The sequence below is a fragment of the Aquabacterium humicola genome, from assembly GCF_030167915.1.
GTDB lineage: Bacteria > Pseudomonadota > Gammaproteobacteria > Burkholderiales > Burkholderiaceae_C > Pseudaquabacterium > Pseudaquabacterium humicola.
In genome coordinates this window covers 1,183,449-2,080,056 of sequence record NZ_JARGNB010000001.1, presented here as the reverse complement: position 1 = coordinate 2,080,056, position 896,608 = coordinate 1,183,449, and the positions used below count along the sequence as shown (strand labels likewise).

The window sequence follows — 896,608 nt, the reverse complement described above, 5'->3', positions numbered from 1 at the left end:
AGGCGGGCTGATCGCGATGCTGGCGCTGGCCACCACCGCGGTGCGGGAGAAGCCGGCGTTGCGCCGCACGCTGATGACGGTGGGCCTGTTCGGCACCGCGATCTTCTACGGCGACGGCGTCATCACGCCGGCGATCTCGGTGCTGTCGGCGGTCGAGGGCCTGGGCGTCGCGGCGCCGCAGCTGCACGACGTCGTGATCCCGCTGACGCTGGTCGTGCTGACCGCGCTGTTCGCGGTGCAGCGCTTCGGCACCGGCGGCATCGGCCGCGCCTTCGGGCCGATCACGCTGGTGTGGTTCGTCGCGCTGACCTTGCTCGGCCTGCCGCACATCCTGGCCAACCCCGGCGTGCTGGTGGCGCTGAACCCCGGCTACGCGATCGGCTTCTTCGTGCACCACCCGCTGGTGGCCTTCATCGGCCTCGGCGCGGTCGTGCTGTGCGTGACCGGCGGCGAAGCGCTCTACGCCGACATGGGCCACTTCGGCCGCAAGCCGATCCGCATCGCGTGGTACGCGATCGTGATGCCGGCGCTGGTGGTCAACTACTTCGGCCAGGGCGCAATGCTGCTGCAGCGGCCCGAGGCGATCACGAACCCGTTCTACCTGATGGCGCCGGGGTGGGCCCAGCTGCCGCTGGTGTTCCTGGCCACCGCGGCGACGGTGATCGCCTCGCAGGCGCTGATCACCGCGGCCTTCTCGGTGACCAAGCAGGCCATCCAGCTCGGCATCCTGCCGCGCATGCGCATCCTGCACACCTCCGTGCGCGATACCGGCCAGATCTACGTGCCCTTCGTGAACTGGGGCCTGTTCGTCTTCATCGTGCTGGCGGTGGTGTTGTTCCGCACCTCGTCGAACCTGGCCACCGCCTACGGCATCGCGGTGACGCTGGACATGACGATCACCACGGTGATGACCTTCTTCGTCATCCGCTACGGCTGGAAGTACCCGCTCGCGCTGTGCCTGGCGGCCACCGGTTTCTTCTTCGTCATCGACGTCGCCTTCTTCGCGTCGAACATGCTGAAGCTGTTCACCGGCGGCTGGTTCCCGATCCTGATCGGCATCGGCATGTTCACGCTGATGGCCACCTGGGCGCAGGGCCGCAAGCAGCTCGCCGAGCGCCTGCACGACGACTCGATCGAGCTGCAGGGTTTCCTCGACGCGGTGTTCATCAGCCCGCCGACGCGCGTCGCGGGCACCGCGGTGTTCCTGTCGGCCGAGCCCGGCCTGACGCCGAACGCGCTGATGCACAACCTGAAGCACAACAAGGTGCTGCACGAGCACAACCTGTTCGTCTCGGTGAAGCACCACGAGGTGCCGTGGATCGGCTTCGACAAGCGCATCCAGATGGAGTCGCTCGGCCACGACTGCTGGATGGTGGTGCTGCACTTCGGGTTCAAGAACGATCCCGACGTGCCCGAGGCGCTGCAGCTGCTGGCCGACCGCGGCATCCCGCTGCCGGAGATGGACACCAGCTATTTCCTGAGCCGCGACATCGTGATACCGACCTTCGGGCGCGGCATGGCGATGTGGCGCGAGAAGCTCTTCGCCAGCATGCACCGCAACGCGGCGGCGGCGGCGGATTTCCTGAACCTGCCGTCCAACCGCATCGTCGAGCTCGGCGCGAAGGTCGAGATCTAGCGCCGGCTAGGCGTTCAATGACGCGGCCATCGGCGGCCGCCGCAGGTGCAGGTGCAGCGACGGCTGCGGCAGCGCGGCCTCGAAGCCGAAGCGCTGCACCCAGCTGCAGGCGGGGCTGTCGGGCTCGACGTGCAGGTCGATGGCCTGGCCCCGGCGGTCGGCGTCGGCGGTCAGCCCGCGCATCACCTGGCTGCCGACGCCGCAGCCGCGCCAGGGGCGCACGAGCGACAGCTCGATCAGCGTCGCCTGCCGCGGCGCGGCCTGCCAGCTCAGCCGGCCGATCGGCGAGCCCTGCACCAGCAGCAGCAGGCACAGTGCGTCGGCATGACGCCGCCTGTGCTGGCGCTGCAGCTCGTCGAACTGCTGGTCGAGGAAGTTGCGGCAGCGCGAGGCCGGCCAGCCGGTGGCGCGCATCGCCGGTTCGCGGGTGTCGGCATAGAGCGCGCGCAGGAAGGCCTCGTCGCTCGCGGCGACCGGACGCGCTTCGAGCGCATGGGCGCCGTTCTCGGGCGCCTCGCGCGCCCATCCCAGCCACGCGCCGAGCGCGGCCGATCGTCCTGCCACCATGTCCCAACCAGCCCTCTTGTGATGAGGGGCATGCTAGGCAGGGCGGCCGGTGCCGGGGTGCGTGGAAGTGGACAGCCGGGCAGTGAACTAGTGCACTTCATTCCGGGCGCGGGCGGCCGATAACGCTCACGCGCTGACGGTGGCCCCCAGGCGCGACAGCCGCACCCAGCTGTTCGGCGGCACCGGGTGCCACTGGCCGGTGTGCGTGTTCACCGGCTCGGACGCGATGATGCTGCCGCGCTCGCCTTCGTTGACGTACAGCGTCGGCGGCTTGCCGTCGCTGGCGAAACGGAAGGCATGGATCTGGTCGCCATCGGCCAGCGCGGCGGCGAAGCGCAGCGGCTCGTCGACGCCGGCGGCGCGCATCAGCGCCAGCGTGTCGTCCAGCACCGTCGGCATCGCCTGCTCGGCGGTTTCGCCGGCCTCGATGCGCGCCAGCGTCAGCAGGAACAGCAGCTCGGAATCGGTGGCGCCGCGGCGCGCGGCGAACAGGTGGTCCGGCAGCCGCGCCTCCAGCGCGCGGCGCACGCGGGCGTAGCCGCCGATCTGGCCGTTGTGCATGAAGAGCCAGCGGCCCTGGCGGAACGGGTGGCAGTTCTCGCGCGACGTCGACGTGCCGGTGGCGGCGCGCACGTGGGCGAAGAACAGGCGCGAGCGCAGCGTGCGGCACAGCGACTGCAGGTTCTCGTCGCCCCAGGCCGGCATCGCCTCGCGGTAGACGCCGGGTTCGTCACGGTCGCCGTACCAGCCGATGCCGACGCCGTCGCCGTTGGTCGCCGTCTTGGCCTGCGTCGCCAGGCGCGACTGCGCGACCAGCGAGTGCTGCGCCGAGCACACCAGCTCGTCGAGGTACAGGGGGTCACCCAGGTAGGCGAGCAGGCGGCACATGGTCGATGTTCTGGTGGACAGCGGGGGAGATGGCTGTTTATCGGCGCCGGGTCGCGGTGGCTTGAATGCGCGCCGCCCGGCAGCCCGGCATCGCGGGGGCCGATATGCTGCCGCGCCATGAAGAATGTCCTGGCCGACCTGTCTCTGACCGCCGTGGTCGCCGGCTTCGTCGCGGTGCTCGTCGGCTACACCAGCGCGGTGGCCATCGTCTTCCAGGCGACGCAGGCCCTCGGCGCCACGCCGGCGCAGACCGCGTCGTGGATGTGGGCGCTCGGGCTGGCGATGGGGCTGTCGAGCATCGCGCTGTCATGGCGGACGAAGCAGCCGGTGCTCACCGCGTGGAGCACGCCCGGCGCCGCGCTGCTCGCAGCGACGCAGGGCATCCCGATGGCCGAGGCCATCGGCGCCTTCGTGATCTGCGCGCTGCTGATCATCACCGCGGGCCTCACGCGGCTGTTCGAGCGGGTGATGGACAAGGTGCCGATGGCCATCGCCGCGGCGCTGCTGGCCGGCGTGCTGGCGCGCTTCGGGCTCGACGCGGTCGGCGCGGTGCGCAGCGCGCCGGGCATGGTCATCGGCATGGCGCTGGTTTTCCTGGCCGGGCGAAGAGGGTGGCCGCGCTACGCGGTGCCGGGCACGCTGCTCGGCGGCGTGCTGATCGCCGCGCTGCAGGGCCGCCTCGGCCTGCCTGCATTGCAGGCGGTGGACTGGGGCTGGACGCGGCCGGAGGCGGTGATGCCGGCCTTCAGCATCGCCGCGCTGGTCGGCGTCGCGCTGCCGCTGTTCATCGTCACGATGGCCTCGCAGAACCTGCCCGGCGTCGCCGCGCAGCGGGCGGCGGGCTACCGGGTTCCGGTGTCGCCGGTGATCACCGCGACCGGCGTCGCGACCCTGGTGTTCGCGCCCTTCGGCGCCTTCGGCATCAACCTCGCGGCGATCACCGCGGCGATCTGCATGAGCCGCGAGGCGCACGAGGACCCGGCGAAGCGCTACTGGGCCGCGATCGCCGCCGGCGTGTTCTACGTGCTGCTGGGCCTGGCGGGCGGCGCGGTGGCCGGGCTGCTGGCGGCGTTCCCGCGCGAGCTGGTCGCCGCCGTGGCCGGGCTGGCGCTGATCGGGACCATCGCCGGTGGCCTGGCCACCGCGCTGAAGGACGAGACGCACCGCGACGCCGCTGCCATCACTTTCCTCGTCACGCTGTCCGGGGTGTCAATGGCCGGCATCGGCTCGGCCTTTTGGGGCGTGGTCGCGGGCAGCGTCGCGTTGGCCGTGCAACACTGGCGCCCCGTTCGCTGAGCCCCGGGCCGCCCATGAAACTGCTCTTCGTTGCCGACCCGCTGGAGGTCTTCAAGACCACCAAGGACACCACCTTCGCGATGATGCGCGAGGCCGCGCGGCGCGGCCACCAGCTGTGGGCCTGCGAGCCGGCCGACCTGGTGTGGGTGAAGGGCGCGCGGGTCGTCGCGCGCGCGGCGCGCGCGATCGCGCTGACCGGCGACCAGAAGGCCTGGTTCACCGTGCTGAGCCAGGGCGAGCTGGCGCTGGCCGACACCGATGCGGTGATCATGCGCAAAGACCCGCCGTTCGACAGCGAGTACTTCTACGCGACGCACCTGCTCGGCCAGGCCGAGCGCGAGGGCGCGAAGGTGTTCAACAAGCCGGCGGCCCTGCGCGACCATCCCGAGAAGCTGGCGATCCTGGAGTTCCCGGAGCACATCGCGCCGACGCTGGTCACGCGCTCGGCCTCCGCGGTGCGCGCCTTCCATGCCGAGCACCGCGACATCATCCTGAAGCCGCTCGACGGCATGGGCGGCATGGGCATCTTCCGCGTCGGCCCCGACGGGCTGAACCTGGGCTCGATCGTCGAGACGCTGAACCGCGACGGCGCGCAGACCCTGATGGTGCAGAAGTACCTGCCGGAGATCGTGCACGGCGACAAGCGCGTGCTGGTCATCGCCGGCGAGCCGGTGCCGTATTCGCTGGCGCGCATCCCGCAGGGCAGCGAGATCCGCGGCAACCTGGCGGCCGGCGGCAAGGGCGTCGCGCAGCCGCTCACCTCGCAGGATAGGAAGATCGCCGAGGCGCTGGGCCCGGTGCTCGCCGCGCGCGGGCTGCTGCTGGTCGGCCTGGACATCATCGGCGACTGCCTGACCGAGATCAACGTCACCAGCCCGACCTGCTTCCAGGAAATCACGCAGCAGACCGGCTTCGACGTGCCGAAGATGTTCGTCGACGCGCTGGAGGCGGCGGTCCGCGAAGGAGAAGACGCATGAAGACCAAGGCCGCGGTTGCCTGGAAGGCAGGCGCCCCGCTGATCATCGAGGACGTCGACCTGGCCGGCCCGCGCGACGGCGAGGTGCTGGTCGAGGTCAAGGCCACCGGCATCTGCCACACCGACTGGTACACGCTGTCGGGCGCCGATCCGGAAGGCCTGTTCCCGGCGATCCTCGGCCACGAGGGCGCGGGCGTGGTGCTGGAGGTCGGCGCGGGCGTGCCGTGGCTGAAACCCGGCGACCACGTGATCCCGCTGTACACGCCCGAATGCCGGCAGTGCAAGTTCTGCCTGTCGCGCAAGACCAACCTCTGCCAGGCGATCCGCGCCACACAGGGCAAGGGGCTGATGCCGGACGGCAGCAGTCGCTTCTCGCTGGACGGGAAACCCCTGCTGCACTACATGGGGACCTCGACATTCTCGAACCACATCGTCGTGCCCGGCATCGCGCTGGCGAAGATCCGCCCCGACGCGCCCTTCGACAAGGTCTGCTACATCGGCTGCGGCGTGACGACCGGCGTCGGCGCGGTGCTGTTCACCGCGAAGGTCGAGGCGGGTGCCAACGTCGTCGTCTTCGGCTTGGGCGGCATCGGCCTGAACGTGATCCAGGGCGCCAAGATGGTCGGTGCCGACAAGATCATCGGCATCGACATCAACCCGGCCCGCGAGTTGATGGCGCGCCGCTTCGGCATGACGCACTTCATCAATCCGAAAGACGTGCCGAACGTCGTCGACGCGATCGTGCAGCTCACCGACGGCGGCGCCGACTACAGCTTCGAATGCATCGGCAACACCCAGGTGATGCGCCAGGCGCTGGAGTGCACGCACAAGGGCTGGGGCCGCAGCATCATCATCGGCGTGGCCGAGGCCGGCGCGGAGATCAGCACGCGGCCGTTCCAGCTGGTCACCGGCCGCAAGTGGGAAGGCTCGGCCTTCGGCGGCGCGCGCGGCCGCACCGACGTGCCGAAGATCGTCGACTGGTACATGGACGGCAAGCTGAAGATCGACGAGCTGATCACGCACAAGCTGCCGCTGGAGCGCATCAACGAAGGCTTCGAGCTGATGAAGCGCGGCGAGTCGATCCGCTCGGTGGTCGAGTTCTGAGCGGCGGCGCATGAACGGCGTCGAGACGCTGTCGGCGCACCGTGCGTTCGGCGGCACGCAGGCCTTCCACCGCCATGCCTCGCGCGAGATCGGGCTGCCGATGCGCTTCGGGCTGTACCTGCCGCCGCAGGCCGAGGCCCGACGCGTGCCGCTGCTGGTCTACCTCGCCGGCCTGACCTGCACCGAAGAAACCTTCGCGATCAAGGCCGGCGCGCAGCGCCTGGCGGTCGAACTCGGTCTTGCGCTGCTGACGCCGGACACCAGCCCACGCGGCGCCGGCGTGCCCGGTGAGGACGCGGCCTGGGACTTCGGCATCGGCGCCGGCTTCTACCTCGATGCCACGCAGGCGCCGTGGTCGCGCCACTGGCGCATGGAGAGCTGGCTGATGGCCGAGCTGCTGCCGCTGGTGGCGGCCGAAGCCCCGGTCGATCGCGAGCGCATCGGCCTCGTCGGCCATTCGATGGGCGGCCATGGCGCGCTGACCCTGGCGCTGCGCCACCCGGGGCGCTTTCGCAGCCTGTCGGCGCTGGCGCCGATCTGCGCGCCGATGTCGTGCCCGTGGGGTGTCAAGGCTTTCACGGGTTATCTCGGCGACGACCGCGCGGCCTGGACGGCGCACGATGCGTCGGAACTGATGCGTTCACAACCCAGCGCACCGTACCCCGGCGGCCTGCTGATCGACCAGGGCCTCGCCGACCAGTTCCTGGCGACCCAGCTGCACCCCGAAGCTTTCGAGGCCGCCTGCGCCGCGGCCGGCCAGCCGCTGCAGCTGCGCCGCCATGCCGGCTACGACCACGGCTACTACTTCATCGCCAGCGTGATCGACGACCACCTGCGCCACCACGCGCAGCGGCTGGGCGATTGATCCCGACTCGCGGCGGTATTACATTCTCGATCAAGTCATACCTGCCCGCGATCATGCCGAATACGCTCACCTCGAAAGCCCAGGTCACGCTGCCGAAGGCGATTCGCGATCATCTTCGCGTCGCCCCCGGGGATGCCGTGGAATTTCGCATCGTGGCCGATGGCAGCGTGCGTGTCGAACCGGCGGCACCGGTGGCCGATTCGCCTCGCGCATTGGCCGCCGCGCGCGCGAAGTTCGGCAAGCTGCGTGGCTGCGGCGGACGCAGCGGCGAAGCCGGCACGGATGCCTTGATGCGACTGCTGCGCGGTTATGACGACGATGCCGCCGATCCGGGGCTCGAGCCGGTCGCGACGCGGCGTCGCGCATGATCCTCGTCGACACCTGCGTCCTGGTCGATGTCACCGCGGACGATCCTGCCTGGCGCGACTGGTCCGTCGATCAGCTCGCCCGCTGGAGTTTGCGAGGCCCGCTGCTGACCAACCCGATCGTCTTCGCCGAATGGTGCAGCGACTTCGACACCTTCGAAGCGGCAAGTGCGGCGCTGCAGGACTTCGGCCTGCAGTGGGAGGATCTGCCGCGCGAGGCCTTGTTCCTCGCTGCGCAGGCGCATCGTCTCTACCGCCGCCGCGGAGGCACGCGCCCGATGGTGCTGCCGGATTTCCTCATCGGTGCCCACGCGGCCGTTCGCCGGGTGCCGCTGCTGACGCGTGACAGGCGTCGCTTCGACGCCCACTTCCGGGGACTGGAAATCGTCACGCCCTGAAAGGGCAGCGCGCTCACGCCGCCGCCAGCGCCCGCCCGTCGGCGTCGAACAGCGGCCGCAGCGGACAATGCAGGGCATGGCCCTGATCACCGTCACCAACGCCCAGCTCGCCTACGGCCACTGGCCCCTGCTGGACCATGCCGACTTCACGCTCGAAGCCGGCGAACGCATCGCGCTGATCGGACGCAACGGCACCGGCAAGTCCTCGCTGCTGAAGGTGCTGGCCGGCATCGACCGGCTCGACGACGGCACGCTGCAGCTGCAGCAGGGGCTGCGCCGGACCTACGTGCCGCAGGAGCCGCTGTTCGCGTCCGGCGCGACGGTCTTCGAGGCGGTCAGCGAGGGCCTCGCCGAAGTGAAGGCGCTGCGCGCGCGCTTCGAACAACATGCGAGCCTTCATGGCGAGCCTGACGGCCCGCGTGGCGACGACCTCGACGCGCTGCAGACGCGCATCGAGGCGCTCGACGGCTGGACCTGGGAGCAGCGGGTCGACGAGGCGCTGCAGCGCCTGCACCTCGACCGCGATGCGGCCATCGATGCGCTGTCCGGCGGCACGAAGAAGCGTGTCGCGCTGGCGCAGGCGCTGGTCACGCGGCCCGACGTGCTGCTGCTCGACGAGCCGACCAACCACCTCGACCTCGACGCAATCGACTGGCTGCAGGCCTTGCTGACCGACTGGGGCGGCGCGCTGGTCGTCGTGTCGCACGACCGCGCGTTCATCGATGCCGTCGCCACCCGCATCGTCGAGCTCGACCGCGGCCAGCTGCGCAGCTACCCCGGCAACTTCAGCCGTTATGAAACGGTGAAGGAGGACGAGCTGTCGGCCGAAGCGCTGGCCAATGCGCGCGCCGACAAGCTGCTGGCGCAGGAGGAGGTGTGGGTGCGCAAGGGCGTCGAGGCGCGGCGCACGCGCAGCGTCGGCCGCGTCGCGCGGCTGAAGGCCCTGCGCGAGCAGCGCAGTGCGCGGCGCGAGCAGCTCGGCCAGGTGCGGCTCGAGCTGGCGACCGGCTTGCCCAGCGGCAAGATCGTCGCGGAGCTGCAGGACGTGACGCTGCGATACCCGGCGAGCGCCGAGGGCGGCGCGGGCGACAAGCTGATCGTTGACCGCTTCTCGGCCACCGTGCTGCGCGGCGACAAGATCGGCCTGATCGGCCCGAACGGCGCCGGCAAGACGAGCCTGCTGCGCCTGATCCTCGGCGAGCAGGCGCCCACGTCGGGCACGGTGCGCCGCGGCACGCAGCTGCAGGTGGCCTACTTCGACCAGATGCGCGCCGGGCTGGACCTCGACGCAACGCTCGCGCACACCATCAGCCCGGGCAGCGACTGGATCGAGATCGGCGAGGGCTCGAAGGCCGTGCGCAAGCACGTGATGAGCTACCTCGGCGACTTCCTCTTCGCACCCGAGCGCGCGAACTCGCCGGTGCGCACGCTCTCGGGCGGCGAGCGCAACCGGCTGCTGCTGGCGCGGCTGTTCGCGCTGCCGGCCAATGTGCTCGTGCTCGACGAACCGACCAACGACCTCGACATCGACACGCTGGAGCTGCTGGAAGAGCTGCTGCAGTCCTATCCCGGCACGGTGTTCCTCGTCAGCCACGACCGGCGTTTCCTCGACAACGTGGTGACCAGCCTGATCGCCTGGGAAGGCGACCTGAAGCCGGGGCTGTGGAAGGAGTACGAAGGCGGCATCGACGACTGGCGCGCGGCGCGCGGGCGGGCCGCGGCCGCCGCTGCGGCCGCGGCACCGAAGGCGCCCACCACGCCAGCCCCGTCCGCCACGCCGGCGCCCGCCGCCGCGGCGCGCGACACCGCGGCGAAGCCGAAGACCAAGCTGAGCTACAAGGAACAGCGCGAGCTCGACGAGCTGCCCGCGCGCATCGAGGCGCTCGAAGCCGAGCAGCAGGCGATCGGCGCGCGCCTGGCCGGCACCGAGCTGTACCAGCAGGAGCCGCAGCGTGTCGCCGAGCTGCAGGCGCGCTATGAAGCCATCGAGGACGAGCTGATGGCGGCGCTCGAGCGCTGGGAATATTTGGCGGCGCCGCAACGATGAAGGGGTGGGTTAACCGCAGGTTGTAGCGGAGGTGACAACGGCGGCGTGCCGTGCGGCCCTACCTTGGCGCGCCGCACGCACCACCACCGACCCAACGAGGGAGTCCCCGCGATGACGAACCTGCTGCCCCGCCGCACCTGCCTGGCCGCCCTGGCCGGCGCCGCCGCCAGTCCGCTGGCCTTCGCGCAATCGACGCCCGCTGCCGGCAGCGCCGCCGGCGGCGACATCGTCATCGGCCAGAGCGCTCACTTGAGCGGCCCGCTCGCCGGCACCTTCAAGGCCGTGGTGCGCGGCCAGGAGCTGGCGCTGGAGGAGTTCAACCGCCGCGGCGGCGTCGGCGGCCGCAAGGCCAGGCTGGTGACGCTGGACGATGCCTACGACCCGAAGCGCTGCGTCGAGAACGTCACCCAGCTGATCGACCGCGAGAAGGCCGTCGTGCTGTACGGCCTCGCGAGCACGGCCAACGTCGGCGCGGTGCTGCCGCTGCTGGCCGAGAAGAAGGTGCCGCTGGTCGGCGTCTACACCGGCGCGCCGGCGCTGCGCGCGAAGCAGCACCCGTACTTCTTCACCGCGATGGCCAGCTACCGCGACGAGGTGGTGCAGATGGTGCGCAACCTCGCCACCGTCGGGCGCACGAAGATCGGCGTGGCCTACCACGCCAGCCCCTTCGGCCAGCTGATGCTGCCGGTGGTCGAGGAGGTCTGCAAGGAGCTCGGCTCGACGCTGGTGGCCAAGGCTGCGCTCGACATCCCCGGCAACGACTCCGCCGCCGTCGCGCTGGCGCTGGCCGCCGCGCAGCCGCAGGCGGTGCTGTTCATCGCCTTCGGCCCGGCGCTGGTGCCCTTCGTGAAGGCGGCGCGGGCGCAGATCGGCGTGCCGGTGTACGCGCTGTCGATCGCCAGCTCGAAGCCGCTGCTCGACGCGCTGGGCGACGAAGCACGTGGCCTCGCCTTCACCCAGACGCTGCCCTACGCGATGCGCGCGACCAGCACGCTGACGCGCGACTACGCCGCGGCGATGGAGCGTGCCAGGCTGCCGGTCGACTTCGACCACTTCTTCGGCTACATGAACCTGCGCGTGCTGCTGGAACTGCTGAAGCGCGCCGGCAAGGGCGTCACCTCGCAAAGCCTGGTGCAGACCATCGAAGGCCTCGGCAAGCTCGACCTCGGCGGCTACACGCTGAACTTCGGACCGCAGAACCACCACGGCTCGAGCTTCGTCGACCTGCTGATCGTCGGGCCGGGCGGCCGCTTCATACGCTAGCCCGGCCGCACGTCCCGCAGGACGTCAGCGATATCCAGACCAGCCTTCGTTGGTGGCCGCCGGATGCGTGCGGCTGACGATCAGGCCGGCCTGCAGGTAGATGCCGTTGAGCAGGCGCTGCGCGCGGCCGCGGTCCATGCCGGGCCATTCGCAGATCTCGCGCAGGTTGCAGGTCTGGCGCCGCAGGCGGCTGATGCAGCGGGCCGCGGCGGCCGGCAGGTCCAGCCCGTCGAAGCTGACGCCGGGCGCCACGCGGTAGGCAGCCTGGCCGGCGATCTCGGGCAGCAGCGCCTCGCGCGCACCGCGCATCGCCAGGCTCCACAGCAGCGGTGCGAGCGGGTGGTAGCGCTTGGGGTCGCCGACGAGCGCTCGTTCGGAGTCGCCGGGTGCGCGCAGCGTCGCGCGTTCGACCTGCAGCACCTGCAGCTCGTCGAGCCGGCCGGCCAGCACCTGCTGCATCGGCACCGCGCAGTGCGCGAGCTTCTGCGCCGGGAAGATCGTCAGCGTCAGCACCTGCTGCTCCCACTGCAGATGCACGGCCAGCGGCTGCGCGTGGCGCACGCCCGCGGCCAGCACCTCGAGCAGCTCGGTGTGCTGGCCGCGCTGCTCAAAGCGTTGCAAGTCTTGCATCAGCGACGGGCTGAGCGACGTCAGCCGCGAATTCGCGGCATCGGTGCCATGCAGCCGGTCGAGATCGTCGAGGTAGCGACGAAACTCGCTGACGCGCATCAGGTCGGGGGCGCCCTGCGGTAGGGTCGAGCGAAACATTAGGGGGATGCTACGCCCGAGGCTTGACACAAGTGGTGACGTTACGTTTCGGCGCTACCCCGCGATCGAGTGGTGGACCCTTGCAGCAGCGCGCGTCGTGCGGCCACGAAGCTGTGCCAGAAGGCCGCTTCCTGCGAGCTGGCGAAGTTCACGCGCATCAGCGTGCTGGGCGCGCGCCGCGCGTGGAACAGGCTGCCCGGGGCCACCAGCCAGCCCTGCTCGGCGAGGCGGATCGCGAGCTGGTCGGTGTCGACGCCTGTGTCGAGCCAGCCGAAGAGGCCCTGCGGCGGCGTCACGAAGGTGCAGCCGGCTTCGGTCGCCAGCCGCAGCACGCGTTGTCGCGCGCCGTCCAGGCGCTGCACGACGCGTTCGGCATGGCGGCGCAGCAGGCCCTGGTCCAGGCACCAGGCGACCGCGCGTTCCAGCAGCGCCGGCGAGGTCAAGGTCATCAGCAGCTTGGTGTCGATGAAGCGCTCGGCCAGGGCCGGCGCGGCGGCGACGTAGCCCACGCGCCAGTTGGGCGCCAGGATCTTCGAGAAGCCCGAGACGTAGATCGTGCGCTGCAGGCCGTCCAGCGCCGCCAGCCGCGGCGCATGCGGTGGCGCGAGCCAGGCATAGGTGTCGTCCTCGACGATCAGCAGGTCGTGCGCGTCGGCGAGCTTCAGCACCTGGTGCGCGGTGGCGAGCGACAGCGATTGCCCGGTCGGGTTGTGCAGGACCGACACCGTCGCATACAGCCGCGGTCGATGTTCGGTGACCAGGGCCTGCATCACCGCGAGGTCCGGCCCGTTGGGCCCGCGCGGCACCGGTAGCAGGCGCATGCCCAGCCGCGTCAGCCGCGCGAACTCCACCGCCCAGCCGGGCTCGTCGACCAGCACCGCATCGCCCGGCTGCAGCAGGGTGCGCGCGACGATGTCCAGCGCATGCGTCGCGCCGAGCGTGGTGACGATCTGGCCGGTATCGGCGGCGATGCCGAGCTCGCCGTCGAGCCGGCGCGACAGCGCCTGGCGCAGCGACGGGTCGCCGGCCGGGTCGCCATAACGCAGCGCGTCAGCGGCATGTGGCAGGGTGCGGCGCAGCGCGCGCTCGATCAGCGCCTTGTCGAGCCACGGTTCGGGCAGCGTGCCGAGGCCGGGACCCACGTGGCCTTGCCGGCCCTGGAACATGCCGCGGATCAGCGCGGTCGCGTCGACCGGTGCCGGCAGCGCGTTCACCGACAGCGCGGCGGTCGGCGCCCGCGCCGGCGTCGCGCTGCGGGCCACCGGCAGCTCGCGCACGAAGAAGCCGCGCTGACGCTGCGCCTCCACCAGGCCCTGCGCCTGCAGCTGGTCGTAGGCGGCCACGACGGTGCTCGGGCTGACGCCGTGCAGCCGCGCGCACTCGCGCACCGACGGCAGCCGCGCCCCCGGCTGCAGCCCGCGCTGCTGGATGCGGTCGGCGAAGCGCGCGGCGAGCTGTTCGCCCAGCGTCGCGGCGCTGTCGCGTTTCAGTGAACGGTCGATCCCGCGTTGTTCGAGGGCGCGGGCGGGCAGGTCGTGCGCGTTCATCGGGTGAATCCGGACGGATGTACCGCCGGCGCCGGCAGTACAGATGAAGTGGCTGTATCGGCAAGTGTACTGATGCTGTGCTGGTCGCGGGCCTAGACTGCGCCGATGTCGAGTTCCACCACGTTGAAGACCGCCTCCGGCCTGTCGCCGGCGACGCGCGGCTGGCTGCTCGGCGCTCTGGGCGTCGGCATCTTCGCGCTGTCGATCCCGATGACGCGGCTGGCCTCGGGCAGCGCGGCCGATCCGCAGCTGCCGGCGCTGTTCGTCGCGATCGGGCGCGCCGCGCTGGCCGGGCTGCTGGCCGCCGGCTGGCTGCTGCTGACCGGCGCGCCGCGGCCCAGCGCCGCGCAATGGCGCCTGCTGGCGCTCACCGCCGCTGGCGTCGTCTTCGGCTGGCCGTTGTTCCTCGGCTTCGCGGTGCTGCATGTCGACGCGGTGCATGCGTCGGTGGTCACCGGCGTGCTGCCGATCGCCACCGCCGCCATCGGCGCGCTGCTGCTGCACCAGCGGCCGAGCCGCGCCTTCTGGATCTGTGCGCTGCTGGGTGCCGTGCTGGTGCTGGGCTTCGCCTGGTGGAAGGGCGGCGCGGCGCTGCAGCCGGCGGACGGGCTGCTGCTGGCCGCGGTGGTCTGTGCGTCCTACGGTTACGTGCAGGGCGCGCGGCTGTCGTCGACGGCGTCGTCGGCGCTGGGCACGCCGCTGAGCCCGGAGCAGGTGATCTGCTGGGTGCTGGTGCTGAGCCTGCCGCTGACCCTGCCCATCACGCTGATGGCCTGGCCCACCGCGCCGGTGCGCGCCAGCGCCTGGGGCGGCTTCCTCTACGTCTCTCTGTTCTCGATGTGGCTCGGCTTCTTCGCCTGGTACCGCGGGCTGGCGCTCGGCGGCACCTTGCGCGTCAGCCAGGTGCAGCTGCTGCAGCCCTTCCTGTCGATGTGGTTCGCGGTGCCGCTGCTGGGCGAATCGCTGGACGCGGCGACGGTGCTGTTCTCGCTGGCGGTGATGGCCACCGTGTTTGTCTCGAAGCGGCTGCCGGTGCAGGGGGTGGCCAGATGAACCCCGGCTTCACGATCTCCGACGATCCGGCGCGGCTCGACATCGCGCTGATCCATCGCTTCCTCAGCGAGGACTCGCACTGGGCGCGCGGCATCCCGCGCGCGACGGTCGAGCGCGCGATCGCGCATTCGCTGAACTTCGGCGCCTTCGACGACGCAACCGGCGCGCAGCTCGGATATGCCCGCGTGGTCAGCGACCGCGCCACCTTCGCCTGGCTGGCCGACGTGTTCGTGCTGCCCGCCGCGCGCGGCCGCGGCATCGGTGCGGCGCTGGTGCGCGCCGTCGACGCCCACCCGGACCTGCAGGGCCTGCGCCGCCGCGTGCTCGCCACGCGCACCGCCGCGCCGCTGTACGCTCGCCACGGCTGGGTGCCGCTGGCCGCCCCCGAGATCTACATGGAACGCAGCGACCCCCAGGTCTATCAGCGCGCCGCATCCCCCCTTTCCAACGGAGACACCCCATGAGTTTGTGGACCCAGGCCCGCCGCAGCGCGCGCATGAACCCGTCGATCATCCGCGAGATCCTGAAGGTCACCGAGAAACCCGGCATCCTGTCGATGGCCGGCGGCCTGCCGTCGGCCGACACCTTCCCGGCCGAGGCGATGCGCGAGGCCTGCGACATCGTGCTGCGCAACTCGGCGCGCGAGGCGCTGCAGTACGCCGCCAGCGAAGGCTTCGGCCCGCTGCGCGAGTGGGTGGCGGCCAAGCTGACGGCGATGGGCCACAAGGTCGGCGCGGACCAGGTGCTGATCACGACCGGCTCGCAGCAGGGCCTGGACCTCGTCGGCAAGATCATGATCGACGCCGGCGCGCCGGTGGCGGTCGAGACGCCGACCTACCTCGGCGCGCTGCAGGCCTTCAACCCCTACGAGCCGATCTACACGAGCCTGGCCAGCGACAACGACGGCCCGCTGCCCGAGGCCTTGGCGGCGCTGAAGCACGATGCGCCGGGCACGCGCTTCGCGTACCTGCTGCCGAACTTCCAGAACCCCACCGGCCGCGTGATGCCGGAAGCGCGCCGCAACGCGCTGGTGGCCGCCGCGCAGGGCGCCGGCGTGCCGCTGGTGGAAGACAACCCCTACGGCGACCTGTGGTTCGACGAGGAGCCGCCGGCGCCGATCGCATCGCGCTGGCCCGAAGGCACGATCTACCTCGGCTCCTTCTCGAAGGTGCTGGCGCCGGGCTTCCGCCTGGGCTACGTGGTCGCGCCCAGCGAGCTCTACCCGAAGCTGCTGCAGGCCAAGCAGGCCGCCGACCTGCACACGCCAGGCTTCAACCAGCGCGTGGTCTACGAGGTGATCCGCCACGGCTTCCTCGACCAGCACGTGCCGGCGATCCGCGCGCGCTACAAGCGCCAGCGCGACGCGATGGCCGCGGGCCTGCGCCAGCACCTGCCCGAGGGCAGCGAGTGGCACGAGCCGAAGGGCGGCATGTTCTTCTGGGTGCGCCTGCCCGAAGGCTGCGATGCGATGGCGCTGCTGCCGAAGGCGGTCGAGGCCGGCATCGCCTTCGTGCCGGGCGCCGCGTTCTACGCGCACGCCCCCGATCCGCGCACGCTGCGCCTGTCCTTCGTGACGCTGGCGCCCGAGGACATCGTCGACGGCGTCGCGGTGCTCGGCCGCGTGCTGCGCGAGCACCTGGAAATCGAAGCCGAAGTGACGCCCTGAACCGATCGAACCGGACCGACGATGGACGCGCCTTTCCTGAGTCATGACGAGCTGCAGTCCGCCGCGCGCCTGGTGCACGCGGTGCTGCCGCCGACGCCGCAGTACCGCTGGCCGCTGCTGGAAGCCTTGATCGCGCCGCGCCCCGACGACGGCACTGAGCTGTGGGTCAAGCACGAGAACCACACGCCGGTCGGCGCCTTCAAGATCCGCGGCGGGCTGGTGTACTTCGAGCGGCTGCTGGCGTCAGGTGCGAAGCCCGCGGGCGTCGTCAGCGCGACGCGTGGCAACCACGGCCAGTCGATCGGCTTCGCGGCGCGCCGCCACGGTATCCCGGCGCTGATCGTCGTGCCGCGCGGCAACAGCCGCGAGAAGAACGCGGCGATGCGTGCGCTCGGCGTCGAGCTGATCGAGCACGGCGACGACTTCCAGGCCGCGCGCGAACATGCGCAGGGCCTGGCCGCCGAACGCGGCTGGCTGATGGTGCCGTCGTTCCACCGCGACCTCGTCGCCGGCGTCGCGAGCTACGCGCTCGAGCTCTTCGGCGGCGCGCCGGCGCTGGACACGGTCTACGTGCCGATCGGCCTCGGCTCCGGCGCCAGCGGCCTGATCGCCGCGCGCGACGCGCTCGGCCTGTCCACCGAGATCGTCGGCGTGGTCTCCGACGGCGCACCGGCCTATGCGCTGTCGCTGGCGCGCGGCGAGCCGGTGTCGCATGCGGTGACGACGACCTTGGCCGACGGCATGGCCTGCCGCACGCCGGAGCCCGAGGCGCTGGCGATCCTGCAGAAGGGGCTCGCGCGGGTCGTGCTGGTCAGCGATGCGCAGGTGGCGGAGGCGATGCGCCGGCTCTACGAATGCACGCACCAGGTCGCCGAAGGCGCCGGAGCGGCCGCGCTGGCCGCGGCGCTGGTCGAGCGCGCGCAGCTCGCCGGCCGCCGCACGGCCATCGTGCTGAGCGGCGGCAACATCGACCGCGAGGTCTACGCCGACGTGCTGGCCGGCGCCTGAGCCGTTTCCCCCGTTCACTCACCGGAGCCCGCATGCCCCGTTTCCGCTTCTCGCAGGTCGACGTCTTCACCACGCTGCCGATGCGCGGCAACGCGCTCGCGGTGGTGCACGACCCGACCGGCCTCACCGACGCGCAGATGCAGGACTTCGCGCGCTGGACCAACCTGTCCGAGACAACCTTCCTGCTGCCGCCGACCGACGAGGCGGCCGACTACCGCCTGCGCATCTTCACGCCCGGCGGCGAGCTGCCGTTCGCCGGCCACCCGACGCTCGGCAGCTGCCACGCGTGGCTGGCCGCCGGCGGCCGCCCGCGCGGCGAGGGCCAGGTCGTGCAGCAGTGCGGCGCCGGCCTCGTGCGCATCCGCCAGGACGGTGCGCGGCTCGCGTTCGCCGCGCCGCCGTTGAAGCGCAGCGGACCGGGCGATGCCGAGCTGACGGCGCGCATCGCGCGCTCGCTGCGGCTGCCGGTCGACGCGCTGTTGCGTGTCGAATGGGTGGTCAACGGCCCGCAGTGGATCGCCGTGCTGCTGAAGGACGCGGCCAGCGTGCTGGCGCTGCGCCCCGACTTCGTCGCGATGCAGGGCCTGGACGTCGGCGTCGTCGGCCCGCACCCGGCCGGCAGCGAGTGCCAGTTCGAGGTGCGCGCCTTCGTGCCCGAGCTCGGCGTGCCGGAGGACCCGGTCACCGGCAGCCTGAATGCCGGCATTGCGCAGTGGCTGATCGGCGAAGGCCTGGCGCCGCCGCGCTACGTCGCCGCGCAGGGCACGGCGATCGGCCGCGCCGGGCGGGTGCATGTCGAGCAGCGCGGCGACGACATCTGGATCGGTGGCGACGTGACGCCGGTGATCGCCGGCCACGTGGACCTGTGAGCGCCGCGCGGCCGTTCCGGAGGCGCTCGCGCCCCCTTGGGGGGCCGGCCCGCAGGGCCTGGGGGGCCACATGACCGAGGTCGACCACCTCGTCGTCGCCTGCGACTCGCTGGCGCAGGGCGTCGCCTGGTGCGAGGACGTGCTGGGCGTGACGCCCGGCCCCGGCGGCCGCCATGCGCTGATGAGCACGCACAACCGGCTGCTGAAGCTGGGCGGCGACTTCCCCGGCGCCTACTTCGAGCTGATCGCCATCGATCCCGACGCGCCGCCGCCGGGCCGGCCGCGCTGGTTCGGCCTCGACCGGACGGCGCTGCAGGCCGCGCTGCGGGATTCGCCGCGGCTGGTGCAGCTGGTTGCGCGCACCAACAACGCCGAGATGCTGCGCTGGGGGCTGATCAACCGCGGCATCGACCCGGGCCGGCCGCTGGCCGCCGAACGCGAGACGCCGGCCGGCCTGCTGCGCTGGCGCATCGTCGTTCGCGACGACGGCGTGAATGCCTGCGACGGCCTGCTGCCGACCTTGATCGAGTGGCAGGGCGCGCACGCGACCGAGGCGATGCCGGATTCGGCGCTGCGCCTCGCCGGCGTGCGCCTGGGCGGACTGCCGGCCGCGGCCGTCGACCTGCTGCGCCTGAAGCGGGTCGAGCTTGGCGCACGCGCGGGCCTGTCGGCGCAGTTCGACACGCCGCGCGGCCGCATCGACCTGGAGCAATGGCGCGATGACTGAAGAACTGTTCCGCGAAGACGCCCGCCTGGTGCGCTGCGATGCCCGCATCGTCGCCATCGACGAGCGCGGTGTGCAGCTCGACCGCACGGTGTTCTATCCGCAGGGTGGCGGCCAGGCGGGCGACCGCGGCCTGCTGCGCCACGCCGACGGCCGCACGCTGGCGATCGCCGATACGCGCAAGGGCACGGCGCCGGGCGAGATCCTGCACGTGCCGGCGCCCGAGCAGTCGCTCGACGGCTGGGCGGTGGGCGAGGCGGTCGAGGCGGAGATCGACTGGCAGCGCCGGCACCGCCACATGCGCTTCCACACCGCGACGCACCTGCTGTGCGCGCTGGTGCCGCACCCGGTCGACGGCTGCTCGATCACCGCCGATTACGCGCGGCTCGACTTCCACATGACCGATGCGCTCGACAAGCAGCAGCTCACCGAGGGCATCGCGCGTTATGTCGCCGGCGCCCATGGTGTCAGCCACCGCTGGATCAGCGAGGACGAGCTCGACGCCAATCCGCAGCTGGTGCGCAGCATGAGCGTGCAGCCGCCGCGCGGCCAGGGCCGTGTGCGGGTGATGGAGATCGACGGCGTCGACCTGCAGCCCTGCGGCGGCACGCACGTCGCGAACACCGCGGAGATCGGCGCGGTGATCGTGACGAAGATCGAGAAAAAATCAGCCAAGACCCGCCGGGTCGTGCTCGGCTTCGCCGAGCCGGCCTGAGCGGGCCGCGAACGCTCAGTTCGAATACTTCTCCGCCCGATAGTCGTCGTGGCAGGCCTTGCACGAGCCGCCCACCGCGCCGACCGCGGCCTTCACCGCATCCAGGCTGCCGCTGCGGGCGGCCGCGTCGAGCTTGGCGACCTCGGCCTGCATCTTGCCGGCCAGGTCGTTGAACTTGGCCTGCTCCTTCCAGATCTCCGGTTTCGCACGGTTCGGCAGGCCCTTGTCGGTGCCGTCGCCAAAGCCGGCGTACGGCAGCTTCGACATCGTCACCACGATGGCCGTGTTGTCGGCGGCCACCTTGGCGTCGAAAGGCACCCGGCCCTGGGCCATCGCGGCGACGCGGCCGAAGTGGTTCGCCATCACCGTGAAGGCGCTCTGGCGGTACTTGATCGCGTCCTCGGGCTTTTGGAACTGCGCGGCGGCGGGCAGGCTGGCCGCGGCGACGGCGAGGGCCAGGAGCGGACGTTTCATGCGGATCCTCCAGAAGGAATGACGACGAGCGCGGGCCCCGTGCCCGGCTCGGACCAGTGTACGGGCCGACCGCCTCGGCTATTCCACGGGTCGGCCCTGTCAACGCTGCGTCGGCTTTCGGCTATCGTGCCGGGCCATCGGCATCACGCAGCCTCAGGCACAGGGCAGGGCATGAACGAACCGTCGTCGTCGTCCGAACTTCGTCCGGTGCGGGTCTGGGACCTGCCGACGCGGCTGTTCCACTGGACGCTCGCGCTGGCCATCGTCGGGCTGCTGATCACCAGCAAGATCGCCGGCAATGCGCTGGTCTGGCACATGCGCCTGGGGCTGCTGGTGCTGGCGCTGCTGGTATTCCGGCTGCTGTGGGGCGTGGTCGGCGGGCACTGGTCGCGCTTCGCACGCTTTGCCTACGCGCCGTCGACGACGCTGCGCTACCTGCGCGGCGAGCACCGCGCCGGCGACCATTTCGACGTCGGCCACAACCCGCTGGGCGCGTTCTCGGTGTTCGCGATGCTCGGCATCCTCGTCGTGCAGGTGGCGACCGGGCTCTTCGCGAACGACGAGATCGCCACCACCGGGCCGCTGAACCGTTTCGTCTCGGAGTCGACGGGCATTGCACTGACCAGCTGGCACAAGGGCCCGGGCCAGTGGACCATCATCGTGCTGGTGGTGCTGCACATCGGCGCCATCGTCTTCTACCGGCTGCGCGGCACCGGCCTCGTGGCGCCGATGTGGGCCGGCGACAAGCTGCTGCCGGCCACGGTGCCGCCGACGCTCGATGGCGTGCGCCAGCGGGTGCTGGCGCTGGTGCTGTTCGCCGCCTGCGCGGCGCTGTCCGTCTACATCGAGCGGCTCGGGGCGTAGACTCGTCGGCCCAGGGATTCTTCGCCTCGATGCCGTCGCCCGATCTACGCCTGCAGACGCCGGACACGCCGGCCATGCTGGATGCCGCGCGCGAGATCTTCCGCGAGTACGCGCAGGGTCTCGGCTTCGACCTGCAGTTCCAGGATTTCGAAGGCGAGCTCGCCGGCCTGCCCGGCGACTACGCCGCGCCGCGCGGCGGCCTGCTGCTGGCCCTCGTCGACGACGAGCTCGCCGGCTGCGGCGCCTTCCGCGCACTGCCCGAGGTCGACTACCCGAACGCCTGCGAGATGAAGCGCCTGTACGTGCGGCCCGCGTTCCGCCGCTTCGGCCTCGGCCGCCGGCTGGCGCAGGCCCTGATGGACCTGGCGATCGAGGCCGGCTATTCGACGATGCTGCTCGATACGATGGACGACATGGAGGCGGCACGCGAGCTCTACGGCTCGCTCGGCTTCGACGAGATCCCGCCGTACTACTTCAACCCGATCCCGGGCGCCCACTACCTCAAGGCCGACCTGGCCTGAAACCTCGGGGACCCACGCGATGAATACCTTTCGCGCGCTGATGCGCTCGGCCGGCGGCCAGCCGCCGCTGGGCGCCTGGGTGATGTCGGCGAGCCCCATCATCGCCGAGGCCATCGGCCTGGCCGGCTTCGACTGGGGCGTCGTCGACATGGAGCACACGCCGCTGGAGATGATGGGCGTGACCCACCTGCTGCAGGCGCTGGGCAATACCCGCATGGCCACCGTCGTGCGCGTGCCCTGGAACGAGCCGGTGACGGTCAAGCGCGTGCTCGATGCCGGCGCGACGACGGTGATGTTTCCCTTCGTGCAGAACGCCGACGAGGCGCGCCAGGCGGTGGCGGCGACGCGCTTCCCGCCGGAAGGCGTGCGCGGCATGGTCGGCATGAGCCGGGCGTCGCGCTTCGGCACCGCGCCGAACTACCTGCAGACCGCGAACCGCCAGATCGGCGTGATCGTGCAGATCGAGAGCGCGCAGGCCGTCGTGCAGATCGAGGCGATCGCCGCGGTGCCGGGGGTCGACGCGCTCTTCGTCGGCCCGGCCGACCTCTCCGGCAGCCTCGGCCTGCCCGGGCAGACGCTGCATGCCGACGTGCTGGCACTGATGGCCGATGCGGTGCGGCGCGCGAAGGCCGCCGGCGTGCCGATCGGCACGCTGGCCTTCAGCGCCGATGCGGCGACCCGTTATCGGGCGATGGCCTTCGACTTCCTGGCCGTCGCCTCGGACCTCAACCTGCTGATGCAAGGTGCGGCTGCGACACTGCGCGCGTTGCGCACGCAGGACGGCGCGGCCCGCGTACACACCCTGAACGACGGCACGCAGCCGGAGCCGGGCGCGTGATCCACGCGCCTTCCCCCTCTCTTCCCGACACCACTCGATGACCCTGCCTTCTTCCGCTCCGGCGCTCGAACTGACCTCCGGCGAGCTGCGGCTCGCGTTGTTGCCGGCCATCGGCGGCGCCGTCGCCGGCTTCTGGCGCGGCGACGTGCCGGTGCTGCGCAGCCCCGATCCGGCGACCATCGCCACCGCGCGCGACGGCGCCAGCTTCGCGCTGGCGCCGTTCAGCAACCGGCTCGGCTTCTGCCGGTTCCGCTGGCACGGCCGCGACCACCGCATCGTCGCCAACGTGCCCGGGACACCGCATGCGCTGCACGGCGTCGCGTGGATGCGCGCGTGGCAGGTGCTCGAATCGGGCGCCGACAGCGCCGCGCTGCGCTACGTGCACCAGGCGGACGAATACTGGCCGTTCGATTTCACGCTCGAGCAGCAGCTGGTGCTGACGCCCACCGCGCTGGAGCACCGCCTGCGTTTCACCAACACCGCGGCCGAGCCGCAGCCGGTGGGCCTGGGCTTCCACCCGTACTTCGCGAAGCGGCCGCGCAGCCGGATGCACGTCGAATGCGCCGAGCGCTGGGAGACCGATCCGACGCAGCTGCCGACGCGCAAGGTCGCGCAGGCCGGCATCGATGGCGACGTCGCGCACCTCGGCTTCGACCACTGCTTCGAAGGCTGGCGCGGTGCGGCGCGCATCCGCGACGAGAAGCTGTCGCTGAAGCTGACCTCGTCGCTGCCCTACCTGATGGTCTACACGCCGGACCCGGCGAACTACTTCTGCGTCGAGCCGGTCAGCCATGTGCCCAATGCGATCCACATGGCCGAGCCGGCCGCGCATGGACTGCTGAGCCTGGGCGCCGGTGAATCGACCGAGGCCTGGATGAAGCTCGAGGTGGCGCCCGCATGACGGAGGCGTTCGAGCCGCTGCCGGTGCCGCCGTCGCAGCTCGGCGAATCGCCGTTCTGGCATCCGCAGGAGCGGCGGCTGTACTGGATCGACATCCCGGGCCGGGCGCTGAACCGCTTCGATCCGCAAACGCAGCAGCATGACCAGTGGCCGCTCGCATCGGAGCCGGGCTCCTGCGCACCGCTGCTCGGCGGCGGCCTGCTGGTCGCCATGCGCGACGGGCTGTGGCGCTTCGACCCGGCCACCGGCACGCGGCAGGCGGTCGCCCCGCCGCCGTACGATCCGGCGAAGCAGCGCTTCAACGACGGCAAGGCCGATCCGCAAGGCCGCTTCTGGGTCGGCACGATCGACGACCAGCGCGCGCCGGCCGCGGCGCTGTACCGGTACGCCCAGGGTCGGCTCGACCGCATGGCCGAAGGCATCACCACCAGCAATGGCCTCGGCTTCAGCCCGGACGGCCGCACGCTGTTCTGGTCGGACACCAAGGCCCACACCATCTACGCCTTCGATTTCGACGGCAACGAGGGTGCGCTCAGCGGACGCCGCGTCTTTCGCGCGTTTGCACCGCGTGCCGACGGCGCGCCGCTGGAAGGGTATGGTGGCCGCCCCGACGGCGCGGCGGTCGACAGCGAGGGCGCGTACTGGGTCGCGATGTACGAGGGCCAGCGCCTGCTGCGGCTGTCGCCCGGCGGCCAGACGCTGGCCGAAGTGGCATTGCCGGTGCGCTGCCCGACGATGCCCTGCTTCGGCGGCGACGACCTGAAGACGCTGTACCTCACCACTGCGCGCGACAAGCGCCCGGCCGACGAACTGGCGCAGCAGCCCTGGGCCGGCTGCGTGTTGTCGATGCGGGTCGAGGTGCCCGGGCTGCCGGTCGGCTTCGCGCGGCTGTAGCCCGCGAGCACCGCGGCTGACTCTGGTGCATCCCGCTCGCGGGAGGGGACACCTGCGAAGGCGCGGCGCACCCCTTAGGTGATTTCGCCGAACGGGCAGCGCCGGACCGGCAGGGGTTTCCACGTATACTCCCGCGGTTTGCCGAAACCGAGCGTAACCCGATGTCCGACCGGCCCATGCGCAATCCGCGCCAGCCGCGAGGATGGCGAGATGCAGAAGATGAGGCGGCAGACGCGCCCTTCAAGAGCCTGACCCGCGAGCAAGCGGCGGCCCTGAGGGCGAAGGAGCCGCCGGTGTCTCCCTGGCGGGTTGTCGCGGTGCAAGCCGCAGTCGGTGTGCTGACAGCCCTGATCGGCTGGCTGTTCACCGGCAGGAGCGAAGTGGCATGGTCCGCGCTTTACGGCGCGGCCGTGGTGGTGGTGCCGGGCAGCCTGATGGCGCGTGGCATGACCAGTCGGTTCTCCAGCATGTCTGCCGGCACGTCCGCCGTCAGCTTCATGTTGTGGGAGCTTGTGAAGATCGGCGTTTCGGTCGTGATGCTCGTCGTCGCGAACCGGATCGTGCAGAACCTGGTGTGGCCGGCGCTGCTGGTCGGCCTGGTGCTCTGCATCAAGGTGTATTGGGTGGCGCTGCTGTGGCGCCGCCGGAAGTAACGACAAGACGGGAAGAGTCCAACACATGGCTGCCGAAGGTCACGCCCCGACCGCGGGTGAATACATCGTTCACCACCTCACGCACCTGCAGAACAAGAAGCAGACGGCTATCGTCGACTTCTCGGTGTTCAACCTCGATTCGATCTTCTTCGCCGTGCTGCTCGGCGTGATCGGCAGCTTCATCTTCTGGCGTGTCGCGAAGACCGCCACCTCCGGCGTGCCGGGCCGCTTCCAGGCCGCGATCGAGATCCTCGTCGAGATCGTCGAGGGCCAGGCCAAGGGCATCGTGCACAACGCCAAGAGCCGCAAGCTCGTCGCCCCGCTGGCGCTGACCGTCTTCGTCTGGATCTTCCTGATGAACGCGATGGACCTGCTGCCGGTCGATCTGCTGCCGCTGCTGGGCGAGAAGACCGGCGTGCACTACCTGCGCGTGGTGCCGACCGCCGACCTGTCGGTGACGATGGGCCTGTCGCTGTCGGTGCTGATCGTCTGCCTGGTCTACAACGTCAAGATCAAGGGCTGGGGCGGCTGGATCCACGAGCTGTTCGCCGCGCCCTTCGGCGACAAGGTGATCCTGTACCCCTTCAACTTCCTGATGCAGATGATCGAGTTCATCGCCAAGACCGTCTCGCACGGCATGCGACTGTTCGGCAACATGTACGCCGGCGAACTGATCTTCCTGCTGATCGCGCTGATGGGCGGTGCCTGGTCGCTGTCGGCCACCGGCATCGGCCTGATGATCGGCCACATCATCGCCGGCACGGCGTGGGCCATCTTCCACATCCTGATCATCACGCTGCAGGCCTTCGTGTTCATGATGCTGGCCCTCGTCTATATCGGCCAGGCCCACGACGCGCACTGATCGCGGCCTGCTGTCGACGCGTCCCGTTTTCCTTTCCCCTTTTCTTCCTCACCGCTAACTAGGAGTCATCCATGGAAGTCATCAGCTTTGTCGCTCTCGCCGCCGGTCTGATCATCGGTCTGGGCGCCGTCGGTGCGTGTATCGGCATCGGCATCATGGGCAGCAAGTACCTCGAATCGGCCGCGCGCCAGCCCGAGCTGATGGGCGAACTGCAGACCAAGATGTTCCTGCTGGCCGGCCTGATCGACGCGGCGTTCATCATCGGCACCGGTATCGCGCTGTGGTTCGCCACCGCCAACCCGTTCCTGGGCCAGATCGCTGCGGCCGTTGCTGCCGCCGGTGGCGCCAAGTAAGTCCTTCCGACTTCCTGGTTCCTGGAGGCCGACTGCCGTCCTGCGCAGCTTCGGCCACCACTTTCGTCACCGTGATTGAGGCATCAAAGTGAGCATCAACGGTACCCTCATCGCCCAGATGATCGTGTTCCTGATCCTGGTCTGGTTCACGATGAAGTTCGTCTGGCCGCCGATCATCGCCGCGCTCGACGAGCGCGCGAAGAAGATCGCCGACGGCCTGTCGGCTGCCGACAAGGCCAAGGCCGATTCGGCCGCCGCCGAGAAGAAGATCCAGGCCGCGCTGTCGTCCGCGAAGGACGACGCCGCCAAGCGCCTGGCCGATGCCGAGCGTCTGGCGCAGTCCATGGTCGAGGAAGCGAAGTCGCGCGCCGCCGAAGAGGGCGCGAAGATCATCGCCGCCGCCAAGGCCGAAGCCGCGCAGGAAAGCATCAAGGCGCGCGAAGCGCTGCGCGAACAGGTTGCCGGCCTCGCGATCAAGGGCGCCGAACAGATCCTGCGGCGCGAAGTCAACGCCGGCGTGCATGCCGAGCTGCTGGGCCGTCTGAAGACGGAGCTCTGAGCATGGCCGAGATCGCCACCATCGCGCGCCCCTACGCCGAGGCGCTGTTCAAGGCGGCCGGCCCGCAGACGGTCGGACTGGCCGAGCAGCTCGATGCGCTCGCGCAGTTCGCTTCGAACGCCGACCTGCGCCAGCTCGCCGACGACCCGAAGGTCAGCGCCGCGCAGGTCTTCGAGGTGCTCGGTGCCGTCGCCGCGCGCGCCGGCCTGACGCTCGACTCGAAGGTCAGCAACCTCGTGCAGGCGGTCCTCGACAACGGCCGCCTCGCCGCGCTGACCGAGATCGCCGCGCAGTTCAAGGCGCTGGTCAACGCGCAGTCGGGCAGCTCCGACGCGCTGATCCAGAGTGCCTTCCCGATCGAGCCGGCCGCGCTGGCCGACACGGTCGCAGCGCTCGAGAAGCGCTTCGGCCGCAAGCTCAACGCCCGGGTCGAGCTCGACCCCGGCCTGATCGGCGGCATCCGCGTGGTGGTCGGCGACGAGGTGCTGGACACCTCGGTCAAGGCCCGCCTCGAACAAATGAAGGTCGCCCTGACGGCGTGACGCCGCGGCGAAGCACTGCCGCTCATCCGTCGTCTTAGGAGAAACGTATGCAACTGAATCCCGCTGAGATTTCCGAGCTGATCAAGAGCCGCATCGAAGGCCTTGGCGCCTCGGCCGACATCAAGAACCAGGGCACGGTCGTGTCCGTCACCGACGGCATCGTGCGTGTGCACGGCCTGTCGGACGCGATGGCCGGCGAAATGCTGGAGTTCCCGCCCACGCCCGGCGGCCAGCCCACCTTCGGCCTGGCGCTGAACCTCGAGCGCGACTCGGTCGGCGCGGTGATCCTGGGTGAGTACGAGCACATCTCCGAAGGCGACACCGTCAAGTGCACGGGCCGCATCCTGGAAGTGCCGGTCGGCCCGGAACTGATCGGCCGCGTCGTCAACGCGCTCGGCCAGCCGATCGACGGCAAGGGCCCGATCAACGCCAAGATGACGGACGTGATCGAGAAGGTCGCGCCGGGCGTGATCGCGCGCCAGTCGGTGTCGCAGCCGGTGCAGACGGGCCTGAAGTCGATCGACTCGATGGTGCCGATCGGCCGCGGCCAGCGCGAGCTGATCATCGGCGACCGCCAGACCGGCAAGACCGCGGTGGCGATCGACGCGATCATCAACCAGAAGGGTCAGAACATGACCTGCGTCTACGTCGCGATCGGCCAGAAGGCGTCGTCGATCAAGAACGTGGTGCGCGCGCTCGAAGCCAACGGCGCGATGGACTACACCATCGTCGTCGCCGCGTCGGCCTCCGAATCGGCGGCGATGCAGTACGTGTCGGCCTACTCCGGCTGCACGATGGGCGAGTACTTCCGCGATCGCGGCCAGGATGCGCTGATCATCTATGACGACCTGTCCAAGCAGGCCGTCGCGTACCGCCAGGTCTCGCTGCTGCTGCGCCGCCCGCCGGGCCGCGAAGCCTTCCCCGGCGACGTGTTCTATCTGCACAGCCGCCTGCTCGAGCGTGCCGCGCGCGTGAACGCCGACTACGTCGAGAAGTTCACCAACGGCGAGGTCAAGGGCAAGACCGGTTCGCTGACCGCGCTGCCGATCATCGAGACCCAGGCCGGCGACGTGTCCGCCTTCGTGCCGACCAACGTGATCTCGATCACCGACGGCCAGATCTTCCTGGAGACCGCGCTGTTCAACGCCGGCATCCGTCCCGCGATCAACGCCGGTATCTCGGTGTCCCGCGTCGGCGGCGCCGCGCAGACCAAGCTGATCAAGGGCCTGTCGGGCGGCATCCGTACCGACCTGGCGCAGTACCGCGAGCTGGCGGCCTTCGCGCAGTTCGCGTCGGACCTCGACGACGCCACCCGCAAGCAGCTGGACCGCGGTGCCCGCGTGACCGAACTGCTGAAACAGGCGCAGTACTCGCCGCTGCCGATCAGCCTGATGGGCGCGACGCTGTTCGCCGTCAACAAGGGCTTCATGGACGACGTCGACGTCAAGAAGATCCTGTCGTTCGAGCACGGCCTGCACCAGCACCTGAAGTCGAGCCACGCCGCGCTGCTGGCCAAGCTCGAGAACGACAAGGCGATGGACAAGGCCGCCGAAGAGGAACTCACCGCCGCGATCGGCGCGTTCAAGAAGTCGTTCGCCTGATTCCGCACGCCTAGACAAGGAGCACCGTCATGGCGGTCGGAAAAGAGATACGCGGCAAGATCAAGAGCTTCGAGAACACGAAGAAGATCACCAAGGCCATGGAGATGGTCGCGGCGTCGAAGATGCGCAAGGCGCAGGACCGCATGCGTGCGGCCCGCCCTTATGCCGACAAGATCCGCAACATCGCCGCCAACCTGTCGCAGGCCAACCCCGAGTACAAGTCGGCGTACCTGCGCAAGACGGCCGAAGGCCAGGGCGCGAAGGCGGTCGGCTTCATCGTGGTCACGACGGACAAGGGCCTCTGCGGCGGCCTGAACACCAACGTGCTGCGCGCGGTGACGACCAAGATGCGCGAGCTGCAGGCGGCCGGCGTTTCGGCGCACGCGGTGGCGATCGGCAACAAGGGCAACGGCTTCCTGAACCGCATCGGCGTCAAGGTGCTGAGCCACGTCACGCAGCTCGGCGACAAGCCGCAGCTCGACAAGCTGATCGGCCCGGTCAAGGTGATGCTGGACGCGTTCACCGAAGGCAAGCTCGACGCGGTCTACGTCTGCTACACCAAGTTCATCAACACGATGAACCAGGAGCCGGTGGTCGAGCAGCTGCTGCCACTGGCGCCCGCGCGCCTGGAGCAGTCGGCCGCCGAGAAGGCGCAGTACGGCTGGGACTACCTGTACGAGCCGGACGCCGCGACCGTCATCGAGGACCTGCTGACGCGCTACATCGAGGCGCTGGTCTACCAGGCGGTGGCCGAGAACATGGCCTCGGAGCAGTCGGCGCGCATGGTCGCGATGAAGGCTGCGACGGACAACGCCGGCAACCTGATCGCCGAGCTGAAGCTGGTCTACAACAAGACCCGCCAGGCGGCCATCACGAAGGAACTGTCCGAGATCGTCGGCGGCGCGGCCGCCATCAGTGGCTAACGCTCAGGCGACGCGGCCGCACGCAACGAATACTGTTTGAAGGATCAAGACAATGGCTAACACGCAGCAAGCACAGGGCAAGATCGTTCAGTGCATCGGCGCCGTCGTGGACGTCGAATTCCCGCGCGACAGCATGCCGCGCGTGTACGACGCGCTCAAGCTCGAAGGCTCGGCGCTGACGCTCGAGGTGCAGCAGCAGCTCGGCGACGGCATCGTGCGCACGATCGCGCTGGGCTCGTCCGACGGCCTGCGCCGCGGGCTGATGGTCAGCAACACCGGCGCCAACATCACCGTGCCGGTCGGCAAGGCGACGCTCGGCCGCATCATGGACGTGCTGGGCAATCCGATCGACGAGCGCGGCCCGGTCGACCAGACCCTGACCGCCCCGATCCACCGCAAGGCGCCCGCCTACGACGAGCTGTCGCCGTCGCAGGAGCTGCTCGAGACCGGCATCAAGGTGATCGACCTGATCTGCCCGTTCGCCAAGGGCGGCAAGGTGGGCCTGTTCGGCGGCGCCGGCGTCGGCAAGACCGTCAACATGATGGAGCTCATCAACAACATCGCGAAGGCGCACTCGGGCCTGTCGGTGTTCGCCGGCGTCGGCGAGCGCACCCGCGAGGGCAACGACTTCTACCACGAGATGTCGGACTCGAAGGTCGTCGTCCAGGAGGACCTGAGCCAGTCGAAGGTCGCGATGGTCTACGGCCAGATGAACGAGCCCCCGGGCAACCGCCTGCGCGTGGCGCTGACCGGCCTGACGATCGCCGAGTCGTTCCGCGACGAGGGCCGCGACGTGCTGTTCTTCGTCGACAACATCTACCGCTACACGCTGGCCGGCACCGAAGTGTCCGCGCTGCTGGGCCGCATGCCGTCCGCGGTGGGCTACCAGCCGACGCTGGCCGAGGAAATGGGCCGCCTGCAGGAGCGCATCACGTCGACCAAGGTCGGCTCGATCACCTCGATCCAGGCCGTGTACGTGCCGGCGGACGACCTGACCGACCCGTCGCCCGCGACGACCTTCGCCCACCTGGACTCGACCGTCGTGCTGTCGCGTGACATCGCCGCGCTGGGCATCTACCCGGCGGTCGACCCGCTCGACTCGACCTCGCGCCAGATCGACCCGAACGTCGTCGGCGAAGAGCACTACTCGACGACGCGCGCCGTGCAGGGCACGCTGCAGCGTTACCGCGAGCTGCGCGACATCATCGCGATCCTGGGCATGGACGAGCTGTCGCCGGAAGACAAGCTGGCCGTGGCCCGCGCGCGCAAGATCCAGCGCTTCCTGTCGCAGCCCTTCCACGTCGCCGAGGTGTTCACCGGCACGCCGGGCAAGTACGTGCCGCTGAAGGAAACCATCCGCGGCTTCAAGATGATCGTCGCCGGCGAATGCGACCACCTGCCCGAGCAGGCGTTCTACATGGTCGGCACCATCGACGAGGCGTTCGAGAAGGCGAAGAAGATTCAATAACCGCCCCGGTTCCTGAACGCCTTCACCTGAGGAATAACCGATGGCAACCATTCACGTCGACGTGGTCAGCGCGGAAGAGCAGATCTTCTCGGGCGAGGCCAAGTTCGTCGCGCTGCCGGGCGAGAACGGCGAGCTCGGCATCCTGCCGCGCCACACGCCGCTGATCACCCGCATCAAGCCGGGCGCGGTGCGCATCGAGCGGGCCGACAACGGCGAGGAAGAGTTCGTCTTCGTCGCCGGCGGCATCCTCGAGGTGCAGCCGGGCACGGTGACCGTGCTGGCCGACACCGCGATCCGCGGCCATGACCTCGACGAGGCCAAGGCCAACGAGGCGAAGAAGCTGGCCGAGGAAGCGATGAAGAACGCCAAGAGCGACATCGACTTCGCCCGTGCGCAGAGCGAGTTCGCGATGATGGCCGCGCAGATCGCGGCGATCGCCAAGCTGCGCAAGAAGTGAACCGCGATCTGCGCCCCGCGGCGCAGTGACCGTGTCGACGCCCGCCCTGCGCGGGCGTCGTGCTTTTTGAACGCGCCGCATCGCGTGCAGCGCCTGGCGCGGCGCCGGCATCCGGCGCCCAGGGCGGCGCCCCGGCGCGTTTGTCCCGAGAGGGACAGTCCTCTACCACCAGCGGGCGGGCGTGCCTACAGTGCAGGCCTGCCGCCGCCGCGCATGCCGCGCGGCGCGCCTTCCCCGGGAGACTCCCCATGACCCGCGTCGTCATCACCGGCACCGGCCTGTACCGCCCGCCGCACGTCATCAGCAACGCCGAGCTCGTCGAGGCCTTCAATGCCTACGCCGCGTTGCAGAACCAGAAGAACGCGGCGCGCATCGCCGCCGGCGAGGTCGAGGCGATGGTCGGCTCGAGCGTCGAGTTCATCGAGAAGGCCTCGGGCATCAAGCAGCGCTACGTGATCGACAAGTCCGGCGTGCTCGACCCCACGCGCATGAAGCCGCGCATCGCGCCGCGCGCCGACGAGGACCTGTCGCTGATGGCCGAGATCGCCGTCGATGCCGCGAAGCAGGCGCTGGCGCAGGCGGGCCGCAGCGGCGCGGACGTCGACGCGGTGTTCTGCGCCGCGGCCAACATGCAGCGCGCCTACCCGGCGATGGCGGTGGAGATCCAGCAGGCGCTCGGCGCGCAGGGCTACGGCTTCGACATGAACGTCGCCTGCTCCTCGGCGACCTTCGCGATCGAGCAGGCGGTCAATGCGGTGCGTGCCGGCACTGCCCGGTGCGCGCTGATCGTCAACCCGGAGATCACCTCGGCGCACCTCGAGTGGCGCGACCGCGACTGCCACTTCATCTTCGGCGACGTCTGCACCGCGATCGTCATCGAGCGCGACGACGACGCGGTGGCGAGCGAACGCTGGGAGGTGCTCGGCACCAAGCTCGCGACGCAGTTCTCGAACCACATCCGCAACAACGCCGGCTTCCTGAACCGCTGCGAGGACACCGATCCCGACGCGCGCGACAAGACCTTCCGCCAGGAGGGCCGCAAGGTGTTCAAGGAAGTCGTGCCGCTGGCCTCCGCGCACATCGAGGGCCACCTCGGCGGGCTGGGGATCGAGACGACGCAGGTGCGCCGCTACTGGCTGCACCAGGCCAACCTCGGCATGAACCTGCTGGTGATGAAGAGGCTGGTCGGCACCGAGGCCGGGCCGGATGTCGCGCCGCTGATCCTCGACGAGTACGCGAACACCGCGTCGGCCGGCTCGATCATCGCGTTCCACCAGCACCGCTCGGACCTCAAGGCGGGTGATCTCGGCCTGATCTGCTCCTTCGGCGCCGGCTACTCGGTGGGCAGCGTGGTCGTGCGCAAGTGCGCGTGAGCGCAGGCCCGTCGCCCGCGGGCGCCGTGCGCCACCGTGCTGGATGTCCTGGCTGATCCATGCGCTGCGCAGCGGCGCCGCGGAGCCGGTACGCCCGGCTGCGCGTGAAGGCCTGCTGATCGCCGGAGCAGGCGGGCCGCTCGGCTCGGCGATCCTGGAGCGCGCGCTGGGGCTGGCGCACTGGGCGCCGGTGACGGCACTGGTGACGCGACCGATCGACGTCACGCTGCAGGGCCTGCGGGTGCTGGGCGTGGACGAGGCGCTCGATGCGCTGCCGCCGATCGCCTCCCCGGTGCCGTCGACGGCACTGATCGTCTTCGACCGCGACGCCTCCGCGCATGGCCGCGAGGCCGCCTTCCTGCGGCCTCCACCGTCGCTGCTGCCGCGCCTGGCCGGCTGGCTGCGCGATGCAGGCGTGCGGCGGCTGCTGGTCGTGCTGCCGCATGCACCGGCGCTGCTGCCGGAGGCGCTGAAGCGCGGCCTCGCGTCGCTGGACGAGCAGGCGGTCGCCGCGCTGGGCTTCGACCAGCTGCTGATCGTGCGGCCGACACGCGCCGGTACAGCCGGCGATGACGCTCACTTCAGCCGCTTGCAGCGCCTGGGCCGGGCGCTGCTCGCGCAGCTGCACTGGATGGTGCCGCAGCGCGAGCAGCCGCTGCGGGCCGCCAAGGTCGCGCAGTTCGTGATCGAGCTCGCACGGCTGCTGCCGGGCGCGCCGGACGGCACGCGGGTCGTGCCGCCGGAACTGCTGTGGGACTGGGCGCAGCCCGAAGGCGGCGAGCCGCTGCTGCAGGGCTGGCTGCGCCACGAGCCCCTGCCCGACGCAGCGGTGCCCGTGCAGCGCTGGTGACCCGGGCGGCTCAGGCGTCCAGCGCGCCGACCACCGTGCGCCGCCGCGCCGGCCGGCGCTGCTCGCGCAGCTCCTGCAGCAGCACGAGGTAGTAGTCGAGCGATGGCGTCTGCTTGCCCGGCGTCTTCGCCGCATCGTCCCAGCGCCGCAGCAGCAGCGCCTGGGGCGCGAAGTCCTCGTCCTCGAAGCGCTGGCGCTCCTCGGCCGTCATCGGCCCGCCCTGCAGCGACAGCGACAACTGCGACGCCGGCGACAGCTTCGCCGCGTAGTCGGCGTCGGTGGCCACCAGGTAGCGCTTGGCGGCCACGTGCAGCCGGATCGGCTCCAGCACCTCGGGACCGAAACCGTCGCCGAGCACCTCCTGCGCGCGCAGCTCGTGGCGGTTGTCGTCGGTGTCGCTGGTCGGCGTGATGAAGTCGCCGATGTCGTGCAGCAGCGCGGCGGCGACCAGCGAAGGCTCGGCGCCGGCCCATTCGGCCAGCTGCGCACATTGCAACGCGTGCTCCAGTGCCGTCACCGATTCGCGCCGGCCGCCGTCGTAGGGCCGACTGCCATGCTCGCGGTAGAGCGCCGCGATGCGCTCGATCACATCGCCGTCCTCGGGTTCGCTGGCGCTCGCGTCCATGGCTGAAGTCCTCGGTGAAGGTGGATGGTGCGCGGGCACCTTATCACGCAGGCGTTGCACCGTCGCGGTGCTGCCCGTCCATCGGACGTGGGGGTCTGTCGGCCGATAATCCACCGATGCCCGCGCCGCTCCAGAACGACACCTTCCTGCGCGCCTGCCTGCGCCAGCCGACCGACTACACCCCGCTGTGGCTGATGCGCCAGGCCGGGCGCTACCTGCCGGAGTACAACGCGACCCGCGCCCGCGCCGGCAGCTTCATGGGGCTGGCGACCAACCCCGACTTCGCCACCGAGGTCACGCTGCAGCCGCTGGAGCGCTTTCCGCTCGACGCGGCGATCCTGTTCTCCGACATCCTCACCGTGCCCGATGCGATGGGTCTGGGCCTGAGCTTCGCGGCGGGGGAAGGCCCGCGCTTCGCGCACCCGGTGCGCGACGAAGCCGCGGTGGCATCGCTGGCGGTGCCGCCACTGGAGAAGCTGCGTTACGTCTTTGACGCGGTGTCGTCGATCCGTCGCGCGCTCGACGGCCGCGTGCCGCTGATCGGCTTTGCCGGCAGCCCGTGGACGCTGGCCTGCTACATGGTCGAAGGCGCCGGCTCGGACGACTACCGCCAGGTCAAGACCCTGCTCTATGCGCGGCCGGACCTGATGCACCGCATGCTGGCGATCACCGCCGACGCGGTGGCCGCGTACCTCAACGCCCAGATCGACGCCGGTGCGCAGGCGGTGATGGTCTTCGACTCATGGGGCGGCGTGCTCGAGCACCGGGCCTTCCAGCAGTTCAGCCTCGCCTACACCCGGCGCGTGGTCGCGCAACTCAAGCGCGAGCACGACGGCCAGCGCGTGCCGGCGATTGTCTTCACCAAGGGCGGCGGCCTGTGGCTGGAGGCCATCGCGCAGTGCGGCGCCGACGTCGTTGGCCTCGACTGGACCTGCGACCTGGGCGCCGCGCGGCGCCGCGTCGACGATGCCGTCGCGCTGCAGGGCAACCTCGATCCGATGGTGCTGTTCTCGACGCCGGACGCGGTGGCCGCCGAGGCGCGCGCGGTGCTCGACAGCTTCGGCGCGCCGCGGCGCGCGGACGGCCGCTGGGGCGGCCATGTGTTCAACCTGGGCCACGGCATCAACCAGCACACGCCACCCGAGCATGTCGCCGCGCTCGTCGAGGCCGTGCATGCCCATTCGCGAACGCTGCGGCAACCGGGTTGACCCGCATATGAATTCGCTGTCCGGCGATGGGTAAGTAAGCACTCAGGGCTTGACTTATCCCCATCAACCGGCTTCCGAGGCCCGCCGTGCGGCGTCGCCGCAACGCACCATGAAGAATTGCGCAAGTACGTGGCAAGTGCTTGATTCATAAGAAGTTTTGCAGGCTGCCCCGAAATTGGGCAAAGCGAGGCGAAGCCCGCTGGATCAAGCACTTAGCGCGTCCGCTGCCAGCTTTCCCACAAAGTTATCCACAGAACGCGGGGACAGTTGGAAAACTCGTTTCCAATCATGTACTTAGGTTCTGTTCTTGATGTTGATCCTCGGTGCGTACCGAGGTGTGGTGAGGGCGGGGCTTGACAAGCGCCCAGCGCCTTGCCGTCGTCGTCGAGACGCCGCAGCACAGCGGCCTCGGCGCGGCGCTCGACTACCTCAGTGAGCACCCGCTCGCGCCGGGCAGCCTGGTGCGCGTGCCGCTGGGCCGGCGCGAGGTGCTGGGCATCGTCTGGAACCGGGGCCACAACGCCGACGCCGAGCTGATCGACGTCGCTGCCTTGCGCGCGATCGGCGCGGCCTTCGACGGCCTGCCGCCACTGCCGCCGGCGTGGCTGGCGCTCGCCGAATTTGCCTCCGCTTACTACCAGCGCGGGATCGGTGAATTGGCGCTGTCGGTGCTGCCGCCCGAGCTGCGCAAGCTGGATGCGCCCGGGCTTGCGAAGCGGCAGGCGCGCCTCGTGAAGCGCTGGGCCCGCGAACAGACGAAGGACGCGGCCGCGCAGCAACCGGACGTGCCGCCGCCGGTCGAGCGGCCGGCGCTGGCTGACGAGCAGCAGGCCGCGCTGGCGGTCTTCGATGCGCTGCGCGCCGAGCCGCAGCCGGCGCCGATGCTGCTGCACGGCGTCACCGGCAGCGGCAAGACCGAGGTCTACCTGCGCGCGGCCGAGCGCGTGCTGGCCGACGGCCGGCAGGCGCTGGTGCTGGTGCCGGAGATCAACCTGACGCCGCAGCTCGAGGCGCGCTTCGCGGCCCGCTTCCCGGGCCGGCGCCTGGTCGCGATGCACAGCGCGCTGACGCCGGCGCAGCGCCTGTCGCACTGGCTTGCCGCGCTGCTGGGCGAAGCGGACATCGTGCTGGGCACGCGGCTCGCCGTCTTCGCGCCGCTGCCGCGGCTGGGGCTGATCGTCGTCGACGAGGAACACGACCCGTCCTACAAGCAGCAGGAGGGCGCGCGCTACTCGGCGCGCGACCTCGCGGTCTACCGCGGCCACCTCGAGCGGTTGCCGGTGATCCTGGGCTCGGCGACGCCCTCGCTCGAGACCTGGCAGCGCGCTCTGCAGGGCCGCTACCGCTCGGTGCCGCTGGCGCTGCGCATCGGCGGCGGCGCGCTGCCGCGGGTGCGGCTGTTCGACATGGGCGTGCTGCCACGGCCCTCCGGCAAGGTCGACGAGGCGCCGATCGTGCTGGCGCCGCTGGTGCTGCAGTCGCTGCGCGAGCGGCTCGAGCGCGGCGAGCAGAGCCTCGTCTTCCTGAACCGCCGCGGCTACGCACCCGTGCTGCACTGCGCCGATTGCGGCTGGAAGAGCGGCTGCCCGCACTGCAGCGCGTGGCGTGTCTTCCACAAGCGCGAACGCACGCTGCGCTGCCACCACTGCGGCTTCAGCGAACGCGTGCCGCGCGCCTGTCCAGACTGCGGCAACCTCGACATCGCACCGATCGGCCGCGGCACCGAGAAGCTCGAGGAGCAGCTGGCCGAGGCGCTGCCCGGCGCGCGCATCGCACGCATCGATGCCGATTCGGCGCGTGGCAAGGGGCAGCTCGAAAGCCGGCTCGCCGAGGTGCATGCCGGCGAGGTCGACGTGCTGGTCGGCACGCAGATGGTCACCAAGGGCCACGACTTCCGGCGCATCACGCTGGTGGTGGCGGTCAGCCCCGATGCGGCGCTCTTCGCCAGCGACTTCCGCGCGCCGGAGCGCCTGTTCGCGCTGCTGATGCAGGCCGCCGGCCGCGCCGGCCGCGATGCCGAGGCGGCCGCGCGCAGCGAGGTCTGGGTGCAGACCTGGCATCCCCAACACCCGTTGTACGCGGCCCTGAAGCGCCACGACTTCGCGGCCTTCGCCGCCAGCCAGCTCGCCGAGCGCGAGGCCGCCGGCCTGCCGCCGTTCAGCCACCTCGCGCTGCTGCGCGCCGAGGCGCGCGATGCCGCGATCGCGACCGCGTTCCTGCAGGCCGCCGCCGCGGCTGCCGGCGAGCTCGATGCCGCCGGCGCCGTCACCGTCTACCCGCCGGTGCCGGCGAGCGTCGCGAAGGTGGCCGGCATCGAGCGTGTGCAGATGCTCGTCGAGTCCGCATCGCGCGCGCGGCTGCAGCGCCTGCTCGCCGACTGGCTGCCGCGCCTGCACGCGCTGCGCGCCGCGCACAAGGGCCTGGCGCGCTGGGCGATCGACGTCGATCCGTTGGCAATATGACGGCCCCGATCAACGACCGACGAGCAGCCAGGCCAGCCCCGAGAAGCTGACGAAGGCCAGCGCGGTGGAGCTCATGATGATGCGCGCGATGCGGCCGTTGTCGGCGCCGTAGCGCTCGGCCAGCAGCGATACGTTGCTGGCGCTGGGCAGCGCGGCGGCCAGGGTCAGCACCAGCAGCTGGAAGCTCGACAGAGGGGCGCCGAGCTGGCGCGCGGCGCTGCCGGCGGCCAGCACCAGCAGCGGATGCACGAAGAGCTTGATCAGCGCCACCGGCAGGAAGCGCGCCACCGGCGTGCGGCTGTGGTCATGCTGCTCGGCGCGGTGCAGCACCGCGCCGATCGTGAACAGCGCGACCGGGCTCGCCGCGTCGGCCAGCATGCGCACGACGACGTCGACGGGGCCGCTCAGGCGGATGCTGAAGACCGAGAACAGCGCGCCGAGCGCGATCGACCACGGCAGCGGGTTCGACAGCGCGCCCTTCAAGGCCCGCGCCAGCGCGGCGCGCGCGTTGCGCGGCTCGCCGGCGTGCGTCGCACCGTGCGCCTGCGCGAGCGCGATGCACAGCGAACTGGTGACGAACAGGTCCGCCAGCACGGTGCAGATCACCGGGCCCGCCGCCGCATCGCCCAGCAGCGCCACCAGCAGCGGCACGCCCATGAAACCGGTGTTCGGGAATGCCGCGACCAACGCGCCGAAGGCCGCATCCTTCAGCCCGACCGGCTCGTGCCAGGTGACCGCGATCGTGAAGAACACGATCACCAGCGCACACGCGACATAGACGCCCAGGACGAAGGGGTTCAGCAGCTGCAGCACCGGCGTGTTCATGCCGAAGCGGAACAACATGCAGGGCAGCGCGAAATAGAGCACGAAGGCGTTGAGCCCCGGGATCGCCGACTCCGGCAGCACATGCCGGCGCGCGGCCAGGTAGCCGGCCAGCACCAGCGCGAAGAAGGGGATCGTGACCGCAAGGATGGCCTGCATGCCGCTCTTTTTGATGGTTATGCGCGCTGCGGACCGGGCCGACCGGCCTCGACCGCGAAGCGGGCCTGCACGCCGACCGGGCTGGCGGGATCGTCGGGCCGCTCGACCGCCATCAGCCGCGCGTCGAGCCGGCGCGCATCGAGCGTGAAATGAATGTAGCCGCGCTGGTCGGCGCGGCCGTGGTGCAGGTGCGGGTTCAGCGCCAGCACCGCATCGACCTGGCGCTGCTGCCAGCCGTGGCTGCTGATCGAGGTGCCGCAGAACTCGCTGGCGACCACCGGGGCGCGGGCATCGTCGAAGTCGGCCTTCAGGTCGGCGACGTAGTGCGCATGCACGTCGCCGCCGAGCACCACCGCGTTGGGCAGCCGGCGCGCGGCGATGCCCTCCAGCAGCCGCGTGCGCGCGGCGGCGTAGCCGTCCCAGCCGTCGTTCCAGTAGCGGCCGGGCGGCTGCGGTGTCTCGGCCGGCACGTCGCGCCACGGGCGGGTGCTGCAGCGGGCCATCAGCGTCGGCTGCGCGAGCAGGTTCCACGGCCGCTGCGCATCCCAGCCGTCGGCGAGCCAGCGCTCCTGTGCGAAGCCGAGCAGGCTGCGCTGCGGGTCGCGCAAGGCCGCGCAGGCCGCCGCGTCGACCGTCGCCGAACCGCCGCTGCGCCCCGCCGGCAGGCAGGCCTGCGGGTCGCGGTGCTGGCGGCCGTCGACCACCTGGAAACGCGCGAGGCGGCCCCAGTCCCAGCGGCCGTGCAGGCGCATCGCCGCGCCCTGCGGCCGCCAGGCCTTCGGCAGCGGCTGGTGTTCCCAGGCGGCCTGGTAGGCGGCGGCGCGCAGCTGCAGCAGCGCCTCGCCCTGCAGGCTGGAGCCGCGCTCGCCGGCGTAGTCGTTCTCGACCTCGTGGTCGTCGAAGCTCACCAGCCACGGGCAGGCGGCATGGGCGGCCTGCAGCGCGGGATCACGCTTGTACTGCGCGTAGCGCGCGCGGTAGTCGGCCAGCGTGCGCAGCACGCCGCCCTCGTGCGTGCGCAGCAGGCCGCCGTCATGCGGACGGATGGCCTGCCGCGGCGACGCGTATTCGTAGATGTAGTCGCCGAGGAACAGCACCAGCTCCGGCGGATCGGCCGCCAGGTGCCGCCATGCGGCGTAGTGGCCGTGGTCCCAGCGCTGGCAGCTGGCGATCGCGAAGCGCAGCGTCGCCGGCGCGTCCGGTGCCGGCGCGGTGCACGTCCGGCCGACCGCGCTGCGCTGGCCGAGCGCGGTGAAGCGGTAGAAGTAGTGCCGGCCTGGCGCCAGGCCGGCGGGCTCGGCATGCACGCTGTGCGCCCACTGGCCTTCAGCGGTCTCGCGGCCGCGCGCGGCGATGCGGGTGAAGGTCTCGTCGTCGGCGAGCTCCCAGTCGACGTCGACCTGCGCCGGCAGCGTATCGCCGGTGAGCCGCGTCCACAGCACCATCCGGTCCGGCAGCGGGCAACCGGAGGCGATGCCGAGCGCGAAGCGTGGCTCGTCGGCCGCGCGCGCATGGCGCACGAAGACCGGCGCGGCCGCCAGCGCGATCAGGCGCCGGCGGTCGATCGTGAAGGATGACCGCATGGGCGCAGTGTGCCTGCTTCAGCCGGCGGTCCTGGCCGCCGAAGAAGCCGGTACGCGCTGCGTTTTTGCGCGTGTCGTTTCAGCCAAAGGAGCCCGCCATGCAACGCATTGCCCAGCACCTCGAACCCGTCGATCCCGGCCTGTGGAAGAACGCGGGGGCGCTGAAGACCCGCCTGACCGCGGTGATCGTCGTGCTGGCCTGCATGGTCGGCGTGATCGCCGCGGCCTGAGCGCCCGGGCTCCGGGCTCAGGGCGCTGAAGGCGGCGGCCCGGGCCGAGGCGAAGGGCGCCGAAACGGCGTCTTTCGTGCAGTCGTCGCGGCGTGCGCGCGGCGGCGGGTGTCTATCATCGCTGGCTTCGCCTTCTGACGTTCGCCTCCTGACGGGGACGGATGCGCCCGCAGTCCCCGATGGCCGATGCCCCCGCCACGCTGAATCCCGCGCAGCTCGAAGCCGTGCACCACCTGGCCGGGCCCTGCCTGGTGCTGGCCGGTGCCGGCTCGGGCAAGACCCGCGTCATCACGCACAAGATCGCGCGCCTGCTGCAGGCCGGCCTCGCGCCCAAGCGCATCGCGGCGATCACCTTCACGAACAAGGCCTCGCAGGAGATGCGCGAGCGCGCCAAAGGCCTGGTCGGCCCGCGCGCGGCGAAGGACCTCGTCATCTCCACCTTCCACTCGCTGGGCGTGCGCATGCTGCGCGAGGACGGCGAGCGGCTCGGCCTCAAAGCCCAGTTCTCGATCCTCGACAGCGACGACGTGCTGGGCGTGCTGCGCGATGCCGGTGGCTGCAGCGACAACGCGCTGGCCAGGCGCTGGCAGTGGACCATCAGCCTGTGGAAGAACCAGGGGCTGGACAGCGATGCCGCGGCGCTGGCCGCGAAGGATGCCGACGAGCAGGTCGCCGCGCGGGTGATGAAGCTCTACGAGGAGCGCCTCGCGGCCTACCAGGCGGTCGACTTCGACGACCTGATCGGCCTGCCGCTGAAGTTGCTGCGCAAGGACGCCGAGGCGCGCGCGAAATGGCAGGACGCCTTCGGCCACGTGCTGGTCGACGAGTACCAGGACACCAACGCGGTGCAGTACGAGCTGCTGAAGGCGCTGGTCAGCCATGAGGACGAGCGCAAGCGCGGCCGCTTCACCGCGGTGGGCGACGACGACCAGAGCATCTACGGCTGGCGCGGCGCGACGATCGAGAACCTGAAGAAGCTGCCCACCGACTGGCCGGACCTGAAGGTCATCCCGCTGGAGCAGAACTACCGCTCGACCGGCAGCATCCTGCGCGCGGCGAACCACGTGATCGCCGGCAACCCGAAGCTGTTCCCGAAGAAGCTGTGGAGCGAGTTCGGCGACGGCGAGCCGGTGCGGCTGGTGGCCTGCGACGGCGAGGAGCACGAGGCGGAGCGCGCGGTGGCGTTCATTCAATCGATTCGCGCGAACGGGGTAGCCGTCGCTGACGCTCGGGGGGGCAGCGCGGCGGTCGTCAAGTGGAGCGACTTCGCGATCCTCTACCGCGCCAACCACCAGGCCCGCATCTTCGAGCAGAAGCTGCGTGCCGCGCAGATACCGTACAAGGTGAGCGGCGGTCAGAGCTTCTTCGACCGCGCCGAGATCAAGGACCTGTGCGCCTGGCTGCGCCTGCTGGTCAACCAGGACGACGATCCCGCCTTCCTGCGCGCGGTGACGACGCCGAAGCGCGGCATCGGCCACACCACGCTGGGCAAGCTCGGCGAGTTCTCCGGCAAGTGGAAGGTCAGCCTGTTCGAGGCGCTCTTCGCCGAGAGCCTGCCGGGCATGCTGGGCGCGAAGGCCGTCGGCTCGCTGCACGAGTTCGGCCGCTACATCAACGAGCTCGAGCACAAGGCGCGCCACACCTCGGGCAGCGAGGACGCCAAGGCGCTGCTGCTGGAATGGCTGCAGGACATCGGCTACGAGCAGCACCTGTACGACGGCGAGGACAGCGAGAAGCTCGCGGCGTCGCGCTGGTCGAACGTGATGGACTTCGTCGACTGGATCGCGCGGCGCTGCGGCGGCGAGATCACGCAGGATGGCGGTGCTACCTTGGAAAGTGAGCGTCAGACGGTGCTGCAGGTGGCGCAGACGATCAGCGTGATCATCAGCCTGGCAGAGCGCGGCGACGAGCAGGAGGTGGTCACCTTGTCGACGCTGCATGCGTCCAAGGGCCTGGAGTGGCCGCATGTGGTGCTGGCCGGCGTCAACGAGGGCCTGCTGCCGTTCAAGAGCGACGCCGAGGACATGACCCCCGAGCGGCTGGAAGAGGAGCGCCGGCTGATGTACGTCGGCATCACGCGCGCGCGCACCACGCTGGCGGTGTCGACCTTGAAGCGGCGCAAGAAGGGCCGCGACACGGTGGCCGGCATCCCGAGCCGCTTCATCGCCGAGATGAAGCTCGACGAGGCGCCGAACAAGGAAGACCCGCGCGAGCGGCTGAAGCGGCTGCGCGCGGAACTGGCGGCGAAGGTGGCTGCCTCGTGAACGCCGTGATCTTCCCGCTCTTCGTGCTCAGTGCCGCGCTGGCGACGCTGGCCGCGCCGTGGGCGCTGGCGCTGCCGTGGCTGGCCTGGGTGTTCAAGCCGCTGGCGACGATCCTGGTCATCGTTCATGCGGCGCAGCGCGGCGAGGCGGGCAGCCTGGAGCGGCGCGCGCTGGTGGCCGGCCTCGTGTTCTCGCTGGTCGGCGATGTCGCGCTGCTGTGGCCGCAGCAGGGCTTCGTGCCGGGACTGGTCGCCTTCCTGATCGCGCACCTGGCCTACCTCGTCGCGCTCACGCGGCGGGTGCCGCTGGCCGGCTGGTGGCCGGCCTTCGCCGGCTACGCGGTGGTGGCCGGCGGCATCCTCGCGCTGCTGTGGCCGGGCGTGCCGGCCGCGCTGCGTGTACCGGTCGGCGTCTATGTCGTGTGCCTGGCGTCGATGGCGGCGCAGGTGGCGGTGGTCTGGTGGCGGCACCGCGGCACGGCGTTTGCCCATCGCGCCGGCTGGGCGGCAGTCGGCGGCGCACTGTTCGTGTTTTCCGACGCGATGATCGCCGTCGACCGCTTTGCCCAGCCCTTGCCGGCGGCGAGCCTGTTCATCCTGCCGGCGTACTGGGTGGCGCAATGGCTGATCGCCGGCTGGCTCGCGCCCCGACACACGCCGTAACCCGGGGTAGGAGAAAGCCCACAAGCGCGCGCGCCCAGAACCTATCCCTGGCGCACCCGGCGCCCATCACAGTGCCGGGCATGGAACACACACCTCACCCCCTCGACCTCGAACTGCCCGGCGCCAAGGCGTCGCCCACGCTGCAACCGGCTCCGGTCACGCCGATCGGCGAGATGCGCACCCCGACCTGGAATCCGGTCGGGGGTCCGGGCAAGCGCTCGTACGCGCCGCTGGCCGGCGTTGCGGCGCTGGTGCTCGGCGTCGCCGCCGCGGTCGGCCTGTACGTCCGCCACGAAGCGCCGCCGAAGACCGACGTCGCGATGGCGCCGCAGGCCGGCGAACCGGTGACGCTGCCGCTGCCGGCGCAGAACCCGACGCCGCCGGTCACCGACCTGCCGGCCGTACCGCCCGCACCGGCCGCCGCCGATGCGAAGCCCGCCGAGACCGCGGCGGCCGAACGCAGCGCCGCTGCCGCCGCCAAGCGCGACGTGGCGCCGAATCCGACGACGCGCGCGCCGACGCGCGCCGAACGCAGCTCGAACGCGACGGCACCGGCCGCCGGCTCGACGAAGATTGCCGAAGCGGCGCTGAAGCCGCAGCCGGTCGAACCGTCGATCACGCCGGCACCGATGCCGGCCCCGGCCCCGGCACCGTCGGCCGAACCGCCGGCCCCGGCCAGCCCCAGCACGCCGAGCACGCCGAGCACGCCGCCCAGCGAATGACGCCGCGCCGGCCGGCCGCCGCTACATGCCCTTGAACAGGTGCGTGTAGCTGCGGCTGACCTCCAGCTTCTCCGGGTGGCCCTTGATGGCCACGATCTGGCGGCCGCGGAAGTCGCGGCTGATGCCGGCGATGCACTTGACGTTGACGAGCGTCGAGCGGTGGATCTGCCAGAACAGCTGCGGGTCGAGTTCGTCGACCAGCTCCTTGATCGGCTTGCGGATCAGCGCCTCGATGCTCGGCGTCTGCACGCGCGTGTACTTCTCGTCGCTGATGAAGAACAGCACGTCGGCCACCGGGATCATCTGGATCGACTGGCCGACGGTGGCCTGGATCCATTCCAGGTACCGCGGTGCGCCGGAGGGGTTCAGCTGCGCCGCCAGCTTGTGCAGCAGCTGCTGCACCGGCGGCGCGCCCTCGGCTTCGGGCGTGCCGCGGCGTGCCAGCCGCGCCTTGATGCGTGAGACGGTCAGCTGCAGCCGGTCGCGTTCGGCCGGCTTGAGCACGTAGTCGCACACGCCCTGCTCGAAGGCCTCGACCGCATACTGGTCGTAGGCGGTGATGAAGACCACCTCGGGCAGCGATTCGTCATCGGCGATGTCCATCTGCGCGATCTGGCGCGCGGCATCGACGCCGGTGAGCCCGGGCATGCGGATGTCGAGGAAGACGAGCTCGGGCCGGTGCTGCTCGACCAGTTCCACCGCCTCGAGCCCGTTCTTCGCTTCGCCGACGATCTGCAGCTCCGGCCAGACCTCGGCGAGGCGGGCGCGCAGCTGTTCGCGCATCAGGCGTTCGTCGTCGGCGATGACGGCGCGCACGGCCGCCGTGCCGCCGGCCTCGGCGGAGGGGGAAGCTTCGGTGTTCATCGGGCGATCGTAGCGGAGGGCCGCGATCGCGCCGCCTTCTTCAGCATCCACACGAACATCAGCGCCAGCAGCAGCACCGGCGACGCGATGCACAGCAGCACCGCGGCCACCACCAGCATCGGCAGCCCGAGCCCCAGCATCAGCGCGAAGGCGACCACCGCCAGCACGAACAGCACCAGCATCGGCAGCAGCAGCGCCAGCGCCAGCCCGACTGCCAGCAGCACGAGCACCGCCATCAGCTTCTCGCCGCCGGACAGCGTGCCGAGCCGCAGCCCGTCGAAGATCTCCTCGCCGTCGACGATCAGCCGCAGCGGCGTATCGCCGACCGCTTCCAGGCCGCGGTCGAGCCCGATGTACAGCGCCACCGCGGACAGCAGCAGCAGGATCAGCAGAACCGGGAACAGGCTGCGGCCCGAGGTTCTGCCAACCCGGTAGACGGTGATCATGCGTGGGCTCCTTCGATCGGGCGGTAGGGCACGGTGATCGTCGCCCGCGTGCCGCCGCCCTCGTTCTCGGCGATCGTCAGGCCGGCCTTGGGGCCGTACAGCAGCTGCAGGCGCTCGCGGATGTTGGCCAGGCCGACGCCGGTGCCGGCGGTGGCCGCGCGGCCGAAGCCGAGCCCGGTGTCGGACACGGTGACCGCCAGCTTGCCGTGCACGATCTCGGCCTTCAGCGTCAGCTTGCCGCCCTCGGGCTTGGGCTCCAGCCCGTGCTTGATCGCGTTCTCGACCAGCGTCTGCACCATCATCGGCGGGAACTCGGCCGACACCAGGCCCTCGGGCACGTCGATGTGGGTCTCCAGGCGCTCTTCCATGCGCACCTTCAGGATCTCGAGGTAGGGCCGGATCACCGCCAGCTCGCGCCCGAGGTCGCGCACGCCACCGTCGGCCGTCTCGCGCATCGTCGGCATGCTGGCGCGCAGCAGCGCGATCAGGTTCTTCTGCATCTGGCTGGCGCGCTTGGGGTCGACCTCGATCAGGTGGTCGATCGAGGCCAGCGTGTTGAACAGGAAGTGCGGCTCGACCTGCGCTTGCATCGCGGCCATGCGGGCCTCGACGACCTGGCGCTTCAGAGCCTCGGCCTCGGCGGTTTCGACGGCCTGGGCGGCCTGCGCCTCGGCCTGGATCTGGCGCTTGTAGGTGATCTTGATGATCGCCGAGGCCAGGATCCACAGCAGCGCGAGGTTGGGCAGGAACTCGCCGTACTCGATGATGCGCACGCGCTCGTGCGGCTCGACGACGACGCGGGTGTGCTGGCCGTTGCGCTCGGCTTCGGCCTCGATCTCGGCGCGCGCTTCCTCGGCGGCGTCGCGAGCGGCATCGGCGGCCTCGCGGGCGGCGTCGCGCGCTTCGCGACGCGCCTGCTCGATCGATTCGCGGATCGCGCGGCGGGCTTCCTTCACCGCCTCTTTCACCGCGTCGCTCTGGCTGCCGGCGGGCAGCGTGATCTCGACCGGTTCGGTCTTCGCGGCGGCTTCCTCGGCCGCATGGGCCGCGGAGGCCGCCTGGGCGGCGGAGGCGGCAGCGGCCGACGCGGCGGCTTCAGCCGCCTTGCGCCGCGGCGTGATGCGCACGCCGCGTTCGTCGATCGAGATGTCGACCGCGCGGGAATCGCCGTCGCCCTTCTCGATCTTGACGATCGGCTCGCGGCCTTCGCGCGGCGCCGGGGCCTTCGGCGCGGTCGGCACCGGCGGCGGCGGCACGCGCACCACGCGCGGCGTCGACACCGTCTCGGTGTACTTCCAGCGGAACGGCGGCAGCTCCTTCAGGATCGCCGTCGTCACCAGCAGGAGGATCGACAGCACCGCGAAGCGCCGCCACGAGATGCCGACCAGCCAGTTGGCATAGCGGTGGAAGGCCCGCACGGTCGTGGCGGCGAAGACCTGCCAGCGGTCGGTCCAGTCGGGCTTGGAGGGGGGCGTCATGGAGTCGGTCGGCAGTACGGCATCTCGATGGAGCCGCACTGTACGCATGCGCCCCGGCCCCCCGCACCGGGCATGTGACGCGCTGCCGGGCCGGACCGACAGGCTGCATCGCGGCCCGATCAGCCGGCGAGGCTGACGCCGAGCCAGCCGCCCGCCAGCATCGCCAGCGCCAGCAGCGCGACCAGCGCCGCGGTGACGGCCGCCGGCAGCGCGTGGGGCGCGGACGGGTCCGGCGCCGCGGGGGCGTCGGGCGGCAGGTCGTCGAACGGCGTGGTGATCATGGAATCCTCCGGGGTCTTCATCGCGGTGGCCCGGCGCCGTGCATGCGGCGCCGATCGTGGTTCGACGGTTGTAGGCCGGCGGGCGTTACCGTGCCGTTAAGCGCTCGGCCGGGGCCGTCCGGTGCACGATCGCGCGCGGGTCGCGGGAACTTTTCGACGTCCTCGCGCCAATAGGCTTCACAACCCTGCATGCCGATGACGCCTTTCGTGCCCTGGACCCCCCCGCCCGCGACCGCGACCGGCACCGCCGCCTGGCTGCGTGCGCTGGCCCAGGGCGAGCGCCACGCGCTCGACGCGCTGTACCGGCAGGAGGCACCGGCGGTCTACCGCTACGTGCTGGCGCTGGCCGGCGATGCCGCGGCGGCGGCCGACGCGACGCAGGACGCCTTCGTCGCGCTGGCCGAACGCCCGGGCGGTTTCGACGCCGGCCTCGGCTCGCTGGGCGCCTACCTCGCGGGCATCGCCCGCCATGCGCTGCTGGCGCAGTGGCGGCGCCGCGGGCGCGAGGCGCCATGGAACGAGGGGGATGACGAGGCCGACGACCCGCGCGATGCCGACGCCGACGCCGCCAGCTGCCCCGAACGCCGACTCGTGCAGCAGCAGACGCTGCAGCAGGTCTGGGCCGCGCTGCGTGCGCTGCCCTGGCCGCAGCGCGAGGCGGTGGTGCTGGTCGACCTGCAGGGCCGGGCGTATGCCGAGGCCGCGCGCATCGCCGGCTGCGAGCTGAACACCTTGCGCACGCGCGTGCTGCGCGGGCGCCACCGGTTGGCCGACCTGCTCGGCGCCGGCACGGGAGAGACGTCATGACATCCTCGGACCGCATCGAACCCGCGGTGCCGCTGCAGCGCCTGCTCGACGGCCTCGGCGACGACCTGGCGCGCATCGCGCCGCCGCCGCTGTCGCCGCGGGTCGCGAAGGCCTTCCGGCGCGTGCACAAGCCGGCCTGGCACCGGGTGGCCTGGGGCTTCTCGGGTGCGGTGCTGTGCGGGCTGGCGCTGATCGGCTCGCTGGTGCTGGTGCTGCAGGACGACGGCGTGGCGCGCGGCGACCGGCCGGGCCTGCCGCTGGACCAGGCCAGCGTGCCCGAGCCGGCCGACAGCGGCTTCGTGCGCGTGGCCAGCGCCGAGCGCTGGCAGCACCTGATGCACGGCGATGCCGCGGCCGCCGCGTGGGTGGTGCCGTCGGAGCTGCCGCGCGAACGCCTGGCCGCGCTGGGCCTGCCCTTCGACCCCTCGCGCGCCGGCGAATCGGTGCGCGCCGAACTGCTGCTGCATCCGTCGGGCGAACTGCTCGCGGTGCGTGTCCTTCACTGATCGGAGATCCTTGCGATGAACCCGTCGATGACCCCTTTCAAGGCCCTGACGGCCCTGGCGGCCGCCGTCGCCTGCGTGCTCGCACCGCTGTCGGCCGCCGCGTTCGAGACCGAGCCCGGCCGGCTCGTTGCCGACGCCCTGCGCATCGCGCAGGCCGAGCTCGGCGATGCGCAGGCCTTCGTCGCCGCCGAGCTCGAGGCGGAGCGCCCGGTGAAGGGCGCGCCCTACTGCGCCGACGCGGTGCACGAGACCGTGCAGCTGCTGCCCGACGCCAGCGGCGCGATCACCAACCGCATCGTGCGCCGGCAGCAGACCCGCTTGTGCCGCGACGGCGAGGGCCGCACGCGGCAGGAGGTCGACCACCACGGCCAGCGCCGCATCTACCTGCGCGACCCGGTGGCGCGCGAAAGCTGGGTGCTCGATCCGCAACGCAAGACCGCGCGCCGCATCGGCCGCGGCGCATCGCCGGGGCACGAGGGCGCGGCGCTGGTCGACCATTCGGCCTGGCAGGAATTCAACGAGCGCATGCGCGAGTGGGCCAAGGGCGTGGCCGAGCGTTCGCGCGCCGCCGCCGGCCGCGGCGAGATGCATCCGACCCCGCCGGTGCCCCCCGCGCCTCCGACCCCGCCGGGCGCGTCGGCCGCACCGATGCCGATGGCCGTCGCGACGCCGGTGGTCATCGCGCCCGGCGACGGCGTGCAGGTGCGCGTGCTGCGCGCCGGCGATGCGCCGGGCCTGCCCGAGCCGCCGCTGCCGATGGCCTGGCGCGCCTCGTGGCTGGCACCGCGCGGACCGGCGGCGGTCACCGCGCTCGGCAGCAAGGACATCGACGGGCTGCGTGCCGGCGGCGAGCGCAGCACGTGGACCATCGAAGCCGGCAAGCTCGGCAACGAGAAGCCGATCGTCATCTCGCGCGAGGTCTGGCGTTCACCGGACCTGCTGCTGACCTTGTCGGCCACCGACTTCGATCCGCGCAGCGGCGAGACGCGCTACCGCCTGAACAACCTCAAGCGCGGCGAACCGGACGCGTCGCTGATGCAGGTGCCGGCCGACTACACCCGGCGCGGCAACAGCGCACCGCCGGCGCCCCCGGGCGCCTCCGCACCGCGCGGCCGCGGCTGAGGGGCTCAGCCGATCGCCAGCTGCAGCGCCGCGCCGAGCAGCGCGACCGCCAGGCCCGCAGCGGCGATCAGCCGCAGCGCGGCCATCATCACGCGGTCCTCGTGTTGCAGGGCGGTCAGCGGCTCGTCGTCCGCACGGGGGGGCCGCGCCCACAGCGCGGCGTCGAAAGGCTTGTCCATGCCGCAGTTCTAGGCGGCGGGGCGTTACGCGGGCGTTATCGCCCATTCGACGCGCCGGCGCGCCGGCGACCGGCGCGAGGCGACCGTCAGGACTGGATCTTCAGCAGGTGGATCACCACCCGAGCGCTCATCTGTTCATCGTCGACGAAGCGGCGCAGCGGCGCGCCGTACAGCGGGGCGGCGCGCCAGTTGTGGCGATCGAGCTGGGCCTTCCAGTCGTTCGATCCGGCCATCTGCTGCAGCAGGGTGGTCCACGACGCGATCGCCGTCGGATTCAGCCCCGGGGGCGCGAACAGCCCGCGCCAGTTGCCGAGCTCGGTGTTGATGCCCTGCTCGCGCAGCGAGGGCACGCCGAACAGCCCGCGCGGCGCCGACACCGCCAGCGCGCGCAGCGAGCCGTCGGCGAGGCCGTCCTTCAGTTCGCTGTAGCCGGCGATGCCGGCACTGAGCGCGCCCTTCTTCAGCGCGGCGGCGAAGTCGGTGCCGGCGCTGGACGCGACGTACTTCAGCGCGGTGAGGTCGGCGCCGACCGCGCGGCCGACCATGCCCATCAGCATGTGGTCGACACCGCCCGCGCTGCCACCACCGAAGCTCAAGGACTGCGGCCGCTGGCGCATCGCCTCGGCGAGGGCCTTGCCGTTGGCGATCGGCGATTCGCGCGGCACCGCGATCACCAGGTAGTCGGTCGTCAGCTTGGCCACCGGCTGCACCTGCGCCAGATCGACCGCCGGCCGGTGCAGGGCGATCGCGCCGCACATCACGAGGCCGCCGACCATCAGCGCGTCGGGATCGCCGGCGTACTGCTCGACGAAGTGCGCGAGGCCCGGCACGCCGCCCTTGCCGGGCTTGTGCTCGATGTCGATGCGCTCGACCAGCTTCGTCGCCTGCAAGGTCGCGGCGACGGCCTTCGCAGTCTGGTCCCAGCCGCCGCCGGGGTTGGCCGGCACCAGCAGCTTCAGCCGTGCCCGCGGTGTCGCGGGCTGTGCGCGCAGCGGCGGCGCCGCAGCGAGCGCGGCGACCGCCAGACCCCCTTGCAACCACTGGCGACGATCGATCATCGAAGGCTCCTGCTGCGCGTGAACGATGCGTGCAGGCTAGGCAGCGGCGCTGTCAATCGGCTGTCAGGCCGGGCAGTACAAGCCCTCGGTGCAGCGGCGCGCGCGTGATCTGCGGCACGCGCGGCACGTGCGGCCGCAGGATTTCAGGCGGCCGCGCGGCTGCGTGACGGCTGGCGCAGCCGCGCCAGCGCGTCGTGCATCGGATGCCTGTACAGGAAGCTGTCGCGCAGCGGCTCGGGCACGTGGTGGGCGGCGGTGTGGCCGATCCACGCGCTCGCTTCGTCGGCGAGCGCGGCGGCAAAAGCGAGGTCGCCGCGGGCGCGTGCCGCCAGGGCCGGGCCGAGCCAGCGTTCGGCGCGGTAGAGCTGGTTCGGTTCGAGCCCGGGATGGGCCTGCATCAGCGCCTGCGCCGAGCGGGTGGCCGACTGCACCGCGCCGGCCAGCGCGGCGGGCAGCGGCGCATCGCCGGACCCCAGCGCCGCGGCACGCAGCCAGGCGGCGAGCGCGACCCCGCGCAGCCCGAGGGCACGCGCTTCGGTGGCGATGGCCGCCAGCGCGCGCGCTGCGTCGCCCGGTTCGCCGAGCGCCGCGTGGTCGATCGCGATCGTCAGCCGCTGCTCGGGCCAGCCGGTGGTCGGTGCCGCGGCCAGCGCCTGCTCGAGGTCGGGCCGTGGGTCCTGCGCCAGCGCGCGCTTCAGGCGCGCGCGCAGCCAGGCGTGGCGGGCGCGCAGGCGCGGCGGATCGTCGTCGTCGAGCGCCGCGGCCTGCAGCGCCTGCTGGGCGCGGGCGGCCTGCGCGAGGTCGAGCCAGATCTGCGCGCGGTGCATCTGCACCACCGGCAGCCAGCCCGAGCGCGCGCGCAGCAGCTGGGCTTCGGCCTCGTCGCAATGCGCCAGCGCGTCGCGGTAGTGGCCGAGCGCCCTTGCGGCTTGTGCCTGGAGAGCGGCGACGAAGCCGGCACTCGCGCCCTGCAGGCCGGCGCCATCGATCAGCTGCCGCGCCTGCGCCAGTTGTTCCAGCGCGCCACCGACGTCCCCGGCGTTCAGCCGGCTGACGGCCAGGTTCGCCCGCGCGGTGGCCTCGAAGCTGCGGTCGCCGAGCGCCAGCGTCGCGCGGATCACGCGCTGGTGGTGCGGTGCGGCGTCGAGCGGCCGGCCCAGGTTGTCGAGCACCGCGGCGAGGTTGCCGTGGAACTCGGCCGCCGCGTCGCTGCGCTGGTTGGCCTCGACCCAGGGCTCGGCCGCGCGCAGCTGCGGCAGGGCGTCGCCGAAGCGGCCGGCCATCGCCAGCGCGGTGCCCAGGCGCTGGCGGATCGAGGCCTGCAGCGCGGGCTCGGCAAGCCCTTCGGCCAGCGCGAGCGCACGCTGGCCGTCTTCGATCGCGCCGGCGTTGTCGCCCAGGTTGCCGCGGTACCAGGCGCGCTGGCCGAGCGCATCAGCCCGCTGCGCCGGCGTGCGCGCGAGGCGGTCGAGCCGGTCCAGCAGCGGCAGGCCGCCGGCATCGCGCAGCGTATTCATGTGCGCCTCGAGCGCCTGCGTGATGAGCGTGAACGCGGCGTCCGGCTGCGCATGCGTTTCGGCGATGTCGGCCGCGCGCAGCAGGAAGCCGACGCGCTCGGGCTCGCGCAAGGCGGCATGCGCGCGCTCCGCGGCCGCGGCCAGCGCCGGCAGCGCGTGCTGCGGCTCGCCGGCGTCCTGCCAGTGCGCGGCGATGCGCGCGGGCTCGCCGCCGTGCGCCTGCAGCCACAACGCGACGCTGCGATGCACGTGCTGCGCCAGCACCTGCGGCAGGCCGGCGAGCACGCCGTCGTGCATCAGGTCGTGGGTGAAGCTGCAGCCGCGCAGCACCTGACGGGCTTCGAGCTCGGCCCAGGCCTCGGCCAGCTGCAGCGCATCGCGGCCGAGCACGGCCTCGGCCAGCGGCACGCAGAAGTCGATGCCGGCGATCGCCGCGCAGCGCGCGAGCTGCAGCGCCGGCGCCGACAGCGCGGCCAGCGAGGCATCGATCAGCTGGCCGACGCTGCGCGGGCTGGGCAGCGTGCCGGCCTGCAGCGCGCGGCCGTCGCTCCACGCCAGCTTCAATGTCTCGAGCGCGAACAGCGGGTTGCCGCCGCTGCGCGCACGCAGCACGGGCGCGAGGGTCGCCGCGTCGGCCAGCGGCAGCGCCAGCGATTCGACCAGCGCCACGAGCGCGCCGTCGTCGAGCGGCTGCAGCGCCAGGCGTTCGAGTGGCGCCGCGGCCGACAGCGCATCGATCAGCCGCTGCGGCGCGGAGTCCGGCGCCGGCGGCCGCAGCGACAGCAGCCAGGCACCACCGCCGGCGAGCAGCTCCGGCAGCAGCTGCAGCGAGGCCTCGTCGGCGAAATGCAGGTCGTCGAGCATCACGCCGGCGAACACGCTGCGCGACGCGCCGAGCACGGCCTGCAGCGCGGCAACGAACTGGTCGGGACGTGGCGCGCACGAGGGACCGGCGGCCCGCTCGGGCAGCAGCGGCGACAGGTGCGCGGGCTGTGCCGCGGCATCGAGCAGCGCGGGCTGCGCTGCTTGCAGCGCGCGCAGCAGGCGCGCCAGCGTGGCATAGGGCACCAGGGCGTCGCCCGGTCGGGCGGCGACGCACAGCAGGGCCTCGTTGCATTCGCCGAGGGCCTGCAGCAGCCGCGACTTGCCGAGCCCGGCCTCGCCGAGCAGCAGCAGCCGGCCTTGGCGCTGCAGCACCGACTGCAGCTGCGCGAGCTCGGCATCGCGGCCGATCAGCTGCGGCGGCTTCAGCAGCGCGGCCGGCAGCGGCCGGTGCGGCTCGGCGAGGCCGGCGGCCATCGGCGCGGCGGCCTCGATGGTCGCCAGCAGCGCCAGCGTCTCCGGCGACGGCCGCGTGCCGAGCTCGTGCTTCAGCAGCTGTTCGCAGCGGTCGAAGGCGCTCAGCGCGGCGGCGCGGTCGCCGGCCAGGTAGTGCAGGCGCACGAGGCCGCGGTGGGCGTCTTCGCGCAGCGGGTCGAGCGCCACCAGCGCCTCGGCCAGCGGCAGCGCGGCGGCGGGCGCGCCGTCCTGTTCGTGCGCGGCGATGCGCTCGAGCAGGCGCTGGCGCTCGGCTTCGCGGCGGCGCTGGCGTTCGGCCTGCAGCCAGTCGGCGAGCGCGCCGTCGGCATCGACCGCCAGCGTGCCGAGCAGCGTCGGCGCGTCCTGCAGGTCATGGGTGACGCCGGGGCCCAGCGCCAGCACGCGGCTGCCGTCCACCGCCTCGGTTCCCAGTGCCTGGCGCAGCCGGAACAGGCGCTGGCGCAGCGCGTTGCGTGCGGCATCGCTGCTGCTGGCCGGCCACAGCAGGCCGGTGAGGCGCTCGCGCGGCGTCGGCCCTTCGACCGCGAGCCAGGCGAACAGCAGTGCATCCACCGCCGCCAGCGGCTGCGGCGCGGCGGCGCCGAGCCGCGCCTGCGGCGCAGCGGCGAGCGACAGCATCAAGGAGGGCGGGGGGCGGACGTCGGGCATGGTGGCCGGCGAACCTTAGCGCCCCCCTGAGCGCCGTGCGTCCACCGTCGGACGGACGCCGGGGCTGGCGGCAGTGGCAAATCGTCAGCGGCCGTAAAGCAGCTGCGGCAGCCACAGCCCGATCTGCGGCCAAGCATAGAGCAGGAAGATCGCGACCACCTGGATGCCCATGAACGGAATCATGCCGGCGAAGATCTGGTTCAGCGTGACGTGGCGCGGCGCCACGCCCTTCAGGTAGAAGGCCGCCATCGCGACCGGCGGGCTGAGGAAGGCCGTCTGCAGGTTCAGCGCGACCAGCAGGCCGAAGAACAGCGGGTCGACGCCGAAGTTGTCGAGCAGCGGAATGAAGATGGGCATGAAGATCACGATGATCTCGGTCCACTCCAGCGGCCAGCCGAGCACGAAGATGATCACCTGCGACAGCAGCAGGAACTGCGTCTTCGTCAGGTTCAGGCCGAGCACCCACTGCTCGACCAGTTCCTGCCCGCCCAGCAGCGCGAAGGCCGCCGAGAAGATCGACGAGCCGACGAACAGCCAGCAGACCATCGCCGAGGTCTTGGCGGTCAGGTAGACCGATTCCTTCACCATGCCGAGGTTGAGCTGCCGGTAGGCCGCGGCGAGCAGGAAGCCGCCGAAGGCGCCGACGGCCGCCGCTTCGGTCGGCGTCGCCAGGCCGAAGACGATCGAGCCCAGCACCGCCAGGATCATGATCAGCAGCGGGAAGAACGAGCTGAGCAGCATCTTGAAGATCTCGAGCCGCGTGAAGCTCAGCAGCGCGTAGTACGCCGCCATCACCAGCGCGCCCAGCCCCAGGCCGATCCAGTAGCCCGTGGCAGCCGGACGGCGCGCGGTGTCGGCCGGCGCGGCGCCGGGGGCCGCGGCACTGGCGGCGGGGTCGGGTGTGGCTTCGTCCACCGCGCCCGGCGGGGGCTGCACGCCGCCGGCGCCCGGCGGATCCTGCACACCGCCGGCGCCGGGCGGCTCCTGGACCCCACTGCTCGGCGGCTCCTGCAGGCCACCGGCCGACGGCGGTTCCTGCAGGCCGCCGCGTTCGGCGGCGGGCTCGGACCGCGTGGTTTCGCCGATCTGCTGCATGCCGCCGCTGTCGTCGGCCGGCGGCGGCGCCGTCGCGGTGCGCCAGCTCATCAGCGCGACCGCCGCGAACAGCAGCAGGGGCAGCAGCGTCACGAAGAGCTGCCGCAGCAGGTAGCCCATCGGCACCGTCCGGTTGCGGCGGCCCTTCAGCGCGCCGAGCAGGAACGGCAGGGCCCGCCGTTCCGCCGTCGCCCCGAGGTCGAGCAGCCGCTGCGGCAGCGGCACCCGGCGTTCCTCCGCCGCCAGCGGGGGCGCGATGCCGGGCCGCAGCTTGGCCAGCACGATCACGTAGACGATGTACAGCCCGGCGAGCATCAGCCCGGGGAAGAAGGCGCCCGCGTACAGCTGCACCACCGACACGCCGGCGGTGGCGCCGTAGACGATCAGCAGCACCGACGGCGGGATCAGGATGCCGAGGCAGCCGCCGGCGGTGATCGCGCCGGCCGACAGCTGCGTGCTGTAGCCCGCGCGCAGCATCTGCGGCAAGGCCAGCAGCCCCATCAGCGTGACCACCGCGCCGACGATGCCGGTGGCGGTGGCGAACACCGCGCAGGTGACCAGCGTGGCGACCGCCAGTGCGCCGGGCACGCGGGCGAGCGACAGGTGCAGGCTCTTGAACAGTTTCTCGATCAGGTTCGCGCGCTCGACCAGGTAGCCCATGAAGACGAACAGCGGGATCGAGATCAGCACGTCGTTGGCCATCACCTTGTAGGCCGCCTGCACCATCAGGTCGAGCGTGCGGTGCCAGTCGCGCTCATAGGCCAGCCAGGTGAAGAGCATGCCCATGCCCATCAGCGTGAAGGCGGTGGGGAAGCCCAGCATGATCGCGACGACGACCAGGCTCAGCATCAGCAGCCCGATGTGGCCGTTGGTGATCACCGGCGCGGTCAGCAGCATGGTGGCCGCCCCGGCGATCAGCAGCGCCATCAGGCCGAAGCCGAACCACAACTCGCGGCGGATGACGGGCATCAGGCGCCCTCCTGGCGTTGCGCCGGCGGCAGCGGCCGCTCGAGGTCGGCGAGGTCCTCGTCCTTCACGTGCACCATCTCCTTGAGCTTGTCGACGTCGACTTCCTCGACGTCCTCTTCGCGCGAGGGCCACGCGCCGTCGCGCAGGCAGATCGCGCAGCGCACGATCTCGACCACGCCCTGCAGCAGCAGCACCGCGCCGGCGACCGGGATCACGAACTTGAACGGATAGATCGGCAGCGGGTCGGCGTTGAAGGTCTGCTCGCGGATCGCCAGCGCCTCGTTCGCGAAGGTCCAGCCGGCCCAGGTCATCGCGACCACGCCGGGCAGGAAGAACGCGATGTACAGCACGAGGTCGATGGTCGCCTGCGTGCGCGGGCGGAAGAAGCCGTACAGCACGTCGCCCCGCACATGCCCGTTCTTCGACAGCGTGTACGCGCCGGCCATCATGAAGAGGGTGCCGTACAGCATGATCTGCGCGTCGAGCACCCAGCCGTGCGGCTTGTTCAGCACGTAGCGCGAGAAGACCTCCCAGGTGATCAGCAGCGTCAGCAGCACCACCGTCCACGCGGCGGCCTTGCCGACGAAGGTGGAGAAGCGGTCCACCGCGAGCAGCGTTCTCTGCATGCATTCCCCTCGGAAGAAGAGCCCCACGCTCACTTCGTTCGCTAGCCCCTCGAGGGGCGCCGGCTGGGCGCCCGCGCGGACGCCCCGGACCGTGGTGCGACGGGCCGTGGTGCGACGGCCGTGCGCCGGGCCGTCAGGTCTTCTTCGCGGGCGCCGGTTTGCGGGCGAAGTAGTGGTTGTAGGCCATCTTGAAGTCGACCATGTAGTCCATCTGCCACTGGCCGGCCTTCTGGGCGAACTCGCGCTGCGAGTCGAGCACCTTCTTGAACAGCGCGTTCTCGGCGCCCTTCTTCTCGATGATGTTGTCCCAGGCGGCGAGCTGCGCACGCAGCACGGTATCGGGCGTCTTGTAGAACTTGACGCCGGCCTTCTTCAGCTCGTCGTAGTCCTTGGTATTGCGGTCGATCGCCTTCCAGCTCATGTCGGCGCTGGAGGCCTGCACCGCGTAGTCGATGATCGACTTCAGCTCCTGCGGCAGGGCATTGAACTTGGACTTGTTGAACAGGATCTCGAACTGCTCGCCGCTCTGGTGGAAGCTCTGCAGCATGCAGTTCTTGACCACATCGGGGAAGCCGAGCACGCGGTCGCTGGAGGCGTTGTTGAACTCGGCTGCATCGATCAGCCCGCGGTCCAGCGCCGGCACGATCTCGCCGCCCGGCAGCGGGTTCACGGCCGCGCCCATCGCGTTGAAGATGTCGACCGACAGGCCGACGGTGCGGAACTTCAGCCCCTTGATGTCCTCGGGGCGGGCGACCGGTTTCTTGAACCAGCCGAGCGGCTGCGTCGGCATCGGGCCGTAGAGGTACGACACGACGTCCATGTTGATGGCCTTGTAGATCTCCTCCAGCAGGGCCTTGCCGCCGCCGTAGTAGTGCCACGACAGCACCATGTTCGGATCCATGCCGAAGGCCGGGCCGGAGCCCCACAGCGCGAGCGCGGTGTTCTTTCCGTAGTGGTAGGCAACGACGCCGTGGCCGCCATCGAGCGTGCCCTTGTTGACCGCCTCCAGCAGTTGGAAGGCCGGCACCACCGCGCCGGAGGGCAGCACCTCGATCTTCAGGCGCCCGCCCGCCATGTCGTTGACCTTCTTGGCGAAGTCGTTGGCGTACTCGTGGAAGATGTCCTTTGCCGGCCAGGTCGACTGGAAGCGCAGGCTGGTGGTCTGCGCGCGCGAGACCATCGGCGCGGCGAGGCCGCCCGCGGCGACGCCGCCGGCGGCGGCGTTCTTCAGGAAACGACGTCGAGGCGCACCGGGCGCGCCCGTTCTGTTCTGCTCGGACATGCTTGTCTCCAGGGGTTGTGCGGGAGCACGGCCTGCAGGCAGTCACGAGGCCGGCGCGGACCACTATTGGCCGGCGTCAAGGCCCTGGCAATGGGGCGATCCCTGCCGCCGGGCGGCGATGCATGCCGATGCGACCTGCAAAAACGCGAAAGACCGGGGCGGCGCGGGCGGGGCCCGGCGCGCGCCGCGTCACTGCGCGATCGCCTCCACCTGCACCAGCAGCTTCACCGTGTCGGCGACGAAGGGCAGGCTGTGGGTGATGCCGAAGCTGCTGCGCACCAGCGTCGCCTCGAAGTCGCCGCCGCAGACCTCGCGCCGGATCAGCGGGCTGGTGTAGCAGCGAAAGCGCGTGGCCTTCAGCTCCAGCGGCTGGCTCGAGCCGCGCAGCGTGAACTCGCCGCGCACCGACGTGACCTTGCCCTGCGCGTCGATGTCGAAGCGCTCGGCGACGAAGAAGGCCTGGGGATGCGCCTCGACCGAGAGGAAGTCCGGCTCGCGCAGCCGGGCGTCGAGCACCGGCAGGCCGGTGCTGACCTTGGCGGTGTCGATCACCACCTGCACGCGGCCGCGGCGCGCGGCGCGGTCGAACTCGAGGCTGCCCTCGAGCGGGCCGAAGCGGCCGCGCAGGGTGGACGCGCCGAAGTGCACGACCTCGAAGTGCACGAAGCTGTGCGTCGGGTCGAGGCGGAAGTCGGTGCCGGGGGCCGCGGCCTGGCCGAAGCATGCCGTCGCCGCGAGCGTGAGGGCCAGCGCGGCAACGGACTTCATGGCGGGGGAGCTTACTGCTGCTTGATGGCTTCGACCTGCACGACCAGACGCACGTTGTCGGGGAAGCCCATCTTCAGGCCCCAGTCCATGCCGAACTGGCTGCGCTGGATGGTCGTCTCGAAGTCGCCGCCGCAGACCTCGCGCTTGAGCATCGGGTTGTCGTAGCAGTTGAAGTTGGTGGCCTTCAGCGTCACCGGCGCGGTCTTGCCCAGCAGCGTCAGCTGGCCCGGCACTTCGGTGACCTTGTCGCCCGAGAAGGTCAGCTTGTCGGCGACGAACTTCGCGGTCGGGTGCTCGGCGACGTTGAAGAAGTCCTTGCTCTGCAGGTGCTTGTCGAAGGGGGTCACGCCGGTATTGATCGACGTGGTGTCGATCGTCACCTCGAGCTTGCCGGCCTTGGCCGCGCGGTCGAACTGCGCCGAGCCGGCCTTCTTGTCGAAGCGGCCGCGGTTGGTCGACGTGCCGAAGTGGCCGATCTCGAAGGTGACGAAGGTGTGCGTCGGATCGAGCGCGTAGGTGGCGCCGCTGGCGTGGGCGCCGAGCGCGGTGGTGGCCAGCGCGGCGGCGGCGACGAGGGTGCGGATCATGCGGTTCTCCAGAACGAGGGGGTGGGTTGGAAAGGGAGGGCGCACCGCCGGTGCGGCGCGGGAGGGGTTACAGCGGCGCCAGCCCGTTGAGGGCCAGCTTGAACTTCACCTGCACGTCGTTGGCGACCATCGAGGTATCGGCCCATTCGCCTTCGCCGATCTTGAAATCCAGCCGCTTGATCGTGAAGCTGCCGGTCGCGGTGCTGGTGGCGCCTGTCTGCGTCACCGCCACCGGCACGACCACGTCGCGCACGCTGCCCTTGATGGTCAGCTTGCCGGTCACTTCGAACTTGCCCGCGCCGGCGGCCTTGATCGCGGTGGACTGGAAGCTCGCCTGCGGGAATTTCGCGACGTTGAACCAGGTGGCCTTCGGCACCTCGGCATCGGTTTCCGCGGCGCCGAAGCTCGCCGAACCGGTCTCGATCACCAGGTTCACGTTCCCGGCCTCGGGCTTCTTCGGATCGAGCGTCAGCTGCGCGCTGAACTTCTTGAACTTGCCCTCGACGGGCACGCCCATCTGCTTGCTGACGAAGCCGATCTCGCTCTGCGCGGGCACGACGGTCTGGGCAGAGGCGCCGGAAGCGCCGGCAGCGCTGGCGAGGACAAAGGCGGTGAGGGCGAGGAAGCGTTGCATGGTGGGTTCGAGCGCAAGAGGGGGGTGCGCGCACCTACGGAGGTCGTCACCCCGCGGACGCAGCGGATGTGTATCGGAGGGCTAACCGCGACCGGGCATCATGCGCAGCAGCAGGCCGTCGCGGTCGACGAAGTGGTGCTTCAGCGCCGCGGCCACGTGAAGCACGACGACGACGGCCAGCCCGTAGGCGAGGCGGCCATGCCAGGGCTTGATGGCCTCGGCCAGCGCCTTGTCGGGGCTGACGAAGTCCGGCAGCGGCAGCACGCCGAACCAGACGATCGGGAACCCGGCGGCCGAGCTGTAGGCCCAGCCGACCAGCGGCACGGCGAAGAACAGCACGTACAGCAGCCCGTGCGCCGCGCCGGCGGCCTGGGCCTGCCAGGCCGGCATCGGCGGCTCGGCAGGCGGCCGGTGCGTCAGGCGCCACAGCAGCCGCGCGGCGCTGAGCACGAGGATGGTCACGCCGGCCCACTTGTGCCAGTTGTAGAGCTTCAGCCGCGCCGGCGACATCGACAGCCCGGTCATGTAGAAGCCCACGCCCAGCGACCCCAGGATCATCAGCGCCAGCAGCCAGTGCAGCACGATGGCCGGCGTGCTGTAGCGGGCGGTGGTGGTAGTGACGGTCGGCGGCGGCATGACGGGCAGTGTGCCGATCCGATCGCGGCGCCGCGTTCAGCGCACTTGAGGCGCTACTTCAGATTCCCTGAACGAAAAAGTTCCCCGATCGTCAATGCGCCAGCATGGTCGGGCCGATGCGCAAGCCGGCGATGGCCGTCTCGAGCGCCTCCAGCGCCGCCGCAGGCAGCAGCCGGTGGCGCAGCGCGAAGTCCAGGGTCACCAGGCCGGCATCGACGGTCATCGCGTCGGTCGCGGCCAGTGCCAGCGCCTCGGCGATCGGCAGCAACATCAGCTCGCCGACCTCGCCGTCCTGGTTCTGCGGCGTCAGGCCGACCGGCAGCGCGAGGTCGAAGACGCTCAGGTGCTCGCGCTGGAAACCTTCGGGGATGTCGCGGCCGAGGCGCAGCACGTAGCCGGGCTGGAGGTCCAGCATCTGCCGCGGTGCCAGGCCGGCTTCCTCCCAGCCCTCGCGCAGCACCGCCTCGAGCGGGCTCTGGTCGGCGGGCACGCCGCCGCCGATCAGGTTGTCCAGCAGGCCGGGGTCGGTGGGCTTGCTCCACGCCCGCCGGGCGATCCACAGCGCCTCGGGCCGCCCATCGGCGCCGGCGACGTAGCCGTTGCAGTGCGCGCCGTAGGTCAGCGTGCCCCAGAAGCGCGACGCGGTGCGCTCGAACCGCGCGAGGCGGCGTCGATCGGCCAGCGCGTCGACGGGGTAGGTCTCGCTGCGCCAGCCGACCAGCAGGCCTTCGCGGTGCAGCCAGGTGTTCGCCTCGGCGAAGAAGGCGTCGCGCGCGCCGGCGGGCACCCGCAGCGTGACGCCGGCGGCATCGATGCGCAGTTCGGCTGGCCAGCGCGCCAGCGCGGCGAGGTGCGCGCGCGCCACCGAGCCGGCTTCCAGCACCTCGTCGCCATCGAGAACGAGGAACGGCACGCGGGCCGCGGCGTCGTGGGCCGTCGCGGCGGCGATCGCGTGCCAGCGGGCCGGCATCGGCGCGACGCGGGTCAGGCGGCCCGGCTGCCGGCGCCGGCACCGGCGCCCTGGCGCCAGCGTGCCATCAGGCCGTCCCACTTCGCGCGGGCGGCGGCGAGGTGGCGCTCCTTCACGTGGCCATAGCCGCGGATCTCCTCGGGAATGCGCGCGATCTCGGCCGCCGAAGCGAGGTTGTCCGCGTTCAGGCCCTTCAGCAGCTCGTCGATGCAGTTGCGGTAGTCGACGATCAGCTGGCGCTCCGTGCGGCGTTCTTCGGTCTTGCCAAAGACATCCAGCGCGCCACCGCGCAGGCCCTTCAGCTTCGCCATCACGCCGAACGCGGTGCGCATCCACGGGCCGAACGGCTTCTTGACCAACTCACCCTTCTCGTTGCGCTTGGCGGTCAGCGGCGGCGCGAGGTGGTGCACCAGCTTGTAGTCGCCTTCGAACATCGCGTCGATCTTCGCCAGGAAGGCCGGGTCGGTGTGCAGGCGCGCGACCTCGTACTCGTCCTTGTAGGCCATCAGCTTGAAGAGGTACCGCGCTACGGCTTCGCTGAAGGCCGTGCCCTTGCCCAGCCCGCTCTCGGCCGCCCGCACCTTGTCGACGAAGGCCTTGTAGACCTGCGCGTAGGCGGCGTCCTGGTAGCCGGTGAGGAACTCGATGCGCTTGTTCACCACCTCGTCGAGCGACGGCTTCCTGACGAACTCGATCACCTGTGCAGCCTTGAACATCGCCTGCACCGAGGCCAGGTCGTGCGCGCAGCGGCGGCCCCATTCGAAGGCAGCCTTGTTGTTGTCTACCTGCACGCCGTTGAGCTCGATCGCGCGCATCAGCGCGGCATGCGACAGCGGGATGCGGCCGGCCTGCCACGCGTAGCCCAGCATCAGCGGGTTGGTGTAGATGCTGTCGCCCAGCATCTGCACGGCGACCTGTTCGGCATCGAACGAGCGCAGGTGGTCCTGTCCGACCGCCCGCACCAGCGCGGCTTCGCAGCTGCCGGCGGGGAACTGCCAGTTGGGATTGACGACGAAGGCCGCGCTCGGCGTGCCGTGGTTGTTCATCGCGACGAAGGTGCGGCCCTGCTGCATCACCTGCATCGTGTACTTCTGCGCGCCGACGATCGCGTCGCAGGCGATCACGAGATCCGCCTTCGCGGTGTCGACCTTGGTGGTGTGGATCGCCTCCGGGCGGTTGGCGATCTGGATGTGGCTCCAGGTCGAGCCGCCCTTCTGCGCCAGGCCGCCGGCGTCCTGCGTGACGATGCCCTTGCCTTCGAGGTGGGCGGCCATGCCCAGCAGCTGGCCGATGGTGATCACGCCGGTGCCGCCGACGCCGGCGACGACGATGCCCCACGCGGTTTCGGCCAGCGGCAGCGCCGGCTCCGGCAGCGGCGGCAGCGACGACAGGTCGCCCTTCGTGGCCTTCTTCGGCTTCTTCAGCGTGCCGCCCTCGACGGTGACGAAGCTCGGGCAGAAGCCCTTCACGCAGGAGAAGTCCTTGTTGCAGGTGTTCTGGTTGATGCGGCGCTTGCGGCCGAACTCGGTCTCCACCGGCTCGACCGACAGGCAGTTCGACTGCACCGAGCAGTCGCCGCAGCCTTCGCAGACCGCTTCGTTGATCACGACGCGCTTGTCGCTCTCGGCCATCGTGCCCCGCTTGCGGCGGCGGCGCTTCTCGGTGGCGCAGGTCTGGTCGTAGATGATCGCGGTGACGCCTTCGAGCTCGCGCAGCTGGCGCTGGATCGCATCGAGCTCGTCGCGGTGGTGCACCGTGACGCCCGGGGCCAGTGCGACGCCGTCGTACTTCTCGGGTTGGTCGGTGACGATCACCAGCTTCTTCACGCCCTCGGAGATCAGGCTGTTCATGATCTGCAGCACCGAGTGGCCCTCGGGCCGCTCGCCGACGCGCTGGCCGCCGGTCATCGCGACGGCGTCGTTGTAGAGCACCTTGTAGGTGATGTTGACGCCGGCGGCGATCGACTGCCGGATCGCCAGCGAGCCGCTGTGGAAGTAGGTGCCGTCGCCGAGGTTGGCGAAGATGTGCTTCGTGCTCGTGAACGGCGCCTGGCCGACCCAGGGCACGCCTTCGCCGCCCATCTGCGTGAAGGTGCTGGTGCTGCGGTCCATCCACACCGTCATGTAGTGGCAGCCGATGCCGGCCACCGCGCGCGAGCCCTCGGGCACGCGCGTCGAGGTGTTGTGCGGGCAGCCGGAGCAGAACCACGGCGCGCGCTCGCCGGTGGAGGTGTCCATCAGCGCCAGCGCGGCTTCCTTGGCCTCGATCACCGCGATGCGCTCGTCCATGCGGCGCGTGGTGTCGGCATCGACGCCCAGCTTCTTCAGCCGCTTGGCGATCGCCTTGGCGATGATCGCCGGCGTCAGGTCGGCCTTCGCGCGCAGCAGCCAGTTCTGGCTCGGGTTCGGCATCGACCATTCGCCGCCGGCGCTGTCCTCGGGCTCGTCGAACTTGCCGAGCACGTTCGGCCGCACGTCGGGACGCCAGTTGTAGAGCTGTTCCTTCAGCTGGTACTCGATGACCTGGCGCTTCTCCTCGACGACGAGGATCTCCTGCAGCCCCTGCGCGAAATCGCGCGTGATCGTCGCCTCCAGCGGCCACACCACGTTGACCTTGTGCAGCCGGATGCCCAGCCGCGCGCAGGCGGCGTCGTCCAGGCCCAGGTCCGCCAGCGCCTGGCGCGTGTCGTTGTAGGCCTTGCCGGTGGCGATGATGCCGAAGCGGTCGTTCGGGCCGGCGATGACGTTGTGGTTGAGCTTGTTCGCGCGCACGTAGGCCAGCGCCGCGTACCACTTGTAGTCCATCAGCCGCGCTTCCTGCTCCAGCGGCGGATCGGGCCAGCGGATGTGCAGGCCGCCCGGCGGCATCTGGAAGTCCTCGGGCAGGATGATCTTCACGCGGTCGGCATCGACGATCACCGACGACGACGACTCGACCACCTCCTGGATCGTCTTCATGCCGGTCCACACGCCGGAGAAGCGGCTCATCGCGAAGGCGTGCAGCCCCATGTCGAGGATGTCCTGCACGTTCGACGGGAAGAACACCGGCAGGCCGCAGGCCTTGAAGATGTGGTCGCTCTGGTGCGCGGCGGTCGAGCTCTTGCTGACGTGGTCGTCGCCGGCGATGGCGATCACGCCGCCATGCTTCGAGGTGCCGGCCATGTTGGCGTGCTTGAAGACGTCGGAGCAGCGGTCGACGCCCGGGCCCTTGCCGTACCAGATGCCGAAGACGCCGTCGTGCTTCTTCTCCTTCGGATAGAGGTCCAGCTGCTGCGTGCCCCACACCGCGGTGGCGCCGAGCTCTTCGTTGACGCCGGGCTGGAAGACGATGTTGTTCTCCGCCAGGTGCTTCTTCGCCGCCCACAGCGCCTGGTCGTAGCCGCCCAGCGGCGAGCCGCGGTAGCCGCTGATGAAGCCGCCGGTGTTCAGGCCGGCCAGCGCATCGCGCTGGCGCTGCAGCATCGGCAGGCGCACCAGCGCCTGCACCCCGCTCATGAAGGCGCGGCCGTGGTCGAGCGCGTACTTGTCTTCGAGCGACACGGTCTCGAGGGCCTTGCGGATCGACTCGGGCAGGGGGGCGTTCATGGGCGGCGGCTCCACGCGTGGCAAAGTCGGTCAGTGTAGGAAAACGGGCTTGCGAAGTCTTTTCTTTCTTTGCCGCTCGGACCATACTCCCGGCAACATTCTTGCGCTGACCATGCCATCCAGAGAAAGAAAGGTGCTCAAGAAGCCCGGTCCAGGGAAAACGCTGAGCACCGCGGCCGCGCCTGGCGAAAGCCCTCCGGGCGACCCCGCGATGCCCGCGCCGGACCAGGGGCTCGACCGCTACGACGTCGCGATCCTGGCCGAGCTGCAGCAGGATGCGCGGCTGTCGAATGCCGAGCTCGCCGCGCGCATCGGCCTGTCGGCCGCGCCGACCTGGCGCCGCGTCAAGTGGCTGGAGGCGCAGGGCTACATCACCGGCTACCGCGCCGAGCTCGACCGCCGCCGCATCGGCCTGGGCGTGCTGGCCTTCGTGCGCGTCGATGCCGAGCGCAACAACGCCGCCGCGACGCGCGCGCTCGAAGACGCGATCCGCGCGCTGCCCGAGGTCACCGCCTGCCACTACATCAGCGGTGCCGGCACCTTCGAGCTGCATGTCGTGACGACCGACCTCGACGCCTACTCGCGCTGGTCGATGGACACGCTGTTCAAGCTGCCGAACGTGAAGGACATCCACACCAGTTTCTCGCTCGGCGAAGTGAAGTCGGGCGCGGCGCTGCCGCTGGCGCACCTGCGGCCCACGCCCCAACGATGACCGCACGATGACCGCCACGCTGCCGCTGGGCCACGCGCTGCTGGCGCTGGCCGTCGTCGCCGTCTGGGGCACCAACTTCGCGATCATCCGCATCGCGTTGGACGAGATGCCGCCGCTGACGCTGGCGACCCTGCGCTTCGTCTTCGCGCTGCTGCCGGCGGCGCTGATCCTGCCCCGGCCGGCGGTGCCGTGGCGGGATCTCGCGGCCTATGGTGTGCTGATCGGCGCCGGCCAGTTCGGGCTGCTGTTCGTCGCGATGCGCGGGCACATCTCGCCGGGGCTGGCGTCGCTGGTGGTGCAGACGCAGGTCTTCTTCACGATCGGGCTGGCGATGCTGGCCACGCGCGGCACCGCGCATCCCGAGCGGCCGCGCGCCTTCCAGCTGGTCGCGCTGGTGCTGGCCGCCGCCGGGCTGCTGACGATCGCGCTGAACCTCGACACGCGGGCGATCACCCACCCGACGACGCCGCTGGGGGTGCTGATGGTGCTGGCTGCCGCGTTCTGCTGGGCCGCCGGCAACCTGGTCAGCCGGCGCGCCGGCCGCGTCAACATGCTGGCCTACGTCGTCTGGGCGAGCCTCTTCTCGGTGCCGCCACTGCTCGGGCTTGCTCTGCTGCTCGAAGGCCCGGAGCGCATGCTGCACGGCATCACGCACGCCGGCTGGCCGACCTGGGCGGCCGTGTTGTGGCAGTCGGTCGGCAATACGCTGTTCGGCTACGCTGCCTGGGGCTGGCTGCTGCTGCGCCACCCGGCGCCGACGGTGGTGCCCTGGGCGCTGCTGGTGCCGGTGTTCGGACTGGTCACCTCGGCGCTGTGGCTCGGCGAGCCGCTGCCGGGGTGGAAGATCGGCGCGACGGCGCTGGTCGTCGGCGGGCTGGCGCTGAACCTGTGGTGGCCGGCGCTGCGTGGATGGCTGCGGCGCTGAAGGCATCACGCAGCGACGCGCCCGCGCCGCGCGGCGGGGCGTAAGCTCGCGCGATGGCCCTGCGGCATCGTTTCCCCACCGCCGTCGTCGGCGCGCTGCTCGTCGCCGCGGCAGCCGCGGCAGCCGCGGCACCGCGGCCGGGCCCGGATCGCGAGGACCTGGCGCGGGCCCTGCTGCCCGACGTGCCGCTGCGGCTCGCACTGCGCTGCACCGCGACCGGCGCGTCGAACGCGGCGCCGGGCAGCGTGGTGGTCGGCACCGCGGTCGAGCCCGATGCGGGCGCGGGCGGACGCACGTGGCGCTCGTCGCCGGTCGGGGCGGGCGCGGCGGGCGCGCCGCTGATGGAGATCACGGTGGCCAACGGCGAGCTCGGCAGCCTGCGCTGGAAGGACGAGCGGCCGGCTTCGCGCGAGTACGAACTGGTCGGTGCGTGGCTGCCCGCGGGCATGGCGTCGGCGCCGCGGGGCGGAGCTTCCGCACGGGGCCTGGGCGCGCAGCTGCAGCCGGTGCCCGCCTCCGACGGCCTGCGCGAGCTGCAGGTCGAGCCGCGCTGGCTGGGCGGCGGCGAGCCGGTGCGGGTGACGCTGGCGACGCGGCAGGACGGCGCCGCCCGGCCGGGCTGGTCGGTGCAGACGGTGCTGCAGACGCCGCTCGACCGCTGGACAACGGTCGCGCGCGCCGTCGACGGCGGCGGCACGACGGGATGCCTGCTGCAGCTGCGGGTCTCGCGCCCGCCGCGTTAGCGCGGCCTCGGCGGCTCAGTCGCCGCGGCCCTTCGGCCACAGCGCCCACAGCCGCAGCGGCTGCTTCATGCGTCCGGCCTGCTGCTCTGCGACCTCGCCGGTGCCCCAGAAGTAGTCGATGCGCACCGCGCCGGTGATCGCGCCGCCGGTGTCCTGGGCCATCACCAGCCGCCGCAGCGGCGCGCTCGACAGCGGCTCGGTGGTGTCCAGCCACAGCGGCGTGCCGTAGGGCACGGCGCTCGGGTCGACGGCGACCGAGCGGCCCGGCGTCAGCGGCACGCCCTGGGCGCCTTTCGGGCCGTTGCCCGAACCGTTGCTCGAATGGCCGTTCACTTCTGGCGCTATCGCCTCTTCGCGGAAGAACACCACGCGCGGATTGCTCCACAACATCTCGTTCAGTCGCTGCGGCGACGCGCGCTGGCCCCAATCGCGGATCGCCGGCCACGACGCGCCGTCGGCGCGCAGCTCGCCCTGGTCGATCAGCCAGCGGCCGACCGAGCGGTAGGGCTGGTCGTTGTGCGCGGCGAAGGCCACGCGCACGGTGCGCTCGCTGCCGTCCGGCTCGGTGATGCGCAGGCGGCCGGAGCCCTGGATCTGGAGCACAAGAAGGTCGAGCGGGCTGGCGACGTAGGCGATCTCCTGGCCGCGCAGCTTCTCGCGCGCGGCCGGCAGCGTATCGAGCTGCTGGCGTGTCCAGTACGGCTTGCGCTCGCCGAGGTCCGGCGGCGGCCGGTGCAGCGGCACGGTGAAGCCGGGTCTCGGCCGGCGGCTCGCGGTGACCAGCGGCTCGAAGTAGCCGGTGGCCAGGCCTTGCGTGCTGCCGTCGCGCGCCTCGATGCGGTAGGGCTGCAGTTCCTGCTGCAGGAACTCGCGGGCGAAGCCGTCGTCGGCCGGTGTGAAGCGGGCGGCGCGCTGGCAGAGCTCCGCCCAGGCCGGCGCGGGTTTCGCGCAGCCCGCGCGCAGCGCCGGCCAGAGCTCGGCGCTGCGGTCGGTGGTCCATCCGGGCAGGTCGGCCCAACCCACCGCGACCCAGCGCGCGCCGGGCCGTTCGATGACCGGCCCGGCGGACGAGGGCGGCGTGGCGGGCGCGCGGTCGACCACCGGCGGCGCTGGGCGCGCGTCGCCGACCGGCGCCGGCCGGTCACTCGGCAGCACGCCGCAGCCGGCGAGCACGATGCCTAGAATCGCCGCCGCTGCGCTGCGGGGTCCTGATCTCATGTGGTTGATTCTGTTGGAGGCCCTCGGAGCCTTGTTGCTGCTGGTGTTCATCGTCTGGTGGACGATGTTCAGCGGTAGAAACCGCGGCGAGCGCCGCGAGGATGACGAGTAGCGCGTCTGGTTACACCGTACACCGCCGTGCCGGCCGCTACTCGGGCAGCAGGAAGCTGCGCGCGCGTTCGCGAACCCGGCGCCGCAACGCGGTGTAGAGCCTTCGTTCATCGCTCAACGTGATGCCGCGCGAGCGCAGCGCCACGCGCAGCGCGAGCCAGAAGCTGACGCTCAGGTTCAGCGCGCCGATGAAGGGCACCGAGGCCACGCACCACCAGAACGCCGGCAGCTGCAGCGTCGACCAGCCGAGCGTGCTGGCCGCCGCCGCGATCTGGCCGGTCGACAGGGTCACGTGGCGCACGTCGATCGGCAGGCCGACGAAGGCGAAGAGGATCGGCACCAGGCCCAGCATCAGGCCCAGCGACGCGTTGGCCGCCAGCCCCGAGATGTTCTTCCGCCACCAGTGCGACCAGCGTGCCGCACGCGCCGCGCCGAGGCGCGCGACGATGGCCGGGTGGTGCGCCAGCGCGCTGTCGAGGCGGTGGTAGACGAACCAGTTTTCGACCCAGCCGGCGATGAAGCTGCTGCCGAAGAGCAGCAGGCCGGTGAAGGCGGCGTACCAGAGCGTCGGGCCGTACAGCGGCAGCGCATGCAGCACGTGCTGCGCATCGGCCTCGCCGACCAGCGGCCGGCCGAACACGCCCCAGGCCAGCCACTGGATGGCCAGCACCACGGGCACCACCATCACCAGGTTGCCGACGATGCCGGCGATCTGCGAACGCACCAGGTGCGCGACCTCGTCGACGAAACCTTCGACCGCCGCATCGTCGTGCACGTTCGCCAGCTTCTCGGCCATCGCCGGCGCGGTCATCGCGGGCTGCTTGGTCGCCACCGTCCAGTGCAGCAGATGGATCGCGACGAAGCACAGCGCGTAGTTGATGCCCGCGGAGAAGCCGCTCCAGAACGGCGCTAGGCCGAGCGCGAGCAGCCCGAACTTCAGGAACACGGTCAGCCCGATCAGTGCGCCACCGCCGCAGGCCCGCGCCAGCATCGAGCGGTACTCGGCGCGGGTGCGGGTGATGTAGTGCTCGCCGGTCTCCGCATGGCGTTCGGCCACCTTGCGCGCCAGCAGCGAGTACTGTCGCGCGACCAGCGAGCGCAGGCTCAGGCGGTCGCGCGACAAGGCGACCAGCTCCGCGATCAGCTGCTGCAGTTCGCGCTGCGGCACGTCGGACAGCAGCACGCCCAGCACCTCCTCCAGGCGGCGGATGCGCGCGTCGAGCTGCTCGCGCTCGAAGACGATGTGCACCGAGACGCCGTACTCCTCGAGGTGCGCGGTGACGCTGTCCGCCGCGCGGTGGCAGCGTTCGAGCAGCGCCCGCAGGAAGGTGGCATGGCGGCGCAGCGCGGCGTCGTCGCCCGCCTGCATCGCCTCGGCGAGGTGTTCGCCGGCGCGCACCAGCTGCTCGAAGGGCCGGCCGGCGAGCAGCTCGGGGCTCATGCGCCGGCGCAGCGGCGGCGCGAGGCCGGCGGCGTGGATCGCACTGACCAGCCAGGTCATCGCCTGCAGCAGCGGCGTGCGCCAGTCGGCGCGGTTGCCGTTCGTGGCGGTCGCGGACGCGGCGGAGGTCGTGTCGGCGCGCGCCACCGCGAACAGCGCCGCCAGCCGTGCCAGGGTTTCCTCGTCGATCGCGCGCAGCCAGGCGGCATCGGCATCGTCGGTGAACAGGAGGTGGAACAGCACGCCGGGGTCGTCGGTGTCCGGTGTCGCCGGCAGGAAGCGCAGCCGCAGCCGCTCGGCGATCTCGCCCCAGACGTCGCGCCGCGCGGTGAAGCCGAAGTCGGCGAAGAGGGCGGCGAGGTCGGTTTCGCGCCAGACGCGGCCGAGCAGCGCGACGATGCGCTGGCGCGGCTCGTCGTGGCGCTCGAGCACGTTCAGCAGATGTCTCAGCCGCAGCACCGGCCGGGGCGTCTCGTCGGGTGCGCGTTCGCTGTCGCCATGGCGCAGCCATTCGACCAGCCGCACCAGCCAGGTGTGGCGTTCCGGGCGCGACGCTTTCGGATCGGCGGCGTTCAGCAGCGCCGTCAGGTCCCAGGCCAACCGAGTCCTCAGTGAAGCGCGGCGGCGTCGGCCAGCGCGAACTCGGCAACCGGCGTCTCGAACCAGTGCGCGTCGTCGGTGATGCAGTAGTAGGTGCCCTGCATCGAGCCCTGCGGCGTGGCGATCTGGGCCCAGCTGGTGTATTCGAACTGCTCGCCCGGCTTCAGCAGCGGCTGATGGCCCACGACGCCCAGTCCGCGCACCTGCTGCTCGTGGCCGCGGTGGTCGGTGATGCGCCAGTGCCGCCCGATCAACTGCGCGGCCACGTCGCCGGTATTGCGGATCGTCACCGTGTAGGCGTAGCCGTAGAGCTCGTGTGCCGGATCGGTCTGCTCGGGCAGCGGACGCACGACGACCGTGCAGGTGAATTGAGGGCGGGCCATGCGGGCATTCTAGAAAGGCTGGGACAATCGCCGGCGCTTCTGCCCGTATCTGCGTCCTGGCAACCCCTATGTCACGTCAATTCCGCATTGCCCCCAGCATCCTTTCGGCTGACTTCGCCCGCCTGGGCGACGAGGTGCGCAACGTCGTGGCCGCCGGCGCCGACTGGATTCACTTCGACGTGATGGACAACCACTACGTGCCGAACCTGACCTTCGGTCCGATGGTCTGCGAGGCGCTGCGCAAGCATGCGGTGACCGCCGACGGCGCGCGCGTGCCGATCGACGTGCACCTGATGGTGCAGCCGGTCGACGCGCTGGCGCAGGCCTTCGCGAAGGCCGGGGCCGACTGCATCAGCTTCCACCCCGATGCCAGCGCGCACGTCGACCGGTCGCTGCAGGTGATCCAGTCGGCGGGCTGCAAGGCCGGGCTGGTCTTCAACCCGGCGAGCCCGATCGACGCGCTGGAGTGGGTGATCGACAAGGTCGACCTCGTGCTGGTGATGAGCGTGAACCCCGGTTTCGGCGGCCAGAGCTTCATCGACAGCGCGCTGCGCAAGATCGAGCGGCTGCGCAAGCTCATCGATGCCAGCGGCCGCGACATCCGGCTGGAGGTCGACGGCGGCATCAAGGTCGACAACATCCGCCGCGTCGCCGATGCGGGCGCCGACACTTTCGTCGCCGGCAGTGCGATCTTCGGCCAGGCCGACTACCGCCGCGTGATCGACCAGATGCGCGCGGCGCTGGCCGCGTGAGCGGCATCCAGGCCGCGATCGTCGACCTCGACGGCACGCTGGTCGACACCGTCGGCGACTTCGACCTGGCACTGAACCGCATGCTGGCCGACCTGGGCCAGCGCGGGGTGGACCGGAGGTTCATCGAGCGCACGGTCGGTCGAGGCTCGGAGCACCTGATCCGCTCGACGCTGGCCGAAGTGCAGGCCGACCCGGCCTTGTACGAGCGGGCATGGGCCGCCTACCAGGCGCACTACCTGGCCATCAACGGCCAGGCGTCGCGGGTCTACCCGGGCGCGGTCGAGGGATTGCAGCGGCTGGTGCAGACCGGGCTCAAGCTGGCCTGCCTGACCAACAAGCCCGGCGCGTTCGCGCGGCCGCTGCTGGCGGCGAAAGGCCTGGACCGCTTCTTCGCGCAGGTCTTCGGCGGCGACGCCTTCGAGCGCAAGAAGCCCGACCCGCTGCCGGTGCTCGGCGCCTGCGCGGCGCTCGGCAGTGCGCCGGCAAGCACGCTGGTGATCGGCGATTCGCGCAACGACGCGCAGGCCGCGCGTGCCGCCGGCTGCCCGGTGGTGCTGGTGAGCTATGGCTACAACCACGGCGAGCCGGTGGCGGCTGCCGGTGCGGATGCGGTGATCCACCGCATCGACGCACTGGACCTGGCGCGGCTCGGCCACTAGAGGCGCAGCCCGCGCGCCGGTCGGTTCCCGCCGGGCTGCGGGACTCAGTTTTCGGTGGTGCGGGCCTGGGGCTTGTGGCCCAGCAGCAGGTCCTTCAGGTTCGAATCCGCCGGCGACTTGCCGAGCCAGATGCGCATCAGGCCGGTGAAGAACTCCGGCTCCTTGATCGGATCGCCCATCGGCTTGCCGTTGAGCAGCACCGTGGTGCCGGTGTTGGGCACGAACTCGACGCTGAAGTTCTCGCCCGCGGCCAGCTTCTTGCGGGTCGAGAAGATCTCGCCCATGCGGATCGTGCCGGGGATCGACTTGGCGAACTCGTCGCGCGTCGAGTTGTCCTGGATGCCCTTGGTGAAGAGCTTGCCGAGCTCGTTGCCGTCGATCTCGCGCAGCATCACGATGTGGATGCGCTTCGGGCCCGGCGCGGCCAACGCCGCTTCGGGCGTGCTGGCCTTGTCCTTCAGGTACAGGCCGGCGGTGTAGACCTTGAACACCGCCTTGTAGCGGATGCCGGCGCCGTTGAGCTGCAGCGTTTCGCCGGCGACGCGGGCGGTGTTGTCGTACTTGACGCCGCCGACGTCGGTGGTCTGGGCATGGGCGGACGAGACGGCCAGCAGGCCGGCGAGGCTCAGGCCGGCCGTCGCGGCCAGCAGGGTTCGGCGCAAATTCACGAAGGTACTTCCTTGTCTTGGGGCGCCCCCGAAGTCACGGGGTGGCGCGGAACGCGAAAGTATGCGGATGTTTCAACCGGTGCGCCATCGATGAAGTCACGGACAACGCGTCTGCGTCGCGGCCCCGCTGCTACACTCGCCGGCCTATGTTCATCACGCGCAAGCAGACCAAAGGTTCGGGAGACCGGGGAGCCTGGCCCTGGCGACCCTGCCCCATCGCCGTCTGACTTGGCCGCACAGCCCGACCGGCACCGATCGCTGACCGAAGCGATCCGCGTGACCGGCTCGAGGCCACGGCACATCGCCCGAGGCGGCCGCCGTGATCCACATTCCCCACGGTAGCTGCCGATCCGTCGATTCCGACGCTTGTTCCGATGGCCGCATCGCGTCCGTCGGGCGGTAGGCGTCGGGCACCCCGAAGGTCCGATCCGTGATCACCGAACTCGAATTCAAGAGCCTGGCAAGCCAGGGCTACAACCGCATCCCGCTGCTCACCGAGGCGCTGGCCGACCTCGAGACGCCGCTGTCGCTGTACCTCAAGCTGGCCGGCGGCCAGAAGCACAGCTTCCTGCTGGAGTCCGTCGTCGGCGGCGAGCGCTTCGGCCGCTACTCGTTCATCGGCCTGCCCGCCCGCACGCTGCTGCGGGCGACCGGCTTCGTCACCGAGGTCGTCACCGACGACCAGGTGGTCGAGACGCACGAAGGCAACCCGCTCGACGTGATCGCCGCCTACCAGGGGCGCTTCAAGGTCGCGCTGCGGCCCGGGCTGCCGCGCTTCTGCGGCGGACTGGCCGGCTACTTCGGCTACGACGCGGTGCGCTACATGGAGCCCAAGCTCGCGAAGACGCACAAGCCCGGCGGCCTCGACACCCCGGACATCCTGCTGCTGCACTGCGAGGAGCTGGCCGTCATCGACAACCTGTCGGGCCGGCTCTACCTGATCGTCTACGCCGACCCGGCGCAGCCCGAGGCCTACTTCAAGGCCAAGCGGCGGCTGGCCGAGCTGGGCGACCGGCTGCGGTTCTCGGTCACCGCGCCGCCGGTCAAGCGCGGGCCGTCGTACGCGGTCGAACGCGAGTTCTCGAAGACGGCCTACCTCGAGGCAGTCGCCAGGAGCAAGGAGTACATCGCGGCCGGCGACATGATGCAGGTGCAGATCGGCCAGCGGCTGAAGAAGCGCTACACGGAGTCGCCGCTGAGCCTGTACCGCGCGCTGCGCTCGCTGAACCCGAGCCCGTACATGTACTTCTACGACTTCGGCGGCTTCCAGGTGGTCGGCGCGTCGCCGGAGATCCTGGTGCGCCACGAGCACGTGGTGACCGACGACGGGAAGGCCGGCGACAAGATCACGATCCGCCCGCTCGCGGGCACGCGGCCGCGCGGCACGTCGCCCGAATCGGACAAGGCGATCGAAGCCGAGCTGCTGGCGGACCCGAAGGAGCGCGCCGAGCACCTGATGCTGATCGACCTGGCGCGCAACGACATCGGCCGCATCGCGCTGACCGGCAGCGTGAAGGTCACCGAGGCCTTCGTCGTCGAGCGCTACTCGCACGTGATGCACATCGTCAGCAACGTCGAGGGCCTGCTGAAGCCCGGCATGAGCAACATGGACGTGCTGAAGGCCACCTTCCCGGCCGGCACGCTGACCGGCGCGCCGAAGATCCGCGCGATGGAGATCATCGACGAGCTCGAGCCGGTCAAGCGCGGCATCTACGGCGGCGCCTGCGGCTACCTGAGCTATGCCGGCGACATGGACGTGGCGATCGCCATCCGCACCGGCATCGTGCAGAACAACACGCTGTACGTGCAGGCGGCCGCGGGTGTCGTCGCCGACTCCGTGCCCGAGCTCGAGTGGAAGGAGACCGAGCACAAGGCGCGGGCGCTGATCCGCGCCGCCGAGCTGGTCGAAGAAGGCTTCTGAGGAGAACGACGATGCTGTTGATGATCGACAACTACGACTCGTTCACCTTCAACCTGGTGCAGTACTTCGGCGAGCTGGGCCAGGAGGTCGCCGTGCACCGCAACGACGAGATCACGCTCGAGGGCATCGCCGGGCTGAAGCCCGAGTACCTGGTGCTCTCGCCCGGGCCCTGCTCGCCGGCGGAGGCGGGCATCTGCGTGCCGGCGATCCGCGAGTTCATCGGCAAGCTGCCGATCCTCGGCGTCTGCCTCGGCCACCAGAGCATCGGCGCGGCGCTGGGCGGCAACATCATCCGCGCGAAGCAGCAGATGCACGGCAAGGCCAGCACGCTGAGCACCGACGGCCACGGCGTCTACACCGGGCTGCCGGAGCAGTTCAGCGTCATCCGCTACCACTCGCTGGTGATCGAGCGCGAGAGCTGCCCGGCCGAGCTGGTGGTCACCTCCACCTCGGAAGACGGCGAGATCATGGGCGTGCGCCACCGCGCGCTCGCCGGCACGGCGAACCCGCTCGAAGGCGTGCAGTTCCACCCCGAGTCCATCCTGTCCGAACACGGCCATGCGATGCTGCGAAACTTCCTCCAGCGCAAGGCCTGAGTCATGAGCAGTACCCTGAAGACCATCGACCTGCGCAGCGACACCGTCACGCAGCCGACCGACGCGATGCGCGCCGCGATGATGGCCGCGCCGCTCGGCGACGACGTGTTCGGCGACGACCCGAGCGTCAACGCGCTGCAGGACCATGTCGCGGCGCTGCTGGGCAAGGAAGCGGCGCTCTACCTGCCGACCGGCACGCAGAGCAACCTGTGCGCGCTGATGGCGCATTGCGCGCGCGGCGACGAATACATCGTCGGCCAGATGCAGCACACCTACCGCTGGGAGGCCGGCGGCGCCGCGGTGCTCGGCAGCATCCAGCCGCAGCCGCTGAACAACCAGTCCGACGGCACCTTGGCGCTGGCCGACATCGAAGCGGCGATCAAGCCCGACGATCCGCACTTCGCGCGCTCGCGCCTGCTGTGCCTGGAGAACACGATCGGCGGCAAGGTGCTGGCCATGGACTACCAGCGCGCCGCGACCGCGCTGGCGCGCAGCCGCGGGCTCTCGGCGCACCTCGACGGCGCGCGGCTGTTCAACGCCGCGGTGGCGATGGGCGGCGACCCGATGGTCAATGCGCGCCAGATCGCCGACCTGTACGACAGCGTATCGGTGTGCTTCAGCAAGGGGCTGGGCGCGCCGGTGGGCTCGGCGCTGGTCGGCTCGGCCGAGCTGATCGCGCGCGCGCGGCGCATCCGCAAGATGGCCGGCGGGGCGATGCGCCAGGCCGGCCTGCTGGCGGCGGCGGCCAGGCATGCCCTCGACCACCACGTGGCGCGTCTCGCCGAAGACCATGCGAACGCCCGCCTGCTGGCCGAAGGCCTGTCCGGCCTGCCGGGCGTGACGGTCGTTCCGCCGGACACCAACATCGTCTTCGTCGACATCGACAAGGGCCGCGACCCGCAGGCGCTGGTGAACGCCGCCGCCGCACGCGGCGTGCGCTTCACCGGGCTCTATCGCCTGCGCTTCGTTACCCACCTCGACGTGAACCGCGCCGACATCGAGCGCGCGGTGCATGTGCTGCGCGACATCCTATCCACCTCGAAGGCCTGATCACCATGGCGATCACCAACACCGAAGCGCTGACCCGCGTCATCGAGCACCGCGAGATCTTCCACGACGAGATGCTGGCGCTGATGCGCCGGATCATGAGCGGCGAGATGTCGCCGGTGATGATCGCCGCGCTGTCGATCGGCCTGCGGGTCAAGAAGGAGACCATCGGCGAGATCGCCGCGGCGGCGCAGGTGATGCGCGAGTTCGCGACGCCGGTGGTCGTGGCCGACCGCACGCACCTGGTCGACATCGTCGGCACCGGCGGCGACAGCTCGCACACCTTCAATATCTCCACCGCGTCGACCTTCGTCGCCGCCGCGGCCGGGGCGCGCGTTGCGAAGCATGGTGGCCGCAGCGTGTCGTCGACCTCGGGCTCGGCCGACGTGCTGGAGGCGCTGGGCGCCAACATCAACCTGTCGCCCGAGCTGGTCGCCACCTGCCTCGCCGAGACCGGCATCGGCTTCATGTTCGCGCCGAACCACCATGCCTCGATGAAGCATGCCGCGCCGGTGCGCAAGGAACTCGGCGTGCGCACGATCTTCAACATCCTGGGCCCGCTGACCAACCCGGCCAGCGCGCCCAACCAGCTGATGGGCGTGTTCCACCCGGACCTGGTCGGCATCCAGGTGCGGGTGCTGCAGCGCCTGGGCTCGGAACACGTGCTGGTCGTCTATGGCATGAACGGCATGGACGAGGTGTCGCTGTCCGGAGAGACGCTGGTCGGCGAGCTGAAGAACGGCGAGGTGCGCGAGTACGTCGTGCATCCGAGCGACTTCGGGCTGCCGGTCTACGACTCGCGCGTGCTGCGCGTGGCGAACAAGGACGAGTCGGTGCAGTGCATCCAGCGGGCGCTGGCCAACGAGGACGGGCCGGTGCGCGACATCGTGCTGCTCAACGCCGGCACCGCGCTGTACGCCGCCGGCGTGGCGGGCACGGTGGTCGAGGGCGTCAAGCGCGCGCGCGAGGCGGTGGCCTCCGGCGCCGCCGCGGCCAAGCTGAGCCAGTTCGTCGCGGTGACGAACCGGCTCAAGCCGGCGGCCTGAGGACGGGTGCGATGTCCGACATCCTGCAGCGCATCGTCACCGTCAAGCACGAGGAAATCGCCGCGGCCCGCGCGCAGCGCGACCTCGCGTCGCTGCGCGCCGAGGCCGAGAGCCATCGCGACACGCGCGGCTTCGCCAACGCGCTGCGCGCCAAGCGTGCCGCCGGGCTGCCGGCGGTGATCGCCGAGGTCAAGAAGGCCAGCCCGAGCAAGGGCGTGATCCGCGAGCACTTCGTGCCGGCCGAGATCGCCGCGAGTTACGCGCGCCACGGCGCCGCGTGCATCAGCGTGCTCACCGACCGTGCCTTCTTCCAGGGCAGCCCCGCGCACCTGGGCGAAGCCCGTGCCGCCTGCGTGCTGCCGGTGATCCGCAAGGATTTCATCGTCGACCCCTACCAGGTCTACGAGGCGCGGGTGATGGGCGCCGACTGCATCCTGCTGATCGTCGCCTGCCTCGACGATGCGCGTCTGGCCGAGCTCGAGGACTGCGCGCAGCGGCTCGGCATGGACGTGCTGGTCGAGGTGCACGACGGCGACGAGCTCGAGCGGGCGCTGCGTCTGAAGACGCCGCTGGTCGGCATCAACAACCGCAACCTGCGCACGTTCGAGGTGTCGCTGGACACGACGCTGGCACTGAAGGCGCGGGTGCCGGCGGACCGGTTGCTGGTCACCGAATCGGGGATCCTGGCGCCGGCGGACGTCCAGCGCATGCGGGCCGCCGACGTGCATGCCTTCCTGGTCGGCGAGGCGTTCATGCGCGCCGCCGACCCCGGCGCGGCGCTGGCGGCGCTGTTCGGATGATCGTCGACAACCGGCTGGCCGAGCCGTTGCCCGCGGTGCTCGACCGGGTGCCGTCGGACTGGAAGCCGGTGGTCGACGCGTGGCGGTCGAGCGCTGCCGGGGAGGCGCTGATCCGCTTCGTCGAAGCGCGGCGCGCCGCCGGCGCCGTCATCTACCCGGCACGGGTGCTCGCCGCGCTGGAGCGCACGCCGCGGGCGGCGGTGCGGGCGGTGATCCTCGGCCAGGATCCGTACCACGGACCCGGTCAGGCCGAAGGGCTGGCGTTTTCGGTCCCGGCCGGCGTCACGGTCCCGCCCAGCCTGCGCAACATGCTCGCCGAACTGGCGCGCGACCTGGGCATCCAGCGCGCGGCCGGCGGCCACCTCGGCGGCTGGGCCGAGCAGGGCGTGCTGCTGCTGAACACGGTGCTGACGGTCGAGGACGGCCGGCCGGCCTCGCATGCGAAGCGCGGTTGGGAAGCGCTGACCGATGCACTGATCCGCTCGACCGCGGCCGACCCGGCGGGCAAGATCTTCCTGCTGTGGGGCGCCCATGCGCAGGCGAAAGCGCCCCTGATCGACGCGGTCGGCGGCGGTCGGCACAAGGTCCTGATGGCGAACCATCCGTCGCCGCTGTCGGCGCGACGGCCGCCGGTGCCCTTCCTGGGCTGCGGCCATTTCGGCGCCACCGGCGAATTCCTCGCGGGGCAGCCGGGCGGCGTGCCGATCGACTGGTCGCGCTGAGCGCCTGCAGGTACGACGCGCGCGGCACCAGGGCCACCGTTGCCGGCGCGGCCGGATCTGCTATAGTCGCGGGCTCGCTGCGGAGGGGTGCCCGAGTGGCTAAAGGGGGCAGACTGTAAATCTGTTGGCTTACGCCTACGCTGGTTCGAATCCAGCCTCCTCCACCAGCGAAAAGTTTCGGAAGGTTTGTTGCGCGGCCGGCGGGCCTCGCAGCCGGCCTGGCAAGGCGGGAGTAGTTCAATGGTAGAACCTTAGCCTTCCAAGCTAATGACGCGGGTTCGATTCCCGTCTCCCGCTCCAGCATCCGTCGATACGGGTCTGGGTTCGTTTCAGAAGAGCCCAGACCTGTGTCGATGCCCATGTGGCTCAGTGGTAGAGCACTCCCTTGGTAAGGGAGAGGTCACGCGTTCGATCCGCGTCATGGGCACCACCCTCTCATAGCAAGTTTTTCCTGGAGCGCACAACATGGCAAAGGGCAAGTTCGAACGGACCAAGCCGCACGTGAACGTGGGCACGATCGGTCACGTGGACCATGGCAAGACGACGCTGACGGCGGCGATCACGTCGGTGCTGGCGTCGAAGTTCGGCGGCGAGGCGAAGGCGTACGACCAGATCGACGCGGCGCCGGAAGAGAAGGCGCGCGGGATCACGATCAACACGGCGCACGTGGAGTACGAGACGGCGAACCGTCACTACGCGCACGTGGACTGCCCGGGGCACGCGGACTATGTGAAGAACATGATCACGGGCGCGGCGCAGATGGACGGCGCGATCCTGGTGTGCTCGGCCGCTGACGGCCCGATGCCGCAGACGCGCGAGCACATCCTGCTGGCCCGCCAGGTGGGCGTGCCGTACATCATCGTGTTCCTGAACAAGTGCGACATGGTCGACGACGCCGAGCTGCTGGAGCTCGTCGAGATGGAAGTGCGCGAGCTGCTGTCGAAGTACGACTTCCCCGGCGACGACACCCCGATCGTGCACGGCAGCGCGAAGCTGGCGATGGAAGGCGACAAGGGTCCGCTGGGCGAGCAGGCGATCATGAAGCTCGCCGATGCGCTGGACAGCTACATCCCGACGCCCGAGCGCGCGATCGACGGCGCGTTCCTGATGCCGGTGGAAGACGTGTTCTCGATCTCGGGTCGTGGCACGGTGGTCACGGGTCGCGTGGAGCGCGGCGTGATCAAGGTCGGCGAAGAAATCGAGATCGTGGGCATCAAGGCCACGCAGAAGACGACCTGCACGGGCGTGGAGATGTTCCGCAAGCTGCTGGACCAGGGCCAGGCGGGCGACAACGTGGGCATCCTGCTGCGCGGCACGAAGCGCGAGGAAGTCGAGCGCGGTCAGGTCCTGTGCAAGCCGGGCTCGATCAAGCCGCACACGCACTTCACGGCCGAGGTGTACGTGCTGAGCAAGGAAGAAGGCGGCCGTCACACGCCGTTCTTCAACAACTACCGCCCGCAGTTCTACTTCCGCACGACGGACGTGACCGGCGCGGTGGAGCTGCCGAAGGACAAGGAAATGGTGATGCCTGGCGACAACGTCAGCATCACGGTGAAGCTGATCGCGCCGATCGCGATGGAAGAAGGTCTGCGCTTCGCGATCCGCGAAGGCGGCCGTACCGTCGGCGCCGGCGTCGTGGCCAAGATCATCGAGTAACGAAGCACGAACCGCAGGGGTATAGCTCAATTGGCAGAGCGTCGGTCTCCAAAACCGAAGGTTGGGGGTTCGATTCCCTCTGCCCCTGCCACCGAACGGTTCTGAAAGCGGTCACGACAGTCCTCTTTCGATCCTGAACGGCACGGCCCGCAGGCTCTCAACAGCCTTTGCGGGCCTTGGCTCTTGATGGGCGCTCCCGAAAGAGCGCATCGCACCCGAACATGGCCACCAACACGCAAGTCGAAACCGTCTCCTCCGGCGCGGACAAGGCCAAGCTCGCCGCCGCCGGCGTGCTGGTGATCGCCGGCGTCGCGGCGTTCTATCTGCTGGGCAAGCAGGATCTGTGGCTGCGCGTGCTCGCGCTGCTGGCGGTGCTGGCGCTGGCCGTGGTCACCTTCTTCACCTCCGAGTCCGGCAAGCAGTTGATCGCCTTCGGCCGCGACTCGGTGCGCGAAGTCAAGAAGGTCGTGTGGCCGACGCGCAAGGAATCGATACAGATGACGGGCTACGTGTTCGCCTTCGTCGTCGTGATGGCGCTGTTCCTGTTCCTGACGGACAAGACGCTGGAATGGTTGATCTTCGACCTGATCCTGGGCTGGCGGCGCTAAGAGGTCTGCAACATGAGCGAACAGCAACAACCCGCCACCCCCGACGCTGACACCGGTGCCGCGCCGTCGAACCCGATGCGCTGGTACGTCGTGCACGCGTATTCGGGCATGGAGAAGGCCGTCGAGCGCAACCTGCGCGAGCGCATCGACCGCGCCGGCATGCAGGGCAAGTTCGGCCGCATCCTGGTGCCGACCGAAGAAGTCATCGAGCTGAAGAACGGCAAGAAGTCGGTCACCGAGCGCCGCTTCTTTCCCGGCTACGTGCTGGTCGAGATGCTGATGGACGACGAGTCCTGGCACCTGGTCAAGCACACCAGCAAGGTCACCGGTTTCGTCGGCGGCGCGAAGAACCGTCCGGCGCCGATCTCGGAAGCCGAGGTCATGAAGATCGTCAACCAGATGCAGGAAGGTCTGGAAAAGCCGCGGCCCAAGGTCGAGTGGCAGGTCGGCGAGCTGGTGCGGGTCAAGGAAGGCCCGTTCACCGACTTCAACGGCGCGGTCGAGGAAGTCAACTACGAGAAGTCCAAGGTCCGCGTGTCGGTCACGATCTTCGGTCGTGCCACGCCGGTCGAGCTGGACTTCGCGCAGGTCGAGAAGGTCTGAATTTCACGGCAGCAGGCGCGGCGCGACCCGGCGCTTGCCTGCTGATATCGAACAGGGTCGCAAACGGACGAGGAGCTCCGGCCCGGGTGTGAATCCGGCGGGGCGCTTGAACTCGAGGAGCCTTTCATGGCAAAGAAAATCGTCGGCTTCATCAAGCTGCAAATTCCGGCGGGCAAGGCCAACCCCTCGCCGCCGGTGGGTCCTGCGCTGGGTCAGCGCGGCCTGAACATCATGGAGTTCTGCAAGGCGTTCAACGCCCAGACGCAGAGCTACGAGCCGGGCCTGAAGCTGCCGGTGGTCATCACCGCGTACGCCGACAAGTCCTTCACCTTCGTGCTGAAGTCGCCGCCGGCGACCGTGCTGCTGAAGAAGGCCGCCAAGATCGAGAAGGGCTCGGGTCGCGCGCACCTCGAAAAGGTGGGCAAGGTCACGCGGGCGCAGCTCGAGGAAATCGCCAAGGTCAAGATCAAGGATCTGACCGCGTCCGACATGGATGCCGCGGTCAAGACGATCGCCGGTTCGGCCCGCTCGATGGGCCTCGTGGTGGAGGGTGTCTGACATGGCCAAGCTCACGAAGAAGCAGAAGGCGCAAGTCGGCAAGATCGACTCGATCAAGCTGTACGGCATCAATGACGCGCTGGCGCTGGTGAAGACCCACGCCACCGCGAAGTTCGACGAATCGATCGACGTCTCGGTGCAACTCGGCATCGACGCCAAGAAGTCCGACCAGGTCGTTCGCGGCGCGGTCGTGATGCCCAACGGCACCGGCAAGACCAAGCGCGTCGCGGTGTTCGCCCAGGGCGCGAAGGCCGAGGAAGCCAAGGCTGCCGGCGCCGACCTCGTCGGCATGGACGACCTGGCCGCCGAGATCAAGGCCGGCAACATCAACTTCGACGTCGTGATCGCGTCGCCGGACACGATGCGCATCGTCGGTACGCTGGGCCAGATCCTCGGCCCGCGCGGCCTGATGCCGAACCCGAAGGTCGGCACCGTGACGCCGGACGTCGCGACCGCGGTGAAGAACGCGAAGGCGGGCCAGGTGCAGTTCCGCGTCGACAAGGCCGGCATCATCCACGGCACGATCGGCCGGCGTTCGTTCGACGACGACAAGCTCAAGGGCAACCTGGCGGCGCTGCTGGAAGCGCTGACGAAGGCCAAGCCGGCTTCGAGCAAGGGCATCTACCTGCGCAAGCTGGCCGTGTCCTCGACCATGGGCGTCGGCGTGCGCGTCGACATGGCGTCGCTGTCGGCCTGATGTGAACAACACGGTCGTGCGCCCGGTCTTGCGCGCGACCGTACAGATTGGTGGCCGTCGCCGGCCTTGGTCGGCGGCGGGTCATCCAAGACCGCTGGCGACGCCAGCCCGTTCCGACGGGCGGGCGCCTTAATCGAGGTCATCTGACCTCGGCCAGCGCAGATGGCGGTCCCACCTGAAGGACAGTGATTCGGCGGCCTCGACCTCGTGTCGCGGCCGGTGATTCGGTGGACTGGAAGGTTTGGTCGCTGCAACCCGGGTGCGCCGGGTGCCCTGGAGACGGGGCTTCCGGCGCGTATTTGTGAGGAGCAGACCTTGAGTCTCAATCGCAACGAGAAAGCAGCCGTGATCTCGGACGTCGCCGCGCAGGTGGCCCGTTCGCAGACGCTCGCGCTGGCCGAGTACCGTGGCCTCACCGTCGAACACCTGAACAAGCTGCGCCGCGATGCGCGCGACAAGGGCGTCTATCTTCACGTGCTGAAGAACACGCTCGCTCGTCGCGCTGTCGCGGGTACGCCGTTCGAGGTGGCCGCGGAGAGCATGGCCGGCCCGCTGATCTACGGCTTTTCCGAAGACGCGGTCGCTGCCGCGAAAGTCATCGCTGACTTCGCCAAGGGCAACGACAAGCTGGTCGTCAAGGGCGGCGCCTACGCCGGCCGTGCGCTGGATGCCAATGGGGTCAAGGCCCTGGCAGCCATCCCGAGCCGCGAAGTGCTGATCGCCCAGGTCGCCGGCCTGCTGAAGTCGCCGATCCAGCGACTGGCCAGCGTGCTGGCTGCCGTGGCCGAGCAGAAGGGCGGCGGCGCAGAAGCCGCAGCCCCGGCCGAGGCCGCTGCTGCCGCCTGAGGCCGCGCCGCAACCAATCAACCGAATCAACTGAATCGAGGAATCTCAAATGGCATTCGACAAAGACGCCTTCCTGGCTGCGATGGACAGCATGTCCGTGATGGAACTCAATGACCTGGTGAAGGCCATTGAAGAGAAGTTCGGCGTGTCCGCCGCCGCGATGGCCGCCCCGGCCGCCGGTGGCGGTGGCGCCGCGGCTCCCGCCGCGGAAGAGAAGACCGAGTTCAACGTGATGCTGCTCGAAGCCGGCGCCAACAAGGTCTCCGTCATCAAGGCCGTGCGCGAACTGACGGGCCTCGGCCTGAAGGAAGCGAAGGACCTGGTGGACGGCGCGCCGAAGCCCGTCAAGGAAGCGATCCCCAAGGCCGACGCCGAAGCCGCGGTCAAGAAGCTGGTGGAAGCCGGCGCCAAGGCCGAGCTCAAGTAATCGCTCGTCCTGCGTGGGGCTGGCGGCCGGATTTCGGCTGCCAGCCTTTTGCGCTTCAGGGCTAAGCCCTGGAGGGCACTTGAAAAAGTCAATGAGGGTATCCTCGAGGGCTTTTCCAAGTGTTCTCTGAACCGACTGCAGAGAACCGGTTTGGTCGGGCTCCGGTGCAACGCCGGGGTTGTCCGCCAGCGGCTGGTAGTGGCCAGCCACCAAGCTTCGAGGCGCAAGGCTTCGAGTGCCAGTCGCCGACGCGAGACGTGCACCCACCGGCCGGGGGCATCGATCGACACGGAGTTTTCATGGCGCAAACCACCCCCTACAGCTACACCGAGCGCAAGCGCATCCGCAAGAGCTTCGGCAAGCGCGCGAGCGTGCTGAACGTCCCCTATCTGCTGACGATGCAACGCGAGGCTTATGTCGCGTTCCTGCAGAACGACGCGGCACCGCAGAAGCGCAAACCCGAAGGCCTTCAGGCCGCGTTCCTCTCGGCGTTCCCGATCGTGTCGCACAACGGCATGGTCGAAATGAAGTTCATCGAATACAACATCGCCAAGCCGCCGTTCGACGTGCGCGAGTGCCAGCAGCGGGGCCTGACCTACGCTGCCGCCGTGCGCGCGCGGCTGCAGATGATCATCTACGACCGCGAGTCGGCGCCGGCGAAGGTGGTCAAGGAGATCAAGGAGCAGGAGGTCTACATGGGCGAAGTGCCCCTGATGACCGATTACGGCTCCTTCATCGTCAACGGCACCGAGCGCGTGATCGTCTCGCAGCTGCACCGTTCGCCGGGCGTGTTCTTCGAGCACGACAAGGGCAAGACGCACAGCTCAGGCAAGCTGCTGTTCTCGGCCCGCATCATTCCGTACCGCGGCTCGTGGCTGGACTTCGAGTTCGACCCGAAGGACGTGCTGTACTTCCGCGTCGACCGCCGCCGCAAGATGCCGGTGACGATCCTGCTGAAGGCCATCGGCCTGAATCCCGAGCAGATCCTCGCCCACTTCTTCGTCTTCGACAATTTCCGCCTGATGGACTCGGGCGCGCAGCTCGAATTCGTCGCCGACCGCCTGCGCGGTGAAGTCGCCCGCTTCGACATCACCGACAAGGAAGGCAAGGTCATCGTCGAGAAGGACAAGCGCATTACCGCGCGCCACGTCCGCCAGCTCGAGCAGACCGAGACGCGCTTCATCTCGGTGCCCGAGGACTTCCTGATCGGCCGCATCGTCGCCCGCAACATGGTCGACCCGGACACCGGCGAGATCGTTGCCAAGGCCAACGACGAGCTGACCGAATCGCTGCTGAAGAAGCTGCGCGCCGCCGGCATCAAGGACATCCAGGTCCTGTTCACGAACGAACTCGACCAGGGGGCTTACATCAGCCAGACGCTGGCCGGTGACGAGACCGACAGCGAGCTCGCCGCGCGCGTAGCCATCTATCGCATGATGCGCCCCGGCGAGCCCCCGACGGAAGACGCCGTGCAGGCCCTGTTCGGCCGCCTGTTCTACAACGAGGACACTTACGACCTGTCCCGCGTCGGGCGTATGAAATTCAACGCCCGCGTCGGCCGCGATGCGCCCGAAGGCCCGATGACGCTGACCAACGAGGACATCCTCGACGTGGTCAAGATCCTCGTCGAGCTGCGCAACGGCCGCGGTGATGTCGACGACATCGACCACCTGGGCAACCGCCGCGTGCGCTGCGTGGGCGAACTGGCCGAGAACCAGTACCGCTCGGGCCTCGCCCGCATCGAGAAGGCCGTCAAGGAGCGCCTCGGCCAGGCCGAGACCGATGCGCTGATGCCGCACGACCTGATCAACTCCAAGCCGATCTCCGCGGCGCTGAAGGAGTTCTTTGGGGCGAGCCAGCTGTCGCAGTTCATGGACCAGACCAACCCGTTGTCCGAGATCACGCACAAGCGTCGCGTCTCGGCACTGGGCCCGGGCGGCCTGACGCGCGAGCGCGCCGGCTTCGAAGTGCGCGACGTGCACCCGACGCACTACGGCCGCGTCTGCCCGATCGAGACCCCGGAAGGTCCGAACATCGGCCTGATCAACTCGCTCGCGCTGTACGCACGGCTGAACGAGTACGGCTTCCTCGAGACGCCGTACCGCCGCGTGGTCGACAGCAAGGTCACCGACCAGATCGACTATCTGTCGGCGATCGAAGAAGGCAAGTACGTGATCGCGCAGGCGAACGCGTCGCTCGACGCCGCCGGTACGCTGACCGACGAGCTGGTCTCCGCCCGCGAGCACGGCGAATCGGTGCTGACCTCGCCCGAGCGCATCCAGTACATGGACGTCGCGCCGGCGCAGATCGTGTCGGTGGCCGCGTCGCTGGTGCCCTTCCTCGAGCACGACGATGCGAACCGCGCGCTGATGGGCGCCAACATGCAGCGTCAGGCCGTGCCGGTGCTGCGTCCGGAAAAGGCCTTCGTCGGCACCGGTGTCGAGCGCGTTGCGGCGATCGACTCGGGCACGGTCGTCACGGCCCGCCGCGGCGGCGTCGTGGACTACGTCGACACCAACCGCATCGTCATCCGCGTCAACGACGACGAGACGGTGGCCGGTGAAGTCGGCGTCGACATCTACAACCTGATCAAGTACCAGCGTTCGAACCAGAACACGAACATCCATCAGCGTGCGATCGTGCGCCGCGGCGACCAGGTCGCCTCCGGCGACGTCGTCGCCGACGGTGCGTCGACCGACCTGGGCGAGCTCGCGCTCGGCCAGAACATGCTGGTCGCGTTCATGCCCTGGAACGGCTACAACTTCGAAGACTCGATCCTGATCAGCGAGCGCGTCGTCGCAGAAGACCGCTACACCTCGATCCACATCGAGGAGCTGGTGGTGATGGCCCGCGACACCAAGCTGGGCCCCGAGGAAATCACGCGCGACATCCCGAACCTGTCCGAGCAGCAACTCGCTCGCCTGGACGAGTCGGGCATCGTCTACATCGGCGCCGAGGTCAGCCCCGGCGACGTGCTGGTGGGCAAGGTCACGCCGAAGGGCGAGACCACGCTGACGCCGGAAGAGAAGCTGCTGCGCGCGATCTTCGGCGAGAAGGCGTCCGACGTGAAGGACACGTCGCTGCGCGTCGACCAGGGGACGATGGGCACGGTCATCGACGTGCAGGTCTTCACCCGTGAAGGCATCCAGCGCGACAAGCGCGCCCAGCAGATCATCGACGACGAGCTGAAGCGCTTCCGCCTCGACCTGAACGACCAGCTGCGCATCGTCGAGGCCGACGCGTTCGACCGGATCGAGAAGCTGCTGATCGGCAAGATCGCCAACGGCGGCCCGCAGCGCATCGCCAAGGGCACCGCGATCGACAAGGCCTACCTGGCCTCGGTCGAGAAGTACCACTGGTTCGACATCCGCCCGGCCGAGGACGAGATCGCCAACCAGCTCGAGTCGATCAAGAACTCGCTCGAGCAGACGCGTCACAGCTTCGACCTCGCCTTCGAAGAGAAGCGCAAGAAGCTGACGCAGGGCGACGAGCTGCCGGCGGGCGTGCTGAAGATGGTCAAGGTCTACCTGGCCGTCAAGCGCCGCCTGCAGCCCGGCGACAAGATGGCAGGCCGCCACGGCAACAAGGGCGTCGTGTCGAAGATCGTGCCGGTCGAGGACATGCCGTACATGGCCGACGGCACGCCGTGCGACATCGTGCTGAACCCGCTCGGCGTGCCGTCGCGGATGAACGTCGGCCAGGTGCTCGAGGTCCACCTCGGCTGGGCCGGCAAGGGCATCGGCCAGCGCATCGGCGACATGCTGCAGCAACAGGCCAAGGTGGCCGAGCTGCGCAAGTTCTTCGACGAGCTGTACAACAAGTCCGGCGGCAAGAGTGAATCGATCGAGGACTTGAGCGACGACAACGTGCTCGAGATGGCCGAGAACCTCGCCAAGGGCGTGCCCTTCGCGACCCCGGTCTTCGACGGCGCGGCCGAAGCCGAGATCCGCGCGATGCTCAAGCTCGCGTACCCGGACGACATCGCGGCGAAGAAGGGTCTGACCGCCACCCGCACCCAGGCCACGCTGCACGACGGCCGCACCGGCGACGCCTTCGAGCGTCCGGTCACCGTCGGCTACATGCACGTGCTGAAGCTGCACCACCTGGTCGACGACAAGATGCACGCCCGCTCCACCGGCCCGTACTCGCTCGTCACCCAGCAGCCGCTGGGCGGCAAGGCGCAGTTCGGCGGCCAGCGCTTCGGCGAAATGGAAGTGTGGGCACTCGAGGCCTACGGCGCGTCCTACGTGCTGCAGGAGATGCTGACCGTGAAGTCCGACGATGTGAACGGCCGTACCAAGGTGTACGAGAACATCGTCAAGGGCGAACACGCGATCGACGCCGGCATGCCGGAGTCGTTCAACGTGCTCGTCAAGGAAATCCGGTCGCTCGGCATCGACATGGAACTCGAGCGCAACTGATCACCAGGAACAGGAGAGATACATGAAGGGTTTGTTGGACCTGTTCAAGCAGTTCACCCCGGATGAACACTTCGACGCGATCAAGATCGGCATTGCTTCGCCGGAAAAGATCCGCTCGTGGTCGTTCGGCGAGGTGAAGAAGCCCGAGACCATCAACTACCGGACCTTCAAGCCGGAACGTGATGGCCTGTTCTGCGCCAAGATCTTCGGCCCGATCAAGGACTACGAGTGCCTGTGCGGCAAGTACAAGCGCCTGAAGCACCGCGGCGTGATCTGCGAGAAGTGCGGCGTCGAAGTGACCCAGACCAAGGTCCGCCGCGACCGCATGGGCCACATCGACCTGGCCGCGCCGTGCGCGCACATCTGGTTCCTGAAGTCGCTGCCGTCGCGCCTGGGCCTGGTGCTCGACATGACGCTGCGCGACATCGAGCGCGTGCTGTATTTCGAGGCGTATGTCGTGGTCGACCCCGGCATGACCCCGCTGAAGAAGTTCTCCATCATGACCGAGGAGGACTACGACGCGAAGCGCACCGAGTACGGTGACGAGTTCATCGCGCTGATGGGCGCCGAGGGCGTGCAGAAGCTGCTCGCCGAGATGGACCTGGACGTTGAGATCGACAAGATCCGCAACGACATGACCGGCTCGGAGCTGAAGATCAAGAAGAACTCCAAGCGCCTGAAGGTGCTGGAGGCCTTCAAGAAGAGCGGCATGAAGCCCGAGTGGATGGTGATGACGGTGCTGCCGGTGCTGCCGCCGGACCTGCGTCCGCTCGTTCCCCTGGACGGCGGCCGCTTCGCCACCTCGGACCTCAACGACCTCTATCGCCGCGTCATCAACCGCAACAACCGCCTGGCGCGGCTGCTCGAGCTGAAGGCGCCAGAGATCATCGTGCGCAACGAGAAGCGCATGCTGCAGGAGGCGGTCGACTCGCTGCTCGACAACGGCCGCCGCGGCAAGGCGATGACCGGCGCGAACAAGCGCGCGCTGAAGTCGCTGGCCGACATGATCAAGGGCAAGGGCGGCCGCTTCCGGCAGAACCTGCTCGGCAAGCGTGTCGACTACTCGGGCCGTTCGGTCATCACCGTGGGCCCGACGCTCAAGCTGCACCAGTGCGGCCTGCCGAAGCTGATGGCGCTGGAGCTGTTCAAGCCCTTCATCTTCAGCCGCCTCGAGGCGATGGGCATCGCGACCACCATCAAGGCCGCGAAGAAGGAAGTCGAGTCCGGCACGCCGGTGGTCTGGGACATCCTCGAGGAAGTCATCAAGGAGCATCCGGTCCTGCTGAACCGCGCGCCGACGCTGCACCGCCTCGGCATCCAGGCTTTCGAGCCGGTGCTGATCGAGGGCAAGGCGATCCAGCTGCACCCGCTCGTCTGCTCGGCCTTCAACGCCGACTTCGACGGCGACCAGATGGCCGTGCACGTGCCGTTGTCGATCGAGGCGCAGATGGAAGCGCGCGCGCTGATGCTGTCGTCGAACAACGTGCTCTTCCCGGCCTCGGGCGAGCCGTCGATCGTGCCGTCGCAGGACGTGGTGCTGGGCCTGTACTACGCCACGCGCGAACGCACGAACGGCAAGGGCGAGGGCATGGTGTTCTCCGACCTCGCCGAAGTGCAGCGCGCACTGGACAACGCCCAGGTCGAGGTCACCGCGAAGATCGCCGTGCGCATGACCGAGTGGGTCAAGGGCAAGGACGGCGATTTCACGCCGGAGACCAAGCTCGTCGAGACCACCGTCGGCCGTGCGCTGCTGTCCGAGATCCTGCCCAAGGGCCTGCCGTTCTCGAACATCAACAAGGCGCTGAAGAAGAAGGAGATCTCGCGCCTGATCAACGTCTCGTTCCGCAAGTGTGGACTGAAGGAGACCGTCGTCCTGGCCGACAAGCTGCTGCAGAGCGGCTTCCGCCTCGCCACGCGCGCCGGCATCTCGATCGCCATCGACGACATGCTGGTGCCGAAGGAGAAGCACGGCCTGATCGAGCGCGCCGAGAAGGAAGTCAAGGAGATCGAGCAGCAGTACGTCTCGGGTCTGGTGACCGCCGGCGAGCGCTACAACAAGGTCGTCGACATCTGGGGCAAGACCGGTGACGAAGTGGGCAAGGTCATGATGGCCCAGCTTGCCAAGCAGAAGGTCCTGGACCGCCACGGCAAGGAAGTCGACCAGGAGTCGTTCAACTCGATCTACATGATGGCCGACTCCGGCGCCCGCGGTTCCGCGGCGCAGATTCGCCAGCTGGCCGGCATGCGCGGCCTGATGGCGAAGCCGGACGGCTCGATCATCGAGACGCCGATCACGGCGAACTTCCGTGAAGGCCTGAACGTGCTGCAGTACTTCATCTCGACCCACGGCGCCCGCAAGGGCCTCGCGGACACCGCGCTGAAGACAGCAAACTCTGGCTACCTGACGCGTCGTCTCGTCGACGTGACCCAGGACCTGATGGTCACCGAGGAGGACTGCGGCACCGAACACGGCTTCGCGACGCGCGCACTGGTCGAAGGCGGTGAAGTGATCGAATCGCTGCGCGACCGCATCCTGGGTCGTGTCTCCGCGGTCGAGGTGCTGCACCCCGAGACGCAGGCGACGATCATCGGCTCGGGCCAGATGCTCGACGAGGAAGCGCTCGATGCGATCGAGGCCGCCGGCGTCGACGAGGTCAAGGTCCGCACGCCGCTGACCTGTTCCACGCGCTTCGGCATCTGCGCACGCTGCTATGGCCGTGACCTCGGCCGCGGCGGCCTGGTCAACACCGGCGAAGCGGTGGGCGTGATCGCCGCACAGTCGATCGGCGAGCCGGGCACGCAGCTGACGATGCGCACGTTCCACATCGGCGGTGCGGCATCGCGCGCGGCGGTGGCGAACAGCGTCGAGGCGAAGTCCGAAGGCATCATCGCGTTCAACACGACGATGCGCTACGTGACCAACGGCAAGGGCGAACTGGTCGTGATCTCGCGTTCCGGCGAGATCATCATCACCGACCCGCACGGCCGCGAGCGCGAGCGCCACAAGGTGCCGTACGGCGCGCTGCTGAACGTCAAGGCCGACCAGCCGATCAAGGCCGGCACGGTGCTGGCGAACTGGGACCCGCTGACCCGCCCGATCATCACGGAATTCGCCGGTCGCGCGAAGTTCGAGAACGTCGAGGAAGGCGTCACCGTCGCCAAGCAGGTCGACGAGGTCACCGGCCTGTCGACGCTGGTGGTGATCGATCCGAAGCGCCGCGGTGCCGCCAAGGTGGTGCGTCCGCTGGTCAAGCTGCTCGACGCGTCGGGCAGCGAGGTCAAGATCCCCGGCACCGACCACTCGGTGGCGATCGCCTTCCCGGTGGGCTCGCTGATCCAGGTGCGCGACGGCCAGGACCTGGCGCCCGGCGAGGTGCTGGCGCGCATTCCGGTCGAAGGCCAGAAGACGCGCGACATCACCGGCGGTCTGCCGCGAGTGGCGGAGCTCTTCGAAGCCCGTTCGCCGAAGGACGTCGGCATCCTGGCCGAGCAGACCGGCACGGTGTCGTTCGGCAAGGAGACCAAGGGCAAGATCCGCCTGCAGATCACCGATCCGGACGGCAAGGTGCACGAGGAGCTGGTGCCCAAGGAAAAGAACATCCTGGTGCACGAAGGCCAGGTGGTCAACAAGGGCGAGCTGATCGTCGACGGCGCGGCAGACCCGCAGGACATCCTGCGCCTGCTGGGCGTCGAGGAACTCGCGCGCTACATCGTCGACGAAGTGCAGGACGTCTACCGTCTGCAGGGCGTGAAGATCAACGACAAGCACATCGAGGTGATCGTCCGCCAGATGCTGCGACGAGTGCAGATCGTCGCCCCGGGCGACAGCGAGTACATCGCTGGTGAGCAGGTCGAGCGTTCCGAGCTCTTCGACACCAACGACCGCCTGCGTGGCGAAGGCAAGGTGCCGGCGACCTACGCGGACGTGCTGCTGGGTATCACGAAGGCCTCGTTGTCGACGGACTCGTTCCTGTCCGCCGCGTCGTTCCAGGAGACGACGCGCGTGCTGACCGAAGCCGCGATCATGGGCAAGCGCGACGAGCTGCGCGGCCTCAAGGAGAACGTCATCGTCGGCCGCCTGATCCCCGCAGGCACCGGCATGGCGTACCACCTCGCGCGCAAGGCCAAGGAAGAGATGGACGAGACCGAGCGCCGCGCGATCGCGATGCAGGAAGCCGAGGAGCTGGCGGCCGTGCAGCTGGCGGCCGTCGACGCCGCCACGCCGAGCGGCCCCGAGGGTTCCGGCACCATCGATTGATCCGGACCTCACCGGCAATCCCGAAAGGGCGGCTTCGGCCGCCCTTTTTTCTGGGTGACCGCAAGGCCGGCGGCGCTGCAACCTCCATAACGTCCCCTAACGTCTGAATGGAACGGCCCTGGCTAGCATCGACCGAACCACGATTGCTTCAGCGAGGTCCTCCATGAACCAGATCCTCCGGCCCGCCCGGGTCGCGTTGCTGCTGGCCGCCGCGTCGGTCGCCCAGGCCGAAGGCCTCTACGGCGGCGCGTCCCTCGGCCAGTCCGACTGGAAGACCGAGCAGTTGCCGAACTTTGGCGTCGACCGGCGCGACACGGCGGGCAAGGTCTTCGGCGGCTGGCGTTTCGGCCCGAACTTCGCGGCTGAACTGGGCTACGCGCGCCTGGGTCGCGCGCGATACACCGGCGGCGTCATTCCGGGCACGGTGACCCTGCGTGGTCACGGGCTGTACCTCGATGCGGTCGGCACCGTGCCGCTGGGAGCGAACTTCTCCGTGCTGGCGCGCGCGGGCGTCTTCACCGGTCGTGCCAGGCTCGACGCGCCCGTCGCCGGCAGCGACGCCGACCACGGCACCCGCTGGAAGGCGGGCCTCGGCGCCGAGTACGCGTTCAACCCGCAGTGGGCGGCGCGCATCGAGTGGGAGCGCTACCGCTTCGACGTCTTCGGCGACAAGGGGGATGTCGACCTCCTGTCTGCCGGCGTGCGCGTCAACTTCTAGCAGCGGCCAACTCGCGCCAGGCTTCCGGCGGGCACACGACGATCCCGTGCGGCCGCGCCCTGCGCGCCAGGGCCAGCAGCGCCCGGTCGCGGCTGAACAACCAAGGTGTCGGACGGGCGAGCGCCAGGTCGATGAACTTCTGGTCGTCCGCGTCGGTGCAGATGAGCGTGGGACGACCCGGTGCGACCGGAGGGACCACCCGGCACCACCGGGCGGCAGCCTCGGTCAGCGTGTCCGGCGCCGGCAGGCGCCCCTGCAACTGCGGCTTGCGCTGCACGTGCTTCAGCTCGTCGAGCATCGCCGCGCTGGCGATCCACTGCAGCCGGCCCGCCTCGATCGCGGCGACCAGCGGCGCCACCCGCGGGTCCCGGAAGACCAGCCAGTCCAGCAGCACATTGGTATCGATGACGGATTCGACGACGCTCTCCACGGGCCTTCCCAACGGCGGCTTGCGGGCGAAAAGAACCCACGAATATAATCGCGGGCTTTTCGGCAATTTCCGCTGCCTTCATCGAAGGGCGGCCCTGACCGGACATCGGCGTCGAACCCTCGGGAATCCTGGGGATCGGCGCCATTTGCGCTTCCAGCGCGCCGGGCGGGTCGACGCACACCAAGTGCGTCGGGCGGCAGGCGCCGACAAGCGAGTGACTTCAAACGGGAACAAGTTACCACTATGCCAACCATCAACCAGCTCGTGCGCCACGGCCGTCAGGTCGAGGCCACCAAGAGCAAGTCGCCGGCGATGCAGGACTGTCCGCAGCGCCGCGGCGTCTGCACCCGCGTCTACACCACGACGCCCAAGAAGCCGAACTCGGCGCTGCGCAAGGTCGCCAAGGTGCGCCTGACCAACGGTTTCGAGGTGATCTCGTACATCGGCGGCGAAGGCCACAACCTGCAGGAGCACAGCGTGGTGCTCGTGCGCGGCGGCCGGGTCAAGGATCTGCCGGGCGTGCGTTACCACATCGTCCGCGGTTCGCTCGACCTGCAGGGCGTCAAGGACCGCAAGCAGTCGCGTTCGAAGTACGGCGCGAAGCGTCCCAAGAAGGCCTGAGGCCAGCGGGTCCGATTCCGGGCCTGACAAGCGGAAGACACGTTCATCGGCGATGCTGGTGACGTGATTGTTGCGGTGAGCTCACACAGTCGAAGAGCCGCCGAGTAAGCGAGAGATTCGTTGCGTGATCTCTCCGGTGCGGGCTCAGAAGCCCGGACACCAGCTGAAGCTAGAAAAGGAAGAGTCCCATGCCACGTCGTCGCGAAGTACCGAAGCGCGAGATCCTGCCCGACCCGAAGTTCGGCTCGGTCGATCTGTCCAAGTTCATGAACGTCATCATGGAGTCCGGCAAGAAGGCCGTGGCCGAGCGCATCATCTATGGCGCGCTCGACCAGGTCGAGAAGAAGGCCGGCAAGGACCCGCTCGAGATCTTCATGATCGCGATCAACAACGTGAAGCCGATGGTCGAGGTCAAGTCCCGCCGCGTCGGCGGTGCGAACTACCAAGTTCCCGTGGAAGTTCGCCCCGTTCGCCGGCTGGCCCTGGCCATGCGCTGGCTGAAGGAAAGCGCGCGCAAGCGCGGCGAGAAGTCGATGGCCGCCCGCCTGGCCAACGAACTGCTCGAGGCCAGCGAAGGCCGCGGCGGCGCGATGAAGAAGCGCGATGAAGTCCACCGCATGGCCGAGGCCAACAAGGCGTTCTCGCACTTCCGCTTCTAAACAGCGCGCTCAGGGCTCGGCGCATCGAGCCCGCCCACCGCCTCCGGCCGCCCCACAGGGTTAGTACCAACCCGAGGGCGGCCCCTGTATTTGGAGTCAATCATGTCCCGCAAGACCCCCATCGAGCGCTACCGCAACATCGGTATCTCTGCGCACATCGATGCCGGCAAGACCACCACGACCGAGCGCATCCTGTACTACACCGGCGTGAACCACAAGATCGGTGAGGTGCACGACGGCGCCGCCACGATGGACTGGATGGAGCAGGAGCAGGAGCGGGGCATCACCATCACGTCCGCCGCGACGACCTGCTTCTGGAAGGGCATGGACCTGTCCTTCCCCGAGCACCGCATCAACATCATCGACACCCCGGGCCACGTCGACTTCACGATCGAGGTCGAGCGCTCGATGCGCGTGCTCGACGGTGCGTGCATGGTCTATTGCGCCGTGGGTGGCGTGCAGCCGCAGTCGGAAACCGTCTGGCGCCAGGCCAACAAGTACAAGGTGCCGCGCCTGGCGTTCGTCAACAAGATGGACCGCACCGGCGCGAACTTCTTCAAGGTCTTCGAGCAGATGAAGACCCGTCTGAAGGCCAACCCCGTGCCCATCGTCGTGCCGATCGGCGCCGAAGAGAACTTCAAGGGCGTCGTCGACCTGCTGAAGATGAAGGCCATCATCTGGGACGAGGCCTCGCAGGGCATGAAGTTCAACTACGAGGACATCCCCGCGGAGCTCGAGGCCGAGTGCGCCAAGTGGCGCGAGGGCATGGTCGAGGCCGCCGCTGAAGCCAGCGAAGAGCTGATGAACAAGTACCTCGAGACCGGCGAGCTGACCGAGGCCGAGATCAAGCAGGGCCTGCGCACGCGCACGATCGCCGGCGAGATCCAGCCGATGCTGTGCGGCACCGCGTTCAAGAACAAGGGCGTGCAGCGCATGCTGGACGCCGTGATCGAGTTCATGCCCTCGCCGATCGACATCCCGCCGGTGCCGGGCACCGACGAGGACGAGAAGGAGGTCGTGCGCAAGGCCGATGACAACGAGAAGTTCGCCGCGCTGGCGTTCAAGCTGATGACCGACCCGTACGTCGGCCAGCTGACCTTCGTGCGCGTCTACTCGGGCGTGCTGAAGTCGGGCGACTCGGTCTACAACCCGATCCGCGGCAAGAAGGAACGCATCGGCCGGATCCTGCAGATGCACGCCAACCAGCGTGAAGAAATCAAGGAGATCCTGGCCGGCGACATCGCCGCCTGCGTGGGCCTGAAGGACGTGACCACCGGCGAGACGCTGTGCGACCCGGATCACATCATCACGCTCGAGAAGATGGTCTTCCCGGAGCCGGTGATCTCGCAGGCCGTCGAGCCGAAGACCAAGGCCGACCAGGAGAAGATGGGCATCGCGCTGGGTCGCCTGGCCGCCGAGGATCCGTCGTTCCGCCTGCGTACCGACGAAGAGAGCGGCCAGACCATCATCTCCGGCATGGGCGAGCTGCACCTCGAGATCATCGTCGACCGCATGAAGCGCGAGTTCGGTGTCGAGGCGAACGTCGGCAAGCCGCAGGTGGCGTACCGCGAGACCATCCGCAAGGCGGTCGAGGACGTCGAAGGCAAGTTCGTTCGCCAGTCCGGCGGCAAGGGTCAGTACGGTCACGTCGTGTTGAAGATCGAGCCGCAGGAGCCGGGCAAGGGCTTCGAGTTCGTCGACGCGATCAAGGGCGGCGTGGTGCCGCGCGAGTTCATCCCCGCGGTCGAGAAGGGCCTCGTGGATTCGCTGCCGGCTGGCGTGCTGGCCGGCTACCCCGTGGTCGACGTGAAGGTCACGCTGACCTTCGGTTCGTACCACGAAGTCGACTCGAACGAAAACGCGTTCAAGATGGCCGCGTCCATCGGCTTCAAGGACGGCTGCCGCAAGGCCAGCCCGGTGATCCTGGAGCCGATGATGGCCGTCGAGGTCGAGACGCCGGAAGACTACGCCGGTTCGGTGATGGGCGACCTGTCGTCCCGTCGCGGCATGGTGCAGGGCATGGACGACATGCCTGGCGGCGGCAAGATCATCAAGGCCGAGGTGCCGCTGTCGGAGATGTTCGGCTACTCGACGACGCTGCGCTCGATGTCGCAGGGACGCGCGACGTACACGATGGAGTTCAAGCACTACGCCGAAGCTCCGAAGAACGTCGCCGACGCGATCATCACGTCGCGCGCGAAGTAACAAGCCGCCGGAGCGGCCAGGCGCCGCTCCGGCGTTTCAATCGGTCTTCATCCCTCGTCGTCCGTTGCCCGTGGCGGACATCGGATGGAGACCTTAAACAGACACGGTGCGATGCTCTTTTCTGGAGAAAGAAATGGCAAAGGGTAAGTTCGAACGGACCAAGCCGCACGTGAACGTGGGCACGATCGGTCACGTGGACCATGGCAAGACGACGCTGACGGCGGCGATCACGTCGGTGCTGGCGTCGAAGTTCGGCGGCGAGGCGAAGGCGTACGACCAGATCGACGCGGCGCCGGAAGAGAAGGCGCGCGGGATCACGATCAACACGGCGCACGTGGAGTACGAGACGGCGAACCGTCACTACGCGCACGTGGACTGCCCGGGGCACGCGGACTATGTGAAGAACATGATCACGGGCGCGGCGCAGATGGACGGCGCGATCCTGGTGTGCTCGGCCGCTGACGGCCCGATGCCGCAGACGCGCGAGCACATCCTGCTGGCCCGCCAGGTGGGCGTGCCGTACATCATCGTGTTCCTGAACAAGTGCGACATGGTCGACGACGCCGAGCTGCTGGAGCTCGTCGAGATGGAAGTGCGCGAGCTGCTGTCGAAGTACGACTTCCCCGGCGACGACACCCCGATCGTGCACGGCAGCGCGAAGCTGGCGATGGAAGGCGACAAGGGTCCGCTGGGCGAGCAGGCGATCATGAAGCTCGCCGATGCGCTGGACAGCTACATCCCGACGCCCGAGCGCGCGATCGACGGCGCGTTCCTGATGCCGGTGGAAGACGTGTTCTCGATCTCGGGTCGTGGCACGGTGGTCACGGGTCGCGTGGAGCGCGGCGTGATCAAGGTCGGCGAAGAAATCGAGATCGTGGGCATCAAGGCCACGCAGAAGACGACCTGCACGGGCGTGGAGATGTTCCGCAAGCTGCTGGACCAGGGCCAGGCGGGCGACAACGTGGGCATCCTGCTGCGCGGCACGAAGCGCGAGGAAGTCGAGCGCGGTCAGGTCCTGTGCAAGCCGGGCTCGATCAAGCCGCACACGCACTTCACGGCCGAGGTGTACGTGCTGAGCAAGGAAGAAGGCGGCCGTCACACGCCGTTCTTCAACAACTACCGCCCGCAGTTCTACTTCCGCACGACGGACGTGACCGGCGCGGTGGAGCTGCCGAAGGACAAGGAAATGGTGATGCCTGGCGACAACGTCAGCATCACGGTGAAGCTGATCGCGCCGATCGCGATGGAAGAAGGCCTGCGCTTCGCGATCCGCGAAGGCGGCCGTACCGTCGGCGCCGGCGTCGTGGCCAAGATCATCGAGTAAGGCGGACCCCATGCAAAAGCAAAAGATCCGCATCCGCCTGAAGGCCTTCGACTACAAGCTGATCGACCAGTCGGCGCTCGAGATCGTCGAGACCGCCAAGCGCACCGGCGCGATCGTCAAGGGTCCGGTGCCCCTGCCGACGCGCATGCAGCGTTTCGACATCCTGCGTTCGCCGCACGTCAACAAGACGAGCCGCGACCAGTTCGAGATCCGCACGCACCAGCGCCTGATGGACATCGTCGACCCGACGGACAAGACGGTCGACGCGCTGATGAAGCTGGATCTGCCGGCCGGCGTGGACGTCGAGATCAAGCTTCAGTAAGGGATTCGAGCGAGCCTTCTTGTGGGGCAACCTGCAAGAAGGCTATACTCGCAAGCTTTTCGCGGCGGCCCTCGATGGCTGCCCGATCCGTTTTGAGGCCTCGAGTCATCGGGGCCGCAAGGCGACCAACCGCTCCCGGCCAATCGATGTCGGGTGTTTGAAACAAAGGCGCTGCGCGTGCGGGTGATCCCGTGCAACCGGTGCTGGAGAAAAGCCATGACGACAGCTGCACACAGCTATCGCCTCGGTTTGCTGGGCCGCAAGGTCGGCATGATGCGCATCTTCACGGACGAGGGCGACGCCGTCCCCGTGACGGTGCTCGACGTGTCGAACAACCGCATCACCCAGGTCAAGACCGAGCAGACCGACGGCTACAACGCCCTGCAAGTGGCGTTCGGTTCGCGCAAGGCCTCGCGCGTGACCAAGCCGGAAGCCGGCCACCTCGCGAAGGCGGGCGTGGAAGCCGGTGAGATCCTCCAGGAATTCCGCGTTCCCGCCGACGTCGTCGGCCAGTACGCCGCGGGTGCTCAAGTCCCTGTGACGTTGTTTGCCGTCGGCCAGAAGGTCGACGTGCAGGGCACGTCGATCGGCAAGGGCTTCACGGGCACGATCAAGCGCCACAACTTCAGTTCGCAGCGCGCTTCCCACGGCAACAGCCGTTCGCACAACGTGCCGGGCTCGATCTCGATGGCGCAGGATCCGGGGCGCGTGTTCCCGGGCAAGCGCATGTCGGGTCACCTCGGCGACGAAACCGTCACGACGCAGAACCTCGACATCGTGCGCATCGACGAGACCCGCCAGCTGCTGCTGGTCCGTGGCGCGGTGCCGGGTGCCAAGAGCGGCTTCGTGACCGTCCGCCCAGCCGTCAAGGTCAAGGCGAAGAAGGGAGCCTGAACATGCAACTCGAGCTCCTGAACGAACAAGGCCAGGCTTCGGCCAAGGTCGACGCGCCGGACACCGTGTTCGGCCGCGACTACAACGAAGCGCTCGTCCACCAGGTCGTCGTCGCCTACCAGGCCAACGCACGCCAGGGCACGCGCGCCCAGAAGAACCGCGAGTCGGTCAAGCACAGCACGAAGAAGCCGTGGCGCCAGAAGGGCACCGGCCGCGCGCGCGCGGGCATGACGTCGTCGCCGATCTGGCGTGGAGGCGGTCGCGCCTTCCCGAACCTGCCGGACGAGAATTTCTCGCACAAGGTCAACAAGAAGATGTACCGCGCCGGCATGGCGTCGATCTTCTCGCAGCTGGCCCGCGACGGCCGCCTGGCGGTGGTGGACTCCATCAGCGTCGACGCGCCGAAGACCAAGCTGCTGGCCGCCAAGTTCAAGGCCATGGGCCTCGATTCCGTGCTGGTGATCGCCGACTCGGTCGACGAGAACCTGGCGCTGGCCTCGCGCAACCTCGCCAACGTGCTGGTGGTCGAGCCGCGCTACGCCGATCCGCTGTCGCTGGTCTTCTACAAGAAGGTGCTGGTGACCAAGGGCGCGATCGAGCAGCTCAAGGAGATGTTCGCATGAGCACCCCGAAGTTCGATGAGGGTCGCCTGGCCCAGGTGCTGATCGCGCCGATCGTGTCCGAGAAGGCCACGAGCGTCGCCGAGAAGCACAACCAGGTGCTGTTCAAGGTGCTGCGCGATGCCACCAAGCCCGAGATCAAGGCAGCGGTCGAGCTGCTGTTCAAGGTCGAGGTGAAGGACGTGCAGGTCGCCAACCAGAAGGGCAAGGTCAAGCGCTTCGGCGGCCGTACCGGCCGTCGCGACCACGCGAAGAAGGCGTACGTGTCGCTGAAGCCCGGCCAGGAGCTCAACTTCTCCGGGGAGGCTGCGTAAATCATGGCCGTCGTCAAAGTCAAACCAACCTCGCCTGGCCGCCGCGCCGTCGTGAAGGTCGTGCACAAGCATCTGCACAAGGGCGCGCCCGAGGCGTCGCTGCTGGAGCCGCAGAAGCAGAACTCCGGCCGCAACAACAACGGCCACATCACGATGCGGCACAAGGGTGGTGGTCACAAGCACCACTACCGCGTCGTCGATTTCGTCCGCAACAAGGACGGCATCCCGGCGAAGGTCGAGCGCATCGAGTACGACCCGAACCGCACCGCCCACATCGCGCTGGTCTGCTACGCCGATGGCGAGCGCCGCTACATCATCGCCCCGCGCGGCCTGGAAGTCGGCGCGACGCTGATGTCCGGCGCCGAGGCGCCGATCAAGGCCGGCAATACGCTGCCGATCCGCAACATCCCGGTGGGTGCGACGATCCACTGCGTCGAGATGCTGCCGGGCAAGGGCGCGCAGATCGCGCGTTCGGCGGGTGCCGCGGTCACGCTGATGGCCCGCGAAGGCATCTACGCGCAGGTCCGCCTGCGCTCGGGTGAAGTGCGCAAGATCCACATCGACTGCCGCGCCACGATCGGCGAGGTGTCGAACGAAGAGCACAACCTGCGTCAGTACGGCAAGGCAGGCGTCAAGCGCTGGATGGGCATCCGCCCGACCGTGCGCGGCGTCGCGATGAACCCGGTGGACCACCCGCACGGCGGCGGCGAAGGCCGCACCGGCGAGGCGCGCGCACCGGTGTCGCCGTGGAACACGCTGACCAAGGGCTACCGCACCCGCAACAACAAGCGCACGCAGAACATGATCGTGTCGCGTCGCAAGAAGTAAGGGTCCACCATGGCACGCTCACTCAAGAAGGGTCCCTTCGTGGACCACCACCTGATGGCCAAGGTCGACAAGGCCGTGTCCATCAAGGACAAGAAGCCGATCAAGACCTGGTCGCGCCGCTCGACGATCCTGCCCGATTTCATCGGCCTGACGATCGCGGTGCACAACGGCAAGCAACACGTCCCCGTGTACGTGACCGACCAGATGGTCGGCCACAAGCTCGGCGAGTTCGCCATGACCCGCACGTTCAAGGGTCACCCGGCGGACAAGAAGGCGAAGAAGTAAGGGGCCGACGATGGAAACCAAAGCAATCGTCCGCGGTGTGCGCCTGTCTGTCGACAAGGGCCGCCTCGTTGCGGACCTGATCCGCGGCAAGAAGGTCGACCAGGCGCTGAACATCCTCGCCTTCACGCAGAAGAAGGCCGCCGGCATCGTCAAGAAGGCGCTGGAGTCGGCGATCGCGAACGCCGAGCACAACGACGGCGCCGACATCGACGAACTGAAGGTCAAGTCGATCTACGTCGAGCAGGGTGCGACGCTGAAGCGTTTCTCCGCTCGTGCGAAGGGTCGAGGCAACCGCATTAGCAAGCCGACCTGCCACATCTTCGTCACCGTCGGCAACTGACAGGCAAGGAAGACCATGGGACAGAAAATCCATCCGACCGGCTTCCGCCTGGCCGTCACGCGTGCGTGGGCTTCGCGCTGGTACGCGTCGAACCGCAACTTCGCCGGCATGCTGGCCGAAGACCTGCAGGTGCGCGAGTTCCTGAAGAAGCGCCTGAAGAATGCCGCGGTCTCGCGCATCCTCATCGAGCGCCCCGCCAAGAACGCCCGCATCACGATCTTCTCGGCCCGTCCGGGCGTCGTGATCGGCAAGAAGGGCGAGGACATCGAGAACCTGAAGGCCGAGCTGGCGCGCCGCCTGGGCGTGCCGGTCGCGGTGAACATCGAGGAAGTGCGCAAGCCCGAGATCGATGCCCAGCTGATCGCCGACTCGATCACCCAGCAGCTCGAGAAGCGCATCATGTTCCGCCGCGCGATGAAGCGCGCAATGCAGAACGCGATGCGCCTGGGCGCGCAGGGCATCAAGATCATGTCCGCCGGCCGCCTGAACGGCATCGAGATTGCCCGCACCGAGTGGTACCGCGAAGGCCGCGTGCCGCTGCACACGCTGCGCGCCGACATCGACTACGGCTTCTCGGAAGCCAAGACCACGTACGGCGTCATCGGCGTCAAGTGCTGGGTCTACCGTGGCGACAACCTCGGCCGCGGTGACGCGCCGGGCGCGAAGCCCGAGGGTCAGGAAGAAGAGCGCCGTCCGCGCCGTGGTCCGCGTCCTGGCGGGCCGGGTGCGCCCGACCGCCGTGGCCCGCGCCCCGGTGGCGACCGTGATCGCGGCGCGCGCGCCGACATGCCGCGCACCGACGTCGTCTCGCCCGTGTCGCCCGACAGCAAGCCGGGCGACGCCCCGGCAGGCGACCGCCCGGCCGTCAAGCGCGTGCGCAAGGCGCCCACGCCCGGCACCGGCGCCGCGTAAGGAGAACAGAACATGCTGCAACCAGCACGTCGCAAGTTCCGCAAGGAACAGAAGGGCCGCAACACCGGCATCGCCACGCGCGGTGCCGCCGTGTCGTTCGGCGACTTCGGCCTCAAGGCCACCGAGCGCGGCCGCATCACCGCGCGCCAGATCGAGGCGGCTCGCCGCGCGATCTCGCGTCACATCAAGCGGGGCGGCCGCATCTTCATCCGCATCTTCCCGGACAAGCCGATCTCGCAGAAGCCGGCCGAAGTGCGGATGGGTAACGGCAAGGGCAACCCCGAGTACTACGTCGCCGAAATCCAGCCGGGCAAGGTGCTGTACGAACTGAACGGCGTGCCCGAGGAACTGGCGCGCGAAGCGTTCACGCTGGCCGCTGCCAAGCTGCCGCTGCGCTGCACCTTCGTCACGCGCCAGGTCGGCGCCTGACCCGGAGACACACCATGAGCAAAGCAACTGATCTGCGCGCCAAGGACGTCGCGGGCCTCGAGAAGGAGGTCACCGACCTGCTCAAGGCCCACTTCGGACTGCGCATGCAGAAGGGCACGCAGCAGCTGGGCAATACTGCCACGCTGAAGTCGACCCGCCGTGACATCGCCCGCGCCAAGACCATCCTGGCCGAGAAGAAGAAGGGAGCCGCGAAGTGAGCGAAGCCCAAGTCCAGACGCCGGTGAAGAACACCCGCACGCTGATCGGCCGCGTCGTCAGCGACAAGCGTGCCAAGACGGTGACCGTGCTCGTCGAGCGCCGCGTCACGCACGAGCTGTACGGCAAGATCGTCGGCCGTTCGCGCAAGTACCACGCGCATGACGAGAAGGGCGAGTACCACCTGGGCGACCTGGTCGAGATCGCCGAAGGCCGTCCGATCAGCAAGACCAAGTCGTGGGTCGTCACGAAGCTGCTCCAGAAGGCGCAGATCGTCTAAGCCTACGCGCGAGACGGGGCATCCGCCCCGTCCGCCTGGAACGGCCGGAACGCTGGAATACTCGGCGCCCGGCCGTTTCACATTCCTGATTCCCAAGACGAGGAGAACCGCATGATCAAGGTTGGCGACAAGCTGCCCGCAGGCACGCTCAACGAGTTCATCGAGGTCGAGGGCAACGGTTGCTCGGTCGGACCGAACAGCTTCGACATCCAGAAGGAGAGCGCCGGCAAGACTGTCGCGATCTTCGGTCTGCCCGGCGCGTTCACGCCGACCTGCTCCGCCAAGCACGTGCCGGGTTACGTCGCCAAGGTCGACGAGCTGAAGGCCGCCGGCGTCGACGAGATCTGGTGCGTATCCGTCAACGACGCGTTCGTGATGGGCGCCTGGGGCCGCGACCAGCATGCGGGCGGCAAGGTGCGCATGATGGCCGACGGCAGCGCCGACTTCGCGAAGGCCACCGGCCTCACGCTGGACCTGACGGCCAAGGGCATGGGCCTGCGCTCGGCGCGCTACTCGATGCTCGTGAAGGACGGGGTCGTCAAGAGCCTCAACGTCGAGGGGCCCGGCAAGTTCGAGGTCAGCGACGCCGACACGATGCTCGCGCAGGCGAAGGCCCTTCGCGCCTGACGCTTGACGCGCGGGCGAGAAAGCCCGCATAATCCGCAGCTTCGCCGTCGACCGGCCTCGTACGTTCGTTCGAGACGGTCGATGGATCCGCCCAAGCAGTGTCTCCGTCAGGAGGTGCTGACGGGCCCAAGACTGACCGATGCATCGCCCATGGGCTGTGCGACGGGACAAGTTGGGGACATCTAATGATCCAAATGCAATCGCGGCTCGACGTGGCCGACAACACGGGCGCGAAGTCCGTCATGTGCATCAAGGTGCTGGGCGGCTCCAAGCGCCGTTATGCCGGCATCGGCGACATCATCAAGGTGTCGATCAAGGAAGCTGCGCCGCGCGGGCGCGTCAAGAAGGGCGAGATCTACTCGGCCGTCGTCGTGCGCACCGCCAAGGGCGTGCGCCGCCAGGATGGCTCGCTCGTCAAGTTCGACGGCAACGCCGCCGTGCTGCTCAACGCCAAGCTCGAGCCGATCGGCACCCGCATCTTCGGCCCGGTCACGCGCGAACTGCGTACCGAGCGCTTCATGAAGATCGTGTCGCTGGCGCCGGAAGTGCTGTAAGCGCCCAGATCGAAGGACAGGCCATGAACAAGATTCGCAAGGGCGACCAGGTCATCGTGTTGACCGGCCGCGACAAGGGCAAGCGCGGCACGGTGTCGCTGCGCGTCGACGAGGACCATGTCGTCGTCGAAGGCATCAACGTGGTGAAGAAGCACGTCAAGCCGAACCCGATGAAGGGCACGACCGGCGGCGTGGTCGACAAGACGATGCCGATCAACCAATCCAACGTCGCGATCTTCAATGCCGCCACCGGCAAGGCCGATCGCGTGGGTGTCAAGACCCTGGCTGACGGCAAGCGTGTGCGCGTCTACAAGTCCAGCGGCGAAGAGATCAAGGCGTAAGAGGTCGACATGGCTCGTCTGCAAGAGATTTACCGCGAGAAGATCGTGCCGGACCTCGTCAAGAAGTTCGGCTACCAGTCGGTGATGCAAGTGCCTCGCCTGACGAAGATCACGCTCAACATGGGTGTCAGCGAAGCTGTCGCCGACAAGAAGGTGATGGATCACGCCGTCGGCGACCTGACGAAGATCGCTGGCCAGAAGCCCGTGATCACCAAGTCGCGCAAGGCGATCGCCGGCTTCAAGATCCGCGAGAACCTGCCGATCGGCTGCATGGTCACGCTGCGCGGCGTCCAGATGTACGAATTCCTGGACCGCTTCGTGACGATCGCGCTGCCGCGCGTGCGCGACTTCCGCGGCATCTCGGGCCGTTCGTTCGACGGCCGCGGCAACTACAACGTCGGCGTCAAGGAACAGATCATCTTCCCCGAGATCGAGTACGACAAGATCGACGCGATCCGCGGTCTGAACATCAGCTTCACGACCACCGCGAAGACCGACGACGAGTGCAAGGCGCTGCTCGCTGCCTTCCGCTTCCCGTTCAAGAACTAAAGGCGCAACCATGGCCAAACTGTCCCTGAAGCAGCGCGAAGCCAAGCGCGAGAAGCTGGTCGCCAAGTTCTCGAAGAAGCACGCCGAGCTGAAGGCCGTCGCCAACGACGCGTCGAAGTCCGACGAAGAGCGCTACCTGGCCCGCCTGGAGCTGCAGAAGCTGCCGCGCAATTCCAACCCGACCCGTCTGCGCAATCGTTGCGAGCTGACCGGTCGTCCGCGCGGCACGTTCCGCAAGTTCGGCCTCGGCCGCAGCAAGATCCGCGAGCTCGCCTTCAAGGGCGACATCCCGGGCGTGGTCAAGGCCAGCTGGTAATCAGCGGCGGCCCGAAGGAGATACACAATGAGCATGAGTGATCCCATCGCCGACATGCTGACGCGCATCCGCAACGCGCAGATGATCGAGAAGGCGGTCGTCGTGATGCCGTCGTCGAAGCTGAAGGTGGCGATTGCCCAGGTCCTGAAGGACGAGGGCTACATCGACGGTTTCGCCGTCAAGACCGAGGGCGCCAAGAGCGAGCTCGAGATCGCGCTGAAGTACTACGCCGGTCGCCCGGTGATCGAGCGCATCGAGCGTGTCAGCCGCCCCGGCCTGCGCATCTACAAGGGACGCGACGCGATCCCGCAAGTGATGAACGGCCTCGGCGTCGCCATCGTCACGACCCCCAAGGGCGTGATGACGGATCGCAAGGCGCGCCAGACCGGTGTCGGCGGCGAAGTGCTTTGCTACGTGGCCTGACGAGGAGAGACGACAATGTCCCGCGTAGGAAAGATGCCGATCAACGTCCCGCAAGGCGTGGACGTCCAGGTCACGGCCGACCAGATCACCGTCAAGGGTGCTAACGGCACGCTGACGCGTGCGACCAACCCCCTGGTCACGGTGCAGAAGGATGGCGCGGTGCTGAAGATGGCTCCGGCCAACGACAGCGTCGAAGCCAACGCGATGAGCGGCACGATGCGTGCGCTCGTCAACAACATGGTCAACGGCGTCAGCAAGGGCTTCGAGAAGAAGCTGAACCTGGTCGGCGTGGGCTTCCGGGCCCAGGCGCAAGGCACCAAGCTGAACCTGCAGATCGGGTTCTCGCACCCGGTGGCCAAGGAGATGCCCGCCGGCATCAAGGTCGAGTGCCCGACGCAGACCGAGATCCTGATCAAGGGTGCAGACCGCCAGGCCGTCGGCCAGGTGGCTGCCGAAGTGCGCGCGATCCGTCCGCCCGAGCCCTACAAGGGCAAGGGCATCCGCTACGCCGACGAGCGCGTGGTGCTGAAGGAAACGAAGAAGAAGTAAGGAGCCGAACATGCTGACGAAGAAAGAACAGCGCCTGCGTCGCTCCCGCCAGACCCGTGCCCGGATCGCGATCCAGGGTGCGGTTCGCCTGACGGTCTTCCGTTCCAACCTGCACATCTACGCCAGCGTCGTCTCCGACGACGGCCAGCGCATCCTGGCCTCGGCGTCGACCGCCGAGAAGGAAGTGCGCGAGCAGATCGGCAAGGACAAGGGTGGCAACACGGCCGCCGCCGCGCTGGTCGGCAAGCGCATCGCCGAGAAGGCCAAGGCCGCCGGCGTCGAGAAGGTCGCGTTCGACCGTTCGGGCTTTGCCTACCACGGCCGCGTCAAGGCGCTGGCCGAGGCCGCTCGCGAAGCCGGCCTGCAGTTCTAAGGACTTAAGCAAATGGCAAAGTTTCAACCTCGCGCCCAGACCGAAGGCAACGACGACGGCCTGAAGGAAAAGATGATCGCGGTCAACCGCGTCACCAAGGTCGTCAAGGGTGGTCGCACGCTGAGCTTCGCGGCGCTGACCGTCGTCGGTGACGGCGACGGCCGCATCGGCATGGGCAAGGGCAAGGCCAAGGAAGTGCCGGTGTCGGTGCAGAAGGCCATGGAAGGCGCACGCCGCAACATGTTCAAGGTGCAGCTGCGCAACGGCACCGTGCACCACAACGTGCGCGGCGAGCACGGTGCGGCCAAGGTCCTGCTGGCGCCCGCGCCGGCCGGTACCGGCATCATTGCCGGCGGCCCGATGCGCGCAGTGTTCGAGGTGATGGGTGTCACGGACATCGTCGCCAAGAGCCTCGGCTCGAGCAACCCGTACAACATGGTTCGGGCCACGCTGGACGCGCTGAAGCGCTCGACCACCGCCGCTGAAGTGGCGGCCAAGCGCGGCAAGACGGTTGAAGAGATCTTCAACTGATCGACGCAGCGACGGAGCATTCCCATGTCGGACAAGAAAACCCTCACGGTCAAGCTGGTTCGCAGCCCCATCGGCTGCAAGCAGTCGCACCGCGACACCGTTCGCGGCCTCGGCCTGCGCCAGCTCAACAGCCAGCGCGTGCTCGAAGACACGCCGGCGGTGCGCGGCATGATCAACAAGGTCGCTTACCTGGTGCAGGTGCTGTAAGCACGGCGCACCGAGGACAGTCAACCATGCAACTCAACACCATCAAGCCCGCCACGGGCGCCAAGCATGCCAAGCGCCGCGTCGGTCGTGGCATGGGCTCGGGCCTGGGCAAGACCGCGGGCCGCGGCCACAACGGTCAGCACTCGCGCGCCGGTGGCTACCACAAGGTCGGCTTCGAAGGCGGCCAGATGCCGCTGCAGCGTCGCCTGCCCAAGCGCGGCTTCAAGTCGCGCCAGCTGAAGTTCAACGGCGAGATCACCCTCGCCGATCTGCAGCGCCTGGACAAGGACGACGTGGACCTGCTGACGCTGAAGGCTGCCGGCCTGGTCGGCGAGCTGATCCGTCACGTCAAGGTCATCAAGTCGGGCGAGCTGTCGCGCAAGGTCAGCCTCAAGGGCCTCGGCGCGACCGCCGGTGCCAAGGCGGCGATCGAAGCCGCCGGCGGCAGCCTGGCCTGATCGCGGCCCCTCGAGCGTAGGCATTCACGTTGGCAACTTCGGCAAACCAGCTGGCCAAGAGCGGCAAGTTCGGCGACCTGCGTCGCCGGCTTGTCTTCTTGCTGCTCGCGTTGGTGGTTTACCGCGTCGGGGCGCACATCCCGGTGCCGGGCATCGACCCCAACCAGATGCAGCAGCTGTTCAACAGCCAGCAGGGCGGCATCCTGAACCTGTTCAACATGTTCTCCGGCGGGGCGCTGTCGCGCTTCACGGTGTTCGCGTTGGGCATCATGCCGTACATCTCCGCGTCGATCATCATGCAGTTGATGACCTACGTGATCCCGACGCTGGAAGCGCTGAAGAAGGAAGGCGAGTCCGGGCGTCGCAAGATCACGCAGTACACGCGGTACGGCACGCTGGGTCTGGCGATCTTCCAGTCGCTGGGCATCGCACTGGCGCTCGAAGGTTCGCAGGGCCTGGTGATCTCGCCGGGGTTCGGCTTCCGCATCACGTCGGTGGTGAGCCTGACGGCCGGCACGATGTTCCTGATGTGGCTGGGCGAGCAGATCACCGAGCGCGGCCTCGGCAACGGCATCTCGATCCTGATCTTCGGCGGTATCGCGGCGGGTCTGCCGGGCGCCATCGGCGGGCTGTTCGAGCTGGTGCGTACCGGCGCGATGGGTCCGATCGCCGCACTGTTCATCGTCACGCTGGTCGTGCTGGTGACCTTCGCGGTGGTGTTCGTCGAGCGCGGCCAACGCAAGATCCTGGTGAACTACGCCAAGCGCCAGGTCGGCAACAAGGTCTACGGGGGCCAGTCGTCGCACCTGCCGCTGAAGCTGAACATGTCGGGCGTGATCCCGCCGATCTTCGCGTCGTCGATCATCCTGCTGCCCGCGACCATCGTCGGGTGGTTCGCGACCGGCGACGGCCTGCGCTGGCTGAAGGACATCTCGGCAGCACTGTCGCCAGGGCAGCCGATCTACGTGCTCCTGTACGCGGCGATGATCGTGTTCTTCTGCTTCTTCTACACGGCGCTCGTCTTCAACAGCCGCGAGACCGCGGACAACCTGAAGAAGAGCGGCGCGTTCATCCCGGGCATCCGCCCGGGAGAACAGACGGCTCGTCATATCGACAAGATCCTGTCCCGGCTGACGCTGGCCGGCGCGATCTACATCACCGGCGTGTGCCTGCTGCCGGAGTTCCTGGTGCTGAAGTACAACGTGCCGTTCTACTTCGGCGGCACCTCCCTGTTGATCATCGTGGTCGTCACGATGGACTTCTGGGCGCAGGTGCAGTCGTACGTGATGAGCCAGCAGTACGAGTCGCTTTTGAAGAAAGCCAATTTCAAGGCAAGCTGAGAGATGTCCAAGGACGACGTCATCCAGATGCAGGGTGAGATTCTCGAGAATCTTCCCAATGCCACCTTTCGCGTGAAGCTGGAGAACGGGCACGTGGTGCTCGGTCACATCTCGGGAAAGATGCGCATGCATTACATCCGCATCCTGCCGGGCGACAAGGTGACGGTCGAACTGACGCCCTACGATTTGAGTCGCGCTCGCATCGTGTTCCGCGCGAAGTGAGTGCTTGAAGGAGAAGACGATGAAAGTCTCTGCATCGGTCAAGAAGATGTGCCGCAACTGCAAGATCATCCGCCGCAAGGGTGTGGTGCGTGTGATCTGCACTGATCCGCGCCACAAGCAGCGTCAAGGTTGAGATAAGAGGTTCAGAACATGGCACGCATTGCTGGCATCAACATTCCGCCGCACAAGCACGCTGAGATCGGCCTGACTTCGATCTACGGCATCGGCCGGACGACCGCGCAGAAGATCTGCGAGACGGTGGGCATCGCCTACTCCAAGAAGATCAAGGATCTCACCGACTCCGACCTCGAGCGCATCCGCGAAGAGGTGGGCAAGCTGACGATCGAAGGCGACCTGCGCCGCGAACTGTCGATGAACATCAAGCGCTTGATGGACCTCGGCTGCTACCGCGGCCTGCGGCATCGCCGTGGCCTGCCGCTGCGCGGCCAGCGCACCCGCACCAATGCCCGCACCCGCAAGGGTCCGCGCAAGGGTGCCGCCGCGCTGAAGAAGTAAGCCACCCAGGATTGATCGAGAAACGACATGGCCAAAGCACCTGCCAATACCGCGGCGCGCCGCGTGAGCAAGAAGATCCGCAAGAACGTTGCGGACGGCATCGCTCACGTGCACGCCTCGTTCAACAACACCATCATCACGATCACCGATCGCCAGGGCAGCTCGCTCGCCTGGGCCTCGTCGGGCGGCCAGGGCTTCAAGGGCTCGCGCAAGTCGACGCCGTTCGCGGCGCAGGTGGCGGCCGAAGTGGCTGGCCGCGCCGCGCAGGAACAGGGCATCAAGAACCTCGACGTCAAGATCAAGGGCCCCGGCCCGGGTCGCGAGTCGTCGGTGCGTGCGCTCGCCGCGCTGGGTATCCGCATCAACTCGATCAGCGACGTGACGCCGGTGCCGCACAACGGTTGCCGCCCCCAGAAGCGCCGCCGCATCTAAGCGGGGCTCGATTCGAGCGGCAGCGATGCCGCTATAATGAGCAGTTTTCCGTTCGCCGGCGGTGCCGAAAGCACCCGCCGGCAATTTCGTTGAGGGTTTCCGCTGTCGGCCCGCCGGCGCCGGCCACCCTCCACAAGCCCACCGTCTGAGCGTTCATCACAACACCCGCCAGACTCGCGCGACACCGCCTCGCGTCAGAAACACCTAAGGAAGCAACGTGGCACGTTACCTCGGACCCAAGGCCAAGCTGGCCCGCCGTGAAGGCACCGACCTCTACCTGAAGAGCGCCCGCCGCGCCATCAGCGACAAGGCCAAGTTCGACACCAAGCCCGGCCAGCACGGCCGCACCTCCGGTGCCCGCACCTCCGACTTCGGCCTGCAGCTGCGCGAGAAGCAGAAGGTCAAGCGCATGTACGGCGTGCTCGAGCGCCAGTTCCGCCGCTACTTTGCCGAGGCCGAGCGCCGCCGGGGCAACACCGGCGCGAACCTGCTGTTCATCCTCGAGTCGCGCCTGGACAACGTCGTCTACCGCATGGGCTTCGGCTCGACGCGCGCCGAAGCGCGGCAGCTGGTGTCGCACCAGGCCATCATGGTCAACGGCAAGGTCGTCAACATCCCGTCGTACCTGGTCAAGGCCGGCGACGTCATCGCGCTGCGCGAGAAGGCCAAGAAGCAGCTGCGCGTCACCGACGCCGTCAAGCTGGCCGAGTCGATCGGCATGCCGGGCTGGGTCCAGGTCGACGGCAGCAAGCTCGAAGGCGTCTTCAAGAAGGTGCCGGACCGCGACGAGTTCGGTTCGGACATCAACGAATCGCTGATCGTCGAGTTGTACTCGCGCTAATCCGAACGAGGAGCGGGTGCGGGCCAGACGACCTGTCGGCCCGGCCCGGCCAGGGCGTTGCGCGTGCCGGACACGCAACGCCGACAACCAAGCCCGGCAGGTCCGCCAGCCTTATCGGTGTAACGAGCCGAGGGTATTGAGAGGAACTGAGACCAGATGCAAACCAACCTGCTGAAACCCAAAGCCATCCAGGTGGAGCCGCTCGGCGGCCACCGCGCCAAGGTCACGCTCGAGCCGTTCGAGCGCGGCTACGGCCACACGCTTGGCAACGCGCTGCGTCGCGTGCTGCTGTCGTCGATGGTGGGTTACGCGCCGACGGAAGTCACCATCGCCGGCGTTCTGCACGAGTACTCGACGGTCGACGGCGTGGCCGAAGACGTCGTGCACATCATGCTGAACCTCAAGGGCGTCGTCTTCCGTCTGCACAACCGCGACGAAGTGACCCTGGTGCTGCGCAAGGAAGGTGAAGGCGCGGTCACCGCGGCCGACATCCAGACGCCGCACGACGTCGAGATCATCAACCCCGATCACGTCATCGCCCACCTGGCGCAGGGCGGCAAGCTCGACATGCAGATCAAGGTCGAGAAGGGCCGCGGCTACGTGCCGGGCAACCTGCGCCGCTATGGCGACGAACCGACCAAGTCGATCGGCCGCATCGTGCTGGACGCCTCGTTCTCGCCGGTGCGCCGCGTGTCGTACGCCGTCGAGAATGCCCGCGTCGAGCAGCGCACCGACCTCGACAAGCTGGTGATGGAGATCGAGACCAACGGCGCGATCTCGCCCGAGGAAGCGATCCGCGCGTCGGCCAAGATCCTGGTGGACCAGCTGGTGGTCTTCACCGGCCTGGAAGGCACCGAGCCGCTGAGCTTCGCCAGCGAACAGCCGCGCAAGGACAACTTCGATCCGATCCTGCTGCGCCCGGTCGACGAGCTCGAGCTGACGGTTCGTTCGGCCAACTGCCTGAAGGCCGAGAACATCTACTACATCGGCGACCTGATCCAGCGCACCGAGACCGAGCTGCTGAAGACGCCGAACCTCGGCCGCAAGTCGCTCAATGAAATCAAGGAAGTGCTCGCCTCGCGTGGCCTCACGCTCGGCGCGCGCCTCGAGAACTGGCCCCCGCAGGGCCTGGACAAGCGCTGAACCACTCAGCGCACGCGTGCACCCGCCAGTACCTGACACGGCTGGCGGTCTCATAAGGAAAGGAAAGCACCATGCGTCACGGACACGGACTCCGCAAACTCAACCGCACCAGCGAGCATCGCCAGGCGATGCTGCGCAACATGTGCGTCTCGCTGCTGCAGCACGAAGCGATCAAGACCACGGTCCCGAAGGCCAAGGAGCTGCGTCGCGTCGTCGAGCCGCTGATCACGCTGGCGAAGACGCCGACGCTGGCCAACCGCCGCCTCGCCTTCAACCGCCTGCGCGACCGCGACATCGTGACCAAGCTCTTCAACGAGCTGGGCCCGCGCTACCAGACCCGTCCGGGCGGCTACACCCGCATCCTGAAGATGGGCTTCCGCGTCGGCGACAACGCTCCGCTGGCCTTCGTCGAGCTGGTCGATCGGCCGGAGCCGGTGGCTGCCGACGCCGCCGAGGCGAGCGCCGAGTAAGTTCGGCGCGCCGACAAGCGACACAGAAAGGGCCAGCGTTCACGCCGGCCCTTTTTTCGTTCTGTCCCCGCGCAAGCTCCGGGCGGATCACCGCGCGACAATCCACCCATGATTCACCTCCGTCACCTGACCCGGGCGCTGGCCGTGCTGGCGCTGGCGGCCTGGCTGATCCTGGCGGGCGGAATGGCGCGTGCGGCGGACGATTTCCTCGAACCCGAGAAGGCCTTCCGCTTCTCGGCGCGCGCGGTCAGCGCGACCGAAGCCGAGGTCAGCTTCGTCGTCGCGCCGGGCTACTACCTTTACCGCGATCGATTCCTCTTCGCGGCCGACGGTGCAAGCCTCGGCACGCCGGCCATCCCCGCCGGCAAGGTCAAGTACGACGAGAACTTCCAGAAGAACGTCGAGACCCTGCGCGGCGACCTGCGCATCGTCGTGCCGATCGGCGCCTCGGCCCCGTACACGCTCAAGGTGACGTCGCAAGGCTGCGCCGATGCCGGCCTGTGCTATCCGCCGATGACCAGCGTCGCTCGCCTCGACCCGGCGCAGATCGTCTCGACCGCGGCCCGCCCGACGGCAGGCTCGGCCGCCGGAGGCTCGATGGTCGAGGCCGCGCTGGCGTCCGGTCACTTCTGGCGCATCGCCGGGGTCTTCCTCGGCGTCGGCCTGCTGCTGTCGCTGACGCCTTGCGTGCTGCCGATGCTGCCGATCCTGTCGTCGATCATCGTCGGCACCCACCATCAGCCTCGCCGCGGTCGCGGGCTCGCCCTGGCCGCGAGCTACTCGCTCGGCATGGCGCTGGTCTACACCGCGCTCGGCGTCGCTGCCGGCCTGGCCGGGGAAGGCTTCGCGGCCGCCCTGCAGACGCCGTGGGCGATCGGCACCTTCGCCGTGCTGCTGGCCGTGCTGTCGCTGTCGATGTTCGACGTCTACCAGTTGCGACTGCCGTCGCGCTTCACCTCGCACGTCTCGCAGCACTGCAACCGCATGCGCGCCGGCCAGCTGTTCGGCGTTTTCATGATGGGCGGGCTGTCGGCGCTCATCGTCAGCCCCTGCGTTAGCGCCCCCTTGGCCGCGGCGCTGCTGTTCATCAGCCAGAGCCGCGACGTGGTGCTCGGCGGCGGCGCCTTGTTCGCGATGGCGATCGGCATGAGCGTGCCCCTGCTCGTGCTCGGCGGCTCCTCCGGCCGCTGGCTGCCGAAGTCGGGTCCATGGATGTTCGGCATCAAGCGCCTGTTCGGCGTGCTGATGCTGGCGGTGGCGATCTGGATCGCGCAACCGGTGCTGCCGGCGGCTGCGGTGCTTGCGCTGTGGGGTGTGCTGCTGCTGGTGGTCGCCGGCCTGCTGCTGAAGGCGGCGATCGCCCGTCGCACCACGGCGACGCCGGCCGGAAGGGCCGGGCTTCAGCGCGCCGCGGGTGTCGTGGCGTTGGGCATCGGCCTGCTGCAGCTGGTGGCCGCCGCGACCGGCGGCCGCGACCCGCTGCAGCCGTGGGCACATTGGGCCGAGGGCACGGCGACATCGGCAAACGCCCTGCGCTTCCAGCGCGTGCGCACGGTCGCCGAGTTGGAGGCCATGCTGGCGGGTGCAGGCCGGCCGGTGATGCTCGACGTCTACGCCGACTGGTGCGTCGCCTGCAAGGAGATGGAGCGCTTCACGTTCCGCCACGCCCAGGTTGCGCCGCGGCTGGGCAACGCGCTGCTGCTGAAGGTCGACGTCACCGGCAATACCGCCGACGACCGCGCGCTGCTGCGGCGCTTCGGCCTCTTCGGCCCGCCCGGCACGCTGTTCTTCGACACCGCCGGGCGCGAGATCGGCGCCGCGCGCGTGGTGGGCTTCCAGAGCGCGAGCCGCTTCCAGCGTTCGCTCGGCGACGCGGGGCTTTGAAGGCGCGGCCCGGCGGCCATGCCGGCCGCCGAGCATGCTTCCGGCGAGCCGGACATCGAGCACGGCGCGCGGCCCTGCCGGGCGATCGGCGCTCCACCGGATTACCTAAGTCACGCCGACCCTGAGCGGCCGCTGCTTATCCTTGCCCAAGGATGACCGGCCCCCAAGCTCGCCTCGTTCGCCATCCCCTGCCGGGGACGCGTCAGTGCCTTCGGGCGGCCGGCGGCACTGACAGGAGCGTGCATTGAACTCAGGTGTTCTCGCGGGTCGGGCCCGCAGCGTACCCGCGTGGGCCGGGGCGCTCGCCCTGGCGACGGCGGCCGGTGTGATGCTCGGTCTGGGCGGCTGTTCCAGTCCACCGAAGCCGCCACCGCCGACCACGGTCGACGGCGCGATCCAGGCCTCGCCCCAACTGAACCTCAGCGTGAACCAGCGGCCCTCGCCGCTGCTGGTGCGGGTCTATGAGCTGAAGTCCCCGTCCGCCTTCAACAGTGCCGACTTCATGTCGCTGTACCAGGGCGACCAGGCCGCGCTGGCCGCCGACCTGGTCGCACGCGAAGAGATCATGCTGCAGCCGGGCGAGAGCCGACCGATCAAGAAGACGCTGGGTGCGGACACGCGGTTCATCGGTGTCTTCGGCGCCTACCGCAACCTCGAGAAGGCCACGTGGCGCGCCGTCGTGCCGGTGCAGCCGAACAAGGCCCAGCAGTTGTCGATCCGCGCCGGCGACCTGGCGCTGGCCGTCGAAGTCAAGCCGTGATCGCCACGTCATGAGCTCACGCAACCGGGTGGTCTGGTCGCAGGGCATGTTCCTGCAGCCCCACCACTTCCAGCAGGAATCGCGCTTCGTCGAGCAGCTGGTCGACAGCCGCACGCGCGCCGCCCATCCGTATGCGTGGGGCTTCGCCGAGCTGGTGCTCGACGAAGCGCAGCTCGCGCTCGGCCGCCTCGGCCTGGTCCGCGGCAGCGGCATCCTGCCCGACGGCACGCCGTTCTCGTTTCCCGACGTCGACGCGGTGCCGGTGCCCTGCGACGTCGCCGACGACATGAAGGGCGAGCTCGTCTGCCTGGCCGCGCCGCTCGCGCGTGCCGGCGTCACGGAAGTCGACTTCGGCGATGGCCATGGCGACGAGCTCTGCCGCCTGCGCGCGGTGGACACCGAACTGCGCGACCACACGAATGCCGGCGACGACCCGGAGCCCATCCAGACCGGCGCGTTGAACCTGCGCCTGATGCGTGCGCGCGATGCGAGCGATGCCTATGCCGTGCTCGGCGTCGCGCGGGTCATCGAGAAACGCAGCGACGGCCAGCTGGTGCTCGACCGCGGCTACTACGCGCCGCAGACGCGCATCGAGGCCAGCGGCCAGTTGTCGGCACTCGCCGGCCTGCTGCACGGGCTGGTCCAACAGCGTGCGCGCCTGCTCGCCGCGCGCATGGGCCAGATGGGCAAGGGCGTCTCGGAGGTCGCCGACTTCCTGATGCTGCTGTCGCTGAACCGCGCGGAGCCGGTGTTCCGCCAGTTCGCCGGGGCGCCGAGCGTGCATCCCTGGGATTTCTACCTTGGCTGCGTCGAGCTCGCCGGCGACCTGTCGACCTTCCAGGCGCCGCGGCGCCATCCGCCCGACTACCCGGTCTACAAGCACGACGACCTGCAGCACGTCTTCGGCCCGGTGATCGAGCACCTGCGCGAGCTACTGTCGGTGGAACTGCAGCGCCATGCGGTGCAGATCGAGCTGATCGACCGCAGCCATGGTGTGCGCACCGCGGTCATCGCCGATGGCGAACTGCTGCGTTCGGCCGGCTTCGTGCTGGCGGTCAACGCGCAGTTGCCCGCCGAACAGCTGCGCCAGCGCTTCCCGGCGCAGTCGAAGCTCGGACCGGTCGATCGCATTCGCGACCTCGTGAACCTGCAGCTGCCCGGCATCGTGCTGAACAGCCTGCCGGTCGCGCCACGGCAACTGCCGTACCACGCCGGCTTCCACTACTTCGAGGTCGAGCGCCAGGGCGAGCTGTGGAAGCAGCTCGAACGCAGCGGCAGCCTCGCGCTGCACGTCGCCGGCGATTTCCCAGGCCTCGAGCTCGAGCTCTGGGCCATCCGCCAGGTCTGACCCACCACCCGTCGATGCACGACGATCCACCGAAGTCCTGACACATGGATCCGTCCAACGATCCCTTCGCGCAGCTCGACGGCCAGCGCACTTTCATCAAGCCGACACCCGGTGGCTTCACCGGCTCGCGGCCGGTCGAGGGCGCCACCGTCGTCGGTGATGCGCAGGCGGCCGAAGGCGCGCTCGCCGAGCACGGGTTGAACCCGCTGCTCGCCGTGGCCAACAAGCTCCTGATGACCGTGCCGCAGATCCGCAAGACGCGCCAGGTCGCCGACCCGGCCGCGCTGCGCGCGGCGCTGGCGCAGAGCGTGCGCGACTTCGAAGCGGCGGCCCACCAGCGCGGCATCCCGCCGGAGCGCGTGATGGCCGCGCGCTATGTCCTGTGCACGATGCTCGACGAGGCGGCCGGCGACACGCCCTGGGGCGGTTCCGGCGTCTGGGGTCGCAACAGCTTGCTGGCGAGCTTCCACAACGAGGTCTTCGGCGGCGAGAAGGTCTTCCAGCTGATGGCCCGCCTGGCGGAGAAGCCGGACCAGAACCGCGACCTGCTCGAGCTGATCTATGCCGCGGTGGCGCTCGGCTTCGAAGGCCGCTACCGCGTCATCGACAACGGCCGCGCGCAGCTCGAGGCGGTGCGCGACAAGCTGGCGCAGATCATCCGCCAGCAGCGCGGCCCCTACGCCCCGGCGCTGGCGCAGCACTGGCAGGGCCAGCCGATGCAGCGCCGCCGCGCGCTGAGCTGGCTGCCGCTGGCGGTCACCGCGGCGCTCGCGCTGCTGCTGCTGGTGGGCATCTACACGGTGTTCGTCTTCCGGCTCGGCAGCATCACCGACCCGGTCTACGGCCAGATCCAGAGCCTGCGGCTGGCGCCGCCGGTAGCGCCCGTCGCCCAGCCGGCACCGGTGCCGCGGCTCGCGCAATTCCTGCAGGCGGACATCAAGGCCAGCCTCGTGGCCGTGCGCGACGAGGTCGACCGCAGCGTCGTCACCGTGCGCGGCGACGGGCTGTTCCCGTCCGGCAGCGCGACGCTGGTGCCCGAGCGCGAGGTGCTGATGGGCCGCATCGCCGATGCCCTCGCGAAGGTCGGCGGCGCGGTGCTGGTCACCGGCCACACCGACAACCAGCCGCTGCGCACTGCGCGCTTCCCGTCGAACTGGCACCTGTCCGAGGAGCGTGCGCGTGAGGTGCGCGACCTGCTGATCGCGCGCGGCGTGCAGGCCGACCGCGTGAAGGCCGAGGGCCGCGCCGACGGCGAACCCGTCGCGCCCAACGACACACCCGCCAACCGCTCCTTGAACCGCCGCGTCGAAATCACGTTATTGACCACGCGCACCGACAACTTCGCGCCGCGCCCGGCTGCCGGTGGCGCGCCGGCGGCCCCGGCCAGCGGAGCCAAGAAATGAAGAAGGTGCTCGGCTGGATCTTCAACCGCTTCGTGCTCGGCGCGGTGCTGCTGCTCGCGCTGGCTTTCATCATCTGGTTCATCGGCCCGATCATCGCGATCGGCGAGGCGCGCCCGCTGGACAGCGAGCGCGCCCGCTGGATCACGATCGGCGTGCTGGTGCTGCTGTTCGTGATCTGGGCGACGCTGTCGGTGCTGCGCAAGCGTCGCGGCAACAACCAGGTCGTCGACCAACTGATCGCGCAGCCCGCCACCCCCGGCGCACCGGCGGCGCAGGAGAGCGCGGACCTGGTCGCCGTGCGCCAGCGCTTCGAGCAGGCGCTGGGCACGCTGCGCAAGGCGCGCTTCGGCGGCGGCAAGGGCGGGCTCGCGGCGCGCTTCGGCGGCAAGTACCTCTACGAGCTGCCCTGGTACATGATCATCGGCGCGCCCGGCTCGGGCAAGACGACCGCGCTGCGCAACTCGGGCCTGCAGTTCCCGCTCGCCGACGCGGTGGGCGACCACGCGGTGCGCGGCGTCGGCGGCACCCGCAACTGCGACTGGTGGTTCACCGACCAGGCGGTGCTGATCGACACGGCCGGCCGCTTCACGACGCAGGACAGCGACCAGGCCACCGACAGCGCCACGTGGTCCGGCTTCCTCGGCATGCTCAAGCGCTCGCGCCCGCGCCAGCCGCTCAACGGCGTGCTGGTCACCGTGTCGGTAGCCGACCTGATCGCCAAGTCCGGCGCCGAACGCGCGCGCCACGCGGCCACCGTGCGTCAGCGCGTGCAGGAACTGCACGAGAAGCTCAACATCCGCTTCCCGATCTACCTGCTGGTCACCAAGTGCGACCTGCTGGCCGGCTTCATGGAGATGTTCGGCTCGATCGACAAGGCCCAGCGTGCCGAGCCCTGGGGCTTCACCTTCGCGCTCGACAAGACCGGCCTGCCGAAGCAGCCGCCGACCAGCGAGCTGGGGCCCGAGTTCGACCAGCTGCTGCAGCGCCTGTCCGACGGCCTGATCGACCGCCTGCAGTCCGAGCCCGATCCGCAGCGCCGGTCGCGCATCTACGGTTTCCCGGGCCAGTTCGCGAACCTGCGCGGCGTGCTGCAGGAATTCGTCGAGTCGGTGTTCTCGCCGTCGCCGTATGAAGCGCAGCCGCTGCTGCGCGGCGTCTACTTCGTCAGCGGCACGCAGGAGGGCACGCCGATCGATCGCATGCTCGGTTCGATCGCGCGCCAGTACCAGCTCGAACGCGCGGTGCTCGCGCCGCAGCAGGCCAGCGGCCGCAGCTACTTCCTGTCGCGGCTGCTGACCGAAGTCGTCTTCGCCGAGCAGGGCCTGGCCGGCACCAACATCGGCTGGGAGCGCAAGCGACAGGCGATGGTCATCGCCGCGTACGCCGGCATCGGCGTGCTGTCGATCGGCACCCTCGTCGCGTGGAGCATCAGCTACGGCAACAACAAGCGCTACGTCGAGCAGGTGTCGGCGCGGGTCGACCAGGTCAAGCGCCAGGTGCAGGAGACGCCGAACCGCGCGTCGTCGAACCTGAGCCCGATCGTCAACGCGCTCGAAGCGACGCGCGGCCTTGCCGTGGCGGGTACCGGGCTCGGCGAGGGCGACGTGCCATGGTCCTGGGGCTTCGGCCTCTACCAGGGCAAGCGCCTGGACAGCGCCGCGCGCGCGGTCTACGACCGCATGCTGATCGACGCGATGCTGCCGCGGCTGGCGATCCGCGTCGAGGAGCAGCTGCGCTCCGGCGCATCGCAGCAGGAGTCGCAGTACGAGGCCCTGAAGGCCTACCTGATGATGTACGACCCAGACCACTTCGACGCCAAGGCCCTGAAGGCCCACGTCGAGTCGGACTGGGATGCGCGCCTGGGCCGCGAGCTGTCGACCGAGCAGCGCGAGCAGCTGTCGCGCCACCTCGACGCGCTGCTGGTGCAGGGCGCCGCGGTATCGCCGCTGCCGCAGGACAAGGGGCTGATCGATACGACGCGATTGCAGCTGGCCTCCGTCTCGCTGCCGCAGCGTGTCTACAACCGGCTGCGCACGCAAGGCCTGGGCGCCGAGTTCCCTGAGTTCACCGTCGTCAAGGCCGGCGGCGGCAACGCGCCGCTGGTGTTCACCCGCGTCAGCGGCCAGCCGCTGACCAAGGGGGTGCCGGGCCTGTTCAGCTACAACGGCTACCACAAGGGCTTCCAGTCGGTGGTCGGCGACGTCGCCAAGCAGCTCGACGACGAGCAGGAGTGGGTGCTGGCGATCAAGAACCCGACGCCGAAGTCCGCCGGCGCGCTGCTGTCGGACAAGCTGGTCGACGACGTGCGCCGCATCTACCTCAACGAGTACGCGTCCACCTGGACCGACTTCATCGCCGACGTGCGCCTGGTGCCGGTGACCAGCATCTCGCAGTCGGTGCAGACCACGCGCCTGCTCGCCGCACCCGACAGCCCGATGATCCCGCTGCTCAAGGCGATGTCGCGGGAGACCACGCTGCTCACCGGCTTCGGCTCGCTGGAATCGGCGGCGGACAGCGCGCGCGCCAGCGTGACGAGCAAGATCCTCAGCAAGATCGGCGCGCGGCCTTCGACCACCGGCGCGCCGGAAGCGCGCATCGAGAGCATCGTCGACGACCGCTTCGTGGGCCTGCGCCGCCTCGTCACCGCGCCGGAAGGCGGCAAGGCGCCCATCGAAGGGGTCGTCGCGCGCCTGGGCGAACTTCAGGTGCTGCTGACCTCGGTGGAGGCCGCGCTCAAGGGCGGCGCAGCGCCACCGGCGTCGCCGCTGCCGAACCAGCTGAAGGCCGAGGCCGCGAACGCGCCGGAGCCGGTGCGCTCGATGCTCGAGAACCTGGGCTCGGCGAGCTCGAAGGTGGCGCTGATCCAGCTGCGCGAGTCGCTGGCGCGCGACGTGCGCTCGCAGATCGGCGAGTTCTGCCAGCAGGCCGTCGCCGGCCGCTACCCGTTCGACCCCGGCTCGACGCGCGACGTCACGCAGGCCGACTTCGCGACGCTGTTCGGCCCCGGCGGCAAGTTCGACCTGCTGCTGCAGCAGAAGCTCGCGCCCTATGTCGACACCAGCACGCGGCCTTGGAGCTTCCGCCCGGTCGACGGCACGCCGCTGGGCACCGACCATGGCCAGCTGCCGCAGTTCCAGCGCGCCGCGGCGATCAAGGAGACCTTCTTCGGCCCCGGTGGCCAGGCCGCGACCCTGCGCCTGGAGTTCAAGCCGGTCGAGATGGACCCCGCGATGACGCAGTTCGTGCTCGACGTGGACGGTCAGGTCGTGCGTTATGCGCACGGCCCGCAGATCCCCACCGTCGTGCAGTGGCCGGGCCCGCGCGGCTCGGGCCAGGTGCGGGTGATGGGCACGCCGTCGGGCGGCATGGTCAACGACGGCCCGTGGGCGCTGCTGCGCCTGTTCGACCGCGTGACGATCCAGCCCGGCTCGGCGCCGGAGAAGTTCCGCGCGACCTTCGACCTCGATGGCCGCAAGGCGGTCTTCGACGTCACGACCAGCAGCGTGCGCAACCCCTTCCGCATGCCGGACCTGCGGCAGTTCGGTTGTCCCACCGGGCTGTGACGCAAGGCGTTCGAGGGCAGCGATGAACGGCCTCCCGCACGAGCCACCCGGCTGGTGGGGCAAGCTGTCCTCGCTGGGCGACTTCGCGTCGCGCCGCGTGCCGCCCGACTTCGTGCGCGCCTGCGACAACTGGCTGGCGCGGTCCATCGCCGCCAGCCAGCAGGTGCTGGGCGCCCGCTGGCTCGAGGTCTACCTCGGCGCGCCGGTCTGGCGCTTCGCGTGGGCGCCCGGCGTGATCGACCGCGACTGGTGGTTCGGCGTGCTGATGCCCAGCTGCGACAACGTCGGCCGCTACTACCCGCTGCTCGTCGTGCAGCGGCGCGACCGCCCGCCGATCGACCGCATCGGCTTCGACCACCTCGACCTGTGGTGGATGCACGTCGCGCGCGCGGCGATGTCCACGCTCGGCGAGCCGTCGACGCTCGACGCGTTCGAGGCCGCGCTCGCGCAGGCACCGCCGTGGCCGAGCAACGGCCCGCTGATGGTGCCGCAGCAGCGCGGTGCCACGCCGGGCCGCGAGCGCTTCGCGGTGGCCGCCGGCGCCTCGCTCGGCCAGCTGCTGCACGGCCTCGCCGTCAGCGAGCTGCACGGGCGCAATACCGGCCACAGCTTCTGGTGGCCGGTCGGCGACGGTGGCCGCGAAGGCAGCTTCAGCCTGGGGCCCGGCCTGCCGGACCCGGCGAGCTTCTCGGAGCTGCTGACCGGGGCCTGGTGAAGAAGGCCTCGGAACGCCGGGCCTGAACCTCAGCGCCGGAACCGCGGCACCGTGTCGTCCGGGCGATAACGCGTGACGTCGGTGGGGTCGCCGACCCACACCGCGACGGCGCTGAAGTTGTCCTGCTTGGGGTTGGCGTGCGCGACGATGCGCTGCTCCATCAGCGTCAGCCATTCCTGGGGCGTGCGCGAGTGGCCCAGCGTGTCGGCGAGCTGAAGCGCGTCGAGCGGGTCCCACCAGCCGTCGGTGCACAGCAGGAAGGCGTCGCCGTCCTGCAGCTCGACCGGGCGCACGACGGTGTGCGGCTGCACGTCGCCGTCGATGCCCAGGGCGGAGAGCAGCTGGTTCTTCTGCGGGTGGGTGCTGGCCTGCGCGGCGGTGATCAGCCCGGCCTGCACCATGCGCTGCACGACGCTGTCGTCGGCGGTGACGAGGTCGGTGACGCCGCGGCGGATGCGGTAGAGCCTCGAATCGCCGACATGCGACCACAGCGCATGGCTGGTCTGCCCGTCGATCCACAGCGCGACCACCGTGCAGTGCATGCGGGCGCTGAGGTCGTTCGAGTCCTGGTGGCTCTGGACCACCGCATGCGCGGCACGCACCACCTGCGTCATCGCGGCCGGCGAGAAGGCGAGCATGGGGTCGCACAGGGCCGCTTCGACGCTGGTGACCGCCCGCTGCGCCGCTTCGGCGCCGCGGCGGTGGCCGCCCGCGCCATCGGCGACGACGGCGTACCAGCCGCTACCGGCCGTACCCCACCGCAGGTCGTCTTCGTTGCCCTGACGTGCGCCGCGGTCGGTCTTGCTGGCGATGCGGATCTGCAGCACGTTCAGCCGCCGCCGTTGTTGCGCTTCAACCGCTCGAGCTGCTGTTCGTAGGCGGCCAGGAAGGCCTTGCCGAACAGGTTGTGGAAGTCCTCCTGCGCCTCGTCGCGGATCGTCTCGAAGTGCTGCAGGTACAGCTCCCACAGCTTGGCCTTGCGGTTCATCGGCAGCACGCTGTCGAGCAGCGAGCTGCCGACGAGCTTGGATTCGAGCTGCTGCGGCGCGAAGCGTCCGAGCATGCCGTCGAGCGCGGCGCGCATGCCGGCGACGGTGCCGATCGAATGGCCGACGAGGTCGTTCATCGCATCGGTCATCGCCGCCGGGCCCGACAGGAAGCCGCGCATCGTCGGCTTGAGCAGCTGCTCGATGCCGGTGGCGGCATCGGGCGAGAACTTCAGCGGGTTGTTGCCACGCGCCTGGATCACGGTGACCGCGGCGCGCAGCTCGTGCTTGGTGGTCGCGCGCACGGCGATCAGCTGCAGCGTGCCTTCGATCGCGGCGCGCATCACGCCGCCGACGTCGCGCATCATCGCCGGCGTCAGGCCGGGCAGCATCTCGGGCGGGATGGCCGCGCCCTCGCAGAACGCGCGCCACAGCGCTTCGATGTCGGCCGAACTCGGCGACGGGCCGGCCGGTGGGCTGGCTGCCGTGGTCGGCGCGGCGGCGATCGCCGGCGCGGCAGCCGGCGATGCGAACTGCGTCGGCACGTAGGCCGCTGCCGGCGCGACCGGCGCCATCGCGGGCACCGGTGCCGCTGCCGACGCGGGCGGCGTGCCGAAGTCGAAGTCCAGCGCCGAGGCCGGTGCGCTTGACTGCGGCGCTGCGGCCGGCGGCAGTTCCACGCGCGCGGCCGGCGTCGTGATCGGCGGCGGCGGCGGACTCATCTGCCAGTCGAAACGCGTCGGCAGCACCGGGTTGGCCACTTCCGGCGTGGACGGCACCGGCTTCGGCGTCAGGGGTCGCGGCGGCGAGACCTGCTGCGGCGGCACGAAGCCGGCCATCAGGTCGGGCGTGTGGTTGGCGACGGAGGGCGCGCTCGCCGGCGCCGCCGGCGGGCTGCTGCCGAACAGCGCCAAGGGATCGACCGACAGGCCGCCCGCACCGGCCGGCACGGGGGCACCGGCGCCGGCACCGCCCGGCGGCAGGCCGGCCATGAAGTTCGCCAGCGGATCGGCCGCCGCGCCCGGATTGGCCGGCGGCGCACGCAGCCCGAACATGCTGTCCAGCGACGACGGCGGGGCGCTCGGAATCAGGTCGTCGAAGGCGCCGCCGCCCCGGGACGCGGGCGGCGCGGCGAAGGGGTCGGGCCGCTGCGGCGGCGGGGCACCGAAGGGATCGAAGTCGTCGGGCAGCCGCCCGGCCGGCGCGGCTGCCGGAGCGCCGAAGGCCTGCGAACCGCGCGGGATGCCCGAGGGCGGTGGCATCAGGTCGGCGAAGGTGTCCCCCGTCGACGGCTTGGGTCGCGCGAAGCCCGCGGGGCCGGCGACCGCAGGTGCGGCGGGGGCGCCGCCGATCAGGTCGGCGAAGGGATTGCTGCTGGACAGCGGCGCCATGTCGGCGAGGCCGCCGATCGCCGGTGCCGACACCGGCCGCGGCGTGCTGATCGGGGGCGGCGTCGATGCTTCGCGGGGCCAGGCGTTGCTGCGCAGCGCGGTCGGTTCGGCGGCGGCGATCGCGGCGCGGCCGCGGGTGATGTCGCCGCTGTCCTCGGCGTCGACCACCACCTGCAGCAGGTAGCCGCCGATGCGCACCTGGTCGCTGTTGCCGAGCATCGTGCTCTCGCCCTGCACCAGCGTGCGGTTGCCCACGGTGATCGGGTTCGCGGCGCCGACGTTCTTGATCAGGTACTGCGCACCGGTGCCGATGATCTCGGCCTGCAGCCGCGAGATGTGCCGCTCGGGGTCGGGCAGCGCCATCGTGTTGTGATCGGCGCGGCCGATGGTGCCGCCGCTGGCGTCGAAGCAGGCCGTGATCGGCTGGGACAGCGGCTGCTCGTTGAGCGATACCGCGAGCAGGGTGAGGGTCATGGCCGGTGGGGGTGGGCTGTCCGGCAGTGGATACCGCCTTCTTTCGGGGGCAGGCCATCCTCGGCTGTGACTCCGGCAAGAGCAATGTCCGAAAGTCATCCCCGCAGCGATGGATTCCACGGACGCTCGCTTGCGATGTTGCGCGACGGTGTTTCCAGCTGTTGCCGTGCACTGCGCGGCTTGTTGAGGGCTGCAACGCTGGCCGATAATTCATTTCAATGGGTTGCGCGCCAAATCAGCGGCGCGGCGCGCCGCCCCTCGTTGTGGGGCGGGCCGCCCGGCTTGCCTGCGACACTCGACCGTACAGGTGAGCAATCGAAGATGACTTCCCCCGGTGACCTGCGTCGGCTGACGGCCCTGCTCGTGGCGGTTGGCCTGGTGGCCGGCTGCGCCCAACCGCCGGGTGCGACCAGCGCGCCGCCGGCACCGCGCCCTGCGGCACCAACGCCGGCCGGGCCGGCCGCGGCGCCCGGCACGGCGCCCGCCCCCGAGGCGCCGCCGCCGTTGCCGCCGTTGCCGCCGCAGCAGGTGTCGCGGACCGTCGCCGCCGCGATCGAGATGCTCGAGGCCGGCCATGAGGACCAGGCGTCGATCGAACTGCAGCGCGTGCTGCAGACCGAGCCCGGCCACAAGCTCGCGCAGAGCCTGCTGCGCCAGATCAAGGACGATCCGGTCGCGATGCTCGGCCGCGAGTCCTTCGCCTATCGGGTGCAGCCGGGCGAATCGCTGTCGCGCATCGCGCAGCGTTTCCTCAACGACGTGCACCTGTTCTACGCGCTGGCGCGCTACAACGACATCAAGGTGCCGCGCCAGCTCGCCGGCGGCCAGCTGATCCGCGTGCCCGGCAAGTCGCCGCCGCCCTCGGCGCTGACGCCGCCCGCGCCGGCGCCGGTGCAGGCGCCCGCGCCGCGTCCGGCAGCGGCGCCCGCCCCGACGCCGGCAGCGGCGCCTTCACCGGCCCCTTCACCGGCGGCGTCGGCGACCGATGCGACGTCCGACGCCGACAAGGCGGCCCGCGGCCGCAACGAAGCCATCACGCGCCACACGCGGGCGGCGCGCGCCGCCTTCGCGAAGCAGGACCTCAATGGCGCGATCCGCGCGTGGGACGCGGTGCTGGAGATCGATCCGAACAACCGCACCGCGCAGCTCGAACGCCAGAAGGCGATCGACCTGAAGGAAAAGCTCACGAAGGTGAAGTGAGGGCCCGGCGGCGGTCGGCCCCCTGCAGCCCTCCGGGTTGGTCCCCCCGCGGGGGTGAGTCCGGACGTCGATCGTCCAGCGGACGATCGGCGCCTGGCGAACGGCCGGTCTTCAGGGGCTCGCCCGTTCGGCCGCCTTGGGGCGGCCCGGCGGCGGCCCCGTGACCGCTGGCGCGGGCAGCGTGCCGCCCTCGCGCAGCACCTGCAGCCGCGCACGTGCAGCGGCCAGCGACGGATCCAGCTGCAGGCTGCGCTCGAGCGCGGCGATGGCGCCGGCGCGGTCGGTGGCCGCGATGCGCTCGGCCTTCTGCACCAGCAGTTCCGCCAGCAGCTTGCGCGCGGCCGGCGTGTCGGCGCGCTGCGCGGACGCCGGCGTCTGCAGCAGCGCGATCGCGTCGTCGAGCTCGCCCTGCGCGGCCAGCATCGCCGCGTGTTCGACGGCATTGCGGTCGGCATCGGCGCGCTGCGCGGCGGGCGGTTTCGCCGCTGCCGATGGCCGCGCCGATATCTCGCTAGGCGCCGGACGGCGGGCCGCCGCCTCCCGCGCGAAGCGTGCACCCGGTGGATGCCGCTTGTTGCGCTCGCGCTCGATCTGCCGCAGCGCGTCGGCAGCGCCTTCGTGCAGCGGATCGAGCGCCAGCGCGCTGAGGTAGAGCTGCGTCGCGCCGTCGAGGTCGCCCCGCCGGGCGGCCGCCTCGGCCTTCGGCAGGCGTTCGGCGAGCGTGTTCTGCACCAGCGCGCGGGTCGCGGCCAGGCGCTCGCGGTAGTCGCGCTGCTCGGGGCGCAGCGCCACCAGCGATTCCCATGCGAGCACCGCGTCGCCCAGCCGGCCCTGGCGCGCGGCCTGCTCGGCCTTCGCACGCTGGCGGCGCTCGAAGGCGTCGATGCCGGCCGCGGGCGGGGTCGGCGCCGGTGCGGCCGCCGGTGCCGGCGCGGGGCCGGGCGGCGGCGCCGGGGGGGTGCTGCCGCAGGCGGCCAGCAGGGCCGTCAGCGCCGCCAGCGCGCAGGCCCGGGCGGACGGTCGGCCGGTCATGGCACCGTGACGCTGCGGCTCGTCTGCAGCTTGGACTTGAAGCCTTCGAGGTCGAGGTCGCCGAAGACCATCGTGCGCCTGAGCAGCGTCGGCTGCGCGAAGAACGCATTGCCGCCGGCCTGCACGGTGACGCCGAGCTGGTAGCGCTGCCGGGTCATCGTCTCGAGCACCACGTCGTTGGCGTCGCCGAACGGGTAGGCGAACTGCTGCACCTTGACCTTCGCCGACGCCAGCCGCTTTTCCAGCAGCTCGCGCGGCGCGCGCAGCTCGGTGTCGATCGCCGCGCGGTAGCGCTCGTCGGTCTCGCCGGCGGCGCGGTCGGTCAGGTTGCGGTGGGTCTTCGAGTGCGCCTGGATGTCGATGACGCCCGACGCGGCCATCTCCTGCAGCTGCGCCCAGCTCAGGCCGTCGGCGGCGCCGATGAAGTCGGTGTAGACGAACAACGTCGCCGGGAAGCCGTGTTTCTTCAGCAGCGGATACGCATGGCGGTACACCGACTCGTAGCCGTCGTCGATGGTGATGACCACCGACTTGCGCGGCAGCGCCTCGCGCCCGGCGAGGAAGCCCGCCACCTGCGACAGCTTCAGCACCTGGTAGTCATTGCGCGCCAGCCAGTCGAGCTGCGCGGCGAAGTTCGACGGCGACACCACCATCTTCGCGCCGCCGGCGCCGAAGCGGTGGTAGCAGAGGATCGGGATGGTCTGCAGTTCGCCGTTGCGCACGCCGGCCGGGTTCAGCGGCTGCAGCGGCACGATCAGCGGCTGGCCGGCCTCGACACGGCTGACGCCGTTGGCCTCGGCGATGGTCCAGTGCTTGTCTGCGTCGCCGAGGAAGCGCTCGGCGATCGCCGGCAGTTGGTCGCCTTCGCGCGGCAGGTAGATCAGCAGCCGCTCGCCGCGTCCGATCACTTCGCCGGCGGCGCGCACATGCGGCGCGGCCGCCGCGGCGACTTCGGCCGCGCGGGCGGCCGGCGGCGGCGGCCCCTCGGTCACGGCCGGCGGTGCGGCGCCACGGCCGGCACAGCCGGCCAGCAGAAGGGCCAGCAGCAGGGCCGGCAGCAGGGACGGCACGGGGGCCGGTTCAAGCAGGCTGCCGCACGCCGCGGCGCGGAGGGCACGGACCATCGCGCGGCCCGCGTCAGCTCGGCGACGAAGGCCGTTCGCGGCCGCCGCCCGCCTGGCCGCGACCGATCGAGGTCGGCGGCAGCGGCGTGTCGATGCCCGCGGCATTGCGGTCCTGCAGCGCCTGCGCCATCTGGTCGAACGCGACGTAGAGCTCGCCGAACTCGTCCTTGCGCTGCTCGTTGATGCGGTGGTCGAAGCGGCCCTTGCCGATCTCGGCCATCGAGTCGGCGACCAGGCGGATCGGCTTGGCGAACCAGTTGGCGACGAAGTACATCGCGATCGCCACCGCCGCGACGGTGACCACCGCCAGCACCACCATCAGCGAGATCGACAGCCGCGCCACCTGCGTCAGCGGCTCCTCCGGGATGCCGAGCGCGACGCGGCCGACCTGCTTGTCCTGGAAGGTGATCGGCGCGTCGAAGCCGAGGACCGGCGCGCCCTTCACCTGGTAGCGCGACGCGGCGATCGCGCCGTGCTTGCCGATGGCTTCGCTGCCCTCGGGCTTGTAGGGCTGGCCGACCAGCCCGGGCAGGCTGGACACGCGCACGATGCCGCCGAGATCGATGACGGTCACGCGCTCGAAGTTGCGCGTCTTCATCATCTCCTGCACCGCGACGTCGACCGCCTCCCAGTCGTCGCCGAGCACCGAGGCGGCGTTCTGCTGCGCGATCATGCGCGCCAGCGATGCGCCGTAGTCGCTCACCTGGCCCATCATCGCGGTGTACTGCCGCTGCGTGATCAGCGCCGCGGTGAAGCCCATCACGACGGCGACGATCGCCGCCATCATGGCCGCCCACTTCAGGCGCAAGGGCACGATGCGCGGGCGGTTGCGCTCGCGCGCGACCTCGTCGAGCTCGGCCAGCACCTTGGCCAGCGCGTCGGACAGCTCGCGGCCGGTCTGGAAACGGTTCGCCGGCTGTTTCGCCAGGCAGCGGTCGACCACCCGGCGCAGCGACGCCGGCACCTCGGGCCGCAGCTTGGTGATCGGCGGGTGTTCCTCGTTGGCGATGCGCGTGGCCACGGCCACCAGGCTGTCGCCGCGGAACGGCCGCTTGCCGGTCAGCATCTGGTACAGCACGATGCCGGTGGAGAACAGGTCCGAACGGCCGTCGAGCTTCTCGCCGTTGGTCTGCTCGGGCGACATGTACTGCGGCGTGCCCAGCACGTCGCCGACGCGGGTGTGCTGGCCGTCGCCCAACTCGTCCATGTGGGCGATGCCGAAGTCGGTGACCTTGATGGTCTGGCTGCCGGCCAGCCGCATGATGTTGCCGGGCTTGATGTCCCGGTGCACGATGCCGCGGCCGTGCGCGTAGTCGAGCGCGCGCGCCAGCTGCATGCCCATCACGACGACGTCGCGGATCGGCATCACCTTGTGCTTCTCGATCTCGTCGGCGAGCGACACGCCGTCGATCAGCTCCATCGCCATGTAGGGCCGGCCGTCGATCTCGCCGACGTCGTGCACGACGACGATGTTCGGGTGCGACAGGCCGCCCGCGGCGCGCGCCTCGCGCAGGAAGCGCGAGCGGTACTCGTCATCGGCGCACAGCGAGGCGTGCAGGAACTTGATCGCGACGTCGCGGTTGATCGTCGGGTCGTGGGCCTTGAAGACCGTGGCCATGCCGCCGCGGCCCAGGCGCTCGCGGACCAGGTAGCGTCCGATCTCCTGCACCGTGCCTTCGCCGCGGCCGCTGAAGCCGGGCAAGGTTGGCGCGCGCTTGCCGTCGCCGGTCAGCAGGGTCGCGGGCGAGGGCCGCTGGTCGGTGCGCAACACCATGGTCGGCTCGTAGCCGGCGGCGGCCAGCGTCGGCGGCGCGACCGTGACGACGCGCGTGGCTTCGGCGTCGTCGTCGTCCGACGGCGGGGGCAGCGGTTCGGCGCCCTGCGCGGGCAGGGCCGGAGAGTCTTTCGAGTTCATGGAAGGCAAGCCGGCGCAGTATGCGCTCGCTGATTGTCGCTGGCGAGCGTGCTACTGGATGCCGGCCTGCAACGCGCGCTGAAGCTCGCGCAGAAATGTTTCTCGAACCTGGGCCTGGTTGCGGCCGTTCAGGCGGCCGGCGAATTCGACGAAGGCGCCCGGCCGCAGACTGCCGTCGGCGCCGATGATCACGCAGCCGGCGTTGCCGTTGCGGTTGCAGTCGCCGACCGCGCGCTCCTCGGCCCAGGCGCCGGTGCGCTCGTTGCTGCCGAAGCCGAGCGTGATCGCGCCGTTGCGCTCGCCCACCGCCATCGCGCTCTTCCAGCGCAGCTGGCGGAACGCGCGGTTCAGCTGCGCGAGGCGGTCGAGGTCGGCCGGCTCGCGCACGTTCAGCAGCAGCTCGAACGCGCTGCCGACGTTGAGCCGGGACTCGTTCGCGCGCAACTGCGCGATCGCGTCGGTCCATTCATTCGTCGCCGGCCGGGCCGCCGGGGCGGGGGCAGGCGGTTGCGCCGGAGTTGCGGCCGGCCGCGTCGGCTCCGGGGTGGCCACGGCGGCCGGGTCCTTCGCCCGCTGCTCGGCCAGCGCACGGTCGAGCGCGCGCATGAAGCGCGTGCGCACGATGCCGACGTTCTGCGCGCCGAGCGCGCGCGCGGCCTCGATCAGCGCATCGCGGCGCAGCTCGCCGTTCATCACGATCGCCGCGCAGCCGCCGCTGGCGCCGGCCTGCTCGCGGCAGCGGCGCAGCGCGCCGTCCTGCGCGGCGGCCGGCGTCGGCCGCGCGACCTGCCAGTTGAAGCGCAGGTGGCCGTCGCTGCCGACGCCGAGCGCCATCGCGCTGTTCGCCGGGCGCGACTTCAGCATCGCATCGAGCTCGCTGCCGATGCGGCGGTCGTCGTTGCTGTTCGCATCGAGCAGCAGCGCCAGGGCGGCCGACGGCGCAAGCGGCGTGCGCTGCGCTTCGAGCCGGGCGATGCGGGTGCGCCATTCGGCCGTGAAGTCGGCGGCGGCCGGGGCCGGGACCGACGGGGTCGCCGGCGCAGCGGCGATCGGCGGCGGCGCGGCGATCACCGCGGGTGCGGGCGCCGGGGCCACGGGTGCGGCGGCCACCGGTGCTGGCGTCGGGGCGGTCACGGGGGGTGGCGCTTCGGCCTGCACCGGGCCGGGTGTCGGGGCGGGTAGCGGGGAGGGTGCGGGCGCGGGCGGCGCGATGGCGACCGGCGCCGGGGCCGGCGTCGGGCCGGCGCTCGGTGCCGGCGAGGGTTCGGGTGCCGAACCCGAGCGCGACCACCAGAGGCCGGCGAAGGCCAGCACCGCGATCAGCGATGCGGCGCCGATGAACATGGGGGTCTTCGAGCGGGCCGCCGCCGCAGGCTTCGCGGCGGCCGGCGTCGGCACCGAGGCAGGCGACGGCGCGCGCCAGGCCGGTGCAGGGGACTTGCCGGTCGCTGCCGGCGGCGGCGCGGGCGGCACCGGGGCCGAGGCACGCGCGGTCGGCACGGCGATGGTCGCGGCGTCGTCGCCGCTGCTCGGCGCCTTGGCGGGAGCCGGTCGGGCGAAGGCCGACGCCGCGGCGGCGGCGGCCGCGGCGGCGGCCGTGCCGGCCGCGGCCGCGGTGCCGGCGTGGGTGGCGGTGCTCAGCCCCATGGTCATCGACGCCGCCGACGACGGGGGTGGCGCGATGCCCGGGGGCAGCGTCGGCGTCATCGGCGTCATCGGCGGTGGCTTGGCGCCGGGCGGGACGGTGGGATCGCCGATCAACAGGTCGATGCCGTCGCCGTTCCCCGCGGCGGCCCGGGCCGTGGCGGGCGCGGGTGCCGGTCCGGCGGGCGTCGGGCTGCCCGACGGCACGGGCGGCATCGGCAGCGGTGGCAGCGGTGCCGGGGGCGGCGCGCCGGCGGCGCCGCCGCTGGCGAAGCTGGGCATGCCGGTCACCGTGCCGGCGGTGCCGATGATGCCGAGGCCGCCGCCGCCGAAGCTGCCGCCGGTGCCGGCGGTGCCCATCGTGCCGCTGCCCGAGCCGGGCTTGGCGATCGGCAGCACCACGGTGGCCTCGTCGCCCTTGACGGCGGCGGCGGCGCGGATCGCGTCGGCCAGCGCCGAGGCGCTCTGGTAGCGCTCGGCCGGCTTCTTGGCCATGGCCTTGCGCAGCACCGTGTCCCAGGCCGGGCTCAGCGCGGCGTTCAGCTGCGTCGCCGGCGCCGGCTCGTCGTGCAGCACGCGCTGCATCACCGAGGTCACACTGCCGGTGAAGGGCTTCTCGCCGGTGAGGAACTGGTACAGCACGACGCCGCACGAGAACAGGTCGGACCGGCCGTCGACCGGCAGGCCGAGGATCTGCTCCGGCGACATGTACATCGGCGTGCCGATCATCGTGCCGGCCTGCGTCAATTGCGAGTTATCGAGCCGGGCGACGCCGAAGTCGGCGACCTTGATGCTGCCGTTGCGCAGCAGGATCACGTTGCTCGGCTTGATGTCGCGGTGCGTCACGCCGCGCTCGTGCGCATGCTGCAGCGCCGACAGCACCTCGCCCATGATGCGGGCCACGTCGGCCGGCGGGAAGCGGTGCTTGTTGTCGAAGTAGTGCTTGAGCTCCTTGCCGTCGATCAGCTCCATCGCGATGAAGGCCACCGGCGCCCCGCCGAGGGTGGCGTCCTCGCCGTAGTCGTAGATCGCGACGATGCCCGGGTGGTTGAGCCGGCCGACGGCCTGCGCCTCGCGCTTCAGGCGCGCCATCAGCTCGGCCGACTGCGGCCCGAGCTGGTCGGGGCGGATGACCTTGACGGCCACCGAGCGCTCGATCAGCGGGTCGAAGCCTTCGTAGACGACGCCCATCGAGCCCTTGCCGATCTCGCGGCGGATCTCGTATTTGCCAACGCGGGTCGGAATGGGCATGGGTCAACGGTCGGGCGGACGACGGGCGGCAGTGGTTCGTTCGCGATCATGGCCGAGGCGATGCATCCGTGGCAATCGACGGAAGGGGACGAAGCGCACACCCGGGGCCATTTCAGGCGCGGACATGACTTTCGGCCGTCCGTCCCGCCCCGATCAGCGCAGGTTGGCCTTGAGCGCCCGCAGGAAGGCCGCGCGCACCTCGGCCTGCGCCCGGGCGTCGAAGCGCACGGCCAGCTCGGCCAGCGCGCCGGGCCGCAGCTCGCCGTTGACGAGCACGATGACACAGCCGGACGAGCGCGCCTTGCACTGGCCCAGCGCGGCCTGCTCGGCCCAGTCCGCGCGCGACTCGGGCTGCGGCGGCCAGTAGTAGCTCAGATAGCCGTTGCGCTCGCCCATCGCCAGCGCCGTGCTCCAGCGCAGCCGCAGCACCGTGGCCTGCAGCAGCTCGAGCTGCGCCAGGTCCTCGGCCGCGTCGGCCTGCAGCAGCGCCTGCAAGGCCTTCGCGAGACCCGCCGACGCCGGCAGCGCGCGCAGGCGGGCGATCGAACGCTCCCAGGCCGGTCGCGTCGACGACGCGGCGGCCGGCGGTGTGCTGGCCGCGGGCCGTGCGGCCGGCCCCGGCGCATTGACCGCCGGTCGCGTCGCGGGGCCCGTCGCGGGTCCCGTCGCTGGTGGCGCGGGCGGCGATTTCGCCGCCGCCGATGCCGCGCCGGCCTTCGCGGCGGCCGCGGCACTGGCGGCATTGGCGATGGCGACGTCGTCGCGACGCATCGCCTGCGTGGTGGCGCTCAGGTAGTACAGCAGGCTGTTGCGCACGTCGGCGATCGGCTGGTGGAACTCGGCGAAGGTGGCGGCCAGCGTGTCGCGGCGCAGCTCGCCGTCGACGAACACCGGCCGGCAGTGCACCGCGTGGCGGGTGAAGCAGCGCCGGCGCGCCGCGTCGACCGCCTCATCGGCGCTGCTGGCATTGGCCTGCCACGAGAAGACGGCGGCGCCGTCCTTGGCGCCCATCACCAGCGCGGTGTGCGGCGGCCGGCGCAGCAAGGCCGCGTCGAACTCGGCCAGCGCGCTGCGGTCCGGCCCGTTCAGCGGCTCCAGCAGCAGCGTCAGCGCGGCACGCATCGTCGTGGCCTCGCGCGATCGTTGCAGCTGCGCCGCGCGCCGCGCCCATTCGGTGGCCGCCGCGGTGGAGGCCGAGGGCGGCGTCGGCGCCGCGGCCACCGGTGCGGTCCTGGCCACGGGTGGCGCGGCGGCGCGGGACGCTGCGGTCGCGCTGCGCGAAGCCGCCGGCGCCGGCGCCGGCTTCGACGGCGCTGCCGAGGCCGGCGCCGGCGATGAGGCTGCCGAAGCGGCTGCGGCCGCGGGGACCGCCGACGCCGCCGCCGCTGCGACGGCCTCCGCCGGCAGCGGCACTGCGGTCGCGGAAGCGGGGGCCGCCGCGACGACCGTGGCGCTCGCGGCCGGTGCCGGCGGGCTCGCCGCCAGGCCTCGATCGTCCGGCCGGGTCGCGACGTAGACGCCGGCGATCGCGGCGCCCACCAGCGCCAGGCCGGCGCCGGCGATCCAGGCGCCGCGCCGCCGGTGCACGGCCCCGGCGGCGGCGGGGGCCCGGTCGGCCGGCCGCACCACCGTCGCGTCGCCGCTCTGGGCCGCCAGCGCCGCGCGCAGCGCGTCGGCCATCGCCCGCGCATTCTGGAAGCGCGCCTCGGGCTTCTTCGCCAGCGCGCGGTCGAGCACCGCGTCCCACGCCGGGCTGAGCGCCGGGTTGGCCTGCGACGGCGGCGCCGGCTGCTCGTTGAGCACCTTCTGGATCACCGTCGTCATGCTGCCGGCGAAGGGCTTGCGGCCGGTCAGCATCTCGTACAGCAGTACGCCGCAGGAGAACAGGTCCGAGCGGCCGTCGACCGGCAACCCCAGCAGCTGCTCGGGCGACATGTAGCTCGGCGTGCCGATGAGGGTGCCGGCCTGCGTCAGGTCCGAGCTCTCGATGCGCGCGACGCCGAAGTCGGCCAGCTTGACGCTGCCGTCGTGCATCAGGATCACGTTCGCCGGCTTGATGTCGCGGTGCGTGACGCCGCGTTCGTGCGCATGCTGCAGCGCGGCCAGCATCTCGCCGACGATGCGCACCGCGTCGTCGGGGCCGAAGCGCTGGCCGTCGTCGAGCAGCTCGCGCAGCTCGCGGCCGTCGATCAGCTCCATCGCGATGTAGGCGACCGGGCCGCCGCCCTGCGTCGCGTCCTCGCCGAAGTCGTAGATCGCGACGATGCCGGCGTGGCTGAGCCGGCCGGCCGCCTGGGCCTCGCGCCGCAAGCGCGTCAGCAGCTCGCCGCCGTCCTGGCTGTCGCCGCCCGCGGCCAGGTCGAGCGCGTCGCGCCGGATCACCTTGATCGCCACGCGGCGGTCGATCACCGGGTCCCAGGCCTCGTAGACCACGCCCATCGCGCCCTTGCCGAGCTCGCGGCGGATCTCATACTTGCCGAGGCGGGTCGGTGCGCTCATCGGGGCCTCAGTGGATCGGCGGCGGCGAGCACACCGGCCGGCCGGCGAGCGCGGCCCGGGCGCCGATGTCCCAGCGCGCTTGCAGGTCGAAGGGCAGCAGCGCATCGGGCGGCAGCGGGCCGTCGACGCGCACGCCATTGCACCAGCGCGGGCTGGCGATCCACTCGGCGCCGCGTTCGGACACCAGCGTGCGCGCCTTGTCGGCATCGGGCAGCCAGACCAGCGGGGCCATCTCGCGCTCGAACGCGTCGGCCTGCTCGGGCACCGGCAGCGGGCGGCGCTCGCCGCGCACGTCGATGCCGGTGATGCGGGTGAAGGCCTCGCCCGAGGCCGCGGCCAGCGCCACGTCGTCTTCACCCATCCAGCGCACCAGCGCATTCAGCGCCGACGGGTGGCCGAAGCGCGACAGCAGCGTGCAGCGTGCCTGCGCATCGTCCAGGCGCAGCGCCGCGCGCTGCACCGTGGCGACGTCCTCGATGCCGCCGAGCACCGCGAGCCAGTGCAGCGCCACCGCATCGTCGCCGGCGGCGACATGGCGCAGCAGCGGAAGCGCCTGCGCCTGGCCGGTCCACGCGGCAGCGGCCCACGCGGCATAGCGCACCGCAGCTGACGCGTGCCCCAGCGCGTGCTGGTAGGGGCGCTTGTGCGCCGGTGCGCCGGCTCGCGCGTCGGCATGCAGCGCGGCCAGCCAGGCCGCACGGCAGACCGCGGCGTCCTCGTCGAGCAGCAGGTCCTGCAGCCGCGGCAACGCCCCGTCGAGCTGCCGGTGGTTGGCCAGCACGACCGCCGCGGCGGCGGCGACCGGCGCTGCAGCACGCTCGGCCAGCGCCAGTAGCGCGGGCTGGTGCGCGCCGAGCGGCGCGAGGCTGAAGGCGTCGCGCAGCCCCAGCAGCGCCGCGCCGCTGGCCTGGCCGAAGCCGGCCAGTACGGCCTGCTGCGTCGACGGCGCTTCGCGACGCAGCAGCGCATAGGCGGCGGCGAAGGCCTCGTCGCGGTCGTCGCCGTGCAGCTGCGGTTCCAGCCGCGCCAGCAGCGTCTGCGCCGGGGCGACCAGCAGGCCCTGCACATGCGCCTCGATGCGTTCGTTGAGCTCGCCGAACTCGCGCAGCGTGTGGCGCGGCGACTGCAGCGCGTCGCGGCGCTGGCCGGCGAGGAAGGCCAGGTCCTCGGCGTGCCGGTCGAGCAGTTCGGGGATGTAGCGCCACCGCGCCATCGTGCCGGCCTGCCGCTCAGTTGATCGCCACCGTGCCGGCGCGGATGCGCTGCGTGCCCTTCGCGCGCACCAGCACGTCGTCGCCGCGGATCATCAGCTTGCCGTCGGCGCGCAGGTCGACCTGGCTGTCGCCGCACTGCAGCGTCAGCGTCTCGGCGGCGCGGATCGTCACGTGCTCCGGCGCCGCGGTGTAGGCGACGATGCGGCCGAGCACGACGGCCCGCGCATCGCCGCCCAGCGGCTGCACCAGCACGGCGTCGTCCGGCGCCAGCGGCGTGCCGACGGTCGCGGGGCCGGCGAGCCAGTCGCATTCCTGGCGGCGGCCCTGCGCATCCTCGACCAGCAGCGTGCCGTCGCCGCTGACTGCGACCAGCCGGGCGCGGAACGGGAAGCGCTCGTCGGCGACGGCCGCCGGCGTGGGGTTGGCCGGCGGCAGCGCGACGACGCGGGCGATCGGTTTCTTGGCAGCCATCGTCGATCCCTCCTTCAGTCGACCGTCAACCCGACCACTCGCCGGGACCGTAGAACACGAAGCCGGGGATGCCGGCCACCTCGATCGCCTGCTTGACGCGCTCGTGCACGACGATCGCGCTGACGTTCTCGGCCATGCGGAACAGCAGCGCACCGCCGGTCTTCGATTCGTCGATCACCAGCGCCGCGTAGTCGGTGTCGCCCATGCGCGCGGGCGATGTGCCCATCAGCTGCGACGCGGGGTCGGCGCACGCCACCAGGCCGACGATGTTGAAGGCCTTGTAGTCGCGGTACTCGGCGCCGCTGGCCGGGTCCTTCAGCACGGCATCGAAGTACTGGATGTTGTCGACGCCGGCGCCGGACAACGCGGCGATCACGTCGTCGCGCATCACCGGGATCGCCTTCTCGCCGTACATCGCCTTCGGCTTGCCGCCGTAGTCGGGGTCCAGCGTGTAGACCAGCGGCTGCGGCACGGCGTCGGTGATCGCCCGGCCGAGGTACCAGTTGCCCTTGAGGTTCTCGGGGCCGGAGGCGATCGGCATCACCGGGTGCTTGCCCTCGCCGACCATCACGAAATAAGCCATCGTCGGGATTCCTAGTTCATCAAATGGGCGTCACGCCGACCAGGCCGGCATTGTTGTAGGCGGCCATGAAGGCCGCGCTCGGCTTGCCGCCGTCGAAGGCGTCGTCGCGCCACCGGTCGGAGGTGAACCAGGGCCGCTTCCAGGCCATCGGCCCGGAGGTGACCTGCGTCTTCAGGAAGCCCGACAGCGCGTACAGCCGGGCCTTGACCTCGAACGGCGGGTTGATGTCCGGCGCCTTGCACTTGTCGCACTCATGGTCCACCAGCACCGCGGCCCACTTGTTCAGCACCGTCTCGACGGCCGCGCTGTACTTGGTATGCGCATCGTGGATCTGGCCGCCGGCGGCCATCGACACTGCGGCCACGTAGTTGCGGCACCACGGGTTGTCGCCGAGGTCCGACCAGCTCTGCCCGCTGACCGGCGAGGTATTGCCGCGGATGTAGTAGTTGCCTGGCAGCCAGACGCCGTTGTGCGCGCCGTTGACGTTGTAGCCGATGTGCTTGCGGATCTTCTTGTTCTTCTTCGCGCCGCCGGTGACGGTGACCTCGACCGTCTCGTCCTTGGTCATCAGGGCCTTGAGGTTGCTGGGCTTCAGGGCCGCGTCGCCGGGGATCAGGTGGTGGGCGGCGACGGTGAAGCCGTAGACACCCTCGGCGATGTCGCTGGTCCCGGGCACGCGCACCTTGCGGCCGCTGCGCGCGGTGTCCAGGCGCGGATCGGCCTTCATCGTCGGCGGTGGCACGGGGCCGCCGACGGTGCCGTCCTTGCCGGGCGAGCCGCTGATCATGTTCCTGCCCAGCACGCCGCCGTCGTTCTCCTGCGTGGCGGTGGCGGCGGGCAGGTCGTCCTTGGGGATGTCCTCGGCTTCGAGCGTGTCGACGCCCGCCGCCGCGTCGGCGAACGGGCAGTCGGCGGCTGCTTCCTCGGCGGTGATGCCGATGGCGATCGGTTCGGCGAGTTCGGTCATCGTGCGGGCTCCGGTCGGTGTCGCGGCCTCAGCCGCAGATGTTCTTCTTGTTGTGCCACAGCGGGTCGCCCATGCGGCAGACGTTCTTGCCTTCGAGCATCACGTTGAACGAGTACATCAGGTACTCGCACTCGCTCTTGAAGACGCCGCTGATGATGCCGCCGATGCTGCCCGGCTCGTCGCCGGTGCTCATCATGTACTTCGCGCCCTTCACCATGATCATGTTGCCGTCGGCCTCGACCTTGGTGGTGCCCTGGCTGGTATCGGCCGACTTGCCGAGGTTCGGATAGGGGATCGGGATCGGCGGCGCCGGTGGCGCGGGCGTCTTGCAGACGTCCGGGAAGACCAGGCTCATGCCGCTGCTGCCCTTGTGCGCGAAGCCGGTGATGTTGTGGACGGTGCAAGGCATGGTCGTGTCTTTCGGGTGTCATTCGCAGCGGCCGAGCAGCGCGGCGCCGCGCTCGCCGCGGTCGGACGACGCGTAGACCAGGCTGGGGTCGGCGCGCCAGCCGTGGTGCACGCTGTGCGCGGCCAGCGCCGCCAGCGCCGGGCCGCAGGCCGCGCCGAGATCGCCGAAACATTCGGCCGGGTGCTCCATGGTCTGCGTGGGCGCGAAGGCGGCCGACTGCCGCGTGCGCGCCACGCCGAACTCGCGCGCCCAGTAGCGTTCGCCGTTGAAGCTGCACCACACGGTGCCGATCGGTTGCGGCGGCGGGCTCTCGGCCAGCAGCTGCGCGAAGGCCGCGGCGAGGCCTTCGCCGAGGTAGGGCTCGTCCGAGTACAGGTGGCCGGCTTCGAGGCCCTGGCCGGTGCCCAGCAAGGTCGCGAGCGGCGTGACGCCGCGTGCGTGCGCGGTCTCGGCGGTGGTCAGCAGCAGAAAGGCGGCGCCTTCGGACGGGCTGAAGCCGTCGCTCGTGACGCCGTTGCGGATGCGGCCGGCATCGTCGAACAGCCCCAGCACGTAGAGGTCGACCAGGCTGTCGACACCGCCGACGACGATCCACGGGCTGCCGCCCTCGGCGAGTTTTTCCGCTGCGCGCCGCAGCGCCAGCAGGCCGGCGGCACGGCCGCGCGGTGCCGCGGCGCTGGCGCCGGTGTCGATCGCGCCGGGCGCCTGCTGCGCCAGCCGCAGCAGGAAGCGGCCGGCGTCGATCGGCTGCAGCGTATGGTGCTCGGGCAAGGCGAGCAGCAGCGGCAGCGCGCCGCCCCGACCGCCGAGCGGCGCCAGGGCTTCCTCGAGCGCCGCGTGCGCCAGCTGCAGCAGGCGGGCCTCGCGCCGCGACAGTCCCTGCGCCGCCAGCGCCGGCGCCAGCGGCGGCAGGCCCTCGTCGGGCACGGTGCCGGCGACGAAGGGCTCGAAGCGGCGGTCGCGCCACTCGATCTCGCGCAGCCGCGCGACGCGCGCGCGCGCCGACGCGGCGGTCTCCGCGAGGCTCAGGCCGATCGGCGTGATCACGCCGGCGCCTGCGATGACGATGCGTGGCGTGGCCATCGTCTTCGCGCGTCAGCGCGCCTCCGCATAGGCCGGTGGCAGCGACTGCAGCGACGCCAGCGGCGGCGGCGGGCGGCCATCGGACCCGTGTTCGGCGCAGCGCACGCGCACCTCGGCCAGCCGCAGCAGCTTCTTGTCGACCGGCAGCGCCGCGCGCCACAACATCTGGAAGCGGCCCTGGTCGGGCTCGAACAGCACGGTTTCGAGCAGCGGCGGCCGCGGCTGCCAGCGGCCGTCGAAATGGAAGTCGGTGTCCAGCGTCAGCTGCGGCAGTGTGAAGCGCAGCGGCCCGCCGAGCGTGAAACCGTCGAGCTCCACCGGCTCGCCGCCCTGCAGGTGGCCCGGCGCCACGAGGCCGGCGGGGGCGAGCTGGAAATAGCGCGGGTCGAAGTCCAGCGGCAGGTAGGGCGCGCGCTCGCGCTGCCATGCGGCGTCGTAGGTGCCGGCATAGGCGCGGCGCGGCATCCAGCTCGGCGCGACCGGCGCGAAGCCGGCGGGACGCGGCCGGTCCTGCGGCGAGGCGATGGGCGCGGCGGGGTCCTCGAGGTTCGGCAGCAGCTGGCCGGCCAGCGCCATCGGATCGGGGCCGGCGACCCCGCGGCCGACCGGGTTGTGCGGCTCATGCTCGCGCTGCGACGGATCCTGCCCGGGAGCCGCGGCGGCGATGCCGCCGAAGGCGTATTCCCAGCGCAGCGGCACGCGTTCCCACGGTTGCGGCGCGGAGGGCACCAGCGTCTGGCCCGAGCGCTCCCAGCGCCGGTCGCCGAACACGCGAACCACCTTCGCGACCGGGCCGACACGCAGCCGCACGTCGGCCACGCGGGTGCCCGGCGTCTGGGCGATGGCCCGGCCGACCAGCAGCACGTCGGTCGCCGGTTTCGACGGCGCGAAGTCGCCGCCCGCGCGCAGGCTGGTCGACTGCGGGTCGCCCCAGAACACGTCCGCGGCGAGCAGGGGAATCTGCTTCTCGGCCAGCTTTGGCCCGCGCGAAGCGAACTGGAACGTCGCCTTCAGCACCAGGTACGCGGTCTCGACCCCACGCACGTCGGGGAACACCGACAGCGCGGCGCCGAAGGGGGTCTGGTTGTCGACCTGGAGCATCAGTTTTCAGCGATCTTGGAGCCCTTGATCACGACGTCGCTGGAGGCCTTGATGGCGATCTTGCCGCTGCCCTGGACCGTGATGTCCTTGCCCTTGATCGTGATCGTGCCGTCCTTCTTCATCGTGATGCTGGCATCGCCGGTCTTCAGCGTGATCTCGTCGCCGGCCTCGAGGAAGAACTTCTTGCCGACCTGCAGCTTGTCGTCCTTGGCGACGTTGCTCTGGCGGTTCTCGCCGACCTGCAGCTTGAGGTTCTTGCCGATGGTCTCGGTCTGGTCGGTGCCGATCGAGATCGTCTCGTTCTTGCCGACCGAGTGATTGCGGTCCTTGCCGACGGTCAGCGACTCGTTCTCGCCGATGTCGTGCGTGCGGTTCTTGCCGACCGACACGGTCTCGCTGGCGCCGACGCTCTCGGTGCGGTTGTTGCCGATCGAGATCGACTCGTTGTTGCCGACGCTCTCGGTGCGGTTGACGCCGATCGTGATCTTCTCGTTGTTGTCGACGGTCTCGGTGCGGTCATGCTTGACGTGCACCTTCTCGTCGTTGTCGATCGTCTTCGTGCGGTCGTGCTTGACGTGTTCGGTCTCGTCGTGGTCGATGGTCTTCGTGCGGTCGTGGCCGACCCAGTGCGTCTCGTCGTTCTCGACCTCGATGTCCTGGTTCTTCTCGGCATGCAGCCAGACCTGCTCGGCGCCCTTCTTGTCCTCGAAGCGCAGCGCGTTGGCATTGCCGTACGCGCCGCCCTTGCTCGAGCGCGACAGCACGCCCGACTGCGTGGCGTTGGCCGGCAGCTCCCACGGCGGCATCTGCTCGGCGTTGTAGACGCGGCCGGTGATGATCGGCTGGTCGGGGTCGCCCTCGAGGAAGTCGACGATGACCTCCTGGCCGATGCGCGGGATCTGCACGAAGCCGAAGCTCTTGCCGGCCCACGGCGAGGACACACGCATCCAGCACGAGCTGCTCTCGTTCTTCTTGCCCTCGCGGTCCCAGTGGAACTGCACCTTCACCCGGCCGTACTTGTCGGTGAAGATCTCCTCGCCGGCGGGGCCGACGACGACAGCGGTCTGCGGGCCCTGGACGAAGGGCTTGGGCGTGCGCCGCGGCGGGCGGAACTGCTGGCTCGACGGGATCGCGGCGAAGCTGCACTGCCATTCGCCGCCGTTCTGGCCGCCGTTCGGGCCGGCGGCATTGCCCGCCTCCAGCCCGTTGATCTGTGCCTGCACCTGCGCCTGCACGCACAGGTACTCGGCGTTCTGGTCGGCGCGCGGATGGCGCGTCAGCGTGAAGAGGTGACCGCTGGCCAGCCCGTAGGCGTTGCTCAGGCCCGAGCGCTGCTCGTGGCGCGTCTGCAGCTCGTCGATGCGCATGTCGGCCAGGTGCTGGCCGTCGGGCTTCTTCAGGTAGTCGCCCTGCCAGTCGAACTGCTCGTGCGTGGCCTGGTCATGCGCGCGGCCGACGCTCTGCTGCACTTCCAGGCTGGTCGACGGCGTCTCGAAGTTGTAGCTGCGCAGCACGACCTTGCCGGTGCGCACGCCGCGGCTGAAGTTCCAGTTCGAGACGAAGTCGACGTCGGGCGAGAGCTGGCCGGTATTGCCGTAGAAGGGCAGCTTCTCGTAGCCGGGCACCGCGGCGTGCGCGCTGGTGGCGTCGACGATGATCAGCTTGTGCTCGCCGGCCGTGTGCTCGAAGAACCAGTAGATGCCTTCCTCCTCCATCAGCCGGCTGACGAAGTTGAAGTCGGTCTCGCGGTACTGCACGCAGTACTCGCGCTTGCGGTAGCTGCCCGCGAGCTTGAACTCGAAGCTGGCGATGGCCGCGTGGTCGCCGAAGACCTTCTCGACGATCTCCGGCACCGACATCTGCTGGAAGATGCGGCAGTCGGCACTGCGCGTCAGGAACCACAGCCAGGGCACGACCTCGGCGCGGTAGCCGTAGTAGCGGCCCTGGTGACGGCCCATGCCGAAGCGGGCGACGTAGCCGCAGATGTGACGCAGCTCGCCTTCGCGCAGCTCGACCTCGAGATCGATCTGCTGGCCCAGCAGCTTGTCGGGCTCGATGTCGGCCTTCTCGCTCAGCAGGTTCAGGTGCAGCTCGTCGAGCACGCTCAGGCCCGACGTGTAGCTCATCGAGTCGAAGCGCAGGTCCGCCGCCGGCAGCGGGCTCGTCAGCGAGATCGGCAGCGTCGTGGTCGCCATGCGGGGATCGTGGGGGATCGCCCGCGGCGCGCACAGCGCCGAAAGTCACCCTGCCCGGCCCGCAAGGGCCCGGCCGGTGAACTACGGCGCCAGCAGCAGCACCAGCGTCTGGCTCGGCACGATGCGCGCACCGGGGCAGTTGGTGCTGTTCTGCAGGCTCATGCTGGTCAGGCGGGTCGCCGGCGCGCCGTTGATCAGCACCGTGAAGGCGGCGGTCAGGTGGCGCGACGGACCCATCACCGTGCCCGAGGCGACGCCCAGGTTGACGCCGGCGTTGTCGCCGTTGGTCATCGGGATCGTCGTTGCCATGTTGTGGGCCGGGCCCATCATGAACAGCACGGTGGGGTTGTTCGGCACCGCCGTCGGCCCCATCGCGATGTTCGGGTAGGGGATCGGCGTGGGCACCGGCGTCGGCGTCAGGCAGACATCGGGGAAGCCCATGTCCATGCCCATCAGCTGGCAGTTGGCGAACATCGTGGCGCTCCCGGCGGTCAGCCCATGTGGATCTGGGCGGCGCGCGACTTGATCAGCCGCTCGCCCTGCACGATGACGTGCTCGCCGTGCACGCTGGCCAGCTGGTTGGCCTGCAGCTCCAGCACGTCGGCATGCACGGCGTCGATGCCTGTCGTCACGCGGCGGTGCTGCTGCGCGGTGTGCGTCACGCGGTCGAACACCGAGCGCAGCGTCTGGCCGGTCAGCTGCACCGCGCCGAGCACCGCCTCCCACGCGCCGCCGATCACGCTGGCCTGTTCGGTCAGCAGCGACAGGCGGCCGCTACGCACCTGCAGCTCGTCGGCCTGCAGCGCGAGGCGGCCGTCGGCGCTGGCGAGGGTCGCATCGGCCGGCAGCTGCACCCGCGCGCCGGCGGTTTCGGCGCGTTCGAGCACCAGCGTGATCCAGTAGCGGGCGGCCTGGCCAGCGTCGGCGGCGGCCGGGGCCGCGTCGCACACCACGCCGCAGCACCACACGGTGTCGCCCACCTGCGGCTGCAGCAGGCAGGACGCGGCCAGCCGGGCGCGGAACGAGCCGGTGTCGGCGTTCACCACCCAGGCGCCGTCGGCCTCGGCGCAGACCACGCCGGGGCCCTGCCATGGCGTGGGCGTGTGTGCGGGCAGCAGCGCCGCGGGCTGCGCCGGCGGCAGCGGGGCGGGGCGGGTGGTGGCCGCGGATGCGAGGGAGGGGGTGGTCATCGAGGCACTCCTGAAAACGATGAAGGTCAGCCGTTGGGCCAGAGCTCGGCCTTGGCCTGCACGGGGTCGGTGCCGAGCGAACCATGGCCCGCCGGCAGCTCGGTGCCGGCCAGCTCGGCACGGTGGAACTTCGCGCGTTCGAGCCGGCTGCCCTGCAGCTGGCACTGCGGCAGGCGGGCGCGCGAAAAATCGGCATAGGTCAGCTCGCAGTCGCGCAGGCTGCATTGCTGCAGCGTGGCGTCCGCGAAGTAACCTTGATAGAGATCGGCCCCGTCGAACACGCAGCGGTCGAGCTGGGCCTCGGCGAAGAGCGCGTGGCGCAGCCGCGCGCCGCCGAAGCGGGCGCCTTGCGCGCGGGCCTTGACGAAGATCGCCATCGCCGCGTCGGCCCGGGTGAAGTTCGCGGCGCCCAGCGGCACCGCCTGGAAGTTGCTCTGCGTCAGCGTCGCGCCTTCGAAGTCGGCGTTCTGCAGCGAGCTGCCGGGGAACTGGCAGCCGGTCAGGCGAAGGCCGGCGAAGCTGCGGCCGTCGAGGTTCACCTCGTGGAAGACGACTCCGGCAAAGCTCGAACCCGCCCAGTCGGCGCCTTCCAGGTCGACGCCGGACAGCGTGACCTGGTGGAAGGCGACCTGCCGCAGCACCGCCTGCGGGAAGGCGCAGCCGACGAAGGTGCTGCGGTCGATCAGCGCGCCGCCGAGCTGCGCGCGCGACAGGCGGCAGCGGTGGAACGCGGCCAGGTTCAGATCGGCGCCGGTGAGCACCGTGTCCTGCAGGCCGGTGTCGACGAACTTCGCCGCGTGCATCTTCGCGCCGGCGGCCTGCACCTGCTGGAAGCGGCAGCGGTTGAAGACCGCCGCGCGCAGCTGCGCGCCGCTGAAATTGGCGCCGGTGAAGTCGCACTGGTCGAAGACCGCCTCGCGCAGGTCGGCGCCGCTGAAGTCGGCTTCCTGGAAATTGACGCGGCTGAACACCGCGCCCGGCAGCGGCGCGCGCGCGAGCTGGATGCCCTGCAGCTGGTGGCCGACGATGGGCTCGCCGTGGGTCGCCAGCAGCGTGAGGTCGACGATGGTCAGGCTGGGCGTGCTCACGGGACTGCCCTCCGCACTGAGTGCTTCGGGATGAGCCCTTCGGAACGGCTGGTCGTGCTCATGTCCCGGTCACCGTCGGTGCGCGGCGGCGCGGGTGGATCTTCATGCGGTCGTTCAGCGCGCCGGCCAGCTGCGTGTGCTCGTCGATCAGCACCTGCGAGACATCGGCGCCGTAGAGGTTGGCGCCGCGCAGGTCGGTGCCGCGCAGGTCGGCCTTCTGGGCGATGGCATTCATCCAGTTGCTCTGCGCGGCGCGCGCGCGTTCGAAGCGGGTGCGGATCAGCAGCCCGCCGGCGAAGGACGCGCCTTCGAGCTGCGCCTCGGTGAGATCGGCTTCGGAGAAGTCGGCGCCCGCGGCGTCGGCCTGCGTGAAACGCGCGCCGGCCAGCCTGGCGCCGCGCAGGTTGGCGCCCGGCAACCGGGCCTGCGCGAAGTCGGCCCGCTGCAGGTCGCAGCCCTGCGCGAAGATGCATTGCGGCAGCTGCGCGCCGGTGAAGACCGCACCGGACAGGTTGCAGGTGATGAAGTTGGCCGACGCGAGCCGCGCCTGCACGAAGCGCGTGCCGGCCAGCGAACACTCGATGAAGTTGGCCTGCGAGAAGTCGGCACCGTCGGCGACCAGGCCGTCGAGCGTGTGCTTCAGCAGCATCACGCTGGCGGCATTGGCGCCGCGCCAGTCGCAGCGGCCGAATTGGCAGTCGAGCCACTGCGTCTGCATCAGGACCGCGCGCACGAAGGACACCTCGTCGAGCACGCAGGTGCCGAAGTTCGCGTGGCTGCAATCGGCCTCGTCGAACACCGCGCCGGCGAGCGCGGCGCCACCCAGGTTGGCGCGCTGCAGCTGCGCGCCGCGCAGGTCGGCGCCCTGCAGCTGCGCATGGGCGAGCACGGCCTCGGCGAGCTTCGCGCCCGCCAGCTTCGCGCCGCGCAGGTTCGCGCTCTCGAGGTGCGCGCCGGTCAGGTCGGCGCCGGTGAAATCGATGCCCGACAGGTCGACGCCGGTCAGACCGGTCAGCGCCAGGCTCTTGCCTTGCTTCAGCAGCGCGATCACCTGCGCGCGCCGCGGATCGGAGTCCTCCGGCGGCAGCGCATCGGCCGGCTCCTGGAGGTGCGCACCGAGCCGGTAGGCCAGGCGCTGCGCGCCTTCGGCCTCGGCCAGCTTGGGCGCGACGGCCAGCAGCTTGGCCGCACCGGCCTGCGGATCGGGGTGGTGCTTCAGCTGCGTCGCCAGCATCGCCAGCTCGCGCGCGGCCTTGAACTGCGGCGGTCCCTTGACCTTCATCTTCGCGAGATCGACGCCATGCTGCTCTGCCTTGCGCTTGGCCTCGACGATGTCCTTGGCTGCGGCGATCGCCGCGCGGGCGGTTTCCTGCAGACCCTCGCGCATGGTCTTCTCGACCAGCGCCGGCAGCTCGGACAGCGTCGGCGGCCGCTGCCGCACCAGCGGCTTGACGCCGAGCGCATCGGGGTCCAGCCCCTTGGCGATCAGGTCCTTGCGCACCATGTCGAGCTTGACCTCGGCGCCGCGGAACTGCGCCTCGCCGACGAAGCCCTGCACCTGGTAGTCGGCCTCGGCGGCGGCCATCTCGGGGTCCACCAGGTCGAGGTCGGTGGGCGCGAGGTCGGACTCGATCAGCGCGAACAGCGCGCCGAGCTTCGGGTCCTCGCGCCGCTGCAGCACATCGAGGTAGTGCTCCTCGGGGCGATGCTGGCCGATGCGCTCGACCGCGCACATCAGCGTCTGCACGTCGGCCGCGTCGTCCTCGGCGCAGTTGGCGAGGCCGTGGAACACCATCACGCCGCACTCGGCATGCGGGAAGAACCACAGCGTCGACAGCGCCAGCGGCACGTGGCGCAGCTTGCCCTGAAGCGGCCCCGAGCCGTAGCGGATGAAGGCGCGGCAGGCCAGCGGCGGCAGGCGGCCCTCGACCTTGCGCTTGCCCGGGTGCAGGTTGTCGAAGGAGAACGCCTCGTCGCCGCGCAGCGGCTGCGGCAGCCACTGGTCGGGCGGCGCGAGGTTGAAGTGGCGCCAGTCGAGGTCGGGCGGGAAGCCCGGCGCATGGTTCGGCAGCCACTGCTCGTCGTAGGTGCCGCGGTGCTGCGCGCGCTGCGTCCACATCGGATCGATGCGGCCGAAGCCCGCCGGCGGCAGCGGCTTGTCCGGATGCGTGGTCGGCGCGTTGGGGTACTCGATGTTCGGCAGCCAGTGCGTGCCGTCCTCGGCGGGCGCGTGGCCGCGGCCGACCGGGTTGGCGGCGAACGCCGGGCCACCGTAGGACCGGGTCCAGTCCAGCGGCAGTTGCGCGAACGGCTCGGCCTCGCTGGGCTGGCGGCCGACCCAGCGCCGGTCGCCATGCACGACCAGCGTCTTCTGCACGCTGCCCACCGTCGCGCGCACCGCGCAGGCGGGCGCCGGGCCGTCCGGCGGGCAGGCGATGCCGTGCACCAGGAACTCCGGCTGCGTCTTGATGACGCCTTCGTCGACGATCGGCTCGGCCATCTCCTTGGCAAGGAAGCGCCACATCGACGCTTCGGCCCACAGGCCGAAGGGCTCGGCCGAACGGAACGGAAAGTACAGCGTCGCGGAGATGCTCAGTCCGAGCTTGCCGCGGTGCTGGACGACGCGGCTGCCGAGGCCGACACAGGCAGGCTTGTGGACCTGCATGGGATCAGTGGCCGGCGCCCGCGCCGCCGGGCGCCGGCGGATTCGCCGAAGCGTCCATCGCCTTCTGCGCCGCGGCCTGGTCGGCCGCCGCCTGCGCTTCCGCCTGCTTCTTCATCTCGGCCTGCTTTTCCTTCATCTTGGCGTCGGACTGTTCCGGATGCGCGTCTTCGTAGACGTTGGTGCCGGCGCTGAAGATCGTCGCCACCATCGAGGTCAGGGTCGGGCCGTCGAGCATGCTGCGCGCCTCACCGTAGTTCGGCGCCTTCTTGACGTCCTCGAGGAACTTGGCGATGTCCTCGTAGGCGGCCATCGCGTTGCCGATGGCGGCGCCCACGCTCAGGCCGACGCCCGCACCGACGGCCGCCGCCGCCGCGGCCCCACCGCCGCCACCGCCGCCGCCCGCGCCGCCGCCGCCGGTGATCACCTTCAGCGCGCTCTGCGCGACGTCGATCGACTTCTGCTCCAGGCCCAGCGGACCCATCACCAGCTCGGGGCCGGCCATCATCTCGATGGTCGCCGACAACCCGGCGTTGAGCGCCGCGGAGATCGAGGTGTTGATCGACGCACCGATGGTGCAGGTGGTCGCCAGCGACAGCTCGAGCGAGTTCTTCAGGCCGACGAAGGTCTCGCGCACGCCGGCGACGAGGGTGTTGGCCACCGCGCCCATGTAGGTGCCGGTGTTGGGGCCGAGGAAGACGTCGTTGGCCTGGTTCACCGTGCGGTTGAACTGGTTGCCGAAGTACTCGAGGTTGCCCGGCGTCGTCCACTTGAAGCTGGGGCCGACGTACTCGACCGCGCCGCCGGCGGTCATGTTGACCGTGCCGGTGGCCGAGCACACGATGTTGCCGGTGACGCCGACCTTGAAGTCGCCGTTGTGGATGTCGGTGGTCTTGCCGTTGACGACGCGGAGCACGTCGCCCGTGACGCCCAGCGACTCCGGCCCGGTGATCTTCGTGATGCGGCCGTTGAGGATGGTGTTCTGGTCGAGCCCGCCCTTGACGTTGTACTTGCGCCCGCCGGTGACGTTGACTTCCTCGCCGCCCGCGGCCACGGTGACGAAGCGGCCGGCCTTGTTGACGATCAGCGTGTCCTTGCGGTCGACGGTCACCCGCCGGTCGCGCATGATCTGCTCGGTGCGGTCGCGGCCTATGCTGGAGGACTGGTCGTTCTCGACGACGGTGGACATGTCCTTCTCGGCATGCAGGTCCAGCATCTCGCTGCCCTTCTTGTCCTCGAAGCGCAGCATGTTGGCGTTGCCGTAGGCGCCGCCCTTGGTCGAGCGGGTCAGGATGCCGCTCTGCGTCGCGGCGCCGGGCAGCTGCCACGGCGGGGTCTGGTCGGCGTTGTAGACGCGGCCGGTCACCAGCGGCTGGTCCGGGTCGCCTTCGAGGAAGTCGACGATGACCTCCTGGCCGACGCGCGGGATGTGGATCATGCCGAAGCTCTTGCCGGCCCACGGGTGCGACACGCGCATCCAGCAGGAGCTGTGCTCGTTCTTCTGGCCGTAGCGGTCCCAGTGGAACTGCACCTTCACCCGGCCCTGCGCGTCGGTGAAGATCTCGTCGCCCGAGCCGCCGACGACGACCGCCGACTGCGGCCCCTGCACGAAGGGCTTGGGCGTGCGCCGCGCCGGGCGGAACTGCTGCGACGAGCGCAGCGCGTTGAAGGTGCAGCTGTATTCGCCGTCGTTGCCGATGCCGCCGCCACCGCCGCCGGCGGCTTCGCTGCCGGTCATCGAGGCGCGGATCTGCGTCTGCACGACGAGGAACTCGGCGTTCTGGTCGCCGCGCGGATGGCGCGTCAGCGAGAACAGGTGGCCGGTGGCGAGCCCCTGCGCATTGGTCGTCGCGCTGACCTGCTCGAAGCGCGCCTGCAGCTCGTCCATGCGGTTCTCGGCCAGCTGCTGGCCGTCGGAGACTTCCTGGTAGTCGCCCTGGAAGTCGAACATCTCGTAGGCCGACAGCTCGTACTGCCGCTGCACCGCCTGCGCGACCTTCAGCGCGCTCTTGGGGTACTCGAAGTTGTAGCTGGTCATCGCCACGCCGCCGCTGGCGACGCCGCGCGAGAAGTTCCAGTTGGTGACGAAGTCGACGTCGGGCGACAGCTGCCCGGTGTTGGCGTAGAACGGCAACGCCTCGAAGCCCGGCACCGCGGCATGCGCCGAGGCCATGTCGACGAGGATCAGCTTGTGATGCCCTTCGGTGTGCTCGAAGTACCAGTAGATGCCCTCGTCCTCGAGCAGGCGCGCGACGAAGTTGAAGTCGGTCTCGCGGTACTGCACGCAGTACGTGCGCTTGCGGTACAGGCGCGTCAGCTTGAACTCGTAGCTGGCGATCGCCGCGTGCTTCTCGAAGACCTTCTCGACGATTTCCTGGACGTCCATGTCCTGGAAGATGCGGCAGTCGGCGCGCCGCGTCAGGAACCACAGCCAGGGCACCACCTCGGCCTGGTAGCCGTAGTAGCGGCCCTGGTGGCGGCCGAAGGCGAAGCGGGCGACGTAGCCGTGAAAGTGGCGCTTGGCGCCGTCGCGCAGCTCGATCGCCACGTCGACCGGGTGCCCCAGCAGCTGCTCGGGCACGAGGTCGGCCTTTTCGCTCAGCAGCTGCAGCCGCGTTTCCTCGAGCGTCGACAGCCCGGCGGAATGGGTCAGCGCCTCGAAGCGCAGGTCGGCAGGCGGCAGCGGCGTGGTCAGCGTGATGGCGATCGGCATGGGACGGACTTCGGATGCGCTCGTGCGGTGCCCCGATGGTCGGGGGACCGGCGCGGCCGGGCCAGCGCCGAAGGTCACACCGGCTGTTTCAGGCGTGTTGCAGCTTGCGCGCGCGCACCAGCCAGCCGCCGACCGGCTTGCCGCCTTCGGTGCGCAGCGTCTCGGCGGTGATGGCGTCGGGCGCCAGGCCGGCGGCGGCAAGCGCCTGCTCGACATGGCTGCGCCGGTGCGCATAACGGCCGTGCGGCTGCAGCTGCAGCGGCGCCGGGTCGTTCTCGGCCAAGGCTTCGACGGTGAAGATCAGCCAGCCGCCGGCGCGCAGCGCGGTGTGCGCGTCGTGCATCACCGCGTGCAGGTCGCCGAAATAGATCAGCGTGTCGGCGGACACCAGCACGTCGAAATCATCGGGCTGCGTGCGCAGGTAGTGGCCGAGCTCGGCCTTGTGCAGCTGGTCGTAGGCGCGGCGGGCCTGGGCCTGGCGCAGCATGCCCACCGACAGGTCGCAGCCGGCCAGCCGCGCCGCGAAGGGTCGCAGCAGCGGGCCGCACAGGCCGGTGCCGCAGCCGAGGTCGGCGATCTGCAGGTCGCCGGCCGGCTCGCCGACGGCCTCGCGCAGCGCCTGCGCGACCAGCGACGGCGCGCGGTAATTCAACGACTCGAGCTTGGCGTCGAAGGACGCGGCGAAGCTGTCGAAGACCTGCTCGACGTAGGCATCGCTGGCGCGCTCCGGCGTCGACTCGCCGGAGCTGGCGGCGAGCAGGTGCTGCACGACGGGATTGTCGGGCTCCTCGTCCAGCCATTCGCGGTACAGCGCCGCCGCGCGCTGCCGTTCGCCCAGCAGCACCAGCGCGCGCAGCACGTCGCTGCGCGCCTGCTGGTGGCGCGGCCACAAGGCGACCGCGCGGCTGTTGGCGAGCAGGCCCTCGCGCACCTGGCCCTGGTCGAGCAGCGACTGCGACAGCCGGTACCAGGCATCCCCATCGTCCGGGTTCAGCTCGATCGCGCGCCGCGCGACCCGCTCGGCCGCGGCCGCCTGCCCCTGCCGGCGGTACAGCACCGCCAGGTTGTCGAGCGCGCGCGAGGCTTCCGGCGTGCCCTGCGCCGCGTCCACGCTGGCCTCGTAGGCCTCGGCCGCCTCGTCGAAGCGCTGCGCCAGCAGCAGGATGTTGCCCAGGTTGTTCCACGCACCGACGTTGCCCGGCGCCACCGCCAGCGACTGCCGCACCAGCGTCACCGCGTCGTCGGCGCGCCCTTGCGCGTGGCGCAGCACGCCGAGGTAATGCAGCGCGTCCGGTTGCTGCGGCCAGCAGGCCAGCAGCGCGTCGAGCGCGGCTTCCGCCTCCGGCAGCCGTTCGCTGCGCAGCAGCTCGATGGCGGCCGCGAGCGCGGCGGCGAGGTCGGCACCGACCGGCGCGTCGGAAGCGCTCATGCGTGGCGCGCGCGGCGCATCGCCGCGCTCAGACCACCGGAGCGCGCATCTGCAGCGCGATCGAGGCCTTCTTCGGCAGGTTCATGGTCTTCGGCTTCGGCACGAAGAGCGTGTTCTGGAAGTTCTCGCACAGGTACTCGTAGCTGTCGGCATTGAACACCGCGAGGTCCGGCTTCTCGGTGGCCAGCCGCTTGCACAGGTCGGGGCCGTAGGTGTCCTCGCCCTTGTAGTTGACGTCGTCGGTGCCGCAGATCGAATGGCTCAGCTCGTGGATGATCACGCCGGCGATCGAGTCGTTGGCGTACATGCCCGACTTGAAGAAGGCCTTGCCGAGGAAGATGTAGGTGAACTTGCGGTCGAGCTCCGGCGGCAGGTCCTTCGGCTTCCACGCGGCGCCGAAGAAGTTCTCGCCGGCGATGTCGCCCCCCTCTGCGGGGCAGTCGGTCGGCCCCTGGGCGTTCTTGCCGCGGTAGTACAGCACCACCGGTTTCAGGTGCAGCGCGTCGTGCAGTTCCTTGACCGTGTTGAACACCGTCGCGAAGCGGGTCTGCGACCAGGTGCCGAACCATGTCTCGTAGATCGCGCGCTGCGGCGTGGTGGCCAGGCGGGCCTGCGTGATGCCCTGGAAGGCGCGCGAGATCAGCGCCTGCGCGCGCTTGAAGGCCTGCGGCACGTCGACGCGTTCCTTCGAGTTCGCATGCTCGAAGCTCTGGCCCAGGTGCACGCTGCCCGCCGCCGGGTTCAGCGGCAGCGGCGGCGCGACCCACGCCGGCGTGCCGCCGACCCGATAGGGCTTCAGCGCCTCGTCGAGCTCCTCGACGATCTGGTCCTTGGTATTGCGGATGCTCAGCTTCCACTGGTCGCCGGTGCCCTTGCTCTTCTTCCACTTCTCGAGCTCGTCGCGCAGCAGCTTCTTGTTGTCGACCGACTTGTTGCCGTCGTAGCGCTTGAGCGCCTTGTCGACGTCCTTCAGCTCGTCGCTGCGCGTCTGCAGCAGGCCGCGCTTGGTGCGCTTCATCCACTCGTCGTAGCTGGGGATCGTGGCCATGGACCTTTCTCCGGGTTTTCGTGGCGGGATGGGATGGGGCTGGCGTGCGTCCGGCGCGACGCTCAGCCGAAGTCGTAGGCGAAGTCCGAGTCGCTCACCTTGACGCGCACCTGGGTGATCGGCTGGCCTTCCATCATGCGCTGCAGGAACTCGCGGCTGACCGCCGGCAGCATCGTGTTGGTGAGGATCGCGTCGATCATGCGGCCGCCCGATTCGCTCTCGGTGCAGCGCGAGACGACCAGCTTGATCACCTCGTCGTCGACCTCGAACGGGATCTTGTAGCGCTGCTCGACCCGCTTCTTGATGCGTCCGAGCTGCAGCTTGACGATGCGGCCGAGCATGTCGTCGGACAGCGGGTAGTACGGGATCGTCACCAGCCGCCCGAGCAGCGCCGGCGGGAAGATCTTCAGCAGCGGCTCGCGCAGCGCCTTGGCCATGCCCTCCGGATCGGGCATCAGCTCGGGGTCCTTGCAGAGGCTGGCGATCATCTCGGTGCCGGCGTTGGTCGTCAGCAGGATCAGCGTGTTCTTGAAGTCGATGAAGCGGCCCTCGCCGTCCTCCATGAAGCCCTTGTCGAAGACCTGGAAGAAGATCTCGTGCACGTCCGGGTGGGCCTTCTCGACCTCGTCGAGCAGCACCACCGAGTAGGGCTTGCGCCGCACCGCCTCGGTCATCACGCCGCCTTCGCCGTAGCCGACGTACCCGGGGGGCGCGCCCTTGAGCGACGAGACGGTGTGCGCCTCCTGGTACTCGCTCATGTTGATCGTTATCAGGTTCTGCTCGCCGCCGTACAGCGCCTCGGCCAGCGCGAGCGCGGTTTCGGTCTTGCCGACGCCGGAGGTGCCGGCGAGCATGAACACGCCGATCGGCTTGTTCGGGTTGTCGAGGCCGGCGCGCGAGGTCTGGATGCGCTTGGCGATCATCTCCATCGCGTGGTCCTGGCCGATCACGCGTTCTCCCAGCGTCTTCGGCAGCTTGAGGATGGTGTCGATCTCGTTGGCCTGCATGCGGCCCACGGGGATGCCGGTCCAGTCGCCGACGACCGAGGCCACCGCCTGGTAGTCCACCGTCGGCAGGATCAGCGGCGTCTCGCCCTGCAGCTCCTGCAGCTCCTTCTGCACCGCATGCAGCTCGGCGAGCGCGGCTTCGCGCTCCTCGGCCGACAGCGCGGGCTTGGCCAGCGCGTCCGGCGCCGCCTTGACCTCCTGCGCGTCGCTGGCGACGCTGGCCTCGAGCTTGCTGCCGGTGCCCTCGACCGGCTCGGTGCTGCCACGCAGCTTCGAGCGCAGGTCCAGCAGCTTCTCGACCAGCACCTTCTCGGCCTGCCAGCGCGTCGTCAGCTTGTCCAGGCGGGCACGTTCCTCGGTCAGCTGCTCCTCGACCAGCTTGGAGCGCTCGGCCACGTCGATGCCGATCGCGCCTTCGCGGGCGATGATGCCCTGCTCGACTTCCAGCGCCTCGATGCGCTTGCTGCAGTCGTCGACCTCGGCCGGCGTCGCGTGCAGGCTGACGGCCACGCGCGCGCAGGCGGTGTCGATCAGGCTCACCGACTTGTCCGGCAGCTGGCGCGCCGGGATGTAGCGGTGGCTCAGCTTGACCGCGGCCTCCAGCGCCTCGTCGAGGATCTGCACCTTGTGGTGCTTCTCCATCGTCGACGCGACGCCGCGCATCATCAGCACCGCGCGCGGCTCGGTCGGCTCGTCGACCTGGATCGACTGGAAACGCCGCGTCAGCGCGGGGTCCTTCTCGATGTGCTTCTTGTACTCGGCGAAGGTGGTCGCGCCGATGGTGCGCAGCTGGCCGCGCGCGAGCGCGGGTTTGAGCAGGTTCGCCGCGTCGCCGGTGCCGGCTGCGCCGCCGGCGCCGACCAGCGTGTGCGTCTCGTCGATGAACAGGATGATCGGCTTCGGCGAGGCCTGCACCTCGTCGATCACCGAGCGCAGGCGCTGCTCGAACTCGCCCTTCATGCTGGCGCCGGCCTGCAGCAGGCCAACGTCCAAAGTGAGCAGCGTCACTTCCTTCAGCGCCGGCGGCACGTCGCCGCGCGCGATGCGCTGCGCGAAGCCCTCGACGACGGCGGTCTTGCCGACGCCGGCCTCGCCGACCAGGATCGGGTTGTTCTGGCGCCGCCGCATCAGGATGTCGACGACCTGGCGGATCTCGTCGTCGCGGCCGACGATCGGGTCCATCTTGCCGCTGCGGGCCTGCTCGGTCAGGTCGGTGGTGAAGCGCTTGAGCGCTTCCTGCTTGCCCATCGCCGCCGGCGCGATCGCATCGCTCGCTTCACCGGGCGCACCGCCGGAGTCGCTGGCCGTCATCACGTACTCGGGCGACGAGGCGAGCAGCGTATTGAACTTGGCCGTCAGGTCGTCGAGCGGCACCTTCTCGAACTGCTTCGAGATTGCCAGCAGCGCACCGCGCAGCGACGCGGTCTTCAGCATGCCGACCAGCAGGTGGCCGGTGCGCACCTGGTTCTCGCCGAACATCAGCGAGCCGTAGACCCAGCCGCGTTCGACCGCGTTGGTGATGAACTCCGACAGGTCGCTGATCGACGAGGCGCCCCGCGGCAGCCGGTCGAGCGCCTTCGTCAGGTCGGCGGCGAGCGCCGCGGTGTCGAGCTCGTAGTGGCGAATGATGCGGTGCAGGTCGCTGTCCGGTGCATTGAGGATCTGCGCCAGCCAGTGCTGCAGCTCGACGTACGGGTTGCCGCGCATCTTGCAGAACACGGTCGCGCCCTCGATGGCCTTGTAGGCCAGCGGATTGAGCTTGCCGAACAGTGCGGTGCGGGAGATTTCAGCCATCGTGAGCTCCTTGGAGGAATCGTGTTGTGATCGTCAGACGCGCGCGCCCAGGCGTCGCAGCAGGAATGCATTGCCTGGCCGCAGCTTCAGCTCGTCGCGGTCGGTGGCCGGCGGCTGGCGGCCGCGGCGGCCGAGCCAGCTGGTCAGGCCCAGGCGCATGCGGCGGTCCAGGTGCGGCTTCGGCACCTCGGCCTGCTTCAGCACCAGTTGCACGTCCCAGCCCAGGTCCAGGCCGGCGAGCAGGCGCACCCAGTCGGCCAGCGGCTGCCAGGCGCGGCCACCGGGCAGGAAGTCCTCGTACTGCTTCAGGCTCAGCGGCCCCAGGCGCAGGCGGAACTTGTACTGGCGGTCCCAGACCTTGTGGCCGGCATTGGCCGACAGGCCCAGCTCGGCATGCGGCACCTGCGATCGTTCGGGCCGGTTGCGCGCGAAGCCCAGGCGCGAGCGGTCCTCGCCGGCGATGGCCAGCCACTGGCCGACGTTCGCTTCCAGCGCCACCGGCACGCCGAAGTACTGGCGCAGCACCTTGGTCAGCGCTTCGGGATGGCGGCTGCGGCTGGCGATCATGCCGGCCTGGTAGAGCTTGGCGCTGTCGGGGATCGCGTCGCGGCCGCTGCCCAGGCGGTTCAGGCCGAAGGTCGCGCCCAGCCACGCGCCGTAGCGGTCGGTCAGCGGCCGGTCCTGCTGCACCACCGGCTGGGACTGCGCCCAGGCCCGGTAGAACAGGCTGATCATGCGGTGGTGGAAGATGTCGAGGAAGCGCGACGAGGTCGGGTCGGCGCGCTGGTGCAGGCGCTCGCGCACGTACTCCGTCAGGTGCAGCGGCATCGGACCGTGCGGCCCCAGCAGCCCGAAGAAGCGCACGCCGACGTGGGGCACGCTGCGGCCGTGGTGGTCGAAGCGCGAGATCGCGGCCGGCGCGAAGTCGAGCTCCGGCACCTGGCCCAGGCGCACCGCCTCCTGCGACGGCCGCTGGCCCAGGCCCAGCGGCGGATGCTCGGGCCGCAGCGCGTCGATGCGCCGCATCAGCGCATAGAAGTCGAAGGCCCATGGTTGGGCCTCGACGTCGGCAAACAGCTGCTGCAGCGCGCGGCTATCCATGGTGCATGGGTCTGGCTCGCTGGCGGTGCCGCCCGGGCGTCACAGGGTGGCCCGATCGCCCAGGTGAGGCGCCCAGGTCTTCACCAGGCCGCGCTGCTGGCTGCGCAGCGTCAGCTGGGTGAAGCTGTTGATCGCCGCATGGCGGGCGAAGAACTGCTCGAGCACCGACGCCAGCAGGAAGGCGCTGGAACCCTGGAAGCGCAGCTCGTCGACTTCCATCGTCAGGTCGATGCCGCTGCCGAAGGACAGCGGGCCCTTGAACGGCAGGCGCCGCACCACCGGCTGCGCGCGCAGGCTCAGGATGCCGTCGACCTGGTGGCTCCATGCCAGGTCGGCCGGCGGGCCGTAGAGCTTCAGCGTGTCGCGCAGCGCGGACGCCACCTGCTCCGGGCTGCCGGCCAGCGACAGGTGGTTCTGCGTCAGCTGGCTGATCAGGCTCCAGCCGATGTCGCCGGTGGGCCGGCGCGAGACCGGCCGGGTGGGGCCGCGCACGCAGGTGACGGTGGACACCGGGCCGGGGGCGTCGAGCTTCCACGCGTCCGCGCCGCTGGCGCCGGCCTGCGGCAGCAGCGCCGGCAGGTCGCGGTTGCTGCACCAGGCGATCACCGACAGCTGGCGCAGGTGCTCGCGATAGGCGCCATGGTGAGCGTCCACCAGCGACAGGAAGATCTCCTCGCCGATGTACGACGAGCGCAGCCCCTGCTGGCGCTGGCGCTGCGACATCAGCCGCGGCTCGCGCCGCACGGTGAAGTAGCCGTGGCCCTCCAGCGGGGCCTCGTGGTGCGTCGTGAACAGCGGCTTGAACTCGCGCTGCGGCTCGCGGCCGGTGCCGTGGCCGACCACCGACTCGACGCTGTGCACCTCGAGGTCCATCGGCCGCGTGCGGTCGGGCACCAGGTGGTACTCCCAGGCGCCGGGGCCGAGTTGCACGCGATCGACCCGCTTCTGGAACAGGTTGATCGCGGGCGTGCAGAAAAGCGCGAGGGTCCCGCCGTCCACCAGCGTTTCGAGTGCAGGATCCCCGCGTGAAAAAAGGATGACCAGCTCGGCCGTGTCGCCCGTCACCTGGGCCAGACGCGGTGCGAGCTCGGTGAGGTCGAAGAACATCAGCCGCTGCGGCAGCGCGGCCAGCTCCTGCAGCAGGCGGTGGCCGGAGAACGCGCGCAGCGTCTCGGGCAGCAGCGACTCGTCGGCGGCCAGTCCGACCGGCTGCACGCTGGCCGGGCCGCGCCACTGGCGTGCCAGCTCGGCGCTGGAGCCGCCCGCGGCGGCGCCGGGCGTGCCGGGCACCACCAGCGTGCCCAGCGGCGTGCCCAGCACCAGCTCGTGCACGCGGAAGGCGATGTCGTCGGGCGCGGCGATGTAGAAGCCGAGGCGGTCGAGCTTGAGCTGGTCGAAACGCAGGCCGCCGCCGGCGCGCAGCTTGATGCGCAGGCCGCCCTTGGCCGGCTTGGCCTGCGGCAGCCGCGCAAGCGACAGGTCCGGCGCGTGGGTGAAGTACTGCACGCCGACCAGCTCGATCGGCCACAGCGTCACCGACATCGCGGTGCGGAACTCGCAGTAGGTTTCCTGCCCGCGCGGCTGCAGCGACTGCAGCGTCGCCCCGCGCGGCACGTTGTAGCCGCGCGCGAGGTTCGGATCGGCCGGATCGGCGCCGAGCCGGGCCACCATCATCGAGGGCACCGGCGCCAGGAAGTTCGGGTAGATCGACTCCAGCAAGTGCGCGATCAGCCGCGGCTGCTCGGCCTCGAGCTTGAGCTGCACGCGGGCGGCGAGGAAGGCGAAGCCTTCGAGCAGGCGCTCGACATAGGGGTCGGCGACCTCCATGCCTTCGAGGCCGAGGCGCGAGGCGATCTTCGGGAACTCGGCGGCGAACTCGCCGCCGACCTCGCGCAGGTGGGTCAGCTCGTCCTGGTACAGGCGAACCAGTCGGGGGTCCATGGCCGCTGCCTTTGCGCGTCAGCGACCGGCGGCCGCGGCGCGCGAGGGCACGGCGCTGGTGGCGTCGCGCACCTCGACCTGGCCGGCCTCGAGGTCGAGCTTGGTGCGCAGCAGCACCTCCAGCGGCACCGGCTGCGCCCACAGATGGCCGCGGATCTCGAACTCGATCATGTTGTGGGTGTCGAGCACGTGCGTGGCCTCGAGCGCGATCACCTTCAGCGATTCGGGCAGCAGCCGCGGCTCGAAGCGCAGGATGGCCTGGCGGATCGTGCGTTCGAGCTGGTTGACGTCGACCTTGCTGACGAGCTGGCCCGACAGCGCCGGCAGCCCGTAGTTCAGCACGCTCTCGGCGATCATCGGATGCTGTTCCTGCTGCGACGGCGGCAGGGGTTGCGTCGCGTTGAACAGCCAGCTCAGGTCGCGCAGCACCGCCTGGCGCAGCGCCGCCTTCGACATCACCCGGCGATCCGAGGATTCCTGGCGTTCGTGCGGGGCGTCGTCGGTCAGGCGGTCCAGCAGCGCGGGCTGCAGGCGGTCGCGGATTTCGGTGCTGGTGGCCATCGGTCGGCGGTGCGGTCGATCTGCGGCGTGCGAGCGTCAGCCGCCGCCGTCGCTGGGGCCGGCGGCCGCGTCGTCGGCCGCCGCGGGCGCTTCGGGTTCGGCCGGCACGCTGGTCTGCAGCGTCAGCTCGCGCACCTCGAGCAGTCCGAGCTCGGCGCTGCTGGTGGCGATCACGCGCTGGCCGAGGCCGCGGTACTGGCCCTCGGCCAGCTCGAGCCATTCGGTCTTGCGCGACATCAGCAGCGCGCCGTCGGCATCGGCGGTCGCGGTGCCGGCGTAACGCGTCGGGATCAGCGCCACCGATTCGCCGCCGTTGGCGAAGGTGATCTGCGCCGGCGTCCACACCAGGTCGCGCAGGTCGGCCGGCGCCTCGACGACGATCTTCTGCAGGTGCGCGAACGGCACCCAGCCGTAGCGGCCGTTGATGACGATCTCGAGCACCGGCCCAAGCCGCGAATCGGCGTCGGCGATCCAGTCGAAGGCTTCGCCGTTCATCGCGCCGGCGGTCGGTTCGGCCTGTTCGAAGGCCGATTCGCGCAGCTTCGCGGCCTGCGCATGTTCGCCCGTGGCATCGGCCTGCAGCGCCTGCGCGAGCAGCGCGACCCAGGCGGTCGGCGGACCGAACACGTGCGGCAGCGTCTTGCCGCTCATCACCGCCTCGCGCACGGCTTCGCATTGCAGCCCGGGGCGGTAGGTGTTGACCATCGCCAGCGCGGCGGCATCGAGCTCGCCGCAGACATGCAGCTGGTCCATCGCACGCTGCCACTGGCCCAGCACCGACAGCAGCTGGAACAGGAAGATGCGCAGCTTGGCGTCGGCGGCCTTGCCGCGCACCTGCGACTGCAGCGCGGCGAGCGCGCCTTTCGGATCGCCGGCGGCGAGCAGTTCCTGAGGGGTTTGCGTCATCAGGCGGACTCCACCAGTTCGTCGGTGAAGGTCATGCTGCCACCCTTGATGCCGGTGGACTTCTGCGGCTTGTATTCGACTTCGACCTTGGTGAAGACGATGGCCACGATCTCGGCGGTCTCGCCGTCGCTGCCGGTGCTGTGCGTGACACCGCTGATGCGGGCACCCTTCAGCGTGATCACGAAGTAGTCGTTCTGCTCGCCGCCGGCCTTGCGCATCGTCAGCTTGGCTTCCTTGACCTCGTCGTTGGTCGCCAGCGCCGACATCAGCGCGGTGGTGGCCGAGTCGATGCGCTTGTGCACCGTCAGCGCGGAATACGAGCGGCGCGAGGTGGCCTGGGTATTGCCGATCGCCGAGCTGGCCGTCAGGCCCCACTGCCAGCGTTCGACGATGATGTCTTCCTCGTGGCCGAGCGAGGTCGATTCGCCCTTGATCTTGCCGGCGCGCTTGGTCTGCACGCGCAGGAAGACGTCGCTGCCGGATTGACCGCGCACCGGGACGTTGAGTTCATTGAGCATCACGGCCATGAAGGCACTCCTGCGGTGGCGAACCGGCAGACGGCCCCGCCGGGGCGGGGCCGCCAGTGGGCATCAGCGCGTCTCGGTGGTGGCGATGTTCCAGCCGAACTTGACTTCGCCGCCCAGGCCGCCCTTGTCGTCTTGCGGCTTGTACGAGTACTCGATGTCCTTGGCGGTCATCGAGACCGACTCGACGATCTCGCCGCCGCTGGAGCCGGCGGGCTGCACGCTGGTGATGAAGACTTCCTTCATCGTGACCTTGAAGAAGTCCTTCTGGCCTTCGCCGGACTTGCGCGCGGTCATGACGACTTCCTTGAAGTGCTTGCCCGAGGCGCAGTTCTTCGCCAGCACCGGGGAGGCCTTGTCGTACTTGTGCATGAAGTTGAAGTCGCTGGCGGTGCCCTTGCCCTGGGCCGAGCCGCCGCCGGCGAAGCCGCTGGCGTTCGAGACGCCCCAGCTCCACGAGAGCACTTCGATCTCGTTCTTGTGGTCCTTGTGGGTGGCTTCGCCTTCAACGCCGTCGAACTTGATATGGCAATCGATGGTCATGATGAGTTTCCTGAATGTGAGTGAGTGAGTGAGGTGGGGTGGTGAATTGCTGGAAGCGGACGCGTTAACGAACAGTGGTTATTGCTGCTTCTGCGACGGCAGCTTGGATACGAGACGCAGCGACACCGTCAGCCCTTCGAGCTGGTAGTGCGGCCGGAGGAAGAACTTCGAGCTGTAGTAGCCGGGGTTGCCGGGGATCTCCTCGACGAGAACCTCGGCGGCAGCCAGCGGCTTCTGGGCCTTGGTGGTCTGGGACGAATTCGCCGGGTCGCCGTCGACGTAATTCATGATCCATTGGTTGAGCCACTTCTCCATGTCGGAGCGTTCCTTGAACGAGCCGACCTTGTCGCGCACGATGCACTTCAGGTAGTGCGCGAAGCGGCAGCAGGCGAACAGGTACGGCAGCCGCGCGGAGAGGTTCGCGTTGGCGGTGGCGTCGGGATCGTCGTACTCCTGCGGCTTCTGCAGCGATTGCGCGCCGATGAAGGCCGCGAAGTCGCTGTTCTTGCGGTGCACCAGCGGCATGAAGCCGTTCTTCGCGAGCTCCGCCTCGCGGCGGTCGCTGATGGCGATCTCGGTCGGGCACTTCATGTCGACGCCGCCGTCGTCGGTCGGGAAGGTGTGCGTCGGCAGACCCTCGACCGCGCCGCCGGACTCGATGCCGCGGATGCAGGTGCCCCAGCCGTAGAGCTTGTACGAGCGGTTGATGTTCACGGCCATCGCGTAGGCCGCGTTGGTCCAGGTGTAGCGGCTGTGGTCGCCGCCGCCGGTCTCTTCCTCGAAGTTGAAGGCTTCGACCGGGTTGGTCTTGGCGCCGTACGGCAGGCGCGACAGGAAGCGCGGCATCGCCAGGCCGAGGTAGCGCGAGTCGTCGGATTCGCGCAGCGAGCGCCAGCCGGCGTACTCGGGCGTCGAGAAGATCTTCGTCAGGTCGCGCGGGTTGGCCAGTTCCTGCCACGAATTCATCTGCATCAGCGTCGGGCTGGCCGCGGCGATGAAGGGCGCGTGCGCGGCGGCGCAGACCTTGCTCATCTCGCCGAGCATCTCGACGTCGGGCGGGCTCTGGTCGAAGTAGTAGTCGCCGACCAGGCAGCCGAAGGGCTCGCCGCCGAACTGGCCGTACTCCTCTTCGTAGACCTTCTTGAACAGCGGGCTCTGGTCCCACGCCGTGCCCTTGAAGCGCTTGAGCGTCTTGGCCACGTCGTTCTTCGAGATGTTCATCACGCGGATCTTCAGCATCTCGTCGGTCTCGGTGTTGTTGACGAGGTAGTGAAGGCCGCGCCAGGCGCTCTCGAGCTTCTGGAAGTCCTCGTGGTGCAGGATCGCGTTGACCTGCTCGGAGAGCTTCTTGTCGATCTCGGCGATCATGGCCTCGATCGAGACCAGCACGTCGCTGCCGATGACCTTGGTCTGCGACAGCGCCTGCTGCGCCAGCGTCAGCACCGCGGATTCGACCGCGGACTTGGCCTCTTCGCTCTTCGGCTTGAATTCCTTGTTCAGCAGCGAGGCGAACTCGCCGCCTTCGAAGGTCAGGCCCTGCAGGGCGGAGGCGCCGGATTGGGTGGATGCGTCAGCCATGGTGAATGTGCTCCGGATGGATTGAGGTGCGTCGACGTGGGCGGGCTTATTCGGCCGGCTTGTCGGCTTCCGGAGCGGCGGCCTTCGCGGCGGCCAGCGACTTCAACAGGGCTTCGTCCTTGATCACCTTGGCGATCAGTTCCTCGGCGCCGGTCTTGCCGTCCATGTAGGTGATGAGGTTGGCCAGCTGCTGGCGCGCCTCGAGCATCTGCTTCAGGCCGTCGACCTTCGCGGCCACGGCGGCCGGCGAGAAGTCGTCCATGCTCTCGAAGGTGATGTCGACGGCGATGTTGCCCTCGCCGGTCAGCGTATTGGGCACCTGGAACGCGACGCGCGGCTTCATCGACTTCATGCGCGAGTCGAAGTTGTCGACGTCGATCTCGAGGAACTTGCGCTCTGCCACCGGCGGCAGCGCCTCGGTGGGCTTGCCCGAGAGGTCCGACAGCACGCCCATCACGAAGGGCAGCTGGACCTTCTTCTCGGCGCCGTAGAGCTCGACGTCGTATTCGATCTGGACCCGCGGTGCGCGATTGCGGGCGATGAACTTTTGACTGCTGGTGGCCATGACGTGCTCCTGTCAGTGCGTGCGGTGGATGAAAGGGTCTAGTTCTCGTTCTCGGAACCGGCCAGGCGTTCGATCTGGCTCAGGCCGTCGGGCGCGAGATCACGGATGATCTCGATGAAACTCTTGCTCATCAAGCGCTGCGCGCGTCGGATCAGCAGGGGAGCAGGGTGACTCGGTTCGTGGCGGTCGAACCAGTCGCAGACGCGCTCGAGCATGCGGGCGGCGTCCTCGCGGCTGGAGATGGTGCCGGGCGCCGAGATGCTGCGCGGCGCGCCTGCGACGCCGACGCTGCCCGCCGCGGCGGTGGCGTCGTCGTCGGCGGCCGCCTCCGAGGCGACGCCCTGCGCCGCGTTCGTGGCCTCGTCCAGCATCTGCAGCAGCTTCTGCAGCGGGCGGAACTCCGGCGCCGCGGTGCCGACCTTGTCGTCGAGCAGCTTGGCCGCCTCGCGCATCGCCCGGGTGCCGGCGGTGATGGCCTCGCCGAGCGCGGGCTGGTGCTGCAGCGCAGCGGACAGCGCTTGGCGCACGCCGCTTTCGCTGGGCACCGACTCGCCGTCGCGCGGCTCGTCCTTGCCGAGGCCGAGCTCGAGGTCGCGCAGCGTGATGCCGCCGCGGTCGCCGGCCAGCGGGGCGGCGCGCAGGTCGGCAATCAGCGCGTCGATCGCGACCATCGGCGCCAGCGCGTTCATGCGCATGGTGGGATCGTCGTGGTCGCTGGCGTCGAGCTGCGGGTGCACGGTGGTCCACTGCTCGCTGAGCAGCCGCTGCACCAGCTGCAGGCCCTGCATCGCGCCCTGCAGGCCGTTCAGGCGGGCTTCGCTGCGCGCCAGCCACACGGCCACGCGCAGGTCGCGGGTGCGGGCGGCGAGATCCTTCGCATGCTCCTGCACGGTGCGCCAGTCGGGGCCCTCGGCCGCGACGATGTGGTCGCCGTACTGCTGCTCGGGCTTGCCCGCGCCGGCCAGTTCCAGCTGCAGGAAAACCGGGTCGTACTCCAGGTCGGCCCCGCTGGGGGCGTCTTCCGCGATCGGGCTGGCGAGCGACTCGATGTCGAGCATGGTGTCCTGGGGGGTTCGACCAGCCTGTGACAGCCGGTCCCGTTTGCATTGGGAGCGACTCTAGGAGGCCCGCCCCCCGCGCACAGTGGTCGAAAGTCATCTGCCCCGGCCGGGGTGGCGGAGGCCCCCCACGAAGCGAGAAGCTTTTCTCGGTCGGCACTGCACCCGCGCCCGCCGGCGCCGCGTAGCTGCCCTGGTTTCGGCAGCGCAGCCTCGGCGAGGGTGCGCGTCAGCGCCAGGCGCCGCCTCAGTTCAAGGTGCTTCGCAAGGCCTCGAACAGCCGCCGCGGCTGCACCGGCTTGAACAGCACCGGATGCCCGCTGGTCGTGATGCGCTGGATCTCGTCGTGCGCGGTGTCGCCGGTGACGAGGATCGCCGGCACCTCCTGGCCGCACAGCCTGCGGACCGCGGCGATGGCCTCCAGCCCGTCGGGGCCGTCGCCCAGGTGCAGGTCGGACAGCACGAGGTCGACGTGGCCCTCGAGCGCCTGCGTCGCGTGCTCGGCCTGCTGCGCATCGGCCGCTGTCATGGCCTGATAGCCCCACTCCTCGAGCAGCAGGCGCAGGCCTTCGCGGATGGGTTCCTCGTCGTCGATCACCAGCACCATCTGCGGGGCCGAGGCGACCATCGGCAGCGTATCGGCCGGCGCGATGTCCTCCTGGATGCCTGGCAGCTGGCCGATCGGGATGCCGATGCGGAACATCGTGCCCTTGCCGGGGCGCGACGCGACCACCAGCCGATGGTTCAGCAGCTGCGCCAGGCGCTTGACGATCGACAGCCCCATGCCCAGGCCATGCGTGCGGTCGCGCTCGCCGCGACCCACCTGGTAGAACTCCTCGAAGATGCGCGGCAGCAGTTCGGGGGCGATGCCGACCCCGGTGTCCCAGATCTCGACGTTGACGAAGCGGCTGGTCGAGCGCGCGACGACAACGATGCCGCCGTGCTCGCTGTACTTGATCGCGTTCTGGATCAGGTTGCCGACGATGCGCTCGAGCAGCTGCGGGTCGCTGGTCACCGACTTGCCGCCCGGCGAGAAGCGCAGCCCCAGCCCGGCCAGCTCGGCCTGGCCGGCGTAGTGCATGTGCAGGCGGCGGAACATGTCGCGCAGCGGGAAGGTCTGCAGCCGCGGGCTCATCACGCCGGCGTCGAGCCGCGAGATGTCGAGCATCGCATTGAACGAGCGCTCCAGCCCGTCGATCGAGCGCATCAGGTTGCGCGCCAGCGGTTCGTCGGGGCTGTGCTGCAGGCGCTTGTGCAGGGTGGCGGCGAACAGGCCCAGCGCATGCACCGGCTGGCGCAGGTCGTGGCTGGCGATGGCCAGGAAGCGGCTCTTGTCCTGGTCGGCCGCCCACGCGGCGTCGCGTTCGCCCTCGAGCCCGCGCAGCCGCGCGCCCTGCTCGATCAGCGCGCGCGTGTTCTGGCGCCAGTTGCGCTGGCGCAGCCGCAGCACGGCCGCGGCCACCAGGCAGGCCGCGACGCCGCCGAACAGCGGTGCGATGCGCGCCGGGCCGGTGAGCTGCGTCGCCGCCGCCAGCGCCGGCGACAGCGGCAGCAGCGCCAGGGCCTGCGAGATGCGCGGCAGCGGCGACAGGCTGGCGGCGCCGGCGAAGGCGAAGACGGTGCTCGCGAGCGTCAGCAGGCCGAAACCGGCCTCGCCGAGGCCGCCGAGTGCGGCGCCGAGCCAGGGCAGGGCGCCGACGGCGAGGCCCGCGCTGCTCACCAGCGCGGCGATGCGGTGGCCGGTGGGACTCGGTTCGCCGGGTTTCGCGACGCGGTGGCGCGTCTGCCGCGGCAGCCACCACAGCAGGGTCGCGATGCCCAGCAGCAGCGTACCGGCGGCCAGCGCGAGCGCCGGCGAGCGCCACCACAGCGCCAGCACGATCGGTGGCGTGCTGGCGGCCAGGCACAGGCCCCAGGTCGGCAGCGCCGCGAGCGCCGCGCGCAGCGCCGCGTCGCGCAGGCGCTCGTCGATCTGCCGGCGCTCGGCGATCCGGCGTTCGGTGGCGGCCGCCGCGTCGGCCACCGGCTGGTCGGCCTCGACGGCGATGAAGACCAGCGGCGGCGCGGGGGCGTCGGCGGGCGCGTCAACGGGCGCGTTAACGGGCGCGATGGCGGGCGCGATGGCGGGCGAGCCCCCCGGCGTCATGGCTGGCGCGCTGGTCGCCGCCGCGGCGGCGGGGTCGGCCGGCAGGGCCGGCTCGGGAGAACCGGCCGTGGCCACGTCAGCGGAACAGGCTGATCAGGTGCGAGCGCGAGCGCACGTCCAGCGCCAGCAGCAGCGAGGACACGTAGTTCTTCACCGTGCCCAGCGACAGGTTGGTCGAGTTGCTGATCTCCTGGTTCGTGCAGCCGGACAGCACCAGTTCCAGGATCTCGAGGTGGCGCGGCCCGAGCTCGGCGACGCGGTCGTACATCGCCGACGACGGGAAGCGCGGGAACAGCGCGCTGGTCGGTGCCGCCGGGCCGCGCGATTCCGGCGCGCCGTTCGGGAACAGCAGCGCGACCAGCGTGTCGCGCATCTGGGTCATCATCGTGCCCTTGCCGACATAGGCCGCGGCGCCCAGCGCGCGCGCCTGGCGGATCACGAACTCGTCCTGCGTGCCGCTGAACACCGCGACGCGGGCCTTCGGGTGCGCCTGCAGGAACTGGCGCAGGCCCTGCAGGCCCTTGCAGTCGGCGAGGTTCAGGTCGAGCAGCACCGCGTCGACCGCGCCGTGCGAGGTGTAGCTGTCGATCGCTTCCTGCAGCGTGCCGGCTTCGAGCCATTCGACGGGCACGCCGAGCAGCTCGGCGTACATCGTCTTGACGCCGAAGCGCACCAGTTCATGGTCGTCGACCAGCAGGACGGTTTTCTTGTCGCTCATCGCTTCACACAGTGGAGGCTCCGGCACCCGGAGTAACAACGCGCACGTTACGCTACGCCGGCCGGCGTCACAACGTTCTGCATCCTACGCGCGCGCCACGGCCATCGTCGCGCTGGTCGGGCTCGATGTCGAGGTCATCGGAATGGTGCTATAGTCCGATCCTTCCAGACGCGGGGTGGAGCAGCCTGGTAGCTCGTTGGGCTCATAACCCAAAGGTCGCAAGTTCAAATCTTGCCCCCGCAACCAAGATTCCGGCGTCGCCAGACGCCCTGCGAAGCCCGCCGATCGGCCTGATCCGCGGGCTTCGTGCTTTGCGGGCCTAGCGGCCTGCCGGAGCGGCCACGCACGCTGCGCGAGGCGCCCCGTCAGTCGAGGAAGAAGCGCACGATCTGCGCCGACGCATCGGGGCCCGCCGCATCGGTGTACGAGCCCGCCGGGCTGCCGCCGAACCACGCGTGCGCGCCACCATGCACGACCCAGCTCTCCACCGCGGTGCGCCCTGCCGCATCGACGTAGCGGTGCGTCGTGCAGCGGCGGCCGTCGGACCCGGTGTCGACATCCACGCGGCGCAGCGGCCGGCCGGCCCGTTCGAAGGCCGCCACGCTGCGGTCGACGATCGCCGTGCCGTTGGCCGGCGTGACCGTCGCATCGCGATCGCCGTGGAAGACGATGGTAGGCCGCGCGCCGCGGTGCGCGATGCCCGGCACGGGACCGGCGGTGCGTCCGTGCATCGCCGCGAAGGCCGATGGCACGTCGTGCGCCGCACCCATCGGCAGCCCGGAGTGCGCCGCCACGGCCGCGAAGACCTCCGGGTACAGCTCGCCGAGGATCACCGCCATCGCTGCGCCGGCGGACAAGCCGGCCACGTACACCCGCCCCGGCGCCACCGCGTGGCTGCGGCCGATCTCGGCCACGATGCCGGCGATCAGCGCCGGTTCCGCGCCGTCGCGCGACTGATGCGCGCGCTCGAACCAGTTCCAGCAGTTCGAGCCGTTCGCGCGCACCTCCTGCGCCGGGTAGGCGACCAGGAAGCCGTGCTGCTCGGCCAGCCGGTTCATGCGCGTGCCGGCGGCAAAGTCGTCCGGGTTCTGCTTGCAGCCATGCAGCATCACGATCAGCGGCAACGGCGTGCCGTCGAAGGCCGCCGGCACGTAGAGCTTGTAGCCGAGGCTGCCGTGCCGGCTGGTGTGGCGCCGGCTCAGGAACTGCCCGACGTCGTCTCTGACGTCGCTGACGTCGCTGACGTCGATGACATCGTCTTCGCGGCGAACCGGTCGCGTGCGCACCGGTGCACCCGCCGGCGCGGCGTCGTGGACGGTGTCGGCGCGCGGCGGTGTCGCGGTCCGCGCGATCAGACCGGCCGCCGCCAGCGCGCGGTCGATGGTCGCGCGCACACCCTGCCCGCGCGCCTGGGCGCGGCCGAGGCCGGCGGCGTCGAGCGCGCGGTCGATGGTGTCGACGAGGGATTCGAGCGCCATGGGCGTCTCCAAAAATGCTGCACTGCAGCAATCATGCGCCTGATTTGATCCGCGGGGGCATCGCAGTGGCATTCATCGGCCGCGAGGACGGGCCGGGCCCCGCGCTTGCCAATTGAAGTGCCATCGACCGCCCGACACCGCCGAACCTGACGTGAAGACCCTTTCGTGGATCTGGATTGCCCTCGGCAGTTGCCTGCTCACGCTCGCCGTGGTGCTGGTGGTCATCAACTTCAGCAGCGGCGAGAAGAAGGTCAGCCAGCGCGTCGAGCACCTGTACGGGACCGACGACGCGCAGTTCCGTCGTGTCATGGGCGTGCTGCTCGGGCCGCAGATGCTCGACGGTAACCGCGCCGAAGTGCTGCTCAACGGCGACGCGATCTTTCCGGCGATGCTGGCCGCGATCCGCGGCGCGCGCCGCACGATCACCTTCGAAACCTACATCTACTGGTCCGAGTCGATCGGGCGCGAGTTCGCCGATGCGCTGATCGAGCGGGCGCGCGGCGGCGTGCGCGTGCACGTGCTGCTCGACTGGCTCGGCAGCGTGAAGATGGAGTCGCGCTACCTCGAGCAGATGCAGGCCGCCGGCATCGAGATCGAACGTTTCCACGAGCCGCACTGGTGGAACCTGCCGCGCATGAACAACCGCACGCACCGCAAGCTGCTGGTGATCGACGGCACGACGGGCTTCACCGGCGGCGTCGGCATCGCCGACAAGTGGCGCGGCCGGGCGCAGGATCCCGACCACTGGCGCGACACGCACTTCCGCGTCGAGGGACCGGTCGTGGCGCAGATGCAGGCGGTGTTCGTCGACAACTGGACCAAGGCGACCGGCCGCGTGCTGCACGGCGAGGCGTACTTTCCCGCGCTGTCGCCGCGCGGGGAGTCCGCGGCGCAGATGTTCAGCAGCTCGCCCAGCGGCGGCAGCGAGAGCATGCACCTGATGTACCTGCTCGCGGTGACCGCCGCGACGCGCAGCATCCACCTGTCGAGCTCGTACTTCGTGCCCGACGACCTGATGACGCAGGCGCTGGCCGCGGCCGCGCGGCGCGGCGTGCAGGTGCGCATCATCGTGCCCGGCCCGGACATCGACACCGACATCGTGCGCCGCGCATCGCGTGCGCGCTGGGGGCCGCTGCTCGAAGCCGGCGCGACCATCGCCGAATACCAGCCGACGATGTTCCACTGCAAGGTGCTGGTGGTCGACGCCTTGATGGTGTCGGTGGGCTCGACGAACTTCGACAACCGCTCGTTCCGCCTCAACGACGAGGCCAACCTCAACCTCATCGACGCGGCCTTCGCCCGACGGCAGATCGAGGTCTTCGAGCAGGACTTCCGGCAGTCCCGGCCCGTCACGCTGCAGGCCTGGCGGCACCGGCCGCTGAAGGAGAAGGCGCTGGAGCACGTGGCCTCGTGGTTCGGCGCGCAGCTGTAGCGTGCGCGCACGCGGCGGTGGCCGCGCCGCCGGTTCAGGCCACCTGCAGCGCGCGCAAGGCGGGCAGTTCCTTCTGCTCGAAGCGCTGCGCCAGCTGCCCCATCTCGGCCAGGTTCTCCTCCGGCGTCTGCAGCCCGTGGCCATCCTTGAGCAGGCGCTGGTTTTGCTGCGCCAGCAGGTTCCACGCATAGCGCGCCCAGTCCTGCGGGCGCTCGCCGCCTTGCGAACGCGCCAGCAGGAACAGCTGCGGGAAGCGGCCGACCGGCACGCCGCCGCCGATCAGCGGGCTGGCCAGGTGGCCGACCTCGCCGTCGGCGCGGCTGCGCAGCATGAGCTGCCGGTTCAGCCGCTCGCAGCGGCCGCGTGCCGCGGCCGCCGCGGCCTCGTCCTGCACCGGAAACACATGGCTCGAGCCGCACAGCAGCGTCAGGCACTGCACGAGCTTGCCGAAAGGCAGCTTCGCGGCGGCCTCGATCTCGGCGATGCTGCGTGGCGCATGGTCGGCCAGCAGGTCGAGGATCGGCGCGGTGGCTTCTTCGTTCATCTGCGCCTCGCCCAGCACGCCGGTCACCTTCAGCAGCACGTCGGGACGGTGCGAGACCAGTGCCAGGCGCTGCGCGCGCAACGCCTCGGTGCGCTCCAGCGCATTCAGGCGCCGCGCGCCCTTGACCCAGTAGTCGCGACGGAACTGCTGGTTGGTGATGAAGTCGCGCACCGATTCGCGAAAGCCCGCGTCGGGAATCGCCTTCAGGAAGTCCTGCTGCTCGGGCGTCAGGTTCAGGTTGTCGACATGGTCGAGCAGATGCGCGGGGCAGGCGAAGCCGAGCTTGGCCGGCGCCAGCCACTCGGCCATCGTCGCGAAGTGCATCGGATGCCAGTCGCGATTGAAGTACTCGTGCGCGACGTAGTGGCGGTCCTGCGCCTTCACCTGCTTCAGGCGCTCGGGCACCATCGGGTTGGCGCGCACGTAGTTCGGGTTCTGCGCCAGCAGCTGGTCGGCGAAGGCCAGGGCGTCGTCCACCTGGCTGACGATGCCGCGGCCGTCGGTGCCCATCACCTCGGCGTGCCGCGCCAGCAGGTGGCGCATCGGCGCGAACGGCGCCCAGCCCGGCAGCGTGTTGTAGCTGGTGTAGAGCACGCCGCCCACCTTCAGCTTGCGGCGCACGAAATCGACGATGCGGTGGCGGTTGTCGTCGTTGATCCAGCTCCAGATGCCGTGCAGCGCGATGAAGTCGAAGTCGGGCAGGTCGGTTCGGGCGGTGAATTCGGCGAAGGACTCGTCGAGCAGGCGGGCACCGCTGCCGGACGCCGCCGCGAGCTGCTGCGCGAACGCCGCCTGTGCCGGATTGAAGTCGGTGCCGCACCAGTGCGTCGCGCTCGCGGCCGCGTGCAGGTTGGTGCCCAGTCCCTGGCCGAAGCCGAGCTCGCAGGCGGTGCCGACCTCGGGCGGCATCAACCCGGCGCGCAGGAACGCGAGCTTCATGCGCAGCGGGTTCATCTCGGCGTAGTAGCCGTAGGTGTAGCCGATGTCGGCAACGTAGCCGGCGGTCCAGTCGGTCATGGGCATCCTCGGTGCTGCGGTGCGCGCGCTGCGCCGGCCGCAGGCGGGTCGTCTCGGGCGGGCCAGTTTAGAGGCCCCGCGATGTGACCCGCACCCGCCCGCCGCTAACGCGTCAGCTGAGCGTTCAACGCCACGGTCGCCTTCGGGATGTAGTGACGCGGCGCCGGCGGCTCCGGGCTGCAGCCCGCGGCCGGCAGCGCCAGCGCGCCGGGCGCGACGGGCGCGGGGTTCATGGTGGACGCTCCCCTGGTGGGCTACTTCACGACGTAGCCGCGTGCTTCCATGCAGGCGGCGAAGGCGCGCTCGTAGAGGCCGCGCTGCTGCGCGCGGGCCGATTGCTGTTGCTGCTGCTGCAGGGCCAGCTGCTGTTGCTGCGCGGCCTGTTGTCCCGCCAGCGCCTGCTGTTGCTGGGCGCGCTGGCGCAGGCCGGCGCCGAACACGCCGACCGCGGCACCCTTGCCGGCATCGCGTTCGGCGATCTCGGCCAGCGCGGCACCACCGGCCGCGCCCTGCGCGATGCCGGCAAGCGACGCGGTCGCGCCGGTGTCGCCGGTCGCTGCGGGCAGGGCCGGCGTGGCGGCGGTCGGCGAGGGCTGCATCGGGTCGAAACCCGACTGCTGGCGCGCCCAGTCATGGCAGGCGTAGCGGTCCTGGTCGACCTGGTGGGCGCTCTGGCCCCTGGCCGGATAGACCACCTGGCCGGTGGCGCCGCGGGCGCCGGCCGGCGCCTGCGCCTGGACCGGCAGGGCAACGAGCGCCGGCAGCAGCACCAGCAGGCCATTGACGCGTGTCATCGATCGGCTCCCTCAGCGCACGCCGTTGACCGGCACGTGAGCGATCAACTGCGCGACCACCGCGTCGATCGCCGGTCCGGGCTGCGCCGCGGTCTTCGCATCGATGCGGCCTTCGGCGACGCCGCGCCACATCAGCAGGTTGCGGCGCGCATCGACGAGGTCGATCGCCAGCGTGCCGTCGCGCACGTCGACGGTCTCGAGCTGACCGCCGTTCCAGCCGCGGTAGCCGAAGCGCGCGGCCGGGGTCGTGCGCAGCTCCTGGCGGTCGAGCACCTGCAGCAGGTAGTTCACGCGCAGGTCGGGATCCCGTTCGTCGTAGCGCACGCTGATGCGCTCGAGCTGCTCGCGCGTCGCCTGGCGCAGGCGCTGTTCCAGCAGGCTGGTGTAGTGCAGCGAGGCGGGTTCATAGAACGCGAAGGTCCGGTAGGCCTTCAGGTCGAAGCCGGCGTCCTGGTCATGCCGCACGTCGGGCTTCGTCGCGCAGCCGGCAGCAGCGCCGAGCAGCGCCAGCAGGGTCAGGCCGGCGGCGCGGCGGGTGAGGTTGGTCGGGGTCATGCGTACTTTCGGTGGGGGGGACGGTTGGGGGCTCCTGCAGGGCGGTGATCGATCGCCATCGCCGGGGTCCATTGAGCCCGCCCGGCGTTGCGCGGCGGTTTCGGCGCGCGCGCCGTCGATTACCGTTGTAGGCCCAGCGCCGCCGCGAGCGCGCGCGCGATGTCCGCATGCGCCAGCGGCTTGGCCAGCAGCGTCTGCACGCCGATGGCGCGGGCGCGCTGCTGCAGCGCCGGCGTGACGTAGCCGCTGCACATCACGATCGGCAGGTCGGGCCGCAGTGCGCGCGCACGCCGCGCCAGCTCGGTGCCGGTGAGCCCGGGCATCGCTTCGTCGCTCAGCAGCAGGTCGAAGCGCTGCGGTGCGGCCTGCAACGCTTCGAGCGCCGCGCGCGCGTCGGTGAAGCCGGTCGGCACATAGCCGAGCCTGGTGAGCAACTCCTCGGCCAGCCGCACCAGCGGCTCCTCGTCGTCGACCAGCAGCACGCGCTGGCCCTGGCCGCGCGGTGTCTCCGCGGGCGCGGCCGCACGACTCCGATCGGCGACCGCCGCACGCACCGGCAGCCAGACCTCGAAGCGGCTGCCTTCGCCGACGCGGCTGGTGACGCGCAGGCCACCCCCGAGCTCGCCGACGATGCGGTGCACCAGCGACAGCCCGAGCCCGGTGCCGACACCGACCGCCTTGGTGGTGAAGAAGGGATCGAAGATGCGCTCGATCAGCGCGGGCGGCATGCCGGTGCCGGTGTCGGCGACGGTCAGCTGCAGGGCGTCGCCGGCCGGCAGCGTGCCGCCGGCCAGCGCCAGCGGTGCGTCGAGCTGCCGGCGCTGCAAGCGCACGTCCAGGCGGCCCGCGTCCTTCATCGCCTGCACGGCGTTCGTGCAGAGGTTCATCACCAGCTGGTGCACCTGTGTCGGGTCGCCGACGACGCCGGCGTCGCCGCCGCTCAGTTCACGCGTCAGCACGACGCCGGCCGGCAGCGAGGCGGCGATCGCGTCGAGCGCCTCGTTCACCACCGCCTGCACCTGCACAGGCCGCTGCTCGGCGATGCCGCCGCGCGCGAACGCGAGGATGCGTTCGACCAGCGACTTCGCGCGCCTGCCGGCGGCCAGCGACGCGTCGATGTGGCGGCGCTGCGCCGAGCCCTCGGCCGCCTGCGCACGTGCGAGCTCGCCGTAGCCGAGGATCGCCGACAGCATGTTGTTGAAGTCGTGCGCGATGCCGCCGGCGAGCGTGCCGATGGCCTCCAGCTTCTGCGCCTGGCGCAGCTGGCGCTCGGCTTCCACCGTCGCGCTGACGTCGCGGATGTTCAGCACGATGCCGCGCACCGCGGCGTGGGCCCGCGCGTCGCTGGCCACCGCCTCCAGCACGCGCCAGCCGCCGGCGGCATCGCGCGCGCGGAACTGCAGCGGCCGGCCGTCGGGCGCCTGCAGCCGGTCGCGCACAGTGTCGGCATCGTCGTCGTGCACCAGCGCCAGCAGCGAGCGGCCGACCAGCGCCGCGGGCGCCAGCCCCAGCATGCGCTCGACCGGCGGCGTCACGTCGCGCAGCAGCAGCGGGGTATCGACCACCGCGATGGCATCGGAGGCCTTGTCGGTCATCGCGCGCCAGCGCGCGTCGGTCAGCTGCAGCGCCGTCAGCGCGGCCTCGATCTGCTGCTTGTCCTGGCGCAGCGCGGCATCGCGCGCGGCCACCTGCGCGGCCATGTGGTTGAAGGCCGACGCGAGGCGGCCGAGCTCGTCGGCGCGGCCCGCCGGCGCGCGCACCCAGAGGTCGCCGCCGGCCACCGCCTCGGCGGCGGCGGTCAGCGCGCCGAGCGGCGCGGCGACATGGCGGCGCAGGATCCAGGCCAGCAGCGCCAGCAGCACCAGCAGCACCGCGCCGTGCGCGGCCAGCGCGCCGGCGGCCGCGCGCAGTGCCTCGGCGCGCACCGCGGCGCCGGGCAGTGTCGTCGCGACGAACCAGTCCGGGCCGTCGATGCGGGCGCTGGCGAAGTACAGGTCGCTGGCGGCGTCGAAGCCGGTGCGCGGCGTGCCGTCGGCCGCCGCGGTGCTGGCCAGCAGCGCGCCGGCGAGCGCCTCGCCGAGCTCGGCGAGCCGCGTCTCGCGCCGGCTCGGCGCGCCGGGATCGGCCTTGAGCGTGTCGGCGATCAGGCGGCCGTCGGCGCGGAACAGCAGCTGGCGCTGGTCGCTCGCCGCGGGCAGCGCGCGGGCGAGGAAGTCCTTCAGCAGCAAGGTCGTCGCCACCGTCGCGACATGGCGCTCGCCGAGGTGCATCGGCGTCAGGATCTGGAACATCGGCCCGTGCTGCGGCCCGACGTCGTCGACCATCGGCGTCGCATAACGCGAGCGTTCGCCGGGCCGCGCCGGGCGGTAGGCGAGGCGGCCCCATTCGTAGTCCAGCTGGCTGAAGCCGGCGGGGATGTCGAAGACCCAGTTCGGAAACAGCGTCGGGTCGTAGCCGAGGTTGCTTTCCTCGGGCACGCTCATGAAGAACAGGTTGTCGTGGCGCACCGCGGCGCCGGGGCCGAATTGGCTCGACAGGTCCCAGAACAGCACCAGCAGGCGCTTCAACTCGTCGGAGAGCGCCGTCTTCGGCGGCACCCAGCCGGTGGGATGCACCCGGCCATCGGCCAGCTCGCGCCGGTTGCGCCAGGCGCCGTCGGGGTAGCGCGCGAGCAGCGTCGGCAGACGCGCCGGCGTCGCGGCGTCCTGGTACGCCGGCCAGCGCTCGGCGAACGCGCGGCGCACCGCGTCATGCGTCTCGACGGTGTGGCCGAGCACGCGCTCGGCCACCCGCGCGCGCACCGCGGCCGCGGCCGACAGCCGCTGCTGTGCCGCGGCTTCGGCCTGGCGGTACTGCAGCGTCGCGTTGAGCGCCGCCGCGGCCAGCAGCATCAGGCCGCCCGCGGCCGCCAGCCGCAGCAGCGTGCGCCCGGTCAGCGTGCGCAGGAAGGAGATGGCGGGGGCCATTGGGCGCACTGTCGGCAGCACCGGTTGCGGCGCCGTTGCGCTTCGGCCGTCGCTGCATTGCAGTTGAAATCGGGATCGCGCTACAAAGCGCCATGGACACGTTTCTGCGCGCTCTGCGCGCCGACATCACGACATTGGCCGTCGATGCCATCGTCAACGCGGCCAACTCGTCGCTGCTGGGCGGCGGCGGAGTCGACGGCGCGATCCACCGCGCTGCCGGGCCCGGACTGCTGGCCGACTGCCGGCTGCTCGGCGGCTGCCCCACCGGCGACGCGAAGATCACCCGCGGCCACCGCCTGCCCGCCGCCTGGGTGATCCACACCGTCGGGCCGGTGTGGCAGGGCGGCGGTCACGGCGAATCCGGGTTGCTCGCCTCCTGCTACCGCCGCTCGCTGCAGATCGCGGTCGAGCGGGGCCTGCAAACCATCGCCTTCCCGTCGATCAGCACCGGCGTCTACGGCTACCCCGCCGACGAGGCCGCGGCGGTCGCGTTGCACACGGTACGCGCGCTCGTCGCCACGCCGGGCCCGCTGCGGGAGGTGATCTTCTGCTGCTTCTCCGAAGACGACCGCGCGCGCTACGAGCGGCTGCTGGCGGGCGGCTAGCGGCGGCGCCGGACCTTCGGGCGCCGCGCTTCAGCGGCCGCCGTCGCGCCGGTGGCGCGTGCTGGCCAGCGCCGCGTCGATGGCGTCGATCAGCTCGTCCTGCGCCACCGGCTTGGTCAGGTAGCGGAAGAAGCCGGCGGCCAGGCCCTCGGCCACCGCCTTGGGCATCGCATTGGCGGTCAGCGCGATGATCGGGATGTGCGAGGTCGCCGGGTCCTGATGCAGCAGCGCCTGCGCCTCGCGGCCGCTCATGCGCGGCATGTTGTTGTCCATCAGGATCACGTCCGGCTGGTAGATGCGCGCCATCTCGACGCCCAGCAGCCCGTCCTGCGCGCTGATCAGCTGCAGATCCTCGCGGCCGGCGAAGAGCTCCTCCACCAGCCGCAGGTTGGTCGGGTTGTCCTCGACGCACAGCACCGTCGCGCGCGTGTTGCCGCCGGCCGGGCTGACGACCGGGCCGTTGGCCCCGCTCTGCAGCTGCGTGGCGGCCGGCGCCGTGTCGACGGCCGGCGCGCTGCCGTCGAGGTCGATCCAGAACATGCTGCCGGTGCCGACGGTGGAGCTGACGCCGATCGAGCCCCCCATCTGCTCGATCAGCCGCTTCGTGACGACCAGCCCGATGCCGGTGCCTTCCTGCGTGCCGCCTTCCTGGCCGAGGCGGTTGAAGGGCTGGAACAGCGCCTCGAGCTGGTCGGCGCGCAGCCCGTGGCCGGTGTCCTGCACCGAGATGCGCACGCGTCGTTCGCCGACCATCGTGCAATCGACGACCACCGCGCCGTTGTCGCGGTTGTACTTGATGGCGTTCGACAGCAGGTTCAGCAGCACCTGCTTCAGCCGCGTCGGGTCGGCGACCGCGGTCAGCGGCGTGTTCTCCGGGAACAGCATGCGGATGCCGCGCCGCCCGCCCATCGGCTCGGTCATGGTGCGGCATTCGGCCAGCAGCGGCGCCAGCGGCACGTTCTCCAGCGTCAGCTGCAGCTTGCCGGCCTCGATCTGCGCGAGGTTCAGGATGTCGTTGATCAGGGTCAGCAGGTGCTTGCCAGCGCGCACCATGTGGCCGACGAACTCGGCTCGGCGCTCGGGCGTCAGGCGCGACGAATCGCCCTGCAGCAGCTGGCCGAAGCCGATGATGGCCGACAGCGGCGTGCGCAGCTCGTGGCTCATGCTCGACAGGAACTCGCTCTTGGCGCGGTTGGCGCGCTCGGCCGCCTCGGTGGCCAGTGCGAGCTCCTGGTTCGAGGTCTCCAGCTGCAGCGTGCGCTCGCTGACGCGGCGCTCGAGCTGCTCGTTCAGGCGTTCGACCTCGCGCTGCGCGATGCGCCGCTCCTCGACCTCGGCCGCTCGGTCGTGGTTCGACGCTTCCAGCGCCAGCGTGCGCTGCTCGATCTCCTGCATCATCTCGTTGAAGGCATCGGCCAGCGCGCCGAGTTCGTCGTCGTCGCCCTTGGCGGCGCGCCGCGAGTAGTCGCGCTGCTGCACGACATGGCGCGCGACGTCGGCGATGGCCGTCAGCGGGCGGGTGACGATGCGCTCGAGCCGGAACGACACCAGCAGGGCCAGAAGCATGGCCGCCGCCGCGACCACCAGCGCGATGCCGACGTAGTCGAGCAGGCGCTCGTACAGCGCGTAGTGCACGCGCAGGTACACCGTGCCGAGGATCTGCTGGTTGTCGACGACGCGGCGGAAGATCACCAGGTCGCCGTCGCTGCGGTTGAATCCGTCGACGCCGGGCAGGGTCGGCAGCGGCAGGTCGGCCGCGTCCTTCGAGCGGTAGCTGGCGAAGACGCCGCCGTGCACGCCGTAGATCGCCGCGACGCGCAGCTTCGGCTGCAGGCGCAGCAGCCCGAGCGTCTCGGTGGCGGTGCGCGCGTCGTCGAAGGCCAGCGCCGGCGCCGTCGTGCGCGCGATCATCTCGGCCTGCGCCTCGAGGTCGCTCGTCGTGCGGTCGTGGTAGTCGCGCAGGTCGTAGGTGGCCAGCGCGGCCAGCGCGAAGATCAGCGCGGCCAGCGTGGTCAGCAGCATCGCGCCGAGCAGGCGCCGACGCAGGGAACTGCGCGGGGCGTTCATGAGGGCCTCGTCGCGACCTTACGCGCGACGCCGAGCAGCCGCGCGCTGATCTTCAGATTGCCTTGATCGGCCAGGGGGAGGGCGATGTCGAAGCGCACCTTGTCGTCGACCAGCACGAAATTGATGATGCTGGCCACCGTGGCGGCGTTGTCGGTCTCGGTGACGGTGAGCGTCGGCTGGCCGCGCGCGCCGGCCAGCAGTTCGGGCTGACGCGCGGCGTGGGAGCGCGCGATGAACAGGATGTGCACGCCCGCCGGGCCGTCGTTGCGCGCAAGGCGCCGCACCGTCATCGGCCGGCCCTGGACCTGCAGGCCGCTCGCGGCCCGGACCACTTCCTGCACCACCTCGTCGTCGCCCAGCACGCCGATGACGAAGGGCCCGTCGGGCCGGTCGGCCGCCGCCGGCCATTCGACATAACCCGCGAACTTGCAGAGGAAGGCCGCCTTGACCTGGTATTCCGAGGCCTGCAGGCCGGCCTGCGCGAGCGCGGCGGTGGGCCCGGCCGGCACTGCCAGTGCCGCGGCCAGCAACGCACCCGCGAGCAGCCGGCGGCGCGCCGCCGTTCGTCGGCGCGGGGCCCGGAGCGAAGCGTGCGGCACCTAGCGCCTCGCCCCGGTCGGGCGAGCCGCACCCTGCAGCGGATCTCGCGGACAGTTCACGCACCGCGGCCATGGCCACAGACGCGGGTTGATCATGCGCTCCCCTCGTGGCCTATCCGCCCGCACGTACTGCCGCTGTTGCGCGCGGGAGATCAGGCCGGAGCGGCTAGTCTAATCGTCAGACCTTCTCGGGCAGCACCCCCCGGCGCATCTGGTCGAGCTCGATGCTTTCGAACAGGGCCTTGAAGTTGCCCTCGCCGAAGCCTTCGTTGCCCTTGCGCTGGATGAACTCGAAGAAGATCGGCCCGAGCTGGTTCTCGGTGAAGATCTGCAGCAGCAGGTCACCCGGCTTGCCGTCGAGCAGGATCTGGCGCCGCTGCAGCGCGGCGACGTCCTCGCCGTGACCGGGGATGCGCTTGTCGACCAGCTCGTAGTAGGTGTCCGGCGTGCTCAGCAGCCGCACGCCGTTGGCGCGCATGCCGTCGACGGTGGCAGGCAGGTCGGCCGAGTGCAGCGCGATGTGCTGGATGCCCTCGCCGCGGTACAGGTCCAGGTACTCCTGGATCTGGCCCTTGGTCTCGTTGCCTTCTTCGTTGATCGGGATGCGGATCTTGCCGCAGGGGCTGGTCATCGCCTTGCTCTTGACGCCGGTGACCTGGCCCTCGATGTCGAAGTAGCGCACCTCGCGGAAATTGAACAGGCGCTCGTAGAACTCGGCCCATTCGTTCATGCGGCCCTTGTGCACGTTGTGCGTCAGGTGGTCGATCACCTGCAGGCCGTGGCCGGGCGGGTCGAGGCGGGCGCCGGGCAGCGGCTCGAAGTCGACGTCGAAGAAGCCGATGTTGCCGATGTCGCCCGGCTGCGCGCCGTTCTTGCCGCGCCAGCGGTCGACGAAGTAGATGATCGAGTCGCCGATGCCCTTGATCGCCGGGATGTTCAGCTCGCCCGGGCCGGCGGTGCCCGCATAGCCCCAGGCGCCGAGCGAGATCGCCCGCTCGTAGGCGTACTTGGCGTCCTGCACGCGGAACGCGATGGCGCAGATGCTGGGGCCGTGCAGCCGCGCGAAGCGCTGGGCGAACGAGTCGGGCTCGGCATTGACGATGAAGTTGATGTCGCCCTGGCGGTACAGCGTGACGTCCTTGTGGCGGTGGCGCGCGATCGCCTGGAAGCCCATGCGCTCGAACAGCGCGCCCATCGCCGCGGGGTCCGGCGCCGCGTACTCGATGAATTCGAAGCCGTCGGTGCCCATCGGGTTGTGCGGCGCGATCGTGGAAGCCTGGCTCATGTGATCCTCGGTTTGGTGCGCAGAAGGCGCGCGAGGCGGTCATTCTTGAGCGTTCAGGCTGCATCGTGTACGCATCTGATGTGCGATATCGGTTTGATCGCGCACGAACCGTGCATAGAATTGCGGCGATGGACGACCTGCTGCTGGACCCGCTGGACATCGAGTTGCTGGTGCAGCTGCAGCGCGATTGCCATGCCACCAACCAGGTCGTCGGGGAGCGCCTCGGGCTGTCGGCGTCGCAGATCAGCCGCCGCATCCAGCGCCTGGAGTCGCTGGGCGTGATCCGCGCGTATGTCGCGCTGCTCGACCCGGCGATCCTGTCGCTGGCGGTGCGCTCGTTCACCCATGTGACGCTGGCGCGGCACGGCGGCGAGGAGGGTGCAGTCTTCGAGCGCGACATCGCCGCCTTCCCAGAGGTGCTCGACTGCTATTCCATCGCCGGCGAGGCCGACTACCTGCTGCAGATCGTCGCGGCCTCGCTGCACGAGCTGTCCGAATCGGTGCTGCGCCGGCTGACGCGCCTGCCGGGCGTGGTCAACGTGCGTTCGAGCATCGTGCTGAACCGCATCAAGGCCAGCACCGAGCTGCCGCTGGCGCACATCGGGCGGCCCGAAGGCCGCGAGCGGCGGGTGCGGCTGGTGCAGCGGCCGACTTGAGCAGGCGCAAGGAAGCTCCGCAACATTTGTATCCAGGTGCTAACCCAGCCGGGTCGGCGCTCAAGCCGGCGCCCGCGGGGCCGACCTTTCTAAGGTCGACCCCGGCGTTTGGGGTCCACCAGATCCCAGGGTTGTTCCATGAAGCGTTCGCTGCGCACGGTTTTCAGGCGGTTCCTCCACCAGTGCGCGCGCTCGGCGCTGGCCTTGCTGCCGAAGGAGGCCCGCCATGCGCTGTACCGTTCGTTCGTCGACTGCGATCCGGCGCCCGGCCCGGCGCTGGAGCTGAAGATCGCCGATACGCAGGACGAGCTGGAGGCCTGCTTCGCGCTGCTGCACGATGCCTACGTCGCGTCCGGCTTCATGCAGCCGGACGCGTCCGGGCTGCGCGTCACCGCCTACCACGCGCTGCCGACCACGACGACGCTGTGCGCCAAGATCCACGGCCGCGTCGTCGGCACGCTGTCGCTGGTGCGCGAAGGCGTGTTCGGCTTCCCGATGCAGTCGGCGTTCGACCTGAGCGCCGTGCGCGCGAAGCAGGGCCGAATCGCCGAGGTCTCGGCGCTGGCGATCCACCCCGACTACCGGGCCACCGGCGGGCGCATCCTGTTCCCGCTGATGAAGTTCATGTACGAGTACTGCACCGCGTACTTCGACGTGCGGCACCTGGTGATCGCGGTCAACCCGAACAAGATCGAGCTCTACGAGTCGCTGCTGTTCTTCGAGCGCCTGCAGGCCGCGCCGGTGGCGCGCTACGACTTCGCCAACGGCGCGCCGGCGGTCGGCGCGACGCTGGACCTGGCGGCCGCGCGTGAGCGCTTCAAGGCGGTCTACGGCGGCCGGCCGGAGCGCCGCAACCTGCACCGGTACTTCGTCGAGAACCGGCTCGCCAACATCCGGCTGCCGGCGCGCCGGTACCACACGACCAACGACCCGGTGATGACCGAAGCGCTGATCGAGCACTTCTTCATGCGCCGCACGAGCGCCTTCGCGGCGCTGGATGCCCGCAAGCAGCTGCTGCTGCGCAGCCTCTACGAGCTCGATGCGCTGACCGGCGCCGCGGTGCCGGCGTCGACCGAAGGCAGTGCCGCGCTGCGGCGCCATCCCCGCTACTCGATCAACTGCCCGGCCCGGCTCGAGCGCACGGCGTCCGAGGGCGGCGGCACGTTCCGGCTGAAGGTGATCGAGTTGTCGCTGTCGGGCTTCCAGGCCGAGTGCCCGGCGCCGATGGCGCCCGGCGCCACCGGCCGGCTGACGATCGAGCTCGGCACCGGGCTGCGCTCGGTCGTGCAGGCCACGGCCGTGCGGCGCGTGGCCGGGCCGCATGGCACGGCCCTCGGCTTCCGCATCGACACGCCGGATGCCGCCTGGGCCGCCTGCGTGCACGCGCTGCAAACCGGCAGCACGCATGCCGATCTGCAGCCGGCGCCGGCCGAAGCTGCGCAGCGCGGTTTGGCAGAATCGTTCGTGTGCGCTTGCTGACCCGCCGTCGCGTCCTCCCGCCCCTGCTGCTCCTGCTGCCGTTCCTGGCCGGCATCGCGCCGGCGCAGGCCGAGATCGAAGCCGTCATCGCCGCCAGCAAGCCCTCGGTCCTGGCCGTCGGCACCTTCAACGCGCTGAACAACCCCGGCTTCCGTTTCCGCGGCACCGGCTTCGTCGTCGACGACGGCACGCACGCGGTCACTAATGCGCATGTGCTGCCGATGACCGGCGACGCCGATGCCGGCGACCGGCTGATCGTCGTGCTGTCGGGCAGCGATGGCCGGCAGGGCCGCGGTGCCAAGGTGATCGCGAGCGACCCGGTCTACGACCTGGCGCTGCTGAAGTTCGAGGGCGCGCCCTTGCCGGCGCTGAAGTTCGCGCCGGACGCGGCGGTGCCCGACGGACGCGCCGTCGTGCTGGTCGGCTATCCGATCGGCGTCGTCTTCGGCTTCGTGCCGGTCAGCCATCGCGGCATCGTCGCCGCGACGGTGCCGGTGGCGCAGCCGCTGCCGAACGCGCGCCTGCTTGACCAGCGCACCGTCTACCGCATGCGGCAGGGTAGCTTCGACATCCTGCAGCTCGACGCGACCGCCTATCCCGGCAACAGCGGCAGCCCGCTGCTCGATGCCGACAGCGGCCTGGTGCTGGGCGTCATCAACAGCGTGCACGTCAAGGCCACGCGCGAATCGGCGCTGAGCCATCCCACCGGCATCAGTTATGCCATCCCGGCCCGCCACGCGTCGGCGCTGCTGCAGCAGCGGCGCTGAGGCGGGCGACGTGCTTCGGGTACCATCGCGCCCGCCTCGGGCAAGTCCGGCTTGACAGTTGTCGGGCGGCGGGCGGTCTGTGATTCGTGCGGTAATCCGGCGCGTTCGCGGACCATTCATCCCGAAAGTCCGTGACATCGGTCGCGTGTCCCCCTCAAGACCGGGGTTGCGAGGGCCGATTTGCGCTGCTTACAGTCCTTCCGGACTCGTGGGGTCCGGTGGCTTGTCACGCCGTCGGCTTCGAACCGGGGCACAACAACGAACCAGAGTCAGGCCAGCGGCAGGCTCGAGGGCCGCAGCGGCGCACCGATCGAAGTGCATGCCGCCAGATCAGCGGTCAGGGATGCGGCGAACTGGCGGGAGAAAGAATGATCCGGGTCTTCAACCATTACTTTCACGTCTGGACGCTGCGCCGCATCCTGTTCGACGTCGGCCTCGCGCTGTTCGCGCTGGCCGCGGTCATGATCGTGCAGGGCGGCCAGATCGGCGGGGCGACGCTGGCCGGCACCCAGGTGCTGTCGCTGGCCGCCGGCATGTTCGTCATCAACATCATCGCCGGGCTTTACCAGCGTTCCGGTCAGCGCTCCATCGGCGAGTCGTGCCTGCGCGCCGGCGTGGCGCTGGTGCTCGCGCTGACGCTGACCTATCAGGTGTTCGCGCTGCTGCCGACCGACCTCGCCAACAGCGCCGCGGTGCGCGTCTCGGCGATGCTGGTGATCTCGATGGTCATCGTGCGCCGGGTCTTCGTCGGCCACTGGACCGGCCAGGCGCGCACCGGCAACCGGGTGCTGATCTTCGGCGCCGGCCCGGCCGCGCAGATGGTCGGGGCGACGCTGAAGAATGCCGATCCGCTGGCGAAGATCGTCGGCTATTTCCCCGGCCCGAACGAGAAGCAGTCGACCGTCTCCGAAGCCGAGCGCCTGTCCGCCGAGCGCTCGCTGACCGAAACCGCGCGCGCGCACGGCGTCGACGAGATCGTCGTCGCGCTGACCGAACGCCGCTCCGGCAGCATGCCGATGCGTGAGCTGCTCGACTGCAAGCTCGCCGGCGTGCGCGTCTTCGACATCACGACCTACTTCGAGCGCATGCTCGGCCAGATCCGCATCGACTACGTCAACGCCGGCTGGCTGATCTTCGGCGACGGCTTCAACCAGGGCTTCTACCGCACCGCGGTCAAGCGCATCTTCGACATCCTCTGCTCGCTGGTGCTGATCATCGTGTCGGCGCCGGTGATGCTGCTGACCGCGATCGCCATCAAGCTCGAGAGCCGCGGCCCGGTCTTCTACCGCCAGGAGCGTGTCGGCGCCAACAGCCGCGTCTTCAAGGTCACCAAGTTCCGCAGCATGTGCACCGACGCGGAGAAGGACGGCAAGCCGGTGTGGGCGACCAAGCAGGACAGCCGCGTCACGCGTATCGGCAACATCATCCGCAAGACCCGCATCGACGAGCTGCCGCAGCTGTTCAACGTGCTCAAGGGCGAGATGAGCCTGGTCGGCCCGCGCCCCGAGCGGCCGTACTTCGTCGAGCAGCTGACGCAGGAGATTCCGTACTATGCTGTCCGCCACAGCATCAAGCCAGGTGTCACCGGTTGGGCGCAGGTCAAATATCAATACGGATCGACCGTCGAGGACTCGGCGGAAAAGCTGCAGTACGACCTGTACTACGTCAAGAACCATTCGCTGTTCCTCGACTTCGTGATCCTGTTCGAGACCGTCGGCGTCGTGCTGACGGGCAAGGGCGCGCGCTGAGCGCCGCCATGCCGCACCGGCCGCCGCGCTCGCGGCGTCCGGTCGCGAGCGTTCCGGCGCCGGCCGCGTCGCGCTGACCCGGGCATGGACTTCGCGCCGTTCGGCTACGGCGTCGCCGCGGCGCTGAACGCGGCCTTTGCGGTCTACCTGCTGCGCTCGGGCCACCTGGGCAGCCTGCGCGATCGTCCCGCTGCCGCCTTCCTCGGCGCCGTCGCCGCGACGTCCGCCTGGGGCGTGGCCGCGACGGTGGACCACTATTCCGACTGGCGCATCACCGCCGACGTGCTGTCGGGCTTCGACCTGCTGCGCTCCGCTACGTGGCTGGTCTTCCTGCTGGCGCTGGTTCGGCCGGCGGCAGTCGCTGTGCCGGTGGAGCGCCTGGGCCGAGGTGCGCTGCTGCCGATCACTGCGGGGCTCGTCGGCGTGACCGCAGCCTGCCGGCTGGCCATCGTGCTCGGGCACTCCGAGTTCGAGCGCGCAGCGCTCGCGCTGTCGCTGGCGATCGGCGTGCTCGGGCTGGTGCTGCTCGAGCAGCTGTTCCGCAACCAGACCGAAGAGACGCGCTGGAATGCAAAACCCGTCTGCCTGGCCCTGGGGTTCAGCTTCGCGTACGACGTCTACATCCACTCCGAGGCGGTCATGTTCGGCCGCTTCGACCCCGATGCGCTGAGCGTGCGCGGCGCCGTCTATGCGCTGGCGACGCCGCTGCTGTTCGTCGCGTCGCGGCGCCAGGCCTCCTGGATCAGCAACCTGAAGGTCTCGCGCACGGCGGCCTTCTATTCGGCCACGCTGCTGCTGATCGGCGCCTACCTGCTGCTGATCGCTGCGGTCGGCTACTACGTGCGCTATTTCGGCGGCCAGTGGGGCCGCGCGCTGCAGATCGCGCTGCTGTTCGCGGCGCTGCTGATGCTCGCCGTGCTGGTGCTGTCGGGCGCGCAGCGCGCGCGCCTGCGCGTCTTCCTCAGCAAGAACTTCTTCAGCTACCGCTACGACTACCGGCAGGAATGGCTGCGCTTCACCGCGATGCTGTCGACGAAGAGCTCGCCGCAGGAAGTCGGCATGCTGGTCGTGCACGGCCTGGCCGACATGGTGGAGTGCCCCGCCGGCAGCCTGTGGTCGCGCGGCCTCGACGGCGACCGCTTCGTGCAGACCGCGCGCTGGAACACGCCGGCCAGCAGCGACAGCGAGCCCGTCGACTCGCCGTTCTGCGGCTTCATGCGCGAGAAGGAGTGGATCGTCGACATCGACGAGTTCCGCGCCCAGCCGCGCCGCTACGGCGACCTGACCGTGCCGCTGTGGCTGTCGACCAGCGCGACCGCGTGGCTGGTGGTGCCGCTGCTGGTGGCCGACCAGCTGATCGGGTTCGTCGTGCTGTCGCGGCCGCGCACGGCGATCGAGCCGAACTGGGAGGTGCGCGACCTGCTGAAGATCGCGGCGCGCCAGGCGGCCGGCTTCCTCGCGCAGATGCAGGCCACCGAGGCCTTGCTGGAGGCGCGCAAGTTCGATGCCTTCAACCGCATGTCCGCCTTCGTCGTGCACGACCTGAAGAACATCATCACCCAGCTGTCGCTGATGCTCAAGAACGCGCAGCGCCTGCAGCACAACCCGGAGTTCCAGCAGGACATGCTGCTGACCGTCGAGAGCTCGCTGGAGAAGATGCGCCAGATGATGATGCAACTGCGCGAAGGCGCGAAGCCCGTCGGCGGCAGCTCCGGCGTCGAGCTCGCGCCGATGGCGCGTCGCATCGAAGCCACGGTGCAGGGCCGCGGCCGCCAGCTGGAGCTGCAACTGGTGGACGAGGTGTCGACGCGCGGACACGAGGAGCGGCTCGAACGCGTGATCGGGCACCTCGTGCAGAATGCCCTTGATGCCACACCCGCCTCGGGTAAGGTGTGGCTGCGGCTGCAGCAGTCGTCGGGGCGTGCCATGGTCGTCGTCGGCGATACCGGTGCCGGCATGTCGCGCGAATTCGTGCAGACGCGACTGTTCCGGCCCTTCAGCACGACCAAGGACAGTGGCATGGGCATCGGTGCCTACGAAAGCTTTCAATACATCAAGGAGCTCGGCGGCTCGGTCGACGTGCAGAGCGAGGTCGGCAGCGGCTCGGTCGTCACGGTGCTGCTGCCGCTGTTCGATGCACGCAAGGCGGCCGACCTGCAGATGATCACCGATCGATGAGTGCCTCCAATTCCTCGCCGCTGCTGATCGTCGAAGACGATCTCGCGCTGCAGAAGCAGATCAAGTGGTCGCTCGACCGCTTCGATTCGGTCACCGCGTCGGACCGCGAGAGCGCGCTGGTGCAGGTTCGGCGCCACCAGCCCGCCGTCGTGACGATGGACCTGGGCCTGCCGCCCGACCCCGACTCGACCTCCGAGGGGTTCGCGCTGCTGCAGCAGTTGCTGGAGATCGATCCGAACGTCAAGGTCATCGTGCTGACCGGCCAGAACGACCAGGCCAACGCATTGCGCGCGGTCGCGCTCGGCGCCTACGACTTCTTCGCCAAGCCCTTCGAGCCCGAGTTGCTGGGGCTGACGATCGATCGCGCCTACCGCCTGGCCGAGCTGCAGGGCGAGAACCGGCGCCTGCAGGCGCTGCAGCAGCCCGACGCCTTGTCCGGCCTCGTGACCCGCGATCCGGAGATGCTCAAGGTCTGCCGCCTGATCGACCGCGTCGCCAGCAGCGACGTGACGGTCCTGCTGCTGGGCGAGAGCGGCACCGGCAAGGAAGTGCTGGCGCAGGGACTGCACCAGGCCTCGAAGCGCCAGGGCCGCTTCGTGGCGATCAACTGCGCGGCGATTCCCGAGACGCTGCTCGAGAGCGAGCTCTTCGGCTACGAGCGCGGCGCTTTCACCGGCGCGAACAAGACCACGCCCGGCAAGATCGAGACGGCCCACGGCGGCACGCTGATGCTCGACGAGATCGGCGACCTGCCGCAGTCGCTGCAGGCCAAGCTGCTGCGCTTCCTGCAGGAACGCAAGATCGAGCGCCTGGGCGGCCGGCAGGAGATCGCGGTCGACGTGCGCGTGGTCTGCGCGACGCACCAGGACCTGAAGGCCCTGATCGCCGAAGGCCGCTTCCGCGAGGACCTGTACTACCGGCTGGCCGAGATCACCGTCGACATCCCGCCGCTGCGCCAGCGCCAGGGCGACGCGGTGCTGCTGGCGCACGCCTTCCTGCGGCGCTTCTCGCAGGAACAGCGGCGCGGCCAGCTGGCCTTCACCGACGACGCGCTGCGGGCCATCGAGCAGCACGCCTGGTCCGGCAACGTGCGGCAGCTGCAGAACGCGGTCAAGCGCGCAGTGATCATGGCCGACGGCGGCCGCATCACGGCCACCGACCTCGGGCTCGGCGCGCCCAAGGACGACGACGGCGACGACACCCTCGACCTGCGCCGCGTCCGCGAAGCCGCGGAGCGCAAGGCAGTGATCGCGGCACTCGGGCGCTCGAACGGCAACATCGTGCGCGCATCGGAGTTGCTCGGCGTGAGCCGGCCGACGCTGTACGACCTGATGAACCGGCTCGGCCTGAAGCAGCAGATCAGCAGCTGAGCGGATGGCTCGGGAGGTGACCGTGGGAACACAATCGTCAAGGCGGCCGGGATGCCCGGTGAACATCGTCCGATGCGCTGCGGGTTCATGAACCGGCCGTCGATCAAGAAAGCATCCGTCCCCGGAATTGCGAGGGTGAGTTGAAACCAGTTCAATTGCTGCTGGCCGGCGCCAGCCTGGCCATCGCGGCGCAACTTGGCGGCTGCAGCCGCGAGCGGTCGGCGAGCGAGTCCATCGCCTCGGCCAAAGCCTTCATCGAGAAGCACGACTTCAAGGCCGCCGGCATCGAGCTGAAGAACGCGCTGCAGAGCAACCCGCAATCGGGCGAAGCGCGCTACCTGCTTGGCCGCGCACTTTACGAGTTGGGCGAGCCGGCGATGGCCAGTGTCGAGCTCGGCAAGGCGCTCGAGCTCCAGTACTCGGAATCGCTGGTGCTGCCGCTGCTGGCCCGCTCGCTGGTTCAGGTGGGGCAGCTCAAGCGTGTCGTCGACAGTTATGCCGGCAAGCAGCTCGATCGGCCCGAAGCCACGGCCGACCTGAAGATCGCGGTGGCGATGGCGCTGAACGGGCTGCGCCGCAAGGCCGAGGCCGAGGCCATGCTCGCCGAGGCGCTGCAGATTGCGCCGAAGTACGCCGAGGCCCAGGTCTTCCAGGCGCGCATGAAGGCCGATGGCGGCGACTTCGCCGGTGCGCTGCAGCTGCTCGATGCGGTGACGACCCAGGATCCGAAGCATGCGGAGGCCTGGCGCGTGCGCGGCGACATCCTCTACGCGGCCAAGGGTGATGCCAAGGCCGCGATGACGAGCTACGAACAGGCGCTCGCGGCCAAGCCGGACGACCTGCTGGCGCACAACGCGGTGATTTCGCTGCACTTCCAGGCGCGTGACCTGAAGGCCGCGCAGGAACAGTTCAAGCGCATGCAGAAGCTGTTCCCCGGCAACGTGCAGACGCGCTTCTACGATGCCCAGCTGGCCTTCGCGCAGGGTGAACACCTGCGCGCCCGCGAGGTGCTGCTGCAGCTGGTCAAGGCGATGCCCAACAGCCTGCGCGTACTGCAGCTGGCCGGCGCCAACGAGATGGCGCTGAACGCCCTGGTGCAGGCCGAAGCCCACCTCAGCAAGGCCGTGCAATTACATCCCGAGGTGATGAACGCGCGCGTGCTGCTCGCGCGCGTTCACATGCGCAGCGGCCAGCCCGCCAAGGCGATCGGCACGCTGTCGACGCTGCTCGAGCAGCCGTCGCCGCCGGCCGAGGCGCTCTCGCTGGCCGCCGAGGCCTACCTCGAGTCGGGCGATGCACAGCGGGCGGAAGTGCTTTTCGGCCGTGCGGCGAAAGCGCGGCCGGACGACGCCAAGCTGCAGACCGGGCGTGCGCGCGCGATGCTGGCCAAGGGCCAGACCGAGGCGGCGTTCGCCGAGCTGACGCGCATCGCCGCGGTCGATCGGGGCATGGAGGCCGATCTGGCGCTGATCAGCGCAATGGTCCGACGCAACGAGCTGCCCGCGGCGCTGAAGGCGGTCGGCGAGCTCGAGCGCAAGCAGCCCGACAGTGCGTTCGTCGCCAACATCCGGGGCGACATCCTCATGCGCCAGGGCGACAACGCCGGCGCGCGCGCCGGTTTCGAGCGGGCCTTGAAGATCGACGCGGTCTACTTTCCGTCAGTCGCGGGTCTGGCGGCGCTCGACCAGCTCGAGGGCAAGACCGACGCCGCGCGCAAGCGCTTCGAAGCCGTGCTGGCGACGAATGCCAAGCATGTGCCGGCGCTGCTGGCGCTGGCCAAGCTGAGCGCCACCGCCGGCGGCAACAAGGACGAGATCGTCAAGTTGCTGCAGCAGGCACAGCAGGCCAGTCCGGCGGACATGAAGGCCCGCGCCGCGCTGATCGACTTCCACCTGGTGAGCGGCGAACCGAAGCAGGCGCTCGCTGCGGCGCGCGAGGCGGACGCGCTGGCACCGAACAACCCCGAGATCCTCGATCTGCTCGGGCGCGCGCAGGCGCTCGCGGGTGAGCCGGCTCAGGCGGTCGCCAGCTTCAACAAGTGGGCCACGATCGAGCCGCGCTCGGCGCAGCCGCACCTGCGGCTGGCGGAGCTGCATGCCGGTCGCCGCGACTGGGCTGCCGCGCAGGCCAGCTACAAGCGCGCCGCCCAGATCAACCCGGAGTCACTCGCGGTGCCGGTGGGTCTCGTGCGGCTCGAAGTCGCCAATCGCCGCTTCGACGAGGCGCGCACGATCGCGCGCACGCTGCAGGCGAAGCGCCCTGGCGCGGCGCTCGGCTATTCGCTCGAGGGCGATGTCGAGGCGACGCGCAAGCGCTGGGAGCCGGCGGCGTCGGCTTATCGCACGGCGGTGTCGAAGAGCGATGCAACGACCGACGTCGCGGACAAGCTCTACGTGACGCTGATCGCCGCCGGCAAGCCCGACGCAGCCGAGGCGGCCGCCGCGGACTGGCTGAAGGCCCACGCAGGCGACGTGCGTTTCCTGTTCAACCTCGGCCGCATGGCCCTGACGCGCAACGAGCTCGCGAAGGCCGAAGCGCGTTTCAACGAGGTCCTGAAGCATCGGCCCGATTACGCGCCCGCGCTCAACAACATCGCGTGGATCATGGTTCAGCAGGGCCGGCCGGGCGCGGTCCCGCTGGCCGAACGCGCCGTCGGGCTGATGCCTGCCGTTCCGCACATGCTGGACACCCTGGCGATGGCGCTGGCCGCTGAAGGAAAGCTTGACCGGGCCATCAGCGTTCAGAAGGATGCGGTCGCGAAGGCTGGTACGGCCGGGGCGGCTTTCACGCTCGGTCTGGCCCGGCTGTACGTCAAGGCGGGTCGGAACGACGAGGCTACGGCCGAGCTGAAGAAGCTCGCGGCGCTGGGCGACAAGTTCCCTCAGCAGGCTGAAGTCTCCAAGCTCCTGCAGTCGGCTGCGTCGCGCTGACTGGACAGTAGACCAGGCCCGCGGACCATGCCCGCCGGCCAAGCCTGCAGCCCTGGCCGGCGGCGGCAGGCCGTGAAGCCGTGGCAAGGCACCAGGTTCTGCCGCCACCGCCATGCAGCAATCGCTTCCGGTCTGACGCGTTGATCGGCAGCGAACAGGCAAGAAAAAAGCCGCAGCAAGCTGCGGCTTCTTCATTCCCCGCCCGTCGACTGAGTCAACGGGCAGTGCGGGCGAGGCCTCAGGCCTTGCGGCGGCGAACGGCGCCGATGCCCAGCAGGGCGATACCGGCCAGGGCCAGCGTGCCGGGTTCCGGAACGGTGGTGAACACCGTGTCCATCGAGCCGTTGATCACTTGCGTGCCGGACACGTCGAAGTTGTTCAGCTGGCCCGACTCGAACGACACGTTGTAGAACGGCACCGGGCTGGTGAAGAAGCCCGCGCCGGCGGCCGTCAGGTTGAACGAGGTGCTCTGGCCGAAGCTGCCGCAGTTGATGCCGGGGTCGCAGGTCGGCAGGCTCGGATCCAGGTTGCCTTCGCCGCTGATCGCCGTGCCGGTGGCCAGCAGGACGTCATCACCGCTGAGGCCGGTCGTCCAGGCGCCGCTGCCGCTGCCCGGTTGCACGAAAGTGGTGTTCTGGTCGTCGTCCAGGTACACCGACAGCGAACCGCCGGTCAGCGTGAAGGTGGTGACACCGCCCGCCGAAGCGAACGTGCCCGTGCCCTGGAAGAAGGCGTACAGGCCGTAGCCGAACAGGCTGCCGAGGCCGGTGGTGGCGCCGCTCAGCGCGGTGACGCCGTCATCGGCGACGAACTGGCCGGCGTTCCAGCGCAGCGAGACGTCGAACGTGCCGGGACCGGTGAAGGTGACCACTTCGACGTAGTTGCCGGTGATCTTGTCGGCAGTGAACGGGCTGTAGAAGCCGCTGCCGTAGGCGCCGGGGGTGACGCCGAAGTCCGGGAAGGTAGCCGCATTCGCCGCGCCAACGGCGAAGATCGAGGCCGCCCCGAGGACTGCTGAGACGATCTTGTTCAATTTCATGGGTGCTCCTTAGTCTGGATAGTGACCTAGAGGACGGTCGCACTCAAGTTAGCAAAGCCTGTGCCAAACAAAAAAACCCCGTGAAATCAAGCGGATGGCTGCGGCGACCGGTGTCGGTGGCGACGGACTGTAAAAGCATTCGACAGGCAGTCCGCCGCGGGAACGGGCTGATTGTGGGCAGAATGCAACCCTCCGAGAAGATCGTTCCGCGACCTCGAGACTCCACCTCGAACGACAAGAGGACACGCAGCATGGACCGAACGCCGACGGGCAGTGGCAAGACGCGGGACGAGATCGCCGAAGCCTACAAGTCCGAGCCCTGGTGGTACGACGTTCGCGGCTTCTTCATCCTCACCTTCGCCTACAACAGCACCCTGGGCAAGCAGCTTCGGCTGTTCGGTCCGAACTTCGGTCCCCGGCATCTGGAAGTCGCCTGCGGTACCGGCACGCTGCTGGAGCTCGTGCTGCGGTGGCGGCGCTGGAAGAAGCTGCCCGACGTCGACATCACCGGCATCGACTACGCCGAGTCGATGCTGCGCGGCGCGATGCACCGCTTTCGCGGCAAGCCGAACCTGCACTTCCAGCACGCCGATGCGGCGGCGCTGCCGTTTGACACCGGCCATTTCGACACGGCCAACATCGCGAACTCCATCCACTGCTTTCCGGCCGTGGACGCCGCCTTGCGCGACATTCAGCGCGTACTGAAGCCCGGCGGCACGCTCGCCGCCAACGTGTTGCTCTATCCGCGCGGCATCCAGCCGCTGCGCGCGATCGCGCAGCGCATCAATGACTGGGGCATGCGCAAAGGTATTCTCTATACGCCGTACGAACGCGAGGACATCCGGCGCCGCATCGTCGCCGCGGGATTCGAGATCGCCCGCGAAGAGGTGTCTGGCAACTGCTACAACGTGCTGGCGCGAAAGCCGGCCGCCTGAAGGAGGGTTCATGAACCAGCCGCCACGCTGCGGCCGCCGTGACGTGCTGGGTCTGCTGGCCGCGGCCGTCGGGGGCGCGCTCGCGACGCCCGCGCACGCCGATGAAGGCCTGCGGCTCGCGACCCTGCTGCACGACCGCCCGAGCGGCCGCGACGCGACCGCCGCGACGCGCATGGAACTCGTCGACAAGAGCGGTTCGCGGCGCGTGCGCGAACTCGTGTCCTACCGGCTCGAGCGCGGCAAGGGCGACTTCGCGAACATGATCCGTTTCCTGAATCCGCCGGACATCGCCGGCGTCGGGCTGCTCAGCCTCGACAAGCCCGACGGCAGCAACGAGCAGTGGCTGTACCTGCCGGAGCTCGACCGCGTGCGCCGCGTGGCCGGCGAGCGCAAGGGGGGCCGCTTCGTCGGCTCGGACATCTATTTCGAGGATCTGCAGACGCGCAAGCCCTCGGCGGACCAGCACCGCGTGCTGCGCCAGGAATCCCAAGGCGGCGTCGCCTGCCAGGTGCTGGAGAGCGTGCCGACAGAGCCCGGCAATTCGACCTATCGGAAGCGGCTGGTCTGGGTCGACGTGGCCAATGCGATGGCCATGCGGGTGGACTACTTCGAGAAGAGCGACAGCGAGCCGAGCAAGCGCTGGCTCCTGCTGGCGCGCAAGGAAATTCAGGGCATCCTGACGGTGACCGACAGCAAGACGGTGGACCTTGCCACCGGCCACGAAACGCGCCTGCTGGTCGAGTCGGTCAAGTACGATCGCCGGCTGCCCGCGCGGCTGTTCTCATCGCAGATGCTGGCCGACGACAGCCTGGAATCGAGGTACCGCCCGTGACGACAAGAACCCGAGCGTTGCTCGCGACCCTGCTGATCGCCCTGGCCACCGCCGATGGCGCGGCATTCGCGCAAACCGCCACCCCCGCCGAAGACGAGGACGATCCGCCGGCAGCCCCGCGCAAGCCGCGGGAGGCGCGCGGCACCGCGAAGCTGCGCTTCGGCGTCGACGCGGTGCGGCTGGAGGCCGGGCACTGGCCGTCGGCGCCCGAAGCGGAGCGGGGCGCGACGCTGCGCGCGCAACCCTTCCTGCAATGGCAACCCGACCGCCGCTGGGAGCTGCGCCTGGGCGCGCGCCTCGATGCCGACTGGCAGGATGGCGGCCCCCGGACCTTCGATCGTGCGACGGCCGACTGGGGCGACAGCTACCTGCGCCTGCGGCACGAGGACACGCGCGTCACCGTCGGCGCGCAGACGATCGTGTGGGGCCGCGTCGACGCGGTGCCGGTGATCGATCGTGTCAGCCGCGTCGACCTGCGGCGCTTCGCGCTCGATGAACTGTCCGAGCGCCGGCTGCCCCAGTGGGCCGTGCGATGGGAGCAGACGCTCGGCGAGGTCAAGCTCGACGCCGTCTGGCTGCCCCGTTTCCAGGCGGCCGCCTTTCCCGTCGACGGCAGCGTCTGGCATCCGGTGAACCGGGCCCGCGCGCAGGTGATCGGCGTCGAGCCGGCGCCGGCACTGGCGCCGTTCTTCCGCGGCGCGCGCATCGAGCAGCAGGAGGACGGCAGTGGTGGTGTCGCGCTGCGTGCCACCCGCGCCGGTGACTCGCTGGACCTGGGCCTCACGGTCGCCCACACCCGGCAGCCCCTGCCGTATTTCCGCCTCGAGCCGGCGCAGGGGCGGCTGGTGTCGCTGCATCCCTACACGCGTTTCGCGGCCATCGACGGGGAGATGGCCGTCGGCGGCGCCACCTTTCGCATGGAACTGGGCTACACGCTCGATCAGCCGCTCACCGCGCGTGACGGCCGCATGCTGCGAGCGCACGCGCTCGACTGGATCGGTGCGGTGGAATTCTTTCCCGGCGGCAAGGACACGCGGGTGAACCTGCAGCTGGTGGCGCACGAGGCGCGTGTCGACGAGCCGGTGCTCGAGGTCAAGCGCTTCGTCGGTGCCAACGGCGAGGTGGAAACGCGGTTCGGGCAGGACCGCTGGAAGGCGTCGATGCGCTTTGCGGTCGGCTTCAACGTGCGCGACACCTATGTCGCGCCGCGGCTGGCCTTCATCGGCTGGGAGCCGCACGAGTTCTACGTCGCCGCCCACCTGTTCAGCGGCGAGGACCGCGCATTGGCCGGCTTCCACCGTCAGCACGACGCCCTGGTGATCGGCGTCAAGACCAAGTTCTGACGGCGTGTTCGGCCTGCTGTTCACCCCGCATCGCCGGCATGCCCGGCCGATGCAGCACCGGGTGCTGTCGTGGCCGCTGGCGCTGCTGATCGTCGTGTTGATCCACGTCGTCGGCGGCTGGTTCGTCATCGACCTGCGGTTCAACAATTCGCCCGAGGTCTACTACGCGGCCGGCTCGCCGGCGGTGCAGGTGCACGACGAGCTGCGCCGCTCGTTCCCGAACGACGAGCTGCTCACGGTCGTCTTCCAGGGCCCCGATCTCTACACCATCGACTTCCTGAAGCGGCTCGATCGCTTCGTGACCGACCTGGAGGGGCATGCGCTGATCGATCGCGTCGCGGCCGTCACCTCGGTGGAGAAGATTTCCGGCACCTCGGACGGCTTCGCGGTCGGCAAGCTGATCGACGTCAAGACGCTCAAGCGCGAGACGCCCGCCGAGTTGCAGCGCCGCGTCGCGCGCGACCGCTTCGCGCTCGGCACCGTGGCCTCCCGCGATCCGCAGTACCTGGCCGTCGTCGTGCGGCCGAAAGTGCTGACCGAAAGCAGCGAACGCCTGGCGCTGAAGCTGGCGGTGACCGCAAAGATCATCAGCCACGACCTGCGCAGCTACTACGCGGGCGACGCCGGTCCGATCACGATGGATGTCGTGCAGCTGCAGTCGATCTTCGACGACTCGGCGATCTTCGTGCCGCTGACCTTCGCGCTGGCGCTGGGGCTGATGTGGTGGCTCGTCGGTCGCTGGCGGCCGGTGGTGATCGGCGCGGTGGCGATGTCCACGGTGATCGTGCCGACGATCGCGGCGATCGTCATCGCCGGGCAGCCCTATACGATGGCCACCGCCATCCTGCCCTCGCTGCTCGCGGCCTACACGTCGGCGACGCTGCTGCACTTCTACGCGGCCGTGCAGCAGGGCCATGCAGCCGGCCTGTCGCGCGGACGCAGCGTCGACCAGGCGCTGGACGACACGCTCAAGCCCGGCCTGTTCAACGTGCTGACGACCAGCGCCGGCCAGCTGAGCCTGATCTTCGTGCCGATCCCGCCGATCCAGGTCTTCGGCATCGCCGGTGCGCTCGGCACGATCTTCGTCTTCATCACCGTCTTCTTCCTGGTGCCGCCGTTCCTTCGGCACTGGGACAACCGGCGCTGGCCGGACCGCGCCTCGGGACTCGGCCGCTTCGGCACGCTCGCGCGGCGGCTGGCGCTGTTCAGCATGCGGCATCCGAAAGGGGTGATCGGCGGCTCGATCGTGGTGCTGCTGGTGTGCGCGCCGATGCTGCTGCGGCTGGAGGTCGAGTCGGACCTGCTGGCCTTCTTCCGGCCCGAGCACCCGGTCAGCCGCCACACCCAGCTGATCGAGTCGAAATTCACCGGCGTCACCAGCGTCGAGGTCCTGCTCGTCGGCGACCGGTCCGACAGCCTGCAGAACCTGGCGACGCTGCGCTCGATCCGCCGTTTCCAGCAGTGGCTGGAGCAACTGCCCACGGTCGACCGCGCGCGGTCGATGGTCGACCTGGTCGAGGAGATGCACTGGGCCATGAGCGGCGAGAAGCCCGGCGCGAAAGGCATGCTGCCGCCGACCGACCGCCTGCTGCGGCAGTACCTGCTGGTCTATGACGGCCGTGACCTGTCGGAGCTGGTCGACCGCGACTTCCAGCGCGCGCGCATCCTGCTGAGCCTGAACGTGCACGGCGCGCGCGGCATCTCGGCGAGCATCCAGCAGATCCGGGACTACGTGAAGCAGAACCCGCTGCCCGGCCTGCGGGTGGAGATCGGCGGTTATGGCCGGCTCTTCGCCGACCAGTCCGACCTGCTGATCTCGGGGCAGATCAACAGCTTCGCCAGTGCGTTCCTGCAGATCTTCATCATGATGCTGGTGCTGTGGCGCTCGGTCAGCGCGGCCGGCATCTGCATGGTGCCCAATCTCGCGCCGCTGTACTTCGTCTTCGTCGTGATGGGGGCGCTGCATGTCTACATCGACACCGCGACGGTGATGATCGCCAGCCTCGTGCTCGGCATCACCGTCGACGACACGATCCACATCTACCACCACTACCGCAACCGGCTGCGCGAAGGGGCGGCACCGGTCTGGGCGATCGCCCGCAGCTTCGCGTCGACCGGGCGTGCGGTGCTGGCGATCGCCGTGCTGCTGGTGAGCCAGTTCGCGCTGCTCGCCTGCTCCAAGTTCATCCCGACCTCGAACTTCGGCCTGATGACGGCTGTCGGCCTGCTCGCGGGTCAGGTCTTCGAACTGCTGCTGCTGCCGGCGTTGCTGCTGCTGAAGGACGGGCGCAAGGCGCCGCAGGCCCTGGCCAGCCCGGAGACCGAGGTGCCGTCGACGCGGCTCTGATCCGGTCTTCAGCGCACCCGCGCGGCCTCCTCGGCGCGCATGCGCGCCAACTGGCGGCGGCCGATCATCATCGCCAGCCGTTGCAGCGGGTGCCGGTTGCCGCCCGGGCGCCAAGTGTGGGAGACGCGGTTGCGGTAGGCGTCGAACTGCACGCCGTGCGGCGCGGCGATCACCCGCGCGCGGGCGCCGCCGCTGCGGCCGGCGCCGAGCAGGATCTTCAGCGTCTCGGTGCCGGCGACGCCGGCGCACAGCTGGCAGCCCATGATCGTCGACGGGGTGCGCCGCTCGGCGAGGCTGACGACCGACGGGTCGACGAGGTAGCCCTGGTGCAGCCGCGCGGGCGCAAGCCCGACCAGGAAGCGCAGCGCCTTCTCGTCGTCTGGCTGGTCGCCCCACTGGAAATAGTCCTCGAAGGACATCTGCCCGGGCAGGAAGTTGAGCAGCCCGGCCCCCATGCCCAGCGGTGCGACCGTGACGGCCGGCACCTTCAGCCGGTCGCAGGCCGCGAAGGTGAGCTGGCGCGCCGAGAAGGCGAAGAAGTCGAGGCCGTCGACGTAGGCATCGGCGCCGCCGATGAAGCGCTCGACGTTGTCGGCGGACACGCCGGCCGGAAAGCGCTCGATCTCCAGTTCGGGATTGATGTCCAGCGCCATCTCGGCGAGCACGTCGACCTTCGGCCGCCCGAGTGCCGAGATGGTGGCGCCGGCCTGCCGGTTGAAGTTGGCGATGTCGAAGGTGTCGAAGTCGGCGATGCGGAAGCGCCCGATGCCCAGCCGCGCCAGCGTCAGCAGGTGCACGCCGCCGACCCCGCCCATGCCGGCGATCGCGACGCAGGACCGGCGCAGGCGCTCCTGCTCGGGCTTCGTCACCCAGCCGATGTTGCGCGAAAACGCGTCGGCATAGGCAAAGGACGTGGGCATCGTCGGGCTTCCATTGGTTTTGGGGGGGTATCCAAAGTTTGCCGCATGGCATCGACCCAAGCGTGACTTTTGTGCCGTGCGCCATCTGCAGCGCCCACAGGCATCTATGCCATCATTGCGGCCCGCGCCTCGGGAGGGCGCCGTGTCGTATTGCTTGTGCCGAGCTGTCTTCGAGGCGGGCCGCGAAAGGCGGTCAGGCCGGTTCCGGGCCTCGGTCTTTTCACAATGGGGAGTCGCGCGTGAAGTCGATCGCAGGTGTGTTCGGTAGGGCTGGTCGTTGGCTGCTTCTCGGGGTCGCCGTGGGTTTGCTGGCCGCATGCGCCGGCACCGGATCGCATCCGCCGGCGCCCGCGCAGGCCGACACGCAGAACTACAACTACCTGATCGGCCCCGGCGACACCCTGCAGATCACCGTCTGGCGCAACGCCGACCTGTCGATGACGGTGCCGGTGCGCCCGGACGGCAAGATCGCCACGCCGCTGATCGACGAGCTGATGGCGCAGGGCAAGACCTCGACGGACCTGGCGCGCGACATCGAGAAAAGCCTGTCGAAGTACGTGCGTGATCCGGTCGTGACCGTGATCGTCACCGGCTTCGTCGGCCCCTACAGCGAGCAGATCCGCGTCGTCGGCGAAGCCGCCAAGCCGCAGTTCCTGCCCTACAAGCAGAAGATGACGCTGCTCGACGTGATGATCGCCGTCGGCGGCCTGACTGATTTCGCCGACGGCAACGGCGCCACGATCCTGCGCAGCGCCGAGGGCAACAAGCAGTACTCGGTGCGCCTGAAGGACCTGATCAAGCGCGGCGACGTGTCGGCCAATGTCGAGATGAAGCCGGGCGACATCCTGATCATCCCGCAGGGCCTGTTCTGACCGCGCGGTCCCGCGACGCGTCCCCGAACCTGAAGCCGGCTCAACCAGAAGTGCCATGGAAGACCTGATCAACCAACTCACGACGATCCTCCGCCGGATGTGGAAATTCCGCTGGCCGGCGCTGATCTCCGCGTGGGTCGTCGGCATCGCCGGCGCCGTCGTCGTCTTCTACGTGCCGGACAAGTACGAGGCCACCGCGCGCATCTTCGTCGACACGCAGTCGATCCTGAAGCCGCTGATGTCGGGCCTGACCGTGCAGCCGAACGTCGAGCAGCAGGTCGTGATGCTCAGCCGCACGCTGATCAGCCGGCCGAACGTCGAGAAGCTGATCCGCATGGCCGACCTCGACCTGAAGAACGAGTCGAAGGCCCAGCAGGAAGCGCTGATCGAGAACCTGACCAAGTCGCTCGAGATCCGCGGTACCAATCGCGACAACCTCTATTCGCTGAGCTACCGCGACGCCGACAAGGAGAAGGCCAAGCGCGTGATCCAGTCGCTGGTCTCGATCTTCGTCGAGTCCAGCCTCGGCGCGAGCCGCAAGGACACCGACTCGGCCAAGGTCTTCCTGAACGAGCAGATCAAGACCTACGAGGCCAAGCTCGAGGAGGCCGAGACGCGGCTGAAGGAATTCCGGCTGCGCAACATCGACATGCAGACGGCGGACGGCCGCGACTCCGCGTCACGCCTGGGCGAGATCAGCAAGCAGCTGGAGCAGGCGCGGCTCGAACTGCGCGAAGCCGAGAACGCGCGCGAGGCCGCGAAGCAGCAGCTCACCGCCGAGCGGCAGGCCAATACCAGCGTCTCGCAGAGCCTGCTGCAGGAATCTGCGGTCAGTGTCGCGACGCCCGAGCTGGACGCCCGCATCGCCGAACAGAAGCGCATCCTCGACGCGCTGCTGCAGCGCTACACCGAGCAGCATCCCGACATCATCAGCACGCGCCGCCTGCTGAAGGACCTCGAGGAGCAGAAGAAGAAGGAAGTCGCCGAGCAGCGCAAGCTCGCGCTGTCGCAGCCCGCCAGCGGCGGCACGCAGCAGGCCGGCCTGGCCGCGCAGGAGCTGGGCCGCCTGCTCGCCACCTCGGAAGTCCAGGTCGCCGCGCTGCGCGCGCGCGTTGCCGAGTACTCGAACCGCTACGCGCAGGCCAAGGCGGCGCTGAAGACCTCGCCGCAGATCGAGGCCGAGGCCGCGCAATTGAACCGCGACTACGCGATCATCAAGAAGAACTACGAGGACCTCGTCGCCCGTCGCCAGGCCGCGGTGATGTCCGGCGACCTCGACGTCGCTTCCGGCGTGGCCGACTTCCGCCTGATCGACCCGCCGCGCGTGTCCTCGCGTCCGGTGTCGCCGAACCGCTTCCTGCTCTACCCGCTCGCGCTCGCCGCGGCGCTCGGCGTGGGCCTGTTCGTGGCTTTCGCCGCCAGCCAGCTGCGCCCGGTCTACGACGCAGCCTACGAGCTGCGCGCGAAGACCGGCCTGCCGGTGCTCGGGGTGGTGTCGCTGGTGCTCAGCGACGACGATACCCGCAAGTCGCGGGTCGACCTGCTGCGCTTCCTGGCCGGATCGGGCAGCCTGGTCGGTGTCTACGTGATCGGGCTGATCGCGCTGACGATCGTCGTCAGCAGGCAGGTGGGTTGAACGATGAGCAGCTTGATCGAACAGGCCGCGCGGCGTCTCGCGCAGATCCGCGAATCCGGCATCGAGATCCCCGGCGAGGCGCCGGCGGCCGACACCGTGACGCCGACGGCCACCGCGCCCGGCGACCTCATGTCGCCGCGCTACGCCGCGACGCCGGTCGCGCCGCCGCTGGTCACGCCGCCGGCGCCGTCGGGCCTTGTCGCCCGGCCGGCCGAGGAGCCGGCCGTCACGTCGCGCCGCGTCGAGCTCGACCTCGACCAGCTGGCGGCGATCGGCATCGTCACGCCCAACGCGCCGCGCTCGAACGTCGCCGACCAGTACCGCGTCATCAAGCGCCCGCTGATCCTCAATGCGATCGGCAAGGGGGCGGTGCCGCTGAACCACGGCAACCTGATCATGGTGACCAGCGCCTTGTCCGGCGAGGGCAAGAGCTTCACGTCGATCAACCTCGCGATGAGCATCGCCGCCGAGCTCGACCACACGGTGATGCTGGTCGACGCCGACGTCGCGCGGCCGTCGGTGCTGCGCATGCTCGGCCTGCCGCCGGGCCCCGGCCTGCTCGACCTGCTGGAGGGCCGCGCCGAGATGTCGCAGGTGCTGATGCGCACCAACATCGACAAGCTGACGCTGCTGCCGAGCGGTTCACCGCACCCGCGCGCCACCGAGCTGCTGGCCAGCGACTCGATGCGCCAGCTGCTCGACGACATCGCGACGCGCTACCACGACCGGATCGTGATCTTCGATTCTCCGCCGCTGCTGCTGACCACCGAATCGCGCGTGCTGGCCTCGCACATGGGCCAGATCGTCGTCGTCGTGCATGCCGGCAAGACGCTGCAGGCGGACGTGCAGCACGCGCTGTCCACGATCGAATCCTGCCCGGTGCGGCTGATGCTGCTGAACAAGGCGCAGAGCAACGCCCACGGGGCCTACGGTTATTCGTACGGCTACGGCAGCTACGGCGACCCCGAACAGATGCCCGGCTGAAGCCGGCGTGCCCTGACCTGATGATGCATCCAGCCACTGGAGACTGCGATCGTGCCTGTCTGCCGCGCCGGCGCCTGTGGCCGCTGGCGTTGCTGCTGGCCGCGTCCGGCGTCGGGGCGCAGCAGGCCCAGCAGGTGCAACCGACGCGGCAGGCCGCCGAACAGGGGGCGACGGGCCAGCGCGGTCGTGCGCTGACGGTCGACATGAGCGCATCGGTCACGGAGACGCTGACCGACAACGCGATGCTGCGCGACAGCGAGAAGCGGTCCGACGCGATCACCCAGCTGTCGGCCGGCATCAACGCCGCGCTGCGTTCCGATCGCGTCAACGGCGTGCTCGACTACCAGCTCACCGGCACCGTGCACGCGCGCGAGTCGAAGTCCGACAAGGTCGGGCAGGCCCTGCGCAGCGCGGTGAACGCGGTGCTGATCGAGAACCTGTTCTACCTCGACGGGGCCGCATCGATATCGCGCCAGGCGATCTCCGCCTTCGGCATCCAGGACGTCGGCCGTTCGCTCGACAACCCGAACACCACCGAGGTGCGCAACCTGTCGCTCACGCCCTCGCTGCGCGGGCGCATCGGCAGCAGCGCCGTCTTCGACGCGCGCGTCAACTTCGCCCACCAGTCGACCGAGGGCAGTTCGCGCGGCGACCTGAGCACCCGCACCGAATCCTTGTCGATCGGCGCCCGGCCCGGCGTGCGCCTGGGCTGGAATGCCAGCCTCGTGCGCAGCAACTACAAGTTCAAGAACGGCCGCACGACGCAGGACACGCGCGCGCTGGCCGGACTGGTCTTCCAGCCCGACCCGAGCCTGCGCTTCAACGCGAGCCTCGGCCGCGAAGAGAACGACATCACGACGCTGGGCGCGAAGAACAACAACACCTGGGGCGTCGGCGTGGTCTGGGTGCCGAGTCCGCGCACCTCGCTGTCGGCGACGCGAGACCACCGCTTCTTCGGCGACGCGCACAGCGTCAGCTTCGTGCACCGCGAAGCCCGCACGACCTGGCGCTTCACCAGTTCCCGCGACCTGCAGAACGCCCAGCCCAACCAGGCCACGACGGTGCTGCAGGATGCGTTCCAGTTGCTGGACGACCTGCTCGCCAGCCAGGTGCCCGATCCGGTCCAACGACGCGACATCGTCCTGAAGTACATGGAGCAGAGGGGCATCCCGGCCTCGGCCGTGGTCAACGCGTCCTTCCTGAACTCGGCCGTCACGTTGGTGAGCCGCCAGGAGCTCGGTTTCGGCTGGCAGGGCGTGCGCAGCAACGCGCTGTTCACCGCGTACCGCAGCGACTCCCGCCGCGTCGACGGCGTGTCCAGCGTCTTCGACGACCTGACCACCGACCCGGCGGTCCGCCAGCAGGGCGCGGCACTGACACTCGGCCATCGCCTGACCCCGGTCGCCGGCATCAGCATGACGCTGACCTGGCAGCGCAGCCGCGGCGCCAGCGAGACCCGCAACAACGAGCTGACGTCGGCCACGCTGAACTGGACCACGCGTCTCGGCCCGTCGAGCAACTTCTCGCTCGGCGCGCGCCACGTCGAGTTCGACACCCAGCAGAACCCCTACAACGAGAACGCGGTCTTCGCCACGTTCGGCGTGCGGTTCTGAACAGCGCACCGCCATGTACGAAGCGTTCTACGGGCTCAGCAACAAGCCCTTCCAGCTCAACCCGGACCCGAGCTTCTACTTCGGCAGCAAGCAGCACCGGCGCGCGAAGGCCTACCTCGACTACGGCGTCTCGCGCAACGAGGGCTTCATCGTCATCACCGGCGAGATCGGCGCCGGCAAGACCACGCTGCTGCGCGCGCTGATCGACGGCCTGCACGGCTCGAACGTCATCGTCGGCCACCTGGTGACGACCCAGCTCGGCGCCGAGGACACCTTGCGCATGGTCGGCGCCGCCTTCGGCTTCCGGGTCAAGGACGTGCCGAAGTCCGAGCTGCTGATCACCCTCGAGGCCTTCCTGATCAGCCAGACCAGCAAGGGCAAGCGCTGCCTGCTGATCGTCGACGAGGCGCAGAACCTGACGCCGCGGGCGGTCGAGGAGCTGCGCATGCTGTCGAACTTCCAGTTCGGCAACCAGGCGCTGATGCAGAGTTTCCTGGTCGGCCAGCCCGAGTTCCGCGAGATCCTGCAGCGGCCCGAGATGGAGCAGTTCCGCCAGCGTGTCGCGGCCACCTGCCACATCGGCCCGCTCGACGCCGAGGAGACGCAGCACTACATCGAGCACCGCCTGAAGTGCGCCGGCTCCACCGGCAAGCCCAGCTTCGAGGCCGACGCCTTCACCGCGATCCACCAGGCCAGCGGCGGCATCCCGCGCCGCATCAATTCGGTCTGCGATCGCCTGCTGCTGCTGGGCTTCCTGGCCGGCAAGTCGCACCTGGCCAAGGCCGACGTCGACGAAGTGATGCGCGACATCGCGCAGGAATCGGCGCTGCCCGCCGCGCCCGCGGTGCCGGCGGTGCGCACGACGGCGGGCGCCGTCGGCGGCAGCAGCGACGTGATGGAGCTCGATGTCGACCTCACGCAGCTGAAGCTCGATCCCGAGGCGGCCGGCGCGATGTCGCGCCAGCTCGCCAGCCTCACCGCCGAACAGCGCGGCGACCAGCTGCAGCGCCTGGAGCGCGGCTTGCTGCGCCTGGAGCGCACCAACCTGCAGATCCTGGCGATGCTGCAGCAGCTCGTTGGCGCGCTCGCCAAGCCCGGCAGCGACCCCAAGAAACCATGACCTCCACTTCCGCCTCCTCACCCGCTGCGATCGGCCCGGTGATCTGCGTCGTCGGCGCACGTCCCAACTTCATGAAGATGGCGCCGATCCTGCGCGCGCTGGCCGCGCACGAGCCGCCGATCCCGGCGCTGCTGGTGCACACCGGCCAGCACTACGACCACGGCATGAGCCACCAGCTCTTCGTCGACCTGAAGCTGCCGCAGCCGGACATCAACCTCGAGGTCGGCTCGGGCAGCCATGCGGTGCAGACGGCCGAGGTGATGCGCCGCTTCGAGCCGGTGATCGACGAGCACAAGCCGAGCTGCGTGCTGGTGGTCGGCGACGTCAACTCCACGCTCGCCTGCACGCTGGTGGCGGTCAAGCGCAGCGTGCCGGTCGCCCACGTCGAGGCCGGCCTGCGCAGCTACGACCGCAAGATGCCGGAGGAGATCAACCGGGTGCTGACCGACCAGGTCGCCGACCGGCTCTACACCACCGAGCGCAGCGCCGCCGACAACCTGCTGCGCGAGGGCGTGGCGTCCGAGCGCATCGTCTTCAGCGGCAACGTGATGATCGATTCGCTGCTCGACAGCCGCGAGCGTGCGCGCAGCGCCGCCGACACGCTGCGCCAGCACGGGCTCGATCCGGCGCTGCTCGTGCACCCGAAGGGCTACGGCGTCGTCACGATGCACCGGCCGTCGAACGTCGACGATGCCAACACGCTGCGTGCGCTGCTCGAGACGCTGCAGCAGGTGTCGCAGCAGCTGCCGCTGGTGTTCGCGATGCATCCGCGCACCCGCTCCAACATCGAGCGCTTCGGCCTGAACGGCCTGCTCGACCCGGCGCGCGTGGCGGTGCTGCCGCCCCAGGGCTACCTCGAGATGGTCGGCCTGATGGGCGGCGCCACGCTGGTGCTGACCGACTCCGGCGGCCTGCAGGAAGAGACCACCGCGCTGGGCGTGCCGTGCCTGACGATGCGCGAGAACACCGAGCGCCCGATCACCGTCGAGCAGGGCACGAACACCATGGTCGGCCGCGACCGTGCAGCAATTCTCGCCGGCGTCACCGACATTCTCGAAGGGCGTGGCAAACGCGGCCGAGTGCCGGAATACTGGGACGGTCATGCGGCCGAGCGCATCGCGGCCGATCTGTGGCCCTGGCTGCAAGCTGGCGGCCACTAGCCGATCGCCCTGTGGCCGGACAATCACGGCCGGATCCGACATGAACGACCCGCAACTCACCACGTTCGCGGCGCCCGACGGGCGCGCAGCCGCACTCGCCAAGCGCCCCGCGCCGGCGTGCGCGCCGGGCATCGTCAACGCGCTGACGATCGACGTCGAGGACTATTTCCAGGTTTCCGCGTTCGCGCCCTACATCGCGCGCACCGACTGGGACGCGCGCGAGTGCCGCGTCGAGCGCAACGTGACGCGCATCCTCGACCTGCTCGACGAGCGCGAGGCCCGGGCCACCTTCTTCACGCTGGGCTGGATCGCCGAGCGCTATCCGCAGCTGGTGCGCGAGATCGTCGCGCGCGGCCACGAGCTGGCGAGCCACGGCTACGGCCACGAGCGCGCGAGCGACCTGACCGAGACCGCCTTCCTCGACGACATCCAGCGCGCCAAGGTGATCCTCGAGGACCTCGGCGGCGTCGAGGTCAAGGGATACCGCGCGCCGAGCTTCTCGATCGGCACCGGCAACCTGTGGGCCTTCGACTGCCTGGCGCGCGCGGGCTACCGCTACAGCTCCAGCATCTACCCGATCGCGCACGACCACTACGGCATGCCCGACTCGCCGCGCTTCGCCTACCGCGTCAACGAGCGCCTGCTCGAGATCCCGGTGACCACGCTGCGGCTGCTGGGCCGCAACTTCCCGTCGTCCGGCGGCGGCTACTTCCGGCTGCTGCCCTACGCGCTGTCGCGCTGGATGCTGCAGCAGGTCAATGCGAACGACCAGGAGGCGGCGATCTTCTACTTCCATCCGTGGGAGATCGACGCCGGCCAGCCGCGCATCGAGGGCATCGACCTGAAGACGCGCTTCCGGCACTACGTGAACATTCCCCGCATGGAGGCCCGGCTGCGCACGCTGCTGGCCGACTTCCGCTGGGGCCGGATGGATGACATCTTCCTCGGCCGCACGACGGCCCCGGCGGCGCTGCCGCAGGGGGCTGCCGCGCCGGTCGTTCTCTAGCCCTCACGCCGGCCATGCCGACGATCCACCGCCTCGAGGCGCGCGACAGCGCGACCGCCCAACGCTGGGACCAGTTCGTCCGCGACTGCCCGGACGCCACCTTCTTCCATCGCGCCGGCTGGCAGCGCGTGCTCGAGCGCACGATGCGTCACCGCACGCACTACCTGTTCACCGAAGAGGGCGGCCAGATCACCGGCGTGCTGCCGCTGGCGCATGTGAAGAGCTGGCTCTTCGGCAGCGCGCTGACCTCGCTGCCCTTCGCCGTCTACGGTGGCGCCGCGGCGCGCGATCCGGCCGCCGTGGCGGCGCTCGAGGCCGAGGCGCAGAAGCTCGCCCGCGAGCTGCGCGTGCCGCACCTCGAGATGCGCAACGTGCAGCGCCGCCACGAGGACTGGCCGCTGCAGGACCTGTACGTCACGTTCCGCAAGGAGATCCTGCCGGAGGAGGAGGCCAACATGCTGGCCATCCCGCGCAAGCAGCGCGCGATGGTCCGCAAGGGCATCAAGAACGGGCTGACCAGCACGGTCGATGCCGGCGTCGAGCGCTTCTTCGCGCTGTACGCCGACAACGTGCACCGCCACGGCACGCCGGCGCTGCCCAAGCGCTACTTCCAGGCGTTGCGCGAGGAATTCGGCGACGACTGCGAGGTGATGACCGTCAGCGCGCCCGACGGCAAGCCGATCTCCAGCGTGCTGAGCTTCTACTTCCGCGACGAGGTGCTGCCGTACTACGCCGGCGACGACACCGCCGCGCGCGATCTGGCCGGCAACGACTTCAAGTACTGGGAGCTGATGCGGCGCTCCTGCGCGAAGGGCCTGAAGGTCTTCGACTACGGCCGCAGCAAGCAGGGCACGGGCTCGTACTCGTTCAAGAAGAACTGGGGCTTCGAGCCGACGCCGCTGCACTACGAGTACTGCCTGTACCAGCGCGACAGCGTGCCCCAGAACAACCCGAACAACGCGAAGTTCAAGCTGCTGATCGAGACCTGGCGCCGCATGCCGCTGTCGTTCGCCAACTGGCTCGGCCCCTTCATCGTGCGTTCGCTGGGATGAACACGCTCGCGCTGCCCTCGCCCGCAGGACCCTGGCGCAGCGCGCTGCCGGCGCTCGGCCTGCTGTGGCTGGTGCTGGGCCTGGTCTACGCCGGCCCGATCGCCGCGATGGTCGGCATCTGGTCGCGCTCCGACACCTTCGCGCATGCCTTCGTCGTGCCGCCGATCGCGCTGTGGCTGGCCTGGCGCAAGCGGGCCGAGCTGGCGCTGCACGTACCGAAGCCCTCGCCGTGGTGGCTGGTGCCGCTGGCGGCGATGGCGCTGCTGTGGCTGCTCGGCGATCTCGTCGCCGTCAACGCGGCGACGCAGTTCGCCGCCACCGCGTCGCTGGTGATCGCGGTGCCGCTGGTGCTGGGCACGCATGTGGCGGCGGTGATCCTCTTCCCGCTCGCCTACGTGTTCTTCGCGGTGCCGATCGGCGAGTTCCTGCTGCCGGTGCTGATGCAGTGGACGGCCGACTTCACTGTCGCCGCCGTGCGGCTGTCGGGCGTGCCGGTGTACCGCGAAGGCCTGCACTTCATCATCCCGAGCGGCAGCTGGTCGGTGGTCGAGGCCTGCAGCGGCGTGCGCTACCTGATGGCCTCGTTCATGGTCGGCAGCCTGTTCGCCTACCTGAACTACCGCTCGGCGCGCCGCCGCTGGACCTTCGCGCTCGTCTCGCTGCTGGTGCCCATCGTCGCCAACTGGCTGCGCGCCTACATGATCGTGATGCTCGGCCACCTGTCGGGCAACAAGATCGCGGTCGGTGCCGACCACCTGATCTACGGCTGGGTGTTCTTCGGCTTCGTCATCACGCTGCTGTTCGTGATCGGCGCGCGCTGGTCCGAAGCGCCGGCCGATGCCGTCGTGCCGCCGCCGGCGATCGCCGGTGAACACGCCGGCGCCGCCTGGCACCCATGGGCGACGGTGGCCGCCGCGGTCGCGCTGGCACTGCTGCCGCACGGCGCGCTCAAGCGGCTGCAGTCCGGCGACGGCGGCGGCCCGATCCAGCTGACGTACGCCGACGCACCGGCGGGCGACTGGCAGCGTGCCGCGCCGGCAGACGACCTCGGCTGGCGACCGGCCTTCCGGCTGCCGTCGGCCGAAGAGCGCCTGCGTTTCCGCAGCGAGGGCACCGGCACCGTCGACGTGTACCTGGCCTACTACCGCGGCCAGGACGAGCAGCGCAAGCTCGTCGGTTCGAGCAACCAGCTGGTGTCGTCGAACGACAAGGCCTGGAACGTCGTCGAGACGCGGCTGAAGACGGTGGCGCACGGCGCGCGCCAGGTCGAGCTGCGCGAGAGCGTGCTCTACCCGGCGATGAATACGCGCGACCAGTCGCGCATCGTGGTCTGGCAGCTGTACTGGATCAACGGCGAGCTGACCGCGCGCGACGTGCCGGCCAAGCTCATCAGCGCCTGGCAGCGCCTGCGCGGCCAGCCCGACGAGTCGGCCGCCATCATCGTCTACGCGGCCGACAAGGCCGGCCAGCCGGCGCAGGCCGCGCTGAGCCGTTTCGTCGCCGGCAACCTGGCACGCATCGAGCAGTCGCTCGCGGCCGCGCGCGACCGGCCCTGACGCACAGCGCCGACAATCGCGCACTTCACGAACATCGCTTCACCAAACAAGAGGGATCGGAAATGAACACTTTGGCAGTCATCGGCCTCGGCTACGTGGGCCTGCCGCTGGTCGTGGCCTTCGGCAAGCAGATGCGCACGATCGGCTTCGACATCGCCACGGCGAAGGTCGAGTCCTGCCAGCGCGGTGTCGATCCTTCGCGCGAGCTGCCCGACGAGGAGCTGGCCGCGGCGAAGCATGCCGTCTACACCTCCGATCCGACGATGCTGGGCGAAGCCGACGTGATCATCGTCGCCGTGCCGACCCCGGTCGACGAGGCCCACATCCCCGACTTCAAGCCGCTGATCGGCTCGTCGACCAGCGTCGGCCGCCACATGAAGAAGGGCGCGATCGTCGTCTACGAATCCACCGTCTATCCCGGCGCGACCGAGGAGGTCTGCATCCCCGTGCTCGAGCGCGAATCGGGCCTGAAGTGGAAGCAGGACTTCTTCGTCGGCTACTCGCCCGAGCGCATCAACCCGGGCGACAAGGAACACACGCTGACCAAGATCCTGAAGATCGTCTCCGGCGACACGCCCGAGACGCTGGAGAAGGTGGCCGCGGTCTACGAGAAGATCATCGAGCCGGGCGTGCACCGCGCCTCGTCGATCAAGGCCGCCGAGGCCGCCAAGGTCATCGAGAACACCCAGCGCGACCTCAACATCGCGCTGATGAACGAGCTGGCGATCATCTTCGACAAGATCGGCATCGACACCACCGAGGTGTTGACCGCCGCCGGCACGAAGTGGAACTTCCTGAAGTTCAAGCCGGGCCTGGTGGGCGGCCACTGCATCGGCGTCGACCCGTACTACCTGACGCACAAGGCCGACATGCTCGGCTATCACCCGCAGGTGATCCTCGCCGGCCGCCGCATCAACGACTCGATGGGCAAGTTCATCGCCGAGCAGACCATCAAGCACATGATCGCGTCGGGCTCGTACATCAAGGGCGCCAAGGTCAACGTGTTGGGCCTGACCTTCAAGGAGAACTGCGGCGACCTGCGCAACTCGAAGGTCATCGACATCATCCACGAGCTGAAGTCCTACGGCGTCGAGGTCTTCGTGACCGACCCGCAGGCCACCAGCGAAGAGGCCGTGCACGAGTACGGCGTGCCGCTGGTTGCCTGGGACGACCTGCCGCGCGCCGATGCCATCGTCGCGGCGGTGGCGCACCGCGAGTTCGCCGGGCTCGGCATGGAGGACTTCGGCAAGAAGCTGGTCAAGGGCGGCGCGTTCATCGACGTCAAGGCGGCGTTCGACCAGGACGCGCTGATGGCCGCGGGCTACCGGGTCTGGCGGCTGTAAGCCGCCGCCGGCCGCAGGGACGAACGGTGCTTGCTCCGGCCCGGCACGGCAGTGCCGACCGCCGCCCGCTGGTCGCCCACGTCGTCTTCCGGTTCGACACCGGCGGGCTCGAGAACGGCCTCGTCAACCTGATCAACCACATGCCGGCCGATGCGTACCGGCATGCGGTGATCGCGCTGACCGACGTCACCGACTTCCGCCGGCGCGTGCAGCGCGACGACGTGCAGTTCATCGCGCTGAACAAGCCGCCCGGCCATGCGCTGAAGCTTTATCCGCGGCTGACGCGCCTGTTTCGCGAGCTCAAACCCGCGATCGTGCACACCCGCAACCTGGCCGCGCTGGAATGCGTGCTGCCGGCCTGGATGGCCGGCGTGCCGGTGCGGGTGCATGGCGAGCACGGGCGTGACGTCGAGGACCTCGACGGATCGAGCCGCAAGTACCAGTGGCTGCGCCGTGCCTACAAGCCGTGGGTCACGCATTACGTGGCCCTGTCGAACGACCTCGCGGGCTACCTGTCGGACAAGGTGCATGTCGCGGCCAGCGCGCTGAGCCAGGTCTACAACGGCGTCGACACCGCGCGATTCATGCCCGCCGAAGGCGCGCCGCCGGCCATCGAGGGCTGCCCGTTCGATCCGGCGCGGCACTGGCTGGTCGGCACCGTCGGCCGCATGCAGCGTGTCAAGGCACAGCCGGCGCTCGCGCAGGCCTTCGTCGACGTGCTGCAGCGCCGGCCGGCGCTGCGCGAGCGGCTGCGGCTGGTGATGATCGGCGGCGGGCCGCTGCGCGACGAGGTGCAGCGCATCGTCGATGCGGCCGGCGTGGCCGAGCTGTGCTGGCTGCCCGGCGAGCGCAGCGATGTGCCGCTGCTGATGCGCTCGCTGCAGTGCTTCGTGCTGCCCTCGCTGGCCGAAGGCATCTCCAACACCATCCTGGAGGGGATGGCCAGCGGCCTGCCGGTCATCGCCACCGATGTCGGTGGCAATGCCGAGCTCGTCGACGACGGCGGCACCGGACTGATCGTGCCGCCGGGCGATGCGAGCGCGCTCGCCGGGGCGCTCGAAGCCCTGGCCTGCGACCCGCCGCGTGCGGCCGCGATGGGCCGGGCCGGCCGCCAGCGCGCTGTCTCACAATTCAGCCTGCAGGCGATGGTGGCGCGCTACCAGGACCTCTACGACCAGCAGCTGCGCAACAAGCGCGCCGGCCAGCCTCACCGACAAGACCGATGACCGCGCCGACCCCTGCGACGCCGATGAACGTGCACCTCACCTTCGACATCGAGGTCTGGTGCAACGGCTGGGACGACCTCGACGGCCGCTTCCCCGCGAGCTTCGAGCGCTACTGCTACGGCTCGTCGCAGCATGGCCGCTACGCGCTGCCGAAGACGCTGGAGATCATGAACCGCCACGGCATCACGGGCGTGTTCTTCGTCGAGCCGCTGTTCTCGGCGCGCTTCGGTCCGCAGTACCTCGACACCATCACGAAGCTGATCGCCGACGCCGGCCAGGACATCCAGCTGCACCTGCATCCGGAATGGACCGATGAACTGCCGTCGCCGCCGATCGCCGACGCGACGCGCAAGCGGCAGCACCTGACGTTCTACACGCAGGACGAGCAGGCGGCGCTGATCGGCCTCGGCCGCCGGCTGCTCGAGGCCTCGACCGGCCGACCGGTGACCGCATTCCGCGCCGGCAGCTTCGCGGCCAACCGCGACACCTATGCCGCGCTGCGGCGCCAGGGCATCCTGGTGGACAGCAGCCTCAATGCGATGGCCGACTTCACCGGCGGCAGCATCGACGCGCTGCAGGCCCCCGGCGAGCAACGCACGATCGACGGCGTCACCGTCTATCCGATCACCGTGTTCCGGGACGGCTTCGGCCGCGCCCGGCCGGCGCAGGTGGGCGCCAGCAGCATCGACGAGCTGACGCAGGCGATGCTCGCCGCGCGGGCCGCAGGCTGCCGCCACTTCGTCATCGTGTCGCACAACTTCGAGATGCTCAAGCCCGGCGGCAGCGATCCCGACTGGATCGTCGTGCGCCGCTTCGAGCGCCTGTGCGCCTACCTCGGCCAGCATCGAGACCTGTTCCAGGTCGGGCCGCTGCCCCTGCCGCAGCAGGTGCGGCCGGTCTCTCCCATCGCGCAGCGCGTCACCGTCTCGCCGTGGAGCACGGCCGTGCGCCACGTCGAACAGCTGCGGCGCCGTCTCGGCTGACATGGACCCCCACGCTCACTTCGTTCGCTGCCCCCCGAGGGGGCGCGCGGCACCTTCGGAACGGCCGGGCGGTGCCGCGTGATGAGCCGCAGTTTCTCGACCTACCTCGACCTGGTGCGCTTCATCGCCGCCTTCCTGGTCTACCTGTATCACTCGAACATGCGGCTGCTGGTCGAGGACATCCTGCCCGCCAGCAACTACGGCCACAGCGCGGTGACGGTGTTCTTCGTGCTGTCGGGCCTGGTGATCGCCTACGCCACCGATACCAAGGAAAAGACGTGGCCCGACTACACCTCGAGCCGGCTGTCGCGGGTGTACTCGGTCGTGCTGCCGGCCATCCTGCTGACGCCGCTGCTCGATGCGGTGGGCCGCGCCTTGTACCCCGCGCTGTACGGCTACCCGTGGGACCGCTTCGCACTGCGCATCGCCGGCTGCACGCTGATGCTCAACGAGGTGTGGACCGTCTCGATCACCTACTTCTCGAACGTGCCGTACTGGTCGATCGCGTTCGAGTTCTGGTATTACGTGCTGTTCGGCCTGTCGATGTTCCTGCCGCGACCGATGCGCCTGCCGGCCGTGCTGGTCTGCGGGCTGCTGATCGGGCCGAAGTTGCTGCTGCTGCTGCCGGTGTGGTGGTCGGGCGTCGTGCTGTACCGCTGGCGCTGGCTGCAGCAGCGCTCGCTCGGCTTCGCCTGGTGCCTGGTGCTGGTTTCGACGGTGGGCATCGTCGGCATGCACTGGCTCGACCTGTATGCCGCGTGGCCCGGGGCACTGGAAGACACGATCGGCACGAAGTGGTTCACCAACCTGACCTTCGCGCGCTTCTTCCTCGCCGACTACCTGCTCGGCTTCCTGGTGTTCTGCAACTTCGCCGGCATGCGCATCGTCGCGCCGACGCTGGAGCCGCTGCTCAAACCCCTGGACAAGCCGGTCAAGGCGGTCGCCGGCTACACCTTCACGCTGTACCTGCTGCACCAGCCGCTGTTCCTGTTCTGGACCGCGGTGGTGCGCGGCGACCCGAAGGGCCACGGCTTCTGGATGCTGGTCACCGTGTTGACCGGCCTGTCGGTGTGGGCCATCGGCCATGTCACCGAGCAGAAGCGCCAGCCGCTGCGCCGCTGGCTCAAGGCCCGGTTCCAGCGCCTGTCCGACAGCCTGCAGCGACCGGCCCCCGGCACTGCAGGCGTCTGACGCGCTAGTCGGCGAAGAGCCGCCGCACCAGCGGCAGCAGCACCTCGACGGCCGACGCCGAGCGCACCGGCACCAGCGATGTGGTCTGGTCGGTCGGCAGCCGCGGCAGGCGCTCGCAGACGATCTGCACCCGGCGCAGCGACTTGCCCAGGTCCGCGGCCAGCACCTCGGCGGCCGCCTTGGCCATCGTGTACTCGGTCATGCCCTTCGGACGGTCGTCGATGAACACCGTCGACGGCACGAAGACGCGCACGCGCCGCTCGCCCGCGTGCCGTTCGAGCAGCGTGCACAGCGCCTCGAAGCGGTGGGCGTAGAAGGCCATGAATTCGTCGAACAGGGCCGCATCGAAGACGCCGGCCTTCTTGCGATAGATGCGCGGGGTCGCGAAGTAGAAGACGACGTCCGGCGGCGCAGCAGCCGCGATCCAGGCGGCCAGGTCGGCGTTCAGCAGGTCGAGCCGGCGCGCCGCGGCCGCGCCACGGCCCGTGGCATTGATCTCGTCGGCGACCCGCCTCGCGTCGTCGGCGCCGGACGCGTGCGTCAGCGTGACGCTGCCGCCGCCGCTGGCCACCAGCTTGGCGGCCAGCTCGCCGAGCCCGCGCGAGCCGCCGATGACCCAGGCGTGGCGGCCGGCGAAGTCCCCGGCGCCGAGCGCGGGCGCCAACTCGGCCATCGTCGGCTGCGGTTGCGCCGGCGGACGCTGGAAGGCCTTCAGCTGGCCGCGGATGCAGCCGTCGAAGGCGACCACGAAGAGCCGGAAGCGCGGGTCGTACTTCAGCACCTCGAAGCGCAGCGCGTCGGCAGCGCCGTCGCCGGGTTCGAGCAGCACCGACGAGAACACCGAGTGCAGGCCCGGGCAGACCATGCCGACGTAGGCCGACAGCAGGCCGATGGCCGCAACGCGCCGTTCGCCGAGCTGCGCGCTGGTGCGCGGGAACGCGGCGGCGAAGTCGGCCGCCGGCAGCGGCAGCACCTGGATCTGGCCGACCCACGATTCGGGCGCACGTTCGATCGGCTGGGCCGGCACCGCGACGATGTCCGGCGCGGCCTCACGCGGCCGGGGCAGCGCGCCGGCGGGGCCGTCGAGCGTGATGCGCGTGCACTCGAGGCCGGACACCGACGCCCGCAGCGCCACGCCTTCGCCATCGTGTTCAGCGCGACAGAACTCGACCGGATCGTCGACGCACACCGGGTTGACGAACTCGCAATCGATGCGCCGCAGTACCGCGCCGTCTTCGGCCGGCAGGCGCTCCAGGGCCGCCAGCAGGGTATGGATGCCGTGCACCACGGGCCGGCCGGTGATCAGCCGGCGCGCCGCGATGGCATCCATGTGCATCGGGTTGACGTCGGCGCTGAGCGCGGCGAAGCGTCGCTGGTCGTCGGCGCTGAAAGCGTGGACGCCGAGAGGCTGGGGCAGGGTCATGGGCGTTTGGCGTGCGCGCCGGGCGGCTGGAGCGCCGATTGTGGCTGCCGTTGCGAGGGCGCCGTCCGTGACAAATTGGACGGCTGCCACGGCGCCGCACACCCGGCCGTGGGGGCCGGGCCGACATGGTCGGGATGGATAATCGCCGGCTTGCTCACGCTCGAGGCCGGACCTCATGGCCACTGCAATGGCAGACATCGATCGCCTGCTGACTCTCGAAAACCGCGCCGCGGTGCGCCACCAGCTCGGCCAGTTGCGCGCGCCGCTGACGCTGCCGCAAGCCCAGGCCCTGCGCGAGCGCCTCGTCGCCATCGAGCCGGCGCCGAAGCCGCTGCGCCTGGCCGTCGTGCACACCTACACCAGCGACCTGCTGCAGCCCTGGCTCGATCTGAACGCCGCCCTCTCCGGATTCGCCCTCGAGACCTACCACGCGCCCTACGGCCTCGCGCTGCAGGAAGCCCGCCCCGGCTCGCCGCTGGTGGCGCATCGGCCCGACGTGACGCTGCTGATGCTGCGCCGCGAAGACCTGCATCCGGATCTGTCGCGGCCGATCGTCGGCCTTCCGGCCGACCGGCGCGATGCGCTGCGCGCGGCCTGCCTGGCCCAGCTGCGCGAGTGGCTGTCGGCGTTTCGGGCGCAGCCGGTCGGGCAGCTGTTGCTGACGCTGCTGCCGCCGGTCGCGCAGCCCAGCCTCGGGCTCTATGACGCGTCGGCCGAGACGTCCGAAGCCGCGTGGTGGTCGGCGCTGAAGGCCGACATCGGCGCCTGGATGCGCGCCGAGTGCCCGGCCTCGCTGCTGCTCGACCTCGACGAGGCGATGCTGCAGGTCGGCCGCGCGAACTTCTTCGACCGCCGGTACTGGTACTCGTCGCGCTACCCGTTCACCGCCGCCGCGGCGATGGAGTTCACCCAGCGCGTGATGGCCGTCGCCGAGGTCAAGGCGGCGCGCCAGGCCAAGGTGCTGGTGCTCGATGCCGACAACACGCTGTGGGGCGGCATCGTCGGCGAAGACGGCTTCGACGGCATCGCGCTCGGCCCCGACTATCCGGGCAATGCGTACGTCGAGTTCCAGCGCCGCATCCTCGACTTCCAGCAGCGTGGATTCATCCTCGCGATGTGCAGCAAGAACAACCCGGCGGACGTCGAGCAGGTGCTGCGCGACCACCCGCACCAGGTGCTGCGCGCCGAGCATTTCGCGGCACGCCGCGTCAACTGGGAGCCCAAGGCCGACAACCTCGTGTCGCTGGCCAAGGAGCTCAACCTCGGCCTCGAGTCCTTCATCTTCGTCGACGACAGCGACCACGAGTGCGCCGCGGTGCGGCACCGGCTGCCCGAGGTCGAGGTGGTGCAGGTGCCTTCCCGCGCCGTCGACGTGCCGGGCTGCCTGGACCGCGTCGCGCGGCTGGAGGTGCTCTCGCTGACCGCCGAGGATCTGGCCAAGACCGAGATGTACGCGCAGGAACAGCGCCGCCGGGAGCTGGCCGAGGAGCTCGGTGGCAGCGCAGGCGGTGCCGACTACCTGGCGCGGCTGCAGATGAAGATGCAGGTCGGCCTCGACGAGCGCGGCCACCTCGCGCGCCTGGCGCAGCTGACGCGCAAGACCAACCAGTTCAACCTGACGACGCGCCGCTACGACGACGAGCAGATGCGCGCGGCGCTCGAGTCCGACCAGTGGCTGGTGTTCGACTTCTCGCTCGCCGACGTGTTCGGCGACAGCGGCATCGTCGGCCTCGCGATGTGGCGCCTGGTCGGGCCGGCCAGCGCGGAGCTCGACACCTTCCTGATGTCCTGCCGCGTCATCGGGCGCCAGGCCGAAGCCGCCTTCCTGCATGCGCAGATGCGGCTGCTGGCCGAGCGCGGCGTGCATCAGCTCGTCGCCGACTACCTGCCCACCGCGAAGAACGACCTGGTCAGGCACTTCCTGCCGGAGCAGGGCTTCGAGCCGGGTGCCGATGGGCGTTACCGCCGCGACCTGCAGACGCAGCCCGCGAGCGATGCCGCGGCCTTCCCGATCGACGTGCGTTTCGCCGATTCCGCCATTCCTTCCACCGAACCGCGCCTGACCGGAGTTCCCGCATGAGCAGCCTCTTCGGCCGTCTGCAGTCCACCATCGCCACCACCCTGAAAGTCCCGCCCGCGAAGATCACGGAGACCACGTCGACGGAGGACCTGCCGGCCTGGGATTCGCTGGGGCAGGTCAACCTGATGATGGCGCTCGAGCAGACCTTCGACCTGTACATCGAGGTCGAGGACTTCGAGGGCCTGAAGTCGGTGCCGGCCATCCTGTCGTACCTGCAACGCAGCGGCGTGCAGTGAACGAGCCGCGTGCATCGAGCGTTCGACGGTGAGCCCGCTCGAATTCGCATCCGGCCTCGCCAAGCGCTACCTGACCGATCAGCGCGTCGAGAGTCTGCGCAACACCTACCTCGCGGCGCGCCAGCGGGCGGCGCCGCTGCTGCGCCTGGTGCACGGCACCTTCGACTGCGCGGCGCTGCGCGCGCATCTCGAGCAGCGCATCGGCCGCGACTTCGAGGTGCTGATGGTGCACAGCTCGGTGAACCACATGAAGCCCATGTTCACCGACACGCCGCTGGACCTGGTGCGCATGCTGATCGACTACTGCGGGCCCGAGCGCACGCTGGCGATGCCGGCGTTCTACTTCGGCGAGCCGGGCGACGGCGGGGCCTATGCGACGTTCCAGCGCAATCCGCGCTTCGACCTGCGCCGCACGCCGTCGCAGATGGGCCTGGCCACCGAGCTGTTCCGCCGCATGCCCGGCGTGCGCCAGAGCCGGCATCCGGTCTACCGCATCAGCGCGCTCGGCCCGCTCGCCGAGGAGCTGACCCGCGGCCATGAACACGCATCGAGCCCGGCGGGCCGCGGCAGTCCGTTCGAGACGATGGCCCGGCTCGACACCTGCATCATCGGCATCGGCAAGCCGATCCAGGTGCTGACGCAGGCGCACCACGTCGAGGAGCTGATGGGCGACGAGTTCCCCGTGCCTTCGCGCGCCGGCGTGCCGCTGCCGATGACCCTGGTCGACCGCGACGGCGAGATCCCGTTCGAGCTGCGTGCGCGCGGTGTCGACGGTCGCTTCGACATCTGGAAGCTGCGCCAGATCGTCACGCCCGAGGCGTTGCCGGAGTGGCAGTTCCATCACGTGCCATTGTTCGCGACCCGCGCCGGCGAGCTGACGCGCCAGCTGGTCGAGGCGGCACGGCGCGGCGTCACACTATACGATCCGCTCCCCGCGCCGCGCTGACGCGTGGTGCATCACCCAAGCCGACGAGAACTAGCCATGTGCGGAATCACCGGCCTCTACGACACCCGCGCCCAGCGCACGCCCGATCGCGCCGTGCTGCAGCGGATGAACGACTCGCAGCACCACCGCGGCCCCGACGAGGGCAGCCTGCACATCGAGCCCGGGCTCGGGCTGGGCCACCGCCGGCTGTCGATCATCGACATCGCGACCGGCCAGCAGCCGCTGTTCAACGCCGACAGGTCGGTCGCCATCGTCTTCAACGGCGAGATCTACAACTACCAGTCGCTGATGGCCGAGCTGCAGGCCATGGGCTACCAGTTCCACACCAAGAGCGACACCGAGTGCATCGTGCACGCCTGGGAAGCCTGGGGCGAGCGCTGCGTCGACAAGCTGCGCGGCATGTTCGCCTTCGGCCTGTGGGACAAGAACAAGCAGTGCTTCTTCCTCGCGCGCGACCGCATGGGCGTCAAGCCGATGTACTACGCGCTGCTCGACGACGGCTGGATGGCCTTCGGCTCGGAGCTGAAATCGGTGCTCGCGCACGGCGGGCTCGACCGCACGCTCGACCCGCTGGCGGTGGAGGAGTACTTCGCGCTCGGCTACGTTGCCGAACCGCGCACGGTGTTCAAGCAGGCGCTGAAGCTGCCACCCGGACACGCCTTCGTATGGCGCCGCGGCGAACCGATGCCCGAGCCGAAGCCGTACTGGGACGTGCGCTTCACGCTCGACAACAACATCAGCGCCGAGGACGCCTGCGAGGAGCTGCGGCATCGGCTCGACGAGTCGGTCAAGCTGCGCATGATCGCCGAGGTGCCGCTGGGGGCCTTCCTGTCCGGGGGCGTCGATTCCAGCGCGGTCGTCGCGTCGATGGCCGGCGTCAGCGACGAGCCGGTCAACACCTGCTCGATCGCCTTCGACGACCCGCAGTTCAACGAGTCCGCCTTCGCGCAGACCGTCGCCGACCGGTACAAGACGCGGCACCACGTCGAGACCGTCAAGAGCGACGACTTCGACCTGATCGACACGCTCGCCCGCCTGTATGACGAACCCTACGCGGACAGCTCGGCGATCCCCACCTACCGCGTCTGCCAGCTCGCGCGCAAGCGCGTGACGGTGGCGCTGTCGGGCGACGGCGGCGACGAGACCTTCGGCGGCTACCGCCGCTACCGGCTGCACCTGATGGAAGAGCGCATGCGCGCCGCGCTGCCCGCAACGCTGCGCCGGCCGCTGTTCGGCCTGCTCGGGCGCGTCTATCCCAAGGCCGACTGGGCGCCGCGCGTCTTCCGCGCGAAGACCACCTTCGAGGGCATGGCGCGCAGCTCGGTCGAGGCCTATTTCCATTCGGTGTCGATCCTGCGCGGGCCGATGCGCGACGAGCTCTTCAGCCCGCGCTTCAAGGCCGCGCTGGGCGGCTACGACGCACTGGAGGTCTTCAATGCGCATGCCGCGCGGGCCGGCACCGACGATCCGCTGGCACTGATCCAGTACCTCGACTACAAGACCTACCTCGTCGGCGACATCAACACCAAGGTCGACCGCGCCAGCATGGCGCATTCGCTCGAGGTGCGCGAGCCGCTGATGGACCATCCGCTGATCGAGTGGCTGGCCACGCTGCCGACGTCGCTGAAGATCCGCGGCCAGGAGGGCAAGTTCCTGCTGAAGAAGGCGATGGAGCCGCGGCTGTCGGACGACATCCTGTACCGGCCGAAGATGGGCTTCGCAGTGCCGCTGGCGCGCTGGTTCCGCGGGCCGCTCAAAGCACGCGTGCGCGACGCGGTGCTCGGCGACCGCCTGGCGCAGACCGGCTGGTTCAACCGCGACTACCTCAGGCGCCTGGTCGACGACCACCAGAGCGGCGCGCGCGACTACAGCGCGCCGCTGTGGACGCTGCTGATGTTCGAGGCCTTCCTGCGCAACGTCGTCGATGCCGGCGTCGAGCGGCCGGAACCGCGCATCGCCGAGGCGACGGTCTGATGTCGGTGAAGATCCTCCATGTGCTGGACCACTCGGCGCCGCTGCACAGCGGCTACGCGTTCCGCACGCTGTCGATCCTGACGCAGCAGCGTGCGCTGGGCTGGCACACCGAGCACCTCACGTCGCCGAAGCAGGGGCCCGGCACGTCGCTGAAGGACGAGGTCGACGGCTGGACCTTCCACCGCACGCCGAGTGCCGACAACACCGGCCTCGTCGCGCAGATGAAGCTCACCGCGCGCCGGCTCGACCAGCTGATCGGCGAGCTCAGGCCCGACCTGATCCACGCCCACTCGCCCGTGCTCAACGCGCTGCCCAGCCTGTGGGTCGCTCGCAAGCACGGCCTTCCGGTGGTCTACGAGATGCGCGCCTCGTGGGAGGACGCGGCGGTCGACCACGGCACCACCACCGAAGGCAGCCTGCGCTACCGCGTCTCGCGCGGGCTCGAGTCGCTGGCGCTGCACTGGGCCGACCAGGTGACGACGATCTGCGAGGGGCTGCGCGGCGACATCCGTGCGCGTGGCATCGCCGACGGCAAGATCACCGTGATCCCCAACGCCGTCGACGTCGGCACCTTCCAGTTCGGCGCGCCGGCCGACGAATCGCTGCGCACGCGGCTCGGGCTCGACGGCGCGGTGGTGCTCGGCTTCGCCGGCTCGTTCTACGGCTACGAGGGCCTGCACCTGCTGGTCGATGCGGTGCAGCGCCTGCTGCCGGCACATCCGAACCTGCGCGTGCTGATGGTCGGCGGCGGACCGCAGGACGCGGCGCTGAAGGCGCAGGTGCAGGCCGCGGGCCTGTCCGGCAGGGTGATCTTCACCGGCCGCGTGCCGCATGCCGAGGTGCAGCGCTACTACGAGCTGATCGACGTGCTGGCCTACCCGCGGCTGCCGATCCGGTTGACCGAGCTGGTGACGCCGCTGAAGCCGCTGGAGGCGATGGCCCAGGGCCGCATGTTCGTGGCCAGCGACGTCGGCGGTCACCGCGAGCTGATCCGCGACGGCGAGACCGGCTTCCTGTTCAAGGCCGGCGATGCGCAGGCGCTGGCCGATTCGATCGCCGGCGTGCTGCAGCGCCGCGCCGACTGGCCGCGCATCCGCATGCAGGCGCGCCGATTCGTCGAGGTCGAGCGCACCTGGGCCACCAGCGTCGCGCGCTACCGCGACGTCTACGGCCGCGCGCTGTCGGCCAAGGGCCGCCGCGTGCCCGCATTGACCTGAGTCGCCAAGAAAGTAACTCTCAACATGTGCGGCATCCACGGCATCTACCAGCTCGACGGCCGGCCCGTCGAATCGGCCCACCTGACGGCGATGGGCGACGTCACCGCGCACCGCGGACCCGACGACGAAGGCCAGCACATCGACGGCCACTGCGGCATCGCGATGCGACGCCTCTCGATCATCGACCTCGCCGGCGGCCACCAGCCGATCAGCAATGCCGACGGCACGCTGGTGCTGGTGTGCAACGGCGAGATCTACAACTTCCGCGAGCTGCGCGCCGAACTGCAGGCCAAGGGCTACCGCTTCAAGACCGGCTCGGATTCCGAGGTGCTGCTGCACCTGTACGACGCCGAGGGCGACGCCTGCGTGCAGCGCCTGAACGGCATGTTCGACTTCGCGCTGTGGGATGCACGGCGCCGGCGCCTGCTGATCGGGCGCGACCGGCTCGGCGTCAAGCCGCTGTACGTGATGCAGGACGGCCAGCGCCTGGCCTTCGCCACAGAGGCGAAGGCGCTGCTGAAGCTGCCCGGCGCGCGGGTCGCGCTGAACCGCGAGGCGATCCCCGGCTACCTGCACCTGGGCTACGTCGCCGCGCCGCAGACCATCTTCGAAGGCATCCGCAAGCTACCGCCGGCGACGCTGCTGTCGGTCGAGAACGGCCAGGTGCGCGAGTGGCGCTACTGGCGGCTGCCGTCGCGCATCGAGCGCGGCTGGTCCAAGGACGAGTGGATCGCGCGCACCCGCGCGCAGCTCGACCGGTCGGTCGAGATGCAGATGGTGTCGGACGTGCCGATCGGTGCCTTCCTGTCCGGCGGCGTCGATTCGAGCGCCGTCGTCGGCTACATGGCCAAGCACTCCGACCGGCCGATCCGCACCTACGCGATCGGCTTCGAGGGCGGCGAGGCCGAACAGCTCTACAACGAGCTGCCCTACGCGCGCCAGGTGTCGAAGCTCTTCGGCACCGAGCACCACGAGATCGTCGTCAAGCCCGACGTCGTCGGCCTGCTGCCGAAGCTGCTGTGGCACATGGACGAGCCGGTGTCGGACACCGCGTTCATCACCACCTACCTGGTCAGCGAGTTCGCGCGCCAGGACGTCAAGGTGATCCTCTCCGGCGTCGGCGGGGACGAGCTTTTCGGGGGCTATCGGCGCTACCTCGGCGGCCACTACGCGCGCAAGTTCGGCCGCCTGCCCTCGCCGCTGCGCAAGCTCGCCGGCATGGCTGCCGCGCGCCTGCCGGCGGACCGGCACTCCGGCCTGCTGAACACGCTGCGCCTGGCGAAAGGTTTCGTCGCCAGCGCCGAGATGGACCCGGACGCGCGTTATCGCAGTTATCTGCAGGTGCTGTCGCACGAGACCGTCGCGCAGCTGCTGCATGCACCGAAGGGCGCCTTGTCCGACGATGCGCTGGCGCACGCCTTCGCGGCCGCCGGCCACGACGACGAGCTGAACCGCATGTTCGCGGTCGATGCCGAGACGCAGCTGCCCGACGACCTGCTGATGCTGACCGACAAGATGAGCATGGCGGTGTCGCTCGAGTGCCGCGTGCCGCTGCTCGACCACGAACTGGTGGAGCTGGCCGCGGCGATGCCCTCGGACATCAAGATCGAGGGCGGCGAGCTGAAGCACCTGCTGAAGACGGCGCTCGGCGACCTGCTGCCGCAGGACATCCTGCACCGCAAGAAGCGCGGCTTCGGCACGCCGATGGGCGCGTGGCTCAAAGCATCGCTCGCGCCGGTGCTGCGCGGGCTGCTGGCGCCCGAGGTGCTGCAGCGGCGCGGCCTCTTCGATGCCGACGTCGTCACCCGCCTGGTTGCCGACCACGAGGCCAACCGCATCGACGGCACCGATGCGCTGATCGGCCTGCTGAACCTCGAGGTGTGGAGCCGCCTGTACCTCGACGGCCGCGAGCACGCCGACGTGGCCGACGAACTGCATCGGCTGGCCAACGGCGCCGCCGTCCCGGCAGTCACCGTCTGAAGGCGCGAGGGACGCCGCTTCGATGAACATCCTCTACCTCTGCCACCGCTTCCCGTACCCGCCCAAGCGCGGCGGCAAGATCCGGCCGTTCAACATGATCCGGCACCTGACGGCCTCGGGCCACCAGGTGACGGTCTGCTCGCTGACGCGCTCCGAAGCCGAAGCCGAGGAGGGCCGGGGCATCGCGCCGCACTGCCGGGCCTTCGAGATGGGTGCGGTCAGCGAACCGGTGCAGTTCGCGCGCATGATCGTCCGGCTGCCGGTGGCCACGCCGTCGTCGATGGGCTACTTCTACAGCGCGAAGCTGGCGGCGCGTGTCAGGCAGCTGCTCGCCGAGCAGCGCTGGGACCTGATCTTCGTGCACTGCTCGTCGGTCGCGCAGTACGTCGAGCATGTCACCGACATCCCGAAGATCCTGGACTTCGGCGACATGGATTCGCAGAAGTGGCTGGAGTACGCGAACTACAAGCCCTGGCCGCTGTCCTGGGGCTACACCTATGAGGGCCTGAAGATGCTGCGCGCCGAGAAGCGGCTCGCGAAGCGCTTCGACCTGTGCACCGCGACGACACGCGCCGAGCGCGAGACGCTGGACGGCTACGGCACCGGCGCGAAGACCGACTGGTTCGCCAATGGCGTCGATGCGAAGTTCTTCTGCCCGGACGGCGAGGGCTACGAGCCGGAGACGATCAGCTTCATCGGCCGCATGGACTACTACCCGAACCAGGAGTGCATGCAGCGCTTCTGCGACGAGGTGTGGCCGCTGCTGAAGTCCGAACGGCCGCAACTGAAGTTGCTGATCGTCGGCGCGGACCCGTCGCCGGAGATGCGCAAGCTCGGCGAGCGCCCCGGCGTCACGGTCACCGGCTCGGTGCCCGACGTGCGGCCCTTCGTGCGGCGCTCGGCCGTGATGGTCGCGCCGCTGGCGATCGCGCGTGGCACGCAGAACAAGATCCTCGAGGCGATGGCGATGGGCGTGCCGGTGGTGACCAGCACGATCGCCGCCGGCGGCGTCGACGCCGTCCCGGGCGAGCACCTGCTGGTGGCGGACACGCCGCAGCAGACCGCGCAGGCCGTGCTGCGGCTCGTCGGCGATGCGGCCGAGCGGGCACGCTTCTCCGAGGCGGGACGCGCCCGTGTGCTGAGCCATCACGATTGGAATCAGTCGATGCAGCGGCTCGATGCGATCATTGCGCGCTGCCTCCAGGCTGCGCCGGCCGCGTCGGCGCGGCTCACCACCGCTTCCTGAAGACCCACCGTGCTGGCGATTTCCTTTTCCTTGCGATCGATGACGATGGCGCTGGGCGCCGCTGGCGCCCTGGCCTGTGCCGGTGTCGCGGTTGCCGCGCCCAAGGCACCGGCGGCCGCGCCCGTGACCGGCGGGCCGGTCGGCCCCGGCGTCTGCGGCGGTTTTCCGAAGGCCGACAATGGGCCGCACGACTACCGCACGGTGCGCGACAAGCGCCTGGCGATCGTCGAGGCCTACCACTTCACGCCAGGCGTCGAGACGCTCACGCGCGGCAGCAGCAGCGCCGACATCGGCGGCGACCTCAGCTTCACGCTGCGCGCCTTTCCGAACCACCACCGCGCGCTGATGTCCATGGTGCGCCTGTCCGACCGCAGCCGCAGCGAGCAGCCGCGCGGCTCGACGCTGATCGTCGAATGCTGGCTCGAGCGCGCCGTGCGCTTCGCACCGGACGATGCCGTCGCGCGCATGATCTACGCGAACTACCTCGTCAAGCGCAACCGCAGCGACGACGCGCTCGTGCAGATGGACAAGGTGGCCGAGGTCGCCGGCGACAGCGCCTTCACCCACTACAACGCCGGGCTGATCCTGGTCGAGATGAAGCAGTACCAGCGCGCGCTGGATCACGCGCACAAGGCGCAGGCGCTGGGGCTGCAGCGCACCGAGCTGCGCGAGAAGCTGCAGAGCGTCGGCCAGTGGAAGGATGCCCCCGAGGCGGCCGCGCCCGCGGGCGCCGCCGCATCTGCCGCGGCCGCGTCGGGACCGGCCGCGTCGGCACCGGCCGTGGCGGCACCCGCCGCGGCGGCGTCGGCGCCCTGATGTCGCGCGACTGGACGGACGCGATGGGCCAGCCGCTCGTGAACACCCAGCGGCGACGCCGCCTGATGATCGCCTGGGGCTTCGCGACGGCACTGACGACGAGCAGTTGCGGCGGTGGTGGTGGTGCAGGGGCCGCGCCGGCGCCGGGGCCGACGCCGCCGGCGCCCCAACCGCCCTCGCCACCGCCGCCGTCACCTCCACCTGCGCCTCCCCCGCCGCCGCCACCACCACCACCCCCTCCACCGCCGCCACCGCCGCCCTGGGTGCCGGCGGCCGGCCGCTGGGCCGTGATCGACGCGGCGAACGGCTGGAACGACATCGATCCCTGCCCGGCCAACAATTGCGGCTACCGCATCGGCAGCGGGCCCGAGTGGAACAAGGTGATCGACGACTTCTCGGGCGGTGTCTACAACCCGCACTGGGGCCCGCTGGGCGCGTTGATCCTGCATGGCGGCGGGCACTCGGCGACCAACGACAACTCGGTCGCGGTGATCGATTTCAACGACCTGCGCTTCAAGCGCATCGCTGATCCCAGCCTCGCTGCCACCGGCCTCAGACCCGCCGACGGCCCGGCCTTCCCAGGCTACGACCGCGAGTTCGGCGAGTACGTGGTCGACCGCAAGCCCGGCGCGGCGCACACCTATGACGCGCTGGCGGTGATTCCGCCGGAGCTGGCCGGTGCGCCGTTCGGCGGCCTCGTGCGGCCGTTCTCGACCGCGGTGCACGCGACGCTGTCACAGCAATCGTTCTGGGCCCACATGCTGGCCATGCAGACGCGCGACGTCGCCAGCGCCGAAGACCGGGCCCGCAACACGTGGTCGCGCTGGAGCCTGAACGTCGGCCACAACTACGGGGGCGCCGGCGGCTCCTGCGCCTACGACTCGCGCCGCAAGCGCATCTGGTGGACCGGCGTGCCGTCGTCGCGCCCGCAGCGCATCTCGTACCTCGACTGCGTGACGCGCGAGCAGCTCAGCGTGCGCCACAACGGCGGCAACGCGATGCACGACGTCAGCTTCCCCGTGATGCGCTACCTCGCCGCGGCGGACCTGCTGGTATCGATCGGCCCGCGGCCGGATCGCACGGTCATCGATGCCTTCTACATGCGTGCCGGCGCGCCGACCGAAGGCTGGTTCCCGATCACCTTCGATCCGCCGCTGCCGGCCAGCCCGGTGGCCACACCGTGGGACTACGTGCCGGAGCTCAACCGCCTGGTGCTGTTCAGCCGCGGCGACCCGACGGCGATGTACGAGGTGATCGTGCCGGCCGACCCGGCGGCGCCGTGGACGACAGTGCGCCGGCCCTTCGAGCCTCCGACGAGCCTGAGCGAGTCGGTCAGCGTCGTCGGCAAGCGCTTCTCGTGGGCCCCGGCGCTGCGCTGCATCGTCTACAAGCCCCGCGCGACGGTGCCCTCGCTGTCGCAGTTCGTCGTCTACCGCCCGCACGGCACCTGAGCGCACCGCGTGGCCGAAAACAAAAGGGGGGCTTGTCGCCCCCCTTCGTTCACTGGTACGTGATCACCAGCTTCGGCCGCAATTCCGGCGTCGTGGTGATTTCGCTGGAGTGGAACTGCTTGAGCGCGCCGATCGAACCGGACAGCGGCATCACGCGCCAGCCATAGTTCGCGGGAACCGGTGCCGAGCTCATCTGCTGCACCCCGGCCGTGATGTCGAAGGTCATCAAGCCCGGGTTCCAGTCGATCGTGGCAGTCGCGTCGACCACCGACGAGATGTCGCTGCCGACGCCGTTGGCGCCGCCGCTGGACCACGGCACGCCTGCCATGCGGTTGTTCCAGGTGGCACCGCCTTCGGTCCAGTCGGTCAGCACGCGCTGCAGACCGTAGGTCATGTTGTAGGCGGAGAACTTGTACAGCGACAGCTGGGCGGACGTGATCTGGGCACCGTTCGGCACCGGCCCGCCCTCCGACTGGAAGATCGCGAAACGGATCAGCATCGGATAGAACGCGTACTGGTCCTGCACCCGCGCGTAGCCACCGTAGTTGTTGGTCTTGTTGTAGCTCGACAGGTAGGTGTCCCAGACGCCGGCATTCGGCGCGACGCCGCGCTGCAGGGTCACCGTGACGCTGCTGCCCGGTGCGATCACGCTGACGGTGCGTGACGCCGATGTCGTCGTGAGCCCGAGGTTGTCGGTTGCCACGGCCACCAGCGTGCTCTGGCCGAGCGGCGCATTGGGCCACGAGACCACGTAGGGCGCGGCCGTCGCGACGCCGATGCTGGCGCCGTTGGCGAAGAACTCGACCTGGGCCACCGAGCCGTCGTCGCCGGCGCTCGCTTCCACGGAGATCGGCGTGCCCTGCACCACCTGCGCGTTGTTCGCCGGCTGGGTCAGCGCGACAGTGGGCGGCTGGTTCTGCGGCGGCCCGTTGACGGTGATCGTCACCGCGGCCGAGGTGCGGGTCGCGCCCAGGTCGTCGGTCGCCACCGCGGTCAGCACGCGGCTGCCCGTGGCCGCGCCGGACCAGACGATGCTCCACGGCGCCGACGTGCGCTCGCCGATCTCGACGCCATCGGCGAAGAATTCCACCTTCGCGACGCTGCCGCCCGGATCGCTGGCGTCGGCGCTGATCGTGATGTCGGTCGGCTGCGTGAACTGTGCGCCCGTCACGGGCGAGGTGATGGCCACGGTCGGCGCGGTGTTGCCGCCGCCGCCCGGATTGACCCAGCCCGGCGGCTTGTAGACCCAGATGTTGCCCTTGACCGCGTCCGAGAGCCCCATGAAGACATCGAGGTTCGACACGTACTTCCACTTGCCGAGAATGCCCGTGCCGATGCTGTCGGCGGGCACGGCACCCGGGGGCGTCGCGTTCTTCGTCAGCGTCCAGCCCGAGGCCGACGGCGCCCCCGGCGGCTGCGTGATCGTCCAGACGCGGCCGTCGCCGCACCACAGCTTGTAGTCGTTGCGCAGCGGATCGAACTCCAGCGCGCACTTGCCCAGGTTGATCGCGCCACTGGCCAGCAACGACATGAATTCGCCACTGGGCTCGCTGGGCACCACCAGGGTGTCGCCGTTGTCGAAGGCCGGCGTGGCCAGGTTCCAGAAGATCAGCGGCTTGGTCTTGCTGTGCGTCGACAGGAAGATCTTGCGCGCCTGGTCGTAGGCGCAGGTGCTCTGGCCGCCGGAGCCGCCGTAGTAGTAGCGGCCGACACGGGTCCACTTGTCGGCGGCCGGGTTGGCGAGGTCGGTGATCTCGTAGCGGTACAGCTTGCTGGCGGAGCGCAGGTAGACCACGTCGCGGCCGTTCTCGACCGCATAGCCGGTGCAGCCGTTCGACAGCACTTCGGTGGGCGGCGTCGAGTTGGCGTTCGCGTTGAGCCAGGCCTCGCGGTTGGACCACATGTCGCCGCCGACGATCTGCGGATACGGTGCGACGCGCTGCACGTGCGAGCCGGTGGACCCGCCGACCTTGTCGGGATGCGCGCGCGACGGGTCGAACAGGTAGGGGCCGGTATTGCGTGCCAGCCCGTCAGCGCCCTGGGTCAGGAAGTGGCCGCCGTTCTTGTCGGCGGCACCGCCCGGGACCAGCATGCGATCGAGGATGGGCAGGAAGATCGTGTTGTCGTACGTGTGGGCCGAGGCCGGCGCGTGGGCGACGCCGTCGATCGCGTTGACGTGACCGAGCGCGTTCTCGATCATCTCGCTCGGCAGCGCCGCACGCTCCCACAGGCGGGTGCTGGCGCGCCACATGTAGACGTCGTTGCCGCGGTAGTTGGCGTGTCCGCCGCCGTACAGGATCAGTGCGGCGCGGTTGGGATCCCAGGCGAAGCTGCTCCACGCCAGGATGATGCGCGACGGATCCGGATTGCTCTGGAGGTACAGCGGGCGCAGGGCCGCCGGTGCCCAGACCGACGAGTAGTCGTTGAGGTTCAGCTTGGCCCACGAGTTCTCGGGCATCGCGGCGATCACGCCGAGCACGTCCGACAGGTCGCCGGTGGACGTCGGATTCGCCGGCGCGACGGACAGCGCACGCCGCTTCTCGCCGGCGGCGCTGGGCTCCATGCCAGGCGCCTCGGACGGTTTGCCGGCCGACACGTCCACCAGCACCGTCAGCGGCTGGCGGGCGCTCTGCCCACGCGCATCGGCCACGCGCACCGAGAACGCATAGTCGCCGGCCTGCGTCGGCCGGCCGGTGATGCGGCCGCTCGCCGCGTCGAGGGCCAGGCCCGGTGGCAGCTGGCCTTCGTCGACCGAGTAGCTGAACGGCGGCCGGCCGCCACGCACCTCGACCGTCCCGATGTACGGCTCGCCCTTGAGCGCGATCGGCAGCTTGTCGGTGGCCAGCGCCAGGATCGGCGCGGCGTTGCCGAGGTAGACCAGCCGCACCGCGTCGACGTACACCGGCGCGCCGCCGGGGCTTCTGAACTCGATGGTCGAGGCCTGGCCGGCGTTGAACGGGAACGTGCCGATCGACTGCCACTGGCCGCCGCCCAGGCGCTGGTCCACCGAGCTCGCCATCGTGCGGCCGCCGGTGAAGCCGACGGTGATGTCGACCGGGCCGGCGTCCTCCAGGCCCTGGGGCCACCAGACGAACACCTCGTAGTGCCCGGCGCGCGGCAGCTTGGGCTCGAAGCGCGCTCCGCCACCGGTGCTGCGCAGCACGAAACTGCCCTTGGCCAGGTAGCCGCGGCGCTGCTCGGCCTTGGCGCCGTCGGCCACGATCGCCGACGCCGCGTCGAGCACCAGCTCGTCCTGGTTGGCGACGGCCGCCAGCGCGCTGCGCTTCGTCTCCTGCGCCTGCATGTCGGTCGACCCGCCGCCGCCGCAGGCCGCCAGCACCAGCGCTGACATCAGCAGCGCGGGCCACCGGTGGATTCGGGCCGCTGCGTCAGCGGCGACGGCGGCAAGGCGGCGAGTCTTCATCGGAGGAGCCGATCGTTAGCAAATGTAGGGACGATGCAGGTTCCATACCAGTCCGTTGCCGGTACAGCCTGACAAGGACTTAGCCCGCGACCTTGGGCCTGCCGCGGCAAGCCTGTCAATCCCGTCGACAGCCTCGAAGGGGTTGCGACGCGCAGGGCGGGGCCGGGAGGCCGCTCAGGATTCGAAGCGGTGCTGCGGCGCGTGCCGCTGCAGCCATTGCTCCAGGATCGACAGGATCCAGACCATCTCGCCGTAGTAGCCCGGGTGCGCCGGCAGCAGTTCGCTCACCAGTCGACGGATGAAGGCCGGCTGCACGATGCCGCGGTCGGCCAGGCTCATCAGCGTGTCGGTGGCCAGCTTGCGCAGCGGCTCGTGGCGCGTGACCCAGACGCCGAACGGCAGGCCGAAGCCCTGCTTGCGCTTGGTGATGATCTCGTCCGGCAGGAAGCCGCGCAGCGCCTCCTTGAAGAACCAGCGCAGCTTCAGGCCCTTGAGCTTGTATTCGGACGGCAGCCGCAGCGAGAAGTCGAGCAGCGCCTGATCGAGCAGCGGGAAGCCGACGCCGACATGGGCCAGGTGGGTGCTGCCGCGCACCTTCGGCAGGTCGCTTTCGGCGAGCGTGTAGCGCCAGTCGAAGGCCAGCATGCGGTTGATCTCGCGGTCGGTGCGGGCCTGGGCCCAGACTTCGCGCTGCTGCCGGGCCGGGGCCTCCTGGTCGATGCGCGCGAGGAATCCCGGGGTCAGCACCTCGTCCATGCCGAGCCGGCGCAGCAGGTTGTACATCTGCAGCCGGTCCGGCATCGGCACGCGGGCCTGCTCGACGTAGCTGGCCCCCTTCTTCACCAGCGGCAGCTTCGCCGCCACCGCGGTGCCCAGCAGCGGCTCCATCAGCCCGCTGCGCAACGGTCCCGGCACCGCACCGTACCAGCCGAAGATGCGCTGCTTCGCATAGCGGCTGTTGCCGCCGAACAGCTCGTCGCCGCCGTCGCCGGCCAGCAGCTTGGTGACGCCGTCGTCCTTCGCCACCTTCGCGCAGTAGTAGGCCGGCAGCGCCGACGAGTTGCCGAAGGGCTGGTCGTGGGACTGGGCGATCAGCGGCAGGCTGGCGGTGACGTCCGCCGGCGTCACGTAGTACTCGTGGTGATGGCTGCCGAAGCGCTTCGCGGCGATGCGCGCATAGGCCATCTCGTCGTAGCCCTCGGCCTCGAAGCCGATCGAGTAGCAGTGCGCCGGCTGCCCGGCGGCCTGGCCGATCATGCCGGCGACGGTGGAGCTGTCGGTGCCGCCGCTGAGGAAGCAGGCCGGCTTGCTGCCGTCGAGCTCGGCGGCGACCGACTGTTCGAGCAGTTGCAGGAACTCGCGCTTGAGCGGCTCGAACGAGGCCGAGCGCGGCTCGCTGAATTCCGGCACCCAGTACGGCGTCACGGTCAGCCGGCCATGCTCGAACACCGCGCAGTGGCCGGCCGGCAGCCGCAGCACGCCGCTGAAGATCGTGCGCGGCGACGGGATCATGTGGAAGTACAGGTAGTCGAACACCGCCTGGGCGTCGATCGGCGTCGCGCCGTCGGCCAGCGCGTCGGCGCGTTCGGCGAAGCGCAGGCCGCCGTCGACGATCCGATAACACAACGTCTGAGCGGCAAAGCGGTCGACCGCCAGCACGATGCGGCCCGAGGGCTCGCGCAGCGCTACCGCGAAGTCGCCCGATACCTGCGCGAGTGCATGCGCGGGCGACGATGCTGCGGCGAAGGCGCGGGTCCAGGCGCCGGCGCGGTCGCCGGCATCGGCCAGGGCCTGCAGCGCGGCATCGGCGAAGCGCGGCCGTCCGAGCAGCAGCGGTTGAGTGGTGGTGTTGTTCTGATCCATGCCCCTGGTCGATGCGGTGTTCACCACCACATGCCCTCGAAATACACGAAGCCGAGCCACAGCCCGGCGGCGATCCATGCGGCGATGCTCGCCGCGCGCAGCGGTGTCGCGGCACGCGGCAGCCAGCGCCGCAGCGCGAGGAACAGCAGCTCCTGCGCGAACCACGCGATGGCGATCCACTGCGTCCAGCGCCAGCGGAAGTGCACCCGTTCGACGAAGCGCGGCGTGCTGCGTTCGGCCTCGGCCAGCGCCGACAGCACGGCCTGGCGCGCCGCACCGGGGGCGGCGGCCGCGGCCAGCGGCAGCGGCGCGGCATCGCCGATCGCCAGCTGACCGCCGTCGCGCCGCAGCTGCAGCGGTCCGGCCGGGCCGTCGAGCGCCAGCGTCCAGTGGTCGGCGTCGGTCCACTGCTGCATGCGGGCCGCCAGCACCGCGGCCGACTCCGACGCCCCCAGCGCGAACGCGGCCAGCGCCCAGGCCGGCTGCGACGGCTGGCGCACGACCAGGCTGGGCGCGGCGACCGGCTCGCGGTCGTCGACGACCCAGCCGCCGAAGGGCTCGCGGCTGCCGCGCAGCAGCTCGATCCGCAGGCTGTCCGGGCCGGCGATGGCCACGGTGAGCGCGCGCTGCGTCGCGCGGTCGACGAGCCGGTAGTGGCGTTCGTCGACGCGGCCGGCGACGAGGTCGGGCGCGAAGGTCCAGTGCGTCGCCGTCGCGCCCGGGGCGCCCGTGGTGTGGTCGAGCACCAGCCACAGGTCCCGGCCCGGCAGGCGCAGGATCTGGCGCCGGACCTGGAAGCTGCCCGGCCCGTCGCGCAGCAGATCGACGAACGACAGCTGCTCGCCGTGCAGCGATGCCAGCAGGCGCGATTCGCGCTTGGACACCGCGGGCTCGCCGGCGCCGTGCGGCGCGTTCGAGCCGGGCCAGGAGGTGGCCTGCTTGCGGCCCCACGCCCCCCACGGCCAGTAGCCCACGTTGGTGATCCACGGCCGGCCGTCCGACCAGGTGACGAGGCTCAGGTCGTCGGCGAGCTTGTGGCCGAGGCCGGGGAAGTAGGACCAGGTGACCGCGGTCTGGCTCTGTGCGCCGGCGGCACCGGCGCGGTCCCACCACAGCGCGTGGCCCGACAGCGGATAGAGGTCGAACGAGGGACGCGGCGCCGCCCAGTCGCTGCGCACCTGCAGCGGCTGCGCGTCCTCGCGCGGGCCGCGCGCGGTGAGCGCCGGGCCGTGGCCTTCGCTCACGCTGCGGGTGTCGCCGAACATCGGCAGCGTGCCGTCGGGTCGGCGCAGCTTGCCGTAGAGGTCGACGGCCTTCTCGTAGCGTGGCCACCAGTCCGCGCGGATCGGCACGCCGGCCAGCGTGGTCAGGCGCAGCGCCATGCCGAAGAACTCCAGCCCGGTGCCGTGGTAGCCGGCCGAGTGCAGCAGCGTGACGCCTTCGGTGCTGATGTAGTAGCCCAGGTGCTGGGTGAAGCGGCGCTGGCCATGCGCGAAGAAGCGGCGCTCCGGGTCGAGCATCGGGAAGGCCAGCGAGACCTGCATCGCCGCGAGGTCGGAAATGATGCCGTGGCCGGTGCGGAACGCGTAGTGGCTGTCGCGCGTCAGCAGCACGGCGCTGCGCTGGACCAGCGCCAGCACGCGCCGCGCCACGGCCGGATCGAAGTCGGCGCGGCCGCGGTAGTGGCGCCAGAACTTCACCAGCACCGGGATGCGGGCGGCGATCGCATGGTCGTTCCACAGGAAGCCGCTGTTCAGCCAGCGCGCCGCCTCGACGTCGGCGAAGCGCACGAGGTCGTCGCGCGCCTGCGCGAAGTAGCGCTCGTCGCGCGAGAGCGCGTAGGCGTCGAGCAGGGTGTCGGTCGCCACCAGGCTGGCCAGCAGCAGCTGCCAGGTGGGGGGGCCCTTGACGAGGTCGGCCTCGGCGAACGGGCGCTCGATCGTCGTCGGCGCATAACCGGCGAAAGCCGCGGTGCCGCGCAGCACCTGGTCGGCGCGCAGCATCGTCGCGCGCGGATCGCCGTCGGGGCGCGCGGCGACCAGCGCCATGCGGGCGATCTCGTCGAGCCGGCCGTCGTCGGGACCGCGGCGCGCGGCCTCGATCGCCGCGTCGTCGATGCGCGGGCTCGGCACGTACCAGTGCACCAGCTCCGGCACCCAGATCACCGCCAGCACCGCGAGCGCAAGCAACGTGCCGATCAGCAGGCCGCGGCGCGCGCTCAGCGGTGCGCTGCGGCGCGCGGCCGCGGTCGGGGCGCCGGCGGCGGCCAGCACGTCGGATGGGGTGTCGATCGTCATGCGGGTTGCACGCGGTCCGCGGCGCGCCGCACGTGATCGCCGGTCACGAAGCGCGGATCGAACATGCAGTCGCGCGGGTTCGCGTTCACCAGCTGCTCCAGGTAGAGGGCCAATTGTGCGGCCCACAGGTAGCGGTCCGAGCCGGTGGCCGCCAGGATCGCGAGCTGCAGCGCGAGCCTCGGACTGCGCCACGATGTGCTGCGCAGCGCGTCGCGGCCGAACGCGCGCAGGCCGGCGGTGTTGCGGTAGGGGCGTTTCTCGGCATACGGGATGTCGGCCCACTGCGGGTAGGCGCGCGCGATGGCATCGTGGTGCAGCTGGTGATCCCAGGTGAACTCGGGCGGGATGCGGCTCAGGAACTCGAACAGCGCCGGGTCCATGTAGGGCGTCAGCACGCGCCTGGCGCCGACCGGCGCGACCGCGATGTAGCGCATCGTGCGGTTCCAGAACAGGAAGCTCGCGAGCGGGTTCACCGCATCGCGGTGGCGATCCATCTCGGCGCGCAGCAGCGCATGGGCGGCCGCCGGATCGAACAGTCCGGGCAGCACGCGGTCGACCGCGTTGGCGCTGAGAAAGCCCGCGGCGTAGCGGTCGGGCTCGTTCACGAAGCGCTCGACCAGTTCGCGCGACTGCAGCAGGCCCGCCGACAACACGTCGCCGGCGATGCCGTCGTAGACGGTCATCTGCGCGATGTGCTCGCGCAACGGCACCATCCAGGCGTGCTCGATGGCCGAGAACGCGGTCAGCTCGTTCTTGCGCCGTTCCCAGTCGGCCAGGCGCCCGTGCGGGCGCAGCACCACATGCTGCACGCCGGCGCGTTCGCACAGCCGCGCGGCGATCTCGGCGTCGTTGTTCGCCGGCAGGTCCACAGAGATCGCCAGCCGCGGCTTGCGGCCGCTGGTCACCAGCTCGAGGAAGATGTGCCGCGAGTCGCGGCCGCCCGACAGCAGCACGACCTCCGGCGGCAGGGCGGCCATCGCGGCGCGGAACAGCTCGATGTAGCCGTCGATGATCGCGTCCCGGGACAGCCCGAGCGGGCGGTCGAAGATCAGCGGCTGGTTGCGGATGCGGTGCTCGCGGAACGCGGTGCGTTCGCCGACGAAGTGGCCGGCGCGCATGCGCAGCGACAGGGCTTCGAGGTCGAAATGGTCTTGCAGGAAGGAGCGCATGCCGGCGTTCTCGCGGGTTAGCGCCGCCGCAGCGCGAGGATCTCGCGCAGCACGCCGCGGTTCAGCAGCAGCGACAGCAGCAGGTAGCTGGCGGCCCCGGCGGCCACCAGCACGCCCAGGCGCAGCGCGACCGACTCGATCGGCGCCGCCAGCCGCAGCAGGTGCATCGCGCCGGCCATCAGCGCGGCACAGCCGGCCGGCGGCGCCATCGCGCGCAGCAGCGCCGGCAGCCCCATGCCCAGCACGCCGAGCGACGAGCGCATGTTGATCAGGAACACCAGCGGCGAGGCCAGCACCCACGCCAGGCAGAGCCCGTACAGCCCCGACTGGCTGCCGACGATGAACGCCGGCAGCATCACGGCGTTGGACACCAGCAGGTTCTTCAGGCCGACGTCGGCCCGGCCGATGCCGTCGGTGGCCGACGGCACGAAGTTGCCGACCATGCGCAGCGGCATCATCAGCGCCAGCACCTGCAGCGGCAGCACCGCCGCGGTCCACTTGGTGCCCAGCACGACGGCGATCAGCTCGGGTGCGGCCGCCGACAGACCCCACAGCACCGGGAAGGAGAAGAAGCTCAGCAGCCGCACGGCCTTCAGCAGGTAGCCGGCGGCGACTCCGGCGCCTTCTTCGTTGGCGCGCGCGAAGGCCGGGAAGGCCACCTGGTTGGCGAGCGCGGAGATCTTCTGCACCGGCAGCGACGCGAGGTGCATGGCGACCGAATACACGCCCAGCGGCTCCTTGCCCAGCAGCTTGCCGGCGATGAACATGTCGGCCTGCGAGTAGACGAACCACAGCAGCCGGGCGGCCGTCATCTGCCCGCCGAAGAGGATCAGCCCGCGCACGCCTTCGAGCGACAACCGCGGCCACTGCAGGTAGGGCTTGACGACGTTGCACGCGATCGCGCGGCAGGCGTGGGAGACGAGCATGCCGCCGACCAGCGCCCAGACGCCGAAGTCCAGCAGCGCCATCGTCAGCGTCGTCAGCGAGCCGAGGATCGCCGAGCCGAATTCGATCAGCGACTGGCGCTTGAAGTCGAGCTCGCGCGACATCAGCGCGGTCGGCACCGAGGTGAAGATCGCCAGCAGGAAGGTGGCCCCCAGGGCGCGCAGGATCGTCGCCAGGCGCGGTTCGCCGTAGAAGTCGGCGATGGCCGGTGCGGCCGCGTACTGCAGCGTGAACAGCAGGCAGTCGACGACGATGATGGCGCCGAACACCTGCCGCACACGCTGCTCGTCGAGCCGGTCGACCTGCACCAGCGCCTGTCCGAGCCCGATGTCGGCCATCAGCGTCAGGAAGGCGACGAAGACCGTGGCCATCGCCAGCAGGCCGTAGTCGGCCGGCTGCAGCACGCGCATCACCACCAGCGTGACGCCCCAGGTGAACAGCTGCCCGAGCAGGCGCACGCCGCCGCTCCAGGCGAGGGCAGAGAGAACCTTGGATCGCAGCGTCGTCATCTTGTCGTTGTCATGCGAACGGCGCCGCGCACGCGCGGCCGGGCGGGTGGGTCACGCGGCGGGCGAGGCCCCCAGCGCGGCGACGGTGCGGCCACGCTCGCGCAGGTTCATCGCCAGGCGCAGGCGGAAACGCTGGCGGGTCTTGTCCCACGGCGTGAAACGCGGCAGCTGGAAGCGGTCGGCGTGACGGTCGGCCGAGCCGGCGGCGGTGGTGACGGCGGCGTCGAAGCCGCTGTCGCGCAGCATCGCGACATGCTCGGGGCCGAAGTCGCGCCCGGGCACGCCGTTCGGGTAGGCGAACAGGGTCACCGGCTGCTGCAGCAGCGCCTCGACCTGCGCCTTGCCGTCGAGGATCTCCGCCCGGGCCTGCGCCGGCGGGATGCGCGCGAGGATCGGGTGCGTCACCGTGTGGCCGCCGATCTGCATGCCGCCGTCGCGCAGCGCGCGAAGCTGCGCGGTCGTCATCATCAGGTCGCGCGGCAGCGGCTCGCCGGCATGGTGCGCCAGCGCATCGACCGCCTGCTGCCGCTGCGCCTGCGGCAGGTACTTCGTGGCGCGCTGCAGCGCCTGGATCGCCGCGCGGCGATCGTCGAGGGTCGCCAGCGCGTGCACGCCGAGCCCGAGCTCGGTGAGGTCGAGCCGGTCCTGCCGGCAGCGGCGGATCGTCTCCGAGATGGTGTCGTTCCACATCCGCCCGCCGTCGAGGTAGCCGGTGCTGATGAAGAAGGTCGACGTCAGGCCGCGGCGTTGCAGGATGGGCATCGCCTGCGTCAGGTTGTCGGCGTAGCCGTCGTCGAAGGTGATGGCCGCGGCGCGGTGCGGCAGGCCGCCTTCGTTCATCCGGCGCACCGCGACATCCAGCGGCAGCACGTTGAAGGTGTCGGCCACCCACTGCATCTGGCGGTCGAAGGCGGCCGCGTCCGGCAGGTCCGGCTGCAGCTCGTCGGGCCGCGCGAGCACGCGGTGGTAGATCAGGATCGTCAGGCGGGCGTTCCTGCCGCCCGGCGACAGCAGGCGCATCGCGGCATTCGTCGCTGCGTTGATCGTGGCGTCGATCATGGCGTCCCCATGCGCGAGCTCGCCCCTGCGCCGAGTGCCGGCGACTGCACCAGCGGCGATGCGCTCTTCTCCGCCTGCAGCTGCTTCGCGACCGCGACGTCGGTCAGGATGGCCAGCGCGACGACGTAGTACGGCAGGTCGAAGTTGACCAGGTTGACGAAGGCGCCGCCGACCGCGAAGCCGGCGATCGACACCTGGACCATGCGCGCCAGGTTGGCGGCCCAAAGCGTCGACTCGGTCGTGCAGCTCTTGATGATCTTGCCGCAGCGACGCCAGCACGAGATGCCGATGCCCAGGTACAGCGCCAGGCCGACGAAGCCGTGTTCCGCGAGGGCCTGGAAGTAGATGCTGTGCGGCGAATAGGCCTTGGCCCAGTCGGTCACCGCGTAGCGGTACCACGTGGCCGGGTTCTCGGTGACCTGGAAGCCGCCGCCGGTGACCGGGTGGTGCATGGCCAGGTTCCAGATCATCTTCCACGTGTACAGCCGGCTCTGCGCCGAGTGGTCCTCGTGCGTGGTGATCGTGCCCATCTTGTCGGCCCACTGGTCCGACATGATCGCGAACATGCCCATCGCCAGCGTCGCGATGATCGCCAGCATCAGCCAGCGGCGCTTGCTCTTCAACGCCAGCATCACCGCCATCACCAGGCTGCCGACGAGCGCGCCGCGCGAGGTGGTGCCCAGCACCGACAGCGCCGTCAACGCCATGACCACGTACAGGCCGATGCGCACCCAGCGATGGGTCAGCTGCGTGGCGAGGTAGTAGCCCAGCGGAATGATCATCAGCATCGCTAGCGCGAGGTGGTTGGTCACCTCGATGAAGCTGCCCGGCGGGCCCATCACCATCGAACGCCCGCCGTGGGCGATCGTGAACAGGCCGCCCTTGAAGCCGTAGAAGCCGAGCGACAGCACCATCACCCACACCAGCAGGTCGATCTGCTTCTTGCCGTGCAGCAGCATCAGCGTGGCGAACAGCACGAGCTGGATCTTCGTGACCTTGATCCACGCTTCCCAGACGTATTCCGGGTTGTTGAACGACGCGATCGAGGTGATGCACTCCCAGACGTAGAAGGCGACCAGCAGCAGCGCGGTCGACGACTTCGGGAAGGGCTGGCGGTCCCGCGACACGAACAGCATCGCGAGGATCAGGAACGCCGTGATCTGGGCGAACGGCAGGCTGTAGGCGAAGCCGTAGGTCAGCCGGTGCGGGCTCATCAGCCCGAGCCAGGCCCACAGCAGCGGCGCGACGTAGTGGTACCTGAAGCACAGCAGCAGCAGGCCGGTGAAGAGCAGCGTGAACAGGACGTCGCGCATGCCTCATCCTCTCCGGGCGCGCCGGCGGCGCATCAGCAGCTGGCCCAGCAGCAACGCGGCCAGCGCAATCCCGCCGGCGAAGGCCGCCAGCAGCTTGGTCTTCAGGCTGGCCATGCGCTCGCGCATCGGCCCGTTGGTGTCCGATTCGACCGCATGGATGCGCGGGTGCACACCCAGCACGATCGCGCCGAGCTGCTCGAGCGAGCGCGACAGCCGGCCCAGCTGCTGCACCGCGAACGAGTCGTCGTAGCGCTGCACCGCGTTGCCCCACCACAGGTACCACTGGTCGGCGCCGTTCTTGTAGTACTCGTACAGGTCGAGCTCGTTGCGGAATCCCAGCCGGCCGGGGGCGGGCTTGACGATCGCGATCTGGCGGCCGTCGCCGCGCAGCACGGCGCGCCATTCGGCTGCCGACAGCGGCTCGCGGCTGCCGGCGTCGACCACGTAGAAGTTGTTGAACGGGTCGATGAAGCGCCAGCGCTTCGCCTGGCGGTCGTAGAGCTCGACAAACGCGTGGCCGTGGCCGCCGTAGCCGTCGAACGAGAACGCCCATTCGCGCACGAACATGCCGGCGGCACGCGCGATGGCGATGAAGGTGGTGGTGTAGTCCGCGCAGTAGCCGCTGCCCTGCAGGATCTTGCGGTAGGTGCCGGCCAGGTCGTCCTGCGCCGCGTCGCCCTTGCGCGGGTTGTCCAGCAGGTGCCGGCTGATGGCCACGGCCCGGTCCCAGTCGGTCGGCAGCGCCGCCAGCTTCAGCTCGGCGGCCACGCGGTCGAAGGCCGGGTTCGGTGCGGCCGCGGCATCGACGAGGTAGTCGGCCGGCGGGTTGGCCGGCGTCCAGTCGATCGCGGCCATCGGTGTCGTCGCCGACCACAGCAGCGCATTGCGCAGCCGCACCGCCTCGGTCGACGGGCGCGCGTGCTGCGCGACGTAGACCAGCAGCAGGAACAGCGCGGCGAGCGTCGCGAGGATCGCGGGGACGGAGGACAGGGCGCGTTTCATCGTTCGAAAGGGGCGTCAGCGCAGCGCCGGCGCGACGCGGCTGACGACATAGCGGAACTTGCCCGAGGCTTCGGACGGGATCTGGGCGACGCGCTCGATTTTCACCCGCACGGCGCTGCCGAGCCGGGCGCGGAAGTCGTGCGCGATGCGCTGCTCGGCCGCTTCGTCGAAGTCCGGCCCGGGCACCACCTGCACGACGGTCTCGTCGAGCGACAGCTGCTCGATGCGGAAGCGCTCGACGCCGGGCAGGTCGCGCAGCGTGTAGATCAGCGCCAGGCCATGCATCACCGTGCCGTCCTGCGCGACGACGAAATCGGTGGTGCGGCCCTGCACCTCGGCCAGCACCGGCAGGCCGCGGCCGCAGGCGCAGGCCCCCTGGCCGACACCGCCGAGCAGGCCGACGTCGCCGGTGCGGTAGCGCACGAACGGGAAGTCCCGCGTCGCCAGGTGGGTGATCACGATCTCGCCGGCCTCGCCCGCATCGCAGGGGCTGCCGTCGGGGCGCACGGTCTCGACGACGATGTCCTCGGCGCAGATGTGCAGCTGGCCCGACGGGCATTCGTGGGCGATGAAGCCGGCGTCGCGCGCGCCGTAGCCGTTGGCCACCGGCGCGCCGTAGGCCCGCATGATGGCCTGGCGCTGTTCGGGGTAGAGCCGCTCGGAGGTGACGAAGACGACCCGGATGCCGAGGTCGTCGAGCCGCAGCCCCTTGTTCGCCGCATGCGTGCCGATCAGTGACAGGCTCGACGGGTAGCCGAACAGCATCGCCGGCTTCACGCGGCGGATCTCGGCGACGAAGCGGTCGAGGTTGGCCGGCGACATCTCGAAGGCCGGCAGCAGCTCGCTGCGCATCAGCGCGTCACGGATCTGCTTGATGCGGTCCTGCGCGCCGAGCTCGATCGGCGAGCCCCAGACGACGAGCTCCTTGTCGCCGATGTCGACGCCCCACCAGCGCGTCGCGCGCCACTTCGCGCCGACGTCGTGGCTCTTGCGCGCCTTGCCCATGTAGAAGATCAGCGGCTCGCCCGACGAGCCGCCGGTGTTGTAGCGCGTCAGCGGGCCGTGGTCGTCCGCCTTCAGCCGGTCGGCCTGCGCGCGCATCTCGGGCTTGCCGTGCAGCGGCAGTGCGCGCAGCGCGTCGATCGACGTGACCGCGCGCGGATCGAAGCCGCGGGCCTTGAACAGCTCGACGAAGTACGGCACGTGCGTGCCGATGTCGGTGAGGAAAGCGCGCAGCCGTTCGACGCGGTCGGCCTCGATGCGCTCGGCGCTCCACCACTGGCTCGCTTCGAGCCGCTTGCGCACGGCCACGGATGCGTGGCCCTTCAGGCGCTCGTGCAGCGGGAAGAGCACGTGCGAGCAAAACGCGGTGTAGGGCTTCATGCGACGACCCTCTCCCGCCCGCGCAGGCCTGCCGCGCGGCGGTAGGCATCGAGCCACTGTTCGCGCACGCGCGGCCAGGCATAGCGCTGCGCGGTGTGCAGGCCTGCCTGGCGCAGCCGTTCGGCCAGGGCGGCGTCCTGCAGCACGTTCAGCGCGGCGTTGGCCATCGCCTCGGCATCGCCGATGGGCACCAGCAGGCCGTCGACGCCGTGCGTCAGCAGGTCGGGGATGCCGCCGGCGTCGGTGCTCACGGTCGGCACGCCGCTGGCGAAGGCCTCGAGGATCGAGATCGGCATGTTGTCGACGGTGCTCGGGTTCAGCACGCAGTCGGCCGACGCATACAGCGCGCCGATCTGCGCGTTGTCGATGCGGCCGCTGAAGCGCACCGCGCCGGCGATGCCGAGCGACGCCGCTTGGCGCCGCAGCGCCGCCAGGTCAGGACCGCTGCCGGCGACGGTCAGCGTCGCGTTGCGCAGCGTGCGGCGCACGATCGCGAACGCCCGCAGCGCGGTGCCGATGTCGTAGATCGGCTCCAGGTTGCGGGTGACGATCAGGTGCGGCGCATCACCGGGATCGCGCCGCGGCGCCGGCGCAAAACGCGTCAGGTCGATGATGTTCGGGATCACCTCGGCGTCGAGTCCGTGCTCGCCGAAGACACGCAGCAGGAAGGCCGACGGCGTGACCCGCAGCTGCGCGCTGGCCAGCGTGCGCAGCACATGGCGCGGGCCGTGGCTGAAGAACTGGTCGGCGTGGCCGCCCCGGTAGTTGACGATCACCGCGCAGCCGCGCAGCCGGGCGATCACCACCGCCGGCCAGGCGAACAGGTGCCAGGCCCAGCCGGAGTTGGCGAGCACGTGCATCACGTCGGACCGGCCGGCGGCCGTCCACAGCTGCCACAGGTAGGGCAGCAGGCGGAAGCCCGCGCGCAGCACCGGCACGCGGCCGATCCAGGCCGGCGCGTAGGGCGCGTTGTTGCGCACCAGCGTGACGGCCAGGCCCTCCTGCCGCCACAGGCGCAGCAGCTGCTCGCACTGGTTGGCCATGCCGCCGGACGGCGGCGGCAGCGGGCCGACCAGGCACAGCCGGGGCGCGGTCACGGTCATGGGGCACCCCTGGCGCTGCGCGCAGCCTGACCCGCGGAGGGGTCAGGCCTTCGCCAGGCAGGGACCGTCCGCAGGGACGGTCCCTGTCCGGGCTCAGTCCCGCCGAGCGGGGGCTGAGCCCCTTCGGGCGGCCGGGCGGCGCTCACGTCACCAGCACAGGCCGGCGACCCGGGCGCCGCGCGCCTCGATCGCGTCGCGGTTCGGCAGCTTGACCAGGTCGATCAGCTGCTGCTCGGGACGGCAGTGCGCCGCCAGCGCGTCGAACACGCGCGCGTCGTTGAGGCCGACCACCAGCACGTCCGACTCGGCGATCACCGCCGCGAGGTCGGCCTTCAGCAGCTGGCCGATGTGCGGCAGGTGCGTCTCGACATAACGCCGGTTCGCACCCAGCAGCTGCGCCAGGTGCACCTCGGGGTCGTAGACCGACAGCTGCAGGCCCTTGCCGATCAGCTGCTCGGCCAGGGTCACCAGCGGGCTCTCGCGCAGGTCGTCGGTGCCGGTCTTGAACGACAGGCCGACGAAGCCGATCCGGCGCTTGCCCGACGCCATCACCGCATCGAAGGCCAGGCCGAGATGCGCCTCGTTCGAATCGAGGATCGCCGCCAGCATCGGCACCTCGACGTCGCGCTGCTTGGCCAGGTAGGCGGTCGCGCGCAGGTCCTTCGGCAGGCAGGAGCCGCCGAAGGCGAAACCGGGCTTCAGGTAGGCCTTCGAGATGTTCAGCTGAGTGTCCTGGCACACCAGGTCCATCACCTCGAAGGGATCGACGCCGAGCGCAGCGCACAGGCGCGCGGTCTCGTTGGCGAAGGTGATCTTCAGCGCATGGAAGTTGTTGCAGCAGTACTTCATCATCTCGGCCGAACGCACCGAGGTCTCGAGGAACTTGCAGGGCAGGTGGCCGAACAGCGCCTTCAGCTTCTCGGCCGGGAACGCATGGTTCGCGCCGACGACGGTGAACGGCGGCTTGTCGTAGTCGCGGATCGACGACCCTTCGCGCAGGAACTCGGGCTGGAAGCAGAGGTGGAAATCGACGCCGTCCTTCTTGCCGGAGAGCTTCTCGATGATCGGGCGCAGCACGTCCTCGACGGTGCCGGGCACCAGCGTCGAGCGGAAGACGACGACGTGCGGCTCGGCCTTGGCCCCCTTTGCCCCGATAGCGCGGCCGATGCTTTCGGCCAGCTTCAGGATCGCGCCCTGGTCCTGGCTGCCGTTGGCCGCCGACGGCGTGCCGACGCAGACCAGCGAGATCTCGGTCTCGGCGACCGCCTGCTCGGCATCGGTCGTCACGCGCACGCGGCCGCTGGCGGCCACCTGCTGCATCAGCTCGACCATGCCTTCTTCGACCACCGGCGTCTTGCCGGCCATGATCAGCTCGAGCTTGCTGCGATCGATGTCGACACCCACGACCTCGTGGCCGTCGCGCGAGAGGCAGGCCAGCGACACCGCGCCGACGTAGCCGAGTCCGAAGATGCTGATTTTCATGGAGTTCCCTGGATGAGGACGACGGGCAGCGCGCCCGCCGTGGACGGCGGACGCACGGGCCCGCAGGCCGGGCGCACCCCCCCGAAGGGCAGACATGCGAGCCCGGAAGGCGGGCATACCAGCCCGGCCGGAGTATGGAAGCGCCGCGGGGGCGTCACAAGGAATTGGATCACGGCGGTCCGAGGCGAAGTTGCGGCCGCTGGCCGTCGTGCCAGGACAGGTGCACGAAGGGCGCCTGGCCGAGGAATGCCAGCTGCACCGGCCCCAGCACGAGGAAGCTGGCCGTGGCGCAGGTCTCGGTGCCCAGCCGCGCATGCGCCGCCAGCGAAGCGGGGTTGAAGGTCGCGATGCGGCTGAGGGTCCAGGCGATGCCCTGCGCAGCGAGATGGTCGTCCACCGCCTGCCACAGGCGCGCCATCGTGCGGCCCAGGCGGTAGCGCGGTTCGACGTAGACGTCGTAGTCCCAGACGCAGGTGCCGGGTGATGCCAGCACGAAGCTGCAGCGCACTTCGTCTTCCTCGTAGCGCTCGTGCTGCCACCAGATGTAGCCGGCAAAGTCGCCCTTGACGACCGCGCTCATGCAGTGGCCGCCGCTGTCGAAGCGCCGCTGGATCACCGGGGCCGGGCGCGGGAAGTGGCGCAGCAGCGGGCTGTCGGGCGCGGCCAGCGCCAGTTCGGTCGACGGGTCGGGGCGCAGCCGCGGTGCGCCGGCGCGGCCGATCGGCTGCGCGACGATGCGGTAGCGCACCAGCCAGGCGCGGCCGCCGCTGGCCGCGCGCAGCGCCCGGTCGACGAGGTACAGCACGGCGTCGGTCGTGCCGAGCTTGGCGCGCAGCGCACGCAGCCGTGCCGCCCAGCCGGCGGACTGGTCGCTGTCGGCGGGGCTGCTCATAGCGTGTCCAGCCACCCGGCCAGCTGCCGCGCGCGGCCCTCGCGGGAAGCCGCGCTCACCGCGGCGGCCGTCGGCAGCAGCGTATTGCGGCCGCCGTCGAGGCAGTGTTCGAGCAACGCGGCGATCTCCGGCGCCGAGTCGAGCCGGGCCAGCTGCGCGATGCCGGCCTCGCGCATCACGCCGGCGGTGTCGCCGGCCGGGTCGGTGAGGCCGAGGATCGGGCGGCCGGCGCGCAGGTACTCGTAGAGCTTGGCCGGCACCTGCTCGTTGCAGCTCGACGCCTGCAGGACGAGCAGGCCGTCCACGCGCATCATCTCGGCCAGCGCGTCGCCATAGCCGACCGGCGGGGCGATCTCGATGTAGGGCTCGACCCCGTGTTGCCGCGCCATGTCGCGCAGCAGGTCGTCGTGCACCGCGGCACGGAAGCGCACGACCAGCGTGCCGGGCCGGATCCGGCCGCTGTCGTGCAGCAGCCGCAGCGCGGCGATCAGCTGGGAGGGGTCCCTGTCGCCCGGATAGACGATGCCGCTGTGAAGCAGCACCCGCGGCGAGCCGTTCGCGGCCGCCGGCTCGGGCCGGCGCGCCGCGGCGGCGAACGCTTCTTCGTCGTAGCCGTTCTCCAGCAGGTGGATGCGCGCGGCGGCCTGCGGGTACAGGGCCTGGTAGCTGCGCACCGCGCTGGGCGTCGTGAACGTGCACATAGAGGCGTTGCCGAGCGCCATGTCCTCGATCCGCTTGTACGCCTGCCAGGTCTTCGGGTCGCTCGGGTAGCCCTCCTGCGCCATCGGATCGCGGAAGTCGGCGATCCAGGGCAGGCCGGTCTTGCGATGCAGCGCCGCGCCGATGAGGTGCGCGGTGGCGATCGGGTGGGTGCTCCAGATCGCGTCCGGCCGATGCGCCCGGATCATCTCCAGCCCGACGCGCACGGCATCGAAGCGCCAGCTGACCCAGCGGTCGGGCCGCGCCATCGCGCCGATGTAGCGGCCGCCGATGGACAGGTGGCGCGCGGTGTCGAGCGCCCACGCGCGGCGCACGACGGTGTCCGGCGGCACCTCGCGCAGCAGGTCGTCGGCCGTGCGTTCGTAGGCGCGGGGATGCGCGCTCAGCACCAGCGGCTGCCAGCCGTGGCGCGGCAGGTGCTGCACGAAGCGCAGCGTGCGCTGGATGCCGCTGGAGCCCGCCAGCGGCGGGAAGTGGAAGGCGACCATCAGCAGCTTCTTCATGCCGTCGTCGCCTCCCGGGCGGGCTTGCCGTTGCGTGCACGGTCCAGCGCATGCAGCCAGTCGGAGGTCAGTCGTTCCACCGCGCGCTGGGCCGCGGGGTCGGAGAAGGTGTGGTCGGCGCCGTCCAGCGTGTGGCGCTCGAGCCCGGCGCGTTCGAACGCGCCGCGCCATGCGGCGTCGCTGCGCGTGGCCTCGACGAATTCCTTCGCGGTGTAGTCGTCGCCGCTGAGGATCAGCAGCAGCGGCTTCGACGTGTCGCGCCAGGCTGCGGCCATGCGCTGCTGGTACGGCAGCTGCGCGGCCGCGGCCGCGGGCGCGCCGCCGCCGCGCGCCGCGCGCAGGTTCGCCAAGAGGCCGCTGACCGCGCCCCAGGCGACGCCGCCGCGCAGCAGCTTGCGCCAGAAGCCCGGCTGCATCAGCCGCTGCAGGTAGTAGTGCTTCACCTGGGTGCGCGCGAGCGTCTGCGCCGATCGCACCCAGGGGTTCAGCAGGCACAGCGCCGCGACCCGCGCATCGCGCCGGTCGTGGCAGTACATCAGCGCCGCCGACGCACCATCGCACAGGCCCCACAGCGCGACCCGCTTCAGGCCCGGCAGTGTGGCGAACAGGAAGTCGATCGCCGCGCCGATGTCGTCGCCGATGGCCTCGAAGTTGCGCAGGTCGCCGCCGGCGTCGCCCATGCCGCGCACGTCGAAGCGCAGCACCGGGTGGCCGTCCGCGGCGACGCGGCGCGCGAGCTGCACGAACTGGCGGTGGCTGCCGACGCGGTACTGCGGTCCGCCGACGATCACCAGCAGCGCGGTCTCGGCCGGCTTGCCGGCGAGCGTCGCGGGGGCGCTCAGCACGCCGACGAGCGGCTCGCCGGCGCAGTGGAAGACGTGGGCGCTGTCCATCGTCGCGCGGCTCAGGCGGCGAGCGCCGCGGCGCTCGCGCACAGCAGCTCGGTGGTGGCCTCCAGCAGGGCCGGCGCCTCTTCGATCTCGGTGGTCTGCCAGAACGCCGGACCGGCGACGATGCGGCTGTCGACCTGGTGGCCGGCGGCGCGGCAGTCGTCGAGGAATCGTTCGGCGGCCGGCGCCAGCGTCGGCTCGGCGCGGCTGGACACGTCGAGCCAGACGATGTGCGCCGGCTTCGGCGGCACGGTCAGCTTCGCCGCGTCGAGGCCTTTCGCCACCGCGGCGGGCAGGCCGTAGCCGGCGACGTCGACCGTGCCGCCGCCGTCGAGCGTGCGCTTCATGTCGGCGAGACCGCCGGCCGCCGCGGCCTGGCCGCCGTCCATCAGCGCCCCGGCGAGCTTGATGCGCAGGAACTGCTGCAGATGCGGCCGCCCGCTCGCGACCGGCGCCCAGCACAGCAGGTTGGCGGCGATGTCGAGCCGATCGGCGAGCGCCGTCGCCAGCAGGCAGCCGGCGCGGGCGCCCCACAGCCACAGCGGCGTGTCCGGGTGGCGTTCGCGCAGCCAGTGGGCGGCGGCGGCGGCGTCGTCGAGCCAGCCGGACCAGCTCGCGTCGTCGAACTCACCGTCGCTGTCGCCGCAGCCGCGCAGGTCGGGCTGCAGCACCGCGAAGCCGGCCGTGGCCAGCGCACGCGCCTGCAGCGCCGCCATGCGGCGCACCTTGTTCATCTCTTCCGCGAACGGATGCAGGTACAGCACCGCGCCGCGCAGGGCGGCCGGTGCCGGGGACCGTGCCGGATGGTGCAGCGCGAACAGCGGCGGGCTCGACGCTCCGGTCAGGTACAGCGCCTCCACGGCGCCCTCAGCAGCCGCCGGGCCGCCCCAAGGCGGCTGAGCCTTGCAGGCCGCGCTGGTCCTTGCGGACCAGTCGTTCGCCAGGCGAGAACAGGCCACCGGACTGTCCTCGTCCGGGCTCACCCCCCTCGGGGGGCAGGAGCGAAGCGACGTGGGGGTTCACTCAGGCCGCGAGCTTGCCGCGCACGAACTCCGTCAGCGAACCGAGCGTGGCGAATACGCTGCCGTCGATGTCATCGTCGTTGACGACCATGTCGAAGCGCTCTTCCAGCGCGGTGATCAGCGAGACCACGGCCATCGAGTCGAGCTCCGGAATCGCGCCCAGCAGCGGCGTGGCGGCGGTGAAGCCGGCGGCGCGGCCGTCCAGGCTCAGCACCTCGTCGAGTACGCCGACGAGTTCCTTCTCGATGTTCATAACCTCTTGTCCCTGCAGATCCGATTGGGGCGCGATTCTAGGTGGCGCGGTTGACAGCATCGATACGACGGCCGTGCGCCGGGCGTGCGCAAGTTCTCGCCCGGCGGCGGCTTGTGGTTTCACGTCCGTGCCGCACGCCCTGCCGCGCAGAGGGCCTATGACATACTTTTTGGTCGCCCTCCAGACGCAAAGCCCGTCCAGTCCATGGCCCATCCCGATTCTTCGCTGCTGCATGAACTGGCGCTGCGCGCCGCCGACCGCGATGCCGCCGCGCCCGCGCTGACCTACGGCGCCGAGACGCTCGACTACGGCACGCTGGCCGCGCGCATCGAGGCCTTCGCGTCCGGCATCGTCGGGCTGGGCCTCGAGCGCGGCGAACGGGTGGCCATCTACCTCGAGAAGCGCTTCGAGACGGTGATCGCCAGCTTCGGGACGCCCGCCGCCGGCTGCGTCTTCGTGCCGGTGAATCCGCTGCTCAAGCCCGAGCAGGTGGCCTTCATCCTGCGCGACTGCGACGTGCGGCTGCTGGTCACTTCGCCCGACCGGCTGATGCTGCTGAACGAACACCTGGCGCACTGCCCGGCGCTGCAGCACGTGGTGACCACGGAGGCCCCGGCGGGTCCCGCCTCGCGTCCCGCGACGCTGTGGGCCGACCTGCTGGCCGCGCCGCGGCAGGCGCTGCACCGCGTGATCGACAGCGACATCACGTCGATCCTCTACACCTCCGGCTCGACCGGCAAGCCCAAGGGCGTCGTGCTGTCGCACCGGAACATGGTGATCGGCGCGAAGAGCGTCGCCACCTACCTCGAGAACCGCGCCGCCGACACGCTGCTGGCCGCGCTGCCGCTGTCCTTCGACGCCGGCTTCAGCCAGCTGACCACCGGCTTCCATGCCGGCGCGCGCATCGTGCTGCTGAACTACCTGATGCCGCGCGACGTGCTGAAGGCGATGGAACGCGAGCGGGTCACCGGCCTCACCGCGGTGCCGCCGCTGTACATCCAGCTGACGCAGCTGGAGTGGCCGGCGGCGATCGATGCGCACCTGCGCTACTTCGCGAACACCGGCGGCCGCATGCCGCGCGAGACGCTCGACAAGCTGCGCGCGCGCGCACCGAGCGCCAAGCCCTTCCTGATGTACGGCCTGACCGAGGCGTTCCGCTCGACCTACCTGCCGCCCGAGGAGGTCGACCGCCGGCCGGATTCGATCGGCAAGGCGATCCCGAATGCCGAGATCCTGGTGCTGCGCGAGGACGGCAGCCCGTGCGCGCCCAACGAGCCGGGCGAGCTGGTGCACCGCGGCGCGCTGGTCGGCCAGGGCTACTGGAACGACCCCGAGAAGACGGCCGAGCGCTACAAGCTGCTGCCGCCGGGCACTGCGGGCCGGCTGTCGGGCCTGCAGCTGCCGGAATACGCGGTGTTCTCCGGTGACAACGTGCGCCAGGATGCCGAAGGTTTCCTGTACTTCATCGGCCGGCGCGACGAGATGATGAAGACCTCTGGCTACCGCGTGAGCCCGACCGAGGTCGAGGAAATCCTCTACGCCAGCCAGCGGGTCGGTGAATGCGCGGCCTTCGGCGTCGACCACCCGGTGCTGGGCCAGGCGATCCAGGTCATCGCGACGCCGCCGGCCGGCGCCGAGGCGATCGACGTCGATGCGCTGCTGGCCGACTGCCGCGCCCGCATGCCCGCCTACATGGTGCCCTCGGGCATCGAGGTCGTCGCCGGGCCGCTGCCGCGCAACCCCAACGGCAAGATCGACCGCAAGCTGCTGTCCACCGAGTGGGTCGCCCGCCAGCAGTCCACCTGATTCCACGTTCGAGGATTCCACGATGAACACGCCGCCGGTGCATGCACCGATGGACCAGTTTCCGCGCGCCGCCGACGGCCAGCTGATCGTCGGCGGCGTGCCGCTGTCGCAGCTGGCCGAACGCGTCGGCCAGACGCCCTTCTATGCCTTCGACCGCGGCTTGCTGCGCCAGCGCGCCGCCCAGCTGCGCGCGGTGTTGCCGGCCTCGGTGAAGCTGCACTACGCGATGAAGGCCAATCCGATGCCGGCGCTGGTCGGCCTGATGGCCACGCTGGTCGACGGCATCGACGTCGCCTCGGCCGGCGAGCTGAAGGTGGCGCTCGACGCCGGCGCCGACCCGCACGAGATCAGCTTCGCCGGTCCCGGCAAGCGCGAGGTCGAGCTGCGTCAGGCGCTGGCGGCCGGCGTGCTGGTCAACGTCGAATCGCCGCGCGAGGTCGAGCTGCTGGCCAAGCTGTCGGCCGAGCTCGGCCTGCCGGCGCGCATCGCGCTGCGCGTCAACCCGGACTTCGAGCTCAAGGGCTCGGGCATGAAGATGGGCGGCGGGCCGAAGCAGTTCGGCATCGATGCCGAGGCGCTGCCGGCGTTGATGGCGCGCATCGACGAACTGGGCCTGGGCTTCGAGGGCTTCCACCTCTTCGCCGGCTCGCAGAACCTGCGCGCCGAGGCCATCTGCGACGCGCAGCGCAAGAGCTACGAGCTGGCGCTGCGCCTGGCGCAGCACACGCGCCAGCCGGTGCGCTTCCTGAATCTGGGCGGCGGCTTCGGCATTCCGTACTTCCCCGGCGAGCAGCGCCTGGACCTGGCGCCCATCGCCGAGAACCTCGCCGCGCTCGCCGAGCGCGCGCGACAGGAGATGCCGCAGGCCTCGATCGTCATCGAGCTGGGGCGTTACTTCGTCGGCGAGGCGGGCGTATACGTCACCCGCGTGGTCGACCGCAAGGTCTCGCGCGGGCAGGTGTTCCTGGTCACCGACGGGGGCCTGAACCACCACCTGGCGGCGTCCGGAAACTTCGGTCAGGTGATTCGCAAGAACTATCCGGTGACGATTGGTAATCGCCGTCCGGACGCGCCGAGCGAGTCGACGATGGTCGTCGGCCCGCTGTGCACGCCGATGGACCTGCTGGCCGAGCGCATGTCGCTGCCCTGTGCCGAGGTCGGCGACCTGGTGGTGATCTTCCAGTCCGGTGCCTATGGCGCCAGCGCGAGCCCTCAGGGTTTCCTCGGCCATCCGGGGGTGGTCGAGGTGCTGGTCTAGGCATCTTCGCGACAACCCGCCCCCCTCAGGTGGGTGGCGGGCGCGATGCGGCAGGCGACGCGGCGGAGGCCGCTCGGCAGAATACACGGCGTTACCGCTCGGCGTCCCGGGCGGCTCCTGCCCCTGGTGCCGAATCGCCCATGCGCCGCTGTCTCCACGCGCTGTCCGCTGCTGTCTCGATGCTGGGTTGCGTGGCCGCGCTGGCGGGGCCGGTGACGCGCGAGGAGGCCGAGGACGGCAGCAGCGCAGCGGGCCTGGTCGCCACCAGTGGCAGCGCGTGGTGGCTGCAGGCGAGCGGGCGCCTCGATGCCCCGACCGACGAGGGTCAAGAGATGACCCTGTCCGACGATGCCGCCGGCCTGGTGCTGGCCCTGCTGCGCGGCGCGCGTGCGCACGAAGCCGCGAAGTCGGCCATCAGCGACAGCCCGGTCCAGTCGCCCGAGGCGGCGGCGTCGGGCGTGGCCCGCTCGCCGCTGCACGAGCCGCCGGCCGCGCCCTTGCTCGATGGTGGCCTTGTCGGCCTGCTGACCGAGCGCCAGATCGCGTTCGTCTCCGAGGCGCGCGAGTGGTACCAGTTGATGGGCGAGCGCGCCGTCGACGGGCAGGCCGCGCAGTCGCCTGCCGAAGCGGGCCCCGGACTGGCCGAACGTTCGCGGTCCGAACGGCCGGCGCGGGAGCACCTGATTCCGGCCTGGGTCATCGAATTCCTGCGCGACAACCGGTTGAACCTGTTCTACGCCTGCGTCGCGGGCCTCGTGCTGATCCTCAGCTTCGACGTGGCTCGGCGTCGTGCCGCGCGCGGCAGCGTGCACAGCCACCAGAAGCGCGCCAAGCCGGAGCGGCGCGAAGCATCCGACCGGCGCTCGGGCGAGGCGTCGGCGCCGTCCGAACGGCGCAGCGGCAAGCCGCGGCGGACGCTGCCCGAGCGTCGCGGCCCGGAGCCGGTCGCGCGCTGAGCGCCACAATCGTGCGCATGAGCGCGCACGGCCCGATTCCCGCTGCCCAGACCCTGGCCCGCCTGCGTGGCGCGGTCGCCGCGCTCTGTGCGCTGCTGGCGACGGCGGCCTCGGCCAGCGATGCCCCGAGCTTCCAGCTCAGCGACGACGCGGCCGGCCCCAGCTGCCTGTTCTTCACGACCATGGGCCAGCTGCGCTGGCAACGCCGCGGCGGCGACTGGGCGGACGCGAAGGGCACGCTCGGCGGTCCGGTGCCCTACGCCAGCCAGGTCGTGCGGCCGGGGCAGGGACGGCCTTTCGTCGAATGGGACGTCACCGCGCTGGCGCGCGAATGGATCGAGGGCAAGCAGCCGAACAGTGGCGTCTTTCTCCGCCTGCGTGAAGCGCCGGGCAGCGGCACCGTGATCTTCCACAGCCGCGAATCCCCGGACGCCTCGGCGCGCCCGAGCCTCAAGCTGAAATGGGCCGATGGCAGCACCGACCGCCTGGCCCCCAGCGCCGACACCTACCTCGACTGCTCCACCGTCTACAGCCTCGGCCAGCGACCCGAACTGCGCGTCGGCGCGCAGTACGGCGCCATCCTGCGCTTCGAGCTGCCCAAGGCGGCGCGTGCGCTGAGCAGCGCGACGCTGTACCTGACGTCCGACCGGCAGCAGGGCGGCCTCTCGACGCTGGATGTCTTTCGCGCGTCGCCGCCGTTCGTCACCAGCACCGCCGGTCCATCGCACCCCCAGGGCCTGGCCGCGAACCACCCGGCCGATGAAGGCATTGCCGACGAACCCGATGTGCTGTTCGCCGAGGGTTTCGACAGCTGGCTGTGGCCTTTGCGCTGGCGCGATCTGCCGATGCGCGGCGGTGCCGCTGCGATCGGCGATGACCCCGCGAACGGTTTCGTGCCGCTGGCCGGCCGCGCGCTGCGCGTGCGCATCGCCAAGGGCAGCCATCTCGGCCTGGACCTGCGTTACTACTTCAGCCGCCACTTCACGTCCGAGCCGGAAGAGATCTTCCTGCGCTACTACATCCGCTTCGCGAACGACTGGAACCCGTGGTTGCAGGGCGGCAAGCTGCCGGGGATCGCCGGGACCTACGGACGCGGCGGCTGGGGCATGCGGCCGACGGACGGGCACAACGGGTGGTCGGCGCGGACCGGCTTCGCGCGGCGTCCCGCCGAATCGCAGGCCGTCGCCGGCCTCACCGCGCTGGCCAGCTATGTCTATCACGCGGGCCTGTCCGGCATTGCCGGCGGCGACCTGTGGGACTGGAACCTGGCGCCCTCGAGCCTGCTCGCCAACAACCGCTGGTACTGCATCGAACAGCACCTGAAGCTCAACCAGCCGGGCCGCTCCGACGGCCTCTACGAAGCCTGGATCGACGGTGCCCTGGCCGTCCGGCGAACCGATGTCGCGTTTCGCCGGAGTCCCGACCTCAAGATCGAGACGATCTGGTTCAACGTCTACCACGGCGGGCAGCAGCCCGCGCCGCAGGACATGACGCTGTACGTCGACCAGGTGGTCGTCGCCCGGCGCTACATCGGGCCGATGGCCGGCGGCGGCAGCCCGAACCCGCCCTGAGCCGGGCGCCGACACTGCGCTGAAACAAAGCCCAGCCAACTCCTCCACGATTCGCGGGGTGGCGCCCCTCAGATCGGGGGGCGAGGCGTCCCGTCTCGCCGGGACGCGCCACCTAGAATCTCTCGCGAGGGAACATCCGGCAAAGAAAGGTCACAACATGCTTGGCGACAACGAGCGCGACGCGGCAGCGCCGCAGCAGCCGGCCGAGCCGCCGCTGCAGAATCCGTCGCGGCGCCGCTGGGCGCGCGCCGGCATGGCCGCGCCGGTGGTGCTGGGTTCGCTGGCCAGCCAGCCGGTGCTCGGCACGACCACCCGCTACTGGTGCACGATCTCCGGCAAGCTGTCGGGCAACGTGTCCAACCACGAGAACACGCTGAACTGCAAGACGCTCGGCAAGTCGCCGGGTTACTGGAAGAACAAGAGCTGGCCCGCCGGCTTCACGAAGGGCACGCTGCCGAGCAATTCCTGCAGCTTCTCCGGCGGCACCGCGGGCACGGCCTTCAACGGCTACATGTCCGGCGGCAAGACGCTCGCCAGCGCCTTCAAGATGAAGCCGACGACCGACATGTGCCGCATCGTCGACGCGACCGAGTCCGGCTACGGCAGCCTGACGTTGAACGCGACGATGCTGCAGGTGCTCAACACCGGCGGCGGCCTCAACGACACCGTGATCGCCTCGCTCGGCCGCGCCACGGTCGCTTCCCTGCTGAACGCGGTGGCCTTCGGCGGCAACGGTCCGGATGACTATCCGCTGACGCAGGCCAAGATCATCGAGATGTTCAATGCGGTCTACCTCGGCGGCAGCTACCAGGTGAACCCCAGCGTCTCGTGGAACCGCGACCAGGTGCGCAACTACTTCGAGAGCCTCTACGGCGCATGACGCCGCGGCCGCGGCCGCAGCCGACGACGGGCGCTGACACAGCGCCCGTTTGTTTTTGACCGCGGTGCCGCCCGCACTTCGGCCCGCACCTCGGCCCCGCACCTCGGCCCGCATCACGCACACTTCGCCCCCATGCAGCAGCTCTGGCGCCTCGATGCCACCGCCGACCTCGCGTGGCGGCACTGGGACGGCGAGTTCGTCGTCCACCATGCCCTGTCGAACGACACGCATCGGCTGTCGGACCTGGCCGGCGAACTGCTGCTGCTGCTGACGCGGGGCACCCGCAGCATCGCCGCGCTGGCCGCCGAGCTCGATGCCGACGAGCCGCTGGTCGACGACACGCTCGCGGCGCTCGCCGGGCTGGGCCTCGTCGAACGATGCTGACGCTGGGCGCGCTCGGTCCGGACGAATGCCGCGAGCGTCTCGCCCGCGGCGTCACGCTGGCCACCGGCCCGTTCCGCTACCGGGTGCAGACGCCGCTCGCCAGCGTCGCGCAGAACCTGGCCACGCTGTATGCCGACTTTCCGGTGGGCGACGACGCGGGCCTGCGCGATTTCCACGTCCGCGTCGATCGTGTCGACGGCGCGCGCCGCTGGTGGCGGCCACAGGTCAACTTCTGGTTCGACGGCTGGACACCGTTCAAGCCCCTGCAGGACGACCACGCGTTCGCGATGCTCGAGTGGGGCATGAACTGGTGCGTCGCCGCGCACGCCCACCACTACCTGCTGCTGCACGCCGCGGTGCTGGAGCGCCATGGCCGTTGCGTGATCCTGCCCGGCGACCCCGGGGCCGGCAAGAGCACGCTGACCGCGGCGCTGATGCTGTCGGGCTGGCGCCTGCTGTCCGACGAGCTGACTGTGATCGACCGCGACGACGGCGCGCTGTGGCCGCTGGCGCGGCCGGTGAGCCTGAAGAACCGCTCGATCGAGGTCATCCGCGCCTTCGATGCCGGCGCCGTCTTCGGCACGGTGGCCGACGAGACGCACAAGGGCACCGTGTGCCACCTGCGCCCGAGCGCCGACAGCGTCGCGCGCATCGCCGAGCGCGGGCAGCCCGCGCACATCGTGTTCCCGCGCTGGCAGGCCGGCGCGCCCACCGTGCTGACGCCGCGCTCCAAGGCCGACGCCTTCATGCATGTCGCGACGCATGCCTTCAACTACAGCCTGCTCGGCCGCCTGGGCTTCGACCTGACGGCCGCGCTGGTCGACCGCTGCGATTGCTGGGACTTCGGCTACTCGCAACTGCCCGAAGCCTTGCGCACGTTCGAAGGGCTGGTCTCGTGAACGCGGCCTTCGCCCGGCTGCTGCAGGCGCTGCGCGAACCGCGCACGATGGGTGCGTTTGCCGAGTCCGACTGGGACCGCGTGCTGCGCCAGGCCGATGCCGCGGGCCTGATGGGGCGCCTGGGCGCCCTCGCGCGGTCGGTCGGCCTGCTCGAAACGCTGCCGCCGCCGGTGCGCCGGCGCATGCTGGCGCACCTGACGATCGCCACGCAGCAGCAGCGCGCGGTGCGCTGGGAGCTGACGCTGCTGTCGCGCACGCTGGCCGAGATCCCCGGCCCGATCGTCGTGCTCAAGGGCGCGGCCTATGCGGCGGCCGACCTGGCGCCGGCGGCCGGGCGCCTGTTCTCGGACATCGACCTGATGGTGCCGCGCGCGCAGATCGACGCGGCCGAAGCCGCGCTGATGCTGGGCGGCTGGATCTCGTCGCACCATGACGCGTACGACCAGCGTTATTACCGGGACTGGATGCACGAGCTGCCGCCGATGACGCACGTGCGGCGCGGCACGGTGCTCGACCTGCACCACAGCATCCTGCCGCGCACTGCGCGGCTGCAGACGCCGCCCGAGCCGCTGTTCGCCGCGGCGCGGCCGATGCCCGGCTTCCCGCGCTTCCACCTGCTGGAGCCCGCGGACCTGGTGCTGCACAGCGCGACGCACCTGTTCCACGAGGGGGAGTGGCAGCACGGGATGCGCGACCTCGTCGATCTCGATGCGCTGCTGCGCAGCGGCGCGGCGGCCGATGCCGGCTTCTGGCCGCACCTGGCCGGGCGGGCGCGGCTGCTGAACCTCTCGAAGCCGCTGGGCTACGCGCTGGGCTTGTGCGGCGAGCTGCTCGGCACGCCGCAGCCGCCGGACCTGCCGCTGGCCGATGCGGCCACCGGCGTGCGCGGCGCGGCGATGCACGCGCTGTTCCGCCGCGCGCTGTCGCGCGCGCATCCGCCGTCGCAGCAGCCCGGCGCGGCCTTCGCCGAGTGGCTGCTCTACCTGCGCAGCCACTGGCTGCGCATGCCGTTCAGCCTGCTGCTGCCGCACCTGATCCGCAAGGCCTGGGTGCGCCGCTTCGCGAACGACGGCACGACGGCCCGCGACGAACCGGCCGACATCGCCGCCGCGGTCGGCGATGACGCCCCGGCGACCGATCGCTGAGGTCCGGCCCGCTACCATTGGCCGACGTCCACCGCCGGCCCGTGGCCCTCTCGAGCGATGTCCTCCCTCCGCCTGAACGTCAACGGCCGCGCGATCAGCGTCGATGCGGCTCCCGAAACCCTGCTGATCGAGCTGCTGCGGGGCCCGCTCGGCCTGACCGGCACGCACGCCGGCTGCGACACCGCGCAGTGCGGGGCCTGCACCGTCGCGCTCGACGGCCAGGCGGTCAAGAGCTGCAACGTGCTGGCGGTGCAATGTGCCGGCCGCGACGTGACCACCGTCGAGGGCCTGGCGACACCCGACCCGGCCGGCGACCGCCTGCACCCGGTGCAGCAGGCCTTCATGGACTGCCACGGCCTGCAGTGCGGCTTCTGCACGCCCGGCATGATGGTCAGCGCGGCCTGCCTGCTGCGCGAGAACCCGACGCCCACCGACGCCGAGATCCAGCACGCGCTGGAAGGCAACCTGTGCCGGTGCACCGGCTACGTCAACATCGTCGCCGCCGTCCGCCAGGCGGCGCAGGCTTCGGGACAGACGCGATGAGCGCCGGCTTCGACGATGCCGTCGGCCGCTTCGGCAGCGGTCGCGCGATCAACCGCGTCGAGGACGCCGCGCTGGTCGCCGGCCGCGGCCGCTTCACCGACGACCTCGACTACCCGGGCCAGCTGCACCTGGTCTTCCTGCGCTCGACCTACGCGCACGGCGTGATCCGCGGCATCGACACCGAGTCGGCGCGCGCGATGCCGGGCGTGGTCGCGATCTACACCGGCGCCGAGCTCGTCGCCGCCGGGGTCAAGCCGATGCCGGTGCCCGGCTTCAAGCGCGGCGACGGCTCGCCCACCGCCAGCGCGCCGCGGCGCGCGCTGGCGCACGAGCGGGTGCGCTACGTCGGCGAGCCGATGGTCGCGGTGGTGGCGCGCACGCCGGCCGAAGCCCGCGCCGCGGCCGACGCGGTGTGGGTCGACATCGACGAGCTGCCGGCGGTGACCAACCCCTTCGACGCGATGGCCCCGGGCGCGCCGGTGCTGTGCGACGAGGCGCCCGACAACATCGCCGCCGAGATGCGGCATGGCGACGCCGCGGCCACCGACGCGGCCTTCGCGGCCGCCGCGCACGTCGTGACGGTCGACGTGCACAACCAGCGCCTGGCGCCGACGCCGATCGAGCCGCGCTGCATCATCGCGCGCACCCATGCCGACGACGGCGGCCGGCTCTACGTCGACCTGTCGAGCCAGATGCCGACGGCGGTGCGCGGCGGACTGGTCGACTCGATCCCCGGGCTGACCACCGAGCAGGTGCGGGTGCAGGTCGGCGACGTCGGCGGCGGCTTCGGCATGAAGACCGGCGCCTACCCGGAGGACATCGCGGTCGCGTGGGCGGCCCTGCAACTGAAGCAGCCGGTGAAGTGGCGCGCCGAGCGCATCGAGGAATTCCTGTCCGCGGCGCATGGCCGCGACGTCACCAGCCGCGCCGAACTGGCGCTGGGCCCGGACGGCCGGGCGCTGGCGCTGCGCGTGCGGGGCGTCGCCAACGTCGGTGCGTATGCCAGCGGCGCCGGCATCGCGATCCAGATCCTGATCGGCCCGTGGGTCTCGACCAGCATCTACGACATCCCGGCGGTCGACCTGCAGTACCGCGCGGTGATGACCAATACCGCGACCACCGGCGCTTACCGTGGCGCCGGCCGGCCCGAGGCGATCTACCTGATCGAGCGGCTGATGGATGCGGCCGCGCGCAGGCTGAAGCTCGACCCGTCGGAGCTGCGCCGCCGCAACATGATCCGCCCCGAGCAGATGCCCTACCGCAGCGCGATGGCGCAGGTCTACGACTCCGGCCGCTTCGAGCAGATCCTCGACCAGGGGCTGCAGCTCGCCGACTGGAGCGGCTTCGCCGCGCGGCGCGCCGAATCGCGGGCGCGCGGCCGGCTGCGCGGCCGCGGCCTGGCCACCTTCCTCGAATGGACCGGCGGCAACGTGCTGGACGAGCGGGTGACGATCAACGTCAGCGGCGACGGCTTCATCGAGATCGGCTCGGCGACGCAGGCGATGGGCCAGGGCATCGTCACCAGCTACGCGCAGCTGGCGGTCGACGTCTTCGGCGTGCCGATCGAACGCATCCGCGTGCTGCAGGGCGACACCGACCGGCTCAACGGCTTCGGCTCGGCCGGCTCGCGCTCGCTGTTCACCGGCGGCTCGGCGGTGGACGTCGCCGCGCGAAAGACGGTCGATGATGCGAAGGCGCTGGCCGCCGATGCGCTCGAAGCGCCGGCCGGCGACATCGAGTACCGCGCGGGTCGTTTCGAGGTGGCCGGCACCGACCTCGGCATCGGCCTCTTCGAGCTCGCTGCGCGCCAGCCGGGCGCGGCCATCCGCGTCGATGCCAGCACCAAGGCCGGCGGGCCGACCTGGCCCAACGGCTGCCATGTCTGCGAGGTCGAGATCGACCGCGCGACCGGGGCGGTGCAGATCGTCGCCTATGCGTCGGTCAACGACATCGGCCGCGTGATCAGCCCGACCATCGTGCGCGGCCAGATCGAGGGCGGCGCGGTGCAGGGCATCGGCCAGGCGCTGTGCGAGGTGGTGAGCTACGACGCCGAAACCGGCCAGCTGAAGAGCGCCAGCCTGATGGACTACGCGCTGCCGCATGCCGACGGCTTCATCGGCTTCAAGACGGTCTTCGATACCTCGATCCCGTGCACGACCAACCCGCTGGGCGTCAAGGGCGTCGGCGAGCTCGGCACCATCGGCGCGACGCCGGCGGTGGTGCTGGCGGTGATCGACGCGCTGGACCACGCGGGCCTGGGCGACCGCGCCGAAGGGCTGCAGATGCCGCTGACGGCCGAGCGGGTGTGGCGCGCGCTGAACCTGGCCGACATCGAGCCGTCGCCCTTCCGCGGCTGAGCCGGACAAGGCGCGGCTCGCCGCGCCCCGAGGCCTGGTCCTCGCTGGGCATCTTGAAACGCGCCGGCCCGGCCCAAAATGCGGCCCCGCATGGGCGCCGGCCTCCGAGGCCGGCGCCGTCCGCCACTGAAGCAGAACGCCAGCCTCCATCCACCCATGAGCAAGCACACCCACGCCTTCCAGGCCGAGGTCAAGCAGATCCTGCACCTCGTCACCCACTCGCTGTACTCGAACAAGGAAATCTTCCTGCGCGAGTTGATCTCCAACGCCTCCGACGCCTGCGACAAGCTGCGCTTCGAGGCCCTGGACGATGCCGCGCTGTACGAGGACCAGCCGAACCTCGAAGTGCGCGTCTTCTTCGACGCCGAGGCGAAGACGCTGACCATCCGCGACAACGGCATCGGCATGAGCGCCGACGAAGCCGCGTCGCACCTGGGCACCATCGCCAAGAGCGGCACGCGCGAGTTCATGGCGAAGCTGAAGGACGACGAGCAGGCCGGCAAGGCGAAGGCCGATGCCAACCTGATCGGCCAGTTCGGCGTCGGCTTCTACTCGGGCTTCATCGTCGCCGACCGCATCACCGTCGAGACCCGCCGTGCCGGCTGGCCGAAGGACAAGGGCGTGCGCTGGTCCAGCGAAGGCACCGGCGAGTTCGAGCTCGAGGACATCACACGCGAGGCCCGCGGCACCGACGTCATCCTGCACCTGCGCGACGAGGAAGCCGACGAGTTCCTGAAGACCTGGCGCCTGAAGTCGATCATCGGCAAGTACTCCGACCACATCTCGCTGCCGATCCTGATGCGCAAGGAGGAGTGGGACTCCGAAAAGCAGCAGCAGGTCACGAAGGACGAGTGGGAGACGGTCAACAAGGCCGCCGCGCTGTGGGCGCGCGCCAAGAGCGACGTCACCGACGCCGAGTACCAGGCCTTCTACCAGCAGATCAGCTACGACACAGAGCCGCCGCTGGCCTACACGCACAACCGCGTCGAGGGCCGCAGCGAGTACACGCAGCTGCTGTACGTGCCGGCGAAGGCGCCGTTCGACCTGTGGAACCGCGACAAGCGCGGCGGCGTGAAGCTGTACGTCAAGCGCGTCTTCATCATGGACGACGCCGAGGCGCTGATGCCGGTGTACCTGCGCTTCGTCAAGGGCGTGATCGACTCGTCCGATCTGCCGCTGAACGTCAGCCGCGAGCTGCTGCAGGAAAGCCGCGACGTCAAGGCGATCCGCGAGGGCTCGACCAAGCGCGTGCTCGGCATGCTGGAGGCGCTGGCCGACAGTGAGTCGGCCGAGGACAAGGCCAAGTACCAGAAGTTCTGGAACGAGTTCGGCGCCGTGCTGAAGGAAGGCATCGGCGAGGACCACCAGAACCGCGAGCGCCTCGCGAAGCTGTACCGCTTCGCATCGACCCATGCCGACGAGGGCGTCTCCTTCGCCGACTACGTGTCGCGCATGAAGGAAGGCCAGGAGGCGATCTACGTCATCACCGCCGACTCGCTCACCGCCGCGAAGTCCAGCCCGCAGCTCGAGATCTTCAAGAAGAAGGGCATCGAGGTGCTGCTGCTCGTCGACCGCGTCGACGAATGGATGCTGAGCCACCTCTACGAGTTCGAGGGCAAGCCGCTGCAGAGCGTGGCCAAGGGCGCGGTCGACCTCGGCAAGCTGCAGGACGAAGAAGAGAAGAAGCAGGCCGAAGCCGCGGCCGAGACCTTCAAGCCGACGCTGGAGAAGCTGAAGACGGCGCTGAAGGACCGCGCGAAGGACGTGCGCGTGACGACGCGCCTGGTCGACTCGCCGGCCTGCGTCGTCGTCGAGGAAGGCGACATGAGCGCGCACCTCGCCCGCATGCTGAAGCAGGCCGGGCAGGACGCGCCGAAGGCGCAGCCGATCCTCGAGGTGAACCCGGAGCACGCGCTGGTCAAGCGCCTGGCCGGCGACGACGCGCGCTTCGACGACCTGGCGCACATCCTGTTCGACCAGGCGCTGCTCGCCGAGGGCGGCCAGCTCGAGGACCCGGCGGCCTACGTGTCGCGTGTCACGCGGCTGCTGGCGGCCTGACGTTCGATGTGAGCGGCCTCGCCGTGCGCGCGGCGGGGCCCAGGCCGAACCAGACGCGCAGCGGGCCGAGGCGCCGCGCGATCAGGTAGCCGCCGATACAGCCGGCGGCGGTCGCGGCGATCAGCAGCGGCGCTTCCAGCGCCGGGTGCAGCTGCAGCGGCCGCAGCCACCAGGCGGCGAGCAGGATCAGCGTCTGGTGCAGCAGGTAGACCGGGAACACCGCCTCGACGACGGTTTCGCGCCAGCAGTGGTCGCGGTTCCAGTGGCGGTGCGCGAAGCCGAGCGCGGCGACGATCGCCAGCCATTGCAGGGCGCCGTAGCCGGCGCGCTGCAGCTGGCGCATCCATTCCGGTGGCGGCACGGCGTTCGAGTAGGTCGCGAAGTACGCGGCCAGCAAGGTCCACAGGCCGAGCGCGACGCCCAGCGCGATCCAGCGCGGCCGCTCGAAGCGGGCCCAGTCTGCCATGCGCGCCAGCACCGCACCGAGCCCGAAGACGCTGAAGTACAGCGCGTGGCTGTAGACGTCGTCGACCAGCGCGTGGGTGGTCGGGAATCGCGCGGCGAGCAGGCAGCGCCACAGCGCCAGCAGCGCGGCCGGCCACAGCAGCAGGCCCCAGCCCCGCAGATGCGGCCCGGCCAGCGCCGTCAGTCGATCCAGCGCTGCCGGCCAGGCCTTCAGCAGCGCCCACAGCGCGACGCAGTAGACCCACAGGTAGGCGACGAACCACAGGTGGTTCCAGGTCGGCAGGATCAGGCAGTCCTGGCCGCGGCAGAAGCCGCCGTAGCCGCTGAGGTACAGCCGCATGAAGTCGCCATAGCTGCCGCCGTAGGCCACCTTGTGCATCACCTCGAGGTAGGCCTGCGGCGGCACGATCACCAGCATGCCGAGCAGCAAGGGCAGCAGCAGGCGTTTCGAGCGTTCGCGCAGGAAGCTTGCCGGACGGCGCTGCAGGAGCAGCGACATCGCGGCGCCGGAGATCAGGAACAGCAGCGCGAGCCGCCACGGCGAGCTCAAGCGCATCAGCGGCTCGATCGCCGGGCCGGCGTGCGGGCTCTTGAGGTGCCAGTCCCAGCTGACGTAGTACATGCCGACGTGGTACAGGATCAGCAGGCCGAAGGCGGCGGCGCGCAGCCAGTCGAGGAAGTACAGGCGCGGTGGCGCGGTGGGGAGGGCGGTGTCGTTCATGCCCGCAGGCTAGGCAGCGCCCGCGCCCGGCGCCATGCCTGCGGGACGAGCCGGGGGCGGCGCGGGGCGAGCCGGGACCCGCCGGGTGCAGCGCGCCGGCTCAGTCGCGTGCGGCGAGCCGCTCCAGCAGCACCGGTCGGTAGGCGCGGCTGCAGGCGACCTCGGCGCCCGAGCGCAGCACGATCCGCGCGTCGCCCTTGTCGTTCGGGCGCACCAGCGCGACCTGGTCGAGCGCCACCGCGGCGCCGCGATGCACCCGCACGAAGTCGTCGCCCAGGTCGGCGAGCAGGCCGCCGAGGGTTCGGCGCAGCAGGTGTTCACGCCCGCCGGCATGCAGCGTCACGTAGTTGTCGGCGGCTTCGAGCCAGTGGATCTCGGCGCACGGCAGCACGGCGACGCCGCCCTGCCGCGTCGGCACCAGCAACTGGCGCGTCGGCACGGTCGCACGCGGCGCGGCCCGGCGACGGGCGCGTTCGATGGCACGCGCGAGCCGGTCCGCGGCCACCGGCTTGAGCAGGTAGTCCAGCGCCTGCGCGTCGAAGGCCTGCAGTGCGTAGACATCGTGTGCGGTGACGAAGACCACCGCCGGCCCGTCGTCGGGCAGCGACGCGGCGACCGCGAGGCCGTCGAGCTCGGGCATCTGAACGTCGAGCAGCATCAGGTCCGGCCGCAGGCGCTCGGCCAGCGCCAGCGCCGCTTCGCCATCGGCCGCTTCGCCAACCACGTCGATGCCGTCGATCGGCGCCAGCAGTTGTTGAAGGCGGCGTCGCGCCGGCGCCTCGTCATCGACGATCAGCACGCGCATGGCATCTCCAGCGTTGCGCGCACGCCGCCGGCCGGCGCATTCGAACGAAGGGCGAGGGTCGCCGCGCCGCCATGCAGCACCCGCAGGCGGCGCTCGAGATTGCCGAGGCCGACGCCGAAGACCGGCGCGCCGGCCAGCCCGCCGCCGTCGTCGCTGACCGCCAGCCGCAGCCGGCCGCCATCGCGGTGGGCCTCGACCACGATGGTCGTCGCGGCGCGTCGGCGCTCGACGGCGTGCTTGAACGCGTTCTCCAGCAGCACCTGCAGCGCCAGCGTCGGCACGCGGCAGGCGAGCGTCGCATCGTCGACGCGCCACTCGATGCGGGCGCGCGCGCCGAAGCGCTCGAGCATGATGTCGGCGTAGCCGCGCAACAGCGCGAGCTCGTCGGCCAGGGGCTGTTCGGGCCGCTGTGCGACGTCGGAGGCCGCGCGCAGCAGCGCGGCCAGGCGCTGCAGCAGTGCATCGGCGCGCTGCGGATCGTCGTGGATCAACGAGGCGATCGTATTCAGCGCGTTGAACAGGAAATGCGGCTGCAGCTGCTGCGTCAGCTGCGCGAGCTGCGCCTCGTGCGTCAGCGCCTGCAGCCGCTCGGCGCGCAGCCGTTCGGCGAGCCAGGCGCGGTACGAGCGCAGCCCGAAATGCACGCCGCTGAAGAGGGCGTAGAAGATCGCGAACTTCGGGATCTCGTGGCGCATCAGCACCGGCCACGGATCGAAGCGCACCGGTTCGCCGGCCAGCACCAGCACCAGCGCGCGCAGCCCGTAGATCGCGCCGACGAACAGCGGCGCCACCAGCGGCAGCACGCCCAGCACGCGGCCGAACCACTGCCACGGCCGTTGCAGGAACCGGTCCAGGCGCACGCCCCACTGCCACTGGACGATCCCCACGGCCGTGGCGACGAGCATCGACGTCGTCTCGTCGAGCACGCGATGCCAGGGTTGGGTGCCGCCGCTGCGCAGGTGCTCCTGCACGCCGACCAGCGTCATCAGCGCCCAGAAGACGAGCCAGGCGATGGCGAACCCGGCGAGCAGGCGGCGGCGCTGCGGCGTCGCCAGCCGCGGCAGCAGCACATCGGCCGGCGCAACGCGCATCGCGTGGGTCAGTCGAAGTCGATCGGCCCGAGCTCCAGCGGCGGCTCGGCCATCGCCTCGACCTGCTCGTGCAGCTGCGTGGTCTGCTGGCCCCAGTAGCCGGGGCCGCCGAACCACGGGAACGCGGCGGGGAAGGCCGGATCGTTCCAGCGCTCGGCGATCCACGCGCTGTGGTGGATCATGCGCAGCGTGCGCAACGGCTCGATCAGCGCGAGCTCGCGGGTGTCGAAGCGGCGGAACTGGCGATAACCCGCCAGGACAGCGGCCAGCTGCGAACGCATCGACGCGGGGTTGCCGGACAGCAGCATCCACAGGTCCTGGATCGCCGGGCCGTTGCAGGCATCGTCCAGGTCGACGATGTGCGGCCCTTCTTCGCGCCACAGGATGTTGCCGGGGTGGCAGTCGCCGTGCAGGCGAATGATCGAGAGCGGCTGGACCGCGGCGAAGGCGGCATCGATCGCTTCCAGTGCGGCATCGCACGCACGGCGCCAGCCATCGAGCTGCGCCGGCGGGATCAGGTCGAGCGCCAGGATGCGGTCCCGCGCTGCATGGCCGAAGGTCTGCGGATCGAGTCGGCGCCGCGTCGCGAACGGCCGTTCAGCGCCGACCGCATGCAGCCGGCCGATGAACCGCCCCAGCCAGCGCAGCGTCTCGAGGTCTTCCAGCTCCGGCCCGCGGCCGGCGCGGCGCGGGTAGGCAGCGAAGCGGAAAGGCTGGCCGTCGAGGGTCGTGTGCACCAGCGTGGCGCCGCCGTCCAGCACCAGCGGTGCGACCACCGGCACCTCGGCCGCGGCGAGTTCCAGCGCGAAGGCGTGCTCCTCGAGGATCTGCGCGTCGCTCCAGCGGCCGGGCCTGTAGAACTTGGCCACGATCGCGCTGCCGTCCTCGAGGAAGACCTGGAAGACGCGGTTCTCGTAGCTGTTGAGCTGCAGCAGCCGGCCGTCGCCATGCAGCCCCGCGCCGTCGAGCGCGTCGAGCACGGCTTGCGGCGTCAGGCGGTCGTACGGATGCTCGTGCGGCGGGGCCTGGTCAGGCGAAGAATCGGAGGTCAATGGCGCAGCGGCGGTGGGCGATGCGGCCGATCATCGCCCGTTTCGTCCGGCGGCAGCGTCGGCGGGCCTTCGTTCGGCAGCTCGCCGGCGCGGCTGGACGGGCCCAGCGCGCCCATCTCGCTGTTCGGCGCGTCGCGGCCTTCGGGCGAGAAGAAGGAGTCGTGGAAGAAGCCGGAGTCCTGCCACAGGGTCGTGCGCTCTCGGCGGCGCGACGCAACGGCCGTGGCCAGCGAGTCGCGCGCGCGGTAGACCGCCGGTGCCGGCTGCGGGCCGCGCGACGCGGCCGCGCTCTGCGGCACCAGCAGCTGCAGTTCGGGAATCGACGGCAGGTGGTCGACCGGGCAGCGCAGGTAGCGCACGCGGCAGGCCCCCAGCACCGCCTGCTTGATCTGCATCGAGCGTGTCTGGTTCGCGCGGTCGCTGGCGAGGTCGATGGCTGCCAGCACGCGGCCGTTGGCGCTGCAGATCGCGAAGGTGACGTGGATCGAGCCCAGCAGCTCGTACCAGTAGCGCACCTGCTGCGGATCGTTCGGCTGACAGAAGCGCACGAGCGGCAGCTTCGACAGCACGATGTGATGCGGCAGCGCCTCGCGCAGCTGGCGATAGACGCGGCGCTCGTCGGTGCTGAACACCGGTCGTGCGGTCAGCGCCCATTCCTGCGGCAGCGGCTTGGGTTTGGCGGGCTTGCGCGGCCTCAACCAGAACCACACCACGGCGGGCGCCAGGACTGCGACGGCGACCAGGGCGATGATCCAGGGAAGGGTCTGCTGCATGGGCCTCGGACTACTTGCGACGGCCAGATCAGCCGCGCGGCACGGCACACAGCAGTGAGGGAAGCACGAGGAACTGGCGGTCGGATGATATTACCGTCGCCCCTGCGGGCCCGGCCCCCTCGGGCTCGGGGGCGCCGCGCCGCCGCGTGCTCAATTCGGGGGAAAAGGCGTCCCCGGATCGCGGGGGCCAGCGGCCTGCCGCAACGGCAGGTCAGCCCCCCGCCGGACCGCTCTTGCCGACGCCGGAGCGCACCTCGACCAGCGCGTCGATGAAGTTTTCGACCGCGCGCGCCTGCTGCTTCAGCTGGTAGTCGATCGCCGCCGCGCTCTCGCCGACCAGCTGCTCGACCTGCGAGGCCAGCGTCTCCGGCGGCAAGGTCAGCGTTGCATCCGACTCGCCGCCGCTGCGCTGCACCGTGGCGCCGGCCTTGCGCGCGATGCGCAGCATCGCGGTGTTCTCGCTCAGCGCGTGGATGAAGAGCTTGTCGATGCCGCGGTTGCGGGCATGCAGCATCGCGTGTTCGAACAGGCGCGCACCGAAGCCGCGGCCCCGCAGATGCTCGGCGACCGAGCCGCCGAACTCGGCCGGCGTGTCGGCCGGGTAGCCGTCGCCCGCATAGGCCAGGTGCGCCAGCGCGATCACCTTCAGCTTGCGGTTGAAGACACCGAACACCTCGTCGCGATCGAAGTCCAGCCCGTCGACGTAGCGTTCGATCTGTGCATCGGTGGCGGGAAAGCCGAAGCGCAGGTAGCGATCGTGCTCGGACAGCGAGAGCAGGTGCTCGAGGATGCGCGGCCGGTGGGCCGGCCCCAGCGAGCGGATCGGAATCCAGCTGCGCTCGGGCGGTTTCTTGGCCGGCGCGTCCGGTGGCAGCGCGGCGCCGAGCGCCTGGTTGCGGTCCGCGTGCTGCGGGTCCGAGGGGCCGTGGGCGTCTATCGAAGCGGTCATCGAAGACCTCCGACTAAGTGATTACCCGGATACTAGCGGGCTGGCGGCGCCGGCCGTAGTCAAGTCTCCCGGTCGCCGACTCCGGCCATGCCCGGTGGGGCGGCGCTTGTGGCTATAATCCGCGGCTTCCCCAAAACGGCGGGGTGGAGTGTGGGCGCCAAGATTGCAGCGATGCGATCGGCGCCGCGGGCCCTGAGAGGCTGCCTTGATAAGCAGTTCCGAAGGCCACCCGGGCTCCGAACAGCCGTCTTCCGGTGATTCTGCGCCGGCCACCTGATCTTATCGATGACAGGCGGCCGAGCAGGGTGACCTTGATCCCAGAGAGACCCTCATGAAGACCTTCAGCGCCAAGCCGGCCGAAGTGAAGCACGAGTGGTTTGTGCTCGATGCCACCGACAAGGTGCTCGGACGTGTCGCCAGCGAAGTGGCACTCCGACTGCGCGGCAAGCACAAGGCCATTTACACGCCTCACGTCGATACCGGTGATTTCATCATCATCGTCAACGCCGACAAGATCCGCGTCACCGGCAACAAGGCCGAAGACAAGGTGTACTACCGCCACTCGGGCCACCCGGGCGGCATCTACGCCACCAAGTTCAAGGACATGCAGGCGCGTCATCCCGGCCGTGCGATCGAGAAGGCCGTCAAGGGCATGCTGCCCAAGGGCCCGCTCGGCTACGCGATGATCAAGAAGCTGAAGGTGTACGCCGGTGGTTCGCACCCGCACACCGCCCAGCAGCCGAAGGCGCTGGAAATCTAAGGAGCGGTGATGATCGGCAATTGGAACTATGGCACCGGCCGCCGCAAGTCTTCGGTGGCCCGCGTGTTCATCAAGCGTGGCGAAGGCCAGATCGTGGTCAACGGCAAGCCCGTCGACCAGTACTTCGGCCGCCAGACCTCGATCATGATCTGCAAGCAGCCGCTGCTGCTGACGAACAACGAGGCCACCTTCGACATCAAGGTGAACGTGTCCGGCGGTGGTGAATCCGGCCAGGCCGGCGCGGTCCGTCACGGCATCACCCGCGCGCTGATCGACTACGACGCGACGCTGAAGCCCGACCTGAGCCGTGCCGGCTTCGTGACGCGCGACGCGCGTGAAGTCGAGCGCAAGAAGGTCGGCCTGCACGGCGCCCGCCGCCGCAAGCAGTTCAGCAAGCGCTGACCGAGGTTTCGCGTTCCGCGAAGCATCCCGACGAGGGCCGCCCCAGTGCGGCCCTTGTCGTTTCTCGGCCCTTGTCGTCCCTGGAGCCCGTCCACGTCGACCCATGCGCTGGAAGCTGCTGCGCCGCCGCCTGTCGATCAGTGCCCCGCGCGTCATCGTGCGGCGGCACCTGCCGTGGCCGTTGCGCTGGGCTTTCGTTGCGCTGGTGCTGGGCTTCTCGGGCGCGATCGCGCTGTGGGCCTTCGAGCTCGGCAAGGACATCGCGGGCCTCGACCGCCAGGCCAAGGCCGAGCTGGCGCAGCTGCGCGACGAGGTCGGACGGCTGCGCCAGCAGCGCGATGCGGCCCAGTCGCTCGCCCATGCGGCCGACAGCCTGCTTAAAAGCGAACGCGCGGCCCAGGACAAGCTGGCGCAGCAGCTGCGCCAGCTCGAGGCGGCCAACATGGCGCTGCAGGCCGACCTGGGTTTCTTCGAGAAATTGCTGCCGGCAGGGCCGGCCGACCAGGGCGTGGCCGTGCGCAGCCTGCAGGTCGAGCCGCAGATGCCGGGCCGGCTGCGCTACCAGTTGCTGCTGATGCAGAGCGGCAAGGCGGCGCCGGAGTTTGCCGGCCACGTCGAGCTGACGCTGGCCGGCACGCTCGACGGCCGGCCATGGATGCTGGCTGCACCGGACGGCCCGCGCGCGCTGAAGCTGAAGCAGTACGCCCGCCTCGAAGGTGTGCTCGAGCACCCGCCGGGGGCCGTGGTAAAAACCGTGCAGGTCAAGGTGACCGATGCAGGCGGCGCCGTGCGCGCCACGCAGACCACCCGGCTCTAGCCCGATCCAGGGCACCGGGTCCAGCCCAACCGAGGAGGCTTCCACGATGTGGTCCGGCAAGAAGGCGCAACCGCCGATCCGTTCGCTCGTCGGCGAGGGCACGCGCATCAGCGGCGAGCTGCGTTTCCAGGACGGCCTGCGCATCGACGGCGAGGTGCAGGGCGACGTGATCGCGTCGGGCGAAGCGCGCAGCATCCTCGTGATCAGCGAGAAAGCCCGGGTACAGGGCAAGGTGAAGGCCGACCATGTGATCATCAACGGTGAAGTCACCGGCCCGGTCGAGTCGAACGAGTTGCTTGAATTGCAGCCGAAAGCCCGCATCGTGGGAGATGTGCGCTACGAGCTGCTCGAGATGCACCCCGGTGCGCTGATCGAGGGCGAGTTGCGCCCGCTCAAGGCCGGCGAGCGGCCGGCACTGAAACTGGCGGCCTCGAACGATGCCTGATCACGACGCCTGAACCGTTCCGAGTATCCTTGTTGTCTGTCTGTTGGAGTCCTCAAAGCCATGACCGCCGTCGCTGAAACCCTGGCCCCTGAATCGAATGCAATGCCTGCGCCGCTGGTCTTCACCGACAGCGCCGCGAGCAAGGTGGCCGACCTGGTCGCCGAAGAAGGCAACCCCGACCTGAAGCTGCGCGTCTTCGTGCAGGGTGGCGGCTGCTCCGGCTTCCAGTACGGCTTCACCTTCGACGAGGTGGTCAACGACGACGACACGCAGATGAACAAGAACGGTGTCACGCTGCTGATCGACGCGATGAGCCTGCAGTACCTGGTCGGCGCCGAGATCGACTACAAGGAAGACCTGCAGGGCGCGCAGTTCGTGATCAAGAACCCGAACGCGCAGACGACCTGCGGCTGCGGATCGAGCTTCTCGGTCTGACGCGCACCCGATCCCCTTCAGAAGCCGCCTGCGGGCGGCTTTTTGCTGCGCGAACGGTTGGGCAGAGCGGCGTGACGCCGTTCAGCACGCCGGATGCAGCACGCCCAGCACGCGCGGGCCGCGCGCGCCGGTGACCTCCGGCCGGTTGCCCGGCCGCCGCTCGACGAAGGCCTGCGCGAGCCAGGCGAAAGCCGCCGCTTCGACCTGCAGCGGCGGCAGGCCGGCCTCCGCCGTCGAGCCGACGACGATGCCCGGCAGCAGCGCGGTGAGCCGCCGCATCAGGTGGCCGTTCAGCGCCCCGCCGCCGCAGACCAGCAGGCGGCTCGTTGACGGGGCATGGCGTTGCAGCGCCTGCGCCGCGCTGCGCGCGGTGAGCTCGGCGAGCGTCGCCTGCACGTCGGCCGCCTGAAGGCCCGGCTGCGCCGCCAGGCCGGCAGCCAGCCAGGCCGGATCGAAGAGATCGCGGCCGGTGCTCTTCGGCGGCGCGCGCTGGAAGAAGGGCTCGGCCAGCCATTGCGCCAGCAGCGCTTCGCGCACCGCGCCGCTGGCCGCCCAACGGCCGTCGTCGTCGAACGCGGCGCCGTGGTGGCGCTCGCACCAGTGGTCCATCAGCGTATTGCCGGGCCCGGTATCGAATCCACCGACCGAGCCGTCGGCATGCAGCAGGCTCAGGTTGGCGATGCCGCCGATGTTCAGCACCGCCAGCGCCTCGCCCGGGCGGCCGAAGCGCGCGGCGTGGAAGGCGGGCACCAGCGGGGCACCCTGTCCGCCGGCCGCGACGTCGCGGCTGCGGAAGTCGCAGACCACGTCGATCCCGCAGCGCTCCGCCAGCAGTGCGCCGTTGAGCAACTGGACGGTGTAGCCGGTGCCGTCGAACTCGGCCGGCCGGTGGCGCACGGTCTGGCCATGGGCGCCGAGCGCGCGGATGTCTGCGGTAGCGGCACCGGCTTCGGCGAGCAGCATGTGCACCGCGGCGGCGTACAGCTCGGCGACGGCATTGGCCGCCAGCGCGGCGCGATGGACCTCGTCGTCGCCGCGGCGGTTCAGCGCCAGCAGCTCGGCGCGTAGCGCGTCGGGCATCGGCCGGTGCGCATGCGCGCGCACCTGCATCGGCGCGTTCGCGGGAAAGCGGGCGAGCACGGCATCGACGCCATCGAGCGAGGTGCCCGACATCAGGCCGATGAACCAAGGGGTCACGGGACTACCCTCCGCACGGCTGAGCCCTTCGGAACGGCCGGCGGGGTCACGACGGTGAGGTTTACTCGCCGTCTCCGCGGCGGCCGATCAGCGATTCGGCGGCATCGAGCTGCGCACTGGCGGCCGCCGCCGTCTGCAGGAAGCGCGGACGGGCGGTGGCGTCGATCACCACCGTCTCGGCGGCGCGTGCGATCTTCAGCGGGTCCTGGAACTGGCCGCCGACGCGGAATTCGAAGTGCAGGTGCGGGCCGGTGGCCCAGCCGGTCGCGCCAACGAGACCGACGCGCTGGCCCTGCTCGACCCGCTGACCCTTGCGGACCTCGAGCTTGCTCAGGTGCGCGTAGACGGTGGTCTTGTCGCCGCCGTGCTTGACCTGCACGACGTTGCCGTAGCCGTTCTGCCAGCCGGCGAAATCGACGACGCCGTCGCCGACCGTGCGCACCGGCGTGCCGCTCGGCGCGCCATAGTCGACGCCGTTGTGCGCCCGCCAGGTCTGCATGATCGGATGCAGGCGCATCGCGAAGCCGGAAGTGATGCGCGAGAACTCCATCGGGCTGGCGAGGAACGCGCGCTTCTTGCTCTGGCCGTCCGGGCTGAAGTAGGCGCCGCGACCGTGGCCGTCCTTGAACCAGACCGCCTGCGCGGTCTTGCCGTTGTTCGTGAACTCGGCGGCCAGGATGCGCCCGGTGCCTTCGTTCCAGGTGATCGGCTGGTCGTCGGCCGTCAGCGCCTCGAAGACGACGCTGAACGTGTCGCCCTTGCGCAGCTGGCGGTGGAAGTCGATCTCGGTCGAGAAGATGTCGACCATCTGCGTGGCGATGCTGTCGGGCAGCTTCGCCTCGTCGGTGGCGGCGAACAGCGACGAGCGGATCGTGCCGCTGCCCAGGCGCACCTGGCCGATAAGGGGCGCAGTTTCCAGCCGCGTCAGCCAGCGACCGGCGACGCGGCTGATCGTCAGGCGGCTGAAGTGGGTGGCGGTCTGCGCGCTGTCCAGCGCCGGGAAGCGCGCGACCAGTTCCTTCAGCGCGCCGCCGTCGTCTGTGGTCACCTGGACCATCTTGCCGGCACGCCCTTCCAGCAGGCGGCGCGCGTCGCGGTCGCTGCGGATGAAGGCGGCGGCCGAGGCATCGGCGACGCCGAGGCGGCGCAGCAGGCTGTCAGCGGTGTCGCTGGCGCGCGTCAGGTCGCTGCGCGACAGCTCCAGCGCATGCTGGGCGAGCGCTTCGAGCTGCTGGTCGATGCCGGTAAGCGTCAGCTCTTCAGTGACAAGGCGTTGCGGCAGTTCGGCGGCATCGGGCGCCATCGGCGCGATACCGAAGGCCGTGACCGCGAAGCCGGCGAGCACGGTGCACACGCCCGCCGCGACCCGGCGCGGATGCCGGTGGGCCGCATCGTTCAGGCGCTGCAGCAGCGACAGCGATGTTTGCTTGATCGAATTCAACAAAAAAGTCCCTACCCAGGCTTCGACCGGCCAGGCCGAGCGATGAACAGGAGGCTGCGGGGAGCGTCCCCTAGAATCGAGGGCCGCTCGGGGGCGGGACCTGGCCGACCGCCAGGGCACCCAGTGTCCTGAACCCCGCAAACGAGGCGGCAGTATAACAACCGGGTCCTTCGGGTCGCTTCGTAGAACCCCGTAAACCCGCAAATCCAGCACCGATGTCAAGCCCCCAATCCAGCAGTGTGGCGGCGGCGCCGCAATTCCCGGTCACCGATCGCGCCCGCGAAGCGCTGGCGATCACCCAGCGCGGCTGCGAGGAGCTGCTGCCGGCCGACGAGTGGCTGCGCAAGCTGGCGCGCTCGGAAGCCACCGGCCAACCGCTGCGCATCAAGTTCGGCCTGGACCCGACCGCGCCCGACCTGCACCTGGGCCACACGGTGGTGTTCCAGAAGATGCGCCAGCTGCAGGACATGGGCCACACGGTGATCCCGCTGATCGGCGACTTCACGTCGATGATCGGCGACCCCTCCGGCCGCAACTCGACCCGCCCGCCGCTGACGCGCGAGCAGATCGAGGACAACGCCAAGACCTACTTCGATCAGCTGGCGCTGGTGCTGGACATCGAGCGCGCCGAGGTCCGACGCAACAGCGAATGGAGCGACCCGCTCGGCGCGCGCGGGATGATCCAGCTGGCGGCGCGCTACACGGTGGCGCGCATGATGGAGCGCGACGACTTCCACAGGCGCTTCCACGCCAGCACGCCGATCAGCGTGCACGAGTTCCTGTACCCGCTGATGCAGGGCTACGACTCGGTGGCGCTGAAGTCCGACCTCGAGCTCGGCGGCACCGACCAGAAGTTCAACCTGCTGATGGGCCGGCACCTGCAGCAGGAGTACGGCCAGGAGCCGCAGTGCATCCTGACGATGCCGCTGCTCGAAGGCACGGACGGCGTCGAGAAGATGTCCAAGAGCAAGGGCAACTACATCGGCATCACGGAAGCACCGAACACGATGTTCGCGAAGCTGCTGTCGATCAGCGACACGCTGATGTGGCGCTACTTCACGCTGCTGAGCGCGCTGCCGGCCGAACGCATCGCGGCGCTGAAGACCGAGGTCGAAGGCGGTCGCAATCCGAAGGACGCCAAGGTGATGCTCGCGCGCGAGATCGTCACCCGCTTCCACGGTGCGTCGGCGGCCGACGGCGCCGAGCGCGACTTCGAGCTGCGCGCCCGCGGCGGCATCCCGGACCAGATCGACGAGGTGCAACTGGGCGGCGCGCCGCTGGCGATCGGCGCGCTGCTGAAGCAGGCGGGCCTGGCGCCGTCGACCAGCGAGGCGCTGCGCCTGATCGACCAGGGCGGCGTGCGCATCGACGGGGCAGTGATCAGCGACCGCGGGCTGAAGGTCGACGCCGGCACCTGCGTCGTGCAGGTGGGCAAGCGCAAGTTCGCGCGGGTGACGCTGACGGCCTGAGCGCCATCGCCCGCAATGCCGGCGCCGGTTTCGGACCGGATCGCCGGCAATGACCGGGAAACCCCGGGCTTTCGCGTCGATCCGGCCGCTGCCGGCTCCTTCACAATGACCGTCATGTTGACGTCGACCGGCCGCCGCGGCTTCTGCTGCCTGCTCGGGGCCCTGATTTCCGGCCTCGCCGGCGCCGCACAGGCCGGTCCTCCGGCCGCCGAGATGGCGCGCATCGAGCGCCTGATCGTGATGGTCGGCACGCGCAAGGACATGCGCCTCGTGCGCAACGGCAAGGAACACGACACCGACACCGCGGTGCAGTTCCTGCGCGGCAAGCTCCGGTACTACTCGGACGACATCAAGACCGCCGAGGACTTCATCACCCTCTGCGGCACGCGCTCGACGACCACCGGCCAGCTCTACTGGGTGCGCCTGACCGACGGGCGCGAGATGCCGGCCGGCGACTTCCTGCGCGTGGAGCTGGCGCGGCTGGACAAGGCCGCCGCCGCGAGCGGTCGCTAGCGGCTTCGTGCTGGCGCTGGTGCAGCGGGTCAGCGAGGCCCGCGTCGAGGTCGACGGCCAGGTCGTGGGCGCGATCGGCGCCGGGCTGCTGGTGCTGGTCTGCGCTGAACCCGGCGACACCGACCTGCAGGCCGGCAAGCTGGTCGACAAGCTGCTGAAGCTGCGCATCTTCAGCGATCACGCCGGCAAGATGAACCGCAGCGTCGTCGACATCGGCGGCGGGCTGCTGATCGTCAGCCAGTTCACGCTGGCGGCCGACGTGTCGGGCGGCAATCGCCCGAGCTTCACCGGTGCGGCCGGTCCCGAGCTGGGCCGGCGGCTCTACGAGAAAGTGCTCGAACTGGCCCGCGCACGCCACCCACAGGTGGCGGCGGGGCAGTTCGGGGCCGACATGAAGGTCAGCCTGACCAACGACGGTCCTGTGACGATTCCGCTCCAGATCGCCTGACCGGCGCCCTGCGCCGGCCCGGGCTTCAGGCTCGGTCGACGATCAATCGGCGTACTGGCCGGCAGCCTTGATGGCCGGGCCCCACTTGTTGATCTCGGCCTCGACGAACTTCTTGTGCTCGGCACCGTTGACGCGGCCATCGGTCACCACGACGGCGCCGAGCGCTTCTTCGCGCTTGATGAAGTCGGCATCCTTCAGCGCGGCCTTCAGCGCGGTGTTGATCTTGTCGAGCGCGGCCTTCGGCGTGCCCTTGGGCGCGTAGAGGCCGTGCCAGATCGACACGTTGAAGCCCTTCAGGCCGGACTCGTCGAGCGTGGGCAGCTTGGCCAGCGCCGGCGTCGTCAGGCGCTTGGCCGTGGTCACCGCGTAGGCCTTGATCTTGCCGGACTCGATCTGGCCGGTGGTATTGGTCGTCTGGTCGCACATGATGTCGACCTGGCCGCCGAGCAGGTCGTTCATCGCCGGCGCGGTGCCCTTGTACGGCACCGTGGTCATGTCGATCTTCAGGCTCTGCTGGAACAGCAGGCCGCACAGGTGCGACGCGGCGCCCAGGCCGGCATTGGCGAGGTTGATCTTGCCCTTGTTCTGCTCGAGCCACTTCAGCAGCTCGGCCATGTTGTTGGCCGGCAGGGTGGGCCGGCCGACGACGGTCATCGGCACCTCGTTGATCATGCCGAGGTACTCGAAGTCCTCGAGCGTCTTGTAGGGCAGGTTGCGGTACAGCGCCGGCGAGGTGGCCATGCCGATGTGATGCAGCAGCAGCGTGTAGCCGTCCGGCGCCGCCTTCGACACCTTCGACGCACCCAGCGTGCCGCCGGCGCCGCCGACGTTCTCGATCACGATGACTTGGCCGATCTTCGTGCGCAGCGCCTCGCCGAGGTCGCGGGCGACCTTGTCGGTCGGGCCACCGGCCGCGAAGGGCACGACGATGGTGATGGGCTTCTCGGGGTACTCGGCGGCAGCGGTGCCGGCGATGGCGGCCAACGTGGTGGCGAGCAGCAGCTTCTTCATCTCGGTCTCCTGGTCTTTCGGGGACGGTAGGGAAGCCGGATGCTAAGAGCGGGTCGATCCCGCCGACTGTCGGGAACTACCTAGTCAACGGCCCGCATCGTGGCGCGTTGCGCTGGATCAGTTTCCGGCCTGCCGGACTCAGCTGTAGCTGCGTGCGTCCTCGATCACCTTGCCGTCGTTGGGCAGGCCGCCCGGCGGCGTGAACTCCACCTCGCCGCGCAGCTTGGTGATGTCGCGGATGCTGGTGGCGATGGCCGCGGCGAGGCCATCGGGCGCATTCGCCACTTCCGCGCGCAGGGTCATGCGGTCGTTGGCCATCTCGCCGGAGACCACCAGGCGCGCGCGCACCACCTCGGGATGACGGCGGACGATTTCGGCGACCTGGCTCGGGTGCACGAACATGCCGCGTACCTTGGCCGTCTGGTCGGCGCGGCCCAGCCAGCCGCGGATGCGCGCGTTCGTGCGGCCGGTCGGGCAGGGCCCCGGCAGCACCGCCGACAGGTCGCCGGTGCCGAAGCGGATCAGCGGGTAGTCGGGATTCAGCACGGTGACGACGACCTCGCCGACCTCGCCGTCGTTCACCGGATCGCCGGTGCCCGGGCGCACGATCTCGAGGATCACCGCCTCGTCGAGCACCAGGCCTTCGCGGGCGGTGGTCTCGTAGGCGATCAGGCCGGCGTCGGCGGTGGCGTAGCTCTGGTAGCCCTCGATGCCGCGCTCGCGCAGCCAGTCGCGCAGCGACGGCGGGAAAGCCTCGCCGCCGACCATCGCCTTGGTGATGGAGCCGATGCGAGCGCCGGTTTCGGCGGCCTTCTCGACCAGGATCTTCAGGAAGCTCGGCGTGCCGATGTAGCCGTGCGGCCTGAGATCGGCCACCGCCTGTAGCTGCAGCTCGGTATTGCCGATGCCGCCGGCGAAGGTGGTGCAGCCGATGGCGTGCGCACCCGCTTCCATCATCGCGCCGGCCGGCGTCAGGTGGTAGCTGAAGCTGCAGTGCACCAGCTCGTTCTCGCGAAAGCCCGCGGCGTAGATCGCGCGGGCCATGCGCCAGTAGTCGCCTGCGATGCCTTCGGGTTCGTAGATCGGCCCGGGCGACTGGAACACGCGCTTCGCGCCGCGGCCGCCGGCGACACCCTTCCAGCCGATCGCCGAATAACCACCGAAAGGATCGTCCGCGCGCTGCGCCTTCTGCCGCTCCAGCAGCTCGTGCTTGCGCAGCACCGGCAGCGTTGCCAGCGCGGCGCGGCTCGTCACCGCTCGTGCATCGATGCCGTCGAGCAGCTCGGCCATCGCCGGGCTGGCCTGCTGCGCACGGGCGACCTGGCCCGGCAGCGCGGCCAGCAGCGCCGCTTCGCGCGCGGCGGGATCGCGCGTCTCCTGCGCGTCAAAGAAATCGCTCATCGATCCTCCTCGGTCCAGCGCGCGAGCCGGCGTTTGACTTCGTCGGTGAACTTGCGCACGTCCGGGCTGCCTGCAAGCACGAAACGGTCCCACTCCGGCGTGCCGCCGCGCATCGGGCGCTTCGCGAGGCGCGCGTCGATCTGCTTGTCGCCGGCGTCGAGCTCGATCATGCGCGAGCCCTTCAGCTCGTAGGCGTTGCCGCGTTCGGTCAGCGTGCGCAGGTCGCGCAACGTGCGCTTCAGCTGCACCAGGGCTTCCGCAGGTCTGAAAGGGGGAAGTGCAAAGAAGTCATCACTCATCGAAGAAGCTCCGCGCGCGCATGCCGGGCTCATTCAAGCGGCCACCGCGGAACCGGCTCTGCCGGGCCGCTGGTGGCGCCCCCTGGGGGGAGGCGGCCGCCAGGCCGCTACGGGGGGGTCTCATCACGCCAGCCACCGCTTGCGGCGCTTGTACGACTTCACGTCCCGGAAGCTCTTGCGGTCGCCGCCGCCCATGCCGAGGTAGAACTCCTTGACGTCCTCGTTCTCGCGCAGGTCTTTCGCGGCGCCGTCCATCACGATGCGGCCGTTCTCGAGGATGTAGCCGTAGTCGGAATAGCGCAGCGCGATGTTGGTGTTCTGCTCGGCGAGCAGGAAGGTCACGCGCTCCTTGGTGTTCAGGTCCTTCACGATCTCGAACACCTCCTCGACGATCTGCGGCGCGAGGCCCATCGACGGCTCGTCGAGCAGCACCATCTTCGGATTGGCCATCAGCGCGCGGCCGATCGCGCACATCTGCTGCTCGCCGCCGGAGGTGTAGGCGGCCTGCGAGCCGCGGCGCGTCTTCAGACGCGGGAAGTAGTTGTAGACCTTCTCCAGCGTCTGCTGCACGGCCGCCTTGCCGTCCTTGCGCGTATAGGCGCCGGTCAGCAGGTTCTCCTCGATGGTGAGGTGCGCGAAGCAGTGCCGGCCCTCCATCACCTGCACCACGCCGCGGTCGACCATCTCGGCGGTGGACAGCGCCTCGATGCGCTCGCCGCGCAGCTCGATCGAGCCCTTGGTGACTTCGCCTCGCTCGCCCGACAGCAGGTTGCTGACCGCGCGCAGCGTCGTCGTCTTGCCGGCGCCGTTGCCGCCGAGCAGCGCGACCACCTTGCCTTCGGGCACCTGCAGTGAGACGCCCTTGAGCACCAGGATCACGTGGTTGTAGATGACCTCGATGCCGTTGACGTTCAGGAGGGTGGTGTTCATGCAGCGTCTTCCTTGACTCGTTCAAGCACAGCCCGCTGCGCTTGAACGAGGGCCCGGCCCGGGCCCTCGGGATCAGCTCGACTCGAGATCAGCTCTGGCAGTCTTCCGGGGCACGCCGGGTGAGCTTCTTCTCGCCGGCGTACTTGTCGGCGGCCTGCTTGACCATCGGCTTGAGGATCTGCTCGTCGGCCTGGTACCAGTCGGAGGTGAACTGCCAGGCGTTGCCGCTCCAGGTCTGCACGCGCGCCCAGGCGGCGCCCATGTGGTCGTTGCAGCTGGTGGAGACCGGGCGCATCACGCCGGCGAAGCCCAGGCCCTCGAGCTTCTTCTGGTCGAGCGCGAGGTTCTCCAGGCCCCAGCGGGTCTGCTCGCCGCTCATCACCTTGCCCTTGCCGAAGCGCTCCTGCGCGCGGCGCACGCCTTCGACCGCCAGCATCGCGCTCATCAGGCCGCGCGTGTACAGCACGGTGCCGACTTCTTCCTTCGGGCCGGTGCCCTGGCCGGCGTCGTGCACCATCTTCAGCACGTCGGTGTGCACCTTGCCCTTGCCGGCGCCGTGCTGCAGCGCGAGGCCGTTGTAGCCCTTCGCGCCGTCGCCGACGTCCTTGACGTCGGGCTCGGCGGCCGCCCACCACACGCCGTACATCTTCTCGCGCGGATAGCCGGTGGCCACGGCTTCCTTCACCGCGGTGGAGTTCATCACGCCCCAGCCCCACAGGAAGACGTAGTCGGGCCGGCTCTGGCGGATCTGCAGCCAGGTGGCCTTCTGCTCGACACCCGGGTGGGCCACCGGCAGCAGGCTCAGGTCGAAGCCGTGCATCTTGCTGCGCTCGGTGAGCAGCGCGATCGGCTCCTTGCCGTAGGGGCTGTCGTGGTAGACGAGGGCGATCTTCTTGCCCTTGAGCTTGTCGAAGCCGCCTTCCTTCTTCGCGATGTGCTGCACCAGCACGTCGGCGGCCACCCAGTAGGTGCCTACCAGCGGGAAGTTCCACTTGAAGACCCCGCCGTCGGCCGATTCGCTGCGGCCGTAGCCGGCGGTGATCAGCGGGATCTTGTCGGTCGGTGCCTTCTCGGTCAGCGCGAAGGTGATGCCGGTGGACAGCGGCTGGAACACCGTGGCGCCGCCGTTCTTGCCCTTCAGGCGCTCATAGCACTCGACGCCCTTGTCGGTGGCGTAGCCGGTCTCGCACTCCTCGAAGCTGAGCTTGACGCCGTTGATGCCGCCCTGGGCATTCACCAGCTTCAGGTAGTCGACGTAGCCGTTGGCGAAGGGCACGCCGTTGGGCGCGTAGGCGCCGGTCCGGTACACGAGCACCGGGAAGAACTGCTCCTTGGCCTGCGCGAACGCCGGCGCCGAGAGCAGGGTGCTGCAAGCCGCCGCAACGACGCCGGCTGTCAACGCAAGGGACTTCATGTTCATGTCTGCCTCCAGAGGTGGGTACTGCTTTACTGCACTCGTCAGTGCTCTTGTGAGTCCCGAAGACTCAATGCGGGAACGGCCACAGCCGCAACTTTTCCTTGGCCGTAGACCACAGCCGCGCGATGCCGTGCGGCTCGACGATCAGGAAGAACACGATCAGCGCGCCGAAGATCATGAAGGTCAGGTGCGAGGCCAGGGCCGTGTCGATCGGAATGCCGAACCAGTACGGCAGGTTGTCCAGCACGATCGGCAGCACGACGATGAACGCGGCGCCGAAGAAGCTGCCCATGATCGAGCCCAGGCCGCCGATGATCACCATGAACAGCAGCTGGAACGAGCGGTCGATCGAGAAGGCCGCCGGCTCCCACGAGCCCAGGTGCACGAAGCCCCACAGCGCGCCGGCGACGCCGACGAAGAACGAGCTGACGGCGAACGCGGTGAGCTTCGCGTGCATCGGCCGGATGCCGATCACCGCGGCCGCGACGTCCATGTCGCGCATCGCCATCCAGGCGCGGCCCATGTGGCCGCGCACCAGATTCTTCGCGATCAGCCCGAACACCAGCACGAAGGCGAGGCAGAACAGGTACTTCTCGGCCGGCGTGTCGATCTTCCAGCCCAGGATGGACAGGTCGCCGACGGACACCGAGCCCGACGACGAGTCGTTGGTGAACCACTTGATTCGCAGGAAGGCCCAGTCGGTGAAGAACTGCGCCGCCAGGGTCGCGACCGCCAGGTACAGGCCCTTGATGCGCAGCGACGGAATGCCGAACACCACGCCCACCACCGTCGCACAGACGCCGCCCATCAGGATCGCCAGCACCAGCGGCATGCCGTCGATGCGGATCAAGAAGTTGTAGGCCGCGTAGGCGCCCACCGCCATGAAGCCGCCGGTGCCCAGCGAGATCTGGCCGCAGTAGCCGACCAGGATGTTCAGCCCCAGCGCGGCGAGCGAGAGGATCAGGAAGGGGATCAGGATCGCGCGGAACAGGTATTCCGGCGCGACCAGCGGCACGGCGACGGCCGCCAGCACCAGCAGCGACAGCATCACGACCTTGTCCTGCAGGATCGGGAAGATCTGCTGGTCGGCACGGTAGGAGGTCTTGAACTGGCCGTTCTCGCGGTAGAGCATGATCGGTCTCCGGTGTGTTTGTGCGTTAGACGCGATCGATGATCTTCTCGCCGAACAGCCCCTGCGGCCGCACCAGCAGCACCAGCAGCACGACGACGTAGCCGAACCAGATCTCGATGCCGCCGCCGACCAGCGGGCCGACGAAGACCTCGGACAGCTTCTCGCCCACACCGAGGATCAGCCCGCCGATGATCGCGCCGGGCACCGAGGTCAGCCCGCCCAGGATCACCACCGGCAGCGCCTTCAGCGCCAGCACCGACAGCGAGAACTGCACGCCGAGCTTGCTGCCCCAGATGATCCCGGCAACCAGCGCGACGAAGCCGGCGACCGACCAGACGATGACCCAGATGCGCTTCAGCGGAATGCCGATCGACTGCGCGGCCTGGTGGTCGTCGGCCACCGCACGCAGCGCGCGGCCGGTGCCGGTGTACTGGAAGAACAGGCTCAGCACGATCACCAGCGCGGCGGCGATCACCGCGGCGTAGAGGTCTTCCTTGTTCACCAGGATGCCGCCCTGGAACAGGGTGTCCATCAGGAACAGCGGGTCCTTCGGCAGGCCGACGTCGATCTTGTAGATGTCGCTGCCGAAGATGGTCTGGCCGAAGCCGTCGAGGAAGTAGGTGATGCCCAGCGTGGCCATCAGCAGGGTCACGCCCTCCTGGTTGACCAGCTTGCCGAGCACCAGCCGCTCGATCAGCCAGGCGACGGCGATCATCACCAGCATCGCCGCGACGAAGGCCAGCAGGTTGGCGAGGACCTTGTTGTCCAGGCCCATCAGTTTCGGGATCCAGTCGGAGAAGCGCGCCATCGCCAGCGCGGCGAACAGCACCATCGCGCCCTGCGCGAAGTTGAAGACGCCGGAGGCCTTGAAGATCAGCACGAAGCCGAGCGCCACCAGGCCGTAGAGCATGCCGCTCATCAGGCCGCCGATGAAGGTTTCGAGGAAGAAGCCCATGGTCGTTTCTGCCTGCTCAGTGCGAGGTGCCGAGGTACGCCGAGATGACGTCCTCGTTGCGGCGCACCTCGTCGGGCGTGCCGTCGCCGATCTTCTTGCCGTAGTCGAGCACGACGACGCGGTCGCTGATGTCCATCACCACGCCCATGTCGTGCTCGATCAGAACGATGGTCGAGCCGAACTCCTCGTTGACGTCGAGCACGAAGCGGCACATGTCCTGCTTCTCCTCGACGTTCATGCCGGCCATCGGCTCGTCGAGCAGCAGCACCTGCGGCTCCATCGCCAGCGCCCGGCCGAGGTCGACGCGCTTCTGCAGGCCGTAGGGCAGCCGGCCGACCGGTGTCTTGCGCCAGGCCTGGATCTCGAGGAAGTCGATGATGTGCTCGACGAACTCGCGGTGCTGCATCTCCTCGCGTTCGGCGGCGCCGAGGCGCCAGGCCTGCTGGAAGATGTTCGACTTCATCTTCAGGTTGCGGCCGGTCATGATGTTGTCGATCACGCTCATGCCCTTGAACAGCGCCAGGTTCTGGAAGGTGCGCGCGATGCCCATCTCGGCGACCTGGCGCGAGTTCATGTGGCTGAAGGTCTTGCCGCGGAAGGTGATCGAGCCCTGCTGCGGCGTGTAGACACCGTTGATGCAGTTGAGCATCGAGCTCTTGCCGGCGCCGTTCGGGCCGATGATGGCGCGGATCTCGTGCTCGCGGACGTCGAACGAGATGTCGGTCAGCGCCTTGACGCCGCCGAAGGCGAGCGAGATGTTGCGCACGTCCAGCACCACTGGGCCGGCGACGCGGGCCGCGGGCGCGGCGGCATCGTTGGCGGCTTGACCGGTGCCATGGTTGTCGGCCGTTAGCGTCGCGTAGGCGGTGGTGGCGGTCATGCGGCTCTCCGGACAGCGGGGAAGGTCTTCACGTCGACGATCTTCAAGGTGGCCGACACGGCGCCAGAGCGCCCGTCCTCGAACTTCACCGCCGTCTCGATGAACTGCTCGGTCTTGCCGCCGTACAGGGCGTCGACCAGCACCTGGTACTTGTCGCCGATGTGGCCGCGACGGACCTTGCGGGTGCGGGTCAACTCGCCGTCGTCGGCATCGAGCTCCTTGTGCAGGATCAGGAAGCGGCTGATCTGGCTGCCGGCGAGCTTCTCGTCGGCGGCGAGGTCGGCGTTGACCTTCTCGACGCAGTCGCGGATCAGCTCGTAGACCTCGGCCTTCTGCGCCAGGTCGGTGTAGCCGGCATAGGGCAGGTTGCGCTTCTCGGCCCAGTTGCCGACGGCCTCGAAGTCGATGTTGATGAAGGCGCAGACCCGTTCGCGCTTGTCGCCGAAGGCCACCGCTTCCTTGATGTGCGGGAAGAACTTCAGCTTGTTCTCGACGTACTTCGGGGCGAACATCGCGCCGTCGTTCGGGCCGCCGATCAGCCGCCCGACATCCTTCGCGCGGTCGATGATCTTCAGGTGCCCGCCGGCGTCGAGGAAGCCGGCATCGCCGGTGTGGTACCAGCCGTCGGCGGTCAGCACCTCGGCGGTGGCGGCCGGGTTCTTGTAGTACTCCTTCAGCAGGCCCGGCGACTTCACCAGGATCTCGCCCGAGTCGGCCAGCTTGATCTCGACGCCGGCGATCGGCACCCCGACCGTGTCGGCCTTGGCCTCGTTGTCCGGCTGCAGGCAGACGAACACGGCCGTCTCGGTCGAGCCGTAGAGCTGCTTCAGGTTGATGCCGATCGAGCGGTAGAAGGTGAACAGGTCCGGCCCGATCGCCTCGCCGGCGGTGTAGGCCACGCGCACCCGCGAGAAGCCCAGCGTATTGCGCAGCGGGCCGAAGATCGCCAGGTCACCGAGCTTCCACTTGAGCTTGTCGAGCCCGCTGACCGGCTTGCCGTCCATCAGCGCCGGGCCGACGCGGCGCGCGACCGCCATGCAGCGGTGGAACAGCCAGCGCTTGAACGCACCAGCGTCCTCCATGCGGATCATCACGCTCGTCAGCAGGCCTTCGAAGATGCGCGGCGGCGCGAAGTAGTAGGTCGGGCCGACTTCCTTGAGGTCGATCGTCACGGTGGCCGCCGACTCGGGACAGTTGACGACATAGCCGCAAGCCAGCCACTGGGCGTAGCTGAAGATGTTCTGGCCGATCCACGCCGGCGGCATGTAGGCCAGCACTTCCTCGTCGGCGGTCAGCTTGTCGAAGACCTTGCCGGCGTTGGCGCGGTCGAGCAGCGTGAAGTGCGTGTGCACCACGCCCTTCGGGTTGCCGGTGGTGCCGGAGGTGAAGAACATCGCCGCGACGTCGTGCGGCTGGCCGGCGTTGACCTGCGCGTCGTAGAGCCCCGGGTCGCGCTGGTCGCGCTGTGCACCCTCGGATGCCAGCGCATCGAGCGAAGCCAGCCCCGGCTCGTCGTACTTGCGCAGGCCGCGGTCGTCGTCGTACCAGATGCGCGCCAGATGCATGCACTGCGGACGGATCTCGAGCAGCTTGTCGACCTGCTCCTGGTCCTCGACCACCGCGTAGCGCACCTCGGCGTTGTTCAGCGGGAAGACGAACTCGGCCGAAGCCGCGTCCTGGTACAGCGGCACCGGGATCGCGCCCAGCGACTGCGCTGCCAGCATCGATGCGTACAGCCGCGGCCGGTTGTCGCCGATCACGACGACGTGCTCGCCGCGCTTCACGCCGGCCTCGACGAAGCCGCAGGCGATGCGGCGCACCAGCACCGCCAGCTCGCCCCAGGTGACGGTCTGCCAGATGCCGTACAGCTTCTCGCGCAACGCCGCGGCATGCGGCCGCTGGCGGGCGTGGTCGAGCATCAAGCGGGGGAAGGTCGTTTGCACCTGCGGCTCCTTCGGGCGAGGCGGACCGGTCGAGTGACCGGGACCTCGTTGGACGCGGATGCTAGGGACAAGTTTGACGTCATGATGTCGGTCCAACGACAATCCTAGGGTCCGACCCGAGCGGACTTTCCCGTGGTAGGAGATTGAGCATGGTCATGTCGGCCGCGTCGTCGCTGCGCGAGCGTGCGCGCTCGCCCTCGTCGGCGGAACTGCAGAGCATCCCGTGGCTGCGGGTGCTGGATGCCGACGACCGGCAGCGCATGGCGCGCATCTTGGTCGTCGCGCATGCCGAACCCGGCGACCGCATCTGCCGCGTCGGGCGTGCGCCGACCTACTGGTTCGGCGTCGTCGACGGCCTGCTGAAGATGAGCAACGACAGCAAGGGCGGCGCGCAGATCACCTTCACCGGCATCCCGCCCGGCGCGTGGTTCGGCGAAGGCACGCTGCTCAAGCGCGAGGTCTACCGCTACAACATCGAAGCCCTGCGCCGCAGCACGGTGGCCGGACTGCCGATCGACGAGTTCCATGCGCTGCTCGACCGCAGCATCCCGTTCAACCGCTTCGTGATGAACCAGCTCAACGAGCGGCTCGGGCAGTTCATCGCCGCGCGCGAGATCGACCGCCAGAACCACCCAGACGCGCGGGTCGCGCGCAGCCTCGCGGCGCTGTTCCACCCCATCCTTTACCCCGGCGTCGGCGAGCTGCTGCGCATCACGCAGCAGGAGCTCGCCTACCTCGTCGGCCTGTCGCGCCAGCGGGTGAACCAGGCGCTGCGCGCGCTGCAGGACCAGAACGTGATCCGCATCGAGTACGGCGGGCTTCGTGTGCTGGACCTCGCGGGGCTGCGCGAGTATTCGTTCGACAACCCGGTGTCGAAACCCTGAGGGCATAACGCCAGATCGGCGCGTCCTGCGGAGTCGCCGGTGGACGGCTTCGCCGGCGTTCAGCGCAGGTTGGCGACGCCGGCCGCGACATGCCCCGCGGGCACGTGTGGCGCCGCACCGTCGACATGGCGCGTCTGGTCGTCGAAGAAGAAGTCGGGCTCGAACTCGCGCAGGAACTCGCCCTTCGGCAGGCCGCCGAGGAACATCGCCTCGTCGATCTCGATGTGCCAGTCCATCAGCGTGCGGATCGCTCGTTCGTGGGCCGGTGCGCTGCGGGCGGTGACCAGCGCGGTGCGGATGCGCATGCCGGCGGAATCGGCGTCATCGAGCTTCTGCAGCTTGTGCAGCGCGGCCAGCAGCGGCTTGAACGGTCCGGGCGCCAGCGGCGTTGTCGCCTGCGTGCGCTCGTGCAGTTGGAAGGCGTCGAGCCCGTCGCGCTGGTAGACGCGCTCCGCCTCGTCGGAGAACAGCACCGCGTCGCCGTCGAAGGCAATGCGCACCTCGTGGGGGTGGCGCTCGCTGGCCCGCGCGCTGTGCGGCAGCACGCGCGCGGCCGGCACGCCGGCATCGAGCGCCGAGCGCACGTCGGCCTCGTTGGTCGACAGGAAGAGCTGCGCGGCCAGCGGCTTCAGGTAGCGCCACGGCGCCGCGCCGCGGGTGAAGACGCCGCGCTCGATGGGCAGCTCGTAGTGGCGGCAGGAGCGGAAGACGCGCATGCCCGACACCGGGTCGTTGCGCGACAGGATCACCACCTCGACCTGCGGTGTGCCCGCCGCATTGAACGCCAGCAGCTTGCGAACCAGCGAGAACGCGACACCCGGCCGCGCCGGCTCGTCCAGGCGCGCCAGCTGCAGCGCCATGTAGGCGCGGTCGTCGTGCGCCTCGAAGATGCGGTTCTCGTCCTCGAAGTCGAACAGCGCGCGCGACGACAGCGCGACGACGAGACGATTGGCCAGGCGGTTCGCGAGGCGGTCGGCGGCAGGAGGGCCCATGGTCGGCGCATCTTAGGCGCCGCCGGGCCCGGCCCGGCCCGGATCGCGGCCGGGCGGCTACTGCATGAAGCCGATGGGGCTGCGCTTGCCGTGCGGATCGGGCAGGTCCTTCAGCTCGATCGCATCGCGGCCGTCGAGCCGCGCATTGCCGAAGGCCGTCATCCAGGCGCGCCGCATCTCGCGCGGCGCGAGCCCGGCCATCTGCTCGAGCACGCTTTCAGCCGGCTCCGGCGCGAAGCGCTGGCCCCAGTGGTGGTGGCCGCGGATGCCGGCGTACAGCCGCAGCGCGATGATGCGCGCGGCGTCGCGGTCGGGCATCTGCACCTCGTAGACATTGACGCGGTTGAGGATCGGCTCGGGGATCGCGCGCTCGTCGTTGGCGGTGGCCACCCAGATCACCTGGCTGGCGTCGACCGCGACCTCGGCGAACTCGTCGATGAAACTCTCGGCGGTGTCGTGCTCCAGCAGGCTGTACAGCGCGCCCAGCGGGTCGTAGGCATGTTCGCCGCGCGCCTTGTCGATCTCGTCGACCACCATTACCGGGTTCGCGTACTGGCCGTCGACCAGCGTCTCGAACACCTTGCCCGGCCGCGCGCCCTTCCATTGCGACGACGCCCCCGACAGCACCCAGCCGGCGGTCAGCGAGCTCATCGAGACGAAGCCCATGCCGGTGCCCAGCAGCTGGGCGACCTCGCGCGCGAAGTGCGTCTTGCCGACGCCCGGGGGGCCCAGCAGCAGCATCGGCGTGATTTCCAGCGCGTCGCGGCTGTCCTGGCACAGCGCAAGCTGACGCCGGATGTCGTCGAGCGCTTCGTGGAAGTTCGGCAGCTCCTCGTACAGGTGGTCCATCGCCGGCAGGCCCGAGGGCTTGACCTGGAAGCGCTCCGCCCCTTTTTCGAGCATGCGCTCATAGGTGCTGCGCAGCGATTCGTGCTCCTTCGGCGGCAGCTTGGTCAGCCGGCGCTCGACCTCCTCGCAGCGGTAGACGCGCCGCATGTTGGCGATCGGAATGCCGCCGCGATGCGGTGCGTGGCGAACCGGCACCAGATCGGTCGACGTCGATTCGGAGGGCAGGTGAGACATGGCGTGCTCCCGAAGTCAGCGATTGCATTGCAGCAGACGGCGGCCGGGGTGAGCAACTGAAAAGGATCACGTTCCGGGCGCAGTTGACCTTGTGCACCTAGCAAGGCTCGCGCCCGTCGCCGGCCAAAACCTTCCGCGGCCCTCCTGCAACGCAACAAACGAAACCCGCGTCGACCGCCGGCGAAGGCCGCCTGAAACGGGCGCTGCCGACACTGCCGTCACCCCGAACACAGAACCGCCGTCCCAGGAGCCCGCCATGACCGCCACCGCCACGATGCCCGCCGCCGCCTTCACCGCCGCGCCGATGCTCGACGCGGACGAGGCCGGCCTGCCGACCTGGCTGTACCGCAGCGAAGCCTTCGCCGAGGACCTGCTGGGCGGCGACGACGCCATGGCTGCCCCGTCCGCCGTGAGTCGCCCGGTGCCGGCGCTGCTGTACGGCGCGACGCTCGCCGCCGCGCTGATCGCGCTGTGGCCGGCCGCCGGCCTGGTCGCCTGAGGCGACAACGCTGAACGACAGCGCTGAAACAATTGAATCATGGCGCGGCTTGAATCGAAGCCGCGCTGAAACCCGCCCCTCACAGGATCGCCGCCACCACCATGCTTGCCATGCCTACCACCGCCGATCGTTCCGCACGGCCCGCCATGGCTTCCGTCGCGGCCCCGGTTGCGGCCCCGGGAGTGACCGCGATGACTTCAACTGAACCCGATCCCGTTCCGCGCCTGCTGGTGGTGGATGACGAGGGCGAGCTGCGTTCGCTGCTCGCCGAATATTTCGGCCGCCACGGCTTCGAGGTGCGCACCGCCCAGGACGCCGCCGTCGCGCGCCAGCTGTTCGCCGATTCGTTGCCCGACGTCGCGATCCTCGACGTCAACATGCCGGGCGAGAACGGCCTGTCGCTCGCGCGCTGGCTGCGCGACACGCACCCGCGCGTCGGCCTGGTGATGCTGACCACGGCCGGCGAAGCGGTCGACCGCATCGTCGGCCTCGAGCTCGGCGCCGACGACTACCTGCCCAAGCCCTTCGAGACGCGCGAGCTGCTGGCCCGTGTGCGTGCGCTGCTGCGCCGCATCGGCAGCACCGCCGAGGCGCCGGCCGCCGCGGCGAACGCGCCGGCGGCCGTCGTGCCGGTGGCCCCGCCCGGCCAGCGCATCGCCTTCGGCGCCTGCCAGCTCGACCTCGACGAGCGCCGCCTCTTCGGTGCCGACGGCGCCGAGATCCCGATCACCGCCGCCGAGTTCGACCTGCTGGCGCTGTTCGCCCGCCATCCGAACCGGCCGCTGAACCGCGACCAGATCATGGAACAGGCGCACAACCGCGGCTGGGACGTGTTCGACCGCTCGATCGACCTGCGCGTGATGCGGCTGCGCCGCAAGATCGAGCGCAACCCGGACAAGCCGGAGGTCATCAAGACCGTGCGCAACGTCGGCTACGTGTTCGTGCCGAACGCGCAGTGATGGCGCAGTGATGGACCACCGGGTCGACCGATCCGGCGACGACCTGGCCGACACGCCCGCCACGCGGGCGGCTCAGGTCAACCTGGACGACACCGGGCGCTACCGCCTGTCGCCGGACGTGTCGGCCGTCGCGCTCGAGCGCCGCTACGGCCGCCAGCTGTGGCTGAGCGCGCTGCCGCTGTTCGGCCTGCTGCTGGTGCTGGCGCTGTGGCAGGCCTGGCAGTCGCGCATCGCCGTGCTCGCCGAGCTCGAGCGCCAGGCCACGCAGCAGCATGCCGCGCTGCAGGTGCTGGCGCGCGTCGCGGCCGACCATGTCGCCGATCTGCGCCTCGTCGCCGAACGTGAGCTGGTGCTGACCTCGCCCCAGCCCGCGGACCGCGCGCTGCGCGATGCGCTCAAGCGCCGCGGCGACGAGGCTGTGCCGGACGGCTACGCGCTCGACGAGCTGCCGCCGCTGCTGCACGGCGGCAGCGCACAGCTGCTGTGGCCGCACGCCGGCGCCCCGCCGCCGGAGGCGACATTGGCGCTGCTGCAGTCGCTGTCGCGCACCACCGAGATCGCCCACAGCCGCCATGCCGACCTGGCGGCTTCGCTGTTTCTGGGCTGGCCCGAGAAGCTGCTGGTGCACTACCCCTGGCTGCCGAGCCAGGCCCTGCTCGACGCGGGCGGCGTGCCGACGATCCCGGCGCTGGTCGAGCAGGCCTATGCCTCGCCGGTGTTCGCCAACGGCCGGCCCGAGCGCAACCCCGAGCAGCGCGGCTACTGGGCGCCGGTGCAGCGCAGCGGCACCGCGGCGCCGCGCCTGCTGCACGCGCAGCCAGTCTATGTCGGCGAGGATTTCCGCGGCGTCGTGGGCACCGAGGTGCGGCTGGCGAGCATCGCCCGCGTCGCGGCGGCGCGGCCGGTCGGCACGCTGAAGCAGGTCTACTGGTGGGTGCTCGATGCCCATGGCGAAGTGCTGGCCGAACGCATGGCGTCCGACGACGGCCCCAGCACCACGCCGCGCGCGCTGCCGGCCGGCTTCGATGCCGCGGCGCTGGCCGAGGCGCAGCGCTCCGGCGGGCGCGCGCTGGCCCTGGCCGGCCACCGCGTCGTCGCGCTCGATGTCGCCGACGCGCCGTGGACGCTGGTGCTCGCGCTCGGCGACGGCGCGCTGCTGGCGCAGGTGCTGCCGGGGCTGGCGCCGTTCACGCTGATCGGCCTGGCGCTGCTGGGCCTCTTCCTGCGTGCCCAGGTGATGCTGCGCCGGCGCGTGATCCAGCCGGCGCTCGGCGTGATGGGCTACCTGCACGCGAAGTCGCTCGACGTCAACGCCCCCGAGCCCGAGCTGCCGCAGCGCTGGCGCAGCTGGGCGCATGTGATCACCCGCACCTTCGACGAGCAGCGCGCCGCGCGCGCGGCCGAGCGCCGCAGCGAGGCCTTCAAGTCGGCGATCGTCGACCACGCGCTGGCGGCCCTCGTGGCCACCGACAAGCAGGGCCGCATCGTCGAGTTCAATCCCGCGGCCGAGGCGATGTTCGGCCTGCCGCGCGCGCAGGCCGTCGGCCGGCCGGTGAGCCAGATCGTCATCCCGCCGCGTTTCCGCGCCGCGCACGAGGGCGCGATGCGGCGCATCGCCGACGGTGCGCCGGCCAGGCTGCTCGGCAAGCGCATCGAGATGCAGGCGCAACGCGCCGACGGCAGCGAGTTCCCGGTCGAGATGCTGCTGTGGCGTGCCGACGTCGAGGGCCAGGCGGTGTTCACCGCGTCGATGGTCGACCTGTCCGAGCGCCGCCGCCAGGCGCTGGAGATCGAACGCCAGCGCGACGCGCTGCGCCAGAGCGAGAAGCTGTCGGCGATGGGCAGCCTGCTGGCCGGCGTCGCGCACGAGCTGAACAACCCGCTGGCCATCGTGCTCGGCCGCGCCAGCCTGCTCGAGGAGAAGTGCAGCCACGCGCCGGAGCTGGCGGCCGATGCCCAGCGCATCCGCGAAGCCGCCGAACGCTGCGGCCGCATCGTGCGCACCTTCCTGAACATGGCGCGCAGCAAGCCCACGCAGCGCGAGCCGGTGGCCTTCAACGAGCTGGTGCAGGCAGCCACCGAGATGCTGGCGTACACGTGGCGCAGCCATGGCATCCAGTTGGATCTGCAACTGGCGGATCGGCTGCCCGCCGTGAATGCCGACGGCGACCAGATCGGCCAGATCGTGCTGAACCTGCTCGTCAACGCGCAGCAGGCGCTGAGCCACGTGCAGAACGGCCCGCGCCGCGTGCAGGTGTCCACCGGCGTCGAGGTGCCGCGCCCGGGCCGCGAGCCGCGTGTCTGGCTGCGCGTGGCCGACAGCGGTCCCGGCATCGCGCCGGAGCTGGCCGAGCAGATCTTCGAGCCCTTCTTCACCACCAAGGCCGACGGCATCGGTACCGGGCTGGGCCTGGCGGTGTCGCGCTCGCTGGCCAAGGACCACGGCGGCCACCTGGTGCTGGAGTCGGTCGCGCCGCTGGGCGGTGCCTGTTTCCGGCTGAGCCTGCCGCTGTCCGGCGAGGCGGGGCCGGAGAGCGCCACCACGCCGCTCGACGACGCGACGACGCACGAGCGGTCGCGGGTGCTGGTCGTCGACGACGAGAACGAGGTCGCCGAGCTGATCCGCGACATGCTGGAGTCCGCCGGCCACGATGTCGCGGTGGCCGAGTCCGGCGCCGTCGCGCTGGAGCTGCTGGACACCGCGCGCTTCGATGCCGTCGTCAGCGACCTGCGCATGCCCGACATGGACGGCGCCGCGCTGCGCGCCGAGATCGTGCGCGGCCACCCGGCGCTGGCGCGGCGCATGCTGTTCATCACCGGCGACACGCTGTCGCCCGGCGCCCGCGAGTTCCTCGACGGCACCGGCTGCCCGAAGCTCGACAAGCCGTTCTCCAAGGCCGACCTGCTCGCGGGCGTCGCCGGTCTGCTGTCGTGACCGCCACGCCGGGGCCGGCGCCGTCGGCAGCGATGTCGATGCCCGACCAGCGCGTGCTCGCGGCGCCGCGCCGCCTGGTCTGGCTGCTCGGCCTGCCGCTGCTGGTGCTGCTGGCCGTGCTGAGCGCCGTGCAGTACCGCCAGCGCATCGGTGCGGCCGAACAGGCGCTGCTGCTGCGGCTGCAGCAGCGGGCGCAGGAACTGGAGCAGCTGGCGCGGCCGGCGGTCGACCATGTGCACGACCTGCGCGCGATGCTGCAGGCGCAGTGGCATGCGCCGCCCGATGCCGGGCCGGCGCTGCGCCAGGCGCTGTCGCCGCGCAGCTTCGCCGGACGGCCGGACGGCTGGTCGCTCGACGCGGCGCCAGCGGCCGCGCGGGAGCGTTTCGGCCAGGTCTGGTGGGCCGAGCCCGATGGCCGGCCGATGCCCGAGTCGTGGGTCCAGCGCGCCGCCGCCTTCGTGCAGCAGGCACGCATCGCGCACCAGCGGGCGCCCGGCTTCGAGGCCACCTGGTTCGCCGGCGTCGACGTCAACACCTCCTTCGGTTATCCCTACCTGCCGGCCGAACGCATCGTGCAGGCGCTGGGCAGCGACGGGCTGACCGGCATCGCGCCGATCCGCGTCAAGGCGTCGGCCTCCAGCCGCGACTGGCTGCGCCGCCACGCGCCGCGCACGACCTGGTGGGGGGCGCCCGACGTCAGCCAGCTGCACGGCCAGCTGGTGGTCTCGCACGGCGCGATGCTGATCGTCGCCGGCGACTACGTCGGCGAGGTCTCGGTCGACTTCCGGCTCGACGCACTGCAGCAGCGCGTGGCCGACTGGTCGCGCGCCGACGGCGCGCGGCACTGGATCGTCAGCGCGATGCAGCGCGACGGCGGCGCCGCTGGTAGTGGCGGTGTGGGCGAGGTGATGGCCGATTCCGCGGCGCCGCTGCAGCCGCCGGGCCAACCCTGGGCGCCCGGTGCCGACCGGCCGAAGCTCGCGGTGGCGCTGGCCGAGCACCTGCCGGCGGGGCTGCCGGTCACCGCCGCCCGGAACGCGCTGCACGAGCCCGGCCGGGTGCAGCGCGACGGCGGCTGGCTGTTCGCCGGCGCGGCGCGCGACGGCGCGCCCTGGGCCACGCTGGTCGCGCTGCCCGAGGCGACGCTGCGCGCCCAGGTGCTGGCCAGCCTGGCGCCCAACGCGCTGCTCGCCGCGGCGCTGCTGCTGACCTTCGTCGCCGGCCAGTGGCTGCTGTCGCGCCGCATGATCGCGCCGGCGCTCGACGTGCTGGCCTACCTGCGGGCGCTGTCGGTCGACGCCGGCGCGCGGCCGCCGGCGCTGCCGGCGCGCTGGCGCGGCTGGGTCGATGCGGTGACCTTGACCTTCCGTGCGCAGCGTGCGTCCCACCAGCGCGAGGCCTTCAACTCGGCGATCGTCGACCATGCGCTGGCGGCCATCGTCGCCACCGACGCCGCGGGCCGCATCCTCGAGTTCAACCCGGCCGCCTCGGCGATGTTCGGCCTGCCGCGCGAGCAGGCGCTCGGCCGCCGCGTCACGACGCTGTTTCCCGAGCGCTTCCGGGCCGAGCATGAAGCCGGCCTGCTGCAGCTGGTCGCCGGCCGGCGCGCCGACTTCATCGGCCGCCGCGTCGAGATCGTCGCGCTGCATGGCGACGGCCGCGAGTTCCCGGTCGAGATGCTGTTGTGGCGCACCGAGCTCGACGGCGAGGTGCACTTCACCGCGTCGATGGTCGACCTGACCGAGCGCCGCGCCGCGCAGCACGAGATCGAGCGCCAGCGCGAGGCGCTGCGGCAGAGCGAGAAGCTCGGCGCGATGGGCGGCTTGCTGGCGGGCGTCGCGCACGAGCTGAACAACCCGCTGGCGGTGGTGATGGGCCGCGCCGGGCTGCTGGAGGAGAAGCTCGGCGATGCGGCCGCTGGCGACGATCCGGCCTCGCGCGATGCGCTGCGCGACGACGCCGCCCGCATCCGCGAGGCGGCCGAACGCTGCGGCCGCATCGTGCGCACCTTCCTGAACATGGCCCGCAGCAGGCCGGCGCAGCGCGGCGCGGTGAACCTCAACGAGCTCGCGCGCGCCGCCGCCGAGATGCTGGCCTACACCTGGCGCAGCCACGACATCGAGCTGCAGCTGGACCTTCACCCGGCGCTGCCGCGGGTGCAGGCCGATGCCGACCAGATCGGCCAGGTGGTGCTGAACCTGCTGATCAACGCCCAGCAGGCGATCGCGGCGCAAGCGCTGCCGCGCCGCGTGATCGTCTCGAGCGGCGTCGAGGCACCGCGCGCGGACCGCAGCCCGCACGCCTGGCTGCGCGTGGTCGACAACGGCCCCGGCGTGCCGGAGGCGGCGCAGGCGCAGATCTTCGAGCCCTTCTTCACCACCAAGGCCGAAGGCATCGGCACCGGGCTCGGGCTGGCGGTGTCGCGGTCGCTGGCGCGTGCGCACGGCGGCGAGCTGCGGCTGGAGCGGACGACCGGCGGCGCCTGCTTCCGCCTCAGCCTGCCGCTGGACGCCGCGCCGGCGGCCGAGGCCGCCGCGCCGCCGGTGGCCACCGACGCAGCGGCCGATGCGCCGGCGCTCGCGCGCATCCTGGTCGTCGACGACGAGGCCGACATTGCCGGCCTGATGCGCGACATGCTGGAGTCGGCCGGCTACGAGGTGACCACCGCCGAATCGGGCGCGGTGGCGCTGGAGATGCTGTCGATGGCGGCTTTCGACGCGGTGATCAGCGACCTGCGCATGCCCGACATGGACGGCTCGGCGCTGTGGCGCGCGCTGCGCGAGCAGCACCCGGCGCTGGCCCGGCGGGTGCTCTTCGTCACCGGCGACACGCTGTCGACCGGCGCGCGGCGCTTCCTCGACGAGACCGGCTGCGCCGGGCTCGACAAGCCCTTCGCCAAGGCCGACCTGCTGCGCGCGGTGGCCGCGCTGCTCGACGCCGGTGACGCGTCAATTCAGGGTTAGCGTCGCGTCCTGCAGCATCTCCTGGCGCACCACCGCCAGCAGCCGGGTCCAGGCCGCGTGCAGCTCGTGCGTGAAGCCGGGGCCGAGCGCCTCGGCCAGCGTGTCGAGCAGCGCGCTGCCGACGCTGTCGTAGTGCGCCGGCTGCACGCCGTAGCCGGCGTGGCGCGCACCCAGCGAATGCAGCACCGGGAACAGCGTCTCCGGCCGGCCGAGCAGGCCGACCGCCGCGCCCAGCATCTGCAGCAGGCGTTCGCCCTGCTGGTGCATGTCGCCGCGGAAGAGCTGGCGCAGCGCCGGATCGATCTCGAACAGCCGGCGGTAGAAGTGCGCGGCGAGGTCGGCGGAGCCGGTCTTCGCGCGGGCGAAGCTCGCCTGCACGAGGCGGATCTGGTCGGGCGTCATGTCGGAGGGTTCCCTGGCTTTGGTCTCGATGGCCGCGCAGTGTGCGCGGGGATCGATGCACCCCGGTGTCGCGCCGGCCGCCAAATGGTTTCCTTTGTTATCCGTCCGGGGCTCGGCAACAAACGAAACCTGGGCTAGCCTGGACTGAAGCGTCGCTGATGCACGCGCTTCCCACACTGCCCGGCGAGCCAGACGCTGCCAGGAGATTCGCGATGACCCCGCCCGCCGCCGTTGCCACCGCCCGTGCCGCCACCAGCCGCCCGGTCCTGCCGGCCAGTGCCGCCCAGCTCGGCCGCGAGGCGCAGGCCCAGCTGGCGCTGACCGAGTTGTTTCCGCACCTGCGCACCGACGCCGACCTGGCGCTGCGCGACCTCTTCGTCAGCCTGCGCCTGCCCCCGGCCGCCCGACGCTGACGATCGACCCCTGTACGCCGGTGGCCCGGACCCTCGAGGGGATCAGGCCGCTGGCAGCGGCCCGGCCGGGCCTGTGAGGAGACCGCGATGGCCGACACCCCCGAGATGACGCAGCCGGGCGAGCTGCCGCTGCGCCTGTTCCCGTCGCGCATCGCGAGCCTGGGTTTTGCGGTTCGCCTGCCGCCCGACTGGATCGGGCACCCGCTGCCCGACGAGGTGCCCGACTTCGGCGATCCGAGCCGCCTGGTGCCGCTGGCGGCGGTGACCGCGCCGCATGCGGCGATCGTCTGGGCCGTCGCCGCGCGTCCCGCCTACAGCGACGGCTGCGTCGGCGACTGGGCGCGCTACCTGCTGTCCCACCATGGCCTCGAGGTCCGCGAGATCGCCGAAGGCCGGCTCGGCGCGCTGCCGGCGCTGATCGGCGAGGCGGTGCAGCCCAGCGAGGTCGGCCCGCTGACGGTGCGCTTCGCGTTCGCCGAGGACGGTGGCCGGCTGATCAACATGACGCTGACCGCGCCGGCGCTGCTGGCCGACGCGCTGGCCCGCATCTGGATCGCGAGCGTCGAGACCTTCGCGCTCGAGCAGTCGGCCGGTGCGACCGTGCCGCTGAGTCCGGCCGAGGCAGCCGAACCGTCCGCACCGGCCGACCTGTCCGAGGGCATCACCGTGGCCGAGGTCGCCGAGGCGATGCCCGAGCAGGCCAGCCCCTGGGCTGCGCATGCGCGCGCCGAAGGCGCGGCCGCGCTCGATCCCGAGCAGCCGATCAATGCACGGCTGCGCGATGCCGGCGTCGGCCTCGTGCCGCGGGTCCTCGCGATCGACGAGCCGCAGCACTGCGCGACCCTCGGCTGCGGCGCGGTCAGCGCGCAGCTGACGGTGCCGCTGGGCTGGCATGCGATCGACGACGGCCGCCGGGTGCTGGTCTTCGAGCCGGAGGGCGCGGTCCAGGTGCACCTGGACCTGCTGGCGCTGGACGAGGGCGACGTCGACGGCCTGCTGGACCGCCTGGAAGCGCAGGCCCGCCGCGACTACCCGGCGCCCGAGTGCCTGCGGGTGCGGCAGGGACGCATCGAGGCCCTGGCGCTGCGCAACATCTTCGACGGCGACCAGCCGCTCGAGCAGTTCCATATGCTGATCGATGGTCCGGACGCCGACCGCGTGCTGCGCGCGCGGGTCACCGCGCTGCCCGAAGGTGCGGTGCGGGCCGCGAACATGGCCGAGCTGATCCTTCAGTCGGCGGTCTTCGGCAGCTTCGTCGTCGCCACCGGCCGCAGCGACAGCGGGCCCGACTGGTGGCTGGCCGCGCAGCTGCTCGAACGCGCCGACCGCCTCGCCGAAGCCGAGCAGTGCATCACCGACGCGGTCGACCACCTGGGCGCGTCGCTGCAGGTGGCCGAGCTGTACCGCCAGCGCATGCTGCGCCTGCACGCCGAGGGCCGGCCCGATGGCGCCGCCGCCGCCCGCGAGGCGGCCGTGCGCTGGGCCCACCACTACGCGGCCGGCGCGACCAGCGGCGGCGAGGGCGCGGCGCTGTCCCGCGAGCGCGACGCGTTCCTGGCCCGCCTGTAGGGCCGGCTGGACCGGGGGCGCGGGGACATGTCGAGATTGCGAGCGCCGTTGGCCTCTGGCAATGACGGTTGCAGTTGCTCACCCATGAAGCGCGTCCTTTTGCTCAGGTGACGCCTGCATCCACCCATACACTTCCTGCATCGCTTCTCCCAGGAGCGATTTATTCTTCTCGGTGCCACACCAGCAGGGCGCCGAGCCGCCGACCCGGCACCCCTGCGTGCCGTCATCAAGCACAGTCCAGCGTGCGTACGGGCCAGCCCCGGCCTTTCGCCTCTCACTGTGCCGGAAAGAGGTTATGGGAAAGACTCGACGCGAAGTATTGAAGAACGGTGCGCTGCTCGGCGGCGTGCCATTGCTCGGCGCCTGCGGCGGCGGTGAGGGTCTCGACGAGGGGGAGACGAATCAGGAAGCGTTGCGTGTCGTCGGCCGACCCGACGATCCCTCGGCCGCCGAGAATGTTCCGGTCGCCTCGGCCAGCCGAGGCGAGCCGCCGATCAACCCTGTGCCGGTGGCCTCCAGCGCTCGCTACCGCAACGGCCACAAGTATCTTTTCCAGGCCTCGTCCTGGGACATTCAGGAACCGCGCATCCCCGGCGGAACGGCGCGCACGTCCGTCTGGGGTCCCAGCTCGGAGTTCGTCGATCGTTATTGCGGCTGGCCCTGGGACAAGGTCGGCGGCGACTGGCTGGATCGCGCCGGCGTTCGCCACGGCCCGACGCCCTGGGCGAGCGTGGTGACGCTGAAGGCCCCGACCGCGCTGGTCAAGGCGTACACGATCGACGTTTCTGATGTCCTGAAGCGGGTGCAGCAGGACAACCGCTGGTGTGCGTTCCGGCTGGCGACCACGCTGGGGCCGCGAAAGATCGCCGGCTGCTGGAACAAGACCTACCCGAAGCCGACCCTGCAGGTGCACTACACCGACGGCACGCAGGAGGCGCTCAATTGCATCATCACCGCGGTGATGAAGCCGGGCACGCCGAGCTCGATCACGCCGAATGTGTCGACGCCGTGCTTCATCGAGTTCGACCGCCCCAGCAAGGCCGTGCTGTCCGCCAGCATGACGCTGACGGTCGTCGAGCACCCCGGCAACGTCGCCGCCGTGATCCAGGTCTTCCTGCTCGACCCGCCGATGAACACCGATCCGGTGCAGCAGGGCGTGGCGGGCTCGGCCTCGGTCGGCCGGCTCGACGCCGGCCTGACGTCGGCACCCGGCATCATCGGCGCCCACCGCTACGTGGACGGATCGACGGTGGACCAGTTCATCCATCCGGGCGAGCCGATCAACAAGTGGGCGTCGCGCGAATTCGATCCGGCCCTGTGGGGCGGCACGCCGAACACGAGCAAGCTGCCGCACAAGGGCCTGGGCAAGATCATCCGGACCAATGCCGACGGGTTGCCCGAGCTGGTGAAGTCCGACTACGGGCTCGAAGGCTTCAAGCCGCTGGCGGCGGGCATGGGCGCGCTGCGCATGCACATGAAGGCCGATGCGACGAAGGACGGCGATGTCGTCGGCTACGGCGGCACCGGCGCTGCCAGTGGCTCGATCTTCATGCCCGAGCCGCTGTTCGGCCGCCTGCCGCGCATCTTCGTGCGCTACTACCTGCGCCTGGGCACGCCTGAAGGCACGCGCTACCTGCGTGACCCGGTCAAGCGCTACAACGTCTACCACAAGGAAGGCCAGATCGCCCCCAACTGGACCGACTGGGCCGGCAAGTTCGGCTTCACGCCGGACCACACGACCAGCTACGGCGGCGGCAGCGGCTCCTCGGGCGGCGGACGCGGCTGGCAGATGCGGCTGGCGTGGTCCGACTGCGACGCCTACTGTGGCGGTCCGAATGAGGAGGGCATCCGCCCGGGCTTCCACCTGTACGACTTCGGTCCGTTGAACCCGCCGGGCTACAGCTACACCGGCGATACGAACTCGAAGATCTTCTGGGGCAAGCGCGGCGGGCTCGGCGGCATCATCTACGCCAACGAGTGGTACTGCGTCGAGACGGAATTGAAGCTCAACACCGTGATGGACGCGGCACCGGGCTTCCTGCCGGACGGCGAACTGCGGGCGTGGATCGACGGCCGCCTCGTCTTCGAGCGCACCGGCCTCGTATTCCGCTCGAAGCCGTTGTACACCGCGCCCCTGCGCTCGGACCTGATCGCGCCGGTGCGCGACCTCGGCGTACGCGCCTTGTGGCTGAACTGGTACCACGGCGGCGTGACGCAGAACAGCGTGCCGCGCACGATGTTCGTCACCGGCCTGGCCTGGGGCCAGCAGTACATCGGTCCGATGAAGCTGTGATCGGGGCAAGGGCCGCGCGATCGGCCCCGCCCCAGGTCAAGTGGCAGCCGCCGCCGGGCCGCCCCAAGGCGGCTGCGCGCCATGGCCGCAAAGCGGCCGAGCGGCCCCGGGGGGCTGGCGCGTAGCGCCTGGGGCGAGCCCTATTTCACCCAGGTGTTCAGCTGGATGATCGGCTGCAGCACCGCGAGCACGATCGTCATCACGATGCCGCCCATGCCGACGATCAGCAGCGGCTCGAGGATCGTCGCCAGCGCCATCGAGCGGCGCTGCACCTCGATGGACAGCTGGCGCGCGGCGCGTTCGAGCATGCGCGGCAGCTCGCCGGTCTGCTCGCCCAGGCGCGCGAACATTGGCAGCAGGCCCGGGAAGCGCTTCTTCGCGGCCAGCGCGGCGGCCAGCGGCGCGCCTTCGCGTACCTGCACCAGCGCGTCCATCGCATCGGCGCGCAGCGCACGGTTGTTCAGCGTCTCGGCGGCCGCCTGCAGCGCCTTCAGGATCGGCACGCCCGAGGCCGCCAGCATCGCCAGCGTGCCGGTGAAGCGCGCGGCGTTGTAGCCGCGTGCCAGCCGCCCGAGCACCGGCAGGTTCAGCCATCCGGCGTCGAAGCGCAGCCGGAAGGCTTCACTGCGCAGCGCCAGCAGCAGCGCGCCGATGGCGCCGGCGACCGCCAGCGCGAGCAGCCAGCCCCAGTGGCGCATGAAGTCGCTCAGCGCGAGCAGGCCGACCGTCAGGATCGGCAGCGCCTGCTTGCGGGTGGTGAAGACGCCGGCGACCTGCGGCACGACGTAGGTGACGAGGAAGACCACGATCACCAGCGCGATCAGCGAGACGATGGCCGGGTACAGCGCGGCGCCGATCAGCTTGGCGCGCAGCGCCTGGCGTTCCTCGAGGTCGTCGGCCAGCCGCTCCAGCACTTGGCCGAGCGCGCCGCTTTGCTCGCCGGCGGCGATCACCGCGCGGTAGACGTCGTCGAACTCTCGCGGGGCCGAGGCCAGCGCGCGCGCGAACGGCGCGCCGGCATTGACCTCGGCGCGCAGGTGCGCGACGAGCTCCCGCTGACCGGGCGTCTCGGCTTCGTCGGCCAGCGCGGTCAGCGCACGTTCCAGCGGCAGCCCGGCGCCGACCAGGCCGGCGAGCTGGCGCGTCCAGACCGCGAGCGTCGTGCTGCTGAAGGCGCGGCGCCTGAAGCTCACGCTGTCGCCGGCCTGGGCCGCGATGGCCACCGCGTCGACCGCCAGCGGCACCAGCCCCTGGCCGCGCAGCTGGCCGCGCGCGGCGCGCGGGTTCTCGGCCTCGACCAGGCCCTTGCGGGTCTTGCCGTCGGCATCGAGCGCTTCGTACTTGTAGGCGGGCATGACGCGTCTTATGGATGCTAGTCGCGCGTGACGCGCAGCAGCTCCTCGAGCGAGGTGATGCCCTCGGCGACCAGCCGCTCGCCGTCCTCGCGCATCGTGCGGTAGCCGGCGGCCTGCGCGGCGTCGAACAGCGCGCTTTCCGGCGCGCGGTTGTGGATCAGCTCGCGCAGCTTGTCGTCGGCGACCATCAGCTCGTAGACGCCGGTGCGGCCCTTGTAGCCGCTCATGCCGCACTCGGGACAGCCGACCGGATGCCAGTGGCCCTGCGCATCCTCGCGCCGGCAGGTGGTGCACAGCTTGCGCACCAGGCGCTGCGCCTGCACGCCCAGCAGCGACGAGCTCAGCAGGAAGGGCTCGACGCCCATGTCGATCAGTCGCGTCACCGCGCTCGGCGAATCGTTGGTGTGCAGCGTCGCGAGCACGAGGTGGCCGGTCAGCGAGGCCTGGATCGCGATCTGCGCGGTCTCGAAGTCGCGGATCTCGCCGATCATGATGACGTCCGGATCCTGGCGCAGGATCGCGCGCAGCGCCTTCGCGAACGTGAGGTCGATCTTCGGGTTGACCTGCGTCTGGCCGATGCCCGGCAGCTCGTATTCCACCGGGTCCTCGACGGTGAGGATGTTGGTGGTCGAGGTGTCGATGCGGCCGAGCGACGCGTACAGCGTCGTCGTCTTGCCGGAACCGGTCGGGCCGGTGACTAGCACGATGCCGTGCGGCTGGTGCACCAGGCGGTCGAAGGCCGACAGCACCTCGCCGCTCATGCCCAGCGCCTCGAGCGTGAACTTCGATTCGGTCTTGTCCAAGAGGCGCAGCACCGCGCGCTCGCCGTGCGCCGACGGCAGCGTCGACACGCGCACGTCGATCGCCCGCCCGCCGATGCGCAGCGAGATGCGGCCGTCCTGCGGCAGGCGTTTCTCGGCGATGTCGAGCTCGGCCATGATCTTCAGGCGCGAGATCAGCGCCGCGTGCAGCGCGCGGTTGGGCTGCACCACCTCGCGCAGCGTGCCGTCGACGCGGAAACGCACCGACGAGCTGCGCTCGTAAGGCTCGATGTGGATGTCGCTGGCCGCGTCCTTCGCCGCCTGGGTCAGCAGCGCGTTGAGCATGCGGATGATCGGCGCGTCGTCGGCGGCTTCGAGCAGGTCCTCGACCGCCGGCAGGTCCTGCAGCAGCCGCGACAGGTCGACCGCGCTCTCGACCTCGCCGACCACCGCCGCGGCGCTCGATTCACCGCCGGCGTAGACCGCGGAGATGCGCGCGGTCAGCGTCGCCGCCGCTTCGTGCTCGACGTTCGAGATGTCGTACAGCCGCGCGACCTCGCTCAGCGCGCTCGCCGGCGTGCTCTCCGCGGCCCACAGCGTGCGCCGCGCGCCGTCGTCCTCGAGCAGCAGCGTGTGGGCCTTCGCGAAGGCGTAGGGCAGGGGGTGGCGTGAGCCCATGGGCGGCCTCAGGGCGCCTTCGGCGGCGCGGGCTCCGAAGCGGCCGGTGCGGGCATCGGCGCGTCCAGCGGCGCCACCGTCAGCGGCGTGCGCGCGTCCTGCGGCAGCACCGGCGACCTCGGCACCGGCAGCACGATGCTCGGGGTCGGCTGGCTGTTGACCTGGCGGGCGCGGATCTGGTCGTAGCGGTCGAGCGAGAAGCGCGAAGCCGCGTCGGCATCGCGCATCACCACCGGCCGCAGGAACACCATCAGGTTGGTGCGCTTGCGGGTGCGGCTTTCGCTGCGGAACAGCGGACCCAGCAGCGGCAGGTCGCCGAGCAGCGGCACCTTGCTCTTGGTGGTCGTGTAGTTGTCCTCGATGAGGCCGCCGAGCACCAGGATCTGGCCGTCGTCGACCGTCACCGTGCCTTCGATCGAGCGCTTGGTCGTCGACGGGCCGGCATTGCTGGTGCCGGCCGCGGTGTCGGTCTTCACGCTCGACTGCTCCTGGTACAGCTGCATGCGGATCGCGCCGCCTTCGCCGATCTGCGGCTTGATGCGCAGCGTGATGCCGACGTCCTTGCGCTCGATGGTCTGGAACGGATTGGTCGTCGCGGTGCCGGTGTTGGTGAACTGGCCGGTGATGAAGGGCACGTTCTCGCCGACGACGATCTTCGCCTCCTCGTTGTCCAGCGTGATCAGGTTGGGTGTCGAGACCACGTTGGTGGCGGACTGGCTCTGCAGCAGCCGCAGGATCGCCGCCAGCGAGTTGACGCCGTTGATCGTGCGCACCAGGCCGACATTGAGGCCGTCGCCCAGGTTCAGCGAGCCCTGGACCAGACCGGTGTTGATGCCGACGATGCCCGGCGTCGAGCCGGTCGGCAGGTTCTGCACCGCCTGGATCGAACGGTTGCCGTCGCTGCCGAGGATGCCGAGCCACTGGAACCCGAAGTCGGCCGCATCGCCGCCCGAGACCTCGACGATCATGCTCTCGATGTAGACCTGCGCGCGGCGCGAGTCGAGCTGGTCGATCAGCGAGCGCATCTGGCGGTACAGCGGCTCGGCCGCGGTGATGATCAGCGAGTTGGACGCCGGATCGGCCTGGATGAAGCCGCCGGTCGACGGCTGCCCCGCCGAGGCCACCGGCGCGGTCGCCGCGGCCGACTGGGCTGCAGCGTTGGCCGTGGCCTGGGGCGTCATCGACGGCGGCGTCGCGCTGGTCGACGACAGGCTGCTGCCGCCCGAGGTGCCGCCGCTGCCGCCGCCGCCACCAAAGGCCGCGCGCAGCACGGCCGCGAGCCGCGTCGCGTCGGCATTCTTCAGGTGCACGACGTAGAGGCCGCCGGCGGGGCCGTCGCTGCCCGGACGGTCCAGCCGCGCGACCAGCGCGCGGATCGATGCCAGGCGGGCCGGGTTCGCTGCGCGCACGATCAGGGCGTTGCTGCGCGGATCGGCGACGATGCTGGTCGCCTGCGTGGCCCCCGGCACGCCCGGCGCGGCCGTCGCGCTGCCCTCGCCGAGCTTCTGCACCAGCACCGCGATGTCCGCGGCCACCGCGTGCTGCAGCGGGATCACGTCGACCTCGGTCGCCGCCGGCTGGTCGAGCGCGGCAATGATGCGGCCCAGGCGCGCGAGGTTGTCCGCGTAGTCCGTGATCACCAGCGAGCTGGTGCCGGGGTTGGCGTTGATCGTGTTGTTCGGGCTGATCAGCGGCCGCAGCACCGCGACCAGGTTGTTCGGGTTCTCGTGGTTGAGGCGGAACACCTGCGTCAGCACCTGGTCGCCGCGCTGCTCGGCGGCGCCGACGATCACCGTGCCGGTCTGCAGCTTGGCCTCGGCTTCGGGCACGACCTTCAGCAGGCCGTTGCTGTCGACCAGCGCGAAGCCCAGGCCGCGCAGCGAGGCCAGGTAGTTCAGCCACGCGTCGCGCACCGGGATCGGCTGCTCGCTGTAGACGGTGATGGTGCCCTTGACACGCGGGTCGACGAGGATCGGCTGGTCGATCATCGCGGCCATCGCGCGGCTGACGGCTTCGATGTCGGCGTTGACGAAATTCAGCGTCACCGGCGCGTTGGAGCGGAAGCGCGGCTGTGCGCTGCGGGCAGGCCGGCCCGGCTCCTGCGCCGCCACCGGCTCGGCGAGCCCGATCGACGCCAGTGCGAGCGTGCAGGCACAGGCGACGGCCGAGGCGTTGAAAGATCGCACTCGCATGATCATCCAATCGAAATGACGGACAGCGCCCCCTGGCGCTTGCCGATGATGTTGAGCAGGTTGGCCAGCGCGTTCTCCTGGCCGGGCGCGGCGCGCGCGTCGCCGCGGAAGCGCAGGCGGGCGCCGGTCCACTGGCCGCTGCCGGCGAGCTGCAGCGCGCCGTCGAGCGTCTGCAAGGTCAGCGTCGCCGCATCGCCGCCGGCCGCATCGCCGCGCAACTGCAGCCGGTAGCTGCCGAGCGGGTCGACCGGCACCAGCGTCGACGACGCGCCGATCAGCCGCAGCTCCAGCGTGCCGTCCAGGCGGGCGCGGCCTTCGACCATGCGCAGCGTGAAGCCGGTGCTGGCCAGCTGCAGCGTGCCGCCGAGCTGCAGCGTGTTCCAGGGCGTGCCGAGTCCCGCCAGCCAGCGGGCCGGCCAGCGGCCGATGCCCTCGGGCCGCGGCGGCAGCACCAGCGTGAAGCCGCCCCAGGCCGGCCGCAGCTCCAGGCGCAGCGGCTCGTGCAGGCAGCAGGGCTGGCGCGTCTTCAGCAGCAGGCCGCGCCAGTGCGGCCGCAGCCGCCACTGCACGCGGCCGGGCAGGGCCGATGCATCGCGGCTGCCGGGGCCGCCGGCGAGCACCAGCACCGCGTCGCCCGCCCAGACGCTGCCACGCGCATCGGCCAGCAGCAGGCGTTCGCCGCTGGCGCGATGCACGGCCGATGCGAGCCAGCTCGCCGGCGCGAACAGCACCAGGCCGAGCAGCCCGCCCAGCAGCACGCCCCACAGCGCGGCGCGTCGCGTCGCGTGCTGCAGCCGCTGCCAGGCGCGTTCGGCGGCCAGCGCCGCGGCCGGTGCCGCCTTCACGCGGGCGCTCCCAGCACCAGCACCACGGTGCCGGCGTAGCTGCCCTGCGGGGTCCGCTGCAGCTGGCTCTCGATGACGCGGGCGCGTGCGTTGATGCGCACTTCGGCGAGCCAGGCGGCCAGCTGTTCGGCCGGCAGGCCGGTGATCGTCAGGATCGCGCGCTCACCCTGCAGCACGAGCTTCGCGGCGTCGCCGAAACGTTGGGCGCTGCCTTGCAATGCGGCGCGGGCCTGCTCGGGCGGCAGCGGCGGTGTCGCGCGCAGCGCCTGCGCTTCGACCGCCAGGCGCTGCATGCTGTGCCACTGTGCTTCGAGCACGGCCTGCTTCGCCGGCACCGTGCGCAGCGTGCGCCAGGCCGGAACGATCGCCAGCCACAGCAGGTACGCGCCGAGCACGATGCCGGCGACCAGCACCAGGCGGCGCTCGCGCTCGCTGCGCTGGCCCCATGCGGTGGCCAGCTGCTGGCGCCAGTCCGAACGGCTCATGGCTGCGCTCCCGTGCGTGCCGCGGCCGCCTCGGTGCGCACGACAAGACGGCCGCCATCGGACGTCACGCGCACGCCGGCGCCCTCGATGCGGTTGCGGAACTGCTCGACCTGCTGCGGCGTCCAGCCGGCCGCGGCCAGGCTCAGCTGGCCCGGCTGGAACTGCAGTTGCTGCACCGGCGCCTGGCCCTCCGGCCACGCACGGGCGGCAAGCGCCAGCAGCGGCTCGAGGTCGCCTTCGCCCGGCTGGCCGGCGGCGCTGCGCAGCAGTTCGGTCTCGCGCCGCATCTGCAGCGGCGCATCGGCGATCGAACGCACCTGCGGGTGGGTGCTGCGCAGCAGCGCCGTCATCTCCTGCTGGCGCAGCTGCAGCTGGCGCTGCTGCTGCCAGGACGCGAGGTTCAGGCCGACCACCTGCAGCGCGAGCAGCGCCGCCAGGCCCCAGCGCACCGGCCGCCAGGCCGGACCGGCCCACTGCTTGGCGAACTCGCGCACCGCGCGCAGTCCGCGGTGGCGCGGTGCCAGATCGAACTGGCGCAGGTTCCACGGCGACCGGGCGGCGGCGAGCGTCGACTGGCTTTCGGTCTGCACCTGCAGCGGCGCGCCGAGCCAGCGTTCGGCGGCGGCGATCACGGAGGGTTCGGCGGTCCAGCGCAGCGCGGCCGCCTGCCACTGGGGCTGGCGGGCACGCGCCAGGCCGCCGCCCAGCGGCATCGTCAGCACGCCGTCGGCGTCGGCCAGCGTCAGCCAGGGCACCGGATCGGCGCCGTCGATGCGGCCGCCGGGAAAGACGTGGGCGATACCGGGTTCCTGCGGCCAGTGCGCGGGCACGACGCGCTCGAGCGTCAGGCCTGCCGCTTCGATGGCCGCGATCCAGCCGGCGAGCCACGGACGGTGCAGCGCGGCGACCCAGGTCGGCTGCGACGGCTTCGCCTGCGGTGCCAGCGCCAGGTGGACCTGGTCGTCGTCGTCGAGCAGGCCTTCTTCCAGCAGGCCCAGCAGTGCGGCGCGCAGGCGCCCTGCCGGGGCTTTCGGCAGCGGCACGCGGTGCCAGCCGATCTCGGAGGCGGGCACGACGGCGACGAGGCTGTCGGCCTTCGGCAGCTGCGCCAGCGTCGCGTGGCCCTGGACGCCCGGGCTCAGGCCGTCGCCGCTTTGCACATAGGCCAGCGGCAGCGCCGCGGCATCGGGCGCGGCGCCTTCGGCGCGCGCACGGGGCGGCAACTGGATGACGAGCATCGACATAGGCTAGCGGGAGGACGTAAAGACGGATGGCGGGCCGACGTCGATCGCGCGGCGACGGTGCGCCGGCGCGACGGGCGGGGCCGCATTGTGGCAAAGGCCGCGCGCTGTCGAACCGCTCACGAACGCGGCGCCAGCACGAGGTGCTGGCGTTGGCGCTGCAGCAGCAGCACGCCACCGTTCGGATCGCGCCGCAGCAGCGCGGTTTCCTCGAGCACCCGGTCGTCCAGCCGCATGCGGCCGCGCACCTCGAAGTATTGCGACTGCACGCCGATGCGCGCCGCGATCGCTGTCCAGGCCTCGTTGGCGATGTTCAGCTGCGTGCGCACCTCGTCCGCGGAACCGAACGCCTGGCGGTTGCGGGTCTGCACCAGCCCTTCGGCGCGGCCCGGATCGATGCCCAGCACGGCGGCCAGCACGTCGCGCGGGGCGGTGTTCAGGTTGACCGTCGCCCCGGTGCCGCCCCCGGCCTGCGGCGGTTGCAGCCAGACCAGCGGGCGCAACTTCTCGATGCTGGCGCCGTCGATGCCCAGCCACGCCAGGTCGTCCAGGCGCAGCGGCAGCAGCGGCGCGTCCTCGGTGCCCGCGGTCGCGGCGGCGAGGCCGCTGGCCAGCCGTTCCGGCACGTCGGCAGCCAGGCCGGCCTGGGCGCACAGCTGCTTGAGCACTTCGAACTCGGCCGGCAGCACCTTGCGTTCGGCGCTGACGAGGTTGCGCAGGTTGTAGCGCGCCTGCGCGTCGACGATGGTGCCGGCGATGAAGGCGTCGGGGCCGCTGTCGTCGGCGTTGTTGTCCTTGTCGGCGGCGAGGAAGGTCGACAGCCGCGCTTCCTCGAGCGGCTTGGCCCAGGTCTCGTTGAGGTGATCGACCGCCTGGCCCTTCTGCAGGTCGGTGCGCCCGTCCTCGCGCAGGATCAGCCGCGCCCAGTCGATCGCGCCGTTGAGGATCCAGCCCAGCTGCGCGCGGCCGCGCTCGGCGATCTCCACCTGCACCGCGCGCCACTGCTGCCAGACCATGCCGGCGGCCAGCGTGGCCACCAGCGTGAGCAGCACCATCGCCACCAGCAGCGCGGCGCCGCGCTGGCGCGGGCGGAACGTCGCGTGCCGGCTCATGTGGCTTGCGGGCCGAGCGCGATGTCGCGCGTCAGCTTGCCCGCGGGCAGCTCGATGACGATGCGCACACCGGTGGGCAGCAGGGCCCGCGGGGCCTGCGGCGGCGGCTGGCCGCCGTCCGTGGAAGGTGCCGAGGCCGGCGACGCAGCGGTCGGGGCGGCGGCGACGTCGGCGCTCGACTGCGCATTGCTCCAGCCGCCGCGGTAGAAGTAGACCTGCCAGGACGCGACGCCCTCGAGCAGCGTCAGCTGCCCCGGTTCCTGGCCCTGCAGCTGCTGGCTGGCCATCCAGGATTCCTGCAGCGCGCCGGCGCGCGTCGTCACCGGCCCGGCCCAGCGCAGCCAGCGGCCTTCGCGCAGCGCCCAGACGACCACCTGCAGGCCGGCGTCGCTGCGCCGCGTCAGCCGCAGCGCGGCGCCGTCGAAGCTCAGCGCCGGCACGCTGGCGCTTTCCTGAAGCGCCTGCAGGTCCTGCTCGAACTGGCCGACGATCGCCGACATCCTCAGGCTCTGCTCCGACGCGGCCTGCGCGATCTCGCGCGAACGCGCCATGCTGTCGACACCGCGCCAGCCGATCACCGCGATCACCGACATGATCAGCAGCGCGACGAGGACCTCGACGAGCGTGAACCCCGAAGCAGCGCGGCGGTCGTTCATAGCCGGCCGAGGATCGTGGTCAGCGTCACCAGCAGCTGCCCCTGGTCGTCCAGCACGCGGGCCTCGACGCGGCGGAAGTTCGGATTCGGCGTCGGCCGCACCTGCAGCTGGCCGCGGTACTCGCGGCCGAGCTGCTGGCACTCGAAGTCGCTGTCGCCGGTGCCGGGGAACTGGCGCGCGAGGCGCAGGTTGGTCAGCTGGTTGTCGGCGCACCACTGCGCGGCGGTGACGTCGGCCAGCCGCTGTGCGTTGTTGGTCAGCGCACCGGCCGCCTTCAGTCCGGCCGACAGCGTGATGGCCACGATCGCCAGCGCGACCAGCACCTCGACCAGCGTGAACCCGGCGCGGCGGCTCATGGCGTGGCGGCGTCGGTCGATGCGGCCGGCAGCGGCGAGAACGGCGCCAGGCCGTCGGTCGCGATCACCACCTGCTGCTCGCCCAGGCGCAGGGTGATGCGCTGCGGGCCGATCAGCGGCTCGGGTCCAAGCAGCAACGCGCGCGCGCCGCCGATCTCCGCCTGCAGGTCCTCGTTGAGCCAGTGCTGCGGCAGCTTCAGTTGCGGCGGCAGGCCGACGAAGCGGAAGCCCTCGCCGGGCACGTTGCTGCCGAGCTCGAAGCGCACCGGCAGGCCCAGCGCCCGCGCTTCGGCGCGGCCGGCTTCGAGCAGCGCCGACAGCCGCGCGGCTTCCTGTTCGAGGCGCGCCGACGAGGGGTCGCGCAGCGCGAGCGCCACCAGTCCGGCGGCGATGCCGACGAGCACGAGCACGACCAGCAGCTCGACGAGCGTGAAGCCGTGGGCCCGGCGCCGGCGGCTGGCAGCCACCGCGGTCCGGCTACTGCCAGGACCCGATGTCGGCGTTCTTGCCTTCACCGCCGGCCTGACCGTCGGCGCCGAAGCTGAACACATCGATCTCCGCCTTCACGCCCGGATTGACGTACTGGTAGGGCTGGCCCCAGGGGTCCTTTGGCAGCTTCTCGAGGTACGGCCGCCAGTTCGGCGGCGTCGGGCCGCCGGTCGGCTTCTTGACCAGCGCCTCGAGGCCCTGTTCGGCGGTCGGGAAGCGCTGGTTGTCGAGCTTGTAGAGCTTCAGGGCCTGCATCAGGTTGTTGACGTCGGTGCGCGCGGCGGTGGCACGCGCGTCGTCGGTGCGGTCGAGCAGGTTGGGCACGATCAGGCTGGCCAGCACGCCGATGATGACCAGCACCACGAGCAGCTCGATCAGCGTGAAACCCCGCGCGTGGGCCGGGCGGCGGGTCATCGGGCGAAGCGGGGTCGGCATGGCGCTGCAGGGAAGGGCGATCGGCCAAAGCGGTGAATGATAATGCCCGCATGAGTTCGCGCGTGTTCGCGTTTGTCATCTGGGCTGCGGTCGCCGCGAGCGCGCTGTTCTGGGGATTTCGGCTGTTAGCGAAACCGCTGCCGGTGCCGGCGCAGGCCGCGCAGGCCGGCGCCGCGACGCCGCCGGTCGCCGGCGACCTGGCCCGGCTGTTCGGCCCGCCCGCGGAGGCGGCGATCGCCGAGGTCGCGCCGCCGCCGGCCATCGAGAGCCGCTTCAAGCTGGTGGGCGTGGTCGCGCCCGCAGCCGGCCACCGCAACGGGCTGGCGCTGATCGCCGTCGACGGCGGTGCGCCCAAGCCGGTCGCGCTTGGCGGCCGGGTCGATGCGGAGTGGACCGTGGCGGCGATCGGCCACCGCCGGGTCGAGCTGGCGCCGGCCGGCGGCCAGCCGCGCGTGGCGCTCGAGCTGCCGGCCCTGCCCGATGCCGCGCGCGGCGACCTGCCGCGTGCCGGCGCCGCGGCGCCCGGCGCCACGCCGCCACCACCGGCGCCGCTGCCGTACGGCGCCGCCGCGCCGATGCCGGCGCCGCAGCCGATGGGGCGCCCGCGGCCCACGCAGCGCACGGCCGCACCGTTCGGGGTGGTGCCGAATCCCGGTGCCCAGGCGATGCCGCAGGCCAGTCCGCTGCCCTTCGGCGTGACGCCGCCGGCGGCGGCGGTGCAGGCGCCGATGGCGCCCAGCGAGCCGGTGAACGCGACGCGCTGAGGCGTCAGCTGCGCAGCACGGCGCTGTCGTCGAAGCCGCTCGGTTCGCCGCCCATCGCCGAGGGCCGCGACGGCCCCGGGTCCTCGCCGTCGGCGAGTTCCGTCAGCAGCGCGGCGGCGCTGCGCACCAGTGGCCAGGACAGGCAGGCGCCGGTGCCGTCGATGCTGTCGAGGCCGAGCTCGAGCAGCGCGGTGGCGTTGAAGAGGTTCAGCGCCTGGTCCAGCCCGCGGTGGCTGTGGCTGCGGCAGAAGACGCAGTAGTCGGTGACCGACGCGGCGATGCGCGAGGCCACCATCAGTGCCGCGCAGGCCGCCATGCCGTCGACCATGATCAGGTGGCGCTTGCTCGCCGCGACCAGCATCACGCCGACCATCACCGCGGTCTCGAAGCCGCCGAACGCGGCGAGCACCTCGACCGCGTCGGTGACCTCGCGGTGCCGGCTCTGCGCGCCCTGCGCGATCATCATCAGGTGCGCCAGCGCCTCGCTGCTCATCTGCGGTCCGCTGACGAGCAGGTCGCGCACCGGGCTTTGCGTCAGCCGCGCCAGCACCAGCGCGGCGGCCTCGTGCGCGCCGACGCCGATGCCGGCGCAGGCGACGAGGTTGCCGCGCAGCGCGTCGCCGATCTCCATGCCGGCGCGGATCGCGGCATGCGCCTGCTCCAGCGCCATCGCCGGACCGACCCGCGCATTGCGCGTGCCGTGCGCGATCTTGCGCGGCATCAGCCGGTCGTGCGGGCCGATCTCGGCGGCCAGGCCGCAGTCGATCACCGACAGTTCCAGCCCCTGGATGCGCGCGAACACCGACACCGGCAGCTGGCCGGTCAGCAGCTGCAGCACCTGCTCGTGCGACTGCGGCAGCTGCGGCGTCTGGATGCCGTCGACCGCCAGGCCATGGTCGGCGGCGAACAGCACCAGCTGCGGGTCGCGGAAGCGCGGCTTCAGCGTGTTCTGCATCAGCCCGAGGCGCACGGCCACGGGTTCGAGTTCACCGAGGCTGCCGACGACCGTGCCGCGCCGCTCGAGCTTGTCGATCAGCGCCCGCTCGAGCAGCGGGCTCGACGTCGGCGTGATCAGCGAGCGGTTCAGCGACATGCGTGAAGTGTAAGCAGCGGCTGCGGATCGCGGCGTGTGCGCCGTCAGCCCTCAGCGCAGGAACAGGCGGTAGACCGGGTTGTCGGTCTGCTCGACGTAGGGGTAGGCGAGCGCGTCGAGGAAGTCCTTGAAGGCCCGCTGGTCGCCGCGCGGCACCTGGATGCCGACGAGGATGCGGCCGTAGTCGGCGCCCTGGTTGCGGTAGTGGAACAGGCTGATGTTCCACTCCGGGTGCATCGACGACAGGAAGCGCATCAGCGCGCCGGGCTTCTCGGGGAAGACGAAGCGGAAGAGGCGCTCGTGCTCGGCCAGCTCGCTGCGGCCGCCGACCATGTGCCGCACATGCTCCTTGGCCAGCTCGTCGTCGGTCAGGTTCACCGTGGGGAAGCCGTGGCGCTCGAAGCTGCGCGCGATCTTGTCGGCCTCGTCGCGGCGGCTGATCGCGACGCCCACGAAGACATGCGCCTGCTGCGGATCGGAGATGCGGTAGTTGAACTCGGTCACCGCGCGCGGCCCGATCAGCTCGCAGAAGCGGCGGAAGGAGCCGCGCTCCTCGGGGATCGTCACGGCGTACAGCGCCTCGCGCTGCTCGCCGAATTCGGCCCGCTCGGCGACGAAGCGCAGGCGGTCGAAGTTCATGTTCGCGCCGCAGGTGATCGCCACCAGCGTCTGGCCCTTGAGCTTGTGCTGCGCGACGTACTGCTTGATCGCCGCCACGCCGAGCGCGCCGGCGGGCTCGAGGATGCTGCGGGTGTCCTGGAACACGTCCTTGATCGCCGCGCAGACTTCGTCGGTGTCGACGATCACGAAGTCGTCGACCAGCGTGCGCGCGAGGCGGAAGGTCTCCTCGCCGACCAGCTTGACGGCGGTGCCGTCGGAGAAGAGGCCGACGTCAGGCAGCGTCACGCGCTTGCCGGCCTTCACCGAACGCACCATCGCGTCGGAGTCGCGCGTCTGCACGCCGATCACCTTCACCTCCGGCCGCACCGCCTTGATGTACGACGCGACGCCGGAGATCAGGCCGCCGCCGCCGATGGCGACGAACACCGCGTCGAGCGGGCCCTGGTGCTGGCGCAGGATCTCCATGCCGATGGTGCCCTGGCCGGCGATCACGTCGGGGTCGTCGAACGGGTGCACGAAGGTCAGCGCGTCGGCCTGCTGCAGCTCGAGCGCATGCTGGTAGGCGTCGGAATAGCTGTCGCCGTGCAGCACGACCTCGCCGCCGAGCGCAGCGACTGCGTCGATCTTCAGCTTCGGCGTCGTCACCGGCATCACGATGACCGCGCGGCAGCCGAGCCGGCGCGCGCTGAGCGCGACGCCCTGCGCATGGTTGCCGGCCGACGCGCAGATCACGCCGCGGTCGAGCTGTTCCTTCGTCAGGTGCGCCATCTTGTTGTAGGCGCCGCGCAGCTTGAAGCTGAACACCGGCTGCTGGTCCTCGCGCTTGAGCAGCACGTGGTTTCCCAGGCGCCGCGACAGGCTGCGCGCCGGGTCCAGCGGCGATTCGATCGCCACGTCGTAGACGCGGGCGGTGAGGATCTTCTTCAGGTAGTCGGGATGCTGCGCGCGCGCCATGGCCGAGGGCTCGGTTCGGGAATCGATCGGGGCGGGAAGTGGGGAGAAAGGGGCGCGGGATGATAGATCGCGCTCCGACCGACATAGAAAAAGGCCCGGGGCTTGTGGCCCCGGGCCGAATCCACCATTGGGGAGGTGGAGGAGACAATCGGTCGCATCGAGCTCGGGTTCGAGCGATGCAGCGAAGCCAGTCTAACGTCGTGGATGTTGCGCTGCAATATGATGGCTTCGATCTGATCTAGGGTCGGCGCTCCAGGGCCTGGTGCGCAGCGCCCGCGCAGGGTGCGCCGCGCGCACCGTACGAGGTGGTGAAGACATGGAGTGCACGATTCGCTGGGTGCCGGATGCCGGCATGGCGATGGTCGCGGAGACCGGCAGCGGTCACCTGCTGACGATGGACGGCGCGCCGGACGGCGGCGGGCGCAACCTCGCGCCGCGGCCGATGGAAACCCTGCTCGTCGGCGCCGGCGGTTGCACGGCCTACGACGTGGTGCTGATCCTCAAGCGCGGCCGCCATGACGTGACCGACTGCCGCGTGAAGCTCGAGGCCGAGCGCGCGCCGAGCGAGCCGAAGGTCTTCACCCGTATCCACATGCATTTCACCGTCAGCGGCCGCAACCTGCCGGAAGCGGCGGTGGCCCGGGCGATCGAGCTGTCGCACGAGAAGTACTGCTCCGCGACGATCATGCTCGGCAAGACCGCCGAGATCACCACCAGCCACGAGATCGTCGCCGCCTGACCCGACGCACAGCGGGCGTTGCCGCGTCGCCCTGCCTGGACGGGGGCGGTCGAGTCCGGAGGGTCCCGGTCAGAGCACGTGGGCGGTGCGCGTCATCACGCGCGCGGCGGCCCGCATCAGCCAGCGCACCGGCGCCGGCATCGGCGCGGCGCCGGCCTGCTGCGCTTCATCGGCATGGCGGGCCTCGTCGGCCTGCATCACGCTGACGACGGCGCGCGAGCGGTGGTCGGCCGCAGGCAGCCGTTCGAGGTGGCCCGCGAGGTGCTGCTCGACCTGGCGCTCGGTCTCGACGACGAAGCCCAGGCTGTAGCGGTCGCCCGCGCGGCCGGCCACCAGGCCGATCGCGAACGCGCCGGCGTACCACAGCGGATTGAGCAGGCTGGTGCGATCGCCCAGTTCATCGAGCCGGCGTTCGGTCCAGGCCAGGTGATCGGTTTCGTCGCGCGCGGCCGCGCTCATCTGCGCGCGCAGCTCCGGCGTGCGGGCGGTGAGCGCCTGGGCCGCATAAAGCGCCTGCGCGCAGACCTCGCCGACATGGTTCACCCGCATCAGCGCACCGGACAGGCGGCGTTCGGGCTCGGACAGGGTCGCGGGCTCGGCGGCTGGCATCGGCCGCGCCGAGCGGGCGCTGCGGCTGAGGGTGCGCAGCGCCATGTCCGCGCTGCTGATCAGCGCATCGATTCCGGGCATGTGGCGAGCATAGCGCAGGGTGTGCTGGCCTCTGGCCAAGCGCTGCGCCAAGGCCTTTGCAGCCCGTTCCTGCGGCATTCCGTGACCCTGATTTGCCCGTTGTTGTGAGGCAACAAGTGACGGCGTTTTTCGGCCCATTTCTTTGCAACCGGTGCGGCCGTCTGGTGGAATAGCCGCAACTTCCGATGAGGAGGTTGGCCTGACCGGCCCGCGCCGTTCCCGGAGGGCGGGTTCTCTACGGGATCGGGACCTCTTGTTCAACCTAGGAGATAGTCGCAATGAAAAAGTCTCTGCTCGCTCTCGCCGCGCTCGCCTCTTTCGCGGGTGCTGCGTCTGCGCAGTCGTCGGTCACGCTGTTCGGTATCGTTGACGCCGCCTACGCCCACGTTTCGGCCGGTGGCAAGTCCAACAAGGGCATGACGAACTCCGGCCTGAACAGCAGCCGTCTGGGCTTCCGCGGCGTGGAAGACCTCGGTGGCGGCCTGCGCGCGGGCTTCCACATCGAAGGCCAGCTGACCAACGACGACGGCAACGCCGCCGGCCAGACCTGGCAGCGTCGCTCGACCGTCAGCCTGATGGGCAATTTCGGCGAAATCCGCCTGGGCCGCGACTATGTCCCGACCTTCTGGAACACGACCGTCTATGACCCGTTCGGCACCAACGGCGTCGGCCAGGCGCTGACCCCGAACCTGATCGGCGCTGCCGGCACCCCGACGAACTCGGTCCGTGCCAACAACTCGGTCAGCTACTTCCTGCCGAGCAATCTGGGCGGCTTCAGCGGCCAGATCATGTACGCCTTCGGCGAAAGCAACCTGAACGCCACCGGCAAGAAGGCCAACGACTACTTCGGTGGTCGTGTCGGCTACGCTGCCGGCCCGCTGTCGGTGCATGGCGCATACGGCAAGACCAAGGGTGCCACCTCGGGCACCGACACGAAGTACACGAACTTCGGTGCGTCGTACAACTTCGGCGTCATCACCCCGATGGTGCAGTTCGACCAGGAGAAGAACGGCGCGGGCAACACCAAGATCAACGCTTGGTTGGCTGGCGTCGTGGTGCCGCTGGGTCAGGGCGAACTGCGCGCTGCCTACAGCGACTACGACCTGAAGAACAGCAACAACGACTGGAAGAAGCTGGCCATCGGCTACGGCTACAACCTGTCGAAGCGCACGCAGATGTACGCCACGTACGCCCGCGTCGCCAACGACGGCGCGCAGACGAAGACCGTCTCCAACAACGGCCTGGCTGCTCCGTCGCCGAACGGCGGCGGCAACGCCACCGGCTACGAGCTGGGCATTCGCCACTCGTTCTGATCGGTCACCGGGCTTCGGCCCGGTCCGCGAAAACCGCCCTTCGGGGCGGTTTTTCTTTTTGGGGCGCTGCAATTCCGGCGGCCAGATGCCCGTGTGCATGGGAACGGGTGTTTCCCCCTTTGTGCCCGGCATGCGATTTGCGGATCATGGCGCCCTTGTCCGCCAACGCACGAGCGCGGTGCGGGCTTTGCTGTCGGTCGGCCACAAGCCGAACCCACAAGCCCGCGCGATCACAGCCACCCCCGATGCTTGCCTTCATCCTCCGCCGACTGCTCCAGGCCATGGTCGTCATGGTCACCGTGGCGTTCATCGCCTTCACGCTGTTCCAGTATGTCGGCGATCCTGTGACCAACCTGCTCGGCCAGGACGCGACTCCGCAGCAGCGTGAAGACCTGCGCCGCGACCTCGGCCTCGACCAGCCCTTCTTCGTGCAGTTCGCGAAGTTCATCGGCAATGCCGCGCAGGGCGAGTTCGGCCTCAGCCTGCGCCAGGGCCGCAAGGTGTCGACGCTGATCGCCGAACGTTTTCCGGCCACGCTCGAGCTGGCGACTGTCGCGGCCATGCTCGGCCTGTTCCTAGGCATACCGCTCGGCGTGTTCGCCGCGCTCAAGCGAGGCAGCTTCCTGTCGCAGGTGGTGATGACCGGCTCGCTGCTCGGCGTCTCGCTGCCGAACTTCCTGATCGGCATCCTGCTGATCCTGGTTTTCGCGGTCACCTTCAAGTGGTTGCCGAGCTTCGGCCGCGGCGAGGTCGTCGCCTTCGGCAACCTGAGCACCGGCCTGCTGACCGTCGACGGCCTGAAGCACCTGCTGCTGCCTGCCTTCACGCTGTCGTTGTTCCCGATGACGCTGGTGTTGCGGCTGGTGCGCGCCGAGATGCTGGAGGTGCTGCGCACCGACTACATCAAGTTCGCGCGCGCCCGTGGCCTGCCGGACCGCAGCGTCTATTTCCGCCATGCGCTGAAGAACACGCTGGTGCCGGTGATCACGATCGCCGGCCTGCAGCTGGGCGCGATCATCGCGTTCGCGATCGTCACCGAGACGGTCTTCCAGTGGCCCGGCATGGGGCTGCTGTTCATCCAGGCGGTGCAGTTCGCCGACATCCCGGTGATGGCGGCCTACCTCTGCCTGATCGCGCTGATCTTCGTCACCATCAACCTGGTGGTCGACCTGCTGTACTTCGCGGTCGATCCACGACTGCGCATCGAACGCAGCGCCGCGGGGCACTGACCATGAGCAACGACACTTCCTTGGCGCAACCGAGCGTCACGCCGGTTGCTGCGCCGGGCGCGATGGCGCGCTTCCTCGACGGCGACGTCTGGCACAGCTTCAAGAACTCGCCGGTAGCGATCATCGCCGCGGTCATCGCGACGATCTGCATCGTCTGCGCGCTGTTCGCCAACTGGATCGCGCCGCACAACCCGCTCGACCTCGCGTCGCTGGAACTGATGGACGCGCGCCTGCCGCCGGCCTGGGAGGACGAGGGCAAGCCCAAGTACCTGCTCGGCACCGACGATCAGGGCCGCGACATCCTGTCGGCGCTGATGTACGGCTCGCGCATCTCGCTGTTCGTCGGCCTCGCGTCGGTGCTGGTGTCGGTGATCATCGGCGTCAGCCTGGGCCTGCTGTCGGGCTTCGTCGGCGGCCGGGTCGACGCGTTCATCATGCGCGTGTGCGACGTGATGCTGTCGTTCCCGTCGATCCTGATCGCGCTGCTGATCGACGGCGTCGGCCGGGCGATGTTTCCGAACGCGCACGACACGCTCGCGTTCACCGTGCTGATCATTGCGATCTCGCTGACCGGCTGGGTGCAGTACGCCCGCACCGTGCGCGGCTCGACGATGGTCGAGCGCCAGCGCGAATACGTGCAGGCCGCCCGCGTGATCGGCGTGTCGCCGGCGCGCATCATGCGCCGCCACGTGCTGCCCAACGTGATGGGGCCCGTGCTGGTGCTGGCGACGATCCACATCGCCACCGCCATCATCACCGAAGCCACGTTGTCGTTCCTCGGCGTCGGCGTGCCGCCCACGTCGCCGTCGCTCGGCACGCTGATCCGCGTCGGCCAGGACTTCCTGTTCTCCGGCGAGTGGTGGATCACGATCTTCCCGGGCATCGTGCTGATCATGATCGCGCTGTCGGTCAACCTGCTCGGCGACTGGCTGCGCGACGCGCTGAACCCGCGCCTGCGTTGAGAGAAGTCCCATGGCTGCCCCTCTGCTTGAAGTCAAGAACCTGCGCGTCGAGTTCCCGACGCGCCGCGGCACCCTGCGTGCGCTCGACGACATCTCCTTCGACATCGCGCCGGGCGAGATCCTCGGCGTCGTCGGCGAATCCGGTGCCGGCAAGTCGCTGACCGGCGCGGCGATCATCGGCCTGCTCGAGCCGCCCGGCCGCGTGGCCGCGGGCGAGATCCGCCTCGCCGGCCAGCGCATCGACAACCTGCCGCACGACAAGATGCGCGAGATCCGCGGCCGCCAGATCGGCGCGATCTTCCAGGACCCGCTGACCTCGCTGAACCCGCTGGTGACAATCGGCGCGCAGCTGATCGAGACGATCCAGGTGCACCTGCACTTGAGCTACGAGCAGGCCCGCAAGCGTGCCGTGCACCTGCTGCAGGAGACCGGCATCCCGGCCGCCGAGCAGCGCATCGACCAGTACCCGCACCAGTTCTCCGGCGGCATGCGGCAACGCGTAGTGATCGCGCTGGCGCTGGCGGCCGAGCCGAAGCTGATCGTCGCCGACGAGCCGACCACCGCGCTCGACGTGTCGATCCAGGCGCAGATCATCAGCCTGCTGAAGCGGCTGACGAAGGACCACGGCGCCGCGGTGATGCTGGTGACGCACGACATGGGCGTGATCGCCGAATCCTGCGACCGCGTCGCGGTGATGTATGCCGGCCGGGTGGCCGAGATCGGCCCGGTGGCCGACGTGATCCACCGGCCCAAGCATCCGTACACGGCCGGCCTGATGGGCTCGATCCCGTCGATGGACAGCGACCGCGAGCGCCTGATGCAGATCGACGGCGCGATGCCGCGGCTCAACGCCATCCCGAACGGCTGCGCGTTCAACCCGCGCTGCCCCAAGGTCTTCGACCGCTGCCGCGTCGAGCGGCCGGACCTGATGCCCGCCGGTGCGACGCGCGCCGCGTGCTGGCTCAATGCGATGGAACCTGCAGCCGCGCCTGCAGCGATGGTGACGGGAGCGAATGCATGACGGCGCTGGTGGAGGTCCGCGAGCTGGCCAAGGTCTTCGATGTCTCGGCGCCGTGGCTGAACCGCGTGATCGAGCGCAAGCCGCGCCAGTTCGTGCACGCGGTCGACGGTGTCAGCTTCTCGATCGACAAGGGCAAGACGCTCGCGCTGGTCGGCGAGTCGGGCTGCGGCAAGAGCACGGTCGCGCGGCTGCTGGTCGGCCTGTACGGCCCGACGCGAGGGACGGTCCGCTTCGATGGCCAGGACACGCAGACGATGCTGTCGACGCCCGAGGGGCGCACGCTGCACCGGCGCATGCAGATGATCTTCCAGGATCCGTATGCCAGCCTGAATCCGCGCTGGAAGGTGCGTGACATCGTCGCCGAGCCGCTGAAGGAACACGGCCTGGTCACCGACGAGGACGAACTCAAACGCCAGGTCGGCGATCTGCTGAAGTCCGTGGGCCTGGCGGCGGCGGACATGGAGAAGTTCCCGCACCAGTTCTCCGGCGGCCAGCGCCAGCGCATCTCGATCGCCCGCGCCCTCGCGACGCAGCCGGAGTTCCTGGTCTGCGACGAGCCGACGTCGGCACTCGACGTGTCGGTGCAGGCGCAGGTGCTGAACATCATGAAGGACCTGCAGCGGCAGCGGGGCCTCACGTACCTGTTCATCTCGCACAACCTCGCGGTGGTGCGGCACGTCAGCGACTCGGTCGGCGTGATGTACCTGGGCCGCCTGGTCGAGCTGGCCGACAAGGCCGACCTGTTCTCGAATCCGCGCCATCCGTACACGCGCATGCTGCTGGATGCGATCCCGGACATCGGCATGACCGGCCGCGCGCGCACGCCGGTGCAGGGCGAAGTGCCGAATCCGCTGAACCCGCCGAGCGGCTGCGCTTTCCATCCGCGCTGCCCGCATGCGAACCAGCGCTGTTCGACCGAGCGGCCGGAGCTGCAGGCGTTCAAGGGCATCCAGATCGCCTGCCACGCGGTGACCGAAGGGCGGATCTGAGGGACGACGCGGCCGTGACGGGGCCGCAACCCGGAGTACGCGGCCCGAGGGCCGCGTTTTCATTTCAGCGCGCCGGCGGCGGTGCCGACGCTGCCTTCGCGGGCGCCGAGGCGCCAGCAGGCGATGGCAGGTACAGCGGCCCGGGTTGCCCGCAGGCGCCGAGCAGCGCCGCCGCCGCCATCACGGCCGGCAGGGTCAGCGTGCGCGTGACTACACTGGACGTCAGTTTCATCGCCGCATGATATCGACCATGACGTCCGCCGCCACGCCGCTGTCCGACAGCGAATACCACCAGCGCACCGATGCTGTGCTGGCCGGCATCGAAGCGACGATCGACCGCTGGCTGCAGGACGACGTCATCGACATCGACGTGCACCGAACCGGTGGCCTGCTCGAGCTCAGCCTGCCCAACGGCACGAAGATCGTCATCAATACGCAGCCGCCGCTGCACGAGCTGTGGGTGGCCGCGCGCAGCGGCGGCCACCACTACCGCTTCGTTGACGGCCGCTGGGTCGATACGCGCGATCAGAGCGAGTTCTTCGCGTCGCTGTCCACGTTCGCCAGCGAGCAGGCCGGACGGCCGCTCACTTTCGACGCCGCCTGACGCGCCGGCGACCGTCGCGGGATCAGCGGCGGAACAGGTCGAGGATGCTGCGGCGCTCCTCGTCGCTCGGCGCCTGCGGTGCCTTTTCGTCGAGGCCCACGCTGCTGACGCCGGCGCCGGCCGCGTACTCCTCGAAGACCCAGTCGCCGCCGCGCTGCACCAGGCCCTCCGGCACGGCCGCGTCCTGGACCGGCAGGCGCTTCAGCGCGTGCGTCATGTACTCGATCCACACCGGCAGCGACAGGCCGCCGCCGGTTTCGCGGTCGCCGAGTTTGCGTGGGTTGTCGTAGCCGATCCAGACCACGGCCGCCAGGTTCGGCTGGTAGCCGGCGAACCAGGCGTCCATCGAGTCGTTGGTGGTGCCGGTCTTGCCGTGCAGGTCGGGGCGCTTGAAGACCTGGTAGACCTGCGCGGCGGTGCCGGCGCGCGTGACCTCGCCCATCAGCTGGCTCATCACGAACGCGTTGCGCTCGTCGATGACGCGCGTCGACTCGTCGACCGGCTTCGGCGGCGTGTCAAGCAGCAGGCGCCCCTTGCTGTCGGTGACGCGGGTGATCAGTGCCGGATTGACCCGGTGGCCGCCGTTGGCGAACACCGCATAGGCGCTCACCATCTGCATCGGCGTCACCGAGCCGGCGCCCAGCGCCATCGTCAGGTAGGGCGGATGTTTGTCGGCCTCGAAGCCGAAGCGCGTGATCCACTCCTGCGCGTAGTGCACGCCCACGGACTGCAGCACGCGGATCGACACCATGTTCTTCGACTTCGCGAGCGCGGTGCGCAGCGGCATCGGGCCATCGAACTTGCCGTCGTAGTTCTTCGGCTCCCAGGGCTGGCTGCCGGTGGAGCCGGCATCGAAGAACAGCGGTGCGTCGTTGACCACCGTCAGCGGCGTGAAGCCCTTTTCGAGCGCGCTGGAGTAGATGAAGGGCTTGAAGCTCGAGCCCGGCTGTCGCCAGGCCTGCAGCACGTGGTTGAACTTGCTCTTGCCGAAGTCGAAGCCGCCGACCAGCGCGCGGATCGCGCCGGTGTTCGGGTCCATCGAGACGAACGCGCCCTCGACTTCCGGCTGCTGCGTCAACGTCCAGTCGCCCTTGGCGCCCTTGACCGCGCGCACCACCGCGCCGGGGCGGATCTGCGTTTTCGGGCCGGCCTTTTCGGACAGGCCGGAGGTGACCGGCTTCAGCCCCTCCCCCGTCACGGTGATGGCCTCGCCGGACTGCAGCACCGCGACCACCTTGCGCGGTGACGCCTCGAGCACGACCGCCGCCTTCAGCTCGTCATTGTCGGCATGGTCGGCCAGCGCTTCGGCGATCCGGGCGTCGAGCTCCTTCGCGTCCTTGGGCAGATCGACGTAGTCCTCGGGACCGCGGTAGACCTGCCGGCGCTCGTAGTTCAGCAGCCCGCGGCGCAACGCGCGGTAGGCCGCAGCCTGGTCGCCTGAGTCGACGGTCACGTGCACGTTGAGCCCGCGGGTGGTCGTTTCCTCGCCGTACTGCGCCTGCACCAGCTGGCGCACCGTCTCGGCGACGTATTCGGCATGCACGCCGGTGTCCACCGGCGTGCGGTAGCGCAGCACCTGCTTGCGCGCCGCCTCGCCTTCTTCCTCGGTGATGAAGGCGTTCTCGACCATGCGCTGGATGATGTACTGCTGGCGCCGCGTGGCCCGCTGCGGGTTGGCGATCGGGTTGTAGGCCGACGGCGCCTGCGGCAGCCCGGCGAGCATCGCGGCCTCCGCGACGGTCACGTCCTGCAGCGGCTTGCCGAAGTAGATCTCGCTCGCTGCCGCGAAGCCGTAGGCCCGCTGCCCGAGGAAGATCTGGTTCATGTAGACCTCGAGGATCTGCTTCTTCGACAGCTGGCTCTCGATCTTCAGCGCCAGCAGGATCTCGTAGATCTTGCGGGTGAAGGTCTTCTCGGTCGACAGGTAGAAATTGCGCGCGACCTGCATCGTGATCGTCGACGCGCCCTGGCTCTTCGCCTTGTTGAACTGCGCCAGGCCGGCACGGATCACGCCGAGGTAGTCGACGCCACTGTGGCGGTAGAAGCGGGCATCCTCGATCGCCAGCACGGCCTGCTGCATCACCGGCGGAATGCGGTCGATCGGCGTGAACAGCCGGCGTTCCTCGCCGAACTCGCCCAGCAGCACCCCGTCGGCCGAGATCACGCGCAGCGGCAGCTTGGGGCGGTAGTCGGTGAGCCCGCTGATCTCCGGCAGGTTCGGGTAGGCCACCGACAAGGCAACCGCAAGCAACATCAGCACCGCGAGGGCGCCCGCGAACACTCCGCCGGCCAGCCAGGCGAGCGCGCGCAGCACGGGACGAGACCACGCAGGCAGTGCTCGGCGGCGAGCAGAAGTTGGCGCCTCGGCGTCTCGATAGGGTTCACTCATCTTGGCGATCGAGTGTATAGAAGCCGCTCTCCAGGGCGGTTTCAGGCCGCTTTCGAGGTGCGCGGAGAGCCGCAGCGCCTTGTTTCAAATGCGCTCCGAAACGTCGGAGAATCGCAACGAGCTGTTGCTGCCTCCCAGGGAAATTCCTTTGGCGCACAAAGGCTTTACTGCTAGCATTGAAGTAATTTCTTAAGAAATTGCTGTACCTATTCCGCCCCAGTTTGGACAAGTTCCGCCCGTTGGGAGACCGCACGTGAGCTTCATGGACCTGCTGCTGGGCCGCAAGCATGCGCCGATGATCGGGCTGGACATCAGCTCGTCGAGCGCCAAGCTCGTCGAGCTCGGCCAGGCGGCCAACGGCGAATACGTCGTCGAGCGCTTTGCCTCCGAACCCTTCGAGAAGGGCTGGATCACCGACGGCCAGATCGAGAAGTTCGACGAGGTCGCCGAGGCCGTGCGCAAGCTGGTGCAGAAGAGCGGCAGCCGCACCAAGCACGTGGCGATGGCGATGCCGCAGTCGGCGGTCATCACGAAGAAGATCATGCTGCCGGCCGGCCTGCGCGAGGAAGAGCTCGAGTTGCAGGTCGAGTCGGAGGCCAACCAGTACATCCCGTTCTCGCTCGACGAGGTGAGCCTCGACTTCTGCGTGATCGGGCCGAGCCCGACCTCGGGCGGCGATGTCGAGGTGCTGATCGCGGCCTCGCGCAAGGATCGCGTGCAGGATCGACAGGGCCTGGCCGAAGCGGCCGGCCTGAAGCCGATGGTGTTGGACATCGAATCGCATGCGTCGCGCCTGGCGATGACGCGGGTCATCGGTGCGCTGCCGAACGCCGGCAAGGACGCGTTGGTGGCCCTGTTCGAGATCGGCGCCGACACCACCAGCCTCAAGGTGCTGCGCGACGAGGAGATGCTGTACGACCGCGACCAGGCCTTCGGTGGTTCGCAGCTGACGCAGCTGATCTCCCGCCAGTACGGCTTCTCCTTCGAGGAGGCGGAGGCGAAGAAGCTCGCCGGTGACCTGCCCGAGGACTACGAGTCGGTGATCCTGTCCCCCTTCGTCGACAGCCTGTCCCAGGAGATCGGTCGGGCGCTGCAGTACTTCTTCACCAGCACGCCGCACCACAAGGTGCACTACGTGATGCTCGCCGGGGGCACCGCCACGCTGCCGGGCCTCAAGGAGCGGGTCACCGAGCTGACGGGCTTCGCCTCGATGGTGGTCAACCCCTTCGAGAACATGAAGCTGGGCTCGACGGTGCGCGAGGCCAAGGTCCGCCGTGACGCACCCTCGTACCTGACGGCCTGCGGCTTGGCGATGCGGAGGTTCATGCAGTGATCCTGATCAACCTACTGCCCCATCGCGAGGAAAAGCGGCGACAGCGCAAGCGTGCGTTCTTCGTCGGCCTGGGGCTTGCCGGTGTTGCGGGCATCGCGGCGGCCGGCATCTGGATGCTGGTGCTGCAGCACATGACGTCGGTGCAGCAGCAGCGAAACGAGTTCCTGCGCGCCGAGATCACGCGCCTGGATGCGCAGATCAAGGACATCGCCGAACTGCGCCAGGAAATCGAGAGCCTGAAGGCGCGGCAGAAGGCCGTCGAGGACCTGCAGACGAACCGCAACGTGCCGGTCTACCTGCTCGACGAACTGGTGCGCTACACGCCGGAAGGGATCTACTTCACGTCCATCAAGCAGGCGGGCGAGATCGTCACGCTCACCGGCGTCGCCCAGACCAACGAACGCGTGTCCGAGCTGCTGCGCAACACCACGAACCAGTCGCAATGGCTGAAGCGGCCGGAGCTGGTCGAGATCAAGGCGGTCAACCAGCCGACAGGGCCGGGCGCCGCGCGCGACCAGCAGCAGCGCCGCCTGCATGACTTCTCGATCCGCGTGTCGCTGACGCAGCCGGGTGCCGCATCGGCGCCGGCGGCGGCGTCCGCACCGGCATCCGGGCCCACCGGCAAATCCAGCTGAGGACCGATGATGGCCACCACCACTCGACCCGCCAGCCTCGACCTCAACAGCGCATTCAGCAAGGCCAGCTCCCAGTTCCGGGGCCTGAATGCCCGTGAACCGGGTCAATGGCCCATCCTGCCGAAGATCGCCACCTGGTCCGCCGCCGCACTGGTCGTGCTGGGGCTGGGTTGGTTCGCCTTCGTCCAGACCGCCAACGACGAGCTCGAAGCCGAACGCGCCAAGGAGCCGCAGCTCAAGCAGGACTTCCGCAGCAAGTGGGCGCAGGCCGTCAACCTGACCGAACTGCGCAAACAGAAGCAGCAGGTCCAGGAGTACGTGACCCAGCTCGAGAAGCAACTGCCGGGCAAGGCCGAGATGGACGCGCTGCTGTCCGACATCAACACGGCCGGTCTCGGCCGAGGCCTCGAGTTCGAACTCTTCCGGCCGGGCCAGATCGAGCTGAAGGACTACTACGCCGAACTGCCGATCTCCTTGCGCGTCAGCGGCCGGTACCACGACATCGGGTCGTTTGCTGCGGACGTCGCCAACCTGTCGCGCATCGTCACGCTGCACAACCTGACCATCAGCGCGCCGCCGCGCGATGCGTCCGGCAAGCTGACGATGGAGGCGACGGCGCGCACCTACCGCTACCTCGATGTGAACGAGATCGCGGAGATTCGCAAGCAGAAGGCCGAGAAGGCGAAGGGAGCCAAGAAATGAAGCTTCCGGCCCGCAGGTCGCGCTGGCTCGTGCCGGTGCTCGCGACGGTGTTCCTGGCCGCGTGCGCAGGCGAAGAAGAGGACCTGGGCGCGTGGATGGAACAGCAGCGGCGCGACGTCAAGCCGAATGTGCAGGCGTTGACGCCGCCGAAGAAGTTCGACCCCGCGCCCTACAACGGCGCGCAATCGGTCGATCCCTTCAGCAACCAGAAGCTCAGCGTCGCGTTGAAGCAGGAGGCGCGTCAGCCGAACTCGTTGCTGGCGTCGGAGATGAACCGCCGCAAGGAGCCGTTGGAGGCTTATCCGACGGACAGCATGAGCATGGTCGGCAGCGTGACGCGCGGAGGCCAGCAATTCGCGCTGCTGAGGGTGGACAACCTGCTCTATCAGGTCAAGGTGGGCGACTACCTGGGCCAGAACTACGGCAAGGTCACCCGCATCACGGAGACCGAGGTGGCCCTGCGCGAGATCGTGCAAGACGCCGCCGGCGAATGGATCGAGCGCCCCAGCACGCTCCAGTTGCAGGAGAAGGCGCGATGAAAGAACTGCAGGAGAACCGCAACATGCTCAAGACGTGGCGCGCGAGGTTCGTGGCCGGGCTATGGATGCTGGCCGCGCCGCTGGCCGCGTTGGCACAGAACGCGATCCAGTCGATCACCACTTCGCAACAGGCCGGCGCCGAGGTCGTCCGCATCGAGTTGACGACACCGCTGACGGCGATTCCCAACGGCTTCTCGGTGCAGACGCCGCCGCGCATCGCGATCGATCTGCCGGGAGTCGGCAATGCGATGGGACGGTCCAGCGTCGAGGTCAACCAGGGCAATCTGCGCACGGTCAACATCGCCCAGGCCGGCGAGCGCACGCGTCTCGTGCTGAACCTGCGCCAGGCCTCGAACTACCGCGCCGAACTGCAGGGCAAGGCGCTCCTGCTGGTGCTGGAGGCGGGCGGCGCGCCCGCCGTGGCGGCGCCTTCCGAGAGCGTGCATTTCGCATCCCCGCAGAACCGTGAAGCGCTGCCGCTGCGCGACATCGACTTCCGCCGCGGTCCGGATGGTGCAGGGCGGGTCATCGTCTCGCTCGCGAGCACCCAGGTGGGCGTGGACATCAAGCAACAGGGGCAGAGCCTGGTGGTCGAGTTCCTGCGCTCGACCCTGCCGGAGAACCTGCGACGCCGCCTCGACGTGACCGATTTCGGCACGCCGGTGCACAGCGTGGCCACGTTCCAGAGCGGCGAACGCGTGCGCATGGTCGTCGAACCGCGCGGCAGCTGGGAACACAGCGCCTACCAGAGCGACAACCAGTTCGTGCTCGAGGTCCGGCCGCTGAAGGTCGATCCGAACAAGCTCACGCAGGGCCCGGGCTACAGCGGCGAGAAGCTGTCGCTGAACTTCCAGAACATCGAAGTCCGGGCCTTGCTGCAGGTCATCGCCGACTTCACCAATTTCAACGTCGTGACCAGCGACACCGTGACCGGCAACGTCACGCTGCGGCTGAAGGACGTGCCCTGGGACCAGGCCCTCGACATCATCATGCAGAGCAAGGGCCTCGGCGTGCGCAAGACCGGCAACGTGCTGTGGATCGCGCCGAAGGACGAACTGGCGGCGAAGGAACAGGTCGACCTCGAGTCGAAGAAGAAGATCGCCGAGCTCGAACCGCTGCGCACGCAGTCGTTCCAGCTGAACTACACGAAGGCCGAGGAAGTCGCCAAGGGCCTGACCGGCCAGTCGCAGGGCGGCGGCGCCAGTACGGCGACGACACGCATCCTCACCGCGCGCGGCAGCGTGATCTGGGAATCGCGCACGAACCAGCTCTTCGTCAGCGACATTCCGTCGAAGCTCGAGGAGATCCAGGCGCTGATCGCCAAGATCGACATTCCGGTGCGGCAGGTGCTGATCGAAGCGCGCATCGTCGAAGCCGAGGACACCTTCGGTCGCACGCTGGGCGTCAAGCTCGGCGCGGTGGACCTGCGGGGCCTGTCGGGCGGCATCCCCGGCTACAAGGTGGGCGGCGGCAACTACGTGCAGATCGGCAGCAACTACACCACCGCCGGCAAGCAGCTCAACCTGATCGACGAGAAGCTCGACTTCGCGCAGACGCAGATGCTCAACCTGCCGGCCAACGCCAGCGCGCTGGGCACCGCCTCGGCGGCGTCGATCGCGCTGTCCTTGTTCAGCCCGTCCGCCAACCGCTTGCTCAACCTCGAGCTGTCCGCGCTCGAAGCCGACGGCAAGGGCAAGATCGTTTCCAGCCCGCGCGTCATCACGTCGGACCAGACCAAGGCGGTCATCGAGCAGGGCGAAGAGATTCCGTACCAGGTCGCCACCTCGAGCGGCGCAACGTCGATCCAGTTCAAGAAGGCCAGCCTGCGGCTCGAAGTCACGCCGCAGATCACGCCCGAAGGCAGCGTGATCATGAACCTCGACGTCGCCAAGGACAGCCGGGGTGAGCTGACGACGGCCGGCCCGGCGATCAATACCAAGCATGCGCAGACGCAGGTGCTGGTGGAGAACGGCGGCACCGTGGTGATCGGCGGCATCTTCACCCAGAACGATCGAACCGACGTCAACAAGGTGCCCTTCCTCGGCGACGTGCCGATCCTCGGACACCTCTTCCGCAACACCACCAAGATTTCGGACAAGACGGAGCTGCTGATCTTCATCACGCCGAAGATCGTGACCGAGCGGCCCGCCACTCGCTAAAGGTTCCTACCCATGATGATTGCTCAAGCAGGCCGACACCTGACGACCTGGCGGACCTGGTTCGCCGCGATGCTGGCGCTGCTGCTCGTCGCGTGCGGCGGCGGTGGCAGCGGCGGCACGCCGTTCGTCGGCCCGACCAATCCGCAGACCGTCTCCAGTCTGGTGCTGGTGCTGTCTTCGCCGACGATCGCCAACAGCAGCACGGCGACCGTGAACGCCACCGTTACCGCGCTCGACGCGAACAACAACGCCGTCGCGAATGCCGACGTCACCGTCAGCGCCGACAGCAACGCCACCGTGACCGTGCCCGGCGCCAAGACCGGCGCCGATGGCAAGCTGGTCGCCGAGATCGGCATCGGCTCCGACCGCACGCCGCGCACCATCACCATCACGGCCCGCAGCGGCAGCCTGACGAAGACCGCGACGCTGCAGGTCGTCGAGGGCAACAACGGGGCGTCGGATCTGACGCTGTCGCTGTCGTCGTCGCAGCTGAACAACTCGGGCACCCAGGTCGTCAAGGCCACCGTGGTGGCCGTGGACGGCAACCGCAATACGATCGCCGGCATCCCGGTCACGCTGGCCGTCAACAACGGCGCGACGATCAAGGTCAGCGCCGCGGTGACGGATGCGGACGGCAAGGTCAGCGGCGACATCAGCATCGGCGAGGACAAGGGCAATCGGCCGGTCGTCGTCACCGCCAGCAGCGGCACGCTGTCGCGCACCGCCACGCTGCAGATCACCGGTGCGGAGTTGAAGTCGACGCTGCTGCCTGCGGCGATCGCCGTCGGTCAGCCGGGCAAGGTCCAGTACCGTCTGCTCGACGTCAGTGGCAATCCGATCACCCAGCGCTCGATCACCGTGACCGGCCCCGGCGGCGTGCAGACCCCCGGCACGACGAATGCGAACGGGGACTACGAGTACAACTACACCGCGCCGGCGATCACCGGTCCGCTGACGATCCGCGCCTCCGCCGCGGGCGTCGAGACCGTGTCGACGGTCCAGGTGCAGTCCGGCGCGGTGGTGATCGATCCCGTGCAGGTCACCGTGCAGTCGGCGTCGGTCTCGGCGAGCCCGAGCGTGGTTCCGGTCAACACCGCGACGACCAACAACCAGGCGACGGTGCGTGCGCTGTTCCTTGCCGCCAACAACGCGCCGGTGCAGAACATTCGCGTGCGCTTCGACCTGGACGGCGACAAGCAGTCGATCGGCGGCACGTTCACGTCCGGGTCCACGATGGTGTACTCGGACGCCAATGGTGTCGCGACGACCGCCTACGTGCCGGGCTCGCGGCTGAGCCCGACGGATGGCGTCACCGTGCGCGCATGCTGGCACACCGAGGACTTCGCCGCAGGCACCTGCCCGCACGAGGCCAAGACCACGCTGACGGTCATCTCGCAGGCGCTGTCGGTCACCATCGGCACGAACAACCTGATCGAGGAAGACAGCACGAAGCTGAAGTTCGTGAAGCGGTATGTCGTCCAGGTCGTCGACTCGTCCGGCTTGGCCGCGGCCGACGTGCAGGTGAGCGCGACGGTGGACCTGCTCCAGTACATGAAGGGCTTCTGGACCCTGGGCACCGAACGCTGGAACCAGGTGATCAAGAAGACCTGCGACAACGAGGACCTGAACCGCAACGGTGTCGCCGAGGTGTTCAGCAACGGTGTCGTCGAGGATGCCAACAACAGCTTCAACCTCACCAACGGCCGACCGGCACTGGAGCCGCGAAAGGCTGACGTCGCCGTGTCGTTCGAAGGCGCCAGCCGCACCAATACCAGCGGCTCCGTCGTCCTGCGCCTGGAGTACCCGAAGAACGTCGCCTCGTGGGTCCGCTTCAATCTCGTCATCGGCGCCGCGGGCGTAGCGGGCACGGAAGGTCGTGCCAACTTCGTCGGCGACCTGCCCGTGCCGGCCACCGAGGTGAACAACACCAATGCGGCGCCGTCGTTCGTCGAGAGCCCCTACGGCCTCCAGGAGAGCGGCGTCGTGATGGTCCGCCTGCCGGGTAGCACGGGGCCGGAAGCGGCGCTCTGCACGAACCCGAACTGACCGCGTGTCCATCGCGTTGGTCGGCATGCCCGGCTGTGGCAAGTCCACGGTCGGGCGGCAGCTCGCGCGACAGCTCGGGCGGCCGTTCGTCGACAGCGACACCGAGATCGAACACCGGATCGGCATGCCGATCCGGACCTACTTCGACCGGCACGGCGAAGCGGCCTTCCGCGACCAGGAAGAGTCGGTCATCGCCGAACTCTGCGCGCGACCCGAGATCGTGCTGGCCACCGGCGGTGGCGCGGTGCTGCGGGAGACGAACCGGCGCGCGCTGAGCCAGGCCGGCGCGGTGGTCTACCTGCGTTCGACACCGGAAGAGCTGTTCCGGCGCGTGCGGCACGACACGCAGCGCCCCTTGCTGCAGGTGAACGACCCGCTGCGCCGCCTGCGCGACCTGTACCGCGAGCGCGACCCGCTCTACCGCGCCGCGGCCCAGTACGTCATCGAAACCGGCCGGCCGACGGTGCCGACGCTGGTCAACATGATCCTGATGCAGCTCGAGCTCGCCGGACTGATCGATCCCGGCCGCGTGCCGGCGACGATCGGCCGCACGCCGATGCCGCCGCAGTCCTGACGGCGCTTCGGGTCAGCGACCGATGGCGGCGGCGCGCCAGTGCGGGCGGGGCTCCACAGGCGCGGCCTCTACACTCCCGGCATGCAAACGCACAGCGCTCAGACGCAGCAGGTGCCGATCGAGCTCGGCGACCGCAGCTACCAGATCCTGATCGGCCAGGGCCTGCTGGCCGACGACGCCGCCTGGGCCGGCTTGCCCCGTTCGGCCGACGCGCTGATCGTCACCAACACCACCGTCGGCCCGCTCTACGGCGACCGCCTGGCCGCGCGACTGCGGTCGAACCATCGGCGCGTGCTGCGGGTCGAGCTGCCCGACGGGGAGGTGCACAAGGACTGGCAGACGCTGAACCGCATCTTCGACGTGCTGCTCGAAGCGGGCTGCGACCGCAAGACTGTGCTCTACGCCCTCGGCGGCGGCGTGGTCGGCGACATGACCGGTTTTGCCGCGGCCTGCTACATGAGGGGCGTGCCCTTCGTGCAGGTGCCGACGACGCTGCTTGCGCAGGTCGATTCGTCGGTGGGCGGCAAGACCGCGATCAACCATCCGCTCGGCAAGAACATGGTCGGCGCCTTCTACCAGCCGGCGCGCGTGGTCTGCGATCTCGATGTGCTGGCGACACTGCCGCGGCGCGAGCTGTCCGCGGGCCTGGCGGAGATCATCAAGTACGGCCCGATCGCCGACGCCGCCTTCCTGGACTGGCTCGAGACGTCCCTGGATGACCTGCTTGCGCTCGACAGCAACGCGCTGGCCCACGCGGTCAAGCGCTCGTGCGAGATCAAGGCGGGGGTCGTCGGCCAGGACGAACGCGAGGCCGGCCTGCGCGCGATCCTCAACTTCGGCCACACCTTCGGCCATGCGATCGAGGCCGGGCTCGGCTACGGCGAGTGGCTGCACGGCGAAGCGGTGGGTTGCGGCATGGTGCTCGCCGCGGCGCTCTCGATGCGGCTGGGGCGGATCGATCGCCCGCTGTTCGACCGGCTGCGCACGCTGATCGGCCGCGCCGGGCTGCCGGTCGAAGCACCGAGGATGCCCATCGAACGCTGGCTGGCGCTGATGCGCGTCGACAAGAAGGCCGAAGGCGGCGAGATCCGCTTCGTGCTGCTCGATGGCCTGGGCCGCGCGGTGATGCGCGCCGCGCCCGATGCGCTGGTGGCCGAGTCGATCGAGGCGCACACCGCCCGCGGCTGATCGCGATGGCGCTGGCACGCTACGCGAGCCACCCGGCGCAGTCGCGCCGCCGGCGACATGCCGAGGCGCCGGCGCGGCTGCGCGACGACTACCAGCGCGACCGCGATCGCATCGTGCACAGCACCGCGTTCCGGCGCCTGGTCTACAAGACGCAGGTCTTCGTCAACCATGAAGGCGACCTGTTCCGCACGCGGCTCACGCACTCGATCGAGGTCGCGCAGCTCGGCCGCTCGATCGCCCGTGGCCTGGGCCTGAACGAGGACCTCGTCGAAGCGATCGCGCTGGCCCACGACCTCGGCCACACGCCCTTCGGCCATGCCGGACAGGACGCGTTGCACGAGTGCATGCGCGGGCACGGCGGCTTCGAGCACAACCTGCAGAGCCTGCGCGTGGTCGACCTGCTGGAGCAGCGCTACCCCGACTTCGACGGCCTGAACCTCAGCTTCGAGAGCCGCGAGGGCATCCTGAAGCACTGCGCCCGCAGCGACGCCGAGCGCCTCGAAGCGATCGAACCCGGTGGTGTCGCCCGCCGTTTCCTCGACGGCACCCAGCCCAGCCTCGAGGCGCAGCTGACGAACCTGGCCGACGAGATCGCCTACAACGCGCACGACGTCGACGACGGCGTGCGATCGGGGCTGCTGCAGCCCGAACAGCTGCAGGCCGTGCCGCTGCTGCAGCGCCACCATGCAGCGGCGCTGCAGGCGCATCCGCAGCTCGCGGGCCGGCGCCTGCTCTTCGAGGTGATCCGGCGCATGCTGTCCGAGCAGGTGCACGACGTGATCGACAGCAGCGCCGAACGCCTGGCCGAAGCCGCCCCGGCCGATGCGGGGGCCGCACGATCGATGGGGCCCCTGATCCGCTTCAGTCCCGCCTTGCGCAGCGAGATCGTCGAGCTCAAGCGCTTCCTGATGCGCGCGCTCTACCGGCATCCGCAGGTGATGGCCACGACGGGTGCCGCGCGCGACGTGGTGCGCGAGCTGTTTGCGACCTACCTCGAACGTCCGGCGGAGATGCCAGCGGACTTCGCGCGCCGCGAGGACCTCGCTCGCGCGGTGGCCGACTACATCGCCGGCATGACCGATCGCTTCGCGGCCCGCGAGCACCGCCGCCTGACCGGCCGCGAGGCCTTCGGTGCGGCGGGCGCGTAGGCCCGGCGCTCGCGCTTGCGGGCGATGCGGATGAGGCGGTGATGGCCCGGCTGACCCGGCTCGCGCTGGCGGGTCATGTGCACCTGCTGTCGCTGCGGGCGCTCGAGGGCGTGCCACTCTTCGTCGACGAGCCCGACCGGGTGGCCTTCCTGCAGGTGTCGCGCGAGGCCGCCGCCCAGCACCAGGTCGCGCTGCATGCCTACGCCCTGCTGGAGCCGCAGGTCTACCTGCTGGCGACACCGGTGCACACAGACGGGCTGAGCCTGTTCGTCCAGGCGCTCGGCCGGCGGTACGTGAGCGCATACAACCGGCGTCACGGCCGGCGCGGTGGCCTGTGGGACGGCCGCTACCGGGCGACAGTTCTGCAGCCGGGTGCCGCGGTGCTCGATGGCCTGCTGTTCATCGACAGCCAGGCGCCGGCCGACAGCGGCTGGACGAGCGCCCCGCACCATCTCGGATCCCGCCGCGATGCCGTGCTGGCGGACTGCGCCGAGTACTGGCGCCTGGGCAACACCCCGTTCGACCGCGAGCTCGCCTACCGCCGGCGACTGGACGAGGGCCTGTCCGCCCGGCGCAGCGAGCAACTCGCCGCCGCCGTGCACAAGGGCTGGGCGGTGGGCGACGGCGCGTTTCTTGCGCAGTTGGCCGAACACACCGGGCGCCCCATGCAGCCGCGGCCGCGCGGTCGACCGCGGAAGGCAACGACCGCAGCTGAGTGATATGACCCCATTTAATCGCATTGGCATTCTGAAAACAATTAAATAGGGTCAGACCCCAAAATTTCAGCTTGAGCGCTTTGCTGCGCTGCAGTAACCTCCGGCCCGAACGACCTTTCGAAGGAGCGCGCCGTGAGCGATGCCGTCCAGGGACCTGCGTCCCGCACTGAAATCGAAGCGCTCGCGCAGCGCGGCCTGTACGACCCTGCCAACGAGAAAGACGCCTGCGGTGTCGGCTTCGTCGCCCACATCAAGGGCCAGCGCGCGCACGGCATCGTCGAGCAGGGCCTCAAGATCCTCGAGAACCTCGACCACCGCGGCGCCGTCGGCGCCGACAAGCTGATGGGCGACGGCGCCGGCATCCTGATCCAGCTGCCGGACGAGTTCTACCGGGCCGAGATGGCCCGGCAAGGCGTCGAGCTGCCGCCGCCCGGCGAGTACGGCGTCGGCATGATCTTCCTGCCGAAGGAGCATGCCTCGCGGCTGGCCTGCGAGCAGGAGCTCGAGCGCGCGGTGAAGGCCGAAGGCCAGGTGCTGCTCGGTTGGCGCGACGTGCCGGTGGACCGCGAGATGCCGATGAGCCCGGCCGTGCGCGCGAAGGAGCCGGTGATCCGCCAGATCTTCATCGGCCGCGGCGCCGACGTGATCGTGCCGGACTCGCTGGAACGCAAGCTCTACGTGATCCGCAAGACCGCGTCGGCCGCGATCCAGGCGCTCAAGCTCACCCACAGCCGCGAGTACTACGTGCCCAGCATGAGCTGCCGCACGGTGATCTACAAGGGCCTGCTGCTGGCCGACCAGGTCGGCAAGTACTACCTCGACCTGCAGGACGAGCGCGTCACCTCGTCGCTGGCGCTGGTGCACCAGCGCTTCTCGACCAATACCTTCCCCGAGTGGCCGCTCGCGCACCCGTACCGCATGGTGGCGCACAACGGCGAGATCAACACCGTCAAGGGCAACTTCAACTGGATGCGTGCCCGCGAGGGCGTGATGAAGTCGCCGGTGCTCGGCGACGACCTGAAGAAGCTCTACCCGATCAGCTTCGAGGGCCAGAGCGACACCGCCACCTTCGACAACGCGCTCGAGCTGCTGACGATGTCGGGCTACCCGCTCGCGCACGCGGCGATGATGATGATCCCGGAGGCCTGGGAGCAGCACGAACTGATGGACGAACGCCGCCGCGCGTTCTACGAGTACCACGCCGCGATGCTGGAGCCGTGGGACGGCCCGGCGGCGATGGTCTTCACCGACGGCAAGCAGATCGGCGCCACGCTCGACCGCAACGGCCTGCGCCCGGCGCGCTACATCGTCACCGACGACGACCTCGTCGTGATGGCCTCGGAGTCCGGCGTGCTGCCGATCCCCGAGAACAAGATCGTCAAGAAGTGGCGCCTGCAGCCGGGCAAGATGTTCCTGATCGACCTCGAGCAGGGCCGCATCGTCGACGACGAGGAACTGAAGAACCAGTTCGCGTTCGCCAAGCCCTACCGCCAGTGGATCGAGAACGTGCGCATCCGCCTCGACACCATCGAGGTCACCGCCGGCCCCAGCCCGTTCGATGAGAGCCTGCTCGACCGCCAGCAGGCCTTCGGCTACACGCAGGAGGACCTGAAGTTCCTGCTCGCGCCGATGGCCACCGCCGGCGAAGAAGGCATCGGCTCGATGGGCAACGATTCGCCGCTCGCGGTGCTGTCGGACAAGAACAAGCCGCTGTTCAACTATTTCAAGCAGCTGTTCGCGCAGGTCACGAACCCGCCGATCGATCCGATCCGCGAAGCGATCGTGATGAGCCTGAACAGCTTCATCGGCCCGAAGCCGAACCTGCTGGACATCAACGCGGTGAACCCGCCGATGCGCCTCGAGGTGCACCAGCCGGTGCTCGATTTCGACGACATGGCGCGCCTGCGCGCGATCGAGCAGCACACCCACGGCAAGTTCAAGACGCACGAGATCGACATCACCTACCCGCTGTCGTGGGGCCGTGAAGGTGTCGAGGCCAAGCTGGCGTCGCTGTGCGCCGAGGCGGTCGATGCGATCAAGACCGGCCACAACATCCTGGTCATCACCGACCGGCGCATGAGCCGCACGCAGGTCGCGATCCCCGCGCTGCTGGCGCTGTCCGCGATCCACCACCACCTGGTGCGCGAGGGCCTGCGCACCACCGCCGGCCTCGTCGTCGAGACCGGTTCGGCGCGCGAGGTGCACCACTTCGCGGTCCTCGCGGGCTACGGCGCGGAAGCCGTGCATCCCTACCTGGCGCTCGAGACGCTGGTCGACCTGCACCACTCGCTGCCGGGCCAGCTGTCGGCCGAGAAGGCGATCTACAACTACATCAAGGCGATCGGCAAGGGGCTGTCGAAGATCATGTCCAAGATGGGCGTGTCGACCTACATGTCCTACTGCGGCGCGCAGCTCTTCGAGGCCATCGGCCTGGAGCCGAACTTCGTGCAGAAGTACTTCCGCGGCACGGCCAGCCAGGTCGGCGGCATCGGCGTCTTCGAAGTCGCCGAAGAGGCGCTGCGCACGCACATCGCGGCCTTCGGCGACGACCCGGTGCTTCAGTCGATGCTCGACGCCGGCGGCGAATACGCCTGGCGCACGCGCGGCGAGGAGCACATGTGGACGCCGGACGCGATCGCCAAGCTGCAGCACAGCACGCGCTCGGGCAAGTTCGAGACGTACAAGGAGTACGCGCAGCTGATCAACGACCAGAGCAGGCGCCACATGACCTTGCGCGGCCTGTTCGAGTTCAAGATCGACCAGCGCAAGGCGATCCCGGTCGAGGAGGTCGAACCCGCCGCCGAGATCGTCAAGCGCTTCGCGACCGGTGCGATGTCGCTCGGCTCGATCAGCACCGAGGCCCACTCGACGCTGGCGCTGGCGATGAACCGCATCGGCGGCAAGAGCAACACCGGCGAAGGTGGCGAGGATCCGGCGCGTTATCGCAACGAGCTCAAGGGCATCAAGATCACCGACGGCACCAAGGTCTCCGACGTCATCGGCACGAAGGTCATCGCGGCCGACTACGTGATGAAGGACGGCGACAGCCTGCGCTCGAAGATCAAGCAGGTGGCCTCCGGCCGCTTTGGCGTGACGACCGAGTACCTCGTGTCGGCCGACCAGATCCAGATCAAGATGGCGCAGGGCGCGAAGCCCGGCGAGGGCGGCCAGCTGCCCGGCGGCAAGGTCAGCGAGTACATCGGCTTCCTGCGCTACTCGGTGCCGGGCGTCGGCCTGATCAGCCCGCCGCCGCACCACGACATCTACTCGATCGAGGACCTGGCGCAGCTGATCCACGACCTGAAGAACGCCAACCCGCGCGCTTCGGTCAGCGTGAAGCTGGTGTCCGAGGTCGGCGTCGGCACCATCGCCGCCGGCGTCACCAAGTGCAAGGCCGACCATGTCGTGATCGCCGGCCATGACGGCGGCACCGGCGCGTCGCCGTGGTCGTCGATCAAGCACGCGGGCACGCCGTGGGAGCTGGGCCTGGCCGAAACCCAGCAGACGCTGGTGCTGAACCGCCTGCGCAGCCGCGTGCGCGTGCAGGCCGACGGCCAGATGAAGACCGGCCGCGACGTCGTGATCGGCGCGCTGCTGGGCGCCGACGAGTTCGGCTTCGCGACCGCGCCGCTGGTCGTCGAGGGCTGCATCATGATGCGCAAGTGCCACCTGAACACCTGCCCGGTCGGGGTGGCGACGCAGGACCCGGTGCTGCGCGCGAAGTTCACCGGCAAGCCCGAGCACGTCGTCAACTACTTCTTCTTCGTCGCCGAGGAAGCGCGCCAGATCATGGCGCAGCTGGGCATCCGCACCTTCGACGAGCTGATCGGCCGCGCCGACCTGCTCGACACCAGGAAGGGGATCGAGCACTGGAAGGCCAAGGGCCTGGACTTCGCCCGCGTCTTCCACCAGCCGCAGGTGCCCGCCGACGTCGCGCGTTATCACGTCGAGCAGCAGGACCACGGGCTCGGCAAGGCGCTGGACGTCAAGCTGATCGAACGCTGCAAGCCGGCGATCGAGCGCGGCGAGAAGGTGCACTTCATGGAGGAGGCGCGCAACGTCAACCGCTCGGTCGGCGCGATGCTGTCCGGCGAGCTGGTGCGCCACCGGCCCGAGGGCCTGCCGGACCAGACCATCTTCATCCAGATGGAAGGCACCGGCGGCCAGAGCTTCGGCGCGTTCCTGGCCAGCGGCATCACCTTCTACCTGATCGGCGATGCCAACGACTACACCGGCAAGGGCCTGTCGGGCGGCCGCATCACCGTGCGCCCGAGCATCGACTTCCGTGGCGACGCGACGAAGAACATCATCATCGGCAATACCGCGCTGTACGGCGCGACCAGCGGCGAGGCCTTCTTCCGCGGCGTCGCCGGCGAACGATTCGCGGTGCGCCTGTCCGGCGCGACGGCGGTCGTCGAAGGCACCGGCGACCACGGCTGCGAGTACATGACCGGCGGCACCGTGGTCGTGCTCGGCAAGACGGGCCGCAACTTCGCCGCCGGCATGTCGGGCGGCATCGCCTACGTCTACGACGAGGACGGCCAGTTCGCCCGACGCTGCAACACCTCGATGGTCACGCTCGACAAGGTGCTGCCGAAGGCCGAGCAGGTGGCGACGATCGACCGCGCGATCTGGCACAAGGACGAGGCCGACGAGACGCTGCTGAAGTCGCTGGTCGAGCAGCATCACCGCTGGACCGGCTCGCTGCGCGCGCGCGAGATCCTCGACGACTGGGCGAACGCACGCGGCCGCTTCGTCAAGGTGTTCCCGTCCGAATACAAGCGCGCGCTCGGCGAGATCAACGCCGCCCGCGAGTCGGACGCGACGATCGCCAAGGCCAAGGCCACCACCGCCGACAGCGGCAAGGCCGCCAAGGGCGTGCCCGCCAAGTAAGCGTCAGCCCCGGACACGAATCAAGGAATCACGACGATGGGCAAAGTCACCGGCTTCATGGAATACGAGCGCGTGGAGGAGGGCTACGAGCCCGTGCCCCAGCGCGTCAAGAACTACAAAGAGTTCGTCATCGGGCTGAACAACGAGCAGGCCAAGGTCCAGGGCGCGCGCTGCATGGATTGCGGCACGCCGTTCTGCAACTCGGGCTGCCCGGTCAACAACATCATCCCGGACTTCAACGACCTGGTGTACCGCGGCGACTGGCGCAACGCGATCACCGTGCTGCACTCGACCAACAACTTCCCCGAGTTCACCGGCCGCATCTGCCCGGCACCCTGCGAGGCGGCCTGCACGCTGAACGTCAACGACGATCCGGTGGGCATCAAGTCGATCGAACACGCGATCATCGACCGCGCCTGGGCCGAGGGCTGGGTGAAGCCGCAGCCGCCGAAGGCGAAGACGGGCAAGAAGGTGGCGGTGGTCGGCTCGGGCCCGGCCGGCATGGCGGCCGCGCAGCAGCTCGCGCGCGCCGGCCACGACGTGACGGTGTTCGAGAAGAACAGCCGCATCGGCGGCCTGCTGCGCTACGGCATCCCCGACTTCAAGATGGAGAAGTCGCACATCGACCGCCGCATCGCGCAGATGGAGGCCGAAGGCGTCGTGTTCCGCACCGGCGTGCTGGTGGGCCACCTGCCCGAGGGCAGCAAGGTCACCAACGACGCCACGAAGATCGTCTCGGCCGACGAGTTGAAGGCGAGCTTCGACGCCATCGTGCTGACCGGCGGCGCCGAGGCCAGCCGCGACCTGCCGGTGCCGGGTCGCCAGCTCGACGGCGTGCATTTCGCGATGGAGTTCCTGCCGCAGCAGAACAAGGTGATCGCCGGCGACAAGGTCAAGGGCCAGATCATGGCGACGGGCAAGCACGTCATCGTGATCGGCGGCGGCGACACCGGCAGCGACTGCGTCGGCACCAGCAACCGCCATGGCGCGGCCAGCGTCACGCAGTTCGAGCTGATGCCGCAGCCGCCGGAAGAAGAGAACCGGCCGCTGACCTGGCCGTACTGGCCGTACAAGCTGCGCACCAGCTCCAGCCACGAGGAAGGCTGCGAGCGCACCTTCGCCATCGCCACCAAGGAGTTCATCGCCGGCACCGGCAAGGACAAGGGGCGCGTGGTGGGCCTGAAGACGGTGCAGGTCGAGTGGCAGGGCGGCAAGATGATCGAGGTGCCCGGCTCCGAGAAGGAATGGAAGGCCGACCTCGTGCTGCTGGCGATGGGCTTCACGAACCCGGTCGGCACCATCCTCGAGGCCTTCGGCGTCGACAAGGACAACCGCGGCAACGCGCGCGCGACCACCGACGGCACCGCCAGCTACAAGACCAACGTCGACAAGGTGTTCGCCGCCGGCGACATGCGGCGCGGCCAGTCGCTGGTCGTCTGGGCGATCCGCGAAGGCCGCCAGGCTGCGAGGGCGGTCGACGAATTCCTGATGGGCAGCTCGACTTTGCCGCGCTGAGCACGGTCGGACTTCACGCCGGGCCCGTCGCGGCCTTCAAGTCTTCCCGCCGGCGGCCGAAAGTCCGCCGGAGATCACCCAGGGAGGCTTCTTGAATACCGTCTCGCGCATCGCCCGCGCATCCGCTGCGCTCGTCACCCTCGTCACCCCGCTGCTGGCGGCCGGCGCGGACTTGCCCAAGGTCAAGGCCGCGGAGCCGCGTGAGCCGATCGTCGTCGCGGCTCAACCCGGTGCGCCGAGCGTCGTCTTCCGCAAGCTGGTCGTCCGTGCCACCAATGCCAGGATCGGCACGCTGCAGACCGGCTGGTTCTGCGGCACCAGCAACGAAGCGCGCTTCACGCCCACGCTCGGGAGCCTGCTGACGCGCGACGCCGGCCGCATCGTGGCGGCCGAGCTGGTGGCGGCCGGCTATCCGAAGCCGGCCACGCAGGACTCGGTGTTCGCGACGCCGGCGGCGCCGGCGGCGGCCGACTACGAGGTCGGCGTGCTCTTCAAGGACGTGCAGATCGAAGTCTGCGAACGCGACAAGGTGGTCGAAGGGGGTGTCTGGCTCCAGATGGCCTGGGAGCTGTTCTCGCCGCGGCAGCAGAAGACCGTCTTCAGCCTGACCACCGAGGGCTCCATCCAGGTCGGCAGCAACGACAAGTTGTCGCTGGTCACGGCCATCCAGCGCGCGGTGGCCATGGCGGCACGCAACCTGCTGGCGGATCCGGCGTTCTCGGAGCTCGCGCGCAAGCCCATCGATCCGTCGATCGTCGCGGCGGCGCCCGCGGGCCCGCCGCGCCTGCGCATCGCGCACGCAGCCGGAGCAGGCGAGCCCTCGGCGCAGGATCGCATGCCGCAGCTGCAGTCGGCGGTCGTGACGCTGCAAAGCGGCACCGGCACGGGCAGCGGCTTCTACATCCATGCCGACGGCTACCTGCTGACCAACCACCACGTCGTCGGCGATGCCAGGTTCCTGAAGGTCAAGCTCGCGAATGGACGCACGCTGGTCGGCGAGGTCATGCGCAGCGATCGCGCGCGGGACGTCGCGCTCGTCAAGACCGAGCCGGTCACGCTGGCGGCCATCAGCGTGCGTGCCGACGAGGTCCAGGCCGGCGAAGACGTCTACGCGATCGGCTCGCCGCTCGGCGAGTCGTTCGCCACCACCGTGACGCGCGGCGTGCTGAGCGGCACGCGCATGGTCGGGCAGCAGCGCTGGCTGCAGAGCGACGTCAAGATCCTGCCCGGCAGCAGCGGCGGCCCGTTGATCGGCGCACACGGCGCCGCGATCGGGCTGACGTCGCGCGGCATCGGCAGCGGCACGGCAGGCATCAACCTGTTCGTCCCGATACGCGAGGCGCTCGACACGCTGTCCATCGACATCTCGAGCGACTGAGCGGACCGCCGGCGGGCCACGGCCCTCCGGATCGAAGCACGAATGCGATGACGGGCCGCTTGCGCGGCCCGTTGCATTTGGTGCCTTTCCGCGGCGCCGTCACAACGCGTGCCGCCGCTTGATCGGGGCAAATCCTTACGGGAAAACTCGGCGTGCGACAATGATTTCACACATGAAAAGGGCCGGCAGGCCCGCCCGCCGGACCCTTGAACGCCGACCCCGCCCTGATCGAGATCGACCACGTCAGCTTCGGCTACGACGCGAGTCGCACCATCCTGAAGGACGTGAACCTGCGCTTTCCGCGCGGCAAGGTCACGGCCATCCTGGGGGGTTCGGGCTGCGGCAAGACGACCTTGCTGCGGCTGATCGGCGGCGTGCATGCCGCGAGCAGCGGGCGCGTGGTCTTCGACGGCGAGGTGATCAATGCGCGCGACCGGCAGCAGCTGTACCGGCTGCGCAAGCGGCTGGGCATGCTGTTCCAGTTCGGGGCGCTGTTCACCGACCTCACGGTGTTCGAGAACGTCGCCTTCCCGCTGCGGGAGATGACCGACCTGCCCGAATCGCTGATCCGCGACATCGTGCTGATGAAACTCAATGCCGTGGGCCTGCGCGGTGCGGCGCCGCTGCGCATTGCCGAGGTCTCCGGCGGCATGGCGCGGCGTGTCGCGCTGGCGCGCGCGATCGCACTCGATCCCGAGCTGATCATGTACGACGAGCCCTTCGCCGGGCTGGACCTGATCTCGATGGGTGTCGCCGCGCAGCTGATCCGCACGCTCAACGACATCACCGGCGCGACGTCGCTGGTGGTGTCGCATGACGTGCCGGAGTGCATGGCGATCAGCGACTGGGTGGTGCTGATGGCCGCGCCCGGCCGCATCGTCGCCGAGGGCACGCCGAAGGAGCTGATGGACTCGATGGACCCGGAGGTGCGCCAGTTCGTGCGCGGCGAGCCGGATGGGCCGGTCAAGTTCCACTATCCCGCGCCAGAGCTGGCGAAGGACTTCGGCGTGGAGCGCGTGCAATGAGCGCCCACCGGCCGTTGCGGGCATGCTCGCTCCCCTCGGGGGGGGCCGGCCCGGCGGGCTGCAGGAGGCATCCATGAACTGGCTCGCGCCGCTGGGCGCGCGCGCGTTGAAGGTGCTGGGCAACTGGGGCCATGCGGCGCTGTTCCTCGTCGAGCTGATGAAGGCGCTGCCGGCCGCGCTGCGGCGGCCGATGCTGGTGATCACGCAAGTGCATGCCATCGGCAACCGGTCGCTGGTCATCATGCTCTCGTCGGGCCTGGCCGTCGGTTTCGTGCTGGCGCTGCAGATGTACTACGCGCTGGTGCGCTACGGCGCCGCCGAGTCGCTGGGCCTGGTGGTCAACCTGTCGCTGGTGCGCGAGCTCGGTCCGGTCGTTACCGCGCTGCTCTTCGCCGGCCGGGCGGGCACGTCGCTGACCGCCGAGATCGGCCTGATGAAGGCCGGCGAGCAGCTCGCCGCGATGGAGCTGATGGCGATCGATCCGCGTGCGCGCGTGCTCGCGCCGCGTTTCCTCGGCGGCGTCGTCGCGATGCCGATCCTGGCGATCCTGTTCTCGACCATCGGCATCCTCGGCGCCTGGGTCGTCGCGGTTGCGCTGATCGGCATCGACGCCGGCAACTTCTGGTCGATCCAGCAATCGGGGGTCGACGTCTGGCGCGACATCGGCAACGGCCTGGTCAAGAGCGCGGTGTTCGGCGTCATCTGCACCTTCGTCGCCCTGTACCAGGGCTACGAGACGCAGGCCACCCCGGAAGGCGTGGCCTATGCGACGACACGCACGGTGGTGTTCTCGTCGCTCGCGGTGCTGGGCATGGACTTCATCCTCACGGCGTTGATGTTCTCGACGCCGTAGAGCTGCAAGGGAATCAAGATGGGCAAGAGAGGAATCGAGACACTGGTCGGGCTGTTCGTGCTGCTCGGCGTCGTGGCCTTGCTGTTCCTGGCCTTGAAGGCCGCGAACCTCGCGAACTTCGGCCACCGCGACGTCTACCGCGTGAGCGCGCGCTTCGACAACATCGGTGGCCTGAAGGTGCGCGCGCCGGTGCGCAGCGCTGGCGTGTCGGTGGGGCGGGTGGTCCGCATCGGGCTCGACCCGAAGACCTACCAGGGCGTCGTGACGCTGGAGATCGACAGCCAGTACGTCTTCCCGAAGGACAGCTCGGCCAAGATCCTGACGGCCGGCCTGCTCGGCGACCAGTACGTCGGCCTGGAACCCGGCGGCGACGAGAAGAATCTGGCCGGCGGCGATGTGGTCAGCCAGACGCAGTCCGCCGTCGTGCTGGAGAACCTGATCGGCCAGTTCCTGTTCAACAAGGCGGCCGACGCCGGGGCCGCCGGCAACGGCGGCGCGACGGGGAGCCCGAAATGAGCCGCCTGCTCCGACGCGGCATGCTGGGCGTGCTGCTGGCAGCGCTGTTCGTGCTGGGCGGCTGCAGCACGGTGCCGGCGCAAGGCGGCGGATCGGCCGCGCAGGCCGATGCGGCCGCCCCGAGTTCCCCTGCCGACCCGTGGGAGCGCTTCAACCGCCGAGTCTTCGATTTCAACGAGGCGGTCGACACCGCCGTGCTGAAGCCGGTGGCGCAGGCCTACCGCGCCGTGGTGCCGGAGTTCGTTCGCACCGGTGTCGACAACATGTTCGGCAACCTGGGCGATGCCTGGTCGACGGTCAACCTCGTGCTGCAGGCCAAGCCCAAGGCGGCGCTCGAGATGGGCATGCGCGTTGCCACCAACACCGTGTTCGGCTTGTTCGGTTTCCTCGACATCGGCGAGGAGATCGGCCTGTCGAAGCAGTCGGAAGACTTCGGGCAGACGCTCGCGGTCTGGGGCGTCGGCAACGGCCCCTACGTCGTGCTGCCGCTGCTGGGCCCGTCGACCCTGCGTGACACCGCGGCGCTGCCGGTGGACATGAAGGCCTCGCCGGGCAACCTCGTCTTCAAGGAAGTGCGTGACCAGAACGGCGCGACGGTGCTGCAGCTGATCAGCACCCGCAGCCGCCTGCTCAGCGCATCGAAGGTGCTCGACGATGTCGCGCTCGACAAATACATCCTGTTGCGCGACGGTTACCTGGCGCGCCGCCGCAGCCAGGTCTACGACGGCGATCCGCCCGACGACGAAGAAACAAAGCCTGACGAGCCGAAGGCTGCCCAGGCGAAGCCGGCGGAACCCAAGCCGGCGAAGTGAACCGAACGCAGCCTTGCAGCGTTGTGGTGCTCGGGCCGACCCGCCCGCATGAAAGGATGAACTGATGTTGCGACGTACCTGGATTTCTGCACTGGCCCTCACGGCCGCCGCCCTGGCCGTGCCCGCCGCCCGTGCCGAAGCCGTGGCCGCCGATGCTTTCGTCAAGCAGGTGTCGAACGACGTGATCGACGCGGTGAAGGCCGACAAGGCCATCCAGGCGGGCGACGTGTCGCGCATCCGCACGCTGGTCGACCAGAAGGTGATGCCGCATGTGAACTTCCAGCGCATGACCTCGATGGCGGTCGGCCCGCAGTGGCGCAGCGCCACCCCCGAGCAGCAGAAGCGCATGCTCGAGGAGTTCAAGACGCTGATGATCAACACCTACGCCGGCGCGCTGACGCAGGTGAAGGACCAGACCGTGCTCGTCAAGCCGATGCGCGGCAGCGGCGAGGGCGATTCGGTCGTGCGCACCGAGGTGCGCGGCCGCGGCGAGCCGATCCAGCTCGACTATCGTGTCGAGAAGGCCGGCGACGCATGGAGGATCTACGACGTCAACGTCGGCGGCTTCTGGCTGGTCGAGGCCTACAAGGGCCAGTTCGCGAAGGACCTGAGCGCTGGTGGCATGGACGGGCTGATCACGCGCCTGACCGAGAAGAACAAGGCGACCGCCGCGGCGCCGAAGAACTGACCGGCCGATCCGCATGAGCATCGCGCTGCCCGCGGTCCTGACGATCGTCGAAGCCCGCGCCGAGGCCGAACGGCTCGTCGCTGCGCTGGCGGCGGAAGACCAGCCGGTGCTCGACGCGTCGGGGCTGCAGACGCTCGACACCTCGGCGATCGCGGTGCTGCTCGAATGCCGGCGCGCCGCGCAGGCGGCCGGCAAGACGCTGCAGGTGGTCGGCGCGCCGCCGAAGCTGGGCCAGCTGGCGAAGCTGTACGGCGTCGACGGCCTGATCGCCTAGGGTCCGAAAGGCGCGGCCACCGGGGCGGCATCGCCGCCGCTGCCGTCACTCCGGCTGCGTGTAGCGCTTCGCGCGCAGGTTGCGCTTGATCTCCTGCAGCATCGGCCGCAGGTGGCTGCCCAGGCGCAGCGCGACGCCGGTGGTCAGGATGTCGATGATCACCAGGTGCAGCAGGCGCGACACCATCGGGCTGTAGCGGTCGAAATCCTCGGGATGGTCGGCGGCCAGCAGGATGTGGCCGTGCGCCTGCGCGAACTGCGCCAGCGGCGACCCGCTGGCGGTCATCACGATCACCGTCGCGCCCTTGCGGCGCGCGATGTCGGCGGCATCCAGCAGGTCGCGGCTGCGGCCCGAGTTGCTGATGATCACCGCGCAGTCGCCTGGCTGCAGCATCGTCGCGCTCATCACCTGCACATGGCCGTCGCTGCAGGCGATGGTGTTCACGCCGAGGCGGAAGAACTTGTGCTGCGCGTCCTGCGCGACGATGCCCGAGTTGCCGACGCCGTAGAACTCGATGCGCTTGTGCTCGCGGCCGGCATTGGCCAGCGCCTCGATCGCGCGCTCCACCGCATGGCCGGCGGCCGCGTTGCGGTACTTCAGCAGCGCGGCCACCGCGTTGTCGACCACCTTGATGATCAGCTCGGCCGGCTTGTCGTCCTCGTCGACCGCGCGGTGCACGAAGGGCACGCCTTCGTTGACCGTGCCGGCGAGCTTGTGCTTGAAATCGGTCAGGCCGTCGTAGCCGACGCTGCGGCAGAAGCGCACGACGGTGGGCTTGCTGACATGCGAGCGCTCCGCCAGCTCACCGACCGGCAGGCTGGCGAAACTGCGCGGGTCGGCCAGCAGCAGCTTCGCCACCCGTTGTTCGGCCGGCGGCAAGGCCGGCATCGACGCGCGCACGCGCTCCAGCATCGACATCGTTCAGCGCTCCCGGACCGTCGCCGCGGCGGCGACGGTCACTGTTCCTCGTCCCACGTGCAGCCGTCGCGCGCGACCATCGCGCTCGACGCCGGCGGCCCCCAGGTTCCGGCGGCATAGGGCCGCGGGCCGTTCGGGTCCTGCTTCCAGCCGTGCAGGATCGGCTCGACCCAGCGCCAGGCCTGCTCCTGTTCGTCGCTGCGAACGAAGAGGTTCAGCCGGCCGGCGATCGCATCGAGCAGCAGGCGCTCGTAGGCGCCGACGCGCTCGGTCGGGAAGGCCTTGTCGAAGTCGAGGTCCAGCTTCACCGGCGCCAGCAGCTCGCCCTGGCCGCTGCCCTTGGTCGCCAGCAGGTGCAGCTCCAGGCCGTCTTCGGGCTGCAGGTTGATGACCAGCTTGTTCGCGCGCGCCGAGCCCGGGAAGATCGGGTGCGGCACCGGGCGGAAGTTGACGACGATCTGCGCCAGCCGTTCGGCCAGGCGCTTGCCGGTGCGCAGGTAGAAGGGCACGCCGGCCCAGCGCCAGTTCTGCACCTCGGTGCGCAGCGCGACGAAGGTCTCGATCGTGCTGCCGGGAGGCACCTTCTGCTCGTCGAGGTAACCCGGTGCCGGCTTGCCGGCGATCGAGCCGGCGCGGTACTGCCCGCGCACCGCGTCGCGCGCGACGAGCTCCGGCGTGAACGGCCGCAGCGACTTCAGCACCTTGAGCTTCTCGTCGCGGATCGCGTCGGCATCGCTGGTCGACGGCGGTTCCATCGCGATCATCGTCAGCAGCTGCAGCGCATGGTTCTGGATCATGTCGCGCAGCGCACCCGTCTGGTCGTAGAAGTCGCCGCGGGTGCCGACGCCGAGCTCCTCGGCCAGCGTGATCTGGATGTTGGCGATGCTCTCGCGCCGCCACAGCGGCTCGAACAGCGCATTGCCGAAGCGCAGCGCCATCAGGTTCTGCACGCTCGGCTTGCCGAGGTAATGGTCGATGCGGAAGGCCTGCGACTCGGCGAATACCGAGCGCACGACGCGGTTGATCTGCTGCGCGCTCTCCAGGTCGTGGCCGAGCGGCTTCTCGAGCACGACGCGCACGTTCGGGCCATTGAGGCCGGCGGCGCCGAGCTGCTCGCAGATCACCGGGAACAGGTAGGGCGCCGTGGCCAGGTACAGCACGACGGTGTGGGCGTCGCGGTCGTCGATCCACTGCTTGAGCCCGGCGTAGTGCTCGGGCTTCGACAGGTCCATGCGCCGGTAGTGCAGCAGCTGCGCGAAGCGGTCGAACTCCTCGTCGCTCGGGCGCTTGGCGCTCTCGACCTCGACGAAACGCTCCTTGATGAAGGCGCGGTACTCGTCGTCGCTGCGTTCGTCGCGCGCCACGGCGAGGATGCGGCCGCCCGGCGGCAGCTTGCCGTGACGGAAGGCCTGGAACAGCGCGGGCATCAGCTTGCGCCAGGTGAGGTCGCCGGTGCCGCCGAAGAAGACGAGATCGAAGGACATGGGTGGGGGAGGGAGGTGGTGTAACTTTGTTTCCTTTTTCATGATGCATTAGTTTCTTGGACGGGTCAATCGCGGCTTCCGCCGAAGCGGGCGCATCGAGGCGGGGCAGGCGAGGTACCGGCGCTGTAACCGATTGGGAAACCGGGGGCCCTGCCATCGCGGTCTAATCCGGGTTCACCGAAAGACCTCCGCGATGAACCAGCTCGATCAGCTCAAGGCCTTCACCACCGTCGTCGCCGACACCGGCAACTTCAAGCAACTGGCGCAGTTCGCACCGCAGGACGCGACGACCAACCCGTCGCTGATCCTGAAGGCCGTGCAGCAGCCCGACTACGCGCCGCTGCTGGCGCAGACCGTGGCCGGGCACCGCGGCCGCGCGCTCGACGAGATCGTCGACGAGGTGCTGGTGCGCTTCGGCCTCGAGATCCTGAAGCACGTGCCCGGCCGCGTGTCGACCGAGGTCGATGCGCGCCTGTCCTTCGACAGCGCGGCGACGATCGCGCGCGCGCAGCGGCTGATCGGGCTCTACGAACGCGCCGGCATCGGCGCCGAGCGCGTGCTGATCAAGATCGCGTCGACCTGGGAGGGCATCCAGGCCGCCCGCGTGCTCGAGCGCCAGGGCATCCGCTGCAACCTGACGCTGCTGTTCTCCTTCTGCCAGGCGGTGGCCTGCGGCGAGGCCGGCGTGCGGCTGATCTCGCCCTTCGTCGGCCGCATCTACGACTGGTACAGGAAGCAGGCGGGCGCGCAGTGGAACGAAGCGGCCATGGCCGGCGCCAACGACCCCGGCGTGCAGTCGGTCGAGCGCATCTACCGGCACTACAAGCACTTCGGCATCCCGACGCAGGTGATGGGCGCGAGCTTCCGCAACGTCGGCCAGATCCTCGCGCTGGCCGGCTGCGACCTGCTCACCATCAGCCCGGAACTGCTGGCGCAGCTGCAGGCGAGCGACGCACCCATCGAGCGCCGCCTCGATCCCGACGCCGCCCGCGCCGCCGACCTGAGGCCCGCGCGCTTCGACGAAGCCGGCTTCCGCTACGCGCTGAACGAAGATGCGATGGCCACCGAGAAACTCGCTGAAGGCATCCGCGCCTTTGCGGCCGACTCCGCGAAGCTCGACGCGATGATCGAGGCGCAGCGATGATGCGGTGCGACGCCACGGTCGCCTGGACGGCGCTGCAGGGCCACTACGAGGCCCACGGCCGCGATTTCGACCTGCGCGAGGCCTTCGTGCGCGACCCGCAGCGTTTCGGCGCCTTCTCGCTGCAGGCGCCCGAGGTCTTCGCCGACCTGTCGAAGAACCGCTGGGACCTCGCGACGCGCCGGCTGCTGGTCGAGCTGGCGCGCGAGTGCGGCCTGGAAGCGCGGCGCGACGCGATGTTCGCGGGCGAGCCGATCAATACGACCGAGGGCCGCGCGGTGCTGCACACCGCGCTGCGCGCGCCCAAGGGCGCCGCGCCGCACGGCGACGAGGTGCACGAGGTGCTCGACCGCATGCTGGCCTTCGCCGAGCGGGTGCGCGACACGGCGAGCAGCGGCATCACCGACGTCGTCAACATCGGCATCGGCGGCTCGGACCTCGGGCCCCAGATGGTCGTGCCGGCGCTCGAGGCCTACGGCCAGCCGGGGCTGCACTGCCACTTCGTCAGCAACGTCGATGGCCACGACATCGCGCCGGTGCTCAAGCGCCTCGACGCACGGCGCACGCTCTTCATCGTCGCCAGCAAGACCTTCACGACGCAGGAGACGATGGCCAACGCCGGCGTCGCGCGGGCGTGGTTCCTGGCCCAGGGGCAGACCGAAGCCGACATCGCGCGCCACTTCGTCGGCGCGACGACGAACCTCGCCGCCGCGGCCGAGTTCGGCATCCACACCACCTTCGGCTTCTGGGACTGGGTCGGCGGCCGCTATTCGCTGTGGAGCGCGATCGGCCTGCCCATCGCGATCGCCATCGGCGCCGACCACTTCCGCGCGCTGCTCGCGGGTGCGCACGCGATGGACCGGCATTTCGCCGAGACGCCGCTGGAGCACAACCTGCCGGCGCTGCTGGGCCTGCTCGACGTCTGGTACCGCAACTTCCATCGCTTCGGCAGCCGTTCGGTGGCGCCCTACCACCAGGGGCTCAAGCGCCTGCCGGCCTACCTGCAGCAGCTGGAGATGGAATCGAACGGCAAGTGCGTCGACCTCGACGGCCAGCCGTTGCCCTATCACACCAGCCCGGTGGTCTGGGGCGAGCCCGGCACCAACGGCCAGCATGCCTACTTCCAGATGCTGCACCAGGGGACCGAAGTGGTGCCGGTGGAGTTCATCGCGGTGAAGCGGCCGACCCACGAGCACGCCGACCTGCATGCGAAGGCGCTGGCCAACTGCCTCGCGCAGGGCCAGGCGCTGATGCTCGGCAAGTGCGCCGAAGCGGCGCTGGGCGAGAAGGCGCCGACCGCATCGCCCGACCTCGACCGCGAGGTGCTCGCACGCCACCGCAGCTTCCCCGGCAACCGGCCGAGCACGACGCTGGTGCTCGACCAGCTGACGCCGCGTGCGCTCGGCGCGTTGATCGCGATGTACGAGCACCGCGTCTTCACCAGCGGTGCGACCTGGGGCATCAACAGCTTCGACCAGTGGGGCGTCGAGCTCGGCAAGGCGCTGTGCAACAACCTGCTGCCGCGCATCACCAGCGGCGATGCCAGCGGACTCGACGGCTCGACCGCCGGCCTGCTCCACCACCTGACGCGATGAAGCTCGTCTTCGACTTCGGCGGCGTGCTCTTCCAATGGCAGCCGGCCGAGCTGCTCAAGCGCGTGCTGCCCACACGCGCCGTCGACGACACCAGCGCCGCCCATTGGGTGAGCGAGGTGTTCCAAGGCTACGGCGGCGACTGGGGCGACTTCGACAAGGGCCTGCTCGGTGCCGAGGAGCTCGTCGCCAGGCTGGCGCTGCGCACCGACCTGAGCACGGATGAAGCCCAGGCCATCGTCGATGCGGTGCCCGAGGTGCTGCAGCCGATCGACGCCACCGTCGCGCTGCTCGATCGCCTGCGCACCAGTGGCGTGCCGTTGTACTACCTGTCGAACATGCCCGCGCCCTTCGCCGACCACCTGGAGCGCACGCATGCCTTCGTCGGCTGGTTCCAGTCGGGCGTGTTCTCCGGCCGCGTGCGGCAGGCCAAGCCCGATGCGGCGATCTTCGCGCTCGCCGCCGAGCGCTTCGGCGCGGCGCCCGACGAGCTGGTCTTCCTCGACGACCATCCGCCCAACATCCACGCCGCCCGCGCGGCCGGCTGGCGCGCGCTGCACTTCACCGACGCGGCACGCGCCGAGCGCGAGCTGCGCGAGCTGGGCTGGGCCGGCGCCTGAAGCGCGAGGTGCGCCGCGCCGGTGCGCGGCGCCCCCGTCCCGGGCTTATGGGGGTTGATCCGGGGGTCGCGGGGGCCCCGCGGCGTGGCACAAATCTGGCTACGTCCGCCACAATAAGCTGACCAATCGGTCAAGTCCCCGAGTCCCTCCGCGCGTGCTGTCCCGTACGCGCCATCCCCGACGATGAATGCTCCCGACCGGCTGCAAGGCCTGCCTTCCGGTGTCTCTGCGCCGGCCACCGGCGCCGTTCCTGCCGCTGCCGACATCGCCGTCGACGTGCGCCGCGCCAGCGTCGTCTATCCCTCAGCGGACGCGCCGGTGCGCGCGCTGCACGAGGTCGACCTCGCGATCGCCCAGGGCGAGTTCGTGTCGCTGATCGGGCCGTCCGGCTGCGGCAAGACGACGCTGCTGCGCGTGATCGCCGACCTGGAACCCATCACGGCCGGCGAGGTGCTGGTCAATGGCATGACGCCGCGCGAAGCGCGCCTGGCACGCGCCTACGGCTACGTCTTCCAGGCGCCGGCGCTGTTCCCCTGGCGCACGGTGCTGGCCAACGTGATGCTGCCGCTGCAGATCCAGGGCCGCGCGAAGGCCGAGGCCGAAGCCATCGCACGCGAGCAGCTTGCACGGGTCAGCCTGACCGGCTTCGAACGCAAGTACCCGTGGCAGCTGTCGGGCGGCATGCAGCAGCGCGTATCGATCGCGCGCGCGCTGGGCTTCGAGCCGAAGCTGCTGATGATGGACGAGCCCTTCGGCGCGCTCGACGAGATCACGCGCGACCGCCTCAACGAGCAGCTGCAGCAGCTGTGGCAGCGCGAGCGCCGCACCGTGGTCTTCGTGACGCACTCGATCGCCGAGGCCGTCTACCTGTCGACGCGCATCGTCGTGATGTCGCCGCGACCGGGACGCATCCTGAAGGTCATTCCGTCGACGCTGCCGGACGCCCGCACGCTCGACCTGCGCGACTCGCCCGAGTTCATGGCGCTGGCCCATGAAGTGCGCGAGGGCCTGGCAGCAGGCCACGGCGCCGACGATGAAAGCTGACCCGCGCCAGCACGCGTTGCCGATCGCGGCCGTGCTCGCGGCCGTGCTGCTGCTGTGGTACCTCGGCGCGATCGGCCTGAACTCGGCGGGTGCGATTGAGCGCGTGCTGGCGCCGAAGGGCGCCTACACGACGGGCGAACTGATCACGACGACCTGGAATATGCAGCGGCCGGTGCTGCCGTCGCCGCACCAGGTGGTCATCGACCTGTGGCACAGCCTCGTCGACTGGCCGCTGGATTCGCCGCGCAACCTGCTGTACCACGTCGCGGTGACGGCCGAATCGACGCTGGTCGGCTTCGTGCTGGGCACCCTGCTCGGCATCGTGCTGGCGGCGGCCATCGTGCACTCGCGCACGCTCGACCGCGCGCTGCTGCCGTGGATCGTCGCGTCGCAGACCGTGCCGGTGCTGGCGATCGCGCCGATCGTGCTGGTGATCCTCGGCAGCCTGGGTTTCTCGGGCGTGGCGCCGAAGGCGACGATCGCGATGTACCTGTGCTTCTTCCCGGTGACGGTGGCGATGGTGCAGGGCCTGCGTTCGCCGCAGCGCATCGAGACCGAGCTGCTGCACACCTACGCCGCGTCGCGCCACCAGGCCTTCTGGCTGCTGCGGATGCCGTCGGCGCTGCCCTTCCTGTTCCCGTCGCTGCGGGTGGCGATCGCCGCGGGGCTCGTCGGCGCGATGGTCGCCGAGTTGCCCACCGGCGCGCAGGCCGGCCTCGGCGCGCGCCTGCTCACCGGCTCGTACTACGGCAACACGGTGGCGATCTGGTCGGCCCTGGTGATGTCGGCGCTGCTGGGCCTGGGTTTGACGGCGGCGGTGGCCGGCGTCGAGAAGCTGGTGCTGCGGCGGAGGGCCTCGTGATCGGCCGCGCGCTGCTCGCCGTCGTCATCGCCGTGCTGGCGGCGATCGGTCTGTGGTCGGTGGTGCCGGTCGAAGGTGAACCGCGCGCGGCGTGGATGACGCCGGCGCTGCTGGCCGTGTTGGCGCTCGCGCTCTGGAGCGTGCGCCGCGTCGCCGCGCTCGATGGCCGCCGCTTCTACGGCACGCTGACCGCCGCGCTCTTCGGCCTGTGGGTGGCCTCCTTCTGGGAAGTCGGCGTCACGCTCTACGAGGTGCCGCGCGTGCTGCTGCCGGCGCCGTCCTTCGTGCTGCGGATGCTGGTCGACCGCTGGGACGTGCTGGCCGGGGACTTCGTGCAGACCGTGCTCAAGGCGGTGGTGGTCGGCTGGGCCCTGGGCTGCGCGCTCGGCTTCGGCGTCGGCGTGGCGATCGACCGCGCGCCCTTCCTGCAGCGCGGGCTGCTGCCGCTGGCCTCGCTGACCAGCACGGTGCCGCTGGTGGCCGTCGCGCCGATCGCGGTGATGTGGTTCGGCTTCGAATGGCCCAGCAAGGCCGCCGTCGTCGTGCTGATGACCTTCTTCCCGATGCTGGTGTCCACGCTGGCCGGCCTGCAGGCCGCCGGCCGGCTCGAGCGCGAGCTGATGCAGACCTACGCCGCCAGTTACGGCCGCACCCTGCTCGACCTGCGCCTGCCCGCCGCGATGCCCTTCATCTTCGGCGCGCTGAAGGTCAACGCGACCCTGGCGCTGATCGGCGCGATCGTCGCCGAGTTCTTCGGCTCGCCGACCGTCGGCCTGGGCTTCCGCATCAGCACCGAGGCCGCGAAGATGAACATGGCGCTGGTGTGGAGCGCGATCGTCGTCGCCGCGGTCACCGGCTCGATCGCCTACGCGCTGCTGGTGCAGCTCGAGCGCAAGGTGGCGTTCTGGCACCCGTCGGTGCGCGCGACCGCATGACTTGTGCATGATGATTTCCTCGTCCACCGGACCGATCTGGAGCGGGCCGGCATTCACACGCAACCCAAGGAGCACACGATGAAGACACGCTTGATCAAGCTGGCGCTGCTGGCCTCGGCCGCGGCCTGCAGCGTCGGCGCGATGGCCGCCGAGAAGCTGACGGTGCAGATGAAGTGGGTGCCGCAGGCGCAGTTCGCGGGTTATTACGTCGCGCAGGCCAAGGGCTACTACAAGGCCGAGGGCCTGGACGTGACGATCAAGCCGGGCGGCCCGGACGTGTCGCCGGTGCAGGTGATCGCCGGCAACCAGGCCGACGTCGTCGTCAACTGGATGCCCGATGCGCTCGCCGCGCGCGAAGCCGGCGTGCCGCTGGTCAACATCGCGCAGATCTTCGACAAGTCCGGCCTGATGCTGACCTGCAAGAAGGCCAGCGGCGTCGCCAGCCCGAAGGACTTCAAGGGCAAGACGCTGGGCGTCTGGTTCGGCGGCAACGAGTACCCGTTCCTGAACTGGATGGCCAAGCTGGGCTACAAGCCGGACGCCGACGTCAAGGTGCTCAAGCAGGGCTTCAACGTCGACCCGCTGCTGCAGAACCAGGCCGCGTGCATCTCGACGATGATCTACAACGAGTACTGGCAGGTCGTCGATGCCGGCGTCAAGGAGAGCGACCTGATCACCTTCTTCTACGAGAAGGAAGGCGTCGCGTCGCTGGAGGACGGCCTCTACGTGCTCGAGCCGAAGCTGAAGGACCCGGCCTTCGTCGCCCGCATGGCCAAGTTCCTGAAGGCCACTTTCAAGGGCTGGAACGACGCGGTGAAGAACCCCGAGGAAGCCGCGAAGATCGTCGTCGCCGCCGACCCGTCGGGCAGCGCGACCTTGGCCGTACAGACGCGCCAGATGAAGAACATCGCGACGCTGATCAGCACCGCCGGCACGAAGAAGATCGGCTACCTGGAGCCCGCGGCCTACGAGCGCACGGTGAAGGTGCTGCTGACCGGCGGCAGCTCGCCGGTGATCAAGAAGGACCCGGGCAAGGCCGCGATGACGCACGCCGTCTGGGAAGCCGCGCAGAAGTGAGTCCCCCGCCGGACAACGGTGCGGTTGCCAAGGGCCAGATCCGGCAGGCCAACGAGGAGCTGATCCTCGGCGCGGGCGAGCGCGTGTTCGCCCGCGCCGGCTTCAACGGCGCGACGCTCGGGCAGATCGCCGACGAAGCCGGGCTGCCGAAGGCCAACCTGCTGTACTACTTCGGCAGCAAGCAGGACCTCTACCGCGCGGTGCTGGCCCGCACGCTGCACGACTGGCTGGTGCCGATGGACAGCCTCGAGCCCGGCGCCGAGCCGCGCGCGGCGCTGGAAAGCTACATCCGCGCCAAGATGGCGATGTCGGTGCAGCGGCCCGATGCGTCGCGCGTCTTCGCCAACGAGGTGCTGCATGGCGCGCCGGTGCTCGGCGAGCTGCTGCGCGGCGAGCTGCGCACGCTGGTCAAGCGAAAGGCCGCGGTGCTCGACGGCTGGATCGCCGACGGCCGCATGGCCGCCGTCGACACCACGCACCTGTTCTTCACGATCTGGGCCGCGACGCAGACCTATGCCGACTTCGACGAGCAGGTGCGCGCGGTGCTCGGCAAGCAGTCGCTGGGTGCGCGCGACCAGGCCCGCGCGGCCGATCACGTGGTCAGCCTGATCCTGCGCGGCTGCGGGCTTTGAGACACTCCGGGGGGTGATCTCCCTGACCTCCCTGCCGCCTCGATGAACGCCGGCGCCCCGCCGCCGAGCGACGAGCCGTCGCCCACGCCGGCGACGCGGGCGGTGCTGCCCGACGTCGATCTTGGCGCGGCGGCCACCGTCACGGTGGGCAACCGGCTGGCGGCCGGCCAGCGCCTGGACGAGTACGAGATCGGCGGCGTGCTCGGCGAAGGCGGTTTCGGCATCGTCTACCTCGCGTGGGACCACTCGCTGCAGCGCCGCCTGGCGATCAAGGAGTACATGCCGGCGTCGCTGGCCTGGCGGTCGCACGGCATGCAGGTCGAGGTCAAGTCCGAGCGCTACGAAGAGAGCTTCGAGGCCGGGCTGCGCAGCTTCATCAATGAAGCGAAGCTGCTGGCGCGCTTCGACCATCCGGCGCTGATCAAGGTGCACCGCTTCTGGCAGGCCCACGGCACGGCCTACATGGTGATGCCGTACTACGAGGGCATCACGCTGAAGCAGGCGCTGGCCGAGATGAGCGGGCCGCCCGACGAGACTTGGCTGCGCGACCTGCTGGCGCCGCTGCTCGACGCGCTGCAGTACCTGCACGAGGCCTCCTGCTACCACCGCGACATCGCGCCCGACAACATCCTGCTGATCGACGACGGCCGGCCGCTGCTGCTGGACTTCGGCGCCGCGCGCCGGGTGATCGGCGACATGACCAAGGCGGTCACGGTGATCCTGAAGCCTGGCTACGCGCCGATCGAGCAGTACGGCGACATGCCCGGCGTCACGCAGGGCCCGTGGACCGACATCTACGCGCTGGGCGCGGTGCTGCACACCGCGATCACCGGCGTGGTGCCGCGGCCGGCGGTCGCGCGCATGATGCGCGACGACTACGAGCCGCTGGTGCTGCGCGCGCGCGGCCGCTACAGCGACCGGCTGCTGCGCGCCATCGACCGCATGCTGGCGCTGCACCCCGACGAGCGGCCGCAGTCGATCGCCGCGCTGCGCGAGCTGATCGACATCGACCGCGAGCAGGAGACCGCGCCGCTGTCGTTGCCGCCGCGTTCGCCTCGGCCGGTGTTCACCGAGCCGCCGGTGCCGCTGGCGCCCAAGCCCGTGCTGCCACCGGTGCCGATGCCGACGCTGCCGAAGCAGGCGGCGAAGGCGCCGCCGCCGGCACCGCGGCCCGCGCAGCCGCCTGCGGCCGCCGGCACGGCGGTGCGGCGTGCCGCCCCGTCGCCGCGGCTGCTGATCGGTGGCGGCGCTGCGGTCGTCGGCATGCTGGGCCTGCTGTGGTGGCTGGTGGCCCCTGCACCGGCACCGGACGCTGCGCCCCCGCTGCCGCAGGCGCCGGCGTCCGCGGTCGAGCCGGCCGCGCCCGCTCCGCAACCGTCGGCGCCTGTGCCGCAACCGGAGCCGCCGCCCGCGCCGATGCCGGCGCCCGAGCCGGCACTGCAGCCAGCCCCACGACCGGCACCACCACCGCCCGCGCCGATGCCGGCACCGATCCCTGCGCCTGCGCCGGCCCCCGTCCCGGTGACGCCGGTCCCCACGCCCGCACCAGCGCCTGCGCCCCTTCCGACGCCGGTGCCGGCACCCGCTCCCGCCGCCTCGCGCGCGGCGTCCGCGGCGAAGCCGCCCGCGCAACGGCGCACCGAGTCCGTCAAGCCCCCGGCTGCGGCACCCGCGCCGGCACCGGCCGAGCCTAGAATTTCGTCGAATGCCCGCTGTGCGGAAATCATCCAGCGCGTCTCGATCGGCGAGACCTTGACGGCCGCCGACCGGCGCATTCTCAAAGAGGAGTGCGGAAGATGAATCGGCGCCACCCGACCCCGCGACGCAGCCACCGCCACGTCCTGTTCACGGCCGTCACCCTGGCCGCCCTGCTGGCCGCCGGCTGCCAGACCCCGCCGCCGCCACCGGTGCAGCGCGCGAGCGTGCAGGACCTGCCGCTCGACCAGGCGATCGCCGTCGCCACCGATGCGCTGGCCGCGCAGGTCAAGCCCGCGCAGGCCACCGGCCTGGCCGGCGTGATCGCGAAGATCGACAACAAGGCGCCCGCGAAGATGCCGGTGCTGATGGACCCGTCGCTCGATGCCGCGTCGGGCCAGCAGACCGCGCTGACGCGGCAGTTCGACCAGAAGGTCAACGACCGCCTGCGCACGCATGCGCACCTCGACGTGCTGCCTTTCGCGCAGCAGAGCCTCGGGCGGGCGCAGTACCTCGCGGTCGGCACGATCACCCGCATCGATGCCGGCAAGGGCCCGTACCAGATCCACCTGTCGCTGACGGACATGAAGAGCGGCCAGGTGGTCGCGCAGTCGTCGTCGCGCGCCGCCGACGGGGGCTTCGACACCACGCCGACGCCGTACTACCGCGACACGCCGGTGCTGATGCTGAAGGACCACGTCGTCGAAGGCTACATGCGCACCGCGCAGGCTGCGCCGGGCCAGCCGGCCGACAAGGCCTACCTCGAACGCGTCGCGGCCGCGGCGATGATCCAGGAGGCGACGACGCTATACAACAACGAGCGCTACCCGGAGGCGCTGGGCCTGTACCGCAGCGCCCTGACGACGCCGGCCGGCGAGCAGATGCGGTCGCTGAACGGCGTCTACCTGACGAACTGGAAGCTCGGCAACGTCGCCGAGGCCGAGCAGGCCTTCGGCAAGGTCGTCGCGCTGGGCCTCGCGACGCGCACGCTGGGCGTCAAGTTCCTGTTCAACCCCGGCGGCACCGAGTTCTGGTCCGACCAGAAGATCAGCGGGCCGTACACGGTCTGGCTGCGGCAGATCGCCAGGCAGGCCGCCGGCTCGAACGTCTGCATGGAAGTCGTCGGCCATACCAGCCGCACCGGCTCGGAGTCGTTCAACGACCGGCTCTCGGCGCAGCGCGCGGCCTTCATCCAGAAGCGGCTGGAGAGCGAAGCGCCGGCGCTGGCCGGCAAGATGAAGTCCAGCGGCGTCGGCTACCGCGAGAACCTGATCGGCACCGGCACCGACGACGCGAGCGACTCGCTCGACCGGCGTGTCGAGTTCAAGATCAACCAGTGCTGATCCGGCCGCGGGGCTGAGGCCCGCGGCGCACCCCTTTCGCGGCGCACCACGTCGCGGCACATCACTTCGCGGCGACCGCCTCGTCGTCGTCCTCATCGAGCGCGTCGGCCAGGAAGCCGCCGCTCTGGTGCGCCCACAGCCGCGCATAGAGGCCGCCGCGCGCCAGCAGCGTGCGGTGGTCGCCTTCCTCGACGATGCGGCCGCGGTCCATCACCACCAGCCGGTCCATCGCGGCGATGGTCGACAGCCGGTGCGCGATCGCGACGACGGTCTTGCCTTCCATCAGCCGGTAGAGACTGGCCTGGATCGCCGACTCGACCTCGCTGTCGAGCGCGCTGGTGGCCTCGTCCAGCAGCAGGATGGGCGCGTCCTTGAGCATCACGCGGGCGATCGCGATGCGCTGGCGCTGGCCGCCCGACAGCTTCACGCCGCGCTCGCCGACGTGCGCGTCGTAGCCCCGGCGCAGCGCCGGGTCGGTCAGCGTCTCGATGAACTCGTGCGCCTCGGCGCGCTTCGCGGCGGCGACCATCTGCGCATCGCTCGCCCCCGGCCGGCCGTAGAGGATGTTGTCGCGCACCGAGCGGTGCAGCAGCGAGGTGTCCTGCGTGACCATGCCGACCTGCGCGCGCAGGCTGTCCTGCGTGACGTGCGCGACGTCCTGGCCGTCGATCAGCACGCGGCCGGCCTCGACGTCGTAGAAGCGCAGCAGCAGGTTGACGATCGTGCTCTTGCCGGCGCCCGAGCGGCCGACGAGGCCGATCTTCTCGCCGGGCTCGATGCGCAGGTTGAAGTGCTCGATCACCGGCTTCGGCCCGCCGTAGGCGAAGGTGACGTCGTCGAAGCGCACTTCCCCGTGCGTGACCTGCAGCGGCCTGGCGTCCGCCGCGTCGACGACCGCCTGCGGCCGCGCCAAGGTCGTGATGCCGTCCTGCACGGTGCCGATGTCCTCGAACAGCGTGGCCATCTCCCACATGATCCAGTGCGAGATGCCGTTCAGCCGCAGCGCCATCGCGGTGGCCGCGGCGACGGCGCCCAGGCCGACCTGGCCCTGCATCCACAGCGCCAGCGCGACACCGGCGGTGGCCGCGATCAGCACCATGCTCAATGCGTGGATCACGATCTCGAAGCCGGTGACCAGCCGCATCTGCGAGTGCACCGTGCCGAGGAACTCCTGCATCGCGCCGCGCGCATGGCCGGCTTCGCGCTGCGCATGCGCGAACAGCTTGACCGTGGCGATGTTGGTGTAGGCGTCGGTGATGCGGCCGGTCATCAGCGAGCGCGCGTCGGCCTGGGCCTTCGCGACGCGCGCGAGCCGCGGCACGAACCAGCGCAGGGTCACCAGGTACAGCGCCAGCCAGCCCAGCAGTGGTGCCAGCATCCAGGCGTTGAAGCTGCCCACCACCGCGACCAGCGTGACGAAGTAGATGATGATGAAGACCAGGATGTCGCACACCGTCATCCAGGTGTCGCGCACCGCGAGCGCGGTCTGCATCACCTTCGCGGCGACGCGACCGGCGAACTCGTCCTGGTAGAAGCTCATGCTCTGGCCGAGCATCAGCCGGTGGAAGTTCCAGCGCAGCCGCATCGGGAAGTTGCCGGCCAGCGCCTGCTGCTTGAACATCGACTGCAGCGCGACCAGTCCCATGCTGCCGGCCAGCACCGCGGCCAGCGCCAGCAGGCGCGGCTTCTCGTCCTGCCACAGCCGCTGCGCGGGCACCGCGCTGAGCCAGTCGACGATGTTGCCGAGCATGCTGAACAGCAGCGCCTCGAACACGCCGATCGCCGCGGTGAACAGCGTCATCGCGGCGATGTAGCGGCGCAGGCCCTGCGTGCAGGCCCACAGGAAGGGGAAGAACCCCTTCGGCGGCGTGCCGGGCGTGTCGACCGGATACGGGTCGACGAAGCGTTCGAACCAGGTGAACATGAGGCGGGCGAGGGTAGTGCAAGCACCGATGGCCGCGTTGTGACGTGGGACACATCGCGCCCGGTCTTCGACGCGGCTGAAACATGCCGGCACCGGTGCGTTTCATTGGTTGATTTCCCCGCGTCCGGGGTTTGACGAGCGCGTGGGGCTCCCCCTAGGCTGCAGGCCTCCCGACGTTCCGAAGGAGCTTGCGATGTCGTTCTCCCCGCTGCGCCGCTGGCGCAAGACCCTGGCCGTCCTGCTGGCCTCGCTGCCGGTCGGCAGCGCCTTCGCCACCTCGACGCAGCCGCTGCCCGAGCCCGAGAGCTGGGCGCTGATCGGCATCGCCGCGCTGGCCGCGGCGATCGTCACGATCCGCAATCGCCGGAAGTGAGCGGCCATCGGCGATGGCGGACTGGCTGATCGGTCGCGCCGGCACGCTGTACCTGGCCGCCTTCCTCGGCGGCTTCGGCGCGGTGGCGCTGTGGGAGACCTGGCGCCCGCTGCGCCGCGGCGGCGAGTCGCGGCTGGCGGCGCGCTGGTTCACCAACATCGCGCTGTCGTTCATCAACCAGACGGCGATGCACCTGGTGCTGCCGCTGCTGGGCTTCGGTGCCGCGCTGCTGGCGCAGCAGCGCGGCTTCGGGCTGCTGAACCTGGTCGACGCGCCCGCGTGGCTCGCGGTACCGGCCGCGATGCTGGGGCTCGATGCGCTGCGCTGGGCGCTGCACCGCGCGCTGCACCGCTGGCCGCTGCTGTGGCGGCTGCACCGCGTGCACCACAGCGACCTCGACTACGACTGCACGATCGGCCTGCGCTTCCATCCGCTGGAGGCGCTGCTGACGCAAGGGGTGCTGGTGCTCGCGATCGGCCTGCTCGGCCTGCCGCCGATCGCGGTGCTGCTGTCGGATGTGCTGACGATCGCGCACGGCTACTTCGCGCACGGCAACGTCGGGCTGCCCGCCCGATGGGACGGGCTGGTGCGGCGCGTGGTCGTCACGCCGGACCTGCATCGTGTGCACCACTCGGCCCGGCTCGAGGAATCGATGTCGAACTACGGCTCGGTGCTGTGTGTGTGGGACCGCCTCGCCGGCTGCTGCCGCGAGCAGGCCGACGGCGGTGCGACGGGCATGCAGATCGGCCTGGCCGAGGAGCGCGAGCCGCGCCGGCTCGGGCTGGCGCGGCTGCTCGTGATGCCGCTGCGGCGCTGAGCGCGTGCCGAGGCGGCTCGGCGCCGGCCGTCGCCGCCTAGAACTGCTCCAGCGCCAGCAGCTCGGCGATCGTCTGGCGGCGGCGGATCAGGCGCACGTCGTCCCCATCCACCAGCACCTCGGCCGTCAGCGGCCGCGAGTTGTAGTTGCTCGACATCGACGCGCCGTAGGCCCCGGCGTCGTGGAACACCAGCAGGTCGCCGACACGCGCCTCGGGCAGCTCGCGCGACAGCACGATGCCACCTTCGCCCTGCGTGAAGACGTCGCCGGATTCGCACAGCGGCCCGGCGACGACGGTGGGCCGCGTCGCACGCGGCGACTCGTCGGCCGCCAGCAGCTCGATGCCGTGGTGGCTGCCGTACATCGACGGCCGCACCAGCTCGTTGAAGCCGGCATCGACCAGCGCGAAGAAACGCGTGCCCATGGTCTTGGTGGCGCGCACCTCGGCCAGCAGCACGCCGGCCTCGGCGACGAGGAAGCGGCCGGGCTCGATCTCCAGGTGCACCGGCCGGCCGCCCTGCGCGGCCTGGATGCGCTGGCGCGCGGCGTCCCACAGCGCGTGGTAGTGCGCGGTGTCGATGCGCGGCTCGCCGGCGCGGTAGGGGATCGACAGCCCGCCGCCGGCGGAGATCGCGTCGACCGGCTGCCCCAGCCGCGCCACCATGTCGACCATCGCGTCGCACACCTGCTGCAGGTGGTGGTAGTCGACGCCGGAGCCGATGTGCATGTGCAGGCCGATCAGCGTCAGCCCGTGCTGGCGCAGCGCGGCCAGCGCCTGGGGCAGGTCGGTGTGCCAGATGCCGTGCTTGCTGTGCTCGCCGCCGGTATTGGTCTTGTTGCTGTGTCCGTGGCCGAAGCCCGGGTTGATGCGCAGCCACACCGGGTGGCCGGGCGCCGCGGCGCCGAGCTGGTGCAGCATGTCGACCGAGCCGGCGTTGACGGGGATGCGCTCGGCCACCACCTTGGCGAGCGTCGCGCGGTCGATCACGTCGGCGGTGAAGACGATCGGCGAGCGATCGTCGCTGCCAGGCCGGAAGCCGGCGGCCAGCGCCCGCTCGATTTCGCCCAGCGACACCGCGTCGACGAGCACGCCTTCGTCGCGCATCAGCGTCAGCAGCTGCAGGTTGGAATTCGCCTTCTGCGCGTAGCGGATGGTGTCGAAGCGGCGCAGCTCGGCGATGCGCGCGCGGATGGTGGCCGCGTCGTAGACCCACAGCGGCGTGCCGTGGGTGCGGGCGAGGGAGCGGAGCAGGGCGGGAGCGAACGGGTTCATGGTGGCCGCATGATGGCCGGTCCGGGTCATTCAGTCCAATAGCGTATCGTCGCGCATCGATTCAGTTCGGATATGGATGAGCGATGAAGCTGACGCACCGCCATGTCGAGGTGTTCCGCGCGCTGATGCTGTCGGGCAGCGTCACGCGGGCGGCGGAGCTGCTGCATAGCTCGCAGCCGACCGTCAGCCGCGAGCTCGCCCGCCTCGAGCAGGTTCTGCAGATGAACCTCTTCGACCGCGTGCGCGGCCGCCTGCGGCCCACGGTGCGCGCATTGGCGCTGCGCGACGAGGTCGAGCGTTCGTACGTCGGCCTGGAGCGCATCGCGTCGACCGCCGCGTCGCTGCGCCAGTTTGCTGCCGGCCGGCTGGAGATCGCCTGCCTGCCGGCGCTGGCGCATGCGCTGCTGCCGGAAGCGGTGCGGCGCTTCGTCGCCGCGCACGGCCAGGCCAGCGTGGTCATCACGCCGCTGGAGTCGCCGCTGCTGGAGACGCGCCTGACCGAACAGCGCCACGACCTCGGCCTGACCGAACGCCATGAAGCGCCGCCCGGCACGACGCTGCTGCCGCTGCTGCAGGTGGACGAGGTCGCGGTGCTGCCGGCCGGCCATGCGCTGCTGGCCCGCCGGGTGCTGAGGCCCACCGACTTCGCCGGCCAGCCCTTCGTGCACCTGGCGGCCGACGACCCCTACCGCCAGCAGATCGACGCGCTGTTCGAGGCGCAGCGCGTGCAGCGCGCCGGCGCGCTGGAGGCGGGCAGTGCGGTCACCGTCTGTGCGCTGGTGCGGCAGGGCCTCGGGCTGGCGATCGTCAACCCGCTGACCGCGCTGGAGCTGGCCGGCCCGGACCTGCACATCCGGCCGCTGGCGATGCGCGTGCCCTTCCATGTCGGTCTCGCCAGCCCCGAACTGCGGCCGCCGAGCCCGCTGCGCGAGGCCTTCACCGGGGCATTGCGCGATGCGGCGACCGCGGTGAAGCGGCGGCTGAAAGCGGCGCAGGCGGCCTGAACTCAAGCCTGCGCCGCGCGCCGCACGCGCCAGTGCGGCCGCCGCGAGCGCAGCGCGTGGCGTTCGCGCCAGGCCGACATCGTCTGCCCGGTCACGCGCTGGAACAGGCGCCGCATCGAGGCGGTGTCGGCATAGCCGCAGGCCTCGGCGATCGCGTCGATGCTATGCAGCGTGGTCTCCAGCAGCAACTTCGCACGCTCGATGCGCAGCTGGTGCAGATGCTCGAGCGGCGTGCGGCCCGTCGCCAGCCGGAAGTGGCGCAGCAGCGTGCGTTCGCTCGAGGCGGCGGCGATGGCCAGGTCTTTCAGGCGGTAGGGCTGTTCGAGGTGCTGCTCCAGCCACTGCTGCGCCCGCACCACCGGGCTGTCCGAGGTGCGCGCCAGCCAGCGCCGCTGCACCAGCGTTGGCGCGATGCGCTGTCGCTCGGGCTGGTGCAGCAGCACCTGCGCGCAGGCCTGCGCGAGGTCGGGATCGAGCAGCTGGCCCAGCGTGCGCAGCATCAGTTCGCTGACCAGCGCCGGCGCGACGCAGCCGAAGACCGTTGCGCGCTGGAACAGCGCCTCCGTGCTGCCGAAGTCGGCGCGCGGATGGGCCCGCGCCAGCCAGCTCTGGAACGGCCACGGCGCCGCGATGCGTTCGCCGTCGAGCAGGCCCAGCTGCAATGGCAGCACGAGCCCGGTCGAGCACGCCGCGATCCAGCCGCCGTCGGCCGTGTGCTGCTGCAGCAGCTTCAGCGCCGTGCCGCTGCGCGCGACGATCTCGCCGAGATGCGGCGCGTCGTCGACGACGAAGCCCGGCACGACCACCAGGGCCTGCGTCGCGCGCCGCCGGCGCGCCGCGCCGGTGTCGGTCGATCCGAAGGGGTGCGCGATGCCGCGCCCGTTGGCGCCGATCACGCGCCAGCGCAGCGGCGGATCGTCTTGCGGGCGGCGCAGCCGGTGCAGCGTCAGCGCGGTGCGCAGCACGTCGATCGCGGCGAACAGGCTGCCGGGCATCGCGTCGGCCAGCCACAGCAGGCGCACGTCGAGCAGGGGTTCGGGCGCGGCAGGGGCGGTCGTCGACATGTCGTAGCGTGGCGGAATCGGCAAGCCGGTTGGCGATATTGGCATGCCCGCAGCGCGGCGACGCTGCCTAGACTGGCCGCCGTCGCCACTCCTCCCGTCGATTGCCATGAGCGCTTACCGTCCGGTGAGTGCAGGGACGCTCGTTGCCTGCCTCAGCCTGTTTGCTTCCGTCGCCCCGGCCTCGGCCGCATCGAATGCCGCGTTGCAGGCCGCCAGCCGCGCCGCCGAGCCGGCCGTCATCCGCACGCTGGAGGACCTGGTGCAGATCGAGTCCGGCAGCCAGCAGCTCGACGGCTTGAACCGGCTCGCCGACCTTGCACAGCAGCGGCTGCAGTCGCTCGGCGGCCAGGTCGAACGGCTGAAGGGCACGACAGCGCCCAACGGTCCGATCGTCAAGGCCAGCTTCGACGGCAGCGGCCAGCGCCGCATCCTGCTGCTGGCGCACATGGACACCGTCTACCAGCCGGGCATCCTCGCGACGCAGCCGTTGCGCCGCGATGGCAACCGGCTTTACGGTCCCGGCATTGCCGACGACAAGGGCGGCGTCGCAGTGATCCTGCACGCGCTGGCGCTGCTGAAGGACGCCGGCTGGACCGACTACCGCCGCATCACCGTGCTGCTGAATGCCGACGAGGAGATCGGCTCGACCGGTTCGGGCGAGCTGATCGCGGCGCTCGCCGCCGAGCACGACGTCGTGCTGTCCTTCGAGCCGAGCCCGGCCAAGGCGGTGATCAAGGCGGAGGGCCTGTTGCTGGCCGCCAGCGGCACCGCGACCGCTCAGCTCGAGGTCAAGGGCCGTGCATCGCATGCCGGCGCGGCGCCCGACCTCGGGCGCAACGCGCTGATCGAGCTGTCGCACCAGCTGCTGCAGACCCGCGACGTCGCGAAGGAGGTGCCCGGTACGCAGCTGAACTGGACCACCGCGAAGGCCGGCGAAGTCCGCAACCAGATCCCCGAGGCGGCCTCGGCGATCGGCGACGTGCGGGTCACGGTGGCGGATGGCCTGCCGCGCCTGCAGGCGGCGCTGAACGCCAGGATCGCCAACAAGCTGGTGCCCGATACGCAGACCACCGCGACACTGGTGGTCGGCCGGCCGCCCTATGTGGCGACCGAGGGCGGCCACGCGCTCGCGCGCCATGCGCAGACCATCTACAAGGAGCTCGACGGCCGCCCGCTGGCGCTGGTGCCGACCACCGGCGGTGGCACCGATGCCGGCTTCGCGAGCCGTTCGGGCAAGGCGGTGGTGCTGGAGAGCTTCGGCCTCGCCGGCTTCGGCTACCACGCGCGCGACGAGTACATCGAGATCGATTCGATCGCACCCCGGCTGTACCTGGCGACGCGGCTGATGGTCGACATCGGGGCCGGCCGCGTGCCGGGACTCACGCTGCCCCGTCAATAATCCGCGATCGGCGACGGCAGGCCGGAGGCGCCCCCCGGGACGGGGGTTGACGCTGGACAGGGCCCGATTAGGCTTGCGGCACCAACAGTTACACCGCTCCAGGAGAAACGAATGAGCTTCGCCAAGCGCCTGACGGCCGCCGCTGCCGCCCTGCTGCCTTTCGCCGCTTTCGCCGGCACGACGCAACCGGTGCCGGAACCCGAGACCTGGGCGCTGTTCGCGATCGCCGGCGTCGCCGCCGTGATCGTCACGATCCGCAATCGCAAGAAGTAATTCCGCCCGATGGCCGAGGCTTTGCTCGGCCATGCCGGCCCCCTGTACGTCGCCGCGCTGATCGGCGGCTTCACCGCGATGGCGCTGTGGGAAACCGCAGCGCCATTTCGCATTTCGAGCGTGCCGCTCGGCGCGCGCTGGATCAGCAACTTCGGGTTGCTGTTCATCAACCAGCTGTTCGTGCGCGTCGCGCTGCCGCTGGCCGGCCTGGCGGCGGCGGCGCTGGCGGCGTCGCACGGCTGGGGGCTCTTCGCCCTCATCGAGCTGCCGGCGTGGATCGAGGTGCCGCTGCTGGTGGTCGTGCTCGACCTCGTGCGATGGGCCACTCACCGCGCGATGCACTGGCCCGGCCTGTGGCGGCTGCACCGCGTGCACCACAGCGACCTCGACTACGACTGCACGATCGCGCTGCGCTTCCATCCGCTGGAGGCGCTGCTGACGCAGTCGGCGCTGGCCGCGGCCATCGTCAGCCTCGGCGCGCCGCCGCTGGCGGTGCTGCTGTCCGACCTGCTGACGCTGCTGTCCGGCTACTTCACGCACGGCAACGTGCGGCTGCCGGCGGCGTTGGAGCGTGTGCTGCGCCCGGTGCTGGTGACGCCGGACCTGCACCGCGTGCACCACTCGGTGCGGGTCGACGAGTCGATGTCGAACTTCGGCGTGCTGCTGTCGGTGTGGGACCGCTGGTTCGGCAGCTGGCGCGCGGCGCCCGCCGATGGGCAAGCGGCGATGCAGTTCGGTCTGGCCGAATGGCGCGAGCCGCGGCAGCTGAGCCTGCCGCGGCTGCTGGTCTCGCTGCCGCTGCAGCGTTGACCGGCGGACAGCCCGCCGGCCGCTGCGGGGCCCTTAGCCCTCGGCCACCCCCGCCCGCTCCAGCATCGCGTGCAGCAGCACGTTGCCGCCGGCGGTGATGTGCTCGGGCTCGGCGCTCTCGATCTCGTTGTGGCTGATGCCGTCCTTGCAGGGGATGAAGATCATGCCGGCCGGCGCCAGCCGCGCCATGTAGACCGCGTCGTGCCCCGCGCCGGAAACGGCCGGCATGTTGCTGTAGCCCAGCGTCTCGGCCGCCGCCTGCACCGCGTTGATGCAGTCCGGGTGGAACGGCTGCGCCGGGTAGGCCGACACGGGGGTGATCTCAATCGGCAGGCCGGTCTCGGCGCTGAGCTTCGCCGCGACGCCGCGGATGTCCGCGTCCATCGCGTCGCAGATCGCATCGCTGGCATTGCGCAGGTCGATCGAGAACTTCACCCGGCCCGGGATCACGTTGCGGCTGTTCGGGAACACCTGCACCATGCCCACCGTGCCGCGGCCGTGCGGCGGATGGCGGTGCGCGCAGGCCACCACTTCCTGCATCAGCTTCGCGGCGACCTGCATCGCATCCTTGCGCAGTGCCATCGGCGTCGGGCCGGCATGCGCTTCCATGCCGGTGACGACGCAGTCGTACCAGCGGATGCCGAGCACGCCGGTGACAACGCCGATCGTCTTGCCGTTGTCCTCCAGCACCGGCCCCTGCTCGATGTGGGTCTCGAAATAGCAGCCGATCGGGTGCTCGCCGGGCTCTTCGGAGCCGATGTAGCCGATGCGTTCGAGCTCGTCCCTGACGCTCTTGCCCTCCACGTCCTTCGCGGCATAGGCATGCTCCAGCGTGAAGGCCTTGGCGAAGACACCCGAGCCCATCATCACCGGCACGAAGCGCGAGCCTTCTTCGTTGGTCCACCAGGCCACTTCGATCGGTGCCTCGGTCTGGATGCCGTGGTCGTTCAACGTGCGCACCACCTCCAGGCCGGCCAGCACGCCGTAGTTGCCGTCGAACTTGCCGCCGGTGGGCTGGGTGTCGATGTGGCTGCCGGTGACGACCGGCGGCAGGCTGTTGTTGCGGCCGGGCCGGCGCAGGAAGCCGTTGCCGATCTTGTCGATCGTGACCGTCAGGCCGGCCTCCTTCGCCCAGCGGCTGACGAGGTCGCGGCCTTGCTTGTCGAGGTCGGTGAGCGTGAGCCGGCAGACGCCGCCCTTGGGGGTCGCGCCGATCTTCGCCAGCTCCATCAGCGAGTCCCACAGGCGCTCGCCATTGATGCGCAGGCCCTTGACCTTGTCCGGCAGCGGCTTGGTCTTCATGTCCATCGTGGTCTCCTTCAGCGTTCCACCGGCACCGGCGCCTCGCGTTGCGCCTTCTTCGCCAGCGCGTCGAACTGCGGCCCGAAGGCCGGGCGCTTGACGTACTTGCCGGCGCCGCGTTCGGCGCGCAGGTCGCCGTCGGCATACACCAGCTTGCCAGCGGCCACGGTGTGCGTCGCCAGGCCGGTCACGGTGCGGCCCTCGAAGATGTTGAAGTCGCCGAGCGAGCGCTGGGTCTTCGCCGACAGCGTCTTCGTCGACTTCGGGTCCCACAGCATCAGGTCGGCATCGGCGCCTTCGACGACGCAGCCCTTGCGCGGGTAGATGTTGAAGAGCTTCGCCGCATTGGCCGAGGTGACGGCGACGAACTCGGTCGGCGTCAGGCGGCCCTGATTGACGCCTTCGTCCCAGATCACCGCCAGGCGCTCCTCGACGCCGCCGCAGCCGTTCGGGATCTTCGAGAAGTCGTCCTTGCCAGCAGCCTTCTGCTCGGCGCAGAAGGTGCAGTGGTCGGTGGCGGTGGTGTGCAGGTAGCCCGCCTGCAGGCCGCGCCACAACATCTGCGAATGCCCCTTGGCGCGGAACGGCGGGCTCATCACGTGCCCGGCCGCGAACTCGAAGCGCGGGTCGCGGTAGACGCTGTCGTCGAGCACCAGGTGCCCGGCCAGCACCTCGCCGTAGACACGCTGGCCGCGGGCGCGGGCGCGGGCGATCGCGTCGGCGCTCTCGGCGCTGGACACATGCACGATGTAGATCGGCACGTTCAGCACGTCGGCGATGGCGATCGCGCGCTGCGCAGCTTCGGCCTCGACCGCCGGCGGACGCGACAGCGGATGGCCCTCGGGCCCGAGGATGCCCTTGGCCTTCATCTCGGCCTGCAGCAGGAAGACGAGCTCGCCGTTCTCGGCGTGCACCGTCGGCATCGCGCCCAGCTCCAGCGCGCGGCGGAAGCTGTTCACCAGCGTCTCGTCGTCGCACATGATGGCGTTCTTGTAGGCCATGAAGTGCTTGAAGCTGTTGACGCCTTCTTCCTGCACCAGGAGGCCCATGTCGGCGTGCACGGTCTGGTCCCACCAGGTCACCGCGACGTGGAAGCTGTAGTCGGCCGCCGCCTTCTCGGCCCAGCCGCGCCACTTGCGGAACGCCGCCATCAGCGGTTCCTTCGGATCGGGGATCACGAAGTCGATGATCATCGTCGTGCCGCCGGCCAGCGCCGCCGCAGTGCCCGAGTAGAAGTCGTCGCGCGTCACCGTGCCCATGAAGGGCAGCTGCATGTGCGTGTGCGGGTCGATGCCGCCGGGCATCACGTAGCGGCCGCCGGCATCCAGCACTTCGACCCCGGCGGGCGCGGTGATGGATGGTGAGACTTGCACGATGCGCCCTTCGGCGCACAGCACGTCGGCACGGAATTCACGGTCGGCATTGACGACGGTGCCGCCACGGATCAACAGGGGTTTCATCGCCGCTCCTTACGGATGGTCGGAACAGGAAAGCGTGCGCCGGGCGTCGGCCTGCGTCAAGCGGTGGCCGCCGTCTTTCGCATCGGATTGTTGGGATGCGTCGTCCAGTCGGCCACGACGGCGCTGACGGGCTGGCCGGTGCGCGCATCCACCTCACCCGGCGCCAGCGTGCGCAGCGTGATGCACTCGGGCACCGGGCAGACGGTGACGCACAGGTTGCAGCCGACGCACTCGTCTTCCTTGACCTCGAAGTGCCGCCGGCCGTCCAGCGTCGCGGTGATCGCCTGGTGCGAGGTGTCCTCGCAGGCGATGTGGCAGCGACCGCATTGGATGCACTTGTCCTGGTCGATCACCGCCTTGCTGACGGCGTTGAGGTTCAGGTACTGCCAGTCGGTGACGGTGGGCAGCGCGCGGCCGCGGAAGTCCTCGGTGGTCCGGAAACCCATGTCGTCCATGTAGTTCGACAGGCCGTCGGCCATCTCCTGAACGATCTTGAAGCCGAAAGCCATCGCCGCGGTGCAGACCTGCACGTTGCCGGCGCCCAGCGCGATGAAGTCCAGCGCGTCGCGCCACGTGCCGATGCCACCGATGCCCGAGATCGGCAGCCCCGCGGTGTCGGGCGAGCGGCCGATCTCGGCCACCATGTTCAGCGCGATCGGCTTGACCGCCGGGCCACAGTAGCCGCCGTGCGAGCCCCTGCCGCCGGTGGACGGGCTGATGGTCAGGGAGGCCGGATCGACGCCCATGATCGAGTTGATCGTATTGATCAGGCTCACCGCGTCGGCGCCGCCGCGCTTGGCGGCCAGCGCAGGCTTGCGGATGTCGCTGATGTTCGGCGTGAGCTTCACGATCACCGGCAGCTTGCTGTACTGCTTGCACCAGGCCGTGACCATCTCGATGTACTCGGGCACCTGGCCGACCGCCGAGCCCATGCCGCGCTCGCTCATGCCGTGCGGGCAGCCGAAGTTGAGCTCGACGCCGTCGCAGCCGGTGTCCTCGACCATCGGCAGGATCGCCTTCCAGGCCTGCTCGGTGCACGGCACCATCAGCGAGACCACCAGCGCGCGGTCGGGCCAGGCGCGCTTGACCTCGCGGATCTCCTGCAGGTTCAGCTGCAGCGGCCGGTCGGTGATCAGCTCGATGTTGTTGAAGCCGAGCATGCGGCGGTCCGGCGACAGCAGCGCGCCGTAGCGCGGGCCGTTGACGTTGACGATCGGCGGGCCTTCTTCGCCGAGTGTCTTCCAGACCACGCCGCCCCAGCCGGCCTCGAAGGCGCGGTGCACGTTGTAGGCCTTGTCGGTGGGCGGCGCAGAGGCCAGCCAGAACGGGTTCGGGCTCTTGATGCCCGCGAAGTGGTTCGTGAGGTCAGCCATGGTGGACCTTCGACGTCAGTGGCGACCGGAGCCGGTCAGCGTGGCATGGATGCTCTGCGCGGCGCGCTTGCCGTCCTCGACCGCCTCGACGGTCAGGTCGCGGCCGCCGAAGCGGCAGTCGCCACCGACCCACAGCCTGTCGACGCCGGTCAGGCCGTCGTCGTCGGCGACGATGCGACCGGCCTGCAGCGTGAGCCCGAGGCCCTCGAGCAGCCGCGCATCGAGCTTCTGGCCGACGGCGCGGAACACCATGTCGGCGGCGAAGAGCTCATGCGTGCCGTCGGCGACCAGCTGGCCGTCCTGCAAGTGCTGACGCGCAAAGCGCACGGCCATCAGCCGGCCGGCCTCGCCCTCGAAGGCCTCGGGCGCCAGCCAGTGGTGGATCGTCACGCCGTTGGTCTGCGCCCAGTCCTGCTCGGCAGCCGAGGCGCCCATCGTTTCGGGCCCGCGGCGGTAGACCATGTGCACTTCCTCGGCACCCAGCAGCTTCGATTGCACCGCGGCGTCGACGGCGGTCATGCCGCCGCCGATCACGACGATCCGGCGGCCGATCGGCAGCGTGGACTTGTCGGCGGTCTGCAGCAGCTCGGCGATGAAGTCGACGGCGTCGCGCACGCCGGGCAGGTCCTCGCCGGGCAGCTTCAGCGGCTCGGTACGGCCGAGACCGATCGCGAGGTAGACCGCGTCGAACTCGCCGCGCAGCGCCTGCAGCTGGGCGGCCGATTCGAGCCGCCAGTCGCAGCGCAGCGTGATGCCACCGATGCCGAGCAGCCAGTCGAGCTCCCTCTGCGCGAAGCCGCCGGCGGTCTTGTACGACGCGAGGCCGTATTCGTTGAGCCCGCCGCCCTTGTGGCGCGCGTCATGCAGCACGACGTCATGCCCGAGGCGCGCGAGGCCGAACGCGCAGGCCATGCCGGCCGGGCCGGCGCCGATGACCGCGATGCGTTTCCCGGTGGACGCGGCGCGCGTGAACAGCGTGCTGACCGGCTTGTCCATCACCGCATCGGTCGCGTAGCGCTGCAGGCGGCCGATCTCGACCGGCTTGCCTTGCTGCGCGACCCGCACGCAGACCTGCTCGCACAGCAGCTCGGTGGGGCAGACGCGCGCGCAGGTACCGCCGAGCGGATTCGATTCGAGAATCGTCTTCGCTGCGCCGCGCACGTTGTCCTCGGCGATGCGGCGGATGAAGCTGGGCACGTCGATGCCGGTGGGGCAGGCCGTCGCGCAGGGCGCGTCGTGGCAGTACAGGCAGCGCTCGGCTTCGACCAGCGCCTGCGTGCGCGAATAGCGCGGCGCGGCGTCGCCGAAATGGCTCTGGTACTGCGCGGCATCGAGCCGTCCGGCGCGCACTTCGGGCGCCGCGGCCTCCGTGCCGGTGGGGGAGAGGGTGGACACCGCTTCAGGCTCCTGACGCCCGAGCGCGCAGGGTGGCCCGGGATCACCGCGAAGCTGACCGTTTGGTCAGGATTCGACGGATATTACGCAAGGGACGTGCCATGTGACGACCCCGTACAAACCCCCGCCGACCCTCGGCGCGCGGCACGCGCTGGTGCGCCGGCGCACCAGGCGGCGGCGGCTGCGTGCACCCGTTGCGGACAGGCCGCCGTCAGCTCGGTGCGCGCTGCTGGCGCTGGCGCGCGCGCCGCCACTGGCGGTCGGAGCGGAAGCCGGCGAGGTCGACCGCCTGGCTGGTCCGCGCGCCGCGGTCCAGCGCCTGCTGCGCCAGCGTGCTGCGCACATGCTCGACGTAGTCCCGCGGCGTCAGTCCGGTGTGCTGGCGGAAGAGCCGCGCCAGCTGCCGCGGCGTCACATGCGCGATCGCCGACAGCGCCTCGGCCGACCAGTGATCGCCCGGCCGCGCGCAAACCGATTCCTGCACGCGGTGCAGCGCCGGGTGCAGGTGGTCGCGGAACTGCAGCAGCGGCGAACGCTGCGGGTCCAGGCTGCCGCGCCGGCCGGGCGCGACCATCACCTGCGCGACGGTCGCGGCGAGGGCGTCGCCGACGTGCTGCGCGATGCAGTGCAGCGCGAGGTCGATGCCGGCGGTGATGCCGGCGCTGGTCAGGAGCGGCCCGTCCTCGACCCACAGCCGGTTCGCGAGCACCTGGGCCCGCGGCGCCAGCGCGATCAGCGCGTCGAGCAGTTCATGGTGCGTGGTGCAGCGGCGCGTGCCGAGCAGGCCGGCGTCGGCTGCCAGCAAGGCGCCGACGCAGACGGTCAGCAGCCGGTGCGGCGTGCCGGGCGCGTCGAGCAGGGGGGGCAGCACGCGGCCCAGCCAATCGCGCACCGACAGCCACGGTCGTTGCCGGCGCACGACCTGCGCCGCTTCGCCGGGGCGGCCGAGCAGTACGACCCAGGTCGGCGCGTCGAAGGTGTCGGGCAGCGGCTCGATGCCGGCCAGCGACAGGCCGACCGACGAGGGCACTTCGGCCTGGGGCCCCACGTAGCGCAGCCGAAAGGCGGCCGGCCGGCCGCGCCGCTGCAGCACCTGGTTGGCGAGCCGGAAGGCTTCCGCCGGCCCCGCGAGGTCGAGCAGCAGCGTGTCCGGCAGCACGACGAACAGCACGTCGATCGGCGCTGCCGGCGGCAGCGTCAGGCCGGCCGTGCGGTCCATCCGAAGGCCATCCGGCTCAGGCCGCCGCCACTGCACGGGCGAGCGCTTCGTCAACGGTGACGATGCGCGCGAAGCGCCCGGCCAGCACGGTCTCGGTGCGCTCGCGGATCTGCGCGGCGCTCAGCGTGTCGCCGGCGGGCGTCTTCATGTCGAAGGTCAGCGTCGCTTCGGTGATGTAGTCGACCTCCCAGCCTTCGTCGCTGGCATGGCGCGCGGTCGTCTCGCAGCACTGCTCGGTGCGGATGCCGGCGATCATCAGCCGGCGGATGCCGTTCTGGTGCAGCCACACCCCCAGCCCGGTGCCGACCAGCGCGCTGTGGCGGTGCTTCTCGACCGTGACCGCGGCGTCGTAGGGCGCGAGGCCGTCGATCGGGCGGATCAGGCCGCTTTCGGGCGCGAAGGCGTTGGCCGCCTCGCGCGGGCCGTCGGTGTGGAAGATGCGCACGATCGGGATGCCGCGCTCGGCGCAGCCGGCCAGCAGCGCATTGCTGCGCTCGAGGAAGGCCGGTGCGTCGGTTTCGGTCCAATACGGACGGGCGCGGAAGGATTGTTGGGCGTCGATCAGCAGCAGGGCGGTGGACATGCGGGACTCCTCGGGTGAAGGCCTGCATCGTGGCACCGCCGCAGTGTGACCGCAGTGCCGCCGCCGGACAAGCGGCGGTCAGAAACGGACATCGTGATGGATAGGCGCGTTCAACCCGCCTGCCGGGCCGTCAGCGCTGCGCCAGCCCGTCCACCGCCTGGTGCGCCGCCTCGATCGCCTGCTCGACGATGCGCTGCTTCCATTCCGGCGTGTCGGTGTAGAACGCGTCGCGCAGTCGGCGTTTGATGGCGTCCTTCTGCGGCGCGCCGATTTCCGGATGGTTCTCGAGCCACTGGTCGCCGCGCAGCGCGTCCAGCACTTCCTCGATCGGCACGGTGCCGTATTCCATCGCCATGCCGGTGTACTCGGCCTGCGGGCATTCCTCGTACGCGGCCAGCCACATCAGCCCCTGCAGCACGGCCGACGACGACGAGCCGTCGTAGATCGAGGTCACTTCCGGACCCCACCAGGCACGGGCGCGTGCCAGCGCCGCGGCATCGTCGCGGCAGGCGAAGATGCGCTCGCCGTGGCCGCTGGGCCCCAGGCCGGTGTGGAAGTCGATCCAGCCCAGGCGTGCGCAGTGGCGGCCGTGGTCGCGCAGCACATGGCGCAGCGTCTGCTGACTCCAGGTCGGGTTCACGCCGCCGTAGAACAGGCCTTGCGGATGCGCGTACTGCCCACCCGAAATGGCGGCCTGCCAGGCCTTCAGCCCGCGCTCGGCGATGTAGCGCTGCACGTCGGCCTGCAGCTGTTCGGTTGGCGGCCACTGCGGCGGCACCAGCAAGTGCGCGATCTCGTCGTAGGCCGCGTTGTGCGGCAGCGGCTGGTGGAAGTCGTGGAAGTTGCGGTTGAGGTCGACGTTCTCGTGCGTCGTGCGCCGCCACCACGAGAAGCCGTACGGGTTCAGCCCGTGGATGTAGAGCAGCGCGATGCCGCGGTCGTGCGCGCGGCCGCGCAACTCGGCGTCGCCCAGCAGCGCGATCTGCGCGCCCGAGCCGCAGTAGCCCTCGACGCCGTGGCAGGCACTGGTCAGCAGCAGCACGGCTGGCGCATCGGCCGGGCCGTCGCGCACCACGTCCATCGCCAGCGGTTCGCCGTCGCGGCCGAGCATCGGGTGCGGGTGGCTGTGCACGTCCAGCCCCGCGGCATCGACCGCGGCCAGGAACTTGCCGCGCGCCTCGGCATACGTCTGCGCGAAGAAGTCTTCGGCGGCCATCGCGATCATCGCGGCGTGTTCAGCCAGGTCTCGGCCAGGCGCACCCAGGCGGTCGCGCCCAGCGGGATCAGGTCGTCGTTGAAGTCGTAGCTAGGGTTGTGCAGCATGCACGGGCCCATGCCATGGCCGCTGTGGCGGTGCGTGCCGTCGCCGTTGCCGATCATGAAGTAGCAGCCGGGCTTGTGCTGCAGATAGTAGCTGAAGTCCTCCGCACCCATCGTCGGCTCGAACTCGACGACGTTCTCCGCGCCGACCACCTCGCCCAGCACGCGGCGCGCGAACTCGGTCTCGGCCTCGTGGTTGATGGTCGGCGGGTAGTTGCGCACGAACTCGAACTCGCAGCTGCACTCGAAGGCGGCGGCGGTCGACTCGGCCACCTGCTGCATGCGGCGCTCGATCAGGTCCAGCACCTCGCTGGTGAAGGTGCGCACCGTGCCTTCGAGCACGCAGCTCTCGGGAATCACGTTGGTCGCCTCGCCGGTGTGCAGCATGGTCACCGAGATCACGCCGGTGTCGATCGGCCGCAGGTTGCGCGAGACGATGGTCTGGAAGGCCAGCACCATCTGGCAGGCGGCGGGCACCGGGTCCAGCCCCAAGTGCGGCATCGCGCCGTGCGCGCCCTTGCCCTTGATGGTGATCTTGAACTCGTTGCTCGACGCGTAGCAGGGGCCGCTCTTCAAGGCGAACTGCCCGACCTGCAGGCCCGGCCAGTTGTGCGTGCCGAAGACGGCTTCCATGGGGAACTTCTCGAACAGGCCGTCCTTGATCATCTCGCGCGCACCGCCGCCGCCTTCTTCGGCCGGCTGGAAGATCAGGTACACGGTGCCGTCGAAATTCCGATGCTTGGCCAGGTGCTTGGCCGCCGCGAGCAGCATCGCGGTGTGGCCGTCGTGGCCGCAGGCGTGCATCTTGCCGGCGTGCTGGCTGGCATGGGCAAAGGTGTTGCGCTCGGTGATCGGCAGCGCGTCGATGTCGGCGCGCAGGCCGAGCGCGCGCGGCGACGTGCCGTTCTTGATGATGCCCACGACGCCGGTGGTGCCGAGGCCGCGGTGCACCGGGATGCCCCAGCTTTCGAGCGACTTGGCGATCAGGTCGGAGGTGCGCTGCTCCTGGAAGCAGAGCTCGGGATGGGCGTGGATGTCGCGGCGCAGCGTGGCGATGGAGGCCGCGTCGGCGAGGATGGATTCGATCAGGCGCATGACCGGGAGGCTCCTTATGGGGGCGGGGTCGGGGGCGGTGCTTGCCCAGGCAGGAGCGGGCCAGTTTACGCGCGTGCCCCCGCGCCCACGCCCCGCAGGGGTGCTGTGCAATAGTTGCCGCATGAACGTCGCCGCCACCGCCGCCGCCACCGACAGCGCCACCACCGTCCGCACCGTGCGCGGCGCCTGCCCGCACGATTGCCCCGACACCTGCGCGCTGAAGATCACCGTCGAGAACGGCCGGGTGACGCGCGTGCAGGGCGACCCGGACCATCCGCCGACCCACGGCGCGCTGTGCACCAAGGTGTCGCGCTATCCCGAGCGCACCTACCACGAGGAACGCGTGCTGCGGCCGCTGAAGCGCACCGGTCCGAAGGGCAGCGGCCAGTTCGTGCCGGTCAGCTGGGACGAGGCCCTGAACGACATCGCCGCGCGCCTGAAGGCCATCGCCGCGCGCGAGCCGCAGGCCGTTCTGCCCTACAGCTACGCCGGCACGATGGGCATGCTGCAGGGCGAGAGCATCGCCGCGCGCTTCTTCCATCACCTCGGCGCCTCGCTGCTCGATCGCACGATCTGTTCGTCAGCGGGGGGCGACGCCCTGGCCGCGACCTACGGCGGCAAGCTCGGCATGCACCTCGAGCACTTCGTCGACGCGAAGCTGATCCTGATCTGGGGCAGCAACTCGATCACCTCGAACCTGCACTTCTGGACCTTCGCGCAGCAGGCCAAGCGCAACGGCGCGAAGCTGGTCTGCATCGACCCGCGCCGCACCGAGACCGCCGAAAAATGCCACCAGCACATCGCGCTGCTGCCCGGCACCGACGGGGCGCTGGCGCTCGGGCTGATGCACGAACTGATCACCAACGGCTGGCTCGACGAGGACTACATCAACCGCCATGTCGACGGCTTCGAGCCACTGCGCGACAAGGCGCTGGCCTGGACACCGGAGCGCACGGCGGCGGTCTGCGGCCTGGATGCCGACACCGTGCGCGGCCTTGCACGCGACTACGCGACCATCGCGCCGGCCGCGATCCGCCTGAACTACGGCATGCAGCGCGTGCACGGCGGAGGCAATGCGGTGCGCCTGATCGCGCTGCTGCCCTGCCTGACCGGCGCCTGGAAGAAGCGCGGCGGCGGCATGCTGCTGTCGGCGTCGGGCTGGCTGAAGGCGCACAAGAACGCCGCCGCGCTGGAGCGGCCCGACCTGCTCGGCGCGCGCCGCCCGCGCACGATCAACATGAGCACGATCGGCGACGACCTGCTGCGCGAGAGCTCGCCCGCGTTCGGACCGCGCATCGAGGCGCTGGTGGTCTACAACAGCAACCCGGTCGCGGTGGCGCCCGAATCGCCGAAGGTGGTTGCGGGCTTCCAGCGCGAGGATCTCTTCACGGTGGTGCTCGAGCACTTCATGACCGACACCGCCGACCATGCCGACTATGTGCTGCCCGCGACGACGCAGCTGGAGCACCTGGACCTGCACGGCTCCTACGGCCACACCTACGTGCTGATGAACCAGCCGGCGGTCGCGCCGCTCGGCGAGGCGAAGCCGAACACGCAGATCTTCCGCGAGCTCGCCGCGCGCATGGACCTCGACGAGCCGAGCCTGTACGACAGCGACGAGCAGCTCGCCGCGCAGGCGCTGATCGGCATCGACATGGCCGCGCTGCGCGAGCAGGGCTGGGTCAGGCTGCCGGTGCCCGAGCTGCCGTTTGCCGACGGCGGTTTCCCGACGCCTTCGGCCAAGGTCCAGGTGAACGCGCCCGGCCTCGGCGTGCCCGACTTCGTGCCGAACTACGAAGCCGTGCGGTCGGCGCCCGAGCTCGCGCAGCGCTTCCCGCTGGCGATGATCTCGCCGCCGGCGCGCCACTTCCTGAACTCCAGCTTCGTCAACGTGAAGAGCCTGCGCGCGGTCGAAGGCGAGCCGCTGGTCGAGATGCACCCGGCCGATGCCGCGCCGCGCGGCATCGCCGACGGCATGCCGGTGCGGATCTTCAACGACCGCGGCAGCTACCGCTGCAAGGCGGCGCTCAACGCGCGCGCGCGGCCCGGCGTGGTCAACGGCCTGGGCGTCTGGTGGCGCAAGCTCGGCCGCGACGGCACCAACGTCAACGAACTGACCAGCCAGCGCCTGACCGACATCGGCCGCGCACCGACCTTCTACGACTGCCTGGTGGAGGTGGTGGCGGAGTGAGGGCATGAGCCGACGCCGCCTCGGCTGGGCCCTGCTGCTGGTGGCGGTGGCCGGCGCCGGGCTGGCCGGCTGTTCGACGATCGGCTACTACGCGCAGTCGCTCGGCGGCCACCTCGACATCATGCGGCGCGCCCGCCCGGTCGACGACTGGCTGGCCGACGGCGCGACGCCCGCCAAGCTGCGCGAGCGGCTGAAGCTGTCGCAGGAGATCCGCGACTTCGCGGTCAAGGAACTGAAGCTGCCCGACAACCGCAGCTACCGCAGTTATGCCGACCTGCAGCGCAACGCGGTGGTGTGGAACGTGGTCGCGACGCCGGAGCTGTCGCTGGAACTGAAGCGCTGGTGCTTCCCGGTCGTCGGCTGCGTGGGCTACCGCGGCTACTTCGACCGCAAGCCCGCGGACGCGCTCGCCGAGGACCTGAAAGCCGAGAAGTTCGATGTCAACGTCTACGGCGTGCCGGCGTACTCGACGCTCGGCTGGACCAACTGGCTCGGTGGCGATCCGCTGCTGAACACCTTCATCGACTGGCCCGAAGCGCAGCTGGCGCGCCTGATCTTCCACGAGCTCGCGCACCAGGTGGCCTATGCGGCCGGCGACACGACTTTCAACGAGTCCTTCGCCACCGCCGTCGAACGCCTGGGCGGCGAGCGCTGGCGGCAACACCGGGCCTTGAGCGACGTCGACGACGCGGCCTTCGAACGGCGCCGCGCCGACTTCCGCCTGCTGAGCGCGCGCACGCGGGCGTCGCTGGAGGCCCTGTACAAGAGCGACGTCAGCGATGAGCTCAAGCGCCAGCGCAAGGCCGAGATCTTCGCCGGCATGCGCGCCGAGCTCGCGCGCCTGAAGACCGAAGCCTGGGGCGGCTATGCCGGTTACGACGCCTGGGCGCAGCGCGCCAACAACGCGTCGCTGGGCGTGCAGGCCGCCTACGACGAGCTGGTGCCCGCCTTCGAGAAGCTCTTCGAGCGCGAAGGCCGCGACTTCGCCCGGCTGCATGCCGAGGCCAAGCGCCTGGCCGCCTTGCCGCACGACCAGCGGCGCGACACACTCGCGGCGATCAGCCGCTAGCAGAGGACCTCATGCCCGATATCCGCATCCACCGTGATCACCAGCTCGGACTGGAGAAGGCGCGCAAGGTCGCGTGGGATTGGGCGGAGAAGGTCGAAGAGAAGTTCGACATGGAGTGCACGGTGGTCGAGGGCGAGTACAGCGACACCGTGGAGTTCACGCGCTCGGGCGTGAAGGGGCAGCTGATCGTCGCCGCCGACCACTTCGACCTGCAGGCCAAGCTCGGCTTCCTGCTCGGCGCGTTCTCGAAGACGATCGAGGCCGAGATCGAGAAGCAGCTCGATGCGGTGCTGAGCGCCGGAGCCAAGAAGGCCCCGGCGAAGAAGAAACCGAAAGTCTGAGCCCCCTACAGCCCTTCGGGCTGGTCCCCCGAGGGGATCAGTCCGACCGGGAAACCCGGATCGGACTGGACTACTTCAGGGATTCGATCAGGTCGACGTATTCCTGCATCGCCTCGTCGGCCGACTTGCCCTTCAGCTCGTTCCAGGCATCCCACTTGGCGCGGCCGACCATGTCGGTGAAGCCGGGGCGCTTGCCCTCGACGTCGCCGGCGCTGGCCTGCTTGTAGAGCGAGTAGATCTTCAGCAGGGTCATGTTGTCGGGCTTCTCCGGCAGGTTCTTGCTGTCGGCGACGGCTTGTTCGAATTGGGACTTCAGGTCGGCCATGCGCGCTGCTCCTTGCGTGAAAATCGGTCTTGACGGCGGCGATGTTACCCAGCATCGTGGTCCGGGCCCTAGAGAAGCGTACCGAGGAGAAGCGCATGAATGACGTCGCCAGCAGCCGCATGTCGCGGGTGGACACCGCGTGGCTGCGCATGGACAACGACGTCAACCTGATGATGATCGTCGGTGTCTGGATGCTGACGCCCAAGATCGGGCTCGAGGCGCTGCGGGAGCGGGTCGCCGACAAGCTGCTGAAGTACGGCCGCTTCCACCAGCGCGCGGTGGCCGATGCGATGGGCGCGAGCTGGGTCGAGCACGAGGACTTCGACATCACCGAGCACGTGCTGGTGGAGAAGCTGCACCGCGCGCCGGGCCAGAGCGAACGCGCCGCTCTGCAGCAGCGCTGCGGCGAGCTGGCGATGACGGCGCTCGATCCGTCGCGCCCGCTGTGGCAGATGCACCTGATCGAGGACTACGAAGGCGGCAGCGCCCTGATCGCCCGCATCCACCACTGCATCGCCGACGGCATCGCGCTGATCTCGGTGATGCTGTCGATCACCGACGGCGGCAACGACCCGCCGCAGCGCAAGAAGCGCGAGCCGGTCGACGACGCCGAGGCCGACTGGCTGTCCGACGCGGTGCTGAAGCCGCTGTCGGACATGACGATCAAGGCCATCGGCATGTACAGCGGCGGCATGCAGAAGTCGATCGACATGCTGGCCAACCCGCAGCAGCCGCTGCTGGGCTCGATCGACATGGCGCGGTCAGGGCTGCAGGTGGTCAACGACGTCGCGTCGATCGCGATGATGACCGACGATTCGCCGACCGCGCTGAAGGGCCAGCCCGACGGCAAGAAGGTCGTCGCCTGGGGCGAGCCGCTGCCGCTGGACCAGGTCAAGGCCATCGGCAAGGCGCTGGGCTGCTCGATCAACGACGTGCTGCTGTCCTGCGTGGCCGGTGCGATCGGCAGTTATCTGCGCGAGCGGGGCGACGACCCCGACGGCAAGGAGATCCGCGCGATGGTGCCGGTGAACCTGCGGCCGCTGGAGAAGGCCTGGCAGCTCGGCAACCGCTTCGGCCTGGCGCCGCTGGTGCTGCCGATCGGCATCCCGAATCCGGTCGAGCGCGTGTTCGCCGTGCGCGCGCGCATGGCCGATCTCAAGGGCAGTTATCAGCCGCTGCTCGCGTTCGCCGTGCTGTCGATCACCGGCCTGTTCGTCAAGCCGGTGCAGGACGCCGTGCTGAACATGTTCGCGAAGAAGGCCACCGCGGTGATGACCAACGTGCCGGGGCCGGCCAAGCCGCTGCAGTTCCTGGGCTCGACCTTGCGCCAGACGATGTTCTGGGTGCCCTCGTCCGGCAACATCGGTGTCGGCGTCAGCATCCTCAGCTACGGCGGCGGCGTGCAGTTCGGCCTGATCACCGACCACGCGCTGTGCCCCGATCCGCAGGCGATCATCGACGGCTTCGAGCCCGAGTTCGACAAGCTCGTGTGGCTGACGATGATGCTGCCCTGGGCCGGGCAGAACGGCGCGGCCTGATCAGGCCAGCTTGCCGTCGATCGACGGCTGCGGCGCTGCCGGATCGATCGGTTCGGCTGCCACCCCCTCCGCTTCGTGGTCCTGCAGCGGCGCCGGCGAGGTGCTGAGCTCGTCGTGGTGGCGCGGCCGCATGCCGGTGCGCAGGTAGCGGTTGTGATGGTTCACGCGCGGCAGGTAGCGCGCGAGCTCGCTCAGTGCCATCTGGTAGACGTCGCGCTTGAACTCGATCACCAGGTCCAGCGGCACCCAGTACTCGTTCCAGCGCCAGGCATCGAATTCCGGATGGTCCGTCGCGCGCAGGTCGAGGTCGGAGTCGCGGCCGACCAGACGCAGCAGGAACCAGATCTGCTTCTGGCCCTTGTAGTGCCCACGCGCGTCCTTGCGGATGAAGTGCTCGGGCACTTCATAACGCAGCCAGTCGCGGGTGCGCGCCAGGATGCGCACGTGTTCGGGGCGCAAGCCCACTTCCTCGTGCAGCTCGCGGAACATGGCCTGCTCGGGAGACTCGCCGTACTTGATGCCGCCCTGGGGGAACTGCCACGAATGCGTGCGTAGCCGTTTGCCCCAGAAGACCTGGTTGCGCGAGTTCAGCAGGATGATGCCGACGTTGGGCCTGAAGCCTTCACGGTCGAGCATAATCAACCCCAATACTCAGAATTGAAATAATTATTGCACCGGCCCAGTGCGGGCAGCGTCCCTCGCTTACCCGCATGGCTTCCCCGGCATCGGGCCTTCGGTGCAGGCCGCTTCAGGCCAGTCCTCAGTTCCACGCCGCTTCACGCCGCACGCAGAGACTTCACCCCGTCGCCCATGAAAGCCTCCCAGTTCTTCATCGCCACCCTGAAGGAAGCGCCCGCCGATGCCGAGGTGATCAGCCATCAGCTGATGATGCGCGCGGGCATGATCAAGCGCTTGTCGGCGGGCATCTACAACTACATGCCGATGGGCTTGCGCGTGATCCGCAAGGTCGAGGCCATCATCCGCGAGGAGATGGTGCGCGCCGGCGCCGTCGAGCTGCTGATGCCGGTGGTGCAGCCTGCCGAGCTGTGGCAGGAGTCGGGCCGCTTCCAGGCCTATGGCCCCGAGCTGCTGCGCGTGAAGGACCGGCATGAGCGTGACTTCGTCGTGCAGCCGACCTCCGAAGAGGTCATCACCGACATCGCTCGGCAGGAGCTGCGCAGCTACCGCCAGCTGCCGCGGAACTTCTTCCACATCCAGACCAAGTTCCGCGACGAGCGCCGTCCGCGTTTTGGTGTGATGCGCGGGCGCGAGTTCACGATGAAGGATGCGTACTCGTTCGACCGTGACCGCGAGGGCGCGGCGAAGAGCTACGACCTAATGTTCGCGGCGTACAAGCGCATCTTCGATCGATTCGGCCTGCAGTACCGCGCGGTGGCCGCGGACACCGGCGCGATCGGCGGCGACCTGTCGCACGAGTTCCAGGTCATCGCCGACACCGGCGAGGACGCGATCGTCTACTGCCCGACCAGCGACTACGCGGCGAACGTCGAGCTCGCCGAAGGCATCGCGCCCGGTGAGCGGGCCTCGGCGACCGAAGCGATGGCGAAGACGCCGACGCCCGGCAAGAGCACCTGCGCGGATGTCGCGGTGCTGCTGGGCCTGCCGCTGCAGCGCACGGTGAAGTCCCTGGTGCTCGCCACCGACGAGAAGAACGACGCCGGCGACATCGTGAAGTCGACGGTGTGGCTGCTGCTCGTGCGCGGCGACCACGAGCTCAACGAAATCAAGACCGGCAAGGTCGAGGGGCTGAAGGCCGGCTGGCGCTTCGCGACCGTCGCCGAGATCGAGGACCACTTCGGCTGCAAGCCGGGCTACCTCGGCCCCATCGGAACGAAGAAGCCGGTGAAGGTGATCGCCGACCGCATCGTCGCGAAGATGAGCGACTTCGTCTGCGGTGCGAACGACGCCGACTTCCACCTTACCGGCGTCAACTGGGGCCGCGACCTGCCCGAGCCCGACCTGGTCGCGGACATCCGCAACGTCGTCGCCGGCGATCCGTCGCCGGATGGCAAGGGCGTGCTCGCGATCCAGCGCGGCATCGAAGTCGGCCACGTGTTCTACCTCGGCACGAAGTATTCGAAGTCGATGAACGCGACCTACCTCGACGAGAACGGCAAGCCGCAGCTGATGGAGATGGGCTGCTACGGCATCGGCGTCACGCGCATCCTCGGCGCGGCGATCGAGCAGAACCACGATGCGCGCGGCATCGTCTGGCCGGCGGCCATCGCCCCGTTCGCGGTGGTGATCTGCCCGATCGGCTACGACCGCAACGACGACGTGCGCGCGGCCGCGACGCAGCTGCACGATGCGCTCGAGCGCCAGGGCATCGACGTGATGCTCGACGACCGCGGCGAGCGCCCCGGCGCGATGTTCGCGGACTGGGAGCTGATCGGCGTGCCGCTGCGCGTCGTGATCTCCGACCGCGGCCTGAAGGCCGGCACGGTCGAGGTGCAGGGACGACGCGACGACCAGGCGTCGACGGTGGCGCTGGCCGAGGCGGCGGCGCTCGTCAAGGAGCGCCTCTCGGCGTGAGCCCGCGCGGCCGCCCGAAGGGGAACGCCGGCGTTTGCAGCACGGAGGCCGCCGAGTGACCGGGGTCAGCCGTCGCGCGGGGCTCGCGGCGATCGCCGCCGGCGCGTGGTGGCCGGCTGCGCCGGTGCAGGCCGGTGCGCAGGCCGAAGAGCCGCTGATCGACTCGGTGCGCACCGCGCTGTCGGCGGCCATCGCCAGCGCGGCACCGCCGAAGCCGAGCTTCACCGAGATCGAGGATCGCCTCGCCTACCTGCGCTGGCTGGGGGCGATGAGCGAGCGGCTGAAGCGCCGCAAGAGCGAGGCGCGCACGCGCATCGAGTTCCTCGAGACGCTGTGGTACGAGAGCAAGCGCGCGGGCCTGGAGCCGGCGCTGGTGCTCGGGCTGATCCAGGTCGAGAGCGGCTTCCGCAAGTACGCGATCAGCTCGGCGGGCGCCCGGGGCTACATGCAGGTGATGCCGTTCTGGACCAAGCTGATCGGCGACGGCGACCCGGCGCGCCTGTTCCACATGCAGACCAACCTGCGCTTCGGTTGCGTGATCCTGCGTCACTACCTCGACATCGAGCGCGGCGACCTGTTCCTCACATTGGGTCGCTACAACGGCAGTCGCGGGCGGCCGGAGTATCCGAACGCGGTGTTCGCGACGCGCAAGCTGTGGGAGCCGCCGCCGCCGGCCTGAGCGGCGCCGGGTTCAGCGCAGGCCGGCCCAGGCCTTCGGCGTCGCGTGCTGCGCACCGAGCAGCGCGAGCGCATGCTCGACGGTGTCGTTGACCAGTTCCTCGATCGACGCGGGCCGGTGGTAGAAGGCCGGCAGCGGCGGGAAGACGATGCCGCCCATCTCGGTGACGGCGGTCATGTTGCGCAGGTGCGCGAGGTTCAGCGGCGTCTCGCGCACCATCAGCAGCAGCGGCCGGCGTTCCTTCAGCGTGACGTCCGCGGCCCGCGTCAGCAGGTTGTCCGACAGGCCGTGCGCGATCGCTGCGAGCGTGCGCATCGAGCACGGTGCGACGGCCATCGCGGCGGTCGCGAAGCTGCCGCTGGCGATGCAGGCACCGACGTCGGAGACCGCATACGAACGGTCGGCGAGGGCCTCGACCGCGGCGCGATCCAGGCCCATCTCATGGTGCAGGTTGAGCACGCCGGCAGGCGTGACGACGAGGTGGGTCTCGTGGCCCAGTTCGCGGGCGCGCCGCAGCAGCCGCACGCCGTAGGCCGCGCCGGTGGCGCCCGTGATGCCGACGACGAGTCTCGGCACCGGGGCGATGCTCACGCCGGCGCCAGCATCTGCTGCAACTCGCCCGACTGGTACATCTCCATCATGATGTCGGAGCCGCCGACGAACTCGCCGTCGATGTACAGCTGCGGGATCGTCGGCCAGTTGGCGTACTCCTTGATGCCCTGGCGGATGGCCTCGTCCTCGAGCACGTTGACGGTGGTCAGCTCGTTGACGCCGCAGGCCTTGAGCACCTGGATCGCGCGGCCGGAGAAGCCGCACATCGGGAACTGGCTGGTGCCCTTCATGAAGAGCACGACGCGCGAGCCCTTGACGATGTCGTCGATGCGTTGTTGAACGTCGCTCATGGCAATGATCGGAATGGGGTCCGGCAGATGGAAATCGATCCGGCTTTATACGGCAAAGCGCATGCCGCGGCCGGCGACGGCGTCAAGGCCGCATGCCGCGGCGAGGCTTAGAAGCTGTAGCTGACGCCGAAGCGGATCACCGGCTGCACGCGCAGTTGCTTCCAGGCGTCGCCGAAGTCCAGGCCGCCGTTGATCGCCCGGCCGAGCTGGCCGACGGCGCCCGGGTTCTGCGCCGCGAAGCCGACGTCGGCGCTGAAGCCCCAGTCGCCACGCAGTCCGGCGCCCGCGTAGCCGATGCCGAGGTAGGGCTGCGCCGTGCGCGGTTCGTTGCCGATCAGGCCGCTGCGCTGGTTCAGCAGCAGGCCGCCGGTCAGCCGCAGACCGCTGGTCTGGCCGAACTTCAGGGTGTCGAGGTGGTAGTCGCCGAGCAGGCGGGTCATCTGCACCACGCTCGATTGGCCGAGCGGTTGGCCGAGCGGCTGGCCGGCCCAGTGGCCGTAGAGCGGCGTGGTGTCGACTTCGATGCGGGCGCCCCATCGGCTGCTGCCGAACGCGTCGGGCGACGCGGTCAGCCCGTCGCCGGCCGCTTGCGCGGACGCGCCGAACAAGGCGAAAGCCAGGACAAGGGTCGAACGCATGATCCTCTCCTCGAAGTTGGCTGTGCTGTCCATACTACGCCGCCCGACCGCCGCCGTGCGCAATTGAAAGCGGGCGTTCGCGCGTTATTTCGTGGGAAGCGAGGATGCTTCAGACCGCGGCGCGACGGCCGCCGGTGCAGCGGGGCCGGCCGGCCAGATCGGCACGTGTCTGCACGTCGTCGAAGCCGTGGCCGCGCAGCAACGCCTGGACCGCATCCGCCTGGTCCCAGCCGTGCTCGAGCAGCAGCCAGCCGCCCGGCCGCAGGGCCTCCGGCGCGCCGCCGACGATCGCGCGCAGCGCATCGAGGCCATCGCCGCCAGGGGTCAGCGCGAGCAGGGGTTCGTGCCTCAGCGCGGCCAGGTGCGGATCGTCGCCGCGGATGTAGGGCGGGTTCGAGACGGCGAGGTGAAACCGCCGCCCCGGCAGCGCCGACCACCACGCGCCTTCGGCCCATTGCACAGCGAGGCCGAGGCGCTGTGCGTTGTCTTGTGCCACGGCCAGGGCCTTCGGGCTCAGGTCGGTGGCCGTCACGCGCGCGGTGGGATGACGGTGAGCGATCGCCAGCGCGATCGCGCCGCTGCCGGTGCCGAGGTCCACGACCTCCGCCGTCGGCGGCATCGACGGCGCCGCAAGCCGTTCGAGCGCCCAGTCGACCAGCGTCTCGGTGTCCGGCCGCGGGTCCAGCACGTCGCGGGTGACCTGCAGCCGCAGGCCGTGGAACTCGCGCTCGCCGAGCAGGTAGGCCAGCGGCACGCCGTCGGCGCGGCGGGCGATGTCGGCCGCGTAGGGCGAGATCGACGCCGCTGCGACCGGCTGATCGTCGTGCGCGATCAACCACGCGCGTGGCCGGTGCAGGTGGAAGGCCAGCAGCAGCTGGGCGTCGAGGCGATCGACGCCCTGTGCACGCGCCGCGGCCAGCGCCTCGCGCACCGTGGTCGACATGACGCTCAGGCTGCGCCTTCCAGCGCCGCCAGCTGTGCCTGGGCCTGCGCGGCCTTCAGCGCATCGACGACGTCGTCGAGCTCGCCGTCCATGATCGAGCCGAGCTTGTACAGGGTCAGGTTGATGCGGTGGTCGGTGAGCCGGCCCTGCGGGAAGTTGTAGGTGCGGATGCGGTCCGAGCGGTCGCCGGTGCCGACCAGGCTCTTGCGTGTCGCGGCTTCCTTGGCTTCGCGTTCGCCGCGTTCCTTGTCGCGCAGCCGCGCCAGCAGCACGGCCATCGCCTTGGCCTTGTTGCGGTGCTGCGAGCGGTCGTCCTGGCACTCGGCGACGATGCCGGTCGGCAGGTGCGTGATGCGGATCGCCGAGTCGGTCTTGTTGACGTGCTGGCCGCCGGCGCCGGACGCGCGGAAGGTGTCGATGCGCAGTTCGGACGGGTTGATGGTCACCTCGGCCTGCTCGTCGGGCTCGGGCATCACCGCGACCGTGCAGGCGCTGGTGTGGATGCGGCCCTGCGATTCGGTTTCCGGCACGCGCTGCACGCGGTGGCCGCCGGACTCGAACTTCAGCTGGCCGTACACGGCATCACCCTCGACGCGCAGCACCAGCTCCTTGTAGCCGCCGAGGTCCGATGCACTTTCGCTCATCACCTCGATACGCCAGCCGCGGCGCTCGCAGAAGCGCAGGTACATGCGCGCGAGGTCGGCGGCGAACAGCGCCGATTCTTCGCCGCCGGTGCCGGCGCGGATCTCGACGAAGGCGTTGCGGCCGTCGTCGGGGTCGCGCGGCAGCAGCGCGGTCTGCAGCTCGGCCAGCAGGCGCTGCAGATCGGCCTCGGCGGCGTCGATCTCCTCGCGCGCCATCTCGGCCATCTCGGGATCGGCCAGCAGCTCGCGCGCCGCGCGCAGGTCGGCCTCGCGCTGCTCGTAGGCCTGGAAGCGTTCGACGATCGCCGCCGCTTCGGCCTGTTCGCGCGCCACCTGTCGATAACGCTGGATGTCGGCGGTGAGCTGCGGATCAGCCAGGTGGGCGTCCAGCTCGGCGAGCCGCATCTGGAGGCGTTGCAGTTGGTGGCGCAGGGCGTCTTTCATGGGCGGCATGGCCCGCGGCCGGCCGTCGGGAAGCGGGCCCCGTCGGCCGTACGCAGGCAGCGAGGCTAACGGCGGTCGTCGTCCGCCGGGTTGCGCGGCGACTGGCGCAGGAACAGGCGCGCGACCGTGTCGGCCATCTGCGCGCGCTGGGCGCCTTCGCTGGCGTGCAGCTCGGCCAGCGTGCCGTGCAGCATCTTCTGCGTCAGGCCGCGGGACAGGGCTTCGAGCACGCTGTCGACGTCGTTGCCCTTGGCCAGCAGCTTGCGCGCGCGCTGGATCTCGGCGTTGCGCCACTCGTCGGCCTGCGCGTTCAGCGCCTGGATCAGCGGCACGCTGGCGCGCTGGTCGAGCCAGTGGCTGAAGCTCTGCACGCCGGCATCGATGATCGCCTCGGCCTGGGCGACGGCGGCCTGGCGCTTCTCGCCGGCGCTCTGCACCAGGCTCGACAGGTCGTCGACGGTGTAGAGGTAGACGTCTTCCAGCGTCGCCACCTCTTGCTCGATGTCGCGCGGCACCGCGAGGTCGACCATGAACATCGGCCGGTGGCGGCGCGCCTTCAGCGCGCTCTTCACCGCACCCAGGCCGATGATCGGCAGCGTGCTGGCGGTGCAGGAGACGATGGCGTCGAACTCGTGCAGGCGCTGCGGCAGGTCGGCCAGGCGGATCGCCTGCGCGCCGAAGCGGCCGGCGAGCTTCTCGCCGCGCTCGAGCGTGCGGTTGGCGATGGCCATCGCCTTCGGCGCGCGTGCGGCGAAGTGCGTGGCGACCAGTTCGATCATCTCGCCGGCGCCGACGAACAGCACGTTGATGTCGGCGAGGTCCTCGAACAGCTGCGAGGCCAGCCGTACCGCGGCGGCGGCCATGCTGATCGAATGCGCGCCGATCTCGGTCGAGCTGCGCACGTCCTTGGCGACCGAGAACGAGCGCTGGAACAGCTGGTGCAGCGTGGTGCCGAGCGTGCCGGCGGCATCGGCCTCGCGCACGGCCTGCTTCATCTGGCCGAGGATCTGCGGCTCGCCGAGCACCATCGAATCGAGGCCCGACGCGACGCGGAAGGCATGGCGCGCAGCTTCGCGCTGTTCGAGCACGTAGGTGTGCGAGCGCAGCTGGTCGGCCTGCACGCCGCCCTGCGCCGCGAGCCAGTCGACCGCCGGCGTCACCAGCTCGCGCACGGTCGCGGGCGCGGCGGCGACGTAGAGCTCGGTGCGGTTGCAGGTCGACAGCAGCGCGGCTTCCGGCAGCGCCCGGCGCAGGCGCTCCTGAAAGCCGCGAAGCGCGGGGGAGAGTTGTTCCGGCGCGAACGCGAACCGGCCGCGCAGGTCCACCGGCGCGGTCATGTGGTTCAGGCCGAGGGTGAACACACTCATCAGTGCCTGCCCGGCCGCCCGAAAAGCGCTGAGCGCCCATGGCTCCCGCAAGGGGTCCTTCGGATCCCCGGGGCCGCGAACGAAGTGAGCTGGGGGCTCATAGTTCGGCGATTATAGAATTTGATGCATTTGCTACCGCGGTGCGGGGACGACGTGCGCTTGACGCATCTCAAGTCCCGCGCCGGCAGATTTCCCCCCCCGGCGCGATGGACCTTCTCGATGCTGTCTGGCACCTGCTCAACCTCGTCGCGCCCGGAATCGGGCTGGGGCTGATCGCCGGCGGGCTGGCCAAGCTGCTGTGGCGGCGCGAGCTCGCCGGTGTGCGCTGGCAGCGACTTGCGGGCTGGGCCGCCGGGGCCTCGACCTTCGCGCTGCTGGCCGGCCTGGTGATCACCGGCCGCGACGGCCGCATGGGCACGTATGGGGCGATGGTGCTCGCCTGCGCCGCGGCGCTGTGGTGGGCGGGCTTCCGCCGGCGCTGAGGCCGCCGCGGCTGCTTCAGGCCGCCAGCACGTCGTCCTTCGTCAGCACCTCGGCGCGCAGCGAGTGCGGCAGCGCCTGCGTGATGCGCACGTCGATCAGCTGGCCCACCAGCCGGTCACGCAGCGGGCCGCCGTCGAAGTTGACGATGCGGTTGCACTCGGTGCGCCCCATCAGCTCCAGCGCATTCTTGCGGCTCGGGCCTTCGACGAGGATGCGCTGCACCGTGCCGACGCGGCTGGCGCTGATGCGCTGCACGTTCTCTTCAATCAACGCCTGCAGTTCCTGCAGCCGTTCGAGCTTCAGCGCCTGCGGCGTGTCGTCGTGCAGGTTGGCCGCCGGCGTGCCGGGGCGCGGGCTGAAGACGAAGCTGAAGCTCGCGTCGTAGCCGACGTCGCGGATCAGCTGCAGCGACTTCGCGTGGTCCTCGGCGGTCTCGCCGGGGAAACCGACGATGAAGTCGGTGGACAGGCTGATGTCGGGGCGGATCGCGCGCAGCTTGCGGATCGTGCTCTTGTACTGCAGCGTGGTGTAGCCGCGCTTCATCGCCATCAGGATGCGGTCCGAGCCGTGCTGCACCGGGAGGTGCAGGTGGTTCACCAGCTTCGGCAGCCGCCCGTAGGCCTCGACCAGCCGCGGCGTGAACTCGTTCGGATGGCTGGTGGTGTAGCGGATGCGCTCGATGCCCGGGACCTCGTGGATGTAGTCGAGCAGCAGCGCGAAGTCGGCGATCTCGCCGTCGCCTTTCGCCGGGCGGCCCATCGTGCCGCGGTAGGCGTTGACGTTCTGGCCCAGCAGCGTCACTTCCTTGACGCCTTGCGCGGCCAGTCCGGCGATCTCGGCCAGCACGTCCTCGAACGGGCGGCTGACTTCCTCGCCGCGCGTATAGGGCACGACGCAGTACGAGCAGTACTTGGAGCAGCCTTCCATGATGGAGACGAAGGCGGTCGCGCCGTCGACCTTGGCCGGCGGCAGGTGGTCGAACTTCTCGATCTCGGGGAAGCTGATGTCGACCTGCGGCCGGCCTTGCCGTGCGCGCTGCGCGATCAGCGCCGGCAGGCGGTGCAGGGTCTGCGGGCCGAAGACGACGTCGACGTAGGGCGCGCGCTCGATGATCGCCGCGCCTTCCTGGCTGGCGACGCAGCCGCCGACGCCGATCAGCACTCCCTTGCTCTTCAGGTGCTTGACGCGGCCGAGGTCGGAGAACACCTTCTCCTGCGCCTTCTCGCGCACCGAGCAGGTGTTGAAGAGGATGAGGTCGGCCTCTTCGGGATCGTTCGTGGGCTCGTAGCCTTCGGCCGCGCGCATCACGTCGGCCATCTTGTCGGCGTCGTACTCGTTCATCTGGCAGCCGAAGCTGCGGATGAAGACCTTCTTCGCGGGCGTCGTCATGACCGCCTCCTTGTGTTGCTCACGGCTTGGTCCAGTGCTGCGCGCCCCAGTCGAAGGACCAGTGCTGCGCTTCGGCGGGGGTGGTGGGCCAGGGCTTGCGCGCGGCCTCGGCCGGCGTCAGCACCCACACGTCGTGCAGGTTGCCGCTGTCGTCGATGGTGTAGTGCACCAGCAGCTTGTGGCCGACCATCGCGCCGGACATCTGCAGCATGCCGTTGGCACCGCGGATGCGCGCGCCGGGTGCCAGGCGCGCCGGCTTGCCGTTGAGCTGCACGTCCGGCGGCTGCACGACCTGGAAGCTGCCGCGCAGCGCGTTGGCCGGGAACTGGCGCGCCAGTTGAGCGGCCGCCGGCACGGCGACGGTGGCCGCGGCGAGCGCGGTGAGCACACAGCGAAGCATGGTGTAGACCCAGGGGCTGTGGAAAGAAAAACGGCCCGAGCAAGATGCTCGGGCCGGGATCTGGTGGCGCTTCAGGGACTCGAACCCCGGACCTGCGGATTATGATTCCGTCGCTCTAACCGACTGAGCTAAAGCGCCAAGAGCCCGCGATTATAGCGGCACGTTTCGAGGGTTCGCCAAGCGGGCCCGCCACACGGACCTTCATGTTCAGCTTTTTCAAGAAGAAGGCGCCGCCGCCTGCTCCGATCTTCACGATGGGGGATGCACCGGCCACAGCGCCCGCACCCGCGCCCGCAGCTTCACCCGCAACCGCGCCGGCCGCGCTCAAGCCCGCGCCTGCGGTCCCGACATCGCCTTCACCCGCGCCGCCTGCACCCGCCGCGGCCGCACCCGTCGTGCAGCCCGCCGCGCCGGTTCCGCCCGTGCCGCGCGCGCCGGCGGTGCCGATGCCGAACACGATCGCACCGGCACCCGCCGCGACAGGCGAACCGGTCGACATGCGCGGCGGCCTCGCGATGTTCTCGCCGTCACCGCCGTCGCGCGAGCGCTGGGTCGACCGCCTGCGCGGCGGACTGCAGAAGACCGGTGCCAGCATCTCGCAGGTCTTCGTCGGCACCAAGATCGACGACGCGCTGTACGAGGAGCTCGAGGCTGCGCTGCTGATGGCCGATGCCGGCGTCAAGGCCACCGAGCACCTGCTCGAGGACCTGAAGCGCCGCGTCAAGGAGACCCGCGCGACCGATCCCCAGCAGGTCAAGGCGCTGCTCGCCGACGCGATCGCCGACCTGCTGAAGCCGCTCGAGAAGCCGCTCGTCGTCGGCGAATTCACTCCGACGGTGATGATGGTCGTCGGCGTCAACGGTGCCGGCAAGACGACGAGCATCGGCAAGCTGACGCGCCATCTGGCCGATGCCGACCAGAGCGTGCTGCTGGCCGCGGCCGATACCTTCCGTGCTGCAGCGCGCGAGCAGCTGGCGGTCTGGGCCGATCGCAACAAGGTGGAGATCATCAGCCAGGAAGGCGCCGACCCGGCCGCGGTGAGTTTCGATGCGGTGGCCGCCGGCAAGGCGCGCAACCGCGACGTCGTGATCGCCGACACCGCCGGTCGCTTGCCGACGCAGCTGCACCTGATGGAAGAGCTGAAGAAGATCCGCCGCGTGATCGCCAAGGCCGATGCGAGTGCACCGCACGAGGTGCTGCTGGTGGTCGACGGCAACACCGGCCAGAACGCGCTGACGCAGGTGAAGGCCTTCGACGATGCGTTGAAGCTGACCGGCCTGATCGTCACCAAGCTCGATGGCACGGCGAAGGGCGGCGTGCTGGCTGCGATCGCGCGCGAGCGGCCGGTGCCGGTCTACTTCATCGGCGTCGGCGAAAGGCTGGAAGACCTCGAGACCTTCGACGCGCGTGAATTCGCGCAGGCCTTGCTGGGTTGATCAGCGTGCCTGCACGGGCACCGGCTCGAAGTCGTCGAACAGCGCGGACGGCACCGGCTCCATCGACGTGTCGTCGTGGTCCTTGTCGCCTTCGGCGAGGATCTCGGCGACCGGGATCAGCGGCATCGGGCGCGAATTGCTCGACGCCTGCTCGCGTGCCGCCGACGGCGCGGCGAGCATCGGCAGCAGCTGGTGGCGGGCCAGCGCAACGTCCGGCAAGGCCTCGGCCTGCCACGACAGCACCTTGATGCCGGCCTTGCGCAGCAGCGTGGTCATGCGCTCGTGGCGGCGCTTGCTGTTCTCGCTCAGCCGCGCGGGGCGAACGTCGATCACGGCCAGCACGCGCGAGCCGCTGTCGCACAGCAGCAGGTCGGCGCTCAGGCCGGCGATGGCTTGCAGCCACTCCGACTGCTTCGCCGGCACGCCGAGGAAGCGCGACAACGGCACCTGCGCCAGCACCAGGTAACCCGGCATCGCCTGGCGCAGCAGCGTATGGGCCTGGCGTTCGGCGACGGTCAGCACGCGTGCAGCCTGGGGGGTGAACTCGGCAGCGGCGTCCTGCGCTTCCCGTCGGGAACTCGGCCGGGCGACCGGGCGTCGGCGACGGCCGGCAACAAAGGACAGCACCAGCACGAGGATGGCGGCGATCGCGAGTACGGCGGTGGGATCGACGGGCAGCATGGCCGGAATGTTCGGCAGTCCGGCCGTCGGACTGAAGCCCTGAAAGTCACGCAGCGCGTCATTTCGCTGCGACAAGTGTGTCCGACTGCTACGGCACGGCCCGATCGGGGCCGCCCTTCCGGACGCTTCAGCGCATCAGGCCCTTCATGCCGCCCATGCGCTTCATCATCTTCATCAGGCCGCCGCCCTTCATCTTCTTCATCATGCCCTGCATCTGCTCGAACTGGTTGAGCAGGCGGTTGACTTCCTGCACATGCACGCCGGCGCCGGCGGCGATGCGGCGCTTGCGGCTGGCCTTGATCAGTTCGGGTTTGCGGCGCTCGAGCGCGGTCATCGAGTGGATGATGCCTTCCATGCGCCGCACGTCCTTCTCGGCGCGATCCATGTCGACATTGCCGGCCTTGGCCGTGAGCGCGCTGGGCAGCTTGTCCATCAGCCCCGACAGCCCGCCCATCTTCTTCATCTGCGAGATCTGCATCAGGAAGTCGTTGAGGTCGAAGCCGTCGCCGGACTTGACCTTGTCGGCAAGCTTCTGCGCGGCGTCCAGGTCGACGCTCTTCTGCACTTCCTCGACCAGCGCGACGATGTCGCCCATGCCCAGCACACGCCCGGCATGGCGTTCGGCGTCGAAGACTTCGAGCCCGTCGATCTTCTCGGAAACGCCGGCGAACTTGATCGGGGCGCCGGTGATCTGCCGCACCGACAATGCCGCGCCGCCGCGCGAATCGCCGTCGAGCTTGGTCAGCACGATGCCGGTCAGCGGCAGCGCTTCCTTGAAGGCCTTCGCGGTGTTGACCGCGTCCTGGCCCTGCATCGCGTCGACGACGAAAAGCGTCTCGACCGGGTTCAGCAGCGCGTGCAGCTCGCGGATCTCGGCCATCAGCGCTTCGTCGATCGCCAGCCGGCCGGCGGTGTCGACCAGCAGCACGTCGAAGTAGTGGCGCTTCGCGTGGTCCAGCGCGGCCAGCGCGATGTCGCGCGGCTTCTGCTCGCCGCTCGACGGGAACCACTCGGCGCCGGCCTGGCGCGTCACCGTCTTCAGCTGCTCGATCGCGGCGGGCCGGTAGACGTCGGCCGAGACGGTCAGCACCTTCTTCTTGCGGCGCTCGATCAGGTGCTTGGCGAGCTTGGCGGTCGTCGTCGTCTTGCCGGCGCCCTGCAGGCCGGCCATCAACACGATGGCCGGCGGCTGCACGGCGAGGTTCAGGTCGGCCACGCCTTCGCCCATCGTGCGCGCCAGCTCCTTGTGCACGACGCCCACGAGCGCCTGGCCCGGATTGAGCGAGCCGACCACGTCCTGGCCGAGCGCCTTGTCCTTGACGCGGGCGATGAACTCGCGCACCACCGGCAGCGCGACGTCGGCTTCGAGCAGCGCGACGCGCACCTCGCGCAGCATGTCCTGCACGTTGCTCTCGGTGATGCGGGCTTGGCCGCGCATCGTCTTGACGAGGCGCGACAGGCGGTCTGAAAGGGTGGAGGCCATCGGCTTGGGTGGGCAGGCTGCTGCTGTCGACGCCGTCGAGCCCTGCAGGCCGCGAAAGTACACTGTCCTCGATGATTCTATCGTCGGCCCTCTCGTCGGGCTCATCCTCGGGCGCGCTGGTGGCTTCGAGCGCTGCCGGAACCACGCTCGGGCCGGCGCCGCTGGCCCTGGCACTGGCGTCGGTGCTGGCCTATGCGGTGGCCGCCTGGCCGGCGCGCGCCGCTTCGCCCGATGCGGCCGATGCCGCACCGGCGTCGGCGCTGCGCCTGCAGGCGCCTGCGCTGATCGTCGGCTGGCTGCTGCACGCCGCACTGCTGGCGCTGGACATCGGCGGCTGGGGTCGCAGCGACACCGGCGCGCGCCTCGGCTTCGGGCCGGTGCTGTCCCTGACGCTGTGGCTGGTGGTCGCGGTGCACATCGTCGAGAGCCGCTTCGTGCCCTTGCCGTCGGTGCGGCGCGCACTGGCGGTCGGCGGGGCGATCGTCGTCGTGCTCGCCTGGGCCTTTCCAGGGGATGTGCGGGCGGTGGCATCGCCGTGGGCGCCGCTGCATTGGGTGCTCGGCGTCGCGTCGTACGGGCTCTTCGGGGCCGCGGTGCTGCATGGTTGGTTGCTCGACGGCGCCGAGCGGCAGCTGCGTCGCCACAAGACACCCGCGCAGGGGCCACTCGGTTTGCCGCTGCTGCGGCTCGAACGCCTGACCTTCCGTTTCGTCGAAGCCGGCTTCGTGGTGCTGACCTTCGCGCTGGTGCTCGGCTTCGTCACCGCGGCGCGCTGGCGCTGGGATCACAAGACGGTGTTCTCGCTGCTCGGCTGGGCCGTCTTCGCGGCGCTGATCGGCGGCCGCCTGCTGCGCGGCTGGCGCGGCCGCCGCGCGACGCGCTGGCTCTACGCCGGCACGGTGCTGCTGCTGCTGGCCTACGTCGGCTCGCGCTTCGTCTTCGAGGTCGTGCTCGGCCGCAGCTCGACCTGAAGGGCGGCACGATGAAATACCTGCTCCTGCTGCTGGTGATCGGCATCGGCCTGTGGATGGTGGCCAAGCGCTTGCGCGGTCCGGCGCCGCCTGGCGAGCCGCGCGAGGACCGATCGAAGCCCTCATCGACGCCGACGGCCATGGTCGAGTGCGCGCATTGCGGGCTGCACCTGCCGGCCGCCGACGCGGTGCTCGACGGGCGCCATGTCTATTGCGGAGAAGCGCATCGGCGCCTCGGGCCGCGCGGACCGGATGGACGCTGAACGCGCGCCGGCCGCACCGCGGCCGCGTTCGGGCGCTGCCGCGCCGGCGGCGCGCGTCGAGGAACGGCGCCAGGTCGATCGGCGGCAAAACGACCGGCGGCAGACCGACCGGCGGCAGACCGACCGGCGCCGCAGCGATCGGCGCAGCGAACCGCGCGAGCTCGACGAGGACTCGTGGTTCGGCGCGCTGGCCGGCGGCGCGCGCTCGACCTTCCTCGGCGACGCCGACGGCGGGCCCTGGCTCGACGACGATGCCGAGTCGGCGTCGGAGAGCCGCTTCCTCGCCCGCGAGGCCCGCCGCATCGTGTCGAGCGAGGGCAGCGCGCTGCGACGCATCTTCCGCGCCTACCTGACGGCGCGCGCAGTGCTCGGCGCCGCGCTCGTGCTGACGCCCTGGGTCATGACCGCGATGGGCGCACGCCTGTCGTGGCCGATGCTGGCGCTCTGCCTGGCCTACGCAACGCAGGCACTGTCGATGTGGCTGCTGCCCGGCCGCGGACAGGCGGCCGGGGCGATCGGACAGCCGCGCCTGGCACGCCGGCAGTGGACCCTGACGATCGGCGTCGACCTGCTCGCGTTCTCGGCCCTGCACCTGCTCGACCCGGTCGCGCAGCTGAACTTCGCGGCGTTGCTGGCGCTGCCGGTGCTGATGGCCGGCGTGATGACCAAGCGGCTCGCCGCGCTGGCGACCGCGGCCTTCGTGACCCTGGTGCTGCTGGCCGGCGTCTGGCGCAGTGCGGCGGCCGGGCAATTCACGATCGCGCTGATGACGCAGGCCGGGTTGGCGGGCATCGGCGCCTTCGTCATCTCGCTGCTGTCGGGCGAGCTGGCGCAACGACTGGCGCGGGAGGAGCGCGCCGCCCGCGGCAGCCTGGCCCTCGCGCGACAGCAGACACGGCTGAACCGCCTGGTGATCGAGGAGATGGCCGACGGCGTGATGGTGGTCGACCGGCGCCTGCGCGTGCGCACGGCCAACCCCGCCGCGCGCTCGATGCTCGGCGGTGCGGCGAGCGACGCCACCTCGTCGTTCACGCTGCACGACGATCCCGGCTGGTCGGCCCTGCTGTCCGCGGTGGAGCTCGCCTACGGGCTCGGCCACTGGCCCGACGCCTTGCGCGAGATCACCCTGGCCGCCGGTCGAACCGTGCAGGTGCGGGCGCGATTCACCCGCCGCAGCGGCATCGACGACGTGGCGACGCCGCCGCAGGACGTGTGTGTGCTGTTCCTCGAGGACCTGCGCAGCGTGCAGGCGCGCATGCGGCAGGAGAAGCTCGCCGCGATGGGCCGCGTGTCGGCGGGCATCGCGCACGAGATACGCAATCCGCTGGCGGCGATCGCCCAGGCCAATGCGCTGATGCTCGAGGATCCGCTGCCGGGGCCGCAGCAGAAGCTGGCGCGCATCGTCGAGGACAACGTCGAGCGGCTCAAGCGCATCGTCGACGACGTGATGGCGGTGGCGCCGGGCGCGGCGCACCAGCAGCAGGTGATCGACGCGACGGCCGAGGTGTCGCGCATCGTCGCCGAGTGGCAGGCGACGTGCGGGCTCGACCCTGCCGCCGCGGCAACCCGCATCGAGCTGCGGTTGCCCTCGGCGCCGCTGCTGGTGCTGTTCGACGCCGAACACCTGCGCCGCGTGCTGGTGAACCTGCTCGACAACGCGCATCGCCATGCGACCGACGGATCGGGCGCCGTGCGGCTGGAGCTGCTGCCGCGCCGCAAGGACGGCGCGCTGCTGGCCATCGGCAGCGACGGTGCGCCGATCAGCGCCGACGTCGAGCACCACCTGTTCGAACCCTTCTTCTCGACGCGCAGCCGCGGCACCGGCCTCGGTCTGTACATTTGCCGCGAGCTGTGCGAACGTCACCGCGCCAGCATCGAGTACCGCGCCGGTGCGCCGGGCGAGCGGCACCGCAACGTGTTCCGCGTCTCGATGCGCGGTGCGCCGACGAACCCGTAGACCTTCCGCACCGAGATGCCCCCACCCGCCGCCCCGAGCCTGCTGGTCGTCGACGACGAACCCGATCTGCGCACGCTGTACGAGCTGACGCTGGTGCGCGAAGGCTACGACGTCGAGACCGCCGGTTCGGTCGAGGAAGCATGGCAACGGCTGGCCGAACGCAGCTACAGCGTCGTGATCACCGACATGCGGTTGCCCGACGGCAGCGGGCTCGACCTGCTGCGGCGGCTCGAGGCCGCCGATCGCGCCGAGAAGACGATCGTCATCACCGCCTACGGCTCGGCCGAGAATGCGGTCGAGGCACTGAAGGCCGGCGCCTTCGACTACCTCACCAAGCCGGTGGACCTGCGCCAGTTCCGCGGCGTCGTCGCTTCGGCGCTCGGTCGTGCGCCGCAGGCCGGCCCGCTGGTCAAGCCGGCGTCGCTGCCGACGACCGCGGCGCCTGCGCCCACGGCGGTGCCGGCCGCGCGCCCGACGGCGCCGGCGGCGATCGTCGCCGAGGCCGCGCCGGGACTGCATCCCTCGCTGGCGCGCCTGATCGGCGGGTCGTCGGCGATGCAGCAGGTGCGCTCGATGATCGAGCGGGTCGCGCGCGGCATGGCGCCGGTGATGGTGCAGGGCGAGTCGGGCACGGGCAAGGAGCTGGTCGCGCGGGCGATTCACGGCGTCAGCAGCCGCGCGGCGCAGCCCTTCATCGCGGTCAACTGCGGCGCGATTCCCGAGCAGCTGCTGGAAGCCGAGTTCTTCGGCTACCGCAAGGGCGCGTTCACCGGCGCGACCGAGGACCGCGAAGGCTTCTTCCAGGCCGCGCACGGCGGCACGCTCTTCCTCGACGAGATCGGCGACCTGCCGCTGTCGATGCAGAGCAAGCTGCTGCGCGCGATCCAGGAGCGCTCGGTGCGGCCGCTCGGCGCGGTCAGCGAGATGCCGGTCAACGTGCGCATCGTCAGCGCCACGCACAAGGATCTCGCGACCGAGGTGCAGGAAGGACGCTTCCGCCAGGACCTGTACTACCGGCTGAACGTGATCCAGGTCCGCATGCCGCCGCTGCGCGAGCGGACCGACGACCTGGAAGCGATCTGCGGCGCGGTGCTGCAGCGCATCGCCCGCGATGCCGGCGTGAGCCCGGCCCCGCGCTTGTCGGCCGAGGCGCTCGCTCACTTGCGGGCTTATCACTTCCCGGGCAACGTGCGCGAGCTCGAGAACCTGCTGCACCGCGCCGTCACGCTGGCCGGCGGCGACCTGATCGAGCAGCGCGACCTCGGCCTCGCCGACGGTGAGGCGGGCAACGATGCCGACTGGCCGGCACCGGAGGCGCCGGTCGCCGAGACGGCGAGCGCAGCGGCCGTGCCGCGCGCGGCGGCCGAGCCCGCGCCGCTGCCGACCGACCTCGTCGCCTACCTCGACCAGGTCGAGCGCGATGTGCTGATGCGCGCGCTCGAGCGCCACCGCTACAACCGCACCGCCGCCGGCGCCAGCCTCGGCCTGTCGCTGCGGCAGATGCGCTACCGCATGGCGCGGCTGGGCATCAACCTGTCGGACCATGGGGAGTGAGCGGGCCGTCGCTGCGCGCAGCGTGGTCTGACGACGGCTGGTGGCCGTCGGCGCGGCGCATCGAATCGCCCAACGAGGGTCCGCGTCCCGCGGGTGCGGCCGTCGAGCTCGTCGTGCTGCATTCGATCAGCCTGCCGCCGGGCGAGTACGGCGGCGATCAGATCGAGCGCCTCTTCACGAATCGGCTCGACTGGGATGCTCATCCGTACTTCCGGCAGATCCGCGGCGTCGAGGTCTCGGCGCACTTCGTGATCCGGCGCGATGGCGAGCTGCTGCAGTTCGTGTCGACCGATCGGCGCGCGTGGCATGCCGGCCGTTCGCGCTGGCAGGGGCGAGACGACTGCAACTCGTGGTCGGTGGGCATCGAACTGGAGGGCCTCGAAGGGCAGCACTTCGAGCGTGCGCAGTACGACGCCCTCGTGCCGCTGTTGCGCGCCGTGCGCGCGCGCCATCCGATCCGCCATGTCGTCGGCCATGAACATGTCGCGCCGGGCCGCAAGATCGACCCCGGTCCCGGCTTCGACTGGGTCGGTTTGCAGCGCCGGCTGCGCTGGACGGCGCAGCGCTTTCCGCCCGTCGGCTAGCGCCCGCCGAGGCGCCCGTGGCCCGCCTACCACAAGCGCCGTGGGTGCGGGGAAACACCGGCTGGTGTACGCTATAGGTAGTGTCTAGAGTTCCGATCTGGCCCTAGATGTAGTGTCCAACGGTCCACCGGCACTCCACGGCATCTCCACACCTTATCCACACCCGACCGATCCCCGGCCCATCCATGGCAGCTCGGGCGAACAGCGTGTTCGCGGCCCGATCGGTCGACTGCTGCCCAGAAAGAGGAGTACGCATGCAAACAGTCATCAGCAGGACGCTCGAAGCCGGTCTTCCGCCTGCCGCGAGCACCGCGCCCGCCGGCGCGCCGGTGTCGGCCTACGCGGGCTACCAGATCATCCGCCGCAATGGTTCGGTGGTGTCGTTCGAGCCGAACAAGATCGCGGTCGCGCTGATGAAGGCCTTCCTCGCGGTGCACGGCACGCAGGGTGCCGCGTCGGCGAGCGTGCGCGAGACCGTCGATGCGCTGACCGAAGCCGTCGTGCGCGCGCTGCTGCGCTCGCGGCCCGGCGGCGGCACCTTCCACATCGAGGACGTGCAGGACCAGGTCGAGCTCGGCCTGATGCGCAGCGGCCATCATGAGGTGGCGCGCGCCTACGTGCTGTACCGCGAGCGCCGCGCGCAGGAGCGTGCGCGCCAGGTGCAGCCGGCGCAGCCGCAGGAGCCGCAGCTGCATGTGCTCGACAAGGGCCAGCGCGTGCCGCTGGACCTGGCCGGGCTGCGCGCGCTGATCGAGTCGGCCTGCGCCGGACTCGGCGCGGACGTCACGGCCGCGCCGATCCTCGCCGAGACGCGGCGCAACCTCTACGACGGCGTGCCGATCGACGAGGTGCACAAGGCGGCGATCCTCGCCGCGCGCACGCTGATCGAGAAGGAGCCCGCCTACAGCCGCGCCACCGCGCGCCTGCTGCTGCACACGATCCGCAAGGAGATCCTCGGCGAGGAGGTCTCCCAGGCGCAGATGGGCGAGCGCTACGCCGACTACTTCCCGCAATTCATCAAGCGCGGCATCGAGGCCGAACTGCTCGACGCGAAGCTGGGGCAGTTCGACCTCGCGCGGCTGGGCGCCGCGCTGAAGGCCGAACGCGACCAGCAGTTCGACTACCTCGGCCTGCAGACGCTGTACGACCGCTACTTCCTGCACGTGTCCGACGTGCGCATCGAGATGCCGCAGGCCTTCTTCATGCGCGTCGCGATGGGCCTGTCGCTCAACGAGATCGACCGCGAGGCGCGGGCGATCGAGTTCTACGACGTGCTGTCGTCCTTCGACTTCATGTCGTCGACGCCGACGCTGTTCAACTCCGGCACGCAGCGCTCGCAACTGTCGAGCTGCTACCTGACGACGGTCGCCGACGACCTCGACGGCATCTACGAAGCGCTGAAGGAGAACGCGCTGCTGAGCAAGTACGCCGGCGGCCTGGGCAACGACTGGACCCGCGTGCGGGCGCTCGGTTCGTACATCAAGGGCACCAACGGCAAGAGCCAGGGCGTCGTGCCGTTCCTGAAGGTCGTCAACGACACCGCGGTCGCGGTGAACCAGGGCGGCAAGCGCAAGGGCGCGGTCTGCGCGTACCTCGAGACCTGGCACCTCGACATCGAGGAGTTCCTCGAGCTGCGCAAGAACACCGGCGACGACCGCCGCCGCACGCACGACATGAACACCGCGAACTGGATTCCGGACCTGTTCATGCGCCGCGTGCACGAGGGCGGCCAGTGGACGCTGTTCTCGCCGTCGACCTGCCCCGACCTGCACGACAAGTTCGGCGCCGACTTCGAGAAGGCCTACGTCGCCTACGAAGAGAAGGTCGACCGCGGCGAGATCAAGCTCTACAAGCGCATGCCGGCCAAGGACCTGTGGCGCAAGATGCTGTCGATGCTGTTCGAGACCGGGCATCCGTGGATCACGTTCAAGGATGCGGCCAACGTGCGCTCGCCGCAGCAGCATGTCGGCGTCGTGCACTCGTCGAACCTGTGCACCGAGATCACGCTGAACACCAGCGACACCGAGATCGCGGTCTGCAACCTCGGCTCGGTGAACCTCGCGCAGCACCTCGTCGACGGCCAGATCGACCACGCCAAGCTGAAGAAGACGGTGAGCACGGCGATGCGCATGCTCGACAACGTCATCGACATCAACTACTACGCGGTCAAGAAGGCACGCGACTCGAACCTGCGCCACCGCCCGGTGGGCCTGGGCCTGATGGGCTTCCAGGACGCGCTGTACCAGCTGCGCATTCCCTACGGCTCGCAGTCGGCGGTGGAGTTCGCCGACCGCTCGATGGAAGCGATCTGCTACTACGCCTACTGGGCCTCGACCGAGCTCGCCGAGGAGCGCGGCCGCTACTCGAGCTACCGCGGTTCGCTGTGGGATCGGGGCATCCTGCCGCTGGACACGCTGGACCTGCTGCGCGAGCAGCGCGGGGGCGCCGAGGGCACCAGCTACGTCGAGGTCGATCGTTCGCAGACGATGGACTGGAACGCGCTGCGCTCGCGCATCGCGCAGCACGGCATGCGCAACTCCAACAGCATCGGCATCGCACCGACGGCGACGATCTCCAACATCATCGGTGTCGAGGCCTCGATCGAACCCTGCTTCGGCAACCTGTCGGTCAAGAGCAACCTGTCGGGCGAGTTCACCGTCATCAACGAGTACCTCGTGCGCGACCTGAAGAAGCTCGGGCTGTGGGACGACGTGATGGTCATGGACCTCAAGCACTTCGACGGTTCGCTGCAGCGCATCGACCGCGTGCCCGAGGAACTGAAGCAGCTCTATGCGACCGCGTTCGAGATCGAGCCGCTGTGGCTGATCGAAGCCGGCGCGCGCCGCCAGAAGTGGATCGACCAGGCGCAGTCGCTGAACATCTACATCGCCGGTGCGTCGGGCAAGAGGCTCGACGACACCTACAAGCTCGCCTGGCTGCGCGGACTGAAGACCACCTACTACCTGCGCACGCGCGGCGCGACGCATGCCGAGAAGTCGACGATCGCGAGCGGTGCGCTGAACGCGGTGTCGAGCAGCACGACGACGTCGATGGCCGCGAGCGCTGCGCCGGTCGAGGTGATCGACGAAACGCCGGCGAGCGACATCAAGTTCTGTTCGATCGACAACCCCGACTGCGAAGCCTGTCAGTGACTCGAAGCTTGTCAGTGACTCGAGGCCTGTCAGCGATGCAGCGCGCGTGAGCGGGCACGCGCTCGAACGACACCGCATGACGACGATGTGGTGCGGCCGCGATGAGGGCCTCGTGCATGCGTTGCGATCGTTCGCAACGATGCATGAGGACAACAACGAGGCTGCGCAAAAGTCAAGAAGTGCTTGGTGTTTGAACACAACACTCCGATAATTCGCGACCATAGGAAGCACACACATGCTGGTCTGGGAAGACGACGTTCGACTCCCATCGACGACTCAATCGAAGAGCAGCGCGACGCCGATGGCAGGTGACACGCGCGCTCAACAATCGACGCTGATGCAGCAGCCCGCGACGGCGCTGCAAGCCGCGGTGCCTCCGACTTCATCGACCACCGAAACGCTGCCGCGTGCGACGCCCGCACCGGCTGCCGCGAAGAGCACGCGCCGCGTGAACGCGGCCGAGAAGCGCATCATCAACGGCCAGACCGACGTCAACCAGCTGGTCCCGTTCAAGTACAAGTGGGCGTGGGAGAAGTACCTCGCCACCTGCGCGAACCACTGGATGCCGCAAGAGGTCAACATGTCGCGCGACATCGCGACGTGGAAGGATCCGAACGGTCTCAGCGAAGACGAGCGCCGCATCATCAAGCGCAACCTCGGCTTCTTCGTCACCGCCGATTCGCTGGCGGCGAACAACATCGTTCTCGGCACCTACCGGCACATCACCGCGCCCGAAGCCCGCCAGTTCCTGCTGCGCCAGGCCTTCGAGGAAGCCATCCACACGCACGCGTACCAGTACATCGTCGAGTCGCTCGGGCTCGACGAAGGCGAGATCTTCAACGCGTACCACGAGGTCGCGTCGATCCGCGAGAAGGACGAGTTCCTGATCCCGTTCATCGACGCGATCATGGATCCCAACTTCAAGACCGGCACGCTCGAAGCCGACCAGACGCTGCTGCGTTCGATCATCGTCTTCGCCTGCCTGATGGAAGGCCTGTTCTTCTACGTCGGCTTCACGCAGATCCTCGCGCTCGGCCGGCAGAACAAGATGACCGGTGCGGCTGAGCAGTACCAGTACATCCTGCGCGACGAGTCGATGCACTGCAACTTCGGCATCGACCTGATCAACCAGATCAAGCTCGAGAACCCGCAGCTGTGGACGCCGCAGTTCAAGGCCGAGATCAAGGCCCTGTTCCTGAAGGCCGTCGACCTCGAGTACCGCTATGCCGAGGACACCATGCCGCGTGGCGTGCTGGGCCTCAACGCATCGATGTTCAAGGGCTACCTGCGCTACATCGCCAACCGGCGTGCGACGCAGATCGGCCTCGAAGCGCTCTTCCCGAACGAGGAGAACCCGTTCCCGTGGATGAGCGAAATGATCGATTTGAAGAAGGAAAGGAATTTCTTCGAAACCCGCGTCATCGAGTATCAATCCGGTGGCGCATTGAGTTGGGACTGATCGAATCGGCGCGACAGACGCCGGACGGTCACCCCACGCAGATCAAGATCCGCAGTCGCCTGAGCGAAGCCGACAGAAGCTTCGACAGGCGCTGCTCCCCGGTTCACCGGGGCGGATGAACAAGCCGGTCAACCGGCAGGCATCCGATCCGGTGAATGGCCCCGGCGCTCGAGCGGTCGGGGCGTGTTTTGCAACTTGATCAAGGAGATCGTCATGGCAACTGCGAAGAAGGCTCCGGCCAAGAAGGCTGCAGCGAAGAAACCGGCGAGCGTCAAGAAGGCCGCGCCGGCGAAGAAGGCCGCCGCGAAGAAGGCGCCGGCGAAGAAGGCCGCACCGGCCAAGAAGGCGCCGGCGAAGAAGGCGGCACCTGCCAAGAAGGCGGCACCGGCCAAGAAGGCTGCAGCGAAGAAGGCGGCACCGGCCAAGAAGGCTGCCGCGAAGAAGGCGGCACCGGCCAAGAAGGCGGCACCGGCGAAGAAGGCCGCGGCGAAGAAGGCCGCCCCGGCGAAGAAGGCCGCTGCGAAGAAGGCCCCGGCGAAGAAGGCTGCCGCGAAGAAGGCGCCGGCTTCCCCCGCTGCCCCTGCGGCCGCCCCTGCTGCCCCTGCTGCGAAGACCGCGCTGAGCCCGGCCGCTGCGTGGCCGTTCCCGACCGGGAACAAGCCCTGAGCACCGCCGTGCGCTAGCACCTGAAGGACCCGGCCTAGTGCCGGGTCTTTTCTTTCTGGTCGTCGCCGGCCGAGCGCTGATCTAGTAGCTTTAGACGCTGGTCGAGCGCATCTAGCTTCGCTTCGAGCGCTTGCTGTACATCTCGGTGCTTCGCAAGGGCATCCGCGGCGCGCTCTGCGCAGTTCTCAACAAACTTCCGACCCATGCGATCTTCGACCGCCGCTAGTCGTGCGTAAATGTAGGCAAGGTCGTCGGCGTCCTGAGAAACCTCTTCAGCGCGCGTAGCTTCAACCGCATAAGCCTCGACGTGTTCGAAGCAATTCAGTTGAGCTAGACACCACGCGCGCTCGATTGCCAACATGGCTCGATCGCGGGGCGGGAGCCCCTCCGCGTCTACTGCGCTAAGAAGCCGCAGCGCATCGTCGTACTGTCCTTGTATCGCGAGTGTCTGGGCTTGGAGCAATGGTGCCGTTGATAGCATCCACGTCGATAGGCCCACCGCGCGCGCGTAGCTGAAGGCGGAGGATGCCTGCATTGACGCTTGTTTCGCTTCGGCCAGCAGCGGTGTTCCGAAGGCATCTGCGATGCGCACGCGAGCGGCCTGGTACGCCGCCATGTTGTGCATCAATGCATTCATGGTCGCCCCGTCCCCTTCTGCGGCGGCGTGGTGTCGTGCGCGCTTGTACCAGGGCTGCGCCTTCGAGAGTGATGAGCAAAAGTTCAGCGCGTCGGCCAAAGTGAGCGACGCGCGGGCACGACATTGATGGTCATCGACAGCCGCGTCGCACAGCGCCTCATCGAGGAACCTAATCATCGAGTCGAAGTTGCTTTCGTTGAACTCAATGAGTGCAATCCACGCAGCGCAAGCTGGCCGCACAGACTCGGCGTTGAACGCGAATGCGATCCCATAGGCGCCGCGGAATAGGTCGCAAGCAGGCACCCACCTCAGCTGATAGTAGTGCACCAAGCCCTCGGCCAGCATCAGCCAGCAGGCGACCTCGGGGTCGATGCGCTTGCCGAAGTGCTGCTTGACGCTGTCCAGCCACTTCAGCGCCACGTCGGCCTGCCCTTGCCGGGCGTGGTGCGACGCGGCGCGACACATGTCCCGAGCCCAGGACACGCTGTCGGCGCTGGCACGAATTCGCTTGTCGAGTTCGGTCAGAAGTATCGATTCCATCGCTCAGTCCTCCGCCTTCGCCAAGGGCGGCAGGTGCAGCCGGGACTCGAGCTCGATCAACTGACCCTCCAGAGCGGTCTGCACTTCCCGATGTCGGCGCATCGCCGCATTCGCACGGGACAAGCTGTCGTCGACATACCGCCGATCCGTCAGCGCCTCGATTTCGGCAAGCCTCGCGTACACGTAAGCGGCGTCGTCGTCCTCCAGCCGGGCCTGTTCAGGACCGGTGGCCTCCTGGACAAACTGATCGACGTGTTCACGCAGGTCCAGCTTGGCCAGGCATCGCGCGCGTTCGATTGCAATGATCAGGCGCTGCCGTGGTGGCAGCCGCTGCGCGTCGATGGTGGTCAGGATCACCAGCGCATCGTCGAACTTGCCCTGCACGCCTAACAGCTGCGCTCGTATCAGCGGAATGGTCGCGCGGTGGTATGACGCCGAGCCGGTTGCCAGGTCGTAGCTCGCCGCGGACGACGCTTCCATCAAGGCTTGTTGCGTCTCCGCCGGGGACGCCGAGCCGAAGGCATCCGACATGCACACTGATGCGGTCCTGAATGCAGCCATGTTGTGCATCAGCGAGCTCATCGTCGCCCCATCGCCTTCGGCGGTCGCATGCCACCTCGTTCGCTCGTACCAGGATCGCGCCTGCTTGAACGACGACGCATAGTGTTGTGCGCAAGCCATCACCAGGGCGGCCCGCGCGCGTGTCTGGTGGTCGTCCGGCGCAGCGGTAGACCATGCTTCGCCGATGAAGCGAATCATCGAGTCGTAGCGGCCCTCGTTGAACTCGATGTGGGACATCCAGGCCGCGCAGCAGGGTCGTGCGCGGGCGGCGGCGAAGGTCACCGCCGTGCCGTAGGCGCCTCGGAACCGATCATGAGCGTCCTGCCAGCGGAGCTGGAAGTACTGCAGCATCCCCTCCGCCAACATCAACCAGCACGCCACCTCCGGATCGATGCGATTGCCGAAGTGCTGCTTGACGCTGTCCATCCACTTCAGCGCCACGTCGACCTGGCCCTGGCGGGCGAAGTGGGAGGCCGCGCGAAGCACGTCGCGCGCCCACGATACGCTGTCCGGGCTCGTTCGAATGCGTTTGTCGAGCTCGGTCAGCAGTATCGAGTCCATGGGTCCTCCCGGGTCGTGCGCTATGGCGCCAGCATCTGCAGCGCGGTGCGGTAGCGGTCGGCGGTCGCTTGGGCGATCTCTTGCGGCATCGGCGGCGCGGGTGCGCGCTTGGGCCAGGGCTTCCCGTCCACGGTGGCCGACTCTAGCCAGTCGCGCAGGAACTGTTTGTCGAAGCTCGGGGGATTGACGCCTTCGCGGTACGAGTCCAAGGGCCAGAAGCGCGACGAGTCGGGCGTCAGCACCTCGTCCATCAGCGTCAGCTGGCCCTTCTCGTCGAGGCCGAACTCGAACTTGGTGTCGGCGATGATGATGCCGCGGGTCAGCGCGTAGGCGGCCGCTTCGGTGTACAGGCGGATCGCCGTCTCGCGCACCTGCTCAGCCAGCGGCGCGCCGATCAGATCGACGGTGCGCTCGAAGCTGATGTTCTCGTCGTGCTCGCCGGCCTCGGCCTTCGTGGCCGGCGTGAAGATCGGCTGCGGCAGGCGGCTGGCGTTCTGCAGCCCCGGTGGCAGCGGCACGCCGCAGACGCGGCCGTTGTCCTGGTACTCCTTCCAGCCCGATCCGGCGAGGTAGCCGCGCACCACGGCTTCGATCGGCAGCGGCTTCAGGCGCTTGACCAGCATCGAACGGCCGCGCACCTGCTCGACCTCGTCGGCAGCGACGACACTCTCCGGCGTCTCGCCGGTCAGGTGGTTCGGCACCACATGCCCGAGCTTGCCGAACCAGAACAGCGCCATCCTGGTCAGCAGCGCGCCCTTGCCGGGGATCGGCTCGCCCATCACGACATCGAAGGCCGAGATGCGGTCCGACGCGACCATCAGGATGCGGTCGTTGCCGACCGCAAAGTTGTCGCGCACCTTGCCGCGCGCCAGCAGCGGCAGCGAATGCAGTCGGGTCTCATAGACGGTGGGCTCGGAGGTGCTCATGGCGATGCTCGCAACAACAGGGAAGGGGAGGAACTCTGCGCCCGGGATTGTCGCCCGGACAAAAAACAAAGCCCGCCAGTGGCGGGCTCTGCATGCGTCGGTGAAGCGAGGGCGTCAGTTGACCACTTGCGACAGCTGGCCGCTCGCGTACTGCTGCGCGACGGCGGTCAGCGCCAGCGCCTGGATCTTGCCGCCCTGACCTTCGCAGTTGAACTGCTGGTAGCGCTGCTTGCAGATGGCCTTGGCGGCTTCACGCGCGGGCTTCAGGTACTCGCGCGGATCGAACTTGCTCGGGTTCTCGAAGAAGAACTTGCGGATCGCGGCCGTCATCGCGAGGCGGATGTCGGTGTCGATGTTGATCTTGCGCACGCCGTGCTTGATGGCTTCCTGGATCTCCTCGACCGGCACGCCGTAGGTCTCCTTCATGTCGCCGCCGTACTTGCGGATCTCGGCCAGCAGGTCCTGCGGCACGCTGGAACTGCCGTGCATCACCAGGTGCGTGTTCGGGATGCGGCGGTGGATTTCCTTGATGCGCTCGATCGCCAGGATGTCGCCGGTGGGCTTGCGGGTGAACTTGTAGGCGCCGTGGCTGGTGCCGATGGCGATGGCCAGCGCGTCGAGCTGCGTCCGCTTGACGAAGTCGGCCGCCTGCTCGGGGTCGGTCAGCAGCTGCTCGCGCGTCATCGTGGCTTCGGTGCCGTGGCCGTCTTCCTTGTCGCCGCGCATCGTCTCCAGCGAGCCCAGGCAGCCGAGCTCGCCTTCGACGGTGACGCCCAGCGCGTGCGCCATGTCGACGACCTTCTTGGTGACGCCGACGTTGTAGTCGTAGCTGGCGATGGTCTTGCCGTCCGCTTCCAGCGAGCCGTCCATCATCACCGAGGTGAAGCCGAGGTCGATCGCGCCCTTGCAGACGTCCGGGCTCTGGCCGTGGTCCTGGTGCATCACCAGCGGCACCTTCGGATAGGCCTCCAGCGCGGCCTGGATCAGGTGCTTGATGAAGCTTTCGCCGGCGTACTTGCGGGCGCCGGCGCTGGCCTGCAGGATCACCGGGGCATCGACCTCGGCGGCAGCCGACATCACGGCCTGCACCTGCTCCAGGTTGTTGACGTTGAAGGCCGGGATGCCGTAGCCGTTGTCGGCGGCGTGGTCCAGCAGCTGGCGCATCGAGACGAGTGGCATGGTGGATTCCTGCGAAGTGGAGTGAATGCGCTGGCGGGATTTCAGCTGCGTCCAGGGCGCCTGGCAAGCGGCGCGCCGCAGGATGAAACCACGCGGTAACTGGGGCAGGGATTGTACGGGCGCCCCCGGCGCCGGCCCGCCCCCGCCCGCGGGGTCGGACCGTGCCGATCATGCGCCGGGCGCGGCTGAACGACAACGAAATAGGCCGGGGATTGCCCGCTTTTCGAACTGAAGTCGCTGGCCCTGGCGCCGACACTGGAGCCCAGACTCAAGGCGCACCGTCCGCGCCGGAAGGACCGTCGACATGGCCCGCATCACCCTCGCCGACCTCACGCCCTGGATCACCGAAGCCGTGCTCGCCCACCCGCAGGACCTGCCGGCCTACGTCGCCCAGCGCCTGTCGATCAGCCGCACCAGCGCGCGCAACCAGCTCAACAAGCTGGTCGAAGCGCAGTGGCTCCAGCGTGACGGCGTCTCGCGCAAGGCGGTCTACAAGCCCGGCTCGCTGCGCCAGGTGGTGCGCCGCTACAACCTGGACGGCCTGCAGGAGGACCTGCCGTGGTCGCAGGACTTCGCCGGCCGCTTCGAGCTGAAGGCCAACGTCGCGCGCATCGCCCAGCATGTCTTCACCGAGCTGCTGAACAACGCCATCGACCACTCGGGCGGCGCCAGCGTCACCGTGTCGATGCGCCAGACGCCCACGCAGCTGCAGCTGCTGGTTTCCGACGACGGCCGCGGCGTGTTCCAGACCGTCGCCGAGCGCTTCCAGATCACCGACCCGACCGTCGCGATGCTCGAGCTCGCGAAGGGCAAGCTGACCAGCCAGCCGCAGGCGCACACCGGCCGCGGCCTCTTCTTCAGCGCCAAGCTGGCCGACATCTTCGACCTGCACGCCAATGACACCGCGTTCCAGCAGCGCGAGTGGCAACGCGACCAGTGGTGGCAGCGCAGCCGCCCGGCCTGCCGCGTCGGCACCTCGGTCTACGTCGCGATCTGCGTCGACACCGAGCGCACCCTGGACCAGGTGCTGCACCGCTACAGCCTGGACGGCGCCGGCTACGGCTTCGAGCGTACCGTGGTGCCGCTGAAGCTGATCACGCAGGAACAGTCCGGCCTGGAGTCGCGGGCACAGGCGCGCCGCGTGGCGTCGCGGCTGGCGCAGTTCCGCCGCGTCGAGCTGGACTTCGAAGGCCTGGCCGACGTCGGCCATGGCTTCACCGACGAGCTTTTCCGCGTCTTCGGCGCGCAGCATCCCGAGCTGCAGTTGGTGCCGGTGAACATGGCGCCGCGCGTCGCGGCGATGATCGGCTCGGTGCGCGAGACGGTGGCGTTCGCCGCCTGAATCGCGCGCCGCTGAAGCCGGGTCAGTTGACCCGGCAGACCTTCAGCATGTTGGTGCCGCCCGGGTAGCCCATCGGCTCGCCGCAGGTGATTGCGTAGGTGTCGCCCGGCTTCAGCACGCCGCGCTGCACCAGCACGCGCTCGGCATCGGCCAGCGCCTGGTCGCGGTCGGTGTGGTTGGGCATCAGGATCGGCTGCACGTTGCGGTACAGCGCCATGCGGCGCTGCGACGTGTGCTGCGAGGTCATGCCGAAGATCGGCACATGGATGTTGTGCCGGCTCATCCACAGCGCGGTCGAGCCGGACTCGGTCAGCGCGATGATCGCCTTGCAGCCCAGGTGGTGCGCGGTGAAGAGCGCCCCCATCGCGATCGACTGGTCGATGCGGCCGAAGCGCTTGTTGATGAAGTCGGCCTCGAGCTGCACGTCCTCCGCCCGCTCGGCTTCCAGCGCGATCAGCGCCATGTGCTCGACCGTCTCGACCGGGTACTTGCCGGCGGCCGTCTCGGCCGACAGCATCACCGCGTCGGTGCCGTCGAGCACCGCGTTGGCGACGTCGGAGACCTCGGCCCGTGTCGGCACCGGGTTGACGATCATGCTCTCCATCATCTGCGTCGCGGTGATGCACACCTTGTCCATCTCGCGCGCCATGCGGATCATCTTCTTCTGCAGCGCCGGCACCGCCGCGTTGCCGACCTCCACCGCGAGGTCGCCGCGCGCCACCATGATGCCGTCGCTGGCCCTCAGGATCTGCTCGAGCACCGGGATCGCCTCGCTGCGCTCGATCTTGGCGATCATCGCCGGCTTGTGGCGGTACGGCTCGCCGGCGACGTTGGCCAGCTGGCGCGCCATCTCCATGTCGGTCGCGCTCTTCGGGAAGCTCACCGCGAGGTAGTCGCAGCCGAAGGACATGGCCGTCTTGATGTCGTCCATGTCCTTGGCGGTCAGCGCCGGCGCGGTCAGGCCGCCGCCCTGCTTGTTGATGCCCTTGTTGTTCGACAGCTCGCCGCCGATCTTGACGATCGTGTGCACGCGGTCGCCGCGCACGCTGTCGACGGTCAGCACCAGCAGGCCGTCGTTCAGCAGCAGCAGGTCGCCGGGCCGCACGTCGCGCGGCAGCTCCTTGTAGTCGAGGCCGACGATGTCGACGTTGCCCGGGTCGGTGCGCGACGCGTCGAGGATGAAGGGCGCGCCCGGCACCAGCATCACCTTGCCTTCCTCGAACTTGCCGACGCGGATCTTCGGCCCCTGCAGGTCGGCCATCAGCGCCACCGGCTTGCCGACGCGGTCAGCAGTCTCACGCACCAGGCGGGCGCGGTCGATGTGGTCCTGCGCCTTGCCGTGGCTGAAGTTCAGGCGCACGACGTCGACGCCGGCGCGCAGCAGCCGCTCGAGCACCTCGGGATCGCTGGAAGCCGGGCCGAGGGTCGCAACGATCTTGGTGGCGCGTGACATGGGCTGCTCTGTGGGTGGTGTAACTGAGTTCCGGATTATCGGGGTCCTGCTCGTGCGTGGAGTTACCGCGCGGTTTCGGCGTGCACGGCGCGCAACTCCGCGGCGTCGGCCACCGCCAGCGCGGTCATGTTGACCACGCGGCGCATCGTGGCCGACGGTGTCAGGATGTGCGCCGGCGCCGCCGCGCCGAGCAGGATCGGGCCGATCGTCACGCCGTGGCCGCCGACCACCTTCAGCACGTTGAACAGGATGTTCGCGGCGTCGAGGTTCGGCAGCACCAGCAGGTTGGCCGCGCCGGTCAGCGTGCTGTCGGCGAGGAACTTGCCGCGGATCGCCTCCGACAGCGCGGCGTCGCCCTGCAGCTCGCCATCGCATTCGATGTGCGGCGCCTTCTGCACGAAGAGGTCGCGTGCCGCGCGCATGCGCAAGGCCGACGCGCGCTTGGACGAGCCGAACACCGAGTGCGACAGGAAGGCCACCTTGGCCGGCATGCCGAAGCGCTGCACCTCGGCGGCGGCCATCAGGGCGATCTGGGCGAGTTCCTCGGCCGACGGCTCCTCGTTGACGAAGGTGTCGGTGATGAACAGCGTGTGCTGGTCCATCAGCAGCGCGTTCATCGCTGCCAGCGTGCGCTGGCCGGGGCTGTTGCCGATCACCGCGCGCACATGCTCCAGGTGCGCGTCGTAGCGGCCGACCAGGCCGCACAACATCGCGTCGGCTTCGCCGCGCTTGAGCATCAGCGACGAGATCAGCGTGTTCGAGCGCCGCACGGTCGCTTTCGCAGCGTCGATCGAGATGCCCTCGCGGCCCATCAGCTTGTGGTACAGCTCCCAGTAGCTGCGATAACGCGGATCGTCCTCGGGGTCGCAGAGCTCGAAGTCGACGCCGGGCTTCAGCCGCAGCCCCGCGCGTTCGATGCGCATCGCGATCACCGCCGGCCGGCCGACGAGGATCGGGAAGGCCAGGCCTTCGTCGCGCACCACCTGCACCGCGCGCAGCACGCGTTCGTCTTCGCCTTCGGCATAGACCACGCGCATCGGCTGCTTCTCGCTGGCCGCGCGCGCCGCGGCGAACACCGGCCGCATCACCATGCCGGTCTGGTAGACGAAGCGGGTCAGCTGCTGCCGGTAGGCGTCGAGGTCGGCAATCGGGCGCGTCGCGACACCGCTCTCCTCGGCAGCCTTCGCCACCGCCGGCGCGATGCGCAGGATCAGGCGGGCATCGAAGGGCTTCGGGATGATGTAGTCGGGGCCGAACTTCAGCTCCTGGCCCGCATAGGCCGCGGCCACCTCATCGCTGGTCTCGGCCTTGGCCAGCGCGGCGATCTCGCGCACGCAGGCGAGCTTCATCGCCTCGTTGATGCGCGTCGCGCCGCAGTCCAGCGCGCCGCGGAAGATGTACGGGAAGCACAGGACGTTGTTGACCTGGTTCGCGTAGTCCGAGCGGCCGGTGGCGATGATGCAGTCGGGCCGCGCTTCCTTGGCGAGCTCGGGCCGGATCTCGGGTTCGGGGTTGGCCAGCGCCAGGATGATCGGCTGCCGGGCCATGGTCTTGACCATCTCGCCGCTGAGCACGCCCGCGGTAGAGCAGCCGAGGAAGACGTCGGCGCCCTTGACGGCATCGGCCAGCGTGCGGTCGTCGGTCTTCTGGCAATAGCGCAGCTTCGATTCGTCGAGCTTGCCGTCGACGAAGTCGGCGCGGCCTTCGCGGATCACGCCCTTCGAGTCGACCGCCCAGACGTTCTCGCGCTTGACGCCGAGGCCCACCATCAGGTCCAGGCAGGCGATCGCCGCGGCGCCCGCGCCGGAGGCGACGACCTTGACCTCGCCGATCTGCTTGCCGACGAGCTCCAGCCCGTTGATCAGCGCCGCGGCCGAGATGATCGCGGTGCCGTGCTGATCGTCATGGAAGACGGGGATGTTCAGCCGCTCGCGCAGCTTGCGCTCGACGAGGAAACACTCGGGCGCCTTGATGTCCTCGAGGTTGATGCCGCCGAGCGTCGGCTCCAGCGCGGCGACGATCTCCACCAGCTTGTCCGGGTCCTTCTCGGCGAGCTCGATGTCGAAGACGTCGATGCCGGCGAACTTCTTGAACAGGCAGCCCTTGCCTTCCATCACCGGCTTGCCGGCGAGCGGACCGATGTCGCCCAGGCCGAGCACCGCGGTGCCGTTGGTGACCACCCCGACGAGGTTTGCGCGCGACGTGAAGTCCGCCGCCAGCGACGGGTCTTCCTCGATCGCCAGGCAGGCATAGGCGACGCCGGGGGAATACGCGAGCGACAGGTCACGCTGGTTCGACAGCGGCTTGGTCGGCGTCACCGCGATCTTGCCCCGCGTCGGCGCCCGGTGGTACTCCAATGCGGCTTCGCGCAGGGCCAGTTCGGCGTCGGAAAGGGGGGGCTTGTTCATGGCGCGGTCTCCATCGCGTTCATCGGGGTCCCGAGGTTACGCCCGAAGAACAGCGCCGGCCATGTGGCGAACCGAAATCAGATCCACCCGCGGGCGATGCAATCGCCCGCGCGTGCCAGCGCGATCGCTTCAGCCCTGCGCGCGCTTCGCGAGGATCTCGAACGCCGGCAGCGTCTTGCCCTCGAGCACTTCGAGGAACGCCCCGCCGCCGGTCGAGATGTAGCCGACGTCCTTGTCGATGCCGTACTTGGCGATTGCGGCCAGCGTATCGCCGCCGCCGGCAATGCTGAAGGCGTCGCTCGCCGCGATCGCGCGCGCGATGGTCTCGGTGCCCTGCGCGAAGGCATCGAACTCGAAGACGCCGACCGGGCCGTTCCACACGATGGTGCCGGCGGCCTTGAGCTTGTCGGCCAGCAGGGCCGCGGTCTTCGGACCGATGTCGAGGATCAGGTCGTCGTCGGCGACGTCCGCCGCGGCCTTGATCGTCGCCGGCGCGTCGGCGGCGAAAGTCTTCGCGGTGACGACGTCGACCGGGATCGGCACCTCGGCGCCACGCGCCTTCATCGTCGCGATGACCGTCTTCGCGTCGTTCACCAGGTCGGCTTCGGCCAGGCTCTTGCCGATCGGCCGCCCTTCGGCGAGCAGGAAGGTGTTGGCGATGCCGCCGCCGACGATCAGGCCATCGACCTTGGACGCCAGGCTCTGCAGGATCGTCAGCTTGGTGCTGACCTTCGACCCGGCGACGATGGCCACCAGCGGCCGCTTCGGATTGGCCAGCGCCTTGGTGATCGCATCGATCTCGGCGGCCAGCAGCGGGCCGGCGCAGGCCACCGGTGCGAACTGCGCGATGCCGTAGGTGCTGGCCTCGGCGCGGTGCGCGGTGCCGAAGGCGTCGTGCACGAAGATGTCGCACAGCGCCGCCATCTTCTTCGCCAGCGCCTCGTTGTTCTTCTTCTCGCCCTTGTTGAGGCGGCAGTTCTCGAGCAGCACCACCTCACCGGGCTGGACGTCGACGCCGTCGACCCAGTCGGCGCGCAGCGGCACGTCGCGGCCGAGCAGCTCGCCCAGGCGTTTCGCGACGGGAGCCAGCGAGTCCTCGGGCTTGAACTCGCCCTCGGTCGGGCGGCCGAGGTGCGAGGTGACCATCACCGCCGCGCCGGCGTCCAGCGCCATCCGGATGCACGGCACCGAGGCGCGGATGCGCGTGTCCTCGGTGATGTGGCCGGCGTCGTCCTGCGGCACGTTGAGGTCGGCGCGGATGAATACGCGCTTGCCGGCCACCTGGCCGCGGGCAATGAGTTCGTCGAGGCGAAGGATCTTCATGGTGGTGAGCTGGAAAACGACGGCCGCAAGGAGGCCGAAGTTTCGCAGATCACCAGCCCAGGCCGAGCTTGAGTGCCAGCATCACCGCCGTGCCCGACAGGATGGTGCCCAGCATGTCGCGGCGCCAGGCGAACCACGCGGTGGCCGCCGCCGCGCCGAACAGGCGCGGATCCTTCCAGGTGGTGATCAGCGCGCCCTGGCTCATCACCAGCTCGGGCGTGACGATGGCCACCAGCGCGCCGATCGGCGCATAGCGCAGGCCTTCGCGCAGCCAGTCGGGCATCGGCAGCTCGCGGCTGGGCAGCACGAAGAAGCCGCGCGTGAGCAGCGTGATGCCGGCGAGGCCGATGATCGTGACGATGGCTTCCCAGGTCTGCATGCGGACCCCTCGTCAGGCCATCAACCGCTGCCGCAGCGGCCGGCTGTGGTCGATCACCATGCCCATCGCCACCGCGGCGGCGATGGCCACCAGCATGTTCAGCTTCAGCGGCAGCGCGTAGGTCGCCACCGCGGCGCTGCCGGCCAGCACGGCGGGCAGCCAGGTGGCGCGGTCGGCCAGCAGCGAGTAGGTCATGCCCAGCAGCGCCATCGTGCCGGCGAAGCCCAGGCCCCACTCGGTCGGGACGTGGTTGCCGAGCAGGATGCCGGTGATCGACGCGACATGCCACGCACCGGCGTTGACCGTCACGCCACCCCAGAAATACGGCAGCTGTTCCGGCGCCGGCTTGCCCTCGGGGAAGCGGCGCATGAACAGCACGTAGTTGAGGTCGGCGGTGAAGTACGACAGCCGGGCGCGCTGCGCGAGTGGCAGATGCGCGAAGTACGGGCGCCACTGCGCGCTGAAGACGACGAAGCGCAGGTTCAGGCAAAGGGCGGTGGCCCACACGACCCAGATCGGCGCGCCGGCGGCGATCAGCGGCACCGAGGCCAGCTGCGCGGTGCCGGCGAAGACGGTCAGCGACATCATCAGCGCGAGCCACAGGCCCATGCCGCTCTTGACCATCGCCACCCCGGTCACCAGGCCCCAGGCGGCGATGCCCAGCGCGATGCCCACCATCTCTCGGGCGCCGCGGCGGTATTCGGGATGCCGCCACAACGCGGACAGTTCTGACATTCAGGGATTGTCCTATGGCACCGATGCACCTCGCTCGTGCAGGGATGCCCGCGGCGCTTGCGGCGGCGCAAGTTCAGGGCGGCGCCTGGACGCCGCCCGCTTCGTCAGCGCTTGCGCACGCTGCCGTTGCCGGCGACGGTGCTCTTGACCTGCGCATCGCCGCGGTACAGCACGTCGCCCGAGCCGGCGATCGAGACGACCAGCGACTTGTCGGCATGGACCTTCGCGTCGCCCGAGCCGGCGATGCTGATCGACACGTCGTCGGCCTTCATTGACTCGGTCTGCACGTCGCCGCTGCCGGAGACCTTGACCTGCAGCTTGCCCACCTGGCCGCCGCCGACCTTGAAGTCGCCGGAGCCGGCGATCTTGACGGTGAGCTCGTCCGCGGCCAGCGACTCCAGCGCCACGTCGCCCGAGCCGGAAATGGACAGCGTGAGCTGGGGCGTCTTCACCGCGCCGATCGCGACGTCGCTGGAGCCGGCGCTCGACACCGATTGCAGCTTCACCGCGCTGACTTCGACGCTCGGCGACTGGTGCAGGCGCAGATGGCTGCCGCGCTTCCAGCGCACCATCAGCGTCCTGCCTTCGACGACCGTCTCCAGGTACGGCAGCAGGTTCGCGTGCGCCTTGACTTCGGCCGACTGCTGCGCGCCCTGGCGCACGCGCAGGTCGATGCCGCCGGAGACGGCGATGCCGTCGAATTCGGCGCTGATCGCGCGCTGTTCCGAGACCACCGAGCCGCTGGCGCTGATCGTCTCGGCGTGGGCGAGCGTCGGCACCGCGGTCACGACCACGCCGGTCAGCGCGGTGGCCAGCGCCAGGGCGAAGCCGCGGTCGAGCCAGTGGAAAAGTCGGTCAGCGCGGTCCATGGGGTTCTCCGGTGTTCGTGTCTGGACGCGATGATGCCGCGCCGCGGAAACCGGGCAATGCACGGGCGACGAGGTGTCGCGGGGAGGGACTGAACTGCAGGTACCGGCGACGGGCCGGACGGGGCGTGGCGTCAGCCCGGCGGTGCGCGGCGACGGCGCTGCTGCGCGTCGCCCTTCTCGCCAGCCTTGTCGGACGCCTTCTCGGCGGTGGACTTGTCGTCCGCCTTCTCGGCGCCGGCCTTGGCAGCCGGCTTCTCTTCGTCGGGGTCGGCCTTTTCCGCGCCGGCGACCTGCGTCTCCGGCTGGATCTGCGGTGGCACCGCCTGCAGCTTGTTCTCGACCATGTACTCGTTCATCTCGCGCCAGCCGGCGTAGATGGCCGCGCGGTCGGCGCGGCGGTTGAGCACGTAACAATCCTCGATCGCCCTGCCGGCATGGCGGCAGGCACCGCCGATGGCCTTGCCGTCGGCTTCCCGCCGGGCGGCGACGGCGCTCGCCGACTCGATGCCCAGCTGGTCGCAGCCGGCGGCGAGCAGGCTGGCGAGCAACAGGACGGGCGTGAACAAGGCGGGGCGCATGGCGGACTTATCGGCCGGGCACCCCGCCGGCTTGAGCCTGTCCGGCCGGTCAGCTGCGCGCGACGGCCATCTGCAGGAGACGTTCTACACGCTCTTCGGTCGACGGATGGGTGGAGAACAGCCCGCGCAGGCCGCCGGCGGACAGCGGGTTCATGATCATCATCTGCGCCGTCTCGGGGTGGCGCTCGGCGGTTTCCAGCGGGATGCCCTGCGCGTAGCGCTGGATCTTCTGCAGGGCCGAGGCCAGCGACTGCGGGTCGCCGGCGATCTCCGCGCCTTCGCGGTCGGCTTCGAACTCGCGCGCGCGGCTGATCGCCATCTGGATCAGGCCGGCGGCGATCGGCGCCAGGATGGCGACCAGCAGGCCGACCAGCGGGTTGGCCGGGCGGCCTTCGCCGTCGCGGCCGCCAAAGACCATCGCGAAGTTGGCCAGCATGCCGATCGCACCGGCCATCGTCGCGCTGATGGTCGAGATCAGGATGTCGCGGTGCTTCACGTGCGCCAGCTCGTGGGCCATCACGCCGCGCAGCTCGCGCGGGCTCAGCGCGCGCAGGATGCCGGTGGTCGCGGCGACCGCGGCATTCGACGGGTTGCGGCCGGTGGCGAAGGCGTTCGGCGCCTCCTCGTCGATGATGTAGACGCGCGGCATCGGCAGGTTCGCTCTCTGGGCAAGCTCACGCACCATGCCGACGAACTGCGGCGCCGTCTGGTCGTCGACTTCGCGCGCGTTGTACATGCGCAGCACGATCTTGTCGCTGAACCAGTAGCTGAAGAAGTTCATGCCCAGCGCGACCACGAGCGCCAGCATCATGCCGGCCCGCCCGCCCATCCACTGCCCCATCAGCATGAACAGCGCGGTGATGGCAGCCATCAGGATGGCCGTCTTCATCATGTTGAACATCGTGGAGGTCCTCATTCGAGGCCACTGTGGCCTGCCCGGTAGATCGGGCCGGTGCCGCGGAAGTTCAAGCCGCCGGCGTGGCCAGCCGGCGTCCGGCGAGTCCGGGGTTCGACTGCAGCCAGGCCGCTACATCGACGCGGCGGCCGCCGGGCTGCTGCAGTTGCCGCAGCGACAGTGCGCCCGCGCCGCAGGCGATCACGAGGCGGCCGTCGGCGGCCTGCAGCACCTCGCCCGGCTGGCCGCTGGCAGACGAGTCGACCTCGGCCCGCCACACCTTGTGCGTCACGCCGTCGAGCTCGAAGCTGCAGCCGGGGAACGGGTCGAAGGCGCGCACGCGCCGCTCGAGCTCCGCCGCGGGCCGGCGCCAGTCGATCGCCGCTTCGGCCTTCTCGATCTTGTGTGCATAGGTCACGCCGTCGGCGGGCTGCGGCCGGCGCACGAGCGCGGCTGCGGCCAGCGCATCGACGATCAGCCGCGCGCCCAGCGCGGCCAGCTCGTCGTGCAGGCTGGCGCTGGTGGCATCCGGTGCGATCGGGAGGGCGGCTTCGAGCAGCATGTCGCCGGTGTCGAGGCCGGCGTCCATCTGCATGATCGTGATGCCGGTCTCGCGGTCGCCGGCCTCGATCGCGCGCTGGATCGGCGCCGCGCCGCGCCAGCGCGGCAGCAGCGAGCCGTGGATGTTCAGGCAGCCGCGGGGCGGCAGGTCCAGCACCCACTGCGGCAGGATCAGGCCGTAGGCCGCGACCACCAGCAGTTCCGGCGCCGCCTGCTGCAGCGCCTGCCGGGCGGCGCCGGCGTCGTCCGGGTACTTGCCGTCGAGCCGCAGGCTGCGCGGCTGCAGCACTGGCAGGGCATGGTCCAGCGCCAGCATCTTCACCGGCGAGGCCTGCAGCTTCATGCCGCGGCCGGCCGGGCGGTCCGGCTGCGTCAGCACGACGGCGATGTCATGGCCGGCGTCGATCAGCGCCTGCAGCGCCGTCGACGCGAAGACCGGCGTGCCGGCGAAACCGATGCGCATCGGGCCGGACGCGCTCAAGCGCGGACCCGTCCCTGCTCCTCGCGCGTCTTCTTCAGCATCTTGGTCTTGATGCGCTCGCGCTTGAGCGGGCTCAGGTACTCGACGAAGACCTTGCCCAGCAGGTGATCCATCTCGTGCTGCACGCAGACGGCGGTGAGGCCCTCGGCCTCGAACTCGTAGGGCTGGCCATCGCGGCCCAGCGCGCGCACCGTGACGCGGGCATGCCGCTCGACGCGGTCGTAGATCGTCGGCACCGACAGGCAGCCTTCTTCGGCCACGTGCATCTCGGCCGAGCGGGCAATGATCTCGGGGTTGATCAGCACGCGCGGCTGGTCGCGGCCTTCGGAGGTGTCCATCACGATCAGGCGTTCATGCACGTCGACCTGCGTCGCTGCCAGGCCCACGCCGTCGGCCTCGTACATGGTCTCGAGCATGTCGTCGGCCAGCCGCCGGATGCGTTCGTCGACCACCGCGACCGGCGTGGCGACGGTGTGCAGGCGCGGGTCGGGAAAGCGAAGAATGGGTAGCAGGGCCATGGGCATCAGGGTTGCCGATAACTCGTTGGTCACATGCGGCAACAGGTGTGGATCGATTACAACAAATGCAGGTTCGCCGGCGTGTTAGGGGCTTGTGGCGGCATCCGTAATTCGTTGCGGCATCAAGGGTTTATCGGCAAAATCTGCGACGAAGCATGAACATTTGCCAGCCGTTCCGAATGGCCACCTGCTGTAATCGGTCAGGGGCCTTGGCTGAGCGTCATGCCGGCGACGCGGCCGGGGGCCCGTCGGTGGCTCGAGGGGCATGATTGTGGCATCACGCAGGCTGGAGACTGATCAGATGGGTTCTCGGCGCTTCCGCCTGGCCGCCGTGTGCCGGCCGATGCTCGCAGCCGCGGTGCTGCTCGGTGGGGCCCAGGCCGCCCAGGCCGTCGACCTGACGGTCACGCCAGGCCAGCGCGCCACGGCGCAGCAGGTCGCGCAGGCCGGCGTGCCGCTGTCGGAGCTGTCGCCCACCGCGCCCGACTCGCACACCGTGCAGCGTGGCGACACGCTCTGGGACATCTCGAAGCTGTTCCTGAAGAGCCCGTGGCGCTGGCCCGAGCTCTGGGGCATGAACCTCGAGCAGATCCGCAACCCGCACCTGATCTATCCGGGTCAGGTGCTGGTGCTGGTGAAGATCGACGGGCGCGCCACCTTGCGCGTCGCCCAGCCGGTGGACGGTGGCAGCGCGCCGACGAACACCGTCAAGCTCTCGCCCCGGGTGCGCAGCGAGCTGCTCGACAACGGCGCGATCGCATCGATTCCGCTGCACCTGATCGTGCCGTTCCTGAACGAGGCGATCGTGATGGACAGCGACGAGCTCGGCGGCGCGCCGCGCATCGTCGCGGCGCAGGAAGGGCGCGTGATGTTGTCGCGCGGCGAGACGGCCTATGTGCGCGGCGACCTGAAAGGCGCGCGCGACTTCCGCCTGTTCCGCGAGAGCCGGCCGCTGAAGGATCCGGCCACCGACGAGCTGCTCGGCTTCGAAGCCCCCTTCGTCGGCACGGCCGAGTTCACGCGCGCCGCCGAGCTGCGGGCGGTCGAGGGCGGCAAGGCGGCCGTCGAGGTGCCGGCGAGCTTCCGCATCACCAGCGTGCGCCAGGAAGCCGGCATCGGCGACCGGCTGTCGCCGGTGCCGCAGCGCGACTTCAGCGCCTACGCGCCGCACGCGCCGGCGTCGCCCATCAGCGGCCAGATCGTGTCGCTCTACGGCGACGCGCTGACGGCCGGGCAGAACCAGATCGTCGCGCTCAACCGCGGCGCGCGCGACGGCGTCGAGCGCGGCCACGTGCTGGCGCTGTGGCGCAACGGCCCGCTGACGGCCGATCGCACCGACGGCGGCAAGACCGCGATCAAGCTGCCGGACGAACGCATCGGCCTGCTGTTCGTGTTCCGCGTCTTCAACCGGGTGTCCTACGCGCTGATCGTCTCGTCGATCGATCCGGTCGGTCGCGGCGACCGCTTCACGCAGCCCTGATCCCTTCGGCTTGAGCCGGCTGGCGGACGACGAGCTCGACGCCTGGCTGTGGCTGGTGCACCGCACCGGCTTCGGCCGGTCGGCGATGCGTCGCCTGCTGACATCGTTCGGCTCGCCACAGGCCATTACCGTGGCCTCGACGGACGCGCTGGCCGAGGTGATCGGCCCGGCCCGCGCCGAGTCGCTCGCGCAGGCGCCGGACCGGCATGTGGAACGCCTTGCCGCCACCCGGGCGTGGCTGGCCGAAGCGCCCGGCCGGCGCGGCGTGATGACCTTGGCCGATGCCGACTACCCGCCGCAGCTGCTGCAGTCCGCCGACCCGCCGCTGCTGCTGTACCTGGACGGCCGTCGCGAACTGCTGGGCGCCGCGAGCGTCGCCATCGTCGGAAGCCGCAAGCCGACGCCCCAGGGGCTGGAAAACGCCCGGCGCCTGGCCCGCGAGCTCGGCGAGCGTGGCTGGGTGGTGGTGTCGGGGCTGGCCGCCGGCATCGATGGCGCCGCGCATACCGGCGCGCTGCTGGCCGAGGCCGGCACCGTCGCCGTCGTCGGCACGGGCCTGGATCAGGTCTACCCGGCGTCGCACCGGGCGCTGGCCGGCCGCATCGCGGAACGCGGGCTGCTGTGCAGCGAATTCCCGGTCGGCACGCCGCCGCTGCGCGAGCACTTTCCGCAGCGCAATCGCATCATCGCCGGGCTTGCGCGCGGCACGCTGGTGGTCGAGGCCGCGCTGAAATCCGGGTCGCTGATCACCGCGAGGCTGGCGGCCGAGGCCGGCCGCGAGGTGTTCGCGGTCCCGGGCTCGATCCAGTCGCCCCAGGCGCGCGGCTGTCATGCGCTGCTGCGCGACGGCGCCAAGCTGGTCGAGACGGTCGACGACGTGCTCGACGAATTCGGTCCGGGCGCCTCGCCGACCACGCGCGCCGCAGCGGCAGGGCCGGACGCCGACGCTGACTGCGTCGAAGCGCTCGAGGACCCGGTGCTGCGCGCGCTCGGGCACGAACCGACCACGCTCGATGCCCTGATCGCCCGCTGCGGCTGGCCGTCGCCCGAGCTGGGCGCGCGGCTGCTCGAGCTCGAGCTGGACGGCCGCGTGGCGCGCCTGCCGGGTGGGCTTTTCCAGCGCTGCGGCAAGGTCTGAACACGGCATTTCACCTGCCAGCAAGACATCAAACAGCCGGTTGCGGACCGTGCTGCTTTCGGCGCCGTGCCCGGAGGCCGTGGGGTATAGTGGTTTCATGTTTGAGGTGCTGGTCTATCTGTACGAGAACTACTGGCGGCCCGACGCCTGCCCGGACCATGACCAGCTCACGCGCAAGCTCTCGGCGGTGGGTTTCGAGACCGACGAGATCCAGGAAGCCCTGAGCTGGCTCGACGGCCTGGCCGAGACAGCCCAGACCCACGCGGCCGATCAACAGCCGGAAAGCCTGCGCATCTATTCGCCGACCGAGGTCGAGCGCCTGGGCGAAGAATCGATCGGCTTCATCAGCTTCCTCGAATCGGCCGGCGTGCTGCCGCCGACGATGCGCGAGATGGTGATCGATCGCGCGAGCGCGGTGGGCCAGAGCCCGCTGGCGCTGGAGGACCTGAAGGTCATCGTGCTGATGGTCTTCTGGAGCCTGGGCGAAGAGCCCGATGCGCTGATCCTCGACGAGCTCTTCGTCGCCCCCGAAGAGCGCTTGATTCACTGAGGGGTTCCGAGGCGGACACCGCGGAGGCGGGTCTGCCGGTCGCGCGGTCGTCCGTCCGCTGGGACGCGCGGGCGCTCGAGCGGCGCGCTCTAGTGCGTCAGCCGGGCGGGATCCGCGTCGATCTTGGCCAGCGCGCTGCGCGTGGCCTTGACCGTCAGCGATTCGTCCTGGGCCGGCAGCAGCAGCCCGGCCTGCAGGAAGGCGGCCAGGCGCTGCTGCTGGAACAGCACGCAACGCCCGCTGGCCGCGACGAACAGCGACAGCTGCCGCCGCATGCCGTGCCACACCAACTGCACCGGCTCGTTGTGACCCCGGTAGTCCAGCATGTACCAGCTGCCCACCAGCAGCTCGCGCGCCCACGACACCATCGCCGGCGTCGGCATCGAGCCGCCTTCGGCGACGACTTCCAGGTCCGCCGTCTCGTGGCCTGACAAGTCGAGCACCATCGACTCGTCGATCTCGACGTCGGCGGCATCGGGCAGCAGTTCCTCGAGCGTCTCGAGGCGGTCCATGAGTTCGCCGAGGCGGTCGCTCGGGATCACCGCGGCCTTCGCGGTGAAGGCTGCGGCCAGGGAGTTGTTCAAGGCCTGGATGTGCTCGTCCTGGCGCTCGCTGCTCATGTTCGCGGCCTGCATGCCGTCGCGCAGGCGCTTCAGCAGCAGCGGCAGACGGCGGATGACCTCGGCACGCTCTTCGCGCGTGACCTTGGCGCTGGCCGACCAGATCAGGTCCGCGGCCGCGCGCTTCATCGCCTTGGTTTCCTCGGCCTGGCCGCCGTAGCGCACCGCGGACGTGGCGAGCACGTCGGCCCAGACCTGGAACAGGAACTGGCGGATGCCTTCCTGCACCGGAATCTCGTTGAGCATGCGCCGCAGCTCGATCGTGTACTGGATCGCCAGCGTCTCGCGCTGTTCGACCTGCTGCGCCAGCGACACGCCCTTGCGCGTCGCCTCGTTCTCGTTGCGGAAGTAGTGCTCGAGGAACTTCTCGAACTCGACCAGCACGGTCTGGAAGACGCGGCGGCCGGTGTCCGGGTAGGCCTCGACGACCTGCACGACACGCTTGATCTCCTTCTCCAGCGTGTCGCCGACCGCCTGCGCCGAGCTGTCGAAGCCCATCACGCAGGCGCCCATGCGGTCGATCAGCCGGCGCGCCGGGTGGTCGATGGTGGCGAAGAAGTCGGGCTCGGTGACGGCCACGCGCAGCACCGGCATCTGCAGGCGCGCGAACCACACGCGAACGCTGGCCGGAATGCGGTCTTCCGTGAGGATGCTCTGGAACATCATCGCGACGATCTCGATCGTCGCGCGTTCGGCCGGCGTGCTGGCGGCATGCTTGAGCAGCTGCTTGCGCTGCTGCAGGTCGTCCAGCAGCATCGGCGTGGTCATCACCGGCGCGGCCGCCTGGTCGGGCGTCTTGTCGAGGCGGTGCTTCAGGCTGTCCTGCGCCAACTCGATCGCGCGCGACAGCCGCGGCGTCACGGCGACCGGGCCGCGCGTGGTGTCGGCGAAGCCGGGCAGGTGGCGCCCGACCAGCTTGTTGAGCCGGCCCAGCACCGCTTCGGCATGGTCGCTTCCGCGCGCCAGCGGACCGGCGCGCGTCATCATGCGGGTTTCGTCGCCGACGCCGCCGCGGCGTGAGTCCGGCCCGGTGCGCCCGGCGAGACCGCCCACCGCCGACCCGGGATCGGACAGCCGCGCCGCGACGCCGGCCGGCCGGCCGGTCGATGGCACGACAGCGGGACGCGACGCCCCGAGCCCCTGCGCGGTGCTGCTGCCGATGCCGGTGTCCCGCGTGCGGCGGATGAAGGGCCGCAGGTCCACGTCGGGCAGCACATGCTGCTCGACGAGCCAGCGGTTGGTCTCGTGGTAGGCCTCTTCGGTCAGCAGCGCGAACTCATCGTGCAGCCACAGCTGCGCTTCGCGCCAGTCTTCCGGGGTCAGGCCGGCGCTGCGCCAGGAATCGAGTGCGACGCGCGCCAGCACGTGCGCACGCAGCATGTCGTGCGTGTCGAGCTCGTTGCGCTGTTCCAGCATCGCGACACGCGAGCGCAGGTCGGTGAACTCCCACGACGCCTTGTCCATGATGGCCAGCGCCAGGCGGGAGGTCAGGATCTCGCGCTCGATCGTGTCGTCGTCGACCAGCGACAGGCCCTTGGTCGTCGCCGCGCTGCCCGGCCGCGGCAGGTCGGCCGGCTGCGACGCCGATGCGCCGTACTGCAGCACGTGCCGCAAGCCTTCGTTGAGGCCGCCGAGCCAGGCGCGCGCCGACTTCTGCAGGCCCTGCACCAGGTCGCGCCGGCGCTGGGCGGTCTGGTAGTCGGCGGGCTTGTCGAGCGAGTGGCGGGCGCTGTCGAGCAGATGCTGGACCAGCCCCGGCATGCCCTTGACCAGCTCCTCGGTGTACAGCCGACGGGCCTGGGCGGCGAGTTGGCTGGCGTTGGCGCTGGTCGCCATGGGCTGGGAAATCGGCAATCGATCGCGTGAACGAATGCCTACTCTATACCACGGCCCCGGCGTTGGGGTCGTTCGGATCGTGGTCCTTGGTCGTGATTTTGACGAGGTCCTCGCGCTTGACCCCCAGCCACATCGCGATGGCGGCCGCGACGAACACCGACGAATAGATGCCGAACAGGATGCCGATGGTCAGCGCGACGGCGAAGTAGTGCAGCGTCGGGCCGCCGAACAGCAGCATCGACAGCACCATCAGCTGCGTGCTGCCGTGCGTGATGATCGTGCGGCTCATCGTGCTGGTGATCGCGTGGTCGATGACCGCCGGCGTATCGAGCTTGCGCCAGCGCCGGAAGGCCTCGCGGATCCGGTCGAAGATGACCACCGATTCGTTGACCGAGTAGCCCAGCACGGCCAGCACCGCGGCCAGCACCGCCAGCGAGAACTCCCACTGGAAGAAGGCGAAGAAGCCCAGGATGATGATGACGTCGTGCAGGTTGGCGACGATCGCCGCGACGGCGAACTTCCACTCGAACCGGAACGCCAGATAGACCATGATGCCGATGACGACGAAGGCCAGCGCCTTCGCGCCGTCGGCGGCCAGCTCCGAGCCGACCGCCGGACCGACGAATTCGGTGCGCGACAGCTTCACCGGCTCCTTGCCGTCGGCTGTCGTGCACGAGGGCCGCGTCACCTGCTCGCCCTGCGGCGTCGTGTAGGTCTTGTCGGCGACGGTGCCCTTCTCGGCGGTGCACAGCGCGGTGAAGGCGCGCGACGCGATCTCGGCCTGCTTGACGTCGGCACGCACCGGGACACGCACCATCACGTCGCGCGAGGTGCCGAAGGTCTGCACCTGCACCTCGCCGAGGTTCAGCTGCTCGATCGCATGCCGCGTCTTTTCGAGGTCAGCCGACTGCGCGTACTGCACCTCCAGCACCGTGCCGCCGGTGAACTCGATCGACAGGTGAAGCCCGCGCGTGGCCAGGAAGAAGACCGCCGCCGCGAAGGTCACGAAGGAAATGATGTTGAAGATCAGCGCATGCCGCATGAACGGGATGTCGCGCTGGATGCGGAAGAATTCCATCGAGGATCCTTGTCAGGGGCGCCCGGGGCTCAGGCCTTGGCCATCGGCTCGCCGCCGCCGGTGCCGCCATTGGTGCCGCCGCTGCCGTCGGAAGCCTTCGGCTTCCACACCTGGCCGATCGACACCGACTTGAGCTTCTTCTGGCGGCCGTACCACAGGTTCACGAGGCCGCGCGAGAACATCACCGCCGAGAACATCGACGTCAGGATGCCGAGGCAGTGCACCACGGCGAAGCCGCGCACGAAGCCGGAGCCGAAGGCCAGCAGCGCGATGCCGGCGATCAGCGTCGTGATGTTCGAGTCGAGGATGGTGGCGAACGCCCGTTCGTAGCCGGCGGAGATCGCCGCCTGCGGACTCGCCCCGCCGCGCAGTTCCTCGCGCACGCGTTCGTTGATCAGCACGTTGGCGTCGATCGCCATGCCCAGCGTCAGCGCGATGGCCGCGATGCCGGGCAAGGTGAGCGTCGCCTGCAGCATCGACAGCAGCGACACCAGCAGCAGCAGGTTGAAGCCCAGCGCCAGCGTCGAGAAGACGCCGAACAGCAGGTAGTACGCGCACATGAACGCGGCGATCGCCGCGAAGCCCCATGCGACGCTGCGGAAGCCCTTGGCGATGTTGTCGGCGCCGAGCGTCGGGCCGATCGTGCGCTCCTCGATGATCTCCATCGGCGCGGCCAGCGAACCGGCGCGCAGCAGCAGCGCGGTGTCGGTGGCCTCGGTGGTGCTCATGCGGCCGGAGATCTGCACGCGGCCGCCGCCGATCTCGCCGCGGATCACCGGGGCGGTGACGACTTCGCCCTTGCCCTTCTCGAACAGCAGGATCGCCATGCGCTTGCCGACGTTCTCGCGAGTGACGTCGCGGAAGATGCGCGCGCCCTTGGCGTCGAGCGTCAGGTGCACCGCCGGTTCGCTCTGGTTCTGGCCGTCGAAGCCGGCCTGCGCGTCGGTCAGGTTCTCGCCGGTCAGCACGACCTGGCGGAAGACGATGATCGGCGTGCCGTCGCGCTCGAGGTAGCGCTCGCTGCCGAAGGGTACCGGCGCGGCGCCGCGCAGCGCCTCGAGCGCCTCGGTCGAGGTGTTGACCATGCGCACCTCGAGCGTCGCGGTGCGGCCGATGATGTCCTTGGCGCGCGCGGTGTCCTGCACGCCGGGCAGCTGCACGACGACGCGGTCGGCGCCCTGCTGCTGGATCACCGGCTCGCTGGTGCCGAGCTCGTTGACGCGGTTGTGCAGCGTCGTGATGTTCTGCTTCAGCGCCGCGTCCTGCACCTTGCGCGCGGCTTCGGGCTTCAGCGTGCCGGTCAGCTTGAACTCGCTGCCCTCGGCGGCCTCGACCCAGTTCAGGTCCGACAGCTGGTCGGCGAGCAGGTTCTTCGCCTGCAGCATCAGCGGCTGCTCACGGAAGCGCACGACGATGTCGTTGCCCTCGCGGCTGATGCCGGCATGGCGCACGTTCTTGTCGCGCAGCAGCGTGCGCACGTCGCCGGCGAAGGACTCGGCCTTCTTGGTCAGCGCGCCCTTCATGTCGACTTGCATCAGGAAGTGCACGCCGCCGCGCAGGTCGAGGCCGAGGTACATCGGCAGCGCGCGCAGCTTGGTCAACCAGGTCGGCGAGCGGCTCAGCAGGTTCAGCGCGACGATGTAGCTGGCGTCGTCGTTGTTCGGGTTGAGCGCCTTGCTCAGGGCCTCCTTGGCCTTCAGCTGCACGTCGGTGTCGGCGAAGCGGGCCTTGATCGTATTGCCCTCGAACTGCACGAAGTCCGGCTTGATGCCGGCCTGCGCGAGGGCCGCTTCGATGCGGCCGACGAGCGCCGGATCGACCTTGATCGTCGCCTTCGCGCTCGACACCTGGACGGCAGGCGCTTCGCCGTAGAAATTGGGCAGGGTGTAGAGCAGCCCGATCAGCAGCGCGATGCCGAGGATCAGGTATTTCCACCAGGGGTAGCGGTTCATGGAGGCTTCCTCGGCCGCGGGCGGCGCGTCGGCCGGCGAGGGGCCGCGCCGCCGGTTCAGGACTTACTTGCCGTACGTGCCCTTGGGCAGCACCTGGATCACCGCGCTGCGCTGCACCTGCAGCTCGACGCCGTTGGCCACCTCGACGTGCACGAAGCTGTCGCCGAGCTTGGCGATGCGGCCGATCAGGCCGCCGGAGGTGACGACTTCGTCGCCCTTGGCCAGCGCCTCGATCATCGACTTGTGCTCCTTCTGCCGCTTCATCTGCGGACGGATCATGATGAAGTAGAGCACCACGAACATCAGCACCAGCGGCAGCAGGCTCATCAGGCCGCCGGTGTCGCCGCCGGCGGCCGGCGCGGTCTGGGCAAAGGCTTCGGAAATGAACACGATCGTCTTCCTTCGTTGACGTGGGTGCCGCGCGCCGGAAGGCGGCGCGCGCTGGGCAAACAGCGGATTCTAGGGGGCCGGCCGCGCGCGGCCGGATGAGGGCGGGCCGAACCGGACCGGCGTCAGAACAGCGCCATGCTCAGCTTGCGGCGGTACTGGTCGATCAGCGGGTCGCTAGTCGCCGCCGGCGCCTTGCCGGTGACCTCGAGCGTGCTCTTGGCGGCTTCGGCGGCCGGTTTCGGCGCCGGCTTGCTCATCAACTCGAGGATCGCGACGTAGGTCTTGCGCGCCAGCTCGTCGTTCCAGGCCTTGTCGCGCATCACGATTTCGAGCAGCGCGTCCATCGCGTCGGTGAAGCGGCCGGCCGCGAAGTGCCCCTGCGCCAGCTCGAAGCGGGCGTCGAAATCGCGCCGGTTGGCCTCGATCGCCGCGGCCAGCGCCTGGGGCGAGCGGGCGCCGGCGGACTTCTCGCAGGCGTCGAGCCAGTGGCCCAGCGCCGCGATGCGGGTGTCCAGCATCGCCTTGCCGGCCACCGGCTCCCAGGCCTGGCGGGCCTGCGCGATGCGGCCGGCCTCGATCAGGCGCTTGACGTACTCGGTGCGCGCGGCGTCGTTGGCCGGGTCGATGGCCACCGCCTGCTGCAGGCGGGCGAGCGCGGCGTCGGTGTCGCCTTCGGCTTCGAGCTGCTCGGCCGCCTCGGCTTCGGCTTCGGCCTCCATCGCTTCGGCGCTCGGCACGTGGCGGTCGAGGAACTCGCGGATCTGCGCCTCGGGCAGCGCCCCGACGAAGCCGTCGATCGGCTGACCCTTGTCGAACAGCACGCAGAACGGGATCGAGCGCACGCCGAAGGCCTGGCTCAGCTGGCCGGCGATCTCGGGCTGGTCGTCGCTGTTGAGCTTGGCGAGCTTGAAGCGGCCGCCATAGGCTTTTTCCACCTTCTCCAGCAGGGGCCCGAGCGTGCGGCACGGGCCGCACCAGGGCGCCCAGATGTCCAGCAGCACCGGCTGCTGCATCGAGGCCTGGATCAGCTCGGCCTCGAAGTTCTGCAAAGTGATGTCGTTCATGGTGTCGGTGTCGAGAGGTCAGCGCATTCGGCGGCCGACGGCAGGTGGGGGCAGCCGCCTACAATCCAAGGTTTTGCCCATGTTGTCGGAGCCTGCCGTGTCCAGTCATCCATCGTCCGACGGTCGGCCCGACCCCCAGTCAGGCGACATGCCGCTCGTCGGTGTGCTGATGGGTTCGTCGAGCGACTGGGAGACCCTGCAGCAGGCGGCAGCGATTCTCGCCGAGTTTGGCGTGGCGCATGAGTGCCGCGTCGTCTCGGCACACCGCATGCCCGACGACATGTTCGCCTACGCCGCCAGCGCGGCCGGCCGCGGCCTCAAGGCCATCATCGCCGGCGCGGGCGGCGCCGCCCATCTGCCGGGCATGCTGGCGGCGAAGACCACGGTGCCGGTGCTGGGCGTGCCGGTGGCAAGCCGGCATCTGTCCGGCGTCGATTCGCTGCACTCGATCGTGCAGATGCCCAAGGGCATCCCGGTGGCGACCTTCGCGATCGGCCATGCCGGCGCGGCCAACGCGGCGCTCTTCGCCGTCGCGATGCTGGCCAACGAGGACCCGGCGCTGCGCGCCAGGCTCGAAGCTTTCCGCGCCCGCCAGACGGAAGCGGCGCGGGCGATGTCCGCCGAGCTCAAGTGAACGAGCCGCTGCTTCCGGGCGCCACGCTGGGCGTGATGGGCGGCGGCCAGCTGGGCCGCATGTTCGTGCACGCGGCGCAGGCACTCGGCTACGGGACCGTCGTGCTCGACCCCGACGCCGCCGCGCCGGCCGGGGTCGTCGCGCACGACCAGGTGTGCACCGCCTACCTCGATCCCGCGGGCCTGGCCGAGCTGGCGCGACGCTGCGACGCGATCAGCACCGAATTCGAGAACGTGCCGGCCGAGGCCCTGCGCCGCCTCGCCGAGCACCGCCCGGTCGCCCCGGGCGCGGACGCCGTCGCCGTGTGCCAGGACCGCGCCGACGAGAAGGCGCAGTTCGTGCGCTGCGGCGTGCCCTGCGCACCGCATGCCGTGATCGCCGATGCGGCGCAACTCGCCGCGGTGCCCGACACGCTGCTGCCCGGCATCCTGAAGACCGCCCGCATGGGCTACGACGGCAAGGGCCAGGCGACGGTGGTCGACCGGGCCGCGCTGCAGGCGGCGTGGGCGCGCCTGGGGCAAGTCGGCTGCGTGCTCGAGCAGCGCCTGCCGCTGCGCCATGAGCTGAGCGTGATCGTCGCGCGCAATGCCGCCGGCGAGGTGGTCAACCTGCCGGTGCAGCAGAACCTGCACCGCGACGGCATCCTCGCGGTGACGCAGGTGCCGGCACCGGACGTCGATGCGGTCCTGCAGCAACAGGCGATCGCGGCCGCGCGCGCGGTGGCCGCGGCGATGGACTACGTCGGCGTGCTGTGCGTCGAGTTCTTCGTGCTCCAGGACGGCCGGCTGGTGGCCAACGAAATGGCGCCGCGGCCGCACAACTCCGGCCACTACTCGATCGACGCCTGCGACGTCAGCCAATTCGAGCTGCAGGTGCGCACGCTCGCCGGCCTGCCGCTGGTCGAGCCGCGACTGCATTCGGCGGCCGTGATGCTGAACCTGCTGGGCGACCTGTGGTTCGACGCCGGCGACGTGGCCCGCACGCCGCCGTGGGACGCGGTGCTCGCGCTGCCCGGGGTGCACCTGCACCTGTACGGCAAGACCGACGCGCGGCGCGGCCGCAAGATGGGCCACCTGACCGTGACCGCCGCCACGCCCGATGCGGCGCGCGGCGTCGCGCTGCAGGTCGCGGCGCTGCTCGGATTGCCGCCGTTCTGAGGCGGCGGCCCGGCGACCCTGCGTGATGACGATCCTGCGCCCATGACGATTCTTCGCGGGGACGATCCGGCCGCGGTGGCGGCCGCGGCGCGGTGCCTGGCCGACGGCGGGCTGGTCGGCCTGCCGACCGAGACCGTGTACGGCCTCGCCGCCCGCGCCGACGACGATCGCGCGGTGGCCGGCATCTTCGCCGCCAAGGCCCGGCCGGCGGACCATCCGCTGATCGTGCACGTCACCGGCATCGAGGCGGCGCGCCACTTTGCCGCGGGCTGGAACGAATCCGCGCAGCGCCTGGCCGAGGCCTTCTGGCCCGGGCCGGTGACGCTGATCGTGCCGCGCCTGCCCGGTCGCGCCGACGCTGCCGCCGGCGGCCACCTGACGATCGGGCTGCGCTGCCCGGCCCATCCGGTGGCCCATGCGCTGCTGGAAGCCGCCGCCGCGCTTGGCGTGGCCGGCGTCGCGGCGCCGAGCGCCAACCGCTTCGGCCGCGTCAGCCCGACCCGCGCCAGCCATGTCGAGGACGAGTTCGGCACGTCGCTGCTGGTACTCGACGGCGGGCCCTGCGAGGTCGGCATCGAGTCGAGCATCGTCGACTGCTCGCGCGGCGAGCCGGTGCTGCTGCGGCCCGGCCTGCTGATGCGCGAGCGTCTCGAGGCCGCGCTCGGCCGGCCGCTGCGCGAGCGCGATGCCGACGCGCCGCGCTCCTCCGGCGACCTCGCGTCGCACTACGCGCCGGCCGCGCGCGTGCGGCTGGTCGACGCCGCCAGCCTTTACAGCACGGCAACGTTCGCCGATGGCGTGGCGGTATATTCCCGCAGCCGCCCGGCCGGGCTCGACCCGGCCCGCTGGCGGGCCCTGCCGGACGATCCGGCGCGTTGTGCGCAGGACCTGTTCGCCGCACTGCGCGCCTTCGACAGCGCCGGTGCCCGTGAGATCCGGGTCGAGGAACCGCCCGACCTGCCTGCATGGGAAGGGGTGCGCGACCGCCTGCGGCGCGCCGCTGCCTGAGGCGTCGTCCGCTTCGGCCCCTTCCGTCCGCATTCTGAGAGTGAGAGCCTGATGACTTCGTCGACCCCTTCGCGCCGCACCGGCTGGCGCCTCGCGATCACGGCGGCCCTGGCGGCCGCGCTGCTCGCTGCCTGCGGCGGCGGCACGTCGCAGATCGAACCCTTCGCGCCCGGCCGGCTGATCGTGCTCGGCGACGAGCACAGCCTGATCGTCAACGACGGCGCGAACAACGGCCGCAAGTACACCGTCAACGGCGTCACCAGCGACGCGATCCCGATCCGCGACTGCACGTTGAACCCGCTGTGGGTCGAGGCCCTGAGCAACCACTACGGCTTCGTCTTCGCCGAGTGCAACAAGAACAACGCGACGCCGAAGGCCTTCATGCGGGCCAAGGCCGGTGCCAAGGTCGAGGATGCCGCGACCGGCATCGCACGCCAGCTCGGCGAGCAGACCACCAGCGGCGGGAGCCTGCAGTCGAACGACCTGGTCACGGTGATGATGGGATCGAACGACCTCGTCGAGTTGTCCGACCGCGTCATCGCCGGCACCATGAGCGAAGCCGATGCGGTGGGCGAGGCGCGCCGCCGCGCCGGCGTGCTGGCCGCTCAGATCAACGGTTTGCTGGGTGCCGGGGCGAAGGCCATCGTCTCGACCGTGCCGGACATGGGTGTCACGCCCTACGCGATCAACCTGAACAAGACCAAGGCCGGCGCCGCGACGCGGCTGTCGAACCTGAGCTACGAGTTCAACGCGACCTTGCGCACCTCGATCGACCAGACGCGCTTCGACGGGCGCAACTACGCGCTGGTGCTGACCGACGACACCGTGTCGACGATCTCGCGCTTTCCCGGCAACTTCGGCTACACGAACGTGGTCGACGGCGTCTGCGCCGTGGCGCTGCCGAACTGCACCAGCGTGACCGCCGACCTGGTCAGCGGCGGCGTCGTCGCCAGCTACATGTGGGCCGACGATCGCCGGCTGGCACCGTCGATGCACTCGCGCATCGGCTCGGCGGCGCTGACGCGCGCGCTGAACAACCCGTTCTGACCCACCCGTTCCGACCCACCTGTTCGCGGGCTGGAGCGCTGCCCCTAGAAGATTGTCGGGAAAGCCCGCTCCAGACCCGTCCGACCCCCCCCGTATAGTGCCCGGCTGAAAAACGAACGGTCGTTCGTTTCTTTGACGCAGCGGGTCGCCGACGGCCCGATTCGAGGGGAATGCATGAAGACGATCCGGGTTCTGGGGCTGTCGCTGATCACGGCCGCGTTGCTCGCGGCCTGCGGCGGTGGCGATGATCCGTACGTGCCGGGCACCACGCCGACCGCCGGCGCGCCGACGACCAAGGGCAACTTCACCGCGCTGGTCAGCTTCGGCGACAGCCTGAGCGACATCGGCGCCTACGCGCCGGCGACCTCGCTGACCGGCAACGGCCAGGCGCCTTACTTCGGCGGCAAGTTCACGACCAACGGCAGCGGCACCGCGGGCACGGTGTGGGTCGAGAACCTCGCGGCGAAGATGGGCCTGCTGGTGACGCCGGCCGAGGTCGGCTTCGGCACGCAGTCCGTCAAGTGCCCGGCTGCGGCGGCCAACCTCGGCAACACCTGCACCGGCTACGGCCAGGGCGGGGCGCGCATCACCGATCCGAACGGCATCGGCCATGCCGGCGGTGCGCTGACGGTGCCGGTGGTCAAGCAGATCGAGAACCACCTCGCGCGCTTCGGCAGCTTCAAGGACTCGGACCTGATCCTGGTCTACATCGGCAGCAACGACGTCTTCACGCAGTTCGGCGGCTTCACCGCCAAGGCCACGCAGATCCAGACCCAGGCCGCGCAAGGCCAGATCAGCGCCGACGAAGCCAAGCGCCAGCTGTTCCTCGCGCAGACCGACGCGCAGAACGGCATGAAGAAGGCGGCCGGCGAACTCGCAGGTTATGTGCGCAACCAGATCCTCGCCAAGGGCGGCAAGTACGTCGCGGTGATGACACTGTCGGACATCGCGGACACGCCGTTCGGCAAGTCGCTGCCGGCCTCGGTGCAGCCGGTGCTGACCGACCTGTCGGCGATCTTCAACCTGTGGCTGCGCGAGAGCCTGTCGAATGCGCCGGTGCAGATCATCGACACCTATCCGATCCTGAAGGACTCGTACCAGAACCCGGGCAAGTACGGCTTCGTCAACAACACCGTGCCGGCCTGCGACGGCGCGAAGATCTCGGCGATCACCGGCGGCCGCGTCACCGACGGCTCGTCGCTGTTCTGCAACGGCACGCCGGGCGTGCCCTTCAACGGCCTGCGCGCCGGCGCCAGCATCGACACCTGGGCCTTCGCCGACGGCGTGCACCCGACCACCGGCGGCCACCGTGCGCTGTCCGATGCCTTCCACGCCCAGCTCAAGGCCTTCGGCTGGCTCTGACCGTCTACCAGGAGACATGATGAACAACAAGTTCCACGGGATGGCGGTCGCCTGCGGCCTGCTGCTGGCCGCGTCGGCCGTGCAGGCGCAGGAGACGATCATCAAGGTCGGCGTCACCCGCTACCAGACGCATGCGAAGACCACCGGCATCACCGGCATCGGCGTGCCCGCCGGCGCCGATGCCGACGTCGGCTCGGCGACGACGGTGATCTTCGTCGGCGAGCGCCTGATCACGCCGAACATCGGCGTCGAGCTGGTGCTGGGCGTGCCGCCGACGATCAAGTCGCGCGCCGCCGGCAGCGTGTACTTCCTCGGCGAGGTGCTGGAGGCGAAGAACGTCGCCCCGACGCTGCTGCTGAACTACCACTTCGGCCGGGAAGGCGACAGCTGGCGCCCGTACGTCGGGGCGGGCATCAACTACACCCGCTTCACCGGCATCAAGTCGTCGCTGGCCGAACATGTCGAGATGTCCGACTCGGTCGGCCCGACGGTGCAGGCCGGCATCGACTACCTGTTCTCGAAGAACTGGGGTGCCTTCGCCAGCGTCGCGGCGGTCAAGGTCAAGAGCGACCTCGTCGCGCAGGGCAGCACGGTGCTTAAGACGACGATCGACTTCCGTCCGATCGTCTACTCCGCGGGCCTGTCGTACCGCTTCTGAAGCCGCCGCGTGCCGGTGCCTCACCGGCCGGCACGCCAACGGTCAGCGCGAGGGGCCGTCGCGCGGCGCGTCGGCCAGCGCCCACTGCACCAGCGCGTCGAGCGCCGGCCGGGTCTGGCCGGCGTTCGCATGCTGCACGATCGCGACGACGATCCAGCGCCGGCCGTTGGGCCCGAGCGCATAACCCGCGATGCCCGCGACATCGCGCAACGAACCCGTCTTCAGATGCGCGCGGCCGCCGCCCGAGCGGGCGCGCCGCGCCGTGCCGTCGACACCGGCCAGCGGCAGCGAGGCGATCATCTCCGGCATCACCGGGCTGCGCCACGCGGCCTGCAGCAGCAGCGCGAGCTGCTCGGCGCTCATGCGCGTCTCGCGCGACAGGCCCGAGCCGTTGTCGACGACGATGCCTTCGCCGCGCTCGCCCAGGCGCGACAGCAGCCAGTCGCGCAGGACCGCGCGCGAGGCCTCCACGGTGCCGCTGCCGCGCTGGGTCGCGCCCAGGGTCAGGAACAGCTGCTGCGCCATCACGTTGTTGCTGAACTTGTTGATGTCGCGCACCAGCTCGGCGAGCGCCGGTGACGACACCTCGAAGGTCGGCGGCACCGTCGGCGCGCTGCCGTCGCGGACCACGCCGCTCAGGCGGCCGCCGAGCTCGCGCCACGCCGCCTGCAGCAGCCGGGCGTTGAAGCTGCCCGGGTCGGCATAGGCCACCGGCCAGCTGCGTTCGCCGCAGGACAGCGGGTAGGTGCCGGCAAAGCGCATGCGATCGGGGTCGGCCGGGGTGGCTTTCAGCACGGCCCGCCAGTCGTCGCAGGGGCCGGCCGACAACGGCACCTGCGCATCGACCTGCAACCCCTGCAGCGCGGGCTCGACGCCGACCCGCGCGACGCCGTTCGCGGCGTCCGGCGTGAAGGTGTAGACAAGCGCCTTGTGCGACAGCAGCAGCGCATCGGGCTGCACGTTGTAGGCCTTCAGCGGCTCGCCGTCGAAGTCCGCCGGCGTGCCCGCCGGCACGGCGAAGGCACTGCGGTCGAGCACGATGTCGCCGCGGATCTCGCGCACGCCCAGCTGTTGCACGCGCCGCAGCAGCAGCCACAGCCGCTCGGGCACCAGCTTCGGATCGCCGCTGCCCTTGATCACCAGGTCACCCTCGAGCACGCCGTCGCGCAGCCGGCCCTTCAGCCACACCGGCGTGATCCAGGCGTAGCCGGGCCCCAGCAGGTCCAGCGCCGCGTAGGTGGTTGCCAGCTTGAACAGCGAAGCCGGGTTCTGCGGCTGCTGCGCCTGCCAGGACAGCCGCGGCGTTGCGCTGCTGCCGGCTTCCTGCACGACGATGCTGATCGCCTCGAGCGGCACCTGCGCGCGCGCCAGCGCCAGGCGCACTTCCGGCGGCAAGGGCGTCTCGGCCAGCGCAGGCCCGATCGCGCAGCTCGTCAGGAGCGCCAGCACGGCGCGGCGGGCACGGGAGGGGCCAGGCATCGCGCGATGATGGCACGGCTAAACTCTCGCGCCTCGAATGGAACCGTGCCTGCTCGCCCTCGATACGTCGACCGAAACGATGGCGCTGGCCTTGCAGACGCCGGCGGGCCTGCGGCTGCACGAAGAGGCCGGCGGCGCGGCCGCTTCGGCGCGGCTGGTGCCGGCGGCGATGCAGTTGCTGGCCGACGCCGGCATGACGCTGGCGCAGCTCGATGCGATCGCCTTCGGCGCCGGTCCGGGCGCCTTCACCGGCCTGCGCACCGCCTGCGCCGTCGCCCAGGGGCTGGCCTTCGGAGCGGGCAAGCCGGTGCTGGCGGTGGACAGCCTGCTGGTCGTCGTCGACGACGCGTACGCGCAGCAGCCGGCGCAGGCCGCGCCGCCGCCGATCGACGGCCAGGTGCACTGGGCCGCGGTCGATGCGCGCATGGACGAGGTTTATGCCGCGGCCTACCGGCGCGATGCGCGCGGCTGGTCGGTCGTGCATCGGCCGGCGCTGTACACCTTGCCGGCGCTGATCGCGGCGTGGGCCGACGCACCGCCGCAGCACATCGCCGGCAACGCCCTGACGGCCTTCGCCGATCGCCTGGCGCCGGTCGCCGCGGGTGCCATCTGCGTGCCGCTGATGCAATCCCGTGCCGCCGCCCTGGCACGCCTGGCCGAGGCGGCCTGGCGGCGCGGCGAAGCGATCGACGCGGCCGACGCGCTGCCGCTGTACCTGCGCGACAAGGTGGCGCTGACGACCGCCGAGCGCACCGCGCACAAGGCCGTGCCGGAGGGCCGTCGATGAGTGCGCTGCCGCGTCCGGATGCGTCCGAGCAGATCCGCCGCCGCGCGATGACGGTGCAGGACCTCGACGCCGTGCTGGCGGTCGAGGTGCAGTGCTACAGCCACCCGTGGAGCCGCGGCAACTTCATCGATTCGCTCGCCGCCGGCTACCTGGCCGAGCTGCGGCTCGACGCGACGGGCCAGCTGATCGGCTACTACGTCGCGATGCCCGGCGTCGACGAGATGCACCTGCTGAACCTGACGGTGGCGCCGCGCCGGCAGCGCCGCGGCCATGCGCGCGCGATGCTCGGCGAGCTGCGCGAGCGCGCGCTCGAGCGCGGCGACCGCCAGCTGTGGCTGGAGGTGCGCCAGAGCAACGAGGCCGCGCGTGCGCTCTATGCCCGCGCCGGCTTCGTCGAGGCCGGCGTGCGCCGGTCCTACTACCCGTCCGCCGGCGCGCGGCGCGAGGACGCGATCGTGATGAGCCTGCAGCTCGTCGAGGGAGCCGGCGATGCGCTGGACTGACCGCCAGCAGGCGATGCTGCAGGCGATGGGCCTGCGCCTGTGGGCGCCGGAGGGCGGCGCCGACGGCGAACCGCTGGCGCTCACTTCGGACGTTGGCACGGACGATGCCGCCACGGTGCCGGCATCGGTGCCGCCCCTGGTGTCGCGTTCCGCGGCGCCCCAGCCGGCGCCGGCGCCGCTGCCGGCGGCCGGGCCGCCCGCGCTGTCACCGGCCGGTGCGGCCGTCGCGATGCTCGATTGGCCGGCGCTGCGCGCCGCGGTCGCCGATTGCCGTGCCTGCATGCTGTGCGAGACGCGCACGCAGACGGTGTTCGGCGTCGGCCACCCCCGAGCGCACTGGATGGTCGTCGGCGAAGCCCCGGGCGAGCAGGAGGACCTGAAGGGCGAACCCTTCGTCGGCGCCGCCGGGCGGCTGCTCGACCGCATGCTCGCCGCGCTGGGGCTGTCGCGGCAGGTCGGCGACGACCCCGATGCCGCCGACGTTGCGCGCCAGGTCTACATCGCCAATACGCTGAAGTGCCGGCCGCCGCGCAACCGCAATCCCGAGCCGGAGGAACTGCAACGCTGCCAGCCCTTCCTCGAGCGCCAGGTCGAACTCGTGCAGCCGCGCGTGATCCTCGCGATGGGCCGCTTCGCGGTGCAGTCGCTGCTCGACAGCAGCGAGCCGATCGGCCGCCTGCGCGGTCGTGTACACCAATGGCGCGGCCGGCCGCTGGTCGTCACCTACCACCCGGCCTACCTGCTGCGCAGCCCGGCCGACAAGGCCCGCGCCTGGGCCGACCTGTGCCTGGCCGCGCGCGCCGCTGAAACCAAGCCGGCAGGCTGAGCGGCAATCCCGCACAAGCCGCGCCCGGATCGCGGCCCTATGATCGCCGCTTTGCAGTCTGGCGCCCGCTTCAGGAATCGATCGTGCAGCCCGCGGAAGGACCCGCCCGCAGCCTGGCCGCCGCCCCGCAGGGTTGGGATCGCCTGCCGCTGCCCGCGCTCGAGCTGAGCTCCGACGCGCACGCCCTGGAGGCCAACGCCGCGATGGCCGCGCTGGCCGGCATGCCGGCGCCGGCCCTGCTGGGCACGGGCTGGTTCGCGGCGCTGTCGCCCGATCGGCGCGCGGCGCTCTTCGCCGCGCTCTCCGCGCAGCAGGATTTTTCGCTGCCGATCCGCCTGCTGCGCCACGACGGCGTGAAGGCCTGGGTCGACCTCGACGCGCGCTGGCTGCCGCAAAGCGGCAGCTTCCTGTGCCTGCTGCAGGACCGCACCGCGCTGCACCAGGCGGTGCAGGACGCCCAGGCGCTGTCGGCCCGCTTCGAGCTGCTGGCCGACAACCTGCCGGTGCTGATCGCGTACTACGAGAGCGCCGGTTTCACCTGCCTCTACGCCAACCGCCACTACGCGTCGACGTTCGGCCTCGAGCCGCCGGCGGTGATCGGCAAGACCTTCGCCCAGGTGATCGGCGACGACGCGGCGCGCGAGATCCAGCCGCATGTCGACCTGATGCTGAAGGCCCGGCGCACGGTCTCGTACATGCGCCAGATGCCGGCGGCGCAGCCCGGCGGCCGGCCGCGCTGGCTGGAGGTGAGCCTGGTGCCGCACCTGGCGAGCGATGGCCACCCGTTCGGCTCCTTCGTGCTGATCAGCGACATCACGCGCCACCGCGAGGCCGAAGCGGCCGTGCGCGAGAGCGAAGAGCGCATGGCCAAGTTCATGCAGGCCAGCCTCGAGGGCATCGTCTTCCACCACGACGGGCTGATCACCGACCTGAACGAGCCGATGGCCGCGCTGGTCGGCGGCACGCGCGAGGAACTGCTCGGCCGACATGTGCTCGATTTCGTCTCGCCGAACCAGCTGGCGCGCGTGCAGCAGGTGATGACGCAGGGCGCCGAGCTGAGCTACGAGACCGAGATCGTCGACCTGCAGGGCCGCGTGATCCCGGTGGAATTCCTCGTGCGCACGATGCTGCGCGGCGGCACGAAGCTGCGCATGACGGTCGTGCGCGACATCCGCGACCGCCAGGCGCAGCAGGCGCGCATCCGCCAGCTTGCGCACCACGACACCCTGACCGGGCTGCTCAACCGCGGCGCCTTCGTCGAACGGCTCGAGGCCGAGCTCGCGCATCCGCCGGCCGACGGCCGCTCGATGGCGCTGATGTTCATCGACCTCGACCACTTCAAGCGCATCAACGATTCGCTCGGCCACGGCGCTGGCGACGCGCTGCTGCGCGCGGTCGGCCAGCGCATCGCCGATGCCCTGCCGGCCGTCGGCGCGGCCGGCCGCTTCGGCGGCGACGAGTTCGTCGTGCTGCTGCCCGGCATCGCCGACCGGCGTGAAGCCGCGCTGGCCGCCGAGCGCTTGCGCGCCGCCGTGCAGGCGCCGGTGGCGTTTGCCGGCCGCCAGCTGGCGGTGACCCCGACCGTCGGCGTCGCGCTGTTCCCCGAACACGGCCGCGATGCCGACACGCTGCTGCGCCATGCCGATGCCGCGCTGTACGCCGGCAAGGCCGCCGGCCGCGATGCGGTGACGGTGTTCGAGCCGGCGCTCGGTGCGGCGATCGACGAGGGCCTGAAGCTCGAAGCCGAGCTCGCCGCGGCGCTGGAGCGCGGCGAGTTCGCCTTGCGCCTGCAGCCGCGCCTGCGCGTCGCCGACGGCGGCCCGGCACTGGTCGAGGCCCTGCTGTGCTGGAACCATCCGCAGCGCGGGCCGCTCGCGCCGTCCGCCTTTGCCCACCGCGCGCAGCCGCGACTGCTGCAGCCGCTGGCGGCCTGGGCGCTGCGCGAGGCGCTGACGTTGCAGCGCAGCTGGCAGGCCGCCGGCCACGGCGCGCTGCCGGTGCTGCTGTCGCTGGGCAGCCTGCAGCTCGACGGGCCGGCGCTGCTGGCCGCGCTCGGCCACGCGCTGGCGGCGCAGGCCGCGGCGCCCGGCACGCTGATGCTGGCGCTGGACGAACGCCAGTGCGCGGCCGAGGGCGCGCGCCTGCCGCGGCTCTTGGCGGGCCTGCAGCGCCTGGGGGTGGCGGTGACGCTGGAGGGCCTGGGCGCCGGCGGGCTGTCGATCGTGCAGCTGCGCGACCTGCCGTTCGCCGGCTGGAGCCTGGATGCGTCGCTGGTGAATGCGCTGCCGCACGACCGGGCATCGGCCGCGGTGGTGCGCTCGCTGATCGGCCTGGCGCACGAGCTCGGACGCGTCGTCGCGGCCGGCGGTGTCGACCACGCGGCGCAGCGCGACTGGCTCGGCGGCGCCGGCTGCACACAGCTGCAGGGCGAGGCCATCGAGCCCGCGCGGGCGCCGGCGGCGCTGCTGGCCTGGCTGGCCACGCAGCACCCCGCCGCCGCGGCGGCCGCTACTTCTTCGCCTTGACCGGCCGCTGCCAGCCGGCGATCGTCACCTGGCGCGCGCGCGCGACGGTCAGCTGACCGGCCGGCGTGTCCTTGCTGATCGTGCTGCCGCCGCCCACGGTGCTGCCGTCGGCGATGGTGACCGGCGCCACCAGCACGCAGTTCGAGCCGATGTGCACGTCGTTGCCGATCACCGTGCGGTGCTTGTTCGCGCCGTCGTAGTTCGCGGTGATGCTGCCGGCGCCGTAGTTGACGCGTTCGCCGACCGTCGCGTCGCCGAGGTAGGCGAGGTGGTTGGCCTTCGCACCCTTGCCGAGCACCGAGTTCTTCACCTCGACGAAGTTGCCGATGTGCACCTCGGCGCCCAGCTCGGCGCCCGGCCGCAGCCGGGCGTAGGGCCCGATCAGCGCACCGTCGCCGACCCGGGCGCCCTCGATGTGCGTAAACGGATGGATCACCGCGCCGGCGCCGATCGCCGCGTCGCGGATCACGCAGTGCGGGCCGACGCGCGCGCCGTCGCCGAGCGTGACGCGGCCTTCGAAGACGCAGCCGACGTCGATCTCGACGTCCTGGCCGCATTCGAGCGTGCCGCGCAGGTCGAAGCGCGCGGGGTCGGCCAGGCGCACGCCGGCGTCCATCAGCGTCTCGGCCTGGCGGCGCTGGAGCCGGCGCTCCAGGTCGGCCAGCTGCAGCGGGCTGTTGACGCCGAGTACCTCGGTCTCGTCGCGGGCTTGGGTCGCGACCACCGGCACGCCTTCGGCGACCGCCATCGCGACGATGTCGGTCAGGTAGTACTCCTTCTGCGCGTTGTGGTTCGTCAGCGCCATCACCCAGCGCTTGAGCAGCGCGGTGGGCGCGGCCATCATGCCGGTGTAGACCTCGTTGACCGCGCGCTGCTCGGGCGTGGCGTCCTTGTGCTCGACGATGCCGAGCACCCGGCCGGTGCCGTCGGCCGTGCGCAGGATGCGGCCGTACCCGGTCGGGTCGTCGAGCGTGATCGTCAGCAGCGCCAGCTGGCGGCCGCCGCAGGCCTCGGCCAGCGCACGGGCGGTGTCGGCTTCGATCAGCGGCACGTCGCCATTGAGGATCAGCGCGGTGTCGCCGTCGCCGCCGGCCAGGTGCGGCACCACCTGCTGCACGGCGTGGCCGGTGCCGAGCTGCGGCTGCTGGCGCACCGGCAGCGCACCGCGGCCTTCGATCGAGGCTTCGACGTCCGCGGCGCCGTGGCCGGTGATGACGATGGTTCGCGCCTCGCCGAGCTTCGCCGCGGTGTCCAGCACATGTTGCAGCAGCGTTCGGCCTGCCAGCCGGTGCAACACTTTGGGCCACCGCGACTTCATGCGGGTACCCTTGCCGGCAGCCATGATCACGATGTCGAGTGCCATGAGGTCGAGTGTCTTGTCGCGTATCGGGGCCTGGATTATCGCGACGGCGCTGCTGCTGCTGTCGGGCTGCAGTGCGCTGCGTTTCACGTACAACCAGGGTCCGGTGCTGGCCTACTGGTGGCTCGACGGCTACATGGACTTCACCGACGAGCAGTCGCCGCAGGTCAAGCAGGCGCTCGCCGACTGGTTCGCCTGGCACCGCCAGACCCAGCTGCCCGACTACGCGACCTGGCTCGCGAGCGTGCGCGCGCTGGCGTTCGAGAAGGTCAGCGCGGCGCAGATGTGCGCGGTGTCCGACGGCGCGCAGCGCCGCCTCGACGCCGCCTACGCGCAGGCGGTGCCGGCGATGGCGGTGATCACCCGCACGATCACGCCGGCGCAGATCGACCACCTCGAGAAGCGCTATGCGCGCAAGAACCAGGAGGTGGCGCGCGACTTCCTGCAGCCTGATCTCGCTGAACGCGCGGAGGCCTCGCTCAAGCGCACGGTCGATCGCGCCGAGATGATCTACGGCACGCTCGACGATTCACAGCGCAAGCTGCTGGCCGACGGGCTCGCCGTGTCGCCCTTCGATGCGCAACGCTGGATGGTCGAGCGCCGCGCGCGCCAGCAGGAGATCGTGCGCACGCTGCGCCGGCTGATCGCGGAGAAGGCGGACGTGCCGACGGTGGAAGCCGCCGTCCGGCGCTTCGAGGCCGATGCGATGAGCTCGCCACGGCCGGAGTACCGGGCCTACGTGCAGCGGCTGGTGGCCGCGAACTGCGAGCTCGCGGCGCAGCTGCACAACAGCATGAAGCCGGCGCAGCGCCAGCACGCGGCCGACAAGCTCAGGAGCTGGGAAGAGGACTTCCGCGCGCTGGCCGCGGACTGAACCGCGCCAGCGCAGCACCGCCTCAGGACAGCGGCACCGTCACCCGCCGCGGATTGACGACGCCGACCGCCGGAAAATCGAAGAGCGCGGCATCGAACAGCGGCTTCAGCAGCCCTTCGACACCGCCGTAGTTGCCCTCGCTGCTCGCCCGCGCCTCGTACAGCGGCCGGCCGCTACTGCGATCGCGCAGCAGCAGCGCGACCTCGCGGTCGTAGCGTGGGGACTGGTAATACCAGGACGCGCCGACGTGCCAGTGCGGGCCGCGCCACGGGCCGCCGCGCCAGCGGCCGAAGCCGCCGTTCCACCACAGCGGGTCGTCCCAGGGCGAGCGGTCGGTGCGGCTGACGCGCGCGCCCAGCTGCACCAGCACGTCGGGTTCTGCGCCGCCGGCCACCGGCCGGAAGCCGTGCTTCTCCAGGGCCTGCGCGGCCGCGGCCTCGAGCTGCTGCTGCAGTTCGGGCTGCTGCTGTTGCGACGGCAGCCGCTCGAACGCGTAGGTGCCGCCGCGGCGGTTCGCCGGCCAGTCGCCGAAGGTCGATACCTCGGCGGACACCTGGTTCATCGCCGCGCAGCCGCCCAGCCACAGGGTCGGCCCGCCAAGGGCGGCGCCGAGCATCACCGAACGTCGTTGCATGCCGCAGCTCCTCGGAAAGGATGGGGGTCAGCCGCCGTCGAGGTCGAGCCGGATCACTGCCGGCGCCGGGGGCGTCGCGCAGTCCTCGTCCTCGTCGAAGGCCTTGTCGCCGGCGGGGTCGGCGATGCCTGTCGGTCTGATCGTCGTGAACGGGAACAGGTTCCTGTCCATCATGTGGGACAGCGTGATGTTGCCCATCGCGCTGAACATGTTGTCGATGCGCCCGGGGTACTGTTTCTCCCAGTCGCGGATCATCTTCTTCACCTGCACACGCTGCAGGTTGTCCTGGCTGCCGCACAAGGTGCACGGGATGATCGGGAACTGGCGGTGCGCGGCCCAGCGCTCCAGGTCGGTCTCGGCGACGTAGGCCAGCGGGCGGATCACCGTGTGGCGGCCGTCGTCGCTGACCAGCTTCGGCGGCATGCCCTTCATGCGGCTGCCGAAGAACATGTTCATCAGCAGCGTGACCACCATGTCGTCGCGGTGGTGGCCGAGCGCGATCTTCGTCGCGCCGAGTTCCGAGGCCACGCGGTACAGGATGCCGCGCCGCAGCCGCGAGCACAGCGAGCACATCGTCTTGCCTTCCGGCACGAGGCGCTTGACGATGGAGTACGTGTCCTGTTCCTCGATGCGGAAGGGCACGCCGCGGCCCGTCAGGTACTCCGGCAGCACGTGCGCCGGAAAGCCCGGTTGCTTCTGGTCGAGGTTGACCGCGACGATGTCGAAGTGGATCGGCGCGCGTTCACGCAGCGACAGCAGGATGTCGAGCAGCGCGTAGCTGTCCTTGCCGCCGGAGAGGCAGACCATCACCTTGTCGCCGTCCTCGACCATGTTGAAGTCGGTGATGGCCTGGCCGACCTGGCGATGCAGGCGCTTGCTGAGCTTGTTGGCCTCGAAGGCGGCCTTCTTGGCCGCCTTGTCGTCGGCGACGATGCCTGCGTCGACGATGGAATTCATGCGGGGTCCTTCATGCCGAACACTTCACAGCCGACCGCTTCGCAGTCGGGATAAACATCGGGCTTCTCGGTCGAGACGCGCGCCGCGCGCACGCTGGGATGCGCGAGCATCAGCTTCAGCACGTCGTCGGCCAGCGTCTCCTGCAGGTGGATGTGGCCCCGCTGCACACGCTGCGCGATCGAGCGGCGGATGAAGTCGTAGTCGAGCACCTCTTCCAGCTGGTCGTGCGCCGGCGTCGACAGCGCCAGCGGCACGTAGAGGTCGACATTGATCAGCACGCGCTGCTCGCCCTTCTTCTCGAAGTCGTGCACGCCGATGTTGATCCAGACCTCGTAGTCGCGCAGGAACAGCCGGCGGCAGTCCATCAGGCTGGGGTTGGTGAGGAGGGACTGCATGTCAGGCCTCCTGCCGGGCCGCCCCAAGGGAGGCCTGCGCCCCCTGGGGGGGCAGCGAACGAAGTGAGCGTGGGGGCATCAGGTGGTGGACTGGCGGGAAAGGAACATCACGTCGCGCGGCTGCGGCAGCAGGTGCTGGCCGCCATCCACCAGCAGCGTGCTGCCGGTGATGGCCGGCGACTCGAGCAGGAAGCGCACGGCCTGCGCGACATCCTCGGGCGTCGACGAGCGCTCCAGCGGCGTCATGCGGTGAGAGCGGGCGAACTCGTCGGCCGACATCGCGCCCGACAGCATCGTCACGCCGGGTGCGACGCCGCACACGCGCAGCACCGGCGCCAGCGCCTGCGCGAGCAGCGTCGTCGCGGTGTCCAGCGCGGCCTTCGACAGCGTGTACGACAGGTAGTCGGGGTTCGGGTTCACGAGTTTCTGGTCGAGCAGGTTGACCACGCAGCCGTGGGCGCCGTCGCCGCGGGCGACGAGGTGCTCGTGCAGCGCGCGCGCCAGCAGGATCGCCGGCGCGGTGTTCGCGCGCCAGTGGTGGTCCATCGCCGAGACGGTGAAGCTGGCGACGTCGTCGTATTCGAAGAGCGACGCGTTGTTGACCACCGCGTCGAGCCGGCCGCAGCGCAGCAGCACCGCGGGTACCAGGGCCTCGCAGTCGGCGCTGTCGGCGAGGTTGGCCTGGAAGATCTCCGCGCGGGCGCCGGCGGCTTCCGCGTCGGCAGCGGTGGCTTCGGCCTCGGTGCGCGAGCCCCGGCAGTGCAGCGCGATGTCCCAGCCGGCACCGGCCAGCGCGAGCACGATGGCCCGGCCGATGCGACGTGCGCCGCCCGTGACCAGCACCACCGGACGGGGGCGGCCGGCGTCCGGCGAACCGGGGCGCTGCGACGGGGGAATGGGCTTGCTCATGCTTCCTACAATGCCACGGATGGACGCGGCGAGCGAACCCGACAGTGTATCCAGCAGGGTGAGGGCGGTCCTGCGCGAGGCGATCCTGAAAGCCGGGGGCTGGCTGCCCTTCGACCGCTTCATGACGATCGCGCTGTACGAGCCGGGCCTGGGCTACTACGCGCATGGCTCACCGAAGTTCGGCACGATGCCGGCGTCCGGCAGCGACTTCGTCACCGCGCCGGAGCTGTCGCCGTACTTCGGCCGCGCACTTGCCGCGCAGCTGCGCCAGGCCCTGCAGGCCTGCGGTGGCGACACCGTCTTCGAATTCGGCGCCGGCTCCGGCGCACTGGCGGAACAGCTGCTCGACGCGCTCGGCGACGCGGTCCGGCACTACCGCATCGTCGACCTGTCCGGCTCGCTGCGCGCACGCCAGGCGCGGCGCCTCGAACGCTTCGGCGAGCGCGTGCAGTGGCTGGACCGCCTGCCCGACACGATGCACGGCGTCGTGATCGGCAACGAGGTGCTCGATGCGATGCCGGTGCAGCTGCTGCACTGGGACGGCGACGCGTGGTCGGAGCGCGGCGTGGTGATGAACCACGGCGCCTTCGCCTGGGCCGACCGCCCGACCGCGCTGCATCCGCCGCTGGACGGCCCCTTCGTGCCCGGCACGATCACCGAGATCCACCCGCAGGCCGAGGCCTTCGTGCGCAGCATCGCCGATCGCCTGCAGTGCGGCGCGGCCTTCTTCGTCGACTACGGCTTCCCGGAGGCCGAGTACTACCACCCGCAGCGCCATGGCGGCACGCTGATGTGCCACCGCGGCCACCGCGCCGACAGCGATCCGCTGCAGGACCCGGGCCTGAAGGACATCACCGCGCACGTCAACTTCACCGGCATCGCGCTGGCCGGCCAGGACGCCGGCCTCGAGGTGCTGGGCTACACCTCGCAGGCGCGCTTCCTGCTCAATTGCGGGCTGCTGCCGCTGCTCGAAGGTGCGGGCATCGCCGAGCGCGCGATGGCGCAAAAACTGATCACCGAGCATGAGATGGGCGAGCTGTTCAAGGTCATCGGCTTCGCGAAGGGCTGTGCCTTCGACGCCCTCGGGTTCGTCTCCGGCGACCGCAGCCATCGGCTCTAGGCACACGCGATGATCCGCTGGCTGATCGTCTTCCTGCTCGCGTCGCTGGTCTTCAGCGGGCTGCGCAGCTGGCTGCAGAAGATCGGCCTGGGCCGGCTGCCGGGTGACTTCGCGGTGCGCTTCCGCGGCCGCGAGCTTTACCTGCCGATTGCGTCCAGCCTGGTGCTGAGCGTGCTGGCGATGCTGATCGGCGCGCTGTTCTGAATCACTCGGCGCGGCCTCACTCGGCGAGGCCATGCTCGCGCAGCGCCTGCGCGCGGGCCTGCGCGATCGCGGCGCCGACCTGCGGGCCCTTCGAACCACGCTCGGCCGCCGCGCGGGCCACCTCCGCGGTGTCGACTGCCCGCGCGACGGCCAGCGCCGCGTTGAGCCGCGGCCGCGGTTCGTAGGCCTCGTCCTCGCGTCCGCCGCGGCCGCGCGCATCGCACTCGCAGGCCAGCAGCAGCGCATCGAAGCGGTCGGGCCGGCGCCAGGCGTCGCAGCGTTCGAACAGCCGCACCAGAGACGCCGCGTTGAGGTTCGCGCTGCGGTGGATGTTGCCGTGCTCGCGGGCGGCCAGCTCGGCCAGCGCGCGGCAATCGACCGGCACGCGCCAGCGTTCGGACACCTGCCGCGCCAGCTCGACGCTACGCGCTTCGTGCGCGATGTGGCGCGGCAGCTGCGCCGCCGGCGTGCTGCCCTTGCCGAGGTCGTGGCAGAGGCAGGCGTAACGCACCGGCAGCGGCGCGTCGAGCAGCGCCGCGATGCGCAGCACCATCAGCAAGTGCTCGCCGGTATCGACCTCGGGATGGTGGGCCACGGGCTGCGGCACCCCCCACAGGCGATCGACCTCGGGCAGCAGCCTGGCCAGCGCACCGCAGTCGCGCAGCACCGTCAGCAGGCGGTCGGGCCGCGCTTCCATCAGCCCGCGCGACAGCTCCTGCCACACGCGCTCGGCGACCAGCGCGTCGACCTCGCCGGCGTCCACCATGCGGCGGCACAGCGCCAGCGTCTCGGGCGCGACGCTGAAGTCGGTGAAGCGGGCCGCGAGACGCGCCAGCCGCAGCAGCCGCACCGGGTCCTCGGCGAAGGCGTCGGAGACATGGCGCAGCGTGCGCTTGGCGATGTCGCGCTGGCCGCCGTAGGGATCGATCAGCGCGCCGGAGTCGGGGTCCTCGGCGATCGCGTTGATCGTCAGGTCGCGGCGTGCGAGGTCCTGTTCCAGCGTGACGTCGGGCGCGGCCTGGAACTGGAAGCCGTGGTAGCCGCGGCCGGACTTGCGCTCGGTGCGCGCCAGGGCGTATTCCTCGTGCGTCTGCGGATGCAGGAAGACCGGGAAGTCGCGGCCGACCGGTGTGTAGCCGAGCGCCAGCATCTGCTCCGGCGTGCTGCCGACGACCACCCAGTCGCGGTCGTTGACCGGGCGGCCGAGCAGCCGGTCGCGCACCGCGCCGCCGACGATGTAGGCCTTCATCCAGGCGCTCCTAGCGTGCGAAATGCGCGGCCAGGGTGTCGATCCCGGCCGGACGCAGGCCGAGGTCCGCCAGCCCCGGGTGCGCGCCGGTGGCGACGTTGGGCACGCGCATCGACAGCAGGTTGTCGGCCGACATCAGCGGCTCGCCCGGCAGCAGCGCCATCAGCGCGGCCTGCAGGCGGCCCAGAGACTCCGGCAGCGCCAGCACCGGCCGCTGGCAGCCGGCCAGGCGGCCCACCCTTTGCACGATCTGGCGCAGCGTCAGCACCTCGGGGCCGGCGGCTTCGACGATGGGCCGCGCCGGCGGGCGGTCCAGGCTGCCGACGATCGCATTCGCGACGTCGCTGACCCACACCGGCTGGAACAGCGCGTCGGCGCCGGCCAGCGGCAGCACCGGCAGCCAGCGCTGCAGCCGCACGAACAGGTTCGTGAAGCGGTCCTCGGCGCCGAAGATCACCGACGGCCGCACGATTGTCACGTCGAGCCCGCTGTCGCGCCACACCGCTTCGCCGGCGGCCTTGCTGCGCAGGTAGGCCGACGGCGCGTCGGGGGCGACGCCCAGCGCGCTGACATGCACGACGCGCCGCACGCCGGCGGCGCGGCAGGCCGCCGCGAGCTTGCGCGGCAGCTCGACGTGCACACGGTCGAAGTCGGCGGCGCGGCCGTGCAGGATCGCGACCAGGTGGACCAGCGCATCGGCGCCGTCGAACACCGCGGCCAGCTGCTGAGGCTCGTGCACGCTGCAGCGCAGCAGCTCCACCGTCGGCAGCACCTGGATGGCCTGGCCCTGCGGCAGCTGGCGCGTCGGCACGACGATGCGCGTGCCGGCATCCCGCTCGAACAGGCGCTCGCAGACGACGCGGCCGACGAAGCCCGTGCCCCCGGTGACGACGACGCGCCTGGGCATCAGCCGGCGCCGGGCCGTTCGCAAGCCGGTTGCGTCCGGGCGCGCCCCCTCGGGGGCCGCGAGCGAAACGAACCGGGGGCTGACATCAGGGCAGCTCGCCGTTGACCGGCGTGTTGTTGTCCCGGGGACCGATCGGCGGACCGAGGCGGGCTTTCAGGACCGCCGGCTGCTTGTTCAGCAGCGCGGCGTACAGCACGCTGTTGGCGAGCACCTTCTTGACGTAGTCGCGCGTCTCGTTGAACGGCACGTTCTCGGCCCAGGCGGCGGGCTCCAGCAGCGGGCCGTCGCGCCAGCGCCGCGGCCGGCTCGGGCCGGCGTTGTACGCCGCGGCGGCCAGCGGCAACGAGCCGGACAGGTCGTCGAGCACCATCTTCAGGTAGCGCGTGCCGAGCTTCAGGTTGGTCGCCGGCTCGTAGATCTGGTCGCTGCGCGCCGGGTTGAACTCGACGCCGGTCTTCTTGGCCACCCAGCGCGCGGTGGTGGGCATCAGCTGCATCAGCCCGGACGCGCCGGCATGCGAGCGCAGCGTCGCCATGAAGCGCGTTTCCTGGCGGATCAGGCCGAAGACGAAGGCCGGCTCCAGGCCGGCGGCCGCGGCGGCCTGGTGGATCTCGTCGGCGTAGGGTGTCGGGTAGCGCGAGGCGACGTCGAACTCGGTGCGCGTGCGATCGCTGGTATTGATGCACAGCTGCCAGTCGCCGAGCTCGCAGGCCCAGCGTGCGGCGGCCAGCAGCTCGCGGTCGCCCAGGCCCCGCAGCGTGAAGTTCCATTCGCGGCGCGCCTCGTCGCGCAGGCCGAGCGCTGCCAGGTGCATCGCGCGCACGAAGCCGGGCGTGGCGCGCGCCGCGTCGCGTTCGGCCGGCGTCGAGGGCGCGGCGGCCTGCGGCAGGGCGAACGGCCGGCCCAGGTCCTCGAGCGCCAGCTGGCCGTAGAAATGCATCGGGCTGGCCAGCTCCTCGAGCAGCCGCTTCGCGTCCGCGCGCTGCGCCTCGCCGTCGGCGCCGTCGCGGGCACTGGCCTGCAGCGCGCGGGCCTTCCAGTAGGTCCAGGCGGGGTCGGCGAGGGTCGACGGCGCCATCGTGTTGATCGCCTTCAGCACCAGCGGCCAGCGGTCGCGCGCCTGGGATGCCCGCAGGGCGGCACGGGCGCCCCACACCAGCGTCTCTTCGCTCCAGCCAGGCTGCCCCGCGTCGGCGGCCGGCAGCAGCGACCAGGCCTTGCGGTAGTGCTGGACGGCGTCGGTCGACAGCTTGAAGGCGGCCTGCCGGCCGGTGTAGGCCCAGCCCCAGGCAGCCTGCTGCGGCGTGAAGTGAGCGAGGCGCTTGTCGTCGAGCAGGCCGGCGGCGACGTCGGCATCGTTCTGTGCCACGCGCATCAGCGCCAGCAGGCGCAGCTCCTGGCGCTGGCGGTTCGATGCCGCGGGCTTGCGCAGGTAGGGCAGCGGGTTGTCGATCGCCTCGCCGAGCTCGCGCGTGTCGAGCTTGTCGATCAGGCCGGCGGCGGCCTTCGCGGCGGCAGGCCGATTGGCTTCGATCGCCAGGCGGGCCTTGCGCCAGACGTCGTCGGGGGTCAGCTTCTTCGCGTCGAAGAGCGTGCTGGCGAGCGTCTGGCAGCCGTCGTCGAGCTCGCGCTGCGCGAACCACGCGGCGCGTGCGGCGTCGCGCACGTCGCGGCCGGCCTGGTGCTCGGTCAGCAGCCACCAGCAGCTGACCTCGCGGTCGTCGTTCATGCGAAAGCGCGGGTATTCGCGCGCGATGCCCGCCCAGTCGCGGCGGCGGCCGAGCTCCAGCAGCCAGTCGTTGCGAAGGCGGTCCTCGAGGTAGCTGCCGGCCCAGCGACCGAAGAACGCGTCGATCTCCTCGCTGCGCACTTCGTTGAGCCGGTTCAGGATCTCCCAGTACTCCACCCAGCCGGCCAGCGGGTGCTGCGCGGCCTGCACCGCCGCGCGCGCGGCCGCCAGGCGCTGCCGGTCGCGTTTGCGCAGCAGCTCGCGGGCCTCGACCACGGTGTCGTCGGCCGGCGCGCGCGCGCCGGCCGCTGCATTGGCGGGTGGCGTCGACGGGAGCGGGGCGGCATGCGCGGCGCCGAGGGGCAGCACGCTGCAGGCGATCAGCAGCGGGCGCAACAAGGAGGAGAGGGATCGGCGGCCTGGCATCACAGCGGCGAGGCCGGGCGACGGCCTCGCAAAGACACTGTAACGCACGCCCTGCGCAGCGCGCCGACCGATCGCGTCGGGTATTGGCGGCGCGGATCCGCCGCCTTGCGCTGGGTCAGTCGCGGCCGGTGCGGTAGGGCTCCTCGAAGTCGAGGAACTCCTGCTCGGCCAGCGCGTCGCGCACCCACGCGGCCATGCCCGGACTCTGATACATGCGCTCGATGTAGGCGGCGATGGCCGCAGGCACCGGCAGCGCATAACTGCGCAGGCGGGCGCAGACCGGTGCGAAGTAGGCGTCGGCGATGCTGTAGGCGCCGAACAGGAACGGCCCGCCGCTCTGCGCCAGCGCCTCGGTCCACATCGCGACGAGGCGCGCGAGGTCGGCACGCACCGCCGGCTGTTCGTCGAGCACCTTGGCACCGATCGCCGGCAGCGCGGCCTCGATGTTCATCGGGCAGGCGCTGCGCAGTGCGCCGAAGCCCGAATGCATCTCGGCGCACAGGCTGCGTGCGCGGGCGCGCTGCAGGCGGTCCGCCGGCCACAGACCACGCTCGGGGAACGTCTCGGCCAGGTACTCGGCGATCGCCAGCGTGTCCCAGATCGGGAAGCCGTCGTCCACCAGCAGCGGCACGCGGCCGGTCGGCGACAGCTTCAGGATCTGCTGCTTGAAGTGCGAATCCGGCTCGAAGCCATCGAAGCGCAGCAGGCGCTCCTCGAAAGGCAGCTCGAACTGCGTCATCAGCACCCACGGGCGCATCGACCAGGACGAGTAGTTCTTGTTGCCGATGTACAGCTGCATCACGCTGGGCTCTCCACGTTGCGTCGATGCCCTGCGCGAACGACGCGGGGCGGGCCGCCGATCGTAGGCGCTGGCGCGCCGGCGTGCTTTGCAAGTGCGTCATCAATCCGATGCGCGAGGCGCATCCAAGGGGCGGGCCGGCGGCGGCTCGTCGATCGCCGCGCGCGTGCGGGCCGCCTCGTCGCGCACCCAGTCGGCGAACGCGCGCAGCGCCGGGCGCATGCGCGCCTGGGGCAGCAGGATCAGCCAGTAGCAGGTCTCGCCGGGGATTCGGCCGGCCGGGCCGAAGGGCTCGACCAGCTCGCCGCGCTCCAGCAGGTCGTGCACCATCGCCACCCGCGCCAGCGCGACGCCCTGGCCCGCGACCGCGCCCTGCACCTGCTGGTGGGTGTAGTTCAGGTAGATCCAGCGCCGCGGCTCGAGCTGGGCCTGGCCGTGCAACTTCAGCCAGCGCCGCCAGCTCATGAACGCGGCGCTGGGCCGGTGGTCGTCCTCTTCGAGCAGTGCATGCGCCGCGAGGTCGCCGGGCTCGGCCAGCGCCGGTGCGCGGCCGCTGCGCGACTGCTCGAGCAGCCAGGGGCTGGCCATCGGCGACAGCGTCTCGCCGAACATCAGCTCCGCATGCGCCGGCACGTTGCGCTGGAAGTCGTAGCGCAGGCACAGGTCGACCTCCGGATCGTCGAGGTCGATCAGCTTCTCGGTGGCCGACAGCCGGATGTCGATGTCCGGATGCAGCTGCTGGAAGCGCGTCAGCCGCGGCATCAGCCACAGGGTCGCGAAGGACGGGAAGGTCGAGACGTTGACGTGCTCGCGGCCGCGCTGCACGCGCAGCTGGCGCACGGTGCGGTCGATGCGTTCGAGCGAAGGCACCACTGCCTGCTGCAGCGCAATGCCGGCGGCGGTGAGCTCGACGCGCCGCGTGCCGCGGTTGAAGAGGCTGGCGCCCAGCTCTTCCTCCAGCGACTTGATCTGCCGGCTGACGGCCGACTGCGTCAGGAACAGCTCCTCGGCCGCCGCGCTGAACGACAAGCGCCGCGCGACCGCCTCGAAAGCGCGCAGGCCGTCCAGCGACAACGGGCGGCGGATCTGGGCATTCATGTCAGTTGCGCATCAATAGCCGATCGGGATTGCATTGGACCATGAGGGTCGATCTGCCGATCATTCAGGGTAACTACCAAGGAGCACACAATGAGCAAGCTGCATCAATCGACGCGCTGGCAGATGTTGGACCGGACCGCCCGCCGGCTGCGCCTGGACGCCGTGACGCGCTTGCAGGCCCGCCAGGACGGCTGGCTCGCCGTGCACGAAGGGCGGGTCTGGATCACCCGCGACGGCGGCGGACTGGACCATGTGCTGCAGCCGGGTGAACGCTTCTGGCTGCGCGAGGGCGACGCCCTGGTGATCGAGCCGTGGCGCCGCGGCGAGCTGGCCTGCCTGGGCTGGCAGCTGCCGGTGGCGGAAGCCGTTCAGCGCCTGGCGCCGCGGGCCCGCGCGGACGCCGGCTTCAGCGGCGCGGCCTGGGGCGCCGTGGCGCGGGCCTTGCGCGGCGCTGCCGAACGTTTGCTGGCCGCCGCGCGCAGTGCCGACGCGATGGCCAGCCGCGCCCACGGCAGCATCAGGGCGGGCGACTCCATGGCCTCCTGCGGCGCCGCCCAGTAACTCATCACGATGCGTTGGCCGTCGCGCGTCGCGTAGTCGAACGGCGCGCTGCTCGCCGCGCGGAAGGCCTCGCGGGTCTCGTCGTCGGTGCGCAGGTACAGCACGTCGCCGATGAGCAGCGCGACGAAGAGCTCGTCGACATAGAGCCCGTGGCCGCCGAACATGCGTCGGGCCCGAGCGCTGCCGGCCGCGCCGAGCAGTTCGAGGCAGTGGGCGAGGAATTCGGTGTCGACAGGCATCAGGGCAGTGTGCCGGCCGCGGCTGCGCAGCACAATCGAGCCATGGCCCAACCTCCGTCGCCCCTCGGCTTCAGCCTCGAACCACCGCGCGACAAGGCGCGCCTGCGCAAGCAGCTGCAGGCCGAGCGGCAGGCGATGGTCGACCGCCACCAGCGCGCGGTGCATCTGCAGGAAGTGCTGCGCGTGTGGCTGGTGTCGCGGCCCGAGCAGACCATCGGCGCGTACTGGCCGATCAAGGGCGAGTTCGACGCCTTGCCGGCGCTGTTCCGCTGGACCGAGGCCGACACCGCCCGCCGCATCGGCCTGCCGGTGATCAACCGCGAGACGAAGCAGCTGCGCTTCCACGTCTGGTACCCCGGCTGCCCGATGGAGGAAGACGCCTACGGCATTCCGAAGCCCAAGGACACCGAGGCCTTCGAACCGGCGCTGCTGCTGGTGCCGTGCGTCGGTTTCGGGCCGAAAGGTGTCCGGCTGGGCTACGGCGGCGGCTTCTACGACCGCACGCTGGCGGCGCTGCAGCCGCGTCCGCTGACGGTCGGCGTCGGCTACGCGCACGGCTTCATCCCGTGGCTCGAGGCCGAGCCGCACGACGTGCCGCTGGACGCGATGCTGACGGAGGACGGCGTCTTCTGGCAGCGCAGGGACTGACGCTTGCTCAGAAGCGCTTGCCGATCCCGACCGACAGCAACACCGGGTCGACCTTGAACTTGCCGATGTCGCGGCCATCGGAGCGCACGGTGGTGCCGATCGCGACCTTCTTGGCGTCGACATTGATCAGCCAGCCGCCGCCGATCGGCACGTCCGCGCCGGCCTGCACGGCCCAGCCGACGCTGTTGTGCTTGAGCCCGAGCTTCAGCGCCGAGACGTTCGAGTTGAAGTGCACCGACGACAGGTTGGTGTAGTTGATGCCGGCGCCGACGTAGGGCCGCCAGCCGCCGAGGCCGGTGACGTGGTACTGCACCAGCAGCGTCGGCGGCAGGTGCTTGAAGCTGCCGATGTCGGCCCCGACCACCGTCGAGTGCACGGTGTGCTTCTGCGGATAGGTCAGCACGAGCTCGAGCGCGATATTGGGCGACAGGAAGTAGCCGATGTCGACCTCGGGAAAGGTCCGGTCATTGATCGACAGGCCGAAGCCGGTGCTGTCCTTGTCGGCCGACTGCAGGTGCAGTGCGCGCGCGCGCACGACCCAGGTGCCCTGGTCCTGGGCTTGCACGGGAGAGAGGGCCGCAGCGGCGGCCAGCGCGAGGAGGCAGCGAGTGAGGGTCATGGGTTTCATTCCTTGATTCGTTGGGAGTCGAAGCCCCTTTCGGGACGGGTCGATTCCAATCGAACCAGGTAGTAACCCTTAGATCAGGATCAATCCCACGTCGAATTCATGGTTTTTGTTCGATCCTGAGAGGACCCTCGGCCGCCGGGCGTCGGCGGCGCGCCACAGGGTTCAGGCCTCGTCGGCCAGGGGCGACGGCACCGGGTGGTTCTGGCCACCGCGGTGGCTGATCTTCAGCGCACCGACCCGGTTGCCCAGGCGCGCGCAGCGTTCCAGCGTCCAGCCCTTGGCCAGCCCGTAGAGCAGCGCGCCACGGAACGCGTCGCCGCAGCCGGTCGGATCGACGATCTCGCCGGCCGGCACGCCCGGCACGTGCAGGCGCTCGCCGCGCTGCCACAGGTCGCAGCCCTCGGCGCCGAGGGTGACGACGACGCCGTCGATGCCTGGCCGGCGCGACAGGGCTTCCAGCGTCGTGCCCATGCGCTCGCAGAGCATGCGGCCTTCGTAGTCGTTCACCGCGATCCAGCGTGCGCGGTCGACGAAGCGGCCGAGCTCGGCGCCGTCGAACATCGGCAGCTGCTGGCCCGGATCGAAGATGAACGGGATGCCGGCGTCGGCGAACTGCTCGGCGTGGCTGAGCATCGCGTCGCGGCCGTCGGGCGCGATGATGGCCAGCTCGATGTCGCGGCGGCCGGCCGGCAACACCATCTCGTGCGCCTGCTGCATCGCGCCGGGATGGAAGGCGGTGATCTGGTTGTTGTCCAGGTCGGTGATGATGATCGCCTGCGCGGTGTAGGCGTCCTGGGCACGCAGCACCAGCGAGGTGTCCAGCCCCCAGGACTCGAAGCGCTGCAGGTAGTCGGCGGCGTCGCTGCTGCCGAGCGCGGCCATCACCAGCGGCGTGCCGCCGAGCTTGTAGAGCGTGTAGGCGATGTTGCCGGCGCAGCCGCCGAACTCGCGCCGCAGCGTCGGCACCAGGAACGACACGTTCAGGATGTGCACCTGCTCCGGCAGGATCTGCTGCGCGAAGCGGCCGGGGAAGTTGGTGATCGTGTCGAAGGCCAGCGAGCCAGTGATGAGGACGGACATGATGCGGCGGGCCGGGTTGCGGCCGGGTTCGTGGGCGGTGGGCGATCAGGGGTAGAAGAGCTCGACGGTGTAGCCGCTGACACGCTGCTCGCCGGTCGACAGCAGCGCCTGCAGCGGCAGCTCGGCGCCGGCATCGATCACCGGCGGCAGGCCGAGGTCTGCGGCCAGCAGCACCTTGCGCGCGACCAGCTTGCCGCTGCCATCGGTCAGCGACAGGTCGACGGCCGGGGCCGCCAGCGGCACCTCGCCGCGGTTGTGCAGCACGACCGACAGCCGGTACAGCGCGGCGCGCTCGAGCCGCGTCAGGCCGCTGGAGTCGACCGACAGGCGCTCGATGCGCCGCAGCGGCTCGATGCGGCAGCCGGCAAGCGCGCAGGCCGAAGCCAGCAGCGGGCGCGTCGAGGGGACATGGGCCGCCAGCAGGTCGCGGTTGGCCAGCGCGAGCTGGCCGACCAGTGCCACCGCGAGCAGCAGCGCCAGCACCGACAGGCCCACGCGCACCGGCAAGCGGCGCCAGAACGCGGCGCGCTCCGCGGCGCGCACAAAACGCGGGGCTTCGGTGGCGAGGGTGGGGACCGGCGCGGCGATGGCCGCGGCCGTCGCCGCGTCCTCGTCGTCGTCATCCTCGTCCTCGTCCGGCGCGGATTCGCTGCTGAAGGAGACGATGGCGGCAGGCAGGTCGTCCTCGAGCGGTGGTTCCACCGGCGGCGCGGCGGTCGGCGGGAAGGCGCTGTGGCCCGCTTCGGGCGCCTGTGTGCTCGGGAATGCCGAATCGGCGCGGGAGCCGCCGGCGCCCGCCTGCCAGTCGTCGTCGACCTGCTGCGAGGCGCCGACCGGCTCCGGTGCCGGCTCGCCATCGAGCTCGCAGAGGTTCTCCAGCGCGTTGAACACCGCCGAGCAGCGGCCGCAACGCACCCAGCCTTCGGACACCTTCAATTGATCCTGGACGACACGGAACACCGTGCCGCACTCGGTGCAGCGGGTCGCCAGGCTCATGCCGGGAATCATGCCACGCCGCTGGCGTGGTCTTTTCGGGCCGTCATCAGGATCCAGCCGTCTTCGCTGTCGCTCACTTCGAGCGTCAGCCACGGGGCGTACGCGGCCTTCAGCTCGTCGGCCTGGCGCTCGAGGATGCCGGCGAGCACGAGGTCGCCGCCCGGCGCGACATGGCCGGCCAGCAGCGGCGCCAGCAGCTTCAGCGGCGTCGCCAGGATGTTGGCCAGCACCAGCGGGTAGGCGCCGGTGGCGAGCTCGGGACGCCCGGCGTTCAGCGTCACGCCGTTGGCCGCGGCATTGCTCCGTGTCGACTCGACGGCCGCGTCGTCGATGTCCACCGCGTCGATCGCTCGTGCCCCGTGCAGCGCCGCGCCGATGGCCAGGATGCCGGAGCCGCAGCCGTAGTCGAGCACGCGCGGCCAGGGGGCCGCGTGGTTTGCGATCCAGCGCAGGCACATGCGCGTTGTCGGGTGCGTGCCGGTGCCGAAGGCGAGGCCCGGGTCGAGGCGGATCACCTGCTGCGCGGCCTCCGGCGCCTCGTGCCAGCTCGGCACGATCCAGAACGTCGGCGTGATCTCGACCGGCGCGAACTGCGACTGCGTCAGCCGCACCCAGTCCTGCTCGGCGACCTCGCGCAGCGCGGCGACCTTGATGTCGCCGGCCCAGTCCTGCGCCAGCACCAGGGTGGCGGCCTCGGTCGCGGCCTGCTCGGTCTCGAACAGCGCGGTCAGCGTCGAGTGCGCCCAGCCCGGCTTCGGTGCCGGCAGGCCCGGCTCGCCGAACAGCGCCTGCTCGGCCTCGGTGCCGGCGTCCGCGTCCTCGACCGACACCGACAGCGCGTCGAGCTCGTCGGACAGCGCCTCGGTGACCGTCTCGACCAGCGCTTCGGGGACGTGCAGGACCAGTTCGTGCATCACGGTTCCGAGATCATCGCTTGTGGCGCCCGAGCCAGCCTTCCAGGTAGTGGATGCTGGTGCCGCCCTCGATGAACTTGGCATCGGCCATCAGCTCGCGGTGCAGCGGGATGTTGGTCTGGATGCCTTCGACGACGCATTCCGACAGCGCGGTGCGCATGCGCGCCAGCGCCTGCTCGCGGGTATCGCCGTGCACGATGATCTTGCCGATCATCGAGTCGTAGTTCGGCGGCACCAGGTAGTTCGTATAGGCATGCGAGTCGACGCGCACGCCCGGGCCGCCCGGCATGTGCCACATCGCGATGCGGCCCGGCGACGGCGTGAACTTGTACGGGTCCTCGGCGTTGACGCGGCACTCGATCGCGTGGCCGCGCAGCTCGATGTTGCGCTGGGAGAAGGGCAGCTTCTCGCCAGCGGCGATGCGGATCTGCATCTGCACGATGTCGATGCCGGTGACCCACTCGGTGACCGGGTGCTCGACCTGCACCCGCGTGTTCATCTCGATGAAGTAGAACTCGCCGTTCTCGAACAGGAACTCGAAGGTGCCGGCGCCGCGGTAGCCGATCTTCTTGCAGGCGGCGGCGCAGCGTTCGCCGATCTTCTCGATCGTGCGGCGCGGCACGCCCGGCGCCGGCGCTTCCTCGATGATCTTCTGGTGGCGGCGCTGCATCGAGCAGTCGCGCTCGCCCAGCCAGACCGCGTTCTTGTGCTGGTCGGCGAGGATCTGGATCTCGATGTGCCTGGGGTTCTCGAGGAACTTCTCCATGTAGACGGCGGGATTGCCGAAGGCGGCGCCCGCCTCGCTGCGCGTGGTCTGCACCGCGTGCAGCAGGGCCGCCTCGGTGTGCACGACGCGCATGCCGCGGCCGCCGCCGCCACCGGCCGCCTTGATGATGACGGGGTAGCCGACCGCCCGCGCCGTCTGCACGATGACCTTCGGATCGTCCGGCAGCGCGCCTTCGGAGCCCGGCACGCAGGGCACGCCGGACTTGATCATCGCCTGCTTGGCCGACACCTTGTCGCCCATGATGCGGATCGATTCCGGCGTCGGGCCGATGAAGGTGAAGCCGCTTTTCTCGACCCGCTCGGCGAAGTCTGCGTTCTCGGACAGGAAGCCGTAGCCGGGGTGGATGGCCTCGGCGTCGGTCACTTCGGCGGTCGAGATGATCGCCGGCATGTTCAGGTAGCTCTGGCCGGACGGCGGCGGCCCGATGCAGACGGCCTCGTCGGCCAGCTTGACGTACTTGGCCTCGCGATCGGCCTCGGAATAGACGACGACGGACTTGATGCCCATCTCGCGGCAGGCCCGCTGGATCCGCAGGGCGATCTCGCCGCGGTTGGCAATCAGGATCTTCTTGAACATCGGCGGCCGATCACTCGATGATGAACAGCGGCTGGCCGAACTCGACCGCCTGGCCGTTCTCGACCATCACCTTCGTGACGGTGCCGGTCTTGTCGGCCTCGATCTCGTTCATGATCTTCATCGCCTCGATGATGCAGATCGGATCGCCTTCCTTCACCTGCTGGCCCACTTCGGCCAGCGGCTTGGCGCCCGGGCTGGACGCGCGGTAGAAGGTGCCGACCATCGGCGACTTGACCACGTGGCCGGTCTCCACCGGCACCGCAGGCGCGGCGGCCGGGGCGGGCACGCCAGCGGCGGCCGCCGCGGCCTGCGCCGGGGCCTGCATCATCATCGGCGCGGCGGCCTGCATCACGGCCGGCGGGCGGGCGTCGGCCTTGACGATGCGGACCTTGCCATCGGCTTCGGTGATCTCGAGCTCGGAGATGTTCGATTCCGAGACCAGGTCGATCAAGGTCTTCAGCTTGCGCAGGTCCATACGACGCACTCCAGGGATATTTTGGGTTTCTGGCCGCGAAGCAGAAGCGATCTGCGCTCAACGGCGGCGAAAGGCGGGCGATTGTGGCACACGGCTGATGCCGTGCGACAAGCCTGCCTGCCCATCGCGGGAATGCCCTGATCCGGGCGATTTGCTGTCGTTTGGTGGCTTATGCGGCCGAGATCACGCGAGAAGAAATCAGATCTTGCGGGACCAGCTTTGCAGCTCGTCGAAGCTGGTCTCGCCCATCTTGCGCTGCGCGATCTTGCCGTCGGGGCCGATCAGCACGGTGAAGGGCAGACCGCCCTGCAGGTTGCCGAGCTGGTGGACGAGGTCGGTGCCGTCGAGCCCGCCCAGGCCGATCGTGAAGCCGACCTTCACCCGGCGCAGGAATTCGCGCACCGGCGTCGGCCCGTCGATCGCCAGGCCGACCACCTGGCCCTGGCGTTTCGCGAACTCGCGCGCGAAGCGGTCGATCTCCGGCATCTCACGCAGGCAGGGCGCGCACCAGGTCGCCCAGAAGTTGATCAGCAGCGGCTTGCCGCGCAGCGAGGCCATCACCAGCTCGCCGCCTTCGGGACGCTCGAAGCGCATCTGCCACATCGGCCCCAGCGGATCCGGGCCGGCATCGGCCTGGCGGTGCCACCAGGCCACGCCCGCACCGCCGGCCGCGGCCACGCCGGCGACGGCGCCGGTGAGGAGTTGGCGCCGCGTCGTCATGTCGGTTCCTCGGCGGCGAGCAATCGCCGCAGCGCGTCGGCATCGCCGCGCCAGCTGCGGCCCTGCGCGTCGGGCTTCAGCGCACCGCGCAGCGCGTCATGGTCGAGCACGGTCAGGTGCAGCGTCACGTGGTCGTTGAGCGCCTGCGAACGCACCGTGACGATCAACACGGTCGCTTCGCCGCCGCGGCCGTCGGGGCGGCTGGCGCTGTCGTAGCTGATGCCGCGGTTGATCAGCGCGATCTCGGCCGACTTGGCGTCGTCGCAGTAGAGCTCGAGCTGGATCGCCGACAGGCGCGTCGCGGTGCCGCGCCAGACGGCGCCGGCCACATGCGGCCGGAATTCGGCCAGCCGCTCCATCCAGCCCAGCGCCAGCTCGCGCAGCGCGCGCAGCTCGGCCGGCTGGGTGTCCGCGCAGAACAGCGTCAGGTGAGCGCGTACTTCGTCCTCGACGGCTTCGTTGCTGGGCAACTCCGCCGGGCGCACCTGGCCCAACGCACGCGCCGCCTTGCGCTTGGCGGCGCCGTATTCCATGCCTTCCGCCACCACCAGACGGGCGGCGGAGGCGGCGATCTCGGCGGTAAACGGGGCGGCCATGAGCTTCATTCTAGGAAGTGCCGGCCGACCGACGGGGGCGCTACGGCAATTCAACGGCCGGCATGCGGGCGACGATGGTCGCCGCGCGGCCCTGCACATAGCCGGAACCCGGGTTCTTCTCGAAGCGTTTCGGGGCCGGCAGCATCACCGCCAGGCGCGCGGATTCGTAGACACCCAGCTTCGCGGCATCGGTGCGGAAGTAGTGGCGCGCCGCCGCCTGCGCGCCGAACAGGCCTTCGCCCCACTCGACGCTGTTGAGGTAGATCTCGAGGATGCGGCGCTTGGACAGCAGCGTCTCCAACGCGAGCGTCAGCACCAGTTCCTGGGCCTTGCGCGCCAGCGTGCGCTCGCCGGACAGGAACAGGTTCTTCGCCAGCTGCTGGCTGATCGTCGAGCCGCCGATCACCTTCGGCGCTCGCTTGGCGGCTTTCGATTGCGGCGCAGCCGCGGCGATGCGCTCGGCGCGCGCTTCGTTGCGCACGTTCTTTTCCCAGGCCTTCTCGATCGCGTCCCATTCGACGCCCGAGTGTTCGGCGAAGCCGGCGTCCTCGCTGGCGATCACCGCGCGCTTGAGGTTGGCGGCGATCCGGTCGTCGTCGACCCACTGCTGGCTCCACTCGATGCGCTGCTTCTCGAGCAGCAGGCGCCAGGCCTCGCTGCGCTGGAAGGTGGTCGACTGCGGCGCGATCACGTTCATCAGCACGATGCGCAGCCCGAAGTACAGCTGCAGCGCCAGCAGGCACACCAGCAGCAGCGCGAGCGGCCGCCACAGGGCTCGCAGGACCTTGCCAAGGACGGCCGGCGTCTTCATCGCGCCGCCAGCTTCGCCTGCAGCGCCGCCAGCACCGGCGCGGTGTCCGGCCGCACGCCGCGCCAGAGCCAGAAGGCCTCGCCGGCCTGCTCGACCAGCATGCCGAGCCCGTCGCGGCCGCGCGCGCCATGCTCGGCGGCCCAGGCGAGGAACGGCCCGGCGGCGGGCCCGTACATCATGTCCAGCGCCAGCGCACCGGGCGCCAGCGTGTGTGCGCCGACCGGCACCGCGGCGCCGTGCAGGCTGCTGGCGCTGCTGTTGATCAGCACGCCGTAGTGTTCGCCGCAGTGATCGAGGCCGCGCGCCTGCAGCTCGACACCCCGCTGCTCGGCCAGCGCGCGATGGCGCTCGACCAGCGCCTCGGCGCGTTCGAGCGTGCGGTTGGCGACCGTGATCAGCGCCGGCTGCGCGTCGATCAGCGGCCCCAGCGCACCGGAGGCCGCGCCGCCGGCGCCGACCATCAGCACGCGCTGCCCCGCGAGCATCACGCCGGCATGGCGCTCGATGTCGCGCACGAGGCCGATGCCGTCGGTGTTGTCGGCGAACCAGCCGCTGTCCGGGTCCTCCTCGAAGCGCAGCACGTTGGCCGCCTGGGCCAGCGCGGCGCGTTCGGACAGCCGGCGCGCCAGCACCGGGGCCTCGAACTTGAAGGGCACGGTGATGTTGCAGCCGCGCGCGGGCCCGAGGCCGGCGGCCGGATCGGCACTGGCGATGAAGCGGCGTACCGTCGCCTCGAACGCGCCGGGCGGGCATTCGATGCGGCCGTACTCGATCGCCTCGCCGGTCTGGCGCGCGAATTCGGCGTGGATGAAGGGCGACTGGCTGTGGGCCACCGGGTGGCCCAGCACGGCATAACGATCAGGAAGGCTCACTGGACAACCCTTCGCACTGCGTGCTTCGGGATGAGCCCTTCGGAACGGCCGGGCGGGCTCATGGGGGGGAGGTGCCGCCGCCGGTGGGCGACGCGCTCAGGCTGGTCTCGAGGCCGTCCTCGCGGGTGAAGCGGAAGCGCGACGTGACGACGATCTGGTCGGCCTGCTGGCGCATCGCCCTGCTGAACGGGCCGTAGGGCGACGCGCCGTGCACGATGGCCACCGCGCGCTTGTCGAGCACGCGGTTGCCGGAGCCGCGCACGACCTCGGCATCGATCACCCGGCCGCGCGCGTCGACGGTGACGTTCATCGTCAGCTCGCCGTAGAGCTTCCTGCCGCGGTACTCGGGGAAGTCGCGCGTGCCGCGCTCCTCGATGCGGCGGCGCAGCTGGTCGTAGTACAGCGCGTAGACCTCTTCGCGCGTGGCCGGGCTGATGTAGCGCTTCTTCGGCCGCGCGTTCTCCTCGTTGATGCGCTTCTCGATCTCGGCCAGCAGCTTCAGCAGCTGGCGCCGACGCTCTTCCTGGTCGCGCTCCTTCGGCGAGCCGGCGTCGCGCTGCGGATCGGGCGGCGGCAGGGTGGCGACCTCGCGCCGCACCTGGGCCAGCAACTGCTGCTGCTGTTCCTGCAGCGTGTCGACACGCCGGCGCGCGTCTTCGCTGGCATCGCCGATCTCGACCTCGGCGGTGGCCGGCAGCGGCGAGGTCGCGCGCCCCTGGGCCGCTTCGCCGCCGCCGGCCAGCGAAGCCTGCGCGATCGCCGCGGCCCGCGCCGGCACCTCGTCGGATCGCGCATTGACGAGCACGACCTCCAGCGGGGTGTCGCGGAAGATGCGTTCGAAGGCTTCCGGATCGGCGAAGCGCACGCCGATCAGCGCCGCGTGCACCGCGACCGAGAACAGCAGCGCGACCTGCAGCGTCGACAGCCGGGCCCAGAAGCGTCGCAGCGCGGCGGCGGCACCGGACAGGCTCGTCACTCGCAGCCCGCGAAGCTTCATCGCCGCGCCGCCGCCGGATCAGGCCGTGCCGTCGGCCGGCGCGGCCTCGGCATCGGCCCCCGCATCCGCCACGTCGATGGCCAGCGCCAGCGGGGCGGCGGCATCGGCTTCTTCCTCGGCGTCCTCGTCGGCTTCACCCGCCACGGGCAGCGGCTCGTCGAGGCGCGTGACCAGCGTCGCATGCACGTCCAGCGTCAGCAGGTCGATGCCGGTGATGCGCACCCGCACATGCGTGCCGCGTGGCAGGGCGTCGCAGCCGAGGGCCTTGAAGACCAGAGGCAGGCGGTCGGCGCGCACGAGGCCGTCCTTCAGCACCGCGGCATCCAGCTCGGTGACGGCGTTCTGCTCGAGCCAGCGCATCGCCCAGTAGCGCTCGATGCCGTGCTGGAAGTCGTTGTACGCGCTGTAGGCCGCATCGAAGGACGAGATCACCGAGAACAGCGTCGCGTCCTTGGGCTTGAAGGGTGCGGCCAGCGCGGCGGTGCGTCCGTGGCGCGCGCAGGCCACGATCTGCCACTGGTTCACGAGGTCGACATAGCGCCGCAGCGGCGAGGTCGCCCAGGTGTACTGCGGCACGCCCATGCCGGCATGCGGCGCCGGCTTGACACCCATGCGCACCTTGATGCCGGGCGCGAGGCTGGCCTGGCTGCGGTAGATGCCCGGCACGCCGCACTCGGCGAGCAGGCCGCCCCAGTGGCTGTTGGCGAGGATCATGGCCTCCGAGACCATCAGGTCCAGCGGCGCACCGCGGCGGCGCTCGGTGATCTGCACCGTCTCGCTGCCCTCGGGCTCGCCGGTGTTGCCGACGAGGCGGAAGTTGTAGTCGGGCCGGTTGAAGTTCTCGGGCTTGCCGCGCACGACCTCGCGCTGCGCCTTCAGGTGCTTCGCGAGGCGGAAGGTGAACGCCAGTTCGGTTGCGAACGGGTATTCGGCCGGCGCCTCGCCCTGCAGCGAGGCTTCGGTGACCACCGCGTCGAGCCGGTCGTGGCGCAGGTTGGCGGCGATCGGCACGCGCTCGATGCGCGTCTCGGTGGCCTTCACCTCCAGCGTCGCTTCGTCGAACGTGAAGTACACGCTGACCGCCGGGCAGTCGCGGCCCTCGATCAGCGTGTAGGTCTGCACGACCTCGTCGGGCAGCATCGTCAGCTTCCAGCCCGGCATGTAGACGGTGGACAGGCGCTCGCGCGCCAGCTTGTCCAGCGGCGAATCGGGGCCGAACGCCAGCCCCGGCGCGGCGATGTGCACGCCGAAGACCACCGTGCCGGAGCCCAGGCCCTGCACCGACAGCGCGTCGTCGATCTCGGTGGTCGCCGAGTCGTCGATCGAGAAGGCCTGCAGCGCGGCGACGGGCAGGTCGTCCTTGATCGCGGGCGCCGAGAGCGGCGGGAAGCCGGTGCCGCGCGGGAACTGCTCGAACAGGAAGCGCCGCCAGTGGAACTGGTAGGGCGAGCTGATCGCGCCGGCCGCCTTCAGCAGGTCGAGCGGTGCGCGCTGCGAGCGCCGCGAGGCCTCGACGACCGCCTTGTATTCGGGCGCGTTCTTGTCCGGCTTGAAGAGGATGCGGTAGAGCTGCTCCTTGATCGGCTCGGGGCAGCGGCCCTCGGTCAGGTCGACGCCCCAGGCCTCGATCTGCGCGGCGATCTGCTGCTTGCGTTCGATCGCCAGCAGCGCGGCCTTGACGATCTCCTCCGGCGCCTTCTTGAAGCGGCCCTTGCCGGCACGGCGGAAGTAGTGCGGCGCCTCGAACAGCCGGAACAGCGCGGCCGCCTGCTGCTCGGGGCCGGCGCTGGCGTCGAAATAGTCGCGCGCCAGCTCGTCGAAGCCGAACTCGCCCTCGGGCGCGAACTCCCAGGCGAGGTCGAGGTCGATCTCGGCCGCCAGCGCCTGGGCACGGCTGATCAACTCGGCCGGCTGCGGCTTCTCGAAGCGCAGCAGCACGTTGGCGGATTTCACTTTGACGCGCTTGCCCGAATCGAGCTCGATCTGCATCGAGGCATCGGTGTCGGACATCACGCGGCCGGCGAGGAACTTGCCGGCGTCATCGAACAGGGCGTAGCTCACCCGGCGGATTGTCCCATCGCGGCGGTGGCCGACTCGATGGCCATGTCGCCGGGCGCATCCAGCCCCTGCGCGGCGCGCCAGCCGGCATCGAACGCGGTGTCGGCATACCGTTCGCCGGCATCGCAGATCAGCGTGACGATGCTGCCGCGTTCGCCCCGCTCGGCCATCTCGCGCGCCAGGTGCAGCACGCCGGCGAAGTTGGTGCCGGTCGACGGGCCGACGCGGCGGCCGAGCCGCGCCGACAGGTCGAGCGCCGCGGCGAAGCTGAGCGCATCGGGCACGCGCAGCATGCGGTCGATCACCGTGGGCAGGAACGACGGCTCGACGCGCGGCCGGCCGATGCCCTCGATGCGCCCGCGCTGCCCGTGCGCCAGGTCGCCGCGGCCGCCCGCGTAGGCCTCGAAGAACACCGAGTGTTCGGGGTCGACGACCGCCAGCTCGGTGACTGCCAGCGCGTCGCGGCGGTAGCGGATGTAGCGGCCGATCGTCGCCGAGGTGCCGCCGGTGCCGGCGCCGACGACGATCCAGCGCGGCAGCGGGTGCGGCTCGGCGCCGAGCTGCGCGCAGATGCTCTCGGCGATGTTGTTGTTGCCGCGCCAGTCGGTCGCCCGCTCGGCGTTGGTGAACTGGTCCATGTAGTGGCCGCGTCGTTCACGCGCCAGCGCTTCGGCCGCTGCATAGACCTGCGAAGCCTCGACCTCCAGGCACTGGCCGCCGAAGAAGGCGATCTCCTCCAGCTTGCGGCGCGCGGTGCCCTGCGGCACGACGGCGACGAAGGGCAGGCCGAGCAGGCGCGCGAAATAGGCCTCGCTGATGGCGGTCGAGCCCGACGACGCCTCGACGATCGTCGTGTCCGGGCCGATGTGGCCGTTGCACAGGCCGTACAGGAACAGCGAGCGCGCCAGCCGGTGCTTCAGACTGCCCGACGGGTGCGTCGACTCGTCCTTCAGGTACAAGTCGATGCCGGGCGCTTCGGGCAGCATCAGCGGCACCAGGTGGGTGTCGGCGGAGCGGCGGGCATCGGCCTCGATGCGGCGCAGCGCCTCGGCGACCCAGCCGCGGGTGGATGCGCTCATCGAAGGCCCAGGCGTTCGAGCACCCACGGCAGGTGCTCGGCGAAGTCGGACAGCGCGTGGTCGCTGCCTTCGAGCAGGCGGATCGTCGCGCCGGAATACCGGCCGGTCATCTCGCGCCAGTCGAGCAGCTCGTCGCCCTTGGCGATCAGCGCCGAGTAGCGCTCGGGCCGCGTGATGGCCGCGGGCGTCAGTGCGAGCAGCTCATCGACATAGTCCGCGCGGAAGAGGAAGTGCTCCTCGGGCCGGTGGTACTGCGTCTGGTCGCCGATGTACGCAGCCAGGTCGCGCGCCGGGTCGACCGCCGGGTTCAGCAGCAGCGCCCGGCAGCCGGTGGCTTCGGCCAGCACGGTGGCGTAGAAGCCGCCGAGCGAGCTGCCGACGACACGAAGGGCGTCCGGCGGCGTGCCGGACGCTTCTTCGCGGATCAGGGCCCAGGCCGCGGCGGGAGACGGCGGCAGCTGCGGGCAGCCCCACTGCACGTCCGGCCGGTTCGTCTCGAGCCAGTGCTGCAGCATCTTCGCCTTGAACGACGACGGCGACGAGCGGAAGCCATGCAGGTACAGCAGCAGGATGTCGGCCCCTCGCCCGGCGAGTACACCGGTCGATCCCCCGAGGGGATGCGGGCCGGCTTGGGAGCGGCCCGGCGCTCGGCCCGCACTCATTTGTGCAGTGCCGCGAGCAGCTTGCCGTGGATGCCGCCGAAGCCGCCGTTGCTCATCACCAGCACATGGTCGCCCGGCTTCGCGGCGCGCACGATCGCCGCCACCAGCTTGTCGACCGAGTCGGCGACGATGGCCTGCTCGCCCAGCGGCGCGAGCGCGTCGGCCGCGTCCCAGCCGTAGTCGCCCTGCAGGCAGAAGCTCAGGTCCGCTTCCTCCAGCGCCCAGGGCAGCTGCGCCTTCATCGCGCCCAGCTTCATCGTGTTGCTGCGCGGCTCGAAGACCGCCAGGATGCGCGCCGGTCCGGCCTTGCGCCGCAGGCCGTCGAGCGTCGTGCGCATCGCCGTCGGGTGGTGCGCGAAGTCGTCGTAGACCTTGATGCCGCGCACCTCGCCGCGCAGTTCCATGCGGCGGCGCACGTTCTCGAAGCTGGACAGCGCCGCCGCCGCGGCCTCGGCCGCCACGCCGGCATGTTCGGCGGCGCCGATCGCGGCCAGCGCGTTGAGCTGGTTGTGCTCGCCGAGCAAGGTCCAGTCGACGCGTGCGATCTTCAGGCTGCCGCGCAGCACGTCGAAGGCATGCGGCTCGCCGCGGGCGCGCAACGCGCCGGGCTCTTCCTTGCGCGCACCGAAGCGCTGCACTTCGCTCCAGCAGCCGCGCGCCAGCACGCGCGCCAGCGCTTCGTCGCGGATGTTGACCACCAGCCGGCCGCTCGCCGGCACCGTGCGCACGAGGTGGTGGAACTGGGTCTCGATCGCGGCCAGGTCCGGGAAGATGTCGGCGTGGTCGTACTCGAGGTTGTTGAGGATCGCGGTGCGCGGCCGGTAGTGCACGAACTTGCTGCGCTTGTCGAAGAAGGCGGTGTCGTACTCGTCGGCCTCGATGACGAAGCACTTGCCCTGGCCCAGGCGGGCCGAGACGCCGAAGTTCTGCGGCACGCCGCCGACCAGGAAGCCCGGCTGCTGGCCGGCGGCTTCGAGCGTCCACGCGAGCATCGCGGTCGTCGTCGTCTTGCCGTGCGTGCCGGCGACGGCCAGCACGTGGCGGCCGGCCAGCACATGGTCGGCCAGCCATTGCGGCCCGCTGGTGTAGCGCACGCCGGCGTCGAGGAGGGCCTCGATCAGCGGGTTGCCGCGCGTGCCGACATTGCCGATCACGAACAGGTCGGGCTTCAGCGCCAGCTGGTCGGCGGTATAGCCCTCGATCAGGTCGATGCCGAGCGCGCGCAGCTGGTCGCTCATCGGCGGATAGACGTTGGCATCGCAGCCGGTGACCTTGTGACCGGCTTCGCGCGCGATCGCTGCGAGGCCGCCCATGAAGGTGCCGCAGATGCCGAGGATGTGGATGTGCATGGGGAAATTCTAGGAGCCGGGCCGGTCGGACCCGGAGGCCACAATGCCGGCATGTCGTGGATCGTGTCGCATCCGTGGGTCTATCCGCTGCTGGAGGTGCTGCACATCGTCGGCATCGCGCTGCTGGTCGGCAACCTCGTATTGCTGGAGTTGCGGGTGTGGGGATTCGGCCCGGCGCTGCCGATCGAGCCGCTGGCGCGGCTGGCGCTGCTGGTCGCGCTGGCAGGCTTCGGCCTGGTCGCCGCCAGCGGGCTGACGATGTTCGCGGGGCAGCCGGCCGAGCTGATCGCCAACCGCGTGTTCGTGGTGAAGATGGGCCTGGTGATGCTGGGCGGCGCGAATGCGGCCATCTTCCATGCGCGCCGCGGGCTGCAGCGGCTGGACCGCATCGCCAAGGCCCAGACCGCGCTCTCGGTGGGGCTTTGGTTCATCGTCATCATCTTCGGCCGCCTCATCGCCTACCGCTGACTTTCCAGGGGAGTGCCATGCAACGACGCCTCGTGCTCATCGGCAGCGCTGCCTTCGCCGTGCAGCCGGCCTTCGCCCACCACGGCTGGAGCAGCTTCGACCAGTCGAAGCCGATCTATGTCGCCGGCCAGGCCGCCAAGGTGGCTTGGCGCAATCCGCACGTCGAGATCGAGCTCGACGTGGCGGCCGACCTGAAGCTGCCGGCGGACCTGGCGCAGCGCCCGCTGCCGGCGCAGTCGGCGCCGGTCGACGGCCCGCAGCTGCTGAAAGCCGCGGCGGTGCCGAAGCGCAAGGACAAGCGCTGGGAGATCGAGTTCGCGCCGCTGACCCGCATGCAGGCTTGGGGCGTGCCCGAGATCAAGGTCGGCGACCGGCTCGAGGTGCTGGGCTTCAGCTTCCCGAACGAGCAGGGCGAAGCGATCCTGCGCGCCGAGTTCCTGTGGCTCGGCGGCAAGACCTACGCGCTGCGGTCGTCGCCGGCCTGAATGGAGCGGCCGGGCCCGCGCGTACGCGAGCCCACCCGCCGATTGCGGTGCTGGTCGGGTTGCGCGGCCGCCTTGGGGGGGCGGCCCGGCGCCGGTCGCGTGTCGCTGGTCAGGCCTCGAACGCCTGGCGGCCGACCCACTCGCTGCCCGGCGCCAGCTTCACCGGCCGGCCGATGCAGGCCGCCTCGACGCAGAGCATCTGCGTCCAGTCCTCGTCCGGCAGGTCGGCCAACGCCGCGGCCTTCTGAGGGCCCGGGTTCCAGACCACGATGTCGTCGAAGCCTTCCTGCTCGATCGTCATGCGTCCAAAGGCCGTGGCCAGCGACAGCGGCTCGCGCGCGTCGAAGTAGATGCGGTCGATCTCGCCGGAGAAGCCCTGCGGATCGATCTCCTGGCGCTGCTCCTGGCCGCTCAGGCTGTCGATGTAGCGCGTGCCGTACAGGCCCGACAGGCGCGCGCGCCGCACGTCGTCGCAGCGCAGGTAGGTGTGAAGCGCAGCGGTGAAGGCCAGAGGCTCGTCGCCGGTGTTGACGACGGCGAGCTCGACGTCCATGCGCAGGCCCGCCAGGCTGAAGCTCAGCTCGGCCTCGAAGCGATGCGGCCACAGCGCGCGGGTGGCGTCGTCGTCGGTCAGCCGCAGCACGCCGGTGGTGGCGCCGCCGCGCTGGCTGGCCTCGACCCACTGCCAGGCCCTCGTGCGGGCGAAGCCGTGGCGGGGCAACGACCCCCGGCGCTCGAACTGCGGAAAGATCACCGGGATGCCGCCGCGCACGGCCTGGCCCGCGCCGGCCACCGCCTGCGGCGACAGGTAAAGCCGCTCGACGTCACCGGCGGGGACCCATGACACCAGCTGGCCGCCATGCAGCAGCACGGTGGCTTGCGCCCCATCCGCGCCGCGCAGCCGCACGGCCGGCTGCCCCAGCACCTGGACCTGCTCGATCATGCGGCGAGGGCCTCGCGGGCGGCGGCCACGGTCGCGGCGATGTCATCGGCGGTGTGCGCGGCGCTGACGAAGCCGGCTTCGTAGAGCGCCGGCGCCAGGTAGACGCCGCGGTCGAGCATCGCGTGGAAGACGCGGTTGAAGCGTGCCTTGTCGGTGGCCATCACCGCGCTGTAGTGCTGCGGCAGTTCGGCGGCGAAGAAGAAGCCGAACATGCCGCCTTCGCTGTCCACGGCCAGCGGCACCCCCGCATCGCGTGCGGCCGCCGCCAGCCCGTCGACGAGGCTGCGCGTGCGCGCGGCCAGGGCTTCGTAGAAGCCGGGTTGGGCCACCTGCTTCAAGGTGGCCAGGCCGCAGGCGGTGGCCACCGGGTTGCCCGACAGCGTGCCGGCCTGGTAGACCGGCCCCAGCGGTGCCAGGTGCTGCATGATGGCCTTCGAGGTGCCGAAGGCGGCCAGCGGCATGCCGCCGCCGATGACCTTGCCGAAGACGCTGATATCCGGCACGAAGCCGGGGATCGCCTTCGCGTACAGGCTCTGCGCGCCGCCCAGCGCGACGCGGAAGCCGGTCATCACCTCGTCGAACACCAGCAGGGCACCGTGCTGCGTGCACAGCTCGCGCAGCCGCTTCACGAAGGGCACCGCGGCGCGCACGAAGTTCATGTTGCCGGCGATCGGCTCGATCATCACGCAGGCGAGCTGCGCGCCATGCTGCGCGAACGCGGCCTCGAGCTGCTCGAGGTTGTTGTACTCGAGCACCAGCGTGTGCTGCACCACTTCCGGCGGCACGCCGGCGGAGGTCGGGTGGCCGAAGGTCGCGAGGCCTGAGCCGGCCTTGACCAGCAGCGCATCGGCATGGCCGTGGTAGCAGCCCTCGAACTTGATCAGCATCGAGCGGCCGGTGGCGCCGCGCGCGAGGCGGATCGCGCTCATCGCCGCTTCGGTGCCGGAGCTGACCAGCCGCACCTGCTCGATGGCCGGCACGAGGTCGACGATCAGCTCGGCGAGCTCGATCTCGCGCTCGGTCGGCGCGCCGAAGCTCAGGCCCTCGGACGCGGCCTGGCGCACCGCGTCCAATACCGCCGGATGGCCGTGGCCGAGGATCATCGGGCCCCAGGAGCCGATGTAGTCGATGTAGCGCCGGCCCTCGGCGTCCCACATGTACGGGCCCTCGGCGCGGGCGATGAAGCGCGGCGTGCCGCCGACGGCGCGGAAGGCGCGCACCGGCGAATTGACGCCGCCCGGGATCACGCGCTGGGCGCGTTCGAACAGCTCTTCGTTGGTCGTCATGTCGATGTCAATGCACGCGGCGCTGCACGCCCTTGCCCTTGGTCTCCGGCTCCGGCGCGGGTTCCTCTTCGGCCCCGGCGGCTTCCTCGGCCCCTTCTTCGGCCGGCGGCAGCGCCCAGAAGAAGCGGTCCGGTATCACGCTGCCCATGCCGGGGCGGAAGCCGGCGTCGAGCGACTGGTCCATGAAGGCCAGCGCCTCGCCGACGGCGGCCTGCAGCTCGCTGCCGGCGGCCAGCAGCGCGGCCAGCGCGGCCGACAGTGTGTCGCCGGCGCCGACGAAGCTGGTCTCGAACATCTCGAACTTCTCGCCGGTCAGCGCGCCCTGCGGCGACGCGAGCACGTTGTCGATGTACTGCTCGGTGCCCTTGGCGGCCAGCATGATGCCGGTGACCAGCACGTAGCGCGTGCCGCGTTCGCCGGCGGCCACCGCCAGCTCGCGCGCCGAGGCGGGTCGCTCGTTGTCCCAGTCCGGCAGCAGGAAGTCGGTGAGCGTCTTGTGGTTGCCCACCAGCACCTCGGTGGCCGGCAGGATCAGCTCGCGGAAGGCCTCCAGGTAGGGCTGGGCCATGTCGTCCTCGAGCCAGCCGAGGTTGGGCAGGTAGGCCACCGCGGGAATGTCCGGGTAGTCGGACAGGATCTCGGCGACCGCGCTGACGCCCTCGGCGCTGCCGAGGAAGCCGATCTTCCAGCCGGAAACGCTGATGTCCTCGAGCACCGTGCGGGCCTGCTCGACGACGATCTCGGGCTCCAGCGCGTGCTGGTCGAAGATCTCGGCCGAGTCGCGCAGCAGCACGCTGGTGGTGATCGGCAGCGCGTGGGCGCCCATCGCGGCCAGCGTGGCCACGTCGCAGGCCAGGCCGCCGGCGCCCGAGGCGTCGCCGGCGTTGAAGCACATCACGCAGGCGGGCGCCGGCGCATCTTGCGGGACGTCGGTGGCGGAGTCGCCCACCGGCGCGTCTGGCGCTTCTGAAGTCATGGAATGCTTCGTCAGTGATTCCCCGGGGTCCGCCGTGCAGGCTTCACACCGACCTCGAGAATGAATTGAAGAATGTGGCGCATGTGCCTACGAGCCCTTGTCTTTTGCCGAACCCCCGTGGCTACAATGCCCGCTTCATTGTAGTGAACCACCCCTTCACCGTGACCGAATCGCGCACCTGGATGTGCCTCATCTGCGGCTGGATATACGACGAAGCAGCCGGCGATCCCGAACACGGTATTCCTCCTGGCACCGCCTGGGCCGCAGTCCCGATGAACTGGACCTGCCCCGAATGCGGCGCGCGCAAGGAGGATTTCGAGATGGTGCAGATCTGACGGCCGGTGCCGATAACCCGGTGATCATCAACTCCTGTTTGAACCGATAGGAGACCGGAGTGGAGATTCCAGTGCCTGAACTGGCGCCCGCGGGGACCCGGGTGCTGGTCATCGACGACAGCAACACGATCCGCCGTTCGGCCGAGATCTTCCTGCGCCAGGGTGGCCATGAGGTCGTGCTGGCCGAGGACGGTTTCGACGCGCTGGCCAAGGTCAACGACCATGACCCGCAGCTGATCTTCTGCGACATCCTGATGCCTCGGCTCGACGGCTACCAGACCTGCGCGATCATCAAGCGCAACCCGCGCTTCGCGCACGTGCCGGTGATCATGCTGTCGTCCAAGGACGGCCTGTTCGACAAGGCGCGCGGCCGCATGGTCGGTTCCGAGGACTACCTCACCAAGCCTTTCACGAAAGAGCAGCTGCTGCGGGCCGTGCAGCAGTTCAGCCGCCTGGCGGCGGTTGTTGATCATTCACAATCATGAGGGCCCGCGCCGCGTGGCTGACGCGGGGGGAGTACTGACATGCCGGTCCAAAAGATCCTGCTGGTCGACGATTCGAAGACCGAACTTCATTTCCTGTCCGAGCTGCTCACCAAGCGCGGCTACACCGTGCGCACCGCCGAGAGCGGTGAGGAAGCGATGCGCCGCCTCTCCGAGGAAAAGCCGGACCTGATCCTGATGGACGTGGTGATGCCGGGCCAGAACGGCTTCCAGCTCACCCGCACGATCACCCGCGATCCGCGCTTCACGGACGTGCCGGTGATCATGTGCACCAGCAAGAACCAGGAAACCGATCGCGTCTGGGGCATGCGCCAGGGCGCGAAGGACTACGTGGTCAAGCCGGTGGTGGCGGACGAGCTGATCGCCAAGATCAAGCAGTTCGACTGACACCGCGCCGCCTCAGCCCATGGCCAACAAGGAAGCCCTGCGCGAACTGCAAGCCCGCCTGGCCGAGCGCATGCAGGCCGTGCGCACCGAGCAGCCGGGCCAATCATGGCTGGCGGTCGACTGCGCAGGGCAGGGCGTGCTCTTCCCCTTGCGACAGGCGGGTGAGATCTTCGACGTCGGCCAGGTGATGCCGGTGCCGCACACGCAGCGCTGGATGGTCGGCGTCGCCAACCTGCGCGGCGGGCTCTATGCCGTGGTCGACCTTGCGTCCTTCCTGGGCCTGCGCGATGCGCCGCCCGAAGGACCGGCGCGCGAGCAGACGCGCCTGGTCGCGTTGAACGCCGCGCTGGGCATGAATTGCGCGCTGATGGTCGACCGGCTCGAAGGCCTGCGCCACGCCGCCGACATGCGTCGCGACGACGGCAGTGCGGGCGAGCGCCCGGCGTTCGCCGCCACCCGCTGGGCCGATGCCGGCGGCAAGGTTTGGCAGGAAATCGGTCTCGCCGAGCTGGCGGGACAGCAGCAGTTTCTGGGCATCGCCGGCTGATCCACAGCCGGCGCGCCGCTCGACCGATCCCCCAGTGATCGGATTGCGCGGCAAGAACGAAGAGGAAGCGTCATGGGCTTGCTGGACAAACTCAAGGGCATGGGGCGGGGCAAGAACGCAGACCACGCGCCCGGCGATTTCGACGAGATGCAGGCCGATGCCGAGGGCGAAGAGGTCAACCCCTCGACGATGTCCAACGTGCAGGGTCATGTCACGCTCGACATGAACGCGCTGCCCACGGTGGGCGACTCGTCGATCATCTCGGAGGCCACGCCGTCCGAGTTGGCGCCGGACTTCGCCGAATCGCGCATGCACGCCGCGACGCTGGCCGCCGGCGGCGCCGGCGCCGCCGCGCTGCCGCTGATCGGCAACCGCTCCCCCGGCGAGCAGCAGCGCATCCTGGTCGGCTCGATCATCGCGGGCGCGGTGATCCTGGCGCTGTCGGTGGGCTGGGCGCTGCGCAGCGCGAACCAGAACGCCGCGCAGGTGGGTGCCACCGGCCAGGCGCTGATGCAGTCGCAGCGGCTCGCGAAGGCGGTCTCGCAGGCCATGATCGGCAGCGCGCAGGCCTTCCCGGAAGTCAAGGAATCGGCCACCGTGCTGGCCAAGAACCTGCGCGCGCTGAAGAACGGCGATGCCGACCTGCCGGCGGTGCCCGGCGTCGTGCAGGAGTCGGTCGATCCGCTGCTGCCGCTGGTCGACCGCGCCGAGAAGAGCGCCAACCACGTGCTGAGCCAGCAGAAGACGCTGACGCAGGTGGGCGAGGCGCTGCGTGCGATCAACCGCCAGTCGTCCGACCTGCTCGAGACCGCCGAGACGGTGTCGTCGCTGAAGCTGCAGCAGAACGCGTCGCCGGCCGAGCTGTCGGCCGTCGGCCAGCTGGTGATGCTGACGCAGCGCATCGGCAAGAGCGCCAACGAATTCCTGACGATGGAAGGTGTCAGCCCCGAGGCGGTGTTCCTGCTCGGCAAGGACCTGAACTCCTTCCGCGAGATCGCCGACGGCCTGACCAACGGCAACCCCGAGCTGCGCCTGCCGGGCACCAAGGATGCGCAGACCAAGGAACGGCTGCAGCTGCTGATCAAGCAGTACGAGGACACCCGCACGCAGGCCAGCGCCATCCTGGGCAACCTGCAGGGCCTGGTGACCGCGCGGGAAGCGCAGGTCGCGGTGGTGCAGGACAGCGAGCCGCTGCGCAAGGGCCTCGAGGCCGTGCAGGAGCGCCTGGCGAAGGAGGGCGGCTTCACCGCGCTGCACTTCATCGGCATGCTGATCGGCGTGCTGCTGCTGCTGGCCGGCGGCTGGGGCTTCCTGCGCCTGTACGTGCAAGGCAAGGCCCAGCAGACGCTGCAGGCCGAAGCGCAACGACAGGAAGCCGAGCGCCAGGAGCAGGAAGCCAAGCGCGTCAACGATGCGAACCAGGCAGCAATTTTGCGGTTGATGAACGAGCTGCAGGCGGTGGCCGAGGGCGATTTGACCCAGCAGGCCACGGTGACGGAAGACATCACCGGCGCCATCGCCGACTCGGTGAACTACACCGTGGAAGAACTCCGGACGCTCGTTTCGCAGGTGCAAGGCACGGTGGGCCGCGTGACGGAAACGACGCAGCAGGTGGAAGCCACGTCGACCGAACTGCTCGCCGCGTCCGACGAACAGCTGCGCGAGATCCGCGAGACCGGCGAGTCGGTGCTGCAGATGGCGGCGCGAATCAACGACGTGTCGGCCCAGGCGCAGCAGTCGGCGCAGGTGGCCCGGCGCTCGCTGGAAGCGGCCGAGACCGGCCTGACCGCGGTGCAGAACTCGATCGGCGGCATGAACTCGATCCGCGACCAGATCCAGGAGACCTCCAAGCGCATCAAGCGGCTTGGCGAGTCGTCGCAGGAGATCGGCGAAATCACCGAGCTGATTTCGGACATTACCGAGCAGACGAACGTGCTGGCGCTGAACGCCGCCATCCAGGCGGCCTCCGCCGGCGAAGCGGGCCGGGGCTTCTCGGTGGTGGCCGAGGAAGTGCAGCGGCTGGCCGAACGCTCGGCCGACGCGACGCGCCAGATCTCGGCGCTGGTGAAGACCATTCAGACCGATACGCAGGACGCGGTGGCCGCCATGGCGCGCTCGACGCAGGGCGTGGTCGAGGGGGCGCGGCTGTCCGATGCGGCCGGTTCCGCACTGGGCGACATCGACCGCGTGACGCGGCAGCTCGCCGAGCTGATCGAACAGATCTCGGCGCAGGCGTCCAGCGAAGCCGAGTCGGCCAACATCGTCGCCAGCAACATCCAGCACATCTTCGCGGTGACCGAGCAGACCGGCGAGGGCACGCGCTCGACCGCGCAGATGGTGCGCGAGCTGTCCCGCTCGGCTGAAGAACTGAAGCAGTCGGTGGCGCGGTTCAAGATCGCCTGATCCTTCCGACCCCTCCTCCGGCGCAGCGCCCGACCGCACGATGGCCACGACGAACGAACCCGGCATGAACGACGACTTGAGCACCCTGGCCTGGGTGTACGACGAGTTGCGCCGTTCGCTCGACACCGCCCAGAAGGCGCTGTACCGCTACCTGAAGGAAGCCGAGGCGCTCGGCAACTCCGACGTCGACACCGTCGACCCGGCCGTGCTGCGCCAGGCGCGCACGATGTTCCACCAGAGCGTCGGCGCGCTCGAGCTAGTGGGGCTGGGCGTCGCCGCACAGCCGCTGCGTGCGGCCGAGGCCGCGATCCAGCGCCTGGGCGCGAAGCCCAAGCTGATGACGCTGCAGGCGGTGCGCACGATCGAGCAGGGTTCGTTCGCGGTGCTCGACTTCCTGGCCCGGCGCCTCGCCGGCAAGGGCGTGTCGCCGCTGCTGATGTTCCCGCAGTACCGCGCGCTGCAGGAGCTCGCCGGCGCCAGCCGCGTGCACCCGGCGGACCTGTGGGGCCGCGAGTGGGCCTGGCACGACCTGGCCAAGGATCCCGCGACCGAGCCGCGCGCCGCGGATGCCGAGACGATGAACCGCGTCGAGGCCGAGCTGCTGCCGCTGATGCGCGGGCCGAACCCGGCGGCCGCCGGGCGCATGAGCGACCTCTTCGCCGGCCTCGCCGCCGGCGCCACCGAGGCCCATGCGGTCACGCTGTGGCAGCTGGCGGCCGCGTTCTTCGAGGCCCAGGCCGGCGGCCTGCTGCCGACGGATGTGTACGGCAAGCGCGTTGCGTCGCGGCTGCTCGCACAGCTGCGCGCCGGTCCGCAGGCCGATGCCTCCGACCGCCTGGCGCAGGACCTGCTGTTCTTCTGCGCCCAGGCCGCCAGCAGCGGCACGCAGCCGGCGGGTCCGCGCCTGGCCGCGGTGCGCAAGGCCTATGACCTCGGCGACGAGCCGCCGGTCGACTACCAGTCCCCCCGGCTCGGCCGCTTCGATCCGGCGTGGATCGTGCAGGCCCGCAAGCGGGTCGCTGCGGCGAAGGAGTGCTGGTCGGCGGTCGCGGCCGGCGAGCTGGCCCGTCTGTCCGGTCTGGCCGAGCCGTTCTCGCTGGTCGCCGACTCGCTGCAGCGCCTCTACACCGACGGCGAGACGCTGGGTGCTGCGTTGCAGGGCGCGGCGGCGCATGCCGTCCAGTCCGGCGCCGAACCGCCGGCCGAGCTGGCGATGGAAGTCGCCACCGCGCTGCTCTACGTCGACGCGTCGCTCGAGGACGCCGACTTCGATCATCCCGACATGGGCACGCGCGTGCGCCGGCTGGCGCAGCGCATCGACGACGTGCGCGCCGGCCGCGAGCCGGGCGTGCTCGACCGCTGGATGGAGGAGCTGTACCGCCGCGTCAGCGATCGCCAGACCATGGGCAGCGTGGTGCAGGAGCTGCGCGCCTCGCTGTCCGAGGTCGAGAAGCAGATCGACCAGTACTTCCGCAATCCGGTGCAGCGCGAGCTCCTGTTCCCGGTGCCGGCGCAGCTGTCGGCGATGCGCGGCGTGCTGTCCGTGCTGGGCATGGACCAGGCCTCCCAGGCCGTCGTGCGCATGCGCGACGACGTCGACGAGCTGGCCAATACCGAGGTCGACGCGGCGCGCGCCGCGGAGGTCGGCACCTTCGACCGCCTGGCCGACAACCTCGGCGCGCTGAGTTTCCTGATCGACATGCTCAGCGTGCAGCCGCAGCTGGCGAAGTCGCTGTTCCGCTTCGACCCGGCCACCGGCAACCTGAGCGCGGTGATCAGCCGCGCCGAGCGCACGAGCGGCTTCGCCGACCTCGAGGCGGCGGCCGACGACGCACCGGTGCTCGTCGAGCAGGCGCAGTCGCTGGCGCAGGTCGCGGCGCAGCCCGATGCCGATGCCGAGCAGCTGACGCGCGAGCTCGAGCGCCTGTCGCAGCAGGCCCGCGCGGCCGACCAGCCGGCGCTGGCCGAGGTCGCCAGCCGCGCCCATTCGACGCTGGCCCATGCCGCGCAGGAGGCCGACCCGGCCTCGCTGGACGCCGCGCGCCAGCAGGCGATGGCCTCGATCACCGATTTCGTCGCGCAGACGACCATCAGCGCGCCGCTGGAAGTTGAACCGCAGCGCCCGGTGCCGCCGCCGAGCCCGCCGACCGCCCCGGGCGAGACGGGCCTCGAGGAAGACGCCGAGATGCGCGAGATCTTCCTCGAGGAAGCGCGCGAGGTGATCGAGAACGCGCGCGGCGCGCTCGCCGAGCTGAACGACAAGCCCGACGACAACGCCGCGATGACGACGGTGCGGCGCGCGTTCCACACGCTCAAGGGCAGCTCGCGCATGGTGGGCCTGCGCGAATTCGGCGAGGCCGGCTGGGCCTGCGAGCAGCTGTACAACGCGCGCCTGGCCGACAGCGGTGCCGCCGATGCGGACCTGCGCGGCTTCACCGCCGAGGTGCTGGACCATTTCGAGCAGTGGGTCGACGCGATCGAGCAGCGCCGGGATGGCGGCTTCCACCACCAGCCGGTGAGCCACAGCGCCGATGCGTTGCGCCTGGACAACCGCTGGCAGCCGCTGGCCGCGAGCCTGGCGGCGGCCTCCAAGCCGGCCGTTGCCGAGCCGCCGCCGCTGGTCGAGCCGATCGCCGCCGTCGAGGTCATCGAAGTCGCCGAGCCGCAGCCGGTCGAGCCACAACCGGTCGAGCCGCTGCAGGCCGAGGCCGCCGTGTCGACCTTCGCCGCCACCGAGCACGGCCTGATGCCGGTGGACGAGCCGCCCGCGCCGCCGTCGGTCGAGGTCATCGAAACGATCTCGCTCGACCTGCCGCCGCTCGAGAACCCGTTCGACGGACCGGCCACGGCCGAACCGCTGCCGGCGGGCGACATCGAGGCCACGCTGGCGCTGCGCGGCGACGAGCTGTTGACGCTCGACCTGCCGCCGTCGGCCGAGCAGACGCTGCCGTTGACGGCCGAGCACACCTTGCCGCTGGTGGCCGAGGAAGCGCCGACCCTGCCCGCGGAAGAGACCCTGCCGCTCGGCGAACGCACGCTGGACCTCGGGGCCGAACAGACGCTGGCGCTGGAACCCGAGCAGACCCTGCGGCTCGACGCCGAAGAGACGCTGGCACTGCGCAGCGACGTGCTGGCCGCCGAGCTGGCATCGCCCGACACCGAGCCGCCCTGGCCGGCGCTGGATGCCGTGGTGCCGGACCTGCCGGCGGCGGCCGACCTCGACCTCGCGCCACCGCCCGCGCCCGAGGCCCTGCCGCAGGCCGATGCGCTGGAGCCCGATTTCGAGCTGCGCCTGCCCGAGTCGATGTCGCTGTCGCCGGCGGCACCGGCACAGCCGGTCGACGCGCCGCTGATCGACCTGTCGGACGAGCCGGCCTTGCCGGTCGTGGCCGACGAGGCGATCACCGCGGTCGGGGCCGTCGAGGTGATCGATACCGACGCGGCGCTCGACGACCTGCTGGTGCCGGATGCCGCGGTCGAGCCGATCGAAGTGATCGAGTCCGCCGACGTGCCGGCCGAGGCGGTCGCGCCCGAGCTGGCGGTCGCGATGCCGGCGGACGAAGCGCCGGCGCTCGAAGCGGTCGAGTCGATCGAGCCCGAACTGCCCGCCGTCGACGTCGACGCGGGCGAGAGTCCTGACACCATCGAGTCGATCGACCGCCTCGAAGCCGCCGCCGAACCGGCGGTCGAGGCGCTCGAGCCGGCCGCCGAGCCGGCCGCCGAGCCAGCCGCCGAGCCGACCGAAACGGGCGCGCTGCCGGACGCCACGCCGGTGCCGGACGTGCTGGCCGAAGCCGCGCCCGAGGCCGTGGCCGAGGTGCCAGCCGAGCCTGCGCCGACCGAAACCGGCGCGCTCGACGACGAAGCCGAGCAGGTCAAGGTCATCGGGCCGCTGCGCATCGGCATCCCGCTGTTCAACATCTACCTCAACGAGGCCGACGAGCTGTCGCGCCGCCTGACGACCGAGCTGGCCGAGTGGACGCACGAGCAGCAACGTCCGGTCGGCACGACGGCGATCGCGCTGGCGCACTCGCTGGCCGGCAGCTCGGCCACCGTCGGCTACGCCGAGCTGTCGCAGCTCGCCCGGTCGCTCGAACATGCGCTGATGCGCTCGAACGACCGCGGCCAGGGCCGCGGCGCCGAGGCCGAGGTCTTTGCCGCCACCGGCGAGGAGATCCGTCGGCTGCTGCACCAGTTCGCCGCCGGCTTCCTGCGGTCCCCCGAGGCGGACCTGGTCGCCCGCCTGCACGAGATCGAGCACGCCGCACCGGACACGACGCTGGAGCTCGAGCCCGGTGACGCCGCAGCCGCGACGGAGGCCGACACCAGCCTGAGCACGCTGATGGGCGAGCTCGGCCAGCCCGCGCTGATGCCTTTCGCGCCGCTGCCCGAGGTCGCGGCGCGGCCGGCGCCGGTGCGCATCGATGCGCTCGACACCGACGACGACATCGACGAGGTCGATGCGATCGACGCCGAGCTGTTCCCGATCTTCGAGGAAGAGGGTCTCGAGCTGATCCCGCAGCTGCAGTCGCGCCTGCGCGACTGGGGCCGCCGCCCCGGCGAGCCGGCCGCGGCCGCGGCCTGCATGCGCACCCTGCACACGCTCAAGGGCGGGGCCCGCCTGGCCGGCGCGATGCGCCTGGGCGAGATGGCGCACCGCCTCGAGACGGCCATCGAGCACCTGCTGGCCTCGCCGCATGTGCAAGCCGACGACATCGAGCCGCTGTCGCATCGCGCCGATGCGATGGAAGCGCACTTCGAGGCGCTGCGCCGCGGCGGTGGCGTGATGCCCGCCGATGCCGAAGCGCACGTGACGCACGAGTCGGTGCCGCAGGACGCGGTCGACTCCGGCCTCGAGCCGGTGCTCGAGCTCGACGCCGACTCGACGCTCGAGTCGACCCTCGAGACGACACTGGACATGCCGCTGGAGCAGGCGCTCGAAGCGCCGCCGGCGCCGCTGCCGCCGCCCGCTGCGCCGCATCGCGCACCCTCGGCCGCGCCGCGCGCGATCGACTGGACCCGCTTCGAACGCGGCAGCAGCGTCGCCGTCGAAGAGACGCGCAGCGCCGCCAGCGCCCAGACCGCCGCGGTTCGCGTGCGCGCCCCGCTGCTCGACCGCCTGGTGAACCATGCCGGCGAGGTCAGCATCACGCGCGCCCGCATCGAATCCGACGTCTCGCAGATCAAGGGCGCGCTCGGCGACCTGACCGACAACCTGGAGCGCCTGCGCCGCCAGCTGCGCGACATCGAGCTGCAGGCCGAGTCGCAGATCACCACCCGGATGGAAGCCGCCCGCGCGTCGTCGCAGGAGTTCGATCCGCTGGAGATGGACCGCTTCACGCGCTTCCAGGAAGTGACGCGCATGATGGCCGAGTCGGTCAACGACGTGGCCACCGTGCAGCGCGGCCTGCAGCGCACGCTGCAGTCGGCCGAGGACGAGCTCGCCACGCAGGCGCGCCTGACGCGCGACCTGCAGGACGACCTGCTGCGCACGCGCATGGTGGAGTTCGAGGGCCTGTCCGAGCGCCTCTACCGCGTGGTGCGCCAGGCGGCCAAGGAAACCGGCAAGCAGGTGCGGCTGGACATCCTCGGCGGCTCGATCGAAATCGACCGCGGCGTGCTCGACCGGATGACCGGCGCCTTCGAACACCTGCTGCGCAACAGCGTCGCGCACGGCATCGAAGCGCCGGCCGAACGCGAGCAGCGCGGCAAGGAACCGGCGGGCACCATCACCATCTCGGTGACCCAGGAAGGCAACGAGGTCGGCGTCGATTTCCGCGACGACGGCGCCGGTCTGAACCTGCCGCGCATCCACCAGAAGGCGGTCGCGATGGGCCTGTTGGCCGCCGACGCGCAGCCGACCGAGGCCGAGATCGCCGCGACGATCTTCCACCCCGGCTTCTCCACCGCCGAGCAGGTGACCGGCCTTGCCGGCCGCGGCGTCGGCATGGACGTGGTGCGCGCCGACGTCAACGCGATGGGCGGCCGCATCGAGACCGCCACCGCCGCCGGCCAGGGCACCAGCTTCCGCCTCGTGCTGCCGCTGACCACCGCGGTGACGCAGGTGGTGATGCTGCGCTGCGCCGACCTCACGGTCGCGGTCCCGTCGACGCTGATCGAGATCGTGCGCCGCCTGCCGGCCGCCGAGCTGCCCGGCTGTTATCAGTCGGGCCACTACCGCTTCGCCGACCACGACCTGCCGTTCTTCTGGCTCGGCGCGCTGCTGCAGGGCACGCCGCTCGGCCAGGCCACCGGCCGCAGCGTGCCGATCGTCGTGATCCGCAGCGCCGCGCAGCGCATCGCGCTGCACGTCGACGAAGTGCTGGGCAACCAGGAAGTGGTGGTCAAGAACCTCGGGCCGCAGCTGTCGCGCCTGCCGGGCCTGACCGGCATGACGCTGCTGCCGTCCGGTGCGCCGGCGCTGATCTACAACCCGGTGGCGCTGGCCGCGCTGTACGCCGGCAGCGCGCGTGCCGCGACGATTGCCGCACTCGACGCCGTTCGCCGCGGCGCCGAGCAGCAGGTGGTCGCGGAGGCCGAGACCGAGCAGGCGCCGCTGGTGCTGGTGGTCGACGACTCGCTGACGGTGCGCCGCGTGACGCAGCGCCTGCTGCTGCGCGAAGGCTACCGCGTGACGCTGGCCAAGGACGGCCTCGACGGGCTGGAGAAACTGGCCGACGAGCTGCCCAGCGTGGTGCTGACCGACATCGAGATGCCGCGCATGGACGGCTTCGACCTGGTGCGCAACATGCGCGTCGATGCGCGCCTGGCCGGCCTGCCGGTGATCATGATCACCTCGCGCATCGCGCAGAAGCACCGCGACTACGCGGCCGAGCTCGGTGTGAATCATTACCTTGGCAAACCGTTTGCCGAGGATGAGCTGCTGAGCCTGGTGGCAAACTACACGCGCAAGGTCGCCCCTGCCTGAGCTCCGCCGGCAGGCGATCGACAGCGCAGTGACCAGATGTCCAAGGTAGTCGACCACCTCGCCGAGCTGACCGGCTTTCGCGACCGCGATGTGCTGGACACCACGCTTGCCGGTGCGCTGCGCGACCTGCTCGAGCCGCAGCGCGTCGCGATCCACCGCTGTGTCGGCGAGGACTCCGGCCGCCGCTGGCTGACCCGGGCCCGGCTGGCCGCCGACGAAGCCGCCGCCACCGCCGACCCGCTGTGGGTCGAGTTCGACAGCCTGCCGCGCCTGGCCGAGTTTCCGGCGCGCGTCGCGGCGATCGACAGCCACGAGCCGGTCAACGTGCCCGGCACGCCGCACGTCACGATCTTCCCGCTGTTCACCGACCGCGACGTCGCCGGCGTGGTCGAGATCGAATCGGGGGCGCCGCTGGACGGCGACCAGCAACGCTTGGTCGCCAGCATCCTGCGCATCTACCGGAACTTCCAGAGCCTGCTCGACTACTCCGAGCGCGACACGCTGACCGGCCTGCTGAACCGCAAGACCTTCGACGAGGCCTTCTACAAGCTGTCGAGTCAGGCCGCCGACGAGGGCAGTGCGTCGCCGGGCGAACGGCGCACCCGCGGCGGCCCGCAGCTGCACTTCATCGGCGTGCTCGACATCGACCACTTCAAGTCGGTCAACGACAACTTCGGCCACCTGATCGGCGACGAGGTGCTGCTGCTGCTGTCGCGGCTGATGCGTTCGTGCTTCCGCTACCACGACCGCCTGTACCGCTTCGGCGGCGAGGAGTTCGTCGTGATGATGCGTTGCGCCAGCGATGCCGATGCCGGCCGGGCGTTCGAGCGCCTGCGCACCAGCGTCGCGGCCTACCAGTTCCCGCAGGTCGGCAACATCACCGTCTCGGTCGGCTTCACGATGCTCAAGCCCGGCGACACGCCGAGCTCGGCCTTCGAGCGCGCGGACAAGGCGGTGTACTGGGCCAAGACGCACGGGCGCAACCAGGTCTGCAGCCATGCCGACCTGGTGGGCCGCGGCATGCTCGACGACGATTCCAAGGTCGGCGACGTCGAACTTTTCTGAGGCTGCCCGCCTCTGATGGCGATGCTCTGGCGCCGCCTCCTCCCCATCGCCCTCGCCGTGCCGCTCGTCGGCACGTTCTTCTGTCCGGCGCGCGCCGAGGCGCCCGACGTGCTTCCGCCGCCGGCGGTCAGCGCGCGGGTCGAGCCGATCGTGCCGCTGGCGGGCTTCACGACCCGCGACTTCGACTGGACCGACGAGGTGCGACAGCGCGCGGTGCCGGTGCGGCTGTACCTGCCCGATCGCGCGCTGAACGACGCGCCCGTGCCGCTGATCGTGTTCTCGCACGGCATCGGTGGCTCGCGGCTGGGCTACACCTACCTCGGCCGCTATTGGGCCAGCCAGGGTTACGCCAGCCTGCACCTGCAACATGTCGGCAGCGACCGCGGGGTCTGGCAGGGCAACCTGCTCGGTGTCGTCGGCCGCCTGCAGGCGGCGGCCCAGGAGCGCGAAGCGATCGCGCGCGTGCATGACCTGCGCTTCGCGCTCGACCAGCTGCTCGGCGGCGAGCTCGCGGCGAAGATCGACACGACGCGCATCGTCGCGGCCGGCCATTCGTATGGCGCGAACACGACGCTGCTGGCGGTCGGTGCCCGCGTCGAGCGCGAGGGCCGGCCGATGGAGCTGCGCGATCCGCGGCTGAAGGCGGCGATCGTCATCTCGGCGCCGCCGTTCTACGGCGAGTCGTCGGTGCAGCGCATCCTCGGCGGCATCGAGGTGCCGAGCCTGCACGTGACCAGCACCGACGACGTGATCCGGGTGCCCGGCTACTACTCGGCCGCCGAGGACCGGCTCGCGGTCTACGAGGCGACCGGCGGTGGCCGCAAGACCCTGGCCGTCTTCGAAGGCGGCTCGCACAGCATCTTCACCGACCGCACCGGCACCGGCGGCGCGGTGCTCAACCCGCAGATCAAGCGCGCGACGCAGGCGCTGTCGCTGGCCTTCCTGCGCAGCGTCTTCGACGGCGACAGCGCCGGCCTGGCGCAGTGGCCGCAGCAGTTCGGGCCGCTGCTGTCGCGCTATACGAACCCGTCGCGCTGAGCGCGGCGATCAGCCACCGCGGGCCACCGCGAAGCGCGCGAGCGTCTCGCGGCGCGCGTCATCGTGGTCGACCAGCGGCCGCGGATAGTCGCGGCCGAGCACGAGGCCGGCGGCGGCCAGGTCGACCGGGCGCGCGCGCCACGGCGCGTGGATCAGTGCATCGGGCAGCCCCGCCAGCTCGGGCAGGTAGCGGCGGATGAAGCGTCCGTCCGGGTCGAAGCGTTCGCTCTGCGACACCGGGTTGAAGATGCGGAAGTACGGCTGCGCGTCGCAGCCGGTGGACGCGGCCCACTGCCAGCCGCCGTTGTTGGCGGCGAGGTCGAAGTCGTTGAGGTGCACAGCGAAATACGCCTCGCCGCGCCGCCAGTCCAGCCCCAGGTCCTTGACCAGGAAGCTAGCGGCGACCATGCGCAGCCGGTTGTGCATGTACCCGGTCTGGTTGATCTGGCGCATCGCGGCATCCACCAGCGGGTAGCCGGTGCGGCCGGCGCACCACGCGTCGAAATGCGCGTCGGCCGCGGGGCCGTCGGCCCAGCGGATGCGGTCATAGGCGGGCCGGAACGCGTGGCCGACCACGTGGGGGTGGTGGTGCAGCACCTGGTGGTAGAAGTCGCGCCACACCAGTTCCGACAGCCAGACCTCGGCGCCGCGCGAGCCGCCCTGCACGCGTTGCCAGGCCGCGTCGGCCAGGCGCCGGATCGAGACGGTGCCGAAGCGCAGGTGGGTCGACAGGTAGCTGGGCCCCTTGCGCGCCGGGAAGTCGCGCGTCGCGGCGTAGTCGTCGATACGGTCGAGGAAATCGTCGAGCAGGGCCTGTGCGCCGGAAGCGCCCGTCGGCAGCGCCAGCTGATGCAGGTTGGTGGCTTCGAAGCCGAGTGCGCGCAGGCCCGGGAGGCCGGCGAGGTCCGCCGGCCGCGCCGCCAGCGCGCTCGCGTGCTGCTCGACCGGCCAGGCCCGCAGGTGCTGCGGCTGCAGCGCACGCAACCAGGCGTTCTTGTACGGCGTGAAGACGCTGTAGGGTGCGCCGGCCCCCGTCATCAATTCGCGGCGCTCGAAGACCACGTGGTCCTTGAAGCTGTGCAGCGCGATGCCCTTCGCCGCCAGCGCGTCGCGCACCGCCGCATCGCGCGCCAGCGCGGCCGGATCGTCGTCGTGGTTCGTGTAGACGGCCTGCACGTCGAGCCTCGCGGCCAGCGCCGGCAGCTCGTCCGCGGCGCGGCCGTGCCGGACGATCAGCCCGCCGCCTTGCACGCCGTGCGCCGCCGCCTTCTCGCGCAGCGCCGCATCGAGCTCGACGACGCTGTCGTGGATGAACTCGACTCGGCGGTCGGCGCGCGGCAGGGGGTCGAGGATCGCGCGGTCGAAGGCGAAGGCGCACCACACCTGCCGCGCCGACACCAGCGCGTGGTGCAGCGCCGCGTGGTCGTCGACCCTCAGATCACGACGGAACCAGACCAGGGCGCGGGCGTTCGGCTTGTCCATGCAGGCCAGTGTCGCCCACGGCGAGCGGCGGAGCCGCGGCTCTAGAATGCAGCCATGTCGTCCGATCGGATCAACCTGACCAACCAGTTCCTGATCGCCATGCCCGGCATGGCCGACGACACGTTTGCCGGTTCGGTCGTCTACCTGTGCGAGCACACCGAGAAGGGCGCGCTCGGGCTGGTGATCAACAAGCCGATCGACATCAAGCTGAAGAACCTGTTCGAGCGCATCGAGCTGAGCTTGGATTCCCCCGAGCTCGCCGAGCAGCCGGTGTACTTCGGCGGTCCGGTGCAGACCGAACGCGGCTTCGTGCTGCACGAACGCCTGGGCGATGCCGAGCGGCCGTACAACTCGACGCTGTCGATCCCCGGCGGCCTCGAGATGACCACCAGCAAGGACGTGCTGGAAGCACTGTCGCAGGGCGCCGGCCCGAAGAAGCTGCTGGTCACGCTGGGCTACAGCGGCTGGGGCGCCGGCCAGCTCGAGGACGAGATCGGCCGCAACGGCTGGCTCACCGTCGACGCGCAGCGCGAGATCATCTTCGACACGCCGGTCGAACAACGTTACGACCGCGCGTTGTCGCTGCTGGGCATCGATCCGCGCATGCTGAGCCAGGAAGCCGGCCACGCATGAACCAGGGCGCCGCGGTCCAGCGCCCGCAGTCGTTCCTGGCCTTCGATTTCGGCACCCAGCGCATCGGCGTCGCGAGCGGCAACACCGTGCTGGGCCATGCCACCGCGCTGACGACGATCGCCGCGCCGGCTGATGCACGCTTCGAGCACATCGGCCGGCTGATCGCCGAGTGGCGGCCCGATGCGCTGGTGGTCGGCGTGCCTGTGCATCCGGACGGCGCGCCGCACGACAATACGCGCCGCGCGCAGCGCTTCGCCCGCCAGCTGCACGGCCGCTTCCGGCTGCCGGTGCACGAGGTCGACGAGCGCTACTCGACGACCGAAGCGGCGCGCAGCGGCGCGGCGGACGTCGATGCCGCCTCGGCCGCCGTGATCCTCGATCAATACCTGACGAACCTTCCATGACCACCCTGACCCTCGATGCCGAGGCGCTGTACGCCGAGCTGCGCGCCGGCGTGCGCGGCCTGTGGCGGCCCGAGATGGCCCTGCTGGGCATCTGGTCCGGCGGCGCTTGGCTGGCCGAGCGCCTGCAGGCCGACCTGCAGCTGGCCGGCAAGCCCGGCGTGATCTCCAGCACGCTGCACCGCGACGACTTCGGCGAGCGCGGCCTGGCCGGGGGCGTCGATGCCACGAAGATCCCGTTCGCCGTCGACGGCGCGCACATCCTGCTGATCGACGACGTGCTGTTCACCGGCCGCACGATCCGCGCGGTGCTCAACGAGCTGTTCGACTTCGGCCGGCCTGCGAGCGTGACCTTGGCGGTGCTCGTCGACCGCGGCGGCCGCGAGCTGCCGATCCAGCCCGCGTTCGCCGCGGCCAAGGTCGTGCTGGCGCCCGCGCAGCGCCTGTCGCTGGCGCGCGCGGAAGACGGCCGCTTCGCGTTCTCCGTCCGCGAGGACTCCGCCTGATGCTGCACAAACGCAATCCACAGCTCAACGCGAACGGCGAGCTGATCCACCTGCTGTCGATCGAGGGCCTGCCGCGCGAGGTGCTGACGCACATCCTCGACACCGCCGGCACCTTCCTGTCGGTCAACGAGCGCGAGGTCAAGAAGGTGCCGCTGCTGCGCGGCAAGAGCGTCTTCAACCTGTTCTTCGAGAACTCGACGCGCACCCGCACGACCTTCGAGATCGCCGCGAAGCGGCTGAGCGCCGACGTCATCAACCTCGACATCGCGCGCTCGTCGACCGCCAAGGGCGAGAGCCTGCTCGACACCATCGCCAACCTCAGCGCGATGCATGCCGACATGTTCGTCGTGCGCCACGGCGAGAGCGGCGCGCCCTACCTGATCGCCCAGCACTGCGCGCCGCACGTGCACGTGGTCAACGCCGGCGACGGCCGCCATGCGCACCCGACACAGGGGCTGCTGGACATGTACACGATCCGCCACTTCAAGCGCGACTTCACGCAGCTGTCGGTGGCCATCGTCGGCGACATCGTGCATTCGCGCGTCGCGCGCTCCGACATCCACGCGCTGACCACGCTGGGCGTGCCGGACATCCGCGCCGTCGGCCCGAAGACGCTGGTGCCCGGCGACCTTCAAGGCATGGGCGTGCGCGTGTGCCACGACATGGCCGAAGGCGTGCGCGGCGCCGACGTGATCATCATGCTGCGCCTGCAGAACGAGCGCATGAGCGGCGCGATGCTGCCGTCGGCCGGCGAGTTCTTCAAGAACTACGGCCTCACCGATCACAAGCTCGCGCTCGCGAAGTCCGACGCCATCGTCATGCACCCGGGCCCGATCAACCGCGGCGTCGAGATCGACTCGGCGGTCGCCGACGGCTCGCACAGCGTGATCCTGCCGCAGGTCACCTTCGGCATCGCCGTGCGCATGGCGGTGATGTCCATCATCGCCGGCAACGAAGCCTGAACGCACAGATGAAGATCCTGATCAGGAACGGCCGGGTGATCGACCCGGCCTCGGGCCGCGACGAGACGGCCGACATCGCCATCGCCGCCGGCCGCATCGTGACGATCGGCCGCGTCGGCGATGACTTCAACGCCAGCCGGGTGATCGATGCGCGCGGCTGCGTCGTCGTGCCGGGGCTCGTCGACCTCGCCGCGCGCCTGCGCGAGCCGGGCCACGAGCACGAGGGCATGCTCGAGAGCGAGCTCAACGCGGCGGCGGCCGGCGGCGTCACCAGCCTCGTCTGCCCGCCCGACACCGACCCCGCGCTCGACGAGCCCGGCCTCGTCGAGATGCTGAAGTTCCGCGCCCGCAAGCTGAGCCTGTGCCGGCTGTTCCCGCTCGGCGCGCTGACGCGCCGCCTCGAAGGCGAGGTGCTGACCGAGATGGCCGAACTGACCGAGGCCGGCTGCGTCGGCTTCTCGCAGGCCGAGGTCGCGCTGCGCGACAACCTGGTGCTGATGCGCGCGCTGCAGTACGCGGCGACCTTCGGCTACAGCGTCTGGCTGCGGCCGCAGGACGCCTCGCTCGGGCAGGGCGTCGCGGCCAGCGGTGCGGTGGCGACGCGGCTCGGCCTGTCGGGCGTGCCGGTGGCCGCCGAGACCATCGCGCTGCAGACCATCGTCGAGCTGCAGCGCATCACCGGCGCGCGCGTGCACCTGTGCCGGCTGTCCAGCGCGGCCGGCGTCGCGATCGTGCGCGCCGCGAAGGCGGAAGGGTTGCCGCTCACCTCGGACGTCAGCATCAACTCGCTGCACCTGACCGACGTCGACATCGGCTACTTCAACTCGGCGATGCGGCTGACGCCGCCGCTGCGCCAGGGCGCCGACCGCGACGCGCTGCGCGCCGGGCTGGCCGACGGCACGATCGACGCGCTGGTGTCCGACCACACGCCGGTCGACGAGGACGACAAGAATCTGCCCTTCGCCGAGGCCGAACCCGGCGCCACCGGCCTGGAACTGTTGCTGAGCCTGGCGCTGAAATGGGGCGCCGAGTCCGGGCTGCCGCTGCCGCAGACGCTGGCCCGCGTGACCAGCGAGCCGGTGCGCGTGCTCGGCGAAGCGCTCGGTTCGCTGCAGTCGAGCGCCGGCCGGCTGATCGAAGGCGGCATCGCCGACGTCTGCGTCTTCGATCCCGAGCAGACCTGGACTGTCGATGCCGCCGCGTTGCGCAGCCAGGGCCGCCACACGCCGTTCGCCTTCGCGGCCACCGGCATGGCGCTACCGGGCCGCGTGCGTGCGACCCTGGTCGCCGGCACCGTGGCCTACGAGGCCTGAGATCATGGCCCCCTACACGCCTGCGGCGTGGTCCCCCCGGATCCGACAGGATCCCTTGCGCGATCCCGGGGGATCAGGCCCCTTGGGGCGGCCCGGCGGGGCCTGACCTTCGGTGACGAACGCCCGCGTCGGGCGGCTGCACGCCGCATGGCGGCTCGTGCGCGTGCTGCTGCACGTCGCACACGGCATGGCCATCGTCGCGCTGCGCTGGCACGCCCTGGATGCCGCCGGCCGCCACGGGCGCATCGGCTGGTGGGCCGGCAAGCTGCTGCGCCTGCTGGGCATCGAGGTGGTCGTCGATGGCACGGTGCGCAACGGCGCCGTGCTGCTGCTGGCCAACCACGTCTCGTGGCTCGACATCCTGGTGATCCACGCCAGCTGCCCGCGGGCGCGCTTCGTGTCCAAGGCCGACGTGCGTGCGTGGCCGCTGCTGGGCTGGCTGGTCGGCGCCGTCGGCACGCTGTTCATCGAGCGCGAACGCAAGCGCGATGCGCTGCGCGTCGTGCACCAGGTGGCGGCCGCGCTCGACGGCGGCGACGTCGTCGCGGTGTTCCCCGAGGGCACCACCGGCGACGGTCAGACCGTGCTGCCCTTTCACGCCAACCTGCTGCAGGCGGCGATTTCAACGAACGTGCCGGTGCAGGCGCTGGCGTTGCGGTACGCCGATGCGGTGCAGCGCTTCAGCCCGGTCGTCGCCTGGCTCGGGGACACGACGCTCGTCGACAGCGTCTGGACCATCGCCCGCGCGCGCGATCTGCGCGTGCACGTCGTGGTGCTGCCGCCGCAGGGCAGCCGCCATGCCGACCGGCGTGCGCTGGCCGCGCTGGTACGCAGCGCGATCGCCGCCGAACTGCATCGCGATCACAATGCCGCCGAGGAGCCCCGATGAGACCTGCGCTGATCCTGGCCTTCGACGACGAATGGCACCTCGCGCAGGCGCTGGCCGCGTCGCTGGCGCTGCCGCTCGAGCGCATCGAGCGCCATCGATTCCCCGACGGCGAGATCAAGCTCAGGCTGCCGCCGCAGCTGCCGGCCAGCGTGCTGCTGCTGCGCGGCCTGCACCGGCCGAATCACAAGCTGGTCGAGGTGCTGATCACCGCCCCCGCTGCCCGCGAGCTCGGGGTGCGCGAGCTGCTGCTGGTCAGCCCCTACCTCGCCTACATGCGCCAGGACATCGCGTTCACGCCCGGCGAGGCCGTCAGCCAGCGCCACATCGCGGGGCTGCTCGCGAAGGTGATCGACGGGCTGGTGACGGTCGATCCGCACCTGCACCGCATCCACTCGCTCGACGAAGTGATGCCGGGCTGCCGCGCGATCTCGGTCACCGCCGCGCGTGCGCTCGGCGAGTGGGTGCATCGCGAAGTGCCGCAGGCGTTGCTGCTTGGTCCCGACGAGGAGGCGTTGCAGTGGGTGGCCGAGGCCGGACGCGCCTTCGGGCTCGAGTACGCGACCTGCCGCAAGCAGCGCCGCGGCGACCGCGACGTGCGCGTGACGCTGCCGCCGTCGGTGCCGCTGGGCGGCCGCGCCGTCGTGCTGATGGACGACGTCGCCAGCACCGGGCGCACGTTGATCGAGGCCGCCGAAGCCTGCCTGGCCGCCGGTGCGGCGAGCGTGGATGTCGCGGTGACGCATGCCCTGTTCGTCGGCGACGCGTATGCGCAGGTGCGTGCCGCCGGCGTGCGCCACGTCTGGTCCAGCGACGCGGTGCCGCATGAATCGGCCTGCATCCCGGTCGCCCCGCTGCTGGCCGAGGCGGTGCGGCGCTTCGCCTGAGGACGGTCCGCGTCCCCGGGTACGACCCGCTAGGCGGGCACTGACTTCCGATCTAGAGTGCGCTCGCCGTTGGGAAGGTGAAGGAATCCGCCAGGTGGCGACGCAGCAACTGCTCAAGCTCGTATCGGGCCAGTTGAAGGTGGGCGCGGCCCTGCCGTTCGGCATCCGCGACGAACACGGCAAGCTGCTGCTGGCCCGTGGCCAGATGCTCGATTCCGAGCAGCAGCTGGCCTCGCTGATCGCCCGCGGCCTCTACGCCGACCTGGAAGAGGTCAAGGCCTACAAGGAAGGCCGCCAGCCGGTCGAAGCGGCCAACGGGCGCAAGCGCACGCTGTTCGACCTGTGGGAGCAGTCGGCCTGGCACCTGGACCGCCTGCACAAGAGCATCGACGAGCCCGGCTTCGCCGCGCGCTGCGACGAGTTCGCGACCTTGCAGATGGAACTGGTGCAGCGCGACGTCGACATCGCCATCTTCCTGTCGGTGCGGCAGGACCCGCGCCGCCTGCCGCTGTACGGCCTGACGCATGCGCTGCACACCGCCCTGGTGTGCCAGCTGATGGGCCAGCGTGTGGGCTGGGAGCCCGAGCGTGTGCGCAGTCTGGTGAAGGCGGCGCTGACGATGAACCTGACGATCACCGAGCTGCAGGGGCGCGTCGCCGCGATGGGCCGCATCACCGACACGCAGCGCGAGCAGGTGCGGGCCCATCCGCAGGCGACGGCCGAGCGGCTGCGCAGCGCGGGCATCGCCGACGAACGCTGGCTCGACGCCGTGCTGCAGCACCACGAGCGCCGCGGCGGCGGCGGTTATCCGGCCGGCCTGGCCGAGGTGGGCGAGGAGGCCACCGCGCTGCGCATGGCCGATGTCTTCATCGCCAAGATCAGCGCGCGCGCCGACCGCAAGGCCCTGTCGATCCAGGAGGCGGCGCGGCAGATGTTCGCCGAGGCCGCCGGCAACCCGCTGGCTTCGGCCATCATCAAGGAGTACGGCATCTACCCGCCGGGCAATGTCGTGCAGCTGGCCTCGGGCGAGCAGGCGGTGGTGATCCGCCGCGGCCCCACCGCGCTGACGCCGATGGCCGCCGCGATCACCGACAAGTCCGGCATGCCGACCGTCGCGACCACGCGCCGCGACACCGCGCAGCCGGCCTTCGCGATCAAGGCCGCGGCGGCGGACGCGTCGCTGTTGCAGCGCGTGCCGCCGGAGCGGCTCTACGGCCTGGCCGAATAGCGTCCGAAAGGGGCGGCAGCTCGGCCGGGCCCGGTTGCATCGTTGCCTTCAGGCCTTGCCCTGGTTCGCGACGGCCGCGGCGGCCTTGGCGATGGCTTCCGCGTCGCCCAGGTACTCGCGCCTGATCGGCTTCATGTCGGCGTCCAGCTCGTAGACCAGCGGGATGCCGTTGGGGATGTTCAGGCCGACGATGTCGGCATCGCTGATGCCGTCGAGGTACTTCACCAGGGCGCGGATCGAGTTGCCGTGCGCCGACACCAGCAGGCGCTCGCCGCGCTTGATCGCCGGCGCCAGCACCTCGTTCCAGCACGGCAGCACGCGCGCGACGGTGTCCTTCAGGCATTCGGTCAGCGGCACCTGTTCCGGCGCCAGCTTCGCGTAGCGCGGGTCCTGGCGCTGGCCGCGCGGATCGCCCGGCTCGAGCGCCGGCGGCGGCGTGTCGTAGCTGCGGCGCCATTGCAGCACCTGCGCGTCGCCGTACTGGCGCGCCATGTCGGCCTTGTTCAGGCCCTGCAGCGCGCCGTAGTGGCGCTCGTTCAGGCGCCAGTCGTTGACGATCGGCAGCCAGGTGCGGTCGAGCTGGTCGAGCGCGTGCCACAGGGTCCAGATGGCGCGCTTGAGCACCGAGGTGTAGCAGACGTCGAACTCGTAGCCAGCGGCCTTCAGCAGCCGGCCGGCTTCCTGCGCCTGCGCGACTCCGGTGGGCGTCAGCTCCACGTCGGTCCAGCCGGTGAAGCGGTTCTCGAGGTTCCAGGTCGATTCGCCGTGGCGGATCAGCACGAGCTTGTACATGGGGCGTCAGGCTTGGGTGGGGCGGCAAAGGGGCCGAATTCTATAATCCGGCCCCCTTCGAGAGCCCCTTGCGCATCCGCCGTGAAATTCATCGTCGACAACTGGCCGCTGATCCTCCTGGCCGCCACCTCGGGCGGCCTGCTGCTGTGGCAGACGCTGCAGAAGACCCAGGGCGGCACGATCGGCACCGCCGAGGCCGTGCGCCTGATCAACCGCGAGAAGGGCGTGCTGGTCGACGTCAGCGAGCCGGCCGAGTACGCCGCCGGCCATGCGGTCGGCGCACGCCACATCCCCTTCGGCTCGCTCGAGGGCGCGAAGGAGCTGCCGTCGAACAAGGCGCTGCCGGTGATCCTGATGTGCGCCAGCGGCGCGCGTGCGAACCGCGCCGCCGGGCTGCTGCGCAAGGCCGGCTACGAGAAGGCGGTCGCCGTCTCCGGCGGCCTCGCCGCGTGGCGGGACGCGAACCTGCCGACGGAAAAGGCCTGAACGGCCGGCCGCCGAGGCGACCCCGCCGGGCCGGTGCCGCGGCGGCCGGCCGATGACCGAGCGCCAGCAAGGCAATTCACGCGCTTGGACAATTGCGCTCATCTCCACTGCCCGCCGAAGTCGTCGTCGATGAATGCCGTCCGCATGTACACCACGCAGGTCTGCCCGTATTGCATCCGGGCCAAGGCGCTGCTGAAGCAGCGCGGCGTCGAGCAGATCGAGGAAGTGCGGGTGGACCTGAACCCGTCCGAGCGCGAGCGCATGATCGAGCTGACCGGCCGCCGCACGGTGCCGCAGATCTTCATCGGCGACACCCACGTCGGCGGCTGCGACGACCTGATGCTGCTGGACCGCAGCGGCGGTCTCGCGCCGCTGCTCGCCGGCGCCTGACCGGGCCTGCCCGGTCCGGGCCGTCCCCCCGCGGACGCGGGCCCGGCCCGCGGGTGCGCGAGCGATAATGCCCGCCGCAGCCAGCCCGCCCACCTGACGGAGGCGGGCTTTTCACATTCCCACCTGCTTCAAGCACATCCCATGGCCGAGCAAGACGCAACCCCGGTATTCCAGATCCAGCGCATGTACCTGAAGGACCTGTCGCTCGAGCAGCCGAACTCGCCGCAGATCCTGCTCGAGCAGCAGCAGCCGCAGGTCGACATCAACCTGTCGATGGCGGCCAGCGGCGTCGCCGACGGTGTGTTCGAAGTCACGGTCACCGCGACGGTGACCACCAAGGTCGGCGACCGCACGCTGTTCCTGATCGAGGCCAAGCAGGCCGGCATCTTCGAGATCCGCAACGTGCCGCAGGACCAGCTGCAGGGCATCCTCAGCATCGTCTGCCCGCAGATGATCTACCCCTACCTGCGCGCGATCGTCTCGGACGTCTGCACGCGCGCCGGCTTCCCGCCGATCATGCTGACGGAAGTGAACTTCCAGGCCATGTTCGAGGCCCAGCAGGCGCAGGCCCAGAACGGCAACGGCAGCGGCGTGCTGAGCAGCGCGAACTGACGACGCACCCGTCCATGCGCATCAGCGTGCTGGGCGCCGGTGCCTGGGGCACGGCGCTCGCCGTCGCCGCGGCGGCGCGTCACGACGAGGTGATGTTGTGGGCGCGCGATCCGGCGCAGGCCGCCGCGATGCGCGCCGACGCGTGCAATCGGCGTTATCTGCCCGAGGTTCAGCTGCCGGCGTCGCTGGCCGTGGCCGACGACTACGCGCGGGCGCTGGCCCATGCCGGCGACGACGGCCTGCTGGTCATCGCGACGCCGATGGCCGGGCTGCGCGAACAGCTGACGCGGCTGCCGGCGGCCGCCAACGTCGTCTGGCTCTGCAAGGGCTTCGAGACTTCCACCGGCGCGCTCGGCCACGAGATCGCACGCGCGCTGCGGCCGCAGGCGCATGCCGGCGTGCTGTCGGGCCCGAGCTTCGCGCTCGAGGTCGCGCGTGGCCAGCCGACGGCGCTGGTCGCCGCCAGCGCCGACGAGACGCTCACCGCGCTCGCGGTGCAGGCCTTCCACGGCGAGCATCTGCGCGTCTACACGTCCACCGACGCGATCGGCGTCGAAGTCGGCGGCGCGGTCAAGAACGTGATGGCGATCGCCACCGGCATCGCCGACGGTCTGTCGCTCGGACTCAACGCGCGCGCGGCGCTGATCACGCGCGGCCTGGCCGAGATGACGCGGCTCGGGCTCGCGCTGGGTGCCCGGGCGGAGACCTTCATGGGCCTGTCCGGCCTGGGCGACCTGGTGCTGACCGCCACCGGCGACCTGTCGCGCAACCGCAAGGTCGGCCTGCTGCTGGCGGCCGGCGAGCCGCTGCCGCAGATCCTCGCGCGGCTGGGCCATGTCGCCGAGGGTGTGCACACCGCACCGGTGGTGCAGGCGCGCGCGCGCTCGCTGGGCGTCGAGATGCCGATCACCGACGTGGTGGTCGAGGTGCTCGAGGGTCGGCTGGCGCCCGCGCAGGCGCTGCGCCAGCTGATGGCGCGCGAGGCCCGGCCGGAGACCTGATCCAAGGAACGCGCAGCGGCCGGGCGGGCGTCCTGGCGTCCTCGCCGGGCCGGGTGCCGGTCATGCCCCGCCGGCGTAGCCCTGCTGCCGCCAGGCCTCGAACACCACCACCGCGACGGTGTTGCTGAGGTTCAGGCTGCGCTGCCCGGGCCGCATCGGCAGGCGCACGCGCTGTTCCGGCGCGAAGTCGGCCAGCACGGGGGCGGGCAGGCCGGCGGTCTCGCTGCCGAAGACCAGCCAGTCGCCCGGCTGCCAGGCCATGCCCGCGAAGCGGCCGGTGCCCCGCGTGCTGAAGGCGAAGCAGCGGCCGCCGTCCGCCTGCTGCGCGGCACGCAGCGCGGCCCAGTCGGGGTGTCGATGCACGGCCGCGTACTCGTGGTAGTCGAGGCCGGCGCGGCGCAGCAGCTTGTCCTCCATCGCGAAACCCAGCGGCTCGACGAGGTGCAGCGTGCAGCCGGTGTTGGCCGCCAGGCGGATCACGTTGCCAGTGTTCGGCGGGATCTCGGGATGCACGAGCACGATGTGAAACATGCGCGCATTGTCGTCACCCGACCGCGGGTCCTGAGGGTCAGTCGCCGGGATCCGGCGTGCGCGCGATGACCCACAGGTCGACGGCCGCGGCGCCGGCGCGCAGCAGCACCTCGGCGGCCGCGGCCGCGGTGGCGCCGGTGGTCATCACGTCGTCGACCAGCGCGATGCGGCGGCCGGCCAGCGCCGCCGCGCGCGCCGGCTCGATCCACATCGCGTCGCGCAGGTTGGCATCGCGCTCGCGCCGGCTCAGGCCGACCTGGTGCGGCGTGTCGCGCAGCCGGCGAAGCGTCGCCGCATCGGCGGCCACGCCGCGTGCCCGGGCGATGCGACGGGCGATTTCCCAGGCCTGGTGGTGGCCGCGCTCGGCCAGGCGCGCATCGCTCAGCGGCACCGGCAGCACGAGGTCGACCGCCGGGCCCGGAGCGGCGGAGAGGGCGGCCAGAAGCGCGGCGGCGAGGGCCGGCGCGAGCTCGATGCGGCCGCGGAACTTGAAGTCGGCGATCAGCCGGTCCCACGGAAACGCGTAGTCGCCGGCACAGAGGCAGCGTTCGAAGGGCAGCGGCTGGCGCAGGCAGTCGGCGCAGGCCGGCAGCGCCACGCCGAGGCGCCGCGCGCAGCGGCCGCAGCGCGGTGCGGGCGCCGCGAAGCGCTGCAGGCAGTCCGCGCACAGCGGCTGCGCCGTCCAGCCGCGGCACAGCGGGCACTGGCGCGGGAAGCCGAAGCGGCCGGTGGTCCCGGTTCGACGCGGCAGGCGATGGCCGGACAGGCCGTCGATGATCATCGGCTCAATATACTGCCCGGCCCTGTTAAGCCCGGTCCCTCGAACCCGGTCCCATGTCCCCGCCGCCCGAACCCCGCACCGATGCCCGCGCCGTCGCGCGCGTGCTCGATCGGCTCGCGCGGGCCGAGGCCGCGCCCTGGTTGCACCAGGAGGTCGCCCGGCGCATGGCCGAACGGCTGCCGCTGATCAAGCAGCCGCCCGCGCGCTGGCTGGACTGGTGGGGCTTTCTCGGCGGCAGCGCCGACGCCGTGGCGACGGTGTTGCCGGACGCTCGGCGCCAGGTGATCGAACCGACCGCGGCGCTGGCCGAGCGCAGCCAGGCCGCGCTGCGGCCGGCGTGGTGGCGGCGCTGGCTGCCGGCCGGCGAGGTGTCGCCGGTCTGGCGCGAGCACGAGGTGCCGCCGCAGTCGGCGTCGATGCTGTGGGCGAACATGGTGCTGCACTGGTCGCCGCAGCCCGAGGCGCTGCTGGCGCGCTGGCACGCGGCGCTCGCGGCCGACGGCTTCCTGATGTTCTCGACGCTCGGCCCCGACACCTTGCGCGAGCTGCGTGCGCTGTACGAGGAGTTCGGCTGGCCCGCACCCCATCCACCCTTCACCGACATGCACGACATCGGCGACCAGCTGGTGCACGGCGGTTTCGCCGACCCGGTGATGGACCAGGAGACGCTGACCTTGCACTGGTCGTCGCCGGACGCACTGCTGGCCGAGTTGCGCTCGCTCGGCGGCCACCTCGGGCTGCAGCGCACGCCGGGCTTGCGCACGCCGCGATGGCGCGAGCGGCTGAAATCCGCGCTCGCCGAGCGCGCCGACGCGCAGGGCCGCATCGCGCTGCGCTTCGAGCTTGTCTACGGCCATGCCTTCAAGGCCGCGCCCAAGCCGCCGCCCGGTGCGCCGGTGGCGATTCCGCTCGACGAGCTGCGCGCCTCGTTGCGTTCGCGCCGCGCGGGGCCGGGCACATCGTGACGCTTGGTTAGAATCCCGCGGTTCAGCCGTGCCCGGGTCCGTTCCAGGACCAACCGCCATCGAAGGGCACGCCTGTTCCTCGAGCCGCCGCCCAATGACCGCCACCCTTGCCCCCAGCCCCTGGCCCGCGCCGGCGTCGCCCCGTCGCGACGGCGGCTGGCGCTTCGGCCGCCGCGGCACGGGGGCCGACGAGGGCAGCTGGCGCTGGGACCTGCGCCGCAACTGCGCCATTTCGCCACGTCAGCTGCTGTCGGCCTACGGGCTGCTGTGCTCGCTGGTGCTGGTCGTGGCTGTCGGCTTCTGGAGCCAGGGCGTGCCGTCGGTGCTGCTGTTCGCCGGTGTCGAGCTGCTGGCGGTGGGCGCCGCGATGCTGGTGATGGCGCGCCATGCCGGCGACCGCGAACTGATCACGTTGGCCGGCCGCGAGATGGCCGTCGAACAGCGCGTCGGCCCGCAAGTGGAATGCACGCGCTTCAGCGCCGACTGGGTGCGCGTCGAGCCCGCCGCAGGTGCCGGCTCGCTGGTGGAATTGTCGGGCGAGGGACGCAGCGTACGCATCGGCCGCCATGTGCGGCCCGAGCTGCGCGACGAACTGGCCGAGGAGCTGCGCTGCGCGCTGCGCCTGTCGCAGGCAGGGTCTGCGTCGATTGGTGCCGGCGGTGGACCGGATTGGGATCACGAACTTCAAGCATGACGATGAACACGACAAAGACGCTTTGCCATCGCATCGCCGCAGCCGGCCTCGGCATGGCGACCCTGCTGGCCGGCCCGGCCGCGCGGGCCGCGGCCGCGGTGGCTGATCTGCCCGGCGGTCCGAAGACCAACCAGCTCGACCTGCACGAGCCGGTGACGCGCATCGCGTCGGACATCCAGGGGCTGCACTACTTCATGCTGGTGGTGTGCCTGGTGATCTTCGTCGCCGTCTTCGGCGTGATGTTCTATTCGATCTTCAAGCACCGCAAGTCCAAGGGTGCGAAGCCGGCGAACTTCCACGAGAGCGTGGCCGTCGAGATCGCCTGGACCATCGTGCCCTTCGCCATCGTCATCGTGATGGGCATGGCGGCCACGCGCACCGTCGTCGCGATGAAGGACACCAGCAACGCCGACCTCACGATCAAGACCACCGGCTACCAGTGGAAGTGGGGCTACGACTACCTGAAGGGCGAAGGCGAGGGCATCGGCTTCCTGTCGACGCTGGACGTCACGCAGCGCCAGCTGTCCGACGCCGCCAAGCCGGCCGGCGACAACTACCTGTTGAAGGTCGACAACCCGCTGGTGGTGCCGGTCAACAAGAAGATCCGCATCATCACCACCGCCAACGACGTGATCCACGCGTGGATGGTGCCGGCCTTCGCGGTCAAGCAGGACGCGATCCCGGGCTTCGTGCGCGACACCTGGTTCCGCGCCGAAAAGACGGGTGACTTCTACGGCCAGTGTGTCGAACTGTGCGGCAAGGAGCACGCGTACATGCCGATCCACGTCAAGGTCGTGTCACAAGCCGACTACACGAAGTGGGTCGAGGGCAAGAAGAAGGAGATGGCGGCCAAGGCCGACGATCCGAACAAGACCTGGACGCTCGACGAGCTGCTGACGCGCGGCGCGAAGGTGTACGCCGCCAACTGCGCGGTCTGCCACAAGCCCGACGGCTCGGGTGCCGGCCCGATCAAGGCGCTGGACGGTTCGCCGATCGTGAAGGACGCCGACAAGGCCAAGCAGATCGACATCGTGCTGCACGGCAAGGGCGCGATGCCGGCGTGGAAGACGCTGTCCGATACTGAGCTCGCCGCGGTCATCAGCTACACGAAGAACGCCTGGTCGAACAAGACCGGCCAGATCGTGCAGCCGGCCGACCTGGTCGCCGCCCGCAAGTAATTCCGAAGATTTCCAGAGCACCAGACCGCTGAAAGGCCCGCCGATGAGCGCCGTCCTCCCGCAACACGCTGCCCACGATCACCACGACGATCACGCGCACCACGCCCCGCATGGCTGGCGTCGCTGGCTGTTCGCGACGAACCACAAGGACATCGGCACGATGTACCTGTTGTTCTCGTTCACGATGCTGATGATCGGCGGCGTGCTCGCGCTGTGCATCCGCGCCGAGCTGTTCCAGCCCGGCCTGCAGTTCTTCAACCCGGAGCTGTTCAACTCGTTCACCACGATGCACGGGCTGATCATGGTCTTCGGCGCGATCATGCCGGCCTTCGTCGGCTTCGCGAACTGGATGATCCCGCTGCAGATCGGCGCGTCGGACATGGCCTTCGCGCGCATGAACAACCTGAGCTTCTGGCTGCTGATCCCGGCGGCGGTGATGCTCGCGGGCTCGTTCTTCATGCCCGGCGGTGCGCCGGCGGCCGGCTGGACGCTCTATGCGCCGCTGACGCTGCAGATGGGCCCGTCGATGGACGCCGGCATCTTCGCGATGCACATCATGGGCGCGTCGTCGATCATGGGCTCGATCAACATCATCGTGACGATCCTGAACATGCGCGCGCCCGGCATGACGCTGATGAAGATGCCGCTGTTCGCCTGGACCTGGCTGATCACCGCGTACCTGCTGATCGCGGTGATGCCGGTGCTCGCCGGCGCAATCACGATGACGCTGACCGACCGCCATTTCGGCACCAGCTTCTTCACGCCGGCCGGCGGCGGCGACCCGATCATGTACCAGCACATCTTCTGGTTCTTCGGGCACCCCGAGGTCTACATCATGATCCTGCCGGCCTTCGGCATCGTCAGCGCGATCATCCCGGCCTTCGCCCGCAAGCGCCTGTTCGGCTACACGTCGATGGTCTACGCGACGGCGTCGATCGCGATCCTGTCGTTCATCGTCTGGGCCCACCACATGTACGTCACCGGCATGCCGGTGACGGGCCAGCTGTTCTTCATGTACGCGACGATGCTGATCGCGGTGCCCACCGGCGTGAAGATCTTCAACTGGATCGCCACGATGTGGCGCGGCTCGATGACCTTCGAGACGCCGATGCTGTTCTCGGTCGGCTTCCTGTTCGTGTTCACGATGGGCGGCTTCACCGGGCTGATCCTGGCGATGGCGCCGATCGACATCCAGCTGCAGGACACCTACTACGTCGTCGCCCACTTCCACTACGTGCTGGTGGCGGGCTCGCTGTACGCGCTGTTCGCCGGCGTCTACTACTGGGGCCCGAAGTGGACCGGCGTGATGTACAGCGAGACGCGCGGCAAGATCCACTTCTGGGGCTCGTTGATCTTCTTCAACCTGACCTTCTTCCCGATGCACTTCCTCGGCCTGGCCGGCATGCCGCGCCGCTACGCCGACTACCCGCTGCAGTTCACCGACTTCAATGCCATCGCGTCGATCGGCGCCTTCGGCTTCGGCCTGATGCAGGTCTACTTCTTCCTCTTCATCTGCGTGCCGATGATGCGCGGCAAGGGCGAGAAGGCACCGCAGAAGCCGTGGGAAGCCGCCGAAGGCCTTGAATGGGAAGTGCCGTCGCCGGCGCCGTTCCACACCTTCGAGACGCCGCCCAAGCTCGATGCGACGGCGACCAAGGTGATCGGCTGACCATCGCCGCGATGACTGCGATGGCCCGATCCACCGAAGAGCAGCGCAAGGCGAACCGCCGCCTTGCGTGGACGCTCGCATCCGCCGCGCTGGTATTCGGCCTGGGCTTCGTCGCCAAGGTCGTGCTGTTCGGCCGCTGACGCGGCAGGCGCTACACACGCGAAAGACGCGGCACCATGTCGACCACGAAGCCCGGGCTGCTGCATCGCGACAACCGTCGCATGCTGGGCAAGCTGGCGGTCATCGCGCTCGCGATGTTCGGCTTCGCGTACGCGCTGGTGCCGCTGTACTACTCGATCTGCGAGGCGCTCGGCATCAACGTGCTGTCGGTCAGCGAACGGCTGACCTCAGCGGGCCTCGCCGGCACGCGCGAGCGCAAGGGCAGCACGCAGGTCGACTACTCGCGCAAGGTGACGATCGAGTTCGACGCCAACGCGCGCGGCCCGTGGGACTTCAAGCCCGCGCAGCGGTCGATCGAGGTGCATCCGGGCGAGCTCGCCACGGTGATGTACGAGTTCAAGAACGTGCAGGATCGCACGATGGCCGCGCAGGCCATCCCGAGCTACGCGCCGATGCAGGCCAGCCCGCACTTCAACAAGCTGGAGTGCTTCTGCTTCAACGAGTACGTCCTGAAGCCGGGCGAGAGCAAGCAGTGGCCGGTGGTCTTCTACGTCGACCCGAAGCTGCCGAAGGACGTCACGACGATCACGCTCTCGTACACCTTCTTCGAGGTCGGCGGCAAGGTGGCGCCGAAGTCGGCCACGGCGCCGTCGGTGCTGAAGTCGACCGCCGCGCCGTCGGTGCGCGACGCGGAGAAGGCGTCGTGAGCGACGACCGCAACGGCCTGAAGGGCGCGGCGGCCCGCAAGGGTTCGTTCCTGCAGACCATGCGCGCGGTCGGCTGGTCGTTCTTCGGCGTGCGCAAGTCGTCCGAGTATGCGAAGGATGTGGAGAAGCTGAACCCGGTGCACGTGATCGTCGCCGGCATCATCGGCGCCGCCATCTTCATCGGCGTCCTGGTGCTGGTGGTGCGCTGGGTCGTCGGCAGCGGGGTCGCGCGCTGACGCGTGGCCCGCAGACAGGTTTTTTGGTTTCGAGGAGAGCACACAAGATGTCCGCAGCGACTCCAGGGGTGACCCCCTACTACTTCGTCCCGGCGCCGTCGCGGCATCCGGTGATGGCCGCCTTCGGCCTGTTCCTGGTGATCCTCGGCGCCGGCCAGTGGGTCAACGGCCACGGCTGGGGGGCCTATTCGCTGGCCGCCGGCCTGGTTTGGTGGCTGGCCACGCTGTTCTTCTGGTTCCGCGACTCGATCGGCGAGAGCGAGAGCGGACAGTACTCCGAGCGCGTCGACGTGTCGTACCGCTGGAGCATGAGCTGGTTCATCTTCTCCGAGGTGATGTTCTTCGCCGCGTTCTTCGGCGCGCTGTACTGGGCCCGCGTCTACTCGGTGCCGATGCTCGGCGACATCGACCACCGCGAGATCCTGTGGCCGGACTTCCGCGCCGTGTGGCCGAGCGGCGGCACCGGCTCCACCGCGTCGCCGGCGGACACCGTCGAGCCCTTCCGCGTGATGGGCCCGTGGCCGATCCCGACCATCAACACCGCGATCCTGCTGACCTCCGGCGCGACGCTGACGATCGCCCACCACGCGGTGATCGCCGGCCAGCGCTCGAAGGCCATCGCCTGGATGTGGCTGACCGTGCTGCTGGGCATCACCTTCGTCGGCTTCCAGGCCTACGAGTACATCCATGCCTACCGCGACCTGAACCTGAAGCTCACGTCGGGCATCTACGGCTCGACCTTCTTCATGCTCACCGGCTTCCACGGCTTCCACGTGTTCGTCGGCATGCTGATGCTGGTGTTCATCACGCTGCGGCTGATGAAGGGCCACTTCACGCCGGAGCGCCACTTCGGCTTCGAAGGCGCCGCGTGGTACTGGCACTTCGTCGACGTGGTCTGGCTGGGCCTGTACTTCCTCGTCTACTGGCTCTGACCCTCTCGATCTGTCGAAACGAAAACGCCGCCATCGGGCGGCGTTTTTTCTGGTGCCACGACACTAGCGCAGCGGCAGCCCCGACGGCTTGATCCACCCCAGGTGCCACGAGAGCAGGATGAACAGGAACAGCGCGATCGACAGCCCGACCCGCAGCGCGAGCGCTCGCGCCATGCGGGCGTCGCGGTCGTTGCGGTCGGTCTTCCTGCGCAGCATCAGCAGCCCGGCGCTGGCCAGCGCGACGAGCACCAGCACCAGCATCACGACGATCACGGTCTTCATCGGCGCCGATTATCGGCGGGGGTCCCAGGCGTGATCGCGGGCTGGCGCGAGCGCGCGATCTTCCTCGTCGCGACGGTTGCCGCCTGCGCGGGCACCGCGCGGCTCGGCGTCTGGCAACTCGATCGCGCGGCGCAGAAGCAGGCCATCGCCGACGCAATCCGCACGCGCTCGACGCAGCCGCCGCTGCCCCAGGCCGAGCTCGCGCGCGACGCAGCGGCGGCCGTGGGCCAGCACTACCGGCCTGTGGTGGTCAGCGGTCGCTGGCTCGCCGCGCGCACCGTCTTCCTCGACAACCGCCAGATGGATGGCCGGCCCGGCTTCTTCGTGCTGACGCCGCTGGAGCTCGCGCCGGGCGACGCGGTGCTGGTGCAGCGCGGCTGGCTGCCGCGCAACTTCCAGGACCGCACGCAGCTGCCGGCGCTGCCGACGCCCGAGGGCGCGGTGCGCCTGTTCGGGCGCATCGCGCCGCCGCCATCGTCGCTGCTGGGCTTCAGTGAAGGCGAGCGTGGCCCGATCCGGCAGAATCTGGTGCTCGACGACTTCTCTCGCGAGATCGGCATCCGACTGCGGCCGCTGTCGATCCAGCAGCTCGACGAGCCCTCGGCGCCGGCCGAGCCCCTGCAGCGCCGCTGGTCGCAGCCGGTGCTCGACACCGGCAAGCATCACGGCTATGCCTTCCAGTGGTTCGCGCTGTCCGCGCTGATCGCAGGTTTCTATGTCTGGTTCCAAATCCTCCGTCCCCGACGCGGCGGCCGCTGAGCCGCTCGGCCTGACCGTGCACGGTCTGCCGAATCCTGCGCTGCCGGACGACACGCAGCGGCGCAGCGGCCGCATCCGCATGCTGCTGATCCTGCTGGTCTGCGCGATGCCGGTGATCGCCAGCTACTTTCTCTATTACGTGGTCAAGCCCGGTGGCCGCGGCACGAACTACGCCGAGCTGATCCAGCCGACCGTCGCGCTGCCGTCGGTCGACGCCCGCGGGCCGGACGGCCGCCCCGTCGCCTTGCAGAGCCTGAAGGGCCAATGGCTGCTGGTCGTCGTCGGCAGTGGTGCCTGCGATGCGGCGTGCGAAAAACGGCTGTACCTGCAGCGCCAGCTGCGCGAGATGACCGGCCGCGAGCGCGACCGCATCGACAAGCTGTGGCTGGTGGTGGACGACGCGCCGATCGCCGCGCCGCTGCAGGCCGCGATCGAGCAGTCGCCGGCGACGCAGGTGCTGCGTCTGCCGCGGGCCGCGGTTGCCGCCTGGTTGAAGCCCGCGGAAGGACATGCGCTGGACGACCACCTGTACATCGTCGATCCGATGGGCGAGTGGATGATGCGCGCGCCGGCCGACCCCGACCCGGCCAGGCTCAAGCGCGACCTCGAGCGCCTGTTGCGGGCGTCGGCCAGCTGGGACCTGCCCGGACGCTGACCCGATGAACACCTCGCTCGTCAACCTCGCACCGTTGCCGCGCCTGGCCCTGCTGGCGCTGCTGGTCGCCCTGCCGATGCTCGCGTGGTGGTGGTGGCGTGGCCGAACGTCGGGCGCGTCGGCCCGCCTCGCCGCGCTGACCGCGCTGACCCTGTTCCTGACCTTCGACCTGATCGTCTTCGGCGCCTTCACCCGCCTGACCGACTCCGGTCTCGGCTGTCCCGACTGGCCGGGCTGCTACGGCGAAGCCAGCCCCTTCGGCGCGCGCAGCGAGATCGGCGAGGCGCAGGCGGCGCTGCCGAGCGGCCCGGTCACCTGGGGCAAGGCCTGGATCGAGATGATCCACCGCTACCTCGCGATGTCGGTCGGCCTGCTGATCCTCGTCGCGACGATCGGCAGCTGGTGGAAGCGCGCCCAGCTGCCGCATTCGCCCTGGTGGCCGACGCTGACGCTCGTCTGGGTGATCGTGCAGGGCCTGTTCGGCAAGTACACGGTGACGCTGAAGCTGTACCCGGCCATCGTCACGCTGCACCTGATGGGCGGCTTGATCCTGCTGCTGCTGCTGGTGCTGCAGCGCGAGTCGTTCGCCAACCGGCCGATACAGCCGGTGCAGCCGCTGCACGGCCGCCTGCCCCGGTGGGCGATCGGCACGACCCTCGCGATCCTGCTGCTGCAGGCCGCGCTCGGGGGCTGGGTCAGCAGCAACTACGCGGTGCTGGCCTGCCGCGGTTTTCCGGACTGCAACGGTGCCTGGTGGCCGGCGATGGACTTCGAACACGGCTTCACGCTGCTGCGGGAGCTCGGCCGCGCCGGGCATGGCGGCTTTCTGCCGTTCGATGCGTTGGTCGCGATCCACATGGTGCACCGCCTGTTCGCGCTGGTCGCGACGGCCGCGCTGATCGCACTGGTCGTCGGCCTGCTGCGCGACGGCGGGGCGACGCCGCGACGCTTCGCGCTGCTGCTCGCTGGCCTGCTGGTGGTGCAGATCGCCTCCGGACTGTCGAACGTCGTGCTCGACTGGCCGATCGTCGCGGCGCTCGGCCACAGCGCCGGCGCGGCCGCGCTGGTCGGCGTGCTCGGCGCGCTGTGGTCACGCTGGCGGACGGCACCGCAGGCAGCCATGGCCCGCAGTGCGGAATGGCGGCCTGCCTAAAATCCGCCCCTCCCGATGAATCCCTCGCTCGCCACCGCCGCCCGGCCCGCGTCCCGCTGGTCGCAGTACATGGTGCTCACGAAGCCCCGTGTGGTGCAGCTCATCGTCTTCTGCGCGGTGATCGGCATGCTGCTCGCGGTGCCGGGCCTGCCCGACCTGCGTACCGCGCTGGCCGCGACCGCCGGCATCTGGCTGGTGGCCAGCGCCGCGGCGGCCTTCAACTGCCTGGTCGAGCAGCGCATCGACCAGAAGATGGCGCGCACCGCCTGGCGGCCGACCGCCAAGGGCGAGCTCAGCAGCACGCAGGCGCTGGTCTTCTCGCTGCTGCTCGGCGGCGCCGGCAGTGCGCTGCTGTACGTGTGGGTCAATCCGCTGACGATGTGGCTCACCTTTGCCACCTTCGTCGGCTATGCGATCGTCTACACCGTGGTGCTGAAGCCGCTGACGCCGCAGAACATCGTCATCGGCGGCGCGTCCGGCGCGATGCCGCCGGTGCTCGGCTGGGCCGCGATGCGGGGCGAGGTCGGCCCCGAGGCGCTGGTGATGTGCCTGATCATCTTCCTGTGGACGCCGCCGCACTTCTGGGCGCTGGCGCTGTACCGCGTCGAGGACTACCGGCGTTCCGGCCTGCCGATGCTGCCCGTCACCCACGGCAGCGACTTCACGCGCCTGAACGTGCTGCTGTACACGCTGGTGCTGTTCGCCGCGACCTTGCTGCCCTTCGTCATCGGCATGAGCGGCTGGCCCTACCTGGTGGCGGCCACCGTGCTCGGCGGCTGGTTCATCGCCTACGCCTTCCGGCTGTGGCGCCACTACAGCGACCAGTTGGCTCGCCGCACCTTCCGCTTCTCGATCATGCACCTGGCGCTGCTGTTCGCCGCGCTGCTGGTCGACCACTACGTCTGGCCATGGCTCACCTGAATCCGCTGCGCCGCCGCAGTCTGCTGGTGGCGGCGTCTGCAGCGGTGGCTGCGGCCGCCGGCTGCGATGTCGCCAAGCCGCAGTTCAAGTCGATCGACATCACCGGTGCCGACTATGCGCGCACGCTCGCACTGACCGACCAGAACGGGCAGCCGCGCACGCTGGCGGACTTCAAGGGCAAGGTCACCGTCGTCTTCTTCGGCTACACGCAGTGTCCGGACGTCTGCCCCACGACGATGGCCGAGCTCGCCGAGGTCAAGCGCGCGCTGGGTGCGGACGGCGCGAAAGTGCAGGGCATCTTCGTGACGGTGGACCCGGAACGCGACACCCCCGAGCTGCTGAAGGCCTACATGGCGAACTTCGGCGCCGATTTCGTCGCGCTGCGCGGCACGCGCGAGCAGACCAAGGCCGCGGCGAAGGAGTTCAAGGTCTTCTTCGCCAAGGTGCCCGGCAAGACCGAAGGCAGCTACACGATGGACCACACCGCCGGCTCCTACGTGTTCGATACGCAGGGCCGGGTGCGGCTCTTCACCCGCTACGGCAGCGGCAGCAAGGCGCTGGCCGACGACCTGAAGCTGCTGCTGGCCGAGGCCTGAAGGACGCGGCGCTGCCCGCACCAACGAAAACGCCGGCCCTCGGGCCGGCGTTCTTGTTCAGGACGTGACGACGCGCCGTCAGACGTGAGCTTCCATCGCCTTGCGCATCTTCTTCATCGCCGCGACCTCGATCTGGCGGATGCGCTCGGCGCTCACGCCGAACTCCGCCGCCAGCTCATGCAGCGTCTTGCCGCCGCTCGAGTCGTCGTTGACCTGCAGCCAGCGCTCCTCGACGATGCGGCGGCTGCGCGGGTCCAGCGTCGCCAGCGCCTGGGTCAGGCCGTCGGTCGACAGCGCGTCGCGGCGACGCGACTCCAGCACCCGGGTCGGCTCGCCGGTTTCGTCGGCCAGGTAGGCGATCGGCGCGAAGCTTTCTTCGCTGTCGTCCGTCTGCGGTTCCAGCGCGACATCACCACCGGACAGCCGGGTCTCCATCTCGATGACCTCGGACGGCTTGACGTTCAGCTGCTGCGCGATGTGCTCGATCTCGCTCGCCGACAAGGTATGGCGGTGCGCTTGTTCGTCTGTCGCGTCGCTCTTCAGGCTCTGCTTCATCGAGCGCAGGTTGAAGAACAGCTTGCGCTGGGCCTTGGTCGTCGCCAGCTTGACCATGCGCCAGTTGCGCAGGATGTATTCGTGGATCTCGGCCTTGATCCAGTGCAGCGCGTAGCTGACCAGGCGCACGCCCTGTTCCGGATCGAAGCGCTTGACCGCCTTCATCAGGCCGACGTTGCCTTCCTGGATCAGGTCGCCCTGCGGCAGGCCGTAGCCCAGGTACTGCCGCGACACCGACACGACCAGGCGCAGGTGCGACAGCACCAGGCGGCCGGCGGCTTCCAGGTCGCCCTGGTCGCGCAGGCGCCGCGCGAACTGGGTTTCGTCTTCCTGCGTCAGCATCGGCAGGCGGTTCACGGCAGTGATGTACGCGTCCAGGTTGCCCAGCGAAGGCACCAGGGCCCACGGGTCGCGGACGGACAAGGCGGTGGTGGCGGACAGGTTCATGGGTAGATGTGACAAGCCGAAGGCTCGTGGAGTTCCCAGGATATTAGCACTCGCTGGCGAGGAGTGCTAAGGACCTCGAGCGAGGGACTTGTCGCCGCGCAAAGTTCGAAATTCAGTGCTTTCTTTGGTAGCAAGCACTGACTTCTATCCGAACCGCGTATCCGCTTCCTCGAGCAGGCCGTCAACCAGGTGCAGGAAACTCGCCAGATTGAGCGGCTTGGTCAGGTAGTGCACCGCACCGGCCGAGATCGCCTCGTTGACGCGCGAAGGCGTGGCGTCGGCCGAGACGACGACGATCGGCACGCCGCCGGTATGCACGTCGCGCTTCAGGTGTCGCAGCAGCTCCAGCCCGTCGATGTCGGGCAGGTGCATGTCCAGCAGGATCAGATCGGGCGGCTCGGCGCGGATGGCCGCCAGCCCATCCAGCCCCGTCGTCGAGACCTTCATCGTCACCTGCGGGCGCTGCGCCAGGATGCCGCGCATCACCTCGGCGTTGGTCTCGTTGTCCTCGACGTAATGCACGCGGCGTTGCCGGTAGGGCGCTGCCAGCGCATCCAGCGCCTGGTCGCCGGTGTCCTCGTCGACCTCCAGCGCCGCGGTGGGCAGGCTGAGTACGAAGGTCGATCCGAGCCCGAGCCGGCTGCTGGCCCGCAGGCTGCCGCCCATCAGCTCGGCCAGGCGGCGGCTGATCACCAGGCCGATGCCGGTGCCCTCGATGTTGCTGTGCTCGCGGCCCAACCGGTTGAAGGGCTGGAACAGTTCGGCGACCTGCACCTCGCTCAGCCCCTGGCCGGTGTCGGTGACCCGGATCTCGATCAGGCCATCGGCGCCCCGCACCGTCTCGACGTCGACGCGGCCGCGCTCGACGTTGTACTTGATCGCGTTCGACAGCAGGTTGGTGAGCACCTGCTTGAGCCGCGTCGGATCGGCCTGCACGGTGCGTGCGGCCGGATCGACATGCTCGCGCAGCAGGATGCCGCGGCGCCCGGCCGAGGGTTCGACCATCGCCACGCACAGGCGCAGCAGCGGCGCCAGGTCGACCGGCACGGTCTCCAGTCGCAGGGTGCCGGCCTCGATGCGCGACAGGTCCAGCGTGTCGTTGATCATGTCCAGCAGGTGCCAGCCGGCATGCTGGATCTGCGTCGTCCACTCGGTCTGGTGGGCCGACAGCGGCGGCTGGCGGTCGAGCTCGAGCAGCTGCGCGAAGCCGAGCATCGCGTTCAACGGCGTGCGCAGTTCGTGGCTCATGCGCGACAGGAACTCGCTCTTGGCCTGATTGGCCGATTCGGCGAGCTGGCGGCCGCGCTCGGCATCCTGCAGCTTCAGCCGCTCGGTGATGTCCTCGACCACCGCGACCAGGCGCTGCGGCTGGCCGGCGGCGTCGCGCAGCACGCTCAGCGTCATCTGCACCCAGACCAGCGGCCCGTCGCGGTGCAGCAGCCGCTTGCGGCGGGTCGGGGCACCACCGTCCGGGCGGGCATCGGCGCGGATCAGCTGCACCAGCAGCTCCGCATCGTCGGCGCGATCGTCCGGATGGGTGAACTCCGCCAGCGTGCGGCCGGTCAGCGCGTCGGCCTTGTAGCCGAGCATCTCGCGGAACTTGGGGTTGGCCTCCCGCACCCGCCCAGCGAGGTCGGCGTAGACGATGCCGATCGGCGCGTGGTCGAGGATGTTGCGCAGGCGCTGCTCGCTTTCGCGCAGGGCCTGGTCGCTGCGTGCACGTTCGACCATCTCGCGCTGCAGCTCGGCGGTGCGCTGCGTCACCGCATGCTCGATGCGGCGCGTGCGGCCGGTGACCGTCAGCAGCAGCGCGGCCAGCATCGCCGTCGACAGCAGGCCGACGGTCGAGAACAGCCAGGCCGACAGCGGCCCGGCCTCGGCGAATTCACCGGCCACCGCCGACAGGCGCAGGCGCCATTGCCGTCCGCCGATGCTCAGCATCCGCTCCACGCTGTACGGCGCCGCGGCGGCCGACTCGCAGCCGGGAGCACCCGCCAGGCGCACGCGCGGCGCGGCAGGGTCGGCATCGATCAGGCACCAGCGCAGGAAGCCGGGCTGGTCCCGCATCGCCGCGGCCAGCGACTGCTCCATGCGCAGCGTCACGAACACCACCCCGCGCAACGCGGAGGCGCGCTCGCTGGCCGGCGGCTCGCCGCGGTAGAGCGCGCGGTAGATCACGATGCCGGTCTGGTCGCCGATCTCCTGCGTCAGCCGGAAGCCGGCCGAGGCGGCCGCTTCGTCGGTGCCGATGGCCCGCTGCACGGCTTCGCGCACCGCGGGGATCGACAGCGCATTGACGCCCAGCGCGCTGGCATTGCGCTCGAAGGGTTCGACGTAGCGGATCACCAGCGCCTGCGCGTCCTGCGCCGAGATCGGTTCGCCGCCGCGCTCGCGGCGCTCGAAGATGCGCATCGGCCGCCCGTCGGCGGCGGCCGCCTGCTGTTCGAAGCGGGCGAAGTCGGCGCGCGGCACCGACTGGCTGAAGCCGATCGCCTGCAACTGCACCGGCAGCCTGAGCCACGGCCCCGCCGCGCGCTGCATCTCCTCGCGCGACACCTCGCCGGACGCGATGAACAGCCCATGCATCGCCTCGAGCGCGAACAGCGCGTGCTGCAGCTGGTTGCTCGCCGCTTCGGCCGCGGCGCTGGCGGCCCGTTCGAAGGCCGTGCGGTTGCGCAGTTCCTCCAGCCGCGCCACCTGGATCGTCGCCACCGCCAGCAGGCCGGTCGCCGCCAGCAGCGGCAGCGCCAGCGCGATACGGCGTGGCGCCCAGTCGCTGCGCGGCTGGCCGATCAGCGTCAAGGCGATCGGGGCGCCGATCAGCACGCCCAGCGAGTCGCCGGCCCACCAGGTCCACCAGGTATAGGCCCGGTTGTCGGCCGGCACGACGCCGGCGGCGCTGAGCGCGGTGGTGGCGATGGTGGCGTTGACCAGGCAGGCCGCCAGCGCGCCGAACAGGCAGAAGGCCAGCACGTCGCGCGGTTCGGCCAGCGCGCGCGAGCGCACGCGGCTGCGCACCAGCCAGTCACCCAGCGCGGCCTGCGCGCCGGCACCGACGCCGATCACCGCGGCCAGCGCCAGCGCGGTGCCGCCGGGCACGCTGCGCGGTGCGGCGAGCAGCGCGTTGACGATGAAGGAGCCAATCACCACGCCGGGCAGCGCGCGCCAGCCGTAGACCAGCATCGCCGCCAGCGCGATGCCGGCCGACGGGTAGATCGGGGCCGCGTAGCCGGGCGGGATCGCCAGCATCAGCGCCAGCTGACCGGCCGCGGCGTAGGCGGCCGCCGTCAGCACGGCGGGCAGCACGACTCCCAGCAGCGCCCTCATCATCGCGTCTTGTCGGGCGCCGTCGGATCGCGCCCCCTCGCGGGCGAGACTACCATCACCCGCCGATCATCCGCGCACCGGCCGGGTTAGACGTTGAACAGGAAGTTCATCACGTCGCCGTCCTTGACGACGTACTCCTTGCCCTCGGCCCGCATGCGCCCCGCATCCTTGGCGCCCTGTTCGCCGCCGTGCGTCACGAAGTCGTCGTAGGCGATGGTCTGCGCGCGGATGAAGCCGCGCTCGAAGTCGGTGTGGATCACGCCGGCGGCCTGCGGCGCGGTATCGCCGATGTGGATCGTCCAGGCGCGCACTTCCTTGACGCCGGCGGTGAAGTAGGTCTGCAGCCCCAGGAGCGTGAACGCGGCGCGGATCAGCCGGTTCAGGCCCGGCTCGTCCTGGCCCATCTCGGCCAGGAACATCACCTTGTCCTCGTCGGCCATGTCGGCCAGTTCCGCCTCGGTCTTGGCGCAGATCGCCACCACCGGCGCGTTCTGCTTCGCCGCGTATTCGCGCAGGCGGTCCAGGAAAGGGTTGTTCTCGAAGCCGTCCTCGGCGACGTTGCCGACGAACATCGCCGGTTTCGCGGTGATCAGGCACAGCGGCTTCAGCACCACCAGCTCTTCCTTGCTGAAGTCGATGCTGCGCACCGGCTTCGCCTGGTCGAGCGCCACCTGGCATTTCTTCAGCACGTCGACGATGCGCTGCGCTTCCTTGTCGCCGCCGGCCTTGGCCACCTTGGTGTAGCGCAGCAGGCCCTTCTCGACGGTGGTCAGGTCGGCCAGGCAGAGCTCGGTCTGGATGACCTCGATGTCGGCGATCGGATCGACCTTGCCGGCCACGTGGATCACGTTCGGATCCTCGAAGCAGCGCACGACGTTGACGATCGCGTCGGTCTCGCGGATGTGCGACAGGAACTGGTTGCCCAGGCCCTCGCCCTTGCTGGCACCGGCCACCAGGCCCGCGATGTCGACGAACTCGACGATCGCCGGCACGACGCGCTCGGGCTTGACGATCTCGGCCAGCTTGCTCAGCCGCGGGTCCGGCAGCTCGACCACGCCGACATTCGGCTCGATCGTGCAGAACGGGTAGTTCTCGGCAGCGATGCCGGCCTTGGTCAGTGCATTGAAAAGGGTGGACTTGCCGACGTTGGGCAGGCCCACGATGCCGCATTGGAGGCTCATGGAAGGCTTTCGGGGCCGGCGCCGGGCGGGCGGCCAAGAGGGGCGAAAGGCGGCAATTTTAGGACGCCGCCGACGACCGGCAGCCGCTTCCTACAATCCCGCCCATGAATGCGGTCGACGTCAGCATCCTGGGCAGCGGCCCGGTGGCCTTCAGCCTCGGGCTCGCATTGGCCCGCCAGGGCCTGCGCGTGGCGCTGCCGCGCGTGCCGCCGCTGGCCGCGGCGGGCGACCTGCGCGCCTATGCGCTCAACGCCGCCGCGCGCACGCTGCTGAAGTCGCTGAAGGTCTGGGACGCGCTGCCCGCCGACGCGGTGACGCCGGTGTACGACATGCACGTCGAAGGGGATGGCAGCGACCAGACCGGCGGCCGGCTCGATTTCTCGGCCTGGCAGCAGGGCGTCGAGGCGCTGGCCTGGATCGTCGATGCCGCCGAGCTCGACCGCGCGCTGCACACCGCCGCCCGCTTCGCGCCGCACCTGGTGCTCGACAGCGGCGACGTGAAGGCGGCGCTGACCGTGCTGGCCGAAGGCAAGGACTCCGCCGCCCGCGACGCGCTGGGCGTGCGCTTCGAGCGCCACGGCTACGGGCAGGTCGCCGTGGCCGCCCGGCTGCGGGCGGACAAGCCGCATGCCGGCGTCGCGCGCCAGTGGTTCCGCTCGCCCGACGTGCTCGCGCTGCTGCCGCTGGACCGGCCGCAGCCGCAGGCGAGCTACGCGCTGGTGTGGTCGCTGCCGGGCGAGCGTGCGCAGGCCCTGCTGCAGGCCGACGACGCCGCCTTCGAACAGGCGCTGGCCGAGGCCACCGGCGGCGCCGCCGGCCGCCTGGCGCTCGCCAGCGCACGCGCCGGCTGGCCGCTGTCCATCGCCCGTGCCGAACGCCTGTGCGGCGCAGGCTGGGTGCTGGTGGGCGATGCGGCGCACGTGGTGCATCCGCTGGCCGGCCAGGGCCTGAACCTGGGCCTGGCCGACGTCGCCACGCTGGCCCGGGTGATCGCCGGGCGCGAGCCCTGGCGTCGCTTAAGCGACGAGGTGCTGCTGCGCCGCTACGCCCGCGAGCGCGCGCTGCCGACGCAGGCGATGGCCCGCCTGACCGACGGCCTGCTGCACCTGTTCGCCACCGAACAGCCGGCGTTGCGGGAACTTCGCAACCGGGGCATGACTCTGCTCAACCACTTCGCGCCGCTGAAGCGGCTGCTCACCGCGCGGGCGCTCGACGCCTGAAGGATTCCGATGAAGCCCTCCCTCCCGATGCTGCGCGCCGCAGCCTTCGCCGTGGCCACGCTGGCCGCCGTCGCCGCCAGCGCGGACGAAGCGGCGATCCGCAAGACGCTCGCCGAGCGGCTGCCGAACATGCCGAAGATCGACGAGGTCACCAAAACGCCGATCCCCGGGCTCTACGAAGTGCGCATGGGCACCGAGATCGTCTACACCGACGAGAACGGCCACTACGTGGTCCAGGGCGCGCTGATCGACACCAAGACGCGCAGCGACCTGACGCAGGCGCGCATCGACAAGCTCACCGCCTTCGACTTCGCGGCGCTGCCGCTGAAGGACGCCGTGCTGGTCAAGCAGGGCAGCGGTGCGCGCAAGCTGGTGGTCTTCGCCGATCCGAACTGCGGCTACTGCAAGCGCATCGAGCGGGACCTGATGGCGCTGAAGGACGTCTCGATCTACACCTTCCTGTACCCGATCCTCGGCACTGACTCGACCGCCAAGTCCAAGGACATCTGGTGCGCGAAGGACGCCGGCAAGGCCTGGCGCGCGTGGATGCTCGACGGCGTGACACCGCCGAAGTCGGCCGCGGAATGTGATGTCGCCGCGCTCGACCGCAACCTGAAGCTCGGCCAGAAGCACCGCGTGACCGGCACGCCGGCGGTGGTGTTCGAGGACGGCAGCCGCGCGCCCGGCGCGGTGCCGGCGGCGCAGATCGAATCGCGCATGGCGGCGGCCAAGAAAGGCTGACGCGCTGACGCCCCGGCGCCACGGCGGCGAACCGCCCGCTGCGGCGGCCGCCACAATGCGGGGCACCATGTCCGCCGCGTCCACTGCCCTCCCGACTCCCTTGTCGCCCGTCGCGCTGCGCATGGGGCACCTGGGGTTGTTGCCCTTCGTCGTCGGCGCTGCGCTGGTGTGGCTGGTGCATGCGCCCCTGCGCCCACCGGTCGCGCAAGGGTTGGCGGTCTACGCCGCCCTGGTGGTCGCGCTGCTCGGCGGCGTGCACTGGGGCATCGGCTTCGCCGAACCGTCGCCGCCGGTGTCGCTGTTCACCTGGGGCAGCGTGCCGGGTCTGCTGGCCTGGCTGGCCGCCATGATGCCGCCGGAGTCGGGCCTGGTGCTTGCCGGCGTGCTGCTGGTCGCCGGCTACCTCGTCGACCGCCGGGTCTATCCGCGCCACGGTCTCTCGGCCTGGCTCACGCTGCGATTCCGCCTGTCGGCCGTGGCCGCCCTCTGTTGTTTCCTCGGTGCCGCCGGCGCCTGAACCATGATCAGCTACCGCATCGACGTCGACGACCCGCACGGGCACCTGTACCGCGTGACGATGAGCGTCGCGCAGCCGGCCGACGAGCAGCGCCTGTCGCTGCCGGTGTGGATTCCCGGCAGCTACATGGTGCGCGAGTTCGGTCGCCACCTGTCGGGTCTCTCGGCCGCGCAAGGCCGGCGCGAGGTGCCGCTGGAGCAGCTCGACAAGACCACCTGGCTCGCGCGCTGCAGCGGCCGCGCCGCGCTGACGGTGAGCTACCGCGTCTATGCCTTCGACACCTCGGTGCGCACGGCCTTTCTCGACGCGCGCCGCGGCTTCTTCAACGGCACCAGCCTGTGTCTGCGCGCCGAAGGGTTCGAGGACGCGCCGCACCGGCTGGCGCTCGGCAAGCTGCCCGCCGGCTGGGAGATCGCGACGGCGCTGCGCCCGGCCGGCGCGCGGGCCTTCGAGGCCGACGGCTACGACGAGCTGGTCGACCACCCGGTGGAGCTCGGCCGTTTCTGGCGCGGAAGCTTCGAGGCCTGCGGCGTGCCGCACGAGTTCATCGTCGCCGGCGCGTGGCCGGGCTTCGACGGCGACCGGCTGCTGGCCGACACCAAGCGCATCTGCGAGACGCAGATCCGCTTCTGGCATCCCCAGAAGCACCCGAAGGCGCCGTTCGACCGCTACGTCTTCCTGCTCAATGCGGTCGAGGAAGGGTACGGCGGCCTCGAGCACCGCGCCAGCACCGCGCTGATCTGCAACCGGCGCGACCTGCCGCGCCAGCGCATGGAAGGCCTGCCCGACGGCTACGTGACGCTGCTCGGGCTGATCAGCCACGAGTACTTCCACACCTGGAACGTCAAGCGCCTGCGGCCCGCTGAATTTGCGCGTTATGACTACACACGCGAGAACTACACGCGGCTGCTGTGGTTCTTCGAGGGCTTCACCTCCTACTACGACGACCTGCTGCTGCTGCGCGCCGGCCTGATCGACGGCAACCGCTACGTCAAGCTGCTGGCCAAGGCGGCCAACGCGGTCGCCGGCACGCCGGGCCGCCACGTGCAGAGCGTGGCCGATGCGAGCTTCGACGCCTGGGTCAAGTACTACCGGGCCGACGAGAACACCGTCAACGCCACGATCAGCTACTACGTCAAGGGCTCGCTGGTCGCACTGGCGCTGGACCTGACGCTGCGCGAGGCCGGCGGTTCGCTCGACGGCGTGATGCGGCGGCTGTGGAAGGCGTCCGCCGGCGGGCCGATCGACGAAGCGGCGATCGCCGCGGCGCTGGAAGCCGAAGGCGGGCGCAGCTTCGAGAACGAGCTGGCCGCCTGGGTGCACGGCACCGGCGAGCTGCCGCTGGCCGAGTTGCTGCCGGCGGTGGGCATCTCGGTGCGGCGCGAGCGCGCCGGCTTCGGCCCGGCGCTGGGCCTGCGGCTGTCCGAGGGGCCGGTGACCGGTGTCATCGTCAAGTCGGTGCTGGCAGGCAGCCCGGCGGCGGCGGCCGGGCTGTCGGCCGGCGACGAACTGCTGGCGGTCGACGGATGGCGCATCCGGCGCCTCGACGACGCGCTGAACTGGATCGACCGCAGCCGGCCCTTCGAGCTGACGCTGGTGCGCGACCAGCGCCTGCAGACGCTGCGCCTGTCGCCGACCGCCGACGCCGCGTGGACCGAAACCCAGGCCTGGCAGCTCGACGACAAACCCGTGCGCGCGGTGCTCGCCCACCGGCGCGGCTGGTTCGATGGCTGAAGCCGCCCGCCTCGGCGCGCCCGTGCATCCGCTGCTGCAGCGGCGCAGCGGCTGGGGCCTGCTGGTGGTCGTGACGATCGTGCACCTGCTGGCGGCCGACGAGCTGGTCAGCAACCGTTTCGGCGAAGGGGATGCGCCGCGCGACATGCCGCGCATCGAGGTCGCCTTCGTGCGCGAGCTGCAGCAGGCCGCGCCGCCGGAGGCCGCGCCCCCGCCCGCGCCGAAGCGCTCCGAACGCGCCTTGCCGACACTGGCCGAGCGGCCGCAGGCGCCAGCGTCCGCGCCGATCGCTGCGCCGCCGCCGCCCCCGCCCGTCGTCGCGGCGGTGGAATCGCCCGCCGCAGCGACGCCGCCGGCCAGCGAGCCGCCCCGCAGCGTCACGGTGGCCGAGCTGCCACCGGCGGTGAACGCGGCGTCCGATCCGCCGTCACCGCCGACGGCGGCGGCACCGGCCGCGGTCGAAGCCAGCGCCGCCGTCGCCGCGACCGCTGCCAGCGCGCCGGCCGTCCCGGCGGCGAGCTTCGAATGGCCGCCGTCGACGCAGCTGTCCTACATCGTCGACGGCTACTTCCGCGGTCCGCTGCCCGGCGAGGCAGTGGTCGAGTGGCTGCGCTCGGGCTCGCGCTACCAGGTGCACCTGAAGGTCTCGGTCGGCGGCGGCGCGATGAAGCGGCGCGCGTCGAGCGAAGGCGAGCTCACCGATCGCGGCTTGCAGCCCCGTCGCTTCGATGGCGAGCAGGGCGGCCTGTTCATGCGCACGCGGCGCTGGAGCCAGCAGTTCGGCCCCGAGCGCATCGTGCTCGGCGACGGCAGCGAGCTCGACGCCTTGCCCGGCGTGCAGGACGAAGCGAGCCAGTTCGTGCAGCTGACGTGGCTGTTCACGACGCGGCCGGAGCTGCTGCAGACCGGCCGCACGATCGAGATCCCGCTGATGATCAACCGACGGCTCGACCGCTGGACCTACGACATCGTCGAGCGGCAGACGCTGAACCTGCCCTTCGGCGAGGTGCCGGTCTACTACATCAAGCCGCGCCGCGACGCCCGCCCCGGCACGATGGTGGCCGAGGTGTGGATCGCGCCGACCCTGCAGTACCTGCCGGCGCGCATCCGCATCCGCCAGGACGAGTCGTCTTATGCGGACATGACGCTGGAGCGCGCGCCGATGCAGGCCGGGGAACCGGTGCGCCGATAATTCCCGCATGGACACCCAGTACATCCTGATCGACACCCGCGGCGACGGCCCGCGCCGCACCGGCCTGATCACGCTGAACCGGCCGAAGGCGCTGAACGCGCTGAACGACGGCCTGATGGACGAGCTCGGCGCGGCGCTGAGGGCCTTCGACGCCGACGAGACGATCGGCTGCATCGTGCTCACCGGCAGCGAGAAGGCCTTCGCCGCCGGCGCCGACATCGCCGCGATGGCGCAGCTCGACCACATGGACGCCTACAAGGGCGACTACATCTCGCGCAACTGGGAGCACCTGCGCAGCGTGCGCAAGCCGGTGATCGCCGCGGTGGCGGGCTTCGCGCTCGGCGGCGGCTGCGAGGTGGCGATGATGTGCGACATCGTCATCGCCGCCGACACCGCGAAGTTCGGCCAGCCCGAGATCAAGCTCGGCGTGATCCCCGGCGCCGGCGGCACGCAGCGCCTGCCGCGCGCGGTTGGCAAGGCCAAGGCGATGGACATGGTGCTGACCTCGCGCATGATCGACGCGGCCGAGGCCGAGCGCGCCGGGCTGGTGTCGCGCGTGGTCCCGGCCGACAAGCTGCTCGACGAGGCCTTCGCCGTGGCCGACGTGATCAACGCGCTCGGGGGTCCGAGCGTGATGATGGCCAAGGAAGCGGTGAACCGCGCCTTCGAGTCGGGCCTGTCCGACGGCATCAGCTACGAGCGTCGCCTGTTCCAGTCGCTGTTCGGCACCGAGGACCAGCGCGAAGGCATGGACGCCTTCCTCAATAAGCGCAAGCCGCAGTTCAAGCACCGCTGACACCGCTGAACACCGGGGCTGAGGGCGCCCGGGGCGCCTTTCAAGCGGGCGCATTGTTCGCAAAACCGCATTGGTGCATTCGCGCCGGGGCGGTTTTTCTTCGGGCGCGCGATTTCTACAGTGCCAACCATCGACACGAACCTGATGGAGCCTGTATGAAGAAGCTGATGATTGCCGCGCTCGCCGCCACCGCCGTCGGCACCGCGTTCGCCGACGACCCGACGCTGGACACGCTGGCGCACACCGCGTCGCTGAAGTCGCGCGGCCAGGTGATCGCCGAGCTCGCGCGCGCCAAGGCCGACGGTTCGATCAAGGCCTGGGCCAACGTGCCGCAGTTGAACAAGGCGCAGGACATCCGCACGGTGAAGACGCGTGCCGAAGTGAAGGCCGAGGTGCTCGCTGCCCGCGACGCCGGCGCGCTGAACACCGGGGTCGGCGAGGATAGCGGCGCGCTGGCCGCGGCCCAGCGGACCGACGGCCGCGCCGCACCGACGCTGCTGGCCGGCCGCCGCTGAAAGCCTGCCGCTCAGGGCGCGACCCAGCGCGCGCCCTGGGCGTCGATCACCGCGCGGCGGTGCACGCCATGCTCGTGCAGTTCCAGCCAGTCGAGCCGCTCGACGTGGGCGTTCACCAGCGCGAAGTGGCCCACCATGCCCGGCGCCGCCGGCGCATCGAGGGCCTCGCCCGGCGGCGCCGGCGATCGGTAGTCGCCCGTCGCCTGGGCCTCGAGCAGCGATTCCCAGCGCGCCGCGACGTCCGGTCCGGTGGTGCGGACCTCGAAGCGGCAGCGCAGGCGCAGCTGCCATTGCAGCGCGCGCGACCAGACCATCAACGTACCGAGCGGATGCTGCGCCAGCTGCCGCACCTTCGGCGAGCGCGCATCGGTGAAGAACACCAGCACCCGGTCGGCCGGCCGGCACTCGCGCAGCACCACCTGTCGCAGGTCCGCGGCCTCGCCGTCGACGGTGGCCAGCGCCATCAGGCGCCACGGGTGCCCCGGTTCTTCGAGCGCGCGCCACAACTCCGCCCAGCACGCCGCCTCGACGTCGGTCAGCGCCAGGGCGGCCATGTCGCGCGCGGCCGGCCCGGCGTCAGGCTTCGCGGCGCAGGGCCGGGAAGAGGATCACGTCGCGAATGCTCGGGCTGTCGGTCAGCAGCATCACCAGGCGATCGAGGCCGACGCCGCAACCGCCGGTGGGCGGCATGCCGTACTCGAGCGCGCGGATGAAGTCGGCGTCGTAGTACATCGCCTCCTCGTCGCCGGCTTCCTTGTTCGCCACCTGGGCGCGGAAGCGCGCGGCCTGGTCCTCGGCGTCGTTGAGCTCGGAGAAACCGTTGGCGTACTCGCGGCCGGTGATGAAGAGCTCGAAGCGTTCGGTGACCTTCGGGTTGGCGTCCGATGCCCGCGCCAGCGGCGACACCTCGACCGGATAGTCGATGATGAAGGTCGGCTGCCAGAGCTTTTCCTCGACCACCGCCTCGAAGAGGCCGAACTGCAGCTCGGCCAGGCCCCAGTGCGCCGGCGGCTCCTCGCCGAGCGACTTGAGCTTGTCGTGCAGCACGCGCGCATCGGTCGACTCGGCGTCCGTCAGCCCCGCGTGCACCACCAGCGATTCGCGCACCGACAGCCGCGCGAACGGCTTGTCCAGTTCGACCGCCTTGCCGTTGTAGGTGACGCTCGCCGAGCCGGTGGCCATGCGCGCGGCATGGCGCAGCAGCGCCTCGGTGAAGTCCATCAGGTCGTGGTAGTTCCAGTACGCCGCATAGAACTCCATCATCGTGAATTCCGGGTTATGCCGGACCGAGATGCCTTCGTTGCGGAAGCTGCGGTTGATCTCGAACACACGCTCGAAGCCGCCGACGACCAGGCGCTTCAGGTACAGCTCCGGCGCGATGCGCAGGAACATCTCCTGGTCGAGCGCGTTGTGGTGCGTCTTGAAGGGCTTGGCGTTCGCGCCGCCGGGGATCGGGTGCAGCATCGGCGTCTCGACCTCGAGGAAGCCGTGCTCGACCATGAAGCTGCGGATCGAGCTGACCGCCTTGCTGCGCGCGACGAAGCGCGCGCGTGAAGTCTCGTCGGTGATCAGGTCCGCGTAGCGCTGGCGGTACTTCATCTCCTGGTCCGCCATGCCGTGGAACTTGTCCGGCAGCGGGCGCAGGTTCTTCGTCAGCAGCTGGATCGACGTCAGCTTGACCGACAGCTCGCCGGTGCGCGTCTTGAACAGCGTGCCCTCGGCGCCGACGATGTCGCCGAGGTCGAGGTGCTTGAACTGCTCGTAGGCCTCGTCGCCGAGCGCGTCCTTGGCGGCGAAGAGCTGGATGCGGCCGTGCGTCTTGCCGAAGCTGCCGTCCTGCAGGGTCGCGAAGCTGGCCTTGCCCATCACGCGCTTGAGCATCACGCGGCCTGCGACGGCCACCGGGATGCCCTGCGGCTCGAGCTCTTCGTTCGCCAGCTCGCCGTACTTCTGCTGCAGGTCCGCGGCGTGCTGCTTCGGCTTGAAGTGATTCGGGAACGCGACGCCGCGCTGGCGGATCGCGGCCAGTTTCTCGCGACGCTCGGCGATCAGCTTGTTGTCGTCGTCGGGGGGCAGGGCGTCGTGGGTGGTCATGGCGCGGCTCGTTGCGGCTCGGGGCGTCTTGGGGAAACCGCGAATTGTAGGCAGGCGGTTGGCGGCTTCGTTCACAATGACGCTGGAGGTGTCCGTCATGGGTGTTGCGCTGCAGAAACTGACGCTGGCCGACTTCCTGGCTTGGGAGAACGCGCAGCCCGAGAAGCACGAGTTCCATCGTGGCGACGTGTTCGCGATGGTGGGCGGGCGGCGCAGTCATGGCCGGGTCATCTTGAACCTGGCGCGCCAGCTGATGAATCACCTGGATGGTTCGCCGTGCCAGGTGTTCGCCGATTCGATGAAGCTGCAGATCGCCGACGACACCATCCTCTACCCCGACGTCTTCGTCACCTGCGACAAGGCCGACCTCGCCACGGACCAGATCTTCCGCGCGCCCAGCCTGGTGATCGAGGTGCTCTCCCCGAGCACCCAGGCCTACGACCGCAGCCAGAAGTTCGCGCTGTACCGCCGCGTCGCGTCGTTGCAGGAGTACGTGCTGGTCGACCCGGAGACGCGCCGCGTCGAGGCCTTCCGCCGCACCGCCGACAACCAATGGCTCTTCGTCGACATGAGCGGCGACGAGGCGATGCGCGCGGTCAGCATCGACTGCAGCGTGCCGCTCGCCGAGGTCTTCGCCGGCGTCGACCCCGCCGGCAGCGCGTCCGGTTGACGCGGCCCGCTGGCGGATAATCCGCGGCTCGCCGCGCGCCGCCCGCAGATGCATTCGCCCCCGCTTCCCGTCACCGATCGCAAGGTCCGCTTCGCGCTGGCCGGCTGCGGCCGCATCGCCGCCAACCACATGGCCGCGATCGAGCGCCATGCCGAGCGCGCCGAGCTGGTCGCCGTCTGCGACACCGACCCCGGCGCGCTCTTTGCCGCGGCCGAACGCACCGGCGCGAAGCCCTTCGCGAGCTACCCGGCGATGCTGGCCGGCAGCGATGCCGACTGCGTGGTGCTGACCACGCCCAGCGGTCTGCATCCGCAGCAGGCCATCGACGCGGCCGCCGCGCGCCGCCACGTGATGACCGAGAAGCCGATGGCCACGCGCTGGGCCGACGGCCTGGCGATGGTCAAGGCCTGCGACGAGGCGGGGGTGCGCCTGTTCGTCGTCAAGCAGAACCGCCGCAACCGCACGCTGCAGCTGCTGCGCGAGGCGCTGAAGCTCGGGCGCTTCGGCCGCATCTACATGGTCACGGTCAACGTGTTCTGGTCGCGGCCGCAGAGCTACTACGACTCCGCGGCGTGGCGCGGCACCTGGGAATTCGACGGCGGTGCGTTCATGAACCAGGCCAGCCACTACGTCGACCTGCTCGACTGGCTGATCGGACCGGTCGAGAGCGTGATGGCCTACACCGGCACGCTGGCGCGCAACATCGAGGTCGAGGACACCGGCGTCGCGGCGCTGAAGTGGCGCAATGGCGCGATGGGCTCGGTCAACGTGACGATGCTCGCGCACCCGAAGAACTTCGAGGGCTCGATCACCGTGCTCGGCGAACACGGCACAGTGCGCATCGGCGGAGTCGCGGTGAACTCGATCGAGCACTGGGAGTTCGCCGAACCGCACGAGATGGATGCGCACCTGGACGACGCGAGCTACCAGACGACCTCGGTCTACGGCTTCGGTCACCCGCTGTACTACGACAACGTGATCGCCACCTTGCGCGGCGAGGCCGAGCCCGAGACCGATGGCCGCGAGGGCCTGAAGTCGCTGGAGCTGCTGATCGCGATGTACCGCTCGGCACGCGACGGCAAGCGCATCAACCTTCCCCTGGAGTATTGATGCCGTCCAATGTGAGCGTGCATCCCAGCGCGATCGTCGACGACGGCGCGCAGCTCGGCGACGGCTGCCGGGTCTGGCACTTCACGCACATCAGCGCGGGCGCGCGCATCGGCCGCGACTGCTCGTTCGGACAGGGTGTCTACGTCGGCAACGACGTGTCCATCGGCGACAACGTCAAGGTGCAGAACAATGTCTCGGTCTACGACGCGGTGACGCTCGAGGACGACGTGTTCTGCGGCCCGAGCATGGTGTTCACCAACGTCTTCAACCCGCGTTCGGCGGTGCCGCGCAAGAACGAATACCGCCGCACGCTGGTCAGGCGCGGCGCGACGCTGGGCGCCAACTGCACCATCGTCTGCGGCACCACCATCGGCGAACACGCCTTCGTCGGCGCCGGCGCGGTGGTCAGCCGCGACGTGCCGGCTTTCGCGCTGATGGTCGGCGTGCCGGCCAGGCGCATCGGCTGGATGAGCCGCCACGGCGAACGCCTCGACCTGCCGGCTTCCCTGCCGAACGGAGGCTCGGGCGAAGCCGCCTGTCCCGCCACCGGCGAACGCTACCGCCTCGACGGCGACACCCTCACGCCATGCAGTTCATCGACCTGAAATCGCAGTACGCGGCCCTGAAGGCCGGCATCGACGCACGCATCCAGCGTGTGCTCGACCACGGCCAGTACATCATGGGCCCCGAGGTCGCCGAGATGGAGGCGGCGCTCGCCCGGCTCACCGGCGCCAAGCACTGCATCGCGGTGGCCAGCGGCACCGAGGCGCTGCTGATCGCGCTGATGGCGCTGGACATCCGCCCCGGCGACGAGGTGATCACGACGCCGTTCACCTTCGCCGCCACCGCCGAGATGATCGTGCTGGCCGGCGCGAAGCCGGTCTTCGTCGACATCGAGCCCGACACCTGCAACATCGATGCGCGCCTGATCGAGGCGGCGATCACGCCGCGCACGCGGGCGATCATGCCGGTCAGCCTGTACGGCCAGGTGGCCGACATGGCGGAGATCAACGCCGTCGCCGACGCCCATGGCCTGGCCGTGATCGAGGATGCCGCGCAGAGCTTCGGCGCCAGCTACCAGGGCCGCAAGAGCTGCAACCTGTCGACCTTCGGCGCGACCAGCTTCTTCCCGAGCAAGCCGCTCGGCTGCTACGGCGACGGCGGCGCGCTGTTCACCAGCGACGACCGGCTGGCCCAGGTCTGCCGCGAGATCCGCGTGCACGGCCAGAGTGGCCGCTACCACCACACGCGGCTGGGGGTCGGCGGGCGCATGGACACGCTGCAGTGCGCAATCGTGCTGGCCAAGCTCGAGCGCTTCGAGTGGGAGATCCAGCGCCGGCTGGCGCTCGGCGACCGTTATGCGCGGCTCATCGATCAGCGCGGCCTGCCGCTGCAGCGCCTGGCGGTGCGGGCGGACCGCGACTGCGTGTGGGCGCAGTACACGGTGCTGGTCGACGAGCGGCCGCGCGTGCAGCAGGCGCTGCAGGCGGCCGGCATTCCGACCGCCGTGCACTACCCGAAGCCGCTGCACCACCAGCCGGCCTATGCCGCGGGCCAGGACCCGGCATCCTGCCCGCACAGCGTGCGCGCGGCGCAGCGGGTGCTGAGCCTGCCGATGAGCGCGGACCTGAGCGAGGCCGACCAGGACCGCATCGTCGACGCGCTGGCGGCTGCGCTGACCTCTTCTGCCACCGCCTGACCACCCGATGGCTGCGGCCGGCCTGCTGCGTGCGACCCTGACGCTGCTGACCGGCGGCGCGCTCGCGCAGGCGCTGCCGCTGCTGCTGGGGCCGTGGCTCGCACGGCTGTACAGCCCGCAGGAGTTCGGCATCTACCACCTGTTCGCCGCGGTCGCTGCCAACATCGCGGTGGTGGCCTGCGCGCGCTACGAGTTCGCGCTGCCGCTGGCGGCCGATGCGCGCGAAGCCGATGCGCTGCGGCGCCTCGGGCTGGTGCTGCTGGCCGGCGCGACGGTGCTGTGCGCGCTCGGCGCCGCGCTGTGGGCCTGGATGGGTGCGGCGAGCTGGCCGCTGTGGCTGCCGCTGTCGGTGGCGGTGCTGGGCGCGCTGTCGCTGGCGACGCTGTGGGCCACGCGCGGGCAGCGCTTCCGGGCGCTGGCCGGCGCGCGCGTGCTGCAGCATGGCGGCGGCGCGGCGGCGCAGGTCGCCGCGGGTGTCGCGCAGGGTGGCGTGCACGGCCTGATCGCGGCGCCGATCGCCGCCGCACTGGCGGCACTCGCGCTGCTGCGGCTGCCGCTCGGCCGCGGCGCGTCGACCGGTTCGGCCGACGAGCTGAAGGCCGCTGCGCGGCGCCACCGCGAGTTCCCGCTGCTGAATACGCCGCATGCCTTTCTCGGCGCGCTGCAGGACACGCTGACGATGGCGCTGATCACCGCGCAACTGGGCGCCGCCGCCGGGGGGGCCTGGGGCCTGGCGCTGCGTTACCTGAAGGCGCCGGCGACGCTGGTCGGCGGCGCGCTGTCGCAAGCGCTGTACCCGCGGCTCGCTTCGGCGGGGGGCATCACCGCCGAAGCGCGCCACACCGTGCGCCGCGCGATGCTGGCGCTGGCGGCGATCGCCGCGCCGCTGGTGTTGCTGCTGTGGATTTTCGGCCCCGACCTCTTCGCGTGGGCCTTCGGCGAACGCTGGCGCGAGGCCGGCGAGCTGGCGCGCGCGCTGGCGCTGTACATCGGCGTGCACTTCGTCGCCTCGCCGCTGGCGGTGGTCACGATGGCCTGGGGCGCGCAGGCCTGGGCGCTGAAGCTGGCGCTGATCGGGCAGGGCGCCTTCCTCGCGGCGCTGGCGCTGGGGCTGCAGCTCGGCAGCCTGGCCGCCGCGGGCTGGGCGGTTTCGATCGCCACGGCCGCGTACTTCGGCTGGTACTTCTTCAAGCTCGCGACCTGGCCGGTGGCGCCGGTGGCACCGGAGGCGGGCGCATGATGCGCGCGGTCTTCAACCGCCTGCGCCGCCGCCTCGCGCGCTGGTTGTGGCACCGCATGGTCTTCGGCGAGACCTCGCAGGGCCGGGCGCTGCCGAACACCCGCATCGCACCGTCGACCTGCATCGAGCACGAGGACCGGCTGGTGCTGGCCGACCATGTCTACATCGGCCCGTTCAACTTCATCGAGGCCAGCGCCGGCATCGAGATCGGCGAGGGCGTGCAGATCACCCACCATGCCAGCATCGTCACGCACAGCTCGCACCGTGCGCAGCGCCTGCTCGGCCGGCGTTTCGTCGAATGGACCGGCGAGCGGCCGGGCTGGGTGCAGGCGCCGGTGGTCATCGGCGCCTGGTGCTTCATCGGCCCGCACAGCCTGATCGAGGCCGGCACGCGGCTGGGCCGCGGCTGCGTGGTGCGCGCGGGCAGCGTGGTGCGCGGCGAGTTCCCCGAATTCGCGGTCATTGCCGGCAACCCGGCGCAGGTGGTCGGTGATACCCGCGCGGCCGACCGGCGCTGGCTCGAGCGCCATCCCGAGCTGCTGCCGCACTACGAAGCCTGGGCAGGCGAAATGTCCCACCCCCGGAGCGCCTTCGGCGCTTCCCCCTCAAGGGAGCGCCCCCAGCGGCCCGGCAGAGCCGGTTCCGCGGCGGCCGCTTGGTGGCGTCGCCTCTCTCGGCGGTCGGTGCGCAAGTCGTCCGACGGAGAGGGTCAGCCGTGAAGCTCGTCCTCATCGGCGACGGCGAAAGCCCGCACCTCGTCAAGTGGGCGCGTGCGCTCGAACCGCGGCTGGAGCTCTATGCCGCGTCGTCGCGCGGCTTTGCGCCGGCGCTGGCCGAGCTGCTGCCGCCGGAACGGCGCCTCGCGCTGAATACGCGGCCGAACTTCGCCGGTGGCAATACCGCGGTGCTGCGCAGCCTGCCGAAGCTGGGTCGCTGGCTGAAGGAGATCGATCCGGCCTGGCTGCATGCGCACTACCTGACTTCCCACGGCACGCTGGCCGTCGCCGCGAAGCGCGGCTGGGGCCTGCGTGCAAAGATCGCCGGCTCGGCCTGGGGCTCGGACATCCTGGTGACGCCCGAGCGAAGCGTCGTGCTGCGCTGGCTGACCCGGCGTGTCCTGCGCGCGTGCACGCTGTGCACCAGCGACTCGCTGCACATGGCCGAGCGCATGCGTGCGCTCGGCGCGCGCGAGGTGATGAGTTTTCCGTTCGGCCTCGAGACACTGCCGCCGCCGCCCGGCATGAAGCAGGAGCGCCTGTTCTTCGGCAACCGCGGCCTCGAGCCGATCTACGCGCCCGATCGCGTGCTCGCCGCCTTCAGCGCGATCGTGCGCGACTGGCCCGATGCCGAGCTGGTGCTGGCCAACGACGGTTCGCTGCGCCCCGCGCTGGAGCAATGGGTCAAGCACTCGGCCATCGCCGACCGCGTGCGCTTCGTCGGCCGCCTCTCGGCCGACGCGCAGGCGCAGTGGTACACCCAGGCGCGCTGGTACTTCAGCCTGCCGCGCTCCGATTCGGTGTCGGTCTCGGTGCTGGAGGCGCTGGCCCACGGCTGCGTGCCGATCCTGTCGGACCTGCCGGCCAACCGCGAACTGGTCAACGACGGCGAGAACGGCCTGATCCTCGGCGACGGCCGCCTGCCCGATGCGGCCGAGCTGCACGCGATGGCCGTGCGCGCCGACCGCATCGCGCACGACAACCACGGCTGGGTCGCGCGCCAGGCGATGTTCGAGCCGGCGGTCGAGCGCTTCGTCGCGCGCCTGCACGCGCTGCACACGGGCCATGGGCTGCGGCGCCCGCGCGGGTCGGTGGCCTGATGAGGTTATTGCTCATCAACCACTACGCCGGCCATCCGACGCTGGGCATGGAGTACCGGCCGTACTACCTCGCGCGCGAATGGGTACGACAGGGGCATGCGGTGCAGATCGTCGCCGCATCGCACAGCCACGTGCGCTCGCGCCAGCCGGCGCCGGGCGACCAACTGCTCGACGGCATCCACTACCGCTGGCTGCGCACGCCGGCGTACCAGGGCAACGGCCTCGGCCGGGCCTGGAACATCGCCCGCTTCCTGTGGCCGCTGTGGCGCGACGCCCGCGCGATCGTCGACGGGTTCCGGCCCGACGTGGTGATCGCCTCGAGCACCTACCCGATGGACATCTGGGTCGCGCGCCGCATCGCGCGGCTGGCCGGTGCGGTGCTGGTGTTCGAGGTGCACGACCTGTGGCCGCTGTCGCCGATCGAGCTGTCGGGGATGTCGCCGGGCCATCCGTTCATCCGGCTGTGCCATGCCGCGGAGTCAAGCGCCTACCGGAGTGCCGACCGCGTCGTTTCGATGCTGCCGGTGGTGCACGACTACATGGCCTCGCGAGGACTGGACCTGAAGCGCCTGGCGATCGTGCCGAACGGCATCACGCTCGACGAGTGGCAGGGCACGCCGCCGCCGCTGCGCGAGGACGTCGCCGCGGCGATCGCGTTGCAGCGCGCGGCCGGCCGCACCGTGGTGGGTTATGCCGGCTCGATGGGGCTGCCGAACGCGCTGGACGTGCTGCTCGACGCCGCGAAGCTGTTGAAGGGCGAGCCGATCGCCATCGTGATGGTCGGCGACGGCCTCGAGCGCGAGCGCCTCGCGCAGCGCATCGCCGACGAAGGCATCGCCAACGTGCAGTGGCTGCCGCCGATCCCGAAGGCGCAGATTCCCGGCTTCCTGGCGCTGATCGACATCGCCTACATCGGCTGGCAACGCGTGCCGATCTACCGCTTCGGCATCGCGCCGAACAAGCTGATGGACTACATGATGGCCGGATGCGCCGTGCTGCATTCGGTCGAGGCGGGCAACGATCCGGTCGCCGAGAGCGGCTGCGGCCTCACGGTCGCGCCGCAGTCGGCGCAGGCGGTGGCCGACGGCCTGAAGCGCCTGGCGGCCGTGCCGCCCGTCGAGCGCCGCGCGATGGGCGAACGCGGTCGCGCATTCGTGATGGCGCACCACACCTACCCGGTGCTGGCCGAGCGCTTCCTGCAGGCAGTCGCGCGATGACGATGCCGCACGAGGACGAGTCGCGCGCGGTCGCCGAGCGCTACGCGCGCCGCGGCGCGCCCGACCGCTATAGCCTGCTGCAGCCCGACGTCTGGCAGACGGTGCAGGAGCGCCAGCGCGCCATGCTGAAGCTCTTCGCGCGGCTCGGCTGGCACGACCTGCCGCGGCGCCGGGCGATCGAGGTCGGCTGCGGCGCGGGGGGCAATCTGCTGGAGCTGCTGCGCCTGGGCTTCCTGCCCGAGCACCTGGCCGGCATCGAACTGCTGCCCGAACGCTTCGCGATGGCCAGGCGCGTGCTGCCGGCCGCGGTGCCGCTGTGGCAGGGCGATGCCAGCACGCTGGACATCGAACCGTCGAGCCGCGACCTGGTCCTGCAGTCCACCGTCTTCTCGTCGCTGCTCGACGACGGTTTCCAGCAGCGCCTGGCCGAGCGCATGTGGACCTGGGTCGCGCCCGGCGGCGGTGTGCTGTGGTACGACTTCACCGTCGACAATCCGCGCAACCGGGATGTGCGGGGCGTGCCGTTGAAGCGCATCCGTGCGCTGTTCCCGCGTGCGACGCTGTGGCACCAGCGCATCACGCTGGCACCGCCGCTGGCGCGCCTGCTGTGCCGCGTGCACCCGGCCCTGTACCCGATCTTCAACACCCTGCCGCCGCTGCGCACGCACGTGCTGGCTTGGCTTCAGAAACCCGCTCCATGACCGCTGCCGCCCCGCTCCTGCCCTTCCTGCCGTTTGCCGCGCCCGAGATCGGCGACGAGGAGATCGCCGAGGTCGTCGACACACTGAAGACCGGCTGGGTCACGACCGGGCCGAAGGCCAGGCGCTTCGAAGCCGACTTCGCGGCCTTCCTCGGCGAGCCGTCCCTGCACTGCATCGCGGTCAACTCCGCGACGGCCGGTCTGCACCTCGCGCTCGAGGCGCTGGGCATCGGCCCCGGCGACGAAGTGATCACGACGACGCACACCTTCACCGCCACGGCGGAAGTCGTGCGCTACCTCGGCGCCGACGTGAAGCTGGTCGACATCGATCCGGCGACGCTGAACATCGACCCGGCCTTGGTGGAGCGCGCGATCACGCCGGCGACCAAGGCGATCATCCCGGTGCACTACGGCGGCCTGGCGGCCGACATGCCGGCGCTGCTGGCGATCGCGCGGCGGCATGGCCTGAAGGTGGTCGAGGACGCCGCCCATGCGCTGCCGACCACCAGCGCCGGCCGCCTGGTCGGCACGCTGGACAGCGACGCCACGGTCTTCAGCTTCTATGCCAACAAGACCATCACCACCGGCGAGGGCGGCATGCTGGTGACGCGCGATGCCGCGCTGGCGCAGCGCGCCAAGGTGATGCGCCTGCACGGCATGAGCCGCGATGCGTTCGACCGCTTCACCGCCACGGTGCCGAGCTGGTACTACGAGGTCATCGCGCCGGGCTTCAAGTACAACCTGACCGACATCGCCGCGGCGCTGGGCATCCACCAGCTGAAGAAGGCCGAGCGCTTCCAGCAGCGCCGGGCGGCGATTGCCGAGCGTTATGCCGAGGCCTTCGCGGCGCTGCCGTTGACGCCGGCGCCGATGGCACCGGCCGGCGAGCGCCATGCCTGGCACCTGTATCCGGTGCAGCTGGCCGACGACGCCGGCCTCTCGCGCGAGCGCTTCATCGAGAAGCTGTTCGAGCTCGGCATCGGCTGCAGCGTGCACTACATCCCGCTGCACCAGCAACCCTACTGGCGCGACCGCTACGCGCTGAAGGCGGAAGACTTTCCCCACAGCCAGCGCGCGTACGAGCGCATGGCCAGCCTGCCGATCTACTCGCGCATGAGTGACGCCGACGTCGAGCGCGTCATCGCCGGCGTACGCGCCGTGCTCGGCGCCTGAGCCGGAGCGCGACGAACTGCCGTGGCCAAGCGCCTGTTCGACCTGATCGTGTCTCTCGTCGCGCTGCTGCTGCTGTCGCCGCTGCTGCTGCTGGTGGCGCTGGCGATCCGCGTCGACTCCGGCGGCCCGGTGTTCTTCCGCCAGGAGCGCATCGGCCGCCACGGCCGGCCGTTCCGCATCCACAAGTTCCGCACGATGGTGGCCGACGCGCCGGAACGCGGGCCGGCGGTGACGGTCGGCCGCGACGAGCGCATCACGCGCCTCGGTCACCTGCTGCGCCACTACCGCCTCGACGAGCTGCCGCAGCTGATCGACGTGCTGAAGGGCGACATGAGCCTCGTCGGCCCGCGGCCCGAGGTGCCGCGCTACGTTGCGCACTATCCGGAGCCGCTGCGCGCGCAGGTGCTCGCGGTGCGGCCCGGCATCACCGATCCCGCGTCGCTGGAGCACCTGGACGAAGCCGCGCTGCTGGCCGCCGCGGACGACCCGGAGCGCGAGTACGTCGAGGTCATCCTGCCGAACAAGCTGAAGCGCCAGGCCGCGTATGCTGCGCGCGCGACGCTGGCCTCCGACCTGGCCGTGCTGCTGCGCACCGTTCGCCTGCTGATCTCCCGATGACCCGACCGGCCGATCCCGTCGATCCGAACGACGACCGCGACGAGCAGGAATCCGACCTGTCGTTCTGGCTGAAGCTCGACCGCGCGCTGGCCACGCTGCGGCCGCGGCGCGTGCCGCTGTCGATGCTCATCGACGCGCTGGTCGTCGTGCTGGCGTGGAACGTGACCTACCTGTTCCGCCTCGGCTTCGAACGCTGGATCAGCGCGCGGCCGGGTTACGACGGCTGGGTGCTCGCCGGCATCGTGGGCGCCTACCTCGCCGCGTTCGCCGCGCTGCGCGTGCCGCAGGGCATGTGGCGCTTCGCCGGCTTCGGCGACATCCAGCGCCTGGCGCTGGCCTGCGCGATCGCCGGGCTCGGCTCCGCGGTGGTGGTGCTGATGCTGCAGCTAACCGCGGTGCCGCGCGCGGTGCTGGCACTGCATCCGGTGGTCACGCTGATGGGGCTGGCGCTGGCGCGGCTGGCCTACCGCATGCTGTACGAGCATGCGCGCTCGCGCCTCACCGGCAGCGATGCCGAGGTCAAGCGCGCGATCGTGATGGGTGCGGGCGAAGCGGCCAAGCGCCTGATCGCCGGCATCCAGCACCAGGGCTGGCTGGTGCTGGGCCTGCTCGACGACGATCCGAGCAAGCAGGGCGCCCGCATCGCCGGCGTGCCCGTGCTGGGGCCGCTCGAGGCGGTGCAGGACAAGGCGGTGCGCGGTGCGGCCACGCACATCATCGTCGCGATGCCGGCTGCCCGGGGCGCCCAGCGGCGGCGCGCGTTCGAGCTCGCCGCCCCGGCCGGGTTGCCGGTGCTGACCGTGCCGTCGGCTGCCGAGCTGCACACCGGCCGCGCCGGCATCGAGCGCGTGCGCGACATCGAGCCCGAGGACCTGCTCGGCCGCGAGCCGGTGCAGCTGGACGAAGCCGGCATCGCCGAGGTGCTGTCGGGCAAGACGGTGCTGGTCACCGGCGCCGGCGGCTCGATCGGCAGCGAGCTCTGCCGGCAGCTGGCGATGTACGGGCCGGCGAAGCTGGTGCTGGTCGAGCAGGGCGAGTTCAACCTCTACACGATCGAGCAGGCGCTGTCGGCGCAGTTCCCGCAGCTGCCGCTGGTGCGGCTGGTGGCCGACGTCAAGGACTTCGACGCGCTGCGCGCGGTGTTCCTGCAGTGGCGGCCGCAGGTGATCTTCCATGCGGCGGCCTACAAGCACGTGCCGCTGATGGAGGAGCACAACGCCTTCGCCGCGCTGGCCAACAACACCCTGGGCACCTATCACGCCGCCAGAGCGGCCGCCGAGTGCGGCGCCGAGCGCTTCGTGCTGATCTCCACCGACAAGGCGGTCAACCCCACGAACGTGATGGGCGCCAGCAAGCGCGCCGCCGAGCGCGTGGTGTCGGCGCTGGCCAAGCAGGCGGGCCCACATCCCCACACCACGCGCTTCATCGCCGTGCGCTTCGGCAACGTGCTGGGCTCCAGCGGCAGCGTGATCCCGAAGTTCAAGGAACAGATCGCGATGGGCGGCCCGGTGACGGTGACCCACCCGGACATCATTCGCTACTTCATGACCATCCCCGAGGCGGCGCGCCTGGTGCTGCAGGCCGCGGCGATCGGCGAGAGCGGCCAGGTGCTGGTGCTCGACATGGGCGAGCCGGTGAAGATCGTCGACCTGGCGCGCGACATGATCCGCTTGTCCGGCCATGCCGTCGACGAGATCCCGATCGTCTACTCCGGCCTGCGCCCGGGAGAGAAGCTCTACGAGGAGCTGCTCGCCGACGCCGACACCACGCTGCCGACCCCGGTGCCGCGCCTGCGCGTGGCGCAGCTGCACGACGACGATGCCAGCGCGGTGCTCGCCTGGGTGCAGGGCCTGAGTGTGCGCGAGCGGCTGGACGATGCCGCGGTGCGCGCGACCTTGCGCGCGGTCGTGCCGGAGTACCGGCCGGCATGAGCAGGCGGCTGGCTGCCGCGCTGCTCGCACCCGTCGCGATGTGGGCGGCTGCGGCAGCGCAGGCCGCCGACCCGGAACGTGGCCAGCGCCTGTTCATGATCGCGCCGGCGGCCGGCGAGCTGGCCTGCGCCGACTGCCACAGCGACAACCCGGTCGCCAACAACTTCGGCAACATCTGGTCGGGCCGCAATGCGGTGGCCCTGATCCAGCGCGCGGTGACCCTGAACACCGGCGGCATGGGCGTGTTCAACCGCTACTACAGTGCCGCCGACCTGGCCGACATCGCCGCCTTCCTCGGCAACGCGCCGGTGCGGCTGGACTTCCCGTCGACCGCGCTCGGCGCACGCAGCGCCTCGCAACGCGTGACGGTCAGCGCCAGCTCGAAGCTCGGCCTGAACGCGCTGCAGGTGCAGGTCCAGGGCGACTACGTGGTGCTGTCGCCGGCCTGCCCGGCGAGCCTGCCGCCCTTCGGCAGCTGCGAGGTCGACATCGCCTTCGCACCGGGTGCACCGGGGGCACGCGACGGCAGCCTGCTGGTCACGCACGACGGCACGCCGACGCCCGTGCGCGTGCCGCTGCGCGGGGTGGCCCGCGAGCAGCCGCCGGCAGTCGTCGCGCTGAGCGCGTCGGCGCTGGACTTCGGCCGCATCGCGGTCGGCGGCGCCAGCGGCGCCCAGGTGCTGCAGCTGGCCAACCGGTCGGCGCAACCGGCGAAACTGGGGGATGTGTTCCTCGATGCGCCCGACTTCGTGATCGACGGCGGCACTTGCGAAGCCGGCCGTCGTCTCGACGGCGGCCAGGCCTGCGTGCTGCAGCTGCGCTTCGAGCCGTCGGCGGCCGGCGCGCGCAGCGCCAGCCTGGCCATCGCGCACGACGGCGCCGGGGAAGGGTCGATCGCCGCGCTGCGCGGTGACGCGCTGCCCGGCCCGGCGCCGCGGCCGCGGCTGTCGGCGCCGGTGCTGCGCTTCGGCGCCGCCGACACCACGCTGCCGCTGCGGCTGCACAACGCCGGCAGCGGGCCGCTCACCTTGGGCGCCAGGACGATCTCGCAGGGCGGCTTCGGGGTGCGGGACGATGCCTGCGGCGCAGTGCTCGCCGCCGGCGCCGCATGCGCGCTGCAGGTGATCGCGCCGGCGCTGCGTGGCGCCGGCAGCATCGGCGAGCTGCGCATCGACATGGCCGGCCGCGACGCGCCGTTGCGGGTGGTGCTGGATGCCGGCGTCGCGCCGGCGGAGGCCGCGCCGGAGGCGTCGGCCCTGTGGCTGGATGCCGTGGCCGTGCCGCTCGGCGAGCGTGCGGCGCAGGTCATGCTCGCCAACCGCGGCGCGGCCGCGCTGACGCTCGATTCGCTGCGCCTGGTCGGCAGCCGGGCCGCCGCGCTGCACATGGGCGGCACCTGCCAGCCGGGCGTGACGCTGCCGGCGCAGGGCCGGTGCATCGTCGAGCTGCAGCGCATCGGCGCGGACGCCGCCCGCGCGACGCTGGTGGTGCGCGCCGGCGCCGCCGAAGCGCTGGTGACGATCGACGAGCCCTGGCCCGGCGTCGACGCGGCCGCGGCGCCGTTGGCGCCCGCGCAGCCGCGGCTGGCCGCCCATCCGGCGTCCCTCGTGTTCGCCGCGCCAGCGGGCGCGGGTGGCGCGCGGCAGCGTGTCTGGCTCGAGAACCGCGGTGCGGCCCTGTTGCGCCTGCCGACGATCGGGGTGCTCGGCAGCGGCTTCATGCGCCTGCCCGCCGACGACGAGCAAGGCTGCGCCATGACCGACGTCGTGCTGCTGCCCGGCCAGGGCTGCGCGGTCGACATCGCCTGGACCGGCGGTGCCGACGCCCGTTTCGGCGGCGAGCTGGTGGTCGATGCCGAGGCCCCGGCCGCGCCGCGCCGCATCGCGCTGGCGGTGGTCGACGACGGCGCGCCGCGCAACCAGGGCGGTGGCGGCGCGGCCGGCGGCATCGTGCTGCTCGGCCTGGCGCTGGCCTGGGCGCTGCTGCGCGGCCAGCGGTCAGAATGCGCGCGATGAGCTGCTCGCCCGCCCGCCGACACGGCCTGCGCACCGCGCTCGCGCTGGCCGCCATCGCCAGCACGGGTGGCGCCCTCGCCGCCGAGCCGCGCGCGCCGGCGCTGCCGTTGCGCACCGCGGCCGGCGAGCCGATCCTGCCGCCGGACGACGGCGTCGCACCGCGCTGGAAGGTGCTGTACCTCGACTTCTGGGCCTCCTGGTGCGGCCCGTGCCGGCAGTCCTTCCCATGGATGAACGAGCTGCACGAGCGCCACCGCGCCGCGGGCCTGGCGATCGTCGCGATCAACCTCGATGCGCGCCGCGAGGATGCGCAGGACTTCCTCGACCGCCTGCCGCCGCGCTTCGCGATCGCCTTCGATCCGGGCGGCGCCAGCGCGGCGGCCTTCGGCGTCAAGGCGATGCCCAGCTCCTTCCTCGTCGGACCGGACCGGCGCGTGCTGCACGCGCACCGCGGCTTCCGCCCGGCCGATCGTGCCGACCTGGAGCGGCGCATCGCAGCGGCGCTTGCATGAGCCCATCCGGCCGTCTTGAAGCACTCATGCCGGGGCACGCCGTGCAAGGCTGTCCTGTGGCGCGGCCGCGCGCACTGCTGGCCTGCCTGGCATGGCTGCTGCTGGCCGGCGGCTGCACCGCCCGTCTGCCGCAGGCCTGGCAGAAGCAGCACCTCGCGCGCCCCGAGATGGCGATGGATGCCGATGCGCTGGAGCAGCGCAACAACCTGCACGTCCATGGCAGCAAGGAAAACAGCGCCGGCGGGCAGGGTGTCGGCGGCGGCGGCTGTGGCTGCAACTGAGGGCGATGCTGCGCCCGCGGCGCGCCTCGGGGGCGGGCTGCTCGCCGCCGCGCTGGCGCTGCCGGGTTGCAGCGTGCAGGCCGCGGACATGCCGACCGAGACGCAGGTCGCGTTCAAGTGGCTCGGCTACCAGGACTGGCAGCCTGGGCTCAAGCGCGTGCGCGTCGAAGCGCCCTCGCTACGCATCGAGGCCCCGGTCGGCGAGCGCTGGTCGCTGGCGGCCACGGCCACGCAGGACAGCGTGTCCGGCGCCAGCCCGCGCTACCACAGCGCGGTGTCCGGCGCGTCGGTGATGAGCGATCGCCGGCAGGCCGGCGATGTGAAGCTCACGCAGCACGGCGAACGGTCGAGCTGGCGCATCGGCGCCGCGGGCTCCGACGAGCACGACTTCCGTTCACGGGCGCTGTCGCTCGAAGGCAGCTGGTCGAGCGAGGACAACAACCGGCAGTGGCATGCCGGCCTCGGCTTCACCCGCGACCGCATCGGCTCGATGGACGATGCGTCGCTGCACGCCCGGCGGCGCACCGTCGAGCTGAGCGCCGGCCTCACGCAGGTGCTGTCGGCGGTGGACGTCGTGCAGCTGGACCTGACGCTGGCCGACGGGCAGGGCCACTACTCGGACCCGTACAAGCGCATCGACCGGCGCCCGGACGAGCGGCGCCAGCGCATCGTGCTGCTGCGCTGGAACCACCACCTCGAAGGGCTCGGCGCCACGCTGCGCACCAGCTGGCGCTGGTATGGCGACTCGTTCGGCATCCGCTCGCACACCGTCAGCGCCGAGTGGGTCCAGGCGCTGTCGCCGCGCTGGGCGCTGACGCCGTCGCTGCGCGTTTACACCCAGCGTGCTGCGTGGTTCTACTACGACCCCGTCTACTCCTATGCCGGCGCGCCGCTGCCCCCGGGCTACCTCGAGCATGCACCGGCCACCCTGTCGCCCGACGCGCGGCTGGCCGGCTTCGGCGCGCTGACCGCGGGTCTGAAGCTCGCGCTCCGCCTGACCGGGGGCTGGACGGCCGACCTGCGGCTCGACCACTATGCGCAGCGCGGCGGGTGGCGCCTGGACGGCGACGGCTCGCCGGGGCTCGCGCCGCTGCGCGCGCGCTTCGTCCAGGTCGGCGTGGCCCGGCGCTTCTAGCCGGATCACCCATATTGACGAGGCAACGGGCCGGCCGCGGTGGCATCCTGCCGCGCACGGCCGGCGACAGATCGGCCTTCAGACGAATCAGATCCGCGAGAGGAACCCCATGCGAACACCTGCGCGACACGCCGCCGCAGCGGTCTTCAGCCTGGCCGCGCTGCTGGCTGCCTGCGGCGGTGGCAGCGAGACGCCGGCCAGCGCCAGCCCCGAGGCCTCCCGAGGGCAGGTGTCCACCGGCGGGGCTGCCGCCAAGGTCAGCTTCTATGCCGCGTCGCGCTTCGCCGAGCAGGCCACGTTCGGGCCGACGCCGGCGTTGATCGACGAGCTGCGCAGCAAGGGCTTCGAGAAGTGGATCGACGAGCAGCAGGCGATGGCGCCGACGCTGATCGACGTGAAGCCGGCGGAAGACTGGTCCGACCCGACGCCGCAGTCGGTCCACGTCTATCGCGAGCGCGAACTGCTGCGCGTGATGCTGGTCGTGCCGGACCAGCTGCGTACGCGGGTCTCCTGGTCGCTGTCGCAGTTCCTCGTCGTCTCGAACCGCAAGGCCGAGGCTGCCGGCCTGCTGCGCTGGGCCAACCTGCTGCAACAGCAGGCCTTCGGCCGCTACGACCAGCTGCTGTACGAGCTCAGCGTGCACCCGGCGATGGGCAACTACCTGGACAACGTCCAGAACCGGCCCAAGAGCACCGAGTGCCCGCACTGCGCGCCCAACGAGAACTTCGCGCGCGAGCTGATGCAGCTGTTCTCGCTCGGCGTCTACAAGCTGAACCCCGACGGCACCGCGCAGCGCGACCGCCGGGGCCGCTTCATCGAGACCTATACGCAGCGCGACGTCGAGGAAATGGCGCGTGTGCTCACCGGCTGGCAGTACGACCCCGACCCGCCGAACCGGCCGAACAAGAACTGGGGCAACTGGGCCAAGCCGATGGTGCCGTCGACCTGGCCGCCGGAGCGCGATGCGGGCCAGAAGACCGTGCTCGGCAAGACCTTCGCCGCCGGGCGGCCCGCACCCGACGACCTGCGCGACGCGATCGCGCTGCTGATGTCGCACCAGAACATCGCGCCCTTCGTCGCGACGCGCCTGATCCAGCACCTGGTCAAGAGCAACCCGACGCCGGCGTACGTCGGCCGCATCGCGGCGGTCTTTCGCGACAACGGCAAGGGGGTGGCCGGCGACCTGAAGGCGGTGGTCAAGGCCGTGCTGCTGGATGCCGAGGCCCGCGCCGGTGACAACCCGGCCGTGGCGCGCACCGACGACGGCAAGCTGCGCGAGCCGGTATTGCACCGCACCGCGGTGATGCGCATGCTCGGCTGCAAGCGGCCGTTCGAGAACCGCTGGGGCGTCATCCGGCCCGCGCTGCAGAACCCGTACAACGCCGAGAGCGTGTTCAGCTTCTACGCGCCGACCGACCGGGCACCCGGCAGCAACCTGCTGGCGCCGGAACAGAAGCTGCTGAACGCCGACGAGCTCACGCAGCGCATGGGCCACTGGAACTGGGTGCGCTGGAACGACGTGACGCGGACCAACGACCGCACGGTCTTGACCGACGCTGGCTGCGACATCGAGCCGCTGGTCAAGGCCTTCGCGACCTCGCCGCGTGTCTTCGCCGACCACCTGAGCGAGCGCTACTTCCGTGGCGCGATGCCGCCGACGCTGCGCAGCAACCTCGAGCAGCTGATGAAGGACGCGCCCTGGGACGCCCGCAACCCGGACGACGGCGCTCTGTGGCTGCTCGGCTACGCCACCAACACGCCGTACTTTGGAGTCATCAAGTGATGCAGCGACGCGACTTCCTCGGCGCGTTCGGCCTGGCCGGCGCCGCCAGCCTGCTGGGCTCGACCAGCCTGCCCGGCGCCGCGGCCGGTTCCGACTACCGGGCGCTGGTCATCGTCTTCCTGCACGGCGGCAACGATGGCCACAACTGCCTGGTGCCCACCGACGGCGCCTACACCAGCTACCAGAACGCGCGCGCCAATTTGGCGCTGCTGAAGAACAGCCTCGTCACGCTGAAGGGGCAGGCCGCCGGGCACACCTTCGGCGTGCACCCGTCGCTGGCGCCGCTGGCCACGCTGTACAACGACGGCCGGCTGGGCTGGATCGCCAACGTCGGGCCGCTGATGGAGCCGGCGACGGCGCAGCAGGTGATCGACGGCGCGGTCGACGTGCCGCCATTCCTGCTGTCGCATTCCGACCAGGTCGCGATCCAGCAGGGCTGGCTGGTCGAGGACGACATGAGCGGCTGGGCAGGCCGCGGGCTCGAGCTGCTGCCGTCCGTGCTGCGCAACCCGGTGGCGGCGGTCACGATGTCGACCGACCGCACGCTGCTGCTCGGCCGCAACTCCGGCGTCGCCTACCTCGACCGCAACGGTTCGCGCTACTGGGGCTTCTCGGACCTCGCGCAGCCCGGCACCATGGGCACGCAGTCGATCAACCGCATGGCGCGCTGGCAGTTCGCCAATGCCTACGAAGCCGAGTACGCGCGCACCTTCGGCGCGGCGGTGGACGATGCCGCGCGCTTCACGCGTGCGATGGTCAATGCGCCGCTGCCGGCGGCGGACTTCGGCAGCAACTACTTCGCCGAGCAGTTGCGCACCATCGCCACCGCGCTGCCGAGGCTGAAGGAACAGGGGCTGCGCCGCCAGGTCTTCCTCACCAACTACGGCGGCTTCGACACCCATGCGAACCAGCGCGGCAACGGCGAGAACACGCAGGACACGCTGCTGAAGGACGTCGCCAAGGCGGTCGCCGCGTTCGACCAGACCATGCGCACGAACGGCATGAACGACGAGGTGCTGACGCTGATGATGACGGACTTCGGGCGCACGGTGCGTCCGGGCTCCGGCGGCGGCAGCGAACACGCCTGGGGCAACCACTGGTTTGCGCTCGGCGGGCCGGTGCAGGGCGGCACGGTGCACGGCCAGTTCCCGAGCGCCGTGCTCGGCGGTCCCGACGACAGCGACCTCGGCAAGAACGGCCGCCATGTGCCGACGACGTCGACCGACCAGGTCGGCGCGACGGTGATGCGCTGGCTCGGCCTGCCCGACAACCTGCTGCACGAGGTGTTCCCGCACCTCGCGAACTTCAACCAGAAGACGATCCCGCTGCTGCGGGCCTGAGGGCAGTCCATGGCCGACATCAAGCTCACCGCCGGCAACGACACCTACGTCCAGGACCCGACGGCCACAGCGAACTGGAACAACCTCCACGGCGAAGCGGGCAACGACAGCTTCGGGCTCTACAACGGCAGCGCGCTCGGCGGGCCGGGCGACGATCGCATCGAGCGCCTGGTGCACCCGACAGAGTGGTGGAACCAGCCCAATGCCGCGTACTGGACCTCGCCGGCCGCGATCAGGGCCGACCTGAACACCGGCATCGTCGAGGACGGCTGGGGCGGCCGCGACACGCTGGTCAACATCAACAACGTCGCCGGCTCGAACCACAACGACACGATGATCGGCAATGCCGCCGACAACCGCTTCTGGAGCAACGGTGGGGTGGACACCATCGATGGCGGCGCCGGCATCGATACGCTCGACGGCCTCTGGTACGAGAGCGTGCCGGGCCAGCCGTGGCTGCCGGCGACGCTGAGCGACCTGCGCCTCGAGGTCTCGGTCGACGGTCTGAGCGCGACGATCGGGCCGCGCAGCGGTCGTGGCCAGGGTGCGGTCGTCACCAACGTCGAGTACCTGATGGTCTTCACCGGCCTCGACGCCAACGGCAACCACCGCTGGGAACCGTTCCTGATCGCCGATGCGATCGAACCGGCACAGATGGCCCAGCAGGCCGTCGCCAGCGGCGGTGACCTGCGCTGGAACGCCGGCCAGGCCCTGGGCAGCAGCGCCACGCTGAGCTACAGCTTCGTGATGCAGGCGCCGGCGTCGGGGCCCGGCGCCGCGGGCTTTCGCGCCTTCACGGCCGCCGAGCAGCAGGCCGTGCGCACCTTGCTGGCGAGCGTCGAGGCCTTCACCGGCCTGCGTTTCGTCGAAGTGAACGAGGCCGGCGGCACGCCCGGGCAGATGCGCTTCGGCGTCAGCCAGCAGGCCGCGACGCGCGGCGTGTCGTGGCAGCCGAACCAGGCCGGCGCCGGCGAACAGGCCGGCGACATCTGGATGGATGTCGAATCGATGCTGGCGCTGGCGCCGGGCACCGAAGGGTATGCCGCGCTGCTGCACGAGATCGGCCATGCGCTCGGCCTGCGCCACCCGCGGGCGACGGAAAGCGGCGAGCAGTACGCGGCGAACCTGCGTGCGCAGGACGACCGCACCGCGCTGTCGGTGATGTCGCAGACCTCTTCCGCCGACGGCCTGTTCCGCGCCGACTGGGGCCTGCTGGACGTGCAGGCGCTGCGTTATCTCTACGGCAGCCGCGCGGTGCACGCGGGCGACGACGTCTACCGGCTCGGAGCGGCGGCTTCGGGCGCGCAGACCACGCTCGTCGACGACGGCGGCATCGACACCATCGATGCGTCCGAGCTCGCCGCCGGCGTGAGCATCGATCTCGCGGCGGCGCACCTCAGCAGCGTCGGCGTCACCGCGGCGGGCACCAACGCGGTCGAGAACCTCGGGCTGGCGATCGGCACGCAGATCGAGCACGCGGTCGGGTCGCGCTTCGACGACGTGCTGAGCGGCAATGCGCTGGACAACCGGCTGACCGGCCACCTCGGCAACGACTGGATCGACGGCGGCGCCGGCACCGACACGGCCGTCTTCGCGGGCCGGCGCGCCGACTACGAGGTCTCCACCGGCTTCGGCAAGACCTTCGTGCGCGACCGCCTCGGCGACGGCGGCTTCGACACGCTGGTCGGCATCGAGCGGCTGGAGTTTGCCGATCGCACGATCGCGCTGTCCGCCAGCGCACTCGGGGCCGATGCCAGCCTGGCGGTGGACGAGGACGGCGGCCTGACCGCGGCGCTGCCCGACCCGAGCGATGTCGCGCGGACGGCCGTCAGCTACCGCATCGCCGGCGCGGCGGCCCATGGCAGCGCGTCGATCAGCGCGGACGGCCAGCTGCGCTACACGCCGCAGGCCGACTTCCACGGCGTCGACAGCGTGGCCTACGAGATCGTCGCCGCCGGCAGCAGCAACCTGTACCTCGCCTATGTCGACGTGCTGCCGGTCAACGACGCCGGGCCGGTCGGCCGCAACAGCGACTTCCTGGCGATCGCGCAGGTGCTGAAGCAGTCGCAGCTGCCGGCGGCGACCGACATCGATGGTGATGTACTGAGCTACAGCCTCGGCGCCGACGCGGCGCATGGCGAGGTGGTCGTCGGCGAGCAGGGCAGCTTCAGCTACCGGCCGGCCGCGGGCTACGCGGGCAGCGACAGCTTCACCTACGTGATCAGCGACGGCATGGGTGGCAGCGCGACCTACACCGCGCGGCTGACCGTCGCCGCGGTCAGCGGCACGATCGAAGGCACAGCCGGCGACGACACGCTCGCCGCGGGCGCGACCGGGCAGGGCTACAGCGGCGGCGCCGGCAACGATCGCATTACCGGGGGCGGCGACAACGACGTCATCGACGGCGGCGCCGGGCTGGATGTGGCCAGCTTCACCGGCAAGCGCTCGGAATACACGCTGACGTCGCAGCCGGGCCAGTGGACCGTCAAGGACAAGAAGTCGGCCCGCGACGGCGTCGACCTGGTGACCGACGTCGAGCGGCTGCGCTTCTCGGACCTGCACGTGGCGCTGGACCTCGACGGCGCCGCCGGCTCGGCCGCGCAGATCCTGCGCGCCTTGATCGGTCCGCAGTACCTGCAGAACGAGACCTACGCCGGCATCGCGCTGGGGCTGTTCGACGGCGGCATGAGCTACGAGGCGGTGATCGGCGTGGCGCTGTCGGTGGTGCCGCAGTTCGCCGGCGGGTCGTCCAACGAAGCCTTCGTCCAGCACGTCTACCGCAATGTGATCGGGACGGCGCCGGCGCCGGCGACGCTGGCCGAATTCACGGCGGTGCTCGACAGCGGCGCGATGAGCCGGGCGGCGCTGGCCCTGCTGGCCTGCCAGATCGACTACAACACGCAGAGCGCCGACCTCGTCGGGCTGGCGTCGACCGGGCTCGAGTACCTGCCGGGCTGACGCTGCCCGGGCATCAGCCCTTGGCCGGCGCCACCTTGCCGTCGGCGGCCTGCTGAAGCGTGTCCGGCTGGTGCACCACCAGCAGGTTGCCATCGCGGGCCAGCACCTTCAGGCCCTGCAGGAACTGCAGCGTGCGCGTCACGGTCTCGCGGCTGGTATTGACCATGATCGCGATCTCCTGGTGCGTCGGCGGCATCACGATGACCACCTGACCCTCCTTGCCGCGCGTGGCCAGCAGGCTGAGCTGCGCGCAGACGCGCTGGAACGAGCTCGGCAGTGCCAGCAGCGAGCGGTGGCTCGCCGCCCGGCGCATGCGGGCGGCCAGCCGTTCGGCCACCGCCGCGGCGCCGCGCGGGGTCGAGAACATCAATTCGCGCGCGCGGTCGCGGTCGAGGAAGGCGAGCCGCGACGGCGCGACGGCGATGATGTATTCGGGCGCCGGTTGGCCATCGATGACCGAAAGTTCGCCGAAGAAGTCTCCATCTTCGATGAAGTCAATGCCAACTTCGCGACCGTCCAACGTAAAATTGACCGTTTGCAGGCGTCCTTCGATCAGGAATCCGAGGCCCGCGTCGGTCTCGCCGCGCTTGATCACCACTTCGCGGCGCTCGACCCGGCGCTCGTTCATCATGAGCGAGACCTCGGCCAGCTTGTCGGCCGGCAGGCTGTCGAACAGGCGCAGCCCTTGCAGGATCGGGATGAGGATGGGCATCGGGGGACGAACTGTGCATGCGACAAAGCCGATCGGCTTGTGATGCACAACACATCAGGCGGGGCGGGCGCGGTGCAAGATTCATTCTCCCGCCCCTCGCCCCGGCGTTCAGGAGTTCGAGATGATACGTAACCGACTGGTCCAAGCCCTCCGCCCGCAGCTCCTGCGCTCGTCGGTCGTGCTGGCTTGCACAGTTGCCGCGTCCGGTTACGTGCTGGCCAGCGAACAGGCGGTCGGCCAGGTCAGCCTGCTGATCGGCGCGGCGCGCGTGGTGCACATGAACGGCACGTCCGAGCCGCTGAAGCGGGGCGCTTCGATCCTGGTGGGCGACCGGGTCGAGACGTCGGCGAACGGCCACGTGCACGTGCGCTTCATCGACAAGGGCGCGGTCAGCGTGCGGCCGGACAGCATCCTCGAGGTGCAGGCCTACCGCTACGACGTCGACAAGCCGCAGGCCAACGAGCTGCGCCTGCGCATGGAGCAGGGCACCAGCCGCTCGATCTCCGGCGCGGCCACCGATGCCGACAAGAACCGCTTCCGCCTCAATACGCCGATCGCGGCGATCGGCGTGCGGGGCACCGACTTCATCGTGCAGGCCGACGCCAGCGGCGTGCGGGCCACGGTGGCCGATGGCGCGATCGTCGTCGGTGCGCTCGGCAACGGCTGCTCGGCCGCGGCACTCGGGCCCTGCACCGGCGCGGACGCGCGGCTGCTGTCGGCCGACATGGGCCGGCTGATGGCCGAGGTGCGCCCGGGCGAACGCACCACCCACGTGGTCCCGGCCGCCGGCGGCATCGCCGCCGTGGCCGGCGCCGAGGAACGGGTGGCGGCCATGAATGCCGCGGAGTCCGCCGCGCGCGCCGCGAGCCTGGCGGCCGCCGAGGCGAAGGGTTTCGCGCCGCTGCGCGAAAGCGACCGCGCGGCCGCCGACCTGCTGAGCATCGCCTCGGCGAGCGTGGCCGAGCTGAACAGCCCGGCCGACCTGACGGCGCAGCTGGTGTGGGGTCGCTGGCGGGTTTCCGGCGCGGCGGCCAACGACAACGTCAGCGTCCAGTATTCCAAGGTCATCGACGGCCGCCACTGGACCACCGCGAACAACAGGGATGGCGACGTGCTGCTGCGCATGAGCGATCCGTCGAATCCGAACCAGGAGCTGCGCCCGATCAGCGACACGCCGATCGTCGAGATGCGGCTGAGCCGCGCGCAGGCGAGCTTCGAGTACGGCAACAAGCAGACCGAAGCGGCCACCGTCAACGGCGGCTCGCTGACGCTGGACTTCGATCGCCGCACCTTCGCGACGGCCCTGGGCCTGTCCTCGCCGACCGGCGGCAAGACCGAGCTGCGCATGGGCGGCGACATCGCCAGCGACGGCACTTTCGCCGTGCGCAGCAATACGCAGATGGTGTCGGGTGCCTTGTCGCTGGACGGCAAGGAAGCCGGCTACCTGTTCGAACGCGCCGTCGGCAACGGCCTGTTCCGCGGCAAGACCCTCTGGGGTCGCTGAGCGGCGTTCCCGACGCCAACAATCGCGAAGGCGATGTACACCTTCTGGCGCGATCATCCCTGGCGGCTCCGCAGTGCGGTGCTGCTGGTGGTGGCGTTGCTGGTCGGTGGCCTCCAGGCCATCGCCCCGCAGGCGTTCGATGCGCTCGAGCAGACCATCGGCGACTGGACCTGGCGCATCGGCTCCACGGCCCGGCCGGAACGGCGCATGGTCGTCGTCGACATCGACGAGGCCAGCCTCAAGCAGGTCGGGCCCTGGCCATGGTCTCGCGGCACGCTCGCGAAGCTGTCGGAAAAGCTCCAGCAGGCCGGTGTCGTCGTGCAGGTCTACGACATCAACTTCCCCGATCCGCGCGAAGGTGACGGCGCATTGGCCGAGGCCTGGAAGGCCGCGCCGGTGGTTGCCGGCCAGATCTTCTCGCTCGATCCGGCCGTCACCCCGCGCGTGGGCACCGTGGCGGGTGCACTCGCCGCCGGCGGCTGCCCGCCGTTCGCGCCGCGCAGCCACGGCTTCTACGGCCATCCCGCTGAACTGCTGCAGTCCGGCGCCACCATCGGCCACATCACGCCGCGCACCGAACGCGATGGCGTCGTGCGCAAGGTGCCGGCGCTGATCTGCCATGAAGGCCGGGCCTATCCCAGCCTCGCGCTGGCGGCGCTGTGGCGCGCGACGCAGGCCGAAGGCGCCACATCGGCAGGGCCGGACTGGGTGTGGTCCGACGCCCAGGCCACCGGGTTCGGCGGCGGGCCGCTGGCGCCCTTCGCCTGGTTGACCAGCCCGAGCCTGCCCGGTCTGGCCGTTCCGGTCGACGAGCACGGCGACCTGCGCGTGCCGTACCGCCTCGAGCGCCGGGCGTTCGTCTCGGTCTCGGCGCACGACGTGCTCAACGGCACCGTCGACCCGGCCCTGCTGAAGGACACGATCGCGCTCGTCGGCGCCACGGCCTTCGGCATCGGCGACACGATCGCAACGCCCCATGCCACCGTGGCCGCGGGCCTCGAGGTCCATGCGCAGGCGTTGATCGGCCTGCTCGACCACCGCCTGCCCTACACGCCGGCGCGGGCCGGATGGATCCACGGCCTTGCAGTGATCACCATCGCCGGCCTGCTGCTGCTGGTGCTGCGCCGGCGCGCGATCCCGGCCAAGCGCCTGCCGATCGCCGGTGCGCTGCTGGCCGTCGCCTGCTATGGCGCATCGGCAACCCTGCTGCTTCAGGCCGACCTCTGGCTGCCCTGGACCAATGCCGCGCTGTTCGCGCTGCTCGCGTCGGTGGCCCTGGCCACCGCCGAGCATGCGCTCACCCGCGCGCAGCGCGAACGTCTGTCCGCCCATCTGGGCGCCTACCTGCCGGCGCCGGTGGCGCGGCGCCTGATGGCCACCGACCCCTCCGGCCGCGTTCAGGTCGACCAGCGCGAAGTCAGCGTGCTGGTGGCCGACATCCGCAATTTCTCCTCCTTCGCGGCCCACCGTCCGGCCGAAGAAACCGCCGCGATGCTGCATGCGTTCTGTTGCATCGCGGTCGACGTTGTCGAGCAACATGGCGGCGTGGTGGAAAATGTCGTCGGCGACTCGGTGCTGGCCGTCTGGAATGCCTACTCGGACTGCGCCGACCATCCGCAACAGGCCCTGCTTGCCGCGCAGGAACTGCTGCGCGCCACCCGCACGCTCCTAGCGCCCACGCAGCCAACGCATGAAGACAGCCCCGTCCAGCCGCTCGCCCTTGGCGTCGGCATCGAGTCCGGCCGAGCCCTCGTCGGCTCGTTCGGTCCGGCTCGACGCCGCGCCCACGCGGCGCTGGGCGAGCCGGTCAGCGTGGCGTCGCGCCTGCAACAAATGACGCTTGACCTGTCGATGCCGATCCTGATGGGACCCCAGCTGGCCGCCCAGCTGCCCCAGGACAGCACCGAATCGCTGGGTGACTACCTGCTCGAAGGATTGAGCCGGCAGTACACGCTGCACGCCCCCAAGGCGTGGGCCGAGCTCGTGCCGACCGAACCGCTGTGGGTCAAGTCCGCGACCGCGGATGCCCATGGCGGGGATTCCGGCAAGTGGTCGGGATGGGCGGATTCCGGTGCGTCCGCTCCGATGCGAGTACATGCGGCGATCCAGTTGCGCGACGCGTGAAGCGCCGCGACCTTCGCGTCTCGCGTGAGCGAGCTCGCCGCTGGCTGCTTCCAGCGTTGATGCTCGCCGGGGCGGGCGGCTTCGCCACCGCCGCCCGTGCCCAGGCCCCCCAGGTCGTGGCTGCCGAGCTGCCGTCCTCGTCGGTCAGCGACGTCATGCGCCTGGCCGGCTACTGCAACGCGCTGGCCGCAACCGCCTGGCCCAATACGGCGGCGGCTCGGCGCGCGCTGCTGCAGCGACTCGAGGCCTTGCGGCAGCCCTGCATGAGCCACGGGGCTTACCTGGCGATGCTCGGCGCCTTGTGGCTGGAAGAGGGCGAGCCCGCCCAGGCGCTGCTGTGGCTGGAAAGGTCGCTGCTGCTCGATCCCACGGCGCTGGGCACCCAGGCGGATCACGCGCTCGCCCTGGCGGCGCTCGGTGAAACCGCCGCCCGGGATGCGCTGGCGCGCGAGTGGCGCGAACGCACCGACATCCCGCCCGCACTTCGGCAGCGGCTGGCGCTCGGCCCGGAGGCGAATAGTCGCACCAAGGGCAACGGGCCGGCGCCGCCGCCGTCGGCCGTGAGGCCGCCCGACGGCTGGGTCAGCTACCGCGAGGCTTCGCTGGTTGGCGGCTATGAGACCAACCTGGACCACTCGCCGCGGCTGGACGAGATCACGATCACCCCGCCGGGCGGTCCGCAGACGGAGCCCCTGGTCACGCCGCTGCGGCCGCGGCGCGGACCGGCGATGATCGGCGACATGGCCTGGCAGCTCGCCCGCAGTCCGGTCGTCGGCACCGTGTTCCAGACCGGCATCCAGGGCAGCGTGCGCCACGCGCCGGGCAACAGCGGCACCGACTGGCACCACCTGCAGTGGGCGGGTGTCGCCAGCCAGCGCTGGGGCCCCTGGCGGGCGCAGCTGCACGGCCACGCCACCTGGGTCGGCGGTGCGCTCAACGAACCCTACCGGCTGGCGCGGCTGGGCATGTCGATCGACCGCGAGGCCATCGGCTGCAGCCATCGATTGACGTTGGAGGGCGAGGTGCGCCGCTTGCGGACAACCCGCAGCGCGGACGGCCGGACCACCGTCACTGCCTGGAACAGCCTGTGCCCGCTGAACCTGCTCGGCAGCGATTCCGCGATCGGCATCGCCGGCCGCATCGGCATCGACCGCGCCGACGACCCGACCCGCCCCGGCGGCGACCAGCGCCATGCCAGCGTCGGCCTGCGGCTGCTCAGCACGCTCGGCGGCGGCATCCGGCTGGATGCCACGCTGCGTGCAACCCGGGTGCTCGACAGCGAAGGCTACAGTCCGCTGCTGGAAAACGGCGCCACCCGTCGGCTGCACCAGACCCAGCTGACGCTGGAACTGAGCAAGCCGCTGCAGCTGCGCTGGCTTTACGGTGCGGAGGCCCTGGTGCAGTTCCAGGCGGTCCGGCAGTCGAGCAACCTCGTGATCTTCAACTACGAAGGCCTGGCCACCTACGGCGGCCTGCGCTGGCGCTGGTAACCGCTTCGTACCCGCCAGACTGTTGCGATACCGCAACTCAAACCCGGGTTCTCCCTTGCCACAAGGCCGCTTCCACGGCTGGGAAGCGGGGATGCGGGTGCCATAATCGCGCCGCTACCGGGGGTGGAGACCCCTGGTCGTTTTGCTTTCACACCAACAACTTGAAGCCAAGCAAAAACCTGCTGACCCTTGTGATGGTCATCACATGGCCCCTCCAAGCGGCAACGCACACTCCGCGCACATGATTGGCGGACTCCCCTCTCATTCGACTCAGCGCCTTGCGCACCACCTGGTGCCGCAGGACGCTGAGTCGAGTGCGGGTGAGAGCCTGATCACTCGTGCTCGATTTCTTTGCAAAGAAGTCCTTACTTCCTAGACCAACAGGAGTTTCAAGACATGGCATCTTTCAATAGCACTGTCATCGCTCGAGTTGCCGCTGCGCTGTATGACCTGCAGCTGGGCAACGAGACGATGGACTGGGCGCTCGAACAGGCGAACGCCTCCGGTGGCGTGGCCTCGGTCGTGCAGTCCGTCTACAACGCCGACTTCGCGGGCATGACCTATGCGCAAGTCGCGCAGAAGATCGTTGCCAACGTCGGCATCTCCGGCGCGGTTGCCAGCATCGCCGAAGGGGCTGTCGTTGATGTCCTGAACGCTGGCGGCGCCGGCCACGAAGGCCAGTCGATCGTCACGATCCTGAATGCCTTCGCCGGCATGACCGCCCACTCGAACGCCGACGTCGCCGCTGCGGCCCGCGCGTTCAACGCACAGATCTCGGCTGCCGTCGCCTACGCGGCGATCGACGACACCACCGACGTGCCGGTCCACACCACCGCCGGCAAGCTGTTCACGCTGACCGCTGAAACCGCGGCCGGCGCCGACGTCATGCGCCTGACCGGCGACCAGGACGTCCGCATCGACTTCACGAACCCCGCCAACCAGGTCATCGGCCTGGACCTCGACGGCGACGGCGTGATCGAATTCAACGGTGGCGAGCGCAGCATCACCGGTGTCGCGGCGAACTTCGAGATCGTCGACGCCTACGCGCGCAACCCGCTCGACCACACCGACACCGCGAACAACTTCCTCGGTGACATCTACTACGACGGCACCGCCTTCGACGGCGACGGCGTCTCGACCAACGGCAACATCTTCCTGGGTGGTCTGGGTACCGACACCGCGTTCGGCGGCGTCGGCAACGACTTCCTGGCCGGCGGTGGCATCGCCCAAGGCCGCACGGGCCGCGACTACCTGAGCGGCAACCGCAACGCCGACTTCTTCTTCGCCGAGTTCTCGGGCATCGACGCCACCGACGGCAGCACGCTGCTGATCGACGGCGGCATCACGTCGGACGACGAGTCCGCCGGCAACAACCAGAGCGCCGAAGACAACGACTGGCTGCTGTTCGAAGCGTCGGACGACGACGAGCCGGTCCGCATCTGGCTGAACAACGACAACACCACGTCGCTCGACGACCGCGATGGCGCGGACGGCCTGTTCGACGACATGGGTCGTGTGCTGTCGCGTTCGGGCGAAAGCATGCAGCTCGACGACGTCGAGAACGTGGACGCCTCGGGCAACCTGTACGGCTTCCTCGATGACGTGGATGTCGAGATCGGCGGCCGCGCGGTCGACACGCGCGACGAGGCCGGCGCCAGCAACTACGGCATCGGCTCCTCGGCCCAGCTGTGGATCTCGGGCAGCAACGTCTCGAACATCATCATCGCCGGCTACGACAACGACTACGTCGAAGGCCGCGACGGTGCCGACCTGCTGATGGGTGGCAACCTCAACCACCTGAACAACCCCAACCTCACGGGCATCTGGAACAACGGCCGTGACGAGCTGATCGGCGGCGCTGATGCCGACGACATCGTCTTCGAGACCGACGGCGGCATCTACGAAGGTGGCGCGGAGCAGGGCCTGGGCTCGACTGGCTCGAACGCTGGCCCCACTCCGGACGACGACGGTTCGGGTGACACGCTGTGGCTGACGCGCGAAGCCTTCGGCACGCGCACGGTTTCCGATGTCACCAGTGACGGCACGGTCCGCATGGACCTGGCGGTTGGCCTGGTCGGCGGCCTGGCCAACGCCGCCGGCTACGGCGGTGCGGACAAGAACGCCGCAACCGGCAACTACACGTCGGACCAGACCCTGTACAAGGCCGGCTATGCCCGCGCCCAGGTGCAGGACTTCGACAATGTGATCGCCACCGGCCTCGGCTCGGTCGATTACCTGGCCGCCGGCGCCAATGATCCGGAACTGGTCTTTGCCAACCAGCAGAACCACTTCGCCTTCACCGGCAACCTGGACCTGCGTGGCAATGGCAACGACAACACGCTGTACGCCGTCGGCGGCGCCGACGTGCTGGAAGGCCGCATGGGCAACGACGCCCTGTCCGGCGGTGACGGCAACGACGACTTCATCTTCTTCCTGCAGGTCGCGGAAGGCGACGGCGTGGACGTGATCCACCGCCAGACCGATGCCAACGGCGACAACCTGTGGGACACCGACGCCGCGGGCAATGGCCTGTTCGAGCGTGACTTCAACATCGGCGGCAGCAGCACCACCGGCCCGTCGAAGCTGATCGTCGACCTCGGCACGACCGACCTGTCGTCGCCGGACGTCGCGCTGACCTCGTTCACCATCAAGATCGGCGGCGCCACCGGCACCGTGTTCTCGGTGACCGACTCGGCCGCGCTGATCGCCGCGACCAGCGCCGCCGCCGTGGCTGCCCTGGTGAACACCGCCTACCAGGCGATCGACGCCAAGGTGACCGCGGTCGCCATCGGCAACACGATCGTCGTGACCGACACCGGTGGCCGTGACATCTCCGACACCGTGGCCGAAGGTTATGCCGTCGGCGGCGTGGTGTCGAACGGTGCGTTCTCGGCGCTCGCCACGTACCAGGCTCCTGGCACGTCGACCACCAAGGACCGCCTGATCTACAACTCGTACGAAGACCGCCTCGACGCCGAGAGCACCAACGACGACGCGACGATCGGCAGCCAGATCTCGCTGGGCGCTGATGCCTACGCCGAAGACCTGGTGGCCAACTTCGAAGACGAAGACGGCGACGGCGTCGCCACGACCCGTCTGGCCGAAGACCAGGCCTACACGCTGCGCTTCACGAACCTGACGACGGAAGACATCGTCACGATCGCCGTCAACGGCGTGAAGTACACGCTGCAAGTCGGCGTCGACCTCGACGGCAACCCGATCGCGGCGGAAGACGGCGAAGGCGGCGACACGCAAGCCGGCATCCAGACGGCCTTCCTGGCCCGCCTGAACGCCTTCATCAACAGCTTCATGGACGACGACACGTCGGCCGGCGAGGTGGCGTCCGCGTTCAACGGCGTCGACACGCTCACGCTGACGCAGGCCGACTACCAGGGCGAAGAGACCGTCTTCATGGTCACGCCGGTCGTCACGCTGGGCAACCAGTCGGGCGGCGAGCCGGCCAAGGTCACCGTCACGAACGTCTCGCAGCACGAAGTCGAGCTGCTGGACTTCGACGGCCGCAACGGCGAACTGAACGAGACCAACGTCCTGTTCTGGGGTGCCGAGAAGACCAACCGCGCTGAACTGTCGACCGCCAAGGCCGCCGGCGATACGCTGACGGGCTACGAAGCGATCGTCGTCGACGTGGGGGCCAACAACCTGCAGGACGTGATCTTCGGCACGACCACCGCGGTCGTGAACAACACGATCACCAACACCCCGATCGCTGCCATCCCGAATGGCGTCGCGATCCACGGTGACGACTTCCTGATCGGCGGCGCCGGCCTCGACACCATCAGCGGTGGCACCGGCGACGACCGCGTCGAAGGCTCGGTGGGCGGCAACGGCACCTCGACCTGGGACACGCTGGACGGCGGCAAGAACTTCTACGCCGTTCAAGTGCTGGGCGAAGCGCAAGCGCGCGTCTACGTGCTGAACCACTGGGAATCGCAGAACCCGAGCAAGGTTGCCGCGCTGAGCAGCCTGACGATCTCGTCGATCACGCTGATCGACCAGACCGAGTCGGGCAGCGGTGCCGTGAGCGGCCGTTTCGACGACACGCTGCAGTTCACGCAGAAGCTGTTCACCCCGGGCGTCACCCGCTTCACGATCACGCTGGACAACTTCACGTTGACCGGCGGCGTGGTCGAGCTGCGCAATGACGGCGCCGGCACGGTCGGCGTCGACATGGACGGCAACGGCGTCATCGAGTCGTGGACCCGCTTCACGAACTTCGAGAACATCCGCACCGTCTCCGGCACGGGCAATGCCATCGCCAACGACGGCCAGGGCAACGACACGCTGAACGTCTCGGCGCTGTCGTCGGCCACGACCGGCGCGAACGGCGTGATGTACAACCTGACCAACGACGTGGTCAACGGCTTCGCCGCCGGCTCTGTGACCTACAGCGCCAACGCCCACGCCAGCCTGACGAAGCCGGCGATCACCGACTTCGAGTCGCTGGTCATCCGCGTCGACGGCGTCGAAAGCGTGATCGGTGGCACCGGTGACGACCTGCTGGTGATCGACGAAACCGAAGCCGCCAAGAACAACACGTTCACCGGCGACCTCGGCGACGACCGCATCATCTACCAGAACGACCTGGGCACCATCGTCGGCGAGCCGACCATCACGATCGCGGTGGACAACGTCGCGGCCAGCCTCGGCGGCACCGACACCGTCACCAGCACCGCCGGCCGCGTGGGCACCACGCAAGCCGTCGACACGCTGAACGGCGTCGAGTTCATCTCGCTGGAAGCCAACACGGCCGAAAGCGTGCGTGAGAACGACGTGCTGGATGTGTCGGCCATCAACGGCGCGCAAGTCAGCTACGTCGACGGCACCGTGAAGTCGGGTGGCACCACCCACGTCACCATCGACGGCCTGGTTCAGATCGAGCGCGTGAACGGCGGCGGCGGCAACGACACCGTCTTCGTCGCTGACTCGGCGCTGATGGACGACAACGCCCGCGAAGACATCGCCAACGGTACGCCGGACCAGAACATCCTGTTCATGACGTACCTGGACTTCGACGACCTGAACACCAACGCGACGACCCGCAAGTCGTTCGCGGCTCAGGTGGCCGACGACACGGTGACCAACGTCATCAACCAGGGCGAGTTCACGTTCGCGCTGAGCAACAGCGGTGCCGGTACCGAGACGGGTGACCGTGTCGACTACAGCGCCGAAGACGGCCGCATCATCGTTCCGGTGGGTCAGGGCAGCGCCACGGCGCCGCAGTACGTGGTGGTCAGCGGCGACGCCGACACCAGCATCACCGACCAGGGCTCCCGCGTCGACATCCTGCGCAGCGTCGAGGAAATCGTCGCCGCGACGGGTCCGTCGGTGATGGACTTCACCGGCGTCGGCGCCGCTCGCCAGATCACCTTCCAGTACGCCGCGCCCTCGGGCAACCCGGCCGAAAACCAGGTGCTCGAGCAGACGGTCCGCATCGCCGACGCGACGGGCAACACCGTCGCCGGCCTGACCGGCTTCATCGAGAAGTGGACGTACAACAAGACCACGTCTGCCGTGGCCGACGCGACCTGGAACCAGATCGAAGGTGGTGACTCCGCCGAGACGGTGATCTACCAGGGCAGCGAAGACCTGGTGAACCAGTCCGGTCTGGACCACCGCTTCACGACCGACGTGCTGACCCTGCGTGGCGGTGCGAACGAAGTGCGCTACTCGCCGCTCGAGACCTCGGTCTCGGCGGTGATCACGGTGACGGAAGAGAACCTGGCGACGACGAACGTCTCGGAAGGCCTCATCAACGCCGTCGTGACCTTCCAGGACGGCCTGGGCGTCAATGCGCCAAGCGGCACCTTCCTGGGTGGCATGCACACCATCACCTCGCACACCTCGGACAACACGACGGCTTCGGGCAGCCTGAAGATCGAAGGTTCGCAGGACGCGGAAGACGTGGTGCAGTTCGCGGGCCTCGGCTCGAAGACCTTCATCCTCGGCTCGTCGCCGGGCGTGATCACGGTCAACATCGGCACCTCGACCTCGATGACCCTCACCGGCTTCGAGTTCATCCAGGACGCCGCTTCGAACGACCTGTACAACTTCGCCTCGCTGGTGGGCGTGACGGGCCTGACGCTGCTGGACACCGCTGGTGATCACGACGTCATCAAGGTCAACAACGACGCGGCTGCAGCGGCCTTCAACGGCGGCATCGCGGGCAACACGACGATCGACCTGGGCGAACTCAACGAGTTCTTCCTGTACGACTTCGACGTGCTGGACCTCAGCGCCGTCAACCTGGCCACGCTGACCACGATCAACGGCTCGGACGGCACCGAAGTCATCGCTCCGGCGGTGCAGGACGGTGGCGGCGACGACGAACTGGTGATCGGCACGCTGGGCACTGCGGCGACGACGACGGTCAACGACTTCGAAGCCGTGGTCGTCTCGAACGCCACGATCGCCTCGCACGGCACCAGCTTCGTGCTGAACACCAGCGCCAACTCGCTGGTGATCGGCGCCAAGACGCTGCAGTTCAACGGCAACATGAACACGCTGAGCTTCGCCGGCACCGTGTTCGCCACCACCCCGGTCCCGCATGCGACGACTGGCGTGGCGGTGACCATGGTCGGCAACGAAGCCGTGACGATCTGGGGCAGCGATGCCGCGGACACGATCACGACCAACGGCGGCAACGACACCCTGCGTGGTGGCATGGGCAACGACACCCTCAGCGGCGGCTTCCAGGCTGCGGTGGGCCCGTCGTACGTGGCGACCTTCACCGGCGGCGCTTCGGTGCTGACGGCGAACGGCGACAACGTGACGGTGGCCGGCGCGACCATCACGGCCGCGGCGGCTCCGGCAGCGTTCAACCCGGCTGCGGCCTCGAACCAGATCGCCACGGGCGCTGATTCGGACCAGGTCGGTGCGATGTTCGCGTCGCTGAACCTGGCGACGTGGGTCGCTGCGCTGCAGACCGCTGGCGCGACCGCTGCTGAAGCGGGCGCACTGACCGGTGTGACGTACAACGCCGTGTCGAACCAGCTGAGCTTCGCGTTCAACAACTCGGCGAACGCCGCGACGATCCTGATCACCGACTTCCAGACGGGCCAGGATCTGACGGGCGGCACGATCACCGTGACCGAGGCCTTCACGGCCCTGGCCCCGGCGGTCGACAGCGCCGACACGTTCGTGTTCGAAGCCACCGCGGCCCTGAACGGTGCTGACACGCTGAACCAGGTCGACCTGACCGACACCTTCAACTTCAGCGCCTTCCTGGGCGCCGGCAACGGTGGCGGCACGGTCGAGACGTTCACGTACAGCGGCGCGGGCACGTTCTCGCCGGCTGGCGCGACCGACCTGGTCGTCGTTGCGAACAAGGGCGGCCTGGCCGCTTCCGACTTCGCCGCGGCCGCCACGGCTGGCAAGTTCAACATCGCCGACGGCGACATCGCGGTCTTCGCGGTCTCGGCTGACGCGACCGGTGCCGGCGGTACGGCGGGCAACCAGTCCTGGCTGCTGTACTACGTCAGCAATGGCGCGACGGCCGGTGTGGGTGACCTGACGGTCAGCCTGGTCGGCACGGTGAACAGCACGGTCGAACTGACCGCCGCTGACGTCGCCGGCATGCTGTAAGCCAGCGTTCCCAAGGGCCGCGCCAGCGCGGCCCGACGAATCGCCAAGACCGCCCCGGGCAACCGGGGCGGTTTTTTTATTGCCCGAATGACGCGGCACCCCACATTCGGGGGGCGGGATCAGGATGTCCCGTTCGTGGTGACACGCATCACAACCTGATCGTCATGACAACAACACAATCACCACATACCCTCCAGACAACTGCTCCGACACCATGCCCCCGCCGCCCGCCACCGCCGACTACCCGCTCGAACGCCCGATGCAGCACCACGCGTCGCCGGTCGCCAAGGTGATGCCGCGTCAGGTGGAAAGCAGGGCGCGTGTGGTGTCCCGGCGCTCGCTGCCCGGCAAGGACTTTCTGCAGCGCCTGCGCGAAGCCGGTCTCTGAGGGCGCTCGGTCCACCGCGGCACCGGTGAATGCCCGGCACCCGGGCAGCTCGTCCGCTCCACTACAATTTCGCGCTCCCGGCGACACGCCGGCCGCACTCGGTCGTGCCGTCCAGCGACACGACCTCTCCCCGCCAGCCGGGGCCACCTCCTCCTCAGAAGTCAAATTTCCATGGCTAACAAGCAAGTTGTCTTCACCGACCGCATCGTCGGTGTCTCGATCCAGAACGGCCTCGTGCGCATCGAGCTGGCCACCATCGCCGGCCCGGCCAAGACCAAGGAAGGCAAGGACGGCATGCGCATGGACATCACGCACCAGCTGGTGATGCCGATCGACGCGTTCGCTGCCGGCTTCAACATGCAGCAGAAGCTGGTCAACGAGATCGCCAAGCAACAGCAGAAGCGCGCGGCGAAGTCCGGCGCCAAGGCCGAAGGCAAGGACGCGGCCCCGGCGGCCTGACCCGGCGACGCCCACCACACTGCCAGGCCCTGACGGTCCCGACCGTCGGGGCCTTCGACCTTCATGCTCCAGAAGATCAGCCTGCGTTTCGATCCGGTCGAAGACCGGCTGGTGCTGCGCCTGACCGTCAAGACCTCGGCCGGCCCCGTCGATCACTGGCTGCTGCTGACGCGCCGCCTGTGCGTCGGCTGGCGCCGCGACCTGCAGGCGATGGTCGACATGTCCGCAGCACTGCCCGAGCGCATGGACCGCGCGGCCAAGGCGGCCGTCTCTTCGGCCCACCACCAGGCCCTCGCCAGCCAGGTGCCGACGCGCACGGAAGCCGCGGAGCCTGTCGTCGAGCAGCCCGCCGAACGCCCGCCGATGCTGGTCACGAAGATCGAATGCGGGCGCCGCCGCGGCGATGGCCGCTGGGTGCTCAACTTCGAGCTGCGGGACGGCCCGCCGCTGACCATGGTGGTGGCTGATCCGACCTTGCATGCGCTGGTCGATGCCGTCTCGCGTCGCGTCGCCGCCGCCGGCTGGAACTTGCCCCCGATCGCCAGCGAACGCGCCCCCGTGAATCCGCATCCGGCAGCACCTTTGCACTGAATCCGAAGGACACGGCAGAAGTCGATTGACTTCATATAGGACTTGGCTATGATCCGCGTCCTATATGAATTCCGTCGTTCGCCTCGCGCTGAACACCGACGCAGCGCAGGCGCAGCGGCTGGTGGCGCTGCAGCACGCGTTCTCGGCGGTCTGCAACGCACTGGCGCCGCTGGTGCAGCAGACCCGCTGCTGGAACCGGGTCGCGCTGCACCACATGGCGTACAAGCAACTGCGGCAACAGTTTCCGGGGCTCGGCTCGCAGATGGTCTGCAATGCGATCTACTCCGTCTCCCGCTCCAGCCGCATCGTCTACCAGCATCCGCAGAGTCCGTTCAACCTGGCCCGCCTCGGCGACCGACCGCTGCCGCGCCTGCAGTTCCTGCCCCAGTCGCCCGTGTACTTCGATCGCCACACGCTGAGCATCAAGGACGGCCAAGCATCGATGTACACGCTCGACGGCCGCATGCGCTTCCAGCTGAACCTCGGCGCCGGCGACGAACAGCGCTTCCGCCATGACAAGCTGCGCGAGATCGTGCTCGCCTCGAAGGGCAGCACCTTCACGCTGAGCTTCCACTTCGCCGATGCCGACGGCGCGGAAGAGGAAGCCCAGCCGGCCGCAGCGGCCAGTGCCGACCTGCCCGAGTACGTCGTCGTCACGCAGGACGACCCCGCGGCCATGCCGCCCCCCCTTCGAACCGGCGCCCCGCGTCTGAGCCCATGAACCCGCCACGCCAACCTTCCGGCCCGACGTCCCTGCTGCGCGACGCGCTGATGTCGCAGCGCCCGCTGATGATCCAGGCGGCCTGGATCAGCGTCGCGACCGGCCTGCTCGCACTGACGCCCTCGTGGTTCATGTTCGAGGTCTACGGCCGCGTGCTGAACAGCCGCAATGCCACCACGCTCGGGATGCTGGTGCTGATGGTGCTCGGTGTGTACGTCGTGATGGAACTGCTCGACCTCGTGCGCGCCCGCGCGCTGCACCGGATCGGCGAACAGTTCGAGCACAAGGTCCGCGCGCGCCTGTTCGATGTCGCGTTCGACGCCAACCTGCGGCGCGCCCCCGGCGGTTCGCCGCAACCCTTCACCGACCTGAAGACCGTGCGCGACTTCATCAGCACGCCGGCCGTGACCGCGGTGCTCGACACACCGGCGGCAGCCGTCTGCCTGCTGCTGCTGTTCGCGATCAGCCCCTGGCTCGGCGTGCTGGCGCTGATCGGCGCCATGCTGCAGGCCGGCCTCGCGCTGCTCACCGAGAAGCGCACGATGCCGCTGCTGACCGAGGCCATCCAGTCCTCGATCCAGGCCCAGGCCTACGCGAACAGCACGCTGCGCAATACGCAGGTCATCGAGTCGATGGGCATGCTGGGCCAGATCCGCGCGCGCTGGCTGCGCACGCAGCGCCGCTTCCTCGCGAAGCAGGCGATGGCGTCGGACTACGGCGGCATGACGGCCACCACCGCGAAGCTGATCCAGACGATGCAGAGCTCGATGCTGCTCGGCGCCGCCTGCTGGGTGATGCTGCATGACGGCCTGTGGGGCGGCGCCGGCATGCTGATCGTCGCGTCGATCCTCGGCGGCCGGGTGCTGCAGCCGCTCGCCCAGCTGGTCAGCCAGTGGCGGCTGCTGATCGGCGCGCGCGATGCCTATGCCCGCCTCGACCAGCTGCTCGGCAAGGCGCCCGAGAAGACCGACCAGATGCCGCTGCCGGCGCCCACCGGTGTGCTGACGGCCGAGAACTTGGTGGCCGGTGCGCCGGGCGCCGCCGCGCCGATCCTGCGCGGCGTGACCTTCAATGCGCGCCCCGGCGAAGTCGTCGCGGTGATCGGCCCGTCGGCCGCCGGCAAGAGCACGCTCGCCCGCCTGCTGGTCGGCGTGTGGCCCGCGGCCGCCGGCAAGGTGCGCCTCGACGGCGCCGACATCTACGCCTGGAACAAGGCCGAGCTGGGGCCCCACCTGGGCTACCTGCCGCAGTTCGTCGAGCTCTTCGACGGCACTGTCGCCGAGAACATCGCCCGCTTCGGCAAGGTCGACATGGACAAGGTGCGCGAAGCCGCGCAGCTGGTCGGCATGACCGAGACCATCGAGGCGCTGCCGCAGGGCTTCGAGACCCGCATCGGCGACGACGGCGCGGTGCTGTCCGGCGGCCAGCGCCAGCGCATCGGCCTGGCGCGCGCCGCCTACGGCAACCCGACCTTCCTGGTGCTCGACGAACCCAACGCCAGCCTCGACGAAGCGGGCGAGAAGGCCCTGCTGCAGATGCTGCACGCGCTGAAGGCCCGTCGCGCGACGGTGATCGCGATCACCCACCGAACCACCCTGCTGCCCGCCGCGGACAAGCTGCTGGTGCTCAACGAAGGCCAGGTGGCCTCGTTCGGCCCGCGCGACGAAGTGCTGGCGGCCCTGAAGAAGGCCAACGACCAGGCCCGCGCCCAGATGGAAGCCATCGCCCAGAAAGCCGCCGCCCAGCGCGTGCAAGCCCTGCCCGGGAGCGCCGCATGAAGAACGCCGCCTTCTTCGAGCGCAGCGCGCTCGGCCGCACGCTCGCGCGTTTCCGGCGCGAGCTCGCGTGGGTCGCCGTCTTCAGCATGTTCGCGAACCTGCTGATGCTGACGCCGACCATCTACATGATGCAGGTCTACGACCGGGTGATGGTCAGCGGCAGCGAATACACGCTGGCGGCCGTGTCGCTGATCACCGTGATGCTGTTCCTCGTGATGGCGTTCGCCGAGTGGGCCCGCTCGCGGCTGCTGGTGCGCGCCGGCGCGCGTTTCGACGAAGCGCTGAACGGCGAGGTCTTCGACGCCAGCTTCGAGTCCAGCCTGAACGGCGCGAACCGCAGCCCGCTGCAGGCCTTCGGCGACCTGACGAACCTGCGCCAGTTCCTGACCGGCAACGGCACCTTCGCGCTCGTCGACCTGCCGTGGACCCCGGTGTACATCGCGGTGATGTTCCTGATGCACCCGTGGCTCGGCTGGACCTCGATCGCCTTCGCGGTCGTGATGCTGGTGCTGGCGATCGTCGGCAACCGCATCGCGGCGCCGGGCTACAAGAAGGTCAACGACGTGCAGATGGAGTCCACCGGCTACCTGCAGAGCAAGCTGCGCAACGCGGAGACCGCGCACGCGCTGGGCATGCTGGACAACCTGCGCCGCCACTGGCTGGCGATCCAGCAGCGGCTGGTGCAGGTGCAGGGCGAAGCGGCCGAGCGCACGCACCGCATGCAGGCGATCACCAAGTACGTGCAGTACAGCCAGCAGTCGCTGATGCTCGCGCTCGGCGCGCTGCTGGCGATCGACGGCCAGATCTCTGCCGGCGCGATGATCGCCGCGAACGCGCTGATGGGCAATGCGCTGCGCCCGATCAGCCTGGTCGTGCAGACCTGGAAGCAGTTCGTCGACACGCGCCAGTCCTACGCGCGGCTGGAAAAGCTGCTGGAGGACCACCCCGCGCGCGAAGCCACGCACGTCGGCGACGAGGTCCGCGGCCAGCTGACGCTGCGCCAGCTGCAGGCCACGGCGCCGGGCCGGGAACTGCCGATCCTCAAGGGCCTGGACGTCGAGTTCCGCGCCGGCGAGGTGGTCGCGATCCTGGGCCCCTCGGGTGCCGGCAAGTCGACGCTGGCCCGCTGCCTCGTCGGCATATGGCCCGATGTGAGCGGCCAGGTGCTGCTCGACGGCCACCCGCTGCAGGAGTGGTCGCGCGAGGCGCTGGGGCCGCACATCGGCTACCTGCCGCAGGACATCGAGCTCTTCGACGGCACGATCGCCGAGAACATCGCGCGCTTCCAGCCCGACCGCTCCGAGCAGGTCATCGAGGCGGCCAAGCGCACCGGCATCCACGAGATGATCCTGCGCCTGCCCAAGGGCTACGACACGCCGATGGGCGAGGCCGGCGGCATGCTCTCGGGCGGCCAGCGCCAGCGCATCGGCCTGGCGCGCGCGATCCTCGGCGATCCGGAGCTCGTGGTGCTCGACGAGCCCAACGCCAACCTCGACGACGCCGGCGAACAGGCGCTGGTGCGCACCGTGCGCGAACTGAAGAACCGCGGCCGCACGGTCTTCATGATCGTGCACCAGCAGCACCTGCTGGCCGCCGCCGACCGCGCGCTGTTCCTGGAGAACGGCCAGATCACGCGCTTCCTGCCGCTGGTCGCGCAGAACCAGGCCAACCCGGGCGCGCTGGCGCCGGTCCCGAATCCGAATCCGGCCCGCGCCGGCCAGAACAACTGAGTTTGAGCGAGGGGCGCCGGCATGACGGCGCTCCACTGCAAGAGGCAAGACCATGACCACGACCACCAAAACGCTGCAGCTCGGGGATTCCGCCGGCGCTGGCCCGGCGAAGGACATCACCGACCTCGACGACGTCGAGCTGAAGACCGACACCAAGCCGGTCACCCGCCTCGGCTTCTGGGTGCTGATCGTCGGCTTCGGCCTGTTCCTGCTGTGGGCCGCGTTCGCGCCGCTCGACGAGGGCGTCGCGGCCCCGGCCACCGTGTCGATCGAGACGCGGCGCAAGACCATCCAGCACATGCAGGGCGGCGTCATCCAGCGCGTGCTGGTCAAGGAGGGCCAGCAGGTCCAGCAGGGTGACGTGCTGATCTCGCTCGACGACGCGGCGACGCGCGCCGCCTATTCGGCGATCCGGCAGAACTACCTCGCCCAGCGCGCCATGGAAAGCCGGCTGCTGGCCGAAGTGAGCGGCGCCAGCGCGATCAGCTTCCATCCCGACCTGACCGCCGCCAAGGACCCGCAGGCCCTGCAGCACATGCAGGTGCAGCAGCAGCTGTTCTCGTCGCGCCGCGCCGCGCAGTCGAACGAGATCGCCGCCGCGCGCCAGACGATCGCCGGCCTGGAGGGCCAGATCACCGGCATGCAGCGCATGCTGGAGAGCCGCAAGGCGCAGGCGTCGCTGCAGTCCAAGCAGCTGAGCAATGTGCAGGCGCTGGCCGAGGAGGGCTTCGCGCCGCGCAACCAGGCGCTGGCGCTCGAGCAGTCGCAGGCCGAGCTCACCACCTCGCTGTCCGAGCTGATGACCAGCATCCAGCGGCTGCACAGCGGCATCGCCGAGACGCGCCTGCGCATCGCGCAGCGCGAGCAGGAGTTCCTGAAGGAAGTCTCCGGCCAGCTCGCCGAGGTGCGCCGCGAGGTGCAGGCCAACGAAGAGCGCCTGGCGGCCGTCACCGCCGAGCTCGGCCGCACGCAGATCAAGGCGCCGGTGGCCGGCCAGGTCATCGGCATGGGCATCAGCACGGCCGGCGGCGTGGTAACGCCGGGCCAGCGCCTGATGGACATCGTGCCGAAGGGCGAATCGCTGCTGCTCGACGCCAAGGTGCCGCCGCACGCGATCGACCGCGTCAAGGTCGGCGAGAAGACCGAGGTCCGCTTCACGGCCTTCGCCGATTCGCCGCAGCTGGTGGTGCACGGCAAGGTCGTCTCGCTGGCCGGCGACGCGATCAACGAGCAGGTCGGCAACGGCATCGTGTCGTACTACCTGGCGCGCGTCGAGCTGACGCCCGAGGGCATGAAGTCCCTGGGCAACCGCAACCTGCAGCCCGGCATGACGGCCGAAGTGCTCGTCAAGACCGGCGAGCGCTCGCTGCTGACCTACCTGCTGCACCCGCTGATCAAGCGCGTCGCGGCAGCGATGACGGAGGAGTGACCATGCGGCGTCGGACCGACCACCGCCTGAAGCGCGCGGCGATCGCCGTGCTGGCCCTTGCCGGCGCGCTGATCGCCGGCACCTCCCACGCGATGAGCTTCGCCGAAGCCTACGCGGCGGCGCGCAACAGCGACCCGAACTTCCGCTCGGCCGGCTTCGAGCTGGAATCGCAGCGCCAGGCCGTGCCGATCGCGCGTTCGAACCTGCTGCCGCAGGTCAACGTCAACGTCTCGCGCGCCGACGTCTCCGGCAGCCGCTCGTTCTACAACGGCGGCAACCAGGAGGTCCGGACGCAACTGGACTACTCGTCGCCGCAGAGCTCGCTGCAGGCCCGCATGGCGCTGTTCAACCGCGAAGCCTCCAAGCGCTACGAGCAGGCGCAGGCCCAGGTCGACGTCGCCGAGTCGGTGTACCGCTCGCGCGCGCTCGAGCTGATCGACCGCCTCGGCACCGCCTACATGCAGGTGCTGCTGGCCGACGAGAACAAGGGGCTGGCGGATGCACAGCTGGTCGCCGCGCAGGCGCAGCTGACACGCGCCGAGCAGCGCTTCAAGCGCGGCGAGGGCACGCGCACCGAGCAGGCGCTGGCGCAGGCCCAGGCCGACGTCAGCAGGGTGCGGGTGATCGAAGCGGCCGACGCGCGCGAAGTGGCACGCCGCGGGCTCAAGCGCCTGATCGGGCGCGACGTGCCGCCGCTGAACCAGCCCGCGGCGGATTTCATGCCGGGCCCGCTGGAGCCGGGCGGACTGTTCGAGTGGATCGAGATCGCGGTGCGCAACAGCGCCACCGTGCGCGCGCGCGAGCAGAGCGTGATGGTCGCCCGTCTCAACATCGAGCGCCAGTCCGCCGCGCACTATCCGCGCCTCGACCTCGTCGCCAGCATCTCGCGCAACGAGAACGACTCGGTCAACAACCTCGGCCAGACCAACATCCTGAAGAGCCTGGGCATGCAGCTGTCGGTGCCCATCTACAGCGGCGGCGGCATCGATGCCAGCGTCAAGCAGGCGGTGGCCGAACGCCAGCGCGCCGAGGAAGACCTGCGTGCCGAGCGCGAGACGGTCGAGCTGGAGGTGCAGCGCAACTTCCAGAACGTCGTCAATGGCGCCGAGCGTGTGCAGGCCTACAAGCGCGCCGCCGAGTCCAGCGAAGTGGCCTACCGCGGCGCGGTGCGCGCGCAGGAAGCCGGCCTCGGCACCACGGCCGACGTGCTGGACGCGCTGAGCCGCCAGTACCTCGCGCAGCGTGACCTCGCGCAGTCGCGCTACGAGTACCTGCTGTCGCGCCTGCGGCTGCAGTCGCTGTCCGGCCTGCCCATCGACGAGGTGGTGTCCGACTGCGACCGGCTGCTGAACCGCGCGCCCGCGCCCGCGCCCGCGCCCGCCAAACCCTGATGCAACGAGTTCCGACCATGCGAATCCTCTCGACCCTGCTGGCGCTCGGCTGCGCCGGCCTGATGGCCGCCTGCGGCGGTGGCGGTGATGCCGGCGCCAGCGTGTCCAACATGAGCGCCACGCCCAGCACCATCGGCTACGGCAAGATGCTGGTCGTCAATGTGAGCGGCAGCGGGCTGGCCACGTCGACGGCTTCGGTCGAGCCCGGGTGCACGATGACGCCGACCTCGCGGTCCGACACCGCAGCGGCTTTCACCTGCCGCGTGCTCGCGACCGGCGACCTGCGCGTGCGCGTGCGCAACAACGAAGGCAAGGAGCTGGCGTCGCTGCGCATCGACGTGGCGATCCCGCAGGTCTCGATGACCGTCAAGCAGGGCGCGGCGACCGGCACGATGGTGATCGAGCTCGATCCGGCCGCGGCGCCGAAGACGGCCGAGAACTTCATGATCTACGTGAACACCGGCCAGTGCTTCTACCGCGACACGCTGTTCCACCGCGTGATCCCGAACTTCGTCGTGCAGGCCGGCGGCTACTCGAACGGCTTCACGCCGAAGACGGGCCTCGGGCCGCCGATCGTGCTGGAGTCCAACAACGGCCTGAAGAACCTGCGCGGCACCATCGCGATGGCCCGCACCGACGAGCCGAACTCGGCGACCTCGCAGTTCTACTTCAATGTCAAGGACAACCCGGACCTCGACTACAAGAGCGCCGAGAACCCCGGCTACGCGGTGTTCGGCCGCATCCTGCCCGACGTGCAGGACGGCCTGAAGGTGATCGACGCGATCGCGGCGGTCGCGACGCAGGCGACACCGGGCTTCCCGAACGCGCCGGTCGAGAACGTGACCATCAGCGCGTGTTCGCAGCTTCGCTGACGGGAGCCGGTTGCCCTTGCGCTGGATGATCGACCACCTGCCGCTCGCGTGGCCGCTGGCCAAGCGCGACATCCTCGCGCGCTACCGCGGCAGCGCCGGCGGGCTGGCCTGGGCGCTGCTGGCGCCGCTGGCGATGGTGGCGGTCTATGCGCTGGTCTTCCAGGGCGTGTTCCGCGCCCGCTGGACCGGCTCGGCAACGAATGCCGGCGGCCTCGACTATGCGCTGCGCCTCTTCGCCGGCCTGATCGTCTTCACCGCGGTGGCCGACGTCGCCGCGCGCGCGACGCGGCTGATGCAGGACAACGCCAACCTCGTCAAACGCGTCGTCTTCCCGCTCGAGCTGCTGGCCGTCGCGCTGGTGATGCAGGTGGCCGTGCACACCGGCCTGCAGATGGCCGTGCTCGCGATGCTGCTGGTGGTGATCGGCGAAGGCCCGGCCTGGACCTGGTTGTGGCTGCTGGCCGCCTGGCCGTGGATCATCGCGCTGCAGCTGGCGCTGGCGATCGGCCTGGCCGCGCTCGGCTGCTACCTGCGCGACCTGCAGCACATCGTGCCGCTGGTCACCTCGGGCCTGCTGTTCCTGTCGCCGGTGTTCTATTCGACCGCCGCGGCGCCCGAGCCGCTGCGCGTGCTGCTGCAGCTGAACCCGCTGTCGGCGCCGATCGAACTGGTGCGTGCGGCATGGTTCGGCGATGCCTTCGCCTGGGGCCCTGCGCTGTGGCCGCTGGCCGGCGTGCTGCTCGCGCTGCTGGCCGCGCATGCGCTGTTCGTGCGGCTGCGCCCCGGCTTCGCCGACCTGGTCTGAGAGCACCGACGTGGCCGACGACAGCGTCGTGATCGAGCTTGCGCGCGTCAGCAAGCGCTACTCGCTGGAGCAGCGCCCGCTGCGCCGGCTCTGGCAGCAGCTGACGGGCGGCGACGGCAGCGGCGCGCAGCACCATGCGCTGCACGACATCGACCTGCAGGTCCGCCGCGGCGAGGCCATCGGCCTGATCGGCCGCAACGGCGCCGGCAAGTCGACGCTGCTGCAGGTGATCTGCGGCGTGCTGCAACCCAGCAGCGGCGAACGCCGCGTGCGCGGGCGCATCGCCGCGCTGCTGGAGCTGGGCGCCGGCTTCAACCCCGACCTGAGCGGGCGCGAGAACGTGCGGCTGAACGGCCCGCTGCTGGGCATGACGCCAGCGCAGATCGAGGGCCGCATGGACGCGATCATCGACTTCGCCGGCATCGGCGAGTTCATCGACCAGCCGGTGCGCAGCTACTCCAGCGGCATGTTCGTGCGCCTGGCGTTCTCGATGGCCACCAGCGTCGAGCCCGACATCCTGGTGATCGACGAGGCGCTGTCGGTCGGCGACGGCCAGTTCGCGCGCAAGTCCTTCGATCGCATCATGACGATGAAGGACCGCGGCGCGACCATCCTGTTCTGCTCGCACTCCACCTACCACGTCGAGGCGATCTGCTCGCGCGTGCTGTGGCTCGACCAGGGCCGCGTGCGCAAGGTCGGCGACGCCGCCCCGGTGATTGCCGCGTACAACGACTTCATCGGCGGCGAGGCCCACGGCTTCGAGGCCGCGGCTGCACCGGACGCGCCGGTGGCGGTGCCGATGGCCGGCGCCGACGACCCGCAGGCCGCCGCCAGCGCCGATTTCCGGCCCGGCCAGGGCCGGCTGCTGTCGCTGCAGGCGCGCAGTGGCGAGCAGGTCGGCCGCCGGCTCAAGCTGCACACCGCGGCGAACGACCTGCAACTCGACATCGCCTACGAGGTCGACCCGGCGCTGCCGGCGCCGAGCGTGATCATGGCGATCTTCACCCGCGCCGGCACGATGGTTGCCAGCGCCGGCTCGCACAACGACGGCGTCGAGCTGCCGCGCGATGCGCGGGGCGTCGGCCGCACCAGCCTGACCTTGCCGAAGCTGCCGCTGCTCAAGGGCGATTACTTCATCAATGTCTTTCTGGCCTGCGAGCGCGGCCTGCACTACTACAATTCGGCCCTTTACGCGTTCGAGCTCGAAGTGACCCAGGACGGGCTCGAGCAGGGGGTCGTGACCCTCGAACACCACTGGAGTTGATCGTGTTGTCGGCTACTCGCCCGATGCCCGCGGCCGAGGCCGCCGCGGTCGATGCCACCGCTGCCTGGCAGCGGTGCCACGCCCACCTGGTACCGGACGCGCAGCACCTGCGCCTGCCGGCCGCCAGCTATCACGCATGTGACGCGTGCGGCGGCCGCCGCGGTTTCGAGCTCGTCGCGCACGTGCGCTTCGGGCCTCAGACCTGGCTGAACGAGACGCCGCTGCTGCATTGCCCCGACTGCCGCCGGTTCACGCTGACGGCGGCCCGCCATGCGCAGTGCCTCGAACGCGTGCCGGCCATCGCCGGCCACCCGCTGACGGCGGTCGACGCGAGGCTGTGGTCGGCCTCGCCGACCTTCCTGAACATCGAGCCGACGACGCGCTGCAACTTCAACTGCTGGTACTGCGTCGGCCGCCACATGGTGCAGGCGGACATCGAGGTCGACAACTTCGCGAAGATGCTCGACAACTTCCCGTCGCTGAAGGCCATCGCGCTGGTCGGCGAGGGCGAGCCGCTGCTGCACAAGGGCTTCTTCGCGATGGCCGACATGGCGCGCGCGCGCGGCATCCGCGTGCTGATGCTGTCCAACGGCTCGGCCTTCAGCGAGAGCGTGGTGCGCAAGCTGTGCGAGTCGCAGATCGCCTACGTCTCGATCTCGATCGACTCGATCGACCCGAAGACCTTCGCCGAGTCGCGCATCGACGGCGACCTGCAGCGCATCTGGGAAGGCATCGAGCGCCTGCGCCGCTACCGCGACGCCAACGGCTACCAGTACCCGAAGATCGGCCTGAAGGGCACGCTGTTCCGCCACACCGAGGACCAGATGCCGGCGATCGTCGACGAGGCGAAGCGGCGCGGCGTCGAGGTGTTCGAGAGTTTCCAGCCGCTGAACCCGATGGTCACCTACGTGCGCATCTATCCGAAGGACCAGCTGCGCCAGCTCGACGACGTGCCGCGGGTCGCGCAGCGCATCGACGAGGACAGCGCGCGGGCGCGCACGCTGCTGACCGGCGTGATGGACTTCTGCGCCAGCGAAGGCATCCCCGGCTCCAACGTTGGGCGGCCGAACGGCCTGCGCCCCGGATGCGACGAGGAATGGATCTACAGCCTGCTCAGCGGCCACGTCACGCCGTGCTGCCAGGTCAAGGACGTGCTCGATCCGGACTGGAACCTGTTCGAGCACCCGATCGAGGAGATCCTCGCCAACGAGCACTACGAGAACACCCGCTTCAACCTGTGGAACGGCCTGTTCCCGGCCTACTGCGGGGGCTGCTCGAAGACACGCGCGACGGCATGAGCCTGCACGGCCAGGCGGCCGCCGTCGTCAACAGCCAGCCCTACTGGGAGCAGCGCTTCGAGGGCGACTGGGAAGCGGTGCACGGGCGCGAGCAGAGCCGCTTCTTCGGCGAGCTGGCGCTGGCGATGTGGCCCGCATGGCTGGCCGAGCGGATGCGCGGCGACGCGATGAACGTCTGCGACTGGGGCTGCGCGCTCGGCGACGGCAGCGCGGCGCTGGCCGAGGGCTTCGGCGTCGCGGTCACCGGCATCGACTTCTCGCCCGCCGCGGTGGCCAAGGCCGCATGCCGCTATCCGCAGTGCCGTTTCCTGGCCGAAGACTGGCTGGCCGGCAGTCCCGATCCCGAAGGCGGTGCGAACCCGGCCTACGACCTCGTCTTCTCGTCCAATACGCTCGAACATTTCGACGCGCCCTGGTCGGTGTTCGAACGCCTGGCCGCTCATGCGCGACGTTACGTCGTGCTGCTGCTGCCGTTCGAGGAGCCGCTCGACGGCATGCTGCACGAGCACCGCGTGCGCTTCGACCGCTCGACGGTGCCGCTCTGCCCGCATCCGGACTGGGTGCTGTGCGACGCGGCGCTGAGCGACCTCGGCAGCTCGCCGTTCTGGCCCGGCCAGCAGGTGCTGCTGGTCTACGGCCGCTGCAGCGAACTGGCGGCCACCGGTTTCAGCGACCTGCACAGCCGGCGCTCGCGCATCGCCGACGCCGATGCCGCGCAGCGCCAGCGCGAGCGGGACGACGAACTGGCCGAGATCTGCCGCCAGCGCGACCTGGCCTCGCGCAAGCTGGCGGAGATCGCCCAGCAGAACGTGGCCCTCGCGCAGCAGAACGCGGTGCTGGCGCAGCAGAACACGGTGCTCACGCAGTCGCAGCAGCAGCTGCTGCAGAGCCGCTCCTGGCGCTGGACCGCGCCGCTGCGGCGCCTGCAGGCCCGGCTGCGGCCCGGCCCGCGGTGAGCGCCGACACCATGGCTATCGCGCGCGCCATCGAGCTCGACGAGCCCGGCGTGCCGGCCGATGCCTGCGAGGCGCTGGCGCTGGACGGCGACGCGCCGGTCTCGTTGCGCGAGGCGCCCGAGCGCACGCGCGCCTGGCTGCGCCAGCTGGCGGCCGATGTCGGCGTCGCGGCGCCGGCCGTGCAGCTGGCGCCGGTCGACGGCTACGACCCGGTGGCCGGCCTGGATGCCGCGTCGGATGCCACCGCCGTCGCGCTCTTCGCCGAAGTGCAGCTGCAGCCGGGGCCCGACAGCGCCGCCGGCTCGCCCCTGCGCGACCACCTGCTGGCGATCGCCGAACGCTGCGGCTGGCAGCTGGTGCACGAGCACGATGCCAGCGCCGCGCTGCTGCGCCATCGCGAAGCGCTGGTCGCCGCGGTCGATCGCCAGCGGGCCCGCCTCGCGGCCGAGGGCCACGATGTCGCCCGGCTGCTGGAGCGGCTGCGCCGCCGCAACGCCGAGCTGCGCGACGGGCGCCGTCGTGGCGTCGCTTGGGTGCTGCGGCGGCGCGGCGAGGTCGATGCGCTGCGCCTGGCGCCGGCCGGCGCCGGACAGCAGGCCGCGATGCGCGCGCTGTTCGCCGAGACCTTCGGCCATGAGATGAGCGCTGCCCATTGGCAATGGAAGTACGGCCGCGGCCCCGGCCGCGGCATCGTGCTGCTCGATGCCGCCGGCGAGCTGGTCGCGCACTATGCGGGCCTCACGCGCGAGCTGCGCGTATTCGGCGAGCGGCAGCTCGGCTGCCAGGTCTGCGACGTGATCGTCGCGCCGCGCGCGCGCCGCTCGCTGGCGCGCCGCGGGCCGATGTTCCGCCTCGCGTCCACGTTCCTCGAGACGCAGATCGGCTGGGGCCTGCCGCATGCCATCGGCTTCGGTTTCCCGAGCGCGCGGCACCACGGCGCGGCCGACCGCCTCGGCCTGTACGAGGCGGTCGACCGCATGGTGCAGCTGAGCTGGCCGGCGACGGCTTCCGGTGCGCCGCTGCCGTGCCGCAGCGAGCGGGTCGTGCTGGCCGACGGCCGCTTTGCGCCGGACCAGCGCCGCGTGATCGACACCATCTGGCAGGCAATGGCCGAGGCGATGAAGGACGTCGCGCTCGGCGTGCGCGACGCCCGCTGGCTGCAGTGGCGCTTCCTCGAACGCCCGGAGGTCGACTACGAGGTCACGCTGCTGCGCAGCCGCTGGTGGCGCCGTCCGCTGGGCGTGCTGGTCACGCGCCGTCGCGACGATGCGTTGGAGGTGCTCGACCTGGTCGCCCCGCCGGCGCATTTTCCGCTGCTGATCGGATTCGCCCGCCGGCAGGCCGCCGCCGCCGGGCTGCCGCAGCTGCGTTGCTGGATCACCGCTTCGCAGCAGCAGCGCCTGGCCTCGATCGACGCCGCGGCGGTGCGCGTCGAGGACCTGCCGATCGACGTGCCGGCCTGCAAGCACACCGCCGGCCCGGCGCCCGCGCTGCTGAAGGCGCGCTGGTTCCTGCTCGCCGGCGATGCCGATTTCACCTGAGACCCAACGCTTGAAAGACGCGTCCACGCCCGAACCGCTGCCCGAGCATGCGCTGCTGCCGTACGCGCCGCTGCGCGCGCTGGCGATCGATTCGCTGCTGGTGCTGGCACCGCACCCCGACGACGAGGTCTTCGGCTGCGGCGGCCTGCTGGCGCTGGCCGCGATGCAGGGCGTGCGCACGCAGGTGATCGTGGCCTGCGACGGTGCCGCCAACGGCGACGTGGAAGAGCGCGAAGCGGAAGGCCGCGCGGCGGCGCGGGTGCTGGGCTACCTGCGACGGCCCGACGCGTTGCAGTTCTGGCGCCTGCCCGACCGCGGCTTGCGCGCGGACGCCGCGCTGCGCCAGCGCATCGCCGACGCGCTGCGCGACAGCGGCGCGCAGTGGCTGCTGGTGACTTCGCCGTTCGAGATCCATCCGGACCACCGCGCGCTGTGCCTGGCCGCGATCGAGGCCTGCCGCGACATCGATGGCGTGCGGCTCGGTTTCTACGAGGTCGGCCAGCCGCTGCTGCCGAACTGCCTGGTCGACATCACGCCGGTGATGCCGCTGAAGCAGCGGGCGATGCGCTGCTTCGCCTCGCAGCTGGCGACGCAGGACTACGCGTCGCAGGTCGCGGCGCTGAACCACTACCGCGCCTACACGCTCGGCGCTGCCGTGCGCCATGCCGAAGCGCTGTGCTTCGTCGACGCCGCGGACCTGCGCGGCGGCCTCGACGGCGTGCTCGCGGCGACCCAGCGCGTGCTGCGCCGGCGTTTCGACGCCATGGACAATCCGGCGCCATGAGCTCGATCAGTTCCATGCCGCTCGATGCGCGCCGCCCGCTGGTGCTGGCCGCGCACGACGGCGACGCACTGCTCGGGGCCGGCGCGCTGCTGCGCCGCCTCGGCGACGCCGGCGCGGCCGTGCAGCAGCTGGCGCTCGACGGCGAAGCGCCGCTGGCCTACGGCGAACTGCTGGTCGAGCGCGTGCGCACGGCGCTGGCCGCACACCAGGCCGACCTGCTGCTCGCGCCATCGCCGCTGGAGACCGACGCCGACCGACGCGCGCTGGCGATGGCGGCGATCGAGGCGGTGCGCCGCGACGGCGGCGCGCTGCGCATCGCGCTGTACGAGATCGGCAGCCCGGGCCGGCCGACGGCCTGGCTGGCCCTCGGCGACCTGCTCGACTGGAAGCGCGCGCAGGCGATGCCGCGCGGCGACGGGGCGGCTGTCATCGCGCTGAACCTCTTCCGCGGTCGCTCCGCGGTGCCGGCCACCGACGCGGCCGAGGCTTTCGAGCTGCTCGAGGCGTCGGCGCTGGCGGACGATCGCTGGTCGCTGTTCGCCACCGAGCATGCCCGCGTCGCGGTGCGCGGCGAGGCGCTCGACGGCCGCGACCGGCCGCTGGTCAGCGTGCTGATCCGCAGCATGGACCGGCCCAGCCTGGCGGACGCGCTCGACTCGGTGGCCGTGCAGACCTACCCGAACCTCGAGGTCGTGGTAGTCGAGGCCTGCGGCCCGGGCCATCGCCGGCTCGGCGAACGCTGCGGGCGCTTCCCGCTGCGCCAGGTCGGCACCGGCGCGCCGCTGCAGCGCGCGGCGGCGGCGAACGTCGCGATCGAGCACGCCGCCGGCGCGTGGCTGCTGTTCCTCGACGACGACGACTGTCTGTCGGCCGCTCACATTGCACGCTTGCAGGCGGCGCTGGCCGCTTCGCCGCGCCACCGCGTGGCCTACGCCGGCGTGCGCCTGGTCGATGCCGAGGGCCGCTGCACGACGGTGCTCGACGAACCCTTCGACGCCACCCGCCTGTGGTGCGCGAACTTCCTGCCGATCCACGCGGTGATGTTCGCGCGCGCGCTGGTCACGCCCGAGCGCCGCTTCGACGAAACGATGCCGGTCTACGAGGACTGGGACTTCTGGCAGCAGCTCGCGCAGCACGAGCGCTTCCTGCACGTGCCCGGCGTGTCGGCGAGCTACCGGCTGATCGGCGATTCGGGTCTCAGCGCCGAGAAGGATGCGGCGCTCGCGAAGACCTGGCGCGAGGCGTTCTATCGCAAGTGGCTGCCGCGGCTGCCGGTCGAGGGGCTGGAGCGGCTGGGGGCGCATGCCGAGCATGCGCGTGCCGCCGAGCGGCAGCTGCGCACGGTGGCCGAAGCGGCGGAGCAGGCGCTCGCGGCGTCGCGCGCGGAGGCCGCCGGCCTGCACCAGCGCCTGGACACTGCACTGGCCCAGCATGCGCAGCTCGCGCAGCAGCTGGCCGAGCAGAGTGCCTCGGCCGCGCGCGAGCATGCGGCGGCCAAGGCCGAAGAAGCGTCGCTGCGCGCGCAGCTGACATCGACGACCGAGGCCTACGGCCGGCTGGAGCAGGGCTACCACCAGGTCACCGGGTCGATGTCGTGGCGCGTCACGGCGCCGCTGCGCACGGTGCGCGGCGGCGTCGCCCGGCTGGCGCTGCGCGAGCGCGCGGCGGGGTTGCTGCGCACGCTGTCACACATCGTGCCGGCGCCGCTGCGCCATCGCTTGCGGTTGCGGCTGGCGACCAGCGCCGGCGGTGCGCGGGCGCTGCGCTGGCTGGCGCCGCGGCCCGCCGCCGCGGGGGCCTCTGCGGCGGCCGATGCGCCGGTGTTCGACAAGGAAGCGGTGCGCGCGGAGGCCGAAGCGCAGCTCGGGGACTTCCTCGTCGCGGGCGCCCGCCTGCGCTTCGCCGAGTCGGCGGCGCCGCGGGTGTCGGTCATCATCGTGCTCTACAACCAGGCTGGCCTGAGCCTGTTGTGCCTGCAGGCGCTGGCTGCGCTGCAGGCGCCCGAGTTCGAGCTGCTGATCGTCGACAACGCATCGAGCGACCGCATGCCGCAACTGCTCGACCGCATCGATGGCGCGACCATCCTGCGCCAGTCGGACAACCTGGGATTCCTGCGGGCGGTGAACCTGGCCGCCCGGCAGGCCCGCGGCGAGCACCTGCTGCTGCTGAACAACGACGCCGTGGTATTCCCGGACACCTTGGCCAACGCGGTCGCGCGGCTGGACGGCGAGGCCGACGCCGGGGCGGTCGGCGGCCCGATCCTGCTGTGGGACGGGCGCCTGCAGGAGGCCGGCAGCATCGTCTGGCGCGACGGCGCGTGCCTGGGTTACGGCCGCGGCGAATCGCCGGATGCCGGGCCCTATCGATTCCTGCGCGACGTCGACTACTGCTCGGGCGCCTTCCTGATGGTCCGCCGCGCGCTGTTCGAGCAGCTCGGCGGCTTCGACGAACGCTTCGCACCGGCCTACTACGAGGAGAGCGATCTCTGCGTTCGGCTGTGGGAGGCCGGTCATCGCGTGGTGTTCGACCCGCGCGTGCGCGTGCGCCACTTCGAGTTCGCCAGCGACGTGGGCAGCGGCAACGCGATGGCGCTGCAGGCCCGCAACCGCGAGCGCTTCGTCGAGAAACACGCCGCCTTCCTCGCCGGCCAGTGCATGCCGTCGCCGGCGAACCTGCTGCAGGCGCGGCAGCGCCTGCGCGCGGGCACGCCCCGCGTGCTGGTGATCGACGACCGCGTGCCGCTGCCGTCGCTGGGCCGCGGTTATCCGCGTGCCGCGGCGCTGGCCGAGGCGCTGGTCCGCGCCGGCGCCTTCGTCACCCACTATCCGCTGCTTTTCCCGGAAGAAGACTGGGCCGCCGTGCCGCAGGCATTGCCGGAGACGGTCGAGGTGATGCAGGGACTGGGGACGGCGGGACTCGCCGACTTCCTGCACCAGCGTCGCGGCAGCTACGACATCGTGCTGGTCAGCCGCCCGCACAACATGGAGCTGGTGCAGGCCATCCGTCGCCGCAGCGCCGATGCGCTCGGCGGCGCGCGGCTGGTCTACGACGCCGAGGCGCTGTTCTCGCTGCGCGACATCGCGCGTGCCGCCGTGCGCGGATCGCCGCTCGCGCCGCTCGAGCAGCGGCGCCGGATCGCCGAAGAAATGGCGCTGGCCGAGGGCAGCGATGCCATCGTCGCGGTCTCCGATGCCGAGGCCCGGCACTTCCGCGCGGCGGGCCGCGCCGAGGTGCACGTGCTGGGGCACGCGCTGGTCCCGACACCCACCACGACGGCGTTCGAACAACGCCGCGGCTTCCTCTTCGTCGGTGCCACCGAAGGCGACGAATCGCCGAACACCGACAGCCTGCTGTGGTTCGTGCGCGAGGTCTGGCCGCTGGTATGCGCCGAGCTCGGCGATGACGCGCAACTCGACGTCGTCGGCCCGTGCGAGTCGGCCAGCGTGCGCGCATTGCAGGACCAGCGCATCCGCGTGCACGGCCGCGTCGACGCGGTCGAGCCGTTCTACGAGCGTGCGCGGGTCTTCATCGTGCCGACGCGTTTCGCGGCCGGCATCCCGCACAAGGCGCATGAAGCGGCCGCGAACGGCGTGCCGATGGTCGTCTCGCCGTTGATCGCCGATCAGCTCGGCTGGCACGACGCGGCGCTGCCCCGGGCCGCCGATGCGCGCGGTTTCGCCGCCGGCTGCGTCGCGCTGCACCGCGATCGCGAGGCCTGGCTGGCGGCGCGCCGCTACCTGCTGGACGCGGTCGAGCGCGACTGCGCGCCGCAGGTCTTCGAACGCACGGTGCAGGCCCTGCTGGGCGCCGCCGCGCCTGCCCGTCACACGAGCGCCGCCACCGCCGGGGCCGGGCGCTGATGGCCTCCGGCGCCGGCACCTTGCGGTCGATCGCCGCCGGGCTGCGGCTCGGACGCTGGCGTGCGCTGGTGCACGGCGCCTGGCAATTGCTGGTGACGACGAAACGCCGGCACGGCTGGCGCGGCCTGTTCGCGCGCCTTCGTCGCCACGCCTTCCGCTGGCCGGGCATCCTGCGCGCGCTGGCGCACACCGCGCGCGCCGATGCGCCGGCGATCGACCGGGGGGCCGACGCGCGCCACGCGCTGCCGCCGCCCCGGCTGCATCCCGAACTCGGCGGCCCGGCGGAGATCATCGATGCCGCGGTGTCGGTCGTGATCCCGGTGCTCAACGGCGGCATCGAGCTCGAGTTGCTGATCCGGCGGCTGCTCGACCAGCGCGGCGTGCGGTCGATCGAAGTGGTGGTGGTCGACTCCGGGTCCACCGACGGCAGCGTCCAGCGCGCGCGCGAAGCCGGCGCGCGGGTGATCGAGCTGGCGCCGCAGGACTTCAGCCACAGCCACGCCCGCAACCTCGGCGCCGACCATGCGGGCGGCGACCACCTGCTGTTCATGGTGCAGGACGCCTACCCGATCGGCGAGCTGTGGGTCCACGGCCTGCTGCGCTACCTGCTCGACCACCGCGAGCAGGGCGTCGTCGCCGCGTCCTGCGCGGAGTACTGCCGCAGCGACAGCGATGCGATGTACGACTGCATGATCGACACGCACTACCGCTACCTCGGCTGCCGCGACCGCGATCGTGTCGGCGCGCACGTCGGCGACGACCACACCAGCCTGCGCACGATGGGCCAGCTCAGCGACGTCGCGTGCATCCTGCCGCGCGAGCTCTTCCAGCGCTTCCGCTATCGAGGAAAGTACGCGGAGGACATGGACCTCGGCATCCGGCTGATCCAGGCCGGCCACCGCATCGCGATGCTGGCGTCGGTGAAGGTCATCCACTCGCACCGGCGGCCGGCCTGGTACTTCCTCAAGCGGGCATTCGTCGACGTCGTCTTCCTCGTCGACCTGTTCGACGACTTCGACGTGCCGCCATGCACGTCGATCGACGGGCTGGTCACCGGCATGCGGGTCGTCGCCGAGCATGCCGGCCGCTGGTGTGCCGACCTGGCGGCGCTGCCCGACGGTGCGGCGATCGGCGAGGTGCTCGGCGGCTGGATCGCGGCGGCGCACCGCTGGGCGCTCGTGCCGGCCGGCGGCGAGCTGGCCTCGCTCGGCGATCCGCGCGTGCAGGATTTCGTCGAGCAGCTGTGGCGCGCGGCGCCGCCGATGCGCGGCGCCGCCCCATCGGCGCAGCACACCGCCCAGGCGCGGCGCTTCGTCGAGGAATTCATCGGCCGCATCGATCACTTCAACCGCTTCGCGTCGCCGCTGTACGACGGCGCCGATCACCGGCTGCGCGCGGAATTCGCGGCGGCGGTGCGCATCGCCTTCGCGTCGGCGGTCGGTGCCACCCTCGCGCACTGGCACCTCGAGCGGCGTGCCGCGGCTACCGACGATCCCGAACGCCGCTGGTCGCAGCAGGTGTTCGATCAGTTGACGGCGGGGGTCTGATGCGCATCGTCTACGCGACCTGCAGCGGCTCCAGCCGGCTCGACGACGACGCCGGCGACTTCGCGCTCGGGCTGGCGCGCATGGCGCAGCATGCCGGTCACCGCGTCGACCTGCTGGTGCAGGTGCCGGCCGGCGAGGGCGAACGCCTGCGCCGGTCGACCATCGACGGCGTGCCGGTCGTTCTGCTGGCCGCCGACGCCCCGGCCGCGCGGTCGGGCGCGGTCGCCGAGTGGCTGGATGCGCGTCAGGCCGATGTCGTGCACCTGCTCGACAGCCAGGCGGCGTCGTTCGCCAGCCAGGCGGGCGGCGATACGGCACCGGCGCTGGTGGTCAACGTCGATGACCAGCCGGCGTACGGCGGCGATGCGACGCGCGCCGGCGAGGCGCTCCTCCGCCGCGCGGCATGCCGCATCGCGCCCGATCTCGAGACGGCGGCGCGGCTGCGCGGCCGGTGGCCGGAGCTCACCTTCGACGTCGTGATCCCGGGTGTCGATCTGCTGGCGATCGCCGCCGGTCGACGCCTGGACCCCGCGGCCGGGCCGCCGTGCGTCGGCTGGGCGGGTGGTCCCTGGCCGACGCTCGAGCACCTGCTCGAGCAGCTCGGCCTGCGCGCGCGGCCGCTCGATGGCCGGCCGGCCGAACGGCAGGGCACGCTGCATGCGATCGACCTGCTGTGCCTGCGCGCGTGTGCGGCGCGCCGGCTGGACTTCGAAGCGCAGGCGGCGGGCGTGCCGGTGCTGCGCGCAGACGACGACGCGGCGGGGCTGGCCGAGGCGCTAGTCGCCTGGGCGGCCGATGCCGCGCTGCGCGCGCAGTGGCGCCGGGCGGTGCGGCCGCCGCCACGCATCGAGGAGACGGCCTTCCTGTACGAAAGCCTCTACCGTCGCGCGGTAGCGGGTCGCTAACGCCGAATCGGCGCGTCGTCTGCGGCGGGCCCGGCGCCACCGCGGGCCACGGCCCCCGCCACCCCCGCCACCAGCAGCAGCGGCAGCCCGAACTTCGCGTCGCGCAGCACGACATTGAAGATCGCGGTCCAGGCGATCGCCGTCCAGGCCAGCAGCGCGGCCTGGCCGTCCGGACCCGCGCGCCAGGCGCGCACGGCCTGGCCGACCAGCAGCCACAGCAGCAGCGCGATGCCGGCGACGCCGAGCTGCGAGGCGACGAGCAGGTACTCGTCGTGCGGCGTCAGGTGCACCGAGATCAGCAACCCCGGCTGCACGCGCGCGCGCCACTGCTCCAGCCAGGCGCCGACACCGTGGCCCAGCAGCGGCTTCTCGCGCACCATGTCCAGCGTGTGCTCGGCCAGGCGCAGTCGCATGCCCCAGCTGGTGTCGGCGGTGTCGCTCGACTGGTAGTGGCGCAGCTCGTTGAGCCCTTCGTCGATGCGTCCGTGCACCGCCGGCGAGAACTGCCAGGCGGCCAGCGACAGGCCGGCGACGACCGCCACCGACAGCAGCCGTCGCGGCCAGTTGCGTTGCCGGGCCAGGCCCAGCATCGCCAGCAGCACCGGCAGCGCGACCATGCCGGTGCGGCGGTCCTGCAGCGCGAGGCCCAGCACCGCGAAGGCGGCGGCGATCGTCCAGCCGGCCGCGGCGCGCCAGTGCGTCCCGCGATCCGCCTCGGCGCGCGTGGCAGACAGCGCCTGCAGGGCCAGCAGCATCGCCAGCGCGGCGCCGACGGCCAGCATCAGCGAGTTGATGATGCGCTGGTTGCCCTGGGCATCGACGACGAAGCGCCACAACACGCTGTCGGGCAGCAGTCCGATGCGCCACAGCGCGGTGGCCGCGCCGATCACGCCGGCGGCGATCGTGAACTGGCGCAGCACCCGCCAGGCCCATGCCGGCGGGCAGGCCAGCGCGATCGGCGCGACCAGCAGCAGCAGGCCGTAGAGCCACAGCTGCGGCCCGCTGTCGTGCCAGCCGGCCGACGTCCACAGCAGCGACAGCACGGTCAGCCCCCAGAACGCCGCCGCGGCACGGAAGCCCGGATCGCGCGCCAGCTCGCCGAGGCGGTGTTCGCGCTGCAGCCGCACGAGCGCCGCGGCGCCGCAGCCGAGGAAGGCGAGGTACTTGATGCCGATCGGCAGGAAGGCGGCCCAGGCGACGGCCGCGGCGAGCACGGCGCTCATCGCAGGCGGCGTGCGAACAGGCCGGTGAGCGCGCCGCGCAGCAGTGCGGCCAGCTTCGGCCCGCGCTGCGCTTCGGCCATCACGATGCCGACGGCTTCGTAGGCCAGCCGCATCGCACACAGCGCCGCGAAGGCCGGCTCGCGCCACAGGTAGCGCCGGCCCAGCCAGGCGGTGTTGCGGCCGATCAGGTAGCGCCGCTCGGGCGAATGGCCGCCGGCCTGCAGCTCGCGACCGAAGAGTCGGTAGCGCCGGCGCTCGCCGATCGCATGACGGAACTCGTGCCCGCCGTGCAGCCACACCTGCAGCCCGGCGCGGCGTGCACGCAGGCAGAAATCGGTGTCGACGTGGTCGACGCGCAGGCCTTCGTCGAAGGGCCCGATCGTGTCGAGCGCCGCCAGCCGCCACACCGACATCGAATTGATCACGAAGGCGACCGGCTGAAGGCCGTCGAAGCGGCGCGGCAGGTAGTGCAGCCGCCAGCGGCCCAGCTGCATGTGCTTGCCGCGCAGGCCGGTGGCGCGGTCGCAGTAGGCAGGCGCGACGGCGGCGGTGCGCTCGTCGGCCAGCAGCGCCTGCACGGCGGGGTCGGCCAGCAGGGCCTGCAGCACCGTCGCGTCCGAGTCCTCGTCGACCAGCACCACCTGGCGCGGCGGCACGGCGGCGCGGCGCAGCAGCGCGAGCGCGCGGTTGTAGGCGCCGGCCAGGGCGCCGGCATTGGCGTTGTGCAGCAGCCGCACGCCGGCCGGCAGCGGCGTCGCGCCGAGCAGCGGATGGCCGGCGGGGGTGTTGTCCACGACCACCACCTGCCCCAGCGTCGCCGCCAGGCGGGCGATCGCCGCGGCAGGATCGGACGCGGGGCGGAAGAGCACGAGGATCGCGGCCGTCGTTTCGGCCACCGGATTCATCGGCCGAACGCTAGGCGCTGCGGCGCGTGCCGCCAAGCGGGAAACCGCGTCCCGCGCGGCCGGCAGCGCCATGTCGCCGGCCGATTAAAGCCGGTTGATCAGCGCGGCGAGCGTGATCCCGAGGTTGCCGAGCGTGGTCTGGCGGTGGATGCCCGAGCGCTTCAGCCCGAGCAGCCGGGCGCCGATCCAGCGCTTGCGCGCCCGCGTGAATTCGTCGAGCACGCGCTGGCTTTCCGGCGTCATCAGGTGGCGCACACGTTGCAGCGCGACGAGGTTCGCATCGACCCAGCCGCGGAAGCGGCCCTGCAGCAGCAGGCGGGCGCGCCGCAGCTGCGCGAGCGGGTTGATGTTCGAGCCGAACTGGTTGCCGCCGTGCTGGCGGTAGCGCACGGTGGGATAGACGTCGTAGTGGACCTTGCCGCCGCAGCTGCTGACGAGCATGTAGGCCCACCAGTCGTGCGTGACAGCCTCGACGTTCTCGCCGGCGGCGCGCAGCAGCTCGCGCGCCGCGCGGTTGAAGACCATCGTATTGCCGCCGGCGATGCTCTGCACCAGCGCGTTGCGGAAGCTCGGCGGCCGTTCGAACAGCGGCGAATAGCCGATGTGCTGGTTGCGCGCATCGACCAGCAGCGTGCGCGAGCCGTAGAGCGCCGGCACGTCGGCGGGAATCGTCTTCAGCCAGGCGACGGCACGCTCGAGCTTGTCGGCCTCCCAGACGTCATCCTGGTCGGCATAGGCGAAGTAGTCGGCCTCGATGTCGGCGCGGCAGGTCAGCGACAGGAAGTTCGCGGTCGAGCCTTCGGCGGGGCCGGCGTGGATCGAGATGCGATCGTCGCCCCAGTGCGACTGGTAGTACTCGAGGATCGCGTGCGTGTAGTCATTCGAGCCGTCATCGGACGCCCAGATCGCCCATGCGGGATGCGTCTGGGTGGCGATCGAATTGAGCTGCTCGGCCAGGAAATGCTGGGCCTGCATCGTGCAAAGCAGCACCGCGACCTTCGGCACCGAAGGATGCGGGCGGTGCAAGAGGGACTTCAGCGACACCAGCGGAATGACGCGCCGGAACTCCTCCCAGGGGGAAAGAAGCTCTGCGACGGAGGCTCGTCGCTCGTCGGCTGATCGGCTGATGCGCGGGGCTCCCCGCGTTTTTTCTAGTATCCCGGCCATTCAAACGAGTTTAACCGCATCCGTGCGGTGCCTCACGAACTGTGTCCGCAAGTGGTTGATTTACCTAATGAATTGACGATTGGACACGACAGTTGCAGGCGCGCCGGCGATGCCGGCGCGCACTTCGCTCAACAGCCGATGACCTTGAACTCGACGCGCCGGTCGAGCGCGTCGCTGGCATCGTCGCGCCCGTTGCCGATCATCGTCTCGCGCGAGCCGACGCCGTTGGCGACCAGCCGCTTCTGCAGCGCCGGCTGGATGATTTCCATCTGCGCGCGCACGTACTCCGCGCGCAGCATCGACAGGCGCTCGTTGATCGGCTCCGGGCCGGTGGGGCTGGAGTGGCCGACGACTTCGAGGCAGCTCTGGCGGCGCATGGCCTGCGACGACAGTTCGCTCACCCACATCTTGTAAGGCGGTGCGGCCGGGCCGGATTCGGCCGCCAGGCTGGCCGAGCCGGGCCGGAACACGAACTTCACGCCGACCCGCTTGCTGTCGAGCCCCTGGTCGACGAGCTGGCCGAAGGCCTTGGCGGCGGCGTCGCGGCGTCCCAGGCGCCAGTTCGTCAGGTACAGGCCGCTGAAGGTGCGGGCCTGCTTGCCCTCGGGCATGCGCAGCACCGTTTCGTACAGGTTCAGCGCATCCTTGTACTTGCCCGAGCCGTAGGCGTCGATCGCTTCGCTGATGATCGACGCGGCGACGATGCGGTCGAGGTACATCGGGTGGATCGGATCGCCGGGGCGCGTGCCCTGGCAGGTGCGGATGTAGCCGGTGGTCGGACCGTCCTCGGCCCAGGCCGGGTTGTCGCGGAAGGCCGGCAGCGGCGTCGGGTCGACGCCATCGGGCTTCGCGAAGGCCAGGCCCTTGCTGACCAGCTTGCCGGTCTTCAGGTCGGCCAGCGCCAGGCAGATGCGGTAGGCCTCGCGCTGGCCTTCGGTCTTGCGCTCCTTGTTGACGCCGGTGAAGGTGCCGACCAGGACCAGCGGCGACTTCTGCACGTTGGCGCTGTTGAACGGCTGCACTTCGTATTGCTGCGGATAACGTTCGCGGATCAGCGAGACGATGCGCGCGCCCATGGCCTGCGTGGCCTTGGATTGCTGGCCGGTGACGCCGTCGATCAGCGGATCGATGACGACCGTGAACTTCGGGCCCGGAGGCAGCTGGGCCTTGCCGAGCAGGTTGTTCGCCGCGCTGAGCACCGCGTCGTCGAACGGCATGATCGGCGGTGGCGGAGGCGGTGCCGGGGGGGCTGCCGGCGCCGGCGGCGGGGCCACCGGCGGGGACGCCTCGGCGGGGGCCGCCGGTGTCGGCGCCGGAGCAGGCGCCGCCGCGGGCGGCGCTTCGCTGCTCGGCTGCGGGCCCGCGCAGGCGGCGAGCAGCATGATGGACATCCCGCCAACCCATGTGCGGAGGGATGCGGCGGCTTGACGAGCAGATGTCATCGCTTGCACTCCTTCTGGTAGATCTCGAGGTGCTCCGGCGACAGTGGCTCCCCGAGCTGCATCCGTTCCAGCAGTTCGCCGCAGCGCGGGTTGGCGCTGCGCGGTGCCGGCGGTGCACCGACCTGTGTTCTCCGGTCCGGCTTGACTGTACTCCCGGGGTCGGCATTCGCGGGCGCTGGTGTCCGCGAAGATGGGGATGGCGCGACGGCACTCGCCGCGGGCGCCGGATCGCGCACCGGCGTCGGCGACGGTCGAGTGACGCCGGCCGGCTCGGTGGTGGCCGGCGGCGTGACGGCGGGTCCCGGTGCGGGCGCCGCAACGGGTGAAGGCGCTGGCGTCGGCGCGGGGGTGCGACGGCCCTCGAGCGGCGCCGGCGCCGGTGCGGGTGCGGGTGCGGGCGCCGGGACCGTTGCCGTGGGCTTGGACGGCGACGGGCGTTGTTCGATGCTGTCGGGCGGCGTGGGCGTGCTGCCCGGGCGCCACAGCAGCAGCGCCACCGGCAGGCCGGCGGCCGCCGCCAGCCCGGCCATCCAGCGCCAGCTGGGGCGGCGTTGCGCGTAGGGCGACGTCGCGGGCCGGCGAGGCGGGGGCGGTGTGGACGTCGGTGTCGCGCTCGGCATCGGCGCGCGCGGGGGCAGCCAGGTCGCGGCGGGCGAACGGGCCCACTCGAGTGGCGTCGTGCCGGCCGGGAGCGCCGGTGCAGCGGTCGCCAGAGCAGCCGTCGGCACCGGCGCCGGGGATGACGGCAGCGGTGCCGGCTGCACGGTGCGTGGCGAGGCCGGCGCAGCCACCGCGGGCGAGGGCGCGCGTGGTGGCGCCGGCACCGCGGGCACGGTCGAGCCCGTCGCCATCGACGCCGGTACCGGTGCCGGCGACCGGGGCGGCGCGACCGTCGGCAGTGCCGAAGGCGGTGGCGCGCTCGGCAGCGGGTTCGTCACCGGCATCGTCGGCGGCGCGGTCACCATGCCGGCCGTCTGACGCGTGCCGCGCGTGCCGCGCGAGCCGCCGGTCGCCGTGCCGCTCTTCATGTAGACGGTCACGTCGGGGTCCGGGATCGCGCGCGGGCGCACCTGCGGCGGCAGCGTCGACAGCGCGAGCTGCATCTCGTCGGCAAAGGCCCGTGCGCTCTGGAAGCGGTGGTCCGGGTCCTTGGCCAGCGCGCGCATCGCGATGGCGTCGAACAAGGGCGGCACCGAGGGCTCGAGCTCGGAGGGCAGCGCAGGCTCCTCGTGCAGGATCTTGCGCTGCACCACCCATTGCCCGCCACCGGCGAACGGGCGCTGGCGCGTCAGGAACTGGTAGAGGATGACGCCGACCGCGAACAGGTCGGTGCGCGAGCCGACCGCCTGGCCCTGGATCTGCTCCGGCGACATGTAGCTCGGCGTGCCGACCATCGTGCCGGGCAGCGTGCGGTCGGCATTGGTGTCGGCGAGCCGGGCGACGCCGAAATCGGTGAGCTTGACGTGCCCGGCGCGGTCGATCATCACGTTGGCCGGCTTGATGTCGCGGTGCACGATGCCGCGCTCGTGCGCGTAGGCCAGCGCGTCGAGCAGCTCGCAGAGGATGCGCACGGCCTCGTGCAGCGTGAACGGGTGCTGCGCCTCGAACATCTGCGTCAGCTCGCCGCCCTCGATGAACTCCATGACGATGTAGGCGACCTCGTCCTCCTCGCCGAAGTCGAACACCGTGACGATGTGCGGATGGTTCAGGCGCGCCGCCGCCTGCGCCTCGCGCACGAAGCGGCGCGAGTAGTCCTCGGCGACGGCGTCGTCGAGCAGGTGGCTCTTCAGGATGGTCTTGATCGCGACGCGGCGTTCCAGCCGCGGATCGAGCGCCTCGTAGACCATGCCCATCGCGCCGCGCCCGAGCACGTTCTTCAGCTGGTAGCGCCCCAGTTGGGTCAGTGGCCCGGGGTTCATCATGCGCGGCTGGCGGGCGCGGACGGCATCGGCCGCCTCAGGCGTCGTGGGGGGATGCGCGAGAGTATAGGGACCGTCGCCGCGCGCGACGGTCCTTCATCCGATGGAAGTGGTGTCCGTGTCCTACACGCGTTGCGGCTGGCGCGCGCTGTACCACGCGGCGACCACGCCCATGCCGGCGCGGATGTCGTGCGTCGGGGCGTAGCCCAGGCGCTCGCGCGCCTTGCCGATGTCGGCGCGCGAATGGCGCACGTCGCCGGCGCGGAAGTCGCGGTACTGCGGCGGCTCCACGCGCAGGTCCGGGCGCTGCGCGGACAGCTGCTCGCCGAGCATGGCGTGCAGCTCGTTCAGCGTGGTCTGGTCGCCGACCGCCACGTTGTAGACCTGGTCCAGCGCCTGGGGATTGGCGGTCGTCGCGGCCAGCAGGTTGGCCTGCACGGCGTTGGCGACGAAGCAGAAATCGCGGCTGGTCTGGCCGTCGCCGTTGATGAAGACCGGCTCGCTGCGCAGCATCGCGGCCGCCCAGCGCGGCACCACCGCGGCATAGGCGCCCTCGGGGTCCTGGCGCGGACCGAAGACGTTGAAGTAGCGCAGGCCGATCGACGGCAGTCCGTAGCTGCGCGCGAACACCGCGGCGTAGAGCTCGTTGACGTACTTGGTGACCGCGTAGGGCGACAGCGGGTTGCCGATGGCGTGCTCCACCTTGGGCAGGCCGGGATGGTCGCCGTAGGTCGAGCTGCTCGCGGCGTAGACGAAGCGCTGCACCTTCGCGTCGCGCGCGGCGACCAGCATGTTCAGGAAACCGCCGATGTTCACGTCGTTGGTCGTGATCGGGTCGGCCAGCGAACGCGGCACCGACCCCAGCGCCGCCTGGTGCAGCACCAGGTCGACGCCCGCGCAGGCCGTGCGGCAATCCTCGAGCCGCCGGATGTCGCCCTCGACCATCGTGAAGCGCGACCAGGCGGGCGCGCCGACCGCGGCCTGCACGTCGTCGAGGTTGTGGCGGTGGCCGGTGGCGAAATTGTCGAGGCCGACCACGCGTTGGCCGAGCCCGAGCAGCGTCTCCAGCAGGTGGCTGCCGATGAAACCGGCGACGCCGGTGACCAGCCATGTGCGCGGCGTCGCGCGCAGGGCCTGGCAGCAAAGGTCGTAGGGGCTGGAAGCGCTCAAGTTGGGAACCTCGTGGGCGGTAGTCAGGCGAAGACCTCGGCGGCCGCGAAGGCGGGCGCGGCGGCGTCCTTGGCCGCCAGCAGCGGCAGCGGCGGCTGGATGACGCCGGCGGGCCAATCGATCGCCAGCGCCGCGTCGTTCCAGGCGATCGCGCGTTCGCAATCCCGGGCGTAGACGTCAGTGGTCTTGTAGAGGAAACGCGTGCCGTCGACCAGTGCGACGAAGCCGTGCGCGAAGCCCTCGGGGATCCACAGCTGGCGCTTGTTCTCGGCGTTCAGCTCGAGGCCGAACCAACGCCCGAAGTGAGCGGAGCCGCGGCGGATGTCGACCGCGACGTCGAATGCCGCGCCTTCGGTGACGCGCACCAGCTTGCCCTGCGGGTGCGGCGGCAGCTGGTAGTGCAGGCCGCGCAGCACGCCGCGGCGAGAGAACGATTCGTTGTCCTGCACGAAGGGCCGCGGCGCCGGCAGGCCGAGTTCGGCCAGGCCTTCCGCGAACCGGCGCTGGTTGAAACTTTCCATGAACCAGCCGCGGTCATCGCCGAACACCTGCGGTTCGACGATCACCACGCCGGGCAGCGGGGAGGGGATCAGCTTCATGCGGGGGCCGCGAGCGGCAGGTTGAGGGCTTCGGCGAGCATGCGCTCGACGCCCTGCTGCCACGGCGGCAGCGTCACGCCGAAGGCCTCGCGCAGCTTGCGCGTATCGAGGCGCGAGTTCAGCGGCCGGCGCGCCGGCACCGCGTACGCGCTGCTCGGGATCGGCTGCACGGCTTCGGGTGCCACGCGCAGCGCGAGACCGCGCGCCTTCGCCCAGCCGATCACGTGGCGCGCGTAGCCGCACCAGCTGGTCTCGCCGGCGGCGCAGGCGTGGTAGGTGCCGCCGAGCTCGGGCCGGCGCATCGCATCGCGCAAGGTCAGGGCGCCGAGATCGGCGAGCAGCTCGGCACCGGTCGGCGCGCCGACCTGGTCGTCGACGACCTTCAGCTCGTCGCGCTCGGCCGCCAGCCGCAACATCGTGCGGGCGAAGTTGCCGCCGCGCGCGGCATGGACCCAGCTCGTGCGCAGGATCAGGTGGCGGCAGCCGCTCGCGCGGATGGCGTCTTCCCCGGCGAGCTTGCTGCGGCCGTAGGCGCTCAGCGGGCCCGTGGCGTCGTCCTCGCGCCAGGGGCGCTCGCCGCTGCCGTCGAAGACGTAGTCGGTGCTGTAGTGCAGCAGCCAGGCGCCGCTGTCGGCCGCGACGCGCGCCAGCGCGGCCGGCGCGTCGGCGTTGATGGTCTGTGCCAGCGCGGCCTCGCTCTCGGCGCGGTCCACCGCGGTGTAGGCGGCGGCATTGACGATCACCTGCGGCGCCAGTGCGCGTACCGTGGCGGCCAGCCGATCGGGGTCGGCGAGGTCGGCGCCGTCGGCGCGGCCGGCGACCACGAGCGTGCCGAGCGTTGCCAGCGCGCGCCGCAACTCCCAACCCACCTGGCCCTCGGCGCCCAGCAGCAACGTTTTCATCGGGCGGGCATTGTATGTAGGCCTTCTCGGCCGGGCGGGCGGGCGGTAGCGGTCCGTGGCGGATAATCCGTGATTCATGACCGAATCCACCATCACCGCTGCCGAGCCGATCGCCGCCCCGCAGAAATTCGAGACGCTGGCGCTGGACGCCAAGCTGCTGCGGGCCGTTGCCGATTCCGGCTACACCGCGATGACGCCGATCCAGGCCAAGGCGATCCCGATCGTTCTGGCCGGCCGCGACATCATGGGGGCCGCGCAGACCGGCACCGGCAAGACCGCGGCCTTCACGCTGCCGCTGCTGCAGAAGATGCTGCGCCACGAGAACGCATCGATGTCGCCCGCCCGCCACCCGGTGCGCGCGCTGGTGCTGGCGCCGACGCGCGAGCTCGCCGACCAGGTCGCCAACAACGTGCGCACCTACGCCAAGCACACCGACCTGCGCTCGACCGTCGTCTTCGGCGGCATCGACATGAAGCCGCAGACCGCCGAGCTGAAGCGGGGCGTCGAGGTGCTGATCGCGACCCCCGGCCGCCTGCTCGACCACATCGAGGCCAAGAACTGCGTGCTGAACCAGGTCGAGTACGTGGTGCTCGACGAGGCCGACCGCATGCTGGACATCGGCTTCCTGCCCGACCTGCAGCGCATCCTGTCCTACCTGCCGAAGCAGCGCCAGACGCTGCTGTTCTCGGCCACCTTCTCGCCGGAGATCAAGCGCCTTGCGCAGAGCTACCTGCAGGAGCCGCTGACGGTCGAGGTGGCGCGTCCGAACGCCACCGCGTCGACGGTCGAGCAGTGCTTCTACAGCGTCGGCGAGGACGACAAGCGCCGCGCCGTGCGCCAGATGCTGCGCGAGCGCGAGATCGGCCAGGCCATCGTCTTCGTCAACTCGAAGCTCGGCGCCGCGCGGCTGGCGCGCGCCTTCGAGCGCGATGGCCTGAAGACCGCCGCGCTGCACGGCGACAAGTCGCAGGACGAGCGGCTGAAGTCGCTGGCCGCGTTCAAGCGCGGCGAGGTCGACCTGCTGGTGGCCACCGACGTCGCGGCGCGCGGTCTCGACATCGCGGACCTGCCCGCGGTCTTCAACTTCGACGTGCCGTTCAACGCCGAGGACTACGTGCACCGCATCGGCCGCACCGGCCGCGCCGGCGCCTCCGGCCTGGCGGTGACGCTGGTCGACCGCGACGATGGCCGGCTGATCGGCGACATCGAGAGGCTGATCAAGAAGAAGATCGAGATCGAGGCCTTCGAGCTCGAGGACGAGAGGCCGCGCCGGCCGCCGCGCCGCGCCCGCGAGGACGAAGACGAACGGCCGCGCGAGCGCAGCGAGGCCCCGCAGCGCTTCAGCTATGCCGCGCCGCGCACCGCACCGAGCGATCCGTTCTTCGACAAGCCCTACGAGCCGCCGACCGTCGCGGACGATGTCAAACCGGCCTGGGAGGCCAAGACGCCCGCGGCCCCGGCACCGGTTCGCGGGGTATCGCCCAACATCCGCGGCAAGCGCAAAGTCGCCGCGCTGCTGGGCGGCGGCGGCCCGAAGACCTGAGCCGGCCCTTCAGCCGAGCCAGCTGAAGACCGCCGGCAGGCGGTCCGGCAGCACCGGCACCGCGTCGCGCCACGCGCGCACGCTCAGCGTCCGGCACCAGCCACCGGGCAGCGTCAGGCCGCAGGCGATCGACAGGCGCGTTGACGGCTGCAGGTGCTGCAGCAGCGCGGCCAGCAGCGCCGCGTTGCGGTAGGGCGTTTCGATCGCCAGCTGGGTCTGGTTCTGCCGGCGCGACAGCACGTCGAGATCTCGGATGCGCGCGGCGCGTTCGGTCGCCTCGACCGGCAGGTAACCCACGAACGCGAAGCTCTGGCCGTTGAGGCCGCTCGCAGCCAGCGCCAGCAGCAGCGAGCTCGGGCCGGACATCGGCAGCACGACAAGGCCCTGGGCATGGGCGGCCGCGACCAGCGCGGCGCCGGGATCGGCGATCGCGGGCAGGCCCGCTTCGGACAGCAGCCCGATGTCGTGGCCGGCAAGCGCCGGCACCAGCAGCGGTCCGAGGTCCTGCGGCGCCTCGTCGGCCTGGCCCTTGCGCGGCCGCGGCAGCTCGCGGATGTCGATGCCCTGCAGCGGCTGCGCCAGCGGCACGATCCGGTCGACGCGCTTGAGAAAGGCACGTGTGCTCTTCGCGTTCTCGGCGACCCAGTGGCTCAAGCCCGCGGCCTGGGCGATCACCGCCTGCGGCAGCACCTCGTGCAGGTCGACTTGGGCCTCCGTGCCGAGGTCAAGCGTGTTCGGCACCAGCAGCAAGCGGCCCGGGGCGGTCATGCGCGAAGCGGGTCGAGACCGGCCGCGCGCAGCATCGCGCAGGTGCGGATCAGCGGCAGGCCGACCAGCGCCGTCGGATCGTCGGAGTCGATCGCCTCGAGCAGGGCGATGCCCAGCGTCTCGCACTTCGCGCTGCCGGCGCAGTCGTAAGGCTGCTCGGTGCGCAGGTAGTGCTCGATCTCGGCGTCGCCGAGCGCGCGGAATCGCACCGTCACCGGCGCCCGCTGCACCTGCTCGAAACCGGTCGATGGCCGCAGCACCGCGACCGCGGTGTGGAACACGACCGCGCGGCCCCGCATCGACCGCAGCTGCGCGACGGCGCGCTCATGCGTGCCGGGTTTGCCGATCGGCTGGCCGTCGAGCTCGGCGACCTGGTCCGAGCCGATCACCACCGCGCCGGGATGGCGGCTGGCGACCTCGCGCGCCTTGGCCAGCGCGAGGCGCTCGGCCAGCGCCGCCGGGGCTTCGCCGGGGTGCGGCGTTTCGTCGACCTGCGGCGCCACCGACTGGAACGGCAGGCGCAGGCGTTCGAGCAGCTCACGCCGGTAGCGCGACGTCGAGCCGAGAATCAGCGGCAGGGTCATCACGGGATTCTCCCATCGGCCGCTCGTACACTGACTCCATGAAGTCGCGTTCCCAAGACCCGCTGCGCCTCGATGTGGCGGCCTTTGCAGCCGAAGGCGGCGAGCTGGCCGGGCAGTGGCCCGGTTCGTCGCTCGAGCGCCTGGCGGGCTCGCAGTCGCCGCCGCAGGACACGCCGATCGCCGACGTCGAGTGGCGCGCCGCTGGCGAACGTCGTCCCGTCACCGGCGGCGAACCGGAACTGTGGCTGCAGCTGTCGGCCCGCACGCCGGTGTGGCTGACCTGCCAGCGCTGCCTGCAGCCGATGCAGGAGCCGCTGGCGATCGACTGCCGGTTGCGTTTCGTGCGCGGCGAAGCCGAGGCCGAGGCGCTCGATGCCGAGCTCGAGGACGACGTGCTGGCGCTGCCGCGTTGGCTCGACCTGCGCGAGCTGGTCGAGGACGAATTGCTGCTGGCGCTGCCGTTGGTGCCGCGCCATGAACGCTGCCCGACGCCGCTGCAGTTCGACGAGGGGCCGGCCGGAGGCGACGAGGCCGAGATCGAGGAGCGGCCGAATCCGTTCGCCGCGCTCGAGGCGCTGAAGAAGGGGCGATCGACTTCGGGCGGTTGAGTGCGCCTGGGGTAGTGATTTCCCGTGCCATGGTATAGTCGCGGGCTTTTCCCGGCGGGATGGGCTACAGGCGTCGAGTCGCAGCCATCCCCGCAGCAATACCTACCCGCACGCCGATCGATCGAATCGATTCTGGCGTCCGGTTCCGATCAGGAGTTTTCCATGGCCGTCCAGCAGAACAAGAAGTCGCCGTCCAAGCGTGGCATGCACCGCTCGCACAACGCCCTGGTCACCCCGGGTACCGCGATCGAGCCGACCACCGGCGAAGTGCACATGCGCCACCACATCAGCCCGACCGGCTTCTACCGCGGCCGCAAGGTGCTGAAGACCAAGCAGGACGCCTGATCGTCCTGCGGACCCGGCAGGACGCCGCCCGCGTGCTGCCCCGTGGCGCAACGACGCTGCGACCGACAAGTTTCAATGCCGACGATGCCCGGCTCCGCATGACGTGGGGCCGGGCATTTGTCGTTGTCGGTGCCTTCGTCCGGCGATGCATGGCCGGGCCGGCCCGCTTGTCTCCGGCGACCGCTTCGCCTACCGTCGCGCTTCCCTGAATCCGGGCAAGCCTGATTCCAGGCCGGCAAGACCGGCCCGGCAGGGCGCCCCACAATAAGCACCGTGTCCTCGACGTCGTCCCTTCAACCGCTGGAGCGCGTGCGCGTGGCCGTCGACTGCATGGGCGGCGACCATGGCCCCTCCGTCACGCTGCCGGCCTGCCGCAGCTTCCTCGACAGCCATCCCCACGCCGAACTGCTGCTCGTCGGTACCGAAGAAGCGCTGCGACCCGCCGCGGGCTGGGCGCGTTGCACGCTGGTGCACGCCAGCGAAGTGATCGAGATGGACGATGCGGTCGAGGTCGCGTTGCGCCGCAAGCGCGATTCGTCGATGCGCGTGGCCATCGCGCAGCTCAAGGCCGACGACGAAGGCCAGGCGAAAGCCGATGTCTGCGTGTCCGCAGGCAACACCGGCGCGCTGATGGCGGTGGCGCGCTACGTGCTGAAGACCTTCGCCGGCATCGATCGCCCGGCGATCGCCGCGTTGTTGCCGAACGCGCGCGGCGGCTTCACCAAGGTGCTGGACCTCGGCGCGAACGTCGACTGCACCGCCGAACACCTGCTGCAGTTCGCGGTGATGGGCAGCGCGCTGGTCAGTGCACTCGACGGCAAGGACGAACCCAGCGTCGGCCTGCTGAACATCGGCGAAGAAGCCATCAAGGGCAGCGAGATCATCAAGCAGGCCGGCGAGCTGCTGCGCGCGGCCGCCGCCGCCGGGCAGCTGAACTTCCACGGCAACGTCGAGGGCAACGACATCTTCAAGGGCACGACCGACCTCGTCGTCTGCGACGGCTTCGTCGGCAACGTGGCGCTGAAGACCTCCGAAGGCCTGGCCGGCATGCTGACGCAGATGATCAAGCAGGAGTTCTCGCGCACGCCGATGTCCAAGGTCGCGGCGCTGGTGGCGCTGCCGGTGCTCAAGCGCTTCCGGGACCGCGTCGACCACCGGCGCTACAGCGGTGGCGCGCTACTCGGCCTGCGCGGACTGGTCTTCAAGGCGCACGGTTCGTCCGATGCCTTCGCCTTCGGCAAGGCGTTGGAGCGAGCGTATGATGCCGCCCGCAATCGCCTGCTCGACCGCGTGCACGATCGCATCCGCGACACGCCGGCAGTGCTGCCGGCCGCGCCGGACGAACCAGCCGCGGCCCACGCTGCATGACTCCCACATCCCCCGCACCCGCCCGCTACTCCCGCATCACCGGCACCGGCAGCCTGCTGCCGCCGCGCCGCGTCAGCAACGACGACCTGGCCCGCGAGCTGGCTGCCCGCGGGGTCGAGACGTCGGATGAATGGATCGTCGCGCGCACCGGCATCCGTGCGCGCCACTTCGCGGCGGCCGACGTCTCGGCCAGCGACCTCGCCGTCGAGGCGGCCCGCCACGCACTCGAAGCGGCCGGCCGCCAGGCGTCGGAGATCGACCTGATCCTGGTCGCGACCTCGACGCCCGACATGGTGTTTCCGTCGACGGCCTGCATCGTGCAGCGCAAGCTCGGCGTGCATGGCTGCGCCGCGTTCGACGTGCAGGCCGTGTGCTCCGGCTTCGTCTATGCGCTGACCGTCGCCGACTCGATGATCAAGACCGGCGCCGCGAACCGCGCGCTGGTGATCGGCGCCGAGGTCTTCTCGCGCATCCTCGACTTCAACGACCGGGGCACCTGCGTGCTGTTCGGCGACGGTGCCGGCGCCGTGGTGCTCGAGGCCAGTGATCGTCCCGGCATCCTGGCCACCGACCTGCATGCGGATGGCCGCCATGTCGACATCCTCTGCGTGCCGGGCCATGTGTCCGGCGGTCAGGTGCTCGGGGACCCGCTGCTGAAGATGGACGGCCAGGCGGTGTTCAAGCTCGCCGTCGGCGTGCTCGAGTCCGCGGCGCGTGCGGTGCTCGAGAAGGCCGGCCGCAGCGATGCTGACATCGACTGGCTGATTCCGCACCAGGCCAACATCCGCATCATGCAGGGCACGGCCAGGAAGCTGAAGCTGCCGCTGGACAAGCTGATCGTCACGGTCGACGAGCACGGCAACACCTCGGCGGCCTCGATTCCGCTCGCGCTCGACGTCGCGGTGCGCAGCGGCCGCGTGAAGCCCGGCGATACGCTGATGCTCGAAGGCGTCGGCGGCGGCTTCACCTGGGGCGCGGTGCTGCTCGACTTCTGAGTCTCTTCTTCTCAGCCACATCCGATCAACGATGAGTTCGTTCGCTTTCGTCTTTCCTGGCCAGGGCTCGCAGGCCGTCGGCATGCTCGACGCTTGGGGCCACCATCCGGCCGTGCGGGGCACGCTCGACGAAGCATCGACGGCGCTGGGCCAGGACATCGGCGCGCTGATCGCCCACGGCCCGAAGGAACAGCTCGACCTGACGACCAATACGCAGCCGGTGATGCTCACCGCCGGCATCGCCTGTTATCGCGCATGGCTCGCCGAAGGCGGTGCCGCGCCGGCGGCAGTCGCCGGCCACTCGCTCGGCGAGTACGCCGCGCTGGTTGCCGCGGGCGCGCTGAGCCTGGGCGATGCGCTGCCGCTGGTGCGCTTCCGTGCACAGGCGATGCAGGAAGCGGTGCCGGTCGGCGCGGGCGCGATGGCGGCGATCCTCGGTCTCGATGCCTCCGCGGTGATCGAAGGCTGCCAGCGCGCGGCCGCCGAGTCGGGCGAGGTCGTCTCGGCCGCGAACTTCAATGATCCGAAGCAGACGGTCATCGCCGGCACCAAGGCTGGCGTCGACAAGGCCTGCGAGCTGCTGAAGGCCGCCGGCGCCAAGCGCGCGCTGCCGCTGCCGGTGTCGGCACCCTTCCACTGCAGCCTGATGAAGCCGGCGGCCGAGCGCCTGCGCGAGCGTCTGGCGGGCGTGCAGTTCGCCGCGCCATCGCTGCCGGTGATCAACAACATCGATGTCGCGACGCCGAGCGACGCGCAGGCGATCCGCGATGCGCTCTACCGCCAGGCCTTCGGCCCGGTGCGCTGGGTCGAGGTGATGCAGGCGCTGCGCGCGCGCGGCATCACGCACGTGGTCGAGTGCGGGCCCGGCAAGGTGCTGTCCGGCATGGTCAAGCGCATCGACGCCGAGATGGTGTCGGGCGCGCTGTACGACCCCGCGACGCTGCAGGCAAGCAAGGAGCTGCTGGCATGAGCGAACCGAAGCAAGTCGCGCTGGTGACCGGCGCCTCGCGCGGCATCGGCCGGGCCATCGCGTCGACCTTGGCCGCCAGGGGCTACACGGTGATCGGCACGGCGACGACCGACGCCGGCGCCGCGGCGATCAACGAGGCGCTGGCGCCGCACGGCGGCCGCGGCGTGGCGCTGAATGTCAACGACGCGCCCGCGGTCGATGCCGCGATCGACGCGATCGTCAAGGCCGACGGCGGCCTGCAGGTCCTGGTCAACAACGCCGGCATCACGCGCGACACACTGGCCATGCGCATGAAGGACGAGGACTGGGATGCCGTGCTCGACACCAACCTGAAGGCGGTGTTCCGGCTGTCGCGGGCGGTGATGCGCACCATGATGAAGCAGCGCTACGGCCGCATTGTCAACATCACGTCGGTCGTCGGCGCCTCGGGCAATGCGGGCCAGGCCAACTATGCGGCGGCCAAGGCCGGCGTCGCGGGCATGACACGTGCCCTGGCGCGTGAGCTCGGCAGCCGCAACATCACCGTGAACTGCATCGCGCCCGGCTTCATCGCCACCGACATGACCGACGGGCTGCCCGAGGCGCAGAAGGCCGCGCTGCTGCAGCAGATTCCGCTCGGCCGCCTCGGCACGCCCGAGGAGATCGCGCACGCGGTGGCCTTTCTCGCCAGTCCCGAAGCCGGCTACATCACCGGCGCGGAGCTTCATGTCAACGGCGGCATGTTCATGAACTGAGCGCCCAACCGCATCCCTCGCCGGTCCCGCCCGGCCGGTGCGGCGCTGCCTTCGTCGGGCGTCCTAGAGCGGACACCCCAGCGCCATTAGAATCCCGGGCTGGTTTTTGCATTCACTCCTGGAGGAGTCATGAGCGATATCGAATCCCGTGTCAAGAAGATCATCGCCGAGCAACTCGGCGTGCCTGAGACGGATGTCACCAACGAGAAGGCCTTCGTGGCCGATCTGGGCGCCGACTCGCTCGACACGGTGGAACTGGTGATGGCGCTCGAAGACGAGTTCGGCATCGAGATCCCCGACGAGGAAGCCGAGAAGATCACCACGGTGCAGCTGGCGATCGACTACGCGGTCAAGCACCAGAAGACCTGATTCGAGAGCATCGCGCATGAGCCGTCGACGTGTCGTCATCACCGGCCTCGGGCTGATCAGCCCGGTCGGCAACAGCGTGGCCGAAGGCTGGGCGAACCTGGTGGCCGGGCGCTCGGGCATCGACACGATCACGCGCTTCGATGCGTCGCCGTTCGCGTGCCGCTTCGCCGGCGAGGTCAAGGGCTTCAACGTCGAGGACTACATCCCGGCGAAGGAAGCCCGCCACATGGACACCTTCATCCACTTCGGGATGGCGGCGGCGATCCAGGCGGTGACCGACGCGGGACTGCCGACCGGCGACGCGCTGAACGAACAGCAGGCCGAGCGCATCGGCTGCCTGGTCGGCTCCGGCATCGGCGGCCTGCCGATGATCGAAGGCACGCACCAGGAGTACGCCGATCGCGGTCCGCGCCGCATCTCGCCGTTCTTCGTGCCGGCCTCGATCATCAACATGATCTCCGGCCACATCTCGATCAAGTACGGCTTCACCGGCCCGAACCTGGCGATCGTCACCGCCTGCACCACCGGCTTGCACTGCATCGGCGAAGCCGGCCGGCTGATCGAGTACGGCGATGCCGACGTGATGATCGCCGGCGGTGCCGAATCGACCGTCTCGCCGCTGGGCATCGGTGGTTTCGCCGCGGCGCGCGCGCTGTCGACGCGCAACGACGACCCCAAGACCGCGTCGCGTCCGTGGGACAAGGACCGCGACGGCTTCGTGCTCGGCGAGGGTGCCGGCGTGATGGTGCTCGAGGAATACGAGCATGCGAAGGCGCGCGGCGCGAAGATCTACGCCGAGCTCGCGGGCTTCGGCATGGGCGCCGATGCCTTCCACATGACGGCCCCGAATGTCGACGGGCCGAAGCGCTCGATGATGGCCGCGCTGCGCAACGCGCGCGTCAACGCGCAGGACGTGCAGTACCTCAACGCCCACGGCACCTCGACACCCCTGGGCGACGTCAACGAGACCAACGCCATCAAGCTGGCGTTCGGCGACCATGCGAAGAAGATGGTGATCAACTCGACGAAGTCGATGACCGGCCACCTGCTCGGTGGCGCCGGTGGCATCGAGTCGGTGTTCACCGCGCTCGCGCTGCATCACCAGGTGTCACCGCCGACCATCAACATCTTCAACCAGGATCCGGAGTGCGATCTCGACTACTGCGCCAACACGGCGCGCGAGATGCGCATCGACATCGCGGTGAAGAACAACTTTGGCTTCGGCGGCACCAACGGCACGCTGGTTCTGCGCCGGGCCTGACGGGCGACGGCCTCGCATGCGGGCGGCGCCGCCGGCAGTCGACATCGAACTGGGCTGCGGCCGACGCGAACGTGCCGCTGCGGCAGCGCTGTACGGGCTGGCCGGTGCGGTGATCGCCGTCTGGCTGTGCCTGCTCCTCGAGCGCAATCCGGTGCTGCCGGCGTTCGCCGCTGCGCTGGCCGGCCTGGCCGTCGGCGCGAAGATCCTGCGTCCCGTGTGCGGGCACCTGCGGTGGGACGGTGCCGCCTGGACCCTCGCACAGCCCGGGCACACGCCCCTGGCGCTGCGGCGGGTCCGACTGCAGATCGACCTCGGCGGCTGGCTGCTGCTGCGCATCGAGCCGATCGGCCCGGCCCGTCCGGGCTGGTGCGGCATCGCCCAGAAAGACATCGGCGCGGCCTGGCATGGCGTGCGTCTTGCCCTTTACCAAGGGCCGATGGATGCCGACACCCTTGCGCTCGACGACGGAGCGACCCGATGACCGTCGACCAGGCCGACGTGCTGCTGGTCGATCGCGCGAAACGTGGGGATACCCGTGCCTTCGAGATGCTGGTGGTCAAGTACCAGCGCCGCATCGAGCGCCTGATCGCGCGCATGGTCCGCGACGTCGACCTTGTGCAGGACATCGCCCAGGAAACCTTCATCCGCGCCTATCGGGCGCTGCCGCAGTTCCGCGGCGAGAGTGCGTTCTACACCTGGCTCTACCGCATCGCGGTCAACACCGCCAAGAAGGCGCTGGTGGATCTGAAGCGCGACCCGCTCGTGGTGGAATCCGCACTGGCGTCGGTGTCGGATGACGATGACGAAACTTCCCGGGTGGAGCGCGAACTAACCGACGGCGCAACGCCGGAGGCGGTGTTGGCCAGCAAGGAGATCGCCGAGACGGTCAATGCCGCGATCGCAGCCTTGTCGGAGGATCTGCGACAGGCCATCACCCTGCGCGAGATCGAAGGCCTCAGCTACGAAGAGATTGCCGAGATGATGAATTGCCCCATCGGCACGGTGCGTTCGCGCATCTTCCGGGCGCGCGAGGCCATCGCTCAGCGGCTGCGGCCGCTGCTCGATACGCGCGAGGGCGAACGATGGTGATGGTGAGCCTCGGCGCCGGTGCACGGGTCGGCGCCTTCGACGGAGTCGTACGAAGATCATGTTGAACAGCTCGGGTTCTTCCTCGGAGGCGATGCGCCAGTCCCTGTCGGCGCTGATGGACGGCCGCCCGGATGGTGCGGGCCTCGACGGCGCGTGTTCGGCGTGGCGGGCAGAAAGCCAGGCGCGCGAGTGCTGGCACACCTACCACCTGATCGGCGATGTGCTGCGGTCGGATGAGCTGGCCGTTCGGCCGGCGCGCGACGAAGCTTTTCTCGCCGGCCTGCGCGAGCGCCTGGCCAGCGAGCCGGTGCCGCTGGCGCCGTCGCATGAGCGCGGGCGCTGGCGGCAGCGCTTGGTGGCCCCGGTCGCGGTGGCTGCGGGTTTTGTCGCGGTGGCGGGCGTGCTGGTCGTGCTGAGGGTGGTGCAGCCGGAAGCGGCCGACGGCGTACCGATCGCCGCCAGTGCCGGCGCGCAGGTGATGGCCGATGGCCAGCTGGTGCGCGACGCCCGCCTGGACCGTTACCTCGCCGCGCACCGTCGGGTGAGCCATGGCGCGGCGGTGCAGGTGCCTGGTGCGGTGGTGCGCAGCGTCGAGACCGTCGTGCTCGAGCCCAAGTGAGCATGCAGCCGGTGAGCGAGCGCCGCCGATTCGGGCGGGTGGGTGTCGGCGTCGTCCTGCTCTCCTGCGCCACCCTGAGCGTGGCGCAGGCGGTCAGCGACCCCGCTCAATGGCTCTCGCGCATGAGGCAGGCGGCGACCAATCGCACCTACCAGGGCACAATGGCCTTCTTCGCGGGCAGTCAGGTGACCAGCTCGCGCGTCACCCACATCAGCGAAGGCCGTGAGCGCTACGAGCGCATCGAAGCACTCGACGGTCAGATGCGGCAGCAGTTCCGGCACAACGGCGCGGTGCTGACGCTCTGGCCCCAGACCAAGGTGGCCGTGATCGAGCAGATCGAGCCGATCGCCGACTTCCCGGCGCTGCCGGCCTCGAGCCAGCGCGCGCTGGAGAGCTACGAGCTGAAGTCGATGGGCGCGGATCGTGTCGCCGGCCACGAGGCGGAGGTGTTGCTGCTGAAGCCGCGCGATGCGCTGCGATTCGGGCAACGGCTGTGGGCCGAACGGGAAACCGGGCTGCTGCTGCGCACCGAGGTGCTCGGTGCGAAAGGCGAGGTGATCGAGTCCGCCTCGTTCACCGACCTCGCCATCGGCGGCAAGCTGGCGTCGGACAGCGTGCTCAAGCCGATGAAGAAGAAGCTCGACGGCTACCGCATCGTGCGGCCGCAGGCCCAGTCGACGCAGCTGGACACCGAGGGATGGAGCCTCAAGGGCAGCGTGCCCGGCTTCCACTTGCTCAACTGCGTCAAACGCCCGCTCGATGCGACCGGCGGCGAGGGTGTCGCCGACCTGCAGGTGCTGCAGTCGGTCTTCTCGGACGGCTTGACGCATGTGTCGGTGTTCATCGAGCGCTTCGATGCACAGCGCCACAAGCCGATGCGCACGATGCTGGGTGCGACGCACACGCTGATGAACCGGCACGGCGACTGGTGGGTAACGATCGTCGGCGACGTGCCGATGGCCACCGTCCAGCAGTTCGAGTCCCTGCTGCAGCGTCGGCCTTGAACGCGCCGCAAGATCCGGCACTGGCAGACGGGCGCCGCGCATCGATCCGAGGCGCGGCGGCACCCCATTTCAGGAGAAGCATTCCATGTTGATCGCATCGACGGGCCGTCGCGCCCTCGGTCGTGCCCTGCTGGCGCTCGTGCTGGTCGCGCCGGGCGTACCGCTCGTGGCCGCGGCACAGTCCCGCGTCGAGCTGCCTGACTTCAGCGAGCTCGTCGAACGCGTCGGTCCGTCGGTCGTCAACATCCGCACGCTCGAACGCTCGCGCGGCGGTCCCGAGCGCGGCGTCGATCCGAACCTCGAGGAGTTCTTCCGCCGTTTCGGCATTCCGCTGCCGGGCGGCCGCGGCGGCCCGCGCGGGGGTGGACAGCCGGACGAGGAGCCGCAGCAGCGCGGTGTCGGCTCGGGCTTCATCCTCAGCGCCGACGGCTACGTGATGACCAACGCCCATGTCATCGACGGTGCCGACGAGGTGCTGGTGACCTTGACCGACAAGCGCGAGTTCAAGGCCAAGCCGATCGGCTTCGACAAGCGCACCGACGTGGCGGTCGTGAAGATCGAAGCGGCCGGGCTGCCGGCCGTGCGCATCGGCGACGTCAACCGGCTGAAGGTCGGCGAGTGGGTGATGGCCATCGGCTCGCCGTTCGGCCTGGCCAACAGCGTCACCGCCGGCATCGTCAGCGCGAAGGCCCGCGAGACCGGCGACTACCTGCCGTTCATCCAGACCGACGTGGCGATCAATCCGGGCAACTCCGGCGGTCCGCTGATCAACCTGCGCGGCGAGGTCGTCGGCATCAACTCGCAGATCTACAGCCGCTCGGGCGGCTACATGGGCATTGCCTTCGCGATTCCGATCGACGAGGCGATGCGTGTCGCCGACCAGCTGCGCAGCACCGGCCGGGTGATCCGCGGGCGCATCGGCGTGACGATCGCACCGGTCACGAAGGAAGTGGCCGAGTCGATCGGCCTGGGCAAGCCGGTCGGTGCGATGGTGCGGGGTGCGGAGTCCGGCGGGCCGGCCGAGAAGGCCGGCATCGAGGCCGGCGACATCATCACCAAGGTCGACGGCAAACCCATCGAGAGCTCGGCCGACCTGCCGCGTATCGTCGGTGGTATCAAACCAGGCTCGAAGACGACGCTGCAGGTGTTTCGCCGCGGCGGCTACCGCGACCTGACGGTGACCGTCGCCGAGTTCGAGGCCGAACAGACGCCGCGGATCGCGCAGTCCGACAGCGGGCCCGCGGCCTCTGCCAAGACGGCGCTCGGCCTGGCCGTCAGCGAGTTGACGGATGCGCAGCGACGCGAGCTGAAGATCCGGGGCGGGGTGCGTGTGGACGCGGTCGATGGTGCGGCTGCGCGCGCGGGCCTGCGCGAAGGCGATGTGATCCTGACACTGGACAACACGGAGATCACCGACGTCAAGCAGTTCCAGGCGGTCGCCGCGAAGGCCGAGAAGTCGCGCGCCGTCAGCGTGATGGTGCGCCGCGGCGAGTGGGTGAACTACCTCGTGATCCGGCCGGGCCGCTGAGCCGCCGCGACCAGCCAAGCCGACTGCGCCGCCGGGTCTTTCCGTATCGTGGAATGGGCCGGTCGATCATTGCGGCCCCGGTCGGGCAGGACGCTTGCGCGGTTTGCAGTTCTTGCCAGACGCGAAGTTTGTAGGTGCATGCTAACTTTTGAAGCCGAAGAGATTGAGTACGGACTTGGTTAGAATTCGCGCTGTTTGGCCACTGTTTAGCGCAGTCGTCTTCGCGCACTCCGGGTTCACCCGCTTGCATCGCGATGACTCGACAAGCTGTGGATAAGCTGTTGATGATTTGTGTCTGTTGGCGCTCCGCAACGACCAGAAAACACGCAACGGCGCGGCTTCCAGCCGGATCGTTTTGGCTACAATGAAGGCCCAACAAGCAGTTGCCATACGTTTTGTTGGAAGGCGCGTCTCCTCTTTGGACGTGCCTTTTTTTTAGCTTGAACGAGGGCCTCGCGGCCCCTTGCGCCACGCCCGTGGCGCGCGCTCGGCACCCTGGCGCTTCGAACGGCACGAAGCCCGCCAGCCATCCGCCGGGCGACGATCTGCACACTGCATGGACCACATCAGAAACTTCTCGATCATTGCCCACATCGACCACGGCAAGTCGACGTTGGCCGATCGACTGATCCAGCGCTGCGGCGGCCTCTCCGATCGCGAGATGGAAGCGCAGGTGCTCGACTCGATGGACATCGAGCGCGAACGCGGCATCACGATCAAGGCCCAGACCGCGGCGCTGCAGTACACCGCGCGCGACGGCCGCGTCTACAACCTCAACCTGATCGACACCCCCGGCCACGTCGACTTCTCGTACGAGGTCAGCCGTTCGCTGTCTGCCTGCGAAGGCGCGCTGCTGGTCGTCGATGCGAGCCAGGGCGTCGAGGCGCAGACGGTGGCCAACTGCTACACCGCGCTCGACCTGCACGTCGAGGTCGTGCCGGTGCTCAACAAGATGGATCTGCCGCAGGCGGACCCGGACAACGCGAAGGCCGAGATCGAGGAAGTGATCGGCATCGATGCGAGCCATGCGATCCCGTGCTCGGCGAAGACCGGCGAAGGCATCGACGACATCCTCGAGGCGGTGATCACGCGCATGCCCGCGCCGCGCGGCAATCCGGACGGCCCGCCGCGCGCGATGATCATCGACAGCTGGTTCGACAACTACGTCGGCGTCGTCATGCTGGTGCGCGTGGTCGACGGGCGTCTCGCGAAGGGCGACCGCATCCGGCTGATGGCGACCAGCGCGGTCTACCCGCTCGAGCAGCTCGGCGTCTTCACGCCGAAGGCGGAACCGCGCGAGGAACTGCGTGCCGGCGAAGTCGGCTTCCTGATCGCCGGCATCAAGGAGCTGAAGGCCGCCAAGGTCGGCGACACCGTCACGCTCGAGAAGAAGCTGCCGAACAATGCCGGCCCGGCCAGCGAGCCGCTGCCCGGCTTCAAGGAAATCCAGCCGCAGGTCTTCGCCGGTCTCTATCCGACCGAAGCGAGCGAGTACGACGCGCTGCGCGATGCTCTGGAGAAGCTGCAGCTCAACGACAGCTCGCTGCGCTACGAGCCCGAGGTGAGCCAGGCGCTGGGCTTCGGCTTCCGCTGCGGCTTCCTCGGCCTGCTGCACATGGAGATCGTGCAGGAGCGCCTCGAACGCGAGTTCGACCAGGATCTCGTCACCACCGCGCCGAGCGTGGTCTACGAGGTCGAGCTCAACGACGGCACCGTGCTGGAAGTGGAGAACCCCAGCAAGATGCCCGACCAGGGCCGCATCCGAGAGATCCGCGAGCCCATCGTCACGGTGCACCTGTACATGCCGCAGGACTCGGTCGGCCCGGTGATGACGCTGGCCAACCAGAAGCGCGGCGTGCAGATGAACATGGCCTACCACGGCAAGCAGGTCATGCTGACCTATGAGCTGCCGCTGGCCGAGATCGTGCTGGACTTCTTCGACAAGTTGAAGAGCGTGTCGCGCGGCTACGCATCGATGGACTACGAGTTCAAGGAGTACCGCGCCGCCGACGTCGTGAAGGTCGACATCATGATCAACGGCGACCGGGTCGATCCGCTGGCGATGATCGTGCACCGCGGCCAGTCGCAATACCGCGGGCGCGCGGTCGCCGCGAAGATGCGCGAACAGATCCCACGCCAGATGTACGACGTGGCGATCCAGGCGGCCATCGGCGCCAACATCATCGCGCGCGAGAACATCAAGGCGCTGCGCAAGAACGTGCTGGCAAAATGCTACGGGGGCGACATCACGCGCAAGAAGAAGCTGCTCGAGAAGCAGAAGGCTGGCAAGAAGCGCATGAAGCAGATCGGCACCGTGGAGGTCCCGCAGGAGGCCTTCCTCGCCATCCTGCAGGTCGAGGACTAGAAGAGAACCACCGGGATGATGAGTGCACTCACCGTCGCGCTGTTCGGCGCGCTCGCGGTCTACCTCGGCGGTTGGTACGCCGGCTACTGGATCGGCAACTTTTCGCTGCTGCTGTTCGTGATGACGGTAGTGACGCTGGGCTACTGGCTGGCCGAGCGCCTGCGCTTCGCGCCGGCACGGGCCGCGGCTGCCGATACCCTCGCGTCGCAGGACGCGCAGCGGCGCGCGGACCTCGCCCGCATGGGCATCGAGAAGGTCGACGGCGACGTCGAGCTCGCGCGCCAGAAGGTGCTGGAGCAACCCTGGTGGCTGGACTGGACCGCCGGCCTCTTTCCGGTGATCCTGATCGTCTTCCTGCTGCGGTCGTTCCTGTTCGAGCCGTTCAAGATTCCGTCGGGCTCGATGATCCCGACGCTGCTCGTCGGCGACCTGATCCTCGTGAACAAGTTCCACTACGGCATCCGCCTGCCGGTGCTCAATACCAAGATCGTCCCGAACAACGAGCCGAAGCACGGCGACGTGATCGTCTTCCGCTATCCGGTCGACCCGCGCATCGACTACATCAAGCGTGTCGTCGGCCTGCCGGGCGACGAGGTGAGCTATCAGAACCAGCGGCTGTCGATCAACGGCAAGCCGGTCGACCTGAAGGCCCTGGGCGACTATTACGACGAGGACAGCATGCGCTATGCGCCGCGCTTCGCCGAGAAGCTCGGTAGCATCGAACATGACCTGCTGGTGCAGCCCACCGGATCGTCGGCCTTCCGGCCGCTGGAAAGCTTCCAGCGCTTTCGCGACCAGTGCCGCTACAGCGCCGAAGGTGTGACCTGCAAGGTGCCGGCCGGCCACTACTTCGTGATGGGCGACAACCGTGACAACTCGCAGGATTCGCGCTTCTGGGGTTTCGTGCCCGACGAGAACATCGTCGGCCGGGCATTCTTCGTGTGGATGAATTTCGGTAACCTACGGCGTATCGGCAGCTTCCACTGAGCCCTCGGCTCGACACGCCCACCATGACCCGACCCTTCGTTCATCGATCCCAGCGTGGCGTCACGCTGATCGGCCTGCTGATGTGGGCCATCGTGTTCGGGTTCATCGGGTATGTGCTCGTGCGGACCGTGCCGACGGTGATCGAGTACCAGGCGATCCAGAAGGCCGTCACCAACATCGCCGCCAACCCGCCGCCCACGGTGGCCGGCATTCGGGCGGCATTCGACCGGCAGAAGGAAATCGAGTATTCGATCGAGTCGATCACCGGCTCCGACCTCGAGATCACGAAGGAAGAGGGCAAGGTGGTCATCCGCTTCTCGTATCAGAAGGAGGTCGAGCTGATCAAGCCGGTCTTCCTGCTGATCAAGTACGAAGGGCGCTCGCAGTAGGACTGCCGAATGCCCGGCGCCGACATGGACCAACGACTGGATGCCCTGCAGGCCCGCCTCGGCCATCGGTTCGAGGACGCCGGGCTGCTGCAGCGCGCGCTGACGCACCGCAGCTTCGGCGCCGACCACAACGAGCGGCTCGAGTTCCTCGGCGACGCCGTGCTGAACCTCGCCGTGTCGAGCCTGCTGTTTGATCGCTTCGCCGGTTCCGACGAAGGTGATCTCACCCGCGTCCGGGCCCACCTCGTGCGGGAAGACAGCCTGCACCGCGCTGCCTTGCAGCTCGGCCTGCCCGAGGTGCTACGGCTGTCCGAAGGCGAGGCGCGGGGCGGTGGCGCGCAGCGGCCGTCGATCCTCGCCGACGCGGTCGAGGCCGTGGTCGGCGCGGTCTACCTCGATGGGGGCTTCGAGCCGGCACTGCAGCTCGTGCGGCAGCTGTTCGGCGAGCTGATCGCCGGCAGCGACGCCGACAGCTGGAGCAAGGACCCGAAGACCGAACTGCAGGAATGGCTGCAGGCGCGACGGATTCCGGTGCCGAGCTACCGCATCGTCGCGACACGCGGCCAGGCGCATGCGCAGACCTTCGAGGTCGAATGCGCGGCACCGACGCTCGGCGTCTCCGAGCAGGGCGAGGGCCGATCGCGCCGCGCCGCCGAGCAGGAAGCCGCGCGGCGCCTGCTGATCAAGCTGAAGGCCAGCGACCGCCCTGGCGGCCCGCTGCGCTCCTGAACCTTTCCCGCGAGGCCCCAATGAGCGAAACCTCCGCCGGCGCCGCAGCCGCGCAGCGCTGCGGCCTGATTGCCGTTGTCGGCCGGCCCAACGTCGGCAAGTCGACGCTGGTCAACGCGCTGGTCGGCCAGAAGATCAGCATCACGTCGAAGAAGGCGCAGACCACGCGCCACCGCATCACCGGCGTGCGCACCGACGGCGATGCGCAGTTCGTCTTCGTCGACACCCCCGGCTTCCAGACTCGCCACAGCACGGCGCTCAACCGCAGCCTGAACCGCACCGTGCAGGGCGTGCTGGCCGACGTCGATGTCGTGCTTTTCGTCGTCGAGGCCGGCCGCTTCGGGCTGGACGATGCCAAGGTGCTGGCGCTGCTGCCGAAGGACAAGCCGGCGATCCTGGTCGCCAACAAGCTCGATGCGGTGCAGCGCCGCGCCGACCTGCTGCCCTGGCTCAAGAGCATGCAGGAACGACACCCCTTCGCGGAGTTCGTGCCGCTGTCGGCGCGCCAGAAGGCCGACATCGAGCGCCTGCTGAAGATCGTGTCGCCCTACCTGCCCGAGCAGCCGTGGTTCTACGAGGCCGATGCGCTGACCGACCGCAGCGACCGTTTCCTCGCCGCCGAGCTGATCCGCGAGAAGCTCTTCCGCCTGACCGGCGACGAGCTGCCGTACAGCTCGACGGTCGTCATCGACAAGTACGAGGAGGAAGGCAACCTGCGCCGCATCGCCGCGACCATCATCGTCGAGCGCGACGCGCACAAGGGCATGGTCATCGGCGACGGCGGCGAGCGCCTGAAGCGCATCGGCAGCGAAGCGCGCCAGGACCTCGAGCGGCTGATGGATGCCAAGGTTTTCCTCGAGCTGTGGGTCAAGGTGCGATCGGGCTGGGCCGACGACGAGGAGCATCTGCGCTCCTACGGCTACGAATGAAGTCCGGCGCGCAGCCGGCCTTCGTGCTGCACCAGTGGGACTGGAGCGAGACCAGCCTGATCCTCGAGCTCTTCACGCGCGAGCAGGGCCGCGTGGCGGTCGTCGCCAAGGGCGCCAAGCGGCCGTACTCGCAGCTGCGCGCGGTGCTGCTGCCCTTCCAGCGCATCGCGGTCACGCTGAGCCGGCCGAAGGCCGACGAAGGCAGCGACATCCTGACCCTGCGCGCCGCGGAATATGCCGCCGGAGGCGTCGTGCTGCCGGCGCCGCGGCTGTTCGCCGGCTTCTACCTTAACGAGCTGCTGATGAAGCTGCTGGCGCGGCAGGACGCGCATGCGCTGCTGTTCGATGCCTACGCCGAGACGCTGCATGCGCTGGCCCTCGGCGGCGAGGAAGAGGGCCCCCTGCGGGCGTTCGAGCTGCTGCTGCTGCGCGAGACCGGCGTGCTGCCCGACCTCGCCTGCGACACCGCGACGCAGCAGCCGGTGCACCCCGGGCGCGGCTATCAGCTGCGCGCGGAGGCGGGCCTGGTCGCCTTCGCGGACAGCGCACTCGACGGTGGCCAGTGGCTGGCGCTGCAAGCGGCGCTCGATGCCGACGACCTCGAAGGGCTGCGCATCAGCGCCCCGTCGGTGCTGGCCGCGCTGAAGCCGCAGCTGCGCTCGCTGCTTCACTATCATCTCGGCTCGCCGCACCTGCGCACGCGCGCCGCGATGCTCGACGTGCGCCGCCTGCTCGACAAGGACTGAACCCTCGATGAATCCGCTCGTCGCCCCGGAAGCCGGTGCCCGGACGCAGCGCACCGCGCTGTCGGTCAACGTCAACAAGATCGCGCTGCTGCGCAATACGCGGCACCTGGGCATCCCGGACGTCGTGAAACTGTCGCGCATCGCGCTCGAAGCCGGCGCCCAGGGCATCACCGTGCACCCGCGGCCCGATGCGCGCCACATCCGCGCGCAGGACGTGCACGACCTGGCCGCGCTGCTGAAGGCCTGGCCCGAGGCCGAGTTCAACATCGAGGGCAACCCGTTCCACAACCTGATGGACTTCGTGCGCGCGCTGAAGCCGCACCAGGTGACCTTCGTGCCCGATTCGGAAGGCCAGTTCACCTCCGACCACGGCTGGAGCTTCCCGGCGGACCTCGCGCGCCTGCGGCCGCTGGTCGCCGAAGCGCAGGCCCTGGGCGTGCGCGTGAGCCTGTTCATGGACCCGCTGCCCGAGGCGATGGCCGCCGCGCGCTCGACCGGCGCCGAGCGCGTCGAGCTCTACACCGAGACCTACGCCAGCGCGCACGGCACGCCCGAGCAGGCGGGCGTGCTGGCGCGCTTCACCGCTGCGGCCGACGCGGCGCTCGCCGCCGGCCTGCAGCTCAACGCCGGCCACGACCTCAACCGCGCGAACCTCGCCGACTTCCTGCGCGCGGTGCCCGGCGTGCTCGAGGTGTCGATCGGTCATGCGCTGATCGCCGACGCGCTCGAGCTCGGCCTCGCACAAACCGTGCGCGACTACCAGCGCTGCATCCAGAGAGCCTTTGCGCCGGCTCGATGATCTACGGCATCGGCACGGACATCTGCGACCTGCGCCGCATCCGCGCGACGCTGGAGCGCCGCGGCGATCGTTTCGCCGAGAAGGTGCTGGGGCCGCGCGAGCTGCAGGTCTTCCACGCGCGACGCGCGCGCGTCGAAGCGCGCGGCGTCGCCTACCTCGCGACGCGCTTCTCCGCGAAGGAGGCGTTCTCGAAAGCCATCGGCCTGGGCCTTCGCATGCCGATGACCTGGCGTGCCTGCGAGATCCTGAACCTGCCCAGCGGCCAGCCGGTGCTGCGCCTGGACGGCGCGCTGGCCGACTGGTTCGCCGAGCGCCGACTGCGCGGCCACGTCACGGTGACCGACGAGACCGAGTACGCCGCCTCCTTCGTGGTCGTCGAGTCCATCGAGCACCCTCAAGACAAGCCATGACAGCCAAAGACAGCGGCCACGAACGCCAACCGGACGACGGCCGCGACGACGCTTTCAGCGGCCCGCTTGGCGGCCACAGCCCGGTGGTGATCGACATCGCCGGCCACGAGCTGAACCACGACGACCGGCGCCGCCTGCTGCACCCGATGTGCGGCGGCCTCATCTTCTTCACCCGCAACTTCCGTGACCGCGCCCAGCTGACCGCGGTGACTGCCGAGGTCAAGGCCTTGCGGGCCGACCTGCTGGTCACCGTCGATCATGAGGGCGGGCGGGTGCAGCGTTTCCGCCGCGACGGCTTCACCCACCTGCCGCCGATGCGCGTGCTCGGCGAGCTGTGGATGAAGGACGCGATGCGGGCGACCGCGGCGGCCAGCGCGGCTGGCTACGTGCTCGGTGCCGAGCTGCGCGCCTGCGGTGTCGACCTGAGCTACACACCGGTGGTCGACCTCGACCATGGCCACAGCGAAGTCATCGGCGACCGTGCGATGCACCGCGACCCGCGCGTCGTCGCGTTGCTGGCCAAGAGCCTGATGCACGGTCTGCTGCTCGCCGGCATGGCCAATTGCGGCAAGCACTTTCCCGCGCACGGCTACGCGGCGGCCGACAGCCACTTCGAGCTGCCGATGGACAAGCGGTCGCTGAAGGCCATCCTGGCCGAGGACGTACGGCCCTACGACTGGCTGTCGGACACGCTGACCAGCGTGATGCCGGCGCACATCGTGTTCCCGAAGATCGACAGCTGGCCAGCCGGCTTCTCGGCGCGCTGGCTGCGCGAGATCCTGCGCGGGCGCATCGGCTTCCAGGGCGCGATCATCAGCGACGACCTGAGCATGGCCGGCGCCCGGGCCGCCGGCAGTGCGCTCGACGGCGGTATCGCCGCGCTGAACGCCGGCTGCGACATGGTGCTGCTGTGCAACCAGTCGATCGTCGACGGCGGCGCGCCGGTCGATGTGCTGCTCGACGGCCTGCTCGAGGCCGCCGGGCGCGGTGCGTGGCAACCCGACGCGGTGAGCGAGGCGCGGCGGCTGGACCTGCTGCCGCTGACGCCGCCGCTGCCGTGGGACGAGCTGATGCATCACCCGGCCTACCAGCACGCGCTCGAGCGCCTGCCCTGAGTCGCCTTCGAGTCGGCCGCTGACTTCGGGCGACATGGCCCGACGTCATTGCCCGAAGTGCATCTGGTACTTGGCGCCGTCTGAGAACAGGCAGGCTCCGGTGCCGATCGATGCCCCGGTGACGACGTACTCGCACTGCGCGTTGATGCCGTTGGCGCCGTAGGCGTTGGCGATGCCGCGGCGGCCGGTGGTCGGTGTCGCCGACGGGCCCAGCACTTCGCGGTGGATGCGGCCGTAGAAACCGTGGCTGCCGTCGACCCGCGTCGACTCGCCCTGCAGCAGCGCGCCGCGGTAGGCCAGCGTGATGCTGCCGCGGCCGGTGTGGCTGTCGACCACCTGCGCGGTCAGCAGCCCGCCGGTATTGGCTTCCTTGTTCAACGGGTAGAGCCGCGCCTGCAGCGTGGTGGGCGCGGGCGGGGCGATCACCATCGGCGCAGCCGCCGCCGGGGCCGGCGGCACGATGAAGACGGGCGTTTGCGGGCCGTCATAAGACAGCGGCCGGCCGGTGCGGGGATCGACCGGCACGACATAACAGGCCGACAGCAGGGCGCCGGCGAGCGAGCACAGCGCGAGTGCCGGCAGGGCGTGTCGAAGGGCAAGGTTCATGAAGCCATCCGGGGCGCGGCAACATCGCCGCGCCGGCAGCTTCAGGGCTCGCATCGACCGCGCTCAAGCGCGCGCCGACGCGGTCGCGCCGCGCGCGCCGGGCCGGCGCATGCGGCGATACCGCGCGACCGTCAGGCGGCGGTCGTGGTGCCGGCCTCGAAGGGCAGCTTCAGCTGCGACAGGTCCTTGCGCGTCTCGACGAGCACCAGCGGGCCCTCATCGACCAGCGCCACCGGCTTGCGCTCGCGCGGCACATGCACCGGCGCCGGCGTGGCGGCGATGGCTTCCTGAACGGCGCGGATCTTCTCGGGGTCCGAGTTCACCCACTGCAGGCCCGAGCCCTCGGCGATGCGCTGCAGGTCGTCCATCGGCAGCACGAAGGGCTCGGCGCGGGCCAGCGTGGCACGCGTCGAGACCGCTGCCGGCTCGGCGTCGGTGACCAGCGGCAGCGCGCCGGCATCCGCGGCGGGCGCCAGCTCGGCGGCGGGCGTTTCGGTGGCCTGCTCGGCAGCGGCCTCGCCCGTCATCTCCGTGCCGGCCTCGTCCTCGCGGCGTTCGCGGCGGAAGCGATCGCGGCCACGGCCACGGCGACGGCCTTCGCCGGCGGTCTCGTCGGTTCCGGCCGGTGCGGGCTCGGCGATGCTCGCGGTGTCGGCATCGTCGCGCGGGGCGACGGGTTCGGCTCCCTCGGCATGCTCGAGGCCTTCGGCGCCCTCGCCGGTGCCCGGCGCACCGGTCTCGTCACCGCGACCGCCGCGGCCGCCCCGACGGCGGCGCCGGCGGCGCTGTTCGTCGCGCTCACCGCCCTCGGCCGCCTCGCCCGTTGCCAGGGCGTCGACCGGCGCCAGCTCGGCAGCAGCCAGCGTCTCGTCGGTCTCGACCGGCCGGGCTTCGCGTTCGGGACGCGGCCCGCGGCGCGGCGCGTCCGACTCGGCCGGACGTTCACCGCGGCGCTGGTCGCGCGCCTCGCGGCCCTCACGACCCTCGCGACCTTCACGACCTTCACGACCTTCACGACCTTCACGCGGACCGCGACCTTCGGGACGCCCTTCGGCACCGCGGCCCTCGCCGCGCGCTTCGCCCCGGCGCTGTTCGCCGCGCTCGCTGCGGCCTTCAGCGCCACGGCCCTCACCACGGCCCTCACCACGGCCACCGTCGCGCCCGCGTCCACCGCGTTCGCCACGCTCGCCTCCGCGTTCGCCGCGGCCACCGCGTTCGCCGCGACGGCCTTCGCGCTTGTCACCGGCCACCGGCGTTGCGGCAGCGGGCTGCGCGGCCGCGGCCGCGACCACCGGTTCAGGCGCCGGCGCCGGTGGCGGCGCGCCGAAGAGCTTCTTGATCCACGCGAAGAAGCCGCCGCCGGCCGCGGCCGGCGCCGGGCTGGCCCAGCTGGGGGTCGGCGGCGGTGCGCTGATCGGGGCCGGGACGACCGCCGCCGCGGCCACCGGCTCGGGCTTGGTTTCCTTCGGCGGTGCGATCGGTGCCGGCTGGTCGGGCAGCACGCCCTTGATCACCGGCTCCTGCTTCGGCTTCGCGCGTTCGTTGGCGTCGCGTCGGCGCGAGATCGAGACCTCGTCGTCCGGCTCCTCGATCATCGTGTAGCTGGCCTGCAGGTTTTCCAGGCGCGGGTCGTCGTGGCGCAGGCGCTCGAGCTTGTAGTTCGGCGTCTCGAGGTGCTTGTTCGGCACCAGCAGCACGGTGACGCGCTGCTTCAGCTCGATCTTCGTGATCTCGGTGCGCTTCTCGTTCAGCAGGAACGAGGTCACCTCCACCGGCACCTGCACGTGCACGGCGGCGGTGTTGTCCTTCATCGACTCCTCCTGGATGATGCGCAGGATCTGCAGCGCGGAGGACTCGGTGTCGCGGATGTGGCCGGTGCCGTTGCAGCGCGGGCAGGTGATGTGGTTGCCTTCGGACAGCGCCGGGCGCAGCCGCTGGCGGCTGAGCTCCAGCAGGCCGAACTTGCTGATCGACGAGAACTGCACGCGGGCCCGGTCCTGGCGCATCGCGTCGCGCAGGCGCTGCTCGACCTCGCGGCGGTTCTTCGACTCCTCCATGTCGATGAAGTCGACGACGATCAGGCCGCCGAGGTCGCGCAGCCGCATCTGGCGCGCGATCTCGTCGGCGGCTTCCAGGTTGGTGCGGGTCGCGGTTTCCTCGATGTCGCCGCCGCGCGTCGCGCGGGCGGAGTTGACGTCGACCGAGACCAGCGCCTCGGTGTGGTCGATGACGATCGCGCCGCCGGCCGGCAGGTTCACGGTGCGCGAGAACGCGGTCTCGATCTGGTGCTCGATCTGGAAGCGGCTGAACAGCGCCGCGTCGTCGCGGTAGCGCTTCACACGCGAGGCCGAGTCCGGCATCACGTGGTTCATGAACTGCTGCGCCTGATCGTAGATGTCGTCGGTGTCGATCAGGATCTCGCCGATGTCCGACGTGAAGTAGTCGCGGATCGCCCGGATCACCAGCGACGACTCCTGGTAGATCAGGAAGGCGCCCTTGCCGGCCTTGCTCGCCGCGTCGATCGCCGACCACAGCTTGAGCATGTAGTTCAGGTCCCACTGCAGCTCGGCGGCGGAACGGCCGATGCCGGCGGTGCGGGCGATCAGGCTCATGCCCTTCGGGTAGTCGAGCTGCTCGAGGTTCTCCTTCAGCTCCTCGCGGTCCTCGCCCTCGATGCGGCGCGACACGCCGCCGCCGCGCGGGTTGTTGGGCATCAGCACGAGGTAGCGGCCGGCCAGCGAGATGAAGGTGGTCAGCGCCGCGCCCTTGTTGCCGCGCTCTTCCTTCTCCACCTGGACCAGCAGTTCCTGGCCTTCCTTGATCGCGTCCTTGATGGTCGCGTTCTTCAGTTCGATGCCGTCGCGGAAGAACTGTTTCGAGATCTCCTTGAACGGCAGGAAGCCGTGGCGGTCCTCGCCGTAGTCGACGAAACAGGCTTCGAGCGAAGGCTCGACGCGGGTCACGACGGCCTTGTAGATGTTGCCCTTGCGTTGTTCGCGGCCCTCGATCTCGGTCTCGAAGTCGAGCAGCTTCTGCCCGTCGACGATCGCCAGGCGCCGTTCTTCCGGCTGCGTGGCATTGATCAGCATGCGCTTCATGTGCACTCCTCATCGCACGCGCGCCGCTGCTTGGCGGCCGCGCACGTCGGTCCGGTCACCGGCCCGCGGACGGGCTGGCGACTCTTTTTCGATGCACGAGATGCGCGCTGGAAGCCGAGTGAGGAATCGCCCTGGACTGCGGTGAGATCGCCGTCAGGCGATCAAGGGTGCAGCGGGGCCGCATGCGTCGTTGCGGCGGTCGGCGTCGCGACTGCGCCCGGGCTTGCCGCGCGCGCAGGAGCGCGCCGCGCCATGATCGGCGCGGGGTCGGACAAGGGGGTGGGCAGGCATGCGAACCGCGGGCCTCGACGCGGACGACAGACCGGTGCACGACGATTCGATCGTCGGCGCCGCTCTGCCGCCCATGAGCTGGTTTCTTCCCAATGACGGGACGGCTGTTGGCGACGTTTCTCTTCCACCCGGACCATGCTGCCGCGCCGTCGCTACGGCGAGGGCGCCTGCGGCCCGTTCACGGGTGTTGCATCAACGCTTGTCGGCAGGCCCGGTACGGCCCGCCACCACGAGAACACCGGGAATGCCCGGGTAAACTCTGAAAAATCAAGCACTTACGGCGAAAACGTGGTCCGGGGCATTATAAGCAGCAAAGTGTCACCCGACGGTCATGCGGGTGGTGCGGTCGCGACGGTGCGCCGCGTGGTGGTCGACGAAGCCGGTGAAGGCCAGCGGCTGGACAACTTCCTGATCCGTCTGCTCAAGGGGGTGCCGAAGACGCACGTCTACCGCGTGATCCGCTCGGGCGAGGTGCGCGTCAACAAGGGCCGGGCCGCGGCCGACACCCGGCTGGCGATCGGCGACGAGGTGCGCGTGCCGCCCGTGCGCGTGGCCGAACCTGCCGCGGACGCCCGACCTGCGCCGCCGCGCGAATTCCCCGTGCTGTTCGAGGACGAGCACCTGCTGGCGATCGACAAGCCGGCCGGCACCGCGGTGCACGGCGGCTCCGGCGTCAGCTTCGGCGTCATCGAGCAGTTGCGGCGGGCGCGGCCGCAGGCGAAGTTCCTCGAGCTCGTGCACCGGCTCGACAAGGAGACGTCGGGCATCCTGCTGCTGGCCAAGAAGCGCAGCGCGCTCACCACGCTGCAGCAGCAGTTCCGCATCCGCGAGACCGACAAGACCTATTCGGCGCTGGTGATCGGCCACTGGCCGGCGACGCTGAAGGTGATCGATGTCGCGCTGCACAAGACGCTGGACGCCGCCGGCGAGCGCCACGTGCGCGCGGTGGACGCCGACCACGAGGACGGCCGCCGCTCGATCTCGCTGGTGCGCATCGCGCAGCACTTCGAGCACTACACGCTGCTCGACGTGACGATCAAGACTGGCCGCACGCACCAGATCCGCGTGCACCTGGCGCATGCCGGACACCCGATCGTCGGCGACGACAAGTACGGCGACTTCGAGCTCAACAAGCAGTTCGCGCGCGGGGAGGCGTTGGCCGGCGCGCGCTTCGGCCGCATGTTCCTGCATGCGAAGCGGCTGGCCTTCGATCACCCGGCGACGGGCGCGCGCATCGAGCTGCTGGCACCGCTGCCGCCCGAATGCGTCAAACTGATCGGGTCGCTCAGCGCCCCGCACTGATTCCTCCCGATGAGCCTTCGACCCCGCCGCTTCGACCTGATCGCCTTCGACTGGGACGGCACGCTGTTCGATTCCACCGCGCTGATCGTGCGCTGCATCCAGGCTGCCTGCCGCGACATCGGCATCAACCCGCCGAGCGACCAGGACGCCGCCTACGTCATCGGCCTCGGCCTGCAGGACGCGCTGCAGCATGCGGTGCCCGGTCTGTCGCCGGACCGCTACCCCGAGCTCGGCCGGCGCTATCGCCACCACTACTTCGCGCGCCAGCATGAGCTGGTGCTGTTCCCCGGCACGCTGCAGATGCTGCAGGCGCTGAAGGCGCGCAACCACTGGCTCGCGGTGGCCACGGGAAAGAGCCGGCGCGGGCTCGACGAGGCCTTGCAGACGGCGCAGCTGGGCGGCCTCTTCGACGGCAGCCGCACCGCCGACGAGACCGCCAGCAAGCCCAGCCCGCTGATGCTGCAGCAGCTGATGCGCGAGTTCGGCGTCGATGCCGGGCGCACGCTGATGATCGGCGATACCACGCACGACCTGCAGCTGGCGCGCAATGCCGGCACGGCGTCGGTCGGCGTCAGCTTCGGCGCGCACGACCATGCCGCCTTCGCCGAGTTCGAGCCGCTGTTCGTCGCGCACTCGACGTCCGAGCTGCAGGCCTGGCTGGCCGACCATGCCTGAAGCGCCGCCGCCGCGAGGTCCCGCCGACCCGGGCGCGCGCAGCGATGCGCAGCCGCTGTGCGCGGGCGCCGAGCTCGCCGAGCGGGGACGCGCGCTGCTGTTCGACGTCCTGCTGTGGGGTCAGCCGGCACGCGCCTTCGCGCTGCGCTACGAGGGCCGGGTGGTCGCCTACATCAACCGCTGCGCGCACGTGCCGGTCGAGATGGACTGGCAGCCGGGCGAGTTCCTCGACATGGACAAGCGCTGGATCGTCTGCTCGATCCACGGCGCCAGCTACGAGCCGCTGGGCGGCCATTGCGTGGCCGGACCCTGTGGCCGGGGCCGGCTGCTGCCCCTCGAAGTGCAGGAGGCCGGTGGCCGGGTGTATTGGTATCCTTCCCGCGACATCCGGCCCGTCGTCTTCGACGAGCCCGCGGCCCATTCCGGCCCATTCCTCCCCCAGGCCGATCCCGGCCCCGACGGCAGACCATGAGCTCCCCGCACGACGACTCTCTTCCCGACGCCCCGCCGCCGGCCGTTCCCCCTTCGCCTCCACCGGCCGCGTCGGCCGCCCCGCCCGTCACCGCCGCGCCCCCGGTCGCCGCCGTGTCGGCCGGCGTCGAGCAGGCGATCGAGCGCCTCGCGCGCGAACTGCTGCATGAACGCCGCACCGAGCGCCGCTGGCGCGGCTTCTTCCGCCTCTCGTGGCTGCTGCTCGTGGCGGTGGTGCTGTGGATGCTGTTCGTGCAGCGCACCCACCCGAGCGCGCCGAACGGCCCGCACACCGCCCTGGTCGACGTGCGCGGCGAGATCGCGCCGGACACCGAGGCCAATGCCGAACTGCTGGTCGGCGCGCTGAAGCAGGCCTTCGAGGACAGCGGCGCGCAGGCGGTCGTCGTGCGCATCAACAGCCCCGGCGGCAGCCCGGTGCAGGCCGGCATCGTCAACGACGAGATCCGGCGCCTGAAGGCCAAGCACCAGAAGAAGGTCTACGCAGTCGTCGAGGAGATGTGCGCGTCCGGCGCCTACTACATCGCGGTGGCCGCCGACGAGATCTTCGTCGACAAGGCCAGCCTCGTCGGCTCGATCGGCGTGCTGATGGACGGCTTCGGCTTCGCCGGCGCGATGGAGAAGCTGGGCATCGAACGCCGCCTGCTGACCGCGGGCGAGAACAAAGGCATGCTCGACCCGTTTTCGCCGCAGAACGAGCGCCACAAGGCTTACGCGCAGGCGATGATCGACCAGATCCACCGCCAGTTCATCGCCGTCGTGAAGGACGGTCGCGGCAGCCGCCTGAAGGAGGCGCCCGACACCTTCTCCGGCCTGTTCTGGAACGGCGAGGAAGCGGTCAGGCTCGGCCTCGCGGACCGGTTCGGCACGCTCGATTCGGTCGCGCGCGATGTGGTCAAGGCGGAAGAAGTGATCGACTACACCCCTCGAGAGAACGTGGCCGAGCGGCTGGCCAAGCGGTTCGGCGCGGCGCTCGGCGAGGGCGCGGTGCGGGCGCTCGGTTTCGGCGCGCGCCTGCGCTGAGCGGTCGGTCGGGAAGGACGCCGCGGCAGCGGCAGCAGGAGGAACGGGATGAGAGAGCAACGACGGGCCGCCTCGCGCGGCCTGCGGCGCGCCGGCTGGGCGGCGCTGGCGCTGGCGGCGGTGCTCGCCGCGGGCTGCGGCGGCAAGAGCGAAGCGGAGCTGATGAGCTCCGCCAAGGCCTACTTGGACAAGCGCGACGCGAAGGCGGCGACCATCCAGCTGAAGAACCTGCTGGAGAAGAACCCGCAGTCGGCCGAAGCACGCTTCCTGCTGGGCCAGGCGCTGATCGAGAGCGGTGACCCGGTCAGCGCCGAGATCGAGTTCCGGCGCGCCCTCGACTACCGCCATCCGGAGTCCGCGGTCGCCCCCGCGCGGGCGCGGGCGCTGCTGGCGATGGGCCAGCCGCGCAAGGTGATCGACGAGTACGGCCAGACCGACCTGAAGGACCCGCTGGCCGACATCGAGCTGCAGGTGGTGCTGGCGCGGGCGCACGCGACGCTCGGTGCCAACGACGAGGCGCGCGCGACGGTCGACAAGGCGCTGGGCATCTCGGCGGACTACGCGCCCGCCGTGGTGATGGACGCCAAGCTCAAGGCGGTGGCCGGCGACCTGGATGGCGCGATGGCGGCCATCGATCGCCTGCTCGCCCGCGCGCCGGAGAACACCGACGCGCTGCAGTTCAAGGCCGACCTGCTGCTGCACGGCAAGGGTGATCGCGCCGGGGCGCTGGCGATGTACCGCAAGGCGCTGGCGGTGCGCAACGACCTCGTCGAGGTCCACGGCGCGGTGTTCTCGCTGCTGCTGGCCGACCGTGACAACGACGGTGCCGCCAAGCAGCTCGAGGAACTTCGCAAGATCCGGCCCACGCACCCGCACACGCGCTACATGGAGGCCCAGCTCGCGTACGCGAACAAGGACTTCAAGAAGGCGCAGGAACAGCTGCAGGTGCTGCTGCGTCTGGCGCCGGACAGCGTGCGCGTGCTGCAGCTCGCCGGTGCGGTCGAGATGCAGCAGGGCACCTTGCCGCAGGCCGAGACCCTGCTCGCCCGGGCCGTGCAGCATGCGCCGGGCGCCGTCGATGCGCGGCGCCTGCTGGCCGAGGTCTACCTGCGTTCGCGCCAGCCGGCCAAGGCCCTGTCGACGCTGAAGCCGTTGCTGGATCGCCAGCCGACCGCCGAAGTGCTCGCACTGGCCGCGCAGGCGCATCTGCTCGAAGGCGACGCGAAGGCGGCCGAGCAGATGTTCGTGAAGGCGGCCCAGATCAAGCCCGACGACAAGCGCCTGAATGCCGCTGTCGCGCTGTCGCAGCTCGGGCGCGGCAATGCCGACGCCGCGTTCAGCGAGCTGCAGAAGCTGGCCGCCGCCGACGAAGGCCGCGCGGTCGACATGGCGCTGATCAGCGCGCGCATCCAGCGCCGCGAGTACGACAACGCGCTGAAGGCCATCGACCTGCTCGAACGCAAGCAGGCGGACAGCCCGGTGCCCGCGGTGCTGCGCGGCCGCGTGCTGGCCATGAAGAAGGACTTCGCGGCAGCGCGCAAGGCCTTCGAGCTCGCGCTGTCGCGCGATGCGAAGTACCTGCCGGCGGTGGCCGGCCTGGCCGCGCTCGACCTGCAGGACAAGCAGCCGGCGGCGGCGCAGCAGCGCTTCGAGGCGGTGCTGAAGCTCGATCCGAAGAACGTGCAGGCCTTGCTGGCGCTGGCCGAGCTGAAGCAGCGCAGCGGCGTCGGCAGCGCCGACGTGGGCAAGCTGTTCGCCGATGCCGTGCGTGCGAACCCGGGCGATGTCCAGGCGCGCATGGCGCAGATCGACTTCCTGACGCGCGCGCAGGATGCCAAGGGCGCGCTGGCCGCGGCGCAGGCCGCCGCGGCCGCGCTGCCGAACAACATCGAGGTGCTCGATCGCCTCGGCCGCGCGCAGCTGGCGGCCGGCGATCGCGAGCAGGCGAAGAGCAGCTTCGCGAAGATCGTCTCGCTGCGTCCCGACTCGTCGCTGGGCCACCTCGGGTTGGCCTCGACGCTGATCACCGCGAGTGACTTCGATGGCGCCGAACGATCGATCCGCAAGGCGATCGAGAAGGACGCCGACTCGGTGCCTGCCCATCGCATGCTGATCGCGGTCATGCTGCGCCAGAAGCAGCCGCAGAAGGCGGTCGAGGTGGCGCGCCAGCTGCAGAAGCGCCGCCCGGACGAGAGCGTCGGCCACCTGGCAGAAGGCGAGATCGAGGCGTCGCAGAAGCGCTGGGACCAGGCGATCGCCGCCTTCCGCAATGCGGTCGCCAAGCCGGACGGCGCGACCGCGGCGACCCGGCTGCATGCCGCTTACCTTGGTGGTCAGCGCCTGCCCGACGCCCAGCGTTTTGCCGACAGCTGGCTGAAGGACCATCCCAACGACGCCGCCTTCCGTCTCTACCTGGGCGACGCGGCGCTGGCGCTGAACGACCTGCCGTTGGCCGAGTCGCGCTACCAGGAAGTGTTGAAGGCCCAGCCCGACAACCCGATCGCGCTCAACAACGTCGCCTGGCTGCGCATGCGCCAGAAGAAGCCCGGCGCGCTGGAGCTGGCCGAGCGGGCCGTCGCCGCGGCGCCTAACCAGCCGGCGATGATGGACACGCTGGCGATGGTGCTGTCGGCCGAGCGCCAGTTCCCGCGCGCGATCGAGCTGCAGAAGCAGGTGGTCGCGGCGGCGCCGCAGGTGCACGGCTTCCGCCTGAACCTGGCGAAGATCTACTTCGAGGCCGGCGACAAGAAGCAGGCGCGCGCCGAGCTCGAGCCGCTGGTGAAGCTGGGCAAGGATTTCCCGGGCCACGCGGACGTGGCCCAGCTCGTCAAGAAGATCGAGGGCGGTTGACCGATCAAGCGCAGACGTCGGCGACGGCCACCGGCGCGCCTTCGCGCCGGAACGCCACCACGTGGTCGAGCTCCAGCCGGATGCCAATGCGCTCGCCGATCGCGTGGTTGTGGTGCGAGGGCACCAGCGACAGCACGGTGGCGCCGCTGTCCAGGCGCAGCGTGTAGAGGAACTCGGCGCCGCGGAAGGCCTTGGCCAGCACCTGCGCGGTGACCGGGCTCGCGTCATCGTGCACCACGTCGTCCGGGCGCAGCAGCACGTCGACCGCGCAGCCGGCCGGGCAGAGGTCGCCGTGCTCGGTGCAGCGCACCGGCTGCGGGCTGTGGATCAGCCCGAACTCCATCTGCAGGCGCTGCTCGTCGGCCACCACGCCGGGCAGGAACGCGCCCTGGCCGACGAAGTCGGCGACGAAGCGGTTGGCCGGCCGGTGGTAGAGGTTGTAGGCCGAGTCCCACTGCTGGATGCGGCCCTCGCTCATCACGCCGATGTCATCGGCGATCGCGAAAGCCTCGTGCTGGTCGTGCGTGACCATCAGCGCGGTGATGCCGGCGGACTTCAGCAGCTGGCGCAGTTCCAGCCCGAGGCGTTCGCGCAGCTCGATGTCGAGGTTGGCGAAGGGCTCGTCCAGCAGCAGCAGCCGGGGCTCCGGCGCCAGCGCGCGCGCCAGCGCGACGCGCTGCTGCTGCCCGCCCGACAGCTCGTGCGGGAAGCGCCGCGCGGCATGCGCCAGGCCCACCGTCTCCAGCATGCGCAGCGCGCGCTCTGCGGCATCCGGATGGTGCTGCAGGCCGAAGCGCACGTTGTCCAGCACCGTCAGGTGCGGGAACAGCGCATGGTCCTGGAACACCATGCCGACGCGCCGCGATTCCGGTGGCCGCTGCAATTGCGCGCTAGCGACCAGCTCGCCGCCGAGCTCGATGCCGCCGGCCAGCAGCGGCTCGAAGCCGGCGATCGCGCGCAGCACGGTGGTCTTGCCGCAACCCGAGGGCCCGAGCAGGCAGCCGATGGTGCCGGCGGGCAGGGTGAGCGACAGCGCCTCGACGACCGCGCGCCGGCCGTAGCCCACACTGATCCGGTCGACGACGAGCCAGGCGGGCGCGGCGGACATGTCTCGCATCATAGAAGGCCTCCTGCGGCGCAGCCGCACGCGGCGCGCGCACGTCGCGCCGATACACTGCCGCGGTGCCGTCCCCGTCCGTCGCGCTGCAGCCCCGTTTCCCGTTCACGCTGCCCTGGCTGAAGCTGTGCGCGCTGCTGGCGGCGGCGCTGGTCGCCGCGCCGCTGGTATCGGTCGGGCTGAACGTGTTTGCCGCCGGCACCGCGGACACCTGGTCGCACCTGGCGGCCACCGTGCTGCCCGACTACGTGCTGACGACGCTGCTGCTGTGTGCCGGCGTCGGCACCGGTGTCGCGGCGCTCGGCGTCGGTGCCGCGTGGCTGGTGACGCGCCACGACTTCCCCGGCCGTGCGCAGTTCGAATGGGCGCTGGTGCTGCCGCTGGCGATGCCGGCCTACGTGATGGCCTACACCTACACCGACCTGCTGCAGTTCGTCGGCCCGGTGCAGACGGCGCTGCGCGAGGCCTTCGGCTGGCGCCGCGCCGACTACTGGTTCCCCGACGTGCGCTCCACCGGCGGTGCGGTGCTGATGTTCTCGCTGGTGCTGTACCCGTACGTCTACATGCTCGCGCGCACCGCGTTCCTCGAACGCGCCGGCGGACTGGTCGAGGTCGCGCGATCGATGGGGCTGACGCCGTGGCAGGGCTTCGTGCGCGTATCGCTGCCGCTGGCGCGGCCGGCGATCGCCGGCGGCATGGCGCTGGCGCTGATGGAGACGCTGGCCGACTACGGCACGGTCTCGTACTTCGCGGTGCAGACCTTCACCACCGGCATCTACCGCGCCTGGTTCTCGCTCGGCGACCGCGCCGCCGCGGCGCAGCTGGCGCTGGCGCTGCTGGCCTTCGTGGTCGCGGTGCTGGTGCTGGAGCGCCTGTCGCGCGGCCGTTCGCGCTTCCACGAGACGACGCTGCGCCGCACCGGCACGCCGCGGCAGCCCTTGCACGGCGCCAGGGCGGTGCTGGCCTGGCTGGCCTGCGCGCTGCCGCTGGGGCTGGGTTTCCTGCTGCCCGCCGGATTGCTGCTGCGCATGGCGCTGCGCGAGGGCGATGCCCAGTTCGGCACGCGCTTCGCCACGCTGGCCGGCAACAGCGTGCTGCTGTCCGGATCGACGGCGCTGCTGGCCGTCGCGCTGGCGCTCCTGATCGCCTATGCCGCGCGCAGCCACCGTGGCCCGGCGATGCGCTGGTCGCATCGCATCGTCGGACTGGGGTATGCGCTGCCCGGCTCGGTGATCGCGGTCGGCGTGCTGATCCCGGTGACGCGGCTCGACCACCTGATCGCCTCGGCGCTGCGCGGCGCCTTCGGCATCGAGGCCGGCCTGCTGCTGACCGGCACGATCGCCGCGCTGGTCTACGCCTGCCTCGTGCGCTACCTGACCGCCGCGGTGCAGACCATCGATGCCGGCCTCTCGAAGATCACGCCCCACATGGACGACGCGGCACGCAGCCTCGGCCACGGGCCCGCCGCGACCCTGCGCCGGGTGCACCTGCCGCTGCTGCGCGGCAGCGTGCTGACGGCCGCGCTGCTGGTGTTCATCGACGTGATGAAGGAACTGCCCGCGACGCTGGTGATGCGGCCCTTCAACTTCGACACCCTCGCCACGCAGGCCTTCACGCTGGCCTCCGACGAGCGCCTCGCCGAGGCCTCGACCGCGGCGCTGGCGATCGTCGCGGTCGGGCTGCTGCCGATGATGATCCTGTGCCGGCAGATCGCGCGCGGGCAATCGGTCTCGGCACACTGAGGCCACCTCTGATGCCTACTTCCAGCCGGCGCGGTCGAAGACCTTCTGGGCCTGCGTGGTGGTTTTCGCGAGCTCGCCGATCGGCAACTGGTCGGCCTTGAAGCTGCCCAGCGCCGCCAGCTCCTTGTTGGCGACGGTGGCGGTCTTCACCACCGGCCACTCGTTGTTGCCGTTGGCGAAGTAGCCCTGGGCCTCGTCGCTGGCCAGGTACTCGAGGAACTTCACCGCCGCGTCGCGGTTCGGCGCGTGCTTGAGCACGCCGGCGCCCGAGACGTTGACGTGCGTGCCCCAGCTCGACTGGTTCGGCCACACGATGCCGATCGCGTTGACGGTCTGCTGATCCTCGGGCTTGGTCGAGCGCATCATGCGCACGAGGTAGTAGGTGTTGGAGATCGTCACGCCGCACTCGCCGGCGGCCACGGCCTTGATCTGGTCGGTGTCGCCGCCCTTGGGCGCACGCGCGAAGTTGGCGACCAGGCCCTTGGCCCAGGCCTCGGTCTTCGCCTCGCCGTCGTGCGCGATCATCGCGGCGCCCAGCGACAGGTTGTACGGATGCGAGCCGGAACGCACGCAGACCTGGCCCTTCAGCGCGGGCGCCGCGAGGTCGGCGTAGCTCTGCACCTGCTCCCGCTTGAGCGCGACCTTGTTGTAGACGATGACGCGCGCGCGCGTCGAGAAAGCGAACCAGGTCGGCGTGCGCAGCGTCGCCGGCACGCGCGACTCGAGCACCGGCGACTTCACCGGCTGGAACAGCCCCAGGCTGTCGGCCACTTCGAGCCGCGCGGCATCGACGGTGATCAGGATGTCCGCCGGGCTCGCCGTGCCTTCGTTGCGGATGCGCTCGACCAGTTCGTCCTCGCGGCCGTCGAGGCGGTTGATCCTGATGCCGGTGGCCTTCGTGAAGTTGGCGTACAGCGCCTCGTCGGTCTGGTAGTGGCGCGCGGAGTAGATGTTCAGGACCTTGTCCTGGGCCTGCGCCGGCAGCGCCGCGGCGGCGGCCAGCAGGGCGGGGACGAGGGCGAGGATCGGGCGGCGATGCATGGTGGCTGGTCTTGCACGGATGTCGGGGCAAAAATCATAACAAGAATGATTCGCAAGAAGAGCTGCCCACCTTCGCCGGACTTGCGATGCCTCAACCCGCGCCGGCATGGGGCCGGCGCTCGATCGCCCGCAGATCCTCCGGCCGGACCGTCGCTACACCCAGCCCGCCTTGCGGAAGCGCCACCACATCACGCTGCACACGGCGCCGATCACCCCCAGCGCCGCCGGGTAGCCCCAGGGCTGCTTCAGCTCCGGCATGTTCTCGAAGTTCATGCCCCAGATGCCGACGAAGAAAGTGGCCACCGCGAAGATGCCGGCGTAGGCCGCCAGGCGCTTGGTGACCTCGGATTCCTCGATCGTCGTCACCGACAGGTTGACCTGGATCGCGGTGGTGATCGTTTCGCGGATCGCGTCGATCGAGGTCTGCACCCGCAGGAGGTGGTCGTAGATGTCGCGGAAGTAGGCCTCGGTATGCACGCAGACCGAGGGCACGCGGCCGCCGTGCAGCTTGCTCGACGCATCCAGCAGCGGCGCGACGGCGTGGCGCAGCGTCGTGACCTTGTGCTTCAGCTCGTACAGCCGCTCGATGTTCGCGCGCGCCTGGCCACGCTCGAAGATCTGGCCCTCGATCGCCTCGAGCTCGGTCTCCAGCGCCTCGACGATCGGGAAGTAGCGGTCGACCACCGCGTCCATCAGCGCGTAGAGCACGAAGCCTGTGCCCTGGCGCAGCAGGTGCGGCTCGCGCTCGCAGCGCTCGCGCACGCCGAGGAAACCCTGGGTGCTGCGGTTGCGCACCGACAACACGAAGTTGCTGCCGGCGAAGACGTGCACCTCGCCGATGCGCAGCTCGTCCAGCGGCGTGAACTCCACCATGTGCATCACGGTGAACAGCGTCGTCCCGTACTCCTCGATCTTCGGGCGCTGCTGGCCGTGATGCGCGTCCTCGATGGCCAGGTCGTGCAGGCCGAACTCGTCCTGCATCGTCGACAGCTCCTGTTCGCTGGCATCGCGAAGCGCGACCCAGACGAAGCATCCCGGCCGCTGCAGATAGTCGCTGATCGCCTCGACGGGGATGTCGGCGAGCTTGGTCCCTTCCTGGTAGGCGACGCAGTTGATGAGCATGGACAACAGACTCCTGGTGGGCACCCGCTCGGCGGGCCGCCGATCTTGGCATGGCGGGCGTCACCTGCCGGCGCGAGAATGCGCGCCGTCGACCCCCGAGGAGAACAAGCGATGAAAGGTGACGCCAAGGTCCTGGCTTACCTCAATGCCCAGCTGAAGCTGGAGCTCACGGCCATCAACCAGTACTTCCTGCATGCGCGCATGCTGAAGAACTGGGGCTACAACCGCATGGCCAAGCACGAATACGACGAGTCGATCGAGGAGATGAAGCACGCCGACAAGCTGATCGAGCGCGTGCTGATGCTCGATGGCCTGCCGAACCTGCAGGACCTGGGCAAGCTGCTGATCGGCGAGAGCGTGGTCGAGACGATGCAATGCGACCTGAAGGTCGAGCTCGCTTCGCAGGCCCACCTGAAGGAGGCGATCGCGCATTGCGAAAGCGTGCGCGACTACGTCAGCCGCGAGCTGCTCGAGGACATCCTCGAGGACACCGAGGAGCACATCGACCACCTCGAGACGCAGCTGGGTCTCGTCGGCCAGGTCGGCGAGCAGAACTACCTGCAGAGCCAGATGGGCGATGCGTCGAGCTGAGGGCGCCCGCGCAGGCCGGGTCCGCGTGACATATCGCCGCGCTGAAAGCCCCCGTGAGGCGCGGGACGATTGAGAACTATTCGTATTAAGGTGTAGACTGCCGGCACCGTTTGAGTTGTGCCGCCATGATCGTCTGCCTCTGCCGCCGAATCTCCGACCGAGACATCCAGCATGCCGTGCGCGAGGGCATCAACAGCTTCGACGTGCTGCAGGACGAGACGGGCGTGTCCAGCCATTGCGGCGCCTGCCACGATTGCGCGAACGAGGTGTTCCAGGAGGCGTGCGCAGCGCTGCACGGCGGCGGCGCCGAGACCTGCCACGCCAGCCAGAAGGTGATCTCGATCGCCACCGCGTTCGCGACCTGAGCGTCGGTCCGGGACGGACCGGCCCGGCGGCGCGCCGGGGCGCCGCCCGTCAATCGGCCTTCAGCAGGCCCTTGGTCTCGATGAAGGCCACCACCTCGGCCAGCCCCTGGCCGGTGCGCAGGTTGCTCATCACGTGCGGCCGGTTCGGCCGCATGCGGCGGGTATCGGCTTCCATCACCGCGAGGTCGGCGCCGACGTGCGGCGCGAGGTCGGTCTTGTTGATCACGAACAGGTCGCTCTTCGTGATGCCGGGACCGCCCTTGCGCGGGATCTTCTCGCCGGCGGCGACGTCGATCACGTAGATCGTCAGGTCACTCAGCTCGGGGCTGAAGGTCGCGGCGAGGTTGTCGCCGCCGGACTCGATGAACACGATGTCGGCCTGCGGAAACCGTTCCAGCATGCGGTCGACCGCCTCGAGGTTGATCGACGCGTCCTCGCGGATCGCGGTGTGCGGGCAGCCGCCGGTCTCCACGCCCATGATGCGCTCGGGCGCCAGCGCGCCGGCCACCGTCAGCAGGCGCTGGTCTTCCTTCGTGTAGATGTCGTTGGTGATGACGACGAGGTCCCAGCGCTCGCGCATCGCCTTGCACAGCATCTCGACCAGCGTCGTCTTGCCCGAGCCCACCGGCCCGCCGACACCGACGCGCAGCGGCGGCAGCTTCTTGGTGCGACCGGGGATCGTGTGCAGCAGGGTCATCGTGGTGTCCGGTGGAAGAAGGTGTTCATGAGCGGAACAGGCGCGAATACTGGGCCTCGTGCCGGGCCGACAGGATGGCCCAGCGCGGCGCGAAGCTCTGGCGGGCGGCATCGCCCTCCGGCGCCGCGGCCGTCGCCAGCGCCGCGTCGATCACGCCCGGCAGCGCCTCGGCCAGCGCGTCGAGCAGGCGTTGGCCTGCGGCCTGGCCGAGCGGCACCGCCTTCAGCGCCGCCTGCACCATGTTCTCGGCCCAGCCGAAGCCATAGCCCAGCAAGGTGCCCGCGGCATCGAGCCCGCTGCAGTCGGCGGCCAGCGCGAAGGCGATCGGCCAGGCCGGCGCCGGCCGCAGCGCGCGCAGGTGTCCGACACGGGGGTCGTCCGGATGGCGCTGGCGCAGCCAGTCGGTCAGCGAGCGGCCGGTCTGCTCGGTCTGCAGGCGCAGTTCGGCGCTCTCGCGGGTCTGCAGCGCCCAGTCGTTCAGCGCACCGACGCGGGTCCGGTCGTCGGCCTGCCAGGCCCCGTGCGCGGCGGCGACCAGCGGCAGGTCGGCGCGCTGCAGGCCGAGCGCGAGGTGGTCGAGCAGCCAGCGCGCGGCGCCCGCCTCGTCGACCACCAGACCGGCGTCGACCGCCGCTTCCAGCACCTCGGAATAGCTGAATCCCCCGACCGGCAAGGCCGGCGAGGCCAGGCGCAGCAGGCCGAGCAGCGCGCGCCGGTCAGGAAAGGTCGGCGCGGTCAATGGTCGTGGTCGTGACCGTGGGCAGGGTGATGGCCCTGCCCATGATCGTGATCGTGATCGTGCGCATGGTCGTGTCCGTGCGCAGGGCCGTGGCCGTGATGATCGTGGTGCGCATGGCCGTGCCCGCCCGTGCCGTAGGCGCCTCCTTCGGGCTCGAAGGCGGCCTGCTCCTCGGTGACGATCAGGTGCTGCTGGCGCAGCATGGTCGCCAGCACATGGTCGGGTTCCAGCTTGAGGTGGTCGGGCTTGAGCTCCAGCGCGACATGGCGGTTGCCCAGGTGGTAGGCCGCGCGCATCAGGTCGAACGGCGAGCCGTGCACGCTGCAGTGGCGCACGACCAGCACCGGCTGCGGCGCCGCCTGCACGGCGATCAGCGAGCCGTCCTCGGCCACCAGCACGTCGCCGCCGCGCACCTGCGTGCCGCGCGGCAGGAAGACGCCGAGCGCGCGGCCCGTCGAGTCGGTGGCATCGAAGCGGCTCTTCTGCCGCACGTCCCAGTCCAGCGCGACGGTCGCTGCGCGGTTCAGCAGCACCTTCGCGAGGCCGCGGCCCTGGGGAATCAGCTTGTTGATCGTCAGCATCGGCCGATTGTCGCGGCAGGCGAGGGCCGCTGTCAGAACTCGACCATCTCCAGCGGCACACCGCGCGCGGCCAGCGCGGCGCGGGCGTTCTCGGCCTGGCGCGGATGGGTGAACGGCCACCAGGTCACGCGCCAGCCCTCCGGCGTCTGCTGCAGGCCGGTCTCGATCGCCGTCGGGTGCGCGATCCGGCTGGTCTCGGCGCGCAGGCGCTTCAGCACGCCTTCAGCCTCGGCGCGCGAGCGGATCGGGCGCGTGACCAGCGCATAGAAGTGCACGGCGCCCGGCGCGGTCGCGGAGCCGGCGGCGGGGGGTGTCGCCGGCCTCCCGAGCTGCGGCAGGTTCGGATGCTTCTCGCGCTCGGCGCGCGCGGCCTCGGCGAGGTCCGGCTTCAGGCGTGGCACCAGCGGCGCGGAGGCGCGCTGGGCTTCGGCGAGCGGTGGGCTGGGCGGCGTGGTTGGCAGGGTCTGCGCGGGCGGCAGGGGTGGCGCTGGCGCCGGCGAGGTGACCGACGCCGCCGGGGAAGCCACCGACGCCGCCGGCGAGGGTGCCGGCCCCGGCCGCGGCCGGGCGGCAGCGACCGGCGGTGGTGACGCGGAGGCCGCCGGCGAAGGCGCGGCGGCCGGCGATGCCCCGGCCACGGGCGGCGGCGGTGCCGATGGGCGGGCAGGCACGACCACCGCGGCCGAGGCCGGCGCGGCGGCGCTGGCCACCGGCGGCGCCGGAGGCACCGACGCCGCCGCCACCGGGGGGGCCGGTGGCGGCAGGGAGGCGGCCACTGCGGGCGGCGCCGCACGCGGTGCCGGCGTCGATGCCGCACTCGCCGGCGCGCGTGCGGCCGGCGGCACGTCCGCAGCCCGCTGCTGGGTCGCGACCAGCCACAGCGCCGCGGCGCCGACCAGCAGCGACACCATCGCGCCGCCGCCCAGTGCGGCCAGCCGCGGCACGCTCCACAACCTCTGGCCGAGCACCGGCATGCGCCGGCCGTGGCCCAGCACCAAGCGGGGCCGGGCCGGCCCGATGTCGATCGCCGCGGTCACGAGGTAGCGGCTCAGCCGCTCGGGCGGCTCGTCGCCGCGCGGCGCGTCGACCAGGTCGCGGTCCGTCTGCAGCACGCGTTCGGGCAGCTCGGGTGGCCCGGGGCGCTCGACGAAACCATGGCGCAGCGCGAAGGCCGACAGCTTCTTCGGGCCGATCTCCGGCAGCGCATCCTCGCTGAACACCGGCCACGGCTTCAGGTTCACCCGCTTCGGGAACATCAGCGCCAGCAGCCCGCGCTTGGGCGGCACCGCGTGCCACGCCGGCTGCGCTTCACGGGCGAACGGCAGCGCGACGATGCCGACGCTCTGCACGTCCTTGCGGGCGATGCGCCGCGCGAGCGGATGGCGGTTGTGCCAGGCCACCACCTGGGCCGCGACATCGGCGATGAAGCTCGGCGGGTCGGCGCTCACGTGCTCAGCAGGGTCCGGCACTCGGCCCGCGAACGGATCCGGCCTCGAATGGCCCCCGGGTGGTTGTACTTTTGCAATGCGCGAACTGTAACCCGCCCCCTGTCACGGGCCTGCGACGACAATGACGCCACGGGCGCGGCCTGCGGCGCCGGCCCCGGTGACGGTCAAGGAAGATCAACATGCGCGTCGTGGGTCGTCTGCTGTGCAGCCTTGCCATCGTCCTGTCGGCAGCGCCGGCCGCCGCCGCCGATCCGCCCGATTGCTCGCGCACGCTCAGCCTCGCGCTGCACGAACACGGCCTGCTCTACTCCGGCCAGACCGGCGAGGGCATCGACAAGGACATCTCCGACGAGCTGCAGCGGCGCAGCGGCTGCCGCTTCTCGGTCACGGTGATGCCGCGCGCGCGCATCTGGCAGCTGATCGAATCCGGCGCGCTCGACTTCAGCCTGTCGGGCATCACCAACGAGGCGCGCGAGAAGTTCGCCGCGTTCGCGTGGTACTTCTCCAACAAGTACTACCTGCTCGTGCGCAAGGATGCGGGCGTGCGCACGCATGCCGACCTGCTGGACAACCCGAAGCTCAAGCTCGGCGTGATCCGCAGCTTCCGCTACAGCCCGACCGCCAACCGCATGGTCGACCGGCTCGACGGGCAGCAGCGCGTCAGCTACGCCAGCCACCTCGATCCGCTGTTCGAGATCCTGCTCGACAACCGGGTGCAGGCGATGATCGTCGAGCCCTTCGACTATCCCGTCGTCTTCCGCGGCCGGCTGCGCGAAGAGACCGCCATCCTCGAGTTCGACGATCCGCCGGTGCCGCACGGGCTGATCATGTCGAAGAAGGCGCTGTCGCCGGCCCAGCACGCCGCCTGGCGCGGCGTGGTCGACGAGATGCGCCGCGACGGCACGATGCAGCGCATCTTCGAGAAGTACTTCCGGCCCGAGCTGGCGCGGGACATGACCAATTTCTAGGGCGACGAGGACGACGCTCGTGCACCGCCGCCTGCTGACCCTGCTGCTGCCGGCGCTGGTGGGCCTGGCGGCGCTGGCGATCAGCGCGGTGCTGGTGTCGCACGAAGCGGAGATCGAGCGGCGCGCGCTGCGCTCGGCCTTCGACCTGGGCCTGCGCCAGACGGCCAGCCGCATCGAGCAACGCATCGCCAGCTACGAGCTGGTGCTGCGCGGCGCGCAGGGCCTGTTCCACGCCACCGGCGGGCGTGTCACGGCCGCTGACTTCGCGAGCTATGTGCATGCGCAGCTCGGCGGTGCCGACGCCGCCGGCATGCAGGGCATCGCTTACGTCGCGGCGCCCGGCGACGACGGCCGCGCGACGCTGCGGTTCAGCGCCCCCGCGCCCGCGACGCCGGCGCGCCTGCTCGGCTTCGACTTCCTGGCCGAGCCGGTGCGCCGCGATGCGCTGCTGCAGGCGCGCGACTCGGGCGGCGTGGCGGTCAGCCGCAAGCTGCGCCTGGTCCCGGACGGCGAGGGCGCGTCGTCCTCGTCCTTCCTGATGGTGCTGCCGGTGTACGGCCCCGGCGAGCCGCCGGCCGACCTGGCGCAGCGGCGGCAGCGCCATGCCGGCTGGGTGATCGCGGCCTTCCGCATGAACGACCTGATGGCCAGCCTCTACGGCGAGGGCATGCCGGGGCTGGCGCTGCGCGTGCACGACGGCGTGCGGCTCGACGCCGAGGCGTTGATGTACGACTCGGCGAACGCCGCCGCGCCGCCGGCGACGCCGCCGCGGCACGAGGCGCACGAGTACATCGGCTTCGCCGGCCACACCTGGACGCTGACCGTGCATACGCTGCCGGAGTTCGAGGCGCTGCATGCGCCGGACACCCCGCGCATCATCCTCGGCGCCGGCCTCGTCGCCAGCCTGCTGCTGTCGCTGCTGACCTACCAGCTCGTCAGCGGCCGCGAGCGCGCGCATGCGGTCGCGCAGGCGATGACGCGCGAGCTGCGCGAGAGCGAAGAACGCTACCGGCGCATCGTCGAGACCGCCGACGAAGGCATCTGGATGCTCGACGCGCAGGGGCGCACGTCCTTCGTCAATCCGAAGGTGCTGGCGCTGCTGGGCCATCCGCAGCAGGCGCTGCTGAGCCAGCCGCTCGGGCGCTTCCTCGACGAACCGGGCCGCGTGCTCGTCGAGCGTTTCCTCGCGCGCGGCGCTGCCGCCGCCGCCGAGCACCACGAGCTGCGCTTCCGCCGCGCCGACGGCGCCGACCTGTGGGCCTCGCTGACGATGAGCGCGGTGACCGACGCCGCGGGCCGCTACGCCGGCACGCTGGCGATGGTCACCGACATCAGCGCGGCCAAGCAGGCCGAGGCGCGGCGCCAGCTGCTCGAGGCGCAGCTGCGCGAGTCGCAGAAGATGGAGGCGGTCGGCACGCTGGCCGGCGGCATCGCGCACGACTTCAACAACATCGTCGCGGCGATCCTCGGCAATGCCGCGCTGGCGCGCGATGCGCTGCCGGCCGATGCGCCGGCCGCCGCGCACCTGTCGCAGATCCTGCTGGCCGGCGACCATGCGCGCAGCCTGGTGCAGCAGATCGTCGCCTTCAGCCGGCGCCAGCCGCTGGCGCGGGTGGCGCAGCCGCTGGCGCCGCTGGTCGAGGCGGCGGCCAGGCTGCTGCGCGCGACCCTGCCCGCGGGCGTCGAGCTGCGCACCGCGCTGAGCGAACAGCCGGTATGGGCGCAGGTCGACGCCAACCAGCTGCAGCAGGTGCTGATGAACCTCGGCACCAACGCCTGGCATGCGCTCGCCGGTGGCGCGGGCCGCATCGAGCTCGGGCTGACCAGCACGCCGCTCGACGACGACGCGGTGCAGTCGATCGGTGGCCTGCGGCCCGGGCGGCATGCGCACCTGTGGGTGCTGGACAACGGCATCGGCATGGACGAAGCGACGGTCGCGCGCATCTTCGAGCCCTTCTTCACCACCAAGCCGGTCGGCCAGGGCACCGGGCTCGGGCTGTCGGTGGTGCACGGCATCGTCGCCGCTCACCAGGGCGCCATCGTCGTCGCCAGCCGGCCCGGCGAGGGCACGCGCTTCGACCTGTACTTCCCGCTCGCCGAAGGGGATCGCGCGCCGGCGACGCCGCATGCGCCGGCCGATGGCGCAGCGCAGCGCGGACGCGGCGAACGCCTGCTCTACGTCGACGACGACGCGGTGATGGTGATGACGGTCGAGGCGCTGCTCGAACGCGCCGGCTACCGGGTGCGCGCGTTCGTCGATGCCCGTGCGGCGCTCGAGGCGCTGCGCGCCGAGCCCGAGGCCTTCGACCTCGTGATCACCGACTACAACATGCCGGAGCTGTCGGGGCTGGACGTGGTGCGCGCGCTGCGCTTCATCCGCCCGACGCTGCCGGTGATCATCAGCTCGGGCTACCTGAGCGAGGACATCCGCGCCGCCGCCAAAGACGCCGGCGTGCGCCACCTGCTGCAGAAGGAATACAGCACCGAGCGGCTGGTGCCGCTGGTGCAGCAGGTGCTGGAGGAAACCCGGGCGGCCTGAGCGGCGGCCGCGCCGCCCGTGGCGCAATGGCCGCTCAGAACAGGAAGTAGCGCTGGGTCATCGGCAGCGACGACGCGGGCTCGCAGGTCAGCAGCTGGCCGTCGGCGCGCACCTCGTAGGTCTGCGGGTCGATCTCCATCGTCGGCAGGTAGTGGTTGTGCACCATGCCGGCCTTGGTGATCGTGCGGTTGCCCTGGACCACCGCGAGGCGCTTCGCCAGACCGTAGCGCTCGCCGACCCCGCCGTCGAGCGCGGCCCGGCTGACGAAGCTCAGCGAGCCCGCGGCCAGCGCGCCGCCGAAGGCGCCGAACATCGGCCGGTAGTGCACCGGCTGCGGCGTCGGGATGCTGGCGTTCGGATCGCCCATCGCCGCGGCGGCGATGAAGCCGCCCTTGAGCACGACGCTGGGCTTGACGCCGAAGAAGGCCGGCCGCCACAGCACCAGGTCGGCCCACTTGCCGACCTCGATCGAGCCGACCTCGTGCGCGATGCCGTGGGACAGCGCCGGGTTGATCGAGAGCTTCGCGACATAACGCTTGATGCGCCAGTTGTCGTTGCGGGATGGATCGCCAGGCGACCCTCCGGGTCGCGTGTCGCCCGGCAGCGACCCGCGCTGCGTCTTCATCTTGTGCGCCGTCTGCCAGCAGCGGATGATGACCTCGCCGACGCGGCCCATCGCCTGGCTGTCCGACGAGAACATGCTGATCGCGCCCAGGTCGTGCAGCACGTCCTCGGCGGCGATGGTCTCGCGGCGGATGCGGCTCTCGGCGAAGGCCAGGTCCTCGGCCACCGAGGCGTCGAGGTGGTGGCAGACCATCAGCATGTCGAGGTGCTCGTCGACGGTGTTGACGGTGTAGGGCATCGTCGGGTTGGTGGACGAGGGCAGGAAGTTCTTCTCGCCGACCACGCGCATGATGTCCGGCGCATGGCCGCCGCCGGCGCCTTCGGTGTGGAAGGCGCAGAGCGTGCGGCCCTTCGTCGCGGCGATCGTGTCCTCGACGAAGCCGCTCTCGTTGAGCGTGTCGCTGTGGATCGACACCTGCGTGTCGGTGGCCTCGGCGACGTCCAGGCAGTTGTCGATCGCCGCCGGCGTCGTGCCCCAGTCCTCGTGCAGCTTCAGGCCCATCGCGCCGGCGTCGATCTGCTGGCGCAGCGCGTCGGGCTTCGCGGCATTGCCCTTGCCGAGGAAGCCGAGGTTCATCGGGAAGGCATCGGCCGCCTGCAGCATGCGGCGGATGTTCTCGGGGCCCGGCGTGCAGGTGGTCGCGAAGGTGCCGGTGGCCGGCCCGGTGCCGCCGCCGAACATCGTCGTCACGCCCGACATCAGCGCTTCCTCGATCTGCTGCGGGCAGATGAAGTGGATGTGCGTGTCGATCGCGCCGGCGGTGACGATCAGCCCCTCGGCCGACAGGATCTCGGTGCCCGGGCCGATGACGATGTCGACGCCCGGCTGCACGTCCGGGTTGCCGGCCTTGCCGATCGCCGCGATGCGCTGGCCCTTGATGCCGATGTCGGCCTTGACGATGCCCCAGTGGTCGACGATCAGCGCGTTGGTGATCACCAGGTCGCAGGCCTCGTGCGGCCCTGGGCCGTTGATGCGCTGGCCCTGGCCCATGCCGTCGCGGATGGTCTTGCCGCCGCCGAACTTCACTTCCTCGCCGTAGCCGCCGGCGCGCAAGGTCAGGTCGTCCTCGACCTCCAGCACCAGCGCGGTGTCGGCCAGCCGCAGGCGGTCGCCGATGGTCGGGCCGAACATCTCGGCGTAGGCGCGTCTGCCGATCGTTGCCATCACAGCGCTCCCTGCACGAGGCCGCGGAAGCCCCAGGCTTCGCGCGCGCCGGCGTAGTCGACGAGCTCCACCGTGCGCTGCTGGCCCGGCTCGAAGCGCACCGCGGTGCCGCTGGCGATGTTCAGCCGCATGCCGTGCGCGGCGGCGCGGTCGAAGCGCAGCGCGGCATTGGTCTCGGCGAAGTGGTAGTGCGAGCCGACCTGGATCGGCCGGTCGCCGGCGTTCTCGACCACCAGCGTGATCGTGCGGCGGTTCGGGTTCAGCGGCAGCTCGCCGTCATCGGTCAGCAGTTCTCCGGGGATCATCGTCGGCCTCCTCCTCAGGCGATGGGCTGGTGGACGGTCACCAGTTTCGTGCCGTCGGGAAAGGTCGCCTCGACCTGGATCTCCGGGATCATCTCGGCGACGCCGTCCATCACGTCGGACCGCGTCAGCACCGTCTTGCCCTCGCTCATCAGCGCGGCGACGGTCTTGCCGTCGCGCGCGCCTTCCATGATCGCGGCGGTGATCAGCGCGATCGCCTCCGGCACGTTGAGCTTCAACCCGCGCGCCTTGCGGCGCTCGGCCAGCAGCGCGGCGGTGAAGATGAGCAGCTTGTCTTTCTCGCGTGGGGTCAGGTCCATGGGGCGATTCTGGCGGAGCCGTCGGCGGCCCCGCATCGTCGCAAGCCCTGTGCCAGCGTGGTGCGTTCCCTCAGCCGAAGACCACCGATGCCGCACCGCCGACACCGGTCCAGCGGCCGGTGAAGCGCGGCACGCCGTCGCCATCGAGCGCGAACCACGCGAGGTGGTCGCTGCGCTGATTGCAGACGACGAGGCCGCGGCCGCCCGGCAGCAGCGCCAGCGTGCGCGGGTAGCTGCCGCGGCACCAGTGGGTGTCGCGCAGCGTCGGCGTGCCGTCGGGCGCCAGCGAGAAGTGCGCGATGCTGTCGTGCAGACGGTTCAGCGCGTAGAGGTGGTGGCCGTCGGGCGAGCAGCGCAGGTCGGAGGCGTATGCCGTGCCGGCGAACCCCGCCGGCAGGCTGCTGGTCTCGCCGAGCGGCTGCAGCGCGCCGTCGTCGAAGCGCAGCCAGGCGAGCGTCGAGGCTTCTTCGCTCAGCAGGTAGACCCGCGACGGGTTCTGCGGGTGGAAGACGAGGTGGCGCGGGCCGGCGCCGGGCGACGTGGGCATCACCCGTGGTTCCAGCAGCCGGCCGCGGCCGGCGTCGAAGCGGAACACGACGAGCCGGTCGAGGCCGAGGTCGGTGCACAGCACGAAGCGGCCGCCGGGGGCGGGCAGCGCCATGTGCGCATGCGAGGCCTCGTGCCCGCTGCAGGCGAAGCTGCCCGGCGGGGCCTGCTCGGCCTGCGCGGCACCGGGCCGTGCCTGCGGTCCGCAGGCGTCGGCCAGCGCACGCCGGTCCAGCACCGGTCCGAGGCAGCCGTCGTCATCGATCGCCAGCACGCAGACGTCGCCGCTGTCGTAGTGGGCGACGAAGGCATGGCGGCCCTCCGGATGCAGGCCGAGGTGCACCGGCCGCACGCCGCCGGAGCCGGTGCGGCCGAGCAGCCGCGGCCGCCCGCTGCTGAGGTCGTAGCTGCTGAGGCGGCCCTCGCCGCGGCCTTCTGCGTTGCCCGGTGCGCGATGCAGCTCGTGCACCGCGTACAGGTGCGTGCCGGCGGCATTGACCGTCAGCCAGCTCGGGCTGTCGCCGTCGGCGATCCAGGCCTCGCCCGCCAGCAGCGGCGGGCTGCCGGCTTCGATGTGAACGCCATGGATGCCGCCGCCGTTCGGCGCATAACTGCCGATGTACGCGGTCAGCATGCGAGCCGGTCGCCGGGGTCCACCTCGAACAGCGCCGCCGCCGCGCGGTAGAAGGCGATGCGCCGCGCGAGCTTGCGCTGCACGTCGGCGTCGCCCGGCTTGTCGCACTCCAGCGCGCCGTTGATGCTGCGCGTGGTCTCGCCGAAGCCGAAGCCGCCGATGTTCGCCTCGTGCGCCGTCATGCGGCCCGGGCCGGGCTGCGTCATCCAGTACCAGACGGCGGTCTGCCAGGCGATCTTCGGATCGCTGGCGACGAGGTCGGGCTCGGCCCACAGGTCGACGCCGATGGCCTGGCCGGCCGCGCGGTACTGGAAGTTCCACGACAGCTGGATCGGCCCGCGGCCGTAGTACTGGCGGCCCGCTGCGCAGCCGCCGGCCTCGCGCGGGTTGCAGTAGTGGTCCCAGTGTTCCTTCGCATACTCGCGCAGCGCGCGCAACGAATCGGACTCGTGCGCGATCTGCGCCAGGAAGGCGGCCATCTCCCGACGGCGCACGCTGTCGGGGCCGGTCGATGCGAAACCTGGCATCGCACGCACCGCGGCGACGAAGCCGTCGTAGGTGTAGAACGGCAGCCGCCCCGGGAACAGGCGCTCGAACTGCGCGGCCGTCGGCACGAAGGGCGCGGTGGCCGCTGGTTCAGGACGGCCGGCACAGGCCGCCAGCAGCAAGCACCCGAGAACAATCGACGTCATCGACTTCATCAGTCACGCAACTCCATCAGGACATTCGCCGCGTCCGCGCGCCAGAACGCGGTGCGCGTCTCGATCGGCCGGCCGCCGTCGGCATAACGCCACTGGCGCAGCACCAGCAGCGGCGCGCCGAGCGGCAGCTTCAGCAGGCGCCGAAGCGTCGCATGGCCGGCACCGGCGATCACCGCGCTCGCGCGCTGCAGTGTGCGCGCCGCGGGCGGGCCGGGCAGGGTGAGCATCAGGGAGACGATGGCCGGCGCCAGCGTGCGCGAGCCGCCGGGGCTGGGCAGGCTGCGGCTGATCAGGCCCAGTGGCCGTCCGCCGCGTTCCTGCAGCCAGCGCCCGCGCAGCACGACGGCGGCGCGGCCCAGCGACAGCGCGCAGCGCTCGTCGTCGCTGGCGCGCACCAGGCCGCCGTCGTGCCAGCGCGTATGGCCGTCGTCGAGCCAGCCGTCGTCCAGGCCGGGCCAGCCGTCGCGCGCACGCACGGCCGGCTCGAACCAGGTCAGCGCGGCATCCATCGTGCACCCCTACATGCGCAGCCGCACGCCGCGCGCGACCAGCCAGCGCGTGGCCAGCAGCACGCCGGCGGCGTAGAAGAGGGCGATGGCGATGCCCGGCGCGCCTTCGCGCAGCAGCGCGGGCCGCCGCCAGCCGACCAGCGCCGCCGACGCGTCGATCACGAACGGGATCAGGTACGCCAGCAGCGGGTTCGCGGCCACCGGCGCCAGCAGCGCGGCGGCGCGTTCGCTCCAGGCCGGCGCGCGCTGCAGCCAGGCGCGCAATGCGATGAGGACCGGGATGCAGGCCGCCGCGCTGTACAGCGCCCAGCTCGGCGTGGCGTGGATCTTCGAGATCGGAAAGCCCGGCCGCAGTGCGGCGGCCGCGACCGCCAGCACCGCGGCTAAGGCCAGCGCGGCGGTGGTGCGCGGCTGCTGCGCATCGAACAGCAGCCGCGCGGCGACACAGCCGGCGAGCACGATCGCGGTGTGCGATGCATGCCCGCCCTGGCCCAGCACCGGCGCGACCGCGGCGTACCAGCCGACGCACAGCGCGATCGCCGCCAGCAGCGCCGGCATCCGGCCCTGCAGCGCGACATACACCGCGCAGGCCAGCAGGTAGGCCCAGCCGATCAGCCCGAGGATGCCCCACCAGTGCGGCTGCATCGTCGAGCCGCTGGCGTCGCGGTAGACCAGCGCCAGCACGACCAGCAACAGCGCACCGGCGATCCGCCAGCCGCGCGCCAGCGCCGGCCCGCCGAGCAGCGAGCCCCACAGCAGGAAGGCGCCGACGTAGGACGCCAGCGCCCAGCCCGCCATCGGCAGCGGCATGCCCGGGCCGGCCGCCTGCTCGGCGTTGACCATGAACACGCCCAGCACGATCAGCGCGAGCGCGCGCTGCGCCGCATGGCCCAGCATCGCCGCCGGCCCCTGGCCCGCATCGGCGCGCTGCTGCAGCGCGAACGGGATCGACAACCCGACGATGAACAGGAAGGCCGGGAACACCGCGTCGACGACGCTCATCGCGTCGGCATCCGCCGGCATGTGCGCCGCCCACGCCGGCAGCCCCGGCACGCCGGACCAGTCGTTGACGATGACCATCACCAGCACCGTCAGCGCGCGGAACAGGTCGATGGCGGCGTTGCGCCCGGCCGCCAACCTGGGAAGTCCGGGGCCGGACATCAGAAATACCAGGTGCCCCGGATGCCGAACATGCGCGGCGGGTTGTAGCTGTTGTAGGTGTAGCCGCCGGCGTTGCCCTGGCCCATCCAGTTCCTGACGATGTTGTTCGTCAGGTTGTTGCCCCACAGCTCGACGTCCCACTTGCCATCGGCCGGCGCGAGGCGCACCGATGCATTCCAGTTGGTGTACGCGTCCATGTAGTCGCCGATGCGCGGGTTGTCGAGGTTGCGCACGGTGAAGTACATCTTGCTCTGCCAGCGCGCGCTGACCGTGGGCGAGACGACGAGGTCGCCGAGCGCGAAGTCGTGCGTGACCGTCAGGCCCACCGCGACCTTCGGCGCATAGGGCAGCTGGTTGCCGCGCACGTCGCGGATCGCGCGGCCGCGCTTGGCCGGATCCTCGCCCAGGTAGATCGGCGCGCAGGGCTCGGCGCCGAACTGCGCGCGGTAGCCGCACATCCAGTTGTCGTCGTAGGTGGGGTACGACTTCACCTTGGTGTCGAGCAGCGCGAAGAAGCCGGTCACCTTGCCGCCGGTCCACGGCAGCGCCTTGAACTCCAGCTCGATGCCGCGGATGTCGGCATCGCCGATGTTCTCGGTCTTCCAGGCGGTGACGACGTCGCAGGCCGGGTTCCAGTCGGGGCAGGTCTCGCCCTCGCGCAGCTTGCGCTGGCCGACCGCGTTCATGCCGGTCACGTGCATGCCCTGGTACTTCGTGAAGAAGGCGACCGCGCTCAGGTCCAGCTTGTTGTCCAGGTGGCGGCCCTTGTAGCCGAACTCGAGGTTCTTCGTCGTCTCGGGACCGTACTCGAGGAAGCTGTACTTCTGCGTGCTGCCGTCGGTGCAGGTGCCGCCACCGCAGGTGTCGAACTTGTCGCCGAAGCCGCCGGGCCGGTAGCCGGTGGCCAGAGACACGTAGACCATGCGCGTCTTGTCGATGTCGTATTGCAGGCCGCCGCGCCAGGTGGTCTTGCGCCAGTCGGCGCTGTGCGTGTTCTCGGTCGGCGCCGGGTAGACGCCCAGGCCCGCGAACGGGCCCATGCCGAAGGTGAGGTCCGTGCCGTTGTGCGGCGTGCCCAGGCCCGGCGCGACCGGCGGCGTGTACTTGCCGTTGTAGTACCACGGCGTGCTGGCATCCCACAGGCCGGCGCTGATGCCGCCGACGTCGCTGCGGCGGTCGCGCGTATATCGCATGCCCAGCGTGGCGGTCAGGTCCTTCGCCAGCTGCTTGTCGCCCTGGAAGAAGAGGGCCTTCGACTCGACGCGGCGGTCGGGCTGCCCGTAGAACTGGCCCTGCGGCATCGCGTACGGCGCGGCGACCAGGTTGTCCTGCGCGAAGTCGATCGCGTTCTTCTCGTTCATCGTGAACAGGCCCGCGACGTAGCGCCAGTCGCTGCCCTGCTGCTTGAGCTGCAGCTCGTGCACCCAGGAGCGGTAGTTCGAGGCCAGCGTGTAGCTGGCCCAGTCGATCGCGTGCTGGTTGCCCCAGTTGCCCCACTCGTACATCACGCCGACCTCGTCGTCGAGCCAGTTTTGGCCGCCGTCGTCGTCGTGGTGCTGCACGCGGCGCTGCTTCGCGAAGGCCGACTTGTAGGTGAGCTCGGTCATGTCGCTCACTTTCCACGTCAGCGTGTTGCGCCACGTGTCGATCGTCATGTCGAGCTTGCCCGGCACGTTGATGATGGCGTGCCACTGGCCTTCGGGGCCGCAGGCCCAGCGCGTGCCTTCGGCCATCTTGCAGTCCTTCAGGCCGATGTCGCCGGCGCCGTGGTTCTTGTAGTGCTCGAGGCCCGAGGTCCACTCCAGGTTCCTGGCAATCGCCCAGCGGCTGGTCAGGCGCAGGCCGGCCTGGTCCGAGTTGTTGTAGTACTCCGACCGCGACAGCTTGCGGTTCAGGCGCTGGTCGGCGTCGGGCTTGCCGTCGGGCGTGAACACGCCGCTGTCGCCGGGACCCGGCAGCCTGACGCCGCGGTCGCGCAGGTCCTGCTGCTGGTTGAGCCAGCTGTCGCGCTTGTCGACCATCGCGCCCAGGCGCAGCGCGAAGTTGTCGCTGACGCCGAGGTTGTAGGCCGCGCGCAGCTGCTTCGCGTTGTAGTTGCCCAGCTGCAGCGACGCCCAGCCGTGGTTGTTCCTGAACTCCGGCCGGGCCGGGATGATGTTGATGACGCCGGCCGTCGAGTTGCGGCCGAAGAGGGTGCCCTGCGCGCCGCGCAGCACCTCCACCTGCTCGAGGTCGAACATCAGCGCCAGCGAGCCCTGCGGCCGCGGCGAGTAGATGCCGTCGATGTGGATGCCGACGGCGGGGTCGCCGATCTCGGTGAAGTTGGTCGACGTGACGCCGCGGATCGCCGCCAGCACGCCCGAATCGGCGTTCGACAGGCCGAGCTGCAGGTTGGGCACCATCGCGCTCAGGTCCATCAGCGCCTTGACGTTGTCGCGCACCAGGTCGTCCGGGTTCAGCGCGGTCACCGCCACCGGCGTCTTCAGCAGGTTGGTCGTCGTGCGCGTGGCCGTCACGGTGACGGTGGGCAGCTCGTTCGCGGGCGCCTTGTCGGCCTTGTCCGCCGCGGGCGCGGTCTGCGCGTGCAGGCCGGCGCTGCCGCCGAGCAGGCTGCACACGGCCAGGCGCAGAACATGGGGTACCCAGGCCGGTGGCCTGCTGGCCGAGGTGGCGGCGGAACGCTTCATCGAAAAACCCTCCAGTGGTGCAGCCGGCACTATCGGCCGCGCCGCCTCGCGGTTCCTTCAGCGCCGTCTCAAGGTTCCCTCAAGACCCGACGCCGCGTGCGCGACCCCCTCCGGCAGAATTCCCCGGGCTGGAGGATCCGAATGAAGGTGTGCCTGGTCGAGGACGACCTGACGCTCGGCCGCTCGCTGCAGGCGGTGCTGCAGGACGGCGGCCACGAGGCGCTGTGGGTGCGGCGCGTCGCCGACGCGCGCTTCTGGTTCGACGAGCAGCGGCCGGACGCGATGCTGCTCGACCTCGGACTGCCCGATGGCGACGGGCTGGACCTGCTGCGCCACGTGCGCCAGCACGACCGGCAGATGCCGGTCATCGTGATCACCGCGCGCGACGGCATCGAGGACCGGCTGCAGGGCCTGGACAGCGGTGCCGACGACTACCTGGTCAAGCCCTTCGTCGGCGCCGAGCTGCTGGCGCGGCTGCGCGCGGTGGCGCGTCGCGCCGGACTGGGCGGCGAGGCAGACGAGGGGCTGTGGATCGCGCGCGACCTGGTGCTCGACGAGAAGCGCCGCCGCGTCACCCGGGGCGGCACGCCGGTGGCGCTGTCGAAGACCGAGTTCGAGCTGCTGGCGACGCTGCTGAAGTTCACCGACCGCGTGCTGACGCGGCGCGAGCTGGAGGTGCGCGCGCTGCCCGGCAGCGACGGCCATGCGCTGGACGTGCACATGGCCAACCTGCGCAAGAAGATCGGCGAGGGCTACATCCGCACGGTGCGCGGCGTGGGCTACGCCGTGGAGCCCTGACGGCGCGATGAGTCCGGCGCCGACCCGATCGCTGTTCAAGCGCACGCTCGCCGTCTTCGTCGGCGCGGCGCTGGCCGTGTGGCTGGCGCTGATGGTCAACGAGGTCTACTACATCAAGGTCGTGCAGGCGCGCAACGGCCAGGCCTGGAACCGCGTGTGGGCCGAGCACGTGCTGCTGCAGTTCCGCCAGGGCGCCGGCACCGCGCACCTGGCCGAGCTGGAACGGCTGCGCGCGGACGAGTGGCACCAGATGGGCTACGAGCCGCCGACCATCCTGCTGCAGGTGCTGCGCGACGGTGCGCTGGTGCACGAGTTCGCGTCGCCCGACCTCGCCCGCCGCAAGCCGCCCGATCCGGCGCAGACGGCGAGCGATGCCGACTGGCTCTACGTCGAGCTCGCGCTGCCCGAGCAGCGGCTGCGCGTGCGGCGCTGGCAGGAGGTGCCGGGCGACTGGCACTTCGGCCTGCAGGGGCTGACCTACTACAGCCGGCCCTTGTTCCTCAGCCTGCCGGTGCTCGCGCTGACCGCGTGGCTGGTGCTGCGCCTGGGCTTCCGGCCGCTGCGCCGCGTCGGCCAGCAGATCGCCGCGCGCACGCCGGCGAACCTCAAGCCGCTGTCGGCCTCGCCGTACGTCGAGCTGGCGCCGCTGGTCGACGCGGTGAACGCACTGCTGGCGCGGCTGCGCGATCACCAGGACGGACAGCGCGATTTCCTGCTGAATGCGGCGCACGGCTTGAAGACGCCGCTGGCGGTGATCCAGGCCAATGCCGACACGCTGGCCAGCGACGATGCTGGACGCCGTGAGGCCGCACGCCAGCGCCTGGCCGACGGCGTGCGCCAGGCCGGGCACATGGTGCACCAGGTGCTGTCGCTGGCCCGCTCCGAGGCCGATCCGCAGACGCTCGACCGCCGCGACGTCGACCTCGTCGACCTGCTGCGCGACCGCATCGTGCTGGCCGCCGACCTCGCGCAGCGGCGCGGCATCGAGGTCGAGCTGCTGGCGCCCGAAGCCTGCGTGCTGCCGCTGCACCGCGAGACCATGGGCTCGCTGATCGACAACCTGCTGGACAACGCGGTGAAGTATTCGCCCTCGGGCAGCCGGGTGGTCGTCGAGCTGCGCGCCGACGACGACGCGGTGCGCATCGCCGTCACCGACCAGGGCCCGGGCATCCCGGCCGCCCTGCGCGCCAAGGTCTTCGAGCGCTTCTACCGCCCGCCGGACCAGGACGTGCCCGGCAGTGGCCTCGGGCTGACGATCGTCGAGCGCGCGGCCGCGCAGCATGCGGCCGACGTGGTGCTCGGCGACGGTTTCGACGGGCGTGGGCTGCGCGTGGAGCTGCGCCTGTCGCGAACGGGAAAGGCCTGAGGCGCGCGACGCCCTAACGGGGTGCCGAAGCGTCCCGATCGAGTGCCGACGGGGCCGCATCGGTGCGCTGCGCAGCGCCTGGTGCCGGCAGCCGAAGCGACGCCGCACCTGCGGGCACGCGGTGCAGCGCGCCGTTCCAGGCCAGCCACAGCCCACCGGGCGGCGGCCGCAGCCCGGGCGAGATCGTCAGCTGCACGGCATCGCCGTCGCGCTGCAGCCGCCAGCCCAGCGGGCCGTGCGCGGTCGACAGGCCGGCGATGCCGACCGGCCCCTGGTCGAGCCAGGCCGCCGGCACGCCCGCGGCCAGCACCAGCGCCTGGTCGCTGTCGCGCTCGTAGGCGAACAGGTCGAGCACCGAGCGCAGGTAGTCCGACGAGATCCACGCATGCGGCATGTCGCCGATGAAGCGCGGCTCGCGTGCACCGCGTCCGACCACCTCGGCCCACTGGTGCCAGCCGGCCGGGCGCTGGTCGTCGTGGAAGAAGCGCAGCATCGCGTGCGCGCGCTCGGACCGGCCCAGCCGCAGCAGCGCGGACACCGAGCGCAGTTCGTAGGGCGTGTAGTCGGCCCAGTCGCTGCGCTCGCGGCGCGTGGCCACGTCGTCCCAGTAGCGCTGCCAGGTCGCCTCGAGCGCGGCGCGCGGCACCAGGTCCTCGGCGCCGGCGGGGCTGAAGACCAGCGTGCTCGAGCTCGGGTCGAAGTCGCCCAGCTCCGCGGCGCCGGGCAGGTGCGCGATGCGGTGGTGGGCCATCGTCGCCGCCAGCGAGGCCCGCAGGTCGCGGCGGAATTCCGCATGCTGCGCGGCGAGCTCGCGCGCCCGGCCGTCATGGCCGAGCACGTCGGCCACCCGCACCGCATCGCGCCAGCCGGCCAGCGCCCAGAAGTTGTCCCAGTAGCTGTGCATCGGCTTGGCCGAGTAGCCCTCGTGGCTGATCGACGCCGGCATCATCCCGAAGAAGCCCGGCGGCCCCGGCTTGCGCTCGGACTGGCGCAGGGACTCCATGTAGCGCGCCGCCGCATCGACCTTCGGCCACAGCTCGGCCAGCAGCGCGCGGTCGCCGGTGTGGCGCCAGAGCTCGGCCACCGCGAAGATGAACTGGCCGTGGCTGTCGTTCTCGGCCACCGGATCGGCGCCGCGGCGGTCGACGCAGCACGGCACCTTGCCGTTGGCGAACAGGTGGCCGGCGTACCAGCGCACGAAGTCCCGGGCCGCCTCGACCTCGCCCAGGCGCAGCAGGCCGGCCACCATCATCGCGCCGTCGCGCACCCAGCTGCGCGCGTAGCTGCGCGTGCCCGGCTGCAGCGCCGGCCCGTCGCGCGACAGCAGCATGTGCGCGAGCGCGCTGCGCACCGAATCGTGCAGCGGCTTCGCCTGCGGCGGCAACGTGAACCGCACGCGGTTCAGCCGTGTGCGCCAGTGCGCGGCGGCGGCCTCGAAGCGGCGGTCGATGTCGGCGGCCGTCGTCGCCGCGGCGGGCGCGTCGCCGAGCGGCAGCACGAGGTGCACCGTGCGCTTCTCCCCCGGCGCCAGCGTCATCGGCCAGGCCAGGCGCGCGCTGGCGCCGCCGCCGGCATCGGCCAGCGTCGCCAGCGGCGGCGCACTGTCGACCACCGCATCGGCGATGTCGCCGGCCGCGGCGCGCACCTCGGCCGGCGGCTGCACCGTGCGCAGCCACGGGCGGCCGTTCACCGCCAGCAGGCCGCCGCGCCAGGCCAGCTGCCGTACCGGCGCGAAGCCGCCGGCGGTATTGAGGAACTGCTGCGGCGGGTTGACCTGCCACGGCCGCGGGCCGAGCGACAGGGTCAGCGACTGGCGCTCCCAATAGACGTTATGAACCGTGTAGCGCAGCAGCAGCTGCGGCGCGTCGCGCGGTCCGTCGGCGGCGGCGTCGATGCGCATCGCGATGCGCGGATGGCGCCAGTGCACGATGGGCAGCGGCAGGTGCTCGTCGTGCAGCTCGTGCGTGCGCTGCACCTCGGCCCAGCCGATGCGCGTGCCGTCGGCCAGCGTCAGCAGCGGCTCCAGCGACGGCCCGGCGATGCGCGGCTCGATCGCGCCGTCCTCCGAGATCAGCGCCGAGCGCGCCGCGCCGCCGTCCACGCCGACCAGCGTCCAGTAGTTCTGTTCGCCGTGGAAGGCGCGCGGGTAGGCGCTCTTCGGCGCAGCCGCCGCCAGCGTGCGCAGCAGCGCGTTGCGGTCCGGCCAGTCGGCAGGCGAGGGCGCGCGCAGGTCCTCGACGCGCGAGCGCGACAGCACACGCACGAAGCGTGCTTCCTGCTCCGGCAGCCACAGCGCCTGCAGCGCGCGCCGGCTGCCGCGCAGGGCCTGCAGCGTGCGCCAGCGCCGGCCGTCGTCGGAGGCCTGCACGGTGGCGTCGTGCGGCCCGGCACCGGCCCAGCGCCAGGCGACACCGTTGAACTCGGTGGCGCGGCCGAGGTCGAGCCGGGTTTCCCCGGCGGATCGCGTGATCGAGGCTTCGACCGCGGGACCCGGCGGATCGAGCCGATGCATCGCCAGCCGGTCGAAGCACAGCCGGCCGCGGCCGCCGTCGCCGCTGGCCACCACCAGTTCGATGGCCGCCGCGCGCCTGAGCACCTTGTCCTCGGTCGGCCCCCAGGCGAACTGGATCTGGCGCTGGCGGATGCGCAGGTCGGTCGGCTGCGCGGGCGGCTCGAACGACGGCAGGTTGCGCCACCAGACGTTGTCGCCGCTGGCATCCACGAACTTCACCTGGAACGCGTTGCGCGGACCGTCGCCGTGCAGCCGCAGCGTGAATCCGTGGTGCGGCGGCAGGTCCAGCGGCAGCGTGCGGCGCATGACCGCGTAGCCCGAGACGCCGTGGAAGTCGTACTGCAGGCACAGGCCACCGCGCGGGCCGGGCGCGATCGTCGCCTGCACCTGGTCCGACGCCGAGGCCTGCCAGCGCGCGCGATCCCGGAAGTCGTCGAGCAGTTCGGTCGACGCCGCGCACGTGGCGCCGGCCCGGCCCAGCGCCAGGGCCAGCAGCAGCGCCGCGCGCATCACTTCACCGATCCCATCACCAGCCCCTGCATGTAATGCCGCTGCAGCGCGAGGAACAGCACCAGCACCGGCAGCACCGTGACCACCGCGCCGGCCATCATCAGCTCGTTGTCCTGCACATGCTCGCGCGACAGCGAGGCCAGCGCGACCGGCAAGGTGTGCAGGTCGCCGTCGGTCAGCACGATCAGCGGCCACATGAAGTCGTTCCAGCTGCCGAGGAAGCCGAACACCGCCAGCGTCACCACCACCGGCTTCAGCAGCGGCAGCACGATCTGGAAGAAGATGCGGCCTTCGCCGGCGCCGTCGATGCGCGCGGCCTCGATCAGCGCGTCGGGCACGCTGCGCGCGTACTGGCGCACCAGGAAGATGCCGAAGATGCCGGCCATGCCGGGCACGATCACGCCGGCCCAGGTGTTGACCAGCCCCAGGCTCTTGAGCATCAGGAACAGCGGCATCATCGCCACCTGCCCCGGGATCACCAGCGCCGCGAGCAGCGCCTTGAACAGCGGCTCGCGGCCGCGGAAGTGCAGCTTCGCGAAGGCATAACCGGCCATCAGGTTGAACAGCAGCGACAGCGCGGTGATGCCCAGCGCGATCACCAGGCTGTTGGCGAAGTAGCGCGCGAGGCCCACGCTGTCGAAGAGCGCGCGGTAGTGCGCGAGCGTCGGCGCCTTCGGCAGCAGCGGCGGCGGGTAGTGGCTGGCCTCGCCGGCGGCCATGAAGCTCACGCTCAGCATCCACAGCAGCGGCCCGATCGCGAACGCGGCGGCGATCGCCAGCAGGCCGTTGACCAGCCAGGCGACGGGATCGCGCGGGCGCGAGCGCTTCATGCCGCGGCCGCGTCCTCGGCACGGCGCCCCAGCCGCAGCATCAGCTGCGTCACCGCGACCATCAGCACGAACAGCAGGAAGGCGATCGCCGAGGCCTGGCCCAGGTTCCACCAGCGGAAGCCTTCTTCGTACATCAGGTACAGCACCGACACCGTGCTCTGCACCGGGCCGCCCTGCGTCATCACGTAGGGCTCGGCGAAGAGCTGGAAGTAGCCCGCCATCGTCAGCACGCTGACCATCAGCAAGGTGGGGCCGAGCATCGGCAGCGTGACGTGCAGGAACTGCTGCCAGCGTGACGCGCCGTCGATGCGCGCGGCTTCGTACAGCTCGTCGGGAATCGCCTGCAGCGCGGCGACGAGGATGATCATGTTGGCGCCGAAGTTCTTCCACACCGCGAACAGCACGATCGCCGGCATCGCCCAGCGCGGATCGCCGAGCCAGTCGACCGGCGGCAGGCCCAGCGTGCCGAGCCCGGCGTTGACCAGCCCATAGCGCGTGTGCAGCAGATAACGCCAGATCACCGCGACGGCGACCAGCGTCGTCACCACCGGCGCGAACAGCGCGGTGCGGAAGAAGGGCTTGAAGCGCGCCAGCGGCGACTGCAGCAGCACCGCGCAACCCAGCGACAGCCCGATCGACAGCGGCACGCCGAGCACGACGAATTCCAGCGTATTGCGCAGCGCGCGCCAGAACAGCGGCATCGCCAGCACCTGCGCGTAGTTGTCGAGGCCGGCGAAGCGCAGGTTGCGCAGGTCGGCCAGCGCGTAGAGGTCGAAGTCGGTGAGGCTCAGGGCCAGCCCGGCGGCCACCGGCCCCAGGAAGAACAGGCCGATCACCGCCAGCGCCGGCGCGGTGAAGGTCCAGGCGGCGAGCGTGCGCGTCTTCATGTGGTCGTCGCCGGCCGCCGCGCCAGCATCCAGCGGCGCTTCTCGAGGAAGCCGTCGACCCGCGCATCCAGCGCCGCACCGAGCCGTGCGCCGGGCCAGCGCTCGTGCACCGCGCGCTGCGCGAGCTGCTGCATCTCCTGGCCGATGCGCTCCCACTCCGGCACCGCGGGCGTCGGCTTCACGCGCTCCAGCTGCTCGGCGAAGGCGCGGGCGCGGGGTTCGTCGATCAGCGGCACGCCGGCCTCGGCCGGCAGCGTCCAGGTGCTGCGGCGCGGCGGCAGGTTGCCGGTCAGCGCATGGAAGCGCTGCTGCACCTCGGGCCGCGCGAGCCAGGCCAGCACGGCCAGCGCGTCGGCCTGGCGCTTCGAGCGGCGGAAGACCACCAGGCTGGAGCCGCCGGCGGTGGACGCGCCGGGGCCGTTGGGGCCGGGCAGGGGGGCGGTGGACCAGTGATTGCGCCGCTCGATGCCGATGCGGCGATCGAGCTCGCCGATGCTCCAGGGGCCCGAGATGAACGCCACGAACGTGCCGCGCCCGAACTCCTGCCAGAGGTTTGCTATCTGCACATTGGTCACCGCCGACGCGTGGCCGCTGCGATAGCGGTCCAGGAAGAAGTCGGCCGCGCGCACGAAGCCCGCGCTGCGGAAGTGGCCGAAGCGCCCGCCGTCGCGCAGCAGCGGCTCGTCCTGCTGCAGCGCCAGCGCCAGCAGCGGCTCGTACTCGTTCAGCGGCAGCAGCTGCGGATGCGCGATGCCGCTGCGCTGCAGCGCGTCCAGCGCAGCGGTCCACTCGGCCCAGCTGCGCGGCGCGGCGGCCTGCCCGGCGCGCGCGAACAGGTCGCGGCGCCAGAACAGCAGCCGCGTATCGACGTACCACGGCAGCCCGAGCAGCCGGCCGTCGACCACGTTGGTGCGCCAGATGCCGTCGAACCAGTCGCCCGGTGCCAGGCCCGGCTGCGTCACCAGCCAGTGATCCAGCGGCTGCAGCGCGTCGAGCGCGGCGAGCTCGGGCACCCAGCTGTTGCCCAGCTGCGCGAGGTCGGGCGTCGCGTCGCCGGCGAAGGCGGTCAGCAGCTTCTCGTGCGCGGCGGTCCATGGCAGCTGCTCGATGCGCAGATCGATCGCCGGATGCGCGCGGCGGAAGCCCTCGAGCAGTTCGCCGACCACCTCGCCCTCGCGGCCCATGGCCCAGAAGCGCAGCGGCGCGTGGCCGCGGCGCGCGCAGCCGACCAGCGCCGGCGCGGCGATCGCGCTGGCCACCAGCGGCGCGGCACGCGCCGCCATGCTCGCCAGCACCGTGCGCCGCGTGCAACCGGTCCGCCTGTCCATCGGTGATCTCAGCCCTGCGCCAGCCAGCCGCCGCGAAAGCCCGCGCGTTCGAGGCCGCGGCGCACCTGCGCATTGCCGCGCATGATGCGCCACACCTCGTCGCGGCGGGCATTCGCCGCCATCAGCGTGATCGGCCCCTGGTCGATGCCGAGGTGGTCGGTGTCGACCCAGCCGACGCCCGGCACCAGCTGGCCGTGCTTCAGCGCCACGTCGGCATGGTCGAAGCTCGGGTTGAAGGCATCGACGAAACCGTGGCGGTTGTAGATCGCCGCGCCGTAGCGCTCGCGCAGCGCGCGCAGCGCGGGCTTGACGATCTCCGGCGCGAACGGCAGCGAGGCCAGCGCTGCGGTGGGCGCCAGCGTGCCGTCGTCATGCAGGCCGGCGCCGCGGCCGGCGTAGCTGATGAAGCGCCGCGGCGTGCCGCGGAATCGCCTCGTCACGTCGGCAGGGCCGTCGCAGGCGGTGATGCCCCAGATGTCGCCGCCGTAGCCGGCCCAGCCCAGAGGATTGGCCTGCGCATAGGCGCGCTGCGCCAGCGTCGCGCGGCGGCTGTTCTCGAAGTAGTCGAGGTCGTGCTCGCGCATCCACGCATCGCGGATGCCGCGGAAATCGACCCAGCAGTGCGTGTACTGGTGGCCGAACAGCGGCGGGAAGTGCAGGTGCGTCTGGCCGTGGAAGGTGGTCCAGTGGCGGGCGTAGGTGCTGGTCCACGCGCCCCAGGCGTCGCTTGCGACCGCCCGCGCCGGTGCGCCGAGGGCCAGCAGGTAGACCAGCATCGCCTCGCTGTAGCCGGTCCAGTCGTAGGGCAGGAAGCCGTGCTCGGGCCGCCAGCCATGGCAGATCGCCGGGCCGCGCGGCTGCGCCCAGCGCCAGTCGACGCGTTCGCTCAGCGCATCGGCGAGCTGGCGGATCTCGGTCTCGGCCGCGTCATTCGCCTGGTAGAACGACGCCGCGTGCAGCACGCCGGCCAGCAGCAGCGCGGTGTCCACCGTCGACAGCTCGCAGTCGGCCCAGCGCTCGCCGCTGCGCATGTCGAGGAAGTGGTAGTAGAAGCCCTTGTGGCCGCTGGTGCCGCGCGCCTGCGGACCCTGCTTGCTGTCGCGGAAGAAGCGCAGCGTCGCCAGCGTGCGCTCGCTCGCCTGGGCCCGCGTGATCCAGCCCTGCGCGGCGCCGATCGCCCAGGCGCTGAGGCCGAAGCCGACCGCCGCGATGCTGCAGAACGACGGGCTCGGCCAGCGGTCCGGCACCAGGCCGTTGACCGGGTTGGTCGTCTCCCAGAACCAGCGGAAGGTGCGCTGCTCCAGGTCGTCGAGCAGCGCCTCGTCGCCGGCCAGCGGCGAGGCTTCGGGCGCCGCCGCGCAGGCCGTGCCGACCAGCGGCGCGAGGCCGGCGACGAGCACCTCGCGTCGGCTTACGCCATGCGCACCGCCGTCAAGCGGACGCCGCGGATCCGGCTCTGCCGGGCCGCTGGGGTCGCCCCCCTGGGGGGGAAGCGGCCGCCAGGCCGTTCCGGGGGGGATCACCATTTGTAGCTGAGGCCCAGCTTGTAGGTGCGCATCGGCCCGCCGCGGCTGTTCGGCGTGCCGAAGTTCGCGTTGTCACCGCCATAGGCGTTCTGCGGATTGCCCGGGCCGCCGATCCAGTCGTCGTAGCCACCGTAGTTGACGCTGTTGAAGACGTTCAGCACGTCCAGGCGCACGGTGATGCGGCCGAACGGCAGCTTGACGTCCTTCGCGAGGCCCAGGTCCACCTGCTTGAAGTCGTCCTTCTCGCCGGCGCGGTAGATGCAGCCGTTCGGGCCGTCGAAGCCGCGCGAGCAGTCGGTGAGCTGGCGCACGCGGCCCGAGCCGTAGGTCGCCTTGCCCGACAGCATCACGCCCCACGGGATCAGCTTGTCGGTGAACGCGGTGGCGACGACGCGGTGCTTGTCGACGTCGAGCGACGGGTTCCAGCCGCCCTGGCCCGGCTTGCCGTAGGTCCAGTTGAAGATGTCGTTGGTCCACTGGCGGTTGGTGGTCTTCGCGTCGCTGTAGGTGTAGGCGATCGACGCGGCCCAGCCGGAGGCCTCCGTGTAGGGCTTGTCGGCCTTGAAGTAGATCGTGTCGGTCTTGGCCTGCGAGACGAAGTCGCCCAGCACCACCGAGCCGTAGCCGGCGGGGCCGCCCCACAGCGGGTCGATCGGCGGCTTGTTGCCGAAGCCGCCGTTCGGGTCGCGGTTGCCGTGGTACCAGTTGAACTGGTTGCGTGCGTGGCTGCGCGTGGCCGCGACCTCCAGGTTCCACACGCCGGCCGCCTGGCGCACGCCGAGGCTGAACTGGTCGGTGTAGGGCATGTCGTGGTCGTTGCGGATCAGCCAGATCTCGCCGTGGGGCTGCGCGTTCTTCTGCATCTCGTCGAGCGCGTGGTTGGCCATCGCGCGGTCGTAGGCACGGCCGGCGCCGCCGAAGAGCACGGTGCTGCGGTCGCCCTTGACGTCGAAGCTGAAGCCCACGCGCGGCTGCCACGCGCCGGTATAGGCCTTGCGGCTGTTGCCATTGGCGATGAAGTCCTCGATGCGGATGCCGCCCTTGGCGAGCGACTGCGCGTAGGTCTGGCCCGCCGGCGGCGTGATGCCTTCGCGCGTGACGTCGGGCGCGAACAACGCGGCGACGCGATCGGCCGGCGTCACGTAGTTGTCGTTGAGCGCGTTGTCCTCGTAGTCCCAGCGCAGGCCGAGGTTGAGCTCGAGCTGCTTGGTGACGCGCCAGTCGTCCTGGAAGTACAGGCCGAACTGCTTGTTCTTGAAGCTGACGCCGGCCGGTGCGATCGCCGGGTCGACCTTGCACTGGTCAGTCTCGAGGGTGCGCCCGTTGACGGGCGGCTTGGCGTTCGAGCCGATGCAGTTGCCGGTGGCGGGGTTGTAGTAGATGCTGCCGTTGTTGCGGTCGATCACCGTCTGGATCACGTCGAGACCGCGGAAGGTGCCCGAGAGGTCGAACTCCAGCGCCTTGAGCTTCGCACCGCCCTTCATCGTGTGGCCGGCGAGGCCGGTGAAGGTGAGGTCGTCGCTGACGAAGAAGCCCTTCTGCTTGCGCCGCTGCATGTCCGGCGAGCCGCCGCCGATCGCGACGTCGCGCGTATTGTTGAGGTTGGTCGTCGGCGAGCCCTTGTAGCGGATCATCGGCTCGGCGGCGTTGGACAACGGCGCCCAGGTGTAGTCCTCGTAGCCCACGCGCGCCTCGTTCAGGAAGTCGCCGCGCGTCCACTCGTGGCGCAGGGTGGCGCGGTTTTCCTTGTTGGTGCGGTTCTTGTCGTTGCCCGGCAGGCTCAGCAGGTTGTCCTCGGGCACCTTGTCCGATTCGTCGCGGTAGCGGATCGAGAAGTCCAGGCGCTGGTCGGCGTCGATCTGCGCATCGAGCTTCGCGAACAGCAGGTCCTCCTTGAACTTCTGCACCGTGCTGCCCTGCTGCGCCATCAGCTGCGGCACCACGCCGGCATTGGGCAGCACGTCCTGCGCCTGCAGGATCACCTGGCGCGGCTGCTCGATGTCCTTGCCGTCGTAGGCGACGAAGTAGTGCAGCGCATCGGGCTTGATCGCGCCGCCGATCGAGAAGCCGTACTGCTTCTGCGTCGCCTCGGGCCGCTTGACGCCGTTGGCCTCTGCCTTCTTCTCGAACGGGTCCTTCGCGGTCCAGTTGGTGCCGGTACGGTCGATGTAGGCCTCGCCGTGCAGCTCGTTGCTGCCGGACTTGGTGACGGCGGTGATCGCGACGCTGGAGACCTGGTCGAACTCGGCCTTGTAGTTCTGCGAGATCACCTTGTACTCGGCGATCGCCGACTGCGGGAAGGCATTGCCGCGCGTCGAGTCGAGCCCGGCGATGCCGCCGCGCAGGATGTAGTTCTTCTGGCCGACGCCGTCGATGAAGACGTTGACGTTGTCCCGGTTCTGCGCGCCGCCCTGCAGCTTCTGCTGGCCGTTGTTCTCGACGTCGAAGCGCACGCCGGGCGCGAGGTCGGCGAAGGCCAGGAAGTTGCGCGTGACCTGCGGCAGCGACTCGATCTGCCGCGTCGTCACGTTGGTGCCGACCTCGGGCGCGCGCACGCCGGCGCGCTGCGCCGTGCCGATGATCGTCACCTGCTGACCGGCCGCACCGAGCGCGAGGTCGAGCGACGCGGTCTCGCCCACCTGCAGCGTGATGCGCTCGGTCGCCTGGCTGCCGACGCGGATCTCGTAGCTGCCGGGCGACAGGCCGGTCAGCACGTAGCTGCCGTCGCTGCGCGTGGTCGTGCGGTAGCGGTTGCCGTTGGCGGTGTTGATCGCCACCACCTCGAGCCCGGCCTGCGCCGGCGCGGTGCCGCTGGTGACCTGGCCCTGCACGGTGGCGCTGCTCAACTGGGCCTGCGCGGCACCGGACAGCGCGAGCACGACGGCCGCGGCGAGGGCGTGCACATGAAAACCTTTTCGCGATCTCGTCATGGTGTCTCCTGGGCGTTGGGGGGGTCGTTCGGAGAAAAGGGGAAACGGCGCGCGGCGGGCGGGCGGCTCAGCCGGGTCCGCAGGACTGGCGCACCACCAGCTCGGCGCGCAGCGTCTGGTGCTGCGCGGTGCTGCGGCCGGGGTTGTCGATCGCGCCGGCCAGGCGCTCGAGCGCCAGGCCGCCCAGGTCGGCGATGCGCACGCGCACCGTGGTCAGCGGCGGCGTGACATAACGCGCGATCGGAATGTCGTCGAAGCCGGCCAGCGCGATGTCCTGCGGCACCCGCACGCCGGCCTCGGCGAAGGCGGCGAGGCAACCGATGGCCATCATGTCGTTGCCGCAGAAGACCGCGTCGGGCCGCTCGGCCAGCATCGCGATCTCGCTGCCGGCACGCCAGCCCGATTCCTCGGTGAAGTCGCCGTCGAACACCAGCTCGGGCGTGCCGGGCCGCAGCTCGGCCAGCGCGCTGCGGTAGCCGCGCAGGCGCTCCTGGGCCTCGTAGTTGTTGGCCGGCCCGCCGATGAAGGCGATGCGGTGGTGGCCACGCTGCACCAGGTGCCGCGTCATCGCGAACGCGCCGGCGTGGTTGTCGACGGCGAAGGACGAGTACCCCGCATCCGCCAGCCGGGTATTGATCAGCACCACCGGCACGCCCTGCGGCAGGTTGGCGCCGAGCGAGGCGCTGTCCAGGTGCGGCGACATCACCAGCAGGCCGTCGACGCGGCCATGCATCGCGCGCAGCGCCGCGGCGGCCTCATGCACGTCGCCATGCGAGCTCGAGACCAGCAGGTGCAGGCCGCGCGCGCGCGCCTTCAGGTCGATGCCGCGGATCAGCTCGGAGAAGTATTCGCCGTAGAGATCGGGCAGCAGCGCGCCGATGGTCTGGGTGCGGCGCGTGATCAGGCTGCGCGCGGCCGACGACGGCGTGAAGCGCAGCGCGGCGGCCGCGGCGTTGACCCGTTCGCGCGTCTCGGGCGTGACGTTCGATGCGGCGTTGACCACGCGCGAGACGGTGGCCACCGAGACGCCGGCCTGGCGTGCGACGTCGCGGATGGTCGCCGGCGCCGCGGCGGAGTCGGCGCCCGGGCCCGCCGGCGCGAGCGCGGGCTGCGCACGCCGGGTGCTGCGAGCGGGGCTGCGCGGGGCGGGGCGGGCAACGGTGCGGGTGGCCATCGTGTGTCCTACAGCCCCGCGCCGTGGCGCGCGATCGCCTTCGCATACCAGCGCGCGCTGGCCTTCGGCGTGCGCCGTCCGGTCGCGAAGTCGACGTGCACGATGCCGAAGCGCTTCGCGTAGCCGTGCGCCCATTCCAGGTTGTCCAGCAGCGACCAGGCGAAGTAGCCGCGCAGGTCGACGCCGGCGCGGATCGCGTCGGCGACCGCGCCGAGGTGATCGCGCAGGTACTGCAGGCGCAGCGGGTCGGCGATGCCGTCCGGGCCGGCGACCGGCGGGTCGTAGAACGCCGCGCCGTTCTCGGTGACGTACTGCGGGATGTCGCCGTAGCGCTCGCGCACCCACAGCAGCGTCTCGGTCAGCGCGCGCGCATGCACCTCCCAGCCGGTCTCGGTGTAGGTGGCGCCGGGCTGGCGCACGTGGCGCGCCTGCAGCGGCCAGGTGGTCTCGTCGTGCGCCATCACGCCGCGGGTGTAGTAGTTGATGCCGACCCAGTCGATCGGCGTGCGCATCAGCGCGATGTCCTCGTCGCTGCAGGCCGGCCACGCCGGGCCGAACAGCGCGGCCAGCTCGGCTGGCCGTTCGCCGCGCAGCACCGGGTCCAGGTACTGCCGGTTCATGTAGGCGTGCGCGCGTTCGCAGGCGGCGCGGTCGGCCGGGTGATCGCTGGCGGCGCGCTTGGGCTCGATGTTGACCACCAGGCCGATGCGGTGCTGCGGCCCGCTGCATTCGGCGCGCAGCGCCTGCACGCCGCGGCCGTGCGCGCAGAGCAGGCGCTGCGCGACCAGCGCCGCTTCCCAGGCCGAGCGGTGGCCCGGCGCGAGCACGCCGTGCATGAAGCCGCCGTCGGCGATGACCCAGGGTTCGTTGAGCGTCGTCCACAGCGCGACGCGGTCGCCCAGCGCACGGCCCACCAGCGCCGCGTAGTCGGCGAACCAGTCGGCGCTGTCGGGATTCAGCCAGCCGCCGCGGTCGTCCAGTGCGGCCGGCAGGTCCCAGTGGTGAAGCGTCAGCATCGGCGTGATGCCGGCGCCGAGCAGCTGATCGACCAGGCGCTCGTAGAAGCCGAGCCCGGCGGCATTCAAGCGGCCGCGGCCTTCGGGCAGCACGCGCGACCAGGCCACCGAGAAGCGGTACGCGTTCAGCCCCAGCGTGCGCATCAGCGCGACGTCCTCGGGCATGCGGCGGTAGTGGTCGCAGGCGATGTCGCCGGTGTCGCCGCCGGCGATGCGCCCCGGCGTGTGCGCGAAGCGGTGCCAGTTGCTGATGCCCGCGCCATCGGCCAGCGGCGAGCCTTCGACCTGGTAGGCCGAGGTCGCGGCGCCCCACAGGAAGCCGGGCGGGAAGACGGTGTCGGGCATCGGGGCGGGGCGTTGTGAAAACGTTCTCACAACATGATAGGGACCGATGCCGGAAATGTTTCGAGGGTAAATGCGGAGAATCGAGCCCACCTCGAAAGCCCTGGCAGGGTCCGCTTCAAGCGTCGGCTGAAACCGATTACATTCCCGTCGATGAGCGATTCCGTCGACCCCGGCGCCGTGCCCGCACGACCCTGGCTGGCCCGCGCCGGTGGATTCCGGGCCGAGCTGAACGCCCATGGCGGGCTGCACCGGCTGGCCGTCGGCGACGTGAACATCAACCTGTTCGCCGGCACCGAGCTCGAGCCCGGCCCGGCCGGCCTGGTGCTGCGCCGCTTCGCGCCCGACGGCCGCTTCGAGGCGCTGCCGCTGTGCGGCCCGTTGGCGCCGCTGCGCTGGTTCGGCGGCGGCGCGGGCGGTGATCAGGGCGAGGGCGCCGGCGACGCCGGGCGGCGCTGGCGCGAAGGCCGCTGGCAGGGCCTGCGCCTGCGCCTCGAGCTGGTGCCGGCCCGCGCGGCCACCGCCTGGTTCTGGCACCTGGCCATCGACCATCAGGGCGAGAGCCCGTGCAGCCTCGACCTCGTCTACCTGCAGGACGTCGCGCTGGCGCGCTGGCCGGCGGTGCGGCTGAACGAGGCCTACGTCAGCCAGTACATCGACCACCAGCCGATCGCGCACGAGCGCCACGGCTGGCTGGTGGCGTCGCGGCAGAACGCGCCGGTCGACGGCCGCTGCCCGTGGCTGCTGAGCGGCTGCCTCGGCGAGGCCGCGGCCTACGCCACCGATGCGCTGCAGCTCGCCGGCGCCGACCGCCGCCACGGGCTGCCGGCCGACGCGCTGCCGGCCGTGCTGCCGAGCCGCCGCCTGCAGCACGAGCACAGCCTGGTCGCGCTGCAGACCCACCGCTTCACGCTGCAGCCGGGTGAAGCGGCGCGGCACGGCTTCTTCGGCTGGTTCGAGGCCGACCATGCGGCGCCGAGCGGACCGGCCGACCTGGGCCGCGTCGACCAGGTGCTGGCGCTGCCCGAGGCGCAGTGGACGCCGCCCGAGGGCGCACCGGTGGCCGCGCCGGAGCCGCCCAGCCTGCTGCTGAGCGCGCCGCCGCTCGACGCACCCGCCGCCGGCGAGGCGCTGCTGCGCCGCTGCTTCGGCAGCGGCTGGCGCCATGTCGAGCGCGATGCCGGCGGCCGGCTGCTGTCGTTCTTCTGCGGCGAGGCCACGCACGTCGTGCTGCCGGCGAAGGACGCCGCGGTGCTGCGCCCGCATGGCCACCTGCTGCGCAGCGGCCACCACACGGTGCCCGATGAAGCGGCGGTCGCCGGCACGGTGTGGATGGCGGGCGTGTTCCAGAGCAGCTTCACGCAGGGCCATGCCAGCGCCAACCGCCTGCTGTCGACGCAGCGCGGCTACCTCGGCCTGCAGCGCGGATTCGGACTGCGCATGCTGGCCGACTTCGGCGACGGCTGGCGCCGGCTGGAGCTGCCATCGGCCTGGGGCGTGCAGCCGCAGCAGGCGCAGTGGCTGTACCGCCATGGCCGCGGCGTGCTGCGCATCACCACCAGCGCCGACGCGCGGCCGGCCTGCCAGCGGCTGCGCATCGAGGTCGACGGCCCGCTGCGGCCGCGCCTGCTGCTGCTGCACCACATCGCGCTGGGTGACGACGACGGACTGGCGCGCGGCCGCGTGGCATGGCGCGCGCTCGACGATGCCACGCTGCGCGTCGAGGCGCCGCCCGGCAGCACGATGGCTGAACGGTTCCCGGCCGGTGGCCTGGTGATCCGCGCGATCGGCGACTCGCGCTGGTCCGACGTCGGCGGCGACGAACGGCTGTACGGCGATGGCCGCAGCCGCGAGCAGCCGGTGCTGTGCCTGCGCTTCGACGCGGCGCCGGCGATCGTGCTCGACTACGAGGCGGCGCTGATCGATGCGCGGCCGCTGTCGCTGCCGGCCGACGCGGCGCCGCCCGGCGCGGACCTCGTGCTGCGGCCGCCCGGCCGCGGCGCCGCCGCGCAGGCGGTGCGGCAGCTGGCCGACTGGCTGCCCTGGCTCACGCACAACGCGCTGGTGCACTACCTGTCGCCGCGCGGGCTCGAGCAGTTCTCCGGCGGCGGCTGGGGCACGCGCGACGTCTGCCAGGGGCCGGTGGAATGGCTGCGCGCGCTCGGCCGCCACGAGGTGATCGCCGACCTGCTGCGGCGCGTGTTCGCGGCCCAGAACACCGACGGCGACTGGCCGCAGTGGTTCATGTTCTTCGAACGCGATGCCGCCGTGCGGGCCGGTGATTCGCACGGCGACATCGTGTTCTGGCCGCTGCTGGCGCTGGCCCGGCACCTGGCGGCGACCGGCGATGCCGCGCTGCTCGACGTCGTGCTGCCCTTCCACGCGGCCGCCGGCAGCGCCGCCGAGCGGGCGCCGCTGCGCGTGCATGTCGAGCGCGCGTTCGCGGTGATCAACCGCCGCCGCATCGACGGCACCGCGCTGGCCGCCTACGGCCACGGCGACTGGAACGACGCGCTGCAGCCGGCGGACCCGGCGATGCGCGAGCACCTGTGCAGCGCCTGGACGGTGACGCTGCACCACGAGGTGCTGGCGGCCTGGCGCGAGGCCTGGCAGCGCCTGGGCCGGCCCGACGCGGCCGCGGCGATGCAGGCCGAGGCCGACGCGGTGCGCGCGGACTTCCAGCGCCTGCTGATCGCCGACGGCGTGCTGGCCGGCTACGCGTCCTTCGATGACCCCGGCCGCGTGCAATGGCTGCTGCATCCGCGCGACCAGCGCACCGGCATCCGCTACAGCGCGCTGGCGATGGTGCACGCGATCATCGACGAGCTGTTCACGCCCGAGCAGGCCGACGCGCACGCCGCGCTGATAGCGGCCGAGCTGACCGGCCCCGACGGGCTGCGCCTGTTCGATCATCCGCTGACCTACCGCGGCGGCGTGATGCAGCTGTTCCAGCGCGGCGAGAGCGCGAGCTACTTCGGCCGCGAGATCGGGCTGATGTACATGCACGCGCACCTGCGCTGGGCCGAGGCGCTGGCGCAGCTGGGCCGTGGCGACGCCCTGCTGCACGCGCTGCGGCTGGCCAACCCCATCGGGTTGGAGGCGCTGGTGCCCAGCGCCGCGCCACGCCAGCGCAACTGCTACTACTCGAGCAGCGACGCAGCCTTCGCCGACCGCGTCGAGGCGCAGGCGCATTACGCGCGGGTCAGGCAGGGCGGCGTCGCGCTCGAAGGCGGCTGGCGCATCTACAGCAGCGGCGCGGGCATCGCCTGGCGGCTGGTCGTGCAGCGCCTGCTCGGCCTCACGGTGGAAACGCACCGGCTGCACATCGACCCGGTGCTGCCGCCGGCGCTCGACCGGCTGGACGTGCGGCTGCCGCTGGCCGGCATCGCGCTGCAGGTGCGCTACCGCGTCGGGCCGCGCGGCCATGGCCCGCTCGGCGTGGTGCTGAACGGCCGGCCGCTGCCGATCACGCCGGGATCGAACCGCTACCGGGCGCCGGGGGTCGACGTGGCGATGGCCGACTGGCAGGACGCGCTGCGACCGCGCGACAACCGGCTCGAGATCACGCTCGGCTGAAAACGACCGCTGGCGGTGCGCCGATGCGCCGCGATGGTGCCTCGCGCACCACGATGCATCGATTCCGGGGCGCGAACCAGACGCCCAGCTTGGTGCGTTTCTTGATCGCAGCCCTGCCGTGTCCTCGATGCCCCCCGCCACCGCCGCCCCGCAGCGCGTCATCACCTTCCGCCGCGACTACAACAGCTGGGTCGCGCGCGAGACGATGGAGGACTACGCGCTGCGCTTCACGCCGCGCACCTTTCGCAAGTGGAGCGAATGGCGGGTGGCGAACACCGCGTTCGGCGCCGCGTCCTTCCTGATCCTCGAGGCGGTCGGCGCGACCTTGCTGGTGCAGCACGGCTTCAGCAACGCGGCGCTGGCGATCATCGCCACCGGGCTGATCATCTTCCTCGCCGGGCTGCCGATCAGCGTCTATGCCGCGCGCCATGGCGTCGACATGGACCTGCTGACGCGCGGCGCCGGCTTCGGCTACCTGGGCTCGACGATCACCTCGCTGATCTACGCCAGCTTCACCTTCATCTTCTTCGCGCTCGAAGCGGCGGTGATGGCCTATGCGCTGGAGCTGGCCTTCGACATCCCGCCGGCCTGGGGCTACGGCCTCTGCGCGCTGGTGGTGATTCCGCTGGTCACGCACGGCGTCACCGCGATCAGCCGGCTGCAGGTGTGGACGCAGCCGCTGTGGCTGGTGCTGCTGGTGCTGCCCTTCGCCTTCGTGCTGTGGAAGAGCCCGGACGAACTGACCGGGCTGACGAGCTTCGGGGGTGTCTCGGGCCACTTCGCCGGCTTCGACCTGCATGCCTTCGGCGCCGCGCTGACGGTGGGCATCGCGCTGATCACGCAGATGGGCGAGCAGGTCGACTACCTGCGCTTCATGCCCGAGAAGACCAAGGCCAATGCGGCGCGCTGGTGGTTCGGCACGCTGCTCGGCGGGCCGGGCTGGGTGATCGTCGGGGTCGCGAAGATGATGGCCGGCGTGGTGCTGGCCTACCTCGCGCTCAAGCACATGGTGCCGCCGGAGCGCGCGGTCGATCCGAACCAGATGTACCTCGCGGCCTGGGAGTACGTGTTCAGCGACTACGGCTGGGCGGTGGCCGCGACGGCGCTCTTCGTCGTCATCTCGCAGCTGAAGATCAACGTCACCAACGCCTATGCGGGTTCGCTGGCGTGGAGCAACTTCTTCTCGCGGCTGACGCACAGCCACCCGGGGCGCGTGGTGTGGGTGGTGTTCAACACGCTGATCGCGCTGGTGCTGATGGAGATGAACGTCTTCCAGGCGCTGGGCCACGTGCTGGGGCTGTACTCGAACATCGCGATCGCCTGGATGATGGCCGTCGTCGCCGACCTCGTGATCAACAAGCCGCTCGGGCTGTCGCCGCCGGGCATCGAGTTCCGCCGTGCGAACCTCTACGACATCAACCCGGTCGGCGTCGGCGCGATGGGCATCGCGTCGCTGCTGTCGGTGGCCGCGCACCTGGGCGCCTTCGGCCCGACGGCGCAGGCCTTCTCCGCGATGATCGCGCTGGTCACCGCGATGCTCGCGTCGCCGCTGCTGGCGTGGGCGACGCGCGGGCGCTACTACCTCGCGCGGCGCGCCGAGGCACTGCCCGACGACGAGGGCACGCCGCTGAACGCCGCGCTGAACGCGACCCTGCGAGGCCCGCGCCTGGCCCGCTGCTGCATCTGCGAACGCGACTACGAACCCGAGGACATGGCCCGCTGTCCGGCCTACGGCGGCCCGATCTGCTCGCTGTGCTGCACGCTGGATGCGCGCTGCGACGACCTGTGCAAGCCCGACGCGCGGCTGTCCGCGCAATGGCTGCGGCTGTGCAAGCGCCTGCTGCCCCGGCCGATGGCGCCGTACCTGGAAAGTGGCCTCGCGCACTACCTGCTGCTGATGTTCGCCGGCGTGCCGCTGCTGGGCGCGCTGCTGGGCGGTCTGTACCTGCTGGGCCTGCGCACGCTGACCGCCGCCGGCCCCGACGAGGCCGCCATCATCGCGCCGCTGCTGCGCCAGGGTTACGGCCAGGCCTTTCTGGTGTTATTGGTCGTCGCCGGCATGGTCGCCTGGTGGCTGGTGCTCGCGCAGCGCAGCCGCCAGGTGGCGCAGGAGGAATCGCGCCGCCAGACGCGCGCGCTGCAGGACCAGGCCGAAGCGCTGCAGCGCGAGATCCAGTCGCACCAGCGCACCGATGCGCAGCTGCAGCAGGCCAAGGCGGTGGCCGACGCGGCGAACCAGGCCAAGAGCCGCTACATCACCACCATCAGCCACGAGCTGCGCACGCCGCTGAACTCGATCCTCGGCTACGCGCAGCTGCTGGAGGACGACCCCGCGGTGCCGGCGCACCGGCGCGACGCGGTGCAGGTGATCCGCCGCGGTGGCGACCACCTGCTGAGCCTGATCGAAGGCACGCTGGACATCGCGCGCATCGAGAGCGGGCGATTGGCGCTGGAGCCGTCGCCGATGCGCTTCGCCGAGGGCCTCGACGAGATCGCGCGCATGTTCGAGCTGCAGGCCGCGGCGCGAGGCCTCGGCTTCGAGCACCAGCGCAGCGGCACCTTGCCGGCGCTGGTGCGCGCCGACGAGAAGCGGCTGCGGCAGATCCTGATCAACCTGCTCGGCAACGCGGTGAAGTTCACCCGCGCCGGCCGCGTGACCCTGCGCAGCGCCTACGCGGGCGAGATGGCGCGCTTCGAGATCGAGGACACCGGCCCCGGCATGGGCGACGCCGAGCTGCAGCGCGTGTTCGAGCCCTTCGAGCGCGGCACCGCGGCCGGCCTCGCGTCGGCCGGCGGCACCGGCCTGGGCCTGACGATCGCGCGCATGCTGACCGAGCTGATGGGCGGCGAGCTGCGCGTGCGCTCGACGCCGGGCGTCGGCACCTGCTTCTCGATCAAGCTGTACCTGCCCGAGCTCGCCGCCGGCCACGAACACCGGCACCGGCTCGCGCCGCGGCGCGTGACCGGCTTTCACGGCCTGCGCCGCCGCCTGCTCGTCGTCGACAACGAGGAGGCCGACCGCGGGCTGCTGATCGACCGGCTGGCGCCGCTGGGCTTCGAGCTGCTGCAGGCGGCGTCGGGTGAGGAGGCCCTGCAGGCCCTGCGCGGGACCGCGGTCGACGCGGTCTTCCTCGACCTCGCGATGCCCGGCATCGACGGCTGGACCACGCTGCGGCGGCTGCGCGACGAGGGCCTGAGCGACGCGCCGGCGGCGATCGTCTCGGCCAATGCCTACGACAAGGGGCTGGAGAACGACCTCGGCATCACGCCGGCGGATTTCCTCGTCAAGCCGGTGCGCATGGACGAGCTGCTCGGCTGGCTCGAGCGGCGCCTGCAGCTGCAATGGGTGCAGGCGCCGGCCGACGTGCCGGCCGCGGTGCCCACCGCGCAGGCGAGCACCGTGCGGCCGCCCGCCGCCGCGTTGCGCGCGCTCGACGAGCTGGTGCGCCTGGGCTATGTGCGCGGCATCCTGAAGAAGCTCGATGCGCTGGCCGCCGACCATCCCGAGTGCGCGCCGTGGCTCGAACGCCTGCGCACACTGGCGCGCGGCTTCGAGCTGGAGACGATCACCGCGCAGCTGGCGCTCGCGCTGAAGGAGGCCAGCGATGCCTGAACACCACCCCCCGCCGCCGCTGGACCGCGGCGCCGGCGACCTCGTGCTGATCGTCGACGACGTGCCCGACAACCTGTCGCTGCTGCACGACGCGCTCGACGAAGCCGGCCACACGGTGCTGGTCGCCCGCGACGGGCCGAGCGCGATCGCCCGGGCCCAGCAGGCGAAGCCCGACGTCGTGCTGCTCGACGCGATGATGCCGGGCATGGACGGTTTCGAGGTCGCGCGGCGCCTGAAGGCCGACCCCGAGACCGCGGCGATCCCGATCATCTTCATGACCGCCCTGACCGAGACCGAACACGTGCTCGCGGCCTTCGGCGCCGGCGGCGTCGACTACGTGACCAAGCCGCTGGAGCCGCGCCAGGTGCTCGCGCGCATTGCCGCGCACACGCAGACCGCGCGTGCGCAGCACCAGGCCCGCCATGCGCTCGATGCCTTCGGCCATGCGACGCTCGTCGTGCGGCCGGCCGACGGCCGCCTGGTGTGGCAGACCGCGCTCGCGCGCGCGCTGCTGCGCGACTACTTCGGCAGCGCCGGCAGCGCCGCCCCGGTGCCGTTGATCGACTGGCTGCGCGAGCAGGTGGCCGCGGTGACCGGCGCGGGCACGGGCACGGGCACGGCGCCGCAGCCGCTGGTCAGCGCGCGCGGCGGCCGGCGCCTGACGCTGGAACTGCACAGCCTGATCGGTGACGACCCCAGCCCCGGCCCGGACGAGGCCGAGTGGCTGATCGTCGCCACCGAAGCCGACGATGCCGCGGCCTTCGACGCGATGATGCAGGCCTTCGGGCTGACGGTGCGCGAGGCCGAGGTGCTGTACTGGGTGGCCAAGGGCAAGACCAACCGCGACGTCGGCGAGATCCTGGCGATGAGCCCGCGCACCGTCACCAAGCACATGGAGCACATCCTGCAGAAGATGGACGTCGAGACACGCACCGCGGCGGCGGCACGGGTGCTGAAGCTGATCGGCTGACCGGCTGACCGGCTAGCGTTCTTCAGACGCGGCCGGCAACGCCAGCAGCGCGGCGATCGACCGCGCCAGGTTCGCGCGCGCCGCGCGCTCGAAGCGGCGGTGCGCGGCAGCGGTCGCATACAGACGCGGCCGCTCGGCGAACTGCTGCAGCACGCGCAGCCGGCCGGCGCGGAACGCGTGGTCGTCGACCAGCGCGTACTCGGTGCGCACCTGGCGCTCGTACTCGTCGAAGCGCGCGCCGGGCGCGCCGAGGATCGCGAGGTCGATGTCGACCAGCACGCCCGCATCGACGCCGACCGGCTCGACGGCGTGGCGCGTGGCCATCACCAGCGAATGCAGGCGCTGCGCCACCTCGTCGGGCGCGCCGCAAGCCCACGCCGCCGAGCGGGCCCAGTCGGCCGAGCGCTGCTCGTTGTCGTGCCGCGCCGGGTCGTAGATGGCGTCGTGGAACCACAGCGCCAGCGCGATCTCGGCCGGGCGCTCGGCTTGCTGCGACAGGTGCGGCAGCAGCGCGAGGCATTCGCGCAGGTGCTGCAGCGTGTGGTAGCCGCGGTGCGGCTCCTGGTAGCTCGCGAGCAGCACGTCGCGCAGCGTGTCGTCGACCCGCTGCGCGCCGGCCTCGCGCCAGGCGCGTTGCCAGCCGTCGGGGCCGAGCGGGTCCGCGTGCGTCGCCATAGGCGTCGCAGCATACCTGCGCCGCGCCGCGTGGCCGCGCATTGCGCTGCGACGCCGGGGCTCTTAAGCTGCCGTCGGCCGAGCCCGCGGCGCGGTGGCCGCCGGACGACTTCACAACAGGAGACCCGCGATGAGCAACCACGTCTACAAGCTGCTCGAACTCACCGGATCGTCGCCGACCGGCATCGAGGATGCCGTGAACAACGCGATCGCCAAGGCCAACGAGACCGTGCGCAACATCCACTGGTTCGAGGTGATCGAGACCCGCGGCCACGTCGTCGACGGCAAGGTCGCGCACTGGCAGGTGACGATGAAGGTGGGCTTCACGCTGGAGTGAGTGGCGGGCACGCCGGCTCCGTGCGCCGGCGCCACGGCCTGCGGCCCCAGGCGATGAGGCCCAGGCCCAGCGCCGCCAACGGCAGCGACGCGGGTTCCGGCACCTGGAGCAGGTAGCGGAAGTCGAAGCGCGCGCCGAAGTCGTCGACGGCTGTTCCGGCCAGGTACAGCGCGTTCGCGCCGGCACTGAAAGCCGAGAACAGCGACCCGGTTCCGTCCCCGGGTGCCAGCACCAGGTCGGACAGCGTGTGCGAACTGCCGGGCGTGTCGTTGTCGATGTCGAACGTCGAGGACACCATCGCGTAGGTCAGGCTCGACAGCGAGAGGCCCGTGTCGTCGGTGGTGTTGAGGAACTCCCAGTCGTACCCGGCACCCCCTGCGCTCTGACTGACCAGCACGCCGCCGAAGCGGAAGTACTTCTTCAGGTTGCCGGGCGTGCCGAACTTGATCGCGTCACCGTCCTTTGTCCAGTAGTAGCTGAGGTCGAGCGCGACGTTGTTGGAAATCGTGGTGTCGATGTGGATGTCGACCGATTCGCCTGGAAAGGCGGTGAAGCCGGCGAAGCCGGCGTTGTGCGAGTCTTTGGGCGAGACGCCGCCGGTCATGCCGGGGATCAGGCCGGTGGTGGCTGCGGTGAACCGGCCGCCTTCCAGCTCGAGGTGCACGTCGTTGGCGAGTTGATCCGTGCCGTTCTCCAGCGTGATGCGTCCGCTGGCGGTGCCGCCCAGGGCGGGCGAGGCCATCAGGGCGACCGCGGCAACGGCGCTCGCGAGTCGAAGCGCGGTAAGGGTGGGTGATCTGGTCGACATGCCTGTCTCCCTGCGCTTGCGCGCTTGTATGGGAACGCGGTGACGCATATTCCAGGCCCTCGTGCGGATGGTCGAGCCTCGATGACGGAACCGCTGTCGCTCCCGCCGCGCGCGGAGTAGCCTTGCCGGCCTGGACCTGCACGATGCCGGACACCGCAGCCCTTCCCGATGCGCCGTTGCGCGCCGCGCTGCGCGCCTGCCTGCGCGGCGGCGACGACCTGCGCTTCCTTCATCACGTGCAGGCGGTGCTGCTGGTGTCGCAAGGCCTGTCGTGCGCGCGCGTGGCCCGGTGCTTCGGCTGCAGTCGCCGCAGCGTCGAGCGCTGGGTGCGGTGCTATCGCCTGGAGGGCTGCGAGTCGCTGCACGTCACGCACGGCAGGGGCCGCCCCGCACGGCTGACGCGGTCGCAGTTGCTGCAACTGCGCGCCGAGTTCGCGCTGCCGCCCAGCAGCCAGGGCCTGGCGTACGACCACTGGTGCGGCAAGCTCGTCCGCGCCCACGTCGAGCGCCGCTTCGGCGTGCACATCAGCCTGCGCCAGAGCCAGCGCCTGCTGCGCCGCCCGGGTTGATGCGCGTCCGTGCCGCTGCCGGCATCGCGACGCGCGATCTGGCGTTCGGGGCGGGCCGGCACACGGCCCGCGGTGCGCTGACCGGACGCGGGGCGTCCCAACTGTCAAATGGAGCGACAGTCGGCGGCGCGTGTGCTCACGCGTTCCCCTGCGACCCCCGATGCGCCCAGCCGGTGATGCGCTTCTCGAGGTACGAGAAGAGCTCGTACATCAGCATCGCCATCACGCCGACGACGACGAGCCCGGCGAAGGCCAGGCCCATCTGCATCGCCGAGCCGGCGGAAACCAGCAGGTAGCCGATGCCTTCGTTGCTGGCGGTCATCTCGCTGACCGTCGTGCCGACGAAGGCCAGCGTGATCGCGACCTTCAGCGAGCCGAAGAAGTAGGGCATCGAGCGTGGCAGGCCGACCTTCACCAGCACGTCCCAGCGCCGTGCGCCCAGCACGCGCAGCACGTCCTCGAGCTCGGGCTCCAGCGTCGCCAGGCCGGTGGCGATGTTGACGGTGATCGGGAAGAAGGAGATCAGGAACGCGGTGAGCACGGCCGGGCCGACCCCGATGCCGAACCAGACGACGAGGATCGGCACGAAGGCCGCCTTGGGCAGCGCGTTGAAGGCCGTCATCAGCGGGTAGATCGCCGCGTAGGCCAGGCGCGAGCTGCCGATCAGGAACCCCAGCAGCACGCCGATGACGATCGCCAGCCCGAACCCCGCCAGCGTCACCCAGAACGTTCGCCACGCATGCTTGGCGATCTCGCCCTTGAACTCGACGAACTGTTCCCAGATGCGCGCCGGGCTCGGGAAGATGAACTCGCTGACTGAAAAGGCCGAGCAGATCGCCTGCCACAGCAGGATCACCGCCGCCATCAGCACCCAGGGCGCCCAGGCTTCGAGGCGCTTGCTCTGCAGGCTCATGCGGCCGCCTTGGCGAACGTATTGCGCACCGCGCCGATGTGCCCGCGCAGCTCGTGCACGAGGTCGGTGAAGGCGGGCGTGTAGGTGAGCTCGAGATCGCGCGGGCGCGGCAGGTCGATCTCTCGCCGCACGACGAAGCGGCCGGGGCTCTTGCTCATCACGTAGACGGTGTCGGCCAGGAACACGCTCTCGCGCAGGTCATGGGTCACCAGGATCACGTTGAACTTCTGCGCCGCCTGCAGGTCGCGCAGCGTGCACCACAGCTCCTCGCGGGTGAAGGCGTCGAGCGCGCCGAAGGGCTCGTCGAGCAGCAGCATCTTCGGCTCGTGGATCAGCGCGCGGCAGATGCTGGCGCGCTGCTGCATGCCGCCGGACAGCTGCCACGGGAACTTGTCCTCGTAGCCGGCGAGGCCGACGTTTTGCAGCAGCGTGCGCGCCTTGGCCTCGTACTCGGCCTTCTTCTGCTTGAAGCTCGAGCGGTAGGGCTCGACGATCTCCAGCGGCAGCATGACGTTGGCGAGCGTCGTGCGCCAGGGCAGCAGGCTGGGCGCCTGGAAGGCCATGCCGGTGATCTTCAGCGGCCCGTTCACCGGCTGGCCGCCGATCACGATGCTGCCGCGGCTCGGCCGCTTCAGCCCGGTGGCCAGCTTCATGAAGGTGGACTTGCCGCAGCCCGAGGGCCCGACGATGGCGATGAACTCGCCCTCGGTCACCTGCAGCGTGATGTCCTCGACCGCGAACTGGCCCTTCGCGAGCAGCTCGTCGTTGTAGGCGAGCCAGACGCCCTTGAAGTCGACGAAGCTCACTTCTTGCCGCTGCCGGCGAAGATGTTCCGCTCGTCGGCGCTCGGCAGGAAGTTCCCGTTCCAGATCGCATCGGGATCGATGCGGCCCTTGGTGGTGTAGGCGTCGGCCACCTGGCTGGCCATCAGCGCCAGGCGCGGCGGGCTGACGTTGCCGAAGCCTTCGGTGCGCGCGTCCGCGGTGGCGATGGCCGATTGGATCGCCAGGCGCAGGCGCCGTTCCTCGAGCTCGGCATTGATGATGCCGTCGCGTTCCTTGACCACCGCGACGCCGGCCTTCGGGTTGTTGACGATGTCCTTCGCGGCCTTGCTGAAGGCGCGCAGGAAGGCCTTCACCGCGTCCGGCTTCTCCTTCAGGAACTTCTCGGAGACGATGATCGCGTTGCCGTAGAGCTTGACGCCGAACTGCGGGTAGGCCATCACCGACACGTCCTCGGCCTTCACGCCGCGGGCCTCGAGGTTCAGCAGGCTGGTGAAGTAGAAGCCGGTGATCGCGTCGACGTCGCCCTTGGCGAGCATGGTCTCGCGCAGCGGCGGGTCCATGCTGATCCAGTTGACCGCGCCGATCGAGTTGGCCTTCTGGAAGATCGGGAAGCCGCGCCGGCCGGCGTCGAACACCGGCGCGCCGAGCTTCTTGCCGGCCAGGTCCTGCGGCTTGTTGATGCCGGTCTTCTTCAGCGAGAACACCGCCGCCGGCGTGTTGTTGTAGACCATCATCACCGCCACCGGCTTGTTCGGCGCGGTGGGGTTGTTGGCGTGGAACTCCATCAGCGCGGCGAGGTCGGCGAAGCCCATCTCGTAGGCGCCCGACGCGACGCGGTTCACCGCGTTGCCCGAGCCGCTGCCGGCGTCGACCGTGACGTTGAGCTTCTCGTCCTTGAAGTAGCCCTTGGCCACCGGCCACAGGAAGAAGGCCGCGGGGCCTTCGAAGCGCCAGTCGAGCTGGAAGCGGATCGGCGTTTCCTGCGCCTGCGCCGGCAGCGTGGTGGCGGACAGGGCGAGCGCGAGGGCGGCGGCGCCGTGCAGCGCGGTGCGACGGCGGATCGGTGCGGACATGGGTCGGGTCTCCTGGGGTCGGTCGACGGCGCCGCTCGCAAGAAGCATGCGCGCGGCCGCCTGGCATGTTCCCATGCCGCGATGCGGCCTCGACAGCCGGGAATGTCCTAGCCGCGCTTCAGCGGGCGTCGACCAGCGCCGCGCGCACGATCTGCTCGAACTGGGGCGCCGGCTGCGGCCGCGCCAGCAGGAAGCCCTGCAGCACGTTGCAGCCGATGCCGCACAGGAACTCGCGCTGCGGTTCGGTCTCGACGCCCTCGGCGACGACCACGATGCCCAGCGCCCGCGCCAGCTGCACGATCGCGCGCACCAGCACGCGGTCGTCCTCGTCGGCCGGCAGGTCGCGCACGAAGCTGCGGTCGATCTTGATCTTCGAAGGCCGCAGCCGCTTCAGGTAGGCCAGCGACGAGTAGCCGGTGCCGAAGTCGTCGACCACCAGCCGCAGGCCCAGCGCATGCAGCCGCTCGACGATGCGTTGCGTGGTGTCGGTGTCGGTCATCAGCACGCTCTCGGTGAGCTCGATCTCCAGCTCCGCCGGCTGCACGCCGAAGTCGGCCATCGCCTGCGTCAGCGTGTCGACGAGGCGATGGTGGCGGAACTCCAGCGCCGAGACGTTGACCGCGACGGCGCCGACGTTCAAGCCGGCCCGCTTCCACTCGGCGATCTGCGCGCAGGCCGCGCGCACGGTCCAGGTGCCGAGCTCGCTGATCAGCCCGCACTGTTCGGCCGCGCCGATGAACTGGCCCGGCGGCACCAGGCCGCGCAGCGGATGCTGCCAGCGGATCAGCGCCTCGCAACCCAGCACCGCACCGCTGTCCGCGGCCACCAGCGGCTGGTAGTGCAGCACGAACTCGTCGTTGACCAGCGCGTACTGCAGCTCCTTCTCGAGCCGCAGCGTCGCCTGCAGCTGGCTGTTGAACTCGCTGCGGAAGAAGCTGTGGCGCGCGCGGCCCAGGCGCTTGGCCGCGTACATCGCGGTGTCGGCGTGGCGCAGCAGCTCCTCGTGGTCGGCGGCGTCGTCGGGGAACAGCGCGATGCCGATGCTCGCCGAGACGGTGACCTCCTGCTCGCGCACCATCATCGGCGCCTCGATCGACTTCAGCAGCCGGTCGGCGGTGGCCGCGACCTCGTCCCACTGGTGCGCGTCGTGCAGCAGGATCGTGAACTCGTCGCCCGAATGCCGGCACACGACGTCGGATTCGCGCACCGCGGCACGCAGCCGTCCGGCCAGCGCGACCAGCAGCTCGTCGCCGGCGGCATGGCCGAGCTGGTCGTTGACCGACTTGAAGCGGTCGAGGTCCAGGAACAGCAGCGCCAGCCGGCCGCCGTCGCGCCGCGCCGCGGCCACCGCGGCCAGCGCCAGCTCGGCGAACAGCGTGCGGTTGGCGAGCCCGGTCAGCGGGTCGTGCAGCGCCATCGTCTCGAGCGCCGCCTTCTTGGCCTCGATCTCGGTGAACAGGCCGTTGATCTGCGCATGCACTTCGTTGAGGTGCTGGCCCAGCTCGGCCAGTTCGTCGTCGCCGCGCCAGGTCATCGGCGCCACCTCGTCGCGGTGCGCCATCGCGCTGGCCTGGCGCTTCAGCCGCTCGATCGGCAGCAGCAGCCGGCGGTAGAACACGCCCAGCAGCACCGCGGTGGCCAGCAGCACCTGCAACGCGACCAGCTGCAGGGTGGCCGCACGCCGCGCGGCGAGGATGCGGTCGAGCTCGCGGTCGTCGAAGCGCAGCTCCAGGTCGGCCAGCACCTCGCCTTCGCGCACGATCTCGGTGCGCATCGGCCGGCCGGCATCCTCATCGGTGCCCGGGCGCCTGAGCACCAGCGGCGGCGCCAGCGGCCGCCGCTCGGCCAGGCGCACCGCGAGCACCGAGGGCTCGTCCAGCGTGCGCTTCAGCGCCGACTGCACCTGGTTGCTGTCGATGGTCCACAGCGGCTCGACCAGCACGTTCGAGGCCATCACCAGCACCGCCTGCCGGTGCTGCTGGATCAGCGGCTGCTGCACCTCGCGGATCAGGCCCTGGTCGAAGCGCCAGAGTGCCGCGGCCGGGATCAGCACGGCCGCGGCGATCGCCAGCAGCACCGTGGTGCGGATCGACAGCCGGGGCCAGTGCATCGCGTCGACAGGCCCTAGCGCTCGCCGAGCACGCGGTTCAGGCGCTCGATCAGCGCTTCGGGCACCGCCCGGTTGCAGTACAGGTGGCGGTACTGGCCGTCGGGCACGCCGGGCAGCGCGCTCAGCTGCAGTTGCGCGCCGAGGGGGCCCAGCTCGGCCAGCAGGGCGTCGGCCTCCTCCGGCGCGATGATCATCCACGCCGCGCGGCCGGCGAGCACCATGCGCGCCATCTGCGCGCTTTCAGCCGAGGTGCGCCGCACGTTCGCCGCGTGCTGGGTGATCAGGCCGTCGAGCAGCGGGCCGTACGAATACCCGTCCTTCACCAGCAGCGGCAGCGCGGCATCGTTGAGCAGGTCGGCCGGCGTGCGGCTCGCCGGCCAGCTGGCGTTGCGCCGGGTGAGCGCCACGTAGGGGCGGTCCTGGTACAGCGGCAGGCTGAAGCGGCCGAGCTGTTCGCGTTCGGGGTTGCGGAACCAGCCGATGCCGCATTCCATCGACGGGGTGCTCGCCTGGATCAGCACCAGCTGGCGCTGGCTGGGCGTCTTGACCCAGTGGAAGGGCAGTTGCGCGCGCTGGAAGGCACGCACCGTCGGCGCCACGAGCAGCCCCTGGACCTGGCCGTCGGCGGTGGTGTACGAGTAGGGCGGGCGCTCCTGGTAGTGCAGCGTGATCGCGCCGGGTGGGGCCGTTGGCGGCGTTGAGGCCGTTTGCGCCGTTTGCGCCGTTTGCGCCTGCACGGCCGCCCCGAGCAGCAGGCCCGCGGTGGCGACGCCGGTCCGCCCGAGGCTGCACAAAGAAGGGTCCTGCAACGTTCGCATTGTCTGGCGCGGTGGCCCGCGTAGGGGAAGCCCACCGAGTCGGCAACGATAGCATCGTGGTCCCCGCGGCGCGGCCGCGTCGATGTGGCGAAAGGCGCAGCCCGCGCAAAAAAAGGTCTCACCGCGCCGGGTCGCCGCCCGGCTCGGGCGTGGCCGCCAGCGCCGCCGCGGCGCCGGCCATCGCCAGGTGTCGGCGGTGGCGATCGCTCCAGTCCTGCAGGCTGCGGCCGCTGGCCTCCAGGCGTTCGCGCAGCGCGCGGCGCTCGCCATCGTCGGCCACGCTCTGCCACCAGCCCTGCGCCGAGGCCAGCGCGGCGCAGCCGAGGTCGTTCGGGTCGGCGCTCTCGGGCGTGCCCACCTCGACCAGCGCGTCGTGCTCGAGCTGCCAGGCCGACGGCCCGGCGGCGGTCAGCTGCGTCGAGCGGGCGATGGCCAGCGCCGTCGCCAGCTCGGCGAGGCTGCGGCCCTGGTCGCCGAGCACGCGGGCGAGCGCGCGGCAGCTGGCCTGGCGCGAGGGCTCGGTGGCCAGGGCGTCGACGCCGGCGGCGCAGTAGTCGCGCGCCTGGGCCGACGCCACCGGCGACAGGCGCCAGGTGTCGTGCAGGTTGATCGCGATGCTCGATGCCAGCGTGCGCTGCAGGACCGGCACCGGTGGCGCCAGCGCACGCACCACCAGCGCGGGCAGCTGCGCGAGGTGCACCTCGCTGCGCGTGGCCTGCGCGGCGCGTTCCATCGCATCGCGCTCGGCCGCTGCGTCGCCCCGTGCCGCGGCTTCGGCGGCCAGCTCCAGCCAGGGCGGCGCGTTGTCCGGCTCGAGCCGCGCCGCCTGGGCGCGGCCGAGCAGCCCGCAGGCGCTGCCGTCGCGGTCGGCGACCACGCCCTGGCAGGCGCGCAGCGCGAACGCGTAGACCACCGGATCGGGCAGGCCGGCGGCCAGCCAGGCGAGGCGCTCGATGCGCTGGCGGCCGCCCGGGCCGCGGCCGCGCAGGCCGATCAGCAGGCCGGCCGCCTGCACGCGCACGTCGGGGTCGGCGAGCAGCCGCTGCTCGGCGGCGTCGAGCGCGGCCGTGCGCTGCGCCGGCGGAATGCGCTGCAGCGGGAAGGGATCGTCTCCGGGCAGGTCGACGCGGCCCCAGCCGCAGACTTCGACGCCGGGCTGGTTCGTCGTGCGCGGCGTCGCAGGCGTGTGCTGCAGTGGCGGCGACATCGCCGCGGGGGAGACCGCCGTGGCCATGGCCGGGTCCATGGCCGGTCGCGGGCGTGGCGCCGGCGCGCCAGGCGGCGTGCGCGCATCGCGCAGCACCACGGCGCCGGGCGACGGCGGCGCGGCAGGGTGGCCGGCCCAGTACATCAGCACCGCCAGCGCCAGCATCGCCACCGCGCCCCAGCGCAGGCCCGACTCGCCGCGCCAGGGCGGCACGGGGGGCGGGGGTGGCGGGCGGCGGCGGCGCACTTCGACCTCGGCCCGCGCGACGGCGGCGCGGACGGCCCGCATCCTGCGCCGGCGCGCGCCGCTTGACCAGCGGGCGCGGCCTGATCCGCGGCGGCGGCGCGCCTTTTCAGTGGGCTATTCGTCGGCCGGATCCTGGGCCGGATCGCGGACCTGATCGTGGGCCGTGTCCCGGGCCTGAACGCGGGTCTGTTCGCCCGCCAGCACGCGCAGCAGCTGCCGCAGCGCTGGCTCGGCCTTGCCGCGGCGGCAGGTGAGCACGATGTCCTGCGCGTAGCTGAAGAGCGCCGGTTTCACCCGCCGCAGCCGCCGCAGCGGCGCGGACGCGGCGACGAAGTGATCGGGCAGGAAACCGGCATGGCGGCCGCTGGCCACCAGCAGCGCGACCCCTTCGATCGTATCGGCGCGCGTGGCGCCGGCCGGCGGGCGGTGGCGGTGCGGCAGGTCGGTGGAGTACGGATCGACGACGCAGCCCATCGCGTCCAGGTCGGCCGACGAGATCGTGCGGTCGTCCCGCGCGAACCACGGGTGGCCGGGCGCGACGTACAGGCTGTTCGGCTCGGCATACAGGCGCAGCTGCTGCAGCCCGGCGGCCGGCGGGTGCGCCGCCAGCACGCCGGCATCGAGCTCGCCGGTGAGGATGCGGCGCTCGATCTCGATCGGCCGCAGCGTCACCAGCTCGATCGCCAGGTCCGGCAGCGCATCGACGCAGTCCGACAGCGCGCTGCTCAGCGGGTTGCCGGGGGCGGTCAGCAGCGCATCGACGATGCCCATCCTGAGCCGCGCGCCGGGCGGGTGGGCGAGCCGCGCGACATCGTCCCGGAAGGCCTGCAGCGAGTCCAGCAGCTTCAGCGCGCTGCGGTGCAGCAGCTCGCCGGCGGGGGTCAGCACGAAGCCGCCGCGGCCGCGTTCGGCCAGCCGGGTGCCGATGCGCGCCTCGAGCTCCTTGAACTGCCGGCTGACGGTCGACAGGTCCGCCTGCAGCTCGGCGGTGGCCGCCGAGAGCCCGCCGGCGGCGACGACGACGCAGAACAGGCGCAGCTGGCGCAACTCGGCATCGCCGACCGGCGCGAACGCGCGCGCGGCGTCGCCCGCAAACAGGACCTGCGCCTCCAGTGAACTTGTTCGGCTCGTCATTCTTCGGCTCGCGGCATCGGGCTACCCTCGCCCGCATGTTGGCATTCTTGTCCTCCGCAAGCTTCCTGCGCGTGCCCGCCGTCGATGCACACGCCCCCGCGCCCGCCGTCCGGCCCTTCGGCCTCGCCGGCCTCGCCTGGGACGGCTCGACCACCAACCGCCCCGGCGCCCGCTTCGGCCCGCGCGCGATCCGCGACGCGAGCCACATGCTGTGCGACGGCATCCATCCGCTGTTCGACACCACGCCGGTCGAGGCGCTGGACGACCTGGGCGACCTCGCGCTGCCGAACACCGGCCTCGAGCCGATGCGCGCGGCGCTGGCGCTGCAGCTGCCGGCGCTGCTGGCCGCGCGCCACATGGTGTGGCTGGGCGGCGACCACTCGGTGACGCTGCCCATCCTGCGCGCGCTGAAGACGCAACTCGGCCGGCCGCTGGCGGTGATCCACTTCGACGCCCACTGCGACACCTGGACCGACCATTTCGGCGAGCCGAGCGGCCACGGCACCTGGGTCTACGAAGCGATGCAGGAAGGCCTGGTGCTGGATGCCTGCTTCACGCAGCTGGGCATCCGCTCGGCCGGCGAGCGCGCCGCGCGCGACTACGTGCGCGCGCGCGGCGGCCAGATCTTCACCGCGCGCGACCTGCGCGGGCTGGAAAGCCCGGCGCAGCTGCAGCCGGTGCTCGGGGCGATCCGCGAACGGCTGGCCGCGCACGGCAACCCGCCCGTCTACCTGAGCCTGGACATCGACTGCCTCGATCCGGCCTTCGCGCCCGGCACCGGCACGCCCGAGCCCGGCGGCTTGACCAGCGCGCAGGTGCTGACCGTGCTGGAAGAGCTGGCGGACCTGCCCTTCGTCGGCATGGACTGCGTCGAAGTCGCGCCGGCCTACGACCACGCGCAGCTGACCTCGTACGCCGCGGCGAGCTTCGTCTGGACCTACCTCTGCGGCCGGCTGGCGCAGCAGCGCGGTCAGCACGCCGGCCGGTCGAGCACGTAGCGGTACTCGTCGCTCGTGCGGCCCTTGAAGTGGTCGGCGTCCTTCGTGACGCCGGTGCGCACGAAGCCCAGGCGTTCCAGCAGCCGGATCGACGGCGCGTTCAGCGTGTCGCACTCGGCGATCACGCGCTGCACCGCGTAGCCGTGAAACAGCAGCGCCAGCACGCGGCTGCAGGCCTCGGTGGCGTAGCCGCGACCCTGGTGCGCGTGGCCGAGGTCGTAGGCGATCAGCGCGCGCTGGTCCGCCAGCACGGTGGCCTGTGCGGTGCCGATCAGCGGCTCGCCGGCCAGGTCCGTCGCGCGCAGCGCCCAGTTCAGCCAGCGCTGCGTGCCGTCGTCCGACGCACGGCGCTCGAGCCGGGCATAACGCCGTTCCAGCGCGGCCACGTCGGCCGGTGGGTCCTGTGGGATGAATGCGTACAGCCGTGCATCCGACAGCAGCGGGATCAACTCGGCCGCGTGGGCGACCCGGATCGGCTCCAGCCGCAGGCGCTCGGTGAACAGCAGGGCTTCGGGATCGGGGGCGGCGGTCTTGTCCATGTCCCGATCATCGCGCCGCGCGGCCGGGAATCAACCGGCCGCCATGAACGGCCCGGCCTCGGGCCAGGCGCGGTCGGTGATCGGCGGGGCTGCGGCTTCGGTCTCGCCCTGCGCGGCCCGCCAGGCCAGGAAGCGGCTGCAGCGCAACGTGTCCTCCAGCGTGTGGATGTGGGTGATGCGGCCCCAGCGCATGCGCATCTGCTGCATCACGACGTTGCGGTACGGCCCGCCGTCGGCATGCGGCACGCGGAACTCCAGCCGCACGTGGATGCGGGTGTTCCATGGCGGGCCGAGCACGTCGACTGCCTGCACCTCGAACTGCAGCCCTGGGAACAGGCGGTACAGGCGCTGCCACCACGCGGCCATCGTGTCGCGGCTGGAGCGCAGCCCGCCGATCGGCGAATCGCCCTCGAAGCGGTACTCGAAGTCCGGCGCCAGGCCAGCCAACATGGCCTCGAACTCGCCGCGGTTCAGCGCCGCGAAGATGGCGCGCAGCTTGCGTTCGACGATCAGCGCGTACATCATGTCCCCACAAGGCTTGCTTGAAGCAAGTCAATGTAGCGATAAAGCTTGCTTCAAGCAAGCCAACAACGACGACCCCGATGGAACGCCGCTCCTACGCCGATTTCGCCTGCTCGATCGCCCGCACGCTCGACCTCGTCGGCGAGTGGTGGACGCCGCTGATCGTGCGCGATCTCTTCCTCGGCATCGATCGCTTCGACGAGCTGCAGCGCGACCTCGGCCTCGCCAGCAACGTGCTGGCCGCGCGGCTGCGCAGGCTGGCCGATGCCGGCCTCGTCGAGCGCCAGCCGTTGCCCGACGACCGCCGCGCCGCGCGCTACGTGCTGACCGAGCGCGGCCGCGACCTCTGGCCGGTGCTGCTGTCGCTGATGGCCTGGGGCGACAAGTGGCTGGCCGGCGCGGCCGGCGCGCCGCTGCAGGTGGTGCATGCGCGCTGCGGCGCGGTGACCGCGGCGGTGCCGCACTGCTCGGTCTGCGGCGAGCCGCTGGCGCTGCACGCGCTCGAGTTCCGCGCCGGCCCCGGCGGGCGTCACGGCGAGGGCACGGCGGTGCTGGCCGAACGGTTCGCCGCGGCGGCTGCCGCGGCTGCGGGCGTGGCTGCGGCGGGCGATGCCGGGCCGCGGGTGACCGGCGACGACAGCACCGCCAGCCCGGCGCCATCCGGCCGGAAACGCGGCAGCTAGGGACGGCTCAAAGCCAGTCCTCGCCGACCAGCAGCGACAGCAACCCCAGCTTCAACTGCAGGCCGGCGGACGAGTCCGGCTCGTCGCGCAGCACGCGCAGGCCGCCATCGTCCTGCTGCGCGAGCCATTCGATGCGCTGCTCGTCGTCCAGGCGCAGCCGGTAGGCACCGGTCAGCACGTCGGGGCGCGACAGGCGCGCCAGCTCGCGGGCCAGCGCCGGGCTGTCGATGAGCAGGCCGACTTCGGTGTTCAGCCGGCGCGAGCGCGGGTCCAGGTTCAGCGAGCCGATCAGCACCTGGCGGCGGTCGATCACCGCGACCTTCGCATGCAGCCGCGCCAGCGAGCGGCCGAAGCTGCCGAGCGCGGTGGTGCGGGTGGTCAGGGTCGGGCTCAGCTCGCGCAGCTCGATGCCCAGGTCCAGCAGCGCCGGCCGGTAGCGCGCGTAGCCCGCATGCACCAGCGGCTCGTCGGTGGCGCCGAGCGAGTTGGTCAGCAGCTGCACCTTGACGCCGCGCGCGGTGGTCTCGCGCAGCAGCGCCAGGCCGTCGTCGCCGGGCACGAAGTAGGGCGAGACCAGGGCCACCGAGGTCTCGGCGTGGCGCAGCAGGTCCAGCGCCTGGTCGACCGCGCCGGCGGCGCAGTCGGCGGCGTCGCAGCGGGCCTTGTCCGGGGCGTCGGCCAGCACGCGCGCCGGCGCGAAGACCTGGTCCAGCCGGCCGGCGGCCAGCTCGATCGACACCGCGCGGCGGCCCAGCACGTCCTCGGGCGGCGCGGCGGGCGGCGCGTCGCTGCCGGCCAGCGCGTGATCGAGCTGCGCGCGCAGGGCCGCGCCGTCCTGGCCGCGTCCTTCGAGCGCCAGCACCGGCCACGCGCGTTCGCTGTTCCAGAAGCCGTCGAACACGCCGGCCAGATCGCCGACCACCGGGCCGCTGGCGAGCACGTCCATGTCGATGAAGTTGGACTGCGCGCTGCGCATGAAGTATTCGTCGCCCAGGTTGCGGCCGCCGGCCAGCGCCAGCGTGTTGTCGGCGATGAAGAGCTTGTTGTGCATGCGGTGGTTGATGCGCTCCAGCTCGTGCAGCGAGCCGAGCACCCGGCCGGCGAGCGAACCGGCGCGAACCGGCAGCGGGTTGTACAGCCGCACCTCGGCATTCGGCTGCGCCGCCAGGCCGGCCAGCAGCGGCAGCACCGGCGCGGCATGCAGGTCGTCGACCAGCAGCCGCACGCGCACGCCGCGTCGCGAGGCGTCGCGCAGCGCACCCAGCAGCTGGCGGCCGGAGACGTCGTCGGCGATCAGGTAGGCCTGCACGTCCAGCGTCGCTTCGGCGCGCTGGGCCAGCGCCAGCCGCGCATCGAGCGCCTGCGGGCCGCTGGGCAGCAGGCGGAAGCCCGACAGCGCCGCCGCTTCCGGCGGCGTGCTGGCGGCCACCGTGCGCTGCAGCGGCGTCGGCGCCGCGTGCTGCACGATCGACGAGGACGGCTGACGCACCACGTCGGCCGGCAGGCTCGCACAGCCGGCGGCGGCGAGCAGCAGGGCCAGCGGCACCAGCTTGTTCGCCAGGCGCGAGACGGTGTGGAGCAGGGCGTTCATGGTCTTTCGTCGAAGGGGGTTGTTCAGTGGTGTCCAGTGTCTCGATCGCGCCGCTTCGTCACATCGCCCGAACAGGCCAGCGGCCGGGTGCGGGACGGGCCATGCGGCATGGCCCGTTCGGCGTGGCGTGACTCTCGCCCGTGACCGATGTCGCGTCCCGCGGTGTTCGACGGCCTGCGCGCCGGCGTCGCGAAGCGTCGGTGGCGTGGCGCCGCCGGGCCGCCCCAAGGCGGCCGAGCCTTGCAGGCCGCGCCCGCTCGGGGGGGCAGGAGCGAAGCGACGTGGGGGTCCAAGTTGCCGAGCGGGTATCCTCGTCGCTGGTCCGGAGTCGTCTGATGTCTCGTTCGTTTCAATCGCCATCGCTCGCCGTGCTGCTCGCGGCCTGTGCCGCCTGCGCCGCCGTCACGCCGCTGATCGCCGAAGCGGCCAGCACCGCGTCGTCGGCCTCGTCCACCGCATCGACCTCGGTCGGCAGCGTGTCCGACTCCATCCAGGGGTCGAGCCGCGGCTCGTCGAAGGCCACCGGTGTCGCCGCGGGTCCTTACCGCGTGATCGAGGTGGCCGCGCTGCCCGATCGCCCCGGCACGCTGCACGTCGCGCTGCAGCCGCTGGACGACTCGAACGGTGCCGAAGCCTTCGCGCTGCTGCTGCCGCAGGCCGCGGCCGACGAGGCGCGCCTCGCGCAGGGCGACGTGGTGAACGCCCGCACCCGGCCCTACGGCACGGAGTTCGCGCGCCAGGACGACGGTCGTGCGTTCTTCCTGGTGCTGGCCGACCACTGGCACCGCGAGCTGCGGTCCAACGCGGTCGCGCTGTAGTCCCCATGCGCTCGTTGCGCGGGCTGGCGACCATGCTGTGCCTGGCGGGTGCCGCCACGCTGGCGCAGGCCGGCCTGCCGCGCACCTGCGCCGCGCCCGAGGCCTTCAGCGCCACCGAGCAGGACCGGCTGCTGCGCATCGCCGCGCTGGTCAAGGACGAGCTCGATGCCTCGGGTGCGCGCCTGGCGCTGGTCGCCCGCTCGGGGCTGAACCTCGCCCGCTTCGGCGTGCGCTACTCGCATGCCGGCATCAGCCTGAAGGCCAGCCGCAACGCGCCGTGGTCGGTGCGCCAGCTGTATTTCGCCTGCGACGAACAGCGGCCGTCGCTCTACGACCAGGGCCTGCCCGGCTTCCTGATGGGCATCGACGATGCACACGAGGGCTACCTGTCGCTGCTGCTGCTGCCCGACGCCGAAGCCGCCGCGCTGGAGCGCAGCGCGCTCGACGACCGGCGTGCGCTGGCCCTGCTGGCTGCCGACTACAGCGCCAACGCCTACCCGTTCAGCGCGCGCTACCAGAACTGCAACCAGTGGCTGGCCGAGCTGTGGGCCGCCACCTTCGGCGCGCTGCCGGAGGCCGCCGATGTGCCGGCGCGCCGCGTGCAGGCGCAGGCCTGGCTGCGCGGGCAGGGGTATGCGCCGCCGCCGATCGAGGTCGGCGCCTGGATGGCGCTGGCGCCCTTCGTGCCGTGGCTGCACCAGGACGACCATCCGCCCGAGGACCTCGAACGCCGCGTGATGCGCACCAGCCTCCCGTCGGCCATCGAAGCCTTCGTGCAGGCCACCGTGCCCGGCGCGCAGCGCCTCGAGGTCTGCCACGCCGGCGACCGCGTCGTGCTGCGGCGTGGCTGGTTGCCGATCGCCGACGGTTGCCGGCCGGCCGCCGGCGACCGCGTGGTGGCGCTCGATTGAACGCCCGTGCTGGAGCACGCCAGGTGCTGTACCGATACTCGACTTCCCCACCGGAAGCCATGCAAGGGGCGATCCCGATGCTGTTGCGAACCGCCACGCTGCTCACCGCGCTGTCGCTGACGCTCGCCGCCCCGGCCGCGCGGGCCTGGAGCAACCACGCGCTGTGCACCTGGCCCGCGCTGGCCGCGCTGCCCGAGGTGGCCGCGCTGCCGCCGGCGCCGGCCGAGTCGCTCGCGGCCTTCGTCAAGGCGGAAGCGCCGGCGCTGCAGCAGCTGCTGGAAGCCGAGGAGCAGTGGGCCCTGCGCAGCGTGCCGAACTACCCGGCGCGCCCGGCGGCGCTGGCCTTCCGCGCCGACCCCCAGGCCTCGGCCGACGAGCTGCTGAAGCGCTTCGTCGCCGCGCTGCGCATCAACCCGGGCTCGAAACTGTCGCTGTTCCAGCAGCTCCGGCCCGGCCAGGGCGCCGGCCGCGCGCTGTTGAGCCAGGCCGACGTGACGCCGCTGAAGACCCAGGAGTCGAGCAAGTCCGACGCCTTCGTCGCGCTGCGCGAGGGCGAGCCGGTGGCGGTGGTCGACATCCTGGCCACGGCCTCCGACGAGCCCGACTACGGCCTCGACATCGGCCTGTGGTCCGACAACGGCACCGCGCACGGCGCCGCCTACGGCTTCGGCAGGCAGCCCTTCGGCAACCCGGCGGTGGAGTTCGCCAGCCAGGCGCCGATGCACATGAGCTTCTTCCACGAGGCCTCGATCGTCTACAGGGCCGCGCCCTTCCTCGGCCGCACCTTTCCCGAGTACCGCGTGCACCTGTGGCGCTCGCTGGCGGTGCATGCGCTGAAGAGCGGCCATCCGTACTGGGGCTGGCGCTTCGCCGGCTGGGCGCTGCACTACCTGCAGGACCTGACGCAGCCCTACCACGCACGAGTGCTGCCCGGCGTCGGCACCGCGCGCCTGCTGGGCATCAATACGATCGACATGGTCGGCATCAGCGGGCCGAAGGCGCGCGCGATCACCTTCGTCAGCAACCGCCACCTCGCGCTCGAGAACTACCAGCTGCGCTGGCTGCGCGAGGCGCACCTGTCCGGCCGCGACGACAACGCCGCCTTCCGCGCGCTGCGCGACGCCTCGCTCGATGCCGGCGTGGTCTACAACGACGATTCGCCGCGCCAGGCCATCGCGAAGGCCGCGCACGCGGCGGCCGATGCCACCGACGAAGCGGTGGTCGACGCGCTGCCGCCCAAGTACACCAGCGAACCGGGCTACAACTTCGGCGTCACCGAAAGCGGCCTCGACCTGCGGGGTGAACTGGCGAAGGACGCGCCGCAGCAGACCCAGGCGATGGAAGCGGCGATCACGCCGCTGCTGAAGCAGTTCGGCCTGCATACGCGCAGCTTCGTGCGTTCGCTGCTGCCGACCCGCTGATGGCCGGGAGCTCGCGATGACCCGCTTCCAGGGCCGGCACGTCGCGACGATCGCGGCGAAGCCGTTCCCGCGGTGACCAAGGTCATCCCGCGGGCGCCGGCGACCTAACCCCGTTCGTGGACCTCGGCCGTGCAAGGGTGGACAAGCCACCCTTTCACGAGGTCCCCGAATGCCCGCTTCCCACACTCCCGCCCGCCGCACCCTGCTCGCGGCGATGGTCGCCACGACGATCGCCGGTGCTGCGCTGCTCGCCGCCGGCTGTGCCAGCGCCTCCGGCGTGCGGCCGCTGCCCTCTCCGCACCTGGCCGTGCTGGAGGTGTTCGACCGCGACAGCGGCCAGGTCCTGCCGGTCTACGAACAGGCCGGCCGCCGCTTCGTGCCGGGCCGCCCCGGCGCCCGCTACGCGCTGCGGCTGCGCAATGTCACCAGCCAGCGCGTGCTGGTGGTGCTGACGGTCGACGGCATCAACGTGGTCTCCGGCGAGACGGCCGACTGGAACCAGGTCGGCTACGTGCTGGACCCGCACCGCAGCTACGACATCAACGGCTGGCGCAAGAGCGGCACGCAGATCGCGGCCTTCGAGTTCGCGCCGATCGAGCAGTCCTACGCCGCGCGCACCGGCCGGCCGGACAACGTCGGCGTCATCGGCATGGCGGTGTTCCGCGAGCGCGTCTATGCGCCGCCGCCGCCGATCACCGCGCCGCCGGTGTCGCGCTCGGATTCGGGCCGCTTCGAACGCGAGAGCCGCGCCGCTGCCGAACCCGCCGCGCCGCCGGCGCCCGCCGGGGCGGCGCAGCCCGCCATGCCGTCCGCGCGCGATGCGCAGAAGAGCGCCGACGAATCCGTGGCGTCGGCCGGCTCGCGCCTGGGTACCGGCCACGGCCAGCGCGAATGGTCGGTGTCGCAGCGCACGCGCTTCGAACGTGCGTCGAGCACGCCCGAGCAGCTGAGCCAGCTGGAGTACGACAGCCACGAGCGCCTGGTCGCTGCCGGCATCATCCCGTCGCCGCTGGTCTACCACCAGCCCGGGCGGCCGCGGCCCTTCCCGTCGAACCCGGGCTACGTGCCCGACCCGCCGCCCTACCGTTGATGTGCCGCGCGGCCCGAGACACACTCGCGAATGATGTGCCCCAAGCTCACTCCGTTCGCGGCCCCCGAGGGGCGCTCAGTGCCCTTCGGGCGGCCGGGCGTGCACTGATGAAGTACGAGGTCCACCGCGTCGGTCACCGCCTGGAGGCGATCGGGGCGCACAGCGGGTACCGCATCCGCATGTCGACCATCGCCGACGACCGGCTCGAGACCTTTCCGATCAGCGTGCACATCCGCGGCTCGGAGAGCGAGCCCGAGGTCAAGGTCGACACGCCGCAGCACCACTTCCGCAGTGCCGATGACGCCTTCGAGCACGGCTACCGCTGCGCGACGATGTGGATCGACGCCTGGGCGCACCGGAAGGACTGATCAGGCTTCAGCTGCGCAAAGCCAGATACGCCCCCGTGATCGCCAGCGTCGCCAGCGTCACCGGGATGCCGATGCGCGCATGCGTGCGCCAGTCGATCGCCACGCCGCGCTGCGCGGCCGCGTCGACGACGATGATGTTCGCGATGCTGCCGACGATCAGCAGGTTGCCGGCCAGCGTGCTGACCAGCGCCAGCGTCGCGCCGGCCAGCGGATGCTCGGCGCCAGGCAGCAGCAGCATCACCGCCGGCACGTTGGACACCAGGTTCGACAGCACGAAGGTCGCCGCGAACAGCGGCCCCGGCTGCTGCAGGGGCACGCCGGCCGCCGCCATCGCCGCCATCGCCTGCGCCGGCAGCCCGGTCTTCTGCAGCGCATGGTTGACGACGAACAGGCCCATGAACAGCACCAGCAGCTCCCAGTCGATCAGCCCGAGCATCTGGCGCGAGTGCAGCTTGCGGCTCATCAGCAGCACGCCGGCACCGGTCAGCGCCACCACCTCGCGCGGCAGCGAGGTGAACAGGAAGCAGCCGACGATCACCACGGCCACGCCGAGGCCCTTGATCGTCTGCCAGCGATCCAGCGCATCCGCTTCCGGCGCGGCGTCGACGCTGACCACCGGCGGCGCGCCCAGCGCCCCGCGCGATGCGAAGCCGATCAGCGCCCAGGTGCAGAGCAATCCCAGCCCCACCGGCAGCGCCGCGTCGCGCAGGTAGCCGGCGAACGGCAGCTTCAGCGCTTCGCCGATCAGCATGTTCTGCGGGTTGCCGATCAGGGTGGCCGCCGAGCCGATGTTGGCCGCGCAGGCCAGTGCCAGCAGGAAGGGCAGCGGGTTCAGCCCGCGGCGGCGGCAGGCGTCGATCAGCACCGGCGCGACGGCGAGGCAGACGATGTCGTTGCTGAACACCGCCGACAGCGCCGCGACCACGCCGATCAGCGCACCCAGCAGCAGCGGCGGGCTCAGCGGCAGCTCGCCGAGGCGGCGCGTCACCCGGTCGTAGAAGCCGCCCAGGCGCATCTGCGCCGAGACCACCATGAAGGCGAACAGCAGGATCACCGTCGGCAGGTGGATCGCGCGCGCGGCCTCCTCCAGGCTCAAAGCGTCGATGCCGATCAGCGCGATCGCGCCGAGCAGCGCGATGCCGGTGCGGTCGAGCTGCAGGAACGGCAGCCCGCCGAGGATCATGCCGAGGTAGACGATCGCGAAGATCGCGACGATGGCCTCGGTCACGACTTGCGCAGGTCCGACAGCAGCACGCTGAAGTCCATGCCGCCGCGCGCGCGCCGGCGTTCGCCCATCGCGTCGAGCAGTGCATCGAGCTCCGCGTCGGCGCTGCCCTCGGCCACGGCCGCCGCGGCCGGCGCGGCGGTGTTCAGCACCGCGTCGCCACCCCAGGGGCCGGCCAGCGCGCCGCCGGCCAGCGACTGGAAGCCGGCCAGGCGCACCTCCGGCTGGCCCTTGTGTGCCAGCAGCGGCACGACGCCGATGCCCTGCAGCGCGGCGACGTGGCGCTCGGTCAGCAGCCGCTCGGTGCAGGGCACCGCGGTGGCCTCGCCGTCGGCGTCGTAGTGATAGAAGTAGGGCAGGTCGTCGAGCCCGTACTGCGCCAGCGGCGGCTGCTGCGCGCCGTGCTCGGCGACATGCTGCGCCAGCAGCACCGCGGCGGCCAGCGACGGCGGGCCCCACAGCAGCTGGTCGAGGCCGGCGGCCGGGTCGAATTCCTCGAAGTTGAAGCGCGAGACCGGATCGGAGCGCTTGCCGTAGGGCGCGCGCAGCAGCAGCCGCGGCGTGATCAGCGACAGGAAGCGCGCCGCCGGCAGCGCACGCAGCAGGCCGACGGCTTCGGTGATGCGCGGATGAACCGGGCCGGCCTCGACATCGTCGATGCAGCCGCGGCCCACGCCGGCGAAGAACGGCGCGCGCGCCGCGGCGGCGATCTGCGCGACGCGGCCCAGCAGCTCGGCCTGCGGCGGCGTCAGCTCGAATCCATAACAGCCGATCAGCGTGGAGAGCGCGCCCTGGTGCGCATCGAGCGACGGCTGCTCGACCAGCAGCTTGTACAGCGCCGTGTCCTGCAGCTGGTCGGTGCTGGACAGGTCGGCGGCGAGCTCCTCGGCGCTGAGGTCGTAGGCGACGAGCTGCACCGCCTCGTCGGTCTCGATGCGCCGCGCCGCGAAGTCCAGCGTGCGCCACGCGGCCTCCAGGCACTGGAAGTCGGGGTGGTGCAGCACGCGTCGCATCGCCTGCGACAGCGCGCGGTCGACCGCCGCGGTCAGCGCCGGCGCATCGGGCGACGCGGCCTGCTTCAGGTGCGGCGCGACGATGCGCTTGAGCATCTCGTCCAGCGGCCCGGGGGCCGGCGCCGGGGCCGAGGCGCGGCCGAGCAGGCGCGAGAAGTCGCCGAAGGTCGCGTCGACCGCCAGCGCATCGCCGCGCGCGGGCTGGTTCACCTCGGCCGCGGCGGCGGCGGCCAGCTCGGCGGCGGCCACGTCGTCCCACTGGCGCACCTCGGCCGCCGCGGCGGCGAAGGTCGATGGCTGCGCCAGCCGCTGGCGCAGGCTCACGAGGCGGCTGAAGATCGGCAGGCTGTCGTACAGCGCATCCGGGTGGAGGTCGTCGAGCGAGCGCGGCTTCAGCTCCACCACGTCGCCGACGCTGTCCATCGGCAGCCGCAGCACGGCACCGAAGCCGGCGAGCAGGCGGTCGAGCGTATCGACGTCGAGCTTCAGCGGCCTGGCCTGCGCCAGCGCCGCGCCGCGCCGCAGCTCGCCGCGGTGCGCGCGGCCGGAGAAATCGCCCAGCAAGGCGATGCGGAAGCGCCCGCCGCCGCGCCGCTGCGGCGCCGCACCGCTGGCCGAGAAGCGGCCGAAGTTGAAGCTGTGGCTCATCGCAAAGACTCCCCTCGTCGGATCGTGTGATCCTAGCCCTGGCGACGCGGTACAAACCACCCCATGCTGGAAGTCCTCTTCGAGATCTTCGGCGAGCTGCTGCTGCAGGTGATCTTCGAATCGCTCGCACAGGCCGGCGTGCACGCGGTGCGCAACCCGGACAAGCTGCCGAAGGCGCACAGCCTGTGGCTGATCATCCCCGGCTACATCCTGTTCGGCCTGATCGCCGGCGGCATCAGCCTGTGGCTGTTTCCCGACTACCTGATCCGCGGCAAGGCAGCGCAGATCGGCTACCTCGTGCTCGGCCCGGTGGCCGCCGGCGCCGCGGTGGCCGCGATCGGCTACTGGCGCAGCCAGCGCGGCGTGCCCCGCTACGGCATCGATCGCTTCGCCTGCGGTTATGTCTTCGCGCTCAGCTTCGCGCTGCTGCGCTTCGTGGTGGCGGAGTGAGGTGCCGGATCAAGCGCCCAATCAAGTGCCGAATGAAGGAGATGGCAACATGAACCTGATCGACCTGACGGGCCGCCGTGTGCTGATCACGCAGAGCAGCGATTTCATGGGCCCGGCCCTCGGCCGCGTATTCGCTGCGCTCGGCGCGACGGTGATCGCCGACCAGCGCCCGCTCGACGATCCGTCGGCGGCGCAGGCGGCGGTGGCCGCGGCCGGCGACATCGACGTGCTGATCGCCCACCTCGCGTGGCCCGCGCCGACGACGCCGGTGGCAGAAGTGACCGACGACGAATGGCGCCTGGCCTTCGCGCACCTCGTCGACCCGCTGCCGCGGCTGGCGCGCGCGGTGCTGCCGCAGATGCGCGCGAGGAAAGCCGGCCGCATCGTCGTGATCGGCAGCGCCGCGCCGCTGCGCGGCATGAAGCGCACCTCGACCTACAGCGCCGCGCGCGGCGCGCAGCTGGCCTGGGTGCGCGCGGCCGGCACCGAGCTGGCGCGCGAGGGCATCAACTGCAATGCCATCGCGCAGAACTTCGTCGACAACCCGATGTACTTCCCGCCCGAGGTCCAGGCCAACCCGGCGTTCCAGGAACGCCTGAAGCGCGAGGTCCCGCTGGGCCGGCTGGTCAGCGGCGACGAGGACGCGCTGTTCGCCGCCTACCTCGCAAGTGACGCGGCCGCGTGTTTCGTCGGGCAGGTGTTTCCGGTGTGCGGCGGCTGGGTGGCCTGAAGGAGCAGGGCGATGGCAAGCAGCGACGATCTCCAGTGCTGGCTCGTCCGCGTGCGCGGCCGCGTGCAGGGCGTGGGCTATCGCGAGGCCTGCGTGCGCCATGCGCGCTCGCTCGGCATCACCGGCTGGGTGCGCAACCGCATGGACGACTCGGTCGAGGCGACCTTGCAGGGGCCGCGCGCGCAGCTGCAGGCGATGTGCGACTGGATGCGCGAGGACATGCCGGCGGCGCTGGTCGATGACCAGCAGGTGACCGTGGTCGAGCCGCCGTTTCCGCGCTTCGATGACTTCGAGCGCTGGCCGACGCTGTAGGCATCGCGTGTTGTTGCTTGCGAAGAGCGGAGCGACAAAGGCGCGGGCGGGCAGGCGGCGTCGCGCGATTCCGGCGGTCGGCCCCTGGGGGGCCGACTCCCCGGCCTGCGACGGTCCGGAGGGCGCGCCGTCCATTTAGCTCCGCGCTGGCGCGCTGCGCACAGCGCCGGCGAGTCAGTTGTTGAAGCGCGCTTCGCGCGCCGCCCTCCGAACCGCCGCAGGCCGGCGCCTCCAACGCGCGACGCCGCCTGCCCGCCCACGCCTTTGCGAGACACGGTGGCGTGCGGCCGCATGCACCGACATCCCACCAGAGGGCGGCTCGGGGCGCGGGCCCGGCGGGTCGTCGCAGGCGCCGAGGACCGCAGGGCGAGGGGGCAGCGTTCTGACTCGCCGGCGCTGTGCGCAGCGCGAAGCGCGGAGATGACGGCGGCCTCCTCGACCGAGGACCGCAGGGGAGTCGGCCCCCCAGGGTCGACCGCCGGAGCCGTCCCGCCGGGCCCGCGCCCCGAGTCGCCCGACCGCTCCGTCTTCGCAAGCCCGCAAGCCCGCAAACGTCACGGGACACATTTGAAACGGATCAAGCCCCCCGGGAAGCTTCGCTGATACAGCCCCGCCGCAGACTGGTGCCGCCCCGTCCCCGACGTACGCACCAAGATGCCCGCGCTCCATCTCGTCGACCCCTGTGCGGCGTTGCGCGAGCACGTGCTGTGCTACGTCGTGCGCGATGAAGCGGCGGCGAAGCAGACACCGCCCGAGGCGCAGTTCCCCGCGCACACGATCAGCGTGCTCGCGCTGCTGCACGAGGGCCGCATCGAAGCCCCCGACCACGGCCGTGACTTCGCCGAGTGCACGCTGCTCGGCCTGCAGCCGAAACCCTACCGACTGAAATACGTGTCCCTGCCGCAGAGCACCAGCGTGCTGCTGCGCGCCGGGCGGGCCGGCGAGCTGCTGGGCCTGCCGCCCGCAGACATGGCCGGCTGCGTGCTCGACGCCCGCGCCGCGATCCCGTCGCTGGCGCTGCAGGTGCTGATGCACCGCGCCCGCCACGCGAGAAGCGTGCAGGAGCGTGTCGGGGCGCTCGAAGCCTATCTGCTCAATCGGCTGGATCGCCGCACCGCGCTGCCCGCGTGGGCCGACGCGCTGCTCGCGCTCGGCCCCGAGATCGCGCGCCGGCCGGTGGCCGAGCTCGGAGAGCGTTTGCAGCTCAGCACGCGGCAGCTGCAGCGCTGCTTCGGCGAATTGTTCGGCGTGCCGCCGAAGACGTACCAGCGCATCGCCCGCGCGCAGACCGCGCTCAGGGGCCTGCACGCGCCGGGCGGCACGCCGCTGCCGGAGCTGGCCGAAGCCTGCGGCTTTTCGGATCACGCGCATCTGTCGCGCGAATTGCGCGATGCCGCGGGCCATGCGCCCGCGGCACTGCGGCGCGCCTTCGAGCGCCAATGGCCGGCGCTCGCGCCGCTGGCCGCGCTGCTCGCCGCCAATCTGTGACCTGCGTCACCGGCCGCGGTTTGCATTGTTTCATCGCGGCTTCAATCGCACCGTTTGAAGAAATCGGACCGGGCTTTTCTCCCTCGGCACCTACAACTGCGAGGCGGCAACGTCGTCGCGTTCAACCCCGAAAGAGAAAGCACCATGAAGTTCGACACCCTGAAGAACCTGGCCAAGACCAAGGCGCCCACGATCCGTCCGCCGAAGTCGATCTGATCGTGACCTGAAGGCGCCGGCCGCCGTCATCGCGGTTGCGGCCGGCGCCTTCCCTCCCTTCGGAATACCGCCACCGGCATTCCGCCATTCCCTTCATTCGACCCTTTCGAGCCAATCCATGGACGTTCGCATCACGAACCTGTTTGTCGACGAATCCGCGTCATTCGTCTATGCCGCGGACGATCGTGGATTGGTCCGAAAGCTGAGCCTCGGGCTCGAATTGCTGCAGACCTCGCCGGCCCTGAAGCACGGCGCCTGCATCAGCGCGATCGCTGTCGGCGACGGGCGCGTCTTCACCCGCGACATCCTCGGCAACCTGATGCAATGGGATGCCGCGACGCTGCAGCCGCGCGGCATGGTGTCCACCGGCCAGTACACGCTGGAATTCGCCGGCGAGACCGCCGCGCCCAACCCGTCGCAGGCGATGGCGTTCGACGGCGAGCGCATCTGGTGCGCCAACCCCTTCGGCGAACTGCAGGCCTGGCGCGTCGGCACGCTGGCCTTCGAGCGCTCCCTGTGCCCGGAAGACAACGTGATGCTGGACTCGGCCTGCTTCGACCGCAACGGCCGCATCTACGCGGCCGACACGATCGGCGGCATCTGGCAGGCCGGCAGCGAGGACCAGCGGCTGCAGGTGCTGCACGCCGCCGAGACGCCGCTGGGCACCAGCCATTCGCTGGTGCACGACGCGCGCTGGGACCGCCTGTGGTGCAGCACCGACAACCATGGCGGTGTGCTGATCGTCGGCCTCGACGGCGCAGTGCAGCACCGCTTCCAGTTCACCCGCGACGACGTCGAGCAGATCGCCTTCAGCGGCTGCGGCGGCACCGCCTACATCGCCTGCTTCGACCACTACATCTACCGCGTCGACAACCGCGAGGCGACGCCGCGTCTGGCCGGCCGTTTCGGCCCGTTCAAGTTCCAGGTCAACCACGTGCGCGTAGGCCCTGAGCGCACGCTGTACGCGACGCTCGAATCGGGCGAGCTCTACGCCCTCGATGCCGACACCGGCGCGATCAAGGCGCAGGCCTTCGGCACCGACGCGGTGTGGGGCATCGACCCGATGGCCGGGCAGGGCTTCTGCGCCGGCCTGGAGTCCGGCTCGCTGCTGTCGATCGGCGTGCAGCCGGGCCAGCGCGGCGACGTCGCGCTGGCGCTGCACAAGAGTCCGGACCTCGGCTTCGGCCGCGTGCGCCGCGTGCTGACGATGAACGACGGCGCGCTGGTCGGCATCAGCACCTCGGGGGCGGTCTTCCGCAGCGATCGTGATGGCCGCGTCGAATGGACGCAAGCGATCGGCGGCATCCTGCGCGACATCGTGGTCGGCCCCGACGGCGACAGCGTGATCGTCGCCAGCGAGGACGGCCACCTGAGCGAGATCGACCTGCGCCGCGGCGCGCTGCTGCGCCGCCTGGGCTGCGAGCGCCCGGTGTGGTGCCTGGCGCTGGACGCCGACGGCACGCGCCTGGTGATCGGCGAACGTTCGCTCGGCGGCTTGGGCGCGGTGCGCGTGCTCGATGCCGACAGCTGGGCGGAGCTCGGGCGCCTCGAGCTGGAGGGCAATCCGAAGCGGCTGCGCGCGCTGTCGCCCGGCCGCATGCTGATGGTCGGCAACGGCGCCTTCGGCGCGCGCCTGCTCGATACGCGCAGCGTGCAATGGGGCACGCAGTACCGCGAGTGGGTGATGAACACCGTCGAGAACGGCATCACCTTCGGCAGCCGCACCTACCTCGTTACCTACGGCCAGCAGCTGCTGTCCTTCGACACCGAGAGCGCCGAGCTGAAGAGCGTGCAGTTCAGCCCCGATTCGTTCCCGAAGGGCCTCGCGGTGCTGCCCGGCGATGCCCCCGACGAGGCCTTCCTGCTGATGGGCGGCCGCGAGTTCCTGTCGGTCTACCGCATCGGCGACGCCATCGATCCGGCGCTGCTGAAGACGGTCTACCTGGCGCGCGACGCGCAAGGCGCCCTGTGAACGCGGACACCGCATCGGCGCATCGCGGCGCGGCAGGCGGCGCGTTGCCGATGCCCTTCTACGCCTTCCAGTCCGGCATCGTGCTCGGCTACTTCGCGCTGCGCCTGGCGTCCTTCGCCGGCGCGTGGTGGTGCCTGGAAAGCACGCGCGAGCCGCTGCAGCTGGCCGCGATCCTGGCGCTGGCGACCGGCTTCGACCTGCTGATCGGCCCGCTGGCCGCGCCGCTGGGCGACCGCTTCGGCGGCCGCGTCGTGCAGGTCACCTTCCTGCTGCAGATCGCCTGCATCGCGCTGCTGGCGGTGGTGGCGCGCGGGCCCTTCGATGCGGTGCTGCTCGCCGCGCTGCTGATCCCCGCGCAGTTCCTCGACGCGGCGCGGGACCCCGTGGCCGACGCCGCGCTGCCGCGGCTGGTCGGCGACGCCAGCCTCACCGACGGCGTGCGCATCCGCCGTGCGCTGGGCACCGCCTCGCGCATCCTCGGCCCGGCCGTCGGCGGCGGACTCACCGCCTGGCTGGGCGCGAGCGCCACCTGCATGCTCGCGGTGGCGGCGCTGATCGCCGGTGCGCTGCTGTGCGCCGGTGCGACCCTGCCGCAGGCCTCGGCGACGTCGCCCGCCGGCACGCTGTCGTTCGGCGCGTGGTGGCGCGACACGCTCGACGGCCTGCGCAGCCTGTGCCGCATCCGCACCGAGCTGGCCGTCGCGATCGGGTCGGCTTTCCTGACCGCGGCGGTCGCGTGCTTCGTCGCCATCGTCGTGCCGCAGCTCGCGCTGCTGGGGCAGGGCGCCTGGGTCGCCGGTGTCGTCGACGCGGCGCTCGGCGTCGGCGTCGCGGTCGCCGCGCTGTTCGCGGTCAAGCCGCTCAATGCCCGCTTCGGCGCCTGGCGCACCGTGCTTGCCGGCCTGGTGATGCTGCCCGCCGCGTTCGCGCTGATGGCGCTGGCGCCGCTGCAGGTGGCGCTGCTGGTGCCGGCCACCGCGGCCATCGGCTTCGCGCTGGTGCTGGTCGGCACCAACCTGTCGGCGCTGCGCCTGGGCGCCACGCCGGAGGCCTGGCGCACGCGCATCGTCGCCAACGCCGCTTTCGTCTCGTCGCTGCTGGTGCCGGCGGGCAACGTCGGCGCCGGCTGGCTGGCGCAGCGCAGCGAACCGGCGTGGCTGCTGGCCGGCTTCGCCGGCCTGTCGCTGGTGCCCTTGCTCGCAATTCCTGCCGCGCCGCACCTGCGTGCGCTGCTGATGGCCGGCGAAGCGGGCCAGCGCGCCGCCTACCTCGGTCTCTTCCCTGCGGCCTTCCGCCCCGGCCGTCCCTGAGTGCGCCTGATCGAACCCCGAAGGAGCCCACCGTGCAGTCCCCCGACACCCGTCTCCTGATCCTCGCCGGCAGTCCGCGGCCGGCTTCCGAATCGCTGCGCATCGCGCAGGTGATGCAGCGCTTCGTCGACGAGCAGCCCGGCGCGATGTCGCAGCTGCTGGACATCGCCCAGCTCGACCTGCCGAAGTGGGAGGACGACGCGGCCGAGCACGAGACGCAGGCGCTGGGCGCGCTGCGCGAAGCCGCCGAATGGGCCGACGCGCTGGTCATCGTGGTGCCCGAGTGGGGCGGCATGGCGCCGCCGGCGCTGAAGGCCGCGCTGCTCGCGCTGACCAACGGCGAGGTCGCGCACAAGCCGGTGCTGCTGATCGCGGTGTCGGCCGGCATCGGCGGCTCGTACCCGATCGCCGAGCTGCGCGCGTCGTGCACGAAGAACGCGCACCTCGTCTTCATTCCCGACCACCTGATCGTGCGCAACGTGGAACAGCAGTTCCCGGCGTTTCCCGGCGACAAGACCGCCGACCACCAGCGGCTCGAGCTGCGCGTGAAGACCTCGCTCGGCCAGTTGATCACCTATGCGCGCGCGCTGGCCCCGGTGCGGCCGACGCTCGCGCGCGCCCTGAAGGCCTACCCCTATGGTCATTGACCTGCCCTCTCCGGTCCGCGCCGCGCCGGCCATCAAGGCCAGCGCCGAGATCCCGCTCGCCGGCGGCGCCCACGGCCGCTTCTACAGCTTCGACCTGCACGGCGCGCAGGCCGCGCACGGCCACGGCCACGGCAACGGCCCGGCGCCGGACCATGTCGCGGTGCGCTTTCCGGGCCCGTCGGTCGAGCCCGGCGGCGTGCCGCTGGTGCGCATCCACTCCGAATGCCTGACCGGCGACGTCTTCGCGTCGCTGCGCTGCGACTGCGGGCCGCAGCTGCAGGAAAGCGTCGCGATGTTCGGCGAGCAGGGCGGCTACCTGCTGTACCTGCGCCAGGAAGGCCGCGGCATCGGCCTGGTGGCCAAGCTGCGCGCCTACCAGCTGCAGAGCGAGCAGGGCCTGGACACCTTCGAGGCCAACCGGGCGCTCGGCTACCGCGACGACCACCGCGACTACGGCATCGCCGCGCAGATGCTGCAGGCGCTGCAGGTCGAGCGCGTGCGCCTGTTGACCAACAACCCCGACAAGGCCGCGGGGCTGGAGCGCCACGGCATCGAGGTCGACGCCGTGCTGCCGACCCGCCGCCACGAGAACCCGCACAACCACCGCTACCTGCATGCCAAGCGCAAGCAGGGCCATCGCCTGTAAGGAGCGTCCATGAAGACCATCGACACGGCTGCCGCCGGCAGCCTGGAGCACGCTGCCGCAGGCAGCCTGGCCCACTTCGGCCCCATCGCCGGCATCGCCTGCAGCGCGACGCACATCGCCACCGCCGGCTACGACAACCGCGTGATCCTGTGGGACCGCGCGACGCGCCAGGCCGTCGCGATGGGCCTGCACGACCACCTCGTCAACAGCGTCGCCTTCTCGCCCGACGGCCAGCGCCTGGTCAGCGCCAGCAGCGACCACACCGCGCGCATCTGGTCGGTGCCGGCGATGCAGCTGACGGCCGTGATGAGCGGCCATGCCGACGACGTCGACACCGCCGTGTTCTCGCCCGATGGCAAGCGGATCGCCACCTCGTCGCACGACCACACCGTGCGCACCTGGGACGCGATGACCGGCCAGCCGCTGGCGATGATGCTCGGCCACCACGGCGACGTGCTGGCCCTGGCGTGGGACGACGCAGGCCGATCGCTCGTCTCCAGCAGCGACGACGGCACCGTGCGCCGCTGGTGCCCCGACAGCGCGGTCGAGATCGAGCGTGTGCAGCTCGGCGGCGCGCAGAGCGATGCGCTGGCGGTGATGGGCGATGGGCGCCTCGTCTGCGGCGACGACACCGGCACGATCTACCTCGTCGGCGAGAAGGGCGTGCTGCAACGCCAGTGCGCGCACGCCGCCGGCATCAAGTTCCTGAAGGCCGATGCCGAACGCCAGCGGGTGCTGTGCCTGAGCTACGACGGCAGCTTCTCGGTCTGGCAGATCGAGCACGGCCAGCGCCTGGCCGAAGTCGCGCGCATCTGTATTCCCGGCATCGTCTGGCCGCGCAGCTGCGCGCTGGCCGGCGAGCACGAGGCGGTCTTCGGCACCTTCGGCTCGACCTACGCCAGCGTCGACCTGGTCTCGGGCCAGTGGCAGCTCGACCCGATCCGCCGCGACCGCAGCCTCAATGCGGTCTGCGCCGCGGCCGGCAGCATCTGGGACATCGGCGATGCCGGCGTGCTGCGCCGCGACGGCATCGCGGTCGCCGATCTCGGCAGCCTGTGCAACTTCCTCGTTCCGGGCTTCGACACGCTGTATGCCGGCGGCCAGACCGGCATGCTGTTCGACGCGCGCAGCGCACGGCCGCTGCACCGCCACGCGTCGCCGCTGAACTGCGCGGCCGCCTACCGGCAGGACGGCGAAGCGCGGCTGGTCGTCGGCACCTACACCGGCGAGCTGCTGTACTTCGCGCAGCGGGAAGGCATGCTGGTACTGATCGACAACGTCCGCACGCACGAGAACGCCATCAAGGGGGTCGCCGTGGCGCACGGTCGTGTCTTCTCCTGCTGCGCCGACGGCGCGGTCGCCCTGAGCGACGCGGCCGACGGCCGCCTGCAGCAGCGCGTGCCGGCCGGCCACAGCGCCATCGCGAACGGCTGCGTCGCCACCGCCGACGGCTTCGCCAGCGTCGGCCGCGACTTCAAGCTGCGGCTGTGGCGGCGCGACCTGCAGCAGCGCTGCCTGAACACGCCGCACCGGCATTCGATCCGCTGCATCGCGGTGTCGACCTCCGGCCGCACCCTCGCCACCGCCGGCTACCGCGGCCTGGTGGCGCTCTACGACCGCATCGAGGACCGATGGCTGCCGACGCTGCGGCCGTCGACCTTCGGGATCTCGAGCATCGTCGCCGATCCGGAGGGCGAGGGGTTCATCGCCAGCTCGTACGACGGCGCGACGCACCGCATCCCGGCGCCGCGCACGGTGCCGATGCCTCGGCCCGCGGAGACGCTGGCGTGATGCGGGGTCCCACGCTCGACCCGCTGGGGCCGATCGCCGAATACCACGCGGCGCTCGGCGGCGGCTGGCTGCGCGCGGGCGACGCGGTGGACATCGCGCTGGCCAACACCGCCGAGCCGCGGGGCGAAGGCGCGCGGGTCTTCGTGCAGCACGATGCCGACGCCGCGCGCACCCGGGCCGCACAGCTGCAGCAGGGCGGGGGGCGCACGCTGCGCACGCCGCTCGACCGCGTGATCGTCAGCGTGAAGGACAACTTCGACATCGCCGGGCAGGTCACGCGCGCCGGTTCGCCGACGCGAGCCGCCGCGGCGCCGGCCACGCGCGACGCGGTGGCCGTCGAACGCCTGCGCAGCGCCGGCGCGATCCTCGTCGGCCGCACGTCGATGTCCGAGTTCGCGTATTCGGTCACCGGCACGCACCCGGCCTGGCAGCCGCCGCGCAACCCCTGGCGTCGTGCCGAAGCGCGCATCCCGGGCGGTTCGACCTCCGGCGGCGCGGTGTCGGTCAGCGACCGCATGGCGCACGTCGCGCTCGGCACCGACACCGGCGGCTCGCTGCGGGTGCCGGCCGCGCTGTGCGGGCTGGTCGGCTTCCGCCCGTCGCTGGGCCGCGTGCCGAGCGCCGGCCTGTTTCCGCTGTCCCCGGCCAGCGACACCATCGGCAGCCTCGCGCATTGCGTCGACGACTGCTGGCGCGTCGACGGCGTGGTCGCCGGCCGGCCGTTGCGCATCCGGCGCGACCGCGCGCCGCGCACGTTCCGCTTCGCGGTGGCCGAGAGCCTGTTCACCGAGCAGCTCGCGGCGCCGGTGGCCGCGGCCTTCGAGCGTGTGCTGATGTTGCTCGGCCGCGCCGGCGCGTCGGTGCAGCGCCTGCCGCTGCCGGTCTTCGGCGAGCTGGCCGCGCTGTGCGCCGACGGCGGCATCACCGCGGCCGAGGCCTGGCGCGCGCACGGGGCCGCCGGCGGTGCGATCCACTGCGTCGATGCGCTGGTGCGCCAGCGCATCCTGCTGGGCGCACGCACCGACGACCAGCGCCTCGCGCAGCTGAAGCGCCAGCGCGCGGCGATCGTGCGCCGCTTCGCGCGCGAGCTGCGCGGCGTCGACGTGCTGCTGGCGCCGACGGTGCCGATCACCGCGCCGACGATCGCCGAGGCCGACGGCGACGGCCCCGAGGCGCAGCGCATCAACCAGCGCTTGCTGCGCAACACGGTCGCGATCACGCTGGTCGGCGGCTGCGCGATCTCGCTGCCCTGCCAGGCCCGCGAGGAGGCCCCGGTGGGCGTGATGCTGGCCGCGCCCGGCGGCCACGATGCGCGGCTGTTCGAAGCGGCGCTCTTCGTCGAATCGCTGTTGCGGTATGCCCAGGTATAGCCCAGGAGTGCCCCCATGACCGTTGCCATGCCCGCGCCCACCGACCTTCCCGCGCCGACCTCGTCAACCGGCCACGGCCACTTCTTCTGGCCGACCCTGCCGGCCGAACTGCCGCTCACCTTGAGTGAAAGTGAACTGCTCGGCCTGCCGGCCTACCACGTGCCGTCGCGTCTCTCGACGCCGCAGCCGGCGCTGATGCGGCGCCTGCTGCGCGGCGACGAGGCCGACTGGCTGGAGCGCCTGGCCGATGCCGATGCGCCGATCGCCGAGCGCTGGCTCGCCGGCCAGCTGCTGGCGCTGGCGGGTGATCCGCGCCTGAAGCCGCTGGCGCCGCCGATGGTGGACGTCGCCGGCGGCGAGTTCACGCTGGGCCTTGCGCCGGAGCGGGTCGACGCGGTGATGGCCTCGCTGGCCGGACTCGGGCTCGACCGCGCCTGGATCGCCAAGGAGTGCCCCGCCTACCGGGCGCACATCGCCGCCTTCCGCATCGGCCGCTATCCCGTCACCAACCACGAGTACCGCGCCTTCCTGCTGGCCACCGGCCACCCGGTGCTGCCCACCAGCTGGGAGCTCGGCCGCTACCCGCTGGAACGCGCGAACCACCCGGTGCACTCGGTCGACGCCGCCAGCGCCGAGGCCTATTGCGCGTGGCTGTCCGGCGCCACCGGCCGGCGCTTCCGGCTGCCGAGCGAAGCCGAGTGGGAGCTCGCCGCCGGCGGCCCGGCGCAGCGCGAGTACCCGTGGGGCGACCATTTCGATCCGGACCGCTGCAATACCGTCGAATGCGGATTGCTGAGCACCTCGCCGGTTGGCATGTTCCCGCGCGGCGCCGCACGCTGCGGTGCGCAGGACCTGTCCGGCAACGTCGAGGAGCTGGTGGCCACTGACTATGCGCCTTATCCCGGCGGCCAGTTCGTCGACGACCACCTGGTGCAGATCAACGGCCGCTACCGCGTCGCGCGCGGCGGCAGCTTCGCGCGCTTCCGCGACCTGGCCCGCTGCAAGCGCCGGCATGGCATCCACCGCACGACCCGCGTCTACGTCGCCGGCTTCCGGCTGGCGGAGGACCCGATGCCCGCCTGAGCGGCGGCACCCCAGAATGCAGCGTTCCCTGAAGGAGAGGCCATGAGTTCTTCCGAGTCCGGTTACCTGCTCGCCGGCCAGGCGTCCGAGCTGCAGCGGCTGCAGCTGCAGTCGCGCGTCTGGGAGCCCGCCGGCCGCAGCCTGCTGGCCGAGCTGCCCGCGCCCGCGGGGGCGAAGGCACTCGAGGTCGGCTGCGGCGTGATGGGCTGGCTGCGCGTGCTGAGCGAATGGGTCGGTGCCGAGGGCCAGGTGCTGGGCACCGATGTCGACGACAAGATGCTCGCCGGCGCGCGCCAATTCGTGCAGGACGAGGCCCTGGCCAACGTGACGCTGGCGCGCGACGACCTCTTCGCCAGCGCGCTGCCCGAAGCGTCGTTCGACCTCGTGCACGCACGCTTCCAGATCGCGCCGCTCGGCCGCGCCGAGGCGCAGCTGGCGGCCTTCCGCCGCTGGCTGCGGCCGGGCGGCTGGCTGGTGCTGGAAGACCCCGACCTGGCGTCGTGGCGCGTGCATCCGGACGCGCCGGCGGCGATGGCGCTGATCGCGCTGATCGAGCAGGGCTTCCGCGCCTCCGGCGGCGACTTCAATGCCGGCCGTGCGCTGCCGACATGGCTGCGCTCGATCGGCCTGCAGCCGCGCGTGCGCGCGCAGGTGCTCGCGCTGGAGCCGGGGCATCCGTACCTGCGGCTGCCGGTGCAGTTCGCGACCGCGCTGAAGCCGCGGCTGCAGGCGCTGCTGCCGGCGGCCGAGCTCGACGCGCTGATCGCGCGCGCCGAGGACGAGATCGCCCGACCCGATGCCTGGGGCACCACCTTCACGCTGATCCAGGTCGCGGCGAGGGTCTGAAGCGCGGGCCAACGCGCGCGGCTGCGGCTATGCTGGCGGGCCTTGTCCGCTCGCCGAGGCCGCCCATGCTCGAAGCCACCTGGCTGCTCTTCATCGTCGCGTCGCTGGTCCTGATCGTCACGCCAGGCCAGGACATGATCCTCGTGATGTCGCGCTCGGTCGCGCAGGGGCCGGGCGCCGGCGTCGCCACGGCGGCCGGCGTCAGCGTCGGCCTGGTCGGCCACACGGTGCTCGCGACGCTCGGCCTCGGCGCGATCCTGCGCACGTCCGAATGGCTGTTCATCGCGCTGAAGCTGATCGGCGCGGCCTACCTGGTCTGGCTCGGCGTGCAATTGCTGCGCAGCCGCGGGCACGAGCTGGTGGCCGCGGCCGGCGCGCCGCGCTCGCTGCTGCGGCTGTTCGCCGACGGTGCGCTGTCGAACGTCTCGAACCCGAAGATCGCCGTCTTCTACTTCGCCTTCCTGCCGCAGTTCGTCGCGCCCGGCGCGGCGCACCCCACCGCCACCGTCTTCGCGCTCGGCCTCGCCTTCGCGGCGCTGACCTTCCTGGTCAAGGGCCCGGTGGGCCTGGCGGCGGGCCTCTTGTCCGGCTGGCTGCGCGCGCGGCCGCGCGTGCTCACCGGGCTGTACCGCACGAGCGGCGCGGTGCTGCTGGGGCTGGGCGTGAAGCTGGCATTCGAGCGGCGCGACTGAACAACGAACCCGGGAGAACCGCCGATGATCACGCTCTACGACAGCGCCTTCAGCCCGTTCGCGCGCAAGGTGCGCCTGGTGCTGGAGCACAAGGGCCTGGCCTTCGAGGCCCTCGATGGCTTGCTGAAGACCAACCACGCCGCGCTGCAGGCGGTCAACGGCCGCATCGAGGTGCCGACGCTGGTCGACGACGGCGTGGTGGTGGTCAACTCGTCGGACATCGTCGCCTACCTCGACCACCGCTACCCGGCGAACCCGGTGCTGCCGGCGTCGCCCGCGGCGCGCGTGCATGCCCGCGCCTGGGAGCGCACGGCCGACAGCTTCATCGACCCGATCCTGATCAACGTCTCGTACTGGAAGTGGGCCGAGCGCGACGACGCGATGCCGGCCGGGTTGCAGGAAGCCGCCTGCGCGGACCTGAAGCCGGTGTACGACGCGCTGGAGCGCGACCTTGCCGCGCGCGACTTCGTCAGCGGCGACGCGCCGTCGATCGCCGACTTCGCGCTGTTCCCGCACCTGGCCAGCGCACGCGCGATGGACGCCGAATGGAGCGCCGACGCGTATCCGCAGCTCAGTGCCTGGTTCCGCCGCCTGCGCGCGCTGCCGGTGTGCCGCGCCGACCTGCAGCGCGCCCGCGACTTCCTGGCCACGGTCGGCGCGCAGGACGTCGAGCGGCGCAGGATCTTCTGGCGCGGCGACCGCATCGAATGGATGCTGGCACGTGGTTTCCACGACTGGTTCTTCAACGAGATCCGTGAGGATCGGGTGCTGTGGCCGGGGCCGTCGATTCCGGCGCCGATGGCGTCCACCGGCTCCACCCCATGACCCGACCGTCCGCCGCGGCGATCGCCGCCGAAGCGCTCGCCGCCCGCGACGGCGAGCGCCAGATCGCGCCGTTCTCGTCGCGCGGCGACGGCCTGGACCTCGCCACCGCCTACGACGCCGCGGCACAGGTGCGCGCCACCCGCCTCGCGCGCGGCGAACTGCCGGTCGGCCGCAAGATCGGCTTCACCAACCGCACGATCTGGGACGAGTACGGCGTTTACGCGCCGATCTGGGGCACGATGTACGCGTCCACCGTGCACGAGCTCGCCACGCTCGGTGGCCGCTTCGCACTGGAGGGCCTGGCCGAGCCGCGCATCGAGCCGGAGATCGTCTTCGGCCTGGCCCGCGCGCCGGAACCGGGCATGGACGCTGCGGCCGTGCTCGGCTGCATCGACTGGATCGCGCACGGCTTCGAGATCGTGCAGTCGATCTTTCCGGCGTGGAAATTCGCCGCGGCGGACACGGTGGCCGCCTTCGGCCTGCACGGCGCGCTGCTGCTGGGGCCGCGCCGCTCGGTGATCGACGCCGATCGGGCAGGCTGGCTGGCGAGCCTGTCGTCGTTCCAGATCGACCTGCTGCGCAACGGCCAGCCGGCCGACCACGGCCATGCGGCCAACGTGCTCGACGGTCCGCTCTTCGCGCTGCGCCACCTGGTCGAGGTGCTCGCAGCCGACCCGGCGCAGCCGCCGCTCGAAGCCGGGGAGATGGTCACCACCGGCACGCTGACCCGTGCGCTGCCGATCGCGCCGGGCGAGCGCTGGTCGACCGCGCTGCACGGCGTGGCGATCGACGGGATCGAGGTGGTGTTCGCGTGAAGCCGAGCGGCCTCGCGCGGGCGGGCTGGCTGGCGCTCATCGGGCTGCTGCCGGGCTGTGTCGGGCTGATGGTGTCCTCGGCTGATTACGAGCAGATCGACATCAATCTCGAGAGCAAGGCGGATGTGGAGCGCAGCCTCGGTCCGCCGGCGCGGCGCGAGCAGCAGGGTGGCAACGAGACCTGGTTCTACAGCTTCCAGCATGCGGGCCTGGCCGGGTCGCCCGTGCGCTCGACGATGTCCGGCGTCGCGCTCGGCCTGCCGGTTGGGTCGCGCTCGCGCTACGACGATAACGTGCGCATCGAGTTCGAGGGTGAGCAGTTGCGCTCCGTGCATGAGCGATACGAGCGCACGTCGACGACCGGCTGCGGACTCGTCGGCCATGGCGGCCGTGTGGTCTGCTCGTCCGACGCGGATCGGCGACCTCATCGCGTACCGGCCGACGCGTCGGCACTCAGGGTTTCGCTGACCGAGCTGCCGGCAGGCTGCGCGCCGGACGCAGCCACCGCGGTGGGTGCCGCCTGCCTGGCGCGGGCGTTCGTGCTGAGCCGCAGAACGCTGCAGGGCGATGCGACCGTGCAGGTGCTCGACCGCGAGCATGAGCACTGGGTCGTCGCGGCGTCACCGACGGCCGCTCAGTCGATCGGTTACGACGAGATCCGCGTGTCGAAACGGCGCGGCGTGGTTGCCGCGCGGCGCCTGCTCGATCGCTGAGGCGCGTCGTCTACTTCCACAGCTCCGGATCGATCTGCCTGAATGGGGCTGTAGCGCGTTCGAACTCGTCCGCTTCCTGACGGGTCCAGCGCCCCAGCAGCGCCCGCACCTTCGCCACCAGCTCCGCCCCCGAAAACGGCTTCTCCAGCGCCTGGCAGCCGGTCTCGGCGAGCAGGCGGCTGGCGTCCAGGCTCAGCGTGTCGCCGGTGACGAACAGCATGCGCTCGGCCAGCGCGGGCTGGTGCGCCTTCACCGCGCGCCACAGCGCGGCGCCGTCGGTGTCGGGCATGCGCAGGTCGCTGACGATGGCGTCGAAGCGGCCGAGCTGCAGCATCTCGATCGCCACTTCGCCGGACTCGGCGGTGGTGACGTCGAAGCCGGCGGATTCGAGCATCGCGCGCATCACGTCGGCGAGCTCGGGCTCGTCGTCGACCACCAGCACGCGCGCGCCGTCGGGCGCTTCGGCCGCGGGCTGCGGCAGCGGCGCGGCCGTGCGCGGCGGGATCGTCGCCTCGAGCGGCAGCCAGAACAGGAAGGACGCGCCTTGCGCGCTCGGCTCCAGCTCGAGGTCGCCGCCGTGCTCGTGCGCGATCGCGCGCGACACCGCCAGGCCCATGCCGGTGCCCATGCCTTCGCCCTTGGTGGTGAAGAAGGGCATGAAGATGCGCTCGGCCACCTCGGGGGGCACGCCGGGGCCGGTGTCGGCGACGCGCAGCCAGATGCGGCGGCCGGCCTCGCCCGACCCAGCGTCGTGGCCGGTCTCGATGCGCAGCCGGCGTGCGCCGTCGGCGCTGCCGGACATCGCCTGCTGCGCATTGACGAACAGGTTCAGCACCACCTGGCCGAGCTGGTCGCCGTCGCCCCACACCGCGGGCAGGTCCGGCGCCAGCGTCAGCTCGACGCGGATCGCATGCGTGCGCAGCACATAGCCCAGCATCTCGGCGGCGCCCTGCACCACGTCGTTGAGCTGCACCTCGCCGCGCGGGGCGCTGCGCTGGCGCGCCATGTTCAGGAAGGTGCGCACGATGCGGCTGCAGCGCAGCGCGGCCTCGCGCACGCGCTGGGCCTCGACCTGCAGCGGGCCGCCCTGCGGCAGCTGCGCGCACATCTCCTCCAGCAGCGACGCGCGCCCCATCACCACCGCCAGCGGGTTGTTCAGCTCGTGCGCGACGCCGGCCAGCAGGCTGCCCATCGTCGTCAGCTTCTCGCTCTGGCGCAGCTCGTTGCGCTGGCGCTCGATGGTCTCGGCGCTGCGGTGCTGCTCGGTGACGTCGCGCACGCTGGCGGTGTAGTGCACGACACCGTCGACCTCCGCGCGCCACAGCACCGCCTCGACCGGGAACTCGCTGCCGTCGGCGCGCCGCCCGCGCAGCGGCCAGCGCCGCCCGTACAGCGCCTCGGCGGCGTCGCCGCCGTGCTGCAGCTGCGCCAGCAGCGCGCGGCCGCGCGGCCGGTCGCCTTCGGGCAGCAGCAGCTCGCCGGACTGGCCGACGACATGCGCGCGGGGCTGGCCGAACATCGCTTCGGCCGCCGGGTTGAATTCGACGATGCGGCCGTTCGCATCGGCGGTGACGATGGCTTCCATCGCGTGGTCGACCACCGCGGCCTTCAGCGCGTTGGCCGCGCGCAGCCGGCGCTTCAGGCGCTGGCGCCACCACAGCGCGAGGCCGCCGAACAGCAGCACGCTCGCGGCGAGCAGCGCGATCAGCAGCCCGCGGCGCGCTTCCGATTCGGCCTCGCGCGCGCGCAGCAGCGAGTTCTCGTACTCCTTGCGCTCGAGGTCGAAGCGCGTGCGCAGCTCGGTCACCGCGGCGTTGTTGCTGGCGGTGATCATCGCCTTCTCGGCCTCGCGCAGCCGGCCCAGCGCGCGGAAGGCGCTCTCGTAGTCGCCATGGCGCGCGGCGACGGCCGCGTCGATCTCGTGGTAGCGCGCGGCCCAGCGCGGCGAGCTCAGCGCGGCCAGGATCTTGCGGGCCGCGTCCAGCGCCTCGGCGCTCGCGGCGCGCTGGCCCTGGCGCGACAGCGCATCGGCGCGCGCCACCGCCAGCCGGAAACGCAAGGACGCTGGCAAGGGTGCCGGCAGCGCCGCGCCGGTGCGCGGCTGGCTGGCGCGGGCCAGCGCGGCCAGTGCGGCGTCGGGGCGGCCGGCCTTCAGCTCGGCCTCGACCAGCAGCGCCAGCAGGAAGTTCTGGATGTCGCCGTAGTCCAGCCGCTCGGCCATCGCCAGCGCGCGCTCGACGAGGCTGCGCGCCTCGTCCACCTCGGCGGGGCCGCCCTGGCCCATCAGCACCCCGGCCAGGTTGTGCCACATGCGCACGGCGTAGGTGCGGTAGACCTCGGGGTCGATCAGCTCCAGCGCGGCGCGGTAGCGCCCGATCGCCTCGTTGGCCTTGCTCGGCGACAGGCGGTCGACGTGGCTCAGCACGCCGGCGACACCGTTGAGCGCGCGCGACATCGCGTAGCGGTCGCCCTGCGCCTGGGCGATCGAGTAGGCGCGGTTCAGGTGGGCCATCGCGTCGCTGCTGCGGCCCTGCGCCTCGTACCAGCGCGCATGCTGGATCAGCGCGCGTGCGAGGTGGAAGGGCTGCTGCCGCTGCTCGGCCATCGTCACCGCGCGCGCGAAGCGCGTGTCGGTGTTCGCGCCTTCGCCGAGCACGTGCGAGATCATCGCGTCGCCCAGCAGCAGCTCGGAATGCGCGTCGTTGTCCTGCAGCTGCTCGGCCAGCGCCAGCGCCTCGTTGATGAGCGCGCGCGTGCCGGTGGTCTCGTCAATGTCGGCGCGCACCTTCACCAGCCGGCGCAGCGCCAGCAGCGTCGCGCGCTGGTCCTGCTTCGCACGCGCGGCGGCGAGCGCGGCCTGCGCCTCGGTGGCCGTGGCGCGCGGGTCGTGCGAGACGGCGCGTTCGATCTCGTCGGCGATGCCGGCATGGGCGGCGGCCGCGCCCAGCAGCAGCAGCGCGGCGGCGAACAGCACCAGGCCCAGCCGCCGCAGGCGGTGGTGCCCCTCGATGAACAGCGAACCCAGTTGCGGTGGAAAGCTCACGTGCCGGGGCGCCCCGTCGAAGCCGTCGATGCTTTCGACGGCGGGTTTCAGCGCCGCTTCAACGGCACGCGGCGGATTGTCGCAAGTGTTTCAGGCGCATCCGGCCGCGCGGGTCACTCGATGACCTCGCCGATCCACACGCGGTCGAATTGCGCACCGGCCTCGCGCTGGATGCGGCGCATCGTCTCGGCATCCGCGGCCTCGTACTCGCAGACCATGCGCTTGCGGTCGCTGGACAGCAGGCTGCGCTTCCAGGTCGCCTGGTAGGCGGCCAGGCACGGGCGCTCCTGGTCGGCGACGCGCCTCATGTCCTCGTCGGACTGGGGGGTGTCGAAGCTGCGTTCGACGACGATTCGGGGCATGGTGGTCTCCTGCGGGTGGTGCGCGCCGGCGGTGCGGCGACGGCGGTCGAAGCGGAAGCGGCCGCGGCCCGTGCACGGTCGAGCGCGGCGGCGGCACGGGCGGTCGGGGCCTCGTCCTGCGGCAGCTGCGCGCGCCACGCGGCAGCCTGTGCCGCGTCGCCGCTGGCGGCCGCCAGCGTGGCGAGCGCGACGGCCACCTCGGTCGGCCGGCGCACCGCCTGCGCGGCGGCCAGCGCTTCCGCGGCCCGGGCGGCGGCCTGTTCGCGGCGGCCGCCGGCCAGGTCGAGCAGGGCCGCTTCATTCAGCGCATAGGCCAGGTGGGCCTTGTCGTCGAGCGTGCGCAGCGCGCACAGCGCATCGTCCAGCGACGGCGCGGCCGCGGCGTCGCCGCGCTGCAGCCGTGCCAGCGCGGCCAGCGCCTGCGCGAACGGTGCGTCGGTTTCGCCCATGCGCGCGGCGGCGGCGATGATCTGCCCGACGCGGGCCAGCACGGCGTCCTGCGCGCCGGACTCGAGCTCGATCGTCGCCAGCCACACCAGGCACTCGACTTCGCGCCAGTGGATGCCGGTCAGCCGCGCCAGCTCGACCGCGCGCTCCAGCGACGAGCGCGCGTCATCCAGCGCCCCCTGCGCGCGGTGCTCCAGCCCGCGGCCCCAGTGCAGCTCCATCAGCGTCAGGTCGAGCTCGTCGGCCAGCTGGCCGGCTTCGGCCAGCAGCGCGCGGCCGCGCACCGGGTCGGCCTCGATGTCGAGCAGGCAGCGGCCGCTGTTGGCGAGCTGGCGGCACCGGGTCTCGGCATCGGCGCGGCGGGCGCGCTGCTGCGCGGCGAGGCTGGCCTGCTGCGCATGCGCCGGGTCGCTGGCCTGCTGGCGCCAGAAGGCCAGGATCTCCCAGCCGGCGGCCGCCTGGGCATGCAGCCCGAGGGCCTCGGCCGCGGCGATGGCCGATTCGATGCGCGCCGCCAGCGCGGGCAGCCGGCGCCCGCCCGGACCGGCCGCGGCGGCCACGCGCAGGCGCAGCAGCGCGATCTCGAGCTCGACGCGCTCCGGCCCCGGCAGCAGCTCGTCGATGCAGGCGAGACCGCGTTCGGCGACCGTGCCGGCAGGCCCGTTGGCGAAGACACGCAGGCAGTGTTCGCCCGCGGCAATGCTGGCCCGCGCCGCGCCGAGCGCATCGCGCGCCTGCAGCGCATGGCGCACGACTTCGCCGTGCAGCGACGGGTCGCGCTCGGCCGCGGCCGCGAGCACCTGCGCGCACTGGCGGTGCATCGACTGCCGGCGCGGCTGCGACAGCCCGCGCATCACCTGCTGGCGCACGATGTCGTGCACGAAATGGAAGCGCTCGTCGCCGCTGTCGGCCAGCAGGCCGCGTTGCGCCAGCCGGTCCAGCCGCGACAGCAGCTCGGCCACCGGCAGGCCGGCGGCCGCGGCCAGCAGGTCGGGGCGCAGCTCGCCGCCCATCGCGGCGGCCCAGCCCAGCAGCTCGCGCGAGGGCGCGTCCAGCGCCTGCAGGCGTTCGTCGACCAGCGCATCGATGCCGGTGTCGCGGGCATCACGACCCCGGCGGGCCGCCCGCGCCAGCTCCAGCAGGTACAGCGGGTTGCCGCCGGCCAGCTGCAGGGCCTCGCCGGCCTCCAGCGGTGCGGCCTCGATCAGCAAACGCGCCTCGGCGTCGGCCAGCGGGGCCAGCGGCAGCCGGCGCAGCGCCCGGCTGCGCGCCAGCGACTGCACGAGGCCCTTGCACCACGGGTTGTCCTCCAGCTCGCCGGGGCGGGCGGCGGCGGCCAGCAGCACCGGCGTCGCGGCGGCGCGCTCGTCCTGCAGCGAGCGCGCGACGTAGTGCAGCAGCGCCGCCGAGCCTTCGTCGATCCACTGCAGGTCGTCGAACAGCAGGGCCAGCGGCTTCAGCCGTGCGAGCTGCGCGACCAGCGCCGCGGCGGCCCCGAACAGCTGTTCGCGGTTGCCGTCGATCGCGGCGCGGCCGGCCAGCAGCGGCGCGGCCTGCTCGACCGTGGCGGCGTCGAGACCGGCCGTCGGCAGGCTGCGCAGCGCGTCCAGCCACAGGCCGTAGGGCCGCGCCATCTCGGCCTCGAAGCAGCGGCCACGGATCACGCGGCGGCCGGCGGCGAGCGCGGCATCGGCCAGCTGATCGAGCAGGCGGGTCTTGCCGAGGCCGGGTTCGCCGGTGATCAGCAGCAGCGGGCCGGGACGGGGGTCGGCGAGCGCCTCGGCGATCAGCCGGCACTCGTCGGCGCGGCCGATCAGCGCGGCGCGCGGCGGGGCGGCGGCGTCGGCGGCGGCGTCCGCCGCAGCGGCCGCGGCGGCTTCGGCGGTGGGGGGGCACGCCTCGACCGCGGCCGGCGCCGCGCCGGTGGCGGCGGCGGGCTCCGCCGGCGGCGGCGCCACGTCGCGCCGGGCCTGCCGCGCGCGGCGGATGGCCTCGTCCAGCGGGCCGTCGGCCGCCAGCGCGCCTTCGCGCCGGAGCAGCGCACGCGCCCACTCGTGCTGGCGTTCGGCGTCGGGATAGCGCCCGTCGGCGGCCAGCAGCGTCACCAGCGCGGCATGCGCGGCTTCGTCCAGCGGCTCGGCGGCGACCATCGCATGAGCGTGCGGCAGCGCGCGCGCCGGCGTGGCCGCCAGGCGCTCGACCAGCGCCTGCAGCACCGCGCGGCGCTGGCGGCCGTGGCGTTCACGCTCGGCCAGGCACCAGTGGTGGAAGCGGTAGCAGGCGGGCAGGTCCAGGCCGTCGAGGAACTCGCCTTTCAGCAGCGTGGCGGCCTGTTCCAGCGCGGCGAGGTCCGCCGCCGCGAGGCCGCCGGCGAACAACGCGTCGATGCGCACGGTGTCGATGTCGCAGTCCCGGGCCTCGAAGCCGACACGTTCGCGATCGGCCACCAGGCGCTGCAGCGGGCCGTGATCGACCAGCGGGCGCAGCTTGGTCAGGCTCCAGCGCAGCGCGCCGCGCGGGTCTTCGGGGCCGTCCCAGAGCAGGTCGCACAGTGCGCTGCGCGACTGCGGCGTGCCGGTGGCCACCAGGTAGCCTAGCAGCGCGCGCGTGCGGCGCGAGGCCGGCAGCGCCAGCGCCACGTCGCCGCGCCGCAGCTGCAGGTCGCCGAGCAGGCGCACCTGGAGCGGCGCATCACCGCGGCCGGCGGGCAGTGCCGCAGCACCGCCGGCGGCGGGCAGTGCCGGAGCACCGCCGGCGGCGGGCAGTGCCGGAGCACCGCCGGCGGCGGTGGGGGGGGCGTCCTGCGGCGGGCTTACCACGCTCGTTCCCATCCTGGTTCCAACGATCGGAGCGGATCGTTCGTCTCCAGGGATCAGGAGCACTTCCCGCCACCGACCCGAGTTGACCACCCAGGAGACCCACCATGCAATCCCGTCTGACCAGCGCCCTCTTCGCCCTCGTCCTGACCAGCGTCGCCGGCACCGCCGTGCAGGCCCAGACCGCACCCGCGGCCCGCAAGGCGGCGATGCCGACGATCGAGGACACCTACCGCGACATCCAGGCCACGCTCGGCCTGGTGCCCGGCTTCTTCCGCGCCTACCCCGAGCAGGGCCTGCCGGGCGCGTGGCTGGACTTCAAGGGCGTGCAGGTGGCCGAGAACACCCGCATCGACCCGAAGATGAAGCAGCTGATCGGCCTGGCCGTCTCGGCCCAGGTGCCCTGCGGCTACTGCGTCTACTTCCACACGCAGGTCGCCAAGGCGTACGGCGCCACGCCGGAGGAGATCAAGGAGGCGGTGGCGCTCGCCGCGATCTCGCGCCACTGGAGCACCGTGCTCAACGGCATGGCCATCGACATGGCGTCGTTCAAGGGCGAAGTCGATGCCTCGCTGCGCATCGCCGCCGAACGCGCCGCGAAGAAGTGAGCCGCGCCTGAAAGCCCTGCCGCCCCTCCCCCGACGAACACCGGAGCCCACCATGACGATCACCACCGCGATGAACACGATGAACACCGAGACCACGCTGCTCGACGGCCGCCGCTTCGACGGCATCGTGCTCGAACGCGGCAAGACCAGCGGCGATGCCGACACGCTGACCTTCGAGGGCGGGCGCTTCCGCTCCTCGGCCTGCGACCGCTACGGCTACGGCGACGGCCCGTACACCACCACCGCCGTCTACCTCGGCGACGTGGTGTTCGAGGCCGAGACGATGAGCCCGAAGCACGGCCGCCTGCGCTGGCACGGCATCGTGCGCAACGGCCGGCTCGACGGCACGCTGACGATGCTGCGCGATGGCGTCGTGCTCGGCGAGAAGTGGGTCATCGCGGGCGAGGTGTGAGATGAAGGTCGCGATCGTCCAGCAGGCCCCGGTGTTCCTCGACCGCGCCGCCACCCTCGACCGCGCCGCCGGCGCGATCGCCGAAGCCGCCCGCGAAGGCGCCGTGCTGGCCGTCTTCCCCGAGGCCTTCGTGCCGGGCTACCCGGCCTGGTTGTGGCGGCTGCGCCCGGGGCCGGACTTGGGGCAAGCCGAACGCCTGCATGCGCGGCTGCTCGACCAGTCGGTGAACCTGGCCGCCGGCCACCTGGCGCCGCTGCAGGCCGCCGCGCGCCAGCACGGCATGACCATCATCTGCGGCCTCAACGAGCGTGACCCCGCGTTCAGCGGCGACACCCTCTACAACACCGTGGTCACCATCGGCCCCGACGGCACGCTGCTGAACCGCCACCGCAAGACCATGCCGACCAACCCCGAGCGCATGTGCTGGGGCTTCGGCGACGCCAGCGGGCTGAAGGCGGTGGACACGCCGGCCGGCCGCGTCGGCGCGCTGATCTGCTGGGAGAACTACATGCCGCTGGCGCGCTGCGCGATGTACGCGCAGGGCGTGCAGGTGTACGTGGCGCCGACCTACGACAGCGGCGAGCGCTGCACCGCGACGATGCAGCACATCGCCCGCGAAGGCGGCTGCTGGGTGCTGGGCGCCGGCTGCGCCTTCCGCGGCCGCGACATCGCGCCGGCGATGCCGGCCGGGCTGTTCGCCGACGACGAGGCCTGGGTGAACCCGGGCGATTCGGTGATCGTCGCGCCGGGCGGCAAGCTGATCGCCGGGCCGCTGCACGAAGCGCACGGGCTGCTGGTCGCCGACATCGACCTGGACCGGGTTGCCACGGCTCGCCGCAGCCTCGATGTGGTCGGACACTATGCGCGGCCGGACCTGTTCCGGCTGCAGGTCAACACCGCGCCGAGCCGGCCGGTGACGTTCACGCCAGCGGAGTGATCACGATGGACCACCAACCCCCCACCTACCACGGCGGCATGCGCGATCTGCAGGACCGCTTCGACACCCGCCGGCTCGCCGACCGGCTGGACGAGCGCCTGGGCCGCGCCGCGTTCACCGACGAGGACCGCGCGTTCATCGAGAGCCGCCCGATGTTCTTCCTGGCCACCGCCGACGCGCAGGGCCATCCGGACTGCTCGTACAAGGGCGGCGTGCCGGGCTTCGTGCGCGTCACGGCCGACGACGAACTGGCCTTCCCGAGCTACGACGGCAACGGCATGTTCCGCAGCCTCGGCAACGTGATGACCAACCCGGGCGTCGGCCTGCTGTTCATCGACTTCGAATCACCCCGCCGGCTGCGCGTCAACGGCCTCGCGTCCTTCGCGGACGACGACCCGCTGCTGCAGACCATGCCCGGCGCGCAGCTGGTGGTGCGTGTGAAGGCGCGGCGCATCTTCCCGAACTGCCCGCGCTACATCCACCCGAGCACCGCGCCGGAGCTGTCGGTGTACGCGCCGCGCGATGGCCACGAGCCGCCGGAGCCGAAGTGGAAGAGCTTCCCGTTCCTGGCGGAGGTGCTGCCGGGCAAGCGCTGAGGCGTCCGTCCTGAGCACCGCCGCTCCAGGCCGCGCAGGCCGGTGAGCGGCCTGCAGCGCTACATTGTTCCGCCTGGGCGACCAGAAGATTCGGGAGGAACGATGACGAACAGGCGCATGCGGCTGGTGGCAGCCGCGTGGACGATGGCACTCGTGGCTGCCTGCGGCGGCGGGGGAGCGGGCGGTGAATCGCCGACGCCACCACCGCCACCACCGCCGGCCCCGGCGCCGGTTCCGGCCCCCACGCCGCTGCCGGCCCAGATCACGATCGACGGCCCCCGCGACGCGCCGTCGCAGGCCAGCCTGTCTTGGCGAGTCAGGGATCTCGCGGCCGCACCGGACCTGCGCTACGAGTGGACCTTCGGCGATGGTGAACGCAGCGACGTGGCGCAGCCCGCGCATGCATGGTCCGCGGACGGCGTCTACGAGCTGCGGGTGACCGTGCGCAACGGCGCCGGCGCGACGATCGCGGCGACGGCGGACGTGTACATCGGACGTCATGCCGCGGTGGCCGGCGCCGAGTGCCGCGGCAGCGCACCCGGCAGCGGCTGGTGCTGGACGCTGCCGCAGCCGCGGCCGCGGCCGATCGCCGAGGGCGTGCTGGCCGGCGACGTCGGCATCCTCGTCGGCGAAGCCGGCGCGCTGTGGGTCAGCGGCGACGGCGGTGCGAACTGGGCACGGCAACCGGCGCCGGTCGACGGCGATCTGCTGCACGTGGTGCTGGGCGAGGGGCGCGACGCCTGGGCGATCGCGCGCTCGGGCCAGGTGCTCTACAGCGACGACGGCGGACGGCAATGGCAGCGTGTCGGTCAGGTGCCCAGCGGCGTGACGGACCTGAGCCACGGCGGTGCCGGCCGCTTGGCGGCTCAGCTGGCTGGCCAGAACGCCCTCGTCAGCGAGGACGGTGGTCGCTCCTGGCGCGACAGCGGCCTGCGCGGTCTGCTCGCGTTCACGCGGGCCGGCACGATGATCGGCTGGCGCCCGGACGGGCGCAGCATCGCTGTGCTGCGCGACACGGGCCGGGGCAGCGCTGCGACGATCCCATGCGACTCGACGGCCGAGTGGCCGCGCATCTGCGAACCGGTGGCCGTCGGTGGTGACGACGCCACCGAACTCGTCGTGATCACGCGCGAGAAGGGCGAGGACGGCGGGCCGCTGCCACCCTGGACCCGTCACTCGAGTCGGGACGGTGGGCGTCAATGGATTGCAGAGACGATGGCGGCGCCGTTCGTGACCTGGGACGTCGCCAGGCTCGGCGCGGATGGCCAAGGGTGGAACCGGGAATTGCGGCACAACGAATATGTCCAGTTGTGGCGCACGGCGGACGGTGGGCGCACCTGGTCGCAGGCAACCGCAAACTGGCCGGCCACCGACCTGGTGGTGTATTGGCCTGCCGTGGACAGCCGCTCCGCCATCGTTCGCGACAGCCGCGGATTCGTGCTGACCACCGACGGCGGCCGGACCTGGCGGGTCATCCCGCGCCTGCGCGACGTCGACGTCTGGCACAGCGCGGGGGGACGACTGCTCGTGAAGGAGCGAACCACCCAGAACGAGGAACCCTTCGAACGCTGGCTGAGCTCGGCCGATGGCGGGAACAACTGGACCGAGCTGCCGCCGACCCGGCTGCCGCCCACGTCGTCGAGTTGGGCCTTCGGACCGTGGTTCATGCCGGATGGCACACGCGGTTTCGCGGTGCGATGGGATCATGATTGGGATGTGACGGAAGATGGCGGCGTGCACTGGACACGCCGGCGAATCGCGGACAACGCCCGCTTCACCGTGCAGCAGGTCACCGCCGACGGGACGGTCTGGGCCATCGTCCCCGGTGCGATGCCCAGCATTGCCCGCTCGCAGGACATGGGCTTGACCTGGGAACGCATCGACCTGGCCCCGGCATCGGGCGGCCGGGAAACCATCATCGACAAGCTGCTCTTCGTCGACGCACGAGACGGGTGGATCCAGATGCGCGACTGCATGTACGGCCTCTGCTCCTCATCCTTGATGAAGACCCAGGATGGCGGGAGAACGCTCTCGTCGCTAGGGTCCTTCCAACAGGTGTTCTACCGGAATGGAGCCACGGGAATCGCCCGGGACTTGGGCGGGCTGTACCGCACGCAGGACCATGGCGCCACCTGGCAGAAGCTGCCGTTCGATGAGCCATACGTCCGCGCCTTCTTCAGCAGTGCGAGCGAGGGTTGGCTGTACGTTCGCAATGGGATGGTCCGGCGCACCAGCGACGGTGGGACGACGTGGCAGCCCGTGGATGCGCAGGGCGGCAACGACCTCTGGTTCGCCGATGCGATGCACGGCTGGATCGTCGGCGACGGCGGCCGCGTGATGGCGACGACCGACGGCGGCCGTACCTGGACGCGGCAGGAATCGGGCACCGAGCGCGACCTGGAGCGCGTGCGCGGCGCCAGTGCGAACCTGGTCTGGCTGATCGGCCGGGACTTCGTGCTGACCACCGCGACGGGCGGTCGAGAGGGACCCTGAGGATCGCATGTCCGATCTGCACGCGCTGGTCCGCCGCTTCCCGCACGCCGGCCGGCTCGAGGCGATCGTGCTGCGGCCGGCGCGCGACGCCCCGGCCATCGAAGTCGATGCGGTGCAGGCGATCGCAGGCCGCGGCCTCGACGGCGACCGGCGCGCGCTGCGCGCGACCCGGTCGGCAGACGGCGCCAAGCGCGAGGTCACGCTGATCCAGGCCGAGCACCTGCCGCTGATCGCCGCGTGGTCCGGCCTGGCGGTGATCGATCCCCTGCAGCTGCGGCGCAACCTCGTGGTGTCGGGCCTGAACCTGCTGGCCGCGCGCTCGCCGTTCGCGCGTGCCGCCGCCGCACCGCTGGTGCTGCGCATCGGCGATGCGGTGCGGCTGGAACTCACCGGGCCGTGCGACCCGTGCTCGCGCATGGAAGCCGCGCTCGGTCCCGGCGGCTACAACGCGATGCGCGGGCACGGCGGCATGACGGCGCGCATCCTCGCGGGCGGCTGGCTGCGGGTAGGGGACGCGGTGCGCGTCGAGGCCGTGTCGGACGCCGGGCCGGGCACCTGAGCACGGCGCCTGGTCCAGAATGACCGCTCCCTGCCGAGGAGCGCGACGATGCAAGCCGCCTGCTACGAACGAACCGGCGCCGCGCGCGACGTGCTGCGCGTCGTCGAGCTGCCCGAGCCGATCCCCGGGCCCGGCGAGGTGCGCGTGCGCCTGCACTGCTCGGGCGTCAACCCGTCGGACGTCAAGTCGCGCGCCGGCCTGCGCAGCAGCGTGCTGCCGTTCCCGCGCATCGTGCCGCACAGCGACGGCGCCGGCGTGATCGACGCGGTCGGCGAGGGTGTGCCGGCCTCGCGCATCGGCGAGCGCGTGTGGGTGTGGAACGGCGCCTGGGGCCGCGCCGACGGCACGGCGGCCGAATGCATCGCGCTGCCGGCGCGCCAGGCGGTGCCGCTGCCCGAAGGCACGCCGATGGAGGCCGGCGCCTGCTTCGGCATTCCGGCGCTGACGGCCTTGCACGCGGTGCAGGGCTTCGGTGGCGTGGAGGGCCGCTCGGTGCTGGTCGCCGGCGGCGCCGGCGCGGTCGGCCATTACGCGGTGCAGTTCGCGAAGCGGCTCGGCGCGCGCCAGGTGCTGGCCACGGTCAGCAGCGCGCAGAAGGCGGCGATCGTGCGCGACGCCGGCGCCGATGCGGCGATCGACTACCGCAGCGAGAACGTCGCCGAGCGCGTGCGCGCGTTGACCGACGGCGCGGGCGTCGACCGGGTGATCGAGGTCGACGTCGCGGCCAACGGCGCGCTCGATGCCGAGCTGCTGCGCCCGGGTGGGCAACTGGTGGTCTACGGCAGCGGCGCGCGCGAGTTCAGCCTGCCGTTCTTCCCGCTGATCGCGCGCAACCTGAACCTGCACTTCTTCATCGTCTACAACCTGGCCGATGCCGACCGCGCCGCGGCCGAGGCGACGCTGCAGCGGCTGCTGATCGAAGGGCGGCTGAGCCACCGCATCGCGGAGCGGCTGCCGCTGTCACGCATCGCCGAGGCGCACGAGCTGGTCGAGTCCGGCCGCGTGGTCGGCAACGTGGTGCTGACGCTGGCCTGATTCATCCTCGGGAACCCCAATGTCCAAAGTACGCGTCCACACCTTCACGCTGTCGGCCGACGGCTACGGAGCCGGCCCCGATCAGAGCCTGCAGGCGCCGCTGGGCGTCGGCGGCGAACGCCTGCACGGCTGGATGATCGCGACCCGCACCTTCGCGAAGATGTTCGGCCGCGACGACGGCGCCACCGGCCTCGACGACGCCATCACCGCGCGCGGCTTTCAGAACATCGGCGCGTGGATCCTCGGCCGAAACATGTTCGGCCCGGTACGCGGCCCCTGGCCCGACGAGCAGTGGAAGGGCTGGTGGGGCGACGAGCCGCCGTACCACGGGCCGGTGTTCGTGCTGACGCACCATGCGCGCGCGCCGATCGAGATGCAGGGCGGCACGGTCTTCCACTTCGTCACCGACGGCATCGAGGCGGCGCTGTCGCGCGCCAGGGCCGCGGCCGCGGGTCGCGACGTGCGCCTGGGCGGCGGCGTCTCGACGATCCGCCAGTACCTGCAGGCCGGCCTCGTCGATCAGATGCACCTGGCGATCTCGCCGGTGCTGCTGGGCCGCGGCGAATCGCTGCTGGCCGGGCTGGACCTGCCGGCGCTGGGTTACGACATCGCCGAGCAGGCGGTCGGCGAGGGCGGCGCGCAGCACCTCGTGGTCGCGAAGCGCGGCACGCCTGCGCCCGCCTGGCTCAAGCCACCAGCACCTTGACGTCCGGGTAGCCCATCAGCCGCAGCACGTAGTAGGCCATCGCCGCTTCGCCGGGGTTGTCGGCGATGCAGACGATCTCGGCGTAGCGCGGCACGCCGGCCTTGCTGAGCAGCGACCACAGGTCCTTGGCCGCCTTCGGCGTGCCGTCGGCATTCACCAGCTCGCGCGCCGGCAGGTGCACCAGCTTCGCGCCGGCCGGCGCCTGGGCCGGTGCCTGCGCGCCGGCGGCGAGCATCACGCGCGGGTAGGCGTTCCTGGCCGGCGCGGGCAGCTCGCGCAGCACCACGCCGTCGCGCGCTCGCTCGGGGTAGGCGGTCGGCGGGATCGACACGTCCAGCGGCGACTTCTTCGGGCCCACGGCGGTGGGTTCCTTGGTGATCTCGCCGCCGCGCAGTCCCCACTCGTCGACCGAGTCCATCAGGATCGAGGCCTTCTGGCCCAGGCGCTCGAAGGCCAGGAAGGCCAGTGCCGAGTGTTCGTTGAGGCCGCCGTCGGAGACGATCACCGCCTCGTGCGTCGCATCGACGCCGGCGGGGCCGAGCAGCTTCGCCAGCTGGGCGGGCTCGCCGAGGTGGCGCCGGAAGTGCTCGGACGGCACGCTCAGCGAGAAGGGCACGTGGCCCCGGCCGTAGCGCTCGGCCGCGCGCACGTCGACGATGCTCACCTTCGTGGCGGCGTACATGCGCAGCATGCGGCTGCTCCAGCCGGTCAGCCAGCCGGTGTCGCGCTGGAGCATCGGCGCGTCGTAGGTCCAGAACGGCAGGGTGCGTTCGTCCTGCAGCCATTCCAGCTGCGATTCCTTGTACAGCCGCACGTCGGGATAACCGGCGATGTATTTCAGCGCGAAGAAGGGCACGGTCGCCGCGACGCCGCCGCCGCAATGCGCATGCACCTGCTGCTCGCGCTGGATGCCGAAGTAAGCGGCCATGCGCGAGATCTCCTCCGGCGACTTGAAGGTCTTGTCGGCGTTGAAGAAGTCACCGCTGGGCATCATGATCGCGTTCGGCACGTGGCCGGCGCGGTTGAAGAACTTGGCTTCGCCGAAGTGGTAGTTCGGCTCCAGCGCCTCGACCAGCGCGTGGCGCCTGGTATCGCCCGAGGCGTTGAGGAACTCCGGCAGCCGCGAGCGCAGCTCGTCCCTCGGCGTCGCGGTCACGCGGAAGCTGCCGCGGGCCGGCGCGGGCGTCGGCTCCTTGGTCACCGGCTTGCCGGCTTCGGTCCACTTCGCCATGCCGCCGTCGAGCACGAACACGCGCTCGGCCGGGAAGCCCTGGTAGACGAGGTCGAAGAACAGGCGCGTCGCGAGGTAGGCGGCGCCCTGGTCGACCAGCACGATGCGCTTGTCGGTGCCGACACCCCAGGACTGGAAGTGCGCCTCGACCTCGGCCGGCGTGCGCTCGCGGCCGCCGAAGGCGAACACGTCGACGTTCACCGCGCCCGCGATGTGGCGGGCGGCGTGCATCGGCTGCGGCTGCGCGTCGAGCACCAGCACGTCGCCGGCGGCGAGCGCCTGCTCGAGCCAGGCGACGTTGACGAGCGGGCCGGCGACGCGGGGGGCGGCCGCGGCCGCGGTGGTCGTGGCGTGGGTGCCCAGCGGGAGCAGCGCCGCGCCGGCGGCGGCGAGCACGACGGACAGCAGCGATCGGCGAAGGGATGCGGTCATGGGGTTCCTCCTGGTGCCCCCACTGTCTCGCCGCCGACGCCAAGTGGCCACCGGCGGCAGACGACCTGCATAGCCGCGGGGTCCGGGCGCGCACGATGGCGACGAACGACGACCGCGCCAGGTCGGTTACAAATCGGCGATGAACGACGACACCCTTATCGCGCCATCGACGCCCCGGTACGAGATCCGGCGCCTGCCCCGCAGCGACTGGTCCGCGCTGGCACCCTTCATCCATCGGCACAACCGCGTCGACGGCGGCGTGCGCTGCCTGCATGCGGAGCAGGGCGACACGGTCGGGCAGCACGCGCAGGAGCTCGCCGACCTGGCCGCCGGGCCGCAGGACGAAGCGGCCTTCTGGGCCGTGCACGAGGCGGCCAGCGGGGCGGCCGGAGAGGCGGCCGGCGAGGTGGCCGGCGAGGTGGCCGCGATGATCGGCTGCGTGATGGACCCGGCGCTGCGCCGTGCGTGGCTGCGCGGTCCGCTGCTGGCGCAGGCCGGCGACCCGGCGCTCGCGCGGCGGCTCGTCGAGCGCCTGCAGGCCGAGCTGGCACCGGCGATCCACTGCTTCGACGCCTTCCCCGCCGAAGCCGACGAGCCGCTGAACCAGCTCTACCGCGAAGCCGGCTTCCGCCCGATGGGCGTGTACCGCGTGATGCAGGCGGACCTCGCCGAGGGGCCACCGGCGCACGGCGCCGCGGGTGGCGCCCTCGCGCGGGCGGCGACGGTGGCGGACCTGCCGCCGCTGCTGGCCCTGCACCATGCGCTGTTCCGCTCGAGCTACCTGAAGGACAGCGATTTCGAGGCCGCGCTGGCGGCCGAGGATCGCCGCATGCTCGTGGCCGTGGTGGACGGGCGCATCGCCGGCTACCTGCATGCGAAGGACGACCCGGCCGAGGACGAGGTCTACGTCGACTACCTCGGCGTCGACGAGGGCCTGCGCGGCCGCGGCCTCGGTGGTGCGCTGCTGCGCGAGGCGATCGCCTGGGGCCGTGGGCTCGGCCGCCGCAAGGCGTCGTTGACGGTGCGCGAGGACCGTCCGGTCGCGTTGCGGCTGTACGAGCGGGCGGGCTTCCGGCAACTCCGCGCCGGCATGCACTGGCGCAGCGGCGCGGACTGATCGCCGACCCGTCGGCGAAGCCGCCTTTCGGCGGATGCGGGATCGCCCGGAGCGCGGGCGCGGGCGTGGGGCGTCACAATCCCTGGCTAGAAAGCGCTTTCATCGCTGGCGTGGGCGCTGCGTTCCGACACCGATGAACCCGTCGACCTCCCGTGCCGTCACCGCGGTCGCGCTCGCCCTGACCGCCGGTCTCGCGGCCCTGCTGGTGCAGGCGACGCCCGCCGCGGCGCGCACCGACCCCTCCCGCCCGATGTTGATCCACACCACCGCCCGCGACATGCCCGGCCGCTTCGTGCGCAGCGATGCGCCCGCTGCGACGCCGGCTGGCCAGCCGTTCGAGAACGAGGTCGCGGTGATCGTCGACCGCACGCGCCGCCATCAGACGCTGCTGGGCATCGGCGGTGCGATCACCGATGCGTCGGCCGAGGTGTTCGCGACGCTCGCACCGGCGCAGCAGGCCGCGCTGCTGCAGGCCTACTTCGACCCGCAGCACGGCATCGGCTACACGCTGCTGCGCACCACCATCCACAGCTCGGACTTCAGCCCGGCGAGCTACACCTACGTCGCCGACGGCGATGCCAGCCTGCAAAGCTTCGACATCGCGCCCGACCGGCGGCATCGCCTGCCGATGATCCGCGCCGCGATCAAGGCCGCCGGCGGCGCGCTGACCACCTACCTGAGCCCTTGGAGTGCGCCCGCGTGGATGAAGGACAACGGCAGCCTGCTGCAGGGCGGACGCCTGCTGCCCGAGCACGCAGCCACCTGGGCGCGCTACATCGCAAAGACCGTGGCCGCCTACGAAGCCGAAGGCGTGCCGGTGTGGGGCCTGACGGTGCAGAACGAGCCGATGGCGAAGCAGCGCTGGGAGTCGATGCTCTACAGCGCCGAGCAGGAGCGCGACTTCATCAAGCAGCACCTGGGGCCCACGCTGCACGCGGCCGGCTTCGGCGCGAAGAAGCTGATCGCCTGGGACCACAACCGCGACCTGATCGTGCACCGCGCGAACGTGATCCTCTCGGACCCCGAGGCGGCGAAGTACGTCTGGGGCCTCGGCTTCCACTGGTACGAGACCTGGGCCGGCGGCGAGCCGATGCACCGCAACGTGGCCGCGGTGCACGCCGCGTGGCCCGACGTCCAGCTGCTGGGGACCGAAGCGACGGTCGAGCGCTTCGATCCGGCGCAGATCCACTCGTGGGCGAACGCCGAGCGCTACGCGCGGCAGATCATCGAGGACTTCAATGCCGGCGCCGTCGGCTGGACCGACTGGAACATCCTGCTCGACGAGCGCGGCGGCCCGAACCATGTCGGCAACTTCTGCTTCGCGCCGGTGCATGCCGACGGGCGCAGCGGCGAGCTGGTGTTCACGCCGAGCTTCGCGGCGCTGGGCCACTTCTCGAAGTTCGTGCGGCCGGACGCACGGCGGGTCGACGCGACGTCGACGCGCAGCACGCTGCTGACGACCGCCTTCGAGAACGCCGACGGCCGGCTCGCGGTGGTGGTGATGAACGGCGGCGATGCCGCGGTGGACTACCTGCTGCAGGTGGGCCCGCAGCAGCGTGCGCTGCGCATCCCGGCGCGCGCGCTGCAGACGATCACCGAATGAGCCGCCGGGCGGTTCAGGTGCTCTGCCGCACCACCAGCTCGTAGCCCAGGTCGACGCAGGGCGAGGGCACCGCGTCGCCGCGCATCAGCGCGAGCAGCATGCGCGCGGCCTCGATGCCGATCTGCGCGCGCGGCGTGCGCACGGTGGTCAGCGGCGGCAGCATCTGGTCGCTGCCGGTCAGGTCGTTGAAGCCGGCGATGGCGATGCGTTGCGGCACCGGGATGCCCAGCTTCAGGGCGGTGAGCAGCGCGCCGTGCGCGAGGTCGTCGTTGTTGAAGAAGATCGCCTCGATCGGCGGTGTCTGCGCCGCGATCTGCTCGAACATCGTGCCGCCGAGCGCGATCGACGACGGCGCGGGGTTCAACCATTCGAGCGTCGGCGTGTACAGGCCCGCGTCGCGCATCGTGCGCCGCCAGCCTTCCAGGCGCTGCATCGTGCGCGGGTCCAGCTGCGCGGCGGCGAAGGCGATGCGGCGGCGGCCGCGCTCGAGCAGGTGGCGCGTCAGCGCGGCCGCCGCGTCGGACTGCGAGAAGCCGACGCTGTAGACGTCCGGCGCGTCGACGGTCTCCATCAGGTGCACGCAGGGCACGCCGCTGCCGCGGATCAGCGCGCGCGTCGCTTCGTTGCGGTCGACGCCGGTCACCAGCAGCCCGGCGGGCCGGTGCTGCAGCTGTTCACGCAGCAGCTGTTCCTCCTCGGCCGGGTCGTAGTGGGTGACGCCGATCAGCGTCTGGTAGCCCGCCGGCCGCAGCGTGCGCTGCACGCCTTCCATCACGTCGACGAAGAGCGCGTTCGACAGCATCGGCACCAGCAGCGCGACGTGCGTGCCGTGGCGCGAGGCCAGCGCGCGGGCTGCGGGGTCGGGCACGTAGCCCAGGCGCTGCGCGGCGGCCTTCACCCGGTCGACCAGCGCGGGATCGACGGCGCGTTCGCCGCGCAAGGCGCGCGACACGGTGATCGGGCTGACGCCGGCGAGCGCGGCGACGTCGGCCAGCGTGACGCGGCCGGTGGCGCGGGAGCGGGCAGGGCTCGGTGGGCTGGGTGGGGGCATCGCTAGCGTGCAGTATGACGCGCCGGTGACGCGGCTCGTTCGGACAGCGATGTCCGATGCGCTGTCGTGCGTCTCAGAAGCGGCGCTACAGCAGGTTTCCGCAAGTACGGGTTTACCACGACTGCAATCAGGATAGCGCTATCCTAAAGTTCGACGAACGCCGGCAGCCGCAGGCGCCCCCCGCGCAGCATCCGCTCGCCGCCCCCTTCGCTCGAACCCCGCAGGAGATCCCATGACCGTTTCCCGATTCGCGACCACCCGCCGCCGCGCTCTGTTCGGCGCCGCGGCGCTCGGCCTGGCAGCGCTGTCCGCGCCGGCCGCATGGGCCCAGGCCGCCTACCCGAGCAAGCCGGTCACGCTGCTGGTGGGCTTCCCGCCGGGCGGGCAGACCGACTTCGCCGCGCGCGTGCAGCTGGCCTCGCTGCAGACCGCGCTCGGCCAGCCGGTGATCATCGACAACAAGGCCGGCGTGAACGGCAACCTCGCCGCGGTCGACGTGATGAAGGCGCCGGCCGACGGCTACCGGCTGCTGGTCGGCAACGGCTCGATGACCATCGCCGCGCACGTCTACACGACGCTGGGCATCGTCGATCCGCGGCAGCTGACGCCGATCGGCGTGATGCTGCAGTCGGCGCTGGTGCTGGCGGTGCCGGCCACGTCGCCGATCAAGACCTATGCCGAGTTCGCTGCGCTGGTGCGCAACAAGAGCAGCAACGGCAACGGCATCGACTACGGCACCGGCGGCATCGGCGCGCTGCCACACGTGACGATGGAGCTGCTGCGCGAGCGCCTGGGCAATCCGAAGATGAACCACGTGCCGTACAAGGGCAGCAGTCCGGCGATGACCGACCTGATCGCCGGCCGGCTCGACGCGATGTTCGACGCCACGTCGGTGATCGCGCCCTTCATCAAGTCCGGCCAGCTGCGGCCGCTGCTGGTCACCAGCGACAAGCGCGTGCCGGCCTTCCCGGACGTGCCGACCGCCGCCGAAGCCGGGCTGAAGGACTTCAACATCATCTCGTTCATCGGCCTCTATGGCCCGCCGAACCTGCCCGCCGACGTCGTCAAGAAGGCCAACACCGCGCTCAACGCGTCGCTGAAGGACCCGACGGTCGTCAAGGGCATCCTCGACCGCGGCGACGAGCCGGGCGGCGGCACCGCCGAGCACCTGGGCAACCTGACGCGCAGCCAGTTCAAGACCTGGGGCGACGTCGTGAAGGCCAACAGCATCAAGGCAGATTGAGCGCATGGCGCACGCTTACTTCGAGCGTCATCGGCCATGACATCGCTGGTGGTGATGGGCGTCTCCGGCTGCGGCAAGTCGCGCGTCGGCGCGGCGATCGCCCAGCGGTTGGGCCTGCCGTTGGTCGAGGGCGACGAGTTCCATTCGGCGGCCAACCGGCAGCGCATGCGCGAGGGCATCGCGCTGACCGATGCCGATCGCGCCGACTGGCTGGACCGCCTCGGCGCGGAGCTCGCGCGGCGGCCGGGCGGCGCGGTGCTGACCTGCTCGGCGCTGAAGGCGAGCTACCGCGACCGGCTGCGCGCCGCGTCGCCGGACCTGCGCTTCGCGTGGCTGGACCTCGACCGGACAGCGGCCCAAGCGCGCGTCGCGCAGCGCGCCGAACACTTCTTCCCGGCCGGCCTGGTCGCGACGCAGTTCGACGCGCTCGAGCCGCCGGCGGGCGAGCCCGGCGTGCTGCGGCTCGATGCGCTGCTGCCGCCCGACGAGATCGCCGAGCGCGTGACGCGCTGGATCGGCGACTGATCGAGGTCGCCATGCCCTGACGCGGCCGGCAGCGCTGCGGGTTTGTACGCGTGTACAACACATTTGTACAAGCGTTCAATTCGTGTCATGCCCACGCGCCGAGCCGCCGCCACCTCGCCAGAAGCCCGCCCGGATCGCAAGCTCGCGATCCTGCTGGCGGCCGAGCGGCTGTTCGCGCAGCACGGCTACGACGCGGTGACGATCCGCCAGGTGGCCGAAGAAGCCGGCGTGCCGCTGGCGCTGGTCGGCTACTACCACGGCCAGAAGCACGAGCTGTTCGAGGCCGTCTTCGGCCAGTGGCGCGGCACCATCGACGAACGCCTCGCCGGCCTGGCCGAGGCGATGGCCGCGCCGAAGCCCGAGCGCCTCGCGCGCATCGTCGATGCCTTCCTGCTGCCGGTGCTGCGCCTGCGCGCCAGCACCGAAGGCGAGTTCTACGCCCGCATGGTGGCGCGCGAGCTGCTGCACCAGCGCGGCCACACCGACCGCGTGATGCGCGAGATCTTCGATCCGCTGGCCGAGGCCTTCATCGACGCGCTGCATGCCACCTTGCCGCACGCCAGCCGCGGCGAGGTCGCATGGTGCTACCAGTTCATGCTGGGCGCGCTGCTGCACCACATCAGCGACGACCGCGTCGAGCGCCTGTCGCACGGCGAGAACCGCTCGGCCGACCCCGCCGCCGCGCCGCTGCTGATGCGCTTCGTGCTCGGCGGCCTGCAGGCCGCGCTGCCGGCGCCGGCCCCCCGATCCTCTTCCAAGACCAACGCCCGGAGACCCGCATGAAACGTCGAGACCTCCTGACCGCCGCCTCGGCGGCTGCCGCCGCGGCCGCCGCACCCGCCGTGCTCGCGCAGCCGACACCGCGCATCGTCTTCGGCTACACCGCGGTCACCGACTTCGCGTCGGTGTTCGTCGCTGCCGAGGAGGGCCTGTTCAGGAAACGCCAGCTCGATATCGAGCTGAAGTTCATTCCGCTGAACTCGACCATCCCCGCCGCGGTGCAGGCCGATTCGCTGCAGATCGGCGGGCCGACGCCCAGCGTCTTCCTGCAGTCGGTCGACGGCGGGCTCGACCACGTGGTGCTGGGCGGCGGCGGCGTCACGTCGAAGTCGATCACCGGCTTCGGCCTCGTCGCGCGGGCCGGCAGCGGCATCCGCTCGGCGCCCGACTGCCTCGGCAAGAAGATCGGCGTGCCGGGGCTCGGCGCCTTCCTGCACGTCACCTTCCGCGCCTGGCTGAAGTCCCAGGGTGTCGACTACCGCAAGGTCAACTTCGTCGAGGCCGCCTTCCCGCAGCACGGCGACCTGATGCGCGGCGGCACGCTGGACGCCGTGGTCAGCGCGGACCCGTTCATGAGCCGCATCACCGATTCCGGCGTCGGCTACGTCGCGTCCTACTACTCGACCTTCCTGCCCGAAGGCCAGCCGACCATCCTGTACACCGCCAGGCGCGAGTGGGTGGACAAGAACGCCGCCGGCGCGCGCGCCTTCCAGCAGGCGGTGCAGGAGGCCGCGGCCTTCATCACGAAGCCGGCGAACAACGACAAGGTGCGCGCCGCGATCGGCAAGTACATCAAGCTGCCGCCCGAGGTGCTGGCCAAGGCGCAGATCTCGCCGCCGGGGCCGGTCATCACCGAGAAGCAGCTGGCCTACTGGGTCGGGCTGATGAAGGACCAGGAGATGCTGAAGACCACGCCCGATCCGTCGAAGCTGATCTTCAAGTGATGCGCCCGGACGCGGAACGATGAAGCCGATGCTCGCCGCCGTGCCCAGCGGTCCCTCGACGCGGGTCCAGGACCAGCTGCTGGACTTCGACGGCGTCGCGATCCACCTCGGCGGCCGCGAGATCCTGTCGCCGACGAGCCTGGCCGTCGGCCGCGGCGAGTTCGTCTGCATCATCGGCCCCTCGGGCTGCGGCAAGACCACGCTGCTGCGCGCCGCCGCCGGTTTCATGGCGCCCAGCGCCGGCGCGGTGCGGCGCCACGGGCAGGTGGTGGCGGGCCCGTCGCGCGAGGTGGCCTTCGTCTTCCAGGACTACGGCCGCGCGCTGCTGCCCTGGCGCACCGTCGAGGGCAATGTCGCGCTGGCGCTCGAAGCGGCGGGCGTGCCGGCGGCCGAGCGGCCCGCGCGCATCGCCGAGGTGCTGGCGACGGTGAACCTGGCCGCGCACGCGAAGAAGTTTCCGGCGCAGCTGTCCGGCGGCATGCAGCAGCGGGTGCAGATCGCGCGCTGCCTCGCGCAATCGCCCGAGCTGATGATGATGGACGAGCCCTTCGGCGCGCTCGATGCGATGACGCGCGAGGGGCTGCAGGACGAGCTGTCGCGGCTGGTGCGCGCCAGCGGGCTGACGGTGCTGTTCGTCACCCACGACCTCGAGGAGGCGATCTACCTCGGCGACCGCGTGATCGCGCTGCGTTCGAACCCGACGCCCGAGCAGCCGAGCCTCGCCGCGGTGATCGACGTCGGCATCCCGCGGCCGCGCGACCAGCTGTCGACGAAGGAACATCCCGAGTTCCTGCGGCTGCGGCGCGAGCTGTACCGCTTCCTGGGGCACCCCGCATGAAGGTGTTGCGCGCGCTGGCGGTGCCGGCAGTGCTTCTGCTGGCGTTCGAGCTCTACGCGCGCCAGGTCGGCGCGCAGAGCGACGCGATCGCCCCGCCCAGTGCGGCGCTGCGGGCCTTCGGCCGCGCGCTGGCCGATGGCTCCCTGTGGCAGGCCACCGCGTTCACGCTCGGCGCCACGGCGCTGGGGCTGCTGATCGGCGCCGCCGGCGGCGTGCTGCTGGGCATCGTGCTGGGCCTCGTGCCGCGCGCGGCGCGCGCGAGCTTCCTGTCGATCGAGGTGCTGCGGCCGGTGCCTTCGGTCGCGCTGATCCCGCTGGCGATGCTGGTGTTCGGCTTCGGGCTGACGATGGAAGTGAGCGTCATCGCCTTCGCCACCTTCTGGCCGATGCTGGTGCTGGCGCAGGCGGCGGCGCGGCAGATCGAGCCGCGGCTGCTGGAAGTCGCCGCCGCGCTGCAGCTGTCGCCGGTGTCGCGGCTGACGCAGATCGTGATCCCGGCGATGCTGCCGCGGCTGTTCGTCGCGCTGCGGCTCGGCGTGGCGATCGCGCTGGTCGTCGCGGTGACGGTGGAGATCGCCGCCAATCCGCACGGCATGGGCTACGCGATCATGATCGCGCAGCAGAGCCTCGACCCGGCGCTGATGCTGGCCTGGCTGTTCTGGACCGGCGTGGTCGGTTATGCGATCAACGCCGGCGCGCTGGCGCTGCAGCATGCGGCGACACGGCGCATGGGGGCGCTCGCATGAAGCGCGGGCCGTCCCGCCTCGCGGCCGCCGTCGCCCGGTCCACCGAGTCGCTCGCCCTCTTCGCCGCGCTGCTGGCGCTGTGGTGGTTCGCGAGCCATGGCGGCTGGATCAGCCGCGTCTTCCTGCCAACGCCGGAAGCCACCGCCGCGAGCCTGGCTGCCGGGCTCGACCCGGACCGCGGCGGCGAGCTGCTGAACTTCAGCGCGATGACGGTGCAGCGCATGCTGCTCGGCTGGCTGCTGGCCTCGCTGGTCGGCATCGCGCTCGGCGCGCTGATCGGCATGTCGTCGGCGGCGCGGACCTGGCTGCTGCCGACGCTGGAGTTCCTGCGGCCGCTGCCGGCCTCGGCGCTGATGCCGCTGGCGATCTCGCTGTGGGGCCTGAGCGGCGGCATGGTGCTGGCCGTCGTCGCCTTCGGCGCGGCCTGGCCGGTGCTGCTGGCGACGATCCACGGCTTCGCCAGCGTCGAGCCGCGGCTGCGCGAGGTGAGCGCGGCGCTGCAGCTGTCCCGCCTGGCGTTCATCGGCAAGGTCGCGCTGCCGGCCACGCTGCCCGACATCCTGGCCGGCATGCGGCTGTCGATGACGGTGTCGCTGATCGTCGCGGTGGTCGGCGAGATGATCGCCTCGCAGCCCGGCCTCGGCCAGGCCATCCTGCTGGCCGCCCGCGCCTTCCGTGCCAGCGAGCTCTTCGCCGGCATCGTGCTGCTGGGCGTGCTGGGCTTCGCCAGCAATGCGCTGCTGGCGCTGGCCGAACGCCGCCTGCTGCGCTGGCAGCGACCGTGAGGCGAACCGAACGTGCCAACCCCTGAAGTCATCGTCCACCCGCCGAGGAGACCCCCATGCCCCGCCAATTCGTCGACCTGTCGATCTACCTCGAGAACGACGTGCTGTCCGACCCGCCCGCCTTCGCGCCGAAGATCCAGTACTTCACCCACGACAACACCTTCGCGCAGATCGAGCCCTTCTTCCCCGGCCTGCAGCAGCAGGACCTGCCGGACGGCGAGGGCTGGGCGGTGGAGCTGGTGCAGCTGTCGACGCACAACGGCACGCACCTCGATGCGCCCTACCACTTCCACTCGACGATGAACAAGAAGCTCGGCGAGAAGGAGCGGGCGATCGCCATCGACGAGGTGCCGCTGGAGTGGTGCTTCCAGCCCGGCGTGAAGCTGGACTTCCGCCACTTCGGCGATGGCTACGTGGTGACCGCCGAGGATGTCGAGGCGGAGCTCAAGCGCATCGGCCATGCGCTGCAGCCGCTGGAGATCGTCGTCGTCAATACGCGCGCCGGTGCGCGCTACGGCCAGCCAGACTACGTGTCGTCCGGCTGCGGCATGGGCTACGAGGCGACGATGTACCTGCTGGAGCGCGGCGTGCGCCTGACCGGCACCGATGCCTGGAGCTGGGACGCGCCCTTCGTGCACACCGCGAAGAAGTACGGCCAGAGCCACGACGCCTCGCTGATCTGGGAAGGCCACAAGGCCGGCCGCGACATCGGCTACTGCCACCTCGAGAAGTTGCACAACCTGGAGTCGCTGCCGGCCGACGGCTTCTACATCAGCTGCTTTCCGCACAAGATCCGCGGCGCGTCGGCCGGCTGGACGCGCGCGGTGGCGATCTTCGACGACGTGCTGATGGCTTCGCCGCGCTGATCATGACGATCCCGCTCAATGCCACGCACGACCCGGCCGCGCGCAGCTGGGTCGAATCGGCCAACCAAGCCGCCACCGACTTCCCGATCCAGAACCTGCCGCTGGCGATCGTGCGGCGCGCCGAAGGGCACGACGGCCATGCGCGCGGCGCCGCGGCGATCGGCGACCGCGTGCTCGACCTCGCCGCGCTGTCGGCCACCGGGCTGCTGCACGGGCCGGCCGCCAGCGCCTGCGCTGCGGCCGCGCAGCCGGCGCTGAACGACTACTTCGCGCTCGGCCCCGCCGCGTGGCACGCACTGCGCCACAACCTCTTCGCGCTGCTGCGCGACGAGGCGCCCGAGCACGTGCGGCAGCGGGTCGCCGAGTGCCTGCTGCCGATGGACGCGGTGCTGCACGAGCTGCCGGCGCGCATCGGCAACTACACCGACTTCTACACGTCGATCCACCATGCGCTGAACGTCGGGCGGCTGATCGCGCCGCAGAACCCGCTGACACCGAACTTCCAGTGGCTGCCGATCGCCTACCACGGTCGCGCGTCCAGCGTGCGCGTCGGCGCGCCGGGCTTCGGCTTCCATCGGCCGATGGGCCAGGCGATGCCACCGGGCGCCGAGGCGCCGGTCTACGGGGCCTGCGCGCGGCTGGACTTCGAGCTCGAGATGGGCTTCTTCGTCGGCGGCGGCAATGCGCTCGGCCGGCCGATTCCGCTGGCCGAGGCCGAAGCGCACATCGCCGGTCTGGTGCTGCTGAACGACTGGTCGGCGCGCGACCACCAATTCTGGGAAATGGCGCCGCTCGGTCCCTTCCTCGGCAAGAACTTCTGCACGACGATCTCCCCGTGGGTCGTGAGCCTCGAAGCGCTGGCCCCCTACCGCGTGCCCTTCGTGCGCGACGCGGGGGACCCGCAGCCGCTGGCCTACCTCGACGACCCGGGCCAGCGCGCGCACGGCGGGCTCGACATCCAGCTCGACGTGCGCATCGACACCGCACGCCACCGCGAAGGCGGCATCGATCCGAGCACCATCGCGCGCACCAGCTTCCGCCACCAGTACTGGACGCCGGCGCAGATGGTCGCGCAGCACACGGTCGGCGGCTGCAACCTCGAGCCGGGCGACCTGATCGGCACTGGCACCGTCTCCGGCCCGACGCCCGGCGAAGCCGGTGCGATCGTCGAGCTGAGCCTCGGCGGACGCGCCCCGATCACGCTGCCCGGCACCGGCGAGCAGCGGGCCTTCCTCGAGGACGGCGACACGGTGATCCTGCGCGGCTGGTGCGAAGGCGCGGGGCGCGCGCGCATCGGCTTCGGTGAATGCCGGGGCGTTGTGCTGTCGGCGATCGGCCCCGGCGGCGCTGACTGAGCCCGCCGGGCCGCCCGGGCTTTCGCCGCGCTGTTTGAGCTATCTCAAGCACCGGCCATTTGGCGCGCCAGTGGCGCTCCAGTTCACGCCCGCCGCGCCGAAGTCCAAGGCGCCGGCGGCCTGCCGCTTCACCATCTCCACGGGCGCCGGCGCAACCGGAAAGACCGCTCGTGACTGCTGCCGCCCGCCTGACGCCGCCCAACGATCTGCCCCGCCTGCGCCGCGCCGGCGACCTCTACCTGCTGGTTGCCGCCGCGCTAGGCTGCGCCGGCTGCCTGTGGGCCGGCTGGCGCTTCGACCAGATCGGCTTCGGTGCCGCGGTCGGCCTCGGCTCGATGCTGGCGGCCGGGGCCTTCTTCGGCCTGTCCAGGGGCAGCTGGTTCAACTCGGTCGCGCTGCCGCTGCTGCTGGTGGTGCAGGTGGCGTCGCAGATCCAGATCGCCGGCGGCCGCACCGAGTACCACTTCGGGGTCTTCGTCACGCTGGCCTACATGCTGGCCTACCGGCACTGGCTGCCGATCGCCGTCACGGCCGCGTCCTTTGCGATCCATCACCTGGTGTTCGACCGCTTGCAGGCGGCCGGCTTCCCGGTGTTCTGCCTGACCCAGCCCAACCTGCTGACGGTGGCCGAGCACGGCATGTACCTGGCATCGCAGGCGCTGCTGAGCGGCTTGATCGCGCGCCAGATGCGGCAGGCCGCGCACCTGGGCGCCGAGCTCGATGCGATCACCACGGCGCTGTCGCGCACGCCGGGCAAGGTGTGCCTGGACGGCCTGCCCGACGGCGCACGCACGCCCGCCGGCGAACGCCTGCTGAACGTGCTGCGCACCATCCGCCGCGCCACCGGCGTGGCCGGGCGCACGGCCGAGTCGGTCAACATCGCGTCCAGCGAGATCGCCTGCGGCAACCAGGACCTGTCGCAGCGCACCGAGCAGGCGGCCTCCGACCTGCAGCGCACGGCGGCGGCGCTGGAGCAGCTGACGGCCACCGTGCGGCGCTCGTCCGACACCGTGCTGCAGGCGGGCCAGGTGGCGTCGGCCGCGGTGGGTCGCGCGGCCGACGGCGAAGCGGCGATCGAGCAGCTGGCGACCAGCCTGCAGCACATCGCGCAGAGTTCGCAGCGGGTGGCCGACATCACCTCGGTGATCGACGGCATCGCGTTCCAGACCAACCTGCTGGCGGTCAACGCGTCGGTGGAAGCCGCGCGTGCCGGCGAGGCCGGTCGCGGCTTCGCGGTCGTCGCGCAGGAAGTGCGGCTGCTGGCGCGGCGCAGCGCCGATGCCGCCCGCGAGATCAAAGGCCTGATCGCGCGCTCGAACGAGCAGGTCGACGACGGTGTCGCGGTCGGCCGCGAGACGCAGGCCACGCTGGCCGGCATCATCCGCGAGGTGCGGCATGTCAGCGAGATGCTCAACGACGTGTCGACCGCGGCGCGCGAGCAGTCCGCCGGCATCGCCGACGTCAATCGCGCGGTGGCCACGCTGGACGAAGCGACGCAGCAGAACGCCGCGCTGGTGCAGCAGTCGGCCGCCGCCGCCGATGCGCTGAAGGCGCAGGCCGCGCAGCTGGCCGACGCGATGGGCTCGTTCGAGCTGGGCGGCTTGCGCGCGGGCTGAGGGGCCGGCCGATGCGCCGCTGATGCGCCGGGCTGGCCGATGCCCGCGCCGCGCAACACGCGTGCACCGCGGACATCGGCCAGCCCGCCGCAAGAGGCAGCGGTCGGCCGGGGAGAGGAACGGGCCGCCATCGCGGTGAACGATGGCGGCACGATGATGGCGCTCATGGCGCCATCAACCACGCTTGGCCTGGCTGGCGGCCTTCACGGCCGCCGCCTTGGCGGCCGCCGGCTTCACCTGGGCCAACGCCGGCTCGAGCTCGCCCGACGCCGAAGCGAAGAGCAGCACCACGAAGCTGAGGCAGGCCAGGCTGAAGACGGCAGCGAATGCCGCGCCGGCGCAGCGGGCCTTCAGGGACGAGAGAGAGAACGTCGATTGCATGATGATTCCAATGGCGTGAATCGCACGGTGGGTGAATGGATGTCGACAGGCGACACCCGGCCTTCGCCACGCCACCGTGCAACGGTGTGGCGAATGCATGCTGCAAATGAATCGATGCCGCGGGCGCCGGAAATGGACGAGGCCCGGAACCTTGCGGTGTCCGGGCCTCGGTGGAAACCTTGGCGCGAGGGGTGCGACCGTTCTTACGGTGCGCCGGAACCCTCTTCCGGACAATGGGGCTGCAGTGCCATGCCGATTCCCGCTGACAGGCCTGCGTACGGGCGCACGAATGTGCGCGACACGCCGGCAATGCGTGCGTCGATGGGGGTTTGGCGGCAATTCATGTCGAACCTCCTCGGCGTTGCGGTTGGGATCGGGCCTGGGCCCTGCGGGGTCCGCGTCGGTTCGCGGACAGTGGGGCGAAAGTTAATCGAGCGATTGCAGGCCGTCAAGCCGACAAATGCGGGATGTCATTCGAATCGTGGACTCGGCGCGACGGAAATGACGTTCGGCCCACAATGGGCCGCATGAGCGTCCTCCATCACCCCGACTGGGCCACGCCTTTCGAACAGGGCAACGGCAACCAGACCACCACCTGGCACGACTGCATCGGCTTCCACCAGCGCCTCGCAAAGGCCTTCCCGCAATGGCTGCGCTTCGACGAGGCCGGCCATTCGGACGCCGGCGTGCCGATCCATGCCGGCGTGTTCTCCGTCGACGGCGTGTTCGATCCGCTGGCGGTGAAGGCCGCCGGCCGGCCGGTGTTCTTCAACAACAACGGCATCCATCCCGGCGAGCCCGAGGGCATCGACGCCAACATGGCGCTGATCCGCGACCTGTGCCTGGACGAGACGAAGCGCGCCGCGCTGGGCCGCACGGTGCTGCTGTACATCCCGGTCTACAACGTCGACGGTGCGCTCAACCGCAGCGACACGAGCCGCGTCAACCAGGTCGGCCCGGAGGCCTTCGGCTTCCGCGGCAATGCGCGCCACCTCGACCTGAACCGCGACTTCATCAAGGCCGACAGCCTGAACGCGCGTGTCTTCGCGCGCGTGTTCACGCGCTGGGACCCGGACGTGATGGTGGACACGCACACCTCGAACGGTGCCGACTACCAGCATGTGATGACGCTGATCCCGACGCAGCCCGACAAGCTCGGTGGCCGCACCGGCGCCCACCTGCGAGAGCAGATGCTGCCGGCGCTGTATGCCGACATGGCCGCGCGCGGCTTCCCGATGTGCCCGTACGTCAACCCGGTGAAGGAGATCCCGGACGACGGCATCGCCGACTTCCTCGACTCGCCGCGTTTTTCCACCGGCTACGCGGCGCTGCACCACACCATCGGCTTCATGCCCGAGACGCACATGCTGAAGCCCTTCGAGGCCAGGTACCGCAGCATGCGGGCGCTGGTCGACAGCGCGCTGACCTGGACGACGGCGCACGGCGATGCGATCCGCGCGGCACGCGCCGCCGACCGCGCGGCCATCTCGGCCGGTGCGCCGGTGGCGCTGGACTGGGCGCTGGACCTCGCGCACAGCCGACCGTTCCGCTTCAGCGGCTACGAGGCGGTCTACGAACCGAGCCGCCTCGGCGACTATCGGCGCCTGCGCTACGACCGCAGCCGCCCGTGGCAGAAGGACATCCCCTACCACGACAGGTACGCGGCCACCGCGCACGCCGTGCCGCCACAGGCCTACCTGCTGCCGCAGGCCTGGCATGACGTGGCCGAGCGGCTGCAGGCCCACGGCGTGGCCCTGCAGCGCGCGACGCAGGCGCGGCGCGTGGCGGCCGACGCCTGGCGCATCGTGCACTTCGAGAAGCGCCGCAGGCCCTTCGAAGGCCGGCACCTGCACGAGGCCCTCGAGCTGCGCGCGGAGCCGATCGACGCCGACATCGCCGTCGGCGACTGGATCATCCCGCTCGGCGGCCAGCACGACCGCTTCGTGGTCGAGGTGCTGGAGCCGCGCGGCATCGACAGCTTCTTCCGCTGGGCCTTCTTCGACAGCGTGCTCGACAAGAAGGAAGCCTTCAGCGACTACGTCTTCGAGGACGAGGCGGAACGACTGCTGGCGCAGGAGCCTGGCCTGCGTGAATCGTTCGAGGCGTGGAAGGCGGCCCATCCGGCGCTGCAGGGCGATGCCGAGGCGGTGCTCGGCTTCCTGTTCCGCACCGCCGCGCGCTACGCGGAACCGGAATGCGGGCGCTACCCGGTGCTGAGGCTGCGGCAGCGGCCCTGAAAAGCCTGCGCTGGCGGCGAAGGAACGCGGCTTGCCCCGCCGCAGCATCGCGCCCGACGCAAGGGCGCACACTGCCAGGAGCCCCCGATGACCGACCGCACCGACCCGCCCAGCGAACATCACGCCCGCGAAACGCTGTGGAACCTGATCAAGGACATCAGGTTCGGCATGTTCACGACGCACCACGCGAACGGCCACCTGCATTCGCGCCCGATGACGACGCAGAACCGCGGCATCGACGAGGACGACGTGCTGTGGTTCTTCATGTCGCGCTCGACCGAGCCGATGCGGGACCTGTCGGACGATCCGCAGGTCAACGTGGCCTACGCCGACCCGGGAGAGGACCGCTACGTCTCCGTCTCCGGCCGGGCGACGATCGACGACGATCCCGCCACGCGACGCCGCCTGTGGAGCAAGATGAACGAGGCCTGGTTCCCGAAGGGCGTGGACGATCCGGACCTGGCGCTGGTGTGCGTGCGCATCTCGCACGCCCACTACTGGGACGTGAAGTCGAGCAAGCTCGTGCAGCTGTACGCGATGGCCAAGGCGCTGGTGTCCGGCAAGGCGCCGATGAACCTGGGCGAGACCGCCGAAGTGCGCATGCGCTCGTGATGCGCCGTGGTGCGTCGGCGCGGGCTCAGGTCGCCAGCATGCCCGCCAGGCGGTTGCGGATGATGGTTTCCGCCTCGGCCATGATGCGGTCGATCAGGTCCTTCACCGTCGGCACGTCGCGGATCAGCCCGGCCACCATGCCGCAGGACCAGGCGCCCAGGTCCATCGTGCCCTGCTGCATGATGCTCGGGTAGACGCCGGCGACTTCCTCGCGGATGTCGTCGAAGCCGATCGCAGCGCCGAGCCGGCGTTCCTTCTCCAGTAGCCGCTCCACGGCCGCGTTATTTAGCACGCGTTCGGTATTGCGCAGCGGCCGCATCACCAGCCGCGTATCGAGCTCGCTGGCGGCGACGATCGCCTGCTTCACGTTGTCATGCACCGGCGCTTCCTGCGTCGCGATGAAGCGCGTGCCCATGTTCATGCCGTCGGCGCCCAGCGCCAGCGCAGCGACCAGCGAGCGCCCGTCGGCCATGCCGCCCGAGGCGACGAAGGGAATGCGCAGTTCCTCGGCCGCGCGCGGCAGCAGGATGAAATTCGGCACGTCGTCCTCGCCCGGGTGGCCGCCGCACTCGAAGCCGTCGACGCTGACCGCATCGCAGCCGATGGCCTGCGCCTTCAGCGAATGGCGCACCGAGGTGCACTTGTGGATCACCTTGATGCCCGCCTCGTGCAGCATCGGCAGCCATTTCTGCGGGTTGTTGCCGGCGGTCTCGACGATCTTCACGCCGCCGTCGACGATGGCGCGGATGTAGCCCGGGTAGTCCGGCGCGCTGACCGTCGGCAGGAAGGTCAGGTTCACGCCGAAGGGCTTGTCGGTCATCTCGCGGCAGCGCCGGATCTCGTTGGCCAGCAGCTCGGGCGTGCGCTGCGTCAGCCCGGTGATGATGCCCAGCCCGCCGGCGTTGGACACCGCAGAGGCCAGCTCGGCGAAGCCGACGTAGTGCATGCCGCCCTGGATGATCGGGTGCTGGATGCCGAAGAGCTCGGTGATGCGGGTCTTCATGGGCTGTGCCTTTCGTGATGGCGGCCGGGGCGGAAGGACGGTCAGAGGTAGCGCGCGAGCTCCTGCTTCGCGATCGCGTTGCGGTGCACCTCGTCGGGCCCGTCGGCGATGCGCAGGTGGCGCTCGTAGGCGTAGAACGCGGTCAGCGGCGTGTCCTGGCTCAGGCCCATCGCGCCGAAGGCCTGCATCGCCCAGTCCACCACCTTGACGCAGTTGTTCGGCGCGATCACCTTGATCATCGCGATCTCCTGCGCGGCCACCTTGTTGCCCACGGTGTCCATGCGGTGCGCGGCGTGCAGCACCATCCAGCGCGTCTGCTCGATCAGCATGCGCGACTCGGCGATGCGTTCGCGCCAAACGCCCTGTTCGGCCAGCAGCTTGCCGAAGGCCTTGCGCGACGCGAGCCGCCTGCACATCAGCTCGAGCGCGGCTTCGGCCATGCCGATCGCGCGCATGCAGTGGTGGATGCGCCCGGGGCCGAGCCGGCCCTGCGCGATCTCGAAGCCGCGGCCTTCGCCGAGCAGGATGTTCTCGACCGGCACGCGCACGTTCTGAAAGCGCAGCTCGGGGTGGCCGAAGGGCGGGTCGTAGACGCCCAGCAGCGCCATGTCGCGCACGACGGTGATGCCCGGCGTGTCCATCGGTACCAGGATCATCGACTGCTGGCGGTGGCGCTGCGGGTGGTCGGGCGATGTCTTGCCCATCACGATCAGCAGCTTGCAGCGCTCGTTCGCGGCGCCGGTGATGTACCACTTGCGGCCGTTGATCACGTAGTCATCACCGTCGCGCACGATGCTGCATTCGATGTTCGTCGCGTCCGACGACGCAACGTCCGGCTCGGTCATCGCGAAGGCCGAGCGGATCTCGCCGGCCAGCAAGGGGCCGAGCCAGCGCTGCTGCTGTTCGGGCGTGCCGTAGCGCGCCAGCACCTCGGTATTGCCGGTGTCCGGCGCCCCGCAGTTGAAGATCTCGCTCGCCCAGTAGCGCCGGCCCATGATCTCGGCCAGCGGCGCGTATTCCAGGTTCGTCAGGCCCGCCCCGTGTTCGGGCTCGGGCAGGAACAGGTTCCACAGGCCGGCGGCGCGCGCCTTGGCCTTCAACTCTTCGATCACGGGCACAGTGGCGCAGGGCCGGCCGGCGCGCGCATTGGCGGCGAGCTCGTCCTCGCGCCGCTGCTCGTTCGGATAGACGTGCTCGTCCATGAAGGCCTGCAGCTGCGCGCGCAGCGCGGCGACCTTGGGGGAATGCTCGAAGTCCATGGTTCATCTCTCCTGCGATGAGGGGATCGTCCCCGCATTGGGGTGGGGCGGCAGTCCGGTTCGCGACAGGCACTCGTATAGTTCCCGCGACTCGGAGGGAGGAATCAATGATCCATCGCAAGACGCCGCGATTGGCGCGGCTGCTTCGGCATGTGGGCCTTGCCGCGCTGTGCACGGCCCTGTTGGCGGCCTGCGGCGGCGGGCAGGACGGCACTGCGGCCGAACCGATGGCGTCGCCGGTGCAGGCGGTGCTCGCGCCATCCGCCTGCACGCCGCAGGCGGTGGCCGAGGGCGCCGCGCAGCAGATCGACCAGCGCTGCGTGCGCGCCAGTCCGCTGATGCGTGCCCACGCACGGCCGCAGGCGCTGGCCGCGGCCACGCCGGCCGCCGCCGCTACCACGCTGACACCCGACCAGCTGATGGACTGGGCCGAGCGGCAGTACCCGCACTTCTTCGCGCCGTCGGCGCAGCCGACGCAGATCCTCGCGCCCTACACCTACCGCTACTACCCGGCCACCGGCAACTACATCGGCGTGGCCGGCACCGAGGTCTACGTGCTGGGCCCGCTGAGCCAGGGCCAGATCGCGCTGGTCGGCACGCTGGCCGACTTCGCCTGCGTGGCCGCGAACATCGGCTGCGCGGTGCCAGGGGCGCCGACGATCACCGCGATCACGCCCCAGGACGGGGCGGCCTACGTCGAGTTCGCCGCGCCCGCCAGCAGCGGCAGCAGCGCGATCAGCCAATACAGCGTCAGCTGCGCCTCGGGCTTCGATTCGATCCGCACGGCGACCGGGCCGGCGAGCCCGCTGGTCGTCACCGGCCTCGGCAATGGCCGCAAGTACTCGTGCATCCTCACTGCGACGAACCAGCAGGGCACCAGCGCGCCGTCTGCGGCGATGACCGTGACGCCCGTTCTGCCGTCGTCGCAACCCACGACGATCCGGCTGGTCAGCGACAGCGGCGACTACATCGGCGGCGGCCGCACGTACCTGTACAACCGCACCAATACGCAGATCGGCTTCAGCGCCAGCGGCAACCGCATTTCCATCCAGGTCAATGGCGACGAATGGTGGTACGCCGATTTCGTGCTGCCGGCCAGCCAGCCGACCTGGGTGCCCGGCACCTACACCGGGCTGACGCGCTATCCCTTCCACGATGCCGCGAAGGGTGGCCTCGACTGGGGCGGCGAGGGGCGCGGCTGCAATACGCTGAAGGGCTCGATCACCGTGCTCGCGGCCACCTACAACGGCAGCACCGGCGAGCTCGACTCGATCAACTTCAGCTTCGTGCAGTACTGCGAGGGCGGCTCGGCGGCGCTGCGCGGCACGATCGCCTGGGGTGCGAACGACACCACCGGGCCCCCCGGGCCCGTGGTGCCGGTGCCCACGACGCTGTGGAAGCCGACCGCCACGCTGCCCGCGTCCGGCAACTACGCCTACCTGCAGAGCGACAGCGGCGACTACATCGGCCAGGGGCAGACGACGCTGTACACCGGCAGCCAGGCGCCGCAGCTCAACTTCAACGGCTCCAGCCTGACGGCCTACGTCGGCGGCTACGACGGCACCTTCGTCGCGATGCAGGGCACGTCGCCGCTGAAGGTCGGCTACTACCCCGACCTGAGCCGCTACCCGTTCCACAACCCGTTCAAGGGCGGCCTGTCCTGGGGCGGCAACGGCCGCGGCTGCAATACGCTGACCGGCTGGTTCGCGATCGACGAGATCACGATCGTCGACAACCAGCTGCAGCATGTGCTGCTGCGCTTCGAGCAGCATTGCGAAGGGGGCACGGCGGCGTTGCGAGGGCAGATACGGTGGACGAAGCCGTGACCGGCGGCGCGCCCCCGCGCGGGCGAGGGGGCGAGGGGCCGAGGGGAGAGGTGGGCGGCCCGCCCCCGCTTCGTTCAGGCCGCCACGGCCAGGGCGGCGTGCGCTGCGTGGTGCATGGCCTCCGCGATCAGGTCCAGGTCTTGCGCCGTGGCCTGCAGCAGGCCGAAGCGGAAGGCATAGCCCCAACTTGCCCGGCCAGCGGTGAAGGACAGCCGGTCCAGCAGCGGAGCGATCGGCGCCTCGCCGGCATCGTGGTCCCAGGCCACGTCGCGCCGGAAAGGCACGAAGCCTTCGCCCATGTCGAACTGGTAGGCGTCACCGTGCTTCACGGTGCCCAGCGCGGTGAAGGCCTGCAGCCGGTCCTTGCCGCCGAAGTGCACGGTGGGCGAGTAGTAGACGACGCGGTCCCCGGGCCGCAGGCGCCGCAGCGGCGCGCACTTGCCGTGGCACACCTGCATGAGGCCTTCGCGGCGGCCACGGCGCACGTGCTCGGCCGAGGCCACGGCCACCCAGCAGTTGCTGTTGGTGGCCATCTCACTGGCCCTCCGGCGCGAACACGCGCACGCGGTGGCCGTCGGGGTCCTGCACCGTGAAGGTGTAGCCGAAGTCCATCGGCGTGGGCGCCTGCAGCACCGTGCAGCCCAGCGCCTGCCAGCGCGCGTGGCGGGCGTCCACCGCGTCGCGGCCGGCCACGGCAAAGGCCAGTTCGCTGGCCCCCGGCGCGCCGGCGCTGGCCGGCGCCACCGTGTCGCGCTTCCACAGCCCCAGCATGCCGCCGGGGCCCAGCGCAAACATCGCGAAGGTGGGCGAAGCCTCCACGGCGGGCCGATCCAGCAGCCCGGCGTAGAAGCGTGCGCTGGCCTCGGGATCGGCGACGTGGAACAGGGTGAACAGGGTGTCTTGCATGTCAGGCTCCGTGCTGCGTTGTCTTGAAGGCCTCCATGGTGCGTGGACACCCTGTCAATTTCTGGCAGCAGCCGACAACGGCGGCGGCGGTCCCGCAGCGGGCCTCGGCGCCGATTCGGGGGGCGCGCCGCCCGGCGCGTTTCAGGGGGCGCTGATGCCTTCGGCCTCGCGCCACTCGCGCAGCAGCACCTGGCGGCGCCGTGGGTAGCGGTGGCCGGTAGGCTCCAGCGCGGTGATGCGGTCGGTGCGGAAGTGGCGCAGTTCCTGCCGCATCTCGCACCAGGCCACCAGCACCCGCGCGCGGTCGAAGAAGCCCAGCGCGATGGGCCACACGGTGCGCGCCGTCTCGCGGCCCTGGCCGTCGCGGTAGCGCAGCGCCAGCTTCTGCTCGTCGCGGATGGCCAGGCGCAGGGTCGACAGGCCTGCATCGCCGGCAGAAGGCTCGCCGGGCGGCAAGGGGTCCACCGCGGGGCCCACCATCAGCGACGAGCCGTCCAGCAGTTGCCGCGCTTCCGTCGGCAGCACCGCGGCGATCTTGGCCATCGCCTGCCGGGCCGCGCCGCCGAGCCGCGCATCAGCCCGGTCAGCCACCCAGCGCGAACCCAGCACCAGCGCCTCGATCTCGTCCGGCGTGAACATCAGCGGCGGCAGCATGAAGCCCGGCTGAAGCACGTAGCCGAAGCCCGGCGCACCGTCGATGGCCGCACCCTGGGCCTGCAGGCTGGCGATGTCGCGGTACAGCGTGCGCAGGCTGATGCCCAGTTCCTGCGACAGCGCCGCACCGCTCACCGGTCGGCGGTGGCGGCGCAGCAACTGAATGAGGCAGAGCAGGCGTTCGGCGCGGGACATGGCGTGATTGTCCGTGGGCGGCCGCACCCGGGCTGGCGGCGGCTGCCAGGGTCGCAGGGCCTGTGCGCAGCCGCCGGTTCGCGACATCGGATTTGAGCGACAGCCACCGGCCAGTTCCCGTCGCTAACGGCCGGCCGCTTCAGGGCGAGCTGAAGATCATCGCGGCGCTCCTGGAGCGGCCGGTGATCGAGAAGATCCTTACCCACCTTGGGCGTGGACCCGTATGCTTCGATGGCGTTGCTCGCGCGAGGGAATGCGATGGATCTTCGTCCTTCGGATGGACTGAGCGCCCGGCGCGCCGTGTTGGCGCTGCTGGGGTCGGCCGCAGTCTGGACGCCGGCACTGCGCGCCCAGGGCTTGGCCAATCCCTGGCGCATCGCCTTCCTGGCGGCCGGCAGTGCGCCGCAGGCGGGGCAGTTCTCGACCTTCGACGCGGTCACTGCCGGGCTGCGTCAGCGCGGCTACCTGTCGCTGCAGACGCGGGCCTGGTTTGCCGAGGGCCGAGGCGACACCCTCACTGCGCTGGCAAGACAGGTGCTGGACTGGAAGCCCGACCTGATCGTCACCAACCTGACACCGGCCACGCTGGCGGCCCAGCGGGCGACGAAGACCGTTCCGATCGTCATGGCCGGCAGCGGTGACCCGGTGGCCACCGGCCTGGTGCGCAGCCTCTCACGGCCGGGCGGCAACGTCACCGGCGTCGCGGCGCTGGGCCCGGAGCTGGCAGCCAAGAGCATCGAGCTGCTGCGCGAGCTGCGCCCCAACCTGCGCCGCCTGGGCGTGCTGGCCAACGTCAGCGACAGCTTCACGCCGGCGATGCTGGACGCGGTGACGAAGGCCGCGGCGCTGCTGGCGCTGGATCTGCAGGTCGAACGCGTCGCCGCGCCGGCCCAGTACGCGGCCGTGTTCGATGGCTGGCGCCGCGATCGTGTCGATGCGCTGTTCGTGCAGCCCAGCCTGCCCGGCAAGCCGGCAGCCGATCTGGCGCTGCAGTACCACCTGCCGGCGTGCTCGTTCGTCCGCAGCTTCGTCGAGCAGGGTGGCTTGCTGGCCTATGCCAACAACCTGGCCGAGATCGCCCGACGGGTGGTCGACATGGTGGATCGCATCTTGCGTGGCGCTGCGCCGGCCGAGCTGCCGGTGCATCAGAACACGCGCTTCGAACTGATCATCAACCGTCGCACGGTCGCCGCGTTGCGCCTGGAGGTGCCGGCCGGCGTGCTGGCGCGGGCCACCGAGTTGCTGGAATGACGCGGCACGCTGGCCCGGCCATTGCTCGCGCATCGGCTACCGGCGATGATGGACCGGGCTCGACTGCTGGCACTGCACACTGCCGAACAGGTGGAGGTTGCGCGCGCCCGTCATGGGCAAGGGAGGCATAGTCTGTGGGCAGAGGGCTGTCTGCCGCTCAGACTTCATCGTCGACCCGGTGACGCGGGCAGTGCAGCAGATTGATTCCACCCTCGCTGCAGTCGCGATCGATTCCGGCGCGGCCCGAGGCGCCGCGTGGCGCGCCTTCAGGCCAGTCTCACGATCTCCACCCAGTTCGTATTCCTGCGTGCGGCTCGACGACTACCCGGCGGTGCAGGCATGGGTCGAGCGCATCGCGGTGCGGCCAGCGGTCGTAAGGGGGCTACAGGCGATCGCCTGAGTGTGTTGCGCGCCGAAGCCGTGGTCTGACATGGTGGGACGCGATGCGGCGCAACCGGCGCGCCGGCCCTCATGCAGGGACAAGGCCGATTCGTTGCGCCAGCCACTCGGTAGGTGTCTGCCCCAGCCGCTGGGTGAAGGCACGTGTCAGCGCATTGGGGCTGCCGTAGCCCACCTCGTCGGCAATGCTCTTGACCTGCCGGCCTTGCGTCAGCAGCCCTTGCGCGACGCTCAGGCGCCAGCCGGCAAGGTACTCGATGGCGGGTTCGCCGACGACCTCGCCGAAGTGCGCCGCAAAGCGTGCGCGCGACATGCCCGCCAGGTCCGCCAGCCCCTGCAGCGTCCACGGCCGTTCCGGCGCGGCATGCATGGCGTTGAGCGCCTTGGCCAGACGAGCGTCCCCCAGGCCCGCCACCACGCCTGAGCGCAGCAGCCCGTGCTCGATGGCATGGCGCAGCAGGTAGACCAGCACGACTTCGCTGAGCCGGTTCAGCGCGGCGTCGCGGCCGCTGCGCTCGTCGAAGGCCTCGGTGAACAGCGCGTCCAGCACGCCGCGCATGGCCGGGGCCTCGCGCAGCGGCAGCACCAGCAGCGGCGGCATGCCGTGCACCAGCGGGCTGCCGAAGGAGGCGCCGAATTCGACCGAGGCGCAGACGAGGTCGGCGCCATCCGCCTCATCGGCACTGAGCCGGTGGTGGCTGGCGCGCGGGAAGAAGACCAGGCTCGGCTCGTCGAGTTGCCGCACCCGGCCGTCGGGTGCAGTCAACTGCAGCCGGCCGGCCTTCAGCAGGTGCAGGTGGCCGACGCCTTCGACGGCGTCGAAGTTGACGAGGCTGCACAGGTTGCCGGCGTAGAAAACGCGCGACCTGAGTTCGACGCGTTGCAGCAGGGGGGCCAGGCGATCATCCATGGCGTCATCTTGGCGGCTGCCGGCCGAAGGGTGAAGCGCTGGCGCGGACAAGAGACTGTTTCCGAGCCGGCAATGACACGTGCCGCATCAGATGCGCGGCGGCACCCATCGGGCCGCGAGCAGGTGGTCGAGCGTCCAGCGCCCGCCGCCGCGTCCAACCACGTACAGCAGCAAGGTCGCCCAGCTCAGGTGGGTGGACCAGGCCGCTGGGTAGACGAAGAGCTGGATCACCAGCGTCATGCCCAGCAGTGCTGCCGCCGACAGGCGCGTGCCCAGGCCCAGCACCAGCAAGACCGGGAAGGCGTGTTCGGCGTAGGCCGCCAGGTGGGCGGCCACGTCGGGCGGCAGCAGCGGCAAGCGGTACTCGTCTTCGAACAGCGACACGGCCGTGTCGGTGACGCTGAGCAGCCCTTCGACCTTGGTGCGGCCCGACAGGAAGAACACGCCAGCCATTGCAGCGCGCGCGCCGAGTGCCAGCAGATCGTGGCTGATCCAAGCGCTGACGCGGTCGCGCAGCGCCAGCAGGCGACGGACCGGACGGGCAGTGGCAGAGTGCAGAGACGTCGCGTTCATGTCATGAATCCATTGAGTGGGGTGGAGGCTCGACCTCGACAAAGGCGCCTTGCGCGAACAGCGTCGACAGCAACACCTGCAGGTCGGTTTCGGGTGCCACCCGCAGAGCGGCCTCCGCGGCATCGGCCAGGGGCAGGCCTTGCGCACAGGCTTGCAGGAAGGCGCAGCCGGCGGCGTCGATCTCGCAGCACAGCACCTCGTCGCCGGGGCGGGTGATCAGTACCGCCTGGCCGCGCCAGGGCACGGTGGATCGACCGATGTCGGCGGCGCGCGCGATCGACCACAGGTCCCAGACCGGCAGCGTGCTGTCGCCGTGCCAATGGGTGGCCGGGGCCAGGTGCAGCCGTGCCGCCCCCAGGCTTTCGGGATCTTTCGCAGCCCAACGTGCAAAGTCCAGCGGCACGGCGTCGGCCGCCACGTGCGCCTGCGTCCACATCCGGTCCAGCTGTGCCAGATGCTGCAGGCAGGGCCAGTCGCTGTCGGCTTCGCACTCGCGCAGGAACTCGGCGAAGGTCTCGCCGTACAGGATCAGGCGCGCATCGGTGGGCGGGCGCAGTCGCGCAAAGCGGCCGGCCAGCGGGCGGAACCAGGGCTCGCCAAGCCAGCGCGCGACGCTGGGGAAGTTGGCCTCGAGCGCGGCGATGCAGGCCTGCAGGCCTGTGTTGGCATAGACCGCAAAGCCCGGATCGAAGGCCTCGGACAAGGTCTCGTCGGGCAGATTGCCCGATCGCCAAGCCTCGATTGCCGCCAACCAGCGCCCGTGGAAGTGGGGGCGCCCGATCATGAGGCGGTCTCCAGGGTGCCGAGGATTCGCCGCGCGGTGTCGGCTTCGGCGAGCAGCCGTTCGAAGGCTGGCAAGGGCCCGTCCCATTCGATGAGGGTCGGCCGTGGCCCGATGCGCTCCATCAGCCGCCTGTACAGCGCCCAGGTGCCCACGTGCACCGGCGCGTCGTGCGAGTCGATCCACAGGGCATCGCCCAGGCGTGGATCGGCCGAGTGGCCGGCCAGGTGCACCTCGGCCACCGCGTCAGCGGGCAGCCGGTCCAGCCAGGCCTCGGCCGCGAACCCCAGGTTGTGCGCGCTCAGATGGACATTGGCGACATCCACCAGCAACTGGCAGCCGCTGCGCCGCACCAACTCGCACAGGAAGTCCACCTCGTCCCAGGTGTGGCCGGCCAGCGCCAGATAGTGCGACGGGTTCTCGACCGCCAGCGGCCGGCCAATCGCCTCCTGCACGATCTGCACGTGATCGACCACACGCTGCAGCGACTGGGCGTTGCGCACGAAGGGCAGCAGGTCGGGCTCGTAGCGCGCGCCCAGGCGCGACCACGCCAGATGTTCGGACACCCGCACCGGCCGCACCCGACTCACCAGGGCCGCAAAGCGGCGCAGGTGATCCGGGTCCGGCGGTTCGGCGCCGGCCAGTGACATGGACACGCCGTGCAGCGATACCGGGTGCGCCGCGCCCAGGGCCTGCAGCAATCGCGGACGCGGGCCGCCGTCGACCATGTAGTTCTCGGCGTGCACCTCGAACCACAGGCCCGGCTGCCGCGCTGCCAGCGCTTGTTGCAGGTGCGACGGCTTGAAGCCGAGCCCGGCGGCGAGATGGGTCATGGCCTTCCAGCGATGTTGGTGGCGGGGCTGGCTCAGGCCTTCAGGGGCGTCAGCGAGCCGTTGCCCTTGGGGGTCTTGATCGCCACGCAGGTGCCGGCGGGCACCTTCTTCCAGGCATTGCCCTGGTAGTCGACCTTGGAGGTGCCGGCGCAACTGGTGCCGGGGCCGGCAGCGCAGTCGTTCTGGCCGGCCAGCGAGACGCCGTAGCACTTCTCCATGGCGGGCTTGGCCGGCTTGTCGGCGGCCAGTGCGGCGCCTTGGGCCAGCGCGGCCAACGCCATCACACTCAACACGGTGCGGCGGGTGGACATGGTGTTCTCCTCGAGATGGGATGAGGTACGGCGAGGCGGACGGCGCGGGCAGGCTCACACACCTGCCCGGCCACGCTCAGGCCAGCGACTTCGGGGTCTTGCCCTTGATCTGCGGCCAGTTGATGTCGGCCTTCTTGTTGTTGCCGGACACGTCTTCCAGCCACTTCTTCTGCACGTCCTTGTTGACGTTCAGGTAGAGCTTGCCGTCGACGATGCGCCAGGCGTTCGGGTCGCCGTCGAGCTTCCTCTCCAGCGCCACGCCCATCGCGCAGAAGCCGCCGTACTGGGGCGCGTACTTCGCCGGGTCGGCCTTGAAGGCGTCACGGTTGGCGGCGCTGGCGAAGTGGTAGGTCACGCCGGCATGGGCGGCGTTGAATTCGGCCTTGCCGGCCGTGGGCGCACCGGCGGTGAAGTACGCCACCGGGTCGTGGCCCTTCAGGCCGACGCCCTTGGCGTCGATGTTGACGGCGGCGGTGGAGTTCTCGTCGTAGGCGTGGGCCGCCAGCGGCACGAGGGCGGCGCCCAGGGCGATGGCTGTGGTGACGGCCAGCAGGCTGGCGCGCAGGGTCTTGGCATTCATGGTGAGTTCCTTGTGTCGTATCGATTCGAGTGGGAGGGGAAGGACGTCAGCGCCGCATCACGCTTGCGTGTGCGCGCTGACGCGGGGGAAGTCGACGTCGGTGTGGGCCACGTTGTTGACGTAGTTCGTCAGCACGTTCAGCGCCACGTTCAGCACGATCTCGACCGTCTCGGCGTCGCTGAAGCCGGCGGCGCGCAGCGCGGCGATGTCGGCGTCCTGCACGCGGCCACGCTCGCCGGCCACACGCTGGGCAAAGCGCAGCGCGGCGTCGTTGCGGGCGTCTGCGGCGCGGCCGTCGCGGGCCTGGGCGATCTGCTCGTCGCTGAGCTTGACGAGGTTCTTGCCGATGTAGCTGTGCGCGGCCAGGCAGTAGTCGCAGCCGTTGAACTCGGCCACTGCCAGCGCCAGCGACTCGCGCAGCTTGGCGTCGAGCGCGCCCTTGTCGAGCGCACCGCTGAGCGACAGGTAACCTTCGAGCGCGGCCGGCGACTGACCCAGCAGCTTCATCAGGTTGGGGACGACGCCGAGCTTCTTGTGCACGGCGGCGAGCAGAGGTTGGGACGCGGCGGGGGCGTCGGCGACTGCGGGGATGGACAGACGGGACATGATGAGACCTTTCGGGGGGTTGGACGCTGCGACAGGTGCAGCGAGGCGGGGAACAGGGACTTCAGAGCGCAGCGCGCACCCACGACGAGAGTTGCGTCTCGTCGTGAAGACCGACCAGCCGCGAATGGGCTTGGCCGTCCTTGAAGAGGATCAGCGTGGGGATGCCGCGGACGCCGTGGGCGGCGGCGAGCTCGGGCGCGTCGTCGACGTTGAGCTTGCGCACCCGGATCTGGCCCTCGAACTGCCGGGCCAGCTGTTCGAGCCGGGGCGCAAGCGCACGGCAGGGGCCGCACCACGGCGCCCAGAAATCGACGACGACAGCGCCCGGTTCGTTGGCGATGAAGGCAGCGAAAGACGCCGCGTCGAGCGCGGCGGTGTTGGTGGAGGTCGCGGCTTCGGACATGACGGACACCTCTTGCGGTGGTGGGGCCGCGTTGTGTTGCGGCATGTCCGTCACTGTAGGAACCGGCCCCTCAGGCCAGGTGGCCAGGCGTCTCGCAGAAGTGGCTCATCGTCGCGGTCGCCGAACTGCCACCGTTCCACCCTCGCTGCAGTCGCGATCGATCCCGGCGCTGCCCGCGGCGCCGCTTCCAGCGCCTTCAGGCCAGGCCCACGATCTCCACCCAGTTCGGGTTCCGGCCCAGTCGCATCGACGACGACTGCCGCGTCAATCGGCCGCTGGCCGCATCGATGCGGTACACCGACAGCCCATTCGACACCTGCCCCACCGCCAGCAGCCAGCGCCCGGTCGGGTCGACCTGGAAGCCGCGCGGCTGCTTCTCGGTCGGCTCGTGGCCGATCAGGTCCAGCGTGCCGCTGGCTGCATCCACCGACCACATCGCCAGCGTGCTCGACGTGCGCTCGCTGGTGTAGAGGAAGCGGCCATCCGGTGACAGGTGCAGGTCGGCGGCCCAGGGCTTGCCGGTGAAGCCGGGCGGCAGCGTCGACCAGCGCTGGCGCGGCGCCAGCGTGCCCCGGGCCGCGTCGAGGTCCAGCAACTCGACCGCGGCGTCCAGTTCGTTCAGCAGGTAGGCATGGCGACCGTTCGGGTGCAGCACGAGGTGCCGCGGCCCCGCGCCCTTCGTGGTGTCGACGACCGCCGGCGCGTTCGGCGCCAGCAGGCCGGTGGCGGCATCGAAGCGCCATTGCATCACCTGGTCGCTGCCCAGCGTCGGCACGAACAGGAAGCGGTTGCCGGCATCGATGACCACCGCATGCGCGTTCTTGCCCGTCGGCAGCACCTGCGTCGCGGCGCCGGCCAGCCCGTCGGCACCGATCGGGCTGACGCTGACCTTGTTCCCGCCATAGGACGCGGCGAACAGCCAGCGGCCGCTGCGGTCGGTGGCGAGCGCCGGCATGCTGTCGGGCAGCGGCGACTGGCCGATCGACTGCAGGCGGCCGGTCGCGCGGTCGATCGCGAAGCTGACCACCGCGTACGGCTCCGAACGCAGCGCGGCGTACAGGAATCGCCGGTCGGGGCTCAGCGCCAGCGGCATCACGGTGCCGGCCACCGGAACGGTCTGCAGGGCTTGCACCGCGCCGGTCGCCAGGTCCAGCGACAGCACGCTGATCTCGCGGCTGTCGGCGTTGCTGACGTAGGCGACCGCGCGCGTGGGCTCGGGCAGCTTCGGGCTCAGCACGCCGCAGCCCGGGAGCACGAGCGGCAGGCTGCTGGCGCCGGCAAGCGCCAGGATGGCGCGGCGACGGGTGTGCGCTGGCATGGAATCATTCCCTGAGCATGTTGTTTGTTAGGAAGACGCCCCACGCGCGGGTCCTGGATGCGGTTTCTCATGGCGATGAGCGCCGGTCACTCGTGCGCTTCACGCCGCGCCCTGCGCATTCACGTACAGCGCATACAGCGAATGGCTCGCGGCCATGAAGAGACGATTGCGCTTCGCGCCGCCGAAGCAGACATTGGCGCAGCGCTCGGGCAGGTGGATGTGGCCGATCGGGGCGCCGTCGCGATCGAACACGCGAACGCCGTCCAGGTCCTCCGCCTTCGCCTCCGCCGAGCCGTCGCTGCCGAAGCCGGCCCAGATGCGGCCGTCGGTGTCGACCGCGATGCCGTCGAAGGCGCCGGGGCCGCCGGCGTCGAGGTGCAGGCGCTTGTTGATCAGCCGTGCGCCCTCGGCCACGTCGTAGGCCCACACCAGGCGCTGCGGCTTCGCGCGGCTCTCGACGACGTACAGCACCGCGCCGTCGGGTGAGAAGGCCAGGCCGTTCGGCGCGGCGAGGTCGTCGATCACGCAGTCGAGCCGGCCGCTTTGTGCATCCAGCCGGTAGACGGCGTGCGGGCGCTCGGGCTCCGCCGGGTCGCCTTCCCACCAGCCGGTGATGCCGAAGGTGGGGTCGGTGAACCAGATGCTGCCGTCGCGCGCGCTGCAGACGATGTCGTTCGGCGAATTGAGGCGCCGGCCGTCGAAGCGGTCGGCCAGCACGGTGATGCGGCCGTCGATCTCGGTGCGGGTGACGCGGCGGCCGCCGTGCTCGCAGGTCAGCAATCGGCCCTGCGCGTCGCGGGCCAGGCCGTTGGCATGGGCGGCGGGCTGGCGGAACACGCCGACGGCGCCCGAGCACTCGTCCCAGCGCAGGATGCGGTCGTTCGGGATGTCGCTCCACAGCAGGCAGCGCAGGTCGCCGAACCACAGCGGGCCTTCGGCCCAGCGGCAGCCGCTGGCCAGCTGCTCGACGCTGGCGCTGAACAGGCGCACGGGGCGGAAGCGCTCGTCGAGCACCTCGGCCAGCGGATCGGGATAACGTGCGCTCGGCGTGAAGGCAACGTGCGTCATGGCCGCGTTCCTGGCAGGTTACTTCATCAGGCCCGGCAGCCACAGCGAGAACGCCGGCACGTAGGTCACCAGCATCATCGTCGCGATCAGCGCGCTGTAGAACGGCAGGATCGAGCGCATCACCTCGCCGACCGAGATGCCGCCGATGGCGCAGCCGACGAACTGCGTGGTTCCCACCGGCGGCGTGTTCAGCCCGAGCGCGCAGTTGATCAGCATCATGATGCCGAACTGCGTCGGGTCCATGCCGAACTGCTGGCAGATCGGCAGGAAGATCGGCGTGCAGATCAGGATGGTGGCCGCCATGTCCAGGAAGGTGCCCAGCACGAACAGCAGCACGTTGACCATCAGGAAGATCAGCCAGGGCTCGCTGGTCACCAGCTTCATCAGCTCGCCGGTCTTCGCCGGCACCTCGTACAGCGCCATGAAGTAGCCGAAGGCGGCCGAGATGCCGATCAGCAGCAGCACCACGCCGGTGGTCTTGCAGGCCTTGGCGCAGGCCTTCAGGAAGTTCTCCCACGACAGTGTCTTGTAGACGAACACGGTGATCAGCAGCGCCCAGAAGACCGCGGTGGCCGCGGACTCGGTGGCGGTGAAGACGCCCGACAGGATGCCGGCCAGGATGATCACGACGATCAGCAGGCCGGGCAGCGCGGCGATGAAGGCGCCGAACACCACGCTCCAGCCCGGGAACGCGCCATGCGTCGGATAACCGCGCTTGACGGCCACCCAGTACGCCGCGACGAGGTTGGCCACCGTCAGCAGCAGCGCCGGGATGATGCCGGCGAGGATCAGGCTGAAGACGCTGACCGACGCGATGCCGGTGGTGGCCAGCGTGAAGATGATCAGGTTGTGCGAGGTCGGCATCAGCGCGCCGACCAGCGCCGCATGCGTGGTGACGTTCACCGCGTAATCCGCGTGATAGCCCTCCTTCTTCATCAGCGGGATCATCACCGAGCCCATCGCCGACACGTCGGCCAGCGGCGAGCCGGCGATGCCGCCGAACAGCGTGCAGCCGACGACGTTGCTCATGCCCAGCCCGCCGCGCACATGGCCGACCAGGCTGTTGGCGAAGCGCACGATGCGGTCGGCGATGCCGCCGTAGAGCATCAGCTCGCCGGCGAAGACGAAGAACGGAATCGCGAGGAAGCTGAATACCTGCATGCCGCCGACCATCTTCTGGAACACGATGGCCACCGGCAGCCCCGCGGCGAGGATGGTGGCCACCGAGGCCAGCCCGATCGAGAAGGCCACCGGCACGCCGAGCAGCAGCAGCAGCGTGAAGCTCACGCAGAGGACGGTCAATTCCATGAGGGGGATCTCAATGCCACGCGGGCTTGACTTCAATGCCGCGCAGCAAGGCGACGATGTGCTCGATCGAGAACAGCACGATGAGGGCGCCGGCGACCACCAGCGGCAGGTAGTCCATGCCCGCGGGCACCGGCAGCATCGGCTTGCGTTCGGTCCACTTCATCGTGGTCCACATCCAGCCGGACTGCAGCATCAGGGCGCCGAACAGCGCGACCAGCGCGTGGATCAGCAGCTCGAGCTTCAGCCGCCAGCGCTCCGGCAGCAGCGCGACGATCGACTCGAGCCCGATGTGGCCGGCGTCGCGCACGCCCACCGCCACGCCCAGCGCGGTGACGTAGGACACCAGCAGCAGCGCCAGCGCCTCGGCCCAGGTGGGCGTGTCGTTCAGCAGGTAGCGGCCGACCACCTGGTACTGCACGCACAGGATCAGCGCGATCAGCCCGACGATGGCCAGCACCAGCGCGGCCTTCGACAGCGCGGCGCACAGGCGGGTGAAAGCGCCCGCCGGCTCCGCGATGGCCGGTCCGGGCGCCGCGACCGGCGTGCCGATCGCGGCGTCCTGCGCCGCTTCCGCCGAAGAACGAACGTTCACTTGGTGTCCTGGATCGCCTTGACCAGGCGCTTCAGGTCCGGCGTGGTCATGAACTTGTCGTAGACCGGGCCCATCACGCCCTGGAACGAGGCCTTGTCGACCTCGATGATCTCGGCGCCGCCGGCCTTCACGACGGCCAGCGACTTGGCTTCCTGCTCGTCCCACTTCTTGCGCTGGAAGGCCACCGATTCCTTCGCGGCGGCGCGGATCATGTCCTGCTCGGCCTTCGGCAGCTTGTCCCACACCACCTTGCTCATCAGCAGCATCTCGGGCGCCATCGAGTGCTCGGTCTTCGAGTAGTACTTGACCGCCTCGAAGTGCTTGAAGCCGTCGTAGCTCGGGATGTTGTTCTCGGCCGCGTCGATCAGCTTGGTCTTCAGGCCGGTGTACACCTCGCCGATCGGCATCGGCGTGGCATTGGCGCCCATCGCGCTGACCAGCGCGACCCACAGGTCGCTCTGCTGCACGCGGATCTTCATGCCCTTGGCATCGGCCACCGTCTTCACCGGCTTGTTGCCGTAGATCGAGCGCGCGCCGGAATCGTAGAAGGCCAGGCCGATGAAGCCCTGGTCCTCGCAGCTCTTGAGGATCTCCTCGCCGGCCGGGCCGTCGAGCGCGTGGCGCATGTGCTCGACCGAGCGGAACAGGAAGGGCATGGTCGGCACCTGCGTCTTCGCGCAGATCGAGTTCATCGGGCTGATGTTCACGCGCGTCAGGTCGAGCGCGCCGATCTTCACCTGGTCGATGGTCTCCTTCTCGGAGCCGAGCGCGCCCTTGTTGAAGACCTTGATCTTGTGCTTGCCGCCGCTGGCCTTGGCCAGCAGCTCGCTCATGTGCTTGACGGCGGCCACGGTGGGGTAGTCGTCGCTGTTGTGCACGTCGGACGAGCGGAACTCGGTGGCCTGCGCGGCGGCGGCGCAGGCCAGGGCCGCGGCGACGGCCAGGGTGGCATTCACGAGGGGGGACTTCAACATCATGGCTGTCTCCAGGCGGTGTGTTCTGACGGTGGGGAAAGGGGCGGGGAAGGGGCGGGAAAGGGGCGCTCAGTCGTACGGACCGAGCTCGACGAACACGCCGCCGTGGTAGAGGCGGACCGGGTCGTCGGGCGCCATCGCCGGCTGCTTCGCTTCGAGCTCGGCGCGCCAGGGCTCCGAGCTGTCCTGCGGCCGGTAGCCGATGTGCGCGGCGAGGCGGTTGTCCCACCAGCGCGTGACGTTGTCGCTCAGCCCGTAGACGATGCTGTGGCCGGCGTCGGGCGCGGTGAGCGAGGCCACCACCAGGCGCTCGAGGTCGTCGAAGCTCAGCCAGGTGGCGAGCATGCGGCGGTTCTCGGGCGCGGGTGTCGCGCTGCCGATGCGCAGGCAGACGGTCTCGATGCCGTAGCGCTCGAAGTACATGCGCGACAGGTTCTCGCCGAAGGCCTTGCTGACGCCGTACAGCGTGTCGGGCCTCGGCGGCGCCAGCGCATCGATCACCTCGTGCTGGCGGTAGAAGCCGACCACGTGGTTGGAGCTGGCGAAGACGATGCGGCGCGTGCCGGCCAGCCGGGCCGCTTCATACAGGTGATAGACACCGGTGATGTTGGCGGCCTGGATCGGCGCCCAGGCGGCTTCGACCGAGATGCCGCCCAGGTGCACGACCGCGTCCACGCCCTGCAGCAGCGCGCGCATCGCGGCGCGGTCTTCCAGCGCGGCGGGCTGCAGTTCCTCGCCATCGGCGGCCGCGCCCAGGTCGCCGCGATCGGACAGCCGCAGCGTCGTGCACCAGCGCTTCAGGCGCGGCCGCAGCACGCGGCCCAGCGTGCCGGCGGCGCCGGTGAGCAGCAGGCGGCCGATCGGCGGCGTGGCGGGAGCGGGCATCTGGGGCATGGCGAGAAACAGGCGAGTGACTAGTTGTCTGTTGTCGTACAACTTGGCATCTTCGCGGCCGATGCAGGGCCGCTCAACAGCGTTTACCCGAGGAACGGGGCATGCCGCAACGGTTTTCGAATATTATCGAAACGTCGTTCCAGTTCTTCTTCGGGTAATCCATGAATCGGTCGCAGCGGGTCGTCTTGTTCGGTGAATGCATGCTGGAGCTGCAGGGCGAGGCCTTCGGCACGCTGCGTCAGACCTTCGGCGGCGATACGCTGAACACCGCCGTCTATCTGTCGCGCCTGGCGGGGCCCCGTGGGCTGGACGTGCAGTACGCGACGGGCCTGGGCGAGGACTGCCTGAGCGACGGCCTGCTGTCGCGCTGGCATGCCGAAGGCGTGGGCACCGAGCTCGTGCGCCGCATCCCCAGCCGCGTGCCCGGCATGTACATGATCGAGGTCGATGCGCACGGCGAGCGCCGATTCGCCTACTGGCGCGACACCAGCGCCGCGAAGGCCTACTTCGATGGCGTGGCGCCGGGTGCGACCCCGCTCGAAGCCGCGGTGGACACGATCGCCGTGCTCTATGTCAGCGGCATCAGCCTGGCGATCCTGCCGGCCGCGGGTCGCGAGCGGCTGTTCGCGCTGATGGCGGCGCTGCGTGCGCGCGGTGCGGTCGTGGCCTTCGACAACAACTACCGGCCGCGGCTGTGGCCGGTGGTGGCGGCCGCGCGGGATGCGTTCGCGCAGGCGTTCGGGCTGGCGACGATCGCCTTCGTGACGGCAGACGACCACCAGGCACTGCTCGGCCTGCACTCGTTGGACGAGGGTGTCGAAGCCGCGCGCGCGCTGCCGACGCCGGAGCTGGTGATCAAGCGCGGCAGCGCGCCGACGCTGGTGCGCAACGACGGCCGCTGGCACGACGCCGCCACCGTGCCGGTGGCCCGGGTGGTCGACACCACCGCCGCCGGCGATTCGTTCGCGGCCGGCTACCTGAGCCGCCGGCTGCTGGGGGCCTCGGCGGTGGACGCGGCGCGCTTCGGCAACCGCGTCGCCGCGCGCGTGATCCAGCATCCGGGCGCGTTGATCAGGCGCGAGGCGATGACCGACCTGATCGAGGACGCGTCTTTCATCGCCTAGCGCACCGGCAGCGCGCCGGCGGGCTCCTGGTCGATGATGCGGCCGCGGCCCTGCACGGCGTCGCCGATGATGCGGGCGTCGATCGGCGAACGGTCCCAGGGCCGCGCGCCGACGGCAGCCGGCAGCGCCTGCAGCACCCGTTCGGCGGGCAGCGGCAGCAGGCCCGGCGGCAGGTAGGGCACCGCATCGGTGACCAGGCGGGCGCGACGGTGCATCCCCTCGCCGCGGCGCGCCTGCGGCTCGTCGACGCCGGGCGGCAGCGGCGGGCCGCCATCACCGGGCACCGATGCCCGCACCGGCACCGGTGCGCCGGCCGCGTCGAAGGCGAGGTTGTCGGCCAGGAACAGCTCGAGGTCGCCGATGCCTTCCAGCGCGACGAAGGGCACGCCGGGCAGTGTGTCCGGCCCGGCGCGCAGCACGTTGCCCTGCAGCGCCAGCCGGCCGGGCACCGGCGCACGGCCGCTCCATTCGTCCGCCAGCAGGTTGTAGTGCACCGCGCGTGCGCCGGGGTTGACGATCAGGTTGTTGACCATCGCGCCGCGCGCGCCGCCCTTGAACAGCGCGTTGCGCTCGCGGTTCGACACGTAGAGGTTGCCGTACAGCAGGATGCCGCTGGTGTTGTCGTGGATCAGCGAGCCCTTCGAGTGTTCGCCCTTTTCGTGCACCGAGCGGCTCAGGCCCTCGGCGATCAGGTTGTGGCTGTAGGTGATGTTGTGCGAGGTCGCGCGGCGCCAGTGCGCGGGCGTCGGACCGCCGTCGAAGCGGGGGCCGGAGGCCGACAGGTTCTCGTCGGTCGCCCAGGTGAAGCTGCAGTGGTCGACGATCACGTCGTGCGCGCCGCCGGCGGTGGACAGGCCGTCGTGATCGGTCCCCGAGCGCTTGGGCCGGCCGTACTCGCCGGGGCGGAAGGCGAGGTGGCGAACGATCACGTCGTGCGTCGCGACCAGCGTCTCGCCGCGAATGAGCGTGATGCCGGGCGAGGGCGCGGTCTCGCCGGCGATCGTCAGGTGTGGGTGCCGGATCGCCAGCTGGCCGCCGGCCAGGTCGATGGCGCCGGCGACGTCGAAGACGATGGTGCGCGGGCCCTCGGCCTCGACCGCGGCGCGCAGCGAGCCGGGGCCCGAGGCGGCGAGCGTCGTCACGCGCAGAAGGCGGCCACCGTCGCCGCCGCGGGTGCGGGTCCAGCCGACCGGGCCCCACGCGTCGGCCGGTCCGATCGGTCCCATCGGTCCCATCCCGCGCGGGTCGAAGCCGGCCGTCGGCGCGGCCCAGCCGCCGGGCGGCGCCAGGCCCGCCGTGCGCAGGGCCTCGGCCGCCAGCTGCGCCATCGCCAGCGCGCCCTGCGCGCTGAAGTGGGTGTTGTCGCGCACGCCCTGGGGGTAGCGCTCAAGGTCACCGGCCTCGGCATGCACGAACAGGCGCCGCGAGTCGGCGGGTCCGGCGCGTTCGAGCAGCGCGGCGCTCGCGCGCTGCAGGTCCAGCAGCGGCACCCGCTCCTGCGCGGCGACCGCGCGCGCCATCGCCGGATAGTCGCCATGCGTGTCGCGCAGCCGGCCGCCGGCATCGAACTCGCGCCGTGCCAGCGGCGTCGCAAGCCACGGTGTCGCGCCGCGGTCCCGGACCTCGCGCACGAAGCGCCGCAGGTTCTCGCGGTAGGTGGCCGGATCGGCGAAGCGCTTCGCATCGTCGGCCTTCGCATCGTTGTGGCCGAACTGGATCAGCACCGTGTCGCCGGCCTGCAGCTGCGACAGCAGGTGGGCCCAGCGCCCTTCGTCGCGGAAGTTCTTCGTGCTGCGGCCGTTCACCGCATGGTTGACCAGGCGGGCCGGCTCAGCGAGCAGCGTGCGCAGAAGCTGGCCCCAGCCGTGCTCGAGGTTGAGCGGCGACGAGGGTTTGTCGGCCATCGTCGAATCGCCGACGAGGTGCAGCGCCGGATGCACGGTGGCCAGGGGGCCGGCGCGGTGCACCGGCGCGGCTGCTTCAGCGAGGTAGCGCTCCAGCGGCGTGGTGCCGGTGGCCGGATCGATGCGCGCGCCGTCGCGCGCATCCGCGGGGTCGAGGCCGTGCGCCACTTCCCACGCATCGGGCAGGCCGTCGCGGTCGCCGTCCTTCGGCGGCGGCAGCGAATGCAGCGCCGGCCAGCCGCCGACGTCGCGCTGGCTGTCGATGAGCCGGCCGCTGCGCTGGCGCACGTGCTGAACGATGCGCAGGTCGACAAGGTCGCGGACCAGCGACGCGCCGGCCCGTGCGAGCACGAGGTCCGTCGCGACGTCGGCCGAATCGGGGCGCACGGCGCCGTTGTCCGGCGGCTCGGCCAGCCAGTAGCCGGGCGGGAAGCCGTCCGGCAGGTGCTTCGCATGCGCGCGCACCAGGCTGCGCGGATCGGCGGGGATCACGCCGTTCATCGCATTGCGCGCAAAGTACGCGTGGGCCTGTGAACTGCTTTCCTCGAAGGCCAGCGTGCCGGTCGACATCGGGCCGGCGAGGTAGGCGTTGTCGGTGAAGCGGTAGGTCGAGCGGGTGTTCGTCGAATCGACGTTGTAGCCGGCGCGGTCGCGGCCCCAGCCGTAGAAGACGTTGGCGCGGAAGTCGAAGACCGCGCCCTGCGGGTCGACGTCGGGCTTGAGCCAGTTGCCGGGCCGCGGCATGCGGTCCAGGTGCAGCGCCCACAGGTTGTGGTGCATGCTGATGCGCGCGCCGCGGCCGGCCCGCAGCAGCGTGCCGAAGCCGTGCGCCTCGCCCTTCTTGGCGGCGTTGCGGTTGAGCGATTCGGTGATGAAGCTCCATTGCACCGTCACGTCGCCGAAGGAGCGCTCGGGCGCATCGAAGCGCGCCGACAGCGACAGCGCCTCGTCGGTCGACCAGCTCGCCGAGACGTGGTCCAGCATGATGCGCTGCCCCGCGACCACGCCGATCGCATCGCCGTCGACGCCGGACTCGTCGCCGAGCCGCGAGCGGATGAAGCGCACGATCACGTCGTCGGCCGCGATCTCGAAGGGCTGGTCGCGCAGCGTGATGCCGTCGCCGGGCGCGGTCTGGCCGGCGATGGTGAGGCGGCCGTGGCGCACGACCAGCGGCGACTTCAAGGCGATGGTGCCGGAGACCTCGAAGACCACGGTGCGCGCGCCGCCGGCCTCGACCGCGGCGCGCAGCGAGCCCGGGCCGCGGTCGCCCAGGTGGGTGACGTGGAAGACCGCGCCGCCGCGGCCGCCCGCCGCAAAGCGGCCGGCGCCTTCGGCACCGGGGAAGGCGAGCACGGCGGCCGGCGCGGCCGGCGTCGATGAGCGTGGCGGCGGGCTCGCGCACGCCGCCAGCGCCAGCGCCGCGAGCGCGGCCGCGCGCCGCCTCACGGCTGGGGCACCCAGCCGCCCGGCGCCCCGGTGGCCGCGGTGCTCCTGAAGAACACCTCGGCGCGCGTCGCCAGGCCCTGCGTGCTGTCCAGCGGCTTCGCCAGCTGCACGGTGGCCGGCGCGCCATTGACCAGCACCGTCGCCGCGCCGAGCCGGCCGCTCACATCGAGCGGCAGGCCGGCGAGGTCCATGCTGCCCCACTCGCGCCACCCGGCCGCGTCGGTCGCGCCGCCGTTGCCGGCGCCGGACCACGGTGGCGGGTTGCTGCCGCAGCTGCCCTGTGCGGTGCCGGTGCGGCTGGTCCCGGTGCCGACGCACCAGCCCACCGGCAGGATGTGCGGCCCGATGCGGGTGTTGATCAACGCGATGTTGTCGACGTAGGTGCTGCTCGCCGTGCTGCCGCTGCGCGCGAGGTAGGCCTGCGTGACGCCGGCGCCGGCGGTGAGCGTCGAGTCGAGGAAGACGAAGCCCGCGTCGCCCGGTGTCGCACGCGCCTGCAGGATGAAGCCGGGCGAGCTGCTCGACGGATCGAACACCGAGCGGATCTCGCACTGCTCGAACAGCACCGCCATCGGACCGCCCCAGATGAAGTCGACGTTGCCGACGACGAGGGAGCGCCACATCCAGACATAGCCCTTGAGCTGCAGGGTGTCCTGCTCGGACAGGAAGTTCATCTCCTTGGCCACCAAACGCGCCGCGGCCGGCGTCTGGCTGGTATTGAAGTAGATCGCCTCGGCCTGGTTGTCGTACAGCCCGCTGCGCGTGTGCGGGTTCTCCAGCGTGAAGTTCGACAAGGTCAGCAGGTCGGCGTTCTCGACCAGCAGCACCGCGCGGCCGCCGCCCAGCACGCGGTGGCCCGGCACGCGGCCCGACGTGGTGAACGTGGTGCCCGCGCTGGTGGCCGTCGCGCCGCTGCCGGCGTTCAGTGATTCGAAGTTCACCGTGCCCACGCGAACGCCGTCGCGGCTTTCGCCGACGATGTTCAGGTTGTGCACGTTGCGCAGGGTCGCCAGCTCGGGGTAGAGGCCGTTCTTCAGCGTGATGGTCTTCGGCGTCGCGACGGTGTTGCAGCCCCCCGCCGGCGCGCTGCCGGTGGAGCAGTTCAACATCACCCAGTTCAGCGCACCCTGCAGCGTTCGAAAGTCCGCTGCGCTGCCGTCGTCGTCGACCGACACGCTGGTGCGGCTGATGGGCGCGCTGCGGGTCGTGAAGCTCCACTGCGCGCCGGCGAAGGCCGCGCCATGCACCGTGCCGCCGAAGGCCGCGGCATCGATCGTCACGGTGTAGGTCGTGTCGAAGGCCAGGCGGTTGTTGTGCAGTTTGATGACCGCGGCATTGCCGCTGATCGTCACCGGCCGGAACCAGACGAAGCGCGCGCGCTGGGCGTTCTCGGGCATCGCGCCCAGCGCCAGGGCGTCGATCTCGAGGTTGCTGCGCGCGAGGACCGTCTGCGTATCGCCGGCCGATGGGGCGGTCGAGAGGTCGATGCGGTCGGCCACCGTGCCGTCGCTGGCGCGACGGACCGTGACGAAGCCGGTGCTGCCGAGCTTCGGCGCGCCGTCGAAGGCGAGCATCAGCGCGGTGTCGACGTGCACGCCGGCGGCGCCCGCTGCCGGCAGCAGCGTGCCGGGCGTCGCGCCGACATTGCCGCTGCCGCTGATCGTGGTCTTCAGCTTGCCGGCGCCGGCCTTGGCGAGCGCGTTGGCCTTCACCAGCGCCGCCGGGCGCGGCGAGAAGGCGTAGGGCACGCTCCACGCGACGGCGTTCGACACCGGGCAGGCGCCGAGCGCTGCGCCGTTGAGCAGCGAGCCGGCATCGGCGAATGCGCTCGTGGCGCTCGGGTTCAGCGTCTGCAGCACGCTGGCGCAGCCGGGCGCAGCGCCGGCGATGGCGAACATGTTGGCCTGCGAGATCACCTGCGCGCCGGTGCCGATGCCGACGCTGTACGAGTGCCCGTACACCGCCGCTGCTTTCGTGCCGGCGTGAACGTTGTTGAACAGGTGCACCTGGCCGAAGCGTACGCGCGGCGCACGCTGGCCGATGGCATTGAAGACGTTGTTGGCGATCGTCACCTTCAGCCGGCCGATGTCGGCGGTGAAGCTGTCCGAATGGCCGATCAGCATCGTCTTGTCGTGGCGGTCGAGCAGGTTGTACGACACCGTCACGAAGTTGGCGCCGCGCGTGATGTCGATCGCGCCGTCGTGGCACTGCTTCGTCTTGCCGTTCTCGACGGGCAGCTGGTCGTCGGTGACCGGGGCGTCGGTGATCGTGTTGTGGTCGATCCAGACGTGGTCGGCGCCGAGGATGGTGATCGCGTCGTAGGCCGCGTTCCAGTTGCCGGTGGCGCCGTCGTTGGGGTCCCACACCGGCGCGACGTCGCAAGGCGCGACGATGTGCAGGTTGCGCACGATGACGTTCGAGACGCCGATGATCTCGATGCGGCCATGGACGAGCCCGGCCCCCGGGCCGGCGCCGATCAGCGTGGTATTGGGCGGCAGGCGCACCATCGCGCGCTGGTCCTGGTCGGCCTTCGACGTGTAGGGCAGGCCCTCGCTCATGTCGATGGCGCCGACCACCTTGATGATCTTCGGCTTCGCACCGCCGTTGGCGATCGCCGCCAGCAGCTGCGCGCGGTTGGCCACCGTGTAGATCTGGTCGGCCGTCGCCGCCGCGCCGCCGCTGGTGCCGCCGGCCATCGCGGCGAAGCCGTCGGCCGGCGCGACCTCGCGCGCGGGATCGATCTGGGCCGCCGCCGGCAGCGCGACCGCTGCCGCGAGGCCGAGGGCCGCGAGCGAGCGCCGGCGCAGCCCGCTGCCGGCTGCGGCGCCGAGGGCCGCGGCGATCAGCGCGATCGTGGCCGGCTCGGGCACGCTGTTCAGCTGCAGGTTCAGCGGGCCGAAACCGTCGCGCAGCTGCACGTCGCTGAACGTCAGCTTCAGCGTGTGGCCGCCGTCGAGCAGCGTGGCGTCTATGCTGCCGGCGACGAGCATCGCGTGATCGACGCTGACGCTGCCCAGCGGTGCGAGCAGGCCGGCGAAGGCGAGGACCAGCTCGGTGGTGCCGGCCCAGCCGCTGCCGCCGTTGTCGTACAGCTGCACGAGGCCGCTGCTGAACAGGTCGACGGCGATCGCGAAGTCGGCGCTGAGCAGCTCGAGGTCTGTGTCGGTCAGCGTGACGACGTTCGAGCCCGCGACGTCGGCGAAGCCGGTGTCGAGGCCGAGCATCGACGGCTGCCCGTCGCGAAGGGCTGTGACGACGGTGCCCGCGGGCACCGGCGCGGCGACCGCGGACAGCGCCGCGCCGCCGAAGGCCGCCGCGGCGAGCGCGGCGGCGGTGAAGGAAGCCAGGCGATTCATCGGTGTGGCTCCTTCCTGCGTCAGAACTTGTAGCGCAGGCCGAACAGGTATTCGCGCCCGGTCACGTGGTAGACCACCGAGCTGTTGCGCGCCCGGCTGATGAACTGGTCGTTCGGCCGGTCGGTCAGGTTCACGCCTTCGAGCGTGAATTCCAGCGCGTCGCTGTACTTGTACGAGATCGACGCGTCGATGTTGACGCTGGAGTTCTTGCCTTCGACGTCGTTGTTGTTCTGGCCGGGCACGCGCTGCAGGAAGCCCATGCGGTAAGCGCCCGAGACACGCGCGCTCCACTTGCCGTCGTCGTAGTACAGCGTCGCGTTCCACGACTTCGGCGACAGGTTCAGCAGGTCGTCGGTGATCGTCGCGCCGCCGTTCGGCGAGACCAGGTACTCGATCTTCGACTTCACCTGCGTGTAGTTCAGCAGCGTGCCGAAGTTTTTGGCCGCGCCGGGCAGGAAGGTGAAGGGCTGCTGGATGTTGATCTCGAAGCCGTTCAACTTGCCGCCGCGGGTATTGACCGGCGTCGTCACCTGGAACACCTCGTCGCCGGTGAAGTTCGACGGCAAGAGTGTGAGCGGCAGGCCGGTCTCCTTGTAGGGCACGTTGGTGCGCAGGCTCTGGATGTAGGTGTTGATGTTCTTGTGGAACAGGCCCAGGCCGACGAACGCATTGCGCGAGTGGTACCACTCCAGGCTGGTGTCGAAGGTCTTCGCGCGGAAGGGCTTCAGCAGCGGGTTGCCGCTGGTGATCGACAGCGTGCCGGTGGTGCTGATCGTGCCGCCCGGGTTCAGGAAGCCGAGCTGCGGCCGGGCCATCACCTTGGCCGCCGCGAAACGCACGATGAAGTCCTTGCTCAGCGAGGCCGAGAGGTTCAGCGACGGCAGCAGGTCGTCGTAGGTCTGCGCCACCTGCACCTGCGTGCCGCCGGCGGTGGCCTGGTAGCCGGTGGCCACCTGCTCCGTCTTCACGTAGCGCACGCCGAGGTTGCCGCGCAGGGGCACGCCGCCGAGCGCGGTGGAGAAGTCGGCCATGAAGAAGCCGCCGGAATCCTTCTCGCTCACCGCGCGGTTGTTGCCGCGTGCATTGCCATTGGTGATCGACGACAGCGTGAAGTCGCCGGGGCCGCCGACCGGGCCGCTCTTCAGGCAGTTGCAGTAGATGTCGTAGGCGTTCGCAATGGCGTTGAGGTCCGGGATCGCCCACGAGGTCGGCGTGCCCGCCGGCAGGTTCAGGTTCTTGCCGAAGCCCGAGATCATCGTCACCAGGTTCGACAGCGGCACGCCGTTGGCCGGCGCGAAGATGGTGTCGTTCTGGTTGATGCGGCGGAACTCGTAGGTGTCGAAGTCGTATTTCTTGTAGTCGATGCCGGCCTGCAAGGTCAGCTTGTCGGGCACGATCTCCCAGGCGACGTCGGCGTGCAGGATGTCGTTCCGGTTGTTCGAGCCCTGCGGGCGGATGCGGATCTCGCTGCTGGTGGTATTCGCGATCGTCGTCGGCTGCGTGCCGCTGCTCACCTGCGGCACGCCGACCAGGGTCAGGCTGTTCGGACCCACGGTGTTCGGATCGAACGGGTAGCTGATGACCGGCAGCCGCGTGCTGTTGCGGAAGTCGATCGCATAGCCGTTGACGTTCAGCGCATCCAGCGTGGTCGTCGTCTGCACCGGGTTGCGGAACTTCGAATCGGCGCGGCCGAGCTTGGCGTTGACGGTGACGAAGTCGCCGAAGCGCTGCTGCAACGTCAGGCTGGGCTGCGTGAATTCGGTCGACAGCTCGTCGTAGCGTGACTCGGCGCGGATGTCGACGCCGTTGTAGCGGCCGTAGAGCAGCGAGCCATTGGCGTCGTACTGCGCGTCGAGCACGCTGGTCTGCGGCTTGCCACCTTGGCCGGCGGTGCGGCTGAACGAGATCGCTTCCAGGAAGTCCTCCTGGCGCGTGGCCTTCAGCTTCGCGTAGAGCAGGTCCAAGGTCAGCAGCGTCTCGTCGGAGGGCTTCCACTGCACCGAGCCGGTGACGCCGAGTCGGTCCTGGTCGTGCGTCAGCCGGCCGTAGCGCGGCAGGCGCGGGTGGAAGTTGCCGGCCTTCGACGCCTCGTTGTACTCGGCGATGTTCTCCGGCGTGTTCGGCAGCCGCTGCACGCCCTGCGCCGCCGGGCCGCAGGTGGTGGCGGTGGAGTTCGCCGGGTTCGCCGGCGTCACGCCCTGCGGTGCGCACCAGCCGCCGGACGACGGGCCGTTGTCCCAGCGCACGGTCGAGAAGCCTTCTTCGTTCAGCTGGCGCCTGGAGTACGCGGCCGACAGCAGCACGCCGAAGCTCTTGTTTTCGTTGGTGTTCGACACGAGGAACGCGACGCGTGGGTCGGTCTTGCCCGACAGGTCGTTGTAGCGGCCCTTCAGCGACGCGGTGGCCTTGAAGCCGCGCGGGAAGTCCAGCGGGCGCGAGGTCTGCAGGTCCACCGTCGCGCCGAGCGAGCCTTCGTCGACATCGGCCGACGCGCTCTTGCGCACGGTGATGGAGTTGAAGAGCTCGGCCGCGAAGACGTTGAAGTCGAAGCCGCGCGAGCGGTTCGCACCGCCCGACGAATCGGTGCCGCCGGTGGTGGCCAGTGCCTCGATGCCGTTGATGCGCACGCGGGTGAAGTCCAGGCCCAGGCCGCGCACCGTGATGTTGCGGCCTTCGCCGGCGTCGCGGTCGATCACCACGCCGGGGATGCGCTGCAGCGACTCGGCGAGGTTGGTGTCGGGGAACTTCGCGATGTCCTCGGCCTTGATGACGTCGACGATGCCCTTGTCCTCGCGCTTGGCGTTCAGCGCACTTTCCAACGCGGCGCGCAGGCCCGTGACGACGACGGTGTTGCCGGCTTGCGCAGGCTGCTGCGCGGGTGTCGTCTGTGCCGATGCGCCGCCATTCAGCGCGGTCAGCACCGCCAGCGCGACGGCCGTCGGGAAGGTCTGCGGGAGTCGCGTGATGCGCGTGCTCATGTCTTGTCTCCTGTGGCGTTCAATAGGCGCGGCCATGCGCGCAGGCAGCGGTCGGCCGCCGGCGTCGTGCCGGTAGTTCAGGGCGGGGGCGGCGCGCGCAGGGCGCCTTCGATCAGGAGCGCGTGGGCGGCTGCAGTGCCGCGGGCGCCGGTCGATCAGGGCGGCATCAGAGGTAGTCCTCGCGCCGCGGAGAGAACTGGTCGAGCAGGGTGCTGCCCGCCTCGAGCGCGATCACGCCGTGCTCGGTGCCGTGGGCGGCGATGAAGGCATCGCCGGCTCGAAGCACCCGCTTGATGCCGCCGACGGTGGCCTCGAACGAGCCGCTGACCACATAGGCGATCTGGTCGTGCACCTCGTGCGCGTGCGGCGTGCCGATGGCGCCGCGGTCGAACTGCACCAGCACGCTCATCAGCTGCGGCGTGTGGCCGACGATCTTGCGGCGGATGCCGTCGCCGAGCTCGGTCCACGGGTGCTCGTCATTGACGTAATACAGGCTCATCCTCGGTCCTCTTCCCGTCGTCCGGTTCGCCTCGATCACCGCGCCCTGGGCGCCTGCTCTGCGGGCAATCCCGAGGTGCCGCGAGGCTTGCGAAACATCGATTTGCAGGTACTATAGCGCCACGAATTCTTTTTGAAACGTCGGTTCAATCGAAAAGAATAGCGATTCCGGGAAAGTCCCGAGAGAGTCCCGAGAACGTCCCGAGCAGTCCCGAGGAGCCTCCGAATGCAGATCCGCCAACCCATCCACAGCGAACACGCCCGCACGCTCGACACCACGGGGCTGCGCCGCCAGTTCCTCGTTGAGGACCTGTTCCAGCCCGAGCAGGCCACGCTGACCTACAGCCAGATCGACCGCATCATCGTCGGCGGCATCCACCCGGTGCGCGAGGTGGTGCGCTTCGCGCCCGAGCTGGGCAAGCACACCGGCACCGACTTCTTCCTGCAGCGCCGCGAGATCGGCCTGATCAACATCGGCGGCGCCGCGGTGATCGAGGCCGACGGCAAGCGCTACGAGGTGGGCGCGCGCGAGGCGCTGTACATCGGCCAGGGCGCGAAGGACCTGAGCTTCGCCAGCGTCGACCCCGACAAGCCGGCCAAGCTGTACTTCAACTCGGCCCCGGCGCACTGCCACTACCCGAACAAGAAGATCACCTTGGCCGAAGCCTCGCCCGAGACGCTGGGCGATGCGAAGACCAGCAACCGCCGCACGATCCACAAGTTCATCGTGCCCGACGTGCTGCCCACCTGCCAGCTGCTGATGGGCATGACGCAGCTCGAGCCCGGCAGCCTGTGGAACACGATGCCCTGCCACACGCACGACCGCCGCATGGAGGTCTACTTCTACTTCGACATGCCCGCCGACGGGGTGGTCTTCCACATGCTCGGCGAGCCGCAGGAGACGCGTCATCTGGTCGTCAGGAACGAGCAGGCGGTGATCGCGCCGAGCTGGTCCATCCACTCGGGCGTCGGCACGCAGGCCTATACCTTCATCTGGGGCATGGTCGGCGAGAACCAGGTCTTCAAGGACATGGACCACGTGCCGATGTCGGCGTTGAAGTAATGGCCATGGTCCTCGAGCAATTCAGCCTTGGCGGCAAGGTCGCCATCGTCACCGGCTGCAACACCGGGCTCGGCCAGGGCATGGCGGTGGCGTTGGCCGAGGCGGGCGCGGACGTGGTCGGCGTCAACATCAGCGAGCCGGTCGACACCATAGCGCGCATGAAGGCCACCGGCCGGCGTTTCCTCGACCTGCGCGCGGACCTGGGGGACGTCGGCTGCATCGACGGCGTGCTGCGCGAAGCGGTCGGCTGGGGCGGGCACGTCGACATCCTGGTCAACAACGCCGGCATCATCCGCCGCGAGGATGCGATCAAGTTCAGCGAGAAGGACTGGGACGACGTGCTCAACGTGAATCTCAAGTCGGTGTTCTTCTTCTCGCAGGCGGTGGCGCGGCAATACCTGGCGCAGAAGAGCGGCGGCAAGATCATCAACGTCGCGTCGATGCTGAGCTTCCAGGGCGGCGTGCGCGTGCCCTCGTACACCGCCAGCAAGAGCGGCGTGGTCGGCATCACGCGGCTGATGGCGAACGAATGGGCGGGGCACCGCATCAACGTCAATGCCATCGCGCCCGGCTACATGGCGACGAACAACACCGCGCCGCTGCGCGCCGACGCCGACCGCAGCGCGGCCATCCTCGACCGCATCCCCGCCGGCCGCTGGGGCGTGCCGGAGGACCTGGCCGGGCCGGTGGTATTCCTGTCGTCGCCGGCGTCGGACTACGTCAACGGCTACACGGTGGCGGTCGACGGCGGCTGGCTCGCCCGTTGATTCGCTCCTAACCTGCAACAGACGCGTGGCGCCACGCACGCCACGCGCTGGAGACAACCCCGGTGTACGAGAACCGCCGCATCGGCTTTCTCTTCGTGCTGCCCTTCGTGCTGGGCGTGCTCGGCTTCAAGCTCTTCCCCTTCGTGATGAGCTTCGCGCTGAGCTTCACCCAGTACGACGTGTTCTCGCCGCCGCAGTTCGTCGGCATGCAGAACTACGTCGAGCTGGCGACGCAGGACCGCATGTTCCGGCAGTCGCTGGGCGTCACGCTGCTCTTCGTCGTGCTGGCGGTGCCGCTGCGCGTGGGCTTCGCGCTCTTCATCGCGCACGTGCTGAACTTCAAGCTTCGCGGCATCAACTTCTTCCGCTCGGCCTTCTACCTGCCGTCGATCCTCGGCGGCTCGATCGCGGTGGCGGTGCTGTGGCGCTTCATCTTCTCGCAGCAAGGGCTGGTGAACAGCGTGCTCGCGCGCTTGGGGCTGGAGCCGGTGCTGTGGCTGGCCAACGAGCACTACGCGATCTGGACCGTGGTGACGCTCTTCACCTGGCAGTTCGGCTCGTCGATGGTGATCTTCCTGGCCGCGCTGCAGAACGTGCCGCAGAGCCTCTATGAAGCGGCCGAGATCGATGGCGCGACGAAGTGGCAGCAGTTCACCCGCATCACGGTGCCGCTGATCACGCCGGTGATCTTCTTCAACCTGATCATGCAGCTGGTGCACGGCTTCCAGGAATTCAACGGCCCGTACATGGTGACCGAGGGCGGCCCGCTGCACTCCACCTACGTGCTGAGCCTGTACATCTACGAGGAGTGCTTCAAGTACTTCAACCTCGGCTACGGCGCGGCGCTGTCGTGGGTGATGTTCGCGCTGATCGGGGCCTTGAGCGCATTCAGCTTCTGGAGCTCGAAGTACTGGGTCTTCTATTCCGGCGAAAAGGAAGGCAGGACATGAGCGCCGACGTGATGCGCCCGGTGATCACCGCCGACTCGATCGCGGCGGCGACGAGGCGCCGCGAACGCGCAACCATCGTCTTGCGCTACGTCGCGCTGGGCGCCGTCGGCTTCGTGATGCTGTACCCGATCCTGTGGCTGGTCGGCGCCTCCTTCAAGACCAATGCCGAGATCTTCAGCGAGATCGGTTTCTGGCCCTCGCATCTGGACTTCAGCGCCTACGTGAAGGGCTGGAAGACCAGCAGCGAATACACCTTCGCGACCTACTTCCTCAATTCCTTCCTGATCGTCGTGCCGCGCATCATCGTCACGGTGATCTCCTGCGTGCTGGTGGCCTATGCCTTCGCGCGCTGGGAATTCCCGGGCCGGAAGTTCCTGTTCTCGGTGATGGTCACCACCATCATGCTGCCGCACATCATCCTGCGCATTCCGCAGTACCTGATGTTCAAGGAATTCGGCTGGCTCGACAGCTACCTGCCGCTGATCGTGCCCTCGGCCTTCGCCACCGACACCTTTTTCGTCTTCATGCTGGTCCAATTCCTGCGCGGCATTCCTCGCGACATGGAAGAGGCCGCGATCATCGACGGCTGCAATCCGCTGCAGCTGCTGCTGTACGTGATCGTGCCGCTGCTGAAACCCGCGATCGTCTCGGTGATCGTCTTCCAGTTCATCTGGACGATGAACGACTTCATGGGGCCGCTGATCTACCTGTCGTCGGTGGAAAAGTACCCGGTGTCGCTGGCCTTGAAGATGACGATCGGCGCGACGGAAGAGGTCGAGTGGGCGAGTGCGATTGCGATCTCTGTTGTTGCTCTCTTGCCGTCGGTGCTTGTCTTCTTTGCTGCGCAGAAGCACTTCATCGAGGGGGCCACGTCGAGTGGCATCAAGGGGTGATCTGGGTGAGGTCGTCTTGCATGCCAACACCGAGCGGACGCCAAGGCCACGGGGTGGCCCATTCCGCTCATGTCCCCCGGGCCGTGCCGCGCCGAAACCTCTCGGGCCGCGCCCGGCCGGCCCTCCTCCTTGACTTCGCTCCATGGGCCACCCCGCGCCCTTGGCTCGCGTTGCGCACTGGCAGGCCCCTTGGCACGCCCTCGACGCACGCGGCGCATTGCCAGCGTCGCTTGCCAGGGCGGTGGCGGATCAGGAGGGTGGGGTGCTCTGTGGAGCGAAGTCAAGGAGGAGGGCCGGCCGGGCACAGCGCAAGAGCCATCAGCGGAGCCCGGCCCGGGGGACATGAGCGGAACAGAGCACCCCACCCTCCTGATCGTGCTCCGGACTTGCCCACACAACACCCCACCCTCCTGATCGAGTGCAGGAGTACGCAAGCAGGTTACGACCAACTCACATGGCTCAGCTAAGCCTCACCAAGATCGAGAAGATCTACCCCAATGGCTTCAAGGCCGTGCACGGCGTCGACCTCGAAGTGAAGGACGGCGAGTTCATGGTCTTCGTCGGCCCGTCCGGCTGCGCGAAGAGCACGCTGCTGCGCATGGTCGCCGGCCTGGAAAGCATCTCTGCTGGTGAGCTTCGCATAGGCGGAAACCTCGTGAACCAGCTGCCGGCCAAACAGCGCGGCATCGCGATGGTGTTCCAGAACTATGCGTTGTACCCGCACATGACGGTGTTCGACAACCTCGCGTTCGGGCTGAAGCTGGCCGGCACGCCGAAGGCCGAGATCCAGACCCGCGTGCACGAAGCCGCCAGGCTGTTGGAGATGGAGCACCTGCTCGAACGGTATCCGAAGCAACTCTCCGGTGGCCAGGCGCAGCGCGTGGCCGTCGGCCGTGCGATCGTCAAGCGGCCGGGGGTGTTCCTGTTCGACGAGCCGCTCTCGAACCTCGATGCCAAGCTGCGCGCGTCGATGCGCGTGCGGCTGACCGACCTGCACCGCACGCTGCGCGATTCGGGGCGACCCTCGACCGTGATCTACGTGACGCACGACCAGGTCGAGGCGATGACCATGGGCGAGCGCATCTGCGTGCTGAAGGATGGCACGATCCAGCAGGTCGATACGCCGTCGACGCTTTACGAGCGGCCGGCCAATGCCTTCGTCGCCGGCTTCATCGGCTCGCCCGAGATGAACCTGCATGCGGTGCAGGTGGCCGCCGACGGTGCCGCGCTGCATTGGGGCGGCCTGGTGCTGCCGCTGCCGGCGGACCGGCGCGCGCTGCTCGCCTCACGCAGCGCGCAACGGGTCACGCTGGGCCTGCGTCCCGAGCATCTGCATGCCGTGGCGCCCGCTTCGGGAGATGGTGCCGCGCTGCCCGGCACGCTGCGCTTCATGGAGAACATGGGCAGCGAGGTCTTCGTGCATGCCGACATCGGCGGCCTGCCGTTCACCGCGCGCGTGGCGCCTGAGGCGCTCGGCGACCTGGGTACCAAGTCGCGCGGCGATGGCCACGTCTTTCACCTGCAAGCGAAGGCGCTGCACCTGTTCGATGCGGACAGCGGCGTGAACCTGTGCACGCTGCACTGAACCGTCGCCGCGTCCTGCAGGCCGGGGCGGCGCTTGCGGCGCCGGCGATTGTCGGCGCCGCCGAACCCGTCACGCTGCGCTTCCTCTGGTGGGGCGGCGGCGACCGCCACAAGCGCACGCTGGCCGCCATCGCCGCGTTCGAGGCGCGCCATCCCGGCGTGCGCATCAAGGCCGAGTACATGGGCTCGGTCGGGTATCTGGAGAAGCTGACGATGCAGATGGTCGGCGGCACCGAGCCCGACCTGATGCAGATCAACTGGGCCTGGCTGAACATGTTCAGCCGCACCGGCACCGGCTTCCTTGACCTGAACACGCAATCGACCGAACTGGCGCTGGACCAGTTCGCCGACGAAGACCGGCGCATCTGCACCATCGCCGGCAAGCTCAACGGACTGCCGATGTCGTACACCGCGCGGCTGTTCCTGTGGAACACGGCGAGCTTCGCGCGCGCCGGCATCCCTGTGCCGTCGACCTGGGACGAGCTCTTCGCCGCCGGGGAAGTCTTCCGCCGCACGCTCGGCGAGCGCGCCTACCCGATCGACGGCGAGATCTACGACATGCTGCTGCTGGCGCAGGCCTACGTGTTCCAGCTGCACGGCACGCCCTACGTGCATCCCACCGAGCCCCGCGTGGCGATGAGCCCGGCCGCGGTGCTCGACTGGGTGAAGACCTACAAGCGCCTCTTCGCCAGCCGCGCGGCGACGCCGGTGCCCTACCGCGCCAGCCTGGGCGGCGCCGAGAAGCCGCTGGAGCAGCAGCCGGACTGGGTGGTGGGCCGCTGGGGCGGCACCTACACCTGGGACACGGTCGTTCGTTCGCGCCTGTCGACGCTGGATGCGCAGCAGACGCTCGATGTCGGCCCGTTCCTCACGCTGCCAGGCGCGAAGAACTCCGGCATGTTCGGCCGGCCGACCGCGCTGTTCGCGATCAGCAAGCGCACGAAGCATCCGGCGCTCGCCGCGAAGTTCCTCAACTTCCTGCTCACCGACGCCGAGGCTGCGCGCATCCTGGGGCTGACGCGCGGCGTGCCGTCGTCGCGCATCGCCTATCGCGCGCTCGAAGAAGCCAAGCTGCTGCCGGCGCTGGAGTTGAAGGCCTACCGCCAGATCGCCGAGCAGCGGGCCGCGGGCCGCATCGACCTGCCGGCCATGCGCTTCGAGGATGCGCGCTTCCGCCGCTTCCTGCTCGAGATCTTCGAGCTGCTGGGCTATGACCGCATCGGCGAGGCCGATGCCGCACGGCGCCTGGTGGACGACGGCAACGCGCTCCTGGCCCGCATCAAATGACGAGACCTCCGATGACCACCGGCAAGCACACCCTGGCACGCCCGCAGGGCGGGCGCGGCACCCCACAGCGACCGCTTGCGGGCGCGCGCGGAACAGTACGCACGCTCACCTTCGACGTCAGCACCGATCCCGACACCGGCGCGCGTTTGACGCGCCTGACGCCGATCGACGTCACCTGCCATCGCAATTACTTCTACCAGAAGTGCTTCACCAACGACGGCTCGAAGCTGCTGTTCGGCGGCGAGTTCGGCCCGAGCGATCACTGGCACTACCACCTGCTGGACCTGCGCACCGGCGAGGCGCTTCAGCTCACCGACCAGCCCGAGGAGAACACCTTCGGCGGCTTCCTGAGCCCCGACGACCGGCACCTGTACTTCGTGCGCGCCAAACGGCAGTTGGTCCGCCTGGCGCTGGATACGCTGCAGGAGGAGGTGGCCTACGTCGTGCCTGAGGGCTGGGTCGGCTACGGCACCTGGGTGGCCAACAGCGCCTGCACAAAGATGGTCGGCATCGAGATCCGCGCCAGCGACTGGATGCCGCTGACCGACTGGCAGAAGTTCCGCGAGATGTTCTTCCGCAAGCCGCGCTGCCGCCTGATCCGCATCGATCTCGCGAGCGGCGCGCGCGAGACCATCCACGAGGTCGACTGCTGGCTCGGCCATCCGCAGTACCGGCCTTTCGACGACCGCACGGTCGCCTTCTGCCACGAGGGCAACCACGACCTCGTCGACGCGCGCATGTGGTTCATCGACGAGGACGGCAGCAACCTGCGCTGCGGCAAGCGCCACGCCGAGGGCGAGAGCTGCACGCACGAGGTCTGGGTGCCGGACGGTAGGGCGATGGTCTACGTCTCGTACTTCAAGGGCCGGCCCGAGCGCGAGATCCGCTCGCTGGACCCGGTCACGCTGCAGGACCGCGTGCTGACCACGATGCCGCCGTGCTCGCACCTGATGAGCAACCACGACGGCACGCTGATCGTCGGCGACGGCTGCGCGAGCCCGGCCGACGTCGACGACAAGGCCGGCTACACGATCGCCGAGGACCCATACCTGCACCTGTTCGACCTGCGCGGTGCGGCACCGACCACCCGCCGCATCGCGCGCCATGACAGCTCGTGGCAGGTCTACAAGGGCGACCGCCAGGTGACCCATCCGCATCCGTCGTTCACGCCGGACGAACGCCAGGTGCTCTTCAGCTGCGACAAGGCCGGCGAACCCGGACTGTTCCTCGCCGACCTGTGAGTGCAGGCACCGGTTTGGAGCGAGAATCCCATCCTTGAAACGCCATACCGAAACAGTCGAAACGATGGACGACGATAGCTACGACCCGAAGCAGCCGGAGTCGGTCGCGGCGGTGCTGAAGGTGTTCGCGATCCTGCAGGCGCTGGCCGAGCGGGACGAGACCGGCGTGTCGGAGCTGTCGATGCGCCTGGCGATGCCGAAGGCCACCATCTACCGCTTCCTGCAGACGATGAAGAGCCTGGGCTACATCCGCCAGGAGGCCGACAGCGAGCGCTACGGCCTGACGATGAAGATGTTCGAGCTCGGCACCAAGGCGCTGCAGTACCACGACCTCGTCGAGCTGGCGAAGCTGCGCATGCAGCTGCTGGCCGACGAGACCGGCGAGACCGTGCACCTGGGCATGCTGATCGACAGCGAGATCATCTACGTGCACAAGGTCGACTCGCGCCACATGCTGGGCATGTACTCGCGCGTCGGCCGCCGCGCGCCGCTGCACTGCACGGCCATCGGCAAGGTGCTGCTGGCCTGGGAACACCCCGAGCGGCGCGAGCGCATCCTGGCGGGCTGCGACTTCAAGCGCTACCGCGACAAGACCATCACCGAGCCGACCGCCTTCGCCGCCGAGCTCGAGCGTGTGCGCGCCCAGGGCTTCGGCGAGGACCGCGAGGAGTTCGACGACCACATCCGCTGCCTCGGCGTGCCGATCTTCGACCGCCTGAACCAGCCGGTGGCCGGCCTGAGCGTCAGCTTCCCGACCTTCCGCTTCGACGAGGCCAACGCGCCGAAGGTGGTGCAGCTGCTGCAGGACGCGAGCCGGCAGATCTCGGCCGAGCTCGGCTGCACGCAGTTCCCGCTCGACCCGCCGGCGGCAGCCAAGGCGGGCAGGGCCGCGGCGCGGCGTCCCTGATCCGGCCGGGCGCCCTGGCGCAGGCGCCCGCAACGGCGGCGCTGCTGCTGACGTTCGCGGCGGGGTCGATGCCGCTGCGGCGGCCTGGACGGCGGCGGGAATGCGATCATTGCGTTTCGGCCGAAGATCCGTTGTCATACAACAATGAGCGACAGTGCGCTTCATCCTCCCCTGGCTGCCGGCCGGGCGTCCGATGCCGACGCCGGCCGGCGGCGCCGGCCGCGCACGCTGGCGCTGGAACTGGTCGACGCCATCGGCGAGCGCATCCGCGACGGGCGGCTGGCCACCGGCGACAAGCTGCCGACGGAGGCCGCGATCATGGCCGAGTTCGGCGTCAGCCGGACGGTGGTGCGCGAGGCGATCTCCAAGCTGCAGGCCTCGGGTCTGGTCGAGACCCGGCATGGCATCGGCACCTTCGTCACCGGCCTGGGCGATGCGGGCTTCCGCATCGGCGCCGACCAGCTGGCGACCCTGCGCGACGTGATCGCCGTGCTGGAGCTGCGCATCGGCATCGAGACCGAAGCCGCGGCGCTGGCCGCCGCGCGCCGCAGCGACGAGGACCTGCGGCGCATGCGCGGCGCGCTGGCCGCGGTGTCGGCGGCGATCGACGCCGGCCGCGATGCCGTCGAACCCGACTTCCAGTTCCACCTCGAGATCGCCCGCGCGACGCAGAACCCGCACTTCATCGAGCTGATGAACACGCTGGGCGCGCGCATCATCCCGCGCGCGCGGCTGGCCGGCGCGAGCGTGCTCAGCGACGAGCAGCGCCACTACCTGAAGCGCGTCAACGGCGAGCACGAGAGCATCTTCGACGCCATCGCCGCGCGCGATGCCGATGCCGCACGGGCGGCGATGCGCACGCACCTCGCGAACAGCCGCGAGCGCCGCCGCCGGGCGAGCGGCGAGGGCGCGCCCGGCGCCTGAGCGCCGCGAAGCCGGCCGCGAAGGGTGCGCCGCAGAACCGTAGTTCCACGTAAGCCCAATGCCTTGATTTCCTCGAGCCATGTTGTACGATGACTGACAACTGACTTTAATCACCCCGACCCCTTGGAGCCCGCCCCGATGAGCCCGCAAGAGTTGAAGCACGCCATGTCCTCCGGTCTGCTGTCGTTCCCGCTGACCGACTTCGATGCGCAGCTGCGCTTCGAGCCCCGGGGCTACGCGGCGCGGCTGGAATGGCTGAAGCCCTACGGCGCCACCGTGCTGTTCGCCGCCGGCGGCACGGGCGAGTTCTTCTCGCTGGAGCCGGGCGAGTTCTCGCAGGTGATCCAGGTGGCCACCGAAACCTGCCGCAACGAGGTGCCCATCGTCGCCGGCGCCGGCGGCGGCACGACACTCGCGATCCAGTACGCGCAGGAAGCCGAACGCCAGGGCGCGCAGGGCATCCTGCTGCTGCCGCACTACCTGACCGAAGCCTCGCAGGACGGCCTGGCCGCGCATGCCGAAGCGATCTGCAGGAGCGTGAAGATCGGCGTGATCATCTACAACCGCGGCGCCGCGCGCTACGCGCCCGAGACGCTGCAACGCCTGGCCGAACGCTGCCCGAACCTCATCGGCTACAAGGACGGCGTCGGCGACATCGAGCACTTCGTCTCGGTGCGCCGCAAGCTGGGCGACCGCTTCGCCTACCTCGGCGGCCTGCCGACGGCGGAGATATTCGCCGGCGCCTACCAAGCGATGGGCTGCCCGGTGTATTCGTCGGCGGTCTTCAACTTCGTCCCGAAGACGGCGATGCAGTTCTACACAGCGCTGGCCGCCGGCGACACCGCGACCACGAACCGCCTGCTCGACGACTTCTTCCTGCCGTACATCGAGCTGCGCAACAAGGGCCAGGGCTATGCGGTGAGCATCGTGAAGGCCGGCGCGACGATCGTCGGCCATGGCGCCGGCCCGGTGCGTCCGCCGTTGTCGGACCTGAAGCCGGCCGAGGTGGAGACGCTGCGCACATTGATCGCCAAGCTCGGCCCGCAATAACGTCCGAAAAACGCGCGTCCAGCGCACGCTTTCCCGTCTGTGGTGCCGGACGGCCGACGCCCGCCCGGACCTTGCTCCAGGAGACATGACCATGACGTCCATCCTCCGCCGCGCGACCGTTGTCGCGCTCGCCACCGCCGGCCTGGCCGGCGCCTTCCCGGCGCTCGCGGCCTGGCCCGACAAACCCGTGACCCTGCTCGTGCCGTTCCCGCCGGGCGGCTCGACCGACACCATCGCCCGCGCATTGGCGCCCAAGCTGCAGGAAAAGCTCGGCGGCAACTTCATCGTCGACAACAAGCCGGGCGCCACCGGCACCATCGGCGCGGGCATCGTCAAACGCGCGCCGGCCGACGGCTACACGCTGTTCGTCTCGTCGCTCGGTCCCTTCGTGATCGCGCCGCACCTGATCAAGAACGTTCCGTACGACGCGGCCAAGGACTTCGACCTGCTGACCGTCGCGGTGCAGGCGCCCAACGTGCTGGTGGTGCCCGCCGCGTCGCCGCACAAGAGCGTGGCCGACGTGCTGGCGCAGCTGAAGAAGACGCCGGGCGCGATGAGCTTCGCGTCGTCGGGCAACGGATCGTCGGACCACCTGACGGTCGAGCTCTTCTGGCAGCAGACCGGCACGTCCGGCGTGCACGTGCCCTACAAGGGCGGCGCGCCGGCGATCAGCGACCTGCTGGGCGGCCAGGTCGACGGCTCGTTCCAGAACATCAACGCGGTGATCTCGCACATCAACGCCGGCAAGCTGCGCGCACTGGCGGTCACCGGCGACAAGCGCTCGACCCTGCTGCCGCAGGTGCCCACGCTGAGCGAAGCCGGCGTCAAGGGCGCCGACGTCTACTCGTGGCAGGCCGTCGCGGCGCCGAAGGGCCTGCCGGCGGACATCAAGGCGAAGCTGCATGCGGCACTCGTCACTGCGCTGAACGACCCGTCGGTCAAGCCGAAGCTGGTCGAGCAGGGTTTCGAGATCGTCGCCAACACGCCGGAGCAGTTCGCCGCTTTCCAGGCCGCTGAATTTGCGCGTTGGAAGAAGGTCATCGAAGCGGGAAAGATCACGGCAGACTAGATGACCCTCCCCCGGAGCGGCTGCGCCGGGGCCCCCTCGGGCTCCGCCCTCTCCCCCTCAAGGGGGCGGCCCAAGGGGCCCGGCAGAGCCGGTTCCCCGGCGCCCGCTTGAATGCACGTCGATCGAGGCACTGATGACTACGCTTTCGGACACCCCCCGCGTCACCGCGCTGCGTGTGATCCCCGTCGCCGGGCGCGACAGCATGCTGATGAACCTGAGCGGCGCGCACGGCCCGTTCTTCACCCGCAACCTGCTGATCCTGACCGACAGCGCCGGTCGCACCGGCGTCGGCGAGGTGCCCGGCGGCGAGAAGATCCGCGCGACGCTGGAAGACGCGACGTCGCTCGTGATCGGCCAGCCCATCGGCGCACACCTGCAGATCCTGCAGCGCGTGCAGCAGACCTTTGCCGACCGCGATGCCGGCGGCCGCGGCCTGCAGACCTTCGATCTGCGCACCACGATCCATGCGGTCGCGGCGATCGAGTGCGCGCTGCTCGACCTGCTGGGCCAGCACCTGGGCGTGCCGGTCGCGGCGCTGCTCGGCGAAGGCCAGCAGCGCGAGTCGGTCGAGATGCTGGGCTACCTGTTCTTCGTCGGCGACAAGCGCAGCACGAACCTGCCGTATGCCAGCGAGCCCGAGGCCGACAACGCCTGGTTCCGCGTGCGCCACGAAGAGGCCATGACGCCCGCGGCCGTCGTGCGCCTGGCCGAAGCGGCGCAGCAACGCTACGGCTTCAACGACTTCAAGTTGAAGGGCGGCGTGCTGTCCGGGGATGCCGAACGCGAAGCGGTGATCGCGCTGCACGAACGTTTCCCCGACGCCCGCGTCACGCTGGACCCCAACGGCGGCTGGCGGCTGTTGGACGCGATCCGGCTGATGCGCGACATGCGCGGCGTCGTCGCCTATGCCGAGGACCCCTGCGGCGCCGAGGGCGGTTTCTCCGGCCGCGAGGTGATGGCCGAGTTCCGCCGCGCCACCGGGCTGCCGACGGCGACCAACATGGTGGCCACCGACTGGCGCCAGCTGGTGCATGCGCTGTCGCTGCAATCGGTCGACATCCCGCTGGCCGATCCGCATTTCTGGACCATGGCCGGCAGCGTGCGCGTCGCGCAGACCTGCCGCGACTGGGGCCTGACCTGGGGCTCGCATTCGAACAACCACTTCGACGTCTCGCTGGCGATGTTCACCCACGTCGGCGCCGCGGCGCCGGGCAAGGTGACGGCGATCGACACGCACTGGATCTGGCAGGACGGCCAGCGCCTGACCAAGGAGCCGCTGCAGATCGTCGGCGGCCATGTGCAGGTGCCGAAGACGCCCGGCCTCGGCGTCGAGCTCGACATGGCCGAGGTCGAGAAAGCGCACCAGCTCTACCAGCAGCACGGCCTGGGCGCGCGCGACGACGCGGTCGCGATGCAGTGCCTGATCCCCGGCTGGACCTTCGACCCCAAGCGGCCCTGCATGGTGCGCTGAGCAACACCTTCCAAAGCGACGATGAAGACCCATCACCGCCGACTGAACACGTGAGCCGGTCCATGAACGAATGCATCCTCAATGCCGGCAGGCTGCCGCCGTCGCTGCTCGCGCGCCTCGGCGAACGCTTCGAGCTGCTGATGCTGCCCGACGCCGCCGAGCGCGAAGGGTTCCTGGCGATGCACGGTGCGCGCGTGCGCGGCATCGTGACCTCGGCCGCGGTCGGTGTCGAGGCCGCGCTGATCGACCAGCTGTCCGAATTGCAGGTGATCTCCAGCTTCGGCGTCGGTCTCGACAAGCTGCCGCTGCAGCGCGCGCACCAACGCGGCATCGCCGTCGGCTACACGCCCGACGTGCTGAACGACTGCGTCGCCGACCTGGGCTTCGCGCTGCTGCTGGACGTGGCGCGACGCATTGCCGAGGCCGACCGCTTCGTGCGCGCCGGTGCCTGGCCGCGGGCCGCGTTCCCGCTGGCGCGCAAGGTGAGCGGCGCCCGCCTGGGCCTGGTCGGCCTGGGGCGCATCGGCCGCACCATCGCGCAGCGTTCCAGCGGCTTCGAGATGGCGGTGCGCTACCACAGCCGCCGGCCGGTGGCCGACGTCGCCTGGACGCACGAGCCCGACCTGCGCGCGCTGGCCGAATGGGCCGACTACCTCGTGGTCATCACCTCCGGCGGCCCGGAGACCAGGCACCTGATCGACGCCGGCGTGATCGACGCGCTGGGCCCCGACGGTGTGCTGATCAACGTCGCGCGTGGCTCGGTGGTCGACGAGCACGCGCTGGTGCAGGCGCTGCTCGACGGCCGCCTCGGCGGCGCGGGGCTGGATGTCTTCGCCGACGAGCCCAACGTGCCGGAAGCGCTCTTCACCTGCGACCGCGTCGTGCTGACGCCGCACATCGCCAGCGCGACGCGCGAAACTCGCCAGGCGATGGCCGACCGCGTCTTCGACAACCTCGACGCGTGGTTCAGCAGCGGCCGTCTGATCAGCGCCGCGGCGCCTGCGTGAGCATCCGCGTGCCCACCCTCATCCCCTGACTTCGAAAGGACGCGTCATGCACAAGAACCTCATCAACGGCGAGTGGGTCGACGGCGCGCGCACCAGCCGCAACATCAACCCGTCGGACACCACCGACGTGGTCGGCGAATACGCGCAGGCCGATGCCGCCCAGGCCAGGGAAGCGGTCGCCGCCGCGCGCGCGGCATTCGGCGCCTGGTCGCTGTCGACGCCGCAGCAGCGCTTCGACATCCTCGACGCCGCCGGCAGCGAGATCCTGGCCCGCAAGGCCGAGCTCGGCGACCTGCTGGCGCGCGAGGAGGGCAAGACGCTGCCCGAGGCGATCGGCGAGGTCGCGCGCGCCGGCAACATCTTCAAGTTCTTCGCCGGCGAGGCGCTGCGCGTCGGCGGCGAGGTGATCGCCTCGGTGCGGCCGGGCGTCGGCTGCGAAGTGGTGCGCGAGCCGCTGGGCGTGATCGGCCTGATCACGCCGTGGAATTTCCCGATCGCGATCCCGGCGTGGAAGCTGGCGCCGGCGCTGGCCTTCGGCAACACCGTGGTGATGAAGCCCGCGGACCTGGTGCCGGGCTCGGCCTGGGCGCTGGCCGACATCCTGCAGCGCGCCGGGCTGCCGAAAGGTGTGTTCAACCTGGTGATGGGCCGCGGCTCCGAAGTGGGCGCGGTGCTGCTCGACGATGCGCGTGTCGACGGCATCAGCTTCACCGGCAGCGTGGCCACCGGCAAGAAGGTCGCCGCGGCCTGTGTCGCGCGCATGGCGAAGTTCCAGCTCGAGATGGGCGGCAAGAACCCGTTCGTCGTGCTCGACGATGCGGACCTCGAGGTGGCCGTCAACTGCGCGGTGAACTCGGGCTTCTTCTCGACCGGCCAGCGCTGCACCGCGTCGAGCCGCGTGATCGTCACCGAAGGCATCCACGACCGCTTCGTCGCCGCGGTGATCGAACGCATGAAGGTGCTGAAGGTCGACGACGCGCGCAAGGCGGGCACCGACATCGGCCCGGTGGTCGACCAGAGCCAGCTCGCGCAGGACCTGGAGTACATCGCGATCGGCCAGGCCGAAGGTGCGAAGCTCGCCGCCGGCGGACAGGCGATCGAGCGAAACACCGCCGGCGCGCCCGGCTTCTACCTGCAGCCGGCGCTGTTCACCGAGACGACGCCTTCGATGCGCATCAACCGCGAGGAGATCTTCGGCCCGGTGGTCAGCGTGATCCGCGCGAAGGGCTACGACGAGGCGCTGGCGCTGGCCAACGACACGCCGTTCGGGCTGTCCTCGGGCATCGCGACGACGAGCCTGAAGCACGCCACGCACTTCAAGCGCCATGCCCAGGCCGGCATGGTGATGGTCAACCTGCCGACCGCGGGCGTGGACTACCACGTGCCCTTCGGCGGCCGCAAGGGCTCGAGCTACGGCCCACGCGAGCAGGGCCGTTATGCGGCCGAGTTCTACACCACGGTGAAGACGGCCTACTCCCAGGCGTGAGGGCCACCGTGATCCATGCGGCGCGGGCGAACACCTCGCCCGGGCCGCTCACTTTCCGATCAAGATCTTCAGGAGACGCCCGATGATGAACACCAAGCGCACGACCCTCGCCCGGCTGCTGGCCGGCTGCGGCCTGCTGGCCGCGGCCGCATTGCCCGTGCAGGCCGCCGACGCCTGGCCGAACAAGCCGCTGAAGATCATCGTGCCGTACCCGCCGGGCGGCTCGTCGGACATCATCGCGCGCGCGATCAGCCAGCCGCTGTCCGAGGCGCTGAAGACGACGGTGGTGGTCGAGAACAAGCCGGGTGCCAACGGCAACACCGGCACCGACTTCGTCGCCAAGGCCAACGACGGCCACACCCTCCTGCTGTGCGACGTCGGCGCGCTGGCGATCACCGCGTCGGTCTATTCGAAGCTGCCGTTCGAGCCGTCGAAGGACCTGAAGGGCGTGACGATGCTGGCGTACTCGCCGCACCTGCTGGTCGTGCATCCGTCGGTGCCGGCGAACAACCTGAAGGAGCTGGTCGCGCTGTCGAAGAAGGACAAGCTCAACTTCGCAGTCACCGCGATCGGCTCGGCGCCGCACCTGGCCGGGGTCGCGGTCGAGAAGGCCACGCAGGCGAACTGGACCTACATCCCGTACAAGGGCGGCGCGCAGGCCATCGGCGACACGGTCGCCGGCCAGACGCAGGTGATGATGAACGGCATGCTGGCCACCTTGCCGCATGTGCAGTCGGGCAAGCTGAAGGTGCTGGGCGTGTCGAAGGCGACGCGCGTGCCGCTGCTGGCGCAGGTGCCGACGATCGCCGAGCAGGGTGTCAAGGGCTTCGAGTCCGGCACCTGGCAGGGCGTGCTGGTGCCCGCGGGCACGCCGGCGCCGGTGATCGCGAAGCTCAACGCCGAGCTGACGCGCATCATCCGCAGCCCGGAGGTGCGCGAGCGCCTGGTGTCGCAGGGTGCCGAGGTGTACACGATGACGCCGGCCGAGTTCTCCACCTTCTTCGAGCGCGAGCGCAAGAACTGGGCGGGCGTCGTCGCGCAGGGCGGGGTCAGGCCCGAGTGACGTTGCGGCGCTGAATCACGACCATCGATCAACGTCACCGCCCGTGGAGAACGCCATGCGAGAGAACCGATTGCGCAGCCTGTGGCGCGAGGACAAGCCGGTGCTCAACGGCTGGCTTGCGGTGCCCAACGGCTTCAGCGCCGAGGTGATGGCCAATCAGGGCTGGGACAGCCTGACCATCGACCTGCAGCATGGCGTGGTCGACTACCAGGCGATGGTCGGCATGCTGCAGGCGGTGTCGACGACGCAGACGATGCCTGTCGTGCGCGTGCCCTGGCTCGATCCGGCCGCGCTGATGAAGACGCTGGACGCCGGCGCGTACGGTGTCATCTGCCCGATGGTCAATACGCCCGACGATGCCGCGAAGCTCGTTTCGTGGACGCACTACGCGCCCCAGGGCGGCCGCAGCTTCGGGCCGGTGCGCGCATCGATCTACGGCGGGGCCGACTACCCCGAGCGCGCCAACGACACCATCGTGGTCTTCGCGATGATCGAGACCCGGCAGGCGCTGGACAACCTCGACAAGATCCTGGCGGTCGAGGGCCTCGACGGCGTCTACGTCGGCCCATCCGACCTGTCGCTGTCGCTGGGCTGCAAGCCGAGCTTCGACGACGTCGAGCCGCCGGTGGCCGACGCCATCGCCCACATCGTGCAGCGCGCGACCGCGCATGGCCGCATCGCCGGCGTGCACAACGGCCGGGTGGACGTCGCGCGCGCACGCGCCGCGATGGGCTACCGCTTTCTCACCGTGAGCTCGGACGCGCGCATCCTGGCGGCCGGCTCGCAAGCCATCGTCTCGCAATGGAAGGGCAGCGCGTCATGAAACTCGGCTTCATCGGCCTCGGCATCATGGGCACGCCGATGGCGGGCCACCTGCGCGCCGGCGGCCACGAGCTCTACGTGCACACCCGCAGCCAGGTGCCGGCCGCGCTGACCGAGGCCGGCGCGATCGTCTGCCCCAGTGCGGCCGAGGTCGCGCGGCGCGCGGACATCGTCTTCCTGATGCTGCCGGACACGCCGGACGTCGAGCGCGTGCTGTTCGGCGCCAATGGCGTGGCCGAGGGCCTGAAGGGATCTGCGGGTTCGGCGGCGGGCAAGGCGGTGGTCGACATGAGCTCGATCTCGCCGATCGAGACCAAGGCCTTCGCCGAGCGCATCGCGGCGCTCGGCGCCGACTACCTCGACGCGCCGGTGTCCGGTGGCGAGGTCGGCGCCAAGGCCGCGAGCCTGACCATCATGGTCGGCGGCAGCGATGCGGCGTTCAGCCGCGTGCAGCCGCTCCTCGCGCTGATGGGCAAGAACATCACGCACGTCGGCGAGGCCGGCGCGGGCCAGGTCACGAAGGTCGCGAACCAGATCATCGTCGCGCTGAACATCGCCGCGGTGGGTGAGGCGCTGGTCTTCGCCAGCAAGGCCGGCGCCGACCCGGCGAAGGTGCGCCAGGCGCTGATGGGCGGCTTCGCGGCCAGCCGCATCCTCGAGGTGCACGGCGAACGCATGATCAAGCGCACGTTCAACCCGGGCTTTCGCATCGGGCTGCACCAGAAGGATCTGAACCTCGCGCTGCAGGGCGCGAAGGCGCTGGGGGTGGCGCTACCGGGCACCGCCAACGTGGCGCAGCTGATGCAGGCCTGCGCGGCGCAGGGCTGGGGACAGCTGGATCACTCGGCGCTGGTGAAGGCGCTGGAGCTGATGGCGGCGCACGAGGTGGCGGGGGAGCCCTAGCCGAACGGTCGGCCCGTGGCGGACGACCCGGTCATTGCGCCGGCTGCAGCCAGGCGTCGTGCGTGATCGCGAGGGCCTGGCGCGTGTGGCGCTCGTCGACCCAGGCGCGGCCCTGGGCCAGGGCGTAGCGGATCGCGGTGCCGCGATCGTCGAACAGCGGGGTGAAGCGCATCACGCGGTCATGCGTGGCGCTGCCTTCGCCGCTTCGGATGGAGACCGATGCCGCGTAGCGGCTGTCGGACAGGCGGTGCGCCAGACTGCTGACGCGGTACTTGCCGACGTGGATGCTCTTGTTGTCGATGTTTTTGATGAGTAGCTTTCGTTGAGGCGCTCCGGATGAAGCGCGAATGGCCGGCAACGCCTGCGTGGGCGGCCGGCAAACCCGCGGCGGACGCCGCGGGCGGTGGTTCCGGTCGATCAGACCGGACGGATGTTCGAGGCCTGCAGGCCCTTCTTGCCTTGCGTCACTTCGAACTGCACGCGCTGCGCTTCGGCCAGGCTCTTGAAGCCGTCGTTGCGGATCTCGCTGAAGTGGGCGAAGAGGTCCTTGCCGCCGCCGTCCGGCGTGATGAAGCCGAAGCCCTTGCCGTCGTCGAACCATTTCACGGTTCCCGTTTCGATCGTCATGTGAATTTCTCCAGTCAATGATGCTGCGCAGCACATGCTCACGCAGTGCAGAAACACCAAGCAAATCAGTGACGGGGGGAAATTCGTCCGAGACACCCGCAGCGACTGTGCGGGGGGACCAGAGGAGTGACCTGCGAAACGACGGTCTTGTGCGTACCTACGGGGGCGTATGGTACACGTGTTGGCGCCGGCCGTCCTGAAAAGATCGTGTGGCCCCTCACGCCGCGCGTCCGCGGGCGCGATCTGGCTTACGCTTCAGGCCTGTCCTTGACCTTTGCTCATGCCGATGGCCCTTCGCCGCGGGACGCGCTCCCTGATACCCCTGCTCGCCGTGGCGCTGCTCGGTGGCGTGCAGCCCTGCGCCGGTGGCGACGAACCCCAGGGGCCGGCCAGCCTGCTCGATCTGCAGCCCACCGGCTGCCGCACGCTGGCCTATCCCGCCATCGCGATGGCGGCCAGGGCGCAGGGCACGACCGGTGTGGGGTTCTCGATCGGACCCGACGGCAAGGTGAACAAGGCGGTGATCGTCCGGCCGGCCGGTGCGACGCGGGAGCATCGCCTGCTCGACAGGGCCGCGGTCGAACACCTCGCGAGTTGCACGTTCCCGGTTCCGGCCGAGCCGCAGCGCATGGTGCGCATCGACTACGTCTGGAAGCACGGGTTGCCCGACCTGCCGGCGTCCGCGCCCTAGGCAAGCCACGCCGCAGACAGGAGTGCGTTCATGTCGGCCCTCGAACTGACACGCCTGCTAGATGCCCAGCCCCAGCCCGACTGCGCCGCGCTGACCCCGTTCACCATCGACGACGCCAGCTTCGACGATGGCCGCGTGGTGCTGCGCTTCGCGCCGCAGCCCGCGTTCAGGAACCACTTCGGCAACGTGCAGGGCGGCTTCGCGGTGGCGATGATCGACGTGCTGGTCTCGGTCGCCGCCTACGCGAAGACCCGGGCCTGGTTGCCGACGGTCGAGATCAAGAGCAGCTTCGTCGCGCCGGTGAAGCTCGGCGAGTGCCGGGGCGAGGGCGTCGTGCTCAAGGCGGGCAAGCAGCTCGTGTTCCTCGAGGCGCGCTTGTGGGGCGCCGACGGCAAGCTGGCGGTGCATGCGACGGCCACCGCGGTGGTGCCGGCGGCCGGCTAGCATCGGCGCATGCCAAGCGCCTTGCACGTCGAGCTCGTCACCGCATCGCAGCACGAATCGCTGGTCGAGCTGCTGCTCGAGCTGCATGCGTACTACGACGCCGGGCCGCCGATGCCGCGCGAGGCGGTGCGTTCCTACCTCGACGACTGCCTGCTGGCGCCGGATTCGCCGCTGCGGCTCGGGGTGGCGGCGGATCACGATGGCCGCGTCGTCGGGCTGGCCGCCATCATGCTGACCTGGTCGCTCGTCGAACATGCGCCCCACAGGCGCCGGCAATGCTGGCTGAAGGAGCTGTACGTGCTGTCGTCCTGCCGAAGCCAGGGCGTCGGCCGGGCGCTGATGACCTGGGTGGCGCGCCACGCGGTCGACAACGGCTGCGCGCGCATCGACTGGCCGGTGAACGCGTCCAATGCGCGAGGCATCGCGTTCTACGAAAGCCTGGGCGCGCGGCCCGTCGACGAGCGGCGCAGCTACCGGCTGGCCGGACCGGCGATGCGCGCGCTGGCCGGTTCATGACATGGTCCCTCCGCGGCCGACTTCCGCGCTGCTGCGCTTCTCCGGCGCGGCCGACTGCGACCCGCGCATCGACCCCTGGTTCGACGCGCGACCGCCCGCGCTGATGACGCTGGCCTATCCCTGGTTCGAACGCCTGCGCCGCTGCGGGCCCGACGTGCGCGAGCTCTTCCACGACGGCTGCCCGGTGGTCTGCGTCGACGATGCGCCGTTCGGCTACGTCAACGTCTTCAGCGCGCACGTCAACGTCGGCTTCTTCCACGGCGCACAGCTGCCCGATCCGGCGCGCCTGCTGCAAGGCAGCGGCAGGCACATGCGCCACGTGAAGCTGATGCCCGACGCCGTGTTCGATGCGGCCGCGCTGACGGCGCTGATCGAGGCGGCCTACCGCGACATCCAGGCCCGCGTGCACGTCGATGCCGTGCCGCGCCGTGCCTCCTGACGAGACCACCGCCCATGCCCCTGCTCCGCCAGGCAGCGATGCTGCTGAACTTCGACATCGAGCCTTCGGCGATCGCCGAGCACGATCACTGGCACACGCACGAGCACCTGCCCGAGCGGCTGTCGATCCCTGGCTTCCGTCGCGGCACGCGCTGGGTGGCCGTCAGCGGCGCGCCGCGCTACACGGTGCTGTACGAGGTCGACCGCCTGGAGACGCTCGGCTCGGCCGCCTACCTCGCGCGCCTGAACGATCCGACGCCGTGGACGCGGAAGATGATGCCGTACTACCGCGGCATGAGCCGCGGGCTGTGCACGGTGAACGGCTCGTGGGGCCATGGGCTCGGGCACTTCGCGCTGCTGCTGCGCTTCGCTTCGACGGACGAAGCGCGCGCCGGCGTGCATGCTGCGCTGGCCACGCGGCTGCCCGGCCTGCCGTCGCGCCCGGGGTTGGTCAGCGTGCATTGGCTGACCGGCGCCCTCGCCGCGGCGATGACCTCGGAGCAGCGCATCCGCGGCGCCGATGCCGGTGTCGACGGCGCGCTGCTGGTGACGGGCTACGAGCTCGAGGCGGTCGAAGCGCTGCAGGCCGGCGAGCTGTCGCCAGCCGCACTGCAGGCGCACGGCGCCATCGACCTCGTGTCGGGCATCTACCGGTCGGCCTGCACGCTCACCGCCGACGAAGCCCGGCCGTCGACGCCCTGAACGCCATGCAGCTGCCCACCCGCTACGAGGCCTTCTGGGCCATCGCCGTGCAGGCCCACCCGGCGCTGGAGCGCGGCCGTTTCCTGGAGGCGTTCGCCTTCGGCGACAGCGAGGCGCTGGCGAACGAGCTGGCCGCACTGGTGCTCGCCGGCACCAAGCGCGCGACGGCCGCTCTGGTGTGGGGCAACGAGCATGACGGCAAGCCGCAGCCGCGGCCCGGCGACCTGAGCATCGTGACGACGTGGCAGGGCGAGCCGCTGTGCCTCATCGAGACCACCGCCGTCGAGGTCGTGCCTTTCGAGGACGTGTCCGCCGAGTTCGCCCGCACCGAAGGCGAGGGCGACGGTTCGCTCGCGTTCTGGCGCCGCGAACATGCCGCGTACTTTGCGCGGGAATGCGAGCGCATCGGCCGTACGCCGGATGCGCGCATGCCGGTCGTCTGCGAACGCTTCCGGGTGCTTTACCCGCCGCCCGCGGGCGATCGTCCGGGCTGAGGCAGGGGCGGCCGCTGCGGCCGCGCGTTCATGTTGTCGATGTCGGCCGCGATGCGCCACTGGCCGTCGCCGCCGCGGCGCAACACCAGCACGAACTTGCCGACGTCGGGCTGGTTCGCCGCCGGCGCGAAGCCGCCGACGATCGTCGCCAGGTCCTGCGTCTGGTGGAAATCGATCGCCCGCAGCGCCAGCGGCGATCCGGCGGCCTTGCTGTACGCGTCGGTGATCGCGGCCGGGCCCTTGGCCGGCGGGCTGCCGTTGGGCAGCGCCATGCCATCGGCCGTGAACAGCCGGGCCAGCGCGTTCGCATCGTTCGCGGCCCAGGCCCGCTCGTAGGCGCGCAGCACCGATTCGATCTCGGGTGGCACGGCCACCGTCGGCAGCGCGGCGGGCTGGGCGATGACCGGTGCGATGCATGCCAGCAGGAAGCCGTAGAAGAGGGATTTCAGCGACATGGCATCAGCGATCGAGTGGTTCGACGGGTGACGTGCTCACGAGCTCCGTGGCGCGGCGGGCACCGCGCAGTTGGCGGCGGCGCCCAGGCCTTTCAAGTACGCGCGGCGGATCGTGCCGGCGGTGATGGCCGCGCTGACTTCCTTCGAGTAGCGCTCGGCGCCGCTCAGCTTGCGCACCCAGCCGCGGAACGGCACGATGCCCTCGGCCGCGCTGCGCACCGCGCCGACGGCGGCATCACCGACCGCGCTGCTGCCACGCTCGACGAGGCTCGGGTTGCTGTCGGTGGCCGGCGTGTCGAGGTCGGCGCCGAGCGCGGCGTCGAGCGCGCGCACCTGGTCGGCCAGCGCGCCGCAATCGCGCTGCGCGGGCAGCGCATACGGCGCGCGCTGCGCCGCGGCGAGCACCGGCGGGATCTCGGCGCGCACGAGGTTGAAGTCCGACAGCGGCGTGGTCGCGGCCTGGCCGATCTGGGTCGACGGCGGCGGGCCGCCACCCTTGTCCGGCTCGGTGGAGGCGCAAGCCGCCAGGGCGGCGAGCAGCGGCGTCAGCAACAGCAGCGGATTCTTCATCGGCGCAGGATAACGCCGAAGGCAAGCGCCCAGACGGCGCCGCGCTCAGCCGCTTCGTTTCAACGTCGCGATCAATCCCGGCACCGGCTGGCGCTGATCCTCGCGGATCGGGTGTTCGTCGATCGCCAGCACCTCGAAGCCGTGGCCCGCGGCCAGCGCGTGGAGATAGCGCCGCGACTGCGCGTAGCGCGCGCTCGGCCGCAGCAGCCAGTCGTGCGCATCGTCGGCGGCTTCGACCGAGGCGCACAGCACGCCGCCCGGCCGCAGCACGCGGCGTGCGCCGGCGAACACCGCGTCGAGCGCGCCGATGTAGATGAAGACGTCGGCGGCGACCAGCAGGTCGTAGCGGGCCTCGGTCGTTCGCAGGTGCTCGGCGATGTCGGCCTGCACCAGCGAGCGGTAGACGCCGCGCCTGCGGGCGGCCTCCAGCATCGTCGGCGACAGGTCAATGCCGTCCACCGCTTCGACGAGCGGCGCCAGCAGCGGCCCGCACAGCCCGGTGCCGCAGCCCAGGTCCAGCGCGGCGCCGAAGCGCCGGCCGGCGGCCTTGGCCAGCGCGGCGACCTGCTGTGCGATCAGCTGCGGCGCGCGGTAGTGCAGCACGTCGACGAGGTGCCGGTCGAAGCCGTCCGCGTAGCCGTCGAAGAGGCCGCGCACGTAGGCGGCCGGCGACTGCGCCGGCGCCGCGTCGCCGCCGCTCACCGAGGCCAGCAGGTAGCCGTTCAGCGCCGCATCGCCGCCGTGCTCGATCGCGCGGCGGAAGCACTCGGCCGCGTCGGCGAGCGCCCCGCGGTCCTTCAGGATCGCGCCGCGGCGGCTCCAGGCGTCGGCCAGCGCCGGGTCGTGGTCCAGCGCACGTCGATAACTCTCGAAAGCCTCGTCCTCTTGCTGCAGCTCCTGCAGCGTCTGGCCACGGCGCCACCACGCGGCGGCGGCGGCCGGATCGGCCTCGAGCAGCCGGTCGAAGCAGGCCAGCGCGTCGGCCGGCCGCTGCAGGCGGTTCAATGCCAGCCCGCGGTGGAACAGCGCGACCGCGTGGCTCGGATCCTCGTCGCCGACACAGTCGTAGGCGGCCAGCGCCTCGTCGTCGCGGCCCAGGTCGGCCAGCGCATGACCGCGCTGCACCCAGGCCTCGCCGAGCGTCGGCTGCGCGGCCAGCACCGCGGCCAGGTTGTCGAGCGCGTGTTCGGGCCGCCCGAGCTTCAGCTGTGTCATCGCCAGGTTCAGCAGGGTCGAGGTGCGGCCCGGCATCAGCGCGAGCGAGGCCTCGAACTGCCGCAGCGCCTCGTCGTACTGCGCGGCCTCGAAGGCGCGCACGCCGTCGACGAAATGCCGGCGCGCGGCCTCGAAGACGTCGCCGCTCATCGCTGCGAGGTGCTATTGCAGCGCCGCAGCTCGTCGACCGCCGCGGGCGACAGCCACAGCACCGAGCTCAGGTGGCGGTCGATCATGCCGAGGATCGCCTCGCGCGGCCCGCTGCGCCAGCCGGCCGAGCCGTAGAACGCATCCTGGCGCGACTGCAGGTCGGCCAGGTCTTCATAGGCGCGCACCAGCGTGTAGCAGTCGGCCTCGTGGGCCGACGGGCCGAAGGCCACGACGTCGGTCGACCAGTCCTGCAGCATCGGCACCGCCTGCTGCGAGACGGTGGCGTGGAACGCGGCCAGCGTGCCGGGCTTCAGCTTGTACGAACGCACCTCGACCAGCCGCGGCCCGGCGCCGATGCGCTGCGCGGCGAGCAAGGCTTCGAGCCGGTCCAGGTTCTGCTCGTTGGCCGGGGCCGCGTAGGGCGCGACGCGCGCGCATTCGGCCGCGTCGTCGAACAGCTGGTGCCAGTCCACGCGCGTGCGGCCGCCAACGTCTTCGAGCGTCACGGTCAAGGTGAAGCCGTGCATCGGCCCGACGTGGCGCGCGACGAAGCGCGCCGGGCCGGCGAGCTCGGTGAACACCCATTCGTTCGGGTACTCGCTGCCATCGGGGCCGTGCATCGTCAGCCGCCAGCGGCCGCCGGGGCGCGGCTCGAAGACATCGAAGGTGTTGCGGAAGCCGGCCGGGCCGAACCAGCGCCCGAGCGGCTGCGGATCGATGAAGGCGGCGAAGACGCGCTCGCGCGGCGCGTCGATCAGGCGGCTGGTGGCCAGCGTGCGGGCGGAGAGGTCGTTCATGCGGGGGGGCTTCGTCAGGCGTCGAGCAAGTCTGCCAGCGCCTGCACCGTGCGCCAGTTGCGGCCGGTGGCCGGCGCGCCGATGCACTTGTCGATGAAGGCCGGCGTCAGCTTCGAGCCGGCGACGCTCTGCGCGTAGTGGATCCACACGGCGTCGCCGACCGTGCGGACGCGTTCGCCGGCGGCGGCGCGTTCGGCCAGGCGCGCTTCGGCGTCGTCGGCCGGCGCGCGCGCGGCCAGCAGCAGGATCACGCGGTTGGGCTCGGCCTCGGCGGCTTCGGCGAACGGGTTGCCGCCGAGGTACGGCGCCCACTGCGCGGCGCTGCGCACGATGACGTCGCTGTGGAAGCCGAAATGCTCGGTGATCGCGGCTTCCAGCCGCTTGGCCGCGGCGGCCGGCGTGCCGGCGATCGTCGCGACCAGGTTGCCGCTGGCGAGGTGGGTCTTCGCATCGGCGAAGTCGAGCTGCGCGGCGATCTCGCGCAGCGCCGCCATCGGCAGCTGGCGCCGGCCGACGTTGATCGCGCGCAGCAGGAACGCGCAGCGGGTGGAGGTCTTGGCGGCGGGCACCGGGCCATGCTAACCGCGGCACCGCGGGGCGGCCTGTCAAGCCCGCCCCGCATTTCATCTGAAATCGCCGCGTCGCCGGCGCGATACCGCGCGGCAACCGTCGCCGGCCACAGTGGGCCCATCGAACCCCACGGCGACCCTTCACGATGCAAACCCCGGCGATCGAATCCACCCTCGGCTACCGCGGCGCGGTCTACCCCTGGCACTGCGACCACATGGGCCACATGAACGTCATGTGGTACGTGGGCAAGTTCGACGAGGCGCTGTGGAACTACCTGGCGCGTCTCGGCCTGACGCCGGCCTACCTGCGCGAGCAGCGCCGCGGCATGGCGGCGGTGGAGCAGACCATCCGCTACCAGCGCGAACTGCTGGCCGGCGACACGATCGGCGTGCGCGTGCACATCGTCGAGCTGCGCGACAAGGCGCTGGTGGTCGAGCTGACGATGTTCAACGAGGTCGCCGGCCATGCCGCCGCGACGATGCGCCTGACCGCCGTGCACCTGGACACCACGCAGCGCCGCGCGGTGGCGTTCGAGGCGGCGATCGCCGACGCGCTGCGCGCGCAGCTGCAGCCCGCGGTGGAGCCGGCTTGAATCCGGATCCGCGCCTGCGCGACGGCGTGCCGCCCGCGCGGCCGCGGCGCGTGCGGCTGGTCGACGTCGAGCCGGCGCTGTGCGAGCTGCTGCACGAATGGCTGGTCGACGTGGGCACCGAGCCGCTACGATCGGCGCCGGCGCCCGTGCAGGCCGAACAGGCCGAACAGGCCGCCGATCCCGCGCGCTGCGAGCTGGTGATCACCACCGTGCACTACCCCCGCCAGAGCGACGCCCTCGCGCTGCGACAGCTCGCCGCGCGGCACGGCGATGCGCCGGTGCTGGTGCTGTCGCCGACGTTTTTCGCCGGCATCGACTGCCACGGCCCGGTCGCGCAGGCGCTGGGCGTGGCCGGCGTGCTGCCGCAGCCGGTGGCGCGCGACGCGCTGCAGGCGGCGGTGCGGCGGCTGCTGGCGCTGCCGCGGGCCGAGGGGACGGCGTGACCGCCGAACGTGTGCGCTGGCGCGCGCTGCCCTGGCTGGGCGGCCTGTTCATCGCCGCGGTCGTCGCGTTCGCCGCCTACGACATCTGGCGCGACTACCACGCGACCATCGAGGCCACCACGCGCGAGCTCGAGGCGCAGGCACTGGTCATCGGCGAGCAGACCGCGCGCAGCGTGCAGGCCATCGACGTCGTGCTGCGCCACCTCGCGCGGCAGCACCGGGCGCGCGCCTTCGACGGGCTGGACGATGCGCAGCTGCATGCGCTGCTGCGCGAGCAGGCGGTGGCGCTGGGCCAGGTGGCCGATGGCCTCGCGCTGCACGATGGCCGCGGCCGCACGCGCGCGCTGTCGTGGCTGCATCCGGTGCCGGCGGCGCTGGCCAGCGCCGCCGAGCGGCCCGCTTTCCAGCGCATCCGCGACGACCCGACCACCGAGCTGGTGATCGGCGGCACCACTCGCGGGCGGCTCGACGGCGTCAGCTTCTTCCCGATGGCGCGCCGGCTCGTCGGCGCCGACGGCCGCTTCGACGGCACGATCACCGCGCGCGGCCGCGTCGCCTATTTCCAGGACTTCTACCGCGACGTGCAGGTCGGCCCGACCTTGCGCATCGCGCTGCTGCACCACGACGGCACGCTGCTCGCGCGCCACCCGCCGGCGCCCGAGACACTGGGCCAGCGCATCGCGCAGGCCGAAGAGCGCCTGGCCGCCTACCTGGCCGGCCGCAAGCCGCCCTCGCGCATGAAGAGCCCGGTCGACGGCCATGACCGCTTCGGCGCGATGCGGCCGGTGCCGGACTACCCGCTGGTGGTCGTCGTCTCGCGCGATGCCGATGCGGTGCTCGCCGCCTGGCGTGCGCAGGCGCTGGGCTCCGGCGCACGCACGCTGGCGCTGGCAGCGCTGGCGGCGGTGCTGCTGGGCTTCGCGACGCGGCAGCTGCGGCGGCTGGATGCCGCGCGGCGCTCGCTCGAGGCCTCGCGCGAACGTTTTGCGCTGGCGGCCGCCGGCGCCGACGACGGCATCTGGGACTGGGACCTCGTGGCCGGCACCGCCTACGAGTCGGCCCGCGCGCGCGAGCTGCAGGGCCTGCCGCCGGGGCCGGAGACGCAGCCGCTGGCCGAGCTGCAGGGTTCGCTGCAGGTGCATCCCGACGATGCCGAGCGGCGCCGCGCGACGATGCAGGCGCACCTCGACGGCCAGTCGCCGGCGTACGAGGTCGACTACCGCGTGCGCCACCCCGACGGCGCCTACCGCTGGATCCGCGTGCGGGCGCTGTGCATCCGCGATGCGCAGGGCCGGCCGCAGCGCATCGCCGGCTCGGTCAGCGACATCGATGCGCGCCAGCGTGCCGAGATGGCGCTGCGCGAAAGCCAGGAGCGTTTTGCGCTGGCGGTTGCCGGCTCCGACGACGGCATCTGGGACTGGAACTACGCCGCCGGCCATGCCTTCGCGTCGGCGCGCGCGAGGCAGATCCTCGGCATGCCCGATGGTCCGGAGATGCAGTCGATCGACGCGTGGTTCGCGGCGATGCGCGAGCAGCTGCATCCGGACGACCTGGCGCAGCGCGACGCGGCGATCGCCGATCACCTGGCCGGCCGCACGCCCGCCTATGCCGGCGAGTGGCGTGTGCGCCAGCCCGACGGCAGTTACCGCTGGGTCCGCGTGCACGGCGTGTGCATCCGCGACACCGGCGGCCAGCCCTACCGCATGGCCGGCTCGGTCAGCGACATCGATGCCGAGCAGCGCGCCAAGCAGGCGCTGAAGCTGTCGGAGGAACGCTACGCGGTCGCGATGAGCGGCTCGCACGAGGCGCATTGGGTCTGGGACATCGTCGCCGACCAGGTCTTCGTCTCGCCGTACATGCGCGAGCTGTTCCGGCTGCCCGAGGGCATGGCGAACCCGACGATGCGCGCGCTGCTCGACGAGGTGCCGGTGCACGCCGACGACCGCGCGCGTGTCGAGCAGGCGGTGGCCGATCACCTGGCCGGCCGCTCGCCGCAGATCGACGTCGAATACCGGCTCGTGGTGCGCGATGTCGCCGGCACCGCCGCGCCGCGCTGGGTGCACACCCGCGCCAGCTGCTTCCGCGGCCCCGACGGCCGCGCCGAGCGGCTGGCCGGCGCGTCTGTGGAGATCAGCGCGCGCAAGAACGCCGAGATGGCGCGCGACCGGCTCGAGCTGCAGCTGCGCCAGGCGCAGAAGCTCGAGGCCATCGGCACGCTGGCCGGCGGCATCGCGCACGACTTCAACAACATCCTGTCGGCGATCCTCGGCTACGGCGAGATGGCGCAGAAGGACGCGCCCGAGCGCAGCGCGCTGCGCCGGCATGTCGATGCCATCGTCGCCGCGGGCCAGCGCGCGAAGTCGCTGGTCGAGCGCATCCTCGCCTTCAGCCGCAGCGGCATGGGCGAACGCGTGCCGGTGCCGGTGCAGGCGGTGGTCGCCGAGGCGCTGGACGGCGTGGCCGCGACCTTGCCGGCCGGCATCGTGCTCGAACGCCGGCTCGAGGCCGGCGACGCCGCGGTGCTGGGCGATGCGACGCAGATCCACCAGGTGGTGCTGAACCTGTGCGCGAACGCGGTGCAGGCGATGCGTGGCGGTGCCGATCGGCCCTTGGCGGGTGCCGCCGGGCCGGACACGCTGGCCGTGGCCGTCGAACGTGTGCAGCTCGACGCCGACCTGCCGGTGGCCACCAGCGTGCTGCAGCCCGGCCGCTACCTGCTGCTGACCGTGCGCGACACCGGTGCCGGCATCCCGGCGAACCTGCTCGAACGCATCTTCGACCCCTTCTTCACCACCAAGGAAGTCGGCGTCGGCACGGGCCTGGGGCTGTCGCTGGTGCACGGCATCGTCACCGATCTGGGCGGCGGCATCGCGGTCGACAGCGTCCTGGGCGAAGGTGCGACCTTCCGCGTCTACCTGCCCTGGCAGGGCGCGCAGGCCGATGCGCCGGTGCCGGCCGTCGACGAACCCGTCGCCGCGGGCCATGGCGAGACCATCCTGCTGGTCGACGACGAGGCGCCGCTGGTCGCGCTGGGCGAAGAGCTGCTGGCCGAGCTGGGCTACGAGCCGGTCGGCTTCTCGTCGAGCACCGCCGCGCTGCAGGCGCTTCGCGCCGATCCCGATCGCTTCCAGGCCGTGCTCAGCGACGAGGCGATGCCCGGCATGACCGGCTCGGAGCTCGCCGCCGAGATCCACCGGCTGCGGCCACACATCCCGATCGTGCTGATGAGCGGCTTCGTCAACGCCGCGCTGAGCGCCCGCGCCCGCGAGGCCGGCGTCGCCGAGGTGCTGGCCAAGCCGCTGGTCGCGCGCGACATCGCTCGTGCGTTGGCCCAGGCACTGAACCGAGTCACCCTGACCGAAGGCTGAGATCCCCATGCATGCGAGCTTGCACATCGAAAGGACAGCAACGATGCTTCCTGCCATGACGTCCCTGCCGCACGTGCTGGCGCTCGACGACGACCCGCAGGTCCGCGAGCTGCTGGCCGACTACCTCGGTGACAACGAGCTGCGCATCACCACCGTGGCCAGCGGCCGCGAGCTGGTCGACGTGATGGCGCGCGAGACGGTCGACCTGCTGGTGCTCGATGTGCGCCTGCCCGGCGAGGACGGCCTGCAGATCGCGCGCCGGCTGCGCGAGGACTCGGCGATCCCGATCCTGATGTTGACCGGCCGCGCCGAAGAGGCCGACCGCGTGATGGGCCTCGAGCTCGGCGCCGACGACTACCTGACCAAGCCCTTCAGCCCGCGCGAGCTGCTGGCGCGCATCCGCGCGCTGCTGCGCCGCGCGCAGGCGCAGGCCCCGGCGGCCAGGCCGAAGCTGCGCGCCTACCGCTTCGCCGGCTGGGAGCTGAACCTCGGCCTGCGCAAGCTGCGCGACCCCCAGGGCCAGTCGGTCGAGCTGACCAACGGCGAGTTCAGCCTGCTGTCGGCCTTCCTGTCGTCGCCGCAGCGCACGCTGACCCGCGACCAGCTGCTCGACCTCTCGCGCCTTCACAACGCCGAGGTCTACGACCGCTCGATCGACGTGCAGATCCTGCGCCTGCGCCGCAAGATCGAGGTCGACCCGTCGAACCCGGCCTACATCGTCACGCAGCGCGGCGCGGGCTACGTGTTCGACGCGGTCGTGGAGATCGTGCGCTAGAAACCGGCGCGACACGGGTGTCGCGCGCTGGCGCGAATGCAGCCGATGCTGGCGCGCATCGCCCTGGTCCGGCAGGACGCGGCTGCGCAGAATCGGGCGCCATGCACCTCCTCGACGCCATCGGCCACACCTCGCTGATCCAGCTGCGCCGGCTCGTGCCCGACGGCGCGGCGGATGTCTTCGTCAAGCTCGAAGGCGAGAACCCCACCGGCAGCATGAAGGACCGCATGGCACGCGCGGCGATCGAGCGCGCCGAGGCCGACGGCCGGCTGAAGCCGGGCGATACGGTGGTCGAGTACAGCGGCGGCAGCACCGGCGCGTCGCTGGCGCTGGTCTGCGCGGCCAAGGGCTACCGGCTGCGCATCGTCACCTCGGACGCCTTCAGCCAGGAAAAGCGCGACCACATGGCCGCGCTCGGCGCCGAGCTGGTGCTGATTCCCAGCGAGGGCGGGCGCACGACGAAGGCGCTGATCCTGCAGATGATCGACACCGCGCGCCGGCTGGCCGCCGAGCCGCGCACGTGGTGGTTCAACCAGCTGGAGAACGCCGACACGATCGCCGGCTACCACGGGCTCGGCGAAGAGATCTGGCAGCAGACCGGCGGCGCGGTGGACGCCTTCGTGCAGGCGGCCGGCGCATCGGCCTCGTCGCGCGGCGTCGCGACCGTGTTGAAGCGCCACCGGCCCGACGTGCACAACGTCGTCGTCGAGCCGGCGGAGTCGGCGGTGCTGTCCGGCGGTTCGCCGGGCGCGCATCGCATCGAGGGCATCGGCATCGGGCGCGTGCCGCCGCTGTGGGCGCCGGAGCTCGTCGACGAGGTGATCACCGTCTCGACCGATGACGCCGAGGCGATGGCGCGGCGGCTGGCACGGGAGGAGGCGATCTTCGCGGGCACGTCGTCGGGCGCGAACGTGGTGGCGGCGCTGCAGGTCGCGCAACGCCTGGGGGCGGGGCGCTGCGTCGTGACGCTGATGGTGGATTCGGGCCTGAAGTACCTCAGCACCGCGGTGTACCGGCGCGGCTGAGGCCGCGGCCCGGCCGCGCGAGGGGCGTTCCGCTCAGCCCGCGCCGTGTTCCACCACGGTCAGGATCGTCTCCCCGGTCGCCACCAGCCGCTCACCTTGGGCGTCATGGGCAAACAGCTCGCAGGCCGTGAACACCTGCGTGCGCCCGGCGCGCACCACACGCGCGCGGGCGCTGAAGCGCTCGCCCACCGCGGGCCGCAGGCAGTTCACCGCGTAGTGCGAGGCCAGCACGCGCCCGGCGACGGTGGCCGCCGCGAAGCCGCAGGCGGTGTCGATCAGCGCGCCGACGATGCCGGCGTGCAGGAAGCCGGCGTACTGCCCGGCCTGCGGCTGGTACGGCATGCTGATCTCCGCCCGTCCCGGTTCGGCGGTGTCGACCTCGATGCCGCACCAGCGGTTGAAGGCGGCGGTCTGGTTGATCGCGCGCAGTTGTTCGAGCGTGGCGCCGGCCGTCATGATGCTGCTCCCGACAGAGGGTGCGGTGCACTCTAGGCGCGACGGTGAGCGGCGTCTGTCCCGGCCGGGACGCCGGATCTGTCGCGCCGGCGACGCCCGTGAACCGCGGCCCGCGCGCCGCGCTCAGCCCGGCACACCGAACGCCAGCGCCAGCGCCGCGTCGTCGTCGAGGCCGGGGTCCTGCTGCAGCAGCGCCTGCAGCGGGGCGGCCTCGGCATGGCCGGCGAGCGCATCGACGAGCGCGCCACGCAGGCGGCTGAACAGCGGCCCGCGCGTATCGCCGCGGGCCTTCGCGACCGCATCGGCCCAGGCCTGCAGCCGCGCCGCGTCGTGCGCGCGGCCGGCATGCCAGGCGGCCCAGGGCAGCGCGTCGGCCATCCACCACAGCATGCCGTCGGCGCGCAGCAGGCGCACCGCCTCGTGCGCGAGCGCCAGCGTCGCCGCGCCGGCATCGCGCCGCAGGTGCAGCATCGCGGCGATCGCCAGCACCTGCACCTGCTCGCGCTGGCGGCCGGCGGCGCGCACGTCGTCCGCCGTGCGGGCGATCAGCGCACAGGCTTCGTCGAGCCGGCCCTGCAGCGCCAGCGCCTGAGTCAGCGCGTTCTCCACCGCCCACACCTCGGCGCGGCCGCCGGCGGCGCGGCAGGCCGCGGCCATCGCGCGGCTGGTGGATTCGTAGCGTGCGAAGTCGCCGCGGTCGCGCCAGGCGAAGGCCTCGAGCATCTGCAGGTAGCGGCGCGCGAGCGGGCCCCAGTCGGGCTGCTGCAGCTCGCGCATGCGCGCCAGCAGCGGCGCGACCTCGTCCTGCGGCGCCAGCCGCATCAGCAGCATGCGTTCGGCGTACAGCGACAGGTACTCGCGCCGCGTTTCGCCGGCCTGCTGCAGCGCGGGACGGGCCGCCCGCAGCGCCGCCAGCGCATCGGCCGGCGCGCCGAGCTGCGCGAAGGTGACGAACAGGCCGTGGCCGAGGTCCAGCAGCGTGCGCGTCCAGCCCGCGGCGGGCGCCGCGGCGCGGCCGAGCTCGAGCCAGCGCAGCCCTTCGGCGCGCAGGCCGCTGCGGGCCCAGAACATCAGGCTGGCGGCGAGCAGCCGCAGCGCGCCGTCGCGCACCGCCGGGTCCGCGGCCTCGGCGACGAGCCCGAAGCGCAGCGCCGCGCGCAGGTCGTCGACTCGTTCGGCCAGCGGCGGCAGCCATTGCAGCAGCGGCGTGCAGAACTCCACCGCCTCGGACGCCTCGAAGCGCGTGCGCAGCCAGGCGAGGTGGCGCTGGTGGGCGGCCGCTTCATTGAATCCCGCGGCGCCCGCGTTGCCGGCGGCCAGCGCCTGCAGCGCATGCCGGCGCACGCTGTCGAACAGCCGCAACCCGCCGTCGGGCTCGACGACGATCAGCGAACGCTCGCGCAGCGCGTCGACGAGGTCGAGCGCATCGTCCGCGTCCAGCAGCGATTCGGCGGCCTCGACGTCGAAGCGGCCGTGCACCAGCGCCAGCGTCTGCAGCGCGCGCTGCTCGGCGGCATCGAGCAGGCCGCAGGTCCAGTCCAGCGCGGCGGCAAGCGTGCGGTGGCGCGTCGCGGCATCGCGCGGCGCGCGCGTCAGCAGCGTGAAGCGCTGGTCGAGCCGCGCCTGCACGCCGGCCACGCCGAGCAGCGGCACGCGCGCGGCCGCCAGTTCCAGTGCCAGCGGCACGCCGTCCAGCGCGCGGCAGATCGCCGCGATGCCGGCGGCGTCGGCGCGCTGCGGCTGCCAGCCCGGCTGGCGCTCGCGCACGCGCTCGCAGAACAGGCGCGCGGCGGCGTAGCCGGCGGGGTCGGGGGCGGCATCGCCGAAGTCGTCCGGCAGCGCCAGCGCCGCCAGCGGCAGCACGCGCTCGCCGGCCAGGTGCAGCGGCACCTGGCTGGTGACCAGCACCTGCAGCAGCGGCGCGCCGTCGAGCAGCGTGGCGACGAGCGCGGCCACCGCGTCGACCACGTGTTCGGCGTTGTCGAGCACCAGGCGCAGCCGCAGCGGCGCCAGCGCGCGCGCCAGCGCCGCCGCCGATGCCCCGGCGCCCGGCCCCAGCGCCAGGGCCTGCGCAACCGTGCTGGCCAGCGGGTCGCCATCGGCCAGCGACTCCAGCCGCACCAGCGCGACGCCGTCCGGCGGCGGCGCATCGCCGGCCACCGCCAGCGCGAGCCGGGTCTTGCCGATGCCGCCGAGCCCGGTCAGCGTGACCAGGCGGTGCCCCGCGAGCAGGCCGCGCAGCTGCAGCGCCTCCGCCTCGCGGCCGATCAGGCCGGCGGTGCCGGTGCCCTTGCCGGCCGTGTCGGCGGCACCCGGCCAGGCCGCCTGGGCGGATGGCGGTCCGGCTTCGGCCCCCGGCAAGGCGGTCGGGGTCGCGCTGGCGGCCGCCGGCGCTGGCAGCGGCCGCAGCGGCGCGATGAAGCGGTAGCCGCGCCGCGGCACCGTCTCGATGTAGCGCGGCGCCTTGGCATCGTCGCCCAGCGCCGCGCGCAAGGTGTTGACGGCGCCCTTGAGCACCGAGTCGGTCACGTGCCGGTGGCCCCAGACGCCGTCGAGCACCGCGTCCTTGTCGACCAGGCGTCCGGCACGCGCGGCCAGCAGCGCCAGCACTTGCAGCGGGCGTCCGCTCAGGGCCAGCGGCTCGCCGTCGCGCGTCAGGCGCTGCTCGGCGGCGTCGAGCACGAAGGGGCCGAAGGCCACCGCAGCGGCCGGTGTGGTCGGATCCGCGCCGGCGGGCGAGAACGGCGCGGGGTCGGCGGCAGGGGTCGGGGCGGTCACGGCGAGGGGTTGGGAAACGGACGCGGCGCGATTGTGCAGGTCTGACCGCAGGTCAGACCGATGTCTGACCGCGGCCTGACGACACGCGCCGGCCGCACCGCGACACTGCCGGACAACCCCCTGCCACCGCGAGACCGACCATGACGCCCCACGAGATCCGCCTCGTCCGCAAGAGCTTCGAGCTGGTGCGCCCGATCTCGTGCCAGGTCGCCGCGCTGTTCGTCGACAAGCTGGTCGAACGCGACGCCGAGCTCGCCGGTCGTCTTTCCGACGAGCTCGGCGACCAGGGCGACCGGCTGGTCGCGCTGCTCGATCACATCCTGGCCCACCTGGATCGTCCCGCGGAGCTGGCGACCCGGCTGCATGCCAAGGGCTGCCGGATCGGCCCGGGCATCAGCGATGCGCAGCACCGCGTGGTCGGGGCGGTGCTGATCGACACGCTGGCCGCCGCCATCGGCGTGGTGTTCACGCCGGCGGTGCGCGGCGCGTGGGCTTCGCTGGTCCGGGACGTGAGCACGGCGCTGCGCGCCGGTGCGGCCGAAACCCTCGCGATGGCCGAAGCCGCCTGAACGCCGGCCACCGGCCTTGGCCGCGCGCCCTCAGCGCGGCGGCGGCGGACCCGACGCCAGCCCGTGCCGCTCGTGCCACTCGGCCAGCGACATCGACGGGTACACGTTGAAGCGCTCGTCGTCCACGCGGCCTTCGACCTCGACCCAGTTGGCCTTGGAGCCGAGCATCAGGTGCACGTGCGCCGGCGGCACCGGCAGCGGCGTGTCGATCGCGCTGGCATGCGGATGCACCAGCTCGGGCCAGCGTGGGTCGAACAGCCACAGCGCGCTGCCGCAGTGGCCGCAGAAGTGGCGCTGCGCGCTGCTTTCGCGTTCGCCGCCCGGTGCCGCGGGGTCGGCCAGCCGGGCCTTGTAGACACGCAGCTCGGCATGGCCCTGGTGCACCGCCAGCGTCGACGCGTCGGCGCCCAGGTTGATGCCGAAGCCGCCTGAGCCGGCGGTCTTGCGGCAGATCGAGCAGTAGCAGCGCATGAAGGGCACCGGGCTGGGCGCCCAGACGCTGAACTTCACGCGGCCGCAGTGGCACGAGCCGTCGAGTTGCATGATCGGTCCTCCAGTCAGGCCGCCTTGTCCAGCGAGCCGAGCCACTGCTCGAAGCGCCGGATCGCGACCAGGTCGGCCTTCCAGGCAGGGTAGCGCAGGTAGTAGCCCTTGTCCGCCGTCACCGCGCACGGCGACAGCTGCTGCAGCTGGCCCGCCGCCACGGCGCCCGCGGCGGCGTAGTCTGGCAGCAGCGCGATGCCGAGCCCGGCGATGGCGCCGTTCAGCGCCATCGACAGCAGGTCGTACTGCGGGCCGGCCGCCAGCCGGTCGGGCGCGACGGCGTCGGCCAGGCCGGCGGCCTGCAGCCACACCGGCCAGCCGTTCGGCACGCTCGCCACGCGGATCAGCGGCAGCGTGCGCAGCCACTTCTTCAGCGTGCCGTGACGCACCAGCCCCGGCGCCGCGAAGGGCCGCACGACCAGCGGCAGCACCAGCGTGGCCTGCAGGCCCGGCGCGGCGCCGCTGCAGAACTCGATCGCCGCGTCGTGCGGCGAGCCGGCCAGGTCGACCGGGCCGACGTGGGTCGCGAGGTTCAGCGTGATCTCCGGATGCGCCGCGACGAAGCCGGGCAGGCGCGGGATCAGCCAGTAGGCGCCGAAGCTCGAGGCCACCGACAGGTTCAGGCTGCCGCCATGGCCGCCGTGCGTCAGCAGGTCCTGCGTCGCGCGCTCGATCTGCCGCAGCGCCGGCGACACCGCGCTCCAGTAGGCGCTGCCGGCCGCGGTGAGCTGCAGGCCGCTCTTGCGGCGCAGGAACAGCGGCACGCCCAGCTGGGCCTCGAGCCCGAGGATCTGGTGGCTGACCGCGCCCTGGGTCAGGTGCACCTCGTGCGCGGCGCGCGTGAAACTGGCGTGGCGGGCGCTGGCGTCGAAGCAGCGCAGCGCGCGCAGCGAGGGCAGGTTCATGATGAGAAAGTCTAATGCCCATCGCAGAAGCTTTCGATGGTCTGCGCCGGTCATTCGCCCTAGATTCCGCTCCCGTGTCGGGAAGCAGGAGTGCATTGCATGAATGGATTCGATGAATCGATGCGCCACGGCCGGCGGACCTGGCTGCAGCTGGCGGCGGCTGCGGCGGCCGCGCAGGCGCTGCCGCTGCGGGCGGCAGCCGCCTACCCGGCCCGGCCGGTGCGGCTGATCGTGCCGTCGGCCGCGGGCGGCTCGCCGGACGCGGTCTGCCGCATCCTGGCCGAGGAGCTCGGCCGCGCGCTCGGCCAGCCCTTCGTCGTCGACAACAAGCCCGGCGCCAGCGGCACCATCGGCATGGTGGAGCTGGCGCGCGCCGAGCCGGACGGCTACACCATCGGCTACGGCAACGTCGGCACGCTGGCGATCAACCGCTCGCTGTTCGCGAAGCTGCCCTACGACCCCGATGCGCTGGTCGGCATCGCGATCACCGGCACCGTGCACAACGCGCTCGTCGTGCGGCTGTCGCTGGGCGTGAAGACGGTGCGCGAGCTGATCGAGCTGGCGAAGTCGCGGCCCGGCCGGCTGATGATGGGCTCGGCCGGCAACGGCACCACCGGGCACCTCGGCGGCGAGCTGTTCAAGGCGATGACCGGCACCTTCATCGTGCACGTGCCCTACCGCGGCAGCCCGGCGGCGATCCAGGAGCTGATCGGCGGTCAGACCGACCTGATGTTCGACAACCTGTCGTCGATCGGCCCGCACATCCAGGCCGGCCGCGTGCGGGCGCTGGCCGTCAGCGGCCTGCGGCGCAGTGCGCTGTTCCCGGAGCTGCCGACGCTCAACGAGGCGGGCGTCACCGGCTACGAGAGCACCGCCTGGGGCGGCCTCGTCGGCCCGCGCGGGCTGCCGGCGGAGATCGTCGGCCTGCTCAACCGCGAGGTCAACCGGCTGATCATGGTCCCGGCGGTGCGCGAGCGCTTCACGCGGCTGTCCGTCGAAACCATGGCCTCGCCGCCGAATCTGATCCTCACGATGGCCAAGCTCGAGACGCCGCGCTGGCTCGAGGTCATCAAGCGTTCCGGAGCCCGTGTCGAATGAATCCCGCGTCGTCTTCGCTCTTCGTGATCCGCGGTGCCGAGCTGATCGACGGCAGCACCGCACCGCGCCGCGCCGCCGACGTCGCGGTGCGCGACGGGCGCATCGCCGCGGTGCTGCCGCCCGGCGCCGCCGCCGACGGCCCGGTGGTCGACGCCGGCGGCCTCGTGCTGTGCCCCGGTTTCATCGACACGCATTCGCACGACGACGGCCTGCTGCTGCAGGAGACGGTGCCGCATCCCAAGCTGATGCAGGGCGTGGCGACCGTGGTGACGGGCAACTGCGGGCTCAGCCTGGCGCCGCTGACGATGGCCGAGCCGCCGGCGCCGCTGGACGTGCTGGGCCAGCACGACGCGCCGCGCTTCGCCGCCTTCGGCGACTACCTCGCGCGGCTGGACGCCGTGTCGCCGTCGATGAACGTCGTGCCGCTGATCGGCCACACCAACCTGCGCCTGCAGCATGTGGCCGACCTGGTGCGCCCGGCCGATCCGGCCGAGTGCCGGGCGATGCGCGACGACGTCGCCGCCGCGCTCGAGGCCGGCGCCTTCGGCCTGTCGACCGGCGTGTACTACCCGCCGGCGCGGGCCGCGAGCACCGACGAGATGGTCGAGGTCGCGGCGGCGCTGAAGGCTCGCCCGGGCGCGATCCTGGCGATGCACCTGCGCGACGAGGCCGACGCCATCGCGCCGGCGATCGACGAGGCGCTGCTCGTCGGCCGCAGCTGCGGCGCGACGCTGCTGCTGTCGCACCACAAGGTCATCGGCCGCCGCAACCACGGCCGCACGCGGCAGACGCTGCAGGTCATCGACGCCGCGGCGGCGCGGCAGCCGGTGTGCCTCGACTGTTATCCCTACGCGGCCTCGTCGACGATGTTGCGCGCCGACCGCATCGCCGATGCCGACGACGTGCTCGTCACCTGGTCGGGCCCGCACCCGGAGCAGGGCGGGCGCCGGCTGCGCACGATCGCCGCCGAGTGGGGGATGTCGCTGGAGGCAGCGGCGCGGCGGCTGATGCCCGGCGGCGCGGTGTACTTCGCGCTGTCCGAGGGGGACGTCGAACGCGTGCTCGTGCACCCGCTGACGATGATCGGCTCCGACGGCCTGCCGCACGACGCGCATCCGCACCCGCGCCTGTGGGGCAGCTTCCCGCGGGTGCTGGGCCACTACAGCCGCGACCGCGGCCTGCTGCCGCTGGAGACCGCGGTGCACAAGATGACCGGGCTGCCGGCGCAGCGCTTCGGCCTGGCCCACCGCGGCCGCATCGCCGCCGGCTGCGCGGCCGACCTGGTGCTGTTCGACCCGGCGCGCATCCGCGACGGCGCCACCTACGAGCAGCCGACCACCCGGCCCGAGGGCCTGCACGCGCTGTGGATCAACGGCCGGCTGGTGATGCGCGACGGCGAGCTGCAAGAGCTGCACGCGGGCCGGCGGCTGCGGCCGTAGCCGCGCCTTTCGCTCGCTAGCGCTTCGCAGCCAGTGTCGCCAGGTAGGCGATGACGTCGGCGCGCTCGGCCGCGTCACCCAGGCGATAGCCCATGCGCTGGCCGGGGATCACGCTTTCCGGATCGGCGAGCCAGCGCTCCAGCGCCTTCGCATCCCAGCGCAGCGTGGCGGCCTTCAGCGCCGGCGAATAGTCGAAGCCCTCGACGCTGCCGGCGCGTCGGCCGATCAGCCCGGCATGGCGCGGGCCGATGCGGTCGGCCTGCACCGCGTGGCAGCCGCCGCAGCGCGCTTCGTAGAGCCGCGCACCGCGGGCGGCGTCGGGTGCGGCGGCGGCCGGCAGGGCGACGGCGGCCAGCGTCGCAGCGATCATCGTGGCGACCACCGCCGCGACGGGACGCATCGCCGCCACGTCATGCTCCGAAGCTGAGCGCGCCGTTCGGCAGCGCCTGCCCCATCGCGCTCATCAGCGCGGTGTAGTGCATGGTCTCGTCGGCGGCCAGGCGCGCGGCGACCTGGCCGAGCTTGTTGTCCTTGAAGGACGGGATCACGCCGAGGTAGGCGTTGGTCGCGCCGAGCTCGAGCTTCGTGGCCAGCATCAGCACGTCGCCCTGGTTCTTCAGCGATCCGGCGTTGAGCGCCTTGGCGTAGTCGTCGAGCTTCTTCTCGGCCACCGGCGTGCCGCCGAGCGCGCGGATGGTCGCGATCAGCGCGTCGCGGTGCGCCTTGTGGTGCGCCTGGAAGGCGACGGCGACGTCGAGCACGCCCTTCTGCAGCAGGCCGCTCATCGCGCCGAGCTGGTAGGCGTTGATCGCTTCGTGCTCGAGGCCGAGCGCGACGTTGAGGATGCCGACGTCGGCGGCGGTGGCGCCGGACGATTGCGCATGCGCGCTGCCCGTGCCGGCGAGCAGGCCGACGGCGGCGGCGGACAGGGTCATCCGGCTGGTGCGGGACAGGAACAGGCGGCGCGGCGGCGCGATCAGGGGGCTCATGGACATCTCCTCGAAGGGCGGTGGCTGGGGACGGTGTCGACGAAAGGTCGACAGGCAGCCTTACGCGGGCCCGTGTGGATCGGATGCAACCGCACGCATCCAGCCCGCGCTGTAGTCCGGCTCCGACATCACTTCGGGTTCGAGTCGAAGCGGCTGTGGGCGCGGCACTTGCCGGACCGCCCGCACACCTCGCCAAACAGGAGACCCCCATGGCAGACCTCAAGGACACCCGCATGCATCCGGACGCCGATGCCAACCGCGACCCGCTGAGCGGCGCCCCCGGCGCGCACCCGGTGGGCACCGGCATCGGCGCGGCCGTCGGCGGCATGGCCACCGGCGCGGCGATCGGCACCACCGCGGGCCCGGTCGGCACGGCCATCGGCGCTGCGGCCGGCGCCATCGTCGGCGGGCTGGCCGGCAAGGCCATCGCCGAGCAGGTCGACCCGACCCTGGAAGACGGCTACTGGCGCGACAACTACTCGAAGCGCCCGTACGTCGACCAGGGCGCGCCCTACGACGACTACGCGCCGGCGTACCGCCACGGTGTCGATGCCTATACGCGTTATCCCGGCGAGCGCTTCGAGGACATCGAGCCGCGCCTGGCGAGCGAGTGGGACACCGTGCGCGGCAGCTCGACGCTGACCTGGGAGCGCGCGAAGCAGGCCACGCGCGATGCGTGGCAGCGCCTGTCCGACGGCATCGAGCGCGCGATGCCGGGCGATTCGGACCGCGACGGCAAGTGACCGCCTCCGGCCGCCGCGATCAGCGCAGCGGCCGGACCTCGATGCAGCCGAAGCGCGCGGCTGGAATCTGCTGCGCGATGCGGATCGCTTCGTTGAGGTCCTTCGCCTCCAGGATGAAGAAGCCGCCGAACAGCTCGCTGGTCTCGGCGAACGGCCCGTCGGTGATCGACACGCGGCCGCCGCGCACGCGCAGGCAGGTCGCCGTCTCCGGCGGCTGCAGCGAGTGCGCGGCGATGCCGTGGCCCTGGGCCTGCAGCTGCGCGAAGTAGTCGAGCTGCTCGCCCATGCAGGCCTCGAGCTCGGCGGGTGTCTGCGTGTCGAGGCGGCCGTCCTCGCAGTAGACGAAGCACAGGTAGCGCATCGCGGCGTCCTTTCGTGGTCGGCGGCATCCTAGGCGGCGTCGCGGGCCGCGTGCAACGCGGCAATGTCGAACCGGGTCATGCCGAGCATCGCCCGCATCACGCGCTGCGCCCGCGCCGGGTCGGGGTCGGTCATCAGCTGATCGAGCTCGCGCGGCACGACCTGCCACGACACGCCGAAGCGGTCGGTGAGCCAGCCGCAGGGCTGCGTGCTGCCGCCTTCGGACAGGCCCGCCCACAGCCTGTCGATCTCGGCCTGGCTGTCGCAGTGCACGACGAACGAGATCGCCGGCGAGAACTTGACCATCGGGCCGCCGTTGAGCGCGATGAACGCCTGGCCCTCGATCGAGAAGGTGGCGGTCATCACGCTGCCGGCCGGGCCCGGGCCGCCTTCCGGGTAGCGTGTGACCCGGCCGGCGCGGGCGTCCTTGAACAGCCGCGTGTAGAGCGCGACGGCTTCTTCGGCCTGCGTGTCGAACCACAGGAATGGGGTGATCTTCTGCTGCATGACGGAACCTCAGTGGGTTGACGCGGCCGACGGCGGCTCGCCCTCCTGGTCGAACGGCCCGGCGCCGATTCGACATCCGCGCGCAATTCTTTTCAGGCCGGCGGCAGGCCGTCCTTCTGCCGCTGCAGGAAGCGGCGCTCCGGGCCCTGCTGCGCCAGCGCCAGCGCGGCGTCGTAGGCGGCGCGCGCGTCGTCGAAGCGGCCCAGGCGCCGGCACAGCTCGGCGCGCGCCGCCTGCGCGAGGTGGTACTGCGCCAGCGCGCCGCCGGCCAGCAGCGCATCGATGCGGGCCAGGCCCGCGGCCGGGCCGTCGCGCATCGCCAGCGCCGCCGCATGGTTCAGCGCGATCACCGGCGACGGCTCCTCGGCCAGCAGCAGTTCGTAAAGCCGGACGATCTGCGGCCAGTCGGTGGCGGCCGGGGTCGCGGCGTCGGCATGCAGCGCGGCGATCGTCGCCTGCAGCGTGTACGGGCCCGCGCGGCCGGCGCGCAGCGCGCGCTGCACCAGGCCGCGGCCCTCGGCGATCAGCGCGGCGTCCCACAACGAGCGGTCCTGGTCCTCCAGCCGCACCAGGTCGCCCTCGGCGTCGCTGCGCGCGACCCGCCGCGATTCGTGCAGCAGCATCAGCGCGAGCAGGCCCGGCACCTCGGCGCCGGCCGCGGCGGGCGGCAGCAGGTCCATCAGCAGGCGGCCGAGCCGGATCGCCTCGGCCGACAGCGCCTGCCGGGTCAGGTCCGGGCCCGTGGCCGGGGAGTAGCCCTCGTTGAACACCAGGTAGACCACGCGCAGCACCGGCGGCAGCCGCGCGGGCCACTCGCCGTCCTCGGGCACCTGGTACGGGATGCGCGCGTCGCGGATCTTGGTCTTCGCGCGCACGATGCGCTGCGCCAGCGTCGGCGCGCCGGTGAGGAAGGCATGCGCGATGGCCTCGGTCGTCAGCCCGCAGACCTCGCGCAGCGTCAGCGCGATCTGCGCCTCGGGTGCCAGCGCCGGGTGGCAGCAGGTGAAGACCAGGCGCAGCCGGTCGTCCTCGATCGGCTCGGGCGCGGTGTCGTCCAGGCTCGCCGGGTCGGCCGGCTCGGCCTCCTCGGCCAGCGGCTCGAAGCGTGCGCCGCGGCGGATCGCGTCGATCACCTTGAAGCGGCCGGCGGACACCAGCCACGCACGCGGGTTGTCGGGCAGGCCGTCGCGCGGCCAGGTCTCGATCGCGGCGCGGAAGGCCTCGTGCAGCGCTTCCTCGGCGCGGTCGAAGTCGCCGAGCAGCCGCACCAGCGTCGCGAAGATGCGGCGCGATTCGCTGCGGTAGAGCGCATCGATCGTGGCGCGCAGGTCGGTCGGGTCCGCCATGGGCGCCAGTGTGCCGCGGTCGCGATCGGGGGTCTTCTCGCGCGCCCTGCAGCGACTGAAGGCGTGGAACGATCGGCCTTGACGGGCCGGCGTCCGCTCGACGAAGCTTCAGTTGACGAGGCGCACCATGAACACGCCGATTCCGCTGCTGCTGGGGCTCGCCGCCGCGCTGCTGGTGCTGGCGTGGCGCCGCTGCCGGCTGCACGGGCTGCTGCTGATCGCGGCCGCCTGCGTGCTGATCGGCAGTGGCGTCGACGCGCTCCTGCCCGGCGGCTCGCTGCTCGACCTCCGGCCGGCCGAAGGCGCGCTGCTGGCCGCGGCGGTGCTGTTCGCCTGGGGCGCCTGGGAGGTGCTCGGTGCGACGCTGCATCCGGACAGCCGGCGCCTGCTCAACCCGCACAAGCGCTCCGGCGCCAGCGCGCTCGCGCACGTCGGCCTGCGCCTGCTGGTCTGTGCCTTCACCGCGGCCTTCGCGCTGGCGTTCGGCATGCTCGCGCCCGGCCTGCTCGACGCCCTGCCGGTGCTCGAAAGTTACGCCGTCGCCGCGGCGATCGTGCTCGTCGTCTGGGCGCTGTGGCCCGCGACGCGCTACCGCGGCCGCGGCGCGCACATCGGCTCGTCGCCGGGCTGACCGGTCCGCCGCTGGGCTATCCTCGCCTGCTGGAGGTGAGGACATGAAACCGCAATACCAGAAGCCGACCGCCGCGTTCGTCGGCGCCTCGTGGGCCGCGCTGTTCGCCGGCGGCATCACGTACATGGCCGGGCTGTGGAGCGCCGAGATGGCGCTCAACGAGAAGGGCTACTACTTCACGATCCTGTTCTACGGGCTGTTCTCGGCGGTGTCGCTGCAGAAGTCGGTGCGCGACAAGCTCGAAGGCATCCCCGTCACCGGCATCTACTCGGCGCTGTGCTGGTTCTCGCTGATCCTGTCGCTGCTGCTGCTGGCCGTCGGCCTGTGGAACGCCAAGCTCGGCTCGACCGAGAAGGGCTTCTACGCGATGGCCTACGTGCTGAGCCTGTTCGCGGCCGTGGCGGTGCAGAAGAACGTGCGCGACTCGGCGGCGTTCGACGGCGCTGCGGTCCGCGGGCATCGGGACACGGAACCCGGCGGGGCCTGAGTCCGCCGGCCGCGGCGACCGCTCAGCCGGCGGTCGCCAGCTCGTAGAGCACGTCCGGGCAGCGCTCCTCGTTGCCGCTGCCGTCGCTGAACGCCAGCGCCCGAAAGCCGTGGCGTTCGTAGAAGCGCCGCGCGCCGGCATTGGCTTCGAAGGTGTACAGCCGAACGGGCCGCGGCAAGGTGGCCAGTGCCCCCTGCAGCAGCCGCGTGCCGAGTCCCCGACCGACGAGCGCGGGTGCGAGGTACAGCTGCTCGATCCAGCCGACGCCGTCGACGATCGCCGTGGCCAGCACGCCGGCGAGCGTGCCGTCGTCGGCCACCGCGACGGTCACCGCCTGCGTCGGCAGCAGCACGCCGGCGACCCAGCGCTGCACGTCGTGATCGGGATGCGCGATCGGCGCGTAGGGCAGGTGCGTGCGGCGCGATGCGATCAGCAGCGCGGCGATGGCCGGTGCGTCCGCGGCTTGCGCAGCGCGCAACGTGGCCTTCATCGCGATCGGCGGCTGCTCAGCGCTGCTCCGACGGCGGCACCACATGCACGACGCCGAAGGCGCCGTAGGACACCGTCTTGCCGTTGATGGTGGTGTAGGACGCCACGCCCCACGAGCGGTAGTTCGAGGCGAAGGCGGTCAGCGCGCCGACCCCGAGCGCGCCGGCGAGCGGGCTGCGCTCGGCGGTGGCCGCGCGGATCGCCTGCCGGTGCTGCTCGGCCGACGGGTTCAGCACGATGGCCAGCACGAAGGCGGCGGCGGTGAGCACCGCCGAGACCAGCGCGGTCTTCATGCGCGGCTCCCGGCGCGGGGCGGATCGGTGCGGTCGGTGCAGGCAGTGCGGACGGGCATGGCGGTGTCGGGAGCGTCGGTGGCGGGGCACCGACGCTCACTGCAGCGCGTACAGATTCCCGTCGGCGCTGCCAATATAGACCACGCCGTCGACCACCAGCGGCGTCGAGAAGAACGAGCCGACGCTCCACTGGCGCTCGGTGCCGGCGGCCATGCCTTCGCGCCACTGCGAGTGGTAGATCATCGGCGTGTTGAAGCGGCCGTCCGCGCTGAGCACCCAGCCGCGGTTGGCGCGGGCGGCCTCGGTGCGGAACTCCCACAGCAGCGCGCCGCTCGCGCGGTCGCGCGCCTGCAGCGTGCCGTTCAGCACGCCCAGCAGCACCACGTCGCCGGCCAGCACCGGCGACGAGAACACGTAGGCCTGCGTCGGCTGCTGGTGGATGGCCTTGCCCGTGGCCGCGTCGACCACGTGGTAGAGGCTCGAGTCCGAAGTGGCGAAGTGCACGCGCCCGTCGGCCACCGCCGGCGAGGTGTTGACCCAGCTCGCGCCGGTGGAGAAGCGCCAGCGCTCGCGGCCGGTGGCGGCATCGAGCGCATAGACGTTCGAGTCGCGGCTGCCGGTGTAGACGATGCCGCCCACCACCGCGGGCGACGACTGGAAGCCCTGCTGGTTGGCCATCAGCGCATCCACGCCGCCCTGGAAGCGCCACAGCTCGCGCCCGGTGGCGGCGTCCAGCGCGTAGAAGCGGCCGTCCCAGCTGCCGACGAAGAGCCGTCCGTCGGCCAGCGCCGGCGACGCGTGCACGACGTCGCCGGTACGGAACTTCCAGCGTAGCGTGCCGGCCCTCGCATCCAGCGCGTAGACGTGGCCGTCGCCGCTGCCGAAGTAGACGAGGCCGTTGGCCACCACCGGGCTCGACAGGTAGACGTCGAAAGGGTCGGCGAAGGTCTGCGCGCGCGGCTGCAGCCCGTGCAGGCCGCGGGCCTCGAAGCGGCGCTCGCCCTCGCCGGCGAACTTCCACAGCAGCGCGCCGGTGGCCGCGTCCGCGGCATGCAGGCCGCCGCTGTAGCTGACGACGTAGACCCGGCCCTCGGCCACCGCCGGCGTCGACGCCACCGGACCGCCGGTGGCCAGCTGCCAGCGCTGGCGGCCGCTGGCCGCATCGATCGCGTAGAGCTGGCCGTCGTCGCTGCCGACGTAGAGCGTGCCGGCCGACCACACCGGCGACGAGACGATGCGGTCGCCGGTCGGGAAGCGCCACTTCAGCGTCGGCGCCTGGCGCGGCGCGGCACTGGTGGTGACGCCGGCGTGGGTGGCGTCGCCGCGGAACATCGATTGCGCCGCGGCGGGCGCGGCCTGCAGGGCTGCGATCAGCGGCAGCAGGACGGCGAGCGTGCGCTTCATGAGCCGCTCCCGGTCGACATCACGCGCCTGAGCTGCAGCGGCGCATCGAACGGACCCTGGACGAACTGGCCGTCGATCGCGCCGTCGGCCAGGCGGCCCTCGATGCGGATGTCGGCCGCTGTCGAGCGCAGCGTGACGAACGAATCGCTCTGCACGATGTGGTCGATCGGCAGCGTGGTCGTGCGCTTGCCGACGATCACCAGCTCGCCGCGGCCATAGCCGTCGGCCGCGCGCTGCAGCGTCAGCGTCACCTGGCGCGGGTTGCCGCCGAGCTCGTAGCGGCCGCGCCATTGGCCCGGCAGCGCCGCGGTGATGATCGTCGGCGCGACGGGCTTGTCCACCTGGGCGACGCCGGTGCGCGTCAGCACCAGCGGGGCGCGGTGGCCGGCCTGCGTGAACTCGCCGGCCAGCGAGCCGTCGGGCGCGAAGCGCAGCGCCGCGCGGGGGGCTGGTTCGGGCGCGAAGCGCATCGCGGCATCGAGGCCGAAGCGCACGCCGGTGTCGTCGACCTGCAGCGCATTCAGCGCCGCGCCCTTGATACCGCGGCCGGGCACGATCACCGAGCCGATCCAGGTACCGCCGTCGCGCGCCAGGTCGACCACCAGGCGCAGCGGGGCGCCGGGGATCTCGACCGAGCCCTCCCAGCGGCCCGCCGCATCCGGCGCCGCGCTGAGCGTGCAGTGCGCCAGAAGTAGGGCCAGCGGCAGCAGGTGCTGCGCGGCGGTGCGGGTCGCGCCCGTGGTTCGTGCTTGCATCGTCCCCTCCGAATGGCCGGCGCGCCGGTGCCGGCGTCAGGCGCACCAGCTTAGGTCGCGCGCACCGCAGCGCCGCGCGTGCTGCGACGAACGACCGCAATCGGGGTGCGAACGACGGGCGACCGGCCTACCATCGATGAACGATGACGCGCTGCGCGGTCCGTGACAGCGTCGCGGTCGACCCCTGACCCGCAGGACCGATGGAGGACCGCATGCCGAAGAACCTCGTGCTGTTTTCGGACGGCACCGGCAACAGTGCCGGCAAGCTGTTCAAGACCAATGTCTGGCGCCTGTACCAGGCGGTCGACCTCGCCGATCCGCCGACACCCGACGAACCGCGGCAGTTCGCCTTCTACGACGACGGCGTCGGCACCTCGTCGTTCAAGCCGCTGGCGGTGCTGGGCGGCGCCTTCGGCGTCGGCCTGGCGCGCAATGTGATCGACCTCTACGTGTTCCTGTGCCGCATGTACGAGCCGGGCGATCGCATCTATGCCTTCGGCTTCAGCCGCGGTGCGTTCACGATCCGGGTGCTGGTCGGCCTGGTGATGTCGCAGGGCATCCTGCGCTGCAAGGGCAACGAGGCCGACCTGGAGCGCCTGGCCGCCGATGCCTACCGCGCCTACCGCGCGCTGCGGTTCAAGAGTGCGAATCCGCTCGTTGGCTGGCTGCGCACCGGACGCGACCGTGCGATCCGCGGCTGGAACCGGCTCCGGGGCCGCCTCTCCTACGCCGACCCCCGGGTCGAGCGCATCGGCCGGCCCGAGGACGGCCCGGCCGCCGTGCACATCGCCTTCCTCGGCGTCTGAGACACCGTCGATGCCTACGGCCTGCCGGTCGACGAGCTCACGCGCGCGATCGACACCGTCGTCTGGCCGCTGACGATGCGCGACTACAACCTGAACGAACGGGTCGACCGCGCCTGCCACGCGCTGGCGCTCGACGACGAGCGCAATGCCTTCCATCCGCGGCTGTGGAACGAGAAGCCCGACCCGCAGCGCCCGGGCACCGGCGTGTACGGCGGTAACCGCGAGACCACCACGCTCGCGCAGGAGCGCATCTCGCAGGTGTGGTTCGCCGGCGTGCATGCCAACGTCGGCGGCGGCTATGCCGACGATGCGCTGGCCTACGTGTCGCTGCAATGGATGATGCAGCAGGCGCACGCCAAGGGCCTGCGCTTCGAGCCCACCGTGGAGCAGCTGCAGCAGGAGCTGTCCGACGAGAACGGCCGGCTCTACGACTCGCGCCATGGCCTGGCGGGCTACTACCGCTACAACCCGCGCCGCATCGAGCGGCTGGTGAACACGCCGCAGGTCACCGTCGAGCGGACCAAGGTGCACGAAAGCGTGCTGCGGCGCCTGCGGGCCGGTCACGACGGTTATGCGCCGATCACGCTGCCGCCGGGATTCGCGGTCGTGATGATGGACGGCCGCATCGTCGATGGCGATGCCTACCTGCGCAGCCTGCCGCTGAAGCCGACGGACCCCGCGCCGCCGCGCGGCCCGCTGACCGGTCCGGGCTCGAGCTACGAGCGGGACCGGGAGCTCGTCTACAACGGCGTCTGGCGCCGGCGCATCGCGTACTTCGCGACGCTGGGCGTGACGCTGGTGCTGCTGGCGATGCCGCTGTTCGCGCCCGGCACGCAGGCCTGCGCCGGCCGCCTGTGCTTCCTGGCCGCGCCGATCCGCGCGCTGTCGGTGCTGCTGCCGTCGTTCGCGACGACCTGGACCGATTCGTTCGCGTCGCATCCGGGCCTGTTCCTGTCGTTGCTGGCGGCGCTGGTCATCGGCCTGCGCGCGGGCAGCGCGCTCGAGCAGCGGCTGCGCGACCGGATGCGGCGCGTCTGGTATGCGCTGCCGATGCTGCGGCCGACCGCGGTGGCCGGCGTGCCGGCCCCACCGGCGCCGAGCGCCGTGGAGAGCTTGATCCGGGGCCTGCGCAACCATCAGGCCTACCGCGCCTCGTTCCGGGCGCTGACGCATGGCCTGCTGCCGGGCTTCTTCCTCGCCGGGCTCGCCTACGCCACCTGGGCGCTGGGCAGCCAGCTGGTTTTCGCGGCGCGGGCCTCGGCCGGTGCGCTCTGCCCGGACACCGCGGTGCCCGCGGCCAGCGGGCCGGCGCCGAACGGCGCCGCCTGGTTCGACCTGCGCTCGCGCTGCGCGCCGACCGGCGTGCAGGTCGCCAAGGGCGCGACCTACCGCATCCGCATCACGGTGTTCGAGGCGCTGCGCTGGAGCGACAAGACCATTCCGGCCGGCCCGCACGGCTTCGAGTGCCGCCTGCCGCCGGCCCAGGCGCTGACGATGGCGGCGGCCGTGCCGCTGCGCCGCCACTGGACGCAGGGCTGGTTCCAGCCGATGGCGCGCATCGGGGCCACCGGCAATGACAGTTATGCCCTCGAGGGCCGGCCCTCGACGGCGCCGCTGCAGGACCGCTGCAATGGCGCATCGACCGTGCCGGCGCCGCCGGTCGACTGCCCGGCCAAGGCATCGGGCGCGGGCGCCGTGGCCGAGGTCTTCGACAGCGTGCTCATCGCCCGGTCGAGCGGACCGCTGTATGTCTACGTCAACGACGCGATCGGCCTGGACTTCTTCTACCGGAACAACGTCGGCTGCGCCGGCGTCGAGGTGAGCCTGGTGTCGCCGCAGGCACCACTCACCGCACCCTGACCCGCGCCCGGATCCGCGCACCGACCCGCCCGACCCGCACCTGACCCGCGCCCGGCCGGCTGTGCGCGCGGCCGCCCGGCCGGGCCCGCCTGCCGGCGCCGGCACGGGTGCATGCGTGCCCGCGGCGGCGTCGTTTCATCCGTAATCGGTCGGCCTCTTCCTCGCAACCGCGGCGCAACGCCGCGCCGGCGAAATGAGCAGCCTGGTGCAGCGTTGCACCGGTGCCTCAGGAGAGACCCGCGATGAACAAGCCCCCGTCCCACCGTCGCCCCGGCGCGCTGCAGGCGCCGCTGACCGTGGCGGCCGCGCTCGCCGCGGCCGCCTTCCTGGCCGCCACCGGCGATGCCGCCCCGACCCTGGCCCTGCCTTCGATGGAGACCCTCATGACCGCCACGACCACCCTGGCCCTGCAGACCTCCCCGCGGCGCGATGCGATCGCCGGCTGGATCGCCGGCTGGCGCGCCCGGCTGGCGGCGCTGCTGCAGCGCCGCGCCCGCGTCGACAGCCTGCACGGCCTCGATGCCCGCATGCTCGCCGACATCGGCCTGGACGCGAGCGAGATCGGCTCGGTGGAGGCCGAGGCGCGCTGCCGCAGCCCGCTGACGCGCCAGCGCATCGTGCGCGGGAGCTGCCATGCGTGAGACGACGATGCGCCGCGCGGCGCTGTGCGGCGCGGGCTGGCTGCTGCTGGTGCTGGCCGGCGGCTGCGCGATGCCGCAGGCGCTGCCGCACGACACCCCGAGCTTCGCCGGCGCCGCCTTGCCGCAGCCGGCCGCCGGCCTGGCGCTGCAGTTGCAGCCGGGCCTGGCGGTCGATCGCTGGTGGCTGCTGTTCGACGATGCGGCGCTGACGCGGCTGATCGACGACGCGCTGCGCGACAACCACGACCTCGTGGCCGCCGCGGCGCGGGTGCGCGCGGCGCGTGCGCAGCTCGACGAGCGCCGCGGCGCGCAGGGCCCGGCGCTGAACCTGCAGGCGAGCCACGGCCGCGCCCGCGAGGCCGGCCGCGACAAGGTCGGCGGCCAGCACTCGGCCGCGCTGGAAGGGCGTTACGAGCTCGACCTGTGGGGCCGGCTCGGCTCGGCCAGCGAGTCCGCCCGCCAGAGCCTGCTGGCGCAGCAATGGGCCCAGGCCGCGCTGCAATCGAGCCTGGCCGCGCAGGTGGCCGATGCCTGGTTCGCGCTGCGCGCGGTCGATCGGCAGATCGCGCTGAGCGAGGCGCTGAAGGAAACGCGCCGCGCGACCGTGCGGCTGCGCCAGCAGGAGCGCGAGGCCGGCGCCGGCAGCGAGTTCGAGCTGCGCCGCGCCGAAGCCGAACTGGCCGGCGCCGACGCCTCGCTGGTCGCGCTGCGGCGCCAGCGCAGTGCGCTCGAATCGGGCCTCGCGCTGTTGAGCGGCCGCAGCGCGCACCAGATCGCCGGCTTCGCATTGCCGGTCGAGCCGCTGGACCCGGCCCAGCCCTTCATCGCGCGGCTGCCGCAGGGCAGCACGGCGATGCTGCTGGCGCAGCGGCCCGACATCCGCCGCGCCGAGGCCGAGCTGACCGCGGCGCGTGCGAACGTCGATTCGGCCCGCGCGGCGACGATGCCGTCGATCGTGCTGGCCGGCCGGCTCGGCAGCGATGCGCAGACGCTCAGCCAGCTCTTCAACGGGCCGGCCTTCGCCTGGTCGCTGGTCGGCAGCGCTGCGCAGATCCTCTTCGACGGTGGGCAGGCGAAAGCCCGCGTGAGCGGTGCCGAGGCGCGTGGGGACGAGCTGCTGGCGGGTTATCAGAGGGCCGTCACGGCGGCCTTCATCGACCTGCGCGACGCCTACGCCGACCTGCAGCAGGGCGAAGCGGCGCAGCGCGCCGAGCAGCAGCGTGTGGCCGCGCTGATGCGCGCACGCGCTCTGGCGCAGCTGGGCGTGCGCAACGGCGCCTTGAGCGTGCTGGACCTGCTGGATGCCGAGCGCCAGCTCTACCAGGCGCAGCTGGCCGAGGTCGACGCGCTGCGCGACCGGCTGCAGGGCCAGGTCGCGGCGTTCAAGGCGGTCGGCGGCGGCTGGAGCGCGCCGGCGGACGAGCCGCGGTCCTGAGCCACCCGATCCCGAGCTTCGAGACAGATCCAGGAGAACACGATGAGATGGCCCTATTTCCCCCGTTCGAACACCTTGCGCACGGCGCCGCGCCGGCATGTGGCCGCCGCCGCGGCGGCGCTGCTGCTGGGCGTCGGCGCCGCCGGCTGGCTGGTCCAGGCCCACAGCAGCGAGACCCGCGATGCGCGGCGGCCCGCCGCGGCACCCCAGGCGGCGGCGTTGCCGGTGAACCTGGCGGTGCAGGTGGTGAACCCGAGCCGGCGCACGTTGATGCGCGGCATCGCCGCGACCGGCAGCGTCGCCGCGCGCGACGAGCTGATCGTCGGCTCCGACGCGTCCGGCGTGCGCCTGCTCGAGGTGCGCGCCGAGGTCGGCAGCGTCGTGAAGAAAGGCGAGCTGCTGGCGCGCGCGGACGATGCGCAGCTGCTCGCGCAGCTGGCACAGCAGGATGCGCAGATCAAGGCGGCACAGGTCGAGCTGCTCCAGGCGCAGGCCAACCACGAGCGCGCCGAGCGCGTCGAGGAGTCTGGCCTCTACAGCATCGAGGCGTTGCAGACGCGGCGCACGGCGATGCAGGCCGCCGCCGCGAAGCTGGAGCTGGCGAAGGCGCAGCGGCGCGAGCTCGAGGTGAAGCTGGCGCAGACGCGCGTGCTGGCGCCGGCCGACGGCGTGATCGCGAAGCGTGCGGCCACCGTCGGCGCGGTGCTGCAGCCGGGCGCCGAGCTGTTCCGGCTGATCCGCGACCAGCAGCTCGAGTGGCTGGCCGAACTGCCGGGCCATGCGATCGTGCAGGTGAAGCCCGGCGCGACCGTGCAGCTGCAGCTCGATGGCGGGCGCAGCGTGCCGGCCACCGTGCGGCTGGTCGCGCCGACGCTCGATGCCGCCTCGCGCAACGGCCTGGTGCACGTCGCGCTGCCCGCAGGCACGGCGCTGAAGGCCGGCAGCCATGCGCGCGGCGAGATCGTCATCGGCGAGGTGAATGCGCTGACCCTGCCCGAGGGTGTGCTGCTGATGCGCGACGGCCAGCCGCATGTCTTCGAGCTCGACCGCAACGACGTCGCGCGCCTGAAGCGCATCGAGACCGGCGCGCGCCAGCGCGGTCTGGTCGAGGTGCTGGCCGGACTGAAGCCGGACAGCCGCGTGGTCGGCACCGGCGCCGGCTTCGTCAAGGACGGTGAACGGGTGCACGCGGTGCCCTCGGGCGCCGCCCAGGCCCCTGGAGGCTCTTCGACATGATGCAGAACATCTCGGCGCAATCGATCCGCCACCCGATCCCGGCGATCGTCCTGTTCGTCCTGCTGACGCTGGGCGGGCTGCTGGGCTTCCACAAGCTGGGCATCAACCAGTATCCCGACGTCGACATCCCGGTCGTCACCGTCACGGTGGCCGACCCCGGCGCGGCGCCGGCGGAGCTGGAGACGCAGGTCACCCGCATCGTCGAGAACGCGGTGGCCACCGTCGGCGACGTCGCGCACATCATGTCCACGGTCAGCGACGGCTCGTCGTCCACCGCGGTCGAGTTCCACTTCGGCAAGGACGTCGACCGCGCGGTCAGCGACGTGCGCGATGCGGTCACCCGCATCCGCGGCGAGCTGCCGGGCAGCGTCAACGAACCGGTGATCACCCGCACCACGACCTCCGGCGGGCCGATGATGACCTATGTCGTGAAAGGCGCGGCCAACGGTGTTCCGATGGCGCCGGACCAGCTGTCGTGGTTCGTCGACAACGAGCTGTCGAAGAAGCTGCTGACGGTGGCCGGCGTCGGCCAGGTCAAGCGTGTCGGCGGCGTCGACCGCGAGATCGGCATCGTGCTCGATCCGCAGCGGCTCAATGCCTACGGCATCACCGCGGCCGAGGTCAGCCGGCAGCTGAAGGCCACCAGCGTCAACCTGCCGGGCGGCAAGTCGACGGTGGGCGGACGCGAGCAGAGCATCCGCACGCTGGGCGGCGCGCAGTCGGTCGACGCGCTGCGCGGCCTGCAGATCGCCTTGAAGGACGGCCGGACCTTGCGCCTGGCCGACCTGGGCCAGGTGAACGACGGCATCGCCGAAGCGACGCAGGACGCCTTCGTCGACGGCCAGCGCGTGGTCGCCTTCCAGGTGATCCGCGGCATCGGCTCGTCGTCGGTCGACGTCGCGCGCGCGGTGGAGGCCGTGGTGAAGCAGGTCGACGCGGCGCATCCGAACATCGAGCTGAGCCTCTTCAACTCGTCGGTCGAGTTCACGAAGGAAAGCTACCACGCGTCGATCGAGGCGCTGATCCTCGGCGCGCTGCTGGCGGTGATCGTCGTCTTCTGGTTCCTGCGCGACTGGCGCGCGACGCTGATCTCCGCCGTCGCGATGCCGCTGTCGGTGATCCCGACCTTCATCGTGATGTCCTGGCTCGGCTACTCGCTGAACCTGATCACGCTGCTCGGGCTGTCGCTGGTGGTCGGCATCCTGGTCGACGACGCGATCGTGGAGATCGAGAACATCGTGCGTCACATGCGCATGGGCAAGAGCGCGTACCGCGCGGCGATCGACGCCGCCGACGAGATCGGCCTGGCGGTGGTGGCGACCACGCTGGCGATCGTCGCGGTGTTCGTGCCGGTGAGCTTCATGTCCGGCGTGCCGGGGCAGTTCTTCCGCCAGTTCGGCATCTCGGTGGCGGTGGCGGTGGTCTTCTCGCTGCTGGTCGCGCGGCTGCTGACGCCGGTGATGGGCGCCTACTGGCTGAAGTCGCACGACGAGCTGAAAGTCCACGAGGACGGCCCGCTGATGAAGCGCTACCTGCAGCTGGTGCAGTGGGGCCTCGCGCACCGCAAGCTGGCGATGCTGTCGGGCGTGGGGCTGTTCATCGGCTCGATGGCGCTGGCCCCGTTGCTGCCGAGCGGCTTCATCCCGGCGAGCGACCGCTCGCTGTCGTCCATCAGCTTCGAGCTGCCGCCGGGCACGCGCCTGGCCGACACCACGGCCGCCGCCGAGGCCGCGCGCCAGATGATCGCGAAGCATCCGGAAGTGCGCACGGTGCTCGTCACCGTGGGCAACGCCGCGCAGCTCGACGGCCTGGGCACCGCGGGCAGTGCGGAGGCGCGCGCCGGCACGATGACGGTGGCGCTGGTCGCGCCCTCGAAGCGCGACGTGACGCAGCGCCAGTTCGAGAAGCGCATCGAGCGCGAGCTGCGGGCCATCCCCGGCTTGCGCTTCCGATTCGGCGGCGGCGAGGCTGGCGAGATGCTGGAGGTGATCCTCGTCGGCGACAACCCGCGCTCGCTGGAGCAGGCGGCCGAAAGCGTCGAGCGCGAGATGCGCACGGTGCCCGGCGTCGGCAACCCGGCGGCGGCCTCGTCGCTGAAGCGGCCGGAGCTCGTCGTGCGGCCGGACCTCGCACGCGCCGCGGACCTCGGCGTGACGGTCAGCGACATCGCGGCGACGGTGCGCGTGGCGACCATCGGCGACAGCACGACGCAGTTGCCGAAGTTCCACCTCGACGAGCGCAGCCTGCCCATGCGCGCGCAGCTGGTGCTGCCCGCGCGCGACGACCTGGACACGCTGAAGCTGCTGCGCGTGCCGACCCTCGATGGCAGGAGCGTCACGCTCGACACGGTGGCGACGCTGGAGATGGCCTCCGGCTCGGCGCAGATCACCCGCTTCGACCGCCAGCGCAGCGTCAGCATCCGCGCCGACGTCGGTGGCGCGCCGCTGGGCGAGGTCAACGAGGCGATCGGAAAGCTGCCGTCGGTGCGCAACCTGCCGGCCGACGTCAGGCAGGTGGACTACGGCGACTCGGAGCGCATGAACCAGCTCTTCGAGGACTTCGGCGTCGCGATGATCGCCGGCGTGCTGCTGGTGTACTGCGTGCTGGTGCTGCTGTTCCACGACTTCGCGCAGCCGGTGACCATCATGGCGGCGCTGCCGCTGTCGATCGGCGGCGCGCTCGGGCTGATGCTGCTGGCCGGCGAAGCGATGAGCCTGCCGGCGACCATCGGCATCCTGATGCTGATGGGCATCGTGACGAAGAACTCGATCCTGCTGGTGGAGTACGCGCTGGTGGCGCTGAACAACGGCGCGTCGCGCCGCGAGGCGATGCTCGATGCCTGCAGCAAGCGCGCGCAGCCGATCCTGATGACCACCGTCGCGATGGGCGCCGGCATGCTGCCGATCGCGCTGAAGATCGGCGCCGACGCCGACTTCCGCGCACCGATGGCGATCGCCGTGATCGGCGGGTTGATCACGTCGACCGTGCTGTCACTGTTCTACGTGCCGGTGGTCTTCAGCGTCGTCGACGATGCGAAACGGTGGATCAAGGGGCGGTTCGTGCGGAAGGCGGCCCGGCCGGCCCCGCCGCGTGAAGCCGAGCCATCCGCCTGATCCCACCTGCCGATGTGAGCGGCCGCCTGCGGGCTGCCGCTCACGTCCGTTCGACAACGTGCGGCGATGCGCCCGCGGCGCTATGCTCGGCGGCGCGCGGCCAGCGGTCTGGTTGCGTTGCGAGCTCTGGACTGGGTCCCATGAACTGCTTCGTGATCATGCCGTTCGGCCCCGACTTCGACGACGTCTATGCCGCGATCAAGGCATCCGTCGATGGCGTCCGGAGCGATCCGGCGCTTCGCTGCTTTCGCCTCGACGAACACCGGCCGGCGGGGCGCATCACCTCGCGCCTGCTGGACGAGCTGCGCAGCGCGAGCATCTGCATCGCCGATCTGTCGGGCTGCCGCGCCAACGTGATGTGGGAGCTCGGTTTCGTCATGGCGCTGGAGACGCCGACGATCCTGATCACGCAGTCGTCCGCGCAGGATCTGCCTTTCGACGTGCACGACATGCATTGCATTCCCTACGATCGCACGCGGCTGACGGCGACGCTGACCGGCCCCCTGTCGAGGTCGATCGTGGACACCTTGAGCCATCCGGTCGTGCGGGCTTCGGCGGTCGCTGGCAACGGTGCAGCGACGCCGGATGCAGTCGCGCCGCTGGCCCTGCAGATCGAAGAACTGCGCGCGGTGATCAAGGACCTCGTCGCGGCGATGCGGCCGGCATCGTCCGACGCGGCTGCGCCGTTGGAGGAACTTCGCAGCCTGGAAGGGCACTGGGTGAACGTCGAGAACGGCTCCCACGCCTACGCCCGGATCGTCGACGGGCAGCTGGTCGCGCCCTATTGCTACGGCAACAACACGCTGCTGACCGGCCTGTACCACGACTGGCGCCGGGTTGGCGACCACTGGTACGGGCAGTTCCACTGGGTCTCCGGCTCCCATGCCGGCTTCACCTTCCTCAAGCGGCGCGCCGACGGTGCACTGGTGGGCGCGTGGTGGTTCGAGGACGAGGCACCGGATCGCGGCGATGCGCCGCCGGACGCCGGAGGATCGGCATCCACCTGGCTGAAGCAGCCCGACGACGACCCGCCGCGCTGGGCCAGCGATTGCCTGGCCGACATCCGGTCACGGGGCGTCCGGGCCGTCATCGGCCGTTGACGCGCAGCGCCGATTCAGGTCGGTATCGCCTGCGCGTCGTACAGCGCCATCCCGACCGGTTCGGCCGCCAGGCCGGACAAGGCCTTCGCGAAGGCGCGCGACGCCGGCACGCGGAAGTGCTGCTGCAGCGCCGCCATGTCGGCCCACTGCTCGACGAACACCAGCCGGTTCGGCCGCTCGCCGTCGATGTGCACGCCGTGCTGCAGGCAGCCGGGCTCCTGGCGCGAGCGCGCGACATGCTCGTGGCTGAGCGCCAGCGCGGCGTCGAGCTGGTCTTCGCGGACGACGGCGTGGCCGAGGACGATGATCATGGGGCTCCCTGCAGCAGGCGATGGCGAGGTGCAGGGTAGTTCATCGTGATGAGGGCCGGTGTCGCCGACCGGACGGGTCCATTGAAATTGCGATGCGCCGGGCGCAGACTGCGCCGCTGGGGCCGGCCCGCCCGTCGACGAGGGGGAGATGCGTCACGTCGTCTTTCTCAGCTACCCGCGCGACATCCCGATCGTGCGCAAGTTCACCGACGAACTGCACGACGTGCTGTCGTCGCAGCTGATGCTGTTCGACAAGCGCTTCAGCATCGTCTACGACGACCGCATGGAGAGCAAGCGCACCGGCACCGACTGGCGCGAATGGGTCACGCCGCTGCTGGCCGACAGTGCCGTGATGGTCGCGGTCTGCTCGCCGGCCTATTTCAAGAGCCGCGGCTGCCTCGAGGAATTCCATGGCATGAAGCAGCTGGTCGAGCGCCGCCGCAAGCTCACCGGCGAGTCGCCGCCGTACTACATGTTCGCGTTGCAGCTGGTCGACCAGCCGCACCCGCTGCTGGGCGGCGTGCGGGTGTCGCAGGCCTTCGTCGACTACACCTTGCAGCCCGGCCGGCTGGACAGGAAGGCCAAGTACCTGAAGGAGATCGCGCAGATCCGCGATCAGATCCTGCAGTCGTGGAACCACCTCAGCGGCGACGCGCTGAAGGCACAGCTCGAAGCCGATGCCGCCGCGAACCCGTTCAAGCTGCCCGAGGTCGATCTGCCGGCCGCGCCGCCGGTGCCGGCGTATCCGCTCGACGGCATGAGGGGCTGATGCAGCTGCCCGTGACCTCCAACGACGGGCTCGTATTCCGCTTCGAGCTGGAGGACGAGCGCGTGCCCGGCTCGGTGGTGACCTTCTATTCGTACAAGGGCGGCACCGGCCGCACGATGGCGCTGGTCAACATCGCCGGGCTGCTGGCGCCGCGCGTGGCGCGCAAGGGCCGGCGCGTGCTGGCCATCGACATGGACCTGGAGGCGCCCGGCCTGCACCACTACTTCGCGCGCAACACGGCGCTGATGTCCGACGAGCAGCCCGGCATGATCGACTGGCTCGAGCAGCTGCGCGATGCCGCGCTGCAGCGCGTCGAAACCGGCGCCGGCGGCCTGTCGTACGACACCTGCCGCGAGCTGCTGGAGGCCAGCGACTTCGAACGTCATGTCGTCGCGACCGGGGTGAATGGCCTGGACGTGATCAAGGCCGGCCGTTTCGCCGACGGCGACTACGCCACGCGCGTCAACCGCTTCGGCTGGGAGGCGCTGTACCGCAGCGCGCCGCCGCTGTTCGGCGCGATGGCCGAGTGGCTGGGTCGGCGTTATGCCTTCACCTTCATCGATTCGCGCACCGGCGTCACCGATGTCAGCGGCATCTGCACGATGCTGCTGCCCGACACGCTGGCCGTCGTCTTCACGCCCAATGCACAGAGCCTGACCGGCATCGGCAAGCTGGTCGAGCAGGCGGCGGCCTACCGTCGCCAGTCGTCTGCCGACCTGCGGCCGCTGCAGGTCTACCCGCTGGTGTCGCGGGTGGAGGGCCAGCGCGAGGATTTGCGCGGGCTGTGGCGCTTCGGTGGCGAGTCGCCGATGTTCGGTCGTGTCGAAGGCTTCCAGCCGCAGTTCGAAGCGCTGCTGCGCCGCTGCTGCGGTGCCGAGGGCGATCTCTCCGCCTACTTCGGCGCGATCCAGGTGCCGCACAGCCCGGACTATGCGTACGGCGAGCGCACGGTGTTCGACGAGTTCGCGCTGGACGACAGCCTGTCGCTGCGCCAGAACTACGAGGCCTTCCTGCCGTGGATCGCCGCCGGCGTGCCGCCCTGGAAGTCGGCGCATGACGTGCAGAAGCGCCTGCGCTTCCAGCTCGAACTGCAGGCGCTCGCCTCGGTCGGCCCCGGGCGCATCGATCGCGCGGCGGCGACGGCGCTCGGCACGCTGCTCGCGCAGGTGCAGCGCGAGCAGCCGCCGCCGCCCGAAGAACTGGCCGAGGCGCAGGCGTTGATCGCGCTGGGCTGGCTCAACGAGGGCGAGTTCGCGCATGCCAAGGACGCCTTGCAGCGCCTGCTCGAGCTGCCCGAGGACGGCCTGCTGCTCATCGGCGCCCCGGTGCTGCAGGCCCTGGCCGAAGTGCCGCAGCGCTGGCAAGAGGCGGGCGAGACGTTCAAGACGAAGCTGAGCGAGGTCGAGGCGTTCGAGTTGCTGTCCGATGCCGCCAGGGTGCTGGCGCGGGCCGTCGGCGAGGAGGCCCAGGTGCATCGCCAGCTGATCGACGGGCGCCGCGACTGGCTGTCGTCGTCGAAGCCGACGCCGTATGCCGTCACGCCGCCCGACGCCGACCCGCGTTCCTCGCTGGCCGACCCCGCCCGACCCAACCCGGAGATCCCCACGATGCGCGCGTTCATCATCCGCGGCTTCGGCCAGAAGAAGGATTCGTCGGGGGCGGTCGTCGACTTCGACGAGGTCGAGCGGGCGCTGATCCGCCCGGCGATGCAACGCTGCGCGCTCAGCGGCGGCACCACCGGCGAGGTGACCGAGGCCGGCAACATCCGCGCCGACATGTTCGCGCTGATCCTCGAGGCCGACCTCGTCATCTGCGACATCACGGTGCACAACGCGAACGTGTTCTACGAGCTCGGCGTGCGCCATGCGCTGCGCAAGAAGCGCACGCTGCTGATCAAGGGCGCCCCGTCGGCCGACACGACGCCGTTCGACCTCTCGACCGATCGCTACGTCGCGTATGACGTGAAGGATCCGGCGGGCGCGCTCGACCGCTTGTCCGCCGCGATCAACGCCAGCCTGGCGAGCGAGCGCGAGACCGACAGCCCGATCTTCCTGATGATGCCGGGGCTGGCCGAGGCCGATGCCTCGAAGGTCACGGTCGTGCCGCTGACCTTCATCGGCGAGGTGCAGCGCGCCGAGGTCGTGCGCGACCGCGGCTGGCTGCGCCTGCTGGCCACCGACGTGCGGGGCGAACGCTTCCAGTGGGACGGCCTCAAGCTGGTCGGCCGTGCGCAATGGAACGTCAAGGATTACGACGGCGCCCGGGACACCTGGGAGGCCGTGCGCAGGACCTATCCGAACGACCTGCAGGCCAATCTGGCACTGGCCAACGTCTACGAGCGCATCTATCGGCAGACCCGGGCGGCCGATCTGCTCGAGGCGTCGAACCAGGCCATCCGCGCCGTGCTGGATCAGCCCGGCCTCGAACAGAAGGACCAGGCCGAGGCGCTCGCGCTGCAGGGGCGCAACCTGAAGACCTTGTGGCGGCGCGCCTTCGAGGGCTGCGAGAGTGTTGCCGAGCGCCGCGAACGGGCGCTCGACCGCCAGCTGCTGCAATCGTTCGAAGCCTATCGGCGGGCGTTCTTCGTCGACCTGAACGCGTTCTATCCGGGGCTGGCCTGCCTGCAGGCGGGCGTCATCCTGCAGTCGCTGGCGCAGTCCCCGACGGCGTGGCGCAAGCTGGTCGGCACCGACGCGCGCAAGGCCTCGCGCTACGCCGAGGACCTCGAGCACGATCTGGCGATGCTGCGCCAGGTGGTCGGCGCGGCGATCACGCGCGCGAAAGAGCGCGCCCAGGGCGACGAGCTGATGTGGACCGAGATCAGCGGTGCCGACCTCGCGTTCCTCACCGAGCCCGAGGAGCTGCTGGCCAGCGATCCGTCGATCGCCATCGAGACCTACCGATCGGTCATCCCGCCGCACAGCCTGTTCGCCTGGGACGCGGCCCGCGGGCAGTTGCAGCTCTTCGCCGATCTCGGCATCCGCGCCGAAGCTGCCCGGGCGGTGATCCAGGCGTTCGATGCGCAGGACACCGCGTCGGGCGCGGCGAAGGCGGCGCCGTCGCGACCGGTGCACTTGGTGGTCTTCACCGGGCACACGCCCGACCTGCCGGGCTCGGCCACCCGGCGCTTCCCGGCCGCTGCCCAGGGCACCGCGCGCATGCTGATCCGCGACGCGCTGATGGCGCTGAAGAACGACGACGAGGAGCTCGTCGTGCTGGCCTCGGCCGCGCCGGGCGCGGACATCCTGGCCCACGAAGCCTGCCGCGAGGCCGGCATCCCCGTGGTGCTGTGCCTGCCGATGCCGGCGCCGGACATCGCGCGCGACGTGTTTGCGCGTTACGACGACTGGCTGGGCCGCTTCTTCGAGATCGTGCGCCAGCACGAGCGCAAGGCCCTGACGCTGGGCGGCGCCGCGGACGCGCCGCGGTGGATGCCCGGCCGCCCCCTCGATGCCTGGGAACGCGGCAACCGCTGGGTGCTGGAACTCGCGCTCGCCTGGGGCGCCAGCCGGTGCACGCTGCTCGCGCTGTGGGACATGGACGAGTCCGATGCCTCGCGGGCCGGCACCGCGCAGATGGTGCGCCTGGCGCGGGCGACCGGCCGCTTCGACATCCGGCCCATCGACTGCCGTCAGCTCACGACCTGACCGCAGGCCGCGGCGCGTCTTGGCCGGGACCGGGACACGGCGCGCGCGCCCAGGCGCCCGCGTCCGGTCACTGCTTGCGCACCAGGCCGATCACGAACAGCAGGAGGGCCGCGCCGACCACCGACGCGATCCAGCCGGCCGGCTGGCCGACGGCGTACCAGCCCATCGACTGGCCGACGAAGCCGGCGATCAGCGAGCCGGCGATGCCGAGCAGGCAGGTCAGGATCCATCCCATCTTCTGTTCACCCGGCAGCACGAAGCGCGCGATGGCGCCGACGATGAGCCCGACGACGATGGTGCTGATGATGCCCATGCGGTGTTCCTCGTATTGATGTGCCCAGATGGCCGCGCGATCCTAACCGGCTGGCAGGAGCTGGCACGCCACTGGACGGGCGCCGGCGTGCCGCCGTAAGCTTGCCGGCGCGCGCCGCGGCCGTTGCGAAGCGGCGACGGGCTTCCCACCTCCGCACCGGGCGATCGAACATCGCCGTGTGCTTCGCGTGTTATCACGCACCGCGTCCGATCCCCATGACCGACACCCCCGTTCCCACCCTCTACGACTGGCTCGGCGGCATCGATGCGCTGAACCGGCTGACCGAGCGCTTCTACCAGCGCGTGAAGGACGACCCGCTGCTGGCGCCGGTGTTCGCGCACATGAGCGGCGAGCACCCGGCGCATGTCGCGGCCTTCCTCGGCGAAGTGCTCGGCGGGCCTCCGAGCTATTCCGAACAGCACGGCGGACATCTGAGCATGATCCGCCACCACCTGAACAAGCACCTGACGCAGGAACAGCGCCGCCGCTGGATGGCGCTGCTGCTGGACACCGCCGACCAGCTCCAGCTGCCCGACGACCCCGAGTTCCGTTCGGCGCTGGTCGGCTACCTCGAATGGGGCTCGCGGCTGGCGGTGATCAACTCGCAGCCGGGTGCCGACGTGACCGAGGACGCGCCGATGCCGAAGTGGGGCTGGGGCGAGGTCAAGGGGCCCTATGTCGGACAGTGACTCGGACAGTGACTCGGACAGTGACACCGGCGCCTGAGATGGACCCCCTGCAGCACAACCGCCGCGCCTGGAACCGGGCCTCCACCGGTGGCTGCGTCTGGTCGCAGCCGGTCGACGCCGCGACGATCGCCCGCGCACGCGCCGGCAACTGGCAGGTGGTGCTGACGCCGAAGCTGCCCGTGCCGCGCGACTGGTTCGGCGACCTGCGCGGCAAGGACGTGCTGTGCCTCGCGTCGGGCGGCGGGCAGCAGGTGCCGGTGCTCGCCGCGGCCGGCGCGCGGGTCGTCAGCTTCGACCTGTCGGACGAGCAGCTGAAGAAGGACCGCGAGGTCACCGAGCGCGAGGGCCTCGCGGTAACCTGCGTGCAGGGCGACATGACAGACCTCGGCGCCTTGCGAGATTCGTCCTTCGACCTCGTCTTCCATCCGGCGTCGAATGCCTTCGTGCCCGACGTACGGCCGGTCTGGCGCGAATGCCACCGCGTGCTGCGCCCGGGCGGCGAGCTGCTGGCCGGCTTCATGAACCCGCTGGTGTTCCTATTCGACGACGACGACGACGACGACGAGGACGAGGACGAGGACGAGGAGGGCGGTGCGCCGGCTGCCGATGCCAGCCTTGTCGTCAAGTACCGGCTGCCGTATGCCGACGTCGAGCAGCTGAGCGAGGCGCAGCTGCGGGACAAGCTGCAGCGCGAGGACATGCTGGTCTACAGCCACTCGCTGGACGCCCAGATCGGCGGCCAGATCGCCGCAGGCTTCGTGATCACCGGCTTCTACGAGGACCGCTGGTTCGACGACAGCTGGCGCCTGGCGCGCCACACGCCGATTGCGATGGCAACAAGGGCGAGGCGGTCATGAGCCGTGGTCCGGTCGGGTGGCGCGCAGCCGGCGTCACCATGCTGCTGGCCGCCTTCGCCGGCGCCGCTGCGGCGCAGGGCATCGAGCAACTGGCCTGGCTCGCCGGATGCTGGGCGGCCGATAGTGGCGAGCCGGGTTCGGGTGAACAGTGGATGGCACCGGCCGGCGGCACGATGCTCGGCATGTCGCGCACGGTGAAGCGTGGCCGCACCGTCGAGCATGAGTTCGTGCAGATCCGCGCCGGCGCCGATGGCGTGCTGGTCTACATCGCGCAGCCGTCGAACCAGCGCGAGACGAGCTTCACGCTGAAGAGCCAGACCGCGCACGAGGTGGTGTTCGAGAACCCGGCGCACGACTTCCCGCAGCGCGTGATCTATCGACTGCTGCCCGACGGCCGTCTCGCTGCGCGCATCGAAGGCCTGCGCCAGGGCAGCTTGCGCGGCGTCGACTTCCCGATGCGGCGCGCCGCCTGCGAAGCGCCGGTGCGCTGAGCGCGACGCCGATCCGACACACCGATCCCATGGACAAACAAGCCTTCTTCTGGCGCATCATGGCCGGCGAACTGCCGCCGCCGCGTGCGGCCGATACGCTCGGCGCCCGCTTCACGCAGGTCGATGGCGATGCCGGCACCGCCGAGCTGACGTTCGACGGCAAGCCCGGGTTCACGAACCCGGCCGGCCACATCCAGGGCGGCTTTCTCGCCGCAATGCTCGACGACACGATGGGCCCCGCGCTCGCCGCGACGCTGAAGGCCGGCGAATTCGCGCCGACCTTGAACCTCAACCTCTCGTTCCACCGCCCCGCGGTGGTCGGGCCGCTGACGGGCAGAGGACGCGTCGTGCGCCGCGGTCGCGACATCTGCTTCCTCGCCGGCGAGCTCTATCAGAACGGCGAGCTGGTGGCCTCGGCGACCGCGACGGCGATCGTGCGCGCGATGCCGGCGCCGGCGCGGGAAGCCTGAAGCCGACACTTCCGTTGCAGCCCCGGCGTCCGCCGGGCCCCGCCTGACGCCCCGCGCCTACTCCAGCTTCGCGCCGGAGGTCTTCACCATGCGCTGCCACACCGGCCATTCGCGCTTGTAGACCGCGGCGAACTGCTCCGGCGTGCTGGCCCTGACATCGAAGCCCATGGCGACGATGCGGGCCTTCACGTCGGGCTGCTCGCAGGCGGCGCGCAGCTCGTCGGACAGGCGCTGCAGCACCGGCTTCGGCGTGCCGGCGGGCGCGGCGACGGCCAGCCAGCCGGTCAGCCGGTAGGCCTCGTCCTTCAGGCCCTGCTCGACCATCGTCGGCAGGTTGGGCATTGCCGCGATGCGGTTGTCGCCGGTGACGGCCAGCGCCTTCAGCTTGCCGGCCTCGACATGCGCCTTGACCTGCAGCGCGCTGGCGTAGGCGATCTGGATGTTGCCGGCCAGCAGGTCCTGCACCATCGGCGCTTCGCCCTTGTAGGGCACGTGCGACATGTCGGCGTTGGCGACGTCGCTCATGTGCGCGCCGGCCAGGTGCGGATAGGCGCCGATGCCGTACGAGCCGTACGACAGCTTGCCCTTGCTCCTGCCGATGTGCGCCATCAGCTCGTTGGCGTTGTTCGCCGGCACGCTCGGGTGCACGACGAGGATCAGCGGCGCCACCGCGATCTGCGACACCAGCGCGAGGTCGCGCTCGACGTTGTACGGCAGCTTCTCGTACAGGAACTGGTTGGTCAGCAGCGAGTTCGACAGCCCCAGCACGATGGTGTGGCCATCCGGCGGCGCCTTCGCGACCTGGTCGGTGCCGACGATGCCGGCGGCACCGGGCTTGTTCTCGACGATCACTGTCTGGCCCATCTTCGGTCCCATCTTCTCGGCCAGCAACCGCGCCAGGATGTCGGTGGCGCCGCCGGGCGCGAAGGGCACGACGATCTTCACCGGCTTGCTTGGATAACTTTGAGAATGAGCGGCCAAGGGTGTGAGGGCGGCGAGCGCGGCGGCGGCGAGCGACAGCAGGCCGAGGCGGCGTGGGGGCGAGGCGGGCGGGCGAGGGGTCATGCGGGCGTCTCCTGGGGAATCGTTGTCGGGGGCGGCTTCAGGCGCGCACGAGGCGGCTCGGGAAGGGCAGGCGGCCGAGCGCATCGCGCAGCGCGGTTTCCAGCGCGGCGTTCACGCCGGCGCCCAGCGTCACGTCGACGCGCTGGTCGCCGATCGCGGCCACCTGCACGGCGGCGCCGTCGGCAGCGTGCGTGCGCGCGAGGCCGTCGGCCAGCTCGCGCACCACCGCGGCGGCGGCCAGCGCGCGCAGCTCGGGCTTGTAGATCTTGCCGACGTTGGTCTGCGGCATGCGCTCGATCACCAGCACGCGCTTCGGTCGCGCGGGCGCCTCGTCGACGCGCGCGGCGGTGTGCGCGAGCAGCTCGGCCTCGTCCACCGGCGCGGCGCCGGGTACCAGGGTCGCGAAGACCACCGGCAGCTCGCCGGCATACGCATCGGGCGCGCCGACCGCGGCGCACAGCGCCACCGCCGGGTGGCTGCCGAGCGCATCCTCGATCACCTTCGGGTCGATGTTGTGGCCGCTGCGGATGATCAGGTCCTTCGAGCGGCCGGTCAGGTGCAGGCGGCCTTCGCCGTCCAGCCAGCCGAGGTCGCCGGTGGCGAGCCAGCCGTCGGCGGTGAAGGCCTTCGCGTTGTCGGCTTCGTCGATGAAGCCGGAGAAGAGGTTCGGCGCCTTGAACAGCACCATGCCGGTCTCGCCGGCGGGCAGCTCGCGTTCGGTGGCACCGCCCTGCGCATCGAGCGCCGCGATGCGCAGCTGCGCGTAGGGCATGCGCCAGCCGACGCAGCCGGCGGGTGCAGTGACGCCGGGCGGCGTGATCGTCGAGATGCCGGCCATCTCGGTCATGCCCAGGCTCTCGTGCGGATGCAGGCCGGTGAAACGCTCGAAGCGCGCCGACAGCTCCGGCGACAGCGGCGCCGCGCCGGTGCGGCAGTAGCGCAGGGTCGAGATGTCGGCGCCGTCGATCGGCACGTCGGCCAGCGCGGCCAGCACCGTCGGCACCGCCGACAGCACGGTGGCGCGGTGGCGTTCGACGAGGCGCCAGTACTGCTGGAGGACCTCGCGGTTGCGGTACAGCTGCGGCGTCGGGATGACCGTCTGCATGCCGCAGGACAGCGCGGCCAGCGAGCCCGGCAGCACGCCCGCGACGTGGAACAGCGGATAGCCGTTGATGGTGACGTCGTCGGCCCGCGCGCCCTGCATCTGCACGCAGGCCCAGGCGGTGAACACCTGCGCGCCATGGCTGTGGCGCGCGAGCTTGGGCGCGCCGGTGGTGCCGCCGGTGTGGAAGTAGGCGGCGATGTCCCCGGGCGCGATGTCGCGGCCGCTGACGAGGTGGTCGTCGGGTTCGCGGGCCCGCGCGGCGCCGAAGTCCAGCACGCCGTCGGGCAACGCGGTCGGCAGGTCGGCCGGCGGCAGGGGCTGCCCGGGCGGCGCCACGCGCAGCAGCGTGCGCAGCGTCGGCACCTGGCCGCGCAGGCGCAGCGCCTTGGCCCAGTAGCCGGCGTCGCCCTCGGCGCCCCAGGCGAAGAGCACGGTCGCGCGGGCGGCGGTGATCAGCGAAGCCAGCTTGTCGTCGCTGAGCAGCGGGTTCAGCGGCTGCACGATGGCCGCGGCCTCGCCGCCCCACAGCGCGAGGTGGTAGTCCAGGCAGGCGGGCAGCAGCACCGCCACCGCATCGCCCGGCTGCACGCCGAGGCGGTGCAGCAGGTTCGCGGTCTGGTGCACGCCGCGCAGCAGCTCGCGGTACGACCAGCACAGCGGCGGCGTGTCGGCCGACATGTCCGGCAGGAAGGTCAGCGCGGTCCGGTCGCCGAAGGCGTGCGCCGAGTTGCACAGCAGCTCGTAGGTGCTGCGCACCGGCAGCGCCTCGGCCAGCGGCGTGCGCTCGAGCCGGCGCACGTCGTCGAGGCTGCGGATCGGGAACTGCGGCGCGAACGGCGGATGAAACGCGGGCATGCAACGGTCCGGGACGGGCCGTCGATGATGCCACCCGGGCTGGCGCGGCGGTGTTGCCACCGCGACAGCGGTCGGGCTGTTCTCAGGTGCCGCGCGGCGCCAGCAACTGCACCGCCGCCGCGGTGTTCGAGATCGGGATGTGGTACGTGCGATGCAGCTCGTGCACGGCGCCGTCGCCCAGCGTCGCGCGCGCGGCCAGCCAGTTCAGCAACTCGATGCCCTGGGTGCCGACGGCACGCACCAGGTCGTTGATCGACTGCTGCGTGGCCCAGGTCGGGTCATGCACCAGGCTGTCGAGGAAGCGCAGGTCGAAGGCCCGGTTGATGTGGCCCGCGCGTTCCCCCTCGAGCTGGTGCGACAGCCCGCCGCTGCCGACCACCAGCACGCGCGACTCGCCGTCCCAGCGCTGCACCGCGCGGCCGATCGCGCGGCCCAGCTGCCAGCAGCGCGACGCCGACGGCAGCGGGAACAGCACGGTGTTCACGCACACCGGCACCACGCGCACCGGCCAGCGCTCGTCGGGCCACAGCAGCTTCATCGGCAGCGTGAAGGCGTGGTCGACCAGCATCTCCTGGCAGGTGACGAGGTCGAAGGCCTGCGCCACGAGCGACTCGACGAGGTGCCACGACAGGTCCTCGGCACCTTCGAAGGGCGCCACCGGCTTCAGGCCCCAGCCCTCGTCGGCATTGCGGTAGCTCGGCGCGGCGCCGACCGCGAAGGTCGGCATCTTGTCCAGGAAGAAATTCAGGCCGTGGTCGTTGTAGACGGTGACGACGATGTCCGGGCGCGCCTCGGCCAGCCATTCGCGCACCGGCACGAAGGCGTCGAAGAAGGGTTTCCAGTAGGGCTCCTGCTGCAGTCCCTTGGCGATCGCGCCGCCGATGGCCGGCACGTGCGAGCACATGAGGTTGCCGATCACGCGGGCCATGCGCGCGCCCCTATCCCTCGGCCAGATCGCGCTGTGCGACCAGCCGGGCCTGGAACGCGGCCTTGCTGACGCCGGTCTGCTGCGCGCCGATGTCCTGCATGTCCAGCCCGAAGATGCCGGCGAGCTTGGCCAGGTAGTAGGCATTGCCGCCGGCGTTGAGCATCTTCAGCACCTGGCGGCTCTTCACCGCGTCGCGCTGCTCGGGCGTCAGGGCGAAGCGCTCGAGGTAGCCGTCCTCGTCGCGCAGGAAGGCCGCGCGGTTGGCCGCGTCATTGAACGAATAGCACATCCGGTTCAGCGCGTAGCCCTTTCGCGCGAGGCGCGAGTCGAACAGCGGCGTGCCGGGGATGTCGTCGTGGATCTGGCGCGGGTGGTGCATCGGCTCGTGCTCCTGGGGCCTCGATGCGCTGCGGGCGACCGAAGGGGTTGCGGGCAGTCTAGGGAGGCGCCCCCGGCAAGGTCTTGCGCTGGATCAAGCAGGCCCGGATCGTCGTGGACGCCGTGGCATAGTGCGCCGCCCGACCATGGACCTGAAGCTGCTCGAGGATCTTGCCGCGCTGGCGCGCGAGCGCAGCTTCGTGCGCGCCGCCGAGGCGCGCCACGTCACGCATCCGGCCTTCGGCCGCCGCATCCGCGCGCTGGAGGCCTGGGCCGGGGTGCCGCTGGTCGAGCGCGGGCGCGGCGCGGTGAAGCTGACGCCGGCCGGCCAGGCGCTGCTGCAGCAGGGCGAGGCCCTGGTCGACGGGCTGATGCTCACGCGCGATGCGCTGCGCAGCCGCCACGTGCTGGGTGGCGAGGTGCTGCGCATCGCCACCGGCCGCACCTTGGCGCGCACGCTGGTGGCCGACTGGCTGGCCGGCCTGGCGCGACCGCGCCGGCCGCTGCACGGCCAGCGCGTCGAGATGCGCACCGGCACGATGACCGAGATCGTCGGCCTGCTCGAGCGCGGCGAGGTGCACTTCGTCTGCTGCTACGAACACCCGGCGACCTCGGTGCGGCTGTCCAACCAGCGCTTCCGCCACCTGACGCTGGCGCAGGACCGGCTGGTGCCGGTGTCGAAGGCCGATGCCCAGGGCCGCCCGCAACACACGCTGCACGACGGCGCGCTGATCGGCTACGCGGAATCGCTGTCGCTGGGCGCGCTGCTCGCCGAGCACCTGCGCCGCAGCCAGCCCGAGGCGATCGCCCGCACGCGCTTCGTCTGCGACTCCGCCGATGCGGTGCAGGAGCTGGTCGCCAAGGGCCTGGGCCTGGCGTGGCTGCCGTGGTCGATGGTCGCCACCGGCTGCAAGCAGCGCTCGCTGGCGGCGCTGGGCGGCCGCAGCGACGAGGTGCACTTCGACGTGCGGCTGTACCGCGCGCGGGCGCGCCAGTCGCCGCTGGTCGAGGCGGTGTGGGCGGCGACCGATCGGTGACCGGCGGCGCCTGGTAGCGCCGCATCGCGCTGCCGCTGGCCAGGTGCCGAAATGGTTCCTCAGCGTGCCGCTTCGGCACCGTGCGTGCCTCGGCCGCGGCCAACACTGGCGCACCCCGTCACCTCCCGTCACCCCCCGGTCACCCTCTCCAGCGAGACCCCCATGCACCGACGACACCTCTGCGCCCTGGCCCTGGCCGCGCTCGCTGCCGGCGCCGCGCTGCCGGCCGCGGCCCAGGCCGACTATCCGAACCGGCCGATCACGCTGGTGGTGGGCTACCCGCCGGGCGGCAGCGTCGACCTCGTCGCGCGCACCATCGGCCCGGAGTTGTCGCGCCGGCTGGGCCAGCCGGTGGTGGTCGAGAACGTCGGCGGTGCCGGCGGCACGATCGGCGCGCAGAAGGTCGCGCGCGCCGCGGCCGACGGCTATACGCTGCTGGTCGGCTCGAACAACGAGATGGCGATCGGCAAGCTGGTGAACCCGTCGCTGCGCTACGACCCGCAGCGCGACTTCACGCCGATCGGCCTGCTCGCGACGCAGCCGATGGTGCTGGTGGCCGCGCCGCACACCAAGGTGAAGTCGCTCGACGACTTCCTTCGCGTCGTGAAGGCCAGCCCGGGCAGGTACAGCTACGGCAGCTCGGGCATCGGCACCGGGCTGCACCTGGCCGGCGAGATGGTCAAGGAGTCGGGCGGGCTGTTCATGGTGCACATCCCGTACCGTGGCGTCGGGCCGCTGACCAACGACCTGCTCGGCGGCCAGCTGGATTTCGGCGTCTACGTGCTGTCGAGCGGGCTGCCGCACATCCGGGCCGGCAGCGTCGCGGCGGTGGGGGTCACGGAAGCGCGCCGCGCGGCCGCCGCGCCCGAGATCCCGGCGCTCGCCGAACATGCGTCCTTCCGCAAGGTCAACATCGGCATCTGGTTCGGGCTGTTCGCGCCGGCCAGGCTGCCGGCGGCGCTGTCGGCGCGCATCGGCCAGGCCTTCCAGGCCTCGATCGCCTCGCCCGACGTGCGCCGCAAGCTCGAGGAGGCCGGCGCGCGACCGCCGGCCCCCGAGGGCAAACCCGACGAACTGCTGGCGGCCTACCAGAAGATCGAGCTGGAGAAGTACGCGCGTGTCGTCGACTTCGCGAAGATCCGACATGAGTGACGACGTGAATGCGCTGGCGCCGGCCTTCGAGCTGCCGGTGCCCGAGCTCGGGCCCTGGCGTGCAGGCAATACCGGCATCGAGGGCGTGTGGCAGTGGGATTCGGGCCTGCCCGGCCGCGACGTGCTGGTCAGCGCGCTGGTGCACGGCAACGAGCTCTGCGGGGCCTGGGCGCTGTGCGCGGCGCTCGACGCCGGGCTGCGGCCGCGCCGCGGCCGCCTCACGCTGGCCTTCTGCAACCTCGCGGCCTTCGACCGCTTCGATGCGGCGGCGCCCGATGCGTCGCGTTTCGTCGACGAGGACTTCAACCGCGTCTGGGGGCCGGGCTTGCACGACGGATCGGTGCGGTCGGTCGAGCGCGAGCGTGCACGGCAGCTGCGCCCGCTGGTCGAGCGCGCGGACTGGCTGCTGGACCTGCACTCGATGCACGAGCCCGGCGAGCCGCTGCTGCTGACCGGCCTGGCACCGCGCCACCGGGCGCTGGCGCGCGAACTGGGCGCACCGCGCTGCGTGATCGTCGATGCCGGCCATGCCGAGGGCCGGCGCATGCGCGACCACGGTCGCTTCGGCGGCATCGAAGGCGCCGGCGGCGACGACGGCACGCGCTCGCTGCTGCTCGAGTGCGGCTGGCACGGCGCGCTGTCCAGCCGCACGGTCGCGCTCGACATGCTGGCGCGCTTCCTCGCCGCGGCCGGCACGGTCGGCGAGGCCGACCTGCCGGCCGGCTGGCGGCAGGCCCCTCCGCCGGCGCAATGCCTGCTCGACGTGACCGATGCAGTCGTGGCCCGCAGCATGGACGTGCGCTTTGCGCGTCATTGGTCGAACGGCGAAACCGTTCCCCAGGCCGGCACCGTGCTGGGCTGGAACGACGGCCGGCCCTTCGTCACGCCCTACGCCGACTGCACGCTGGTGATGCCCTCGCTGCGCCAGCTGCGGCCGGGTGTCACCGTCATGCGGCTGGCGCGCGCGCTGCCGGCGGGCTGAGCCGCGCAGCTTCGCTCAGGCGTTCGCGCGCTGCAGCAGCTGCGCCACCACCGCGATCGCGATCACCTCGGGCTCCTTGCCCTCGATGCCGGGCACGCCGATCGGGCAGGTCATGCGGCCGAGCACTTCATCCGATATTCCGCGTTCTTCGAAGCGGTGCAGGAAGCGCGCGCGCTTGGTCTTCGAGCCGATCAGCCCGAGGTAGCCGAAGTCCCCGCGCTTCAGGATCGCCTCGGTGATGCGCTGGTCCAGCTCGTGGCTGTGCGTCAGCACGAGGTAGAACGCGCCGGGTGGCGCGACCGCCACTTCCGCCTCGACGGGCTCGACGCACACGCGCTCGATGTGCGCCGCCGTCGGCTCGAGCGGGAATTCGCTCTCGCGCTCGTCGATCCACTGCACCGCGCAGTTCAGGCCTTCGAGCAGCTTGATCATCGCGCGGCCGACGTGGCCGGCGCCGTAGAGCTGCAGCGTGAACAGCGGCCGCTCGTGCGCCCACTCGGCCAGCGATTCGGCGGTGAGCCCCTGCGTGCGCAGCGTCAGCGCGCCGCCGCAGCACTGGCCGAGCGTGGGTCCGAGCGCGATCGCGCGGTCGCGCGGGGACGGGTTGCCCGCGGCGAGCTGCGCGCGGGCATCGGCGATGGCCTGCAGCTCGAGGTGGCCGCCGCCGATGGTGCCGATGACCGCGTCGGCCGCGACCAGCATGCGCGTGCCGGTCTCGCGCGGCACCGAGCCGCGTGCGTCGAGCACCTGCACTTCCATCGCCGGCCGGCGCTCGACGAGCCAGCGGCGCGCGGTCTGCTGCAGGAAGTTCGGCGCCGGCATGGGGTCCTGCCCTCAGGCGACGGCCGCGCGCACCGCGTCGACCGCGTCCAGGATCGCCTCCGGCGTCGCCGGCGCGCGCAGCGGCGGGTTCACGCGGTGTTCGCCGACGGCCGATACAGCATCGCGGATCGCGAGGAACACCGAGAACGGCAGCAGCAGCGGCGGCTCGCCGACCGCCTTGCTGCGGTGGATGGTGTCGGCGGGGTTCTGCGTGTCGTAGAGCGCGACGCGGAAGTCGGCCGGGCAGTCGTTGGCGGTGGGGATCTTGTAGGTCGACGGCGCATGCGTCATCAGCTTGCCGGCGTTCTTCGAACCATCGGCGGGATGCCACCACAGCTCTTCCATCGTCAGCCAGCCCATGCCCTGGATGAACGCGCCTTCGACCTGGCCGATGTCGATCGCCGGGTTCAGCGACTGGCCGACGTCGTGCAGCACGTCGGCACGCGTGAGCTTCCACTCGCCGCTGAGCGTGTCGACCACCACCTCGGAACAGGCCGCGCCGTACGCGAAATAGAAGAACGGGTTGCCCTGCAGCTTCTCGCGGTCCCAGTGCAGCCCGGGCGTCGCGTAGAAGCCGTCGCTCCACAGCTGCACGCGCGCGAAGTAGGCCTGCTGCACCAGCCCGTCGAAAGGCACGCTGAGGCCGTTGACCAGCACGCGGTCGTTGCCGAAGCGCACGTCCTCCGGCCGGCCGCCGTGCTTGCCCGCGGCGAAGGCCGCGAGGCGGTGCTTGATCTGCTGCGCGGCATCCTGCGCGGCCTTGCCGTTCAAGTCCGAGCCGGTCGAGGCCGCGGTGGCCGAGGTGTTGGCGACCTTGTGCGTATCGGTGGCCGTCACGCGAACGCGATCGAGCCGCACGCCGAGCTCGTGCGCGACGACCATCGCCACCTTGGTGTTCAGGCCCTGGCCCATCTCGGTGCCGCCGTGGTTCGCGAGGATGGTGCCGTCGGTGTAGACATGCACCAGCGCGCCGGCCTGGTTGAAGTGCGCGACGTTGAACGAGATGCCGAACTTCACCGGCGTCAGCGCGAGGCCGCGCTTGAGCACCGGGCTGCTCTCGTTGAAGGCCTTGATCTGCTCGCGGCGCGCGCGGTAGTCGCTGGTCTGCTCAAGCCGTGCGACCAGCGCCTCGATGATGTTGTCGCGCACCACCTGGCCATACGGCGTCACGTTGCGTTCGCCGGTGCCGTAGAAGTTCGCGCGGCGCACGTCGAGCGGGTCGCGGCCGAGTGCGCGCGCGACGTCGTCGAGGATCATCTCGATCGCCAGCGCACCCTGCGGGCCGCCGAAGCCGCGGAACGCGGTGTTGCTCTGCGTATTGGTGCGCGCGCAGTAGCCGTGCGCGGCGACGGCCGGCAGCCAGTAGGCGTTGTCGAAATGGCAGAGCGCGCGCGTCATCACCGGCGGCGACAGGTCGGCCGAGAAACCGGCGTTGGCCACCAGGTCGATCTCGACGCCTTCGACGCGACCCTCGGCATCGTGGCCGACGGTCCATGCGAACTCGAAGCCGTGGCGGCGGCCGGTGATCAGCATGTCGTCGTCGCGGTCCGGCCGCAGCTTGACCGGGCGCTTCAGTTTCGCGGCGCCGATCGCGGCGATGCAGGCGAAGAGCGCGCTCTGGCTTTCCTTGCCCCCGAAGCCGCCGCCCATGCGCCGGCACACCACCTGCACGCGGTGCGAGCCGATGTGCAGCGCATGCGCGACCGCGTGCTGCATCTCGCTCGGGTGCTGCGTCGAGCAGTGGATCAGCAGGCCGCCGTCCTCCTGCGGGATCGCGTACGAGACCTGGCCCTCGAGGTAGAACTGCTCCTGGCCGCCGAGCGAGAACGCGCCCTGCGCACGCTGTGCCGAAGCGGCGAGCGCAGCGTTCGCATCGCCGCGCTTCAGGTGCATCGGCGGCACGACGTACTGCTGCTTCGCATGCCCGTCCAGCGCCGTCAGCACCGGCGGCAGCGCTTCATGGCGGATGACCTGCTTCGCCAGCGACGCGGCGCGGCGCGCGGCCAGGCGGTCGGTCGCGATCACCGCGAACACCGGCTGGCCGAGGTAGTGCAGGGTGCCGTCGGCGAGGATCGGGTCGTCGTGCACGATCGGGCCGCAGTCGTTGGTGCCGGGGATGTCGGCCGCGGTGAGCACGGCCACCACGCCCGGCTGCGCGCGCAGCGTGTCGACGTCGATGCCGAGCAGCCTGCCATGCGCGACCGGCGACAGGCCCAGCGCCGCGTGCAAGGTGCCCTGCGTCTCGGCGATGTCGTCGACATACGGCGCGGCGCCGGCGACGTGCAGGTGCGCGGATTCATGCGGGCGGGCGGTGCCGACGACCGCGGCGGTGTCCTGGGGTGCGTTCATACGATGTCGCTCCACACCGAGACGTGCTTGCTGCTCAAGGGCGCCGACGGTCTCGTTTCGAGGAACAGCCGCTGCAGCAGGTTGCGCGCGGCGCGGCGGCGGTAGCCGGCGCTGGCGCGCAGGTCGGACAGCGGCGTGTAGTCGGTGTCCAGCGCGGTCATCGCGCGTCGCAGCGCGGCCTCGGTCCACGGCTGGCCGCGCAGCGCGGCCTCCGCGCCCTTCGCGCGCTTGACGATGGCGGCCATGCCGCCGAAGACCAGGCGCACGTCCTGCACGAGGTCGCCGTCGAGCTTCAACCACAGCCCGGCGGCCAGGCCCGAGATGTCGCTGTCGTAGCGCTTGCTCAGCTTGTAGGCGCGCAGCAGTTCCCCGTCGCGCGGCAGCGGCACCCGCAGCGCCTGCACGAACTCGCCCGGCTGCAGCTGGTTCTTCATGTAGTCGAGGTAGAAGTCCTGCAGCAGCATCGTGCGCTCGGCCTCGCCGCGGCGCAGCACGATGTGCGCGCCCAGCGCGATCAGCACCGGCGCCGAATCGCCGATCGGCGAGCCGTTGGCGATGTTGCCGCCCATCGTGCCGGCGTGGCGGATCGGCGGCGACGCGAAGCGCAGGTGCATCTCGCGCACGGCAGGCCAGCGGCGCTCGAGCGCGGTCCACGCGTCTTCCAGCGACGCGGCGGCGCCGATCTGAAGCTGGCCGTCGACATCGCGGATCGCCTTCAGCTCGGCCACCTCGCCGATGTACAGGATCTCGCCCAGGTCGCGGAACTGCTTGTTGACCCACAGGCCGATGTCGGTGCAGCCGGCGAGCAGGCGGGCCTCGGGCTTCGCGGCGCGCAGCGCGGCGAATTCGGGCAAGGTGCGGGGCGCGAAGAAGCCGGGGCGGGCGAGCGTCGCGTCGGCGCGCAGCGTGCGCAGCGCGGCGGCGATCGGCGCTTCGTCCAGGCGCTGCACCGGCAGCTCGAACATGCGCTGGCCGGCATCGAGGATCGGCCGGTAGCCGGTGCAGCGGCAGAGGTTGCCGGACAGCTCGTCGGCCAGCTGCTGGCGCGTCGGCTGCGTGCCGCAGCCCTGGTGGCGCTCGTAGCAGGCGGTCATCGACATCACGAAGCCCGGCGTGCAGAAGCCGCATTGCGAGCCGTGGCAGTCGACCATCGCCTGCTGCACCGGGTGCAGCTGCTCGCCCTGCTTCAGGTCTTCCACCGTCAGCAGCGCCTTGCCGTCGAGCACCGGCATGAACTGGATGCACGCGTTGACGGTCTGCCAGGCGATGCGATCGTCGCCTTGCAGCTCGCCGACCATCACGGTGCAGGCGCCGCAATCGCCCTCGTTGCAGCCTTCCTTGGTGCCGCTGCAATGCGCGTCTTCGCGCAGCCAGTTCAGCACGGTGCGGGTGGGTTCCACGTCGCCCAGCGAGACGATCTCGCCGCGGTGGAAGAAGCGCACGGGCCGTGCCGCATCGAGGCTCGCGGCGGCCGTCTGGTCGGGAGCGCTCGGGGCGCCGTGTGGTGCTTGGGACATACCCGTAACTTAGCTGCTGATCGCCGGCTGTGTATACGATCGACCTTATAACTCCTATCAAAATGCTCGTATGGCACGCGGCGCTGCGTTCGACAAGATCGAGTTGTCTCTCGTCAGGGTCTTCCACACCGTGATCACCGAACGCAGCGTGTCGCGCGCCGCCTTGAGGCTCGCGACCAGCCAACCGGCCGTGTCGGCCCAACTGAAGCGTTTGCGTTCGCTGACGGGTGACCCCTTGCTGGTGCGCAGCGGCGCCGGCATGGCGCCCACCGCGGTGGCGCTGTCGCTGCTGCCGGCGGCCGCGCAGATCCTGCAGGGCGCGCAGGCCATGTTCGGCGGCCACTCGCCGGCCCAGGGTTTCGCGCCCGAGCAGGCCGAGGTGACCTTCCGCATCGCCGCCAGCGACTACCTCGACCCGCTGTTCCTGCCCGAGCTGGTGTCCCGCGTGAAGATGCAGGCGCCGAACGTGCACCTGGACCTGCTGCCGCTGACGCGCGACTTCGACTACCGCGGCCACCTCGCGCGCGGCGAGGTCGACGTAGTGATCGGCAACTGGCTGCAGCCGCCGGCCGAACTGCACCTGGGGCGGCTGATCAGCGACGAGATCGTCTGCCTCGTCGCGCAGGACCATCCGGCCGTGCGCAGCCCGCGCAGCTGGACTCTGGACCGCTACCTTCAGAGCGAACACATCGCGCCGACGCCGCTGCACGCCGGCGGCCGCGGTGTCGTCGAGGAGCACCTGCAGGCGCAGGGCCTCGAACGCAACATCGCCGTGCGCACGCCCCACTTCGGCCTGGCGCCGGCGATGGTCGCGCGCACCCATCTCGTGCTGACCACCGGCCGCCAGTTCTGTGCGCGCTACCTCGGCTTCCTGCCGGTGCGCATCGTGCGCTGCCCGGTGGACTTCCCGCAGCTCACCTACTACCAGCTGTGGCACGACCTGACGCACGCGTCGCCGGCGATCCGCTGGCTGCGCGAGCAGGTGCGGGATGTCGCGCGCGGGTTGTCGGAAGGGGGGCGCGCGTGATTGCTCTGTTGCGTGCGATCGGCGGCACGACAAAGGCGCAGGCGGCCAGGCCGCATCGCGCGAGTCCGGCGGTCGGCCCTGGGGGGCCGACTCCCCGGCCTGAGTCGGTCCGGGGGTCGCGCCGTCCATTTAGCTCCGCGCTGGCGCGCTGGCGCGCTGCGCACAGCGCCGGCGAGTCAGTTCACGAAGCGTTCGCTGCGCTCACGCCGACCCCCGAACCGCCTCAGGCCGGCGCCTCCCACGCGCGCTGCGGCCTGGCCGCCTGCGCCTTTGCGAAGCACGGTGGTGCGCGAAGAGACGCATGCCAACACCTCGCAGGAGAGCGGCTTGGGCTGCGGGCGCAGCGGGCCGTGGGAGGCGGCGAGGACCGGAGGCTTGGGGGCGGCGAGCGAAGCGAGCTTCAACAACTGACTCGCCGGCGCTGTGCGAAGCGAGCGCAGCGAGCGAAGCTAAATGGACGGCGCGCCCCCAAGCCGAGGACCGCAGCGAAGTCGGCCCCCCCGGGGCCGACCGCCGGACTCGGCCCGATGCGCCCGCGGCCCATGCCGCTCGGGCGCTCAGAACTCACGAAGTCGAAACCCCTAGAGCGGGCTGACACGACGACAACGACAACGACCCCATGACCATGCTCCCGAAGACCGCGATCCGCGCGGACCTGCTCGACTTCACCGCCGACCCCGGCCTGGCTGACATTCACAGCGCCGCCGTGCGTTTTCGTCCCGACCACTGGCTGCTGACCGACGAAAACGGCCGCATCGCCGCCGTGCAGCCGCATGAACCGGGCGAGGATTTCCTGAAGATCGACCGCCGCGGCCAGCTGCTGCTGCCGGGCTTCATCGACACGCATGTGCACTGCCCGCAGATCGACGTGATCGCGTCGTGGGGCGCGCAGCTGCTGGACTGGCTGGAGACCTATACCTTCCCCGCCGAAGCCCGCCATGCCGAGCCCGAGGCCGCCGCTGCCGGCGCGAAGCTCTTCCTCGACGCGCTGCTCGAGCACGGCACGACGTCGGCCGTCGTCTTCCCGACCGTGCACCGCACGGCGACCGAGGCGCTCTTCGATGCCGCGATGAGCCGCGGCATGCGCGTCATCGCCGGCAAGGTGCTGATGGACCGCCACGCACCGGACAACCTGCGCGACGACGTTGTGCACGCCGAAGCCGAATGCCGCGCGCTGATCGACGCCTGGCACGGCCGCGGCCGCATCGCCTATGCGCTGACGCCGCGCTTCGCCGCCACCAGCACGGACGAGCAGCTGGCGATGGCCGGCCGGCTGCTGGCCGAGCACCCCGGCGTCTACATGCAGACGCACGTCGCCGAGAACCCGGCCGAGGTGCGCTGGATCGCCGAGCTGTTCCCGAGCGCGCGCAGCTACCTGGATGTCTATGCAGGCCACGGCTTGCTGAACGAGCGCTCGGTGCTGGCACACGGCATCTGGCTCGATGCAACGGATCGCGCGCTGCTGCACGACAGCGGCGCGCAGATCGCGCACTGCCCTTCGTCGAACCTGTTCCTCGGCAGCGGCCTCTTCGGCTGGCGCGAGGCACGGGAGGCGGGCTTCAACGTCAGCCTGGGCAGCGACGTCGGCGGCGGTACCTCGCTGTCGATGCACCGGACGATGGCCGACGGCTACAAGGTGCAGGCGCTGGCCGGCACCAAGCTGTCGGCGTGGGCGCTGCTGCATGCGGCGACCCGGGCCGCCGCGCAGGCGCTGCGGCTTGGCCACGAGATCGGATCCCTCGAACCCGGCTGCGCGGCCGATTTCTGCGTCTGGGACTGGGCCGTCGGCTCGGTCGCCGAACGCCGGCACGCGGTGGCGCGGGAGTTGCATGAGAAGGTCTTCGCCTGGCTGACGCTGGGCGACGAACGCAATCTGGTGGAGAGCTGGGTGGGCGGAATTCGCCGCTACGAGCGCTAGAGCGAGAACCAGGTTCGCGGGCGCCAAGACCCGAGAAAGCCATTTGCAGGAGACAGTTTTATGCTGCGACTCGAACTCGCGGGCATCACGAAGCAGTACCCCGCGGTGCGGGCGAATGACGACGTGAGCTTGCGCGTCGCTCCCGGCCAGATTCACGCCGTGCTCGGCGAGAACGGCGCAGGCAAATCGACGCTGATGAAGATCATCTACGGCGCGGTGCAGCCGGACGCGGGCGAGGTGCGCTGGAACGGCCAGCCGGTGCGCATCGCCAACCCGCAACAGGCGCGGCACCTGGGCATCGCGATGGTGTTCCAGCACTTCTCGCTGTTCGACACCTTGTCGGCCGCCGAGAACATCTGGCTCGGCCTCGACAAGTCGCTGCCGCTGCCGCAGGTGACCGAGCGCATCCGCGGCGTCTCGAAGGAGTACGGCATCGAGGTCGACCCGCTGCGGCCGGTGCATACGCTGTCGGTGGGCGAGCGGCAGCGCGTCGAGATCGTGCGCGCGCTGCTGACGAACCCGCAGCTCTTGATCCTCGACGAACCGACTTCGGTGCTGACGCCGCAGGCGGTGCAGACGCTGTTCCTCACGCTGCGCCAGCTGGCGCACGAGGGCTGCTCGATCCTCTACATCAGCCACAAGCTCGACGAGATCCGCGAGCTCTGCCACCACTGCACGGTGATGCGCGGCGGCAAGGTGACGGGCGAGGTCGACCCGACGCGCGAGACCAACGCCAGCCTGTCGCGGCTGATGATCGGCGCCGAGCCGCCGCAGCTGCAGCACCGGCCGGCCAATCCCGGTGCGGTGGCGCTGGAGGTCAAGGGCCTGTCGCTCGCCAAGAGCGGCCCCTTCGGACGCACGCTCGACGGCATCGGCTTCCAGGTGCGCGCCGGCGAGATCGTCGGCATCGCTGGTGTCTCCGGCAACGGCCAGCAGGAGCTGATGGCCGCGCTGTCAGGCGAGGACCGCCGTTCGTCGCCCGGCACGATCAGCCTGTTCGGCACCGACATCGCCACCGCGTCGCCGAAGAAGCGGCGCAAGCTGGGCCTGAACTTCGTGCCCGAGGAGCGGCTGGGCCGCGGTGCGGTGCCGACGATGTCGCTGGCCGAGAACACGCTGCTGACGCGCACCGAGGCCATCGGCGCCGGCGGCTGGCTGCGCACCGGCGCGGTGAAGTTGATGGCCGAGGACCTGATCCGGCGCTTCAACGTCAAGGCCGGCGGCCCGGGCGCGGCGGCGAAGAGCCTCTCGGGCGGCAACCTGCAGAAGTTCATCGTCGGCCGCGAGATCGACGCGAAGCCGAAGCTCTTGATCGTCTCGCAGCCGACCTGGGGCGTGGACGTCGGTGCCGCGGCCTTCATCCGCGGCGAGTTGCTGCGGCTGCGCGACGAAGGCTGCGCGCTCTTGATCGTCAGCGAGGAGCTCGACGAGCTGTTCGAGATCAGCGACCGGCTGCTGGTGATCGCGCAGGGAAAGATGTCGCCGAGCATCCCGGTGGCCGAAGCCACGGTCGAGCGCATCGGCCAGTGGATGTCGGGCCTGTGGGACGAGCCGCCGCCCGATCCCGATGCCCACAACGACGCCAACACCAACGTGCATCCGTTCCCCGCCGCGCCGACGTCCGCCAGGAGTGCCCGCCATGCTTAAGCTCGAAGCCCGCCCGCAGCCGTCGAAGGCGATGTCCATTGCCTCGCCGCTGATCGCGCTGGTGATCACCGTGGTGGTCGGCGTGATCCTGTTCACCCTGCTCGGCAAGGACCCGGTGCGCGGCCTGCAGATGTTCTTCGTCGAGCCGGTGAAGAACGCCTACGCGTTGAGCGAGATCGCCATCAAGGCGACGCCGCTGGCGCTGATCGCGCTGGGCCTGGCGGTCTGCTACCGCTCGAACGTCTGGAACATCGGCGCCGAGGGGCAGTTCGTGCTCGGCGCGATCTTCGCGTCGGGTGTCGCGATGCAGGCCGGGCCCGACACCTCGCGCGCGATCGTGTTCCTGGTGCTCGCGGCCGGCGTGCTCGGCGGCATGGTGTGGGCCGGCATCACCGCGCTGCTGCGCGACCGTTTCAACGCCAACGAGATCCTCGTCAGCCTGATGCTGGTGTACGTGGCCGAGCTGCTGCTGTCGTACCTGGTCTACGGGCCGTGGAAGGACCCCAAGGGCTACAACTTCCCGCAGACCATCACCTTCGCCGCGGCGACCAAGATTCCGCGCCTGGTCGACGGCTTCCGCGCGCACATCGGCGTGCTGGTGGCGCTGGGTGCGGTGGCGCTGACGTGGCTGCTGCTGTTCCGCACCTACGCGGGTTTCCAGCTGCAGGTCGGCGGCCTCGCGCCGGCGGCCGCGCGTTATGCCGGCTTCTCGTCACGCAAGGCGCTGTGGCTGGCGCTGCTGCTGTCGGGCGGCCTGGCCGGCCTGGCGGGCGGGCTGGAAGCGGCCGGGCCGCTGGGGCAGCTGACACCGTACGTGCCGGTGGGCTACGGCTTCGCCGCGATCATCGTCGCCTTCGTCGGCCGGCTGCACCCGGTGGGCGTGGTCTTCGCGGCGGTGCTGATGAGCATGTTCTACATCGGCGGCGAGCTGGCGCAGTCGCGCCTGGGGCTGCCGAAGTCGATCACCGGCGTGTTCCAGGGACTGCTGCTGTTCGCGCTGCTGGCCTCCGACACGCTGATCCACTACCGCGTGCGCTGGCAGCCTGCGCGCCGCACGCCGGCCGCAGCGGCCGTGGCCGCGCACTGATCGAACACCCAGGAGAATCACGATGGAATCCTTTGCGCTCCTGGTGGCCGCGACCTTGTCGGCTGGCACCGTGCTGGCGATCGCCGGTCTGGGACTTCTGATCAACGAACGCGCGGGGGTCTTGAACCTCGGCGCCGAGGGCATGATGCTCGTCGCCGCGATCGCCGGCTTCGCCACCGCGGTGACAACCGGTAGCGACCTGATGGCCTTCGCCGCCGGCATGGGCGCCGGTGCCCTGATGGCGCTGGTGTTCGGGCTGCTGGTGATCTGGCTGAACACCAACCAGTACGCCAGCGGCCTGGCGCTGAGCCTCTTCGGCATCGGCTTCTCGGCCTTCGCCGGCATCCGCTTCACGCAGGAGAAGCTGGGCCCGCGCATGAAGTTCGAGATCCCGGGCCTGGCCGACATCCCGTTCATCGGACCGGCGCTGTTCAAGCACCACCCGATGGTCTACCTGGCGGTGATCCTGACGCTCGCGCTGACCTGGTTCCTGTACCGCTCGCGCGCCGGGCTGGTGCTGCGCGCGGTCGGCGAGTCGCCCGACTCCGCTCACGCGCTGGGTTATCCGGTGCGACGCATCCGGCTGCTGGCGGTGGTGGTCGGCGGCGCGCTGTGCGGCCTGGCGGGGGCCTACATCTCGGTGATCTACACGCCGCTGTGGGTCGAAGGCATGGTGGCCGGCAAGGGCTGGATCGCGCTGGCGCTGACCACCTTCGCGACCTGGCGGCCGGTGCGCATCCTGATGGGCGCGTACCTCTTCGGCGGCGTCACGATGCTGCAGTTCCACCTGCAGGGCGAAGGTGTGCAGATCCCGAGCCAGTGGCTGTCGATGTTGCCGTACCTCGCTACCGTCGTCGTGCTGGTGCTGATCTCGCGCAACCCGACGTGGATCCGCATCAACATGCCGGCCTCGCTGGGCAAGCCGTTCACGCCCTGATGCAGCGACCCATAATCGCCGCTCGACCTTTCCACCCCCTCATCACCCCTGGAGAAATCATGACGCCGACCTCGAAGCGCACGCTCCTGAAACTCGCCGGCTGGTCCACGCTGGCCGCCACCGCCGCCCTGGTGGGCTGCGGCAAGAAGCAAGAACCGGCGGCGCCCACGGCCGCCGCGCCGGCCAGCGCCGCTGCATCGGCCGCCGCGCCCAAGCCCGAGCCGCTGAAGATCGCCTTCGCCTACGTCGGCCCGGTCGGCGACGGCGGCTGGACCTTCGCGCACGACAACGGCCGCAAGGCGGTCGAGAAGGAGTTCGGCGACAAGGTGGTCACCAGCTTCGTCGAGAAGGTGCCCGAGGCGGCCGATGCCGAGCGCGTGTTCCGCGACATGGTCGGCCAGGGCAACAAGCTGATCTTCGGCACGACCTTCGGCTACATGGAGCCGATGCTGAAGGTGGCCACCGACACCAAGGACGTCAAGTTCGAGCACGCCACCGGCTACAAGACGGCCGAGAACCTGCGCACCTACGACTCGCGCACCTACGAGGGCGCCTACATGGCCGGTGTGATCGCCGGCGCGATGACGAAGACCAATACGCTGGGCGTCGTCGGCTCGATCCCGATCCCCGAGGTGATCCGCAACATCAACTCGTTCACGCTGGGCGCGCAGAGCGTCAACCCGAAGATCAAGACCAAGGTGGTGTGGGTCAACGAGTGGTTCAACCCGCCGAAGGAAACCGAAGCCGCGACCGCGCTGATCAACGGCGGCGCCGACGTGCTGATGCAGAACACCGATTCGGCCGCGGTGCTGAAGACCGCCGAAGAGAAGGGCAAGCGCGCCTTCGGCTGGGACTCGGACATGACGGCCTACGGCCCGAAGGCGCACCTCGGCTCGGCGGTGATCAACTGGGGCCCGTACTACATCAAGGCCACGCGTGATGCGCTGGAAGGCAAGTGGGTCACCGGCAAGGCCTGGTGGGGCGTCAAAGAAGGCGCGATCGACTTTGTCGGCCTCGCCGCCGACGTGCCGGCCGAGGCGAAGGCCAAGCTCGAGACGGTCAAGGCCGGCCTGAAGGACGGCAGCTTCTCGATCTGGAAGGGCCCGATCACCGACAACACCGGCAAGGTCGTGATCGAGAAGGACAAGGTCGCGGACGACGAGTTCCTGGGCGGGATCAAGTTCTACGTCAAGGGTGTCGACGGGAAGGTTCCGGGGGACAAGTAAGCGATCAAGCTTGCCTCGATCGAGCGAGCCGGGCAGGCAGGGACAGGCCCGGCTCCTCATGCGTCCCTAAATCGTCGCCGGGCCTGTCCCTGCCTGCCCGGCGGGCGACGCTCGTCACGTGCGCAGGAGTTGCGCGAGCGCCATCGCCAGCAGCGCGACATTCAGCGTGAACGTCATCTGCACACCCGGCGCGCGGCCCAGCGTGCTGCGGCGCAGGTAGCCCCACCAGTAGATGAAACGCGCGGCGGCGAACAACACGCAGGCCATCGGCACCAGCCTCAGCGGCGCGGTGCCGGCGGCCAGCGCCAGCACGCACAGCGTGAACCAGACCAGTTGCTCCAGCGTGTTCTGCATGACGCGGCAGTGGATCTTCAGGCGTTCGCTCTCGCTGCCCAGCAGCGGGTTGTGGGCGCCTTCGAGGAAGCGCGCGAGCAGGATGTGCAGGCAGGTCGCGGCATACGGCAGCAGGGCCACCGGCAGCCAGCGCAGCGCGAAGGCCAGGCGTGCCGCCGGCGCGTCGGCCACCGCCAGCGGCGGCAGCATCAGCGTCGCCGCGCCCAGCAGCAGCAAGGTGCCGGGAATCGTTACCCACATCGAGCCGGCAAGCGTGCGCTGGCGTGCGGACTTGTTGCCAGCAGCCTCCGGCGAGGGCTTCAGTTCGTCCATCGTGCGCTTCCTTGGCGGCGTGCAGCCAGCGTAGCATTCGCGCATGCTGCGGATCACGCTCGCGACGCTGATGACCGGTGCGCTGCTGCTGCCGCTGTCGGCGCGCGCCGACAGCGCGTCGCTGATGGCGCAGGCGCAGGCCGCTGATCCCGTGCGTTATGCCTTCGCTGTCTCCAAGCAGGCGGAGATCCGCGCCACCAGCGACAACAAGGCCTTCACGATGTGGTGGCAGCCGCCGGGCAACAAGCCACCGGCCGGCGTGATCGTGCCGCTGAGCGGCCACAACGGCTGGGCGCACGACGGCATCTACCTGTGGCATCCGTATGCCGAGAAGCACGGCTACGCGATCCTGTCGCTGCAGTGGTGGTTCGGCCAGGGCGAGGCGATCGACGACTACTACCGGCCCGAGCAGATGTACCCGCTGATCGCCACGCTGCTGGCGGCCGAGGGCGTGGCGCCGGGCAAGGTGTTCTTCAACGGCTTCTCGCGCGGCTCGGCCAACAGCTACGCGATGGCGGCGCTGGACAACGCGGCCAGCGGCAGCCGCTACTTCGGCCTGGTGCTGTCGAATGCCGGCGGCGTGGCCGCAAACTATCCGCCGAACCAGCAGATCGCCGCCGGCGCCTACGGCGGCCAGCCCTTCAAGGGCATGCAGTGGACGATGTACTGCGGCGAGAAGGACCCGGACCCGGCGATCAACGGCTGCCCGGCGATGCGCGCGGCGCGCGACTGGGTAACAGGCTACGGCGCGACGGTGCTGCAGCTGATCGAGGACCCCAACGGCGACCACGGCGGCTTCATGCTGAATGCGGCGAACGTCGACGCCGTGCTCGCGACCTATGCGTCGGTGCTGGCGAAGGTGTCGAACGTGCTGTCCAACGCCGAGAGCGATTGCCTCTTCAACTGGGGCGAAGACCGCTACCCATCCCTGCTGGCGCCGCGCCGCCCGGCGTCACGCAGCGCGGCGCCGTACTACTACCGGCCGTACCCCGGCACCGGCGCGCACGTCGGCGTGTCGTCCGCCGACAATCACCTGTACTACCTCGATGCCGCCGGCGTGCTGAGCGACCTGGGCCTCGCGTCCACCTGGTCGGCGCAGGCCGGCTGCCGCTGAACTCCTTGCGAAAGACGCTGATGATCCCCTTCGACGCCATCCCCCGCGACCAGTTGCCCGCGCTGCTGCGCACCGCGCCCAAGGCCGAGCTGCACATCCACATCGAAGGCTCGCTGGAGCCCGAACTGATCTTCAAGCTGGCCCAGCGCAACGGCGTGAAGCTGGATTACCCCAGCGTCGAGGCGCTGCGCGCGGCCTACGCGTTCACCGACCTGCAGAGCTTCCTCGACATCTACTACGCCGGCGCCAGCGTGCTGCTGAAGGAGGAAGACTTCTTCGACATGGCCTGGGCCTACTTCGAGCGTGCCGCGGCCGACAACATCGTGCGCGCCGAGCTCTTCTTCGACCCGCAGACGCACACCGCGCGTGGCGTCGACATCGGGGTCGTGATCCGCGGCCTGCACCATGCCTGCCAGCGCGCGCACCAGGAACTGGGCATCAGCGCCGACCTGATCCTGTGCTTCCTGCGCCACCTGAGCGAAGAGGATGCGCTGGCGACGCTGGAGGCCGCGCTGCCGTACCGCCAGTACTTCATCGGTGTCGGGCTGGACAGCAGCGAACGCGATCATCCGCCCGAGAAGTTCGCGCGCGTGTTCGCGAAGTGCCGTGCGCTCGGACTGCGCCTCGTGGCCCATGCCGGCGAGGAGGGCCCACCCGCCTACGTGACCAGCGCGCTCGACGTGCTGAAGGTCGAGCGCATCGACCACGGTGTGCGCAGCCTCGAGGACCCCGAGCTCGTCAAGCGCCTGGCGAAGGAGCGCGTGCCGCTGACGGTGTGCCCGCTGTCCAACGTCAAGCTCTGCGTCTTCAAGGACCTGTCGCAGCACAACCTGCCGGCGCTGCTCGACGCGGGTCTCGCCGCGATGCTGAACAGCGACGACCCCGCGTATTTCGGCGGTTATCTCAACGAGAACCTGGTGCAGACCTTCGAGGCGCTGCCGCAGCTGGGGCCCCGCCAGGCCTACCAGGTGCTGCGCAACAGCTTCGAAGCGAGCTTCGTGCCCGACGAGCGCAAGCAGGCGTGGATCGCGCAGCTGGACCGGGCGTTCGCCGAGGCCGCGGGCTGAGCGTCGTCTGCCGTTCGCCTGCCGGTCCGCCGGCAGGCGCCGTCCGCATCACGGGGACTCGGCCTCCTGCATCCACGCGGGAATGTCTCGCTGCGCATGCAGCACGCGCCAGACGTCGATGTGCTCGTCGCGTTCGATGTAGAAGACCAGGTAGGGGTAGCGCGAGAGTGCCCATGAGCGCAAGCCGGGCAGGTTCAGCTCATGCGCGTAGCGCGGCGAGCCCGTCGCCGGATGGCGCCCGATGTGTCCGAAGGCCCGTGCCAGCGCATCGATGAAGCCCAGCGCGGCCTGTTCCGCGTCTTCGGCCAGGTAGAAGTCGATGGCGTCGGTGACGTCCCGGTTCGCCTGCTCGCGCGGGATGACGGGCTTGGCCTTCACGCCTTGGCGCGACGCTTGGCCGGCTTCTGGACGCGCTTGCGCAAACCCTCGTAGTAGGCCTCGTCGACCCCCGCAGCCGGCGCGGACGCTGCCCCCTGAAGCAAGAGCCCGCGCAACTGCTGACGCTCCTGATCTCGCCGAATCAGCTCGCGCACGTACTCGCTGCTGGTGCCGTAGCCCCGCTCACCGACCTGCTCGTCGACGAAGGCCTTCAGGCTGTCGGGCAGGGAGATGTTCATCGTGCTCATGATGGCGAGCGTAGTCGTCTTGGCAAAATTTGGCAACAACAAGCCGGTGGCGTCGAACACGTCGTGCCATTGCAGGGCCCAGACGCCGGTAGATGGCTTCGATATGGGGATTGCGCGATGGGCGGACCGGACCGTCCAATCGACCCCGGCGACACGCGCGTCGGAGGTCTCGGCGATGCACATCAACCATGCGGTCCTGCCGCTGAAGCTGACACTGGCGGCCATCCAGCCCAAGCCGCTGCCCAAGTGCTGGCACTTCGCCGTCGCGCCGATGGCCGGCTGGAAGCCCTCCGGGCGCCTGGGCATCGTGCTGCTGATCGGCGACAACCCGTCGCCGATGCCGCTGCCCTGGCAGGACCAGCCGGGCGACTACGGCTTCAACCACCTGCCGCGCAGCGTGCTGATGTACGCGTCGATCAACAACCTGTGGGGCCAGGCAGTGCAGGCGATCGCGGTCGGCGGTGTCGCGCAGACGCTCAACGGCGCACTCACCTGGGTCGCGAAGTCCAATCCGCAGATGCTGCAGTTGCCGGTGCTGCCGTTCGTCGCCCACGGCCCGCACAAGCTGTTCGTCGGCGATCCGCCGCCGGCGCCGGTGCCCACCGGCATGAACCCGCCGGCCGGGCGCTTCCTGTACCTCTGCCGCTCGCCGTATGTGGGCGAGACCTTCCCGCCGATGTGGTACCTGCGGCCGGACCTGAGCCTGGAGGACCAGCCCGCCAACCGCGGCTTCGACCGCCTGACGTTCTGGCTGGCGGCCTTCGGTGTGCCGATCCGCATCGGCAAGGGCCTCACGACGCCCGAGGCCCTCGCGCAGCACCTCGGCGGCTCGCCGACCATCAACGTGCCGCAGCTGGGCAGCGCCGCGGCCATCGTCACCGCCTACCACGCGCTGCCGGACCACCATCCCGCGCTGATGTGGACGTCCGGCCGCATCGTCGTGATCAGCGGCTTGCCGACGCCGCCCTACCTCGCGGCGCTGGAGTTCGACGCGGGCGGCTTGCACAAGACCGACCTGCTGGCCTGGCGCAACCAGCAGAGCGCCGCGGTGCAGTGGCACTTCCGGCAGCTGAAGCCGATCGGCGCGATCCCGCTGCAGTGGGGGCCCGGCACCTTGCCGGTGGCGATGCCGCTGCAGTCGGTGGCCTGAGGCCGGGACCTCAGTCCAGCAGCCCCAACTCCCGCATCCGCTCGATCACCCGGTCCGCGCACTGCTCGGGCGTGAAGCCCACGGTCTGCAGCCGCAGCTCCGGCTGCTCGGGCGGTTCGTAGGGTGAATCGATGCCGGTGAAGTTGAGCAGCTCGCCGCGCCGCGCCTTCTTGTACAGGCCCTTGACGTCGCGCGCCTCGGCCACCTCGAGCGGCGTGTCGACGTGCACCTCGAGGAACTCGCCGGCCTCGACCAGCCCGCGCGCCATGCGGCGCTCGGCGCGGAAGGGCGAGATGAACGCGGTGATCACGACCAGCCCGGCGTCGACCATCAGCTTGGCGACCTCGGCGATGCGGCGCACGTTCTCGACGCGGTCGGCTTCGGTGAACCCCAGGTCGCGCGACAGGCCGTGGCGCACGTTGTCGCCGTCGAGCAGGTAGGTGTGCCGGCCCATCGCGTGCAGCCGCTTCTCGACCAGGTTGGCGATCGTCGACTTGCCGGCGCCGGAGAGCCCGGTGAGCCACAGCACCGCGGGCTTCTGGTGCTTGGCGGCGGCGCGCGCGGCCTTGTGCACGTCGACCTGCTGCACCTGGATGTTGTGCGAGCGGCGCAGCGCGAAGTGCAGCATGCCGGCGCCGACCGTGTGGTTGTTCAGCCGGTCGATCAGGATGAAGCCGCCGGTCTCGCGGTTGACCTGGTAGGGGTCGAACGCGATCGGCCGATCGAGCGAGACGTTGACGACGCCGATCTCGTTGAGATCGAGCTTCTTCGCGGCCAGGTGCTCCAGCGTATTGACGTTGAGCTTGTACTTCGGCTCGGTGATCGTCGCGTTGACGGTGCGCGGGCCGATCTTCAGCAGGTACGGCCGCCCGGGCAGCATCGCCTCGTCGGCCATCCACACCAGCGTCGCCTCGAACTGGTCGGCCACCTCGGCAGGCGCGTCGGCCGCGACGATCAGGTCGCCGCGCGAGATGTCGATCTCGTCGGCCAGGGTCAGCGTCACCGACTGGCCGGCGATGGCGTGCGGCAGATCCCCGTCGGCGGTGACGATGCGCGCCACCGTGCTCTCGCGGCCGGAGGGCAGCGCCTTGATGCGGTCGCCCGCGCGCAGCTCGCCGCCGGCGATGGTGCCGCCGAAGCCGCGGAAGTCGAGGTTCGGCCGGTTGACCCACTGCACCGGCAGCCGGAACGCGCCGGCGCGCTGGCGCGATTCGTCCTGCTCGACGGTCTCGAGGTAGCCCATCAGCGTCGGCCCGTGGTACCACGGCAAACGCTCGCTGGGCTGCAGCATGTTGTCGCCGGCCAGCGCCGACAGCGGCATCGCGACGATGTGATCGAGGCCGATCTGCTTCGCGAAGCCGCGGTACTCGTCCTCGATGCGGCGGAAGGTGGCCTCGGCGTAGCCGACGAGGTCCATCTTGTTGACCGCCAGCAGCACCTTGCGGATGCCGATCAGGCTCACCAGGAAGCTGTGGCGCCGCGTCTGCGTCAGCACGCCCTTGCGCGCGTCGATCAGGATCACCGCGACATCGGCGGTCGATGCGCCGGTGACCATGTTGCGCGTGTACTGCTCGTGGCCCGGCGTGTCGGCGACGATGAACTTGCGCCGCTCGGTCGAGAAGAAGCGGTAGGCCACGTCGATCGTGATGCCCTGCTCGCGCTCGGCGGCGAGCCCGTCGACCAGCAGCGCGAAGTCGATCTCGCCGCCCTGCGTGCCCCACTTCTTCGAGTCGGCCTCGACCGCGGCGAGCTGGTCCTCGAACAGCATCTTCGAGTCGTACAGCAGCCGCCCGATCAGCGTGCTCTTGCCGTCGTCGACCGAGCCGCAGGTGATGAAGCGCAGCAGGCTCTTCTTCTCGTGCTGCCGGAGATAACGCTCGATGTCGGTGGCGATGAGGTCGGAGACATGCGCCATCAGAAATACCCTTCCTGCTTCTTCTTCTCCATCGACGCGGCGCTGTCGTGGTCGATCAGGCGGCCTTGGCGCTCGCTGGTGCGCGTCAGCAGCATCTCCTGGATGATGGCGGGCAGCGTGTCGGCGGACGACTCGATGGCCCCGGTCAGCGGATAGCAGCCGAGCGTGCGGAAGCGCACCTTCTTGCTCATCGGCACCTCGCCCGGTTTCAAGGGCAGGCGCTGGTCGTCGACCATGATCAGCATGCCGTCGCGCTCGACCACCGGCCGCTCGGCCGCGAAGTAAAGCGGCACGATCGGGATGTCCTGCAGGTAGATGTATTGCCAGATGTCGAGCTCGGTCCAGTTCGACAGCGGGAAGACGCGGAACGATTCGCCCGGCCGCTTGCGCGCGTTGTACAGGTGCCAGAGCTCGGGCCGCTGGTGCTTCGGGTCCCAGCGGTGCTGGGCCGAGCGGAACGAGAAGATGCGCTCCTTCGCGCGCGACTTTTCCTCGTCGCGCCGCGCGCCGCCGAAGGCCGCGTCGAAGCCGAAGTGGTCCAGCGCCTGCTTCAGCCCCTGCGTCTTCCACAGGTCGGTGTGGATCTGCGAGCCGTGCTCGAAGGGGTTGATGCCCAGGCGTTCGGCTTCCGGGTTGCGCCACACCAGCAGTTCCATGCCGGCCTCGGCCGCCATGCGGTCGCGCAGCGCGTACATGTCGCGGAACTTCCACGTCGTGTCCACGTGCAGCAGCGGGAAGGGCGGCGGCGCCGGGAAGAAGGCCTTCTTCGCCAGGTGCAGCATCGTCGCCGAGTCCTTGCCGATCGAGTACAGCATCACCGGCTTCTCGCACTCGGCGACCACCTCGCGCAGGATGTGGATGCTCTCGGCTTCGAGGCGCTGCAGATGCGTCAGTGACGGCGGATGGAACGTATGGGTCATGGGCGCATCGGATGCTGAGGCAGCCTTGAGGAAGGCGTTTCGATTCTGGCGCACAATCCGCGCCGCCCGCACCCCGGCCGCCCTCGAAAAGGCCCTGAGATCGATGAGCTCCGCCGCCGTCCCGATGCCCTTGAGCGCGCTGCTCGATGCGGTCGCGATCATCGTGCGCCAGGCCGAGTCGATCGTGATGGTGGTCTACGGCAGCGAGTTCGCCGTGCGGGGCAAGGACGACCAGTCGCCGGTGACCGAGGCCGATGAACAGGCCGAGCGGCTGATCACCGAGGCGCTGCGCAGCCTGACGCCGGAGATCCCGGTGGTCGGCGAAGAAGCGGTGGCCGGCGGTGCGCAGCCCGACATCGGCGGCGAACGCTTCTGGCTCGTCGATCCACTCGACGGCACCAAGGAATTCGTCAGCCGCAACGGCGAGTTCACCGTCAACGTCGCGCTGATCGAGCACGGCGAGCCGGTGCTGGGCGTCGTCGGCGCGCCGGCGCAGGGCCGGTTGTGGGGCGGCGCACAAGGGGCCGGCGCGTGGGTCGAGGACGTCGACGGGCAGCGCCGGCCGATCGCCTGCCGCAGCGTGCCGCCGGAAGGGCTGACCGTCGTCTCCAGCCGCTCGCACGGCGATGCGGCGGCGCTGGAGGCCTACCTGGCGGGCCAGCGCATCGCGTCGACCGCCTTCGCGGGGTCGTCGCTGAAGCTGTGCCTCGTCGCCGCGGGGCTGGCCGACGTCTACCCGCGGCTCGGGCCGACGATGGAGTGGGACATCGCCGCCGGCCATGCCGTGCTGGCCGCGGCCGGGGGCAGCGTGATCGCGCTCGACGGCACGCCGCTGCGCTACGGCAAGCCGGGGCTGCGCAACCCGCACTTCGTCGCGCGCGGGCTGCTGCCGGCATGACGCCCGGCGCGCAGCGGTCCCGCGCCCTGGACGTGCTGCGCGGCGCGACCGTCGCGTTGATGATCGGCGTCAACAACCCGGGCAGCTGGAACCACCTGTACCCGCCGCTGGCGCATGCGCAGTGGCATGGTTGCACGCCGACCGACCTGGTCTTCCCGTTTTTCCTGTTCGCGGTCGGCAACGCGATGGCCTTCACGATGCCGGCGCTGTCCGCCGCCGCGCCGGCGGCCTTCTGGGCCAAGGTGCTGCGCCGCACGCTCTTGATCTTCGCGCTCGGGCTGCTGCTGAATGCCGCGCCTTTCGTGCGTTGGCAACCGGATGGTTCACTCGGCTGGCGCGACTGGGAGCAGCTGCGCGTGATGGGCGTGCTGCAGCGCATCGCGCTGGCCTGGTGCGCGGCGACGCTGATCGTGCGCTTCGGCGGTCCGCGGATCGTGCTGCCGGCGGTCGCCGCGCTGCTGCTGGGCTACTGGGCGCTGTGCGTCGCCTTCGGCGCGCCGGGTGACCCGTACAGCCTCGAGGGCTGGTTCGGCACTGCGCTCGATCGCGCGCTGCTGGGCCCGCAGCACCTCTACCGCGGCGAGGGCGTGCCCTTCGACCCCGAGGGGCTGGCCAGCACGCTGCCGGCGATCGCGCAGGTGCTGCTGGGCTACTGGGTCGGTGCGCGCGTGAAGGCGGAACCGCCGTCGCACGGTGCGGTGGCGCGGCTCTTCACGCTGGCCGCCGGGCTGCTGGTGCTGGCCTACCTGTGGCAGCTGGCGATGCCGATCAACAAGAAGATCTGGACCAGCTCCTACGTGCTGCTGACCACCGGCCTGGCCGTCGTGCTGCTGGCGCTGCTGGTGCAGGCGCTGGACCTGCAGCGCCGCGACGGCGCGTGGGTGCGCTTCTGCGAGGTGCACGGCAGGAACGCACTCTTCGTCTACGTGATGAGCGGCCTGATCCCACGGCTGGACGGGCTGCTGCGCTGGGCCAGCGGTGCGGAACAGCCGCGCTGGTGGACGCCGATGAGCTGGACCGCGAAGAACGTCTTCGAGCCGATCGCGCCCGATCCCCGCTTCGGCTCGCTGCTGTTCGCGCTGGCCAACGTCGCGGCCTATGGCGCGCTGGCGTGGTGGCTGGACCGGCGGCGGATCTACATCCGCGTCTGAGCGCGATCCCCCCGCAGGTGCGGGGCCGCCGAGACAGGGGGTGCGGCGCCGCGCGCACGTGCGCACAGGCGAACATCGCGCCCCATGACGTCCCGCCGCTGCCTTGCCCTGCTGAGCCTTGCCGCGCTGCTGCCGTTTGGCGCCGCTGCCGACACCGCGGACCGCGCCGAACTGGCCGCCTTGAGCCACCAGGCGAAGCTGTGGGTCGAGCTCGACCGGCCCGAGCGCGCGCTGGCCAGCTACGCCGCGCTGCTGCAGCGCTCGCCGCAGGATGCGGGCGCCTGGCTCGGGCGCGCGCGTGTGTTCGCGCGCCAGGGTGAGCACGCCGCCGCGGCGGCGGACTTCGAGCGCGCGTTGCAGCTCGATGCGACGGATGCCGAGGCCTGGTACCAGCTGAGCCTGGTGCGCTACGAGCTGGGCGAGCGCGCCGCCGCCATGGCTGCCCTCGAAGCCGCCGTGCAGCGCGACCCTGCGCATGCGGCGGCCTGGGGCCAGCTCGGCGTGCTGCAGCTGCAGGCGAAGCAGCTCGATGCCGCGATCGCCAGCCTGGACACCGCGCTGAAGCTCATGCCGAACGACGGCGACGCGCTGCGCAACCGCGGCAGCGCCTGGCTGCAGAAACGCGACCTCGCGCGCGCGATCGCCGACCTCGACGCCGCGATCCGCCTCAACCCGCGCGACGCCACGGCGCACGGCAACCGGGGCATCGCCTACACGCGTCAGGCGGACTTCGCCCTCGCGGTCGCCGACTTCGATGTCGCGCTGGCCCTGCAGCCGGACAACCCGGTGCTGCACTTCAACCGCGGCGTCGCGCTCGAAGCCCGCGGCGACTGGGCGCCGGCGCTGGCGAGCTACGACGCCGCGCTGAAGCTGCAACCGGGCCTCGCGCCGGCGCAGCAGCGGCGCGACGCGGCGGCGCGGCAGCTTCAGCAGCGCAAGCGCGGCGCCTGAGCCGCTTCCCGCTGCAAATTTGCGCGCCGTCCGCCGCGGACAATGCGGCGATGCCTTCCTCGCCCGAAGCCGCGCGCAGCAGCGAGCTGCAGCTCGCCTACGCGCTGGTCTTCATCACGCCGGCGCTGTGGTGCGTGAACTACCTGGTCGCGCGCTGGGCGCCCGGCGTCATCGCGCCGCATGCGCTGGCGCTGGGCCGCTGGTGCGTTGCCGCGGCGCTGCTGGCCGCGCTGGCCTGGCGCGAGCTGTCCGACAAGCGCCACCTGATCCGTGCCGAAGCCGGCCGCTTCGTCGTGCTGGGCGCGCTGGGCATGTGGGTCTGCGGCGCCTTCGTCTACATCGGCGGGCGCAGCACGTCGGCGATCAACATCGGCCTGCTGTATGCCGCGTCGCCTGTGCTGATTGCGCTGGCCTCGGCGCTGTGGCTGCGCGAGGCCTTCGGGCCGCGGCAGATCGCCGGCGTCGTGCTGTCGCTCGGCGGCGTGCTGCACATCCTGGCCAAGGGCGACTGGTCGGCGCTGGCGGCGCTGCGCATCAACCCGGGTGACGCGTGGATCTTCGTCGCGGTGGTCTGCTGGACCGCCTACTCGCTGCTGCTGCGCGCCTGGCCCTCGGCCTTCGGCGGCACCGCGCGGCTGGCGCTGATCGCCGTCGGCGGCATCGTCGTGCTGATCCCGTTCACCGCGTGGGAGGCGCTGGCCTGGCTGCCGACGCGCTGGTCGTGGCAGGCGGTCGGCCTGGTGCTGGCCGCCGCACTGCTGCCCGGTGCGGCGGCTTATGGGGCCTATGCCTACATGCAGCGCGTGCTCGGCGCGGCGCGCGTCGGCGTGGTGCTCTACCTGGGGCCGCTGTACAGCGCGCTGATCGGCTGGCTGGTGCTGGGCGAGCGCATCGAGCCCTTCCACGGCGTCGGCGCGCTGCTGCTGCTGCCGGGCATCTGGCTCTCGACGCGACGCTGATCTCGCCGATCGGCGCCGCGCCGCGCCGCGGCACTCAGCGGGGGTCCTTCACGATCCGCAGGTAGGGCTTCGGCGCCTTCCAGCCGCCCGGGAACAGCTTCTTGGCATCCTCGTCGGACACCGAGCCGGCGATGATGACGTCGTCGCCCGGCTTCCAGTTCACCGGCGTCGCGACCTTGTGCGAGGCGGTCAGCTGCATCGAGTCGACGACGCGCAGGATCTCGTCGAAGTTGCGGCCGGTGGTCATCGGGTAGGTCAGCATCAGCTTGATGCGCTTGTCCGGCCCGATCACGAAGACCGACCGCACGGTGGCATTGGTGGCGGCGGTGCGGCCCTGCGAGGTGCCGGGCTCGTCGGCCGGCAGCATGTTGTAGAGCTTGGCGACCTGCAGGTCCGGGTCGCCGATCATCGGGTACTTCGGCAGGTAGCCTTGCGTCTCCTCGATGTCCGCGGCCCAGCGCTGGTGGTCGTCGACCGGGTCGACCGACAGGCCGATCAGCTTGGTATTGCGCCGCGTGAACTCGGGTTGCAGGCGCGCCATGTAGCCCAGCTCGGTGGTGCACACCGGCGTGAAGTCCTTCGGGTGCGAGAACAGGATCGCCCAGCTGTCGCCGATCCACTCGTGGAAGCGGATCGGGCCCTGGGTGGTCTGCGCCGTGAAGTCGGGCGCGATGTCGTTGATGCGCAGGGACATGGGCACTCCTCGGTGGGGTTCGGTGCAACCAGCATAGGCGAGCGCCCGGACCGCGCAAGCCTGTCCCCCTAGCCGTGACAAGTGCAACCGCAGGCTGCGAGAGCTTGCCGGCGGTTCACGCTGCGGGGCGCGCCCTTACGTTGCGCTACACCGCACGCCGGCCGCTCCACGACGATGCGGCATGGCCGCCCCGCCTCGCGACTTCGAACAATCGACGCTCTGGCGCATCAGTTCGTTCGAGCGCCTGCGCGCCGGCGACCCGGGCGGCCCGCCGACGCTGCTGCCGACCACCCTGCTGGCCGACCTGGACCAGCTGCGGCGTGACCCGTCCAACGACGACGTGCTCGAAGTCGTGGCCGCCTGCCTGCGCCACCGCGAGGCGGCGCTGCTGTACCTGGCGTGCGGAGCCTATGTCTGGTCGGTCACGCTGTTCCCGCAGCAGTGGCTGCACCACTCGCCGCAGGACGCGCAGACGATGGCCGCGGCCTGCGACCTCATCCACCTGAAGCTGCTGAGCGCCGAGCGCCCCGGCGTGCGCCCGCCCGGGCACTGGATGTTCGAGCGCGTCGCGGCGGTGGAGAACTACCGGCCGCTGCGCCCGCTGCTGTGGGTGCTGGCGATGCAGGGCCCGCGCCGCCACCTGCTCGGCGAGATCGGCGGCCGGGCCGCCTACCGGCTGACCAGCGGCGGCGTCGGCGAACGCCCGGCCACCGGCGGCCCGATCGCCTCGGCGATGCAGCGGCTGCGTCAGGACGCCGCCGCGCTGCGCGACATCGGCAGCTGGCCCGGCATGACCATCGAGCGCGCCTGCCGGCTGCTCAATGCGCTGTACCTGACCGGCGGGCTGATGGTCACGCGCAGCCACCCGGCCGCTCGCGACGAGCCGGTGCAGCCGCGCATGCCGGGCGCGCGGCACTGAGCGCGCCGCGGCCGCCGCGGCCTTCGCCGCGGCACCGCAAGCCGGACCGGCCGCGCGCGGCCGGCCGCTTCACTGGCAACTCAGCGGGTAGGGCAGCGGCGGCGGCTTGCAGCGGTTGCCGCCGCCGTCGGTCACCATGCCGGTGACCGGCGTGCCGCCGAAGTCCGGGGCCGCGAGCACCTGGCCGAAGTCGTTGCTGCGGAAGGTGTTGCGGGCGATGACGAAGTCCGCCGCCACCAGCGCGCGTTCGCCGATGATCGACGAGACGCTTCCGGGCGTGTAGCCGAGCCGGTTGAACAGCGGCATGTACGCGCTGGGGTTCGTGCCGGCGAACGGCTCCTCGAGCCGGTTGCCTTCGAACAGGTTGTCGCGGAACTCGGCCGCGGTGTCCGCCGGCCGCTGGAAGCCGTCCTCGAAGCGCGCCGGCCGCAGGCCGTAGACGCGGGTGAAGCCGAACAGCGTCGGTACCTGGCGCACGCGGTTGTCGCGCATCGTCGAGCTCACCAGGCTGGCCCAGTCCGCACCGCCGATGCCGCACACGCCGGCCTGCGCGATCTGGTTGCGCTGCAGCGTGGCGGTGGCCAGCTTGCCCAGCCACTCGATGCCGCAGCCGTGCACCCGGCTGATCGTGTTGTCCTCGACCGTCGTGCCGCTCTCGTCCTGCAGCATCACGCCGGCATCGGCGCCGTTGACCGTGCCGGGCGTGCCGTCCCAGCGCCCGTCGAGCACATTGGCGAAGATGCGGTTGTTGCCGCCCCAGGTGCTGGTCAGCACGCCGGCGCTCACCGGCGTGCCCGCGCGCGCGCTGATCTGGTTGTCGCGGAAGACGTTGCCGAAGCTGAAGCGCTGGTGGTAGGTGGCATCGGTCAGCGTGTTGTTCGCGAAACGCATGCCGAAGACGTTGCTCGCCTGCACGCTGGCCGGCTGCGCCGCCAGCAGCGGCGCCAGGGTGTTGCCGACGAGGCTGCCGGTCGTCACGTCGGCGAGCTCCAGCGTCGTCGCGCTGAAGCGGCAGTTGCGCACCGAGAAGGTCTGCACGCGGCGCAGCGCGAGCGCGCCGCCACCGTTGACGAGGTCGCCGCGCAGTGCGTGCTGGTTGCAGTCGAGCTGCACGCCGGCGACGTCGCGGATCGTGATGCAGGGCTGCGTGCCGGCGGCGTTGAGGTCGTGCGCCAGCACGTAGCGGCCCGGCGCCGTGATCTCGCGGCAGGCATTGAGCTCCACCGCGGAGGCCGACGCGTCGACGTTGAGGCGCACGGTGCGGCTGGTCACCGAGCCCAGCGTGTTGGCGACCACGACCGAATAAGCCTGGCCGTCGTCCGTCAGCGCCGGGTTGGCGATCGTCAGCGTGGCCGATTCGGCGCCGGGGATCAGCACGCCTTCGCGGTACCACTGGTAGGCCACCAGCTGCGTCGACGCCACCACCGACAGCTGCGCGCTCGTGCCCATCACGACCGAGGTGTCCACCGGCTGCACCGTGATCGTCGGCGCCACGCAGTCCTGCGGGTAGACCAGGCAGCGGAAGTCCGCGCGGGTGCCGACGACCTTCAGCGCGCCGCCGGACAGCGGCCCCATCACCGCGACCGTGTCGCCGGAGACGCCGACGTAGTTGCCGGTCTGCGGGTAGTAGCGGTACTGGTAGGTCGTCCAGGTGCTGGTGCGCTGGTGCAGCGGGAAGAGGTCCGGGTAGGTGCGCTCGGCCCAGTCGAGCAGCGCCTCGGCATCCGGGATGCGCGGCTCCGGCAGGCTGGCCAGCGCGCGTTGCCGGGGGGTCGCGGCGGCCGGGGCGACGGTGCCGTCGGGGGCAGCGCCGCCGCCGCAGGCGGCCAGCGCGGCCGCGACGGCCAGCAGCGCGGTGATGACGCGTGTCTTGCGAGTCAGCCAGGGGCGGGATGCGGGCATGGGGGCGTCCTCCGTGACGCCGATGATGCCAGTCACCACCCGTCGATGAAACGCCGCCCGGCCGGCCGGGGCTTGCCCGATGCCTGCGCGAGACCGCGCGCGATCCAGGCGCGCGTTTCGAGCGGATCGATCACGGCATCGATCTCCAGCGTCGTGGCCATGTTGATCGCCGAGCCGTTGGCGTACTGCTGCGCGACGAGCCGGTCGTACAGGGCGCGGCGCTCCGGTCCGTCGGCGGCGGCCTCGAGCTCCTTGCGGAAGCCCAGCCGCACCGCGCCCTCGAGGCCCATCGCGCCGAACTCGGCCGACGGCCAGGCGATCGTGAACACCGGTGCGTCGAAGCCGCCGAAGGCCATCGCCTGCGCGCCCAGGCCGTAGCCCTTGCGCACGACGACGGTGAAGCAGGGCACCGTCAGCCGGGCCGCGGCGAGGAACATGCGGCAGGCATGGCGCACCTGCGCCTGGCGCTCGATGTCCGGGCCGACCATGAAGCCCGGGGTGTCGCACAGCGACAGGATCGGCAGCCCGCGCGCCTCGCACAGCTGCAGGAAGCGCGCGGCCTTGTCCGCCGCGTCCGGATCGATCGCGCCGCCCAGGTGCTGCGGGTTGTTGGCGAGCACGCCGACCGGCTGGCCGTCGAAGCGGGCGAACGCCGTGATCAGGCCGCGGCCGAAGGCGGCGCGCAGCTCCAGCACCGAGTGTGCATCGGCCAGCGCCGCGAGCAGCGTGCGCATGTCGTAGGCGCGTACGCGGTTTTCCGGCACCGCGTCGCGCAGCGCCGCTTCGTCGCCGGCGGAAGCAGGACCGGTGGCGCCTTGGAAATACGCCAGCAGCCGCTTCGTCGCCGCCACGGCCGCGGCTTCGTCGTCCACCAGCAGGTCGATCACGCCGTTCGCCGCCAGCTCGGCCGCCGGGCCGATCTCCTCGGGCCGGAACACACCCAGCCCCCCGCCTTCGATCATCGCCGGCCCGCCCATGCCGATGTTCGCGGCCCGGGTGGCGATGATCGTGTCGCAGCAGCCCAGCAGCGCCGCGTTGCCGGCGAAGCAGCGGCCGTGCACCACCCCCAGCAGCGGCACCTGGCCCGACAGCGCGGCGAACTGGCTGAAGGTGTGGTTGTTCAGGCCGGCGACGATGGGAAAGTCGACATCGCCCGGCCGGCCGCCGCCGCCCTCGGCGAACAGCACCAGCGGCAGCTTCAGCCCGTGCGCCAGGCCCAGCAGCCGGTCCTTCTTCGCGTGGTTGCGCATGCCCTGGGTGCCGGCGAGCACGGTGTAGTCGTAGGCCATCACCGCGCAGCGCGCGCGCTCCGCGCCGAAGGCCGCGGCGTTGACCGTGCCGATGCCGCTGACCAGGCCGTCGGCCGGCGTCTGGCGCTCCAGCTCGGCGACAGGCCGCCGCCGGGTCTGCGCGGCGATCGCGAAGGCGCCGTACTCGATGAACGAGCCGGCGTCGCAGAGGTCGGCGATGTTCTCGCGCGCGCTGCGGCCGCCGGCCGCATGGCGGCGCGCGATGGCCTCGGGGCGCGCGGCGTCTTCGGTCAATGCGCGGCGGTGGAGCAGGCGCTGCAGGTCGGCGCGCAGGTGCCCGGCGTCGGCACCGTGCACCGGCGCGAGTTGTTCGGTCGCGGCATCGGCCGGCGCGAGGCGCATCAGCAGCTGGCCCTCGTCGACGGCTTCGCCGGCCGCGACCTCGATCGAGACGATGCGCACCGGCGCATCGACCAGGACGCCGTGCTGCATCTTCATCGCCTCGAGCACCAGCGCCTCGGCGCCGGCGCCCAGCAGGTCGCCGGGCGCCACCGCCAGCTGCACGACACGGCCGGCCATCGGCGCGCGCAGCGCCTGCTGGCCGGCCGGCAGCGTCTCGTGCGCCACCGGCGGCAGCGCGGCCGCGGTGGCGCCGCTCGTCGCGGCCAGCAGCGCCGCCTGCTCGTCGAACCAGCGGGTGTGCAGCCGCTGGTGCCGCAGGTCGTCGTGCGCGGCCAGCGTGCGCAGCAGCGGCAGGTTCGTCGCCAGTCCGTCGAGCCGGCACTCGGCCAGCGCCCGCTGCGAGCGCCGCAGCACGTCGTCGAAGCGCGTGCTGGCATGGTGCACGACCAGCTTCGCGAGCAGGCTGTCGTAACGGCCATTCGACGCGTCGCCGGCACGCACCGCGGCGTCGATGCGCACGCCCGGGCCCTGCGCGAACTCGCAGCGATCCAGCCGGCCGGTCGCGGGCTTCGCGCGGCCCTGCGCATCGATCGTCTCGGCATTGATCCGCCACTGGATCGCGAAGCCGCGCGGCTTGGGCGGGCGCTGCGCATCGAGGCCCAGCGCGGCCAGCGTCTCGCCGGCCGCAACCTGCAGCTGCAGCTGCACGAGATCGAGCCCGAGCACCGCCTCGGTCACCGTGTGCTCGACCTGCAGGCGCGGGTTCGCCTCGATGAAGACGAACGGCAGCGCGGCGGCCTCGTCCTCGTCGACCAGGAACTCGACCGTGCCCAGGCTGGCATAGCCGGTTGCGCGGGCCAGCGTCAGCGCTGCGGCGACCAGGCGCTCTCGCAGCGCAGGCGACAGCGTCGGCGCCGGCGCGATCTCGACCAGCTTCTGGAAGCGCCGCTGCAGCGTGCAGTCGCGCTCGCCGAGCGCGATCGCCTGCCGGCCGTCGCCGAGCAGCTGCACCTCGATGTGGCGGGCGCGCGGGATCAGCCGCTCGGCGTAGACCGCGCCGTGGCCGAACGCGGCCTCGGCCTCGGCCGAACAGCGCGCGAAGGCCTGGGGCAGCTGCGCCGGATCGTCGACGATGCGCATGCCGCGCCCGCCGCCGCCGGCCACCGCCTTCAGCAGCAGCGCGCAGCGCGGGTCGGCCGCGCGCTGCGCGGCGAAGAAGGCCTGCAGCGCATCGAGATCCGCGGCACCGGTGCCGGACAGCAGCGGCAGCCCGTGCTCGGCGGCCAGCGCGCGGGCGCGGGCCTTGTCGCCGAAGATCGCCAGCTGCGCCGGCGTCGGGCCGACGAAGGTGATGCCGGCGTCGGCACAGGCCTGCGCGAAGGCCGCCGATTCGCTGAGGAAGCCGTAGCCCGGATGCAGCGCATCGCAGCCCTGCGCGCGCGCCGCGGCGATCAACGCGGCCCCGTCGAGGTAGGCCGCCGGGCCGCTGCCGGCCAGGGCCACCGCCGCGTCGGCCGCGGCGACATGCGCCGCAGCCGCGTCATCCTCGGCGAACACCGCGACGCTTCGCGCGCCGAGGTCGTGCAACGCGCGGCCGATGCGCAGGGCGATCTCTCCGCGGTTGGCGATCAGGACCTTCTGGAACAAGCGACGCTCCTCGTCTGGTGTCTCGGCCGCACTGTGCGTCGGGCGCGCCGGCGATCCTGTCGCGTCGGTGACGGCCGCGGGCTCAGCGCAGCGCCGCCAGGTCGACGTCGGCCAGTTTCTCCAGCGGCCCCTTGCCCGGCCGCGGCGCATCGTCGGGCGACAGGTCCTCGGCGTCGAGATCGCGGCGAAAGCCGGCCGACGCCGCGATCCGATAACGCTCGATCCACGCGGCCAGCGCCTGGGTCTGCGCGGCGGTCGGGGCGCCGGGCAGCCAGTCGATGCGCTGCACCCGCAGGAAGCCGTGGCGCGGCTCGGCGAAGTGCAGCGTGCTGGTCAGCGCCGGTCCGGCCGGTGCGGTGGCGCCGAGGCGATTCAGCGTCCGGGCCGCCTGTTCCGCCGCCGTGTCGCCGGCCAGCGCGTGGGCGGACACGGCCTGCACGCGCAGGCATTCCCCGCGCATCGCCGAGGCCGGCGTCGCCGCATGCTGCAGCAGCTGCGGATCGGGCTGGGCGCAGGCGTCGTGATCGCTCCAGCGCGCGCCGGCGGCGGCGCGGCGGTTAGAGGTCGTCGACAGCAGCGTGCGCAGCCGCGTGCCGTCGAAGCGGCCGAAGACCAGCGTCGTCAGCTCCAGGCCCTGCGGTGCACGTTCGTCGACCGCGGCCAGTGCAATCCATTCGCCGGCCGGCAGCACCACCTGCTTCTTCGAGCCCATCCAGCCGACGGTCAGCACGCCGGGGCCGTGGAAGCGGTCGCCGAGGTTGTAGGCGATCACGCCGCTGCCGCTCGCTTCGGAGAACGGGCGCAGCCCGGTGGCCTCGGTGGCGGGCGAAGTCGCGTGCGCGGGGGTGCAGGCCCAGCCGATGGCCAGCGCGGCGATCGTGAGGCGGGTGGACGTCATCGAGGGCACGGGGTCGTGGGGGAGTGGGGGAGAGGCGATTGTGAGCGCCAGGAGGGCGCGCCGTTGCGGCGCGGTGCCCGACAGCCGCTCTAGGACGATGACTACGCGCAGCGTCGGCGTCGTCCGATGCGTGCGCGGCGGCGGCGGTTTCCATACTGGGTCCACCCGTCGTTGGGAGACCACCATGCATCTGAAGACCACCGCTCTGGCGCTCGTCGCCATCACCTGGGGCGCGCAAGCCGCGGCCCAGGTCACCTTCTACGAACGCGAGGAGTTCCAGGGCCGCGCATTCACCACCTCGAAGTACGTGCCGAACCTGGAGCGGCGCTTCAACGACCGCGCGTCGTCGGCCATCGTCACCGGCAACCGCTGGGAAGTGTGCGACGGTCCGGACTTCCAGGGCCGCTGCGTCGTGCTGCGGCGCGGCAGCTACCCGTCGCTGGCCGCGATGGGCATGAACAACCAGATCACCTCGGTGCGGGCGTTGCGCCAGAACGTGCGCGTCGACGACACGCGCTATGCGCCGATGCCGCTGGTGACGCAGGACTTCCGCCGCCGCGGCGGCGAGCGCCTGTTCGAGGCGCCGGTGACCTCGGTGCGCGCCGTGATGGGCCCGCCGGAGCGGCAGTGCTGGGTCGAACGCCAGCAGGTCACCGAGGACGTGGGCCGCAGCAACGTGCCGGGCGCCATCGCCGGCGCGGTGATCGGCGGCATCCTCGGCCACCAGGTCGGCGGCGGCAGCGGCCGTGACGTGGCCACCGGCGTCGGCGCGGTCGCCGGGGCGGCGATCGGCTCGCGCGTCAACAGCCGTGACGAGCGCGTGAGCTACCGCGACGTGCAGCGCTGCAACGAGACCACCAGCGGCACGCCGCACCACTGGGACGTGACCTACAACTTCCGCGGCCAGGAGCACCGGGTGCAGACCACGCGGCCGCCGGGCTCGACCGTGACGGTCAACCGCCTGGGCGAACCGCGCGCCGCGACCTGACCGGCGGCGGTCCGGGGCCCGTCGACGCCGACGGGCCCTAGTCGAGCTTGGTGCCCGACCGATCGACCGCCTGCTTCCAGCGCGGCAGCTCGGCCGCCAGGTAGCGGCCGAACTGCTCGCTGTCCAGGAAGGCCGGGTCCGCGCCCTGCGCGGTCATCGTCTTCTGCAACTCCGGGTTCGTCAGCACCTGGCGGAAGGCGTCGGCCAATTTCGCGACCACGTCCTTCGGCGTGCCCGCCGGTGCCAGGATGCCGTAGAAGCCGACTACCTCCATGCCCTTGACGCCGACCTCGGCGAAGGTGGGCACCTCGGGCAGCGCGGCATTGCGTTCGCGGCCGGTGATCGCCAGCGCGCGCAGCTTGCCCTGCTTGACGTACTGCGCGGCGAGCGGGATCGACTCGGCCATCATCTGCACCTGGCCGGCGATCAGGTCGGTCATCGCCGGCGCGCTGCCGCGGTAGGGGATGTGCACGATGAAGGTGCCGGTGGCCTGCTTGAACATCTCCGGCACCAGGTGCGAGCTGCCGCCGTTGCCCGCCGATGCGTAGTTCAGCCGGCCCGGGCTCTTCTGCGCCAACGCCACCAGCTCGGGCACCGTCTTCGCCGGCACGCTGGGGTGCACGACCAGCGCCAGCGGTTGCTGCGCGGTGCGTGCGATCGGCACGAAGTCCTTCAGCGTCTGGTAGCCGAGCTTCGGGTAGACGGCTGGATTGATGACCATCACGCCGGTGTTCGCCAGCATCAGCGTGTAGCCGTCGGCGGGCGACTTGGCGACGAACTCGGCGCCGATGGTGCCGCCGGCGCCAGCCTTGTAGTCGATGATCACCGGCTGCCCGAGCGCGGCCTGCAGCTTGTCGGCCAGCAGCCGGCCGTGGGCGTCGAGCGGGCCGCCGGCGGGGAAGCCGATGATGATCTTGACCGGCCGGTCGGGGAACGCGGCGTGGGCGGGCGCCACGAGCGCGGTGGTGACTGTGGCGGCCGCGAGCAGGCGGGTGAGCAGTGTCTTCATGGGGCGATTATTGGCCGGCGCGATCCGGCCCGGGCGCGGCCGCCGCCGGGCTCGTCGCTAACCTGCTTCTGGAGCGTCCTATTTGCTTGCCAGCCGCTCGACGCCGCGCCAGTCGGCCGGCGGCGCCTGCGTTCGGTAGCGCAGGCAGCGCTCGACGAACAGCGGCGGCACCGCGTCGTCGGGATCGGCGCGGCAGGCCGCCTCGAACAGCGACAGCGCGGTGGCGAACTCGCGCGCGCGATAGAGCTCGCCGGCGCGCTCGAGCAGCTCGCGCGTGGCCAGCCGGGCATCGCGGCGGGCCGGCGTCTCGGCGTCGAGCACCTCGTACAGCGCGACCGGCGCATCGCGGCCCTTCACCGCGACGCGGTCGACGCAGCGCAGTGCCCAAGCCTCGGGCCGGGCCAGCGCGGCGCGGGTATCGTCGCTGATCAGGAAACGCGCGCCGTAGGGCTTGGTCAGCTGCTCGATGCGCGAGGCCAGGTTCACGCTGTCGCCGACCACCGAGCACTGCAGCCGCTGATCGCTGCCGACGGTGCCCAGCACCACCGGCCCGGTGTGCAGCCCGACGCCCATGCGCAGCTGCGGCTGCCCGAGCGCCGCCGAACGGCGGTTGAAGGCCTCGAGCGCGCGCCACATGCCGACGCCGGCATGCACCGCGGCATCGCTGGCGAGCTGGTCGAACAGCGCCTTGATCTCGTCCCCTGCAAACGAGTCGATGAAGCCGCCGGCCGCGGCGATCGGTTCGCCCATCGCGTCGAAATAGCCGTTGAGCAGCCCCATCACGTCGCGCGGCGGCAGGCGTTCGGCCAGCGGCGTGAAGCCGCGCAGGTCCGAGAACATCACGCTCATCGTCTTGCCGACGTGTTCGCCGGGGTCGACCATCGCGATGTCCGGGCGGTTCAGGCTCTCGAGGAACTCGCGCGGCACGAAGCGGCGCTGCGCCTTGATCAGCCGCGCCTGCTCGTCGTAGAGCCGCGCGTTCTCGATCGCCACCGCCACCTGCGCGCACAGCGCGCGCACCAGCGCGACACGCGCCGGCCCGAACACGCCGGCGGCGATGCGGTTCTCCATGTACAGCGCGCCCTCGAGCTGGCCCTGGCGCAGCAGCGGCAGGCACAGCAGCGACTGCGGCTGCGCGCTGCGCAGGTAGGCGTCGCGCGCCGCGTGCTCGCTGCGGCGCGCGTCGTGCAGCACCACCGGCTCGCGGGTATTGAGCACCTGGTAGACGAGGCTGACCGGCAGCAGCGCGGCGGCCTGCGGGCCGTCCAGCACGAGCTCGGTCGACGGGGCCGCGGGCGCCTCTCCGGCCAGACCCTCTATCGTCCAATGGGCGTGGCGGCGCACGACGAAGCAGCCGCGCTGGCCGCCGGCGTTCTCCAGCATGATCGCCAGCGTCGTCGACCACAGCTGCTCGGCGACCACCTCGCCGGCGATCGCCTGCGCCGACTTCATCAGCGCGTCGAGGTCCAGCCGCTCGGTGCCGATCCCGGCCGCGCCGGGCGCCGCGCCCGGCGCGCCGCCGGGGTCGGCGAACCAGTCGGGGTGGCGCGCACGCAGCAGGTCCAGCTTGCGGCGGGCCCCCCAGTGCTCGTAGAGCCGCCACGCGGTGCGCAGGTGGCCCTCGGCGGCGGCGCCGCGCCCCAGCGCCAGCAGATGCGCGGCGGCGAGCTCGTGGGCCTGCGCCTCGTCGCGCCGCCAGCCGTGGCGCTCGGCCAGCCGTTGGGCCTGCTCGTAGTGGCGCAGCGCGGCGTCGGCATGGCCGTCCAGCCGCGCGAGCTCGGCGCGCATCAGTGCATGCAGGTGCGCGAAGTTCTCGGGGCAATGCCGCGCCCAGCGCGCCATGCGGCGCAGCCCGGCCTGCAGCTGTACTCGCCACCCAGCCGCTTCGGCCGCCGCGCGGCCCGGCAGCAGCGCCGCTCGCACCAGGAAGGCGACCAGCACAAAGCGAACCAGCTGCGGCAGCGACATCGACGAGGCCAGCAGCTGCTCCTGCGCCAGCACATGCGGCAACGCGGCCTCGGGCGCGTCGTGCAGGCAGGCGACCTCGGCCTTGTAGATGTGGAAGTTCGCGACGCCGGTCATGAAGCGGCGTGCGTGCATGCCGGCGAGGACCTGCTGCTCGTCGAAGCCGTCGTCGGACAGCGACAGCGCATCGCGCGTGCGGCCGAGCAGGCAGCGCTGCATCTGCAGGAACAGCGAGCCCGAGTCGAACGAGTCGCGGTAGCCGGTGTCGCGCACGATGCGCAGGTACTCGGCATGCTCGCGCTCGGCGCGTTCGAGGTCGAGCCGCGGGTCCCAGATGATGCAGTCCTGCGCGTTGTAAGCCAGGTACAGCAGGTCGCCCGACTGGTAGCCCGATTCGATGCCGCGCCGGAACCACGGCGTCAGCGTGCTCCAGTGGTTGCTCCAGTGGTGGATGAACATCGCGTGCACGTACATCACGCGCGACTTCAGCGCGATGTCGTCGAGGCGGTCGTTCATCGCCACCGCGAGGCAGCCGAACTCGTGCCCGAGCGCCGGGTCGTCCAGCGCGCCGCACAGCAGCATGCCGTAGGCCGCGTAGGCGAAGGCCGATTCCGCGCTGTGGCCGTGCGCCAGCGAGATGTTCACCGACTTCAGCACGAGGTAGGGGAACAGGTTGCCGCTGCCGGACAGGAACGCGGCCGGGAAGATCTCCATCAGCAGCCGGATCGCGATGCGCTGCGCCGGATCGGCGAGCGCCGGCGCGTCGATCAGCGCGGCGATGCGGCGTCCGGCGAGGTGACGCTTCACCGCGGCGCGTTCGCGCGCGATCACCGCCGCGCTCGGTGATTCGCTGATCGGGATGCCCAGCAGCGCCAGGCCCTGGATCGCGCTGCGGATCGACGCTTCCATGCGGCCGGTGGTGCTGTACTGGCGCGTGCGCATCGACAGGATGTCGGCGCGCTGCAGATCGCTCTTCGCATGCGCCAGCAGCTGTTCGAGCCAGTGCTCGGCCTCGTCGGTGCGGCCGGTCAGGTAAGTGCACTGCTGCACCTCGGTGGCCAGCGCCATCGCCAGGTCGATCAGCTCGGGCCCGCGCTGCCACGCATCGGCGGGCAGCAGCTCCTGGCCGATGCGCAGGTAGGCCAGCGCCGATTCGTAGGCCGACGAGCGCTGCGCGCGCAGCCCGGCCTCCAGGTTCAGCCGCGCCAGTTCCAGGCGTTCGGCCTCGCTGTCGATCAGCCGCCGGCCCTGGTTCAGGTGGCCGACGATGTCGATCAGGCGCTCGTGCAGCTCGGCCGCAGTGGCATGGCGCTTCATCAGCCGGCCCACCGACAGGTGCACCGCCTGGCGCCGCTGCTCGTCGATCAGCGCGTAGGCGGCCTGCTGCACGCGGTCGTGCTGGAAGCGGTAGCGCGGGTTGATCGCGCCGGCCTCGTCGTCCCCCTGGCCGGCGAGGCGGTAGCCGTCGTCCAGCGGCTGGATGACGTGGCGCTGCAGCGCGGGCATCAGCTCGCGCGCGGTGCGCGAAGGCGGCAGCTCGGCGGTGATGGCCAGCGTGCGCAGGTCGAAGCTGTTGCCGATGCAGGCCGCCAGCTGCAGCATCAGCGGCGTGATCGGCGGCAGCTCGCGCAGGTTCGCCAGCACGAACTCGACGACGCCGGCGCCGGCGTCGCAGCGCCGCACCGCATCGAGGTCCCAGCGCCAGCGGCCGACCTCCGACACGAAGCGGATCGCGCCGGCGCGTTCCAGCGTCGCCAGCAGCTCGCCGAGGAAGAACGGGTTGCCCTGCGCACGTTCCTGCAGCAGCAGGGCGAGCGGCAGGCAGTCGGCCGGTTCGACATGCAGCGTGTCGGCCAGCAACTGCTGCACCGCGTCGACCGGCAGCGGCCCGACCTGCAGCCGGTGCAGGGTGCGCCCGTTCGGCCGAGCCTGCGCGATCTCGTCGAGCGTCAGCTGCAGCGGATGGCCGACGCTGACCTCGTTGCTGCGGAAGGCGCCGATCAGCAGCAGGTGCGGCAGGTCGCGCGCGCCGGCGAGCCAGCGCAGCAGCTGCAGCGTCGAGGTGTCGCCGAACTGCAGGTCGTCGAGGAAGATCAGCACCGGCTGCTCGGCGGCGATCGTGCGCAGGAAGTCGACCAGCGCGATCTGGAAGCGGTTCTGCGCCTCGGTGCGCGGCAGCTCCGGCACCGGAGGCTGCGGGCCGAGCAGCTGGCCGAGCTCGGGCACCAGGTCGACCAGCACCTGGCCGTTCGGCGCGACGGCCTGCTGCAGCCGCTCGCGCCAGCGCGCGCGGTGCGGCGCGTCCTCGACCAGCCATTGCCGCACGCCGTCGCGCAGCGCGGCGGCCAGCGCCGCGTACGGCGTGCCGCGCTGGAACTGGTCGAACTTGCCCTGCAGCAGGTAGCCGTTGCGCGGCAGCAGCTGCCGCGCGGCTTCGCCGACCAGCGCCGACTTGCCGATGCCCGAGCTGCCCTCGACCGTGCACAGCTCCAGCGTGCCCTGCGCGACCTGCTCGATCAGCGCCGACAGCGCGGCCAGCTCCGGCTCGCGGCCGTAGAGCTTCTGCGGCACGTGCAGCCGCGGCGAGACATCCTGGTGGCCCAGCGCGAAGGCCGTGATGCGGCCCTGCTGCTTCAGCTCGCGGCGGCAGCGCTGCAGGTCCTCGATCAGGCCGTAGGCGCTCTGGTAGCGGTCCTCGGCGTTCTTGGCCATCAGCTTGGCGACGATCGCAGCGACCGTGTCGGGGATCGACGGATCGAGCTCCTGCGGCGGGCGCGGCGCCTTGCCGATGTGCGCGTGCACCCAGCCCAGCACCGTGTCGGCCTGCAGCGGCCAGCGGCCGGTCAGCAGCTCGTACAGCAGCACGCCCAGCGCGTAGTGGTCGCTGCGGTAGTCGAGCTCGCGGTTCATGCGCCCGGTCTGCTCGGGCGACATGTACGGCAGCGCGGCGGCGAACTCGCGCCCGAGTGCATCGTCCTGGCGCTCGCGCGACAGCTCGGACGCGAGGCTGAAGTCGATCAGCCGCAGGCTCGGCACCGTGCCCGCGCCACCGCCGTCGATGAGCACGCTGTCGGGGCTCAGGTTCTTGTGCACGATGGCGCCGGCATGCAGCGGCGCCAGCGATTGCGCCAGCACGATGGCCAGGTCCAGCCACTGCGCGAGCGGCACGCGCCGGCCCGGGAACTGGTCCAGCCAGAGCGCCAGCGAGGTGCCGAAGGGCGCCATCACCAGCGCGACATTGCCGTGGCCGTGGTTCACCAGCTCGTGCACGCGCACCACCGGCGCTTCGCCCTGCAGCCGCTGCAGGATCTGGAACTCGCGCTGCAGCGCGGCGACCTGCGTGCGGTTCGGAAAGACCGCGGCCAGCGTCTTGATGATCACCGGCTGGCCGTCGGACTCGCGCACCGCCCGCCAGACGATGCGCGCGGCGCCGCGGTGCACCGGCTCGCCGAGGCGGTAGCCGGGGATCATCGCGGTGCCGCGTCCTTCAGCTTGCAAAGACCTGCGCGAAGCGCTCGCCGAAGGCTTCGCGCGCGCTGTCCTTCAGCGGGCTGCCGTGGCCGGGCAGCACATGGCGGAAGTCGAGCGCCATCAGCCGCTCGAAGTCGCCGCCCTGCGGCTCGTTGAACTGTCGCCACGCCGGGCCGATGTTGGCCGGCGTGAAGAAGCCCATCTGCGTCATCATCGCGCGCGACTCGTCGGAGAAGAACGCATCGGGGGCGAGCCAGTTCTGCAGCGCGTCGCAGGCGACGAGGATGCCGCCCTCGCGGCCGAGGTGCAGGATGGCCTCGGGCAGCTTGGTCTGGC

General features: G+C 70.7%; 809 protein-coding genes, 6 tRNA genes and 2 pseudogenes (2 of these 817 only partly in view). 485 read left to right on the top strand and 332 right to left on the bottom strand.

Annotated elements, in window-relative coordinates:
* Positions 1 to 1,636, top strand: partial view of a potassium transporter Kup gene (locus tag P1K89_RS09320; protein WP_284616096.1) — the 3' portion only. It extends 248 nt beyond the left edge of the window; only the last 1,636 of its 1,884 coding nucleotides appear in the window; its start codon lies beyond the left edge, outside the window; its stop codon occupies positions 1,634 to 1,636.
* Between the two features lie 6 nt (positions 1,637 to 1,642).
* On the opposite strand, the gene P1K89_RS09315 is transcribed toward P1K89_RS09320, so the two are convergent.
* On the bottom strand, positions 1,643 to 2,203 hold the full coding sequence (locus P1K89_RS09315) for a GNAT family N-acetyltransferase (protein WP_284616095.1): 561 nt from the start codon (positions 2,201 to 2,203) through the stop codon (positions 1,643 to 1,645).
* A gap of 126 nt (positions 2,204 to 2,329) precedes the next feature.
* Positions 2,330 to 3,091: a class II glutamine amidotransferase gene (locus P1K89_RS09310; protein WP_284616094.1), complete on the bottom strand. Its 762-nt coding sequence runs from the start codon at positions 3,089 to 3,091 to the stop codon at positions 2,330 to 2,332.
* Between the two features lie 117 nt (positions 3,092 to 3,208).
* Here P1K89_RS09310 and P1K89_RS09305 point away from each other — a divergent pair, with 117 nt between their 5' ends.
* The 8 genes from P1K89_RS09305 to P1K89_RS09270 all read left to right on the top strand — a co-directional run bounded on the left by P1K89_RS09305 (position 3,209) and on the right by P1K89_RS09270 (position 11,405).
* On the top strand, positions 3,209 to 4,387 hold the full coding sequence (locus P1K89_RS09305; RefSeq protein ID WP_284616093.1) for a benzoate/H(+) symporter BenE family transporter: 1,179 nt from the start codon (positions 3,209 to 3,211) through the stop codon (positions 4,385 to 4,387).
* A gap of 14 nt (positions 4,388 to 4,401) precedes the next feature.
* Positions 4,402 to 5,364, top strand: a complete 963-nt coding sequence (gshB, locus tag P1K89_RS09300; RefSeq protein ID WP_284616092.1) for a glutathione synthase — start codon at positions 4,402 to 4,404, stop codon at positions 5,362 to 5,364.
* Complete coding sequence (locus tag P1K89_RS09295; protein WP_284616091.1) at positions 5,361 to 6,467, top strand: S-(hydroxymethyl)glutathione dehydrogenase/class III alcohol dehydrogenase; 1,107 nt, start codon at positions 5,361 to 5,363, stop codon at positions 6,465 to 6,467. The genes gshB and P1K89_RS09295 overlap by 4 nt, the downstream gene beginning before the upstream one ends.
* Before the next feature lie 10 nt (positions 6,468 to 6,477).
* Positions 6,478 to 7,332, top strand: a complete 855-nt coding sequence (gene fghA / locus P1K89_RS09290; protein WP_284616090.1) for an S-formylglutathione hydrolase — start codon at positions 6,478 to 6,480, stop codon at positions 7,330 to 7,332.
* Positions 7,329 to 7,700 carry an AbrB/MazE/SpoVT family DNA-binding domain-containing protein gene (locus P1K89_RS09285; RefSeq protein ID WP_284616089.1) on the top strand — a complete coding sequence of 124 codons (372 nt, stop codon included), beginning with the start codon at positions 7,329 to 7,331 and terminating at the stop codon, positions 7,698 to 7,700. The genes fghA and P1K89_RS09285 overlap by 4 nt, the downstream gene beginning before the upstream one ends.
* The gene (locus tag P1K89_RS09280; RefSeq protein ID WP_284616088.1) at positions 7,697 to 8,095 is read left to right on the top strand and encodes a type II toxin-antitoxin system VapC family toxin; all 399 of its coding nucleotides are present in this window, start codon (positions 7,697 to 7,699) and stop codon (positions 8,093 to 8,095) included. The genes P1K89_RS09285 and P1K89_RS09280 overlap by 4 nt, the downstream gene beginning before the upstream one ends.
* Before the next feature lie 76 nt (positions 8,096 to 8,171).
* Complete coding sequence (locus tag P1K89_RS09275; protein ID WP_284616087.1) at positions 8,172 to 10,142, top strand: ATP-binding cassette domain-containing protein; 1,971 nt, start codon at positions 8,172 to 8,174, stop codon at positions 10,140 to 10,142.
* Between the two features lie 111 nt (positions 10,143 to 10,253).
* Entirely contained in the window at positions 10,254 to 11,405 is a 1,152-nt protein-coding gene (locus P1K89_RS09270) for an ABC transporter substrate-binding protein (protein WP_284616086.1), read from the top strand.
* Between the two features lie 24 nt (positions 11,406 to 11,429).
* Here P1K89_RS09270 and P1K89_RS09265 read toward each other — a convergent pair whose 3' ends face one another.
* Positions 11,430 to 12,173, bottom strand: coding sequence for a hypothetical protein (locus tag P1K89_RS09265; RefSeq protein WP_284616085.1), 744 nt, complete (start codon positions 12,171 to 12,173; stop codon positions 11,430 to 11,432).
* Positions 12,174 to 12,214: 41 nt separating this feature from the next.
* Positions 12,215 to 13,720 carry an aminotransferase-like domain-containing protein gene (locus tag P1K89_RS09260; protein ID WP_284616084.1) on the bottom strand — a complete coding sequence of 502 codons (1,506 nt, stop codon included), beginning with the start codon at positions 13,718 to 13,720 and terminating at the stop codon, positions 12,215 to 12,217.
* 105 nt (positions 13,721 to 13,825) lie between these two features.
* Here P1K89_RS09260 and P1K89_RS09255 point away from each other — a divergent pair, with 105 nt between their 5' ends.
* From P1K89_RS09255 to P1K89_RS09225, 7 genes are all read left to right on the top strand, one after another.
* Positions 13,826 to 14,773: a DMT family transporter gene (locus tag P1K89_RS09255; RefSeq protein WP_284616083.1), complete on the top strand. Its 948-nt coding sequence runs from the start codon at positions 13,826 to 13,828 to the stop codon at positions 14,771 to 14,773.
* Positions 14,770 to 15,237 carry a GNAT family N-acetyltransferase gene (locus tag P1K89_RS09250; protein WP_284616082.1) on the top strand — a complete coding sequence of 156 codons (468 nt, stop codon included), beginning with the start codon at positions 14,770 to 14,772 and terminating at the stop codon, positions 15,235 to 15,237. The genes P1K89_RS09255 and P1K89_RS09250 overlap by 4 nt, the downstream gene beginning before the upstream one ends.
* Positions 15,234 to 16,439, top strand: a complete 1,206-nt coding sequence (locus tag P1K89_RS09245) for an aminotransferase-like domain-containing protein (protein ID WP_284616081.1) — start codon at positions 15,234 to 15,236, stop codon at positions 16,437 to 16,439. Before P1K89_RS09250 ends, P1K89_RS09245 begins: the two co-directional genes overlap by 4 nt.
* A 21-nt stretch (positions 16,440 to 16,460) precedes the next feature.
* Positions 16,461 to 17,447 carry a threonine dehydratase gene (locus P1K89_RS09240; RefSeq protein WP_284616080.1) on the top strand — a complete coding sequence of 329 codons (987 nt, stop codon included), beginning with the start codon at positions 16,461 to 16,463 and terminating at the stop codon, positions 17,445 to 17,447.
* Between the two features lie 32 nt (positions 17,448 to 17,479).
* Positions 17,480 to 18,316: a PhzF family protein gene (locus P1K89_RS09235; protein ID WP_284616079.1), complete on the top strand. Its 837-nt coding sequence runs from the start codon at positions 17,480 to 17,482 to the stop codon at positions 18,314 to 18,316.
* A 70-nt stretch (positions 18,317 to 18,386) separates the two neighbouring features.
* Positions 18,387 to 19,043 carry a VOC family protein gene (locus P1K89_RS09230; RefSeq protein ID WP_284616077.1) on the top strand — a complete coding sequence of 219 codons (657 nt, stop codon included), beginning with the start codon at positions 18,387 to 18,389 and terminating at the stop codon, positions 19,041 to 19,043.
* Positions 19,036 to 19,755 carry an alanyl-tRNA editing protein gene (locus tag P1K89_RS09225; protein ID WP_284616076.1) on the top strand — a complete coding sequence of 240 codons (720 nt, stop codon included), beginning with the start codon at positions 19,036 to 19,038 and terminating at the stop codon, positions 19,753 to 19,755. Before P1K89_RS09230 ends, P1K89_RS09225 begins: the two co-directional genes overlap by 8 nt.
* Before the next feature lie 15 nt (positions 19,756 to 19,770).
* On the opposite strand, the gene P1K89_RS09220 is transcribed toward P1K89_RS09225, so the two are convergent.
* Entirely contained in the window at positions 19,771 to 20,229 is a 459-nt protein-coding gene (locus P1K89_RS09220; protein ID WP_284616075.1) for a c-type cytochrome, read from the bottom strand.
* A 171-nt stretch (positions 20,230 to 20,400) separates the two neighbouring features.
* Between P1K89_RS09220 and P1K89_RS09215 the strand changes: the two genes are divergently transcribed.
* The 16 genes from P1K89_RS09215 to P1K89_RS09140 all read left to right on the top strand — a co-directional run bounded on the left by P1K89_RS09215 (position 20,401) and on the right by P1K89_RS09140 (position 33,887).
* The gene (locus P1K89_RS09215; RefSeq protein ID WP_284616074.1) at positions 20,401 to 21,093 is read left to right on the top strand and encodes a cytochrome b/b6 domain-containing protein; all 693 of its coding nucleotides are present in this window, start codon (positions 20,401 to 20,403) and stop codon (positions 21,091 to 21,093) included.
* A gap of 29 nt (positions 21,094 to 21,122) precedes the next feature.
* Complete coding sequence (locus tag P1K89_RS09210) at positions 21,123 to 21,614, top strand: GNAT family N-acetyltransferase (protein WP_284616073.1); 492 nt, start codon at positions 21,123 to 21,125, stop codon at positions 21,612 to 21,614.
* Between the two features lie 19 nt (positions 21,615 to 21,633).
* Positions 21,634 to 22,452: an HpcH/HpaI aldolase family protein gene (locus P1K89_RS09205; protein ID WP_284616072.1), complete on the top strand. Its 819-nt coding sequence runs from the start codon at positions 21,634 to 21,636 to the stop codon at positions 22,450 to 22,452.
* A 37-nt stretch (positions 22,453 to 22,489) separates the two neighbouring features.
* Positions 22,490 to 23,353, top strand: a complete 864-nt coding sequence (locus P1K89_RS09200; RefSeq protein WP_284616071.1) for an aldose 1-epimerase — start codon at positions 22,490 to 22,492, stop codon at positions 23,351 to 23,353.
* Positions 23,350 to 24,246, top strand: coding sequence for an SMP-30/gluconolactonase/LRE family protein (locus tag P1K89_RS09195; protein WP_284616070.1), 897 nt, complete (start codon positions 23,350 to 23,352; stop codon positions 24,244 to 24,246). Before P1K89_RS09200 ends, P1K89_RS09195 begins: the two co-directional genes overlap by 4 nt.
* A 161-nt stretch (positions 24,247 to 24,407) precedes the next feature.
* Complete coding sequence (locus tag P1K89_RS09190; RefSeq protein ID WP_284616069.1) at positions 24,408 to 24,899, top strand: ATP synthase subunit I; 492 nt, start codon at positions 24,408 to 24,410, stop codon at positions 24,897 to 24,899.
* Positions 24,900 to 24,924: 25 nt separating this feature from the next.
* Positions 24,925 to 25,761: a F0F1 ATP synthase subunit A gene (atpB, locus tag P1K89_RS09185; RefSeq protein ID WP_284616068.1), complete on the top strand. Its 837-nt coding sequence runs from the start codon at positions 24,925 to 24,927 to the stop codon at positions 25,759 to 25,761.
* Positions 25,762 to 25,832: 71 nt separating this feature from the next.
* On the top strand, positions 25,833 to 26,114 hold the full coding sequence (gene atpE, locus P1K89_RS09180) for a F0F1 ATP synthase subunit C (protein ID WP_284616067.1): 282 nt from the start codon (positions 25,833 to 25,835) through the stop codon (positions 26,112 to 26,114).
* 88 nt (positions 26,115 to 26,202) lie between these two features.
* Positions 26,203 to 26,673 carry a F0F1 ATP synthase subunit B gene (locus P1K89_RS09175; RefSeq protein WP_284616066.1) on the top strand — a complete coding sequence of 157 codons (471 nt, stop codon included), beginning with the start codon at positions 26,203 to 26,205 and terminating at the stop codon, positions 26,671 to 26,673.
* 2 nt (positions 26,674 to 26,675) lie between these two features.
* Entirely contained in the window at positions 26,676 to 27,215 is a 540-nt protein-coding gene (locus P1K89_RS09170; RefSeq protein WP_284616065.1) for a F0F1 ATP synthase subunit delta, read from the top strand.
* Positions 27,216 to 27,262: 47 nt separating this feature from the next.
* Positions 27,263 to 28,816, top strand: coding sequence for a F0F1 ATP synthase subunit alpha (atpA, locus tag P1K89_RS09165; RefSeq protein WP_284616064.1), 1,554 nt, complete (start codon positions 27,263 to 27,265; stop codon positions 28,814 to 28,816).
* 29 nt (positions 28,817 to 28,845) lie between these two features.
* Positions 28,846 to 29,739: a F0F1 ATP synthase subunit gamma gene (gene atpG / locus P1K89_RS09160; RefSeq protein ID WP_284616063.1), complete on the top strand. Its 894-nt coding sequence runs from the start codon at positions 28,846 to 28,848 to the stop codon at positions 29,737 to 29,739.
* A gap of 52 nt (positions 29,740 to 29,791) precedes the next feature.
* Positions 29,792 to 31,207, top strand: a complete 1,416-nt coding sequence (gene atpD, locus P1K89_RS09155) for a F0F1 ATP synthase subunit beta (protein WP_284616062.1) — start codon at positions 29,792 to 29,794, stop codon at positions 31,205 to 31,207.
* A gap of 40 nt (positions 31,208 to 31,247) precedes the next feature.
* Entirely contained in the window at positions 31,248 to 31,664 is a 417-nt protein-coding gene (locus P1K89_RS09150; RefSeq protein WP_284616061.1) for a F0F1 ATP synthase subunit epsilon, read from the top strand.
* Between the two features lie 248 nt (positions 31,665 to 31,912).
* Positions 31,913 to 33,037: a beta-ketoacyl-ACP synthase III gene (locus tag P1K89_RS09145; RefSeq protein WP_284616060.1), complete on the top strand. Its 1,125-nt coding sequence runs from the start codon at positions 31,913 to 31,915 to the stop codon at positions 33,035 to 33,037.
* A gap of 43 nt (positions 33,038 to 33,080) precedes the next feature.
* A complete protein-coding gene (locus tag P1K89_RS09140; RefSeq protein ID WP_284616059.1) occupies positions 33,081 to 33,887 on the top strand; it encodes a Rossmann-fold NAD(P)-binding domain-containing protein in 807 nt (268 codons plus the stop codon).
* 10 nt (positions 33,888 to 33,897) lie between these two features.
* Here the strand turns inward: P1K89_RS09140 and P1K89_RS09135 are convergent, their stop codons facing one another.
* Positions 33,898 to 34,512 (bottom strand): HD domain-containing protein, encoded by a 615-nt coding sequence (locus P1K89_RS09135; RefSeq protein WP_284616058.1) that lies wholly within the window; start codon positions 34,510 to 34,512, stop codon positions 33,898 to 33,900.
* A 116-nt stretch (positions 34,513 to 34,628) separates the two neighbouring features.
* Between P1K89_RS09135 and hemE the strand changes: the two genes are divergently transcribed.
* Both hemE and P1K89_RS09125 read left to right on the top strand, forming a co-directional pair.
* Positions 34,629 to 35,720, top strand: a complete 1,092-nt coding sequence (hemE, locus tag P1K89_RS09130) for a uroporphyrinogen decarboxylase (protein ID WP_284616057.1) — start codon at positions 34,629 to 34,631, stop codon at positions 35,718 to 35,720.
* A 353-nt stretch (positions 35,721 to 36,073) separates the two neighbouring features.
* A complete protein-coding gene (locus P1K89_RS09125; protein ID WP_284616056.1) occupies positions 36,074 to 38,182 on the top strand; it encodes a primosomal protein N' in 2,109 nt (702 codons plus the stop codon).
* 9 nt (positions 38,183 to 38,191) lie between these two features.
* On the opposite strand, the gene P1K89_RS09120 is transcribed toward P1K89_RS09125, so the two are convergent.
* Together P1K89_RS09120 and P1K89_RS09115 are read right to left on the bottom strand one after the other, a co-directional pair.
* Complete coding sequence (locus P1K89_RS09120) at positions 38,192 to 39,163, bottom strand: AEC family transporter (protein WP_284616055.1); 972 nt, start codon at positions 39,161 to 39,163, stop codon at positions 38,192 to 38,194.
* A gap of 17 nt (positions 39,164 to 39,180) precedes the next feature.
* Positions 39,181 to 40,746, bottom strand: coding sequence for an alkaline phosphatase D family protein (locus tag P1K89_RS09115; RefSeq protein ID WP_284616054.1), 1,566 nt, complete (start codon positions 40,744 to 40,746; stop codon positions 39,181 to 39,183).
* A gap of 98 nt (positions 40,747 to 40,844) precedes the next feature.
* Between P1K89_RS09115 and P1K89_RS09110 the strand changes: the two genes are divergently transcribed.
* The 4 genes from P1K89_RS09110 (at position 40,845) to P1K89_RS09095 (ending at position 44,624) form a co-directional block, all read left to right on the top strand.
* Positions 40,845 to 40,976, top strand: coding sequence for a hypothetical protein (locus P1K89_RS09110; protein WP_284616053.1), 132 nt, complete (start codon positions 40,845 to 40,847; stop codon positions 40,974 to 40,976).
* Positions 40,977 to 41,155: 179 nt separating this feature from the next.
* On the top strand, positions 41,156 to 43,240 hold the full coding sequence (locus P1K89_RS09105; RefSeq protein ID WP_284616052.1) for an ATP-dependent helicase: 2,085 nt from the start codon (positions 41,156 to 41,158) through the stop codon (positions 43,238 to 43,240).
* Positions 43,237 to 43,902 (top strand): lysoplasmalogenase, encoded by a 666-nt coding sequence (locus P1K89_RS09100; RefSeq protein WP_284616051.1) that lies wholly within the window; start codon positions 43,237 to 43,239, stop codon positions 43,900 to 43,902. Before P1K89_RS09105 ends, P1K89_RS09100 begins: the two co-directional genes overlap by 4 nt.
* A gap of 80 nt (positions 43,903 to 43,982) precedes the next feature.
* Entirely contained in the window at positions 43,983 to 44,624 is a 642-nt protein-coding gene (locus P1K89_RS09095; RefSeq protein WP_284616050.1) for a hypothetical protein, read from the top strand.
* A gap of 21 nt (positions 44,625 to 44,645) precedes the next feature.
* Here P1K89_RS09095 and P1K89_RS09090 read toward each other — a convergent pair whose 3' ends face one another.
* From P1K89_RS09090 to P1K89_RS09075, 4 genes are all read right to left on the bottom strand, one after another.
* Positions 44,646 to 45,488, bottom strand: a complete 843-nt coding sequence (locus P1K89_RS09090; protein ID WP_284616049.1) for a LytR/AlgR family response regulator transcription factor — start codon at positions 45,486 to 45,488, stop codon at positions 44,646 to 44,648.
* On the bottom strand, positions 45,485 to 45,934 hold the full coding sequence (locus tag P1K89_RS09085) for a hypothetical protein (protein WP_284616048.1): 450 nt from the start codon (positions 45,932 to 45,934) through the stop codon (positions 45,485 to 45,487). The genes P1K89_RS09090 and P1K89_RS09085 overlap by 4 nt, the downstream gene beginning before the upstream one ends.
* Positions 45,931 to 47,412, bottom strand: coding sequence for a sensor histidine kinase (locus P1K89_RS09080; protein ID WP_284616047.1), 1,482 nt, complete (start codon positions 47,410 to 47,412; stop codon positions 45,931 to 45,933). Before P1K89_RS09080 ends, P1K89_RS09085 begins: the two co-directional genes overlap by 4 nt.
* A 119-nt stretch (positions 47,413 to 47,531) precedes the next feature.
* A complete protein-coding gene (locus P1K89_RS09075) occupies positions 47,532 to 47,693 on the bottom strand; it encodes a hypothetical protein (protein ID WP_284616046.1) in 162 nt (53 codons plus the stop codon).
* Between the two features lie 195 nt (positions 47,694 to 47,888).
* Here P1K89_RS09075 and P1K89_RS09070 point away from each other — a divergent pair, with 195 nt between their 5' ends.
* The 3 genes from P1K89_RS09070 to P1K89_RS09060 are packed head-to-tail and all read left to right on the top strand — an operon-like array spanning position 47,889 to position 50,128.
* On the top strand, positions 47,889 to 48,500 hold the full coding sequence (locus tag P1K89_RS09070) for an RNA polymerase sigma factor (RefSeq protein WP_284616045.1): 612 nt from the start codon (positions 47,889 to 47,891) through the stop codon (positions 48,498 to 48,500).
* Positions 48,497 to 49,006 carry a hypothetical protein gene (locus tag P1K89_RS09065; RefSeq protein WP_284616044.1) on the top strand — a complete coding sequence of 170 codons (510 nt, stop codon included), beginning with the start codon at positions 48,497 to 48,499 and terminating at the stop codon, positions 49,004 to 49,006. Before P1K89_RS09070 ends, P1K89_RS09065 begins: the two co-directional genes overlap by 4 nt.
* 27 nt (positions 49,007 to 49,033) lie before the next feature.
* Positions 49,034 to 50,128: a hypothetical protein gene (locus P1K89_RS09060; protein WP_284616043.1), complete on the top strand. Its 1,095-nt coding sequence runs from the start codon at positions 49,034 to 49,036 to the stop codon at positions 50,126 to 50,128.
* 5 nt (positions 50,129 to 50,133) lie between these two features.
* On the opposite strand, the gene P1K89_RS09055 is transcribed toward P1K89_RS09060, so the two are convergent.
* The 12 genes from P1K89_RS09055 to P1K89_RS09000 all read right to left on the bottom strand — a co-directional run bounded on the left by P1K89_RS09055 (position 50,134) and on the right by P1K89_RS09000 (position 66,001).
* Positions 50,134 to 50,307 carry a hypothetical protein gene (locus tag P1K89_RS09055; RefSeq protein WP_284616042.1) on the bottom strand — a complete coding sequence of 58 codons (174 nt, stop codon included), beginning with the start codon at positions 50,305 to 50,307 and terminating at the stop codon, positions 50,134 to 50,136.
* A gap of 86 nt (positions 50,308 to 50,393) precedes the next feature.
* Positions 50,394 to 51,365, bottom strand: coding sequence for a tripartite tricarboxylate transporter substrate binding protein (locus P1K89_RS09050; protein ID WP_284616041.1), 972 nt, complete (start codon positions 51,363 to 51,365; stop codon positions 50,394 to 50,396).
* Positions 51,366 to 51,508: 143 nt separating this feature from the next.
* Complete coding sequence (locus P1K89_RS09045; protein WP_284616040.1) at positions 51,509 to 54,850, bottom strand: AAA family ATPase; 3,342 nt, start codon at positions 54,848 to 54,850, stop codon at positions 51,509 to 51,511.
* A gap of 84 nt (positions 54,851 to 54,934) precedes the next feature.
* Positions 54,935 to 56,914, bottom strand: a complete 1,980-nt coding sequence (locus tag P1K89_RS09040) for a TRAP transporter large permease (protein WP_284616039.1) — start codon at positions 56,912 to 56,914, stop codon at positions 54,935 to 54,937.
* Positions 56,914 to 57,540, bottom strand: a complete 627-nt coding sequence (locus tag P1K89_RS09035) for a TRAP transporter small permease subunit (protein WP_284616038.1) — start codon at positions 57,538 to 57,540, stop codon at positions 56,914 to 56,916. The genes P1K89_RS09040 and P1K89_RS09035 overlap by 1 nt, the downstream gene beginning before the upstream one ends.
* A gap of 133 nt (positions 57,541 to 57,673) precedes the next feature.
* A complete protein-coding gene (locus P1K89_RS09030; RefSeq protein ID WP_284616037.1) occupies positions 57,674 to 58,822 on the bottom strand; it encodes a TRAP transporter substrate-binding protein in 1,149 nt (382 codons plus the stop codon).
* 189 nt (positions 58,823 to 59,011) lie between these two features.
* Complete coding sequence (locus tag P1K89_RS09025) at positions 59,012 to 59,590, bottom strand: YceI family protein (RefSeq protein ID WP_284616036.1); 579 nt, start codon at positions 59,588 to 59,590, stop codon at positions 59,012 to 59,014.
* Between the two features lie 11 nt (positions 59,591 to 59,601).
* A complete protein-coding gene (locus P1K89_RS09020; protein ID WP_284616035.1) occupies positions 59,602 to 60,177 on the bottom strand; it encodes a YceI family protein in 576 nt (191 codons plus the stop codon).
* 67 nt (positions 60,178 to 60,244) lie between these two features.
* A complete protein-coding gene (locus P1K89_RS09015) occupies positions 60,245 to 60,811 on the bottom strand; it encodes a YceI family protein (RefSeq protein ID WP_284616034.1) in 567 nt (188 codons plus the stop codon).
* Between the two features lie 81 nt (positions 60,812 to 60,892).
* Entirely contained in the window at positions 60,893 to 61,447 is a 555-nt protein-coding gene (locus P1K89_RS09010) for a cytochrome b (protein WP_284616033.1), read from the bottom strand.
* Between the two features lie 91 nt (positions 61,448 to 61,538).
* On the bottom strand, positions 61,539 to 62,417 hold the full coding sequence (locus P1K89_RS09005) for an NUDIX hydrolase (RefSeq protein ID WP_284616032.1): 879 nt from the start codon (positions 62,415 to 62,417) through the stop codon (positions 61,539 to 61,541).
* Between the two features lie 14 nt (positions 62,418 to 62,431).
* Entirely contained in the window at positions 62,432 to 66,001 is a 3,570-nt protein-coding gene (locus P1K89_RS09000; RefSeq protein ID WP_284616031.1) for an indolepyruvate ferredoxin oxidoreductase family protein, read from the bottom strand.
* A gap of 211 nt (positions 66,002 to 66,212) precedes the next feature.
* Here P1K89_RS09000 and P1K89_RS08995 point away from each other — a divergent pair, with 211 nt between their 5' ends.
* The 3 genes from P1K89_RS08995 to P1K89_RS08985 are packed head-to-tail and all read left to right on the top strand — an operon-like array spanning position 66,213 to position 68,381.
* Positions 66,213 to 66,713, top strand: coding sequence for an Lrp/AsnC family transcriptional regulator (locus tag P1K89_RS08995; RefSeq protein WP_284616030.1), 501 nt, complete (start codon positions 66,213 to 66,215; stop codon positions 66,711 to 66,713).
* Positions 66,714 to 66,732: 19 nt separating this feature from the next.
* Positions 66,733 to 67,638, top strand: a complete 906-nt coding sequence (locus P1K89_RS08990) for an EamA family transporter (protein ID WP_284616345.1) — start codon at positions 66,733 to 66,735, stop codon at positions 67,636 to 67,638.
* A gap of 53 nt (positions 67,639 to 67,691) precedes the next feature.
* On the top strand, positions 67,692 to 68,381 hold the full coding sequence (locus tag P1K89_RS08985; RefSeq protein ID WP_284616029.1) for a hypothetical protein: 690 nt from the start codon (positions 67,692 to 67,694) through the stop codon (positions 68,379 to 68,381).
* Between the two features lie 15 nt (positions 68,382 to 68,396).
* Here the strand turns inward: P1K89_RS08985 and mltA are convergent, their stop codons facing one another.
* From mltA to apaG, 3 genes are all read right to left on the bottom strand, one after another.
* A complete protein-coding gene (gene mltA, locus P1K89_RS08980) occupies positions 68,397 to 69,599 on the bottom strand; it encodes a murein transglycosylase A (RefSeq protein ID WP_284616028.1) in 1,203 nt (400 codons plus the stop codon).
* Positions 69,600 to 69,747: 148 nt separating this feature from the next.
* Positions 69,748 to 71,751: a transporter-like protein TlpB gene (tlpB, locus tag P1K89_RS08975; protein WP_284616027.1), complete on the bottom strand. Its 2,004-nt coding sequence runs from the start codon at positions 71,749 to 71,751 to the stop codon at positions 69,748 to 69,750.
* A gap of 8 nt (positions 71,752 to 71,759) precedes the next feature.
* A complete protein-coding gene (gene apaG, locus P1K89_RS08970; protein WP_284616026.1) occupies positions 71,760 to 72,134 on the bottom strand; it encodes a Co2+/Mg2+ efflux facilitator ApaG/CorD in 375 nt (124 codons plus the stop codon).
* Positions 72,135 to 72,202: 68 nt separating this feature from the next.
* Between apaG and rpe the strand changes: the two genes are divergently transcribed.
* Positions 72,203 to 72,886, top strand: coding sequence for a ribulose-phosphate 3-epimerase (gene rpe, locus P1K89_RS08965; RefSeq protein ID WP_284616025.1), 684 nt, complete (start codon positions 72,203 to 72,205; stop codon positions 72,884 to 72,886).
* Positions 72,883 to 73,545 carry a phosphoglycolate phosphatase gene (gph, locus tag P1K89_RS08960; protein WP_284616024.1) on the top strand — a complete coding sequence of 221 codons (663 nt, stop codon included), beginning with the start codon at positions 72,883 to 72,885 and terminating at the stop codon, positions 73,543 to 73,545. Before rpe ends, gph begins: the two co-directional genes overlap by 4 nt.
* Positions 73,546 to 73,589: 44 nt before the next feature.
* Here gph and P1K89_RS08955 read toward each other — a convergent pair whose 3' ends face one another.
* Positions 73,590 to 74,213: a chalcone isomerase family protein gene (locus tag P1K89_RS08955; protein ID WP_439897960.1), complete on the bottom strand. Its 624-nt coding sequence runs from the start codon at positions 74,211 to 74,213 to the stop codon at positions 73,590 to 73,592.
* A 430-nt stretch (positions 74,214 to 74,643) separates the two neighbouring features.
* Between P1K89_RS08955 and trpE the strand changes: the two genes are divergently transcribed.
* The 20 genes from trpE (at position 74,644) to P1K89_RS08855 (ending at position 95,137) form a co-directional block, all read left to right on the top strand.
* The gene (gene trpE / locus P1K89_RS08950) at positions 74,644 to 76,134 is read left to right on the top strand and encodes an anthranilate synthase component I (protein ID WP_284616023.1); all 1,491 of its coding nucleotides are present in this window, start codon (positions 74,644 to 74,646) and stop codon (positions 76,132 to 76,134) included.
* 11 nt (positions 76,135 to 76,145) lie between these two features.
* Positions 76,146 to 76,730 carry an aminodeoxychorismate/anthranilate synthase component II gene (locus P1K89_RS08945; protein WP_284616022.1) on the top strand — a complete coding sequence of 195 codons (585 nt, stop codon included), beginning with the start codon at positions 76,146 to 76,148 and terminating at the stop codon, positions 76,728 to 76,730.
* Positions 76,731 to 76,733: 3 nt separating this feature from the next.
* Positions 76,734 to 77,780, top strand: a complete 1,047-nt coding sequence (gene ltaE / locus P1K89_RS08940; RefSeq protein ID WP_284616021.1) for a low-specificity L-threonine aldolase — start codon at positions 76,734 to 76,736, stop codon at positions 77,778 to 77,780.
* 5 nt (positions 77,781 to 77,785) lie between these two features.
* Positions 77,786 to 78,823, top strand: coding sequence for an anthranilate phosphoribosyltransferase (trpD, locus tag P1K89_RS08935; protein ID WP_284616020.1), 1,038 nt, complete (start codon positions 77,786 to 77,788; stop codon positions 78,821 to 78,823).
* 11 nt (positions 78,824 to 78,834) lie between these two features.
* Positions 78,835 to 79,623: an indole-3-glycerol phosphate synthase TrpC gene (gene trpC, locus P1K89_RS08930; RefSeq protein WP_284616019.1), complete on the top strand. Its 789-nt coding sequence runs from the start codon at positions 78,835 to 78,837 to the stop codon at positions 79,621 to 79,623.
* Complete coding sequence (locus P1K89_RS08925) at positions 79,620 to 80,345, top strand: uracil-DNA glycosylase (RefSeq protein ID WP_284616018.1); 726 nt, start codon at positions 79,620 to 79,622, stop codon at positions 80,343 to 80,345. The genes trpC and P1K89_RS08925 overlap by 4 nt, the downstream gene beginning before the upstream one ends.
* 81 nt (positions 80,346 to 80,426) lie before the next feature.
* A tRNA-Tyr gene (locus tag P1K89_RS08920) sits at positions 80,427 to 80,512 on the top strand.
* A 59-nt stretch (positions 80,513 to 80,571) separates the two neighbouring features.
* Positions 80,572 to 80,645 (top strand) — tRNA-Gly (locus P1K89_RS08915).
* A 55-nt stretch (positions 80,646 to 80,700) separates the two neighbouring features.
* Positions 80,701 to 80,775 (top strand) — tRNA-Thr (locus tag P1K89_RS08910).
* A 35-nt stretch (positions 80,776 to 80,810) separates the two neighbouring features.
* The gene (gene tuf / locus P1K89_RS08905) at positions 80,811 to 82,001 is read left to right on the top strand and encodes an elongation factor Tu (RefSeq protein ID WP_284616006.1); all 1,191 of its coding nucleotides are present in this window, start codon (positions 80,811 to 80,813) and stop codon (positions 81,999 to 82,001) included.
* 15 nt (positions 82,002 to 82,016) lie between these two features.
* Positions 82,017 to 82,092: transfer RNA gene (locus P1K89_RS08900), tRNA-Trp, on the top strand.
* Between the two features lie 130 nt (positions 82,093 to 82,222).
* The gene (gene secE, locus P1K89_RS08895; protein WP_284616017.1) at positions 82,223 to 82,609 is read left to right on the top strand and encodes a preprotein translocase subunit SecE; all 387 of its coding nucleotides are present in this window, start codon (positions 82,223 to 82,225) and stop codon (positions 82,607 to 82,609) included.
* A gap of 12 nt (positions 82,610 to 82,621) precedes the next feature.
* Positions 82,622 to 83,212 carry a transcription termination/antitermination protein NusG gene (gene nusG, locus P1K89_RS08890; RefSeq protein WP_284616016.1) on the top strand — a complete coding sequence of 197 codons (591 nt, stop codon included), beginning with the start codon at positions 82,622 to 82,624 and terminating at the stop codon, positions 83,210 to 83,212.
* A 126-nt stretch (positions 83,213 to 83,338) separates the two neighbouring features.
* Positions 83,339 to 83,770 carry a 50S ribosomal protein L11 gene (rplK, locus tag P1K89_RS08885; RefSeq protein ID WP_284616015.1) on the top strand — a complete coding sequence of 144 codons (432 nt, stop codon included), beginning with the start codon at positions 83,339 to 83,341 and terminating at the stop codon, positions 83,768 to 83,770.
* A gap of 1 nt (position 83,771) precedes the next feature.
* On the top strand, positions 83,772 to 84,467 hold the full coding sequence (gene rplA / locus P1K89_RS08880; RefSeq protein ID WP_284616014.1) for a 50S ribosomal protein L1: 696 nt from the start codon (positions 83,772 to 83,774) through the stop codon (positions 84,465 to 84,467).
* Between the two features lie 315 nt (positions 84,468 to 84,782).
* On the top strand, positions 84,783 to 85,313 hold the full coding sequence (gene rplJ / locus P1K89_RS08875; protein WP_284616343.1) for a 50S ribosomal protein L10: 531 nt from the start codon (positions 84,783 to 84,785) through the stop codon (positions 85,311 to 85,313).
* Between the two features lie 49 nt (positions 85,314 to 85,362).
* A complete protein-coding gene (gene rplL, locus P1K89_RS08870; RefSeq protein WP_284616013.1) occupies positions 85,363 to 85,740 on the top strand; it encodes a 50S ribosomal protein L7/L12 in 378 nt (125 codons plus the stop codon).
* Between the two features lie 299 nt (positions 85,741 to 86,039).
* Positions 86,040 to 90,161, top strand: coding sequence for a DNA-directed RNA polymerase subunit beta (gene rpoB, locus P1K89_RS08865; protein WP_284616012.1), 4,122 nt, complete (start codon positions 86,040 to 86,042; stop codon positions 90,159 to 90,161).
* Positions 90,162 to 90,183: 22 nt separating this feature from the next.
* Positions 90,184 to 94,419 (top strand): DNA-directed RNA polymerase subunit beta', encoded by a 4,236-nt coding sequence (rpoC, locus tag P1K89_RS08860; protein WP_284616011.1) that lies wholly within the window; start codon positions 90,184 to 90,186, stop codon positions 94,417 to 94,419.
* Between the two features lie 163 nt (positions 94,420 to 94,582).
* On the top strand, positions 94,583 to 95,137 hold the full coding sequence (locus tag P1K89_RS08855; RefSeq protein WP_284616010.1) for an outer membrane beta-barrel protein: 555 nt from the start codon (positions 94,583 to 94,585) through the stop codon (positions 95,135 to 95,137).
* On the opposite strand, the gene P1K89_RS08850 is transcribed toward P1K89_RS08855, so the two are convergent.
* Positions 95,127 to 95,567 carry a putative toxin-antitoxin system toxin component, PIN family gene (locus P1K89_RS08850; protein ID WP_284616009.1) on the bottom strand — a complete coding sequence of 147 codons (441 nt, stop codon included), beginning with the start codon at positions 95,565 to 95,567 and terminating at the stop codon, positions 95,127 to 95,129. The two genes, P1K89_RS08855 and P1K89_RS08850, sit on opposite strands and share 11 nt — an antisense overlap.
* A gap of 243 nt (positions 95,568 to 95,810) precedes the next feature.
* On the opposite strand from P1K89_RS08850, the gene rpsL reads away from it, so the two are divergent.
* The 40 genes from rpsL (at position 95,811) to tagF (ending at position 125,381) form a co-directional block, all read left to right on the top strand.
* Entirely contained in the window at positions 95,811 to 96,188 is a 378-nt protein-coding gene (gene rpsL, locus P1K89_RS08845; protein WP_284616008.1) for a 30S ribosomal protein S12, read from the top strand.
* A gap of 188 nt (positions 96,189 to 96,376) precedes the next feature.
* Positions 96,377 to 96,847: a 30S ribosomal protein S7 gene (rpsG, locus tag P1K89_RS08840; RefSeq protein WP_173121435.1), complete on the top strand. Its 471-nt coding sequence runs from the start codon at positions 96,377 to 96,379 to the stop codon at positions 96,845 to 96,847.
* A gap of 102 nt (positions 96,848 to 96,949) precedes the next feature.
* Positions 96,950 to 99,052, top strand: a complete 2,103-nt coding sequence (gene fusA / locus P1K89_RS08835) for an elongation factor G (RefSeq protein WP_284616007.1) — start codon at positions 96,950 to 96,952, stop codon at positions 99,050 to 99,052.
* A 133-nt stretch (positions 99,053 to 99,185) separates the two neighbouring features.
* Positions 99,186 to 100,376: an elongation factor Tu gene (tuf, locus tag P1K89_RS08830; protein WP_284616006.1), complete on the top strand. Its 1,191-nt coding sequence runs from the start codon at positions 99,186 to 99,188 to the stop codon at positions 100,374 to 100,376.
* 10 nt (positions 100,377 to 100,386) lie between these two features.
* Positions 100,387 to 100,698, top strand: coding sequence for a 30S ribosomal protein S10 (gene rpsJ / locus P1K89_RS08825; protein ID WP_173121442.1), 312 nt, complete (start codon positions 100,387 to 100,389; stop codon positions 100,696 to 100,698).
* Between the two features lie 216 nt (positions 100,699 to 100,914).
* On the top strand, positions 100,915 to 101,592 hold the full coding sequence (rplC, locus tag P1K89_RS08820; RefSeq protein ID WP_284616005.1) for a 50S ribosomal protein L3: 678 nt from the start codon (positions 100,915 to 100,917) through the stop codon (positions 101,590 to 101,592).
* 2 nt (positions 101,593 to 101,594) lie between these two features.
* Positions 101,595 to 102,215: a 50S ribosomal protein L4 gene (gene rplD / locus P1K89_RS08815; protein WP_284616004.1), complete on the top strand. Its 621-nt coding sequence runs from the start codon at positions 101,595 to 101,597 to the stop codon at positions 102,213 to 102,215.
* Complete coding sequence (gene rplW, locus P1K89_RS08810) at positions 102,212 to 102,526, top strand: 50S ribosomal protein L23 (protein WP_284616003.1); 315 nt, start codon at positions 102,212 to 102,214, stop codon at positions 102,524 to 102,526. The genes rplD and rplW overlap by 4 nt, the downstream gene beginning before the upstream one ends.
* A 3-nt stretch (positions 102,527 to 102,529) precedes the next feature.
* Positions 102,530 to 103,354, top strand: coding sequence for a 50S ribosomal protein L2 (rplB, locus tag P1K89_RS08805; RefSeq protein ID WP_284616002.1), 825 nt, complete (start codon positions 102,530 to 102,532; stop codon positions 103,352 to 103,354).
* A gap of 9 nt (positions 103,355 to 103,363) precedes the next feature.
* A complete protein-coding gene (gene rpsS / locus P1K89_RS08800) occupies positions 103,364 to 103,639 on the top strand; it encodes a 30S ribosomal protein S19 (protein WP_284616001.1) in 276 nt (91 codons plus the stop codon).
* A 10-nt stretch (positions 103,640 to 103,649) separates the two neighbouring features.
* On the top strand, positions 103,650 to 103,979 hold the full coding sequence (gene rplV / locus P1K89_RS08795; RefSeq protein ID WP_284616000.1) for a 50S ribosomal protein L22: 330 nt from the start codon (positions 103,650 to 103,652) through the stop codon (positions 103,977 to 103,979).
* Positions 103,980 to 103,994: 15 nt separating this feature from the next.
* Complete coding sequence (gene rpsC, locus P1K89_RS08790) at positions 103,995 to 104,891, top strand: 30S ribosomal protein S3 (protein WP_284615999.1); 897 nt, start codon at positions 103,995 to 103,997, stop codon at positions 104,889 to 104,891.
* Positions 104,892 to 104,903: 12 nt separating this feature from the next.
* On the top strand, positions 104,904 to 105,320 hold the full coding sequence (gene rplP / locus P1K89_RS08785) for a 50S ribosomal protein L16 (protein ID WP_284615998.1): 417 nt from the start codon (positions 104,904 to 104,906) through the stop codon (positions 105,318 to 105,320).
* 14 nt (positions 105,321 to 105,334) lie between these two features.
* Positions 105,335 to 105,538: a 50S ribosomal protein L29 gene (gene rpmC / locus P1K89_RS08780; protein ID WP_284615997.1), complete on the top strand. Its 204-nt coding sequence runs from the start codon at positions 105,335 to 105,337 to the stop codon at positions 105,536 to 105,538.
* Between the two features lie 23 nt (positions 105,539 to 105,561).
* The gene (gene rpsQ / locus P1K89_RS08775) at positions 105,562 to 105,816 is read left to right on the top strand and encodes a 30S ribosomal protein S17 (protein ID WP_284616342.1); all 255 of its coding nucleotides are present in this window, start codon (positions 105,562 to 105,564) and stop codon (positions 105,814 to 105,816) included.
* 111 nt (positions 105,817 to 105,927) lie between these two features.
* A complete protein-coding gene (locus P1K89_RS08770; protein WP_284615996.1) occupies positions 105,928 to 106,443 on the top strand; it encodes a peroxiredoxin in 516 nt (171 codons plus the stop codon).
* Between the two features lie 185 nt (positions 106,444 to 106,628).
* The gene (gene rplN, locus P1K89_RS08765) at positions 106,629 to 106,997 is read left to right on the top strand and encodes a 50S ribosomal protein L14 (protein ID WP_137945232.1); all 369 of its coding nucleotides are present in this window, start codon (positions 106,629 to 106,631) and stop codon (positions 106,995 to 106,997) included.
* A 23-nt stretch (positions 106,998 to 107,020) separates the two neighbouring features.
* Positions 107,021 to 107,338, top strand: coding sequence for a 50S ribosomal protein L24 (gene rplX, locus P1K89_RS08760; protein ID WP_284615995.1), 318 nt, complete (start codon positions 107,021 to 107,023; stop codon positions 107,336 to 107,338).
* Between the two features lie 9 nt (positions 107,339 to 107,347).
* Complete coding sequence (gene rplE, locus P1K89_RS08755) at positions 107,348 to 107,887, top strand: 50S ribosomal protein L5 (RefSeq protein WP_284615994.1); 540 nt, start codon at positions 107,348 to 107,350, stop codon at positions 107,885 to 107,887.
* A 10-nt stretch (positions 107,888 to 107,897) separates the two neighbouring features.
* Entirely contained in the window at positions 107,898 to 108,203 is a 306-nt protein-coding gene (gene rpsN / locus P1K89_RS08750) for a 30S ribosomal protein S14 (RefSeq protein WP_284615993.1), read from the top strand.
* A 27-nt stretch (positions 108,204 to 108,230) separates the two neighbouring features.
* Positions 108,231 to 108,626, top strand: coding sequence for a 30S ribosomal protein S8 (rpsH, locus tag P1K89_RS08745; RefSeq protein WP_284615992.1), 396 nt, complete (start codon positions 108,231 to 108,233; stop codon positions 108,624 to 108,626).
* A 15-nt stretch (positions 108,627 to 108,641) separates the two neighbouring features.
* The gene (gene rplF / locus P1K89_RS08740; RefSeq protein WP_284615991.1) at positions 108,642 to 109,175 is read left to right on the top strand and encodes a 50S ribosomal protein L6; all 534 of its coding nucleotides are present in this window, start codon (positions 108,642 to 108,644) and stop codon (positions 109,173 to 109,175) included.
* Positions 109,176 to 109,185: 10 nt separating this feature from the next.
* Positions 109,186 to 109,548 carry a 50S ribosomal protein L18 gene (gene rplR, locus P1K89_RS08735; RefSeq protein ID WP_284615990.1) on the top strand — a complete coding sequence of 121 codons (363 nt, stop codon included), beginning with the start codon at positions 109,186 to 109,188 and terminating at the stop codon, positions 109,546 to 109,548.
* A gap of 12 nt (positions 109,549 to 109,560) precedes the next feature.
* Positions 109,561 to 110,079 carry a 30S ribosomal protein S5 gene (gene rpsE / locus P1K89_RS08730; RefSeq protein WP_284615989.1) on the top strand — a complete coding sequence of 173 codons (519 nt, stop codon included), beginning with the start codon at positions 109,561 to 109,563 and terminating at the stop codon, positions 110,077 to 110,079.
* Positions 110,080 to 110,103: 24 nt separating this feature from the next.
* Positions 110,104 to 110,286 carry a 50S ribosomal protein L30 gene (gene rpmD / locus P1K89_RS08725; RefSeq protein WP_284615988.1) on the top strand — a complete coding sequence of 61 codons (183 nt, stop codon included), beginning with the start codon at positions 110,104 to 110,106 and terminating at the stop codon, positions 110,284 to 110,286.
* Between the two features lie 26 nt (positions 110,287 to 110,312).
* A complete protein-coding gene (gene rplO / locus P1K89_RS08720) occupies positions 110,313 to 110,744 on the top strand; it encodes a 50S ribosomal protein L15 (protein WP_284615987.1) in 432 nt (143 codons plus the stop codon).
* A 29-nt stretch (positions 110,745 to 110,773) separates the two neighbouring features.
* Positions 110,774 to 112,084, top strand: a complete 1,311-nt coding sequence (gene secY, locus P1K89_RS08715) for a preprotein translocase subunit SecY (protein WP_284615986.1) — start codon at positions 110,774 to 110,776, stop codon at positions 112,082 to 112,084.
* A gap of 3 nt (positions 112,085 to 112,087) precedes the next feature.
* Complete coding sequence (gene infA, locus P1K89_RS08710; protein ID WP_011830996.1) at positions 112,088 to 112,306, top strand: translation initiation factor IF-1; 219 nt, start codon at positions 112,088 to 112,090, stop codon at positions 112,304 to 112,306.
* Between the two features lie 19 nt (positions 112,307 to 112,325).
* A complete protein-coding gene (gene rpmJ / locus P1K89_RS08705; protein ID WP_035036301.1) occupies positions 112,326 to 112,439 on the top strand; it encodes a 50S ribosomal protein L36 in 114 nt (37 codons plus the stop codon).
* 17 nt (positions 112,440 to 112,456) lie between these two features.
* Positions 112,457 to 112,822, top strand: coding sequence for a 30S ribosomal protein S13 (gene rpsM, locus P1K89_RS08700; RefSeq protein WP_284615985.1), 366 nt, complete (start codon positions 112,457 to 112,459; stop codon positions 112,820 to 112,822).
* Between the two features lie 27 nt (positions 112,823 to 112,849).
* The gene (rpsK, locus tag P1K89_RS08695) at positions 112,850 to 113,254 is read left to right on the top strand and encodes a 30S ribosomal protein S11 (protein ID WP_173121489.1); all 405 of its coding nucleotides are present in this window, start codon (positions 112,850 to 112,852) and stop codon (positions 113,252 to 113,254) included.
* Positions 113,255 to 113,471: 217 nt separating this feature from the next.
* Positions 113,472 to 114,095 carry a 30S ribosomal protein S4 gene (rpsD, locus tag P1K89_RS08690; protein WP_284615984.1) on the top strand — a complete coding sequence of 208 codons (624 nt, stop codon included), beginning with the start codon at positions 113,472 to 113,474 and terminating at the stop codon, positions 114,093 to 114,095.
* 156 nt (positions 114,096 to 114,251) lie between these two features.
* Entirely contained in the window at positions 114,252 to 115,238 is a 987-nt protein-coding gene (locus tag P1K89_RS08685) for a DNA-directed RNA polymerase subunit alpha (protein WP_284615983.1), read from the top strand.
* A 71-nt stretch (positions 115,239 to 115,309) separates the two neighbouring features.
* Positions 115,310 to 115,708 (top strand): 50S ribosomal protein L17, encoded by a 399-nt coding sequence (gene rplQ, locus P1K89_RS08680; RefSeq protein WP_284615982.1) that lies wholly within the window; start codon positions 115,310 to 115,312, stop codon positions 115,706 to 115,708.
* A 108-nt stretch (positions 115,709 to 115,816) separates the two neighbouring features.
* Positions 115,817 to 117,592, top strand: coding sequence for a protein-disulfide reductase DsbD (gene dsbD, locus P1K89_RS08675; RefSeq protein WP_284615981.1), 1,776 nt, complete (start codon positions 115,817 to 115,819; stop codon positions 117,590 to 117,592).
* Between the two features lie 244 nt (positions 117,593 to 117,836).
* Positions 117,837 to 118,352: a type VI secretion system lipoprotein TssJ gene (gene tssJ / locus P1K89_RS08670; protein ID WP_284615980.1), complete on the top strand. Its 516-nt coding sequence runs from the start codon at positions 117,837 to 117,839 to the stop codon at positions 118,350 to 118,352.
* A 10-nt stretch (positions 118,353 to 118,362) separates the two neighbouring features.
* Complete coding sequence (tssK, locus tag P1K89_RS08665) at positions 118,363 to 119,700, top strand: type VI secretion system baseplate subunit TssK (RefSeq protein WP_284615979.1); 1,338 nt, start codon at positions 118,363 to 118,365, stop codon at positions 119,698 to 119,700.
* 44 nt (positions 119,701 to 119,744) lie between these two features.
* A complete protein-coding gene (locus tag P1K89_RS08660) occupies positions 119,745 to 121,103 on the top strand; it encodes a DotU family type VI secretion system protein (RefSeq protein WP_284615978.1) in 1,359 nt (452 codons plus the stop codon).
* Complete coding sequence (tssM, locus tag P1K89_RS08655) at positions 121,100 to 124,666, top strand: type VI secretion system membrane subunit TssM (RefSeq protein WP_284615977.1); 3,567 nt, start codon at positions 121,100 to 121,102, stop codon at positions 124,664 to 124,666. The genes P1K89_RS08660 and tssM overlap by 4 nt, the downstream gene beginning before the upstream one ends.
* A gap of 22 nt (positions 124,667 to 124,688) precedes the next feature.
* Positions 124,689 to 125,381: a type VI secretion system-associated protein TagF gene (gene tagF / locus P1K89_RS08650; RefSeq protein WP_284615976.1), complete on the top strand. Its 693-nt coding sequence runs from the start codon at positions 124,689 to 124,691 to the stop codon at positions 125,379 to 125,381.
* Between the two features lie 29 nt (positions 125,382 to 125,410).
* On the opposite strand, the gene P1K89_RS08645 is transcribed toward tagF, so the two are convergent.
* Positions 125,411 to 126,208 (bottom strand): PP2C family protein-serine/threonine phosphatase, encoded by a 798-nt coding sequence (locus P1K89_RS08645; RefSeq protein WP_284615975.1) that lies wholly within the window; start codon positions 126,206 to 126,208, stop codon positions 125,411 to 125,413.
* A gap of 2 nt (positions 126,209 to 126,210) precedes the next feature.
* Positions 126,211 to 128,232 (bottom strand): type VI secretion system-associated FHA domain protein TagH, encoded by a 2,022-nt coding sequence (gene tagH, locus P1K89_RS08640; RefSeq protein WP_284615974.1) that lies wholly within the window; start codon positions 128,230 to 128,232, stop codon positions 126,211 to 126,213.
* Between the two features lie 321 nt (positions 128,233 to 128,553).
* Between tagH and P1K89_RS08635 the strand changes: the two genes are divergently transcribed.
* On the top strand, positions 128,554 to 129,432 hold the full coding sequence (locus P1K89_RS08635) for a LysM peptidoglycan-binding domain-containing protein (RefSeq protein WP_284615973.1): 879 nt from the start codon (positions 128,554 to 128,556) through the stop codon (positions 129,430 to 129,432).
* 111 nt (positions 129,433 to 129,543) lie between these two features.
* On the opposite strand, the gene P1K89_RS08630 is transcribed toward P1K89_RS08635, so the two are convergent.
* The 32 genes from P1K89_RS08630 to P1K89_RS08475 all read right to left on the bottom strand — a co-directional run bounded on the left by P1K89_RS08630 (position 129,544) and on the right by P1K89_RS08475 (position 171,492).
* On the bottom strand, positions 129,544 to 130,464 hold the full coding sequence (locus P1K89_RS08630) for a tetratricopeptide repeat protein (protein WP_284615972.1): 921 nt from the start codon (positions 130,462 to 130,464) through the stop codon (positions 129,544 to 129,546).
* Positions 130,461 to 131,534: a polysaccharide deacetylase family protein gene (locus tag P1K89_RS08625; RefSeq protein WP_284615971.1), complete on the bottom strand. Its 1,074-nt coding sequence runs from the start codon at positions 131,532 to 131,534 to the stop codon at positions 130,461 to 130,463. The genes P1K89_RS08630 and P1K89_RS08625 overlap by 4 nt, the downstream gene beginning before the upstream one ends.
* A 67-nt stretch (positions 131,535 to 131,601) precedes the next feature.
* Positions 131,602 to 133,503, bottom strand: a complete 1,902-nt coding sequence (locus P1K89_RS08620) for a protein kinase domain-containing protein (protein WP_284615970.1) — start codon at positions 133,501 to 133,503, stop codon at positions 131,602 to 131,604.
* Between the two features lie 51 nt (positions 133,504 to 133,554).
* Entirely contained in the window at positions 133,555 to 136,398 is a 2,844-nt protein-coding gene (locus P1K89_RS08615) for a serine/threonine-protein kinase (RefSeq protein WP_284615969.1), read from the bottom strand.
* Between the two features lie 153 nt (positions 136,399 to 136,551).
* Positions 136,552 to 138,897, bottom strand: coding sequence for a serine/threonine-protein kinase (locus P1K89_RS08610; RefSeq protein ID WP_284615968.1), 2,346 nt, complete (start codon positions 138,895 to 138,897; stop codon positions 136,552 to 136,554).
* Between the two features lie 7 nt (positions 138,898 to 138,904).
* Entirely contained in the window at positions 138,905 to 140,110 is a 1,206-nt protein-coding gene (locus P1K89_RS08605; protein WP_284615967.1) for a hypothetical protein, read from the bottom strand.
* A gap of 16 nt (positions 140,111 to 140,126) precedes the next feature.
* Positions 140,127 to 140,582, bottom strand: a complete 456-nt coding sequence (locus P1K89_RS08600; RefSeq protein ID WP_284615966.1) for a hypothetical protein — start codon at positions 140,580 to 140,582, stop codon at positions 140,127 to 140,129.
* 25 nt (positions 140,583 to 140,607) lie between these two features.
* On the bottom strand, positions 140,608 to 141,165 hold the full coding sequence (locus P1K89_RS08595) for a hypothetical protein (RefSeq protein ID WP_284615965.1): 558 nt from the start codon (positions 141,163 to 141,165) through the stop codon (positions 140,608 to 140,610).
* A gap of 19 nt (positions 141,166 to 141,184) precedes the next feature.
* A complete protein-coding gene (locus tag P1K89_RS08590) occupies positions 141,185 to 142,132 on the bottom strand; it encodes an AHH domain-containing protein (RefSeq protein ID WP_284615964.1) in 948 nt (315 codons plus the stop codon).
* A 28-nt stretch (positions 142,133 to 142,160) separates the two neighbouring features.
* Entirely contained in the window at positions 142,161 to 142,541 is a 381-nt protein-coding gene (locus P1K89_RS08585; RefSeq protein WP_284615963.1) for a DUF4150 domain-containing protein, read from the bottom strand.
* 18 nt (positions 142,542 to 142,559) lie between these two features.
* Positions 142,560 to 143,624 carry a beta-ketoacyl synthase N-terminal-like domain-containing protein gene (locus P1K89_RS08580; protein ID WP_284615962.1) on the bottom strand — a complete coding sequence of 355 codons (1,065 nt, stop codon included), beginning with the start codon at positions 143,622 to 143,624 and terminating at the stop codon, positions 142,560 to 142,562.
* Positions 143,625 to 143,636: 12 nt separating this feature from the next.
* Positions 143,637 to 144,725: a DUF2169 family type VI secretion system accessory protein gene (locus tag P1K89_RS08575; protein ID WP_284615961.1), complete on the bottom strand. Its 1,089-nt coding sequence runs from the start codon at positions 144,723 to 144,725 to the stop codon at positions 143,637 to 143,639.
* Positions 144,725 to 146,920 (bottom strand): type VI secretion system Vgr family protein, encoded by a 2,196-nt coding sequence (locus P1K89_RS08570; RefSeq protein ID WP_284615960.1) that lies wholly within the window; start codon positions 146,918 to 146,920, stop codon positions 144,725 to 144,727. The genes P1K89_RS08575 and P1K89_RS08570 overlap by 1 nt, the downstream gene beginning before the upstream one ends.
* An 81-nt stretch (positions 146,921 to 147,001) precedes the next feature.
* Positions 147,002 to 147,394: a DUF4150 domain-containing protein gene (locus P1K89_RS08565; RefSeq protein ID WP_284615959.1), complete on the bottom strand. Its 393-nt coding sequence runs from the start codon at positions 147,392 to 147,394 to the stop codon at positions 147,002 to 147,004.
* A gap of 17 nt (positions 147,395 to 147,411) precedes the next feature.
* Complete coding sequence (locus P1K89_RS08560; RefSeq protein ID WP_284615958.1) at positions 147,412 to 148,110, bottom strand: DUF3540 domain-containing protein; 699 nt, start codon at positions 148,108 to 148,110, stop codon at positions 147,412 to 147,414.
* A gap of 26 nt (positions 148,111 to 148,136) precedes the next feature.
* Positions 148,137 to 149,198 (bottom strand): pentapeptide repeat-containing protein, encoded by a 1,062-nt coding sequence (locus tag P1K89_RS08555; protein ID WP_284615957.1) that lies wholly within the window; start codon positions 149,196 to 149,198, stop codon positions 148,137 to 148,139.
* 58 nt (positions 149,199 to 149,256) lie between these two features.
* Positions 149,257 to 151,863, bottom strand: a complete 2,607-nt coding sequence (locus P1K89_RS08550; RefSeq protein WP_284615956.1) for a DUF2169 family type VI secretion system accessory protein — start codon at positions 151,861 to 151,863, stop codon at positions 149,257 to 149,259.
* 4 nt (positions 151,864 to 151,867) lie between these two features.
* Positions 151,868 to 154,573 carry a type VI secretion system Vgr family protein gene (locus P1K89_RS08545; RefSeq protein WP_284615955.1) on the bottom strand — a complete coding sequence of 902 codons (2,706 nt, stop codon included), beginning with the start codon at positions 154,571 to 154,573 and terminating at the stop codon, positions 151,868 to 151,870.
* Positions 154,574 to 154,661: 88 nt separating this feature from the next.
* Positions 154,662 to 156,002, bottom strand: a complete 1,341-nt coding sequence (locus tag P1K89_RS08540) for a tetratricopeptide repeat protein (RefSeq protein ID WP_284615954.1) — start codon at positions 156,000 to 156,002, stop codon at positions 154,662 to 154,664.
* 28 nt (positions 156,003 to 156,030) lie between these two features.
* Complete coding sequence (locus tag P1K89_RS08535; RefSeq protein WP_284615953.1) at positions 156,031 to 157,050, bottom strand: M35 family metallo-endopeptidase; 1,020 nt, start codon at positions 157,048 to 157,050, stop codon at positions 156,031 to 156,033.
* A gap of 62 nt (positions 157,051 to 157,112) precedes the next feature.
* Positions 157,113 to 159,851, bottom strand: coding sequence for a type VI secretion system ATPase TssH (gene tssH, locus P1K89_RS08530; protein ID WP_284615952.1), 2,739 nt, complete (start codon positions 159,849 to 159,851; stop codon positions 157,113 to 157,115).
* A 33-nt stretch (positions 159,852 to 159,884) separates the two neighbouring features.
* On the bottom strand, positions 159,885 to 160,952 hold the full coding sequence (gene tssG / locus P1K89_RS08525; RefSeq protein WP_284615951.1) for a type VI secretion system baseplate subunit TssG: 1,068 nt from the start codon (positions 160,950 to 160,952) through the stop codon (positions 159,885 to 159,887).
* A 39-nt stretch (positions 160,953 to 160,991) separates the two neighbouring features.
* Positions 160,992 to 162,893 (bottom strand): type VI secretion system baseplate subunit TssF, encoded by a 1,902-nt coding sequence (gene tssF, locus P1K89_RS08520; RefSeq protein ID WP_284615950.1) that lies wholly within the window; start codon positions 162,891 to 162,893, stop codon positions 160,992 to 160,994.
* Between the two features lie 18 nt (positions 162,894 to 162,911).
* A complete protein-coding gene (tssE, locus tag P1K89_RS08515; protein ID WP_284615949.1) occupies positions 162,912 to 163,454 on the bottom strand; it encodes a type VI secretion system baseplate subunit TssE in 543 nt (180 codons plus the stop codon).
* 36 nt (positions 163,455 to 163,490) lie between these two features.
* On the bottom strand, positions 163,491 to 164,360 hold the full coding sequence (locus P1K89_RS08510) for a type VI secretion system accessory protein TagJ (protein WP_284615948.1): 870 nt from the start codon (positions 164,358 to 164,360) through the stop codon (positions 163,491 to 163,493).
* Entirely contained in the window at positions 164,360 to 164,887 is a 528-nt protein-coding gene (locus tag P1K89_RS08505) for an Hcp family type VI secretion system effector (RefSeq protein ID WP_284615947.1), read from the bottom strand. The genes P1K89_RS08510 and P1K89_RS08505 overlap by 1 nt, the downstream gene beginning before the upstream one ends.
* A gap of 63 nt (positions 164,888 to 164,950) precedes the next feature.
* On the bottom strand, positions 164,951 to 165,427 hold the full coding sequence (locus P1K89_RS08500; RefSeq protein WP_284615946.1) for an Hcp family type VI secretion system effector: 477 nt from the start codon (positions 165,425 to 165,427) through the stop codon (positions 164,951 to 164,953).
* A gap of 78 nt (positions 165,428 to 165,505) precedes the next feature.
* Positions 165,506 to 167,005, bottom strand: a complete 1,500-nt coding sequence (gene tssC, locus P1K89_RS08495; RefSeq protein WP_284615945.1) for a type VI secretion system contractile sheath large subunit — start codon at positions 167,003 to 167,005, stop codon at positions 165,506 to 165,508.
* Positions 167,006 to 167,051: 46 nt separating this feature from the next.
* Positions 167,052 to 167,570, bottom strand: coding sequence for a type VI secretion system contractile sheath small subunit (gene tssB / locus P1K89_RS08490; protein ID WP_284615944.1), 519 nt, complete (start codon positions 167,568 to 167,570; stop codon positions 167,052 to 167,054).
* Positions 167,571 to 167,608: 38 nt separating this feature from the next.
* The gene (gene tssA, locus P1K89_RS08485) at positions 167,609 to 168,628 is read right to left on the bottom strand and encodes a type VI secretion system protein TssA (protein WP_284615943.1); all 1,020 of its coding nucleotides are present in this window, start codon (positions 168,626 to 168,628) and stop codon (positions 167,609 to 167,611) included.
* A gap of 247 nt (positions 168,629 to 168,875) precedes the next feature.
* Positions 168,876 to 170,849, bottom strand: a complete 1,974-nt coding sequence (locus P1K89_RS08480) for an ATP-binding response regulator (RefSeq protein WP_284615942.1) — start codon at positions 170,847 to 170,849, stop codon at positions 168,876 to 168,878.
* A gap of 1 nt (position 170,850) precedes the next feature.
* Complete coding sequence (locus P1K89_RS08475; RefSeq protein WP_284615941.1) at positions 170,851 to 171,492, bottom strand: response regulator transcription factor; 642 nt, start codon at positions 171,490 to 171,492, stop codon at positions 170,851 to 170,853.
* 169 nt (positions 171,493 to 171,661) lie between these two features.
* Here P1K89_RS08475 and P1K89_RS08470 point away from each other — a divergent pair.
* A tRNA-Met gene (locus tag P1K89_RS08470) sits at positions 171,662 to 171,738 on the top strand.
* 119 nt (positions 171,739 to 171,857) lie between these two features.
* Here the strand turns inward: P1K89_RS08470 and P1K89_RS08465 are convergent.
* The gene (locus P1K89_RS08465) at positions 171,858 to 172,970 is read right to left on the bottom strand and encodes an extracellular catalytic domain type 1 short-chain-length polyhydroxyalkanoate depolymerase (RefSeq protein ID WP_284615940.1); all 1,113 of its coding nucleotides are present in this window, start codon (positions 172,968 to 172,970) and stop codon (positions 171,858 to 171,860) included.
* Between the two features lie 151 nt (positions 172,971 to 173,121).
* Here P1K89_RS08465 and P1K89_RS08460 point away from each other — a divergent pair, with 151 nt between their 5' ends.
* Entirely contained in the window at positions 173,122 to 174,402 is a 1,281-nt protein-coding gene (locus P1K89_RS08460; protein WP_284615939.1) for a phospholipase D-like domain-containing protein, read from the top strand.
* A gap of 34 nt (positions 174,403 to 174,436) precedes the next feature.
* On the opposite strand, the gene P1K89_RS08455 is transcribed toward P1K89_RS08460, so the two are convergent.
* The 5 genes from P1K89_RS08455 to P1K89_RS08435 all read right to left on the bottom strand — a co-directional run bounded on the left by P1K89_RS08455 (position 174,437) and on the right by P1K89_RS08435 (position 180,278).
* Positions 174,437 to 175,963: a methyltransferase regulatory domain-containing protein gene (locus P1K89_RS08455; RefSeq protein WP_284615938.1), complete on the bottom strand. Its 1,527-nt coding sequence runs from the start codon at positions 175,961 to 175,963 to the stop codon at positions 174,437 to 174,439.
* A 104-nt stretch (positions 175,964 to 176,067) separates the two neighbouring features.
* Positions 176,068 to 176,196, bottom strand: a complete 129-nt coding sequence (locus P1K89_RS08450) for a hypothetical protein (RefSeq protein ID WP_284615937.1) — start codon at positions 176,194 to 176,196, stop codon at positions 176,068 to 176,070.
* A 21-nt stretch (positions 176,197 to 176,217) separates the two neighbouring features.
* Positions 176,218 to 176,757, bottom strand: coding sequence for a glycine zipper family protein (locus P1K89_RS08445; RefSeq protein WP_284615936.1), 540 nt, complete (start codon positions 176,755 to 176,757; stop codon positions 176,218 to 176,220).
* A 12-nt stretch (positions 176,758 to 176,769) separates the two neighbouring features.
* The gene (locus P1K89_RS08440) at positions 176,770 to 177,312 is read right to left on the bottom strand and encodes a DUF4136 domain-containing protein (protein WP_284615935.1); all 543 of its coding nucleotides are present in this window, start codon (positions 177,310 to 177,312) and stop codon (positions 176,770 to 176,772) included.
* 119 nt (positions 177,313 to 177,431) lie between these two features.
* Complete coding sequence (locus P1K89_RS08435; RefSeq protein ID WP_284615934.1) at positions 177,432 to 180,278, bottom strand: hybrid sensor histidine kinase/response regulator; 2,847 nt, start codon at positions 180,276 to 180,278, stop codon at positions 177,432 to 177,434.
* A gap of 92 nt (positions 180,279 to 180,370) precedes the next feature.
* Here P1K89_RS08435 and P1K89_RS08430 point away from each other — a divergent pair, with 92 nt between their 5' ends.
* The gene (locus P1K89_RS08430) at positions 180,371 to 180,883 is read left to right on the top strand and encodes an O-acetyl-ADP-ribose deacetylase (protein ID WP_284615933.1); all 513 of its coding nucleotides are present in this window, start codon (positions 180,371 to 180,373) and stop codon (positions 180,881 to 180,883) included.
* Between the two features lie 30 nt (positions 180,884 to 180,913).
* Here the strand turns inward: P1K89_RS08430 and P1K89_RS08425 are convergent, their stop codons facing one another.
* From P1K89_RS08425 to hppD, 3 genes are all read right to left on the bottom strand, one after another.
* Positions 180,914 to 182,950, bottom strand: coding sequence for a sensor histidine kinase, YfiR-like protein-associated (locus P1K89_RS08425; RefSeq protein ID WP_284615932.1), 2,037 nt, complete (start codon positions 182,948 to 182,950; stop codon positions 180,914 to 180,916).
* Positions 182,947 to 183,480 (bottom strand): TOL_0243 family YfiR-like periplasmic protein, encoded by a 534-nt coding sequence (locus P1K89_RS08420; RefSeq protein ID WP_284615931.1) that lies wholly within the window; start codon positions 183,478 to 183,480, stop codon positions 182,947 to 182,949. Before P1K89_RS08420 ends, P1K89_RS08425 begins: the two co-directional genes overlap by 4 nt.
* A gap of 247 nt (positions 183,481 to 183,727) precedes the next feature.
* Entirely contained in the window at positions 183,728 to 184,834 is a 1,107-nt protein-coding gene (gene hppD / locus P1K89_RS08415; RefSeq protein WP_284615930.1) for a 4-hydroxyphenylpyruvate dioxygenase, read from the bottom strand.
* 128 nt (positions 184,835 to 184,962) lie between these two features.
* Between hppD and P1K89_RS08410 the strand changes: the two genes are divergently transcribed.
* From P1K89_RS08410 to prsT (P1K89_RS08380), 7 genes are all read left to right on the top strand, one after another.
* Complete coding sequence (locus tag P1K89_RS08410; RefSeq protein WP_284615929.1) at positions 184,963 to 185,490, top strand: Lrp/AsnC family transcriptional regulator; 528 nt, start codon at positions 184,963 to 184,965, stop codon at positions 185,488 to 185,490.
* Positions 185,491 to 185,628: 138 nt separating this feature from the next.
* Positions 185,629 to 186,969 (top strand): N-acyl amino acid synthase FeeM domain-containing protein, encoded by a 1,341-nt coding sequence (locus P1K89_RS08405; protein WP_284615928.1) that lies wholly within the window; start codon positions 185,629 to 185,631, stop codon positions 186,967 to 186,969.
* On the top strand, positions 186,957 to 187,736 hold the full coding sequence (locus P1K89_RS08400; protein ID WP_284615927.1) for a S1C family serine protease: 780 nt from the start codon (positions 186,957 to 186,959) through the stop codon (positions 187,734 to 187,736). Before P1K89_RS08405 ends, P1K89_RS08400 begins: the two co-directional genes overlap by 13 nt.
* 368 nt (positions 187,737 to 188,104) lie before the next feature.
* Positions 188,105 to 189,484, top strand: coding sequence for a TIGR03013 family XrtA/PEP-CTERM system glycosyltransferase (locus P1K89_RS08395; protein WP_284615926.1), 1,380 nt, complete (start codon positions 188,105 to 188,107; stop codon positions 189,482 to 189,484).
* An 84-nt stretch (positions 189,485 to 189,568) separates the two neighbouring features.
* Positions 189,569 to 191,662 carry an XrtA/PEP-CTERM system histidine kinase PrsK gene (gene prsK / locus P1K89_RS08390; protein ID WP_284615925.1) on the top strand — a complete coding sequence of 698 codons (2,094 nt, stop codon included), beginning with the start codon at positions 189,569 to 189,571 and terminating at the stop codon, positions 191,660 to 191,662.
* Complete coding sequence (gene prsR, locus P1K89_RS08385; protein WP_284615924.1) at positions 191,659 to 193,032, top strand: PEP-CTERM-box response regulator transcription factor; 1,374 nt, start codon at positions 191,659 to 191,661, stop codon at positions 193,030 to 193,032. The genes prsK and prsR overlap by 4 nt, the downstream gene beginning before the upstream one ends.
* Positions 193,033 to 193,172: 140 nt before the next feature.
* Positions 193,173 to 195,962, top strand: coding sequence for an XrtA/PEP-CTERM system TPR-repeat protein PrsT (prsT, locus tag P1K89_RS08380; protein ID WP_284615923.1), 2,790 nt, complete (start codon positions 193,173 to 193,175; stop codon positions 195,960 to 195,962).
* 238 nt (positions 195,963 to 196,200) lie between these two features.
* Here prsT (P1K89_RS08380) and pepA read toward each other — a convergent pair whose 3' ends face one another.
* Positions 196,201 to 197,001, bottom strand: coding sequence for a flocculation-associated PEP-CTERM protein PepA (gene pepA, locus P1K89_RS08375; RefSeq protein WP_284615922.1), 801 nt, complete (start codon positions 196,999 to 197,001; stop codon positions 196,201 to 196,203).
* 251 nt (positions 197,002 to 197,252) lie between these two features.
* On the opposite strand from pepA, the gene P1K89_RS08370 reads away from it, so the two are divergent.
* From P1K89_RS08370 to P1K89_RS08355, 4 genes are read left to right on the top strand one after another with little or no spacing between them, the layout of a single operon-like run.
* Positions 197,253 to 197,936 (top strand): class I SAM-dependent methyltransferase, encoded by a 684-nt coding sequence (locus P1K89_RS08370; RefSeq protein ID WP_284615921.1) that lies wholly within the window; start codon positions 197,253 to 197,255, stop codon positions 197,934 to 197,936.
* 10 nt (positions 197,937 to 197,946) lie between these two features.
* Entirely contained in the window at positions 197,947 to 198,768 is an 822-nt protein-coding gene (locus P1K89_RS08365; RefSeq protein ID WP_284615920.1) for an outer membrane lipoprotein-sorting protein, read from the top strand.
* A gap of 17 nt (positions 198,769 to 198,785) precedes the next feature.
* A complete protein-coding gene (locus P1K89_RS08360; RefSeq protein WP_284615919.1) occupies positions 198,786 to 200,111 on the top strand; it encodes a DUF1302 family protein in 1,326 nt (441 codons plus the stop codon).
* A 4-nt stretch (positions 200,112 to 200,115) separates the two neighbouring features.
* Positions 200,116 to 202,458 carry an efflux RND transporter permease subunit gene (locus P1K89_RS08355; protein WP_284615918.1) on the top strand — a complete coding sequence of 781 codons (2,343 nt, stop codon included), beginning with the start codon at positions 200,116 to 200,118 and terminating at the stop codon, positions 202,456 to 202,458.
* Positions 202,459 to 202,466: 8 nt separating this feature from the next.
* Here the strand turns inward: P1K89_RS08355 and P1K89_RS08350 are convergent, their stop codons facing one another.
* Positions 202,467 to 203,378, bottom strand: coding sequence for a ThiF family adenylyltransferase (locus P1K89_RS08350; RefSeq protein ID WP_284615917.1), 912 nt, complete (start codon positions 203,376 to 203,378; stop codon positions 202,467 to 202,469).
* Between the two features lie 305 nt (positions 203,379 to 203,683).
* Between P1K89_RS08350 and P1K89_RS08345 the strand changes: the two genes are divergently transcribed.
* The 13 genes from P1K89_RS08345 (at position 203,684) to P1K89_RS08285 (ending at position 219,120) form a co-directional block, all read left to right on the top strand.
* Complete coding sequence (locus P1K89_RS08345; RefSeq protein WP_439897971.1) at positions 203,684 to 204,250, top strand: XrtA/PEP-CTERM system exopolysaccharide export protein; 567 nt, start codon at positions 203,684 to 203,686, stop codon at positions 204,248 to 204,250.
* A gap of 55 nt (positions 204,251 to 204,305) precedes the next feature.
* On the top strand, positions 204,306 to 205,886 hold the full coding sequence (locus P1K89_RS08340; RefSeq protein WP_284615915.1) for an XrtA system polysaccharide chain length determinant: 1,581 nt from the start codon (positions 204,306 to 204,308) through the stop codon (positions 205,884 to 205,886).
* Between the two features lie 3 nt (positions 205,887 to 205,889).
* The gene (locus tag P1K89_RS08335; RefSeq protein ID WP_284615914.1) at positions 205,890 to 206,870 is read left to right on the top strand and encodes an XrtA-associated tyrosine autokinase; all 981 of its coding nucleotides are present in this window, start codon (positions 205,890 to 205,892) and stop codon (positions 206,868 to 206,870) included.
* Positions 206,871 to 206,893: 23 nt separating this feature from the next.
* Positions 206,894 to 208,483, top strand: a complete 1,590-nt coding sequence (locus P1K89_RS08330) for a TIGR03016 family PEP-CTERM system-associated outer membrane protein (protein ID WP_284615913.1) — start codon at positions 206,894 to 206,896, stop codon at positions 208,481 to 208,483.
* Between the two features lie 13 nt (positions 208,484 to 208,496).
* Positions 208,497 to 209,603 carry an XrtA/PEP-CTERM system-associated ATPase gene (locus P1K89_RS08325; RefSeq protein ID WP_284615912.1) on the top strand — a complete coding sequence of 369 codons (1,107 nt, stop codon included), beginning with the start codon at positions 208,497 to 208,499 and terminating at the stop codon, positions 209,601 to 209,603.
* Positions 209,600 to 210,763, top strand: a complete 1,164-nt coding sequence (wecB, locus tag P1K89_RS08320) for a non-hydrolyzing UDP-N-acetylglucosamine 2-epimerase (RefSeq protein WP_284615911.1) — start codon at positions 209,600 to 209,602, stop codon at positions 210,761 to 210,763. The genes P1K89_RS08325 and wecB overlap by 4 nt, the downstream gene beginning before the upstream one ends.
* A 40-nt stretch (positions 210,764 to 210,803) precedes the next feature.
* On the top strand, positions 210,804 to 211,769 hold the full coding sequence (locus P1K89_RS08315; protein ID WP_284615910.1) for an XrtA system polysaccharide deacetylase: 966 nt from the start codon (positions 210,804 to 210,806) through the stop codon (positions 211,767 to 211,769).
* Positions 211,770 to 211,783: 14 nt separating this feature from the next.
* Complete coding sequence (locus P1K89_RS08310) at positions 211,784 to 212,821, top strand: FemAB family XrtA/PEP-CTERM system-associated protein (protein ID WP_284615909.1); 1,038 nt, start codon at positions 211,784 to 211,786, stop codon at positions 212,819 to 212,821.
* Positions 212,818 to 214,377 (top strand): exosortase A, encoded by a 1,560-nt coding sequence (xrtA, locus tag P1K89_RS08305; RefSeq protein WP_284615908.1) that lies wholly within the window; start codon positions 212,818 to 212,820, stop codon positions 214,375 to 214,377. Before P1K89_RS08310 ends, xrtA begins: the two co-directional genes overlap by 4 nt.
* Positions 214,378 to 214,439: 62 nt before the next feature.
* Positions 214,440 to 215,720, top strand: coding sequence for a nucleotide sugar dehydrogenase (locus P1K89_RS08300; RefSeq protein ID WP_284615907.1), 1,281 nt, complete (start codon positions 214,440 to 214,442; stop codon positions 215,718 to 215,720).
* Positions 215,721 to 215,746: 26 nt separating this feature from the next.
* Complete coding sequence (locus P1K89_RS08295) at positions 215,747 to 216,946, top strand: TIGR03088 family PEP-CTERM/XrtA system glycosyltransferase (RefSeq protein ID WP_284615906.1); 1,200 nt, start codon at positions 215,747 to 215,749, stop codon at positions 216,944 to 216,946.
* Positions 216,947 to 216,969: 23 nt separating this feature from the next.
* Positions 216,970 to 217,929 carry a polysaccharide deacetylase family protein gene (locus tag P1K89_RS08290; protein ID WP_284615905.1) on the top strand — a complete coding sequence of 320 codons (960 nt, stop codon included), beginning with the start codon at positions 216,970 to 216,972 and terminating at the stop codon, positions 217,927 to 217,929.
* An 81-nt stretch (positions 217,930 to 218,010) separates the two neighbouring features.
* Complete coding sequence (locus tag P1K89_RS08285) at positions 218,011 to 219,120, top strand: acyltransferase family protein (RefSeq protein ID WP_284615904.1); 1,110 nt, start codon at positions 218,011 to 218,013, stop codon at positions 219,118 to 219,120.
* Between the two features lie 4 nt (positions 219,121 to 219,124).
* On the opposite strand, the gene P1K89_RS08280 is transcribed toward P1K89_RS08285, so the two are convergent.
* Positions 219,125 to 220,543: a MaoC/PaaZ C-terminal domain-containing protein gene (locus P1K89_RS08280; protein WP_284615903.1), complete on the bottom strand. Its 1,419-nt coding sequence runs from the start codon at positions 220,541 to 220,543 to the stop codon at positions 219,125 to 219,127.
* Positions 220,544 to 220,730: 187 nt separating this feature from the next.
* On the opposite strand from P1K89_RS08280, the gene P1K89_RS08275 reads away from it, so the two are divergent.
* Genes P1K89_RS08275 through P1K89_RS08235 form a run of 9 tightly spaced genes read left to right on the top strand, consistent with a single transcriptional unit; the run spans position 220,731 to position 232,489 of the window.
* Entirely contained in the window at positions 220,731 to 222,623 is a 1,893-nt protein-coding gene (locus P1K89_RS08275) for an HAD-IIIC family phosphatase (protein ID WP_284615902.1), read from the top strand.
* Positions 222,620 to 222,859 carry an acyl carrier protein gene (locus P1K89_RS08270; RefSeq protein WP_284615901.1) on the top strand — a complete coding sequence of 80 codons (240 nt, stop codon included), beginning with the start codon at positions 222,620 to 222,622 and terminating at the stop codon, positions 222,857 to 222,859. Before P1K89_RS08275 ends, P1K89_RS08270 begins: the two co-directional genes overlap by 4 nt.
* A gap of 28 nt (positions 222,860 to 222,887) precedes the next feature.
* Positions 222,888 to 223,805, top strand: coding sequence for an AAC(3) family N-acetyltransferase (locus P1K89_RS08265; RefSeq protein ID WP_284615900.1), 918 nt, complete (start codon positions 222,888 to 222,890; stop codon positions 223,803 to 223,805).
* 36 nt (positions 223,806 to 223,841) lie between these two features.
* A complete protein-coding gene (locus P1K89_RS08260; protein WP_284615899.1) occupies positions 223,842 to 225,779 on the top strand; it encodes an XrtA/PEP-CTERM system amidotransferase in 1,938 nt (645 codons plus the stop codon).
* A gap of 5 nt (positions 225,780 to 225,784) precedes the next feature.
* Positions 225,785 to 226,996: a TIGR04063 family PEP-CTERM/XrtA system glycosyltransferase gene (locus P1K89_RS08255; protein WP_284616341.1), complete on the top strand. Its 1,212-nt coding sequence runs from the start codon at positions 225,785 to 225,787 to the stop codon at positions 226,994 to 226,996.
* A gap of 24 nt (positions 226,997 to 227,020) precedes the next feature.
* Positions 227,021 to 228,976, top strand: coding sequence for an asparagine synthase (glutamine-hydrolyzing) (asnB, locus tag P1K89_RS08250; protein WP_284615898.1), 1,956 nt, complete (start codon positions 227,021 to 227,023; stop codon positions 228,974 to 228,976).
* Positions 228,977 to 228,998: 22 nt separating this feature from the next.
* Positions 228,999 to 230,222 (top strand): TIGR03087 family PEP-CTERM/XrtA system glycosyltransferase, encoded by a 1,224-nt coding sequence (locus tag P1K89_RS08245; protein WP_284615897.1) that lies wholly within the window; start codon positions 228,999 to 229,001, stop codon positions 230,220 to 230,222.
* Between the two features lie 9 nt (positions 230,223 to 230,231).
* Positions 230,232 to 231,038 (top strand): tetratricopeptide repeat protein, encoded by an 807-nt coding sequence (locus P1K89_RS08240; protein WP_284615896.1) that lies wholly within the window; start codon positions 230,232 to 230,234, stop codon positions 231,036 to 231,038.
* A gap of 23 nt (positions 231,039 to 231,061) precedes the next feature.
* A complete protein-coding gene (locus P1K89_RS08235; protein WP_284615895.1) occupies positions 231,062 to 232,489 on the top strand; it encodes a hypothetical protein in 1,428 nt (475 codons plus the stop codon).
* A 49-nt stretch (positions 232,490 to 232,538) separates the two neighbouring features.
* Here P1K89_RS08235 and P1K89_RS08230 read toward each other — a convergent pair whose 3' ends face one another.
* From P1K89_RS08230 to P1K89_RS08155, 16 genes are all read right to left on the bottom strand, one after another.
* On the bottom strand, positions 232,539 to 235,913 hold the full coding sequence (locus tag P1K89_RS08230; protein ID WP_284615894.1) for an Ig-like domain-containing protein: 3,375 nt from the start codon (positions 235,911 to 235,913) through the stop codon (positions 232,539 to 232,541).
* A 174-nt stretch (positions 235,914 to 236,087) separates the two neighbouring features.
* Complete coding sequence (locus tag P1K89_RS08225) at positions 236,088 to 237,776, bottom strand: asparagine synthetase B family protein (protein WP_284615893.1); 1,689 nt, start codon at positions 237,774 to 237,776, stop codon at positions 236,088 to 236,090.
* A gap of 20 nt (positions 237,777 to 237,796) precedes the next feature.
* On the bottom strand, positions 237,797 to 240,073 hold the full coding sequence (locus P1K89_RS08220) for a heparinase II/III domain-containing protein (protein ID WP_284615892.1): 2,277 nt from the start codon (positions 240,071 to 240,073) through the stop codon (positions 237,797 to 237,799).
* Positions 240,070 to 241,242, bottom strand: a complete 1,173-nt coding sequence (locus tag P1K89_RS08215) for a hypothetical protein (protein ID WP_284615891.1) — start codon at positions 241,240 to 241,242, stop codon at positions 240,070 to 240,072. Before P1K89_RS08215 ends, P1K89_RS08220 begins: the two co-directional genes overlap by 4 nt.
* A gap of 17 nt (positions 241,243 to 241,259) precedes the next feature.
* Entirely contained in the window at positions 241,260 to 242,696 is a 1,437-nt protein-coding gene (locus tag P1K89_RS08210; RefSeq protein WP_284615890.1) for a lipopolysaccharide biosynthesis protein, read from the bottom strand.
* Between the two features lie 51 nt (positions 242,697 to 242,747).
* Positions 242,748 to 243,755, bottom strand: a complete 1,008-nt coding sequence (locus tag P1K89_RS08205) for a polysaccharide deacetylase family protein (protein WP_284615889.1) — start codon at positions 243,753 to 243,755, stop codon at positions 242,748 to 242,750.
* Positions 243,752 to 245,068 carry a putative O-glycosylation ligase, exosortase A system-associated gene (locus P1K89_RS08200; RefSeq protein ID WP_284615888.1) on the bottom strand — a complete coding sequence of 439 codons (1,317 nt, stop codon included), beginning with the start codon at positions 245,066 to 245,068 and terminating at the stop codon, positions 243,752 to 243,754. The genes P1K89_RS08205 and P1K89_RS08200 overlap by 4 nt, the downstream gene beginning before the upstream one ends.
* A gap of 3 nt (positions 245,069 to 245,071) precedes the next feature.
* A complete protein-coding gene (locus P1K89_RS08195) occupies positions 245,072 to 246,070 on the bottom strand; it encodes a transglutaminase-like domain-containing protein (RefSeq protein ID WP_284615887.1) in 999 nt (332 codons plus the stop codon).
* A gap of 15 nt (positions 246,071 to 246,085) precedes the next feature.
* Positions 246,086 to 247,453, bottom strand: coding sequence for a phenylacetate--CoA ligase family protein (locus P1K89_RS08190; RefSeq protein ID WP_284615886.1), 1,368 nt, complete (start codon positions 247,451 to 247,453; stop codon positions 246,086 to 246,088).
* On the bottom strand, positions 247,450 to 248,556 hold the full coding sequence (locus tag P1K89_RS08185; RefSeq protein ID WP_284615885.1) for a glycosyltransferase family 4 protein: 1,107 nt from the start codon (positions 248,554 to 248,556) through the stop codon (positions 247,450 to 247,452). The genes P1K89_RS08190 and P1K89_RS08185 overlap by 4 nt, the downstream gene beginning before the upstream one ends.
* A 147-nt stretch (positions 248,557 to 248,703) precedes the next feature.
* Positions 248,704 to 250,038 (bottom strand): nucleotide sugar dehydrogenase, encoded by a 1,335-nt coding sequence (locus P1K89_RS08180; RefSeq protein ID WP_284615884.1) that lies wholly within the window; start codon positions 250,036 to 250,038, stop codon positions 248,704 to 248,706.
* A 169-nt stretch (positions 250,039 to 250,207) separates the two neighbouring features.
* Positions 250,208 to 250,930 (bottom strand): GNAT family N-acetyltransferase, encoded by a 723-nt coding sequence (locus P1K89_RS08175; RefSeq protein ID WP_284615883.1) that lies wholly within the window; start codon positions 250,928 to 250,930, stop codon positions 250,208 to 250,210.
* Positions 250,927 to 252,153 (bottom strand): glycosyltransferase, encoded by a 1,227-nt coding sequence (locus tag P1K89_RS08170; RefSeq protein WP_284615882.1) that lies wholly within the window; start codon positions 252,151 to 252,153, stop codon positions 250,927 to 250,929. The genes P1K89_RS08175 and P1K89_RS08170 overlap by 4 nt, the downstream gene beginning before the upstream one ends.
* Positions 252,150 to 253,046, bottom strand: a complete 897-nt coding sequence (locus P1K89_RS08165) for a hydrolase 1, exosortase A system-associated (protein WP_284615881.1) — start codon at positions 253,044 to 253,046, stop codon at positions 252,150 to 252,152. Before P1K89_RS08165 ends, P1K89_RS08170 begins: the two co-directional genes overlap by 4 nt.
* Before the next feature lie 11 nt (positions 253,047 to 253,057).
* On the bottom strand, positions 253,058 to 253,903 hold the full coding sequence (locus P1K89_RS08160) for a hydrolase 2, exosortase A system-associated (protein WP_284615880.1): 846 nt from the start codon (positions 253,901 to 253,903) through the stop codon (positions 253,058 to 253,060).
* 163 nt (positions 253,904 to 254,066) lie between these two features.
* Positions 254,067 to 254,318: an acyl carrier protein gene (locus tag P1K89_RS08155; RefSeq protein WP_284615879.1), complete on the bottom strand. Its 252-nt coding sequence runs from the start codon at positions 254,316 to 254,318 to the stop codon at positions 254,067 to 254,069.
* Positions 254,319 to 254,522: 204 nt separating this feature from the next.
* Between P1K89_RS08155 and P1K89_RS08150 the strand changes: the two genes are divergently transcribed.
* From P1K89_RS08150 to htpG, 11 genes are all read left to right on the top strand, one after another.
* Positions 254,523 to 256,124, top strand: coding sequence for an acyl-CoA ligase (AMP-forming), exosortase A system-associated (locus tag P1K89_RS08150; RefSeq protein WP_284615878.1), 1,602 nt, complete (start codon positions 254,523 to 254,525; stop codon positions 256,122 to 256,124).
* A gap of 22 nt (positions 256,125 to 256,146) precedes the next feature.
* Positions 256,147 to 257,382: a pyridoxal-dependent decarboxylase, exosortase A system-associated gene (locus P1K89_RS08145; protein WP_284615877.1), complete on the top strand. Its 1,236-nt coding sequence runs from the start codon at positions 256,147 to 256,149 to the stop codon at positions 257,380 to 257,382.
* Positions 257,383 to 257,522: 140 nt separating this feature from the next.
* Positions 257,523 to 258,338 carry a hypothetical protein gene (locus tag P1K89_RS08140; protein ID WP_284615876.1) on the top strand — a complete coding sequence of 272 codons (816 nt, stop codon included), beginning with the start codon at positions 257,523 to 257,525 and terminating at the stop codon, positions 258,336 to 258,338.
* A 17-nt stretch (positions 258,339 to 258,355) separates the two neighbouring features.
* Positions 258,356 to 259,909 (top strand): polysaccharide lyase, encoded by a 1,554-nt coding sequence (locus P1K89_RS08135; protein ID WP_284615875.1) that lies wholly within the window; start codon positions 258,356 to 258,358, stop codon positions 259,907 to 259,909.
* Between the two features lie 157 nt (positions 259,910 to 260,066).
* Positions 260,067 to 260,789, top strand: a complete 723-nt coding sequence (locus P1K89_RS08130) for a hypothetical protein (protein WP_284615874.1) — start codon at positions 260,067 to 260,069, stop codon at positions 260,787 to 260,789.
* 132 nt (positions 260,790 to 260,921) lie between these two features.
* Positions 260,922 to 261,173 (top strand): HPr-rel-A system PqqD family peptide chaperone, encoded by a 252-nt coding sequence (locus P1K89_RS08125; protein ID WP_284615873.1) that lies wholly within the window; start codon positions 260,922 to 260,924, stop codon positions 261,171 to 261,173.
* On the top strand, positions 261,167 to 262,072 hold the full coding sequence (locus tag P1K89_RS08120; RefSeq protein ID WP_284615872.1) for an HprK-related kinase A: 906 nt from the start codon (positions 261,167 to 261,169) through the stop codon (positions 262,070 to 262,072). The genes P1K89_RS08125 and P1K89_RS08120 overlap by 7 nt, the downstream gene beginning before the upstream one ends.
* A complete protein-coding gene (locus tag P1K89_RS08115) occupies positions 262,069 to 263,217 on the top strand; it encodes a nucleotidyltransferase domain-containing protein (protein WP_284615871.1) in 1,149 nt (382 codons plus the stop codon). The genes P1K89_RS08120 and P1K89_RS08115 overlap by 4 nt, the downstream gene beginning before the upstream one ends.
* Positions 263,218 to 263,274: 57 nt before the next feature.
* Positions 263,275 to 263,760 carry a (2Fe-2S)-binding protein gene (locus tag P1K89_RS08110; RefSeq protein WP_284615870.1) on the top strand — a complete coding sequence of 162 codons (486 nt, stop codon included), beginning with the start codon at positions 263,275 to 263,277 and terminating at the stop codon, positions 263,758 to 263,760.
* Entirely contained in the window at positions 263,757 to 266,117 is a 2,361-nt protein-coding gene (locus P1K89_RS08105; RefSeq protein WP_284615869.1) for a xanthine dehydrogenase family protein molybdopterin-binding subunit, read from the top strand. Before P1K89_RS08110 ends, P1K89_RS08105 begins: the two co-directional genes overlap by 4 nt.
* Positions 266,118 to 266,273: 156 nt before the next feature.
* Positions 266,274 to 268,175 carry a molecular chaperone HtpG gene (gene htpG / locus P1K89_RS08100; RefSeq protein WP_284615868.1) on the top strand — a complete coding sequence of 634 codons (1,902 nt, stop codon included), beginning with the start codon at positions 266,274 to 266,276 and terminating at the stop codon, positions 268,173 to 268,175.
* On the opposite strand, the gene P1K89_RS08095 is transcribed toward htpG, so the two are convergent.
* The 6 genes from P1K89_RS08095 to P1K89_RS08070 form a co-directional block, all read right to left on the bottom strand.
* Positions 268,153 to 269,361 carry an acyltransferase family protein gene (locus tag P1K89_RS08095; RefSeq protein ID WP_284615867.1) on the bottom strand — a complete coding sequence of 403 codons (1,209 nt, stop codon included), beginning with the start codon at positions 269,359 to 269,361 and terminating at the stop codon, positions 268,153 to 268,155. The two genes, htpG and P1K89_RS08095, sit on opposite strands and share 23 nt — an antisense overlap.
* Before the next feature lie 100 nt (positions 269,362 to 269,461).
* A complete protein-coding gene (locus tag P1K89_RS08090) occupies positions 269,462 to 270,166 on the bottom strand; it encodes a LytR/AlgR family response regulator transcription factor (protein WP_284615866.1) in 705 nt (234 codons plus the stop codon).
* Positions 270,154 to 271,257 (bottom strand): sensor histidine kinase, encoded by a 1,104-nt coding sequence (locus P1K89_RS08085; protein WP_284615865.1) that lies wholly within the window; start codon positions 271,255 to 271,257, stop codon positions 270,154 to 270,156. Before P1K89_RS08085 ends, P1K89_RS08090 begins: the two co-directional genes overlap by 13 nt.
* An 8-nt stretch (positions 271,258 to 271,265) precedes the next feature.
* Positions 271,266 to 272,309, bottom strand: a complete 1,044-nt coding sequence (locus tag P1K89_RS08080) for a serine/threonine protein kinase (protein WP_284615864.1) — start codon at positions 272,307 to 272,309, stop codon at positions 271,266 to 271,268.
* The gene (locus tag P1K89_RS08075) at positions 272,306 to 273,082 is read right to left on the bottom strand and encodes a DUF2726 domain-containing protein (RefSeq protein WP_284615863.1); all 777 of its coding nucleotides are present in this window, start codon (positions 273,080 to 273,082) and stop codon (positions 272,306 to 272,308) included. The genes P1K89_RS08080 and P1K89_RS08075 overlap by 4 nt, the downstream gene beginning before the upstream one ends.
* A gap of 211 nt (positions 273,083 to 273,293) precedes the next feature.
* Positions 273,294 to 274,031, bottom strand: coding sequence for a GNAT family N-acetyltransferase (locus P1K89_RS08070; protein WP_284615862.1), 738 nt, complete (start codon positions 274,029 to 274,031; stop codon positions 273,294 to 273,296).
* A gap of 331 nt (positions 274,032 to 274,362) precedes the next feature.
* Here P1K89_RS08070 and rplM point away from each other — a divergent pair, with 331 nt between their 5' ends.
* From rplM to erpA, 5 genes are all read left to right on the top strand, one after another.
* Entirely contained in the window at positions 274,363 to 274,791 is a 429-nt protein-coding gene (rplM, locus tag P1K89_RS08065) for a 50S ribosomal protein L13 (protein WP_284615861.1), read from the top strand.
* Between the two features lie 9 nt (positions 274,792 to 274,800).
* Positions 274,801 to 275,193: a 30S ribosomal protein S9 gene (rpsI, locus tag P1K89_RS08060; RefSeq protein WP_284615860.1), complete on the top strand. Its 393-nt coding sequence runs from the start codon at positions 274,801 to 274,803 to the stop codon at positions 275,191 to 275,193.
* Between the two features lie 103 nt (positions 275,194 to 275,296).
* Positions 275,297 to 276,010 carry a DUF6776 family protein gene (locus P1K89_RS08055; RefSeq protein ID WP_284615859.1) on the top strand — a complete coding sequence of 238 codons (714 nt, stop codon included), beginning with the start codon at positions 275,297 to 275,299 and terminating at the stop codon, positions 276,008 to 276,010.
* A 46-nt stretch (positions 276,011 to 276,056) separates the two neighbouring features.
* Positions 276,057 to 276,455: a bactofilin family protein gene (locus P1K89_RS08050; RefSeq protein ID WP_284615858.1), complete on the top strand. Its 399-nt coding sequence runs from the start codon at positions 276,057 to 276,059 to the stop codon at positions 276,453 to 276,455.
* Positions 276,456 to 276,515: 60 nt separating this feature from the next.
* A complete protein-coding gene (erpA, locus tag P1K89_RS08045) occupies positions 276,516 to 276,890 on the top strand; it encodes an iron-sulfur cluster insertion protein ErpA (RefSeq protein WP_284615857.1) in 375 nt (124 codons plus the stop codon).
* A gap of 81 nt (positions 276,891 to 276,971) precedes the next feature.
* Here the strand turns inward: erpA and P1K89_RS08040 are convergent, their stop codons facing one another.
* Both P1K89_RS08040 and P1K89_RS08035 read right to left on the bottom strand, forming a co-directional pair.
* On the bottom strand, positions 276,972 to 278,087 hold the full coding sequence (locus tag P1K89_RS08040; protein ID WP_284615856.1) for an anhydro-N-acetylmuramic acid kinase: 1,116 nt from the start codon (positions 278,085 to 278,087) through the stop codon (positions 276,972 to 276,974).
* Between the two features lie 61 nt (positions 278,088 to 278,148).
* Positions 278,149 to 279,531, bottom strand: coding sequence for a M23 family metallopeptidase (locus P1K89_RS08035; protein ID WP_439897959.1), 1,383 nt, complete (start codon positions 279,529 to 279,531; stop codon positions 278,149 to 278,151).
* Between the two features lie 212 nt (positions 279,532 to 279,743).
* Between P1K89_RS08035 and tyrS the strand changes: the two genes are divergently transcribed.
* From tyrS to dtd, 3 genes are all read left to right on the top strand, one after another.
* Positions 279,744 to 280,997 carry a tyrosine--tRNA ligase gene (gene tyrS / locus P1K89_RS08030; protein WP_284615854.1) on the top strand — a complete coding sequence of 418 codons (1,254 nt, stop codon included), beginning with the start codon at positions 279,744 to 279,746 and terminating at the stop codon, positions 280,995 to 280,997.
* Positions 280,998 to 281,111: 114 nt separating this feature from the next.
* Positions 281,112 to 281,510 carry a DUF5329 family protein gene (locus P1K89_RS08025; RefSeq protein WP_284615853.1) on the top strand — a complete coding sequence of 133 codons (399 nt, stop codon included), beginning with the start codon at positions 281,112 to 281,114 and terminating at the stop codon, positions 281,508 to 281,510.
* A gap of 7 nt (positions 281,511 to 281,517) precedes the next feature.
* Positions 281,518 to 281,958, top strand: a complete 441-nt coding sequence (dtd, locus tag P1K89_RS08020) for a D-aminoacyl-tRNA deacylase (protein ID WP_284615852.1) — start codon at positions 281,518 to 281,520, stop codon at positions 281,956 to 281,958.
* 42 nt (positions 281,959 to 282,000) lie between these two features.
* On the opposite strand, the gene P1K89_RS08015 is transcribed toward dtd, so the two are convergent.
* From P1K89_RS08015 to P1K89_RS07975, 9 genes are all read right to left on the bottom strand, one after another.
* Positions 282,001 to 282,969: a tripartite tricarboxylate transporter substrate binding protein BugD gene (locus tag P1K89_RS08015; protein WP_284615851.1), complete on the bottom strand. Its 969-nt coding sequence runs from the start codon at positions 282,967 to 282,969 to the stop codon at positions 282,001 to 282,003.
* 138 nt (positions 282,970 to 283,107) lie between these two features.
* Positions 283,108 to 284,370: a phenylacetate--CoA ligase family protein gene (locus P1K89_RS08010; RefSeq protein ID WP_284615850.1), complete on the bottom strand. Its 1,263-nt coding sequence runs from the start codon at positions 284,368 to 284,370 to the stop codon at positions 283,108 to 283,110.
* On the bottom strand, positions 284,367 to 284,669 hold the full coding sequence (locus P1K89_RS08005) for a hypothetical protein (RefSeq protein WP_284615849.1): 303 nt from the start codon (positions 284,667 to 284,669) through the stop codon (positions 284,367 to 284,369). The genes P1K89_RS08010 and P1K89_RS08005 overlap by 4 nt, the downstream gene beginning before the upstream one ends.
* A 123-nt stretch (positions 284,670 to 284,792) precedes the next feature.
* Positions 284,793 to 285,599, bottom strand: a complete 807-nt coding sequence (locus P1K89_RS08000; RefSeq protein ID WP_284615848.1) for an ABC transporter ATP-binding protein — start codon at positions 285,597 to 285,599, stop codon at positions 284,793 to 284,795.
* An 88-nt stretch (positions 285,600 to 285,687) separates the two neighbouring features.
* Positions 285,688 to 287,019, bottom strand: a complete 1,332-nt coding sequence (locus tag P1K89_RS07995; protein WP_284615847.1) for an ABC transporter substrate-binding protein — start codon at positions 287,017 to 287,019, stop codon at positions 285,688 to 285,690.
* A 64-nt stretch (positions 287,020 to 287,083) separates the two neighbouring features.
* Positions 287,084 to 288,148 carry a branched-chain amino acid ABC transporter permease gene (locus P1K89_RS07990; RefSeq protein WP_284615846.1) on the bottom strand — a complete coding sequence of 355 codons (1,065 nt, stop codon included), beginning with the start codon at positions 288,146 to 288,148 and terminating at the stop codon, positions 287,084 to 287,086.
* A 25-nt stretch (positions 288,149 to 288,173) separates the two neighbouring features.
* Complete coding sequence (locus tag P1K89_RS07985) at positions 288,174 to 289,103, bottom strand: branched-chain amino acid ABC transporter permease (RefSeq protein WP_284615845.1); 930 nt, start codon at positions 289,101 to 289,103, stop codon at positions 288,174 to 288,176.
* Between the two features lie 16 nt (positions 289,104 to 289,119).
* Positions 289,120 to 289,983, bottom strand: a complete 864-nt coding sequence (locus tag P1K89_RS07980; protein WP_284615844.1) for an ABC transporter ATP-binding protein — start codon at positions 289,981 to 289,983, stop codon at positions 289,120 to 289,122.
* Positions 289,980 to 291,926 carry an AMP-dependent synthetase/ligase gene (locus P1K89_RS07975; protein ID WP_284615843.1) on the bottom strand — a complete coding sequence of 649 codons (1,947 nt, stop codon included), beginning with the start codon at positions 291,924 to 291,926 and terminating at the stop codon, positions 289,980 to 289,982. Before P1K89_RS07975 ends, P1K89_RS07980 begins: the two co-directional genes overlap by 4 nt.
* 155 nt (positions 291,927 to 292,081) lie before the next feature.
* Here P1K89_RS07975 and P1K89_RS07970 point away from each other — a divergent pair, with 155 nt between their 5' ends.
* Positions 292,082 to 292,810, top strand: coding sequence for a Crp/Fnr family transcriptional regulator (locus tag P1K89_RS07970; protein ID WP_284616340.1), 729 nt, complete (start codon positions 292,082 to 292,084; stop codon positions 292,808 to 292,810).
* Positions 292,811 to 292,869: 59 nt separating this feature from the next.
* Here the strand turns inward: P1K89_RS07970 and P1K89_RS07965 are convergent, their stop codons facing one another.
* Positions 292,870 to 293,802: a 5'-nucleotidase gene (locus P1K89_RS07965; RefSeq protein ID WP_284615842.1), complete on the bottom strand. Its 933-nt coding sequence runs from the start codon at positions 293,800 to 293,802 to the stop codon at positions 292,870 to 292,872.
* A gap of 57 nt (positions 293,803 to 293,859) precedes the next feature.
* Positions 293,860 to 294,885, bottom strand: coding sequence for an AAA family ATPase (locus P1K89_RS07960; protein WP_284615841.1), 1,026 nt, complete (start codon positions 294,883 to 294,885; stop codon positions 293,860 to 293,862).
* Between the two features lie 256 nt (positions 294,886 to 295,141).
* On the opposite strand from P1K89_RS07960, the gene P1K89_RS07955 reads away from it, so the two are divergent.
* The 4 genes from P1K89_RS07955 (at position 295,142) to P1K89_RS07940 (ending at position 302,241) form a co-directional block, all read left to right on the top strand.
* Entirely contained in the window at positions 295,142 to 295,384 is a 243-nt protein-coding gene (locus P1K89_RS07955) for a hypothetical protein (protein ID WP_284615840.1), read from the top strand.
* A gap of 191 nt (positions 295,385 to 295,575) precedes the next feature.
* The gene (locus P1K89_RS07950) at positions 295,576 to 296,343 is read left to right on the top strand and encodes a response regulator (RefSeq protein WP_284615839.1); all 768 of its coding nucleotides are present in this window, start codon (positions 295,576 to 295,578) and stop codon (positions 296,341 to 296,343) included.
* A 10-nt stretch (positions 296,344 to 296,353) separates the two neighbouring features.
* Positions 296,354 to 299,278, top strand: a complete 2,925-nt coding sequence (locus tag P1K89_RS07945; protein ID WP_284615838.1) for an ATP-binding protein — start codon at positions 296,354 to 296,356, stop codon at positions 299,276 to 299,278.
* A gap of 32 nt (positions 299,279 to 299,310) precedes the next feature.
* Positions 299,311 to 302,241 (top strand): hybrid sensor histidine kinase/response regulator, encoded by a 2,931-nt coding sequence (locus tag P1K89_RS07940; protein ID WP_284615837.1) that lies wholly within the window; start codon positions 299,311 to 299,313, stop codon positions 302,239 to 302,241.
* On the opposite strand, the gene P1K89_RS07935 is transcribed toward P1K89_RS07940, so the two are convergent.
* Entirely contained in the window at positions 302,227 to 302,643 is a 417-nt protein-coding gene (locus P1K89_RS07935; protein WP_284615836.1) for a globin domain-containing protein, read from the bottom strand. The two genes, P1K89_RS07940 and P1K89_RS07935, sit on opposite strands and share 15 nt — an antisense overlap.
* Before the next feature lie 212 nt (positions 302,644 to 302,855).
* On the opposite strand from P1K89_RS07935, the gene P1K89_RS07930 reads away from it, so the two are divergent.
* The 3 genes from P1K89_RS07930 to P1K89_RS07920 all read left to right on the top strand — a co-directional run bounded on the left by P1K89_RS07930 (position 302,856) and on the right by P1K89_RS07920 (position 306,918).
* A complete protein-coding gene (locus tag P1K89_RS07930) occupies positions 302,856 to 303,056 on the top strand; it encodes a hypothetical protein (RefSeq protein ID WP_284615835.1) in 201 nt (66 codons plus the stop codon).
* A gap of 87 nt (positions 303,057 to 303,143) precedes the next feature.
* The gene (locus P1K89_RS07925) at positions 303,144 to 304,625 is read left to right on the top strand and encodes a hypothetical protein (protein ID WP_284615834.1); all 1,482 of its coding nucleotides are present in this window, start codon (positions 303,144 to 303,146) and stop codon (positions 304,623 to 304,625) included.
* Between the two features lie 508 nt (positions 304,626 to 305,133).
* Positions 305,134 to 306,918 (top strand): hypothetical protein, encoded by a 1,785-nt coding sequence (locus P1K89_RS07920; RefSeq protein WP_284615833.1) that lies wholly within the window; start codon positions 305,134 to 305,136, stop codon positions 306,916 to 306,918.
* 140 nt (positions 306,919 to 307,058) lie between these two features.
* On the opposite strand, the gene gspF is transcribed toward P1K89_RS07920, so the two are convergent.
* From gspF to gspG, 11 genes are all read right to left on the bottom strand, one after another.
* Complete coding sequence (gene gspF, locus P1K89_RS07915; RefSeq protein WP_284615832.1) at positions 307,059 to 308,273, bottom strand: type II secretion system inner membrane protein GspF; 1,215 nt, start codon at positions 308,271 to 308,273, stop codon at positions 307,059 to 307,061.
* Positions 308,274 to 308,290: 17 nt separating this feature from the next.
* Positions 308,291 to 309,712, bottom strand: a complete 1,422-nt coding sequence (gspE, locus tag P1K89_RS07910; protein ID WP_284615831.1) for a type II secretion system ATPase GspE — start codon at positions 309,710 to 309,712, stop codon at positions 308,291 to 308,293.
* Positions 309,713 to 309,720: 8 nt separating this feature from the next.
* Positions 309,721 to 311,904 carry a type II secretion system secretin GspD gene (gene gspD / locus P1K89_RS07905; protein WP_284615830.1) on the bottom strand — a complete coding sequence of 728 codons (2,184 nt, stop codon included), beginning with the start codon at positions 311,902 to 311,904 and terminating at the stop codon, positions 309,721 to 309,723.
* Positions 311,905 to 311,906: 2 nt separating this feature from the next.
* Positions 311,907 to 312,749, bottom strand: coding sequence for a type II secretion system protein N (gene gspN / locus P1K89_RS07900; protein WP_284615829.1), 843 nt, complete (start codon positions 312,747 to 312,749; stop codon positions 311,907 to 311,909).
* Positions 312,746 to 313,234: a type II secretion system protein M gene (locus P1K89_RS07895; protein ID WP_284615828.1), complete on the bottom strand. Its 489-nt coding sequence runs from the start codon at positions 313,232 to 313,234 to the stop codon at positions 312,746 to 312,748. The genes gspN and P1K89_RS07895 overlap by 4 nt, the downstream gene beginning before the upstream one ends.
* Complete coding sequence (gspL, locus tag P1K89_RS07890) at positions 313,231 to 314,478, bottom strand: type II secretion system protein GspL (protein WP_284615827.1); 1,248 nt, start codon at positions 314,476 to 314,478, stop codon at positions 313,231 to 313,233. The genes P1K89_RS07895 and gspL overlap by 4 nt, the downstream gene beginning before the upstream one ends.
* 116 nt (positions 314,479 to 314,594) lie before the next feature.
* The gene (gspK, locus tag P1K89_RS07885) at positions 314,595 to 315,587 is read right to left on the bottom strand and encodes a type II secretion system minor pseudopilin GspK (RefSeq protein WP_284615826.1); all 993 of its coding nucleotides are present in this window, start codon (positions 315,585 to 315,587) and stop codon (positions 314,595 to 314,597) included.
* The gene (locus P1K89_RS07880) at positions 315,584 to 316,243 is read right to left on the bottom strand and encodes a prepilin-type N-terminal cleavage/methylation domain-containing protein (protein WP_284615825.1); all 660 of its coding nucleotides are present in this window, start codon (positions 316,241 to 316,243) and stop codon (positions 315,584 to 315,586) included. The genes gspK and P1K89_RS07880 overlap by 4 nt, the downstream gene beginning before the upstream one ends.
* Positions 316,240 to 316,599: a type II secretion system minor pseudopilin GspI gene (gene gspI, locus P1K89_RS07875; protein ID WP_284615824.1), complete on the bottom strand. Its 360-nt coding sequence runs from the start codon at positions 316,597 to 316,599 to the stop codon at positions 316,240 to 316,242. The genes P1K89_RS07880 and gspI overlap by 4 nt, the downstream gene beginning before the upstream one ends.
* Positions 316,596 to 317,066 carry a prepilin-type N-terminal cleavage/methylation domain-containing protein gene (locus tag P1K89_RS07870; RefSeq protein WP_284615823.1) on the bottom strand — a complete coding sequence of 157 codons (471 nt, stop codon included), beginning with the start codon at positions 317,064 to 317,066 and terminating at the stop codon, positions 316,596 to 316,598. Before P1K89_RS07870 ends, gspI begins: the two co-directional genes overlap by 4 nt.
* Before the next feature lie 10 nt (positions 317,067 to 317,076).
* Complete coding sequence (gene gspG, locus P1K89_RS07865; protein WP_284615822.1) at positions 317,077 to 317,502, bottom strand: type II secretion system major pseudopilin GspG; 426 nt, start codon at positions 317,500 to 317,502, stop codon at positions 317,077 to 317,079.
* 71 nt (positions 317,503 to 317,573) lie between these two features.
* Here gspG and P1K89_RS07860 point away from each other — a divergent pair, with 71 nt between their 5' ends.
* Entirely contained in the window at positions 317,574 to 318,287 is a 714-nt protein-coding gene (locus tag P1K89_RS07860; RefSeq protein WP_284615821.1) for a type II secretion system protein N, read from the top strand.
* Positions 318,288 to 318,291: 4 nt separating this feature from the next.
* On the opposite strand, the gene P1K89_RS07855 is transcribed toward P1K89_RS07860, so the two are convergent.
* Both P1K89_RS07855 and ilvA read right to left on the bottom strand, forming a co-directional pair.
* Entirely contained in the window at positions 318,292 to 319,380 is a 1,089-nt protein-coding gene (locus P1K89_RS07855) for a nicotinate-nucleotide--dimethylbenzimidazole phosphoribosyltransferase (protein ID WP_284615820.1), read from the bottom strand.
* A 51-nt stretch (positions 319,381 to 319,431) separates the two neighbouring features.
* Complete coding sequence (ilvA, locus tag P1K89_RS07850) at positions 319,432 to 320,955, bottom strand: threonine ammonia-lyase, biosynthetic (RefSeq protein WP_284615819.1); 1,524 nt, start codon at positions 320,953 to 320,955, stop codon at positions 319,432 to 319,434.
* Positions 320,956 to 321,271: 316 nt separating this feature from the next.
* On the opposite strand from ilvA, the gene P1K89_RS07845 reads away from it, so the two are divergent.
* Positions 321,272 to 321,694, top strand: a complete 423-nt coding sequence (locus tag P1K89_RS07845) for an OsmC family protein (RefSeq protein WP_284615818.1) — start codon at positions 321,272 to 321,274, stop codon at positions 321,692 to 321,694.
* A gap of 69 nt (positions 321,695 to 321,763) precedes the next feature.
* Here the strand turns inward: P1K89_RS07845 and coq7 are convergent, their stop codons facing one another.
* Positions 321,764 to 322,375 (bottom strand): 2-polyprenyl-3-methyl-6-methoxy-1,4-benzoquinone monooxygenase, encoded by a 612-nt coding sequence (gene coq7, locus P1K89_RS07840; protein ID WP_284616339.1) that lies wholly within the window; start codon positions 322,373 to 322,375, stop codon positions 321,764 to 321,766.
* A 287-nt stretch (positions 322,376 to 322,662) separates the two neighbouring features.
* Between coq7 and P1K89_RS07835 the strand changes: the two genes are divergently transcribed.
* The 5 genes from P1K89_RS07835 (at position 322,663) to P1K89_RS07815 (ending at position 327,898) form a co-directional block, all read left to right on the top strand.
* Positions 322,663 to 323,697 carry a porin gene (locus P1K89_RS07835; RefSeq protein ID WP_284615817.1) on the top strand — a complete coding sequence of 345 codons (1,035 nt, stop codon included), beginning with the start codon at positions 322,663 to 322,665 and terminating at the stop codon, positions 323,695 to 323,697.
* Between the two features lie 245 nt (positions 323,698 to 323,942).
* Positions 323,943 to 324,926 (top strand): ABC transporter permease, encoded by a 984-nt coding sequence (locus P1K89_RS07830; RefSeq protein ID WP_284615816.1) that lies wholly within the window; start codon positions 323,943 to 323,945, stop codon positions 324,924 to 324,926.
* A gap of 62 nt (positions 324,927 to 324,988) precedes the next feature.
* Positions 324,989 to 325,888, top strand: coding sequence for an ABC transporter permease (locus P1K89_RS07825; RefSeq protein ID WP_284616338.1), 900 nt, complete (start codon positions 324,989 to 324,991; stop codon positions 325,886 to 325,888).
* Positions 325,889 to 325,898: 10 nt separating this feature from the next.
* Positions 325,899 to 326,909, top strand: a complete 1,011-nt coding sequence (locus tag P1K89_RS07820) for an ABC transporter ATP-binding protein (RefSeq protein ID WP_284615815.1) — start codon at positions 325,899 to 325,901, stop codon at positions 326,907 to 326,909.
* Positions 326,906 to 327,898, top strand: coding sequence for an ABC transporter ATP-binding protein (locus P1K89_RS07815; RefSeq protein WP_284615814.1), 993 nt, complete (start codon positions 326,906 to 326,908; stop codon positions 327,896 to 327,898). The genes P1K89_RS07820 and P1K89_RS07815 overlap by 4 nt, the downstream gene beginning before the upstream one ends.
* Positions 327,899 to 327,962: 64 nt before the next feature.
* Here P1K89_RS07815 and lptM read toward each other — a convergent pair whose 3' ends face one another.
* Complete coding sequence (gene lptM / locus P1K89_RS07810) at positions 327,963 to 328,130, bottom strand: LPS translocon maturation chaperone LptM (RefSeq protein WP_284615813.1); 168 nt, start codon at positions 328,128 to 328,130, stop codon at positions 327,963 to 327,965.
* 39 nt (positions 328,131 to 328,169) lie between these two features.
* On the opposite strand from lptM, the gene cyaY reads away from it, so the two are divergent.
* Entirely contained in the window at positions 328,170 to 328,502 is a 333-nt protein-coding gene (gene cyaY / locus P1K89_RS07805; RefSeq protein WP_284616337.1) for an iron donor protein CyaY, read from the top strand.
* Positions 328,503 to 328,524: 22 nt separating this feature from the next.
* On the opposite strand, the gene P1K89_RS07800 is transcribed toward cyaY, so the two are convergent.
* Complete coding sequence (locus P1K89_RS07800; protein ID WP_439897958.1) at positions 328,525 to 330,891, bottom strand: penicillin-binding protein 1A; 2,367 nt, start codon at positions 330,889 to 330,891, stop codon at positions 328,525 to 328,527.
* A gap of 262 nt (positions 330,892 to 331,153) precedes the next feature.
* On the opposite strand from P1K89_RS07800, the gene P1K89_RS07795 reads away from it, so the two are divergent.
* The 19 genes from P1K89_RS07795 (at position 331,154) to P1K89_RS07705 (ending at position 353,885) form a co-directional block, all read left to right on the top strand.
* The gene (locus P1K89_RS07795) at positions 331,154 to 332,224 is read left to right on the top strand and encodes a pilus assembly protein PilM (protein WP_284616336.1); all 1,071 of its coding nucleotides are present in this window, start codon (positions 331,154 to 331,156) and stop codon (positions 332,222 to 332,224) included.
* A complete protein-coding gene (locus P1K89_RS07790; RefSeq protein WP_284615811.1) occupies positions 332,221 to 332,859 on the top strand; it encodes a PilN domain-containing protein in 639 nt (212 codons plus the stop codon). Before P1K89_RS07795 ends, P1K89_RS07790 begins: the two co-directional genes overlap by 4 nt.
* 9 nt (positions 332,860 to 332,868) lie before the next feature.
* A complete protein-coding gene (locus P1K89_RS07785; protein WP_284616335.1) occupies positions 332,869 to 333,561 on the top strand; it encodes a type IV pilus inner membrane component PilO in 693 nt (230 codons plus the stop codon).
* Complete coding sequence (locus P1K89_RS07780; protein WP_284615810.1) at positions 333,558 to 334,100, top strand: pilus assembly protein PilP; 543 nt, start codon at positions 333,558 to 333,560, stop codon at positions 334,098 to 334,100. The genes P1K89_RS07785 and P1K89_RS07780 overlap by 4 nt, the downstream gene beginning before the upstream one ends.
* Positions 334,097 to 336,259 (top strand): type IV pilus secretin PilQ, encoded by a 2,163-nt coding sequence (locus P1K89_RS07775; RefSeq protein WP_284615809.1) that lies wholly within the window; start codon positions 334,097 to 334,099, stop codon positions 336,257 to 336,259. Before P1K89_RS07780 ends, P1K89_RS07775 begins: the two co-directional genes overlap by 4 nt.
* A 12-nt stretch (positions 336,260 to 336,271) precedes the next feature.
* Entirely contained in the window at positions 336,272 to 338,305 is a 2,034-nt protein-coding gene (locus P1K89_RS07770) for an Ig-like domain-containing protein (RefSeq protein WP_284615808.1), read from the top strand.
* 4 nt (positions 338,306 to 338,309) lie between these two features.
* Positions 338,310 to 338,879: a shikimate kinase gene (locus P1K89_RS07765; RefSeq protein WP_284615807.1), complete on the top strand. Its 570-nt coding sequence runs from the start codon at positions 338,310 to 338,312 to the stop codon at positions 338,877 to 338,879.
* Between the two features lie 81 nt (positions 338,880 to 338,960).
* Positions 338,961 to 340,067, top strand: coding sequence for a 3-dehydroquinate synthase (aroB, locus tag P1K89_RS07760; RefSeq protein ID WP_284615806.1), 1,107 nt, complete (start codon positions 338,961 to 338,963; stop codon positions 340,065 to 340,067).
* Positions 340,068 to 340,072: 5 nt separating this feature from the next.
* The gene (locus P1K89_RS07755; protein ID WP_284615805.1) at positions 340,073 to 341,215 is read left to right on the top strand and encodes a deoxyguanosinetriphosphate triphosphohydrolase; all 1,143 of its coding nucleotides are present in this window, start codon (positions 340,073 to 340,075) and stop codon (positions 341,213 to 341,215) included.
* A gap of 41 nt (positions 341,216 to 341,256) precedes the next feature.
* Positions 341,257 to 341,934, top strand: coding sequence for a transposase (locus P1K89_RS07750; RefSeq protein ID WP_284615804.1), 678 nt, complete (start codon positions 341,257 to 341,259; stop codon positions 341,932 to 341,934).
* 129 nt (positions 341,935 to 342,063) lie between these two features.
* Complete coding sequence (locus tag P1K89_RS07745) at positions 342,064 to 346,824, top strand: glutamate synthase-related protein (RefSeq protein WP_284615803.1); 4,761 nt, start codon at positions 342,064 to 342,066, stop codon at positions 346,822 to 346,824.
* Between the two features lie 36 nt (positions 346,825 to 346,860).
* Positions 346,861 to 348,339: a glutamate synthase subunit beta gene (locus tag P1K89_RS07740; RefSeq protein ID WP_284615802.1), complete on the top strand. Its 1,479-nt coding sequence runs from the start codon at positions 346,861 to 346,863 to the stop codon at positions 348,337 to 348,339.
* 91 nt (positions 348,340 to 348,430) lie between these two features.
* Positions 348,431 to 349,717, top strand: coding sequence for a S1C family serine protease (locus P1K89_RS07735; RefSeq protein WP_284615801.1), 1,287 nt, complete (start codon positions 348,431 to 348,433; stop codon positions 349,715 to 349,717).
* Positions 349,718 to 349,923: 206 nt separating this feature from the next.
* Complete coding sequence (locus P1K89_RS07730; protein ID WP_284615800.1) at positions 349,924 to 350,742, top strand: ABC transporter ATP-binding protein; 819 nt, start codon at positions 349,924 to 349,926, stop codon at positions 350,740 to 350,742.
* A gap of 73 nt (positions 350,743 to 350,815) precedes the next feature.
* Positions 350,816 to 351,595, top strand: coding sequence for a lipid asymmetry maintenance ABC transporter permease subunit MlaE (gene mlaE, locus P1K89_RS07725; RefSeq protein WP_284615799.1), 780 nt, complete (start codon positions 350,816 to 350,818; stop codon positions 351,593 to 351,595).
* 18 nt (positions 351,596 to 351,613) lie between these two features.
* Entirely contained in the window at positions 351,614 to 352,111 is a 498-nt protein-coding gene (gene mlaD / locus P1K89_RS07720; protein WP_284615798.1) for an outer membrane lipid asymmetry maintenance protein MlaD, read from the top strand.
* Complete coding sequence (locus P1K89_RS07715; RefSeq protein WP_284615797.1) at positions 352,108 to 352,923, top strand: MlaA family lipoprotein; 816 nt, start codon at positions 352,108 to 352,110, stop codon at positions 352,921 to 352,923. Before mlaD ends, P1K89_RS07715 begins: the two co-directional genes overlap by 4 nt.
* A gap of 64 nt (positions 352,924 to 352,987) precedes the next feature.
* A complete protein-coding gene (locus tag P1K89_RS07710; RefSeq protein WP_284615796.1) occupies positions 352,988 to 353,611 on the top strand; it encodes an MlaC/ttg2D family ABC transporter substrate-binding protein in 624 nt (207 codons plus the stop codon).
* 13 nt (positions 353,612 to 353,624) lie between these two features.
* A complete protein-coding gene (locus P1K89_RS07705; protein ID WP_284615795.1) occupies positions 353,625 to 353,885 on the top strand; it encodes an STAS domain-containing protein in 261 nt (86 codons plus the stop codon).
* A 45-nt stretch (positions 353,886 to 353,930) separates the two neighbouring features.
* On the opposite strand, the gene P1K89_RS07700 is transcribed toward P1K89_RS07705, so the two are convergent.
* A complete protein-coding gene (locus tag P1K89_RS07700) occupies positions 353,931 to 354,797 on the bottom strand; it encodes a MurR/RpiR family transcriptional regulator (protein ID WP_284616334.1) in 867 nt (288 codons plus the stop codon).
* A 44-nt stretch (positions 354,798 to 354,841) separates the two neighbouring features.
* Positions 354,842 to 356,287, bottom strand: coding sequence for a glucose-6-phosphate dehydrogenase (zwf, locus tag P1K89_RS07695; protein ID WP_284615794.1), 1,446 nt, complete (start codon positions 356,285 to 356,287; stop codon positions 354,842 to 354,844).
* A 193-nt stretch (positions 356,288 to 356,480) separates the two neighbouring features.
* Between zwf and tal the strand changes: the two genes are divergently transcribed.
* The 10 genes from tal (at position 356,481) to P1K89_RS07645 (ending at position 367,228) form a co-directional block, all read left to right on the top strand.
* Positions 356,481 to 357,431, top strand: a complete 951-nt coding sequence (tal, locus tag P1K89_RS07690; protein ID WP_284615793.1) for a transaldolase — start codon at positions 356,481 to 356,483, stop codon at positions 357,429 to 357,431.
* The gene (gene pgi / locus P1K89_RS07685) at positions 357,428 to 359,023 is read left to right on the top strand and encodes a glucose-6-phosphate isomerase (RefSeq protein WP_284615792.1); all 1,596 of its coding nucleotides are present in this window, start codon (positions 357,428 to 357,430) and stop codon (positions 359,021 to 359,023) included. The genes tal and pgi overlap by 4 nt, the downstream gene beginning before the upstream one ends.
* The gene (locus P1K89_RS07680) at positions 359,020 to 359,640 is read left to right on the top strand and encodes an HAD family hydrolase (RefSeq protein ID WP_284615791.1); all 621 of its coding nucleotides are present in this window, start codon (positions 359,020 to 359,022) and stop codon (positions 359,638 to 359,640) included. Before pgi ends, P1K89_RS07680 begins: the two co-directional genes overlap by 4 nt.
* 183 nt (positions 359,641 to 359,823) lie before the next feature.
* A complete protein-coding gene (locus P1K89_RS07675) occupies positions 359,824 to 360,684 on the top strand; it encodes an ABC transporter ATP-binding protein (RefSeq protein WP_284615790.1) in 861 nt (286 codons plus the stop codon).
* A complete protein-coding gene (locus P1K89_RS07670) occupies positions 360,674 to 361,546 on the top strand; it encodes an ABC transporter permease (protein WP_284615789.1) in 873 nt (290 codons plus the stop codon). Before P1K89_RS07675 ends, P1K89_RS07670 begins: the two co-directional genes overlap by 11 nt.
* Complete coding sequence (locus tag P1K89_RS07665; protein WP_284615788.1) at positions 361,543 to 362,481, top strand: ABC transporter permease; 939 nt, start codon at positions 361,543 to 361,545, stop codon at positions 362,479 to 362,481. Before P1K89_RS07670 ends, P1K89_RS07665 begins: the two co-directional genes overlap by 4 nt.
* 78 nt (positions 362,482 to 362,559) lie before the next feature.
* Positions 362,560 to 363,558, top strand: coding sequence for an ABC transporter substrate-binding protein (locus tag P1K89_RS07660; RefSeq protein WP_284615787.1), 999 nt, complete (start codon positions 362,560 to 362,562; stop codon positions 363,556 to 363,558).
* Complete coding sequence (locus P1K89_RS07655; protein ID WP_284615786.1) at positions 363,555 to 364,190, top strand: TetR/AcrR family transcriptional regulator; 636 nt, start codon at positions 363,555 to 363,557, stop codon at positions 364,188 to 364,190. The genes P1K89_RS07660 and P1K89_RS07655 overlap by 4 nt, the downstream gene beginning before the upstream one ends.
* A gap of 42 nt (positions 364,191 to 364,232) precedes the next feature.
* The gene (locus tag P1K89_RS07650; protein WP_284615785.1) at positions 364,233 to 365,990 is read left to right on the top strand and encodes a serine/threonine protein kinase; all 1,758 of its coding nucleotides are present in this window, start codon (positions 364,233 to 364,235) and stop codon (positions 365,988 to 365,990) included.
* Positions 365,987 to 367,228 (top strand): OmpA family protein, encoded by a 1,242-nt coding sequence (locus P1K89_RS07645; protein WP_284615784.1) that lies wholly within the window; start codon positions 365,987 to 365,989, stop codon positions 367,226 to 367,228. The genes P1K89_RS07650 and P1K89_RS07645 overlap by 4 nt, the downstream gene beginning before the upstream one ends.
* Positions 367,229 to 367,289: 61 nt before the next feature.
* Here P1K89_RS07645 and P1K89_RS07640 read toward each other — a convergent pair whose 3' ends face one another.
* Positions 367,290 to 369,152, bottom strand: coding sequence for an ABC transporter ATP-binding protein (locus tag P1K89_RS07640; protein ID WP_284615783.1), 1,863 nt, complete (start codon positions 369,150 to 369,152; stop codon positions 367,290 to 367,292).
* 193 nt (positions 369,153 to 369,345) lie between these two features.
* On the opposite strand from P1K89_RS07640, the gene P1K89_RS07635 reads away from it, so the two are divergent.
* Positions 369,346 to 369,525 carry a PEP-CTERM sorting domain-containing protein gene (locus tag P1K89_RS07635; protein WP_284615782.1) on the top strand — a complete coding sequence of 60 codons (180 nt, stop codon included), beginning with the start codon at positions 369,346 to 369,348 and terminating at the stop codon, positions 369,523 to 369,525.
* A 13-nt stretch (positions 369,526 to 369,538) separates the two neighbouring features.
* Positions 369,539 to 370,342 (top strand): sterol desaturase family protein, encoded by an 804-nt coding sequence (locus P1K89_RS07630; RefSeq protein ID WP_284615781.1) that lies wholly within the window; start codon positions 369,539 to 369,541, stop codon positions 370,340 to 370,342.
* Between the two features lie 37 nt (positions 370,343 to 370,379).
* On the opposite strand, the gene lysA is transcribed toward P1K89_RS07630, so the two are convergent.
* Positions 370,380 to 371,615, bottom strand: a complete 1,236-nt coding sequence (lysA, locus tag P1K89_RS07625; protein ID WP_284615780.1) for a diaminopimelate decarboxylase — start codon at positions 371,613 to 371,615, stop codon at positions 370,380 to 370,382.
* Between the two features lie 83 nt (positions 371,616 to 371,698).
* On the opposite strand from lysA, the gene P1K89_RS07620 reads away from it, so the two are divergent.
* Positions 371,699 to 372,619 (top strand): LysR family transcriptional regulator, encoded by a 921-nt coding sequence (locus tag P1K89_RS07620; RefSeq protein ID WP_284615779.1) that lies wholly within the window; start codon positions 371,699 to 371,701, stop codon positions 372,617 to 372,619.
* A gap of 2 nt (positions 372,620 to 372,621) precedes the next feature.
* On the opposite strand, the gene P1K89_RS07615 is transcribed toward P1K89_RS07620, so the two are convergent.
* The gene (locus P1K89_RS07615; protein WP_284615778.1) at positions 372,622 to 373,683 is read right to left on the bottom strand and encodes a GlxA family transcriptional regulator; all 1,062 of its coding nucleotides are present in this window, start codon (positions 373,681 to 373,683) and stop codon (positions 372,622 to 372,624) included.
* Between the two features lie 106 nt (positions 373,684 to 373,789).
* Between P1K89_RS07615 and P1K89_RS07610 the strand changes: the two genes are divergently transcribed.
* From P1K89_RS07610 to P1K89_RS07600, 3 genes are all read left to right on the top strand, one after another.
* Positions 373,790 to 375,082 carry a glutamate carboxypeptidase gene (locus tag P1K89_RS07610; RefSeq protein ID WP_284615777.1) on the top strand — a complete coding sequence of 431 codons (1,293 nt, stop codon included), beginning with the start codon at positions 373,790 to 373,792 and terminating at the stop codon, positions 375,080 to 375,082.
* Between the two features lie 111 nt (positions 375,083 to 375,193).
* Complete coding sequence (locus P1K89_RS07605; protein ID WP_284615776.1) at positions 375,194 to 375,355, top strand: PEP-CTERM sorting domain-containing protein; 162 nt, start codon at positions 375,194 to 375,196, stop codon at positions 375,353 to 375,355.
* Positions 375,356 to 375,364: 9 nt separating this feature from the next.
* The gene (locus tag P1K89_RS07600; RefSeq protein WP_284615775.1) at positions 375,365 to 376,165 is read left to right on the top strand and encodes a sterol desaturase family protein; all 801 of its coding nucleotides are present in this window, start codon (positions 375,365 to 375,367) and stop codon (positions 376,163 to 376,165) included.
* Between the two features lie 33 nt (positions 376,166 to 376,198).
* Here P1K89_RS07600 and P1K89_RS07595 read toward each other — a convergent pair whose 3' ends face one another.
* The 8 genes from P1K89_RS07595 to P1K89_RS07560 all read right to left on the bottom strand — a co-directional run bounded on the left by P1K89_RS07595 (position 376,199) and on the right by P1K89_RS07560 (position 385,912).
* On the bottom strand, positions 376,199 to 377,473 hold the full coding sequence (locus P1K89_RS07595; RefSeq protein ID WP_439897957.1) for a Zn-dependent hydrolase: 1,275 nt from the start codon (positions 377,471 to 377,473) through the stop codon (positions 376,199 to 376,201).
* Positions 377,474 to 377,484: 11 nt separating this feature from the next.
* Complete coding sequence (gene hydA, locus P1K89_RS07590) at positions 377,485 to 378,927, bottom strand: dihydropyrimidinase (protein WP_284615774.1); 1,443 nt, start codon at positions 378,925 to 378,927, stop codon at positions 377,485 to 377,487.
* Between the two features lie 56 nt (positions 378,928 to 378,983).
* On the bottom strand, positions 378,984 to 380,300 hold the full coding sequence (gene preA, locus P1K89_RS07585; protein WP_284615773.1) for an NAD-dependent dihydropyrimidine dehydrogenase subunit PreA: 1,317 nt from the start codon (positions 380,298 to 380,300) through the stop codon (positions 378,984 to 378,986).
* Between the two features lie 15 nt (positions 380,301 to 380,315).
* Positions 380,316 to 381,695, bottom strand: coding sequence for an NAD(P)-dependent oxidoreductase (locus P1K89_RS07580; protein WP_284615772.1), 1,380 nt, complete (start codon positions 381,693 to 381,695; stop codon positions 380,316 to 380,318).
* A 211-nt stretch (positions 381,696 to 381,906) separates the two neighbouring features.
* Positions 381,907 to 382,914 (bottom strand): GlxA family transcriptional regulator, encoded by a 1,008-nt coding sequence (locus P1K89_RS07575; protein ID WP_284615771.1) that lies wholly within the window; start codon positions 382,912 to 382,914, stop codon positions 381,907 to 381,909.
* Between the two features lie 16 nt (positions 382,915 to 382,930).
* On the bottom strand, positions 382,931 to 383,497 hold the full coding sequence (locus P1K89_RS07570) for an isochorismatase family protein (RefSeq protein ID WP_284615770.1): 567 nt from the start codon (positions 383,495 to 383,497) through the stop codon (positions 382,931 to 382,933).
* A 130-nt stretch (positions 383,498 to 383,627) separates the two neighbouring features.
* Complete coding sequence (locus tag P1K89_RS07565) at positions 383,628 to 384,722, bottom strand: M14 family metallopeptidase (protein WP_284615769.1); 1,095 nt, start codon at positions 384,720 to 384,722, stop codon at positions 383,628 to 383,630.
* Positions 384,719 to 385,912 (bottom strand): M20 aminoacylase family protein, encoded by a 1,194-nt coding sequence (locus tag P1K89_RS07560; protein WP_284615768.1) that lies wholly within the window; start codon positions 385,910 to 385,912, stop codon positions 384,719 to 384,721. Before P1K89_RS07560 ends, P1K89_RS07565 begins: the two co-directional genes overlap by 4 nt.
* Positions 385,913 to 386,033: 121 nt before the next feature.
* On the opposite strand from P1K89_RS07560, the gene P1K89_RS07555 reads away from it, so the two are divergent.
* Genes P1K89_RS07555 through P1K89_RS07545 form a run of 3 tightly spaced genes read left to right on the top strand, consistent with a single transcriptional unit; the run spans position 386,034 to position 389,513 of the window.
* Entirely contained in the window at positions 386,034 to 388,103 is a 2,070-nt protein-coding gene (locus P1K89_RS07555) for a molybdopterin-containing oxidoreductase family protein (RefSeq protein ID WP_284615767.1), read from the top strand.
* Positions 388,104 to 388,107: 4 nt separating this feature from the next.
* The gene (locus P1K89_RS07550; protein WP_284615766.1) at positions 388,108 to 389,172 is read left to right on the top strand and encodes an aminopeptidase; all 1,065 of its coding nucleotides are present in this window, start codon (positions 388,108 to 388,110) and stop codon (positions 389,170 to 389,172) included.
* An 11-nt stretch (positions 389,173 to 389,183) separates the two neighbouring features.
* Positions 389,184 to 389,513 carry a polyhydroxyalkanoic acid system family protein gene (locus P1K89_RS07545; RefSeq protein WP_284615765.1) on the top strand — a complete coding sequence of 110 codons (330 nt, stop codon included), beginning with the start codon at positions 389,184 to 389,186 and terminating at the stop codon, positions 389,511 to 389,513.
* A 70-nt stretch (positions 389,514 to 389,583) separates the two neighbouring features.
* On the opposite strand, the gene P1K89_RS07540 is transcribed toward P1K89_RS07545, so the two are convergent.
* A complete protein-coding gene (locus P1K89_RS07540) occupies positions 389,584 to 389,838 on the bottom strand; it encodes an acyl-CoA-binding protein (RefSeq protein ID WP_284615764.1) in 255 nt (84 codons plus the stop codon).
* A gap of 95 nt (positions 389,839 to 389,933) precedes the next feature.
* Here P1K89_RS07540 and P1K89_RS07535 point away from each other — a divergent pair, with 95 nt between their 5' ends.
* Positions 389,934 to 391,376 carry a wax ester/triacylglycerol synthase family O-acyltransferase gene (locus tag P1K89_RS07535; RefSeq protein ID WP_284615763.1) on the top strand — a complete coding sequence of 481 codons (1,443 nt, stop codon included), beginning with the start codon at positions 389,934 to 389,936 and terminating at the stop codon, positions 391,374 to 391,376.
* On the opposite strand, the gene P1K89_RS07530 is transcribed toward P1K89_RS07535, so the two are convergent.
* Positions 391,377 to 392,012: an RNA pyrophosphohydrolase gene (locus tag P1K89_RS07530; RefSeq protein WP_284615762.1), complete on the bottom strand. Its 636-nt coding sequence runs from the start codon at positions 392,010 to 392,012 to the stop codon at positions 391,377 to 391,379.
* Positions 392,013 to 392,186: 174 nt separating this feature from the next.
* Between P1K89_RS07530 and P1K89_RS07525 the strand changes: the two genes are divergently transcribed.
* Together P1K89_RS07525 and P1K89_RS07520 are read left to right on the top strand one after the other, a co-directional pair.
* Positions 392,187 to 393,929, top strand: coding sequence for a proline--tRNA ligase (locus P1K89_RS07525; RefSeq protein ID WP_284615761.1), 1,743 nt, complete (start codon positions 392,187 to 392,189; stop codon positions 393,927 to 393,929).
* Between the two features lie 55 nt (positions 393,930 to 393,984).
* Positions 393,985 to 394,608, top strand: a complete 624-nt coding sequence (locus P1K89_RS07520) for a lytic transglycosylase domain-containing protein (protein WP_439897956.1) — start codon at positions 393,985 to 393,987, stop codon at positions 394,606 to 394,608.
* 12 nt (positions 394,609 to 394,620) lie between these two features.
* On the opposite strand, the gene P1K89_RS07515 is transcribed toward P1K89_RS07520, so the two are convergent.
* The 6 genes from P1K89_RS07515 to hemA all read right to left on the bottom strand — a co-directional run bounded on the left by P1K89_RS07515 (position 394,621) and on the right by hemA (position 399,546).
* Entirely contained in the window at positions 394,621 to 395,199 is a 579-nt protein-coding gene (locus P1K89_RS07515; RefSeq protein ID WP_284615760.1) for a UbiX family flavin prenyltransferase, read from the bottom strand.
* Positions 395,196 to 395,510 (bottom strand): Grx4 family monothiol glutaredoxin, encoded by a 315-nt coding sequence (gene grxD / locus P1K89_RS07510; protein ID WP_284615759.1) that lies wholly within the window; start codon positions 395,508 to 395,510, stop codon positions 395,196 to 395,198. The genes P1K89_RS07515 and grxD overlap by 4 nt, the downstream gene beginning before the upstream one ends.
* 107 nt (positions 395,511 to 395,617) lie before the next feature.
* On the bottom strand, positions 395,618 to 396,148 hold the full coding sequence (locus P1K89_RS07505) for a hypothetical protein (protein WP_284615758.1): 531 nt from the start codon (positions 396,146 to 396,148) through the stop codon (positions 395,618 to 395,620).
* A gap of 109 nt (positions 396,149 to 396,257) precedes the next feature.
* Positions 396,258 to 397,091 (bottom strand): peptide chain release factor N(5)-glutamine methyltransferase, encoded by an 834-nt coding sequence (prmC, locus tag P1K89_RS07500; protein ID WP_284615757.1) that lies wholly within the window; start codon positions 397,089 to 397,091, stop codon positions 396,258 to 396,260.
* Positions 397,092 to 397,096: 5 nt separating this feature from the next.
* Complete coding sequence (gene prfA / locus P1K89_RS07495) at positions 397,097 to 398,179, bottom strand: peptide chain release factor 1 (protein ID WP_284615756.1); 1,083 nt, start codon at positions 398,177 to 398,179, stop codon at positions 397,097 to 397,099.
* Positions 398,180 to 398,244: 65 nt separating this feature from the next.
* Positions 398,245 to 399,546, bottom strand: coding sequence for a glutamyl-tRNA reductase (gene hemA, locus P1K89_RS07490; RefSeq protein WP_284615755.1), 1,302 nt, complete (start codon positions 399,544 to 399,546; stop codon positions 398,245 to 398,247).
* Positions 399,547 to 399,752: 206 nt separating this feature from the next.
* Between hemA and P1K89_RS07485 the strand changes: the two genes are divergently transcribed.
* Positions 399,753 to 400,028, top strand: a complete 276-nt coding sequence (locus P1K89_RS07485; protein ID WP_284615754.1) for a hypothetical protein — start codon at positions 399,753 to 399,755, stop codon at positions 400,026 to 400,028.
* A gap of 16 nt (positions 400,029 to 400,044) precedes the next feature.
* Here P1K89_RS07485 and miaB read toward each other — a convergent pair whose 3' ends face one another.
* The 3 genes from miaB to P1K89_RS07470 all read right to left on the bottom strand — a co-directional run bounded on the left by miaB (position 400,045) and on the right by P1K89_RS07470 (position 401,956).
* Positions 400,045 to 401,418, bottom strand: a complete 1,374-nt coding sequence (gene miaB, locus P1K89_RS07480; RefSeq protein WP_284615753.1) for a tRNA (N6-isopentenyl adenosine(37)-C2)-methylthiotransferase MiaB — start codon at positions 401,416 to 401,418, stop codon at positions 400,045 to 400,047.
* A gap of 19 nt (positions 401,419 to 401,437) precedes the next feature.
* On the bottom strand, positions 401,438 to 401,818 hold the full coding sequence (locus tag P1K89_RS07475) for a hypothetical protein (RefSeq protein WP_284615752.1): 381 nt from the start codon (positions 401,816 to 401,818) through the stop codon (positions 401,438 to 401,440).
* 61 nt (positions 401,819 to 401,879) lie between these two features.
* Positions 401,880 to 401,956 (bottom strand) — tRNA-Met (locus P1K89_RS07470).
* A 65-nt stretch (positions 401,957 to 402,021) separates the two neighbouring features.
* Between P1K89_RS07470 and ftsY the strand changes: the two genes are divergently transcribed.
* Positions 402,022 to 403,254 (top strand): signal recognition particle-docking protein FtsY, encoded by a 1,233-nt coding sequence (ftsY, locus tag P1K89_RS07465; protein WP_284615751.1) that lies wholly within the window; start codon positions 402,022 to 402,024, stop codon positions 403,252 to 403,254.
* On the opposite strand, the gene P1K89_RS07460 is transcribed toward ftsY, so the two are convergent.
* Both P1K89_RS07460 and ffh read right to left on the bottom strand, forming a co-directional pair.
* Entirely contained in the window at positions 403,255 to 403,935 is a 681-nt protein-coding gene (locus tag P1K89_RS07460; protein ID WP_284615750.1) for a DUF2726 domain-containing protein, read from the bottom strand. It lies immediately after the preceding gene.
* Positions 403,936 to 404,062: 127 nt separating this feature from the next.
* Complete coding sequence (ffh, locus tag P1K89_RS07455) at positions 404,063 to 405,418, bottom strand: signal recognition particle protein (RefSeq protein WP_284615749.1); 1,356 nt, start codon at positions 405,416 to 405,418, stop codon at positions 404,063 to 404,065.
* Between the two features lie 71 nt (positions 405,419 to 405,489).
* On the opposite strand from ffh, the gene P1K89_RS07450 reads away from it, so the two are divergent.
* From P1K89_RS07450 to P1K89_RS07415, 8 genes are all read left to right on the top strand, one after another.
* Positions 405,490 to 406,389 (top strand): cytochrome C assembly family protein, encoded by a 900-nt coding sequence (locus P1K89_RS07450; RefSeq protein WP_284615748.1) that lies wholly within the window; start codon positions 405,490 to 405,492, stop codon positions 406,387 to 406,389.
* Positions 406,390 to 406,400: 11 nt separating this feature from the next.
* A complete protein-coding gene (locus tag P1K89_RS07445; RefSeq protein ID WP_284615747.1) occupies positions 406,401 to 406,652 on the top strand; it encodes a PP0621 family protein in 252 nt (83 codons plus the stop codon).
* Positions 406,642 to 408,609 (top strand): sensor histidine kinase, encoded by a 1,968-nt coding sequence (locus P1K89_RS07440; protein WP_284615746.1) that lies wholly within the window; start codon positions 406,642 to 406,644, stop codon positions 408,607 to 408,609. Before P1K89_RS07445 ends, P1K89_RS07440 begins: the two co-directional genes overlap by 11 nt.
* 15 nt (positions 408,610 to 408,624) lie before the next feature.
* On the top strand, positions 408,625 to 410,163 hold the full coding sequence (locus tag P1K89_RS07435; RefSeq protein ID WP_284615745.1) for a sigma-54-dependent transcriptional regulator: 1,539 nt from the start codon (positions 408,625 to 408,627) through the stop codon (positions 410,161 to 410,163).
* Positions 410,160 to 410,747, top strand: a complete 588-nt coding sequence (ampD, locus tag P1K89_RS07430) for a 1,6-anhydro-N-acetylmuramyl-L-alanine amidase AmpD (RefSeq protein WP_284615744.1) — start codon at positions 410,160 to 410,162, stop codon at positions 410,745 to 410,747. The genes P1K89_RS07435 and ampD overlap by 4 nt, the downstream gene beginning before the upstream one ends.
* Before the next feature lie 254 nt (positions 410,748 to 411,001).
* Positions 411,002 to 413,899 (top strand): ribonucleoside-diphosphate reductase subunit alpha, encoded by a 2,898-nt coding sequence (locus tag P1K89_RS07425; RefSeq protein ID WP_284615743.1) that lies wholly within the window; start codon positions 411,002 to 411,004, stop codon positions 413,897 to 413,899.
* A gap of 235 nt (positions 413,900 to 414,134) precedes the next feature.
* The gene (locus tag P1K89_RS07420) at positions 414,135 to 415,358 is read left to right on the top strand and encodes a ribonucleotide-diphosphate reductase subunit beta (protein WP_284615742.1); all 1,224 of its coding nucleotides are present in this window, start codon (positions 414,135 to 414,137) and stop codon (positions 415,356 to 415,358) included.
* Between the two features lie 213 nt (positions 415,359 to 415,571).
* Positions 415,572 to 416,024 carry a hypothetical protein gene (locus tag P1K89_RS07415; RefSeq protein ID WP_284615741.1) on the top strand — a complete coding sequence of 151 codons (453 nt, stop codon included), beginning with the start codon at positions 415,572 to 415,574 and terminating at the stop codon, positions 416,022 to 416,024.
* Between the two features lie 34 nt (positions 416,025 to 416,058).
* On the opposite strand, the gene P1K89_RS07410 is transcribed toward P1K89_RS07415, so the two are convergent.
* The 4 genes from P1K89_RS07410 to fba form a co-directional block, all read right to left on the bottom strand.
* Positions 416,059 to 417,201: a hypothetical protein gene (locus P1K89_RS07410; protein ID WP_284615740.1), complete on the bottom strand. Its 1,143-nt coding sequence runs from the start codon at positions 417,199 to 417,201 to the stop codon at positions 416,059 to 416,061.
* 3 nt (positions 417,202 to 417,204) lie between these two features.
* Positions 417,205 to 418,323, bottom strand: coding sequence for a hypothetical protein (locus P1K89_RS07405; protein ID WP_284615739.1), 1,119 nt, complete (start codon positions 418,321 to 418,323; stop codon positions 417,205 to 417,207).
* Positions 418,324 to 418,343: 20 nt separating this feature from the next.
* Positions 418,344 to 419,249 (bottom strand): phosphoribosylaminoimidazolesuccinocarboxamide synthase, encoded by a 906-nt coding sequence (locus P1K89_RS07400; RefSeq protein ID WP_284615738.1) that lies wholly within the window; start codon positions 419,247 to 419,249, stop codon positions 418,344 to 418,346.
* Between the two features lie 114 nt (positions 419,250 to 419,363).
* A complete protein-coding gene (fba, locus tag P1K89_RS07395) occupies positions 419,364 to 420,428 on the bottom strand; it encodes a class II fructose-bisphosphate aldolase (RefSeq protein ID WP_284615737.1) in 1,065 nt (354 codons plus the stop codon).
* A gap of 304 nt (positions 420,429 to 420,732) precedes the next feature.
* Between fba and P1K89_RS07390 the strand changes: the two genes are divergently transcribed.
* A complete protein-coding gene (locus tag P1K89_RS07390) occupies positions 420,733 to 421,770 on the top strand; it encodes an ATP-binding protein (RefSeq protein WP_284615736.1) in 1,038 nt (345 codons plus the stop codon).
* A 22-nt stretch (positions 421,771 to 421,792) separates the two neighbouring features.
* On the opposite strand, the gene pyk is transcribed toward P1K89_RS07390, so the two are convergent.
* The 10 genes from pyk to def all read right to left on the bottom strand — a co-directional run bounded on the left by pyk (position 421,793) and on the right by def (position 431,970).
* On the bottom strand, positions 421,793 to 423,223 hold the full coding sequence (gene pyk / locus P1K89_RS07385) for a pyruvate kinase (RefSeq protein WP_284615735.1): 1,431 nt from the start codon (positions 423,221 to 423,223) through the stop codon (positions 421,793 to 421,795).
* Between the two features lie 62 nt (positions 423,224 to 423,285).
* The gene (locus P1K89_RS07380) at positions 423,286 to 425,631 is read right to left on the bottom strand and encodes an NADP-dependent malic enzyme (RefSeq protein WP_284615734.1); all 2,346 of its coding nucleotides are present in this window, start codon (positions 425,629 to 425,631) and stop codon (positions 423,286 to 423,288) included.
* A 129-nt stretch (positions 425,632 to 425,760) separates the two neighbouring features.
* Positions 425,761 to 426,954, bottom strand: coding sequence for a phosphoglycerate kinase (locus tag P1K89_RS07375; protein WP_284615733.1), 1,194 nt, complete (start codon positions 426,952 to 426,954; stop codon positions 425,761 to 425,763).
* A 49-nt stretch (positions 426,955 to 427,003) separates the two neighbouring features.
* Positions 427,004 to 427,333 carry a branched-chain amino acid transport AzlD family protein gene (locus P1K89_RS07370; RefSeq protein ID WP_284615732.1) on the bottom strand — a complete coding sequence of 110 codons (330 nt, stop codon included), beginning with the start codon at positions 427,331 to 427,333 and terminating at the stop codon, positions 427,004 to 427,006.
* Between the two features lie 12 nt (positions 427,334 to 427,345).
* Positions 427,346 to 428,068, bottom strand: coding sequence for an AzlC family ABC transporter permease (locus tag P1K89_RS07365; RefSeq protein ID WP_284615731.1), 723 nt, complete (start codon positions 428,066 to 428,068; stop codon positions 427,346 to 427,348).
* Positions 428,069 to 428,172: 104 nt separating this feature from the next.
* On the bottom strand, positions 428,173 to 428,937 hold the full coding sequence (locus tag P1K89_RS07360; RefSeq protein ID WP_284615730.1) for a head GIN domain-containing protein: 765 nt from the start codon (positions 428,935 to 428,937) through the stop codon (positions 428,173 to 428,175).
* 131 nt (positions 428,938 to 429,068) lie between these two features.
* Positions 429,069 to 429,515: a hypothetical protein gene (locus tag P1K89_RS07355; RefSeq protein WP_284615729.1), complete on the bottom strand. Its 447-nt coding sequence runs from the start codon at positions 429,513 to 429,515 to the stop codon at positions 429,069 to 429,071.
* Between the two features lie 49 nt (positions 429,516 to 429,564).
* Positions 429,565 to 430,416 (bottom strand): zinc metalloprotease HtpX, encoded by an 852-nt coding sequence (gene htpX / locus P1K89_RS07350; protein ID WP_284615728.1) that lies wholly within the window; start codon positions 430,414 to 430,416, stop codon positions 429,565 to 429,567.
* Between the two features lie 64 nt (positions 430,417 to 430,480).
* Positions 430,481 to 431,434, bottom strand: a complete 954-nt coding sequence (gene fmt / locus P1K89_RS07345; protein ID WP_284616331.1) for a methionyl-tRNA formyltransferase — start codon at positions 431,432 to 431,434, stop codon at positions 430,481 to 430,483.
* Positions 431,435 to 431,448: 14 nt separating this feature from the next.
* Entirely contained in the window at positions 431,449 to 431,970 is a 522-nt protein-coding gene (gene def / locus P1K89_RS07340) for a peptide deformylase (protein ID WP_284615727.1), read from the bottom strand.
* A gap of 343 nt (positions 431,971 to 432,313) precedes the next feature.
* On the opposite strand from def, the gene P1K89_RS07335 reads away from it, so the two are divergent.
* The 3 genes from P1K89_RS07335 (at position 432,314) to P1K89_RS07325 (ending at position 435,138) form a co-directional block, all read left to right on the top strand.
* Positions 432,314 to 433,450 carry a LysM peptidoglycan-binding domain-containing protein gene (locus P1K89_RS07335; protein ID WP_439897970.1) on the top strand — a complete coding sequence of 379 codons (1,137 nt, stop codon included), beginning with the start codon at positions 432,314 to 432,316 and terminating at the stop codon, positions 433,448 to 433,450.
* 19 nt (positions 433,451 to 433,469) lie between these two features.
* The gene (gene dprA / locus P1K89_RS07330) at positions 433,470 to 434,588 is read left to right on the top strand and encodes a DNA-processing protein DprA (protein ID WP_439897969.1); all 1,119 of its coding nucleotides are present in this window, start codon (positions 433,470 to 433,472) and stop codon (positions 434,586 to 434,588) included.
* Positions 434,589 to 434,685: 97 nt separating this feature from the next.
* Positions 434,686 to 435,138: a Smg family protein gene (locus P1K89_RS07325; RefSeq protein ID WP_284615725.1), complete on the top strand. Its 453-nt coding sequence runs from the start codon at positions 434,686 to 434,688 to the stop codon at positions 435,136 to 435,138.
* Between the two features lie 89 nt (positions 435,139 to 435,227).
* On the opposite strand, the gene P1K89_RS07320 is transcribed toward P1K89_RS07325, so the two are convergent.
* The 5 genes from P1K89_RS07320 to P1K89_RS07300 all read right to left on the bottom strand — a co-directional run bounded on the left by P1K89_RS07320 (position 435,228) and on the right by P1K89_RS07300 (position 442,078).
* Positions 435,228 to 437,594 (bottom strand): DUF1631 family protein, encoded by a 2,367-nt coding sequence (locus tag P1K89_RS07320; RefSeq protein ID WP_284615724.1) that lies wholly within the window; start codon positions 437,592 to 437,594, stop codon positions 435,228 to 435,230.
* A 43-nt stretch (positions 437,595 to 437,637) separates the two neighbouring features.
* The gene (gene secF / locus P1K89_RS07315) at positions 437,638 to 438,672 is read right to left on the bottom strand and encodes a protein translocase subunit SecF (protein ID WP_284615723.1); all 1,035 of its coding nucleotides are present in this window, start codon (positions 438,670 to 438,672) and stop codon (positions 437,638 to 437,640) included.
* Positions 438,673 to 438,701: 29 nt separating this feature from the next.
* Entirely contained in the window at positions 438,702 to 440,624 is a 1,923-nt protein-coding gene (secD, locus tag P1K89_RS07310) for a protein translocase subunit SecD (RefSeq protein WP_284615721.1), read from the bottom strand.
* 63 nt (positions 440,625 to 440,687) lie between these two features.
* Positions 440,688 to 441,014, bottom strand: a complete 327-nt coding sequence (yajC, locus tag P1K89_RS07305) for a preprotein translocase subunit YajC (RefSeq protein ID WP_284615720.1) — start codon at positions 441,012 to 441,014, stop codon at positions 440,688 to 440,690.
* Between the two features lie 122 nt (positions 441,015 to 441,136).
* A complete protein-coding gene (locus tag P1K89_RS07300; protein ID WP_284615719.1) occupies positions 441,137 to 442,078 on the bottom strand; it encodes a tetratricopeptide repeat protein in 942 nt (313 codons plus the stop codon).
* 148 nt (positions 442,079 to 442,226) lie between these two features.
* Between P1K89_RS07300 and purE the strand changes: the two genes are divergently transcribed.
* From purE to P1K89_RS07270, 6 genes are all read left to right on the top strand, one after another.
* Positions 442,227 to 442,712, top strand: coding sequence for a 5-(carboxyamino)imidazole ribonucleotide mutase (gene purE / locus P1K89_RS07295; protein ID WP_284616329.1), 486 nt, complete (start codon positions 442,227 to 442,229; stop codon positions 442,710 to 442,712).
* Positions 442,709 to 443,869 (top strand): 5-(carboxyamino)imidazole ribonucleotide synthase, encoded by a 1,161-nt coding sequence (locus tag P1K89_RS07290; RefSeq protein ID WP_284615718.1) that lies wholly within the window; start codon positions 442,709 to 442,711, stop codon positions 443,867 to 443,869. Before purE ends, P1K89_RS07290 begins: the two co-directional genes overlap by 4 nt.
* 42 nt (positions 443,870 to 443,911) lie before the next feature.
* Entirely contained in the window at positions 443,912 to 444,877 is a 966-nt protein-coding gene (locus tag P1K89_RS07285) for an L-threonylcarbamoyladenylate synthase (protein WP_284615717.1), read from the top strand.
* 51 nt (positions 444,878 to 444,928) lie between these two features.
* On the top strand, positions 444,929 to 445,924 hold the full coding sequence (locus P1K89_RS07280; protein WP_284615716.1) for an SGNH/GDSL hydrolase family protein: 996 nt from the start codon (positions 444,929 to 444,931) through the stop codon (positions 445,922 to 445,924).
* 174 nt (positions 445,925 to 446,098) lie between these two features.
* Entirely contained in the window at positions 446,099 to 447,286 is a 1,188-nt protein-coding gene (locus P1K89_RS07275; RefSeq protein WP_284615715.1) for an SGNH/GDSL hydrolase family protein, read from the top strand.
* 19 nt (positions 447,287 to 447,305) lie between these two features.
* Complete coding sequence (locus P1K89_RS07270; RefSeq protein WP_284615714.1) at positions 447,306 to 447,944, top strand: OmpW/AlkL family protein; 639 nt, start codon at positions 447,306 to 447,308, stop codon at positions 447,942 to 447,944.
* A 42-nt stretch (positions 447,945 to 447,986) separates the two neighbouring features.
* On the opposite strand, the gene dacB is transcribed toward P1K89_RS07270, so the two are convergent.
* On the bottom strand, positions 447,987 to 449,423 hold the full coding sequence (gene dacB, locus P1K89_RS07265; protein ID WP_284615713.1) for a D-alanyl-D-alanine carboxypeptidase/D-alanyl-D-alanine endopeptidase: 1,437 nt from the start codon (positions 449,421 to 449,423) through the stop codon (positions 447,987 to 447,989).
* Positions 449,424 to 449,460: 37 nt separating this feature from the next.
* Here dacB and tsaB point away from each other — a divergent pair, with 37 nt between their 5' ends.
* The 4 genes from tsaB to P1K89_RS07245 all read left to right on the top strand — a co-directional run bounded on the left by tsaB (position 449,461) and on the right by P1K89_RS07245 (position 454,064).
* Entirely contained in the window at positions 449,461 to 450,210 is a 750-nt protein-coding gene (gene tsaB / locus P1K89_RS07260; protein ID WP_284615712.1) for a tRNA (adenosine(37)-N6)-threonylcarbamoyltransferase complex dimerization subunit type 1 TsaB, read from the top strand.
* Positions 450,207 to 450,713 (top strand): ribosomal protein S18-alanine N-acetyltransferase, encoded by a 507-nt coding sequence (gene rimI, locus P1K89_RS07255; protein ID WP_284615711.1) that lies wholly within the window; start codon positions 450,207 to 450,209, stop codon positions 450,711 to 450,713. The genes tsaB and rimI overlap by 4 nt, the downstream gene beginning before the upstream one ends.
* A complete protein-coding gene (locus P1K89_RS07250; protein WP_284615710.1) occupies positions 450,700 to 451,539 on the top strand; it encodes a uracil-DNA glycosylase in 840 nt (279 codons plus the stop codon). The genes rimI and P1K89_RS07250 overlap by 14 nt, the downstream gene beginning before the upstream one ends.
* 83 nt (positions 451,540 to 451,622) lie before the next feature.
* Positions 451,623 to 454,064, top strand: a complete 2,442-nt coding sequence (locus P1K89_RS07245; RefSeq protein WP_284615709.1) for a putative bifunctional diguanylate cyclase/phosphodiesterase — start codon at positions 451,623 to 451,625, stop codon at positions 454,062 to 454,064.
* On the opposite strand, the gene glmU is transcribed toward P1K89_RS07245, so the two are convergent.
* Entirely contained in the window at positions 454,048 to 455,427 is a 1,380-nt protein-coding gene (gene glmU / locus P1K89_RS07240) for a bifunctional UDP-N-acetylglucosamine diphosphorylase/glucosamine-1-phosphate N-acetyltransferase GlmU (RefSeq protein ID WP_284615708.1), read from the bottom strand. The genes P1K89_RS07245 and glmU overlap by 17 nt on opposite strands.
* On the opposite strand from glmU, the gene P1K89_RS07235 reads away from it, so the two are divergent.
* Positions 455,426 to 456,298 (top strand): DUF6279 family lipoprotein, encoded by an 873-nt coding sequence (locus P1K89_RS07235; RefSeq protein WP_284615707.1) that lies wholly within the window; start codon positions 455,426 to 455,428, stop codon positions 456,296 to 456,298. The genes glmU and P1K89_RS07235 overlap by 2 nt on opposite strands.
* A 22-nt stretch (positions 456,299 to 456,320) precedes the next feature.
* Here the strand turns inward: P1K89_RS07235 and P1K89_RS07230 are convergent, their stop codons facing one another.
* From P1K89_RS07230 to P1K89_RS07215, 4 genes are all read right to left on the bottom strand, one after another.
* Positions 456,321 to 456,932, bottom strand: a complete 612-nt coding sequence (locus P1K89_RS07230) for a DUF4136 domain-containing protein (protein WP_284615706.1) — start codon at positions 456,930 to 456,932, stop codon at positions 456,321 to 456,323.
* A 27-nt stretch (positions 456,933 to 456,959) separates the two neighbouring features.
* On the bottom strand, positions 456,960 to 457,889 hold the full coding sequence (gene ttcA, locus P1K89_RS07225; RefSeq protein WP_284615705.1) for a tRNA 2-thiocytidine(32) synthetase TtcA: 930 nt from the start codon (positions 457,887 to 457,889) through the stop codon (positions 456,960 to 456,962).
* Complete coding sequence (locus tag P1K89_RS07220; RefSeq protein WP_284615704.1) at positions 457,886 to 458,284, bottom strand: dihydroneopterin aldolase; 399 nt, start codon at positions 458,282 to 458,284, stop codon at positions 457,886 to 457,888. Before P1K89_RS07220 ends, ttcA begins: the two co-directional genes overlap by 4 nt.
* A gap of 78 nt (positions 458,285 to 458,362) precedes the next feature.
* Entirely contained in the window at positions 458,363 to 459,193 is an 831-nt protein-coding gene (locus P1K89_RS07215) for an SDR family oxidoreductase (protein ID WP_284615703.1), read from the bottom strand.
* Positions 459,194 to 459,212: 19 nt separating this feature from the next.
* Between P1K89_RS07215 and P1K89_RS07210 the strand changes: the two genes are divergently transcribed.
* On the top strand, positions 459,213 to 460,313 hold the full coding sequence (locus P1K89_RS07210; RefSeq protein WP_284615702.1) for a class I SAM-dependent methyltransferase: 1,101 nt from the start codon (positions 459,213 to 459,215) through the stop codon (positions 460,311 to 460,313).
* 9 nt (positions 460,314 to 460,322) lie between these two features.
* Complete coding sequence (locus tag P1K89_RS07205) at positions 460,323 to 460,517, top strand: DUF2905 domain-containing protein (protein WP_284615701.1); 195 nt, start codon at positions 460,323 to 460,325, stop codon at positions 460,515 to 460,517.
* Positions 460,518 to 460,533: 16 nt separating this feature from the next.
* Here P1K89_RS07205 and P1K89_RS07200 read toward each other — a convergent pair whose 3' ends face one another.
* The 5 genes from P1K89_RS07200 to P1K89_RS07180 all read right to left on the bottom strand — a co-directional run bounded on the left by P1K89_RS07200 (position 460,534) and on the right by P1K89_RS07180 (position 466,725).
* A complete protein-coding gene (locus P1K89_RS07200; protein ID WP_284615700.1) occupies positions 460,534 to 461,766 on the bottom strand; it encodes a multifunctional CCA addition/repair protein in 1,233 nt (410 codons plus the stop codon).
* Positions 461,767 to 461,776: 10 nt separating this feature from the next.
* Positions 461,777 to 462,673, bottom strand: coding sequence for a complex I NDUFA9 subunit family protein (locus tag P1K89_RS07195; RefSeq protein ID WP_284615699.1), 897 nt, complete (start codon positions 462,671 to 462,673; stop codon positions 461,777 to 461,779).
* Between the two features lie 85 nt (positions 462,674 to 462,758).
* Positions 462,759 to 464,801 carry a lytic transglycosylase domain-containing protein gene (locus P1K89_RS07190; protein ID WP_284615698.1) on the bottom strand — a complete coding sequence of 681 codons (2,043 nt, stop codon included), beginning with the start codon at positions 464,799 to 464,801 and terminating at the stop codon, positions 462,759 to 462,761.
* 142 nt (positions 464,802 to 464,943) lie between these two features.
* The gene (locus P1K89_RS07185; RefSeq protein ID WP_284615697.1) at positions 464,944 to 465,630 is read right to left on the bottom strand and encodes a glutathione S-transferase family protein; all 687 of its coding nucleotides are present in this window, start codon (positions 465,628 to 465,630) and stop codon (positions 464,944 to 464,946) included.
* Positions 465,631 to 465,729: 99 nt separating this feature from the next.
* A complete protein-coding gene (locus P1K89_RS07180; RefSeq protein ID WP_284615696.1) occupies positions 465,730 to 466,725 on the bottom strand; it encodes a LysR substrate-binding domain-containing protein in 996 nt (331 codons plus the stop codon).
* A 90-nt stretch (positions 466,726 to 466,815) separates the two neighbouring features.
* Between P1K89_RS07180 and P1K89_RS07175 the strand changes: the two are divergent.
* A pseudogene (locus P1K89_RS07175) lies at positions 466,816 to 467,031 on the top strand (DUF2917 domain-containing protein); the annotation flags it as partial.
* 62 nt (positions 467,032 to 467,093) lie between these two features.
* On the opposite strand, the gene P1K89_RS07170 reads toward P1K89_RS07175, so the two are convergent.
* Positions 467,094 to 467,450: a TfoX/Sxy family protein gene (locus tag P1K89_RS07170; protein ID WP_284616328.1), complete on the bottom strand. Its 357-nt coding sequence runs from the start codon at positions 467,448 to 467,450 to the stop codon at positions 467,094 to 467,096.
* A 117-nt stretch (positions 467,451 to 467,567) separates the two neighbouring features.
* Between P1K89_RS07170 and P1K89_RS07165 the strand changes: the two genes are divergently transcribed.
* On the top strand, positions 467,568 to 468,173 hold the full coding sequence (locus P1K89_RS07165; RefSeq protein WP_284615695.1) for a 5-formyltetrahydrofolate cyclo-ligase: 606 nt from the start codon (positions 467,568 to 467,570) through the stop codon (positions 468,171 to 468,173).
* A gap of 7 nt (positions 468,174 to 468,180) precedes the next feature.
* Here P1K89_RS07165 and P1K89_RS07160 read toward each other — a convergent pair whose 3' ends face one another.
* From P1K89_RS07160 to mpl, 15 genes are all read right to left on the bottom strand, one after another.
* Positions 468,181 to 468,792, bottom strand: a complete 612-nt coding sequence (locus P1K89_RS07160) for an OmpW/AlkL family protein (RefSeq protein WP_284615694.1) — start codon at positions 468,790 to 468,792, stop codon at positions 468,181 to 468,183.
* Between the two features lie 171 nt (positions 468,793 to 468,963).
* Positions 468,964 to 469,881, bottom strand: coding sequence for a carbohydrate kinase family protein (locus P1K89_RS07155; protein WP_284615693.1), 918 nt, complete (start codon positions 469,879 to 469,881; stop codon positions 468,964 to 468,966).
* Between the two features lie 45 nt (positions 469,882 to 469,926).
* Positions 469,927 to 470,877 carry a zinc-ribbon and DUF3426 domain-containing protein gene (locus tag P1K89_RS07150; RefSeq protein WP_284615692.1) on the bottom strand — a complete coding sequence of 317 codons (951 nt, stop codon included), beginning with the start codon at positions 470,875 to 470,877 and terminating at the stop codon, positions 469,927 to 469,929.
* A gap of 8 nt (positions 470,878 to 470,885) precedes the next feature.
* Positions 470,886 to 471,791 (bottom strand): 50S ribosomal protein L11 methyltransferase, encoded by a 906-nt coding sequence (gene prmA / locus P1K89_RS07145; RefSeq protein ID WP_284615691.1) that lies wholly within the window; start codon positions 471,789 to 471,791, stop codon positions 470,886 to 470,888.
* A gap of 13 nt (positions 471,792 to 471,804) precedes the next feature.
* Positions 471,805 to 473,154, bottom strand: a complete 1,350-nt coding sequence (gene accC, locus P1K89_RS07140; RefSeq protein ID WP_284615690.1) for an acetyl-CoA carboxylase biotin carboxylase subunit — start codon at positions 473,152 to 473,154, stop codon at positions 471,805 to 471,807.
* Positions 473,155 to 473,164: 10 nt separating this feature from the next.
* Positions 473,165 to 473,629 (bottom strand): acetyl-CoA carboxylase biotin carboxyl carrier protein, encoded by a 465-nt coding sequence (gene accB, locus P1K89_RS07135; protein WP_284615689.1) that lies wholly within the window; start codon positions 473,627 to 473,629, stop codon positions 473,165 to 473,167.
* Between the two features lie 198 nt (positions 473,630 to 473,827).
* Complete coding sequence (locus tag P1K89_RS07130) at positions 473,828 to 474,349, bottom strand: TlpA family protein disulfide reductase (RefSeq protein ID WP_284615688.1); 522 nt, start codon at positions 474,347 to 474,349, stop codon at positions 473,828 to 473,830.
* Entirely contained in the window at positions 474,346 to 474,945 is a 600-nt protein-coding gene (locus P1K89_RS07125) for a hypothetical protein (RefSeq protein WP_284615687.1), read from the bottom strand. Before P1K89_RS07125 ends, P1K89_RS07130 begins: the two co-directional genes overlap by 4 nt.
* Before the next feature lie 40 nt (positions 474,946 to 474,985).
* Positions 474,986 to 475,756 carry a transglycosylase domain-containing protein gene (locus tag P1K89_RS07120; protein WP_284615686.1) on the bottom strand — a complete coding sequence of 257 codons (771 nt, stop codon included), beginning with the start codon at positions 475,754 to 475,756 and terminating at the stop codon, positions 474,986 to 474,988.
* Positions 475,753 to 476,628 (bottom strand): shikimate dehydrogenase, encoded by an 876-nt coding sequence (aroE, locus tag P1K89_RS07115; protein ID WP_284615685.1) that lies wholly within the window; start codon positions 476,626 to 476,628, stop codon positions 475,753 to 475,755. Before aroE ends, P1K89_RS07120 begins: the two co-directional genes overlap by 4 nt.
* A 58-nt stretch (positions 476,629 to 476,686) precedes the next feature.
* Complete coding sequence (locus tag P1K89_RS07110) at positions 476,687 to 477,625, bottom strand: energy transducer TonB (protein WP_439897955.1); 939 nt, start codon at positions 477,623 to 477,625, stop codon at positions 476,687 to 476,689.
* Between the two features lie 18 nt (positions 477,626 to 477,643).
* Positions 477,644 to 479,635 (bottom strand): ribonuclease catalytic domain-containing protein, encoded by a 1,992-nt coding sequence (locus P1K89_RS07105; protein ID WP_284616327.1) that lies wholly within the window; start codon positions 479,633 to 479,635, stop codon positions 477,644 to 477,646.
* 47 nt (positions 479,636 to 479,682) lie between these two features.
* Positions 479,683 to 480,762, bottom strand: coding sequence for a PLP-dependent cysteine synthase family protein (locus P1K89_RS07100; protein ID WP_284615683.1), 1,080 nt, complete (start codon positions 480,760 to 480,762; stop codon positions 479,683 to 479,685).
* Positions 480,759 to 481,424, bottom strand: a complete 666-nt coding sequence (locus tag P1K89_RS07095; RefSeq protein ID WP_284615682.1) for a YqiA/YcfP family alpha/beta fold hydrolase — start codon at positions 481,422 to 481,424, stop codon at positions 480,759 to 480,761. The genes P1K89_RS07100 and P1K89_RS07095 overlap by 4 nt, the downstream gene beginning before the upstream one ends.
* Complete coding sequence (gene mpl / locus P1K89_RS07090) at positions 481,421 to 482,773, bottom strand: UDP-N-acetylmuramate:L-alanyl-gamma-D-glutamyl-meso-diaminopimelate ligase (protein WP_284615681.1); 1,353 nt, start codon at positions 482,771 to 482,773, stop codon at positions 481,421 to 481,423. Before mpl ends, P1K89_RS07095 begins: the two co-directional genes overlap by 4 nt.
* Before the next feature lie 51 nt (positions 482,774 to 482,824).
* Between mpl and P1K89_RS07085 the strand changes: the two genes are divergently transcribed.
* A complete protein-coding gene (locus P1K89_RS07085) occupies positions 482,825 to 483,241 on the top strand; it encodes a hypothetical protein (protein ID WP_284615680.1) in 417 nt (138 codons plus the stop codon).
* Positions 483,242 to 483,258: 17 nt separating this feature from the next.
* Positions 483,259 to 483,726 (top strand): DUF6152 family protein, encoded by a 468-nt coding sequence (locus P1K89_RS07080; RefSeq protein WP_284615679.1) that lies wholly within the window; start codon positions 483,259 to 483,261, stop codon positions 483,724 to 483,726.
* 109 nt (positions 483,727 to 483,835) lie between these two features.
* On the opposite strand, the gene P1K89_RS07075 is transcribed toward P1K89_RS07080, so the two are convergent.
* Genes P1K89_RS07075 through thiD form a run of 3 tightly spaced genes read right to left on the bottom strand, consistent with a single transcriptional unit; the run spans position 483,836 to position 486,931 of the window.
* Positions 483,836 to 484,669: a D-hexose-6-phosphate mutarotase gene (locus P1K89_RS07075; RefSeq protein WP_284615678.1), complete on the bottom strand. Its 834-nt coding sequence runs from the start codon at positions 484,667 to 484,669 to the stop codon at positions 483,836 to 483,838.
* Positions 484,666 to 485,955 (bottom strand): glutamate-1-semialdehyde 2,1-aminomutase, encoded by a 1,290-nt coding sequence (hemL, locus tag P1K89_RS07070; RefSeq protein WP_284615677.1) that lies wholly within the window; start codon positions 485,953 to 485,955, stop codon positions 484,666 to 484,668. Before hemL ends, P1K89_RS07075 begins: the two co-directional genes overlap by 4 nt.
* Before the next feature lie 7 nt (positions 485,956 to 485,962).
* Positions 485,963 to 486,931 carry a bifunctional hydroxymethylpyrimidine kinase/phosphomethylpyrimidine kinase gene (gene thiD, locus P1K89_RS07065; RefSeq protein WP_284615676.1) on the bottom strand — a complete coding sequence of 323 codons (969 nt, stop codon included), beginning with the start codon at positions 486,929 to 486,931 and terminating at the stop codon, positions 485,963 to 485,965.
* A gap of 182 nt (positions 486,932 to 487,113) precedes the next feature.
* Between thiD and P1K89_RS07060 the strand changes: the two genes are divergently transcribed.
* The 8 genes from P1K89_RS07060 (at position 487,114) to P1K89_RS07025 (ending at position 500,137) form a co-directional block, all read left to right on the top strand.
* Complete coding sequence (locus tag P1K89_RS07060) at positions 487,114 to 487,266, top strand: rubredoxin (RefSeq protein ID WP_284616326.1); 153 nt, start codon at positions 487,114 to 487,116, stop codon at positions 487,264 to 487,266.
* Between the two features lie 59 nt (positions 487,267 to 487,325).
* Complete coding sequence (locus P1K89_RS07055; protein WP_439897954.1) at positions 487,326 to 487,751, top strand: response regulator; 426 nt, start codon at positions 487,326 to 487,328, stop codon at positions 487,749 to 487,751.
* A 39-nt stretch (positions 487,752 to 487,790) separates the two neighbouring features.
* A complete protein-coding gene (locus tag P1K89_RS07050) occupies positions 487,791 to 488,156 on the top strand; it encodes a response regulator (protein ID WP_284615675.1) in 366 nt (121 codons plus the stop codon).
* Between the two features lie 19 nt (positions 488,157 to 488,175).
* A complete protein-coding gene (locus P1K89_RS07045) occupies positions 488,176 to 488,703 on the top strand; it encodes a chemotaxis protein CheW (protein WP_284615674.1) in 528 nt (175 codons plus the stop codon).
* 72 nt (positions 488,704 to 488,775) lie between these two features.
* Positions 488,776 to 491,106 (top strand): methyl-accepting chemotaxis protein, encoded by a 2,331-nt coding sequence (locus P1K89_RS07040; RefSeq protein WP_284615673.1) that lies wholly within the window; start codon positions 488,776 to 488,778, stop codon positions 491,104 to 491,106.
* A 40-nt stretch (positions 491,107 to 491,146) separates the two neighbouring features.
* Positions 491,147 to 498,034, top strand: coding sequence for a hybrid sensor histidine kinase/response regulator (locus P1K89_RS07035; RefSeq protein WP_284615672.1), 6,888 nt, complete (start codon positions 491,147 to 491,149; stop codon positions 498,032 to 498,034).
* 36 nt (positions 498,035 to 498,070) lie between these two features.
* The gene (locus tag P1K89_RS07030; RefSeq protein WP_284615671.1) at positions 498,071 to 499,099 is read left to right on the top strand and encodes a GGDEF domain-containing protein; all 1,029 of its coding nucleotides are present in this window, start codon (positions 498,071 to 498,073) and stop codon (positions 499,097 to 499,099) included.
* 15 nt (positions 499,100 to 499,114) lie between these two features.
* On the top strand, positions 499,115 to 500,137 hold the full coding sequence (locus P1K89_RS07025) for an alpha/beta hydrolase family protein (RefSeq protein WP_284615670.1): 1,023 nt from the start codon (positions 499,115 to 499,117) through the stop codon (positions 500,135 to 500,137).
* A gap of 9 nt (positions 500,138 to 500,146) precedes the next feature.
* Here P1K89_RS07025 and P1K89_RS07020 read toward each other — a convergent pair whose 3' ends face one another.
* Positions 500,147 to 501,619, bottom strand: coding sequence for a cryptochrome/photolyase family protein (locus tag P1K89_RS07020; protein WP_284615669.1), 1,473 nt, complete (start codon positions 501,617 to 501,619; stop codon positions 500,147 to 500,149).
* A gap of 54 nt (positions 501,620 to 501,673) precedes the next feature.
* Between P1K89_RS07020 and P1K89_RS07015 the strand changes: the two genes are divergently transcribed.
* The 8 genes from P1K89_RS07015 (at position 501,674) to P1K89_RS06980 (ending at position 508,435) form a co-directional block, all read left to right on the top strand.
* The gene (locus tag P1K89_RS07015; RefSeq protein WP_284615668.1) at positions 501,674 to 502,252 is read left to right on the top strand and encodes a YqgE/AlgH family protein; all 579 of its coding nucleotides are present in this window, start codon (positions 501,674 to 501,676) and stop codon (positions 502,250 to 502,252) included.
* Positions 502,249 to 502,656 (top strand): Holliday junction resolvase RuvX, encoded by a 408-nt coding sequence (gene ruvX / locus P1K89_RS07010; protein ID WP_284615667.1) that lies wholly within the window; start codon positions 502,249 to 502,251, stop codon positions 502,654 to 502,656. Before P1K89_RS07015 ends, ruvX begins: the two co-directional genes overlap by 4 nt.
* Positions 502,653 to 503,159 (top strand): bifunctional pyr operon transcriptional regulator/uracil phosphoribosyltransferase PyrR, encoded by a 507-nt coding sequence (pyrR, locus tag P1K89_RS07005; protein ID WP_284615666.1) that lies wholly within the window; start codon positions 502,653 to 502,655, stop codon positions 503,157 to 503,159. Before ruvX ends, pyrR begins: the two co-directional genes overlap by 4 nt.
* A complete protein-coding gene (locus P1K89_RS07000; protein ID WP_284615664.1) occupies positions 503,159 to 504,121 on the top strand; it encodes an aspartate carbamoyltransferase catalytic subunit in 963 nt (320 codons plus the stop codon). The genes pyrR and P1K89_RS07000 overlap by 1 nt, the downstream gene beginning before the upstream one ends.
* An 8-nt stretch (positions 504,122 to 504,129) precedes the next feature.
* Entirely contained in the window at positions 504,130 to 505,434 is a 1,305-nt protein-coding gene (locus P1K89_RS06995) for a dihydroorotase (RefSeq protein ID WP_284615663.1), read from the top strand.
* Between the two features lie 112 nt (positions 505,435 to 505,546).
* A complete protein-coding gene (locus P1K89_RS06990; protein ID WP_284615662.1) occupies positions 505,547 to 506,323 on the top strand; it encodes a lysophospholipid acyltransferase family protein in 777 nt (258 codons plus the stop codon).
* Complete coding sequence (locus tag P1K89_RS06985; protein ID WP_284615661.1) at positions 506,320 to 507,207, top strand: ribose-phosphate diphosphokinase; 888 nt, start codon at positions 506,320 to 506,322, stop codon at positions 507,205 to 507,207. Before P1K89_RS06990 ends, P1K89_RS06985 begins: the two co-directional genes overlap by 4 nt.
* Before the next feature lie 94 nt (positions 507,208 to 507,301).
* Positions 507,302 to 508,435 carry an HD-GYP domain-containing protein gene (locus P1K89_RS06980; protein WP_284615660.1) on the top strand — a complete coding sequence of 378 codons (1,134 nt, stop codon included), beginning with the start codon at positions 507,302 to 507,304 and terminating at the stop codon, positions 508,433 to 508,435.
* Positions 508,436 to 508,483: 48 nt separating this feature from the next.
* Here P1K89_RS06980 and gpmA read toward each other — a convergent pair whose 3' ends face one another.
* Positions 508,484 to 509,227 (bottom strand): 2,3-diphosphoglycerate-dependent phosphoglycerate mutase, encoded by a 744-nt coding sequence (gpmA, locus tag P1K89_RS06975; protein WP_284615659.1) that lies wholly within the window; start codon positions 509,225 to 509,227, stop codon positions 508,484 to 508,486.
* Positions 509,228 to 509,308: 81 nt separating this feature from the next.
* Here gpmA and P1K89_RS06970 point away from each other — a divergent pair, with 81 nt between their 5' ends.
* The 4 genes from P1K89_RS06970 to P1K89_RS06955 all read left to right on the top strand — a co-directional run bounded on the left by P1K89_RS06970 (position 509,309) and on the right by P1K89_RS06955 (position 511,716).
* The gene (locus tag P1K89_RS06970; RefSeq protein ID WP_284615658.1) at positions 509,309 to 509,713 is read left to right on the top strand and encodes a rhodanese-like domain-containing protein; all 405 of its coding nucleotides are present in this window, start codon (positions 509,309 to 509,311) and stop codon (positions 509,711 to 509,713) included.
* A 129-nt stretch (positions 509,714 to 509,842) separates the two neighbouring features.
* On the top strand, positions 509,843 to 510,103 hold the full coding sequence (gene grxC, locus P1K89_RS06965; protein ID WP_284615657.1) for a glutaredoxin 3: 261 nt from the start codon (positions 509,843 to 509,845) through the stop codon (positions 510,101 to 510,103).
* Between the two features lie 141 nt (positions 510,104 to 510,244).
* Complete coding sequence (gene secB, locus P1K89_RS06960; protein ID WP_284615656.1) at positions 510,245 to 510,715, top strand: protein-export chaperone SecB; 471 nt, start codon at positions 510,245 to 510,247, stop codon at positions 510,713 to 510,715.
* Positions 510,716 to 510,729: 14 nt separating this feature from the next.
* On the top strand, positions 510,730 to 511,716 hold the full coding sequence (locus tag P1K89_RS06955) for an NAD(P)H-dependent glycerol-3-phosphate dehydrogenase (protein WP_284615655.1): 987 nt from the start codon (positions 510,730 to 510,732) through the stop codon (positions 511,714 to 511,716).
* A 60-nt stretch (positions 511,717 to 511,776) separates the two neighbouring features.
* Here the strand turns inward: P1K89_RS06955 and P1K89_RS06950 are convergent, their stop codons facing one another.
* Both P1K89_RS06950 and P1K89_RS06945 read right to left on the bottom strand, forming a co-directional pair.
* Positions 511,777 to 512,247, bottom strand: a complete 471-nt coding sequence (locus tag P1K89_RS06950; protein WP_284615654.1) for a tRNA (cytidine(34)-2'-O)-methyltransferase — start codon at positions 512,245 to 512,247, stop codon at positions 511,777 to 511,779.
* 37 nt (positions 512,248 to 512,284) lie between these two features.
* Entirely contained in the window at positions 512,285 to 513,028 is a 744-nt protein-coding gene (locus tag P1K89_RS06945; protein WP_284615653.1) for a ComF family protein, read from the bottom strand.
* 53 nt (positions 513,029 to 513,081) lie between these two features.
* Here P1K89_RS06945 and P1K89_RS06940 point away from each other — a divergent pair, with 53 nt between their 5' ends.
* The 8 genes from P1K89_RS06940 (at position 513,082) to P1K89_RS06905 (ending at position 519,529) form a co-directional block, all read left to right on the top strand.
* A complete protein-coding gene (locus P1K89_RS06940; RefSeq protein WP_284615652.1) occupies positions 513,082 to 513,993 on the top strand; it encodes a methyltransferase domain-containing protein in 912 nt (303 codons plus the stop codon).
* Between the two features lie 94 nt (positions 513,994 to 514,087).
* A complete protein-coding gene (locus P1K89_RS06935; protein WP_284615651.1) occupies positions 514,088 to 514,687 on the top strand; it encodes a DUF2244 domain-containing protein in 600 nt (199 codons plus the stop codon).
* A 53-nt stretch (positions 514,688 to 514,740) separates the two neighbouring features.
* Positions 514,741 to 515,865: a cytochrome c oxidase subunit II gene (gene coxB, locus P1K89_RS06930; protein WP_284616324.1), complete on the top strand. Its 1,125-nt coding sequence runs from the start codon at positions 514,741 to 514,743 to the stop codon at positions 515,863 to 515,865.
* A 43-nt stretch (positions 515,866 to 515,908) separates the two neighbouring features.
* Positions 515,909 to 517,534 (top strand): cytochrome c oxidase subunit I, encoded by a 1,626-nt coding sequence (gene ctaD / locus P1K89_RS06925; RefSeq protein WP_284615650.1) that lies wholly within the window; start codon positions 515,909 to 515,911, stop codon positions 517,532 to 517,534.
* Between the two features lie 20 nt (positions 517,535 to 517,554).
* A complete protein-coding gene (locus P1K89_RS06920; RefSeq protein WP_284615649.1) occupies positions 517,555 to 517,674 on the top strand; it encodes a cytochrome oxidase small assembly protein in 120 nt (39 codons plus the stop codon).
* A gap of 36 nt (positions 517,675 to 517,710) precedes the next feature.
* Positions 517,711 to 518,361: a cytochrome c oxidase assembly protein gene (locus tag P1K89_RS06915; protein ID WP_284615648.1), complete on the top strand. Its 651-nt coding sequence runs from the start codon at positions 517,711 to 517,713 to the stop codon at positions 518,359 to 518,361.
* The gene (locus tag P1K89_RS06910; protein ID WP_284615647.1) at positions 518,358 to 518,597 is read left to right on the top strand and encodes a DUF2970 domain-containing protein; all 240 of its coding nucleotides are present in this window, start codon (positions 518,358 to 518,360) and stop codon (positions 518,595 to 518,597) included. The genes P1K89_RS06915 and P1K89_RS06910 overlap by 4 nt, the downstream gene beginning before the upstream one ends.
* Positions 518,598 to 518,644: 47 nt before the next feature.
* Entirely contained in the window at positions 518,645 to 519,529 is an 885-nt protein-coding gene (locus P1K89_RS06905) for a cytochrome c oxidase subunit 3 (protein ID WP_284615646.1), read from the top strand.
* 63 nt (positions 519,530 to 519,592) lie between these two features.
* On the opposite strand, the gene P1K89_RS06900 is transcribed toward P1K89_RS06905, so the two are convergent.
* Entirely contained in the window at positions 519,593 to 519,811 is a 219-nt protein-coding gene (locus P1K89_RS06900; protein WP_284615645.1) for a DUF2909 domain-containing protein, read from the bottom strand.
* Between the two features lie 30 nt (positions 519,812 to 519,841).
* Between P1K89_RS06900 and P1K89_RS06895 the strand changes: the two genes are divergently transcribed.
* Genes P1K89_RS06895 through P1K89_RS06875 form a run of 5 tightly spaced genes read left to right on the top strand, consistent with a single transcriptional unit; the run spans position 519,842 to position 523,895 of the window.
* Entirely contained in the window at positions 519,842 to 520,570 is a 729-nt protein-coding gene (locus P1K89_RS06895) for an SURF1 family protein (protein WP_284615644.1), read from the top strand.
* Positions 520,527 to 521,225: an SCO family protein gene (locus tag P1K89_RS06890; protein WP_284615643.1), complete on the top strand. Its 699-nt coding sequence runs from the start codon at positions 520,527 to 520,529 to the stop codon at positions 521,223 to 521,225. The genes P1K89_RS06895 and P1K89_RS06890 overlap by 44 nt, the downstream gene beginning before the upstream one ends.
* Positions 521,226 to 521,229: 4 nt before the next feature.
* A complete protein-coding gene (locus P1K89_RS06885; protein WP_284615642.1) occupies positions 521,230 to 522,378 on the top strand; it encodes a COX15/CtaA family protein in 1,149 nt (382 codons plus the stop codon).
* A gap of 15 nt (positions 522,379 to 522,393) precedes the next feature.
* Positions 522,394 to 523,299 (top strand): heme o synthase, encoded by a 906-nt coding sequence (gene cyoE / locus P1K89_RS06880; protein WP_284615641.1) that lies wholly within the window; start codon positions 522,394 to 522,396, stop codon positions 523,297 to 523,299.
* Complete coding sequence (locus P1K89_RS06875; RefSeq protein ID WP_284615640.1) at positions 523,287 to 523,895, top strand: SCO family protein; 609 nt, start codon at positions 523,287 to 523,289, stop codon at positions 523,893 to 523,895. The genes cyoE and P1K89_RS06875 overlap by 13 nt, the downstream gene beginning before the upstream one ends.
* A gap of 78 nt (positions 523,896 to 523,973) precedes the next feature.
* Here the strand turns inward: P1K89_RS06875 and rpoH are convergent, their stop codons facing one another.
* From rpoH to ychF, 3 genes are all read right to left on the bottom strand, one after another.
* On the bottom strand, positions 523,974 to 524,897 hold the full coding sequence (gene rpoH, locus P1K89_RS06870; RefSeq protein WP_284615639.1) for an RNA polymerase sigma factor RpoH: 924 nt from the start codon (positions 524,895 to 524,897) through the stop codon (positions 523,974 to 523,976).
* Positions 524,898 to 525,041: 144 nt separating this feature from the next.
* Positions 525,042 to 528,224, bottom strand: coding sequence for a CHASE domain-containing protein (locus tag P1K89_RS06865; protein ID WP_284615638.1), 3,183 nt, complete (start codon positions 528,222 to 528,224; stop codon positions 525,042 to 525,044).
* A gap of 86 nt (positions 528,225 to 528,310) precedes the next feature.
* Positions 528,311 to 529,405, bottom strand: coding sequence for a redox-regulated ATPase YchF (ychF, locus tag P1K89_RS06860; RefSeq protein WP_284615637.1), 1,095 nt, complete (start codon positions 529,403 to 529,405; stop codon positions 528,311 to 528,313).
* 104 nt (positions 529,406 to 529,509) lie between these two features.
* Between ychF and P1K89_RS06855 the strand changes: the two genes are divergently transcribed.
* The 7 genes from P1K89_RS06855 to P1K89_RS06825 all read left to right on the top strand — a co-directional run bounded on the left by P1K89_RS06855 (position 529,510) and on the right by P1K89_RS06825 (position 536,120).
* Positions 529,510 to 530,625 (top strand): FAD-dependent monooxygenase, encoded by a 1,116-nt coding sequence (locus P1K89_RS06855; RefSeq protein ID WP_284615636.1) that lies wholly within the window; start codon positions 529,510 to 529,512, stop codon positions 530,623 to 530,625.
* A 9-nt stretch (positions 530,626 to 530,634) separates the two neighbouring features.
* On the top strand, positions 530,635 to 531,366 hold the full coding sequence (locus P1K89_RS06850) for a DsbC family protein (protein WP_284615635.1): 732 nt from the start codon (positions 530,635 to 530,637) through the stop codon (positions 531,364 to 531,366).
* Positions 531,367 to 531,466: 100 nt separating this feature from the next.
* Positions 531,467 to 531,883: a DUF3429 domain-containing protein gene (locus P1K89_RS06845; protein ID WP_284615634.1), complete on the top strand. Its 417-nt coding sequence runs from the start codon at positions 531,467 to 531,469 to the stop codon at positions 531,881 to 531,883.
* A gap of 3 nt (positions 531,884 to 531,886) precedes the next feature.
* The gene (locus P1K89_RS06840; protein ID WP_284615633.1) at positions 531,887 to 533,617 is read left to right on the top strand and encodes a M61 family metallopeptidase; all 1,731 of its coding nucleotides are present in this window, start codon (positions 531,887 to 531,889) and stop codon (positions 533,615 to 533,617) included.
* Positions 533,610 to 534,809 carry a DUF3108 domain-containing protein gene (locus P1K89_RS06835; RefSeq protein ID WP_284615631.1) on the top strand — a complete coding sequence of 400 codons (1,200 nt, stop codon included), beginning with the start codon at positions 533,610 to 533,612 and terminating at the stop codon, positions 534,807 to 534,809. The genes P1K89_RS06840 and P1K89_RS06835 overlap by 8 nt, the downstream gene beginning before the upstream one ends.
* 7 nt (positions 534,810 to 534,816) lie before the next feature.
* Positions 534,817 to 535,605 carry an enoyl-CoA hydratase gene (locus P1K89_RS06830; protein WP_284615630.1) on the top strand — a complete coding sequence of 263 codons (789 nt, stop codon included), beginning with the start codon at positions 534,817 to 534,819 and terminating at the stop codon, positions 535,603 to 535,605.
* A gap of 155 nt (positions 535,606 to 535,760) precedes the next feature.
* Positions 535,761 to 536,120 carry a DUF4148 domain-containing protein gene (locus tag P1K89_RS06825; protein ID WP_284615629.1) on the top strand — a complete coding sequence of 120 codons (360 nt, stop codon included), beginning with the start codon at positions 535,761 to 535,763 and terminating at the stop codon, positions 536,118 to 536,120.
* Between the two features lie 11 nt (positions 536,121 to 536,131).
* Here P1K89_RS06825 and P1K89_RS06820 read toward each other — a convergent pair whose 3' ends face one another.
* Together P1K89_RS06820 and lysS are read right to left on the bottom strand one after the other, a co-directional pair.
* Positions 536,132 to 536,674 carry a pyridoxamine 5'-phosphate oxidase family protein gene (locus P1K89_RS06820; RefSeq protein WP_284615628.1) on the bottom strand — a complete coding sequence of 181 codons (543 nt, stop codon included), beginning with the start codon at positions 536,672 to 536,674 and terminating at the stop codon, positions 536,132 to 536,134.
* Positions 536,675 to 536,696: 22 nt separating this feature from the next.
* On the bottom strand, positions 536,697 to 538,214 hold the full coding sequence (gene lysS / locus P1K89_RS06815) for a lysine--tRNA ligase (RefSeq protein ID WP_284615627.1): 1,518 nt from the start codon (positions 538,212 to 538,214) through the stop codon (positions 536,697 to 536,699).
* 97 nt (positions 538,215 to 538,311) lie between these two features.
* On the opposite strand from lysS, the gene P1K89_RS06810 reads away from it, so the two are divergent.
* From P1K89_RS06810 to P1K89_RS06720, 19 genes are all read left to right on the top strand, one after another.
* On the top strand, positions 538,312 to 538,884 hold the full coding sequence (locus tag P1K89_RS06810) for a Uma2 family endonuclease (protein ID WP_284615626.1): 573 nt from the start codon (positions 538,312 to 538,314) through the stop codon (positions 538,882 to 538,884).
* A 48-nt stretch (positions 538,885 to 538,932) separates the two neighbouring features.
* Positions 538,933 to 539,994, top strand: coding sequence for a Gfo/Idh/MocA family protein (locus P1K89_RS06805; protein ID WP_284615625.1), 1,062 nt, complete (start codon positions 538,933 to 538,935; stop codon positions 539,992 to 539,994).
* Positions 539,994 to 540,599: an acyltransferase gene (locus P1K89_RS06800; RefSeq protein WP_284615624.1), complete on the top strand. Its 606-nt coding sequence runs from the start codon at positions 539,994 to 539,996 to the stop codon at positions 540,597 to 540,599. The genes P1K89_RS06805 and P1K89_RS06800 overlap by 1 nt, the downstream gene beginning before the upstream one ends.
* Positions 540,581 to 541,693, top strand: a complete 1,113-nt coding sequence (locus P1K89_RS06795) for a DegT/DnrJ/EryC1/StrS family aminotransferase (protein ID WP_284615623.1) — start codon at positions 540,581 to 540,583, stop codon at positions 541,691 to 541,693. Before P1K89_RS06800 ends, P1K89_RS06795 begins: the two co-directional genes overlap by 19 nt.
* A 7-nt stretch (positions 541,694 to 541,700) precedes the next feature.
* The gene (locus P1K89_RS06790) at positions 541,701 to 542,933 is read left to right on the top strand and encodes an oligosaccharide flippase family protein (protein ID WP_284615622.1); all 1,233 of its coding nucleotides are present in this window, start codon (positions 541,701 to 541,703) and stop codon (positions 542,931 to 542,933) included.
* A complete protein-coding gene (locus P1K89_RS06785) occupies positions 542,930 to 543,652 on the top strand; it encodes an acyltransferase (RefSeq protein WP_350080415.1) in 723 nt (240 codons plus the stop codon). Before P1K89_RS06790 ends, P1K89_RS06785 begins: the two co-directional genes overlap by 4 nt.
* Positions 543,649 to 544,749, top strand: a complete 1,101-nt coding sequence (locus P1K89_RS06780; RefSeq protein ID WP_284615621.1) for a glycosyltransferase — start codon at positions 543,649 to 543,651, stop codon at positions 544,747 to 544,749. Before P1K89_RS06785 ends, P1K89_RS06780 begins: the two co-directional genes overlap by 4 nt.
* Entirely contained in the window at positions 544,749 to 545,966 is a 1,218-nt protein-coding gene (locus P1K89_RS06775) for a glycosyltransferase family 4 protein (protein WP_284615620.1), read from the top strand. Before P1K89_RS06780 ends, P1K89_RS06775 begins: the two co-directional genes overlap by 1 nt.
* The gene (locus tag P1K89_RS06770; RefSeq protein WP_284615619.1) at positions 545,963 to 546,667 is read left to right on the top strand and encodes a methyltransferase domain-containing protein; all 705 of its coding nucleotides are present in this window, start codon (positions 545,963 to 545,965) and stop codon (positions 546,665 to 546,667) included. The genes P1K89_RS06775 and P1K89_RS06770 overlap by 4 nt, the downstream gene beginning before the upstream one ends.
* On the top strand, positions 546,664 to 547,839 hold the full coding sequence (locus tag P1K89_RS06765; RefSeq protein ID WP_284615618.1) for a DegT/DnrJ/EryC1/StrS family aminotransferase: 1,176 nt from the start codon (positions 546,664 to 546,666) through the stop codon (positions 547,837 to 547,839). The genes P1K89_RS06770 and P1K89_RS06765 overlap by 4 nt, the downstream gene beginning before the upstream one ends.
* 21 nt (positions 547,840 to 547,860) lie before the next feature.
* Entirely contained in the window at positions 547,861 to 548,457 is a 597-nt protein-coding gene (locus tag P1K89_RS06760; RefSeq protein WP_284615617.1) for a sugar transferase, read from the top strand.
* Complete coding sequence (locus tag P1K89_RS06755) at positions 548,454 to 550,388, top strand: polysaccharide biosynthesis protein (protein WP_284615616.1); 1,935 nt, start codon at positions 548,454 to 548,456, stop codon at positions 550,386 to 550,388. The genes P1K89_RS06760 and P1K89_RS06755 overlap by 4 nt, the downstream gene beginning before the upstream one ends.
* A complete protein-coding gene (locus P1K89_RS06750; protein WP_284615615.1) occupies positions 550,385 to 552,403 on the top strand; it encodes a choice-of-anchor D domain-containing protein in 2,019 nt (672 codons plus the stop codon). Before P1K89_RS06755 ends, P1K89_RS06750 begins: the two co-directional genes overlap by 4 nt.
* Positions 552,400 to 552,915: a TlpA family protein disulfide reductase gene (locus P1K89_RS06745; protein WP_284615614.1), complete on the top strand. Its 516-nt coding sequence runs from the start codon at positions 552,400 to 552,402 to the stop codon at positions 552,913 to 552,915. The genes P1K89_RS06750 and P1K89_RS06745 overlap by 4 nt, the downstream gene beginning before the upstream one ends.
* Before the next feature lie 41 nt (positions 552,916 to 552,956).
* Entirely contained in the window at positions 552,957 to 553,196 is a 240-nt protein-coding gene (locus P1K89_RS06740) for a DUF4266 domain-containing protein (RefSeq protein ID WP_284615613.1), read from the top strand.
* Positions 553,183 to 554,331 carry a DUF3570 domain-containing protein gene (locus P1K89_RS06735; protein WP_284615612.1) on the top strand — a complete coding sequence of 383 codons (1,149 nt, stop codon included), beginning with the start codon at positions 553,183 to 553,185 and terminating at the stop codon, positions 554,329 to 554,331. Before P1K89_RS06740 ends, P1K89_RS06735 begins: the two co-directional genes overlap by 14 nt.
* Positions 554,332 to 554,440: 109 nt before the next feature.
* Positions 554,441 to 556,114: a DUF1800 domain-containing protein gene (locus tag P1K89_RS06730; protein ID WP_284615611.1), complete on the top strand. Its 1,674-nt coding sequence runs from the start codon at positions 554,441 to 554,443 to the stop codon at positions 556,112 to 556,114.
* Positions 556,114 to 557,454 carry a DUF1501 domain-containing protein gene (locus P1K89_RS06725; protein ID WP_284615610.1) on the top strand — a complete coding sequence of 447 codons (1,341 nt, stop codon included), beginning with the start codon at positions 556,114 to 556,116 and terminating at the stop codon, positions 557,452 to 557,454. The genes P1K89_RS06730 and P1K89_RS06725 overlap by 1 nt, the downstream gene beginning before the upstream one ends.
* A gap of 9 nt (positions 557,455 to 557,463) precedes the next feature.
* Positions 557,464 to 560,412, top strand: coding sequence for a tandem-95 repeat protein (locus P1K89_RS06720; protein WP_284615609.1), 2,949 nt, complete (start codon positions 557,464 to 557,466; stop codon positions 560,410 to 560,412).
* A 13-nt stretch (positions 560,413 to 560,425) separates the two neighbouring features.
* Here the strand turns inward: P1K89_RS06720 and P1K89_RS06715 are convergent, their stop codons facing one another.
* Positions 560,426 to 561,124, bottom strand: coding sequence for a Crp/Fnr family transcriptional regulator (locus P1K89_RS06715; RefSeq protein WP_284615608.1), 699 nt, complete (start codon positions 561,122 to 561,124; stop codon positions 560,426 to 560,428).
* A 121-nt stretch (positions 561,125 to 561,245) separates the two neighbouring features.
* On the opposite strand from P1K89_RS06715, the gene P1K89_RS06710 reads away from it, so the two are divergent.
* The 22 genes from P1K89_RS06710 to P1K89_RS06605 all read left to right on the top strand — a co-directional run bounded on the left by P1K89_RS06710 (position 561,246) and on the right by P1K89_RS06605 (position 596,163).
* A complete protein-coding gene (locus P1K89_RS06710) occupies positions 561,246 to 562,628 on the top strand; it encodes a FecR family protein (RefSeq protein WP_284615607.1) in 1,383 nt (460 codons plus the stop codon).
* 33 nt (positions 562,629 to 562,661) lie between these two features.
* A complete protein-coding gene (locus P1K89_RS06705) occupies positions 562,662 to 564,752 on the top strand; it encodes a CHASE2 domain-containing protein (protein ID WP_284615606.1) in 2,091 nt (696 codons plus the stop codon).
* Positions 564,753 to 564,811: 59 nt separating this feature from the next.
* The gene (locus P1K89_RS06700) at positions 564,812 to 566,242 is read left to right on the top strand and encodes a hypothetical protein (RefSeq protein ID WP_284615605.1); all 1,431 of its coding nucleotides are present in this window, start codon (positions 564,812 to 564,814) and stop codon (positions 566,240 to 566,242) included.
* Between the two features lie 396 nt (positions 566,243 to 566,638).
* Positions 566,639 to 573,844, top strand: a complete 7,206-nt coding sequence (locus tag P1K89_RS06695) for a calcium-binding protein (RefSeq protein WP_284615604.1) — start codon at positions 566,639 to 566,641, stop codon at positions 573,842 to 573,844.
* 214 nt (positions 573,845 to 574,058) lie between these two features.
* Positions 574,059 to 574,232: a hypothetical protein gene (locus tag P1K89_RS06690; RefSeq protein WP_284615603.1), complete on the top strand. Its 174-nt coding sequence runs from the start codon at positions 574,059 to 574,061 to the stop codon at positions 574,230 to 574,232.
* 171 nt (positions 574,233 to 574,403) lie between these two features.
* Complete coding sequence (locus P1K89_RS06685) at positions 574,404 to 574,691, top strand: hypothetical protein (RefSeq protein WP_284615602.1); 288 nt, start codon at positions 574,404 to 574,406, stop codon at positions 574,689 to 574,691.
* A 63-nt stretch (positions 574,692 to 574,754) separates the two neighbouring features.
* Positions 574,755 to 575,282: a hypothetical protein gene (locus P1K89_RS06680; RefSeq protein ID WP_284615601.1), complete on the top strand. Its 528-nt coding sequence runs from the start codon at positions 574,755 to 574,757 to the stop codon at positions 575,280 to 575,282.
* 64 nt (positions 575,283 to 575,346) lie between these two features.
* Positions 575,347 to 576,003, top strand: a complete 657-nt coding sequence (locus P1K89_RS06675) for a hypothetical protein (RefSeq protein WP_284615600.1) — start codon at positions 575,347 to 575,349, stop codon at positions 576,001 to 576,003.
* A complete protein-coding gene (locus P1K89_RS06670; RefSeq protein WP_284615599.1) occupies positions 576,000 to 577,781 on the top strand; it encodes a type I secretion system permease/ATPase in 1,782 nt (593 codons plus the stop codon). Before P1K89_RS06675 ends, P1K89_RS06670 begins: the two co-directional genes overlap by 4 nt.
* Complete coding sequence (locus tag P1K89_RS06665; RefSeq protein ID WP_284615598.1) at positions 577,778 to 579,511, top strand: type I secretion system permease/ATPase; 1,734 nt, start codon at positions 577,778 to 577,780, stop codon at positions 579,509 to 579,511. The genes P1K89_RS06670 and P1K89_RS06665 overlap by 4 nt, the downstream gene beginning before the upstream one ends.
* Positions 579,512 to 579,563: 52 nt before the next feature.
* Positions 579,564 to 580,940 (top strand): HlyD family type I secretion periplasmic adaptor subunit, encoded by a 1,377-nt coding sequence (locus P1K89_RS06660; RefSeq protein WP_284615597.1) that lies wholly within the window; start codon positions 579,564 to 579,566, stop codon positions 580,938 to 580,940.
* A 2-nt stretch (positions 580,941 to 580,942) separates the two neighbouring features.
* The gene (locus tag P1K89_RS06655) at positions 580,943 to 582,331 is read left to right on the top strand and encodes a TolC family outer membrane protein (protein ID WP_284615596.1); all 1,389 of its coding nucleotides are present in this window, start codon (positions 580,943 to 580,945) and stop codon (positions 582,329 to 582,331) included.
* Between the two features lie 17 nt (positions 582,332 to 582,348).
* On the top strand, positions 582,349 to 583,203 hold the full coding sequence (locus tag P1K89_RS06650; protein ID WP_284615595.1) for a peptidylprolyl isomerase: 855 nt from the start codon (positions 582,349 to 582,351) through the stop codon (positions 583,201 to 583,203).
* Between the two features lie 25 nt (positions 583,204 to 583,228).
* On the top strand, positions 583,229 to 584,008 hold the full coding sequence (locus tag P1K89_RS06645) for an ABC transporter permease (RefSeq protein WP_284616323.1): 780 nt from the start codon (positions 583,229 to 583,231) through the stop codon (positions 584,006 to 584,008).
* 10 nt (positions 584,009 to 584,018) lie between these two features.
* Positions 584,019 to 585,272, top strand: a complete 1,254-nt coding sequence (locus tag P1K89_RS06640) for an ABC transporter ATP-binding protein (RefSeq protein WP_284615594.1) — start codon at positions 584,019 to 584,021, stop codon at positions 585,270 to 585,272.
* A gap of 2 nt (positions 585,273 to 585,274) precedes the next feature.
* Entirely contained in the window at positions 585,275 to 586,570 is a 1,296-nt protein-coding gene (locus P1K89_RS06635; protein ID WP_284615593.1) for a radical SAM protein, read from the top strand.
* Entirely contained in the window at positions 586,567 to 587,526 is a 960-nt protein-coding gene (locus P1K89_RS06630) for a class I SAM-dependent methyltransferase (protein ID WP_284615592.1), read from the top strand. Before P1K89_RS06635 ends, P1K89_RS06630 begins: the two co-directional genes overlap by 4 nt.
* Positions 587,523 to 589,067 (top strand): GNAT family N-acetyltransferase, encoded by a 1,545-nt coding sequence (locus P1K89_RS06625; RefSeq protein ID WP_284615591.1) that lies wholly within the window; start codon positions 587,523 to 587,525, stop codon positions 589,065 to 589,067. Before P1K89_RS06630 ends, P1K89_RS06625 begins: the two co-directional genes overlap by 4 nt.
* A 10-nt stretch (positions 589,068 to 589,077) precedes the next feature.
* Complete coding sequence (locus P1K89_RS06620) at positions 589,078 to 589,851, top strand: PIG-L deacetylase family protein (protein WP_284615590.1); 774 nt, start codon at positions 589,078 to 589,080, stop codon at positions 589,849 to 589,851.
* Positions 589,848 to 593,711, top strand: coding sequence for a glycosyltransferase (locus P1K89_RS06615; RefSeq protein WP_284615589.1), 3,864 nt, complete (start codon positions 589,848 to 589,850; stop codon positions 593,709 to 593,711). The genes P1K89_RS06620 and P1K89_RS06615 overlap by 4 nt, the downstream gene beginning before the upstream one ends.
* Entirely contained in the window at positions 593,711 to 595,258 is a 1,548-nt protein-coding gene (locus P1K89_RS06610) for a glycosyltransferase family 2 protein (protein ID WP_284615588.1), read from the top strand. The genes P1K89_RS06615 and P1K89_RS06610 overlap by 1 nt, the downstream gene beginning before the upstream one ends.
* Positions 595,258 to 596,163, top strand: a complete 906-nt coding sequence (locus P1K89_RS06605; protein ID WP_284615587.1) for a glycosyltransferase — start codon at positions 595,258 to 595,260, stop codon at positions 596,161 to 596,163. Before P1K89_RS06610 ends, P1K89_RS06605 begins: the two co-directional genes overlap by 1 nt.
* Here P1K89_RS06605 and P1K89_RS06600 read toward each other — a convergent pair.
* The 8 genes from P1K89_RS06600 to rfbD all read right to left on the bottom strand — a co-directional run bounded on the left by P1K89_RS06600 (position 596,160) and on the right by rfbD (position 605,490).
* On the bottom strand, positions 596,160 to 597,386 hold the full coding sequence (locus P1K89_RS06600) for an O-antigen ligase family protein (RefSeq protein WP_284615586.1): 1,227 nt from the start codon (positions 597,384 to 597,386) through the stop codon (positions 596,160 to 596,162). The two genes, P1K89_RS06605 and P1K89_RS06600, sit on opposite strands and share 4 nt — an antisense overlap.
* A complete protein-coding gene (locus P1K89_RS06595; protein ID WP_284615585.1) occupies positions 597,383 to 598,291 on the bottom strand; it encodes a glycosyltransferase family protein in 909 nt (302 codons plus the stop codon). The genes P1K89_RS06600 and P1K89_RS06595 overlap by 4 nt, the downstream gene beginning before the upstream one ends.
* Positions 598,292 to 598,375: 84 nt before the next feature.
* Positions 598,376 to 599,296 carry a glycosyltransferase family 2 protein gene (locus tag P1K89_RS06590; RefSeq protein ID WP_284615584.1) on the bottom strand — a complete coding sequence of 307 codons (921 nt, stop codon included), beginning with the start codon at positions 599,294 to 599,296 and terminating at the stop codon, positions 598,376 to 598,378.
* A gap of 290 nt (positions 599,297 to 599,586) precedes the next feature.
* Positions 599,587 to 600,675, bottom strand: a complete 1,089-nt coding sequence (locus P1K89_RS06585; RefSeq protein WP_284615583.1) for an OmpA family protein — start codon at positions 600,673 to 600,675, stop codon at positions 599,587 to 599,589.
* A gap of 221 nt (positions 600,676 to 600,896) precedes the next feature.
* The gene (locus tag P1K89_RS06580; protein WP_284615582.1) at positions 600,897 to 602,819 is read right to left on the bottom strand and encodes a serine/threonine-protein kinase; all 1,923 of its coding nucleotides are present in this window, start codon (positions 602,817 to 602,819) and stop codon (positions 600,897 to 600,899) included.
* A gap of 123 nt (positions 602,820 to 602,942) precedes the next feature.
* Positions 602,943 to 603,989 (bottom strand): SDR family oxidoreductase, encoded by a 1,047-nt coding sequence (locus P1K89_RS06575; RefSeq protein ID WP_284615581.1) that lies wholly within the window; start codon positions 603,987 to 603,989, stop codon positions 602,943 to 602,945.
* 23 nt (positions 603,990 to 604,012) lie between these two features.
* Positions 604,013 to 604,588, bottom strand: coding sequence for a dTDP-4-dehydrorhamnose 3,5-epimerase (gene rfbC / locus P1K89_RS06570; protein WP_284615580.1), 576 nt, complete (start codon positions 604,586 to 604,588; stop codon positions 604,013 to 604,015).
* Complete coding sequence (gene rfbD, locus P1K89_RS06565) at positions 604,585 to 605,490, bottom strand: dTDP-4-dehydrorhamnose reductase (protein ID WP_284615579.1); 906 nt, start codon at positions 605,488 to 605,490, stop codon at positions 604,585 to 604,587. Before rfbD ends, rfbC begins: the two co-directional genes overlap by 4 nt.
* Positions 605,491 to 605,566: 76 nt before the next feature.
* On the opposite strand from rfbD, the gene P1K89_RS06560 reads away from it, so the two are divergent.
* Entirely contained in the window at positions 605,567 to 607,033 is a 1,467-nt protein-coding gene (locus P1K89_RS06560) for a DEAD/DEAH box helicase (protein WP_284615578.1), read from the top strand.
* A gap of 9 nt (positions 607,034 to 607,042) precedes the next feature.
* Here the strand turns inward: P1K89_RS06560 and P1K89_RS06555 are convergent, their stop codons facing one another.
* Both P1K89_RS06555 and P1K89_RS06550 read right to left on the bottom strand, forming a co-directional pair.
* The gene (locus tag P1K89_RS06555) at positions 607,043 to 607,801 is read right to left on the bottom strand and encodes an SAM-dependent methyltransferase (RefSeq protein WP_284615577.1); all 759 of its coding nucleotides are present in this window, start codon (positions 607,799 to 607,801) and stop codon (positions 607,043 to 607,045) included.
* Complete coding sequence (locus P1K89_RS06550; protein ID WP_284615576.1) at positions 607,798 to 608,385, bottom strand: Maf family nucleotide pyrophosphatase; 588 nt, start codon at positions 608,383 to 608,385, stop codon at positions 607,798 to 607,800. The genes P1K89_RS06555 and P1K89_RS06550 overlap by 4 nt, the downstream gene beginning before the upstream one ends.
* 38 nt (positions 608,386 to 608,423) lie before the next feature.
* Between P1K89_RS06550 and P1K89_RS06545 the strand changes: the two genes are divergently transcribed.
* The 22 genes from P1K89_RS06545 to nagZ all read left to right on the top strand — a co-directional run bounded on the left by P1K89_RS06545 (position 608,424) and on the right by nagZ (position 627,744).
* Positions 608,424 to 608,993, top strand: a complete 570-nt coding sequence (locus P1K89_RS06545; protein WP_284615575.1) for a YceD family protein — start codon at positions 608,424 to 608,426, stop codon at positions 608,991 to 608,993.
* Positions 608,994 to 609,155: 162 nt separating this feature from the next.
* Positions 609,156 to 609,338, top strand: a complete 183-nt coding sequence (gene rpmF, locus P1K89_RS06540; RefSeq protein WP_284615574.1) for a 50S ribosomal protein L32 — start codon at positions 609,156 to 609,158, stop codon at positions 609,336 to 609,338.
* Positions 609,339 to 609,647: 309 nt separating this feature from the next.
* The gene (gene plsX, locus P1K89_RS06535) at positions 609,648 to 610,706 is read left to right on the top strand and encodes a phosphate acyltransferase PlsX (RefSeq protein ID WP_439897968.1); all 1,059 of its coding nucleotides are present in this window, start codon (positions 609,648 to 609,650) and stop codon (positions 610,704 to 610,706) included.
* Positions 610,703 to 611,701, top strand: coding sequence for a beta-ketoacyl-ACP synthase III (locus P1K89_RS06530; protein WP_284615572.1), 999 nt, complete (start codon positions 610,703 to 610,705; stop codon positions 611,699 to 611,701). Before plsX ends, P1K89_RS06530 begins: the two co-directional genes overlap by 4 nt.
* 31 nt (positions 611,702 to 611,732) lie before the next feature.
* Entirely contained in the window at positions 611,733 to 612,671 is a 939-nt protein-coding gene (gene fabD / locus P1K89_RS06525; RefSeq protein WP_284615571.1) for an ACP S-malonyltransferase, read from the top strand.
* Complete coding sequence (gene fabG, locus P1K89_RS06520) at positions 612,668 to 613,405, top strand: 3-oxoacyl-ACP reductase FabG (RefSeq protein WP_284615570.1); 738 nt, start codon at positions 612,668 to 612,670, stop codon at positions 613,403 to 613,405. Before fabD ends, fabG begins: the two co-directional genes overlap by 4 nt.
* A 129-nt stretch (positions 613,406 to 613,534) precedes the next feature.
* A complete protein-coding gene (gene acpP, locus P1K89_RS06515) occupies positions 613,535 to 613,774 on the top strand; it encodes an acyl carrier protein (protein ID WP_284615569.1) in 240 nt (79 codons plus the stop codon).
* Between the two features lie 16 nt (positions 613,775 to 613,790).
* Positions 613,791 to 615,035, top strand: coding sequence for a beta-ketoacyl-ACP synthase II (gene fabF / locus P1K89_RS06510; protein ID WP_284615568.1), 1,245 nt, complete (start codon positions 613,791 to 613,793; stop codon positions 615,033 to 615,035).
* 16 nt (positions 615,036 to 615,051) lie between these two features.
* Positions 615,052 to 615,516, top strand: a complete 465-nt coding sequence (locus P1K89_RS06505) for a hypothetical protein (RefSeq protein ID WP_284615567.1) — start codon at positions 615,052 to 615,054, stop codon at positions 615,514 to 615,516.
* Positions 615,513 to 616,124 carry an RNA polymerase sigma factor RpoE gene (gene rpoE, locus P1K89_RS06500; RefSeq protein WP_284615566.1) on the top strand — a complete coding sequence of 204 codons (612 nt, stop codon included), beginning with the start codon at positions 615,513 to 615,515 and terminating at the stop codon, positions 616,122 to 616,124. The genes P1K89_RS06505 and rpoE overlap by 4 nt, the downstream gene beginning before the upstream one ends.
* A gap of 91 nt (positions 616,125 to 616,215) precedes the next feature.
* On the top strand, positions 616,216 to 616,743 hold the full coding sequence (locus P1K89_RS06495; RefSeq protein WP_284615565.1) for a sigma-E factor negative regulatory protein: 528 nt from the start codon (positions 616,216 to 616,218) through the stop codon (positions 616,741 to 616,743).
* Positions 616,744 to 616,745: 2 nt separating this feature from the next.
* A complete protein-coding gene (locus P1K89_RS06490) occupies positions 616,746 to 617,747 on the top strand; it encodes a MucB/RseB family sigma factor regulatory protein (RefSeq protein ID WP_284616322.1) in 1,002 nt (333 codons plus the stop codon).
* Between the two features lie 85 nt (positions 617,748 to 617,832).
* Positions 617,833 to 619,275 (top strand): DegQ family serine endoprotease, encoded by a 1,443-nt coding sequence (locus P1K89_RS06485; protein WP_284615564.1) that lies wholly within the window; start codon positions 617,833 to 617,835, stop codon positions 619,273 to 619,275.
* A gap of 556 nt (positions 619,276 to 619,831) precedes the next feature.
* Entirely contained in the window at positions 619,832 to 621,640 is a 1,809-nt protein-coding gene (gene lepA, locus P1K89_RS06480) for a translation elongation factor 4 (RefSeq protein ID WP_284615563.1), read from the top strand.
* 18 nt (positions 621,641 to 621,658) lie between these two features.
* Positions 621,659 to 622,627: a signal peptidase I gene (gene lepB, locus P1K89_RS06475; protein ID WP_284615562.1), complete on the top strand. Its 969-nt coding sequence runs from the start codon at positions 621,659 to 621,661 to the stop codon at positions 622,625 to 622,627.
* 23 nt (positions 622,628 to 622,650) lie between these two features.
* A complete protein-coding gene (locus P1K89_RS06470; RefSeq protein WP_284615561.1) occupies positions 622,651 to 623,016 on the top strand; it encodes a DUF4845 domain-containing protein in 366 nt (121 codons plus the stop codon).
* 24 nt (positions 623,017 to 623,040) lie between these two features.
* Positions 623,041 to 623,745 carry a ribonuclease III gene (gene rnc / locus P1K89_RS06465; RefSeq protein WP_284615560.1) on the top strand — a complete coding sequence of 235 codons (705 nt, stop codon included), beginning with the start codon at positions 623,041 to 623,043 and terminating at the stop codon, positions 623,743 to 623,745.
* 20 nt (positions 623,746 to 623,765) lie between these two features.
* On the top strand, positions 623,766 to 624,674 hold the full coding sequence (gene era / locus P1K89_RS06460) for a GTPase Era (RefSeq protein WP_284615559.1): 909 nt from the start codon (positions 623,766 to 623,768) through the stop codon (positions 624,672 to 624,674).
* Positions 624,671 to 625,420, top strand: a complete 750-nt coding sequence (gene recO, locus P1K89_RS06455; protein ID WP_284615558.1) for a DNA repair protein RecO — start codon at positions 624,671 to 624,673, stop codon at positions 625,418 to 625,420. Before era ends, recO begins: the two co-directional genes overlap by 4 nt.
* A gap of 7 nt (positions 625,421 to 625,427) precedes the next feature.
* Positions 625,428 to 626,219 (top strand): pyridoxine 5'-phosphate synthase, encoded by a 792-nt coding sequence (locus tag P1K89_RS06450; protein ID WP_284615557.1) that lies wholly within the window; start codon positions 625,428 to 625,430, stop codon positions 626,217 to 626,219.
* Entirely contained in the window at positions 626,216 to 626,629 is a 414-nt protein-coding gene (acpS, locus tag P1K89_RS06445) for a holo-ACP synthase (protein ID WP_284615556.1), read from the top strand. Before P1K89_RS06450 ends, acpS begins: the two co-directional genes overlap by 4 nt.
* Positions 626,626 to 627,744: a beta-N-acetylhexosaminidase gene (gene nagZ, locus P1K89_RS06440; protein WP_284615555.1), complete on the top strand. Its 1,119-nt coding sequence runs from the start codon at positions 626,626 to 626,628 to the stop codon at positions 627,742 to 627,744. The genes acpS and nagZ overlap by 4 nt, the downstream gene beginning before the upstream one ends.
* Positions 627,745 to 627,789: 45 nt before the next feature.
* Here nagZ and P1K89_RS06435 read toward each other — a convergent pair whose 3' ends face one another.
* Both P1K89_RS06435 and P1K89_RS06430 read right to left on the bottom strand, forming a co-directional pair.
* Positions 627,790 to 628,350, bottom strand: coding sequence for a hypothetical protein (locus P1K89_RS06435; protein ID WP_284615554.1), 561 nt, complete (start codon positions 628,348 to 628,350; stop codon positions 627,790 to 627,792).
* A 131-nt stretch (positions 628,351 to 628,481) separates the two neighbouring features.
* Positions 628,482 to 631,448 carry an Rne/Rng family ribonuclease gene (locus tag P1K89_RS06430; RefSeq protein ID WP_284615553.1) on the bottom strand — a complete coding sequence of 989 codons (2,967 nt, stop codon included), beginning with the start codon at positions 631,446 to 631,448 and terminating at the stop codon, positions 628,482 to 628,484.
* 606 nt (positions 631,449 to 632,054) lie between these two features.
* On the opposite strand from P1K89_RS06430, the gene P1K89_RS06425 reads away from it, so the two are divergent.
* The 5 genes from P1K89_RS06425 to prsT (P1K89_RS06405) are packed head-to-tail and all read left to right on the top strand — an operon-like array spanning position 632,055 to position 638,078.
* On the top strand, positions 632,055 to 633,041 hold the full coding sequence (locus P1K89_RS06425) for an RluA family pseudouridine synthase (protein WP_284615552.1): 987 nt from the start codon (positions 632,055 to 632,057) through the stop codon (positions 633,039 to 633,041).
* Positions 633,042 to 633,050: 9 nt separating this feature from the next.
* A complete protein-coding gene (locus P1K89_RS06420) occupies positions 633,051 to 633,716 on the top strand; it encodes an HAD family hydrolase (protein WP_284615551.1) in 666 nt (221 codons plus the stop codon).
* On the top strand, positions 633,709 to 634,188 hold the full coding sequence (locus tag P1K89_RS06415; RefSeq protein ID WP_284615550.1) for a Rieske (2Fe-2S) protein: 480 nt from the start codon (positions 633,709 to 633,711) through the stop codon (positions 634,186 to 634,188). Before P1K89_RS06420 ends, P1K89_RS06415 begins: the two co-directional genes overlap by 8 nt.
* Complete coding sequence (locus tag P1K89_RS06410) at positions 634,185 to 635,228, top strand: S49 family peptidase (RefSeq protein WP_284615549.1); 1,044 nt, start codon at positions 634,185 to 634,187, stop codon at positions 635,226 to 635,228. The genes P1K89_RS06415 and P1K89_RS06410 overlap by 4 nt, the downstream gene beginning before the upstream one ends.
* A 48-nt stretch (positions 635,229 to 635,276) precedes the next feature.
* Positions 635,277 to 638,078 (top strand): XrtA/PEP-CTERM system TPR-repeat protein PrsT, encoded by a 2,802-nt coding sequence (prsT, locus tag P1K89_RS06405; RefSeq protein WP_284615548.1) that lies wholly within the window; start codon positions 635,277 to 635,279, stop codon positions 638,076 to 638,078.
* A 4-nt stretch (positions 638,079 to 638,082) separates the two neighbouring features.
* Here prsT (P1K89_RS06405) and P1K89_RS06400 read toward each other — a convergent pair whose 3' ends face one another.
* Positions 638,083 to 639,186: an ABC transporter ATP-binding protein gene (locus P1K89_RS06400; RefSeq protein WP_284615547.1), complete on the bottom strand. Its 1,104-nt coding sequence runs from the start codon at positions 639,184 to 639,186 to the stop codon at positions 638,083 to 638,085.
* Positions 639,187 to 639,260: 74 nt separating this feature from the next.
* Between P1K89_RS06400 and P1K89_RS06395 the strand changes: the two genes are divergently transcribed.
* The gene (locus P1K89_RS06395; RefSeq protein ID WP_284615546.1) at positions 639,261 to 640,937 is read left to right on the top strand and encodes an ABC transporter permease; all 1,677 of its coding nucleotides are present in this window, start codon (positions 639,261 to 639,263) and stop codon (positions 640,935 to 640,937) included.
* 15 nt (positions 640,938 to 640,952) lie between these two features.
* On the opposite strand, the gene P1K89_RS06390 is transcribed toward P1K89_RS06395, so the two are convergent.
* Together P1K89_RS06390 and corA are read right to left on the bottom strand one after the other, a co-directional pair.
* Positions 640,953 to 641,978, bottom strand: a complete 1,026-nt coding sequence (locus tag P1K89_RS06390; RefSeq protein ID WP_284615545.1) for an extracellular solute-binding protein — start codon at positions 641,976 to 641,978, stop codon at positions 640,953 to 640,955.
* Between the two features lie 153 nt (positions 641,979 to 642,131).
* A complete protein-coding gene (gene corA / locus P1K89_RS06385) occupies positions 642,132 to 643,100 on the bottom strand; it encodes a magnesium/cobalt transporter CorA (RefSeq protein WP_284616321.1) in 969 nt (322 codons plus the stop codon).
* 111 nt (positions 643,101 to 643,211) lie between these two features.
* Between corA and bfr the strand changes: the two genes are divergently transcribed.
* Positions 643,212 to 643,691 (top strand): bacterioferritin, encoded by a 480-nt coding sequence (gene bfr / locus P1K89_RS06380; protein ID WP_284615544.1) that lies wholly within the window; start codon positions 643,212 to 643,214, stop codon positions 643,689 to 643,691.
* 125 nt (positions 643,692 to 643,816) lie between these two features.
* On the top strand, positions 643,817 to 644,056 hold the full coding sequence (locus P1K89_RS06375; protein WP_284615543.1) for a (2Fe-2S)-binding protein: 240 nt from the start codon (positions 643,817 to 643,819) through the stop codon (positions 644,054 to 644,056).
* 49 nt (positions 644,057 to 644,105) lie between these two features.
* Here the strand turns inward: P1K89_RS06375 and ureG are convergent, their stop codons facing one another.
* Genes ureG through P1K89_RS06355 form a run of 4 tightly spaced genes read right to left on the bottom strand, consistent with a single transcriptional unit; the run spans position 644,106 to position 647,521 of the window.
* Entirely contained in the window at positions 644,106 to 644,753 is a 648-nt protein-coding gene (gene ureG, locus P1K89_RS06370; protein ID WP_284615542.1) for an urease accessory protein UreG, read from the bottom strand.
* A 25-nt stretch (positions 644,754 to 644,778) separates the two neighbouring features.
* Positions 644,779 to 645,492, bottom strand: a complete 714-nt coding sequence (locus tag P1K89_RS06365) for an urease accessory protein UreF (RefSeq protein WP_284615541.1) — start codon at positions 645,490 to 645,492, stop codon at positions 644,779 to 644,781.
* Positions 645,489 to 646,073 carry an urease accessory protein UreE gene (ureE, locus tag P1K89_RS06360; protein WP_284615540.1) on the bottom strand — a complete coding sequence of 195 codons (585 nt, stop codon included), beginning with the start codon at positions 646,071 to 646,073 and terminating at the stop codon, positions 645,489 to 645,491. Before ureE ends, P1K89_RS06365 begins: the two co-directional genes overlap by 4 nt.
* Positions 646,074 to 646,105: 32 nt before the next feature.
* Entirely contained in the window at positions 646,106 to 647,521 is a 1,416-nt protein-coding gene (locus P1K89_RS06355) for a hypothetical protein (RefSeq protein WP_284615539.1), read from the bottom strand.
* Between the two features lie 179 nt (positions 647,522 to 647,700).
* Between P1K89_RS06355 and P1K89_RS06350 the strand changes: the two genes are divergently transcribed.
* Positions 647,701 to 648,489, top strand: coding sequence for a substrate-binding periplasmic protein (locus P1K89_RS06350; protein ID WP_284615538.1), 789 nt, complete (start codon positions 647,701 to 647,703; stop codon positions 648,487 to 648,489).
* A gap of 19 nt (positions 648,490 to 648,508) precedes the next feature.
* Positions 648,509 to 651,028: a CHASE domain-containing protein gene (locus P1K89_RS06345; RefSeq protein ID WP_284615537.1), complete on the top strand. Its 2,520-nt coding sequence runs from the start codon at positions 648,509 to 648,511 to the stop codon at positions 651,026 to 651,028.
* Between the two features lie 34 nt (positions 651,029 to 651,062).
* Here P1K89_RS06345 and ureC read toward each other — a convergent pair whose 3' ends face one another.
* From ureC to P1K89_RS06305, 8 genes are all read right to left on the bottom strand, one after another.
* Positions 651,063 to 652,817 (bottom strand): urease subunit alpha, encoded by a 1,755-nt coding sequence (ureC, locus tag P1K89_RS06340; RefSeq protein WP_284615536.1) that lies wholly within the window; start codon positions 652,815 to 652,817, stop codon positions 651,063 to 651,065.
* The gene (locus P1K89_RS06335; protein WP_284615535.1) at positions 652,817 to 653,122 is read right to left on the bottom strand and encodes an urease subunit beta; all 306 of its coding nucleotides are present in this window, start codon (positions 653,120 to 653,122) and stop codon (positions 652,817 to 652,819) included. The genes ureC and P1K89_RS06335 overlap by 1 nt, the downstream gene beginning before the upstream one ends.
* A 14-nt stretch (positions 653,123 to 653,136) precedes the next feature.
* Positions 653,137 to 653,439, bottom strand: a complete 303-nt coding sequence (locus P1K89_RS06330) for an urease subunit gamma (RefSeq protein ID WP_284615534.1) — start codon at positions 653,437 to 653,439, stop codon at positions 653,137 to 653,139.
* A 70-nt stretch (positions 653,440 to 653,509) separates the two neighbouring features.
* Positions 653,510 to 654,619, bottom strand: coding sequence for a lactonase family protein (locus P1K89_RS06325; RefSeq protein ID WP_284615533.1), 1,110 nt, complete (start codon positions 654,617 to 654,619; stop codon positions 653,510 to 653,512).
* Entirely contained in the window at positions 654,613 to 655,311 is a 699-nt protein-coding gene (locus P1K89_RS06320; RefSeq protein WP_284615532.1) for a chitinase, read from the bottom strand. The genes P1K89_RS06325 and P1K89_RS06320 overlap by 7 nt, the downstream gene beginning before the upstream one ends.
* An 8-nt stretch (positions 655,312 to 655,319) precedes the next feature.
* Positions 655,320 to 655,829, bottom strand: a complete 510-nt coding sequence (locus P1K89_RS06315; protein ID WP_284615531.1) for a UTRA domain-containing protein — start codon at positions 655,827 to 655,829, stop codon at positions 655,320 to 655,322.
* 9 nt (positions 655,830 to 655,838) lie between these two features.
* Positions 655,839 to 656,990, bottom strand: a complete 1,152-nt coding sequence (locus P1K89_RS06310; RefSeq protein ID WP_284615530.1) for a DUF5009 domain-containing protein — start codon at positions 656,988 to 656,990, stop codon at positions 655,839 to 655,841.
* Positions 656,990 to 659,677: a TonB-dependent receptor gene (locus P1K89_RS06305; protein ID WP_284615529.1), complete on the bottom strand. Its 2,688-nt coding sequence runs from the start codon at positions 659,675 to 659,677 to the stop codon at positions 656,990 to 656,992. The genes P1K89_RS06310 and P1K89_RS06305 overlap by 1 nt, the downstream gene beginning before the upstream one ends.
* 141 nt (positions 659,678 to 659,818) lie before the next feature.
* Between P1K89_RS06305 and P1K89_RS06300 the strand changes: the two genes are divergently transcribed.
* Together P1K89_RS06300 and P1K89_RS06295 are read left to right on the top strand one after the other, a co-directional pair.
* Complete coding sequence (locus P1K89_RS06300; RefSeq protein WP_284615528.1) at positions 659,819 to 660,475, top strand: response regulator transcription factor; 657 nt, start codon at positions 659,819 to 659,821, stop codon at positions 660,473 to 660,475.
* A 7-nt stretch (positions 660,476 to 660,482) separates the two neighbouring features.
* The gene (locus P1K89_RS06295) at positions 660,483 to 661,841 is read left to right on the top strand and encodes a sensor histidine kinase (RefSeq protein ID WP_284615527.1); all 1,359 of its coding nucleotides are present in this window, start codon (positions 660,483 to 660,485) and stop codon (positions 661,839 to 661,841) included.
* Between the two features lie 13 nt (positions 661,842 to 661,854).
* Here the strand turns inward: P1K89_RS06295 and P1K89_RS06290 are convergent, their stop codons facing one another.
* From P1K89_RS06290 to P1K89_RS06255, 8 genes are all read right to left on the bottom strand, one after another.
* Positions 661,855 to 664,863 (bottom strand): discoidin domain-containing protein, encoded by a 3,009-nt coding sequence (locus P1K89_RS06290; RefSeq protein ID WP_284615526.1) that lies wholly within the window; start codon positions 664,861 to 664,863, stop codon positions 661,855 to 661,857.
* Positions 664,863 to 665,693 (bottom strand): carbohydrate ABC transporter permease, encoded by an 831-nt coding sequence (locus P1K89_RS06285; protein WP_284615525.1) that lies wholly within the window; start codon positions 665,691 to 665,693, stop codon positions 664,863 to 664,865. Before P1K89_RS06285 ends, P1K89_RS06290 begins: the two co-directional genes overlap by 1 nt.
* Positions 665,690 to 666,580: a carbohydrate ABC transporter permease gene (locus P1K89_RS06280; RefSeq protein ID WP_284615524.1), complete on the bottom strand. Its 891-nt coding sequence runs from the start codon at positions 666,578 to 666,580 to the stop codon at positions 665,690 to 665,692. The genes P1K89_RS06285 and P1K89_RS06280 overlap by 4 nt, the downstream gene beginning before the upstream one ends.
* Entirely contained in the window at positions 666,577 to 667,908 is a 1,332-nt protein-coding gene (locus P1K89_RS06275) for an extracellular solute-binding protein (protein ID WP_284615523.1), read from the bottom strand. The genes P1K89_RS06280 and P1K89_RS06275 overlap by 4 nt, the downstream gene beginning before the upstream one ends.
* 8 nt (positions 667,909 to 667,916) lie before the next feature.
* Complete coding sequence (locus P1K89_RS06270) at positions 667,917 to 669,308, bottom strand: glucoamylase family protein (RefSeq protein WP_284615522.1); 1,392 nt, start codon at positions 669,306 to 669,308, stop codon at positions 667,917 to 667,919.
* Positions 669,309 to 669,427: 119 nt separating this feature from the next.
* Positions 669,428 to 672,364 carry a TonB-dependent receptor gene (locus tag P1K89_RS06265; RefSeq protein WP_284615521.1) on the bottom strand — a complete coding sequence of 979 codons (2,937 nt, stop codon included), beginning with the start codon at positions 672,362 to 672,364 and terminating at the stop codon, positions 669,428 to 669,430.
* 67 nt (positions 672,365 to 672,431) lie between these two features.
* Positions 672,432 to 673,538 carry a LacI family DNA-binding transcriptional regulator gene (locus P1K89_RS06260; RefSeq protein WP_284615520.1) on the bottom strand — a complete coding sequence of 369 codons (1,107 nt, stop codon included), beginning with the start codon at positions 673,536 to 673,538 and terminating at the stop codon, positions 672,432 to 672,434.
* An 8-nt stretch (positions 673,539 to 673,546) separates the two neighbouring features.
* Positions 673,547 to 674,899, bottom strand: a complete 1,353-nt coding sequence (locus P1K89_RS06255) for a GH1 family beta-glucosidase (RefSeq protein ID WP_284615519.1) — start codon at positions 674,897 to 674,899, stop codon at positions 673,547 to 673,549.
* Between the two features lie 150 nt (positions 674,900 to 675,049).
* Between P1K89_RS06255 and P1K89_RS06250 the strand changes: the two genes are divergently transcribed.
* The 3 genes from P1K89_RS06250 (at position 675,050) to P1K89_RS06240 (ending at position 683,055) form a co-directional block, all read left to right on the top strand.
* Positions 675,050 to 678,472, top strand: coding sequence for a hypothetical protein (locus P1K89_RS06250; RefSeq protein ID WP_284615518.1), 3,423 nt, complete (start codon positions 675,050 to 675,052; stop codon positions 678,470 to 678,472).
* Positions 678,473 to 678,599: 127 nt separating this feature from the next.
* Positions 678,600 to 682,085 carry an ATP-binding protein gene (locus P1K89_RS06245; RefSeq protein ID WP_284615517.1) on the top strand — a complete coding sequence of 1,162 codons (3,486 nt, stop codon included), beginning with the start codon at positions 678,600 to 678,602 and terminating at the stop codon, positions 682,083 to 682,085.
* On the top strand, positions 682,078 to 683,055 hold the full coding sequence (locus P1K89_RS06240; protein ID WP_284615516.1) for a response regulator transcription factor: 978 nt from the start codon (positions 682,078 to 682,080) through the stop codon (positions 683,053 to 683,055). Before P1K89_RS06245 ends, P1K89_RS06240 begins: the two co-directional genes overlap by 8 nt.
* A gap of 12 nt (positions 683,056 to 683,067) precedes the next feature.
* On the opposite strand, the gene P1K89_RS06235 is transcribed toward P1K89_RS06240, so the two are convergent.
* A complete protein-coding gene (locus P1K89_RS06235) occupies positions 683,068 to 683,730 on the bottom strand; it encodes an HD domain-containing protein (protein ID WP_284615515.1) in 663 nt (220 codons plus the stop codon).
* A gap of 130 nt (positions 683,731 to 683,860) precedes the next feature.
* Here P1K89_RS06235 and P1K89_RS06230 point away from each other — a divergent pair, with 130 nt between their 5' ends.
* Complete coding sequence (locus P1K89_RS06230) at positions 683,861 to 684,067, top strand: dodecin (RefSeq protein ID WP_284615514.1); 207 nt, start codon at positions 683,861 to 683,863, stop codon at positions 684,065 to 684,067.
* On the opposite strand, the gene P1K89_RS06225 is transcribed toward P1K89_RS06230, so the two are convergent.
* The gene (locus P1K89_RS06225) at positions 684,054 to 684,923 is read right to left on the bottom strand and encodes a PEP-CTERM sorting domain-containing protein (protein WP_284615513.1); all 870 of its coding nucleotides are present in this window, start codon (positions 684,921 to 684,923) and stop codon (positions 684,054 to 684,056) included. The two genes, P1K89_RS06230 and P1K89_RS06225, sit on opposite strands and share 14 nt — an antisense overlap.
* A 95-nt stretch (positions 684,924 to 685,018) precedes the next feature.
* Here P1K89_RS06225 and P1K89_RS06220 point away from each other — a divergent pair, with 95 nt between their 5' ends.
* Entirely contained in the window at positions 685,019 to 685,444 is a 426-nt protein-coding gene (locus P1K89_RS06220; protein ID WP_284615512.1) for a helix-turn-helix domain-containing protein, read from the top strand.
* A gap of 136 nt (positions 685,445 to 685,580) precedes the next feature.
* On the opposite strand, the gene P1K89_RS06215 is transcribed toward P1K89_RS06220, so the two are convergent.
* The 7 genes from P1K89_RS06215 to P1K89_RS06185 all read right to left on the bottom strand — a co-directional run bounded on the left by P1K89_RS06215 (position 685,581) and on the right by P1K89_RS06185 (position 693,730).
* Entirely contained in the window at positions 685,581 to 686,357 is a 777-nt protein-coding gene (locus P1K89_RS06215; RefSeq protein WP_284615511.1) for an ABC transporter permease, read from the bottom strand.
* Positions 686,354 to 687,163, bottom strand: coding sequence for an ABC transporter ATP-binding protein (locus tag P1K89_RS06210; RefSeq protein WP_284615510.1), 810 nt, complete (start codon positions 687,161 to 687,163; stop codon positions 686,354 to 686,356). Before P1K89_RS06210 ends, P1K89_RS06215 begins: the two co-directional genes overlap by 4 nt.
* Positions 687,160 to 688,215, bottom strand: coding sequence for an ABC transporter substrate-binding protein (locus P1K89_RS06205; protein WP_439897953.1), 1,056 nt, complete (start codon positions 688,213 to 688,215; stop codon positions 687,160 to 687,162). The genes P1K89_RS06210 and P1K89_RS06205 overlap by 4 nt, the downstream gene beginning before the upstream one ends.
* 118 nt (positions 688,216 to 688,333) lie before the next feature.
* On the bottom strand, positions 688,334 to 690,325 hold the full coding sequence (locus P1K89_RS06200) for a putative bifunctional diguanylate cyclase/phosphodiesterase (RefSeq protein WP_284615509.1): 1,992 nt from the start codon (positions 690,323 to 690,325) through the stop codon (positions 688,334 to 688,336).
* Between the two features lie 14 nt (positions 690,326 to 690,339).
* Positions 690,340 to 691,134 (bottom strand): substrate-binding periplasmic protein, encoded by a 795-nt coding sequence (locus P1K89_RS06195; RefSeq protein WP_284615508.1) that lies wholly within the window; start codon positions 691,132 to 691,134, stop codon positions 690,340 to 690,342.
* A gap of 127 nt (positions 691,135 to 691,261) precedes the next feature.
* Positions 691,262 to 692,563 carry a hypothetical protein gene (locus P1K89_RS06190; RefSeq protein WP_284615507.1) on the bottom strand — a complete coding sequence of 434 codons (1,302 nt, stop codon included), beginning with the start codon at positions 692,561 to 692,563 and terminating at the stop codon, positions 691,262 to 691,264.
* Positions 692,564 to 692,710: 147 nt separating this feature from the next.
* A complete protein-coding gene (locus P1K89_RS06185; protein ID WP_284615506.1) occupies positions 692,711 to 693,730 on the bottom strand; it encodes a LysR family transcriptional regulator in 1,020 nt (339 codons plus the stop codon).
* 35 nt (positions 693,731 to 693,765) lie between these two features.
* Between P1K89_RS06185 and speB the strand changes: the two genes are divergently transcribed.
* On the top strand, positions 693,766 to 694,728 hold the full coding sequence (gene speB / locus P1K89_RS06180) for an agmatinase (protein WP_284615505.1): 963 nt from the start codon (positions 693,766 to 693,768) through the stop codon (positions 694,726 to 694,728).
* Here the strand turns inward: speB and P1K89_RS06175 are convergent.
* A complete protein-coding gene (locus P1K89_RS06175) occupies positions 694,701 to 695,267 on the bottom strand; it encodes a GNAT family N-acetyltransferase (protein ID WP_284615504.1) in 567 nt (188 codons plus the stop codon). The two genes, speB and P1K89_RS06175, sit on opposite strands and share 28 nt — an antisense overlap.
* A gap of 30 nt (positions 695,268 to 695,297) precedes the next feature.
* On the bottom strand, positions 695,298 to 695,792 hold the full coding sequence (locus P1K89_RS06170; protein ID WP_284615503.1) for a nuclear transport factor 2 family protein: 495 nt from the start codon (positions 695,790 to 695,792) through the stop codon (positions 695,298 to 695,300).
* Positions 695,793 to 695,869: 77 nt separating this feature from the next.
* On the opposite strand from P1K89_RS06170, the gene P1K89_RS06165 reads away from it, so the two are divergent.
* Positions 695,870 to 696,472 carry a winged helix-turn-helix transcriptional regulator gene (locus P1K89_RS06165; protein WP_284615502.1) on the top strand — a complete coding sequence of 201 codons (603 nt, stop codon included), beginning with the start codon at positions 695,870 to 695,872 and terminating at the stop codon, positions 696,470 to 696,472.
* 7 nt (positions 696,473 to 696,479) lie between these two features.
* On the opposite strand, the gene P1K89_RS06160 is transcribed toward P1K89_RS06165, so the two are convergent.
* The gene (locus tag P1K89_RS06160; RefSeq protein WP_284615501.1) at positions 696,480 to 698,063 is read right to left on the bottom strand and encodes a phospholipase D-like domain-containing protein; all 1,584 of its coding nucleotides are present in this window, start codon (positions 698,061 to 698,063) and stop codon (positions 696,480 to 696,482) included.
* A gap of 335 nt (positions 698,064 to 698,398) precedes the next feature.
* Between P1K89_RS06160 and P1K89_RS06155 the strand changes: the two genes are divergently transcribed.
* The 5 genes from P1K89_RS06155 (at position 698,399) to P1K89_RS06135 (ending at position 702,671) form a co-directional block, all read left to right on the top strand.
* On the top strand, positions 698,399 to 698,881 hold the full coding sequence (locus P1K89_RS06155) for a hypothetical protein (protein ID WP_284615500.1): 483 nt from the start codon (positions 698,399 to 698,401) through the stop codon (positions 698,879 to 698,881).
* Positions 698,882 to 698,886: 5 nt separating this feature from the next.
* Positions 698,887 to 699,792 (top strand): DUF2145 domain-containing protein, encoded by a 906-nt coding sequence (locus tag P1K89_RS06150; protein WP_284615499.1) that lies wholly within the window; start codon positions 698,887 to 698,889, stop codon positions 699,790 to 699,792.
* A 77-nt stretch (positions 699,793 to 699,869) separates the two neighbouring features.
* Positions 699,870 to 701,213: a hypothetical protein gene (locus tag P1K89_RS06145; protein ID WP_284615498.1), complete on the top strand. Its 1,344-nt coding sequence runs from the start codon at positions 699,870 to 699,872 to the stop codon at positions 701,211 to 701,213.
* Positions 701,214 to 701,382: 169 nt separating this feature from the next.
* Complete coding sequence (locus P1K89_RS06140) at positions 701,383 to 702,303, top strand: hypothetical protein (RefSeq protein ID WP_284615497.1); 921 nt, start codon at positions 701,383 to 701,385, stop codon at positions 702,301 to 702,303.
* Positions 702,304 to 702,410: 107 nt separating this feature from the next.
* Positions 702,411 to 702,671: a hypothetical protein gene (locus P1K89_RS06135; protein ID WP_284615496.1), complete on the top strand. Its 261-nt coding sequence runs from the start codon at positions 702,411 to 702,413 to the stop codon at positions 702,669 to 702,671.
* A 7-nt stretch (positions 702,672 to 702,678) separates the two neighbouring features.
* On the opposite strand, the gene P1K89_RS06130 is transcribed toward P1K89_RS06135, so the two are convergent.
* Together P1K89_RS06130 and P1K89_RS06125 are read right to left on the bottom strand one after the other, a co-directional pair.
* A complete protein-coding gene (locus P1K89_RS06130; protein ID WP_284615495.1) occupies positions 702,679 to 703,899 on the bottom strand; it encodes an anion transporter in 1,221 nt (406 codons plus the stop codon).
* A complete protein-coding gene (locus tag P1K89_RS06125; protein WP_284615494.1) occupies positions 703,896 to 705,557 on the bottom strand; it encodes a type VI secretion system contractile sheath domain-containing protein in 1,662 nt (553 codons plus the stop codon). Before P1K89_RS06125 ends, P1K89_RS06130 begins: the two co-directional genes overlap by 4 nt.
* Positions 705,558 to 705,620: 63 nt before the next feature.
* Here P1K89_RS06125 and P1K89_RS06120 point away from each other — a divergent pair, with 63 nt between their 5' ends.
* From P1K89_RS06120 to P1K89_RS06040, 17 genes are all read left to right on the top strand, one after another.
* A complete protein-coding gene (locus P1K89_RS06120) occupies positions 705,621 to 706,007 on the top strand; it encodes a hypothetical protein (RefSeq protein WP_284615493.1) in 387 nt (128 codons plus the stop codon).
* Positions 706,008 to 706,056: 49 nt separating this feature from the next.
* The gene (locus P1K89_RS06115) at positions 706,057 to 706,737 is read left to right on the top strand and encodes an SDR family oxidoreductase (protein WP_284615492.1); all 681 of its coding nucleotides are present in this window, start codon (positions 706,057 to 706,059) and stop codon (positions 706,735 to 706,737) included.
* 12 nt (positions 706,738 to 706,749) lie between these two features.
* The gene (locus P1K89_RS06110) at positions 706,750 to 707,049 is read left to right on the top strand and encodes an acylphosphatase (protein WP_284615491.1); all 300 of its coding nucleotides are present in this window, start codon (positions 706,750 to 706,752) and stop codon (positions 707,047 to 707,049) included.
* A gap of 654 nt (positions 707,050 to 707,703) precedes the next feature.
* Positions 707,704 to 708,537, top strand: a complete 834-nt coding sequence (locus P1K89_RS06105) for a helix-turn-helix domain-containing protein (RefSeq protein ID WP_284615490.1) — start codon at positions 707,704 to 707,706, stop codon at positions 708,535 to 708,537.
* 54 nt (positions 708,538 to 708,591) lie between these two features.
* Positions 708,592 to 708,753, top strand: a complete 162-nt coding sequence (locus tag P1K89_RS06100; protein WP_284615489.1) for a hypothetical protein — start codon at positions 708,592 to 708,594, stop codon at positions 708,751 to 708,753.
* 118 nt (positions 708,754 to 708,871) lie between these two features.
* Positions 708,872 to 710,725, top strand: a complete 1,854-nt coding sequence (locus tag P1K89_RS06095; protein WP_284615488.1) for a PQQ-binding-like beta-propeller repeat protein — start codon at positions 708,872 to 708,874, stop codon at positions 710,723 to 710,725.
* A 50-nt stretch (positions 710,726 to 710,775) separates the two neighbouring features.
* The gene (locus tag P1K89_RS06090) at positions 710,776 to 712,035 is read left to right on the top strand and encodes an MFS transporter (protein ID WP_284615487.1); all 1,260 of its coding nucleotides are present in this window, start codon (positions 710,776 to 710,778) and stop codon (positions 712,033 to 712,035) included.
* Positions 712,036 to 712,067: 32 nt separating this feature from the next.
* On the top strand, positions 712,068 to 712,682 hold the full coding sequence (locus tag P1K89_RS06085) for an NADPH-dependent FMN reductase (protein ID WP_284615486.1): 615 nt from the start codon (positions 712,068 to 712,070) through the stop codon (positions 712,680 to 712,682).
* Complete coding sequence (gene ribA / locus P1K89_RS06080; RefSeq protein ID WP_284615485.1) at positions 712,672 to 713,328, top strand: GTP cyclohydrolase II RibA; 657 nt, start codon at positions 712,672 to 712,674, stop codon at positions 713,326 to 713,328. Before P1K89_RS06085 ends, ribA begins: the two co-directional genes overlap by 11 nt.
* Before the next feature lie 9 nt (positions 713,329 to 713,337).
* Positions 713,338 to 715,119 carry a WD40 repeat domain-containing protein gene (locus P1K89_RS06075; RefSeq protein WP_284615484.1) on the top strand — a complete coding sequence of 594 codons (1,782 nt, stop codon included), beginning with the start codon at positions 713,338 to 713,340 and terminating at the stop codon, positions 715,117 to 715,119.
* The gene (locus P1K89_RS06070; RefSeq protein WP_284615483.1) at positions 715,119 to 716,489 is read left to right on the top strand and encodes an amidase family protein; all 1,371 of its coding nucleotides are present in this window, start codon (positions 715,119 to 715,121) and stop codon (positions 716,487 to 716,489) included. Before P1K89_RS06075 ends, P1K89_RS06070 begins: the two co-directional genes overlap by 1 nt.
* Positions 716,490 to 716,504: 15 nt before the next feature.
* A complete protein-coding gene (locus P1K89_RS06065; RefSeq protein WP_284615482.1) occupies positions 716,505 to 717,572 on the top strand; it encodes a formylglycine-generating enzyme family protein in 1,068 nt (355 codons plus the stop codon).
* A 42-nt stretch (positions 717,573 to 717,614) separates the two neighbouring features.
* Positions 717,615 to 718,418 (top strand): class I SAM-dependent methyltransferase, encoded by an 804-nt coding sequence (locus tag P1K89_RS06060; RefSeq protein WP_284615481.1) that lies wholly within the window; start codon positions 717,615 to 717,617, stop codon positions 718,416 to 718,418.
* 65 nt (positions 718,419 to 718,483) lie between these two features.
* The gene (locus tag P1K89_RS06055) at positions 718,484 to 719,110 is read left to right on the top strand and encodes a LysE family translocator (protein ID WP_284615480.1); all 627 of its coding nucleotides are present in this window, start codon (positions 718,484 to 718,486) and stop codon (positions 719,108 to 719,110) included.
* A gap of 24 nt (positions 719,111 to 719,134) precedes the next feature.
* Positions 719,135 to 719,935 (top strand): glutathione S-transferase family protein, encoded by an 801-nt coding sequence (locus P1K89_RS06050; protein WP_284615479.1) that lies wholly within the window; start codon positions 719,135 to 719,137, stop codon positions 719,933 to 719,935.
* The gene (locus P1K89_RS06045) at positions 719,932 to 720,750 is read left to right on the top strand and encodes a 2-keto-4-pentenoate hydratase (RefSeq protein ID WP_284615478.1); all 819 of its coding nucleotides are present in this window, start codon (positions 719,932 to 719,934) and stop codon (positions 720,748 to 720,750) included. Before P1K89_RS06050 ends, P1K89_RS06045 begins: the two co-directional genes overlap by 4 nt.
* Complete coding sequence (locus P1K89_RS06040; protein ID WP_284615477.1) at positions 720,747 to 721,463, top strand: hypothetical protein; 717 nt, start codon at positions 720,747 to 720,749, stop codon at positions 721,461 to 721,463. The genes P1K89_RS06045 and P1K89_RS06040 overlap by 4 nt, the downstream gene beginning before the upstream one ends.
* Before the next feature lie 10 nt (positions 721,464 to 721,473).
* On the opposite strand, the gene P1K89_RS06035 is transcribed toward P1K89_RS06040, so the two are convergent.
* From P1K89_RS06035 to P1K89_RS06025, 3 genes are all read right to left on the bottom strand, one after another.
* Complete coding sequence (locus tag P1K89_RS06035) at positions 721,474 to 724,506, bottom strand: ATP-binding protein (protein ID WP_284615476.1); 3,033 nt, start codon at positions 724,504 to 724,506, stop codon at positions 721,474 to 721,476.
* A gap of 113 nt (positions 724,507 to 724,619) precedes the next feature.
* Positions 724,620 to 724,868 (bottom strand): nickel-binding protein, encoded by a 249-nt coding sequence (locus P1K89_RS06030; RefSeq protein ID WP_284615475.1) that lies wholly within the window; start codon positions 724,866 to 724,868, stop codon positions 724,620 to 724,622.
* On the bottom strand, positions 724,811 to 728,134 hold the full coding sequence (locus P1K89_RS06025; protein ID WP_284615474.1) for an ATP-binding protein: 3,324 nt from the start codon (positions 728,132 to 728,134) through the stop codon (positions 724,811 to 724,813). The genes P1K89_RS06030 and P1K89_RS06025 overlap by 58 nt, the downstream gene beginning before the upstream one ends.
* Positions 728,135 to 728,238: 104 nt before the next feature.
* On the opposite strand from P1K89_RS06025, the gene P1K89_RS06020 reads away from it, so the two are divergent.
* From P1K89_RS06020 to P1K89_RS05985, 8 genes are all read left to right on the top strand, one after another.
* Positions 728,239 to 728,739: a carboxymuconolactone decarboxylase family protein gene (locus P1K89_RS06020; RefSeq protein ID WP_284615473.1), complete on the top strand. Its 501-nt coding sequence runs from the start codon at positions 728,239 to 728,241 to the stop codon at positions 728,737 to 728,739.
* Positions 728,740 to 728,791: 52 nt separating this feature from the next.
* Positions 728,792 to 729,151, top strand: a complete 360-nt coding sequence (locus tag P1K89_RS06015; protein WP_284615472.1) for a hypothetical protein — start codon at positions 728,792 to 728,794, stop codon at positions 729,149 to 729,151.
* Between the two features lies 1 nt (position 729,152).
* A complete protein-coding gene (locus P1K89_RS06010) occupies positions 729,153 to 730,088 on the top strand; it encodes a carbon-nitrogen hydrolase family protein (RefSeq protein ID WP_284615471.1) in 936 nt (311 codons plus the stop codon).
* Positions 730,089 to 730,093: 5 nt separating this feature from the next.
* The gene (locus P1K89_RS06005) at positions 730,094 to 730,684 is read left to right on the top strand and encodes a pyridoxamine 5'-phosphate oxidase family protein (RefSeq protein ID WP_284615470.1); all 591 of its coding nucleotides are present in this window, start codon (positions 730,094 to 730,096) and stop codon (positions 730,682 to 730,684) included.
* Positions 730,685 to 730,786: 102 nt separating this feature from the next.
* Positions 730,787 to 733,177, top strand: coding sequence for a PKD domain-containing protein (locus P1K89_RS06000; RefSeq protein WP_284615469.1), 2,391 nt, complete (start codon positions 730,787 to 730,789; stop codon positions 733,175 to 733,177).
* 7 nt (positions 733,178 to 733,184) lie between these two features.
* A complete protein-coding gene (locus P1K89_RS05995) occupies positions 733,185 to 733,736 on the top strand; it encodes an MOSC domain-containing protein (RefSeq protein ID WP_284615468.1) in 552 nt (183 codons plus the stop codon).
* Between the two features lie 48 nt (positions 733,737 to 733,784).
* Positions 733,785 to 734,771, top strand: coding sequence for an NADPH:quinone reductase (locus tag P1K89_RS05990; RefSeq protein ID WP_284615467.1), 987 nt, complete (start codon positions 733,785 to 733,787; stop codon positions 734,769 to 734,771).
* Between the two features lie 19 nt (positions 734,772 to 734,790).
* Positions 734,791 to 735,477: a dihydrofolate reductase family protein gene (locus tag P1K89_RS05985; protein ID WP_284615466.1), complete on the top strand. Its 687-nt coding sequence runs from the start codon at positions 734,791 to 734,793 to the stop codon at positions 735,475 to 735,477.
* Here P1K89_RS05985 and P1K89_RS05980 read toward each other — a convergent pair.
* On the bottom strand, positions 735,458 to 737,140 hold the full coding sequence (locus P1K89_RS05980; RefSeq protein WP_284615465.1) for a rhodanese-like domain-containing protein: 1,683 nt from the start codon (positions 737,138 to 737,140) through the stop codon (positions 735,458 to 735,460). The two genes, P1K89_RS05985 and P1K89_RS05980, sit on opposite strands and share 20 nt — an antisense overlap.
* Before the next feature lie 139 nt (positions 737,141 to 737,279).
* On the opposite strand from P1K89_RS05980, the gene P1K89_RS05975 reads away from it, so the two are divergent.
* Both P1K89_RS05975 and P1K89_RS05970 read left to right on the top strand, forming a co-directional pair.
* Complete coding sequence (locus P1K89_RS05975) at positions 737,280 to 738,257, top strand: GNAT family N-acetyltransferase (protein ID WP_284615464.1); 978 nt, start codon at positions 737,280 to 737,282, stop codon at positions 738,255 to 738,257.
* A 133-nt stretch (positions 738,258 to 738,390) separates the two neighbouring features.
* Positions 738,391 to 739,860 carry a glycoside hydrolase family 30 protein gene (locus P1K89_RS05970; RefSeq protein ID WP_284615463.1) on the top strand — a complete coding sequence of 490 codons (1,470 nt, stop codon included), beginning with the start codon at positions 738,391 to 738,393 and terminating at the stop codon, positions 739,858 to 739,860.
* Between the two features lie 13 nt (positions 739,861 to 739,873).
* Here P1K89_RS05970 and gntR read toward each other — a convergent pair whose 3' ends face one another.
* A complete protein-coding gene (gene gntR / locus P1K89_RS05965; RefSeq protein WP_284615462.1) occupies positions 739,874 to 740,911 on the bottom strand; it encodes an HTH-type transcriptional regulator GntR in 1,038 nt (345 codons plus the stop codon).
* A 232-nt stretch (positions 740,912 to 741,143) separates the two neighbouring features.
* On the opposite strand from gntR, the gene P1K89_RS05960 reads away from it, so the two are divergent.
* The 10 genes from P1K89_RS05960 (at position 741,144) to P1K89_RS05915 (ending at position 750,609) form a co-directional block, all read left to right on the top strand.
* Positions 741,144 to 742,154, top strand: coding sequence for a Bug family tripartite tricarboxylate transporter substrate binding protein (locus P1K89_RS05960; RefSeq protein ID WP_284615461.1), 1,011 nt, complete (start codon positions 741,144 to 741,146; stop codon positions 742,152 to 742,154).
* Positions 742,155 to 742,190: 36 nt separating this feature from the next.
* A complete protein-coding gene (locus P1K89_RS05955) occupies positions 742,191 to 742,679 on the top strand; it encodes a gluconokinase (protein WP_284615460.1) in 489 nt (162 codons plus the stop codon).
* 87 nt (positions 742,680 to 742,766) lie between these two features.
* On the top strand, positions 742,767 to 743,462 hold the full coding sequence (locus tag P1K89_RS05950; protein ID WP_284615459.1) for a TetR/AcrR family transcriptional regulator: 696 nt from the start codon (positions 742,767 to 742,769) through the stop codon (positions 743,460 to 743,462).
* On the top strand, positions 743,459 to 744,403 hold the full coding sequence (locus P1K89_RS05945; RefSeq protein WP_284615458.1) for an ABC transporter substrate-binding protein: 945 nt from the start codon (positions 743,459 to 743,461) through the stop codon (positions 744,401 to 744,403). Before P1K89_RS05950 ends, P1K89_RS05945 begins: the two co-directional genes overlap by 4 nt.
* A gap of 28 nt (positions 744,404 to 744,431) precedes the next feature.
* Entirely contained in the window at positions 744,432 to 745,241 is an 810-nt protein-coding gene (locus P1K89_RS05940; RefSeq protein ID WP_284616319.1) for an ABC transporter ATP-binding protein, read from the top strand.
* Entirely contained in the window at positions 745,238 to 745,987 is a 750-nt protein-coding gene (locus P1K89_RS05935) for an ABC transporter permease (RefSeq protein WP_284615457.1), read from the top strand. Before P1K89_RS05940 ends, P1K89_RS05935 begins: the two co-directional genes overlap by 4 nt.
* Complete coding sequence (locus P1K89_RS05930) at positions 745,984 to 746,772, top strand: ABC transporter permease (RefSeq protein WP_284615456.1); 789 nt, start codon at positions 745,984 to 745,986, stop codon at positions 746,770 to 746,772. Before P1K89_RS05935 ends, P1K89_RS05930 begins: the two co-directional genes overlap by 4 nt.
* Positions 746,773 to 746,828: 56 nt before the next feature.
* On the top strand, positions 746,829 to 747,638 hold the full coding sequence (locus P1K89_RS05925; RefSeq protein ID WP_284615455.1) for a cyclase family protein: 810 nt from the start codon (positions 746,829 to 746,831) through the stop codon (positions 747,636 to 747,638).
* A gap of 2 nt (positions 747,639 to 747,640) precedes the next feature.
* Positions 747,641 to 748,993 carry a fumarylacetoacetase gene (gene fahA, locus P1K89_RS05920; RefSeq protein ID WP_284615454.1) on the top strand — a complete coding sequence of 451 codons (1,353 nt, stop codon included), beginning with the start codon at positions 747,641 to 747,643 and terminating at the stop codon, positions 748,991 to 748,993.
* 170 nt (positions 748,994 to 749,163) lie between these two features.
* Positions 749,164 to 750,609 carry a methyl-accepting chemotaxis protein gene (locus tag P1K89_RS05915; RefSeq protein ID WP_284615453.1) on the top strand — a complete coding sequence of 482 codons (1,446 nt, stop codon included), beginning with the start codon at positions 749,164 to 749,166 and terminating at the stop codon, positions 750,607 to 750,609.
* Between the two features lie 174 nt (positions 750,610 to 750,783).
* Here P1K89_RS05915 and P1K89_RS05910 read toward each other — a convergent pair whose 3' ends face one another.
* Positions 750,784 to 750,990 (bottom strand): hypothetical protein, encoded by a 207-nt coding sequence (locus P1K89_RS05910; RefSeq protein ID WP_284615452.1) that lies wholly within the window; start codon positions 750,988 to 750,990, stop codon positions 750,784 to 750,786.
* 527 nt (positions 750,991 to 751,517) lie between these two features.
* Between P1K89_RS05910 and P1K89_RS05905 the strand changes: the two genes are divergently transcribed.
* Positions 751,518 to 753,227 carry a M14 family zinc carboxypeptidase gene (locus tag P1K89_RS05905; protein WP_284615451.1) on the top strand — a complete coding sequence of 570 codons (1,710 nt, stop codon included), beginning with the start codon at positions 751,518 to 751,520 and terminating at the stop codon, positions 753,225 to 753,227.
* Positions 753,228 to 753,314: 87 nt separating this feature from the next.
* A complete protein-coding gene (locus P1K89_RS05900) occupies positions 753,315 to 753,839 on the top strand; it encodes a pyridoxamine 5'-phosphate oxidase family protein (RefSeq protein ID WP_284615450.1) in 525 nt (174 codons plus the stop codon).
* A gap of 25 nt (positions 753,840 to 753,864) precedes the next feature.
* On the opposite strand, the gene P1K89_RS05895 is transcribed toward P1K89_RS05900, so the two are convergent.
* Positions 753,865 to 754,842, bottom strand: coding sequence for an NAD(P)H-dependent flavin oxidoreductase (locus P1K89_RS05895; protein WP_284615449.1), 978 nt, complete (start codon positions 754,840 to 754,842; stop codon positions 753,865 to 753,867).
* 41 nt (positions 754,843 to 754,883) lie between these two features.
* Positions 754,884 to 756,101: an acyl-CoA dehydrogenase family protein gene (locus P1K89_RS05890; RefSeq protein WP_284615448.1), complete on the bottom strand. Its 1,218-nt coding sequence runs from the start codon at positions 756,099 to 756,101 to the stop codon at positions 754,884 to 754,886.
* Between the two features lie 107 nt (positions 756,102 to 756,208).
* Here P1K89_RS05890 and P1K89_RS05885 point away from each other — a divergent pair, with 107 nt between their 5' ends.
* The gene (locus tag P1K89_RS05885; protein WP_284615447.1) at positions 756,209 to 757,927 is read left to right on the top strand and encodes a fibronectin type III domain-containing protein; all 1,719 of its coding nucleotides are present in this window, start codon (positions 756,209 to 756,211) and stop codon (positions 757,925 to 757,927) included.
* A 74-nt stretch (positions 757,928 to 758,001) separates the two neighbouring features.
* Here P1K89_RS05885 and P1K89_RS05880 read toward each other — a convergent pair whose 3' ends face one another.
* From P1K89_RS05880 to P1K89_RS05870, 3 genes are all read right to left on the bottom strand, one after another.
* Positions 758,002 to 758,460 (bottom strand): EVE domain-containing protein, encoded by a 459-nt coding sequence (locus P1K89_RS05880; protein ID WP_284615446.1) that lies wholly within the window; start codon positions 758,458 to 758,460, stop codon positions 758,002 to 758,004.
* Position 758,461: 1 nt separating this feature from the next.
* On the bottom strand, positions 758,462 to 758,833 hold the full coding sequence (locus tag P1K89_RS05875; RefSeq protein ID WP_284615445.1) for a VOC family protein: 372 nt from the start codon (positions 758,831 to 758,833) through the stop codon (positions 758,462 to 758,464).
* Between the two features lie 141 nt (positions 758,834 to 758,974).
* Positions 758,975 to 759,682: a helix-turn-helix transcriptional regulator gene (locus tag P1K89_RS05870; RefSeq protein ID WP_284615444.1), complete on the bottom strand. Its 708-nt coding sequence runs from the start codon at positions 759,680 to 759,682 to the stop codon at positions 758,975 to 758,977.
* Positions 759,683 to 759,940: 258 nt separating this feature from the next.
* Between P1K89_RS05870 and P1K89_RS05865 the strand changes: the two genes are divergently transcribed.
* Positions 759,941 to 760,933: an ABC transporter substrate-binding protein gene (locus tag P1K89_RS05865; protein WP_284615443.1), complete on the top strand. Its 993-nt coding sequence runs from the start codon at positions 759,941 to 759,943 to the stop codon at positions 760,931 to 760,933.
* 469 nt (positions 760,934 to 761,402) lie between these two features.
* On the opposite strand, the gene P1K89_RS05860 is transcribed toward P1K89_RS05865, so the two are convergent.
* From P1K89_RS05860 to P1K89_RS05795, 14 genes are all read right to left on the bottom strand, one after another.
* Positions 761,403 to 762,242 carry an AraC family transcriptional regulator gene (locus P1K89_RS05860; protein WP_284615442.1) on the bottom strand — a complete coding sequence of 280 codons (840 nt, stop codon included), beginning with the start codon at positions 762,240 to 762,242 and terminating at the stop codon, positions 761,403 to 761,405.
* Between the two features lie 87 nt (positions 762,243 to 762,329).
* On the bottom strand, positions 762,330 to 762,815 hold the full coding sequence (locus P1K89_RS05855) for a DoxX family protein (RefSeq protein WP_284615441.1): 486 nt from the start codon (positions 762,813 to 762,815) through the stop codon (positions 762,330 to 762,332).
* A gap of 1 nt (position 762,816) precedes the next feature.
* Positions 762,817 to 763,599, bottom strand: coding sequence for an HvfC/BufC N-terminal domain-containing protein (locus P1K89_RS05850; protein ID WP_284615440.1), 783 nt, complete (start codon positions 763,597 to 763,599; stop codon positions 762,817 to 762,819).
* Positions 763,596 to 764,429 (bottom strand): MNIO family bufferin maturase, encoded by an 834-nt coding sequence (gene bufB, locus P1K89_RS05845; RefSeq protein WP_284615439.1) that lies wholly within the window; start codon positions 764,427 to 764,429, stop codon positions 763,596 to 763,598. The genes P1K89_RS05850 and bufB overlap by 4 nt, the downstream gene beginning before the upstream one ends.
* Before the next feature lie 32 nt (positions 764,430 to 764,461).
* On the bottom strand, positions 764,462 to 764,740 hold the full coding sequence (locus P1K89_RS05840; protein ID WP_284615438.1) for a BufA1 family periplasmic bufferin-type metallophore: 279 nt from the start codon (positions 764,738 to 764,740) through the stop codon (positions 764,462 to 764,464).
* A gap of 76 nt (positions 764,741 to 764,816) precedes the next feature.
* Positions 764,817 to 765,320: a YHS domain-containing (seleno)protein gene (locus tag P1K89_RS05835; protein ID WP_284615437.1), complete on the bottom strand. Its 504-nt coding sequence runs from the start codon at positions 765,318 to 765,320 to the stop codon at positions 764,817 to 764,819.
* A gap of 57 nt (positions 765,321 to 765,377) precedes the next feature.
* Entirely contained in the window at positions 765,378 to 765,926 is a 549-nt protein-coding gene (locus tag P1K89_RS05830; protein WP_284615436.1) for a carboxymuconolactone decarboxylase family protein, read from the bottom strand.
* A gap of 61 nt (positions 765,927 to 765,987) precedes the next feature.
* Complete coding sequence (gene trxA / locus P1K89_RS05825) at positions 765,988 to 766,329, bottom strand: thioredoxin (RefSeq protein ID WP_284615435.1); 342 nt, start codon at positions 766,327 to 766,329, stop codon at positions 765,988 to 765,990.
* Positions 766,330 to 766,525: 196 nt separating this feature from the next.
* On the bottom strand, positions 766,526 to 767,647 hold the full coding sequence (locus P1K89_RS05820) for a lactonase family protein (RefSeq protein WP_284615434.1): 1,122 nt from the start codon (positions 767,645 to 767,647) through the stop codon (positions 766,526 to 766,528).
* A gap of 99 nt (positions 767,648 to 767,746) precedes the next feature.
* Positions 767,747 to 768,715 carry an SMP-30/gluconolactonase/LRE family protein gene (locus P1K89_RS05815; protein WP_284615433.1) on the bottom strand — a complete coding sequence of 323 codons (969 nt, stop codon included), beginning with the start codon at positions 768,713 to 768,715 and terminating at the stop codon, positions 767,747 to 767,749.
* Positions 768,716 to 768,733: 18 nt separating this feature from the next.
* Complete coding sequence (locus tag P1K89_RS05810) at positions 768,734 to 770,023, bottom strand: TRAP transporter large permease (RefSeq protein ID WP_284615432.1); 1,290 nt, start codon at positions 770,021 to 770,023, stop codon at positions 768,734 to 768,736.
* Between the two features lie 10 nt (positions 770,024 to 770,033).
* Positions 770,034 to 770,540, bottom strand: coding sequence for a TRAP transporter small permease (locus P1K89_RS05805; protein ID WP_284616318.1), 507 nt, complete (start codon positions 770,538 to 770,540; stop codon positions 770,034 to 770,036).
* A gap of 71 nt (positions 770,541 to 770,611) precedes the next feature.
* A complete protein-coding gene (locus P1K89_RS05800; protein WP_284615431.1) occupies positions 770,612 to 771,592 on the bottom strand; it encodes a TRAP transporter substrate-binding protein in 981 nt (326 codons plus the stop codon).
* A 66-nt stretch (positions 771,593 to 771,658) separates the two neighbouring features.
* On the bottom strand, positions 771,659 to 772,474 hold the full coding sequence (locus tag P1K89_RS05795) for an NAD-dependent epimerase/dehydratase family protein (protein WP_284615430.1): 816 nt from the start codon (positions 772,472 to 772,474) through the stop codon (positions 771,659 to 771,661).
* 170 nt (positions 772,475 to 772,644) lie between these two features.
* On the opposite strand from P1K89_RS05795, the gene P1K89_RS05790 reads away from it, so the two are divergent.
* Complete coding sequence (locus P1K89_RS05790) at positions 772,645 to 773,607, top strand: sugar kinase (RefSeq protein ID WP_284615429.1); 963 nt, start codon at positions 772,645 to 772,647, stop codon at positions 773,605 to 773,607.
* Here the strand turns inward: P1K89_RS05790 and P1K89_RS05785 are convergent.
* The 4 genes from P1K89_RS05785 to P1K89_RS05770 all read right to left on the bottom strand — a co-directional run bounded on the left by P1K89_RS05785 (position 773,604) and on the right by P1K89_RS05770 (position 783,790).
* The gene (locus P1K89_RS05785) at positions 773,604 to 776,957 is read right to left on the bottom strand and encodes a GDSL-type esterase/lipase family protein (protein ID WP_284615428.1); all 3,354 of its coding nucleotides are present in this window, start codon (positions 776,955 to 776,957) and stop codon (positions 773,604 to 773,606) included. The two genes, P1K89_RS05790 and P1K89_RS05785, sit on opposite strands and share 4 nt — an antisense overlap.
* Entirely contained in the window at positions 776,954 to 780,313 is a 3,360-nt protein-coding gene (locus tag P1K89_RS05780; protein WP_284615427.1) for a pectate lyase family protein, read from the bottom strand. The genes P1K89_RS05785 and P1K89_RS05780 overlap by 4 nt, the downstream gene beginning before the upstream one ends.
* 20 nt (positions 780,314 to 780,333) lie before the next feature.
* Positions 780,334 to 783,291, bottom strand: a complete 2,958-nt coding sequence (locus P1K89_RS05775) for a TonB-dependent receptor (protein ID WP_284615426.1) — start codon at positions 783,289 to 783,291, stop codon at positions 780,334 to 780,336.
* A gap of 166 nt (positions 783,292 to 783,457) precedes the next feature.
* Entirely contained in the window at positions 783,458 to 783,790 is a 333-nt protein-coding gene (locus P1K89_RS05770; protein ID WP_284615425.1) for a cupin domain-containing protein, read from the bottom strand.
* A gap of 225 nt (positions 783,791 to 784,015) precedes the next feature.
* Here P1K89_RS05770 and kduI point away from each other — a divergent pair, with 225 nt between their 5' ends.
* The 17 genes from kduI (at position 784,016) to P1K89_RS05685 (ending at position 802,276) form a co-directional block, all read left to right on the top strand.
* Positions 784,016 to 784,852, top strand: a complete 837-nt coding sequence (kduI, locus tag P1K89_RS05765; RefSeq protein WP_284615424.1) for a 5-dehydro-4-deoxy-D-glucuronate isomerase — start codon at positions 784,016 to 784,018, stop codon at positions 784,850 to 784,852.
* Positions 784,852 to 785,619 carry a 2-dehydro-3-deoxy-D-gluconate 5-dehydrogenase KduD gene (gene kduD / locus P1K89_RS05760; protein WP_284615423.1) on the top strand — a complete coding sequence of 256 codons (768 nt, stop codon included), beginning with the start codon at positions 784,852 to 784,854 and terminating at the stop codon, positions 785,617 to 785,619. The genes kduI and kduD overlap by 1 nt, the downstream gene beginning before the upstream one ends.
* 62 nt (positions 785,620 to 785,681) lie before the next feature.
* Entirely contained in the window at positions 785,682 to 786,569 is an 888-nt protein-coding gene (locus tag P1K89_RS05755; RefSeq protein ID WP_284615422.1) for a carbohydrate ABC transporter permease, read from the top strand.
* Positions 786,566 to 787,462 carry a carbohydrate ABC transporter permease gene (locus P1K89_RS05750; RefSeq protein WP_284615421.1) on the top strand — a complete coding sequence of 299 codons (897 nt, stop codon included), beginning with the start codon at positions 786,566 to 786,568 and terminating at the stop codon, positions 787,460 to 787,462. Before P1K89_RS05755 ends, P1K89_RS05750 begins: the two co-directional genes overlap by 4 nt.
* Positions 787,463 to 787,916: 454 nt before the next feature.
* Entirely contained in the window at positions 787,917 to 789,047 is a 1,131-nt protein-coding gene (locus P1K89_RS05745; protein WP_284615420.1) for an ABC transporter ATP-binding protein, read from the top strand.
* Complete coding sequence (locus P1K89_RS05740) at positions 789,032 to 790,333, top strand: ABC transporter substrate-binding protein (protein ID WP_284615418.1); 1,302 nt, start codon at positions 789,032 to 789,034, stop codon at positions 790,331 to 790,333. The genes P1K89_RS05745 and P1K89_RS05740 overlap by 16 nt, the downstream gene beginning before the upstream one ends.
* Before the next feature lie 11 nt (positions 790,334 to 790,344).
* Complete coding sequence (locus P1K89_RS05735) at positions 790,345 to 791,574, top strand: oligogalacturonate lyase family protein (protein WP_284615417.1); 1,230 nt, start codon at positions 790,345 to 790,347, stop codon at positions 791,572 to 791,574.
* Positions 791,575 to 791,638: 64 nt separating this feature from the next.
* A complete protein-coding gene (gene kdgR / locus P1K89_RS05730; protein ID WP_284615416.1) occupies positions 791,639 to 792,481 on the top strand; it encodes a DNA-binding transcriptional regulator KdgR in 843 nt (280 codons plus the stop codon).
* 144 nt (positions 792,482 to 792,625) lie between these two features.
* Positions 792,626 to 793,405, top strand: a complete 780-nt coding sequence (locus P1K89_RS05725) for a FadR/GntR family transcriptional regulator (protein ID WP_284615414.1) — start codon at positions 792,626 to 792,628, stop codon at positions 793,403 to 793,405.
* A 138-nt stretch (positions 793,406 to 793,543) separates the two neighbouring features.
* Entirely contained in the window at positions 793,544 to 794,455 is a 912-nt protein-coding gene (gene kdgD, locus P1K89_RS05720; protein WP_284615412.1) for a 5-dehydro-4-deoxyglucarate dehydratase, read from the top strand.
* Positions 794,456 to 794,546: 91 nt separating this feature from the next.
* The gene (locus tag P1K89_RS05715) at positions 794,547 to 795,524 is read left to right on the top strand and encodes a Bug family tripartite tricarboxylate transporter substrate binding protein (protein WP_284615410.1); all 978 of its coding nucleotides are present in this window, start codon (positions 794,547 to 794,549) and stop codon (positions 795,522 to 795,524) included.
* A 133-nt stretch (positions 795,525 to 795,657) separates the two neighbouring features.
* On the top strand, positions 795,658 to 796,995 hold the full coding sequence (gudD, locus tag P1K89_RS05710; protein WP_284615409.1) for a glucarate dehydratase: 1,338 nt from the start codon (positions 795,658 to 795,660) through the stop codon (positions 796,993 to 796,995).
* Positions 796,996 to 797,057: 62 nt separating this feature from the next.
* Entirely contained in the window at positions 797,058 to 798,002 is a 945-nt protein-coding gene (locus P1K89_RS05705) for a 2-hydroxyacid dehydrogenase (RefSeq protein WP_284615408.1), read from the top strand.
* 46 nt (positions 798,003 to 798,048) lie between these two features.
* Positions 798,049 to 799,488, top strand: a complete 1,440-nt coding sequence (locus tag P1K89_RS05700) for an aldehyde dehydrogenase family protein (RefSeq protein WP_284615407.1) — start codon at positions 798,049 to 798,051, stop codon at positions 799,486 to 799,488.
* Positions 799,489 to 799,573: 85 nt separating this feature from the next.
* On the top strand, positions 799,574 to 800,551 hold the full coding sequence (locus P1K89_RS05695; RefSeq protein ID WP_284616317.1) for a Bug family tripartite tricarboxylate transporter substrate binding protein: 978 nt from the start codon (positions 799,574 to 799,576) through the stop codon (positions 800,549 to 800,551).
* Positions 800,552 to 800,606: 55 nt separating this feature from the next.
* The gene (locus P1K89_RS05690) at positions 800,607 to 801,374 is read left to right on the top strand and encodes an HpcH/HpaI aldolase family protein (protein ID WP_284615406.1); all 768 of its coding nucleotides are present in this window, start codon (positions 800,607 to 800,609) and stop codon (positions 801,372 to 801,374) included.
* Positions 801,371 to 802,276, top strand: a complete 906-nt coding sequence (locus P1K89_RS05685; protein ID WP_284615405.1) for a 2-hydroxy-3-oxopropionate reductase — start codon at positions 801,371 to 801,373, stop codon at positions 802,274 to 802,276. Before P1K89_RS05690 ends, P1K89_RS05685 begins: the two co-directional genes overlap by 4 nt.
* Before the next feature lie 31 nt (positions 802,277 to 802,307).
* Here P1K89_RS05685 and P1K89_RS05680 read toward each other — a convergent pair whose 3' ends face one another.
* Both P1K89_RS05680 and P1K89_RS05675 read right to left on the bottom strand, forming a co-directional pair.
* Entirely contained in the window at positions 802,308 to 802,634 is a 327-nt protein-coding gene (locus tag P1K89_RS05680) for a DUF6566 family protein (RefSeq protein WP_350080294.1), read from the bottom strand.
* 59 nt (positions 802,635 to 802,693) lie between these two features.
* A complete protein-coding gene (locus tag P1K89_RS05675; protein WP_284616315.1) occupies positions 802,694 to 802,897 on the bottom strand; it encodes a cold-shock protein in 204 nt (67 codons plus the stop codon).
* A gap of 292 nt (positions 802,898 to 803,189) precedes the next feature.
* Here P1K89_RS05675 and P1K89_RS05670 point away from each other — a divergent pair, with 292 nt between their 5' ends.
* From P1K89_RS05670 to P1K89_RS05645, 6 genes are read left to right on the top strand one after another with little or no spacing between them, the layout of a single operon-like run.
* The gene (locus P1K89_RS05670) at positions 803,190 to 803,594 is read left to right on the top strand and encodes a TonB family protein (protein WP_284615404.1); all 405 of its coding nucleotides are present in this window, start codon (positions 803,190 to 803,192) and stop codon (positions 803,592 to 803,594) included.
* A 30-nt stretch (positions 803,595 to 803,624) separates the two neighbouring features.
* Positions 803,625 to 804,038, top strand: a complete 414-nt coding sequence (locus tag P1K89_RS05665; RefSeq protein ID WP_284615402.1) for a PaaI family thioesterase — start codon at positions 803,625 to 803,627, stop codon at positions 804,036 to 804,038.
* 9 nt (positions 804,039 to 804,047) lie between these two features.
* A complete protein-coding gene (locus P1K89_RS05660) occupies positions 804,048 to 804,554 on the top strand; it encodes a GNAT family N-acetyltransferase (RefSeq protein WP_284615401.1) in 507 nt (168 codons plus the stop codon).
* A gap of 1 nt (position 804,555) precedes the next feature.
* Positions 804,556 to 804,993 (top strand): DUF1801 domain-containing protein, encoded by a 438-nt coding sequence (locus P1K89_RS05655; RefSeq protein ID WP_284615399.1) that lies wholly within the window; start codon positions 804,556 to 804,558, stop codon positions 804,991 to 804,993.
* Between the two features lie 14 nt (positions 804,994 to 805,007).
* A complete protein-coding gene (locus P1K89_RS05650) occupies positions 805,008 to 805,694 on the top strand; it encodes a DUF4286 family protein (RefSeq protein ID WP_284615398.1) in 687 nt (228 codons plus the stop codon).
* A 5-nt stretch (positions 805,695 to 805,699) separates the two neighbouring features.
* Entirely contained in the window at positions 805,700 to 806,188 is a 489-nt protein-coding gene (locus P1K89_RS05645; protein ID WP_284615397.1) for an ASCH domain-containing protein, read from the top strand.
* Here the strand turns inward: P1K89_RS05645 and P1K89_RS05640 are convergent.
* The 5 genes from P1K89_RS05640 to P1K89_RS05620 are packed head-to-tail and all read right to left on the bottom strand — an operon-like array spanning position 806,155 to position 809,944.
* Positions 806,155 to 806,643: a YybH family protein gene (locus P1K89_RS05640; RefSeq protein WP_284615396.1), complete on the bottom strand. Its 489-nt coding sequence runs from the start codon at positions 806,641 to 806,643 to the stop codon at positions 806,155 to 806,157. The genes P1K89_RS05645 and P1K89_RS05640 overlap by 34 nt on opposite strands.
* A gap of 36 nt (positions 806,644 to 806,679) precedes the next feature.
* Entirely contained in the window at positions 806,680 to 807,213 is a 534-nt protein-coding gene (locus P1K89_RS05635) for a hypothetical protein (RefSeq protein ID WP_284615395.1), read from the bottom strand.
* A gap of 45 nt (positions 807,214 to 807,258) precedes the next feature.
* Complete coding sequence (locus P1K89_RS05630; protein WP_284615394.1) at positions 807,259 to 808,578, bottom strand: tetratricopeptide repeat protein; 1,320 nt, start codon at positions 808,576 to 808,578, stop codon at positions 807,259 to 807,261.
* Positions 808,575 to 809,375 (bottom strand): SRPBCC domain-containing protein, encoded by an 801-nt coding sequence (locus P1K89_RS05625; RefSeq protein WP_284615393.1) that lies wholly within the window; start codon positions 809,373 to 809,375, stop codon positions 808,575 to 808,577. The genes P1K89_RS05630 and P1K89_RS05625 overlap by 4 nt, the downstream gene beginning before the upstream one ends.
* A 14-nt stretch (positions 809,376 to 809,389) precedes the next feature.
* Entirely contained in the window at positions 809,390 to 809,944 is a 555-nt protein-coding gene (locus P1K89_RS05620) for a DUF1697 domain-containing protein (RefSeq protein WP_284615392.1), read from the bottom strand.
* 146 nt (positions 809,945 to 810,090) lie between these two features.
* Here P1K89_RS05620 and P1K89_RS05615 point away from each other — a divergent pair, with 146 nt between their 5' ends.
* From P1K89_RS05615 to P1K89_RS05595, 5 genes are all read left to right on the top strand, one after another.
* A complete protein-coding gene (locus P1K89_RS05615; protein WP_284615391.1) occupies positions 810,091 to 810,537 on the top strand; it encodes an acyl-CoA thioesterase in 447 nt (148 codons plus the stop codon).
* The gene (locus P1K89_RS05610) at positions 810,534 to 810,980 is read left to right on the top strand and encodes a response regulator (RefSeq protein WP_284615389.1); all 447 of its coding nucleotides are present in this window, start codon (positions 810,534 to 810,536) and stop codon (positions 810,978 to 810,980) included. Before P1K89_RS05615 ends, P1K89_RS05610 begins: the two co-directional genes overlap by 4 nt.
* Positions 810,977 to 814,348 carry a PAS domain-containing protein gene (locus P1K89_RS05605; RefSeq protein ID WP_284615388.1) on the top strand — a complete coding sequence of 1,124 codons (3,372 nt, stop codon included), beginning with the start codon at positions 810,977 to 810,979 and terminating at the stop codon, positions 814,346 to 814,348. Before P1K89_RS05610 ends, P1K89_RS05605 begins: the two co-directional genes overlap by 4 nt.
* A gap of 55 nt (positions 814,349 to 814,403) precedes the next feature.
* On the top strand, positions 814,404 to 815,123 hold the full coding sequence (locus P1K89_RS05600) for a response regulator (protein ID WP_284615387.1): 720 nt from the start codon (positions 814,404 to 814,406) through the stop codon (positions 815,121 to 815,123).
* 101 nt (positions 815,124 to 815,224) lie between these two features.
* Complete coding sequence (locus P1K89_RS05595) at positions 815,225 to 816,148, top strand: PLP-dependent cysteine synthase family protein (protein ID WP_284615386.1); 924 nt, start codon at positions 815,225 to 815,227, stop codon at positions 816,146 to 816,148.
* A gap of 33 nt (positions 816,149 to 816,181) precedes the next feature.
* On the opposite strand, the gene P1K89_RS05590 is transcribed toward P1K89_RS05595, so the two are convergent.
* On the bottom strand, positions 816,182 to 816,604 hold the full coding sequence (locus tag P1K89_RS05590) for a PaaI family thioesterase (RefSeq protein ID WP_284615385.1): 423 nt from the start codon (positions 816,602 to 816,604) through the stop codon (positions 816,182 to 816,184).
* A gap of 123 nt (positions 816,605 to 816,727) precedes the next feature.
* Complete coding sequence (locus P1K89_RS05585) at positions 816,728 to 819,382, bottom strand: ATP-binding protein (RefSeq protein WP_284615383.1); 2,655 nt, start codon at positions 819,380 to 819,382, stop codon at positions 816,728 to 816,730.
* Positions 819,383 to 819,522: 140 nt separating this feature from the next.
* Here P1K89_RS05585 and P1K89_RS05580 point away from each other — a divergent pair, with 140 nt between their 5' ends.
* A complete protein-coding gene (locus tag P1K89_RS05580) occupies positions 819,523 to 819,951 on the top strand; it encodes a globin domain-containing protein (RefSeq protein WP_284615382.1) in 429 nt (142 codons plus the stop codon).
* A 30-nt stretch (positions 819,952 to 819,981) separates the two neighbouring features.
* On the opposite strand, the gene P1K89_RS05575 is transcribed toward P1K89_RS05580, so the two are convergent.
* Both P1K89_RS05575 and P1K89_RS05570 read right to left on the bottom strand, forming a co-directional pair.
* Positions 819,982 to 820,494: a GFA family protein gene (locus tag P1K89_RS05575; RefSeq protein WP_284615380.1), complete on the bottom strand. Its 513-nt coding sequence runs from the start codon at positions 820,492 to 820,494 to the stop codon at positions 819,982 to 819,984.
* 14 nt (positions 820,495 to 820,508) lie between these two features.
* Positions 820,509 to 821,399, bottom strand: a complete 891-nt coding sequence (locus P1K89_RS05570; RefSeq protein ID WP_284615379.1) for a LysR family transcriptional regulator — start codon at positions 821,397 to 821,399, stop codon at positions 820,509 to 820,511.
* Between the two features lie 99 nt (positions 821,400 to 821,498).
* Between P1K89_RS05570 and P1K89_RS05565 the strand changes: the two genes are divergently transcribed.
* Together P1K89_RS05565 and P1K89_RS05560 are read left to right on the top strand one after the other, a co-directional pair.
* Positions 821,499 to 822,497: a Bug family tripartite tricarboxylate transporter substrate binding protein gene (locus P1K89_RS05565; RefSeq protein WP_284615378.1), complete on the top strand. Its 999-nt coding sequence runs from the start codon at positions 821,499 to 821,501 to the stop codon at positions 822,495 to 822,497.
* Positions 822,494 to 823,936 (top strand): N-acyl-D-amino-acid deacylase family protein, encoded by a 1,443-nt coding sequence (locus P1K89_RS05560; RefSeq protein WP_284615377.1) that lies wholly within the window; start codon positions 822,494 to 822,496, stop codon positions 823,934 to 823,936. Before P1K89_RS05565 ends, P1K89_RS05560 begins: the two co-directional genes overlap by 4 nt.
* A gap of 16 nt (positions 823,937 to 823,952) precedes the next feature.
* Here P1K89_RS05560 and P1K89_RS05555 read toward each other — a convergent pair whose 3' ends face one another.
* Entirely contained in the window at positions 823,953 to 824,336 is a 384-nt protein-coding gene (locus P1K89_RS05555; protein WP_284615375.1) for a c-type cytochrome, read from the bottom strand.
* A gap of 10 nt (positions 824,337 to 824,346) precedes the next feature.
* On the bottom strand, positions 824,347 to 824,925 hold the full coding sequence (locus P1K89_RS05550) for a ferritin-like domain-containing protein (protein WP_284615374.1): 579 nt from the start codon (positions 824,923 to 824,925) through the stop codon (positions 824,347 to 824,349).
* Positions 824,926 to 825,134: 209 nt separating this feature from the next.
* Here P1K89_RS05550 and P1K89_RS05545 point away from each other — a divergent pair, with 209 nt between their 5' ends.
* The gene (locus tag P1K89_RS05545) at positions 825,135 to 825,668 is read left to right on the top strand and encodes a hypothetical protein (RefSeq protein ID WP_284615373.1); all 534 of its coding nucleotides are present in this window, start codon (positions 825,135 to 825,137) and stop codon (positions 825,666 to 825,668) included.
* 19 nt (positions 825,669 to 825,687) lie between these two features.
* Here the strand turns inward: P1K89_RS05545 and P1K89_RS05540 are convergent, their stop codons facing one another.
* The 3 genes from P1K89_RS05540 to P1K89_RS05530 form a co-directional block, all read right to left on the bottom strand.
* Positions 825,688 to 826,029, bottom strand: coding sequence for a YciI family protein (locus tag P1K89_RS05540; protein ID WP_284615372.1), 342 nt, complete (start codon positions 826,027 to 826,029; stop codon positions 825,688 to 825,690).
* Positions 826,030 to 826,058: 29 nt separating this feature from the next.
* Positions 826,059 to 826,535, bottom strand: a complete 477-nt coding sequence (locus P1K89_RS05535) for a VOC family protein (protein WP_284615371.1) — start codon at positions 826,533 to 826,535, stop codon at positions 826,059 to 826,061.
* Positions 826,536 to 826,627: 92 nt separating this feature from the next.
* Positions 826,628 to 827,881: an RNA polymerase sigma factor gene (locus tag P1K89_RS05530; protein ID WP_284615370.1), complete on the bottom strand. Its 1,254-nt coding sequence runs from the start codon at positions 827,879 to 827,881 to the stop codon at positions 826,628 to 826,630.
* Positions 827,882 to 828,008: 127 nt separating this feature from the next.
* Here P1K89_RS05530 and P1K89_RS05525 point away from each other — a divergent pair, with 127 nt between their 5' ends.
* Together P1K89_RS05525 and yiaA are read left to right on the top strand one after the other, a co-directional pair.
* Positions 828,009 to 828,512 (top strand): hypothetical protein, encoded by a 504-nt coding sequence (locus tag P1K89_RS05525; RefSeq protein ID WP_284615369.1) that lies wholly within the window; start codon positions 828,009 to 828,011, stop codon positions 828,510 to 828,512.
* Between the two features lie 43 nt (positions 828,513 to 828,555).
* Complete coding sequence (gene yiaA / locus P1K89_RS05520; RefSeq protein WP_284615368.1) at positions 828,556 to 828,999, top strand: inner membrane protein YiaA; 444 nt, start codon at positions 828,556 to 828,558, stop codon at positions 828,997 to 828,999.
* A gap of 22 nt (positions 829,000 to 829,021) precedes the next feature.
* Here yiaA and P1K89_RS05515 read toward each other — a convergent pair whose 3' ends face one another.
* From P1K89_RS05515 to P1K89_RS05500, 4 genes are all read right to left on the bottom strand, one after another.
* The gene (locus P1K89_RS05515) at positions 829,022 to 829,489 is read right to left on the bottom strand and encodes a GNAT family N-acetyltransferase (RefSeq protein WP_284615367.1); all 468 of its coding nucleotides are present in this window, start codon (positions 829,487 to 829,489) and stop codon (positions 829,022 to 829,024) included.
* Positions 829,490 to 829,505: 16 nt separating this feature from the next.
* Positions 829,506 to 829,781 (bottom strand): hypothetical protein, encoded by a 276-nt coding sequence (locus P1K89_RS05510; RefSeq protein ID WP_284615366.1) that lies wholly within the window; start codon positions 829,779 to 829,781, stop codon positions 829,506 to 829,508.
* A gap of 96 nt (positions 829,782 to 829,877) precedes the next feature.
* Positions 829,878 to 831,185 (bottom strand): outer membrane protein assembly factor BamB family protein, encoded by a 1,308-nt coding sequence (locus tag P1K89_RS05505; protein ID WP_284615365.1) that lies wholly within the window; start codon positions 831,183 to 831,185, stop codon positions 829,878 to 829,880.
* Positions 831,182 to 831,940: a hypothetical protein gene (locus P1K89_RS05500; protein ID WP_284615364.1), complete on the bottom strand. Its 759-nt coding sequence runs from the start codon at positions 831,938 to 831,940 to the stop codon at positions 831,182 to 831,184. Before P1K89_RS05500 ends, P1K89_RS05505 begins: the two co-directional genes overlap by 4 nt.
* Before the next feature lie 212 nt (positions 831,941 to 832,152).
* Between P1K89_RS05500 and P1K89_RS05495 the strand changes: the two genes are divergently transcribed.
* From P1K89_RS05495 to P1K89_RS05465, 7 genes and pseudogenes are all read left to right on the top strand, one after another.
* The gene (locus P1K89_RS05495) at positions 832,153 to 832,746 is read left to right on the top strand and encodes a phospholipase effector Tle1 domain-containing protein (protein WP_284615363.1); all 594 of its coding nucleotides are present in this window, start codon (positions 832,153 to 832,155) and stop codon (positions 832,744 to 832,746) included.
* Between the two features lie 12 nt (positions 832,747 to 832,758).
* Positions 832,759 to 834,606 (top strand): annotated as a pseudogene (locus P1K89_RS05490) (phospholipase effector Tle1 domain-containing protein); the annotation flags it as partial.
* Between the two features lie 242 nt (positions 834,607 to 834,848).
* Positions 834,849 to 835,247, top strand: coding sequence for a hypothetical protein (locus tag P1K89_RS05485; RefSeq protein WP_284615361.1), 399 nt, complete (start codon positions 834,849 to 834,851; stop codon positions 835,245 to 835,247).
* On the top strand, positions 835,240 to 836,682 hold the full coding sequence (locus P1K89_RS05480; protein ID WP_284615360.1) for an efflux transporter outer membrane subunit: 1,443 nt from the start codon (positions 835,240 to 835,242) through the stop codon (positions 836,680 to 836,682). Before P1K89_RS05485 ends, P1K89_RS05480 begins: the two co-directional genes overlap by 8 nt.
* A gap of 42 nt (positions 836,683 to 836,724) precedes the next feature.
* On the top strand, positions 836,725 to 837,918 hold the full coding sequence (locus tag P1K89_RS05475; protein ID WP_284615359.1) for an efflux RND transporter periplasmic adaptor subunit: 1,194 nt from the start codon (positions 836,725 to 836,727) through the stop codon (positions 837,916 to 837,918).
* The gene (locus P1K89_RS05470) at positions 837,915 to 841,031 is read left to right on the top strand and encodes an efflux RND transporter permease subunit (RefSeq protein WP_284615358.1); all 3,117 of its coding nucleotides are present in this window, start codon (positions 837,915 to 837,917) and stop codon (positions 841,029 to 841,031) included. The genes P1K89_RS05475 and P1K89_RS05470 overlap by 4 nt, the downstream gene beginning before the upstream one ends.
* Positions 841,032 to 841,171: 140 nt before the next feature.
* Positions 841,172 to 842,131: a hypothetical protein gene (locus P1K89_RS05465; RefSeq protein ID WP_284615357.1), complete on the top strand. Its 960-nt coding sequence runs from the start codon at positions 841,172 to 841,174 to the stop codon at positions 842,129 to 842,131.
* Between the two features lie 14 nt (positions 842,132 to 842,145).
* On the opposite strand, the gene P1K89_RS05460 is transcribed toward P1K89_RS05465, so the two are convergent.
* Entirely contained in the window at positions 842,146 to 842,442 is a 297-nt protein-coding gene (locus P1K89_RS05460) for a putative quinol monooxygenase (protein WP_284615356.1), read from the bottom strand.
* A gap of 148 nt (positions 842,443 to 842,590) precedes the next feature.
* On the opposite strand from P1K89_RS05460, the gene P1K89_RS05455 reads away from it, so the two are divergent.
* On the top strand, positions 842,591 to 843,211 hold the full coding sequence (locus P1K89_RS05455) for a toll/interleukin-1 receptor domain-containing protein (RefSeq protein ID WP_284615355.1): 621 nt from the start codon (positions 842,591 to 842,593) through the stop codon (positions 843,209 to 843,211).
* Positions 843,211 to 846,858, top strand: coding sequence for a KGGVGR-motif variant AAA ATPase (locus P1K89_RS05450; RefSeq protein ID WP_284615354.1), 3,648 nt, complete (start codon positions 843,211 to 843,213; stop codon positions 846,856 to 846,858). The genes P1K89_RS05455 and P1K89_RS05450 overlap by 1 nt, the downstream gene beginning before the upstream one ends.
* Before the next feature lie 67 nt (positions 846,859 to 846,925).
* Here P1K89_RS05450 and P1K89_RS05445 read toward each other — a convergent pair whose 3' ends face one another.
* Positions 846,926 to 847,171: a GlsB/YeaQ/YmgE family stress response membrane protein gene (locus P1K89_RS05445; RefSeq protein WP_284615353.1), complete on the bottom strand. Its 246-nt coding sequence runs from the start codon at positions 847,169 to 847,171 to the stop codon at positions 846,926 to 846,928.
* Positions 847,172 to 847,386: 215 nt separating this feature from the next.
* On the opposite strand from P1K89_RS05445, the gene P1K89_RS05440 reads away from it, so the two are divergent.
* From P1K89_RS05440 to P1K89_RS05425, 4 genes are read left to right on the top strand one after another with little or no spacing between them, the layout of a single operon-like run.
* Entirely contained in the window at positions 847,387 to 847,860 is a 474-nt protein-coding gene (locus P1K89_RS05440) for a group II truncated hemoglobin (protein ID WP_284615352.1), read from the top strand.
* Between the two features lie 38 nt (positions 847,861 to 847,898).
* A complete protein-coding gene (locus tag P1K89_RS05435) occupies positions 847,899 to 848,717 on the top strand; it encodes a class I SAM-dependent methyltransferase (protein ID WP_284615351.1) in 819 nt (272 codons plus the stop codon).
* Positions 848,714 to 849,208 carry a DUF6265 family protein gene (locus P1K89_RS05430; RefSeq protein WP_284615350.1) on the top strand — a complete coding sequence of 165 codons (495 nt, stop codon included), beginning with the start codon at positions 848,714 to 848,716 and terminating at the stop codon, positions 849,206 to 849,208. The genes P1K89_RS05435 and P1K89_RS05430 overlap by 4 nt, the downstream gene beginning before the upstream one ends.
* 29 nt (positions 849,209 to 849,237) lie before the next feature.
* Positions 849,238 to 849,678, top strand: coding sequence for a PaaI family thioesterase (locus P1K89_RS05425; RefSeq protein WP_284615349.1), 441 nt, complete (start codon positions 849,238 to 849,240; stop codon positions 849,676 to 849,678).
* Between the two features lie 57 nt (positions 849,679 to 849,735).
* On the opposite strand, the gene P1K89_RS05420 is transcribed toward P1K89_RS05425, so the two are convergent.
* The 4 genes from P1K89_RS05420 to P1K89_RS05405 all read right to left on the bottom strand — a co-directional run bounded on the left by P1K89_RS05420 (position 849,736) and on the right by P1K89_RS05405 (position 854,010).
* Complete coding sequence (locus P1K89_RS05420) at positions 849,736 to 850,743, bottom strand: Bug family tripartite tricarboxylate transporter substrate binding protein (protein WP_284615348.1); 1,008 nt, start codon at positions 850,741 to 850,743, stop codon at positions 849,736 to 849,738.
* A 37-nt stretch (positions 850,744 to 850,780) separates the two neighbouring features.
* Positions 850,781 to 852,703, bottom strand: coding sequence for an acyl-CoA synthetase (locus P1K89_RS05415; protein WP_284615347.1), 1,923 nt, complete (start codon positions 852,701 to 852,703; stop codon positions 850,781 to 850,783).
* Between the two features lie 82 nt (positions 852,704 to 852,785).
* Positions 852,786 to 853,631: a class III extradiol dioxygenase family protein gene (locus P1K89_RS05410; RefSeq protein WP_284615345.1), complete on the bottom strand. Its 846-nt coding sequence runs from the start codon at positions 853,629 to 853,631 to the stop codon at positions 852,786 to 852,788.
* Between the two features lie 10 nt (positions 853,632 to 853,641).
* Positions 853,642 to 854,010 carry a protocatechuate 4,5-dioxygenase subunit alpha gene (locus tag P1K89_RS05405; protein ID WP_284615344.1) on the bottom strand — a complete coding sequence of 123 codons (369 nt, stop codon included), beginning with the start codon at positions 854,008 to 854,010 and terminating at the stop codon, positions 853,642 to 853,644.
* Between the two features lie 145 nt (positions 854,011 to 854,155).
* On the opposite strand from P1K89_RS05405, the gene P1K89_RS05400 reads away from it, so the two are divergent.
* The 3 genes from P1K89_RS05400 to P1K89_RS05390 all read left to right on the top strand — a co-directional run bounded on the left by P1K89_RS05400 (position 854,156) and on the right by P1K89_RS05390 (position 857,180).
* On the top strand, positions 854,156 to 855,046 hold the full coding sequence (locus tag P1K89_RS05400; protein WP_284615343.1) for a LysR family transcriptional regulator: 891 nt from the start codon (positions 854,156 to 854,158) through the stop codon (positions 855,044 to 855,046).
* Positions 855,047 to 855,208: 162 nt separating this feature from the next.
* On the top strand, positions 855,209 to 856,198 hold the full coding sequence (locus P1K89_RS05395; protein ID WP_284615342.1) for a Bug family tripartite tricarboxylate transporter substrate binding protein: 990 nt from the start codon (positions 855,209 to 855,211) through the stop codon (positions 856,196 to 856,198).
* Positions 856,191 to 857,180, top strand: a complete 990-nt coding sequence (locus tag P1K89_RS05390) for a M14 family metallopeptidase (RefSeq protein ID WP_284615341.1) — start codon at positions 856,191 to 856,193, stop codon at positions 857,178 to 857,180. The genes P1K89_RS05395 and P1K89_RS05390 overlap by 8 nt, the downstream gene beginning before the upstream one ends.
* A 15-nt stretch (positions 857,181 to 857,195) precedes the next feature.
* Here P1K89_RS05390 and xdhC read toward each other — a convergent pair whose 3' ends face one another.
* Genes xdhC through xdhA form a run of 3 tightly spaced genes read right to left on the bottom strand, consistent with a single transcriptional unit; the run spans position 857,196 to position 861,868 of the window.
* Positions 857,196 to 858,002, bottom strand: a complete 807-nt coding sequence (xdhC, locus tag P1K89_RS05385; protein WP_284615340.1) for a xanthine dehydrogenase accessory protein XdhC — start codon at positions 858,000 to 858,002, stop codon at positions 857,196 to 857,198.
* 12 nt (positions 858,003 to 858,014) lie between these two features.
* Positions 858,015 to 860,351 carry a xanthine dehydrogenase molybdopterin binding subunit gene (gene xdhB, locus P1K89_RS05380; protein ID WP_284615339.1) on the bottom strand — a complete coding sequence of 779 codons (2,337 nt, stop codon included), beginning with the start codon at positions 860,349 to 860,351 and terminating at the stop codon, positions 858,015 to 858,017.
* Entirely contained in the window at positions 860,348 to 861,868 is a 1,521-nt protein-coding gene (gene xdhA, locus P1K89_RS05375; RefSeq protein ID WP_284615338.1) for a xanthine dehydrogenase small subunit, read from the bottom strand. The genes xdhB and xdhA overlap by 4 nt, the downstream gene beginning before the upstream one ends.
* Positions 861,869 to 861,938: 70 nt before the next feature.
* Here xdhA and P1K89_RS05370 point away from each other — a divergent pair, with 70 nt between their 5' ends.
* The 6 genes from P1K89_RS05370 to P1K89_RS05345 all read left to right on the top strand — a co-directional run bounded on the left by P1K89_RS05370 (position 861,939) and on the right by P1K89_RS05345 (position 869,710).
* Complete coding sequence (locus tag P1K89_RS05370) at positions 861,939 to 862,895, top strand: LysR family transcriptional regulator (protein ID WP_284615337.1); 957 nt, start codon at positions 861,939 to 861,941, stop codon at positions 862,893 to 862,895.
* A gap of 619 nt (positions 862,896 to 863,514) precedes the next feature.
* Positions 863,515 to 864,813 carry a guanine deaminase gene (gene guaD, locus P1K89_RS05365; RefSeq protein WP_439897952.1) on the top strand — a complete coding sequence of 433 codons (1,299 nt, stop codon included), beginning with the start codon at positions 863,515 to 863,517 and terminating at the stop codon, positions 864,811 to 864,813.
* Between the two features lie 60 nt (positions 864,814 to 864,873).
* On the top strand, positions 864,874 to 866,460 hold the full coding sequence (locus tag P1K89_RS05360; RefSeq protein WP_284615336.1) for an ABC transporter ATP-binding protein: 1,587 nt from the start codon (positions 864,874 to 864,876) through the stop codon (positions 866,458 to 866,460).
* Positions 866,453 to 867,547 (top strand): ABC transporter permease, encoded by a 1,095-nt coding sequence (locus tag P1K89_RS05355; RefSeq protein WP_284615335.1) that lies wholly within the window; start codon positions 866,453 to 866,455, stop codon positions 867,545 to 867,547. The genes P1K89_RS05360 and P1K89_RS05355 overlap by 8 nt, the downstream gene beginning before the upstream one ends.
* Positions 867,548 to 867,569: 22 nt before the next feature.
* Entirely contained in the window at positions 867,570 to 868,484 is a 915-nt protein-coding gene (locus tag P1K89_RS05350; protein WP_284615334.1) for an ABC transporter permease, read from the top strand.
* A 59-nt stretch (positions 868,485 to 868,543) separates the two neighbouring features.
* Positions 868,544 to 869,710: a BMP family ABC transporter substrate-binding protein gene (locus P1K89_RS05345; protein ID WP_284615333.1), complete on the top strand. Its 1,167-nt coding sequence runs from the start codon at positions 868,544 to 868,546 to the stop codon at positions 869,708 to 869,710.
* Positions 869,711 to 869,824: 114 nt separating this feature from the next.
* On the opposite strand, the gene P1K89_RS05340 is transcribed toward P1K89_RS05345, so the two are convergent.
* Positions 869,825 to 870,376, bottom strand: coding sequence for an MAPEG family protein (locus P1K89_RS05340; RefSeq protein WP_284615332.1), 552 nt, complete (start codon positions 870,374 to 870,376; stop codon positions 869,825 to 869,827).
* A 43-nt stretch (positions 870,377 to 870,419) separates the two neighbouring features.
* On the opposite strand from P1K89_RS05340, the gene P1K89_RS05335 reads away from it, so the two are divergent.
* Both P1K89_RS05335 and P1K89_RS05330 read left to right on the top strand, forming a co-directional pair.
* Positions 870,420 to 871,490 (top strand): alpha/beta hydrolase, encoded by a 1,071-nt coding sequence (locus tag P1K89_RS05335; RefSeq protein ID WP_284615331.1) that lies wholly within the window; start codon positions 870,420 to 870,422, stop codon positions 871,488 to 871,490.
* A 20-nt stretch (positions 871,491 to 871,510) separates the two neighbouring features.
* Positions 871,511 to 872,557, top strand: coding sequence for an adenosine deaminase (locus P1K89_RS05330; RefSeq protein WP_284615330.1), 1,047 nt, complete (start codon positions 871,511 to 871,513; stop codon positions 872,555 to 872,557).
* Positions 872,558 to 872,605: 48 nt separating this feature from the next.
* Here the strand turns inward: P1K89_RS05330 and P1K89_RS05325 are convergent, their stop codons facing one another.
* Together P1K89_RS05325 and P1K89_RS05320 are read right to left on the bottom strand one after the other, a co-directional pair.
* A complete protein-coding gene (locus P1K89_RS05325) occupies positions 872,606 to 872,935 on the bottom strand; it encodes a type II toxin-antitoxin system RelE/ParE family toxin (protein WP_284615329.1) in 330 nt (109 codons plus the stop codon).
* Positions 872,932 to 873,183, bottom strand: a complete 252-nt coding sequence (locus tag P1K89_RS05320) for a type II toxin-antitoxin system ParD family antitoxin (RefSeq protein WP_284616313.1) — start codon at positions 873,181 to 873,183, stop codon at positions 872,932 to 872,934. Before P1K89_RS05320 ends, P1K89_RS05325 begins: the two co-directional genes overlap by 4 nt.
* Positions 873,184 to 873,358: 175 nt before the next feature.
* On the opposite strand from P1K89_RS05320, the gene P1K89_RS05315 reads away from it, so the two are divergent.
* Positions 873,359 to 874,333, top strand: a complete 975-nt coding sequence (locus P1K89_RS05315) for a hypothetical protein (RefSeq protein ID WP_284615328.1) — start codon at positions 873,359 to 873,361, stop codon at positions 874,331 to 874,333.
* 10 nt (positions 874,334 to 874,343) lie between these two features.
* Here P1K89_RS05315 and cysN read toward each other — a convergent pair whose 3' ends face one another.
* Both cysN and cysD read right to left on the bottom strand, forming a co-directional pair.
* Entirely contained in the window at positions 874,344 to 876,248 is a 1,905-nt protein-coding gene (gene cysN, locus P1K89_RS05310; protein WP_284615327.1) for a sulfate adenylyltransferase subunit CysN, read from the bottom strand.
* A complete protein-coding gene (gene cysD / locus P1K89_RS05305; protein WP_284615326.1) occupies positions 876,248 to 877,168 on the bottom strand; it encodes a sulfate adenylyltransferase subunit CysD in 921 nt (306 codons plus the stop codon). Before cysD ends, cysN begins: the two co-directional genes overlap by 1 nt.
* A gap of 103 nt (positions 877,169 to 877,271) precedes the next feature.
* On the opposite strand from cysD, the gene cysQ reads away from it, so the two are divergent.
* The 4 genes from cysQ to P1K89_RS05285 all read left to right on the top strand — a co-directional run bounded on the left by cysQ (position 877,272) and on the right by P1K89_RS05285 (position 881,127).
* Positions 877,272 to 878,066 carry a 3'(2'),5'-bisphosphate nucleotidase CysQ gene (cysQ, locus tag P1K89_RS05300; RefSeq protein WP_284615325.1) on the top strand — a complete coding sequence of 265 codons (795 nt, stop codon included), beginning with the start codon at positions 877,272 to 877,274 and terminating at the stop codon, positions 878,064 to 878,066.
* Entirely contained in the window at positions 878,063 to 879,217 is a 1,155-nt protein-coding gene (locus tag P1K89_RS05295) for an acyltransferase family protein (RefSeq protein WP_284615324.1), read from the top strand. Before cysQ ends, P1K89_RS05295 begins: the two co-directional genes overlap by 4 nt.
* An 84-nt stretch (positions 879,218 to 879,301) precedes the next feature.
* Complete coding sequence (locus tag P1K89_RS05290; RefSeq protein WP_284615323.1) at positions 879,302 to 880,168, top strand: tetratricopeptide repeat protein; 867 nt, start codon at positions 879,302 to 879,304, stop codon at positions 880,166 to 880,168.
* A 50-nt stretch (positions 880,169 to 880,218) separates the two neighbouring features.
* Positions 880,219 to 881,127 (top strand): DMT family transporter, encoded by a 909-nt coding sequence (locus P1K89_RS05285; protein ID WP_284615322.1) that lies wholly within the window; start codon positions 880,219 to 880,221, stop codon positions 881,125 to 881,127.
* Positions 881,128 to 881,161: 34 nt separating this feature from the next.
* Here P1K89_RS05285 and P1K89_RS05280 read toward each other — a convergent pair whose 3' ends face one another.
* Entirely contained in the window at positions 881,162 to 881,821 is a 660-nt protein-coding gene (locus P1K89_RS05280) for a peroxiredoxin (RefSeq protein WP_284615321.1), read from the bottom strand.
* Positions 881,822 to 882,002: 181 nt separating this feature from the next.
* Here P1K89_RS05280 and P1K89_RS05275 point away from each other — a divergent pair, with 181 nt between their 5' ends.
* Positions 882,003 to 882,740, top strand: a complete 738-nt coding sequence (locus tag P1K89_RS05275; protein WP_284615320.1) for a hypothetical protein — start codon at positions 882,003 to 882,005, stop codon at positions 882,738 to 882,740.
* Positions 882,741 to 882,809: 69 nt separating this feature from the next.
* Here P1K89_RS05275 and P1K89_RS05270 read toward each other — a convergent pair whose 3' ends face one another.
* The 3 genes from P1K89_RS05270 to P1K89_RS05260 form a co-directional block, all read right to left on the bottom strand.
* Positions 882,810 to 884,642, bottom strand: a complete 1,833-nt coding sequence (locus tag P1K89_RS05270; RefSeq protein ID WP_284615319.1) for a right-handed parallel beta-helix repeat-containing protein — start codon at positions 884,640 to 884,642, stop codon at positions 882,810 to 882,812.
* Between the two features lie 32 nt (positions 884,643 to 884,674).
* Complete coding sequence (locus tag P1K89_RS05265) at positions 884,675 to 887,941, bottom strand: acetyl-CoA carboxylase family protein (protein WP_284615318.1); 3,267 nt, start codon at positions 887,939 to 887,941, stop codon at positions 884,675 to 884,677.
* A gap of 82 nt (positions 887,942 to 888,023) precedes the next feature.
* The gene (locus P1K89_RS05260) at positions 888,024 to 888,839 is read right to left on the bottom strand and encodes a hypothetical protein (RefSeq protein WP_284615317.1); all 816 of its coding nucleotides are present in this window, start codon (positions 888,837 to 888,839) and stop codon (positions 888,024 to 888,026) included.
* A gap of 184 nt (positions 888,840 to 889,023) precedes the next feature.
* On the opposite strand from P1K89_RS05260, the gene P1K89_RS05255 reads away from it, so the two are divergent.
* Positions 889,024 to 889,827 (top strand): beta/gamma crystallin-related protein, encoded by an 804-nt coding sequence (locus P1K89_RS05255; RefSeq protein WP_284615316.1) that lies wholly within the window; start codon positions 889,024 to 889,026, stop codon positions 889,825 to 889,827.
* A 37-nt stretch (positions 889,828 to 889,864) separates the two neighbouring features.
* Here the strand turns inward: P1K89_RS05255 and P1K89_RS05250 are convergent, their stop codons facing one another.
* From P1K89_RS05250 to P1K89_RS05240, 3 genes are all read right to left on the bottom strand, one after another.
* On the bottom strand, positions 889,865 to 890,836 hold the full coding sequence (locus P1K89_RS05250) for a Bug family tripartite tricarboxylate transporter substrate binding protein (RefSeq protein ID WP_284615315.1): 972 nt from the start codon (positions 890,834 to 890,836) through the stop codon (positions 889,865 to 889,867).
* Between the two features lie 78 nt (positions 890,837 to 890,914).
* Positions 890,915 to 896,272: an AAA family ATPase gene (locus P1K89_RS05245; RefSeq protein ID WP_284615314.1), complete on the bottom strand. Its 5,358-nt coding sequence runs from the start codon at positions 896,270 to 896,272 to the stop codon at positions 890,915 to 890,917.
* 16 nt (positions 896,273 to 896,288) lie between these two features.
* On the bottom strand, positions 896,289 to 896,608 hold the final stretch of the coding sequence (locus P1K89_RS05240) for a hypothetical protein (RefSeq protein WP_284615313.1). 427 nt of this gene lie beyond the right edge of the window; the window shows 320 of its 747 coding nt (coding positions 428–747); its start codon lies beyond the right edge, outside the window; its stop codon occupies positions 896,289 to 896,291.

What these genes read in the sequence shown, in the direction of transcription:
- P1K89_RS08575 (WP_284615961.1), bottom strand. Translation starts at nt 144,725, where the DNA reads ATGCTCCAGGTCGACAACCAGACCCCCTTCGGCGCCGCGCTGTCGGTG.
- P1K89_RS07285 (WP_284615717.1), top strand. Translation starts at nt 443,912, where the DNA reads ATGACGATTCTTCGCGGGGACGATCCGGCCGCGGTGGCGGCCGCGGCG.
- atpB (WP_284616068.1), top strand. Translation starts at nt 24,925, where the DNA reads ATGGCTGCCGAAGGTCACGCCCCGACCGCGGGTGAATACATCGTTCAC.
- ftsY (WP_284615751.1), top strand. Translation starts at nt 402,022, where the DNA reads ATGTTCAGCTTTTTCAAGAAGAAGGCGCCGCCGCCTGCTCCGATCTTC.
- P1K89_RS08245 (WP_284615897.1), top strand. Translation starts at nt 228,999, where the DNA reads ATGAACATCCTCTACCTCTGCCACCGCTTCCCGTACCCGCCCAAGCGC.
- P1K89_RS06715 (WP_284615608.1), bottom strand. Translation starts at nt 561,124, where the DNA reads ATGCCCATCCTCATCCCGATCCTGCAAGGGCTGCGCCTGTTCGACAGC.
- P1K89_RS06690 (WP_284615603.1), top strand. Translation starts at nt 574,059, where the DNA reads ATGCCCCCGCCGCCCGCCACCGCCGACTACCCGCTCGAACGCCCGATG.
- P1K89_RS07895 (WP_284615828.1), bottom strand. Translation starts at nt 313,234, where the DNA reads ATGAGCCGTTCGGACTGGCGCCAGCAGCTGGCCACCGCATGGGGCCAG.
- P1K89_RS08150 (WP_284615878.1), top strand. Translation starts at nt 254,523, where the DNA reads ATGGCCCATCCCGATTCTTCGCTGCTGCATGAACTGGCGCTGCGCGCC.
- rpsH (WP_284615992.1), top strand. Translation starts at nt 108,231, where the DNA reads ATGAGCATGAGTGATCCCATCGCCGACATGCTGACGCGCATCCGCAAC.
- P1K89_RS07040 (WP_284615673.1), top strand. Translation starts at nt 488,776, where the DNA reads ATGGGCTTGCTGGACAAACTCAAGGGCATGGGGCGGGGCAAGAACGCA.
- P1K89_RS05320 (WP_284616313.1), bottom strand. Translation starts at nt 873,183, where the DNA reads ATGAGCACGATGAACATCTCCCTGCCCGACAGCCTGAAGGCCTTCGTC.
- rplN (WP_137945232.1), top strand. Translation starts at nt 106,629, where the DNA reads ATGATCCAAATGCAATCGCGGCTCGACGTGGCCGACAACACGGGCGCG.
- P1K89_RS06810 (WP_284615626.1), top strand. Translation starts at nt 538,312, where the DNA reads ATGGGTGTTGCGCTGCAGAAACTGACGCTGGCCGACTTCCTGGCTTGG.
- P1K89_RS05725 (WP_284615414.1), top strand. Translation starts at nt 792,626, where the DNA reads ATGAGCGACAGTGCGCTTCATCCTCCCCTGGCTGCCGGCCGGGCGTCC.
- tyrS (WP_284615854.1), top strand. Translation starts at nt 279,744, where the DNA reads ATGTCAAGCCCCCAATCCAGCAGTGTGGCGGCGGCGCCGCAATTCCCG.
- ychF (WP_284615637.1), bottom strand. Translation starts at nt 529,405, where the DNA reads ATGAGCCTCCAATGCGGCATCGTGGGCCTGCCCAACGTCGGCAAGTCC.
- P1K89_RS07095 (WP_284615682.1), bottom strand. Translation starts at nt 481,424, where the DNA reads ATGAGTGCGGGCCGAGCGCCGGGCCGCTCCCAAGCCGGCCCGCATCCC.
- P1K89_RS08685 (WP_284615983.1), top strand. Translation starts at nt 114,252, where the DNA reads ATGCAAACCAACCTGCTGAAACCCAAAGCCATCCAGGTGGAGCCGCTC.
- P1K89_RS06900 (WP_284615645.1), bottom strand. Translation starts at nt 519,811, where the DNA reads ATGAAGACCGTGATCGTCGTGATGCTGGTGCTGGTGCTCGTCGCGCTG.
- P1K89_RS08945 (WP_284616022.1), top strand. Translation starts at nt 76,146, where the DNA reads ATGCTGTTGATGATCGACAACTACGACTCGTTCACCTTCAACCTGGTG.
- P1K89_RS06305 (WP_284615529.1), bottom strand. Translation starts at nt 659,677, where the DNA reads ATGAAGCGTTCCGCCGCCACCTCGGCCAGCAGGCCACCGGCCTGGGTA.
- P1K89_RS07630 (WP_284615781.1), top strand. Translation starts at nt 369,539, where the DNA reads ATGGCGGACTGGCTGATCGGTCGCGCCGGCACGCTGTACCTGGCCGCC.
- P1K89_RS05560 (WP_284615377.1), top strand. Translation starts at nt 822,494, where the DNA reads ATGAATCCCGCGTCGTCTTCGCTCTTCGTGATCCGCGGTGCCGAGCTG.
- P1K89_RS09105 (WP_284616052.1), top strand. Translation starts at nt 41,156, where the DNA reads ATGGCCGATGCCCCCGCCACGCTGAATCCCGCGCAGCTCGAAGCCGTG.
- P1K89_RS06060 (WP_284615481.1), top strand. Translation starts at nt 717,615, where the DNA reads ATGAGTTCTTCCGAGTCCGGTTACCTGCTCGCCGGCCAGGCGTCCGAG.
- P1K89_RS08610 (WP_284615968.1), bottom strand. Translation starts at nt 138,897, where the DNA reads ATGAGCGCACCGACCCGCCTCGGCAAGTATGAGATCCGCCGCGAGCTC.
- P1K89_RS07035 (WP_284615672.1), top strand. Translation starts at nt 491,147, where the DNA reads ATGGCCACGACGAACGAACCCGGCATGAACGACGACTTGAGCACCCTG.
- lysA (WP_284615780.1), bottom strand. Translation starts at nt 371,615, where the DNA reads ATGAACCCGTTCGCTCCCGCCCTGCTCCGCTCCCTCGCCCGCACCCAC.
- P1K89_RS05930 (WP_284615456.1), top strand. Translation starts at nt 745,984, where the DNA reads ATGAAGCGCGGGCCGTCCCGCCTCGCGGCCGCCGTCGCCCGGTCCACC.
- P1K89_RS07940 (WP_284615837.1), top strand. Translation starts at nt 299,311, where the DNA reads ATGTCGATGCCCGACCAGCGCGTGCTCGCGGCGCCGCGCCGCCTGGTC.
- P1K89_RS05770 (WP_284615425.1), bottom strand. Translation starts at nt 783,790, where the DNA reads ATGAGCCTGTATTACGTCAATGACGAGCACCCGTGGACCGAGCTCGGC.
- P1K89_RS06555 (WP_284615577.1), bottom strand. Translation starts at nt 607,801, where the DNA reads ATGACCGCCCCGGGCCGCTTGCTGCTGGTGCCGAACACGCTTGACCTC.
- tagH (WP_284615974.1), bottom strand. Translation starts at nt 128,232, where the DNA reads ATGACCCTCACCCTGCTCGCGGTATCGCTCAACGAGCAGCCGCTGTCC.
- P1K89_RS07085 (WP_284615680.1), top strand. Translation starts at nt 482,825, where the DNA reads ATGTCGTGGATCGTGTCGCATCCGTGGGTCTATCCGCTGCTGGAGGTG.
- P1K89_RS09045 (WP_284616040.1), bottom strand. Translation starts at nt 54,850, where the DNA reads ATGCCCGACGTCCGCCCCCCGCCCTCCTTGATGCTGTCGCTCGCCGCT.
- P1K89_RS07825 (WP_284616338.1), top strand. Translation starts at nt 324,989, where the DNA reads ATGGCGCGCTTCCTCGACGGCGACGTCTGGCACAGCTTCAAGAACTCG.
- hppD (WP_284615930.1), bottom strand. Translation starts at nt 184,834, where the DNA reads ATGAGCCAGGCTTCCACGATCGCGCCGCACAACCCGATGGGCACCGAC.
- P1K89_RS05940 (WP_284616319.1), top strand. Translation starts at nt 744,432, where the DNA reads ATGCTCGCCGCCGTGCCCAGCGGTCCCTCGACGCGGGTCCAGGACCAG.
- ureG (WP_284615542.1), bottom strand. Translation starts at nt 644,753, where the DNA reads ATGACCCTGCTGCACACGATCCCCGGTCGCACCAAGAAGCTGCCGCCG.
- P1K89_RS09280 (WP_284616088.1), top strand. Translation starts at nt 7,697, where the DNA reads ATGATCCTCGTCGACACCTGCGTCCTGGTCGATGTCACCGCGGACGAT.
- P1K89_RS07110 (WP_439897955.1), bottom strand. Translation starts at nt 477,625, where the DNA reads ATGAAGCTTCGCGGGCTGCGAGTGACGAGCCTGTCCGGTGCCGCCGCC.
- P1K89_RS06275 (WP_284615523.1), bottom strand. Translation starts at nt 667,908, where the DNA reads ATGGACAGGCGGACCGGTTGCACGCGGCGCACGGTGCTGGCGAGCATG.
- bfr (WP_284615544.1), top strand. Translation starts at nt 643,212, where the DNA reads ATGAAAGGTGACGCCAAGGTCCTGGCTTACCTCAATGCCCAGCTGAAG.
- def (WP_284615727.1), bottom strand. Translation starts at nt 431,970, where the DNA reads ATGGCCCTGCTACCCATTCTTCGCTTTCCCGACCCGCGCCTGCACACC.
- P1K89_RS05955 (WP_284615460.1), top strand. Translation starts at nt 742,191, where the DNA reads ATGACATCGCTGGTGGTGATGGGCGTCTCCGGCTGCGGCAAGTCGCGC.
- P1K89_RS08220 (WP_284615892.1), bottom strand. Translation starts at nt 240,073, where the DNA reads ATGACGATCGACACCCCATCCGACGTGCTGGCCGCCGCCGGCGCCCCG.
- gspL (WP_284615827.1), bottom strand. Translation starts at nt 314,478, where the DNA reads ATGTCGATGCTCGTCATCCAGTTGCCGCCCCGTGCGCGCGCCGAAGGC.
- P1K89_RS07955 (WP_284615840.1), top strand. Translation starts at nt 295,142, where the DNA reads ATGACCGCCACCGCCACGATGCCCGCCGCCGCCTTCACCGCCGCGCCG.
- kduD (WP_284615423.1), top strand. Translation starts at nt 784,852, where the DNA reads ATGGCCATGGTCCTCGAGCAATTCAGCCTTGGCGGCAAGGTCGCCATC.
- P1K89_RS06675 (WP_284615600.1), top strand. Translation starts at nt 575,347, where the DNA reads ATGAATTCCGTCGTTCGCCTCGCGCTGAACACCGACGCAGCGCAGGCG.
- P1K89_RS08445 (WP_284615936.1), bottom strand. Translation starts at nt 176,757, where the DNA reads ATGACACGCGTCAATGGCCTGCTGGTGCTGCTGCCGGCGCTCGTTGCC.
- P1K89_RS06430 (WP_284615553.1), bottom strand. Translation starts at nt 631,448, where the DNA reads ATGAAGCGCATGCTGATCAATGCCACGCAGCCGGAAGAACGGCGCCTG.
- P1K89_RS06985 (WP_284615661.1), top strand. Translation starts at nt 506,320, where the DNA reads ATGAGACCTGCGCTGATCCTGGCCTTCGACGACGAATGGCACCTCGCG.
- P1K89_RS06865 (WP_284615638.1), bottom strand. Translation starts at nt 528,224, where the DNA reads ATGAGGGCGCTGCTGGGAGTCGTGCTGCCCGCCGTGCTGACGGCGGCC.
- P1K89_RS07130 (WP_284615688.1), bottom strand. Translation starts at nt 474,349, where the DNA reads ATGACGACGCGGCGCCAACTCCTCACCGGCGCCGTCGCCGGCGTGGCC.
- P1K89_RS07715 (WP_284615797.1), top strand. Translation starts at nt 352,108, where the DNA reads ATGAGCCGCCTGCTCCGACGCGGCATGCTGGGCGTGCTGCTGGCAGCG.
- P1K89_RS07160 (WP_284615694.1), bottom strand. Translation starts at nt 468,792, where the DNA reads ATGACCCTCACTCGCTGCCTCCTCGCGCTGGCCGCCGCTGCGGCCCTC.
- P1K89_RS07390 (WP_284615736.1), top strand. Translation starts at nt 420,733, where the DNA reads ATGGCCCGCATCACCCTCGCCGACCTCACGCCCTGGATCACCGAAGCC.
- P1K89_RS05285 (WP_284615322.1), top strand. Translation starts at nt 880,219, where the DNA reads ATGCCTTCCTCGCCCGAAGCCGCGCGCAGCAGCGAGCTGCAGCTCGCC.
- P1K89_RS05800 (WP_284615431.1), bottom strand. Translation starts at nt 771,592, where the DNA reads ATGATGTTGAAGTCCCCCCTCGTGAATGCCACCCTGGCCGTCGCCGCG.
- gshB (WP_284616092.1), top strand. Translation starts at nt 4,402, where the DNA reads ATGAAACTGCTCTTCGTTGCCGACCCGCTGGAGGTCTTCAAGACCACC.
- P1K89_RS05355 (WP_284615335.1), top strand. Translation starts at nt 866,453, where the DNA reads ATGCTTAAGCTCGAAGCCCGCCCGCAGCCGTCGAAGGCGATGTCCATT.
- mpl (WP_284615681.1), bottom strand. Translation starts at nt 482,773, where the DNA reads ATGCACATCCACATCCTCGGCATCTGCGGCACCTTCATGGGCGGCCTC.
- rpmJ (WP_035036301.1), top strand. Translation starts at nt 112,326, where the DNA reads ATGAAAGTCTCTGCATCGGTCAAGAAGATGTGCCGCAACTGCAAGATC.
- tuf (WP_284616006.1), top strand. Translation starts at nt 99,186, where the DNA reads ATGGCAAAGGGTAAGTTCGAACGGACCAAGCCGCACGTGAACGTGGGC.
- cysN (WP_284615327.1), bottom strand. Translation starts at nt 876,248, where the DNA reads ATGGCGCATGTCTCCGACCTCATCGCCACCGACATCGAGCGTTATCTC.
- kdgD (WP_284615412.1), top strand. Translation starts at nt 793,544, where the DNA reads ATGAGCCCGCAAGAGTTGAAGCACGCCATGTCCTCCGGTCTGCTGTCG.
- tssC (WP_284615945.1), bottom strand. Translation starts at nt 167,005, where the DNA reads ATGGCTGACGCATCCACCCAATCCGGCGCCTCCGCCCTGCAGGGCCTG.
- P1K89_RS06095 (WP_284615488.1), top strand. Translation starts at nt 708,872, where the DNA reads ATGGACGTTCGCATCACGAACCTGTTTGTCGACGAATCCGCGTCATTC.
- P1K89_RS09260 (WP_284616084.1), bottom strand. Translation starts at nt 13,720, where the DNA reads ATGAACGCGCACGACCTGCCCGCCCGCGCCCTCGAACAACGCGGGATC.
- P1K89_RS06550 (WP_284615576.1), bottom strand. Translation starts at nt 608,385, where the DNA reads ATGACCCTGCCGCTGATTCTCGGCTCGACGTCGCGCTACCGGCGTGAG.
- P1K89_RS05970 (WP_284615463.1), top strand. Translation starts at nt 738,391, where the DNA reads ATGAACCCGTCGACCTCCCGTGCCGTCACCGCGGTCGCGCTCGCCCTG.
- asnB (WP_284615898.1), top strand. Translation starts at nt 227,021, where the DNA reads ATGTGCGGCATCCACGGCATCTACCAGCTCGACGGCCGGCCCGTCGAA.
- P1K89_RS08215 (WP_284615891.1), bottom strand. Translation starts at nt 241,242, where the DNA reads ATGCGCTCCTTCCTGCAAGACCATTTCGACCTCGAAGCCCTGTCGCTG.
- P1K89_RS09060 (WP_284616043.1), top strand. Translation starts at nt 49,034, where the DNA reads ATGACCCCTTTCAAGGCCCTGACGGCCCTGGCGGCCGCCGTCGCCTGC.
- P1K89_RS06160 (WP_284615501.1), bottom strand. Translation starts at nt 698,063, where the DNA reads ATGAACGCCCTGCTCCACACCGTCTCGCGCCTGGCGAACAAGCTGGTG.
- P1K89_RS05995 (WP_284615468.1), top strand. Translation starts at nt 733,185, where the DNA reads ATGTCCGATCTGCACGCGCTGGTCCGCCGCTTCCCGCACGCCGGCCGG.
- P1K89_RS07155 (WP_284615693.1), bottom strand. Translation starts at nt 469,881, where the DNA reads ATGTCCGTCCTCATCACTGGCTCGCTGGCCTTCGACACGATCACCAAC.
- P1K89_RS09120 (WP_284616055.1), bottom strand. Translation starts at nt 39,163, where the DNA reads ATGCAGGCCATCCTTGCGGTCACGATCCCCTTCTTCGCGCTGGTGCTG.
- P1K89_RS07045 (WP_284615674.1), top strand. Translation starts at nt 488,176, where the DNA reads ATGGCCAACAAGGAAGCCCTGCGCGAACTGCAAGCCCGCCTGGCCGAG.
- P1K89_RS05445 (WP_284615353.1), bottom strand. Translation starts at nt 847,171, where the DNA reads ATGGGCATCATCAGCACCATCGTCGTCGGGCTCATCGTCGGCGCCATC.
- P1K89_RS07570 (WP_284615770.1), bottom strand. Translation starts at nt 383,497, where the DNA reads ATGTCCACCGCCCTGCTGCTGATCGACGCCCAACAATCCTTCCGCGCC.
- P1K89_RS05435 (WP_284615351.1), top strand. Translation starts at nt 847,899, where the DNA reads ATGGACCCCCTGCAGCACAACCGCCGCGCCTGGAACCGGGCCTCCACC.
- P1K89_RS08535 (WP_284615953.1), bottom strand. Translation starts at nt 157,050, where the DNA reads ATGGCCACGATCCCCAGCTACGACGAGTGGATGAAGCGCACCAAGCGC.
- coxB (WP_284616324.1), top strand. Translation starts at nt 514,741, where the DNA reads ATGGCGACCCTGCTGGCCGGCCCGGCCGCGCGGGCCGCGGCCGCGGTG.
- P1K89_RS09070 (WP_284616045.1), top strand. Translation starts at nt 47,889, where the DNA reads ATGACGCCTTTCGTGCCCTGGACCCCCCCGCCCGCGACCGCGACCGGC.
- P1K89_RS05360 (WP_284615336.1), top strand. Translation starts at nt 864,874, where the DNA reads ATGCTGCGACTCGAACTCGCGGGCATCACGAAGCAGTACCCCGCGGTG.
- P1K89_RS09115 (WP_284616054.1), bottom strand. Translation starts at nt 40,746, where the DNA reads ATGCGGTCATCCTTCACGATCGACCGCCGGCGCCTGATCGCGCTGGCG.
- P1K89_RS05455 (WP_284615355.1), top strand. Translation starts at nt 842,591, where the DNA reads ATGCGTCACGTCGTCTTTCTCAGCTACCCGCGCGACATCCCGATCGTG.
- P1K89_RS08235 (WP_284615895.1), top strand. Translation starts at nt 231,062, where the DNA reads ATGGGCCAGCCGCTCGTGAACACCCAGCGGCGACGCCGCCTGATGATC.
- P1K89_RS09295 (WP_284616091.1), top strand. Translation starts at nt 5,361, where the DNA reads ATGAAGACCAAGGCCGCGGTTGCCTGGAAGGCAGGCGCCCCGCTGATC.
- P1K89_RS06505 (WP_284615567.1), top strand. Translation starts at nt 615,052, where the DNA reads ATGCGGGCGGCGCCGCCGGCAGTCGACATCGAACTGGGCTGCGGCCGA.
- mltA (WP_284616028.1), bottom strand. Translation starts at nt 69,599, where the DNA reads ATGAGATCAGGACCCCGCAGCGCAGCGGCGGCGATTCTAGGCATCGTG.
- P1K89_RS07105 (WP_284616327.1), bottom strand. Translation starts at nt 479,635, where the DNA reads ATGTCCGACACCGATGCCTCGATGCAGATCGAGCTCGATTCGGGCAAG.
- P1K89_RS07215 (WP_284615703.1), bottom strand. Translation starts at nt 459,193, where the DNA reads ATGAGCAAGCCCATTCCCCCGTCGCAGCGCCCCGGTTCGCCGGACGCC.
- P1K89_RS06680 (WP_284615601.1), top strand. Translation starts at nt 574,755, where the DNA reads ATGCTCCAGAAGATCAGCCTGCGTTTCGATCCGGTCGAAGACCGGCTG.
- P1K89_RS07970 (WP_284616340.1), top strand. Translation starts at nt 292,082, where the DNA reads ATGTCGGCCGCGTCGTCGCTGCGCGAGCGTGCGCGCTCGCCCTCGTCG.
- P1K89_RS06000 (WP_284615469.1), top strand. Translation starts at nt 730,787, where the DNA reads ATGACGAACAGGCGCATGCGGCTGGTGGCAGCCGCGTGGACGATGGCA.
- tssB (WP_284615944.1), bottom strand. Translation starts at nt 167,570, where the DNA reads ATGGCCACCAGCAGTCAAAAGTTCATCGCCCGCAATCGCGCACCGCGG.
- P1K89_RS06745 (WP_284615614.1), top strand. Translation starts at nt 552,400, where the DNA reads ATGAGCTGCTCGCCCGCCCGCCGACACGGCCTGCGCACCGCGCTCGCG.
- P1K89_RS05485 (WP_284615361.1), top strand. Translation starts at nt 834,849, where the DNA reads ATGAACAAGCCCCCGTCCCACCGTCGCCCCGGCGCGCTGCAGGCGCCG.
- P1K89_RS05295 (WP_284615324.1), top strand. Translation starts at nt 878,063, where the DNA reads ATGACGCCCGGCGCGCAGCGGTCCCGCGCCCTGGACGTGCTGCGCGGC.
- P1K89_RS05625 (WP_284615393.1), bottom strand. Translation starts at nt 809,375, where the DNA reads ATGAACGACCTCTCCGCCCGCACGCTGGCCACCAGCCGCCTGATCGAC.
- P1K89_RS05945 (WP_284615458.1), top strand. Translation starts at nt 743,459, where the DNA reads ATGAAACGTCGAGACCTCCTGACCGCCGCCTCGGCGGCTGCCGCCGCG.
- P1K89_RS07640 (WP_284615783.1), bottom strand. Translation starts at nt 369,152, where the DNA reads ATGTTCACCTGGTTCGAACGCTTCGTCGACCCGTATCCGGTCGACACG.
- nagZ (WP_284615555.1), top strand. Translation starts at nt 626,626, where the DNA reads ATGACAGCCAAAGACAGCGGCCACGAACGCCAACCGGACGACGGCCGC.
- P1K89_RS07835 (WP_284615817.1), top strand. Translation starts at nt 322,663, where the DNA reads ATGAAAAAGTCTCTGCTCGCTCTCGCCGCGCTCGCCTCTTTCGCGGGT.
- P1K89_RS07855 (WP_284615820.1), bottom strand. Translation starts at nt 319,380, where the DNA reads ATGTCGCTGAACCGCTCGCTGATCACGCCGACGTCGAGCCCGCTGCTC.
- P1K89_RS06070 (WP_284615483.1), top strand. Translation starts at nt 715,119, where the DNA reads ATGCGGGGTCCCACGCTCGACCCGCTGGGGCCGATCGCCGAATACCAC.
- P1K89_RS07595 (WP_439897957.1), bottom strand. Translation starts at nt 377,473, where the DNA reads ATGGACATGAAGACCAAGCCGCTGCCGGACAAGGTCAAGGGCCTGCGC.
- P1K89_RS08195 (WP_284615887.1), bottom strand. Translation starts at nt 246,070, where the DNA reads ATGAAACGCGCCCTGTCCTCCGTCCCCGCGATCCTCGCGACGCTCGCC.
- kduI (WP_284615424.1), top strand. Translation starts at nt 784,016, where the DNA reads ATGCAGATCCGCCAACCCATCCACAGCGAACACGCCCGCACGCTCGAC.
- P1K89_RS06610 (WP_284615588.1), top strand. Translation starts at nt 593,711, where the DNA reads ATGGCCTCCGGCGCCGGCACCTTGCGGTCGATCGCCGCCGGGCTGCGG.
- P1K89_RS06790 (WP_284615622.1), top strand. Translation starts at nt 541,701, where the DNA reads ATGGCTGCGGCCGGCCTGCTGCGTGCGACCCTGACGCTGCTGACCGGC.
- P1K89_RS07845 (WP_284615818.1), top strand. Translation starts at nt 321,272, where the DNA reads ATGGAGTGCACGATTCGCTGGGTGCCGGATGCCGGCATGGCGATGGTC.
- P1K89_RS06725 (WP_284615610.1), top strand. Translation starts at nt 556,114, where the DNA reads ATGCAGCGACGCGACTTCCTCGGCGCGTTCGGCCTGGCCGGCGCCGCC.
- miaB (WP_284615753.1), bottom strand. Translation starts at nt 401,418, where the DNA reads ATGACGACGCCCGCGAAGAAGGTCTTCATCCGCAGCTTCGGCTGCCAG.
- P1K89_RS06560 (WP_284615578.1), top strand. Translation starts at nt 605,567, where the DNA reads ATGACCGAATCCACCATCACCGCTGCCGAGCCGATCGCCGCCCCGCAG.
- secD (WP_284615721.1), bottom strand. Translation starts at nt 440,624, where the DNA reads ATGAACCGCTACCCCTGGTGGAAATACCTGATCCTCGGCATCGCGCTG.
- tuf (WP_284616006.1), top strand. Translation starts at nt 80,811, where the DNA reads ATGGCAAAGGGCAAGTTCGAACGGACCAAGCCGCACGTGAACGTGGGC.
- rplP (WP_284615998.1), top strand. Translation starts at nt 104,904, where the DNA reads ATGCTGCAACCAGCACGTCGCAAGTTCCGCAAGGAACAGAAGGGCCGC.
- P1K89_RS09145 (WP_284616060.1), top strand. Translation starts at nt 31,913, where the DNA reads ATGACCCGCGTCGTCATCACCGGCACCGGCCTGTACCGCCCGCCGCAC.
- P1K89_RS09250 (WP_284616082.1), top strand. Translation starts at nt 14,770, where the DNA reads ATGAACCCCGGCTTCACGATCTCCGACGATCCGGCGCGGCTCGACATC.
- P1K89_RS07460 (WP_284615750.1), bottom strand. Translation starts at nt 403,935, where the DNA reads ATGCTGCCCGTCGATCCCACCGCCGTACTCGCGATCGCCGCCATCCTC.
- P1K89_RS05505 (WP_284615365.1), bottom strand. Translation starts at nt 831,185, where the DNA reads ATGAAGCGCACGCTCGCCGTCCTGCTGCCGCTGATCGCAGCCCTGCAG.
- P1K89_RS05960 (WP_284615461.1), top strand. Translation starts at nt 741,144, where the DNA reads ATGACCGTTTCCCGATTCGCGACCACCCGCCGCCGCGCTCTGTTCGGC.
- P1K89_RS08600 (WP_284615966.1), bottom strand. Translation starts at nt 140,582, where the DNA reads ATGGCTGCCAAGAAACCGATCGCCCGCGTCGTCGCGCTGCCGCCGGCC.
- rpe (WP_284616025.1), top strand. Translation starts at nt 72,203, where the DNA reads ATGTCACGTCAATTCCGCATTGCCCCCAGCATCCTTTCGGCTGACTTC.
- rpsS (WP_284616001.1), top strand. Translation starts at nt 103,364, where the DNA reads ATGGCACGCTCACTCAAGAAGGGTCCCTTCGTGGACCACCACCTGATG.
- P1K89_RS05840 (WP_284615438.1), bottom strand. Translation starts at nt 764,740, where the DNA reads ATGTCCACCCGCCGCACCGTGTTGAGTGTGATGGCGTTGGCCGCGCTG.
- P1K89_RS08110 (WP_284615870.1), top strand. Translation starts at nt 263,275, where the DNA reads ATGTCCTCCCTCCGCCTGAACGTCAACGGCCGCGCGATCAGCGTCGAT.
- P1K89_RS07960 (WP_284615841.1), bottom strand. Translation starts at nt 294,885, where the DNA reads ATGTCTCACCTGCCCTCCGAATCGACGTCGACCGATCTGGTGCCGGTT.
- P1K89_RS09075 (WP_284616046.1), bottom strand. Translation starts at nt 47,693, where the DNA reads ATGATCACCACGCCGTTCGACGACCTGCCGCCCGACGCCCCCGCGGCG.
- P1K89_RS08135 (WP_284615875.1), top strand. Translation starts at nt 258,356, where the DNA reads ATGAGCGCGCACGGCCCGATTCCCGCTGCCCAGACCCTGGCCCGCCTG.
- P1K89_RS06585 (WP_284615583.1), bottom strand. Translation starts at nt 600,675, where the DNA reads ATGCCGTTCGACGACGCGGTGCTCAGCGCGGCGAACAACCTGCTCGGC.
- tssA (WP_284615943.1), bottom strand. Translation starts at nt 168,628, where the DNA reads ATGCTCGACATCGAGTCGCTCGCCAGCCCGATCGCGGAAGACGCCCCC.
- P1K89_RS08015 (WP_284615851.1), bottom strand. Translation starts at nt 282,969, where the DNA reads ATGAAGAAGCTGCTGCTCGCCACCACGTTGGCCGCCATCGCCGGCACC.
- P1K89_RS08500 (WP_284615946.1), bottom strand. Translation starts at nt 165,427, where the DNA reads ATGACCATCGATTGCCATATCAAGTTCGACGGCGTTGAAGGCGAAGCC.
- P1K89_RS06855 (WP_284615636.1), top strand. Translation starts at nt 529,510, where the DNA reads ATGAATGCGGTCGACGTCAGCATCCTGGGCAGCGGCCCGGTGGCCTTC.
- P1K89_RS05480 (WP_284615360.1), top strand. Translation starts at nt 835,240, where the DNA reads ATGCGTGAGACGACGATGCGCCGCGCGGCGCTGTGCGGCGCGGGCTGG.
- rplL (WP_284616013.1), top strand. Translation starts at nt 85,363, where the DNA reads ATGGCATTCGACAAAGACGCCTTCCTGGCTGCGATGGACAGCATGTCC.
- P1K89_RS05450 (WP_284615354.1), top strand. Translation starts at nt 843,211, where the DNA reads ATGCAGCTGCCCGTGACCTCCAACGACGGGCTCGTATTCCGCTTCGAG.
- P1K89_RS07935 (WP_284615836.1), bottom strand. Translation starts at nt 302,643, where the DNA reads ATGACGCCCGACCAGATCCGCCTCGTGCAGGCGAGCTTCGCCCGCGCG.
- P1K89_RS07815 (WP_284615814.1), top strand. Translation starts at nt 326,906, where the DNA reads ATGACGGCGCTGGTGGAGGTCCGCGAGCTGGCCAAGGTCTTCGATGTC.
- ctaD (WP_284615650.1), top strand. Translation starts at nt 515,909, where the DNA reads ATGAGCGCCGTCCTCCCGCAACACGCTGCCCACGATCACCACGACGAT.
- prsK (WP_284615925.1), top strand. Translation starts at nt 189,569, where the DNA reads ATGGACTTCGCGCCGTTCGGCTACGGCGTCGCCGCGGCGCTGAACGCG.
- P1K89_RS07020 (WP_284615669.1), bottom strand. Translation starts at nt 501,619, where the DNA reads ATGGACAAGCCGAACGCCCGCGCCCTGGTCTGGTTCCGTCGTGATCTG.
- rpoC (WP_284616011.1), top strand. Translation starts at nt 90,184, where the DNA reads ATGAAGGGTTTGTTGGACCTGTTCAAGCAGTTCACCCCGGATGAACAC.
- P1K89_RS07415 (WP_284615741.1), top strand. Translation starts at nt 415,572, where the DNA reads ATGGCAACTGCGAAGAAGGCTCCGGCCAAGAAGGCTGCAGCGAAGAAA.
- rimI (WP_284615711.1), top strand. Translation starts at nt 450,207, where the DNA reads ATGAGTGCGCTGCCGCGTCCGGATGCGTCCGAGCAGATCCGCCGCCGC.
- nusG (WP_284616016.1), top strand. Translation starts at nt 82,622, where the DNA reads ATGAGCGAACAGCAACAACCCGCCACCCCCGACGCTGACACCGGTGCC.
- P1K89_RS07000 (WP_284615664.1), top strand. Translation starts at nt 503,159, where the DNA reads ATGCTGCACAAACGCAATCCACAGCTCAACGCGAACGGCGAGCTGATC.
- P1K89_RS07860 (WP_284615821.1), top strand. Translation starts at nt 317,574, where the DNA reads ATGAGTTCGCGCGTGTTCGCGTTTGTCATCTGGGCTGCGGTCGCCGCG.
- P1K89_RS05835 (WP_284615437.1), bottom strand. Translation starts at nt 765,320, where the DNA reads ATGAATGCCAAGACCCTGCGCGCCAGCCTGCTGGCCGTCACCACAGCC.
- P1K89_RS07610 (WP_284615777.1), top strand. Translation starts at nt 373,790, where the DNA reads ATGAGCGCTTACCGTCCGGTGAGTGCAGGGACGCTCGTTGCCTGCCTC.
- P1K89_RS05410 (WP_284615345.1), bottom strand. Translation starts at nt 853,631, where the DNA reads ATGGCCCGCGTGATCGGCAACCTCATGTGCTCGCACGTGCCGGCCATC.
- P1K89_RS05670 (WP_284615404.1), top strand. Translation starts at nt 803,190, where the DNA reads ATGGCCCTTCGCCGCGGGACGCGCTCCCTGATACCCCTGCTCGCCGTG.
- P1K89_RS09235 (WP_284616079.1), top strand. Translation starts at nt 17,480, where the DNA reads ATGCCCCGTTTCCGCTTCTCGCAGGTCGACGTCTTCACCACGCTGCCG.
- P1K89_RS06290 (WP_284615526.1), bottom strand. Translation starts at nt 664,863, where the DNA reads ATGCGCGCGGCGCTGCTGCTGGCCCTGGCGCTGGGCCGGGCCGGCGCC.
- P1K89_RS07405 (WP_284615739.1), bottom strand. Translation starts at nt 418,323, where the DNA reads ATGGACTCGATACTGCTGACCGAGCTCGACAAACGCATTCGAACGAGC.
- P1K89_RS07445 (WP_284615747.1), top strand. Translation starts at nt 406,401, where the DNA reads ATGAAATACCTGCTCCTGCTGCTGGTGATCGGCATCGGCCTGTGGATG.
- P1K89_RS07235 (WP_284615707.1), top strand. Translation starts at nt 455,426, where the DNA reads ATGAGGTCGAGTGTCTTGTCGCGTATCGGGGCCTGGATTATCGCGACG.
- ureE (WP_284615540.1), bottom strand. Translation starts at nt 646,073, where the DNA reads ATGCTGACGATCAACAAGCTGATTCCCCAGGGCCGCGGCCTCGCGAAG.
- gpmA (WP_284615659.1), bottom strand. Translation starts at nt 509,227, where the DNA reads ATGTACAAGCTCGTGCTGATCCGCCACGGCGAATCGACCTGGAACCTC.
- zwf (WP_284615794.1), bottom strand. Translation starts at nt 356,287, where the DNA reads ATGTCCTTCGATCTCGTCTTCTTCGGCGGCACCGGCGACCTCACCTGG.
- P1K89_RS09230 (WP_284616077.1), top strand. Translation starts at nt 18,387, where the DNA reads ATGACCGAGGTCGACCACCTCGTCGTCGCCTGCGACTCGCTGGCGCAG.
- infA (WP_011830996.1), top strand. Translation starts at nt 112,088, where the DNA reads ATGTCCAAGGACGACGTCATCCAGATGCAGGGTGAGATTCTCGAGAAT.
- P1K89_RS09040 (WP_284616039.1), bottom strand. Translation starts at nt 56,914, where the DNA reads ATGCCCGTCATCCGCCGCGAGTTGTGGTTCGGCTTCGGCCTGATGGCG.
- P1K89_RS06350 (WP_284615538.1), top strand. Translation starts at nt 647,701, where the DNA reads ATGCGCGTCGTGGGTCGTCTGCTGTGCAGCCTTGCCATCGTCCTGTCG.
- P1K89_RS07230 (WP_284615706.1), bottom strand. Translation starts at nt 456,932, where the DNA reads ATGCAACGACGTTCGGTGATGCTCGGCGCCGCCCTTGGCGGGCCGACC.
- rpmC (WP_284615997.1), top strand. Translation starts at nt 105,335, where the DNA reads ATGAGCAAAGCAACTGATCTGCGCGCCAAGGACGTCGCGGGCCTCGAG.
- P1K89_RS07100 (WP_284615683.1), bottom strand. Translation starts at nt 480,762, where the DNA reads ATGAGCGCATCCACCCGCGGCTGGGTCGCCGAGGCGCTGCGCCGCATC.
- P1K89_RS05895 (WP_284615449.1), bottom strand. Translation starts at nt 754,842, where the DNA reads ATGAAGACCCGCATCACCGAGCTCTTCGGCATCCAGCACCCGATCATC.
- tssG (WP_284615951.1), bottom strand. Translation starts at nt 160,952, where the DNA reads ATGGATAGCCGCGCGCTGCAGCAGCTGTTTGCCGACGTCGAGGCCCAA.
- P1K89_RS06075 (WP_284615484.1), top strand. Translation starts at nt 713,338, where the DNA reads ATGAAGACCATCGACACGGCTGCCGCCGGCAGCCTGGAGCACGCTGCC.
- P1K89_RS09220 (WP_284616075.1), bottom strand. Translation starts at nt 20,229, where the DNA reads ATGAAACGTCCGCTCCTGGCCCTCGCCGTCGCCGCGGCCAGCCTGCCC.
- P1K89_RS05700 (WP_284615407.1), top strand. Translation starts at nt 798,049, where the DNA reads ATGCACAAGAACCTCATCAACGGCGAGTGGGTCGACGGCGCGCGCACC.
- P1K89_RS05690 (WP_284615406.1), top strand. Translation starts at nt 800,607, where the DNA reads ATGCGAGAGAACCGATTGCGCAGCCTGTGGCGCGAGGACAAGCCGGTG.
- P1K89_RS06320 (WP_284615532.1), bottom strand. Translation starts at nt 655,311, where the DNA reads ATGACGTCGATTGTTCTCGGGTGCTTGCTGCTGGCGGCCTGTGCCGGC.
- rpsE (WP_284615989.1), top strand. Translation starts at nt 109,561, where the DNA reads ATGGCAAAGTTTCAACCTCGCGCCCAGACCGAAGGCAACGACGACGGC.
- P1K89_RS07435 (WP_284615745.1), top strand. Translation starts at nt 408,625, where the DNA reads ATGCCCCCACCCGCCGCCCCGAGCCTGCTGGTCGTCGACGACGAACCC.
- rfbC (WP_284615580.1), bottom strand. Translation starts at nt 604,588, where the DNA reads ATGAAGCTGATCCCCTCCCCGCTGCCCGGCGTGGTGATCGTCGAACCG.
- P1K89_RS05580 (WP_284615382.1), top strand. Translation starts at nt 819,523, where the DNA reads ATGACGCCCCACGAGATCCGCCTCGTCCGCAAGAGCTTCGAGCTGGTG.
- P1K89_RS07540 (WP_284615764.1), bottom strand. Translation starts at nt 389,838, where the DNA reads ATGGCCGACCTGAAGTCCCAATTCGAACAAGCCGTCGCCGACAGCAAG.
- P1K89_RS05570 (WP_284615379.1), bottom strand. Translation starts at nt 821,399, where the DNA reads ATGAACCTGCCCTCGCTGCGCGCGCTGCGCTGCTTCGACGCCAGCGCC.
- P1K89_RS08075 (WP_284615863.1), bottom strand. Translation starts at nt 273,082, where the DNA reads ATGCAGCAGACCCTTCCCTGGATCATCGCCCTGGTCGCCGTCGCAGTC.
- P1K89_RS07555 (WP_284615767.1), top strand. Translation starts at nt 386,034, where the DNA reads ATGAACGTCGCCGCCACCGCCGCCGCCACCGACAGCGCCACCACCGTC.
- P1K89_RS09135 (WP_284616058.1), bottom strand. Translation starts at nt 34,512, where the DNA reads ATGGACGCGAGCGCCAGCGAACCCGAGGACGGCGATGTGATCGAGCGC.
- P1K89_RS07320 (WP_284615724.1), bottom strand. Translation starts at nt 437,594, where the DNA reads ATGGCGACCAGCGCCAACGCCAGCCAACTCGCCGCCCAGGCCCGTCGG.
- P1K89_RS08635 (WP_284615973.1), top strand. Translation starts at nt 128,554, where the DNA reads ATGACTTCCCCCGGTGACCTGCGTCGGCTGACGGCCCTGCTCGTGGCG.
- lepA (WP_284615563.1), top strand. Translation starts at nt 619,832, where the DNA reads ATGGACCACATCAGAAACTTCTCGATCATTGCCCACATCGACCACGGC.
- P1K89_RS06835 (WP_284615631.1), top strand. Translation starts at nt 533,610, where the DNA reads ATGGCTGAAGCCGCCCGCCTCGGCGCGCCCGTGCATCCGCTGCTGCAG.
- P1K89_RS08315 (WP_284615910.1), top strand. Translation starts at nt 210,804, where the DNA reads ATGAACGACCCGCAACTCACCACGTTCGCGGCGCCCGACGGGCGCGCA.
- P1K89_RS09255 (WP_284616083.1), top strand. Translation starts at nt 13,826, where the DNA reads ATGTCGAGTTCCACCACGTTGAAGACCGCCTCCGGCCTGTCGCCGGCG.
- P1K89_RS06215 (WP_284615511.1), bottom strand. Translation starts at nt 686,357, where the DNA reads ATGAGCCTGCAGAGCAAGCGCCTCGAAGCCTGGGCGCCCTGGGTGCTG.
- P1K89_RS05975 (WP_284615464.1), top strand. Translation starts at nt 737,280, where the DNA reads ATGAACGACGACACCCTTATCGCGCCATCGACGCCCCGGTACGAGATC.
- P1K89_RS06020 (WP_284615473.1), top strand. Translation starts at nt 728,239, where the DNA reads ATGCAATCCCGTCTGACCAGCGCCCTCTTCGCCCTCGTCCTGACCAGC.
- rplC (WP_284616005.1), top strand. Translation starts at nt 100,915, where the DNA reads ATGACGACAGCTGCACACAGCTATCGCCTCGGTTTGCTGGGCCGCAAG.
- P1K89_RS06315 (WP_284615531.1), bottom strand. Translation starts at nt 655,829, where the DNA reads ATGGATGCCGCGCTGACCTGGTTCGAGCCGGCCGTGCGTGCGCGCGAC.
- rpsM (WP_284615985.1), top strand. Translation starts at nt 112,457, where the DNA reads ATGGCACGCATTGCTGGCATCAACATTCCGCCGCACAAGCACGCTGAG.
- rpsK (WP_173121489.1), top strand. Translation starts at nt 112,850, where the DNA reads ATGGCCAAAGCACCTGCCAATACCGCGGCGCGCCGCGTGAGCAAGAAG.
- P1K89_RS09035 (WP_284616038.1), bottom strand. Translation starts at nt 57,540, where the DNA reads ATGCAGAGAACGCTGCTCGCGGTGGACCGCTTCTCCACCTTCGTCGGC.
- gudD (WP_284615409.1), top strand. Translation starts at nt 795,658, where the DNA reads ATGACTACGCTTTCGGACACCCCCCGCGTCACCGCGCTGCGTGTGATC.
- rplE (WP_284615994.1), top strand. Translation starts at nt 107,348, where the DNA reads ATGGCTCGTCTGCAAGAGATTTACCGCGAGAAGATCGTGCCGGACCTC.
- speB (WP_284615505.1), top strand. Translation starts at nt 693,766, where the DNA reads ATGTTGGCATTCTTGTCCTCCGCAAGCTTCCTGCGCGTGCCCGCCGTC.
- P1K89_RS07410 (WP_284615740.1), bottom strand. Translation starts at nt 417,201, where the DNA reads ATGGAATCGATACTTCTGACCGAACTCGACAAGCGAATTCGTGCCAGC.
- P1K89_RS09000 (WP_284616031.1), bottom strand. Translation starts at nt 66,001, where the DNA reads ATGAACGCCCCCCTGCCCGAGTCGATCCGCAAGGCCCTCGAGACCGTG.
- erpA (WP_284615857.1), top strand. Translation starts at nt 276,516, where the DNA reads ATGACCGCCGTCGCTGAAACCCTGGCCCCTGAATCGAATGCAATGCCT.
- P1K89_RS05575 (WP_284615380.1), bottom strand. Translation starts at nt 820,494, where the DNA reads ATGCAACTCGACGGCTCGTGCCACTGCGGCCGCGTGAAGTTCAGCGTC.
- P1K89_RS06695 (WP_284615604.1), top strand. Translation starts at nt 566,639, where the DNA reads ATGGCATCTTTCAATAGCACTGTCATCGCTCGAGTTGCCGCTGCGCTG.
- P1K89_RS06090 (WP_284615487.1), top strand. Translation starts at nt 710,776, where the DNA reads ATGCCCTTCTACGCCTTCCAGTCCGGCATCGTGCTCGGCTACTTCGCG.
- P1K89_RS08395 (WP_284615926.1), top strand. Translation starts at nt 188,105, where the DNA reads ATGATCCGGGTCTTCAACCATTACTTTCACGTCTGGACGCTGCGCCGC.
- glmU (WP_284615708.1), bottom strand. Translation starts at nt 455,427, where the DNA reads ATGGCACTCGACATCGTGATCATGGCTGCCGGCAAGGGTACCCGCATG.
- P1K89_RS07030 (WP_284615671.1), top strand. Translation starts at nt 498,071, where the DNA reads ATGTCCAAGGTAGTCGACCACCTCGCCGAGCTGACCGGCTTTCGCGAC.
- P1K89_RS06120 (WP_284615493.1), top strand. Translation starts at nt 705,621, where the DNA reads ATGCTGGAAGTCCTCTTCGAGATCTTCGGCGAGCTGCTGCTGCAGGTG.
- P1K89_RS07015 (WP_284615668.1), top strand. Translation starts at nt 501,674, where the DNA reads ATGTCGTCCGATCGGATCAACCTGACCAACCAGTTCCTGATCGCCATG.
- P1K89_RS07750 (WP_284615804.1), top strand. Translation starts at nt 341,257, where the DNA reads ATGGCCCGGCTGACCCGGCTCGCGCTGGCGGGTCATGTGCACCTGCTG.
- P1K89_RS05345 (WP_284615333.1), top strand. Translation starts at nt 868,544, where the DNA reads ATGACGCCGACCTCGAAGCGCACGCTCCTGAAACTCGCCGGCTGGTCC.
- P1K89_RS08270 (WP_284615901.1), top strand. Translation starts at nt 222,620, where the DNA reads ATGAGCAGCCTCTTCGGCCGTCTGCAGTCCACCATCGCCACCACCCTG.
- P1K89_RS05460 (WP_284615356.1), bottom strand. Translation starts at nt 842,442, where the DNA reads ATGATCATCGTCCTCGGCCACGCCGTCGTCCGCGAAGACCAGCTCGAC.
- P1K89_RS06175 (WP_284615504.1), bottom strand. Translation starts at nt 695,267, where the DNA reads ATGGACAAGACCGCCGCCCCCGATCCCGAAGCCCTGCTGTTCACCGAG.
- P1K89_RS08070 (WP_284615862.1), bottom strand. Translation starts at nt 274,031, where the DNA reads ATGACCGCTTCGATAGACGCCCACGGCCCCTCGGACCCGCAGCACGCG.
- P1K89_RS07990 (WP_284615846.1), bottom strand. Translation starts at nt 288,148, where the DNA reads ATGCTCTACCGCGAGAACGGCCAGTTCAAGACCTCCTACCGTGCCGAC.
- P1K89_RS07670 (WP_284615789.1), top strand. Translation starts at nt 360,674, where the DNA reads ATGAAAGCTGACCCGCGCCAGCACGCGTTGCCGATCGCGGCCGTGCTC.
- P1K89_RS08025 (WP_284615853.1), top strand. Translation starts at nt 281,112, where the DNA reads ATGTTGACGTCGACCGGCCGCCGCGGCTTCTGCTGCCTGCTCGGGGCC.
- P1K89_RS08335 (WP_284615914.1), top strand. Translation starts at nt 205,890, where the DNA reads ATGAGCAGCTTGATCGAACAGGCCGCGCGGCGTCTCGCGCAGATCCGC.
- lptM (WP_284615813.1), bottom strand. Translation starts at nt 328,130, where the DNA reads ATGAAACTGACGTCCAGTGTAGTCACGCGCACGCTGACCCTGCCGGCC.
- P1K89_RS06720 (WP_284615609.1), top strand. Translation starts at nt 557,464, where the DNA reads ATGGCCGACATCAAGCTCACCGCCGGCAACGACACCTACGTCCAGGAC.
- ruvX (WP_284615667.1), top strand. Translation starts at nt 502,249, where the DNA reads ATGAACCAGGGCGCCGCGGTCCAGCGCCCGCAGTCGTTCCTGGCCTTC.
- P1K89_RS08225 (WP_284615893.1), bottom strand. Translation starts at nt 237,776, where the DNA reads ATGGATCAGAACAACACCACCACTCAACCGCTGCTGCTCGGACGGCCG.
- P1K89_RS05865 (WP_284615443.1), top strand. Translation starts at nt 759,941, where the DNA reads ATGGATCTTCGTCCTTCGGATGGACTGAGCGCCCGGCGCGCCGTGTTG.
- trpD (WP_284616020.1), top strand. Translation starts at nt 77,786, where the DNA reads ATGGCGATCACCAACACCGAAGCGCTGACCCGCGTCATCGAGCACCGC.
- ttcA (WP_284615705.1), bottom strand. Translation starts at nt 457,889, where the DNA reads ATGAATTCCATCGTCGACGCAGGCATCGTCGCCGACGACAAGGCGGCC.
- P1K89_RS09200 (WP_284616071.1), top strand. Translation starts at nt 22,490, where the DNA reads ATGACCCTGCCTTCTTCCGCTCCGGCGCTCGAACTGACCTCCGGCGAG.
- corA (WP_284616321.1), bottom strand. Translation starts at nt 643,100, where the DNA reads ATGCTCATCAACTGCGTCGCCTACCAGGAAGGGACCAAGCTCGCCGAC.
- rplD (WP_284616004.1), top strand. Translation starts at nt 101,595, where the DNA reads ATGCAACTCGAGCTCCTGAACGAACAAGGCCAGGCTTCGGCCAAGGTC.
- P1K89_RS06950 (WP_284615654.1), bottom strand. Translation starts at nt 512,247, where the DNA reads ATGTTTCACATCGTGCTCGTGCATCCCGAGATCCCGCCGAACACTGGC.
- P1K89_RS08615 (WP_284615969.1), bottom strand. Translation starts at nt 136,398, where the DNA reads ATGCCCATTCCGACCCGCGTTGGCAAATACGAGATCCGCCGCGAGATC.
- P1K89_RS06235 (WP_284615515.1), bottom strand. Translation starts at nt 683,730, where the DNA reads ATGGCGACGCACGCGGACCCGCTCGGCCCCGACGGCTGGCAACGCGCC.
- P1K89_RS06875 (WP_284615640.1), top strand. Translation starts at nt 523,287, where the DNA reads ATGGCTCACCTGAATCCGCTGCGCCGCCGCAGTCTGCTGGTGGCGGCG.
- P1K89_RS05780 (WP_284615427.1), bottom strand. Translation starts at nt 780,313, where the DNA reads ATGAATCGCCTGGCTTCCTTCACCGCCGCCGCGCTCGCCGCGGCGGCC.
- P1K89_RS08000 (WP_284615848.1), bottom strand. Translation starts at nt 285,599, where the DNA reads ATGAACACCACCCTCCTGAACGTCAACGGCATCGAGGTCATCTACAAC.
- P1K89_RS08125 (WP_284615873.1), top strand. Translation starts at nt 260,922, where the DNA reads ATGCAGCAGCTCTGGCGCCTCGATGCCACCGCCGACCTCGCGTGGCGG.
- thiD (WP_284615676.1), bottom strand. Translation starts at nt 486,931, where the DNA reads ATGACTTCAGAAGCGCCAGACGCGCCGGTGGGCGACTCCGCCACCGAC.
- P1K89_RS05390 (WP_284615341.1), top strand. Translation starts at nt 856,191, where the DNA reads ATGAGTGACGACGTGAATGCGCTGGCGCCGGCCTTCGAGCTGCCGGTG.
- P1K89_RS08590 (WP_284615964.1), bottom strand. Translation starts at nt 142,132, where the DNA reads ATGACCGAACTCGCCGAACCGATCGCCATCGGCATCACCGCCGAGGAA.
- P1K89_RS08210 (WP_284615890.1), bottom strand. Translation starts at nt 242,696, where the DNA reads ATGACGACGCTGCGATCCAAGGTTCTCTCTGCCCTCGCCTGGAGCGGC.
- P1K89_RS05525 (WP_284615369.1), top strand. Translation starts at nt 828,009, where the DNA reads ATGAACACGCCGATTCCGCTGCTGCTGGGGCTCGCCGCCGCGCTGCTG.
- secF (WP_284615723.1), bottom strand. Translation starts at nt 438,672, where the DNA reads ATGGAATTCTTCCGCATCCAGCGCGACATCCCGTTCATGCGGCATGCG.
- P1K89_RS06050 (WP_284615479.1), top strand. Translation starts at nt 719,135, where the DNA reads ATGATCACGCTCTACGACAGCGCCTTCAGCCCGTTCGCGCGCAAGGTG.
- P1K89_RS08770 (WP_284615996.1), top strand. Translation starts at nt 105,928, where the DNA reads ATGATCAAGGTTGGCGACAAGCTGCCCGCAGGCACGCTCAACGAGTTC.
- P1K89_RS07615 (WP_284615778.1), bottom strand. Translation starts at nt 373,683, where the DNA reads ATGTCGACGACCGCCCCTGCCGCGCCCGAACCCCTGCTCGACGTGCGC.
- P1K89_RS09025 (WP_284616036.1), bottom strand. Translation starts at nt 59,590, where the DNA reads ATGAAGTCCGTTGCCGCGCTGGCCCTCACGCTCGCGGCGACGGCATGC.
- ffh (WP_284615749.1), bottom strand. Translation starts at nt 405,418, where the DNA reads ATGGCCTCCACCCTTTCAGACCGCCTGTCGCGCCTCGTCAAGACGATG.
- P1K89_RS09090 (WP_284616049.1), bottom strand. Translation starts at nt 45,488, where the DNA reads ATGAACACCGAAGCTTCCCCCTCCGCCGAGGCCGGCGGCACGGCGGCC.
- P1K89_RS08170 (WP_284615882.1), bottom strand. Translation starts at nt 252,153, where the DNA reads ATGAAGAAGCTGCTGATGGTCGCCTTCCACTTCCCGCCGCTGGCGGGC.
- rplQ (WP_284615982.1), top strand. Translation starts at nt 115,310, where the DNA reads ATGCGTCACGGACACGGACTCCGCAAACTCAACCGCACCAGCGAGCAT.
- P1K89_RS08050 (WP_284615858.1), top strand. Translation starts at nt 276,057, where the DNA reads ATGTGGTCCGGCAAGAAGGCGCAACCGCCGATCCGTTCGCTCGTCGGC.
- P1K89_RS05270 (WP_284615319.1), bottom strand. Translation starts at nt 884,642, where the DNA reads ATGCCCGCATCCCGCCCCTGGCTGACTCGCAAGACACGCGTCATCACC.
- P1K89_RS06260 (WP_284615520.1), bottom strand. Translation starts at nt 673,538, where the DNA reads ATGGCCACCCGCACCGTTGCCCGCCCCGCCCCGCGCAGCCCCGCTCGC.
- P1K89_RS08090 (WP_284615866.1), bottom strand. Translation starts at nt 270,166, where the DNA reads ATGCGCGTGCTGATCGTCGATGACGAGGCGCCGGCGCGACGCCGCCTT.
- P1K89_RS05815 (WP_284615433.1), bottom strand. Translation starts at nt 768,715, where the DNA reads ATGACGCACGTTGCCTTCACGCCGAGCGCACGTTATCCCGATCCGCTG.
- fabF (WP_284615568.1), top strand. Translation starts at nt 613,791, where the DNA reads ATGAGCCGTCGACGTGTCGTCATCACCGGCCTCGGGCTGATCAGCCCG.
- P1K89_RS07210 (WP_284615702.1), top strand. Translation starts at nt 459,213, where the DNA reads ATGGACGCGGCGAGCGAACCCGACAGTGTATCCAGCAGGGTGAGGGCG.
- P1K89_RS08425 (WP_284615932.1), bottom strand. Translation starts at nt 182,950, where the DNA reads ATGAACGCCCCGCGCAGTTCCCTGCGTCGGCGCCTGCTCGGCGCGATG.
- P1K89_RS09055 (WP_284616042.1), bottom strand. Translation starts at nt 50,307, where the DNA reads ATGGACAAGCCTTTCGACGCCGCGCTGTGGGCGCGGCCCCCCCGTGCG.
- P1K89_RS05660 (WP_284615401.1), top strand. Translation starts at nt 804,048, where the DNA reads ATGCCAAGCGCCTTGCACGTCGAGCTCGTCACCGCATCGCAGCACGAA.
- P1K89_RS07930 (WP_284615835.1), top strand. Translation starts at nt 302,856, where the DNA reads ATGACCCCGCCCGCCGCCGTTGCCACCGCCCGTGCCGCCACCAGCCGC.
- P1K89_RS06825 (WP_284615629.1), top strand. Translation starts at nt 535,761, where the DNA reads ATGAAGAAGCTGATGATTGCCGCGCTCGCCGCCACCGCCGTCGGCACC.
- P1K89_RS05555 (WP_284615375.1), bottom strand. Translation starts at nt 824,336, where the DNA reads ATGCGTCCCGTCGCGGCGGTGGTCGCCACGATGATCGCTGCGACGCTG.
- lepB (WP_284615562.1), top strand. Translation starts at nt 621,659, where the DNA reads ATGAGTGCACTCACCGTCGCGCTGTTCGGCGCGCTCGCGGTCTACCTC.
- dsbD (WP_284615981.1), top strand. Translation starts at nt 115,817, where the DNA reads ATGATTCACCTCCGTCACCTGACCCGGGCGCTGGCCGTGCTGGCGCTG.
- P1K89_RS09215 (WP_284616074.1), top strand. Translation starts at nt 20,401, where the DNA reads ATGAACGAACCGTCGTCGTCGTCCGAACTTCGTCCGGTGCGGGTCTGG.
- P1K89_RS07300 (WP_284615719.1), bottom strand. Translation starts at nt 442,078, where the DNA reads ATGAACGACATCACTTTGCAGAACTTCGAGGCCGAGCTGATCCAGGCC.
- P1K89_RS05430 (WP_284615350.1), top strand. Translation starts at nt 848,714, where the DNA reads ATGAGCCGTGGTCCGGTCGGGTGGCGCGCAGCCGGCGTCACCATGCTG.
- P1K89_RS09150 (WP_284616061.1), top strand. Translation starts at nt 31,248, where the DNA reads ATGGCAACCATTCACGTCGACGTGGTCAGCGCGGAAGAGCAGATCTTC.
- P1K89_RS05395 (WP_284615342.1), top strand. Translation starts at nt 855,209, where the DNA reads ATGCACCGACGACACCTCTGCGCCCTGGCCCTGGCCGCGCTCGCTGCC.
- P1K89_RS05255 (WP_284615316.1), top strand. Translation starts at nt 889,024, where the DNA reads ATGCATCTGAAGACCACCGCTCTGGCGCTCGTCGCCATCACCTGGGGC.
- P1K89_RS06265 (WP_284615521.1), bottom strand. Translation starts at nt 672,364, where the DNA reads ATGACGAGATCGCGAAAAGGTTTTCATGTGCACGCCCTCGCCGCGGCC.
- P1K89_RS06415 (WP_284615550.1), top strand. Translation starts at nt 633,709, where the DNA reads ATGCCTGAAGCGCCGCCGCCGCGAGGTCCCGCCGACCCGGGCGCGCGC.
- P1K89_RS09030 (WP_284616037.1), bottom strand. Translation starts at nt 58,822, where the DNA reads ATGTCCGAGCAGAACAGAACGGGCGCGCCCGGTGCGCCTCGACGTCGT.
- P1K89_RS08105 (WP_284615869.1), top strand. Translation starts at nt 263,757, where the DNA reads ATGAGCGCCGGCTTCGACGATGCCGTCGGCCGCTTCGGCAGCGGTCGC.
- P1K89_RS05425 (WP_284615349.1), top strand. Translation starts at nt 849,238, where the DNA reads ATGGACAAACAAGCCTTCTTCTGGCGCATCATGGCCGGCGAACTGCCG.
- P1K89_RS07125 (WP_284615687.1), bottom strand. Translation starts at nt 474,945, where the DNA reads ATGGCCGCCCCGTTTACCGCCGAGATCGCCGCCTCCGCCGCCCGTCTG.
- xdhA (WP_284615338.1), bottom strand. Translation starts at nt 861,868, where the DNA reads ATGTCCCAAGCACCACACGGCGCCCCGAGCGCTCCCGACCAGACGGCC.
- P1K89_RS05565 (WP_284615378.1), top strand. Translation starts at nt 821,499, where the DNA reads ATGAATGGATTCGATGAATCGATGCGCCACGGCCGGCGGACCTGGCTG.
- P1K89_RS06490 (WP_284616322.1), top strand. Translation starts at nt 616,746, where the DNA reads ATGCAGCCGGTGAGCGAGCGCCGCCGATTCGGGCGGGTGGGTGTCGGC.
- P1K89_RS06105 (WP_284615490.1), top strand. Translation starts at nt 707,704, where the DNA reads ATGCCCGCGCTCCATCTCGTCGACCCCTGTGCGGCGTTGCGCGAGCAC.
- grxD (WP_284615759.1), bottom strand. Translation starts at nt 395,510, where the DNA reads ATGAGCGACGTTCAACAACGCATCGACGACATCGTCAAGGGCTCGCGC.
- P1K89_RS05880 (WP_284615446.1), bottom strand. Translation starts at nt 758,460, where the DNA reads ATGGCCACCAACAGCAACTGCTGGGTGGCCGTGGCCTCGGCCGAGCAC.
- P1K89_RS06830 (WP_284615630.1), top strand. Translation starts at nt 534,817, where the DNA reads ATGGACACCCAGTACATCCTGATCGACACCCGCGGCGACGGCCCGCGC.
- P1K89_RS06410 (WP_284615549.1), top strand. Translation starts at nt 634,185, where the DNA reads ATGAGCTCCCCGCACGACGACTCTCTTCCCGACGCCCCGCCGCCGGCC.
- P1K89_RS07800 (WP_439897958.1), bottom strand. Translation starts at nt 330,891, where the DNA reads ATGAGTGAACCCTATCGAGACGCCGAGGCGCCAACTTCTGCTCGCCGC.
- P1K89_RS09140 (WP_284616059.1), top strand. Translation starts at nt 33,081, where the DNA reads ATGTCCTGGCTGATCCATGCGCTGCGCAGCGGCGCCGCGGAGCCGGTA.
- P1K89_RS05495 (WP_284615363.1), top strand. Translation starts at nt 832,153, where the DNA reads ATGCCGAAGAACCTCGTGCTGTTTTCGGACGGCACCGGCAACAGTGCC.
- P1K89_RS05340 (WP_284615332.1), bottom strand. Translation starts at nt 870,376, where the DNA reads ATGGACGAACTGAAGCCCTCGCCGGAGGCTGCTGGCAACAAGTCCGCA.
- P1K89_RS06580 (WP_284615582.1), bottom strand. Translation starts at nt 602,819, where the DNA reads ATGAACCCCGGGCCACTGACCCAACTGGGGCGCTACCAGCTGAAGAAC.
- P1K89_RS08570 (WP_284615960.1), bottom strand. Translation starts at nt 146,920, where the DNA reads ATGGCGACCACGACGCTGCCGATCTCGCTGACGAGCCCGCTGCCGGCG.
- P1K89_RS05260 (WP_284615317.1), bottom strand. Translation starts at nt 888,839, where the DNA reads ATGACGTCCACCCGCCTCACGATCGCCGCGCTGGCCATCGGCTGGGCC.
- P1K89_RS09265 (WP_284616085.1), bottom strand. Translation starts at nt 12,173, where the DNA reads ATGTTTCGCTCGACCCTACCGCAGGGCGCCCCCGACCTGATGCGCGTC.
- P1K89_RS06890 (WP_284615643.1), top strand. Translation starts at nt 520,527, where the DNA reads ATGTCTGGTTCCAAATCCTCCGTCCCCGACGCGGCGGCCGCTGAGCCG.
- P1K89_RS05405 (WP_284615344.1), bottom strand. Translation starts at nt 854,010, where the DNA reads ATGCACCACCCGCGCCAGATCCACGACGACATCCCCGGCACGCCGCTG.
- P1K89_RS07270 (WP_284615714.1), top strand. Translation starts at nt 447,306, where the DNA reads ATGAACAACAAGTTCCACGGGATGGCGGTCGCCTGCGGCCTGCTGCTG.
- mlaD (WP_284615798.1), top strand. Translation starts at nt 351,614, where the DNA reads ATGGGCAAGAGAGGAATCGAGACACTGGTCGGGCTGTTCGTGCTGCTC.
- P1K89_RS07200 (WP_284615700.1), bottom strand. Translation starts at nt 461,766, where the DNA reads ATGAAGGCCTACATCGTCGGCGGCGCGGTGCGCGACCGGCTGCTCGGC.
- rplA (WP_284616014.1), top strand. Translation starts at nt 83,772, where the DNA reads ATGGCCAAGCTCACGAAGAAGCAGAAGGCGCAAGTCGGCAAGATCGAC.
- atpA (WP_284616064.1), top strand. Translation starts at nt 27,263, where the DNA reads ATGCAACTGAATCCCGCTGAGATTTCCGAGCTGATCAAGAGCCGCATC.
- P1K89_RS08310 (WP_284615909.1), top strand. Translation starts at nt 211,784, where the DNA reads ATGCCGACGATCCACCGCCTCGAGGCGCGCGACAGCGCGACCGCCCAA.
- P1K89_RS07205 (WP_284615701.1), top strand. Translation starts at nt 460,323, where the DNA reads ATGATCCGCTGGCTGATCGTCTTCCTGCTCGCGTCGCTGGTCTTCAGC.
- P1K89_RS06705 (WP_284615606.1), top strand. Translation starts at nt 562,662, where the DNA reads ATGTACACCTTCTGGCGCGATCATCCCTGGCGGCTCCGCAGTGCGGTG.
- P1K89_RS07995 (WP_284615847.1), bottom strand. Translation starts at nt 287,019, where the DNA reads ATGAACATGAAGTCCCTTGCGTTGACAGCCGGCGTCGTTGCGGCGGCT.
- aroB (WP_284615806.1), top strand. Translation starts at nt 338,961, where the DNA reads ATGCAAACGCACAGCGCTCAGACGCAGCAGGTGCCGATCGAGCTCGGC.
- P1K89_RS07675 (WP_284615790.1), top strand. Translation starts at nt 359,824, where the DNA reads ATGAATGCTCCCGACCGGCTGCAAGGCCTGCCTTCCGGTGTCTCTGCG.
- P1K89_RS09015 (WP_284616034.1), bottom strand. Translation starts at nt 60,811, where the DNA reads ATGCAACGCTTCCTCGCCCTCACCGCCTTTGTCCTCGCCAGCGCTGCC.
- P1K89_RS06685 (WP_284615602.1), top strand. Translation starts at nt 574,404, where the DNA reads ATGGCTAACAAGCAAGTTGTCTTCACCGACCGCATCGTCGGTGTCTCG.
- P1K89_RS06995 (WP_284615663.1), top strand. Translation starts at nt 504,130, where the DNA reads ATGAAGATCCTGATCAGGAACGGCCGGGTGATCGACCCGGCCTCGGGC.
- P1K89_RS05400 (WP_284615343.1), top strand. Translation starts at nt 854,156, where the DNA reads ATGGACCTGAAGCTGCTCGAGGATCTTGCCGCGCTGGCGCGCGAGCGC.
- P1K89_RS06250 (WP_284615518.1), top strand. Translation starts at nt 675,050, where the DNA reads ATGAGCGATTCCGTCGACCCCGGCGCCGTGCCCGCACGACCCTGGCTG.
- P1K89_RS09065 (WP_284616044.1), top strand. Translation starts at nt 48,497, where the DNA reads ATGACATCCTCGGACCGCATCGAACCCGCGGTGCCGCTGCAGCGCCTG.
- gspD (WP_284615830.1), bottom strand. Translation starts at nt 311,904, where the DNA reads ATGCGAGTGCGATCTTTCAACGCCTCGGCCGTCGCCTGTGCCTGCACG.
- preA (WP_284615773.1), bottom strand. Translation starts at nt 380,300, where the DNA reads ATGGCTGACCTCACGAACCACTTCGCGGGCATCAAGAGCCCGAACCCG.
- P1K89_RS05600 (WP_284615387.1), top strand. Translation starts at nt 814,404, where the DNA reads ATGACGTCCCTGCCGCACGTGCTGGCGCTCGACGACGACCCGCAGGTC.
- rplM (WP_284615861.1), top strand. Translation starts at nt 274,363, where the DNA reads ATGAAGACCTTCAGCGCCAAGCCGGCCGAAGTGAAGCACGAGTGGTTT.
- P1K89_RS08475 (WP_284615941.1), bottom strand. Translation starts at nt 171,492, where the DNA reads ATGAGCGACAAGAAAACCGTCCTGCTGGTCGACGACCATGAACTGGTG.
- P1K89_RS06330 (WP_284615534.1), bottom strand. Translation starts at nt 653,439, where the DNA reads ATGGACCTGACCCCACGCGAGAAAGACAAGCTGCTCATCTTCACCGCC.
- P1K89_RS07250 (WP_284615710.1), top strand. Translation starts at nt 450,700, where the DNA reads ATGCGCTGGACTGACCGCCAGCAGGCGATGCTGCAGGCGATGGGCCTG.
- pgi (WP_284615792.1), top strand. Translation starts at nt 357,428, where the DNA reads ATGATGCGGTGCGACGCCACGGTCGCCTGGACGGCGCTGCAGGGCCAC.
- P1K89_RS09005 (WP_284616032.1), bottom strand. Translation starts at nt 62,417, where the DNA reads ATGCCGGCCCGCTGGCACGCGATCGCCGCCGCGACGGCCCACGACGCC.
- P1K89_RS09225 (WP_284616076.1), top strand. Translation starts at nt 19,036, where the DNA reads ATGACTGAAGAACTGTTCCGCGAAGACGCCCGCCTGGTGCGCTGCGAT.
- P1K89_RS05890 (WP_284615448.1), bottom strand. Translation starts at nt 756,101, where the DNA reads ATGGACTTCGAGCATTCCCCCAAGGTCGCCGCGCTGCGCGCGCAGCTG.
- P1K89_RS06530 (WP_284615572.1), top strand. Translation starts at nt 610,703, where the DNA reads ATGACTCCCACATCCCCCGCACCCGCCCGCTACTCCCGCATCACCGGC.
- trpC (WP_284616019.1), top strand. Translation starts at nt 78,835, where the DNA reads ATGTCCGACATCCTGCAGCGCATCGTCACCGTCAAGCACGAGGAAATC.
- P1K89_RS07950 (WP_284615839.1), top strand. Translation starts at nt 295,576, where the DNA reads ATGACTTCAACTGAACCCGATCCCGTTCCGCGCCTGCTGGTGGTGGAT.
- P1K89_RS05290 (WP_284615323.1), top strand. Translation starts at nt 879,302, where the DNA reads ATGACGTCCCGCCGCTGCCTTGCCCTGCTGAGCCTTGCCGCGCTGCTG.
- P1K89_RS08275 (WP_284615902.1), top strand. Translation starts at nt 220,731, where the DNA reads ATGGCAGACATCGATCGCCTGCTGACTCTCGAAAACCGCGCCGCGGTG.
- htpG (WP_284615868.1), top strand. Translation starts at nt 266,274, where the DNA reads ATGAGCAAGCACACCCACGCCTTCCAGGCCGAGGTCAAGCAGATCCTG.
- P1K89_RS06615 (WP_284615589.1), top strand. Translation starts at nt 589,848, where the DNA reads ATGAGCTCGATCAGTTCCATGCCGCTCGATGCGCGCCGCCCGCTGGTG.
- P1K89_RS06800 (WP_284615624.1), top strand. Translation starts at nt 539,994, where the DNA reads ATGCCGTCCAATGTGAGCGTGCATCCCAGCGCGATCGTCGACGACGGC.
- P1K89_RS05540 (WP_284615372.1), bottom strand. Translation starts at nt 826,029, where the DNA reads ATGCGCTACCTGTGCTTCGTCTACTGCGAGGACGGCCGCCTCGACACG.
- prmC (WP_284615757.1), bottom strand. Translation starts at nt 397,091, where the DNA reads ATGTCGACCACGGTGCGCGAGGCGCTGGCCGCGGCGCGTGCACAGGGC.
- P1K89_RS08330 (WP_284615913.1), top strand. Translation starts at nt 206,894, where the DNA reads ATGCATCCAGCCACTGGAGACTGCGATCGTGCCTGTCTGCCGCGCCGG.
- P1K89_RS05665 (WP_284615402.1), top strand. Translation starts at nt 803,625, where the DNA reads ATGTCGGCCCTCGAACTGACACGCCTGCTAGATGCCCAGCCCCAGCCC.
- P1K89_RS06335 (WP_284615535.1), bottom strand. Translation starts at nt 653,122, where the DNA reads ATGATCCCCGGAGAACTGCTGACCGATGACGGCGAGCTGCCGCTGAAC.
- P1K89_RS05335 (WP_284615331.1), top strand. Translation starts at nt 870,420, where the DNA reads ATGCTGCGGATCACGCTCGCGACGCTGATGACCGGTGCGCTGCTGCTG.
- P1K89_RS06770 (WP_284615619.1), top strand. Translation starts at nt 545,963, where the DNA reads ATGACGATGCCGCACGAGGACGAGTCGCGCGCGGTCGCCGAGCGCTAC.
- rplO (WP_284615987.1), top strand. Translation starts at nt 110,313, where the DNA reads ATGCAACTCAACACCATCAAGCCCGCCACGGGCGCCAAGCATGCCAAG.
- pyrR (WP_284615666.1), top strand. Translation starts at nt 502,653, where the DNA reads ATGACCACCCTGACCCTCGATGCCGAGGCGCTGTACGCCGAGCTGCGC.
- P1K89_RS07945 (WP_284615838.1), top strand. Translation starts at nt 296,354, where the DNA reads ATGGACCACCGGGTCGACCGATCCGGCGACGACCTGGCCGACACGCCC.
- P1K89_RS08565 (WP_284615959.1), bottom strand. Translation starts at nt 147,394, where the DNA reads ATGTTCGCCAACTGCCAGCTGATGGGCATGGACATGGGCTTCCCCGAT.
- P1K89_RS07170 (WP_284616328.1), bottom strand. Translation starts at nt 467,450, where the DNA reads ATGTTCGGCGGCCACGGGCTCTATGTCGACGAGCTCTTCGTCGCGCTG.
- P1K89_RS06915 (WP_284615648.1), top strand. Translation starts at nt 517,711, where the DNA reads ATGTCGACCACGAAGCCCGGGCTGCTGCATCGCGACAACCGTCGCATG.
- gspG (WP_284615822.1), bottom strand. Translation starts at nt 317,502, where the DNA reads ATGACCCGCCGCCCGGCCCACGCGCGGGGTTTCACGCTGATCGAGCTG.
- P1K89_RS06280 (WP_284615524.1), bottom strand. Translation starts at nt 666,580, where the DNA reads ATGAAGACGCGCACGCTCGCCGCCTGGACCTTCACCGCGCCGGCGCTG.
- P1K89_RS06850 (WP_284615635.1), top strand. Translation starts at nt 530,635, where the DNA reads ATGAAGCCCTCCCTCCCGATGCTGCGCGCCGCAGCCTTCGCCGTGGCC.
- P1K89_RS08585 (WP_284615963.1), bottom strand. Translation starts at nt 142,541, where the DNA reads ATGCCTTGCACCGTCCACAACATCACCGGCTTCGCGCACAAGGGCAGC.
- P1K89_RS09095 (WP_284616050.1), top strand. Translation starts at nt 43,983, where the DNA reads ATGGAACACACACCTCACCCCCTCGACCTCGAACTGCCCGGCGCCAAG.
- P1K89_RS08350 (WP_284615917.1), bottom strand. Translation starts at nt 203,378, where the DNA reads ATGCCCACGTCCTTTGCCTATGCCGACGCGTTTTCGCGCAACATCGGC.
- P1K89_RS07280 (WP_284615716.1), top strand. Translation starts at nt 444,929, where the DNA reads ATGACTTCGTCGACCCCTTCGCGCCGCACCGGCTGGCGCCTCGCGATC.
- xdhB (WP_284615339.1), bottom strand. Translation starts at nt 860,351, where the DNA reads ATGAACGCACCCCAGGACACCGCCGCGGTCGTCGGCACCGCCCGCCCG.
- P1K89_RS06145 (WP_284615498.1), top strand. Translation starts at nt 699,870, where the DNA reads ATGCTGTTGCGAACCGCCACGCTGCTCACCGCGCTGTCGCTGACGCTC.
- P1K89_RS09010 (WP_284616033.1), bottom strand. Translation starts at nt 61,447, where the DNA reads ATGCCGCCGCCGACCGTCACTACCACCACCGCCCGCTACAGCACGCCG.
- P1K89_RS08095 (WP_284615867.1), bottom strand. Translation starts at nt 269,361, where the DNA reads ATGAACGACACCGCCCTCCCCACCGCGCCACCGCGCCTGTACTTCCTC.
- mlaE (WP_284615799.1), top strand. Translation starts at nt 350,816, where the DNA reads ATGAACTGGCTCGCGCCGCTGGGCGCGCGCGCGTTGAAGGTGCTGGGC.
- P1K89_RS08370 (WP_284615921.1), top strand. Translation starts at nt 197,253, where the DNA reads ATGGACCGAACGCCGACGGGCAGTGGCAAGACGCGGGACGAGATCGCC.
- rpsC (WP_284615999.1), top strand. Translation starts at nt 103,995, where the DNA reads ATGGGACAGAAAATCCATCCGACCGGCTTCCGCCTGGCCGTCACGCGT.
- P1K89_RS06240 (WP_284615516.1), top strand. Translation starts at nt 682,078, where the DNA reads ATGCCTGAACACCACCCCCCGCCGCCGCTGGACCGCGGCGCCGGCGAC.
- P1K89_RS08175 (WP_284615883.1), bottom strand. Translation starts at nt 250,930, where the DNA reads ATGAGCAGCCCCGCCGACAGCGACCAGTCCGCCGGCTGGGCGGCACGG.
- P1K89_RS06125 (WP_284615494.1), bottom strand. Translation starts at nt 705,557, where the DNA reads ATGAGCCACAGCTTCAACTTCGGCCGCTTCTCGGCCAGCGGTGCGGCG.
- P1K89_RS07645 (WP_284615784.1), top strand. Translation starts at nt 365,987, where the DNA reads ATGAATCGGCGCCACCCGACCCCGCGACGCAGCCACCGCCACGTCCTG.
- xrtA (WP_284615908.1), top strand. Translation starts at nt 212,818, where the DNA reads ATGAACACGCTCGCGCTGCCCTCGCCCGCAGGACCCTGGCGCAGCGCG.
- accC (WP_284615690.1), bottom strand. Translation starts at nt 473,154, where the DNA reads ATGTTCAAGAAGATCCTGATTGCCAACCGCGGCGAGATCGCCCTGCGG.
- cysD (WP_284615326.1), bottom strand. Translation starts at nt 877,168, where the DNA reads ATGACCCATACGTTCCATCCGCCGTCACTGACGCATCTGCAGCGCCTC.
- P1K89_RS06140 (WP_284615497.1), top strand. Translation starts at nt 701,383, where the DNA reads ATGCCCGCTTCCCACACTCCCGCCCGCCGCACCCTGCTCGCGGCGATG.
- rpsI (WP_284615860.1), top strand. Translation starts at nt 274,801, where the DNA reads ATGATCGGCAATTGGAACTATGGCACCGGCCGCCGCAAGTCTTCGGTG.
- P1K89_RS08260 (WP_284615899.1), top strand. Translation starts at nt 223,842, where the DNA reads ATGTGCGGAATCACCGGCCTCTACGACACCCGCGCCCAGCGCACGCCC.
- rpmF (WP_284615574.1), top strand. Translation starts at nt 609,156, where the DNA reads ATGGCCGTCCAGCAGAACAAGAAGTCGCCGTCCAAGCGTGGCATGCAC.
- P1K89_RS07965 (WP_284615842.1), bottom strand. Translation starts at nt 293,802, where the DNA reads ATGGGCCCTCCTGCCGCCGACCGCCTCGCGAACCGCCTGGCCAATCGT.
- P1K89_RS06155 (WP_284615500.1), top strand. Translation starts at nt 698,399, where the DNA reads ATGTCTCGTTCGTTTCAATCGCCATCGCTCGCCGTGCTGCTCGCGGCC.
- P1K89_RS08280 (WP_284615903.1), bottom strand. Translation starts at nt 220,543, where the DNA reads ATGACCCTGCCCCAGCCTCTCGGCGTCCACGCTTTCAGCGCCGACGAC.
- tssM (WP_284615977.1), top strand. Translation starts at nt 121,100, where the DNA reads ATGAAGAAGGTGCTCGGCTGGATCTTCAACCGCTTCGTGCTCGGCGCG.
- P1K89_RS08985 (WP_284616029.1), top strand. Translation starts at nt 67,692, where the DNA reads ATGGCCCTGCGGCATCGTTTCCCCACCGCCGTCGTCGGCGCGCTGCTC.
- P1K89_RS07425 (WP_284615743.1), top strand. Translation starts at nt 411,002, where the DNA reads ATGCAAACAGTCATCAGCAGGACGCTCGAAGCCGGTCTTCCGCCTGCC.
- accB (WP_284615689.1), bottom strand. Translation starts at nt 473,629, where the DNA reads ATGGACCTGCGCAAGCTGAAGACCTTGATCGACCTGGTCTCGGAATCG.
- P1K89_RS05650 (WP_284615398.1), top strand. Translation starts at nt 805,008, where the DNA reads ATGCCCCTGCTCCGCCAGGCAGCGATGCTGCTGAACTTCGACATCGAG.
- P1K89_RS08180 (WP_284615884.1), bottom strand. Translation starts at nt 250,038, where the DNA reads ATGAAAATCAGCATCTTCGGACTCGGCTACGTCGGCGCGGTGTCGCTG.
- prfA (WP_284615756.1), bottom strand. Translation starts at nt 398,179, where the DNA reads ATGAAAGACGCCCTGCGCCACCAACTGCAACGCCTCCAGATGCGGCTC.
- P1K89_RS06375 (WP_284615543.1), top strand. Translation starts at nt 643,817, where the DNA reads ATGATCGTCTGCCTCTGCCGCCGAATCTCCGACCGAGACATCCAGCAT.
- P1K89_RS05465 (WP_284615357.1), top strand. Translation starts at nt 841,172, where the DNA reads ATGAACTGCTTCGTGATCATGCCGTTCGGCCCCGACTTCGACGACGTC.
- P1K89_RS08190 (WP_284615886.1), bottom strand. Translation starts at nt 247,453, where the DNA reads ATGAAGCCCTACACCGCGTTTTGCTCGCACGTGCTCTTCCCGCTGCAC.
- P1K89_RS05705 (WP_284615408.1), top strand. Translation starts at nt 797,058, where the DNA reads ATGAACGAATGCATCCTCAATGCCGGCAGGCTGCCGCCGTCGCTGCTC.
- P1K89_RS07740 (WP_284615802.1), top strand. Translation starts at nt 346,861, where the DNA reads ATGGGCAAAGTCACCGGCTTCATGGAATACGAGCGCGTGGAGGAGGGC.
- P1K89_RS09110 (WP_284616053.1), top strand. Translation starts at nt 40,845, where the DNA reads ATGCAACGCATTGCCCAGCACCTCGAACCCGTCGATCCCGGCCTGTGG.
- P1K89_RS07375 (WP_284615733.1), bottom strand. Translation starts at nt 426,954, where the DNA reads ATGAAGATCCTTCGCCTCGACGAACTCATTGCCCGCGGCCAGGTGGCC.
- fabG (WP_284615570.1), top strand. Translation starts at nt 612,668, where the DNA reads ATGAGCGAACCGAAGCAAGTCGCGCTGGTGACCGGCGCCTCGCGCGGC.
- P1K89_RS06135 (WP_284615496.1), top strand. Translation starts at nt 702,411, where the DNA reads ATGAAGTACGAGGTCCACCGCGTCGGTCACCGCCTGGAGGCGATCGGG.
- hydA (WP_284615774.1), bottom strand. Translation starts at nt 378,927, where the DNA reads ATGAAACCCCTGTTGATCCGTGGCGGCACCGTCGTCAATGCCGACCGT.
- P1K89_RS05885 (WP_284615447.1), top strand. Translation starts at nt 756,209, where the DNA reads ATGATCCATCGCAAGACGCCGCGATTGGCGCGGCTGCTTCGGCATGTG.
- P1K89_RS06545 (WP_284615575.1), top strand. Translation starts at nt 608,424, where the DNA reads ATGAAGTCGCGTTCCCAAGACCCGCTGCGCCTCGATGTGGCGGCCTTT.
- P1K89_RS05590 (WP_284615385.1), bottom strand. Translation starts at nt 816,604, where the DNA reads ATGACGGCCGGCGCCACGCTCGAACAACTGCGCGCGATCAACCAGACC.
- P1K89_RS07530 (WP_284615762.1), bottom strand. Translation starts at nt 392,012, where the DNA reads ATGCTCGACCGTGAAGGCTTCAGGCCCAACGTCGGCATCATCCTGCTG.
- P1K89_RS06885 (WP_284615642.1), top strand. Translation starts at nt 521,230, where the DNA reads ATGAACACCTCGCTCGTCAACCTCGCACCGTTGCCGCGCCTGGCCCTG.
- P1K89_RS07080 (WP_284615679.1), top strand. Translation starts at nt 483,259, where the DNA reads ATGCAACGACGCCTCGTGCTCATCGGCAGCGCTGCCTTCGCCGTGCAG.
- rplX (WP_284615995.1), top strand. Translation starts at nt 107,021, where the DNA reads ATGAACAAGATTCGCAAGGGCGACCAGGTCATCGTGTTGACCGGCCGC.
- P1K89_RS08120 (WP_284615872.1), top strand. Translation starts at nt 261,167, where the DNA reads ATGCTGACGCTGGGCGCGCTCGGTCCGGACGAATGCCGCGAGCGTCTC.
- P1K89_RS06595 (WP_284615585.1), bottom strand. Translation starts at nt 598,291, where the DNA reads ATGAATCCGGTGGCCGAAACGACGGCCGCGATCCTCGTGCTCTTCCGC.
- P1K89_RS07180 (WP_284615696.1), bottom strand. Translation starts at nt 466,725, where the DNA reads ATGAATGCCCAGATCCGCCGCCCGTTGTCGCTGGACGGCCTGCGCGCT.
- P1K89_RS09315 (WP_284616095.1), bottom strand. Translation starts at nt 2,203, where the DNA reads ATGGTGGCAGGACGATCGGCCGCGCTCGGCGCGTGGCTGGGATGGGCG.
- wecB (WP_284615911.1), top strand. Translation starts at nt 209,600, where the DNA reads ATGACCTCCACTTCCGCCTCCTCACCCGCTGCGATCGGCCCGGTGATC.
- P1K89_RS05350 (WP_284615334.1), top strand. Translation starts at nt 867,570, where the DNA reads ATGGAATCCTTTGCGCTCCTGGTGGCCGCGACCTTGTCGGCTGGCACC.
- P1K89_RS05655 (WP_284615399.1), top strand. Translation starts at nt 804,556, where the DNA reads ATGGTCCCTCCGCGGCCGACTTCCGCGCTGCTGCGCTTCTCCGGCGCG.
- rplW (WP_284616003.1), top strand. Translation starts at nt 102,212, where the DNA reads ATGAGCACCCCGAAGTTCGATGAGGGTCGCCTGGCCCAGGTGCTGATC.
- P1K89_RS08165 (WP_284615881.1), bottom strand. Translation starts at nt 253,046, where the DNA reads ATGGACAGCGCCCACGTCTTCCACTGCGCCGGCGAGCCGCTCGTCGGC.
- P1K89_RS06065 (WP_284615482.1), top strand. Translation starts at nt 716,505, where the DNA reads ATGACCGTTGCCATGCCCGCGCCCACCGACCTTCCCGCGCCGACCTCG.
- rplR (WP_284615990.1), top strand. Translation starts at nt 109,186, where the DNA reads ATGCTGACGAAGAAAGAACAGCGCCTGCGTCGCTCCCGCCAGACCCGT.
- P1K89_RS08925 (WP_284616018.1), top strand. Translation starts at nt 79,620, where the DNA reads ATGATCGTCGACAACCGGCTGGCCGAGCCGTTGCCCGCGGTGCTCGAC.
- P1K89_RS06015 (WP_284615472.1), top strand. Translation starts at nt 728,792, where the DNA reads ATGACGATCACCACCGCGATGAACACGATGAACACCGAGACCACGCTG.
- P1K89_RS09020 (WP_284616035.1), bottom strand. Translation starts at nt 60,177, where the DNA reads ATGATCCGCACCCTCGTCGCCGCCGCCGCGCTGGCCACCACCGCGCTC.
- htpX (WP_284615728.1), bottom strand. Translation starts at nt 430,416, where the DNA reads ATGTTCAACATGATGAAGACGGCCATCCTGATGGCTGCCATCACCGCG.
- P1K89_RS07770 (WP_284615808.1), top strand. Translation starts at nt 336,272, where the DNA reads ATGATGATTGCTCAAGCAGGCCGACACCTGACGACCTGGCGGACCTGG.
- pyk (WP_284615735.1), bottom strand. Translation starts at nt 423,223, where the DNA reads ATGTCACGCGCCACCAAGATCGTTGCGACCCTCGGCCCGGCTTCCAGC.
- P1K89_RS07050 (WP_284615675.1), top strand. Translation starts at nt 487,791, where the DNA reads ATGCCGGTCCAAAAGATCCTGCTGGTCGACGATTCGAAGACCGAACTT.
- ribA (WP_284615485.1), top strand. Translation starts at nt 712,672, where the DNA reads ATGGTCATTGACCTGCCCTCTCCGGTCCGCGCCGCGCCGGCCATCAAG.
- P1K89_RS07705 (WP_284615795.1), top strand. Translation starts at nt 353,625, where the DNA reads ATGAGCATCGCGCTGCCCGCGGTCCTGACGATCGTCGAAGCCCGCGCC.
- P1K89_RS07680 (WP_284615791.1), top strand. Translation starts at nt 359,020, where the DNA reads ATGAAGCTCGTCTTCGACTTCGGCGGCGTGCTCTTCCAATGGCAGCCG.
- P1K89_RS05905 (WP_284615451.1), top strand. Translation starts at nt 751,518, where the DNA reads ATGAGCGTCCTCCATCACCCCGACTGGGCCACGCCTTTCGAACAGGGC.
- P1K89_RS08010 (WP_284615850.1), bottom strand. Translation starts at nt 284,370, where the DNA reads ATGAGCGATTTCTTTGACGCGCAGGAGACGCGCGATCCCGCCGCGCGC.
- P1K89_RS08405 (WP_284615928.1), top strand. Translation starts at nt 185,629, where the DNA reads ATGAAGCGTTCGCTGCGCACGGTTTTCAGGCGGTTCCTCCACCAGTGC.
- P1K89_RS08145 (WP_284615877.1), top strand. Translation starts at nt 256,147, where the DNA reads ATGAACACGCCGCCGGTGCATGCACCGATGGACCAGTTTCCGCGCGCC.
- P1K89_RS07365 (WP_284615731.1), bottom strand. Translation starts at nt 428,068, where the DNA reads ATGTCAGAACTGTCCGCGTTGTGGCGGCATCCCGAATACCGCCGCGGC.
- kdgR (WP_284615416.1), top strand. Translation starts at nt 791,639, where the DNA reads ATGGACGACGATAGCTACGACCCGAAGCAGCCGGAGTCGGTCGCGGCG.
- P1K89_RS07440 (WP_284615746.1), top strand. Translation starts at nt 406,642, where the DNA reads ATGGACGCTGAACGCGCGCCGGCCGCACCGCGGCCGCGTTCGGGCGCT.
- P1K89_RS09305 (WP_284616093.1), top strand. Translation starts at nt 3,209, where the DNA reads ATGAAGAATGTCCTGGCCGACCTGTCTCTGACCGCCGTGGTCGCCGGC.
- P1K89_RS07775 (WP_284615809.1), top strand. Translation starts at nt 334,097, where the DNA reads ATGAAAGAACTGCAGGAGAACCGCAACATGCTCAAGACGTGGCGCGCG.
- P1K89_RS05635 (WP_284615395.1), bottom strand. Translation starts at nt 807,213, where the DNA reads ATGAAGAATCCGCTGCTGTTGCTGACGCCGCTGCTCGCCGCCCTGGCG.
- P1K89_RS07195 (WP_284615699.1), bottom strand. Translation starts at nt 462,673, where the DNA reads ATGCCCAGGCGCGTCGTCGTCACCGGGGGCACGGGCTTCGTCGGCCGC.
- P1K89_RS05500 (WP_284615364.1), bottom strand. Translation starts at nt 831,940, where the DNA reads ATGCAAGCACGAACCACGGGCGCGACCCGCACCGCCGCGCAGCACCTG.
- P1K89_RS06045 (WP_284615478.1), top strand. Translation starts at nt 719,932, where the DNA reads ATGACCCGACCGTCCGCCGCGGCGATCGCCGCCGAAGCGCTCGCCGCC.
- P1K89_RS08055 (WP_284615859.1), top strand. Translation starts at nt 275,297, where the DNA reads ATGCGCTGGAAGCTGCTGCGCCGCCGCCTGTCGATCAGTGCCCCGCGC.
- fghA (WP_284616090.1), top strand. Translation starts at nt 6,478, where the DNA reads ATGAACGGCGTCGAGACGCTGTCGGCGCACCGTGCGTTCGGCGGCACG.
- P1K89_RS07545 (WP_284615765.1), top strand. Translation starts at nt 389,184, where the DNA reads ATGCCCGATATCCGCATCCACCGTGATCACCAGCTCGGACTGGAGAAG.
- P1K89_RS07620 (WP_284615779.1), top strand. Translation starts at nt 371,699, where the DNA reads ATGAAGCTGACGCACCGCCATGTCGAGGTGTTCCGCGCGCTGATGCTG.
- pepA (WP_284615922.1), bottom strand. Translation starts at nt 197,001, where the DNA reads ATGAAATTGAACAAGATCGTCTCAGCAGTCCTCGGGGCGGCCTCGATC.
- P1K89_RS07880 (WP_284615825.1), bottom strand. Translation starts at nt 316,243, where the DNA reads ATGAACGACCGCCGCGCTGCTTCGGGGTTCACGCTCGTCGAGGTCCTC.
- P1K89_RS07575 (WP_284615771.1), bottom strand. Translation starts at nt 382,914, where the DNA reads ATGGACCGCACGGCCGGCCTGACGCTGCCGCCGGCAGCGCCGATCGAC.
- P1K89_RS07560 (WP_284615768.1), bottom strand. Translation starts at nt 385,912, where the DNA reads ATGCGCCTGATCGAATCCATCCTCGCCGACGCGGCCTCCATCGCCACG.
- P1K89_RS07605 (WP_284615776.1), top strand. Translation starts at nt 375,194, where the DNA reads ATGAGCTTCGCCAAGCGCCTGACGGCCGCCGCTGCCGCCCTGCTGCCT.
- tssE (WP_284615949.1), bottom strand. Translation starts at nt 163,454, where the DNA reads ATGGCCACCAGCACCGAAATCCGCGACCGCCTGCAGCCCGCGCTGCTG.
- rpoB (WP_284616012.1), top strand. Translation starts at nt 86,040, where the DNA reads ATGGCGCAAACCACCCCCTACAGCTACACCGAGCGCAAGCGCATCCGC.
- P1K89_RS08325 (WP_284615912.1), top strand. Translation starts at nt 208,497, where the DNA reads ATGTACGAAGCGTTCTACGGGCTCAGCAACAAGCCCTTCCAGCTCAAC.
- P1K89_RS08605 (WP_284615967.1), bottom strand. Translation starts at nt 140,110, where the DNA reads ATGGCGCGGTGGCGCTACATCCCCGAACTGCTCGACCGGCACGCCGAG.
- P1K89_RS07830 (WP_284615816.1), top strand. Translation starts at nt 323,943, where the DNA reads ATGCTTGCCTTCATCCTCCGCCGACTGCTCCAGGCCATGGTCGTCATG.
- trxA (WP_284615435.1), bottom strand. Translation starts at nt 766,329, where the DNA reads ATGTCCGAAGCCGCGACCTCCACCAACACCGCCGCGCTCGACGCGGCG.
- P1K89_RS05545 (WP_284615373.1), top strand. Translation starts at nt 825,135, where the DNA reads ATGGCAGACCTCAAGGACACCCGCATGCATCCGGACGCCGATGCCAAC.
- P1K89_RS05280 (WP_284615321.1), bottom strand. Translation starts at nt 881,821, where the DNA reads ATGTCCCTGCGCATCAACGACATCGCGCCCGACTTCACGGCGCAGACC.
- P1K89_RS06955 (WP_284615655.1), top strand. Translation starts at nt 510,730, where the DNA reads ATGCGCATCAGCGTGCTGGGCGCCGGTGCCTGGGGCACGGCGCTCGCC.
- P1K89_RS06200 (WP_284615509.1), bottom strand. Translation starts at nt 690,325, where the DNA reads ATGCACTGGCCCCGGCTGTCGATCCGCACCACGGTGCTGCTGGCGATC.
- P1K89_RS09080 (WP_284616047.1), bottom strand. Translation starts at nt 47,412, where the DNA reads ATGACGCCCCCCTCCAAGCCCGACTGGACCGACCGCTGGCAGGTCTTC.
- P1K89_RS06185 (WP_284615506.1), bottom strand. Translation starts at nt 693,730, where the DNA reads ATGACGAGCCGAACAAGTTCACTGGAGGCGCAGGTCCTGTTTGCGGGC.
- P1K89_RS07275 (WP_284615715.1), top strand. Translation starts at nt 446,099, where the DNA reads ATGAAGACGATCCGGGTTCTGGGGCTGTCGCTGATCACGGCCGCGTTG.
- P1K89_RS09275 (WP_284616087.1), top strand. Translation starts at nt 8,172, where the DNA reads ATGGCCCTGATCACCGTCACCAACGCCCAGCTCGCCTACGGCCACTGG.
- P1K89_RS06750 (WP_284615615.1), top strand. Translation starts at nt 550,385, where the DNA reads ATGAGCAGGCGGCTGGCTGCCGCGCTGCTCGCACCCGTCGCGATGTGG.
- recO (WP_284615558.1), top strand. Translation starts at nt 624,671, where the DNA reads ATGAAGTCCGGCGCGCAGCCGGCCTTCGTGCTGCACCAGTGGGACTGG.
- P1K89_RS05750 (WP_284615421.1), top strand. Translation starts at nt 786,566, where the DNA reads ATGAGCGCCGACGTGATGCGCCCGGTGATCACCGCCGACTCGATCGCG.
- P1K89_RS06655 (WP_284615596.1), top strand. Translation starts at nt 580,943, where the DNA reads ATGCGGCGTCGGACCGACCACCGCCTGAAGCGCGCGGCGATCGCCGTG.
- P1K89_RS07710 (WP_284615796.1), top strand. Translation starts at nt 352,988, where the DNA reads ATGTTGCGACGTACCTGGATTTCTGCACTGGCCCTCACGGCCGCCGCC.
- P1K89_RS07795 (WP_284616336.1), top strand. Translation starts at nt 331,154, where the DNA reads ATGGACCTGCTGCTGGGCCGCAAGCATGCGCCGATGATCGGGCTGGAC.
- P1K89_RS07360 (WP_284615730.1), bottom strand. Translation starts at nt 428,937, where the DNA reads ATGGACCGCGCTGACCGACTTTTCCACTGGCTCGACCGCGGCTTCGCC.
- P1K89_RS06420 (WP_284615551.1), top strand. Translation starts at nt 633,051, where the DNA reads ATGAGCCTTCGACCCCGCCGCTTCGACCTGATCGCCTTCGACTGGGAC.
- P1K89_RS07820 (WP_284615815.1), top strand. Translation starts at nt 325,899, where the DNA reads ATGGCTGCCCCTCTGCTTGAAGTCAAGAACCTGCGCGTCGAGTTCCCG.
- prmA (WP_284615691.1), bottom strand. Translation starts at nt 471,791, where the DNA reads ATGCACGAACTGGTCCTGCACGTCCCCGAAGCGCTGGTCGAGACGGTC.
- cyoE (WP_284615641.1), top strand. Translation starts at nt 522,394, where the DNA reads ATGAATCCCTCGCTCGCCACCGCCGCCCGGCCCGCGTCCCGCTGGTCG.
- P1K89_RS06005 (WP_284615470.1), top strand. Translation starts at nt 730,094, where the DNA reads ATGGACCACCAACCCCCCACCTACCACGGCGGCATGCGCGATCTGCAG.
- rnc (WP_284615560.1), top strand. Translation starts at nt 623,041, where the DNA reads ATGGACCAACGACTGGATGCCCTGCAGGCCCGCCTCGGCCATCGGTTC.
- P1K89_RS08505 (WP_284615947.1), bottom strand. Translation starts at nt 164,887, where the DNA reads ATGGCCGTGATGCTCAATGAACTCAACGTCCCGGTGCGCGGTCAATCC.
- apaG (WP_284616026.1), bottom strand. Translation starts at nt 72,134, where the DNA reads ATGGCCCGCCCTCAATTCACCTGCACGGTCGTCGTGCGTCCGCTGCCC.
- P1K89_RS05530 (WP_284615370.1), bottom strand. Translation starts at nt 827,881, where the DNA reads ATGGCGGACCCGACCGACCTGCGCGCCACGATCGATGCGCTCTACCGC.
- atpG (WP_284616063.1), top strand. Translation starts at nt 28,846, where the DNA reads ATGGCGGTCGGAAAAGAGATACGCGGCAAGATCAAGAGCTTCGAGAAC.
- P1K89_RS08545 (WP_284615955.1), bottom strand. Translation starts at nt 154,573, where the DNA reads ATGCCGATCGCCATCACGCTGACCACGCCGCTGCCGCCTGCCGACCTG.
- P1K89_RS05245 (WP_284615314.1), bottom strand. Translation starts at nt 896,272, where the DNA reads ATGATCCCCGGCTACCGCCTCGGCGAGCCGGTGCACCGCGGCGCCGCG.
- P1K89_RS07550 (WP_284615766.1), top strand. Translation starts at nt 388,108, where the DNA reads ATGAGCCGACGCCGCCTCGGCTGGGCCCTGCTGCTGGTGGCGGTGGCC.
- P1K89_RS05935 (WP_284615457.1), top strand. Translation starts at nt 745,238, where the DNA reads ATGAAGGTGTTGCGCGCGCTGGCGGTGCCGGCAGTGCTTCTGCTGGCG.
- P1K89_RS09085 (WP_284616048.1), bottom strand. Translation starts at nt 45,934, where the DNA reads ATGATCACCGTCTACCGGGTTGGCAGAACCTCGGGCCGCAGCCTGTTC.
- P1K89_RS05275 (WP_284615320.1), top strand. Translation starts at nt 882,003, where the DNA reads ATGGCCGCCCCGCCTCGCGACTTCGAACAATCGACGCTCTGGCGCATC.
- rpsL (WP_284616008.1), top strand. Translation starts at nt 95,811, where the DNA reads ATGCCAACCATCAACCAGCTCGTGCGCCACGGCCGTCAGGTCGAGGCC.
- dacB (WP_284615713.1), bottom strand. Translation starts at nt 449,423, where the DNA reads ATGCCTGGCCCCTCCCGTGCCCGCCGCGCCGTGCTGGCGCTCCTGACG.
- acpS (WP_284615556.1), top strand. Translation starts at nt 626,216, where the DNA reads ATGATCTACGGCATCGGCACGGACATCTGCGACCTGCGCCGCATCCGC.
- fba (WP_284615737.1), bottom strand. Translation starts at nt 420,428, where the DNA reads ATGCCACTCGTCTCGATGCGCCAGCTGCTGGACCACGCCGCCGACAAC.
- P1K89_RS07370 (WP_284615732.1), bottom strand. Translation starts at nt 427,333, where the DNA reads ATGCAGACCTGGGAAGCCATCGTCACGATCATCGGCCTCGCCGGCATC.
- P1K89_RS05370 (WP_284615337.1), top strand. Translation starts at nt 861,939, where the DNA reads ATGGCACGCGGCGCTGCGTTCGACAAGATCGAGTTGTCTCTCGTCAGG.
- P1K89_RS07600 (WP_284615775.1), top strand. Translation starts at nt 375,365, where the DNA reads ATGGCCGAGGCTTTGCTCGGCCATGCCGGCCCCCTGTACGTCGCCGCG.
- P1K89_RS06495 (WP_284615565.1), top strand. Translation starts at nt 616,216, where the DNA reads ATGCGCCAGTCCCTGTCGGCGCTGATGGACGGCCGCCCGGATGGTGCG.
- P1K89_RS06030 (WP_284615475.1), bottom strand. Translation starts at nt 724,868, where the DNA reads ATGCCCCGAATCGTCGTCGAACGCAGCTTCGACACCCCCCAGTCCGAC.
- P1K89_RS09310 (WP_284616094.1), bottom strand. Translation starts at nt 3,091, where the DNA reads ATGTGCCGCCTGCTCGCCTACCTGGGTGACCCCCTGTACCTCGACGAG.
- gspI (WP_284615824.1), bottom strand. Translation starts at nt 316,599, where the DNA reads ATGAGCCGCCGCGCCGGGTTCACGCTGGTCGAGGTGCTGGTCGCGCTG.
- prsR (WP_284615924.1), top strand. Translation starts at nt 191,659, where the DNA reads ATGAGTGCCTCCAATTCCTCGCCGCTGCTGATCGTCGAAGACGATCTC.
- P1K89_RS07335 (WP_439897970.1), top strand. Translation starts at nt 432,314, where the DNA reads ATGCTCGCAGCCGCGGTGCTGCTCGGTGGGGCCCAGGCCGCCCAGGCC.
- P1K89_RS06400 (WP_284615547.1), bottom strand. Translation starts at nt 639,186, where the DNA reads ATGTCCGCCGCGCCCGCCTGGCTCGTCGTCGACCGGATCAGTGTGGGC.
- tagF (WP_284615976.1), top strand. Translation starts at nt 124,689, where the DNA reads ATGAACGGCCTCCCGCACGAGCCACCCGGCTGGTGGGGCAAGCTGTCC.
- rpmD (WP_284615988.1), top strand. Translation starts at nt 110,104, where the DNA reads ATGTCGGACAAGAAAACCCTCACGGTCAAGCTGGTTCGCAGCCCCATC.
- P1K89_RS08465 (WP_284615940.1), bottom strand. Translation starts at nt 172,970, where the DNA reads ATGGCGCTCGAATCCCTCGTCGACACCATCGACCGCGCGCTCGACGCC.
- P1K89_RS08560 (WP_284615958.1), bottom strand. Translation starts at nt 148,110, where the DNA reads ATGACCACCCCCTCCCTCGCATCCGCGGCCACCACCCGCCCCGCCCCG.
- P1K89_RS06935 (WP_284615651.1), top strand. Translation starts at nt 514,088, where the DNA reads ATGACCGCCACCCTTGCCCCCAGCCCCTGGCCCGCGCCGGCGTCGCCC.
- P1K89_RS05980 (WP_284615465.1), bottom strand. Translation starts at nt 737,140, where the DNA reads ATGACCGCATCCCTTCGCCGATCGCTGCTGTCCGTCGTGCTCGCCGCC.
- P1K89_RS07220 (WP_284615704.1), bottom strand. Translation starts at nt 458,284, where the DNA reads ATGCAGTCCCTCCTCACCAACCCCAGCCTGATGGACTGCCGCCGGCTG.
- P1K89_RS07700 (WP_284616334.1), bottom strand. Translation starts at nt 354,797, where the DNA reads ATGCTGGAGCGCGTGCGCGCGTCGATGCCGGCCTTGCCGCCGGCCGAA.
- tssK (WP_284615979.1), top strand. Translation starts at nt 118,363, where the DNA reads ATGAGCTCACGCAACCGGGTGGTCTGGTCGCAGGGCATGTTCCTGCAG.
- P1K89_RS08620 (WP_284615970.1), bottom strand. Translation starts at nt 133,503, where the DNA reads ATGAACTCGAAAGACTCTCCGGCCCTGCCCGCGCAGGGCGCCGAACCG.
- P1K89_RS07165 (WP_284615695.1), top strand. Translation starts at nt 467,568, where the DNA reads ATGGCCCAACCTCCGTCGCCCCTCGGCTTCAGCCTCGAACCACCGCGC.
- P1K89_RS06755 (WP_284615616.1), top strand. Translation starts at nt 548,454, where the DNA reads ATGACCCGACCGGCCGATCCCGTCGATCCGAACGACGACCGCGACGAG.
- fusA (WP_284616007.1), top strand. Translation starts at nt 96,950, where the DNA reads ATGTCCCGCAAGACCCCCATCGAGCGCTACCGCAACATCGGTATCTCT.
- P1K89_RS07525 (WP_284615761.1), top strand. Translation starts at nt 392,187, where the DNA reads ATGAAAGCCTCCCAGTTCTTCATCGCCACCCTGAAGGAAGCGCCCGCC.
- P1K89_RS05535 (WP_284615371.1), bottom strand. Translation starts at nt 826,535, where the DNA reads ATGCAGCAGAAGATCACCCCATTCCTGTGGTTCGACACGCAGGCCGAA.
- P1K89_RS06840 (WP_284615633.1), top strand. Translation starts at nt 531,887, where the DNA reads ATGATCAGCTACCGCATCGACGTCGACGACCCGCACGGGCACCTGTAC.
- P1K89_RS09245 (WP_284616081.1), top strand. Translation starts at nt 15,234, where the DNA reads ATGAGTTTGTGGACCCAGGCCCGCCGCAGCGCGCGCATGAACCCGTCG.
- atpE (WP_284616067.1), top strand. Translation starts at nt 25,833, where the DNA reads ATGGAAGTCATCAGCTTTGTCGCTCTCGCCGCCGGTCTGATCATCGGT.
- P1K89_RS06225 (WP_284615513.1), bottom strand. Translation starts at nt 684,923, where the DNA reads ATGCGTCACCGCGTTCCCATACAAGCGCGCAAGCGCAGGGAGACAGGC.
- rplV (WP_284616000.1), top strand. Translation starts at nt 103,650, where the DNA reads ATGGAAACCAAAGCAATCGTCCGCGGTGTGCGCCTGTCTGTCGACAAG.
- P1K89_RS05715 (WP_284615410.1), top strand. Translation starts at nt 794,547, where the DNA reads ATGACGTCCATCCTCCGCCGCGCGACCGTTGTCGCGCTCGCCACCGCC.
- gspE (WP_284615831.1), bottom strand. Translation starts at nt 309,712, where the DNA reads ATGGGCTCACGCCACCCCCTGCCCTACGCCTTCGCGAAGGCCCACACG.
- hemL (WP_284615677.1), bottom strand. Translation starts at nt 485,955, where the DNA reads ATGACGACCAACGAAGAGCTGTTCGAACGCGCCCAGCGCGTGATCCCG.
- gspF (WP_284615832.1), bottom strand. Translation starts at nt 308,273, where the DNA reads ATGCCCGCCTACAAGTACGAAGCGCTCGATGCCGACGGCAAGACCCGC.
- P1K89_RS05810 (WP_284615432.1), bottom strand. Translation starts at nt 770,023, where the DNA reads ATGGAATTGACCGTCCTCTGCGTGAGCTTCACGCTGCTGCTGCTGCTC.
- P1K89_RS06905 (WP_284615646.1), top strand. Translation starts at nt 518,645, where the DNA reads ATGTCCGCAGCGACTCCAGGGGTGACCCCCTACTACTTCGTCCCGGCG.
- P1K89_RS06310 (WP_284615530.1), bottom strand. Translation starts at nt 656,990, where the DNA reads ATGTCCGGCCCCGGACTTCCCAGGTTGGCGGCCGGGCGCAACGCCGCC.
- P1K89_RS07650 (WP_284615785.1), top strand. Translation starts at nt 364,233, where the DNA reads ATGAACGCCGGCGCCCCGCCGCCGAGCGACGAGCCGTCGCCCACGCCG.
- P1K89_RS05550 (WP_284615374.1), bottom strand. Translation starts at nt 824,925, where the DNA reads ATGAGCCCCCTGATCGCGCCGCCGCGCCGCCTGTTCCTGTCCCGCACC.
- rpsN (WP_284615993.1), top strand. Translation starts at nt 107,898, where the DNA reads ATGGCCAAACTGTCCCTGAAGCAGCGCGAAGCCAAGCGCGAGAAGCTG.
- P1K89_RS06920 (WP_284615649.1), top strand. Translation starts at nt 517,555, where the DNA reads ATGGCCCGATCCACCGAAGAGCAGCGCAAGGCGAACCGCCGCCTTGCG.
- P1K89_RS06285 (WP_284615525.1), bottom strand. Translation starts at nt 665,693, where the DNA reads ATGAAGCGCTCGCGCCCGCGCGATCCCGTCGCCTGGCTGGTCAACGGC.
- P1K89_RS08440 (WP_284615935.1), bottom strand. Translation starts at nt 177,312, where the DNA reads ATGACCCCGACCAACCTCACCCGCCGCGCCGCCGGCCTGACCCTGCTG.
- P1K89_RS05415 (WP_284615347.1), bottom strand. Translation starts at nt 852,703, where the DNA reads ATGCCCGCGTTTCATCCGCCGTTCGCGCCGCAGTTCCCGATCCGCAGC.
- P1K89_RS05615 (WP_284615391.1), top strand. Translation starts at nt 810,091, where the DNA reads ATGCAAACCCCGGCGATCGAATCCACCCTCGGCTACCGCGGCGCGGTC.
- P1K89_RS06295 (WP_284615527.1), top strand. Translation starts at nt 660,483, where the DNA reads ATGAGTCCGGCGCCGACCCGATCGCTGTTCAAGCGCACGCTCGCCGTC.
- lysS (WP_284615627.1), bottom strand. Translation starts at nt 538,214, where the DNA reads ATGACCACCCACGACGCCCTGCCCCCCGACGACGACAACAAGCTGATC.
- P1K89_RS06805 (WP_284615625.1), top strand. Translation starts at nt 538,933, where the DNA reads ATGCATTCGCCCCCGCTTCCCGTCACCGATCGCAAGGTCCGCTTCGCG.
- P1K89_RS08455 (WP_284615938.1), bottom strand. Translation starts at nt 175,963, where the DNA reads ATGACCGACTGGACCGCCGGCTACGTTGCCGACATCGGCTACACCTAC.
- P1K89_RS07325 (WP_284615725.1), top strand. Translation starts at nt 434,686, where the DNA reads ATGTTTGAGGTGCTGGTCTATCTGTACGAGAACTACTGGCGGCCCGAC.
- P1K89_RS08435 (WP_284615934.1), bottom strand. Translation starts at nt 180,278, where the DNA reads ATGGCCCCCGCCATCTCCTTCCTGCGCACGCTGACCGGGCGCACGCTG.
- gspK (WP_284615826.1), bottom strand. Translation starts at nt 315,587, where the DNA reads ATGAGCCGGCACGCGACGTTCCGCCCGCGCCAGCGCGGCGCCGCGCTG.
- P1K89_RS08365 (WP_284615920.1), top strand. Translation starts at nt 197,947, where the DNA reads ATGAACCAGCCGCCACGCTGCGGCCGCCGTGACGTGCTGGGTCTGCTG.
- hemE (WP_284616057.1), top strand. Translation starts at nt 34,629, where the DNA reads ATGCCCGCGCCGCTCCAGAACGACACCTTCCTGCGCGCCTGCCTGCGC.
- P1K89_RS05875 (WP_284615445.1), bottom strand. Translation starts at nt 758,833, where the DNA reads ATGCAAGACACCCTGTTCACCCTGTTCCACGTCGCCGATCCCGAGGCC.
- P1K89_RS07980 (WP_284615844.1), bottom strand. Translation starts at nt 289,983, where the DNA reads ATGACCGCCACCACCGCCTACGCGACGCTAACGGCCGACAACCATGGC.
- P1K89_RS05925 (WP_284615455.1), top strand. Translation starts at nt 746,829, where the DNA reads ATGCCCCGCCAATTCGTCGACCTGTCGATCTACCTCGAGAACGACGTG.
- P1K89_RS06110 (WP_284615491.1), top strand. Translation starts at nt 706,750, where the DNA reads ATGGCAAGCAGCGACGATCTCCAGTGCTGGCTCGTCCGCGTGCGCGGC.
- P1K89_RS08595 (WP_284615965.1), bottom strand. Translation starts at nt 141,165, where the DNA reads ATGGCTTATTTCGTGATGGTCGGCGAGGGCAAGCACCCGGTGATGCCG.
- P1K89_RS06390 (WP_284615545.1), bottom strand. Translation starts at nt 641,978, where the DNA reads ATGCATCGCCGCCCGATCCTCGCCCTCGTCCCCGCCCTGCTGGCCGCC.
- ureC (WP_284615536.1), bottom strand. Translation starts at nt 652,817, where the DNA reads ATGGCAACGATCGGCAGACGCGCCTACGCCGAGATGTTCGGCCCGACC.
- P1K89_RS08300 (WP_284615907.1), top strand. Translation starts at nt 214,440, where the DNA reads ATGAACACTTTGGCAGTCATCGGCCTCGGCTACGTGGGCCTGCCGCTG.
- P1K89_RS05475 (WP_284615359.1), top strand. Translation starts at nt 836,725, where the DNA reads ATGAGATGGCCCTATTTCCCCCGTTCGAACACCTTGCGCACGGCGCCG.
- P1K89_RS06945 (WP_284615653.1), bottom strand. Translation starts at nt 513,028, where the DNA reads ATGATCATCGACGGCCTGTCCGGCCATCGCCTGCCGCGTCGAACCGGG.
- tssF (WP_284615950.1), bottom strand. Translation starts at nt 162,893, where the DNA reads ATGGACCCCCGACTGGTTCGCCTGTACCAGGACGAGCTGACCCACCTG.
- yiaA (WP_284615368.1), top strand. Translation starts at nt 828,556, where the DNA reads ATGAAACCGCAATACCAGAAGCCGACCGCCGCGTTCGTCGGCGCCTCG.
- P1K89_RS05900 (WP_284615450.1), top strand. Translation starts at nt 753,315, where the DNA reads ATGACCGACCGCACCGACCCGCCCAGCGAACATCACGCCCGCGAAACG.
- P1K89_RS06115 (WP_284615492.1), top strand. Translation starts at nt 706,057, where the DNA reads ATGAACCTGATCGACCTGACGGGCCGCCGTGTGCTGATCACGCAGAGC.
- P1K89_RS05870 (WP_284615444.1), bottom strand. Translation starts at nt 759,682, where the DNA reads ATGTCCCGCGCCGAACGCCTGCTCTGCCTCATTCAGTTGCTGCGCCGC.
- P1K89_RS06820 (WP_284615628.1), bottom strand. Translation starts at nt 536,674, where the DNA reads ATGGCCGCCCTGGCGCTGACCGACGTCGAGGCGGCGTGCTGGGCGGAG.
- rplF (WP_284615991.1), top strand. Translation starts at nt 108,642, where the DNA reads ATGTCCCGCGTAGGAAAGATGCCGATCAACGTCCCGCAAGGCGTGGAC.
- P1K89_RS08085 (WP_284615865.1), bottom strand. Translation starts at nt 271,257, where the DNA reads ATGCGCGTTGCGCCGGCCGATGTGCTGCTGCCGCGGCTGGCGACGCCG.
- P1K89_RS09195 (WP_284616070.1), top strand. Translation starts at nt 23,350, where the DNA reads ATGACGGAGGCGTTCGAGCCGCTGCCGGTGCCGCCGTCGCAGCTCGGC.
- P1K89_RS08510 (WP_284615948.1), bottom strand. Translation starts at nt 164,360, where the DNA reads ATGACGCAAACCCCTCAGGAACTGCTCGCCGCCGGCGATCCGAAAGGC.
- hemA (WP_284615755.1), bottom strand. Translation starts at nt 399,546, where the DNA reads ATGAGTGTGTTCACCCTCGGCCTGAACCACATGACCGCGCCGGTGGAC.
- rplB (WP_284616002.1), top strand. Translation starts at nt 102,530, where the DNA reads ATGGCCGTCGTCAAAGTCAAACCAACCTCGCCTGGCCGCCGCGCCGTC.
- P1K89_RS05855 (WP_284615441.1), bottom strand. Translation starts at nt 762,815, where the DNA reads ATGAACGCGACGTCTCTGCACTCTGCCACTGCCCGTCCGGTCCGTCGC.
- P1K89_RS05595 (WP_284615386.1), top strand. Translation starts at nt 815,225, where the DNA reads ATGCACCTCCTCGACGCCATCGGCCACACCTCGCTGATCCAGCTGCGC.
- P1K89_RS08205 (WP_284615889.1), bottom strand. Translation starts at nt 243,755, where the DNA reads ATGATCGACGCCACGATCAACGCAGCGACGAATGCCGCGATGCGCCTG.
- prsT (WP_284615548.1), top strand. Translation starts at nt 635,277, where the DNA reads ATGAGAGAGCAACGACGGGCCGCCTCGCGCGGCCTGCGGCGCGCCGGC.
- P1K89_RS07925 (WP_284615834.1), top strand. Translation starts at nt 303,144, where the DNA reads ATGGCCGACACCCCCGAGATGACGCAGCCGGGCGAGCTGCCGCTGCGC.
- P1K89_RS06660 (WP_284615597.1), top strand. Translation starts at nt 579,564, where the DNA reads ATGACCACGACCACCAAAACGCTGCAGCTCGGGGATTCCGCCGGCGCT.
- P1K89_RS05860 (WP_284615442.1), bottom strand. Translation starts at nt 762,242, where the DNA reads ATGGATGATCGCCTGGCCCCCCTGCTGCAACGCGTCGAACTCAGGTCG.
- bufB (WP_284615439.1), bottom strand. Translation starts at nt 764,429, where the DNA reads ATGACCCATCTCGCCGCCGGGCTCGGCTTCAAGCCGTCGCACCTGCAA.
- P1K89_RS08660 (WP_284615978.1), top strand. Translation starts at nt 119,745, where the DNA reads ATGGATCCGTCCAACGATCCCTTCGCGCAGCTCGACGGCCAGCGCACT.
- P1K89_RS05250 (WP_284615315.1), bottom strand. Translation starts at nt 890,836, where the DNA reads ATGAAGACACTGCTCACCCGCCTGCTCGCGGCCGCCACAGTCACCACC.
- xdhC (WP_284615340.1), bottom strand. Translation starts at nt 858,002, where the DNA reads ATGCCGGCGCCGAACTTCCTGCAGCAGACCGCGCGCCGCTGGCTCGTC.
- P1K89_RS07075 (WP_284615678.1), bottom strand. Translation starts at nt 484,669, where the DNA reads ATGATCGAGCAGGTCCAGGTGCTGGGGCAGCCGGCCGTGCGGCTGCGC.
- P1K89_RS07505 (WP_284615758.1), bottom strand. Translation starts at nt 396,148, where the DNA reads ATGCGTTCGACCCTTGTCCTGGCTTTCGCCTTGTTCGGCGCGTCCGCG.
- P1K89_RS09050 (WP_284616041.1), bottom strand. Translation starts at nt 51,365, where the DNA reads ATGATCGATCGTCGCCAGTGGTTGCAAGGGGGTCTGGCGGTCGCCGCG.
- P1K89_RS06785 (WP_350080415.1), top strand. Translation starts at nt 542,930, where the DNA reads ATGATGCGCGCGGTCTTCAACCGCCTGCGCCGCCGCCTCGCGCGCTGG.
- era (WP_284615559.1), top strand. Translation starts at nt 623,766, where the DNA reads ATGAGCGAAACCTCCGCCGGCGCCGCAGCCGCGCAGCGCTGCGGCCTG.
- P1K89_RS05775 (WP_284615426.1), bottom strand. Translation starts at nt 783,291, where the DNA reads ATGAGCACGCGCATCACGCGACTCCCGCAGACCTTCCCGACGGCCGTC.
- rpoE (WP_284615566.1), top strand. Translation starts at nt 615,513, where the DNA reads ATGACCGTCGACCAGGCCGACGTGCTGCTGGTCGATCGCGCGAAACGT.
- P1K89_RS06485 (WP_284615564.1), top strand. Translation starts at nt 617,833, where the DNA reads ATGTTGATCGCATCGACGGGCCGTCGCGCCCTCGGTCGTGCCCTGCTG.
- P1K89_RS08285 (WP_284615904.1), top strand. Translation starts at nt 218,011, where the DNA reads ATGAGCCGCAGTTTCTCGACCTACCTCGACCTGGTGCGCTTCATCGCC.
- P1K89_RS06730 (WP_284615611.1), top strand. Translation starts at nt 554,441, where the DNA reads ATGCGAACACCTGCGCGACACGCCGCCGCAGCGGTCTTCAGCCTGGCC.
- P1K89_RS07565 (WP_284615769.1), bottom strand. Translation starts at nt 384,722, where the DNA reads ATGATCGCGATGGCCGCCGAAGACTTCTTCGCGCAGACGTATGCCGAG.
- P1K89_RS05695 (WP_284616317.1), top strand. Translation starts at nt 799,574, where the DNA reads ATGAACACCAAGCGCACGACCCTCGCCCGGCTGCTGGCCGGCTGCGGC.
- P1K89_RS07450 (WP_284615748.1), top strand. Translation starts at nt 405,490, where the DNA reads ATGATTCTATCGTCGGCCCTCTCGTCGGGCTCATCCTCGGGCGCGCTG.
- P1K89_RS05330 (WP_284615330.1), top strand. Translation starts at nt 871,511, where the DNA reads ATGATCCCCTTCGACGCCATCCCCCGCGACCAGTTGCCCGCGCTGCTG.
- P1K89_RS07420 (WP_284615742.1), top strand. Translation starts at nt 414,135, where the DNA reads ATGCTGGTCTGGGAAGACGACGTTCGACTCCCATCGACGACTCAATCG.
- P1K89_RS06300 (WP_284615528.1), top strand. Translation starts at nt 659,819, where the DNA reads ATGAAGGTGTGCCTGGTCGAGGACGACCTGACGCTCGGCCGCTCGCTG.
- P1K89_RS07635 (WP_284615782.1), top strand. Translation starts at nt 369,346, where the DNA reads ATGTCGTTCTCCCCGCTGCGCCGCTGGCGCAAGACCCTGGCCGTCCTG.
- P1K89_RS08450 (WP_284615937.1), bottom strand. Translation starts at nt 176,196, where the DNA reads ATGAACCCCGCGCCCGTCGCGCCCGGCGCGCTGGCGCTGCCGGCCGCG.
- grxC (WP_284615657.1), top strand. Translation starts at nt 509,843, where the DNA reads ATGAATGCCGTCCGCATGTACACCACGCAGGTCTGCCCGTATTGCATC.
- fmt (WP_284616331.1), bottom strand. Translation starts at nt 431,434, where the DNA reads ATGCGCATCGGTTTCGCCGGCACGCCGGTCTTCGCGTCGACGGCGCTG.
- P1K89_RS07025 (WP_284615670.1), top strand. Translation starts at nt 499,115, where the DNA reads ATGGCGATGCTCTGGCGCCGCCTCCTCCCCATCGCCCTCGCCGTGCCG.
- P1K89_RS07535 (WP_284615763.1), top strand. Translation starts at nt 389,934, where the DNA reads ATGAATGACGTCGCCAGCAGCCGCATGTCGCGGGTGGACACCGCGTGG.
- P1K89_RS05685 (WP_284615405.1), top strand. Translation starts at nt 801,371, where the DNA reads ATGAAACTCGGCTTCATCGGCCTCGGCATCATGGGCACGCCGATGGCG.
- P1K89_RS07400 (WP_284615738.1), bottom strand. Translation starts at nt 419,249, where the DNA reads ATGAGCACCTCCGAGCCCACCGTCTATGAGACCCGACTGCATTCGCTG.
- atpD (WP_284616062.1), top strand. Translation starts at nt 29,792, where the DNA reads ATGGCTAACACGCAGCAAGCACAGGGCAAGATCGTTCAGTGCATCGGC.
- rplK (WP_284616015.1), top strand. Translation starts at nt 83,339, where the DNA reads ATGGCAAAGAAAATCGTCGGCTTCATCAAGCTGCAAATTCCGGCGGGC.
- fabD (WP_284615571.1), top strand. Translation starts at nt 611,733, where the DNA reads ATGAGTTCGTTCGCTTTCGTCTTTCCTGGCCAGGGCTCGCAGGCCGTC.
- P1K89_RS05315 (WP_284615328.1), top strand. Translation starts at nt 873,359, where the DNA reads ATGCACATCAACCATGCGGTCCTGCCGCTGAAGCTGACACTGGCGGCC.
- fahA (WP_284615454.1), top strand. Translation starts at nt 747,641, where the DNA reads ATGACGATCCCGCTCAATGCCACGCACGACCCGGCCGCGCGCAGCTGG.
- P1K89_RS07150 (WP_284615692.1), bottom strand. Translation starts at nt 470,877, where the DNA reads ATGAGCCTGGCGACCCGCTGCACCGAGTGCGGCACGGTGTTCCGTGTC.
- P1K89_RS06795 (WP_284615623.1), top strand. Translation starts at nt 540,581, where the DNA reads ATGCAGTTCATCGACCTGAAATCGCAGTACGCGGCCCTGAAGGCCGGC.
- P1K89_RS08230 (WP_284615894.1), bottom strand. Translation starts at nt 235,913, where the DNA reads ATGAAGACTCGCCGCCTTGCCGCCGTCGCCGCTGACGCAGCGGCCCGA.
- P1K89_RS05910 (WP_284615452.1), bottom strand. Translation starts at nt 750,990, where the DNA reads ATGCAATCGACGTTCTCTCTCTCGTCCCTGAAGGCCCGCTGCGCCGGC.
- P1K89_RS09190 (WP_284616069.1), top strand. Translation starts at nt 24,408, where the DNA reads ATGTCCGACCGGCCCATGCGCAATCCGCGCCAGCCGCGAGGATGGCGA.
- P1K89_RS05830 (WP_284615436.1), bottom strand. Translation starts at nt 765,926, where the DNA reads ATGTCCCGTCTGTCCATCCCCGCAGTCGCCGACGCCCCCGCCGCGTCC.
- P1K89_RS05850 (WP_284615440.1), bottom strand. Translation starts at nt 763,599, where the DNA reads ATGATCGGGCGCCCCCACTTCCACGGGCGCTGGTTGGCGGCAATCGAG.
- P1K89_RS05985 (WP_284615466.1), top strand. Translation starts at nt 734,791, where the DNA reads ATGTCCAAAGTACGCGTCCACACCTTCACGCTGTCGGCCGACGGCTAC.
- P1K89_RS07780 (WP_284615810.1), top strand. Translation starts at nt 333,558, where the DNA reads ATGAAGCTTCCGGCCCGCAGGTCGCGCTGGCTCGTGCCGGTGCTCGCG.
- acpP (WP_284615569.1), top strand. Translation starts at nt 613,535, where the DNA reads ATGAGCGATATCGAATCCCGTGTCAAGAAGATCATCGCCGAGCAACTC.
- guaD (WP_439897952.1), top strand. Translation starts at nt 863,515, where the DNA reads ATGACCATGCTCCCGAAGACCGCGATCCGCGCGGACCTGCTCGACTTC.
- P1K89_RS08130 (WP_284615874.1), top strand. Translation starts at nt 260,067, where the DNA reads ATGCTTGGCGACAACGAGCGCGACGCGGCAGCGCCGCAGCAGCCGGCC.
- P1K89_RS08995 (WP_284616030.1), top strand. Translation starts at nt 66,213, where the DNA reads ATGCCCGCGCCGGACCAGGGGCTCGACCGCTACGACGTCGCGATCCTG.
- P1K89_RS07660 (WP_284615787.1), top strand. Translation starts at nt 362,560, where the DNA reads ATGAAGACACGCTTGATCAAGCTGGCGCTGCTGGCCTCGGCCGCGGCC.
- rpsG (WP_173121435.1), top strand. Translation starts at nt 96,377, where the DNA reads ATGCCACGTCGTCGCGAAGTACCGAAGCGCGAGATCCTGCCCGACCCG.
- P1K89_RS07485 (WP_284615754.1), top strand. Translation starts at nt 399,753, where the DNA reads ATGGACCTTCTCGATGCTGTCTGGCACCTGCTCAACCTCGTCGCGCCC.
- P1K89_RS08200 (WP_284615888.1), bottom strand. Translation starts at nt 245,068, where the DNA reads ATGCGCGACGTCCTGTTCACGCTGCTCTTCACCGGCCTGCTGCTGCTG.
- P1K89_RS08550 (WP_284615956.1), bottom strand. Translation starts at nt 151,863, where the DNA reads ATGCAGGTCCACAAGCCTGCCTGTGTCGGCCTCGGCAGCCGCGTCGTC.
- P1K89_RS05630 (WP_284615394.1), bottom strand. Translation starts at nt 808,578, where the DNA reads ATGAGCGGCGACGTCTTCGAGGCCGCGCGCCGGCATTTCGTCGACGGC.
- P1K89_RS06600 (WP_284615586.1), bottom strand. Translation starts at nt 597,386, where the DNA reads ATGAGCGCCGTGCTCGCCGCGGCCGTCGCCTGGGCCGCCTTCCTGCCG.
- P1K89_RS07355 (WP_284615729.1), bottom strand. Translation starts at nt 429,515, where the DNA reads ATGCGCCCCGCCTTGTTCACGCCCGTCCTGTTGCTCGCCAGCCTGCTC.
- P1K89_RS08185 (WP_284615885.1), bottom strand. Translation starts at nt 248,556, where the DNA reads ATGACCGTGACCGCGCCCCGGCTGTGCCTGGTCGGCCCGCTGCCGCCG.
- tal (WP_284615793.1), top strand. Translation starts at nt 356,481, where the DNA reads ATGAACCAGCTCGATCAGCTCAAGGCCTTCACCACCGTCGTCGCCGAC.
- P1K89_RS06150 (WP_284615499.1), top strand. Translation starts at nt 698,887, where the DNA reads ATGCGCTCGTTGCGCGGGCTGGCGACCATGCTGTGCCTGGCGGGTGCC.
- tsaB (WP_284615712.1), top strand. Translation starts at nt 449,461, where the DNA reads ATGGAACCGTGCCTGCTCGCCCTCGATACGTCGACCGAAACGATGGCG.
- P1K89_RS08540 (WP_284615954.1), bottom strand. Translation starts at nt 156,002, where the DNA reads ATGAGCGCTTCCGACGCGCCGGTCGGTGCCGACCTCGCCGCCGCGCTC.
- P1K89_RS09210 (WP_284616073.1), top strand. Translation starts at nt 21,123, where the DNA reads ATGCCGTCGCCCGATCTACGCCTGCAGACGCCGGACACGCCGGCCATG.
- P1K89_RS08580 (WP_284615962.1), bottom strand. Translation starts at nt 143,624, where the DNA reads ATGGCCACGCCACGCATCGTCATCGCAGGCGCCGGCGTGATCACGCCG.
- P1K89_RS06220 (WP_284615512.1), top strand. Translation starts at nt 685,019, where the DNA reads ATGCCGGACACCGCAGCCCTTCCCGATGCGCCGTTGCGCGCCGCGCTG.
- P1K89_RS05735 (WP_284615417.1), top strand. Translation starts at nt 790,345, where the DNA reads ATGACCACCGGCAAGCACACCCTGGCACGCCCGCAGGGCGGGCGCGGC.
- P1K89_RS06670 (WP_284615599.1), top strand. Translation starts at nt 576,000, where the DNA reads ATGAACCCGCCACGCCAACCTTCCGGCCCGACGTCCCTGCTGCGCGAC.
- P1K89_RS08630 (WP_284615972.1), bottom strand. Translation starts at nt 130,464, where the DNA reads ATGACCGGCCGACCGTCCGCCCGGGCCTGCGCGCTGGCGGCGCTGACG.
- P1K89_RS07060 (WP_284616326.1), top strand. Translation starts at nt 487,114, where the DNA reads ATGTGCCTCATCTGCGGCTGGATATACGACGAAGCAGCCGGCGATCCC.
- P1K89_RS09170 (WP_284616065.1), top strand. Translation starts at nt 26,676, where the DNA reads ATGGCCGAGATCGCCACCATCGCGCGCCCCTACGCCGAGGCGCTGTTC.
- P1K89_RS07985 (WP_284615845.1), bottom strand. Translation starts at nt 289,103, where the DNA reads ATGGGCTTCTTCCTCGAAACCTTCATCGGCGGCCTGATGAGCGGCATG.
- P1K89_RS08410 (WP_284615929.1), top strand. Translation starts at nt 184,963, where the DNA reads ATGGACGACCTGCTGCTGGACCCGCTGGACATCGAGTTGCTGGTGCAG.
- P1K89_RS08140 (WP_284615876.1), top strand. Translation starts at nt 257,523, where the DNA reads ATGCGCCGCTGTCTCCACGCGCTGTCCGCTGCTGTCTCGATGCTGGGT.
- secE (WP_284616017.1), top strand. Translation starts at nt 82,223, where the DNA reads ATGGCCACCAACACGCAAGTCGAAACCGTCTCCTCCGGCGCGGACAAG.
- P1K89_RS06940 (WP_284615652.1), top strand. Translation starts at nt 513,082, where the DNA reads ATGTCCCCGCCGCCCGAACCCCGCACCGATGCCCGCGCCGTCGCGCGC.
- P1K89_RS05515 (WP_284615367.1), bottom strand. Translation starts at nt 829,489, where the DNA reads ATGAAGGCCACGTTGCGCGCTGCGCAAGCCGCGGACGCACCGGCCATC.
- P1K89_RS06255 (WP_284615519.1), bottom strand. Translation starts at nt 674,899, where the DNA reads ATGCCCGACACCGTCTTCCCGCCCGGCTTCCTGTGGGGCGCCGCGACC.
- P1K89_RS06605 (WP_284615587.1), top strand. Translation starts at nt 595,258, where the DNA reads ATGCGCATCGTCTACGCGACCTGCAGCGGCTCCAGCCGGCTCGACGAC.
- P1K89_RS06650 (WP_284615595.1), top strand. Translation starts at nt 582,349, where the DNA reads ATGCGAATCCTCTCGACCCTGCTGGCGCTCGGCTGCGCCGGCCTGATG.
- P1K89_RS08340 (WP_284615915.1), top strand. Translation starts at nt 204,306, where the DNA reads ATGGAAGACCTGATCAACCAACTCACGACGATCCTCCGCCGGATGTGG.
- P1K89_RS05645 (WP_284615397.1), top strand. Translation starts at nt 805,700, where the DNA reads ATGCAGCTGCCCACCCGCTACGAGGCCTTCTGGGCCATCGCCGTGCAG.
- P1K89_RS05990 (WP_284615467.1), top strand. Translation starts at nt 733,785, where the DNA reads ATGCAAGCCGCCTGCTACGAACGAACCGGCGCCGCGCGCGACGTGCTG.
- ilvA (WP_284615819.1), bottom strand. Translation starts at nt 320,955, where the DNA reads ATGGCGCGCGCGCAGCATCCCGACTACCTGAAGAAGATCCTCACCGCC.
- P1K89_RS08855 (WP_284616010.1), top strand. Translation starts at nt 94,583, where the DNA reads ATGAACCAGATCCTCCGGCCCGCCCGGGTCGCGTTGCTGCTGGCCGCC.
- P1K89_RS05795 (WP_284615430.1), bottom strand. Translation starts at nt 772,474, where the DNA reads ATGCCCGCTCCCGCCACGCCGCCGATCGGCCGCCTGCTGCTCACCGGC.
- P1K89_RS05420 (WP_284615348.1), bottom strand. Translation starts at nt 850,743, where the DNA reads ATGACCCCTCGCCCGCCCGCCTCGCCCCCACGCCGCCTCGGCCTGCTG.
- purE (WP_284616329.1), top strand. Translation starts at nt 442,227, where the DNA reads ATGCCGCTCGTCGGTGTGCTGATGGGTTCGTCGAGCGACTGGGAGACC.
- P1K89_RS07785 (WP_284616335.1), top strand. Translation starts at nt 332,869, where the DNA reads ATGGCCACCACCACTCGACCCGCCAGCCTCGACCTCAACAGCGCATTC.
- cysQ (WP_284615325.1), top strand. Translation starts at nt 877,272, where the DNA reads ATGAGCTCCGCCGCCGTCCCGATGCCCTTGAGCGCGCTGCTCGATGCG.
- P1K89_RS07755 (WP_284615805.1), top strand. Translation starts at nt 340,073, where the DNA reads ATGGCGCTGGCACGCTACGCGAGCCACCCGGCGCAGTCGCGCCGCCGG.
- P1K89_RS06165 (WP_284615502.1), top strand. Translation starts at nt 695,870, where the DNA reads ATGGAACGCCGCTCCTACGCCGATTTCGCCTGCTCGATCGCCCGCACG.
- P1K89_RS05440 (WP_284615352.1), top strand. Translation starts at nt 847,387, where the DNA reads ATGACCGACACCCCCGTTCCCACCCTCTACGACTGGCTCGGCGGCATC.
- P1K89_RS05820 (WP_284615434.1), bottom strand. Translation starts at nt 767,647, where the DNA reads ATGCCAGCGCACACCCGTCGCCGCGCCATCCTGGCGCTTGCCGGCGCC.
- P1K89_RS05950 (WP_284615459.1), top strand. Translation starts at nt 742,767, where the DNA reads ATGCCCACGCGCCGAGCCGCCGCCACCTCGCCAGAAGCCCGCCCGGAT.
- secB (WP_284615656.1), top strand. Translation starts at nt 510,245, where the DNA reads ATGGCCGAGCAAGACGCAACCCCGGTATTCCAGATCCAGCGCATGTAC.
- P1K89_RS05470 (WP_284615358.1), top strand. Translation starts at nt 837,915, where the DNA reads ATGATGCAGAACATCTCGGCGCAATCGATCCGCCACCCGATCCCGGCG.
- P1K89_RS06765 (WP_284615618.1), top strand. Translation starts at nt 546,664, where the DNA reads ATGACCGCTGCCGCCCCGCTCCTGCCCTTCCTGCCGTTTGCCGCGCCC.
- P1K89_RS06230 (WP_284615514.1), top strand. Translation starts at nt 683,861, where the DNA reads ATGAGCAACCACGTCTACAAGCTGCTCGAACTCACCGGATCGTCGCCG.
- rpoH (WP_284615639.1), bottom strand. Translation starts at nt 524,897, where the DNA reads ATGAACCTGTCCGCCACCACCGCCTTGTCCGTCCGCGACCCGTGGGCC.
- rpsJ (WP_173121442.1), top strand. Translation starts at nt 100,387, where the DNA reads ATGCAAAAGCAAAAGATCCGCATCCGCCTGAAGGCCTTCGACTACAAG.
- ltaE (WP_284616021.1), top strand. Translation starts at nt 76,734, where the DNA reads ATGAGCAGTACCCTGAAGACCATCGACCTGCGCAGCGACACCGTCACG.
- P1K89_RS06470 (WP_284615561.1), top strand. Translation starts at nt 622,651, where the DNA reads ATGACCCGACCCTTCGTTCATCGATCCCAGCGTGGCGTCACGCTGATC.
- P1K89_RS06450 (WP_284615557.1), top strand. Translation starts at nt 625,428, where the DNA reads ATGAATCCGCTCGTCGCCCCGGAAGCCGGTGCCCGGACGCAGCGCACC.
- P1K89_RS06645 (WP_284616323.1), top strand. Translation starts at nt 583,229, where the DNA reads ATGATCGACCACCTGCCGCTCGCGTGGCCGCTGGCCAAGCGCGACATC.
- P1K89_RS06325 (WP_284615533.1), bottom strand. Translation starts at nt 654,619, where the DNA reads ATGCTGACCGCGTACATCGGCAGTTATGCGCCGAACGGCGGCGGCATC.
- P1K89_RS06775 (WP_284615620.1), top strand. Translation starts at nt 544,749, where the DNA reads ATGAGGTTATTGCTCATCAACCACTACGCCGGCCATCCGACGCTGGGC.
- P1K89_RS06245 (WP_284615517.1), top strand. Translation starts at nt 678,600, where the DNA reads ATGCCCCCCGCCACCGCCGCCCCGCAGCGCGTCATCACCTTCCGCCGC.
- tssH (WP_284615952.1), bottom strand. Translation starts at nt 159,851, where the DNA reads ATGGCTGAAATCTCCCGCACCGCACTGTTCGGCAAGCTCAATCCGCTG.
- P1K89_RS06205 (WP_439897953.1), bottom strand. Translation starts at nt 688,215, where the DNA reads ATGTCCGCACCGATCCGCCGTCGCACCGCGCTGCACGGCGCCGCCGCC.
- P1K89_RS09240 (WP_284616080.1), top strand. Translation starts at nt 16,461, where the DNA reads ATGGACGCGCCTTTCCTGAGTCATGACGAGCTGCAGTCCGCCGCGCGC.
- P1K89_RS06435 (WP_284615554.1), bottom strand. Translation starts at nt 628,350, where the DNA reads ATGAACCTTGCCCTTCGACACGCCCTGCCGGCACTCGCGCTGTGCTCG.
- P1K89_RS08430 (WP_284615933.1), top strand. Translation starts at nt 180,371, where the DNA reads ATGGACACGTTTCTGCGCGCTCTGCGCGCCGACATCACGACATTGGCC.
- gntR (WP_284615462.1), bottom strand. Translation starts at nt 740,911, where the DNA reads ATGCCCCCACCCAGCCCACCGAGCCCTGCCCGCTCCCGCGCCACCGGC.
- P1K89_RS07475 (WP_284615752.1), bottom strand. Translation starts at nt 401,818, where the DNA reads ATGCTTCGCTGTGTGCTCACCGCGCTCGCCGCGGCCACCGTCGCCGTG.
- P1K89_RS05640 (WP_284615396.1), bottom strand. Translation starts at nt 806,643, where the DNA reads ATGTCGCTGAAATCCCTCTTCTACGGCTTCCTGCTGGCATGCATCGCA.
- P1K89_RS05790 (WP_284615429.1), top strand. Translation starts at nt 772,645, where the DNA reads ATGAATCGGTCGCAGCGGGTCGTCTTGTTCGGTGAATGCATGCTGGAG.
- P1K89_RS09205 (WP_284616072.1), top strand. Translation starts at nt 21,634, where the DNA reads ATGAATACCTTTCGCGCGCTGATGCGCTCGGCCGGCGGCCAGCCGCCG.
- P1K89_RS08155 (WP_284615879.1), bottom strand. Translation starts at nt 254,318, where the DNA reads ATGAACATCGAGAAGGAACTCGTCGGCGTACTCGACGAGGTGCTGAGC.
- P1K89_RS06710 (WP_284615607.1), top strand. Translation starts at nt 561,246, where the DNA reads ATGATACGTAACCGACTGGTCCAAGCCCTCCGCCCGCAGCTCCTGCGC.
- P1K89_RS07380 (WP_284615734.1), bottom strand. Translation starts at nt 425,631, where the DNA reads ATGAACAAGCCCCCCCTTTCCGACGCCGAACTGGCCCTGCGCGAAGCC.
- P1K89_RS07120 (WP_284615686.1), bottom strand. Translation starts at nt 475,756, where the DNA reads ATGAAGACGCCGGCCGTCCTTGGCAAGGTCCTGCGAGCCCTGTGGCGG.
- P1K89_RS08290 (WP_284615905.1), top strand. Translation starts at nt 216,970, where the DNA reads ATGAACGTGCACCTCACCTTCGACATCGAGGTCTGGTGCAACGGCTGG.
- P1K89_RS06630 (WP_284615592.1), top strand. Translation starts at nt 586,567, where the DNA reads ATGAGCCTGCACGGCCAGGCGGCCGCCGTCGTCAACAGCCAGCCCTAC.
- P1K89_RS08005 (WP_284615849.1), bottom strand. Translation starts at nt 284,669, where the DNA reads ATGAGTGATGACTTCTTTGCACTTCCCCCTTTCAGACCTGCGGAAGCC.
- P1K89_RS06700 (WP_284615605.1), top strand. Translation starts at nt 564,812, where the DNA reads ATGCTCGCCGGGGCGGGCGGCTTCGCCACCGCCGCCCGTGCCCAGGCC.
- P1K89_RS05510 (WP_284615366.1), bottom strand. Translation starts at nt 829,781, where the DNA reads ATGAAGACCGCGCTGGTCTCGGCGGTGCTCACCGCCGCCGCCTTCGTG.
- P1K89_RS05745 (WP_284615420.1), top strand. Translation starts at nt 787,917, where the DNA reads ATGGCTCAGCTAAGCCTCACCAAGATCGAGAAGATCTACCCCAATGGC.
- P1K89_RS06665 (WP_284615598.1), top strand. Translation starts at nt 577,778, where the DNA reads ATGAAGAACGCCGCCTTCTTCGAGCGCAGCGCGCTCGGCCGCACGCTC.
- P1K89_RS06055 (WP_284615480.1), top strand. Translation starts at nt 718,484, where the DNA reads ATGCTCGAAGCCACCTGGCTGCTCTTCATCGTCGCGTCGCTGGTCCTG.
- P1K89_RS06170 (WP_284615503.1), bottom strand. Translation starts at nt 695,792, where the DNA reads ATGATGTACGCGCTGATCGTCGAACGCAAGCTGCGCGCCATCTTCGCG.
- rfbD (WP_284615579.1), bottom strand. Translation starts at nt 605,490, where the DNA reads ATGAAAACGTTGCTGCTGGGCGCCGAGGGCCAGGTGGGTTGGGAGTTG.
- P1K89_RS06010 (WP_284615471.1), top strand. Translation starts at nt 729,153, where the DNA reads ATGAAGGTCGCGATCGTCCAGCAGGCCCCGGTGTTCCTCGACCGCGCC.
- P1K89_RS09270 (WP_284616086.1), top strand. Translation starts at nt 10,254, where the DNA reads ATGACGAACCTGCTGCCCCGCCGCACCTGCCTGGCCGCCCTGGCCGGC.